Below are 917,233 nucleotides of genomic sequence, written 5' to 3'. Positions count from 1 at the left end.
GGCCGAACTGCTGGGTCTGCCACCCGGCGCGAAACCCCTGGCCGTACTGTGCCTGGGGCCGGTGGCTGAGTTCTACCCGGCACCGATGTTGCAGCTCGAAGGCTGGACCGAGCCGCGGCCGCTGAGTGACATGCTGTATGAAAACACGTGGGGAGTGAGTCAATGAGTGTGGCCTTGCTGTGTGTCGCTGCGGTGGCGCTGGATGCGCTGCTGGGTGAACCCAGGCGCTGGCATCCGCTGGTGGCGTTCGGCAACTTCGCCGGGCGCATCGAGCAGCGTTTCAATAGCGGTGGGCGTGGCTGGCGCAGCCATGGCGTGACCGCGTGGTTTATCGCAGTGGTGCCTCTGACCTTGCTGGCCACCGCGTTATCGTGGGCGCCTTATATCGGCTGGCTCCTGGAAATCCTGGCGTTGTACTGCGCCTTGGGCATGCGCAGCCTGGGCGAGCATGTGACGCCGGTGGCCCAGGCCCTGCGCAGCGATGATCTGGATGAGGCACGCAAACGCGTGAGTTACCTGGTCAGCCGCCAGACCAGCGAACTGGACCGCACCGAAGTTGCGCGCGCCGCAACCGAGTCGGTGCTGGAGAACGGCAGCGATGCGGTATTCGCCGCGTTGTTCTGGTTTGTGGTGGCAGGCGTGCCAGGCGTGGTGCTTTATCGCCTGAGCAACACCCTCGACGCCATGTGGGGCTATCGCAACGAGCGCTTTGAGCGTTTTGGCTGGGCGGCTGCAAAGATCGACGATGTGCTCAACTACATTCCTGCGCGACTGGTGGCCTTGACCTACGCGCTATTGGGCAAAACCCGTCTGGCCCTCAAATGCTGGCGCACCCAGGGCCCGACGTGGGACAGCCCTAACGCCGGTCCGGTGATGGCTGCCGGTGCCGGTGCGTTGGGCGTCGAACTCGGTGGCGCAGCGATTTATCACGGCGAGGTGCATCAGCGCCCGCAGTTGGGCGAAGGCCCGCCGGCCGATGCCGACTCCATTGATCGTGGCTGGCACCTGGTGCAGCGCGGCGTATGGTTGTGGCTGCTGGTCTTGTGTGTAGGGGCGCAAATCTATGCTTGAACACGGTGGTCGGCTGCGAAAGGCCGCGATTGAATACGGGATTGCCGAAGCGGATTGGCTTGATCTGTCCAGTGGCCTGGCGCCCTGGCCGTGGCCGATTCCCGAGATCCCGCTGCGTGCCTGGGCCCGCTTGCCGGAAACCGATGATGGCCTGGAGAGGGCCGCCTGCGAGTATTACGGCGCCGCCCAGTTGTTGCCGGTGCCGGGCTCCCAGGCCGCGATCCAGTTGCTGCCGCGCCTGCGCCGCTCCGGCAAGGTCGGCGTGCTTTCGCCTTGCTATGCCGAGCACGCCGAAGCCTGGCGCCGCGCCGGTTATGTGGTGCGTGAAGTGCAGGAGCAGGAGGTCGACTTTTTCCTCGACAGCCTCGACGTGCTGGTGGTGGTCAACCCCAACAACCCCACGGGCCTGAGCCTGTCCCCGCAACGTTTGCTGGACTGGCATGCACGGCTGGTCCAGCGCGGTGGCTGGCTGGTGGTGGACGAAGCGTTCATGGACGTGACCCCCGATTCAAGCCTGGCGAGCCATGCCGATCAGGTCGGTTTGATCGTACTGCGTTCGTTCGGCAAGTTTTTCGGCCTGGCCGGTGTACGCCTGGGCTTTGTGCTGGCCGAACGCAAGTTGCTCAAGTTGCTGGCCGAACAGGTCGGGCCCTGGGCAGTCAGCGGGCCGACGCGGGTATTGGGCCAAGCGTGCCTGCGCGATACGGATGGGCACACCCGCCAGCGCAATCGATGCATCGAAGCGGGCCAGCGCTTGTTCGAACTGCTTGAGCGCAGAGGCTTTCAACCCCACGGCGGCTGCGCATTGTTCCAGTGGCTGATCACGCCTCATGCCGAGCGCCTGCACGAATTCATGGCCCAGCGCGGCATCCTGCTGCGCCTGTTTGTGCACGACAGCAGCGTGCGTTTCGGTTTGCCCGACACCGAAGCCGACTGGTTGCGGTTGGACGAGGCTTTGGCCGCATACAAGGAGGCCACATGAGTACGCTGATGGTGCAGGGCACTACCTCCGACGCCGGCAAGAGTACCCTGGTGACCGCGCTGTGCCGTTGGCTGGTGCGTCAGGGTGTTGCGGTGGTGCCGTTCAAACCGCAGAACATGGCGCTCAACAGCGCGGTGACGGCCGAAGGCGGCGAGATCGGCCGCGCCCAGGCGGTGCAGGCCCAGGCCGCCAACCTGGCACCCCACACCGACATGAACCCGGTGCTGCTCAAGCCCAACAGCGACACCGGCTCGCAAGTGATCATCCACGGTCGCGCCGTGACCAGCATGAACGCCGTGGCCTATCACGACTACAAAGCCATTGCGATGCAGGCGGTGCTGGCTTCCCACGCACGGTTGAGCCAAGCCTACCCGGTGGTGATGGTCGAAGGCGCGGGCTCCCCGGCCGAGATCAACCTGCGCGCCAATGACATCGCCAACATGGGCTTCGCCGAAGCGGTGGATTGCCCGGTGCTGTTGATCGCCGATATCAATCGCGGCGGCGTGTTTGCCCATCTGGTCGGCACCCTGGAATTGCTGTCGCCCAGCGAGCAGGCACGGGTCAAGGGCTTCATCATCAACCGTTTTCGCGGTGATATCGCGCTGTTGCAGCCTGGCCTGGATTGGCTGGAGGCGCGCACCGGCAAGCCGGTCGTCGGCGTGTTGCCCTATGTGATGGACCTGCACCTGGAGGCGGAAGACGGCATCGACCAGCGCCAGATCGACAAGGCCGCCCACGTGCTCAAGGTGGTGGTGCCGGTGTTGCCGCGTATCAGCAATCACACTGACTTTGACCCGCTGCGCCTGCACCCGCAGGTGGATTTGCAGTTTGTCGGGCCGGGCCAGGCGATACCTGCGGCTGACCTGATCATCCTGCCTGGCTCCAAAAGCGTACGCAGCGATCTGGCCTTCTTGCGCGCCAATGGCTGGGATGCGGCCGTGGCGCGGCATCTGCGTTATGGCGGCAAGGTGCTGGGGATCTGCGGCGGGTTGCAGATGCTGGGTGAGCAGGTGCATGACCCGCTTGGGCTGGAGGGTGTGGCCGGGTCCAGTGCCGGCCTCGGGCTGCTGGCGTTTACTACAACGCTGGAGGAGCACAAGCAACTGCGCAATGTGCGCGGACGCTTGGTGCTCGAAGATGCTGAAGTGAGCGGATATGAGATTCACGCGGGTGTGACATCAGGCGATGCCCTGCTCAGCGCTGCGGTGCTGCTGGACGATGGTCGCAGCGATGGCGCGCTGAGTGCTGACGGGCAGATTCTCGGCACCTACCTGCACGGGCTGTTCGAAACACCGGCGGCGTGCAGTGCCTTGCTGCGGTGGGCCGGATTGCAGGAGGTGCAAGAGGTGGATTATCACGGGTTGCGCGAGCGTGATATCGAACGGTTGGCGGATCTGGTTGAACACCATTTGGACACCGATTTGTTGCGCAACCTATGTGGGATTTAACAGTGTGTACGCGATGCAAATGTGGGAGGGGGCTTGCTCCCGATGGCGGCCTGTCGGTGTACATATCCATTGCTGCGGTAACGGCCACTTATGGTTCCGCTCTTACAGCGGGTCACTTTTGAAAAGCGCAAAAGTAACCAAAACGCTCTTGCCCCACCACTCGGCACCTCGCCTAGGCTCGGTGTGCCCGAACGCAGGCTTGAATCCGTGGGCCGCCGTCATGGGCCATCCCTGGCCCAGGACGGCTAACCCGGCGTCCTGCCGGGTTACCCACGGATTCAAGCCTGCGTTCGGCCAGTGTGGTTTAACGGGGCGCCTAAGATCAAAAGCAAAATCAAGAGCGGCTCGCTGCGCATCGTGGTTACGTAAAGCGCCGCATTCATTCTGGTTTTGCGCTCCACCTTTGACTTTTACAGGGCTAATTCCATGCTCCAACTGATCTTGGGTGGTGCCCGCTCGGGCAAGAGTCGCCTGGCTGAAAAGCTCGCCTGCGACAGCGCTTTGCCGGTCACTTATATCGCCACCAGCCAGCCGCTGGATGGTGAAATGAATCAGCGGGTGGCGCTGCATCGCGAACGTCGCCCGGATCATTGGGGGCTGATTGAAGAACCCATCGAGCTGGCGCATGTGCTGCGTGAAAACGCCGCTACCGACCGCTGCCTGTTGGTGGATTGCCTGACGTTATGGCTGACCAATCTGCTGATGCTCGACGATAGCGATCGTCTGGTGTTCGAGCGCGATCAACTGCTGCAAACCCTGGCCTCGCTACCAGGTGAAATCATTTTTGTCAGCAACGAGACCGGTCTGGGTGTCGTGCCGCTGGGCGAATTGACTCGCCGCTATGTGGATGAAGCCGGTTGGCTGCATCAAGCCTTGGCCGAGCGGTGTCAGCGTGTGGTGTTGACGGTTGCCGGCCTGCCCCTGACTTTGAAAGGTACTGCGTTATGACGGACTCCTGGTGGCTCAACCCCTGCAAGGCCATTGATGCCGCTGCTCATGAGCAGGCGCTGGCGCGTCAGCAACAATTGACCAAGCCCGCCGGTTCCCTCGGCCAGCTGGAAGCGCTGGCGGTGCAACTGGCGGGTTTGCAGGGCCAGGTCAAGCCGTCGGTGGAGCAACTGTGGATCGCGATTTTTGCCGGTGATCACGGTGTGGTCGCCGAAGGCGTGTCGGCATTTCCCCAGGAAGTGACCGGGCAGATGCTGCAAAACTTCGTCAGTGGTGGTGCGGCGATCAGCGTGTTGGCGCGGCAACTGGATGCGCAACTGGAAGTGATTGATCTTGGCACAGTGACGCCCTCGCTGAACTTGCCCGGCGTGCGTCATGTGAATATCGGCGCGGGCACGGCCAACTTTGTTGATGGCCCGGCGATGACCCAGGCTCAGGGGCTGTTGGCATTGCAAGCCGGCCGAGACAGCGCGCACCGCGCTCTGGAACGCGGTACGCAGGTGTTTATCGGCGGCGAGATGGGTATCGGCAATACCACCGCGGCCAGCGCGTTGGCCTGTGCATTGCTGGATTGCCAGGTGAGCGACCTGACTGGCCCTGGCACAGGTTTGAATGCAGCGGGCGTCAGCCACAAGGTCGCGGTCATCGAGCGCGCTTTGGCGCTGCATGCCGGGCAACGGGGTGATGCGTTGCAAACGCTGTTCAATCTCGGCGGTTTTGAAATTGCCGCGTTGGTTGGCGCTTACCTGGCCTGTGCGCAGGCAGGTATCGTGGTGCTGGTGGATGGGTTTATCTGCAGCGTTGCGGCGCTGGTGGCGGTGCGCTTGAACCCGGCGTGCCGCGAATGGCTGGTGTTCGGGCATCGCGGTGCCGAGCCGGGCCATCGCCATGTGTTGCACAGCCTGGATGCCGAACCGCTACTGGAACTGGGCTTGCGCCTGGGCGAAGGCAGCGGCGCGGCGCTGGCGGTGCCGTTGTTGCGTTTGGCCTGTGCGTTGCACGGGCAGATGGCAACCTTCGCCGAAGCGGCCGTGGCAGATCGCCCCGCATGACCCTGCACCTGGACCTGCTGCGCCACGGCGAAACCGAGCTGGGCGGCGGCCTGCGCGGCAGCCTGGACGATGCCTTGACCGCCAGGGGCTGGGAGCAGATGCGAGCCGCGGTGGTGGGGCAGGGGCCATGGGATCGGTTGATCGGCTCACCGTTGCAACGCTGCGCCTTGTTTGCCCAGGAGCTGGGAGCACAGCTCGGCCTGCCGGTCAGCCTTGAGCCGGCTTTGCAAGAACTCCACTTCGGTGCCTGGGAAGGCCAGAGCGCCGCGGCGCTGATGGAGACCGATGCCGAAGGGCTGGGTTTGTTCTGGGCCGATCCCTATGCGTTCACGCCGCCCCAAGGCGAGCCTGTCAGTGCATTTTCCGAGCGGGTGCTCGGCGCGGTGTCACGCCTGCATCAGGCTTACGCCGGCCAGCGCGTGTTGTTGGTCAGCCATGGCGGCGTGATGCGCCTGCTGCTGGCCCGGGCGCGTGGGATGCCGCGCGAGCAACTGCTGAACGTCGAGGTCGGCCACGGCGCGCTTTTCAGCCTGCAGGTCGGTGCCGACGGCGTACTGAAAGAAGGATCGTGACGATGTTGCCGTTCTGGATTGCCCTGCAATTTCTCAGCTGCCTGCCGATCCGCTTGCCGGGTATGCCGCAGCCTCAGGAGCTAGGCCGTTCGTTACTGTTTTATCCGCTGGTGGGACTGCTGTTCGGTCTATTGCTGTGGGGGTTGAACCTGGTATTGATGGGCGCGCCCTTGCTGCTGCACGCCGCGCTGTTGCTGACGGCCTGGGTGCTGCTCAGCGGTGGCCTGCACCTGGATGGCCTGGCGGACAGCGCCGATGCCTGGTTGGGTGGCTTTGGTGATCGCGAACGCACGCTCAGTATCATGAAAGATCCGCGCAGCGGGCCGATTGCGGTGGTTACCCTGGGCTTGGTGCTATTGCTCAAGTTCAGCGCGTTGGTGGCCTTGATCGAGCAGCATAATGGCGCCGCCCTGATCCTGGCGCCGTTGATCGGACGGGCTTCGATGCTGGCGCTGTTTCTTACCACGCGCTATGTGCGGGCAGGAGGGTTGGGCCAGGCCTTGTCGGACTACTTACCGCGGATTGTCGGCCAGCAGGTGCTGATCCTCAGCGGATTGACCTGCATCCTGATCGGTGGTTTCAACGGTGGCATTGCGGTATTGCTGGCGGTGCTGTGCTTTGTGTGGCTGCGTTACTTGATGATCAGGCGCCTTGGCGGTACCACGGGCGACACGGCAGGCGCGCTGTTGGAGCTGCTGGAAGTCGCTGTCCTGGTCGGGTTGGCGCTGTAACGCTTTCTTGCAATTCCTTAACTCCGGGTATATACACGCTCTATGCTTGCTTCCCAATGTTTATGCACCAACCTGCGACGCGCCGCCCGTGGCGTCAGCAGGCATTACGACGGCGCTCTCGACGGCTTCGGGATCAACGTCGCCCAGTATTCTTTGCTGTGTAACCTGCAGCGCCTCGACCAACCGAGCATTTCCAGCCTGGCCGAAGCCATGGGCCTGGATCGCAGCACCCTGGGGCGCAACCTGCGTGTCCTGGAAGGCGAGGGGTTGGTGCAATTGGTCGAGGGCGATGACCTGCGAAACCGCCTTGTGCTGTTGACTGAAAGTGGCCAGCAGCGATTGGCCGCCGCGTTGCCGGCATGGGAAGCGGCGCAACAGAAGCTGATTGATAAGCTCGGCGCTGAAAAGCGCGAAACCTTGTTGGCCTTGCTGGATGAACTCGCCTGAACGGCGGTTTGTTCGACTACAAGCGGGTATATACCCGCGAGCGGAGAATAAAAAATGACCTCGATGTGGCGCACCAGCGGTTGGATCCTTGTGGGGAGTGCGCTGATCCTGGCGTTGTCCTTGGGCGTACGGCATGGCTTCGGCCTGTTTCTGGCGCCGATGAGCAGCGAATTCGGCTGGGGGCGTGAGACCTTCGCCTTCGCCATTGCCTTGCAGAACTTGATCTGGGGCCTGGCGCAGCCGTTTACCGGCGCCTTGGCCGACCGTTTCGGCGCAACCAGAGCGGTGTTTGTCGGCGGCGTGTTGTACGCCGTGGGCCTGGTGCTGATGGGGATGTCCGACTCCGCGTGGTCATTGTCCCTGAGTGCAGGCTTGCTGATTGGCATCGGCCTGTCCGGTACCTCGTTTTCAGTGATTCTCGGTGTGGTCGGCCGCGCCGTACCGCCGGAAAAACGCAGCATGGCCATGGGCATTGCCAGCGCGGCCGGGTCCTTCGGCCAGTTCGCCATGGTGCCCGGCACCCTCGGCTTGATCGGTTGGCTGGGCTGGTCCGCAGCGTTGCTGGCGTTGGGCTTGATGGTGGCGTTGATCCTGCCGCTGGTTGCCATGCTCAAGGACCGGCCGTTGCCGGTCACGGTCGGTCAGCAAACCCTGCGCGAAGCGTTGAAGGAAGCCTGCTCTCACTCCGGGTTCTGGCTGCTGTCTTTTGGTTTTTTTGTGTGCGGGTTCCAGGTTGTGTTTATCGGTGTGCACTTGCCAGCGTACCTGGTCGACCAACATCTGCCGGCCACGGTGGGCACCACGGTGCTGGCCTTGATCGGTCTGTTCAATGTATTTGGCACCTATACCGCTGGCTGGCTGGGCGGGCGCATGTCCAAGCCGCGCTTGCTGACTGGTCTGTACCTGCTGCGGGCGGTGGTGATTGTGTTGTTCCTGTGGGCGCCAGTCACTGAAGTGAAGGCCTATCTGTTTGGCATGGCGATGGGGTTTCTGTGGTTGTCCACCGTGCCGCTGACCAACGGCACCGTCGCGACGTTGTTTGGTGTACGCAACCTCTCGATGCTCGGTGGGATTGTGTTCCTGTTCCATCAACTCGGCTCGTTCCTAGGCGGCTGGCTGGGCGGGGTGGTCTATGATCGAACCGGCAACTACGATTTGATCTGGCAGGTGGCGATTCTGCTCAGCCTGCTCGCCGCGGCCTTGAACTGGCCGGTGCGTGAGCGGCCAGTGGCGCGTGTGCAGGCGCAGATGGAGGCGGCATGAGGGTAGCGGTGCGCTTGATGGTGATAGCGGCAGGGTTGCTTCTGTTGCTACTGGCCTGGTGGGGTTGGCAGCAAGGTGGCCTGGCGTTGATGCAACTGGGCATGGCGATCTGTTAAGTTCAATGCCTGAACTGACTCAAGGACTTTGATCATGTTGATGCGCTGGCTCGCTGTACCCGTCCTCATGGCTGTTGGCAGCGTGGCCATGGCCGCCAGCTGCCCGTCGCTGCTTACGGGCCAATTGCCCAAACTGCGGGCCAAGGAATCCATTGACCTGTGCCAGCAATTCGCTGGCAAACCCTTGGTGATCGTCAATACGGCGAGCTTCTGCGGCTTTGCCCCGCAGTTCAAGGGCCTGGAAGGCTTATATCAACGCTATAAGGGCGAAGGCCTGGAAGTGATTGGCGTGCCGTCCGATGACTTCAAGCAGGAAGCCAAGACCGGGGAGGAGACCGCCAAGGTCTGTTACGTGAATTATGGCGTGACCTTCACCATGACCGAGCCGCAGAAGGTCAAGGGGCCGGATGCGGTGCATCTGTTCAAGGTCCTTGCCGAGCAGGCCGACGCGGCGCCGAAGTGGAACTTCTACAAGTACGTGGTTGACCGCCAGGGCAATGTTGTCGCCAGCTTTTCCAGCCTGACCAAGCCGGACAGCCCGGAGTTGATCAAGGCGGTGGAGCAGGCGATAGCATCCAAACCCTGATTCGCGGGCATTGAAAAGCCCCGCCTCCTTCACAGGAGAGCGGGGCTTTTTTATACGGCCGCGGTTTAGAACTTGTAGGTCATGCCCAGGCCGAAACCGTTGGCACTGTTTTCATACTTGGCGTTGTAGCTGGCCAATTGGTTGGAGCGCGAAACCTTGACGTCTTCTTCCTTCAGGTAGGAGTAGGCCAGGTCGATGGTCATGTTCGGCATGACCTCGTAGCCCAGGCCCAGGCTGAAGATCGTGCGGTCGCCGGTCGGGATGCGTGGCGAACGATCCGTGTTGTTGGTAGGCGACTGGTCGAAAGTCAGGCCGGTACGCAACACCACTTGCTTGGTAAGCTGGTAAGAAGTACCCACGGCATAGGCCCAGGTATCGTGCCAGTTCTGGTCTTCCTTGATAGTGCCGACCAAGGCAGGGGCCAGCGCGCCGCCTGTTGCGCCGGACACGCCGTCGTTCTTGACGGTGATGTCTTTCAAGCGGCTCCAGCGTGTCCAGGTTGCACCTGCATAGAGCTTCCAGGCGTCGGTCAGGTCTTGGGTCACCGACAGGTCGTAGGACTCAGGCGTATCGATCTTCAGCGACGCATCGTAGCGATTGCTGCGCAGGGCGGCAGCGGTCGCGGCTGGTGCGGTGACTTCGGTGTGGCCGTCCAGCTTGTAGCTGACCTTGGAGTGATAGGTCAGGCCGACGCGGGTGGTATCGGTGGCTTGTACCAGCACGCCGATGTTAAAGCCCAGCGCGGTGTCGTCACCCTTGATCTTGATGTTGGTGTCTGGCGCGAGAGCGTTCAGCGTCAGGTCTGATTCCAGGGTGCCGGCGATGCGGTTGATGGTCGGGCCAAAACCAACGGAAACACGGTCGTTGAAGGCGTAGCTGACCGTTGGCTGGAAGGTGATGACTTTCACTTCACTCTTGCTGCCAAAGCCACGGCCCTGGAAGCCGCTTTCGTAGTCGGTTACCAGGCCGAACGGTGCATAGACACCGAAGCCGACAGCCCACTGATCGTTGAGTTTATTGGTGTAGAAACCGAAAGGGACGGCGGTGAATGGCACCATGTCACCTTTGTTGCTGCCGCGGGAGCGGCCGCTGACGTCGCTGATATCAGTAGAAGCATCAATGGCTGCAACGCCGCCGGTGATCTGTTGACCTTCCAGGCGTGCCATACCGGCAGGGTTACCGAACACAGTGCTTGCATCATCGGCAGAAGAAGATCGACCTGCAAAACCAGTACCCATCCCGCTGACGCTCTGTTCGTTCAGGGCAAAGCCGCTGGCGAATAGTTGGGAGGATGCCATGGCAACGGCGAGGCTAAGTGTGGTCTTGAGCATTACTTTTTTCATTATTAGAACTCCGAGGTGATCACCGCAGCGGAAAGTAACAATAAATTTGCGATCGCGCTATAGGGTGTAATGCAGGAGATAGAGCGGTTTTGTAGGACAATCCGACCAGATTCGCTGTTTTTTGCCGAATCTTGCAATTTGCCCGGTCAGCAGATCACCTGTTTTATGGATGGGACGCAGCTTTGCCAGGCTTGGGTAAAATCCCGCAGCCTCCCTTGAGGGTGGAATATTTCTTTCCAGATACGCGCCATGGCCAATACGTCGCCTGGGGCGGGCAGTGCCGGGCGGTGTTGTTCTACCAGCAACCAGGCGATTGCCGTGGCGTATCGCAGGTTTACCGTCAACTCCACCTGGGGCGCACTCAGAAACGCATGTTGGCTGGCCAGCCCGCGCACCAGGCTTGCGCGTTCCGGGTCCAGCGCCAGGTATTCGTCCCAGAGGGCACGGTGGCGGGGTTCAGTGATGCTATAGAGGCCATGGCCGCGCCGATCATGCAGGGCCGACCCCAGTTCCGACTGGCTGGCGGCGATGCCCAGTAACAAGGACTCGGCTGTTGGGTTATGGCAGCCGAGGTAGGTCAAGGTCGGCCTGATCACATAACGACACAATTCGCTGGCGGCAATACCCATACAAGCCTCAGTCCATAAATGGGGTGGACGAGCCTGAGAAGGAGGGCTTGGCAGCGGTGAATCGGATCTCAGGCCCGTCGCAAGCGGACGATGCCGCTTGAGTTGAAGTGTAGTGTCATATTCATGATGTAAAGGACTGTTTTTAAAACATCTTGTCTATTCAGTTATAACGTTTATATCTATCGGTGCTTAGTAAATACAGGCCCGCGCCAAATTTCAGGCAATAAAAAACCCTGTTTTTCAGACAGGGTTTTTGTTTTCAGCGACTCGGTCGATCAGGCAGTCAGTGCCTGACGGGTACGCTCGATCACGGCCTGCAGCGGTTCTGCGCTGGAGTATTGATCGGGGTACAGGCGTTCGCTGTGACGAGCGATACCGTGTTCATTGACCAGGGTGAAGCTGAAGCAGCCTTTGCGAGCGGCCATGATCAGGCAGTTCATTGGGGCAAAAGCGTTAGTGAGGGTGCGAATGGCATCCTGAGTGTGGATTTGAGCGTTCATATTATTGGTGTTCCTACAAATGACACGGATAAGAACCGTGCAACGTTAAAACGTTCCAGTAACGCTGATCACCATTGATCAAGCGAAGAACCTGACTGGAACAAAGCAGCCAGTTTGAAGCGCTAATAATTTAGGCGCGCTTGGGCTGGCAGGTAGGTACTTAGGAGGGCAGGCAACACAACAGGGGCAAAGGTTCTGGGCCCGGGGTGAAGATCCTGATCAATTTGCAGGTTGGTTCGGTCAGAGTATGTAAACTTCGCGACACCCTTTGCTTGTTCAAAGGCAGTGTCGTCGCAAGCGATACCTGGAAACCATCGAGGTGGTCGATCCCGTGTGGTTCAGGGGACTTGTTCGACCAGAATTGACTTTCAGCTTGGTACTAACGCCGCGGATAGTAACGGAATGAAACAGGAAAGGGAAGGGGGGTGGCAAAAAACTTTAATCAGCCGCCGAGCAATCCACGATAGACCAGTACGGTCACAGACGCAGCCAGGGCGCAGCCCAGTGCGTAGGCGGCGAGCGTCAGGCGCAAGGACTGGCCGGTCTCGATCAGTTGCATGACCTCGTGCAGATCATTGATCCGGCCGTCACTCAGTTCGATGCACAGGCTCGCGGCGGTAAAGGCGGCCGAGAGCAAAATCGCGATGGCAAACAACGCGCCGTCCGGAGAGGGTAGCGCGGCATTGATTCCCAACGATGTCGCGCAGATGGCCAACAGCAGCATGGCGAAAAGCAGAATTCCTTTCATCGGCCCTACAGAGTTGCGTTGACGGTGGCGCAGTGTGGCGAGCCGGGGCAGATTTGAAAAGCCCTCGGGTTTGTCCGCTCAGTAACATGTTTAACGCGTGTTGAATCAAAAAACGCCGGCGTTATAACCCGCGAATAGGTACTTGTGCACATTAGTTGCGGCGTGTGTAACCCTCCTTTTACTCACCGTGAAGCGCATCCGTTTGCCTGTAATCAAAATTTAAGTCAATGAAAAATCTGGCTTTTTTTATTGGTGAAAAAATCGTCAGTTTGACCGGGGGCCCCGTTCCATGGGCCTTTGCGCGAGTTCAAGGAGGGTTGTCCACTGAGTTATCCACAGCTTCTGTGGATTGTCCCAAGCGCTTGCTCTAGGACGGGCGTGCAGGTTTTTTTCAGCTTTACCTGTACGAAAAAAAGAGTAGAGTGGCGCGCCTTCCGTTCTGTCCCACAGTGCTTTATGAAGTTTCGCTCAGTATCACCTTCTGTTACCGACACTACTCAAACTGTTACCGCACCCAAGCGTTTTTCCTTGAAGGTCGCTCTGTGGCTGCTCGACAGCCCGCGTCTGGGCCAGAGCAGCAACGTCAAGCACTTCGCCGGGCGCTTGCTCAAGCAGCCTGCCCGGGAAGGCGTGGTGGCCGCACAGAGTCGTCTCGGCCAACTGATGTGCCGTGAGTGCGGAAACGCCCGTGATCGGCGCATTGGTCATGATCTATTACGCTCGGCCGCTCGCGCCGGTGATCGTCGCGCCCAGCGTGAACTGGGCCAGGTCGAAGACTGAGCTGTCTTCGCGCCCTGTGCTTGGTTACCCTTGATCTTTTTTGGTGATGGCAGAAATGGCTATGGTTTTTGACTGGACCAGTATTGCCTTGGGGCTCGTTGGCGCAGCCGTACCGTTACTGGCGCTGTGCTGGCAGATTCAGCGGCGCTTGAACGCGCGTAACACCGGCTGGGAACTGCTGGAAGAACGCCTGGCAAACGCGCAACTGGCCCAGGAAGGGCTCGCCGCCCAACTGGACGCCAGTCGCGATGAAATCAGCGACCTGAGCCAGGCCAACGCCGCCAAACAAGCCGACCTGGCGGCACTGGGCCGCGAAGTCGAACTGTTGCAGATCGACCGCGATAACGCCCGCGATGCCGCCCATGCCTGGAACCTCGATCGCAGCGCCAAGGAAACCGAACTGCGCCGTCTCGATGCCTTGGCCGCAGCCCTGAGCGCGGAATTGCGCGAGCAGCAGGAGAGCCATCAGCAGCGCCTCACTGACCTGCAAGGCTCACGGGACGAGCTGCGTGCTCAGTTCGCCGAGCTTGCCGGTAAAATCTTCGACGAGCGTGAACAGCGCTTCGCCGAAACCAGCCAGGAACGCCTGGGCCAGTTGCTCGACCCGCTCAAGGAGCGCATCCAGTCCTTCGAGAAACGCGTTGAAGAAAGCTATCAAAACGAAGCCCGTGAGCGGTTCTCCCTGGCCAAGGAGCTTGAGCGCCTGCAGCAACTGAACTTGCGCCTGTCGGACGAAGCCACCAACCTGACCCGCGCCCTCAAGGGGCAGAAAACCCAGGGCAACTGGGGGGAACTGATTCTTGAGCGGGTGCTGGAACACGCAGGCCTGGAAAAAGGCCGCGAATACCAGACCCAGGTCAGCCTCAAGGGCCCGGATGGCGAGCGCTTCCAGCCGGACGTGCTGATCATGTTGCCGGGCGACAAGCAGGTGGTGGTCGACTCCAAGGTCAGCTTGACCGCCTATCAACAGTACGTCGCGGCAGATGACGAAGTGATTGGCCAGGCGGCGTTGAAGCAGCATGTGCTGTCTTTGCGCAATCACGTCAAGGGCTTGGCCGGCAAGGACTACAAGCGCCTGGAAGGTTTGCACAGCCTGGATTTCGTTCTGCTGTTCGTACCGATCGAGGCGGCTTTTTCCGCGGCCTTGCAGGCTGAACCGAATTTGTTCCAGGAAGCCTTCGATCGCCATATCGTGATTGTCAGCCCCACCACCTTGCTCGCCACCCTGCGGGTGATCGACAGCCTGTGGAAGCAGGAGCGTCAGAGCCAGAACGCCCGGGAAATCGCCGAGCGTGCCGGTTGGCTGTACGACAAGTTCGTGTTGTTTATCCAGGACCTGGACGAAGTGGGCAACCGGCTGCAGCAGTTGGACAAGGCTTACAGCGCGGCGCGCAACAAATTGACGGACGGGCGTGGGAATCTGGTCAGCCGTACCGAGCAGTTAAGGTTGCTCGGCGCCCGAGCCAGCAAGAGCCTTCCGGCGGATTTACTGGAGCGAGCGATGACAGATTCGGATGGCGTGGCGCATCTCCCCGAATAGAGGTGGGGCCAAATGCGGGAGTGGGCAAGCCCCTCCCACATTTTGACCACGCACGACCCTTTTACAAGGGCAGGTGCCTGCTCAACAGTGCCCTCAACGCCGCCGGCTTCACCGGCTTGGCCAGGTAGTCCAGCCCCGCCCCATGCACCTGCGCCACCATCTCCGGGCGCCCGTCGGCACTGATCACCACGCCGGGAATAGGCTCGGCCAATTGCGCTCGCAGCCACCCCATCAGTTCGGTGCCGGTTTCGCCGTGGTCCAGGTGATAATCCACCAGCGCCAGTTGCGGTCGCATACCGTCGGCCAGCAGCGCTGCGCACTCGGCCTGGTCGGTGGCGGTCCAGACTTCGCAGCCCCAGCGTGTCAGCAGGCTGCGCATACCGATCAGGATGCTTTCCTCATTATCCACGCACAGCACCCGCGCACCGCTCAGGGGCAGGCCGTTCTCCACGGCGGCTTTTGGCTGCGGGCTGGTCTGGTTGCGCGCCAGCGGCACGCATACGCTAAACACGCTGCCCTTGCCCGGCCACGAGCGCACGCTCAGGCGATGGCCCAACACGCGGCACAGGCCGTCGGCAATCGCCAAGCCCAGGCCCAGGCCCTTCTCGGCGCGGGTCTGGTGGCTGTCCAGGCGCTTGAATTCTTCGAAGATCACTTTTTGCTTGTCCGGCGGAATGCCCGGGCCGCGGTCCCATACTTCCAGGCACAGTTCGCCCTGACGTCGACGTACGCCCAGCAGCACGGGCCCGTCGGCATAACGGAAGGCATTGGTCAGAAAGTTCTGCAACACCCGCCGCAGCAACTTGATGTCGCTGTCCACTCGCAGGCGGCTGCCGCGCCAACGGAAGCGCAAACCTTGCTCATGGGCCAGCGCCTTGAATTCTGCGCCCAGGGTGTCAAATAGCTCATTGAGTACAAAGGGCTGGCGTTGTGGGTTGATCTTGCCGTTTTCCAGGCGCGAGATATCCAGCAAGTCGCTGATCAGGTCTTCGGCTGAGCGCAACGAGCTATCCAGATGCTGCACCAGTTGCCGCGCCTCGTCGGACAGGCCGTCGTGCTGGTGGGAGAGGGCGGCGGAGAACAGCCGCGCCGCGTTCAAGGGTTGCATCAGGTCATGACTGACTGCCGCCAGGAAGCGGGTCTTCGACTGGCTGGCAGATTCGGCCACGCCTTTGGCGTCGGTCAGCGCCACGTTGAGCTGCGACAACTCATGGGTGCGCTCGGTCACTCGTTGTTCCAGGCCTTCGTTTGCCTCGGTCAGTGCCTGTTCGGCTTCGCGGAACGCGGTGATGTCGGTGAAACTCATGACAAAACCGCCACCGGGCATCGGGTTGCCGATCAACTCGATCACCCGGCCATTGGGGAACAGGCGCTCGGAGGTGTGCGCGCGGCCCTGGCGCATCCAGTGCAAGCGTCGCGCCACATGTACTTCGGCTTCACCCGGCCCGCACAGGCCGCGCTCGGCGTTGTAGCGAATAATGTCGGCAATCGGCCGGCCAACGCTGATCAAACCGTCCGGGTAGTTGAACAGCTCCAGGTAGCGTCGGTTCCAGGCCACCAGCTTGAGCGACTGGTCCACCACGCTGATGCCCTGGGTAATGTTCTCGATAGCGCCTTGCAGCAGGGCGCGGTTGAATTGCAGCACCTCGGAGGCTTCGTCGGCGATGCGTACTACGTCCTCCAGCTGCATTTCCCGCCCTTCGATCGCGGCTTTCACCACTGCCCGCGTCGAGGAGGCGCCGAGCACGCCGGCCAACAAACGCTCGGTATGGGCAATCCAATCGTTGTCGGCATTCTGGTTGGGGTTGAAGCCTTTACCCTGGCGATAGGCAAAGCGAATGAAGCTCTGCTGGGCACGTTCTTCGCCGACGAAACGTGCAGCCAGGCTGAGCAGGTCGCTGATCTGCACCGACAACATGGAACGAGCATTGGCGCGCTGGTTGATTTCCTGGCCGATAAACCGGCCGGCCTGCCAGTGCTCGGAAACCCGCGTGCGCGACAGCATCGATACCCAGACGAAGAGGGTGAAGTTACCCGCCAGGGAGAACACTGTACCCAAGGTCAGAGACGTCACCGACAGCCCGAATGGGTGGGAGTGCATCCAGGTCAGGCCGGGGAAAAGGCTGAGCGACCAGCCAAGGCTTTTCGCCGTCACCGGTAGGACCAAGGTGTAGAACCACAGGAATGTACCGGCAGCCAGGCCGGCAAATACACCGCGTCGGTTGGCCTGCTTCCAGTAGAGCGCACCGAGCATCGCCGGGGCCAGTTGGGTCACGGCGGCAAAAGCGATCTGGCCGATGGTGGCCAGGCTGGCAGTCGAGCCGAGCAGACGGTAGCTCACATACGCCAGCAGCAGAATGATCACAATGCTCACCCGGCGTACCGAGAGCATCCAGTGGCGGAATACTTCGAACGGCCGCTCGGCGCTGGAGCGGCGCAGCAACCAGGGCAACAGCATGTCGTTGGAGACCATGGTCGACAACGCGATGCTGGCCACGATGACCATGCCGGTGGCTGCCGAAGCCCCGCCGATGAACGCCAGCACGGCGAGGGCCGGGTGAGCCTGGGCCATCGGCAGGCTGATCACGTAGGAGTCGGGCAGCACCGAACCGGGCAACAGCATTTTGCCGCCCAGGGCGATCGGTACCACGAACAACGCGGCGAGGATCAAGTACGCCGGGAATACCCACTTGGCCAGGCGCAGGTCCTGCGGGTCAATGTTCTCAACGACGGTCACATGGAATTGCCGGGGCAGGCAGATGATCGCCATCATGGCGACGCCAGTCTGCACCACCATTGATGGCCAGTTGATCGTTTCTTTCCAGTATTCCTCCAGGCGCGGTGCGAGCATGGCCTGGCTGAACAGATCGCCGAAACCGTCGTACAAGCCGTAGGTCACAAACGCACCGACCGCGAGGAATGCGAACAGCTTGACCAAAGACTCAAAGGCAATCGCCAGCACCATGCCCCGGTGGTGTTCGGTGGCATCGAGGTTGCGCGTACCAAACACGATAGTGAACAGCGCCAGCACCAGCGATACGATCAAGGCCGTGTCCTGAGCCCGGGTACCGGTGGTGTCGGGGCCGGCGCCGATCAACAGGTTTACGCCCAGCACGATGCCTTTGAGTTGCAGCGCGATATAGGGCAGCACGCCGACCAGACAGATCAGCGCGACCACCACCGCCAGGGATTGGGATTTGCCATAGCGAGCGGCGATAAAGTCGGCGATGGAGGTGATGTTTTCCTGCTTGCTGATCAGGATCATCTTCTGCAGCACCCAAGGCGCCAACACCAGTAACAGCACCGGCCCCAGGTAGATCGGTAAAAATGCCCACAACTGCTCGGCGGCTTGGCCTACCGCTCCAAAGAACGTCCAACTGGTGCAGTACACCGCCAGCGACAAGCTATAGACCCACGCACGCACCCGGGGTGGCAGCGGCGCATGGCGGCGGTCACCGTAAAAGGCGATGGCAAACATAATGGCCATATAGGCCAGGGCAACGGCGGCGATCAGCCCGCTGGACAGCGTCATGGTAACTCCGAGCATAAGAACACCCGGGCATTCCGGGCCCGGTTGGACAGTCTCGCATGATGCCTGTTGTTAGTCAGTGTCGACCAAGGTCGCGTGGGATCTAATGTCGCAGGTGCATTCAGCGCGGGGGCAGGGTTTTCTGGCGCAGGATGTAGATCGTCACCAGCACGGCGCTGGTCAGCATGAAGCCGCGAGCCCACGGCAACGGCACCAGGTAACAGGACAGCGCGATGCTCAGCCACATCAGGCCGATGGCGTAGACCTTACCCTTGAGTGGAATGCCGTTGCCATCCAGGTAATCACGAATCCATGGGCCCAGCCGTGGGTGTTCCACCAGCCAGTGATAGAACCGCGGGGAGCTTCGAGCGAAGCAGGCGGCGGCCAGCAGTAGAAAGGGCGTGGTCGGCAATACCGGCAGGAAAATGCCAATCACTCCCAGCGCTACGCTCAGCCAGCCGATGGCCAGTAGTACGTAGCGCAGGAGCAGTGAGCGGTTGCCCATGGGTGCCACGGGCAAGCGACTCAGTGGTGACGTGGCTTGAGGATCGCCGGTTTTTCGTCAGGCGCGTTGCACAGCAGGTACAGCGCGGTCAGGGCTTCCGGGATCTGCACGATCATGTCGTCCATCAGGTTGGCATCGGCGGCGATGTCGGAGAACTCTGCTTCTTCTTCGAACAGGCCCGAACCGACCATGATCGGCAGGAGCATTTCGCTGACTTCTTCTTCGGCGGTTTCGAACCAGGCGGCTTCACGCAGGAACACGCCTTCCATGAAACCGATGCACCAGCCGCGCAGGTCGGAGTCATCCGGGTCGTCGCCCAGGTCGAGGTCGCATGGCAGCTCGAACTCTTCGTCGGAGGCCAGTTGGCGCGCAATGTGGGCCTTGAGGGCGATCAGGGTGGATTCGATTTCTTCGCGCTGGGCGGCGTCGCTGTAATGAGGCTCTTCAGCGAACAGCGCGTCGATCCATTCACGGTCCGGGACGGTTTCGGAGCAGATCGACAGGGCGGTCAGGTAGCCGTGGGCGGCCACGTAGTCCAGCGCCTCGTCATGCAGCTCATCGGCGTCGAGGAAGGCTTGCAGGCGGGTTAGTTGCTCAGCGAAGGACATTGAAGGGCTACCTTGGGAATAAACGATGCTGAATTCTAGGCTTTCTTGAGCGCCCAGGCCAGCCGCACGGCATATTTGCCCGGTTTTAGAGCGGGCGTCTATTCGTCAGTCGCGCCCTTTGGCCGATGACGGTCGGGTATACTGCCGCGTTTTGTGATGCCCCTGCAGGCTTAGCGCCAATCCGGGAAAACTTCGCTTACGGATTATTTTCCGTGAAAGCGTATTTTTTCGGCCAGCCTGTACAGAGGGATTTCGGCACCATTTTGGAGTTTTACATGCTCGAGCAGGCTCAACGCGTCCTCAAGGACATCTTCGGCTACGACAGTTTTCGTGGCCGCCAGGGTGCGATCATTGAGCGTGTGGCCAGCGGCGGCGATGCCCTGGTGCTGATGCCTACCGGTGGCGGCAAGTCGCTGTGCTTCCAGGTACCTGCGCTGTTGCGCAACGGCCTGGCGGTGGTGGTGTCGCCGCTGATCGCGTTGATGGACGATCAGGTTGCCACCCTCGAAGAGCTGGGCGTCGCCGCCGCTTCCCTGAACTCCACTCTCAGCGCCGAGCAGCAGCGCGACCTAGCCGCACGAATCAAGCGCGGTGAAGTGAAGATGTTGTACCTGGCGCCGGAGCGTCTGGTGCAGCCACGCATGTTGGCCTTTTTGCAGAGCCTGGAAATCGCCCTGTTCGCCATCGACGAAGCCCACTGTGTATCGCAGTGGGGCCACGATTTCCGCCGCGAATACCTGCAGCTTGGTCAATTGGCGGAGCTGTTCCCCGACGTGCCGCGCATCGCCCTGACCGCCACCGCCGACAAGCGCACCCGTGAAGAAATCGTCGAGCGCCTGCATTTGCAGAACGCCGAGCGCTTCCTGTCCAGCTTTGACCGGCCGAATATCTTCTATCGCATCGTACCCAAGGAGCAGCCACGCAAGCAGTTGCTCGCGTTCCTGTCCGAGCGGCGCAGCGATGCGGGTATTGTCTACTGCCTGTCACGCAAGAAGGTCGATGAAGTCGCTGCGTTCCTGTGCGAGCAAGGCTACCCGGCGCTGCCTTACCACGCCGGTCTGCCCAATGAAACGCGCTCTGCGCACCAGAAACGCTTCCTCAACGAGGAAGGCCTGATCATGGTGGCGACCATCGCCTTCGGCATGGGTATCGACAAATCCAACGTGCGTTTCGTGGCGCACATGGACCTGCCCAAGTCCCTTGAGGCCTATTACCAGGAAACCGGACGTGCTGGCCGTGATGGCCTGCCGGCGGATGCCTGGATGGTCTACGGCCTGCAGGACGTGGTGATGCTCAAGCAGATGCTGCAGAACTCCGAAGGTGACGAGCGTCACAAGCGTCTGGAGCAGCACAAGCTCGACGCCATGCTTTCGTTGTGCGAAGAAACCCGCTGCCGCCGTCAGACGCTGCTGGCGTATTTCGACGAAGACATGCCGCAACCCTGCGGCCACTGCGACAACTGCATCGACGGCGTGCAAACCTGGGACGCTACCGAGCCTGCGCGCCAGGCGTTGTCGACGATCTATCGCACTGGCCAGCGCTATGGCGTGGGCCATCTGGTGGATGTGTTGCTCGGCAAGGACAATGAAAAAGTGCGCAGCTTCGGCCACGAAAAACTGTCGGTCTATGGCGTCGGCAAGGCCCGTGCCGAGGGCGAATGGCGTTCGCTGTTTCGCCAGATGGTTGCCCGTGGCCTCGTCGACATTGATATCGAAGGCTATGGCGGGCTGCGCCTGAACGACAGTTGCCGGCCGTTGCTCAAGGGTGAAGTCAGCCTGGAACTGCGCCGCGACCTCAAGCCGCAGGCCAGCGCCAAAAGCAGCAGCACCAGCCAGGCCAGCCAGTTGGTGCGGGGCGAGGAGCGCGAGCAGTGGGAGGCGTTGCGCACCCTGCGGCGCAAACTGGCGCAGGAACACAGCGTGCCACCCTACGTTATCTTCCCCGACTCCACCTTGCTGGAAATGCTCCGCGAGCAACCGACCACCATGGCCGAGATGGCTCGGGTCAGTGGCGTGGGTGCGCGCAAGCTGGAGCGTTATGGCCAGGCCTTCCTCGAAGTGCTCGGCGGCCAGGCAGAAGCGCCGAAGGAAATCGCCGATATTCGCCACGAACTGATCAGCCTGGCCCGCGCTGGCATGACCCCGATCCAGATCGCCGGCCAACTGCAATGCTCGGAAAAAAACGTGTATACCCTGCTCGCCGAAGCCATTGGCAAGCAACAGTTGTCGCTGGAGCAGGCCCTTGATTTGCCTGAGGATTTACTTGGCGAAATCCAGGATGCCTTCCTCGACGGAGAAGGCGAATTGCCACCTGTGGTGGAGATCGCTCCGTTGTTCACCGGGCGTGTTCCCGAGGGCGTTTTGTACTGCGTGCGGGCCGCTTTGCAGTCGGAATTCGAAATTTAGTGTGGCAATTACGACAATGTAACGAATCAGTACATACCGGGCCTTGCCTACTGGCATGGCTCATGCTTAGCTGACTAATAATTAGCCACACTTTATTTTCAGTCTTAAACATGAGTTTTTTATGCCGTTAACCGATCAACACCGTTTTGGCATGCAGTTGGCGCAAATGTCCCGAGGTTGGCGCGCCGAGCTGGACCGTCGTTTGGCGGGGCTAGGGTTGTCCCAGGCGCGCTGGCTGGTGTTGCTGCATCTGGCCCGTTTTGTCGAAGCACCTACCCAACGTGAACTGGCACAAAGTGTCGGCGTCGAAGGGCCGACCCTGGCGCGCCTGCTCGACAGCCTGGAAGGCCAGGGCCTGGTGCAACGCCAAGCCGTGGTGGAAGACCGCCGTGCCAAACGCATTTTGTTGTGTGATACCGCTCAACCGCTGATCGACCAGATCGAGACCATCGCCACGGCCTTGCGCCATGAGCTGTTCGTTGGGGTGAATGAAGAGGATCTGCGCGTGTGCATGCGTGTGCATGAGCACATCCTGGCGAACCTGGAAAAGTCCTGATTCCTGATTTGCCGAGAACCAAATGTGGGAGGGGGCTTGCTCCCGATTGCGGTGGGCCAGCTACAGAGTTGTTGACTGACACCCCGCCATCGGGAGCAAGCCCCCTCCCACATTAGTTCTGTGTTGTGTCAGAAGGTCTGGCCGAGATTCAAGTACACAGCCTTCTGATTATCATCATTGAACCCATAGCTGAAATTCAGCGGCCCCAGTGGCGTATCAAATCCCAGGAAAATACTCGCGGCATTGATATACCCGCTGTCGAATTCGTTGTCGTTGTTCCACGCCCGGCCCCGTTCCAGTGAGGCACCCAGGTACAACGGGAAGTCCAGTGGCAGGTACGAGCGAGGGGTCAGCCGGCGGAAGTACACCGCGCGCATCAGGCTGACGTTCTGGCCCGAAATCGCATCCTGGCGAAAGCCCGACAATTGCCGCGCCCCACCCAGCAGGAAGCTGGAGATCACCACGTCGGAATTATCCAGCGTGCGTCCATAGCGACCGCCGAGTATCAAAGTGTCCGGGCCATGGCTCATGGCCTTGTCCAGTTTGAACTCCCACTGACGGTAGCGCTGGTCCGAACCCAGTCCGGGTTCGAATTCGCGAAAGGCCAGGCCTATGTCTTCGCCGCTGTGTGGGAAGTAGACGTTGTCGAGGGAGTCGAAGGAATATTTAAGCTCATAGAACCCTTCGCTGAAACTCACGCTCGGCAGGTCGCGCTCGCCGATACGCACATCCGCCTTGCCCCACGCCTCACCTACGCCGAAGCGGATTTCGCCGCTGTTGCCGATCTGGCGTCCTACGTTCAAGCCGAAGCCATAGCGTTCCAGGCGGTATTCGGAGATGGGGTCGTTGTCCAGGATCAGCTCAACGTTCTGCGCCTCGGCTCTGATATAAGGCGCGACGAAGTAGCGTGAGCCGGTGTCCATCGGTTGGTAGAACTCGCTGTACAGCTCCTGTCGATCACCGATCTGCACCCGCGTCAGCCACTCCGCGCCGAGGCGGTTGATGCCGTTCACTCGATAGCTGGCACCAAGGTTGAAAGCGCTGTCGCCGCGCATGTCATCCGACAGGTTCAAGCCCAGGCGCAGGTAGTCGGTGCCGCTGCGCTTGCCCCGCGCGCTGATCACCAGGGTGTTGTCCTGGCCCTTTTTGACCACGCGGTATTGCACCTGCTCGAAGTAATCCAGACCGTACAACGTGCCCATGTCCGACTGCAGGCGGCCCAGGTTCAACGGTTCTCCCAGCCCCTGGCGGATGTAATAGCGGATCACGTCGTCGCTGACTTTGGAGTCGTTCTCCACCTTGATAGCGGTGATCACCGGGGTGCGCTCGCCCGGCGTGCGTGCAGCCACCAGTTGCGCGTCGATGGGCTCGACCGGACGCAGGTTCGCCAGGCGCACATCCAGGGCGCGGGTGGCGCGGTAACCGGCGTCGATCATGTCTTTGGCGCGGCCGAAGTCGGTCACGCCATAGGCGGCCAGAGGCGGTTGGATCAGCACATCCTTGGGGTTCAGAGCCTTGAGTTGCTCCTCGGAATTGCGCCGGGTCATCAGGGTGATGGACTGGTTGAGCACGTCCACCACGGTCGCCAATTGCTTGCGCGAGCGCAGCGGGGTGCCGATGTCGACCACGATGGCAATATCGACGCCCATCTCCCGCGCCACATCCAGCGGGATGTTGTCGGTCATACCGCCGTCCACCAGCAGGCGGCCGTCCAGTTCCACCGGGGCGAACACGGCGGGGATCGACATGCTGGCGCGTATCACCTGGGGCAGGTGGCCCTTGCTGAACACGACTTTTTCGCCGGTGGTAATGTCGGTGGCCACTGCGCGGAACGGGATCGGCAGCTTGTCGAAGTTACGCGTGTTGCTGCTGTGGGCAAACATGCTTTCCAGCAGCAGCGCCAGGTTCTGGCCCTGGATCACACCCAGTGGCAGGCCCAGGCTGCCGTCGTCGCGGAAACTGAGTTTCTGCTTGACCAGGAAATCCCGGTCGTCCTGTTTGCGCCGAAACGGTACGTCTTCGCGTGGTGGGGCGTCCGACAGGGCCTGTTGCCAGTCGATGCCCAGCGCCAGCTTCTCCAGTTCGTCGATCTTGTAGCCCGATGCGTACAGCCCGCCAATTACCGCACCCATGCTGGTGCCGGCAATCGCATCAATATGGATGCCCTGTTCCTCAAGGGCTTTGAGCACACCGATATGCGCCAGGCCACGGGCGGCACCACCGGACAACACCAGGCCGATTTTAGGGCGGGGTGCTTCCAAGGCTTCGGCAAGCAGGGGGACCAGGCACAGGAACAGGCAAGACAGCAGGCGGCGCATCATCAATCTCGAGGCTGGGCGATAAAGGCCGCTATTATAGCCACTCGATTCGCTGGGCCCGTCATGTCAGGAGCCGCTTAAATTATGTCTGCAAGCAAACCCGAGATCGTTATCACTTATTGCACCCAGTGCCAGTGGTTGCTGCGCGCCGCGTGGCTGGCCCAGGAGTTGCTCAGTACATTTGCCGATGACCTGGGGCGCGTGGCGCTGGAGCCGGCCACCGGTGGCGTCTTTCGCATCACCTGTGATGGCGGGCAGATTTGGGAACGCAAAGCCGACGGCGGCTTTCCCGAGGCCAAGGTACTAAAACAGCGGGTACGCGATCAGATCGACCCGCAGCGCGATCTGGGCCATAACGATCGTACGCAATGAAAGTCACCGCCACAGAGGGGCGGTGACCCTACCGCTACTTGGCAGCGAGCTTTTGTTTGATAAAACCGACGGCCCACGTCAATACCAACCCACCGACGCCACCGCCGACAATATTGCTGCCGACCGCGGCAACATCCAGCGCTTCGCCGCTGGTGGTGCCCGTGAGTGCGGCGACAATCTGGCCCAGCACCAAGCCGCCGACTCCGCCGAGAAAGGTATTGAGCCCTGTCCCCAGGCTCTGTTTGGTCATGCCGGCGATGTTGCCACCGACGGCACCGCTGATGATCTGGACCAGCAAGCTGATGAGCATTTCCATGATGAAACTCCTGCATCGCATTGAGGGATGACCACTCGCTTGCAGCAACTTCAGAAAGCACCATGGCTGTCGTCGAGGAGTCTTTATCCGTTGAACGACTACAGACTGTTGCGGACGTTTAAAGTATAGATCAGGCTGTGGCTGCCGGTTGTTTGGCCTGGCCGGCGCTGCCCATCAGGCCGGAAAGCACGATGGCGAGGATGATCAAGGCGCCGCCCAGCAACATGCGCAAGGTCGGGGTTTCGGCAAACAACAGCCAGGCCACGGTGATGCCGTAGACAGGTTCCATGGCAAACACCACCGAGGCGGTGCGCGCCTTGATCACGGCAAGGCTGGCGACAAACAGGCTATGGGCAAGACCAGTACAAAACACTCCCAGCAACCCGATCCACAGCCAGTCAATCCCACGTACATCCGCCAGCCCTGGTGCGGCCACCGGCAGCAGGCAGGCCGCGACCACCACGTTCTGGCACAGCGCGGCCTGTACCGCAGGAATGCGCCCGGAGCTGGCGCGATTGTTCAGCGATAGCAACGAGAACAACAGCCCCGAGGCGATCCCCCACAGTAGGCCGCCCGTGGCCTCGCTGGCGAGGTTGAAATCCGGGGTCACCAGCACCAGGCCAACGGTGACCAGGGCCACTAGCAGCACTTCATTGGCGCGAATGCGCTCGCGGAAGATCAACCCTTCAAGGATCACGGTAAAGGCCGGAAAGGCGGTAAACCCCAGGGTCGCCACGGCCACGCCGGCGACTTTGACGGCAATAAAGAACGTCACCCAATGCGCGGCCAGCAACACACCGCTGACCAGCAGGCGGCGCCAGTCGCGCATCTCCAATGTCTTCCAGGGCGCGTTGCTGGCAAAGCGGGCAAATACCGCCAGGGCGAGCACAGCAAACGCGGCGCGACCAAACACGATGATGGCAGGGGAGGCCGCCGCCAGCTTGCCGAATACGCCGGTGAGGCCAAACATCAATGCGCCGATATGCAGGGCGCCAAGGGCTGAACGGGGAGTCATTGCGATCCTTGAAGCAACGGGGGTAACAGCCTCGCAGTCTAGAGACTTGGTTCGCGGGCGTCTGTCGCCGGCCTCGCGATTTTTAGCGTGGGGCTCTTGTCAGTCGGCCTGACGCAGGGCGCTGGGCGTGGCGCCAAACTCGCGCAACATGGCGGCACTGAATGCGCTTTGCGAGGCGTAGCCGACGCGCTCGGCAACCTCACCAATGGCAAGCGGTGTGCCGCGCAAAAGCCCCAGCGCCATGTGCAAGCGACGACTGCGAAGATAATCCATCGGCGTTTGCCCGCATTCGGCCATGAAGCGTGCATGCAGGCGCGCCACGGAAAGCCCGGCGATGCGCGCCAGGTCGGCCACCTGCAAAGGGCGCGCAGCATGGCGCTGGATATGGGCATTGAACGCTGCATAAGGCAGGCGCCGGCCTGGCTGCGGTTTAGCCTGGAGATGATTGAGGCTGGCCAGTAACAGCACCGCACCTTGCTGGACGATCAGCGGATCGTCCACCGGGCTGTGCGCCAGCCACTGCACCAGTTGGCTTTGCCGCGGATCCAGCGTCAGTCGCGCCGGTTGCCCCAGCAAGCGGCGACTGGCATCGGCATGCTCGCCCAAAGATTGCACCACCCAATGTTCGGTCGGCACATCCAGCACCAGGCAGCGGCTGCCATCGCGGCTGCCACAGGCATGGTGGGTGGAGAAGGGCAGCACCATCACACTGCTCTCGCGCACTTGGCTGCCACGGCCATCGACTTCCAGCTCCAGGTGCCCGGACAGGCCGAACACCAACTGCGCATGATCATGGCTGTGGGCGATGGGGGCTTCGAGGTAGTGGCGTAGCGTGAGGCTCGGGCTCATCGCGGTCTCCAGTGGCAGCAGGCCGCCAGTCTACAACGCTTCATACGCAATGAGCGCTGTCATCAGACTGACGCACAGCTGTCATGGGCTATTAATCGCCAAGGCGCAAGCTCGCGAAAACAGCGTCGAGGGATGCCCATGACCCATGCCGAGTTCACCAAGCCCAGCCGCAAGCAACGGGTGCGAACCCTGTGGATTTCCGACGTGCATCTAGGCACCCGGGATTGCCAGGCCGAGCATTTGTCGCAGTTTCTCAAGGGCTACCACGCCGACAAGGTCTACCTGGTGGGCGATATTATCGATGGTTGGAAAATGCGCGGCGGCATGTATTGGCCCCAGGCCCACACCAACGTGATCCGTCGCTTGCTGACTATGGCCAAGCGCGGTACCGAAGTGATCTACGTCACTGGCAACCATGATGAATTTTTACGACGCTATTCCAAGCTGATCCTGGGCAATATCCAGTTGGTCGATGAGGCGGTGCATGTGACTGCCGATGGTCGGCATCTATTGGTGATCCATGGCGACCAGTTCGATGTGATCACCCGCTATCACCGTTGGCTGGCGTTCCTCGGCGACTCGGCTTACGAATTCACCCTCACGCTTAACCGCTGGCTCAACCATTGGCGCGCGCGCTACGGTTATGGCTACTGGTCGCTGTCGGCGTACCTGAAGCACAAGGTGAAAACCGCCGTGAGCTTTATCAGCGATTTCGAAGAAGCGATTGCCCACGAAGTCACCAGGCGCGAACTGCATGGGGTGGTGTGCGGGCATATCCACCATGCCGAGATTCGCAAGGTGGGGGAGGTGGATTACCTCAATTGCGGAGATTGGGTGGAATCGTGCACCGCGCTGATCGAGCACTGGGATGGGCATATCGAGTTGTATCGGTTGGCGGATGTGCAGGCCAGGGAGGCGCAGCTCAAGGCTGAAATGGTCACTGGCTAAAAACCTTGCCTCGGTAAAAATGTGGGAGGGGGCATGCTCCCTCCCACATTTAGTCCCGGGGTTTTCAGTTGGAAACGTCGGCGATAGCTTCGGCCAGCAGCGTCAAACGTGTCGCATCCACCCCGGCCACGTTGGCCCGGCCTGAACTGACCATATACACGCTGTGCTTCTCGCGCAGTTGCTTGACCTGCTCGGCACTCAAACCGGTATAGGAAAACATCCCGCGCTGCGCGCCGATATGGGCAAACTTCTCGGCCAAGCCATGGGGCTTCAAGGCTTCCACCAACCCGGAACGCAAGTGCGCGATCCGCGAGCGCATGGCCTCGACTTCCTCGCTCCACAGTTTTTTCAGCTCGGTATCACCGAGGATGGTCGCCACCACGGCAGCGCCATGATCCGGCGGCGTCGACCACAGGTTGCGGGCGATGTTCGCCAGTTGGCTGCGCACATCGGTGAGCTTTTCGGCATCCGCAGCACACAGGATCAGTGCGCCGACCCGGTCGCGATACAGACCGAAGTTCTTCGAGCAGGAACTGGTGACCAGCACTTCCGGCAACTCGGCTGCAAACAGGCGCACCGCCCACGCGTCCTGCTCCAGGCCATCACCAAAGCCCTGGTAAGCAAAGTCGATCAGCGGCAGCAACTGGCGTTCCCGCACGATCTGCAACACCTGGCGCCAGTCATCCTGGGTCAGGTCGAAGCCGGTCGGGTTATGGCAGCAGGCATGCAGCAGCACCACGTCACCCTTGGGTATCGTGGACAGGGTCGCAAGCATCGCCGCCACATCCAGGCGATTGTCGCTGCCTACGTAAGGGTAGTGACTGACCTTAAGCCCGGCCTTGGCAAAAATGGTCTCGTGGATCGGCCAGGTCGGGTTGCTCAACCACACGCCACGGCCAGGCAGGCTCTGGGCGATAAAGTCAGCGCTCAGGCGCAGGGCGCCGGTACCGCCTGGGGTCTGGGTGGCGCCGGCGCGGCGTTCGCGCAACAAGGCCGAATCGGCACCGAGCACCAGCTCACTGATCAGGGTGCCGAAAGCCGCGTCACCATGACCACCGATGTAGGCCTTGGTCACCTGGGTATCAACCAGGCGCTGTTCCGCCAGCTTCACCGAGTGGGGAATCGGGGTCAGGCCCTGGTCGTCCTTATACACGCCCACGCCCAGGTCGAACTTGTTCGGGTTGGCATCCTGGGCATACAGGTCCATCAGCCCGAGGATCGGGTCACCGGGCACGCGGCCAATCGCATCGAAGTGCATTACTTGCGGCCCTCGGCAGTCTTGGCCACTTCGTCGGTGCGCGCAGCCATGATGAAGTCGTTGCGGTGCAGGCCCTTGATGGAGTGGCTCCACCAGGTCACGGTGACTTTGCCCCATTCAGTGAGCAGGCCAGGGTGATGGCCTTCGGCTTCGGAGATTTCACCCATGGCGTTGGTGAAGGCCAGGGCGAACTTGAAGTTCTTGAACAGGAAGACCTTTTCCAGCTGCATGACGCCGTCGCGCACTTCGATGTTCCAGTCAGGGATCTGCTTGAGCAGCACCGGCAGTTCTTCATCGCTGACTTGCGGGGCATCGGCGCGGCAGGCTTCGCAGTGGGCTTGGTTCAAGGTGGTCATGGGAGGTGTCCTGAATTCGAATGTTTGAAGGTCAGTGGCGTTACCCTAAAGCAACGCGCGGCCAGGGAACAGACTCACCTGGCCTAAAAAGGCACAGCTCAAGCAGCCTTGGGCTTTGGCGGGAATTTCGGTGCGTGCAAGCCCAATTCCATACCGCGCTCGACCATGCCCATGATGTCTTCCTGCGCCACGTCGAACAGGCGCTTGAGTTCGGGCAATACGAAGTACAGCGGTTGCAGGATGTCGATACGATAAGGGGTGCGCATCGCTTCCAGCGGATCGAAGGCTTGGTGCTCGGGCTCATCCGACAAGCAATACAAGCTTTCTTTAGGCGAAGACAGAATGCCGCCACCGTAGATGCGCCGCCCTTGGGGTGTGTCCACCAGGCCGAACTCGATGGTCATCCAGTACAGGCGCGCCAGGTACACCCGTTGCTCCTTGGTGGCCGCCAGGCCGAGCTTGCCGTAGGTGTGGGTGAATTCGGCGAACCAGGGGTTGGTCAGCAGCGGGCAGTGGCCAAAGATCTCGTGGAAAATATCCGGTTCTTGCAGGTAGTCCAGCTCTTCACGGGTACGAATAAAGGTCGCCACCGGAAATTGCTTGCTGGCGAGCAATTCAAAAAAGGTCTGGAAGGGAATCAGTGCGGGTACCCGCGCGACTTGCCAGCCGGTGGTTTCGGCCAGCACCTTGTTGATTTCGCCCAACTGGGGGATGCGGTCCAACGGCAGGCCGAGCTTGTCGATGCCGTCCAGGTATTCCTGGCAGGCACGGCCTTCGATCACTTTGAGTTGGCGAGTGATCAGCGTGTTCCATACCGCGTGTTCTTCTGGCGGGTAATGGATAAAACCTTGCGCATCGGGCTCGCGGGCCACGTAGTGCGTCTGCTTCATACGGCTCTCCTGCTAGGCATTCGTTCTTGTTATGTCCTGCGATGTACCTATTGATAACCCGAACAGGGCTGGATTCCGTCGCTGTCTCGCCTGGGTACGTAGGAAAAATTACTGGTTTTTGTAAAGTATTCGTTACGGGTGTAAGCCTTATCCGTGTCTTGGGCTGTGAAAAGGTGACGCGCTGTCACATAATCTTGACGACTATCTGCGCCCAGCGGCAAAAAGACGCGGCGCCTCTCTACTTTTCGAGCCTTTCCATGCGTATCAAAGTGCATTGCCAGAACCGCATCGGCATCCTGCGGGACATCCTCAACCTGTTGGTGGAGTACGGCGTCAACGTCGCCAAGGGTGAGGTCGGCGGTGAGCATGGCAATGCCATCTACCTGTTTTGCCCGAACCTGGTGAACATGCAATTCCAGGCATTGCGCCCGCAGTTCGAGGCGATTGCCGGCGTATTCGGCGTCAAAAGGGTAGGGCTGATGCCGAGCGAGCGGCGGCATATGGAACTCAATGCGCTGCTTGGCGCCCTGGAATTTCCGGTGCTGTCCATCGACATGGGCGGTTCCATCGTCGCTGCCAATCGCGCAGCGGCACAGTTACTCGGCGTGCGGGTGGATGAGGTGCCGGGTATTCCACTGTCGCGCTATGCCGAGGACTTCGATTTGCCGGAACTGGTGCGTGCCAGCAAATCGCGGATCAACGGCTTGCGGGTCAAGGTCAAAGGTGACGTGTTTTTGGCGGATATCGCCCCACTGCAATCCAGTGAGCATGACGACAGTGAGGCCATGGCCGGTGCCGTGCTGACCTTGCATCGCGCTGACCGTGTGGGTGAGCGCATCTACAACGTGCGCAAGCAAGAGCTGCGCGGCTTTGACAGCATCTTTCAAAGCTCCAAAGTGATGGCTGCGGTGGTCCGCGAAGCACGGCGCATGGCACCGCTGGATGCGCCGCTATTAATAGAAGGCGAAACCGGCACCGGTAAAGAACTGCTGGCCCGTGCGTGTCACCTGGCCAGCCCGCGAGGGCAGTCGCCTTTGATGGCCCTCAATTGTGCGGGCTTGCCCGAGTCGATGGCCGAAACTGAACTATTCGGCTACGGCCCCGGTGCCTTTGAAGGGGCGCGAGCGGAGGGCAAGCTCGGGCTGCTGGAGTTGACGGCGGGCGGTACCTTGTTTCTTGATGGCGTTGGCGAAATGAGCGCGAGATTGCAGGTGAAATTGCTGCGTTTCTTGCAGGATGGGTGTTTTCGTCGGGTCGGCAGTGATGAAGAGGTGTATCTGGATGTGCGGGTGATCTGTGCGACCCAGGTGGACTTGTCGGAACTCTGCGCCCGGGGTGAGTTTCGCCAGGATCTCTATCACCGACTGAACGTGCTGTCGCTACACATTCCACCCTTGCGCGAATGCCTGGACGGCCTGGCGCCCTTGGTCGAGCATTTTCTTGACCAAGCCAGTCGGCAGATCGGTTGCCCGCTGCCCAAGTTGGCGCCCGCTGCCATGGAGCGTCTTAGCCACTACCACTGGCCAGGCAATGTGCGGCAGTTGGAAAACGTGTTATTTCAGGCTGTATCCTTGTGTGAGGGCGGCACGGTCAAGGTCGAGCATATTCGTCTGCCGGATTACGGCGTGCGTCAACCGCTTGGGGATTTTTCGTTGGAAGGCGGTTTGGAGGATATCGTGGGGCGGTTCGAAAAGGCCGTGTTGGAAAGCCTGTACGCCGAGCACCCAAGCAGCCGGCAGCTGGGTAAGCGTTTGGGTGTATCGCACACCACCATTGCGAATAAGTTGCGCGACTATAAGGTGATCAAGTAAGGGTATCGCGATGCTGGACACTGCGTCTTGTGAACGCAGTGTCCGATCTGACAACGGTCCAGTGTGTCAGCCGTAGACACTGTTGTACTGGCCTATTTCTTCAATCTTGCCTGTACTTTTGTCCATCCAGGCCAGCGTTGTGTTTTCGTTGTCAATTTTAAAGAACTCAATCAGGCTGTAGTTCTTGTCATGTTCCAAGTTGCTCAAACTTTTTTGAATCTCGGGAGAGAGTTTTCCGTACTTGCCGTCTTTCAGGTCCTTGGCGGTTACGCCGTAATCCTTGAATTGTTGGGCTTCGGAATTCGAATTCAACAGCTTTAATAAATCCGTACAGCTCGTTGGCGTCATATAGCCGTTTTCTGGCTGTTCAATAAATACAGGCCTGCCACCGTCGACGGGTGCCCAGAGGTAGGTCAATGCGTGTCCGTTAAACTGAGACACCATACGGTAGTCCCTATGTTCATCCAGTTTCCCCAGTTCCTTGGTAATACTGGGGGAGAGTGGTCCATATTTGCCGCCAAGCAGATCCTTGGTGGTGATATCCATGTCCATACGGATCATGGCCTGTGGCAGTGTGTCGATAAGTTTATCCAGCGCCTTTACGGCCGGGTTCCAATGTTGATTTATTGGTGCGAACTCGTCTGCGAGCCTTGGAGAGACGAGATAAATTGGCCGCTGATCAACATACCTTTCAGTAGGGTAGTTCCAGTCACGGCGCATGTCTGGTACGCGCCGCTCGGGAAGGTAGTCCCAGTCGCGGCGCATTTGCGGAAAATCCCGGGCAGGGCGATAGTCCCAGTCTGGTTGCATGTCCGAGATGCGTCGGTCGGGGTAATAGTCCCTGGCACGGTGCACCTCTGGAAAGTATCGGTCAGGACGATAGTCTGAAACTTCGGCCCTGTGCTCGTGGGTGCACGCGTGATAATGGGGCGCGGCCGATGGGTAGTTAGGTCGATATATATCATGGTCCGGCCTGCCACCCGCTCTTGTAGGGAAGTAGGGAACACTGAAGGGCAGGGTGGGTACTTGTGGGGTAGTGAACATGATACTGGTCCTGTAGTTAGTGATAGGTGTGTCGCAAGAATGCAACTTTAAATACTCAGGGTGGTGATGTTGCGATGGACAGAATTTACGCAGGCAGTAGGGTGTGTTCAAGTTGTAGTTGTTTAGTAATTGTAAGCGTGTGTCGAGACGGTTTAATTTGGTGTAAGTGTCGTGAGATGTCCGAGAAAGCAAGCGTAAACACATGTATTAACTAAATGCTCAAGTACCTGATAACGATGGGTTTCACTCGCTGTACGTGAATTTGAAATGATAAGTCTGGTAGTCACCGCGTGTGTATTAATAACCCCTTGCAACATTTCCCTCGATAAGAGCGGCCCAGGAAGCTGAAATGGCGACGCACCGGCGTAATTCAGGCATGGGGAGGGCTTCGGGCGTCATGTCTTGCCGCAAGCGGCATAAGTCCGCCGTTTTTTCGACTCTTGGGCAGTGGGTCTGCCCGACGCTCCAGCGCTCAACCCCCGGATTCAGGGGGCTCCTTCGTTTTTTTTAAAGTTGGTTCGCAAATTGCTTAAGCCTCCTCAGTACAGCGGTGGGCGGCAAGCGTCCGTCAGAAAGAGGAAAGAGCGTGGACAAATACCTTTATGTGGCAATGACCGGCGCCAGCCAGAACGCACTGGCGCAGAAGGCCCATGCCAACAATCTGGCGAACATTTCCACCAATGGTTTCCAGCGCGACCTGGAGCAGGCGCGTTCGATGCCGGTGTTCGGCGACAGCTTTCCGGCGCGGGCATTTGCCATGACCGAGCGGCCGGCCACTGACTTCTCCCCGGGCGCGATGATCGAGACCGGTCGTGACCTGGATGTGGCCGTCAGCGGCGACGGCTGGATGGCCGTGCAAACCCCCGATGGCGGCGAAGCCTACGTGCGCAGCGCGAGCATGAACGTGGATGCGCTCGGTGTGCTGCGTGCCGGCAACGGGATGCCGATCATGGGTAACGGTGGCCCGATTGCCGTGCCGCCCCAGCAGAAAATCGAAGTCGGTGCCGACGGCACCATCAGCATCCGCGCCATGGGCGAAGGCCCGCGGGTGATGGTGGAAGTAGACCGGATCAAGATGGTCCAGCCCGATCTCAAGAACATGACCAAGGGCCTGGACGGCACCATCCACACCAAGGATGGCCAGCCAGCCCAGGCCGATGCGAACGTCAAGCTGACTTCGGGCTTCCTGCAGGCGAGCAACGTCAATGCCGTGGAAGAAATGACCGCGGTGCTGGCGCTTTCCAAGCAGTTCGAGCTGCACATCAAGATGATGAACAGCGCTAAAGAAGACGACCAGGCCATGACGCGCGTCATGCAGATGAGCTGATTCAAGCCCATTAACTAATTTGCAACGTAGCGCCCACCACCCGGCGCACGAAGGAGAACAGCATGCTTCCGGCTCTATGGGTTGCCAAGACAGGCCTGTCCGCCCAGGACACCAACCTGACGACCATTTCCAACAACCTGGCGAACGTGTCGACCACGGGCTTCAAACGTGATCGCGCCGAGTTCCAGGACCTGCTCTATCAGATCAAGAAGCAGCCAGGTGCCCAATCGACCCAGGACAGCGAATTGCCGTCGGGCCTGCAATTGGGTACCGGTGTGCAGATCGTCGGCACCCAGAAAAACTTCAGCGCCGGTAACCTGCAGCAAACCGGCCAGCCGCTGGACATGGCCATCAATGGCCGTGGCTTCTTCCAGATCCTGCAACCGGATGGGACTACCTCCTACACCCGCGACGGTACTTTCCACCTGGACTCCAACGGCCAGATCGTCACCGCCAACGGTTTCGCCCTGGAACCGGCCGTGGTGGTTCCGGCGGATGCCAAGACCTTTACCGTGGGCAACGACGGCACCGTGTCTATCACTGTGGCCGGCAACCCGGCGTCGCAAGTGATCGGCAACCTGCAAACCGCCGACTTCATCAACCCGGCCGGCTTGCAGGCGATGGGCAATAACCTGTTCCTGGAAACTGCCTCCAGCGGCGCGCCGCAAATCGGCACCCCGGGCCTGAACGGGTTTGGCACCACGCTGCAAAGCACCCTGGAAACCTCCAACGTCAGCACCGTTGAGGAGATGGTCAACATGATCACCACCCAGCGCGCCTACGAGATGAACTCCAAGGTGATTTCCACCGCCGACCAGATGCTCTCGTTCGTCACGCAGAATCTGTAATCACGTCTATGGGGCGCTCTTGACGGCGCCTGCAACACCATGAGGTAAGGGTCATGAATCGCTATGTTTCCGTTTTGGCATTGAGTGGGATCGCCGTGCTCGCGGGCTGTGTCGCCCCAACGCCAAAGCCCAATGACCCGTACTACGCGCCGGTGTTGCCACGCACGCCGCTGCCGGCGGCGGCCAATAACGGCTCGATCTACCAGGCTGGTTTCGAACAGAACCTTTACAGCGACCGCAAGGCCTTCCGGGTCGGTGACATCATCACCATCACCCTCAACGAGAAGACCCAGGCCAGCAAGAACGCCAACTCGCAGATCGGCAAGAACAGCAAGACCAGCATCGGCCTGACGTCGCTGTTCGGCGGTGGCCTGAACACCAACAACCCGCTGGGCGGTGGTGACCTGAGCCTGGACGCCGGCTACAGCGGCGACCGTGCCACCAACGGCAAGAGTGCGGCGGGGCAGGGCAACAGCCTGACCGGCTCGATCACCGTGACCGTGGCCGACGTATTGCCCAACGGCATCATCGCCATACGCGGTGAAAAGTGGATGACCCTCAACACCGGCGACGAGCTGGTGCGCATCGCCGGCATGGTCCGTGCCGATGATATTTCCACCGACAATACCGTGCCGTCGACGCGCATTGCCGATGCGCGCATCACCTACTCGGGGACGGGTTCGTTTGCTGATGCAAGCCAGCCGGGCTGGTTCGATCGTTTCTTCCTTAGCCCGCTGTTCCCTTTCTAGGTGGCCATTTTGAATTTCAAACAGCTGATGGCGACGGCGCTCTTGCTGGCCTTGAGTGCTGTGGCCCAGGCCGAGCGGCTCAAAGACATCGCCAGTATTTCCGGCGTGCGCTCCAACCAGTTGATCGGCTACGGCCTGGTGGTGGGGCTCAATGGCACGGGTGACCAGACCACCCAGACGCCGTTCACCCTGCAGACCTTCAACAACATGCTGTCCCAGTTCGGTATCAAGGTGCCGCCAGGCTCGGGCAACGTGCAATTGAAGAACGTTGCCGCGGTGTCGATCAGTGCCGATTTGCCGCCATTCGCCAAGCCGGGCCAGGTGGTGGACATCACCGTTTCGTCCATGGGCAACTCCAAAAGCCTGCGTGGCGGCACCTTGCTGATGACGCCGCTCAAAGGTATCGACGGCAACGTCTACGCCATTGCCCAGGGCAACCTGGTGGTCGGCGGGTTTGACGCTGAAGGCCGCGATGGTTCGAAGATCACTGTCAACGTACCGTCGGCCGGGCGCATTCCCGGTGGCGCGACGGTTGAACGCACCGTGCCGAGCGGTTTCAACCAGGGCAACAGCCTGACCCTGAACCTCAATCGCTCCGACTTCACCACTGCCAAGCGCGTGGTCGACAAGATCAACGACATGCTCGGCCCAGGTGTGGCCCAGGCCATCGACGGCGGTTCGATTCGCGTCACCGCACCACTGGACCCCAGCCAGCGTGTGGACTACCTGTCGATCCTGGAAAACCTGGAGGTCGACCCTGGCCAGGCGGTGGCAAAAGTCATCATCAACTCACGTACCGGCACTATCGTGATCGGCCAGAACGTCAAGGTCTCGCCGGCAGCGGTGACCCACGGCAGCTTGACGGTGACCATCACCGAAGACCCGATCGTCAGCCAGCCGGGCCCGCTGTCCAACGGCCAGACCGCCGTGGTCCCGCGCTCGCGGGTCAATGCCCAGCAAGAAGCCAAGCCGATGTTCAAGTTCGGCCCCGGCACCACCCTGGATGAGATTGTCCGTGCGGTGAACCAGGTGGGCGCAGCGCCCGGCGACTTGATGGCTATCCTCGAAGCTTTGAAACAGGCCGGCGCCTTGCAAGCCGACCTGATCGTGATCTGAGGCCATGGCCATGGATATGCGCAAGAGCGGCATCAGCAGCACGGCGGACTCGGGGTCTTACTCCGACCTGAATCGGCTTAACCAGCTGAAGGTCGGTGATGACAAGAACAGCGAAGGCAACATGCGCAAGGTGGCGCAGGAGTTCGAGTCGCTGTTTTTGAACGAGATGCTCAAGTCCATGCGCTCGGCTACCGACGCTCTGGGCAAGGACAATCCGCTGAATACCCCGGCGGCCAAGCAGTATCAGGAAATGTACGACCAGCAACTGGCGGTCTCGATGTCCCGCGAGGGCGGTGGTATCGGCCTGGCCGACGTGCTGATGCGCCAGATGCAAAAGAACAAACCGGTGGAGGCCCAGGCCGCCACCTTGCAAGGCCCGGCGGCGGATGGGCCGGTGAAGAAAGTTGATGTGCCGACTGAGATTGCTGCCGGTACCCAGGCTGAGGGCCCGTTGGGGCGCTCCAATGGGCAGCGTCCATTGTGGGCCTATCGCGTGGCTGAGCCGCAGGCTGGGGCCGTTGCGTCTCACAGCAACGACATGGAGCTGATGAACCAGCGCCGTATCGCCTTGCCCAGCAAGCTGACTGACCGTTTGCTTGCCGGCATCGTGCCCAGTACCCAGGTCGTGGCCAAGGCCGCGCCGCTGCGTAACAGTGCCGCCGATGACAACGTCATCAACAGCAGTGCGCGCACCTTTGCCGTACCGAGCGGGCGCATGCAGGTGTATGGCCGCGCCATTGCCCAGCCACCGCTGGCACCGGCGAAGAAAGCCTTCAGCTCCCAGGATGAATTCGTCGCCACCATGCTGCCGATGGCCAAGGCCGCCGCCGCACGGATTGGCATCGATCCCAAGTACCTGGTGGCCCAGGCGGCGCTGGAAACCGGTTGGGGCAAATCGGTCATGCGTGCCGAAGACGGCAGCAGCAGCCACAACCTGTTCGGCATCAAGGCCGGCCAGAGTTGGCAGGGCGGCCAGGCCCGTGCGATCACCAGCGAGTTTCGCGATGGTGCGATGGTCAAGGAAACGGCGCAGTTCCGTTCCTACAGCTCCTACCAGGACAGCTTCCACGACCTCGTGACCCTGCTGCAAAGCCATGATCGCTATAAAGAAGTTGTGAAATCAGCCGACAACCCGGAACAGTTTGTACGCGAGTTGCAAAAAGCCGGTTATGCAACCGACCCGGATTACGCCAGCAAGATTTCGCAGATCGCAAAAACCATGAACAGTTACCAGAACTACGCTGCCGCTGGCGCAACCACACATTTATAAGGTCTGAATCATGAGTTTGCTCAGTATCGGGATGTCAGGGCTCAACGCCGCTCAAGGATCGTTGTCGGTCTTGAGTAATAACATCGCCAACGTTAATACCCCAGGGTACTCGCGTCAGCAGACCACGCAGAATACTAACGCGTCGAACCCGTTCGGCGGTGTGTTCATCGGCACTGGTACCACCCTGGCCGACGTGCGCCGGGTGTACAACGAATACCTGGACACTGCCTACCAGAACAGCACGGCCCTGAACAACGATGCCAAGGCGTATCTGGATCAGGTCGGCGCCGTCGACAAAGTGCTGTCGGACAAGACCACCGGTCTGTCATCGGTGCTCAGCTCGTTCTTCGCTACCCTGCAAACCGCAGCGTCCAACCCCAGCGACCTGTCGGCCCGCCAACTGCTGGTGACCAACGCCCAGACCCTGAGCAGCCGTTTCAACGCGATCTCGACGCAATTGACCCAGCAGAAAGAGACTATCAACAACCAACTGAGCAGCATGAGTGAGCAGGTCAATCAATTGACCGCCTCCATTGCCTCGCTCAACAAGCAGATCTCCCAAGTGCAAGGCGCGTCGGGCAATGCGCCGGCCAACCTGCTGGACTCGCGTAACGAGGCGGTACGCTCGCTCAATGAGCTGATCGGCGTAACGGCCACCGAGAAGAACGGCCAGTTCAGCGTGACCACCGGCAGCGGCCAGTCCCTGGTGGAGGGCGGGATCTCCAATACGATTTCCGCAGTGCCGAGCAAAACCGATAACAGCCAGTACACCATTCAGCTGGACATGAACGGCACCACCATGGACCTGGGCGGCGTCATCAGTGGCGGCAGCATCGGTGGCCTGTTGCGTTATCGCAGTGATGCCTTGATGCCGGCTATCAACGACCTGGGCCGTATCGCCATCGCAACCGCAGACACCATCAATAACCAGCTGGGCCAAGGCCTGGACCTCAATGGTGACTTTGGCGTTTCGCTGTTCAAAGACATCAACAGTGCCGCCGCCATTGCGTCGCGCAGCCAGGGCGCCTCGGGCAACAGTGCCGGGGCCGGCAACCTGAACGTGACGATCAAGGACAGCAGTAAGTTGTCCACGTTTGACTACACCGTGACCTTCAGCGACAAGACCGACCCCAACAAGGTCACCGTGTTGCGCTCGGACGGCAAGGCCATGGGCACCTTTGACATGGGCTCCACACCGCCGCCGACCATGGATGGCTTTACCCTGGCGCTGGACGGCAAGGGCGCCATGGCGTTTGGCGACAGCTTCAAAGTCAGCCCGACCGCCACCGGCGCAAGCGGTATGGGTGTAGCACTCACCGATGCCAACAAGCTGGCGTTTGCCGGCCCGCTGGCGGGTACCAGCAGCAAGACCAACAGCGGCACAGGCACATTTACCCAGCCGTCGTTGACGGTGCCGCTGGACATCCATGGCGGCACCGACACCGCACAGTTGCGCGCCGGTATTGAAAACTCGATGCCGGTGAAGATGGTGTTCGGCAAACCCGCCGCCGACGGTACGCAGTCGTATACGATCAGCGACTCCAAGGGCAACCCGATTGGCACTGGCTCAATCATCCCGGGGCAGGGCAACAAGATCACCGTCGACGTACCGATGCGCGACGCCAGCGGTGCAGCCATCCCCGGCAAGAGCTTCAAGTTCGACACCACTGTCAATGGCTCCCCGGCAGACGGCGACAGCACCACCTTCGCCTTCAACAGCGGCGGCAAATCCGATGGCCGAAACGCCCAGGAACTGCTGAACCTGCAAACCAAGGCCACCGTTGGCATGGGCGAGGGCAACGGGGGCACCAGCCTGGTGGGGGCCAACAGCAAGCTGGTCTCCACTGTCGGCGCCAAGGCCAGCCAGGCCGGGGTCGACAGCGCCGCCACCGGTGCGTTGCTGAGCGCCAATAAAGATGCGCGCAACTCGGTGTCCGGGGTCAACCTGGATGACGAAGCCGGCGACATGATCAAGTTCCAGCAGTACTACACCGCGTCGTCGCAGATCATCAAGGCTGCGCAGGAAACCTTCACCACACTGATGAATGCTCTTTAAGGGAGGCTGGGACGATGCGTATTTCTACACAGCAGTATTTCGAGACCAGCTCTGCCAAGTACCAGAGCAACTATTCCAGCGTGGTCAAGGCCCAGGACCAGGCCAGCACCGGTGTCCGTGTGCAAACCGCCGCTGATGATCCGGTAGCGGCGGCGCGGTTGCTGATGCTGCAGCAGCAGAAAGACATGCTGGCGCAGTTCAACGGCAATATCGACACGTTGAAGAATTCGCTGACCACCCAGGACGGCGTGCTGGAAAACATCAATATCGCGATTCAACGCGCCAGTGAATTGGCGCTGAAGGCGGGTAACGTCGGCATCAGCGATGCTGACCGCAAGTCGACTGCCGCCGAGATCGGCGCCATTGAAGATCAGGTCCTGGGCCTGCTCAATACCAAGGACGCCAGCGGTAATTACCTGTTCTCCGGGAGCAAGACCGACACGCCTCCCTACACCCGCAACAATGACGGCACCTATAGCTACCAGGGCGATGACACGCCGCTGAGCCTGAAGGTGGCGGAGAACCTGTCGGTCGCCATGGGCAATACCGCCAAGAGCATGCTTGAAAGCTCGGCGAATACGGGCCGTACGCAAACAGCACCGATCCTCGTGCCGCCAGCGGTCGATGATGGCAAGGTCACCGTGTCTGCCGGGTTGATCGCGGCCAACACCAGCTATAACAGCAGTTTTTCCGACGGCCAGCCGTACAAGCTGACCTTCACCAGCAGCACCCAATATGTCGTAACGGACAATGCCGGCAAGGACATCACCTCGGAGATTCCGGGCAACGGCACTTTCGATGCCACCAAGGAAGGCGGTTCGAGTATCAATCTGCGCGGGGTCAAGTTCGACATCGGCTTGAACCTGGGCAAGGACGTACTGGGCAAAGACATACTGCCCGGCGCGCCATCGGACGCCATCGTCAAGGATCGCGAGTTCAGCTTGTCGGTCAAGCCGGACACCTTCAGTGTTTCGCGCACCCCGAGCAATCCGTCCACTGCGCAACTGAGCGGCGGCACGGTGAGCGATCCGGCGGCATACGCCAGCACCTTTCCCAACTCGGGTGTCGTCGTCAAGTTTGGCGCGGCCGGTGCCTATGATCTGTATGCGCAGCCGTATACCGCAGACAGTAAATCCATTGCCAGTGGCACCCTGGCAGCTGGTGCAACGTCAATCACGGCGGCGGGCGTGACCTTCGATGTCACCACCGCACCGGCGCCGGCAGCCGGCGACCAGTTTTCGATCAGTGCCACCAGCAACAAGAACGAGAATGTCCTCGACACCTTGAGCCATTTGCGCAAAATCCTGGAAACGCCGTCAGACGGCAACCCGGCGGCGCAGAAGGAGCTCAAGGATGTGGTGGCCAAGTCCATTGGCAACTTGACCAATGCCTACAGCCAGATCGACCAGGCGCGCGGCTCCCTGGGGGCGCGCCTCAATGGCCTGGATATTCAGTCCAAGGAAAACGTCAGCCTGGACCTGGCCAATACCACCACCATGAATGCCCTGGGCAATGTCGACTTCGCCGAAGCCGCCATCAACCTGAGCTTGCAGCAGACCATGTTGCAGGCTTCGCAGTTGGCCTTTGTGAAAATCTCGCAGTTGAGCCTGTTCAACAAGATGTGATCGGCGCTGTGCACGACGGCCCAGCCTGGAAACAGGCTGGGCCGTCGTCGTTTCCGTGGCGCAATTGTTGAAACGTTTTGCATAAACCACGCAAAATTGAGTGACCTGTGAGTCATAAAGCGCATCTTCACTGTATCGTGTGAAAAGGATAAGTCGTCACAGGGCCTTCATCGGGCGGCTTTCACCGGGATTTTTATGGGGTTATCCCCTTTATTGTCAGCACTTCCGGCATAGCCCGAGGGGTGTTCTCCAGCTATTTAGTATTGGGAAGCCACAATGATTGGCATAAAAAGCATCGCCAGTTACGTGCCGGCGGACGGGATCGATAACTACGCCCAGGGTGCCAAGTTCGCCAAGGATGAAGAATTCATCATTGGCAAGATCGGCTCGGCGTTCCTGCCGCGCAAGGAAGCTGCACAGGAGACTTCCGATCTGTGCGTCGAAGCAGTCAACGCCTTGTTTGCCAACAACCCCGAATTGAAGCGTGAGTCCATCGACGCGCTGATCGTCGTCACCCAGAACGGCGATGAAGAGGGCCTGCCTCATACCGCCGCCATCGTTCAGGACAAACTGGGCCTGCCTACCCACGTTGCCGCCTTCGATATTTCCCTGGGCTGCTCCGGCTACGTCTACGGCATCTACGCGATGAAGGGCTTCATGGAAGCCGCCGGCCTGAAAAACGGCCTGCTGATCACTGCAGACCCGTACTCGAAGATCGTCGACCCGGAAGATCGCAACACCACCATGCTGTTCGGCGATGCCGCCACCGCCACCTGGATGGGCGAAGATGCGCCGTGGTTGCTGGGCAAATCCAAGTTCGGCACCGACGGTTCCGGCGCGCCGCACCTCAAAGTCAGCGACGGCGTGTTCTTCATGAACGGCCGCCAGGTGTTCAACTTCGCGCTGCTGAAAGTGCCGGCGCACTTGCACGAGTTGCTCGCAGAGTCGGACCTCAAGGCCGATGACATCGATGCGTTCTGCATCCACCAGGGCAGTGCGGCCATCGTCGATGCCGTGGCGCGTCGCTTTGAAGAGGCGCCGGTGGACAAGTTCATCAAGGACATGGTCGAGACCGGCAACACTGTGTCGTCGAGCATCCCGTTGCTGCTGGAAAAGCACGTGATGGACGCTACCTGGAAGCGTGTGGCAATCAGCGGGTTTGGTGTGGGCCTGTCGTGGGGCTCGGCGATTCTCTATCGCCCGTGATGTTTTAGCCGCTGCATAAAAAACGCCGATGATCCTTCGATCATCGGCGTTTTTTTATTGGCGCCAGAAAAGCCAATGAAACCGGGCTTCTGTGCCTGCATAAGCCCTTGAAATACAAGGGCTGGCACAGGGCTACTAAAAAAAATCAAAAAAATCCTCAAGCAACCGGCTACCACGACGATAACTATTACGTAGGTTCTCTAGGCCACACCCGGCGGTCGCCAGGGCCGGAAGCCGCAGTATCCAAATCACGAGGATTTCGTCATGGCATTATCAGTAAACACCAACATCACCTCCCTGGGTGTCCAGAAGAACCTGAACAAAGCTTCCGACGCCCTGAGCCAGTCGATGAACCGTCTGTCCTCCGGCCTGAAAATCAACAGCGCCAAAGACGACGCTGCCGGCATGCAGATCGCCAACCGTCTGAACAACCAGGTCAAAGGCCTGAACGTTGCCATCGCCAACGCCAACAACGGCGTGTCGATTGCCCAGACCGCTGAAGGCGCGATGCAAGAATCCACCAACACCCTGCAGCGTCTGCGTGAACTCGCCCTGCAAGCGTCCAACGGTGACAAAAGCGACGCTGACCGTGTTTCCCTGCAGCAGGAATTCACCGCTAAAGTGGGCGAGCTGAACCGTATCGCCAGCACCACCACCTTCGGTGGTCGTAACCTGCTCGACGGCTCGTTCAGCAACGTAGCGTTCCAGATCGGCGCCAACGCCAACGAGACTATCTCGTTCGGTATGACCGACATCAGCTCGACTGCGCTGAAGGGTAACTACAAAGAAGCTGCTGTAAATGGCACCGCGATGACTGGTCTGGCTGCTACTTCGACCGGCTCCGTGTTGGGCGGTACTAAAGCCACCGTAACCGGTGGTGCCGCAGCACTGGCAACTGTTGCAACTGACGCGTTCACCATTAACGGTACTGAAATTACTCTGGGTGTTGCCGCTGCTGGTGCAGCAGCCGGTACTGCTGCCGTTACTGCTATCAACGCTCAAACAGCTACCACTGGTGTTACTGCTAGCGCTGATGCTGCTGGTGTCGTTACTCTGACCTCGAAAAGTGCTATTACCCTGGGCGCTTCCGCTACCGGCGGCGCAACAGCGGGCCTGGCCAAACTCGGTCTGACTGCAGGTGCTACTCCAGCTACCAACAGTACCCCTACCGGCACCACCGCAATGGGTTTGACTGGCGGTATCTCGGTTAACGGCACTGCTGTAGCCTGGACTGCCACTGATACAATGGCTGACGTGCTGACTGACATCGCTGCTGCTGCGGGTGCTGGTGCAACCGCTACATTGGTTGATGGTCGTGTCAAAGTGACCTCCGGTGGTGGCCAGGACATCAAGCTGTCCAACACCTCTGCGGGTTCGCTGTCGCAATTGGGTCTTTCCGCTGGTACTTCCCAAGCCAAACTGACCGCTGACACCTCCATCGATGTGAACGGCGTTGAAGTCAAGTTCAAGAAAGGTGACACCGCTGACGCGATCGTTTCTTCGATCAACAGCGCCAGCACCGGTGTTCAAGCCAGCAAAAACGCTGACGGCACCCTGAACCTGTTCGCTGACAAAGACATCACCATCAAGGATGGTAGCGCCGGTACTGGCCTGGCTGCACTGGGTCTGACCGCTGTTGCAGCGGCCGGCACCAAAACCGCCGTCACCATGGAAACCAGCGTTTCCGACCTGAACATCCTGACTGCCGCTGCTTCGCAGCAGGCTACCCAGGCTCTGGACGATGCCATGCAGCAGATCGACAGCCAGCGTTCGCAGCTGGGTGCCGTACAAAACCGCTTCACCAGCACCGTCGCCAACCTGCAGAGCATTTCGCAGAACTCCTCCGCTGCCAAAGGCCGCGTAGAAGACGCTGACTTCGCTTCTGAAGCGGCTGAGCTGACCAAGCAACAAACCCTGCAACAGGCTTCCACTGCGATCCTGTCCCAGGCCAACCAACTGCCATCCGCTGTACTGAAGCTGCTTCAGTAATAGCGCTAGCGGTTAAATAACGGGAGGGTGCGTTTAACGACGTGCCCTTCCGTTTTTTCAGTTTGGAGGTGGTGACATGGACATGAGCATCAAGCTGACCTCGTCTTACCCCGCAGCTTCGGCCCCGGCCAACCTTGGCGCAGTGGTAACCCAGGCCCAGCCTGTGGCCAGCAATGAGCCGATCAAGAGTGAAGAGCCTCAGCGCGTGGCGCTGGAGAAGGCTGTTACCGATATGCGTGAGTTTGTGCAGGCTTCACAGCGCAACCTGGATTTTTCCATCGATGACTCTACCGGCAAGGTAGTGGTCAAGGTGATCGCCACCGACAGTGGTGAAGTGATTCGACAGATTCCATCGGAGACCGCGCTGAAATTGGCGCAGAACCTGAGCGATGCCGGCAGCCTGTTGTTTGATAGCAAGGCTTGAGTTGGCACGAAACATGTTTCTGATTGCGGTCTAGGCGTTTAAGCGCCAAAAAAACGGCCGCCGCAGGACAAGGAGAATGAAAAATGGCTAGTTCAACGATTTCCGGCCCTGGTTCGGGCTACGACACGCAAGCTATCGTCAAGGCGTTGGTGGGGGCTGAACAAGCGCCTAAACAACAGCAGATCACCAACGAGCAGAAAACTGCCACCGTCCAGTTGTCGGCAGTTGGTTCGATCAAGACGGCGTTGGAGGCCTATCAGGCGGCGATCACCAAGTTGAATAACCCCTCCGCGTTCAATGGGCTGGCGGCAAGTTCTTCGGAAGAGAAAAACGCCAAGGTGACGTTGGGTGACGGAGCATCCAGTGGCAAGTACGTTTTGCAAGTCGATAACCTGGCAACCGCTTCAAAAGTTACCACTGCGGTGAATGCTGAGGGTGCCTCGGGCAAGGCCAACACTACAGACGAAGACCAGACGCTGACCATCAACCAGTCGGGTAAAAGCTTCGATGTGGTGATTCCAGGTGGCGCGACCCTGCAACAGGTGCGAGAGTCAATCAATACCCAGCTCTCGTCGCAGGGTATCAGTGCCAACGTATTGAGCGACTCCAATGGTGCGCGACTGGTACTGACCTCGACCAATATGGGCGAAGGCACCGACATCACCCTCAGCGGTGATTCGCAACTGGCCAGCGGGTATGACAAAGGCACGCCGCCGACCAACGCCAAGTACTCCATCGACGGCATTGCAATGTCATCCAGCAGCAACAAAATCACGTCGGCGATCAGTGGCGTCACGTTGGAGCTGTTGGACACCATTGATGTGAAAAAACCGACGACCATTACCGTGGCCAGTAACACTGACACGTTGAAAACCTCGGTACAGTCCTTCGTCAGTGCGTACAACACGCTGATGACCGCCATCAATACCCAGACCAAAGTTACTGCAACCGGTGACGCGTCGACTACCACTGCCGGTGCGTTGACCGGCGATGCATCAATGCGTCAATTGGTGAACAGCCTGCGCTCCGAACTGGTCAGCGGCTCCGGCGCGGGCACCATGACCAGCCTGGCCCAGATGGGTATCACCACCGATCAGAAAACCGGCCTGCTGAGCCTGGATGACAAGACGTGGGACAAGGCGGTAGTCAAAGGCGCTGGCGATATTGCCAAGCTGTTCACCGGCGACACTGGTTTGATCACGCGCATGAACAAGGCGACGAAGAGCTACGTGGGTACCACCGGCACCCTGGCAACCCGGGCGACGGATCTCAACAACAAGTTGACCGACTTGACCAAAGAGACGGCCGACCTGACACGACGTATGGACGCCTTGCAAAAATCCCTGACCGCCAAGTACACGGCCATGGACACCATGATCGCGCAGATCAACGCCAGCAGCTCCAGCATCCTGACCACCCTCAACTCGCTGAACAATCCGAAATCGAACTGATGGGCGGCGCGCTTTCAGGCCCTGATTCAGGGCCTTGGCGTATGGTTGGGAATTAAAGTTTTCGTCGCCACGGTCGAAAAACTGGTTAAGCAAACCTATTCGATTGTCGCCAGTAACGAGGTAGCAACATGAACCCGATGAGAGCCCTTCGCCAATACCAGAAGGTCAGTTCCCATGCCCAGGTCTCCGAAGCCAGCCCGCACCGCCTGGTGCAGATGCTGATGGAAGGAGGCCTTGATCGCATGGCGCAGGCCAAGGGCGCATTGAACCGTGGGGATATTGCCCAGAAAGGGCTGATGCTGGGCAAGGCGATTGAAATTATCTCTGGCCTGCGTGACGGCCTGGAGCCAGAAAAGGCCGAAGATCCGGCAGCAGTGCACCAGTTGGACGCCTTGTATGGCTATATGAGCAATCGTTTGGTCGAGGCCAACCAGGTGAATGACGCCGAGATAATCGACGAAGTCGCCCGCCTGCTGATCACCGTCAAGACCGGCTGGGATGCCATCGCTCCACAATAAGGCCGATCGCCTTGAGGGACACATCATGAGCCATGCACTGCAACGCATCGACGAAACCCGCGAAGCCCTTCTCGGCGCGCTGGCCGAGCGCAATTGGGAAGCCGTGGGCGAGTTGGACCTGGGTTGCCGCGCGGTGATTGATGAGGTGCTCAGCGAAGTGCCGGTGGACGAGGGCGCATTGCGCGAAAAACTGGAGAGCCTGCTGGTGGTGTACCAGCAGTTGCTGGAGGTGACGACCGGCGAGCGCCAGGCGATTTTCGAAGAGATGTCGCAGATCAACCAAGCGAAAAATGCGTCAAAGGTTTACCATCTCTTCGGTTGAATGGGCGCAGTTAATCCGCACGGCGCGTCATATATTTGACTGTGCCAGCATTTTTGACTTAACTAGTGCTGTTTTCAGATTTCAGACGTCTAGTAGGTAACAAATCTTACAGGCGTCTTGATTGCCCTCATTCCGGGGCAGGAAGTTTTACTAGGGAAGTTGCTATTGCATGTGGCGTGAAACCAAAATTCTGCTGATCGATGACGATAGCGTCCGCCGCCGCGATTTAGCGGTGATTTTAAATTTTCTTGGTGAAGAAAATTTACCCTGCGCCAGCCACGATTGGCAGCAGGCGGTCAGCTCGTTGGCGTCGAGCCGTGAAGTCATCTGTGTATTGATCGGGACGGTAAACGCTCCTGGCGCAGTTCTGGGCCTGTTAAAGACACTGTCAACCTGGGATGAGTTCCTTCCGGTGTTGCTGATGGGCGATATTTCTTCTGTGGACCTGCCGGAAGACCAGCGCCGCCGCGTGCTTTCCACCCTGGAAATGCCGCCCAGCTACAGCAAATTGCTCGATTCGCTGCACCGCGCCCAGGTCTATCGCGAGATGTACGACCAGGCCCGCGAGCGCGGCCGTCACCGTGAACCCAACCTGTTTCGCAGCCTCGTCGGCACCAGCCGTGCGATCCAGCACGTGCGCCAGATGATGCAGCAAGTGGCCGACACCGACGCCAGTGTGCTGATCCTCGGCGAGTCGGGCACCGGCAAGGAAGTGGTCGCACGCAACCTGCACTATCACTCCAAGCGCCGCGACGGGCCTTTTGTGCCGGTCAACTGCGGGGCGATCCCGGCAGAGCTGCTGGAAAGCGAACTGTTCGGCCACGAGAAGGGCGCCTTTACCGGGGCGATCACCAGTCGTGCCGGGCGTTTCGAGCTGGCCAATGGCGGCACGCTGTTCCTTGACGAAATCGGCGACATGCCGCTGCCGATGCAGGTCAAGTTGCTGCGTGTGTTGCAGGAGCGCACCTTCGAGCGCGTGGGCAGCAACAAGACCCAGAGCGTGGACGTGCGCATCATTGCCGCCACCCACAAGAACCTCGAAAGCATGATCGAGGTTGGCAGCTTCCGCGAAGACCTGTACTACCGCCTCAACGTATTCCCCATCGAGATGGCCCCGCTGCGCGAGCGCGTGGAAGACATTCCGTTGCTGATGAACGAGCTGATCTCGCGCATGGAGCACGAAAAGCGCGGCTCCATTCGTTTCAACTCTGCCGCGATCATGTCGCTGTGCCGTCACGGCTGGCCGGGCAACGTGCGCGAGCTGGCGAACCTGGTGGAACGCATGGCGATCATGCATCCGTACGGGGTGATCGGCGTGGTCGAGCTGCCGAAGAAATTTCGCTACGTCGACGATGAAGACGAGCAGATGGACAGCCTGCGCAGTGACATGGAAGAGCGCGTGGCCATTAACGGTCATGCCCCGGACTTCGGTGCCACCGCCATGCTGCCGCCCGAAGGTCTTGACCTCAAGGACTACCTCGGCAACCTGGAACAAGGGTTGATCCAGCAGGCTCTGGACGACGCGCATGGCATCGTTGCCCGCGCCGCCGAGCGTCTGCGCATCCGCCGTACCACCCTGGTGGAGAAGATGCGCAAGTACGGTATGAGCCGCAAAGAAGGTGATGAACAGGCGGATGATTGACGCCTGTTTTTCAACTAGCTGATTTATAGGTAGATTTTTTTCGGCACGGGTATTGCTACAGCCCTCGCAACGTTCCGTTTAACTGACGGTCAGCCAAGCGAGAGAGCATCATGCCCCACGCCGCCCAACTATCTTCGGCCCCTGCCATCCAGGGGCTGGTTTCGCCTGTAGAACCGCCGACCCGCCAGGGCCTGGAACAAGCGTTCTCGCAGTTCAACCAGATGTCGAGCCAACTGACTGACTCCTACAGTCTGCTTGAGGCGCGGGTGTCCGAGCTTAAAGGCGAGCTGGCGGTGGTCAGTGCCCAGCGCATGCAGGAGCTGGCGGAAAAAGAACGCCTGGCCAACCGTCTGCAAAATCTTCTGGACCTGTTGCCCGGTGGCGTGATCGTCATCGACGACCAGGGCCGTGTGCGCGAAGCCAACCCGGCGGCCTGCGACCTGCTGGGCCTGCCGCTGGAAGGCGAGCTGTGGCGCCATGTCATCACCCGCTGCTTTGCGCCGCGAGAAGACGACGGCCACGAAGTCTCCCTCAAGGACGGGCGTCGCCTGTCTATCGCCACTCGCTCCCTGGACGCCGAGCCGGGCCAATTGGTGCTGCTCAATGACCTGACGCAAACCCGTCACCTGCAAGACCAGTTGGCCCGTCATGAGCGGCTGTCGTCGTTGGGCAGGATGGTCGCCTCGTTGGCGCATCAGATCCGCACCCCCTTGTCGGCGGCGTTGATCTACGCCAGTCATTTGACTGATGAGCAATTGCCTGTAGCCACTCAGCAACGATTTGCCGGGCGCCTCAAGGAGCGCTTGCATGAATTGGAGCACCAGGTGCGCGACATGCTGGTGTTTGCCCGCGGCGAATTGCCGCTGACCGACCGCGTCACGCCTGCCGGGTTGATGCAGGCCTTGCAAGCAGCGGCGGCGACCCATGTACAGGGCGCCAACCTGCGTTGGCAATGTGACAGCCACCAGGGCGAGTTGCTGTGCAACCGCGACACCCTGGTCGGCGCCTTGCTCAACCTGATCGAAAACGCCACCCAGGCCAGCGGCCCGGATGCACGCCTCAAAGTGCACCTCTACGCCCGCGAACAAACCCTGCGCCTGTGTATCAGCGACAGCGGCAGCGGCATCGACCCCCAGGTGCTGCAACGCCTGGGCGAGCCGTTTTTTACCACCAAGACCAACGGCACTGGCCTGGGCCTGACCGTGGTCAAGGCAGTGGCACGCGCCCATCAGGGAGAATTGCAGTTGCGCTCCCGGTTGGGGCGCGGCACCTGTGCATTGATGACCTTGCCGCTGTTTTCCAGCGCGGCGAGCGCGGAGTAAAAGGATTATGGCTATCAAGGTTTTATTGGTGGAAGACGATCGCGCCCTGCGTGAAGCATTGGCTGACACGCTGCTGTTGGCGGGCCATGACTACCGGGCGGTCGGCTCTGCCGAGGAGGCCTTGGCGGCGGTCGAGCAGGAAGCCTTCAGCCTGGTGGTCAGCGATGTGAACATGCCCGGCATGGACGGCCACCAGTTGCTCGGCCTGCTGCGTGCGCGCCAGCCGCAGCTGCCGGTACTGCTGATGACTGCCCATGGCGCCGTGGAGCGGGCGGTGGACGCCATGCGCCAGGGCGCGGCGGATTACCTGGTCAAACCGTTCGAGCCCAAGGCGCTGATCGAGCTGGTCGCCCGACATGCCCTGGGCGTGATGTCGGCGGGCGAGGGTGACGGCCCGATAGCCTTTGAACCGGCCAGCGCGCAATTGCTGGAACTGGCAGCGCGGGTGGCGCGCAGTGATTCCACTGTGCTGATTTCCGGCGAATCCGGCACCGGTAAAGAAGTGTTGGCACGCTACATCCACCAGCAGTCCAGCCGTGCCCAGCAACCGTTCATTGCGATCAACTGTGCGGCGATCCCCGACAACATGCTCGAAGCCACGTTGTTCGGCCATGAAAAGGGCTCGTTCACCGGCGCCATCGCGGCCCAGGCCGGCAAGTTCGAACAGGCCGACGGCGGTACCATCCTGCTCGACGAAATCTCGGAAATGCCCCTGGGCCTGCAAGCCAAGTTGCTGCGTGTGTTGCAGGAGCGTGAAGTGGAGCGCGTGGGGGCACGCAAGCCGATCCAGCTGGATATCCGCGTGGTTGCCACCACCAACCGCGACCTGGCCGGCGAAGTGGCGGCGGGGCGCTTCCGGGAGGACCTGTTCTACCGGCTCTCGGTGTTCCCCCTGGCCTGGCGCCCGTTGCGCGAGCGCCCGGCGGATATCATTCCGTTGGCCGAGCGCCTGCTGAACAACCACGTCAAAAAAATGAAGCATGCCCAGGCGCGGTTATCGCCGCAGGCTCAGGCGTGCCTGGTCAGCTATCCGTGGCCGGGCAACGTGCGCGAGCTGGACAATGCCATCCAGCGTGCGCTGATTTTGCAGCAGGGCGGGTTGATCCAGCCGCAGGATTTCTGCCTGGCCATGGGCAATGGTGCTGCGCCGTTGCCGAGCCTGGCCCCGGCTCCAGTGGTCGCCGAGGTTGAATCAGCTGGCGCCCTGGGTGATGACCTGCGTCGTCGCGAATTCCAGATGATCATCGACACCCTGCGCGCTGAGCGTGGCCGCCGCAAAGAAGCGGCCGAGCGCCTGGGCATCAGCCCGCGCACCTTGCGCTACAAGCTGGCGCAGATGCGCGATGCTGGTATGGATGTGGAAGCTTATCTTTTCGCCACATGACCGGTAACAAGTTCTACAAGCTTTGTCGCCTTTTCTTACGAGTTGCTCCAGAGCTGGCACCCTTGTTGCTACCACCCCTAGTAACCGCTGCGTAGTGTCAAAAAATTGCGGGTCGTCGGAGAGAGAAGGTCATGAGCCAGGGTATTGAGTTCAATCGGTTGATGTTGGATATGCGCGCCATGCAAATGGATGCCATGGCTCAACCGAAATCCGTCGCGCCAGCGCCGGAATTGGGCCAAAGCAGTTTTGCCGACATGCTCGGTCAGGCAATCAATAAAGTCAGTGATACCCAGCAGGCGTCCAGCCAGTTGGCCACTGCGTTCGAGATCGGTAAAAGCGGCGTGGACCTCACCGATGTGATGGTCGCCTCGCAAAAGGCCAGTGTGTCTTTCCAGGCCTTGACTCAAGTGCGTAACAAGCTGGTTCAGGCTTATCAAGACATCATGCAGATGCCGGTTTAAGGACGAGATTTAAGTCATGGCAGAAGCACTCTCCGACAACCTCCCCGCCAAGGCAGACGGCAAGCCGCCGTTGTTTGGCCTGTCGTTCCTGGAAAACCTCTCGCAAATGACCATGCTGCGTCAGGTAGGCCTGATGGTTGGCCTGGCGGCCAGCGTGGCGATTGGTTTTGCCGTGGTGTTGTGGTCGCAACAACCCGATTACCGCCCACTGTACGGCAGCCTGTCGGGCATGGATTCCAAGCAGATCATGGAAACCCTCGCCGCTGCCGACATCGCTTACACCGTGGAGCCCAACTCCGGCGCCTTGCTGGTCAAGTCTGATGACGTGGCCCGCGCACGGATGAAACTGGCCGCCGCTGGCGTTGCGCCGTCCGACAGCAATATCGGTTTCGAGATTCTCGACAAGGACCAGGGCCTGGGCACCAGCCAGTTCATGGAAGCCACCCGTTATCGCCGTGGCCTGGAAGGCGAACTGGCGCGCACCATCTCCAGCCTGAATAACGTCAAGGCTGCCCGTGTGCACCTGGCGATTCCGAAAAGCTCGGTGTTCGTGCGTGACGAACGCAAGCCCAGCGCTTCGGTACTGGTCGAACTGTTTGCCGGCCGCTCCCTGGAGCCTGGCCAGGTGCTGGCGATCGTCAACCTGGTGGCCACCAGCGTTCCCGAATTGAGCAAGTCGCAAATCACGGTGGTTGACCAGAAGGGCAACCTGCTCTCCGACATGGCCGAAAACTCCGCGCTGACCCAGGCCGGCAAGCAATTTGACTACAGCCGCCGCATGGAAAGCATGCTCACCCAGCGCGTGCACAACATTCTGCAACCGGTGCTGGGTAACGACCGCTACAAGGCTGAAGTGTCCGCCGACGTGGACTTCAGCGCTGTCGAATCGACCTCGGAGCAGTTCAACCCCGACCAGCCGGCGCTGCGCAGCGAGCAGTCCACCAGCGAGCAGCGCACCGCCGCCAATGGCCCGCAAGGTGTGCCGGGGGCCTTGAGCAACCAACCACCGTCGGCCGCCTCGGCACCGCAGACCACCGGTGGCGCCGCCGCCACCGCTGGCGCGATCCAGCCTGGCCAGCCGCTGCTGGATGCCAACGGCCAGCAGATCATGGACCCGGCCACCGGCCAGCCGATGCTTGCGCCGTATCCTGCGGACAAGCGTAACCAGTCCACCAAGAACTTCGAACTCGATCGCTCTATCAGCCACACCAAGCAGCAACAGGGCAAGATCAATCGCCTGTCGGTGTCGGTGGTGGTCGATGACCAGGTCAAGGTCAACCCAGCCGATGGCGCCGTGACCCGCGCGCCCTGGACCGCCGACGAATTGGCGCGCTTCACCCGCCTGGTACAGGACGCTGTCGGCTTCGATGCCAGCCGTGGCGACAGCGTCAGTGTGATCAACATGCCGTTCTCCGCCGAGCGCGCTGAAGTGATCAGCGACCCTGCGTTCTACACCCAGCCGTGGTTCTGGGACATCGTCAAGCAAGTGCTGGGGGTGTTGTTCATCCTGGTGCTGGTGTTTGGTGTACTGCGCCCGGTGCTCAACAACATTACCGGTGGCGGCAAGAAGCAACTGGCGCTGGCCGGTGGCGACGTCGAGTTGGGTGGCATGGGCGGCCTGGATGGCGAACTGGCCAACGACCGCGTCAGCCTTGGCGGCCCGCAAAGCATCCTGTTGCCAAGCCCGAGCGAAGGCTATGACGCTCAGTTGAACGCAATCAAGAGTCTGGTGGCAGAAGACCCGGGCCGTGTGGCCCAGGTCGTGAAAGAGTGGATTAACGCTGATGAATGATCGAGCCGCTGTGGCCAAGCTCTCCCGGGTCGACAAAGCCGCCGTGTTGCTGCTGTCCCTGGGTGAAACCGACGCTGCCCAAGTGCTGCGCCACATGGGGCCCAAAGAGGTCCAGCGTGTCGGCGTGGCGATGGCGCAGATGCGCAATGTGCACCGCGAGCAAGTCGAGCAGGTGATGAGCGAGTTCGTCGAGATCGTCGGCGACCAGACCAGCCTGGGCGTCGGTTCCGACAGCTACATTCGCAAGATGCTCACCTCGGCGCTGGGCGAAGACAAGGCCAATGGCCTGATCGACCGCATCCTGCTGGGCGGCAACACCAGTGGCCTGGACAGCCTCAAGTGGATGGAACCCCGTGCGGTCGCCGACGTGATCCGCTACGAGCACCCGCAGATCCAGGCGATCGTTGTGGCTTACCTGGACCCGGACCAGGCCGGTGAAGTGCTTGGCCACTTCGACCACAAAGTGCGCCTGGACATCATCCTGCGCGTGTCATCGCTCAACACCGTACAACCGGCGGCCCTCAAGGAACTCAACACGATTCTGGAGAAGCAGTTCTCCGGCAACTCGAATGCCTCGCGCACCACCCTGGGTGGCATCAAGCGTGCGGCCGACATCATGAACTTCCTCGACAGCTCGGTCGAAGGCCAACTGATGGACTCGATCCGCGAGATCGACGACACCCTGTCCGGCCAGATCGAAGACCTGATGTTCGTCTTCAACAACCTTGCCGATGTCGACGACCGTGGCATCCAGGCGCTGTTGCGCGAAGTCTCCTCCGACGTGTTGGTGCTGGCCCTCAAGGGCTCGGACGAAAACGTCAAAGAGAAAATCTTCAAGAACATGTCCAAGCGTGCGTCCGAACTGTTGCGCGACGACCTGGAAGCCAAGGGCCCGGTGCGCGTCAGCGATGTAGAAACCGCGCAGAAGGAAATCCTCACCATTGCCCGCCGTATGGCCGAAGCCGGAGAAATCGTTCTCGGCGGGAAGGGCGGCGAAGAAATGATCTAAGGCGCCTTGCATGTCGAACAAAGATGAGACGCCCAGCGATCTGATTCGCGCGCGGGATGTCGGCGGGTTCGATATCTGGTCGTTGCCCAGCTTCGACCCCCATGTGCCGGAGCCCGAGCCTGAGCCGGTCGAAGAGCTTCCGGTGGAAATGGAAGAAGTGCCGCTGGATGAAGTCCAGCCACTGACCCTCGAAGAACTTGAAGCCATCCGCCAGGAAGCCTACAACGAAGGCTTTGCGGCGGGCGAGAAAGACGGTTTTCGCAGCACCACCCTCAAGGTCCGCCAGGAAGCCGAGGCAGCGCTGGGCACCCAGCTGGCCAGCCTGGAACGCCTGATGGGCAACCTGTTCGACCCGATTGCCGAGCAGGACACCCAACTGGAAAAATCCATGGTCGGCCTGGTGCAGCACATTGCCCGCCAGGTGATCCAGCGCGAGTTGGTGCTGGACTCCAGCCAGATCGAAAGCGTGATGCGTGAAGCCCTCAAGTTGCTGCCCCTGGGCGTCGGCAATGTGCGGCTGTACATCAACCCGCAGGATTTCGAGCAGGTCAAAGCCCTGCGCGAGCGCCATGAAGAAACCTGGCGCATCGTCGAGGACGCTTCGTTGCAACCCGGTGGGTGTCGTGTCGAAACCGAGCACAGCCGCATCGATGCCACGGTGGAAACCCGCATCAGCCAGATCATGGCCAAATTGTTGGATCAACTGCATGAGCAAGCCCTGCATCCGGCAGCGCCTGACGTGAGCGTTGACCTGGACGCTCCCGATGCGCCTTGATCGCACCAGCTTTGCCAAGCGCCTGAGCAGCTACGCCGAGGCAACCGAATTGCCCGGCCAGCCGATCCTTGAAGGGCGCTTGTTGCGCATGGTCGGCCTGACCCTTGAAGCCGAGGGCTTGCGCGCTGCCATGGGCAGCCGTTGCCTGGTGATCAATGACGACAGCTACCACCCGGTGCAGGTCGAAGCGGAAGTGATGGGCTTTTCCGGCAACAAGATTTTCCTGATGCCGGTGGGCAGCCTGGCCGGTATCGCCCCGGGTGCTCGCGTGGTACCGCTGGCCGACACTGGCCGCCTGCCCATGGGCATGAGTATGCTCGGCCGCGTACTCGACGGCGCCGGGCGTGCGCTGGATGGCAAGGGTGGCATGAAGGCCGAAGACTGGGTGCCGATGGACGGCCCCACCATCAATCCGCTCAACCGCAACCCCATCAGCGTGCCGCTGGACGTGGGCATTCGCAGCATCAACGGTTTATTGACGGTCGGCCGCGGCCAGCGCCTGGGCCTGTTCGCCGGTACCGGCGTGGGTAAGTCGGTGTTGCTGGGCATGATGACGCGCTTTACCGAGGCCGACATCATCGTGGTCGGGCTGATCGGTGAGCGGGGCCGTGAGGTCAAGGAGTTCATCGAGCACAGTCTCGGTGAAGAAGGGCTCAAGCGCTCGGTGGTGGTGGCGTCGCCTGCGGACGATGCGCCACTGATGCGCCTGCGCGCAGCCATGTACTGCACACGCATCGCCGAGTATTTCCGTGACAAGGGCAAGAATGTGCTGCTGCTGATGGATTCGCTCACGCGTTTCGCCCAGGCCCAGCGGGAAATCGCCTTGGCCATTGGTGAGCCACCGGCCACCAAAGGCTATCCGCCGTCGGTCTTCGCCAAACTGCCCAAGCTGGTGGAGCGCGCCGGTAATGCCGAGGCCGGCGGTGGCTCGATCACTGCGTTTTATACCGTGTTGTCCGAAGGCGACGACCAGCAAGATCCGATTGCCGACTCGGCGCGGGGCGTGCTCGACGGCCACATTGTGCTGTCGCGACGCCTGGCAGAAGAAGGGCACTACCCGGCCATCGACATCGAAGCGTCCATCAGCCGGGTGATGCCGGCGGTGGTCACCCCTGAGCATATGGCCCGTGCGCAGCAGTTCAAGCAACTGTGGTCGCGTTACCAGCAGAGCCGCGACCTGATCAGCGTCGGCGCCTATGTGGCCGGCGGCGATCGCGACACCGACCTGGCCATTGCCTTGCAACCACAGCTGGTGAACTACCTGCGCCAGGGCCTCAACGACAAGATCAGCATGGGCGAAAGCGAAGCGCATCTGCAGTCCATCTTCGCCCCCGCGCCAGGCGGTTAAGCCATGGCCAACAGCCGCGCCGCGCGCCTGGCCCCGGTGGTGGAAATGGCCGAAAAGGCCGAGAAAACCGCCGTGCAACGCCTGGGTTACTTTCAAGGCCAGGTGCGCCTGGCAGAGAGCAAGCTGGGCGACCTGGAGCGCTTTCGCCTGGAGTACCAACAACAGTGGATCGAGCGCGGCAGCAAGGGCGTGTCGGGCCAGTGGTTGATGGGGTATCAGGGCTTTCTCAATCAGCTTGAAACAGCCGTCGGCCAACAGCGCCAGAGCCTGGCCTGGCACCAGAACAACCTCGATAAAGCCCGGGAAAGCTGGCAGCAGGCGTTTGCCCGCGTGGAAGGTTTGCGCAAGCTGGTGCAGCGCTATATCGACGAAGCGCGGGCGATTGAAGATAAGCGCGAGCAAAAGCTGCTTGATGAATTGTCCCAACGCCTGCCCCGCCAGGAACAATTCTAACTAACGACGCAGGATAGATGTGTTGCTCAGATCCGGTTCGCCTGCTAAACCTTGTTGCACAGTGCCAATGACAAGGAAGCAGTCACATGTCAATCGAGTCCGATGTATCCCTGGATGGGAAGAAGTTGACGATCGCAATCAAGGGCCGGTTCGATTTCGGCAGCCACCAGGCGTTTCGGGACGCCTATGAGCGTTTCTACAAGGTGCCCGAGACCTATATTGTCGATCTCAAGGAGGCCACCTACATGGACAGTTCAGCCCTGGGTATGCTCCTGTTGCTACGTGATCATGCTGGCGGTGATGACGCCGAGGTCCGTGTGACGAACAGCAACCCCGACGTGCGCAAGATCCTCGCCATTTCCAACTTCGACAAACTGTTCGATATCAGTTGAGCGCCTTGGCCCCGGTCCTTGAGGCGCTGACTATCCTGATCGCCGAAGACAGCGCCGCCGATCGGCTGTTGCTGTCGACCATCATCCGTCGCCAGGGCCATCAGGTGCTGACTGCCAGCAACGGTGCCGAGGCGGTGGAGATCTTCCGTCATGAGCGCCCGCAACTGGTGCTGATGGATGCGCTGATGCCGGTGATGGACGGCTTTGAAGCCGCCCGGCAGATCAAGCAGTTGGCGGGGGAGGCGCTGGTGCCGATCATCTTCCTCACCTCCCTGCGCGAAAGCGAAGCGCTGGCCCAATGCCTGGACGCCGGCGGCGACGACTTCTTGCCCAAACCTTACAACCCCCTGATATTGGCAGCGAAGATCAACGCCATGGATCGCCTGCGCCGCCTGCAGGCCACGGTCTTGCAACAACGCGACCTGATCGCCAGGCACCACGAGCACCTGATGCATGAGCAGCGGGCAGCCAAGGCGGTGTTCGACAAGGTTGCCCACTCCGGCTGTATCAATGCCGCACCCAATATCCGCTACCTGCAATCGCCCTATGCCTTGTTCAACGGTGATTTGCTGCTGGCGGCCTACACGCCGTCCGGTGACATGCACGTGCTGCTCGGCGATTTCACCGGCCATGGCTTGCCGGCCGCCATTGGCGCCATGCCGTTGGCCGAAGTGTTCTACGGCATGACCGCCAAGGGCTACGGCCTTACGCAGACCTTGCGGGAGATGAACGCCAAGCTCAAGCGCATCCTGCCGGTGGACATGTTCTGTTGCGCCACCTTGTTGTGCCTGAGCGCCCAGCGGCGTGCGGTTGAGGTGTGGAACGGCGGTATGCCCGAAGGCTATGTGCATGAAGTCGCCACTGGCAAGCGCACGCCGCTGATGTCGCGGCATCTGCCCCTGGGCGTGCTATCGGCGGAAAGCTTCGATGACAGCACCGAGGTCTGGCCCATGGCCTTGGGCGATCGGGTGTTCCTGCTCTCCGATGGCGTGCTGGATACGGCTGACGCCAATGATCAACTGTTCGGCGCCGAGCGGTTGCAACAGGTGTTCGCTGCCAACCGCGAGCCTGACCGCCTGTTTGAGGATATCGAGCACGCCCTGGCTGCATTTCGGGGGCTGGCGCGCGATGACGTCAGCATGGTCGAGATCACCCTGCTGTCCGGCCAGGCGCTGCGAGTGGCCGAGCCGATGTATGCCGACAGCGGCCAGTCGTGCCCGCTGGATTGGTCGGTGGGTTTCGAGTTTCGCGCCCAGACGCTGCAGCGCTACAACCCGCTGCCGTACCTGCTGCAACTGCTGCTGGAGATCCATGGGTTGCGCGAGCAGAGCGGCGCGCTCTACAGCGTGATGGCGGAGTTGTATTCCAATGCCCTGGAACATGGTGTGCTGGGCCTGGACTCACGGCTCAAGCGCGATGCGCAAGGGTTTGCGCAGTATTATCATCAGCGCAATGAGCGTCTGGCGCAGCTGAGCAGTGGCTACGTGCGCGTGCATGTGCAGGTGGTACCGACCGACAAGGGCGGCAAGATGACCCTGTGCATTGAAGACAGCGGGCCGGGTTTTGATGTCGAACAGGAGCTGGCGCGGCCCCTGGAAGTTGACCGTCTGTCTGGCCGAGGGCTGAACCTGGTGCGTCAACTGAGCAGCGCTGTACGCTGGTCCGAGGGCGGGCGCCGTGTCTGCGTGGAGTTTTGCTGGGAAGCTCTGGCATAATCCGCTGATTCTTGATCAAGGAGCGAGCAAGTGGCTGAGATTCATCTGGACCCCGACGTGTTGTCGGGTTTGCAGGACGTCATGGAGGGTGAGTATCCCAAACTGCTCGACACCTTCCTCGATGACTCGCAAAAGCGCATCAAAGCGCTGCGCGACGCGCGCGACGATGCCAAGGCATTGGGACAGATTGCGCACAGTTTCAAAGGCAGCAGTGGCAACCTTGGGGCGGTGCGGCTGGCGCAGCTGTGTCAGCGCCTGGAGGCTGAGTCCGTCAAGCCATCATCGGATCTGGGCGAATTGGTTGACCAGATCGATCATGAGTTCGCGTTGGTCCGGCCGCTGTATGAGTCGGAGCGCCAACGTTCAGTTTCTGAATCATCGCGCTAAACCTGGCCCGACTCTTGCTCTATCTCCACAGACTGCATCCCCGACCCCATGCAGTGGAGAACCTTACCCATGCCAGTCGCCCCCAATTCGCTCCTTCAGGCTGCCCCTGCGGCCAAGCCGTCAGCGCCTGCCGCTAACCCGCCGGTAGTGGTTGCGGCCCCGCGAGACAAGGGCGCAGGCTTTGCTCAAGTGTTTGCCAAGCAGGGCTCCAAGCCGACGCTGAAGGGCGACGACACCGCCAGTAAAGTCACGCGTGACAAGCCTTCCGATACCGGCGCCAAACCGGCTGCCGGCAGCGACAAGCCTGCCGCCAGCAAGCCGGCGGTTGCCGATAGCGGCAATCCCTTGCCTGCCAAGCCGTCGGCCAAGGCCGATGACAGCACTGGCGCCGAGGGCGATAAACCCAGCGATTCAGCCCTGGCGCAACCACCTGCGGTAGACCCTGTTGTCGACCCCGCGGTAATCGCCGCCGCGATGCCGGTGGCGGTGCCCGTACAAGTGTCGGCGGTTGACGAGGACGCCAAGGCCCAACCGGTGGTCGCCGTGGTCGATGAGGCCCAGCAGCCGGCTTTCGACCCGCAGGCTGATCCCCTGGATGCGATGCCGGCTGTACGCCTGGCGATGGAGCAGGGTGGGCACGTGTCGGCCAGCAGCCAGACGCCGCAGAAAAGCGCAGCCGCCCCTACGGATCAACCGACCGCTGCGCAAAGCTTTGCCGCTGGCCTGGCCACGATGGTCGACCAGCAAACCACCAAGGACAGCACCGATCAGGGTGGCGACAAGGCGTTTGGCGCGTTGATCGATGACGGCCTCAAGGACCTCAAGAACGCCAGCAGCGACACCCGCGTGGACGATTTCGCCAACCGCCTCGCCGCGCTGACCCAGGCCGCCACGCCCAAAACCGCCAACGCCTTGCCGCCGGTTGCCAATGCACCGCTGGCCATGCACCAGAGCGGCTGGACCGAAGAGGTCGTCAACCGCGTGATGTACCTCTCCAGCGCCAACCTCAAGTCGGCCGAGATCCAGTTGCAGCCGGCCGAGCTTGGGCGTCTGGATATCAAGGTCAACATGACGGCGGACCAGCAGGCCCAGGTCAATTTCATGAGCGGCCATGCCGTGGTGCGTGAAGCGCTGGAAAGCCAGTCTGGCCGCTTGCGTGAGATGTTTGCCCAGCAGGGGATGGGGCAGGTGGATGTGAATGTGTCCGACCAGTCCCGTGGCCAGGAGCAGCAGCAACAGCAGGGCCAGGCGCGGGGCGTCAGCGGCAGCGGCAGGCGTGCTGACAGCGGCGACGCTGGTGGCCCTGTGGACGTGGCCGAAGTGGCGGGGCGCGTGAGCCAGAGCGTGATCGGCTCCAGCGCGGTCGACTACTACGCCTGACTTCCTGTCCAAACCCGGTCAGTGTGGGAGCTGGCTTGCCTGCGATGGCGGTGTATCAGTGACATATATGTGAACTGACCCACCGCCATCGCAGGCAAGCCAGCTCCCACATTTGATTTGGGTTGCCTTCGCGCCAGACAACTCTGGCATAACACTTGCTCTTGCCTTCCCGTAGATCTATGAATCCCCGAATAGTGACGGATTATTGGCATGGCGAAGAGCGACGACGCAGCAACTCCCCCCGCAGCAGGCAAAGGCAAGCTCAAGCTGATCCTGTTGATTGTGCTGGGCCTGCTTTTGGCTATCGGTGCCTCGATTGGCGGCACCTGGTACATCATGCACAGCAGTGCAAGCAAGCCGGCACCCGCCGCCGACGCCGCCACCAACGTCAAGCAACCGGCAATCTTCGAACAGATGCTTCCGGCGTTTGTTGCCAATTACAACGTCAACGGTCGTCAGCGCTACCTGCAAGTGAGCATTACCCTGCTGGCGCGCAACCAGGCGGATCTGGATGCCCTCAAGGTGCATATGCCGGTGATCCGCAACAACCTGGTGATGCTGTTTTCCGGGCAGGCCTTCGACAGCCTGGCCACCCCGGTCGGCCAGGAAATGCTACGCCAGAAGGTCACTGCCAGCGTGCAGGAAGTGGCCCAGAAAGAACTCGGCAAAGTCGTGGTCGAGCAGGCGCTCTTCACTAACTTCGTATTGCAGTAGGATCACGACATGGCCGTGCAAGACCTGCTGTCCCAGGATGAAATCGACGCGCTGTTGCACGGCGTGGACGATGGTCTGGTACAGACCGAAATGGCTGCCGAACCCGGCAGCGTCAAAAGTTATGACCTGACCAGCCAGGATCGCATCGTCCGTGGACGCATGCCGACCCTGGAAATGATCAACGAACGTTTCGCCCGCTACACCCGTATCAGCATGTTCAACATGCTGCGCCGCTCGGCGGACGTGGCGGTGGGCGGCGTGCAGGTGATGAAGTTCGGTGAATACGTGCACTCGCTGTACGTGCCCACCAGCCTCAACCTGGTCAAGATCAAGCCGCTGCGCGGCACTGCGCTGTTCATCCTCGACGCCAAACTGGTGTTCAAGCTAGTGGACAACTTCTTCGGTGGCGACGGCCGTCACGCCAAGATCGAAGGGCGTGAATTCACCCCCACCGAACTGCGTGTCGTGCGCATGGTGCTGGAGCAAGCCTTCATCGACTTGAAGGAAGCCTGGCAGGCGATCATGGAAGTCAATTTCGAGTACATCAATTCGGAAGTGAACCCGGCCATGGCCAACATCGTCGGCCCCAGCGAGGCGATTGTGGTGTCGACTTTCCACATCGAGCTCGATGGCGGTGGCGGTGACCTGCACGTGACTATGCCGTACTCGATGATCGAGCCGGTGCGCGAAATGCTCGACGCCGGTTTCCAGTCCGACCTCGACGATCAGGACGAGCGCTGGGTCAAGGCCCTGCGTGAAGACCTGCTGGACGTCGACGTGCCGCTGAGCGCCACCGTCGCCCGTCGGCAGTTGCGCCTGCGCGACATTTTGCACATGCAGCCCGGGGATGTGATCCCTGTCGACCTGCCGGAAGAACTGATCATGCGCGCCAATGGCGTGCCGTCGTTCAAGGTCAAGCTCGGTTCCCACAAAGGCAACCTGGCGTTGCAAGTGGTTGAGCCAATCAACCGACGCTGATTCAACCCTAATTCATGATTGTTTGCTGCGCCGAGGACATGTAATGGCTACCGAACACGAAAACACTTCCGCCGAAGACCAGGCCCTGGCTGACGAGTGGGCCGCGGCCCTGGAAGAAACCGGCGATGTCGGCCAGGACGACATCGACGCACTGCTGGCCGCCGACGCCGCCACTGCGCCTGCCGGCAAGCGCCTGCCGATGGAAGAATTTGGCAGCGTGCCGAAGAACAACGAGCCGGTGACCCTCGACGGTCCGAACCTGGATGTGATTCTTGACATCCCCGTGTCGATTTCCATGGAAGTGGGCAGCACCGAAATCAATATTCGCAACTTGCTGCAACTCAACCAGGGCTCGGTGATCGAGTTGGACCGCCTGGCCGGTGAGCCACTGGACGTGCTGGTCAACGGCACGCTGATCGCCCACGGCGAAGTGGTGGTGGTCAATGAGAAGTTCGGCATCCGCCTGACGGACGTGATCAGCCCGAGCGAACGCATCAAGAAGTTGCGCTGAGATGAAGTACTCGATGGCGGGACTGTTGCTGGCGCTGCCATTGAGCGCCTGGGCGGTGGAACCGGTCGCGCAAGCGGCTGCGGCACCGGTGGTCGGCAGCGTCGGCGGGCAATTGACGCAGCTGGTGCTGGGCCTGTTGCTGGTGATCGGCTTGATCTTTGTGCTGGCCTGGCTGATGCGCCGCGTACAGCGCATCGGCCCGGGCAATGGCCAGGTGATCGAACTGGTCGGTTCGCGCGCCCTCGGCCCGCGTGATCGGCTGGTGCTGGTGCAAGTCGGCGAGGAGCAGATCCTGCTTGGCATCACGCCCGGGCGCATCACCCCGCTGCATGTACTCAAGACCCCGGTGGACGCGGCCAAGACCGAGACCGCCACGCCAGAATTCGCCCAGCGCCTGATGGAGTTGCTGGGCAAGGATCAGAAGGATAAGAAGTAATGCGCGTTTTGCTGACGCTCATGCTGTTGCTGGCCGCGCCGCTGGCCCTGGGCGCCGACCCGTTGTCGATCCCGGCGATCACCCTGGGCACCAACGCGGCCGGCGCGCAGGAATATTCGGTCAGTTTGCAGATCCTGCTGATCATGACCGCGCTGAGTTTTATCCCGGCGTTCGTGATGTTGATGACCAGCTTTACGCGGATCATCATCGTGTTCTCGATCCTGCGCCAGGCCCTGGGCCTGCAACAGACGCCGTCGAACCAGATCCTCACCGGCATGGCCTTGTTCCTGACGCTGTTCATCATGGCGCCGGTGTTCGACAAGGTGAACCAGCAAGCCCTGCAACCCTACCTCGCGGAAAAACTCAACGCCCAGGACGCCATCGACAAAGCCCAGGGCCCGATCAAGGACTTCATGTTGTCGCAAACCCGCTCCAGCGACCTTGAGCTGTTCATGCGCCTGTCCAAGCGTACCGACATCGCCACCCCGGACCAGGCACCCTTGACCATTCTGGTGCCGGCGTTCGTCACCTCCGAATTGAAGACCGCGTTCCAGATCGGCTTCATGATCTTTATCCCGTTTTTGATCATCGACCTGGTGGTGGCGAGCGTGCTGATGGCCATGGGTATGATGATGCTGTCGCCGTTGATCATCTCGTTGCCGTTCAAGATCATGCTGTTTGTGCTGGTGGACGGCTGGGCGCTGATTATTGGCACCCTGGCCGGCAGTTTCGGAGGGGTATAGGGCCATGACCCCAGAAGTCGCCGTCGACCTGTTCCGCGAAGCACTGTGGCTGACCACCCTGATGGTCGCCGTGCTGGTGGTACCGAGCCTGTTGGTCGGCCTGCTGGTGGCGATGTTCCAGGCGGCCACCCAGATCAACGAACAAACCCTGAGCTTCCTGCCGCGCCTGCTGGTGATGCTGGTGACCCTGATCGTCGCCGGCCCTTGGCTGGTGCAAACCTTCATGGAATACATCCTGCAGTTGTACGGCAGTATTCCGCAGTTGATCGGCTGAGCCGATGCAGTCCTTGCTGGCGTTGACCGACACTCAGATCAGCACCTGGGTGGCCTCGTTCATCCTGCCGTTGTTTCGCGTCACGGCGATGTTGATGGCTATGCCGGTGTTCGGCACCACCCTGGTTCCGCGTCGCGTGCGTTTGTACTTTGCCGTGGCGATCACCGTGGTGATCGTGCCGGGCCTGCCACCGATGCCGCCGGTCAACGCGCTGGACCTCAGCGCCTTGCTACTGATCGCCGAACAGATCCTGATCGGCGCCATGTTGGGGTTTTCCCTGACCTTGTTCTTCCAAGCCTTCGTGGTGGCCGGGCAAATCATCTCGATCCAGATGGGCATGGGCTTCGCCTCCATGGTCGACCCCACCAACGGCGTGTCGGCGGCAGTGATCGGGCAGTTTTTGACCATGTTGGTAACCTTGCTGTTCCTGGCCATGAACGGTCACCTGGTGGCGTTCGAGGTGCTGACCGAGAGCTTCACCACCTTGCCGGTGGGCGCAGGCTTGGTGGTCAACCACTTCTGGGAACTGGTGGGGCGCCTCGGTTGGGTACTCGGCGCGGCGCTGTTGCTGGTGTTGCCGGCGATCACGGCGCTGCTGGTGGTCAATATCGCGTTTGGTGTGATGACCCGTGCGGCGCCGCAACTGAACATCTTCTCGATTGGTTTCCCGCTGACCCTGGTGTTGGGCATGGGGATTTTCTGGGTCGGCCTGGCCGACATTCTCAATCAGTATCAACCGCTGGCCACCGATGCCCTGCAGTTCTTACGTGATCTGGCACGGGCGCGCTGAGCCATGGCCGAAAGCGAGAGTGGTCAGGACAAAACAGAAGACCCCACGGAGAAACGTAAAAAGGACTCCAGGGAAAAGGGCGAGATTGCACGCTCCAAAGAGCTCAACACCTTTGCCACCATGATCGCCGGTGCCGGTGCCTTGCTGATCTACGGCGGGGGCCTGGCGCTGGACTTGCTGGAGATGATGAAACACAACTTCAGCTTGCCCCGCGAAGTGCTGCTCAACCCCGACGCCATGGGCCAGTACCTGCTGCACTCAGGCAAAATCGCCCTATTGGCGGTGCAACCGATCTTGATCACCTTGCTGCTCGCCGCGCTGATCGGCCCCGTTGCCCTCGGCGGCTGGTTGTTTGCCGCGGGCAGCATGGCGCCCAAGTTCAGCCGCATGAACCCGGGCGCGGGGCTCAAGCGCATGTTCTCCGCCAAGGCCCTGATTGAATTGCTCAAGGCCCTGGCCAAGTTTTTCCTGATTCTGTTCGTGGCGCTGGCGGTGTTGTCGTCCGACATCGACGACTTGCTGCGCATCGCCCATGAGCCGCTGGAGTCGGCGATCATCCACAGCGTGCAGGTGGTGGGCTGGAGCGCGCTGTGGATGGCCCTCGGGCTGATCCTGATCGCTGCTGTGGATGCGCCGATCCAGCTGTGGGAAAGCCACAAGAAACTGCTGATGACCAAGCAGGAAGTGCGTGACGAACACAAGGATCAGGAAGGCCGGCCCGAGGTCAAGCAACGCATTCGTCAACTGCAGCGCGAAATGTCCCAGCGCAAGATGATGGCTTCGGTACCCGACGCCGACGTGATCATCACCAACCCGACGCACTACGCCGTGGCCCTCAAGTACGACCCCGAGAAGGGTGGTGCGCCGATGTTGCTGGCCAAGGGCAGCGACTTCACCGCCCTGAAAATCCGCGAAATCGCCGTGGCCAACGACATTCTGCTGCTGGAATCGCCGGCGCTGGCGCGCTCGATTTTCTATTCCACCGACCTCGATCAGGAAATCCCCGCCGGGTTGTACCTGGCCGTGGCACAGGTACTGGCCTACGTTTACCAAATCCGCCAATACCGCGCCGGCAAGGGCAAGCGGCCTGATCCGCTCAAGGATTTGCCGATACCGCCGGATTTGCGCCGCGACACCTGATTCTTCTTTGACCTGTCAACTTTGACAGTAGCCGTTACGCCGCCTTCACTGTTTGATACAGCGATGAGCCGCGCAGCCATGCGCGGCTCGGGAGGCGGTGATGGATAGGGGCACGGTCAGGTGGTTCGATGCGGTCAAGGGCATTGGTTTTATTGCTCGGGATCGGGATGGCAATGCGGTTGCCGTCCAATCGACGAATGTCGAATGCGCTGAAGTCCAGCAAGCGCCTGCCAAGCAGCGCAAACCGCGCAAACGCAAAAGATCAACGGATGCATGATCTGCAACGTTGCCATGCCTATCACCCATTGAAAGCCTGCGTCTACCTGTCAACTCTGACAGTAGCCAAAGGGCGCTGCCCGCTGTTTTATTACCCACCATGCACTGCGCGTATGTAGTAACGAGATGCAGGGAGAGCGGTTGTGAAGATGGCTACGGGTACGGTCAGGTACTACGTCTGGCTCAGGGGCGATTGGGTGATCAAGCCCGATGGCGGGGGAGAGGATGTGTTTATCAATGGCAGAGACTGGCGTTGCACTGCGCTGTGGTTTGGCAAGCGCATGGAGTTCCAAATGGTCCATCGACCCGAGGGTATTTATGCCTTGCCCGTCAAACTGTGCAACCCAGGTGAACCGGGTCTCAAGTGAAGTGTAGGGAGAATGGCAATGACAACTGGCACGGTGAAGTGGTTTAACGCGGAGAAGGGGTTTGGTTTTATTACTCCGGATGATGGGACTCCCGATGTGTTTGCCCATTACTCGGCAATTGCGACGCAGGGGTACAAATCTTTGGATGAAAACCAAAAAGTAGAGTTTGACGTCACACAAGGTCCAAAAGGCCCACAGGCTGAGAATATACGGCCAGTTTAGAAACTGAATCACAGGTGGGAGCTGGCTTGCCTGCGATGGCTGACTCACAGCCAATATCCCAGTGGCTGACACACCGCAATCGCAGGCAAGCCAGCTCCCACCCTTGTCCGTATTATCCGCTGCTTGCTTTGCCCGCCATTGCGGCGCCAAGGTGCACACGATCAGCCAGTAACTGCGCCAGTTCGATCAACTGCGCAACACCGAGCAATTCCTCTCGTTTCGAACCTTCCAGGTCAAAGGCCAGGTCGCAGCTCAAGGCATTGGCCGAGGCGAGGGTTTCGCTGAGGTTGACCAGCTGGCCTTCGGTGCTGATGCCGTCGGCTACGGTAAACAGCCGGACGGGGGGATTTGGGGTGGGTTTGATCATTGTAAAGCTCCTTACGAAAGTGGAGCCGCCACTGATCGCCGCGACGCGATGGAGGGTGGCAGCTGTACGCAGGTTCGCGGACCGGTGAAGGAGCAACCCGGCATACCCGAAGGTATCCCGCGCACAGCCGCCATAGCGCCGCACAGTAGACGATAAAAAACCGCTTACTGAAAGGGAGATGGTGCTTTTGCTCCGTTGTGAACCGGGCCGCGACGCCCGTCCGCTGTGTTTGCAGCGGTGTACGGAGACTAGAGATCACATTTCCTAGGGGCAACCCCAAATCCTTGTCGGAAATTTCCCTGGCAGTACTGACGGCACACAGCCGCACAGATCCAAATGTGGGAGCTGGCTTGCCTGCGATAGCTGACTCACAGCCAATACCTCAGAGACTGACACACCGCCATCGCAGGCAAGCCAGCTCCCACACCTGGCCTGTTTTTTACTTCGACAAGCTCGGTCGGTTGTCTAGCCGTCACGGCTGTGCAAACCTCGGAATTCATTAATGACCTGTCAACTTTGACAGTAGGCACCGCCACGAAATCGCGATTTGATAGGGCTTAGAGGGTGACCTCGCGATCAATATTGTTGAGAGTGAAGGAGTTTCTAATGAGCATGACAACTTATTACGGCGATCTAGGGTGTGAGGATATAACGGTAGGTGATGGTCCCGAAGGAAAAGCGGGCCAAACGGTCGAGGTTCATTACACGGGTTGGCTTTGGGAAGATGGAAATAAGGGCGCTAAGTTTGACTCAAGCCGTGATAGGGGCGATCCATTCAGATTTGAAGTCGGTATGGGTCAGGTTATCAAGGGGTTGGATGAGGGAATTCAAGGAATGAGGGTCGGCGGGCAACGAACCTTGACCATCCCACCTGATCTTGCTTACGGGGTACGTGGCGGCGGAGGAGTAATTCCGCCAAATGCAACACTTATCTTTGATGTGGAACTGCTTGGCATTAATAACTAGTGCTCCGTCATCTTGGATCGTTCCCGCACCGCGGTCCGGGAACGATCTATTAGCTGACTTTTGATCGTTCCCACGTTCCCGCGTGAATTGCCGCCATTGATCGCCGCGACGCCCGACCGCTGCGTTTGCAGCGATATACGGTAACTTGAGATCACATTCCTAGGGGCTTGCCCAATGCAAGTCAGTTAAGGCTTTTTGTAGGAGCGAGCTTGCTCGCGAACAACTTGCAGGCGCCGCGTTTATTCAAGAAGCCCGCGTTATCGTCGACGTTTTTCGCGAGCAAGCTCGCTCCTACAGAGGGCAATGCCACATTTGAACCGTGTTATCCGCTGCTTGCGGCGCTCGTTATTCCGGCGCCAAGGTGCAGGCGATCAGCCAGTAATTGCGCCAGTTCGATCAACTGCGCAACGCCGAGCAATTCTTCTCGTTTCGAACCTTCCAGGTCAAAGGCCAGGTCGCAGCTCAGGGCATTGGCCGAGGCGAGGGTTTCGCTAAGGTTGACCAGCAGGTCTTCGGTGCTGATGCCGTCGGCTACGGTAAACAGCCGGATGGGGGGATTTGGGGTGGGTTTGATCATTGTGACGTTCCTAGAAAAGTGGAGCCGCCACTGATCGCCGCGACGCGATGGAGGGTGGCAGCTGTACGCAGGTTCGCGGACCGGTCTAGGAACAACCCGGCATACCCGAAGGTATCCCGCGCACAGCCGCCATAGCGCCGCACAGTAGACGATAAAAAACCGCTTACTGAAAGGGAGATGGTGCTTTTGTTCCGTAGTAAACCGGGCCGCGACGCCCGACCGCTGCGTTTACAGCGGTGTACGGAGACTAGAGATCACATTTCCTAGGGGCAACCCCAAATCCTTGTCGGAAATTTCCTCAGCAGTACCGGTTATACACAAATCCAACTGTGGGAGCGGGCTTGCTCGCGAATGCGCAGTGTCAGCGACACATAAGCTGACTGACCCACCGCTTTCGCGAGCAAGCCCGCTCCCACAGTTGAAGTGATTTACACCCTGTGGCATGAGTCGCTTGTGAGGTTCTCCGGGCACGAAACCAAAGTTGGAAGGCTTCTTGCAACCCCGCCTCCAAGTCGCCCTCCAGCGTCAAAACTTTGCTTCAAGGACCCGAGGAATACCGGTGGTAGATCGCTCTCAAATGCTCAACACGGCCCGTGGCACCCTGACTGACCTGTCGCGGGGCAATCTGGGTGTGCCGTTGTTGTTGCTGGTGATGCTGGCAATGATGATGTTGCCGATGCCGCCGTTCCTGCTCGATGTGTTCTTTACCTTCAACATTGCCCTGTCCGTCGTCGTGTTGCTGGTGTGCGTGTACGCCCTGCGGCCGCTGGATTTCGCGGTATTCCCGACGATTCTGCTGGTGGCGACCCTGCTGCGCCTGGCGCTGAACGTGGCGTCCACGCGGGTGGTGATGCTTCACGGCCAGGACGGCCACGCCGCTGCCGGTAAGGTGATCCAGGCCTTCGGTGAGGTGGTGATCGGCGGTAACTACGTGGTCGGTATCGTGGTGTTCGCGATCCTGATGATCATCAACTTCGTGGTGGTGACCAAGGGCGCCGGGCGGATTTCCGAGGTGAGTGCGCGGTTTACTCTCGACGCCATGCCCGGCAAGCAGATGGCCATCGACGCCGACCTCAATGCTGGCCTGATTGACCAGAACCAGGCCAAGTCGCGCCGTGCGGAAGTCGCCCAGGAAGCCGAGTTCTACGGCTCCATGGACGGCGCCAGTAAATTTGTGCGCGGCGACGCCATCGCCGGCCTGTTGATTCTGTTTATCAACCTGATTGGCGGCATGGCGGTCGGTATCTTCCAGCACGGCATGACCTTCGGCGATGCCGGCAAGGTGTACGCCTTGCTGACCATCGGTGACGGTTTAGTGGCGCAATTGCCATCACTGTTGTTATCCACAGCGGCGGCCATCATGGTCACCCGTGCTTCGGGCTCCGAAGACATGGGCAAGCAGATCAGCCGCCAGATGTTCGCCTCGCCCAAGGCCCTGGCCGTGGCGGCGGGCATCATGGCGATCATGGGTATCGTGCCGGGCATGCCGCACTTCTCGTTCCTGAGCATGGCGGCCCTGGCAGGTGGCGCGGCCTACCTGTTCTGGAAAAAGCAGAACGCGGTCAAGGTCCAGGCCGAGCAAGAGATTGCCCGCCAGCAGGATCTGCTGCCATCCCCGGCCCGCGCCCAAGAAACCAAGGAGCTGGGCTGGGACGATGTGACCCCGATCGACATGATCGGCCTGGAAGTCGGCTACCGCCTGATCCCGCTGGTGGACCGCAACCAGGGTGGGCAATTGCTGGCGCGGATCAAGGGCGTGCGCAAGAAGCTGTCCCAGGACCTGGGCTTTTTGATGCCCACCGTGCATATCCGCGACAACCTCGACCTGGCCCCCAGTGCCTACCGCCTGACCCTGATGGGCGTGATCCTGGCCGAAGCCGAGATCTACCCGGATCGCGAACTGGCGATCAACCCCGGGCAGGTGTTCGGCACGCTCAACGGCATTACCGCCAAAGATCCGGCTTTTGGCCTGGAAGCGGTGTGGATCGAAGTCAGCCAGCGCAGCCAGGCGCAATCGCTGGGTTACACCGTGGTGGATGCCAGCACTGTGGTTGCCACGCACCTCAACCAGATTCTCTACAAGCACTCCCACGAGCTGATCGGTCACGAGGAAGTCCAGCAATTGATGGGCTTGCTGGCCAAATCCTCACCGAAACTGGCCGAAGAGCTGGTGCCGGGTGTCCTGACACTGTCGCAGTTGCTCAAGGTGCTGCAAGCGCTGTTGGCCGAGCAGGTGCCGGTGCGTGACATTCGCAGCATTGCCGAAGCCATCGCCAACAATGCCGCCAAGAGTCAAGATACTGCCGCTCTGGTGGCGGCGGTGCGCGTCGGATTGTCCCGTGCAATCGTGCAAAGCATTGTAGGCATTGAGTCCGAGCTGCCTGTGATCACCCTGGAACCCAGGTTGGAACAAATATTGCTCAATAGTATTCAGAAGGCGGGGCAAGGCCAGGAAGAGGGCGTTTTGCTGGAGCCGAGCATGGCTGAAAAGCTGCAGCGTTCGTTGATCGACGCCGCACAGCGCCAGGAAATGCAAGGCAACCCGGTGATCCTGCTGGTGGCCGGCCCGGTTCGGGCGATGTTGTCGCGGTTTGGACGCCTGGCTGTACCGAATTTGCACGTGTTGGCTTACCAGGAAATTCCTGACAATAAGCAAGTGACTATCGTCGCGACAGTTGGGCCCAATGGCTGAGGTAGTGGGTTATGCAAGTTAAGCGTTTTTTCGCCGCCGATATGCGTCAGGCCATGAAACTGGTCCGTGATGAGCTGGGCGCCGATGCCGCGATTATCGGTAACCGTCGGATTGCCGGCGGTGTCGAGCTGACGGCTGCCCTGGATTACACCCCCCAGGCGCTGGCCCCGCGCGTGCCGAACATGGAACTCGAAGACGAGCTGCGCAAGACCGCCTCGCGCATTGTGTCGGCCCAGGCTGAACTGAGTATGCGTGGCGACAGCGATGCCAGCACCAATCGCCAATTGTTCGCCGGCCTGCCGTTGACCGCCGCCGAGCCGCTGGTAGAGCCGACATTTGTCGAACCGCCGCGTCCAGCCGCGCCCGCCCCGGCTGCTGCTGTCGACCAGCGTGTGTTCGATTCGATGCGCTTTGAACTCAATGGCCTGCGTGAACTGCTGGAAGTGCAGCTGGGCTCGTTGGCCTGGACGCAACTGCAAGGCAGCAAGCCCCAGCAAGCCAACCTGTGGCGCCGCCTGCAACGCATCGGCTTGTCCGGCCCTTTGTCCCGCGACCTGCTGGCCTTGACCGCCGAAGTCGAAGAGCCGCGTCAGGCCTGGCGCATGTTGCTGGCGCACTTGGCGCGCATGATCGCCACCCCGGAAATCGAACCCCTGGAAGAGGGCGGTGTGATTGCCATGGTCGGCCCCGCCGGCATGGGCAAGACCACCACCCTGGCGAAGCTGGCCGCGCGTTATGTACTTAAATACGGCGCACAGAATATCGCCCTGGTGAGCATGGACAGCTACCGCATCGGCGCCCAGGAGCAGCTCAAGACCCTGGGCCGCATCCTCAATGTGCCGGTGACGCACGTCGACCCGGGCCAGTCCCTGGCCAATGCCCTCGACCCGCTGCTGCGCAAGCGCGTGGTGCTGATCGATACCGCCGGCCTGCAAGCCAGCGACCCGGCCCTGCGTATGCAGCTCGAAAGCCTGGCCGGGCGTGGCATCAAGTCGAAAAATTACCTGGTGCTTGCAACCACCAGCCAGAAACAGGTTCTTACCGCCGCGTACCATAGTTACAAACGCTGCGGTCTGGCCGGCTGCATCCTCACCAAGCTCGACGAAACCGCGAGCCTGGGCGAAGTGTTGAGCCTGGCCATCAGTCATGAATTACCGGTCGCCTACCTGACCGACGGGCCGCGGATCCCGGATGATCTGCATCTGCCGCGCCGTCATCAGTTGGTCAGCCGTGCCGTCAGTGTGCAAATGCAAGAAGAGCCTAGCGAGGAAGCGATGGCCGATATGTTCGCCGACCTTTACCACCACCCGGCAAAACGGGTCGGTTGAGGCAGGATGAACACCGTGAAATGTACCTACATCGATGGTCTGCAAGCGTTTCAAGCGGCCAAGCCATGTAGCCTGCGTCTAAGCAAGACAAGGTAAAGAAATAAAATGGGCAGCATGCATCCCGTACAGGTGATCGCGGTGACCGGCGGCAAAGGTGGCGTCGGCAAAACTAACGTGTCAGTGAATTTGTCCCTGGCCCTGGCAGAGCTTGGCCGTCGCGTCATGCTGCTGGATGCTGATTTGGGCTTGGCGAACGTGGACGTTCTGCTGGGGCTGACACCCAAACATACCCTTGCCGATGTGATCGAGGGCCGCTGTGAGCTGCGCGATGTGCTGCTCCAGGGGCCCGGTGGCATTCGTATCGTGCCGGCTGCCTCGGGCACCCAGAGCATGGTGCACCTGAGCCCCGCGCAACATGCCGGGCTGATCCAGGCCTTCAGTGATATCGGCGACAACCTCGACGTGCTGGTGATCGACACCGCCGCCGGGATCGGCGAATCGGTGGTCAGCTTTGTGCGCGCCGCGCAGGAGGTGCTGCTGGTGGTGTGCGACGAACCTACTTCCATCACCGACGCCTACGCGCTGATCAAACTGCTTAACCGTGACTACGGCATGAACCGCTTTCGCGTGCTGGCCAACATGGCCCAGAGCCCGCAGGAAGGGCGCAACCTGTTCGCCAAGTTGACCAAGGTCACGGATCGCTTCCTCGATGTGGCTTTACAATACGTCGGCGCAGTTCCCTATGACGAGTGTGTGCGCAAGGCCGTGCAAAAGCAGCGTGCGGTCTACGAAGCGTTCCCTCGTTCGAAGTGCGCACTGGCGTTCAAGGCCATTGCCCAGAAGGTCGATACCTGGCCGTTGCCCGCCAATCCGCGGGGGCATCTGGAGTTTTTCGTCGAGCGTTTGGTGCATCAGACGAGTGCGGGACCGGTGCTATGACATCCAGCGGCTACAACCTTTACAAAAAGTCGGCACGTGACAGCCAGGGCGAATTGATCGAGCGCTATGCGCCTCTGGTCAAGCGCATTGCCTATCACCTGTTGGCGCGCCTGCCGGCGAGCGTGCAGGTCGAAGACTTGATCCAGGCCGGTATGATCGGCCTGCTTGAAGTGTCGACCAAATACGACGCGAGCAAGGGTGCCAGTTTCGAGACGTATGCGGGTATCCGTATCCGTGGCGCAATGCTCGACGAGGTGCGTAAAGGCGATTGGGCGCCGCGTTCGGTACACCGCAATACCCGCATGGTCAGTGATGCAATTCGTGCAATTGAAGCAAAAACCGGTCGTGACGCTAAAGATCATGAAGTTGCGGCCGAACTCCAATTGAGTCTCGACGATTACTACGGGATTTTGAACGATACCTTGGGCAGCCGCCTGTTCAGTTTCGACGACCTTTTACAGGACGGCGAACACGAAGGGCTGCACGAGGACGGCGCGAGTGCACATCTTGAACCGTCGCGCGATCTGGAGGACGAACGTTTCCAGAAAGCGTTGGCGGACGCGATTGCCAACTTGCCCGAGCGTGAGCGCCTGGTGCTGGCGCTGTACTACGACGAAGAGCTGAACCTCAAGGAAATCGGTGAGGTCCTGGGGGTCAGCGAGTCGCGTGTCAGCCAGTTGCATAGCCAGTGCGCCGCCCGCTTGCGGGGGCGATTGGGAGAGTGGCGCGCGCGCTGACAGGCAGTGTGGGGACACTGCAGACGCTACCGCGAAACCGCAGGGTTTTGCGGGTGAGTACCGTGGTGCCCTGGGCAGTCCTTTTTGTGTAACGCCTGTTGATTGAAATGGCGCGTCCAGGTGCTGGGCGCGTTTAAGACTGCTTGGAGGTCGAATTGGACAAGAACATGAAAATCCTCATCGTTGATGACTTCTCAACGATGCGGCGGATCATTAAAAACCTGTTGCGTGACCTTGGGTTCACCAACACGGTCGAGGCGGATGACGGCATTACGGCGATTCCGATCCTCAACAGCGGCAGCATCGACTTTCTGGTAACTGACTGGAACATGCCGGGCATGACCGGTATCGACCTGCTGCGCCACGTGCGCGCCGATGAAAAGCTGCGCAGCCTGCCTGTGCTGATGGTGACCGCCGAAGCCAAGCGTGAACAGATCATCGAAGCCGCCCAAGCCGGGGTCAACGGTTACGTGGTCAAGCCATTCACGGCGCTGGCCTTGAAAGAGAAGATTGAAAAAATCTTCGAACGCATCGGTCATTGATGTCGCCACGGGGGAGCTATGGAGCATAACGAAACGTCACAGGGCGACTTTGAGTCGACCCTGAAAAAACATGCTCACCAGTTGGTCGACAGCCTGGAAAAAGGCCAGTTCGCCGATGCGGTGCAGTTGATCCATGAGCTTAACCAGACCCGTGACCGCGGCCTGTACCAGGAAGTGGGCAAGCTCACACGCGAGCTGCACAGTGCGATCGTCAATTTCCAGATTGACCCGCGCATGCCCCAGGCCGAAGAAATTTCACAGATCACCGACGCCACTGAGCGCCTGTCGTATGTGGTCAGGCTGACCGAGGCCGCTGCCAACCGCACCATGGACCTGGTGGAAAACGCCACGCCTCTGGTCAACGGCATGGCCAGCGAAGCCCAGGCCCTGAGCGTTGACTGGGGCCGCTTCATGCGCCGTGAAGTGGGCGCTGAGGAATTTCGTGAGTTGGCGCGTCGGGTCGACGGTTTCCTGTCGCGCAGCGAGCAAGAGAACCGCACGGTGGCCAGCAATCTCAACGACATCCTGCTGGCCCAGGATTATCAGGACCTCACCGGCCAGGTGATCAAGCGCGTGACCCAATTGGTCACCGAAGTGGAAAGCAACTTGCTCAAATTGGTGCTGATGGCCGGCCAGGTCGACCGTTTTGCCGGCATCGAACACGACCGCGAAGCGATCCTCTCGGAAAAAGATCCACAAAAACATCTCGCCAAGGGTGAAGGTCCGCAGATTCATGCCGATAAACGTGAAGACGTTGTGTCAGGTCAGGATGACGTAGATGACCTGTTATCCAGTTTAGGCTTCTAAGGAGCACCCACATGAGCTTCGGCGCCGATGAAGAAATCCTTCAGGATTTCCTTGTAGAGGCCGGCGAAATTCTAGAGCAACTGTCCGAACAACTGGTCGAGCTGGAAAGCCGACCGGATGATGCGAACCTGCTCAATGCAATTTTTCGCGGTTTTCACACTGTAAAAGGGGGCGCCGGCTTCCTCCAGCTCCATGAGCTGGTGGAGTGCTGCCACATCGCCGAGAACGTGTTCGACATCCTTCGCAAGGGTGAGCGTCACGTTGATTCGGAATTGATGGACGTGATTCTCGAAGCACTGGATGCAGTCAACGGCATGTTCAGCCAGGTGCGTGAACGTGCGCCGATCACGGCGGCTACCCCGGAACTGCTGGCCGCCCTGGCGCGCCTGGCTGAACCGGCTGCCGCTGCGCCGGTTGTGCAAGCGGCGCCTGAGCCGGTGGTAGAAGCCGAACCGGACGTGACCGACAGCGAGTTCGAACAGCTGCTCGACTCGCTCAATGCGGTCAAGGCCGAGGCTGAAGCGCCGGCTGCACCTGTCGCCACGCCGACCAGCGAAGACATTACCGACGCAGAATTCGAATCCTTGCTCGACCAGTTGCATGGCAAGGGCCAGTTCGCGGCCGATGCCGTGGCCCCTGTGGCGCCGCCGCAAGTGCCGGATGCCAATGCCAGCACCGACATTACCGACGATGAGTTCGAAGCACTGCTCGACCAACTGCATGGCAAAGGCACCTTTGTGGCCGAAGCCCTGCCGGAAGTCGCGGCCACAGCTGCCGCCCCGGCCACCAAGGCTGTGCCTGCCGACGACGGGTTGATCTCCGATCACGAGTTCGAAGCGCTGCTGGACGAGCTGCACGGTAAAGGCAAGTTCACCGAAGTGGCGCCAGCTGCCGCCGCAGCGGTCGCCACTGCCGCACCGGCGGCCGCCAAAGCGTCGGCGCCGGTCGCCAAGCCGGCACCCGCGCCGGCACCTGCCCGTGCAGCGGCACCGGCCGCGGCGGAAAAGCCCGCCAGTGAAGCCGAAACCACCGTGCGCGTCGATACCGCACGCCTGGACGACATCATGAACATGGTCGGCGAACTGGTGCTGGTGCGTAACCGCCTGGTGCGCCTGGGCCTGAACAGCGGCGACGAAGCCATGCAAAAGGCCGTGTCGAACCTCGATGTGGTCACCGCCGACTTGCAAACTGCCGTGATGAAAACGCGGATGCAGCCGATCAAGAAAGTCTTTGGCCGCTTCCCGCGCCTGGTCCGCGATCTGGCGCGCCAGCTCAAGAAAGAAATCAACCTGGAACTGGTGGGTGAAGAAACCGACCTGGATAAAAACCTGGTCGAGGCCCTCGCCGACCCGCTGGTCCACTTGGTGCGCAACGCGGTCGACCACGGGGTAGAAACCCCGGAAGAACGCGAAGCCGCCGGCAAGTCGCGTAACGGCAAGGTGATCCTGGCCGCAGAGCAAGAGGGCGACCACATCCTGCTGTCGATCACCGATGACGGCAAAGGCATGGACCCGACCATCTTGCGCAATATCGCGGTCAAGCGCGGCGTGATGGACAAGGACGCCGCCGACCGTCTGACCGACACCGAGTGCTACAACCTGATCTTCGCCCCGGGCTTCTCGACCAAGACCGAGATTTCCGACGTATCCGGCCGTGGCGTCGGCATGGACGTGGTGAAAACCAAGATCAGCCAGCTCAACGGCTCGATCAACATCTACTCGACCAAGGGCCAGGGCTCCAAGATCGTCATCAAGGTGCCGTTGACCCTGGCGATCATGCCGACGCTGATGGTGATGCTGGGCAACCAGGCGTTCGCTTTCCCGCTGGTCAACGTCAACGAAATTTTCCACCTCGACCTGTCGCGCACCAACGTGGTGGACGGCCAGGAAGTGGTGATCGTGCGCGACAAGGCATTGCCATTGTTCTACCTCAAGCGTTGGCTGGTGGCGTCGGCCAAGCATGAAGAGCAGCGTGAAGGCCATGTGGTGATTCTGTCCGTGGGCACCCAGCGCATCGGCTTTGTGGTCGATCAACTGGTGGGCCAGGAAGAAGTGGTGATCAAGCCTTTGGGCAAGATGCTGCAGGGCACCCCGGGCATGTCGGGCGCGACTATTACCGGTGACGGTCGGATCGCGTTGATTCTCGATGTTCCAAGCATGCTCAAGCGTTACGCCGCACGGCGTATTTGATTCTGGTGGGGCAGGGCGGTCATGCCCGCCCCACCTAACGGAGTGTTTATGGCAGTCAAGGTCCTGGTGGTGGACGATTCGGGTTTCTTCCGCCGCCGCGTCTCGGAAATTCTTTCCGCCGATCCAACGATCCAGGTGGTCGGCACGGCCACCAACGGTAAAGAGGCGATCGATCAGGCCATCGCGTTGAAGCCGGACGTGATCACCATGGACTACGAGATGCCAATGATGGACGGCATTACCGCCGTGCGTCACATCATGCAGCGCTGCCCCACCCCGGTATTGATGTTCTCGTCGCTGACTCACGAAGGCGCACGGGTGACCCTCGACGCGCTGGATGCCGGCGCGGTGGATTTTCTGCCGAAGAATTTCGAAGACATCTCGCGCAACCCCGACAAGGTCAAGCAGATGCTGTGCGAGAAGGTGCACAGCATCTCACGCAGTAACCGTCGTAGCCTGTTCAGTGCACCTGCGCCGGCACCTACGCCTGCGCCCGTAGCGGCTGCACCAACCTCATCGTTTGCACGCCCGGCCCCTGCGCCGGTGGCTCGGCCTGCGGTGGCGCCGGTACGTGCCGCCGCTACACCGAGCACCCATTCGCCAGCGCCCAAGCGCAAGGCTTACAAGCTGGTTGCCATCGGTACCTCCACCGGCGGCCCGGTGGCCTTGCAGCGGGTGTTGACCCAGCTGCCGGCCAACTTCCCGGCGCCGATTGTGCTGGTGCAGCACATGCCCGCGGCGTTCACCAAGGCGTTCGCCGAGCGCCTGGACAAGCTGTGCCGGATCACCGTCAAGGAAGCCGAGGATGGCGACATCCTGCGTCCTGGCCTGGCGCTGCTGGCGCCGGGTGGCAAGCAGATGATGGTGGACGGCCGTGGTGCGATCAAAATCCTGCCGGGCGACGAGCGCTTGAACTACAAGCCGTGTGTGGATATCACCTTCGGTTCGGCGGCCAAGTCCTACGGTGACAAAGTTCTGGCGGTGGTGCTCACCGGCATGGGCGCCGATGGCCGTGAAGGCGCACGCCTGCTCAAGCAGGGCGGCAGCGCCATCTGGGCCCAGGACGAAGCCAGCTGTGTGATCTATGGCATGCCCATGGCCATCGTCAAGGCTGACCTGGCTGACGCGGTCTACAGCCTGGACGACATCGGCAAGCATCTGGTGGAGGCCTGCCTCTGATGGATGTCTTGAGCCTGATCGGGATCACCATGGCGTTTGTCGCCATCATCGGCGGCAACTACCTCGAAGGCGGCCACCTCGGCGCCCTGGCCAATGGCCCGGCGGCGCTGATCGTCATTGGTGGCACCGTGGGCGCGGCGCTGTTGCAGTCGCCGCTGAGCTCGTTCAAGCGGGCCATGCAGATCCTGGTGTGGATCATTTTCCCGCCACGGGTCGACCTGCCCGGCGGCATCGACCGCGTGGTCAACTGGAGCCTCACTGCCCGCAAGGAAGGTTTGCTGGGCCTGGAAGGCGTGGCCGATGCCGAGCCCGACAGCTACGCACGCAAGGGCCTGCAGTTGCTGGTGGACGGCGCTGAGCCGGAAGCGATCCGCAGCATCCTGGAGGTGGATTTCTACACCCAGGAAAGCCGTGACATCAATGCGGCCAAAGTCTTTGAAAGCATGGGCGGCTACGCGCCGACCATCGGCATCATCGGTGCGGTGATGGGCCTGATCCACGTGATGGGCAACCTGGCTGATCCTTCGCAACTGGGCAGCGGTATTGCCGTGGCGTTTGTGGCGACCATCTACGGCGTGGCCAGTGCCAACCTGGTGCTGCTGCCGGTGGCCAGCAAGCTCAAGTCAATTGCCATGCGCCAGTCACGTTATCGCGAAATGCTGCTTGAAGGCATCCTGTCGATTGCCGAAGGTGAGAACCCGCGCTCCATCGAATTGAAGCTCCAGGGCTTCATGGATTGATGGGGAGGAACCGCCTGTGAGCCGTCGCCGTCGCGAGCCTGAAGAACATGTCAACCACGAGCGCTGGCTGGTGTCCTACGCGGACTTCATCACCTTGTTGTTTGCGTTTTTCGTGGTGATGTATTCGATTTCGTCGGTCAACGAAGGCAAGTACAAGATCATTTCCCAGGCACTGGTGGGCGTGTTCAACGATACCGAGCGTGCGCTCAAGCCGATTCCCATCGGTGACGAGCGGCCCAAGACCGTCACCCCGGCCAAGCCGCTGGTTAACGACAGCGATGAGATCGCTGCCGGTGTCGGCGGCACCAGTGACCCGCTCAAAAGCATCGCCGATGACATCAGTGCCGCCTTTGGTGACCTGATCAGTTCCAATCAGATGACCGTACGCGGCAACGAGTTGTGGGTGGAGATCGAACTCAACTCCAGCCTGTTGTTTGCCAGTGCCGATGCGTTGCCCAGTGACCAGGCGTTCACCATCATCGACAAGGTGGCGGCGATCCTCAAACCGTTTGAAAACCCGATCCATGTGGAAGGCTTCACCGACAATTTTCCCATCAGCACCGCGCAGTACCCGACCAACTGGGAACTGTCATCTGCCCGTGCATCGAGCATCGTGCGCATGTTGGCCATGCAGGGTGTGAACCCTCAGCGACTGGCGTCGGTGGGCTATGGTGAATTCCAGCCCGTGGCCAATAACGCCACGGTGGAAGGGCGGGCACGCAACCGTCGGGTGGTGCTGGTGGTGTCGCGCAACCTGGATGTACGTCGCAGCCTGACCGGCACTGGCACGGCCAATGCAACACCGGATGCGGCGTTGAAGCGCGCTGGCACACAAACTGCACCGACCCCTGCAAAGTCGCCGGTTCGGGCAAGCGCCGTCAATTCTCCGTCACCGGCTCAATAACCTTATGCCATGTCTCGGTCGCGCCTGTGCCCGCCGGGAGGAACCAACCGAATGAGAGTCTGGGCAGTTGCCAATCAAAAGGGTGGAGTCGGCAAGACCACCACCTCCATCGCCTTAGCCGGCTTGCTGGCCGAAGCGGGCAAGCGTGTGGTCGTGGTCGACCTCGACCCCCACGGTTCCATGACCAGCTATTTCGGCTACGACCCGGATGCGCTGGAACACAGCTGCTATGACCTGTTCCTGCACAAGGGCAGCGTGCCGGCGGATTTGCCCGGGCAATTGCTGCTGCCCACCAGCAACGAGAGCATTTCGCTGTTGCCGTCGAGCACCGCGCTGGCCACCCTTGAGCGCCAGTCGCCGGGGCAGAGCGGCCTGGGCCTGGTGATCGCCAAGACCCTGGCGCAGTTGTGGCAGGATTTCGACTACGCGATCATCGACAGCCCGCCGTTGCTGGGCGTGCTGATGGTCAACGCCCTGGCGGCCAGCCAGCAATTGGTGATCCCGGTACAAACCGAGCACCTGGCGGTCAAGGGCCTGGAACGCATGGTCAGCACCCTGGCGATGATCAACCGTTCGCGCAAACAGGCGCTGCCGTTCAGCATCGTGCCGACCTTGTTCGACCGCCGTACCCAGGCATCCCTCAGCACTTTGCGCGTATTGCGCGATGCCTACCCGGACACCATCTGGAACGGCTACATCCCGGTGGATACGCGCCTGCGCGATGCCAGCCGTGCGGGGCTCACGCCGTCGCAGTTCGATGGCAAGAGCCGTGGCGTGCTGGCCTACCGTGCGTTGCTCAAGCATCTGCTGTCGCAGCAGCTTGTGGCGCAGGTGGCGTGATGAACCGTCCTGTCGAATTCAAGACCCGGCCGCAACTCGCGCTGGAATCCTACCTGGATGCCCTGCTGCAGGAGGCGACTGACGAAGAGCTGCCGGAACCGATTCTGGTACTTGAGCCTGCTGTCGAGCCTGACACTACGCTGGACGAGTTCCAGCAGGCCGTCATGGAAGAACAGGCGCGTGATGCGCAGGTGGTGGAGGCTCCAGTCGTGGTGCCGATCACCCCTGCGGTGTTGGCGCCGATGGTGGTCGAACCGGTGGTGGACGTGCACCTGCCGCCGAGTATCACGCCACCGCCGGTAACCGGTGACGGCCGCCCGGCGTGGGCGGCCGAGCCGTTCGAGTGCCTGCTATTCGACGTCGCCGGCTTGACCCTGGCAGTGCCGCTGGTGTGCCTGGGCTCGATCTATTCTTTGGAAGGCCAGGAGCTGACACCGTTGTTCGGCCAGCCGGAGTGGTTTCTCGGCATCTTGCCCAGCCAGGCCGGCAACCTCAAGGTGCTGGACACCGCGCGCTGGGTGATGCCCGACCGCTACCGCGACGATTTCCGCCAGGGCTTGCAATACGTGATTTCGGTGCAGGGCTACGAATGGGGGCTGGCGGTGCATCAAGTCAGCCGCTCGTTGCGCCTGGACCCCAATGAAATCAAATGGCGCAGCCACCGCGGCCAGCGCCCCTGGCTGGCGGGCACCGTGATTGAGCACATGTGCGCATTGCTGGATGTCGCTGAACTGGCCGAGTTGATTGCCAGCGGTGCGGTCAAGGCGATGCCACAGAACAAACGTAGTTGATTGAACAATAAGGGCCGTGCGGTTGCGCGGCGCAATAGCACACACGCCGTCGATAACGGCATTTGAAGGGGTTACACGAATGAACAAGTCAGCGTCCGCACAAGGTTTGGATGATCCGATCCTGCAATGGGTTACCTTCAAACTCGACAACGAGACCTACGGCATCAACGTGATGCGCGTGCAGGAAGTGCTGCGCTACACCGAGATCGCTCCGGTACCGGGTGCACCGAGCTATGTGCTGGGCATCATCAACCTGCGTGGCAATGTGGTGACAGTCATCGACACCCGCCAGCGTTTTGGCCTGGACACGGTTGAAGTCAGCGACAACACCCGTATCGTGATCATCGAAGCCGACAAGCAAGTGGTCGGGATCATGGTCGATAGCGTGGCCGAAGTGGTTTACCTGCGCCAATCGGAAGTGGAAACCGCACCGAACGTGGGTAACGAAGAATCGGCCAAGTTCATCCAGGGCGTGTGCAACAAGAACAACGAACTTCTGATCCTGGTTGAGCTGGACAAGATGATGAGCGAAGAAGAGTGGTCGGAACTGGAGAGCATCTGATTGTTCCTTGAGGCAGCGGTGATTGTCCTGGCCCTGTTGTGGGCCGGGACCTTGGCGTTTGTACTGCGCTATATGCGTCAGCAACGGGAGTTGGCCCTGCAACAGGCCGAACGCGATGCCGTGCGTGATCGGCGCATTCTGGAGCTGGTCAAGCGCGTGGATCATTACCAGCAGAGTGCGGTGCGGGTCGGCGATGAAGTGCATGAACTGCGCGCGATTCTCGGGCCTTTGCCGGATAAGCTGGTGCAATTGGAACAGCGCGACCCTTCGAACCTGTCCTTTGCCCAGGCGGCCAAGCTGGTGGGGATGGGGGCGACGGTGGACGAACTGACCCAGTCGTGCGGCTTGACCCAGGCCGAGGCGCAGTTGATGAGCAAGTTGCACAAGAGCTGATTCGGCTGCGCTTGCTGGGTTCATGTGGGAGGGGATTGCCCTCGATAGCGGCCTGGCAACCGACGCTTCTCTGCCTGACACCCTGCGACCAAACTGTGGGAGCTGGCTTGCCTGCGATGACGGCCTTACAGCTGACACAGTTATACCGAGTACATATCCATTCCTGCGGTAACGGCCACTTAGGGTTCCGCTTTTACAGCGGGTCACTTTTGGAAAAAAGCCCGGAATGCCGGCCCAGCCAAAAGTAACCAAAAAGGCTCTTGCCCCACCACTCGGCACCTCGCTTAGGCTCGGTGTGCCCGTAATCCGCCATGGATTTGGGGGGCCGCCGCCACGCGCCATCCATCGCGCGGGGCGGCTAAACCGGCATCCCTGCCGGTTTACCCCCCAAATCCCTGTCGAATTCCGGCCAGCGTGGTTTAACGGGGCGCCTAAGATCAAGAGCAAGAGCGGCTCGCTTCGCATCGTGGTTACCGTAGGGGGGCTGCGAACTGAAGTTGTGTAGATACCTATGGCCATCGCAGGCAAGCCAGCTCCCACAGTTTGATCTGCGTACATCAATCAATTTTCTCCAGCCACAGACTTTTCCTGTTCTCCAAGGGTCAACATCCTTCAAGCACCTTGACCCAGGAGATACCTTCAAATGACCACCCCCAAAGCCCTGTTGATCCTTCACGGCAAACAAGCCCTGAACGAGGACGTGCGTGCCGCCGTGCTGGCCCGGCGTGAGCAGGGTTGGGAGTTGGCGGTGCGGGTGACGTGGGAGGGTGGTGATGCCCAGCGGCTGGTCGATGAAGCCCTGGCTGACGGCTACACCCACATCATCGCCGGCGGCGGCGACGGTACGCTGCGCGATGTGGCCGAGGCCATGGCGCTGGCCAAGGCCGACGCCAGCCTGGTGCTGATGCCCCTGGGCACCGCCAATGACTTTGCCAAGGCCGCGGGCGTGCCGTTGGAACCGGCCGGCGCCCTGGCGTTGCTGGACGTCCAGCCCAGGGCCATCGACCTCGGCCAGGTGGGCGGGCAGATCTTCCTGAACATGGCCACCGGCGGTTTCGGTAGCCAGGTCACGGCCAACACCTCCGAAGACCTGAAGAAAGTCCTCGGCGGCGCCGCCTACCTGTTCACCGGTTTATCGCGCTTCAGCGAATTGAAGGCCGCCTACGGGGAGCTGGAAGGCCCGGATTTCCACTGGAAAGGCGAGCTGCTCGCGCTGGGTATCGGCAACGGTCGCCAGGCCGGTGGCGGGCATGTGCTGTGCCCCGGCGCATTGGCCGATGATGGATTGCTCGACGTCAGCATCCTGCCAGCCCCCCAGGAAGTGGTCGGCACCCTGCGTGAATTGATGAGCAATGGCTGGGGCCTGGACACCATGTTCGTTCGCGCACGCCTGCCATGGGTCAATATCAAGGTCGCCCAAGGCTTGTACATCAACCTCGATGGCGAGCCGCTGGAAGGCGACGACCTGCATTTCGAAGCGTTGCCCAAGGCGCTTCGCGTGCATCTGCCGCTGGGTTCGCCGTTAGTCGTCCAGGCTGATGATTTGCTCACGCACGGCAAATAACACCAGGCCCGCCACGTCGAAAATCTGCAAGCGCTTCATGATCTGCGAGCGATGGGCCTCCACAGTCTTGATGCTCAAGCCCAGGCCATGGGCGATCTCCCGGGTGGACTTGCCACGTACGATCAGACGCAAAATCTCCAGTTGCCGCGCCGTCAGGTTATGGCTGTGGGCAACGGGAGCGCTGGGGCTCTGGCTGCGGATCAGCGCCTGGTTGATCACCGTGTGGGCGATGGCGGGGCTCAGGTAGCGTTCGTTGTTACGCAGGGCCAGCAGGGCATGTTCCAGCTCGTTGGCGGTGGTGTCCTTGAGCAGGTAGCCGTGGGCTCCGGACTCCAGTGCGCGCATGATCAGGTCTGGTTCGGTGTGCATCGACAGAATCAGCACCTTGCAATTGGGGTAAAAGCGCTTGAGTTGCTGCAAGGCATCCAGCCCACCGGTGTGCCGCATCGACAGATCGAGCAGCACGATATCCGGCTGCAAGGCGCTGTATTGCGCCAGCAGTTGTGCGCCATCGCTGGCTTCGCCGATGACGCTGTAGCCGGGAATATCCAGAATCAGCGCACGCACACCGGCGCGAATCAGTGCGTGGTCATCCACCAGGAGTAAATTGCAGGTCACTCGAGAACCTTAGGGGCGCTGGCCCGTTCGAGAGCGCGGGGCGCCCAGGGGAAAAGTGCGTTGATACGGGTGCCGTTGCCAGGCTGGCTGCTGATGGAAAAGGTGCCCCCCAGCTGGTGGGTTCGTTCGCACATACCGGCCAAGCCCCGTTGGCCTTCCCGGCCCGGGTCGGGGGCAGGCGAGAACCCCTGGCCGTCATCGCAGATCATCAGCGACAGGCCTTCAGGCAGGCGTTGCAGGCGCACCAGCAGGTTGCGCGCCTTTGCATGGCGAAGCATGTTGGTCACCGCTTCCTGGGTGATGCGAAAGGCCGCCACGGCCATTTCTTCGGGGATGCCGGTGAGCCGTTGCTGGCACTCCAGGCTCCAGCACACCTGGGTGTTTTCCAGGGTCTTGAGCAGGTGTGCGCGCAGGCTGGCTTCCAGACCCAGGCTGGTCAGTTGGCGCGGGTTGAGGATGGCGCAGACGTCGCGCACCTTGGCCAGGGTTTCATTGAGCGTATTGCACAGCACCGTGCAATGGGTGTTCAGGTCCGGGGGCAGGCGGCGCTGCAACCATTCGCTTTGCAGTTTGGCGGCGGTCAGCAGTTGGCCGATATCGTCATGCAGTTCGCGGCTGAGCCGGTGGCGTTCGTTCTCCTGCACTTGCAGCAAGCGGTCGGCCAGTTCCTGGGGCTCGAACTTGATGGCTTTGCGCGAATTCCACTGTTGCAGCCCCACCACCACCAGCGTGGCGAAGTTGAGCAGCAGGATCAGCAACGGCAGCGGCGCGTCCTGCAGATAGGCCCACAGGCTGGCCAGCAATGAGCACAGGCACAGCGCAAGGGTGAGGCGGCGCACATGGCTGCGGGACACGGACCTGGCGATAAGTGACTTGAAACTGGCGTACATAGCGGATGGAGCCAATGAGGGTTCACTGCGGTGAGGCCGGTTGACCGGGCTCTGTTTGGAGTGCGCTGCCAAATCGTCTTTAAGCATGTTGAAGTTAAATCACTTCGAGCGGGGCATAGTACCACCCCGCTTACCGTTGGTCGCCTGATTGGTTTATGGCCCACACAAATACTCTGGGCGTTAATCCCAGAGTTGAAAGTGGAAAGTTGTATTAACGAAGTTGGTTTGTATAATTATTACATTGACGGCTAATTGATATTTTCCCATTGCGTCAAAGCCGGTCGTTTTTAGATAACTCGACAGTTAAATACGACCTGCACGACGCTACGACCCCTGATGCAGATGCTGCGGCGGTGTACGGCTCAAATTCTTTTGCGGGATCTGCAAGGCAACCGTTGCGATCAATGAAGTTTGCTCGCTTTCATCCAGGCTCAGTTCACCGGTGCGGATGTCGATCAGTTCCAGTTGCCAGGCCAGCAGGGTCAGGCAGTCATGCAGCGCGTCCAGCGCCTCGTCATGCAACTGCAGAGGGCTTTGGGCATTGGCGATCAGATTTTGCAGATGCCCCGAGAACTCGCTGATCGCCTGCAGCGCCAGGCCATCGGCTTTTTCAGCCAGTTTAGCCAGGCTGGCTTTCATGCAGTCGATGGCGTCGCTGTCGTTGCGGATCAAATGCAGATGGCTCAAACACTCTTCGGATTTGCCCAGAAGCAGTTGAGCCTCGCCCAGAAACGCGAGAAGTGCTGTTTGCCATTCGTTTGCGCTATTCATCATGCAAGTCTCCGCAACGTAAGGTCGGGTGATGAGATGTCGCACCGGGTGAATGGCTTAAAACTAGCGCTGAAATACGACTTGGACTTGTAGGTCGCTTCCGATGTTTCAGTAGGACGTTTATTGAAGTGCTCACGAAAGTCGTATGTAGCCCATGGTGTGCGGGATGACACGACTTCAGTTGCCGATACGTGAGTGCCTGAAAGGCCCGTGGGCCAAGGGCTGGGGATGGCAAACAAAAGCCTGACTCCATTCATGCAATGAGAATGGCGTCACATTAATGGCTATTAGATATCGCGAATATCAGGTTGGGCCTGATTGCGTATAGGGGAACCCCCTACATGGTGGAACTGCACGTCGGTTCGACTGTCGCGCACGGCGCATTGAAACAGTATCAAGGGCCGAAGCAGTAAAGCATGATGTCAGTGTGACATCAATGAATTTACATGGCATTTTATTGGGGTCAAGGTCCGGCGCTTGCCGCCGATAACGTGCCTATACGACTGCATACCCTCTCAACGCGCCTGCGGCGTGTACACCAGGAGCTTTTAATGGCCGGCATTCTCGACACGGTAGATCAACGCACGCAATTGGTGGGTGAGAATCGCCTGGAAATTCTCATGTTCCGCCTCTTCGGACGGCAGTTGTTCGCGATCAACGTGTTCAAAGTGCAGGAAGTGCTGCAGTTACCCAAGCTGACCCTGATGCCCCAGCGCCACCCATTCGTGTGCGGGGTGGTCAACCTGCGTGGCCAGACCTTGCCGGTGATCGACTTGTCCCAGGCCATCGGTATGCGCCCTTTGGTGCCGGGGCCCAACAGCACCATCATCGTCACCGAATACAACCGTTCGGTGCAGGCGTTTCTGGTGGGCGGCGTTGACCGCATCGTCAATATGAACTGGGAAGCCATCCTGCCGCCGCCGACCAGCGCCGGTCGCCAGCATTACCTCACGGCCATCAGCAAGGTCGACGACCAGTTGGTGGAGATCATCGACGTGGAAAAAGTCCTCGCCGAGATCGTGCCCTATAACGCCAAGGTCTCGCGGGAAAAACTCGAAGACCCGGTGCTCGAACGTGCCCGTGGTCGCGAAGTGCTGCTGGTGGACGACTCCAACGTGGCCCTGTCGCAGTTGCGCGATACCCTGGGACAGTTGGGGGTGAAGATGCACATCGCCAGCGACGGTCTCAAGGCGTTGAACATGCTCAAAGCCTGGGCCGACAGCGGCCAGGTGATGACCGACAAGCTGCTGATGATCTTCACCGACGCCGAAATGCCCGAGATGGACGGCTACCGCCTCACCACCGAAATCCGCAACGACCCGCGCCTGCGCGGCCTCTATGTGGTGCTGCACACTTCGCTGTCGGGCAGCTTCAATGAGTCAATGGTGAAGAAGGTCGGCTGCGACAATTTCCTCTCCAAATTCCAGCCGGACAAGCTGGTGGATGTGGTGCGCGAGCGACTGATGTTGGACGAAGTGCCCGCCTGACTTTAGGATGACACTTTGTTTCCCAGGAAGGCAGGCCCATGCTTCGTCTCAGCGCGTTGTACCGTTACCCCCTCAAATCCGGCAAGGCCGAAGCCTTGCAGCACATAGGCCTGGATAAACTCGGCCTGCAAGGGGATCGACGTTGGATGCTGGTGGACGAAGCCAGTGGGCGGTTCCTGACGCAGCGGGCGGTGGCGAAGATGAGCCAACTGTCGGCGCTGTGGAACGACGCGGGGGGCCTGACCTTGAGTTCGCCGGGCTACTCATCGTTGGAGGTGGCGTTGCCGGAGGGTGCCAGTGAACTGCGCGGCGTGACCATCTGGCGCGACACCCTGCGCGTACCCGATGCTGGCGATGAGGCGGCCGCCTGGGTCAGCGAGTTTATCGGCAAGCCTACGCGCCTGGTACAGCTTCCCCTGGAACGTGCGCGCACCACCGAAGCCGGCTACGGCAAGGATGACGACAAGGTCGGCTTTGCCGACGGCTACCCGCTGTTACTGATCGGCCAAGGCTCCCTGGATGACTTGTGTGAGAAGATCGGCCGCCCGATGGAGATGCTGCGTTTTCGTCCCAACCTGGTGATCGAAGGCGCCCAAGCCTTTGCCGAGGATGGCTGGAAGCGCTTGCGCATCGGCGATGTGGAGTTCCGGGTGGTCAAGCCGTGCTCGCGTTGCATCCTCACCACCATTGATCCCCGCACCGGCGAGCGCAGCCCCGACCGCGAACCCTTCGCGACGCTGGAGACCTATCGCAAGACCGAGAAGGGCGCGATGTTCGGCCAGAACCTGGTCAACGATGGCATCGGCCACTTGGAAGTCGGGATGCCGGTGACGGTCCTGGAATAAAAAATGCCCGTCTCGCTGGAGACGGGCATTTTTGTTTACCGGTGATACTTAGCCGCGGTATTCACACAGGTAAGCGGTGTCTACGGCGACCTTCAACTGGAACTTGCTGTTGGCCGGTACGTTGAACTGGCTGCCGGCGGCGAAGGTTTCCCACTCGGCGTTGGGCAGTTTGACGATCAGGGCGCCGCAGACCACATGCATGATTTCACGCTGGGCGGTACCGAATTCGTATTCACCCGGAGCCATCACGCCGATGGTCGCCGGACCTTCTGCAGTGCCGAAAGCGATCGACTTGACGGTGCCGTCGAAGTACTCGTTGACTTTGAACATGGGTGAATCCTCGGAAAAAGGGTCTGGAAAGGTCGGCCAGTATGCCCAAGCCCACGGGAGCTGCCTAGACCGGCAAAATCAACGGTAACAGGCGTGCGGTGTTACGCGCGTCTTCCAGGGCGCGATGCTGTTGGCCATTGAACTGCATCCCCGCCAATTGCAGCGCACCATTGAGCCCCAGTGGTTTGTCCAGGCGCCGGGCCTTGGCAAAGCGTTGCTTGAGGTTCACATGGGGCGTTTGCCCCAGGGCGCTGGACAGGCCATGGCGCTGCCATTCGAGTTCAAGTTGCACGCGATCGTAATCACCCCAGCTGGCCCAGCCTTCCAGGCGTGCCTGGTGCTGGCCCAGCCAGCGCTCGAACAGCGGCCACACTTCGGTGATCGGTGTGGCTGCGTCGATATTGGCTTGGGTGATATGGGTCAGCTTGCGGCAAAAGGGCGTCAGCAAAGGCCGTCGCAGTGGCCGCACAAAGCGCTGAAAGTGATCCAGTTCGCGGCCCTGGCGGTTGACCAGGCTGGCGCCGATCTCGATGACTTCCATCTCTGTCACGGGCCAACCGCCGTCATCCGTTGTGGCTTCAAGGTCAATAATCAGCCAATGAGGCATGGTGCAGGTTCCCGTACTCGTCCCTTTCTGATGGGGATAGAGCGTAGCCCGGCCCTGTAGTTCCGCCTAGGGGCGTTATTCGATCTGTAGCAAAACCTGACGATTGCGCACCTGATCGCCCGCCATGACCTGCACCGCCTTGACGATGCCGTCGATCCCGGCCTTCAACGGGTGCTCCATTTTCATCGCTTCGAGCACCAGCAACAGTTGGCCTTTGGTGACTGTGTCGCCGACGCTGACCTGGATATCGACAATGGCGCCATCCATCGGCGCCTTGACCGTGCCACTGCTGGCATCCACCTGGCGGCTGGCGACCTGCTGGGTGCGGTTGGTCACCTTCACGCCGGGTAGCCACAGTTGGTTATCGTCGATGTAGTAGGCGGTACGCCGGCGGATGCCATTGAGCACCCAGGTGGCCCAGCGACCGTCGGTGGTGAGTTGCAGGTCGTCGGCACTCACGGTGTGGGTTTGGCCATTGACCTCCAGGCGGTAGGTGCACGGCACATTGGCGGTGTTGCGCCATCCCGCCAGGCCTTGGGGATGCTGGCCGGCGCTGTGCCGGTAAAACAGCGCTGCGGCCAGGCTGAGCTGTTCAGTCGATGGCGCCTGGGGCGATAGCTGGCCGAAGTGTTCGGCGATAAAGGCGGTGCTAAAATCGCCGGCGATAAAATCCGGCTGCTTGAGCAAATCAACCAAAAACCGCTGATTGGTGGTGACACCCAGTAGCACGGTGTCTTCCACGGCCCGCAGCAACTTTCGGCGAGCTTCTTCGCGAGTGGCGCCGTGGGCGATGATCTTGCCCAGCATCGGGTCGTAGAACGGGCTGATGGTTTCGTCTTCGCGTAGGCCATGGTCGATGCGCATGCAGGCGGCAGGCTCCCAGCGCAGCACCTCACCGGTTTGCGGCAGGAAGCCCTGGGCCGGGTCTTCGGCGTACAGGCGTACTTCCATGGCGTGGCCGCTCAGCACCACATCGGCTTGTGCCAGCGGCAGCGGCTGGCCGGCGGCGATGTGCAGTTGCCAGGCCACCAGGTCAAGGCCGGTGATCAGCTCGGTCACCGGGTGTTCGACTTGCAGGCGCGTGTTCATTTCCAGGAAATAAAACCGGCCATTGCGGTCGAGCAGAAACTCCACGGTACCGGCGCCGACGTAGCTCACCGCCCGCCCGGCCTTGAGCGCCGCGTCGCCCATGGCCTGGCGCAGTTCGGGCGTCATCACGGGGCAGGGCGCTTCTTCGATGACTTTCTGATGGCGGCGCTGGATCGAGCAGTCGCGCTCGCCCAGGTAGATCAGGTTGCCATGGCGATCGCCGAACACTTGCACCTCAACGTGGCGCGGGTCGATCAGGGCCTGCTCAAGAATCAGTTCGTCGCTGCCAAAAGCGTTCATTGCCTCGGAGCGCGCAGTGCGCAGTTGCTCCAGCAGCTGTTCAGGTTGGTGTACCAGGCGCATGCCACGCCCGCCGCCACCGGCGCTGGCCTTGATCATCAGCGGGAAGCCGATGCGCTCGGCTTCCTGTTGCAGCGTGGCGTCGTCCTGGGCGCTGCCTTGGTAACCGGCGATACAGGGCACACCGGCGTCGAGCATGGCGATCTTCGACAGGCGCTTGCTGCCCATCAGCTCGATGGCTTCGCTGCTGGGGCCGATGAAAACGATATGGGCGTTCTGGCAGGCGCGGGCGAAGTCGGGGTTTTCCGAAAGGAAGCCGTAGCCTGGGTGGATGGCGTCGGCGCCGGTGCGTCGGGCGGCGTCGAGGATGGCGGTGATGTTCAGGTATGACTGTTGTACGGGAGCCGGGCCGATATTCACGGCTTCGTCGGCCATCTGCACGTGCAGGGCATGGGTGTCGGCGTCGCTGTACACGGCCACGGTGCGGTAGCCCAAGGCTTGGGCAGTGCGCTGGATACGGCAGGCGATTTCGCCGCGGTTGGCGATCAGGATTTTAGTGAAGGCGGGCATTGGGTTATCCCTTACTGGATGTGGCGTGTGTTGGGGCCTCTTCGCAGGCAAGCCAGCTCCCACATTTGAAATGTGTTCCCCTGTGGGAGCTGGCTTGCCTGCGATGGCGTCATCGAGACCAACCCGGCTTTCGCTTCTGCACAAACGCCTGCGTCCCCTCAATCCCTTCCTCGCTCGCCACCGCCTCGGCAAACCACTGCGCCCCGCGGTCCAGTACTGCATCAAGCGGCTCATCCACGCTTGCCAGCAACAGGGATTTGGTTCGCGCATTGGCCCCCGGCGCGCACTGCAATACCTGCCCCAGCACTTCATCCAGCCGCTGCGCCAGTGCCTGGGCATCGTGCTCGACAAAATGCACCACGCCCAAACGGCCAGCCTCGATCCCATCAAACCGCGCCGCCGTCAGCGCCAGCCGCCCTGCCTGGGTCAAGCCGATGCGCTTGACCACAAACGGCGCAATCTGCGCCGGCAACAACCCCAGGCTGGTCTCCGGCAAGCCGAACTGCGCCTTGTGTTCGGCGATCGCAACATCGCTCACACAGGCCAACCCAAACCCACCGCCCAGCACCGCGCCTTGCAGCACTGCGATCACCACCTGCGGCAGCGCTTGCACCTCTTGCAGCAAGGTGCCAAACGTGCGGTTCAACGTGTGTAACTGATCCCCCGCGCCGACCAGGTCCTTCACATCGGCACCGGCGCAGAAATGTCCGCCCGCACCGCTGATCACCACGGCGCGTACCTGGCTGTCCAATTGCGCCAGTACTGTACGCAGTTCCTTGACCATGGCCAGGCTCATTGCATTGCGGCATTCTGGCCGGTTGAGGGTGATATGCAGCACGCCGTTATGGGCTTCCAGCAGCAGGGTACTCATGGCTTTTTACCGGGCAGGGTGCCCATCAGTTTGCAGATGATGCCCAGCATGATTTCGTCGGCACCGCCGCCAATCGATACCAGGCGCACGTCGCGGTAGGCGCGGGCCACCGGGTTGTCCCACATGAAGCCCATGCCGCCCCAATATTGCAGGCAACTGTCGCTGACCTCACGGCCCAGGCGTCCGGCCTTCAGCTTGGCCATGGACGCCAGGCGAGTCACATCCTGGCCCTTGATGTACTGCTCGGTAGCCTGGTAGACCAACGCACGCAGACACTCGATTTCGGTGGCCAGTTCGGCCAGGCGGAAGTGGATCACCTGGTTGTCGATCAGCGCCTTGCCGAAGGTCTGGCGCTCTTTGCAGTATTCGATGGTGCTGTCGATGCAGTACTCCAGGCCCTTGATCATATTGGCCGCGCCAAACAGGCGTTCTTCCTGGAACTGCAGCATCTGCATCATGAAGCCTGCGCCTTCATGGCCGATGCGGTTGCGCTGCGGCACACGCACGCCGTCGAAGAACACCTGGGCGGTTTCGGAGCTGTGCATGCCGAGCTTTTCCAGGGGCGGGCTGACGCTGATGCCCGGCGTGTTCATCGGCACCATGATCAGCGACTTGTTGATATGCGGCTTGTCATCGGAGGTGTTGGCGAGCAGGCAGATAAAGTCGGCGCTGGGCGAGTTGGTGATCCACATCTTGCTGCCGTTGATCACATAGTCGTCGCCGTCTTTACGCGCATGGGTCTTGAGCCCGGCCACGTCGGAGCCGGCGCCGGTTTCCGACACGCCGATGCAGCCGACCTGTTCACCGCTGATGGCCGGGCGCAGGAACTCCTCGCGCAATTCATCGGAGCCGAAGCGGGCCAGGGCCGGGGTGCACATGTCGGTCTGCACGCCGATGGACATGGGGATGCCACCACAGCGGATGCTGCCGAATTCTTCGGCGGCGACGATGGAGTAGCTGTAATCCAGGCCCATGCCGCCGAACTGCTCCGGCTTGGAAATGCCCAGCAGGCCCAGCTCGCCGGCCTTGCGGAAGATTTCGTGGATGGGAAAGCGCCCGGCTTTTTCCCACTCGTCGACATGGGGGTTGATCTCGCGGTCGACGAAGGTGCGCACGGTGCGGCGCAGTTCCTGATGTTCCTGGGTGAAGATCATTTTTATTGTTCTCCTGATTAGAATCGCGCCACACCAAAGCTGTTCGGTTGCAGTTGCCTTAGTTCAGCCTCATGGCAAATATCCAGCAGGAACCCAAGCAAGGTGCGGGTATCCCGTGGATCGATCAACCCGTCATCCCACAGATTGGCGCTGCCGTAGAGCGCGGTGGACTGGCTGTCGAGCTTCTGCGCGGTGACCTGTTCGAGCATGTCCAGCACCTTTGGGTCGGGCACCAGGCCGTCCTTCAACTGCTTGGCCTCGGTGACGATGCGCAGCACCTTGCCGGCTTGCGCGCCGCCCATGACCGCTGTGCGGCTGTTGGGCCAGGCGAAGATAAAGCGGGGGTCAAGGCCGCGCCCGCACATCGCATAGTTACCGGCACCGTAGGAGCCACCGACCACCACCGTGAGTTTAGGCACGCGGGCGTTGGCCACCGCCTGAATCATCTTTGCACCGTGCTTGATCACCCCTTGCTGTTCGGACTCGGTGCCGACCATGAAACCGGTGGTGTTGTGCAGGAACAGCAGCGGCGTACGGCTCTGATCACACAGCTGGATAAACTGCGCGGCCTTGCTTGCGCCCTTCGGCGTGATGGGGCCGTTGTTGCCGATCACACCAACGGCGCGGCCCTGGATATGCAGATGGCCGCAGACGGTATGGGCGTCGAACTCGTTTTTGAACTCCAGGAAATGAGAGGCGTCGGCCAGGCGCGCGAGGATTTCGCGCACGTCGTAGGGCTTTTTCGGGTCGTCGGGGATCAGCCCCAGCAACTCGTCGATGGGGTACAGCGGCTCGGTATAGGCGTTTTTTACCGCTGGCGGCTGCCGGTCATTCCACGGCAGCAGGCCGGCAATTTCTCGCACGATACGCACGCCATCGGCATCATTTTCCGCCAGGTATTCAGCGGTGCCGGCGGTTTGCGCGTGCATCTGCGCACCGCCCAAATCTTCGTCGCTGGCGACTTCGCCGGTGGCGGCCTTGAGCAGCGGTGGCCCGGCAAGGAACAGCTTCGCCTTGCCGCGCACCACCACCACGTAATCCGACAAGCCCGGCTGATACGCACCGCCTGCCGTGGCCGAGCCATGCACCACGGTGATTTGCGGCAGGCCCATCGCCGACATGCGCGCCTGGTTGGCAAAGCTGCGTGCACCTTCGACGAAAATCTCGGCGGCATAATTGAGGTTGGCGCCGCCGCTTTCGGCGAGGGTCACCACCGGCAGTTTGTTTTCCATGGCGATCTGTTGCAGGCGCAGGGATTTCTTCAGGCCCGAGGGGGAAATGGTACCGCCCTTGATCGCGCTGTTGTTGGCCACCACCAACATACGCACGCCGCTGACATAGCCGATGCCGGCGATCAGCCCGCCACCGGCGGCGCTGCCGTCCTTGTCGTCGTGGAGTTTGTAGCCGGCCAGGCTGGCCAGTTCCAGAAACGGCGCGCCCGGGTCGAGCAGCAGGTTGAGGCGCTCGCGGGGCAGCAATTGGCCGCGCTTGTCGAACTTGGGCCTGGCCTCCTCAGCCTTGGCCAGCAGGTTGTGTTCCAGTTGATGCAACTGGGCAATGGCGGCCAGCATGGCGGCGCGATTCTGTGCGAACTGTGGGCTGTGGGGATCGACCAGGGTTTCAATCGTCGGCATCGTGTTATTGCTCCGTCTTGAGCACATCCGGCAGATAGGCGCGGTGGAACCCATTGAAGGGTTGGCTCGGCGCCTGCGCCTTGTGCAGCGGCCATGCCCGACTGCCCAGGCTGGCGGCACCGTCGATGCGCAGCGTGCTGCCGCTGACAAAGGCCGCGGCCGGGCTGAGTAGAAAAACGATGGCCGCGCTGACTTCCGACTCGGTGCCGATGCGTTTGAGCGGCACATGCTCGCGCAAGGTGGGGATCACGGCCTTGAACGCGCCTTCATAGGTGTCCATGCCGCTGGAGGCAATCCAGCCGGGCGCCACGGCGTTGACGCGCACCCCGGCATAGCCCCATTCAAACGCGGCGGTCTTGGTGAAATTATCCATGCCCGCCCGCGCTGCGCCGGAATGGCCCATGCCGGGCATACCGCCCCACATGTCGGCGAGCATGTTGACGATTGATCCACCGTGCTTGCTCATCGACTGGTTGAACACTTCCCGCGCCACCAGGAAACCACCCACCAGGTTGGTGCGCAGTACGGTTTCAAAGCCCTTTTGGTTGATGGCGGCCAGGGGCGAGGGGTATTGGCCGCCGGCGTTATTGACCAGGCCATGGATGGGGCCATGGTCGTGCAGGATCTGCGTGACCAGCGCTTTCACCGCTTCTTCATCACGAATATCACAGACATGCCAATGGGTGACGCCGCCATCTTCGGCAATTTCCGCTGCGACCTTCTGCAGCTTTTCCGCCTTGCGGCCCACCAGGATCACGCGAGCGCCCAGGGCCGCCAGCTCATGGGCGGTGCAGCGGCCAATGCCACTGCCGCCTCCGGTGACAATCACGGTTTGCCCCTGGAACAGGTCGGCTTTGAAGATCGAGTCGAAGGCCACGGCAACGGTCCTTTAGGTGAGTTGGTCGGCAATGTGTTGCGGCACGGCGATGGGGATTTCCAGCAGTTGCTGGGCAAAGGCTTTGCCTTGGGGGTCGATGCGCAGGCTGGCGATACCGCCGCCGCCCAGGGCATTTTCCAGCAGGAAATTCAGGCTGTGGCTGCCGGGCAGATACCAGCGCTCGACGCGGCCGTGAAGGGGGTCGAGCACGTGGCTCATCCAGTCGACGATCACCTCCCGGGTCAGCGTTTCGGCGATCCATGGCAGGTAGTCGGGGTGGCGGGCGATCACGCCGATATTGCTGTGGTTGCCCTTGTCACCGGAGCGCGCCACGGCGAGTTTTACCAGGGGCACGCTGGCGTCGGCGCGGCCTTGGGGTTTGGGCGGTTCGATGGGGGCAGCGGGCGTGCGTAGGGGGAGCGCGGCGGGCAGCTCGACGGCGTGGCGTTGGCCTTGATAATCGACGCTCACTGCACAGGCCGCCTTGTCGATCAGGAACGAAAACAGCCGAATCAACGGGTAGACCGTCGGCCGCCCGCCGACGATGCCGGTGAGCCCCGGTGCCATGCCCGTGGCCGCTTGCGCGATCTCGCGGGCGAACAGCACCAGGGCCTGTTTGCTCGGGTGCCTCACGGCCAGTTTCATCACCACTTCGCGGCAATCCTCACGCCGGGCATGGGCGCCGTAGGTGGCTTCGCTGCCCAGCAGCTCAATGTTCACGTCGGTGTAGGGCGCCCAACCGCGTTGGTTGAACAGTTGCTCGGTCTTGTTGATGATCGCCTGGCTGACCCGCTCGGCCTTGGCCACCGCGTCGATCCCGGCAAGCAGACAACTGGCGGTACAGCGGAAACCATCAGGATAGGTGGCGCTGACCTTGTACCGATCGGTGGGTGGTAGCCCCTTGGCGCCGTGCACACGCACTGAATGCTTGCCTTGCTGCTGCAACTTGACCTGGCTGAAATCGCAGATCACATCCGGCAGCAGATAGGCGCGCGGATCAGCGATTTCATACAGCAGCTGTTCGGCCACGCTGAGTTCACTGATCAGGCCGCCGCTGCCTTCGACTTTGTTGACGGTGAACTGGCCGTCGGCGCTGACTTCGACGATGGGGAAGCCGATGTGCTCGTAGTCCGGTACGTCGCGCCAATCGGTGAAGTTGCCGCCGGTGCACTGGGCACCGCATTCGATGATATGCCCAGCCAGGGCGGCCTGGGCCAGATGATCGTAGTCCTGCCATGACCAGTTGAACTCATGCACCAGGGCCGCGCTGACCACCGCGCTGTCGACTACCCGGCCGGTGATGACGATATCGGCGCCGAGCCCCAGGGCCTGGGCAATCCCCGGCGCGCCGAGGTAGGCATTGGCGGACACGCACAAAGGTGGCAGCGGGGCGCCATTGAACATGTCGGTGACGTTGGGCAGGTGTTTGAGTTGGGGGTGCAGGTCATCGCCGAGCAGCACCGCGATTTTCAGCGCAATGCCGGCTTGGTCGCAGGCCGCTTGCAGGGCGGCGGCGCAGGCCTGGGGGTTGATGCCGCCGGCATTGCTGATCACGCGGATGCCCTGGCGTTGGAGATCCGCCAGCAAGGGCGTGAGGACCTCGACAAAGTCCGTGGCGTAACCGGCTTTGGGGTCTTTCATGCGTGCTCCGGCGAGAATCGACATGGTGACTTCCGCCAGGTAGTCGAACACCAGGTAATCCAGGGCGCCGCCGTGCACTAATTGAGCGGCCGCCGTGCAGGTGTCGCCCCAGAAGGCGCTGGCGCAGCCGATACGAACCGTTTTGCTCATGAGAAATCCGTCCTCCAGGGGCTGGTGTCGAGACTACCAAGCAAGCGCTTGGTTTGTAAACTGTGCGCACAAGTTTTACCCAAGCGCTTGCTTGGGTGGCGGCCACGGCCTAAATTGCCGCCCAAGATGTCAGCACAAGTGAAGGAGAGCAGCATGGATGAGCACAAAGCCCTGGGGGTGATGCGCGCCATGGTCGCCGGTGGCCGATTGACCGACCCCGAGAGCGCCCGGGGCAAATTGCTGCAAACCGCGGCTCACCTGTTTCGCAACAAGGGTTTTGAGCGCACTACCGTGCGTGACCTTGCCAGCGCCGTGGGCATACAGTCGGGCAGCATCTTTCATCATTTCAAGAGCAAGGACGAGATTCTGCGGGCGGTGATGGAAGAAACCATCCACTACAACACCGCAATGATGCGCGCCGCGCTGGAAGAGGCGAGCACTGTACGCGAGCGTGTGCTGGCGCTGATTCGCTGCGAGTTGCAGTCGATCATGGGCGGCAGCGGCGAGGCCATGGCGGTGCTGGTCTACGAATGGCGTTCGCTGTCGGCCGAGGGCCAGGCCCAGGTGCTGGCCTTGCGCGACGTTTATGAAGATATCTGGTTGCAGGTATTGGGTGAGGCCAAGACCGCCGGGTATATCCGCGGTGACGTGTTTATTACTCGGCGTTTCCTGACGGGCGCGTTGTCCTGGACCACTACCTGGTTCCGTACCCAGGGCAGCCTGACCCTTGAAGAATTGGCCGAAGAGGCCCTGCTGATGGTGTTAAAGGCGGATTGAGGTGCACGCTATTAATTTGAGGGCGAACGTTGTCTCCCCCGATAAAAACGCCTAGCTTAGCGCCATCAGAATATTCAACGGTGTGTGCCTCGATGTTTTCGCCATGGCGGCTGGCTGCAGGACTTGCATTATGGGCACTGGGCAGCGCCGTGTGGACGCAGGCGGGCGCTGCGCAATTGGTGAGGATCGGCGCGGCGCACTTTCCGCCTTACACCGTACGTCCTGAACAAGGTGCCGACACCGGTTTGCTGCCGCAATTGATCGAGGCCCTGAACGCTGCGCAAACCGACTACCAGTTTGTCTTGGTACCCACATCTATTCCCCGGCGTTTCCGCGATTTCGAGCAAGGCCGGGTCGACATGGCGATTTTCGAGAATCCGTCCTGGGGCTGGCGGGATATTGCCCATACCAGCGTCGACATGGGCCTGGAAGACGCAGAAATCTTCGTCGCCCAACGTCAGCCAGGTCGCGACGAAAGCTATTTTGCCGACCTTGCCGGCAAGCGCCTGGCAGTCTTCAGCGGCTATCACTACGCCTTTGCGGGCTTCAACCCCGACCCCAGGAACATGGCCCAGCACTTCAACGCCACCTTGACCTATTCCCATGACAGCAACCTGCTGATGGTCGCGCGTGGGCGGGCCGATATTGCCTTGGTGACGCGTTCGTACCTGAGTGATTTTCTGGTGCGCAATGTGGACATGGCCAGGCAATTTCTGGTGTCCGAGCGCATTGACCAGGTGTATCACCATTACGCGTTGCTGCGGCCCAAGGCACCGATCACGGCAGAGGCGTTTTCCGCATTGCTCAAGGGCTTGCGGGACAATGGGCAGATGCTGAAGATTTTCGAGCCGTATCGTATTGATCTGACGCCAGTGCCTTGAGACCGAAGAGGCAAAATAAACTGCCTGTGTAGGAGCGAGCTTGCTCGCGAAAAATGTCAACGATAACGCAGGCTTCCTGAATGAACGCGGCGCCTGTGTGTTTTTCGCGAGCAAGCTCGCTCCTACAGTTTGTTTCTGCCGCGCTCAAACCCTGCGTGCAAACGTATCGCTGTGGCTTCCCGACACCTTGCGGCAATGCACCAGCGCATCGCGAATCATGAAGTTCACCAATGTCGGCGAAACCCCCAACTCCTTGGCGATATCCTTTTGCGGCACGCCATGCAGGCGGTACATCTCGAACGCATAGCGGGTGCGCTGGGGCAGTTCCGTCAGGGCGTCGGCGATGTTTTCCAGGGTGTTGAAATTGATATGGGAGGTTTCCGGTGAAGCGCCGTGAATGACCACATTCAAGCCTTCCTCTTCGGTCCCGGAGTATTTGAGCTCCAGGGCCTGCTTGCGGTAATGATCGATCGCCAGGTTACGCACGATCTGGAACAGGTAACTCAGTTGGGCCTTGAACGATGAAGTAATTGTCGGCGCCGACTGCAATCGGAAGTAGGCGTCCTGTACCACGTCTTCGGCACGGGAACGGCACCCGGTAATGCGAGCGGCGATCTTCACCAATATCAGTCGATTATCGACGAACGCCTGCAGAAGGGGTGAGTCGCACCTGCCTGTGGATACTTGTTCCGTCATGGAAATCACCTTGTCGCAAAAGAGGTTAGGGGAGGGCGTCCTTGCTGAGGCCTCCTACACATCGGGCAACAAATTATGCTGAATGATAATGATTGTCAAATGAGAAGGCGAACTAATCTTATGCCTTTGTGGAAGGTGTGAACCACGTCTCGCTCGCCCCCTGCGACTAATTATTTGCCGGGGCCGTCCGTTCTTCTGGGTGACAGGCCTGTTAACAAACGGCCAAGGATCAGCACCCGCAGGAGGAGCAGATGGGTTTTTATCGTGCATTGGGCATGTGTCGGTTTGGAGTGCTTGCGTGATGAATACGCCCACCCGGCTGCGTCTGTTTTGCCTGCCCCACTCAGGCGCCAGCGCCTCGGTCTATGCTCGCTGGCGCCGCGTCCTGCCGGATTGGTTGCAGGTATGCCCGCTGGAATTACCCGGGCGCGGCAGGCGCATGGACGAGCCGTTGCAGCGCGATATCAAGGCTCTGGCGGCGCAATTGGCTGAGGAAATCAGCCGTGATCTCGACGGCCCTTATGCCTTGTTCGGTCACAGCCTGGGTGGGCTGTTGGCGTTCGAGTTGGCCCATGCCTTGAGTGCGCGCAATGTGCCTGCGCCCCTGGCGTTATTTGCTTCAGGCACGGCTGGCCCGGCGCGGCGCGATGTCAGCGAATACGCGATCGAGAAGACCGATGCCCAACTGATCGCCCGCCTGCGCGAATTGCAGGGCACGGCCGAAGAAGCCCTGGCCAGCCCCGAGTTGATGCAGTTGATGTTGCCGATCCTGCGCGCCGACTTCCTGCTGTGCGGCAGCTTCATCTACGGCGAGCGCGAGCCGCTTGGCCTGCCGATTCATGTGTTTGGCGGCAAGCAGGACAGCGTGCGCGCCGACCAGTTGCTCGACTGGCAACTCGACGCCGCCAGCGGTTTTTCCCTGGATATGTTCGACGGCCATCACTTCTTTCTCGTACAGCACGAAAGCGCGGTATTGCGCTGCCTGCGGCGCTATGCCGACGAACACCTGGCGCGCTGGCGCATTGGCGCGGCACGGCAACTTGCCGCCGGCTGAACCTCACCGACTTCCCGAATTTCCCGTAAGCCGATTTCAGGCAGGAACCCCATGATGGACGCCTTCGAACTCCCCCGCACCCTGGTCCAGTCCCTTCAACGCCGCGCTGCACAGACACCGGATCAGGTCGCGTTGCGCTTCCTCGCCGACAGCGCCGAGCACAGTGTGGTACTCAGTTACCGCGACCTGGACCAACGCGCCCGCACCATCGCCGCCGCCTTGCAAGCCAATGCCGGCCTTGGCGAACGGGCGGTGCTGCTGTTCCCCAGCGGCCCGGACTACGTCGCAGCGTTCTTTGGGTGCCTGTACGCCGGGGTGATTGCGGTGCCGGCGTATCCGCCGGAGTCCACGCGCCGCCATCATCAGGAGCGCCTGCTGTCGATCATCAGCGATGCCGAGCCGCGCCTGTTGTTGACGATTGCCAGCCTCAGCGAGGACCTGGCGCAGATTGAAAATGCGCCGCCGGTACTGAGCGTGGATACTCTGGAGGCGCAGCTTGCCGAGCGCTGGGTCGAGCCCCGGTTGCAGGCCGACGACATCGCCTTCCTGCAATACACCTCGGGCTCCACCGCCTTGCCCAAGGGCGTCCAAGTCAGCCATGGCAACCTGGTGGCCAACGAAGTGCTGATCCGCCGTGGCTTCGGTATCGACCTCAACCCCGATGACGTGATCGTCAGCTGGTTGCCGCTGTATCACGACATGGGCCTGATCGGTGGCCTGCTGCAACCGATTTTCAGCGGCGTGCCCTGTGTGTTGATGTCGCCGGCCTATTTTCTCGGCCGACCGTTGCGTTGGCTGCAAGCGATCAGCGAATACGGCGGCACCATCAGTGGCGGCCCGGATTTCGCCTACCGCCTGTGCAGCGAGCGGGTCAGCGAGTCGGCCCTCGAACGCCTGGATTTGAGCCGCTGGCGCGTGGCCTATTCCGGTTCCGAGCCGATTCGCCTCGATACCCTGGAGCGCTTCGCGGAAAAATTCGCCGCCTGCGGTTTCACCCCGAACAACTTCTTCGCCTCCTACGGTTTGGCCGAAGCGACCCTGTTTGTAGCCGGCGGCACCCGTGGTTGCGGCATTCCCGCGATGCACATGGACGAGCAAGCGCTGGCCGCCAACCGTGCCGAACCGGGCCAGGGCAGTGCGATCATGAGTTGCGGCACCAGCCAGCCGGACCACGCTGTGCTGATCGCCGACCCGCATACCCTCACCGAGCTTGCCGACAACTGTGTCGGCGAACTCTGGGCCACGGGGCCGAGTATCGCCCACGGTTACTGGCGCAACCCCGAAGCCAGCGCCAAGACCTTCGTCCAGCACGCTGGCCGCACCTGGTTGCGCACCGGTGACCTGGGTTTCATCCGTGACGGCCAGGTGTATATCACCGGTCGCCTCAAAGACCTGCTGATCGTGCGCGGCCACAACCTCTACCCCCAGGACATTGAACAGACCATCGAGCGTGAAGTGGAGGTGGTGCGCAAAGGTCGCGTCGCCGCCTTTGCCGTGAATGACCAGGGCCTGGAGGGCATCGGCATTGCTGCGGAAATCAGCCGCAGCGTGCAGAAAATCCTGCCGCCAGAAGCACTGATCAAAGCGATCCGCCAAGCGGTGGCCGAGTCCTGCCAGCAAGCCCCGAGCGTGGTGGTGCTGCTTAACCCCGGTGCGCTGCCGAAGACGTCCAGCGGTAAGGTACAGCGCGCAGCCTGTGCGATTCGCCACGCCGATGGCAGCCTCGATAGCTATGCGCAATTCCCCGGAGTACAAGAGGCTGCGAGCGGCGCGGCGCTGGCGTCTGATCTGCAACAACGGATCGCGGCGATCTGGTGCGAGCAACTGCAACTGCCCGGCGTGGCCGCCGATGACCATTTCTTCCTGCTGGGTGGCAACTCCATCAGCGCCACTCAAGTGGTCGCCCGCCTGCGTGAAACCCTGGGCCTGGAACTGAACCTGCGCCTGCTGTTCGAAGCACCGACGCTGTCTGCCTTTGCGGCGGGCGTGGCGCAATTGCAACAGGACGGCGGCGTCGCCCAGGGCGTGATTCACGCGTTGCCGCGCCAGGAAGAGCTGCCCCAGTCGCTGGCACAGAACCGCCTGTGGATCACCTGGCAGTTGGACCCGCACAGCAGCGCCTACACCATTCCCGGCGCCTTGCACCTGCGTGGCGAGCTGGATGAAGAGGCGTTGCGCGCAAGCTTCCAGCAACTGATCCAACGCCACGAAGCCTTGCGTACGCGCTTTTACGAGCGCGAGGGTCAGGGCTTTCAGCGTGTCGAGGCCGCGACGGATTTTGCGCTGCAAGTCATCGACCTCAGTGACTTGCCCGCTGCCGAGCGCGAAGCGCATGCGCAGCAGATTCGCGAGGATGAAGCGCGTACCCAATTCGACCTGGAGAAAGGCCCGCTGCTGTGGGTCACCCTGGTGCGCCTGGACGATGAAGACCACCAACTGCTGGTGACGCTGCACCACATCATTGCCGACGGCTGGTCGCTGAATATCCTGATCGACGAGTTCTCGCGCCTGTACGCCGCTGCTGTCCAAGGGCAGCCCCTTGAGCTGCCACCGCTGGCCCTGCACTACGCCGACTACGGCAGCTGGCAGCGCCAATGGCTGGCCGAAGGCGAAGGCTCGCGCCAGTTGGCGTACTGGACGGCGCAGTTGGGTGACGAGCATCCGGCCTTGAACCTGGCCACCGATCATCCGCGTTCGGCCCAGCATCGGCACAGCGCCTCGCGGCATAGCCTGCGTCTGGATACACGCCTCAGCGCCGCGATTCGCCAAACCGCCCAGGCTCATGAGTCGACCCCGTTCATGCTGTTGCTGGCGGCGTTCCAGACCTTGCTTCATCGCTACAGCGGCCAGCGCGATATTCGCATCGGCGTGCCCAATGCCAACCGCCCGCGCCAAGAAACCCAGGGTCTGATCGGTTTCTTTATCAACACCCTGGTACTACGTGCCGAGCTGGACGGACGCCTGCCGTTCGACCAACTGTTGGCCGCCACCCGCCACAGTGCGTTGGGGGCCCAGGCCCATCAGGACTTGCCCTTCGAACAATTACTGGAAGCCTTCCCCCAGGCCCGTGAACAGGGCCTGTTCCAGGTGATGTTCAACCACCAGCAACGTGACCTGAGTGCCTTGCGCCGCTTGCCGGGCCTGTTGGCTGATGAACTGCCATGGCACAGCCGCGAAGCCAAGTTCGACCTGCAACTGCATAGCGAAGAAGACCGCAACGGGCGCTTCAGCCTGTCGTTCGACTACGCCGATGAGCTGTTCGAAAGCGCGACTATCCAGCGCCTGGCCGAGCACTACGTCAGCGTGTTGCAAGCGGTCTGCGAGCAACCGCAACAGGCCATCGGCGACCTGCCGTTGATGCCGCCCGGCCAGCAGCAACCCTGGGGCGAAGCGCCCTGCGAGCCGGCCCGGCAGTGGTTGCCTGAGTTGCTCAGCCAACAGACTTCGGACGCCACTGCGCTGGTCTGGCAGCACGGCAGCCTGACCTTCGCCCAACTGCATACCCAGGCCAACCGCCTGGCTCACTATCTGCGCGACAAAGGCGTCGGCCCGGACGTGTGTGTGGCCATCGCCGCCGAGCGTTCGCCGCAACTGCTGATCGGCCTGCTGGCCATCATCAAGGCCGGTGGCGCCTACGTGCCGCTCGATCCGGATTACCCTGCCGAGCGCCTGGCCTACATGCTCAAGGACAGTGGCGTACACCTGCTGCTGACCCAAACCACCTTGCTGGAGCAGTTTCCGACTGCCGAAGGCGTGTGCGTGATTGCCATGGACAGCCTGCACCTCGACAACTGGCCGACCCAAGCGCCAGGCCTGCACCTGCATGGCGACAACCTTGCCTACGTGATCTATACCTCCGGTTCCACCGGCCAGCCCAAAGGCGTGGGCAACACCCATGGCGCGCTGGCTGAGCGTTTGCAGTGGATGCAGGCCACCTATCAATTGAATGAAACCGATGTGCTGATGCAAAAGGCGCCGATCAGTTTCGACGTGTCGGTGTGGGAGTGTTTCTGGCCGCTGATCACCGGTTGCCGCCTGGTGCTCGCGGGGCCGGGTGAACACCGCGACCCGCACCGCATCGCGCAGTTGGTGCAGGAACATGGCGTGACCACGCTGCACTTCGTGCCACCGTTGTTACAGCTGTTTATCGATGAACCGCTGGCAGCTGAATGCACCAGCCTGCGCCGTATGTTCTCCGGCGGCGAAGCCTTGCCTGCCGAGTTGCGCAACCGCGTGTTGGCGCAGTTGCCGGCAGTGCAACTGCACAACCGTTATGGCCCGACCGAAACCGCAATCAACGTTACTCATTGGCATTGCTCCGCCACCGATGGTGAGCGCTCGCCGATTGGTCGGCCGTTGGGCAATGTGATCTGCCGCGTGCTCGACGAGCAGCTCAACCCGCTGCCGGCCGGGGTGCCGGGCGAGTTGTGCATCGGCGGCATCGGCTTGGCGCGTGGTTATCTTGGTCGTGCCGGGCTGACGGCCGAACGCTTTGTCGCCGACCCCTTGGGTGAGGCGGGCGCACGCCTGTATCGCACCGGTGACCGGGCGCGCTGGAGTGCCGATGGCGTGCTTGAATACCTCGGGCGCCTGGACCAGCAGGTCAAACTGCGTGGGTTCCGGGTGGAACCGGAAGAAATCGAAGCACGCCTGCTGGCCCAGGACGGTATCGTCCAAGCCGTGGTGCTGGTGCGCGACGCGCAGTTGATCGGCTATTACACCGCCCACACCGAACTGGATGAGCAACAGGTCAAAACCGCCCTGGCCGCCCAATTGCCGGAATACATGGTGCCCGCGCTGCTGATGCGCCTTGACGCCATGCCCCTGAGCCCCAGCGGCAAGCTCGACCGGCGCGCCTTGCCCGAGCCGGTCTGGCAAACCCGCGAACACGTCGAACCGCACACACCGTTGCAGCTGCAAATCGCCGCGATCTGGCGCGAGGTCTTGGGCCTGCCGCGCATTGGCCTGCGCGATGACTTCTTCGCCTTGGGCGGGCACTCGTTGCTGGCCACGCAAATCATCTCGCGCACCCGCCAGGCGTGTGACGTAGAGCTGCCGTTGCGCACCCTGTTCGAAGCCAGTGAGTTGGGCGCCTTTGTCGAGCAGGTCGGGCTGATCCAGGCGGCGGGGCAGCGCAATCAACAAAGCGCAATCGCCAAGGTCGACCGCAGCGCGCCGGTGCCGTTGTCCTATTCCCAGCAGCGCATGTGGTTCCTCTGGCAGATGGAACCGGACAGCCCGGCCTACAACGTCGGCGGCATGGCGCGCCTGCGCGGCGTGCTGGATGTGCAACGTTTCGAGGCGGCGTTGCAGGCATTGATCATGCGTCACGAAACCCTGCGTACCACCTTCCCGAGCGTTGACGGCGTGGCATACCAGAAGGTTTCGCCGCAGACCGCTGTACGCATGGACTGGCAGGACTTCTGCGCACTGAACGAAACCGAGCGCCAACAGCGCTTGCAGCAACTGGCTGATCAGGAAGCGCACACGCCATTCAACCTGGAAACCGGGCCGCTGTTGCGAGCCTGCCTGGTCAAGGCCGACGAGCAGGAACACTACCTGGTGCTGACCCTGCACCATATCGTCACCGAAGGCTGGGCCATGGACATCTTCGCCCGTGAACTCAGCGCCTTGTACGAAGCTTTTATCGACGAACGCGATTCGCCGCTGGCGCCGCTGCCGGTGCAGTACCTCGACTACAGCGTGTGGCAGCGCCAGTGGCTGGAGTCCGGTGAGCGCCAACGCCAGCTGGATTACTGGACCGCGCAACTGGGCACTGAACATCCTCTGCTGGAGCTGCCCGGCGACCGCCCACGGCCTACGGTACAAAGCCACCAGGGCGAGCTGTACCGCTTTGACCTGAGCGATGAGTTGGCGGCCCGCGTGCGCGCCTTCAATGCCGAGCGCGGCCTCACGCTGTTCATGACCATGACCGCCACCCTGGCCGTGTTGCTCTACCGCTACAGCGGCCAGACCGACCTGCGCATCGGCGCGCCGGTCGCCAACCGCATTCGTCCGGAAAGCGAAGGGCTGATCGGCGCGTTCCTCAACACCCAGGTGCTGCGTTGCCAGCTCGATGGGCAAATGAGTGTCGCCGCACTGTTCGAGCAGGTGCGCCACACTGTGATCGAGGGCCAGTCTCATCAGGACCTCCCGTTCGACCATCTGGTCGAAGCCCTGCAACCGCCGCGCAGCGCGGCGTACAACCCGCTGTTCCAGGTGATGTGCAACGTGCAGCGCTGGGAGTTCCAGCAGAGCCGCCAACTGGCGGGCATGACCGTCGAGTACCTGGCCAACGATGCGCGGGCGACCAAGTTCGACCTTAACCTGGAAGTCACCGACCTCGACCATCGCCTGGGTTGCTGCCTGACCTACAGCACCGACCTGTTCGATGAACCGCGCATTGCGCGCATGGCCGAACATTGGCGCAACCTGTTGCAAGCCTTGATTGCCAACCCGCAGCAGCGTCTCAGCGAATTGCCGTTGCTGAGCGCAGATGAACAGCGCGCATTGCAGGACAGTCTCGGGGTTGAGAAGGGCGAGCATCGCCTCGACCAATGCATCCATCAGCTGTTCAGCCATCAAGCCAGCCAGCGTGCCGATGCCCCAGCGCTGACCTTTGCCGGTGTGACGCTCACTTATGCTGAGCTGGACGCCCGCGCCAACCGCCTGGCCTGGATGCTGCGCGAGCGCGGGGTGGGCCCGCAGGTACGGGTCGGCCTGGCACTGCCGCGCTCGCTGGAAATGGTCGTCGGCCTGCTGGCGATCCTCAAGTCCGGTGGCGCCTACGTGCCGCTGGACCCGGAATACCCGCTGGACCGCCTGCATTACATGATCGAGGACAGCGACATCGGCTTGCTGCTCAGCGATGCGGCGATGTTCGAAGCACTCGGCGAATTACCGACGACCGTGGCGTGCTGGTGCCTGGAAGACGACCTGCCGGTGCTGGAGAATTACCCTGCCGATGCGCTGCCGTTTGTGAGCCTGGCGCAACACCAGGCGTACCTGATCTATACCTCCGGCTCCACCGGCAAGCCGAAAGGCGTGGTGGTGTCCCACGGTGAAATCGCCATGCATTGCCAGGCGGTGATCGAACGGTTCGGTATGCGCCCGGATGACTGCGAGCTGCACTTTTATTCGATCAACTTCGACGCCGCCACCGAGCGTTTGTTGGTGCCGCTGCTCAGCGGTGCCCAGGTGGTATTGCGCGCCCAGGGCCAGTGGGATGCCGAAGAAATCTGCGCGCTGATTCGTACCCATCGCATCAATATCCTTGGCTTTACCCCCAGCTATGGCAGCCAGTTGGCGCAGTGGCTGGCGACCCGGCAGCAGACCTTGCCGGTGCGCATGTGCATCACCGGTGGCGAAGCCTTGACCGGCGAGCACCTGCAACGTATTCGTGCGGCGTTCATGCCTGAGGTGTTCTTCAACGCCTATGGCCCCACCGAAACCGTGGTGATGCCGCTGGCCAGCCTGGCGCCGCAGCAGTTGGAAGAGGGCGCCGGCAGCGTGCCGATCGGCAGCATCATCGGTGCGCGCGTGGCCTACATTCTCGACGCCGACCTGGCGCTGGTGCCCCAAGGCGCCAGTGGTGAGTTGTATATCGGCGGTGCCGGCCTGGCCCAGGGTTACCACCGCCGGCCAGGGATGACGGCGGAGCGGTTTGTCGCCGATCCGTTTGCCGCCAAGGGCGGGCGCCTGTACCGCACCGGCGACCTGGTGCGCCAACGCGCCGATGGCCTGGTGGAATACCTGGGGCGTATCGACCACCAGGTGAAGATTCGTGGTTTCCGTATCGAGTTGGGCGAGATTGAAACGCGCTTGCTCGAACATGCCGCCGTGCGCGAGGCGGTGGTGCTGGCCCTGGATGCACCGAGCGGCAAGCAACTGGTGGCGTACCTGGTCAGCGATGCCGAGCCTGTCGCCTTGCGCGAGGCGCTGAAGGCGCACCTCAAGGCGCAACTGCCGGACTACATGGTGCCTGCGCATTTGATCGTGCTGGACAGTATGCCGCTGACCGCCAACGGCAAGCTCGACCGCCGCGCTTTGCCTGAGCCGGACCCTGAGGCCAATCGCCAAGCCTACGTAGCGCCCCGCAGTGAGCTGGAACACAGCCTGGCTGCCATCTGGTGCGCGGTGTTGAATGTGCAGCAAGTCGGCCTCGACGATAACTTCTTTGAGCTGGGCGGTGACTCGATCCTGTCGATCCAGGTGGTCAGCCGGGCGCGCCAGGCCGGGATCCATTTCAGCCCCCGTGACCTGTTCCAGCACCAGACCGTGCAAACCCTGGCCGCTGTCGCCACCCATTCGCAGCAGGTCACCGCCGAGCAAGGTGTATTGACCGGCAGCTCTGGGCTTACGCCGATCCAGCATTGGTTCTTCGACACCGATATTGCGGCACGCCAGCACTGGAACCAGGCGCTGGTGCTCAAGCCGTTGCAATTGCTCGACCCCCATCGCCTGGAGCAAGCGTTGCTGGCGGTGCTGGAACATCACGACGCGCTGCGCCTGAGCTTCACCCGGCGCGACGCGCAGTGGCATGCCGAACACCTGGCCGTGCCGGAAGGCGGCATGCTGATGCAGGCGCAGGTGCGCGACATGGAGCAATGCACCGCGCTGTTCACCGATACCCAGCGCAGCCTCGACCTTGAGCACGGGCCGCTGTTGCGTGCGTTGCTGGTGGACGGGCCGCAGGGCCAGCAGCGCTTGCTGATCGCGATCCATCACCTGGTGGTCGATGGCGTGTCGTGGCGTGTATTGCTGGAGGATCTGCAAAACGTTTATCGCCAACTCAGTGACGGCCAGTCTGTCAGCCTGCCGGCCAAGACCAGCGCGTTGCGCGACTGGGCCGCGCGTTTGCAGGCGTACGCCGGCAGCGAATCCCTGCGCGAAGAGTTAAGCCTGTGGCAGGACCAGTTGGCCGGCCCGGCGGTGACACTGCCGGTGGCACGTGCGCAAGGCAGCTTGCGCAATCGTGACGCCGAGACGATCAGCGTGCGCCTGGACGCAGAGACCACGCGCCAACTGTTGCAGCAAGCGCCGAGCGCCTACCGCACCCAGGTCAACGACTTGTTGTTGACGGCCCTGGCCCGTGTGCTGTGCCGCTGGAGCGGCCACGACTCGGCGTTGATTCAGCTGGAAGGCCACGGCCGCGAACCGTTGTTCGATGAGATCGACCTGACGCGCAGCGTCGGTTGGTTCACCAGCGCCTACCCGTTGCGTCTGACCCCGCTGGCCGAGCAGGGCGCCTCGATCAAGGCGATCAAGGAGCAACTGCGCGGCGTGCCGCACAAGGGCTTGGGTTACGGCGTGCTGCGCTACCTGGCGGACGATCTGTGCAAACGCAGCATGGCGGCATTGCCAGGCGCCGACATCACCTTCAACTACCTCGGGCAGTTCGACCAGAGCTTTGGCGCCGAGGCGCTGTTCCACCCGCTGGATGAGTCCGCCGGCCTGGCCCATGATCCGGACGCACCGCTGCCCAATGAGCTGAGTGTCGACAGCCAGGTCTACGGCGGTGAGCTGGTGCTGCGCTGGACCTTCAGCCGTGAGCGCCACGATGCGCACACCATCGGCAACCTGGCCGACGCCTACCTGGCCGAACTGCGCAGCCTGATCGCCCATTGCCTGCAGGACGACGCCGGTGGCCTCACGCCGTCCGATTTCCCCTTGGCGCACCTGACCCAGGCGCAACTGGATGCCTTGCCGGTTCCGGCCAGCGCCATCGAAGACGTCTACCCGCTGACCCCGATGCAAGAGGGCCTGTTGCTGCATACCTTGCTGGAACCGGGCACCGGCCTGTATTACATGCAGGACCGTTACCGCATCAACAGCGCCCTGGACCCCGAACGTTTCGCCCAGGCCTGGCAAGCGGTGATCGCCCGCCATGAAGCCTTGCGCGCTTCGTTCTGCTGGAACGTCGGCGAAGACATGCTGCAAGTGATCCACAAGCCCGGCAGTACGCCGATTGAATACCTGGACTGGAGCGCCGACCCGCAGGATGAGCAGGAACCGCGTCTGCAAGCGTTGCTCAAGGCCGAGCGTGAAGCCGGTTTCGATCTGCTCAACCAGGCTCCGTTCCACTTGCGCCTGATCCGCGTGGGGGAGGCACGTTACTGGTTCATGATGAGCAACCACCACATCCTCATCGATGCCTGGTGCCGTTCGCTGCTGATGAATGATTTCTTCGATATCTACATGGCCCTGGGCGAGGGACGCGATGCGCAACTGGCGACGCCGCCGCGCTACCGCGACTACATTGCCTGGCTGCAACGCCAGAACCTCAATGAAGCGCGCCAGTGGTGGCAACACAACCTGCAAGGCTTCGAACGCACCACGCCGATCCCGAGCGATCGCCCGTTCCTGCGCGAACATGCCGGCGGCAGCGGCGGCATGGTGGTGGGCGACTGCTACACCCGCCTCGATGCCCGCGACGGTGCGCAACTGCGCGAACTGGCGCAGGCGCACCAGCTCACCGTCAACACCTTTGCCCAGGCGGCATGGGCATTGGTGCTGCGTCGCTTGAGTGGCGATCGCGATGTGGTGTTCGGTGTCACCGTGGCCGGGCGCCCGGTAGAGATGCCCGAGATGCAACGTACCGTCGGCCTGTTTATCAACAGCATCGCACTGCGGGTGAAACTGCCCGAGGACGGCCAGCGCTGCAGCGTACGCCAGTGGTTGAGCGCCTTGCTCGACAGCAATATGCAGCTGCGCGAGTACGAATACCTGCCGCTGGTGACCATCCAGGAGCACAGCGAATTGCCCAAGGGCCAGCCGTTGTTCGACAGCCTGTTCGTGTTCGAAAACGCCCCGGTGGAAGTCTCGGTGCTGGACCGTGCGCAAAGCCTCAATGCCACGTCCGATTCCGGGCGTACCCACACCAACTTCCCGCTGACTGCCGTGTGCTATCCGGGGGATGACCTTGGTTTGCACCTGTCCTACGACCAGCGCTACTTCGACGAAAGCACCGTGCAAGGGATGCTCAGTGAGTTCAAGCGTCTACTGCTGGCGCTGATGCAAGGCTTGCATGGCGACATGGCTGATTTGCCGCTGATTGGCGAGCAGGAACGTGAATTCCTGGTGGAAGGCTGTAATCAGAGCGCACATGCCTATCCGCTGGAGCGCAGCTACATCGAGTTGTTCGAGCAACAGGTGGCGCAACATCCGCAGCGTATCGCCGCCAGTTGCCTCGACCAGCAATGGAGCTATGACGAGCTGAACCGCCGCAGCAATGGCCTGGGCCACGCGCTCATTGCGGCGGGTGTGGGCCTGGACCAACCGGTGGCGTTGCTGGCTGAACGTGGGTTGGACCTGCTGGGCATGATCATCGGCAGCTTCAAGGCCGGTGCCGGCTACCTGCCGCTGGATCCGGGCCTGCCGGGTCCGCGCCTGAGCCGCATCATTGACCTGAGCCGCACGCCCTTGCTGGTGTGCACCGAGGCGTGCCGGGACCAGGCCATCGAACTGCTCGAAGGGGTCGATTGCCAGTTGCTGGTGTGGGAGGAAATTCCCGCCCGTGGTGAAAACCCAGGTGTCTACAGTGGCCCGGACAACCTTGCCTATGTGATCTATACCTCGGGCTCCACCGGCTTGCCCAAGGGCGTGATGGTTGAACAGCGCGGGATGCTTAATAACCAGTTGAGCAAGGTGCCGTATCTGGGGCTGAGCGACGCGGATGTGATCGCCCAGACCGCTTCGCAAAGCTTTGATATTTCCGTCTGGCAGTTCCTCGCCGCGCCGCTGTTTGGTGCGCGGGTAGATATTGTGCCGAACACCATTGCCCATGATCCGCAGGGGTTGCTGGCGCACGTTCAAGCACAGGGCATCACTGTGCTGGAGAGTGTGCCGTCGCTGATCCAGGGCATGTTGGCCCAGGAGCGTATCGGCCTCGATGGCCTGCGCTGGATGCTGCCCACCGGTGAAGCCATGCCACCGGAACTGGCGCACCAGTGGTTACTGCGCTATCCGCAGATTGGTCTGGTTAACGCTTATGGCCCGGCGGAATGTTCGGATGATGTGGCGTTCTTCCGCGTCGACCTGGCCTCGACCCGTGGCACTTACCTGCCGATTGGTACGCCGACCGACAACAACCGTTTGTACCTGCTCGACGGTGCGCTCGACTTGGTGCCCCAGGGCGCAGTCGGTGAATTGTGTGTCGCCGGCACCGGGGTCGGCCGCGGTTATGTCAGCGATCCGCTACGCACCGCCCAAGTCTTTGTGCCCAACCCATTTGGCGCACCGGGCGAACGTCTCTACCGCACCGGCGACCTCGCTCGGCGCCGCAGCGATGGCGTGCTGGAGTACGTCGGGCGGATCGACCATCAGGTGAAGATTCGCGGCTACCGCATCGAACTGGGTGAAATCGAAGCGCGCCTGCATGAACAACCTGACGTCCGCGACGCGGCGGTCGGCGTTCAGGAGGGCGTTAACGGCAAGCATCTGGTTGGCTACCTGGTGGCCGCCGATGAGTCGTTGAACGCTGGCGAGCGCCTGGACCGCATAAAGCAGCGCCTGCGTGCCGAACTGCCCGAATATATGGTGCCGCTGCATTGGCTATGGCTTGAACGCCTGCCCCTGAATGCCAACGGCAAACTCGACCGCAAGGCCCTACCGGCCCTGGAGATCGGCCAACTGCACAGCCAGGACTACCTGGCGCCGCGTAATGAACTGGAAACCACCCTGGCCGGAATTTGGGCCGAGGTGTTGAAGGTTGAAAGGGTCGGGGTGCAGGACAACTTCTTCGAACTGGGCGGGCACTCCTTGCTGGCTACGCAGATCGCCTCGCGGGTGCAGAAAACGTTGCAGCGCGATGTGCCGCTGCGGGCGATGTTCGAGTGCAGCACGGTGGCGGAGTTGGCTGAGTATATCGACGGGTTGGCGGCCAATGAGATCAGTGCCGAGAAGGTGGATCGGTTGAGTGATTTGATGGCGGAGTTGGAGGGACTTTAATCGTCGTTGCCTGTCAGGGCCTCATCGCAGGCAAGCCAGCTCCCACATGTTGAGTTGTGAATACATTCAAATGTGGGAGCTGGCTTGCCTGCGATGGCACCTGCGAGGGCGGCGCTTATTTTGGCCCGAGAATCTTCACTAACTTCTCCGGCGAAGGCGCCCCCTGTTGTTGCTGCAACCCGCCTTTATCATCCAGATAGAAAATCGCCGGCGTCGCCGACAACTCCAGTTCATCCATCAACTTCATATTGGCATCGAGCTTGGCCTCGACCTCGGCCGGGATCTTTTCCAGCGCCTTGAGTTTGCTGCCCTTGCCGGCGGCTTCGTGTTCTTGCAGGGCTTTTTGCGGGTCTTTGGCGGCGAGCAGGGCGGCGGATTTGCCTGGGCTGTCTTCGCGGATGATGCCGACCATGATGTGGCGCAGCTGCACCTTGCCGGCCTTGACCCACGGGCGCGCCTGTTCCCAGAACATGTTGCAGTAGGGGCAGTTGGGGTCGCTGAACAGGTAGACGGTGCGCGGGGCGTTTTTGTCGCCGTCCTGGATCCAGCTGCTTTTTTCCATCTTGGCCCAGACTTCCTTGGCCATGGGTGCGTACACCAGTTTTTCCAGAGGCGCGGTGCTCAGGTCATTGCCCTGGGCGTCGTACAGGTTGCCGGCGATCACGTTTTTGCCGTCGGCGGTCAGGTACAGGGCCATGCCACGGTTCTGGTACTGGGTGGCGTAGCCGGTGAGGCCGCTGGGGGCATCGAATTTACCGATGATCCTGGCGCCCTTGGCTTCGATCTGTTTGATCGGCGCCGGCCAGTCTTCGGCCTGGGCCAGGGAGGCGGCGAGCGTCAAGGGCAGCAGGGTCAGCAGGTGGCGGAGGCGAGGCATGTCGGTTTCCTTGTCGTGGTGTCATCGAAGGGTTCCATGGCGCGGGCCAGGCTGGCTTCGGAGAGTTCGCCCAGGTGGCTGTTGATCAGGCGCCCATCGGCTTGGTAGAACAGCGTGGTCGGCAGGGCCATGGAGCCCACGGCTTGGCCGAGGCGGCCGCTGGCGTCGAACAGCATGTTGTCCAGGTTCAGGCCCTGGGTGGCCAGGTAGGTGCTGACGCTTTGCATGCTCTCGGCCTGGTTGACGAACAGAAAGGTCACGTCGGGGCGCATACGCTGGGCGTTTTCCAGCACGGGCATTTCGCGCCGGCACGGCGGGCACCAGGTGGCCCACAGGTTGATCACCAGCGGGCCACCCTGGTAATCCGCCAGTTGCACCACCTCGCCATTGGCGTTGCGCAGGGTGATGTCCGGCAGGCGCGTGCCTTTTTCATACAGGCTGAGGGAAAGGCTGGCCATGCCCCAGAACAACAGACCGGTGATCACCCCGGCGCTGAGCGGCTTGCGCAGGGCCGGGCGACGCCAGCCATACGCCAGCGCGCCGAGGATCAGCACAATAATCCCGGGCCAGGCGAGGAAACCACCGTCACGCAAGTCGACCATCTCCACCCAGTCGTTGCTGTAATAACTCCAGTACATCAGCACGAAGCTGACGCGGGCGGCCAACATGCCCAGCAGGAACAGGCTGAACAGCACCGATTCGGGGTTCTCACCGCCACGCTTGGCCACGCGCCAGCCCACCAGGGTGGCGAGAATCAGCGCGCTGATCAGCAGGATGTGATTCAGGGCGATGGCGAATGTGCCGATGGTCAGGGTCAACATCAGCGCGCGTCTCGGGTTTGCGTCCAGCGTTGCAGGAAGGCGGCGGCATCCACTTCGCCGGTGATGCGTTGGGCGCGACGTTCATCACCGTCCGGGCCGATCCACACGAAGCTCGGTGGCCCCGGCACCTTGTAGCGGCCCAGCAGTTCGCGGCTGGCAGCGTTGTCGGCGGTGACGTCCAGGCGTAGCAGGCGCACGTCTTTGAGCGCGTCCATCACCTCGGGTTTGCCGAACACCTGTTTTTCCATGATCTTGCACGACACGCACCAGTCAGCGTAATAGTCCAGCAGCACCCATTGGCCCTGGGCCTTGGCGCTGTCGAGCTGGCTTTGCAGCACGGCCGGGTCATTGATGGTGGTGAAGGCATCGTGAGCGCTCGGTGCACCGGCGACCTTTGAGCCGCTGTAAACCTTCAACGGTTGCCACAGCTCATCGCTGCCACCGGCTGCGCCCACCACCAGTATCGCGCCCCACAGGCCCAGCACCAGGGAACCTGCGCCGAACACCTTGGCGGCCAGGCCGAACTCACGGGCCAGTGTCCAGCCGCAGTACGCCATCACCAGCGCCAACGCACCCCACAGGCCGATCCACAGGCTGTCGCCGACCACTGGGCGAATCATCAGCACGGCGGTGCCCAGGAACAGGAAGCCGAAGATACCCTTGAGCACGTTCATCCAGGTGCCCGGCTTGGGCAGGAAGCGATTGCCCACGGTCACCAGCAGCAACAGCGGAATGCCGATACCGATGCCCATGGCGAACAGGATCAGGCCACCGTGCAGCGCATTGCCGCTCTGGGCGATATACAGCAGGGCGCCGGCCAGGGGCGCGGTCATGCACGGGCCCACCAGCAGGCCGGACAGCGCGCCGAGCACACCAGCACCCACCAGGCTGCCACCGCTTTGCTGGCGGCTGACGTTATCGAGACGGTCGCGCAGGAAGGCGGGCAACTGCAATTCAAAGAAGCCGAACATCGGCAGGGCCAGCAGCACGAACAGCGCGGCAAAACTGCCGAGGATCCACGGGGTTTGCAGCAGCGCGGCGAGGTTGGCGCCAAGCAGCGCGGCCATCACACCCAGGCCCGCATACACCAGTGCCATGCACACCACGTAGCTACCGGCCAGGGCAAAACCACGGCGCGGGCTGGCGCCACTGCCCACCACCAGGCCGGCGAGAATCGGCAGCATCGGCAGCGAGCAGGGCGCAAACGCCAACAACAGGCCCAGGCCAAAGAATATCAGCAGGCTCCAGCCCAGGCTGCGTTGTTGCAGGCCGCTGGCCAGGCTTTGGTCCTGGGCCTGCGCGGTAGCGGCTACGGCCGGGTTGCCGCCCAGGTCCACGGTGATCGACTGCGGTGGATAACACAGGCCTGCATCGGCACAGCCCTGCCAGCCCAGCTTGACCTTGCCGGTGGCGCCGGCCGGGATCTTCACTTCCAGGCCCTGGCGATACACTTGCTGTTCGCCGAAGAACTCATCGCTATGGGCTTCACCCTGGGGCAGCACGGGTTGTTCGGCCAAACCGTCGAACTTCATGCGTTGCTGGTACAGGTAGTAACCGTCGGCTATCTGCCAATACAGTTGGGTTTCGCCACTTTCAAGACGTTCGGAGGTAAAGGTGAAGGCTTTGCCCACCGGGAGAAAGTCGGGTTTGGTTTCGAAGGGGTTGCCCGGCGCTGCCTGGGCGAATCCCGCGAACAACACCAGCAGAAAGGTAAACAGATGCCGCATGGTCAAGCCTTAGTTCGATGCAAGTGAGGCACACAATGTGTGGCGCTGATTAACCGATGATTAACCGGCGCTATTCTAGAGTGTAGGGATAATCTGATGTTGTTAACTTTAGCGGCATAATGCGCGCTTAATCTGGCACTTTTCTAATCACCCCCATCTTTCATGAAGGGTTCAGCATGCACGTACTGGTCTGTGAAGACGACGAACTGATCGCCAGCGGTATCGTGGCCGGCCTCGGTGCCCAGGGCTTTACGGTCGAGCGCGTGGCCACGGCCGCAGCCGCCAGGGCGATGCTCAAGGCCGCAGCGTTCGACATCATGGTGCTCGACCTCGGCCTGCCTGACGAAGATGGCCTCAAGCTGCTGCAACAACAGCGCAGCCAGGGCCTGGAAATTCCCGTGCTGATCCTCACCGCGCGGGACTCGGTGACCAACCGCGTCGACGGCCTGCAAGCGGGCGCCGATGACTACCTGCTCAAGCCCTTCGACCTGCGCGAACTCGCCGCCCGCCTGCAAACCCTGTTGCGCCGGGTGGCGGGGCGCAGTGTCAATCTCATCGAGCACGGCCGCCTGGCCTACGACCCCAGCAGCCGCGAGACCTTCCTGGATGGCCAGCCGGTGGACCTGTCCCGTCGCGAACAGGCGCTGTTGCAGGCGCTGCTGCACAACAAGGGCCGTGTGTTGTCCAGCGAGCAGCTCAAGGACAGCATCTACGGATTCAGCGATGAGCTGGAAAGCAACGCGCTCAACGTGCATATCCATCACCTGCGGCGCAAGTTGGGCAATGGCATCGTCGAGACCGTCAGGGGCTTGGGCTATCGCCTGGGGCCGGCTGATGCAGGAGAGAACACTCAGTGATGAGCTTGCGCCTGCGCCTGACGTTCAAGCTGGGCGCCGCTTTTGTGCTGATCTGGGTGCTGGCGGCCGCCTGGATGCTCAATGACTTGCGCAACCAGATGATGTTTTCCCTCGACCAGCGCCTGGTGGCCTCGGCGCGCATGGTAGCCGGGCTTACCGAGCAGATGCCGGGTCTGGCCAGCGTCAGCGGTGGTGCACATTTGCGCACCGAGCAATTGAATGTGCCGGGGGGCATGGCCTGCCAGGTCAGTTCCTTGCGCGGCGAGATCCTGGCACGCAGCCACACGACCCCGGATGAAGGTCTGGAGTCGCGCAGGAGTGGCTTTCGTGACCAGATGATCGATGGTGTGGGTTGGCGCAGTTTCACCCTGTCCCGGGGTGACCTGCTGATCACCACCGCAGACCGCCAGGTGGAGCGTGAGGCACTCAACCTGTCGATCCTGCTGGCGGCATCGGTACCGGTCGGCGTGGCATTGCTCGGTTGCCTGTGCCTGTTGTGGCTGGGCATCGGCCAGAGCCTGGTGCCGCTCAATCGTATGCGCGACGCCTTGATGCGCCGCAGCGCCGACTCTCTCGAACCCTTGCAGATTCACCCGTTGCCCAGCGAGCTCAAGCCGTTGCTCGACACCCAGAACCAACTGTTGCAGCGCATCGCCAAGACCATTGAGCGCGAGCGCCGCCTGACCGGTGACGCGGCCCATGAACTGCGCAGCCCGTTGACGGCAATCAAGACCCACCTGCAAGTGGCGCGCATGACCGAAGGCGCGGCGCGCGACCAGTCGCTGGCGCACGCCGAGGAGGGCGCCGACCGCTTGCATCGCACGCTGGAGCAGTTGTTGCTGTTGGCGCGGGTGGAGGGCAGCTTGTCGTTTGACGATGGCTTGCAGTCCAGTGCCGAAGAAGTCGCCAGGTTGGCGATCCAGGACGCCAATGCCGGTGACAATTCCCGTATCGATCTTATTCTTGCGCCGGACCTCTCCCACGTTCCGGTAGAAATGCCCGTAGGCCTCGCCGTCGCGGCCTTGCGTAACCTGCTGGACAACGCCTTGCGCCATACCCCCGCCGATACCCGCGTGGAACTGCACGTGTTTTCTACCCCGGATAACGTGGTGTTCCGCGTGCGTGACCATGGCAAGCAGATCTCCAGCGAAGACCTGCAATACCTTACCCAGCGCTTCTGGCGTAATGGCAACAGCGAAGGCTGCGGCCTGGGCCTGGCGATCGTGCAGGCGATTGTGCAGCGCTGCGCCTGCTCGCTTGCGTTCGACAGCCAGCCGGACGGCTTGCGGGTTGAGCTGGGTATGCCGCTGCGCCGCTGAACCTTGCTTTTCATGTGTCAAGTAATTACCGCCCGCCTGACATTCAACCCTTCAGGATGGCGGTAATTTTTTTGCGCTTGAACGGGCCGAATGATTCGGCCTGAAATGAAAAGGATGGCTCTTATGTTGGTTATCGACACCAGTTTCCCTGCCAGGGATTTCAACGACCGCCAAGGCGAATCCGTGCAGCAGGTTATCCTGCACTACACCGCGGCGCCTTTTGCTTCGTCCCTGCGTACCCTTACGCAACATGGCGTCAGCGCCCACTATCTGCTGCCCGACCCCGATGAATCCAGCTACCGCGCTGCTGGTTATGAAGAGTTGCGCGTGTTTCGCCTGGTGGATGAGGACAAACGCGCCTGGCACGCAGGGGTGAGCCATTGGGCGGGGAGGGACGACCTCAATAGCCGCTCGATTGGCGTTGAAATCGTCAACCTGGCGCGGGATGACGCGGGGGTATTTACCTTTCCCGAATACCCCGAAGCACAGATCGATGTACTGATTGCATTGGTTCGCGACGTGCTTGCACGTTATCCGCAGGTCGGCCCGACTGACCTGCTCGGGCATTCGGATGTGGCCTATTGGCGCAAGAGTGATCCGGGGCCGCGGCTGCCCTGGCGTGTTCTGCATGAGGCCGGTATTGGGGCCTGGTTTGATGAGCCCACACGGGCGATGTACCAGCGCCGCTTTTGTGTCGGCTTGCCGCCAGAGGTTGAGGTGGAGCGGGCGTTTCAGCGTTTTGGCTACAAGCCCGCGCAGAATCGCCGAGCCTTTGAACAGCGCACCCGGGCGTTCCAGATGCACTTTCGGGCCAGGGATTATTGCGGGTTCCTGGATGCAGAGAGCTGCGCGATCTTGTATGCACTGAACGACAAATATCGCGGGCTATGAAGTGTGGGAGGGGGCTTGCTCCCACATTTGCATCTTCATTCATCAGTTATCGATCACCGCCCCCTAAATCCTGTTCTAGCTGATGCGTTTCCAGAACAGGAAATCCGTGCGCATGCCCTTGGGCCAGCCGCCAACGGATCGGCAGTTTGGTCATCATCAGCGTATTGAGGGATCGAGAGATGTCAGTCGCTACCAGCCGTATCGAAGACGCCCTGGCGCCTGCGGAAACGCTCTACCAGTTTGACGAAACCCCGCTGCTGGCCCGCCAGCGCCAGCAGGAGTCCAACGCCCGCAGCTACCCGCGGCGTATCCCCCTGGCGCTCAAACGCGCCAAGGGCCTGTATGTGGAAGACGTCGAGGGGCGGCGTTTCATCGACTGCCTGGCCGGTGCCGGCACCCTGGCGCTGGGGCATAACCACCCGGTGGTGATCCAGGCGATCCAGCAAGTCTTGAGCGACGAGCTGCCACTGCACACCCTGGACCTGACCACACCGGTCAAGGATCAGTTCGTGCAGGACCTGTTCGGCTTGCTGCCATCGGAACTGGCGCGGGAAGCGAAAATCCAGTTCTGCGGCCCCACCGGCACTGATGCGGTGGAAGCCGCGTTGAAGCTGGTGCGCACCGCCACCGGGCGCAGCACTGTGCTGTCGTTCCAGGGCGCTTATCACGGCATGAGCCAGGGGGCGTTGAGTTTGATGGGCAGCCTGGGGCCGAAGAGGCCGCTGGGGGCGTTGCTGGGCAATGGTGTGCAGTTCCTGCCATTCCCGTATGACTACCGCTGCCCGTTCGGGCTGGGCGGCGCCCAGGGTGTGCGGGCCAACCTGCACTACCTGGAAAACCTGCTCAACGATCCCGAAGCCGGGGTGGTGCTGCCGGCGGCGGTGATTGTCGAAGTGATTCAGGGTGAAGGCGGCGTGATCCCTGCCGATCTCGATTGGTTGCGTGGCTTAAGGCGTATCACCGCGCAAGCGGGGGTGGCGCTGATCGTCGATGAAATCCAGAGCGGCTTTGGGCGTACCGGCAAGATGTTTGCCTTCGAACACGCCGGCATCATTCCGGATGTGGTGGTGATGTCCAAGGCCATTGGCGGCAGCCTGCCGCTGGCGGTGGTGGTGTATCGCGACTGGCTCGACACCTGGCTGCCGGGTGCCCATGCCGGGACGTTCCGCGGCAACCAGATGGCGATGGCGGCGGGCTCGGCGGTGATGCGCTACCTCAAGGATCACGACTTGGCCAGTCATGCGGCGGCCATGGGCGAGCGTCTGTGCGAGCATCTGCGCATCCTGCAGCGCGACTTCCCGCAGCTGGGGGATATCCGTGGCCGTGGGCTGATGCTGGGGGTGGAGCTGGTGGATCCGACGGGCCCGCTTGATAGCCTGGGGCACCCGCCGGTGCATCGCCTGCTGGCACCGCTGGTGCAGCGTGAGTGCCTCAAGCGCGGGCTGATCCTGGAGATGGGCGGGCGCCATGGCGGCGTGGTGCGCTTTCTGCCACCGCTGGTGATCACCGCGGCCGAAGTCGACCAGGTGGCCGAGATCTTCGGGCGCGCCTTGGCGGCGGCGGTTGCCGGCGTTTAATTTTTGCGGTGCCTGGTACGTTTCTACAGATATCAGCGCTGCGCGTGGTGCGCAGCCAGCCGTTGAGCGATGGAGAACAGCAATGACCTCAGTATTTGACCGCGACGACATCCTGTTTCAGGTAGTGGTCAACCACGAAGAGCAGTATTCGATCTGGCCTGACTACAAGGCTGTGCCTGAAGGCTGGCGTACTGTGGGCAAGAGTGGCATGAAGAAGGAGTGCCTGGCGTATATCGAGGAAGTGTGGACGGACATGCGTCCGTTGAGCTTGCGCCAGAAGATGGACGCTGTTGCACTGACTAACTGATTCACCATTGATCCAATGTGGGAGGGGCGGTGCGACGATTCGATTTGCCCCCGATGGCGGCCTCAGGGCCGACCAGGATGTTGGATCATACCGAGTACATATCCGTTGTTTGGGTAACGGCCACTGTTGGTTCCGCTCTTACAGCGGCTCACTTTTGAAAAGAGCGCAAAAGTAAGCAAAACGCTCTTGCCCCACCACTCGGCACCTCGCTAATGCTCGGTGTGCCCTCACTCCGGCTTGAATCCGTGGGCCGCCGCCACGCGCCATCCATGGCGCGGGGCGGCTAACCCGGCGTCCTGCCGGGTTACCCACGGATTCAAGCCTGCGTTCGGCCAGCGTGGTTTAACGGGGCGCCTCAGATCAAAAGCAGATCAAGAGCGGCTCGCTTCGCATTGTGGTTACCTGTGGGGCTACAGCGTTGTGTTGGGTTGCGGGTCCTTTTCCTGCACGCTGCCTGCCGTCACTACCTGCACACTCAAGCGCGGCGTTGCCAGGTCGAGCCCGGCTTCATCCAGGTGCCGCTTGAGCGAGAGGTTGAACGCTCGCGAGACTTCCCACTGCTTGATCGGCGCGGTCTTGAAGCGTGCGCGCAGGATCGCGCTGCCGGACTCGAAACTCTCCACGCCCTGGATCTCCAGTGGCGACCAGATATTGCGGCGTTGCAGCGGGTCGTTGCGCATGGCGTGGCCGACATCGCGCATCAGCTTGATCGCGTCGTCGATTTCCATGTTGTAGGGGATTGCCACCCGGAAGATCGCGTAGCCGAACTCTCGGGAGTAGTTCTTGATGCTCTTGATCTCGCTGAACGGGATGGTGTGCACGATGCCGTCGATATCGCGCAGGCGCACGGTGCGGATGGTCAGGCCCTCCACCGTACCCAGGTGGCCGCCGACGTCCACGTAGTCGTCGATGGCCAGGGAGTCTTCGATGATGATGAACAAGCCGGTGATCAAGTCCGCTACCAGCGACTGCGCACCAAAGCCGATGGCGATACCGATCACACCCGCACCGGCCAGCAATGGGGTGACGTTCATGCCCATGTTCGCCAGGGCCACGATGGCGGCGATGATGAAGATGGTCACGAACAGCACGTTGCGGATCAGCGGCATCATGGTTTGCGCACGCGCGTTGGCCAGGCCTTTGCGTGAGCGGGTCAGGGCGTGGTGGATGGCGGTGTCGCTGAGGATCCAGATCAGCCAGGCGAACAGCAAGGTGCCACCGAGGCCGAACAGCTTCACGGCTATTTCATGGCCGTCACCCTCGGTAAAGCGAATCATCGACAGGCCCCACACCCGTAGCCCCAACTCGATGAACGCCAGCCACACCACCAGGTGCACCAGGGTGTAGACAAACCCTTTGAGGCGTTCGGAGTACAGCGCATGGCGTTTGTGCCCGCGCTGCGGCTTGAGGGCGTGGCGGCGCACCAGGCCGTTGATCACCATGCACAACACCAGCAGCACCGTGCACAGCAGCGACTGGCGCAGCGCAGTGCTGGTGTCGCCGGCCGACAGGAAGGTCGCGAACAGTGAAATACCTACCAGCAGCAAGGCCGGGATGTACCAGAAGGTACCGATGATCGACAGGGTGTCGGTGAGGGCGCGGCGGGTCAGGCGGCGCGACAGCGGCTGGTTGCGGATCAGGTGTGCAATCGGTCGGCGGAAACGCAGGATAAATACGCCGGTGGACAGCGCCGCCATTACATTGGCCACGGTTGCGGCGGTGTGGGCCAGGTGCTGGCCGAGCGCCTCGACCAGGCGCGGATCGCTCAAGGCTTCACCGAAGGCGGCGAAGCTGCCGATCCACCACAGCGGGCGGAACGCCTGATGACGCAGGATATACAGGGCGCGGTGGCGGTGCGGGCCGTCGAGTACGGAGAAGGCAATTACGCAGATTGCCGAAAAACAGGTGCCGACCACCAAGGCATAAGCCAGCACCATCGCCAGGGATTTGCCCAGGGAGGAAGGCAGGGCGTAGCTCAGGTAAACCGTGATCACCAGGGCGATCAACCAGGGGCCCAGCTTGCGCAGGGCAAAGCGCAGCATGTCCCAGGTGCGCGGGTGTTGCGGCAACTCTTCGGGCAGGCCGAAACGCTCGCGTACCCGGTGGCTGAGCCAGATCAGCGCGGCGGCCAGCAGGCTCCACACTGCCAGGATCACGGCAAAACCAAAGATGATCGGCAGCCATTCGTTGGCCGGCAGCATCAGCGCGCCCAGTTCATCCTTGGCCAGGTCGACTTCATTGGACCAGCGCCCCAATGGGCTGTCGGCGCCGGAAAACTGCTGTTCAAAGCCCGACAGCGTGCTGCCGATCAACCCGAGCACACCTTGCTCTGTCGCGGGTTGGGCCTTTTGCGTGGCGGCGCGCAGCTTTTTCAGGTCGCTCAGCAGCTGGGTGCGCTGTTGGTCGTTTTCGAGGGTCTTGATCACCTCGTCCAGCGACTGCCCCAGGGGCACTTCAGCCTGGGGTTGGGTCTTGCTGGAACCACCCAGCATTCCGGGCAAGCCTACGGCTTGGGCGGATGACAGCGGCAGCAGCGTGAGCAGGGCGATCAGCAGGTAGCAGGGCAGGGCAAACAGACGGGAAAGCACGAGGCGGTCAACCTTCAAAGCAACGAATTGACCGAGTGTACGAGGCCGCTATCCCCAATGCGAGCGCATTTGTCATTGCGCCAGTTTGGCGAGGATCTTGTAGACCACGGTGCCCAGGATCAGCAGCATACCAATCCACATGCCGAACACGCCGAGGGGCTTATCGCGAAAGTTGAAGCCGACCGCGAGCATGATCATGCCGATCACGATGGGGATAAGCATGGCGTGGAACGAGGACATTGAAATCATGGGAGCAATAGCCTTGTCGCAGTGGAAGTTTTGACAAGTCTAGGCGCGATTGCAGGAAGTGCAGGTGATACAAGTCAGTTTGGCAGTACATCTAACCAAATGTGGGAGGGAGCAAGCCCCCTCCCACATTTCGATCACATTTTGCCGGTCAAATCAGGGCAGGTCGCGGCTCGCATAAAACGCCCCCAGCACCTTCACCAGATGCGCCAGGTCATGGCTGCCGCACAGCTCTCGAATGGAGTGCATGGCAAACGTCGGCAAGCCGATATCCACGGTGCGTACACCCAGGTGGCTGGCGGTGATCGGGCCGATGGTCGAGCCGCAGCCCATGTCACTGCGCACCACAAAGCTTTGTACCGGCACTTCTTCGGCCATGCACAGGTGGCGGAAGAACCCGGCAGTTTCGCTGTTGGTGGCGTAGCGCTGGTTGCTGTTGACCTTGATCACCGGGCCGGCATTGAGTTTCGGGCCGTGGTTGGCGTCATGCTTCTCGGCGTAGTTGGGGTGCACGCCGTGGGCGTTGTCCGCCGATACCAGCAGTGATTTCTGAATGGTGCGTACGAACTCATCACCTTCAGGCAACAGGCGCCGCAAGGTCTGCTCCAGCATCGGGCCATCGGCGCCGCAGGCTGAGCAGGAGCCGACTTCTTCGTGATCGTTGCATACCAGCACGCAGGTTTCGTCGGTCTCGCTGGTCAGCAAGGCTTGCAGGCCGGCGTAGCACGACAGCAGGTTGTCCAGGCGCGCACCGGCGATGAAATCGCCATTGAGGCCGATGACCGCCGCGCTTTGGGTGTCGTAGAAGCTCAGCTCGTAGTCGAGCACCACGTCAGCGTTCAGCCCATGCTCGCGGGCCAACTGCTCGGTGAGCACGGCGCGAAAGTCCACGCGTTCGTCACCGGCAAATTGCGCAAGGATCGGCGGCAGCTCGGTCTGGGCATTGATCGCCCAACCCTGGTTGGCCTCACGGTTCAGGTGAATGGCCAGGTTGGGAATGATGGCGATCGGCAGCTTGAAGTCGATCAGTTGGCTTTCGACCTTGCCGTCGCGGCGGAAGGTGACGCGGCCAGCCAGGGACAGGTCGCGGTCGAACCACGGCGCCAGCAGCGCACCGCCGTAGACTTCCACGCCCAACTGCCAGAAGCCCTGGCGTTGCAGCTCAGGCTGGGGCTTGACCCGCAGGCACGGGCTGTCGGTGTGGGCGCCGACCAGGCGGATGCCGCCCTGCAACGGCGAGTGGCGACCGAGCTTGAAGGCGATGATCGAGGAGTCGTTGCGGGTCACGTAATAGCGACCATTGGCCTCGGTGGCCCAGGTGTCGCGCTCGTCGAGACGCTGGTAACCGGCCGCTTCCAGGCGCTGGGCGAGGGCCGCAGTGGCATGAAAAGGAGTAGGGGAGGCCTTGAGGAAGTCGATCAGGCCTTGATTCAACGCTTCGCGCATAAATAGCTCCAGACAGCAATGCGCGGAGTTTACCGTTCGATGGCCAGAAGTGCACAGAACAAATGTGGGAGGGGGCTTGCTCCCGATTGCGGTGTGTCAGTGAGCAAATACAGTGACTGACACTCCGCCATCGGGGGCAAGCCCCCTCCCACATTTACCCGTGTTCGCAGCTTAAAAGGGGGCAGGGCACTCGAAGCGCAAGCGCTCGCCGCTTTGTGGATGGGTGAAACTGAGCATGCTTGCGTGCAGGCACAGCCGCGGCCAGGCAGCCAACGCTTGTTCATGGGCATACAAGCCATCACCCAGTAACGGATGCCCGATGGACAGCATATGCACACGCAACTGATGCGAGCGCCCGGTGATCGGCGTCAGTTCCACGCGGCACCAGTCGCCACAACGCTCCAGCACTTTCCAGAAGGTCAGGGCGTGCTTGCCGAACTCGTGGTCGACCACATGGCGGGGCTTGGTCGGCGGGTCGTAGCGCAACGGCAGGTCGATGCTGCCGCTGTCCAGTTCCGGTTGGCCCCAGGCCAGGGCGGTGTAGGCTTTTTCGGTTTCACGGTCGTGAAACTGGCGGGACAGCTCGCGATGGGTGTCGGCGTCCCGGGCCAGCAGGATGATCCCCGAGGTTTCCCAGTCCAGGCGATGGACGATACGGGCTTCGGGGTAGCCGTTTTCCTGCAGGCGGGTGATCAGGCAGTCCTTGTTGTCGTCGGCGCGGCCAGGCACCGAGAGCAGCAGGGTTGGCTTGTTCACCACCAGGACAGCGTCGTCCTGATGCAGGATATGTATATTGGACAGCGGCATTAAACAGCCTCGTAACAAACGCCAACGGCGGCTCGCCCACCTGGTTCCCGAAGGATCAAGGTGATCGAGCCGCCGTGGCGACCGCCCTTTCGATCAACGATCGGGCAGGGTGATATTGAGTTCCAGAATCGAGCAGCTGCCGTCATTTTCCAGAGCGACATGCACGTCATCGTTGCCGATATTGACGTACTTGCGGATCACCTCGACCAGTTCCTTCTGCAAGGCTGGCAGATAATCCGGCGTGCTGCGTTGGCCGCGTTCGTGCGCCACGATGATCTGTAGACGCTCTTTCGCTACCGACGCGGTACTTGGCTTTTTGTTGGCGCGAAAGAAGTCGAGAAATTTCATTGTTTAGTTGCCTCCAAAGATACGCTCGAAGAATCCCTTCTTCTTGACATCGAGGAAGCGGTGTTCCACGGTCTTGCCCAGCAAGCGATCGACGGCATCGCTGTACGCCTGGCCGGCGTCGCTCTGGTCGTCAAGAATCACCGGCACGCCCTGGTTGGATGCCTTCAGCACGGCCTGGGATTCCGGAATCACGCCCAGCAGGGTCACGGCGAGGATTTCCTTCACGTCTTCAACGCCGAGCATCTCGCCATTGTTGACGCGTTCCGGGTTGTAGCGGGTGAGCAACAGGTGCTCCTTGATCGGGTCCTGGCCTTCTTCGGCGCGCTTGGACTTGCTGGCCAAGAGGCCCAGCATACGGTCCGAGTCACGTACCGAGGAAACTTCCGGGTTGGTCACCACGATGGCTTCATCGGCGAAGTACATCGCCAGGTGAGCACCGGTTTCGATACCGGCCGGGGAATCGCACACCACGTATTCGAAGGTTTCCTTGAGCTCGGCGAGAACCTTGCCCACGCCTTCCTTGGTCAGCGCGTCTTTGTCGCGGGTCTGGCTGGCGGCCAGTACATACAGGTTCTCAAGGCGCTTGTCCTTGATCAGGGCCTGTTGCAGGTTGGCTTCGCCGTTCACCACGTTGACGAAGTCGTACACCACGCGGCGTTCGCAGCCCATGATCAGGTCGAGGTTACGCAAACCGACGTCGAAGTCGACGATGACTGTCTTGTGGCCGCGCAGTGCGAGGCCGGTACCGATAGCGGCGCTGGTGGTGGTCTTACCCACACCACCCTTGCCGGATGTAACCACGAGAATCTTGGCCAAGGTGTTTCACCCCTAAGGAAAAAGGACTTTCGGTCCCTGAAAAACATCTCTTGAAACTCGCTGCAGGCGGACAGCCTTTGTAGGAAAAAGATGGTGTTTCCGTAGGGAGACACCAACTTCCAAATATTCCTACACAAGTCTTGCCGGTTTCGCTTTGCTATCAGAGTCTAGAGATGCTTGGAAAATGCGGCAGTATCCGTTAAAGCCGGATGATGTTCAACACATCGCCCGACAGGTTGACCTGTACCGAAGCCCCCCACAGTGGATCGCGGCGCAAATCTTCGGAAACCTTGTACTGACCCGCGATGGAAACCAGCTCAGCGGTCAACTGCTGGCAGAAAATCCGTGCTCTGGTATCACCCTTGATGCCGGCGAGGGCACGTCCGCGCATCGGGCCGTATACATGGATGTTGCCATCGGCGAGAAGTTCCGCCCCGGGGCTGACCGAGGAGATCACCACCAGGTCGCCGCCCTGGGCGTAAATCTGCTGCCCGCCGCGTACCGGCGAGGTGATGATCTTTGTCGGCTTGATCGCAGGCTCGGGTGGTTTTTCCGGTTTTTTCTTCTCTTCACCGACCAGCGGTTCCAAGGGACGCTCGCGGGCACCGGACGGAGGCAGTACTGGCAGTTCAATGGCGATGGCGGCGGCAATGTCTTCGATGCGGCTGGCACGAATCGCCAGGGTGCGCAGGCCATGGGAGCGGCACACGCGCATCAGCCCGGGCAAATCAATCACGCCCTGGCCGGCCGGCAGCTTGTCCAGCGCCAGCACCAGCGGGGCGTTGTTGAAAAAGTTCGGCGCCAGGGCAACCTTGGCGGCCAGTTGGCGGTCCAGGGCATCAAGGTCATTGCGCGCCAGTTCCAGCACGGTAATGGCGAGCATGCTGCCTTTTAGCTGGAACACGGGATCTTGGTCTAGCGGTTCGGTTTGGCTCATGGTCGGCGAAAGCGGCTTGTCACGAAAAGTGTCGAGACTTATAACGAGAACACTCACCCGCCGCAAGCCGAGTCGAACCGTTGTAGAATGCGCGGCCCTTGTCTTTACCGGAATCTGTAATGGATCGCCCGCGTTTTCGAGCTGTATTTCTTCACCCGCGTTTTTGGCTGCTATGGCTGGGGCTCGGCCTGCTGTGGCTGGTCACCCAGTTGCCGTACCGGGCGTTGTTGACCATTGGTCGCCTGCTGGGTGCGGGCATGTACCGCGTGGCTGGCGATCGCCGCCGTATCGCGGCGCGTAACCTTGAGCTGTGCTTCCCGGAAAAATCCGTGCAGGAGCGCAAACGCTTGCTCAAGGAAAACTTTGCCTCCACCGGTATCGCCTTTTTTGAAATGGCCATGAGTTGGTGGTGGCCCAAGCCGCGCCTGGCGCGACTGGCCCATGTCGAAGGGCTGGAGCACCTCAAGCAGGCACACTTGGAAGGCAAGGGCGTGATCCTGATGGCCCTGCACTTCACCACCCTGGAAATCGGCGCGGCGCTGCTGGGGCAGAAACACACCATCGATGGCATGTACCGCGAGCATGGCAACCCGCTGTTCGATTTTATCCAGCGCCGTGGTCGTGAGCGCCATAACCTCGATTCCCTGGCCGTGGAGCGCGACGACGTGCGCGGTATGCTCAAGCTGCTGCGTGCCGGGCGGGCCATCTGGTACGCACCGGACCAGGATTACGGCGCCAAGCAAAGCATCTTCGTGCCGCTGTTCGGTATCCAGGCAGCTACCGTCACCGCTACCAGCAAGTTCGCACGCCTGGGCAAGGCGTTGGTGGTGCCGTTCACCCAGGAGCGCCTGGCCGATGGCAGCGGTTACCGATTGGTGATCCATCCACCGTTGACCGATTTTCCGGGTGAAACCGACGAAATCGACTGCCTGCGCATCAACCAATGGGTCGAAGCCTCGGTACGCGATTGCCCCGAGCAATACCTGTGGACCCATCGCCGTTTCAAGAGCCGGCCGCCGGGTGAGCCCAAACTGTATGAAAAGCGCCGTCGATAACGCTGACTTTTCCCACACGGAGTGACGCAATGCGCTCAGTTGAACCGGTCACAGGCTTGATTCTTTCCGGCGGCGGGGCGCGAGCGGCGTATCAGGTGGGGGTATTGGCGGCGATTGCCGAGTTGCTGCCGCCGGGGGCGCCGAATCCATTTCCGGTGATTGTCGGCACCTCCGCCGGCGCGATCAATGCGGTGAGCCTGGCCAGTGGCGCTACCGATTTCTCGGCAGCGATCCAACGGCTGACGGCATTCTGGCAGGGCTTTCGCAGCCACCAGGTGCTGCGCAGCGACTGGCCTGGGGTAATGCGCCAGGCCAGCCGTTTCCTCATCCACAGCCTATTGGGCCTGGGCGCCCAGGTGCCCGTGGCGCTGCTCAACAGCTCGCCACTGCGCGACTTGCTGCAAGAACGCTTGAACCTGGACGGCATCGACGAGGCTATTCGCCGCAAGCACTTGCAGGCAGTGGCGGTGACGGCGTTTGGCTATGAGTCCGGGCAAGCGGTGACTTTCTACCAGGGCGGCGGCACCATCGATGCCTGGCTGCGCCATCGGCGTATCGGCGTGCCGACCCAACTGACGGTGGAGCACTTGCTGGCGAGTTCGGCGATTCCGCTGTTGTTTGCTCCGGTCAAACTCGACGAAGAGTACTTTGGCGATGGCGCGGTGCGGCAGTCAGCGCCCATCAGCCCGGCTTTGCACCTGGGAGCCAGCCGCGTGTTGGTCGTCGGCGTGAGCGGCAACCCCAGGGGCAATGAAGCGTCGACGCAACGTACCTACACCGGCCAGCAACCGACCCTGGCGCAAATCGGTGGGCATATGCTCAACAGCACCTTCATTGACAGCCTGGAAAGCGATATCGAACTGCTGGAGCGCTTGAACCAGTTTAGTCGGGTTGTCCCTGTCGACGCCGCGGTGCAGGGCCTGGCACCGGTGGACGTGCTGGTGATTGCGCCCAGCCAGCCTATCGATGAAATCGCGGCGCGACATCGCCAGGAATTACCGGCGGCGTTGCGCTTGTTCTTGCGCGGGCCGGGGGCGACCAAGACCAGTGGGGCGGGGGTGTTGAGTTATTTGCTGTTCGAGGCGGGGTATTGCAGCGAGTTGATCGAGTTGGGGCGCAAGGATGCGCTGGCCAAACGTGAGGAGTTGTCGCGATTCCTCGGCCTGACGCAGAGCTGAAAATGTGGGAGGGGGCTTGCTCCCGATGGCGGCGATTCAGTTACAGATACTTTGAATGACACACCGCTATCGGGAGCAAGCCCCCTCCCACATTTTGTCCAGCAGTGTTTATTAGAAGTGGTACTTGACCAGGAAGCTTGCGGTGTCCTGAGTTGTCTTGAACGCGCCGCTGTCTTCAATCCCGTACTTGTTCTTCCAGTAGTCGTATTCAAAACCCACATACAACTGCTTGTCGCCCCAATGCAGCGCCTTGCCCAAGTCATATTTGACCTGCGGGTTGAAGTGCAGGTTGGCGTGATAAGTGCCACGGGCGTTCTTGTCGTTATCCACCACCCAGTCCATGAAACCGTCGATCAGCACGTCGGAATTGCCCACGGGGATGGTGTACGACCACACCGGAGTGATCTGCCACACACCGTCACCCGGGCGATTGCCCTCGGTCTGGCGCTGGTAGAAATTCAACTGGAAGTAGTCAAAACCGGGGATGTTCAAGTCGAATGCCGGGCCCAGCAGGTAGGACTCGTTATCGCCCTCGCCGAACTCGTAGGTGAAGGCCAGCAGCACGTCCTTGATCGGGCCGAACGACAGGTCCTTGTCGAAAATCTTGCCGAACGACAAACGCGGGCTGAACTCGCCGTAGTAAGTGTTCGGGCCGACATTGCCGTCTTCCTTGCCGTTGTAAAAGATACGGTCGAGGAAGAAGAAGTTGTCGCCGTACTTCCATGCGTCGGCATGTTCGAAGGTGACGGTTTGCTGGATCTGCGGGTTGACGGTAAAGCTCTTGCCCCACAGGTAAGTCAGGCTGTTGTTCTGCCACTGCAACAAGTCACCGGCTACGGCCTGGCCACCAGCCAGCAGGGATCCCGCCAGCATCAGGCCTTTGAACATGGGTTTCATTCGGTTGCTCCCGAGTTAAAGTTTTATGGTTTTTTTTCTTCTACGCAGGCGCTCTGGTATGGCGCCTTTTGGTTCGCTGCAAAAATCGTCTGTTCGGTCAGCTTTAATGCTGTTAGCAAGAGCTGCGCCAAGGTGTTTGAAAAGCCAAAAAATCCCCGTCGGCTGCAGCGGATGCAGTCGAATTCAGAGGACTTTTGCGCACTTTGGCAGCCAACATCAGGCCGGGATAAGTTGGCCTTGAAGTCAGCTTTTACATTCGCTGTTTTTTTTTGAGTCGATTCGAGCGGGCGCGGAGAATACTGGCTCCCAGGCCTGGGCTCAAGTGCGCTGTAACAGAGCGCGAGGGGCGAGAATGGGGCGCGGCGTGTGGCCGGCCCCGGTTGAAGGCTGTGCATGTGGGTGTTCCCTGTTTGTTGTTATTTTTGTACTAACAAAGGAATCAATGCGTATGGGCGACTTCGGGGCGTTCAGCGCCGCCGAGGATGTTGAACAGGATGTTCAGCGACAACGCGCTGAGTGTGGCCATGGCGATCCCGCTGTGGGTAATCGGGCTCATCCACAGTGGCAGTTGCGCGAAGAACTCCGGCCGTACCACGGGGATCAGACCCATGCCGATGCTCACCGCTACCAATAGCTGGTTGCGACGGTCGGCTATGTCGGCTTCCTGCAGGATCTTGATCCCGGTCGCCGCCACCATGCCGAACATGGCTATCGCCGCGCCACCGAGTACTGCCGGCGGAATCGACGCCACCAGATAGGCGGCCTTGGGCAACAGGCTCAGCACAATCAGAAAGGCCCCGGCGATGATCGTGACCGAGCGGCAGCGCACGCCGGTCATTTGTACCAGGCCGATATTCTGCGCGAAGGAGGAGTGGGTAAAGGTGTTGAAGAAACCGGCAAAGAACGACGCGCCTGCGTCACACAACAGGCCGCGGCGCAGCATTTTCGGGGTGACCTCCTGGCCGGTGATCTTGCCCAGGGCGAGGAACATGCCGGTGGACTCGACAAAGATGATCACCACCACCAGGCACATCGACAGGATCGGCGCCAACTCGAACTTGGGCATACCGAAGTGCAACGGCGTGACCACCTGCACCCAGGGCGCCTGGGCCAGGCCACTGAGGTCGACCATGCCGATAACGCCGCACAACCCGTAACCCAGGCCCATGCCGATCAGCACCGAGATATTCACCCAGAAGCCGCGCATGAAGCGGTTGATCAGCAGGATGGTCGCCAGCACCAGGGCAGCAATCGCCAGATACACCGGCGAGCCGAACGTGGCGGCAGCGCTGCCGCCACCGGCCCAGTTCACGGCCACGGGAAACAGCGAGAGGCCGATGGCGGTAATGACGGTACCGGTTACCAGCGGCGGGAAAAAGCGCACAACCTTGGACATGAATGGCGCGATCAGCATGCCGAAGAACCCGGCGGCGATAGTCGCGCCGAAGATGCCTTGCAAACCGATACCGGGCATACCGGCCATGGCGACCATGCTGCCGACAGCGGCGAAGCTGGCACCCATCATCACCGGCATACGGATACCCACCGGGCCGATGCCGAACGACTGCACCATGGTGGCGATACCGGCCACCAGCAGGTCGGCGTTGATCAGGAAGGCGATTTCTTCACGGCTCAAGCCTGCGGCCTGGCCAATGATCAGGGGGACGGCGACGGCGCCGCCGTACATCAGCAAGACGTGTTGCAAGCCAACCAGAATCAGTTGCAAGAGGGGCAGCCGCACCATGGCGGGCGCGGCAGGAGTCTGCGTTTCTAACTGGGACATGCAACACCTCGAATCTTTTTATTTTTGTGTTGTTTGCAAAGCAATTTTCAAAACACGGCAGATCTCAATTGTGGGAGCTGGCAAGCCAGCTCCCACATTGGTCCTGTGTGAAACAGTCAGTTGGTGCGGGCCCCCTGATTGATCCAGGTGCCGATCAGGTCTCTTTCCTGCTGGGTCATCTGGGTAATATTGCCCAGCGGCATGATCTGGCTGGCCACGGCCTGCGCTTGAATACGCGCGGCCTGCTGCTGGATCTGTGCCGGTGTGTCGAACATCACCCCTGCCGGTGCGGTGCTGAACAACGGGCTGGTGGGCTTGGCCGAATGGCACACGGTGCAGCGTTGCTCGATCACATGGTGCACCTGGCCGAAGTCGGTCGTGGCCTGGGCTGGTGCCGGTTCAGCGGCGGGGGCGGCAGGCGCCGCGGGTTTCAAGCCACCGCCCAGGGCGGTTTCCGGCAGCGGCTGGTACTCGATCGCAGCAGGTGCCTTGGCAATCGGTTCTGCAGGCTTGGGCCCGGTTACATACGCCAGGCTGATCATCGCCAACGCGCCCACCGGCAAGGTCCACGCATACTTCTGGCTGTCATGCCGGGTGTTGAAGTAGTGCCTTACCAGCACCGCCGCCACTGCGATCCCGGCCAGGATCAGCCAGTTGTATTGGCTGCCGTAGGTACTCGGGAAGTGGTTGCTGATCATGATGAACAGCACCGGCAAGGTGAAGTAGTTGTTGTGGCGAGAACGCAGCAAGCCCTTGGCCGGCAGCGCCGGATCCGGTGTGCGGTTCTCGGCGATGGCTGCCACCAGTGCACGCTGGGCGGGCATGATGATGCGGAACACGTTACCGACCATGATCGTACCGATCACCGCACCCACGTGCAGGTAGGCGCCACGGCCGCTGAACACCTTGCTGAAGCCATAGGCCGCCGCAATCAGCAGCACGAACAGGATCAAGCCGAGCAGGGCAGGGCGCTTGCCCAGGGCCGAGTCGCAGAGGAAGGAGTAGATGAACCAGCCGGCGAACAGTGAGCCGATGCCCAGCAATACGCCTTCGGTGCCGCTGAGGCTGCTGCCGGGGGCGAGCAGGTACAGCGTCGGGTTGAGGTAGAACACTACGCAGAGCAGCGCGACGCCCGACATCCAGGTGAAGTAGGCTTCCCATTTGAACCAGTGCAGGTTGTCCGGCATGGTCGGCGGGGCCAGTTTGTATTTTTCCAGGTGGTAGATACCGCCACCGTGGATCGCCCACAAGTCACCGGCCAGGCCGTTCTTGGGGTTGACGCGATTGAGGTTGTTTTCCAGCCAGACAAAGTAGAACGAAGCGCCGATCCAGGCGACGCCAGTGATCATGTGAACCCAGCGCACGCTCAGGTTCAGCCATTCCAACAGATGTGCTTCCACAGTCTTTACCTCTCGCCTGTCACCCTTGTTGTCGGGTGATCCGGCCTTCTCTTATTGGTGGGGGGCGAGGATCAACCGCTCATCCTCTTTGAAAAAATGCTCATCGCAGTTATTGCCTGTGCCACTGCGATCAACCACCAGGAAGTCATCCCGCTTTTCGATCGTCAGCACCGGGTGGTGCCAGACGCCGCGATGGTAATTGATGCCCTGCCTGCCGTTGGTAACGAAGGCGCGGACCAAGCCTGATACAGGTGCATCGCCAAGTGGCGCGACCACGATCAGAAAGGGGTTGCCGAGCAGCGGTATGAACGCCTGGCTGCCCAGCGGGTGTCTCTCCAGCATGCACACGGTCAGCGGCATGTCCTGCGCGTCGGCGCGGAAGATGCTGATGATGGCGTGGTCTTCAGGCTGTGCTGTTTCGACCGTTGCCAGTTTGTGAAAGCGCATGGTCGACCCGTTGTTGATCATGAAGTGATCGCTGCCATCGGTTTCGATAACGTCTCCGAAAGGGGCGAAGGCTTCTTTGGTCAGGGGTTCGATCATCAGTGTGCGCATGGCTGTCTCTTATCCGAATACTGTGTTGTTTGGTCTATTGCTATCGCGGGCAAGCCCGCTCCCACATTTGGAATGCATTCCCCTGTGGGAGCTGGCTTGCCTGCGATGGCATCACCGCTTATTTCGACACTTTGCCCAAGACGCGCAGGCGACTCACACCACCATCCGGGAACACATTCAGGCGGATATGGGTAATCGGCCCCAGCGCCTTGATCTGCTCGGCGAAGGTGTGTTCAGCGTGCATTTCCAGTTTCTGCGCCGGCAACAGTTCACGCCAGAACAGCGATTGGGTTTCGATCTGGCTGTCGGTGCCGCCTTTGACGAAGGCGCCCTGGATCGAGCAGGTGTCCGGGTAGTTGCCCTTGAAGTGCAGGGTGTCGACGATGATCTTTTCGATCTCGCCCGGGTGGCCCAACGCGACGATCACCCAGTCATTGCCCGGTGTACGACGACGCGCGGTTTCCCAGCCATCACCCATGTTGATGCCACGGCCCGGGTTGAGGATGTTGCTCATGCGGCCAAAGTGTTCATCGGAGCAGGCCAGGGCACGACCGCCATTGAGCGCGGCAGCCAGGTCGACCTGTTCGTTGTCGCCCACCGAAGACCAATCGCGGAACGGCACGCCATACACACGCAGACGGGCGACGCCGCCATCCGGGTAGATGTTGAAGCGCAGGTGGCTGAACGCCTGGTCGTTGTTGATCTCGTGGTAGTGGTGGCTGTTGCCTTGCAACTCTACCGCCGACAGCACTTCAACCCATTGGGTGTTGGCGTCCGGCTCGCCCGAGGCCAGGAAGCAGGCTTCCAGGGAGGCCGACGGCGGGAAGTTGCCGGTAAAGAATGAAGTGTCGATGTCCACGCCTTTGATCGAACCGGGCACGCCCAGGCGGATCACCGCGCTGTCGTAGCCTTCGAAGCGCTTGCGGCGTGACTCCCAGCCGTCCATCCACTTGCCGTTGTCATCGAAAACGCCCTCCTTCCACACGGCCGGGGTCGGCTGGAACAGGCGGTTGGCGTCGGCGAACCAGTCATCGGTCACCGAGATGATCTTGGTGCCCAGGCGGGCGTCGGCCAGGTTGACGAACTTTTCGAAAGGTACGGCGTAAGCTTTCATTCTTCTTGTCTGCCTTGGATAGAGTGGCTGGGGATGGTCGTTTAGAGGGTCAATAAACGGAACAACGCGATCTTGTTGATCTCGTCCAGCGCGCACTTGAACTCGGTGTCTGTCGAGTTATGGATGCGCGTTTCGAACGCGGCGAGAATCTGGTGCCGGTTGCTGCCTTTTACCGCCATGATGAAGGGAAACTTGAACTTGGCCTTGTAGGCGTCATTCAGCTCGGTGAAGCGAGAAAACTCTTCGGCCGTGCATTGGTGAATCCCCGCGCCAGCTTGCTCATCGGTGCTGGCTTGGGTGAGTTGGCCCTGGACGGCGGCTTTACCGGCCAGGTCCGGGTGGGCGTTGATCAGGGCCAACTGGCTTTGATGATCAGCGCTCAACAGGATATCGCTCATGCGCTGGTGCAGGGTTTCGATCTGGTCGATCGACGCATCCTGGCCCAGCTCGAAGGCCTTTTCGGCTACCCATGGCGAATGTTCGTAGATGTCGGCGAAGGCAGCGACGAAGGCGTCGCGGCTCAGGGTCGACGGTTGCAAGGTCTGGAACGCAGTCATTTCGCCGCTCCCGTGCAGGGGTGGGTTTGGTGCCAGTGACGGGCGATGTCCACGCGGCGGGTGAACCACACCTGATCATGGCCTTTGACGTATTCAATGAAGCGCTTGAGCGAGGCCAGGCGTGCCGGGCGGCCGATCAGGCGGCAATGCAGGCCGATCGAAAGCATCTTCGGCGCTTCGGCGCCTTCGGCATACAGCACGTCGAAGGCATCCTTGAGGTACTCGAAAAAGTCGTCACCCTTGTTGAAACCCTGCACCTGGGTGAAGCGCATGTCGTTGGTGTCCAGGGTGTAGGGGATCACCAGGTGCGGCTTGCCGTTAGGGGTATTGGGTTCCCAGTAGGGCAGGTCGTCGTCGTAGGTGTCGCAGTCATACAGGAAACCGCCTTCCTCCATCACCAGGCGGCGGGTGTTGGGGCCGGTACGACCGGTGTACCAACCCAGCGGGCGTTCGCCGGTCAGCTCGGTGAGGATGCGGATGGCTTCGAGCATGTGCTCGCGCTCCTGGGCCTCGTCCATGTACTGGTAGTCGATCCAGCGGTAGCCGTGGCTGCAAATCTCGTGGCCGGCGGCGACCATGGCGCGGATTACATCCGGATGACGCTGGGCAGCCATGGCCACGGCGAAGATGGTCAGCGGTATGTCGAATTCTTTGAACAACTTGAGGATGCGCCACACCCCGGCACGGCTGCCGTATTCGTACAGCGACTCCATGCTCATGTTGCGCTCGCCTTGCAGCGGCTGGGCCGAGACCATTTCCGAAAGGAAGGCTTCGGACTCTTTGTCGCCATGCAGGATATTGCGCTCGCCGCCTTCTTCGTAGTTGAGTACGAACGACAGCGCAATGCGTGCGTTGCCCGGCCAGTGGGGGTGAGGAGGGTTACTGCCGTAACCGATCAGGTCGCGTGGGTAGTCAGCGCTCACTGCAGTCTTCCTTCTTGTTCGTGGTAGCTAGGTGTGTGGCGGCCGGGCAGTGGAAAGACTGGGTGGCGTCACAGCGATGAGTGATTGTATACAACTTATCGCAAACTTTGTAAGCCTGCATTTCTGCATTTTTTCTGAACGGTCTCTCTAAAGGTCTCTGCAAGAAACTTGCCTGAGTGGTCAGGTTAAAATGAAAAAGCCCACTGCAGGAGCGAGCTTGCTCGCGAAAAACCTGAGCGCGCCACTTTTCATTCTGAGAGCCCGCGTCATCGTTGGCGTTTTTCGCGAGCAAGCTCGCTCCTACAGGAGGGTGGAAGCGCTGTGAAATTTATTGTGTACAATTTTTTATAAAAGTGTCTTAATCGGCCATCGCCGGCTTTTTCACTGCCCTGAAAGAGTGCGGGTTTCTCTATGACTGACTTCGGGAGGCGCATAAAAGCCATGGGACGTTTGACCACACACGTTTTGGACGCCGCACACGGCTGCCCCGGCAGCGCGATCAAGGTCGAGTTGTATCGCGTCGAGGGCGCGCAGCTTGAACTGGTGGGTAGCGCCGTGACTAATAGCGACGGCCGTTGCGACGCGCCGTTGCTGCAAGGCGATGACTACCGCAGCGGTGTCTACCAATTGCAATTCAGTGCTGGCGACTACTACCGTGCCCGCGGTGTGCAACTGCCAGAGCAGGCTTTTCTCGACGTGGTGGTATTGCGTTTCGGCATCAGCGCCGAACAAGAGCATTACCATGTGCCGCTGCTGATTTCGCCTTACAGCTACTCCACCTATCGCGGTAGCTGAGTCGTCACCTCGCTTCACATCCCCAAATGCTCTTCGTTGGTTTCGCCCGCGCACACTGCGGGCTTTTTTTCGACCGTGCTGCGTTCAACTATCTAAAGCCTCAAGCGCCTGTGCGTTGCCTAGGCTCGGTGTTTTCCTCAATCAAGAAAACACCATGGCCTTACTCAACGACATACCCGACCCAGAAGATCCGGAGGTCGCTGCCCAAGCAACGCTTCAGGGTATACGCAGCCAGCTGACCCGGCGAATCAACGCTCACGCCCATCCAAGCCGTTTGATTAATCAGATTGCTTTTGCCGAACTGCGCTGCGCTGAGGTAATAAAGGTGCTTGCAAGGCTGATAGCGCGCGTGCCCAAAGTTTTGTGGGTGATCCGCAACGAGCTGCGCAAAGAGTTTGAAATAGACCCGGACAGCCTGCTGTTCACCGTGCCAAAACCACCTGCAGAGCCGCAGAAAGTCGACAGCCTGACTGATCGTGCGCTGCTGTCACTGGTCTTGCCCGCAGTGCCGATCAACCTGAATCAGTTCACTGCCCTGAGCGTCAAGGGTGACCCGACTCGGCAGTTGCCTTATACGCCGTTGCAAGTGCTGCAGCGAGTTATCGCCATGAAGCTGCAAGACAGAATTGCCTTGTCGGCCACACCTTATTGGGACGCCCTGCAGCCCGGTTCCGTGCAAACACGCAGGGGGCATTGGGCAGAGCTGCACGCCGAACTCTTCGCTGGCCGGGCTTTTATAGCGCGGCAATTGGACGAACTGTCGAGTGCCGGGATGGCACTGCTGCAGGCCCTGATCGACGCACCGAGTGCTGAGGCACGCCAGCGAGCAGGGGGCGATTGGGCCAATGTGCGAGCGAGTTCGCTGATGTGGCCGGGTACGCCTGCGGTTGCAATTCCCGGTGCCTTGCATATCTACCGTGAAGGCGATCCTGATGGTGCACCGCATGTGATTTACCTACCGGGTGTGGTGCGCAATTTCTACGAGTACTCGTCCTTCTTCGGCCTGCAATGTGGCCTTCTGAAGTTGGTCAGTGAGTCACTGTTCGACGAACTCTGGCAATGCCTGCCGTTAAAGCGCCGCCATGAGCTATGTCGGCCTACGGACCTGACCCCCCCGTCAAGCGTGAGTCGCGGCTCGACAATCTCCGGTGATGCGCTGGCGATGAGCGCGCAAGCGTTGCTGGAAGGTCAATGGGAAAACGAGCTGGCCTGTGCGCTGGCGATCAATCACGCACACGTGTTTTCTCCACAACAGCCGCCACCTCAACCGCTGACCGCTGTGCCATTTCTGCGTTTTATCGAGCGTGCAAGGAAGGCACTGGTCGGTAAAGTCCGACTTGGGGCTCTAGTCGATCAATTGCTCAAGTGGGACGAACAACGACGACGCGCAGAAATTATCTTTGCCAGCACGGCGCCCGGTCTGGCCCTGCTCACCGCGGAACAACAGGTCAAACGCTACGGAAAAGGTCTGCTCGCACTATTCAACGCCGATGATCTAAGCGTCGAGACTGCAGCGCTTGAGGAATTTGTGGTGCTTGAGAACCAACTCAAAGCACATAAAGACGCGTTGAATTCGCTGATTAAAGATGCGCAGCAGCGGCTCTACGATGTGCCTTTTTGGATTGAGCGCCCAACGGGTGCGCACAAACGCTATGCCTTGTTCCTGCGTGCCCATGTCGAGGCTCTGCGCTGTGAGGTTCAGTTGCAACACCGGCTCAAGCTGATACCCACTGCGCATCTGGATTTGGTGATGGAGGTGGTGGAGCGGCTGTCGGCATCCAAATACGTGGGCGGAAAAGCCCAGGTGTTTTCGGTCTCTGTGGGCAGCGCGCAGGCTGCCTTCTACCCGCTTCATAACGTTTGGGTGGTGGCTCGGGCGACGGCGATGAAGCACCCGTCCCGTGGGGTTCCGGTCGCGCTGTATGCATTCGGGCAATATGGCGGGCTGAAGGCTTTTTCCGGCCTGGATGCTTTAACCCGCGGTCTGAAAGCCAGCCTCGGGAGCTGTGATGATTCGGTCCTGTGGGGCTGTATAGAGCACGATAAGCGTCACGACTTACGTGACCATGCCCGGCGTGAAACCCTGACGGTGCGCTATGAACCCATTGAGGGGAACCCTGCGACGGTTTCTTTCAAACACTTGATGACCTACTACTTTGGCTTGAACAAGCGTATTGAGGGGACTGCCGGTCTGTTCAATGAGGTAAAAGATGCCGAGCTGAGCCGTGTGCTGCTATTGGCTGAGCTGGACGCTCACTTGAAGATTCCAGACAGTCCCGCCTTGGCCCAGGCTCAGGCCAACGTTGATCTTCTGCGCGAGGCTGCGCTTGAGGCAAAAAAACTGCCGCAGTGGTTAGCGGGCGCAACATCTGCCCAGCTTAAGCACTTCAAGCGCTTGCAGCGCCGGTACCTGAGCAGCGCCTTTGCCTCTGAAAACCTGCTTGAACGCTCTCTGACTGACTTGGAAACGTTCGCCCGCCGCAAGTTGATCGCCCGTTTAACCGAGGATGGTTTCTACCCGGAGCTGGACATCGACAAGCCCCTGATCACGATGCCGGATGATGTCAGAGGCAGCTTCTGCGGTAATCAAAGCCACTGCACGCCGGGTGATCGCGGGGAGGTCCTGACCCCAAGTACTCAAACCACAACTTTCAGCATGTTGCAGCTGGCGTTGCATAATCTTGATCCGAAAGCACCCTGGGTGTCTTGGCGATTGAATCGAGCACGCTATCTGCAGCCGCAGTGGAAACAACGGCTGAACAAGGACTATTTGATCAAGACAGTCTCCTCGCTGGATATCGGCGGAAACTACAACACGCAGATCAACCATACCTTCTACCCCACGGTTAAAGCCAACCCGAGTCTGGACGCAGGTCGCATTCCTGCGCTGATCAATCGCACGCTGGATGAATGCGCGCACATGCAGCTTTTTTCGGCGGTTCAACAAGGGCTAAGCACCTTTGCACAGAGCCTGTTCAGCACGGCGATGGCGGCGCGAACGCCTGAGGACCTGCTGAAAAATGGGTATGATTTGAAGTTGCACGTCGTTCATCTGGCGGCGCACACGATGCAGCATGATCGCTATATCTCAGGGATCGTGGTCATGCAGGATCAGGGCAGTGGGCGCTGCGTAGTTTACTGGCCTGCTGCGCCGCACGCCTTGATCATCACCGAGTACATCAGTGTGGCGATGGCGCGGGTAGAACTCAGTCGCATTGCCGCTTCGGTTGACCTTGTAAAGTTACTTGCGCGGCAGGTAGCGCCCGGTTGGGCATTTGACGCAATCATTCATGACCCCGATGAAGCAGGAGAGCCTGGATGGCTTTCTGTCATGCCGGATGCTTATTATTTCGAAGGTAAGTGGAGGCTTCCTGGCTTTGTTCGCTCCTTCAGCATTACACATCTGCAACCGACGCCAGTGCTCGATGAGATCGAAAAACTGATCCACGAGCAAATTGCCAGTAGCCCTTCAAGCTGGCTGGTGATCGTTCCTATGTCCCACAGCGAACCCAGGGCATTGCTGTATTACGCCAATGTGCTGGATTTGCAACGCCGCACTCAAGCGGCGAGTAATTCTGGCAGGAGCCTGGATGAGTATCGTGTCCGCCGCCTTGCGGAGCAGACTGATAGCAGCATGCGAGCGCTCATATCGTTTTTCTTTCCATTATTTGCGCTGGCTAACTCCTTTTATGAATTGCTGGTGGTGGCACGACGTTTTCACCGGTTCGCAGACCCCAATGATGTCGTGGATATTGTGTTTATGACCCTGTATCTGGCGTTCGATTTGTGGCAGACCTTTACCCCCGGCCCCAAGGTCAGAGGCGCAGTGGCGGGTATCGTGCGGCGCCCGCTGGGGGCTGTGTTGAATCGGATACATCGTTCGCATTTCAGTCATGGCCGGGTGCTGCGTCAGGCTGCGCCTTCTGCGGCCGCGTTAAAACCCTTGGAACGTTTCAAAGTCAAGGGCGTGCCGCCGGATGCTGTGGCGCTCAAAGGGCGTGGCAGGGAGGGCGTCTATGTGAAAGATGGTCAGCAATTTGTAACGGATGACACTCACCATTATCCCGTTTACCAACGTGATAGCGAGTCGGCGTTTCGGCTGAGAAACATGCTCAAAAGCGGTGAGGATGAGTTGGTCCTGAATATCCATCAGCCCAAGGAGTGGTTGCTGGAGACCAATAATCTTCAATCTGGGGGCAACTCCGCAGCGCATGACCCATGGCGCGCTCCCCGGCCGCCATTGTCGGATTGGCAACCCCCTCGTGAGCGCATGGCGACTGTGAACCGGATTCTTCAGTCACGTACAACGGACACCCAGTGGCTGAGTTGGCGTACTCAAGTTCACTCCAGTCAAGTTGTGGACTTCCCTGCGCCTCAAGTGTTTGAGGTTGGCACGGCTCCCAGAGGTTCTTCGCTCAATGCCAGGTTTTTGCGCGTGGCTCCTCCATATACCACCTTCGAGGATCCGAACAGCGGTTTTTACCGGATGCTCCCACAGGGCGATCATGCACCGTTGACCGACCTGGTGTTTATCACCCGAAATGAGCCACCGGGGCCATCCGCGCGAGCCGATATCATGCGCTGGACAAGCACTGATATTCGCGACCAACCCATTCCCGTATCACGCCTGCCTACAGGTGAATGGCAACATCATTCGGCACTGTTCGACAGTACGTTGGAGGACTCTGTGGGCAGGGCCTTTCCCTCCATGACGAGTGCAGCTCGAAAGTTTACCGTCAGACGGATGATTGAATTGTCAGATCCTTCCCCCTCTGCCACGGCAAGCCATTTGCTCGGCATCCGCGCGACGCTGGACGAATGGCTACCCCCGCTCCCTGCGAGCAGCGGCCAAACGGATGATTTACTACGGATGTTGCGGACTAATGAACGGCGCAACCAATACCTATACGTCGGTTTTGAAGGCAAGGCGCCCGGCTTCACGCGCGTTGATTTCACGCCGCCTCATACGTTAGACCCGAGCCTGCACTATGGTGTCAGACCGGTCAGGACGCAGAGGCTTGAAGCGGAGCGCGCCGCCGTCAGGACCGTGCTGGAGCGCCAGGGTTTCCGCGTCGATGACTTGTCTGTGCGGCGCCCAGGGATGCGTGGCGGAGAACCCAGTATTGAATCAGTCGTTACTCATCCCCGTTCGAGCACAATTTACTACGTGGCCTACCAATGGCTTGAACTGGGGCGAATGACCTTGAGAGGGAAGCTTTCCGATAAGTGGATTCGGATAGCCATCAACTCACACCCCGACTCTCTTTTATTAAGGGGGGTTGACAGCGCGATGCGAGAACAGCGCTTGGTGCGGATTGTCGCCGGCATCCAATGGCCCACAAAGGGGCGGCTCGATCCAACTGTTTATTTCGTCAAATTGAACCCTTAGCGTTGATGAGTGCCATCGCACCGGCGCCGCCGAACAGCGCGGCGCTGGTGCGGTTGAACCAGCTCTGGCCCGAACCGCTGCGCAAATACCGTGCAGCGCCATGGGCACCCAAGCCGTAAGCCAACTTGCACAGCAGGTCGAGCATCGTCCAGGTGGCAATCATGATCAGCAATTGCGGCAGGAACGGCTGTTGGCTGCTGAGAAATTGCGGCAGGAAGGCGGCGAAGAACAGGATGTCCTTGGGATTGCTGGCACCCAGCACGAATGCTCGCCCAAACAACGCACGAAAGCGCGGTACAGACGGCGTTTGTGGGACTTCGGCGCCTTCGCTCGGCAGACGCGATTGCTGCCAGCTCTGCCAGGCCAGGTAGAACAGGTACAGCGCACCGGCGATTTTCAAGGCGCTGAACAGCTGTTCCGAGGCCAGCAACAATGCCCCCAGACCCAAGGCCGAAGCGCTCAACAGGCAGATCGACGCAAACACTCCACCCAAAAACGCCGGGTACGAGCGGCGCAGGCCGTAGTTGAGACTGTTGCTGATCATCAGCAGCGACAGTGGCCCTGGAATCAGGATCACGATCAATGCAGCCCCACTGAACAGCAGCCAGGTATCCAGGTTCATCATTTGCTCCTTTTATAAAAATATGAATTTCGCAATGAAAATCGCGCACAACACCCACAGGCTGACAGAAATCTCGCGGTACTTGCCGGTGCCGGCCTTCAGCGCTACATAGGTGATAAAGCCCAGAGCGATCCCGTCGGCGACCGAGAACGTCAGCGGCATCATGATGGCAGTGACGATCGCCGGAATGCTGTCGGTAGCTTCATCCCAATTGATATGGGCCATGCTCGCCATCATCAGCATCGCTACGTAGATCAACGCGCCAGCGGTGGCATAGGCGGGAATCATGCCGGCCAGCGGTGCGAAGAACATCGCCGCCACGAACAGTACGCCCACCGTTACAGCGGTCAACCCGGTGCGGCCACCGGCTGCCACACCTGCGGCGCTTTCCACGTAGCTGGTCACTGGCGGCACGCCAACCATGGCGCCGAACACACTGGAAGCACTGTCGGCCTTCAATGCGCGGGACAGGTTGTCGATCTTGCCATCGGCCTTCACTAGCCCGGCCCGTTGGGCAACGCCCATCAGTGTACCGGCAGTGTCAAACATGTGTACAAAAAGAAAGGCAAATACCACGCTGATCATGCTCACATTGAACACACCCATCACGTCCATCGCCATCCAGGTCGGTGCCAGGCTCGGTGGGGTGGAGAGAATGCCGTTGTAATGCACCAGGCCCAGGCCCCAGCCGGCGAGGGTCACGGCGATGATGCTGATCAGAATTGCGCCGAATACACGGTGATAACTGAGGATGGCGATCAGCAGGAAGCACACCGCCGCCAGCAGTGGGGCGGGTTCATGCAGGGAGCCGAGCTTGATCAGGGTGGCTGGGCTGTCGACGATGATGCCGGCGGTCTTCAGGCCGATCACCCCGAGGAACAGACCCACACCCGCGCCCATGGCATGACGCAGGCTGACCGGAATACTGTTGAGCAGCCATTCTCGGATGCGTGACAGCGTCAGAATCATGAACAGCACGCCCGAGACAAATACCGCGCCGAGAGCTGTTTCCCAGTTGTAGCCCATGGTGCCGACCACGGTGTAGGTGAAAAACGCATTCAGCCCCATACCCGGTGCCAGGCCCACTGGCCAGTTGGCATACAAGCCCATCAACAGGCACCCCAGGGCTGCGGCGATGCAGGTGGCGACAAAGGCCGCACCGTGATCAATACCTGCGTCGGCCATGATGTTGGGATTGACGAAGATGATGTAGGCCATGGTGATGAAGGTGGTGAGGCCGGCGATCAGCTCGGTCTTCACTGTGGTGCCATGCAAGCGCAGTTTGAACAGGCGTTCCAGCCAACCGCCTTGCGGCGTGGCCAGGTCCAACGTAGGGGCTTCGGTTTTACGGCTATCCACAGCGAGTACTCCTCAATCGTTTTATTGTTATGTCCAGCGCCGGTCACATGAGTGGGCAACAGCGCTTTGAGGTACTGGCGGGTTTGTTGACCAAAAGGTCAGGAACTCGCACGAAGCGAATTATGCTTTTGTATACAAATAAAGCAAATAATGTTTTCGAATGTTTGGGCTAAAGTGGATGAAAGGCTGACTCCCAGGGGGACAGGCAGATTTATTCCGCCCGCCGCCTTGAAACATTGCTGCAATACCCGCACTTTGAGGGCGCAAGCATTCGCTCGGAATGCGCAAAGCGGCATAAGGGGAGCCCATGTACAAGGTTTATGGCGATTACAAGTCGGGCAACTGCTACAAGATCAAATTGATGCTTAGCTTGTTGGGGATCCCGTTTCAGTGGATCGATATCGACATCCTCAAGGGCGACACCCAGACCCCTGAGTTCCTGGCGAAGAACCCCAACGGCAAGATCCCGGTGCTGGAGCTGGAAGACGGCACCTGCCTATGGGAGTCCAATGCGATTCTCAATTTCCTCGCCGATGGCAGCGAGTTCCTGCCCACGGAACCGCGCCTGCGCACCCAGGTATTGCAGTGGCAGTTTTTCGAGCAGTACAGCCATGAGCCGTATATAGCGGTGGCGCGGTTTATCCAGTTCTATCTGGGGCTGCCGGAGGATCGCTTGGAGGAATACAAGAAATTGCACAAAGGCGGCTACAAGGCCCTTAAGGTCATGGATCGCCAACTGCAGTTGACCCCGTATCTGGTGGGCGACCAATTCTCCATCGCTGATGTGGCGTTATATGCCTACACCCATGTGGCCCAAGAGGGCGGGTTTGATTTGGACGCTTATCCGGCGGTACAAGCGTGGTTGCAGCGGGTGGCCAGCCATCCTCGGTATGTGCCGATGTTGGACTGATAATGCAATCAAAAGGTGGGAGGGGCACAGCCCCTCCCACATTTAGCTCAATAGTGAGTCAGATAATTCGTGATTTAGCAGTTCAAAGCAGCGCTGCGCCGCCGGGCTCAATGCCATCGCGCTGCGTGTGATCAAGCCGATCTCCCGGTTCACGCCGGGATGATCGATGTCGATTCGCTTCAACCCCTCCAGGCTGTCCGCCGCCGATTCCGGCAGCACGCTGATCCCCAACCCCTGGCGCACCAGCGCCAATACCGTCGACATGTAGTTGGCCTCCATGCCCGCATTCAGCGTCAGCCGTGTCTGGTCAAACAGTGCGTCGACCTGTTCGCGCACGCTGCTGTCACGTCCGGTAAGGATAATTGGCTGGTCGGCCAGTTGCGCCAGGGTCAGTGACCGATAGCGCGTCAGTGCATGATCCAGCGGCACAAACGCGCACAAGCGATCATTGAGCACCGGCTGAAATTGCAGGCCATGGCTCAGGCGCGCCCGTACGCCGATGCCGAAATCCACCTCGCCGTTGCGGACCTGGGCATGAATGCGATGGGCCACCAGGTCATGCAGGCGCACCTCGATCCCGGCAAAGCGCTGGCGAAACAGGCGCAAGGCCGGGGGCAGGGCGCCGGCGCAAACTGACGGCAGGGCGGCGATGGTCACCACGCCGCGACGCAAGGCTGCGAGGTCGCGTGAGCCGGTGACGATGTTGTCCAGGTCCAGCAGCAGTTTTTCCATGGGCCCGCGCGCATCCTGGCCGGCAGCGGTGATGCTCACATGGCGCGGGCTGCGGTCGAGCAGGGCGACGCCGAGCCAGTCTTCCAATTGCTGTACTTGCACGGTCAGGGCCGAAGGCGACAGGTGCAATTCGTTGGCCGCCTTGGTGAAACTGCCGGTGCGGGCCACCGCGAGGAAGGCCTGGATGTGCTGTATCGAGTTCTTCATTTTGTTTTTCCGAACATGCTAGGCCGAATATTCCAATTTACAAAGACTAACCCGCTTCCAATACTCCGGGAAAACAATAACCGGCCAAAAACGGCCACCCTGGAGTTATCCATGCTCGCAACCCTGGGCGTCATCACCATTCTCAGCCTGCTTGTCGCTGTCATGAGCAAGCGTCTCTCGCCACTGGTGGCCCTGATCGCCTTGCCGATCATCGCCGCTCTGGTCGGTGGGTTCGGCCTGCAAACCAGTGCCTTCATTATCACCGGAATCAAGAACGTCGCCCCCGTGGTCGGCATGTTTGTGTTCGCGATCCTGTTTTTCGGGATCATGACCGATGCCGGGATGCTCGACCCCATCATTGATCGCATCCTGCGCACGGTAGGGACGCGTCCTACACGAATTGTGGTTGGCACCGCGACGCTGGCGTTGCTGGTGCATCTGGACGGCTCCGGCGCGGTGACCTTTCTGGTGACGGTGCCGGCGATGCTGCCGTTGTATACGCGGCTGGGCATCGACAAGCGCATTCTCGCCTGCGTCTGCGCGATGGCGGCGGGGGTCAACTTTCTGCCCTGGACCGGCCCGGTGCTGCGCTCGTCGGCGGCGCTGCATGTGCCGGTGGCCGATCTGTTCCAGCCGCTGATCCCGGTGCAGATCGTCGGGCTGATCTTCGTCTTCGCGTGCGCCTGGTGGTTGGGCCATCGTGAAGAAAAGCGCCTCGGCCTGGGCGCCGGTTCCAGCGTGCAGGCGGTGCCGCAACGGGTGCTCAGCGACGACGACATCAAGCTGCGCCGCCCACGGTTGTTCTGGGTTAACCTGATCCTGACCGTGCTGGTGATGGTGGTGATGATTGCCGGTTGGGTCGACCCCGTGGTGATGTTCATGCTCGGCACCGTGGTTGCGCTGTGCATCAACTACCCCAACGTGGACGCCCAGCGTGCGCGCATCGACGCCCATGCGAAAACCGCCCTGACCATGGCCAGTATCCTGCTCGCCGCCGGGGTGTTCACCGGCATCATGCAAGGCTCCGGCATGCTCAAGGCCATCGCCGAAGTGGCGGTGGCGCAGATTCCGGCGGGCCACGGCAAGTTGATCCCGGCGGTCGTGGGGTTCCTGTCGATGCCCCTGAGCATGTTGTTTGACCCCGACTCCTACTACTTCGGCGTGATGCCGGTGATCGCCGAAGTCGGCAAGGCGCTGGGCGTCGACCCCCTGCAAGTGGCCCAAGCCTCGTTGCTGGGCGTGCACACCACCGGTTTTCCGGTCAGCCCGCTGACGCCCGCGACCTTCCTGTTGGTGGGCCTGTGCAAGATCGAGTTGGCCGATCACCAGCGATTCACGATTCCTTTTCTGTTTGCCGCCTCGGTGTTGATGACCCTGACGGCGTTGCTCCTGGGAGTGATTTGAGATGAACACCTTGCGCATTGGCTCCGGCGCCGGCTATTCCGGTGACCGTATCGAACCTGCCGTGGAACTGGCCGAACATGGCGACCTGGATTACCTGGTCTTCGAATGCCTGGCCGAACGCACCATTGCCCTGGCACAACAGGCGCGCATCGGCGACCCGCAGGGCGGTTATGACCCGTTGCTGAGTGAACGCATGCGCCGAGTATTGCCCTGCGTGGGCCAGCCCGGCGGTCGCCGTCGCTTACGGGTGATCACCAACATGGGCGCGGCCAACCCTGTGTCGGCGGCCATTGAAGTGCGGCGCATTGCTGCCGAGCTGGGCCTGGGTCTGAAGGTTGTGGCGGTGGTGGGGGATGATGTACTGCACGCTTTGCCTGCCGAGCAGTTGCTGGATAACGGCCAGACCGTTGGCTCCCTTGGTGAGCGGTTGATCTCCGCGAATGCCTACCTGGGTGTGGACGGCATTCTTGAGGCACTGCGCGCCGACGCCGATGTGGTCATCACCGGGCGGGTGGCCGACCCTTCGTTGTTCCTGGCGCCGCAGATGTTTGAGTTTGGCTGGGCCGCTGATGATTGGCAGCGCCTGGGGCGCGGCACTTTGGTTGGGCATTTGCTCGAATGTGCCGGGCAGGTCAGTGGCGGTTACTTCGCGGATCCTGGCTTCAAGAACGTCGATGACCTGGCGCGCCTGGGCTTTCCGCTGGCTGAAGTCGATGCGGATGGCCACGCCGTGATCACCAAGGTTGCAGGTTCTGGTGGCCGTGTAAGCCGTGCCACGTGCATCGAACAATTGATCTACGAAGTGCACGACCCAGCGGCGTACCTGACTCCGGATGTGACGGCCGATTTTTCCCAGGTGGGGTTTGTCGAGGAGGGCGTTGATCGGGTTCGCGCCCACGGTGCCGAAGGGCGTGCACGGCCCGAACAGCTGAAAGTCAGCGTCGGTTATCTGGACGGCTGGATCGGTGAGGGGCAGATGTCCTACGGTGGCCCGGGGGCTGTCGCACGCGCGCAGTTGGCGCGAGATGTAGTGCTCAAACGCCTGGAATTGATCGGCGTAAAGATGCAGGAGGTGCGCGCCGAATTGATCGGCATGGATTCATTACATGGTCCACGCAGTACTGTCGAGCCTTGGGAAGTGCGGCTGAGGGTTGCCGCCCGTTGTGACGAACGCAGCGACGCCGTGCGGGTCGGCAATGAAGTGGAGACCCTCTATACCAACGGCCCAGCCGGAGGCGGTGGGGCTAGCAAGAGTGTGCGCCAGGTCGTGGCGGTGGCATCGTTGTTGCTGCCCCGTGAAGCGGTCAAACCGAGGATTGAAGAATGAAACTGCATGCGCTGGCCCATTCCCGCACCGGGGATAAGGGCGACACGTCGAACATCTCGATCATTGCCTATCGCGCGCAAGACTACCCGTTGCTGTGCGAACAGCTTACGGCGGAGCGCGTCACAGAGTTTTTCAAGGATTTGCTGGACCCGTTAGCGGCCCCCGTTCGACGTTATGAATTGCCGAATGTGCAGGCGCTGAACTTCGTGTTGCCGGGTATCTTGCGTGGGGGCGTGACCCGCTCACTGGCGCTGGATGCCCACGGCAAGTGCCTGGGCTCGGCACTGCTGGATCTGGACCTGACAACACTGACTTAACAACACCGCACCGCAAATGTGGGAGCTGGCCAGCCAGCTCCCACATTGACCGCAGCGTGCTTCAGATCGCAGCGAAGCGCTTGTCCAGGTAGTCGATGATCACCTTGGAGTCGTACATCCAGGTGGTCTGGCCATTCTCTTCGATGCGCAGGCACGGCACCTTGATCTTGCCGCCTTGCTCCAGCAGGGTCTGGCGGTCCTGCTCGTTGTTCTTTGCGTCCTTCAGGGCTACCGGCACGTTCAGGCGATGCAGGGTGCGGCGGGTCTTCACACAAAACGGGCAGGCGTGGAACTGGTACAGCGTCAGCGCCTTGGCCGCGTCGTTCACCCGCGCCTGTTGTTCGGCGGGGCGCTGCTTTTTGCGTGGGCGGGTCAGAAAATCGCCCGCGATGATGATCTGGCCGAGGCCCACTCGAAGTGCTTTGACGAACATGGCTGTTACCTCTTGCCCATAACTGAGGGGGCGCAGCTTACCTGATTTCTGCAGGCGAAAAAAAACCGGCGATGAACGCCGGTTCTTTCCTACCCAGCCGGTTACTTGATCAGGCTGAGAAATTCGCTGCGAGTGGCCGCGTTATCGCGGAACTCACCGAGCATCACCGAGGTGATCATCGACGAATTCTGTTTTTCCACACCGCGCATCATCATGCACATGTGCTTGGCTTCGATTACCACGGCCACGCCCAGGGCGCCGGTCACTTGCAGCACCGCATCAGCGATCTGGCGGCTGAGGTTTTCCTGGATCTGCAGGCGGCGCGCATACATGTCGACGATTCGTGCAACCTTCGACAGGCCCAGCACTTTGCCGCTTGGAATGTAGGCCACATGGGCCTTGCCGATAAACGGCAGCAGATGGTGTTCGCACAACGAGTACAGCTCGATGTCCTTGACCAGCACCATTTCGCTGTTATCGGAGCTGAACAAGGCACCGTTGGTGACTTCTTCGAGCGTCTGTTCATAACCGCGGCAAAGGTACTGCATCGCCTTGGCGGCACGCTTTGGCGTGTCGAGCAGACCCTCGCGGGAGACGTCCTCGCCGAGTTGGCCGAGAATCTCTGTGTAATTCTGTTCCAGGGACATGAAACTACCTGTGGGATTTTCGCAAAGCGCAAGGTTACGGTGGCGGGCACATCGCTGCAAGCCTGACGATGGCACTTTACTCGTCGCGGCCTTCGAGCATGGTGCGCTTGAGCATCACATACACCGCACCGGCACCGCCGTGGCGGGCCTGGCAGGAAGTAAAGCCGAGCACCTGGGCATGTTGACGCAGCCAGGTGTTGACGTGGCTCTTGATCATTGGCCGCTTGCCGTCCAGCCGCACAGCCTTGCCGTGGGTGACGCGCACGCAGCGGATTTCGAATTTAGTCGCTTCGGCGAGGAAGGCCCACAGGGTTTCCCGGGCCTTTTCCACGTTCATGCCGTGCAGGTCGAGGCTGCCTTCGAACGGGACCTGGCCGGCCTTGAGCTTGCGCATCTGGCTTTCCTGCACACCGTCGCGAGCCCACATCAGCTCGTCTTCGGGGCCGACGTCAATCACGAACTGATCCGACAGGCCATCCACGGTAGTGGCATCGCTGCGCACGGTCGCGGCCTGGCGCAGCTTGGCGATCTGTGCCCGGTCGGTCTTGGGTTTGCCGGTGTCGGCGCGGTCGTGCTTGATCGGCTTGACGCCGCGCAGCTCGTTTTTGAACAGGGAAAAATCGTCGTCTTGCATGTCAGCCTCCGCGAAGGGCGGGCAGTTTACCTAAATCGCGGCGGCCAGGGCGCAGCAAACGCTATCCAAGCGCCATCAGTCGTGCTTTTTCATCAGGTGCGAGGCGATATTCAACGACAAAGGCTGACGCATCCGCCGACGGCTGCGGCGCCATAACCATACGCCTAACCACAGCACCAGCAGGCCGATCCCCAACAGGATCGCCGAGCCGCCCGGGCTGGCATTCAACTCGCCCAGTGCCGGCGAATGCCCAAACAAGCCGGCGCCACCAGCGCCGGCCAACAACAAGCCTATGATCGCCAGCAGCGCGGCAATGCCCGCCACCAGGCGCAGACGCCAGTTGCTCGGGCCCTTGGGGCGCAAGCGACGAGCATCAAAACCATCGGATATCTTCATTCCGACCTTTCCTCCAGGGTATCGGCCCTTCGACCGGACAATACACAGGTTGTTCCGGAGGGAGGGGTAAATGCGCCAAATGAAAGGGCTTTGCGGATGAGCGGAGCAATAAACACGCCGCTCAACGCCAGAATGATCAGATCAGATCTTTAGTCAGTGCGAGGGTGGCGAAGTTGTCGGCCATGATCGCCATTTCGGTGTGCTGCACATGTTCGGCGCTCAGGATGCCGCCCTTGTAGGGCAGGTCGCGAGTGGCGCAGGCGTCTTCCACCAGGGTGCAGCGAAAGCCCAGGTTCTTGGCCGCACGCACGGTGGTGCTGACGCTGGAGTGGCTCATGAAGCCGCAGACGATCAGGTCCAGGGAGCCAAGGTCTTGCAAGTGTTTTTCCAGGCCGGTGCCGTGGAAGGCGCTCGGCAGCAGCTTGCCGATGATGGTTTCGTCACCCTCTGGCTCAAGCCCCTGGATGAATTCGCCACGCTCGCCCTGTGGATCAAACAGACCGCCTACGGTGCCCAAGTGGCGCACATGCACAATCGGGCGTCCGGCATTACGCGCGGCGCTGACCAGTTGTTTGATATTAGCGACAGCTGCGTCCATGCCCGAGACGGCGAGCGGGCCGCTGAGGTATTCCTTCTGGGCGTCGATGATCACGAGGGTCGCATGACTGAGGTTGGCTGCTGCGTAACCGCGACCGCTGAGTTGAAACATCGTCTTTGGAACGGACATTCTGGGGCTCCTGTGAGTGGGGCTTTTGCGACATTGTCCACTGGCTGAGCGCTTCTGTGAATCGCTACTATCGTAAGGTACGCCGTTGCTGGCGTGCAGCGATGTCAAGAGGTGGGCTTGTTTAACACAATGCGGGTCAATTGGATGAAATCCGACGTACGGCGCCAGGGTTTTCGTACATCGTCGGTACAGGTGAAGGCTGTTAGAATTGCCAGTCGTTTTTTCCAGGAGCTTGCCCCGTGATCACTTCCCGCCTGCGCACTTTGCGCGACCATATCCGTTGGGCTGTCAGCCGTTTCCATGGGGAAGACCTGTTTTTTGGCCATGGCACCGACAATGCCTGGGACGAAGCCCGGCAATTGGTGCTCGGCGCCTTGCACCTGCCGTGGGAAATTGCCGACAGCTACCTGGATTGCAACCTCGAAGAAGAGGAAATCTCCCATGTGCAGCGTTTACTGCATCGCCGTATTCACGAGCGTGTGCCCACCGCCTACCTGTTGAAAGAGGCGTGGTTCTGCGGCATGTCGTTTATTGTCGATGAGCGCGTGTTGATCCCGCGCTCACCGATTGGCGAACTGATCGAAAACCGCTTCGAACCCTGGTTGGCGCAGCCGCCGGCGCGCATCCTCGACCTGTGCACCGGCTCCGGTTGCATCGGCATTGCCTGTGCGTACGAGTTCCAGGAGGCTGAAGTTGTACTGGGTGACCTGTCCTTCGAAGCCCTTGAAGTGGCAAACCAGAATATCGAGCGCCACGGCGTCGATGAGCGGGTCTATACCGTGCAGGGCGATGGTTTTGACGGCTTGCCCGGCCAGCGATTCGACCTGATCGTGTCAAACCCACCGTATGTGGATGCCGAAGATTTTGCCGACATGCCGGATGAATACCAGCACGAGCCGGAACTGGGCCTGGCCTGTGGTGACGACGGCCTGAACCTGGTACGCCGGATGCTGGCCGAAGCGGCGGACCATCTGACCGAGAAGGGTTTGCTGATTGTCGAAGTGGGCAACAGCCAGGTGCATGTTGACGCGCTGTATCCGGAAGTCGACTTTGCCTGGCTGGACTTCAAGCGGGGTGGGCATGGGGTGTTCATGCTGACGGCTGAGCAGTGTCGCCAACACCAGGCCGTTTTCGCTGCCCGGATATAACTGCAGAAACTCGGTCAATGTGGGAGCCAGCTCCCACATTTTGATTGCATTTCAATCTATCAGCGGTGCGTGGCAATCCAGATCAACAACCCTGCCTGAAACACCGTAAACGCCACCAGGCACGTGATGGTAAAGCGCAGCCCGCTGTCCTCGCGCTTGAACTTGATGACTTTTTCCTCTTCCTTGCGCAGCTTCACTTCCTGTTCCGCCAGGTTCTGATCGGCCTGTTGCAGCATCTGCGCGGCTTCGAGGATCTCCACGAACTGCACCTTCTCAGTGTTCCAACTGTCCAGCACGTCGCCGACCTTGCCCGGCTGCACATTGCCTTTGAGGTGCTGCACGTCGGCATAGGCCACATCAAATCCCTGGATACGCAGGAAGTGATCACGACGCAGGCGCGTGGCTTCGTTGAGGGCGTCCTTGTTGGCCAGGTCCACGCCGTCGACGCGGTAGTGGGACCACTTCTTCTTCGCCCAGGCGGCGGCCTGAGCGACCAGGAAACGGCCGATCCCCCGGTTGGCCGGTTCGATTTCCAGGCTGTTGCCTGGGCCGAAATGCACGCGATGTTTATCATGGTCCACCCAGATATCCAGGTGGTTCTGCTCGCGGCGTACCCGCTGGCCGGGCAGTTGGATAACCATGCGCAACAGGCTGTGGTGCTTGTCGTGGCGCTCGGCATAGCCGAACTGCACAAAGCGCAACGGCCGTGCGCCAGTGGCACGGTCGGTGGTCAGCGGAGCCAGGCGCAGCATCTTGAAGTGTTCGGCGTGGACGTCCGCCCACGGCAGGGCCGCCGCCTCGACGGCCGCGGTTGCAGTCGAGGTGTCGGCGGTAGATTCGGGTGTTGCTTCGGTGGTTGTCATGCGGCGCGATCCTGTCCAAGCCCAGCAAGCCGACAGTCTTTTTACTGTCGACTCTGGACTTATCGGCCGGTTTGCCCAGGACTGGAGGCAAATTGTCGCTTAACGGGGTTGAAGTCCGTCGATAAACGCGACGATACGCTGGCCCAGTTCCGCAGCCAGGGGCAGTTTCGGGTCATTGTAGGACGCCAGTTGCTGCTTCACGTTGTTGGGCACGATGCGCATCACGTGGTTCATGCCTTCTATGACCGTCAACTGCGCGTCGGGCTTGGCTTTTTTCAACTGCTGGGCATCCGCGATACCGACCTGGATATCGTTGGTGCCTTGGATGATCAACGCCGGCATGTTCAGCCTGGCGAAGGCGGCCGATGGGTCGGCGCGGAACAGGCTGATCAGATAAGGCTGCACGCTTGGTCGGAAGATGCCTTCGAGTGGGCGCGGCACGTCGGCATCCACTTGGCCGGCCTTGAGGTGGTCGAGGATTTCATTGCTGCGCAACAACAGGGCAGGGGGCAAGTGATCGGCCAGTTGCTGGCGAATCACCTGGTCTACCGGGCGCGCGCTGCCCGACAGGGAAATCACCCCGGCCGGCGCCAGTTGCGGCGCGGCGAGGGCGGCTACCAGCGCGCCTTCGCTATGGCCCAGCACAATCAACGGGCCCATGCGCTTGTCGGCCTTGAGCAGCTTGCCCCAGGCCACCGCATCGGACACATAGGCATCCAGGGTGAGGTTGCGCTCATCCGGCGTGGCGGCCAGGCTGGCGGCGACCCCGCGCTTGTCGTAGCGCACGCTGGCGATGTTATGCCGGGCGAGCACCCAGGCCAGGCGCTTGAGGCTGTCATTGCGGGCGCCGTCGGCGCTGTTGCCATTGCGGTCGGTAGGGCCGGAGCCGGCGATGATCAGCACCACCGGCACCGGTTGGTCGGACTGCGGCAACAATAATGAGCCAAACAGTTGGCCGCTGCCGGTGTCCAGGCTGATAGGGCGTTGCAGTACCACAGGGGAGGCGGCCTGGACCGCGGCGGTAAACAGGGTGAGGGTGAACAGCAGAACTCGCAGCATCATCGCGCCATCATCAGTGAGGTGCCGGTTGGACCAATGTCTACCGGTAAGGTTTCGAGGATGAACTAGTCGGTTAGCCTGCGTATACTGGCCGCCTTAAGTTATTACGGTTGACTTGATTCAACTGATTTCACGGAGCGCCCTGCATGTCCGGCAATACCTTCGGCAAGCTGTTCACTGTCACCACCGCGGGCGAAAGCCATGGCCCGGCGTTGGTCGCCATTGTCGACGGCTGCCCACCAGGCCTGGAGCTGTCCCTGGAAGACCTGCAGCGTGACCTCGACCGCCGCAAGCCCGGCACCAGCCGCCACACCACCCAGCGCCAGGAGCCGGACGAAGTCGAAATCCTCTCCGGGGTGTTCGAGGGCCGCACCACCGGCTGCGCCATTGGCTTGTTGATTCGCAACACCGACCAGAAGTCCAAGGACTACTCGGCAATCAAGGATGTGTTCCGCCCGTCCCATGCCGACTACACCTACCATCACAAATACGGCGAGCGCGACTACCGTGGCGGTGGCCGCAGCTCGGCGCGGGAAACTGCTATGCGCGTGGCCGCCGGTGCCATCGCCAAGAAATACCTGGCCACCCAGGGCATCGTCATCCGTGGCTACATGAGCCAGTTGGGCCCGATCGAGATCCCGTTCAAGAGCTGGGACAGCGTGCAAGACAACGCCTTCTTCTGTCCCGACCCGGACAAGGTGCCGGAGCTGGAGGCCTATATGGACCAGTTGCGCCGTGACCAGGACTCCGTCGGTGCCAAGATCACCGTGGTGGCCGAAGGCGTCAAGCCGGGCCTGGGCGAGCCGATCTTCGACCGCCTCGACGCCGAACTGGCCCACGCGCTGATGAGCATCAACGCGGTCAAAGGCGTGGAAATCGGTGCAGGTTTTGCCTGTGTTGCCCAGCGCGGCACCGAACATCGCGATGAGCTGACGCCTGAAGGTTTCCTCAGCAACAATGCGGGTGGCATCCTTGGCGGTATTTCCTCCGGCCAACCGATTGTTGCGCACCTGGCGCTCAAGGCGACCTCAAGCATTACCACGCCGGGCCGTTCGATCGATGTACACGGCAACCCGGTGGACGTGATCACCAAGGGCCGTCATGACCCGTGCGTCGGCATCCGCGCCACACCGATTGCCGAAGCCATGATGGCCATCGTGTTGATGGACCACCTGCTGCGCAACCGTGGGCAAAATGCCGATGTGCGCGTGACCACACCGGTACTGGGCCAACTGTGATCGCCGCCGGCAAGCGAGCTTGTTGTTGTGGCGAGCGAGCTTGCTCGCGCTGGGCTGCGAAGCAGCCCCAATAAAATGACCCCACCGCTCCCATACTGGCGCCTCTCCAGCTTCTACCTGTTCTACTTCGCCCTGCTCGGAGCGACCGCGCCGTTCCTGGCGCTGTACTTCGATCACCTGGGCTTTTCCAGCGCGCGTATCGGCGAACTGGTGGCCATCCCCATGCTGATGCGCTGCGTGGCGCCGAACCTGTGGGGCTGGATCGGCGACTTCACCGGCCGGCGCCTGGCCATCGTGCGATTTGGCGCGGTCTGTACCCTGGCCAGTTTCTGCCTGATCTTCGTCAGCAAGACCTACGCCTGGCTGGCGATGGTCATGGCCCTGCACGCATTCTTCTGGCACGCGGTGCTGCCGCAGTTCGAGGTCATCACCCTGGCCCATCTGCACAAGCAAACCTCGCGCTACAGCCAGATCCGTCTGTGGGGCTCCATCGGCTTTATCCTCACTGTAGTGATCATGGGGCGCCTGTTCGACTGGCTGAGCCTGGATATCTACCCGGTCGTGGTGGTAGTGATCATGGCCGGCATCATCGGCGCCAGCCTGTGGGTGCCCAATGCCCAGCCTGCCAACCACGGCAATCGCTTGGCCGGTGACGGTTTCCTCAAGCAATTGCGCAGTCCCGGGGTGCTGGCGTTCTATGCCTGCGTGGCATTGATGCAAATGAGCCATGGCCCGTATTACACCTTCCTCACCCTGCACCTGGAACACTTGGGCTACAGCCGTGGCGTGATCGGGATGTTGTGGGCCCTGGGGGTGGTGGCGGAGGTCCTGATGTTCCTGGCCATGAGCCGTATCCTGGCGCGTTTTTCGGTGCGCCGGGTGCTGCTGGCCAGCTTTGTGCTGGCGGCGCTGCGCTGGTTGCTGCTGGGCGCCTTTGCCGAATTTTTCTGGGTGTTGCTGTTTGCGCAGCTCATGCACGCAGCCACATTCGGCAGTTTTCACGCGGCGGCGATTGCCTTTGTGCAGCGCAGCTTCGGTGACCGTCAGCAAGGCCAGGGCCAAGCCCTGTACGCTGCCTTGGCCGGTACTGGCGGTGCCCTCGGCGCCCTGTATTCCGGTTATAGCTGGAACCTGCTGGGCCCGACCCTGACGTTCAGTATCGCCAGCGTCGCGGCGCTGGCCGCCGCCATTATCATTGGCCTTAGATTGCAAGAGCCGAACCAAGGAACCGTGCAATGAGTTACGTAGCCGTTTATCACATCGCCACCGCAGATACCCCCAACAAGGTGCTGACCCATTTCGACGACATCCAGTCGACCTTGGCCGAACACGGCATAGGCTTTGAACGCTGGCAGCCCGGCATTATCGAGAAAGGCGCCAGTGAGGCGCAAATGATCGCGGCGTACCGTCCGCAGATCGATGCGCTCGGCTATGCCACGGCGAAGGTGATCAGCGTGATGGGCGACCATCCCCAGAAGCATGAATTGCGTGACCCGTTCCTGGTAGAGCGCACCTGCCGTGAAAATAACGCGTATTTCTTTATCGCCGGCCAAGGCCTGTTCATGCTGCATGTGGGTGATTACGTGTACGGCGTGCGCGCCGAGAAAAATGACCTGTTGGTTATCCCGGCGGGAATGTCGCACTGGCTCGACATCGGCGAGAACCCGCACTTGGTGGCGCTGCGCTTGTTCAACACCGCCGAAGGCGAGGTGCCGACGTTCAGCGCAGATAACATTGCCGCGCGTTTTCCAGGGTTGGACGACTAAGCATAAATATCTAAATATTCAACTCGGGCAAGTTGGAACTTGTTGTGGGAAAACGCCTGAATATTCGTAGGGCGAAGCTGTTTGTTCTGTGTTGTACGCTTTCACTCCGCTGGTTATGTAACTCTCTGTGCGGCGCCAATGTTTATGTCATCTGTCAATAGGAGGAGTCCGAAAGGCGGTGCCGCATCAGCAGATATAAGGAGAGAGCGATGAGCAGCCCAGAGCAGACGTGTCCCCCGATCGATAGCGTGCCGACGGCTATCAGAAAACGCCTGAACTTGTCCGGCAAGCCCCTGACCCCGACGGAGCTGGAAATCCTGCGGTGGGCTTCCGAGGGCAAGACCATCTGGGAGATCAGCCAGATTCGCGGCACCTCCGAAGCGGCAGTGAAGTTTCATCTGCGCAATATCTACGGCAAGCTGGACGTGACCAACCGGGTACAGGCGAAAAACGAAGCCACTCGCCAAGGCTTATGCTGAAGGCACAAAAAAGGGCCGCGACGCTCAACGGCGTCGCGGCCCTTTTTATATCTGTTACTTATGCCGAATGGTAGGTCGGCAGCGCAAAGCGGTTCTGGCTTTGCAGCATGGAAATCTGCGGCAGCTCGCTGGCTTGTTCGGCCAGGTCACGGCGAATGGCACTGATCACCCAGGTCAACTGATCGGCGGTGTGCAATTGCTGGTACGAGATCGAGCGCTTGACCTGTTTGCCTTCGCTGTTGCGCAGGGTCAACAGGATGCCACCGTCAGGACGTGGCTGGGTGGTGACGTCGTAGTTGGAGAATACCGAAGCGAATTTATCTTGGATCAGGCTCATGTCTATCAGCTCCATTGGCTCAAGTTGGCAAGCATGGAGTGATAGGTGCAGTGATTGTGCCAGTATTGGTTAAATAAAAAATCCTTTAAAAATCAGCTGGTTGCAAAATTTTCTAATTTTCGTTTTCGTGCAATTTGCATGAAAGGCCATCGTGCATCCTGCATTTTGCGTTATTTACTCGGCGCCTTTGCGAAGGTGTCCGGCTTGCCTTACAGCTATTGACCACCTTTTTTGCCGGAAAATTCCGCTGCCCGCGGCGGCTGCCCTTTGGGATACAAAACTTTTCAAATCCCGCGTGTACAGCCAAAGAAGGGCTGACGTATTTTCCTGTAACGCATTGGCGAGTGCCTACTAGCTCGTCATGTCCCTGGACTCGACCAAAAATAAGAAAAAGGACGTCCCGCCATGAGCCATCGGCAAAACGACATGATTACCTGGGGCATGATGCTGCGAAAGGTGCCTGCCATCGTTCGGGCGCTCCCGCGTGTGGTTCGCGGTATGCGCGCGGCCAATGTCACCGACCCCAGCCAACCCTGCGGCCTGGGCTGGCATTTCGAGCAAGCGACCTTGCGTAATCCTGACGGTGCCGCGCTGCTTTACGCTGACCAGGTGATCAGCTACCGCGACGCCAATCAGCAGGCCAATCGCATCGCCCATCACCTGCATGACCAAGGCATTCGCAAAGGCGACGTGGTAGCGCTGTTAATTGAAAATCGCCCCGAGTTGCTGCTCAACGTGTTGGCCGTGGCCAAGCTGGGCGGCGTCTGCGCCATGCTCAATACATCGCAAACCCAAGGGACGCTGGTGCACAGCCTGACGCTGGTCGACCCGGTTGCCATTGTGGTGGGGGCGGAGTTGCTGAGCTCCTACGCAGCGGTGCGCGATCAGGTGCAGATTCCGGCCGAGCGCACCTGGTGTGTGGCGGATCAACCCGATGGCGCAGTTCCCGAGGGCTACATCGACCTGATGGCGGCCAGTGCCGGGCACACGGTGGACAACCTTGCGATCTGCGCGCAGATTTCCTACAACGATCCCTGCTTCTATATCTACACCTCCGGCACCACCGGCTTGCCCAAGGCCGGCATCATGAAGCATGGGCGTTGGACCAAAACCGCTGTGAGCTTCGGCAGGATTGCCCTGGACATGGCACCGCACGACGTTCTCTATTGCACCTTGCCGCTGTACCACGGCACCGGTTTGTGTGTGTGCTGGGGCTCGGCCATTATCGGCGCGTCCGGCTTCGCCATTCGGCGCAAGTTCAGCGCCAGCCAGTTCTGGGAGGATGCGCGCAAGTTCAACGCGACCACCCTCGGCTATGTCGGTGAGTTATGCCGCTATTTGCTCGACCAGCCCCCCAGCGAACAGGATCGCGATAACCGCGTGACCAAGATGGTCGGCAATGGCCTGCGCCCCGGTGTATGGGCGCAGTTCAAACAGCGCTATGAGGTGGAGCATATTTGCGAACTGTATGCGGCCAGTGACGGCAATATCGGTTTTACCAACGTGCTGAATTTTGACAACACCATCGGCTTTTGCCTGCAGCATTGGGCGTTGGTGGATTACGTCCCTGACACAGGTGAACCGTTGCGCGGCAGTGATGGGTTCATGCACAAGGTCTCAACGGGCGGGCAGGGCTTGTTGCTGGCGAAGATCGATGAAAAGTCACCGTTCGATGGCTACACCGACCCGCAAAAAAATCGCAAGGTGGTGATCAGCGACGTGTTCGAGAAGGGCGACCGGTATTTCAATACTGGTGACCTGGTGCGTAGCATCGGCTTTGGTCATGCGCAATTTGTCGATCGCCTGGGCGACACCTACCGGTGGAAGGGTGAAAACGTCTCGACCACTGAAGTGGAAAACGTGCTGCTGCAACACCCGCAAATCGCCGAAGTGGTGGCTTATGGCGTCGAGATCGCGAACACCAATGGCCGTGCTGGCATGGTCGCCATCACCCCGAGTGAGTCTCTGGCTGCCCTGGACATGCGCGAACTGCTGCAATTTGCCCACGGCCAGTTGCCGCACTATGCGGTGCCGCTGTTCCTGCGGATCAAGGTAAAAATGGAAACCACCGGCACCTTCAAGTACCAGAAAATGAAACTCAAAGAGGAAGCATTCGACCCCGCCAAGGCCGGCAATGACCCGGTGTACGCCTGGCTGCCAGGTTCGCAGAGCTACGTGCCGGTTACCGGGCAATTATTGGCGCAGATCCAGGGCGGGCACTTTCGTTATTGATTCTGGCTATGGCGGCTTTTGACAAAAAAGCCATGACAGGGGGGAACTCCATCGCGACACTGGGCGCCTTATTCAGTTACACAAGCCGCCTCAGCAAGGAGCCCCCATGTCAGACCAGCCTAAACAAATGACCGAAGACGAAGCCGCCGAATTTGCCGAGCAGGTCTTCGACGTGGCCCGCCGCGGCGATGCAGCCATGCTTGCTGCGTTATTGGCCAAGGGCTTGCCAGCCAACTTTCGTAATCACAATGGCGACACCTTATTGATGCTCGCGGCCTACCACGGCCACCCCGAGGCGGTAAAAGTACTGCTGGAATTCAAGGCCGACCCCTTGATCGCCAATGACAAGAACCAGTTGCCGATTGCTGGCGCGGCGTTCAAAGGCAACCTGCCTGTGGTTCAGGCCCTGATCGAAGGCGGCACGCCGGTTGAGGCGGCCTCATCGGATGGGCGTACGGCGTTGATGATGGCGGCGATGTTCAACCGCGTTGAAATGGTCGAATACCTGCTAGGTCAAGGCGCCAATCCCAAGGCTACCGACGCTCAAGGTGCCACGGCACTGGCTGCGGCACAGACCATGGGCGCGGTTGATACGGCGGCGCAGTTGCAGAAACTGGTGTAGGCTACGCGCCCTCGAAAACCCGCTCGCTACAGGATCGCCCATGAAAACCGCCCTCGTCGAACTCATCAGCAAAATCAGCGCCGGCGTCATGGCTGAGGACGAGGTGGCACGTATTGCCGACGAAGCGGCGCAAGCCTACGCAGACCCGGCCGCTTTCCTGGCGGCAAACCCGGATATCAACTACGACGACAGCTTCCCGATACCGCTGGGGGAGTGGGTGGTGGTCGGCAGCCTGCCCGACACGGTGTTGTTTCAGGCTGATACCTACGGCGACCTGTTCGCGCAGATCGTCGCCTCGTTTGGTCCGGGCGTGGCGTTCAATCTCAAGCCCAAGCAATTGACCAAGACTGAAGACCTGACCGCGTTGAACCGCATCCAGATTCAGATGAGCGCCCTGAGCCCGGAAGACGGCGGTTATGTGCTGATGAACTTCAGTCAGTTGCTCGATGATGAGATCCAGGCCGTATTGGTGTTCGGCAACGACCTGCCGCGCGTGCTGCAACTGTGCGCTGAAGTCGGCATCAAGGCTGAACCGTCGCTTGAGGCATTGAAGATCGCCGTGCACGTCTGAAATTAAAACGGAACCCCCGCCAAGGCTGACTATCCTACAAGTGCATGCCCTCACTTAGGAGCGACACCATGGGTTCCACTTTCAACGGCCTGATTGGCCTGATCATCCTCGCGCTGGATATCTGGGCGATCATCAACGTGTTCAAAAGCGGCGCAAGCACGGGCGCCAAAGTGCTGTGGATCCTGTTGATCCTGCTGTTGCCGGTACTGGGTCTGATTATCTGGGCTATCGCCGGGCCACGCGGTAACGTGCGGATCTAAGCGCCTCACTCCTCCTGGAGTCGGCGCAGTCAATGTGGGAGGGGCGGTGCGACGATTCGACTTGCTCCCGATAGCGGTGGATCAGTGACAAATAAGCTCACTGACACACCGCTATCGGGAGCAAGTCGAATCGTCGCACCGCCCCTCCCACATTTGTTCGAAAAATTTGTGTATCGAAATATTCGCTGTACAGAATTTTCACATTCCATCCAAGACAATTCGCCGGCTTTATTCGCCTGCCAGGGCTCTATCCCTGGGGCCTTTAAAGACACGGCAAGGTTGTACGTTCAGTAATTAATAGCCTTGCCGGCCTTGATCGGGCACCATTTGTGCCACCGCGTAAACCGCTTACCCCAGCCAGCCTGGGCGAGGGCGGACGCCACTGCATTATTTCGCCACTTAAACTTCCAATGGGTCCTAAAACGACATGGCAAACCCGGACGCCCTGAATCAGCAGCGAGCTTCAAATCGCCTGCTGCAACCGACCGTCAAATCCCATCTGGCGTACACGCTGCTCTGCGCACTGGTCATGATGGTGATGTTCTCCCTGCTGCGCCTGGCGTTGCTGGTCTACAACCGCGAGATGATCCTGGACACGCCGGCCTCGACGTTCCTGGAAGCGTTCGCCAATGGCCTGCGCCTGGATATCCGCCTGGTGATGTACCTGCTGATCCCGTTGCTGCTGGCGTTGTTCAGTGTACGGGCCATGGCGGCACGGGGTTTCTTCCGTTTGTGGCTGACCGTCGTGTCCAGCATCGCCTTGTTCCTGGGCCTGATGGAAATGGACTTCTACCGTGAATTCCACCAGCGCCTCAACGGCCTGGTCTTCCAGTATGTGAAGGAAGACCCGAAAACCGTGATGAGCATGCTCTGGTACGGTTTCCCGGTGGTGCGCTACCTGCTGGCCTGGGCCGTGGGCACGCTGATCCTGAGCATGGCCTTCAAGGGCGCCGACCGTGCAACGCGCCCGCGTGGCCCGTTCAGCGGCGGTACGATCAGCACGCGCCAGGTGGCTCCATGGTACAGCCGCATCGCTGTATTCGTGGTTTGCCTGCTGGTCGCCGTGGTCGCCATTCGCGGCACCCTGCGTCAGGGCCCGCCATTGCGTTGGGGGGATGTCTACACCACCGATTCGAACTTCGCCAACCAGTTGGGCCTCAATGGCACCCTGTCGCTGATCGCGGCGGCCAAGGCGCGGTTCGGTGAAGACCGTGCCAACATCTGGAAAGCCACCCTCGAACAACCGCTGGCCACCCAGACCGTGCGCGACATGCTGGTGTTGCCGAGCGAAAAACTGGTGGATACCGACACCGCTGCCGTGCGCCGTGATTTCACGCCGCCGGCCGAGAAGACCCTGCCGATCAAGAACGTCGTAGTGATCCTGATGGAAAGCTTTGCCGGTCACTCGGTGGGCGCATTGGGCCGTCCGGGCAATATCACGCCGTACTTCGACAAGCTGACCAAGGAAGGCTTGCTGTTCGACCGCTTCTTCTCCAACGGTACCCACACCCACCAGGGTATGTTCGCCACCATGGCCTGCTTCCCGAACCTGCCGGGCTTCGAGTACCTGATGCAGACCCCGGAAGGCAGCCACAAGTTGTCGGGCCTGCCGCAGTTGCTCAGTGCGCGTGATTTCGACGATGTGTATGTCTACAACGGCGATTTCGCCTGGGACAACCAGTCGGGCTTCTTCAGCAACCAGGGCATGACCAACTTCATCGGCCGCAATGACTTTGTCGACCCGGTGTTCTCCGACCCGACATGGGGCGTGTCCGACCAGGACATGTTCAACCGTGGCCTGGAGGAGCTCAAAGCCCGTGAAGGCGGCAAGCCGTTCTACGCATTGCTGCAAACCTTGTCCAACCACACCCCGTACGCGTTGCCGACGCCATTGCCGGTTGAAAAAGTCACCGACCGTGGCAGCCTCAACGAGCATTTGACGGCCATGCGCTACTCTGACTGGGCCCTGGGCCAGTTCTTTGAAAAGGCCCGCAAGGAGCCGTACTTCAAGGAAACGCTGTTCGTGATCGTGGGCGACCACGGTTTCGGCAACGAGCAACAGATCACCGAAATGGACCTGGGCCGCTTCAACGTGCCGATGCTGATGATCGCACCTGGCATGCAGGAAAAGTTCGGCGTACGTGACCACACCGTGGGCACCCAGATCGACATCGTGCCGACCATCATGGGCCGCCTGGGTGGCGACACGTTGCACCAGTGCTGGGGGCGTGACCTGTTGAACCTGCCGGAAGGCGACAAGGGCTTCGGCGTGATCAAGCCATCGGGCAGCGACCAGACCGTGGCCTTGCTTACCGCTGACCGCGTACTGGTATTGCCCAAGGAAATGCCACCCAAGTTGTGGGAATACACCCTTGGCGCCGAACCGACTGGCAAGGTGATCCCTGAGTCGCCGGACGAAGCTGCGCTCAAGCAGAAACTTGAGTCGTTCCTGCAGACCGCTACCAAGAGCCTGCTGGATAACACCGCAGGTGTTGTAGATGGTAAGCCGGACTAACTGACCGGCAATAAAAAAAGAGGCCTCGATCGAGGCCTCTTTTTTTGTCCCGGCTTTTATATCTTGCCGAGCAACAACAGCACCAGCAGGACGACCAGCACCACACCCAGGATACCCGACGGTCCATAACCCCAGTTACGCGAGTGCGGGAACACTGGCAGGCCGCCGACCAACAGAAGGATCAGGATAATGATTAGAATGAGGCTCATGGTTTTATTCCTTATAGGTTCTGTGCAAAAACCGGCTGTTTGACCGTTATCTCGTCCATGTGCATCGGGACGTCTTAACCATTGGGACTCATGTACTTCGCAGAAAATTCATTGTTTTTCTAAAACATTTTGATTAGTTGCTTATTTCTTTTAACGCGTGCGCAACTTGAACTAATCAGTTGAAAAAAATTGAACTTGGGCTATACGCACACCTGCAACCCAGCCCAGGGTTTGCCTAGGGGGCGTTCTCAATTAGTTTGCCCGTCGCGCCGGGTCTGCTGTTGTGCAGGGCAAGGCGCGAGAAGCGTGGTTTGGTCATTCCAAATAAGCTTCGAGCAACGCAGCCCTGCACAACAGCAGGCCCGGCCCTTCGGGTTGTGCCTTAAAGCGGGCCAGCCTGCGTTGCAGGCCTTGGAAAGGGAACAACCATTCCCTGCGGCCTGCGCCTTGCCTGGCCCGCTTTAAGGCGACAACGCGGCGGGGAAACTAATTGAGAGCGCCCCCTAGGCATTCATCAATCTGATGGTGCGTGGGTGCGGGAAAAACCTTCGCTACACTGCCGGTCACTTCTTCGGTAAACCACAAGGCTACTTCCTATGCAAAACCGCATGATGATCACTGGCGCCGGGTCCGGCCTGGGACGTGAAATCGCTCTGCGCTGGGCCCGTGAGGGCTGGCAGTTGGCGTTGTCGGATGTCAGTGAGCCCGGTTTGCAGGAGACCCTCAAACTTGTGCGCGAGGCGGGGGGGAAGGGTTTATCCAGCGCTGCGACGTGCGCGACTACAGCCAGCTCACCGCGTTTGCCCAGGCGTGCGAGGTCAAGCTGGGCGGCATTGATGTGATCGTCAACAACGCAGGCGTGGCCTCGGGTGGGTTCTTCGCCGAACTGTCCCTGGAGGACTGGGACTGGCAGATCGCAATTAACCTGATGGGCGTGGTCAAGGGCTGCAAGGCGTTCCTGCCGCTGTTGGAGAAGAGCAAGGGCCGGATCATCAACATCGCGTCGATGGCTGCATTGATGCAGGGGCCGGCCATGAGCAACTACAACGTGGCCAAGGCCGGCGTAGTGGCGTTGTCGGAAAGCCTGCTGGTCGAGCTCAAGCAGCAGGAAGTGGGCGTGCACGTGGTGTGCCCATCGTTTTTCCAGACCAACCTGCTCGACTCCTTCCGTGGGCCGACCCCGGCCATGAAGGCGCAGGTGGGCAAGTTGCTTGAAAGTTCACCTATTTCGGCGACCGATATCGCCGATTACATCTACCAGCGCGTGGCCGCGGGCGAGTTCATGATCCTGCCCCATGAGCAAGGGCGCATGGCCTGGGCACTGAAGCAGAAAAACCCGCAGTTGCTGTATGACGAGATGACGCTGATGGCCGACAAGATGCGCGCCAAGGCGCAGGCCGTTAAGGGCTGATTTGGATGGAGTCTGTCAGGCAAATTACCTACCTGTGTAGGTAATACCTGATTTTCCAGCAAGCCATTGCCGGTCCATTTCCAAGGGCGCATGGTCCAGGTCCTGCTATTTGAAAAGGACACACGCCATGCTGGTCTTAAGCCGCACCATAGGCGAAGCCATCGCTATTGGCGATGACATCACCGTCTATATTCTCGAAGTGAACGGCACCCACGTGAAATTCGGTATCGAAGCCCCCGTGGGTGTCAATGTGCACCGTGCCGAGGTTTATCAGAAGATCCGCGAACGCCAGGGGCCCGTCACGCACCCCGTGTCGGTACCCAATCCTTAGGCGGGGTTTTCAGTCGAACAGATGCTTGGGCACATCGTGCTTGAGCATCAGTTGGCATTGCTCGCTCTCGGGGTCGAAGACGATCAGCGCCTGGCCCTTGGTCAGTGCCTGGCGTACGCGCAGCACGCGGGTTTCCAGCGGCGTGTCGTCGCCATTGTCGGTGCCGTCGCGGGTGACGAAGTCTTCGATGAGGCGGGTCAGGGTGTCGACTTCAAGTGCATCGTAGGGAATCAGCATACAAGCCTCAGGTGTCAGGTCCCGGCGATGCTACTGCGCCGGGACCTATGTTGCCAGTAGCAGCTGTCGCCGGCGTCAGGACTTGTTTCCGACCAGGCTGTCCACCGACGGCACGCGGGTGTCGCTCTCCATTTGCGTTTCATGCTCGATCTGATGACTGAACCGATCCAGGGAACCCTGGGCCGGTTGCGCATCGCTGGCAAAGACCGGCGGGCTGAGGATATAGGCGCCCAGCAAGCGACTCAGGGCGGCCAGGCTGTCGATATGGGTACGCTCGTAGCCGTGGGTGGCATCGCAACCGAAGGCCAGCAGGGCGGTGCGAATGTCATGGCCGGCGGTAACCGCTGAGTGCGCATCGCTGAAGTAATAGCGGAACAGATCACGGCGCACCGGCAGGTCGTTATCGGCTGCCAGGCGCAGCAAGTGCCGCGACAGGTGATAGTCGTACGGCCCGCCGGAGTCCTGCATCGCCACGCTCACCGCGTGTTCGCTGGAGTGCTGGCCCGGGGCGACCGGGGCGATGTCGATGCCGACAAACTCGCTGACATCCCAGGGCAGGGCGGCCGCTGCGCCACTGCCGGTTTCCTCGGTGATGGTGAACAGCGGGTGGCAGTCGATCAGCAGCGGTTCGCCACTGTCGACGATTGCCTTGAGCGCGGCGAGCAGGGCGGCGACCCCAGCTTTGTCGTCCAGGTGGCGGGCGCTGATATGCCCGCTTTCGGTGAACTCCGGCAGTGGGTCGAACGCTACATAGTCACCGACGCTGATGCCCAGGGAGTCACAGTCGGCACGAGTGGCGCAGTAGGCGTCCAGGCGCAGTTCCACATGGTCCCAGCTCACCGGCATTTCATCCACGGCAGTGTTGAACGCGTGCCCGGACGCCATCAACGGCAATACGCTGCCGCGGATGACACCGTTATCGGTGAACAGGCTGACCCGGCTGCCTTCGGCAAAGCGGCTCGACCAGCAGCCCACCGGTGCCAGGGTCAGGCGGCCGTTGTCCTTGATCGCTCGCACGGCGGCGCCGATGGTGTCCAGGTGCGCAGAGACGGCACGGTCAGGGCTGTTTTTCTGGCCCTTGAGGGTGGCGCGAATAGTGCCGCGCCGGGTCATTTCAAACGGGATGCCAAGTTCTTCCAGGCGTTCGGCGACGTAGCGCACGATGGTGTCGGTAAATCCGGTGGGGCTGGGAATGGCGAGCATCTCCAGCAGCACTTTTTGCAGGTAGGCGAGATCGGGTTCTGGGATGGTTCTGGTCATGGAAACTCCTGATGAGTTGAGGGCATCGATGGTTTCGATGAAGGGGCTGGAGCGTCGTCGCCTGGGCCGGCCTCATCGCGGGCAAGCCCGGCTCCCACATTGGAATGCAGTCACTGTGGGAGCCGGGCTTGCCCGCGATAGCGCCGGAACAGGCGATACATCGTTCAAGCCGTCGGCTGACTGTGTGGGAACAACAAATCCACAAACTTCTCTGCAGTTGGTTGCGGTTCATGGTTGGCCAGCCCGGCTCGTTCATTGGCTTCGATAAATACGTACTCCGGCTGGTCGGCCGCCGGTACCATCAGGTCCAGGCCGACCATGGGAATATCCAGGGCGCGGGCGGCGCGCACGGCGGCGTCCACCAGCGTCGGGTGCAGGATGGCGGTGACGTCTTCCAGACAACCGCCGGTATGCAGGTTGGCGGTGCGCCGCACGGCCAGGGTCTGGCCCCGGGGCAGGATGCTGTCGTAGTCGTAGCCGGCGGCCTTCAGCGTGCGCTCGGTCTCGCCGTCCAGGGGGATCTTGCTTTCGCCATCGGTGGCGGCCTGACGACGTCGGCTTTGCGCTTGGATCAATGCACGAATCGAATGCTGACCGTCGCCGATCACTTCGGCGGGGCGGCGAATCGCGGCGGCGACGACGTCGAAACCGATCACCAGGATGCGCAGGTCCAGGCCCTCGTGAAAGCTTTCGAGCAGTACGCGGCTGTCGAACTGGCGTGCCGTTTCGATGGCTTGCTGCACCTCCTCGATCGTTCGCAGGTCCACCGCCACGCCCTGGCCTTGTTCGCCATCCAACGGCTTGACCACCACGCGCTGGTGCTCGTCCAGAAACTCGAGGTTGTCGTCGGCACTGCCTGCCAACTGTTGCGCAGGCAACTTCAGGCCAGCGGCCTTGAGCACCTTGTGGGTCAGGCTCTTGTCCTGGCACAGGGTCATGCTGATGGCGCTGGTCAAATCGCTCAGCGACTCGCGGCACCGCACACGGCGCCCGCCGTGGCTGAGGGTGAACAGCCCGGCATCGGCGTCATCCACCTGCACATCGATACCGCGCCGATGGGCTTCTTCGACAATGATTCGCGCATACGGATTGAACCCCGCCTGCGGCCCCGGACCGAGAAACAGCGGCTGGTTGATGCCGTTCTTGTGCTTGATCGCAAAGGTGGTCAGTGCGCGAAAACCCAGCTTGGCGTAAAGGCTCTTGGCCTGGCGGTTATCGTGCAGCACCGACAGGTCCAGGTAGCTCAAGCCACGGCTCATGAAGTGTTCCACCAGGTGGCGCACCAGCACTTCACCGACGCCTGGGCGGGTGCACTGTGGGTCTACCGCCAGGCACCACAGGCTGCAACCGTTTTCCGGGTCGTGAAAGGCTTTCTGATGGTTGAGGCCCATCACGCTGCCGATCACGGCGCCGCTGTCTTCGTCTTCCGCCAGCCAATACACTGGGCCGCCTTGATGGCGCGGTGTGAGGCGTTCGACGTCGACGGGCAACATGCCGCGGCCCTGATACAGCAAGTTGACGGCGTGCCAGTCGGCTTCGCTCTGTACCCGACGGATCCGAAAACCGCGAAACACTCGGGTGGCGGGGCGGTAGTCACTGAACCACAGGCGCAAGGTGTCTGACGGGTCGAGGAATAACTGCTGCGGGTCGATACCGAGGATTTGCTGGGGCGCGGCCACATACAGGGCGATATCGCGTTCGCCGGGCTGTTCGTTGAGCAGCTCCAGGGCGAGGCTGGCAGGGTCGGGAAACGTATGCCCGATCAACAAGCGCCCCCAACCGCAATGCACGGCAATCGGTTCGGGGCCTTGCGGGCTGCCGTCTTCGGCAAGACGGGCCTGCAGGCGCTCGTAGGTCGGCGCCTGGCCTTTGATCAAGCGTTGGCTATACGCCGCGGCGTTAGGTTTCATGGATCAGATTCCTTGTTCGCTGAGCCACAGGTTCAGCGCCGCCAGTTGCCACAGCTTGGAACCGCGCAATGGGGTCAGTTGACCCTGAGGGTCCGTCAGCAGGCGATCGAGCATGGCCGGGTTGAACAGGCCACGATCCTGGCTCGGGTCCAGCAGCAGCTCGCGTACCCAGTTCAGGGTGTCGCCTTGTAAATGCTTGAGGCCGGGGACCGGGAAGTAGCCTTTTTTACGGTCGATGACTTCGCTGGGGATCACCCGGCGCGCGGCCTCTTTGAGCACCTGTTTGCCGCCATCGGGCAGTTTGAACTTGCCCGGTACGCGGGCCGAGAGTTCTACCAGGCGGTAGTCGAGGAACGGTGTCCGGGCTTCCAGGCCCCAGGCCATGGTCATATTGTCGACGCGTTTGACCGGGTCGTCCACCAGCATCACCGTGCTGTCCAGGCGCAGGGCCTTGTCCACGGCGGCGTCCGCGCCCGGCATGGCAAAATGTTCGCGCACAAAGTCGCCGGCAGCGTCGTTGGCGGTCAACCATTTCGGTGCGACGGTGGCTGCGTAGTCGTCGTAGCTGCGGTCGAAGAAGGCATCGCGATAGGCCGCATAGGGATCGCTGGCGCCATCGACCTGCGGGTACCAGTGGTAGCCTGCGAACAATTCGTCAGCACCCTGGCCGCTCTGTACAACCTTGCAATGCTTGGCCACTTCACGCGATAGCAGGTAGAACGCGATGCAGTCATGGCTGACCATCGGCTCGCTCATGGCGCGGAACGCCGCCGGCAGTTGCTCGATGATCTCGCTTTCGGCGATGCGCAGTTGGTGGTGGCGAGTGCCGTAATGCTTGGCGATCAGGTCCGAGTACTGGAATTCGTCGCCGCGCTCGCCACCGGCGTCTTCAAAACCGATGGAGAACGTGGACAGGTCCTGCACACCGACTTCACGCAGCAGGCCGACGAGCATGCTCGAGTCGACGCCACCGGAGAGCAGCACGCCCACATCCACGGCGGCGCGTTGGCGGATGGCCACGGCTTCGCGGGTGCTGTCGAGCACGCGGTCGGTCCAGTCTTGCAGGGTCAGGTGTTTTTCATCCTCATGGGGCCCGTAGGGCAGGGTCCACCAGGTTTTCTGTTCGGTCTTGCCGCTTGCGTCGATGCGCATCCAGCTGGCGGGCGGCAGCTTTTCAATGCCCGCCAACAGCGTGCGCGGTGCGGGGACCACGGCGTGGAAATTGAGGTAGTGGTTCAACGCAACCGGATCGAGGATCGGGTTGATATCACCGCCCTTGAGTAGTGCCGGCAAGGCTGAAGCAAAGCGCAGGCGCTGGCCGGTGCGCGACAGGTACAAAGGTTTTACGCCCAAGCGGTCACGGGCGATGAACAGACGTTGGGCGTCACGTTCCCAGATGGCGAAGGCAAACATGCCGTTGAGCTTGGGCAGCAGTGCTTCGCCCCAGGCGTGGTAGCCCTTGAGCAGCACTTCGGTATCACCGCCGGAATAGAAGGCGTAGCCCAGGGCTTCCAGCTCTTCTCGTAGTTCCGGGAAGTTATAGATCGCGCCATTGAACGCCAGGGACAACCCCAGTTGGGCGTCAACCATCGGCTGCGCGGAGCCATCCGACAGGTCCATGATTTTCAGGCGGCGGTGGCCCAGGGCAATCTGCCCTTGAGCGTGGAAGCCCCATGCGTCGGGGCCACGGGGGGCGAGGTGATGGGTGATGCGTTCTACGGCTGCCAGGTCGGCAGGTTGATGATCAAAGCGTAACTCGCCAGCTAATCCACACATAAGTTCCTTACCGGTTTTTCCGTTGGGGAGGGGTCAATACTCAATACGCCAAACGGCGCGTACCCAGAAACTGACCCAGTGCTATGCGTGGAGTTTTAGACCGATAAGTTATAAGGCAGATGGCCGCCTAGCCATCAATCCCGCTCTTTACGGGCTGCGGCCTGGCCTCGAACCAGAGCGCGCAGGGTAAACCGGTTGGGGTGGCAGGCCGCGGCCACGCTGGCCGGTACCGGCAGCGGTTCGTCATTCAGCCAGGCGGCCAGGAGTTCGCCGCACAGTGGTGCAGTGATCAGGCCGCGGGAGCCATGGCCACTGTTAAGGTACAGTCCGGGCAGCCAGGGGCACGGCGTATCCGGTACTTGCCGGGCGTCTTTGCCTAGCACGGCATAAGCCTGCTGGAACGCTTCACGGTCGGCCAGCGGCCCGACGATCGGCAGGTAATCGGGGCTGGTGCACCGAAACGCGGCACGCCCTTCCAACTGTTCGGCCGCCAGGCGGTCGGCGCCCAAGCGCTGCAGCAGGTCTGTGGAGATCTCGCGCAGCATCTCCAGGTTGCCGCTGTGTTCAGCGAGCGTGGGTGTGAGGTCTTGGTTGTTGAAGTCAAAACTGGCGCCCAGGGTATGTTCACCAAGGCGGGCTGGTGCGACGTAACCCTCGGCACAGACCACAGTAGCAAGGGCCTCACTGGCCGGGGTTTGTGCGAGCCGGGTGATCTGCCCGCGAATGCGCTTGAGCGGCATGTCTGCGCTCAAGGGGAAACGCTTGATCTCGGCCGCCCCGGCGAGCACCACCACGCTGGCGCTGGCCAGCACGCGATCGCCTGCGCGGGCGTGCCACTGGTCGTCTCGCCGGTCCAGCTCAAGCGCCTCATGGTGGCTGAGCACCTCAATCAGCGGATGCGTCGCCTGCCACTGGCACAGTGCGGGTGGATGTACCCAGCCGCCCTCGGGGAAAAACAGGCCGCCGTGGGCCAGTTGGATTCCAGCCTGTTGTTGCGCCTGCTCGCGGTCGAGCAGGTGCAGCAGGCTCGGTGCGAAGGCGTCGGCGAGTTGGGCCTGGCGCTGGCCTTCCTTGGCGTCGAACGCCAGCTGCAACACACCACAGCCATCCCAATCCACGCCACGGTGCAAGTGCTCCAGCAGGCGGCGGGTGTGGCCGAAACCGCTGAGTATCAGTTGGGACAATGCGGTGCCATGGGCCGACAGCTTGAGGTACAGCACGCCCTGAGGGTTGCCCGAGGCTTCCTGCGCCAGGCCGGCGTGGCGTTCCAGCAAGCTGACGCGCCAACCGCGGGCGGCCAGGCTGGCAGCCGTTGCGCAACCGGCCAGGCCACCGCCAATAACCATGGCGTGGCGTTTACCGTCGATGGCTGGGGGGCGAGCGAACCACGGTTTGCTTTTGGCGGGCGGCGGCGTCTCGTCGGGCCAGCCGAGAAACTCGCCGCGCAGGATCTCCCACTTATGCCCGATGCCCGGCGTGCGCTTCATCTTGAAGCCCGCGGCGTTGATCAGGCGCCGTACCCAACCGGTGCTGGTGAAGGTGCTGATGGTCGAGCCCGGTGCCGCCAGGCGCGCCAGTTCGGCAAACAGTTCGGCGGTCCACATGTCCGGGTTTTTTGCCGGGGCAAAACCGTCGAGAAACCAGGCGTCGATCTGTGCATCCAGTTGCGGCAATTGCTCCAGGGCGTCGCCGATCAACAGGGTCAGGACCACGCGGCCGTTATCCAGCACCAGGCGTTGGAAGCCTTGGTGAATGGCGATGTATTGCGCCAAGAGTTGTTCGGCCAAAGGTTGCAGTTCAGGCCAGAGGGCGAGGGCGCGTTGCAGGTCGGCATGACTCAGCGGATATTTTTCTACGCTGACAAAATGCAGGCGCGCGCCGGCCGGTGCGTATTGCTCAAACAATTGCCAGGCGCAGAGAAAATTCAACCCCGTGCCGAAGCCGGTTTCGCCGATCACCAGTCGCCCGCCCGCTGGCAAGCCAGCAAAGCGCTCCTGCAAGCGGTTCTGCTCCAGGAACACATAGCGGGTTTCTTCAAGGCCCGACTGGTCGGAGAAGTACACGTCGTCGAACACCCGCGAATGCGGGCGACCTTGGTCATCCCAGTCGAGCTGGGCGTGGGTGATGGGGGTCATGGGCGGCTCATAGACATACAGCAGGCAAAGACAAGGCGGCCATTCTAGCCGATCGCGGCGCGCAGGGCCGATTCCAGGTGGTAGCCCCATAGGTTTTGCATGGAAATAGCTGCTGCGTCCGGCCTTCAATCCATCAACTATCAGCGTTAATTCTGTGCAAGTTGCTGCGGTATCGTAATGGCTTGATTTATAGGCAATAAAGGACATTGCTGATGCGCCCACAGGACGATTTGAACAGCAAACTGAACCAATTGACCCAGCGGCAACTGCAGTCCGCCTTACTGGAAATGACGGGTGATTTGGACAAGGCCCAGGTGTTGCAAAAGCAACTGCCGGGCTGGATGGTCAACGCACCGCCTGGCGTGTTGGACGCACTGACCAGGGATGCCGCACGGGTTGCAGATGCCCAGGCAGTTGTCGCCGAGCAATTGAAGCCTTTGCAAGCACTGGATGAATTTTGCAGTGAGCGGCTCAAGGCTTACTGTCAGACCCGATGGCAACTGACCGTGGAGCCGAAAAAAGATCTTTTGGTGCGTGCTGTAAACGAGTACGAGAAAGAAGTCTTGCCATTGAAATATGTGAAAACGGTGAGGCTGGTGCAGGACAGTTTGCTGCATGTGGCGATGCAGAATTTTTCCGAGGATGAAGTGCGAGCGCAGCACTTTCCGACGGGCTCGCTGCTGCGCTTGGGGGCTGCCGCTCGCGGGGCCATTGGCATAACCCCCCTGGAGTTTGCCCAGGGGTGCCGTGCCCTGGATCTGGGTGGCCTGTATCAGCAGCACATCAGCGAAGTATTCAAGCTGGGGAGTGATCAGCCCAACCTCAATAATGTCGCAACCGATATCGGCCAGATGAAAACCCTGGATATAAAAATCGACGCCCACATTGCCCTGATGCGCGCAGATATTTCCCAAGGTGTCTACGAGGTGTTGTGCAAATTGCTGGACCGCAAGCTGACAGCGTCTCAGGCTCAGGCGGCAGGGATTTTGTTTGAATGGCGCCCCGTCACATGGCAATGGCTGAATGTACAGGGCAGTTGCCTGTGGAGCATCCTGGTGTTCTCCGGCCGCTCGGTTGCGCAATACCCGCAAGAACCTTGTGTGGTGTACATGCCCAATGAGCCGGAGCGGCCATTGTTCGAGTATTCCTCGTTTGATGACTTTCAGGTCTACCTCAAGGGCAAGCTTGAAGTGCCGGCTTATCGTAGTTTCTTTACCCGGTACCTGAGCCAGGATGACCGGGTTGGCTTCTTCAGCCATTTCGCTCAATCCCGTACCTTGGGGGCGCTGGAGGCAAATCCCATTACGGTTAGCCTGGCGGGGCATTTTTTCGCAACTTACGCCGCCAAACTGCAAGCCGACGCGCGGACCCTGGCGGTACCGGTGGCCGACGTGGATGAGGTGGCCCGCGAGCAGCGCTTGCAAGCGTACCTGGATGCCGGTTTGACAGTGCTCAACCTCGCCGGGTTTGTTGTGCCGGAGTTGGGACTATTGATGACTGGCGTGGCGGTGGGCCAGATGCTCGGCGAGCTGTATGAGGGCATTGAGGACTGGCGCCGTGGCGATAAAGAAGAGGCGTTCAAGCAGTTGGCAGCGGTAGCGCAAAACATCACCTCGATGGTGCTGTTCGCGGCGGGGAGCAAGGTTGTCGGTTCTGCGATGAAACGCAGCGGTCTCAACCTGGATAACTTTTTTCGCCAGTTTGAAGTGGTACGCCCCACAGATGGCAATCTGCGGCTGTGGCGGGCAAATGTCACGCCGTACTTCCATGATCAGCGTCTTGTCGACGACGAGGTTGCGGACGCTACGGGAATTTACAAAGTCGGAGGGCATTCATACGTCAAGGTCAATGATTGCGTACATCGGGTTGCGTTTGACTCGAAACTGGATCGATGGCGGGCCAGTCACCCGCTGCGGCAGACGGCTTATCGCCCGCTGTTGCTGCACAACGGCGAAGGACGCTGGCGATTTGCGTTCGAAACGCCCGACGAATGGGAGGATCAGGAGTATCTCTTTTCACGCCTGAACCCGGCAGGCCCAGGTGCTTCGCTGCATCCCAGGAAACTTGTGCAGATCAAGGCCATTATGGATATGCCCCATGAATGGGGCGTCTATCAGGCCGAAGAGTGCCTGCCCCTTCCCGCACGTTTTCGTGATTTGTATGAGCGTTTCAAGCTGGACCAGTCCATTCGTGATCTGATCTGGCAGTTGGAAAGCGGTGCCTCCCCCAGTGCAGAAAACTTGACCTTGCAGATGCATGCCCTGCCCTTGTTGGACGGGTGGCCGGTGGGGCGCTATTTTGAGGTGCTGGATGCACAGGGCAGCGTCAAGGCGCGTTACCCCACCGGTGGGCCGTTTGACAATGTAGGCCTGCGTTTGACGCTCACTGAGCAGATGCTTCGTGAGGGCAAAGTGTTTGATGTGCTGTTGGCCGAGCTGGACGAGGCACAAAAAATCGGCCTGCTTGGAGAGGGGGTTGCTGCTGATCAGGAGCGCGGCGTATTGGAGCGTCAGTTGCTCGCACACCTCAAGGCTGACTGCAGGCCGTTGTTCGAGCAGTTGTATCAGGCCCATGACGGACCTGTACCGCCCGAATGGGCGTTGCTCAGGCGTACCTATCCGCAGCTGCCCTGTACGCTGATGCGCGAATTGATGGCCCAGACCTCAACGGTGCAGCGCGAGACCCTGCGCGATAATCAACGTATCCCCATGGCATTGGCCGAGTCAGTCCAGCGTGCCCTCGGGGAGCAACGCCTGGACCGCGCGCTGATGGGGTTTGAGCAGCCTGAGCTGGCCAGCCTTGATACGGCGTGTGTGGCGGTTCGGTCGATGCCGCATCTGGCAGGGTGGGGCAGGGAGGTGCGGCTTGAGTTGCGCCAGGGGTCGCCACAGGGCGACTTGTTGGCCCTGGGCGCGCGCAATGGCGCCGGTGTGCGACGAATCGTGGTCAGCTCGGACGCAGGGTTTGCAACGTTCGACGACAACGGCCTGAGTCTAGGTGGGCCTTACTCCGGACCTGACGGCTTGTTTCAGGCGATTGACTGCGCGCTGAACGACAGCCAGCGCGTAGCAATGGGGTTGCCGCTCAACGAGGCCAACAATCTCTGGCGCCTGCGCTACATGAGCGCTTCCCAGGCCAAGGGGGAACGGGAGCTGGCCGCTGAGGCTTTTTCCAGCAGGGGCAGCGAACCGGTGCTGGACGCGATGCCCTGTGAAATGGCTGATTCGCCGACGGGGCCATTGGCGCACCCTCCCGCGTTAGTGCGCAAGGTGAAGCGTCTGTACCCCATGTTCAGCGATGCACAAGTGTCTTCGCTGCTGATGGCCTTGGGTGCTGACCATCTTGCCCGAGCCAGGGCGGTAAAGCGCTTGAAGGCAGAGCTCACTCGTCTGCGAGCGCTGCTCAAACACTGGAAGACCGATATCCAGGGCATGGAAAAACAGCCGGGCCTGAGTGACATTCGTACCAGCCGCGAGCAGGTGGCTGAGCGCATTGAAGCCTGTTGGCGGCGTCAAAGCTCTGCTCTGGATGAACATCAGATGTCGGTTCCCAGTTTGAACCTGGACGGAATGCGCGTCGGATCGTTGCCGACGCTGCCTGCCGACATTCGTTTCGACCATGTCCGTCAGGTGTCACTCAAGAATATGCGATTGGGCGATGACGTCGCGTATTTCCTCAAGTGTTTCAAAGGCATTCGGCATCTGGCGCTGGGTCGTAACCGCCTGACCCGCTTGCCGGAAATATTCTCGCGGATGCTCGACCTCGAAAGCTTGTCGATGCCCCATAACCGTCTTGCACTGACCGAGTATACCCAGCTGAAACTGGCTGATCTGAATACGCTGCGCCTGCTGGACCTGAGCCATAACCCACTGGATAAGCTGGTGGATGTCAGCAGCATGCGTGACTTGCAGACCCTCTTGCTGCGCGACAGCAAAATCGTCGATCTGCCGCCAGGTCTCGCAGGGTTGGCCCACCTGGAGCAGGTGGATTTGCGCGATAACCTGATCACGGTATTGCCCGATTGGTTGTTCAGGGTGCCGCGTATTTTCAGCCAATCGATTGACGTGGGTGGCAATCCGTTATCCGAGACGACAGTAGAGGCACTCGAGCGTTACCGCGCCGAAGTCGGTATTGGCATGGGGTATGTAGGCGACGATCAGCCCCGTATGACCGAACTGAAGGCCAGGGCACGGTGGTTGCCGGACGAGGTGTCCGCCCGCGATGCCAACAAGCGTAACGTCTGGGCCAACCTGCGGGACGATCCGGAATCGACAGAGTTGTTCCTGTTGCTGGCTGAATTGACCAGTACTGCTGACAGTCGCCGTGTGCGCGAGGATATGACGCAACGTGTCTGGGACGTATTGCAGGCGACCCATGACAATGTCGGGCTGCGCGAGCAGGTCTTCCAACTGGCAGCCCATCCGACTGGTTGTGAGGATGGGGCGGCGCAGATGTTCAGCCAGATTGAGGTTCTCAAGGAAGTCGAGAAGGCAACGCTGCAGGCGGGTCGTGCACAGAGCAACTCCGGGGCGCTGTTGAACTTGAGTCGAGGTTTGTTTCGCCTCAGCGAGCTGGAGAAAATTGCGGCGACATATGCGGTTGAAAAAGCCTCCTCGGATCCGCTGGAAATCAACCTGGCATTTCGGGTCGGGTTGGCCAAGGACCTGCAACTGCCGGGGCAGCCCGAACATATGGTCTATGACTCGTTTTTCGAGGTGCCCAGCAGCGATTTGGCGATGGCGCAAGCCCAGGTGCGAACAGCTGAGCTGTCGCCCGCCTTCTTGCGTTTTATTACCCAGTTGACGTTCTGGAAAACCCATCTCAAACACCAGTTTCCTGCTGAGTTCCTATCGGTGACTGAGCCCTTCGATACGCAGCAGCAAACACTCTTTGAGAATCGCCAGGACCTTACCGACGGGGAGTATTTCAAACAAATGGAAGCCCTGCGCGCACCGCGACGGCAGGCAATAACCGCAGTGATGGAGCGCTTGACCCAGCAGATGTTGAAGCATCAGGACCTGGGCATTTGCCATGTGCCTGGGCATTAACCATCGGCGCGGTGATTGATCCACGGCAAGCCGAGTGAAATTCCTTGCCTGCCGTGGGGCCCAATCCGCTAGTCTTGAGCCATCTTGAAACGGAGCTGCCCATGTTCGAATCCGCCGAAATCGGTCACGCCATCGACAAAGACACCTATGACGCCGAAGTGCCGGCCCTGCGTGAAGCCTTGCTGGAGGTGCAGTACGAGCTGCAGCAGCAGAAGCGCTTCCCGGTGATCATCCTGATCAACGGCATCGAAGGCGCGGGCAAGGGCGAAACCGTCAAGCTGCTCAATGAATGGATGGACCCGCGCCTGATCGAAGTGCGCACCTTCGACCAGCAGACCGACGAAGAACTGGCGCGCCCGCCGGCCTGGCGCTACTGGCGGCAATTGCCGGCCAAGGGCCGCATGGGGATCTTTTTCGGCAATTGGTACAGCCAGATGCTGCAAGGCCGGGTGCATGGGCAGATCAAGGACGCGCGCCTGGACCAGGCTATCGCCGGTGCCGAGCGCCTGGAAAAGATGCTCTGCGATGAAGGCGCACTGATTTTCAAGTTCTGGTTCCACCTGTCCAAAAAACAGATGAAGGCGCGTCTCAAGGCCTTGGCCGATGACCCGTTGCACAGCTGGCGCATCAGCCCGCTGGATTGGCAGCAGTCCAAGACCTACGACAAGTTCGTGCATTTCGGTGAGCGCGTGCTGCGTCGCACCAGCCGCGACTATGCGCCCTGGCATGTAATCGAGGGTGTCGACCCGCATTACCGTGGGCTGACCGTGGGCAAGATCCTGCTGGATGGGCTGCAAAGTGCCTTGAAGCAGGCCAAGGTCAAGGCCAGCGGCATGAACCCGGCGCCGTTGCTTGCCTCGGTTGACCGCAAGAGCCTGCTCGACAGCCTCGACATGACCCTGCGCCTGGACAAGGACGATTACGAAGAACAGCTGATCACCGAGCAGGCGCGCTTCTCTGGCCTGATGCGCGACAAACGCATGCGCAAGCACGCGCTGGTGAGCGTATTCGAAGGCAACGACGCAGCCGGCAAGGGCGGGGCGATCCGTCGTGTGGCGGCAGCACTGGACCCGCGCCAGTACCACATCGTGCCGATTGCCGCGCCCAGTGAAGACGAGCGCGCCCAGCCTTATCTATGGCGGTTCTGGCAGAAGATCCCTGCGCGTGGCATGTTCACCGTGTTCGACCGCTCCTGGTACGGCCGCGTGCTGGTGGAACGCATCGAAGGCTTTTGCACCCCGGCGGACTGGATGCGCGCCTATGGCGAGATCAATGACTTTGAAGAGCAACTGCGCGATGCGGGGGTGATCGTGGTCAAGTTCTGGCTGGCCATCGACAAGGACACTCAGCTGGAGCGCTTCCAGGCCCGTGAAGAAATCCCTTTCAAACGCTTCAAGATCACCGAAGACGACTGGCGCAATCGCGACAAGTGGGACGACTACCGCGCGGCAGTGGGCGACATGGTTGATCGCACCAGCACCGAGGTGGCGCCCTGGACCCTGGTAGAAGCCAACGACAAACGCTGGGCGCGGGTCAAGGTGTTGCGCACCATCAACCGGGCGCTGGAGGATGCGTTCGCTAAAACCGACAAGCACGACAAGAAGAAAAAGAAATAGCCCGGTCTTCCCGACCTCCATGCTTTTGCATCCATGCAGTGAATGATCATCGCGGTCGGCCAGGCCTGGATCTATCCTCGATCTACAACCACAAGATCGAGGTGCCCCATGCGTGAAGTAGTGATCGTCGACAGCGTGCGAACCGGCCTGGCCAAGTCCTTTCGTGGCAAATTCAACCAGACCCGGCCCGATGACATGGCGGCTCATTGCGTCAATGCACTGTTGGCCCGTAACGGCATTGACCCGGCCACAGTGGAAGATTGCATCGTCGGTGCCGGGTCCAACGAGGGTGCCCAGGGCTACAACATCGGGCGCAATGTGGCGGTGCTGTCGCAACTGGGCACCGGTACGGCAGGCATGACCCTCAACCGTTTCTGTTCGTCAGGCTTGCAGGCCATTGCCATCGCCGCCAACCAGATCGCTTCGGGCTGCAGCGACATCATTGTCGCCGGCGGTGTCGAGTCCATCAGCCTGACCCTGAAAAGCGTCAACACCGATAACCTGATCAACCCGCTGCTTAAAGAGCAGGTGCCAGGCATTTACTTTCCCATGGGCCAGACCGCCGAAATCGTTGCCCGTCGCTATCACGTCAGCCGCCAGGAGCAGGATCTTTACGCCCTGCAAAGCCAGCAGCGCACGGCCCAGGCCCAGGCCGATGGCTTGTTCAATGACGAAATTGTGCCGATGGCGGTCCAGTACAAGGTCGAGGACAAGCATACCGGCGAGGTGCAGATCCTCGATGGCGTGGTAGATCGGGATGACTGCAATCGTGCGGACACCAGCCTGGACAGTCTTGCCGGGCTCAAGCCCGTGTTTGCCGAGGACGGCTCGGTGACTGCGGGTAATTCCTCGCAGCTCTCCGATGGTGCTTCGATGACGCTGGTGATGAGCCTGGAAAAAGCCCTCGCGTTGGGGCTCAAGCCCAAGGCGTTTTTCCGTGGTTTTACCGTGGCCGGTTGTGAGCCGGACGAGATGGGCATCGGCCCGGTGTTTTCGGTGCCCAAGTTGCTCAAGGCCAAAGGCTTGCAGGTGGCGGATATCGACCTGTGGGAACTCAATGAGGCCTTTGCTTCCCAGTGTCTTTACGCGCGCAATCGACTGGAGATTGATAACGCCAGGTACAACGTCAACGGCGGCTCGATCTCCATCGGTCACCCGTTCGGCATGACGGGCTCGCGACAGGTGGGGCACCTGGTGCGCGAACTGCAACGGCGCAATCTGCGTTATGGGATTGTCACCATGTGCGTGGGCGGCGGGATGGGCGCTACCGGACTTTTCGAAGCCGTACGCTGAGTCAGGTTGGAATACGGCCAATGTGGGAGCTGGCTTGCCTGCGATAGCCATGGGTATCTACACAACTTTGGTACGCTGCTGCTCCTTTGCAAGGGAGCTTGCTGCCTGTCAGCTTATAGCTATCTAGCTGATGCACCGCGATCCAAATGTGGGAGGGGGCTTGCTCCCGATGGCGGCCTCAGGGCCGACCAGGATGTTGGATTAGACCGAGTACATATCCATTGCTGCGGTAGCGGCTGCTATTGGTTCCGCTTTTACAGCGGGTCACTTTTGGAAAAGAGCCCCAAAAGTAACCAAAAGGGCTCTTGCCCCACCACTCGGCACCTCGCTCAGGCTCGGTGTGCCCGTAATCCTCCAGTGATTTGGGGGGCCGCCGCCACGCGCCATCCATGGCGCGGGGCGGCTAAACCGGCATCCCTGCCGGTTTACCCCCCAAATCCCTGTCGAATTCCGGCCAGCGTGGTTTAACGGGGCGCCTCAGATCAAAAGCAGATCAAGAGCAAGATCAAGAGCGGCTTGCTTCGCATCGTGGTTACTGATGGTTGCTACGTCAGAGTTGTGTAGATACCCATGCTGCGATAGCGGTGGGTCAGCGACAGATTGGGTACAGATAAACCGCCATCGCAGGCAAGCCAGCTCCCACATTCAAGACTGTGACGTATCCGAACTCAGTGACTTGCCCCTAGAATGCCTGCTCCACTTCCTCTGGCATCTGGGGCACTCATGCACATCTCCTCCGGCCGCTGGGTCTACGGCTTTTTCCTGACCCTGCTGACCGCGTTTCTGTGGGGCATCCTTCCGGTCAAGCTCAAGCAAGTGCTGCAAGTGATGGACCCGATCACCGTCACCTGGTTTCGCCTCACGGTGGCCGGCACTTGCCTGTTTGTCTATCTGGCTGCCACCAAGCGCTTGCCCAGCCGTAAAGTGCTCGGCCCCAGGGGCGGCTGGCTGGTGGGCATGGCGGTGTGCGGGCTGGTCGGCAACTACGTGCTGTATCTGGTTGGGCTGAGAATGCTCAGCCCGGGCACCGCGCAGTTGGTGGTGCAGATGGGCCCGATCTTTCTGATGGTAGCCAGTGTGTTTGTGTTCAAGGAGCGCTTCAGCCTGGGGCAGGGTGTGGGGCTGGTGGTGCTGATTATCGGCTTTGGTTTGTTCTTCAACCAACGCCTGGTGGAGTTGCTGACGTCCATGGGCACCTACACCGCCGGTGTGCTGACGATCCTGCTCGCCACCACCATCTGGGTGTTCTATGCATTGGGGCAGAAGCAGTTGCTGACAGTGTGGAATTCGTTGCAGGTGATGATGGTGATCTACCTGTCGTGCGCAGTGTTGCTCACGCCGTGGGCGCATCCGCTGGAGGCGTTGCAGTTGAGCCCGCTGCAAGGGTGGCTGCTGCTGGCGTGCTGCATGAATACGCTGGTGGCCTACGGCGCATTTGCCGAAGCCCTGGCGCATTGGGAAGCCTCGCGGGTCAGTGCGACCCTGGCGTTGACGCCGTTGGTGACCTTTGTGGCGGTGGCCTTGGCGGCCTGGCTGTGGCCTGACTATGTGCAGGCTGAGGAGATCAATGCCCTGGGGTATGTGGGGGCGCTGGTGGTGGTGACGGGGTCGGCGATGGTCGCGTTGGCGCCTTCGCTGCTCGCCGGGCTCAGGGCCCGGCGGCTGCGGATGTCGGTTTAAGCGCCGAGCATGTTTTCCGGGCGGACCCACTGGTCAAACTCGGCGTCGGTGAGGTAGCCGAGCTCCAGCGCGGCTTCGCGCAGTGTCAGCCCTTCGGCGTAAGCCTTCTTGGCGATCTCTGCCGACTTGTCGTAGCCGATATGCGGGTTGAGCGCGGTGACCAGCATCAGCCCGCGTTCCAGGTGTTCGGCCATTTGCGCGGCGTCGGGCTCAAGACCCGCGATGCAATGCTCCTGGAAGTTGTTGCAGCCATCGGCCAGCAGGCGGATCGACTCCAGCAGGTTGTGAATAATCACCGGTTTGTACACGTTCAACTGCAAGTGCCCTTGGCTGGCGGCCATGCCGATGGTCACGTCGTTGCCCAGTACCTGGCAGGCCAGCATCGACAGCGCTTCGCACTGGGTGGGGTTGACCTTGCCGGGCATGATCGAACTGCCCGGTTCGTTGGCCGGCAACTTCACTTCGGCCAGCCCTGTGCGTGGGCCGGAACCCAGCAGGCGCAGGTCGTTGGCGATTTTCATGAGGGCCACGGCCATGGTTTTCAGCGCGCCGTGCAAGGTGACCAGCGGCTCATGGCCGGAGAGGGCGGCGAATTTGTTCGGTGCGGTCACGAAGGGCAAGCCCGACAGCGCCGCCAGTTCCGAGGCAATCGCCTCGCCGAAGCCATGGGGTGCGTTGAGCCCGGTGCCGACGGCAGTGCCGCCCTGTGCCAGCTCGCACACGGCGGGCAGGGCGCTGCGGATCGCGCGCTCGGCGTAATCGAGCTGGGCGATAAACGCCGACAGCTCCTGGCCGAAGGTGATCGGCGTGGCGTCCATCATGTGGGTGCGCCCGGTCTTGACCAGCTTCATATGCCGCGCGGCCAATTCCGCCAGGCCACCGGACAGCGTCGCGATAGCAGGCAGCAGTTGCTGGTGCACTGCTTGCACCGCAGCAATGCTCATGGCGGTTGGGAAGCAGTCGTTGGAGCTTTGGGAGCGGTTCACATGGTCGTTGGGGTGTACCGGGCTTTTGCCGCCCCGGTTGTTGCCGGCCAGTTCGTTGGCGCGGCCGGCGATCACTTCGTTGGCGTTCATGTTGCTCTGGGTGCCACTGCCGGTCTGCCAGACCACCAGCGGGAACTGGTCGTCATGCTGGCCGTCGAGGATTTCGTCGGCAGCCTGTTCGATCAGCCGGGCGATATCGGCGGGCAGGTCGCCGTTGCGGTCATTGACCCGGGCGGCGGCCTTCTTGATCAGGGCCAGGGCATGCAATACCGCCAGCGGCATACGCTGCTCGCCAATCGCAAAATTGACCAGCGAGCGCTGGGTTTGCGCGCCCCAATAGGCATCATCAGGGACCTGTACTTCTCCCAGGCTGTCGGTTTCGATACGGCTCATCGGGCACCCTCCTTATCCAGTCGTGATTGGTCAGTTTAGGCCCTGGCGGCTGCCGTGGGTTCCCTAAATCCGCATTTGTGCCATTGCGCCCCGCAAAACCAGGGCCTGCGTGGGATGGGGTTGAGCCGCGAGGTTTTTTAGGCGCAGAATGGGCGCCCTTGGGGTCTTACCTCGCCTGCTAGAAAAGGAAACTCGATGACTCGTCTTCGTGCCATCTGTACCGCGGTTGCTCTGGTTTGCGCCAGCGGCCAGGTTTTTGCCGATACCGCCAGCCACAACGCCAGTGCCGAAGCCTTCCTTACCCTGGCCCACGCTGACAAGCTGGGGACCCCGGTGTACATGCAAGTGCAGCAAATGTTCGCCCAGCGTTTCGAACAGACCAAGGCGCCTGCCGCCAAGCAGTCCGTACTGGACAGCTACCAGGCCAAGGCCAACGCCGCCCTGGACCAGGCCATCGGCTGGCCGAAGCTCAAGCCTGATATGGTCAAGCTCTACACCACCAACTTCAGCGAATCCGAGCTCAAGGACCTGGTAGCGTTCTACCAGTCGCCACTTGGCAAGAAGGTCCTGGAAAAAATGCCGCAGCTGACCCAGCAATCGGCCCAGATGACCCAGGCCAAACTGGAAAGCGCCGTACCGGTGGTGAACAAGCTGTTGGAAGACATGACCAATGAGCTGGCGCCAAAAGCCGCCGCACCGGCCAAGAAGAAGTAAGCAGCAATGACCATGCAACAGCGTATCGAAACGGCGCTCGCCGCCCTGGGCCCGCAACACTTGAGTGTGCTGGATGAAAGCCACATGCACAGCCGTGGGTTGCAGACCCACTTCAAGGCCGTGCTGGTCAGCCCGCAGTTCGAAGGGCTCAACCGCGTCAAGCGCCACCAGAAGGTCTACGCCACCCTCGGTGACCTGATGAGCGAATTTCATGCGTTGGCGCTGCATACCTACACGCCTGAGGAATGGGCGAAAATCGACGCAGCCCCGGCCTCGCCGACCTGCGCCGGCGGGCACTGAAAACCTTTGAGGCCAGCAGGTGCCAAGCCTGCTGGCCTCGATAGGTGGTGTCAGGATCTGGTTACACACGGCTTCTTTTTATACCCCTTTATCGAGGCCGGTACCTCTAGGATTTGTTGACCTTAGTGCAAAACAGGTCATGAATTCATGTCTAACGCCCTTCATCGAAATACGCCTACCTTGACGGCCATTGACCCTCGCGGGTTAGCCGTGCGCACTGTGCAGTATCATCGTGCAACGCTCGCGGACTCCCCTCAGCCGCGGGTCAATCGCCAGGTGTTGAGTGCCAGTGGTTTTTTACTTGAACAGTGGGACCCACGTCAGTTCGCTCTTGGCTCGACCGGGGTGGCGGCGCAATCGAACCTTTACAGCCTGTCCGGTGAAACCGTGCGAACCCAGAGTATGGATGCCGGCTGGCGCTTGGTCTTGTACGGTACAGCTCGGCAGCGGTTGCACAGCTGGGACTCGCGCGGCGCCCTCCAGGCGTTTCACTATGACCGTTTGCTGCGCCCTGTGACGGTGTTCGAACAATCTGCAGAGGACCCGACACCCCGTTGTGTCGAGCGTATGACGTACGCGCCCGCCATCCCGGCCGAGGTCGTCGGCAATCGCTGTGGACGGCTGATTCGCCATGCGGACCCGGCGGGTGTGCTGCTGGCGGAGGCGTACGCGATCGATCAGCGCCTCATCAAGCAAACCAGACGGTTTCGCACCGATATCGCTCTGGTCGACTGGCCACACAGCGATGAGGCACAGGATCTGCTAACGGAACGCCAGGCCTATACCACCACCTGGCGATACTATGCGCTGGGTGCAATGCTGGAGCAGACCGATGCCAAGGACAACCGCCTACAGTGGCGCTATGGGCAACAGGGCTGGCTGCTGGAAATGCTGCTGATCTTCAAGACCGGCGAGCGCCAAGTGTTGATGAATCAGCGGGTGTACAACTCCAGTGGCCAAGCCGTGTCCGAGCGGGCGGGCAATAACGTTACCAAAGTCGCCCGTTACGCCGAGCACGACGGTCGTTTGCAGCAACTTGAGGTGTACCGCCAAGGGCAGGCCGGCACGCCGCTGCAGCAACTGGTATATGAGTACGACCCGGCCGGCAACATCCTCAGCCTCAGCGACCAGGCGCAACCGACTCAATGGCACAGCAACACCCGGATTGATGCGGTTAATCGATACCAGTACGACACGCTTTATCAGTTGATCCAGGCCAGCGGTCGGGAAAACAGCGCCAATGCCGGGGGCCGGGCTTTGCCGACGCAGGTGCAGTTCGGGGCGACGGATCAGGGGCTCTGGCGCAATTACACCCAGCATTATGTCTATGATGAGGCGGGCAATCTGACGCGCCTTCGACACGTGCCCTCCAGCGGCACAGGCTATACCCGCGAAATGCAAGTGGCGGCGCTCACGAACCGCGCTGTGCCCGTAGTGCAAGGGCGGCAGGTGCAATGGAATGGGGCGTTCGATGCCAATGGCAATCAGCTGTCGCTCGACGGCACGCAGCAGGCGGCCTGGAATGTGCGCAACCAATTGACCTACGCCACCCAGGTACAGCGTGAGAGCGGTGACCCTGATGTGGAAAGTTACCTGTATGACAGCCAGGGTCTGCGCGCACTCAAGGTTCGCAGCCGTGAAGCCAGTGCAAAACCTTACACCCAGGAAACCTATTACCTGCCAGGCCTGCAAGTACACAAGCAAACAGCGCAGCGCTTCAATGTGCTGGACATCGATACGGGCGGTGGGCGAGTCAGCGTGGTGCAATGGGAGTCGGGCAAGCCCAGCGAGATGAGTACCCACTCACTGCGATTCAGCATTTTGGATCACCTCAAGAGCTGTGCGCTGGAACTGGACGAGCAGGCTCGCTTGTTGAGCCAGGAGCATTACTTTCCTTATGGCGCAACGGCGTGGTGGGCAACCAGCAATATCGTTCGGGGGCACCCTAAGATTCGCCGTTACTCCGACAAGGAGCGCGACGCCACGGGCCTGTACTACTACGGTGCGCGTTATTACGCACCGTGGTTGCAGCGCTGGATAAGCCCGGACCCGATGGGCGATGTGGACGGCTTGAACCTGTATGCGATGGCCCGGGGCAATCCCGTAGGATTCAGGGATGCCGATGGCACGCAAACGACGTTTGGCGAGCAATTCCAACCCGGTCGAGGCGATATTCTCTTTGGCTTGGCCGCGACGGTTGCTGCCTACAGGAGTTTCTGGTCGAAGCTGAGTGCACGCGGGGATGCGATGGTGGCCTATTTCTCAGGCGCGGAACTGCAGCGCTGGACTGCCGGGCTGGCGCCTCCCGTTCGCGCCTTCTCTGCATTTCGTAACACGAATGCGGAGCTATTCAGCGACTTGACGCAAGATCCACATGATCCAGCGAAAGCTAACGAACTCAAGGCCGAGCTCATTGAGCAGCTTTCGGTCGGCGTCCGGCCGTTTTACGAGGGCATTGTTTCGAAGTATTCAGGTTGTACGTCAACTTCCTGCAACCAGCAATTCGCGAGGAGGTTTGTCAGTGATCTTGCCGCAGGCAGGTATTCACTCGAGGCCACGGCTCGCCAACACATTGGCACAGACCTATTGGCCATCCAGCAAAAAATCGTCACGCGAAGCAGCAAATCGGCTTTGGAAACCTTGACTAGCCCGCAAAGTGCGGCGATGGTCCATTTCGCTCTCGACAATTTGAATATAGAAGCCGTCGTCAGCAAGCAGCGGGTATCTGCCACGGCCTCCGAGCTGCGCTGGCTTTATCGGCATCGTCTGCAACTGGCAGGTCGCGTGACGTTCTATCAAAACCAACAGCGGGTCGACGCGCCTTGGGAGTCAAACGCGTCCGCTTGGCGTCGCTACAAACCCAGCCGTCCGAGGGTGTCAGGGCGGGCGGCACGCTGACACGTGAGCGGGTCGGGGCGATGCCAGTAACTGGATACACAAAAGCATCCTCCAGCACCACCTTTCTGATCCCCTCATCCCTAGGCTCTCAGGACTACTTGTTCAGCAATAAGGTCCTGAGGTCATGTCTGATTCCATCCATCGAAATACGCCGTCCCTGGCCGCAGTCGACCCGCGTGGGTTAATTGTTCGTAACATTGATTACTTCCGCTCAAGAGCGGAAGTTGAACCGCAAGTGCGCATTCATCGTCAGGTATTTGGCAGTACGGGCTTGATGATTGAACAGTGGGACCCACGTTTGTTGCAGTTGTCACGCTCACAGCCTGACACCGCGCCCAATCAACGCACGGTCTATAGCCTTGGCGGACAGGCGTTGCGCACCGACAGCGTGGATGCCGGCTGGCGACTGACACTGATGGGGCAAGCCGGGCAGTTACTGGAAGAGTGGGATGGACGGGGCGCTCACCAGGCTCATCACTACGATCAATATCTGCGGCCGGTCGCAGTCTTCGAACAGGCGGCCAGTGACGGGCAGGCGCTGTGCGTCGAGCGTCTTGCCTATGCTGCATCTTCGAATGAAGAGGCTGCGCGCAACCGCTGTGGCCGTGTGGTTCGCCACGATGACGGCGGCGGCTCGTTGTTCCACGAGCGGTATGGGGTGCACGCAGAAGTTGCTCAGCAGACCCGACGCTTCCGGAAGGCGGATGCCGCGCTGGATTGGCCGCAGCCCGATGCACAACGCGAGCTGCGCCTGGAGCCCGAGAGGTTCCAGACTTCCATTGGGTTCAACGCGCTGGGTGAGCGCCTGCATCACACGGACGCCAAGGGCAATCGTTTCGACTACGCCTACGGCATTGACGGCCAACCGGCGAGTATCTTTGTGACGCCCAAGGGCGGCGTGCGTACGCAGGTGTTGGGCCAGCGGCACTACAGCGCAGCGGGTCAAGTGCTCAGCGAACGCGCCGGCAATGGCGTTGTGCGTGCCATGCACTACCGTGAATTCGATGGTCGCTTGCGGCAAATGACTGCCCATCTGCCCGCGCAACCGGGCGCAGCGCTGCAAGACCTGCGCTACGAGTATGACGGCGTTGGCAACGTCGTGCGGATCGATGACCTTGCCCAGCCGACGCAATGGTCCAGCAACACCCGAATCAGTTCGGCCAGCCTTTATGAGTACGACACGTTATCGCAACTGACCAAGGCTTGCGGCCGCGAAACCGCCGGCAACCCTGGAGGCTCGGCGTTACCAGCGAGGGTGGCGTTTGGCTCGGCTGACGACAGCGTATGGCGTCGCTACACCCAGCAGTTCAGCTATGACGCCGCCGGAAATATGCTTGAGTTGCAACATGTGCCCAGCAGCGGCACGGGCTTCACGCGGCAGATGAGCGTGGCCGCGGGCAGCAATCATTTTCTGCCGCAGGCCGAGGGCAAGAGCGCGCCGGGGTTGGGCCAGGGCTTTGACCGCAACGGCAATCTGCAAGCATTGGCAGGCGATCACAAGATGGACTGGGATGTGCGCAACCAACTGGTGCGCCTCACGCAGGTGCGGCGCGAGGGCGGCAACGACGATGAAGAGCGCTACGCCTACGATGCCACGGGCCAGCGCATCTTCAAACGCAGGGTCTACCAGGCCAGGAGCGTGGTGCATACGGCCGAGGTACGCTACTTGCCGGGACTGGAAATTCGCCATGACAGCGCAACGGGTGAGCAACTGAATGTACTCAACCTTGATGCCGGTACGACCACGGTGCGCGTCCTGCTGTGGGATCGCCACCCTTCGGGAGGGCGTCAGCAGGCGCAGATCCGTTACGGCTTGTCGGACCACTTGGGTAGCAGCAGCCTGGAACTGGGCGAGCAGGCGCAACTGCTCAGCCAGGAAAGTTATTATCCCTACGGCGGGACTGCGTGGTGGGCGGCCAAGAATGCCAGCGAGGCGAGTTACAGGTTCATCCGTTACTCGGGCAAGGAGCGCGATGCCAGCGGGTTGTCTTACTACGGCTTCAGGTATTACGCGCCGTGGTTATGCCGATGGATCAGCCCGGACCCGATCGGCGATGCCGATGGCTTGAATCTGTACGCCATGGTTGGCGGTAATCCGGTTAGCAAGGTCGATGCGCAAGGGCTGGCTGCCACATCGGCTTTGGAGGAGTCGCAGGATAAACAAATACGCAGGCTCTCCATCAGCCGCAGGCTCGCGAATATAGGCAGGGTTATGCGCCCGAGGATACAACCGGCCTCGTCGGCAGCGATTCGCGATGGTTTATCCACCTATATCGCCAATGCAATCGCGACGGGCGTCGATCTGGCGGTCTTCAGTACCGTCCAGCCCACGGCACAACGCAACCAAATCTTGCGCCTTACCGTTGCGGTGCTGGATGCAGTGTCCACGGCACATATGAGCACCGGTATTGCCGGTAACTGGACGCGATATGCGCCACAGATCGGTGCTATTTTTGCAGGTGCCGCGGGTATGGGGTATGCCATGCATGGCGACTCGATAGGTGATCAAGCCGAGCACAGCTGGGACCCGGTGGCGGTCCAGCGGTTGGGCGGACATGTGCGCGCGCTCTCCAGAGAACTGGTGCAGCAGGTCCTTCGTGGGCACGGTACCGGCATCTCCTGGGGCAGCACGCCCCTGCGCGGCAGGGTCACGCGCACCGCCGGAGCGACGGCCGCCTATGCCCTTGCTACCGTGGCCAACGCTGTTTATGGCGGGGAAGTGCCTGCGCTGATGCAACCCAATGTCTCACCTGCAATAGAAGCCTACGATGGGGCGATGGGAACGATGATGCGTGGCGGTCACCGGACCGCCGTCCACGATCCCCATGGCCAAACCGTACAGCTGCCGGATCCTGTCGCGACGGCGCACGGTGGGCTGAGCAGAATGTTCAATCAGGTGTGGACGCACTGGGCCGCGTCCGGTGTCGAGGCATTGGCCGTTGCGCTGACGGGCCTGCCCCAGGCCGCTCAAGGCCGGACCACTCGAACAATTGTCATGGCGGCCCGCGGCGTGCTTGCATCATTGACCGAATGGCGCGGCTTTTTCGTAACGTTTGCCAGGCGCGGGTATACAACCTTGGCGTCGCGATGGGGCGCAGCCCGGCGATCCTGACAAGAACATGAATGGGTCGTCGCTGCGGCCCATTCAACATCCCAGTCGGCTTCAAGGCTGCCTTTGCAGGCAAGCCACACACATTTGAACGGCTCACGCTGGAGGGGCCAGACCGCTACAGGTCTGGCGCAGGAGCAAAAGTTCTGTAGATACCCAGGTCTTTAGGGGGTATCAGTCAGTATGTTGTCGGAGTTCAGCTCTGCATAAGTGTCGTTTTCGTCCTCATTGACGGTGTACCAGGCCCAATAGGTGTTACGCCGCATAAATCCTCCTGCGGTCAATGTCTTTGTCGGGCGCCCGAGGGGGTCGTAGAACTGTCGGTCGCTGTGGCCCAGCTCGCGCATGGATTGATCATTGACGTAGGTGTGCTTGTCGGCGAAGTAGGGGCGGTAGACGCGAATGACCAGGCCCTTGTTGTTGTATTCGACACGCTCGCTGACGCGCCAGCGGGGGTTGGCTTGCACTTGGCGTAGCTGCTTCTTCAAGGTGGCGTTTGCATCCGGTAGTTCGTCGACCAGCAGATTGCCCTTGTCGTCGACCGCATGGGCCGGGCCTGGTTCGGTCTTCTGCTTGGTCTGCAATGAGCGGCCGAAGCCATCCCAGCAGGTCAGGGTCATGCGAACCTGTTGTTCGGCATCGCCGGGGTAGCGGTCGGCTTGCAACATGAGCCCATGTACCGGCGTACGGCTGGCCTTGTCGATCAACGCCTTGAGCTGTTTTGCACTGTCACTGAGGGGCTGGCGACCACCACGCAGGAGCGATCGCGCGTTCATGCGGATATGCCCGCTGGGGAGCAGATAGCCCTTGGTGATCCACTCTGGCTTGACCAGGGCCAAGTCGATGCTACCCATCCAACTGAACGGGGCGTAGCAGTGCGCGCTGGCCATGTCTTGCAGCACGCTTTGCGCCTGTTCGATGGCCAATGCGGGCGTTATATTTTTGAGCGGGCGGTAGCTATCCAGGGCGGCGAAGCCCACTCTGAGGCTTTGTTCGTGGCCGTAAAAGGTGTTGGCGAGTAACTGCCCAAAACCGTCATAAAGCGCTTCTTGAACAGTGCCATTGGGGTCGACGATTTTTGTCGGCAGCAGCAATCGATAGTCGTATTCGGCCTTGGTCACACAACCGTCGGGCATTTTTACGCGCACGGTTTGCAACGTGTAGGGGTCATAGGTGAGCGTTGTTTCGCCATGGGCCTCCGTGGCCCGCAGCGCCCTTATCCGATAAAACTGGGTGGCCTTGCCATAGCGGGGAAAGTGCCGGCGAATCGACCACAGGCGGTTTTCCTTGGGCGGCACCTCGCCGTCAAATAGAAAAAACAGCTCCATGGCGTGATAGCCGCTGTCGGTGAGCTTTTGCACCAGGTCCACCTTGGGTTGGTTGAGCATGGCTGGAATGTCGTTGTAGGCACTCATGGCCTGGTCATCCAGCTCGGCGGTTTCCAGGTAGTCAGTCAATGCCTGGGCAGTGGCGACCCCAGGTTCCAGGGTTTTACCCAAAGCGCCGGCCTGCCGGTAGTACTGGCGCGACAAGCCGCTCAGTGCGCGGCTGGCCCCTGCGGCCAACGGCCCGACGCTGGTATCGATGAACACCTCATAGGCGATACGCGCAGTGTCCAGCCCGCCAGGCGCTGGCGTCTTGCCGAGCACCAGGGCGTTGTCTCGTTGACGGTAGGGCAAGGCCAGGCACCACTGCTGTGCGTCGTCCAGATGAATGGGCTGGGCCAGCGTTTCGCTCAGGTAATAGAATTGTTGCGCGTTGTCATGGGTATCGCGCCACCAGCGCTGCTGGTGCTCATCCACCAGCACGGCGGGTGGCGGGCTGTCGGTGGTGGTACGGCGGGCATAATGCAGGGTCACGCTATGCACCAAATAACCATAGGCATCCCAGCGCAGATTGATCTGGTGCTGGCAGACGGGATCGCTTTCCACGCCTTCATATTGATAGCTGATCGACTCCAGCGCTAATGGCAGCAACCGGGGGTAGAGCGTATGAGCACTGGCCGGTGCCAGTTCACGGACCAGATACCGCTGTTGCGTGACGGCATAGGGCACGGTGCCTTGCGCCGGGTCCGCTGCTGCCACTTCCACCCGTAGCACTCTGCCGCTGAGTGCGCGTGCCACTTCGCGTGCCAGCAGTGGTGCAGGATCGCTGATCAAGTCGTCGTGGTGATCCAGTGGCTGTGCCCCGGGCGTCGCCCTGTGTCGACTAACCAGTGTGCGGCCCATGGCTTTGGCCTGTGGGTCGTGACTGCTATGGCCGAGGGTGGGCATGTCGATGTATTGCCCGGTATGAAACCAGGTTTTGGTGCGCATGGGGGAGCTGAAACCCTGGCTGTGTTGCGTGTCTTTGCTGCTCTCGGTGTCGGTTTGCAGCAACAGCCCAAAGCCACGAAACTCACGGTCCACGCGGTCGTAATAAGCCTGACGATAGCTCACGCGCTGGGTCAGCTGGTTGCCGGTAATCTCGTCCCGTTGGGCCTGTTGGCTGACCAGCAGCAGCGCAAAGGGCAACTGGCTGATCGCAGACTGGCCCTTGGCAAGCAGCTCGCGTTTTTCGTCCAGCCACTCCTGGGTACTGCTGCGATATTTGATCGAAGCCTGGGCGCCCATGTTGTTGTCGGTGCGCATGAGCAGCCATGGCTTGTGAGTGAAAAAATCGTAGCGCCAGTGAATGGGGGTCTGATGGGCGGCGGTCAGGATCAGGCTGGGGCAGCCCCGGCCGCTCACGTCGACGATGTTGACCTGACAGTGGTCGTCATACCGCACGCCCTCTGGCCACGGGACTTTGATCGCATCCGCCTCGAAGCCGTTGCCGCCTTTATTGAGGAAAATACACAGGTGGGCGGCGCTCAAATACAGCAAGTCCGTAGCGCCACCTCCATTGAGGTCGACGAGCAGTACATTGGACGCTTTGAACACTTCATAACGGAACGGCAACGTGGCCAACACAAACCCTTGGCCAAAACGTCCTCGACCCAGGTTCGGCCAACATTTCACTTCGTTATGCCGGATACGCACCAGATGCTGCTGGCCCGTGGCAAGTACATCGCTGAACGCCACCAGCTCGTTGGACGAGGCGGAAACGATCGGCAAGACGTCATCGAGCTTATGAGGCACCTCAATGGCGGGTTCGAAGCCTTTTCGCCGGCGATTGGCATACAGGCGCACGCTACGGGGGCCGATCATGGCAACGTCAGGACGTCCCGTCCCCATCAAGTCGGCGAGTATTCCCGCGGGATGGAAAAATTCCGACGGGAACGCATCGAACGGCGTGAAGGTTGACCAGTTGCGCTGTTCGTCCAGGCTGAAAAAGCCGCTCATCCCCGGTTGGGCAACCAGCCAGTCCAGACGGCCATCGCCGTTCACATCGGCCAGCGCCTGGTGGATGGGCCGGGTACTGTCGGCGACCGGCACCCGCGCCAACTCCTGGGCCGCGCCGTAAATCACCTCGTCGCCGGTTTTCGTGTGCTGCGGCCTGAGCGGTTCACGGTAGTACCAACTCTTGTCAGCGCGATACAACACACCCGGTATGCCTTCGCCATACAGATCGACCAATTGATAGCGATCGCTGTCATGCAGCCCGGGCAGCGAACTGAAGGGCTTATAGCCGCTCTTGTCCACCTTGAGCTGGCTCGATTGGTAAAAACACTCCAGTGGCGGGCGGCTCACGCTATTGCCTGCGCTGTCGAAGGCCTGCTCATGGATCCCGCTCAACAGGCTGACATGGCTGGATGTGCGGTATTCCAGCAGCAGACGTTTGACCAGCACCGGGTCGGTGCCCATTTGCGCTTCTTTGGGGAAGTGGTGAAACATCAGAATCTGGTTGCAACAGCGCAGGGTGCGTAGCTCGAAGCCGAACGAAAAATCCGAGCAGGGATCGGGTCGTGTCGGCCACTCCCGGGTTTTCTGATACGTCGGCCGCTTATCCAGCTCAAGGTCACGTTCGCCATAGTCAAAGAGCAACTGAAAGTGCCAGCCCATGCCCGGCTCATCGTCGGTCTGCCAGAGGTAGAGCTGTTCCTGCTCCTTGGCGGTGAAGTTGCCGTAGCAGACGCGCTCCAGGTAACACTGGGCTCGACAGTCCCTCGGGTAGCGCGAGGGATCGGTTTCTTTGTTGTAGTGATAATAAATGTGTTCGCCGTGGGTATTCAGGCTTTCCTGCAACAACCATTGCGCCACATGGTGCGGGTGGTCCGGATCGGCAATTCGCGCCAATGGGGTCTTCCCGTAAAAGTGCTGACTGCCATCGGCACTTTGTATCAACCAGAAGCCTGCCGTATCGGTTGCCGAGTGCCAGTGCTCGATACGGTCGAACTGGCTCTCGATCCTGGGAAAGTACCGGGTGGCCGTGTAGGCGATGGTCAGTGGCAAACCATTGAAAGCGGTCGTGGAACGGCTGACGATCGCACCTTCGGCGTCGCGTTCGGGTAGCCATATTTGCGCGTCGGGGCCCACCAGTACGTCGTGCCCCGTGTAGGCCGGCACGCCGTGGGAGGTACGCCGGCTGACGGCCGGCAAGGGTACCCTCCAACCCAATCCGAAGGGGCCGTTACCGGCGCCGCTGTGGTAGGTCAGCGACATGGCCGGCGCGTAGCCGCGCGCCGGAGAGATCGGCAAGGGAATTTCAAAGCTTGCCGTACCACTGGAGCCGACATCGCCCCAGCCTTTGCCGGTGCCTTGAATGGCGCCGCCGCCTTTGGGCAGGGCGGGGGTATTGACCTGGAGGTTGAGCGTATCGTCGTTCATGCCTTGACCTCGCTGGCTGCTGGCACCCTGGCGGTGTAACGCAGGTGAATGACGATATCGTTGATCGATTTGAGTACGGCTTCTTGCTGGGCAGGGTTGGGGAATTCCAGGGTCCAGTTGGAGATGGCCCCGGTGTATTCGAAGGGCAAGTAGCGATCTTGGCTCTCGAAGTTGAGGGTGAACAGGCCGTTGTCATCCAGGCCGGTGGACAGTGCGACTTGCTGATGGGCGCGCATGTCGCGGCGCCGCTCGCCTGAGGGCAATACGATTTCGTTATGGGTCTGGGTCAGTATCGCCTTGATGTCCTCATAGGGGCCTAGCGTCGCGGGCAACGACACGCTGATACCTTTTATTCGCCGCAGGATGTGGTGGGGGTAATCCTCTTCAAACAGAGCCTCGGGCAACTTGAAGCACAGCGCGCCGTTATCGACCAGTTGTCGTTTATGCTCGGCCCATGTGTTTTGTGTACTCGATGATTGAGTGCCGGTTGTGTCTGTTGTGGGGGGGGTGACTTTGCAATCGATCATGCGATGACGCAGGGAGATGGTCTTGACGATTTCCAGGTCCCGAACGTTATGGTTCACATAGGCCGCATTCATCTTCAATAGCGGCAGCTTCAGGGCCTCACCCGCCAGGTAGCCGCGGTAGTTGTTGTTCCAGGCACCGGGCTGGATAAACGTGCTCGCATAGTCTGCGACTTCGTACTGCCAGCACGCTTGCGCGGTGCGGCACAGGGAAAGGCTCAGGTCATAGACTTGGTAATAGAACTTGCTCAGTTGTACATTGAGCCAGTCATACAGTTGTGCCCTGGTAAAGCGCTTGGCCAGCAATTGATAGTTCGACCAGGCCTGGGCCAGGGAGGTCTCGGCCAGGCGTAATTGCAGGCGCGTGGCTTTTTCCTGCTCGGCATAAGCTTGTAACTGGGCATCGACCTGGGCCAGTTCGAGTCGGGCCTGATCCTGGGCATGCGCCCATTCTTGCTCCCGACGGTTGAATTGCTCGGAACGGTCCAGGTCTGCGGCAGTGCCGCGCAACACCGTCGCGGTGCCTTGAGCCAAGGCTTGGGCTGCATAAAACGGGCCCTCCCAGCGTGCCCCGCCGGTACTCGTACCGAAGATGTTCGGCGCTATCATCGCGATGCCGGCCCCTGCGGCGGCGGTGGATCCTGCGGTCTCGAATCCGCTACTGAGCAGGTAGAGTTGGCCTGCGTGCGCTTCTGCGGGGCTGATGCCTTCGGTGAGCAGGCGTTCGTAGTGGCGCATCCGGGATTCGATCATGCTCCGACTGGCGCCGAGTGCCTGGCGGTTTTTCTCGTCGAGCAACAATGCCTGGTGTTGTTGGGTTACGACGATATTGGCCAAGTCCCAGGCTTGTTGTTGCTGCAACTCCAGGTATTCAGCCTGTTCCTTGCGCTCAATCAGGCTCAGCACCGTGTTGCCGAATTGAATCACCGCCTCGGTTGCCGTGAGCGCGTGGCCCAGCATGACCTGGAAGCGATAATGGCCGACTTGCGCGTCAATGAACGACGCTACGCCTCCTTCGCCGAAGGCACCGCTGCTGCGGCTGGCCAACAGTTTCAGAGGTGAGAGCGGGGTTGCGTACAGCGACAGGCGCAAGGGTTTGCCAGTGATGTCGAGATTGTACCGCAGGTTATGCAGGCGACTTTCGAGCTTGTCCCAGCGCGCTACCAGCTCGGTATTGAAGGGTAGGCACAGATTATCGGTGTCCGTGAGCGAAGCCAGTGCGATGCCTTCGGTCGCAGGGTTGATAGTGATTGGTGGGTTTGTTTGCTCCAGTTCTACCAGGGCTTTAGAGCGGTTCGTCGTCAAACTTTCGAGGGTGATTTTATCCCACGGTTCAGTGGTGATGACGCGGGGGCGTGGCCCGAGAAAGTGGTTGGCTCGCGTGTACCAGAGTTTGGCCTGGGTCAGGCTGTCGGGGGTAAGCTGCCGATAGGCTGCATCGCCACGATTGAGCAATATATCGAGATAAAGCAGATAGATTGCTTTGCGAAAATGCACCGGTGAGCGAATCGCCAGTTTGTGTGGGTCGTGAGTGACTGAACCGGGGAGCGGACCCGTACGAACGAGCTCGTTGAACCCCCAAAACTCAGGGCGTTCGCTGTCCGTATCGGCCAACCGCGCTGGGTCGAAGATGTGTTTGAGCCAGGCTTGGGCTTCGACATACTGCTGCTCCTGATTCAGGCGGTGGGCAACCAACCAGGGTACGTACAGGAACAGCTCCCAGAAGTACTTGCTGTGAGCCCCGTTAAAGTCGATGTCCTCTGCTGCTCCATCTGGTGTGAGTGGAGGTTCTTGCCACGTTTTCGGTGTTAACGAAAACAAATGCTCAAGGCTGACATTGGCCGCCTTGACCAGATTGCCGGCAAAACAGGTATTCATGCGAAGGCGGGGGGGCGTGTCGGCAGGCGGGGTTGAGGTGCTCGTTGGGAAATCAATAAATTCGGCGGTGCCGAGTTTTTCCGACGTCTGTCTTTTGATCATCGGCACCAGGTGTTGACTGAGCGATGTGTCAGAGGTGGAAGGGGCCAACTTCAAGGTAGTTGCTTTCAGGGTATAGCCGAGAATTGTCGAGTCGTCTTCTTTGGCAGGCTCAAGCGTCACCACCCCGTGTATCAGGGTGATGCCCGACGTTATTTCCTCCGTGGTCACTGGAATACGCGCCGTGACCCGATGCCCGCTGGGTAATTCGGGATTTGACCCGGTGAGGCTTTCGTGGGCAGTGTCCTGATAGTTGATGATTTGATGTGAGTTGGCATTGATTTTTTCGGTGAATGGATAGTCTTTAAAATTGGCTCTCATAATGATGTGCTTATAGGCACGTAACTTAGATGTGCTCACGGCGGGTTTTTTTATAATCAACGTATTTTGTGCGTGCAGCGACGTCTTTTTGTTCGCGTCTGGGTATTTGCTGTAGCGGTTAAGGGCGACCTGGATGGAGTTTTCTGTACTTGTGTATAAACTGATGAAAGCATTCTTGTCTATATAATGATTTTTCAGCGAGATGGTGTTCCCGTCTTTGGACTTGGGCTTGAGTTTAATGAGTAACCCGCTCTCGGTATGTACAGCATTGGGGAACTCGTCATGCGTGGCCGTGTTTTTAAAATAAAGAGCGTAAAAATCAGTCTGGAGCGCGTTGGTTGGATCGTCAATTTTAGAATCACTGGTCAGTTTAAGTTGAGTGGCTTTCGGATCATCCAGTGCGTCGTCTACTGTCAGTGTGATGTTAATATCCTCACCGCTTGTTTTTTTTATTAGTGTGACGCCGTACGTTTGCTGGAAACTGTCAGTGAGTGTGGAAGTAAATACGAGTTCATTGGTGTTTGAATCAACAGAGACGTCGCTTGCTGTTGGTGTTTTTATTTTTGTTCGATTGTTTTCGAAGTCCCAATGGTCGTTGTTTTCGGTAATCGTTTGCTCCGTGGGGGAAATCGAGTGCTTGTTTGGGGGTGTTACCTTGAACTGCAAGTTTCCTTGGTTTTTATGAGCAAAGAACGTTAGGTATTGCCGAGCGGTGTCAGGCAGCAATTCACTGTAGTACCCGCTCACGCTTTGATCTTTGCCCTGAACTACAGTTTGCACTTTTGTCTTCTGCGATGGATCGAAGTGTTCCAGGAGTCGGTTTATCTCTTCGTCCACCTGTGAGCCGGGCAGCACGCTATAGCGCTCGGGGCTGCCGCCATCGGCGATGGTGGTAATGTTGAAGGACTGGTCGACGTGGACAGCCTGGAAAAACTTTCCAATAAAGTTCTCCTGCTGTTTGGGGTCTTTACGGCTGGTGGCAAGCACACTTAAAAACAGTACCGGGGGGCCGTTACTGTCGACGATAGCCACCGTCTGCGTAATGGTTTTCAGAAAGGCAGGGGGCAATGCGTTGACGTCTTCAGTGGCACAGTACTCCTCAATGCAGGCTTTGGGTGCGCTCCAACTGCCATCGTGCTTTTTATAAGAAAAATTGAGGCGAAACTTGACGTAGCGGCTGTTGATCCATTCGGCCAGCTGTTTTTTTTTCTCTGAGTTTTTTTTCGTCGGTGGGACGGAACTGGTCGGGGAGGGGGGGATGCATTCGGCCCAGATGAAAAATAGCCGATTATTGAAATACACCGGCCGGATACTTTGCTCGGCGGTGGCGTCGGAGACCGACAAGTTGATTTTCTCCCAGCCTGACCAGGCATCCTGAAAAAGTACCGACCCTGCGCGCCTGGACAGGTCGAGGGAGCGCCAGTAATAGGTGTTTGCGGAGCTCGATTTCCCGACGAAGTAATAGGTGCCGCTATACAGGTTGCTCAAGTCGGCGTCGATATAACCGTTGATCGTGCGTATGTTGGCGGTTTCCTCGAATCTGGCCAGGTAATTGTGAACCGCCGTGGTAACGGTATCCGCTTGAATTCGATACTGGCTCAGGTCGTTTTCCAACTGCTCAAAGCTGTCGGTCTTGTCACGCCGTAATGTCGGGTCCAAATAGTTGGCGGGGTGATAGCGCAACTGCTGGTTGGCGTTCCAGAGTGCGTAGGTGTGCAACTGTTCACGCCATAACGTGTCCTGTTGCGTGGTCATGCCCTGCTTTTCATAGCCCGGTTCCAGGCCCAGCTGGATGCGTGTGATGTACTGCTGCAGGCTGGAGATGGCACAGGCTACCGGGCTGGTCGGTACTGCTTGGCTGACTTGTACGTCGAGCAGCCAGTATTCGTAAAGATCGTCGGCCTGGGTGATCTTTTCCTTTAGTTCGGGAGGTACTTTGTAGGTCAGGTAGTACGCGAGCATGGCGTCGCGCAGGCTTTCATTGAGCTGTTGATTAAGCGAGTGAGACATGATCAATCCTTGAGCGGGTCGAATGTGAGTAGGGTGTGAGTGGGTTATGGATACGCACTTGTGACCGCCTCACCGACGCTCTTCCAGTCAGCCAATGCAGAGTCGGCTTTCAGTTCGCTGGCTTTGATCAGCATGTTGGCAGGCAGGCCTGTGTCGATGCTGGCTTGGCGGCAGCGCAGCACCCAGTCCAGGCGGTTCATTGAGGTAATGCGTGGAGGTTTCAGTTGGCTGCTGAAGACATCGATTTCACTGGCACTCCAACCTAAAAGTTGAGCGAGACGCTCGTTCGTTTCTTCACTGGTGTTTTGCGTAGCGCCGTTGGGCAGGGTATTGGCGTGTTCGAAGTAGTTGAGCAGCTGCTCTTCCGTTAGGCCGCAGTGGTGTATGCAATGTTTGAACTGCTGCATGAGGTAGAGGTTGTACGGGGTCAGTTCGAGCAGCGAAGACGCCCTGTACTTACTCGCGAGCCAGTGCGGATTGACCAGAAACTGGTGAAGTGCTTGTGGGCTGAGGGGCAGTTGCAGAATATCGGCGGCGTGAGGTAACCGCAGTATCAGATAACTGAGCGTTTGCAGCGGCGTAGCAGCGGGGGCGTATAAACGCAGGAAATGGTAGTCATTGTCGTATTTTTGATAGCCGTTGGCATTGTTTGGCGCATGGAGGACGGCTTGGGTGATTTCTTTAAGGCGTAGATATAAAGTCCACAACTCATCCCGCGCATTGCTCAGCAGTGTGTTGAACTTAGGCTTCGCTCGGTCGATCAACGTTGTCGTACGTGCGGGCATCGTGCTGATTTGAACGGAAGAGAGCACTTGATCGAGCGCCATCTCGATGCTGTTATTGGGACGCATCCGTTGCAGCGCCGCATAGGCCAAGGACTCCCAGTCAACGGCGGGTAAACGATCTTTTTCGTCACCGGGTTGCTGAGGAAGATCAAGCAGTTGCAACGCTTTGGAAAGAGACGCTTGGTCATAGCTGGCGAACTCCTTCAATAGCTGATTGATGATCGGGTCCTGGACCTGGCTATCCAGCAATAGCTGGCGTCTGAGCAGCGTCAGGCTGCTGCCGTTTTCTTTAAACCAACGGCTCGCCCATTCCAGGTGCATGAGCATGTCGAGGAAGTCAGTCGTGCCCTTGGGTTTGTTGCGTAACGTTGGGTTGCGCAACTGCATGAGAAAGTTCGCATTCCCGAGCATTTGCACCAATTGTCGGCATTCCACGACCGATAGCCCGAACAGGCGAGCGATTCTCGCTTGCCGATAGATCTTGCTGATCGTCTCGATCGTACGGGTTGCAGGCTGGTCGGGAGGGATCAGTAGTTGAAGCGAATCCTGGGTGTCTTGCAGGCCCAACCCGGCGCAGAGTTGTTGCCGGGTGGTATCGTCGAACGTAGCGCTGTCCAGGTACAGGGGAGGCAGGGCGGAACCCGTGCGATTGAACACCTGGTCGAACAATGACATGCGGTCGCCTGAGGCATGGACGGGTAACTGATGAAGCAGGGCGGCAAATTCTTCGGCTTGCAACGTGTAGCGTTTGCTCAAATAGCAAAAGACCCCCAGCGCCCGGAGGGTGTTATGGGTGATCTGCAGCGTGCTGTTGCGATGGCCTTCGCAGCGCATGGCGCTGACTATCAGGGTGTCCAATTGCGCGAAAGGCAGGCCGAGCCAGCGCTGTAGACGAATCATGCGTTGCAGTCTGTCGAAGCGCTCAAGGCTAACGTGGGTCAGCTTGGCGTTGTCCAGGCTGATAGCGGGTGTGGTCGTGCCGTTGATATAGCACGCACCGTAGGCGAGGCCGGGGTTTTGCTTGCAGTTAGGTGATTGGCGTGGTGACTGAGTCTGTTGTGCAAGCAGCGCCTGAAGTTGGTCGGCATCCAGTTGTGTATGGTTCAGAAAGTCAGTGAGCTTCTCTGGTCCTGTTTGATCTATCGTCCAGTTGTAAAACTGGAGATGGAACTTTTTCACCTTTTCCTCTTTTTCCACCTCTGTTTCGGTGACCCATTTAGCTTTCAGCATTGTCTGTTGGTTAGGGCTCAACCCCGATAACTGACATTGGACTTCGTTGTTCTGTTCGCCGACCTGCCCGTAAGTGCTGGTTTCTCCTGCCAAAGGCAACTGGCGACTGATGCGATAGTTCAACTCACCCAACGCCGGCTTGTCGCCCGACAGGCCCTGTTGGCATTGCTGATGGTGCAAATGATAGGGCAGAGAAAACGGATACCAGGTTTCACTCAGCACCCTATAGGTATCTTCCTCTTTGGCCGGCGCGATATTTTTGAGCAAGATCTGGTTGACGATCGACAACATGGGAACCTGGCTCGAAACGCTATGTTGGTTGATCACCTGGTCTTTGAGTTCCGGGCGTCGCTGCGACAGCTTGAGCGCGTTTGTGTCCTTGGTATTTTCTTCCAGCTGCAGGGCGAACAAATAGAGCGCACGCAGGTAGGCAGTCGGTGAATCGAGCGCTGCGATAGACGAACTGGAGCAGAACTGGTCCCACTTTTCCTTGAACAAGGCCTGGTAGGTTGCGCTGGTCTCGGGGGGGAGACTGCGTTTATTGCGCGGTGAAGAAGGAGGGGACGAGACTTGCTGTTCGCGAAATAACGTTTCCAGTTGCGCGGCGGCGCTCTGGGCCTTGAGGTACACCGTGTGGGCATCGTCATCGTTGTACGTTGCCAGTTGCTCGGCAAAGGCTCTTTCGGACAATCGTACGATGTCCAATACCGAGTTGAGGTTGAGGCGCCGCAGGGCGGTCTTGAAATCGTCCCGACCTGGAGCGGGAGGCCGTGAGTGATCAATCAGCTTGGCGAGCAAGGGGCTGCTGTCGGTTTGCATATTCATACGTTCCTTCACGCCCGCCGGGGGGGCCGGCAGGCAATGAAAAACGCTATCACGCAGGTTAACGGGGCCAGGTATAGGTATTTACAGGCGTCGTCGGCGCACGCCGGTTGAGGTGCCCATACACCGATACCACCTCTGTGCAAGACATGAACCCTAGGCTTTTCTGACCATTGTGCAACTCAGGTCATGTGATCATGTCTGCTTCACTTCATCGAAATACGCCCTCGCTTGCGGCATTCGACCCCCGTGGGTTGACGGTCCGCAGTGTCGCTTATCTGCGCGCTACCCCCCAGGCTGAGCCGACGGCCCGTGTCAGGCGTCAAGTCTATGGGGCCAGCGGCCTGATGCTTGAGCAGTGGGACCCTCGTCTGCATACCCTTAAATCGCGTGAACCATTGATCGAGGCGAATCAGGTGTCGGTGTACAGCCTGTCCGGTACGCTGATCCGCAACCACGATGTGGACGCCGGCATGCGGCTGATGCTGGCGGCGCCATCCGGGCAACTGTTGCAGGCCTGGGACGGTAGGGGGGCCTATCAGCGCCACGACTACGATGACTTGCAGCGTCCGGTGGCGGTGTTCGAACAAGCGGCCGACGAAGAGCGACCCCGCTGTGTCGAACGCCTGGTATATGCCACCCCAACATCTGAGCACCGCGCCCTTAACCGCAGTGGCCGTCTGGTGTGCCATGCCGACCCGGCTGGCGCCCAGGTGTTCGAAGCCTATGGGATGACCGGGCGAGTGCTTCGGCAGACGCGGCGATTTCGCGAGGCGCCGGGCGATGTTGACTGGCCGCTTGCTCAGGCCGATCAGGACCAGCAGTTGGACGGCGAGCGTTACACCACACTTTGGACATTTGATGCACTCGGCGGCACGTTGGAACAGGTCGACGCCAAGGGTAATGGTCGGCACTTTGCCTATGGGTTGGACGGACAGACGAAACATATTCACCTCGCCTTGAAAAGTGGCGCGCGCAAGACCGTGATAGAGCGCTACGACTACAATGCTGCCGGTCAGGTGGAGGCGGCCCTGCTGGGCAATGGCGTGAGCAGCCTCGCCGCCTATCGGGCCGAGGATGGCCGTATGCACCGGCTGATGGCGTACCGCAAAAATGAGCGGGCGACGCCATTACAGGATTTGAATTACGGATATGACCCGGTGGGAAATATTTCAGCCCTGCAGGATCAGTCGCAACCGACGAAATGGAGCCACAACACGCAAGTGGAGGCTTCATGCCGCTATGAATACGACTCGCTGTACCAACTGACTCAGGCGACGGGCCGGGAAAGTGCCGCCGCCACCATCGGCCCGGCGCTGCCTGCACGTATTTTGTTCGGTTCCACCGATGCCGGTTTATGGCGCAACTACACCCAGCACTACGCCTATGACGAGGGGGGCAACCTGACCCGGTTGCGCCATGTGCCGTCCAGTGGCGTCGGTTACACGCGCGATATGCAGGTCGCCATTGGCAGTAACCGCGCGTTGTCTAGCGAGCATCTGGCTGGCGAGTTGGCGCAGGGTTTTGACGCCAACGGCAATCAGCAACGGCTGGGGCGTGGTGTACCGATGGTGTGGAACGTGCGTAATCAGTTGTCCAGGGTCACGTCAGTTGTGCGTGACGGCGCTGACTCGGATGAGGAAACTTATGTGTATGCAGGCGACGGCCAGCGTGCGCTCAAGCTCACGCACCAGCAGGTTGCCGGCAGTCGACAAACAGCGCGTGTCTATTACCTGCCAGGCCTGGAAATTCGCCAGCGGCCATTGCGTCGATTGAATGTATTGCGCCTTGACGTAGCGCGCTGCGCGGTGGAGATCTTGCAATGGGAGCTGGGACTTGATGAGGGGGCTGACGATGAAGCCCTGCGTTTTTGCCTGACCGATCAGCAGTCGAGCCATGGGTTGGAGTTGGGCGAACAGGCCGAGTTATTGAGTCAGGAGAGTTATTTCCCGTATGGGGGGACAGCGTGGTGGGCATCGCGCAACGCGGTGGAGGGCAGTTACAAAACCCGTCGATATTCAGGCAAGGAGCGTGACGGCAGCGGTTTGTATTACTACGGTTTCCGCTATTACGCCCCATGGTTGCAGCGCTGGATAAGCCCCGACCCTGTTGGGGGAGGGACGCAGCTGAATCCTTATCTCATGGCGTTCAACAACCCGGTCACGTTCGTTGATTCAATGGGGTTGCAGCCTACCGACATGGAAAACCCTCAGATACAGGACGAGATCATACTCATCCTGGTTCTGGCCTTGCTGGGCCTGGGGGCGGGAGCGTTGCTGGGCGATGCGAGGGTGGGGGCTGCCGTGGGGGCTCTGGTGGGAGGCCTGCTGGTTGGTACCGACCGCTTCATTACCTATCAAAGCATGCAGCCGCAGGCCCTGGCCAGCGCAGCGCAACAACTGGAAGAAAATTTCGCCAGGGCCGTTTCGGAGACGGCGATTGCTGCGGCGGAGGATGCGGGGCTGAGTCACGAAGAAACGGAGCGGCTGGTGAATTTTGCCTACGCGCGCCGTCATGGTGAAGAAGGCATTACCCTTATGGTCCATCGGCGTCAGGGGACCCTCCGTGGCTACGTGGGGCCTGTGGACGAGGCGGGAGACCTGGAACGCGCACTGGGGGGGAATCGTAACCCGATGCCGGAGTTGAAACGCATGGGCTATGGCGTGATAGTGCTGCGAAGTCCGGCACGTGAGCCCGCTGCCGCGAGCGGTCAGCAGGCGGGGCCGAGCGCGTTCGAGGTTGGGGTGACCACACAGGTGGCTGGCTCAAGTCGCGCACGCGGTGGTCGGCAAGCACAGGCGCAGGTGCCGTTGGTGGCGCCGGCGGCAGCGAGAGCCACTGCCCCGCAAATGGAGTTCGATACCGCGAGGCTTGTAGATACCCAACTATCGGGCCGCGAGCGCCGCAGTATTGCCCTTACCCTCAGCCACTTGCGTGAAGGGCGTTTTGGCGCGGTTCATTGGCATGCTCACAGAGACCAACTATGGTCCGCTGATTTGCACGGCTACGCCGCTGCTCGTGGACGCGGTGCCTATCGTTTGATGTTCAGCCATCTCGGCGGCCAGCGTTACCGAGTGGAAGGGGTACGTAACCCACATCGCTGAGGACTTATCAGCGGCTGCGTGCCGATGCGATGGCGCCGCACTTTTGTTAGAATGCGCGCCGCGCCGCCTGACCGACGCGTTTTTGAATCCGGTTCACCCCTTACGAGGGTAGCCACCTGGAGAGAACACCCATGACTCAACCGATTGTTGTGGCGGCACTGTATAAGTTCGTCACCCTCGAAGATTACGTCGCCCTGCGCGAGCCACTGCTGCAGGCGATGGTCGACAACGGCATCAAAGGCACCTTGCTGATCGCCGAAGAAGGCATCAACGGTACCGTTTCCGGCAGCCGCGAAGGTATCGATGGCCTGATGGCCTGGCTGAAAAAAGACCCGCGCATGGTCGACATCGACCACAAGGAATCCTACTGCGACGACCAGCCGTTCTACCGCACCAAGGTCAAACTCAAGAAAGAGATCGTGACCCTGGGCGTCGAAGGGGTTGATCCGAACAAAAAGGTCGGCACCTACGTCAACCCGCAAGACTGGAACGCATTGATCAGCGATCCTGAAGTGCTGTTGATCGACACCCGTAACGATTATGAGGTGTCAATCGGTACCTTTGAGGGCGCAATCGACCCAAAGACCACCAGTTTTCGCGAATTTCCCGACTATATCAAAGCCAACTTCGACCCGGCCAAGCACAAGAAAGTCGCCATGTTCTGCACCGGCGGCATTCGCTGCGAGAAGGCGTCGAGCTATATGCTCAGCGAAGGCTTTGATGAGGTTTATCACCTCAAGGGCGGGATCCTGAAGTACCTCGAAGAGGTGCCCCAGGAAGAAACCAAATGGCAGGGCGACTGCTTTGTGTTCGACAATCGCGTGACCGTGCGCCACGACTTGAGCGAAGGCGACTACGATCAATGTCATGCCTGCCGCACACCGGTCAGCGTAGAAGATCGCGCCTCTGAGCATTATGTGGCTGGCATCAGTTGCCCCCATTGCTGGGATAAGCTGCCGGAGAAGACCCGTCGCAGCGCGATCGACCGGCAGAAGCAGATCGAGCTGGCCAAGGCCCGCAATATGCCGCACCCGATTGGTTTCAACTACAAGCAAACTCCTTCCGAGGCCTGAGCCATGTCTGCGCGCCTGCTCTATGTAATGGACCCGATGTGTTCCTGGTGCTGGGGCTTCGCCCCGGTCGCGCAGGCGCTGGTTGAGCAGGCCCAGGCGGCCGGCGTAGACGTGCACCTGGTGGTGGGCGGCTTGCGTACCGGCAGCGGTGCAGCGCTGGAGCCGACCACCCGGCGCTACATCCTTGAACACTGGCAAGCGGTCACCGAGGCCACCGGCCAGCCATTCAAGCGTGAGGGCGCATTGCCTGAGGGGTTTGTCTACGACACCGAGCCTGCCTGCCGTGCCATCGTCACTGCGCGCAGCCTGGCGCCGGATTGCGCCTGGACGCTGCTGGGGCTGATCCAGCGCGCATTCTATGTCGAGGGACAGGACGTGACCCTCGCCCATGTGCTGGTGGAGCTGGCCGAGCAGGCCGGCATTCCGCGTATCGAGTTTGCAGGCGAGTTCGACCGCGCCGAGCAGCATGCTGCCACGGCCGCCGATTTCACCTGGGTGCAGGATCTGGGGATCGCCGGTTTCCCGACGTTGCTCGCAGAGCGCAATGGCCAGTTGGCCTTGCTGACCAATGGTTACCAGCCGCTGTCCGAGCTGTCGCCGTTATTGGGTCGATGGCTGGAGCGAGCTGCCTGTGTATGAGCAACCTCAACGCACTGACCGCCTGACCTGGGCAGAGATTCGCCGTCTGGCGCTGCGTCACAAGAAAGCCCTGTGGATCGCCAATGGCGTGGCCGTGCTGGCGACGCTGTGCAGTGTGCCGATCCCCCTGCTGTTGCCATTGCTGGTGGACGAAGTGCTGCTGGGCCACGGCGATGCCGCGCTCAAGGTGATGAACCACGCGTTGCCCCTGGGTTGGCAGAAAGCCGCCGGCTACATCGGCCTGATGCTATTGGTAACGCTGGCCCTGCGCTGTGGTGCGTTGGTGTTCAACGTGGTGCAGGCGCGGCTGTTTGCGCGTCTGGCCAAGGACATCGTCTATCGCATCCGCGTGCGCCTGATCGAACGCCTCAAGCGGATCTCCCTGGGTGAGTACGAAAGCCTGGGTAGCGGTACGGTCACTACCCACCTGGTCACCGACCTGGACACCCTGGACAAATTCGTCGGCGAAACCCTCAGCCGTTTCCTGGTGGCGATGCTCACCCTGGTCGGCACGTCGGCAATCCTGGTGTGGATGCATTGGCAGCTGGCGCTATTGATCCTGTTGTTCAACCCGTTGGTGATCTACGCCACCGTGCAATTGGGCAAGCGCGTCAAGCATCTGAAGAAGTTGGAGAACGACAGCACCTCGCGCTTTACCCAGGCATTGACCGAAACCCTCGATGCCATCCAGGAAGTGCGCGCCGGCAATCGCCAGGGCTTTTTCCTCGGGCGCCTGGGCCAGCGTGCCCAGGAAGTGCGCGACTATGCGATTCATTCCCAATGGAAAACCGATGCTTCCAGCCGCGCCAGTGGGTTGCTGTTCCAGTTCGGTATCGACATTTTCCGTGCGGCAGCCATGCTTACGGTGCTGTTCTCCGACCTGTCCATCGGCCAGATGCTTGCCGTGTTCAGCTACCTGTGGTTCATGATCGGCCCGGTGGAGCAACTGCTGAACCTGCAATACGCCTACTACGCAGCGGGCGGCGCGCTGACGCGGATCAACGAGCTGTTGGCACGTGCCGATGAGCCGCAGTACGCCGGTGGTGCAGACCCGTTTACCGGGCATGAGACTGTTGGTATCGAGGTGCGTGGCCTGGAGTTCGGCTACGGCGAGGACCTGGTGCTCGACCAATTGAACCTGGCGATCGCGCCGGGGGAGAAGGTGGCGATTGTCGGCGCCAGCGGCGGCGGCAAAAGTACCCTGGTGCAGTTGCTGCTGGGGCTCTACACACCACAGGCCGGCAGCATTCGTTTTGGGGGGGCCACCCAGCAGGAGATCGGCCTGGAAACCATTCGTGAAAACGTCGCCGTAGTCCTGCAACACCCGGCGCTGTTCAACGACACCGTGCGCGCCAATTTGACCATGGGCCGCACTCGCTCCGATCAAGCCTGCTGGCAGGCGCTGGAAATCGCCCAGCTGGATGCTACTGTCAGGGCGCTGCCCATGGGCCTGGACAGTGTGGTGGGGCGCTCGGGTGTGCGCTTCTCCGGTGGTCAACGGCAGCGCCTGGCCATCGCCCGCATGGTGCTCGCCGAGCCCAAAGTGGTGATTCTGGACGAAGCCACCTCGGCACTGGATGCGGCGACCGAGTACAACCTGCATCAGGCATTGGCGCGGTTTCTCAGCGGGCGTACTACACTGATCATCGCCCACCGGCTGTCCGCGGTGAAACAGGCTGACCGAGTACTGGTGTTCGATGGCGGGCACATCGCCGAGGATGGTGATCATCAGCAATTGATTGCCGACGGCGGGCTCTACGCCAAACTTTACGGACACCTGCAACAAGTGCGTTGATTTAGCTTAGGCTGTGCTATCGGAAGCGGATTTTCGCGTGCGTATCAAGCTGTGCATGTGTAAGGGACTTCATGAAGCAAAAGCGGACTCTCGGAACGCCACGGTTGTTGGGTATCGTCTGGCCCTTTATTGCCGTTGTCTTGTTCCAGGCATTGTTAGGCTGTGGCAGTCTCTACGTGCTTTCTGCGGTGCGTGGCTATGTGGCTGGCGAAAGCTTGTGGTCCAAGGGCCAGAAGGATGCCATCTATTACCTGACGCTGTATGCCGATAGTCGCGACGACGCCACCTATCTCAAATACCAGCATGCCATTGCCGTACCTCAAGGCGGGCATGAGCTGCGTGTGGCTCTGGATCGTGCCACGCCAAACCTGGCTGCCGCGCGCCTGGGCATCCTCAAGGGTGGCAATCACCCGGACGACGTCCCCAGCCTGATCTGGCTGTACCTCAACTTCCGCCATTTCAGCTACCTGGAAAAAGCCATTGAACTGTGGACGGTCGGCGATGACTACCTTGAGCAACTGGATGAACTGGCCCAACAGATGCACAGCGCCATCAGCACCGATCAGGTCACCGAGCAGGATGTGCGCGCCTGGAAAGCGCGCATCATTGCCATCAACGAGGGTGTAACGCCGGCCGCCAAGGCGTTCAGTGATGCGCTGGGCGAAGGTTCGCGAATGATCCTGCGCCTGTTGTTGATCACCAACCTGGCCACCGCCCTGGGGCTGATCGTCCTGGCGCTGTTGCGTACCCACAAGTTGCTGGCCCAGCGCCACGCCTTCGCTGACGCGCTGCAAGCGGAGAAGGAGCGGGCGCAGATCACGTTGGAGTCGATTGGTGACGGGGTGATCACCACCGACGTCGACGGCGCCATTGCCTATATGAACCCAGCGGCCGAAGCGCTGACCCACTGGAAGTCCGAACAGGCCCAGGGCTTGCCGTTGGCGGCGTTATTCAAGTTGCTGGATGAAAACGCCGAGCCCGACGGCTTCGCCTTGATTGAACACATCATCAAGGGCCAACTCAGTGGCGGCAGCGAGCATTCCAAGCTGATCCAGCGCCTGGACGGCAGCACCGTCTCGGTCACGCTGGTGGGCGCGCCGATCCGCAGTGCCGGCAAGGTCAGCGGTGCGGTGCTGGTGCTGCACGACATGACCCAGGAGCGCCAGTACATCGCCAACCTTTCGTGGCAGGCGACCCATGATGCCTTGACTGGCCTGGCCAACCGCCGCGAATTCGAGTTCCGTCTTGAGCAGGTACTGCAACAGGTGGCACGCCAGCAAAATGGGCGACATGCCTTGATGTTTCTCGATCTCGACCAGTTCAAGCTGGTCAACGACACCTGCGGCCATGCGGCAGGCGACGAACTCCTGCGCCACATCTGCGCGCTGTTGCAATCTGACTTGCGCGAGGGTGATACGTTGGCACGCCTGGGGGGCGACGAGTTCGGCATTCTGCTGGAGAACTGCCCGGCGCCGGTGGCGGAAAAGATCGCCGAGAGCTTGCGCCATACGGTGCAAAGTCTGCACTTTGTGTGGAAAGGCCGACCGTTCATGACCACCGTCAGCATCGGCCTGGTGCATATCTCGCAAACCCCAACCACCCTGGAAACCTCCCTGCGGGCGGCCGACATGGCCTGCTACATGGCTAAGGAAAAAGGGCGCAACCGCATACAGGTCTATCACGCCGATGATTCCGAGTTGTCGCTGCGCTTTGGCGAAATGGCCTGGGTGCAGCGCCTGCACATTGCCCTTGAGGAGGATCGGTTTTGCCTCTACGCGCAGGAAATCTCGCCGTTGGGCCACACCGAAGCCGGCAATGGGCACATCGAAATTCTTCTACGCCTGCATGACGAAGCCGGGCGCATCATTTTGCCCGACAGTTTTATTCCGGCAGCCGAACGATACGGTTTGATGACGTCGCTGGATCGTTGGGTGGTTGAGAACGTATTCAAGATCATTGCTCGATGCATGACTGAACGTCCGGGCCGTCCTATGGCTATGTGTGCGATTAATCTGTCAGGAATAACTATCGGTGATGACGATTTTCTAGGTTTTTTACGTGAGAAATTCGGCGCTTACAACATTCCACCGGAAATGATTTGTTTTGAAATAACTGAAACCAGCGCTATAGCCAATTTGGGTAGTGCCATTCGATTTATTAATGAACTCAAAGCGTTAGGTTGCCACTTCTCACTCGACGACTTTTGCGCCGGAATGTCCTCATTCGCATATTTGAAACATTTACCTGTAGACTTCCTGAAGATCGATGGAAGTTTCGTAAAGGATATGCTGGACGACCCGATTAACCGCGCCATGGTCGAAGTGATCAACCACATCGGCCACGTCATGGGTAAGCGCACAATTGCCGAATTTGTTGAAACACCCCAGATCGAACAAGCGTTGCTTGAGATCGGTGTGGATTACGCTCAGGGCTACCTGATTGAACGCCCGCAATTGTTTACCTTTGATAGCTTGCAGTGTCGACCCGTGCGGCCTCAGCCCCTGGTGTTCAAGGCGCCCGGCACATTCCGCTGAAACATTTGCTGGTCTGTAAAATCACACTTAAAAAGGAGCCCTACAGTGATCGACACATTCAACAGAACCGGGCCGCTTATGGAAGCCTCGAGTTACCCAGCCTGGGCGCAGCAATTGATCCAGGCCTGTAGCGAGAGCAAGCGTCGGGTTGTCGAGCACGAACTGTATCAGCGTATGCGCGACAACGCCCTCAGCGCCAGGACCATGCGCCACTACCTCATTGGTGGTTGGCCGGTGGTGGAACAGTTTGCCTTGTACATGGCGCAAAACCTGACCAAGACCAAGTTCGCCCGCCACCCGGGTGAGGATATGGCGCGACGTTGGCTGATGCGCAACATTCGCGTGGAACTCAACCATGCTGATTATTGGGTGAATTGGGCGCGTGCCCATGGTGTCAGCCTTGAAGAGCTGCAAGCCCAGGACGTGCCGCCGGAATTGCATGCACTGAGTCATTGGTGCTGGCACACCAGCTCGGCGGATTCGTTGATCGTCGCGATTGCCGCCACCAACTATGCGATCGAGGGTGCGACAGGGGAGTGGTCTGCCGTGGTCTGCTCTACCGGTGTGTATGCCGACGCCTTCCCCGAGGAAGATCGCAAGCGGGCGATGAAGTGGCTGAAGATGCACGCCCAGTACGACGACGCCCACCCGTGGGAAGCCCTGGAAATCATCTGCACCCTGGCCGGGAACAACCCTGGCAAGGCCCTGCAGGAAGAGTTGCGCCAGGCAGTATGCAAAAGCTACGACTACATGTACCTGTTCCTGGAAAGCTGCATGCGCCTGGAGAACGTAGAGAAAGACAAAGAGAAGGCGCCAGCCATTCGCGAGCGCCCGGTGCGCGTTGCCAGCGAGGCGTGATGTAAACGTGATGGCGGGGAATTACCCCGCCATCGCCAAGCGGTTGCGTCCTTCGCGCTTGGCCACGTACAGCGCGTTGTCTGCTCGGCGCAGCAGGCTTTCAGCCGATTCGGCCGCCAGCAGCGTCGAGCAACCCAGGCTCACCGTCAATTCGACCCGCGTGCCTTCCACCCAATAGTCCTGGGCTTGTGCCGCCTGACGCAAACGCTCACCGACCATCTTCGCTGCATCGCGTCCGGTGTTGGACAGCAGGATCAGAAACTCTTCCCCGCCAAACCGAAATACCATGTCGACGTTACGCAACTGGTGTTTGATCGCCCCCGCCACGGTGCGCAGCACGCTATCGCCGGCGGCGTGACCATGGGTGTCATTGATTCTCTTGAAGTGGTCGATGTCCAGCATCAGCACCGACAAGGGGTGCAGATGCCGCCTGGCCATGTCGATTTCCCGTTGTAGCGTCTGATCCATGGCCACGCGGTTACCGGTTTCGGTCAGCGAATCGCGCAGGGCGCTGCGGGTGGCTGCACGGTAGAGCAGGGCGTTACGCATTGGATACAGCAACGTCACCAGCAGGGATTCAAGCTGGCTCAATTCCTCGTCGATCAACCGTTGGTTGCGGCGAAACACCAGTTCCCCAAGGTGCTCGCCTTCGTGGCTCAAGGTGTAGCTCACCGAATGGTGGCCACGATGACCGAACTCGAGGCGCAGGTCGCTGGCGGCATGGCGATACTGCAACGCGTCCAGCGGCACCAGGCGTTGTATTTCGCGAAAGAACAGGCCGAGGATGCGCTCCGGCTCCAGGCTGGTTTGCAACTGTTGGCTCAGTTGCTGGCAAAGTTCGCTCAGGGTTGCGGGGCGGCGTGGACGCAGGGAAGGTTGACCAAATCCCAGGCGCTGCAATTTGGCAGTGTCGAAGTCAATCGCGTTGGTCTGGGTGGGTGTTTTCATAAGCGGATGGCCTCTAAGCACTTGGCTGTCTTACAGGCGGGATGAGGGCGGCAAGTGCCAGGCGTCTTACTGTTCCTTCAGTTCCGTAAAACATGGGGAGCAGTTTAAACCGCTTTGCATTGAGTTATAACCCCGAGGCACGTGCCGCACGTCTTGTCATCACTTAACCTGCGTGGGAAGTGTTACAGCGAGATTCGTGCCAAAGCCGTTTTGTTTTAAAAAGTTCTTATAAATCAAAAGACTGTAATTAAAATAAAAATTATCTTTTAATTAATGGCGCCAGTTATTTGGCTGGTAGGGGCCGGCGTTGCAGCCGACCCGTTCAACTTTAATGTCACGGTGGTTCGCGTTGTTTGTCGCGAACAAACAACGTCTCAAATAAACCTCACATAAATGACACCGCCTTCATCACGGCTGGACCAGCGTCGTGCGGTCGATTTGCGCGATGGAAGTGACGCCGGTCAGCGTCATGGCCACGCGCATTTCCTTGGCGAAGATATCCAGCACGTTCTCTACCCCACGTTGGCCTTCGGCGGCCAGTGCATAGGTGGTCGCGCGCCCCAGCAGGCACGCCTTCGCACCCAGGGCGAGCATACGCACCACGTCGAGCCCGGAACGAATGCCGGAGTCCACCAGCACGGTCAAGTCATCGCCCACCGCGTCGGCAATCGGCGGCAACGCCTTGGCGGTGGACAGCACGCCGTCGAGTTGGCGGCCGCCATGGTTGGACACCACGATACCGTCGGCACCGAAACTCACCGCATCCCTGGCATCCTGGGGGGCGAGAATGCCCTTGATGATCATCGGGCCTTTCCAGAATTCGCGGATCCACTCCAGGTCTTTCCAGCTGATCGACGGGTCGAAGTTGTTGGCAAGCCAGCCAATGTAGTCCTCCAGATGGGTGGGTTTGCCCAGGTACTTGGAGATATTGCCCAAGTCGTGGGGGCGGCCCATCAAGCCCACATCGAATGCCCATTGCGGCTTGGTGACCGCCTGCAACATGCGCCGTTGCGCCGCGTACGGCCCGGACATGCCCGAGTGCGCATCGCGGTAGCGTGCGCCGGGTGTGGGCATATCCACGGTGAACACCAGCGTGGTCACGCCGGCCGCCTGCGCTCGCTCCAGCGCATTGCGCATAAAGCCGCGATCCTTGAGCACATAGAGCTGAAACCAGATCGACTGCGGGCTCTGCGAGGCCACTTCCTCAATTGAACACACCGACACCGTCGACAGGCAGAAGGGGATGTTTTTGTTGGCAGCTGCCTTGGCCGCTTGCACTTCGCCGCGCCGCGCATACATGCCGGTCAGGCCGACCGGGCTAAGAACGACCGGCATCGCCAGTTCCGTGCCGAACAAGTGGGTGCTCAGGCTCAGGCTGTCGACATTGCGCAGGATGCGTTGGCGCAGGCTGATCTCGGCCAGGTCCGAACTGTTGGCGCGCAACGTGTGCTCGGCGTAGGCGCCACCGTCGATGTAGTCGAACAGAAAGCGCGGCAACTTGCGCTTGGCCGCAGCGCGGTAGTCGGAAGCGGACGAGATGATCATCGACGGTGTCTCCACAGGGCAAAGTGCTACACGATAAGCAAAGTTGTGACATGATAAAAACAACTTTTATCACTGCTATCCAGTCGCAAAAGGAATGCTGATGAACCTGCGAACATTGCGTGCGTTTGTCGAAGTGGTGCGCCAGGGCGGGTTCTCCCAGGCAGCCGAGGTGGTAGCGTTAACCCAGTCTACCGTCAGCAAGGCGGTCAAGACCCTGGAGGATGAGTTGGGCGCGCCGTTGCTCAACCGCCTCGGCCACAAGAACGAGCTGACCGCCGCCGGCGAAATCGCCTACCGCCGCGCCTTGGTGATACTCGCCGAACGCAACGACCTGATGGCTGAAATCAACGACCTGCGCGGTCTTACACGTGGCGTGCTACGCATCGGCTTGCCGCCGGTGGGGTGCGGCGTGTTGTTTGCCGCCATGTTCGCCACATACCGCAGCCGTTACCCGGACATCGACATTGAACTGACCGAGTACGGCAGTAAAAAACTGCGTGAATGCCTGGAGGCAGGGGAGGTCGATCTGGCCGCACTGTTGTTGCCGGTGGACGAAGGCTTTGACTACCAACCGGTACGCAACGAACCCCTGATCGCGGTACTGCCCATCAACCATCCACTGGCCCGACGCAAGCGCATCGACTTCACCGATCTCGCGGACTCGCCGTTCATCCTGTTCGAAGCCGGTTTCGCCCTCAACGCCAAGATTCTCAGCGCGTGTGAGCGCAAAGGCGTGACCCCGAAAGTCACCGCCCGTAGCGGGCAGATCGACTTTATCGTCGACCTGGTCACCGCCGGCCTGGGCGTCGCCTTCCTGCCGCGGATGCTGGCGCACAAACACCAACACACCGGCATCGCCCTGATCCCCCTAGACGAACCCCAGACTGACTGGCACATCGCCCTGGCCTGGCGCGCCAGCGCCCACCTGCCACCGGCGGCGCGGGCCTGGCTGGATCTGGCGGCGGAGCCGGCGTTTTCAACAGGTCATGGCGGTTAATTGAAACGAATGTAACGCAAAGCTTGACTTCTTCTTTTTAATCAGTAACATACGGCGCATTCCGCGATAGCTCAGTTGGTAGAGCAAATGACTGTTAATCATTGGGTCCCTGGTTCGAGTCCAGGTCGTGGAGCCAGATAGAGAAAAGCCTGTAGAAATACAGGCTTTTTTTTTGCTTGGGATTTGACCCAGCAAACCAAACGCTTAGCGCGCTTCCCATGACGCCATCTCTAATCCTTCGATTCAGAGGTAAGGCCAATGAAAGTCGCTGCAGTCGTTTCAATCAATGTCGGGCCGGAGAAACCCTGGTTGGCGCATAGCGTCTACAGCTTCTGTTTACCTATAGAGGAAAGAGGTTATCTACCATATAGTCGATGAACACTCTTGATTTAGGCGACAAGAGACGGCTCGAAGGCCATAAAACCCGAAAGGTAGTAACGTCCTCATTGAAGTCCTCCAATACCGATATCAACGTTCCCTCGGCCAACTGACGTTTGATCGCAATATCAGGCACGCACGCTATCCCGAGGCCATGTTCAACAAACGTGACCAGGGGCTCCAAGGTGTTGGTTATCATGCTGATGGGCAGCTCGAGGTTGCCCGGGAAGCTGGGACCTAGCGGCCAGGTGGCCAACTTCCCGGTACTGCGGTAGCGATACAACATGCACTTGTGCTGCCTCAGGTCTTCCGGCTTATGAGGCACGCCCGCGTGCTTGAAGTATGCGCTGGATCCGACAATGACACGTCGGTAGGTGCCGACTTCACGTGCCATCAACCGGCAATCTGTCGGATCGCCTGTGCGGATAACCGCATCGAAACCTTCCTCGATTACATCTACCAATCGATCCGTGCAGTCAATATCCAGTTCGATGTCTGGATAACGCTGTTTAAATTTTGCGAATGCCGGCATGAACAGCATGCCCACAGACGGCACACTGACTCTTAACTTTCCATAGGGGGTGGCTTGCGATTGAGATAATTCATTTTCTGCCGCTTCGACCTCGTGGAGGATTCGCCTGCAGCGCTCCAGGAACTGCGCCCCTTCAGGCGTCAGATTGACCGTACGGGTTGACCGATGAAATAGCCGTACACGCAGTCGTTCTTCCAGGCGGCCGATTGCCTTGCTCACTGCCGATGCCGATATGCCGAGCTGTTTCCCGGCAGCGGTAAAACTTCGCGTTTCACCGACCCGCACAAACACATCCAGAACACCCAAGCTTTCCATAAACCCTGCCTATTATTGACTTACCTGTCATAGATGTTCGGAACCTTACCCTGTTTTTCATTTCCGCGAGGTAGGCCACACTCATATTTGCCAAATAGGATGCAGGTGGCCGGCAAAAGGGGCCATCACGGAGTCTTCAACCGTTAGAAGGAAATCCCGATGGATTATGTACATTTAGACGGGGCGGCGGCGCAGGCTTGCGGCTGTACCCGCGTCACACAGCGACTGTCGGGAAATGGGTGTGGTTTGGGTGAATAAAGGAGTGATATCTGAATGACGTCTAACAATACGGCTGGTTTTTCCAGACCTGACACTCTGAGCCCAGGGCTACCCCTTGCCGGCCTTTTGGCGTTGGCGATGGCAGCCTTTATCACGCTTCTGACGGAGATCATGCCTGCCGGGTTGCTCTCCTCGATTTCGCAAGGGCTGAGCGTATCGGAAAGCCTGGCGGGGCAGTTCATCACCGTGTATGCGGTGGGCGCGTTGATCGCCGCTATTCCATTGACGCTTTTGACACAGGGCATGCGTCGTCGCCCGCTGCTGTTGACTGCAATCGCTGGCTTTGCCGTGGTGAATTTGGTCACTGCGCTGTCTGACGATTACATGGTTTCGCTGGTGGCGCGTTTCTTTGCGGGGGTATTTGGCGGCGTTGTATGGTCGCTGCTGGCAGGCTATGCGGTGCGCATGACGCCCAGTCACTTGAGTGGACGGGCAATCGCTATTTCCGGTGCTGGGGCTACGATCGCGCTCGTGTTGGGGGTTCCACTGGGAGCCCTGCTGGGGCGAGCAATTGGCTGGCAAGGCGCCTTTGGCCTGATGACCGTATTGGCGTTATCGCTCATCGTATGGGTGATGGCCACCGTGCCGGATTTTCCTGGGCAGACCAAGGAGCAACGGCAGTCCCTTGTTAATGTGTTCCTGAAGTCGGGTATTCGCTCAGTTCTCTTCGTGGTGTTCACTTTCGTTGTCGCTCACAACGTTCTCTATATCTACATTGAGCCATTCCTGGACGCTTCGGGCCTGGCTAGAGAGTTGGATGTTGTGCTGTTTGTCTTCGGGCTAGGTTCCATCGTTGGTCTATGGCTTGTAGGCGCGACAATTGATCGCCGGTTGCAATTTCTCATCATCGCCAGTGTTCTTGTCTTTGGGTTAGCGTCGCTGTCGCTAGGGCTTTGGGGCAGTATCCCGGCAATGATCTACCCTTCGGTTGCAGTGTGGGGGCTGGCTGTCGGAGGATTTGCAACGATTACCCAGACGGCATTGTCTCGCTTGGCTGGCGATTCTGTTGATGTCGCCCAGTCGATGTACACCACGGCCTGGAATACCGCGGTTGCCGGTGGTGGAGTAGTGGGGGGCGTTTTGCTGGCGCAGGCTGGATCGACGTCATTTCCATGGGTCATTATCGCTATTTTGGCGGTTTCGTTGGCAGGTGTGATCTTCTCGATGAACAAGGCGCTGCCCGCACCTCGTCGCGCTTGAGAGCCCCGTGCGAGCCTGTAGATTCTGCGCCTCGTCGATGCCTGTTGGTTCCCCTTCATCGGCTCTATAACAACTGTCACCGCTGCGCCTGCCATCCGGGTAGACAATAAAGCCCCCGCGACCTCCGGGGCAGGCGTGCAGATACACCGGTGACAGCTCTCGTTGCTTATCGACGTGTGCATTCAAGCGAGCAATGTAGATACCCACCGAAACCGACACGCCAACAATCAGCACCACGCACGCGACCAACTGGGCGGCATAACTGGCGCCGATGTCATCAGGACGCGCTGGCGACATAACCCGATCCTGTGCGCTCGGCATTCTGGCCAATCGGAAACCAGCCGCTGCCGCCCATGCGTCCCCGCTGAGCGTCCGGCGGCAGGAAACCCACCAGCAGGGCGAGGAAAATCAAGGCTAGCAGGGCACCTTTGATCATCGAAGACAGGTTCATGGCGAGGGCGAGCTCTGGATAAGAGAAGCCTTAGCTTAAGCAGCAGTGGGTTAACGTCAGGTAAACGTCAGCAGAAAGCAGCTCGAGTTCCGTTATCCTGCAAACCTCTGCGCACTCCCTGTTCGAGGTTTTCCCCGTGCATATCCACTTGCTGCTGGTCGAGGACAACCTTGATCTGGCCACCACCGTCATCGAGTATCTGGAGATCAGCGGCATTGTCTGCGACCACGTCAGTAATGGTCAGACCGGGCTTAACCTGGCGCTCAACCAGCATTACGACGTCATCCTCCTGGACATCATGCTGCCGCGACTGAACGGCCAGCAGGTATGTGATCGGTTGCGCCAGCAGGGCATCCAGACGCCCATCCTGATGTTGACCTCGCTGGACGCGCTGTCGGACAAGCTCGCCAGTTTCGCTGCCGGAGCCGACGACTACCTGGTCAAGCCGTTCGAGCTGGCCGAGCTGGTCGCCAGGATTCGCGCCCTGAGCCTGCGCCGCAGCGGCCAGACCAGTCGCCTGCAAGTGGATGACCTGGTAATGGAGCTGACCACCCGCAAAGTCAGCCGCGCAGGGCAGGAGCTGCATTTGTCGTCCATCTGCTGGACCTTGTTGGAAAACCTGATGCGCGCAAGCCCACAGCCGGTCTCTCGGGAGCGCCTGGAAGCGAAGATCTGGGGCGATGAGCCACCCGACACTGATACGCTCAAGGTGCATATGCATCGGTTGCGCAAGGCCGTGGACAAGCCTTTTGGCCGGCCGTTGATCCATACCCTGGCGGGTGTCGGCATTCAGGTAAAACCCCATGCGTAACGGCCTGAGTCTGAAGTGGGTAATCAGCGGCAGTTTCCTGTGTCTGATTGCGGTGGTGCTGGTGATCTACAGCAAGCTGCTGCCTGAATTTACCGTGCGCGGCCTGTTCTATACCGCCAGCGCGATGATGGAGGAGGAAGCCCAATATTTTCTCCGGCACTACAAACAGGACCCGACCACGCCGACGCCGCACAATTACTTCTATACCAGCGTCATCGGCAAGCAGGCATTGCCGCAGGACGTGCGTGAGTTGCTCGATACCCCACCGAGCCTGTCCTTCGGTGCGGTGAATATCTTCGGCGATCTCTATTCCGATGACGACGACGAGCCTTTCCAGATCATCCTCGAACAGCCCCTGGGTGACGGCAAAACCCTCTACATGTACGACATCGACCACGATAACGAAGCCGGGGGTGAGGTCGAGACGCCGTTGTCTGACGCCTATTTCGATCAGGTCATAGAGAGTGTCAAGTTCATCAGCCTGGCGGTATTCGTGCCGGCGCTGATCATCATTGCCTTGCTGGTCTGGTGGCTGGTTCGGCCGCTGGGGCGTCTGGTGCAATGGTCCGGCACACTCAAAGACCCTGATGCCCTGGCCAGCACACGGCCTGGTTTCAGCTTCAAGGAGTTCAATATGCTGGCCGATGCCCTGGCCAAAAGTGTTGAGCAGGTGCAGGCCGCCAGCCAGCGTGAAGGCCGCCTGTTGCGCTACACCAGCCATGAACTGCGCACGCCACTGGCGGTGCTCAAGGCCAATATCGAATTGTTGGCCCTGCAATCGGGCGGTGTGCTGCCGCCTTCCTTGCAACGCATAGAACGCTCTGTGATGAACATGCAACTGATCGCCGAGACATTGCTATGGATGAGCCGCGAGCGTTCCGAATCGCTGCCCGAGCAAGACGTTAATCTGAGCGAGGTAGTCGGCGAACTGATTGAGAAGCACCGCTACCTGATCGGTAATCGGGATATCAAGCTAAGCATCGACATCCACACCGAACCTTGCCGACTGCCCCCTACGGCGTGTCGTATCGTGATCGGCAACTTCTTGCGCAATGCGCTGCAATACGCAGAGGAGGGCACGGTAGACATCCGTTTCAAATACCCGCGGCTGATGATTGCCAATCACGTCCGCGAGGCCAAGCCGCGACAGGAGTCCGACGATTTTGGGTATGGGCTAGGGTTGCAGTTGATGCGGCAATTGTGCGCAAAGCTGGGCTGGCAGATTGAAGTGATCCGTGAGCAACAGAGGTTTACGGTCATTCTTGATTTTACGAGCGTGCGGGCTGTCGAGTCAGAACATTAAAGGCAGATAGCGCCTCACAATAGCGACGGCTGGGTGGGGAGCGGTTTTTATACCCGCGCCTCAGCATCACAGCCTACGATTCCCGCGCGCCAGTGCTTCAGCACTGCCACGCAAGAACCGCGAGGGCGTTACAACGTCTGCACAATGACCTGGCTTTTCAAGTCGTTGACCATACTTTCAACCGCCGGTTGCATGGCTGCAAAATCCTCTGGGGTGCAGAGAATCTCTGGCTTGCTAAACACATACTGACGGGTGATCAGCACCGTATTGGCCTTCTTCACATAGGTCGAGCGATAGTCGAAGCCTGCCTGTTTCACCGATACTGCCTTGGGCACCGCGAGGATCTTCACCTTGGCGGGGAACTCCAGGCGCGCAACTTCTGAGATCTCACTCGAAAGGCAGGTGAAGGCCTGGGTGCGTTCCTTTTCGACGATCAAGGAAAACACGCTCTGGCCAATACCGCCGGCCAGGCTGGAGAGGGTAGGCACCCCGGTCGGTCCAGGGAGGTTCACCAGGTTGCTGGTGTGGCCTTTAATCGCGAATTTGAAGGTATTGGCAGTGCCGTCCAAGGCGTCAGTTTCGATCAACCCGCTGCCGGATTGCCCATACATGCTCAGAATCTGCTGCACCAGCTGATTACGGTCGGCCGGCTGCATGGCCTTGAGCATGAAGCGGTTAAACTCCGCGCCCCAACCGTCGATGGTGGAGTCATTGGTAAAGTCTGCAGCGCCTTTGGCGTTGACCTTGAAGGCTATGGTTGTGTTCACTTTGCCAGGTTGGCCGGACGGCGTTTGTGTGCGTTCACCGGTCTGTGTCAGCAACACCGGTTTGCCGAGTTCGGGCAGAGGCAGGTAGCCAGCGGCGATGGGTGTCGCGGTGGAGTCCAGGTACAGATCGAGGCTGGGTACATAAGTGATCACATGGTTGAGCACCCCCAGGGTTGGCACCTTGGGCAGTACGTGGGCGTTGCCGGCGTTGATCAGGGCGGGCGCGCTTTCAATGGCGACGGCTTTGAGCAGCGCTTCAAGCAGGGCCACATGGTCCTTGCAGTCGCCATAGCGGTTATCCAGCACCGCTTGCGCTGAATGCGGCACTACGCCGCCGGCACCGACGTACACGGCCACATAGCGAATGTTCTTGCGTACCCAATCACTTAGCACAAGGGCCTTGCTGCGTGGGTTGTCGAGGTTGGCGGTGAGTTCCTTGGCCAGTTGGGTCATGGGCGGGGTCACTTCTACCTGCGCGCGCGCGGCGTAGGCTTGGGCAAACTGTTTGTAGTCGGTGAACGTCGATACGGCCAGCAGTTGCCCGTAGTCGGTGTAGGCAACGGAGCCTTCTTCCACGCGGTTTTTCTTGGTTTGTTCCAAGTCCCAGCGGTACACCGTTCGCCCGTTGGCGTTGGCTGGCGTAGACGCCTTGAAACCCCGTGAGTCGGCGTACAGCTTCATTTCGGCGGGCATGTCGTAGCTCAGGCGCACCTGTTCATTCTGGTAGAAATCCGGCGAGAAAAGGTCTTCGAACTGCCCTGGAAACAACGGCGTGTTGCGATGGCGCTGGTACCGCAGCACCATCCGATCGCCCACTTGCAGCTCCGGGAAGATCACCACCTTGACCCGCGAGTCCTGGAACATCGGCGCCTGGGCAGACTCAAGCTCCTGCTGCTCCTTGATCCGGTCGGGTGTTACCACGACTTTGCGGCCATCGGGTTTGAGGGTGTAGGCCTCGACGATATCGAGGGTTTCCAGGGTGCGATTGTAGGTGACCGAACGCTGGGCGTTGGAGGTGATCGCGCGCTCTTCATTGATCCGCATAACCCGTTCGACATCCAGTACAAAGCTGCCGTCGGCATTCACGACGTAGGACTGAATATTCTTTTCGTGGGTCAGGGAAAGGTCGGTGTAATCGGCACGGGCTTGCGTCGTCAACAGCGCGCAGACCATGACTGCCAGCACACCGAACAGACGTAACGCAGAGAACGGGAGGCTTTGCATAGAGATCCTTCTGAGCTAGGGGCGCGCCGTTTCACCGGGGCGTATGTTCCTGAATATGCCGATGGACAGGACTCGCAAGCGCTTCGCCTATTCATTTGGCTGACGTTCAAGGGTTATGAAGATTTTTTCAGGTTTCTCTCGCACGCAATGGGTGCCGAGATTTTCCTTTGAGTAAGACGTTTTCGAACGATTTTATTTAGCCCTGATTAATCAAAAAGTTAAGCGCCTCGATTATGGCCTTGGAGCACATGCGTGTTTTTTTTGACGGGCCGATGATTTTTTCCCGTTCGTTTTATTCCAAACAGGTCTTTTACCGAAAAATCCGGACCATGCTTTATTGGTCGAAGCGGGCGGCGACCTTGGGCAATGCGGTCTTCGAAGCGGCAATCAAGCAACCATTGTTTGAGTTAGCGGTGCCTTCAAAAGGATCAACCCATGGCATTCACCACTCTGATACTCGACGCGCCCGGTCCGCCGCTGCTCTATGAGGAAATCGATCGATTCCTTGAACTGGGCTTGGCGGTCGTCCTTAACCTCTATTATTTCACCGATAAACACAGCATCCAGCAGCGCTACGGCGCACGCATCGGGTATGCCGATATCAACGGCCATGATGAGCGGGGTTTTATCGCCGCGGTGGATCAGGCTGGGGGTTACAGCGTGTTCAAGACGCGCTTGAATATTCCGCTGGGCGGCGAACTGATTCGCGCCGCCAGCTCACCCGTGTTGCCCACACCGCTGCGCGCCATCGCTCAGGCCGGGACCGGCCTCAACCATATCGACCGACAGGCTTGCGAGCAGGCGGGAGTGACGGTTCTGCATACGCCGGGTTCCAACGCGACCGCTGTCGCTGAATACGTGTTGGCCCAGGCGTTGTTTCTGTCTCGGGATCTGGACCACTACAACGCGCAAACCCACCAAGGCCACTGGTCAAAAGGCACCTTGGCGCCTGCTGCTGAATACGCCGAACTCACCCTCGGGCTGGTGGGCACCGGCAGCATTGCCCAGCAGGTGGCGTGCAAAGCCAGCGCGTTGGGGATCAAGGTGATTGCCACCGGGTCCGAGCGCTTTACCGAGCAGGAGGCGCGCCGCCTCGGGCTGCAACGCAGGAAAACCCTGGAACAGTTGCTGGATGAGGCCAATATCGTTTCGATCCATGTGCCGCTCACCCCGCAGACTCGCGGCTTATTCGGCAGCGCCGAGTTCAAGCGGATGCGCCAGGGTTCGATACTGATCAATACCGCTCGCGGTGGCATCGTCGACGAGCAGCAACTGGCCGCCTTCATGATCCGGTTTCCCCGGCATATCAAGGCGGTCGCCATTGACACCTTCGCCCTGGAAAAAGACCGTTTCAGCTCGCCGTTGGCGGGCATTGCCGGTGCGCAATTGACGCCGCATATCGCCGGCAATACCACCACCGCAATCCGCACCGCTTCGCAGCGCATCGTCGACCACATCCACGCGTTCAGTCACGCCTTGCAGATGCCGTGTCGCTGATACCGCCTGTAACGGCTGAGGTTCTAAGCGAGCTTCACATTCATGGTGATGTGGGCAGTGAATACCTTGACGCCGCCTGCATCGAAGATCTCTACCGGCACGATCTTGTCGCCCGCGGTCTGCCAATCGATAGCGCTGCCATCGGCGACGGCGCGGATATCGGTTTTCGCCTTGGCCAGGTATTCCACGCTCATGCCCTTGGGAATCCAGCGTGCGCCAGCGGGGATCGATGCATCGGTCATCATGCCACCGGCCAGTTCGGCGGCGTTGCACAGCGCAATGGCATGCACCGAAGCCAGGTGGTTGGTGATTTCCTTGCGAAACGGCACGGTGACCACTGCATGGTTGGGCTTGAGTTCCGCGATCTCGGGAGTGATGGTGCTGAAGTAGGGTGCCATCTGGCACGCCAGGTTACTGAATGCGGCAGGGCCTACGCTATTGAACATGCTCAGTGCTTGGCTCATACGAATATCCTCAAGGTTTGATCACGGAATAATATTCCGTAACAGAACAATATTCTGTAGATTCCATGCCTGTCAACCCGAGCTTTCTCTGGCGGTCGCTCAGCCTATAAACTGTTTTGATTTGGCGTTCCCCCCATGCACTCCATCGATCTCATCGAGCGCACCTTCCCCGGCAGGCGCAGCGACCTCAAGCGCACCATCCTGCGTGAGGCGCTGGCCTGTTTTAACGAGGCAGGCATCGAGGCGACCAACATCGAGACCATCCGTGCGCGCTGCGACACCAGCGTGGGCGCTATCTATCACCACTTCGGCAACAAGGAAGGGCTGGTCGCCGCGCTGTTCTTTGCTGCGCTGGAAGACCAGGCCAGCCTGCGTGACCACTACCTGCAAGCGGCGGATACGGCCCACGCCGGTGTGGTTGGCCTGGTGTACAGCTACGTTGAGTGGGTCACCGCCCAGCCGGACTGGGCGCGGTTTGTTTTCCAAAGCCGTTTTGCCGTGTCCAACGGCCCGTTCAAGGACGAGTTGATTGCGCGCAACAAGCAGCGCAACCAGCAGTTGAAGGAGTGGATGGGCGGGGAAGGGCGCAAGGAACACTTCAGCCATTTGCCCGCAGAACTTATTCCTTCGTTGATCATTGGCGCGGCGGAAAGCTATTCGCGTGCGTGGCTGTCGGCGAAGGTCAAAAAGAGTCCCTTCGAGTACCGTGAGCTGCTGGCTGAAGCGGCGTGGAGCTCGATCAGCCAGCGTTAGTCATTCCTCCTCAGCTGTCGAGCTTTAGCGAGGCTGCGATAGCGGTGGTTCAGGCGATGAGCCTCTCGGCAATGCCTGCGCCTGATCAAATTCCGTCTGGGGCTATACTGGCCTCCTTCCAACCCATCGAGATCCCCATGAGCACCTCCCTTTCCCTGGCGCCTGCACGCAAGCCTGCCGCGCCACTGATAGCCTTTATCATCCTGGTGGCGGGCGCCCTGTTCCTGCAAAACACCGTTGGCGCACGCCAAGTGTTGTTGCTGGTGGTCGGCGCCGCGCTGGGCCTGACGCTCTACCACGCTGCCTTCGGTTTTACCTCGGCCTGGCGCGTGTTTATCAATGATCGGCGTGGCGCCGGCTTGCGTGCGCAGATGGTGATGCTGGCGGTGGCGGTGCTGCTGTTTTTCCCGGCACTGGGTGCGGGCACTTTGTTCGGCCAGCCGGTCGTGGGGCTGGTGGCGCCGGCCGGTGTGTCGGTGGTGTTCGGGGCGTTTATCTTCGGGATCGGCATGCAACTGGGTGGCGGCTGTGCATCGGGCACCTTGTTCACCGTGGGCGGCGGTAATGCGCGCATGTTGGTGACGCTGCTGTTCTTTATCTGTGGCTCGTTGATCGCCACCCACCACGTCGACTGGTGGTTTGCGTTGCCGTCGTTCCCGGCGGTTTCCATCGTCAACAGTTTCGGTGTGCTGCCGGCGCTGGTCCTGAGCCTGGCGGTGTTCGCGCTGATTGCGGTGGTGACCGTGCGCCTGGAAAAGCGCCGTCACGGCCAGCTTGAACAAGGCGTGCACAGCGAGCATCAAGGGCTGCGTCGTTTTCTGCGTGGGCCCTGGCCGCTGGTGTGGGGCGCGATTGGCCTGGCGCTGCTCAACTACGCCACCCTGGCTCTGGCTGGGCGGCCGTGGGGCATCACCTCGGCGTTCGCGCTGTGGGGCGCCAAAGTGGCGAGCGGGCTGGGTGTGGATGTGGCGAGTTGGGCGTTCTGGCAGATGCCGGGCAATGCCAAGGCCCTGGCCGCGCCGGTCTGGGAAGACATCACCAGCGTCATGGATATCGGCATTGTCCTTGGCGCGCTGCTGGCCGCTGGCTTGGCCGGGCGTTTCGCTCCCAGCCTGAATATTCCGGCACGCTCGTTGATCGCCGCCGTGATCGGCGGCCTGCTGCTCGGCTACGGTTCGCGCCTGGCCTATGGCTGTAATATCGGCGCCTATTTCAGTGGCATCGCCTCGGGCAGCCTGCATGGCTGGGTGTGGCTGGTGGCGGCCTTTATCGGCAACGGCGTGGGCGTGCGCCTGCGGCCCTTCTTCTTTACCGGCGAACGGCCCCAGGTGGCCTTGAGTGGTTGCTGAGCAGTCCGCCCACATTCGCCTGGCGCGCACGCAAGACGCCGGTTTGTTGCCCGCCATCGAGCAGTGCGCGGCCCAGGCGTTTCGCGCAATCGAAGGGCTGGCCTGGCTGGCGGATGCCGCGTCGATTGGCGTCGAGTGCCATCGGCAGTGGATCGCGCTATCGACCTGTTGGGTGGTGGTTGATCACCACGACCAACCCCAGGGTTTCCTCAGCGCAGAACGCTTTGGCGACGATCTGCATATCCATGAAGTGTCCGTGGCCCGGCCGCTGCAAGGCCAGGGCTGGGGGCGCAGGCTGGTGGAAACGGCGATGAACCACGCCCGCGCCCAGCAACTGCATGCAGTGACCCTGACCACCTTTGTGCATGTACCGTGGAATGCACCGTTCTACCGGCGCCTGGGCTTCGCTACTCACAGTGATCCGCGTCTGGAAACGATCCTGGCAGATGAATACGCCCATGGCTTCGAACCCGGCAGCCGTTGTGCCATGGTGTGTCCGATGACATGTCCGAATCCGTCCTGAAGTAGTCTGCCTTGCGCCTGTCGTGCGCTGTGGGTTGTCCTTACCATGGCTTGCATCGTTCACCCACTGATGCAAGCCAAAAGGACTGTCCATGAGCCGTAAAGCCCTGATCGTGATCGACGCCCAGCACTCGTTCCGTCATTCAACCTATTGGTCCGAAAATGACCTGCCCGACTATCTGGAAAAACAGCAGGCCCTCATCGATGGTTGTGTTCAGCGGGGCATCCCGGTGGTACAAGTCTTCCATGTTGAAGACCAGGGGCATTTCTCCATGCAATCGGGCAACGTCAGGGCACTGAGCGAGCTGTCGATCAATCCGCAGTTGGTCATCCACAAGCGCTACCACAGTGCCTTGGCCGGCACGCCACTGGCCGCTCGTCTGGTAGAGATGGGCGTTACCACGCTGATCATCAGCGGCATCCGCACCGAGCAATGCTGCGAGACCACCACGCGGCAGGCTTGCGACAGCGGCTTCACGGTGGATTTTGTCAGCGAGGCGACGCTGACCTTCCCGATGACCCACGCGCGTAGCGGCCGGGTCTATACGCCGGCCGAGATTCGCGAACGCACGGAGCTGGTCCTCGATGACCGCTTCGCCCGCATCGTGACGGTCGCCCAGGCCCTGGCGGAGTGAATCGATGAGTGTGCCGGTGCTGTTTGTGCTGTTGCCAAACGTACTGATGCTCGACCTGGCCGGGCCTGCCGAAGTGCTGCGCCTGGCCGCCCAGGTCGATGACCCGGCGGCGGTGGATTTCGACTTGCAGTACGTCAGCCCGGTGGCAACGCTGCACACCTCCATCGGGTTGCCGCTGACGGGGCTGGCGCCACTGCCACCGACCTTGGCCCCCGGCACCCTGGTGGTCTTGGTGGGCTCCACGATGAAGGTCAGCAAGACGCACCAGCAGGCGTTCGACTCGGCCAGCAAGCGGCTGACCCACTGGTTGCAAAACGTCTTCGCACCCTCGGCTGAACGCCTTATCTGCGTATGCGCCGGCGCGTTGAGTGCCGCCAGCGCCGGATTGCTGGATGGCCGCCAATGCACCACGCACCACTCGTTGTGCGCCACCTTGCAAGCCATGGCGCCCAAGGCTCGCGTCCTGGAAAACCGCTTGTACGTGACCGATGGCCCGGTCAGTTGCAGCGCCGGTGTCACGGCCGGTATCGACCTGATGCTGCACCTGGTCGCCGAGCTGGCCGGGCCACGGCTGGCGTGCGCGGTAGCGCGGGACATGGTGGTGTACCTGCGCCGCAGCGGCAGCGACCCGCAGTTGTCGCCGTGGATAACCGGGCGTAATCACCTGCACCCGGCGGTGCATCGGGTGCAGGACGCCATCGCCGCAGCCCCCTGTGAAGCCTGGACCGTGACCCGCATGGCGGCCCTGGCCTGTACCGGCAGCCGCCACCTGGGGCGCTTGTTCCAGGAGCATGTCGGTATCAGTCCGCTGGACTACCTGCACCGCCTGCGCCTGGCTGTGGCCCGTGAACTGCTGGCCGAGTCGGACCTGGGCATTGAAACCGTCGCCGAGCGCGCAGGCTTTGGTTCGGCGCGGCATCTGCGGCGCATCTGGGGCAAGTATGAAGCGGCCACCCCTTCAGCCATGCGTCTTACTCAGCAGGTGTCTCGGGGGACGTAACCGGGTCCTGGCCAGCTTCGGTTTCCAGCTTCAAACGGTCGGCCTTGCTGATGTATTTGTCTTTGCTTTTGGGCGCCAGTTTGGCGCTGGCCTTTTTGGCTTTGGCCTTGAAGAGCTGCTGGAGTTTTTTCTGGCGGTTCATGTCGCGGAGCCTGAGAGGGAAAGGCGCGGATGATACCAGTTTCAGCAAGTGTGACCGGGCGCTGGGTCGCTTTTTAGCGCTGATCTGTGCATTGAATCGTCCTTCGTTTCGCCAATAATCGGGCCGAGTATCCAGCGCAAACGGAAAAGCCCCGATGAGCATTCACACCCGTACCAAACGCATGACTGTCCCTCAATTGGTCGCCATGAAGGGGCAGCAGAAAATCGTCTCCCTGACCGCCTACTCCAGCGCTATCGCCAAGCTGATCGATCCGATCGTCGACTTCATCCTGGTCGGTGACTCCACCGCCATGGTCGGCTATGGCCGGGCGTCGACCCTGAGCATGCAACTGGAAGAAATCATCGGCCACACCCGTGCGGTGGTCGACAGTACGCGCTTGGCCTGTGTGATCGCCGACATGCCGTTTGGCAGTTACCAGGAGTCGTATGAGCAGGCTTTTCGCAACTGTGCCCAAGTATTGGCGCGTACCGGTTGCGATGCGGTCAAGCTGGAGGCCAATCAGGCCCTGGCCGGCACCGTGGAGTTCCTGGTTGCACGAGGTGTACCGGTGATGGCCCACGTGGGGCTGATGCCGCAATTCGTCAACGTCATGGGCGGGTTCAAGGCTCAGGGCCTGAGCGCTGAAACCGCTGCGGTGATTGTCGCCGATGCTCGCGCCAACCTGGAAGCGGGGGCCTTCAGTCTGCTGCTGGAAGGGGTGGCCGAAGGTGTGGCCCGGCAGATCACCCTGGACTCAAGCAAACCCACCATCGGCATCGGCGCATCGCCTGCGTGTGACGGCCAGGTGTTGGTCACCGAGGATGTGCTGGGCCTGGGCGGCGGCTCGATGCCGCGCTTCGTCAAGCAATACGCTGATGTGGGGGCGGTGATTCGCGATGCCTGCGAGCGTTTCGCCGACGATGTGCGCCAGGGTCGTTTTCCCGAAGACCGGCACTGCTACGGGCTTTGACGCAGCGCCTGGGCCAGTAGTTGGACGGCCTGGGCAATGTCCTTGCTCCAGTCGAGTGTGTAGCTCAGGCGCAGGTGATCTGGCCAAGCGCCTTGCTGGCTGAACAGTTCGCCGGGGGCGATGACGATGCGCTGGCTTAGCAAGTGCGCGAACACCTGGCGCATATCCACCGGGCGGCTGGCCCGGAGCCAGAAGCTTGCGCCGCCGTGGGGTTCGACCACCTGCCATTGGTCATTGCCGTGGGTTAACAGCAGGGCTTTGAGCTGCGTCATGCGCGCCAGCAACCGTGCGCGCAACGCCTTCAGGTGTGTGTCGATACGCTTGGACGCAAACAGCTTGGCGATGGCTTTCTGGCGGATCGGCGAGAGGCGAAAGCCGCGCTCCAGGAACAGCTGCTGCAACGGCGTCCCAGCACTGCGACACAGCACATAGCCGTAGGGTGCTTCCGAGCCGATGACTTTGTCGAAGGTCGAGAACACCAGTAGTTTGTGCGGGTCGGCGTAGTCGCGATAACGCGCCGGTTGGGGGCCGAAATACAGCTCGCCGTAGGTGTCGTTTTCGAACAACCAGATATTCCGCTCGGCCAACCATTCGCAGATCTGCTGTTTATCCTGCGCGGGCATCACACCGCCCTGGGGCATATTCACTGTCGATGACAGCACCGCCAGGCGAATCGGCTCACGCTTGAGCAACGCGTTCAGAGCGTCCAGGTCAAAACGTCCATCTGCGCCGAGGGGCATCTCGATCACACGGATTTTCGCCGCCTGCAATTGCCGCAGGATCGCCCACGAACATGGCGACTCCACCAGTGCGAGCGTGCCCGCCAGGTCCAGGGCATTGAGCGAGACCTCCAACACACTGTGCAGGTCCGAGCCGATATACACCTGGTCGGCTTGCCAGTAATGGTCAGTAGAGCGGCTATAGCGTTCGGCCAAGGCCGCGCGCAACTCGGGCTCGCCCATTGGCAGATACAGTGGTGCCAGCGAGCGCGGGTACTGCCGGGTCAGTTCACGCTCCACCATCAGCAAGGGCTGCTCCAGCGACAGCAGCATCGCCGGCGCGTCGCTGCTCAGGGCCAGCATGCCGGGTTGGCGTGCGTTGGCGAAGACCTGGTCGAGCAGGGGGGATGAGCTTGGGTTGATGGTGGCAGCCAAGCCTGGGACGATGAAAAAACCGAGCTTGGGCCTGGCCTGGATCCGCCCTTGTTCCTCAAGCAATGCATACGCGTACTTGGTGGTCGACACCGACACGCCCAGGCACAGGGCCAGTTGGCGCAGGGACGGCAATTTGCGTTCGCCGTCGGCAGGGCAGGCCTCGATCAGCTCGATGAGGTAGCGGTACACCGCTTGATAGGCGAAGGTGTCTTTTTTGCCGCTATTCATCGCCGTGGTCCTGGATTAATGGTTCAGCGTGCCAGGAACTCGCTGATCAACGTGATCACCTGCTGCTGGATCACCGGGCGTGGCCGCGCATCCTTGCCGTCCTGGCAAATAATGCCATCGCCGGGCACATCGGCGTCGAGTATCGCCGCCGCGCCCGGTTTGCATTGGGACATAAAACTAAAATGGCTGGCGTCGCGGATCTCCACGTACTGCGTCGAGGCTTTTGGCAACCGCTTGGCCATGTCGGCCGATTCCATTTGCGCCGGCAAATCCGCTGACGGCAGACCGGCGGCGATCACCAAGGCCCGCACTGGCAGCGCCGCCAGGCTTGCATCGGTAAACCCGCGCGACAGGCCCAGGTCCAAAGACACCACGGCGCTGACGCGTTTGTCGCTCAAGTCTTCGGCCAATTTTTCCTTCCCGGTCGCAGTGCCCTCAGGATTCATCTCGCGGTAGGCGGTACACGCGACCAGCGTCGGATGGGCGCTGCAGTCCCGGGCAAACAGCGCCGGGTCAAAACGCGCACCGGCCGTCTCCATCACCGTCCAGCCCCCCAGGGAATGCCCAACCACCGCGATCCGGTCGCTATCCACCGCACCGAATGGCTCGGGCTGGGCCAATAGCGCATCAATGGCCCGACTTAAATCCCTCGGCCGTTGCCATAACTCCGCAGCGGCCTGTGCGCTGCGATCCTGGCTGGTAGTGCCCGGGTGGTTGACCGCCGCCACGATATAACCCTGCTGCGCCAACGCACTGGCCAGCCACGCCTGTTTGCCCCAATTGCCCCCGTAGCCGTGGGAGAGCACCACCAAAGGATGCTTGCCGGGCGTCGGCGCCGCATCGGGAACGGCCAGCACGCCGATGAACACCACATTGTCGGCGATCAGCTTGGGTTTGGCAGTGGCGGCGGCGGGGTACCACACAGCCATTTCCAGCGGGCGGCTGTTAAGGGTGTCGGGCAGGGTGGTGGTTTGGAAACCGATGGGGTTGTCAGCGGCGAATGCGGGAGCGCTCAGGCACATCAGCAGCAGAGCGGCGAGGGGGGCTTTCATGCTTTTTTCGTCCTTGAAAGGGAGGGCGCAGCATGACCTGAAACGGTCGGTTCAGGTAGAGGGGAGGCGGGACTACGAAGTGGCTGACAGAGTCCTACTGCTTGGTATTACAGATGCGGACTTCACGTTTTTAGGAAGTAGCTGGCTTACTTGAAGCTGTAAATCATGCAGTGTTGGAGCGTGAATCCTACTGGATGTGTCGACACTGACCTTTAATTAAAGGGTGATGATTATGGAGCTTATAGGTGCATCATTTGGTCCTGTTGTCCGTGACTTGAGCCCAGCCTCGGTGTTGCCTCTTCGAGACCCTATCGGCGCGCCTGCCGTTGTTGAAGCCGATGCTGACAACACCTTATCGATCCTGGCGAGGCAACTAAGTGACGCTGCCAACCATGACGCCGGCATGCGTCAAGAAGACCCAGGCAACAACCTCTCCAACCCGCTCGATGCGATCAGCGACGAAAGATATTTCGCTGACAAAGCTCAGCATGATGCTGAGGTTCCCGATACTCACGTTCTGGAATTGCTTGAGCGCGCCAAGCAAGCCACCGCCTTTGCCAACGGTTTGGCCAGTAACCCTTTCAAAGGACTCGCGGTCGATCAATTGACGCTGATTGCTCGCGACGAAAGCGGTACGTTCACCGTCAACGAACGGCGCGCAGCCTGGCAGGAGGTTCGCCTGAATGAACAGCGGGTCAGCGCCTCTTCAGGTTCCGCCATTGGGCGTGAACTCATGATTTCTCGGCTCTTCCTGGGGTATGAACCTGCGGTGGCCGAAGGCACCCTGACCTCTAGCAATATGGCCCAAAGCAGTTACGACTTCCTGACTCGTGATGATCGCAGCCTGTTGTCGGACATGTACGCCTATGCGCAGGAGCAAGGAGCCGACTTGGCATATGTCGACATGCTGGCCTACGACCTCGGCAACTACCGCCATCACGACAATGGTCGCCAGCTCTTGAGCGGTAATAATGGCTACAACCAGGAGGGGCGCCGGGTGACGTTCAACTTCAAGGAGCATGATGTAGCTGCGGCATCACGCATTCTGTACGGCTCGGCCATTGACTCTACCCGCCTCGAACAGGGTTTTTTACGTCATGTCCTGAACCCGGACTTCGGCGCGCTGAGCAATATGGGCAGCATCGCTTTCCTTGAGCAGATGGTGCTGAAATTTTCCAGTGCAGGTGCCACGCAAGCTTTGCTGGGCAGGGAGTTCGCGACTTATACACCGATAAGTATCAACGACAATATGGTGGTCACAGTAGCCAAAGAGGTAACGCTCACATTTGATGAGCCCGTGCTTATCAACACCGATGGCATCTGGACCATCACCGAAAAAGGTAAGGCCGCGGGTTACACCATGGACCCGGCCACCGGAAAACCGCGTCGGGCGGCTGCGCCTTCAGTCGACGACAGGCAGCCGCACAGCGTCGTCGATGAGGCCGTAGCCGACCCTTTGAAGACGCGCTCTCTGGTAGACACCCTTGCAGGCACCCCCGATCAGTCCACCCCGCGATGGCGCTGGCCTGGGTATTTATTAAAATTGATGAAAAATCCAAAACCATGAGGAGGGGTGCAATCACACGCCTTGGCCACCCACTGACTTAGGTTTAAAGCCAACTTTAAGGTCAATGGTTTTCGACGGTAAACCCGAGGGTGTGGCATGTGCAGAATGCGCAGCTGCTGATTAATCGTCTGCGCGAGGAAGGGGTGGCTCCAGCGTCTTCCAAGAGAAAGAGCGCCCGCCAGGCCCCGAAGGCCTGACCGGCGCAAAGGTGCTGCCGAGTCGTCGTTAAGTCGATCATGACGACGCGGCGGTCTATCGGGTGGCTGCAAGACTAGCTAACCGTTGAAGCACTTTCCCTCGCCATCAATTTGTCCACCAACAAAACCCCCAATTCACTCAGCTGATGAATCGCCAGCGCGACATCGCGCTGTTTGCCTGACAGTTCATCCGACAGGTCAAGCAATAACGCTGTCACCGAGGAAAAGGTTTCGTAGCTGTTGGCGATGAGCATTTCGTTGCTGGCGTCGTCGGCAACGCTGAACAGCGGTGAGGGGGGTGGTTCGGCGTGGGGGTTAACGGCTGCCTGATCAAGCTTGAGGTTTGGATCGTTTGGAGGGTTGGGCTTGACTTTATACATGTGTGTTGTACCTGTTTTAGGGCCAACACCTCTTCGCTACTAAACGAAAGGGTGGCGGCTGTACGCAGGTTAGTAGACCGGGGAAACACACAAAGCCGGCGCGCCCGAGGGCGCCCTGCGCACAGCCACCATCAAGCACAGACAAGAACATCTGCTCGATGAGGCTCATGCACTTTATGTTGTCACTCGGGCTACTAAACCCGATCACTGAGTTGTCAGCGACCGAGCCACCTTAGAGACGCCCATCCAAGCGCACAAGCCGGCGGATTCTGACGCAACTGTAGGCAACGGAGCAAGGTGGTGCAGCGCGCTGTAGGACATGTCTACAGGCTATCGCTACTCGTAGGCGAACTGGTCAATCAACCCCAAACGCGGAACACGACTGTTTGGCTCTAATATTGCGCCTGGAGCAATGACGGCATTCGCGCCGATTTTGCAGCCGTCGCCTACCAGGGCACCAAATTTGTTCACCCCTGTGTCGATCACATTGTCTGCGTAGCGGATCTGGATATCCGCCCCATCCAACTCATTCCGGTAATTGGCGATGATTGCACCGGCTTCAATATTTACCCCTTCGCCAATCAATGAATCGCCGACAAAGTTGAAGTGTGCCAGCTTGCTTGCGGCCAGCATGAAGGTGCTTTTCAGTTCGCAGCTTGGGCCCACAATGCAATGGCTGCCCAGATAAACGCCGCCACGCAGGTAGGCTCCCGCTGCTACAAATGCTCCTTCGCCGATGATGATCGGACCTTTCAACACCGCACCTTCTTCGACAATGGCGCTTTCGTGGATGGCACAGTCTGCGTGGCGCCGGTAGCCCGTGCCGAGGCGTGACAGCAAGGCCAGAACCTGGTTTTCGCAGTCTTGAGACACCCGCCAAGCGGCAGGCTGCGTCACGCCAAGGGAGGGCCATTGAGCGATGAATGTACTGATCTCAGGTAGCTTCATGCAGAGCGCTTCCGATGTCGGGGTGGGAGGGTAGAGCCCGCTGTGACGATAGGGTGGTGGGCTCGGGCGACATCTTAATAGTGTCTGCCCCGGTTTACTTAATACCAAAGAAAGTCGCGGGTCGACGTTGTGCGCAAAAATGCTGCCTCAACAACAACGCAGTGCAAATGTGGGAGGGGGCTTGCTCCCGATTGCGGCAGGTCAGCCAACCTCTCAATGGCAAATACACCGCTATCGGGAGCAAGCCCCCTCCCACATTGATAGGCGTTGATTGGCCCTCCCTTTTCGGCTGGCGCTGCCCTCGGCTCAATGCCTGATCAGCTGCTCTGGATGCAAGGTACACAAGCGCTAATAGTATTGCTCGGCTGCCTGCGCGGCGGCTGGACTAGGATTTTTTCTTGCGGTGCTCACCGACATTAAAAATTCACTGGCATCTACAAGGAGTAGCCAGTAGGCTACAAGTGACTCTGTGATCAATACGATTGGCAGGACGCCCGAGTTCGATACATGGCTCGACGGAATGAGGGATGTGTGGGGAAAAACGGCTGTACTGATCCGCCTGGATCGAGCCGAAGAAAACAATTTTGGCGATTGCCAGCCTGTAGGCAATGGCATGAGTGAAATGCGTGTGTTTGTCGGGCCCGGATACAGGATTTACTTTGTGCGCACGGGCATCACCGCTTACCTGATGCTGTGGGGGAGCGATAAAACCGACCAGAAACGAGGAATCAAGCGGGCAAAAGAGATTCTCGATGCCCTGAGAGGTCAATGACATGAGTCAGTCAACATTCAAACCAGAGGACATGCCGATCCTCGAGCTGGATACATCCGGCACCAGCGCCTATGAGGCTTCTCGCTTTCTCGATAGCCCGCAAGCCATCAGCGCTTATCTTGCGCAAAGCATGGCGTGCCATGATCCGCAAGTCCTTATGAAAGCGCTGGCCGAGGTTGCCAAGGCCCAGGGTGTGAACAAGGTTGCCGAAGCGGCGGGGGTGAATCGGGAGAGCTTGTATAAAACCCTGAAAGGCGGCTCAAAGACGCGTTATGAGACGGTCCAGAAGCTGATGTTGGCATTGGGGGTGGAACTGACGGTGCAACCGATTGCCGCGACCACAATTAAAAAAACGGCCGTCACCGGCAAAACCTGATGGACCCAAAAGGGGGACGGTTTATTTGATTGAAAATAGAGACGTCCCTTTTTGTCCACAGAGGGCTATCTCTTACGAAGGGATGATGCGATTTACGAAAGAAGCTGAGTTGATGTGCGCCTGGTCTTGTAGGAAATCCACCTCTAGCAGCGTAAGGTTATTCCCATAACACTGGTTATATATCCAGTGTTTTCGAGTCGGCGCGCTCATGAAACGAAAATGAGTGAAAAATGGGCCAGTGGCAAAAAAAAGCGACTCCGTTAGGTTGAGGTCCTCTCCTTCAAGAAAGGAGAGTTCTTAATCAAATCAATGGAGTCACAAAATGAACAAACCACAAACCCAGACACCGCTTCGCCATGGTCGTGTCACATCCCCTTCCAGCCGTGGTGCAGTCGCCGTGGATCTGGGCCTGCTGGAGACCTGGCAGGTCAATGAAATGGAAGGCGGCAAAAACTTCCCGGCACTGATGGCCGGTCCGTTCCCGGCGCCTTATCAAACCGACAGTGACAGCGTCACTCCACCAGCCGACGGCTTCATCCTCAGCGGTGGCAAGACCGATGCGCGTGACTGCGTCAACTTCACCCACGAGGAAATGGCCAAGAAACTCGGCCGCGCCTTCACCTGGCCGTTGCTCAATGTCGAGCCGGGTCAGACCTTCAAGGTCACCTGGGCATACACCGCGCCGCACACCACCCGTGGCTATCGCTGGCTGATCACCAAGGATGGCTGGGATCCGAAACAACGCATCACCCGCGCACAACTGGAAACCCAGCCGTTCGCTGAAGACTTCTATACCCAGGTGCCGTACTACAGCCATGCAGGCGAACTGAAGGCCAAGGTCAATCATGAAGTGAAACTGCCGGCCAACAAAAAGGGCCAGCATGTGATCGTATTGATGTGGATCGTCGCCAACACCGGCAACGCCTTCTATCAAGCCTTCGACGTGGACTTCAAATAAGCCCGCGCCGTTAAACCCACACGTTCTGAAGGATTAGAACATGTCAAATATTGACTTTACCTCACTGCAATCGCCGCTCAACGACGCCGCTTCGCTGATGCCGAGCATTGCCGGCAAAAAGATCCTCATGGGCTTCTGGCACAACTGGCCTGCCGGCCCGAGCGATGGCTACCAGCGTGGCCAGTTCGCCAATATGAGCCTGGCGGACGTACCAAGGGATTACAACGTGGTGGCCGTGGCCTTCATGAAGGGCAACGGTATCCCGACCTTCAAACCGTACAACCTGTCCGACGCCGAGTTCCGTCGCCAGGTGGGCGTGCTGAACAGCCAGGGCAGGGCGGTGCTGATTTCCCTTGGCGGCGCCGATGCACACATCGAACTGCATAAAGGCAACGAACAGCCACTGGCCAACGAGATTATCCGCCTGGTGGAAACCTATGGCTTTGATGGCCTGGATATCGATCTTGAACAGAGCGCGATTGATTTCGCCGACAACAAGACTGTCCTGCCCGCCGCGTTGAAATTGGTCAAGGACCACTACGCCGGTCAAGGCAAACACTTCATTATCAGCATGGCGCCGGAGTTTCCCTACCTCACCACCGCCGGCAAATACGTCGGGTACATCCAGGCGCTGGAAGGCTATTACGACTTCATCGCCCCACAGTATTACAACCAGGGTGGCGACGGGATCTGGGTGCAGGAGGTCAACAACGGCAACGGTGCCTGGATTGCCCAGAACAACGACGCGATGAAGGAGGACTTCCTGTTTTACCTGACCGAAAGCCTGGTGAGCGGAACGCGCGGGTTTACCAAAATCCCGGCAGACAAGTTCGTGATTGGCCTGCCTGCGAACGTCGATGCGGCTGCCACCGGTTATGTGACCAACCCAGCAGCCGTGACCCATGCATTCAAGCGTTTGTACGACAAAGGATTGTCGATCAAGGGCCTGATGACCTGGTCGGTGAATTGGGACAACGGGATCAGCAAAGACCACGTGCCCTACAACTGGGAATTCAGCCGCCGTTATGGTCCGCTGATCAATGGCACTGCTCTTTCTGGCCTGGAGCAGGACGCAGCGGGTCTGGAGGTCGCCAGTCAGCAATAGCGCAAAGAGACCTCTGGCAGACGTGCCAGAGGTCAAACAGCTAAGCTTCTGATCTGACTAAAATCCGATGCCTGTTTGGGCATCGGATTTTTTGCGTCACGCTCAAATTGCGCTGAGCGCTCCTAAAGCCGATTCACCGCACCAAGCAAGGCCGCTTGTTATCAAAGCCCCAACCCGGAATCAAGAACTGCATCGCCACACTGTCATCTCGTGCCCCAAGGCCCATGCCTTTGTACAGTTCATGAGCCTTGGCCACCGCGTCCATATCGATATCCACACCCAGGCCCGGCTTGGCCGGCACCTTTACGTAACCCCCTTCAATCTTCAGCGGTTCGCGGGTCAGGCGCTGGCCGTCCTGCCAGATCCAGTGGGTGTCGATGGCGGTGATCTCACCCGGGGCGGCCGCAGCCACCTGGGTGAACATCGCCAGGGAAATATCGAAGTGGTTGTTGGAGTGCGAGCCCCAGGTCAGGCCCCACTCGTTGCACATTTGTGCGACGCGCACCGAGCCTTGCATTGTCCAGAAGTGCGGGTCGGCGAGGGGGATGTCCACTGATTGCAGCTGGATGGCGTGGCCCATTTCACGCCAGTCGGTGGCGATCATGTTGGTAGCGGTTTTAAGGCCCGTGGCGCGGCGGAATTCGGCCATGACTTCGCGGCCCGAGTAGCCGTTTTCTGCGCCGCAGGGGTCTTCGGCGTAGGCCAGCACATGATGCTGGTCGCGGCACAGGCGGATGGCTTCTTTCAACGACCAGGCACCGTTTGGGTCAAGGGTGATGCGCGCGTCGGGAAAGCGTTCGGCCAGCGCGGTGACGGCTTCTATTTCGGCGTCGCCACTCAATACGCCGCCCTTGAGCTTGAAATCGTTGAAACCATATTTGGCCTTGGCCGCTTCGGCCAGGCGCACCACCGCGTCGGCGGTCAGAGCTTTTTCATGACGCAGGCGGAACCACTCATCATCGGCGTCGGCCTCGTTGCGGTAAGCCAGGTCGGTGGCGTTGCGATCCCCCACATAGAACAGGTAGCCGAGCATCTTCACCGCGTCGCGTTGCTGGCCTTCGCCAAGCAAGGCGGCCACCGGCACTTCGAGGAACTGGCCCAGCAGGTCGAGCAGAGCGGCCTCCATAGCAGTGACGGCGTGAATGGTAATGCGCAGGTCGAAGGTTTGCAGGCCGCGCCCGGCGGCGTCCCGCGATGCGAAGGTGCTGCGCATCTGGTTAAGCACGCGCTGGTACTGGCCAATCGGCTGACCGATCACCAGGCTGCGTGCATCTTCAAGGGTTTCACGAATGCGCTCGCCGCCGGGCACTTCGCCCACGCCGGTGTTGCCGCTGCTGTCCTTGAGGATGACGATATTGCGCGTGAAGTAGGGGCCGTGGGCACCGCTGAGGTTCAGCAACATGCTGTCGTGGCCGGCGACCGGGATGACCTGGAAATGGGTGACTACAGGGGTATTCATGGCAAGGTCCTTATATACGCTCAAAGGGATTTGCTGATGGCGGCGCCTGAGGGGGCAGCGCTATGTGAGGTCTGCACGACAGAGGGCGACGTCTTGGCGAAAAACACCAGAATGGCCGCAAGCACCGAGGTGCCGGCCAGGCCATACAGCCCGCCCTGGATCGAGCCGGTGGTTTGTTCCAGAAAGCCGAAGGTGGTTGGCGCGACAAAGCCGCCCAGGTTGCCGATGGAGTTGATCAGTGCGATCACGGCGGCGGCGATGCGCACGTCGAGGTAGCCCTGGGGGATCGGCCAGAACAGCGACGACGCGGACTTGAACCCGATGGCCGCAAAGCAGATCGCGACGAAGGCGAATATCGGCCCGCCGGTGGTGGACATGAACATGCCGGCCGCCGCGATCAGCAGGGCCGCCGCGACCCAGGCTTGCTGGAACTTGAACTTGCCCGACAGCGACGCAAAGGCGTACATGGCAATGATGGAGATCAGCCAGGGGATCGAGTTGAAGAAACCCACCTGCACATCACTCAGGTCGCCCATTTTCTTGATGATGCTCGGCAGCCAGAAGGTGGCGGCATAGATCGTCAGTTGAATGCAGAAGTACAGAGCGCAGAACAGCAGGATCTGGCGGTCCTTGAGCAGCTTGCCGATGGTCGGTTTCACCGTGGTCAGGGCTTCACGTTCGCGCTGTTCCTGGTCGATGGCGTCAACCAGGGCGTCCTGTTCTTCGCGGGTCATCCACTTGGCATCATGGGGCTTGGAGTCCAGCCAGAACCACACAAAAAAGCCCAGTGCCACCGAAGCCAGGCCCTCGATACCGAACATCCATTGCCAGCCGTGCAAGCCAAAACCTTCGATCTGCAACAACGCGCCCGACAACGGCCCGGAGATCAACGACGCCACCGCCGAGCCACTGAGGAAAATAGCGATGGCCTTGCCGCGCTCCACGCCGGGCAACCAACGCGTGAAGTAATAGATCACGCCGGGGAAGAACCCGGCTTCCGCCACGCCCAGCAAGAAACGCAGGATGTAGAAGTGGGTTTCGTTCTGGATAAACGCCATCAGCGTGGCGACGATGCCCCAGGTGAACATGATGCGGGTCAGCCAGATACGGGCGCCGACCTTTTGCAGCAGCATGTTGGACGGCACTTCGAACAGCGCATAACCGATGAAGAACAGCCCGGCGCCGAAGCCGTAGGCCGCTGCGCCGATCCCCAGGTCATGCTCCATGTGCGTGCGCACAAAGCCGATATTGACCCGGTCGATGTAGTTGAGGATGAACATGACCACGAACAGTGGCAGCACATGGCGCTTCACTTTGCTCACGGCGCGGGCGAGCACTGAATCACTTTCGGGTACGGCCGATGCTGGGCTTGAATGGCTCACCATTTGAAACTTCCCCCTGATTGTTTTTATGCGGGTTTGGCTGTTTTGTTGACAGACATCATACAAGTGATTTTCCGTGAATCGCAATGCGCCGAGGAGTGAATTTGTTTTTATAAGTACTGTGACGGACCAGTTGGTTCGGTTATTTAACCGTTTTCATTGGTTGTCGTAGCGGGGCTTGTCTGGAGTGTTTTGAGCAGATCAGCAATGCAGTTGGTGAGCATTTGATGTGTTGTCATACAAGTTAAAGGTTTTTTGCAGCAAAAGGGCAGTGCTTCCGGGCAGGGTGATAAGCTTGCTCCTGCCCAACCCTGCGGACCTGTAGTCATGCCCATTGAAAGCCCAACGCCTGTGCGTAAACGCTCCACCAACCTGGCCCAGGGCGTGGTTGAGGCGCTGACCCAGCGCATCCTGCTCGGGCAACTCAAACCCGGTGAAAAACTGCCGTCTGAATCCACCATCGTGCTTGAGCACGGAGTGAGCCGCACCGTGGTGCGTGAAGCCTTGTCCAAGTTGCAGGCGTCGGGGCTGGTGGAGACGCGTCACGGCATCGGCACCTTTGTGCTGGAGCAACACACGCAGCCGGGCCTGCGCCTGCATGTGGACACGGTCGCCAGCGTGCGCAACATGCTCGAATTACGCCTGGGCCTTGAGGTGCAGGCCGTGGCGTTGGCCGCGCTGCGCAGGAGCGACGTGCAGCTGGCCCGTATGCGCCAGGCGCTGGACGACTACCAGGCCTCGCTGGCCAACAACGACAGTTGCGTGGAGGAAGACAAACGCTTTCATCAGCTGATCGCCGAGGCCACCGGCAATACCTTTTTTACCGACATCATGTTGCACCTGGGCAGTGCGATGATCCCGCGCACCCAGGTCAAGGACGCCGAACGCGGCGGCGCAGACTTTGCCCAGCTGGGGCAGTTGGCGAACCTGGAGCACGAGGCGATCTACAACGCCATCAAGCGCCAGGACCCGGATGCCGCGCGGGCGGCCATGGTGCTGCACTTGACCAACAGCCGGGATCGATTTTCCGGGCACTCATAAGGAACCACCGTTGAACCAACACACCTTGTCCATGCGCCTTGAGCGTGTGGCGGCGCACGTGCCAGCCGGCGCACGCCTGGCCGATATCGGCTCGGACCACGCCTACCTGCCGGTGGCCTTGATGCACCGAGGCGCTATTGCGGCGGCCGTGGCGGGGGAAGTGGCCGCTACACCGTTTCACGCAGCCAACCGTACCGTGAACGATAACGGCCTGGCGCAGCACATCACCGTGCGCCTGGCTGATGGCTTGGCAGCAATCGAAGCGGGCGATGATATTACTGTCGTCAGCCTGTGCGGCATGGGCGGCGAGACCATCCGCGACATTCTCGACAGCGGCAAGGCGCACCTCAATGGCCGCGAACGCCTGATCCTGCAACCCAACGGCGGCGAGCAACCCCTGCGCCAATGGCTGATGGAGAACGGCTACCAGATCCTGCATGAGGAGCTGCTGCGGGAAAACCGCTTCTACTATGAAATCATCGTCGCCGAACGCGCCGAGGCGGTCACCTATACCGCCGAGCAGCTGTACTTCGGCCCGTTGCAAATGCAGGCGCGTAGCGAGGAGTTCCTGGCGAAGTGGCAGCGTATAGTGCGCGAAAAACGCAAGACACTGGCCAGCCTCGAACAGGCGCGGCAGGCCGTGCCCGAGCAGAAAGTGCAGGAGATCGTGCAGCAGGTGAAGTGGATCGATCAGTTGCTCGCCTGAGCCACATTCACGGCACTTCACCGCTACCCTGTAGTCTTCTCCTAAATCCCCCAAGGTGTTGCCCGCTATGATCACTGTTCACCACCTCAACAATTCCCGCTCACAACGTATCCTGTGGGTGCTTGAAGAACTGGGCCTGCCCTACGACATCAAACGCTACCAGCGCGACGCCAAGACCAACCTGGCGCCACCTGAACTCAAGGCCATTCACCCCCTGGGCAAATCCCCGGTGATCGAAGACGGTTCCCGCGTGCTGATCGAATCTGCCGCAATCATCGACTACCTGATCCGCCGCCACGGCAACGGCCAACTGCAACCCGACCCGGCCACCGACGCCTACGACAGCTATGTGCAATGGCTGCATTTTGCCGAAGGCTCGGCCATGCTGCCGTTGATGCTCAACCTCTATGTGGGGCGGCTGGGTGAAGCGGGCGCACCGTTGCATCCACGGATTGAATCGGAACTGGTCAACTACCTCGGCTACCTGAATGACGTGCTGGGGCGCACGCCGTACCTGGTGGGCGACGAACTCAGTGGCGCAGATATCCAGATGAGCTTTATCGGTGAAGTGGCCCAGGCCCAGGGTAAATTGCAGGCTTACCCGAACCTGGCGGCGTGGGTCAAAAAGCTCCAGGCGCGCCCGGCTTACCGCAAGGCGGTGGAGCGGGGCGGGGAATATGCGTTCGCCAAATAGCCAGGCGTGAGGAGGACCAATGTGGGAGGGGGCTTGCTCCCGATAGCGGTGGGTCAGCAACAAAAATGCTGACTGACAGACTGCTATCGGGAGCAAGCCCCCTCCCACATTTGGAACCAGTCCCGTGTACGGTAGGTGAACCTTCGAGTTCTCCAGCGCTCACTTAAGAGGTGGCACTGGCTTTTCTCGAAAGGAATCTGCATGCACTCCACCTCGGCAACCGTCCCCGTAGAACGCGAATTGAGCCTGCGGGCAGTCATCACCGGGATCGTGCTGGGTATCCTGCTGACCCCTTCCAACGTGTACGCGGGCTTGAAGATCGGCTGGTCGTTCAACATGTCGATCATCGCCTTGCTGATCGGCTATGGCATCTGGCAGGGCCTGGCCCGGCGTGCCGGCGAGCACCTGCCGTGGACCCTGCACGAGAGCAATATCAACCAGACCGTGGCCTCTGCCGCGGCGTCGATCATTTCCGGCGGGCTGGTCGCGCCCATCCCGGCCTATACCCTGCTCACGGGCAACCAGCTGGCGGCGCTGCCGATGATCGCCTGGGTGTTTTCGGTGAGTTTCCTGGGGGTCTGGATCGCGTGGTACCTGCGGCCTTCATTGCTCAATGACAAGGCGCTGAAGTTTCCCGAAGGCATGGCCACCCTGGAAACCCTGCTGCACATCTACAACCATGGCCGCGAAGCCGCCACGCGCTTGAAAGTGCTGCTCGGCGCGGCGCTGTTGTCCGGATCGGTCAAGTGGGTAGATACCTTTATGTGGGCCTTCCCGCGCTGGTCGCCGAGCCCCGCGTTGGAGCGCCTGACCTTCACCGCCGACCCTTCGCTGCTGTTGCTGGGGTTCGGCGGCATTATCGGCATTCGCGTAGGCCTGACCCTGCTGCTCGGTGCCTTGCTGGCCTGGGGCGGGCTGGGGCCGTGGCTGTTGGCCAACGACCTGGTGAGCCTGCCCGCCGACAGCAACGGTCCGCAATTTGCCGCGCTGGTGGAATGGCTGCTGTGGCCCGGGGTGAGCCTGATGGTGTGTTCCACCTTGGCGTCCCTGGCGATTCGCCTGTGGGCATTGCATCGCTCGACCCGGGCGTCTGGCGGCACGCCGTGGGCGGTTCCCAAGCCCGGGCCTGCCGTGGGGTTTGCCTTGGCGATCGCGCTGGTGGTGAGCCTGCAAGCGCTGTTGTTCGGTATCAACCTTGGGATGGCGCTGCTGACCATTCCCTTGGCGATCTGCCTGGCTGCCGTGGCGGCGCGGGTGGTGGGGGCGACCGGTATTCCGCCGATTGGCGCCATCGGGCAACTGTCCCAGCTGAGCTTTGGCATCGTTGCGCCGGGCCAGGTGCCGATCAACCTGATGAGCGCCAACACCGCCGGCGGTTCGGCGGGGCAGTGCACGGACCTGATGAACGACTTCAAGGTGGGCAAAGCGATTGGCGCGACGCCGCACAAGCAAGTGATCGCCCAGATCCTCGGGATTTTTGTCGGCAGCATCGTCGGCGTATTCGCGTACCTGGCGTTGATCCCTGACCCTCAAACCATGCTGCTCACCGAACAATGGCCGGCCCCGGCCGTCGCCACCTGGAAAGCCGTGGCCCAAACCCTGACCCACGGTTTGGATTCACTGTCCCCCAGCATCCGCTGGGCCATCGGCATTGCAAGCTTGTTCGGTGTGCTGCTGGGCATACTCGACAGCACATTACCCACCCATCGCGCCCGCTATCTGCCCAGTGCGGCAGCCTTGGGACTGGCGTTTGTGTTGCCCGCGTCGGTGTCGCTGATGATGGCCCTGGGCGCGATCATGACCTGGGCGGTGAGCTGTCGCTGGCCGAGCGTGACGCAGCGCTTTGCGATCACGGCAGCGGCGGGGCTGATCGCCGGTGAGAGCATTACCGGCGTGGGCGCGTCGTTGTGGCAGATGCTGGGGAGTGGATGAATGGCCCACGTGGATTTACAACTCTTCACGAATTAAAAAGGCTCATCGTTATAGGCTTGGCGCTGCGATCACTGGATCAAACCCATTCAACTGCGCGTTGAGCCTGCCCCATGAAACTGCCTGCCCTCGCTGCCACGTTTCTCGCCGTTGCTACGCTGCACCCTTTACCCGTGCACGGCGCAGGCCCCATCACCCATGTCGCCATCTACCGTGGCCCGGCAGGTTGCCCGGACTGCTCGGAAAACGTGAAAACCGCCCTGCAGCGTCTCAACCCCAATTACCAGATTGACTTCGTCGGTGCCGACGAACCCATCGACATCACGCCAAAAAACCTGGCGCACTATGACCTCTACGTGCAACCCGGTGGCGGCCAGGACATCCCGGCCGCGCTCGACAGCCTGGGCGATGCACGCGCCGAAGCCATCCGTGGTTACGTCGCCAACGGCGGCCGCTACCTGGGCCTGTGCATGGGCGCCTACCTGGCCGACGACAACAACCTCGGCCTGATCCCCCAGGCGCTCGACACCGAAGCCGGCCGCCCCGGTTTTGAAGTGGCCGGTATCGATGACGCCGCCGTGCGGGTGACGTGGGACGGGCAGCCTGACCATGTGTTTTACCAGGACGGCCCTTACTTTCCCAAAGCCAGCGCCGCGGCGCCCTACAAGGTCATCGCGACCTACCACAATGGTGACGTGGCGGCGGCGCGGTATACCTATGAACGTGGGGTAGTGGTGTTAAGCGGGCCTCACCCGGAAGCCGGACGGGAATGGTTTGAAAATGCCGATATCGAGCTGAGCAAGATGCCGCGTGGAGAGCTGTTCGGGTCGTTGATACGCAGCGCGCAAGAGTAGGGCGCCACGCTCGTCACTTCAGGGGGCCACCCTCACAAATGTCGATATCAGACACGATGGTGGCGTAACCAGGCTACTTGCGCTTGGCCTCGGGCACTTAAGGTGAGGGTCATTGGCCGCCCGAGAACAACAAAAACAATGACTAGCCTCAACTGCAACGATTCCAACGGTCAGCTGGCGCAGGGCTTCAAGCCGCGTCACGTGACCATGTTGTCCATCGCCGGCATCATCGGTGCGGGGTTGTTTGTCGGCTCCGGACACGCCATCGCCGCCGCGGGACCTGCGGTTTTACTGGCTTATCTGTTTTCCGGCCTGCTGGTGGTGCTGGTCATGCGCATGCTGGGGGAGATGGCGGTGGCACGCCCCGACACCGGCTCGTTTTCCACCTACGCCGACCAGGCCATTGGGCCCTGGGCGGGGTTCACCATCGGCTGGTTGTACTGGTGGTTCTGGGTGCTGGTCATTCCCATCGAAGCCTTGGCCGCCGGGCACGTGCTCAACCAGTGGTTCCCTCAGGTCGATGCGTGGCTGTTCGCCTTGGTCTCAATCGTGTTGCTGGTGATCACCAATCTGTTCAGCGTGGCCAAATATGGCGAGTTCGAATTCTGGTTCGCCATGGCCAAGGTGATTGCCATCGTCGGCTTTATCGGCCTGGGTTTCAGCGTGCTCATGGGCTGGATCCCGGATCGTGAAGCCAGCGGCTTGAGCCGCTTGATGGAAGAACACGGCGGTTTTGCCCCCAACGGCCTTTCGGCGGTGGTGGGCGCGTTCATTACCATCATGTTCAGTTTCATTGGTACCGAAGCGGTGACCATCGCCGCAGCCGAATCGAGCAACCCGGCGCAGAACATCGCCAAGGCCACCCGCTCGGTGATCTGGCGCATCGGCGTGTTCTACCTGCTGTCGATCTCCATCGTGATTTCCGTGGTGCCCTGGAACGACCCGCTGCTGGCGTCCGTGGGCTCCTATCAGCGCGCACTGGAACTGATGAATATTCCCAATGCCAAGTTCATGGTCGATGTGGTGGTACTGATTGCGGTAGCCAGTTGCATGAACTCCTCGATCTACATTTCCTCGCGCATGTTGTTTTCCCTGGGCAAACGCGGCGATGCGCCATCGGCCGTTAAAATCACCTCGAAGGCGGGCGTGCCCCGGGCGGCGGTGATTGCCAGCACCATCATCGGTGCGGGCGTCACGTTGCTGAGCTACTTCATGCCAGCCGGTCTGTTCCAGTTCCTGCTCGCCAGCTCCGGCGCCATCGCATTGTTGGTGTACCTGGTGATCGCGATCTCGCAACTGCGTATGCGTCGCTTGCTGCTTCGGCAAAACGTCGAGTTGACCTTTCGCATGTGGCTGTTTCCGTGGCTGACTTACCTGGTGATCGTGTTCATCTGCCTGGCCCTGGGGGTGATGATGGTGACGCCCGAGCACCGCACCGAAGTGTCCTCGACCATTGGCCTGGCGCTGGTGATTTCCTTCATCGGCCTGGTCACGTCGCGCCAGCACAACCGGGCACCCAAGCCGGTGGCGCTGGAACATTCCTGATCACGCCTGCGGGGTAGCGGTGATGGAAACCGAGGCACCTGTTTGCCAGACCATCGGCTTTTTGCTGCTGGACCAATTCACCCTGATATCGCTGTCGTGTGCGGTCGAGCCGCTGCGCATGGCCAACCAATTGGCGGGCGAAGAACTCTACCGCTGGCAAACCCTGAGCCTGGACGGCCAGCCGGTGTGGGCCAGTGATGGCGTATCGGTGACCCCGGATGCGTGCGCGCAGGACCAGCGCGGCTTCGATGCAGTCATTGTGTGCGGCGGCGTCGGCATTCAACAGGCTATCAACCCTGCGCTCATCGCCTGGCTGCGCAGCCAGGCGCGCTTGTACTGCAAACGCCTCGGCGCGGTGTGCACCGGCAGTTGGGCACTGGCCCAGGCGGGGTTGCTCGATGGCTTCCAATGCAGCGTGCATTGGGAGCTGATGGCGTCTATGCAGGAGGCGTTTACCCGCGTCAAGGTCAGCTCCAGCGTGTTCACGCTCGATGGCAACCGCTTCACCAGCTCCGGCGGCACTGCGCCGCTGGACATGATGCTGCACCTGATCGGCGGCGATCACGGGCATACGCTGTCGGCGGCAATTTCCCAGATGTTCGTGTACGAGCGCATTCGCAATGAGCGCGACCACCAACGCGTGCCGCTCAAGCACCTGCTCGGCACGCAACAGCCCAAGCTGCAGGAAGTGGTCGCCCTGATGGAATCCAACCTGGAAGAACCCATCGACCTCGACCAACTGGCCGCCTATGTGCACGTGTCCCGCCGCCAGTTGGAGCGCATGTTTCAGAAGCACCTGTACTGCACGCCATCGCGCTATTACCTCAAACTGCGCCTGACCCGTGCGCGTCAGTTGTTGATGCAGACGCCGATTTCGATTGTCGAGCTGGCGGTGATTTGCGGCTTTGTGTCCACGCCGCATTTTTCCAAGTGCTACCGGGATTTCTTCGGCGTAGCGCCCAGCGATGAGCGCTCGGACATGCGCCTGCATCCGCCCGCCGCAGTGCGACCGGTGACGCCTGCCCCAGTATCGGAACGGCCCAAGAACACGTTGGAGCAGGCGCGTGACGAGCCGACATTTGCGAGTGTGCAGGTTCAAAGGAGATAAGGCCGCGGTGATAGGTATCGACACAACTTTGCGTACGCCCCCTCCCACACAGATCTATGCGCCTCAACGTTCAAATCCACTGGTCATTCAACGCCGTACGCTCACCACCTTCATGCCCGGTATTCAGGATACCCCGCGGCTCGATCATCATCAGCCTGGCTTCTCCCTCGGCCGCCGTCCTGTGCTCAATGCCACGCGGCACCACATACAACTCACCCGGCTTCACATACACCGGGCCGTCCGGCAGGTCGATACGCAGCGTGCCTTCGAGCACCAGGAACGCTTCATCGGTTTCCGGGTGTGAGTGCCAAATGAACTCGCCCTCGATGCGCACCACCTTGAACTGGTAGTCGTTCATTTCGGCCACCACCCTTGGGCTCCATTGCTGGTCGATGAGCGAGGCTTTTTGCGCAAGGTTTACGGGCTGTGCTTGAGTCATGCGGGATCTTCCTGTCGATGAGAAGGCCAGACTATCCGGGCGACAGGTCAGAGGCTTGTACGATCCTGCAACCCCTCCACTCGCACGCCCCCGCATTCCCCATGGGAATGCAGCACATAACATTAATGAATTTTTCTTGCTGCCACGGTTAACGTAATTTGCGTCAAGGCCACGGAGAACCGCCTTGAACTCATCCTCACCCAACCCTGCTGACAAATTCGATACCTCAAGAGCTAACGAGTATGCACGACAAAGCCGTATCGCGCTGGCGGGCTATGACGCGTGCCAGGATCTGGCAGCGTGCATGCTCGCGGCGAGCCTTGGCGATGCCCCTTCGGCCAAGGTACTTGTGGTCGGTGCCGGCGGTACGGCGCAGGAGATCATCGCCATGGCCAGCCTTGAACCGGAATGGCGCTTTATGGCGGTTGATCCCTCCCAGCCGATGCTCGACGCGGCAAGGCAGCAGCTGGAAGCCAACCACTTGCTTGATAGAACAACCCTGCATCTCGGGCCGCTTGAAGACCTGGCAGCAGACGCGTCATACGACGCCGCCACCTTGATCGGTGTGCTTCACCACCTGGAGGGTGATGACGCCAAGGGTCGGATGCTGCAATCGATTCGGGCGCACCTGAAACCGGGTGCACCGCTGATCGTCGCGGGCAATCACTATGCGTATGCCAGCCAGCCGTTGCTGCTGGCGGCGTGGGGCCAACGGTGGCGTCAGCATGGAGCCAGCCCGGACGAAGTGAAGGCCAAGCTCGGCAAAATCCTTCAAGGCGCTGACCCGCCCCATTCCGAAGCGGCGGTTCAGAAACTGTTGCACGACGCCGGGTTTGGCGACGCGACGCGTTTCTTCAGCAGCCTTTTCTGGGGGGCCTGGTTGACGTGTAAAGCGGGGGCGTGAAAGATCGACTTCAGATCGCCCGTAGATTGGCTAATCGTCGACGCCAATCGCCGCCATGCCGAAGGTGGCATTCCTCTTCGGAGTCGAAACTGACGCAGCGGGCGACATTCGGGACGTGCACGTCAGCGTCAACCAGCGCGGCGGTAGTCAGCTCGCGCATACGGGCGTCCGCGCCGGTCGCGAGGGCGTGAGCCTTGCTCGCGACACTGTCGAACACCCAGATCACCCGCAGGCTTTGGGGGAAGGCGCGGTAGTCGACGGTGTGGGTCAACCAGTCGAAGCCCGGGATTTCGACCTTTGCGATCTCGCAGGCGTCGGTCAGGGCTGCAATGAGACGGCGTTCGATACGGGCGTGGTCGCGTGTGGCAGGCGGCATAAAAAAGGAGGTCCGTGAATCCTGGGAGTGGGGTGGGGCGTCAGCCGATAGGCTGATCAGAGCATAGGTATCTACGCAACTTCGGCACGACGCTAAATCTGTGGCGAGGGAGCTTGCTCCCGTGACGGCCTGACAGCCGGCGCATATCCATCTGACGCTCCGAAATCCAAATGTGGGAGCTGGCTTGCCTGCGAAGACGGCCTGCCAGCCGACGCCAATCTACCTGACCCCCCACGATCAACTGTGGGAGCTGGCTTGCCTGCGATGGCGGCCTGCCAGCCGACGCCAATCTACCGGACACCCCGCAATCAAACTGTGGGAGCGGGCTTGCTCGCGAAGGCGGCCTTATAGGCGACACAGCTATACCGTGTACATATCCATTCCTGCGGTAACGGCCACCTAGGGTTCCGCCCTGACGGCGGCTCACTTTTGAAAAGCCGGAATGCCGGCCCAGGCAAAAGTAAGCAAAACGCTCTTGCCCCACCACTCGGCACCTCGCTTAGGCTCGGTGTGCCCGAACACAGTCTTGAATCCGTGGGCCGCCGCCACGCGCCATCCATGGCGCGGGGCGGCTAACCCGGCGTCCTGCCGGGTTACCCACGAATTCAAGCCTGCGTTCGGCCAGCGTGGTTTAACGGGGCGCCTGAGATCAAGATCAAAAGCAGATCAAGATCAAGAGCGGCTCGCTTCGCATCGTGGTTGCCGTTGAGCGCTACAGAGTTGTCTGGATACCTATGCTGATCAGAGCGGGCGCGATTGAAGCGCGGTACGCAAGCGTTGCCACTCATTCCAGCAGTCCTCGGCAACGATATCCGGGTAACCCCGTTCTTGTTCCATCGCCAACGCGGTGGAGAAGGTTACCGCAATGCAAGTGGCCTGGTCGCGGAGATCGCAGACTTCGACTTCGTTTAGGGGGGCGCCTTTTTTCGATTCGGCGGCCGTCAGCACGGCGGCAAGGGCGGGGACAAAAACCAGGCAGAGGGGCTCGGTAGACATCAGCTTTTTCCTGAGTAGGGTGGGTGGTGCGCTTATTCTTCAGAGTTGATCAACGACCTCAACGTATGGTCCTCCCAAACGCCAGCAATCTTCAGATAGGCTCGCGCATGTCCTTCCTTTTCAAACCCCAGCGACTCCAGAAGGCGCTCACTTCGCACATTGCGGGGTAAATGATTGGCCATGATCCGGTGAAGGCCCAGTTGCTCAAAACAGTGACGGTTGGTGACCTGAAGTGTTTTTTTCATCAAGCCGCGACCCTGGGCAGATTCCGCCAATGAGAAGCCGAGATGACAGGCCTGAAAAACGCCCCTCACAATGTTCGTGTAGTTACACCGCGCTAGAACCTCTCCGCTCTTGGGTTCAAGCAAGAGGAAACACAGAGCGTTGCCAGCGTGCATATTGTTTACCTGCTGCTCGACCCTGGCCCTGGCGTTGCCAGTGGTGAAGTATTCCTCGTCCCTGAGCGGCTCCCAGGGTTGCAGATGCCTGCGGTTGACGCGTTCGTAACGGCTGACCTTCTCGAAATCGTCACGTGACAAAGGCCGAAGGCAGTAGCCCTCAACGCAATACTCCATAAGCCCCTCCAGATTGATCAATGGCCCCACCTCACTGCGTAGCCGCAAAGAATAGCGCCGCTGCGCGTAAAGCGACCCCTTTCATGGCAAACAGGTCTACCATGCCAGCCCCGGCAGTGGTTCCACTCGCTCCCGAACTCCATTTTTCAAGGTAGCGATAATGTCCATCGACCAGATCTCCCTCCCCAAAGGCGTCGGCCCCCACGCCGCCAAGCTGCTTGACGCCATTACTGGCGCCTCCACCCATGAAGAACTTAACCGCGCTGGCGGTAAAGCCGAGGGTTTTGTGCTGGGGCTGGAGGCCACCAAGGCGATCAAAAGCCAAATTGCAGAGTCGCTGTACGTGGCGTATGACGACGCGGCGAGCAATCGGGCTGGTGAACTGAAGGGCTAGTGCACGTCAGCCCATGGTTCCGGAATGAGCGCCAATCGCCGGAATAGGCTGACGAACATAATAATTGTCGAATTCACTGCTTTCGATGAACTGGAAGCCATGGCGGGTATAAAAGCGATTCGAAGCGCTTTCCTTGAGAGCACCCACTTTTAAAGGAAGCGCCGCCGCATCCGCCTCTTTGAAAACCTGAGTGAGAACAGCAGACCCTACCCCTGACCCTTGCGCGCTCGGCCTTACATACAAGTGGTCGAGCAAGAGTTCATTGGGGTGATGTTTGACCACTACGAAACCCACCCGCTCTCCAGCTGCCTCGATGTAGCGTGTATTGCGAGCTTCAAAGCCGCCAAGAAACCGCTCCCGCGCACGGACCGGATCAAACCGCCCAACACGCTCCAGACTTTCGCGCATGGCCTCGATTCGAATGGCTACCAGATTATCCAAGTCGCTTTGTTGAACCGGGACCAAAATGATGGGGGAGTTTTGATTGGGTGCGACGGGCATATTGTGTGCTCCAACTACCATCCTGGGGGCCCAGTATAGGGAGCCGGATACTGATGAAGCGACCCGCATGGTATGTTCACGGCATAAATGGAGTAACGGCCCCCAGGAAGGAAATTGCAATGCCAGTGGACACCCACCCAATCCGCATTCTCTCGCAACGCCTGAGTATCGAGCCCTTCTGTGAGCAGGACGCTGTTGAGTCCTTCGCTTGTATCACCGCGTCTCTGACTCGCTACATGTCCTGGGAACCGCCTGCCTCACTGGAAGAGTACGCGCACGTCTGGGGGCAGTGGCTGCCTGCGATAGCGGATGGCAGCGACATCGTGTTCACGGTCAGGGAGCGGGGGAATGCTCGTTTTGCCGGCTTGGTTGGGTTGCACCATACCGGCAGTGAAATACCGGAGTTGGGTATCTGGATCCGTGAAGATAAACATGGGTTGGGGTTTGGTGGTGAAGCGGTGCGGGCGGTTGTTCAGTGGGCTAGCCAGTGGGTGGTGGCAAAGTACTTTATCTACCCTGTTGCGACGCAGAATCGTGCGAGTCGACGTATTGCCGAAGCTTTGGGGGGAGTGGTCATCGAGAGGCAGATGGCGGAGAAATATGATTCGGTTGTGTATCAGATACCGGGGGTTTAACCCTGGGAATCAGGCTGTCCGGATGCCTGCCTTTGGCCGAGGGCTGCCCCTCGTGACCGGCTGATATCGACCAGAAGCGGACGTCCGTGAGCACCGTTTACAAGCTGATCCGGTCTTTTGTTGCCTGAGCTTTTGACAAGCTCGATTATGCCGGGGCTGGCCGGGTCAGTCGGCCTGGTCTTCCTCAAGCCTATTGCGCAGGTGGTTTAGAACCTGATGGGTAGTCTGGATAGCATCGATGTCCAACCCCTCCGCCAGCTCATTAATCCAGGGCGTCTGAAGATTCATCGCCAGATCGAATGCTTCTCTTCCAGCGTCAGTCAGGACAACCAACTGCGCCCTGCGGTGGTGCGGGTTCGGCTGAAACTCCAGCAGTCCATCCTTCACCAGATCGTTAACGATCCGCTGAACGTTTTGCCGATTTGCCCCCATGTCGCGAGCAATCCATGAAACCGGTTGTGCTCGTTCGGCGTACACAATAGTACCCAGTAGTTGCCAGCGGGCGCTTGTCAGACCTAGCTCTGCGACGAGTCGATCGCCTGCAGTAAGCAGACGCGCACTTGCTCGAAAGATCTCAAGAACCAGATCGCTCATGGCGCGTCCTGGGGGGGTGTAGTTTGTCTTTTTCATGGCGCGAATCCTTCCACGTTGACACCATGATGTCAATCGCAGTAGGTTTGGAACTTGAAAACCAAATTGTCATCATGATTACAATATAGAGGTCGCCATGCTTTCTATTCGCCCCCTTGATCCGATCGTGCCCATCACTCAGCAGCTGCATTGCAGCGAAGCTCCAGTGGTATTGATCAACCTCTTCACTGTCGACGCAGACGATATACCTGACCTCCTTTGCGCATGGGAGCTGGATGCCAACTGGATGAAACAACGTGCCGGTTTCATCTCCACGCAGCTCCATCAGGCCATCGGTGGCAGCAACATGTTCTTGAATTACGCCGTATGGGAATCGGTAGAGCGGTTTCGCGATGCTTTCAATCATCCAGAATTCACCAATGCCTTGGCGCGGTATCCCTCAAGTGCCTTGGCCATGCCGCATCTGTTCACCAAGGTAGCGGTGTCGAACATCTGCACGGCCTGAGTATTAACTAACTGTCTGACGGTATTAGATAAATGCTTAGACGATTACATCTGATCTCCAGCACGCTTGCACTGATGTGCATCGCCACCTTTTTTCTGTCGACTATTTTTGTCGAGCTCATCGGATCCGGACATTCGATAGCCTCACTCAAGCACCTGATCGTGAGTCCCGGGCTTTGGATACTGGTACCGACAATGATTGCGACCGGTGCAAGTGGAGTGCTAATGAGTCGGAAACGACAAGGACGACTGGTCGCTTTGAAGAAGAAACGTATGCCATTCATTGCCGCCAATGGCCTGCTGGTTCTGATGCCGTGCGCCATTGTGCTTAACCAATGGGCGTCGGCGGGAAGCTTCGATACGCGTTTTTACCTCGTACAGGTAATCGAACTGATCGCAGGGGCCACCAATCTCGCATTAATGGGGTTGAATATGCGTGACGGCCTGCGCCTCAGCGGCCGACTGCTGCGGGTTGCACGTCACAGACAGTAAGCTGAATACTTGTTTCTGCTTGTCTAAAAGAGTGGAAAAGGGGACGGATTTATTTCTAGGAAAATAAATCCGTCCCCTTTTCGATTGGAATCAAACGCCCGGTCAGCCACATCAATTCAACGTTACGCTGGGCTTCTCGCTCCAAGCGCCGGCTCGACTGAATTCGGTTGAGATAGCCGTAGATGTAGATCTTCAGCAGGATCGCAGGGTGATAACCAGGTCGGCCTGTATCAGCAGGAATAGCGCTATCAAACCCCAAATTGACTAAGTCGAGTTCGTCGACAAAGACGTCGACTACGCGAACCGGATTGGTATCACTGACGTAGTCGTCAAGGCTTCGGGAAGCAGGGTGCTTTGTCCGCGATAGTCACCTTGGATGAAACGTTTCATAGGCAATCCTCCGTTATCACTTTGGGCAATCGTAGCAACGTTGGAAGACTCTTGATGTACTCTGATGCAAGAAAGTAATGCTAGTAAATTTGGAGCTTAAGGACCTGCCCATGGATGTGATTTCAGCGCACCTATTTTCTACAAATCACCGTACTCAAATTGAAGGAAGCGATCACTGTGGCTGTTTTTACTGCTTAGGTGTGTTTTCGCCCTCAGAAATCACTGAGTGGGTTGATCTAGATAGCACCGCTCTGTGTCCGAAGTGCGGGATCGACTCGGTCATCGGTTCAGCATCCAGTCTGCCGATTACCCCTGAATTTCTTTCGAAAATGCACGCACACTGGTTCTAGAATATCCCGTCATTCGACGGCATCCCTTCGGTTTGAGCCCTACAGACTAGCTTTACCTTAGTGCCGCACGTTTCTGCTAAGTATTTACACACTCTGGGCCGAAAGCAGTCGCCGCTCTCGTCATCGCAGAGGGTTTTGTGCCGAGGCTGAATCCACCAAAGTCATCAAGCGCCAAATCGCCGAGTCGTTGTATATGGCTTACAACGACGCGGCGAGTCATCGGCCTAATGAATTGAAGAACTGATCATCAGCCAGGGCACGGCACTTCGCGGTCGAGGAGTCTGGCGGTAAGCAGTACGCCCAGTTCGCTCAGTTGGTGGATGGCGAGGGCGATGTCGCGGTGTTTGCCGTTGAGGTCTTCGGACAGGTCGAGCAGCAGGGTGCTGACGCTGGTGAAGGTTTCATAGCTGTTGGTGATGAGGGTTTCGTTGCTGGCGTTGGGGGCAACGGCGAAAAGCGTTGTTGAATCTGCTTTTGACATGAGTAGACATCCAGAGTGAGGCCACCACCTTTCCGCTACTAAACAGTGGGTGGCAGCTGTACGCAGGTTAGTAGACCGGTGGATATCTAAAGCCGGCGCGCCCGAAGACGCCCTACGCACAGCCACCATCAAGCACAGACACCGTCTGATTGGTGAAACTCATGCACTTATCGATACCCAAGCTCAGGCTACTAAACCCGATCACTGAACAATTCAGCGACCGAGCCACCTTAGAGACGGCCACCTCAGCGCACAAGCCGGCGGATTCTGACGCACGCGTAGGCAATGGAGCAAGGTGCGGCAGGGGAATCGGATTTTGCCTTCAGGCGCTGCGTGATCGTTTGGGGTTTTCGCGAGCAAGCTCGCTCTTACAGGAGTGACCTTGCAGTGTTCATCACCTCAAACGAAATTGTTAGCATTGAACGAGGTTCATATTGGAGGCAGGGATGGATGAAACGATATGAGGTTCAACGGATCACACACCTTCCGCGCCAGATACAAGCGCTGGAAAAGGAAGCCGTTGGGGAGGGTTTCAGGTTCCTCACTCGTCTGATTAACGAATGGCACTCTGGAGCAAACCGCTTTGATGCACCAGGCGAGTGTCTGATGGCGGCCTATTTGAATCAGCAACTGATAGGCATCGGAGGTCTTTCAGTTGATCCCTATGCTGAAAATAATGTGGCCAGACTGCGACGGATGTACGTCGCCGCTTCGTCAAGGGGGCAACACGTCGGACAGACGCTGGTAAAGGCGCTTGTTGAACGTGCCGCTCTCAGGTTTCAGGTCGTGCGTCTTTTCACGGATACGGTTGAAGGAAGCGCCTTTTATGAGCGCTGTGGCTTCAAGCGAACAGATGATGCTCAGGCGACTCATATCATGCGGCTTGGCGGTTTCTGAGGCACTGGCTGCAATGGCAATGGCAATGGCTCACGGCGTTAGGCGTGGCCGATAGCTTGTAAGTGACGGGATTGAGAGAGCAACCGCACAACACTGCGGCCTCGCCGCAGCACTGCGGGGTTGCTACGCCAACGCCTACACCGTCCCGAAACGCACCTCCACCGACAGGCTGCCCCTGTTATCGCTCAGGCCAGCCCCGTAGCGCCCGGCCAGATCGTCGTTGATGCACAATTGCAGCTCTCCCTGCTGGCCACGCGGCAATTGCGCCTGGTTGCCCACCAGGAACGGCGCGCCGCTGGGGCCGATACGCCCGATCAACGCGCCTTCCGGTTGACCGGGCAAGGTATAGCCGGGTTTGGCGGTCAGGCCTGGGTGGCCCGCCGCGCCGACCATGCCGGTGCCCGGGTTGGCCGTCCACTGCCCACCGGTGCACACCGCCAGTTGCCAGCTATGCCCGTTGACCTGCACGCCGGTGCCTTGCCAGGCCTGGTTGGCCTGCACCTGCACGGTACGCTTGAGCAGATCGCTGGCGACCACGTCGGCGGCCTGGAAGGTCAGCGCAGTGATGGTCAGGGTCGGGTTGGCGGTGCCGGTGGAGGGGAACACGCCGTCGCCGACCAGGAACAGGTTGGGGTGGTCCCAACTGCGCTGGTCCTTGTCCACCACCGAATATCTGCGGTCCGAGCCCATGCGGTAGGTGCCCATCAGGTGGCCAGCACCGTAAAACGCGTAGTTCTGGTGGTCGTATTCGAACATCGTTTGCGCGCCGAGCTTTGGGTCGAGCTTGGGGTTCAGGTTGGTCAGTTCGGTGGCGCCCATCAGCTTGGTGATGATATGCGTGGCGGCCAGGCGCGCCTGCTTGAAGCCCTCCTTGGTGTAGTCGGACAGTTCGTAGGCGATCTGCGGCCTGGTCAGGCCCAAGCCGTCGGTGAACCCCTTGGCTCTCTCTACCCGGCACAGCGCTTTGTCGGGGTCTTTCTCGACCTGCTCGATCAAGAAGGCCAGACGGAACTGGCGGGTCAGCACGCTGTTGAGCTGGCGCACCAGCTCCACGCCGGACAACGTCTTTTTATCAGGGTTGGCGCCACCTTTGTTGGTGCCGTCGATGAAATCGCAGACCGTGGCGTACGGATCATTCGCCGACCAATTCCAGCCCTCGTTGCCGATCTCGATACGCCAGGCGGCACGCTGGCTGCGGAACGGGCCATCGCGCATGTCTTCGATCCCCGAGGTGGACAACGGCCCACGGAACGGGAACAGCGGCTTGCCTTCGGGCATCAGGCCCCAGGCCAGGTACACCGGGTGGTCGGCCAACGACTTGCCGACCTGGCCGCTGCTGTTGGCCACGCCGTTGGGTCTGTCCGGGCTGGTCGAGTTGAGCAGAAGCTTCGGCGTTTCGATCGCATGGGCGGCGATCACGTAGCGCTTGCCCTGAGCCGTGCCGTTCTGTTGCGTGCCGTTGTTCTGGTACTGGATGAAATCGATCCCCGTGACCCCATGGGCATCGACCTGCACCTTGCTCGCCACGCACTGGTAGAGGATCCGCACGTTGCCGGTATCCAGTGCCTTGGCCATGGTCACGGTGGCGTCGTACTTGGCCTGGATCGGGCAGATCGGCGTGCAGCTGGTGTTGCCGGCGCATACCCGGCGACCGTTGTCGTTCTGCGAGTTGCGCCCGGCTGGAGTTTGCCGCACTTTTAGGGTGATGCCCTGGTACTGCGTGCCATCGACGGCTTTGCCCACGCCCTGGTCGACCAACGACGGCGGGATGCCGTGCATGCTGTATTGATAGCCCTGCGGGAAGGTCACGCCCAGGTAGGTCTGCGACGCCACATCAGCGGACACGCCCATCTCTTCCTCGGCGCGGCAGTAGGCAGTCTGCAGGTCGTCGTAGCTGATCGGCCAGTCGACCCCGACCTTGTACTTGCTTTGCATACGAAAGTCGTTGGGCAACAGGCGCAGGGCCGTGCCCATCCAGTGCCACATGGTACCGCCGCCTACCCGCTCGTAGGTGCTGGCGAACAGTTGCTTGCCCGTTTGTACCAGGTAGCTCTTCTGCACCTTGTTCGGGTCGTCGCTGCCGGCGGTGATCAAGTCCTGGATAGTCGCTCGCGGGGCGAACTGTTTGGCTGGGGTCTGCTCGGACTGCTCCGGTGGGTAGGGCGACTCGGGCGCCTTGAGCACGGCCGTGTAGAAGCGCTCCAGGTACTCGCTGCGGTTGGGCGGTATCGCCGGGCCCGACTCGAGCACCAGCACTTTCAAGCCAGCCAGGCCCAACTGATAGGCCATGACGCTGCCGGCCATGCCGGCGCCCACGACGATTACATCGGCGGTTTCGATGTTCTGGGTGTTTAGAGTGCTCATGGCTGCTGCCCTGCCTTGGCGTCGACACCGGTGAATTGCTTGAGGGTCGGTGGCTGCTCGTTCCAGTAGCCGAAGTGGTACTGGCTGTAGCCCATAGGGTGAGATTGGGCGATCTTCCACGCCCAGCTTTCCTTGTAGGCCTGGTCAGAGACCACGCGAACGTCACCCTTGTGGGCGTTGCCCTGGTCATAAGGCTGGTACCAGCTGCCAAGCAGCCACAGCTTCATGATCGAGCGGGCACCCTGGGCGATCTGCGCGTCCGAACTGCCGAGTACGGCGCTGGCGATTTGCGCAGGCGTTTGGTCCTTGACGCTGGCGTACAGCGTCAGCAGGTTGCTGAACGCTGCGGTACCCATGCCTTGCTGGGCAGTGGCCAAGAACAGCGGCGGCAGGTTGATCGGGTCCACCGAAGGCGCCAGCAGTTTGGCTGACAGGCCAGTGAGCACAGCGGACAGGTCGATGAAGTTCTTCAGGTTCGGGTCGCTCATGGCATCACTCCTTGGCACCGGTGGATTGGGCACGTTCAAGCAGGAAGGTGAAATCGGCGAAACTGGTGCGCGGGGACTGGGTCACCCGGGTGGTCGCGTTGTTGTGGCACTCCATGCAACTGGATGAAGCTTGCGGCGTAGTGCCCTGGTTGTAGGTTTCCAGCGTGGCGTTGGCCAGGAAGTTCGGCGCAGGCGTGCCCAGCGGGTTGGTCGGCGACGGTACTTTGCAGTCATCGGCGGGGGCGGTTGGCCACTGGGTGCTGATCAACTGGTAGTTGGCCCAGACCGTGCCCTGGAGCGCGCCTTGCCACTGCGCGTTGAGCTGGTGGGTCGCGGCGGTGAGCGGGATTTCCCGTACGATCTGCGATGGTGCGGCCTTCTTCGACGGGTCCCACGGCCGCGCTGGCGGCTCATTCACCGGGCGGTTGCTGGCCTGGGCGTCGTAGAACAGGTAGGGGCCCTTGCGCTCGTTCATCGGTGTGGTCTCTTCCGGCACGTTGCGCACGTGCTCGAAGCTCGACCATACCCACTGCGGCGCTTCTTTGGTCTTGTGCACGATGTGCAGGCCGACCAGCCCGACCTTCTGCGCGCTGCACGACTCGGGGATCACCGCGCCTGTGTTCGGGTCGGTGTTGCCGGGGGTGTAGACCAGGGCGTCGACGGCGTGGAATTCCTGTGGATTGTCGTTGCCGCCAAGTACCTTCCAGGCCGACTTGACCATGATCGCGCCGACCTGCTTGTCATTTTGCGAGCCGCAGGAGAAGGCGATGCGGTTGTCGGCCTTGCTCAGGAACGCTTGCTGACCTTCCTTGCTGTAGAGACCCTTGCTGACGATGTCGTCGAACATCGGCTGGTTGACCATGATCGCGTTGCGCGTGTAGGTGCCGTTCTGGTCCACCAGCGGGCCGGTCTTGAACGGCTGGATGAATTCGTCGAGCACACCGGCGACCTTGCCCATCTGTTGCAGCACGGGCAGGTTCCCCTTGCCTTGGCAGGCGGCGGGTGGCGGCGTGTGCTGGTCCCAGGCGAGCGGCTTCTGGCCTTGGGGTAGGAAAATCGCGTAGCTCTCTTTCCACGACTCCCAAACCGTCTGCCCCGGCGCGCCGATTTTCGCCGAGGTGTTGGCGCTGCCGTCGGCGTTGGCGGGCCAGTTCAGGGCGACGAAAGTCTGCCACGACAGCACGTCGAAATCGTGTTGCAGGCTGTCCAGGGTGATGGGGGAGTTGGTCGTGACGTCGAAGGGAATCGCAGGTGACAGCACGGGTGGTGTGGCCGCATCGGCCATGGCGAGCGCGCTGGTGAAGCTTGCACCCAGGCACGCCAACCGTTTCAGGGTTATTTTCATTATCGTCTCCTCAGCAGGTAACGCGTCGGGACGATGAGGCGTACTGGCCCTTCATGGACCGAATATTCAGCGTTATTCCTGACGCTAGGCTGAAGGCTAGCCGTTGCGTCAGGCCCCTCAGGAATATCCGACTAAAGGTAGGGATAAGCAGGATCGTCGCACGGCGGCAGATGCACGCGCAGGCGATGGAGCAAGGTGCGGCAGGGGAATCGGATTTTGCCTTCAGGCGCTGCGTTATCGTTTGAGTTTTTCGCGAGCAAGCTCGCTCCTACAGAAGTGCCATATTCGGGTGTTATGGTTGGCGCTGACGATGGAGGACTGAACATGACATTGACTGTCGACACCTTGCTCGAATTGGCCATGGCTAACCCGATCAATGCGCAAATCACCGCGCGCCTGCCGGATCTGGGTGTGCAGCAGTGCATGCTCACGGCGGGCTGCCTGTTCCAGGCGGTGTGGAACCATCAGGCGAATCTGCCGGCTGCTCAGGGCGTGAAGGACTACGACGTTTTTTACTTTGATGAGGATGTGTCCTACGAGGCGGAGGACGCGGTGATTCGCCGAGCACAGGCGCTATTTGAGGACCTGGGCGTGAATGTAGAGGTCAAGAATCAGGCGCGGGTGCACCTTTGGTATGGGCAGCGGTTTGGCCGGCCTTATCCGCAGTTGTATTCGGCTCGGCAGGGGGTTGACCGTTACCTGGTGGCGGGTACGTGCATTGCGTTGGATATTGCCTCGGGCGAGGTGTATGCGCCTTATGGCTTGGAGGATGTGGAGCAGGGTGTCTTGCGCATCAACCCTTTGCATCCGGAGCCGGAGCTGTTTTTGCACAAGGCCAGGAGTTATCAGGCGCGTTGGCCGTGGCTCAAGATTGTCGAGCCTGGCTGAGCCCCAATGCCGGTCAGTTAAGACGCTGCGCTGTCCTGTGGCGAGGGAGCTGATTGTCTGCGCTATCTTAGGCCAGTAACCCGCCCAGTACACCGCAACCTATTACTACCAGCCATGGCGGCAGCTTCCACACCATCAACGCGACCAGTGCGAGTAGCGCCAACGCCACGTCATACACATTGAAAATCGCGCTGGTCCACACCGGCTGGTACAGCGCCGCCAACAACAGGCCAACCACCGCCGCGTTCACCCCGGCCAGCGCCGCCTGGGTGCGCGGGCTGCTGCGCAGGTTGGCCCAGAAGGGCAAGGCGCCGAAGATCAGCAGGAACGACGGTGCGAAGATCGCCAGCAGGGCGATCACGCCGCCAAGCCAGCCGCTCGGGGCATGGGTCATGGAGGCGCCGAGGAAGGCGGCGAAGGTGAACAGCGGGCCGGGCACGGCCTGGGTGGCGCCGTAGCCAGCGAGGAATACATCGTTGCTGACCCAGTCGCTGGGTACCACTTCGGCTTGCAGCAACGGCAACACCACGTGGCCGCCGCCGAATACCAGCGCGCCGCTGCGGTAGAAGGCGTCCACCAGCGCCAGCGTGGGGTTGAGCGCCCACGCGGCGAGGAGTGGCAAGGCCAGCAGCAACAACAAAAACAGCATCAACCACAGCGCTCCGGTGCGGCGGCTGATGGCGATGGGCAGCGCGTCGGGCTCGGCACTGCTCTCGGGTTTGAACAGCAACAGGCCGGCCACGCCTGCGACCACCATGACTCCGACTTGAGCCCAGGCGGAGGGTTGCAGCAGCACCACGCACGCGGCGCTCAACATCAACGCCCCCCGTAAAACGCCTCGGCACAGGTTGCGTGCCATGCCCCATACGGCCTGGGCCACCACCGCTACGGCGACGACCTTGAGGCCGTGCAGCGCGCCAGGGGGGAGGGCGCCGCCATAGTGGGCCAGCCCCAGGGCAAACAGGATCAGGGCGATGGCCGACGGCAAGGTGAACCCCGCCCAGGCTGCCGCCGCGCCCCGGTAACCCGCGCGGGACAGGCCCAACGCGATACCGACCTGGCTGCTGGCCGGGCCGGGCAGGAATTGGCACAGGGCGACCAGTTCGGCATAGCTGCGCTCGCTGAGCCAGCGGCGGCGGCTGACGAACTCTTGGCGAAAATAGCCCAGGTGCGCAATCGGCCCGCCGAAGGAGGTGAGGCCCAGGCGCAGGAAGATCAGGAACACTGACCAGGGGCTGCTGCGGTGATCGGCAAGCTTGGGCAAGGGGGCGTCTCGGGCAACGATGCTGGATGTTGGCGACCATAACCAATTTTCATGACGCGCAGAAGAGCGGGTATTTTGCTGCTCCCATTGAATTTATCCGCGGTTGCTTGAGTCACTCAAAGCAGTGCATTGTTTTTCCATCCACAGGACCTCAAGGACCGACCATGACCTTTTTCATCTTCCTGCTCGCCTGCGCCGCCGCCGCCAGTACCGGCGTGATCTTCAAACCCGGTGCCTGGTACGAATCCCTGGTCAAGCCCAGCTTTACCCCGCCCAATTGGCTGTTCCCGGTGGCATGGACGATCATCTACCTGCTGTTGGCCTGGGCCGGTTACCGCTTGACCCTGATCCCCGGCAGCGAAATGGTGTTGGCCTTGTGGGCGGCGCAGATTGCATTGAACACGCTGTGGACGCCGGTGTTCTTCGGTGCTCATCGGTTGTTCGCCGGGATGGTGATTATCGTGCTCTTGTGGCTCACCGTGGCAGCGATGGTGGTGCTGGCCGTGCGCCTGGATTTGATTACCGGGCTGATCCTGTTCCCGTATCTGGCGTGGCTATGCGTGGCTGCGGCGTTGAACTTCTCGATCCTGCGTAATAATCGCTGATGGCTTACCAGCATTGGCCCGCCAGCGAGCCCGAACTGGCCCAGATGCGCCGCTTCAATCAGAAACTGGCGTGGATGCCGCGCTTTAAAGTCCGCAACCGCGTGACGCCGCGCATGATCCAGGCACTGCTACGCGCCAGCCAGACGTTCAAGAAGGCGCCCGTGGTTGAGCTGAAAAGGCTGGGCACGGTGCCCGTGCGCATCTTGCGCCCCAGTGGCAAGCCCAAAGGCGTGGTGCTGGATATCCACGGCGGTGGCTGGGTGATCGGCAATGCGCAAATGGATGACGACCTTAACCTCGGCATGGTCAACGCGTGCGACGTGGCGGTGGTGTCGGTGGATTATCGGCTGGCGGTGGATACGCCGATCGAAGGGTTGCTGGACGACTGCCTGACGGCTGCGCGCTGGCTCCTGGCGGACTGCCCGGAGTTTGCCGGCCTGCCGGTGTTTTTCGTCGGTGAATCGGCCGGCGGGCACCTGGCGGCGGCCACCTTGTTGGCGCTCAAGCAATGGCCCGAGTTGCTCCAGCGGGTAAGCGGCGCGGTGTTGTATTACGGCGTCTACGATTTGACCGGCACGCCCAGTGTGCGCACGGCCGGGACGGGCACCTTGTTGCTGGACGGTCCGGGCATGGTCCAGGCGCTGCGCCTGCTGACGCCGGGGATCTGCGACGAGGCGCGCCGGCAGCCGCCGTTGTCCCCTTTGTATGGGGACTTTGAGGGGCTGCCGCCAGCGCTGATGTTCGTGGGCGAATTGGACCCGCTCAAGGATGACACCCTGCTTATCGCCGAGCGATGGGCAGCGGTTGAGGCCCATCTGTTGCCGGAAGCGGCCCATGGGTTTATTCATTTTCCGGTGGCGATGGCCGATCGCGTGTTGGCTTACGCTCGCCAGTGGATAACGGCTCGGATCCTTGGCGATGAGCGTTAGTATCGAGGCGGTGCAGGCCGCTGATATTCCCCAGGTGCTGAGCTTCGCTTTGCAGGCGCGTGATGAACTGTTTCCAACGCTCAGTGCCACCGGAGTACCCCAGGATCTGGCGCAGTTTGAAGCCATCTACCTTGAGGGCGGCGGGCGGTTTTTGATTGCCCGTGCCGAAGGTCGAATCGTTGCCGCAGTGGCTTATCGGCCCTACGACGGCCGCTTCCCGCAGTTGAACTACCAGGGGCGCAAGACGGTGGAAGTGGTGCGCCTGTATGTGCTCCCGGCAGTGCGCCGCCTGGGCCTGGCGGGCCGGTTGTACCGCTCGCTGGAGGCGCTGGCGCGGGCGGATGGCGTGGAGGTGATGTACTTGCACACCCATCCGTTTCTGCCCGGCGCGATTGATTTCTGGCGGCGGCAGGGGTTCGAAGTGGTGGATGTCGAGGCCGACCCGATATGGCAGACAACCCATATGCACCGACTTCTGTAGAACCAATGTGGGAGGGGGCTTGCCCCCGATGGCAGTGGGCCAGTCACCGATGTATTTGCTGACACTCCCTCATCGGGGCATAGGTATCTACACAACTTTGGTGCGACGCTGGACCTGTGGCGAGGGAGCTTGCTCCCGTGACGACCGGATAGCCGGCGCTGTTCTAACTGACGCAGCGCGATCCAAATGTGGGAGCTGGCTTGCCTGCGAAGACGGCCTGACAGCCGACCGGGATGTTGGATTTGACCGCGTACATATCCGTTATTTAGGTAACGGCCACTTAGGGTTCCGCCCTGACGGCGGCTCACTTTTGAAAAGCGCAAAAGTAAGCAAAACGCTCTTGCCCCACCACTCGGCACCTCGCTTAGGCTCGGTGTGCCCGTAATCCGACAGGGATTTGGGGGGCCGCCGCCACGCGCCATCCATGGCGCGGGGCGGCTAAACCGGCATCCCTGCCGGTTTACCCCCCAAATCCCTGTCGAATTCCGGCCAGCGTGGTTTAACGGGGCGCCTAAGATCAAAAGCAGATCAAGAGCGACTCGCTTCGCATCGTGGTTACCGTCCGCTGTTACAACCCACGGTTTCAGTTGGAGCGCAGGCGCAGGATCTGCGCACCGTCGAACGGGTCCGTCAGGTAATGCCCCTGCACCCCGAATGTCTCCTGCAAGCGCTGTGGCGTCAGCACCTCCAGCGGTGCGCCCAGCGCCACCAGTTCTCCGCGATCCAGTACGGCCAGGCGATCACAGGTCAACGCCTGATTCAGATCATGCAGCGCAATCAAGGTCGTCACCGGCAAGCCTTGCACGCCTTTGAGGATCGCCAGTTGATGCTGGATATCCAGGTGATTGGTCGGCTCGTCCAGCAACAAAATCTGCGGCCGTTGCGCCAGGGCGCGGGCGATGTGTACGCGCTGGCGTTCGCCGCCAGAGAGGCTGCGCCAGGCGCGTTGGCTCAGGTGGGTAGCATCTACGTCGTGCAGGGCCTGGTGCACGATGGCATCGTCTTCACGCGACCACGGGCTCAACGCAGACAGCCACGGCGTGCGGCCCAGGGCCACGGCGTCGAACACGCGGATGGCGTCGTCGGTGTCGGCCTGTTGCTCCACCACCGCCAGCTGTTGCGCGATGGTGCGGCGCGACAACTCACCGAGCGGCTTGCCACCCAGGCGAACATCGCCGCTGGCCGGCACACGTAATCCAGCCAGCAATTTGAGCAGGGTGGATTTGCCTGAACCATTGGGCCCGACGATCCCGAGGGTTTCACCCAACTGCACGTCCAGGTCAATGTCGCGCAGCAACTGCGCCTCACGCACTTTGAAGCCCAGGCCGCTGCAACTGAGCACGCTCATCGCGCATTCCTCCGGCCAATCAGGATCAGCGCAAACACCGGCGCGCCCACCAATGCGGTCACCACACCTACCGGAATCACCTGGCCCTTGATCAGGGTGCGCGACAGCACGTCCGCAGCGATCAAAAACAGCGCGCCACCCAAGGCGCTGGCCGGCAACAAGCGCGAATGCCCGGTGCCAAGCAACAGGCGCACCGCATGGGGAATCACCAAGCCGACAAACCCGATGGAGCCGACGATGGACACCATCACCGCCGTCACCAGCGCAGCGCAGGCCACCAGCACAAATTGCACGCGGCGCACCGGGATGCCGAGGGAGGCCGCCGAGTCGCTGCCGAAGGTAAACGCATCCAGTGCGCGACGGTGCCACAGGCACACCGCGAGCCCCACGACCGCCACCGGCACCGCCAACCACACCGACGGCCAGCGCACGCCGCTGAGGTTGCCCAGCAGCCAGAACATAATACCGCGGGCCTGTTCGGAGCTGGCCGACTTGGTGATCAGGAACGCGGTCAAGGCATTGAACAACTGCGAGCCGGCGATGCCCGCGAGGATGATCTGCCCGGTACCGCTGGACGAACCGCTGGCCCGCGCCAGCAGCGTCACCAGCGCAAACGCCGCCATCGCCCCCACAAACGCGCCTGCCGACAACGACACCAAACCACCGCCCACGCCAATCAAGGCAACGAGTACCGCGCCGGTTGACGCGCCGGCGCTGATGCCCAGCAGGTACGGATCGGCCAGCGGATTACGCAGCAGCGATTGCAGGATCACGCCGCACGTTGCCAACCCTGCGCCGCAGGCTGCGGCCACCAGGGCCCGGGTGAGCCGATAGTTCCACACCACGCCTTCGTCGATGGGGTCCAGCACGAAGCCCGCGCCCCAGAGTTTATTGGCGAGCACCTGCAGCACCACCTGCGGTTCGATGGCGGTTTCACCGATGGCGACGCCAGCAAGCAGGGCGAGCAACAGCAGCGCCAGGGCGAGTAGGCTGCGCATCATTGGCCCAGGTCGTAGCCGTCGATGGCGGCGGCCAGTTGTTCAAGGCCTTCGAAGGTGCGCAGGCTCGCCTGCAACGCCAGGGCGTCGAGGATGATGATGCGGTTGTTCTTGACCGCGTCCATGTTGCGGGTCACCGGGTCGCTGCGCAGGAAGGCGAGTTTCTTTTCATGGTCGTCGGCCGGGTAGCGGCGGCGGTCCATGCGAGCGATCACCAGGAAGGTGGGGTTGGCCTTGGCGATGGTTTCCCAGCCCACGGCGGGCCACTCTTCATCGGACTGCACGACGTTACGCAGGCCTAGGGTTTGCAGCATGAATTGCGGCACGCCCTTATGGCCGGCTACGTAAGGGTCGCTGGCCATTTCGGCGCTGGAGAACCACACCAGTGCGCTGGCCTGCTTCAAGCCTTTGCCCTGCGCCGTAGCGACGGATTTGGCCAGGCGCGCCTTGAGTTCGTCGGCCAGTTGTTGGCCGCGATCCTGTACGTCGAAAATCTGCGCCAGTTGCTGGAGGCTCTGGTAGATCGTCTCGATGCGAAAGGGCTCCAACCGGGTGCCATCGGCGCCCACCAGGTTGTCCTTGCCTTCGCAGTCGGACGGCAACAGGTAGGTGGGGATCTTCAGTTCATGAAACTGCTCACGGGTGCCGACCACGCCTTGGGGGCCCACCACCCATTCCAGCTCGGCGGCCACCAGTTGCGGGCGCTTGGCGAGTACGGCTTCGAAGCTTGGCTCGTTGTTGGCCAGGCGCTCGATGCGGTCGTCCTGGGCCTTGTACTGCGCCGCCACGTTGTTGAACCACAGCGAAGTGCCGACCACCTTGTCGCCCACGCCCAGGGCGTAGAGCATCTCGGTGGCAGCCTGGCCGATGGTCACGCTGCGGGCGGGGGCGTGCTGGAAGGTCAGGGTGCTGCCGCAGTTTTGCACGGTCAACGGGTACTGAGTGGGCGCGGCTTGCGCCAGGGCACACATACCCAAGCCTGCGATCAGGGCGGTAACGCGTGGCAGCATGAGGCGATCTCCTTGTGAACCGTAGGTGCAGCAGGGGAGGTACGGCTCGGAAATACGCCCATGGACGCTGCTGATGGGCAGGGCCAGGATGTCCTTCCCGGACACCCCGCCGGTTAGTGAATTAGCTGGGCCGGCAGGTCTCCTGACTGATGCGTCGTCGCCTTGCTCCCGCCTTCCCGGACGCGGTCCAGTGGCAGTGGGGAGCAGGCTCGGCATCTACAGTTGCGGGGGCAGTTTCGGTTCACGTCGCGTGCGGCGTTTCGAATTCCCTGTTAGTCCCATACGGGAACCGGCGGCGATATGGTAAGCGATCACACCCTGTAGGCGCGAATCAGAGTCGAATATCTTGCGGCCCGCGGATCAGCGCTTCGATCCGGGTGCCTGTGGCGCGCTCTTCGTTGCTGAACCCGTCGTAGTCGGCCAGGTTGGCGAAGCGGATGCCGGTCAGTTGTTCGATCGCAATCACACTGCGCTGGTAGGTGCGAAGCGGGCCGAATACCAGGTCGAGTTGGCCCAGCTCGCGGCTTTGGTCAATCATGTAGGCGCTGGCGGACGGTTTGCCATCGTCGCTGAGGTAGGCCACTACTTTCCAGAACGCCCTGGGGATTTTTACGCCACGGTAAAGTCGGTCGTCATCGGCGAACACTGGCCCGGTAAATACCGTGGCGCGGGCTTTCCAGCGCTGGGTGTTGTCGAGAATGTAGTCTTCGAGTTCCAGCCAGGTCTTCTGGTTGAAGCCGCTCATCTGGGGCGAGCAGTTGGTGAAGTGAAAGGTGTCGAAGTTGGCGGTGTTCGCCTCGTCGCCCCAGTTGGGGTCCTGGCGCCGTACCAGGTGGCCGCGGTCCAGGCCATTGCCGGCATAGAGGTCTTCACCTGCTTGGGCGTCCAGAGGCAGGCGGCCATCGTAGGCCCAGGCGTCGTTGCTGCGCGTGATGTCCACATGCTTGGCGCCGTCGATATTGACCCCCACGTAGAGCGCCAATCGCCGGGAGCGCGACATGGTGATGGAGAAATGCGTGTAGTCCAGACGCTTGGGTTGCACGTCGCTTGCCAGCGGCTCGCCAACCGTGGGCCATGGCACCACGAAGTCGCTGAGGAAATCGTCGGCATAGCCCGCGCGGTTTTTGAAGTCCTTGGCCGCTGTGACACGCGGCGTCGCGGTTCTGGCTTCCAGCAGGCTGGGGCTGGCTGCGACCAATGGGCGCAGGTCGGCGAGCCTTGGGCGGTGGGAAAGGTCGATTTTGGCTGTGCGGGCGGGCATGGGCATGTTCCTTATGGGCCTCGGATAAACACCACTGAAACACAAACTCATGACAATTTGGCCCAGGTGGCGAACACAGGGCTATCCTGAAAACCGTTACCCGGACGTTCATCACACGCCAAAAAGGAGCCAGCTCATGTGTGTTCGCCAACCGCGCAACCCGATTTTCTGCCTGATCCCACCGTACATGCTCGACCAGATCGCCCGCCACGGGGATAAAGCCCAGCGGGAGGTCGCATTACGCACGCGCGCCAAGGACAGCACGTTCCGCTCGTTGCGTATGGTCGCGGTACCCGCCAAGGGCCCGGCCCGCATGGCGCTGGCCGTGGGCGCCGAGAAACAGCGCTCGATCTACAGCGCCGAAAACACCGACAGCCTGCCTGGCAAGCTGATTCGCGGCGAAGGGCAGCCCGCCAGTGGCGATGCCGCAGTAGACGAAGCCTATGACGGCCTGGGCGCCACCTTCGATTTTTTTGACCAGGTATTCGACCGCAACTCCATCGACGATGCGGGCATGGCGCTGGACGCTACGGTGCACTTCGGCCAGGACTACAACAACGCGTTCTGGAATTCGACCCAGATGGTGTTCGGCGATGGCGACCAGCAGTTGTTCAACCGCTTCACCGTGGCGCTCGACGTCATTGGCCATGAGTTGGCCCATGGCGTGACCGAGGATGAGGCCAAGCTGATGTACTTCAACCAGTCCGGCGCGCTGAACGAGTCGCTGTCGGATGTATTCGGTTCGTTGATCAAGCAGTACGCGCTGAAGCAAACGGCCGAGGACGCCGACTGGTTGATCGGCAAGGGGCTGTTTACCAAAAAGATCAAAGGCACCGCTCTGCGTTCGATGAAAGCCCCGGGCACCGCCTTTGATGACAAGCTGCTGGGCAAAGACCCGCAGCCGGGGCATATGGATGATTTTGTGCAAACCTACGAGGACAATGGTGGCGTGCATATCAATTCCGGCATTCCCAACCACGCGTTCTATCAGGTGGCCACCAAGATTGGCGGGTTCGCCTGGGAGCGTGCAGGGCGGATCTGGTATGACGCACTGCGCGATTCGCGGCTGCGGCCCAATTCCGGCTTTTTGCGTTTTGCGCGTATCACCCATGATATTGCCGGTCAGCTTTATGGCGTAAACAAGGATGAGCAGAAGGCGGTCAAGGCAGGCTGGAAAGCGGTGGGCATTAACGTTTGACGAAGCCGCCTGTGCGGCGAGGAACAGCCATGCGAATTTCAATCAAGGAAAGCGGCGGGGCGGCGTTTTTTCCAGGGTTGGCCAAACCGCGCAGCGTCGAACTGGACGCGTTGCCCGAGCAGGACCAGCAGGAGCTGCGGCAACTGATCGAAGACTCGGGTTTCTTTCGGTTGCCGCAAAGCACTCGCCCTGAACCAGGCAACCCCGGCCAGGTGCATTACACCCTGACAGTGACGGAGGGAGCGCGCGAGCACACGGTCTGTGTGCTCGCGCCGGTAAAACCCCAGGCCCTGGATGGTTTGGTGCAGTGCGTGCGACGACATATTAATTGTTGAGCGCCAAGGCTGGCAGGCTACTTACGATCCAGCCACACCGTCTGGGCATTGCAGAACTCGCGTACACCGAAGTGCGACAGCTCGCGGCCGAACCCGCTTTTCTTCACGCCGCCAAACGCCACCCGAGGGTCCGACACGCTGAACGCGTTGACGAAGACCCCGCCGGTTTCCAGCTGGTCGGCAATCGCTCGCGCCTTTGCCGCGTCGGCCGTGAAGATGCTGGCCGTCAGGCCGAACTCGCTGTCGTTGGCCAGGGCCACGGCGTGCTCGGCGTCGCGGGCGGTGATGATCGACGCCACGGGGCCGAACAGTTCCTGTTTGAACGACGTCATTTGGTCGGTGACGTCGGCCAGGACGGTCGGTTCGTAGTAATTGCCCGCGCCCGCGACTTTATGGCCACCCAACAGCAGCGTGGCGCCTTCTTCCAGGGTCGCCTGGACCTGGCCGTGCAGTTCGTCACGCAGATCAAAACGCGCCATGGGGCCGATATAGGTGGCGGTCGAGGTGGGTTCGCCCATCACCAGGGCGCGGCTGGCTTCCAGGAATTTGGCAGTGAAGGCTTCAACCACGCCCGCTTCGATGATCAAGCGCTTGGCGGCGGCGCAGACCTGGCCGCTGTTCTGGAAGCGGCCGATGACGGCAGCTTGTACGGCGGCGTCGAGGTCGGCGTCGTTGAGCACGATAAACGGGTCGGAGCCGCCCAGTTCCAGCACGCATTTTTTCAACGCGGCCCCGGCCTGTGAGCCGATGGCGATACCGGCGCGCACGCTGCCGGTGAGCGTCACGGCGGCGATGCGCGGGTCGGCGATGGCGGTGGACACGCCGTCCTGGGTCACGTTGATCACTTCAAACACGCCTTCGGCAAAACCGGCTTTGCGCAGCGCTTGCTGGATCAGGTAGGCGCTGCCCATTACGTTGGGCGCATGTTTGAGTACATAGGTGTTGCCGGCGAGCAGGGTCGGCACGGCGCCGCGCAGCACTTGCCACACCGGGAAGTTCCACGGCATCACCGCGAGAATCGGGCCCAGTGGGCGGTATTCGATCCGGGCGCTGCCGTTGTCCACCAGGGTGGGCTCCGGGGCGAGCATGGCCGGGCCGTGGGCGGCGTACCATTCGCTCAGTTGCGCGCACTTTTCGATTTCGGCGCGGGCCTGGGCGATGGGTTTGCCCATTTCCAGGGTGATCATCTGCGCCATGTCTTCAGCTTGCTCACGCAGGGCGGCAGCCAGGGCCAGCAGATAGTCGGCACGCTGGTTCACCGGGGTGTGGCGCCAGGTACGGAAGGCTTCGGTCGCGCGAGTGAGGGCGGCATCCAGTTGTGCTGCGCTTTCATAGGGGTAGCTGGCAACGGTTTCACCGTTGGCGGGGTTGATCGACAAGGCGTGGGTCTGGTGGGAAATAGCGTTGTTCATGGCACCGTCCGGCTGAAAGAGTGAATGATGGCCAGCGTACGGGGCTGTATATTTTCTGGAAACTGAATAATATTAAGCGATACGTTCATGAATGGAGAATGACTTGGATCTGGTGCAGCTGGAAATCTTCAAGGCCGTTGCCGAACAAGGCAGCATCAGCGCCGCCGCGCAGTTGATTCATCGGGTGCCGTCGAACCTCACCACGCGCATCAAGCAACTGGAGCAGGATTTGGGCGTGGAGTTATTCATCCGTGAGAAGAGTCGCTTGCGTTTGTCCCCGGCGGGGTGGAATTTCCTTGGCTACACGCGGCGTATTCTCGATCTGGTACAGGAAGCCCGCGCCACGGTGGCGGGGGAGGAGCCCCAGGGCGCCTTTGCCTTGGGCTCGCTGGAGAGCACGGCGGCCGTGCGTATCCCGGCGTTACTAGCGGCGTATAACCAGCAATACACCAAGGTGGAGTTGGACCTGAGTACGGGCCCCTCGGGCACCATGATCGAAGGCGTACTGTCGGGCCGGCTGACGGCGGCCTTTGTTGATGGCCAGGTGCTGCATTCCACGCTGGAGGGTGTGGCGGTGTTTGAGGAGGAGATGGTGGTGATTGCGCCACTGCATCACGCGCCGATCACCCGCGGCCAGGATGTGAATGGCGAGAACATCTATACGTTTCGCTCCAACTGCTCGTACCGGCATCACTTCGAACGCTGGTTCTCACAGGATGGCGCGGTGCCGGGCAGGATCTTCGAGATCGAGTCGTACCATGGCATGTTGGCCTGTGTCAGCGCCGGGGCCGGGCTGGCGCTGATGCCGCGCAGTATGCTGGAGAGTATGCCGGGGTGTGCGGCGGTGAGCGTGTGGCCGCTGCCCGACACATTCCGTATCTTGAATACCTGGCTGATCTGGCGGCGGGGCACGGTATCGCAGAGTTTGAACAGCTTTGTAAAACTGCTGGAAGAACGCAATCTACCAGCACCGTAGATCAAATGTGGGAGCTGGCTTGCCTGCGATAGCGGCGGTTCAGTTAAAGATTCATTGAATGACACACCGCTATCGCAGGCAAGCCAGCTCCCACAGGTGTCTTACATCAGCCGCCAAATTGCAGGGTGCCCATCGCCAGTTTGGCCATGATCGCCGTTGCACCCAGTTGCACCAGCCATAAAGCCAACCCTCCAAGAAATACACCTAACGCCACTTGCAGCACCAAACTTTTCTGGCGCTTGGCTTGCGGTGCGCGTGGGGCGTAGTCGTGCAATTCGTCGCGGTCGGCGCGCAGATCCAGGTCATCGTTTCTCATAGGGTTCTCGCAGCAAGGAGGCAGTCGGCGTTCAGTCTAGTGTGTTCGCCAATAAAAAGGGGGAAGCCATTGGCTTCCCCCTTCGTCTAACGCTTGCCGGCTTACAGCACCTCGACAATCGCCTTGGTTACCGCGCCAATGTTCGACTGGTTCAGCGCCGCTACACAGATACGCCCGGTATCCAGTGCATAGATGCCAAACTCGGTACGCAGGCGGGTGACTTGCTCAACGGTCAGGCCGGAGTAGGAGAACATCCCGCGCTGGCGACCGACGAAGCTGAAGTCATGACCTGGCGCAGCCTTGGCCAGCTCGGCCACCATCTGCTCGCGCATACCGCGGATGCGCAGGCGCATTTCGGCCAGTTCGGCTTCCCATTGGGCGCGCAGCTCAGGGTTGTTCAACACTGCGGCAACGATGGCTGCGCCGTGGGTTGGCGGGTTGGAGTAGTTGGTGCGGATCACGCGCTTGACCTGGGACAGGATGCGCGCGCTTTCTTCCCTGGACTCGCTGACGATCGACAGCGCGCCTACGCGTTCGCCATACAGCGAGAACGACTTGGAGAACGAGCTGGACACAAAGAAGGTCAGGCCCGACTCAGCGAACAGGCGCACTGCGGCGGCGTCTTCGTCGATGCCGTCGCCAAAGCCCTGATAGGCCATGTCGAGGAACGGCACCAGGTTCTTGGCCTTGACCACGTCCAGCACGTCTTGCCAGTCGGCCGGGCTCAGGTCGACGCCGGTCGGGTTGTGGCAGCAGGCGTGCAGCACCACGATGGACTGTGGTGGCAGGGCGTTGAGGTCTTCGAGCAGACCGGCGCGGTTCACGTCATGGGTGGCCGCGTCGTAGTAACGGTAGGTCTGCACCGGGAAACCGGCTTTTTCGAACAGCGCCTGGTGGTTTTCCCAGCTTGGGTCGCTGATGGCAACAACGGCGTCGGGCAGCAGTTGCTTGAGGAAGTCGGCGCCGATTTTCAGCGCGCCAGTGCCGCCGACGGCCTGGGCGGTAATCACACGGCCGGCACTCAGCAGGGGCGACTGCGCACCAAACAGCAGCTTCTGCACGGCCTGGTCGTAGGCCACGATACCGTCGATCGGCAAGTAGCCACGGGCGGCGTGTTGCGCCACGCGAATGGCTTCCGCATCGGCAACGGCACGCAAGAGTGGAATTTTCCCCTCCTCGTTGCAGTAAACGCCCACGCCAAGGTTGACCTTGGTGGTTCGTGTATCGGCGTTGAATGCTTCGTTGAGGCCCAGGATAGGATCGCGTGGTGCCATTTCGACAGCGGAGAACAGGCTCATTTTTGCGGCAGCTCTATGGGGGAAGGGAGGGACGTGTCGCGCTCCAGCCGAATGCACTAGAGCGGTGCACAAACGGGGAGCTAGTATAGAGGCCATCACCGCGCAGGGCGACAGCCGAAATGGCTTTTCGGCCAAGTTTTTCGGTTTATTTGCTGACCGTTAGTCTTATTGCAACCTTGAAGGGAAAGGACATGTAGGACGTCAGCCTTGAAACCCGTCACATTCGCCACCACTTCTACAGCTATCATGGTTTTTTCCTGCAACCTGCGATGATTATTCGCGGGTTGCTGAGCTATTTCGTCCCTGGCGGTGTCGAGTCTGGGGTGACTTCACGAGGTACGTTATGTCGGATTTCCAGCTCGTTACCCGTTTTGAACCCGCCGGCGATCAACCGGAAGCCATTCGCCAGATGGTCGAAGGCATCGAAGCCGGCCTGGCGCACCAGACGCTGCTTGGGGTGACCGGTTCCGGCAAGACCTTCAGCATCGCCAACGTGATCGCCCAGACCAACCGCCCGACCCTGGTGCTGGCGCCGAACAAAACCCTGGCCGCGCAGCTTTACGGCGAGTTCAAGGCGTTCTTCCCCAACAACGCGGTTGAGTACTTCGTTTCCTACTACGACTACTACCAGCCCGAAGCCTACGTGCCGTCCTCCGATACCTTTATCGAGAAGGATGCATCGATCAACGACCATATCGAACAGATGCGCCTGTCGGCGACCAAGGCGTTGCTGGAGCGCAAGGACGCGATCATCGTCACCACGGTGTCGTGCATCTACGGTCTGGGCAGCCCCGAAACCTACCTGAAGATGGTGCTGCACGTTGACCGTGGCGACAAACTCGACCAGCGCGAACTGCTGCGCCGCCTGGCGAGCCTGCAGTACACCCGTAACGACATGGACTTCGCCCGCGCCACCTTCCGGGTGCGCGGCGATGTGATCGACATCTACCCGGCCGAATCCGACCTGGAAGCGATCCGCATCGAGCTGTTCGATGACGAAGTCGAAAGCCTGTCGGCCTTCGACCCGTTGACCGGCGAGGTGATCCGCAAGCTGCCACGCTTTACCTTCTACCCGAAAAGCCACTACGTGACCCCGCGTGAAACCCTGATGGGCGCCATCGAGGGTATCAAGGTCGAGTTGGCCGAGCGTCTGGAGTACCTGCGTTCCAACAACAAGCTGGTGGAAGCCCAGCGCCTTGAGCAGCGCACCCGTTTTGACCTGGAAATGATCCTGGAGCTGGGCTACTGCAACGGCATCGAAAACTACTCGCGCTACCTGTCGGGTCGCGAATCCGGTGCGCCGCCACCGACCCTCTATGATTACCTGCCGCCGGACGCCTTGCTGGTGATCGACGAATCCCACGTCAGCGTGCCGCAGGTGGGGGCCATGTATAAGGGCGACCGCTCGCGTAAGGAAACCCTGGTGGAGTACGGCTTCCGCCTGCCGTCGGCGCTGGACAACCGGCCAATGCGCTTTGACGAGTGGGAGGCCATCAGCCCTCAGACCATCTTCGTATCGGCGACGCCCGGCAACTATGAAGCCGAGCACGCTGGTCGCGTGATCGAGCAGTTGGTGCGACCTACTGGCCTGGTGGACCCGGAGATTGAAATCCGCCCGGCGCTGACCCAGGTTGACGATCTGCTGTCGGAGATCAACAAGCGTGTGGCCCTGGAAGAGCGGGTGCTGGTTACCACATTGACCAAGCGCATGTCCGAAGACTTGACCGACTACCTGGCCGACCACGGCGTGCGCGTACGCTACCTGCACTCGGACATCGACACTGTGGAGCGGGTAGAGATCATCCGCGACCTGCGCCTGGGGACCTTCGATGTGCTGGTGGGGATCAACCTGCTGCGTGAGGGCCTGGACATGCCCGAAGTGTCGCTGGTGGCTATCCTGGATGCGGACAAGGAGGGCTTCCTGCGCTCCGAGCGCTCGTTGATCCAGACCATCGGCCGGGCGGCGCGTAACCTCAATGGCCGGGCGATCCTGTATGCGGACCGCATCACCGGTTCCATGGAGCGGGCGATTGGCGAGACCCAGCGGCGTCGCGACAAACAGATTGCGTTCAACCTGGAACACGGCATCACCCCCAAGGGCGTGTTCAAGGATGTTGCCGACATCATGGAAGGCGCCACCGTGCCAGGCTCGCGCAGCAAGAAGCGCAAGGGCATGGCCAAGGCTGCCGAGGAAAGTGCCAAGTACGAGAACGAACTGCGCTCGCCGAGTGAGATCACCAAGCGGATTCGGCAGTTGGAAGAGAAGATGTACCAACTGGCGCGGGACCTGGAGTTCGAGGCGGCGGCGCAGACGCGGGATGAGATTGGCAAGTTGCGCGAGCGCCTGTTGGCTGTTTGATTTGCGTTGATTGGGCTGGCCTCATCGCGGGCAAGCCTGGCTCCCACATTGATCTGTGAACGCGGTCAAAATGTGGGAGCTGGCTTGCCTGCGATGGCCGCGCCTCGGTTTTCCAGAAATCACCCAGGCTGTTACCATTCGCCCCTTGTTTCAATTTTCAGTTTTATCGCCCATTCGAGACCTGCCATGACCACCGTCCGCACGCGCATTGCGCCATCGCCTACTGGGGATCCCCACGTCGGTACTGCTTACATCGCCTTGTTCAACTACTGCTTTGCCAAGCAGCATGGTGGCGAATTCATCCTGCGGATCGAAGATACCGATCAACTGCGCTCCACCCGTGAGTCGGAACAGCAGATTTTCGATGCCTTGCGCTGGCTGGGCATTACCTGGGCTGAAGGTCCGGACGTCGGCGGCCCGCATGGCCCGTATCGCCAGAGCGAGCGCAGCGACATCTACAAGCAATACACCCAGCAACTGGTCGACATGGGCCACGCCTTCCCGTGCTTCTGCACCGCCGAAGAGCTGGACCAGATGCGCGCCGAGCAACAGGCCCGTGGCGAGACCCCGCGCTACGATGGCCGGGCGCTGCTGCTGTCCAAGGAAGAAGTGGCCGCACGCCTGGCGGCTGGCGAACCCCACGTTATCCGCATGAAAGTGCCGAGCGAAGGCGTGTGCGTGGTGCCGGACATGCTGCGCGGTGACGTCGAAATCCCGTGGGACCGCATGGACATGCAAGTGTTGATGAAGACCGACGGCTTGCCGACGTACTTCCTGGCCAACGTGGTCGACGACCATCTGATGGGCATCACCCATGTGCTGCGCGGTGAAGAGTGGCTGCCATCGGCGCCGAAACTGATCCTGCTGTACGAATACTTCGGCTGGGAGCAACCGCAGCTGTGCTACATGCCGCTGCTGCGTAACCCGGACAAGAGCAAGCTGTCCAAGCGCAAGAACCCAACGTCGGTAACGTTCTACGAGCGCATGGGCTTTATGCCTGAGGCGATGCTCAACTACCTGGGCCGCATGGGCTGGTCGATGCCGGACGAGCGGGAGAAATTCTCGTTGCAGGAAATGGTCGACAACTTCGACCTGTCCCGTGTCTCCCTCGGCGGGCCGATCTTCGATATCGAGAAGCTGTCGTGGCTCAACGGCCAGTGGCTGCGTGACTTGCCCGTGGAAGAGTTTGCCAGCCGCGTGCAGCAATGGGCGTTGAACCCCGAGTACATGATGAAGATTGCGCCGTTGGTGCAGGGCAGGGTAGAGACATTCAGCCAGGTCGCACCCTTGGCCAGTTTCTTCTTTGCCGGCGGCGTGAATCCGGATGCCAAGCTGTTTGAATCCAAAAAGCTCTCCGGCGACCAGGTTCGCCAACTGATGCAGTTGATCCTGTGGAAGCTCGAAAGCCTGCGCCAGTGGGAAAAAGATGCGATCACGGCCACGATCCAGGCGGTAGTGGAATCCCTTGAGCTGAAACTGCGCGATGCCATGCCGCTGATGTTTGCCGCGATCACCGGGCAAGCGAGTTCGGTGTCGGTGCTCGATGCGATGGAAATCCTCGGCCCGGACCTGACCCGTTTCCGCCTGCGCCAAGCCCTTGATTTGCTTGGTGGTGTGTCGAAGAAAGAAAACAAGGAATGGGAAAAGCTGCTGGGCGCCATCGCTTAAGCAGGCCGTTGCAGTGACGAAACCCCGGTTTTCCGGGGTTTCGTCGGTAAGTGATTGTTATCCCGGCAAAAAATTTTGAAAATTGTTGAAAATAAATTTGACACGTTTCCAAACCGCCATTAAGATTCGCCCCGTCCTCACCGATGAGGGGCTATAGCTCAGCTGGGAGAGCGCTTGCATGGCATGCAAGAGGTCAACGGTTCGATCCCGTTTAGCTCCACCAATTTACAGGTTCAAGGTTCCGGCCACACCGTCCTTGAATTGATCAGGTCTCAGCTCTGATCAGATGTACAGAAGGTTTTGTCCCCTTCGTCTAGTGGCCTAGGACACCGCCCTTTCACGGCGGTAACAGGGGTTCGAGTCCCCTAGGGGACGCCAGTTTCAACAAGCAGCTCGAAAGGTCTGCTGCGTCGCGAGACGAAAAATCCGGGGCTATAGCTCAGCTGGGAGAGCGCTTGCATGGCATGCAAGAGGTCAACGGTTCGATCCCGTTTAGCTCCACCAATTTTACAGGTTCAAGGTTCCGGCCACACCGTCCTTGAATCGATCAGTTCTCAGCGCTGATCAGTGTATAGAAGGTTTGTGTCCCCTTCGTCTAGTGGCCTAGGACACCGCCCTTTCACGGCGGTAACAGGGGTTCGAGTCCCCTAGGGGACGCCACGATTACCCGCTTTGCGGGATTTTTAAGGGTCATTCAATTATTGAATGGCCCTTTTGTTTGTCTGGCGTTTGGCCATTTTCTCGATTGATTCCATTTTTTTGTTCTGACCGGCGGTCGTACCTTTCGCTTGCGCAATATTATTATGGTAATAATATCCAACCCATGACAGACGGAGGCCTTGATGAGCGATAAAAAAGCGCAAACCCGCGAACGTATTTTGCAGGCTGCCAGCGCGGCATTGATCCAGCGCGGCCCGGCTGAGCCGAGTGTGGGGGAGGTCATGGGGGCGGCAGGGCTGACCGTCGGTGGTTTCTACGCGCACTTTGAAAGCAAGGACGCGTTGATGCTGGAGGCGTTCAGCCAGTTGCTGGCGCAGCGCCGGGCCTCTATCGACGATCTGGACACGCAACTCACCGGCGAAGAGCGTCGTGCGCTGGTGGCGGCCTTCTATCTGTCACGCAAGCATCGTGATTCAACCTCCCAGGCCTGCCCCTTGCCGGCCACAGTTGGCGAGATGGGTCGCTTGCCCGACGCATTTCGCGAGGTCTTGAGCGAGCACGTGGAACTGATGACTGCGCAGCTGGCCGACAGCCCTGAAGACATCGACAAGGCACTGGCGGACATGGCCTTGATGGTGGGTGGCCTGACGCTGGCTCGCGCACTGGGGCCGGGTGAGTTGTCGGACCGTGTAATCCGTGCGGCCAAGTCGGCGGTGCGCTGAAGAGGCGCGCCTCGACTGCCGCCGTCTACAGCAGCGGCAAACCGCCTGATACACTGCCCCGCCGACATCAATCGACTGGAGCAAGGCATGGGCTGGGATTTGGCAACGCCGTTTATCATCGATCTGCAGGTTGCGCCTGAAGACATCGACGGCCTGGGGCACGCCAACAACGCGGTGTACGTGTCCTGGCTGGAGCGTTGCGCCTGGCGCCATTCCCAGCGCCTGGGGCTGGACCTCACGGAATACCGTCGCCTGGATCGCGCCATGGCGGTGGTACGCCATGAGATCGATTACCTGGCGGCAGGCTATGAGGGCGATGAGTTGCAACTGGCCACCTGGATCGTCGACTGGGATCAGCGCCTGAAGATGACCCGTCGTTTCCAACTGGTACGCCCCCGCGACGGCGCGACGCTGCTGCGCGCACAAACCACCTTTGTGTGCATCGAGTTGTCCAGCGGCAAACCCAAGCGCATGCCTGCCGAGTTTATTGAAGGTTACGGTCCCGCCCTGACAGGGGGTTAACGGTCGCCGCCGGAAACCCAGTAAACTGCGCCACGATTTTTGTTGAGTGTTTTCCATGCAAATTGCTTTGGCGCCCATGGAGGGGTTGGTCGACAACATCCTGCGGGACGTGTTGACCCACGTGGGCGGTATCGATTGGTGCGTGACCGAGTTCATCCGTGTCAACGACCGCCTGCTCACCCCGGCCTATTTCCACAAGCTCGCTCCGGAACTGCTGCACGGTGCCCATACCGCAGCGGGTGTGCCGCTGCGTGTGCAACTGCTCGGCTCCGACCCGGTGTGCCTGGCCGAAAACGCTGCCCTGGCCTGCGAGCTGGGGTCTGAGGTGATCGACCTGAACTTTGGTTGCCCGGCCAAGACCGTCAACAAGTCCCGGGGTGGCGCGGTGCTGCTCAAGGAGCCGGAGCTGCTCAACCAGATCGTCGAGCACGTGCGCCGTGCCGTGCCCGCCCACATTCCCGTGACCGCCAAGATGCGCCTGGGCTTCGATAGCCCGGATGGCGCGCTGGTATGCGCCACCGCGTTGGCCGAGGGCGGTGCTGCACATATCGTCGTCCACGCGCGCACCAAAGCCGATGGCTACAAGCCGCCGGCCCACTGGGAGTGGATCCCGCGGGTGCAGGACGTGGTCAAGGTGCCAGTATTTGCCAATGGTGATATCTGGAGCGTCGAAGATTGGAAGCGTTGCCGTGAAATCAGTGGCGCCGAAGACATCATGCTCGGCCGTGGCCTGGTGGCGCGTCCTGACCTGGCAAGGCAGATTGTGGCGGCCAAGGCCGGTGAGGAAGTGGTCGAGATGACCTGGGCGCAGATGCAGCCGATGCTTCAGGAGTTCTGGCGCCAGTCGGTGGCGCAACTGACTGAAAAACAGGCACCCGGCCGCTTGAAGCAATGGCTGGCGATGCTGACGCGCAACTACCCGCAGGCAGTGGAGCTGTTCACCGCGCTGCGCCGCGAGACCGACCTGCAATGCGTCAGCCGTCTGCTGGGCATGCAGCATCCGGTCCCGCTCGACCCTGTTCCAGCAACCGCCTGAAGCCTTCTATCGGCAACGGACGGCTGTGCAGATAACCCTGGAATAAATGGCAGCCCAGCTTTTGCAGGAACGCCAGTTGCTCCGGGGTTTCCACGCCCTCGGCGATCACGTCCAGGTTCAAGCTGCGCGCCATGGCTACGATGGCGCGGATGATCTCCGCGTCATTAGGGTCGTGGGTGGCATCGCGTACGAATGACTGATCGATTTTCAATGCATCCACCGGCAGGCGCTTGAGGTAGGTCAGGGATGAGTAGCCGGTGCCGAAGTCATCCATTGCGAAGCTCACGCCGAGCTTTTTCAGGCGACGCATCTTCGCCACGGTATCGTCCAGGTTCTGGATCACGATGCCTTCGGTGATCTCCAGTTTCAGCAGGCTGGAGGGCAGTTGATGCTGCTTGAGGCTGTGTTCTACCCGTTCCACAAAGTCGTTTTGGCGAAACTGCCGCGGGCTGATATTCACGCACAGGCTGAAATTGAGCGGGTCTACCAGGCCGTCGGCAATCAACTGGGCAAAGGCGCCGCAGGCTTCATCGAGAATCCAGGTACCGACTTCCAGGATCAGGCCGCTGTCTTCCAATACCTTGATAAATTCCGTCGGCGACTGCGCGCCCAGTTGCGGATGTTGCCAGCGCACCAGGGCCTCGGCCCCCACAATCCGGTTGCCACGCGCATCCACCTGGGGCTGGTAATGCACGCTGAACTCGCCGCGTGACAAGGCCAGGCGCAGATCGGTCTCCATGCGCAGTCGCTCGCTGGCGGTTTTTTGCATGCTGTTGTGGAACATTTGTGTGGTATTACGCCCTGAATCCTTGGCGCGATACAGGGCGATGTCGGCACGCTTGAGCAAATCGGCTGGCGTGGTGCCGTGGTCGGGAATCAGCGCTACGCCGATGCTGGGCGTGACCTGCAAACGATGGCCGTCAAGGAACATCGGCTCCGACAGCAACTCGCGCAATGTATCGGCCAGGCTTTGCACCTGGTCGCTGACCTCCTGGCGCTTGCCCTCAAGACCGCTGAGCAGCACCACAAACTCATCGCCGCCCAGGCGTGCCACGGTGTCCTCCATGCGCACGCTGGCTTCCAGGCGTGCGGTGACGATTTTCAACACGGTATCGCCCACCGGGTGGCCGAGGGAATCGTTGATGTGCTTGAAGTGGTCGAGGTCGAGGAACAGCAGGGCGCCGCGCAGGTTGTGGCGCTTGAGCAGGGCGATCTGCTGGCTCAGGCGGTCCATCAGCAGTGCGCGATTGGGCAGGTTGGTGAGCGGGTCGTGATAGGCCAGGTGGCGGATCTGCGCCTGGGCGTTTTTCAGCAGGCTGACGTCTCGTGCGGTCAGCAGCAGGCAGGGGGTTTCATTCAGGGTGATCGGCTCGACCGAGACCTCCACCGCCAGCACCTCGCCTCGTTTGTTGTGCCAGAGCATTTCCAGATGATGGATGCGGCCCTTGATCTGCAACTCGGCCAATAATGCCGCGCGCTGGTTTTCATCGGCCCAGATGCCGATCTGGTACAGGGTCAGGCCGATGGCTTCTTCGGTGCGGTAGCCGGTCAGGCGGCAAAAACCGTCATTGACCTCCACATAACGGCCGGTGTCGCGTTCGGTGATGGAAATCGCGTCAGGGCTGGAGTGAAACGCCTTGGCGAACTTCTCTTCACTGGCCTTGAGGGCGGCTTCCGAGCGTTGCTGCTGGGTGATATCCCGAAGGGTGGTGACGATGCAGGGTTGGTCGCTGACCTTGATCAAGCGGCTGGAGATGACGCAGGTCAGGCTTTGGCCGTCCTTGTGATGCACCACGATGGCCACATTACTCAGGGCCTGTTCGCGAATCACCTGCTCGATGCGTTGCAGGCGCTTGCTGGAGTCGTCCCACAGGCCGATTTGTTCGGCGCTTTTGTCCAGTACTTCGGCGGCTGTCCAGCCAAAGGTCTGGGTAAACGCCGGGTTGATCTCGATAAAGGCGCCGCTCTCCAGGCAGGTCACGCAGATCGGGTCGGGGCTGGCCTGGAACAAGCTGGCAAATTTTTCCTCGGAGGCGGTGAGGCGTTGTTCGCGTTCGACCTGGTCGGTGATATCCAGCAAGGTGCCCGCCATGCGCAGGGGTTTGCCTGCTTCGTCGCGGTACAGGCGCGCACGGCTTTCCAGATAGCGTGGGCTGCCGTCCTCCAACTGCACGCGGTAGGTCAATTGGTAGTTGCCGTCCGGGCCTTCACGCAAGCTGCGGTAGGCATTGCGCATGCCCTCGCGATCCTGGTCGGACATCCCTTCGAAAAACGCATCGAAGGATTCATGAAAGGGCGCCGGTTCGAGCCCGTGCAGTTGGGCGGCGCGGGCCGAGCCGTAGAGCATGCCGCTGGGGATGTGCCAATCCCAGGTGCCCAGTTGCGCGGAATCCAGGGCCAGGTCGAGGCGCTCCTGGCTGTCCTTGAGCGCTTGCTCGGCATTTTTGCGCTCGGTGGTGTCCAGGAACGTGCTGATCAGGTAAGCCTCACCGTCCAGTTCCACCTTCTGGGCGCTGAGGGTGCCGTCGTGGATCTGGCCGTTGCTGGCGCAGAACTGCACCTCCATGGTGATGGGCTCGCCTTTGCGCTGAGTGGCCTTGACCAGCAGTGCACGCTGCTCCGGATGGCGCCACAGGCCCAGTTCCAGGGTAGTACGGCCGATGGCATCGGCCACCGGCCAGCCGAACAGCATTTCGAAATACTGGTTGGCTTCGCTGATCAAGCCATCGGCCTGGCGGGTCAGTAGCACCATGTTCGGGCATAAATGGAACAATGTGGCGAAGCGCTTTTCGGAGTGGCTGAGGGCGTGTTCGCGGTCGCGCTGATGGGTGATCTCGCGGATCACTCCGATCATGCGGCGCCGTCCGGCTTTTTCCGGCGCGAGGCTGCCGCTGATTTCCAGCCAGTGCAGGCTGCCATCGGGCCACTGGATGCGATGGTGCATGGCACGTTCGAACGGCTCTCCTGCCAGGACCGCGTGAAAACCACGCACCACCCGTGCGCTGTCTTGCGGGGCCAGCAAGTCAAGGTAGTCGAGGTCCTTGGGCAAGGGTTGATGCGGGTCAAAGCCGAATAACGCTTGAGTACCCCGTGACCAACTGATTCTTCCCGTGTCGATTTCCCAGCACCAGGCGCCCAGCCGGGCGGCATTCAGGGCTGCCAGCAATTGCGGGGCACTGTCCCAGCTTTGCTCCGCCGCTTGGGGGTCCAGGGCGTAGATGCGGGGCAGGGGAGGTACGGGGTCGCCGGGGTTGCGCATTGTCAATGGGCCTTGGCTCGGTGAGAAGACAGCGCGGTTTTCCGTGAAACCCGAGGCCGCACAGTGTCATGCCGGTAACCCTGGCAGATCGACCTGTGCATCCAGCAGGCTCATGAAAGCCCGCGCAGCGTTCGATAGCGTCCTTTCTGTATGCACGATATAGCCTAGCTGGCGACTGAGTTGTATGCCCGGCAAAGCGATACTTGCCACTTGATCATCGAGCATGGTGCGCGGCAACACGCTCCAGGCCAGGCCGATGGACACCATCATCTTGATGGTTTCCAGGTAGTTGGTGCTCATCGCAATATTTGGCGCAAGCCCCTGGGCTTCGAACAGGCGGCTGACAATATGGTGCGTAAAGGTGTTGCCGCCGGGAAACACCGCCGGGTGCCTGGCGATATCGGCCAGGCTGATGGAACCGTTGCTGATCAGGCTGTGTTCCGGCGCTACCACAAAGTCCAGCGGGTCATCCCATACCGGCGAGGCGCGCACCAGATGGTGGGGCTCGGGCGCCAGGGTGATTACCGCCACTTCGGCGCGACCATGGAGTATTTCTTCGTAGGCCACTTCTGAATCCAAAAACTGAATATCCAGTGCCACGTTTGGGTATTGCCGTGTGAAGGTGCGCAGGATCGGTGGCAGGCGGTGCAGGCCTATATGGTGGCTGGTGGCCAGAGTGAGGCGCCCGCTGACTTCCCCTGTAAGGTTGGTCAGGGCGCGGCGGGTGTCGTCCAGCACGTTGAGGATTTGATAAGCGCGCGGCAGCAAGGCCCGGCCGGCTTCGGTCAAGCCGACTTCACGGCCCAAGCGATCAAACAAACGCACTTTCAATTGCTGCTCCAGGCCCGCGATGCGTTTGCTGATGGCGGGCTGCGTCAGGTGCAGGCGTTCGCCGGCCCCGGAGAAGCTGCCGGTCTCGGCGATGGCGATAAAGGCGTTGAGGTTGGCCAGATCCATGGTGCTATTCCAGTTGGTAATCCAAAGCATAAAAAATATGAATTTGAGTTATTTAATGTAGCGCCATACCATCAGCCTCACAAGCCAAAGGGTTATTGAAAAGCCCGGCGTATAGAAACACCGCTGATGAGGACCGACTGATGGCCGGCAAAACGCTTTACGACAAGCTTTGGGATTCCCATGAAGTGAAACGTCGCGATGATGGATCGTCGCTGATCTATATCGACCGTCACATCATCCATGAAGTGACCTCGCCCCAAGCGTTCGAAGGCCTGCGACTGGCCGGGCGCAAGCCATGGCGCGTCGACTCCATCATCGCCACGCCGGACCACAACGTGCCGACCACTCCTGAGCGCAAGGGCGGTATCGAAGCCATTGCCGATCAGGTTTCGCGTTTGCAGGTGCAAACCCTCGACGACTATTGCGACGAATACGGCATCACCGAATTCAAGATGAATGACGTGCGTCAGGGCATCGTCCATGTGATCGGTCCGGAGCAGGGGGCGACCTTGCCGGGCATGACCGTGGTCTGCGGCGACTCCCACACCTCCACCCACGGTGCGTTCGGCGCCCTGGCCCATGGCATCGGCACCTCCGAGGTGGAGCATGTGTTCGCCACCCAGTGCCTGGTCGCCAAGAAAATGAAGAACATGCTGGTACGCGTCGAAGGCCAATTGCCGTTTGGCGTGACCGCCAAAGACATCGTGCTCGCCGTGATCGGCAAGATCGGCACCGCCGGCGGTAACGGCCATGCCATCGAATTCGCCGGCAGCGCCATTCGTGACTTGTCCATCGAAGGCCGCATGACCATCTGCAACATGTCCATCGAAGCCGGTGCCCGTGTGGGCATGGTGGCGGCGGATGAGAAAACCGTGGAGTACGTCAAAGGACGCCCGTTTGCCCCGCAAGGCGCCGATTGGGATGCCGCCGTCGAAGCCTGGAAAGACCTGGTGTCTGACGCCGATGCGGTGTTTGACACCGTGGTCGAACTCGACGCTGCGCAGATCAAGCCGCAAGTCAGCTGGGGCACTTCGCCGGAAATGGTCCTGGCCGTTGACCAGAACGTACCGGACCCGGCCAAAGAGGCCGACCTGGTCAAGCGCGGCTCCATCGAGCGCGCCCTGAAGTACATGGGCTTGAAAGCCAACCAGGCGATCACCGACATCCAGTTGGATCGCGTGTTCATCGGCTCCTGCACCAACTCGCGGATCGAAGACCTGCGCGCCGCGGCGGTGATCGCCAAGGGCCGCAAGGTTGCCTCGACCATCAAGCAAGCCATTGTGGTACCAGGTTCGGGCCTGGTGAAGGCGCAAGCCGAAGCTGAAGGCCTGGACAAGATCTTCCTCGAAGCCGGTTTTGAATGGCGTGAACCAGGCTGTTCGATGTGCCTTGCGATGAACCCGGACCGTTTGGAGTCGGGCGAGCATTGCGCGTCCACCTCCAACCGTAACTTCGAAGGGCGTCAGGGCGCCGGTGGCCGCACCCACCTGGTCAGCCCGGCCATGGCCGCCGCCGCTGCCGTCAACGGTCGTTTCATCGACGTTCGCGAATTGATCTGAGGAATACCCGATGAGAGCTTTTACCCAGCACACAGGTCTTGTAGCGCCGTTGGACCGTGCCAACGTGGACACTGACCAGATCATCCCCAAGCAGTTCTTGAAGTCGATCAAGCGCACCGGTTTTGGCCCCAACCTGTTCGATGAGTGGCGCTATCTGGACGTGGGCTACGCCTACCAGGACAACTCCAAGCGCCCGCTGAACAAAGACTTTGTGCTCAATGCCGAGCGCTACCAGGGCGCCAGTGTGTTGCTGGCCCGGGAAAACTTCGGTTGCGGCTCCAGCCGTGAACACGCGCCGTGGGCCCTGGAAGAGTACGGCTTTCGCAGCATCATCGCGCCCAGCTATGCCGACATCTTCTTCAACAACAGCTTCAAGAACGGCCTGTTGCCGATCATCTTGAGCGATGCCGAAGTGGATGAGCTGTTCCAGCAAGTGGAAGCGAATGTGGGCTATCAGCTGACCGTGGACCTGGCCGCGCAGACCGTCACCCGTCCGGACGGCAAGGTGTATCACTTTGAAGTGGATGCGTTTCGCAAGCACTGCCTGATCAACGGCCTGGACGATATCGGCCTGACCTTGCAGGACGGCGATGCGATTGCCGCGTTTGAAGCCAGGCACCGGGCGAGCCAGCCTTGGTTGTTTCGCGATGCCTGATTTGCGGTAACCGTGCGGGCCCCATCGCGGGCAAGCCCGCTCCCACATGGATCGATGTTCGCCTGAACACCTCGGTCAACTGTGGGAGCTGGCTTGCCTGCGATAGCGCCAGTGCAACCACCACAAACCCCAAGGAAAGCCACCATGACCACCACTGCCCATACCCAAGTCGTGCAAAAGCAATTCGGCGAGCAAGCCTCGGCCTACCTGAGCAGTGCCGTGCACGCCCAGGGCAGCGAATTCGCACTGCTGCAGGCCGAGCTGGCCGGGCAGGGCGCTGCACGGCTGCTGGACCTGGGCTGTGGGGCGGGTCATGTGAGTTTCCAGGTGGCGCCTCTGGTTAACGAAGTGGTGGCCTACGACCTGTCTCGGCAGATGCTCGACGTGGTCACCGCCGCCGCGAAAGATCGCGGCCTGGACAATATCCGCACCGTCCACGGCGCCGCCGAGCGTCTGCCGTTCGCCGATGGCGAGTTCGACTTCGTGTTCAGCCGTTATTCGGCCCACCACTGGAGTGACCTGGGCCTGGCCCTGCGGGAAGTGCGCCGCGTGCTCAAGCCAGGCGGGGTGGCGGCGTTTGTGGATGTCTTGTCACCGGGTAGCCCATTGCTGGACACTTACCTGCAAACCGTCGAAGTGCTGCGCGACACCAGCCACGTGCGAGATTACGCCGCCGCCGAGTGGATGCAGCAACTCAGCGAGTCTGGCCTGCATGTGCGTAACAGCCTGCGTCAGCGCCTGCGCCTGGAATACACCTCGTGGGTCGAGCGCATGCGCACGCCAGAGGTGCTGCGTGCGGCAATCCTTGAGCTGCAAAAGGCGATGGGCCAGGAAGTGCGCGATTATTACGAAATTCAGGCCGACGGCACCTTCAGCACCGACGTGCTGGTGGTCTTTGCCCAACGCTGATTGATTTTTCCCGACCTGCCCACGGGCGGGTCGCCTGATGAAATGAGGAACCCATGAGCAAGCAGATTCTGATTCTCCCTGGCGACGGTATTGGTCCGGAAATCATGGCCGAAGCGGTCAAGGTGCTGGAGCTTGCCAACGCCAAGTACAGTCTGGGCTTCGAGCTGAGCCACGACGTGATCGGCGGCGCGGCCATCGACAAGCACGGCGTGCCCCTGGCCGACGAAACCCTGGACCGCGCCCGTGCGGCCGACGCCGTGTTGCTCGGCGCGGTGGGTGGCCCGAAGTGGGACAAGATCGAGCGTGACATCCGCCCGGAGCGCGGCCTGTTGAAAATCCGCGCGCAACTGGGCCTGTTCGGCAACCTGCGCCCGGCAATCCTCTACCCGCAACTCGCCGATGCCTCAAGCCTCAAGCCGGAAGTGGTGGCGGGCCTGGATATCCTGATCGTGCGTGAGCTGACCGGCGGTATCTATTTCGGTTCGCCACGGGGCGTGCGCGAGTTGGAAAATGGCGAGCGCCAAGCCTACGACACGCTGCCGTACAGCGAGAGCGAAATCCGCCGTATCGCCCGGGTCGGTTTCGATATGGCCCGTGTGCGTGGCAAAAAGGTGTGCTCGGTGGATAAAGCCAACGTGCTGGCCTCCAGCCAACTGTGGCGCGAAATCGTTGAGGAAGTGGCCAAGGACTACCCGGACGTCGAACTGAGCCACATGTACGTCGACAACGCCGCGATGCAGCTGGTGCGTGCGCCCAAGCAGTTCGACGTGATCGTCACCGACAACCTGTTCGGCGACATCCTGTCCGACCAGGCGTCGATGCTCACAGGTTCGATCGGCATGTTGCCGTCGGCGTCCCTGGACACCCACAACAAGGGCATGTACGAGCCGTGTCACGGTTCGGCGCCGGACATCGCAGGCCAGGGCATTGCCAACCCGCTGGCGACCATTTTGTCGGTGTCGATGATGCTGCGTTACACCTTCAACCTGAGTGAAGCGGCCGACGCGATCGAGAAAGCCGTCAGCCTGGTACTGGACCAGGGCTTGCGCACCGGGGACATCTGGTCCCAGGGCTGCACCAAGGTCGGAACGCAAGAAATGGGCGACGCAGTAGTCGCCGCGCTGCGGAATCTGTAATCTCTCGGGCCCGCTTGCAGTTGTTGCTGCAAGGCGGCCCACTTTTTAACAAGGTGTAGTTGCGATGAAACGTGTAGGTCTGATCGGTTGGCGCGGTATGGTCGGTTCCGTGCTCATGCAGCGGATGCTGGAAGAGCAGGATTTCGATCTTATTGAGCCGGTGTTTTTCACCACTTCGAACGTAGGTGGCCAAGGGCCGTCCGTGGGCAAGGATATTGCCCCGCTCAAGGACGCCTACAGCATTGAAGAGTTGAAGACCCTCGACGTGATCCTGACGTGCCAGGGTGGCGACTACACCAGCGAAGTCTTCCCCAAGCTGCGCGAAGCCGGCTGGCAGGGTTACTGGATCGACGCCGCTTCCAGCCTGCGTATGCAGGATGACGCGGTGATCATCCTTGATCCGGTCAACCGTAAGGTCATCGACCAGCAACTGGATGCCGGCACCAAGAACTACGTGGGCGGCAACTGCACCGTCAGCCTGATGCTGATGGGGCTGGGTGGCCTGTTCGAAGCCGGCCTGGTCGAGTGGATGAGTGCCATGACCTATCAGGCTGCCTCTGGTGCCGGTGCGCAGAACATGCGCGAGCTGATCAAGCAGATGGGCGCGACCCATGCCGCTGTCGCCGATCAACTGGCAGACCCGGCCAGCGCGATTCTCGACATCGACCGTCGTGTAGCCGAAGCCATGCGCAGCGACGCTTACCCGACCGAGAACTTCGGCGTGCCATTGGCTGGTAGCTTGATCCCGTGGATCGACAAGGAACTGCCCAACGGTCAGAGCCGCGAGGAGTGGAAGGCCCAGGCCGAGACCAACAAGATCCTCGGTCGCTTCAAGAACCCGATTCCGGTGGACGGCATCTGCGTGCGCATTGGCGCCATGCGTTGCCACAGCCAGGCGTTGACCATCAAGCTGAACAAAGACGTGCCGATCGCTGATATCGAAGGCTTGATCAGCCAGCACAACCCTTGGGTCAAGCTGGTGCCGAACAACCGCGATATCAGCATGCAGGAGCTGAGCCCGACCAAGGTCACCGGCACCCTGAATGTACCGGTGGGCCGTTTGCGCAAGCTGAACATGGGGAGCCAGTTCCTCGGTGCGTTCACCGTCGGCGACCAGCTGCTGTGGGGCGCGGCTGAACCGCTGCGTCGCATGTTGCGGATTTTGCTGGAGCGTTGATCGCTTTCTTGCATTGAAGAACCCCGCGCTCTGGTGACAGGCGCGGGGTTTTTTATTGTTCTGTCGGGCACTATCGGGAGCAAGCTCCCTCCCACACTTGCCCTCCATTTCAAGGTTGGAGCTGGGTCGAATGTGGGAGGGGCTTGCTCTCAATAGCGCCATCAGCCACACCACAAGGCCCAGGCTAATTGCCTCACCCCCAGCCACCCGGTAAAGTGCCGCTCCCCCCTGCAATGCCCGAGGCAGCCCCCATGACCCAGACCTTCGAAATCGCCGTGATCGGTGCCACCGGCACTGTGGGTGAAACACTGGTGCAGATCCTCGAAGAGCTGGATTTCCCGGTAGGCACCCTGTATTTGCTGGCGGGCAGCAACTCGGCGGGGGCCTCGGTGCCGTTTCGTGGCAAGAACGTGCGGGTCAAAGAGGTCGACGAGTTCGATTTCAGCAAGGCGCAGTTGGCGTTCTTCGCAGCAGGCCCGGCGGTGACTCTGAGTTTCGCCTCGCGCGCCACGGCCGCTGGCTGTTCGGTAATCGACTTGTCCGGCGCATTGCCTGCCGAACAGGCGCCGCCAGTGGTGCCGCAGGCCAACGCCCAGGTGTTGAACGGTTTGAAAAAACCATTCCAGCTCGGCAGCCCAAGCCCGTCTGCCACCTACCTGGCGGTAGTGCTCGCGCCGTTGCGGGGTTTGGTGGATATCCAGCGCGTGAATGTCACCGCCAACCTGGCGGTCTCTGCCCAGGGCCGGGAGGCCGTCAGCGAGTTGGCGCGGCAGACCGCTGAGTTATTGAACGTGCGTCCACTGGAACCGAAGTTCTTCGACCGGCAAATGGCGTTCAACCTGCTGGCTCAAGTCGGTACGCCAGACGCCCAAGGTCATACAGCCCTGGAGAAACGCCTCGTACACGAGCTGCGTGCCGTGCTGGAAACACCTTTGCTAAAGATTTCCGCAACCTGCGTTCAAGCCCCGGTATTTTTCGGCGATAGCCTGACAGTGTCGTTGCAATTGGCTGCGCCGGTCGATCTGGCCGCGGTCAACCGTGCACTCGATGCTGCGCCGGGTATCGAGCTGGTTGAGGAGGGCGATTACCCAACGGCTGTAGGCGATGCGGTCGGCCAGGATGTGGTTTACGTAGGACGCGTACGTGCAGGTGTTGACGACCCCGCGGAACTAAATCTGTGGTTGACGTCAGATAACGTACGCAAGGGCTCGGCCCTGAACGCTGTGGAACTGGCGCAGTTGTTGATAAAAGGCCTTGTGTAAAAGATACTTGGCGGCAATTTGTAGATTGATTCTAGCCAGGCGCTATGCTTGGTCCCAAGTGAAACACAAGCGCGTCGGTGACCTATCGGCTCGCCATGCCTTATGGCAGCGGTTACCAACCTTCTCGCAGGGCGGGGAGCGTTCAGACAAAGGATGAGGCTATGGTTCAAGTTCGCAAACTGGTGTTAGCAATAGCGGCCGCCTCGGCGCTGTCCTCCGGTATGGCGCAGGCGCTGCAACTTGGGGAGATGACCCTCAACTCGAAGTTGAACCAGCCGCTGTCGGTGGAAATCGAATTGCGTGATGTGGGTGGCCTCACGGCGGCCGAGATCACTCCGAGCCTGGCTTCTGCCCAGGCCTTTGTGGATGCGGGCGTTGACCGCCAGGCGTTTCTCGATGACCTGACGTTCACCCCGGTGATCAACCCCGAAGGTCGCAGCGTGGTGCGCGTGACCTCCAGCAAGCCGCTGCCCGATTCCTATGTGCGCTTCCTGCTGCAGGTGCAATGGCCCAATGGCCGTTTGATGCGTGACTACAGCGTGCTGCTCGACCCGGCCAAGTTCGACCAGCCGGCACCGACTGCCGGCGCGCCGGCCAGTGCCGCACCTGCCGCCGGCACGCCCGCCCAGCACACCACCACGTCCCGCGACACCTTGTGGGAAATCGCCGCGAAGAATCGTAACGGCGCCTCGGTCCAGCAGACGATGCTGGCGATCCAGGCGCTCAACCCTGACGCTTTTATCGATGGCAATATCAATCGCCTGAAAACCGGCCAGGTCCTGCGCCTGCCGGATGCCACGCAAAGTACGGCGCTGGCGCAGCCTCAAGCGATCGCCGAAGTCAGCGCGCAGAACGCCGCCTGGCGTCAGGGCCGTCGTACCCCCAAGGGGCAAGTGGCCGGCAAGGCGCAGTTGGATGCGACCAAGCGTACCCAGGCCGGCAATGCGCCGACGAGCACCCAGGCCAAGGACAACTTGAGCCTGGTCTCGGCCGAAGCCGCCAAGCAAGGTACGAAGGGCAAGGCCGGTGATAACCGCGCGTTGAGCGACAAGCTGGCGATGACCCAGGAAGAGCTGGACACCACCCGCCGCGATAACGAAGAACTGAAGAGCCGCGCCGCCGACTTGCAAAGCCAGTTGGACAAGTTGCAAAAGCTGATTCAGTTGAAGAATGACCAGTTGGCTCGCTTGCAGGCGCAAAACGGTGAGCCGGCTACGGCTGCAATCCCTGCGCAGCTGGCAGGTGAGCCCGCAGCAGAGCCTGCGGCGCCCGTTGCAACCCCTGCACCCGCCGCTGAACCGCCCAAGCCGGTCGCGGCACCTGCTACCACCGAAGGCAAGTTCAATGACTTGCTGACCAACCCTATTATCCTCGGCATCATTGGCGGGGCAGGCATCCTGGTGGTGCTGCTGCTTCTGTTGCTGTGGGCGCGCCATCGCAATGCCCGCCGCGAAGAGGAAAAGCATCTGCGCATGGCGCGGGCGCTGGCCGAAGAGCCTGAGTTCACGCCCAATATTGACCAGGACCTGCCGCCTGACAGTTTTGAAGGCCTTGAAGTGCCGCCGCCGAGCGTCAAGCTGGGCGCCGCGCCAGCGCCTGCCCCGGTGGCTGAGCCGGTTGTCGTGCCGACTGTCGCTTCCGTGCTCGCACCCCTGGCCGTCGCTGTTGCCCAGGAGAACTCCAGCGATGCATTGGCTCAGGCCCAGTCCCATATCGACCGCGGCCACCTGAACCAGGCGGCTGATGTGCTTGAACAAGCCATCAAACATGAGCCCAAGCGCAGCGACCTGCGTTTGAAGCTGATGGAAGTCTACGGCCTGCAGAACGACAAGGACGGTTTCGTCACCCAGGAGCGCCAATTGGTCGCCAACGGTGAGAACCACGCCCAGGTCGAGCAGCTCAAGAGCCGCTTCCCGGCCATGGCCGTGCTGGCAGCGGGCGTCAGCGCCGCCGTGGCTGCTGCGGCTCTCGATGCGCAGTACGTCAAGGATTTGCTCGATGACAAGCCGGCGGCGGCTGAGCCGGCGGACACCTTCGACAACGATTTTGACCTTAGCCTGGATGAGCTGGAAGCTGCCTCGCCGGCCGAGATCGCCCGGGACCAGCAAACCTTTGAAGCGCTGCTGCAACAACAGACTGAGGCCAAGGCCGATGCGCAGGATCTCTCGGACTTTGACCTGGACCTGCAACTGGATCCGCCAGCGTCGAAATCCGATGACGACTTTCTCTCGGGACTTGAGGAGCAGATGAAGGACGTGCCGCCTGTCGAGCCGCCCACCCTGACACCTGCCGCGCTGGACGAATTCGAGTTGCCGGAAGACTTTGACCTGTCCCTGGCTGATGAGCCGACGGCCCCGGCAGCCAAGCCCGATGCGTTTGCCTCGGAACTGGACGACGTCAATGCCGAGTTGGACCGATTGTCCCAGAGCCTGGAGCACCCGCCGATCGAGCCGACTTTCACGGCCGAGGATGCCGCGCTGGGCGGTGATGATGAACCGGATTTCGATTTCCTCTCAGGCACGGATGAAGTCGCTACCAAGCTCGACCTGGCCCAGGCTTACATCGACATGGGTGATGCCGATGGCGCTAAAGACATCCTTGATGAAGTCTTGGTCGAAGGCAACGAAGACCAGCGTGGCGAAGCCAAGGAAATGCTCGGCCGAATCTAAAGCCAGGCGCTATAACAGTGCGGGAGGGGCGGTGCGACGATTCGACTTGCTCCCTCCCACATTTGTTTGGCATCGATCCATAACAAAACGCCCGTCAGGCATCCGACGCCTTTATAATGCCCGCCTTTGCGCAACTCATCAGGCTCTCAGTTCTTGGCAAATATAGATAACGCGGCCGCCGAAATGGCGGCCGCCGGCTTTTACCGCATCGCCCTGGGCGTGGAATACAAAGGCTCGCGCTATCGTGGCTGGCAGCGTCAGGCCTCCGGCGTGCTGACGGTGCAGGAAACCCTCGAAAACGCCCTGTCCAAAGTGGCGGACTCGCCGGTGTCGCTGATGTGTGCCGGGCGTACCGACGCTGGCGTACACGCGTGTGGCCAGGTGGTGCACTTCGACACCCAGGCCGAGCGGTCGATGAAGGCGTGGGTGATGGGGGCGAATATCAATTTGCCCCACGACGTGAGTGTGAGCTGGGCCAAGGTCATGCCGGCGCATTTTCATGCACGCTTCAAGGCCATCGCCCGGCGTTACCGTTACGTGATCTACAACGATCAGATCCGCCCCGCGCATCTCAATGAAGAAATTACCTGGAACCACCGCCCGCTGGACGCCGAGCGTATGGCCGAGGCCGCGCAGCACCTGGTGGGCGTGCATGACTTCAGCGCCTTCCGCGCCGGCCAGTGCCAGGCCAAGTCGCCGATCAAGGAAGTTCATCACCTGCGAGTCACCCGTCACGGCAAGATGATCGTGCTGGATATTCGCGCCGGGGCGTTCCTGCATCACATGGTGCGCAACATTGCCGGCGTGCTGATGACCATCGGCACGGGCGAGCGCCCGGTTGAGTGGGCCAGGGAAGTGCTGGAAAGCCGCATCCGTCGCACGGGCGGCGTCACGGCGCACCCGTTTGGCCTGTATTTGGTGGATGTGGAGTACCGCGACGAGTTCCAGTTGCCGGAACGCTTTATCGGGCCGCACTTCCTCACAGGTTTCAGTGAACTTGGCGGCTGACGCCCGGAAAAGCTTTTGTTAACATCCGGGACTTTCTCGGTCCAACCCTGAGGTTCCTACGACATGTCAGCCGTTCGCAGCAAGATTTGCGGGATTACCCGCATAGAAGATGCGCTGGCGGCAGTCGAGGCAGGGGCCGATGCCATCGGTCTGGTGTTTTATGCCAAAAGCCCGCGCGCGGTGAATGTGCTGCAGGCGCGGGCCATCATTGCGGCGCTGCCGCCTTTCGTGACCACCGTGGGCTTGTTCGTCAACGCCAGTCGCTGCGAACTCAATGAAACCCTGGATGCGGTGCCGCTGGACATGCTGCAGTTCCATGGCGATGAAACGCCTGATGAGTGTGAAAGTTATCAGCGCCCGTACATCAAGGCGTTGCGGGTCAAGACGGGCGACGATATCGCCGCGGCGTGTGCCGCGTATATCGGCGCTCGCGGGATCCTGCTCGACACCTACGTCGAAGGCGTACCGGGTGGTACGGGTGAGGCGTTCGATTGGTCGCTGATTCCCGAGGGGTTGAGCAAGCCGATCATCCTGGCCGGTGGGCTCAACCCTGCGAACGTCGGGGCTGCCATCGAGCAGGTGCGGCCGTATGCCGTGGACGTCAGCGGTGGGGTGGAGCAGGGCAAGGGCATCAAGGATCACAACAGGATTCGCGCATTCATGCAGGCCGTGCGCAACAGCAGTGGCGGGATGTGACGGCTGGCAGTCTGCCGCCGTCCATAACTACCACTGTGTAAAACAGCCCGGCGCCGCCTGTGGGTGGCCCGGAAATGAAGTGGCAACCCTGCGCTGGCAGGTTGTCTGGAAGGCTGAGGATGCAGGCGGGAAATGGCAGGTCCAACGTCTGACCCCGTCCCGCAGGCATCATCGCCACATATGAATTTAGCTCAAGGGCATACGCGGGGCTGTGTTCAAGCCACCGGTACTGGAGAAAGAAAGCATGAGCAACTGGTTAGTAGACAAACTGATCCCTTCGATCATGCGTTCCGAGGTGAAGAAAAGCTCGGTTCCTGAAGGTCTGTGGCACAAGTGCCCGTCCTGCGACGCGGTGCTGTACCGCCCGGAGCTGGAAAAGACCCTGGATGTTTGCCCCAAGTGCAATCACCACATGCGTATCGGCGCGCGCGCGCGCATCGACATCTTCCTGGATGCCGATGGCCGCAACGAACTGGGCGCTGACCTGGAGCCGGTCGACCGTCTCAAGTTCCGCGACAGCAAGAAGTACAAGGACCGTCTGGTCGGTGCGCAGAAGCAGACCGGCGAGAAGGACGCGCTGATCTCGGTCAGCGGCAAGCTGCTGGGCATGCCGGTGGTGGTCTCGGCCTTCGAGTTTTCCTTCATGGGCGGTTCCATGGGCGCCATCGTCGGTGAGCGCTTTGTGCGTGCAGCCAATTACGCCCTGGAAAACCGTTGCCCGATGATCTGCTTCGCCGCCTCCGGTGGTGCGCGTATGCAGGAAGCGCTGATCTCCCTGATGCAAATGGCCAAGACCTCGGCGGTACTGGCGCGTCTGCGCGAAGAAGGCATTCCGTTCATCTCGGTACTGACCGACCCGGTCTACGGCGGCGTTTCCGCCAGCCTGGCGATGCTCGGCGATGTGATCGTCGGCGAGCCCAAGGCGCTGATCGGTTTTGCCGGCCCGCGTGTGATCGAGCAAACCGTGCGCGAGAAGCTGCCGGAAGGCTTCCAGCGCAGCGAGTTCCTGCTGGAGCACGGCGCTATTGACCTGATCATCCCGCGTGGCGAGCTGCGTCCACGTCTGGGTAACTTGCTGGCGCAAATGATGGGCCTGCCGACGCCTGTGTACGTCGCGCCTAAAGTCGAGCCAATCGTCGTGCCGCCGGTGCCTGCAAACCTATGACCCAACGTACCCTGGGCGAATGGCTCGCCTACCTTGAGCAGTTGCATCCGTCCGCCATCGACATGGGCCTGGAGCGCTCGCAACAGGTAGCGGCCCGCCTCGGGTTGGGCCAGCCGGCACCGCGTGTGATCACGGTGACCGGCACCAATGGCAAGGGCTCCACCTGTGCCTTTGTCGCGGCGCTGTTGCAGGCCCAGGGCCTGAAGGTCGGCGTGTACAGCTCGCCGCACCTGCTGCGCTACAACGAGCGGGTACAGCTCAATGGCGTCGAAGCCACGGACGAGCAGTTGTGCGCAGCCTTCGCTGCCCTGGATGCCGGGCGTGGCGATATTTCCCTGACCTATTTCGAGATGGGCACCCTGGCGGCGTTCTGGCTGTTCGAGCGTGCGCAACTGGATGTGGTCGTACTGGAAGTCGGCCTCGGCGGGCGCCTGGATACGGTCAATGTGGTGGATGCCGACCTGGCGCTGGTCACCAGCATCGGGGTTGATCATGCCGACTACCTGGGCAATACCCGCGAGTCAGTGTCCTATGAAAAGGCCGGGATTTTCCGCCAGGGCAGGCCGGCGCTGTGTGGCGACCTGGATCCGCCGCAACCTTTGCTGGACAAGGTGCGCGAGCTGGATTGCCCGTTCTACCTGCGCGGTCGTGAATTCAATCTCGACATCGGTGCGACCCATTGGCAATGGCGCGGGCGTGATGCCCGTGGCAAGGTGGTCGAGCTGCTTGATTTGCCGCTGCTGAACCTGCCGATGGAAAACGCTGCACTCGCGCTGCAAGCCTATTTGCTGCTGGATCTGCCGTGGGATGCCGAGCAGATCGGCGCAACCCTGCGGGCGACGAAAGTGGTGGGGCGCCTGGATCGTCGGGTGCTCGACTGGCAAGGCAAGCGCCTGAACCTGTTGTTGGATGTGGGTCACAATCCCCATGCGGCTCACTATTTGGCGCAGCGCCTGGCGCGCACGCCACCGGCCGGCCGTCGCCTGGCGGTGTTCGGGCTGTTGGCCGACAAGGATCTGGAAGGCGTGGTTGCGCCGTTGCTTGGCAGTGTTCAGTCTTGGGCTGTTGCGCCGCTGGATACACCGCGTAGCCGGCCGGCGGCTGAGCTGCAAACCGCCTTGCAGAACCTTGGCGCGCCCGTGACGTCGTATGCAAGCATCATTGCCGCCCTGGAGGCGCAGTGTGCGGTGGCTACGGCCGAGGACGAGATCCTGTTGTTCGGATCATTTTATTGTGTTGCCGAGGCGCTCGAATGGCTGGCCCGGCGCTCCACGGAGGAAGCTGCACATGGCATTACTGGATAGCGCATACAAGCAGCGAATGGTTGGAGCCCTGGTGTTGGTGGCGTTGGCAGTCATCTTCCTGCCGATGCTGTTTTCCCGTCAGGACGAGCAGCGCCAGGTGGTGGTTGAAGCACCCGCTGCGCCCCAGGCGCCGGTGGTGCCCCAGGTTCAGGTCGAGCCGGTGGTGGTGCCCGAGCCTCAGGCGTTGCCGGAAGAACCTGTACCTGTCGAGGAGGAGGTCGCTACGCAACAGGCTCCTTCGATGCCGGTGCAGCCAAGTGTGCCGGTGGTCAAGCCAGCGCCGGCACCCGCTGTCGCTGCCAAACCGCCGGCACCGGCGCCAACGCCCAAGCCTGTGGCGCCGCAGCCTGCTGCGCCGGGTAAACCGGATGTGGGCCAGAGCCGCATTGATCCCAATGGCCTGCCGATCAGTTGGTCGATCCAGCTCGCCAGCCTGGCCAATCGCGAAAGTGCCGACGCCTTGCAGAAAAAGCTGCGTGCCCAGGGTTATAACGCCTATATCCGCAGTGCCGATGGCAAGAATCGGGTGTTTGTCGGGCCGCTGATCGAGCGCGCCGAGGCGGATCGCCTGCGCGATTTGCTGGGCCGCCAGCAGAACCTCAATGGGTTTGTGGTGCGTTTCCAGCCCGAGCGCGGCTGATTCAAGCAGGCATTAACGCAATCTAAGTGTGGGAGGGGGCTTGCTCCCGATAGCGGTGGGTCAGTCAGTACATCTGATACTGACACACTTCAATCGGGAGCAAGCCCCCTCCCACATTGGTTTAGGGTGGGCTTGAAATGGCGTTCACACTGCCCAATCTATTGATTTGCAAAGCAGCCGCAATCACCGCTTACCGATAGCCCGGCGCTCTGCTAAAATGCGCCGCCTTATCCGTACGTAGGCTGCACTGTGCCATTTACCTGGGTTGATTGGGCGATCGTTGCAATCGTCGCCATCTCCGCTTTGATCAGTCTGAGCCGCGGCTTTGTAAAAGAAGCACTGTCGTTGCTGACCTGGATCATCGCAGGAGTCGTAGCCTGGATGTTCGGTGGTTCACTGTCGGTCTACCTGGCCGGGTACATAGAGACACCTTCGGCTCGCGTCATCGCGGGCTGCGCCATCATGTTCATCGCCACGCTGCTGGTGGGGGCAATGGTCAATTATCTTATTGGCGAGTTGATACGTGTCACCGGCCTCTCCGGGACCGATCGATTTCTCGGCATGGCCTTCGGTGCCGCGCGTGGCGCGTTGCTGGTGGTTGTGGCGGTCGGGCTGTTGAGCCTGGGGCCGGTACAGCAGGATTCGTGGTGGCAGGAGTCGGTACTCGTGCCAAAATTTCTATTGGTTGCAGATTGGTCCAAGAACCTCATATTGGGGTGGAGCAGTCAGTGGCTGGCCAGCGGAATCAGCGTACCCGCTGATCTTCCGTTCAAGGAACACCTCTTGCCGGCGCAAACGCCTCAGTAAGCTGTGTTCAGTCAAGATTCATTAAGTAGGGGTTGCGTCGCATGTGTGGCATCGTCGGTATCGTCGGTAAGTCGAACGTCAATCAGGCGCTGTATGACGCGCTAACCGTCCTCCAGCACCGCGGCCAGGACGCTGCCGGTATTGTGACCAGCCACGACGGCCGGTTATTCCTGCGCAAGGACAATGGCCTGGTGCGTGACGTGTTCCATCAGCGTCACATGCAGCGCCTCGTCGGGCACATGGGTATTGGCCATGTGCGTTACCCGACTGCCGGTAGCTCGACTTCGGCCGAAGCTCAACCGTTCTACGTCAACTCGCCTTACGGCATCACCCTGGCGCACAACGGTAACCTGACCAACGTTGAACAGCTGGCCAAGGAGATCTACGAATCTGACCTGCGCCACGTCAACACCAGTTCCGACTCGGAAGTGCTGCTCAACGTGTTCGCCCACGAACTGGCCCAGCGCGGCAAGCTGCAGCCGACCGAAGAAGACGTGTTTGCTGCCGTGATCGACGTGCACAACCGTTGCGTCGGTGGTTATGCCGTGGTGGCGATGATCACCGGGTACGGCATCGTCGGTTTCCGCGACCCCCACGGCATCCGCCCGATCGTGTTCGGCCAGCGTCACACCGACGAAGGCGTCGAGTACATGATCGCGTCCGAAAGCGTGTCCCTGGATGTACTGGGCTTTACCCTGATCCGCGACCTGGCGCCGGGCGAGGCTGTCTACATCACCGAAGACGGCAAGCTGCATACCCGCCAGTGCGCCGTTGCGCCGACGCTGACCCCGTGCATCTTCGAACACGTCTACCTGGCGCGTCCGGACTCGATCATCGACGGTGTGTCGGTCTACAAGGCGCGTCTGCGCATGGGCGAGAAGCTGGCCGAGAAGATCCTGCGCGAGCGTCCTGAGCACGACATCGATGTGGTTATCCCGATTCCGGACACCAGCCGTACCGCTGCGCTGGAGCTGGCCAACCACCTGGGCGTCAAGTTCCGCGAAGGCTTCGTCAAGAACCGCTACATCGGCCGTACGTTCATCATGCCCGGCCAGGCTGCGCGCAAGAAATCGGTGCGTCAGAAGCTCAACGCCATCGAGCTTGAGTTCCGCGGCAAGAACGTGATGCTGGTGGACGACTCCATCGTACGCGGCACCACCTGCAAGCAGATCATCCAGATGGCCCGCGAAGCCGGTGCGAAGAACGTGTACTTCTGCTCTGCTGCGCCTGCGGTGCGTTACCCGAACGTGTACGGTATCGACATGCCGAGCGCCCACGAGCTGATTGCACATAATCGTTCGACCCAGGACGTGGCCGACCTGATCGGCGCCGACTGGCTGATCTACCAGGACCTGCCGGACCTGATCGAAGCGGTTGGCGGGGGCAAGATCAAGATCGAGCAGTTCGACTGTGCCGTGTTCGACGGCAAGTACGTGACCGGAGATGTCGACGAGGCTTACCTGAACAAGATCGAGCAGGCGCGTAACGACTCGTCCAAGATCAAGACCCAGGCGGTCAGCGCGATCATCGACCTGTACAACAACTGAGTAGACACCGGCCCTGAGGGGCCGGTTTTGTATCTTAAATAACGTATTGAGTAAGGAGTCGCAGCATGAGTCAGGAATGGGATGCCGGTCGGTTGGACAGCGACCTCGATGGCGTAGCTTTCGATACCCTGGCTGTGCGCGCCGGCCAGCACCGCACCCCGGAAGGGGAGCACGGTGACCCGATGTTCTTCACCTCAAGCTACGTGTTCCGCACGGCGGCCGACGCTGCGGCGCGTTTTTCCGGTGAGGTGCCGGGCAACGTGTACTCGCGTTACACCAACCCGACCGTGCGCGCGTTCGAAGAGCGTATCGCGGCCCTGGAGGGCGCTGAGCAGGCTGTGGCGACCGCGACCGGCATGGCGGCCATCCTGGCGGTGGTGATGAGCCTGTGCAGCGCTGGCGACCATGTGCTGGTGTCGCGCAGCGTGTTCGGCTCGACCATCAGCCTGTTCGAGAAGTACTTCAAGCGCTTCGGTATCGAAGTGGATTACGTGCCCCTGGCGGATTTGTCCGGCTGGGATGCGGCGATCAAGGCCAATACCAAGCTGCTGTTCGTCGAATCGCCGTCGAACCCGCTGGCCGAGTTGGTCGACATTGCTGCGCTGTCCGAAGTCGCCCACGCCAAGGGTGCGATGCTGGTGGTGGATAACTGCTTCTGCACCCCGGCCTTGCAGCAACCGCTGAAGCTGGGTGCGGACATCGTGGTGCATTCGGCAACCAAGTTCATCGACGGCCAGGGCCGTTGCATGGGCGGCGTGGTGGCTGGACGCAGCGAGCAGATGAAGGAAGTGGTGGGCTTCCTGCGTACCGCCGGCCCGACCCTGAGCCCGTTCAATGCCTGGATCTTCCTCAAGGGGCTGGAAACCCTCAGCCTGCGCATGAAAGCCCATTGCGCCAACGCCCAGGCCCTGGCCGAGTGGCTGGAGCAGCAGGACGGTATCGAGAAAGTGCACTACGCTGGCCTCAAGAGCCACCCGCAACACGCCTTGGCCCAGCGCCAGCAGCGTGGTTTTGGTGCGGTGGTGAGTTTCGAAGTGAAGGGCGGCAAAGACGGCGCCTGGCGCTTTATCGATGCGACGCGCCTGATTTCCATCACTGCCAACCTGGGCGACAGCAAGACCACCATCACTCACCCGAGCACCACCTCCCACGGGCGCCTGGCGCCGCAGGAGCGTGAAGCCGCCGGTATCCGTGACAGCCTGATCCGCATCGCGGTGGGCCTGGAAGATGTCGCTGACTTGCAGGCAGACCTGGCCCGCGGGTTGGCGGCCTTGTGATCGAGTGGTCTATGGAGGCTACAGCGGCCACTAACGGGCGCGTTGCGCTGGTAACGGGGGCGGCGCGGGGCATTGGCCTCGGTATTGCCGCGTGGCTGATCAGCGAAGGCTGGCAGGTGGTATTGACTGACCTGGACCGCGAGCGCGGTTCCAAGGTGTCCAAGGTGCTGGGCGAGAATGCCTGGTTCATCACCATGGATGTGGCCGACGAGAAGCAAGTCGCCCAGGGTGTCGCCGAGGTGCTGGGGCAGTTCGGGCGACTCGACGCGCTGGTCTGCAATGCCGCCGTGGCTGACCCGCGCAATATCACCCTGGAAAGCCTCGATCTGGCGTACTGGAATCGCGTGCTGGCGGTGAACCTCGGCGGGCCGATGCTGTTGGCCAAGCATTGCGCGCCGTACCTGCGCGCCCACGGCGGTGCGATCGTCAACCTGGCCTCGACCCGGGCCCGTCAATCGGAGCCGGACACCGAAGCCTATGCGGCGAGCAAGGGTGGCCTGCTGGCCCTGACCCACGCCTTGGCCATGAGCCTGGGCCCGGAAGTGCGGGTCAATGCGGTCAGCCCCGGCTGGATCGATGCGCGTGATCCTGCTGCGCGCCGTGCCGAGCCGCTCACAGACGCCGATCATGCCCAGCACCCTGCGGGCAGGGTGGGCACGGTAGAGGACGTGGCGGCGATGGTAGCCTGGTTGCTGTCGCGTCAGGCCGGGTTTGTCACCGGGCAAGAGTTTGTGGTGGACGGTGGCATGAGCAAGAAGATGATTTACAGCGAGTAGGGCGGTTAGCCGTCTTGAAGTGATTTTGTCTTTTTCAGAAAAACTTCAAGCAGGCTATTGACTTAGGTCCGCTACCTGCGTAAATTTCGCGGCCTCAACGAAGCAAAGGGTGATTAGCTCAGCTGGGAGAGCATCTGCCTTACAAGCAGAGGGTCGGCGGTTCGATCCCGTCATCACCCACCACTTCTTGAGAGTCTTGCCCCAGGGCAAGACGCAACGTTAAAGGTTGCACCGACGCGCAGCGGTAGTTCAGTCGGTTAGAATACCGGCCTGTCACGCCGGGGGTCGCGGGTTCGAGTCCCGTCCGCTGCGCCATATTTTCCAGGTTCGATGTATCGGGCTTGAGATTGAACAACCCAGGTTGATCGATCAGATGTTTAAAGGTGGTTGAGGCTTTACGCTCAATCAGCCAAGCGATACGCAGCGGTAGTTCAGTCGGTTAGAATACCGGCCTGTCACGCCGGGGGTCGCGGGTTCGAGTCCCGTCCGCTGCGCCATATCTGCCTCAAGGTCCACTGAACGCCTTGAAGCACAAGAAAGCCACCGGCTGACTTGATCCGATAGCAAAGACCCTGGTCGAAAGACCGGGGTTTTTTGTGTCTGGCGTTTGAAAAAACGTCATGGTGTTTGTGACATCGTCCTCATTCATAGGCAAGCGGCTGACAGATCGTCTCGATCTTGTCGGCCGTTTTGCGTTGTTGTGTCAAAAAATTTCAATGTGGTTATTTGCCGCAGGCGCAGAAACCTTTAAAGTTAACCCTTCGGTCAACTTTGCACTGTCATCATGGCCTTTTGATTCGTCGCAAAAAGGCTTCTGCAAGTCTCGATATTCGGTGTACTTAACCATAAGGGCGGATTTATAACCGCTCAGAGGATGATCCATGTCCAACCGTGAAATAACCCGGCGCTCGTTCCTCCAGGGCGGCCTGGTGGCGGGTGTGAGCGTCACGCTGACACCGCTGAGCACCCAGGCGCTGGCTGCCCTGATGGAAAACAGCGTTACCGTGCCGTCCGAAAAATGGCTGGGCAATAACGGCAAGGCGCGCCAGCGTAACGATGCGTTGTCCAAAGTGTGCGGCAGCAAAGTCTTCGCCCGCGACATCCGCTCCAAGGACATGCCCGGCTGGCCCGTGCAGCAAGGTCACGCCATGCTGCTGAAAACCATCAAGGCCGACCATATTTATGCGGGCTACGACCTGGCGTGGCTCGGCGCCGATCTGCAGCCGGATCGTATCGTCACCGCTGCCGATCTGGACAAGGACGGTATCGTTTTCCCCGAGGAACATGCTCCGGATCCGCTGCTGCCTGAAGGCAAGGTGCCGATGTTTATCGGTCACCCGGTGGCGATCCTGATCTGGAACGATTTCGAGCGTTTCCGCCAGGCCAAGAACAAACTCAAATTCAACGACAAGGCGATTCGTTACGGCGCCAAAGTGCCGTACTACGAAGGCGACCCTTACGGTAGCTTCCGCTATGTGCGCGTTGGCGGCCCCACCTCGGCCGATGAAGACGAATTTGCCAGCCTCAAGGATTCGATTCTGTTTCCGATGCTGAAAAACCGTCGCCCGGTATGGAATTCACAACCGAATCTGCACGGCAACCTGACCGAGCGCGGTCTGTTCTACGCCGACCGCATGAAGAGCCAGATCAACACGCCGCCGGACAACTGGCTGGTGTTCGACGAGCGCTACAAGACTCCGTCAATCGAGCCGGCCGCCATGGAGCCGGACAACGGCAACGGTTGGTACGATCCGGCAACCAAGACCCTGCACTTCGTGGTGGCCACCCAGTGCCCATTGGAGGTTGCCACCGAGACGGCGAAAATGATCTCGCCGTCGCGCTTCGGCCTGGCCAACCTGAACATGCACCCCGGTTACACCGTGGGGTACGGCTCCAAAGACCACAACATCTTTGTCTACTACGCCGCCCTCGCGGCGTTGTACGGTGCCGGCGTGCCGGTGCGTCTGGCCAATGACCGTTACGAGCAGTTCCAGAGCGGCATCAAGCGTCATCCGTTCGACATTCGTTATCAATTGGCTGTCGACAAGAACGATCACAGCTTCAAGATCTTCCTCGCCGACATGAGCGTCGACGGCGGTGGCCGGATCAACTACAGCCCCTCGGTAGCCGCAGTAGGCGCCACGGCCGCACAGTCGATCTACTACATGCCGCAGAACGACCTGCAAGTCACCGCGTATCACTCGCGGGGCGTTGAAGCCGGTTCGATGCGTGGGTACGGCACCCTGCAGAGCATGGCCGCGACGGAAATGATGGTCGACGAAATCGCCGGTCGTCTCGGTGTGGATGCTATCGAGTTGCGCCGCAAGAACGCACTGCGTTCGGGCATGAAAAACACCCAGGGCGCTATTCCTGCCGGTGCGTTGCGCCTGCACGAAATTCTCGACAAAGCCTCTGTTCACGAGGTCTGGAAAAACCGCGACGCGATCAAGCAACAACGCGAAGCCGCAGACCCGGATAACTGGTACGGCGTGGGTTTCGCTATCTGCCAGAAAGACTTTGGCACTGGTTCCGAAGCACCGATGGCCAGTATCGAATTCAGCGCTGACGGTCGCATCAGTCTGCGTCATATCGGTATCGAAATCGGCACCGGTATGTCTACCTCGCAATCGCTGGTCGTTGCCGATTTCCTTGGCAGCCCGGCCCACGAAGTGAAGACTGGCGAAACAGAGTGGAAGGAAATGCAGCTGATCACCAGCGGCAACCCTTACATCATGAGCCAGGCCGAGCAGGACAACCTGCTGCGCAACCCGCGCTGGGTGGGCAAGCTCGCTTCGGCATCTTCGGCCACCAACTCGGCGTACTACTTCAGCCACGCCACCCGTGAAGCGGCGCGCGTGCTGTTCAACCATGGTTTGTGGCCAGCGGCGCTGGAGATCTGGCGTCAGGGCCCGTTCGGCGGTCAGGCCAACCCCTATGTGGTGCGCCGCGAAGATGCGCATTGGGTCGACGGCAAGCTCACCGCCAACGGCATGCAGCCGCTCAGTTTTGAAGAATTGGCCAAGCGTGCCCACGAGCGCGGCCTGGTCACGGCGGCCACTGTGCACGGTTTCAACCGCTGGAGTTGGGCCGAGGCTGAATACAGCATCGACGGCGTGCGCGAGCGCCTGCCGCTCGACGGCCTGGCCGTGAAGTACGGCGACGGCGCGCCAAAAGCCAAGCAGGCGCTGATGAGCACTGCCGGCTTCCATCTGCTGGATCGCCAGAACATCAGCTACCCCGCGACGCAGTTGAACAACGCTGCCGTGACTTACTACAGCCCGGTGGCCACATTGGTCGAGTTGAAGGTCAACAAGGGCTCGGCGCAGGTCGAAGTGCTCAATCACCATTCGTGGATCGAGTGCGGCCGCGTGTTGGTTGAGGAGTTGGTCAAAGGTCAGCTTGAGGGCGGTGTCGCCATGGGCATCGGCCACGCATTGATGGAGGAAATGCCGCTGTATGAGGGCGGGCCGGGGGAGGGTGACTGGAACTTCAACCGTTACCGTCTGCCGATGGCGCGTCACGTTGCCGTGTGGAAGCAGACCTCGGAGATTTTGCCGGCGCTGTCGCCGAGCGATCCATCCAAGGGTATCGCTGAAGTGGTGATGATCCCGATTGTCGGGGCCATCGGTAATGCCGTGGCGCACGCCATCGGTAAACGTGTTCGCGACCTGCCAATCACTGCTGCGCGCATCAAGGAAGCCCTCAATGCCTAATCGTCCGCTTCAACTGACCCTCAATGGTCAATCCGTCGGCCCAGTGGACATCCCTGATGACCTGCCGATGATCGATTACCTGCACGAATACAAAAACCTCACCGGTTCGCGTCTTGGCTGCGGCCAGGGTATTTGCCACGCTTGCGTGGTCATCGTCGACAACCCGGACGGCACCAGCGAAGAAGTGCGCACGTGCATCACCGGCGCGCATTACTTTGAAGGCAAGCGAGTGCGCACCATTGAATCCCACGCCAAGCGCGATGAGTCGGGGCAGGTCATCGAACTGAACCCGATCCAGCAGCGCTTCGTGGATGAGTTTGCGTTCCAGTGCAGCTACTGCGCGCCGGGCTTCGTCAACGCGGCGACCGTGCTGGTGGAAAAGCTGCAACGTCAGCCGACCGTGCACAGCAAACTGGAACAAGTCATCGAGGACAGCCTTGGGCATCACGTCTGCCGTTGCACTGGGTACGTGCGTTATTACAACGCTACCCGCAACGTGCTGACCGATCTCGGCCTGGTCAAGGAGGGTTGAGCATGAAGCTTTTTCTGACCCGAATGACCCTGGCGGTCGGCCTGGCTGCGCCGATGCTGTTTGCCCATGCCGATGATCAGGTCAAGCGCGGCGAATACCTAGCCCGCGCCGCCGACTGCATGGCGTGCCACACTGCAGCGGGCGGCGCGCCGTTTGCGGGCGGGCTGCCGATTGTCTCGCCGTTCGGCACGATCTACGGCACCAACATCACGCCGAGCAAAGAGCACGGCATCGGCTTGTACAACGATGACGAGTTCTTCGCTGCGCTGACGCAAGGCAAGCGTCGCGACGGGGCGAATCTGTACCCGGCGATGCCGTATACCTCCTACCACCTGATGCCGCGCGAAGATTCGGATGCGATTCATGCGTACCTCAAAACCATCGAGCCGATCGAACGTGCAGCGCCGGTGACGAGCCTGAGTTTTCCGTTCAACGTGCGCCTGGGCCTGATGGGCTGGAATGCGTTGTACGGCAAAGCGCTGAAACTGGAGCCGGCCGAAGGTAAAAGCGAAGCCTGGAAACGCGGCCAGTACATGGTCGAAGTGCTTGGTCACTGCGGTGAGTGCCACACGCCACGCGGCCTGCCGGGCGCGATGGAGCTGGACAAGCGCCTGACCGGCGGCATCCTCAATGGTTACCTGGCGCCTAGCCTGCTCGCCACGGACCTGGCTGCCCGCGGCTGGAATGAACAGGACTTGGCCACATTCCTCAAGCACGGCATGAGCGCCCAAGGCACGATGTTCAACGAGATGTTCCCGGTGTTCCACAACAGCACCCAGGGCCTGAGCGATCAGGATCTGGCCGCGATGGCCACGTTCCTGCTGGGCGATAACCCGCCGGCCGCCAAAGCGCTGGTCGACGTGCCGGTGGATAAACTCAGCCAGAGCGCTCAGCGCGGCCGCCAGGAATACCTGAACGTCTGCGCCGGTTGCCACGCCGCGGGTGGCGAAGGCAAGCCGCACATCGCGGTGGCCATGCGCGGCAACACCACGCTGCGCCTGGAAGACCCGCGCAACCTGCTGCGCGTGATCGAGGACGGTATTGGCGAGCAGAAATTTTCCGGGTTCGAGCACATGCAACCGATGCCGGGGTTTTCCGAGAAGCTCAGTGCGCAACAGCTGACTGATCTGCTCAATTACCTGCGTCAAGGTTGGGGCGGCCAATCGGCTGAGCTGGCCGTAGGCGATGTGCAGAAGCTGCAAGCCGAGGCGCCTTCCGTCGAACACAAGGCGCATTGACGGCAGCGTGTGAAGCGCATAACTGGTGTGGGAGCGAGCAAGTCGCCCCCACACGGGTTGTGTTTACATTCCGAATTTATCGCGCAGCCCGTAGTACCAAGCCCCCAGCGCCGCAAACGGCGTACGCAACATCTGCCCGCCCGGGAACGGGTAGTGCGGCAAATCCGCAAACGCATCAAAACGCTCAGCCTGCCCGCGCAATGCCTCAGCCAGTACTTTGCCTGCCAGGTGCGTGTACGTCACGCCATGGCCGCTACAGCCTTGTGAGTAATAGATGTTGTCGCCAAGACGGCCGACCTGGGGCAGGCGCGACAGGGTCAGCAGGAAATTGCCGGTCCAGGCGTAGTCGATCTTCACGTCTTTGAGTTGCGGGAATGCCTTGAGCATTTTCGGCCGGATGATTGCCTCGATATTCGCCGGATCCCGCGCGCCATACACCACGCCGCCGCCGAAGATCAGGCGCTTGTCACTGGTGAGGCGGTAGTAGTCGAGCAGGTAGTTGCAGTCTTCGACACAGTAATCCTGCGGCAACAGCGTCTTGGCCAATTCATCGCCAAGGGGGGCGGAGGTGATCACTTGGGTACCGCATGGCATCGACTTGGCCGCCAGCTCCGGCACCAGGTTGCCCAGGTAAGCGTTACCGGCAACGATAATGAATTTGGCCCGGACCCTGCCTTCGGCGGTGTGTACCACAGGGTTGGCGCCGCGCTCGATGCGTACCGCTGCCGATTGCTCATAAATCGTACCGCCCAGGGATTCCACGGCCGCCGCTTCGCCCAGTGCCAGGTTGAGCGGGTGGATATGCCCGCCGCTCATGTCCAGCAAACCGCCCACATAGTTGTCACAGGCCACCACTTCGCGGATGCGGCGCTCGTCGAGCAACTCAAGCTGCGTATGGCCGTAGCGCTCCCACAGGCGCTTCTGCGATTCCAGATGACCCATGTGCTTGCTGTTGAGTGCGGCAAATACACCGCCGTCCTTCAAGTCGCACTGGATCTGGTATTTAGCCACGCGCTCACGAATGATCTTGCCGCCTTCAAAGGCCATCTGCCCCAGCAACTGAGCCTGTTTGGGCCCGACACTGCGCTCGATCACATCGATATCACGGCTGTAGCTGTTGACGATCTGCCCGCCATTACGACCCGAGGCACCAAAACCCACCTTGGCGGCTTCCAGTACCGTGACGCGAAAGCCGTTCTCCAGCAAAAACAGCGCGCTGGAAAGCCCGGTATAGCCGGCACCAATCACACAGACATCGGTTTCGACCTCACCTTGCAGGGTTGGACGGGGTGGGGCTGCATTCGCGGAAGCGGCGTAATAGGACTGGGGGTAGGGGGTGTTCGCCATCCTGGAACCTCTGTTTTATATTTTTTACGAGTGCGGCGATCCTACCTGAGTTGAAAATTGCCTGCCAGCCACCCGGAAATCCCAGGTGTACCCGGCATAAATAAAAAATTCGCATATTCATAGGCTTAGCTGCAAAAAAGATGTTGACACCCCTCCGGAATTCCGTAGAATGCCGCCTCACAGCAGGCACGTAGCTCAGTTGGTTAGAGCACCACCTTGACATGGTGGGGGTCGTTGGTTCGAGTCCAATCGCGCCTACCAAACAAAATCCGCTCTGCTGGGCGGTGTGAGGGGGAATCCGAAAGGGTTCCCCTTTTTCTTTGCCTAAGAAAACGTTCACAAATTATAGGCTTCGTTCACACAAGGCAATGTGAACGTAGATCTTTACTTCCCCTGTTCACACTCATATTTGTGAACGACTCTACCTAACCCATTGATATACATGGCTCGTTCACTATCTTGTCTAGGTGGTGGTACGTTCGCAGGCTCACTCCCTTGCCCGTTGTTCGTACCTCACAAGGGCAGGCTGTCTAACCAACTGAGCTACGTGCCTGCTGTGAGGCGGGTACGCCTGTCGGTCACGCTCAACACACTACACTCTGTGGTGAATCCTGAACGCTCTATGTGCTGCTGTAGGGCTGGCGGGGGCGTCTCTCTAGGGGTGGGCAGGGGGTGTGGGGTGGGGTGCTTATGTATGCAATGGTGCTAGTTAATTTCTAATCAAAACTCCAGGGCTGGCATCTGCTAAAGGGCGCAGTGAGAGCAGAGTTGCCTCTGCTCTCGATCAGTCTTTAAGCGTATTGCGTCAGCTTCCAGGTCACCGATTTGCCGTCATAAGGTGGGAACCGGTTACCTTTGGCAATTGGCGCTGTCGTGCTTGGAGTGCCAACCACTGTCCAAATACCGCTTTCTGGGCAGCTCTGCCCTGTTGTCCCCGTAGTGCCAATTGGTGCCTTTGTCATCTTCGTCTCGCTCCTGTAGGTCAGTCGCAACTTCAAGGTTGCTCACGAAGCGTAGGCTATGATTTCAGTTTGGCATCACCCCGGTGGTATAATTTCCATTATGTTTGTAAGGGAATAATTCAGATGAAGTGGTTAGCTGCGTCAATTGTGTTTGCTGCGCTGGCCCTCTCGTACGCTATCAGTATGCCGTTTCGTGACTGCGTGGCTGGCTATGTGGCCCAAGCAAAATCCGATGATGCTTCTACGCGTGCATTGGCTGCTATGACCTGCCAAATTCGGCGGGGCTAGAGCTTGACGCTACTTACTGCACGGCGTATATCAGTAGCTGTGCAAACGGGCCTTGCGTAAGCTGAACTGTATGTCTCAGAAAGTGAGGCGCGTTGAAGTTAGTAACATCATAGCGAACCTTCAATGGTGTAGTGGTGGCGTGAACGCTGAGAGGACCGAGCCGGTGGTTTGTAAACAGGCCGAGGTGCCACCCTCAGAGGTGGATCGCTTAACCCTTCAGGCGTGGTTAGGGGGGCAGGTGACTGGTAGCTGAACTATCAGGCACAGAGGGCCTAGCCCCTGTGAAGAACGGCCAGTGTGGTAACGCATTGAGCACCCCTGAGGGGCATCTAGGTAAGCCTAGAATCTGAGCATCACGCTCTATCTGTCCTTGCTATGTTCAATGCTTACTGCTTTAAATTGAACGCTAGCCTCTAGTGTCAATACACCCCTCCTGTCTTAATAAATAATTATCTTGTTTTGGTGTCTACAAGCTTCATTCGTCGAATGTCTGCTGCATATTCTTCTTCGATGCGTTTGCTAATGGCAACTTCACGCTCCACTTCTAATTTACGTGGTCGTCCTACTGGTCTTACGCTACCTGTAATCTTGAGCATTTCCTTTACAGCACTGATATTTCCGTTGACTAGCTCTTGTTTCAATATCTCAATTGATTTGTCATGCCAGTAGATGCGGTGTTCCTCTTTCCAGCCCTGATCATCCGCATATGTATCCAGGGTGAGCATACTAATCCCCAAGCGCTTAGCTAATACGCAGTGGGAATTTGTCTCAATGTATTCTGTCTTGTCTTCTTGTGTGAATTTCATAGTCTGGCTCTGTGCTGCATCATTATAAATAGGGAGAGTGAATAGCTTATGGTGTTAAGCGCTATAGCGGTCATGCTGTAATCTTGCTTGATCTGAAGGATTACTAGTTGGGTGTACTGTAGGCAAAGTAGTATGGTTAAGATAAGTGTCGCGCTTTAGTTTGCTCTTGCAATCTCAATCTCTCGGAGGTCTAGCCTAGAGATGTATCCTACTGCCTGTAGGTTGAGACGTTCCTTAACCGCAATATCATAAAGGGCCTTGGGATTACCATGCTTGGAGATTATCTTTCTGGCTAGCCCCCTCTGAATAACGATGCTACGTATAACTGTGGATCTTAGATCTGGAATTCTGATGATGTCATTGTCTGACATTCTACGGTCCTTGATTGGTTGTTGTCTTAACGTCAGTGCGTGACAGAAGCAAAAGCAAGAGCACGCCACGGAGTGGCATACGCACAAAGAAAAGATCAAGAGCGATACACTGGTAGGTGGTCTGCTTTTGACTCTCTCTTTAATGCGTGCTCTTTGTCAGCTTGCTGACGTTGCTCTTGATCTTAAGCATAAGATTAGTGGTCTTGTATGCTATCAAAGATCAAAAACCCTTAAAGGTCTTTAAGAGAAAATGATCTGAGTATTGACGCCGTTGATCTTTATTAGGCTGCTTGCTCTAGGCCTTTGGTCCAGCGTTTAACAGTTGGGTAGGGGATGCCAAGTTCTTTAGCAATGTGTTGGCGACTCATGCCAGTTTCAATCAGGAGAGAGATTACCTCTGCGTGTTGCTGAGCTTTGGCTTTCTTCTTTTCAGATTCTTGCTTCTCCCAAGGACTCATGGCAAGTTCTGTATTTATAGAAGCAAGGCGACCAAGTTTTTCTTTTAGATACTCTGCCATTTCCATGCTTTGGACAAAGAGAGTGACAGGTTCAGTGCTGCTCCTATCTCTAAGTGATGTTCTGGCTACAGCTTGTAAGGTGCTCTCATAGAAGCGCTCGAACTCAATAGCCTTTCGTACCTCAGTAACAGGAACCCCCAGCATGTCGCCTAGAGTGTGAAAGCTTAGAGCGTCATCAGGGCTAACATTCCCATGCTGTAGGCATATAGCAATGTGTCTGTCTTGATAGCCGTTAATGCCTCTGCTATCAATTGGTAGCTTGGTTATGCTTTCACTGAAGTTATACTGCATCCATTGATGCGCAAAGGCTAACCCCTTCTCGTCTCCTACCATCGCAGTGATGCAGCGTAGCCAGTCGGCCAGCTGTACTCCCTCGTCCCACGTATCAGCAGGCTTACCATTGCGCTGCATCATGCTCTGAGTCTTTGAGTATTTTGTTGTCAGGAATGGGTGAAGCTCAACACGCTTTCCGTAGCCATCGAATTCTGGTGTGAATATTGATGGCTCAAACTGCCAGCCTTGGTAGGTGGCATGAATACCTAGAAGCGTATCCTTCACATTGTTAGCCAGGATATGAACGCTATTCGCATTTGAGAAGGCTGGTAGGAAATCTCTATACTTCACAATGCGTACAAGCCGCTTGCCCTTGGGCGTCTGCGCCTCTACTTCAACTCTGCACTTGGGAGTAAGCATTGCTTTGAGTACGTCTAGTGCCGAGTCACTGAGGGCGCTGCTGTCTTTTGCCTTAATCATATTCTCAACGAGAGCTATGTTTTCAAGCTTCAGAGTTGCTTTCTTTTCGGCGTTTATCGTTAGGTAATTACCTAGGCTTCCAAGGTAGCTAATGCTATCGAACTGATAGCCCTTACAGTCTGATACGCTGGGAACCTCATCCACCACCAGTTCCCACCCTTCAAGCAATCGCGAGTCTACGCGTCTCAAGGCTTCATGTGTGACCATAACCAAAGGTTGTGTGCTTGCGGCTAGTACCTTTTCCAAGTGCGCAATAACGTGCTCCACTGTGTCGGACGTTATAACCAAAGGAGATATTCCCGCTTTTAGATTGATAGTAAGGGCAAGCTCTTTGATGAGAACGTTGGTAGGCATTGCATAGACTATCTTGTTGGTGTGGATGAGTGAGGGTAGCGCTTCGATAAACTTGGTGGATTTTCCGCTTCCTGGTAGGGCTTCTGCTACGTGTATAACCTGGGACTCACTTAGGCTCAATCAGTTTTCCTTCTTTGATTAGGTCGTTTACCAGTTTCATAATGTAGCTTGGGTGTGTGAAGCTGCCTGTAAGCTCATCGGGTATAGACTTGCTCCCTTTGATTGTCAGCACCTGATAGTAGCCATATTGGGTCATCCCATACTCAACAAACTTGTAGTCGCGAATGCCAGTGATGAGTTTATTCTTTTGCTCAATGCTGCAATCAATTGCCCCTAGCTCAGAGCGACGCTCTTGCAAGCCCTTTAGGTCAGAGTCACTCATGTAAGTGTTTCCCATTAGTTACCTCCTTGTTTATAGGTGGCACGGATAGCAGCCATAAGTTCAGCTTGTTCCCTCTGCGTGGCTCCAGTGAGAATGCTTTTAGAGGTGCCTGTTACATTGCCATGTTCATCACGCTGTAGAATGCTCTTCTTGGCTTGAGGGGCGAAGGCTTGGTAAGCATTGTCAGCATCCATTAGCTGTCTGACGAGCGGGTCAGATTTATACATATCGTCCGTCACTTGTTGTTTAGACGCTTTCCATTGGGCTAGGGCATCCTTGGAAGAGGATAGTGCGTTTCCTTTAGGTTGAATCACTTCCTCAATAAGCTGGTAGCCGTTCTCAATCAGTTCTGTTAGCACTCCCATAGGAGAGTTACCTGTACGGCGTGCCAGTTCGTTAACGTCGGTCATGGTGATTGTTCTCATTGGTCTTGCTCCAGGGGAATTGTTTTATATTGATTGTAAGTTGTGGGCCCAAGACGCTTCTTTCGAAGCGCAATGAGTTCATGCTCTACAAAGTATTGGATGGTCTTGCTACATGAGCTAGAAGTTTTACCTGTTGCTGAAGAAAACTCTTCAAGCGAGATTTCACACCACCGTAACCCATCGTCACTCTTGTTTCTGATCATTACCCACACCAACTTACGGTCTGCTGTATTTAGGCGCATGATCTTACTTTCTATGATTTCCTCTATGCCCATCGCGCTCTCTCTTTCTTCCTCTCTGATTTCTTGTTGTGGAAAGTCCACCATTTAGGCAATAAAAAAGACCGCAACCTAATGACTCTGTGTAAGCAGTTCTAGGAAGCATCTTTAATCTATATATGCTATTACTCCTTTTTTGGGGTAAAGGTCTACAAGCACCCTGCAAATTAGTTTCTATCCGTAACTCTGAGTCATGCCCATCCCATTACTCCTCCAATAACTTAATGCCACTGTAAGCTCCTGTGAGCGCCTACAGCAGCAGCTGGCTATACTGGTGGCGCTGCGTCTTCCATCGTCGTTCCTGCCGCCCTATAGGGCGTTTAATCAATCAGATGAAGTACATCCTTGGCGTTCAAGTGGGAGTATCTAGCTACAGACCTAGTATCCCTGTGCCCTGACACAATCATTATCTGAGCGTTGTTGAATCCCTTCTTGGCTACGTTGGTGATGCGTGTGTGCCTCAATTGGTGGAGCCTGACGCTATCATCCAAGCCCGCCTTGTTCCTTGCCAACCTAACCGCCTGCGACACTGCATGAGGCGTGACGATAAATAGTCGTCCTTTGTGTGCCTTGTTCGTTACAGCGAGCCGCTGTGCCTCTTTCAGTAGCTCTATGGCTCGCATTGTCAGAGGCACAGACCTAGTGCCGTTCTTACCATCTACTACATCCGCAATACGCTCATCTAAGTGCAGGCATTGAGTTGTGAGCTTGAGTATTTCTGAGCGTCTCATGGCTGTCTCGTAAGCTACCTCCACGATGAGGGCCATGGTTGGGGATAGCTTGTTGAGCAACTGTCGAAGCTCGCCAGCACTGATTACCTTGTCGCTCGACTTGTCCGGCTTGGGTAGCGCTATGTCACTTACGGGGTTATGAATATCAATGAGCAGGCCACGCTTAGCGAACCTGAAGAAACGGGACATGAACGCTAGCTGTATGCGACAGGTAGCAGGCTTGACCGTCTGTAGACGCTTCAGCTTGAAGTCATTGACTAGCTGAGGGGTGATGTCATGGATTGACTGAGGGAAGGCAGCAAAGAGCTGATCAACAATCTTAATTGCATGGTCATAGCTACCCTTGCCCTTGAGCATGGTTTCGCAATAGGTCATGCCAAGGGTGTACAGGGTGTGCGTCTGATGAGTCTTGGTGACAGCCTCTAACTGGTCAGCCCATGCCTGGGCCAACGCTTGAGTGGGGAATGTTTTGGATTGCGGGGGGCTTCCTCTCAATCGAACCTGAGCGTTCCAGTTACCAGAGGGAAGGGAGCGAATGTTAGCCATGGTTGACGCCTCATAATGTGAATGGGCGTTTCCTTAGGGCTATTGGCTGCGGGGCCTAGCGCCTAGCATGGTGGCTCTTGACATGGTGGGGGTCGTTGGTTCGAGTCCAATCGCGCCTACCAAACAAAATCCGCTCTGCTGGGCGGTCTGGAAGGGCTCACCGAAAGGTGGGCCCTTTTTTGTTGTCTGGAATTTGGGCAATAGCCACCCCTACACGGCTCAAGGCGTGTATTCAGGTTTGAACGCTCGATCAGCAGAACAGCGTAGCCACCGACAGCAGGCAAATTATCTGGACGAACACCTGGCAGCGTATTTCGCCAAACGTGGTCGCCATATCACTCATTTGTCCGGCATACATAGCGCGAGCCCTCATTGTCGGTATAACACCGTGAACGAACTGCAGGTACACACAGCTGCATGATGGAGTATAGGTTCTGATTGAGAATCTACACGGTTGAACGATTTTGAGCTCCTCATCAGGTTGGCTGCGCGACGTTCCCCCCCTGAGGCCTGGACTCTTTCTCCTGACAGCGGCCGACCGTCGGCGCCATCCCCCCACAAAATTTATTGGTGTGCAGCAACAATTTTTCTTGTTGGACACCCCCGGTCTCCAGACAGCAAAGTTGCCGCCACTGACGCTCGACCTTCCGGGTCAACAATAAAAAAACCGAGCCGACTGCACGCCACTTCCAAGCTGTGAGCCCTTTGCCCACATCCTGCTGTTATGGCGCCGCAGCGCGCACTAAAGGACCTCTGTGCCATGCAAACAGTTGTGAACCTATGGCCGCTGATCGGCGTGCTTGTCATCGTGGTCGGCTTTGTATTGCGCTTCAATCCGCTGTTGGTGGTCACCGCTGCCGCCATCGCCACCGGGCTTGCCGCCCAGTTCCCGCTGGAAAAAATTCTCGCCACCATGGGCGATGGTTTCCTTCAGACTCGTGCCCTGCAATTGATTCTTTTACTGCCGCTGGCGGTAATTGGCCTGTTGGAGCGCCATGGCCTGCGCCTGCACGCGCAGAACTGGATCGCCCGCTTCGAGCGCGCCACGGTTGGGCGCTTGTTGATCATTTATCTGTTTGTACGTGAGTCTACGGCGGCCATGGGGCTGACCAGCCTGGGTGGGCATCCGCAAATGGTGCGCCCACTGTTGGCGCCGATGGCCGAAGGTGCTGCGGAAAAACGCTACGGCAAGCTGCCAGACAAGCTGCGCCACAAGGTCTTGGCCATGTGTGCGGCCACCGATAACGTCGGGCTGTTTTTTGGTGAGGATATTTTTGTCGCCTTCGGTGCGATTGCGTTGATGCACACCTTCCTGTTGGGCTCGGGGATTGACGTGGAGCCGCTGCACATCGCGGTGTGGGGCATTCCGACGGCGATTTGTGCGTTCATCATTCATGCGATCCGCCTGCATCGTTTTGATCGACGATTAACCCGCGAAATGAGCCCGGCCACCACGTCCGTGGAGGCTGCTCAATGATCATTTCCATTCAATACCTTTATTGGCTCGCCGGTGTTCTGTTGCTGATCACTGCGGGCATGATCCTGCTCGATCGCACCCATCCCAAACGCTGGTCCAGCGCGCTGTTCTGGTTGTTGTTCGCCATTCCGTTCCTGGTGGGGGAGCGTCTGCCCTCGGTGGCCATCGGCATCGGTGTGGTGGTGATGGCGTTGATCGCCGGCTTGGGGGGCGTTGGTCGCGGCCAGCACGCCGAATTGCACGACAAGGCGTCCCGCGCCAGCGCCGGGCGTCTGGGACACAAGTTGTTTATCCCGGCCTTGGCGATTCCGTTGACCACGGTAATTGGCTCGGTATTGCTCAAGCACACCGAAATCGGCGGTGTACCGTTGCTGGACCCGAAGAACACCACCTTCGTCTCCCTCGGCATCGGCTGCCTGATTGCCCTGGGCCTGGCCTGCTGGCTGACCCGCGATACACCGGTACAAGCCCTGCGTGAATCCCGTCGCCTGACTGAAGCCCTGGGCTGGGCCATGGTGCTGCCGCAGATGCTGGCGATGCTTGGATTATTGTTCAACGAGGCCGGGGTGGGCACGGCAGTCGCCCACGTCACCACCACCTACATCAACCTGGACTACAAGCTGGTGGCGGTGATGGTCTATGTACTGGGCATGGCCCTGTTTACGGTGATCATGGGCAATGGTTTTGCGGCTTTCCCTGTGATGACTGGCGGCGTCGGCGTGCCGGTGCTGGTAGGGATTTATGGCGGCAACCCTGCGGTAATGGCGGCGATCGGTATGTTTTCCGGTTACTGCGGCACGTTGATGACGCCGATGGCGGCCAACTTCAATATCGTGCCGGCGGCGTTGCTGGAGTTGCCCGACAAGAACGCGGTGATCAAGGCGCAGATCCCCACCGCGCTGATGATGCTGGTGGTCAATATCGTGCTGCTTTACCTGTTGATGTGAGGTCACTATGCAAACTGTACTGCTGACGGGTTTCGAGCCCTTTGATAACGACCTGGTGAACCCGTCATGGGAGGCTGCACGCCAGTTGGATGGCGTGCAACTGGGCGAGGGTGCACGCATTGTCGCGCATTGCCTGCCCTGTGCATTTGCCACGGCGGGTGAACACCTGAGCCGATTGATCAGCGAGTTGAACCCGGCAATGGTGATTGCCACCGGCCTGGCGCCCGGGCGCAGCGAGATGTCTATCGAACGGGTAGCGATCAATATCAATGACGCACGCATCCCCGACAACCTCGGGCATCAGCCGATTGATACGCCAGTGGTAGCCGATGGCCCGGCCGCATACTTTTCGACATTGCCGATCAAGGCCATGGTCAAGGCGCTGCGTGACGCGGGGGTGGCGGCTGCCGTTTCGCAAACGGCGGGCACGTTCGTCTGCAACCAGGTGTTCTACCTTTTGCAGCACCGGCTGGTCGAGGCCGGGGTGCGCAGTGGGTTTATCCATGTGCCGAGCTCGCCGCCGGCCGATCAGCCGCCTTTGGTTGAGGCCTTGCGACTGGCGGTCTCGACGGCCTGGCTCACCCAAGCGGATGTGCGGGAAACAGGCGGGCAGGTGAGCTGACGGTCGGGCTGTGAATGGAGTTATTCGCGGGGCAACTTCGACTATAGTTCACGGGTGTATCCACCTTGGAAAACCATCATGATCAAGTACCCGAAGTTCGTGTCTGTCGCGTTGTCCCTCGCGCTGTTTGCGGGTAGCGGTCTTGCCCTGGCCGATCCCGGTAATGGCAAGGGGCAGGGTAATAACCAAGGGGGGCAGGGCCAGAGTAACAAGGGCGGTCAGGGGCAGGGCAATAACAAAGGCAATAACCCCGCAGGGCAGGCCTACGACAAGCCCAAGGGCAAGGGCGGCTCAGGTGGTCACGGCCCCAGCGTTGACCGAGGGAGCGTATTGAATGTGCTCGGCGGTTATCGCGATTACTGGAGCCCAGGGCCTGCATTGCCGCCGGGCATCCAGAAGAACCTGGCGCGTGGCAAGCCGCTGCCACCCGGTATCGCCAAGAAACTCGATGGTCGCCTGCTGGGGCGGCTGCCTCACTACGACGGTTATGAATGGCAGCAAGCGGGAACCGATTTGATTCTGGTCGCCATCGCCAGCGGCATCATCTACGAAGTACTCAATGGCGCCTTTGATTGAGCGGGATAACCCTCACGCCTCCTGTGCGGGGAAAAACAATTCAAAGCAGGTCACGCCGTCTTCACTGCTGACGCCATACCGACCGTTATGCAGCTGCATGATGGTCGCCACAATCGACAATCCCAGTCCATTGGACTGGGATGAGCATTCACGGGATTCATCCACCCGGTAAAAACGTTCGAACAGCCTGGGCAAATGCTCCGCGGCAATGGTTGCACCCTGGTTGCTGACCTTGATGCAAGTGCCCTCGACTGTCGGGATGGCCTGGATGCTCAGCTCGGTGTTCGGCGCGCCATACTTGATGGCATTGGCACACAGGTTCGCCAGGGCACGGCGCAGCAGCATCGGTTCCGCCCAGATCACACCTTCGCCCACGCCAACGATGTGCATACCCACATCACCGGCCAAGCCCTCGAAATAATCGGCGATGCGCTCCACTTCATCGGCTGCGTCCAGCGCCTGGCGCTGACGCAGGGCGCTGGCCGGGTCGGTGCGGGCCAGGAACAGCATGTTGTCGAGCATCCGTGCCAGGCGTTCAAGCTCTTCAACGTTTGAGGCCAGCAGTTGCTGATAGTCTTCAATAGCGCGGCTCTGTTGCAGCGCGACCTGGGTTTCACCGAGCAAGTTATTGATGGGGGTGCGCAGTTCATGGGCCATATCGGTGGACACCTGGCCCAGTTGAATAAAACCTTTGGCCAGCCGTTCAAGCATGGTGTTGAAGGCGTCAATCATCGGCAGCAGCTCCTTGGGCGCGCCTTGGCTGCCCAGGCGCTCGGCCAGGTTGTTCACGCCGATGCCCTGTGCATGTCCGGCCAGGCGCCGCAAGGGCACCAGCCCACGGTGTACCAGCACATAACCAACCAAGGCGAGAATGACCGCCGCGATGCTGGCCAGGATAAAAACACTCAAGCGATAACTGGCAAGCATGGCTGTGCGTTCAGCCATCAGGCGCCCGACGGTGACTTGCAGGCTCCCCAGGTCACCGGTGTCGATGAAAGCCGCCACGGTGGCGAAGGGCACGCCATCTACGCCGGGCAAATGGTGTACGTCGGCGAGTCCAAGGGCGTGGTCTTTTGCCACGGCCGGCACGGCCGGTATTTGAATGTTGCCCGGGTTGACGAGCAATAACGGAGTCTGCCCAGGTGCAGCGATGCTCAGTACCGACTCACTGTTGCCCAGCATGTTCTGGAACAGCTGGGGCTTGGTCTTGATCAGTTCGCGGGTATTGCCGTCATTGAGCACGTTGCGCAGTTGGTTGGCGCGCGAGATCAGCGCGGCGTCGTCACGCTTGATCAGCTCACGCTCCAGCTCGTGGTAGAGCGTCACGCCCAGGGTGGCCAGCAGGGCGAAGGCGAGCAGGGCAAAGATCAATGCCAGGCGCAGGGTCAGGGAATAATGGCGATCGCGCTTCATGGTTGGGTATCGAAGCGGTAGCCAATGCCGCGCACGCTGTGGATCAGCTTGAGCTGGAACGGGTCGTCGATTTTCAGGCGCAGGCGGCGTACGGCAACATCGACCACATTGGTGTCGCTGTCGAAGTTCATGTCCCACACCCGTGATGCGATCAGCGAGCGGGACAGCACCTGGTCCTGGTGGGTGGCGAACAGGTGCAGCAACGCGAATTCCTTGTTGGTCAGGGTAATGCGCGTACCGGCGCGGGTCACGCGGCGCTTGAGTACATCAATGTGCAGGTCGGCGATGTGCAGCTGTTCTTCTTCGCGGCTCGGGCCACGGCGGTTGAGGGTGCGCAGGCGTGCGACCAGTTCGGCGAAGGAGAAGGGTTTGATCAGGTAGTCGTCGGCACCCAGTTCAAGGCCCTTGATGCGGTCGGCGATGTCATCGCGAGCGGTGAGGAACAGCACCGGTGTATCGGACTCTTTGCGCAGGCGACGCAGCACTTCCCAACCATCCATTTTCGGCATCATCACGTCCAGCACGATCACGTCGTATGGTGTTTCCAGGGCCAGGTGCAAACCCTCTACGCCGTCGCGCGCCAGGCTCACCGAGTGGCCAAGCTCCTGCAAGCCATTGAGCAGGTAATTGCCGGCCTTGGGTTCGTCTTCGACTACGAGGATGTTCATGGAAAGTGTCCTGCTTCAATAAGTGGCGCAAGTGTAGCCCGATCAATTGTCACTGGCGCAACCGACGCCCTGGACCTGGTAATCGAGTAGGTGTTCGCGGCCCTGATGGTCCAGGTAGCGCAAGTGCGCCGGGACAATCCCGCATTGGCCAGAGATGTCGGTGCTCGAAAGCACCTTGGCGACATCCAGGTGTAGGAAGAAGCCGGTTTTGTCGTGGATGACATCGCTGGCAGACGTTGCGTCGGCAGCGAAGGCAGAACCGGTGGCGAGCAAGGCGGCAAAGCTCAGGGCGAACAGTTTCATGGCGGTCTCTCTCGTGGCTGGGGGCTGCCGGGTTGGCAGTGAGTTCACAGTAACCAGGCGACCCCAACAGCCAACCAACAGGATCATGACAAGTTCGTCATTCTTGGTTCGAGCCTGGCGCGTGGGCAATGACTGTCCGGTCGAGGAGACTCTACGTTTACAAGCGCCGAGGTGATCCGTAGATTGCAGGGGTCCAGCTCATGAGGAAGCCGCGCAGTGTCCATCCCAACTTCATCCGTGTTCAACCGGCGTTACCGCGCTTTCCTGTTCGATATGGATGGGACCCTGCTCAACTCCATCGCTGCGGCCGAACGTGTATGGAGCATCTGGGCCGAGCGCCATGGTCTGGATGTGGAAGCGTTTCTGCCTACCATTCATGGCGCGCGTGCGATTGATACGATCACCCGCCAGGCGTTGCCGGGTGTCGATCCAGAAGTTGAAGCCCAGTGGATTACCGACGCGGAGCTCAACGATGTCGACGGCGTTGTAGCGATTCCCGGCGCAGTGGAGTTTTTGAAAGGCTTGCCTGCGGCTCAATGGGCGCTGGTCACGTCTGCTCCCAAGGCGCTGGCATTACGTCGACTGCAAGCGGCAGGCATTCCCTTGCCGACCGTGTGGGTGACGGCCGAAGACGTGGCCAACGGTAAGCCCGACCCTGCGTGCTATTTATTGGGCGCCAAACGCCTGGGGGTGTCGGTTGAGGACAGCCTGGTGTTCGAAGACGCCACGGTTGGCATTCGAGCAGGTGAAGCAGCGGGGGCGGATGTTGTGGTTGTCACCTCGGCACACTTGGAGCCCATGGTGACTGCACACGCTTGCATCAACGACTACGGCGATTTATGCACTGAGCATGGCGCTGATGGCTTGTTGTCTTTGCTCAAGCTGGCGCCGTGATACGCAGCAGGTCCTCAGCGTGTGGTTTTCTGATGGGCACGATGCGCTGCGCGCTGGCATAGCTTGCGCAAGATAACTTTTTGGATGGGTTTGAGGCAGAACACCAGCAGGTAGCCGCAGAGAAGAAGCGCCAGGTCCAGCCAGGAATGGGCGTCGGGATCGGCGCCCTCGACTTCGACTCTCAGCCCATACCCAAGCGCCAGGAAGGCCACCCCGATCAGCAGGGCGATCATCCAGGATCTGGAAACAAGAGGTGGCGTCGCGGCTGGCCTCATCGACGTATTCCTGAATGCATTCGGATGGCAGGATAAAATGTCAGAAATTGGGCTGCGAATATTTCAACAAGTTCCAGATGCCCAGACAGTTTCATCTTGCAGCGAAGGGGCATGCTCAAAGCGCACTGGTCAGTCTGGAAGACGCGAGCAGGCCGATTGGGTTTTCGCCAGCCATTACAGTGAACGAAAGGGCTGGCTACTGGAGGCGTTTCAAGGCGTCTGGTTTTTGTCGGGTGCAGTCAGGCCGGCCTGGATGCGCTGGTAAATCTCCTCGCGATGCACGGCAACGTCCTTGGGTGCGTTGATGCCGATTCGTACTTGCTGGCCGCTAACGCCCAGAATGGTGATCGTAATGTCATCACCGATGTTTATGCTTTCACCAACTTTGCGGGTGAGTATAAGCATGGACTTCTCCTTGATTACTTTTAAGGACACATGTGTCAGACAGGGCAGGTGTCGGATGTGTGTAGCTTACTGCGAAGCGCTTCCCTGTGGCTGCCTCTTTTAGGACGCATAGAGGCGACATTAATTCCCATGGCGGCATCATACAGGTCGCGATACATCATTCGCATTGTTTAAGCCAACGTTTATGACGGCCAGAATAGACAGTGAATGGTAAAGTCGCCTCTTTATCCTCAAAGGAGCAGGGCAGTGCGTAAAGTAGCGATGGCAATTGTGGTGTTGGCGTTGGCCGGATGCGGTGAAGGTAAATCGGTCGATGCGCCCAAGGCCAAGCCTGCCGTGACCGAAAGCCTGCCACAAATCGGCGCGATTGCCGCTCAGGAATGGGATGTGCGCGTCGGCCCGCCAGACCACAAGCTGCAGGCGATCACCGACCTGACCGCCTGGTTGCTGGAGCATGGTTTCAATTTTTATATCGTGAAGGCCGACGGCAAGGATGAGGTGCTGTTGGGTCCGTTCGCAACCAGGGCCGAGGCCGAGGCCAAACAAGCCTTGCTCAACGAAAAGATGGCCCGCGCGAAGAAAACCGACACTGTGTCTGAAATTATCGAACACAACCCCGCGCAGTGACGTGCCAAGTGGGCGGCAACCCCGCCCACGTTCAACCGCAGGCTTTGAGATTCACCGGGCCGACAAACTCGTTGCCCCGCCCCATCACGCAGGCCACGGTCTGGTTGCGCTGGCGCTCCCAGGTTTGCACCGGGTAAGTCTTGTTCCAGGCTTCATACAGCTGTCGATCCTGCTTCGACAGGCGCAGCCCGTATTGCTTGCTCATATAAAAATACGTGCGTGCGATCATGCCGCGAATGGACGGGCGTGGCATGACCTTCTTGGCCTTGAAATCCACTTGGGTCAGGCAAGAGCCGTACTGCCCACTTTGCACGGGCAGCCAGCCAAAGCTGAAGTTGTTACGGTCGCCATTCACTTCGCCGATGCTCGGCACCAGATTGTGCAGGTCCGCCTCGGCGCGCTTGAACACATCGTCGTGGCGCGTGCAGTTCTTTCGCCCGCCGTTTTGCCAGCATTGGCGCTGATGCCCGATTTGCCAGGCCGGCACGATGTGTTCCCACTCGATGCGCGCGGCGCGATTGGCGTTTTTGCGCGGGATGTAACCGCAGGCTTTCAAATTCACGCGGTTACCGGTGTATTTGCAGCCGCAATAGAATTCGGTCGATTGGGGTGCGTAAAGCTTCCAGGCGATTTTCTTGGCTTCGCTGAAGGTGCGAGGGGCTTGGGCGTTGGCGGTTACGCTTAAAAACAGACAGCACACAGCAATAAAACGGGCACTCACAATCAATCTTCCTTCGGCACAACCCAAAAAATCTGCACGCCACCGTCATCCCGATAGGCGAGGGTGACGTTGTCGTTTTCTGCAATTTCTTCCAGTAGACGTTGCCACACGTCTTCCGGCTCATCGGGTAAACGGAAGAGCAAGGCTGCCTTGGCTTTCTGTGCGTTGGTCGAATTGATGATCTTTTGCACGCGAATAGCCAGGCGCTGATAGGCGTCAGGCGCCGCAGGTGCTGCGGAAGAGGGCTTTGCCACGGAGCATTCCTTAATTTGCTGTACGCACATACAGTATTTAACTGTAGGCGATTTCGCAACTGCTTAAATTTCAAGAAGTTCGTCTGACAGCTATTCGGGAAGTTTGTTGAGAAGGGGGAGCAATTGTGGGAGCGAGCAAGCTCGCTCCCACAGGTCGATCAGCAGTAATCAGTATTCCCAGAACATGCGTTGCAGCTCTTTGCTGTCCTGGGTCTTGGTCAGGGCTACCATGGCCAGGATGCGAGCTTTCTGCGGGTTCAGGTCCAGAGCCGCAACCCAGTCGTATTTGTCGTCTGGTTGTTCAGCGTTACGCAGAACCATACCGCCGGCGTTGACGTGGGAGGAGCGAATGATCTGTACGCCTTGCTTGCGCAATTCGACCAGCGCGGGAACGACTTTCGAGGATACCGAACCGTTACCGGTACCGGCGTGGATGATGGCCTTGGCGCCAGCTTGGGCCAGTGCTTTGTAGGCAGTGTCGCTCACGTTGCCATAGCCGTAGGCAATTTCAACGTCAGGCAGGCTCTTGATGGTCTTGATGTCGAATTCCGAATCCATGGTGTGACGCTTGGCCGGCAGGCGGAACCAGTAGGATTTGCCTTCAACGACCATGCCCAGCGGGCCCCACGGGCTCTTGAATGCCTCGGTCTTGATGTTGATCATCTTGCTGACGTCACGACCCGATTGGATTTCGTCGTTCATGGTCACCAGCACGCCTTTGCCCCGTGCATCCTTGCTACCTGCAACAGCGACTGCGTTATACAGGTTGAGCATACCGTCAGCCGACATGGCCGTACCCGGACGCATGGAGCCGACCACGACGATAGGCTTGTCGGTTTTTTCTACCAGGTTCAGGAAGTAGGCAGTTTCTTCAAGGGTGTCGGTGCCGTGAGTGATCACGATGCCATCCACGTCCTTGCTGTCAGCCAGTTCGGCGACGCGGCGACCCAGTTGCAGCAGGTTTTCGTTGTTGATGCTTTCAGAAGCAATTTGCATCACTTGTTCGCCGCGTACGTTGGCGATCTGGCTAAGCTCAGGAACGCCGGCGATCAGTTGTTCGATGCCGACTTTGGCTGCCTGGTACGTAGCACTGTTGGCCGCACTGGCACCGGCGCCAGCAATGGTGCCGCCTGTGGCAAGGATCACTACGTTGGACAGTTTGGTTTTGTTTTCGACTTCTTTTGCCTGTGCGGCAAGGGGGAACAGCAGCAGCAGGGCCATGGCGCCCGGGACAAAGTTCTTCAATGCAGATTTCATTATTTTTCTCTCTGGTTTTTGATGAGTGCTGTAGCCGGTTCATCTAGAACACCCGGGCGGTTCTGAACGCCGCGAGGTGCAGGGGAAAAGCAGGATTTGTACCAGGCCGAGTGTGTGGTTCTTCTTAAATTAACGTATTGATTTAAAACAACTTATGAGAATTTTCAAGCTTGTTTTGAGTGAGTGGCGTCCGGCTTTCCGAACGGTGGAGGGGTAGTGTGTTCGGTAGTCCGACAGTCCTGTCATAAGATTCGAGTGCGATTAGCGTCAACACCTGTCGTTTTAGAGAGTGCGAGAAAGAGGTTGCCTTAAACGTTTCAGTCCCCAAGGCAGGTTGAACCAGGCCGCGGGCATGGGATTGAAAGGCCAGTTTCTACCGTTGACAAATCCCGACAAGGTTCTCATAGTTTGCTCAACGCAAACGTTTGCGAGATGTTTCACGAGCACTCCAGGAGTTTCGTGACAGCTCGTATCAGCCGCCCGGGTGGGAGGGCCGCCGAAGAGGTCTTCGGTGCAAGCGTTGCTCACAATAATCATAAGATCGGAGTGAACCCATGAAGCTGCCATTCGCTGGACGTCTTCTTGCTGTCGCTGTGCTTGCCGCATCCGCTGCTTTGCCTCTCTCTTCTGCACTTGCTGATGACGCTGCCAAAACACCTACTGTTGGTTTGGTCATGAAGTCCCTGGCCAATGAGTTCTTCGTCACCATGACCGACGGTGCCAAGGACTACCAGAAAGCGCACCCAGCAGAGTTCAAGCTGATCTCCAACGGGATCAAGAACGAAACAGACACCAGTGCGCAGATCGCCATCGTCAACGAGATGATCAACTCCAAGGTAGACGCGCTTGTCATTGCTCCCGCCGACTCCAAGGCACTCGCCAGTGTGCTGAAGAAGGCTTCTGATGCCGGTATCAAGGTCGTCAACATCGACAATCGCCTGGATCCGGAGGTACTCAAAAGCAAAAACCTCGATATCCCGTTCGTAGGTCCGGACAACCGCAAAGGCTCCAAGCTGGTGGGCGACTACCTGGCCAAGCAACTGGCCGCGGGTGACAAGGTTGGCATCATCGAAGGTGTACCTACTACGACTAACGCCCAGCAGCGCACCGCAGGCTTCAAGGATGCGATGGACGCTGCAGGCATGAAGATTGTTTCCACCCAATCCGGCAACTGGGAAATCGACCAGGGCAACAAGATTGCTGCAGCGATGCTGAGCGAAACGCCGGATATCAAGGCGCTGCTGGCCGGTAACGACAACATGGCCCTGGGCGCTGTCTCCGCCGTGCGTGCGGCAGGCAAGGCCGGCAAGGTATTGGTGGTGGGCTACGACAACATTGATGCGATCAAGCCAATGCTCAAGGATGGTCGTGTGTTGGCCACCGCTGACCAGGCTGCCGCGCAACAAGCAGTATTCGGTATCCAGAACGCATTGAAGCTGGTCAAGGGTGAGAAGGTCGATGCCAAAGATGGCGTGATCGAAACCCCGGTCGAACTCGTCATCAAGCAGTAATCCCGGCAGTACCCAACAGCGCTCGCTCGTCCTGAGCGGGCGCCTGGAGATTTTCCTATGTCATCTTCCGCCCCGAACGCTGTCCTCTCGGTCAGCGGTATCGGCAAGACCTATGCCCAGCCGGTTCTGTCCGACATCACCCTGACGCTCAATCGCGGGGAAGTGCTCGCGCTGACCGGTGAGAACGGCGCAGGCAAAAGTACCTTGTCGAAGATCATCGGCGGCCTGGTCACACCGACTACCGGGCACATGCAGTTCAACGGTCAGGAATACTGCCCCGCCAGCCGCACCCAGGCCGAAGCCTTGGGCGTGCGCATGGTCATGCAGGAACTCAACCTGCTGCCGACCCTGACGGTGGCTGAAAACCTGTTTCTGGATAACCTGCCGAGCAACTGTGGCTGGATCAGCCGCAAGCAACTGCGCAAAGCCGCGATCGAGGCCATGGCTCAAGTTGGCCTGGATGCGATCGACCCCGACACCTTGGTTGGCAGCCTGGGCATTGGCCACCAGCAAATGGTCGAGATTGCGCGCAACCTGATCGGCGACTGCCACGTCCTGATTCTCGACGAACCCACGGCCATGCTCACCGCCCGTGAAGTCGAGATGCTGTTTGAGCAAATCACCCGTCTGCAGGCCCGGGGCGTGGCGATCATTTATATTTCACACCGGCTGGAAGAGCTGGCCCGTGTCGCCCAGCGCATTGCGGTACTGCGCGACGGCAAGCTGGTCTGCGTCGAGCCGATGGCCAATTACAACAGTGAGCAACTGGTGACCTTGATGGTCGGTCGCGAGCTGGGCGAACACATTGACCTGGGCCCGCGCACCATCGGCGAACCGGCCTTGACGGTGAAGGGCCTGAGCCGTTCGGACAAGGTTCGCGACGTGTCCTTCGAAGTGCGCGCCGGTGAGATCTACGGTATTTCCGGACTGATCGGCGCCGGCCGCACTGAGTTGCTGCGCCTGATCTTCGGTGCCGACCAGGCCGACAGCGGCACCGTGGCCCTGGGGTCGCCGGCCAGGGTGGTCAGTATTCGCTCGCCAGTGGATGCGGTTGGTCATGGTATCGCCCTGATCACCGAAGACCGCAAGGGCGAGGGCCTGCTGCTGACCCAATCGATCAGCGCCAATATCGCCTTGGGCAACATGCCGGAAATTTCCGGTGGTGGCGTCGTCAATAGCCGCAACGAAACCGCCCTGGCCAAACGCCAGATCGACGCCATGCGTATCCGCAGTTCCAGCCCGGGGCAATTGGTGTCCGAGCTGTCGGGCGGCAACCAGCAAAAAGTAGTGATTGGCCGCTGGCTGGAGCGCGATTGTGCGGTGATGCTGTTCGATGAGCCCACACGAGGCATCGATGTCGGCGCCAAGTTCGACATCTATGCGTTGCTTGGCGAACTGACTCGCCAGGGCAAGGCCTTGGTGGTGGTGTCCAGCGACCTGCGTGAACTGATGCTGATCTGTGATCGCATCGGGGTGTTGTCCGCGGGGCGCCTGATCGAGACCTTCGAGCGTGACAGCTGGACCCAGGACGAATTGCTCGCCGCCGCCTTTGCCGGCTATCAGAAACGTGATGCGCTGCTCAATGAGGCAGCGCCTAGGAATACCCCATGAAAACAAGCATTTCCCCCGGTAAAACTGGCGGCAACTTCTATGGCCTGGGTACTTACCTGGGGCTGGCGGGTGCCTTGCTGGCGATGATTGCGCTGTTCTCGGTACTCAGCGACCACTTCCTGTCCTACGACACCTTCAGCACCCTGGCCAACCAGATTCCGGACCTGATGGTGCTGGCGGTGGGCATGACCTTCATCCTGATCATCGGCGGCATCGACCTGTCGGTAGGTTCGGTGCTGGCATTGGCGGCATCGGCGGTCAGCGTGGCAATCCTGGGCTGGGGCTGGAGCGTGTTGCCGGCTGCGCTACTGGGCATGGGCTGCGCTGCATTGGCCGGGACCATCACCGGCTCCATCACCGTGGCCTGGCGTATCCCGTCATTTATCGTGTCTTTGGGTGTGCTGGAGATGGCCCGGGGCGTGGCCTATCAAATGACGGGCTCGCGCACCGCTTATATCGGTGACTCGTTTGCCTGGCTGTCCAACCCGATTGCTTTCGGTATTTCCCCGTCGTTCATCATTGCGCTGCTGGTGATCATTGCGGCTCAGTTGGTGCTGACCCGCACTGTCTTCGGGCGTTACCTGATCGGCATCGGCACTAACGAAGAAGCAGTGCGCCTGGCTGGCATTAATCCCAAGCCATACAAGATTCTGGTGTTCAGCCTGATGGGCCTGTTGGCCGGTGTAGCTGCGCTGTTCCAGATCTCGCGCCTGGAGGCGGCAGACCCGAATGCTGGTTCAGGCCTGGAGCTGCAGGTAATCGCCGCGGTGGTAATCGGCGGCACCAGCCTGATGGGCGGGCGCGGTTCGGTCATCAGTACGTTCTTCGGTGTATTGATCATTTCGGTATTGGCGGCAGGGCTTGCGCAGATCGGCGCTACGGAACCCACCAAACGCATCATTACCGGTGCTGTGATCGTGATCGCCGTGGTCCTCGATACTTACCGCAGCCAGCGCGCCAGTCGGCGGGGCTGAGTCATGGCAACGATCAAGGATGTGGCAGCGCTTGCAGGTATTTCCTACACCACCGTGTCCCATGTGGTGAACAAGACGCGCCCGGTCAGCGAGCCGGTCCGCATCAAGGTCGAGGCGGCGATCAAACAGCTGGACTACGTACCCAGCGCCGTGGCGCGTTCGCTCAAGGCCAAGACCACGGCCACCATTGGCCTGTTGGTGCCCAATAGCCTCAACCCGTATTTTGCCGAGCTTGCGCGGGGCATCGAGGATTACTGCGAGCGTAATGGCTACTGCGTGATCCTCTGCAACTCCGACGACGACGCGGAAAAACAGCGCAGTTATTTGCGCGTGTTGCTCGAAAAACGCGTCGACGGCTTGATCGTGACGTCGGTGGGCGGCGATGACAGCGGCCTGGCGGCGGGCTTGAGTGCAGTGCGCACGCCCATGGTGATTGTCGACAGGGCCCTGGATGGCATCGATGTCGACCTGGTGCGCATCGACCACGAACAGGGCGCCTACCTCGCGACCCGGCACTTGCTGGAGTTGGGCCATCGGGATATTGCCTGTATCGGCGGCCCGGGGCATACCCGCGTGGCACAAATGCGCCTGGCGGGTTACCAGCGTGCATTGCGCGAAGCGGGTGTCGAGGTGTTGGCTAGCCGGATCCTGGAAAGCGATTTCACCAGCACGGGGGGGTATGCCGCAGCCGTGCAATTGTTAGCGCAAAACCCGCCCAGCGCGATTTTCGCCAGCAACGATATGATTGGTTTCGGCGTGCTGCGCGCAGCCGCAGAACGCAGCATCCGCGTGCCGGCCGAGTTGTCGGTGATCGGTTTCGATGACATTCAGATGGGACGCTACGTCTATCCTGCGCTGACCACGGTCGGGCAGTCGATCCTGCAATTGGGCGAGACGGCGGCCGAATTATTATTGCAACGAATAGCAACACCCCAACGGTCGATCGATCAACGCATCGTGACGCCAAGTATCGTTTTGCGTGAGTCGACGGCGCCATTGGCCGGTGTGTTCGCCCAATACCGCTGAACCGAATTGATGAGTACTGATGTATGCCAGCAAAAGTAGTGGTAGTAGGCAGCTTGAACATGGATCTGGTCACCCGGGCCAGTCGCTTGCCGCGTGCCGGTGAAACCCTGATCGGCCAGAGCTTTTCCACCGTTGCGGGTGGCAAGGGCGCCAACCAGGCGGTGGCATCGGCGCGGCTGGGGGCCAGTGTTGCGATGATCGGATGCGTGGGCACCGATGCCTATGGCAGTCAGTTGCGTGATGCACTGCTGGTGGAAGGGATCGATTGCCAGGCGGTCAGCACCGTAGAGGGCTCCAGTGGTGTGGCATTGATCGTGGTGGATGACAGCAGCCAGAATGCGATTGTCATTGTGGCCGGCAGCAACGGTGAGTTGACGCCCGCGTCTCTGCAAGCCTGCGACGCTGTGCTGCAGGCGGCAGACGTGATCATCTGCCAGCTTGAAGTGCCGATGGACACTGTTGGTCATGCGCTCAAGCGCGGCCGCGAACTGGGCAAGACAGTCATCCTCAATCCGGCTCCCGCGAGTGGGCCTTTGCCCGCTCAGTGGTATGCCTCGATCGATTACCTGATCCCCAATGAAAGTGAAGCCACCGCCCTGAGCGGCGTCACCGTCGACTCGCTCGACAGCGCCAAGGTCGCCGCGACAGCGCTGATCAAGGCGGGGGCGGGTAAAGTCATCATTACGCTTGGCGCCCAGGGGGCACTGTTTGCCGACGGTAGCAGCTTCGAGCATCTGTTGGCGCCGAAGGTCAAGGCGGTGGACACCACAGCCGCAGGCGATACTTTCGTCGGTGGCTTTGCCGCTGCACTGGCCGCGGGCAAGAGCGAAGCCGAGGCGATCCGTTTTGGCCAGGTAGCGGCGGCGTTGTCTGTGACCCGCGCCGGCGCTCAGCCTTCCATTCCTACGCTGCACGACGTACAAGGTTTTGTGCCCTCATGAAAAAGACACCTTTGCTCAATATCGCCCTGTCACGCGTGATCGCATCCCTGGGCCATGGTGACGTGCTGGTCATCGGCGATGCCGGCCTGCCGGTACCGCCCGGCGTGGAGTTGATCGACCTGGCACTGACCCAGGGCATTCCGGATTTCATCAGCACGTTGCGCATTGTGCTCAGTGAGATGCAGGTTGAAAGCCACGTGCTCGCGGAGGAAATCCTGCTCAAGCAACCGCCGGCGCTGAGCGCGCTCAATGCGCTGACAGAGCAGGCAGCGCTGGGTGAGAGGCGGCTGCTCAGCCATGAAGAATTCAAGCAACTGAGCCGCACAGCACGCGCGGTTGTGCGTACCGGCGAGTGCCAGCCTTACTGCAATATCGCGCTGGTATCCGGCGTAACGTTTTAGCGTCCCCCCAATGACAAGGAGTGCTTTATGCAACGTGGTCTACCCATCCTGAAAAACCTGTTCCGGAGTGTTCTGCTTTTGTCCGCACTCACAGCTGCAAGCGCCCAGGCGGCGGAAAAAATCGACCTGATCATCGATACCGACCCTGGGGCCGATGACGTGGTGGCGCTGCTGTTCGCCATGGCCTCGCCGGAGGAGCTGAGCATTCGTGCGCTGACCACCGTCGCCGGTAATGTGCGCCTGGACAAGACCTCCCGCAATGCGCGTCTGGCGCGCGAGTGGGCAGGGCGTGAGGACATTCCGGTGTACGCCGGTGCGCCGGCGCCTATGCTGCGCAAGCCGATCTACGCCGAGAATATCCATGGCAAAGAGGGTATCTCCGGCGTCACCGTGCACGAGCCGAAAAAAGGCCTGGCCGAAGGTAATGCCGTTGACTACCTGATCAAGACGCTGAGCACCGCCAAACCGCACAGCATCACCATCGCCATGCTCGGTCCACAGACCAACCTGGCGCTGGCACTGACCCAGGCGCCCGAAATCACCCAGGGCATCAAGGAAGTGGTGGTGATGGGTGGTGCGCACTTCAATGGCGGCAATATCACGCCCGTGGCCGAGTTCAACCTGTTCGCCGATCCGGTGGCGGCTGAGATCGTGCTCAAAAGTGGAGTGAAGTTGACCTACCTGCCGTTGGACGTGACCCATAAAGTCCTCACCAGCGACGCCCGCCTGAAGAAGATTGCGGACCTGAACAACAACGCGAGCAAGGTCGTCAGCAGTATTCTGAATGAGTACGTCAAAGGCGACATGGAGCATTACGGCATTCCGGGTGGCCCGGTCCACGACGCTACCGTGGTTGCCTACCTGCTCAAACCATCGCTGTTCAGCGGTCGTCAGGCCAATATGGTCGTCGACAGCCGCGAAGGCCCAACCTTTGGCCAGACCATCGTCGATTGGTACGACGGCCTCAAGCAAGAGAAGAATGTGTTCTGGGTCGAGAACGGCGACGCCCAGGGCTTCTTCGATCTGCTGACCGAGCGTCTGGCGCGTTTGAAGTAATACGTTTTACCGGTCGGCGTTCGTCGACCGGTTCTTATTCTTGTGCGCCCATGTGGTCGGCCGGGTATTTCTCGAATACCTGGCCGATGAACGCTTGTGCCGCCTGGGTTCCCAGTTCCTTGACCAACAGATCGATACCAATGATCGCCAGTTCTTCGGTGCTGCCGGGGCTATAGGAGCTTTGCCCCTGGGGCCACTTGGCTTTGATATCGGCTTGGAGCGTTACGGTGGTCATGGAAATCTCACGGCTGAAGTACTGGGCAATGCGCTGGAACGCGGTTCCAGCGGCGCAGTTAACCATTTTGCGCGGCTTTTGGCACTGCTACTTAGGCATGAAGGAGGGGGTATGCGACACTGTCAGCTTGTTTAACAGCCGGGAAACACCGCGTGCAGATCGATCTGAACAAGCCTGAGAACCTGACGCTGGATGCCGTGCGCCAACTGCTTGCCCACGCCAGTGACGACGAACATACCCAGCTTCGGGTAACCAGGGCTGGTATTGCCTATATTTCTTCCGGCGTAGTCGGTGGGGCGCAGATTGATGGCCTGCTGTTTCGTCTGGAGACCTGGGCCAAGGGTTCTGGTTATGTCGGCATTGTGGCGGCCAGCGATGAGGTCTGGGTCATGCAGATTTTCAATGCGCTGAAACAGAACTGGCCACACCCACAATCTGACTACATTGACATCTACTGAGTGCGTTCATATCTAGTCACGATTGACTGGGCGATTGCCCCGCGCGAGTCAGGCAGACTTGCGCGCAGGCGATTAACGTCTTGAAACCAATCGTTCATATCGCTGTCGCACGATCTCTGTCCATTTTTAATCATAGGAGGCTTCATGCCTTGGAAGCTCGCTTCATTCGGTACTTTGTTGGCAGCACTCGCATTGGCGGGTTGCAGCACCCCGGGTGCCTCTGAGCCAGGCAAAGACGCCACCGTGACCGATGCTGGTCATAGCCGCTGTGAGTCGAAGGCCGCCGAGTTCGCAATCGGCCAGAAAGCCTCGCCACAGTTGCTGGAGCAGGCTCGTAGCCGTGCTGGCGCGCAGAATGCACGCATCCTCAAGCCCAACGATATGATTACCCTGGAATATCGTTCTGACCGCCTGAACCTCAACACTGACAACAACCTGGTGATCACGCGGGTCAATTGCGGCTGATAGCTTCGGCTTTTGCATCGCCCATAAAAAACCCCGTCACATGGACGGGGTTTTTTTTAGCTCAGCGGAGAATTACTCGCCGCGAACCTGTGCAGCTTGCATACCCTTTTGGCCTTTCTCAGCCACGAAGGAAACGGTTTGGCCTTCTTTCAGGCTTTTGAAACCGTCGCTTTCGATAGCTTTGAAGTGTACGAACAGGTCGTCACCGCCACCTTGAGGAGTGATGAAGCCGAAGCCTTTTTCATCGTTGAACCATTTAACGGTGCCGGTTTGGCGATTAGACATGGTGTATCTCCAAGAAACATATATTTTCAGTAGTGCTGTGCTGCTCAGGCCAACTGGGCACACTGGGCTATCATAGTCGAAATGTTCGACTTGGGAGCCCCCCCAAGGCATTGTTTGCTAATCAATCGCGTTGCATCTGATCCCTGGCTCGGCGCAAAGCCCCGATCTACGGGGCTTTGCGCTGAAATATCAACTGTTAAAAAAAGCCGTAAAACCTGCGTAATTTGTGTGAAATGGCAGTTTTCAGGGCGTTTTTTCAGCGATATGGCCGTCAGATCAGTGGTCAATCTTACTTTTTCTTCACGACTCTGCAGGAATCAATAGCTGCGACGGCTTTGGTTTCGAGCGCCGAGCGAGCGGCGATTGCTTTATCGCCCACTGGTGGCTTGCCTGCCATGAGTTCTGTGATTTCCGCGCTAGTCAATTCGGCATTGATCTTGTCAGCACCACATTCGCAGTGAGCTTTGGCAGTTTTGGCGTCTACGTTCTGACTCGCGGCGGCACTGCAGTCGCTCACAAAGCTGTCACGGGCGCCGGCTGGCCAGTTGGAAGGGGCTGCAGCCTGCGCGCCGAGGGAAAGGAGGCTCAGGGTAGCGGCGACAGCGAGGGTAGAGGTGAAACGCATCATGGGATGCTCCTTTGGGTCGAGGACGAACGGCGATTCTCAGTGGGTTGGAGGCCCGACGTACAGCTCAAGTTCACTTTGCAGCTATAAAGCCTTGAATTGCGCTATCCACAAAGCTTCGTCGGCGCGATGACCGTTCATCTGTGCTAGGATCGTGGGCTTGGCTAGTTTCAGGCGCGTCAATTACCGCCTTGCCATGTTTCTTTTTAGCTCAATCCAGTCACTCTGGTTCGATTATCGGTTGGCCGAAAGGCTCCTGCCGCTGTAAGGCAGGCGTTCATCACTGAACGGCCTGGTGTTGGATCTTGTACTGGCTCATCCCAACCCACGTGACCTTTGGTAGGGGTCACCACTAGGAGAGGAGGCGCCATGCCAACTATTACTCTACCCGACGGCAGTCAACGTTCATTCGATCATTCGGTTTCCGTAGCCGAAGTCGCCGCATCCATTGGTGCAGGCTTGGCCAAGGCGACCGTGGCCGGCAAGGTCGACGGCAAACTGGTCGACGCCAGTGACCTGATCACTTGCGATGCCAGCCTGCAAATCATCACGCCCAAGGATCAAGAGGGGCTGGAGATCATTCGCCACTCTTGCGCGCACCTGATTGGCCATGCGGTCAAGCAGCTGTACCCAACCGCCAAGATGGTGATCGGCCCGGTAATCGAAGAAGGCTTCTATTACGACATCGCCTATGAGCGTCCTTTTACACCGGACGACCTGGCGGCCATCGAGCAGCGAATGCACGCGCTGATTGAAAAAGATTACGACGTCATCAAGAAAGTCACCCCGCGTGCCGAAGTGATCGACGTGTTTACCGCGCGCGGTGAAGATTACAAGCTGCGTCTGGTGGAAGACATGCCGGACGAGCAGGCCATGGGTCTGTACTACCACGAAGAATACGTCGACATGTGCCGTGGCCCACACGTGCCGAACACGCGTTTCCTCAAGTCGTTCAAGCTGACCAAGCTGTCCGGTGCCTACTGGCGCGGTGATGCCAAGAACGAACAGCTGCAACGGATCTACGGCACGGCCTGGGCTGACAAGAAACAGCTGGCCGCCTACATCCAGCGCATTGAAGAAGCTGAAAAGCGCGACCACCGCAAGATCGGCAAGCGCCTGAACCTGTTCCACCTTCAGGAAGAAGCGCCGGGCATGGTGTTCTGGCACCCGAATGGCTGGACCCTGTACCAGGTGCTTGAGCAGTACATGCGCAAGGTTCAGCGCGACAACGGTTACCTGGAGATCAAGACCCCGCAGGTCGTTGATCGCAGCCTGTGGGAGAAATCCGGGCACTGGGCCAACTACGCCGACAACATGTTCACCACCCAGTCGGAAAACCGCGACTACGCCATCAAGCCGATGAACTGCCCATGCCACGTGCAGGTGTTCAACCAAGGCCTGAAGAGCTACCGCGAGTTGCCGATGCGCCTGGCCGAGTTCGGTGCCTGCCACCGCAACGAGCCATCCGGTGCACTGCACGGCATCATGCGTGTGCGCGGTTTCACCCAGGACGACGCCCACATCTTCTGCACCGAAGAGCAGATGCAGGCTGAATCCGCCGCGTTCATCAAGCTGACCATGGACGTTTATCGCGATTTCGGGTTCACCGAAGTTGAAATGAAGCTGTCCACTCGTCCGGAAAAGCGCGTTGGTTCCGACGAGCTGTGGGATCGCGCCGAAGCTGCACTGGCCGCAGCACTCGACAGTGCGGGCCTTGCGTACGACCTGCAGCCGGGGGAGGGCGCGTTCTACGGTCCGAAGATCGAGTTCTCGCTCAAAGATTGCCTTGGCCGTGTCTGGCAGTGTGGTACCCTGCAGCTCGATTTTAACCTGCCAATCCGTCTGGGAGCCGAATACGTCTCCGAAGACAACAGCCGTAAACACCCGGTTATGCTGCACCGGGCGATCCTCGGTTCGTTCGAGCGGTTCGTCGGTATCCTGATCGAGCACTACGAGGGCGCGTTCCCTGCGTGGCTGGCTCCGACCCAGGCAGTGATCATGAATATCACTGATAAACAGGCAGATTTTGCCGCCGAAGTTGAAAAAACTCTCAACGAAAGCGGATTTCGTGCCAAGTCCGACTTGAGAAATGAAAAGATCGGCTTTAAAATCCGCGAGCATACTTTGCTCAAGGTTCCCTATCTTTTGGTTATCGGAGATCGGGAAGTCGAGATGCAGACTGTCGCTGTGCGTACTCGTGAAGGTGCTGACCTGGGCTCGATGCCCGTCGCCCAGTTCGCTGAGTTCCTCGCGCAAGCGGTTTCCCGGCGTGGTCGCCCAGATTCGGAGTAATTATTATTAAGCGTGAAATGAGACAAGATAAACGAGCTGCACCGAAAGCCCCGATCAACGAGAATATCTCGGCACGCGAGGTTCGGTTAATTGGGGCTGAGGGTGAGCAGCTTGGGATTGTGTCAATTGAAGACGCGCTTCTTAAGGCTGAAGAAGCCAAGCTCGATTTGGTGGAAATTTCCGCCGATGCTGTACCACCTGTCTGCAAGCTGATGGACTACGGCAAATCGATCTTCGAGAAGAAGAAGCAGATTGCCGCAGCCAAGAAAAACCAGAAGCAGATTCAGGTTAAAGAAATCAAGTTTCGTCCAGGGACGGAGGAAGGGGATTACCAGGTAAAACTGCGCAACCTGGTACGTTTCCTGAGTGATGGGGACAGGGCCAAGGTATCCTTGCGATTCCGCGGCCGTGAGATGGCCCACCAGGAGCTGGGGATGGAACTCCTCAAGCGGGTTGAAGCTGACCTGCTCGAGTACGGTTCGGTCGAACAGCATCCTAAGATGGAAGGACGCCAACTGATCATGGTCATCGCCCCGAAAAAGAAGAAGTAATCAACAGGGCACGGCAGGCCTTCTGATTATGTTTATCAACTGAATGCGGAGTATCCGAACATGCCAAAGATGAAGACTAAAAGTGGTGCTGCTAAGCGGTTTCTGAAAACTGCTAACGGTATCAAGCACAAGCACGCTTTCAAGAGCCACATCCTGACCAAAATGTCGACCAAGCGTAAGCGTCAACTGCGCGGTAGCAGCTTGCTGCATCCGTCTGACGTGGCAAAAGTCGAGCGCATGCTGCGCCTTCGTTAATTTTTGGATCAAGACTAGAGGAAGTAACTCATGGCTCGTGTAAAGCGTGGCGTCATTGCCCGTAAACGTCACAAAAAAATTCTGAAACTTGCTAAAGGCTACTACGGCGCGCGTTCACGCGTATTCCGTGTTGCCAAGCAAGCGGTAATCAAGGCAGGCCAGTACGCCTACCGTGACCGTCGTCAGAAAAAACGTCAGTTCCGCGCTCTGTGGATCGCTCGTATCAACGCTGGTGCACGTGTTAACGGTCTGTCCTACAGCCGTTTCATCGCTGGCCTGAAGAAAGCGTCCATCGAAATCGACCGTAAGGTTCTGGCTGAACTGGCCGTGAACGAAAAAGCGGTGTTTGCTGCGATTGTCGAGAAAGCTAAAGCCTCCTTGGCTTAAGTACCCCCGACAGTCATCCTGGGTTACTCCTGTAGCCCAAGGTGGTAAACGTCATAAATAGGGGAAGAGCCTTCAAGCTCTTCCCCTATTTTGTATCTGGAGTCTGTACATGGAAAACCTGGACGCGCTCGTTGCCCAAGCCCTTGAGGCCGTGCAAAGCGCTGAAGATGTAAATGCCCTGGAGCAAATCCGGGTTCACTACCTTGGCAAGAAAGGTGAATTGACTCAGGTGATGAAGACCCTGGGAAATTTGCCGGCTGAAGAACGTCCGCAAGTCGGTGCGTTGATCAACGTTGCCAAGGAACGTGTCACAGAGGTGCTCAATGCGCGCAAGGCGTCGCTCGAGGAGGCCGATCTAGCGGCCAAGCTCGCCGCCGAGTCCATTGACGTGACCTTGCCTGGCCGTGGTCAGGCCTCGGGCGGCTTGCATCCGATTACCCGGACTCTGGAACGTATCGAGCAGTTCTTCACCCACATCGGCTACGGCATTGCCGAAGGCCCTGAGGTCGAAGACGACTATCACAACTTCGAGGCGCTCAACATCCCAGGCCATCACCCGGCCCGGTCGATGCACGACACCTTCTATTTCAATGCGAACATGCTGTTGCGCACCCATACCTCGCCGGTACAGGTCCGCACCATGGAAGCGAACAAGCCGCCGATCCGCATTGTCTGCCCAGGCCGTGTATACCGTAGCGACTCGGATATCACCCACTCGCCGATGTTCCACCAGGTCGAAGGCCTGCTGGTGGATCGCGATATCAATTTCGCCGATCTCAAGGGCACCATCGAAGAGTTCCTGCGGGTGTTCTTCGAGAAAGAGTTGGCCGTGCGTTTCCGTCCATCGTTCTTCCCGTTCACCGAGCCGTCCGCTGAAGTCGACATGGAATGCGTGATGTGTAGCGGTAAAGGTTGCCGAGTCTGCAAGCAGACCGGTTGGCTGGAAGTCATGGGCTGCGGCATGGTCCACCCTAACGTGCTGCGCATGTCCGGGATCGATCCGGAAGAGTTCTCGGGCTTTGCCTTCGGCATGGGCGTTGAGCGTCTGGCCATGCTGCGTTACGGCGTGAACGACTTGCGTCTGTTCTTCGACAACGACTTGCGGTTCCTCGCGCAATTTCGCTAGTCGTAACGAATCTTTAGGAGAGCAGGATGAAATTCAGTGAACAATGGCTGCGTGGCTGGGTAAGCCCGCAGGTAGATCGCGACGCGCTGGTTGCGCGTCTGTCGATGGCCGGTCTTGAGGTCGATAGCGTTACCCCGGCCGCCGGTGTTTTCAGCGGCGTGGTAGTGGGCGAAGTGCTGAGCACCGAGCAACACCCTGATGCCGATAAATTGCGTGTGTGCCAGGTCAGCAACGGTTCGGAAACCTTTCAGGTCGTGTGCGGAGCGCCTAATGTGCGCCCGGGCCTGAAGATCCCGTTTGCCATGATCGGTGCCCAACTGCCTGGCGACTTCAAGATCAAGAAGGCCAAGCTGCGTGGTGTTGAGTCCAACGGCATGTTGTGCTCTCAGGCTGAGTTGCAGGTAGGCGAGGGCAATGATGGCCTGATGGAGCTGCCGGCCGACGCGCCTGTGGGTCAGGACATCCGGGTTTACCTGGAACTGGAAGACGCCAGCATCGAGGTCGACCTGACCCCGAACCGCGGCGACTGCCTGTCCCTGGCCGGTCTGGCCCGTGAAGTGGGCGCGCTGTACAACGCTCCCGTCACCCGTCCTGCGGTTGCTGTTGTGCCGCCGGTGCATGACGAAGTTCGCTCCATCGAAGTGCTCGCGCCGAACGCCTGCCCACGTTACCTGGGGCGTGTGGTCCGTAACGTCGACCTGTCCAAGCCGACCCCGCTGTGGATGGTCGAGCGCCTGCGTCGCGCCGACGTGCGCAGCATCGACGCCGCGGTCGACATCACCAACTATGTGATGTTGGAGCTGGGTCAGCCGCTGCACGCCTTCGATCTCGCCGAAATCAACGGTGGCATCCGCGTGCGCATGGCCGAGGAAGGCGAAAAGCTGGTGCTGCTCGACGGTCAGGAAGTCAGCCTGCGTGCCGACACCCTGGTTATCGCCGACCACTCTCGCGCCCTGGCAATTGCCGGCGTGATGGGGGGCGAGCACAGCGGTGTTTCCGCGACCACTCGTGACGTATTCCTTGAAAGCGCGTTCTTCGACCAGATCGCCATCGCAGGCAAGGCCCGTTCCTATGGCCTGCACACCGATGCTTCGCACCGCTATGAGCGTGGCGTGGACTGGAATCTCGCCCGTGAAGCCATGGAGCGCGCCACCGGCCTGCTGCTGGAAATCACCGGTGGCGAAGCGGGTCCGATCACCGAAACCGTCAGTGAGCAGCACCTGCCGTCGATTGCGCCGATCACCCTGCGTGCCAAAAGCGTTGAGCAAATGCTCGGGCTGGTCATTGAGCCGGCTGAAATCGAGCAACTGCTGTCCGCCCTCGGCTTGGGTATTTCCTCGAATGGGGAAGGGCAGTGGCAGGTTGCAGTACCTAGCCATCGCTTCGACATCAGCCTGGAAGTTGACCTGATCGAAGAGCTGGCACGTCTGTATGGCTACAACCGCCTGCCGGTTCGCTACCCGCAAGCGCGCCTCGCGCCGCAACCCAAGGCCGAAGCGCGTGCGCACCTGCCTGAGCTGCGCCGCCTGCTGGTTGCTCGTGGTTACCAGGAAGCCGTGACGTATAGCTTCATCGATCCAAAACAATTTGAGCTGTTCAACCCGGGTGTTGAGCCGCTGTTGTTGGCCAACCCGATCTCCAACGACATGGCCGCCATGCGTTCGTCGCTGTGGCCGGGTCTGGTGAAAGCGCTTTCCCACAACTTGAACCGCCAGCAAGACCGCGTGCGCCTGTTCGAAAGCGGCCTGCGTTTCGTTGGTCAGCTCGATGGCCTCAAGCAAGAGCCGATGCTGGCTGGCGTGGTATGCGGTAGCCGCCTGCCGGAAGGCTGGGCGCAAGGTCGCGAGGTGGTGGACTTCTTCGACGTCAAGGCTGACGTGGAAGCGGTACTGGGCTTTGCCGGTGCGCTGGATGCCTTCACCTTTGTGCCAGGCAGCCACCCAGCCTTGCATCCGGGCCAGACTGCGCGTATCGAGCGCGAAGGTCGCCTGGTAGGTTTTGTGGGCGCCATTCACCCGGAACTGTCGAAAACGTTGGGGCTGGACCGTCCAGTCTTCGTGTTTGAGCTAGTCTTGGCTGAAGTGGCGTCGGGCAAGATGCCTAAATTCAGCGAGTTGTCGCGCTTTCCTGAAGTGCGTCGCGACCTGGCGCTGATCGCCGACCGTGACGTCGCCGCCACTGCCGTTCTGGATGTAATCCGTGAAAATGCAGGGGAATGGCTGACAGACCTCAGGCTATTTGACGTCTATCAGGGTAAAGGCATTGATCCGCATAGAAAAAGCCTCGCAGTCGGCTTGACCTGGCAGCATCCATCGCGCACTCTTAATGACGATGAGGTGAATACCACGACACAAAATATCCTCACCTCGCTCGAACAAAGGTTGAACGCCACGTTAAGGAAGTGACGTATGGGGGCTTTGACGAAAGCTGAGATGGCGGAACGTCTGTACGAAGAGTTGGGTCTGAATAAGCGCGAGGCCAAGGAATTGGTCGAGCTGTTTTTTGAAGAGATCCGCCACGCTCTGGAAGACAACGAACAGGTCAAATTGTCCGGTTTCGGCAATTTTGACCTGCGGGACAAACGCCAGCGGCCTGGCCGCAATCCAAAAACGGGAGAAGAAATCCCGATCACGGCTCGCCGTGTGGTCACCTTTCGTCCAGGGCAGAAGTTGAAGGCCCGAGTTGAGGCTTATGCTGGAACCAAGTCATAACGACGAACTACCCGTCATCCCAGGCAAACGCTACTTCACCATTGGTGAAGTCAGCGAGCTGTGTGCCGTAAAACCGCACGTGCTGCGCTATTGGGAGCAGGAGTTTCCTCAACTCAACCCCGTCAAACGCACCGGGAACCGTCGGTATTATCAGCGCCAGGACGTGCTGATGATCCGACAGATCCGTGCATTGCTGTACGACCAGGGGTTCACCATCAGCGGCGCACGCCAGCGTATGTCCGGTGATGAAGCCAAAGACGACACCACCCAATACAAGCAACTGATCCGCCAGATGATCTCCGAACTGGAAGATGTGCTGGTGGTGCTGAAGAAATGATTCAAGCTTTAAAAATACTTCCACATTTCAAAAGCTTGCGGTATATTCCGGTTCGCTTCGTTGAGAAGCGAACCCAGTAACACGCCTAGTCGGGGCGTAGCGCAGTCCGGTAGCGCACTAGCATGGGGTGCTAGGGGTCGAGTGTTCGAATCACTCCGTCCCGACCATATTATTCAATGACTTAGGCCAATGTTCACAGCATTGGCCTTTTTCATGTGCGTGACATTTGCGTGACTTCTCGTTTTTTCACGCCTGCTTCCTCTTCAAGATTGTCAGTATCGGTCCGCGAGAATCGGTTGCTGATACCATATTCGCAGCTTCAATCAGATGACCGAGCTCAGCGCCCGAGTAGTGACTGGTGATGCTGCCGTTCTTATGCCCCAAAAGGGCCTTGCGGTCTTCCTCAGTTACGCCTGCTGCGCGTAGCCGACGGCCAAACGTGTGTTTAAGGTCATGGATCCTGATGGATGCATACCCAGGGTGAGCGGGGCGAAGGTTTTCCTCCTGCCAGAGTTTCGCCGCTCTCACCCGAGCCTTCTTCCAGGCCGAGTCGTTCATGCGGTGCATCGCGGTGCCGTTGTATGGGAAAACCCATTCCTTGCTGATGCCGCGCTGCTTCTCGATGATCGACCTGGCCACGCTGTTAAGCACCACCAGCCTCTCGTCACCGTTCTTCACGCCAGAGCGCTCATGCCTGCCACCAAAGTCGGCCGGTATCAGAAAAACGCTGGTGCCCAGTTCCGGTACCGCAATCTCCCAATCCCATCTCAGCTTGCAGACCTCCTGCTCCCGCGTGCCGGTGTTCACTTTGAACAGCGCCATGGTTTGCAGGTGGGCCGGCAACTCGCCAAAAAGAATCGACTGCTCCGGCCATGACATTGGGTACGGCTTGCGGCTCGATTTCTTCTCTTCCAGCTTCGTGAGCATCGGCACGCTATCCAGCCATGGCCTGCGCTCATCGTCTCTGCTCCAACCTGAAGATCAGGTAGCGCTCCGCTTCTTCCCGGTCACCAGTTCCAGTGCTTTCGTAAAGTCGTTCTCCGTTGATTTTCTTGTCGATATGCCAGATGCCTTTCCTTTGCGAGAGGCCTGTGATCGATTTTCGCGCCATGATTTATCTCCTTTCTGGCGCTCGCTGCGGGGCGATTGTTGCTCCGTTGCGCCTTTTTTATCAATCGCCTTTGCCTCGACGTATGCCGTGGCCCAGTCGTCCAGCTCCTGCCGGTCAAACCCAACGCCGCGCCCTCCTATGGGGAACTCACTGACAAATGGTCTGACGGTCTCGTCGAAAATTGCCCGGCACATGCCAAGGTATCCAGGCGCTTCCTTTGCCCGGATGAATCGTGGTATCAGTTGTTGCGCGCCCATTCCTACCTCCCGCCCACCGTGGGCCGCGCTGTCTTGATGATATGGATGACCAGGCCGAAGCTGATCAGTAGCCAGGCGCAGGTGCCGGCGAAGGCGTAGAGCAGTGCCTCGGTGGTGCCCGTGCCGAAAAGGTCAGGCCCGAGCCAGCCGAACCAGCCGAGTGTTCCTACCAGGTACAGCAAAGCGCCCAGCAGTATCAGGGTGAGTTTCATAGCGAACATGGGGTGTCCTTGCCGCGCTGGGCGGCATTAGGTGGGTTAGGTGTTTTGCTTGGCGAGCAGCTCAGCAGCGGTGACCAATGCGCTGCCAGCCTTTTTGGCCGATACCTCTCCACCGGTAAGAGCCTTGCTCAGGCAGTCGGTAACCAGCTCCAGCGCCGATATCAGCTCTTGGGTATTGGCTGACGACTCACGGCCCATATCCCAGAACGTCTGCGCCCAGTGGCCGGCTGGAGGCGGGCACCGGTCTTGGGCACCAAAGGCCAGGGTCCCGACAATCGCATCGCAGAGGTCGCGCTTGTAGGCGTTGTCGCCGTCGATGCTCAGGCGGTTTCGGCGCAGCACGTCCAGGGCGTTGTTCAAGTTCGACTCGGGCGAAGGCAGCACCAGGTCAAAGTCTTTCTTGCCTGGCCGGCAGGCCACCACCAGCAGTTCGCAATCGAGCGGCAGGTGCTGCGCCATATCCGAGATCGCTTCGATAGCGGCTTCGCGGAATGCATTCTTTTCTTCGGACATAGGAATACCTCGCCCGCCGCTCGACATCCTGGCTGAAGACGCTGCGAAAGACCCCGTTCGTCAGCAGCTGATCAAGCAGGACGGCAAGCTGAACACCCACGACAACGGCCAGACTGCTTATGAGCAGCGCCAGACAGACGCCTGGAAGAATCCAGCACAAAAGGGGGCTTAAGCCATGCCAGCTATTCAAACCACCTACTCGGCAACCATCTCGCCGCGTCGCCTGGGCCACATCCCTGACATGACTCAGGCCGATCTGATCTCGCGCAACGTGGAAACGGTTGCCGGCATCGGCTTCGGCCTGCCTGTTGCTCAGGGCGTCGATGACAGGCCACCTACGAGGCTGCGCTGCGTGAAATCGTAGAGCCTGGCAGCCTCAGCCCTGACTTCGTGTCCGCCTCACTGGTCAAGCGCGAGAAGGTCGGCCCGCTGGAAACTGAATTCGCTGTATCGGTGGGTGCAGACGCTGCTGGATCGGTTCGCCCGGTGATCAGCATCATCGACGAGATGATTGCCCCGGTGCTGGTGGCTCGCTACACGCTGCCTGCGGTGTTTACGGTATGACCCCGGCGCAGATCATCCAGGCCATCGAAGGAATGGAGCCTGCGATGCAGCAGGCCTATCTGGACCAGGTCAAGACGGTGGTCGGCGCGGCAACGGTTGCAGAAGTCGAGCGCCTGATCGCTGAAGATGATGAGGATGGCCTGGTCGCACTGCTAAGCCTAGGCGCACTTTCCGTATTCCTTGAGTTGGCCAGGTCTGTATTCATCGCCGGTGCCAAGTTCGAGATAAAGGCGATCAGCATTCCACGCGACCTTGGCCGGTTCGAGTTCGATGCTCGTAAGCCTGCCGCAGAGCAGTGGGTGTCGGCCAAGGCACAAGAGATCAGGGCAAACGCCACTATCGACGTGCGAGCAGCAATTCGCGAGGTCATGGGCAGTCGCAGCCGCGTCGTAGGCCGGCCCAGTACGCAGCCTGTTGCGGCGCAGGTCGAAGTCAGCGCTACGCCGATGGTTCGCACGCCTCGGCAAGCAGCACTCGATCTGCTGGGGCGAGTGAGCGCGCAGACAGGTTCTCGGTCCGGTGGCGTCATCGGCCTGCCTGGCAACTATGCGCAGTACGTGCTGAATGCCCGTGCTCAGCTGTTGGGCGGTAATCCCGACGAGATGCGCAAGTACTTGCAGCGCAAACGCCGGGACCGCCGCTTCGACGGGATCGTGAACAGAGCAATCAAAGCTGGCGCGCCTGTCGCCCAGGCTGACGTGGACAAGATCGCCGGACGCTACGCCGATCGCCTGATGAAGACGCACGCCGAGATGTTGGCCAAGGCCGAGGCGCTCGAGTCGTTCGGCGCCGGCCGTGATCAGGTCTACGAGCAACTGATTGCGCAGGGCCTGGACCGTGATTCGGTTGAAAAGGAATGGCGCGACAGACGCGACAACAAGGTACGTCACGCGCACATGGTGCTCGGCGGCCAGGTTGTGCAAAAGGATCAGCCATTCCAGAGCCCTACTGGTGCGCTTCTCCGCTACCCCGGCGATTCCTCTCTGGGGGCAGGTTGGGAAGACCGGGCAGGGTGCCGGTGCACTGCCATTTACAGAATAAGGCGCAAGTGATGCCAGATATCTATGACCGTGCAAAGGCCATGGCCACGCGTATGCTTGCGCCGCGCAGCAAGGGCGGGAAGGGACTGGAACTGGTCCTCCGCCGAGAGATAATCGGCGAATACGACCCGGATGCGCCGCCGGCACCCAGCGAACTGGTCGTGAACGGCTCCGGCTTCCGTGAGGAATACGACAACAAGTACATCGACGGCACGCTGATCGTTCGCGGCGACGTCAAGTTGCTGGTGTCTCCGGTGCAGCTCACTGGGGCGGATATGCCGATCCCATTGAGCAACGACCGTATCCAATTCGACGGCACCACCTACACTGTGATCGCCGTCGGCCCATGGAACTACGCCGGCCTGGCGGTTGGCTTCGAACTGCAGGTGCGCAAGTAATGGCCAAACCTCACCACATGACAAGCCGCTACGGCGGGCTGAAGGGTGGCTTTGCCGAAAGCCTGGCGGCATTTGCTGATCAGGCGAAGGAGGCCATCGACGATGTTTTCCGCGAGGTGGTAATCGAGATTGGCACTTCCGTGATCCAGTTATCACCGGTGGACACCGGGCGCTTCAAAGGCAACTGGCAGTTCACCGTGGGTGCCCCTTCAAGTCAAAGCCTGGACACTTTCGACAAGTCCGGGCACGAGACTATTGCCGCACTGGTGGCTGAAGTCAGCAGGCTTGAGGCTGGTCAGGTCGCCTACATCGTCAACAACCTGGTGTACGCGATTCCACTGGAATATGGACACTCCCAGAAAAAGGCGCCCGCAGGCATGGTGCAAATCACGCTCGCTCGCTTCCAACAGATCGTTGAGGAAGCCATCAGGAATAACCAGGTATGAGTCACAACATCATCGCAGCGGCTTTTGACGCAGGAAGAACAAGCCGTTTCTGAACGCGCTGTGGTATTTGCAAAGCAAAACCGAACCCGCATCGCCCGGGAGTTGGCTTGTTTGGAGGCTTATCCGAGCGATGAGTACCCCGTCTCTGTATTCATGGCAGGGTCGCCGGGCGCAGGAAAAACTGAAGTGTCCAGGGCATTTATCGGGATGATGCAGGCCGGCGGGTCTAACGCGTTACGAATTGATCCTGACGATTTCAGAGACTATTTCCCAGAATATACGGGCCGAAACTCCAGCCTTTTCCAGCGTGGCGTGACAACATTTGTTGAGCGAACCCTGGATCTGGTCTACCAGCAACGTCAATCGTTTCTGCTGGATGGGACTCTTGCGAATCTTGAAGTGGCGCGACGAAACATCTCGCGGGCCCTTGATAAGCAGAACAGGTCTGCCCAAGTAATTTACGTGTATCAGCGTCCTGAGCTTGCGTGGGAGTTTGTTCTCGCGAGAGAGAAAAAAGACGGAAGGAATATTCCTTGCCCTGAGTTTGTCAGACAGTTTTATGCTGCAAAAATGTCTGTGTGTGCGCTGAAACGTGAATTCCAGGATGCATTGCAGGTGGATGTGATCATCAAAGACAACGATGGAGGAAACGAGGATATCGGCATTGACCTTTCGGCTGACGAAATTGACGTGTTTGTCAGCCAGCCCTATGATCAAAACGAGCTTGAACGTATTTTGAACGGAGAATCCCAATGAAAGGCGAAAAGGCAGCAGACGCTTCGACAAAGATTCATGGTTCGTCGAAAATGTCTGATTTTTTCCGCCACGGGTCCTTGGAGGAAAGGCGAGCCGTTTATCACATGGCAGCTAGTGCAGCCATTGAGGAGCAGAGGGAAGTGATCCGCTCGGCGAAGCCCGGCGAAATCCTTACTGTAAAACCTCGGTAATTCCATATCCGTGTCCTTAAGCCCAGCCTTGCGCTGGGCTTTTCGCATCTGGCTCAAGGCTTTTCAGCGTTGGCCTTCTCAAGCAGGGCAGCTATGCCCTCAAGCAGAACCAAGTCCGACTCCTTGAGTCTTCCCTTCGCCGCGGCCCTGGCAAGTTTCTCGATAACCGCAACTGCTCGCGGCGTGGCCTTGTCCTGAAGGGCCTGGTAGGCAGACGCCGCCTCTCTCACCACATCCTGGCGAGTGTACTCACCCTCGATCAATGCCGGCCCGTGTCCATTCGGATTGACCAGCACACCAGGCGTGAGCCCGATTTTCTTCTCGAGGTTGAGCGCCGCCTTCTCACCCAATGAGCGATGCCCATTGAGGATCTGTGACAAATACGAAGCGTCCAGATCGTGCTGGTCGGCGAAGTCTTTCTGGCTGAGTGGGCCGATGACGCGCCGCAGCGCGTCGACCCGAAGAGTTTTGATATCCATAGGCGAATAGTGTCCCTGCGTTAGCAAACAGTAAATTATAAAGTGCTATTGCTAATTAGTTTAGCAAACTATAATCTTTGCTTCTTTCGGAGACAAACATGACGCTACTCGAACTCATCCGGTCCCTCGACACACCTTAGGTGGAGTCGTTGGCCAAGCGCAGCGGCACCGGTGCCTGCAACCTTAAACAGATCGCCTATGGCTTTAGCCGGGCAGGTCCAGGCCTCGCATCAATATTGAGCGGGAGTCGAGCAGCGCGGTTACCTGTGAAGAGCTCCGGCCCGATGTCGACTGGGCCTATCTGCGCAATTCAGGCCAAGACGTTCCTTGGATAGGAGGCGTATGGTCCCGTCTCCCGGCGGAGAAAAAACAAGTCGATACTGGTTAGACCGTTTATTTCTTTCAGTTATGTAAAAAGATTTGAGTTGCATATCCAAAGCCGATTAATCAGCGCGATGATTTTAAATAAATCTGCAATGGCAATTAAACGGCTGCAATAACAGTAGAAACTCCCCCTGGTACTTCATTAATCTGGCTCTGACGTCCATTTTTGTTGCTGGATTACCCTCTTGCCGGCCATCCGCCAATGCTTAGAATCCACGCCATCAGCTTCGTCCAACTCTCAAATCCTCTGGGGAGCAACACCATGATGAACGCCATGCAGATGCAAATGCCAATGAACACCAACATGCCGATGATGGGCATGCCGATGATGATGGCGACCATGACCTGCGACATGATGGACGATGGCATGATGTGCAAGATGATGCCGGCCGCTGGCATGGACATGGCGATGTTCAAGAACAGCGCGGAAATGATGCAGATGATGATGATGAACTGCGGCATGCCGATGATGATGCATTGCGGCAACATGACCATGATGTGCATGTCCACGGCGAGCATGGCTATGCCGATGATGAACATGATGATGCCAATGCCGATGATGGGCATGCCGATGCCATTGATGAAGTGCGTAATGGAATGCACCATGATGGATGACTGCATGATGTGCAAAATCATGCCGATGGCAGGCATGAACATGGACATGATGAAAAGCTGCTGCGCCCTGATGATGAAAATGATGAACGACTGCAGTATGCCGATGATGATGAGCTGCAATGGCATGCCGCTGATGTGCTGCACCTGCTGATCCTTGGCATCAGGTATTAAAAAGCCCGGCAGGGTTAACCCTGCCGGGCTTTTTAATGTCTGTTTTTCAGTCCAGGCGTTCCGGGTAAGTCACCACAAGATACGCCACCGCCTCACTGTCGGCCGGGTTGCGGTAGCGGTGGGGCTGGTCCGCATAGAACAGGATTGAATCGCCGGTGGAGAGCAGGTAGCGCTCGTCGTTGACGCTGATCTCCAGTACACCCTGAGCCACCACTAGGTTTTCCTGCACGCCCGGGCCATGCCCTTCGGACTGATCCTCTCCCAGCGGGCTCAGGCGCAGTTCGTAAAACTCCGATTGGCGCGCCACGTCGAACGGAAACAGCGCGCGGCTGACAAAGGCGCCGCTGGCACTGACCAGGCGTTTGCTCTGGCTGACCGACAGCACCGCCACCCCTTCGAAGGCCCGATGTTCCAGAAAGGCGGCCACCGACACCTTCAAACCCTTGGCGATTTTGCACAGCACCTTGATGGACGGCACGCTGCGCCCGGACTCGATCTGCGCCAGCATTGCCCGGCTCACACCACACTGCCTGGCCAGGGCGTCAAGGGAAAGATGACGCTTGCCCCGCAGGCGTTGCAGGTTCTGTGCGACGCGTTCGCAGATAGGGTCTTCTTCCAGCGGTTCCAGGTTGTTCAAATTCAGCACGGGTTCGTCGGCGCTTGCCAGAAAACGCGAGGGTTCTTGCGCATTCACGCGTGACGCGTCTCGCTGGTCGTAGCAGCTTGCACCCACTGAGCGGCCTGCAAACCTGCACTGCGTGCGTACATTTCCCACATGGCCCGCGCCCGTTGCTGAGCCTGTTTGCGTTTGCGGTAGGGGGCGAAGTCGATGACGGTGGCTGTCGGATTCATGGGGCACTTCACTGTGGTGATGAATGACGGGATGAACTGAGAGTACTCGGATATTTTTATAACTATAAATACTGTTTTTGTATTTATTAATTCTTTTTGGTTATTTTTAAAATTAGGCAATTGAACCGAAGGCTTGGCGCACACGCCTCGTTAGAGCAGCTCAACCGAATTGACTTGCCGATTCCACCGCGGTTTTTGGCTTCCTGCTGTGCGTTAGCTGATAAGCAACAGCCAGCCATATGAACCATCCCGGCATGACCATCAAGGCAACGCGGGTATCAGGTCTCAATGCCAGCAGGCACAGAACGAAGCCCATAAAAGCCAGTGAAAGCCATGCCATTGGCACGCCGCCTGGCATCTTGTAAGCAGATTTTGCGTGAAGCTCAGGACGCTTTTTGCGATAGGCAATGTAGGACGCGAGGATGGTCGACCACGTGAAGATCACCAGAATCGCGGACACAGTGGAAACGATGGTGAAGGCCGTCATGACTTCCGGAACGATGAACAGCACGAGTACACCCACCAGCATCAACAGCGTGGTGAAGGCCAGGCTCAGCAGAGGCACGCTGTTACTCGATAGTCGCCGAAAAATACCCGGAGCGTTGTCCTGATTCGCCAGCCCGAACAGCATACGGCTGGAGGAGAAGACGCCACTGTTGGCCGATGAAGCGGCGGATGTAAGGACCACGAAGTTAACGATGCCGGCAGCTGCGGGAAAGCCAGCGACGAGGAAAAGTTCGACAAAAGGACTTTTTACAGGTGACACCTGTTGCCAGGACGTCACGGCAATAATACAGCCCAATGCTAGTACGTAGAACAGGATGATTCGCACCGGAATCGAGTTGATTGCCTTGGGTAAGGTCCTCTCCGGAGCCCGGGTTTCTGCCGCAGCGGTGCCGATCAGCTCGGTGCCGGCAAATGAGAATATCGCCATCTGAAAACCGGCAAAAAAACCAAGTAAACCGTTAGGGAATGCAGCCTGCTTATCCACTAGATGGCTCAGGGACGCGGTAACGCCATTGGGGGATACGAACGAGCTGGTAATCAGCACGATGCTGACCCCAATAAGCGTCACGACGGCGATGATCTTGATGATCGCGAACCAGAATTCGACTTCACCGAAAAGCCTGACCGTCAGCACGTTCAAGGCAAACAGTGTCGCCAGCATCCCGATAGCGGGTATCCAGGCAGGCAGATTGGGAAACCAGTATTGGAAAAAACCTCCGACGACAACGGCATCGCCGATCACTGCGACGCTCCAGCTCAGCCAATACGACCAGCCGAGAAAAAATGCGGCGCGAGGGCCCAGGTAGGCACCGGCAAAATCCGCAAAGGTCTTGAAGTTCAAGTTGGAAAGCAGCATTTCGCCCATGGCACGCATGACGAAGTATACGAACAGGCCAATGATCATGTAGATGAGGATGATCGAGGTGCCCGACAGGGCGATGATCTTTCCTGAGCCCATGAACAAACCTGTACCAATAGCGCCGCCCATGGCCATTAACTGGATGTGGCGATTGCTGAGCGTGCGCTGCAGTGCAGGTTGTTCAACCCGCTCTGATGAATTCGATTTCATTTCAAAACCTCTTGATCTTATGTTTTTGAGTTTTGGCAGAAAAGTGGGTATCCAGCGCCACTGTCAGGATGCAATGGCGGGTGACGGTATTGGTTTATCTGGGCAGTGACGGCCCCATGCACGTGCCTGTGGCGTCACTTACAGGTGAACTGGCCGTGCGCATATGGGCGGCTTTGGTCGGTTGCTGATCAAGCATCTGGAACAGGTTTTTTATATTTTCAGGTGTTGACTCCAAGTGGATGTGTCGGCCGACTTGATGTTTGTGCGCCATCGCATGCAGGTAGCGAAGCGACGAGAAATCCTCCAGGGCAAAGCCCACGGAATCGAGCGTCATTTTCTTATTCTCCAATCCGTCCGATAAACGTTGTAGAGCAGGGGGTCAGGCGCGTTTGCTCTCAAAGCCATGCAGTACGTTCACCGCATTGATTCCGATTTCATCGACCATATAGCCGCCTTCCATCACGAAGAGGGTGGGGCAACTAACGCTTGCTATCAGCTCGCCAATCCCGATGAAATCCTCGCTTTCCAACAGGAAATGACTGATGGGGTCGTCCTTGAAGGTGTCGACGCCCAATGAGATCACCAATACTTCTGGCGCGAATTGCTGAAGTTTCTTGCAGGCGTGAAGCAGGGCGTCGCGGTAGCTTTCCCAGGCGGTGTTTTTCGGCAGCGGGTAATTGAGGTTGAACCCTTCGCCAGGGCCGGCGCCGACCTCACCGCTGAACCCTGAGTAGTACGGATAGGACACGCTTGGCTCGCCGTGCAGCGAGACGAACATGACGTCATTGCGCTGGAAAAAAATGTTCTGGGTGCCGTTGCCGTGATGAAAGTCGACATCGAGTACCGCGGCACGTTTGGCGCCCTGGGTGATCGCCTGCTGTGCGGCAATGGCCGCATTGTTGAGATAGCAGTAACCCCCCATGTATTCACGCGCCGCGTGATGGCCCGGCGGACGGCAAAGGGCAAAGGCACTGCCGTGGCCTTCATCGATAAGTGCCAGACCTGTCAGTGCGATATCGGCACTGGTCTTGACCGCCTGCCAGGTGGTGGCGGTGATGGGTGAGCCGGCATCCATTGCATAAAAGCCGAGTTTGCCGTCAATAAACGTTGGCACCTGGTCGTTGGCCAAATCGCGTACAGGCCATACCAGTGGCAAGGCATCATGAGTGCGTCCTGTCGCGCACCATTCTGACCAGGCGCTTTCCAGGAAGCTCACGTAGCGCTCGCTGTGCGCGTTGACGTAGCAGGACCGGTCAAACACGCGTGGTTCGACTATCTGGCCAAGGCCTACTTGCTTGACACGGTTGTGAACGGTGTCCGCCCGACTGGGCTGCTCGAATGACGGCTTGAGCACGCCATCCTTTAATTCTGTGCCATGGTGCAGACGGTGGGAATCACTGAAAACTGTAAACATTCTGCGCATCCGTTAATGTGAGCTGGTGAAAGTATTTTGTTCTGGTCATGGCGCGAGTTCTTTGCTTTGTTTTTGTGATTTTTAATATTTATCGGGCGATTTAACTCGGAAACGGCGTAATGAAGAAAAATATATCCAGGCGCATTAGCCTCGATGAGACCGATCTGGCAATTCTTGAGTTATTGCAGGAGGACGCGAGCATTTCCAACGCCGAGCTCAGTGAGCGGCTTTCGTTGAGCCTCACGCCTTGCTGGCGACGGCGCAAGAGAATGGAGGAGGCGGGGGTGATAAAGGGTTATCAGGCAACCCTTGATCGAAGAATGTTGGGGCTGGATATCATGGCATTCGTGCACATCCGCTTTTCTACCCACGCCGATCACGCTCCGGACGTCTTCGAGGCAGTGATTGCGCAATTGCCAGAGGTATTGGCCTGCCACAAGATCACCGGCGACGCCGACTACGTGCTCCAGGTGTTGGCAGAAGATCTTGATAGCTATAGCGACTTTATCGAGCAAGTGCTGAGGCAGCAGGTGGGTATCGCGTCTATTCAGTCGAGCCTGGCTTTGCGCGAAATCAAAGCCGGTAGTCGCATCGCCATACCTAAATTGAGCAAGGGGTAATGGCGGGGGCGCCGCGAAACGATCGGTGTCCGAGAGCAAAGCCTCGAAGAGATTGAAGACCAAGAGCAGCGTTCGTGTCGGGTCACATTGCAACTAAGGGGGGCGTTATGCAGCACTCGGATCATTTGTCCTTGCACCTGTTCATTCTGGTCTGTGAAGAGGGCACGAGCGGCACTGGAAACCGCATGAGCAAGTGCCTGGGAGAGGGCGTTGTTGCCGTGTGTTCATAGGTGACATGCGCTAAGGAAATTTCCCACATCCAATGCCCGTACCCTGTTGTTAGGCTCCAACTTTTTGACCTGACTTCAAGGAGTTTCCTGATGACAAAACGTCTCGCCGCCGAGTTCTTCGGCACGTTCTGGCTGGTACTGGGCGGTTGCGGCAGTGCCGTGTTGGCGGCCGCATTCCCTGAGTTGGGCATTGGTTTTGCCGGTGTGGCATTGGCATTTGGCTTGACGGTATTAACCATGGCCTACGCGGCCGGGCATATTTCGGGTGGGCATTTCAATCCGGCGGTCACCTTGGGTTTGCTCGCCGCTGGGCGTATTGACGGCAAGGATGTGGTGCCCTACATCCTCACTCAGGTTCTGGGCGCGATTGCGGCGGCTGGCGTGCTGTACCTGATCGCCAGCGGCAAGGCCGGGTTCGATGTGACTGCGGGGTTTGCCACCAATGGTTATGGCGAGCATTCGCCCGGGGGCTTCTCGCTGCTTTCGGTAGTGGTCACCGAGTTTGTACTCACGGCGTTTTTCCTGTTGATCATCCTGGGCGTCACCGACAAAAAGGCGTCGGCCGGTTTTGCGCCGCTGGCCATCGGTTTTGCCCTGGTCTTGATTCACCTGATCAGTATTCCCGTGAGCAATACATCGGTTAACCCGGCGCGCAGTACTGGTGTGGCGTTGTTCCAGGGCGATTGGGCGATGGCTCAGTTGTGGGTGTTCTGGGTGGTGCCTTTGCTGGGTGGGCTGTTTGGCGGCCTCGTGCACCGTTTGGTGTTGGCGACGAAACCGTAGACAGTTTCACACTTCAGATCTCAACGGGCTTCGGGTCGCCATATCACCTTGCGCACCTCAATGGTCTTGGGCAGCAAGCGGTTCTGATAAAACAGATCCGCCGTGGCCTGTTGTGCGCCAATGATGCTGTCGTCAATCGGCAGCACTGGTGACGGCGGGCGGTTGTCCATGTAGCGGGCAATCACCGTGCTTGGCAGGCCCATAAACGCGGTGAGCACCTTCAGGCTGTCTTCGCGCTGGCTGCGGGTCAGCGCTTCAGCCTGGGTGAGCTCCCCCAGCAGGTCCTGGATAAACCCACCATTGGCCCGGGCGTATTCACGCCGTGCGGTGTAGACCGGCCCCGACAACCCCAGGCCCTCGCCATCGACCAGCACATGGCTGGGGCTCTGGCTCAGGGCCAGGGAGGAGTAAGGTTCCCAGATCGCCCAGGCGTCGACGCTGCCTTGCTCGAATGCCGCACGTGCATCGGCCGGTGGCAGGTACACCGGTTGGATGTCCGTGTAGCTCAGGCCGGCTTTGTTCAGCGCGCGCAGGATCAGGTTGTGGGAGCTGGAGCCTTTCTGGAAGGCGACCTTTTTGCCCTTCAGGTCCGCCACCGAATGCACTGGGCTGTCGTTGCGTACCAGCAACGTTTCGGCGCTGGGCTTGGGCGGTTCGGCGCCGATGTAGACCAGGTCGGCACCTGCAGCCTGGGCGAAAAGAGGCGGAATGTCGCCGGTAGCGCCAACGTCCAGTGCGCCGACGTTCAGCGCCTCAAGCATCTGCGGGCCGGCGGGGAATTCAATCCATTTCACCTCGGTTTGTGGGAAGCGTTTTTCCAGCAGGCCATGCTCCTTGGCGAGCACCAGGGCGATGGAGCCTTTCTGGTAGCCGATGCGCAAGGTTGATGGATCGGCCGCCCAGGCGGTCTGGGTCAGCAGCAGGGCCAGCAGCAGGGTGGGGAATTTCATGCACGGGTCTCCTTGAAGCGGTTGGCCGGGCGCGCCAGGCCGAGGTTTTCTCGCAGTGTGGTGCCGCTGTATTCGCGCCGAAACAGGCCACGCCGCTGTAACTCGGGAACGACCAGGCGGGCGAAATCCTCCAGCCCGCCCGGCAGGTGCGGCACCAGAATATTGAAGCCATCCGCCGCGCCTTCTTCGAACCAGCGCTGCAGCTCATCGGCGATCTGCACAGGCGTGCCGATCAGGCTGTAATGACCGCGTCCGCCGGCAATGCGTTGGCCCAGTTGCGCCAGTGTCAGCTGTTCGCGCTGGGCCAGTTCGCTCAGCAGTTGCTGGCGGCTGCGTTGACCGCTGTCGGTCAAGGGTAGCTCGGGCAGCGGCCCGTCCAGCGGGTAGCCGGACAGGTCGAAATTACCCAACATGCGCCCCAGCAACGCCACGCCTACCTCGGGTTCGACCAATGCTTGGAATCTTTCAAATTTCGCCTGGGCGCAGGCTTCGGTTTCCCCGACCACCACGAACACGCCCGGCATGATTTTCAGCGAATCGGCCTCGCGCCCGTATTGGCCCAGGCGCCCCTTGAGGTCACGGTAAAACGCTTGGGCGTCGGCCAGCGAAGTCTGCGCGGTAAACACCACCTCGGCAGTCTGTGCCGCCAGTTCCCGGCCGGTGTGCGAAGAGCCGGCCTGCACGATCACCGGCTGGCCCTGGGGCGAGCGCGCCACGTTCAGGGGGCCTTTGACCTGGAAGTGTTCGCCCACATGGTTCAGCACATGGCGTTTACTTGGCTCGTAATAGCGGCCGCTGGCCTTGTCGCGCACGAAAGCATCGTCGTCCCAGCTGTCCCATAACCCCGTCACCACCTGGTGAAACTCCCGCGCGCGGCTGTAGCGTTCGGCATGACCCAGGTGTGCGTCGCGGCCGAAATTCAGTGCCTCGGCGGCGTTGTCCGAGGTCACCAGGTTCCAGCCTGCACGGCCACCGGAAAGGTGATCCAGCGAAGCAAATTTGCGCGCCACATGGTAGGGCTCGTTGTAGCTGGTGGTGGCGGTCGCGATCAGGCCGATATGCTCGGTCACCGCACTGAGCGCCGAGAGCAGGGTGAGCGGCTCGAAATGATCCGAGCGCGCCATCTGGCTGGCGACCTCACCGGTGGCCGCGGCAATGCTGTCGGCCACGAACAGCGCGTCGAACCTGGCCACTTCTGCTACCTGCGCCAAGTGCTTGTAGTGGGCGAAATCCAGCCCGGCATTCGCCGGTACATCGGGGTGGCGCCAGGCGGCCACATGGTGCCCGGTGGCCATCAGGAACGCGCCGAGTTTGAGTTGACGGCTCATGCTAGAAGTCCTTGCGCAGTTGCACGCCGAAGTAACGCTCATCGTCACGGGGTACGGCGCGGTAGATGTAGTTGCCGCCACTGGCCAGCAGCGGTGAATAGGACTTGTCGGCAAGGTTCTTCGCCAGCAGCGCCACGCGCCAGCCATTGGTGTAGTCGGCCACCGCCACGCTGGCGTTCCAGATGCCGTACGCGCCTTGCTTGGTGTCCAGGTTCTGGCTGATGTCGTACTGCACTTCGCTCTGCCAGCTGTAGTCGGTGCCCAGCTCGACATCCAGGCCGTTGTCCAGGGGGATGCTGTAGTCGGCGCGCACGTAGCTTTTCCAGTCCGGGCTGAACGGCAGTGGCTTGCCATTCACATTGCAGGTCGCCGCTGCGCCTGCCGGGCACGCGAACTGATCGATGCGTGCTCGGGTATAGGCCAGGGCGCCGGAGAGCTTGAGCTGCTGGGTGGCTTGCAGCGCGTAATCGAGCTCGACGCCTTCGGTGCTGACGCTGCCGGCATTGATCAGGCGCGTCACTACCTGGCCGGCGACGGTGTCGAAAAAGTTGGCCTGGTAGTTGTCGTAGTCACTGTGGAACACCGCAAGGTTGGTGGTCAGGCGATTGTGCCAGGCGGTGGCCTTGATCCCGGCTTCCCAGGTGTTGGAAGTCTCCGGCTTGAGCGCCTCGGTGTCGCGCGGCTGCATGTTGAAGAACACGTTATAGGCCGGGCCTTTGTAGCCACGCGAGTAGGTGAGGTAGCTGGTGATGTTGTCGCTGATGTCGTACTGCACGCCCAGTCGGCCGGACCAACCGTCCTCGTCTACCGAGCCGGAACTCGCCGTCGCCGGTTGAATGCCGCTGACCGTGGTGGCAGAGGTGGACACGCGGCGATGGTCGTACTTCAAGTCGTCATGGGTATAGCGCAAGCCGGCGATGCCACGAAAGCGCGAGGTGAAGTTGAGCGTGGTCTCGCCGAATGCCGCGTAGCTGTCGCTGGTGGTGCTGTAGTCGGCGATGCCACGGTCGACACGCGCAGTCGTCGTGAGGGTGCGTTGATAGGTTTCCTCATCCTTGCCATGCATGTAGAACAGGCCGCCGACATACTCCAGGAACTCACCTTTGGGCGAGGCCAGACGCAGCTCCTGGGAGTACTGGTCGAACGCCAGGTCGCCTTTGTCGGCGGTGCCGGGGAAGGCGGCGGTGACGGTGCCGAGACGGTCGCCGTCCTGGTATTGGGTGTTGTCCCAGCCGCGCCAGGCGGTGATCGAGGTCAGGGTGTAGTCGCCCAGGTTCCAGTCCAACTGCGCCGACAGGCCCTTGTTGATGTCTTGCACACGGCTGCGGGTATCGGTGTTGATATCGCGGTTGTCACTTGAGGCGCGCACTGGCCTCAAGGCATTGCTGAACGCCGGGCTCAGGGACTTGCTGACCACACCATTGGGCGCGTCATCGTGGGACTGCATGTAGTCGGCGATCAGGGTCAGCTTCACGTCGTCGTTGGGCGTGAACTCCAGCTTGCCGCGAATGCCCTTGTGGTTGTAACCGTTGACCTCCTGACCATTGTGGTGGTTGTCGACGTTGCCGTCGTAGCTGCCGAACAAGGTGCTGATCGAGCCCTTGAGCACCTCCGGCACCAGGCTGCCACCGATGCCGAACCGCGTGCGGCTTTCATTGCCGCTGTAGAACGACTGATCGATAAACCCGTGTGTCTGGGCAGTCGGCGCCTTGCTGGTGATATTCAGCACGCCGGCGGACGCGTTCTTGCCGAACAGCGTGCCTTGCGGGCCGCGCAGTACCTCGATGCGCTCCAGGTCGAGCAGGTCGAGAGTGGCCTGGCCGGGGCGCGCATAAACCACGCCGTCGATCACCGTCGCCACGGTGGGCTCCACCCCCGGCGAGGTGGAAATGGTGCCCACGCCGCGTACGAACAGGGAGGTGTCCTTGTTCGACGCGCCGGTACGAAAGTTCAGTGACGGTACCTGCTGGGCGATGCTCGCCACACCGTTGCGGTTGTCGCGCTCCAGTTGTTCGCCATCGAGCACCGAGACGGCCACCGGGACTTTTTGCAGCGACTCTTCCCGCCGGGTAGCGGTGACCGTCACGGATTGAAGCGTGGGCTCTTGCTCGTCAGCTGCAACAGCGCCGCAGACGGGCAGGGCGCTGAGGCCGGCCAGGAGCAATAAATGGGTGTGCCGTGGAAAGTTATGCATGCTGTGCCCGCTCGAAAAAATACCCTGGTCCGCTGCGGTTCTGCGACCGCCAGCGCCTGTGAAAATGTCCTGGGCATTCGCTCGAGCGAGTAGCAGACACCGCGCTTTGTTAGCGCTAACATCGGCATTATTGAAGGCGCAGCTTAGAGCGTCAAATACTAATAAATTAGTTTTATATTCTTTTTTTACAGGGTCATTCCGTGGACGAACACACACCGCGCAAACGCCGGGGCGCCGGACGCGTCACACTGAGCACCGTGGCACGCCAGGCTGGGGTCTCGGCGATTACCGTGTCGCGTTACTTCAACCAACCGGAGCAGGTCTCGCCCGAACGCCGTGAGCGTATCGCCGAGGTGGTGGCGCAATTGGGTTATGTGCCCAATCTGGTGGCCGGTGGCTTGGCCTCTGCGCGAGGCAAAATCGTCGCGATGGTGATTCCGAATATCTCGGGGCCGATCTTTGCCAATACCTTGCAGGGCTTCAGCGATACCCTCAGTCGCCACGGCTACCAGCTGTTGCTGGCGTCCAGCTATTTCAGCATCGAGCAAGAGGAAAGCGCGGTGCGCGCCTTTCTTGGTTGGTCGCCGGCCGCGCTGGTGCTGACCAGCCGCTTCCATAGCCCAGGCACCGAAAAGATGATCGCCGAGGTGGACATCCCGGTGGTGGAAACCTGGGACTACGTGCCGGAGCGCGAGCCGTTGCAAGTGGGATTTTCCCATTATCAAGTCGGCGTCACTGCCGCGCGCTATCTGCATGGCAAGGGCTATCGGCGTATCGCCTTCGTGCAGAACAGCGCGGCGGGCGACTTCAGCGCGCTGGAGCGCCGTGATGGTTTTACTGCGACCCTCAGCGAGCTGGGTGTGCAGCCGTGGGGCTTCGTTCCCGACGCCGACCGTGCGCCTTTCGAGGCGGGCAAGCAGGCCATGGAGGCGCTGATGGGGGAGGTGACCAGGCCCGACGCGATTTTCTTTGCCAACGACAACCTGGCTGCCGGCGGTTTGTTGGCCGGTCAGCGTGCGGGGCTGAACATCCCGCAGGACTGCGCCGTCTTGGGCTTTGGCGACTACCCCTTCGCACAGATGTTGCTGCCCAGCCTCAGCACGATCCAGCCACCGGCCCTTGAGATTGGTGTATTAGCCGCCACCCGCGTTCTACAAAGTCTGGGTGTATTACCGATCGAGGGTGAAGTTGCACGCTTGAATCTTTTGCACTGTCAGTTAATTGAAAGGGAAAGTACCTAGTCATTACGGGGCATGGCTAAGTGCAACTAGTGGCTATTGGCTGCTAACGCTCTAAATCAGTGCATTTGGCAATGTTTTGTATTTAATTTCCCGCCAGCCGGAACTAGAGCTATAACTTCCAGTCGATACCCCCGGCTAACTCCTGCATGGGCTGTGGCGAACTAATGGCACTGTTCGGTAGTTCCAAATAGCCATACTTTTCGCAACGTTAGATATTCCTCAATGATGTCTTCAGCCCCCATCGATGCTTGCAAGATGCACATCCCGCACACCGACCAGGTGTGCGCGTGGCTGATGCAGCACGCCGGGCTTAAAACGCTGGATCTGGAACGCGCCCGGCGCTTATCCGATGACCCTCGCGACCTGCTGGGTTTACTCACGCGCCTGGGCCTGGTGTCCGAAATCGAACTGGCCCGCGCCTGGGCCGATCTGCTGGCTGCGCCATTGCTGGCGACCGACGCTGCGCCGCCGTTGCTTGACCCATTACCCGCCGTGACCGAGCGCTTCCTGCGTCATTACCACCTGGTGCCCATGGGCTGGGACGAGGGCGGCCTGCGCGTGCTGGCCGCCAACCCGACGCAGCGGTACCCGTTCCAGGCCCTGGCGTATGCCTGCCAAGTTCCTGTCTGGCTGGCCATCGGCGCGCATACCGACGTAGAGGGCCTGATCGAGCGGTACTACGGCCAGGGCCGTTCGGCCATGGGCACGCTGATCGAAAACCTCGATGAGCAGGGTGGTGCCCTCGAAGATATCGAGCATCTCAAGGACATGGCTTCCGAAGCGCCGGTGATTCGCCTGGTCAACCTGATCCTGCAACGCGCCGTGGAACAACGGGCGTCGGATATCCATATCGAACCCTTCGAAAACCAGCTCAAGGTGCGCTACCGCATCGATGGCGTGCTGCACGACGCCGAAGCGCCGCCCGCCAGTTCGTCGGCGGCGGTGATCTCGCGGGTCAAGATCATGGCGCGCCTGGACATCGCCGAGCGGCGCCTGCCCCAGGATGGGCGCATCATGCTGCGCATCCAGGGCAAGGCGTTGGATTTGCGCGTGTCCACGGTGCCCACCAGCTTCGGCGAGTCGGTGGTGATGCGCCTGTTGGACCGGCAAACCGTGCAGTTCGACTTTCCAAGCCTGGGTTTTAATGGCCAGCGCCTGGCAGTCTTCCTTGATTTGCTCGAGCGGCCCCACGGCATCCTGCTGGTCACCGGGCCCACGGGCTCGGGTAAAACCACCACGCTGTACACCGCCTTGGCGCGGCTCAACACCGCCGAACGCAAGATCATCACCGTGGAAGACCCGGTGGAGTACCAGCTTGAAGGTATCAACCAGATCCAGGTCAAGCCCGCCATCGGCCTGGACTTTGCCGGAGCGCTGCGCGCCATCGTGCGCCAGGACCCGGACGTGATCATGATCGGTGAAATCCGCGACCTGGAAACCTGCCGCATCGCCGTCCAATCTTCACTCACCGGCCATCTGGTGCTCTCAACCCTGCACACCAACAGCGCCGCCGCCAGCATCACACGCTTGCTGGACATGGGCGTGGAAAGCTACCTGATCGCCTCCACCGTCAGCGGCATTCTCGCCCAGCGCCTGGTGCGGCGCCTGAACCCGGCCACACGGGTCGCGTTCCAGGCACCGCCGGCGTTGATCAAGGAACACGGCCTGGATCGCCTCACCGAGCAGCGCCCGATCCTGCTGTATCACGGCGACTACCACGGCCGCAGCGCCCTCACCGAATTGCTGGTGATGAATGACGAGTTGCGCAGCCTGCTGATGGCCCACGCCGACGCCGCCACCCTTGAGCAAGCCGCCCGCCGCGGCGGTTTGCGCACCTTGTATGAAGACGGCCTGCGTCAGGCACTGGCGGGCGTCACGTCCCTGGAAGAAGTGTTGCGCGTCACCCGTGGAGAGGATGCGTGAGCCTGTTCAAGTTCCGTGCCCTGGACAGCCAGGGCGCCGCCCAGAGCGGCACGCTGCAAGCTGCTGACCAGGCCACCGCCGTCGCCATCTTGCACAAGCGTGGCTGGTTGCTGCTGCATATCGAAACGACGGGCAGTGCCTCGTTACGTCGTGTACGCGGGCCGTTGAAGGGTGCAGCGCTGGTGAGTTTCACCCAGCAACTGGCGACGCTGCTCGGCGCCGGTCAGCCCCTTGAACGCTCGTTGAACCTGCTGCTCAAACAACCCGGCCAACCCCAGGTGCGGGCCTTGATCGAGCGCATCCGTGACCAGGTCAAGGCCGGCAAACCGCTGTCGGCTGCGCTTGAGGAAGAGGGCGATACGTTTTCTGCGCTGTACCTGAGCATGGTGCGCGCGGGCGAAGCCGGTGGTGCGCTGGAAGACACCCTGCGCCAGCTCAGCGACTACCTGGAGCGCAGCCAGCGACTGCGTGGCGAGGTGATCAACGCGCTGATCTACCCGGCGTTCCTGGTGGTGGGCGTACTGGGTTCCCTGGCGCTGTTGCTGGCCTATGTGGTGCCGCAATTCGTGCCGATTTTTCAGGATCTGGGCGTGCCGATCCCGTTGATCACCCAAGTGATCCTGGGGCTTGGCGAGTTTTTGTCGGCCTATGGCCTGGTGCTGTTGGCCGGGGTGGCGATCAGTGCCGGGCTCCTGGTGACGCGCCTGCGCGACCCCAGCCGCCGCGAACGCTACGACCGTCACCTGCTGGGCATCCGTGTGGTCGGCCCGCTGCTGCAGCGGGTGCAAGCCGCACGCCTGACCCGCACCCTCGGCACCTTGCTCAGCAATGGCGTGGCGTTGCTGCCCGCGCTGGTGATCGCCCGGCAGGTCTGCAGCAACCGTGCATTGCAGGTGCAAGTGGCGCGGGCGGCGCAACAGGTCAAAGGCGGCGGCACCCTGGCCGAGGCGTTTGGCAGTCAACCGCTGTTGCCGCAGTTGGCCCTGCAAATGATCGAGGTCGGCGAACACGCCGGTGAACTGCCCGGCATGTTGCTCAAGGTCGCCGACATCTTCGACGTCGAGGCCAAGCGTGCGATCGACCGTCTGCTCGCTGCGCTGGTGCCCTCGCTGACCGTGATCATGGCGGTGCTGGTGGCGGTAATCATGCTCGCAATCATGCTGCCGCTGATGAGCCTCACCAGCCATATATGAACCTTCATGGAGTGGAATCAATGAGAACCCGGCACCGCCAAAACGGCTTCACCCTGCTGGAAATGCTCGCGGTAATCGTGCTGCTGGGCATCGTCGCAACCATTGTCGTGCGCCAGGTCGGCGGCAATGTGGACAAGGGCAAATACGGTGCAGGCAAGGCGCAGTTGGCGAGCTTGAGCATGAAGATCGACAGCTACGCCCTGGATGTGGGCGCGCCGCCCAACACCCTGCAACAGCTGCTCGACAAGCCCGCCAATGCCTCCAGCTGGGCGGGTCCCTATGCGAAGCCTTCGGAGTTGAAGGACCCGTTCGGCCACGGGTTCGGTTATCGCTTCCCCGGGCAGCATGGCGCCTTCGACCTGATCTTCTACGGCCAGGACGGTCAACCGGGCGGCGAGGGCTACAGTGCCGATTTGGGTAACTGGGAGTAACCCGGCCATGGCCCAGCGCGGCTTTACCTTGCTGGAGATGCTGGTGGTCATTGTATTGATCGGCGTCGCGGCCGGGTTGCTGGGGCTGGGTGTGCGCCAGGGGCTGCAAGTGGCTCAGGAGCGGCGGGTGGTGGGGCAGATGGTCGAGGCACTGCGCGCCACGCGGGCGGGGGCGATCGTCAGCGGCCAGGCGGCGCGCACCGAATTCGACCTGCAACGTCTGACGTTCCGGGCTCCAGGGCGTGCCCCGCAACAGTGGCAGGCACCGTTGCAGGTGACGCTGCACAGTGCCGAGCAGGCGGGCGCCGCCGTGGTGTTCTACCCCGATGGCAGTTCCACCGGCGGCAACCTGCTGCTGGCCAGCGGCGCCCGGCGTTGGCGTATCGACATTGGTTGGCTCACCGGCAGCGTGCAGTCCAGGGCGCTGCCATGAAGCATCAGGCCGGTTTTACCCTGCTGGAAATGCTCGCGGCCCTGACGTTGATGGCGGTGTGCAGCAGCGTGTTGCTGGTTGCCTTCGGCCAGAGTGCGCGCTCGTTGGCCCAGGTTGCCCACAGCGACCGGCTAACCCAGGCCGCGCTCACGCTGCTGGACCTGGAAGCGGCCGGCCCGCTGAGCGAAGGCACCTTGCAAGGCGAACTTGATGGCATTCATTGGCAATTGACCAGTACCCGGCAGCAGCCCCATCTGTTTCGTCTCGACCTGAACCTGCGCGAAGGCGCGCATCAGGCCCGCTTCAGCACCTTGAAGGCCCGCCTGTGAAGCGCCGCGAGCAGGGCTTCACCTTGCTGGAGATCCTCGTGGTGCTCAGCCTGCTTTCGATATTGTTATTGCTGGTGGGCGCTGCGTTGCTGGGCGCCAATCGGGCGGTGGCCAAGGCCCAAAGTTACACCGTGAGCCTGGATGAAATGCGCACCGCCCAACAGTTTCTACGCACCGCGATCAGCGAGGCGTTGCCTTTGAATATCATTGAAGACGACAGCCAGGCCGACGGTTTTTTTATCGGCACGGCAGAGCGCTTGCAGTTTGTGGCGACCTTGCCCGGCGTGCTCGGCGGGGGCATCCAGCGCTTTACCCTGCAACGGGTAGAGCAGGATTTTCAGGTGGCGTTTTCGCAGTTGCAATCCGCTGCCAACACCCAGCGTGCTGAACCGCAGGTGCTGCTGCATAACGTCGAGGCGCTGCAATTGAGTTATCGCGGCGTATCGCCCTTGGGCCAGCCCACCGGCTGGTTGAACGCGTGGCCCTGGCCCAGGCGCTTGCCCTTCGCAGTACGCATCGACGCCAGCGTCAACGGGCCGGTGCCGTGGCTGACGCAAGTGATTGCCCTGCGCCTGAACCTCGGCAGCGCGAGCAGTGAACAATGAAGCGCCAGCGCGGAGCGGCGTTGCTGCTGGTGCTGTGGGTGCTGGCTTTACTCAGCCTGTTGCTCGGCGGTTTGGCTGCCTGGGTGCAACTGCAAAGTCGCCAGGCGCTGTGGTACCGCCAGCACACCCAGACGCTGTTGGCCGCCGAAGCCGGTATTGCCCAGGTCATGGCTGATCGGCACTGGGTGGCGGACGGGCGTGCCATCGCGCTGACCTTCGACGACGCCCGCCTACAGGTCCGCCTGCGCAGTGAGCGCGGCAAGCTGTACCTGGTCAACGCCGACCCCGGTGACTTGCTACACCTGGCCCTGGCTTGCGGCGCTACCCCGGCCCAGGCCCATCAGTTGGTCCAGGCGCTTGAGGCTCGGCGCCATCAGGGCCTGGCGCCGTTTCGGGTGCTGGAAGAAGTGCGGCAACTGCCCGGTATGACCCAGGCGCTGTACAGCCAATTGCTGCCGGAAATGACCTTGTGGAGCGACCTGGATCGACCCGATCCGGCATTTGCCAGCCCCTTGATGCGCAAGGCATTGAACCTGCCACGCCAAAACGCCGAGGGCGCCGACCCCGGCCAGGTGCTGGAAATCGACAGCCGTGCCGAGCGCCCCGGCGGCTATCAGGCACGCCTGCAACTCACCGTCTTATTGAGCCCCGCGGAGGACCGTGCACAACCCTATCGGGTGGTGCGGTGGCAAGAATGAATCGACTTGAACCTATCGCCCGCCAGTGGCGCGGCAGCCTGTTGCAACAAGGCTGGCGCCTGTGGCTCACCGAACTGCGCGGCTGTGTGCCGAGCTGGCTGGCCCCACAAGAGCCGCCTGAGCAGGTCCATCACTGGCCGCTGACGGCGCCGGTTATCCCCGGCAGCGCCTGCCAGGTGCTGATGCTCGACCCTGACGTGGTGCTGCAGCAACGCCTGCAATTGCCCCTGGCGGCCGCGCGCAACCTCACGGCGGTGGTCGGCTATGAACTGGACCGCTACACCCCGTTCGACGCCGAGCAGTTGTACTTCGTGGCGCGTCAGGAGCAGCGCACACCTACCCACCTTGAGGTCACGCTGGTGGCGATCCTGCGCGAGCGTCTGGACCGGATTCTCAGCGACTGCGCTGCCCTCGGTCTGCATCCCCATCGCGTCGATGTGGCGGGCCTGGGCATTGACCTGCTGCCGGCACCGTTACGCTCGCGCCAACGCCGAAGGGGCAAGGATTTGCAGCGCAGCCTGCCATGGCTGTGTGGTGCCTTGCTGATCGCCGCCATGTTGCTGTGGCTCAACGACCGCCAGCGTGTACTCGACGCCATGCACGCCACCGTGCAGCAGCAAAAGGCCCAGGTCGCCCAGGTGCACGCCCTGCGCCAGCAACTGCTCAATACCCGCGGCGCAGCGCAGTACCTCACCCAGCGCAAACTGGCGCAACCGCCGCTGGCTGCGCTGCTCAATGACTTGACCACTTGCCTGCCCGCCGACACTTGGCTTGACCAATTGGACGTCAAGGACGCTGAGGTGACCTTCTCCGGGCAAAGTGCCAAGGCCAGTGGCCTGATCACCCGCATCAAAGGCTGCCGGCGGTTGGACAACGCCCAGTTCGAAGGGGTGATTCAACCCGATGCGCGCACCGGCAAGGACCAGTTTGCCTTGCGCGCCCACTTACGCCAGGAGGCCGCCGATGCGCCGACCCCTCACACCCCGTGAACGTCGTGGCGGTGCCTTGTTGCTCCTGGCCGTGGTACTCGGTGCGGCCTATTGGTTGCTGATCGACAGCTGGTTCGCCGGCCCGCTGCGTACCATGGGCGAGCAAGCCCAGCAGTTGCGTGAGCAGCAGCAACGCTACGCCGCCGTGTTGCGCCAGGGCGATGCATTGCGCGAGCAGCTTGAGCTGGCGCGGCAAGACCCGGCCAGCAGCGCCAGCCTGTTGCCAGGCGATGACCCCGATGTGGTCGCCGCCGATCTGATGCAGCGTCTGGCCGACCTGATCAACAGCCACGCCAACCTGGGCGGCGGCTGCAACCTCACCCAGCGCAAACCCATCACCACCGAACAGGACAGCAGCGAGCCCTATCGGCAGGTCAAGGTCAGCCTCACGCTCAACTGCGCCATCGAACCGCTGACCGCGATCCTGCACGCGCTGGAATACCAGCCGCCGTTTCTGTTTGTCGATGAGTTGCGCATTCGCCGCAGCAAACAGGCACCGGCCACTGGCGGGGCGGGCAAGCTGGCGGTGCAACTGCTGGTGCGTGGCTACCTGCAACCGGCGCAGGTGGCGCCATGAACGGTGCACTGCGCCCCCTGGAGTGGGGCTTGCTCGGCTTGGCCGGGCTATTGGGCGTACTGATGGCGGTGATCCTCAGCAGCATCGGTGATCAACCGCGATGGTTGCCGCAGGCGCCTGCACCTGCTCAGCCCTCCGTCACTGTGCAGGCCGCACCGGCGCCGGCGTTGCAAGAACTCGCGAGCACCTGGCAGACGCCGCTGTTCAGCCCCGATCGACGCCCGGACAGCGTGGTCGGCAAGACCCAGGTGGCGAGCCTGGCCAACCTGACCCTCAGCGGCATCATGATCACCGGCAACCTGCAAATGGCCATGCTCAAGCAAGCCGGCGGCCCACCCCTGACGGTGCGCCTGGGCCAGACGCTGCCCAACGGCTGGCGCCTGGAGCACCTGACCCCGCAATACGCCCGTTTCGCCCTCAACGGGCGCACCCAGACCCTGAGCCTCTACGGCAAGCGGTTACCCCTGATTTCCCATCCCCGCGAGCCCCTCCCTTGATCGATATGCGCACTTCGCTGTTTTGCCTGGCCACTGCCGTCTCCCTGGGCGGTTGTGGATCCTTATCCGACCGCCTTGATCCGGACGACCAGCTGCTGAACGAGGCGCTGCAAGGCACCGGTTCGCAACGCCCGCCGAATGCGGCGCCTGCGATGCAAAGCGCTCTGCCCGAGGCGAAGTCGCCGCCGCAGCGCCAGCTGATTCGTGGCAATCAGACGTTCGTGCGTAAACCCACTGCGCCGGTAAAAGCCCAGGAGGAGGGCGGCGACATCGTCTTCAACTTTCAGGGCCAGCCCATCGAAGCGGTGATCAACAGCGTAATGGGCGACTTGCTGCACGAGAACTACAGCATCACCGAGGGCGTGAAGGGCAATGTCAGCTTCTCCACGTCAAAACCGGTGGACAAGCAGCAGGCGCTGTCGATCCTCGAAACCCTGCTGTCCTGGACCGACAACGCCATGATCAAACAGGGCAACCGCTACGTGATTCTGCCGGCCAGCCAGGCGGTGGCGGGCAAGCTGGTGCCGCAGATGCGCGTGACGCAGCCCTCCAGCGGGCTCTCGGCGCGACTCTTCCCGCTGCGCTACATCTCCGCCACCGAGATGCAGAAACTGCTCAAGCCCTTCGCCCGAGAGAATGCGTTTCTGCTGGTCGACCCGGCGCGCAACGTACTGAGCCTGGCCGGCACCCCGGAAGAGCTGGCCAACTACCAGGACACCATCGACACTTTCGATGTGGACTGGCTCAAGGGCATGTCCGTGGCGGTCTTCGGCCTGCAACGTGCCTCGGTGGCCGAACTGATGCCTGAGCTGCAAGCCATGTTCGGCGCCGACAGCGGCACGCCCCTGGCGGGCATGTTGCGATTTCTGCCGGTCGAGCGCACCAACTCGGTGGTGGCGATTTCGTCTCAGCCCGAGTACCTCAGCGATGTGGGTGACTGGATTCGTACCATCGACGAGGGCGGCGGCAACGAGCCGCAGATGTATGTGTACGACGTACGCAATATGAAGGCCGCCGACCTGGCCAAATACTTGCGGCAGATCTACGGCAATGGTGCGATCAAGGACGATGCACCGGCCAAGGTCGCGCCGGGGTTGCGGACCACCACGTTATCCTCGTCCACCAGCGCTGGGCTGCAGGCCAATGTCCCAGCGCCTGCACCCGACGAACCCGAATCCGAACCTGCCGAAAATACCCAGGCGCCCCCCACCAGCGACCTCGAAGCCGGCACCCGCATCACCGCGCAAAAGAGCAGCAACCAGCTGCTGGTGCGCACCCGTCCGGCGCAATGGAAAGAGATCGAAGCGGCGATCAAACGCCTGGACAACCCGCCGCTGCAAGTGCAGATCGAGACCCGCATCCTGGAGGTCAAACTCACCGGTGAACTGGACCTGGGTGTGCAGTGGTATCTCGGCCGCCTGGCGGGCAATTCCACCAGCACCACGGTGGCCAACGCCTCCGGCAGCCAAGGCGCCCTGGGCGGTGGCGGGGCGGGGCTGGGGGCGGCGGATTCGTTGTTCTACTCCTTTGTCAGCTCCAACCTGCAAGTGGCCTTGCACGCCCTGGAAACCAACGGCCGCACCCAAGTGCTGTCGGCGCCGTCGCTGGTGGTGATGAACAATCAGCCGGCACAGATTCAGGTGGGCGATAACATTCCCATCAGCCAGACCACCGTCAACACCGGTGACGCCGACACCACCTTGAGCAGTGTCGAATACGTGCAGACCGGGGTGATCCTGGATGTGGTGCCGCGCATCAATCCGGGCGGGCTGGTGTACATGGATATCCAGCAGCAGGTCAGTGATGCCCAGAACCCGGCGGGCAGCAGTGAGACGCCGGTGAACCCGCGCATTTCCACACGCTCGGTGTCGACTCAGGTGGCGGTGCAGAGTGGGCAGACGGTATTGCTTGGTGGGTTGATCAAACAGGACAACGCCGAGAGTGTCAGTGCCGTGCCTTATCTGGGCAAGATACCGGGGTTGCGGTGGTTGTTTGGCAATACTGGCAAGTCCAAGGACCGTACAGAGTTGATAGTGCTCATTACGCCAAGAGTCATTACCAGCAGCAGCCAGGCACGGCAGGTGACTGATGATTATCGCCAGCAGATGCAACTGTTGCGGCCGGCTCAATAATCCTGGCTGCACCGAGTACCAATGTGGGAGGGGGCTTGCTCCCGATGGCGTTTTGACTGCCAGCGACTACCTAAATGATGCGACGCGATCCAAATGTGGGAGCTGGCTTGCCTGCGATGACGGCCTGACAGCCAACACAGTTATACCGAGTACATATCCATTCCTGTGGTAACGGCTAATATTGGTTCCGCTTTTACAGCGGGTCACTTTTGAAAAGCGCAAAAGTAACCAAAACGCTCTTGCCCCACCACTCGGCACCTCGCCTAGGCTCGGTGTGCCCGTAATCCGACAGGGATTTGGGGGGCCGCCGCCACGCGCCATCCATGGCGCGGGGCGGCTAAACCGGCATCCCTGCCGGTTTACCCCCCAAATCCCTGTCGAATTCCGGCCAGCGTGGTTTAACGGGGCGCCTAAGATCAAAAGCAGATCAAAAGCGGCTCGCTTCGCATCGTAGTTACCGTCGGCTGCGACCACCTACAAAGTTGTGTAGGTACCCATGCTCATCGAGGGCAAGCCCTAATGCCAGTCAGTTAAGACTCTGTAGGAGCGAGCTTGCTCGCGAAAAACTCACAGGCGCCGCGTTCATTCAGGAATCACGCTTTATCGTTGAGGTTTACAGAGTGCAATGTACGCTTAACTGACTGGCATTAAGGCAAGCCCCTCCCTAGCCCAGAATCTCTCTGCTATTGATGGGGTAAACATTACCGTTATGAATAAAAATATTAAAAAATAATGAAAGTAGAGAATATTAGCTTATGCCAAAACAGCATTATATTTTTGAAATTCATTCCGTTATGTTTGATCTCAACAGCCTACCCCTGACCTCGGATGGTACCCAGCGTGATTCAGATTCTGCGCGCCTGACCGGGTAACTATCCCCCGCAGCAGAATCGTTGGACGGGAGCTCAACGTATGTTGCCACTTCAAACCCCTCGCTTGCCCCACACCTAGCCCAAGCCGAAACGCCTTTTGAACACCGGTCACGCCGCGCCAGGCGCGTGCCTGCTCGATTTCGCGATTTGGAAAAAGCCGGGAATGGATATGAAGCACGTTCTACAACCCACCGCCGCCCTGACGTTGTCCTTGCTGGCTGCAGCGACGCACGCCCAGGACGACAGCACCTTGTCTACCGTCGTGGTCACCGGCAACCGTGGCGCCGAGCAGCGCACGGTCACCAGCAGCCCGGTGCCGATTGATGTGGTCAGCGCCAAGCAACTGCAAAGCACCGGCAAGCCCGGGTTGATGGAGGCGTTGAGCGCGGTGATCCCGTCGCTGACTTTGCCGGAAAAAACCGGCTGGGACGCCAGCGGCATTGCCCGCGCGCCAAACCTGCGGGGCTTGAGCGCCGCCGAAGTACTGGTGCTGGTCAACGGCAAGCGTCGCCACACCAGCGCCACCTTGAATATCAACGGCATCAACACTGGCGCGGCGCCGGCCGATCTGGACCTGATCCCTATCAGCGCCATCGACCACGTAGAAGTGCTGCGCGATGGCGCCGCGGCCCAATACGGTTCCGACGCCATCGCCGGTGTGGTCAACGTGATCCTCAAGGCCGATACCAGCGGCACTTCGGTGACTAACGCGGGCCTGGGTTATGACGGCAAGAAACAAACCGTGCAGCAAAGCCTCAACAAGGGCTTCGAAATCGGTAACGGCGGCATCGTGCAGTTGGCTCTGGATGCGCGCAGCCAGAACGATGACAACAAGGCCAGCGCCAACGGCTACACCTACGAGCAGGCGTATGGCCTGGCAGGCAAGTCCACCTATGGCGGCTACGGCATGCCCAAGACCAACCTGCTGACCCTGGGCTACAACGCCGAGCTGCCGATCGATGACAGCCTCAGCCTGTACTCTTTCACCACCTACTCGCGACGCAAGGCCGAGCAGGGGCAGAACTTCCGGCTGCCGACCATCACCAACACCATCACCACGGGGCCCAATGGCTATCCGGCCGGGTACACCCCCACCTGGTACATCGACGAAGACGATTTCCAGGCGGCCTTCGGTGGCAAGGGCACCCTGGGTGAGTGGGACTGGGACCTGTCCACCACTTACGGGCGCAATGAAGCGGAGCAGGGCACCACCCACAACCAGAACCCGTCCCTGGGCGAAGCCACGCCGAACAGCTTTACCTCCGGCACGTGGATTTCTACCGAGTTGACCACCAACCTGGATTTCAAGCGCGGCTTTGATATCGGCCTGCAAAAACCCTTGGACCTGTCCTATGGCTTCGAGCATCGGCGCGATACCTACGAGGTACAGGCCGGTGACTACGGGTCTTATGCCAACGGCGGCTACTGCGTGGCGCCGGGTAACTGCGCGTCGTCAGGGGCCCAGGTCACCAACGGCATTTCCCCGCAGGAAGAAAGCAGCGCTTCTCGCAACAGCCTGGCCAGTTATGTGGACGTGAGCTTCAACCCCTTGCCGGATTGGTATGTCGGCACCGCTTTGCGCTATGAGCATTACAACGAAGGCGTGGGTGCCACCCGCAGCGGCAAGCTGACCACCCGCTATGACTTCACGCCGCAGTTCGCCGTGCGTGCCACTGTGAGCAATGGCTTTCGTGCGCCGTCCCTGGCCAACAGTTTGTTCAGTGCGCGCTCCACCACCTATGGCGTGGTGGACGGCGTGTACCAGTCGATCAATTACGGCGTGCTGCCGGTGGGGTCGGCGGCGGCCAAGGCGCTGGGCGCCGAAGAGTTGAAGCCCGAACGCTCCACCAATTTCAGCCTCGGTTTCACCCTTACACCCACCGACCGCCTGAGTTTCACCGCCGATGCCTACGTGATCAATCTACGTGACCGCATCACCCTGACCGGCACCTTGCTGGGTCCTGAAGTCACCCAGGTACTGCAGAACAACGGCATCAACTCCACCTCCGGCGGCCAGTACTTTATCAACGGCGCCGACACTCGCACCAAGGGCCTGGACCTGGTCAGCAGCTATAACCAGGACCTGGGCGCGTTCGGCGCGCTGAAGTGGACCGCTGCGTTCAACTGGAACCAGACCAGAATCCAGAACTACAAGGCGTCCACCAGCATCCTTGGCCGACCTTATGACCTGATGGACCGCGAGGCCCGCAACCTGATCACCGGCGTGCAGCCCAATACCAAGCTGATCCTTGGTGGCGACTGGAGCATCGAACGCTTCAATCTCAGCCTGGCCCTGACTCGCTACGGTTCCTACAAGGAAGTCAACTCATCGGCCAACCGCGACCTGGACCGGGTCTACAGCGCCAAATGGATCACCGACCTCGACCTTGGCTACAACCTCACCAAAGACCTGAACATCGCCATCGGCGCCAAGAACCTGTTCGACCAATACCCCAAGAAACAAGGGGTGCCGAGCAGCACCATGGTTGCCAGCTACGGCACTTATTCGCCCTACGGTTTTACCGGCGGGTACTACTACACCCGGCTGACTTACGCCTTCTAAGGCCTGCGAGGAATAGCACATGCCCATTGTCGCCAAACCCTACGACCTGCTTGATGAGGTCAGCGTACAACCGCTGCGTCAGCACCGCGTCTCCACGCCGATCAAGGCGCTGCAAGTGGTGCCCGCCCGGCATCCCTGGCGCTGGGCCGGGTCGATCTTCGCCGCGCTGGTGCTGCTGGCCATCGTGCATTCCCTGGCCACCAACCCGCGGTGGGAGTGGGGCGTATTCAGCCAGTGGTTCTTCTCGCCGTCAGTGCTGCGCGGGCTGGGGCAGACGCTGTTGCTGACCCTGCTGAGCACTGTGTTCAGCGTCATTCTTGGCACGGCGCTGGCCCTGGCGCGGCTGTCGGGTTCGCCGTTGCTGGCCGCATTGGCCTGGGGCTATATCTGGTTTTTCCGCTCGATGCCGGCGCTGCTGGTGCTGATCATTCTCTACAACTTTGCCTACCTGTATGACCACATCGTGCTCGGGGTGCCGTTCACCGACCTGGTGTTCGCCGAATGGTCGACGGTGGATGTGCTCAGCCAATTCACCGTAGCGGTGCTGGGCTTGAGCCTGATGCAGGCGGCCTATGCGGCGGAGATCATTCGCGGTGGCCTGATCGGCGTGGAGGCCGGCCAGCATGAAGCAGCCGCGGCCCTGGGGTTGCCGGCGTCGCGGCGTATCTTTCGCATTATCCTGCCCCAGGCATTGCGCTCGATTTTACCGTCGGGGTTCAACGAAATCATCGGCCTGGTCAAGGGCACCTCCATTGTCTACGTACTGGCCCTGCCCGAGCTGTTCTACACCGTGCAGGTCATCTACAACCGCACCCAGGCGGTGATCCCGCTGCTGATCGTGGCCACGGTGTGGTACCTGATCATCACCACCGTGCTCACCAGCGCCCAGTACTACGTCGAACGTCATTTCGCCCGTGGCACCGCCCGGGTGCTGCCGCCGACGCCGTTGCAGCGCCTGCGCCTGTGGCTCAAGGAGAAGTCCCATGGCTGAAGCACGCGCCGGGCGCATCCAGATCCAGGGCGTGGGCAAGCGCTTTGGCAACCAGCAGGTGCTCGATAACATCGACCTGACCATCGACCCCGGCAAGGTCACGGTGATCCTCGGCCCGTCCGGCTCGGGCAAGTCCACCTTGCTGCGCACCATCAACCACCTGGAGAAGATCGACAGCGGGCATATCACCATCGACGGTGAATACGTCGGCTATCGGCGCAAGGGTGACCTGCTGTTCGAACTCAAGGAGCGCGAAATCCTCAAGCGTCGCATCGACGTGGGTTTTGTGTTCCAGAACTTCAACCTGTTTCCGCACCTGACCGCTTGGGAAAACATCGCCGAAGCGCCGTTGGCCCACAAGCGCTGGAGCAAGGCCCAAGCCCACTTCAAGGCCGCCGAGTTGCTGGCCAAGGTCGGCCTGGCGGACAAGGCCGACGCCTATCCGCGCCAGCTCTCCGGTGGTCAGCAGCAACGCGTCGCCATCGCCCGGGCTCTGGCGCTGGACCCCAAGGTTCTGCTGTTCGACGAGCCCACCTCGGCCCTCGACCCTGAGCTGGTGGGCGAGGTGCTGGACGTGATCAAGGGCCTCACCCAACTGGGCGTGACCCTGGTGATCGTCACCCACGAGATCGGCTTTGCCCGCGAAGTTGCCGACCACGTGGTGTTTCTCTGCGACGGCCAGTTGATCGAAGAAGGCCCGCCCGAACAGATCTTCCGCCAACCCCGCCATCCCCGTACCCAGGCCTTTCTCGGCAAGGTGCTTTAGTTCAAGGAGTGACTGTCATGTTCATCCATACCACCCGCGTGGCCTTGCTGGCGCTTGCCGTCAGCACCGCGCAATACGCCTTCGCTGTGCAACAGGTCGATCTGAGCCCCGACCGCCCGCGCATCCATGTGCCGCGCAATGAAGCGGCCATCGCGCAGATCCCGCCGGGCTTCAAGTTCGCCCAGCCGGGCAAGTTCACCGTGGCCGTGTCCGGCGTGGCCGGGCCGCCCCTGGCACTGCTCGCCAGTGACGACAAGACCACCATCGGCAGCGAAGCCGATACCGCACAACTGATCGCCGATAGCCTCGGCCTGCAACTCAATGTGGTACAGACCAGTTGGGAGGATTGGCCCCTGGGCGTCAGCTCGGGCAAATACGACGTGGTGATCAGCAACGTCACCGTCACCGAGGCACGCAAAAAGCGTTTTGACTTCGCCACCTACCGCCAGGATGTGCTCGGCTTTTACGTCAAGAGCACCAGCAAGATCACTGAGATCAAGCAGGCGGCGGACATTGCCGGGCTGAAGATCATCGTCGGCTCCGGCACCAACCAGGAAAAGGTCCTGCTGGCCTGGAACGAGGCCAATGAAAAAACCGGCCTCAAGCCTGCGCTGTTGCAATACTTCGACGATCAGGCCGCCGCGCAACTGGCGGTGCAGTCAGGGCGCAGCGATGCGCTGTTCGGGCCTAACTCGGTGTACGCCTATTCGGCGGCGATCACCGGCGGCATCAAGCGCGTCGGCACCGTCAACGGTGGCTGGCCGTTGCAGGCCGATATCGCCGTGACCACGCGCAAGGACAACGGCCTGGTCCAGCCGATCCACACCGCCCTGGAAGGCGCGATTGCCGGCGGGCAATACGAGCAGGTGCTGCAACGTTGGGGCCTGGATGTCGAACGCGTCGACAAGTCGCTGATCAATCCACCGGGCTTGCCGGACTAGGAGCATCGACATGGGACTGACACGACGTGAAGCGCTGTCGAGCATTGCCGCAGTGGGCGGTGAGAAGGCGGTCAAGGATGCACTGGCGGTGTTGGGTCTGGGCCCATCGTCACACCGCCGACCGCAACCGCTGAAACTCAAGGATGGCCTGGGACAGGGCACCCGCGTGCTGGTGCTGGGCGCCGGGATTGCAGGATTGGTCACGGCCCTGGAACTGAGTCGCGCCGGCTTCAGCGTGCAGGTGCTGGAAGCCCGTGAGCGCGTGGGTGGCCGCACCTGGACCCTGCGCAACGGCGACCGCGTGGACTACAAGGATGGCCGCTCGCAAACCGTGGGGTTTGATCCGGGCCAGTATTTCAACGCCGGCCCGGCGCGCATTCCCAGCCAGCACCGCACGATCCTCGACTATTGCAGCGAGCTGGGCGTGCCGTTGGAAGTGCTGGTCAACAGCAGCCATGGCGCCCAGGTGCGGCCGGACCTGAGCCAGCCGGCGTTCAGCGTCGGCCAGGCGCTCAACGACACCCGTGGGCACCTGTCCGGGCTGTTGGCCAAGGCGGTGCAGCGTGATGCTCTCGACGATGTACTGAGTGGCGAAGAGCGCACACGCTTGCTGGGCTTCTTGCAGGTGTATGGCGACCTGTCCCAGGAGCTGGCCTTCGAGGGCACCCTGCGTTCCGGGCACCTTGAATCCGCCGCCCACCCTGGCGCCTTGCCCGCCCGCCACAAGCCGCTGGGGTTGGAGCGCTTGCTGCACCCGGAACTCTGGGGCGCTTTGTTGCACACCGAATTCCCGGAATTTTCAGCCACCATGTTCCAGCCGGTGGGCGGCATGGACCGGATCACCGACGCCCTCTACCGACGCGTGCATGAGCAGGTGCAGCTGGGCGCCCAAGTGCGGCAGATCCGCCAGCTGGAGGACGGCGTGGCGGTGACCTATCACGACCAGCACAGCGGCCGCGAGCAGGTGGTGCGCGCCGATTACCTGGTCTCGACCTTGCCGCTGCCCCTTTTGGCCAGGCTCGACAGCGACTTCAGCGACCCGGTCAAGGCCGCCTTGCTCAGCACGCGCAGCGACCAGGCGACCAAGGTGGCGTGGCAATCCCCGCGTTTCTGGGAAACCGATTACCGCACCTATGGCGGCCTGTCATGGGTCGAGCACCCGGCGCGCTTGCTGTGGTACCCCAGCAACGACCTCAACACCCGCGAGGGCGTGCTGGTGGCCGGTTACGTGACCGGGGAGGGCGCCGACGTGTTCGGCGCACAGCCACTCGAACAGCAGCACGCCGCCTCCCGACAAGCCGTAGAGCTGTTGCATCCAGGTTATTCCAAACATTTGCGTCATCCACTGGCGGTGTCCTGGGAACAGATCCCCTACAGCGAAGGCCCGTGGCTGCAACGCGAACACTTTCCCGCCCAGGCCCACGCATTGCTGGAACGGCCCCATGGCCGGGTGTACTTCGCCGGCGACGGCCTGGTGCAAAGTGGCGTGGGCATCTGGCAGGAGTCGGCGGCCAACTCCGCGCGCCATGTGGTGGCGCAACTGGCCGAGCGCATCACTCAACAACGACAGATTGCGGCTGTGGCCGCCTCTTGAGGAGCAACACCATGAGCGACAGCATTCAACGCACCAGCGTGGGCGATTTTCCCATCTCGCAAACCGTCACCGTGCCGGCCTCGGCCAGCCTGATATTCGTCAGCGGCACGCTGCCCGACCTCGCCGACCCGAATGTGCCTGGGGTTTACGGCGACACCGAAGTACAGACTGTTTCAGTGTTTAACAAGCTGCGCAAAATCCTCCAGCAGCAGGATCTGGACCTGGGCGATATCGTGCAGTTGCGGGTATTTCTGGTCGGCGCGGAAGAAACCGACGGCAAGCTGGATTTTGCCGGGTTACAGCGGGGGTATACGCAGTTCTTCGGCACGCCCGAGCAGCCGAACAAACCGGCGCGGACCGCGTTGCAAGTGGTGGCGTTGCCGCTGCCGGGGGCGTTGGTGGAGGTGGAGGCGATTGCTGCTCGGGCGGTGTGATGACGCCCGTCACTCTGCGGCGTGGAGCCTTTGCTCTGTCGCCCGATCGATCAACGCCCGCAGCGCTTCGAACAAAGGGTCGGCATCTGTGTGTTTTTTGCCGTAGGCCAGGTTGAAGGCGTAATCGAAATCGGGCGGGTTCAGTCCTTGGGTGTGCTGCAGCAGGGTCTCCAGCTTGTCCATGGCCTTGACGGCTTTTGCTTCCGGCGAGCGCGCGTTCTCGTAGTCATCCCATAACGTCAGGATCTCGGCTTTCAGGGGGCTGTCCAGGGACTGCGCCAACAGCAGCAGGTCGAGTCGCTCCTGTTCGCCCTTGTTGGGAAAGGCCGCCTGGCTGACCGCCGGGATATCGCCGTGGATGGCTTCGCCCAAATCATGGATAACGCACATCTTGAGGATTTTCAGCAGGTCCAGGCCGGGCAATTGATCGGCGAACACCATCGCCATCAGACACAGGCGCCAACTGTGTTCGGCCGTGCTTTCAGTGCGGCCCGAAGCCGTGTGGGCACTTCTGAGCACATCCTTGAGTTTTTCTGCTTCGCGCAGAAAATCGAGACGGCCTTTGATTTTTTCCATGTCCATGATGCTGCCCCGCAAGGTCGGTTGTGCAGGTAAGCCTAGGTGCGCGAGCGCAGATCGTCCACGCATAAAATATGCGCGGTGGGCTTTCAGAGTGTCTCGACCAGGCGTGCTGCGCTGCCATCGCTCAGGGTCATGCGTGTCCAGCGACACAGGCTTGGGCGTATGGGCACGAGATTGGAGTCGTTGCTTCCAGTGGTGAATTCAAGGGCCGGTGGTGCCTGGGTTTCACGCCAGCCGGTATGCTCCAGGCTGGCTTCGATCAGCTGGATTTGCGGCGTTGCGAAGCGCCACAACGACTGGCCCATAAGCTCGGCGAGCGGGCTGCTGAACTGGCGTGCGCGGGAGGGTGAGCACGCGAGCAGGCGGTGCGTCAGGTCGCACACCAAGTGCATCGCTTGCGAACTCTCGCTGACCAGCCGGGCCAATGCCTGATCGGCGGCTGCATCAAGTCGGGCTGCCAACAACTGCTCAAGCTGTTGGTGCGCAGCCGGATCCATCGCTTGTACGCCACTTTCCCAGCGCGAAATAGTCGATTGTGTGACGTTGAACAACTGCGCTGCATGACTTTGCTTGATGCGGTGCAGCAAACGCCATCGCCGCAGCGCAACGCCGGGCAAGGCAGGCTTGAGCAACGAGTGAGGCATCTGCGATTCCTGAGTCGACGGGTGGATGACGAGTGTGATGACAAGAGGGCAGCGGTGCAAATGAGTGGGATGAACGGCCCTCGGGTTGGCACACCAAGCCTCAGGGCTAAAGTGTTGATCGCTCCTGATACGCAGATCCAATGTGGGAGGGGGCTACTCTTTATTGCTGCAACAACAATGCCCGCTGCTTGAGCTTGCGTTTCTGCGCAAACGGCAAGGTTTCATCATCCCCGTACGGCGCGCTGTACCAGTTGCCGTAGCTCGGATTTGGCAGCAGGAACCAGCGCTGCCCCAGCCAGTTCACATAGGGTTCGACGGCCTTGCGCTGCGCAGCCAGGGTGTTGTGTTCGGCCTGCACGAAATCTCCCAGCGAGTCACCGGCCATCAATAACACGCGGGCTTGGCTGGCGACCCACTGGCGACGGCAGTTCTTGCCATAGCCAGCGCTTTCGCAATGGCCGATGGGGGTGCTGGCCGCCAGGATCTGTGCGTCGCTCTCTATCGGAAAGCCGCGCAAACGCAGGTTTTTGGCGGTGGCCGCGACCTGGCTGTGCTCGCGGTTGGTGAGGTAATACACCTTGATGCCTTTTTGCCTGGCCGCTTGCAGGAACGCCACGGAACCCGGCAGTGCCTCGGCCTTGGCCTGCTCGACCCAGGTATTCCAGCGATCGTAGGAATAGACCTGATTGTTGATGATGTCGCGAGCGTTGAGCGGCACGTTGTCCAACAGCGTCTCGTCGATATCCACAATCACCGCCGGCGGCAAACCGGTCAGCTTGCGCGCAGGTAAAGGCAGTGCGTCCCAGTTGGGGTCGGCCAGCGCTACATCGAGTTGGCGGGTGGCGTTGGCGAAGAGCTGGCGGTAGATCATCTCGTGCTCGATGGACGTCTGGGTCCAGAGCACGGCGTCGAGTTGGTCGTTGGCCGGGGGTGTTTGCTGGCAGCCTGCCAGGGCGGTGGTCAGCAGGCAGGCACTGGCAAGGAACAGGTTACGCATGGGCAAATCTCGCAGAGGATGGGTGCGTGGTCGGCACAGTAGCGCATTCCCCCGCACAATCAAGGCGTACACACCAGTGCCTGGCGCTCGTAGTTCAACGCCTTGTTCTGTGGTGCCAGCGCATAGCTCGCGCTACAACGCTGTTCCCCCCACTTGATGATCAGCGTGCCCTGATCCTCTTCCACCAGTGCCAGGGCATTACCATTGGGATCGGCAATCGCCAACTGCTTGCCATTGGCGTCTTCCAGTGAGGCACCAAACGACAGCGGTTGATGCAGTGCATCAAACAACTCAAACAACACCCGCCGCCCGGTGGTGCCGCTGTAATGCGCCACCACGATGGCGCCACGGCGCGGCACCAGTTGCTGGGTAGCGTTGGTGATTTCCACGTCGCCACCCAGATCGCGAGTGTCCAGGCTGATCCAGTTGACCCGGTAAGGTTGCGCAGTGGGCACCACCGCATAGCCGTTGTAGCCGGTTTCCACCCCGCTGTAGCTGCTGATCTTGGCTCCAGCGACGCCTGGTACTTCGGCCAGAGCGAAGGTCTCGCTGACCGTCTGCCCCAGGTTGACGCCACCCGCATGAGCCACCACGGAGCCTGCGAGGTTGAAGTTCTGTGAGTTGTAGCCCTGGCCCTGGCTGTAACCGAGGCTGACGTCTGCCACGGCGGTACGACTGTTGATGTTCACCGAGCCTGAGTCGCCGCTGGTGTCACTGTGGCCGGCCTGCACCGAATAGAAAGTGTCGCTGGTATCGGCCACGTAGCCATTGATGCCCGCTTGGGTGGTGGTATCGCCACGTTGGTGGCTGGTGGTGACAAACGCCCGTGGCGCGCGGGCCTGGCTGCCCAGCGGGAAAGACACCGACAGGTTCACCTGCGTGTCGCTGCTCGGCTCGCCCCAGGTGACGATCTGCTTGGTGCGCGTCACGCCAAGGTTGTAGCTCAGGTCGCCCCAGTTGCCGGTGTAGCCCGCGGAAAAGCTCTGGGAGCCGCCGCGATTCCAGTAGCGTTGGTCGCTGGCATTCACATAAAGGCTGCCGAATTCGCTGTTGCGTCCGATGCTCTGGTTGATGGTCAGGTCGGTGCGGGTTTTCGAGTGGCCGGTGCGTACGCGCAGGTCTTCGCTGCTGTCTTCCACATGGTCGGTGAGGGTGCGATAGCCCTCGGTGGAGTAGCGATAGGCGGCCAGGGTGAAGTTGGTATCGGTGCCGGCAAAGGTCTTGGCGTACAAGGCGCGTACGCTGCTGCCCTGGGAGGTTCGCCCCTGGGCCTTGCTGGACGAATGGGTGGTATCCAGCGAGAACGCACCGAACGAGGTGTTCCGGCCGGCGCCGATCGACAGCGCGCTGTAGTCCTCACTGGCTTGCACACCGACAATCCCGCTGAGGTTGCTGGTCAAGCCGTAAGCCAGCGTACCGCTAAAAAAACGCGGGGTTGCCAGGCCATCGGCATTGCTTTTGAACGTGCCCGCCGAGACGCTGTATTTCACCTGGCCTTCGCGCACCATGATCGGCAGGCTGGAGAACGCCTGCATCGTCACCCGCCGCGTACCGTCGGCTTCGATCACGGTAATTTGCAGGTCACCGTTGGAGCCGCTGGGGTAGATATCGTTGATCTCGAACGGGCCTGGCGCGACGTTGGCGGTGTAGAGGATGTAGTCATTCTGGCGGATTTCCACCGTCGCGTTGGTCTGCGCCACCCCACGGATTACGGGGGCATAGCCGCGTTCGCTGTCGGCGCGCATGCCATCATCCGAGGCGAGCTTGACCCCGCGGTAGCGCACGCTGTCGAACAGGTCAGTGTCGGAGAAAATCTCACCGGCGCTGAACTGGCCCTTGATCGCGGTGACGTCGTGCTGCAGGTAAGTACGGTTGCTGGTGAAGGTGTTCGAGCGATCGGTGCCGCCGCTCAGGTTCGACTCGTTGCGCAGGCGCCAGGCCCCCAGGTTGATGCCGTTGCGCAGGCCCAGGTTATTGGCAATGCGGGTTTTATAGTCGCCGGCGGTGCGGCTGCTGTTGAGCTGGTAGTTGATGAAGGCGGCGGGCACACCGTCGTCCCACAACTGTGGGTCGACATACCCGCGCAAGCCACGCTGCATCGCCACCTGCGGGATACTTGCGAGCAGGCGCAGACGGCTGCTGTCGTAGCGCACGCTGGCGTCTTCGATCATGTCGGCAAGGGCGTAGCATTCCTGCGGCTGCTGCGGGTCGAGTTTGCCCTCGGCCTGCAAACGGTGCAGGTCGATACCCAGTTGCTTGAGTAGGTCGAGGGTCAGGCAGGCTTCGACGCGGCCGTTTTTCGGGTTGCGCTTGAAGTCGATATCGCGCCGGCCCACCAGCACTTCGTTGCTGTACAAATCGACGCGGTAATTGCCCGGCAGCACGCTGTTGGCCGAGAGCAATTGCTGCAAGTCCACCGGCGACTGCGAGCCTTGCAGGAAGGTGGTGTTGAAGGTTTGCGCAGCGTCATCGGCCATGGCCAGGCTGGGCAAGCTGGCAGCGATCGCCAGCGACAGCGTCTTCAACTTCAGTACGCCACGTGCGGGCCTGTTGCTGGAAAGAAAAGACATGCGAAGACCTATGACATCCCTGATTGACGGACAGCCGGGCACGCAAACACGCACGCGAAGTGAGCCTGTGGGTTAACGAAAGTGCTTAGGGGTTGAGGCGCGATTCAGTCGCATGCGCCGGTAGCGCAGTGCCGCTGGACAGCGGCGCGCTGTAGTGATTCTGCGCGCCGTAGTCATTGATGCTGGAAAACGACAACTGCACCGGCCCGCTGGTAACTGGAGCACTGAGCGCAAACTGTTTTTGCTCGCCTGGCGCAATCATGGTGGAGTCGCTGGCCAATACCGCCTGCACTTTGATGTCGGCCATGGACACGTGGTACAGCGTTGGGTTTTTCACCTGCAACAGGGTTTGGCTGCCGTGTTTGGCCAGCGTCCATTCAAGCTGCGCAGGGGCTTGCAGCGCGCTGCCGGTAAGGCCGGCAGGGCGGTAAAAAATCTTGATGCGTTGGCGGATGGCCAACTGCAAGGTGTTCTCGGCTTCGCTGGCCTTGGGGATTTCCTGCACATTGAGCCACACCACCGACTCGCGGTCCGTGGGCATGCCGGTGCCTTCATACAGAATGCGCAGCAGTTGTTGTTCCTTGGCAAATACCCGTGCCAGTGGCGGGGTGACGGCAAACGGCGCGCGGCTGGCGCTGGCGTCGTTCATGTCGACCCAGGATTGAATCAATACATCCTGGTTACCGTTACGCACGGTAATGTTGGCTTCCTTGTGGTCACCGTCAAACACGATACGGGTGGCATTCAATGAAATGCTGGCGGCGGCCTGGGTAGCCATGAGCAAGCCCAGCAGCCCCAGACATGCGGCAATAGAACGAGGCGGCATGAGGGTTATCCGGTGTAATCAGAAGACAATGGCGAGGCCGCAAGGCCTCGCGCGTTTGGTGCCCGGGGCGCCGAATTATTCGTATTGCAGGATGAACGGCAGGGTGGCGTCACCGCGACCGGCGGTCGACGAACCAGCCGCTGCGGTAGTGACGTAGGCGGCCGCGAAGCTCAGGGTGGCGTCGCCGCCTTCAGTACCGGCACCGTGCATGGTGCTTTCAATGCGTGCGGTGCTTGGCGAGCTGAGGTCAATCAGACCGCCCTTGCTGTCGAGCAGGGCAATACCGACGTTTTGTGCAGTGGCCGAACCCGGGTTCAGGGCCAGTACTTTTTTGCCGGTGACCAGGCCCGAACCGCCGTTGTTGGCGTCAAAGATCATGGCGACCTTGGTACCCTGGTTGCAGTTGACGTTCAGGTTGAAGTCTTTGGCGGTCACACGACCTGCGGTTGGGTTTTCCGCGGTGCCCATGTCCTTGATCGAAACGTTGCCCATGTCCACCGAAATGGTGCGGTCGGAGTTGGCGCCGTCCACCGAGCATGCGTCGTTGTTGATCACGCCGGTGAAGGTGATTTTACCGCTGCCGCCCAGGGTTGGCGTAGGAGCAGGATCCACGGCAAATGCACTGCCGGAAGCGGCGATAATGGCCGAGGCGATCACAGCCAGGGAAAACTTCTTCATGATGATGTCCGTAAGTGTTAGTTGAAAAGTTTGCTGTTGTTGAACTGCGAGCAAAGAGTAGGCGACGAGGCGGCGGGAGCGAATAAGACGATTCTTATAAGCGCTGGCGTGGGCAGGTTATTTGTGCTGTTGCAGCGGTGAAAGGCTTGAAAATAAAGGGCAAAGCCATTGTCCAGGAATGGCTTGCAAGTTATGCGTTAGTTGAAGATGTTACGTTCCAGGCAATAAGCAAGTAGATCCTGGTCGCTGCTGACTTCAAGTTTGCGCATGGCCGATATCTTTTGTGCGCTGATGGTCTTTGAACTTCGGTTCTGGCGGCGCGCAATATCACTCACGCTCATGCCGGAAATAAACAGGCGCAGGATCTCGAACTCTTTGGGCGACAAACTGGTAAAGCGCTCGTCAATTGCCGTGAGGGTCTCTATCACCGAGGTCTTTGGCGGCTCCAGGCTGCGATAGTCGCTGTCCTGGGCGATCGCCTTGAGTGCCAGTTGAATCTCGGTATGCAACTGGCTTTTCTGGATGATGCCGACCACGCCCAGCTCTTGCAGACGGGTGAGGATCAGGTGGTTGGAGATCATGGTCAGGATCAGGATCTGTACCTGCGGGAAATGCCTTTTCAGGTACTCCACCAGCTTCAGGCCGTCGCCATAGGGCGAGTCGCCCGGCATGTTGTAGTCGGTGATCACGATGTCAGCGCCTTGGTGTTGCAACAGCTTGATCAGGCCGGCCGAGCACACGGCCTCGCCGACGACTTGAAAGCGCATATCACGCTCTACCAGTTCGCGAACGCCGAGCAACACGATCGGGTGATCGTCCGCGATTACCACGTTGAATTTTTTCATAAAGGGCCGTCCGTAGTGCCAGTTCAAGTGAGTGAAGAGTGCCCGGGCTGGAGAGTCTCCAGAACGGCCGACAGACGCTGCATCACAGTCTTCACCTTGAGCTCAAGCGTTGTGTCGAGGCTGCCGCGGTCAAGTGCGCTTTCCAGTTCGATGCAGGCCTGGGCCAGGCTGAGTGCCTGCACTGCGCCCAGGGCGCCAGCGATCGAGTGCAGCAATTGGCCGAGGCCGCGGGCATCACGCTGGACCAGGGCCACGCCGATGCGCTGCACATCCTGCTGCACGCTGCTGATGAACAGCGGGCGCATCTTGTCCGACAGTTGCACGCGGTCGTCGAATACCTGGGCGTCAGGCTCAACCGGCGACTTGATCTTGCACAGTTTGATCAACTGGTCGCGCAGGGTCTGCAGGCTCAAGGGCTTGACGATCCAGGCGTTCATGCCCACTGCCAGGCAACGTACGCCTTCCTCGCGCATTGCATTGGCGGTCACGCCGACAATCGGCAACAGGGGGTCATGCTCACGCAAGGTTCTGGCCAGTTCATAGCCATTCATCAACGGCATATTCACGTCGGTCAGCACCAGGTCGAAGGCCTCCGGTTGCCATAACTGCAACGCCTGTTCACCGTTGGCGGCCAGGCTCACCGAGCAACCGAGCGCCTCCAGTTGCTCCTTGATGATCGCCTGGTTGACCGGGTTGTCCTCGGCTACCAGGATGCGCAGCTCCAGGCGCCCGGCGCTTTGTGGCAGGGTCGCCGCGGGTTGCTCGTGCCTGCCGTGCTGCGCCAGTGATACGGTGGCGGCGATGGTGCGTATGTCGTGCATATCCACCACCCAGCCTTGCGCCGTGTGCAGCGGCGGGCTGTGCGCACCGGGCAGGCAGAGCACACGTTGGCCGGCCCATGGCTTGGGGGGCTCGCCGGGTAACAGATCTACCAGTACCGCGTGGTGACTGTCTTTGTCCTGGGTGGTCGCGGCCAGGGCGGCGGTGATGCCCAGGCGGTTGAGCCAGTCACTCATTGCCTGCGCCAGTTCGCGTACCGGTGCCTGCACGTACACCGGCGTCGGGCTGGGTTCGATCAGCGGCAGGTTGGTCAGTGCGCCACAACACAGTGGCAAGCGCATTTTCAGGGTAAAGCTGCTGCCCAGCCCGGGCTCGCTGACCACGCGGATTTCGCCGTCCATCATCTGCGCCAGCCACCGGCAGATCGGCAGGCCCAGCCCGGTGCCGCCTGCGCTGGCGGTGTCCGGTGCCTGGTAGAACAGATCGAAGAGCTTGGCCTGCTGCGCCTCGGCAATGCCCACGCCGGAATCGGTGACTTGCCATTCCAGGTCGACATTATTGGCGTCGCTGCCCACCACCCTGGCACGAATCACCACGCACCCAAAGTCGGTGAACTTGATGGCGTTGCTCACCAGGTTATTGAGGACCTGGCGGATGCGCATCGGGTCGCCCATCAGGCAGCTCGGCAACTGCGGGTCGATGCAACTGTAAAGCTGCAACCCTTTGCGCCGGGCGAAGGCGGCGTAGGTGTGCAAGGTGTCTTCGAGCATGTCCAACGGGCAGAAATCCACGGCTTCTATCGCCATTTGCCCGGACTCGATCTTCGAGACATCCAGCACATCGCTGATCAGTTGGAACAGCGTGGCGGACGAGCGCTGGATGGTGTGCAGGTAGGTTTTCTGGTGCGGGTCGAGGTCGGTCAGGCCGAGCAATTCGAGGGTGCCGAGCACACCATACAGCGGCGTGCGGATCTCATGGCTCATGGTTGCCAGGAACAGCGTCTTGGCCTCGCTGGCCGAATCGGCGGCATGACGTGCCTCTTCCAGGGCCTGGGCGTCTTCGATGTGTCGGGTGATATCGTTGAATGCATACAGGCGTACGTCCTGAGCCTGATAACGGGTCGACACAAAGCCGATCTGCAGGTGCCGGCCTTCGATCTCCAAGTGCGTCTCACCGCTCTCGGCGCCATCGTGCTTACCGTCCATTGCCTCCACCAGGCGTGAGGTGCCCGGCCATTGCTGGGCGCGCTGGTTTTCGATCAATACCTTGCCATCGCTGCGTCGCACCACGCATAACCCAGTGGGGGCGGTGTCGATGATCACGCGGCTGAACGCCACGCTTTCGGCGATGCGTTCGTGGGCCAGTTGTGCCGGGGTGATCACTTGGCGTCGATACCATCGGCTGCCGGCCCAACCCAGTGTAATCAGGCTGAACAGCAGCAACGCCATGGTGCTCAACGGCCACAATGCGGAGTGAAAGAAGTGCGAATAGTTCAGGCCATAGACCGCGCTCCAGGGCTGATCGCCTGCCTCGGTGACCTTGAATTCAAAGCCGTCGGCCGTGAAATGCACACCATCGCTGAGCTGCGCCTGGGTGGTTGGCCCAATCAACCGGTTGCCGTCAGGGCCAATCAGGGTAAAGCGGTCAAACGCCGAGTGATTCAGCGCGCGCTGTACATCGTCGACCTGCGACACGTCGAGCAGGGTGCCGATCACGGCCTGGCCCTGGGCGTCGAGTGGCAGGCCGATGTAGGCCAGCAAATGCTCGGGTTCGGGGCCGGCCTGCCAATACACCCGATTCTGCTCCAGCGGCTGCGGCGTCTGTGCAAGGATTTGCTGCACGGCGTTGACCCGCGCCACCGGGTTGTCGGTATCCTCGGGGCTTTCCCGGTGCCGGTAGCCCACGGACGGAATGGTGATGGTGTAGTTGGTCTGGCGATTGAGCACAAAGGTTTGCGGTGCCTCGTACGGCGACGAGGACCAGAAGGCGCTGTAGTAGCTGGTCAAGTGCGCACCCAGGGCAAAAATCGGCGGCCTGGCGGCGGTGCTGATCTGCTGTTCATCGAACTTGACGCTGAATGGCACCGAAAACGAATACTTCTGGCCTTCGTACAGTGTGCGGCGGTTGTCGACCATGCGGCTTTTAAGGCTGACCTGCACGTGGGTGGCGCGCAGCAGTTCGGCCTGGATGCCGGGGTGTGTCAGGCTCTTGAGGTAGGTTTGCTGTTCTGCGAGGTTTTCCATCAGTCGCGCAAAGTGAAAGCGCATCGCGCTGTAGCGAACTTCGACGCCTCGGTGCAGCGACCAGTAATTGGTCAGCATCAGCAGCAACGCGACTCCCATCAACACCATCAAGCCTTTGTTCAGGCGCAATGAGCTGCGGGTAAAGGCTTCGAGAATCGCGTTATTGTGCTTCATCAAGGTTTTCCGCAGGCGCAGGATAAATCGGCACTGGATGGAGCTTACTCCTTATGATCGCGGCCGCCAGCTAGTGAGATGTCGCGGGGCCATCATTGTTCAGTAGTTGCTGAAATTGGTCCGAAGACACGGCGTGAGAGATCAGGAAACCCTGCACCTGATTGCAGTCGATTTTGCGCAGCAGCGCCAATTGCTGCGGGGTTTCCACGCCCTCGGCGACCACCGTCAGACCTAACTTGCGGCCCAGCGCGATAATGCTCGCCAATGCCTGGGCGATGCCTTCGTTGTCGTGACTGCCCTGCACCAGTGCCTGGTCGATCTTCAGTTCGGTAAAGGGCGTGGACACCAGATTGAGGTAGGAGCTGTAGCCCTTGCCGAAATCATCCTGGGACAAACCGAACCCCTTGATCCGCAATCGGCAGGCGCCGGCGTAGAAGTTGCTGATGTCCTGCGGCACCGAACATTCCATCAACTCGAAGCAGATCATTCCCGGGATACCATTGTGGTGCAGCACGAACTCCAGCAAACGGTCTGCCAGGTCATGGCTGTTGAGCAAGTGGGTCGGCAGGTTGATCGACACTGGAATTTCATAGCCGCGCTGGCGCCAGTGTTCCTGGGCGTGGATCGCTTGCTTGAGCACCAGCCACAACAGCCGCTCCTCCAGTTCGAACGCCTTGATCGCCGGCAGGAACGCGGCAGGCAGCATCACGCCTTGCTCGGGGTGCATCCAGCGCACCAGGGCTTCGGCGGCGACGATACGGCCGTTGGCCAGGGATTTTTTCGGCTGGAACCAGGCCTGGAACTGGCCGCTGCTCATGGCCTGCACCAGCGTGTGACGGTCGATGTCCATGTGCTCGGGAAGTTCGGGGGCGGGCTTGCGCACCTTGTTTCTGAGCTGGTCGATCAGAGTGCGCAAGGCCTCGGCGTTCACGGGTTTGGAGATCAACCCGATCACTTCCACATCGAGGTTTTTCGCCACCAGGCTGGCTCCCATCAACATGCGCCGTGACGCCGCACTCATGATCGCCAGCGCCGGCTTGCAGCGCAGGCTGGCCAGGCACTGGATAAACTGCACGCCGTCCATGCCGGGCATCAGCAGGTCGGTCAGTACCAGGTCGAAGTCCCGCTGGCGCAGGCGCTCCAGCGCTTCTTTGCCATCCTCGGCGGTTTCGAGCAGGAAATCTCCCAACTCGCTGAGCAGGTTCTGCAGGTAGATATGCTGCAGGGGATGGTCCTCGACAATCAGAATACTAAGGGGCTTCATGGGGGATCCGTGCATAAGGCGCCAGGGAGTTGAATAGAGCCCGCAACGCAAAGGGTTTGACCAGGCAATGGTTCATGCCGGCGGCCAGGCACAGGTCGGCCTCGCCGCGCATGGCGTTGGCGGTGGCCCCGATAATCGGCAACGTGCAGCCCTGTCGACGCAGTTCACGCGCCAGTTCATAGCCGTTGATATGGGGCATGTTCACATCCGTCAACACCACGTCGAAATTGCCGGCGGTGTAGAGCTGCAGCGCTTGCTGACCGTCGGCCGCCAGCTCCACGGTGCAGCCGAGTTCTTCGAGTTGATCACGCAAAATCAGCTGGTTGATGATGTTGTCCTCGGCCACCAGCAGGTGCAGGTTGAGTTTGTTCAGGTCCCGCCGGTGCGTTTGCTCATCGGCGCGGGCCACCCATAGCCCTTGCGCCTGGCTCACGGCCTGATGAATAGCCCCCAGGTGGTTGAGGTTGACGTGCCAGGCGCCGGCGTCGGCTTCTACGCCGGGGCAGGCGTTGCTGCTCACGTGAATCACCGGCCCTGGCCACTCGGGTACCAGTAACGGATCAACGCTGCCGGGGTGCACTTGCAACAGCAGATGCGTGTCCGCCAGCGTCGGCAAGCCGGCCTGGGCCCTGGCGCCCCAACGGCGCAACCAGCCGGCGATCGCGTTTGCCAGTTCCGGGATCGGCGAGGCCACGTAAATGGTCTCGGCCAGCAACGGTGTCATCGGTGCAACAGGTGCTTCTTCCAACGGCAGGATCAGGCTGAAACTGCTGCCCAGGCCGAGTTCGCTGACCATGCGGATATTGCCGTTCATCAACTCCGTCAGGCGCTGGCAGATAGGCAGGCCCAGGCCGGTGCCGGCGACCACATTGGTATTGCCCTCACTCTGGTAAAACGGCTCGAAGATCATCGCCTGATCTTCCTGGGCGATACCTTTGCCGGTGTCCGAGACTTGCCACAACAGACTGGAGCGTTCCCCGTCGCGGCCCAACACTTTGACCCGCAGCACCACGCGCCCATAGTCGGTGAATTTCACCGCGTTATTGAGCAGGTTATTGAGAATCTGGCGGATGCGCGTTACGTCGCCGATCAGGCGTTCCGGCAGCTTGGGATCGAAGCAGGCATACAGCTGCAGGCCCTTGGCGTGGGCCGCTGCGGCGTAGCCCTGGATGATTTCATGCACAAGGTCCAGCGGTGAGAACTCGCCCATCTCCAGTGCCAGCTGCCCGGCCTCGATCTTCGATACGTCCAGCACATCGCAGATCAGTTGCAGCAAGGTCGACGATGAGCCTTCGATCGCCTGTAGGTAGTCCTTTTGTTGTGCATCCAGTTGCGTGCGCGCCAGCAGTTCCAGGGTGCCGAGCACGCCATACAGCGGTGTACGGATTTCATGGCTCATGGTCGCCAGGAACAGGGTTTTTGCCGCGTTGGCCGCGTCTGCCGATTGCCGCGCCTCTTCCAGCGCTGCCTCGACCTGCTTGCGCGCACTGATGTCACTGAAGGCGCAAAACAGCACGTCTTCGCCTTTGTAGCGGGTCGGGGCACTGCTCAGGTACAGGTGACGGCCGTCGATGGTTTCAAAGTAGTCACTGCGCTCGGAAGGGCCGTTGGCAAAGGCTTGCTCGATCCAGCCGGCGCGCAGCGCCTCGCGCTCCGGCCCGTTACCCAGCCATTGCTGGGCCAGGGTGTTTTCCAGTACCACCTGGCCGTCGGTGCGGCGCAGCACGCAGAGGGCCACGGGAGCGGTCTGGATCACATCGCGGCCGAAGGCTTCGCTTTCGATCAACGCCTGGATGCGATGGATCGACGGAATGATGAAACGCTGGTCGACGCGGCGCATCACCAGCCAGATCAGTGTCAGGCTGAACAGGCAGAACAGCAGCGAACCGAGCAGCTGTTTCCACACGCCGGTGACCACCGCACGCAGGTCGATGGAGTACATCAACTGCCACTCGGAGGACTTTAGGTGTTTGCGAATCACCAGGTGGTCGGGTAGCCAGCCGTTGCCGACAAAACCGAAAAAACTGTCTTCGCCGGGCCTCAGGTGTTGCTGGCTCAACTGTGTATCGGTGCTGTTGGTGAACACCAGCATGCCCTGGGAATTGAGCATCATGAACTCGCCGGCGCTCTGGTCGCTGAGTGTCGAGGAGACTTCACGGCTATCCATCTCCAGGCCGAGCCAGCCGGAGTCGCGATCACGCTCGTCCAAGCGGATGAAGATATACAGGTGCGAGTGCTGTTCAGTCCTGTCGCTCAGCCAAAGTTCGTTAAGCGTGGCCGGGTCGGTGTGCTGCAGGGCCTTGAGGCGGTTGAGCATGCATTTGGAAATCGGCAATACCTGCGGGGTGGCGTCGTAAAGGCGCATCACTTGCGGGGTGGGGCCGGCGTTGACATAGAGCAGGTTAAGCTGTTTGGCCTTGAGGTAGTCGCGCATGCGTGCGGTCAGCCAGATGCTCCACTGGTTGCCCGATGTGTCGCCCAATTCCAGGTGTTGTTCTTCGGCCGAGGACGGATAGACCCTGGACTGCTTGCGCACTGCCGACAGGCTCAGGCTTTCGAGCAGGGCTTGGCGGTTGGTGAAAAAGGTATGGGCTTCGGCAATGGCGCTGCTCATGTAGCCGCGGCGCTGGGAGATGTCGTTGTTGAAGGTCGACAGCAAAAAGGTATAGACCCCGCTGAGGATGCCTACCAGCAGCACAGTCGCAAAAATACGAAGCAGCCTTCTGGCTGCTTCGGGTCGGGAGAGGACGGGGTTGATCTGGAGCAGATAACTTTTCAATCGCATCGGCAGACTTTACGTCTCGGCCTTTGCCGGTGGCATAAGACGATCCTTAAAAATCACCTACTTGTAGTACATATCCACCACTACGGCAGCGTCGAACGCTCCGGGAATCGGTAGGGTGCGCCACTTGAGGTCGGCGCGGAATTCATCATGGCTCTGGCCCAGGCCCATCAGTTCCTGCAGCGTGAACCAATTATTGAAGGGCAGTTGCTGCTGGCTCTCGGCGCGAGACAGCGAGATGCCGACTGAGCTGTTGTTGTCCGGCACCAGCAGGCCATTGTTCACACTGCCGCCGCCCGGCGTGGTGGCGAAGCGTGCGCTGACGGTATAGGGCGTGTCGCAGCCCTTGCGCAGGTTCAGGCTGAAGTTCGCGCTGCTGGCGACTTCACCGATCGCGGCCTTGCGCGAAGGTGTGGGGAAGTTGACCACGCTGGGGCTGATGGTCAGTTCGGGAGTGCAAGGCACGAAGCGGATATCGTTCATGCCGGTGACCACATAATTGAAGTTGCTGTTGGGTCGTGAGTTGAGCCCGCGCACGCCGTCCAGTTGGAACACGCGGTAAGAGGTCAGCGTGCTGGCCTGGCCGCTCGGTGGCGTGGGGTCGTACTTCTCGATGAACACGCTGAAATTGAGGGTGAAGCGCGCCTTGTCCCAGCCCACGCAGTTGGACAAATTGCAGCCTCGGTCGGAGAAGAAACCGGTACCGACCTTACCGGTGCTTTGGGTAATCGGTTGGTTGTTATAGCGAATGCCCACGCGAATCCCGGTGCCGATACTCACGCTGGCCGGGTTGACGTAGAAATACACTTCCTCACGGCCGTGGAGGTAGTCGTCCTTGCAGATGACATTGGTCGAGCGCGGGCCGGATTCCCAAATGATGGTGCCGTTGGGTGCGTCGGCGGCGACGGCCAGCGCCGTGCCCAGCGCTTCCTGGGTGATGATCGAGTTGGTGCCGTCCTCGCGGCAGGCCAGTGCGTAGCTGGTGGCGGGCAAGACCGCGCAGGTCAACACCAGAAGCGGTAAACAGCGTTTGGTCAGTGACATCGGTTCAAATACCCCGTGATTTATCAGTTGAGCGCCGTGCTATGACGGGCTTGCAAACCGATATCGGTGATTTCGGTGAAGTGGAGGGTGGCGCCCTTGGGCACAGCGTCGAGCGCGGTCAGGGTTTTGCGTTCATGGGGCTTGAGCAGCAGGTAATCGCTGAGCGTCTGGCTGTCGGTTCGCAGGTTGACCAGTGACAAGTGAAAGGCGCTGGGGTTGTTGACGGTTACCGTGCGCCCGTCGCTGCTCCATACCAATTGCTGCACCGCCTCGGCCGAGCCGCCTTGGAGTGCGGGGGGCCGATAGAACAGCTTGAGCCGCTGGCGGATCGCGAATTGCACGCTGTTGGGGTCTTCGGGCTTGAGCGGGATCTCCATGATATTGAGCCAGAACAGCGATTCGCGATCGCTGGGCAAGCCTTCACCGGCATACAGGATGCGCAGCTTGTGATGTTCCCCGGCGCCCAGTTGTACCAATGGCTCGGTGGCGGCAAAGGGCACGGTGCGGTCGGCTGATTCGTCCTCGCCGGTGATCCAGGTTTGCACCACCACTTCCCGCGAGGCCTGGTTGACCACGCTGATACCGGCGGCCTTGTCCTGGCCGAAATAGATCAGGCGGGTGCCTTCAATCTTCAGCGCCGCATCGGCAGGCGGGGGCGCAAGCACCAGCAGGCCGCAGGCGAGCAGCACCATTCTGAGTAGAAACATGAACACGGCAATTCCATGGTCGGGTAAGGGAACGCAGCCCATGGTAGATAGCGAGTGGCGCGAAGGCTTTGAGGCGATTCTTAAAAGTACGGTGTGCCCCGGATTGCCGTTTCAGAATCGCCTTAAAGTCAGGGTTCACCCCTGACGGTTACTTTGCTCAGCGTTGAATGATCGACGCGGATGCCCAACTGTCAGGTTTACCCTATGTCCAATAAAGCGTTACGCCTTCTGATTGCCGATGCAGAGCTTTTGCAACGGATCAAGATCGAGAAAATGCTCAACCAGCTGGGCTATCACCGCATTGCGCCGTTGAGTTCGTTCGACGAGTTGCAGGCACTGACACGCTCGGGCGTTGTGGCGTTTGACCTGCTGATCATCAACACTGCGCTAGTGCACTCGCGGCAGGTCAACCTGCTCAAGTACTGCCATGACAACCCGTTGATCCGCCACACGCTGATCTATGACGGGCAATGTGCGCAGCGCTCTGTGGTGTCGGTCTCGGTCAGCCAGACCCTGCACCTGTCGTTGTCACAGTCACCAGACTTCACCTCCCTGCGTCGCTGCATGGAAATCGTCGATCCGGCACACAGTTCTCCGACCGCTGAGTGGCCCATGCTGCGCGCCGTGGACGGCCGGTCGCCCCAGCCTTCGATGAGCCCGCGGGCGGTCTACCAGGGCGACCCGACTGTGGTGGCATGTGCCGTGGGGTTGTTTCCCAAGCGCTGATCGTATCGCGTAGCATCAGTCACGCCAGACGGGCAGATCATCAAGGCCCAGTGCCCAATGAGCTTGCCGTGGCCGCAGGCACACGCCACCGACCCAGCGCTCATGGCTGGCGTGGTCCAGCCAGCAGGCGTCGCCGTCCAGCACCTGCTGCGCCAGTGGCGTCAACGCCAATACGCGGCGCGGCCACTCCACGCCCGTTTCGGACTCGATCAGCAGCGGCGCCGCCCCATCAATCAATGGGCGCAGCAGCGCATGGAACATCATGTCGCCCAGGAAAGGCAGCGGCTCGCGCTTGGCCATCAACTCGGCAAACACCCGGCCGAAAGGCACAGGCCCGGCCTCGGCGATATACCTCAGGGACAAACGTTCAGTCAGCGACAAACCGTCCTCGATACCCGGCAACTCCTGTAGCTGGCGCTGTAACGCCGGCGCCAGAAAAGGCAGGGCAGGGTGATTGCCACGGGCCAGTTCCGCGAGCTTGAGCGGTGAGCTGTCGCAGTAAGCCGACCAGGCCCGTTTGGCCAATTGCACTGCGTCGTCGTCGATCAAGCGCCGCTGCGGCCAGAGCCAGGCCAGCACATCGGGGGCCAATTGGCCTATGCCGATAAATCGCTCGACTCCGGGAATGCGGCCGGCCTCAATCAGCTCCAGCTTGCGCGGCGCCTGTTCAAGGCCGGCCAGGGCGCGCACCAGAAACAATTGATCGTAGGCGTCCGCCTCGCACCACAGCACACTGTGATCGGCGTTGGTCAAGGCTTGTAGTTGGTTGTATTCATCGTTGACGCGATGCGCGACTTCAGTGGGGTCAAGGGCAAAGGCCTGACTGATAAAGGTACTGCGCATCGCGCGGAACGCTTCGCTGGGCAGTTCACGCACTGGCCCCATGCACAACGGGTCGGTGAGCATCCGGAACTGGCCCTTGAACCCGGCCAGTTGCAGGCTGTGGGCAATATCGTTGCCACACCGCCAATGGGTGGTACGGGATTCATCGCTGGCCTCGAAACCAGGGTGGCGGGCGGCAAAGTCGATGGCGTCGACGTGGGCCTTGAGCTTGGGCCAACTGGCGAAGCCCAGCTGTTTGGCGACCTGCCATTGCGCCTGGGACAAGGTTGCGCTGGGGTCTTGGCTTTTCAGGCGCGACAACAGTTCCTTGGCGCGCTTGCGCTGCTGCTCAAGGTTGAGGCGGCCGTCGGTGTTTGAGGCTAAAGGGCGTTGCGACATACGATCTCCTTGCACAAACCTTTTCCGCTTCAAGGTTGGGAGTCGTAGAAATGAGGTAGAGCTGGGATGTCCTGGGCGCAGCCCTTTCCGCGGAAGGTGGCGTAGAGAGCGCCAGGCGGCAAATATAGGCAGCATTGCTATTCGGTGCAACCCGAAAATGTGGGCGCGGGCTTAAGGTTCTTTGTAGGCGCGAGCTTGCTTGCGAAAAACGCACAGGCGCCACGTTTAATCAGGAACCACGCGTTATCGATGACGTCTTTCGCGAGCAAGCTCGCTCCCACATTCAGGGCTGTGTTTACTTGTTCTTGCGCGCATCCATGGTCTTCTGGTGCTCGGCCAGGAACGGCTGTTCCGCAGGATCAAAACGATCAATCCCGGCCGTAAAGCGATGCCAATAGGGATACAACGGCTGACGCCGGGTGACCGCCTCGATGCGTGACGATTGTTCCTCGGTCAGCTTCAGTTCAGTCGCGGCAAGGTTATCGCGCAGGTGCTCTTCGGTACGCGCTCCGACGATCAGCGAGGTGATCCCCGGCCGATCCTTGAGCCAGGCCAGGCAGGTACGGGCGACCGAGACGCCATGCTCATCACCGACGGCGGCAAGGGTTTCGATAATGTCCAGGGCACGCTCCTGGTCATGCACATAGGGTTCCGGCCAGCCGCTGCCCTGGCGGGTATTGGCCGGCGGCTTGTGCCCGCGTCGGGTCGAGCCGGTCAGCAAGCCTTCGCCCATCGGGCCCCATACCAAAGTACCGACGTGCTGGTCCAAGGCCAACGGCAGCAATTCGTACTCGGCTTCACGGGATTCCGGGGTGTAGTAGATCTGCTGGGTGATGGGCTTGAGCATGCCGTGCAGTTCAGCCTTGCCCAGGGTTTTCATCATCTGCCAGGCGGTGAAGTTACTGGTGCCGAAGTAGCGGATCTTGCCCGAGCCGACTAACAGACGCAGGGCTTCGAGGGTCTCTTCGATGGGCGTCATGCCGTCCCAGTTATGCAGTTGGTACAGGTCGATATGGTCGGTGCCCAAACGCTTCAAACTGGCTTCACAGGCGCGAATCAAGTGATAGCGCGATGAGCCGGAATTGTTCGGGTTCTGGTCCACCGGGCTGCGGCCCTTGGTCGCCAGCAGAATATCGTTGCGCTTGTCGCCCAAGGCTTTGCCGACGACCTCTTCGGCCAAGCCGTGGGAGTAAAGATCGGCGGTGTCGACCATATTCACCCCGGCATCGAACGCGATATCGAACATACGCTTGGCCAAGGGCACGTCCACTGCGCCGCATTTTTCGAACTCCGCACGACCGCCAAAGGGCACGGTGCCCAGGATGATTTCCGATACCAGCAGGCCGGAATGACCCAGTTGTCGGTATTGCATGTCGCCTCCTACTTAACGTTGCACGTGAAGGTGTGAACGATGGGGAGGGCGATAGTTTGAATTTTTTAATGAAAACTCGTCTGAGGGGGGCGCCGCACCATTGCGGCCACGGGATTTGGCAGGGCGCACTGCTATTGAAGGTGGCGAGTCTCGTACGAAAAGTCTTTTTTGTACGTAATAAATTGTTAGTTATTACGTGGTTTACCTGCTGTTGTCGGGGCGTTCCTACATACATTTCCCTTAATGGATAGGTGGCCAAATGTTTTCTATTACCTATCCGTTCGGCTAGCTATTATTTATCGAAATGATTTGCTAGCGTCTGAATTCATTGACGAGTCGCTGAGGCATGGAAATGGAGCTGAAAGATATTGGTAATACGCCGCTACTCGAATTGGCAACACTTTCTGTGAATGGAAATAGGGTTTTCTCTAAGTGTGAGTACTTGAATCCATCGGGAAGTCATAAGGATCGTACCTATTTAAATATTATCAATAAATTGGAGAAGGCAGGCGTCCTTAAACCTGGTATGACGCTAATTGACTGTTCTACTGGGAACGGAGGGGCTGCACTCGCTTGGATCGGCAGGTTGAAGGGATACGGCGTAAAGATATTCATGCCTGAAGGTATGACCGAGGAGCGGAAAACACAAATACGTACCTATGGGGCGGATATAGTAGAGACTCCAAAAGAGTCTTTTTTGACGGGAGCAGTTCTCCAAGCAAAAGCGTATCTATCCGAGAACTCATCGGAAGAGTTTTATTATCTGGATCAGTCTAATAGCCTGTTGAATAAAGACAGTTGGCGGTGCTGTGGGAAAGAAATCGTGAAACAGTTGAGTGCACAAAATATCGTGCCGGATTTCTTCGTGTGCTCAATCGGTACGGGCGGCACTTTTTCTGGAATCGCTGAGGTATTGAAGCAAACGTACAGTGGGATTAAAACAATAGCGCTGGAGGTTAGCAACTCTGCGCCTCTGTTTGCGCAAAGAAATAATTTGGCGTTCAATCATCGCTCGCACAATTTGATGGGTTTGGGCGCAGGAGTTTTATCAGCGAATACAGACTTCGGTCTAGTTGATGAAATACGAGTGATTGATGATGTCGACGCTTGGGCTCGGATGAAGCACTTCATCGCGTCAGAAAAAATACCCATTGGACCAACCTGCGGAGCCAATCTACTGATGTGTGACGAGATCGTTCAAGCGCATAAATGCAAGAACATAGTCACGTTATTTTTTGATAGCTCTTGGAAGTATGCGAGTCGCTGGGATGGGTTTTATCCTGAGTACAGTGAGGTGCGCCATGTTGCTGGAAGAAATTTATAAAAAAGCTAAAGTTGTGAGATCTGGAAAATCTCTGACTACGGTCAATGAGTTTACGGATCAGATACCTGCTTTGCGGCCGGAAGTTTTAATTGAGGTCGCGCATAAAATCATCAAAGTCATGGAACGTGACGTTTCGAAAATTGTCACCGAGGAAGATAAGGGGGCCGCGTTGGCAACCACGGTCTCATTGTTGACGGGTATACCTTTAGCCATGGCCAGGTGGTATTCCTACAGTCTTGGTGGTTTCAATGAGCAAGTGGTCGATATTGACTCCGAATACTACAAGGGACAGTTGTATCTCAACGGCGTCGAAGTTGGCGATCGAGTCATCATCATTGACGATACGCTAAGTTCCGGCGGTGCGGTAATTGCGCTGGTAGACGCTGTGAAAGGGGCGGGTGGTGAAGTGGCAGATGTTGTCTGCGCTGTAGAGAAGGTTGGGAATTTTGGGGTTGAGAATGTAGTAGGTGCGACTGGGATTACCGTTAAAACTATTTTGAAAGTGTTGGTGAGCGAAGATCGAGTAACGGTTGAATGAAAATGCGCGCGCGGGTGGCTAAATGTTGATGCAACGAACCGGGTTAATTATCGGCTTGGTGTTTTGCTTGATCAGTGCGGCATTCGATGTTTATGTTGCGTTGGTCACGCAGTCGATCAGCACGTTGAACGTTATTTTTTATTGTTTTACAACGTCAGCCTGTGTCTTTGGTGTTTGGGCGGTTTATCGAAATCCCAATTCATTGTGGTCAAAGCTCAGAACCCAATGGCGATTGATCGTTATCATCAATCTTGCGGTTCTGTGCAATTGGGGCGGGTTGTTTTACGCACTCCGGTATCTGGAGCCAGCAGTAGTGGGAGTCGCCTCCGTAGCCTGCGGCCCTGCACTCACGTTGATTGTCTCCCTGCTGACCAATCGTAGCGTGAAGGTGGCCGTAGTCGATGCGGTGGTTTCATGGCTGGTGCTCATCTCGGTAGCGATGATGTTGTTCAATTCCCTTGCGGGGGACAGCGGTGTAGTCACCACCACCGCTGTGCAGCGGGTGCTCGGTATCGTTAGCGTATTGACGTGCGCGTTGGGCACGGTCATGTACACGGTTTTTTCTAAAGAGATGTTCGCTCGTCAATGGTCGGTCTACGAGATTTTGGGTGTCAGAAACATCGCGATGGTGGGTGTCTGTGCCGTTGCGATTCCTGCTACAGGAGGCAGCTTTTTACTCGATAGTGGATGGGTTCTGCCTATGGCTATCTTGGTGATAGCCGGACATTTGCTGCCGATTTACCTGATTCAGAAAACCATCTATTACCTCACGCCTATTCACGTTTCCCTGGTATTGCTGACGCTTCCTGTGTTCGTTTTTTTGTTCCAGTACCTGGATTCGAGAGTTGGGTTTTCTGTAGCCAGCCTCTCAGCCGTAACAGTCATCATCTTTTTGCTGTCGTTCAGGTCGTTGCATGCGCTGAAACGGGAGATCGTATGAAAATTGTGATAGTCGATGGGTTCTCATCGGGTAAATTTTTAGCGAAGCAATTGAACGACGATGGCTGCGTGCTGGTGCATGTGGCTTCATCAGCAACACTGGACGGCTATTATTATCAAGGTTTTGATTGCACGCTTTATGAGCAGATGATCGTCAATAGCGATTTTGGAATGACCTTGGCTGAAGTCCAACGCTTCATGCCACAGTTCATCCTCGCGGGTGCAGAAACGGGTGTGCTTCTGGCTGACGAGCTGAATGAGCAACTGCAGCTGCCTTATCGCAATGATTTCGACAAAACTAACGCACGTCGAAACAAGTACGAAATGATCCATTGCATTACCCAGGCGCAGTTGCCGGCCGCAAGGCAGTTCATTACTGATAGTTGGCGTCCTGCACAAGAGTGGATCGATGAACACGGACGTTTTCCTGTGGTCATCAAACCCCTCGAGAGCGCAGGCGCCGATGGGGTGTCTATTTGCGAGGATATGTGCGCGTGCAAAGCTGCTATGGAGCGCCTGTTAGGAACGACCAACAAGCTAAATATACCTAACACGCGGGTCCTGATTCAGGAATACCTGGCGGGACTGGAGTATGTGGTGAACATGGTATCGCTCGACGGGCAACAACTCGTCACTGAAGTCGTCCGTTATCGAAAGCAGCGAACGCCGACCGGCGGCGTACTCTATGACATTGACGAACTGATTGGGCCCGATTCGATGGTTTATCCGATTCTGGTCCAATACACACGAGCAGTGGTGCAGTGCCTGGGGATCCGAAATGGGCCTAGCCATGCGGAGATTATGTTTACTGAAGACGGTCCGAAACTGGTGGAAATTGCTGCCCGCACTGACGGCATTCTTCGGCCTGGGGTTTCAAAGGTAACTACTGGCCTTGGTCAGATCGATGCTGTGGTTTTATCCCTCATGCAGCCTGAGTTATTTGAACAACAACTGGCGAGGAAGATCAATTATCAGCGTCTGCAACATACCTACAATGTTTGCTTGATAAACCGCTCAGAGGGGCGTTTTGAAAAAGATGGGTTCTTGAGGGAGTTACTCAAGCTTGAGTCGTTTTTCGAAGCAGTGTTTTACGTTGAGGACGGCCAGCAGATCGGCGTGACGCAGGATGTTTTCAGTCAGCCGGGCACGGTGTATCTGGTACATGAAGACCCCGCCGTGCTCGAGGCAGATTACCACCAGATTCGCATACTTGAATGGCAGGGGGCTTATCTGGCGGAGAGGTAGCCGTTCGCCAGGGATCACCTCATTGTTTCATTCTGTGAAATGCTGGATTGCACAATCTGGTGATTCCATCGCAGGGTTGCCCATAAGAAGATCGCTTCCCTCGACGCGAATACTCGGTCGACAACGATCTGGAGTCTTTCATGCCTGCTATCAAACTGTATGGTTTTCCCTTGTCTGGCCACTCCCACAGAGTCGAGCTGATGTTGTCCCTGTTGGATCTGCCGACTGAATTCATCCTCGTGGACCTCAAACAAGGCGCTCACAAAGCACCTGCGTTCATCGCCAACTTCAACAGCTTCGGACAGGTGCCGGTGATCGACGACGCCGGCACTGTGCTGGCCGACTCCAATGCGATTCTGGTCTACCTTGCCAGTACCTATGGCAAAGGGCAGTGGTTGCCAAGCGACCCCATCGGGCAAGCGCGGGTCCAACGCTGGCTCTCAGCCGCCGCTGGTCAACTCCATGCTGGGCCCGCCACGGCGCGCTTGGCCACGGTGTTTGGCGCCGAGGTGGACACTGTCAGCGCGATCAACCGAGCCTATGCCCTGCTGAACGTGATGGAGCAGCAGCTGGGCGAGAGCCGCTTTCTGGCCAGCGATCAGCCAAGCATTGCCGATATCGCGTTCTACACCTACGTGGCCCATGCGCCGGAAGGCAACGTGTCGCTGGCCGACTACCCTGAGGTGCGTGCCTGGCTTGCCAGTATCGAAGCCTTGCCGGGGTTTATCGCTATGCCGCGCACGGCGGTGGGGCTGCAATCACAGTAACGATCAAGGGATGCCGATGGACCGATTTCATGAAATGCAGGTGTTCCTGGCGGTGGCCGAGGAGGAGGGGTTTGCCGCTGCTGCGCGCCGCCTGAAGACCTCGCCACCCAGCGTGACCCGCGCCATTGCCGCTATGGAGCAGCGCATCGGTACGCAACTGCTGGCGCGCACCACGCGCAGCCTGCACCTGACCGAAGCCGGCCAGCGTTACCTGGAAGATTGCCGGCGCATCCTCGCCGAATTGGAAGAGGCCGAGGAAGCGGCAGCGGGCAGTTACTCCATCCCCGGCGGTCACCTGACAGTGACCGCACCGGTGCTGTTTGGCGAGCTGTATGTGGCGCCTGTGCTGGGGGAGTACCTGGACCAGTTCCCCCTGGTGAACATCAGTGCCTTGCTGGTCGACCGTGTGGTCAATATGGCCGATGAAGGCGTCGATGTAGCGGTGCGTATCGGCCATCTGCACGAACCCGGGCAGCAGGCGATCAAGGTCGGCGAAGTGCGCCGGGTGGTGTGCGCATCGCCGGCTTATCTGGACCAACATGGGCGCCCGCAGCGGCCTGAGCAATTGCGGGAAGCCAGGATCGTCTCCTCATCGTCCAGCCAACTGGTCAGTGAATGGACGTTCGTCGACGCCGGGCGGCCACTCAAGGTACCCATTGAGCCACGCCTGATCGTCACGGCCAATAATGCCGCGATCAACCTGGCGCGGCTGGGCTGGGGCATGACGCGGGTGCTGTCCTATCAGGTGGCGGCAGCGGTGGCGGCGGGTGAGCTGGAGCTGGTGCTGGAGGCTTTCGAACCGGCGCCGCTGCCGATCCACGTGGTGTTCCAGCAAAACGGTCGCATACCGGCCAAGGTCAATACCTTTGTGGATTTCTTAAGCCATCGCCTCGGGCAGGACCCGGCCCTGAACCCGGCGACGAAGCGGCGCACCTGATGGAGCGCTTTCGCGATATGCAGCTGTTTGTCGCGCTGGCCGGGCAACCCAGCCTGGCGTCGGCGGCACGCCGTGCCCAGGTCTCCGGCCCGACCCTGGTACGTGCGGTTGCGCGCCTGGAGGCACGCCTGCGGGTGGTGTTGCTGCAGCGCAGCACACGCGGGGTCAACCTCACCGATGCAGGCCAGGCTTATCTTGCCGACTGTGTACGCCTGCTGGCAGCGGTGGATGCGGCCGAAGCCTCGGCCAACGGCGCCCATGTGCACGCCCAGGGCAACCTGCGGATATGCCTGCCGTTGTTGTTCAGTCGCTATGTCATGGCGCCATTGCTGGCCGGCTACATGGATCGCTATCCGGCGGTGCGTGTCACTGCTAACTACCACGACTATTACCCCAACCTGCACGAAGAGGGGTTTGACGTGGCGGTGTGGGTGGGTGAGCTGCCCAACTCGTCGCTGATTGCACGGCAGGTCGGCCAGGTGCGCACCCTGCTGTGCGCCAGCCCCACGTATTTGGCGGCCAAAGGCGAGCCCCGGCATCCGGCCGACCTCAAGCAACATCATCTGATTGCCAGCGCCGAAGCGCTGCGATGGGATTTCCTGCATTACACCCTCAACGCCCGCGCCCGCCTCAGTTGCGCCACGGTCCAAGGCGCGATCAATGCGGCGGTGCAGGGCGCGGGGGTGATTCGTTGCCTCAGTTATCCGGTTCATGATCACCTCATAAATGGCCAACTGCGTCGTGTCTTGCCGGCCTTTGAAATGCCGCCGCTGCCGGTGCATGTGATCTACCGCGAAGGCCGCCATGCGCCGATGCGCGTGCGCAGTTTTGTCGACTACTGCGTCACCGCGTTGCGCGAACATCCGGCATTTCAGTTGGCGTAATAGTGGATTGCCCAGGGTGGGCATTCTCTGCAGGGTTGGGTAGGCGCAGCATTCGGTTATCCAACCAGAGGTGATCGCCATGAACTCGATCGAACAATCCCCTTGGCATGTCGGCGAACGGCAATTGCAGGAAAGTGCAGGCGTCGCCGAACGCATGGCCATGATTGGGCCGAAGGTCATTCGTGATTATTTGCCCGAGCAGCATCGTGATTTTTATCCGTTGTTGCCTTACCTCATTCTGGGTGTGGTGGACGAACAGGGTATCCCCTGGGCGACCATGCTGGAGGGCGCGCCAGGGTTTGCCCATTCACCGGATCCACAGGCGCTGCAAATCGACAGCCTGCCCGCCAGAAGCGACCCGGCCTGGGCTGGCATCACTCGTGGCGCGTCCGTTGGCCTGCTGGGCATCGACCTCGGCACCCGGCGTCGCAACCGCATGAACGGTCGGATCGGAGCGCTGGATCATGACGGCTTTGCGGTGAACGTGGTGCACACCTTCGGCAACTGCCCCAAGTACATCCAACTGCGGCCTGTCGCTGGGATTGCGCGCAAACCTGGCGATACAGCGGAGCGCAGCACCAGCCTGGACGCCGCCGCCCAAACGCTGATCCGCAACGCTGACACCTTCTTCGTCGCCAGCTACGTGGACCAGCACGGCGAACGCTCGGTGGACGTTTCCCATCGCGGCGGCAACACGGGGTTTGTGCGGGTAGAAGGCAACGTGCTGACCATTCCCGATTTTGCCGGCAACCTGTTCTTCAACACCCTCGGTAACCTGCACGCCAACCCGGTAGCGGGGTTGCTGTTTGTGGATTTTGAGACGGGCGACGTGCTGCAAGTGGCGGGGCGTACATCGTTGATTCTCAGCGGGCCGCCAGTGGCCGAGTTTGAGGGCGCGCAGCGCTTGTGGACGGTGACGGTGGAGCACGTGGTCCGCCGTCCGGCAGCCTTGGCACTGCGCTGGCAGTTCGCAGAGTTTTCACCGCACAGCCTGACGATGGGCACCTGGTAGCCTGGCCCGCGCTCCCAGGCACAGCTACCTCACTGATGCAGTGAGATCAAAATGTGGGAGGGGCGGTGCGACGATTCGACTTGCCCCCGATGGCGGTGGGTCAGTCACAGATGTATTGATTGACACTACCTCATCGGGAGCAAGCCCCCTCCCACATAGGAACGTCATTGCTTGTTGAATTTGCGTTTATTCATCAGGCCAGCGCTTCATCCATGAACATGTTGCTGGATGTTGAACCGTCAGTGTGGGCAGTTTCTCTGGGTTAGCCTTGTCTTCCTACTGACAAACAAGGATTGGTCATGCAACGAAAGGTTATTAATCCCACGACGGTATTCAACTCCCTGCAATACGGTTTCAGCCAGGCCATGGAAGTGCCGGATGGTCGGCGGATCATGCTTTCCGGGCAGGTGGGCGTGGATGCTCAAGAGCGCACGGTGGGCCCAGGCATTGCCGAGCAGACGGCCACGGCATTGGACAATGTCGAAAAAGTGCTGGCCGAGGTGGGGGGCGATCTGTCCCATGTGATCATGCTGCGGTTGTATATCGTCGAAACTGCACGAGATCAGCAGGAGCCGATTGCTGAGGCTCTGCGTCAGCGCTTCGCACACAACCCGCCGCCGTCTTCGTGGATTATGGTCAGTGGGTTGTCGTTGCCGGAATGGTTGATCGAGGTGGAGGCAGAGGCGGTGGTTCCGTTCAGTTAGGCGAGTGCTTTTTTGAAAGCAGCAAGTAGTGGCTGACAAAGACAGCTATCTCACTGATGCAATGCGATCCAAATGTGGGAGGGGGCGGTGTACACCAAACCAGATGTGCACTACCCCCCCAATCAATACCGAATCATCACCGACTTGAGCTCGGTGTAATCCTCAATAAACGCACTGCCAAACTCCCGCCCAACCCCCGAAGACCGGCACCCACCAAACGGCACTGCCGGGTCGAGCAAGGTGTGCATGTTCACCCACAAGGTGCCTGCCTTGATCGCCGGGATCATGCGCAGGGCCTTGCCCAGGTCGTTGGTCCACAGGCTGGCGCTCAACCCGTAGGGCCCGTGGTTCATCAGCGCCAGCAGTTCTTCTTCGTCATCGTAGGGCAGGAAGGTGGCGATAGGGCCGAAGGTTTCCTCATTGAGCAGGGTGTCGTGCAGGTGGTTGGCGAGGATCACCGTGGGTTCGACGTAGCAACCAGGCCGGTCGATAAGGTGGCCGCCGTGGATGATCGTGTTGTTTTCGGCGCGAGCCTGGTTGAAGTAGCCGAGCAGTTTGTGCTGGTGCTGCTGGTGTGTGACCGGGCCGAATTCGGTGTGTTCGTCCAGCGGTGAGCCGATATTCAGGCGGCCGAGGCGCGTCTTGAGTTTTTCCAGCACGGCGTCGATTTGCGAGCGGTGCACGAAAAAGCGTTCGGCCGCCGCGCAGATTTGCCCCGAATGCAAGAAGCCCGCTTCGATGATGCCGTCCACTGCCTTGTCCACGTCCATATCGGGCAGGAAGCCGGCGGCATTCTTGCCACCCAGTTCCAGGGTTGCACGGGTGAGGCCGGCGCCCATGGCGCTGCGGCCGACGGCGATGCCGGTGGGCACTGAGCCGGTGAAGGACACTTTATGGGTGCCGGGGTGTTCCACCAGCCCCTTGCCGACATGTCCGCCGCCGGTCAGCACATTCAGCACACCCGCCGGTAGCCCGGCGTCGATGGCCAGTTCAGCGATGCGCAGCAGGGTCAGCGGCGTGAATTCGCTGGGCTTGATGATGATGCTGCAGCCGGTCACCAGCGCCGAGGCGAGTTTCCAGATGGCGATCATGGTCGAGAAATTCCACGGCACGATGCCAACCACCACGCCCACCGGCTCGCGCAGGGTAAAGGCGGTGTAGCGCTCGCCATTGAACGACGGCAGTGATGGGGTCAGCGTTTGGCCGCTGAGCTTGGTGGCCCAGCCGGCGTAGTAACGCAGGAAATGCGCGGCCTGATCGACCTCGAAGGCGCGGGAGATCTGGATGATCTTGCCCGACTGGCAGGTTTCGATCTGCGCCAGTTCTTCACGGTGCTGTTCCAGCAGATCGGCCAGTTTGAGTAGCACGTTGCCGCGGATCGCGGGCGCGGCCTGGGACCATTGCTGGAAACCACGGTTGGCGCAAGCGACCGCGGCGTCGATATCCGCCAGGTCAGCGTCGGCCACTTCGGCGATTACCTGCCCGGTGGCAGGGTTGATGACGTTCAGGGTTTGATCGGCGTGGCTGCGCACGCTGACACCGTCGATAAACAGCCCATGGCGGCGACGCAAAAAGGCTTCGACTTGAGGCAGCAACGGGATATCGCTCATGGCAGGTTCCTGGCAGTTCACAAAAGAAAACCCGAGGGTAACCAACGCACCGATAAGCGGCTTGACTGTGCCTGCCAGGTTTTATGCCTGTGCCTGCCGCGCCTGTGAAAAGTACAAGCTTGCCTGCCGAACGTGCATTTCCCGCCTGCACGGCCCGTTCGATACTGGCCCTGCATCCAGCGCCGTTCCGCAATCCTGAACGCCTGTCGGACTTCCAATAATAAGCAGGGCCGTCCATGAAAAAGCCAAACCCGCTCCTTGAAGACCTCAAACCCCTTTTGCCGGCCATTGCCGCGAATGCCAGCCGTGCCGAGCAACTGCGCCAGGTACCGGATGAAAATATCGCCCTGCTCAAAAGCATCGGTCTGCACCGTGCCTTTCAGCCCAAGGCCTTCGGCGGCCTGGAACTGACGCTGCCCGAATTCGCCGACTGCATCGCCTTGCTCGCCGGCAGTTGCGCCAGTACCGCCTGGGCCATGAGCTTGTTGTGTACTCACAGCCACCAACTGGCGCTGTTCTCGGCCCAGTTGCAGCAGGAAATCTGGGGTGCCAACCCGGATGCCACGGCCAGCAGCAGTATTGCACCGTTCGGTCGGGTGACCGAGGGCGAGGGCGGGGTGTACTTCAGCGGTGAGATGGGCTGGAGCAGCGGCTGTGACCATGGCGAGTGGGCGATTGTCGGCTGCCGTCGCCAGAACGCCGAAGGCACCCAGGATTACTGCTTTGCTGTGTTGCCGCGCAGTGACTATCAGATTCGTGACGACTGGTTTGCGGCCGGCATGAAGGGCAGCGGCACCAAGACCCTGATCATCGACGACGCCTGGGTGCCCGAACACCGTATCCAGAAGGCCAAGGATATGATGGAAGGCAAGTCCGCAGGCTTTGGCCTCTACCCCGACAGCCAGATTTTCTATGCGCCGTATCGGCCCTATTTCGCCAGTGGCTTCTCCACCGTCAGCCTCGGTGTGGCCGAGCGTATGCTTGAGGTGTTTCGCGAAAAAACCAGGACGCGGGTGCGCGCCTACACCGGCGCCGCCGTCGGCGCAGCCACCCCGGCGTTGATGCGCCTGGCCGAGTCCACCCACCAGGTGGCCGCCGCCCGGGCGTTCCTGGAAAAAACCTGGCAGGAACACGCCGAACACAGCGCCGCCCACCGTTACCCCACGCGGGAAACCCTGGCGTTCTGGCGCACCAATCAGGGTTACGCCACCAAGATGTGCATCGACGCGGTAGACCGCCTGTTCGCCGCTGCGGGCGGGAATGCCTGGTTCGAGCACAACGAGATGCAGCGCCTGTTCCGCGATTCCCATATGACAGGCGCCCATGCCTATACCGACTACGACGTGTGCGCGCAGATCCTCGGCCGTGAGCTGATGGGGCTGGAGCCCGACCCGAGCATGGTGTAGCCGCGTCTATCACCCATAACAATAAGGGCGGCCACGAGCGGCCACCCGGGAGTCTTGCATGTCTGACGTTTTCGACCCACGGGCCTTTCGCCGCGCCCTCGGCAACTTCGCCACCGGTGTGACGGTGGTCACTGCCGCCACCGCTTCCGGGCGCAAGGTCGGCGTGACCGCCAACAGTTTCAACTCGGTGTCCCTCGACCCGCCGCTGGTGCTGTGGAGCATCGACAAGCGCTCCAACAGCCATGCAGTGTTCGAGGAGGCCAGTCATTTTGCGGTGAATGTGCTGGCGGCGGACCAGGTGCACCTGTCCAACAACTTTGCGCGCCCCCGTGAAGACCGCTTCGCCCTGATCGAATACGAGCCGGGTGAGGGCGGCTCGCCAGTGTTCGCCGATTGCTCGGCGCGCTTTCACTGCGAGAAATACCAGCAGATCGATGGCGGCGACCACTGGATCATGATCGGCAAGGTGGTGGCCTTCGACGACTTTGGCCGTGCGCCGCTGCTCTATCATCAAGGCGCCTATGCCGAGGTGCGGGCGCTGCCTCCGTGCGCGCCCGAGACGGTTCAGAACGGTACGGCCACCACCAGCTGACTGTAGACATTGGTACCGCTGCCGCCGACCTGGTTACCGCCGGTGTCGGCATCTTTGTCGGGTTTGTACAGGCCCAGCAACGGCGTGATGATCAGGTGCTCGTTCACCGCCCATTCGGCGTACAGGTCCAGTTCGCGGCCATCGAGGTTCAACTGGCCGCGAGTGCTGACGGTGTTGTAGTCGAAGAACAATGCGCCGAGGGTGAGGTTCTCCAGCGGCTTGACCTTGAGCGCCACGTGTTGCACCGCTGTGTTGCTGTTGTAGGGGCCGGAATAGTTGCCCGCCACTTCGCCCTGTACCCAGGTGCCATAGCCGCGGTTGAAGCCTGCGAACATGCCGTCCCAGTTTTTTGAATAACGGGCGTAGCGGTAGGTCAGGTCCGGCGACCAGGGCAGGTCGGCGAAGGTGTAGCCGGCTTCGGCGTACCCAGCGTTCTGCTGGCTGTCGCGGCGGTCCTGGCGGGCCAGTTCGAAGGCGAAGTGGGCGTTGTTGATGCCGGCACTGCCGGCACCGCGCAGGCTGTAGAGGTTCATGCCTTTGCGCTGGCGTTGCAGGTCGGTAGCGAAACGCTCATCCACGTCGATCCCGTGTATATAGGTGAGCCCCAGGGTGCCCGGGGCGGCGCTGTATTCCAGGGTGCCCGCAGCCATTTCGGTTCTGGCTTGGGCGCGGTTGTCGGACTTGATCCACATCAGGCTGCCATGCACGCCGTCCTTGCCACCCAGGCGAATCACCGCAGTCTTGTCGAAGGCATGGCGCGCGGCAATGTAGTAGGCGCCGCCGCGATTGAACTCGCCGTCGCCTACGCCATTGCCGAGGTTGGGGCCGTCGTCGTTGATGATAAAACCGTCGCCCAGCATGATGACCTGGCGGCCGAACGACAGGTCTACACCGTCTGTGCCCAGTGCCGGGAACAGCTCGCCGGAGCGCCAGCCCGCGAAGGCTTCGTCAAACTTGGTGGTGCGCTCCGTGCCGTTGGTCAACCCCGACGCATCGCCGTCGCCCCAGGTGCCGGAACTCACCAGGTTCGCCGTGCCGTATACGCCGCCCAGTTTGCCCAGGCTCTGCTCGACGCTCAGGCCGTACTTGATGAACCCCTCGCGCCAGGTGGAGCCGCCGCTGCGGCCATCGTAGTTCTTCGGGCTGTTGAACAGGCCGTAGACGGCGAGGAAGTTGCCGGTGACCTGGGTGTCGGTATCGGCATACAACTCGATGGCCTGGGCGCGGCCGACCAGCAGTGCAATGCCCAGGCCGACCGCCTGGCGCAGGCGGCGGTTTTTCAGTGTGTGCTCCATTGTTATTGTCCCCATCTTGGTTAAGAGTGAGGGCGCATTAGGGCGAGCGGTCGCAGGTCAAGTCTTTCATATGCGTGCCAGACAGTTGACCCTGGCCGCCAGGCGATACGCCGTGGCAGGCAGCAACAAAACCTTCGGCAGACAGGGGCAAGACGATCGAGCCAGGTGGGGCGCAGAGTGCCGACACACTAAAAAAACCGCTTTCGAGGACCCCACCATGTCGATCAACGACCGACTCACCGCGCACCTCAACCGAGGCACGGTAGGTTTCCCCACCGCGTTGGCCAGCACCATCGGGCTGATCATGGCAAGCCCGGTGATCCTCACCGCCACCATGGGTTTTGGCATTGGCGGCAGCGCCTTTGCCCTGGCGATGCTGATCGCCGTGGTGATGATGCTGGCCCAGGCGACCACCTTCGCCGAGGCCGCGTCGATGCTGCCCACCACCGGTTCGGTGTACGACTACATCAATTGCGGCATGGGCCGGTTCTTCGCGATCACCGGCACCCTGTCGGCGTATCTGATCGTGCATGTGTTCGCCGGCACTGCCGAAACCATCCTCGCCGGGGTGATGGCGCTGGTGAACTTCGAACACCTCAATACCCTGGCAGAATCGGCCGGCGGCTCGTGGTTGCTGGGCGTGGGGTTCGTGCTGGTGTTCGGGGTGCTGAATGCTTTCGGGGTCAGCGCCTTTGGCCGCGCAGAGATTATCCTCACGTTCGGCATGTGGACCACCCTGATGGTGTTCGGTGTGCTGGGCCTGATCGCCGCGCCAGCGGTGCAGTTGGATGGCTGGTTCGGGGAATCACTGGTGGGCACCGACCTGGTCACCGTGCTGTCGCTGGTGGGCATGGCGATGTTCATGTTCGTCGGTTGCGAGTTCGTTACCCCGCTGGCCCCGGACCTGCGCCAATCGGCCAAGATCATGCCACGGGCGATGATGCTCGGGCTGATGGGCGTGGCGACGTGCATGTTTATCTATGGCGCTGCGATGAAACGCCAGGTAGAAAACGTGGTGCTCGACGCCGCCTCCGGCGTGCACCTGTTGGACACACCCATGGCCATCCCCCGGTTCGCCGAGCAGGTGATGGGGCAGATCGGGCCGCTGTGGCTGGGTATCGGTTTTCTCTTCGCCGGTGCTGCGACCATCAATACCTTGATGGCCGGTGTGCCGCGTATCCTCTACGGCATGGCGGTGGATGGCGCGTTGCCGAAGGTGTTCACCTATCTGCACCCGCGCTTCAAGACGCCGTTGCTGTGCATTCTGGTGGCGATGCTGATCCCGTGCCTGCACGCGCTGTACCTGGGCGGCAATACCGACAACATCATGCACCTGGTGCTGGCGGCGGTGTGCGCGTGGAGTTTTGCTTACCTATTGGTGACGCTGTCGGTGGTGATCCTGCGCATTCGCCGTCCGGACCTGCCCAGGGCCTATCGCTCGCCGTGGTTCCCGCTGCCGCAGATCGTCTCCAGCATCGGCATCCTGCTGGGCATGTGGTTTATCACCCCGCCCGGCATGAACCCGGCCGACATTTATGTGCCGTTTGGGGTGATGCTCGGCGTGACCGCCACCTATGCGTTGTTCTGGACCCTGGTGGTGCAGAAGGTCAACCCCTTCAAGCCAGCCTGCGTCGAGGAGGTGTTGGCCAAGGAATTCAGTCATGAACCGGGGCCTGCCCATGATGGTTATAACGACTTTGCGGCAAAAACTGTGTGAGCTGTTCAGCGCAGACCGTGCACCGAGCGGTTATCGACCTGGGGTGACCCTGGCGCGCTTGCGGCGTGATCTGGGCCTGGCGACGCTTGAAGTGGACGGTGTGAACTTCGAGATTGTCGAGCGCACCGAGTCGCAGTTGTTGATGCACCTGGTGCTGACCGAGTGCGTCCTGCGCGTACCGGCTTCAGCGAGTGGCGCTGGCAGCTTCGAGGTGCACCATGGCGGCGCTATTCGGCGCAACGGTATCCGCGTGCGCCGGCGCTCCGGCAGCCAGGCTCTGGCGTGTGAGCTACAGGCGCGTTTGCTGGCCGACAGCGGGTTGTTCCAGGCGCTGATGCCGCTGGATTTCAAGCGCCTGCGCATTGATCTCAAGGACCGGCAATGGTGTGTGCGCCTGGAACATATGGGCGGGAGTGAGGTGGTCAACCGGATGCCTGCGTTTCGGCGTTACATTGCTGTAAGCCCTGAGCAACGCAACCATTTACTGGCGGCGTTGGCGGGTATCAAGCGGGCGCTGTCGACGCTGTGATTGGCATCATTAGTGCTTCTGCAAAGGGCAAACAGGTTGTTGTTGCGTGCATATAGATAACATGTTAACTATTGCATCAGAACAACAAAAAGAACGCCACTGCGGAGACACCCCCATGAGCATCCCACAGCATGCACCCGACGGGCTCGACAGCTGGAACCGCGAACTGCGCGCCGCGTGTGGCCACTTCGATACCGAACTGGCCTTCAACCGTTCGCTGTTTATTGGCGAGATCCACAATTTGCCCCGTGGCCTGGCCATCCTGCGCACCAATGCCGGGCTGATCAAACGCCCGACGCACCACGCCGATCACGACAATGACCAGGAGTGCTTCCTGGTCAGCCAGCGCAGCGGCTATTCGCAGATCACCCAGAACGAGCAGACCGTGCAACTGGCGCCCGGCGAGATGCTGTTGATGGACTCGGTGGGCTCCATCGAAATCACCCCCTTTGGTTTGATCGAACATGCCTCGCTGTCGTTGCCGCGCACCGAGGTGTGCAAGCACCTGGGCGGCCAGGCGCTGGCGTTCGGCAAGATCTCCTCGACCAAAGCCTGTGGGCGTATGTTGCATGTGTTGATGGATCAGCTGTGCAAGGACGACACTGATGACGACGCCACGCAAGTGGACGCGCTGCAGGCGGCCTTTGTGTCGCTGCTGGGCTCGGCGCTGGAGCAGGGCGATGAGTGCCGCGAGGGCGTTGCTGCGTTGCAGGGCAATAATCTGCGCAGCTATGTGCAAAAGGTCATTGATGAGTCGTTGGGCCAGCCTGGCCTGAGCCCGATTGGCCTGGCCAACCGCCTGAATATCTCGGTGCGGCACCTGTACCGTTTGTTCGAGGAGCAGGACGACAGCGTCTGCCGCTACATCCAGCGCGCACGGCTCAAGCGCAGTGCGGACGACTTGACCAACCCCTTCCTGCGTAGCGAGTCGATCACCTCGATTGCCTACAAGTGGGGCTTTACCGACTCGGCGCACTTCAGCCGTTCGTTCAAGAAGCAGTTCGAGGTGTCGCCCAAGGATTTTCGCTCCAGCCGGTTGCAGGCGGTGGGGGCATAAACAGATCCTTCAGGCTGCAGGAAATCCAATGTGGGAGGGGCGGTGCGACGATTCGACTTGCTCCCGATAGCAGTGTGTCAGCCATTGGATATTTGACTGAACCATCGCTATCGGGAGCAAGCCCCCTCCCACATGGGTCCCCGTTATTCGGGCAGGGTGGAGCCACCATCGACCACCAAGGTCTGCCCGGTGATATAGCCAGCCAGGTCAGAAGCCAGAAACAGCATCGCGCCGGCAATATCCGCAGCCGCGCCCAAACGCCCCAGTGGCACACGGCTGGCGATGCTCTCATTCAGCGCGGCATCGCCCAGGTTGCTCATCGCCGGCGTGGCGATCATGCCCGGTTCCACGCCATTGACCCGCACATTCAACGGCGCCAGTTCCAACGCCGCGTTGCGGATAAACCCATTCACCCCAGCCTTTGACGCCGCATAGTGGCTCAGCCCCGGATAACCCACCCGGTTGCCGGTGACCGAAGACGTCACCAGCACGCAACCCCGGCCTTGCTCACGAAACATCGGTAACGCCGCCTGGGTCAGCCAGAACAGCGCCGAGAGGTTCACCGCCAAGGTGCGTTGCAAGATCGCCGGGGTGATGTCGGCAAAGGCTGTCAGCGGAAAATACCCGGCGTTGTGCACCACAATATCCAGTTGCGCCAACCCTTGAACGCAGGCGAATACCGCCTCGGCTTGCGCCAGGTCAACGCCCACGGCCTCGACCTGGTAGCCCTGCGCGCACAACCCAGCGGCCACCCTTTCAGCTTGTTCCAGCAGGCGATCAGCAATCACCACCCGCGCACCGCGTTGGGCAAAGGCCTGGACGATGCCCAGGCCAATCCCTTGGGCGCCGCCGGTGACCAGCACGACTTGGCCGCTGAAATCCAGGTCATTGGGCATGGGCAGGCTCCAGGCGCGTAAACGCCAGAGTCGGCACGTCGACGATGCTGGACCCGCCGTCCGCCAACAAGGTCGCCCCGGTAATGATCGATGCGTCGTCGCTGGCCAGGAAGCGGCATACCTTGGCGATCTCTTCGGCCCGGGCGGCGCGGCGCAGCGGCACATCGGCACACACGCGCTCGTACGCCTGCTGCAAGGTGTCGCCGTACGCTTCCATCAACGGCTGCATCTCGGCATCGGCCATCGGCGTGTGCACCCAGCCCGGGCACACCGCGTTCACGCGCACGCCGTGGGGGCCGTAGTCCCGTGCCAGCGAGCGATTGAGCCCGAGCAACGCATGTTTGGCCGTGGTGTAGCCGCACACCTCGGGCCCCGCCGCGAGCGAGGCGATGGAGCCGATCAGCACGACACTGCCGGCGCTTGCCTGCAACAGCGGCAGGCAGGCGCGGGCACTGTAGAACGCGCTGTCCAGATTACTGCGCAGCGCCGCTTCCCACGTAGACGGGCTGGTCTGGGTCGCGCTGCCCAGGCCATGACCGCCGGCACACGCCAGCAGCACATCGATACGCCCGTAGTGGGCGTGAATCTCGCGGATAAAGCCCTCCCAGGTGTCGGGGCAGGCGGCATCGCCCACCAGGATCAGGCCGCCGCTGGCCTGCGCTACCTGTTCCAATGGCTCGCGGCGCCGGCCGATCAGTACCAGCCGTGCGCCTTCCTGCGCGTACAGCCGGGCACAGGCGGCGCCGATGCCGGTACCGGCCCCGGTGATCACCACCGTGCGCGGCTCAGTCACGGGGGTACTCCGTGCGGTTGAGCACCTGGCAATAGGAACTGATCGGGAAGTTCGACAGCGCGTCGAAGGATGCCCCGGCGTAGCCGAAGATCTTGCCGTCGCTGCGGTGTTGTTGCAGGTCGATCAGCACCAGGCCGAGGGTGGGCACGATCTTCTCCTGCCAGACGAACAGGTACAGCTGCTCGGCGATCTTGTAGTAATGGCAGCGGTCGGTGTCGCACAAGCCTTTCTCCACACCCTCAAGGCATTGCCAGGCGTAGAACTGCGGGTTGAGGTAGATGTGCTCGTAGACCTCGCTGGGGCTGTAGCGGTAGTGGTTGCGCAGGCCCACCAGTTCGTCGGTGGGAGCGTGCAGGCAATGGCCCTCCTGCCAGGGCCGGTCGAGGCTGCCGTGGAGGAAGTCGGCGTGCACCGAGGTCAGCGGCTTGCCGGCCAGGGCGCGGTGATAGAGCCCTTCATGGGTCTCTGCCTGATCCGGCAGACGGCCAATCACGGCGGTAAACGACGCATTCGGCGTGTCCAGCACCAGGCTGATCGACCAGCTTTGCCCGGCCTCGTGCTTGATGAAATCCACCAGGTACAGACCCGGGCGAATCGAACTGGCGCGGTAGGCTGCGCTGCCGCTGGAGTGACCATCGGCAGCGTGCCAGGCCAGGCGCTCCTGCTCGAAACGGTGTTCGATCTGCCAGCCATTGGCGAAGTGCAAGGTGAAGGTCTGGCCGGCCAGGTCGGCAAGGTTTGGCAGAATGAACGCCTCGGGTGCAAAACCGTCGGCCAGGGCGCCCACGGTGATCCAGTCAGAAGAAGTGCTCATGGCAAGGCTCCTTAAACGACGGCGAAGTAGTGTTTGACGAAACTCTCGCTGACCACTTCCCACAGCACCGGCGTGCCCTTGGTCACAAACCAGCTGTCACCGGCCTTGTAGCGGTTGGACTGGCCGGTGGACTCATCGGTGAGTATCACCTCGCCGGTGACCACGGTAGCTTGTTCGGCGAAGGGGTAGACCATGCGGAACTTGCCCCGGGTGGTGCCGAAATAGGCGCTGCTGACCGCATCGGTGGGGGCGCCGAAGGTCATCTTGCCGAAGGCGCGCACCTCGCCTTCAAGGATCTGCGAGCCGAGGTCGGCCACGGTGCCCCAGGCATCGAGTTCCGACAGCTGGACGTTATGTTTGATAGCAGTAAGGGTCATGGCAATTGCTCCTGATAAATACAACATTATTTTTTGTAGGGGTTAGCGACGCCCGTTCCAGTAGCCGGACAATTGGTGCCAGGATTTGCCCGCCGTCAGCAGCAGAGGGCGAATTGCGTCCTTGCCGATGATGGTCGGGCGGCGGATCGAGCTGACCAGGTCATAGCGCGCCGAGCCTTCGCTCATGCCTTCGGCCAGGACCTTGCAGATGATGTGGCTGGGCGTGACGCCAAAGCCTGAATAGCCCTGCACGAAAAACGCGTTGCTGCGCCCCGGCAAGGTGCCGATCTGCGGGAACAGATTCGGGCTGCACGCCATCGGGCCGCCCCAGGCCAGGTCGATTTTCACGTCCTTGAGGTAGGGGAAAATCTTCAGCATCAGGTGGCGGTTCCAGGCTTTCAGGTCGCCGGGAATATGCTCCACCAAAGGCGTCGCGGCGCCGAACAGCAGGCGGTTTTCATTGGTTACGCGGTAGTAGTCGATCACCGGGCGGATATCGCTGTAGGCGCCACGGATCGGGCTGATGCGCTGGATCAATTCTTCGGACAACGGCTCGGTCATCATCTGGAAAGCGTAGGTGTTGATGGTCGAGCGGTGCAGTTCCGGTTCGAGTTTGTTGAGAAAGCTGTCACAGGCCCACAGCAACTTGCCGGCGCGTACCGAACCGCGCCCGGTGCGCACGGTGATGCGTTCGCCGTAGCTGACCTCCAGGGCCGGGCTGTTCTCAAAGATCTTTACCCCATGGCCGGCCAGCGCGGTGGCCTCGCCCAACAGCAGGTTCAGCGAATGCACATGCCCGCCGCCCATGTGCAGCAGCGCACTGGTGTAGGCGTTGGAACCGATGATCTGCTGCACATCCGAGCCGCCGAGAAAGCGGATTTCATGCTGACTGTTGACCGACTTGAAGTCCTTCTCCCAGGCGCGCAGAGTTTTTTCCTGGCGGGCGTTGAAGCCCATATAGCCGTAGCCGTGGCAGAAATCGGCATCGATGTTGTACTTGGCGATGCGGTTCTTGATGATATCGGCGCCCAGGTCGCTGATCTCGAACACCTGGCGCAGCCCGTCTTCGCCCACGTCCTTCTTGATCTTCTCCAGGTCATGGCCGATGCCCGCCATGATCTGCCCGCCGTTGCGGCCGGTGCCACCAAAGCCCAGGTAGCGCGCTTCAAGCACCACGATATTGGTGATGCCTTTTTCCGCCAGTTCCAGCGCGGTGTTGATCCCTGAAAAGCCGCCACCGATCACCATGACATCCGCGTCGATGTCTTGCTCCAGGGTGGGGAAACTGAGGTTGTATTTCTTGGTGGCGGTGTAATAGGTGGGGGTTTCGATATTGATCATGGCGCAGCCTGAAAAAGTGAAGGAAGGCGCTAAAGCGGATGCCTCCATTAGGGCCCCTGACGGGCTGGAAGTCTTGATCCTGCGTGCCCGGGTTTTTGATTCAGCGCGCCACGGGCGAGGGCACACACAAGTTATAGCGCGCTCGCTGGCGGGGAATGTTAGAGTTTCGTTAAATTATTAACTAAATACTTCGTGACCCTGATCCTATGTCCAAACCTCGACAATCCCTGACCCTGGCCTTGCTGCAAGCGCGTGAGGCCGCGATGAGTTTTTTCCGCCCGTCCCTGAATGAACACGGCCTGACCGAACAGCAATGGCGCATCATCCGCATCCTCGAACAGCACGGTGAGCTGGAGATTTACCAACTGGCGGAACTGGCGTGCATCCTAAAGCCGAGCATGACCGGCGTGCTGGTGCGCATGGAAGCCGCCGGCATGGTGCACCGACGCAAGGCCGAACAGGACCAGCGCCGGGTGCTCATTACTTTGGCGGACAAGGGCAAGGCGAGTTTCGAGTCCATGAGCCAGTGCATGGAGGCCAATTACCAGCGTTTGCAGGATCAGCTTGGCGAAGAGAAATTCCAGACCTTGCTGGGGTTGCTGGATGACTTGAAGAACATCAAGCGCTGAACTAATGACTGAACCACCGCCGGTCAACTGTGGGAGCTGGCTTGCCTGCGATAGCGTCGGGTCAGCTGGCTTATTTGTCGCTGATACACCGCTATCGCAGGCAAGCCAGCTCCCACATTGGATCTCAGTAGACACCACCGGTATTGGCAGCCACCGGTACGTCTTTGAACTTCCCGGCCAGGCTTTGCAACCCGCGCATCAACACCGTGGTATCCACCCCCACCGCCACGAACGTTGCGCCCAGTTCGATATAGCGCCGCGCCAGGCGTTCATCCGCACTGAGAATCCCCGCCGCCTTGCCCGCTTGAACGATGCGCACAATGGCGTCTTCAATCGCCGCCTGCACTTCAGGATGCCCGGGGTTACCGCGATGCCCCATGGCCGCACTCAAGTCCGCCGGGCCGATGAACACACCGTCCACCCCTTCGACGGCGGTGATAGCGTCCAGATTGGCCAGGCCCTCGCGGTTTTCAATCTGCACCAGCAGGCACATCTGCGCATCGGCCTGGTCGAGGTAGTCGGTGATGCTGTTCCAGCGCGAAGCACGGGCCAGGGCACTGCCGACGCCGCGAATACCCTGGGGTGGGTAGCGCAGGGCGCGCACCAGTTCTTGGGCCTGGGCAGCGCTTTCGACCATGGGCACCAGCAGCGTCTGCGCGCCGATATCCAGCAGTTGCTTGATCAATGCCGTGTCGCCGACCACGGGGCGAATCAGCGCCTGGCTGGGGTAGGGCGCGATGGCCTGCAATTGCGCAAGCATCCCCTGCAGGTGGTTGGGCGCATGTTCGCCGTCGATCAACAGCCAGTCGAAACCGGCATTGGCGGCCAACTCGGCGCTATAGGCATTGGCGAGGCCAAGCCACAGGCCGATCTGCACCCCGCCGTTGTGCAGGCGTTGTTTGAAGCGGTTGACAGGCATGTCCATGACAATCCTCCAGTGTTCAGACGAAGCGACAGGCGATCGAACCGAGCAGGTCGTAGTCGACGTGGAAGGTATCCCCGGGGCGGGCCGCCACCGGGCGGGTAAACGAGCCGCCGAGAATCACCTGGCCAGGCAGTAAGGTGACGTCATGCGCCGCCAGCTTGTTGGCCAACCACGCCACGCCCTTGGCCGGGTGGTTGAGCACTGCCGCCGAGACGCCGGACTCTTCGATCACGCCATTGCGATACAGCACCGCCGGCACTTTGCGCAGGTCGATCTCGGTGGGGCGCACAGCCCGGCCACCGAGTACCACGCCGGCATTGGCGGCGTTGTCGGAGATGGTGTCGAACACCTTGCGGGTGGCGTTGGTCTGTGGGTCGACCTGCTGGATGCGTGCGTCGATGATTTCCAGCGCCGGGATCACCCATTCGGTCGCGTCGAGCACGTCGAACACCGTGCAGTTCGGGCCCTTGAGCGGCTTGCCGAGGATGAACGCCAGTTCCACTTCCACACGCGGCACGATGAAGCGTTCGAAGGGAATATCACTGCCTTCGTCGAAAAACATGTCATCGAGCAGGGCGCCGTAATCGGGCTCGGTGATATTCGACGACACCTGCATGGCTCGTGAAGTGAGGCCGATCTTGTGGCCCTTGAGCGTGCGCCCACCCTTGATCTTTTGCGCGACCCATTCGCGCTGGATGGCGTACGCATCCTCGAGGGTGATGGCGGGATAGTCGAGGGAAAACTGACGTACCTGTTCGCGGCTGCGTTCGGCGCGGTCCAGGTGGGCGGCGGCCGCGAGGATTTGCTGGGAGTCGAGCATGGCAACGGTCTCTAGTGTGGGTTGACGATGGCGGCCTGAGTGCGCAGCACCAGCAGGCCACCGAGGGCGATAAACAGGGCGAGTACGTACAGGGCCAGGCTGGCGCTCTGGGTGGCGTCGCGCATCCAGCCGATCAGGTAGGGGGCGAGGAACGCGGCGATGCTGCCGAACGAGCTGATCATGGCGATGCCTGCGGCTTGAGTGGTGTTGGAAAGAAACGCCGGCGGCAGTTGCCAGAACATCGGCAGCGCCGCGCTGGCGCCCATGCCGGCGACCACCAACCCGCTCATCACCAGCAGCGCATTGCCGGGCGCCAGGCCCGCGACGGCAATGCCGACAGCGGCCATCAGCAGGGGCACGCATAAATGCCAGCGACGCTCGCGGTGGCGATCGGACGAGCGCCCACAGCCGAGCATGAAGAAGCAACCGGCCAGGTACGGCACGGCGCTGAGCAAGCCGACCTGGCTGTCGCGGCCGATACCGGCGCCGTGGATCAGGCTTGGCATCCAGAAGGCCAGGGTGTTGACCGCCAGCATCACCGCAAAGTACACGGCCACCAGCAGCCACACTTGCGGATCTCGCAGGATGCCGCTGAACGAGGTGATGGTCTTGCGCTGTTCTTCGTTGCTCAACTGGGTGCGCAGTTGCTGTTTTTGTTCGCTGCTCAACCAGTGCACCACTTCGAAACTGTCCGGCAAGCACTTGAGCACCACCAGCCCCAGCAGCACCACGGGCGCACCTTCGATCAGGAACATCCATTGCCAGCCGCGCAGGCTGCCCACGTCGTGGAAGTTCTCCAGGATCGCCCCGGAAATCGGCCCGCCCAACACCCCGGCCATGGGCACTGCGATGGCAAACAAGGCGGTGACCTGGGCGCGTCGCCGCGCCGGGTACCAGCGATTCAGAAACACCAGAATCCCCGGGAAAAACCCGGCCTCGGCCACCCCCAGCAAAAAGCGCAGCACGTAGAAGCCCCTAGCACTTTCCACCCACAACATGCCGGTGGAGAGCAGGCCCCACACCACCATCAGGCAGGCGATCCAGCGCCGTGGCCCGACCCGGTCCAGGGCCATGTTGCTGGGCACGCCAAACAGCGCGTAGGCAATGAAAAACAGCCCGGCGCCAAAGCCGTACACCGTGTCGCTGAACTGCAGGTCGTGGCTCATCTGCATCTTGGCGAAGCCGATGTTGATACGGTCCAGGTGGGCGAACAGGTAACACACCAGCAACAAGGGCATCAGGCGCCAGGTCACCAAACGATGGGTGCGGTCGTGCTCGGCAAGCCGCAGGCTTGCAGTGGAGTGGGCTGTGCTCATGATGTTGTACTTTTTGTCTGAGTGGCCGTGAGGGGAGGGCAGGTTTTTATCCCGCCGCGTTATTCAGGAACGCATGCACATTGTTCTGCTTGAAGTTGAGCTGTGGGTGCAACTCGACCATCTCGAACGACAGCGCCAACAACCGCTGCGCCTGCAATTGGGCGAAGTGCGCGGTGATTACCGCGAACACCGCTTCGGCCACTGCCTGGCGCGTGGCCAGGTCGCGGCCGTGGCCGACCTTGAGGGTCATGTGCACGAAGGCGTAGTCATGCTTGCCGTCGGCCATGCGCCAGGTGTCCAGGCGCACACCACGGCTACGGATGCCGCCCAACGGAAACACGCCACTGTCGCCCAGCACGCGGTGGATTTTTTCAAACAGGCCAGGCAAATCGGCCTGAGGTTCAAGGTTGTCGGTGTACTCAGCGATAAAGTGCGGCATAGGTTTCTCCCAAAGCTACAGCGGGAAAATCGCGTTGATCTGGCCGGTGCCCGAACTGCCGAACGGCGGCGTGATGATCTCGGCCGGCTTGGCGTAGTCCGGCCCACCCAGCAGGCCCAGAAGCATGGCGGTGTCGTGCATCTTGCCTTCGCCAAAGCAGTGTTCGGCGTAGTCCGGCAGCATTGCGCAGAACTCTTTGAAGCGGCCTTGTTTCCACATGTCCACCACATGCAGGTCCATCTGCTTGTCGAATTCGCGGGTCCAGTTGTGGATATTCGCTTCAGCCTGGCGGTCGTCGGAAAAGCGGTGGGATAACGAGCCGGACGCCAGCACCAGCACCTTGCGGTCACTCTTTTCGATGGCCCGGCGCACGGCGGCGCCAAAGGCGAAGCTGTCTTCCAGGCGATGCCAGGCACACCAGGCGGCGATGGAAATGACCTTGAATTTTTCATCCTCGGGCACGCCCATGTGCATGTAACGCATGGGCACCAGCGTGCCGTATTCCAGCTCCAGGCTCGGGATGTTATGGGCCATGCTGCGCACGCCGGCCAGGTTGGCTTCGGCGGCGATCAGCTCACCCAACTCGGGGCAGCCGGGGTAGGCGTAATCCATGTTCTTGATGAAGTGCGGCAGCTCGTTGCTGGTGTAGGTGCCCTGGAACTGTTCGCCGCAGTTGACGTGGTAACCGCTGTTGACCAGCCAGTGCACGTCGAACACCACGGCGGTATCGGCCCCCAGTTCGCGGGCGCGCCGGCCGATTTCCTTGTGCCCGGCAATCGCCGCTTCGCGACAGCCGTGATGCTTGCCGGGCAGTTCCGACAGGTACATCGACGGTACGTGGCAGATCTTCGCTGCCAGAACCACTTCGCCCATGATGATTCTCCTGAATATTTATTCTTGTAGGAGCGAGCTTGCTCGCGAAAAAGGTCAACGATAACGCAGTGCTTCAGGTAGCCAGCGGTGCCTGTGGGTGCTTCGCGAGCAAGCTCGCTCCTACAGGTAATGCGTGCTTCAGATGCCCCAGCGCGGAATGTGATGACTGCCCATGGAAATGCACACGTTCTTGATCTCGGCAAACACTTCAAAGCTGTACTGGCCACCCTCGCGCCCGGTGCCCGAGCCTTTCACCCCGCCAAAGGGCTGACGCAAATCACGCACGTTCTGGCTGTTGATAAATACCATGCCCGCCTCAATACCGCGCGCCAGGCGGTGAGCCTTGCCGATGTCCTGGGTCCAGATATAGGACGCCAGCCCGTATTCGGTGTCGTTGGCCAGTTGCAGCGCTTCGGCTTCGTCCTTGAACGGGATCAGGCACACCACCGGACCAAAGATTTCTTCCTGGGCGATGCGCATCCGGTTGTTCACGTCGGCAAACACCGTCGGCTGGATAAACTGGCCGCGGCTCAGGTGCGCCGGCAAGTTGGCCGGGCGCTCCAGGCCGCCGGCCAGCAGTGTGGCACCTTCCTCCAGGCCGATCCTGATGTAGCCGGTGACCTTGTCGTAATGGGCCTGGGTGATCATCGAACCGACCTGGGTCTTGGGGGCCTGCGGGTCGCCCACGATCAGGCGCTTGGCCCGCGCCGCGAACTCGGCGACAAATTGCGGGTAGACGCTCTCCTGAATAAAGATCCGGCTGCCGGCGGTGCAACGCTCGCCGTTCAGGGAGAAGATTGTGAACAGTGCGGCGTCGAGGGCGCGTTCCAGGTCGGCGTCTTCAAAAATCAGCACCGGCGACTTGCCGCCCAGCTCCATGGAGTACTTTTTAAGGCCGGCGGTCTGCATGATTTTCTTGCCGGTGGCGGTGCCGCCGGTAAAGGAAATCGCCCGCACATCCGGGTGGCGTACCAGTGCATCACCAGCGGTGGCGCCGTAGCCCTGGATCACATTGAGCACGCCGTTGGGGATCCCTGCTTCCACCGCCAGGCGTCCCAGTTCATTGGCGGTCAGTGGCGACAGCTCCGACATTTTCAATACGGCGGTATTGCCCAGCGCCAGGCACGGCGCGGTCTTCCAGGTGGCGGTCATGAACGGCACGTTCCATGGCGACACCAACCCGCACACGCCTACCGGCTGGTACAGGGTGTAGTTGAGCATCTGGTCGTCCACCGGATAACTGTGGCCGTCCATGCGGGTGCAGACTTCGGCGAAAAAGTCGAAGTTGTGCGAAGCCCGTGGGATCAACACGTTTTTGGTCTGGTGGATCGGCAGGCCGGTGTCGAGGGTCTCCAGCTCGGCCAGGCGTGGCACGTTCTGTTCGATCAGTTCACCCAGCTTGCGCATCAGGCGTGCGCGCTCCCTGGCCGGGGTGTTGGCCCACTTGGGGAACGCCGCCTTGGCCGCCGCCACGGCTTGTGCGACTTCATCGGCACCACCGCTGGCGACCTCGCCGATGGCCTCGCCGGTGGCGGGGTTGTAGTTGATGAATACGTCTTTGCTCTCGACCTCACGGCCGTTGATCCAGTGTTTGATCATGGTGTTCAAGCCTCTTTGCGCACGGAGAAAAACTCCGTCTCACTGACAATACGGTTGACCAGGCGGCCTACACCTTCGACTTCCACCACCACTTCATCGCCCGGCACCACATCGGCCAGGCCCTCGGGCGTGCCGGTGGCGATCATGTCGCCGGGTTGCAGGGTCATGAAGCTGGACAGGTATTCGATGAGGTAGGGGATATCGAAAATCATGTCTTGGGTGCTGCCTTCCTGGCGCAACTCGCCGTTGATCCAGGTGCGCAACTTCAGGTTGCCTGGGTCGGGCACATCGGCCACGTCGACGATCCAGGGGCCCACCGGGGTGGTGGCGTCGCGGTTTTTAACCCGCAGGTTGGGGCGGTAGTAGTTTTCCAGGTAGTCGCGGATCGCGTAGTCGTTGCACACCGTGTAACCGGCCAGGTAGTCCAGGGCGTCGGCGCGCTTGACGTTGCGCGCGGTCTTGCCGATCACCGCCACCAGTTCGCACTCGTAGTGCATATAGGCGACGTTGTCCGGGCGCCAGGTGACCTGGCGGTGGCCGGTGTAGGTGCCGACCGACTTGATAAAGGCCAGCGGTTCGGTTGGCGGTGTGAAGGCCAGTTCGGCGGCGTGATCGGCGTAGTTCAAGCCCAGGGCGAACATGTTGCCGGTGGCGGGCGGCAGCCATTGCACCTGATCTTCGGCAAGCCGCCGGCCATCGCTGAGGCGCACGCTGTAATCGTTGTCTACCTGCACGGCATGGACCTGACCTTCAAAACGGATACGTGCGCGCTTCATGCCAGTGCCTCCGCCTGAACGATATTGAGCAGGCGGCCGACGCCAGTGATTTCAACTTCAACGCGATCACCCGGCTGCACATCCACGCGGCCCTCCGGAGTACCGGTGATCAGCACATCACCGGGGTGCAGGGTCATGAACTCGCTGATCTCGGCGATCAATTGCGGGATATCGCGCACCCAACGGGCGGTGGAGTTTTGCTGGCGCAGCTCGCCATTGACGAAGAGCTTGAGGGCCAGCTCGTTGGGGTTGGCCACTTGATCCCGGGCAATCACTTGCGGGCCCAAGGCGCAAAACCCATCGCGGCATTTGGCTTTGACGGCAGGGCGGTAGTAGCTGTCTTCCGGCAGGCTGAATTCGTTGACCACCACATACCCGGCCACATGGGCCATGGCATTGTCCAGGCTGACGCGGCTGGCGCGTTGGCCGATCACCACGCCCAGCGCCGGGCCCGGTTGCAGGCGCTCGCCCGCAGGCTGCAGCACCGTGCCGCCATGGGCATTGCGGGTGTTGGGCGTCTTGATGAACAACACCGGTTTGGTTGGCGGCTTCCGGTAGGGCGCCTGCTCGAAGGCGGCGAGATGTTGGTCCAGCAGGCCCTGGTAGTTCAGCGCAACGCCGAACAGGGTGCCGCTGGCAACATCATGCAGGGTACGGCTCATGCGTTTCTCCTGGCGGTGACGACGGCTGCATAGGCAGTTCGTTAAGTTGTTAACGTTATAATTAATATGTTAACTACCGTCAAGCGTGGCACACTCCGATGGCATCACAACAACAAGAGGAGGGCGACGTGCAGCCGATTCCCAACATCAACCTCGGGCAGGTCTACGACCAGCGTTACAGCGACGCCGAGGTGCATTACGACAAGCTGGGCAACCTGGCAGGTTTTTTCGGGCGCAACATGGCTGTGCATCGCCATGACCGGTTTTTCCAGGTGCATTACGTCAAGAGTGGCGCGGTGCGGGTGTATCTGGACGACCGTCAGTACGTCGAAGCAGGGCCGATGTTTTTCCTCACGCCGCCCACGGTGGCCCACGCCTTCGTCACCGAAGCCGATGCCGACGGGCATGTGCTGACGGTGCGCCAGCAACTGGTGTGGGGCTTGATCGACGCCGACCCCAGCCTTGCCTCCGGGGCTGCGTGTGTCGCGCTGGGCGCCGACGCCGAAGGGCTGGACCAGCTTTTCGAAGAACTGTGCAACGAGATCAACGCCGAACGGGCAGGGCGCGCGGCCGCCCTCGACAGCCTGACGCGGCTGATCATGATCCGCCTGCTGCGCCTGTGCGCCCACGCCCTGCCGGCACGCCCGACGGCCCATGAAGACCTGCGCATTTTTCACCGCTTTAACGAACTGATCGAAGCCCATTACCTGGAGCATTGGCCGCTGGCGCGTTATGCCCAGGCCATCGGCGTGACCCAGGCGCGCCTCAATGAGGTGTGCCGACGCATCGCCGACCTGCCCTCCAAGCGCCTGATCCTTGAGCGCCTGATGCAAGAGGCCAAACGCCTGCTGTTGTTTACCGGCAACTCCGCAAATGAAATCTGCTACCAGCTGGGGTTCAAGGACCCGGCGTATTTCAGCCGGTTTTTCCTGCGGTATGCGCAGATGACGCCGGGGGAGTATCGGTTGCGGCAGTCGGCGTTGCGTTGACGCGCCACGCCCCACCCAACGCCGTATACAGGTTCACCTCCGCCACCAGCTGCGCCAGCCTGTCCACGATCAACGCCTGTTGCGAGCTGAACAACGCACGCTGCGCATCGAGGAATGTCAGGTTGCTGTCCACGCCGCTGCGGTAGCGGTGCTGGGCCAGGTCGTAATAGTTCTGGTTGGCGGCGACGAAATCCCGTTGCGCATCCAGTTGGTCGTTGAAGGTCTGGCGAGCGGCAAGGCCGTCGGCCACTTCCTGGAAGGCGCTCTGGATGGACTTTTCGTACTGGGCCACCGTGATGTCCTTCTGCAACCTGGCGTAATCGAGGCTGGCACGCAGGCTGCCGGCGTTGAAGATCGGCAGGTTGATTTGCGGCTGGAAGGTCCAGGTGCCCGAGCCGCCCTTGAACAGCCCCGACAGCTCCTTGCTGGTGCTGCCGGCATTGGCCGTGAGGGTCACGGACGGAAAAAACGCAGCACGGGCGGCACCGATATTGGCGTTGGCCGCCTGCAACTGGTATTCGGCCTGGAGGATATCCGGGCGGCGTTGCAGCAGGTCGGAGGGCAACCCGGCGGGGACGCGGGCGACCAGATCATCGGCCAGCGGGCGTGCAGGCAGATGCTCATCCACCGGGCCGCCCACCAGCAGCACGAGGTTGTTAAGGTCCTGGGCAACCTGGCGTTCATAGCGAGCGACGCTGGCGCGGGTGCTTTCCACGGCGGTACGGGCTTGCACCACCTCCAGCGCCGAAGCTTTGCCGGCGTTTTTGCTGCGGCTGGTCAGTTGCCAGCTGTGGTCGTTGGCCACCAGGGTTTGCTCGGCCAGGGCCAGTAGCTCCTGATCGGCGCGCCAGGTCAGGTAGGCGTTGGCCACGTTCGCCACCAGGCTCAATTGCGCACTGCGCCGGGCTTCTTCGGTGCCCAGGTAAGTCAGCAGCGCCTGTTCGCTGAGGCTGCGCACGCGGCCGAACAGGTCCAGCTCATAAGCGCTCAGGCCCAAGGTGGCGGAATAGTTGGAGGTGATCGCCGATTTGCCGGTGCCTGTCACGTTCCCTGGCAATTTCTGACGCTTGCCGGCACCGCTGGCGGAGATCGCCGGGAACAGATCAGCGCGCTGTATACGATACTGCGCCTGGAACGCCTCTACATTCAGGGCGGCCACCCGCAGGTCGCGGTTGTTGAGCAGGGCATCGGCAATCAATCGTTGCAGCGCCGGGTCGTGGAACAGCTGCTGCCAATCCGGATTCTGCGTCAGGTCGCCGGCCTGCGCCAGGCTGTACACGCCGCCTTGAGGATACTGCGCAGGCGTCGGCGCCGCTGGCCGCTGATACTCGGGGATCAGCGAACAGCCACTGAGCGTCCACACCACACCGACGCAGCAAAGCATCCGTTTGTTCATCAGGCGCCCACCATCCATTTGGCCAGGCCATGCCGGCCGCTCACGCCCAGCTTGGCGGCGGCGCGCTTGAGGTAGGTTTCGATCGAGCTGTTTTTTACACTGAGTTTTTCCGCGATCTGCGGCACGGTGCCGCCGGTCAACAGGCCGAGGCACACTTCCTGCTCACGCGCCGAAAGGGTGATATCGCTCAGAGCCAGGCGCTTGTAGAACTCGCGCTGCAATTGCGATTGTTCCAGCAGGGTGTGGCCCGGCTCAATCTCGGCGTGCGGCACCTGGCGCAGCAGTTGCGCGTGCCGCTCCATCAACGGCAACAGGGTGTCCGACAAGCACTTGAGAAAGGACAACTCAGCCAGGGAAAACCCACGCTGGGTTGGCGGCCGGTAGAACGAAATCACACAGCGTCGGTTCCCTTGGCGCGATACCAGATTGCACTGGTGCGAACTGCCTAACGGGTGCGCGCTGTTGGCCTTGGCTTTCATCTGGATCAACAGCGGGTCTTGCATGCGCAGCATTTCGCGCATCAGCGGGTGGTCGTTCAATGGGTGCAGGGTCTGGGGTACAGACAACTCCTTTTTCAACCCGGCGCTGCCCAGCAGCTTGATGTCCAGCACGCGGTCGCGCAGCTCATCGAGCGTCCATTCGCTGAGGTCCACCAGGTGAATCGGCACCCATTTGTCCACTAGATGCAACATGTCTGCGGCGAAGCGTTCATGGCCGCTGTTTGAAATCAACTCGCCCATTTCGGCATAAAAATGCGGGCCCTGTGTGTCGCCAATACTGTGGGTCAGATTCATAGCCATCTCATCCTTGATGTCGAAAACCGTCTGCGGAGGCTCCGGGCTGCGGCGGGGCGATCCGTACTGCTTGAACGTGACTCGGCGTTCGAGATTTTATTTAGCCATATGGATTTGTCCTACGTATGTAGCGGAAACGCGGGACACAAGCTGCCATAAAATCTGCGTCATTATTCCGACGTTTCTGGTCAATAAAACCGGCAACGAACGCTCGCATGGTATTTTTAGGTTTAATTAACTGGTTGATATTTAAGGTAAAAGTTTAAATTCTTGCAGAGTTTCAAAGTGCCAGCATCGGCCATGTATAGCCAATTTCCTACAGCGCTTTAATCGTTTCAGCAGTGAACGGCCCGCCAAGCCCGTTCCATCCATTTGAATGTCCGGGTTTCGGGTGACAGACGCCTGCGGCCCCCCATGCTCAAATCCGGCAAATTCGGCGTAATGGGCCACCCTGCGCGGCCAGTGCCTGACCCCCATGAGAAGGATCTTATGCAGTATTCCTCCCGCCAGCCGGCCAGCTTCCCCCTCACTGCCGCCCAACAGGACATTTGGCTCGATCAGATGCGCGTGGGCGATTCGCCGTTGTACAACATTGGCGGCTATCTGGATTTTGCAGGCCCGGTCGTGCCCGAACGCATGCAGCGTGCTGTCGCCCTGCTGGTGGCTCGGCATGATGCGTTGCGCACCCAACTGCATACCGACGCCAACGGCATGCCTGGGCAAACATTCGCCCCCGAACTGAGTGTGGAGGTGGCGGTTCATGATTTTTCCGTGCTACCCGATCCACCCGCGGCGACGCAAGCCTTGATGCAGGCGCAAATGGCCCGGCCCTATGCCATGCACGGCGAACCGTTGTGGCGGTTTTTTCTGGTCAAACTTGATGATGACCACTACCGCCTCGGTACCCAGGCCCACCACCTGATTCTCGACGGTTGGGGCTTCGGCCAGTTGCTGCAATCCCTCGCGCAGTTGTACACCGCCCTGGAGCAGGGCCGGCACGTGGAGCCGTTCGCACCGTCCTATATCGACTTTATCGACACCGACCAGCACTACCTGCACTCGGCCCGTTACGCCCGTGACCGCGACTATTGGCTGGACAAGTTCCAGGTACTGCCCGAGCCGCTGCTGACGCCCAAGCAAACCACCAAGGCGTCGAGCAACACCTTCCTGGAAGGGTTTGCGGTGGCGCTGCTCAACCGTATGGAGCAGGTCGCCAACCGCTGCCAGGCGTCGGCTTTTCATGTGTTGCTGGCGGCGATGTATGTGTATTTCACCCGCACCAGTCAACGCCGGGAATGGGTGGTGGGGCTGCCGATTCTCAACCGCTCCAACGCGCGTTTTCGCGCCACCGTCGGCATGTTTGCCCAGGTCAGTGCGGTGCGTTTTCAGTTCAGCGAAGGGTTGCCTTTTGGTGAGCTGGTGCGCGGCATACGCGATCAGCTCAAGCAGGATTTCCGCCATCAGCGCTTCCCGTTAAGCGAGATGAACCGTGAGCTGGGCCTGCGACGAACCGATCGCGGGCAGTTGTTCGACCTGTCGGTGTCGTTCGAGCAGGACGACCATGACCTGCGTTTTGGTCAGGTGCAGGCGCGTGCCATCAAGGTGTCCAACCACCATGAGGCATTGCCGATCGCCATTCACCTGCGCAGCAACCGCTACCAGGACAGCGCGTGGCTGCATTGCGTCTACAACGAGGCGTACTTCCAGCACGACGAAGTCCAGGCGATGGCGCGCGGCTTCACCTGGCTATTGGAGCAAGGGCTGGAAGACCCCTCGTTGCCGGTCGGTGAGTTTTCCATGCTGGCGCCTGAAGCTCAGGCTCGGCTGCTGCACTGGAACGCCACCGTGCAGCCCAACGCACTGCCGCAAACCTTGCACCGGCGGATTGAAGCGCAAGCCGCACACACGCCCGACGCCATAGCCGCGGTGTATCAGGGCCATCAGCTGACCTACGCCCACCTCAACCGTCAGGCCAATGCCCTGGCGCATCAACTATTGGCACACGGCGTACAGCCGGATGATCGCGTGGCCGTGCTGGCCCGACGCGGGCTGGACACATTGGCGGGGTTGTTGGCAGTGCTCAAATCCGGCGCCTGCTACGTGCCGCTGGATCCGGCCCATCCGGCTGAACGCCTCGACTACCTGCTGCAAGACAGTGCGCCTATGGCAATCCTGACCCAACAGGATTTGCGCCAGCGCTTGCCTGTCTCCACGGTGCCAGTGGTCGTGCTGGAGCAGGTCACCTCGCACATCGACAGTAACCCCGAGGTTGCGGTCTCGCCGTCGAACCTGGCCTATGTGATTTACACCTCCGGCTCCACCGGCTTGCCCAAGGGCGTGATGGTGGAGCACCACAGCGTATCGAACCTGGTGGACTGGCACTGCCGGGCGTTCGACCTGCACGCGGGCAGCCATACCGCCAGCGTCGCCGGCTTTGGTTTTGATGCCATGGCCTGGGAAGTCTGGCCGGCGTTATGCGTGGGTGCAACGCTGCACCTGCCACCGGCGCACGACGGCGCGGAAAATATCGATGCGTTGCTCGACTGGTGGCGCGCGCAGCCACTGGACGTGTGTTTCCTGCCCACGCCTGTGGCCGAATACGCCTTCAGCCAGCAGCGTGGGCATCCCACCTTGCGCACCTTGCTGATTGGCGGCGATCGCCTGCGCACGTTCACCCAGGCGCAGACATTTGAACTGATCAACAACTACGGCCCTACCGAAGCCACCGTGGTTGCCACCTCTGGAGCCGTTGAGGTGGGCCAGCCGCTGCATATCGGCGCGCCGGTCGCCAACGCCCAGGTTTATCTGCTGGATGCGCAACAACGCCCGGTGCCGATTGGCGCAGTGGGGGAGTTGTATGTGGGCGGCAAGGGCGTGGCGCGGGGTTATCTTAACCGTCCTGAACTGAATGCCGAACGCTTCCTGGACGATCCTTTCAACGGCGCGCGTATGTACCGCACCGGCGATCTGGCGCGCTGGCTGTCGGACGGCAATCTTGAGTACCTGGGGCGCAACGACGACCAGGTAAAAATCCGCGGTGTACGCATCGAGCTGGGGGAAATCGAATCGGCCCTGGCCGCCCACCCGGCGATCAAGGACGCGGTAGTGCAGTTTCGCCAAGGGCAATTGCTGGCCTGGTTTATCCCGCGTGAGCCAGTCGAGATTCAAACCCTGCGCGCCCATCTGCAGGCCTCGTTACCTGACTATATGGTGCCGGCGGCCTATGTCCGCCTTGAGGCGTTGCCCCTGACCGCCAATGGCAAGCTCGACCGCAAAGCCTTGCCCGCACCCAGCCAGGAAGCCTTTGTCACTCGCCGCTTCGAAGCAGCGCAGGCCGGTGTGGAAGCTACCCTTGCGCAGATCTGGGCCGAGTTGCTGCACGTGCAGCAAGTAGGGCGCCACGACCATTTCTTCGAGTTGGGCGGGCATTCGCTGTTGGCGGTGCAACTGGTGCAGCGCATGCGCCAGGCCGGCCTGCGTGCCGATGTGCAGGTGCTGTTCGGCCAGCCAACGTTGGCGGCGCTGGCAGCGGCGTGTGGCGGTACTGAAATGGCGGTGCCAGGCAATCGAATTCCGCCGGGCTGTACGCATATCACCCCTGATCTGCTCGCCCTGGCCGAGCTGGATCAAGCCAGCCTCGACCGCATTGTCGCAAGCATCCCTGGTGGGGCAGCGAATGTGCAGGAAATCTACCCGCTGGCGCCGTTGCAGGAAGGCTTGCTTTACCACCACATCACCGATGCGCACGACCCGTATCAGCAACAGGCTTTGTTCAGCTTTGCGCGCCGCGAGCAACTGGATGCCTTCGCCCACGCCCTGCAACAAGTGATCGACCGCCATGACATCCTGCGCACCAGCCTGGTGTGGGATGCCCTTGAACAACCGATGCAGGTGGTGTGGCGAAAAGCGCGGTTGCGGGTCCAACCGCTGCGCGAGCCGGCTCAACCGCTGGACTTGCGCCAGGCGCCGCTGATGGCCCTGGACTACGCCGAAGAACCTCACCATCAGCGCTGGATCGCCAGGCTGCGCTTTCATCACTTGGTCAACGATGCCACTTCGACCACCCTGTTGGTGGACGAGATCCGCGCCCATCTGCTCGGCCAACAGGCGCAATTGCCCGTGCCGGTGCCGTACCGCAATGTGGTGGCGCAAGCCCGATCAGCCGTGCGCCAGGCTGCGCACGAGGCGTTCTTTCGCCAGCAGTTGGCAGAGGTGGACGAGCCGACCCTGGCGTTTGGCGTGCAGGAGCGCCAGGCCAAGCGTGCCGAGACCGAAGAAGCCGAACGCCTGCTCAGTGACGCGCTCAACCTGCGCCTGCGCAGCCAGGCCCGCGCTCTTGGCGTGAGCGCCGCGAGCCTGTTCCACCTGGCCTGGGCCCAGGTGCTCAGCCGGGTGGCGAGCCGCGACGATGTGGTGTTCGGCACCGTACTGCTTGGCCGCTTGCAAGCCGGCGAGGGTGCCGAGCGGGCGTTGGGCATGTTCATCAACACCTTGCCGCTGCGCCTGCGCCTGGTCGGGCAAAACGTGGTGGATGCACTGCACGACACCCACACACAACTGAGCGCCTTGCTCGCACATGAACAAGCCTCCCTGGCGTTGGCCCAGCGTTGCAGCGGCGTGTCACCGTTGTTCAACAGTCTGCTCAATTACCGCCACACCTCGGCCGATCTTGAACTGAAACTGGTACCGGGCATGGCCTTGCTCAACAGTGAAGACATCCTCAGTTACCCGCTGATGTTGACGGTGGATGACGTGGCCAGCGGTTTCCGGCTCAAGGCCAAGGCGCCGCGCACCGTGGGTGCCGAGCGGGTGCTGAGCTACCTCGACACGGTGCTCAATGGCCTGGTGGATGCGCTTGAGCAGGCGCCGAAAATGCCGCTTCGCGACATACAGGTGTTGCCCGCCAGCGAGTTGCACACCCAGTTGTCAGGCTTCAACGCCACCGCCACGGACTACCCGCAAACCCTCACTGTCCAGGCGCTGTTCGAAGCCCATGCGCGGGACATTCCAGATGCCATCGCGGTGCAGGCCGGCGAGCAGCAATTGACCTATCGCGAACTCAACGAACGCGCCAACCAACTGGCCTTTCATCTGCGCGAGCATGGCGTAGAGCCCGACTCGCGGGTGGCACTGTGTGTGGAGCGCGGGTTGGAGCTGGTGGTGGGGTTATTGGCCATTCTCAAGGCGGGCGGTGCCTATGTGCCCCTCGACCCGAGCTACCCACGCGAACGCCTGGCCTACATGCTCGCCGACAGCCAGCCGGTGGCGCTGCTGGTACACGGCGCTACCCGCGAAGTGCCGGGCGAGGTTGCAATCCCCGTGATCGACTTCGACCACTGCACCTGGAGCCAGGCGCCGGCCGACAATCCGTCGGTACCGGGTTTGAGCATCGCCAACCTGGCTTACGTGATGTACACCTCGGGCTCCACCGGCATCCCCAAGGGCGTGATGATCGAACATCGCGGCCTGGGTAACCTGCTGCACTGGGGCTCGCAATTGTGCCCCGACGCCGCAGGCGGCGCCTTGTTGCAGCGCGCGCCATTCAGCTTTGACGGTTCGGTGTGGGAACTGTTCTGGCCATTGAGCAACGGTATGCGCCTGGTGCTGGCGCGGCCCGATGGTCATCGTGAACCTGCGTACCTGGCCCAGTTGATTCGCGAGCAGCACATCAGCGTGATCAAGTTTGTGCCGGCGATGTTGCAGCAGTTTCTTGAGCTGGACGAGTCGGCGCTGTGCACCAGCCTCACCGATGTGTTGTGCGGCGGCGGCGAACTGACCGAAGCCCTGGCCCGTGGCGTGCAGGCGCGCTTGCCCAAGGTGCGCTTGCACAACGTCTACGGCCCTACCGAGGCTACGGTCGACAGCAGCGCCTGGACCCTCGAGCCCGGCGCGCCGGTACCCGCGGTGCAACTGCCGATTGGCCGGCCGATCAACAATACCCGCCTGTACGTATTGGACGCCCATGACGCACCGGTCCCCATAGGCATCAGCGGTCAACTGCATATCGGTGGTGTGGGAGTAGCCCGCGGCTACCTGGGGTTGGAGCAGATGACTGCCGAGCGGTTTATCGACAGCCCCTTCGTCGCCGGTGACCGCCTGTATCGCACGGGCGACCTGGTGCGCTACCTGCCGGACGGCAATCTGGAATTCCTCGGGCGCAATGACTTCCAGGTCAAACTGCGCGGCGTGCGCCTGGAGTTGGGCGAAATCGAAGCGCGCCTGAGTGCACACCCGGCGCTGCGTGAAGTGGCGGTACTGATTCGCGATGAGCGCCTGGTCGCCTACTTCACCCTGCGCGGCCAGGCGCCGAGCCTGGAAGACTTGCGCGCCCATGTGCTGGAGCAACTGCCGGAAGTCATGGTGCCGGCCGCCTTTGTACAACTCGACGCACTGCCCCTGAACCCTGCCGGCAAACTCGACCGCAAGGCCCTGCCGGAGCCGGGCCTGGACGCGGTGCTCAGCCGTGCCTACGAAGCGCCCCAGGGCGAAGTGGAAACCTTGATGTCCGGCATCTGGGCCGACGTGCTGAAACTGGAGCGGGTAGGGCGCCACGACCACTTCTTCGAACTGGGCGGGCACTCGCTGCTGGCAGTCAACCTGGTGGCCCGCCTGCGCAAGGCCGGGCTGGAAGTGGACGCACGCACCTTGTTCAGCCAGCCAACCCTGGCGCAACTCGCCGCCAGAACCGTGGCGCAGGTCCAGCGCGTTGAAGTGCCGCAAACCGCCATTCCCGCCCTCAACCGCCGCCGCAGGATCTGAGGATTGGAATGCATTCAATCTGGGAGGGGGCTTGCCCCCTCCCACATTCTACGGTGCTGCCTTCAAGGGCTTCATGCACTCGATAGAGCGATCCACTGTGGTTCTGGCAATCTCCAGCAAATGCCACACCGCCAGAATCTTCGCCCGCACGGGGCTGTCCAGCAGCTCGCTACAATCGAGCGCTGTCGCTGAGGCACTGTCGAGCAGGCTGGCGGTGTACAGCAACGCATCTTCAAAACTCAGATCGTCGTTGACGCTGTGAAAACCCTGCCTGGGCAGGTAATGGTCAATGGCGCGGTTGAACGCGGCACGGGTTTTTGCGGGGTCGAAGGGTGGGTCGGGTAAGACTTTATTCATGGTGTAGCTCCAACTGGTAGATAAGGAGCCGACCCCTTCGCGACTAAACGGAGGGTGGCGGCTGTACGCAGGTTAGTCGACCGGCCAGTTGGATCCGGCGCACCCGAAGGTGCCCTGCGCACAGCCACCATGAACAGGGTGACAGCTTGCGCACAACTGGAATCCGGGCGACTAAACCCGATCACTGATGAGCAGTGACGGATCGCAGACTAGCCACCGATTCCAACCGGCACAAGGCGGCGGGGATTGTCTCGGAAATGTCCTGCAATTTAAAGAGAGACGGCTTGCTGGCCTTTTAAAATTGTTTCGAGAATAAGAGTGGGCCGGACCGTTTGTCGGATTGGTTACCTCATTTCTGAGATTTCACGTTGTTTCCTACGCAGAGTCCGTTCGCAGTTAATTTTCATATCAGAAAAATGATGATTTATAAGGCGTTAATTTCGCTAGGGATTATCACGGTGTGAAAGTTTGAATCATTCTTTTCTTCTTTGAAGAACTATTGGTGGTCCGATTTTAATGAGTGAAATTTCCTAGTTGGGAGTAATGCTTTTCCTAAGGGTAGAGTTTGCTTTTCTTGCGTGATTTTCTACTTCTACTAAATTGTGGGAGTTGCTTCAATTAAGTGGTGCACCATTAATTCTGAGGGGTTTGAAAGTGAAAGAATCAGAGGAGGATGGTGCCATTTCCATGAGGTGAGCCATGTATATCTATCCCTTATCTAAACCGATTTTACTATCGATGCTTTTTGTTAAGGAACAGTTAAAGGAACCTGTTGCAGTGCTCTGGATTGTGATATCCCCCGCAGTCACCTTCTACTTGATAACTTACGCCAGAATCTCTGGTGAGGAAGCAACCCGTGACTACGCGTCTGCCACTTCATGGTTCTACGCTTTCATTTCTTCAAGCGTCGCGTTGTTTGGATTGGCTTTTTATATAGTGGGGCGCAGGGAAAGTGGTTTTTTACGTTCCTTTGTTTATACAAGACGTACCAAGCTAATTTTTCTCGTTGGGCAGTTTTTGGCGTACTCCTTCATGTCTGTTATCTATTGCTCCGTTTTTTATGTACTGACGCGAGGTTATTTTGGTTCGATGGCGATGGAAGAATGGATTGTCATAGTTGGGCGTTTTTATATGTGCTTCTTGTTGTTTTCCACGCCCTCGCTTTTGCTGACGCTACTGCCTATCGGCTTTCAAAATACCAACACCCTTTTCTCCATGATTTCAGTCGGGATGTTGGCATTAGGTATCGGTAGCCTGAACACTTCACATCCAGTGCTTAACGTGATCGGCATCTTTAATCCGATGGAATGGGCCAATCGCATCATGACGATGGGAGTATCTGAATCCGCACCTGTGGTGGCGGGGGTTGTAGGGTTGATCAGCGTCACAGGGTGGTTGGTGTTCCGATTTTTACTCATCAATCCTGTTTGGAGTCGGTACTAATGAAAAGGCTGCTCGTGGATGAACTGAATTTAAGGTATGCCCAGCATGTTTTATTCAATAGCGCTTCATTGGCGGTCGAGGCGGGGGCGATCACAGGTTTGTTGGGGCCTAATGGATCCGGAAAAACCAGCTTTTTTGACGTGGTCTGTGGTCTGAAAAAAATGAATGGCGGGAAAGTGCATCATTCATTTTCCAAGCTGCTTTACCTATCGCAAATCATCGCAACGCCGCCTGTCTTTCGCATGTTTGATGTTTTCAAGATGATGATGCTTTTTTGTTCCGACACGCCGATTACGCAACGGCACGCCTTGGACAAAATTGAAAAGTGGAGCCCCGGCATTGCTGAGCGTTACCGCGAAATCTGGGCGAAAAAATCATCCCTTTGCAGCTATGGTGAAAAGCGCTGGTTTTTTACGCTGTCCTTGCTGTCCGTCAACGCAGACCTGGTGATTCTGGATGAGCCGACTGCGGGTGTTGACCCCGAATTTCGTTATCACATCTGGAGGTGTCTGGAGGGAGCGGCCGCAGAGGGAGTCGCGGTACTTGTTTCATCACATAACGTCGATGAGATCATCACTCACTGCGATGATTTCTACATGCTGAGCCAACAGCGTTTCAATCGTTTCACCGATGCCGAGGGCTTCATGAGCAGTTACGGTGGCAGTACCTTGGATGAGGCATTTATTCACGCAGCGAGCCTGCCCAAAATCTGAGAGCTGACAATGTGCTCGACTCCACTATCGCTGCCGAACTCTGATGTGTAAGGCATTCAATGTGGGAGGGGCCCCCGATAGCGAAGTGTCAGCAGCAGATATCTCCACTGACCCGGCGCCATCGGGAGCAAGCCCCCTCCCACATTTTTAGGTGCTGCATTCAAGGCCTTCATGCCCTCAATGGAGCGATCCACTGTGGTTCTGGCTATCTCCAGCAAATGCTACATGGCCAGAATCATCTTCCTGCAATTTAAGAGAGATGGCTTGCTGGCCCTTTACAAACCATGACAAAACGCCAGCAGTGACAGCTCATATTTTGGCGTAGGAAAAATCTGTCATGACGAGCGTTGATGGCTACCCTGATGAGGTTTCGCTTTTTCGGACAAGGTTGAGCTTAGTTAAATGAAGGCTCTACTCACCACCGTAAAGGATTGCGATGAACATGGATGTCAGTCATTTTCGTCAAGAGGCAGCCAAAGTCAGGCTTTCAAAAGCCGCACCTGTCTTCAGTCCAACATCGCATACTGCTTGAACCAGGGCAGGTATTGATTTCTGCCGACAACAAGTTCCTGCATACCCGCACGCATTTCATAGACAGGAATGTTCCCTGTGCGCAGATCAATGATGGTGAGCGGCTGAGCGATCTCAATCGCTACATGCTACGGATGTGGTTACGCAAGCCATGATGTCTGGCTTTGCCCTGCATAACTGATTCCTCCCTGTTTTCAGCAAAAGCCGAGCCCCATGGACAACTCCGATATCGCGATCACCCTGGTCTTGATCTCCGCCTTCATGCACGCCACTTGGAATGCCGTAGTACGCGCCGGAAGCAGTCGCTTCATGACTTTGGCAATGGTCGATGGCACCGCATTGCTGATCTGTCTGGCAGCGCTGCCGTTGGTTCATGTGCCAAGCCTTGAGGTGTGGGGCTATGTGCTGGTTTCCGTAGTGCTCAATACGATCTATCGATTGTTTCTGATCAAGGCTTACGAGACCGGCGATTTCGGTCAGGTTTACCCGGTCATGCGTGGTGTGCCGCCGGTACTGGTTGCGCTTTTTTCCTACTTCTTACTGCATGAGCAGCTGTCGTTTCAGGCGATGGCAGGTGTGCTGATGATTTGCGTGGGGATCATCAGCCTGACATTTGTGCGCAGGATGACGGCGCACATGCTCAAGCCGATCCTGATGGCGGTGTGCGCTGGAGCGTTCATTGCGTCCTATACGGTGGTGGACGCCAAAGGCGTGCGAGCCAGTGAGACGGTGCTGCAATACATCATTTATCTGACGGTATTCCAGAGCATCCCGATCCCGTTATTGGCGTTGATCAAGGCGCGTCCGGCATTCACCCAGACCATCCGCTGCCACTGGCGGGTAGGAATGTTGGGAGGGGTGTTTTACCTGGCGTCCTACGGCCTGGTGTTGTTTGCGTTGTCCCTGGATGCGGTAGCCAAGGTGTCCGCGTTGCGGGAAACCAGTGTTATTATCGGCACCATTATTGCCGCACTGTTTTTTCATGAACGGTTTGGCTGGCGGCGAATGCTGTCGGCATTCGTCATTGTTGGCGGGATCATCCTGATCAAAGTGAGCAACTGATGGCCCAACGTCCGCCCCCGACCCCTATGCTTCAAGCCTTCGTGAGTGCCGCGCAGACCGGCAGTTTTGCGCGTGCCGCATCCGAGTTGAACCTCACCGCCAGCGCTATCAGTCATCAAATCGCAGGTCTGGAAGAGTGGTGGGGGGTGCAGTTGTTCGAGCGCCACTCACGGGGCGTCAAACTCACGGCGGCGGCGCAGGCACTGTTGCCGGTGGCCGAAGGTTTTTTCAAAGACCTGGATGCTGTGCTGCATTCGCTCAGTCCCGGTAAACCTCAACCGCTTTACCTCGCCTGTACGTCCTCTCTGTGCTCAACCTGGCTGATTCCCAGGATGCATGGCTCTCATGCTCACGCGTCGTTCAATCTGGATTTGGTGTTGACCAGCGTGGACATGAGCAGCAGCAGCTTGAGTGCGCATCAGTATGACGTCGCCGTGGTGATGGGGTACGGCGACTATCCGGACCACCATGTCGAGCTTTTGATGCGCGATGCGGTATTTCCTGTATGTTCGCCAGCGTTTGCGCGTATACACGGCGATATTGCCCTGACGGATATCGCCCAGTACCCATTGATTCATCGGGTGGATGATCAAGTGTGTCCAGGGTGGGAGAGCTGGTTTGCCTTCCAGGGGCTGCAAGCACCGCCCTATCACCATGGCCCACGCTTTCCTGATTCCAGTTTGGCTATCAGCCTGGCGGTAAAAGGCGGGGGAATTGCGTTGGGCAGAACTGCACTGGTACATGACGCGTTGAAGGAGGGAGCCTTGGTTGCGCTGGAAGCTCCTGTGATGATGTCGCCGGCTGCCTATTACATCATTTGCCGAGAGGGTCGTCAGTCGGAGCCGGATATCGCTCGGTTGTTTGATTGGCTCAAGGCGCAGGCTGACGAGTTTGTGTGCGAAGTTTAAATGCACCCCGTAGGGGGCTCACGCCAAGCCTTTGCAAACAGCGCCTCTTCGATTCTCAGCGTGGCATCGGAACAAACGCCACGCTCCCTCCCTCACGCTTCTGAAACAAGCGCTCGCCATTATCCGATTGCGTAGTGACCACTCGATGATCCACGCCCAGAAACGCCAGCGGCATCGGGTCTTCCCTGGAATACTGCGCGATGATAATCGTGTGTTGCGGATCGAACCTTTGGCCGCTGGTCTTTTCCAGCCAGGCCATGAACGCGGCGCTGTCGCCCTGGCGGGGGTAGTCCTGGGTTTCGCTGACGTAGTAGAAGGGCTTGCCGTGGTTTTGCAGGTACATGGGCAGCTTGTTGTCGACCTCCACCAGCACCATTTGCCATTGGTCCCATGGTGCGTTTTTCACGGCTTGGGCTTGCACATCCTCGGCGAAGCGGGTCACGCCGCCGTTGCCGGTAGTCCAGGGGTAGATCACCCCCAGCACCAGCAAGAGCAGGCCTGCGCTGATGCCGAAGCCTTTTTGCCAGCGCGGCCAGCTCGCCGGTTTTTTCTTTAGGCGTTCGCTCAGCCACCAGGCGGCGAGCAGTTGGGCAAAGGGCACCAGCGGCAGTACGTAGTAGCTGCGGCGGCTGCCGCTGGCGGTGAAGAATGCAAACAACAGGCCCAGGCCCCACACCAGCCAGCGCACGTTGGGTGGGGTGTGGCGCCAGTGCCGCACCGCCAGCCACAGGCCCAGTAGCCAGCAGGGGGCCCAGGGCAGGGTGTAGACCGGCAGGTAGATCAGGTAGGTGTAGATCGGCCCCATGTGATCGAAGGGGTCGAAGAAACGCACCACGTTTTCCCTGAACACCAACGCCAGACCGCTCTCGCCATAAGAGGGCGCGCCGTAGCGCTGGGACAGTACGAAAGGAATCGCGTAAAACGCCGCGGCGATCAGCATGGCCAACAGCAGACGCAGATTGAGGTGGCGTTTGTAGCGCTGCTGGCTGAGCAGGTGCGGCAGCAGCACCAGCCCAGGCAGCACAAAACCGATCAAGCCCTTGAACAGTGACGTCGCTGCCAGCAACAGGAAAAACATCGTGTAGCGCCCAAGCCTGGTGTCTTCCGGCCCGCGCCAATACCACCACACGGCTGCCAGCACGCCGCACACGGTCAGCACGTCGGCGGTGGCGACCCTGGCCCAGAACAGGAAGTAGAAGGTGGTGGCGAGCATCCAGCCGGCGATCAAGCCTGTGCCTTTGCGAAACAGCCGTTCGCCGATCAGGTACACCAGCCAGATACTCAGCCACGCCGCAATCACCGATGACAGGCGCAACGACCACGGGCCAAGGCCGCCCATCAAGCTGGCGAAGCCGCTGATCAGCCAGTAGGAGGGCAGGGGTTTGTCGTAATACGGCGTGCCTTTGAGATACGGGTCGAAGTAATCACCGCTTTGCAGCATCTGCAGGGCGATGTTGGCCCAGCGCGTTTCCGGCCCCCACAGGTCGCGGCTGCCCAGGCCCAGCAGTAAAAGCAAGGCCGAAACGCCCAGCAGTAAAACCAGGGCGCCGCGTTCGGTTTTCCATAGGCTCATGGGCTGTTCCTGCAAAGGCGATCAAGGTTGTTGGGGGTAAATCGTCAGTACCAGGTTGCCCTTGCGATAGCGCTTGCCGCCGGGCGGCAATTGCCCTTCTTCGCGGTGTTCGCTGGTGCTGCGGACCCGCATCAGCACGCCCACCGAACCTCGCTCGCGGGCTTGGGCCAACCAGGCTTGCACGTTGTCGAGCGTGACCTTGCGGTGCGCCGCTTCTTCGTAATGCAAGCCGTAGCGCAGCTCGCCCTCGGTGCCGTAAAACGCCACCTCTGGCTCACGCAGGCGCCATGACAAGGCCGATGCCAGGCCCAGTTCGTTGCTCAGCAAAGCACGGGTGTGTTGCAGTTCGTCCAGGTGCTCAAGCACGAACTGGTCGGGCATTTCGTTATCCGCTATCAACTGCGGCATTCCCGCCGGCAACAGGGCTACCAGCAAGCCAATGCCCAGCGCCGGCATCGCCCACAACGTCAGCGGGCGCACCGCTTGCAACAGGTTGGCGAGGATCCAGCCCAGCAGCACGATAAAAGCCAGGGACAGGCTGAACATCTCGGCGTGGCTGTTGCCGTACAGCGGGTCGGTGATTTGCAGGTAAATCAGCCCGACCATGGCCGCCATGCCGAGAACGAAATTGACCGCGCCGTTGATCACAATCGTACGTGCCTTGCCTTGCTTGATCAGGTCGATCAAGCCGTGGCCCATCAGCAGCGCCAGGGGCAGCAGGCAGGGCATGATGTAGGTCGGCAACTTGCCTTTGCTCAGGCTGAAAAAGCCCAGGGGCAGCAGCCACCACAGGGCGAGAAAGGCAATCGCCGGCTGGCGTTTTTCGTTCCAGGCCTTGCACAGTGTTGTCGGCAGCAATGCGGCCCACGGCAGACACGCCACGACCATGATCGGCAGGAAGAACCAGAACGGCCGCGCATGTTGCGCATTGTCGGAGGCGAAGCGGCGAATGTGTTCGTGCCAGAAGAAAAAGCGCCAGTAATCCGGTTCCCGCACATGGATCGCCAATGCCCACGGCAGGCAAACCAGTACCGCGACCATAATCGCCACCGGCCCGTAGCGCAGCAACTCACCGACGCGGCGCTGCCAGATCAGGTAAGGCACCGCGACCAATACCGGCAGCAGCCATGCCAGAAACCCCTTGGTCATGAACCCCATGCCGCACGCCAGCCCCAACAAGGCCCAGCAACCCAGACGCCCACGTAAGGTGGGGCTGTCGAGAGCAAACCACAGGGCGACCAGGCTCAGGTTGACCCACAAGGTAAATTGCGGATCAAGGTTGGAATACCCGGCTTGCCCGGCCACCAGGCCAAAGCTCATATAGAGCAGGGCGCAGGCGAAGCTTTTACGTGGGTCGTTCCACAGGCGCCGCGCGATCAGGTAGGCCAGCAGCACACTCAACGCCGTGGCCAGGACCGAGGCGATGCGCACGCCGAACAGGTTTTCGCCAAACACCGCCTGGCCCAGGGCAATCAGCCAATAGCCCGCGGCGGGTTTTTCGAAATAACGCACGCCCATAAAGTGCGGCGCTACCCAGTTGCCGCTCATCAGCATTTCCTGGCTGACCTGGGCATAACGGGTTTCATCCGGAATCCACAGGCCGTGAAAGCCCAGGGGCAGCAAGAAAAAAACGGCAAAGCCCAGGATTAACCAGGGCAGAGGGTTCAAGCGGGTCATGAGCACGTTGCTCCATGACGTTCAAACAGGTGCAGGAAGAGTATTGAATTAATCGGGCCGAGCATCGTGATGTTCACTGAATCAATGAGGGGGGGAACCTAACTAAGAGGCGCAACTGAACATGCCAGAACAGGGCTGTCGTTTTGCTGAACGTAATAGCTGCTGGGTATGTAAATAAGTGTAATTAAAGTTGTTTAAGTACTGCGGCCCATTGCTGGATTTTCAGAGTGCCCATTGCCTCAAGTTTGCCGTTGGGCAATACCTTGACGAACAGTGCACTGCCATATTCGGCCGCTGCGGCATGGGGAAAGCCCAGGCTCGTCTGGAAGTCGCTCATGCAGGCGCTGTGGGTGATCAACATGAGGTTGCGACTCGGCTGTTTATGGCTGAGGATTTCCTCCGCCATGGCATCCCCGCAAATGGCGAGCGGGCCCGGGGACAGCTCGGTCTTGCCGAACATGAACAGCGAGGTTTGGGCAGTGCGCGTGGTCGGGCTGCTCAGCACGTCGGTGGCCTCCATGCCCAATGAGTCAAAGGCTTTGCCCAGTGCGGTCGCGCGTTGCGTGCCCTGGATCGTGAGGCCGCTGGCAGGGCCGAAACAAGGATTTGTCGAGCGGTCGCAGCGTTCTTCATGACGCACCAGTACCACCAGGTCGCCCTGGCGCCAACTGGCGAGCACCCCGGAGGTGACCAGGCGATTGCCGACCCCCAGGTCAAGCGGGGAAGAGGGCCACAACAGAAAACCTGTGAGCAGCAGGCCGACTAAGCTGATGCCCAGCACAGGCAGGCGGTATTTTTTCAGGCGCTTCAACCTTGCCCATTTGGGTTCTGGATTGGCCAGGATCATGTCTGCCACGCTATTCACCCTCGGCCCTTTAGTTGTGCTTATAACAAGTGAAGTTAATGGGCGATCGCCCGTTGTGGAGCAGCAGCCTGTCACAGTGCTGCTGTCTTTTTGCTGAACATCCGCGTCGTAAAAAGTGTGAATATTAGTAACTAACAAGTTGCGAGTTATCACCGCTGGGAGTGCACTCTAAAGTGCCGAGGATGGGCAGGCGGTGAAATCCATGTGAAAAAATTGCGTGGGCATCACCCTCAGCCGTTATTCTCGTTGGCAGTCCTTCAAGTGAGCGTTCCTATGTTGCAGGTACAAGGGGTTATCAAACACTACGCCACTCCCCAAGGTCCGCTGGCCGTGCTGGCCGGTGTCGACCTGTATCTGGGGCCGCGCAGCAGTCTGGCGCTGATGGGCGAGTCGGGCAGTGGCAAAAGCACCTTGCTGCACCTGGTGGCCGGCCTGGATCGGGTCGACGGCGGCAGCATCCGCATTGGCGAGCAGCGCTTGGACCAGCTCAACGAAGGGCAACTGGCCCATTGGCGCCGTACCGAAATCGGCCTGGTGTTCCAGCAGTTCAACCTGATCGGCAGCTTGCGTGTGGAGGACAACCTGGCATTCCAGGCGCGCCTGGCGGGGCGCTTCGATCCGCATTGGCAGGCGCAGTTGGTGGAACGTCTGGGGCTGGGCGATTTGCTCAAGCGTTATCCGGAGCAACTGTCTGGCGGTCAGCAGCAGCGGGTGGCGGTAGGGCGGGCGCTGGCCTCGCGTCCGGGTTTGCTGTTGGCCGATGAGCCCACCGGCAACCTCGACGAAACCACCAGCGATGAGGTGCTGCAGTTGCTGTTGGATCTGCTGCAGGACAGCCCTACCAGCCTGTTGATGGTCACCCACAGCCCACGGCTGGCGGCACGCCTGGACCAGCAGGTGCTGCTGCACCATGGCCGTGTCGTACCGATGGACGCGCGCTGAGATGGCGGTGTTCTGCTGGGCGTTGCGTGCGTTGTTGAGCCACTGGCGCCGTCACCCGGTGCAGTTTTTCAGCGTGCTGACCGGCCTGTGGCTGGCTACGGCATTATTGACGGGCGTGCAGGCGCTCAACAGCCAGGCACGGGACGGCTATGCGCGCGCCAGCCAATTGATCGGCGGCGAACCGCAGGCCAGCTTGAGCGCACCGGACGGCGCCGCCTTCCCCCAAGCGCTGTTTGCGCAGTTGCGCCGCGCGGGGTGGCCGGTGTCACCGGTGGTGCAGGGGCGGGTGGTACTCAAGGGGCATGAGGAGCAGCGGCTGCAATTGATGGGCATTGAGCCGGTATCGTTACCTGGCAGCGGCAGCGTGGCCGGGCAGCGCTTGAGCCAGGCACAGATGCTGGCGTTTTTCCAGGCGCCGGGGCGTACCTGGGTTGCCGCGCAAACCTTGGAGGCGCTCGGTTTGCACGCGGGCGAACAACCGCTGACGGCCAGCGGGCAGCGCTTGCCGCCGTTGCAGGTTCAACCGGACATGGCCCCCGGTATGCTGCTTACCGATATCGGTTTTGCCCAACCCTTGCTGAACATGCAGGGGCGGTTGTCGCGCTTGCTGCTGGACAACGCCTTCGCCGCGCGCCATCCCCAAGCGCCCGTCGGGTTGCAACTCAAGCAGGGCGAGGACAACAACCTCTCACGTCTCACCGATAGCTTTCATCTGAACCTCGACGCCTTGGGCTTTTTGTCCTTCGTGGTCGGGTTGTTTATCGTGCACGCAGCCATCGGCCTGGCCCTGGAACAACGGCGGGGTTTGTTGCGCACTTTGCGTGCCTGCGGGGTCAGTGCGCGAATGCTGATCCTGAGCCTGGGGGTCGAACTGGGCGTTCTGGCATTGCTGGGCGGTGTACTCGGGGTCGCCAGTGGTTACCTGCTGGCCAGCCTGTTGCTGCCGGACGTCGCCGCCAGCTTGCGCGGCCTGTACGGGGCCGAAGTGGCAGGTCAACTGAGCTTGAGCCCGGGGTGGTGGCTTGCAGGGCTGGGCTTGAGCCTGCTCGGCGCCTTGCTCGCAGGGGCCAGCAGCCTGTGGCGTGCGGCGCGTTTGCCGTTGCTGGCGCTGGCCAATGCACAGGCCTGGCATGAGGCCCACGGGCGCTGGTTGCGGCGCCAGGGTTGGGTGGCGGTTGCGGCGCTGCTCATTGCACTGCTGGCCCTGGAATTGGGCAACAGCCTGGCCGCCGGATTCGTGCTGATGGCGGCGTTGCTGCTGGGCGCTGCACTGGGTTTGCCGGTGTTGCTCAATGCGCTGTTGAACGGCGTGCTGGGGCGCAGTCGTTCGGTACTGGGCCAGTGGTTCCTCGCCGACTGTCGCCAGCAACTGCCAGCCTTGAGCCTGGCACTCATGGCGCTGTTGCTGGCCCTGGCGGCCAATATTGGCGCAGGCTCCATGACCTCGGGTTTTCGCCAGACCTTCAACCACTGGCTGGAACAACGTCTGACCGCCGAGCTTTACCTCAACCCGCAAAATCCGGCTCAGGCGCAGCAACTGCACACATGGTTGGCACAGCAGCCGCTGGTGCAGGCGGTGCTGCCCAGCTGGCAGGTCGCGGTGCAGTTGCAAGGCTGGCCGGCGGAGCTGTTTGGTGTGGTCGACAACCCCACCTATCGTCAGCACTGGCCGTTGCTGGAGGCGACGAGCACACCCTGGGACCGCTTGCTGCAAGACGATAGCGTGATGCTCAGCGAGCAGTTGGCGCGGCGCTTGAACGTGCGCCTGGGCGACAGGGTTCAAGTCCCCACCCCTCAGGGCACATGGGCACCGGAAATCGTCGGAATCTACGCCGACTATGGCAACCCCAAGGGCCATCTGCTGGTCAACGCCAAGCACCTGTTGGCTCATTGGCCGACGCTGTCACCGGTGCGTTTCAACCTGCGCGTGGCGCCCCAGGATGTGCAGCCGCTGGTGGGTGAAGTGCAGCGTGAGTTCGCCCTGGAAGACAGCCGTATCGTCGATCAACAACAACTCAAGGGATGGTCCAGTCAGGTCTTCGAACGCACCTTCGCCGCCACTGCTGCGTTGAATAGCCTGACCCTGGGCGTGGCGGGCGTGGCATTGTTCATCAGCCTGCTGACCCAGAGCCAGAGTCGCCTCGGGCACCTTGCGCCGTTGTGGGCGCTGGGGGTGACGCGCCGCCAACTGATGCTGCTCAACCTTGGCCAGACCTGGCTGCTGGCGGTACTGACGCTGGTCCTTGCGTTGCCGTTGGGGCTGTTGCTGGCGTGGTGCCTGGATGCGGTGATCAACGTCCAGGCGTTCGGCTGGCGCCTGCCGTTGCAGGTATTCCCCGGGCAGCTTGCGCAGTTGATGGGGCTGGCGTTGCTTGCGACATTGCTGGCCTCGGCCTGGCCGCTATGGCAGCTCTACCGCAGCCGCCCGGCGGATTTGTTGAGGACCTTTGCAAATGAAGATTAAAGCGTTGGGGTGGGGGGTGTTGCTGCTGCTGTTGAGTGCCTGTGACAAGCCGCCTGCACCCGAGGAAAGCTTCGCCGGGCTGGGCAGCGATGCGGCGGAATTTGCCCAAGTGGTCCCCGGCAAAGTCTTCAGCTTCCCCGAAGATCACGGCCCGCACCCAGGCTTTCGCATCGAATGGTGGTACGTCACCGCCAACCTCAAGGATGCCCAGGGCAATGTGTTCGGCGTGCAATGGACCTTGTTTCGCAACGCCGTGAATGCCGGGCCGATGCAGCAAGGCTGGTGCGACTCCACCATCTGGCTCGGCCACGCCGCCGTCACCAGCGCTACCCACCACTACGCCGCCGAACGCTTCGCCCGTGGTGGCGTCGGCCAGGCCGGAGCGCAAGCGTTGCCGTTCAACGCCTGGATCGACGACTGGAACTTCGCCAGCCGCCCAGGCGCCACTAGCGCTCTGGCCGATATGCAACTCAAGGCCAGTGGCGCGCAATTCGCCTACGACCTGCAACTGACCTCCAGCCGCCCGTTGGTGCTGCAAGGTGACAACGGCTACAGCCGCAAATCCGACCAGGGCCAGGCGTCGTACTACTACAGCCAGCCGTTTTTCACCGCCACCGGCAGCATCAGTATCGACGGCCAGACGTACGAAGTCAGCGGCCCGGCCTGGCTCGACCGCGAATGGAGCAGCCAACCCCTGGCCGCCAGCCAGACCGGCTGGGACTGGTTCTCCCTGCACCTGGATCGGGGCGCGCAACTGATGCTCTTTCGCGTGCGAGACAAAGACGGCGGCGGGTACCTCACCGGAACCTGGATCGACGCCCAGGGCCGCACCGAGACCCTGCACAACGCAGATATTCAACTGGCGCCGCTGACCAGAACCGAGATTGACGGGCGCAGCATTCCTACGCGCTGGTCGCTGAAGATCCCCGGCAAACACCTGGACATCACCACCGAGGCGGTCAATCCGAAAGCGTGGATGAACCTGGGGATTCCCTACTGGGAAGGGCCGGTGAAGTTCGAGGGTGGGGTGGGGTATTTGGAGATGACGGGGTATTAGGGCGTCTTCCGTAGGCGCTTATCTTTTGCTGTGTAGGCAACTTCCCAAACGTATTGTTTGACCCCCGCCTGCTTGTGTCCGGGCTGTAGGCGCTTGCTTATATTTCGATGCCATCTTCATGGCATTCGAGATGTAAGGCATGGCGCAGGCATACCTCAACGACCGCACCACGGACTACCTCAGTTTGAAGTCCCGGCTAATGGGTAGGGCGTTGAATCAGCAGCGCTCTGATCATTTCGATGTGTTGAATCGGCACCTGCTCCATAAGCTGGTGACGCCAGGACAGTTGGTGATTATTCCTGACAATTACAGCGTCACTTGCAGTGCCGAAGAAGCCTGGTTGATGCGCTATGCCGAGGAAATTCACCGAGGACTGGCACTGGATGCGTCGGCTGGGCCAGCAGTGATCAATGACTATGGCCTGCTGCAGAGCCTGTTGGAGTATGGCTCGATAGGCGTAGGGAGTGCGACATCTGCGTGGGGGCGACATCTGGATGAGGTGGTGCTTACGCTCGAGTCGATTGAACAGTTACATCAGCGGTTGAAAGGGGGTGGCTTGGACCGGGTTGAGTTTGTTCGACAACGGCAGATTCTGTTCGGGAACCTGGATAGGCAACTGCAAGGTGCAGCGCGGTTTGGGACAGGGCTGAGGGGGAATCAGTCATTGAAAAAGGTGCTTGGCGTTTCAACCAAGAGCTACCTGCATAAAGGCGAAATAGCAGGGTATGCACAGCGGATCGGGGCAGTTGCGCAGGCTTCGAAATGGCTGGGGAATGGGACTTATGTGGGGCTGGCGATGGATGTAGGCGTGGCGGGTTTGGAAATCAGGGAGGCGTGTGTGGTGGGAAGGGAGGCGCAATGCAAAAGAGCGAAATATGTGGAGACGGGGAGGTTGATGGCTGGAGTATTAGGCGCTGCTCTTGTGGGCAAGCCTGCTGCAAATATTGCTCGCAGTGCATGCCGGATTGCATTAGGTATTTCACTGAAAGGCAACGGTGAACTGGCGTGTGGAATTATCGGAGGGGCTGTTGGCGGGTCTGCGGGAGGCTCTTTTTTTGGTGAGGGTGGTGCGTTTGTAGGCGGAAGAGTCATGGAAATCGACGGCGATCTGATATTCCAACCCGAGGGGACATAACGATGTCCCCTTTTCTTGTATATACCATTGTGTGGCTCGCTGGGTCGGGTGTCGTCTTGGGACTGATAGTATTTGCTGAATACGCAAAGCTGGATGAGCTGGAAAGTTACTTCAGTGAGAACGAGAAGGTTCGTCTACATAAGCGTTTCTGGAAAAGAAATCGGATGATCGACAGGTATCATCGCATGAGCCTGATGGTCGATATCCTGTCAGGGCCTAAGGCTTATCTCAAAGCCGGCCTTGTGACCGAAGCTGAGCTGGCATCTGTTCCCTTGACGCTGAGGCGCTGGGCTTTGTGGCCGTATCGCCTCGCGAGTATTTGTATCATCCAAATGGTTGTATGGGAGGTTTGGCGCAGGTGGTGCGATATCCCAATTCCATAGAAGGAGGGCTCACTCGCGTAACAAGCCAGGAGCACATATTTTGTTAAAATACTGTACATAAATACAGTATTGTCCTACAGTCCATCCCAGGTGACCGGATGTCACCGGTCACCTGAGCTTCAATTTTTTAACTATGGATGGATAAAAAATGAAATCGAAAAAAGCCCTTATGCTAGGCGCGGCCATGATGGCCTCCTGCTTTGTTTCGGCCTTTGCCCTGGCCGAGCAAACCCCTCCCAAGCTCAGTGCGCAGACGGTCAGGCAGGCCGTGGACAAAGCGTTGAAACAAGGTGGCACAGTGGAGAAGGCCATTGTCTCGGACGCACTCAAGCAAAAGCTCGATGCAGCCAAGGCCGGCAAGCCCAAGGTGTCAGCCGGCAAGGCAATTGCCAGTAATGCGGTGGTTGATGCCAAGGTAGGCGAGTTGGTAAAGCCCGATCAGGCGAAACTCAAGGAAGCGGCGGTTGCTGCCTTCACTCCGCTGTTTCCAACTCTGGATATCAACACCCTTTACACGCTGACCGGGGTGGAGACCGGCGCGCAGATCGCCTACCACTTCAACCTGCCGAAGAATGCGCGAATTCAGGTGCAGTTGTTGAACCAGAGTGTCGGCACCGACATGTCGCTGACCCTGTTCCACGATGACGGGCAGGGTAATCTGACCCCGTTGGGCACATCTGATAACGCCGGCAATGCCGATGAGTACCTCAACGGTGTATTGCCGGCCGGTGACTACTACTGGTTCATGGTGGCCAATGCCGCGAGCAACTCGCAGTTCAGCTTCGGCGTGGCGGTAGACAGCAACATTGATGCCTACGAGCCCAACGATACCGAGCAAACCGCGTTTGCCCTGCCGGATGCGCTGAATCAGGTGACCGGTAACCTCGACAGCGTCAATGATGTGGATTACTTCTCCTTCACGTCGCTGCGCGGCCAGGGTGTCGGCATGTTTCTGGGTGATGATGGTGCGGGTACGCGCAACCAGTGGATCTTCGAGCGTTTCGACGGTAATAACTGGGTAGTGATTCAGCCGGATTCCACCTCCACCTATCCGAACCTGACGCCGGGCTACACGGTCAAGGTACGTGTGCGGGCGAACCCGGCGGTGGCGTTGAACCCTCAGGCGCAGTACAAGTTGACCCTGGGTTCGGCGCCTCGCTTGAACCAGCACAACGTGAACGGCGATAACGTAGTGCGCATTCCCAGCTCGATCTTCCAGCTGGCCACCCAGGCAGCCCGCAATCTGAGCTGGAGCACCCAATGGTCGGACAGCACCGGTGAGCCACTGCGCGGGGTCACCCCAGTGCTGCGGGTCGACAAGCACTTTGGTGCAACTTACAACTGGGTCAACTATGAGGCCAAGACCGGCATCACGGGTGCAGCTTCGGGCAATGTCGCCTTGGGCACTTGCTCCGGCGACTATAAAGTGCGGTACCCGGACAGCGCGTCGGGCCAGACCTACAACTGGGAAACCTGGTTCAACGAAGGTGGCTGGCGCATCGAGCTCAAGGAGTTCCCGGGGGTGGGCGTAGGCGGCAATATCACCCAATACGTCAGCCTGGGCCACATTTGCAGCCAGACCATCGTGCGCTGATTGATCTAGGAATGTGAAGCAGGGGGCAGTCCATTTGGGCTGCTCCCTTTTTTTGTGGCCGGCTCCCAATGCAGCGTGCCAAACAGGTAATCCATCAACGGCAACACGATATTGAAATTGCGCCCCTGCATCAGCTCGCGACGGTGATGCAGGGCGTGCAGGCGATGCATTTGGCGAATCCACGGCAGGCGCGCCACCGGGTGTTCAGCGGGCAAGTGTTCGCAGGCGTGGAACAGCTCGTAGAGCAGGTAGCCGAGGATCATGCACCCGGCAAACAACCCCGCCACGTTGGGGTTCAGTTGCTTGAGCAGCCACCAGCCGGGAAGGGTGATGGCCAGGCTGTGCAGTACGATCAGCCAGGCGGGGAACAGGATGACGCGCCAGTCACGCGGGCTGTCGTAGGTCATGTGGCCGGGCGTGAAGAAACTGTGGTGATCGCCGGTGTGGCGCGCGTAGAACAGCCGGGCGAATGGGTGCTTGTGATGGCCGAGGTGACGGTGCACGAGGTAGATGCACAGGTTGAAGAACACCAGCGTCAAGGGCACCGTCAGCCACTGCAGCGCAGTGATCTGTGCGGTGGAGGACCAGGCCAGGGTGATACAGATGATGCCGTAGCCGAGGACGAACGTGGCGTGTAGCCAGGGGTTGTAATGGCGACTCACGTTGGCGCGGTAGCGGCTGCGGAACGTTTCGGTGAGATGGGGCATGGCGGGCTGCTCGCTGTTTTTGTGCGAGATTGAGCTTAGTGGGTGGGCAGGAATGTGCGAGCTTTTACTGGGGGCATGGGTATTTACACAACTTTGGCGTTACGCCGGACCTGTGGGAGGGGGCTTGCTCCCGATGGCGGCCTCGGGGCCGACCAGGATGCTGGATCAGACCGAGTACATATCCGTTATTTGGGTAACGGCTGATATTGGTTCCGCTTTTACAGCGGGTCACTTTGGAAAAGAGCCGGAATGCCGGCCCAGCCAAAAGTAACCAAAAGGCTCTTGCCCCACCACTCGGCACCTCGCCCAGGCTCGGTGTGCCCGTAATCCGCCATGGATTTGGGGGGGCGCCGCCACGCGCCATCCATGGCGCGGGGCGGCTAAACCGGCATCCCTGCCGGTTTACCCCCCAAATCCCTGTCGAATTCCGGCCAGCGTGGTTTGACGGGGCGCTTAAGATCAAGATCAAAAGCAGATCAAGATCAAGAGCGGCTCGCTTCGCATCGTGGTTACTGTTGGCGACTGCAAAGTTGTGTAGATACCCATGCTCATCGGGGTATAGCCCTCCCATCATTTTAATCGGCGGTGAACTTGAAGATGGTGTTCTGGATATAGGTTTGCCCTGGGTTCAGGCGAGTTGAGGCAAAGCCGGGTTGGTTAGGCGCATCCGGAAAATGCTGGGTCTCCAGGGTAAACCCGCTCCAGTGCTGGTACGTCTTGCCACCTTTGCCCTTCACCGAACCATCCAGGAAGTTGCTGGTGTAGAACTGCACCCCAGGCTCACTGGTGTAAAGCTGCAAGCGCCGCCCCGACTCGGGGTCATGCACCTGGGCAGCCAGCTGCTTCACATCACCTTTGGTATCCAGGGCCCAGTTGAAGTCGAATCCGCCTTGTTTCGGCTCGGCAAATTTGAGCTGCGGATGGTCCGCCTTGATGTGCTGGCCAATAGGCGTGGGCTTGAGGAAGTCCATCGGTGTGCCCTTGACCGGAGCCAGCTCACCGGTGGGGATCAAGGTGGCATTCACCGGTGTGTAGTGGCTGGCGTGCAAGGTGGCGACCTGCTTGAGAATGTCGCCGTTACCCGCGCCGGCGAGGTTGAAGTAGCTGTGATTGGTGAGGTTGAGTACCGTCGGTTTGTCGGTGGTGGCCTTGTAGTCGATGTGCAGTTCGTTCTTGTCGTTGAGGCGGTAAGTGACTTCGGTCTTCAGGTTGCCGGGGAAACCCATTTCACCGTCCTTGGACAGGTAGGTGAGGGTGACGCCCACCGAATCCTTGTCCTTGACGGGCTCGGCGTGCCACACCTGTTTGTCGAAGCCCTGGGCGCCGCCATGCAGCGAGTTGGGGCCGTCGTTGAGCGGCACCTGGTAGCGTTTGCCGTCGAGTTCGAAGGCACCGCCGGCCAGGCGGTTGCCGAAGCGGCCGATGGTTGCGCCGAAAAATGCAGTACCGCCTTGATAGCCTTGCACATCATCGAAACCCAGCACTACGTCGTCGAGCTTGCCGTTTTTGTCAGGCACCTTCAGCGACTGCAATACACCGCCGTAGGTAATTACCGTGGCTTGCATGCCATGGCTGTTGCGCAACACGTACTGTTCGACGGCGGTGCCGTCATTGGTATTACCGAAAGGCTTCTGCTCGCTGGTAAGGCCGGCGGCGTGAGCGCCGCCGCTGGCGATCAGCATGGACAGCGCCAGACCGGACAACAGGTATCGAGGGTGCTTCATGTCGAACTTCCTTTTGTTGTTTTTGGGTTGAATAGTTCTACTAATGTGAGATATTTCACCGGTTATCCAGCAGATTTATAGCCTTTAACGCCGATTTCGTAAAATAAAATACGACTAATTGATCGAGGCACTACGTTATGAGTACTGAACACGCCATTTATCCCGACCTCAAGGGCAAGAGCGTATTGATCTCCGGCGGGGCGTCAGGGATTGGCGAATTCATGGTGCGGGCCTTTGCCGCCCAGGGTGCCAAAGTGGCGTTTGTGGATCGCGCGCAAAGCCAGGGTGAACGCTTGGCGGCGCTGCTGAGTTCCAAGGGCCACACGGTCGAGTTCGAGTGCTGCGATATTACCGATGAGATTGGCTACGGCGCGGCAATCCGGCGCTTCGAGCATTCCCTCGGGCCGATCACGGTGCTGGTCAACAACGCGGCAAATGACGTGCGCCACAGTCTGGAAGAAATCGACTCGCAAATGTTCGACCGGTTGATCGCTGTCAACCTCAAGCACGCCTTCTTTGCCGCAAAGGCGGTGGTGCCAATGATGAAAGAGGCGGGTGGCGGCTCGATCATCAACCTGGGCTCGGTCGGCTGGATGATGGCGTCTGCCGGCTACCCGGTGTACGCCGCCAGCAAGGCCGCTGCCCACGGCATGACCCGAGGCCTGGCGCGGGAGCTGGGGCCGAGCCATATCCGCGTCAACACACTGGTGCCGGGCTGGGTGATGACGGAAAAACAATTGGCCATGTGGGTGGATGACGCGGCTCGGGAGTTGATCGCCCGTAGCCAGTGCCTGCCTGGCAGTGTGATGCCGGAACACATCGCCAATATGGCCCTGTTTCTGGCCTCGAATGCCTCGGCGATGTGTTCGGCGCAAAACTTTATCGTTGACGGCGGCTGGGTGTAGAAACGCGATTCCAAAAAATTGTGAAGATCGCGAGTGGGAGGGGGCTTGCCCCCGATAGCGGTGGGTCAACCCACATCAATGTTCGCTGGGCCGACGTCATCGCAGGCAAACCAGCTCCCACATTTAGATCCTGGGGTGTCAGGTAGAGATGCGCCGGCTGTCAGGCCGTCACGGGGGCAAGCCCCCTCCCACATATGAACTGCGATGCTTAGGCGATTGGGTAGCGTTTGAACGCTGGGTGCTGTTCCAGGCGTTCAGCATGGCGCTTCAGGTTGGGGAACGCATCCGACTTCACCACCGACGCCACGGTGAACTGGCTGAACGACCAGGCGACCGCTGCTGTAACGGATGCCTGGGTCAGCGCTTCACTGTCTGCCAGTTGCTTGTCCAGCAGGGTATAGGCCGCCAGCAATTGCCCACTGACGCGTTCGATCCACGGTGCATGTAACTTTTCGGCTGGGCGCAGGTTGTGTTCATAGACGATCTGCACACTCTTTTCACAGGCTGCAAGGGCCAGTCCGAGCAGTTGCAGGTCGTGGGCGCGTGCTGCCGGTTGTTGGGGCAGTAGCTTCTTGTCAGCCGGCGCCAGTGCTTCCAGGTAATCGAGGATCAGGCTCGAATCCATCAGCACCGTCCCGTCGTCCAACACCAGGGAGGGGGCTTTGACCACGGGGTTGATCTGGGCAAATTGCGCGTAGGTGCTGAACACCGACAGCGGTTCATGCACAAACTCCACCCCATACAAGTCCAGGGAAATCGCCACGCGGCGTACGTAGGGCGAGTCCAGCATTCCGACCAGTTTCATGCAGCCTCCATTGCTTTCGCGGTGTGATTGGCTGACGAGATTAAGGCTTCATGATCAGGGTGCGCAATGCTTGAAGGGGCGGTCGCTACATTGAACTGCGGGCCGCCCCGGGCGGTTGCCCGGTGATGCGCTTGAAGGCACGGCTGAACGCCGCCTGGGAGGTGTAGCCGAGGCGTTGCGCGACGGTTTCGATGGGCATGCGCTCCAGGCTCAGCCACTGCGTGGCCAGGCGCATGCGCAGTTCCGTAGCGTAGCGCAACGGCGGTATGCCGAGGATGGCCTGGAAGCGATCGGCAAATACCGAGCGCGAGGTATGGCATTGCGCGGCCAGTTCCGCCACGCTCCAGTCGCGGCCCGGCTGCTGGTGCAGGGCGAGGAGGGCGCGGGCCAGGCGTGGATCGCGTAGCGCCGCCACCAGGCCCGAGGCGTTGCCACAGGCGCATTCGACCCAGCCGCGTACGATCATCGCCGCCACCACATCGGCCAGGCGCGCCAGGATGCCGGCATAGCCGATGCGGGCCGTGGAGACTTCCCGTTCCATCACCGCCAGGATCGGCATCAGACCGGGGTAACGCTGGCCCCCCGCATCGATCAGCATCAGCGCCGGCATCAGGTTGCCGAGCCCCTGGATGCTGCCGAGTTCGAACTCCATGCAGGCACTGAACAGCAAGGTGCTGGGCGTCGCGTTAGGGGAAGCATCCACGGCGCAGACCGCATCCCCCAACGGGGCACTGTCGAAATCGCCTATATCGTGCACACCGGCGCTCGCATCGGATAACAGTGCATGCGCGCCACCATGGGCGATGAACACCGCATTGCCCGCCGACAGTTCGAAAAGGTCGCCATCCTCGCCGCGCAAGGTCACGTGGCCGGCCGCGAGAAAGTGGAAATAGGCATGGCCGGGCTTGGCGTCAAAGCCCATGCCGAAGCTCGGCCCGGCCTGGATGCGGCGGTACTTCACACCGCGCAGGCGCATGCCGCGCAGCAGCTCATTGATCAGGTCGGAAGACAGGGTAAAAGTATGCGCGGCAGTCATGTTCGGGGTTTCGATCAAGAACTCAAGGGTTTGCATCATAGATCATCCGGGCGGGCAAACCTAGACTGGCCGCCTTGCCAATGATCCGAGGATGACCTGTGATGAGTGAGTATGCAGCTCAAACCCCTGCCGGGGTGGTGACGGAGCCGGCCTGGCTGGCGGTATTTTCTTTGGCGATGGGGGTGTTCGGCTTGCTGACGGCGGAGTACCTGCCGGCCAGTTTGTTGACCCCCATGGCCTTGGACCTGGGGGTCTCGGAGGCGCTGGCCGGCCAGGCCGTGACGGTGACGGCAGTGGTGGCGTTGTTTGCCGGTTTGCTGGTGCCCGGCCTGACCCGAAGCATCGATCGGCGCGTGGTGCTGCTGGGGTTCTCCACGCTGATGATCGCCTCCAACCTGCTGGTGGCGTTGTCTTCCAGCCTGACCGTACTGCTGTTGATGCGCATCCTGCTGGGCATCGCCCTGGGTGGTTTCTGGAGCATGGCGGCGGCGGTGGCCATGCGCCTGGTGCCGGCGGCTTCCCTGCCACGGGCGCTGTCGATCATCTTCAGCGGGATTGCGGCGGGCACCGTGGTCGCCGTGCCGCTGGGCAGCTATTTGGGTGGCCTGTACGGCTGGCGCAGTGCGTTTATCGCGGCGGCTGCCGTGGGTGCGGTGACCCTGGCGTTCCAGGCGTTCACCCTGCCGCGCCTGGTGCCCAATGGCACCGCGCGCCTGCGTACCGTGCTGCAAGTGCTGCTGCGCCCGGGTATCGCCATGGGCATGTTCGGTTGCGTGCTGGTACATACCGCGCATTTCGCATTGTTCACCTATATTCGCCCGTTCCTGGAAAGCACCACCGGTGTCGATACCCAAGGGCTGGCCCTGATGCTGCTGGGCTTCGGCGTGGCGAATTTCGTCGGCACCTTGCTCGCCGGTTGGCTGCTGGTGCGCCATCCGCGTGGGACGTTGGTGTTGATGCCGGTGCTGGTGGGCATTGCGGCACTGGCCCTGGTCTGGCTGCCGGTGTCACTGCCGGGCCAGGCATTGCTCCTGGCGCTGTGGGGCATGGCGTTCGGCGGCGTACCGGTGGCATGGTCCAATTGGGTTGCCCGTGCCGTGCCGGACCGGGCCGAAAGTGCCGGCGGCATGGTGGTCGCTTCGGTGCAGTCGGCGATTGCCGCAGGGGCTGCCGGTGGCGGGTTGATGTTCAGCGTCAGCGGCATCGGCGGGGTATTTGTGGGTGCGGGCGTATTGATGCTGTTCGCAGCCTTGCTTATCGCCCTGCGCGTACAGGTGCCTCGACAAGACGGGGATGCCGGTGTGACGCACCACCCGTCTTTGGTTTAGTCTGGAACGCTTCGTTTATCGCAATCCCTGAGGAGCAGTGGCATGGCTGACTATGTACCCCCAAAGGTCTGGACCTGGGACACCGAAAGCGGCGGCACCTTCGCCAGTATCAACCGGCCCATCGCCGGTGCCACCCACGAAAAGGCGCTGCCAGTGGGCAAGCACCCATTGCAGCTGTACTCCCTGGCTACGCCCAATGGCCAAAAGGTCACGATTCTGCTTGAAGAGTTGCTGGCGCTGGGGCACATCAGTGCCGAATACGACGCCTGGCTGATCAAGATCGGTGACGGCGACCAGTTCGGCAGTGGCTTTGTGGGGGTAAACCCCAACTCGAAGATTCCGGCGCTGATGGACCACAGTGGGGCCACGCCGATTCGGGTGTTCGAGTCGGGCGCGATCCTGCAGTACCTGGCCGAGAAGTTCGGCGCGTTTTTGCCCACCGAACCTGCGGCCCGGGCTGAGTGCCTGTCGTGGCTGTTCTGGCAGATGGGCAGCGCGCCCTACCTGGGCGGAGGTTTCGGACATTTCTATGCCTATGCGCCGAGCAAGATGGAGTACCCGATCAACCGTTTTGCCATGGAAGCCAAGCGCCAACTGGATGTGCTGGACAAGCGCCTGGCGGTGAGCGAGTACATCGCCGGCGATGAGTACACCATTGCCGATATCGCGATCTGGCCCTGGTACGGCGGGCTGGTCAAGGGCCGCTTGTATGGCGACTCGGCGGAGTTTCTCTCGGTGCATGAATACAAACACGTGCTGCGCTGGGCCGACGCAATCGACGCCCGGCCGGCGGTACAGCGCGGGCGGCGGGTGAATCGGGTGTCGGGTGAGGAGCAGTTGCCCGAACGGCATGACGCGAGTGACCTGGACTGATTCAGAGCCCGTGTGGGAGGGGGCTTGCTCCCTCCCACACGGGATCTCCTTGTCTTCGGTTTATTTGTAGCGCTGTTCGAACACTGCCACCTGCTCAGGCGTGATCAGTTCAAACGGCACCCACACTTCGGCTTCAATCGGTTCGCCCTTGATCATCTTGATCGCCGCTCGAACCGCCTGGGTCGCCTGGGCCTTGGGGTCCTGGAACACTGACGCAGCAAGCAGCCCACGCTTGATCGCGGCCAGGCCGTCGGGCAAGCCGTCGATGCCGACGATCGCAATCTCGCCCTTGGCCTTGCCCGCTTGCTGCAATGCCATGGCTGCGCCAATCGCCATTTCATCGTTGTTGGCCACGATCGCATCGAACTGCGTACCTGCCAGCAGCCAGTTGCTGGTCAGGTCCATGCCTTTGTTGCGTTGCCATTCGGCGCTTTGCTGTTCAACGATCTTGATACCGGGAAAGTCCTTGAGCACCTGCCTGGCGCCTTCGGTGCGGTCATGGGTGGCATTTTGCGCGAGGTCGCCCATGATGATCGCCACATTGCCTTGGCCACCGAGTTTTTCTGCGAGGTAGCGCATCTGCAGTTGTCCGGCCTCGATGTCGTTGGAGGCCACCGTGACTACGCCCTTGGGCAGTGTGCGTTCATCCGGGTGACGGTTGACGTACACCAGTGGCGTCTTGGCCGCCACGGCGGCTCGGGTGATATTGGCAGTGGCGGCGGTGTCGACCGGCAGCACGATCACCGCGTCGACTTTCTGGTTGAGAAACCCCTCGACTTGATTGAGCTGGCGCACCACATCGCCCTGGGCGTCTTCGAACTGGATCTGCACGTCCTGCTGTTTCGCCGCAGCCTCCAGGCCGCTACGCACATAGGTCATGAAGTTATCGTCAACCCGGGCAATGCTTACGCCGATGCGATAGGCGGCGAAGGTCCATTGGCTGAACAGCAACAGCAGCGCGGCCACTAGCAATGAATAACGATGCATAAGTGTGTTCCTTTTATTGTTATAGGGTGAATGCCTGGCGGAAGCGCTCCAGGGCCACTTCGCTGGTGCCGCTGGCCCAGCCCTCCAGGCCGACCACGCCGGTGTAGCCCATGGCGTGCAGCGCACGGGCAATGGCCGGGTAGTGGATTTCGCCGGTGCCGGGTTCCTTGCGCCCGGGCACGTCGGCCACCTGGATTTCACCGATGGCGCCGCCGGCGCGCTGGATCAATTCGATCAGGTTTCCTTCGCCTATCTGCGCGTGGTACAGGTCCAGGTTCATCTTCAGATGCGGGCTGCCCACGGCTTCGATCAGGGCCAGAGTGTCGTTGGCGCGGGCGAAGGGCGTACCGGGGTGATCGACGGCGGTGTTGAGGTTTTCCAGCAGGAACACGCGGCCGGCGTCTTCCCCCAGGCGCGCGATTCTTTCCAGGGTCTTGCAGGCGCTCAGCCACATGCGTCCGGTGGTCTGGCTGACCGGCTGCACCGGCAAGCCGCCGTCACCCAGGCCGGTGCCGTGCAGGTTGAGGCTGGGGCAATTGAGGCGCTCGGCGATGCCCAGGGATTCGCGGGCGCTGTCGAGCAGTTGGCGGGTGCCTTCGGGGTCGGTGAGGGTGCCGCTGATGTAGCCGGTCATCGAGGTGAAGTTCGCGCCGGTCGCGGCCAGGGCGTCGATGTCCTTGTCGGTCCAGCTCCAGATTTCGGCGCTGAACCCCAGGGCGTGGATACGTTTGACCCGTTCGATGAAGGGCAGGTCGAGAAACACCATCTCGGCGCTGACGGCCAATGTGAACGGCATCATGGGCGTGCCCCTTGCACGGCCACGGCCTTGCCGGTCTCGTACGACTCAATGCAGGCGCGGGCAATTGCCAGGGCTGCGCGCGCATCCTCACCGCTGGCCAAGGGCTTGGCGCCGCTGCGCAGGCAGTCGACGAAGTGGTTGAGTTCGGCAATGTAGGCGTCGCGCAGCAGGTCAGTGTCCATCCGCTGGGTGTCGGCCTGGATGCCCTGGGCCAGGTAGCGCACCAGGTCGCAGTCATTGAGGCTGCCCATGCTCAGCATGCCTTGGCTGCCGAACACTTCACCGCGTACATCATAGCCATACACCGCCTGGAAGTTGGCCTCGGCGGTGGCAATGGCGCCGTTGTCGAAGCGGATCGTGACCACTGCAGTGTCGAGTAAACCTTGGCTTTTGTACGCCGGTGCGATCAGCGCGTCGGCCATCACATAGACCTGCACCGCTTCGGCGCCGGGATTGAGGTAGCGCAGGGTGTCGAAGTCGTGGATCAGGGTTTCCAGGAAGATCACCCATTGTGGTGAAGCGGCTGGGTTGTTCAGCGCCGGGTCGCGGGTCAGCGAGCGCAGTAACTGCGGCGTGCCGATGCGGCCGGCGGTGACATCGAGGTGGGCGGCACGGAAGCTCTTGGCGAAACGCCGATTGAAACCGACCTGCAACGGCACGCGGCCGTCGGCGGCAGCGGCGATGGCGCGATCGGCTTCATCCAGGGTGATCGCCATGGGTTTTTCGCAGAAGATGCCCTTGCCGGCACGGGCGGCGCAGATCACCAGGTCGGCGTGGCTACGGGCGGGGGAAGCGATAAGCACTGCGTCGATATCGGGGTCGTCCAACAGCTGTTGTGGGTCGGTGTAGACCTTGTCCACCCCCAGCTCTGCTGCCAGGCGTGCGGCCTGGCCTGGAGTTGGGTCGGCGATGGCGGCAAGGCAGGCGCCGGGGATGTGGCGGGCCGCCGTAAGGCCGTGGAAGCTGCCCATGCGACCGGCACCGATCAATCCGAGGCGGATGTTTTGTGTACTCATGAAGTGACCCCTTTTTATTGTTGGCCGCAGGACGGTCCTGGCTGGCATAGAGGCAGGAGCAAGGGTTGTGCCAAGTCATAACGCACTGATTTTTAAGAGTTTATAAAATAGACTAAACAAAATGTGTTCATTCAAATGACATGCCTATACTGACATGTCAAAAACATGAACATGGATACCTCGATGACCCTGACGTTTAGCGGGCAAGACCTCGATTACCTCACGGCCCTGGGGCCTGCTGCGCTGAATGACGGCCCCGTCGCTGCATTGGAGCAGGGCTGGCGAGCGTGTCTGTCTGGCCAGGTCGAGCGCCCGGCCGGGGTGCGCCAGGTCATCTGGGATTCCTGGCGGCGCAGTATCGAGGCGGGTATCGATCCCGATGACAGCCACTACCGTTTCGTTGCCGCCCAAACGCTGGCGGCTACCCTGGCCAATCACCGCGCACTGATCGCCGCTGCCGCGCAGGTCATGCACGGCCTGCTGGCCTATAACCCACGCGGCCATATCAACCTTACCGATGCCGAGGGCACCACCCTGTATTTCTGCGGGCTGGACATCACCCCCGTGGGGAGTCGCCTGCTGGAATCGGTACAGGGCACCAACTGCACCGGCCTGGCCCTGGCCGAAGATCGCCTGGTGTACGTATTGGCCGAGGAGAATTTCGCCGGCGCCCTGCGCCAGCGCCGCATGCACTGCGCCGCTGCGCCGATCAAGGATGCTCAGGGCCAGACACTGGCGATGCTCACGCTGACCGCCGAGCCCGGCTGGTTTCATTTCCATACTCTGGGTACCGTCCAGGCGGCAGCCGAAGCGGTGTCGCGGCAGATGGCGCTGCAGGTGTTGCTGGAAGAACAACAAGCGGTGCTCGAAGTGCTGAACGAAGGCTTGGTGGTGCTGGATGAGCATGGCTGCATCAAGGCGCTCAACCGCTATGCGCGGCAGTTGTTCGGGGTGGGGCTGGAACTGCTCGGCAGTCCGTTCCAGCGCCTGGGGTGCAATGAGTTGAGCGACGCGCTGGGTGAGCCGGTGCGCGACCTTGACTGCACCTTTGAGCTGCGCGACCGCAGCCCGCTTGCGTGCCTGGTTTCGGTATGCCCGCTGGAGCAGGGTGGGGTGATTGTGTCAGTGCGCGAAAACCGCCGCATCCGCGAAATCACCCGACGCATTGTCGGCACCCAGGCCTGCTATACCTTCGACACCATCCAGGGCTCCTCGCGGGCGATCCAGGACGCGCTGCACCTGGGGCGCATTGCCAGTCGCGGTGACGCCACCACCTTGATCCTCGGCGAAAGCGGCACTGGCAAGGAGCTGTTCGCCCAGGCCATTCATAATGCCAGCGAGCGTTGCAACGGCCCGTTCGTGGCGGTCAACTGCGGCGCCATCCCCCGGGACTTGGTGCAGAGCGAACTGTTTGGCCATGTCGAAGGCGCGTTCACCGGCTCGGCGCGAGGTGGGTCGGCGGGCAAGTTTGAATTGGCCGATGGCGGCACCATCTTCCTGGATGAAATTGGCGACATGTCCTTCGATGCCCAGGTCAGCCTGTTGCGGGTCTTGCAGGAAGGCGAAATCACCCGCGTAGGTGCGAAAAATTCGCGGCCCGTGGACGTGCGCATCATCACCGCTACCCATCGCAACTTGAGCCAGGCAGTGGCCGAAGGCGCGTTTCGTGAGGATCTTTACTACCGCCTCAATGTGTTGAACCTCACGGTGCCACCCTTGCGTATGCGCCGCGAGGATATCCCGCTGTTGGCACGGCATTTCCTGCAGCGCTGTGCGCGTTCGTTGCGTAAACCGGTGCAGGGTTTCTCGCCGGATGCATTGGCCCTGCTGTCAGCCCATGGTTGGCCGGGCAATGTGCGTGAATTGGAAAACGCCATTGAACGGGCGACCAACCTGGCGATGGGCGAGTTGATCCAGCCGGCTGACTTGCCGCTGGAAACTCAGCAAAGGGCAGCGCTGCGCTTTTACCAGCCCCAGCCCGCGCAGGATCTGAGCAGCCATGAACTGCACGCCATCGTCGCTGCGCTGAAAAACACGGGCGGCAATATCCGCCTGGCGGCTCGGCAACTCAACGTGTCGCGGGGTGGGCTGTACAACAAGATGGGGCGGTTTGGTTTGAGTGCAGGGGATTTTCGCGGGCGGTGAATGATTGTCCGTGTGCAGATTAAAGGTGGGGGCTTCGATGGCGGTCTGACAGCCGACCGCTAACCAACGGATGCCCCGCGATCCAAATGTGGGAGGGGCGGTGCGACGATTCGACTTGCCCCCGATGGCGGCCTCAGGGCCGACCAGGGTGCTGGATTAGACCGAGTACATATCCGTTATCTGGGTAACGGCTGCTATTGGTTCCGCTCTTACAGCGGCTCACTTTTGAAAAGCGCAAAAGTAAGCAAAACGCTCTTGCCCCACCACTCGGCACCTCGCTTAGGCTCGGTGTGCCCGTAATCCGACCTGGATTTGGGGGGCCGCCGCCACGCGCCATCCATGGCGCGGGGCGGCTAAACCGGCATCCCTGCCGGTTTACCCCCCAAATCCAGGTCGGATTACGGCCAGCGTGGTTTGACGGGGCGCCTAAGATCAAAAGCAGATCAAGATCAAGATCAAGAGCGGCTCGCTTCGCATCGTGGTTACGGTCGGCAGCTACAAAGTTGCGTAGATCCCATGCCGCGATAGCGGTGTGTCAGCCTCTGAATTTTTGACGGGTTCATCACCGTCGGGGCAAATCGAATCGTCGCACCGCCCCTCCCACATTGTGTTCTTTGTGTATCAGGTGCCCATGTTTTCCGGGGTCACTATCTGCGGTGGTATATGCACCCGATGCCGCACCGGATCGAAGCCTTCGTCATTCAGCAACTGCACCAGCAGTTGCACCAGCGCCGCCGCCGTCTGCCGCGGCTGCGAGTCCATCACTACATCGATCAAGCCGCGGCTCAACGCCTGGCGCGACAGCTCGGTCGACTCCTGCAGAATGCAACACAGCGCCGGGCGCTTGGGCAGTTGCGCCAGGGCGTTGATCACGCCGTCACCGCCGCCGCCCACCACGCACAGGCCGCGCAGGTCGGTGTGGCGGGCGAGCAGGTCCAGGGTGGCTTCCTCGGTGATGTCGCAGTTATCCAGGTTGATCAGCGGTTCCAACGGCTTGAGCCCTGGCGCGTGTTCGGCCAGGTAGCTGTGCAAGCCTTTGACCCGTGCCTGGTGCCCGAGAAAACGATGGCCGCCAAGTAAAATGCCAACGCTGCCTTTGCGTGCGCCGCAGGTGTGTGCCAGCAGCCAGCCCATGGTGCGCCCGACCACGTGGTTGTCCTGGCCCACATAGGGTTCGAGGGCCTGTTCATGGATATCCGACAGCAGCGCAACCACTGGTACGCCAGCTTCACGGATCTGCGCCAGGCAGGCGTTGATCAGCGGATGGGCGAAGCTGACCACCGCCAGGGCGTCGCACTGCACCGCCAGTTGCTCGATCTGCGCGACGATGGCATTCGGTGAACGGTCGTTGATGTAGTCGAACTGGCAGCTCAGGTTGGCGGTGGCGTGATGCTGCGCGGCATCGCTGATGGACTGGGCGAGGTTGGCATAGAAGGCCTGGGCGGTGCCCAGCAACAGCACGCCGAAACGGTAGGTGGGGCGCCGTTCGCGGATGCGCTGGCCGATCAGTCGTGCAGCGAAATAACCCACGGCTTCGGCGGCCTGGAACACCTGTTCGGCCGTGCCCGGGTTGACCGGGGCGCGGGCGTTCAATACCCGGTCGACGGTGGCCACGCTAAGCCCCGCGTGGGCGGCGACGGTGGCGATGGTTGGGCGTTTATGGTTGTGCATTGGCAGGCCCCTTGAGCGTCTTGATAGAAAACTATCAAGCTCCGCTGGGCCTGGATGATAGCTTGATAGGGAATGGATTCAAGGCCTTGAGGGTGATTTGGCTGCGCTCTATGGTTGGTTCCGCAAAGCACCTGAAACCCTACGCTTGCGGAGAACAATAACAATGCCTGAACACACCGCTTACCGCGCTCGGCGCGACTACAGCCTCACTGGCCCTGAAGCGGCCCGCGCCGCCGAAAAAGGCCTGGTTTCGGCCAACTGGTACCAGTCGCCCATCTCGCGCAAACGCATGAAAGAACTGATGCAGCGCCGCGACGCTCCGGCCTTGCTCGACACCGCTATCTGGGTCTCGACGCTGTTGGTCACAGGCTTTGGTGGCTATTGGTTCTGGGGCTCCTGGGCCTGCGTACCGTTTTTTCTCGTCTATGGCGTGCTCTACGGCACGGCGTCCAACCCGCGCTGGCACGAAACCGGGCACGGCACTGCGTTCAAGACCCGCTGGATGAACGACGGGCTGTACCAGGTGGCGAGCTTCATGTGCCTGTTCGAACCTCACGTGTGGCGCTGGAGCCATGCCCGTCATCACACCGACACCATCGTCGTCGGCCGCGACCCGGAGATCGTCGAGCCGCGCCCGCCGAGCCTGTGGATGATGGCCCTCAGCCTGTTCAACCTGCCCCTGGCCTGGAAGACCTTCAGCGGCGTGGCCCGCCATGCGCTCGGGCGCATGAGTGCCCAAGAGCAAGACTTCATCCCTGAATCCGAATGGCCCAAGGTATTGCGTGCCGCACGTATATGGATTGGGATTTATGCGCTGATCATCGGCGCCGCGTTGTACCTGCACAGCTGGCTGCCGCTGATGCTGGTGGGGCTGCCCAGTCTCTATGGTGCCTGGCTCGGCTACCTGTTCGGCCTCAGCCAGCATGTGGGCCTGGCTGAAGATGTGCTCGACCATCGCAGTAACTGCCGCACCATCTACATGAACCGGGTGCTGCGCTTTATCTACATGAACATGAACTACCACCTCGAACACCACATGTACCCGATGGTGCCTTACCACGCGCTCAGTCAACTGCACGAAGAGATCCGCAGCGACTGCCCAGCGCCGTATGCCAATCTGTGGGAGGCCTACCAGGAAATCATTCCGACTATTTGGCGCCAGCGCAGCGACCCCAGCTATTTCGTCCAACGCCCGACCCGTGGCGAGGGAGCTTGCTCGCCACACAGTAAAAGCCAGTCATTGGAGATAAATGCATGAACGATCAATGGATCGACGTCTGCGCCGTGGGCGAAATAGAAGCAGAAGACGTGCTGCGCTTCGACCACGGTATTCACACCTACGCGGTGTTCCGCTCTGCCGAGGATGAATTCTTCGCCACCGCCGGCCTGTGCACCCACGAGAAAATCCACCTGGCGGACGGCCTGGTGATGGACCACGTGATTGAATGCCCAAAGCACAACGGGCGCTTCGATTACCGTTCCGGCCAAGCCCTGGGCGCGCCGGTGTGCGTCAACCTCAAGACCTACCCGGTGCGGGTCGAAGCGGGGCGGGTACTGCTCGCTGTCACGGCCGGATGATGAACCAGGCCCTGATCATCGTCGGCGCTGGTCATGCCGGTGGACGTGCGGCACTGACCTTGCGTGAAGAAGGTTACAGCGGGCGCCTGATCCTGATCGGCGATGAAGCGCACTTGCCCTACGAACGCCCACCGTTGTCCAAAGGCGTGCTGCAAGGCTCGACGGACCTGGCGGAATGCAGCCTGTGCGACAGTGCACGGTTGGCGGCATTGGGCATCGAGCATATCGCCGGTAACCCGGTGAGCCGCCTGGACCCGCAGCAACACCGGCTGCAACTGGCCGACGGCCAATGGTTGACCTATACCGGCTTGTTGCTGGCTACCGGTGGCCGGGCGCGACGCTTGCCCGAGGCGCAGGCCCCTGTGCTTTACCTGCGTACCCACGATGAAGCCTTGGCTCTGCGTGATAAGTTGCGTCCCGGCACCCGCCTGGTCGTGGTCGGTGGTGGCTTTATTGGCCTGGAGGTGGCGGCCACCGCACGAGGGCTGGGGTGTGAGGTCACGCTGCTTGAAGCCGGGCCACGCTTGGCGAGCCGGGTGTTGCCGGCGCCGATTAGTGCCTCGCTGCTGGCGTTGCATCGTGATCAAGGTGTGGACGTGCGCTTGAACGTCGGCGTGGAATGCATCCACGCCGACGCCGTGCAACTGGTCGATGGGCAACGGCTGCCCTGTGACCTGGTGGTGGTCGGCATCGGCATGCAACCCAATATCGAGCTGGCGGCGGCGGCAGGGCTGGAAGTCGGTCAGGGCATTCGTGTCGACGCGCAATTGCGCACCAGCGCGGCGGATATCTACGCGGCGGGGGATGTCTGCGAGTTTCGCCTCGCTGGCGTCTTTCAGCGCCAGGAAACCTGGCGCAACGCCGAGGCCCAGGGGCGGCACGCCGCGTTGAACCTGCTGGGGCGAGCGCTGCCATTCGAGACGCTCCCCGGTTTCTGGTCCGACCAATACCACTGGGGTTTGCAGACTGTCGGGATGATGACTGCACGCACGGTCAGCCGTGCGTTGCCTGGGGGTGGCCTGTTGCTGTTTTACCTCGACGACGATGCCCGGTTGCAAGGCGCGTGCGGCTGGGCGCCGGGCAACGGTGCGGCCAGGGACATCAAGCTGTGCGAGCGCCTGATTGCCGCGGGCACTGTGCTCGACCCGGGCAGCCTGGCAGATGCCGATGTGTCCCTCAAACCACTGTTGCGAGGCTGATATGCGCCAACTTCTGGTATTCCAATCGATGTGGGCCATGCAAACCGAGCCCGGCAGCCTCGAAGCGCAACTGGACCGCATCGCCGCCGCTGGTTTCGACGGCATCACCGATCATTACTGGACGCTGGCCGCAGTCTCGCGCTTGCATGCTGCCGCCACGGCCAGGGGCTTGCAGATCGAAGGTCAGCTGTTCCCGCAATCGGTGGACGATCTGGCCAGGGCATTGGAAGTGACCGGCCGCTACGGTTGTCACCACCTGACCCTGCAAGCCGATGTGCGCCCGCGTACCCAGGTTGAGGCGGCCAGGCTGATCGAAGGCTGGCAGCGCCTGGCCGAACAGGTGGACTTCCCGATCCTGCTGGAAACCCACCGTTATCGACTGACCAACGACCTGCTGTTCACCCTCGACCTGCTGGCGCAAATGCCCGACCTGAAACTGCTCGCGGACCTGTCCCACTACGTTGTCGGCCGCGAGTTGCCCGAGCCCGGTGCCTTGGAAGACGACGAGCAGATACGCACGATCCTGCGCCATAGTTGGGGCTTTCATGGCCGCATCGCCAGCAGTGAGCAGGTGCAGGTTGGCCTGGATTTTCCTCAGCACCAGCCTTGGGTCGAGCGCTTTACTGGCTGGTGGCGCTATGGGATCGACGACTGGCTGACCCGTGCCGACGCGCCCCAGAGCCTGCCCTTCACCTGCGAACTGGGCCCGCCACCCTATGCGATCACCGATGCAATGGGGCGAGAACTCACTGATCGCTGGGCCGAGGCGCTCAAGATGAAAGCGCTGATTCGCCAGGTGTGGGCCAGTTGTCACGGCTGATCTGCTAACCTGCGTCGGTTCAAACCGACCTTAGCCTATGGATCTGCCTGATGAAAACCTGCCCTGTCCAGCCACCTCTCGAACCGCAGTCCGTGTGCCACCCGATCACCAGCAGCGCGATTTTCATGGTCGCCACCCTGGCCCCCGACGCGGCTGAAAACGTGCGTGGCTGGTGTGCCGACATCGCCGGCCTTGTGCGTTCGGTGGGCAAGCGCGTGCCGTCGGGCAACCTGACCTGCGTCTGCGGCTTTGGCTCGGATGCGTGGGACCGGCTGTTCGGCGCCCCACGCCCTGCGTCGCTGCATCCGTTCCGCGAATTCGGTGTAGAAGGGCGCAAGGCGGTGTCGACCCCGGGCGATATCCTCCTGCATATCCGCGCCGAGCAGATGGACCTGTGTTTCGAGCTGGCGACCCAATTGATGGCCGCCTTGGGCGATAGCGTCAAGGTGGTGGATGAGGTCCAGGGTTTCCGCTATTTCGATATGCGCAGCATCATCGGTTTTGTCGACGGCACCGAAAACCCGGTAGGGCGCAAGGCCGAAAGATTCACCCTGGTCGGTGACGAAGACCCTCAGTTCGAGGGCGGCAGCTACGTAGTGGTGCAGAAATACCTGCACAACATGAGCGCCTGGAACGGCTTGACGGTAGAAGCCCAGGAGAAGGTAATCGGGCGAACCAAACTGGCAGATATCGAACTGGACGAAGAAACCAAGCCGAGCAACTCTCACAGTGCCTTGACCGTCATCACTGACGAGAACGGCGAGGAAGTGAAGATCCTGCGCGACAATATGCCCTTCGGCCGCCCCGGCGCCGGCGAGTTCGGCACCTACTTCATCGGCTACGCACGCTCGCCGCAACCGCTGGAGCAGATGCTGGAAAACATGTTCGTTGGCCGCCCGGTTGGCAACTATGACCGCTTGCTCGACTTCAGTACGGCAGTGACCGGTGGTTTGTTCTTCGTGCCCTCGGCCGATCTGCTTGAAGCGCTGGCCGACCGCGAACCGACGGCTTAACTCAACAACCCGCTGCTGACCGCCACAATCAGGAAGATCCCCAGCAGCGCACGGTAGATGACGAACGGCCAGGTGGAGAAGCGCTCCAGGAACTTCATCAGGCCCCAGATCGCAAAGAACGCCGAGATGCTCGCCACCACCAGGCCGAAGATCAAATGCGGCCAGGCGTGGGCAGGCATGTCGGCGCGCAGCAGCACCCACAGTTCTTTCAAACCCGCCAGGGCAATGGCCGGCAGGCCCAACAGGAAAGAAAACCGCGCCGCTTCTTCGCGTTTGAAATTCAGGAACAGCGCTGCGGTCAGCGTGGAGCCCGAACGCGACACCCCAGGAATCAACGCGCCGATCTGCGCCACCCCCACGATCAGCGCATCGCGCAAGCGCATTTGGCTTACGTCGCGGGTATGGCGGGCACGCACTTCGGCCAGTGCCAGCAACACCGCCATCACCACGCAGGAAATGCCGATCACCATCAGCCCGCGCAATGGCGAGTTGCATGCATTCAGGGTCGAAGACAGCGCCAACCCGGCAATGCCAATCGGGATAGTCGCCAGCACGATCGCCACCGCCAGTTTGAACCACCGATCGTTATAGTCGCCCCGGCGTACCGCACTGATACTGCCGGTGGTGACCTGGCGCACATCCCGCCAGAAGTAACTGACCACTGCCGCCAGCGCGGCCAATTGCATGGCCGCCGAAAACGCCGAGCCCGGGTCTTGCCAGCCGAGCAGGGCGGGCACCACGCGCATATGGGCGGTGGACGACACCGGCAGCAATTCGGTGATGCCCTGGATTACCCCCAGGATGAAAATTTGCAGGTAATCCAGGGAGGCAAAGCCCACATCCAGGCCGGCGGTACAGACATTGGTCACAATACGTGTCCTTGAGCGAAAGGTGGAAACCGGCGAAGTTTATTCTAAATGTTTCAGGAATTTGGCCAGGGCAACCGCTATTTGCATTCGGTTCAGCCAATAGAAAGGATTCGACAAGCCATTGGCGTGGCAGGCACTTTTGTGAACAATGGCGCCCTGCGTTTTTCCACCGAGAGCCCCATGCCTGAAACCACCGTTGAATTGATCCAGACCGGCCCTGAAGACGCCGAGCTGATTCGCAATCTGTACCAGTACTACGCCTACGAGTCTTCGGATTGGGAACAGGAAGATGTCGAAGCCGATGGCCGTTTCTATATCCATGACGAACACTTGGCCCGCTATTGGCAAGACCCGCAGTGGAGCGCCAACCTGTTGCTGGTCGATGGCTATATCGCTGGTTTCCTGTTGATTGAAGGCAGCGAACTGCCGGGTATCGACGCGTTGGAGCTGGCCGACCTGTTCATTCTCAAGCGCTATCGCCGCAAGGGTATCGGCCGTGCCATCGCCAGCCAGGTGCTGTGCAGCGGCGCGGCCAATTGGCTGGTGCGTTTCTATGATCAGGACGAGGTATCCCAGGCATTCTGGCGCACCGTGCTGGATAACCTGCCGCGTCCGGTGCAGATGATGGAACTGGAGGATGATCCGCAGTTGGTGAGCTACCTGATTACCCGGGCGTCATTGCACTGATGCCCCGTGATTCGAATGGGGGTGCGGTAAATGTGGGAGGGGGCTTGCTCCCGATGGCGGCCTGACAGCCGACCAGGATGTTGGATCAGACCGAGTACATATCCGTTGTTTGGGTAACGGCTGCTATTGGTTCCGCTTTTACAGCGGCTCACTTTTGAAAAGCGCAAAAGTAAGCAAAACGCTCTTGCCCCACCACTCGGCACCTCGCCTGGGCTCGGTGTGCCCGTAATCCGCCATGGATTTGTGGGGCCGCCGCCACGCGCCATCCATGGCGCGGGGCGGCTAAACCGGCATCCCTGCCGGTTTACCCCCCCAAATCCCTGTCGAATTCCGGCCAGCGTGGTTTGACGGGGCGCCTCAGATCAAAAGCAGATCAAGATCAAGATCAAGATCAAGATCAAGAGCGGCTCGCTTCGCATCGTGGTTACTGTTGGCGAATGCAAAGTTGTGTAGATACCTCTGGTAATCGGGGGCAAGCCCCTCCCACACGGGCCTAGCCTGGATTGAACAGCACCTGCTGCATCGCCTGGGGCGGCTGCCCGAATGCCCTGAGGAACGCCTGGCGCATGCGCTCGCGATCACCAAACCCGGTTTCGCGGGCCACTACTTCCACCGGGTGGCGGCTGGTTTCCATCATGGCCCGGGCCGCTTCCACCCGCAGGGCTTCGATGGCCTTGGCCGGGGTTTGCCCGGTTTCTTCGCGAAACACTCGGCTGAACTGGCGCGGGCTGAGCCGGGCGACGTCGGCCAGGGCTTCTACCGACAAATCATGGGTGAGGTTTTCACGCGCATAGGCCAGGGCCAGTTGCACGCGGTCGGACTTGGGGTCCAGTTCCAGCAAGGCCGATAACTGCGACTGCTCACTGCCGCGGCGCTGGGCGATCACCAGCTTGCGTGCGATGCGCCGGGCGAGGTCGCTGCCCAGGTCGTTCTCCACCATCGCCAGTGCCAGGTCGACCCCGGCGCTCATGCCGGCGCCGGTCCACACCTGGCCGTCCACCACGAACAGCTTGTCGTCTTCCAGGCGGATATCCGGGTAGCGTTTGCGGAACGCCGGCGCGTGGATCCAGTGGGTGGTGGTGCGCTTGCCTGCCAGCAACCCTGCCTCGGCCAGCACGAAAATGCCCATGCACAACGAGGCCACGCGTCGCGATTGTGCCGACGCTGCCTTGACCAGTTCCAGCAGGTTGGCCTCCGGCAGGCGAAACTCCAGATAGCCGCTGACGATCAGAGTGTCATAACCCTCGGGGCGGATGGCGCTGGTATTGACTGAAAAGCCCTGGGAGGTCATCACCGCGCCGCCGCTTTCCGATATCAGGTGAAACTCATAGGCCGGCTCACCGCGCAGCAGGTTGGCGCACTCGAACACCGAGCCCAGGCTAAGGCTCAACGACTGGAAATTCGGGTAAACCATCAGCGCAACGCTGTGCATTGCATCTCTCCAAGGGGCAGGGGAGAGGGGATTGTCGGCGTGTACCAGGCAAACGGCAACCGACTTTGGCGCATGTCCGGAATCCTTGCGGATATGACATTGTGAGTGGTTGCCTCGCTGCCTAACATGGCCCCAACGAACTAGACGACTGGTCTAATCGCACGGAGGCAAGCATGAGCAACGCAAGCAGCAGTGCACGGCAAGCGATTCTTGAACGTGCGCAATCCATCGTCGGTGCCAAGGGATTTTCCGCGGTGGGCTTGAACGAAATCCTGCACGCCGCACAAGTGCCCAAGGGCTCGTTCTATCACTACTTCAACTCCAAGGATGCGTTTGGCGTGGTGTTGCTCGATACCTATTTCGACCAGTACGTCGAAGGCATGCAGCAGCTGTTGGATCAGCCGGGTTTAACCCATCACGCCAAGTTGATGCGCTATTGGCAAGGCTGGATCGACAACCACACTGGCTGCACCGATACCGGCAAGTGCCTGGCCGTCAAGTTGGGGGCTGAAGTCTCCGACCTGTCAGAACCCATGCGATTGGCGTTGCAGCGCGGTACTTGGCGCACCATCGAGTTACTCGCGCTGGCCCTGGAGCGCGGGGTCGAAGACGGCTCGCTCAGGTTCGAGCACGCCCCGCACAGCCTTGCCAAGCGCTTGTATGCGCTGTGGCTGGGAACCAGCGTCATGGGCAAGATCACCCGTACCACTGCGCCGTTCTGCGAGGCGCTGCTGCTGACCCAACAGTTGTTGGGCGGCCCTGAAAACCCTGCTACTCACATCGATCGAGGCACTGGAAAATGAAAGTATTAATGGTACTGACCTCTCACGACCAGCTTGGCGATACCGGGCGCAAGACCGGCTTCTGGCTCGAAGAGTTTGCCGCCCCTTATTACGTGTTCAAGGACGCTGGCGCCGTTGTGGTGCTGGCTTCCCCAGCTGGCGGCCAGCCGCCGTTGGACCCGAAGAGCGATGAGCCGGATGCGCAAACCGAGCAGACAGCGCGCTTCGCCGCAGACCCGGCTGCGCAGCAGGCCCTGGCTACCACGGTGAAGCTGGAAACGGTCAACGCCGCCGACTTCGACACCCTGTTCTACCCTGGCGGCCACGGCCCGCTGTGGGACCTGGCGGAGTCGCCGGTGTCCATCGCGCTGATCGAGGCGTTCGAACGGGCCGGCAAACCCATCGGATTTGTCTGCCATGCACCGGGTGCCTTGCGCCACGTCAAGGCAGTCAACGGTGAGCCGTTGATCAAGGGCCGCCGTGTGACCGGGTTCTCCAACTCGGAGGAAGCCGCGGTGCAATTGACCGATGTTGTGCCGTTCCTGATTGAAGATGAATTCAAAAAACTGGGCGGCAAGTATGAGAAGGGTGCCGATTGGCAATCCTTTGTGATTGTCGATGGCTTGCTGGTCACTGGGCAGAACCCGGGCAGCTCCAGTGAAGTGGCCGTGGAACTGCTGGCACTCAGCGCTTAAGTTAATAAACCGAGGTACGCACTGGCGACTCCCAGGAGTCGCCAGGGTTTTCGTTCGTCCTGAATCTGGAATATCCCCATGCCTGACTGCATTTTGAACACCCCGATAAAGCTGGGGCATCATCGCTTGAACAATCGCGTTGTGCTGCCGCCGCTGACACGCCAGCGCAGCGCCCAGCCGGGCAATATCGCCACCGACCTGATGGCCGAATATTACCGCCAGCGTGCCAGTGCCGGCTTCATGGTCAGCGAGGGTACGCAGATCGAGCCGCGCGGCCAGGGCTACGCATGGACGCCGGGCATCCATACACCGGCGCAGATCGAGGGTTGGCGCAAGGTGACCGCAGCGGTACATGCCGAGGGTGGGGTGATCTTTGCCCAGCTATGGCACGTGGGGCGGGTGTCCCATAACGCCTTGCAACCTGGCGGCGCTGCACCGGTGGGGCCGTCTGCACTGCCGGCGCTGCAAGCCAAAGCCTTTATTGAAACCGGTCCGGGTGTGGGTGAGCTGGTGCAGCCACCCGTGCCTCGTGCGTTGAGCCCGCTGGAAATCGACGAGTTGGTCGGACACTACGCCCAGGCTGCTCGCAATGCCCTGGACGCCGGGTTCGATGGTGTGGAAATCCATGCGGCCAACGGCTATTTGGTCAACCAGTTCATCTCGGCCCACTCCAACATCCGTGAGGATGAGTACGGCGGTTCGCTGGACAATCGCCTGCGCTTGCTGCGCGAGATTGTCGAGGCGGTGTGCAAGGTGGTGGGGCCGCAGCGCCTGGGCGTGCGCTTTTCGCCGCTGTTCAGTGGCACCGATCAGGATCGGGTCTACATTGGCCTGGTGGAAGAAGACCCGCACCGTACCTATATCGAAGCGATCAAAGTGCTGGAAGCGTCGGGCATCGCCTATGTTTCCATCGCCGAAGCCGACTGGGATAACGCGCCGGACCTGCCTGAAACATTCCGCCAGGCCGTGCGCCGCACCTTCAGCGGCAGGATCATCTACGCCGGCCGCTACACCGCCGAGCGCGGTGCACGGTTGGTCGAGGCTGGGCTGGCGGACCTGATCGCCTTCGGACGGCCGTTCATTGCCAACCCAGACCTGCCCCAGCGGATTTTCAATGGCTGGCCATTGAATGCGTTGAAGGCAGAGGGCTTGTATGGGGGGACTCAGGCGGGGTATGTGGATTATCCGGTGTATGCCGAACCGGAGTGACACACGCCCCTCCCACATTTGTGCCGAGTACCGTCAAACTTGGCCGGTCGCCAAGGATTGAGGAAAGCGCCTCACTCCACCCGCAACACAATCTTGCCAATGTGATCCCCACCTTCCATGCGCGCATGGGCCTGGGCGGCGTCGGTGTATGCGTAGACCTTGTCGATGATCGGCAGGCAGCGCCCGGCGCTGAGCACCGGCCACACGTAGTCGCGTAGCTGTTCGGCAATCGCGGCCTTTTCTTCGCGGGTGCGGGCGCGCAGCAGGGAGCCGGTGATCACCGCGCGTTTGGCGAGGATGGTCAGCAGGTCGACGTCATGAGCCTTGCCGCCACCGAGGAAGCCGAGCATCACCAGGTGACCGTCCATGCCCAGGGCCTTGAGGTTGTTGTTCAGGTACGAGGCACCCATGATGTCGAGAATCACATCGACGCCTTTGCCATCGGTCTGTTGGGCAATGACTTCGGCAAACTCCTGTTCGCGGTAGTTGATCGGTTCGGCGCCCAGCTTGGCAATCGCGGCACATTTGTCTGCGCTGCCGGCGGTGGCGAATGCCTGGATACCGAACTCCTGGCAGAGCATCAATGCGGTGGTGCCGATGCCGCTGGTGCCGCCGTGGATCAAGGCGCGCTGGCCTTTATGGGCACCGCCGAGGCCGAACAGGTTGGCCCAGACCGTGAAGAAGGTTTCCGGCACGGCGGCGGCCTGAATCCAGTCCATGCCCGCCGGGACCGGCAGCGCCTGGCTGGCCGGCACCGCACAAAACTGCGCATAGCCACCGCCATTGGTCAGGGCACACACCTTGTCGCCCAGGCTGTATTCAGTCACGCCAGTGCCCAGCGCCACCACTTCACCGGCCACTTCCAGCCCGGGAATCGGGCTCATGCCGGGTTTCATCGGGTATTTGCCGGCGCGTTGCAGCGCGTCTGGGCGGTTGACCCCGGCGGCGTGCACGCGAATCAGAATTTCACCTGGCCCGGCCACTGGCACGTCGGCGCGACGCGGCTGCAAGACCTCGGGGCCGCCAGGCGTGGTGATTTCGATCAGGGTCATTTCTTGGGGGAGCGTCATGGAAAAGTTCCTGTAGCGATGAGCGTATGGGTTGGGACCGTAGCGCGGGGTCGGCAGTTCAGCAAGATCATGCCGGGTTCTTTCGGCAATGCAACCGCTGGCGACAACCGCGGGATTTCAGCACAAGCCTGCAAGTACGTTGGCGCGGTTTCGGACGCGTTTCGCCTGAGCAAAAAAAAGCCGGGCGAACCCGGCCAAACAAGGAGAGGAGGTTGCAAGCGGTTCAGCGGCTGAGGAACGCCAACAGGTCTTCATTGAGCTGCTGGGTGTGGGTCGCGGCAAACCCGTGGGGTGCATCCTTGTAGACCTTCAGTTGCGCGCCGTTGATCATTTCGGCAGCCACCTTGCCGGTGGTTTCGAACGGCACGATCTGGTCGCCGTCGCCATGGATCACCAGGGTCGGCACGTCGATTTTGGCCATGTCCGGGCGGAAGTCGGTTTCGGAGAAGGCGCTGACGCAATCCACAGTCGACTTGAGCGAGGCAAGCATGGCGATCTGCAGGGTCTGGCTGAGCACACCCTCCGAGACTTGCTGGCCCTTGTTGATACCGAAGAACGGCGTATTGAAATCGCTGATGAATTGGGCGCGATCCTTCAACAGGCCGGCCTTGATGCCATCGAACACCTCGGTGGGGACGCCTTGGGGATAGTCCGGTTGCTGGCCGAAGATCGGCGTCACGGCACCCAGCAACACCAGGCCGGCGACACGAGCGCTGCCATGGCGGGCGATGTAGCGCGCCACATCACCGCCACCCATGGAAAAGCCCACCAGGGTCACGTCCTTCAGGTCCAGGTGTTCGATCAACTGTGCGATATCGTCAGCGAAGGTGTCGTAGTCGTTACCGGTCCAGGGTTGGTCCGAGCGGCCAAAGCCACGGCGGTCGAACGCGATAGTGCGAAAGCCGCGGCTGCTCAGGTACTCCATCTGGTATTCCCACATGTCGGCATCCAGCGGCCAGCCGTGGCTGAACAGCACGGGCTTGCCGCTGCCCCAGTCCTTGAAGTAGATCTGGGTACCGTCTTTGGCAACGAAGGTGCTCATCTGAATCTCCTTGCTTGAGTTAAAAAAGCGCTGAAAAAACCGTATCACTATTGCCGTTAACCTGAGCCCAGGCTTGTATGGGTGTGCTCGCCTGAGGTTACCAACTGAACTTGAGTTCCATGCCCAGGTAGTTGCTGTCGTGCCCACCGGCATCACGCAGGGTCTGGCCAGCCGCGTAGTGCACGGCCTCGATTGCACCGCTGAGGTTGGAGGTAAACGCGTAGTCGGTGCGCACTTGGCCATAGGCGCCGGTCCAGCGTTGACCCTGGCCAGCCGTTCCGGCGACGGCGAGGTTGGGTTGGGTATAAACCGCGTCCGCGGTGGTCTGCCGCCACAACAGGCCGACAGCGGTTTGCACGCTCAGCTTGGCGATGGGTTTGACGGTGATTGATGGCTTGACGTGGATCAGATTGCTGTAGCCCGTATAACCGGCCAGGGAAAAGTAGTAGCCGTTGGGGAACAGTGGGTTGAAGGTGCCGACGCGGCCATCACCGCGCTTGCGGTCACCGGAGGCGACATCCACTTGCAGGCCGAGGCGCGGTGTCCAGGCCAGCGTGTCGAAGGTGTAGCCGGTACGGCTGCCGCCGGCCCAGGCGCGGATCGCCTGGCTGCCCACCGACCCCTTTTGCAGCATGGCTTCGATATCCCAGTCGAAGCCCCGGGCCGCGCCGCCCAGGCGTACGTCGAGCAACTGGCGGGTCTCGTTGCCGTCGGCATCCAGGTAATGGGCGGCACGGCGCTCGTAGACGCCGTAATAGGCCGACAACTCATTGCTGCCGCCCACCAGCCGCTCGACCCGCAGCATGTGGAAGCGCGCGTCACGATTGGATTTGTCGTCAAAGTGCCGGCCATCCTGGTATTGCACCGGTTGGCTGGCGATCCCGATAACACGCCACTGGGGCGTTTCCCAGTCGGCCCACAGCGCGTCGAAGGACTGGCGCACATTCGGGCCATCGCGCGACGAAATAAAGCGCTGCAAATCGAAGGCAAAGTCCTGGCGACCCGCCCGAGCCTTAAAGGTGCCGGCGCTAAAGGTCTTCACGTATTCGGCAAAGGCCAGGCGCAGGTCGACGCGGTTCTGGTCGGCGCCGCCGATGGTGGTTTTGTCATAGGCCCGTACATCTTCCAACTGGGTGAACAGCCGCCAGTGTTCGTTGAGGTGCAAGTCGGCGTGCACCTGAAAACGCTGGATCAGGTAGCGATCACGCGCTACATCGCGCACGCCGAAGCCGCTGGCGTCGTTCATCTCGAAGCGTTCGCGCAACGTCGCACCCAGGGACAGGTAGGTGAACGGGTTGGCGGCGGACAGCGGGATGTACTTGAGGTTGTCCAACGGTTGCGTGCGCAGTGCCGGATCCTTGAACACAGACCAGTCTTCCTGCCAGCGATTGGCCTTGATGGCCGGGCGGGTCGGTTGATTGTCGGCATGTACGCTGCCCACCACCAGCGGCCACAGCACGGCCAGGCCCCAGCCTGTACGACGGATCATTTTGCCGCGATGAGTTGGTGAATTTCCGCGACGTAACCGCCCGGGAATTGCACCAATGCGCTGCGACGGCCTTTGCTGGCGAAGCTCGGCACCAGTACGGTAGCGCCCGAGCCCGTGGCTTTGGCCAGGGTGGCCGTCAGGTCGGCTACCTCATAGCCGGTGGTTTCATGGCCAAAGGGGTAGGGCAGTTGGCCGTTGGTCACCAGTACCGCCATACGCCCAAAGGGCGACGTGATTTCGACGCGTCGGTAAGTGCCGCCAGCCTGGCCCACCTCCACAGCAGGTGCGTGCTTGTCATCGGCGACCACTTTGCCGTGGGAGAAGCCAAGGAACGCCTTGATAAAGCGATCGGCGCGATCGGCGCTGAGGTACACGCGGTTTTCCGGCACCGTCTGGAAGGCGGCGTAATCGGGGGTCTTGGTATGCCAATACAGCTGCATGTTCACGCCGCCCGGCCACTGCACCACCGCATCGCGGCCGATGGGATCGGGAAAATCGCTGACGATGACCGCAGCGCCGTTGTCCCGAGCTGCCTTCAGGGCCACGTCCATGTCCTTGACCAGATAACCATTGCGCTCCTGGCCGAAAGGATGGGGGATGGGCGTGGTGAAGCCGAACAGTGACACCGTGCCGGCCGGGGTCTGCAACAGTTGCGAAGTGGTGCTGCTCGGCACCGGCAGCACATTGACCACCACCTGGGGCGTGCTCTTGCCCCCGAACGTGGCCAGGAAACTCTGGGCAAAACCCTCTACATCAGCGGGTGCTACATACACATGGCTGGTGTCGTATTGCGGCGCCACAGCCACTACCGGCGTGGCCGCCCATGCGCTGCCCGCCATGGCCCCGGCCAGCAATGTCACGGCCAGGGTTACCGCCCTCACTTTTCTGTACATGCCTACTCTCCAGCGCTTTCAAGAAAGTCAAAAGCTTAGGGGGCGGGCGGTGACGCCGATTGTATGGGCGTGCTTGGTTGAACGGTTCAGCGTCAATGGCATTGCCCGCACCTGTTGCGGTTCGCTGATCGGCCGTATCCAGAAAGCCCGGGAGATGCTGGGTTCTGCGCCGAACAGGGGGTTGTCCGGGATGTGGAAATGATCGATATGCAGGGCATCAACGAGGCGTATAGCTTATCTTTAGCTGACCCACCGCTATCGGGATCAAGCTCCCTTCCACATGCACAGTGGGGTGTTCATTACAGTCGCGCCAGCCAGGAGGAGTCATGTCGACCGTTGTTCGTCTCGCCCAAGCAGCCGATGCCCAGGGCATCAGCCAGGTCATTCTGGCGGCCTTGCACAGCAGCAATGCACGGGATTATCCAGCAGATGTGATTGCTCGCGTCGCCACTCACTTCACGCCCGATGCGGTTCTGGAACTGCTCAACCGCCGTATTGTGCTGGTGGCTACCCAGGACCATTCAATCGTCGCCACCGCTGCCCTTGATGCCAACGTGGTGCGTTCGGTCTTCGTCAATCCCGAGCTGCAAGGGCAGGGTATCGGCCGTTTGTTGATGATCGAGATCGAACTGCGTGCCCGCGAAGCCGGGGTGACAGTGTTGAGTGTACCGTCCTCACTGACCGCCGAGCCGTTCTACAGCAAGCTGGGTTTTCACACCGTGCGCGATGTCTACCATGGCAACGAGCGCACGCTGGTCATGGAAAAGACCTTGCTGTCACGGCATCCCATCGGCCCCTACCGCGACCGGCAGCATCGCGCCCAAGTGATTGAGTTATGGCAGCAAGCGTTTGGCTATGACACCGCGCATAACCTGCCGAGCCTGGCGATTGACAAGAAGCTGGCGGTCAACGATGGGTTGTTCTTCGTGGCCACCGACAAGAAAGCCGTGATTGGTACGATTCTCGCGGGCTATGACGGCCATCGTGGCTGGTTGTACTCGGTGGCGGTGCATGAAGACTATCGTCGCCATGGTTTGGGATCGTCACTGGTGCGCCATGCCGAGCAGGCGTTGACGGCCTTGGGCTGCATGAAGATCAACCTGCAGATCACCGGCGGCAATGACGTCGTGGTGGGGTTTTATGAGGCGTTGGGGTATGGGGTGGAGCCGAGGATCAGTATGGGCAAGAAGATTGCCGGGAATATTCCTCAGTCCTGAAAATACTGGAGATCAAATGTGGGAGGGGCGGTGCGACGATTCGACTTGCCCCTCCCACAGTGTATTGCGGTGTCGCTGGCTTAGACCTTGACGATCCAACCCGCTGGCGCTTCAACGTCACCGGTCTGCACACCGGTCAGCTCTTTGTAGAGCTTCTGGGTAACCGGGCCGACTTCGGTTTCGCTGTGGAACACGTGCATCTTGCCGTTGTGCTGGATGCCGCCGATCGGCGAAATCACCGCAGCAGTACCGCAGGCGCCGGCTTCCTTGAACTGGTCCAGTTTGTCGATGAACACTTCGCCCTCGACCACGTCCAGGCCCAGGCGGGTCTGGGCCAGTTCCATCAGCGACAGGCGGGTGATGCCTGGCAGCACCGAAGGCGACTTCGGCGTGATGAACTGGTTGTCGTGGGTGATCCCGAAGAAGTTGGCCGAGCCGACTTCTTCGATTTTCGAGTGAGTCATCGGGTCCAGGTAGATCGCGTCGGCGAAGCCGGATTTCTTTGCTTCAGAGCCCGGCATCAGGCTGGCGGCGTAGTTGCCACCGACCTTGGCGGCACCGGTGCCTTGCGGCGCAGCGCGGTCGAAGGTGGAGATCTGGAAGTTATGTGGCACCAGGCCGCCTTTGAAGTAGGCCCCGACCGGGATGGCGAACACCGAGAAGATGAACTCCGGCGCAGAGCGTACGCCGATATTGTCACCGGTGCCGATCACGAACGGGCGCAGGTACAGCGCGCCGCCACTGCCATACGGCGGGATGAAACGCTCGTTGGCCTTGACCACTTGTTTGCAGGCGTCGATGAAGTCTTCGGTCGACACATGCGGCATCAACAGGCGGGCACAGCTGCGTTGCATACGTGCAGCGTTCTGGTCCGGGCGGAACAGGTTGATCGAACCGTCCTTGCAGCGATAGGCCTTCAGCCCCTCGAAGCATTGCTGGCCATAGTGCAGGGCGGTGGAGCCCTCGCTGATGTGCAGCACGTTGTCGTCGGTCAGGGTGCCTTCCTGCCATTCGCCGTTTTTCCAGACCTGGAGAAACCGCTTGTCGGTCTTGATGTAGTCAAAACCCAGCTTGTCCCAATTGATGCTTTCGTTACCCATGACACCCTCTATCTCTGGTCAAGTCGGATTTTTTACTGGATGGGAGCAACAATACTGCATTCTTGGCTTGTGTGGGAGCGGGTGGGTGGACCATTGAGCCTTTGTATTGGCTGGTCCACCGTCATCGCGGGCAAGCCCGGCTCCCACATTTGACTGCATTCCAAATGTGGGAGCTGGCTTGCCTGCGATAGCGTCACCGCGGTTTCACAGATGCAAGGCGTGGCCCAGTGCCCGCAATGCCGCTTCCTGCACCGCCTCGCCAAGGGTCGGATGGGCGTGAATAGTGCCGGCCACATCCTCAAGGCGCGAGCCCATTTCCAGGCTCAGGCCGAACGCGGTAGACAGCTCGGACACCCCAGCCCCCACGGCTTGCCAACCGACAATCAGATGATTGTCACGCCGCGCCACCACCCGCACGAAGCCAGCCTTGGACTCAAGCGTCATGGCCCGGCCATTGGCGGCGAACGGGAAGCTCGACACGATGCAGTCCAGCCCGGCAGCCTTGGCCTCGTCCGGGGTCTTGCCGACCACCACCAGTTCCGGGTCGGTAAAGCACACCGCTGGAATCGCGGCCGGGTTGAATTCGCGGGTCTTGCCGCTGATCAGTTCGGCCACCATCTCGCCCTGGGCCATGGCCCGGTGCGCCAGCATCGGTTCGCCGCTGAGGTCGCCGATGGCATACACATTGCGCATGCTGGTCTGGCAACGGCTGTCGATCTTGATCGCCGCGCCGTTCATGTCCAGGTTCAGCGCTTCGAGGTTCCAGCCTTGGGTGTTGGGTTTGCGCCCAACGGCTACCAGTACCTGGTCGGTGTCCAGCGCCAAGGTGTCGCCATTGGGCGCACGCACTTGCAGCTTGTTGTCGGCAAAGCCAGTGACGCTGTGTTCCAGGTACAGCTTCACCCCGAGTTTCTTCAGGGACTCGGCCACCGGCAAGGTCAGCTCGGCATCGTAGGCGGGCAGGATATGTTCCTGGGCCTCGACCACACTGACCTCGGCACCGAGCTTGCGATAGGCGATACCCAGTTCCAGGCCGATATAACCGCCGCCCACCACAATCAGGCGCTTGGGCACGCGGGTCGGTGCCAAGGCTTCGGTGGACGAGATGATCGGCCCGCCAATCGGCAGCATCGGCAGGTTGACACTTTTCGAGCCGGTGGCCAGCAGCAGGTGTTCGCACTGGATGCGCTGGTCGCCCACCTCGACAGTCTTGCCGTCGATAACCTTGGCCCAACCGTGAACGACCTGCACCTTGTGTTTTTTCAGCAGCGCGGCGACACCCGTGGTCAGGCGATCGACGATGCCGTCTTTCCATTCCACGCTTTTGCGGATGTCCAGGGTCGGCACATCCACTTCAATGCCCAGTTGTGAGCCCTGGCTGTGATGCACGGTCTGCTGGAACTGCTCGGCTACATGGATCAGCGCCTTGGAGGGAATGCAGCCGATGTTCAGGCAGGTGCCGCCCAGTGCCTGGCCTTCCACCAGTATGGTGGGGATGCCCAGCTGGCCGGCGCGAATCGCCGCCACATAGCCGCCAGGGCCGCCGCCGATAATCAGCAGCGTGGTGTGCAATGTCTGAGTCATGCCCTTACTCCAGGAACAGGCTGGCGGGTTGTTCGAGCAGGCCGCGAATGGCCTGGATGAATTGCGCCGCGTCCATGCCGTCGACCACGCGGTGATCGAAGGAGCTGGAGAGGTTCATCATCTTGCGCACCACGATCTGGCCCTTGATCACCATGGGCCGTTCGACGATGCGGTTGACGCCGACGATGGCCACTTCCGGCAGGTTCAGCACCGGCGTGCTGACGATGCCGCCCAGGGCGCCCAGGCTGGTCAGGGTGATGGTCGAGCCGGACAGCTCTTCACGGCTGGCCTTGCCTGTGCGTGCGGCGTTGGCCAGGCGCACGATTTCTTCGGCAGTGCCCCACAGGCTGCGGGCTTCGGCGTGACGCACCACCGGCACCATCAGGCCCACGTCGCTTTGCGTGGCGACGCCCACATGTACCGCGCCGAGGCGGGTAATGACCTGGGCTTCGTCGTCGTAGCGAGCGTTGATCTGCGGGAAGTCGCGCAGCGCCACCACCATGGCCCGTACGATAAACGGCAGCAGGGTCAGCTTGCCGCGTGTCGCACCGTGCTTTTCGTTGAGATGCACGCGCAACTCGTCGAGGGCGGTGACGTCGATTTCTTCCACGTAGCTGAAATGCGCGGCGCGCCGGGTGGCGTCCTGCATACGCTGGGCGATCTTGCGGCGCATACCGATCACCGGGATCTGGTGTTCATCATTGCGCTCGGCGTAAGGGTTGGCGGCGCTGGCGCTGGTGGCCGGCCCCTGGTGCAGGTACGCCTCCAGGTCTTCGTGCAGAATCCGGCCCGCAGGCCCTGTGCCATGGACCAGACGCAGTTGAATCCCGGCATCCAGCGCATGTTTGCGCACGGCCGGGGAGGCCAACGGGCGCTCGCTGGCTTCGCGGGCCACGGGTGCTTGCGGCGCCTTCACGGTAGGCGCGGGTTTGCTTTCTACCGGTGCGGGTGCCGGTTTGGCTTCGGCCACGGGCGCCGCCTTCACCGGTTCGGCAGCCACCGGCACCTCCTTGGTGTTGCCTGCGCCTTCGACTTCAATGCTGATCAAAATACTTCCCACCGCCATGACTTCACCCGGCTCGCCGCCCAGGGAAATCACCTTGCCGTGGACCGGCGAGGGAATATCCACCATCGCCTTGTCGGTCATCACATCCGCCAGCACCTGGTCTTCAACCACCAGGTCGCCGACCTTCACATGCCACACCGACAACTCAACTTCCGCGATGCCTTCGCCAATGTCCGGCATCTTGATAACGTGCGTGCCCATTCAGACCTCCATGACCCGTTTCAACGCCGCGCCCACTCGGGACGGCCCTGGGAAATACGCCCACTCCTGCGCGTGCGGGTAGGGCGTGTCCCAACCGGTGACACGCTCGATCGGCGCTTCCAGGTGGTGGAAGCAGTGCTCTTGCACCAGCGATACCAGTTCGGCGCCAAAGCCGCAGGTGCGCGTGGCTTCATGCACCACCACGCAACGGCCGGTCTTTTTCACCGACTTGACGATGGTTTCCAAATCCAGCGGCCACAGGCTGCGCAGATCGATGACTTCGGCGTCGATGCCGGTTTCTTCGGCGGCAACTTGCGACACATACACGGTGGTGCCATAGGTCAGCACCGTCACAGCCGAACCTGGGCGCACGATGGCGGCCACGTCCAGGGGCACGGTGTAGTAACCGTCCGGTACCTGCGCTTGCGGGTGTTTTGACCACGGCGTTACCGGGCGATCGTGGTGGCCGTCGAACGGGCCGTTATACAGGCGCTTGGGTTCCAGGAAGATCACCGGGTCATCGTTCTCGATGGAGGCGATCAGCAGGCCCTTGGCGTCGTAGGGGTTGGATGGCATCACCGTGCGCAGGCCGCAGACCTGGGTGAACACCGCTTCGATACTCTGGCTGTGGGTCTGGCCACCATAGATGCCGCCACCGCAGGGCATACGCATGGTCAAGGGCGCGGTGAACTGGCCGGCCGAGCGATAGCGCAGGCGCGCCGCTTCGGAAATGATCTGGTCGGTGGCGGGGTAGACATAGTCGGCGAACTGGATTTCCGCCACCGGACGCAGGCCATACGCACCCATGCCCACGGCTACGCCGACGATGCCGCTTTCCGAGATCGGTGCGTCAAACACCCGCGAGCTGCCGTATTTGGTCTGCAAACCTTCGGTGCAACGGAATACGCCGCCGAAGTAGCCGACGTCCTGGCCGAACACCACCACGTTGTCGTCACGTTCGAGCATCACATCCATGGCCGAGCGCAGCGCCTGGATCATGGTCATGGTGGTGGTGGTCATGGCGGTTTCCAGTTCGATGCTGTTGTTGTGGTCGTTCATGTCACACCCCCAACTCTTGACGCTGGCGCTTCAAGTGCTCCGGCATCTCTTTATAGACGTCCTCGAACATGGTCGCGGCGCTTGGAATCTGCCCGCCGGCGAGGGTGCCGTACTGTTCGGCTTCCTTCTGCGCCTTGACCACTTCGGCTTCAAGTTCGGCACTGACCGCCGCATGTTCCTCTTCGGACCACTGGCCAATCTTGATCAGGTGCTGCTTGAGACGGGCAATCGGGTCGCCCAATGGGAAGTGGCTCCAGTCGTCGGCTGGACGGTATTTGGACGGATCATCGGAGGTGGAGTGCGGGCCGGCTCGGTAGGTGACCCACTCGATCAACGTTGGCCCCAGGTTGCGCCGTGCGCGTTCGGCAGCCCAGGCCGAGGCGGCATACACCGCGATAAAGTCATTGCCGTCCACGCGCAGTGAGGCGATGCCGCAGCCCACGCCGCGTCCGGCGAAAGTGGTGGCTTCACCGCCGGCGATGGCCTGGAAGGTGGAGATGGCCCATTGATTATTGACCACGTTGAGAATTACCGGCGCGCGGTAGACGTGGGCGAAGGTGAGGGCGGTGTGGAAGTCTGATTCAGCGGTGGCGCCGTCGCCGATCCAGGCCGAGGCGATCTTGGTATCGCCCTTGATCGCCGAAGCCATGCCCCAACCCACGCCCTGCACGAATTGGGTGGCGAGGTTGCCGGAAATGGTGAAGAAACCCGCCTCTTTGACCGAGTACATGATCGGCAACTGGCGACCCTTGAGCGGGTCGCGCTCGTTGGACAGCAGTTGGCAGATCAGGTCTACCAGCGGCACGTCGCGGGCCATCAGAATGCTTTGCTGGCGATAGGTGGGGAAGCACATGTCGTCGATGTTCAAGGCCAGGGCCTGGGCGCTGCCGATGGCTTCTTCGCCAAGGCTTTGCATGTAGAACGACATTTTTTTCTGGCGCTGGGCAACCACCATGCGGTTGTCGAAGATGCGCGTCTTGAGCATGGCGCGCATGCCTTTGCGCATGATCTCGGTCGAAACACCCTCGGCCCACGGCCCAAGTGCCTGGCCCTGGTCGTCGAGCACGCGGATCAGGCCCTTGGCCAGGTCGGCGGTGTCGGCGGGTTCTACGTCGATGGCGGGTTTGCGTACCAGGCCGGCGTCGGTCAGACGCAGGTAGGTGAAGTCGGTCTTGCAGCCTGGACGGCCCGAAGGTTCGGGAACGTGCAGGCGCAGCGGTGCATACGGCTGGGTCATGGCTTTCTACGCTCTATCTTGTGAATTTCTTGTAGTGGGCGCGCTAGCTGACAGTCAGTCTTCGGGTAGAAGAAATCTTGTCCTACAACAATCATAGGCGTGGCGTAGAAGAATATTTATCTGTGTTTCATTGCGCTCACCGTCATTTGCGGATAAAAAAACTGCATAAACATAATAAACAGGTGATTTTGTCTCATGCGCAAACTGGACCGTACCGATATTGGCATTCTCAACGCCCTGCAGGAGAACGCCCGCATCACCAACGCCGACCTGGCCCGCTCGGTCAACCTGTCGCCCACGCCGTGTTTCAACCGGGTCAAGGCGATGGAAGAACTGGGCCTGATTCGTGAGCAGGTCACGCTGCTGGATGCCGACCTGTTGGGGCTGCACGTCAACGTGTTCATCCATGTAAGCCTGGAAAAGCAGAATGAGTTGGCGTTGCAGCAGTTCGAAGGGGCGATCTCGGACCGGCCCGAGGTGATGGAGTGCTACCTGATGGCGGGTGATCCGGATTATTTGATCCGGGTGCTGGTGCCGACGATCCAGTCGCTGGAGCGTTTCATGATGGACTTTTTGACCAAGGTGCCGGGGGTGGCCAACATTCGCTCCAGCTTTGCCTTGAAGCAAGTGCGCTACAAGACGGCGTTGCCGTTGCCAGCCAATGGCATCAGCCTGGGCAACTGACTCAACGCGGTAAAAATGTGGAAGGGGGCTTGCCCCCGATGGCGGTGTGTGTATAGGAGTGAGATAAGTACAGGGGGGTGTGCGAGGTAATCCTGGGATACTCCGGGAGAAACCGGTCTACTCTGAACGAACTATGAAATAACCTTGCACACGCTGCAAATGAAATCAGCCACTGTTTAGCCATCGGGTGGCGAGGTACGGCCCTCCATATCATCAGCGAACAGATCCTTCTGTCGGCGGGCCAGCTCTTCCTTGCGCACCGCCTTCACGATCTTGTAAATCCACTGTAACGAAGCGCCGTATTTGGCTACCAGCTCCCGGTGATTCGAGCCGTTGAAGTCATCGTAGATCTGACGATCTCGGCGACTCAGCTTGATTGACTGGCCGATGGGAAAGTAGATGTTCTGCCCGCCCCAGTGCGCGGACATACGATCAGTAATTTCCCCGGCGACCTGCTGAGCGGTTCCGCTCTCCATCGAGGCCAGCTCTACGAGAGCTATTGCAATGTGGTCTGTAAGGTCAACCAGCAGCTCGGGGCCCTTGCTTCGGAAGTCGGTCATACGTCACTCCTGCCGCTATCCGCGCTTTCAACGCGCAGTAGCCACTGTTTCAGATTTTCAATTACCCGGCTGGCCTGAGCAGTGGTGAGCCACTGCAACGCAGCGACGCGGGTCATGCCCAGCACAAACTTGGCCAATGCAGCCTCAGAAGGATCACGGACGGCGCCCAGTTCATGCAGCGTCAGCCACAGAGAGCGGATCTTCTTCGACTGGACGTCGTCGGCTAAAGGCCGCTTAGGTTGATTGCTTGGACGAACCTTAAAGCCCCGCAGCTTGAGCTGTTCCAAAACCCTTAGCAGGTTTGGAACGCTCAAATCAGCGGTGGACGTAGCGCCATCCAATCCCGTCATGCCAGCCAACAGGAGGCGATAGGTATCGTCATCCATGCGCAACTCGCGTCGAGCAACGTGGATCAGCTTGATCAGACGCAGGCGGTTCGGGTTGGACGGCGCGGTTTTCACTGGTCACCTCCTTTCATCGAGCGTGTGTTGCCGTTCTGCTGGTTACGAGCGGCATGAATCCGTTGCCGGATCTTGCTGCATTTGGCGTGATTACCAGTGTTACGGGGGCGCTGGCATTGATCGCAGATCGCCAGGAACTCCAGTACACCGGCTGAGAGTTTCCCCGTGCTGTTCATGCCCATTTTTGTCGCCCCATCAGCTCAATAGCGGCCTGCTGCGGATCTTCAATGTCGCCATAAGACAATTCGCGGATGAAGTCCTCCATTTCGAGTTTGTCGTCCAGTGCATGACCCGAAGACCACGCGGCCACTCGCCCTTCGCCGATTGCCCGAGGCACTTCATTACCCAAGCCTTCAACTACTAGGGTGTCGTACTTCTTTTCTGCAGCGCTCATGTCAAACCCCCATGGTCAAGCGTGCGCGAGGCTGATGGTTCACCGCCTGGTGCAGTTGGGCGGACTTGCCCGCTTCATAGCCCGCGTCACCGGCGCCCTCATTGCGCGCTTTGACCTTGCGCCGCTTGAGTTCAACGCTTTTTACGTCTGGATGATGTTTTTTCATGAAGGCGTCAATCGCTTCGGCGATGTTGTCTTCTACGCCCGCAAACGCTTGGATTTTGCTGTGAACTGCATCCAGCCAGCCATTGGCGAAGGCATCCCCTCGGGCGGCCTTCGTAGAGCGCTTGCAACGCTTCTGTGTGTCCAAAAAGTCACGACGGGCCTTTTGTAGCTGACGAGCCAGCACTTGGTATGCGTAGCCGGACAGTTCCGGTGCGGCTGAGCAGCCAATAAAGATGAAGCGAGCAGCACTCCACTGAGGGTTGGAAATAAGGATCATGGTGCCGAACGCATCTGCACAGACTTGCGCAAGACGCACACGCCAGACAGGAGGCGAACCCTCCGAGCCCGCAAGGATCGTGTGTTCGCTCGCCATGCTGGCAAGCACGTCACCCACCTCCAGGTTGTACATCTCCATCAGTTTGTGCGCTTGGCGTAGCGCGGTTTCAGCTTCGTGCGGATTGCTGGTTTTGGACTTGGCCATCTCCAGGCACTTCTTGATTTTTTCCAGAGTGCGGTTGTTGTCCATGTCACTTTTCCTCCGAATCTGTGTCGCGGCTGACGTTCTTCGTCACCGTCAGTGGGAACTTGCCAAACAGATCAAGGGCTGTGGCGCAACCCGCCTTGAAGCCTTTGCGTTCGTCGCCCACAAGCAGGACTTGCTGTCCATTTGCGCCGCGTAATACCAACTCGGTATCGGCTGGCGCCTGCACAATCATCTGCAGTTTCTGGACATGATTGGAATGCCACTGCTGAAGCCATTTGAGGATCTCTACGACCTCTGGGTCGCGGGTGGTTACAGTCACTTGATCGGCCATGTCACATACCCTCCAGAGGGGTGATACGCCACTTGCTATGCAGGCGCCCAACAGGTGTGCATGGCAGGCGTTCAACGCCAGCGGACACGCCTGGAAAGAGCTTTTCAGCCAGGCGCTTCACTGGGTATTCATAGTCATGGGTGCAAGACACACGCTTGCCCCGCACAGTGCCGGTAACGTAACCATCACCGTCCTGTCGTACCGAAACCTCCACCGGTACCAGCGGTTGTATCGAGCGCACCGGGTATTTAATGCATTGGTCACGAGTATCCCCAGCGCGGAGAAACTCCACCAAACTGCCCACCTTAAGGCTTGCCAGGTTTACGACTCTTACTCCAGTCCATAGGCTGGAGTGGTAAGGCCAGCTTCCGGTGACGATGCCAGCCTCATCGACGGTCCACACCAGGAAGTCCTGGTGGTGGTCCTGAAATTCAATCAGTGTCTTGGTCATGTCACACCACCGCCAGGTCTAGAGGGATTGCCTTATAGTTGTCGGAGTCGCCGATCCGCTCATACACGCGGATGTAAACGGCACTGCCCGAGACCATGATGGAGTCCTTCACGGCCTTCATAGCGGCCTTCCAGTTATCGTCATCAATCTCTAGCCGCAACAAATCCAACACATCGGAGGTTTTGATCTGCCCATTACGGTTGGGGCTGAACACCCGGTCGACGATAGCCATCAAATGAGTGTCTGCCCCCTTGCTCCAAGCACGGATGCAGTCGTAGACCAGTACCTTTGCCACTTCCATTTCCTCGGTGAACGTCAGCCGGTCGGCATATGAACGCTGCACCTTGTACTGGCCGTCATACGTGGCGATGGTCACGTTGCCCTTCTTGCCACCCATCTGAACGCCGTAACGCTCACCGGCAATGCTGATCAAGTCGGCCACATCGCCGAGGGATTTTTTCTTGAAGTTTTTCAGCGCAAGGCTCAGAGCCTTGGCAGCATCTGCTAATTCGCGGGTCACCTGATCGCGCAGCTTGTCTTGGTCTCGCACCTGATCTTCAGGGACCAGGTGGCCCATGGCGTTACGCATATAGCCCTGAGGAATATTGCTATCAGACATGGTCGCTCTCCTTTGTGAGGGCCTGCAGATGCAAGGTGGCCCATTGGCAAGTTTCATCGGCGTTCACGCCTTGGGCCTGGACAACAACCCGCTCAATCCCGCCAGTTTTGTCGTAAACGGTGACCATCCAACCAACGACTCGGTTGAAGCCGATCTCCAGCCATAGGTGAGGCCGCAGGCTCAGCGCGGCGTCAAAGGCTGTTACCAAACCGGCCAATTGGGTGACGTGTTCGCTGCACTCGGCGTGCAGGTGGCTGATGACCTGGTATAGATGTTGGATAGCGTCCGAGAAGCGATCTTCAGCAATGGCCGCATGAGCCGCCTCTAACGCCCGAGATGGATCGGGCACCCGCTCGGCATGATCCAGGAGCACCGCCACATGCTTCATGGTGTCCTGCCAAAACAACGTAGGGGTTTCGGAGGCAACAGCTGCTCTCAAGGTTTTAATCGAAACATTGAGGGCCTGGTTCATTGGTCCTGCTCCTTCACCAAGCTGTACCAAGCCACATCAACACCCCGTACCGTCACGGTGTTGCGCGTAAACCGACCTGCAGGCGAGTGACGCATCCCGCGCAATTCATGCCCGAACCGCCGTAGGAACAGCTCAATATCGCTGTGGTCGATAAAGATCTTGTTGTCCAGCAGCACCAGGTGCTTGATCCCAATACCGGCGTCTCGGATATCACGGGTCAGTTCGTTGTAAGCCGAGAGCTTCACAGTGAAGTCTTCAGCCAAAACGCTGGTCCGCTCCTCCACTTGCACACCTACGAGGTATAAAGCGGCCATCTCACACCCCCTTCACAATGTCGGCGGTTACAAGGGGCGCGCCCAAATTCGCGGCCAGGTTCATCGCGGCGATCAGCAGGTTGCCGATTGCCAGCGGGTACAACAGCGAGACCGCCGTATCTCGACTCCCATTACGACCAGGTAGCGAAAGGCGGGCTGCAATGGCCTGGATGCCCCCAGCGTCGATCACCTCGGCCAGCGCCTTGCCTGCGCGTTCAAAGCGGAATTTCAGAAACTCCTCCAGCAGTGCGCCTTCGATTGGCGGCAGCATGATCCGCTCGCACCGCTGCACCACTTCACGTACATCCGCGTTGCGCTCGCTCAGTTTCACGCTCAGCTCCGGCTGGCCGATCATGATGATGCTGACCAGCTTGGTGAAACCGGACTCCAGCTCCAGGATGCGCTTGAGGTGTTTGAGCGTTGGAATCGGCAGGCTATGGGCCTCCTCGATTACCAGGCAGTGGCGATAGCCTGCGGCGTGGGAGTCTTTCAACACTTTGTGCAGCTGGGCAAAGCGTGCCTCGGGGCTGTTCTTGGGTTTGGTCAGGGGCGAGACCCTCGCCATCATTGCCTCGGCAATGTGAGTGCTTTTCAGCGATTTGCCTTTGGTGTCGTTATCTTCGGAAGCCAGTACATAGGGCTCAATGATCAACACCGGGTCATTGTTCTCAACGACTCGGTTCACCAGGTCGCGGCGCAAAGTGCTTTTGCCCGCACCTGATTCCCCCTGAACTGCCAGGAAGCCACCGTGCTTTGCGGTCTGGTACATAACCTCGCGAACGTAGCGGATATCCGGGCTGATCCACATGTCCTTGGCGCAGGAAAGTTCATCAAAGGGGTCGCGGAACAGACTGAATGCCTTACGAGTAGTTGGCAGCAGGGTTTGTTTTGGCAGTAACATAGGTTCGTCCTCCCCGGACGGCTCTTCTTTAAGGGCCGGATCTGTCGTGTTGGCGCACGGCAGGTCCACTTCTTCAAAGGCGTTAGCGATATCGGCATCGTTGGCGCCGGACTCGGTCAAGAACACACGAATGCGCCCCTGCAGGTCGGCGCTGTCCAGGCTGCGCGGCCATTGGCCGTGGTTCAGCAACTGAGCAATAGAGGCCTCGCTGAGCTTCAGCGATTCGGCCAAGGCCGATTGAGATCGGCCCACCCCCTGTAAAACGTGTTTAAGTTTCAACATCACTCACCTCCAACCGCCGCCCGAACCAGGCTGAGCGGGTTGCGCATGACCTCTACAGGCCGTTTCAGCTCAGCCTCAATGGCATCAAGCTGGTCTTGGGCAATGCCCTCCGGGTAGTGCTGCTGCAGCCAGCTGAAGCATTCGGCTGACCAAAGGTTTGCCATTCGTGGGCGCAGCAATTTCGCGGCCTCGACGTGCGACAGCAGCGCATGCTCGACAATCGGGGCGTTGACGTTCAGGGATGTACCACGGCGTGGCAGGTACGCCGGTAGCACGGTGTCGGTGACATGTTTGTGCGGGTCGATCAGCCCACCGAACGGCAGCGTTTTCGCCTTGCGGGCGGCTTCGGCATCGGCTTTGTTGGTGGTGCCGGTGGCGATCTGTTCCAGCAGATTGCGCGAGACTTGCGCCGGGGTTTCTGCGTGGCGCTTGTACTGCTCGCCGATGGTGGCCGAGGTCTGCGCGAAGCCGAACTGGTCCATGCCGATCCGCTCGACTACGTGGTAATGCTCGCGGCCATCGGCACCGGTCATAACGACAACCGCAGAATCTTTGTCGCGCCAGCAATTGCGGGTGATCAGCAGCTTTTCGCCAACCATAACTTCCGGTACCGAGCTGACGTCGAACTGGTCCCCGCGAAACGAAACGCGTAGCAGGTTGCTGACCTTGCGTTCCTCTGGCGTGCTGACCGCCAGTTCGCGGCAAACCTCAATGCCTGGCGCCAGGCGCAACTCGTCCTGCTTGATCAGTTGCCACACGCCGTAGCGGCTGCGGCGTGTCCTGGTATGAATGGAGGTTGCGTTGAAATAGCGCATCCACTCACCGGCCCAGCTATTGATCTGCTCAAGGCTGGTTGCTGCCTGGAACTTCAAGGCGCTTTCAAATTCGCGCTCAACGATGTTGTGGGCCTGCTCCACCTGCCCCTTGGCCCGTGCGTTGCCGACCTGGTTAATGATCAGTTCGATGGACATGGCGCGGCACAGGTTGCGGAAGATACCGCTGGTCATGGCCGCGCCAGGGTCGGTCATCAGCATCCAGGGCACGCCGTGGAATGGGTCAGATTCGTGGCGCTTCTGCATGGCGTTGATCAATACGGTGCAGAGGTTCTCAGCCGACTCCGCGCCCAGTACATACTCGACATACAGCGTGCCGCTGGTGTGGTCGGTGATCACGTAACGCCATAGGCGCTGGCGCTCAATTTTCTTGAGGTTGCCCGGCTTGCCATCGTAGAACTCGGCCTGCCTCATCACCCGAGCGCCATCGTCTGCCAAATAGAACTGTGTCGAGATAGAGGCGTCGACCTGCCAAACGTGGTTGGGGTGCTTGCTGGCAAGCGATACGGCGGGTGCGTCGTGCAGCAGCTGCTCAGGGTGTAGTTTGTAGGCACGCAGAGCGCGGCTGATGGCGCTGTTAGTCAGTGGACGAAACTCACCTGAGGCTTCATCTATGCGGCCAGCCAGAATCAGGTTGTTGCTTCGCAGGCGCTCAACAGCGCGCTCAATGGTAGACAGCTGCTTGTTGTTGGCCCGGATGGACTCCAGCAATACCGCCGAGATCATCCGCGCTTCATCCAAAGGTAAGGTGCTGTTACCGGCATCGCTGCGACGTTTACGAGGTTTGCTCACCGCTACCTCCTTCAGCTTACGCTGCAGGGTTTGAAGGGAAACACCCAGCTCGGCTGCACCGGCCTTGTAAATGGCGGTGCGTTGACCGTGCGGGGCATTGGCTGCCCGTTGGGCGATTTGCGCCAGTTGCTGGGTCTGTACGGGGTTCATCGGTTACGCCTCGGCCTGGGTCTGCCATACCGGCGTGTCGTCCTGGTGTTCGGGCAAGTGAAATTCGCTGCGAACAGTTGCCAGGGTGATTTCAAGCTGCTTGATCAAATCGGCCTGGTAGGCACGGTGGTCCTGGCCGTGTTCGGCAGCGTGTTCAGCCATCTTGGCAAAGCCTTCGCGAAGCTCGCCCAGGATCTTGGCTTCCACTTCAAAATGAAGAGCGACCACCTCGGTGCGCAGCTCTTTGATGACATCGTCTGGCGTTGCCGTCTGGATGCGCTTCTGAAGTTTTTTCAGCTCTTGCTTGGTGCTATCAAGCTCTTTGGCTTTGTTCGCCATGACTTCGCCTTGGGCTTCATAGTCGGCGTTGACTTCGTCCAAACGCTGGGTCAGTTCGGTTTTTTCTTTCGAGTGTTTGGCGATGATCTCTTCGGCGAGGTCGACAAAAGCCTCTTTGTCACCGGCCTTGGCGACTTCGATTAGGGCGGCTTGTGCATCTTCAGGCAGGCGGCGGTATTGGCGCATTTCGCGGTAGCCGATGCCCATGCGCGACATGGAGTCCAGCGCATTCTCACCAAATTGGCGAAGGTTACGGATATCCTCATCCACTTGGTCAACAGACCTTCCAAGCACCTGGCAAAACTCCTCCCAAGTGCCACTCAGAATTTCCGGACCGGTCCGGAGTTTCATGCCTTTAATAGCCCTGTAGAGCTTGTTTTCTTTGACGAAGGCCAATTTCGAAATCCGGACCGTCCGGGAAAAATCTTCGAAAGCGCCAGCCGCTTGTGCCTGCCCAAGCAGTTGATTTACCAGGTCACGCTCTTCGCTGTGGGCGGCGAGCATTGTCGCGACCGCATTCTGATTAGCCGTCAGCATTTCGCCGTCCAGGACAGGCAATTCAATTGGGGCAGTAGGTTGGGCTTTAGTACGTGCCATGGTTTTCTCCTTAGTTGAGCGAGCCAGCGGCAATCCGCTGATTGATTTCTTGCATCCGCTGGGTCAGCCTTGCCATGTGTTCGGCATGGGCCTGGGCGATTTGCAACATCGCCACCGAGTGGGCAAACCGACCGTTGTCCAGCTTTACTGCCAGCCCCTCTTCAATCAGGGTTTGCATAGCGCGGGTGATGTTGCTCGGGCTGTCCTTGGTTAGTTGGGCCAGCTCGGTGTTACTGAGGCCGGTGACGGTGTGCCCCTTCAAGGCTTTCAGCACGCCCAGCACGCGAGCGGCTCCTGAGGCGGTGCGGCTCATGGCTGCCCCTCCAGTTCCAGTTGTGGGTGTTGGGTCTGGCTGACGTTGCCTCGGTGCCAAGCAAGCCCTTCCATCGCGGCCTGAATTGCAGTCAGGGTCTCTTCGGCTTCACTGTTCTTGGCGTAGAACGCGAGCAGCTTCCCGGCGGCGGTTGTCAGCAGCTCCTGCAGGGCCTGTGTATCCTGGGCAGTGCAATTGCGCCCGGTGGGCATTTCTATAGTCAGGCGGCCTGCACTAGCAGCTATCCAGCGCGTGACGTAATCGCAGTTGCATACCCGCTCGTAAGGGCGGATCAAGTTGGCGGGCATGCGACCAGTTTGTAACCATTTATAAAGCGCCCAGTGATCGGGCAGCCCCATCTCGTCCGCGATGCGCTGCACACTTTTATTGTGAGCATCGATTGCAAAGTCCTTGCACAGCTCTAAAGCGTGGCGCAGCGACGTAGGACGGACGTTCTTCCAGCGGCGGCGATTCATTGGAAACCCTCCTGCAGACGGTCTTCCAAACAAATGGATTTTTTGCAGCTAGCCAAACGGGTTGCGCCAGCTGCAAAGTTTTGCGGTACATTCGCAAACTGAGACATGGCTATGACCGACCGTATTGAGGCGCTTGAAGCGCAAGTGAATGCTTTGGCGCAGGGCTGGTTACGCCTTGCGGCAGTTCTTGAAGTTGAAGGTCTTGTAACGGCTGAATGCCTTGAACAGGCCCTGAGGCCAATTCGTTGGCCGGGCCAATCAATCGAGGCTGAAGCCACGAAAACGCTGGGCTGGCTGTGCGATCAATTGGCTGAAGCCCGCGTGGCCCGCCAGTCGACAACGCGACAAACAGAAAGCCGAAGCGGTCGACGCTCATCTGCACGGCAGCCATTACGCTGCCAACGCCGATGAAGGTTTAAGTCCAAGCTTCACCGCAATATCGTGAGCCTTGCCGTAATGGGCTTTGGCTTGGCCATTGAGTACGCGATACACCTCGTTACGGGTGTAGCCGTTCTCGGTAGCCCATTCAGTGATGGTTTTGCCAACCCGACGGAAGTTTTCTTTCACCTGGTCGGCGGATAGGGCTTTGGCATGGGTGGCCATGGTGGTGGCTCCTGTGATGCAAAGATGATTAGTGTTTGTGTGGATGATTTTGTGATCTATAGATCACATAGTCAAGGAATATTTGTGACGGATAGATCACCTTTTCTGCGGCTCAAAGAAGAGCGCAAGCGCCTGAAGCTGACTCAAGCTGCTGCTGGAGCAGTTGCGGGCGTGACAAGAGAGACTTGGAGTCGATACGAGGCTGGTGCGGTTGCACCCGGCATGGAGGCGCTTGAGGCTTTTGCTCTCGCGGGTGCAGACGTTCAGTACGTACTGACAGGGCTGCGCGGATCGCTTCCGCCGTCAACCAGGGAGCGGCTGTTTCTAGATCAATTTCGCCGCAGCCCTGAAGAGCGACAAGATGAGGCGCTGCGCGTTCTTCTGGGGGCGCAAGCTCCTACCAGCGCACAACATACATTTCAAAGTGTTGGCCAATACATTCATGGATCGGTAAACCAGTCGGGTCTGACCCTCAACGTTGGTGGCAAAGGGAAGAAGTGACATGGTGCAAAACTTCCAAGGAGGAGTCGGTCAAGCAGCCGAAGGGGATATTAATAATTACGGAATCAATATCAGCCTCGCGGATGCCGACAAAGCTGAAACCCGTGGGTTGGTCACGGCTCAACGTAAAGAGCTGCATGAACTGCGCGCTAAATGCGAAGAGCTTGGTGATGACCCTAGGGATGTATGGCGTACGGTGCACGCCCATTTAGGTGTCACGTCGATCAATGAGATTACAGCCGATCAATTCTCGGAAGCGCGAGAGGTCATGCGACAAAGGCTTGAGTATCTTAGAGAAGGTGCAGACAAGCGCAGGCTTGTTGGAAAGGTACTTAGGGCCGTCGCCGAAAAGGACGCAAAAGCAGAAATGAATACGTTCTGCGATCTCTCATTTGGCCGGACCCAACTTAAAGATCTTGAGAAGGCTCAGCTTCAAAAAACACTTGAGTATGTGCTTGAGTTCAAGGCGGTTGTTGCTTCGGCAAGTGAGCCCGCCGAGCTGACATTTCAGAGTTTTGTTTTATTGTATAAGAAGAATGCTGCCGGGATTTTTGCTCTCGGAATCTTGATTGGTGCGGTGCTTTTTTAGGTGGGTGGAGTAATGAAAACAAAGGTTTCAGGTTTCCTGGTTGTCGTGCTTCTGGCTCTTTCAGGTTGTGGTGCTGAGTCAGGCCCTCCTGAGTTTAAGGTCCTTACCAGCGACGCGGTCGTGACGAATGCTCTGCCGGCCATTCGAAAAGTTTGTCCAGGTTTGGATAAGTACTCAGCGCAATTCAGCAACGTACGAGTTGAGCAGCAATTTCGTACTGCCATCCTTTTCGAAGTTTCTAACTCAAGCAAAATCCCAGATGCTTATAAAGCCGGTGGACATACATGCTTTGTAGAGATTGATGATGAGGGCAAAAATATTTTTATCGAAAAAATGGCATGCAAGTCGATTTGCCAAGATCAAACAACGACTGCTGACGGGCAATTGAAACTCTCACTGGCGGAGTGACTGCGAGCAGCATGCGGTATTCACGCTGACATCAAATCTCTTTAAACCCGATTAAAAGCCTTCCTGACACACGCCGCCCATCATGGCGGCGTGTGTATTTCTGGCGCCTGAAACCTGTGGCGCCATTACAGGAGGCGTCCCGTGCGACCCGAATTCCCTCGCGGCATCCGCAATTTCAACCCCGGCAATATCCGCCACACCAAAGGTGTGCGCTGGCAAGGCATGGCCGACGCTCAAGGCGATAGTGAGTTCGTCCAATTCACGGCTCCACGTTGGGGCATCCGAGCCATTGCTCGAATCCTAATCACCTATCAAGACAAGCGCCTGGCCCCTGATGGCAGCCGCATCGACACCGTGCGCGAGATCATCGAACGCTGGGCGCCGCCGTCCGAAAACAATACCAACGCCTACACCGCCAGCGTGGCCCGCGCCTTGGGGATCGGCCCGGATGTAGGCTTGGATGTCTACGACTTCGATGTCATGCGCACGCTGGTGTTGGCGATCATTCGCCACGAAAACGGCCCAGGCCCGCTGCCAGGTGGTCAATGGTACGGCGAGTCGATCATTGCCGAGGGGTTGACGCTTGCAGGCATCGAGCGCGGGGCCAAACACGGCGCCAAGCAGGCCGATACCGACTGGAGGCCAGCATGAAGGGAGTCAAGCCCATCTGCGACTGGCGCTGCTGCTACCGGCTCTACAGCGTGCAGATCACCGTCTTCATCGCGTTCCTTGGCCTCGCTCAGTTGGAGTTGCTGCCGATGTGGCAGGGCCAGCTCTCGCCCCGCGCTTACGCGGCGCTGAACAGTGGTCTTGCAGTGGTTCTATTTTTTGCCCGCTTGATCAAACAACCGCCTGACCAGGGGAAGCCGCTATGAGGCTCAACGTCTTCGGTCGGTTGTTTTCCGCGCTGCTGGCCGGGTTTACCTGGGGGAATCGTTGGGCATCTCCTTGTTCCGCTGCCGGTACTTGGATCGGAGCGGCAGTGGTGCCTCCCTATCGACATGGCAAAACAGGTATCGCCGCAGCGAAGCGTCGTTCACGTAAATCACGTAACCGCCAGAGGCATTCCCGTGGGCGCGCTTGAGCAAATGGTCTGGCCGTTGACTGCACGCCTGGCAGCGGTCGGGTTCGCCTGCGCGCTCAGCGCTGCAGCAGCCGGTTCAATCGCTTACGGCTTCGGCTTTCGGTATGCCGAGTCGGTGGGCGCAGCTGCTCTGGCAGATCTCAAGTCACAGCACTCCGAACAAGCTCGGATCGCTGAAAGCGCTAACCGCCTACAACTGCTCCAACAGGTCGCTAGGGCCAGCGAAAGCGAGTCTCTGCTGTTCAACCTGATGGACCAGTACGCCAAACAAAAACAGCTGCTCCAGGAGCGCATCCCTAATGTCACGACCCAATACCGGCCTGCGCCTGGCGCAGTTGCTCAGCCTATCCCTCGTTGCGTGTTCACTGCTGGCTGGCTGCGCGACTTCAACACCGCCCTCGGTGTGCCCGCCCCAGGATCAAGCACCACTGCCACCCAACTTGCGCAAGCGCCCTGGGCCACCCCCGGCACTGACGCCGAACTATTGGAAAGCGGCGTCACTCCCGCAGACATTCTCGCCTACGCCCAGGACTACGGCCTGTGGGTTCGTAACAACCTCGCCCAACTCAACGGTTTGCTGGATCTACAGGAAAAGGACTGATGCCCTATGGATGTAGCCGAACACGCTACAGAGCAAGACGACGATGAGTCGGCAGCACGTATCTACAGCCACGGCCTGCAGCGGCGATCTGGTATTTCAGCCTACCGCTGCGAGGCTTGCGGCGATGCGATCCCCGAGGACCGCCGCCAAAACGAACCGGGTACCGAACACTGCAGCGACTGTGAAGGCGCTTTACAACACATGAACAGACGGGGTTTTCGATGAACCTGAACGAACTCAACTTTGGCTTCCAGACCGTGCAGTGGCTGATTTTGACGGTACTTGGCATCTACACCTGGATGACCAAGCGCCAGGCGGCAAGCGGTCAGGAACTTTTGGATTTGCGAGTCCGTATTGTTGCCCTGGAGGAGCAAATTCGACACCTGCCTGACCAAGCAGCGTTCACCAATTTACTGGGTGATATGAAAGCCATGCGGGCCGAAGTGTCAGGGGTCAAGGATGCACTTGCCCCTTTAGCCCGCTCGCTAGACCGGATCAATGATTACTTGTTGCGAGAAAAAACATGACTCAATTCGCCGCCTTTCTACGAGAAGACTATCGTCTGGTCATCCTGCGCTTGCTGGCCGAGACCACCGGCTACCGTGCCAATAGCTCTGTGCTGACCATGGCCCTGGACAGCTTCGGCCACACGCTAAGCCGTGACCAGGTCAAAACCGAAATGCAATGGCTGGCCGAGCAAGGCGCCCTGTCGCTTGCCGATGTTGGCCCGGTGCTAGTGGCGACTCTCACCGAGCGCGGGCAGGACATCGCTGCAGGCCGTGCCCGCGTCCCAGGTATTAAAAGGCCGGGGGCGTAACCATGGCGGGCAAATCATCCGTCAGCCGCCTGCCGCCAGTGGTCAAGGCTTACCTCCAGAAGCTTCTGCGTGAAGACCGCATGACCCTGGATGAGATGATCGCCGATATCCAAGCGCGGTTTCCCAATGAGAAGGTGCCCAGCCGAAGCGCGCTGGGCCGTTTCAAGGTGGGCTTTGAGCAACTGACTGAAAAAACCCGACAACACCGGGAGCAAGCTGAAGCTTTCGTCGGCGCGTTTGGCGAAGACTCTAGCGATAAAACTGGGGCATTGCTGGTTGAGGCCATTTCTACCTTGGCCTATCAGGCCGCCATGGGCGCGCATGAAAAGGATGAGGTCACCACCAAAGAGGTGGCTGATCTGGCGCGTGCAGCGAAAAACACCATGCAGGCCCGCACCTTGAGCATGAAAGAACGCCAAGCCGCTGAACAGGCGGGGCGTGACCGTTTGATTCGCGAGCAGTCCGCTGAATTGGATAAGGCCGTCAAGGCCAAGGGGTTGTCCGAAGAACAAGCTCTGTACTGGCGCCAGAACTTCTTGGGCGTGAAGCAATGAAACCATCGTCCAGCACCGTCCGTGTCATCGAGTGGGACGAGCTACCGCCCAGCGTTCGCCAGATTCCCGAGGGATACAACCCGATTGCCGAAGGCATCCTGATGGCTCACCAGGTGGACTGGTTGAAGATTCAGGCGCAAATAAAACTTTGCGAAAAGGGCCGCCGCACGGGCATCACATTTGCTGAAGCACTGGACTCGGTCATCACCGCCGCTTCTCAGAAATCCGCAGGCGGCATGGATTGCTTTTACATTGGCGATACCAAGGAAAAGGGTCTGGAGTTCATTGGCTACTGTGCCAAATTCAGCCGGGTGATGGCCGAGGCTCAAGCCTCGGGCGTCAGCGAGATTGAAGAGTTCCTGTTTCAAGATCAGGACGAATCGGGCAATACACGTCAGATCAATGCTTACCGAATACGTTACGCCTCGGGCTTTAAAATCGTTGCACTGTCGAGCAACCCGGCCAGCGTTCGTGGCCTGCAGGGCAAGGTCATCATCGACGAAGCCGCGTTCCACCGTAACGTATCCGCCGTGCTCGATGCCGCTATAGCCTTGCTGATTTGGGGCGGTCGCATCGTGATCATCAGTACTCACAACGGCAAATCCAACCCCTTTAACCAGATGGTCAATGACATCCGGGATGAGCGTTATGGCGACAGCGCCGAGGTGTACACGGCAACGTTTGACGATGCCGTCGCCAATGGGTTGTATGAGCGTGTTTGCTTCATGGCGGGCGAGCCTCCGACCGCTGAAGGTAAGGAAACTTGGTACAAGAAAATCCGCAATGCCTATGGTCCGCGTAAGGCGCAGATGCGCGAGGAGTTGGATGCAATCCCCCGCGATGGCAATGGCGTGTCCATTCCTGGCGTGTGGGTTGACGAGGCCATGCGTCCTGGCCGCGAAGTACTCCGACTGGCTCTGGATGCAGACTTTGTCCACCAGGCGCTGTATCGCCGCGAAGCTTATGTAAACGACTGGATTGACCGCGAACTGGCGCCAGTAATGTCAGAGCTTGATCCTGAACTTCGCCACTTCCTAGGTATGGACTACGCGCGGCACCGCGACTTTTCCATCATCTGCCCGATGTCGGTTGACATGTCTCGGCACCGTGATGTGCCGTTCGTGATGGAGATGCACAAGGTTCCGACCCGCCAGCAACAGCAAATTCTGTTTTACATCCTGCGTGGCCTGCCGCGCTTTGTCGGCGCCGCACTGGACGCCACCGGCAGCGGCGAAACCCTCGCCGAGGACACTGCCGACGAGTTCGGCCACAACCGTATTCACCAGGTGAAGATCACCCGCGCCTGGTACGGCGCCTGGATGCCCAAGTTCGTGCAGTTGTATGAAGACGGCGCCATCACCATGCCGAAGGACGACAACCTGCACCAGGACGTGCGCGCCATCGAAACCGTGGAGGGCATTCCGATGATCGTCAAAGCCCGTTCACAAGACCTTAAAGACCCGGACCTGTACCGCCACGGTGACTTCGCTGGGGCCGGTGCGCTGGCTAACTTCGCCACGTTGGAAGTCGCATCAGGGCCGGTCGCTGCCAAATCACGCCGCCCTCGCCAGGGCCGACGAATTACCCAGGGGTACGCATGAACAACACAGGCCTGTGGGTCAGCCCCACCGAGTTCGTCAATTTCGCCGATGCCAAGCGCGACAAGCTGCTCGGTCGGCACATCGCTACCCGCGACCGCTCCAGTGGCGGCGCCTTTGGTAGCGCCAATCTGCCCAACCCTGACCCGATCCTCAAGGCCCAGGGTAAGGACATCACGGTCTACCGCGACCTGCGCAGCTCCGCACTGGTCGGCGGGAACATCCGTCGCCGCAAGGCGTCGGTGCTAGCCCTGGAACGCGGTATCAAGCGTGGTAACGCGCCTGTCAAGGTTGAGCGCTTTGTCCGCGACTGGATGCTCGATCTGGACCTTGACCGCATCATTCGCGAGCTGCTCGATGCGCCGCTGTTTGGGTACCAGCCTGTCGAGTTGATGTGGCAACCCGTTGGCGGCTACCTGATGCCCTCTGATCTACTCGGCAAGCCCGCCGAGTGGTTCTTCTATGACAAAGAAAACCAGCTGCGCTTTCGCTCTCAGGACGGTGGCCAGGAAGGCGAACTGTGCGACCCGCAGCGCTTCATCGTGGCGCGCCAGGATGCAACCTACGCCAACCCCTACGGCTTTCCCGATCTCAGTATGTGCTTCTGGCCCGCCATGTTCATGAAGGGCGGCTTGAAGTTTTGGGTGCAGTTCACCGAGAAATACGGCAGTCCTTGGGTTATAGGTAAACACCCTCGTGGCGCCACTGATGCCGAGACCGACTTGCTGCTCGATAGCCTGGAGGCCATGGTCCAGGACGCCGTAGCTGCGATCCCTGACGACTCCAGCATCGAAATCAAGGAAGCGTCCGGCAAAGCGGGCAGCGCCACGGTTTATCGTGAACTGCTGGAGTACTGCCGCAGCGAAATCAACGTAGCCATGCTCGGGCAAAACCAGACCACTGAAAAGGAAAGCAACCGCGCAAGTGCAGAAGCCGGTGCCGAGGTCACCAAAGACATTCGTGATGGTGACGCCGGGATCGTGGCCACAGCCATCAACGCAGTGATCCGCCGCATCGTCGATATCAACTTTGGCGAACATGTTGTGGCCCCCGTGTACGAGCTGTGGGAACAGGAGGAGATTGATAAGGTCCTGGCCGAGCGGGACAAAAGCCTCAGTGAATCGGGAGTCAAGTTCACGCCGCAATACTTCAAGCGCACCTATAACCTGCAGGACGGGGACATTGTCGAAACCGCACCGGCTGATACCGGCCCTGCTTTTTCGGAGCCGACCTTCAAGCCAATCCTCGACCAGCTGGCGCTCGACCAGGCTATTAATCGCCTGCCCGCCGAGCTGCTCCAGGAACAGGGTGAAAAGCTCGTAGCGCCAGTATTGGAAGCCCTGCAACGCGGTCGCTCTGATAGTGAAGCGCTCGGCCTCCTGGCTGAAATTTACCCTCACATGGATGACCAGTCGCTGCAGCAGAACCTTGCCCGCTTGTTGTTCATCGCCGACACCTGGGGCCGCCTGAGCGTCAACGCGGATCGGGAGGACTGACGTGTCCAACGCAAAAGCACCTAACCCTGTCGACCTCAAGGGTATTTTTGGACTGGAGCCCGAGCAGGCCGTCGCTTACCTAAAATCCAAGGGCTACGCAATCACCTGGAACTGGCAGGACATGCTTGACCAGGCGCACGACCAGGCGTTTACCGTGGCTAAGGCCATGCGCCTCGATCTGCTGTCTGACATTCGCGGTGCCCTGGAGACGGCGTTGCAGGATGGACAAACCCTCAAGCAGTTCATCACGGCGCTGCAGCCGACCTTGGAGTCTCAAGGCTGGTGGGGCAAGCAGGTCATCGTTGACAGCCAGGGCGAGGGTGAACTGGTCCAGTTGGGCAGCCCGCGTCGGCTGAAGACCATCTACCAGACCAACCTGCAGAGCGCTTACATGGCCGGTCGCAAGGCCACTATGGAAGAAACCACTGATACCCATCCGTACTGGATGTACGTGGCTATCCTGGACGGCAAAACACGGCCCAGCCATCGCGCCTTACATGGTCAGGTCTTTCGTCACGATGACCCGATCTGGTCGGCGATCTTTCCACCTAACGGTTTCAACTGCCGTTGCCGCGTTGTTGCGCTGACCGAGGCAGCAGTCAAACGCCGGGGGCTTAAGATCGTTTCAAGCGAAGGCCGCATGTTCACCGAAACGGTCGAAACAGGCGTGGATAAGCGTACGGGCGAGATTCGTACTGCAGAGGTCACCGGCTTGCGTACCACGGATAAGGTGGGCAAGCCCGTAACGTTCCGAACAGATCCGGGGTTCAACCACGCACCAGGTACTGGCCTGGCCGACATGTTGAAGCGTAAACAAACAGCGGCATAAGGGGTTTGACATGATCACAGTAGAGCTGGATCACCAGCGCCTGCAGGACGTTTTGCGCCGGGTGGAGTGGGCGGTGGGTGATGTTGCGCCACTGATGCGTAGTATCGCCGCCGAGATGCTCAGCCAGACTGAGGAGAACTTTGCCGAGGAGGGTCGGCCCGATTGGGCGGATCTTTCAGACACAACCACAGAGCGCCGGGCGAAGAAAGGTAACTGGCCTGGCCAGATATTGCAGGTCAGCGCCGCAGGGCTGGCAGCATCCATCAGCAGCCGTGCCGATGACAGCAGCGCACTGGTCGGCAGTAACAAGCCATATGCCGCAATGATGCACTTCGGCGGTGACAAGTCGGAATTTCCACATCTATGGGGCGACATTCCAGGCCGTCCGTTCCTTCCTATGGACACCGAGGGCCAGCTGCAGCCCGAAGCGGAAGAGTCGATCCTGGAATTGGCGATGCATCACATCGAAAAGGCAGCTCGCCTGTAACGCCCTCAGAGGCGCCTGGGCAGCAATGCGGCTGCGGTTCATCGCACTATAGGGTTGAACAACGTTGTAAACGCTTTATAAAGCCGATCTGCCTTACTCTTTACCAGCGGCGCGAGTGCTGAATGCACCACCGCCGTTCTGGCACTCATCTGAAACTCTTTAAACTCGATTAAAAGCCTTGGGCCGATCACAAGCCCAATCTGTGCGCATCACCTTCAACGGCAGCGTACAGCCCCATGAAACCCATTCACATCTTCAAGTCAGGTCAGCACACCGCAATGGGCGGCGGAAGTTTCGACTTCAGCGAGTCAGACCTCGCCGCCACGGTGAAAGCATACGACCCGACACTGCATGAAGCCCCACTGGTTATCGGCCATCCAAAACATGACGCCCCGGCTGGCGGTTGGGTCAAGTCCTTGTCTCTCGCAGATCACGGCCTAGTCGCCGAGCCTCAGCAAGTGGACGCCGATTTTGCCGAGCTGGTTGCCAAGGGCAAATTCAAGAAAATCTCCGCGTCCTTCTACCAGCCTGATGCCGCCAACAATCCAGTCCCTGGCGTGTACTACCTACGACATGTCGGCTTTCTTGGCGCCCAGCCGCCAGCCGTCAAAGGTCTGCGCCCCGTCGACCTGGCAGAAGGCGAAGAAGGCGTCCTTGAATTTGGCGATTTGGGCGACAGCGTCTCCGCAGGCATTTTTCGCAAATTGCGCGAGTGGCTGATCAGCCAGTTTGGGCAAGCCGTGGCCGACCAGGTCGTGCCCAACTGGGAAGTCGAAACCCTCCTGGCTGATTCGCTCCGCGATGACGGGCCAGCCGCATTCAGCGATCCCGCGCCCAAACCAACCATCGAGGCAACCCTTGTGACTGAAGACGAAAAAAACGCCATTACCACTGAAAACGCTCAGCTCAAAGCCAGGCTCGCCAAGCGTGAAAAGGCAGATATCGAAGCGGCACAAACCGCCTTGCATGCAAAAAACGTCGAGTACGCCGAGCAGCTAGTCGCTGCGGGCATGAAGCCCGTTCATGTACCCGCCATCGTCGCCGTACTGGATTACGCCGAGGGCGGCGTAAAACCACTGGAGTTCGGTGAAGACGACGAGCGCGAGCCTTTGGCCGATGGCTTGAAGAAGGTGTTCAACACCTTGACTGGCTCGGTCAGTTTCAGCGAACAGGCGTCCAAGGAACGGGCTGGCAAGACAACCAAACAATCTCAAAACCCGTTGCTGGCTGATGCCGAAGCCCGCACTCAGAAATAGGAGGTTCCATGGCTAATTTTTCACAACCTAAAAATTTGGGTGACGTGCTGCTGGTTGAGGTCAGCGAGGGCTGGACCAAGCAGAAAGGCACCTTGCTTGCTGGCTCCAAATATTTGCTGGGCCAGGTGCTGGCTAAGGTGGCGGGCAAGTACCAGGTACTCGATCCAGCCGGAGCGGCGGCTGCCAAAAAAGCGGTCGCTGTGCTGGCTGAAGACGTGGATGCCACCGACGGCGACCGCCCTGGCTTGGTGATCGCTCGCGGCGCCGTTGTTGATCCAAATGAATTGGTGTGGCCTGCCGGTTTCACCGATGCCCCCAAAGCAACCGCCCTGGACGAACTCGATGCCCTTGGCATTGTTGCCCGTGCGGCCCTCTGACTAGGAGTACTCCATGAATTTGCAAGACATGTTCAGCATTGCCAACCTGACGGCAGCCGTAAACAAGCTACCCGCTATTCCTGGCAAGGTCGGCGCGATGGGGCTGTTTGACGAAAAAGGTGTCACCAGCACCAGCGTGGTTATTGACGAGCGCGAGGGTCGCCTGGTTTTGGTACCCAACACTTCGCGTAACGATGATCCAGCGCCGGTCAAAGGCAGTAAGCGTTCGCGTAAAACCTTTGAAACCTTGCACTTGCCCGTCAGCCGATCTCTTCTACCAAACCAGCTCCAGGGCATTGCGGCCTTTGGACAGGAAAACTCAGCGGCACCGGTAGCCACCATCATCAACGACAACCTGCAGGAGTTGAAAAACAGCATCGAAGCCACCCGCGAATTCCAGCGCGTTGGTGCCTTGCGCGGCAAATTGCTGGACTCTGACGGTGCTGTTATCACCGACCTCTATAACGAGTTCGGGGTGGAGCAAAAGAAAATCAACGTCAACCTCGGCAGTGCTACCACCAACGTTCGCAAGGCGTGCCTGGACGCCAAACGCCATTCCGAATCCAAGCTCGGCGGTGTAATGGTCACAGGGTTTCGCAGCCTCTGCGGGCCGGGTTGGCTGGACGCTTTCGTCGAGCACGAAAAAGTTAAGGCGGCATTTGCCAACTATCAAGAGGCGCAGGACCGTCTGGGTGGCGACGTGCGTTCGGGCTTCACCTTCGGGGGCATCGAGTTTATCGAGTACGACGTGACTGTCAGTGCTCAGCGCTTTATCCCCCTGGATGTGGCCCAGGTGTTCCCTGTCGCCAAGGGCGTGTTCCGCATGTTCAACGCCCCGGCCAACTACAACGAAACGGTCAACACCCTGGGCCTGCCGTTTTACAGCAAGGCTGAGGCACGTAGCTTGGGTAAAGGCTGGAAGTTGGAGGCTCAGAGCAACCCATTGGCCTTGTGCTTGCTCCCTGAAGCCCTGGTCGAATTGAAGATAGGTTGACCCATGCGCTACTGCACCCGCGCCGATATCGGCAACGCCATCCCCGAAATAACGTTGATCCAGCTTTCCAATGATGACCCGGCTGCAGAGCAGCCGAACGAAAACGTCATTGGTGACGGCGTGCGCCAGGCTGAAGAGTTGGTGGATGGTTATCTGCGCGGGCGTTACAACCTGCCGCTGGACCCGGTGCCCACCGTTTTGCGCGATGCGGTGGTGTATTTGGCGCGGCACTGGCTCTATCAGCGCCGTCCGGAAGGGGCGATGCCGGACCCGGTCAAGGACAGCCGCAAGGACACCATCAAGCTGCTGGAAAGCATCCGCGATGGTGTGGTCACCCTGGGCATGCCAACCGGCCAGGCGGCACCAGAGCCTGGTGAAATCAAAGTCCGTGCCCGCCGCTCGCAGTTCACGGCTGATCAATGGGAGCGCTACTGATGAGCCAGCCCAAGGCAAAGACCCAAACCGAGCAGTTGCTGGATGCCTTTATCGCTCGGTTAAAAAAGGACTTTGGCCGGGAGCTGTCCGTTGAGCTGTTTCCTGAAAACCCCGCGCTATACCGACTCAACCATACGGTGGGCGCCATTCTGGTGGCTTACGGCAAGTCGACGTTTGGTGCATCAGAAGCCACTGACGCGGTATTCCAAGCCCGCAGCATGAGCTTTCAACTGACCCTGGTGTTTCGCCAGCTTCACGGTTCCGGCGGTGCGATCAGTTTTCTGGATCGGATTCGTGAATGCTTGACCGGCTGGAAACCACCGCATTGCGATATGGCATGCAGGCCATCCGCCGAACATTACATCGGCCAGGTGCAGGGGCTTTGGCAGTACGGGGTGACCATCGCTACTCGCGCCACACAGCTACAAACCATGGGTCCCGAAGACGGCCCGCTATTGAAAGACACCCGCTTTGAGGAACACCCATGAAACTGACCCGATACCTCTACACCGGCCCGCAGAGTTGCGCCTCGCTACGTGTGGGTGAAGAGCGCGAGCTGCTCGATGTGCAACTTCTGCCTGGAGGTGACGTCGAGCTTCCGGCTGATCACGAATACACCGTGGTGCTGCTGGCATTGAAGCACCTGGTGCTTTTGCCCGAGACGTCCGTAGTTCCCACTCCACCGGCTGAGCCTGTAGCCGTCGTCGAGAAGAAAGGAGCCAAACAAAATGGCAGCTAACTATTTGCATGGCATCGAGACCATCGAAGTCGAACGCGGCCCTCGGGCTATCCGTGTGGTCAAGTCAGCGGTCATTGCGTTGGTCGGCACCGCGCCTATTGGACCGGTCAACGAGCTGACACTGTCGCAAACCGAAGTGGACGACGCCAAGTTCGGCCCAGATCTGGAAGGTTTCAGCATCGCTGAGGCACTGGCGGGCATTCATGCCTTCGGCGCCGGGACCGTGTTGGTGGTCAATGTGCTGGACCCGGCAGTCCACCGCAGTAATATCGTCGGGCAGGCTCGCCAGTTCGGTGACAACGACCTGCTGCAACTGCAGCACGGTGCCTTGCAAGTCCTTGCGTTGAAGTCTGAGGACGGTACCAACACTTATGTAGCGGACACCGACTATTCAGTGAACCTGCTGACCGGTCGTGTCACGCGTAAACCTTCGGGCGGTATTCCTGCCGCTGCCAAGGTGAAGGCGGACTACACCCACACAGATCCGAGTAAAGTCACCCCAGCCGATATTATCGGCGCCGTCACCGTGGCCGGTCGCCGTACAGGCTTGAAGGCGTTTCCAGACAGCTACAACCTGTTCGGGTTCTTCCCCAAGGTTTTCATTGCGCCAGGCTTTAGCACCTTGAACAGCGTGAGTGTCGAACTGATTGCGTCGGCGACCCAGTTGAGCGGCGTTGCTTACATCGACGCCCCCATCGGCGCCACAGTGCAACAGGTAATTGCTGGCCGGGGCCCACTCGGCACCATCAACTTCAACACCAGCAGTGACCGGGTACGTCTGTGCTACCCACATGTGAAGATCTACGACGCACGCACCAACGGCGAGCGCCTGCAGCCGCTGTCGGTCCGCGCGGCGGGCCTGCGGGCCAAGGTCGATAACGACAGTGGCTACTGGTGGTCCAGCTCCAACCAGGAACTAGTGGGCGTCATCGGCCTGGAGCGGCCATTGACGGCGCGGGTCGATGATCCCAACAGCGAGGTCAATCTGCTCAACGAAAACGGTATCACCACCGTGTTCAATTCGTTCGGCACGGGCTTGCGTCTGTGGGGCAACCGCACCGCCGCCTGGCCGACCGTGACCCACATGCGCAACTTCGAGAACGTGCGCCGGACCAAAGACGTGGTCGACGAATCGATTCGTTACAGCTCGCTGCAATTCGTTGACATGCCAATCACCAACTCGCTGATCGACAGCATCACGGAAAGCGTGAACCAATTCATGCGTAAGCTGATTGGCGACGAGGCGCTGCTCGGTGGTGAGTGCTGGTATGACCCTGCACGCAACCCGCAGACCGAGATCGAGGCCGGACATTTGCTGTTCAGCTACAAACTGACGGTGCCTCTTCCATTTGAACGCGGCACCTTTGAAACCGAAATCACCGGGGAATACCTGGTCAACCTGGGAGCCGCATAAATGGCCGGTTTTAGCGCACATCGGATCGCCAACGCGTCGGTCTACCTGGATGGAAATAGTTTCTTTGGTCGCTGCGAGGAGATTGATCTTGGCTCTGTGAAAACAGTGATGTCGGATTTCCAAGGGCTGGGCTTGGTAGGTCTTATCGAACTGCCAGATGGCATCGACAAGCTGGAAGGCAAGATCGTTTGGAACAGCCTCTATTATGACGCAGCTAAGAAGCTAGCTACTCCGATGAAGAGCGTGCAGTTGCAATGCCGTTCAAGCGTTCAGGTGGTCAACAGCTCGGGCCTGGTCGACGAGATCCCGCTGGTCACCATGATGACGGTGACCTTCAAGGAATACGCCCTGGGCAACTACAAACCGCGTGATCCAAGCAAGTTCGAATCGCCATTTTCGGCCACGTACGTACGGCAGATACTTGATGGCGAAGAGATCATGCTGCTCGACTATCTGTCCAATATCTTCAAGGTTGGCGGTGTAGATCAGTTGTCCAAATACCGTAAAAATATAGGACAAGCTTGAGTTAACTTCCCGCTAGCTCACTTGCCGTTGTGACAGCCAGCGCGACACCTCGTTTCAGTACACTGGTTGTTAGGTCTCTGATCTGATCAGCAAAGCCGCCTTTAGTCGCTGCAATGAGCTGCTGTCCTAGCGTTTCGGAGTTCTCAAGGCTTTTAGGCGTAGCCTTGAGAACCTCCAGACCTTTTGCGGTGAGGGTCACGTCGATGAACCCAGTTGAGCTCGATATGAGTATGTCTATATAGCCAGCCTTGGCTAACCACTTTGCTGAGTGGACGAAGAAATCCACGGTTTCACGTTCAATCTCAGTCAAGTCTTGGGCACCACCGTACCCTTCCTCAGTTACCGGATCGAATACCCTTTTCTGCATCGTGACGCCTGCAATCTCAGGTTCAAGGCGGGTTGGAACTGGAAAGTGCTGATAAAGATGAGCAAAAATCTTCCCGGTTATTTCGTCAAACCGCTCTATATTCGACTCTGACATATTCGGCCTCGGCTACTTCTTTTTAGAAAGACTATTGATGTAAGACCGTATATGCGGCCGCGCTGCCGCTATCGGGTCCAGCCCTCGTAGCTCTGTGGTTCGTTGATCCCCATTGGGGAGAAAAACGGTCAACGTGTCTCCCTCCACTATGAAGGTTGCCGTGCATTCAATGCCGTTATGCTCAAGCGTGATTTCTTCTTCCATTTTGACCTCCCAGTCTGCTCATCAAAAATTTTCTCTTTAAACTCGATTAAAAGCCAGCGCTCCGACCAGACGCGATACTCAAGGCTCTCATAGAGCAACCGATCACTCGATCAACCTGGAGTATCAAACGTGGCCGACCAAGTCAGTCTCACCCTCAAGTTCCCCTTCAAATCAGGCACAGGTGACCAGCTCAAATCCCTGCCTATCAAACGTCTCAAGCGCAAAGACATCAGCGCAGCCCAGGCAGTAGCCAAGGACGAAGGCGCCATGGAAGACATGCTATGCGCCAAGATGCTCGGCATCACCCTGGAAGATCTGCTGGAATTCGATATTGCTGACTCTAAGTCAGCCACTGAGGTGTTGCGGGAAATGTCCCACGGACGAGACCTTGCTGCATTCCTGGGACGAAGCGCTGCTACTGGTACTGAGGATGCAGCCGTCTGAAATCGACGAGCTGGAGATGGAGCGGTACTGGTTTTGGGTCGATGTATGTCAGCGAGAGATTAACCGCCGGATCGAATTTTCCGAGCAGATGAACCGCTGATCAAAGTCACCAAGCCAACTACCACTCCCGCTAGCAATGCGCCGCCCGCTGCGATAGGGGCGGCTACCAGCGCCAGCAACGGCAGGCCCAGGCAGAACATCAGCACCGCAGCCCACAATGGCAGGTTTGCCAGGCAAAGCCAGGCAAGCCAGATCACACCGACGCCGATGGCCAGTGCATATAGGGTTTTGGCGGTGAGCAGAGCGGCTTTTTCAAACATGCTTGCAGCGTAGCAAATTATGGCTAATGAAGTCCTGGTCGGATTAAAGATCGGTGCCGTGGTATCCGGTAGCCTGCATGCCGCGTTTGGCTCGGCGAAGTCGACCGTGCAGCAGTTGGGCCGCGCTACCGATGGCTTGACTACCAAGCAGAAGCTGATGGGGGCGGAGCTGGCGGCTTCTATTGCCCGAGGCGGTACCGGCGTTGAACGCCTGCGCCGTCAGTACGACCAGGTCGGTCGTACCATTGAACAGCTCAAGACCAAGCAAGAACGCCTCAATACCAGCATTGCCCGTGGTGAAACGCTGAAAAACAAGCGTGGTGATCTGCGTGGGCAAGCGGTGGAAACTATCGGTACTGGCGTGGCCCTGGGCGCGCCAGTGGTGCAGTCGGTGCGCACGGCCATCGAATTCCAGGACCAAACCCGCGACATATCTATTACCGGTGGCTTTGACGAGGCTGAGGAACAACGCCTAAGTAATGTGATGCGCGGCGCCGCTCTGAGGTGGAACCAAACTCAAACCGAAGTTGCCAAGGGTACGGGCGTCCTGATTGCAGGAGGTATCTCAAGCGCAAAAGAGCTTGCTGCGTACGCGCCAGTAATGGCCAAAACCGCTACCGCAACCCGAGCCAGCATGGACGATCTTGGGGCTGTCGCTATCGCACTGAACGATAACCTGGGTATCGGCGCCGCTGGGTTAGAGCGTGCAATGAATATCCTTGCCTATGCAGGCAAGCGAGGCCAATTCGAACTGGCAGACATGGCTAAATGGCTGCCGCAGCTCACGCCGCAATTTGCTGCGCTGGGTGTTACAGGCGAGCGTGCGGTCGCAGAAATTGGCGCATCGTTGCAAATCGCACGTAAAGGCGCCGGAAGTAACGATGAGGCTGCCAACAACTACAAGAACTTCCTTTCTAAATTGACCGCTCCTGACACTTTGAAGTCATTCAGCGACGCGGGCATTGATCTTAAAACATCAATGACTAACTTGATCAGCTCAGGGCTTACTCCCACGCAAGCCATGCTGGACATCATCACAAAATACATGGGCACTAAAAGCCCAAAAGCAGCATCCGAATTTCAAAAGGCGATGTCGCTCAAAGATCAATCAGAGCGAGAGACAGCACTAAATCGCATCAACGAAGCTTATAAGCTCGGAGAACTGTTCCGGGATATGCAGGTATTGTCATATCTCCGACCAGCGCTCGCGAACCGGTCGGAACAAGCAGACATCCAAAAAGGAGGAATGGGGTCTGCTGACCAGGGCGTGCTTGAACAGGACTGGAAAAAGCGTATGGGTAGCCCCAAAGAGGAGCTGAAGCGCCTGGGAGTGAACCTATCAGACATTGGCATCTCGCTGGGAAGCGCCCTTATACCTGCACTGGTGGACGTGACCCAGGCACTTGTACCTGTGATGGCTTCGTTCTCAACATGGGCCAGTGAAAACCCCACCATCATCAAAGGCGTTGTCGGTCTCGTCGGCGGCCTGCTCGCGGGCAAGCTTGCCTTCATCGGCCTGGCCTACGGCGCTAATCTGGTTATGTCGCCGTTCGTGGCAATGTCCACCACCATCACTACCGTATCGGCCAAATGGACGTTGTTGCGTGGTATGTGGCAGGTGGGCAAGTTTGCCCCTCTGGTCAGCGGCCTGTCCCGTGTTGGCGCGGGTTTGCTCACTGTGGCCAAGTACAGCGGGTTGTTCTTGCGCGGGGTCACTATGGCATTGGGCGCGCCGTTGCTGATGGCGGCCCGAGGTGGGTTGTTCCTGGGCAAAATCCTCGGCGGCACTTTGCTGTTCGGGCTCAAGCTTGCCGGACAGGCAGTCCTCTGGCTGGGCAGAGCCTTACTGATGAACCCCATCGGTTTGTTGATCACAGGTATTGCCTTGGGCGCGTATCTGATCTACCGCTACTGGGAACCCATCAAGGGCTTCTTCAGCGGCTTATGGACAGAGGTCAAGGCGGGCTTCAATGGCGGGCTGTCTGGTATCACCGGATTGATTCTTAACTTTTCACCGCTAGGGCTGTTCTACCGCGCCTTCGCTGGAGTAATGAGCTATTTCGGAGTGGAGCTGCCCGGTAAATTCAGTGAGTTCGGCGGGATGCTGGTGACGGGGCTGATTAGCGGCATCAGCAACATGGCCAGCTCGCTGAAAGACAGCGTGGTGGGCATTGGCTCCTCTGTTAAGGGCTGGTTTACGGAGACCTTGGGCATCCAGTCACCGAGCCGGGTTTTCATGGGGTACGGCGCAAACATCAGCGAAGGCGCGGCAATTGGCATCACGGCGCAATCCGACCTGGTGCGCCGAGCAGCCCTGGGAATGGCGGGTCAGTCGAAGGTCGACATGCTGCCGCCCAACCCGGCTGAAGTATCCAGAGCGAGCATGATGGGCGGCTTTTCAAGCCCAGGCCAAGGCGGCGCACCTGGTGCAACAGGGCAGCCCACTTACCATTACTCGCCACAGATCACGGTATCCGGTGGCGCGAACATCCGTGACCAGGTGGTGCAAGGATCGCAGGCCGGTTACGCGGACTTTGTGAAGTTCATGGAGCGCTACAGCCACGACAGGCGCCGCCGCAGTTATGACTCATCTGATGAAGGATTTGCCTGATGTTTGCGATTCTTGGCGATATCGAGTTCACCGTTGCAGGTGGTATCAGTGGGCTGGAGCAAAGTGGCTCTGCCGACTGGGCTGAGCATTCTCGTATCCAGGGTAAGCCACTGCTGGAGTGGATTGGCGAAGGCTTGGACACCTGCAACCTGACGGTAGAACTTCACCCGGTGCTGGGTGATCCCGATGAGCGCTTGCGGGCTCTTCGCCAGGCCAAGAGCAAGCACGAGCCGCTGGCATTCGTCATGGGCAGTGGCGAATACCTGGGTGCCTATGTCATTACCGATATCGGCAACACGATCCGTCGAGCCACCGCTGTCGGTCAGATTACGGCGGCCACAGTGCAGGTGAGCCTGAAGGAATACACCGGGTCGTTTAATCGTAAGGTTCTGCGGCCAGGGCTGCTCGATCCCGCCTTGAGCGGAACAGCTGCAGCGGGCATGGGGTCACCTGGGCTGATATCAAAACTCACGCCACCCGCCAGCCCGACCCAGTTGGCTATTGGTCACGCTAAAACCGTTGGCAATGTATTGCGGGCGGGGAAAAACCTCTATGACTCCGTCAAGAGCGGCAGTCCGTCGATGATTCTGGGCCAGGTACCGCAGTTGCTGAATATCACTGCGCGGGCTATCGAGCCGCTCCAAGGTTTTAAGCTGGCAGCTGAGCTGCTCGATGACGGCTCCGATCTGTCGCGCCTGAGTGACAACGTGCTGGGCAACGTAATGGGGTCTCGGTCGAGCCTTGATCCGGTTGACCTTGGCAACATCGTCGACCGGTTCAACAGCTCACACGAATCCCTCAACCAGGCGGCGTCCACCTTGAACGGTGCGGGCACTCGCCTGGCGGGCCTGGCGGCACAAGTCCTGACCCGGAGAGCCTGATGTTTATCACCCACATAACAACTGAGGGAGAGCGCTGGGATCAGCTTGCCTGGCGTTACTACGGTGACGCTCACCACTATTGGCCTATCGTGGAAGCCAACGCCCACGTGCCCATCACTGCGGCTCTCCCGGCTGGTCTGATGCTCGCTATTCCAATGTTAGAGCCAGTGGCGTCAACCGAGGATCTCCCCCCATGGATGCGCTGATTCCCGAACAGGTACCCGAGGCGCGCTTTGTGCTGACCTACCAGCAGCGCAACATCACCCGCGATATCAGCAAGCACTTGCTGTCGTTGAGTTACACCGACTTTTTGACCGGGCAGGCAGACAGCCTGGACATTGAACTGGAGGACATGGAGGGCAAGTGGCGGGACGCTTGGTACCCAGGGCATGGCGACACCTTGCAGCTGTCTATCGGCTGGGAAGGCAAGCCTCTACGGTCCGTGGGCAGCTTTGAAATTGATGAGGTGGAGCTGAACTGCCCGCCCTCGACCATCAACATTCGGGCGCTTGGTGCCGGCATTCAAACGGCGTTGCGGACCACCGAGCATAAAGCCTACGAGAACACGACCCTGGATGCGGTAGCGAAACAGATTGCAACGCGCCAGGGGTTGGAGCTGATTGGGCGCATTGAGCCGATCACACTCGACCGGCTGACCCAGCAAGAGTCGGATCTGACGTTTCTGCGCAACCTGGCGGGTGAGTACGACTACGCCTTCAAAGTGACCGGCAAGCGCATGGTGTTTCATGCGATCAGCGAGTTGTGCAAGGGCGTGCCCGTGGGCAGCCTGGTCCTGCAGGATCTCGCCAGCGTCCGGTTGCGCGACCAGATAACCGTAGTGCCGAAGGCTATCGAGGTGAAACACAAAGACCCTGTCCAAAAGAAACTGATCTCTTACACCATCGTTAATGGCGAAACAGTTGCTGTGCCCAGCAGCTCCAGCAAGACCACCACCAGTGCCGATACCAAGAAACAGCGAGGCCGTAGCAGCTCGACAGAGGTGGCAAAAGCCAAAGCCAAGGGCGACCTCGGCAAGGCTAACCGAGAGCGCACCACGGGCAGTTGGACCAGTATGGGGCGCCCTGATCTGGTGAGCGGTAACGTGGTCACCCTGGTCGCAGCGGGCAAACTTGGCGGCAACTACCTGATCACCGCCTCAAACCACCGCGTGAGCCGTTCCGGCTACACCGTGGATCAAGAGGTCTGCCGCGTCTCGGCGCCCACGATCAGCTTGACGGCGGCCAATACCAAGCCTGACCTGGCGCTGTCGACCCATGGCATGCCGCATGAAGTGGTGGCGTAATGGGCGTTGAACTGGAATACGGTGAGGTCAGCGCTGTGGATTACCCTGGTTGTCGCATCCGCGTGCGACTGGATGACCGTGACGGCGTAGAAAGTTACTGGCTCAACGTGCCTCAGCGTAATACGCAGGGCACAAAGCGCCGTCCGCTCATGCCCGAACTGGGCGAACAAGTGGCGGTTCTGCTCGATGCCGATGGCGTGGGCGGCGTGTACCTGGGCGGGATTTACTCGACTGCCGAACCACCGCCTGTCATAGACGAGGATACTGACTATGTGCGCTTTAGCGATGGAACGGTCTCGACTTACAACCGCGTGTCCGGGGTCATGACGCTGGACTGTGTTGGAGCATTGCTTGTGAAGTGCGGCAGAAACATCATGGTTGAGGCCAATGAGCCAGTAACAGTTAAGGCTCCCTCTGCAGTATTGGACGTCCCGCAGGTGACCCTCAATGGAAACCTGCAGGTGAATGGAAATATCAATGCGACGGGAAAAATCATCGATGCTGCCGGAAACTCAAGTAACCATAGTCATTGATCTAAAGTAGGACAGCGATTTTTGCACCTTTAATAAACTCACCACGGATTGTGTTCCCGTATACCGTCAACTCCTTTGGTCCAATATCGACCCCAGTGCTCTTCAGTCGATAGGTCACCTCCACAGCTGTGATAGGGGTCGAGATCTCAAACAAAGCATCAGGCGCCTCTGGATATTGTTTACGTAGTGCCTCCTCGCTCTTAAGCTCCAAGAATTTCACGGAGACCGCGTCGCCATTGGGATACTTAACTGAGACAGCTTTACCGGATGGTGGGCATTCAACATCCTCTTGGTTGCCATGAACGGTCCAAAAGTTTTCTTCCATCGAGAACCTTGGTTCACCGTTAATGGTCGCCTCTGCGACATTTAGAAGAAGATATCCATCATCATCACGACTAAGCCAAATTACGGGACCATGCTTATGGCTTACAGCCACGTAGGTTTCCAGGAGGAAGCTTCCACCTATGACCATTAACAACTCATTTCTCATCCAGTTAAAACGTCCTTTGACTTGTTCAGCTTCATCCTTCGCTTGCTTCATTTGCCTAAGCTGCTCAATGGTAAAAGCACCTGCGTCTGCTTGTGCGTGGTGCTGAACACACAGAGCTATCATTCCCTCCGGGTTGTGGTGATTCTCTACGTGCCAAGGCGGGTCAAAATGATGCCACTCAAGGTAAGGGCTACCGCAGCCCTTTACAGGGCAGCCGAAACCAACCTCCTTTCTTAACTGCCTGAGTACCGCTACTTTTGGTTTTCTATTCATTTCAGCTCCTAATTGCCTAAGCACGGTCTTCTTTAAACTAGGTTAAAAGCCAAGCGTAGATGGTTTCTCCATCATTGGCACATGACGACTCCCCTTGCTTATACCAGCATCACCGCCGCCCACTGGCAGCCCGCCCTCGGTACACCCGGAGGGGTGGTTGAGGGCCTACGGGACATTGACCAGGCTATTCGAATTATCCTGACCACGCCCAAGGGCAGCGATGCCCACAGGCCCGACTTCGGCAGCGACCTACATCTGTATATCGACTGGCCCACCAACCGGGTCACCCCGCACCTGGTGCGCGAATCGGTTGACGCCATTCGTCGCTGGGAAACCCGCGTTTCCATTGTCCAGGTGCAAGTCAGTATCGACGACGAACACGTCACGGTGCGCGTGCAATGGCGTGTTGCCGATGGCGTTCCTCAACTGACCGAGGTGCCGTATGCGCGAGCTACCTAAGCCCGAGTTCGTCAAGATCGATCCTGCGGCCACAGAGGCTGAGATTATTGCCAGCTACGAGAAAGAGTCCGGCAAGTCGTTGTACCCCGCGCAGATCGAGCGTTTATTCCTCAACCAGGTAGCTTATTCAGAAACACGAATCAAGGCTGCGATCCAGAACGCTGGTGAGAAGCTCCTGGTGCGATACAGCAGCGGGCCGATCCTTGACTACCTGGGCGACCTAGTTGGTACGCCACGCTTGTTATCCGTTGGTGCGGTTTGCACCGTCCAGTTCGATATCGTCGGTGGGCAACCGCAGGATCGTTTGATTCCCGCCAATACACGCCTAACCACTCAAAATGGCGCCGTGGCGTTTCTTACCCGTCAGGAGGCGGTCTTGAAGGCGGGAGCGCTTACTGTGCAGGTGCGGGCTGTCTGCGAGACCCCCGGTGTTATCGGCAACGGTTGGGCTATCGGTCAAATCAATACATTGGTCGGTGAGGGGTTTGCTGGGTTGTCGGCCAGTAATATCACCGTACCTGTCGACGGCGCAGAAGACGAGGTCGATCCTCATTATATAGAACGGATCATTCTTGCCCCCGAGGCTTACACCACAGCAGGCAGTGAGGGCGCCTACCGGTATCACGCGCTATCGGTCCACCAGTCCATCATTGACGTGGCCGTGCGCGGTCCCGAGGACGGATTGCCAGATGGCGAGGTGGCTATTCATCCGCTCACTGAAACAGGTATGCCTACGGCGAACCTCCTGGAGCAGATCGAGCGTTACCTGACCGGCCAGAAACTACGCCCTCTGTGTGACACAGTGCGAGCGCAGATGCCGGAACATATCGACTGGCGTATCAAGGCGCACATCACCCTGTACGCCTGGGCCGAAAGAGAGCCCACTCTGGCTGCAGTACGCAAGGCCGCCGAGAACTATGCCCAGGAACTGCGCGCCAAGCTCGGCCTCGATATCGTGCCCGAGCAGCTCAACGCCCGACTGCAGGTCTCGGGCGTGTACCGCTCAGTCCTGGAGCTACCGGCTGTACCGCTGGCACTAGGTCGACACGGCTGGGCTGACTGCTCCGATATCGAGATCCTCTACGCGGGGGTCGCTGATGGCTGACTTAACCCTACCGCCCGCGCTGGCGGGTGACGAACGCTTTGCACTGCTGTGTAAGCTGCTGGAAGAGCGACACGCGGACATTGATCTGACGCCGATGCTGGTCTATCTCCTCGACTTGGTGAAAACGCCTTTGCTGCCCGTCCTGGCCGACCAGTTCAGCCTGCTAGATGAGGCCGCCTGGTTGTTGGCCGAGTCCGAAGATGCCCGCAGGAATCTTCTCAAAAACGCAGTAGAACTGCACAGGTACAAGGGCACGCCCTGGGCGATCCGGGAAATTATTCGTCTGTTGGGCTTCGGCGAAGTCCAACTGCAGGAGGGCCTCGGCGGTCGCACCTATGACGGCAGCATCAACTTCAACGGGCTTTACGTATACGGCGCTCCCCGCGCCTGGGCGGCGTATCGCGTGACCTTCGCCGAGCCCCTTACCAACGATCAGGCGGCGCTGATCCGCCGCATGTTGTCCACCATCGCGCCTAAGCGGTGCCGCCTTGCCTCACTTGAGTATCAAGCCGTGGCAATCCGATACAACGGCACCGCTCGCTATGACGGGCTGTATAACCATGGGAGCAGTATTTGATGGCCACCTTGCCTGAAACAGAAGATTACGCAGCCGGAACCTACCAAATTGAAACGTCGGATAGGGTGCTAGGTGGCCCTGGTGGCATTGCTAACAAACAAGCTGAGCAGCTAGGTAATCGAACTGCGTGGCTGAAAGCAGCTATCGCAAAAATTGTCAGCGGGAAAACTGCCGTCGGTATGGCTACCCAGCTAGTGACAGCTCGCGTGTTGAGGTTTAAGGGAGCGGCCAGTGGCAGCGGTAACTTCGATGGGAGCGCGGATACGGAAATAGCGTTAACCCTGGCTGACTCAGGCGTCTCGGCGGGTAGCTACACAAAAGTCACATTGAACGCGAAAGGTGTGGCTACCGCAGGTGAAAACCCTCGAACCTTAGAAGGCTACGGAATCACCAACGCTATCGCGGTAGGCCAGCATGGATTAGGCGCATACACCGTTCCTCAATCAGCCATAGATCGTAAGGATCTCCCCGGTGGTTTTTACGCAACACAATCGCAATGGTCATCATTGGGACAGTATTTAAGCGTGCTAAACCTGCCATCGTGGGCGGAGGGCTATCAGGCGCAGCTGGGAATCCAACAGGGAGGGGCAAATGTACGTGCCTTTTTGAGGTCGGTCACAAATGATGGTCAATGGACACCCTCGGCAGAACTGTGGACCAGTGCAAACTTTGATCCTGCGCTCAAAGCCAACAAGTCTGACACCATCGCTGGGTACGGAATCAAAGACGCATACACTATTGCTCAGGTCAATGCATCACTGGCGCAACGAGCGCCTCTGAATAGCCCCACGTTTACTGGACAAGTGAAAGTACCAACTCCAGCCATTGAAGACAGATCTGCGTTGGCTGCGAACACAGAATTCGTTGTCGCTTCAATTTCAAAAGCGATCGCTGGCTTGCTCGACTCTGCACCAGGTGCGCTCGATACTCTCAAAGAGTTGGCCACTGCTCTGGGTAACGACCCGAACTTTGCGGCAACTGTCACCAATGAGTTAGCAAAAAAAGCTCCTAAAGCGACGTCGCTGGACGGGTACGGCATTACCGACGCTATTGCGAAAGGTCAATACGGATTGGGCGCTACGCTGATCCCGGCAGGCGCTATTGACTATAAAGATCTGCCGGGGGGGTTCTACTCGATTGAGAATCAGTGGTCATCGTTCGGTAGCTTCCTGAGTGTTCTGAATCTTCCTTCATGGGCTAAAGGCTTTCCAGCACAGTTGGGCATCCAAGTTGGGGGAGCCCAGGCTAAAGCGTTTGTCAGAGCTGCCGGAAATGATGGTCAATGGACGCAACCCTCTGAGCTATGGACCAGTGCTAATTTCAACCCAGGAACGAAGCTAGATAACGCAGGGATCGTTATGAGCTTGGGTACGAATGGCTTCCTTGCTTTTCCATTCTCACTTGGACGGTTGATCATTCAATGGGGGACCGTGGCTGCGCAGTCGCAAACAGCGCATTCAGTCACCTTTCCTCAAGCATATAACAGTGCCTGCTTTGGTGTGATTACCTCCGTGAACAACAGCGCAGGCTCCAACAATGGAGATTCGGGCTATCAGGTCATATCCAAAACTAATCAGAACTTTACTGCGTTCAGGCAGGACTACAACACCATAAGTCCAGGTGGTGATAGCGGCTATACATGGTTTTCATTCGGCGTATAGAAGGGGCAGGCAATGAGCAAACTATTCAGCAAGTCAACCATGGGTCTCTACGATTCAGAGCTTACAACTTCGCTACCGAATGATGCCGTTGAGATATCCAGCGAGCTATTTCTTCGTCTCATTGAAGGGCCGAGTCAAGGGCTACAGCTTTCCGTCGACACCGATGGACTGCCCTGCCTGGTAGAGGTCAAGCCCAGTCATGAGGAAGCATCGGTTCTTGAACGTAAGTGGCGTGACGCGGCAATGGATCAGACTGATTGGTTAGTCGCACGTCACCGTGATGAGCGGGATATCGGCGGCAAGACAACTTTGGAAGACCAACAGTTTTCGCAACTGCTCGCATATCGACAGGAGTTGAGGCTGTGGCCTGATGCGGCTGATTTCCCAGACATACAAAAAAGGCCGAGAAGCCCTTTATGGCTCACCGACCTGAATTCTAGTCAGTGAAGGGGTACCCATGCGCTTCCAGGAGGGGGGGGGGCAAACACCCCAAGCCATTTAGCCTTAGCTGAACGCGACCGACTGATAGGGACTGCCACGACGTGTATGGCGCCGTTGCGAGACGCAGTGGACCGAGGCGACGCGTCACCCGATAAATGGAGGCATGGAAGCGCTACTGCATAGCCATGAACAGGATTCAGCGTCAGCCTGATTTTCAGAAATTTGTTGATTGGCGTATTTCGCCCATCAATCGCAATCAGCAGTAAAAGAGGGCTGTCAGCTCAGATGTAAGCGCATCCAAGCTGACCGCCAACCAGCAGACCTAGCCTGCAAGCCAGCCAAGGCCCTCCCGCTCACGTGAGCGGGTGGAAGCCTACCAGAAGCGCAAAAGGTTTGCAGATGATGCAAGAAATACGTTGCGGCCACTGTGGCCGAAAGCTAGCCGCTGTATGTGGTTTCACTGAATTACAGATCAAGTGCCCGCGCTGCCGGACGCTTAACCATTTGAAGGCCGAGAGCCTCCTGACATCGCCAACGAGCGCCCCAAGCCTTCAGGAGGCAATATGTCCGCGCAACCGATCATCCCCTGGATAGGTGGCAAACGCCGTCTCGCCGACCGTATCTTCGCGCTGTTCCCGGCTCACAGCTGTTACGTGGAGCCTTTTGCCGGAGGCGCCGCCCTGTTCTTTTTAAGACCGGTACCGGCAGAGGTGGAGGTATTGAATGACGTCAATGGCGATTTGATCAACTTGTATCGGGTGGTACAGAATCATTTGGAAGAGTTCGTCAGGCAGTTCAAATGGGCTTTGTCGAGTCGCCAAGTGTTCAAATGGTTGCAGATGACAAGGCCAGAGACGCTCACCGACATCCAGCGGGCCGCCAGGTTTTACTACCTGCAGCAATCCGCCTTCGGCGGACGCGTTGATGGGCAAACGTATGGAACCGCTACCACCACCCCCCCAGGACTAAACCTACTGCGCTTGGAAGAGACGCTATCAGCAGCGCACCTCCGGCTGAGCAGCACCTATATAGAGCACTTAGGGTGGCAAGAGGTAATGACGAAGTACGACCGTGAACACACACTTTTTTACTGTGACCCGCCGTACTGGCAGACCGAAGGCTACGGAGTTCCGTTTGGGCTAGAGCAGTACGAAGCGATGGCCACACTCTTAAGCAAAATTAAGGGCAAGGCTATCGTTAGCCTGAATGACCACCCGGACATCCGTAGGATATTCGCTGGATTTCACATAGAAACCACTGACATCAAATACACCGTCGGCGGTGGTAAAGGGAGTGATGCAAAGGAGGTGTTGATCTTCAGTTGGGACATTCAGGCCGAACCTGCCGGTCTGTTTTGATATTCTGTTGCAACAGCTGCAAAAGAATCTGAAGCCATTTATCTCAGATTAGAGCGCGAGTTTTTCGCGCTCGGCATCAGGTGTGACAGTCAACTTATGTGTAGCTGATCCACTGCTATCGGGAGCAAGCCCCCTCCCACATTTTTTTACTGTATTTCAAAGTTGGTTGAGGGGGATCTTCAGGTAGGTCACGCCGTTTTCTTCCGCCGGCGGCATATGCCCCGCCCGCACATTCACCTGGATCGCCGGCAGCAACAAGGTCGGCATTCCCAACCCGGCATCACGCTGGGTGCGCATCTCTACAAACGCCGCTTCATCCACCCCATCATGCACATGGATATTCCCCGCCCTTTGTTCCGCCACAGTGGTCTGGCACTTGGCCTCACGGCCCTCGGGCGGGTAGTCATGGCACACATACAGCTTGGTATCCGAGGGGAACGCCAACAGCTTGCGCATCGATGCGTACAACTGCCGCGCATCGCCGCCGGGGAAATCGCAGCGGGCGGTGCCGACGTCGGGCATGAACAGCGTGTCGCCCACCAGGATCAAGCGGCCGTCGATCAAGTAGGCCATGTCGGCAGGGGTGTGTCCCGGCACATGCAGGGCTTGGGCTTTCAAACCGCCGATATGAAAAATTTCATCCGGCGCAAACAGGTGATCGAACTGCGAACCGTCGACGCGAAATTCCGGCTCCAGGTTGAACAGGTTTTTGAACACGCCCTGCACCTTGCTGATCGATTCGCCTATCGCGATCTTGCCGCCCAAGGTGCGACGCAGGTAGGGCGCGGCGGAAAGATGATCAGCATGAGCGTGGGTTTCCAGCAACCACTGCACCTGCAAGCCATGCTCGCGCACGAACGCAATCACCTTGTCAGCCTGGGCGGTATCGGTACGCCCCGACGCCGGGTCGTAGTTGAGTACCGAGTCGACAATGGCGCAGGGGCCGCCATCCGCTTCATAGACGATGTAGGTATAGGTCGACGATGCGTCATCCAGAAAGGCTTGAATCAACGCTGGCATGGCGGCTGTCCCCAATGAAGAAAAAAGTGGTTACAATCAGTTTACGTTTACACATAATGTTTTGAGCTTAAGTGACATAAAGGACCCGAAGCAAATGGAATCTACCTTGAGTGAGGGCGAAGTCGCCCAGTTGCGTGCGTCGGCGTCCAAGGCTTGTTCCTTGCTCAAGGCCCTGGCTAATGAAGACCGACTGTTGATCCTGTGCCAGTTGACCCAGGGCGAGCGCAACGTCGGCGAGCTGGAAGCCCTGACTGGCGTGCGCCAGCCCACGCTGTCACAACAGTTGGGCATCCTGCGCGATGAAGGGCTGGTCGCCACCCGGCGAGAAGGCAAATACATTTTCTACGGCCTGGCCAGCCATGAAGTGATTCAAGTGATGAAGACCCTGTCCGGGCTGTATTGCGGCGCGGTCATAAAAAGCTGGGCGTGACGCCATCCGGCAGCGACCCTTGTGTGCATTGACTCAAAAAGGCAGTAGACAATGACCGAACAACACTGGGGACCGACCATCAGTGGCGATATCGTAGTCATCGGCGGCGGCTCGGCAGGCATCGGCCTGCTGGCCAGCCTGCTCAAGCGCGAGCCGCACCTGAACATCACCCTGATCGAACCTAACGACTACCACTGCTACCAGCCGGCCTGGACCCTGGTCGGCGGTGGTGCCTACGACCTGCAAAAGACCCGCCGCCCCCTGGCCGATGTGCTGCCCAATGGCGTCAGTTGGGTACAGGCCGCCGTCAGCGAAGTGCTGCCCGACGAGCAAACCCTGGTGCTCGACAGCGGTCAGCGCGTCACCTGGCAAAACCTCATCGTCTGCCCCGGCCTGCGTCTGGCCTGGGAGAAAATCGAGGGCTTGCCAGACACCCTCGGCCAGCACGGCGTCACCTCCAACTACAGCTACGAGCACGCCGCGTACACCTGGCAACTGGTGCAGCAGCTCAAGGGCGGCAAGGCGCTGTTCACCCAGCCGGCCATGCCGATCAAATGCGCCGGAGCGCCGCAAAAAGCCATGTACCTGTCCTGTGATCACTGGCTCAAGCAGGGCGCCCTGAAAAACATCGAGGTGGAGTTCAACCTGGCCGGCGCTGCGCTGTTCGGCGTGGCGACCTTTGTGCCGCCGTTGATGAAATACGTCGAAAAATACAACGCGCGCCTGGCGTTCAATTCCAACCTGGTAAAAGTCGACGGCCCGGCGCGTAAAGCCTGGTTCGAAGTCAAGGACGCCGAAGGCAACGTGAGCGTCGAAGAGAAAACCTTCGATATGTTGCACGTCGTGCCGCCGCAGCTGGCCCCGGACTTTATCCGCGAAAGCGAGCTTGCCGACGCCGCCGGCTGGTGCGAAGTGAACCCCCACAGCCTGCAACACCTGCGCTACCCGCACGTCTTCGGCCTGGGTGATGTGTGCGGCACCACCAACGCCAAGACGGCGGCGGCGGTGCGCAAGCAAATCGTGGTGGTGGCCGAAAACCTGCTGGCCCTGCGCAAACAGGCGCCGCTGCCGCTCAAGTACGACGGCTATGGCTCCTGCCCGCTGACGGTGGAGAAGGGCAAGGTGGTACTGGCCGAGTTCGGCTACGGCGGCAAGCTGCTGCCGACCTTTCCCCTGGATCCGACTCGGGCGCGCCGTTCGATGTGGTTCCTCAAGGCCACGCTGCTGCCGTGGTTCTACTGGAACGGCATGCTCAAGGGCCGCGAGTGGCTGACCCGTCTGAGCAAGGTGGACTGAATGCTGCTGGCCAGTCTGTTGGGTGTATTGATGGGCCTGGTCATGGGCCTGACCGGCGCGGGCGGCGGCATCCTTGGGGTGCCGGCGTTGGTGCTGGGGCTGGGGTTGACGATGACCCAGGCCGCGCCGGTGTCGTTGCTCGCAGTGGGCGCGGCAGCGGCGGTGGGGGCCATCGATGGCTTGCGCCATGGCCTGGTGCGTTACCGCGCGGCGTTGTTGATCGCCTTGCTCGGCGCGCTGTTTTCGCCGTTGGGCGTGTTCGTCGCCCACCAACTGTCGGAGCCGGTGCTGATGGGGTTGTTCAGCGCCCTGATGGTGCTGGTGGCCTGGCGCATGCTGCAACGGGAAAAACGCGAGGCGGGGCCGAGTGACCATGGCGCCGCCTCATGGGGCCAGAAGAACTGCATGCTGGATCAACAAACCGGGCGCTTCTCCTGGACCGCCAAGTGCAGCGCCACCCTGGCTGCGCTGGGAGCTGTGACGGGTGCGGTATCGGGCTTGCTGGGCGTGGGCGGCGGCTTCCTGATAGTGCCGGCGTTCAAGCAACTGACCGACGTGCAGATGCGCGGGATCGTCGCCACATCGTTGATGGTGGTCAGCCTGCTATCGCTGATCGGCGTGGCCGGTGCGTTTCATGCGGGCGTGAGCATCGAGCCGGTGGGCTGGGTGTTTATCGGCGCGAGTGTCGTCGGCATGTTGGCGGGAAGGCGGTTGTGTTCGGTCATCCCCGCGCGGGTGTTGCAAGTGGGGTTCGCCAGCCTGTGTGGGGTGGTGGCGATTGGCATGTTTGTCAGCGCGTTGCTCTGACGCGGTAGCGGTGCACGGTCACGAAGTCTTGCAGTTGGTCGGGAACCTCCTCATTGGGTGCTGACACTCAGTGAACGGCCGCAAGCGCCGGACTCCTCGACTACGCATAGGCGTTTTATGACAAGCATTACCGCTGCAAGTACGCATTTTTCGCTTCCCCTGCCGACAGATGAACATCCGTCATCACCTGTGACCGACGGCGTCGACACCTCAATGACGCCCCCTCGTCTCAGCCAGGATAGGCCGTTACCCAGCAGCCCATCTCCCTTGCTGGGTAATCTGGGAGGCGCATTGTCCTGGCCGGTTCCCTTGAGCGCAGACGAACAGCGGCGCTTGCGTCTTGTCACGATGAATCACCAACACGCCCTTGGCGACCAACCGCTGGTGATGCAAACCCAGGGCGGGGTGCTGGAGTTTCTGCGGTATCGGCAGCCGCTGCCGGCAGAGGCGGGCGACGACCCGGCTAAAATACTCCAGGCACTGGTCAACTCCCCGCAAGGGCAGCGGATGGGCAAAGCGCTACAGCAAACCATGCAAGGCGTTGACAGCGAAAGCAGCGCAAGCGATTACCTGCTGGCCGCTATCGCCCTGCAGATGGACCCTGAGTCGATCACTGCGCCCGATCGCAACAGCGTTGCCGGTTTCGACCTGGGCAGTGACACACGTGGGGGGCACCACGCCTCCAAGGTCGTGGCCGGCTTGGCCGAACATTTGAGCAGTACTGGCACAACCAGCGCTGCACTGGCGAGTGTTGGTGCGTACCTGTTGCTGGCCAAGGCGGTACCGCAGTTTCTGATCAAAGACATTCCCCCGACGGTAAAGGTCGGCAGTCAGGCGTGGGCCAGCCTGACGATGGCTGCGATGACGATTGAGGCGCACACCCCGGGCAAAGTCCCCGGCATGACGTTTGCGCAGGTCATGAGCGAGGCTGAAAACGCCCGACGGGTTGACCCTGTGGCCACTCAGCATGCCCAGACTGCCGCGTTATTCGATTGGGGCGTTGCGAATGAAATCATCCCCAAAAGAAACGCTGACACCTACACCGCTGCACAACTTGAAACCGTCAGGACCGAGTTCAACCAACAGCTTGATGAGCGGATGTCTGCTTCAAAAATACTGGACAAGGCAATATCGACGCGAACAGAAATCGCACAGATCAAGTTGCAGGAGCGGTTTGGAGACTTGGGCGCGCTGTTTGAAGTCAAAGCACTCAGCACTGATGCGTCTGGCGTGAAGCACGGGCAAAACGGGATAAGCGGCACTCATTCACTCTTGGACTACGCCAAGATGGACTTGCCGAATCCGAGACCACTTAAATCGAGTGACCCCCGCATTCCCATAGAGGCGGTGAACAGTAACCTCACGTTCGGTGTCAGGGAGGCTTTCGAACAGCAGTTCACACGCGCCATCCAGGAAAAAAAGGCTGCCGTCAATACAACCGTCAGGCACATGATCTCGCAGCTCCCATCTGCGGATAGGAAGAACTTCGAGTTTGGAAAAATCAGCTTTTTCCAAGAAGGCTCATACGTCATGGATGGTCATTTCAATAATACGCAGGGTCAAAATAAACCTGGACTGTTGGTCAAAACTGAACTGCATGGCACGACAAAAGCCTACGTCATCGACTTCAATAAAGGTTCGATTGAAAGGGCGAGCGTGTACGCAGCGCAGGTTCAGGAGTCCAAGGCAGGCAAAAATGTTTCTACGACCAAAGCGTTCACGCCCCGTCATAACGCAGATGGTCTGGGTCGTGAACGCCCATTGAGTGACTCACTTGTGAATAGTTTCACCAGCGCTCGATCCCGTTCGATTGCCGACGCCTTTGTCCAACACCTTGATCTCGATAACCCTGCAATAAAAGAACAGGCACGCGGGCAGACTCCCATAGACGAGTATTACAGCCCCAAACCGTTGAACGATTTTTTGTTGAACCTGATCCCCTTCAGATCGGCCATCGTCAATATTCAGAATGGCAAATATGGCGAGGCGGCATTTGATCTCATGCTGGACATCTTCGGCTTTGTTACTGCAGGGGCCACCACGGCTGGAAAACTGCTCAAGATCGGCAGCGCTGTTCTCTCCAGCGGTGCCAAGGCGCTAAAGGCTGCCAAAGTCATCGGCGTCGCCACGATTGACCTGCTCAATCCGGTGGGTGGTTTGGGTGATTTGGCCAGGTTGGTGGGCAGCGGTGGCTTGTATGTACTGTCCAAAACCGTCAATAAACTCAGAGGTGCCACCGGCAGTTACGACGTATTGAAGGCGATCAGCAAGCAGTATGACGCAGCGGCGACAGGCGTGGTGAAGGTGGCCGAACAGATGGTGGAGGGCGCCGCCGTGCTCAAGAACGGCCATTGGTATGCTTTTGATGCCGACGCGATGCGACCTTATGGCAGCCCGCTCGAGGAGTTCGCGGTCGCAACCCAGGCTGTCGCCGGTAAGGTGGGCGCGCCGCACCTCGAAGAAGTGAGCGAACTGAGCCATGAATGGTTTGGTCACTTCAACGTGCCTGAGTCGCGTATTGCTGGCCTTTTACGTAATGGCCAGGGCGTGTATGTGGCCGCCGATGGGCACATGTCTCATATACGTCATATCGACAGCCACGGTAAGGCGGCGGTGTACGAAGTCCGCCAGGTGTCGCGCACGGAGGACGGCGTTGTGCAGGCCCGGGTTTATCACAACAACCGGCAGACCGAGTTGTTGGTCCAGCATATACAGGGTGACCAATGGCACCGCCTGGGGGCAACCGGTGGTGCAAAGCAGATCACCGCTGAACATTTGCAGGCGTGGGAAGCATTGCCGCGCCAGGAGCAAATAAGGCTTACCCCCAAGGGCTTTGCCCGCCAGCACCAACTGCCCTGGAAAACGTTTGAGTACTGTGTGAAAGCTGACGGTCGACTGAGCGAGACCGGCTTGATCGTGCGCAACCGCCCCGCCAACACGCCGTTCAACAAGGTGACCGAAGCGCATATCCAGAGTTGGCGAAGCTTGACTCGGCAGGAGCGTGGCGCCATGACCCTAGACGGGTTTGCCGTTCATCATCACCTGAATTCGCATACGCTCAAAAATTATGTGCGGGTCGATGGCAGCCTGGGGCCAGAGGGTGAAGAGCTATTGGGCAGGGCTGCCGGTACTGCCTATGAGGTGATTACCGATGAGCATCTACACCAGTGGCGCACGCTCTTGGCACAACCGAACAACGTAGTGACGTCAGCGCAGTTCATGAGCCAACACAGGCTCAGCCCAGGCAGTTGGAGTCGTTTCGTTAAAAAGGATGGTTCCTTGAAAGAGGCGGCCTTGCGACGTCTCAATCAGGCAGAGCAAAACACCGCGCTTGCCCCCACCTTCCAGACTTCGGCACGCAAACAGATCATCACGGGTGAACATCTACACGAGTGGGAGGCGTTGTCGTCCGCGCAACCGCGAAGCATTACCCGTGAGGACTTTGCCCAGCAGAGGAACCTCTCGCCGAAAACCTTTGCCTACTATGTGCAGCCTGACGGCCAGTTGAGCGATACCGGCAAGATTGTGCGCGACCGTGCGGCCAATACACCCTTCAATATGCTGACCGAAACGCATATCCGCGATTGGCAAAGCAAGACACAGCAGGCGCGTGACGCAATGACCATGAACGGGTTTGCCGGCCATCATCACCTTAATACGAGTACGTTCAAAAATTGTGTGCGGCAAGATGGTGGCCTGGGGCCGGCCGGTGAAGCGTTGCTGAACAGGGCGGCCGGTCGCACCTATACCGCGCTTACTGATGACCATCTACGCCAGTGGCGGGCGCTCTTCGCTCAATCGAACACGTCAGTCACGCCGTCGCAGTTCTTGAGCCAACATGGGCTCAACCCAAACACTTGGCATCAGTACGTTAACGCCGATGGCTCTTTGAAAGCGGCGACCGTGCAACGCCTCAATCGGGCAGAGCAAGATATCCCGCAGCTTCCCGTGCCCGAGCAACCTGATGCGAGTGCAACACGAAAACGGCCTGCGCAAGACCCTCTGGATCCGCCGCCGTCGAAGTCTTCAGACCTGAACAATCCCACCAACACGCCACAGGGGGAACAGATCCCTGGATCATCTGCGGACGTCGTCGTTGTCAAGGTTGAGACCGACGCTTCTTCTCTATTGCCGCCTCATCAGTTCGACAATACCTTGCCGATTTTGCAGGACCCGACGAACCCCAGGCTCAGCTTGACCCAATCACTTGAAGGTCCTATCGATAACATCCGTATCGCCCATTGGAATGGTGTTCTGGATGGGCTTGATAGCGTAACGAAGACGCGTGTTTCAGCCCAGATCAAGGCGTCGATCAAAGACTGGCTGCGGACCGAATGCGAGCATCAGTCCCGGTTTGATGAAGTGCTGGAAGTGGTCACGCCGCTGGACGATGGTGGGCCGGCTCGCGGCGCTTCGGTGTGGGCGCGGCGCGGCATTCCCCAGTTTGAAGTGCTTGGCCCGTATGCCGGCAAATACCATGCAGACGAGGCGTCGCTGTTCCAGGAGCAACGTAAGCAAGGTTCACGGGCTGTGCTGACTTACCTGTTCGGTACACGTTCGGGCGTACGCACGGTGAGTGGGCTGCACACGGGTAACACCCTGAGCCTGATCAATACCTCGCAACTGCGCAATGGGCCGGTGTGGAAGTCGAACAATGTCGTTTCCGTAGCTGTCGGGAAAAACCTGACGTTCTATGTGGCACTCAAAGACATCAAGAAAGGTGATGAATTGCTGCTCGACTATGGGCCGTTCTATAACCCTGTGCCTGAGATAGCGATCAAGCCGGACCCCGATCGTTGAGGTGAGCCGCTCGGCGCAGGCAGTGGGCCAGCCGATGCCGCCTTTCGGCCGTTTGAAGATCAATTGTGCGTTCGCCATGGAAAGATGAGCGCTGCTCAGGTTTACTACTACCTGAGTAAGCGCTTCACCGACCTTGCACGTCGGCTCACCAAGGTCACCGAATGGATAAATACACCCCCCACACCTGGCAGCCCCACGAGCGGCCGAGCCTGCCCGGCTCGCCGTCGACGCCGCTGCACCCCACCCACAAGCGCTGGCTGTTTGCGCTGGTAGGCGTGCTGGTAGCTATCACCGGTGGCCTGGGCAATGCCCTGGTTATCGCCAACCTGCAATACCTGCAAGGCGCATTGGGTGCGACCACCGCGGAAATGGCCTGGCTGCCCGCCGCGTATGTCATGACCAACGTGTGCATGAACCTGCTGCTGGTGAAGTTTCGTCAGCAGTTCGGCCTGCGTGCGTTTACCGAAGTGTTCCTGGTGTTGTATGCGCTGGTGACTTTCGGCCACTTGTTTGTCAACGACCTCAACTCGGCCATTGCGGTGAGGGCGGCTCACGGCATGGTCGGCGCGGCGCTGAGCTCGTTGGGTTTGTACTACATGATCCAGGCGTTCCCGGCCAAGTGGCGCTTGAAAGCCTTGGTGCTGGGGCTGGGCACCGCGCAATTGGCGCTGCCCCTGGCGCGGCTGTTTTCCGAAGACTTGCTGCAGATCGCCGAATGGCGCGGGTTGTACCTGTTTGAACTGGGCCTGGCGCTGATCTGCCTGGGCTGCGTGTTCCTGCTCAAGCTGCCGCCCGGTGACCGCTTCAAGACCTTTGAAAAACTCGACTTCCTCACCTTCGCCATCCTTGCCACTGGCGTTGCTTTACTGTGCGCGGTGCTGTCCCTGGGGCGTATTGACTGGTGGCTGGAAGCGCCGTGGATCGGTGTGGCCTCGGCCTGCTCGCTGGTACTGATCATGGCGGGGCTGGCCATCGAGCATAACCGCAGCAACCCGATGCTGATGACGCGCTGGCTGGGCAGCGGCGTGATGATTCGCCTGGCCTTGGCGGTAGTGCTGATTCGTATGGTGCTGTCCGAGCAATCCACCGGTGCGGTGGGGTTCATGCAAATGCTGAACATGAGCTACCAGCAAATGCATACCTTATATGTGGTGATGCTGGCCGGGGCGATTGCCGGGCTGGTAGTCAGCGCGTTGACGATCAACCCGGCGCACCTGTTGATGCCATTGGTGATTTCCCTGGCACTGATGGCGACAGGTTCGGTGATGGACAGTTTTTCCAGCAACCTGACGCGCCCGCAAAACCTCTATATCAGCCAGTTCCTGCTAGGCTTTGGCGGCACGTTCTTCCTCGGGCCGACCATGGTGCTGGGCACGAAAAACGTGCTGACCAACCCGCGCAACCTGGTGAGCTTCTCGGTGATGTTCGGGATTTGCCAGAACCTCGGCGGCCTGATCGGCGCGGCGTTGCTGGGCACCTTCCAGACCGTGCGCGAGAAGTATCACTCAAGCATGATCGTTGAGCACCTGACCTTGATCGACCCCCGTGTGGCGGCGCGAGTGCAGAGCGGCGGGTCGGCCTACGGTGGCATCGTCGCCGACCCGGAACTGCGCAACCTGATGGGCATCCGCAGCCTGGCCACGGCGGCCACCCGTGAAGCGAATGTAATGGCTTACAACGATGTGTTCATGCTGATCGCGATTATCGCGATCCTGACCATGCTGTGGATCTTCACCCGCAGCCTATGGTTGATGAGCACCACCAAGGCAATCCCTCCTGTTCAACCCAGCGGCGCGACTTCATGACCGAACCTTCAACCACCACCACAACCGCCATCGCTGCCACACCTGAAGGCAGCACGCCACCGGGCGCCGTGCCCACGCAATTGCGGCCTTTGCGCGTGCGCATCATCTCGTCCCTGGGTTTTGCCGCCATCGCCATCATCGGTGTGCTGATCGTGCTGTACGCCTGGCAATTGCCGCCGTTCAGCAGTGCGGTGGAAACCACCGAAAACGCTCTGGTGCGCGGGCAGGTGACGATTATCGGCCCGCAACTTGGCGGCTATGTGTTCGAAGTACCGGTGCAGGATTTCCAGTATGTAAAAGCGGGGGACCTGCTGGTACGCCTGGATGACCGCATCTACAAACAGCGCCTGGACCAGGCCCTGGCGCAACTGGCCGTGCAGAAAGCGTCGCTGGCCAATGTGGTGCAACAACGCAACAGCGCCGAAGCGACCATCAAGCTGCGCCAGGCCGCGTTGGTCGACAGCCAGGCCCAGGCGCGCAAAAGTACCGCCGACTTGCGTCGCAACGAAGAATTGATCAGCGATGGCTCGGTGTCCAAGCGCGAGCTGGACGTGACCCGCGCCGCCAATGCCCAGACCATTGCTGCCGTAGCCCAGGCCCAGGCCAGCCTGGAAATTGCCCGGCAAGACCTGCAAACAGTGATCGTCAATCGCGGCTCTCTGGAAGCGGCAGTCGCGAGTGCCGAGGCGGCGGTGGAACTGGCGCGGATCGATTTGTCCAACACCCGCATCACCGCGCCGCGCGATGGTCAGTTGGGGCAGATCGGCGTGCGCCTGGGGGCGTACGTCAACTCCGGCGCGCAATTAATGGCCCTGGTGCCCAAGCAGTTGTGGGTGATCGCCAATATGAAAGAAACCCAGATGGACAATGTGCAGGTGGGCCAGCCGGTGACCTTCACTGTGGACGCGCTGAACCACCGCAAATTCCATGGCACGGTGCAGCACATCTCGCCGGCAACCGGGTCCGAGTTCAGCCTGTTGCAGGCGGACAACGCCACCGGCAACTTCGTCAAGATTGCCCAGCGCGTGCCGGTGAGGATTACCGTGGACCCGGATCAAGCCGAGAGCGAGCGGTTGCGACCTGGGTTGTCGGTGGTGGTGAGTATCGATACTGCCGGGCGCCTGAAAAACAGCCCACCCTGACCCTGACACAGTGCAGAGCAAAATGTGGGAGGGGGCATGCTCCCGATTAGCACAGGTATCTACACAACTTTGCATTCGCCAACAGTAACCACGATGCGCAGCGAGCCGCTCTTGATCTTGATCTGCTTTTGATCTTGATCTTAGGCGCCCCGTTAAACCACGCTGGCCGGAATTCGACAGGGATTTGGGGGGTAAACCGGCAGGGATGCCGGTTTAGCCGCCCCGCGCCATGGATGGCGCGTGGCGGCGGCCCCCCAAATCCCTGGCGGATTACGGGCACACCGAGCCTAGGCGAGGTGCCGAGTGGTGGGGCAAGAGCGTTTTCCTTACTTTTGCCTGGGCCGGCATTCCGGCTTTTCAAAAGTGAGCCGCTGTAAGAGCGGAACCAATAGCAGCCGTTACCCAAATAACGGATATGTACTCGGTCTAATCCAGCACCCTGGTCGGCCCTGAGGCCGCCATCGGGAGCAAACCCCTCCCACATTTATTCACCTGTGTTCTGACGATTGGGTTTACAGCACCACGCTCGGCAACCACAACGACAGTGCCGGAATGTAGGTCACGGCCATCAGCACCAGAAACAGCACCGCATAAAACGGCAGCAGCGCCTTAACGGTTTTCTCGATGCTTACCTTGCCCACCGCCGCGCCGACGAACAACACCGCGCCCACCGGAGGCGTGATCAAGCCGATGCCGAGGTTGACCAGCATGATCATGCCAAAGTGCACCGGGTCGACGCCGATACCGAGGATCACCGGCAACAGGATCGGCGTAAGGATCAGGATCAGCGGTGCCATGTCCATCACCGTGCCGAGCAACAGCAGCATGACGTTGATGCACATCAGGATCACGTAGCGGTTGTCCGACAGGGTCAGGAACAGCGTGGTGATCTTCGCCGGGATCTGCATCAGGGTCATGATGTAGCCGAAGCTGGCGGCGAAGGCGATGAGGATCATCACGATGGAAATAGTGCGTACCGTGCGATGCATCAGCTTGGGCAGCTCGCGCCATTTGTAGTCACGGTAGATGAACATGGTCACGAAAAACGCCCACAGCACCGCGATGGCCGCCGACTCGGTGGCGGTGAAGATGCCCGACAAGATGCCGCCGAGGATGATCACCATGGCCATCAGGCCCCAGAGTGCATCAGCACAGATTTTCAGCGCCTGCTTGAGCGGGATGACTTCGCCCTTGGGGTAGTTGCGCTTTTTCGCGAATATCAGGCACAGCACCATCAAACATGCGCTCATCAGCAGGCCCGGCACCACGCCGGCCATGAACAGCGAGGCGATGGAGACGGTGCCGCCAGCCGCCAGGGAGTAGAGCACCGAGTTGTGACTCGGGGGCGTCAGCAATGCCTGCACCGAGCCGCTGACGGTGACCGCGGTGGCGAACTCGCGGGGATAACCGCGGCGTTCCATCTCCGGGATCAGCACCGAACCGACCGACGCGGTATCGGCCACCGACGAGCCTGAGATCGCACCGAAAAACGTCGACGCCATGATGTTGACCAGCGACAGCCCGCCGCGCACAAAGCCCACCAGCACCCCGGCAAACGCCACCAACCGCCGCGACATGCCGCCCTCGGCCATGATCGCTCCGGCCAATACGAAGAATGGAATCGCCATCAGTGAAAACTTGTTCACCCCGCCCGCTACCTGGATCATCAGGGCCTGGAACGGAATGTCGATCCACCACGCGCCGATCAGCGCCGACAAGCCCAGGGCGTAGGCCACCGGCATACCGATCAGGATCAAGGCGATAAAGCTGCCCAGCAGAATCAATGCGTCCATATCAGGCAGCCCCTTCGCTTTCTTCAACCAGGTCAAAACGCACTACGCGCCGGTGGCTCTGGTCGCCCAGCAGAAGTTTTTCCAGCACGAATATCAGGGTCAGCAAGCCGCCAATCGGGATCGGCATATAGGTGATGCCCACGCGCAGGGTAGGGATGGCGCTCATGAACTGGTTCCAGGTGGACAGGCACAGCTTGGCGCCCCAAATGGTCATGAACAGGCAGATGGTCGCCATCAACAGTTGCGAGACGATGCCGACAACGCGGCGCTGAGCATCAGGCAGGCGATCAGTGATCATCGCCACCGACATATGCGCCCCGGCGCGGTAGCTGGCAGCCGCGCCGATAAAGGTGAACACCAGCATCAGCAGGATCGCAGAGGGTTCCGGCCAACTGGAGCCGGTGCCGAGAATATAGCGGGCGAAGATGCCCCAGGGAATGATCAGCGCGACCCCCAGGACCGAGAGGCCGGCGACCCAGATGCAGGTCATGTAGATACGGTCGTTGATGCGCAGCAGTAGATTCTTCATGGCGTTCACCGTGACCGGGCGCGTGGATACCGACCGCGCCGGGCCTTGTCAGGGAGGAGGGCGTTACTGAACGGCGTCGATACGCTTGATGATGTCGGCGTAAGGCGCACCGTACTTCGCGCGAACCTGCGCGGTGGCGTCATAGAAGGGCTTTTTATCGACGCTGATGAACTCGACCCCGGCCTTTTTGAGTTTTTCTTCACTGCTGGCCGACTTGGCATCCCACAACAAACGCTCGTCAGCCTGGGCGGCCTTGGCGGCTTCCTTGACCATGTCCTGCTGTGCGGCGCTGAGCTTGTTCCAGGTGATTTTCGACATCACGATGGGCTCGGGCAGGATCAGGTGTTCGGTGAGGGTGTAGTACTTGGCGTTCTGGAAGTGGTTGTGTTCCAGAAGCGTCGGGGGGTTGTTTTCTGCGCCGTCGATCACCCCGGTCTGCAAGGCGCTGAAGATCTCGCCGGTGTCCATGGCGATGCCGTTGGCGCCCATTGCATTGAAGGCTTCGATGAAGATCGGGTTGCCTTGCACGCGAATCTTCATGCCCTTGAGGTCTTCGATCTTGCGCACTGGTTTCTTGGTGTAGAGGTTGCGCGTGCCGCCGTCCATCCAGGCGAGGGCGACCAGGCCGAACTCGGAATCGGTGATCTTGGCGAGGATCTCATCGCCGATTTCGCCGTCAATCACTTTGCGCATATGCGCCTGGTCGCGGAACACGAACGGCAGGTTGAACACATTCACGTCCGGCACCACCGGGCCGACGATGCCAAGGCTGACGCGGGTCATTTGCACGGCGCCGACCTGGGCCTGTTCGACGACTTCCTTCTCGGAGCCGAGCACACCGCCCGGGAAGTACTTGAAGGTCAATTCGCCTTTGCTTTGCTGGGTCAGGGCCTTGCCCATGTTTTCTTCGGCGACCACGGTGGGGTAGCCAGCGGGGTGGATATCGGCAAACTTGATTTCCAGCGCGTGGGCGGCGCTGCTGAGGGCCACGAGTGTGGCAGCGAGCAAGGTGCGTTTGAAGTCCATGGGCGGTGATTCCTGTCTTGTTATTGTTGTATTCAAGGCACAGCGATGCAGCTAGAGGATGAACTGGGGTTCGGGCAATCCCTTGACGCCGGGGTTGAGGGCAAACACGCCGCCGGACAGCGAACTGTCACGCTGATCGTCACGAATGGAGGTGACGTACAGGGTGTCCAGGCGACTGCCGCCGAAGGCGCACATAGTGGGTTTTTTTACCGGTACGGTGAGGGACTGGTCGAGGCGACCGTCGGGGGTGAAACGGTGGACCAGGCCGGCATCGTTGGCGCAGATCCAGTAGCAGCCATCCGCGTCGACAGCTGCACCATCGGGCCTGCCGAGAAAGTCATGCATGTCCACAAACACCCGGCGGTTGGACGGCGTGCCGGTGTCGATGTCGTAGTCGAATGCCCAGATCTGCTGCACTAGCGGGTGTGAATCAGAGGCATACATTGTGCGGCCATTGGGGCTGAAGGCCAGCCCGTTGAGGGTGATGAAACCATCGAGCTGCGCATGGGGCGCCGTGCCAGACGTATAGCGATAAAGGGTGCCCTCAGCGGCGTTCAACCCCATGTTCAGCACCATGCTGCCGGCCCAGAAACGGCCTTGGCGATCACAGCGGCCGTCGTTCAAGCGCATGTCCGGCCGCGGGTGTTCGACACCGGCCAAGAGCGTAGTGTCGAGGCTGCCGTCGTTTTGCGGGGTCAGTTCAAAGAAGCCGGTTTCCATGCCTGCCACCCAGTTGCCCGCTTGGGTAGGTGCGATGCAGGCGAGCATCTGCGGGGCTTGCCAGGCACGCAGGTGCCCGGTAGAGGCGTTCCAACGGTGCAAGCCACCGTTGGGGATGTCCACCCAATAGAGGGCGTTTTCTTCAGGCACCCATATCGGGCATTCCCCCACGGCGTTGCGGGCATCGACAATCAATTCTGCAGTCATGGCCACTCATTCCTTTGGGTTGCTGTGTACTCAGTCACCGAATGGGCCTGCCGCGCAGAACGCGCCGCCCTGATAAATCCTTGCCGGGTCATCATCTGCGACCGGCGGCTGGGCCTCGACCTGGGCGCGGAACACTTCGGAGCTGTCCTTGGGCGCAAAGCCCAGGTGCGCGGCGTAGCGGTTGTCCCACCAGGTGTCGAGGTTGGCCGACATGCCGTAGACCACGGTATGGCCGACATCGGGCGTGTACAGCGCGCGTTCGAGCAGTTGGGTCAGGTCGTCGAAGCTCAGCCACGTGTGCATCATCCGGCGGTTCTGCGGCTGCGGGAACGAGGAGCCGATGCGGATGCTCACCGTCTGGATGCCATAACGATCAAAGTAGAAACTGGCCATGTCTTCGCCGTAGGACTTGGACAGGCCGTAGTAGCTGTCTGGGCGGCGTGGGGAGTGGGCGTCGAGTTGTTCACCCTGTTTATAGAAACCGATCACATGGTTGGAGCTGGCGAAGATCACACGCTTTACGCCATGGCGACGTGCGGCTTCATAGATATGGAAGATGCCGCTGATATTGGCGCCGAGCACTTCTTCGAACGAGCGCTCTACCGATACGCCACCAAAATGCAGGATGGCGTCGACGCCTTCTACCAATTGGTGCACCGCTTGCTTGTCGGACAGGTCGCAGGTTTGCACTTCTTCGCGGGCATCGATGGCGGGGGCCATGTCGGCGATATCCGACAGGCGCAGGACCTTGGCGTAAGGGCGCATACGTTCGCGCAAAACTTTACCGAGGCCACCGGCGGCGCCGGTGAGCAACAGACGGTTGAAGGGAGCGGGCGTCGTGATGGTCATGAGCATTCCAATTTTTGTTGTAGGTTGTCGTATGACTATATGGAAATAGTGTTAGGGATTCTTGGTGTTGTCAACGTCCTTCCAGGCGCATGAGATCAAAGGTGGGAGCTGGCACCTTTGAGATCGAGTTCGACCCTGGAACTTACAACAACGAAATCGGATAGCTGATAAAAATCCGGTTTTCATCAAACTCGTTATTGCTGAAGTCGCGCCGCATTGTCGAATTGCGCCACTTCACATTGAGGTTTTTCAGTGCACCACTTTGCACCGTATACGCCAGTTCCGACTCACGCCCCCATTCCTTGCCATCGGTGATCGCTGCGGTGTGCACGTTACTGCCGCTGATATAGCGGTTCATCAGGGTCAGCCCTGGCACGCCGAGTACGACAAAGTTGAAGTCATGGCGTACCTGCCAGGATTTTTCCCTGGCGTTGTCGTAGCTGGCGTTATAGCTGTCGTTGGCCAGCGTGCCGCCGCTGGTGCCGTTGATGCGCATCCATACACTGTCGCCGGTGAGTTTTTGCAGGCCGACGTAGAAGGTGTGGCCGTTGTATTTGGCCGAGAGCAGGGCGAACACGGTCTTGTTGTCGAGGTCGCCGGCCAAGGCGCTGCCGTCTTCCTTGCCGTTGAAGAAGCCAAGGTTGGCGCCCAGGGTCCAGTCACCCACCGGCTGGCTGTGGGTGAGGTTCAGATACTGTTGCTGGTAGATATCAGTGAGTTCGGCGTACCACAGGCCGACTTGGGTGCGCTTGTCGTTGAAGGTATATTCGCCCCCGCCGAAGTTGAAGCGGTCCGAGGTGAACGCAGCTTTGCCGTTCATGAACATGTTTTCCATGCTCGCGTCGTTGCGTGGGCTGTTGCCGCGAAACTGGCCGCCGTAGAGGGTCAGACCGGCGATCTCATTGGAGGTGACCTGGCCGCCGCGAAAGGTCTGGGGCAGAGAGCGGCCATCATCAGAACGCAGGATCGGCAGCACCGGCATCCACTCGCCAACTTTGAGCTCGGTCTTGGACAGCCTGGTTTTCAGCGCGACCCCAAGACGTCCGAAATTGTCGGCAGGGCGGCCATCGTCATGCACCGGCAGCAGTTGAGTGCCGGCAGTGCCTTTGCCGCCATCGAGCTTTTGCGAATACAGGCCCAATACATCAATCCCGAACCCGACAGTGCCTTGGGTAAAGCCGGATTTGGCGTCGAGAATGAAGTTCTGCGTCCACTCTTCGGCCTTCCCCTGAGGGTTGCCGGGGTTGGTGAAGTTGCGGTTGAAGTAGGCGTTGCGCAGGTTGAGCGTGGCCTTGGCGTCGTCGATAAAACCTTCGGCTTGAACGCACAGGGGCAGGGTGACGGCCAGGCTGGCGAGGCTGATAAGGCCCAGGGGTGCAGAGCAATTGCGGACGAATTGACTCACAGTGAGGCTCCCTTTCTTTTGTTGTTTTTATTATTTGTTATACGTCGTCGTACAACATTGAGCGGGATATTTGCGGGGTTTTCGGGGTGTGTCAAGCAGAAGTTATACGATGACTAGGTGTGCGTTGATCTAAAGCGGGCACGGGGCAATGTGGGAGGGGGCTTGCTCCCGATAGCAGTGTGTCAGTCACAGATGATCTGACAGATACACCGCTATCGGGAGCAAGCCCCCTCCCACATTTGACTGAGTTAAACCTGGTTTTTTATCCTGCCAAGACCATCGGAGGCAGGGTGCCAAGCAGTGAAACGGCGGCTACTGCGCAGACCCCCAGCAGCCATTCCATCATCACACTGGCTTTCAAACTGCCCAAGCGCTGTTCGCAGCGTTCGATACGCAACCGGTTCAACAACGCCAAGCCCAGCATCCCCACCACCAACCCCACCTTGATCAGCAGGATCAAGGCAAACCCATTGAACAGTGGCGTGGGCCAGAGTTGCCCGGTGAGCACGCGCACATTGATCAAACCGGTTACCAGCAAGCCGGCGACGAGGCCGTAACCCACGCCGCTGAAGCGCCGCAAAATCGGCTCCAGCCGGTGCTCTTGCGCGTGCCTGAGGATCAGCACCAGCACCAGCAACCCACCCAGCCAGGTCCCCACGCACAGCAGATGCACCACTTGGTTGAGGATCAGCAATTGCCCACTCAGCCCGTCGAGCATGGCGCCATGGCCCACCGGCGCCAGGGTCGCCAGCAGCAGGGTGATCAATGGCAAACGCAAGGCTGGCCAGGGTTTGATCAGCACGATCACCAGCAGAACATTCAGCAGCAGATGCCAGGACCATACCTGGCCGAAAAAGGTCTTGCCCAGCACCAATTGCACGGTGGCCGGTTGCAGCGCCGCGTCCCAACTGCCGGCCATGCTGGCGGTGATCAGCAGTAACCACGCCACGCCGGAGCCAAGCCCCAGCCAGGCCAGGCCACGGGTGATGCATAGCAGTTGCCGGTCCAGAGCCGGTTGTACCTGGGCGCCGAGCAGCCAGGGCCGGAGCACGCAAGCCCCGAACATCAGCAGCACAACGATAAAATGCAGGAAACGGCACAGCACCAGCAGGGTTGCCATGGGTTACTGGCCGACCTTGAAGCTGTATTCACCGCTGCTCTTATGGGTGTCGACCGACACCGCATTCCACACCACTTTGTAATTGCCGCTCGCGAGCGGGGCGGCAGGGGTCACGACCAGGACTTTCTTGTCCGCGTCCGGGGTTTCCAGGCCCTTGATGGCGATTTCAGTGCCGTCCTTGCTCAGGGACACCTTGGTGAAGGTGGCTTCGACGCCTTCGGTGAAGGTCAGGCGCAGGTCTTTCGGTGCGGCGACGTTGCTGTTGGCCGCAGGTTCTGCGCTCTTGAGGTGGGCATGGGCAAATGCCGCCGAGGCGCCCAGCAGGGAGGTGAGCAGGGCGAGGGTGGTCAGGGCTTTCTTGATCAACATTGTTCAATACCAATCAATGGGTAGGAGCGGGTAGTGTACGAAGTTTCGGCTTGGCCTGTCGCCCCGATCTAGAGCTGGTGGTAGTCTTTAACCCGTGTTGTTGTCAGGGAGCCCTTATGGGCAATCACAAGATCGGAATCCGTCGGGTCAACGTCGAGAAAATCCTGCTGGCGGCGGAAAAAGTCTTCGCTGAAAAAGGCTACGGCAGCACCGCCATGGCCGACATCGCCGAAGAGGTGCAACTGCCGCGTTCCAACCTGCATTATTACTTCACCACCAAGAGCGAGCTGTACAGCGCGGTGCTGTTCGACCTGCTGGAGCTGTGGAAGCAGGATGCCCTGAGCTTCGAAACCTTCGATGATCCGCGGGTGGTGCTCAGCAGCTACATCCGCGCCAAGATGCAGCGCTCGCGTACGCGGCCGTATGGCTCAAAGGTCTGGGCCAATGAAATCATCCACGGCGCGCCCACGCTCGGTGAGGCCCTGGATGAAAGCCTGTACGACTGGGCCAAGATGAAGGAAGCGAAGATTCGCCAGTGGGTGCAAGACAAACGTATCCTGCCGGTGGAACCGTCGAGCCTGCTCTACATGATCTGGGCCTCGACCCAGCACTATGCCGACTTTGATCACCAGGTGAAGATTTTGAATGATCACCAGCCGTTGTCGGATATGCAGTTCGAAAAGGCGATTCAGACGGTGACCAGTGTGATCTTGCGGGGGATCGGGTTGGAGCCTTGAGCCCTGTGGTGAGGCTGAGGGGCCCATCGCAGCATGGGGATCTACACAACTTCGTAGCAGTCACCAGTAACCACGATGCGAAGCGAGCCGCTCTTGATCTGCTCTTGATCTGCTTTTGATCTTAGGCGCCCCGTTAAACCACGCTGGCCGGAATTCGACAGGGATTTGGGGGGTAAACCGGCAGGGATGCCGGTTTAGCCGCCCCGCGCCATGGATGGCGCGTGGCGGCGGCCCCCCAAATCCCTGTCGGATTACGGGCACACCGAGCCTGGGCGAGGTGCCGGGTGGTGGGGCAAGAGCGTTTTGCTTACTTTTGCGCTTTTCAAAAGTGAGCCGCTGTAAGAGCGGAACCAATAGTGGCCGTTACCTAAATAACGGATATGTACTCGATCTGATCCAACATCCTGGTCGGTCCTAAGGCCGCCATTGGGAGCAAGTCGAATCGTCGCACCGCCCCTCCCACAGGGACAGCGCCATACCAGAAGTTGTGTAGATACCCATGCCCATCGCAGGCAAGCCAGCTCCCACATTCGACTGCATTCCTTCAGACAAAATGCGGTCAACTGTGGGAGCTGGCTTGCCTGCGATAGCGGTCTAAAGGCTACACAGCTTCCCGATACGGATTACGCGGATCCTGCGTCCAATTCAAAAATGGCTTGCCGGTGTCCATCGGCACCATCTCGATGCAGTCCGCCACCGGGCAGGTGATCTGGCACAAGTTGCAGCCCACGCACTCATCATCAATCACTTCATACTTATGCGTGCCGTCCGCCTGTTTCAAACTGGCGATCGCCTGGTGTGAAGTGTCCTCACAGGCAATGTGACAACGCCCACAACCGATACACGCCGCCTGATCGATCTTGGCGATCACCTGGTAGTTGATATCCAGGTACTTCCAATCCGTGGTGTTACCCACGGCCCGCCCGGAAAAGTCCTGCAGGCTGGTGTAACCCTGGCTGTCCATCCACCGCGACAGCCCGTCCTTCATCTCGTCCACAATCCTGAAGCCATGCAGCATCGCCGCCGTGCACACCTGCACTGCGCCGCAGCCCAGGGCGACGAATTCCGCTGCATCGCGCCAGTTGCCGATACCGCCGATGCCGCAGATCGGCAGGCCCTGGGTCTGCGGGTCACGGGCGATTTCGGCGACCATGTTCAGGGCAATCGGCTTGACCGCCGAACCGCAGTAACCGCCGTGGGTACTCTGGGTGCCGACCACCGGCAGGGCGACCATGCGCTCCAGATCCACGCTGGTGATGGAATTGATGGTGTTGATCAACGACACCGCGTCCGCGCCGCCGCGAGACGCTGCCCGCGCCGCCACGCGTATGTCGGTGATGTTGGGCGTGAGCTTGACGATCACCGGCAGCGAGCAATACGTCTTGCACCAGCGCGTCACCTGTTCCACATACTCCGGCACCTGGCCGACCGCTGCGCCCATGCCGCGCTCGGGCATCCCGTGGGGGCAGCCGAAATTCAACTCGATGCCGTCGCAGCCGGTCGCCTCCACCAGGGGCAGGATGTTTTTCCAGGACTCCTCAACACATGGCACCATCAGCGATACGATCAGTGCACGGTCAGGCCAGTCCTTTTTCACCTGGGTGATTTCCCGCAGGTTGATCTCCAGGGAGCGGTCGGTGATCAGTTCGATATTGTTGATGCCCAGCACTTCACGGTTCGCCCCGAAATGCGCCGAGTAGCGTGACGACACGTTCACCGCCGCCGGGTCTTCGCCCAGGGTTTTCCACACCACGCCACCCCAGCCGGCTTCGAACGCACGGACGACGTTGTAGGCTTTGTCGGTGGGCGGCGCGGAGGCCAGCCAGAACGGATTGGGGGCTTTGATACCGGCGAATACAATCGAGAGATCGGCCATTACGCAGCCTCCACATTCAGCATGAGTTGGGCGTGCATGGCCTCGGCGGCCAGTTTGCCGTGTTGCACGGCCTGCACGGTGAGGTCCTGGCCAAGGCTGACGCAATCGCCGCCGGCATACACGCCGGGGATACTGGTACGCAGCTGTTCATCGACAAAGATGCGCTCGCCCACGCGGTGCAGTTGCTGGGCCAGCGGGTCGTGCAGTGCGTCGTTGTCAAAGCCTTGGCCGATGGCCTTGAAGATCGCATCGGCGGCCAGTTCGAAGGTTTCCCCCGTCGCTAGCAAGCGACCATTTTCCAGGTGGGTGCGGGCCAGGCGCATACCGCGTACGCGGCCCTGGTCGTCGAGCAACACTTCGTCGGGTTGGGCCCAGGTCAGCAGCCGCACTTGATTGGCCTTGGCAATGTCTTGTTCGTGTTGGGTCGCGCCCATGTCCGCCAGGCCACGGCGGTACACAAGGTTTACCTCGCGGGCACCGAGGCGGGCCATTTGCACGGCCATGTCGATGGCGGTATTGCCTGCGCCGAGCACGATGCAGCGGTCGGCCAGGGGCAGTTGGGTGAGGTCATCGGCCTGGCGCAGCTCGCGGATGTACTCGGTGGCGGCGAGCAGGCCGGGGGCGTCTTCGTGGGCCAGGCCGAGCTGTTTGCTGGCCGCCAGGCCGAGGCCGAGGAACACCGAATCGAATTGCTGGTGCAGTTCGCTCAAGGTCAGGTTTTCGCCCAGGCGCTGGCCGTGGCGGATTTCAATGCCGCCGATTTGCAGAAGGAAATCCAGTTCTTTCTGAGCAAAATCATCCACCAGCTTGTACTTGGCGATCCCATATTCATTCAGGCCGCCGGCTTTTTCCCGCGCCTCGAATATCACCACGTCATGGCCGTGCAACGCGGCGCGGTGGGCGCAGGCCAGCCCCGCCGGCCCGGCGCCGACCACGGCGATGCGTTTACCTGTGGGCGCGGCGCGCTGGAACGGGTGTTCGCTGAAGTGCGCGTTGTCGATGGCGTAGCGTTGTAACAAACCGATCAGCACCGGCGCGCATTCTTCGGCGTTGTTACGCACGCAGGCTTGCTGGCACAGGATCTCCGTGGGGCAAACCCGAGCGCAACTGCCGCCGAGGATGTTGGCCGAGAGGATTTTCTGCGCAGCGCCTTGCACGTTCTCGGTGTGGATATTGCGGATGAACGACGGGATGTCGATCTCGCTGGGGCATGCGTTCACGCACGGTGCGTCGTAACAGTACAGGCAGCGCGAGGCTTCCAGATGCGCTTGCCGGGCGTTGAGCGGCGGTGCCAGGTCGCTGAACTGGCTGGCGAGGGTGGCCGCGTCGTCGCGGGGATGGGGAAGGTGGGTCAGGGTCTGGATCACGGTATTGGCCTCACGGTTATTGAGGTGCTGCCTCTGATGGGCATTGGTTTTTTTGTTGCCTGTGCTGCCCCCGATCGCGGGTTCAGCGGTTCACAGCCACTGGTTTGGAAAGCGCTGCCCGCTTGCTCAGCTGCTCGAACACCGACGGATACGCCGGCCGCTCCACATACCGTCCGGCCCCTCGCTCGGCGCGCAGGTCGCCATCGGCCCAGACCAGCTTGCCCTGGCTGATGGTGTGGCTCGGCACGCCGCGCACGGTCTTGCCTTCGAAGATGTTGAAGTCGACCTGCTGGTGGTGAGTCTTGGCCGAAATGGTTCGTGTGCCTTCAGGGTCCCAGAGCACCAGGTCGGCATCCGCACCGACGCGAATCGCGCCTTTACGGGGGTAGAGGTTGAAGATTTTCGCCGTGTTGGTGGAGGTCAGCGCAACGAACGCCTGCATCGACAGGCGCCCCGTGTTGACGCCTTCGTGCCACAGCAGCGCCATGCGGTCTTCGATACCGGCGGTGCCGTTGGGGATCTTGCTGAAGTCGTCACGCCCGGCGGCTTTTTGCTCGGCGCAGAAGCAGCAGTGGTCAGTCGCGGTGGTGTGCAGGTTGCCCGATTGCAGGCCGTGCCACAGGGCCTCCTGATGCCCGCGCGGACGGAACGGCGGGCTCATGACATAGCCGGCGGCGGTCTGCCAATCCGGGTGCTGGTAGACGCTGTCGTCCAGCAGCAAGTGGCCGGCGAGTACTTCACCGTACACCGCCTGGCCCTTGCCCCGAGCGTAGGTGATTTCATCCAGCGCCTCTTTGGTCGACACATGCACCAGGTACAGCGGCGTGCCGATGGTCTCGGCAATTCGTATTGCGCGGCTGGCCGCTTCGCCTTCCACCTGGGACGGGCGCGACAGCGGATGGGCTTCCGGTCCGGTGATGCCCTGGGCCATCAGCTTGCGTTGCAGGTGATACACCAGCTCGCCGTTTTCCGCATGAACGGTAGGCACCGCGCCCAGCTCCAGGCAGCGTTCGAAGCTGGCTACCAAGGTATCGTCGGCAGCCATGATTGCGTTCTTGTAAGCCATGAAATGCTTGAAGCTGTTGATGCCGTGATGGCTGACCAGTTCGGCCATTTCCTCGCGTACCTGCTCGCTCCACCAGGTGATCGCTACATGGAAGCCATAGTCGGATGCGGACTTTTCTGCCCAGCCGCGCCACTGGTGGAAGGCTTCCATCAAGGATTGCTGCGGGTTGGGAATCACAAAGTCGATGATCGACGTGGTACCACCGGCCAGGCCCGCGGCCGTACCACTGAAAAAGTCTTCGCTGGCCACGGTGCCCATGAAGGGCAGTTGCATATGGGTGTGGGGATCGATGCCGCCCGGCATCAAGTATTGGCCGCTGCCATCGAGTATTTCAGTGCCGGCGGGAATATCCAGATCGGTGCCAATGGCCCGAATTAGACCGCCTGCGCATAACACATCGGCGCGGTAACTTTCATCATGGGTAATAACGGTTGCGCCACGGATCAACAGCGACATGTCGAGTTCCTCACAGGCTTGACCGGCTTATGCCAGTTCTAAGTGTTGTAATACTGCCGGTCGATGGAGGGTTAATTCCTGTCATCGGTGACAGGAATAGAAACTAGCCCGAGTTTTTCGATTGGGCAAGAAGATTTTTCTTAAGCTTATAATTAAATTAAGTTACTGAATTAAAAGATAAAAATAACAAAATCACCAAAATGTAGCGATCGCTCACCATTTTGACGCACTTGACAGCTTCTGTTTTTGAGCAACATTTCTTATTGCAAATCAGACGCTTGAGATATGCCTCTTGACGGCACTGAAAAATAAAAATAATTGTGTTGCACCAGATTGAGACCTGACGGTTCTGGCAACTTGCGCAATGGCTGGCCCCAATAGCGCGGCAAGTAACCCAGGCTCACTCGGAAAGCTGATAAACATCAGTACGTTATATAAGTGGTGCGGGTTCAGCAGCCGTTGTCGGCACGGTAATTGAGTGCAAAGGCAATTGGTCGGGGCCCGAGATGTCATGTTGTTTATGCGGTACTCCGGCCTCCTGTACACAGCGTGCAGGTGAGCAAAAATAATTTAAAAAAAACCGTGGAGCGGCCATGCAACAGAACAGATCGCAAGTCATCGAGCGCAACGGCCTGTACGAACTCGACGCCGGCCCCGACGTCCTCGACAGCCCTCGCTACAACCATGACATGGCACCCACCAAGGTGCATGAGCGCACCTGGAACAAATGGCACATCACCGCATTGTGGGTCGGCATGTCGATTTGCGTGCCGACCTACACCCTGGGCGGGGTACTCACCGCGTATTTCGGCTTGTCGGTGGGCGAGGCGCTGATAGCGATCCTGCTGGCCAATATCGTGGTGTTGATCCCGCTGACGCTCAACGCGTTTCCCGGCACCAAGTACGGCATCCCGTTTCCGGTGCTGTTGCGCTCGTCATTCGGCATTCTCGGTTCCAACGTGCCGTGCCTGATTCGCGCGTTGGTGGCCTGCGGCTGGTTTGGTATCCAGACGATGTTTGGCGGGTTGGCGATTCACCTGTTTCTCGGTTCGATTTTCGAGGGTTGGAAGTCGCTGGGTGGTACTGGTGAAGTGATTGGCTTCATGATTTTCTGGTGCCTGAACCTGTGGGTGGTGTTGCGCGGTGCCGAGTCGATCAAGCGCCTGGAAACCCTGTCGGCGCCGTTGTTGGTGGCGGTAGGTATCGGCCTGCTGGTGTGGGCGATGCCGAATGTGTCCCTCAGCGAGCTGATGGCGATCCCACCCAAACGCCCTGAAGGCGCAAGCCTCACCGGCTATTTCATGGCGGGTCTGACCGCGATGGTAGGCTTCTGGGCCACCTTGTCGCTGAACATTCCCGACTTCAGCCGCTACGCCAAGAGCCAGAAAGACCAGATTCTCGGGCAGATCTTCGGCCTGCCGCTGACCATGTTCCTGTTCGCCGCCCTCGGCGTGATCATGACCGCCGCCTCGGTCAAACTGGTGGGCGTCAGCGTCTCCGACCCAGTGACCCTGATCGGCCATATCCAGAGCCCGGTGTGGGTGGCAGTGGCGATGGCGCTGATCATCGTCGCCACCTTGTCCACCAACACCGCGGCGAACATCGTTTCGCCCACCAACGACTTCCAGAACATCGCGCCCAAGCTGATCAACCGTACCACCGCGGTGATCCTGACCGGGCTGGTAGGGCTGGCGCTGATGGCCCATGAGCTGCTGAAAAAGCTTGGGTTGATCGTTTCCGATGTCAGCCTGGAGACCGTCTACTCCAATTGGTTGCTCGGCTATTCGAGCCTGCTGGGCCCGATTGCCGGGATCATGGTGGTGGACTACTTCATCACCCGCAAACAGCAACTGGACCTGGCAGGACTTTACCGTGATGACGTGTACCCGGCGTGGAACTGGAGTGGTTTCATCGCCTTTGGCGTGCCGGTGGTGCTGACCCTGTTGTCGCTGGGCAGCGATGCGTTCAGTTGGTTTTACAGCTATGGCTGGTTTACCGGTTCGGCGTTGGGCGGGGTGTTGTATTACGGGCTCAATGCCAAGCGCGGTATCAACCCGGCCGTAGCCAAATCATCCTTGTGAACGCGGTCAATGTGGGAGGGGCTTGCCCCCGATGGCGGTGTATCAGTCATGCATATATCGACTCGGCCACTGCTGTCGGGAGCAAGTCCCCTCTCACATTGGATCGCGTGCCACCTGTTCCAATCATAAGAAATACAGCCTGAGGAGATCCCCATGAACGCTGCCCTCGACGTTCTGCAATCGACCCATCAGCACATCAACCGCGACCGCCTGTGGCAGTCGCTGATGGACCTGGCCAGGCTCGGCGCCACCCCCAAGGGCGGGGTGTGTCGCCTGGCCCTTACCGACCTTGACCGCAAGGCCCGCGATCTCTTCGTGCAGTGGTGCGAAGAGGCCGGCTGTACCGTGAGCATCGACGGTATCGGCAATATCTTCGCCCGCCGTCCAGGGCGCAACGCGGACCTGCCGCCGGTGATGACCGGCAGCCATATCGATACCCAGCCTACCGGCGGCAAGTTCGACGGTTGCTTCGGTGTACTGGCGGGGGTGGAAGTGTTGCGCACCCTTAACGATCTCAAGATTGAAACCGAGGCGCCGTTGGAAGTGGTGGTGTGGACCAACGAGGAAGGTTCGCGGTTTCCACCCTGCATGATGGGCTCCGGCGTGTTCGCCGAAAAATTCAGCCTGGCCGATACCCTGGCCAAGGTCGATGCGGACGGCGTCAGCGTCGGCGATGCGTTGAATGCCATCGGCTATGCCGGGACGCGCCCCGAGAGCGGGCATAAGGTTGGCGCCTATTTCGAGGCGCACATCGAGCAAGGGCCGATTCTTGAGGATGAAAAGAAAATCATCGGCGTGGTACTCGGCGCCCTCGGGCAAAAGTGGTTCGACCTCAAACTGCGCGGTGTCGAAGCCCACGCCGGCCCGACGCCGATGCACCTGCGCAAGGATGCCCTGGTGGGCGCGGCGGTGGTGGTGGCGGCGGTGAATGCGGCGGCGCTGGAGCATCAGCCGCACGCCTGTGGCACGGTGGGTTGCCTGCAAGCGTATCCAGGGTCGCGCAACGTGATTCCGGGGGAGGTACGCATGACCCTGGATTTCCGTCATTTAGAGCCAGCACGACTGGACTCGATGATTGCCCAGGTGCGCCAGGTGATTGAAGACACCTGTGCCAAACACGGGCTGAGTTACGAGATGGAACCCACCGCCGACTTCCCGCCGCTGTACTTCGACAAAGGTTGCGTCGATGCCGTGCGCGATGCGGCCAATGGCTTGGGGCTGTCGAATATGGACATTGTCAGCGGGGCAGGGCACGACGCAATCTTCGTCGCCGAGCTTGGCCCGGCGGGGATGATCTTCGTGCCGTGTGAAGGTGGCATCAGCCATAACGAAATCGAAAATGCCGCGCCGGATGATCTGGCGGCGGGGTGTGCGGTGTTGTTGCGCGCCATGGTGGCAGCCTCGGCCGCCATCGCCAGCGGTTGAAAATGTGGGAGGGGGCTTGCTCCCGATTGCGGTATTGACGTCAGGCGCCAGGTTGCCAGCCACCGCCGAGGGCGGTCAAAAGCCCCACACTTGCCACCAGCTGCCGCGTCTGTACGGCCTGCAATGTGCGCTGCGCCTGTAGCGCCGCCGTTTGTGCGGTGACCACATCCAGATAACTCACCGCCCCCGCCTGATAGCTGTTCATCGCCAACGCCTGGGTATGTTGCGCCGCCTGCGCCGCCGCCTGTTCATCCTGGGCTTGCTGCTGCAAGTCCCTCAGTTGCCCCAGGTTGTCCTCTACCTCTCGTACGGCTTGCAACACATGGCTACGGTATTGCGCCGACGCCTCTTCAAACTCGGCCTTGGCCTGGCGTTCATTGGCACTCAACCGCCCGCCATCAAAGATCGGCAGGTTCACCAGCGGCCCCAACGCCCAATAGCGATTGCCAGCTGACAGCAGATTACCGACGCCTTGCGTCTGCCCGCCTATCAACCCGGTCAGGCTGAAATCCGGATACCACGCCGCCTTGGCTACGCCGATATTTGCGTTGGCCGCAAACACCCGGCGTTCAGCCGCGGCGATGTCCGGGCGACGTTGCAGCAAGTGGCTTGGCAACTGCGATGGAATCCTTGGCAAGGCCATCAACTGCGGGCTGGGCGGCAATGAAAAGTCACTGGCCGCCACGCCCACCAACTCGCCGATTGCATGCTCGGTCAGGTTGCGTTGCCCACGCACCTCATCCCGCTGCGCCTTGGCCTCGGCCAGTTGATTTTGCGCGCGGGTCAGGTCCAGTTCCGAGGCAATCTGGCCTTCGTAGCGACTGCGCGTCAGTTGCAGCGCCTGGCTGAAATCCTCCAGCGAGCTGTCGAGTATTCGGCTCTGTGCATCCAGGCCATTGAGTTGCACATATAACGTCGTCAACTGCCGTTGCAGGCTCAGGCGCGCCACCGCCAAGTCATCGCCTGACGCTTGCGCCTGAGCGTCACCGGCCGCGACCTGATTGCGGATCTTGCCCCACAGGTCCAGGTCGTAGCTCAACGAAAACCCGGCAATGTTGCTGTTGTACACCGACGGCTGCGTTGTGCCGCGCAACGGTCTCGCGTCCGATTGCCGTTGGCGCTGCGGCTGTGCGCTGGCGCTGATTTGCGGGAACAGCCCGGCGTGCAACTGGCTGGCATACGCCTGGGAGGCATCGAAGTGCGCCAGTGCCGCAGCCAGGTCCGGGTTGCTGTTGAGCAATTGCTGCTGCAGCTTGTTCAACGTTGGATCGTTATAGAGTTGCCACCACTGGGTCACCAACTGATCGGACGGTTGCGCGCTGTGCCATGGGCCGTCGCTGGTCTGTTCGCGGTAGTGGGCGGGCAGGTCAATCGACGGCGCGGTATAGGTCGGTGCCATTGAGCAACCCTGCAACGCCAGCAGTATCAACGCCGCGAGCGGTTTAAGCCTTGGGCGCATGGGCACCTCCGGCGGCGTCGGCCAGTTGCACCGGGTCGCCTTCGCGCAAGGCATCGGGCGGGTTGTCGATGATGTGGTCGGTGGCTTTCAAACCCTGGTCGATCACCAGGCGCTCGCCCAGGTCCAGACCGATGTGGATGTCTTGCAGGTGCACATGATTCTGCCCATCCAACACCGCCACTTGCGTACCCTGGGCGCGGAAGATCAAGGCGCTGGCCGGGATGCTCACGCCGTGAGTATCGGCCGGAATCGGCAGGCTGGCTTCGGCGTAGTCGCCCGGTAGCAATTCACCGCTGGGGTTGTCGACGACGAACTGGGCGAGCAGGGTGCCGGAGCGGCGGTCGATGGCGGTGGAGTCACCGATCAGGCGCGCCTTGAAGTGTTCGCCTGGGTGCTCAGGCACCGTCAACTCGGCTTCCAGGCCCGGATGGATCACTGCCGCGTAGTTCTGCGGCACCGGCACATACAGGCGCAGTTGGTGAGTGTCGGCCAGGGTGAACAGCGCTAGATCGCTGTCGGTATCGGCTTTGATCAACTGACCGATATCGGTATGCCGCGCAGTGATGGTGCCAGCGAATGGCGCACGCAGGGTTTTGTAGCCCTCCAATGCTGACAAGCGAGCGTAGTCCGCTGCGGCAGCCTCGGCATTGGCTGTGGTCGCGGCGGCGTTCGAGGTTTTTTCATCGGCTTCCTGACGCGACACTGAATGGCTCGCCAACAGGTGTTGCCAGCGCGTGGCAGTGGTGGCTGCCAGACGTGCATTGGCCTGTTCCTGAATCAGCCGTGCGTGAGTCTGCGCCAGTTGCTGGTCGAGGTCAGGGCTGTCGATTTCGGCGAGGATTTGCCCGGCCTTGACCTGCGTGCCCATATCCACTTTCCAGTCTTTCAGATAGCCGCTGACCCGCGCATGGATCGGCGCTGTGCTCCAGGCTTCCAGGTGCGCCGGCAAGCGCAGCGTATCGCCGGCAGTGTTCTGTTGGGGTTGCAACACCATCACTTGGGGAATGGCCGCCGTTTCGGTCCAGGCAGCGACAGATCGCTCGTGCAGCGTGCGGGCGTGCAAGCCGCTGGCGACCAGCAGGGCAGCGAGGGTCAGGCCGCCGACACCCATCAGCATCAGACGCTTGCGCGAGGGTTTGTGATCAGACGACATGGGGCGTTTCTCCAGCAATTGCGCGAGTAGGGTGACGGCCGTGGACCAGGCTGAAGACCACGGGTACAAACAACAGAGTGGCGATGGTGGCGAAGATCAAACCGCCGATAACGGCGCGACCCAGCGGCGCGTTTTGCTCCTCGGACAGCGCCAGGGGCAACATGCCGATGATCATTGCCAGGGCGGTCATGCACACTGGGCGAAAGCGCGTGTAACCGGCTTCCATGGCGGCTTTCAACGCGTCGCCATGTTCGGCCAGGCGTTCACGGCAGAAGCTCACCACCAGGATCGAGTTGGCGGTGGCCACGCCCATGCACAGGATGGCGCCGGTGAGCGCCGGGACCGATAACGAGGTGCCGCTGAGGAACAGCATCCACACGATCCCCGCCAGTGCGGCCGGTAACGCCGTGATGATCACAAAGGGGTCGGCCCAGGACTGGAAGTTGACCACGATCAGCAAGTAGATCAGCACCACTGCGCCGAGCAGTCCGAAGCTCAAACCACTGAACGCCTCATGCAGCGCATCGATTTGCCCGTGCAGGCTGATGGTCGCGCCTTTGGGACGCATGGATGCAGTGTCGTCCAGCACTTTTTGCACATCACGGGCCACGCCGCCCAGGTCGCGACCTTGTACGTTGGCATACAGGTCCAGGGTCGGTTCGATGTTGTAGTGGGTGACCACCGCCGGGCTTTGTACGCGGGAGATGGTCGCCACGCCCCCGAGGATTTGCGATTGGCCATCGGCACCGGTCACCGGTAGGGCCTCCAGTGATGGCAGGCTGTCGAGACGGTACTGCGGGGTGGCGGCGACGATGGAATAGGACACGCCATTGGCCGGGTTGAGCCAGAAGGTCGGTGCCACCTGGGAGCTGCCGGCCAGGGAGGCGACCATGCTGTTGGTGACGTCTTTTTCGGTAATGCCCAAACCGTTGGCGCGCAGGCGGTCGACATCGACCTGCAAGGAGGGGTAACCGGTGGACTGCTGGATACGCAGGTCGGCAATGCCTGGTACGTGTTGCAAGCGACGTTCGAGTTCTACGGCGTAAGCGCGGTTTTCTGCATCGCTGCGCCCGGAGATTTTCACATCCAGAGGGGCCGGCGCGCCGAAGTTGAGAATCTGGCTGCTGATGTCTGCCGGCAGGAACGCAAAGTGGCTGCCGGGGAAACTTTGCGGCAAGGCTTCACGCAGTTTTTTCACGTAGTCGGCGGTGGGTGCGTGGTGCTTATTCAGGGTGACCTGGATATCGCCATCCTGAGGGCCGATGGTGCCGCTGCTGCTGTAGGCCATGTCGATACCGCTGAGCGGGATGCCGATATTGTCGACGATAGTGTCGAGTTCGTCGGCGGGGATGACCTCGCGAATGCGTGCTTCGATGCGATCGAACGCAGCGGCGCTTTCCTCGATTCGCGTGCCCAGCGGCAAGCGCACATGCAGCGCGAGGGCACCGGCATCGGTGGCCGGGAAAAAGTCCTGGCCCAGGCTTGGCAGCAACGCGAATGAGGCGATTACGCAGGCCAGGAAGCCGACAATGAAGCGCTTGCGCGCCCCCAGCGCCAACGTCAGCAAGCCATGGTAAGTGTCTCGGATATTGGAGAAGTGACGCTCAAAGCCCTGTTGGAAATTCAGCACCGATTGCAGCAGCGCATTGCGCGGTTTCGCGTGTTGCTCACCCTCATGATGGTTGATGAATTGATCTTCGGGATGATGCCCCACGCCTTGCTCCGGCGTATGCGGCTTGAGCAGGAACATCGCCAGCGTCGGCACCAGGGTGCGCGAGAGAATGAACGAACTGGCCATGGCAAAGATCACCGCCAGCGCCATTGGCCGGAACAGATAACCGGCGATGCCTTGCAGCAAAAACATCGGCACAAACACGATGCAGATGCACAGCAGCGAGACAAACGCCGGGCCGACGATTTGCGCGGCACCGTCGAGGATCGCAGTGTTCACCGCCTTGCCTTGTTCCAGGTGCCAGTTGATGTTTTCGATGGTCACTGTGGCGTCGTCCACCAGAATCCCCACCGCCAACGCCAGCCCGCCGAGAGTCATCACGTTGAGGGTTTGCCCGCTGACCGCCAGCAGCGCGATGGCCGAGAGCACTGCCAGCGGAATCGATGCGGCGATGATCAAGGTCGAGCGCCAACTGCCGAGAAACAACAGGATCATCGCACTGGTGAGCAGCGCGGCGATGATGCCTTCCTGGGCTACGCTGCCCACCGATTGCTTGACGAACACCGAGGCATCACCCAGCAGCGAGGTTTTCAGTGAAGGCGGCAGGGTTTCGTTGATGCGTGGCAGCATCTGGCGGATGCCATCGATGATCGACAGGGTAGAGATGCTGCCGTTCTTCAACGCCGGCATCAGCACCGCGCGATGGCCGTCAACGCGCACGATGTTGGTTTGCGGCGGCGAACCGTCGCGCACATGGGCGACTTGGCCGATGGTGATGATTGCGCCGTCGACTGTCTTGATCGGCAGGTCATTGAGTTCATCGATGGCCTTGGGGCTGTTGTTGAGCAGGATCGTGTATTCGTTGGAACCCAGCTTGGCGGTGCCCACCGGGATGATCTGGTTCTGCAAGGCCAGGGCATTGCCGACGTCCTGGGCCGACAAGCCCTTGGCAGCCAGGGCCTGGGGGTCGAGGTCGAGGGTGATCTGACGCTGCTTGCCGCCCATCGGCGTGGGCATGGCCAGGCCGGGCAGGGCGCTCAGGGGCAGACGGATATTGTTCTGCACCAGGTCGCGGATCCTGGCTTCCGAAAGGCTCGGGCTGGAGAAGGCCATCTGCAGGATCGGCACCGTGGAGGCGCTGTAGTTGAGGATCAGCGGCGGTGTGATGCCAGGTGGCATCTGCTTGAGCACGGTTTGCGACACCGCCGTGACCTGGGCGTTGGCGGTGCGGATATCGACGCCGGGCTGGAAGAAGATCTTGACGATGCCCATGCCGGGCAATGATTGCGATTCGATATGTTCGATATCGTTGACGGTGGTGCTCAAGGAGCGTTCATAGGTGTATATCACCCGGCCGGCCATGGCGTCCGGGGACAGGCCGTTGTACTGCCAGACCACCGCGACCACGGGTATGCCGATATCGGGAAACACATCGGTGGGCGTACGCAGGGCCGCCATGGGCCCGATGATGCAGATGAATATAGCCAACACGATAAACGTGTACGGCTTTTGCAGTGCGGTCTTTACCAGCCCGAGCATGCGTGAGTCTCCGAGAAGAGCAGGATTGCAAACCCCGGCAGTCTTGCCCGACCCACCTAACACGCACCTTTCAGCCAGGTGAAGGAAGATTTAGGTAATGGCTGAAGATCGTTTCATTTGTATTCATTTGTTCCGCAAACGCGGGCTCTTCAAGCTTGGCATCCATCGGATACGTCTTTTTTTGATGTTCTTTGGAGCCCTGCCATGTCACTGAAAACCCTGTTGTTGATACCTATGCTGAGCGTTGTTGTGTTGCTCTCGGCCTGCGCCGGCCCGCTGCCCAAGGCTGACCCGAGCCAAGCCTGGATCGGCCTGAAAGAGGAAGCGCCAAATGACCTGATGGCCGAGCGGGTTGACGGTAAACGCGTCGATGACGGGCGCTACTTTGAAGTCAGCCCCGGTGACCATCGGCTGGACGTGACCTTGTTTGAAGACGAACCCGGCGACGACAACCAGCAAGACTGCCAGGGCCGGGTGGAATACAAACACTTCAAGGCGGGTGAGCATTACACACTGGAAGAGTCGAGCCTGGGCACCACCGTGCGCGCATCCCTCAAGGACGGTCACGGCAAGGAAATCGCCGCCACCCAAGACTTCAATTGCATGCCTGGCTAGGCGTGATGGGCCGTCGCCTTGGGAGGCTTGGCGGGCGCGGCAGGTTTGACGTGGGGGTGATGATGCCGGCGAGTCACGCGCATGACCCCCCACAACATGGCCGCGGCCACTGCCAACCAGCCACAGATCAACAGAAAAATTGTCGTTGCAAGGCTCATTCGGGCCTCCTTTCGCCCACTGGGGGCACACACAGTCTTCTCAATGGACAGTCTAGCTACCTGGCGGTTGCCTGCTATTGACCAATGGTCGTGTCTGTCCAACTTGTTTGCTCTATCGCGGGTGCTTTACTGATGTGCCAGGCTATACCCGCGCTCAAGAGCATCCTATGATCAGGGCCCTCACCGCCCGTTGATCAAGAGAGTAAAACATTGCGCTTACGCTCGAACCTTAAAACATCCATCTTGCTGGCTTGTGCCCTGGGGTTAACGGCTTGTTCCAGCCAACCGTCGAAGCTGTCCGGCCTGCCGGAGCGCGTTGAACTCAACGGCGTGCCGACCTTTCGCAGCGAGGCTTATCAGAGCGGTCCTACGGCACTTGCCAGTATGCTGTCGCAACAAGGCATTGTCATGACACCGGGGTTGCTGGACAAGCCGCTGCGCCTGCCGGGTGCTGAGGCGAACCTCGAACGCAACATGCAGGTGCTGGCGCGCGAATACGGGCTGATGGTGTACCCACTGGACGCCAAGCTGACCGCGGTGCTGGCGCAGGTGGCGGCGGGTTACCCGGTGATGGCGCGAATCAATTCCAGCTTCTGGTCCGGAGCGCGCTATGTAGTCGTCGTGGGCTTTAACCAGCAGGAAAGCACGGTATTGTTGCGCTCAGGCAAGGAGCGCCGATTGATCATGAGCTTCAGTGACTTTGAGTCGGCATGGAAGAGCGCGGGCCACTGGGCCATCCTGACTCAACGCCCGAGCCAATTGCCGGCTAATGTGGATGCGCAGCGCTGGCACGATTCGGCGAACTCAACGGCCCAGGCCGGGCAAGAAGGGGCGGCGGCCCAAGCGCTAAAGGTCCTTGGGGAACGCAAGTAACAAATATGGGAGGGGGGCCTCCCACATCGGATTTCTGGTGGGAGTGAGTTAGCGGCGCACTTCTACCGCATTCCCCCGATTCTTCAGATTCTTGTCAGCCTTGTAGCGCAACGCCACATCCGGCACCGGGCCGCCCTTGCCGGTCTCGACCCAGCTGCGAATACGGCTGGCATCGGCAAAATGGGTGAACTTGCCAAAGGCATCCAGGATCACCAGCGAAACCGGGCGGTTGCCCATGCTTGTGACCAGCACCAGGCAATGCCCCGCCTGGTTGGTGAAGCCGGTCTTGGTCAACTTGATATCCCAGTTGGCGCGGTTGATCAGGTGGTCGGTGTTGGAGAAACCCAGGGTGTAGTTGGGCTTGCGAAACGCCACGGTCTTTTCCTTGGTGGTGCTCAACTGGCTCAACATCGGGAATTTACGCGCGTACGCCAGCAGCTTGCTCAGGTCGCGAGCGGTCGAGACGTTATGGATCGACAGGCCGGTAGGCTCCACATAGTGGGTGCTGGTCATCCCCAGGGACTTGGCCTTGGCGTTCATCGCCGCAATGAATGCCGCGTAGCCACCCGGATAGTGGTGGGCCAGGCTCGCCGCGGCGCGGTTTTCCGAGGACATCAGCGCAATCAGCAGCATTTCCTTGCGCGGCATCTGGCTGCCGATTTTTACCCGGGAGAACACGCCTTTCATCTCTGGCGTGTCGGTGATGTTGATGTCGATGTACTCATCCATGTTCTGCTTGGCTTCCAGCACGATCAGGCCGGTCATCAGCTTGCTCACTGACGCGATGGGGACTACTACGTCGGGATTGCTGGAATAAATGACTTTGTTGGTTTGCAAGTCCACCAGCATGGCGCTGCCGGAGGCGATTTGCAGTTTGGAGGCGTCACGCGGGGCCAGGGTGGATTCGGCGGCGTGGGCGAAGGTGCCTGTCAAAGCGAAAAACAGGCCGACAATAGAGAGACGAATTTTCACGCGGATGAACTCGCTAAAAAGTAAGGAAATACCGTTCGGGAACGGGCTTTATGAAAAATGACGTTACATTCTAGGAGTATGGATCAGAAACTGTCGAATGTTCTTCCAGAACCGAATGAAAGTGCTTAAAAACTAAGAAAAAACAGTTTTTTCTCAGGCAATAAAAAGCCCCGCGCTAAGGCAGGGCTTTTTCATTACGCCTGGTTATTAACCGTGCAGGGTTTCTGCAGCGTAAAGGGTATTTTCCAACAGGCAGGCGCGGGTCATCGGGCCGACACCACCTGGCACTGGCGTGATCCAGCCGGCGCGGGGCAGGGCAGTGTCGTAGACGACGTCGCCGACCAGCTTGCCGTCATCCTGGCGGTTGATGCCCACGTCAATGACGATGGCGCCTTCCTTGATCCATTCACCTTTGACCAAACCGGGCTTGCCAGCAGCGACCACCACCAGGTCGGCGCGGCCAACGTGGCCGGCCAGGTCCTTGGTGAAGCGGTGGGTGACGGTCACGGTGCAGCCGGCCAGCAGCAGTTCCATGGCCATCGGGCGACCGACGATATTGGAGGCGCCTACCACGACTGCGTCGAGGCCATAAAGATCGACCCCGGTGCTTTCCAGCAAGGTCATGATGCCTTTGGGTGTGCATGGACGCAGCAGCGGGATACGTTGCGCCAGGCGGCCGACGTTATAAGGGTGGAACCCGTCGACGTCTTTGTCCGGGCGGATGCGTTCCAGCAGCTTGGAGGCGTCCAGGTGCTCGGGCAGTGGCAACTGCAGCAGGATGCCGTCCATCTCCGGATCATCGTTGAGGCGGTCAATCAGGTCGGTCAGGGCCTGTTGAGTGGTGTCCGAAGGCAAGTCGTAGGCTTTGGAAATAAAGCCGACCTCTTCACAGTCTTTACGCTTGTGCGAGACATAAACCTGAGAGGCAGGATCGCTGCCGACCAGGATCACCGCGAGGCCAGGCGTGCGCAGGCCTTGCTGGCGACGCTCGGTGACGCGTTTGGCGATCTGCTGGCGCAGGCTGGCGGCGATTGATTTGCCGTCGATAAGTTGTGCAGTCATTACGCGTGATTAACCATCGAGAGGGGGAAGAAAAGTGCGCGCATTCTCGCACGCCAGGGCGCGAGGGCAAAGGCGCTTGGTCTGCAAATTGCCCTAAGCCCTTAAATAAAATCAGTTTTTTTTAAAAAAGATTTGACGGGTATCAGGACGCTCTATACTATTCGTCGCACTTGTCGGGCACAGCCTAGCACTGGTTAGAAGGTCGAGCAGAATTGTTGTCCTGCAAGGCTGGAAACACTTAGTTTGTAATCCTCCAAGAGTACAGATTAATCAGGCGCCCGTAGCTCAGCTGGATAGAGCATCCGCCTTCTAAGCGGATGGTCGCAGGTTCGAGTCCTGCCGGGTGCGCCATTAGGCAGCTTTGGCACAAGTAGCGCTATATGGTGGGCGTAGCTCAGTTGGTAGAGCACGGGATTGTGACTCCCGTTGTCGAGGGTTCGATCCCCTTCGTCCACCCCATATTTTGAAAGGCGCCAGATTAATCGTCTGGCGCCTTTGCTTTAAGAGCTTCAAGCGCGGATGTGGTGGAATTGGTAGACACACTGGATTTAGGTTCCAGCGCCGCGAGGCGTAAGAGTTCGAGTCTCTTCATCCGCACCAATTAAAGCTTTGCTGTGCCGTCAGGCGGGGTAAAGCTCAACAAAGAAGTAGTTTGGTTTCTTTGTTAACGCAATATGGTGGGCGTAGCTCAGTTGGTAGAGCACGGGATTGTGACTCCCGTTGTCGAGGGTTCGATCCCCTTCGTCCACCCCATATTCGAAAGGCGCCAGATTTAACAGTCTGGCGCCTTTTTTGGTTTTAGCGGTTCGTATATCCGGCAGCTGCAGGTGCAAGGTCGAAAGGGTGGGGTGTTTCATCGTATTTGTGTGTCTCGATGATGCCGCGCTGCCCGCAGGCCCTGTGCGCGGGGTCGGGCGTCAGGGAAATGACTGGTTTCTTCTATATAGAAGAGGCGGCGCAGAGCCCTGGCGCAGTTGGCTGTATTTGTCACCGGGGCGAGGTGCATCCGTGCCTTCGTACCGATAAATTGCCGGCTGTTTTCCGCTGTATTTTCAGTAGGGTGACTTCTTGAGTTTGACCCACTAGAATGCATGCCCTTGATTGGGGTCGGAAATGGCCGGCTAACGTCTGTGCAACGAGGAATATCCATGCAAGTTTCTGTTGAAAATACTACTGCTCTCGAGCGCCGCCTGAGCATCACCGTGCCGGCAGAGCGTATCGAGACTGCGGTCAACAAGCGTCTGCAGCAGACTGCCCAGAAGGCCAAGATCGCTGGTTTCCGTCCAGGCAAAGTGCCGATGAGCGAAATCAAGCGTCGTTTTGGTGCCGATGCGCGCCAGGAAGCTGTAGGTGACGTGATCCAGGCTTCCTTCTACGAAGCCGTTGTCGAGCAAAAGCTGAACCCGGCTGGCTCGCCTTCGATCGAGCCCAAGTCCCTGGAAGCTGGCAAGGACCTGGAATACGTTGCCGTATTCGAAGTGTTCCCGGAATTCGAAGTGGCTGGTTTCGACGGTATCGAAATCGAGCGTCTGAGCGCCGAAGTGGCTGATTCGGACCTGGACAACATGCTGGAAATCCTGCGCAAGCAGAACACCCGTTTTGAAGTGGCCGAGCGTGCTGCCCAGAACGAAGACCAGTTGAACATCGATTTCGTTGGCAAGGTTGACGGCGAAGTGTTCGCTGGCGGCTCCGCCAAGGGCACTCAGCTGGTGCTGGGTTCCAACCGCATGATCCCTGGCTTCGAAGACGGTCTGGTTGGCGCCAAAGCCGGCGAAGAGCGCGTTCTGAACCTGGAATTTCCAGCGGACTACCAGAACCTGGACCTGGCCGGCAAGGCCGCCGAGTTCACCGTTACCGTCAACAGCGTTTCCGAGCCTAAGCTGCCAGAGCTGAACGAAGAGTTCTTCGCTCAATTCGGTATCAAGGAAACCGGCATCGAAGGTTTCCGCACCGAAGTTCGCAAGAACATGGAGCGTGAGCTGCGCCAGGCCATCAAGTCCAAGGTCAAGAACCAGGTCATGGACGGTCTGCTGGCCGCCAACCCGATCGAAGTGCCAAAGGCCCTGCTGTCCAACGAAGTGGATCGCCTGCGCGTACAAGCTGTTCAGCAGTTTGGTGGCAACATCAAGCCTGACCAGCTGCCAGCCGAGCTGTTCGAAGAGCAAGCCAAGCGCCGCGTTGTGCTGGGCCTGATCGTGGCTGAAGTGGTCAAGCAGTTCGACCTCAAGCCTGACGAAGACCGCGTTCGCGAAATGATCCAGGAAATGGCTTCGGCCTACCAGGAGCCTGAGCAGGTCGTGGCTTGGTACTACAAGAATGACCAGCAGCTGAACGAAGTACGTTCGGTTGTGCTTGAAGAACAAGTTGTGGATACTGTTCTGCAGAAGGCTAAGGTGACCGATAAAGCGGTCTCTTACGAAGAAGCAGTCAAACCGGCGGAAGCAGCACAAGCCGACTGATTGTCCAACTCGTTGGAAATTCAACCATAAGCCAGCCTCGCGCTGGCTTATGCGTTTTCAAGACATGACTATTTGGGAGTAACTGCAGAGCATGTTCCGTAATTCCTATATTCAGCAGAACTCTGATATCCAGGCCGCAGGCGGCCTGGTCCCGATGGTTGTCGAGCAGTCCGCTCGTGGCGAACGCGCCTACGACATCTACTCGCGCCTGCTCAAGGAGCGAGTGATCTTTCTGGTTGGCCCGGTAGAGGACTACATGGCTAACCTGATCTGTGCGCAATTGCTGTTCCTTGAAGCGGAAAACCCGGACAAGGACATCCATCTCTACATCAACTCGCCAGGTGGTTCGGTGACCGCAGGGATGTCGATCTACGACACCATGCAATTCATCAAGCCAAACGTGTCGACTACCTGCATCGGCCAGGCTTGCAGCATGGGCGCGTTCCTGCTGACAGCAGGTGCCGAAGGCAAGCGTTTCTGCCTGCCGAACTCACGCGTGATGATTCACCAGCCACTGGGCGGTTTCCAGGGCCAGGCATCGGACATTGAAATCCATGCCAAGGAAATCCTCTTCATTCGTGAGCGTCTGAACACGCTGATGGCCAAGCACAGCGGGCACACACTGGAAGAAATCGAGCGCGACACCAACCGGGACAATTTCATGAGCGCAGAAGCCGCCCGTGAATACGGGTTGATCGACGCAGTGATCGAAAAGCGCCCCGCTTAATATAAGCCGCTCAAAATAGGGCTGGTCGGCATGTCCGACCACTGGCGGGCTTGAAAAAGCCCGCATAAGCCTTCATCTTGTGTTGCAAGCCTATCGGATTTGGATCGAACGAATGACTGACACCCGCAACGGCGAGGACAACGGCAAGCTGCTCTATTGCTCCTTCTGTGGCAAAAGCCAGCATGAAGTACGCAAATTGATTGCCGGCCCCTCGGTGTTTATCTGCGACGAATGCGTCGACCTGTGCAATGACATCATCCGCGAGGAGGTGCAGGAAGCCCAGGCCGAGAGCAGTGCGCACAAACTCCCATCGCCTAAAGAAATCAGCGGCATCCTGGACCAATACGTCATTGGCCAGGAGCGTGCAAAGAAGGTTCTGGCCGTAGCGGTGTACAACCACTACAAGCGCCTGAACCAGCGTGACAAGAAAGGCGACGAGGTCGAACTCGGCAAGAGCAACATCCTGCTGATCGGTCCTACAGGCTCGGGTAAAACCTTGCTTGCGGAAACCCTCGCTCGCCTGCTGAACGTTCCGTTCACCATCGCCGACGCCACCACTCTCACCGAGGCTGGCTATGTGGGCGAAGATGTCGAGAACATCATTCAGAAACTGCTGCAGAAGTGCGACTACGACGTAGAGAAGGCCCAGATGGGTATTGTTTACATCGACGAAATCGACAAGATTTCGCGCAAGTCTGACAACCCGTCGATCACTCGGGATGTTTCCGGTGAAGGCGTGCAGCAGGCACTGTTGAAACTGATCGAAGGCACGGTTGCTTCCGTACCGCCACAGGGCGGCCGCAAGCACCCGCAGCAGGAATTCCTTCAGGTTGATACGCGCAACATCCTGTTCATTTGTGGTGGCGCATTCTCCGGCCTGGAGAAGGTTATCCAGCAGCGCTCCACCCGTGGCGGCATTGGTTTCAGTGCGGAAGTGCGCAGTAAGGAAGAAGGCAAGAAGGTGGGCGAGTCCCTGCGTGAAGTCGAGCCTGACGATCTGGTCAAGTTTGGTCTGATCCCGGAATTCGTTGGCCGCTTGCCGGTCCTGGCGACATTGGACGAATTGGATGAGGCGGCTTTGATTCAGATCCTCACCGAGCCCAAGAACGCCCTGACCAAGCAATACGCCAAGTTGTTCGAGATGGAAGGCGTGGACCTCGAGTTCCGTACCGACGCGCTCAAATCGGTGGCCAAGCGGGCACTGGAGCGCAAGACCGGTGCACGTGGCCTGCGTTCGATCCTCGAAGGCGTGTTGCTCGACACCATGTACGAAATCCCCTCGCAGTCTGAGGTGAGCAAAGTGGTGATCGACGAAAGCGTTATCGAAGGCAAGTCCAAGCCACTGTATATCTACGAAAACAGTGAGCCGACGGCCAAGGCTGCGCCAGACGCGTAAGCGTTCAGCAGTTGCGGTACAAGCAAGGGGCCTTTAGGGGCCCCTTGTTTTTTGGGGCGTTTTCTTGGTGCGGTGGTTAAATTCGCGTGTATTCATGCGTTTAACTACTGGCATTGAGCTTGTTTTTTTTGCATGTAACCCCCATCTTGGTTTCATGCTTACTTATCAACTGTCATAGAGGCGAAATCATGAAGACAACCATCGAATTGCCTCTCCTGCCGTTGCGTGATGTCGTCGTCTATCCGCACATGGTTATCCCGCTGTTCGTGGGGCGCGAGAAGTCTATCGAAGCCCTCGAGGCTGCGATGACGGGCGACAAGCAGATCCTGCTGTTGGCCCAGAAGAATCCTGCTGATGATGATCCGGGTGAAGATGCCCTGTATCGCGTCGGCACCATTGCCACTGTGCTGCAATTGCTCAAGCTGCCTGATGGCACCGTCAAGGTGCTGGTGGAAGGCGAGCAGCGCGGTGCCGTAGAGCGTTTCATGGAGGTGGACGGGCACCTGCGCGCCGAAGTGGCACTGATCGAAGAAGTCGAAGCTGCAGAGCGCGAATCCGAAGTGTTTGTGCGCAGCCTGCTCTCGCAGTTCGAGCAGTATGTGCAGTTGGGCAAGAAAGTCCCGGCTGAAGTGCTGTCTTCCCTCAGCAGCATTGATGAACCAAGCCGCCTGGTTGATACCATGGCCGCGCACATGGCGCTGAAAATCGAGCAGAAGCAGGACATCCTCGAAATCATCGACCTGTCGGCCCGTGTCGAGCACGTGTTGGCGCTGCTGGACGGCGAAATCGACCTGTTGCAGGTAGAAAAACGCATCCGCGGTCGGGTGAAGAAGCAAATGGAGCGCAGCCAGCGCGAGTACTACCTGAATGAGCAGATGAAGGCCATTCAGAAGGAGCTCGGCGACGGCGAGGAAGGCCACAACGAAATCGAAGAGCTGAAAAAGCGCATTGATGCCGCTGGCCTGCCCAAAGATGCCTTGACCAAGGCCACCGCCGAGCTGAACAAGCTCAAGCAGATGTCGCCAATGTCGGCCGAAGCCACCGTGGTGCGTTCCTACATCGATTGGCTGGTGCAGGTGCCGTGGAAGGCCCAGACCAAGGTACGCCTGGATCTGGCTCGCGCCGAAGAAGTCCTCGATGCCGACCACTATGGTCTTGAGGAAGTCAAAGAGCGCATCCTCGAATACCTTGCCGTGCAAAAGCGCGTGAAAAAGATTCGTGGTCCGGTGTTGTGCCTGGTCGGCCCTCCGGGTGTGGGTAAAACCTCCCTGGCCGAGTCGATTGCCAGTGCCACCAACCGCAAGTTTGTGCGCATGGCCTTGGGTGGTGTGCGTGACGAGGCGGAAATCCGTGGTCATCGCCGTACCTACATCGGTTCGATGCCAGGAAGATTGATTCAAAAGATGACAAAAGTGGGCGTGCGCAACCCACTGTTCCTGCTCGATGAAATCGACAAAATGGGCAGCGATATGCGTGGCGATCCTGCCTCGGCGCTGCTTGAGGTGCTCGATCCGGAGCAGAATCACAACTTCAACGACCATTACCTGGAAGTCGACTACGACTTGTCTGATGTAATGTTCCTGTGCACCTCCAATTCCATGAACATTCCGCCAGCCTTGCTGGACCGGATGGAGGTGATTCGTCTGCCGGGTTACACCGAAGACGAGAAGATCAATATCGCCGTCAAATACCTCGCGCCCAAGCAGATTTCGGCCAACGGCCTGAAGAAGGGCGAGATCGAGTTTGAGGTCGAGGCGATCCGCGACATCGTGCGTTACTACACCCGCGAGGCCGGTGTACGGGGCCTTGAGCGCCAGATCGCGAAGATCTGCCGCAAGGCGGTAAAAGAACACGCACTGGAAAAACGTTTCTCTGTGAAGGTAGTTGCCGACTCCCTGGAACACTTCCTGGGTGTGAAGAAATTCCGCTACGGCCTGGCCGAGCAGCAGGATCAGGTCGGGCAGGTGACTGGCCTGGCGTGGACTCAGGTGGGTGGCGAATTGCTCACCATTGAAGCTGCGGTGATTCCCGGCAAAGGCCAGTTGATCAAGACCGGCTCTCTGGGTGACGTGATGGTCGAATCCATCACGGCCGCGCAGACCGTGGTGCGCAGTCGTGCCCGCAGCCTGGGCATCCCGCTGGACTTCCATGAGAAGCACGACACCCATATCCATATGCCGGAAGGGGCGACCCCGAAAGACGGCCCTAGCGCGGGCGTAGGCATGTGCACGGCCCTGGTGTCGGCATTGACTGGCATCCCTGTGCGCGCTGACGTCGCAATGACCGGGGAAATTACCCTGCGTGGTCAGGTATTGGCCATCGGTGGTCTGAAAGAGAAATTGCTGGCGGCTCACCGGGGCGGAATCAAGACGGTGATCATTCCGGAAGAGAATGTTCGCGACTTGAAGGAAATTCCTGACAACATCAAGCAGGATCTTCAGATTAAACCGGTTAAATGGATTGACGAGGTCCTGCAAATTGCGCTGCAATACGCGCCGGAACCCTTGCCGGATGTAGCTCCGGAGATAGTCGCGAAGGACGAAAAACGCGAGTCAGATTCCAAGGAAAGAATTAGCACGCATTAATGTGTTAAAGCCTGGGGGCTTCCTTGACAGCTTTTTAGAGCCCTTGTTATAAAGCGGCTCTTAAGTGTCTGTAGGCCACCCAGCACTGGTTTTTGCTTTTACCAAAAAACTTAGAATCATACTCAATAGATATATAAGGGGACTTAGAGTGAACAAGTCGGAACTGATTGATGCTATCGCCGCATCCGCTGATATCCCGAAAGCTGCTGCTGGCCGTGCGCTGGACGCAGTAATCGAATCCGTCACTGGCGCTCTGAAGGCCGGCGACTCCGTGGTACTGGTAGGCTTCGGTACTTTCTCTGTGACTGACCGCCCAGCTCGCACTGGCCGTAACCCACAGACTGGCAAAGCACTGCAAATCGCTGCTGCCAAGAAACCAGGTTTCAAAGCCGGTAAAGCCCTGAAAGAAGCCGTTAACTAAGCTTCGATCTAGCCTTTGCTTACCCGGGTCGGACACACGTCCGACCTGGCAGCGGAGCGGTAGCGGCCCAGGTATCCATCGGGTCGCCACGCCGGGGGTGAGAGTTCAAACCCCCGTCCGCTCCGCCAGTTACGAGAAGGCGCATCCTCGGATGCGCCTTTCTTCTATCCGGACTCTACCCACGCTCCACGGTTGCCTATTTTTGAAGTTCAACCGTTTCTGGGGGACGCATGCTGCAAAATATCAGGGACAATTCACAAGGCTGGATTGCCAAGACCATTATCGGGATCATCGTCGCATTGATGGCGTTCACCGGTATCGAAGCCATTTTCCAGGCTTCGGGTAATAACGCGCAGGACGTGGCCAAGGTCAACGGTGAACAGATCACCCAGACTGAACTGAGCCAGGCCGTCGACATGCAACGTCGCCAGCTGATGCAACAGTTGGGCAAGGATTTCGACGCTTCGCTGCTGGACGAAAAACTGCTGCGCGACGCGGCCCTCAAGGGCCTGATCGACCGCAAGCTGCTGCTGCAAGGCGCTGCTGATGCCAAGTTCGGTTTCTCGGAAGCCGCTTTGGACCAGGTGATCCTGCAGACGCCGGAATTCCAGGTGGATGGCAAGTTCAATGCCGAACGTTTTGACCAGGTGATCCGTCAACTGGGCTATAGCCGTATGCAATTTCGTCAGATGCTGACCCAGGAAATGCTGATCGGCCAGGTTCGCGCAGGTATCGCCGGCAGCGGTTTCGTCACCGATGCCGAGGTGCTGGCGTTCGCCCGTCTGGAAAAACAGACCCGCGATTTCGCCACCGTCAACATCAAGGCAGACCCGGCAGCGGTGAAGCTCACCGATGATGAGGTCAAGGCTTACTACGATCAGCACGCCAAAGAGTTCATGACCCCGGACCAGGTGGTCATCGACTATCTGGAATTGAAGAAGTCCTCCTTCTTCGACCAGGTCACCGTCAAGGACGATGAACTGCAGGCTGCCTACGAGAAGGAAACTGCCAACCTCGCTGAACAGCGTCGTGCCGCGCACATCCTGATCGAAGTCAACGATAAGGTCACCGAGGCGCAAGCCAAGGCCAAGATCGAAGAAGTCCAGGCACGCCTGGCCAAAGGCGAGAAGTTCGAAGCCCTGGCCAAGGAGTTCTCCCAGGATCCAGGTTCGGCCAACAATGGCGGTGACCTGGGCTTTGCCGGCCCTGGCGTCTACGATCCGGACTTCGAAACGGCCCTGTACGGCTTGAAGCAAGACCAGGTATCGGCGCCGGTGCGCAGTGCCTTCGGTTGGCACTTGATCAAGTTGCTGGGCGTTGAAGCACCTGAGGTGCCATCGTTTGCCAGCCTGAAAGACAAGCTGACCCGCGAGCTCAAGACCCAACAGGTTGAACAGCGGTTTGTCGAAGCGACCAAGCAATTGGAAGATGCGGCATTCGAAGCGTCCGACCTGGCTCAGCCGGCATCTGACCTGAAGCTGACCGTCCACACCTCGGCGCCGTTTGGCCGTGAAGGTGGCGAAGGCGTTGCAGCCAACCGTGCCGTGGTGACTGCGGCATTCAGCCCGGAAGTGCTGGATGAAGGTGCCAACAGCAGCGCCATCGAGCTGGACCCGGAAACCATCATCGTGTTGCGTGCCAAAGAGCATCTCAAGCCGGCTCAACTGCCGCTTGAGAGCGTCGCTGCAGCGATTCGCACCCAGATGACCAAGGAGCGTGCGAGCGCTGCCGCCAAAGCCCATGCCGACGAGTTGATCGCCAGCCTGCGTGACGGCAAAACCGCGCTGGACCAGCCGATTGACGGTCAGGCCTGGAAGGTGACTGAAGCGGCGACCCGCGCTCAGGAGTCCATCGACCCAGCCGTGCTGCAAGCCCTGTTCCGCATGCCCAAGCCTGCGGCCAAGGACAAGCCGACCTTCACCACCGTGACGCTGCGCGATGGCAGCCTGGTGATTGTGCGCTTGAACGGCGTCAACGAAGCGGCAGCCCCTACGGACGAAGAAAAGGCGCAATACCGCCGCTTCCTCGCTTCCCGTATCGGTCAGCAGGACTTCGCGGCGTTCCGCAAGCAGCTGGAAACCCAGGCAGACATCAAGAAGTACTGATGCCGGCTTGAATAAAAAAGACCCCGTCCTGAAAAGGCCGGGGTCTTTTTTTGCCCTTGATAAAGTGGGTGCTTAACTCGCCTTATGGGTGCTTGCCTGAAAATTTGAGCTTGCCCCAGGTCAGGCCGATCACCGCTGCCAGGGTCGAAGCGGCCAATACACTGAGCTTGGCGGCCGAGAGCAAGGCCGGGTCCGAGAAGGCCAGGGAGGAGATAAAGATCGACATGGTGAACCCGATCCCGGCCAGCAGGCCAACCAGGCCGACTCCTGTCCAGGTCACACCGTCCGGCAGCTTGCAGATATTGAGCTTGACCAGCATCAGGCTCGCCAGCATCACGCCCAGGGGTTTGCCGAGTACCAGCGCGAAGATGACCCCCATGAACACCCCGTGAGCCATCGGATCATCGAGGTTGAAGCCGTCCAGGCTCACGCCGGCATTGGCCAGGGCGAAAAGCGGCATCACGCCGAATGCCACCCACGGATGCAGTGCCGATTGCACCCGTTGCACCGGCGGCAACATCTCCCGTTGGGCTTGGCGCAGTTGCTTGAGGGGCTGGGCGACCTGTTGGGGGCCTTCTGCCGAATGCGAGAAGCGCTCCATCAGCTCGTTGAACGTGCGTTCAATGGTCTCCAGCGGGCGTTCTGTGGTGGGCTTGGAGTTGACCGGCGTCATCAAGCCCAGGATCACCCCGGCGAGGGTCGGGTGCACGCCGGTCTTGAGCAGCCCGAACCATACAATCGCCCCCGGTAACAGATAGATCGCAGCCTTGCCGATGCCCATGCGCTGGAACACCAGCACCAGCGCCAGCCCGCCTGCGGCAATCACCAAGCCCATGTAATCGAGGCTGGCAGTGAAGAAGATCGCGATGATCAGAATCGCCACGATGTCATCGATGATCGCCAGGGCCAGCAACAGGATACGCACGCCACTGGGAATCGACTTGCCCAGCAGCGCCAGCACGCCCACGGCAAAGGCGATGTCGGTCGCGGTGGGTACCGCCCAGCCACTGGCGGCGACGGTGCCGTGGTTGAGCAGGGTGTAGATGAGTGCAGGCATCAGCACACCGCCCAGCGCAGCGCCCAAGGGCAGCGTGGCCAGTTTCAGATTGGCCAGGGCGCCATCTTTGATTTCCTGACGGATCTCGGCGCCGACTACCAGAAAGAAGATGGTCATCAGCCCGTCATTGACCAGAAAGTGCAGGGAACGCGACACGCTGTAATCGCCAAGTCCCAGGGTAACAGGCGTGTTCCAGAAGTGCTCGTAGGTCGCTGCGGCGGGGCTGTTGGCCCAGATCAGCGCCACGATCGCTGCCAACAGCAGGACGATACCGCTCACGGCTTCGATATGGGAAAAACGCTCAAGGGCAGACAGCGCGCCCTCAGTCAGGCGCTGAGGGCGGGGGATGGCAGGGTGTTTATCAGGCACGACAAATCTCCATTGGCGGCCCGACCAATGCTTGGCTTTTAACCTGCGCCGCGCCTTATGCAGCAACGCACCCAGAGGCGATGATAGGAAGTAGAGGAATAAGTTGTAAACAAACTTGTCATCGGCCGTGCCAGGCCTTGCCCGTCATTGCACCCAGCGCCAGCGCTATCAACCCCAGCACTGCCCATGGAAATGCGATGACGCCCCAGTGTTGGAGCATCAAGCCGCCAGCCAGCCCACCCCCGGCAATGCCAAGGTTCCACGCGGTGACCAGCATGGATTGCGCGGCATCGGCCGAGTTGCCGGCCGACTTCGCGAGTGCGGTTTGCAGCAGGGCCGGCAGGCCTCCGAAAGCCAGGCCCCAGGCCGCCACGCTGATGTAGATGCAGATCGCAGAGCTGGTCCAGAAACCCAGGAGCAGGGCAGCTGCGGCGAACATCGCGCAACTGATGAGGGTCAGCAACCGCAGGTGTTGATCAATCCATATCCCCACCAACCAGATGCTTGCCAACGCCATCAAGCCGAACACCAGTAACACCTGGTCGATCTTGCTGCCGATGCCGGCGGGCACCAGCAAGGGAGCGATGTAGGTGTAGAGGATGTTATGAGCCAACACATAGGTGAAGGTCACCCACAGCACGGGGCGGATTCCCGGCAGGGCCAGCACGCGATTCAAGCTCAGACGTTTGCTGGCTGCTTCACCGGCAAAATCCGGCAATTGCCAGCGCGCCCACACCAGCAGTAACAGGGTCAGGCCGGTCATGATGGCAAAGCTGCTGCGCCAACCGACCAGCGTGCCAAGCAGGGTGCCAGCAGGTACGCCGAGGGACAAGGCCAGCGGCGCACCGAGCATGGCCACGGCGATCGCCCGACCCTGCAGATGAGGGGCAACCATGCGGCTGGCGTAGCCTGCCAACAGCGCCCACAGCAGCCCGGCGAATACACCCGCAAAGAAGCGAGCGATCAAGGTCACGCCGTAGTGGCTGGAAAACGCGGTGACACTGTTGACCAAGGCAAAGCCGCCTATGGCGATCAACAGCAGAGGCCTGCGACGCCAGCCACGGGTCAGCAAGGTCAGCGGGATGGCCGCGAGCAATGAGCCCAGGGCGTAGAGCGTCACCAACTGCCCGACCAGCGCCTGTGACACTTCCAGCCCTTCGCTCATTTGCGGCAGCAGCCCGGCGGGCATGGCCTCGGTGAGGATGGTGATAAAGCCGGCCGAGGCCAGGGCCAGCAACCCTGCCAATGGCAAGGGTTCATGCACGGGCGCCGTAGCGGCCAATGAAGCGTTGTTGTTCATGGGAGTCTCCTTGAAGGGGCAAGGAAACAGGGTAGGGGGCTGCGATGCGCGGAAAAACAGGCTAAGGTGCCGAACTTATCGGACATTTTTGTCCGCAATTGACCAAGGCATCAGCATGGACAGTCTGAGCGGGCTCTCGGTATTCGTACAGGTTGCGCAAACGCGTAGCTTCACCACCGCAGGGCGGGTATTGGGCGTGTCATCCTCTGCGGTAGGCAAAAGCATCGCACGCATGGAGGAGCGCCTGGGTGTCAGGCTGTTTCATCGAAGCACCCGCAGTATCACCCTGACCAGTGAGGGCGCGCTGTTGCTGGAACGCTCGCGGCGTATCCTGGCGGAAGTGGAAGCGGCTGAGCTGGAGTTGAGCGAGGCCAGTGCTACCCCGCAAGGCAAACTGCGTATCAGCGTGCCCCAAGTGCGGGGGTTGTTGATGCCGGTGATCAGTGGCTTTATGCGCGCCTATCCGGATATCGAGTTGGACGTGGATTTTTCCGACCGTATGGTGGATGTCATCGATGAAGGCTTCGACGCGGTGATCCGCACCGGCAAGCCGCAAGACTCGCGCTTGATGGCGCGCCATCTGGGGCATTACCAACTGGTACTTGTCGGTACGCCCGGCTATTTCGACCAATACGGCACGCCACTCCTGCCCCAGGACTTGAGTCATCACGCCTGCCTTCGGCATAAATTCTGCGCCTCCGGCAAACTCGAGCCCTGGCCGCTGCGACTGGTGCCGGGCGCGGCGGAGCCGAGCTTGCGTGCGCCGCTGGTCAGCAGCACCATTGAGTCTCTCAAGCATGTGGCCCAGGAAGGTCTCGGTATTGCGTGTCTGCCGGACTACATGGTCAACGAGGCGGTTGCGCAAGGGGCCTTGCAGCGCGTGCTGGATGAGCACCTCGAACACCGCGGCAGTTTCTGGTTGCTGTGGCCGGCCAGTCGCCATGCCTCGGCCAAATTGCGCGTGTTTATCGACCATATGTGTGCCGGGCTTTTTCCTACTGACGCCGCTTCACAAGGCTGAGATGTTTAACCGACAGGAATGCGCGCTTCAAGGCCGCGTTCTGTTGCACAATACCGTCCGGACCGTTTTCCACAGGATTTTCAATGTCGACATCATTTCACTTGCGTAGCCTCGGGTTGGCGCTGGTGCTGGCGGGCGCCGCGGGCTGCTCCTCACCCAAGACCGCTATCTATGAACATGAGAATTTCGACGATTCCGGTACGTTTTCCCGCGATTACCCGGTCAGCGATGTAGCGGCGTGTGAAGCGGCGCGCCGCGCTCTGCTGAGCCAGGGTTACATCATTACCAGCAGCGATCCTAAGCTGGTGGCGGGCAACAAGAGTTTCCAGCAGACCGGCGAGACCCATCTGCAGATCAGCTTCAACGTGGTGTGCGCTGCTGATGGCAAAGGCAGCAATCACTCGACGATGTTTGCCAACGCCTTGCAGGATCGCTATGCGCTCAAGAAGGTCAACAACTCCGCCAGCCTCGGCGTGGGTGTGTTGGGTTCGGTGTCGATGCCGATCGGCTCCACTGACGACTCGATGGTGAAAGTCGCGAGCGAGACCGTCTCGGCACCGAAGTTCTACGAGCGTTACTTTGCGCTGGTGGATGTGTTCCTGCCGCAAGAGGTCAAGCAGGCCGAGCATATACCCGAGCAGCCCAAGGCTGACCTGGGTATGCCTGAACCCAAGGTCGCTCCGGTAGCCGCTCCAGTAGCCGAGAAGGTCGAGGCGCCGAAGGAGGCACCTGTCGCGCCTGCCGCTTCACAACCCCTGGCACCGCCACCTGAGGCTGCGCCGATCGCACCGACCCCGGAACCTGCGCCTGCCTCGACGCCAGCAACCGAACCTGCGCCGGCGCCGACCAATCCCAACCTGCCTGCGCCGACAGAGGCAATACCGCCCCTGCCAGCGCCTGCGCAGTAACTCAGATGGCTACGGGATCGGCCTTGTCGACGTTGATCCCGTAGCGGCTGATGGCCAGGGCGACGTTGTCACGACCAATCACACCGTCATCAGCCAACGCCTTCAACGCTGCTAAAGCGATAAAGTGCCGGTCTACCTCGAAGAACTCGCGCAATGCCTCGCGGGTGTCCGATTGCCCGAAACCGTCGGTACCCAGTGCGACAAAACGGCGGTTATGCACGAAGGGGCGAATCTGGTCGGCGAACAACTTCATGTAGTCCGTGGCCACCACCACAGCGCCGGTTCTCCCGGCAAGGCAGGTTTCGACGTAGCTTTGGCGCGGCTCGCTTTGCGGGTGCAGGAGGTTCCAGCGCTCGGCGGCGTGCCCATCACGGCGCAATTCGGTCAGGCTGGTGACGCTCCAGACATCGCTGTGCACGGCGAAATCCTTGGCGAGCAACTCGGCTGCGGCGATCACTTCGCGCAAGATTGAACCGCTGCCCATGAGCTGTACCTTTGCCTGCGGGTGGCTGCTCAGCGGATACATGCCCTTGAGAATGCCTTCTTCAACGCCTTCCGGCATCGCCGGGTGCGGATAGTTTTCGTTGAGCAGGGTGATGTAGTAATAGATGTCCTCCTGTTCGACATACATGCGCCGCATACCCTCGCGAATAATCACCGCCAGTTCGTAGGCAAAAGTCGGGTCATAGGCCACGCAGCAGGGAATCACCGACGCCAGGATATGGCTGTGCCCGTCGTCGTGTTGCAAGCCTTCCCCCATCAGCGTGGTGCGCCCGGCCGTGGCGCCCAGCAGGAAGCCCCGCGCTCGCGCATCGCCCGCCGCCCAGGCCAGGTCGCCGACACGCTGGAAGCCGAACATCGAGTAGAAAATATAGAACGGCACGGTCATCAGGCCATGGTTGCTATAGGAGGTACTTGCCGCGATCCAGGAAGAAATAGCGCCGGATTCATTCAGCCCTTCCTGCATGATCTGTCCGTCTTTGCTTTCTTTGTAGTAGCTCAATTGCCCGGCGTCCTGTGGGGTATAGAGCTGGCCGACGGCTGAATGGATACCGATCTGGCGGAACAGGCTTTCCATGCCAAAGGTGCGCGACTCATCCGGCACGATAGGCACGATCAGCTTGCCCAAATGCGGGTCCTTGAGCAGCGTGCCGAGGATGCGCACAAAGGCCATGGTGGTGGAGATGGCGCGCTCACCGGTGTCTTTGAGTTGGGTGGCGAAGGCGCTCAGCTCGGGGATTTGCAGCGGCGCAACGCTCGTGTGGCGCGCTGGCACATAGCCTCCCAGTGCCTGCCGTCGTGCGGCAAAGTAGTGGGCCTCTTCGCTGTCGACGGCGGGTTTGAGGTAGGGGATTTCTTCGAGCCGGTCATCGTCGACCTCCAGGCCGAAGCGGTCGCGGAAAGCTTTTACCGCTTCGGCCCCCATCTTCTTCAGCTGATGGTTGATGTTTTGGCCTTCGCCAGCTTCACCCATGCCGAAGCCCTTGACCGTCTTGGCCAGTATCACCGTGGGCTGGCCCTTGTGGCGCACGGCGGCGGCGTAGGCGTTGTAGACCTTGTCCGGGTCATGCCCGCCCCGTGAGAGTTTCCAGATGTCGTCGTCGGACATGTCCGCAACCAGTGCGAGCAACTGCGGGTATTTGCCAAAGAAGTGTTCACGCACATAAGCGCCATTCTGGGATTTGTAATTCTGGTAGTCGCCATCCACGCATTCCATCATGCGTTGGCGCAGCAGGCCGCTCTGGTCCTTTTCCAGCAGTGCGTCCCAGCCGCTGCCCCAGATCACCTTGATCACATTCCAGCCGGCGGCGCGGTACAGGCTCTCGAATTCCTGGATCACCTTGGCATTGCCGCGCACCGGACCATCCAGGCGTTGCAGGTTGCAGTTGACCACGAAGATCAGGTTGTCGAGTTTTTCGCGGCCCGCCAGGGAGATGGCCGCCAGGGATTCGGGCTGGTCCATTTCGCCATCGCCGAGGAATGCCCAAACCTTGCGGCCCTGATGCTGCTTGAGGTCTCGGAACTCCAGGTACCGCATAAAACGCGCCTGGTACGCGGCAGTGATCGGTCCCAGGCCCATGGAGACCGTAGGGAATTGCCAGAAGTCCGGCATCAACCGTGGGTGAGGGTAGGAAGACAAACCCTCGCCACCGGCCTCGCGACGAAAGTTATCCAGCTGCGCTTCGCTGATACGGCCCTCCAGGTAGGCACGGCCATAAATGCCTGGTGAGGAATGGCCCTGGATATACACCAGGTCGCCGTCGAATGCGTCGGTTCGGCCACGGAAAAAATGATCGAAGCCTACGTCATACAGCACGGCGGCTGACGCATAGGTGGCGATATGCCCACCTACGCCTGAGTGTTTGCCCGCGCGCAATACCATCGCCATGGCATTCCAGCGGATGAACGCATTGGTGCGCCGCTCGATGGCCTGGTTACCGGGGTAGGGCAACTGGCGCTCAACCGGGATGGTATTGACGTAGGGGGTGGTCACCCGCCCGTAGAAGTCGCCATGCCGTGCAACGTCGAAATCCAGCAACTGATCGATCAGGTAATGAGCGCGTGGACGGCCCTCGGTGGACAGCACCGATTCGATGGAGTCCAGCCATTCGCGGGTTTCCTGCGGATCATCGTCGAGTCTTACTGGGTCATTCGGGGTCATGTGAGGCTCCAGGGTAGGCGGATTCAAGCAGCAAGCTCCTCGTGGGAGTGATGCAAATGTAGTTGCAATTGCAACGACATGCCAGAATCTAGCGCGGGATGAGCTACTATTGCAACCTTCTTGAAATTCCCCGGATGGTGTTGCATGTCGTCGAAAGAGCCGGATGTATGGTTCCGTTTTGTCAGGGCTCACAGGACGGTCATCCGTGAAATCGAGCGGCGCCTGGCTGCGGCGGGCCTGCCGCCGTACGCCTGGTACGATGCGTTGTGGGGCCTGGAAAGCGGGCCCGGCGGCACCCGGCGTATGCACGAACTGGCCGATGTGCTGGCCATTGAGCGCTATAACCTCACGCGCCTGGTGGACCGCCTGGAAAAGGACGGCCTGGTAGTGCGTTCCCGCTCCGATGGCGACGGTCGTGCGGCGTTTGCCTCGATCACGGACACGGGTCGAGCGCTGCGCAAGAGCATGTGGAAAATCTACGAAAGCACTGTGGACGAGCTGTTCCTTTCACAAATCGAACCCGAGCAGCGCCAGGCATTTGCCGATGCCCTGGAGCGCACGGCGGGCTTGGCGATGGATGCGGGTGTGCAAGTGCGCAGCCGACGTAAATCGTAGGTTCGAAAACAGCCTCAGTGCGGGGGGATCGTGCTTGCGCAATTGCATTCCCCCTCACTTCAGGTGATAGCGCTGCAGTGCGTTTTCCACCTGCTGCATGTCGGTACGCCCTTCATCGGCCAGCGCTCTTAACGCTGACGCCACAATCCAATAGCGGCTCGGCGCATGGGCCTGCACCGAGCCTGCGCCCAAGGCGATAAATCGTGCATCTACATGCGCGGCTAATTGATCGACAATCACCTGCGGATAACCGGTGACGGCAATGACGGGTGCGCTACTGCCTGCCAGGCAATCACGTAAATGGCAGCTGCGCGTGGGGGCCAAGGGGTGCAAGCGGTTCCAGCGCTCCGCGGTCGCCGCCTCACGGGCCAACCGTGTGTAGCTGGGGCTGCTCCACACCTGCGCCGTAATATTCCAGTCCTGTTCCAGCAACTCTGCGGCGAACATCACCTCTTCCAGCGCCCGGCCAGCACCGAGCAGGCGCACATCTGCTGCTTGGCCACGCTGGATCGGATACATGCCTTTGTGGGCATCCTCTCGGTCTTGGGCAGTCAGTGTCGTGGGGGCATCCTGGTCATGCAGCGCCAAATAATAAAAACCTGGCTGGCCGTCGACGTACAGCGTGCGTAGTCCTGCCAGCACAATCGCTCGAGCTTCGTCTCCCGAGGCGGGATCGTAGGGTGTGCAGCGTGGATGGGTCGCCAGCCATACTGGCAATGACGGGTGCGTGCCCTTGGGCCACGGGGAAGGCTGGTTCTCGATGTCATTGCAAAAGATGCCACGTTGGGCGGTCTGCTCCGACAGTGCGCACAACTGTGCAGACGACACTGCGCTGTGCAGATAGAGCAGGGGTTTTTCGCCGCGATTGCGCGCAAACTAGATAGGCCAGTTGCCCACGCGGCGGCTGCATGACTGGCCACGGATCACCCAGGCGTGCCGGCTGGATTCCAGGGTATTGGCCATGCTCATCACCGTATACAGCGGCGAGTTGCCCGGGCAGGCGGCGGTGCTGAGTGCGTCGATGCAGCTCTGCGCAGAATGCGCGATAGAGGCAGGCATGGGTCCAGGCTCCTTTCAACGGATATTTGTACCCTACTGGAAATGTGATTGCAGTTGCAATGATTGCAATCGCACCTCAAGTCATGGGATTAAATTATCCGGCGCCTGTCGCGTTTAACTTTTCAAGCGCAGGAATGTCACAACGTCGACATTTTTTCGTCATGACGGCACTTTAGGCTGGGTTCGCAGGTCATTTACCTGCCACCGCTTTCATTTGAAGAAGGAGTCCACCATGGACGATTACCAGGAAGAACTGCTGGAGTACCAGGCATTCGAGTTGGACCCGCTGGATCCGGCCGACGATGCCACCGAGCTGTAACCCGACTTCAGGCGGAATGCCGCTGACTGCGGCGAAATTCCCCTGGGGTCTGGTTATTCCAGCGCCTGAAGGCCCTCTGGAAGGCTTGGGCTGAAGCAAAACCAAGCAAGTAGGCGATCTCGCCAAATGCCAGCTCGGTATCGCGAATATAGGTCATGGCCAGGTCGCGGCGGGTGTCGTTGAGAATTGCGCGAAACTGTGTGCCTTCCTCGGCCAGTTTGCGCCGTAATGTCCAGGTCGGCAGTTTCAAGCGTGCCGCCACCTCTTCCAGGTCGGGTTCCCGGCCGCCATTGAGCATCGGCCCGAGCAACCGCGTGATGCGTTCACGCAGGCTGCGGGTGCGAGTCAGCTGCTCCAACTCCCTTTCACACAGCTGCAGCAACAGGTGCCAGGTACTTGGGCAGTGCTGTGGGTTGCGCAGCGCCAAGGTGGGTTGGCTCAGACGCAGTTGATTGGCATCGGCGCCGAAGTGCATCACGCCGCTTCCCAGCACGTTGTAGTGTTCGTGATAGTCCGGCGCGTCGAATTCGATTTCTATCCGTTGTGCCTGCACCGGCTGTTGCGCCAGGCTGGATAATTGTTGCAGCCAACCGGCGATGATCGAGTCCACCACAAAGCGGTTATAGGCGTTGTAGGGGCTGATGGAGTAGAACCGCAGCCAGGCGCCTTCGGCATCTTCATGAAAGCTCGATTGCCCGCGATAGTTGGAGCCGTACAGCGCTTCAAAGCGTGTGAGCGTGCGCGCCGCTTCGCGCACATTGGGGGCCTGGGCGGCGGTGACACCGGCCAGGCCGGCCTGGCTCAAGCGGCTGAGTTGGCCCATGCGCAGGCCCAGGCCCGGGTCGCCGGTCAGTTGGATGGCCGCGTGGCCCAGGCGCATATAGCGCGGGATCGACAGGCGTGCACCGGCTTCAGCCAGGCGTGCAGGGTCCAGGCCGTATTGCAGCAACAGCGGTTGCGGGTCCAGGCCGTGGCTCTGGATGGCATCGGCCAGGGTGTGCACGAAGCCCACCGACAGATCCCCCAGGCGCACCGGCTTCAAGGGCTACAGCCAGATATTCAGCAGGCGCGCGCCACGGGCATCGCCGTCGGCGAACACTTGCCCGTTGCTGCTCAGAAAACTCTGGCCGGCGCTGCCCAGGTCCCAGAACTGCCCACGTAAAAATACGCTCATGCCCGCCATCGCCTGGCTGACGGGCTGCTGGCTGATCAGGGTGAGGCGGCGCCAGGCGGCGCCTTCGCTGGTTTCTTCGGGTTTGAGGCTGACTTCGGAAGGCGTCGACACGCTCTTGAACCCGCGCCATGGACGGTCCCAGGTGTCGCGGCCAGTGACGAAGGCCGGTACTGCGATCAGTTGCGCACCTTGCTCGTTAAGCTTGCGATAGTTGTCCGGGTACCAGCTGTCGCTGCCGACCAGGGTGCCCAGGCGCCCGGCAGGCGTATCCACCACGCTGACGACATTCTCATCGCCTGGCTCGATAAAGCCACGCTCATCGTAGATCGGGTAGAGCTGGCGCTGCGGTTGGCCCAGTGGCAAACCGTCGGCGGCAAACACCACGCTGGCGTTGTACAGCGCGCCATGGCCGACTTCCAACTGGCCCTGAATCACGCTCGGGTTGGGCAGGGCGATGGAGCCTGCCACCAGGGTTACGCCAAATTCTTTTGCCAGCCCGCCGAACACCACTTGATAGTCGCGCGCCATGGCAGGGGCCTTCATGCGCAGGTAGGCGTCATCCATGCGGTTGTCGCCGGTGGCGCTGATCCAGGCTTTCGCAAACTGCAGTGGGTTGCTGATCGACAGCCAGTTCATCGCATCCTTCAAATGCGCGGCCTGGTACAGCTCGTTTTTTTCGCCCTTGAGCATCAGCCAGGTGCCGATATGTTCGGGCAGCACCACGATGGTCTTGGCGTTGATCAGGCCTTGGTCGCGCGCTTTTTGCAGGTAGCTCGACAGCTTCAGATGCAGGCGTTCCAGGCTTTGATAGTCGGCAGGGAACAGCTCTGGCTGAATGCCGAGCAGGTTGCCACGGTCGGCTGGTTCGCCCTCATTGACGGCGAGGGTGATACGCAGGTCTGACAGGTAATGCGCCACGGGGCGCTCCTGGGTCCAGACCAGATACGCGGCGAGGGCGGCAACCAGGGCCATGGTGACGGTGAACGCTAGAAGTTTACGCATGGGGCAACAGACAACAGACCAGGTGCAGGGTTCGCGACTAGGGTAGGGCCCATGGCGCGGCTTGCCAAGGGGCGCTGTGCATTTGGATCAATAACTTGTCAGTTTCAGTCATTGAGCCGTGGTCCACCGCCTCTTAGTCTGTGGGACATAAACCGATGGCACACCGTTCGAGTGCGCCACGTCCCGTGATGATCCGTTGTGGAGCTGTACCATGACCGCTGCTGCCTACCCGCACCTGCTGGCCCCGTTGGACCTGGGTTTTACCACCTTGCGCAACCGTACCCTGATGGGCTCGATGCACACCGGCCTGGAAGAAAAGCCCGGCGGTTTCGAGCGCATGGCGGCCTACTTTGCCGAGCGCGCCCGTGGCGGCGTAGGCCTGATGGTCACCGGCGGCATTGGCCCGAATGATGAAGGCGGGGTATACGCCGGGGCAGCCAAGCTGACCACTGAAGAAGAGGCGCTCAAGCACAAGATCGTCACCCAGGCGGTGCACGAGGCGGGCGGCAAGATCTGCATGCAGATCCTTCACGCCGGGCGTTATGCCTACAGCCCCAAGCAGGTGGCGCCGAGTGCGATCCAGGCGCCGATCAACCCGTTCAAGCCCAAGGAATTGGATGAAGAGGGCATCGAGAAGCAGATTCAGGATTTCGTCACCTGCTCATTGCTGGCCCAGGCCGCCGAATACGACGGTGTGGAAATCATGGGTTCGGAGGGCTACTTCATTAACCAGTTCCTCGCCGCCCAGACCAACCATCGCACCGACCGTTGGGGCGGCAGCTTTGAAAACCGTATGCGCCTGGCGGTGGAGATCGTGCGTCGCGTGCGCGAGGCCGTCGGCCCGAACTTCATCATTATCTTCCGCCTGTCGATGCTTGACCTAGTGGAAGGCGGCAGCGTGTGGAAGGAAATCGTGCAGTTGGCCAAGGCTATCGAGCAGGCTGGCGCGACGATCATCAATACCGGTATCGGCTGGCACGAAGCGCGTATCCCGACCATCGCCACCAAGGTCCCGCGGGGCGCCTTCAGCAAAGTCACCGCCAAATTGCGCGGTGTGGTGCAGATTCCGCTGATCACCACCAACCGCATCAACACCCCGGAAATCGCCGAGCAGATCCTGGCCGAAGGCGATGCCGACATGGTCTCGATGGCGCGCCCGTTTCTGGCCGACCCGGAGTTCGTCAACAAGGCCGCCGCTGGGCGCGCCGATGAGATCAACACCTGCATCGGCTGCAACCAGGCGTGCCTGGACCACACCTTCGGCGGCAAGCTGACCACCTGTTTGGTCAACCCGCGCGCCTGCTATGAAACCGAACTCAATTACCTGCCCGTCAAGCAGATCAAGAAAATCGCGGTGGTCGGCGCCGGCCCTGCCGGTCTGGCCGCTGCCACTGTTGCCGCTGAGCGTGGGCATCAGGTGACCTTGTTCGATTCCGCCAGCGAGATTGGCGGCCAGTTCAATATCGCCAAGCGCGTGCCGGGCAAGGAAGAGTTTTTCGAAACCCTGCGTTACTTCAAACGCAAATTGCAGACCACTCACGTAGAGCTGTGCCTGAACACCCGTGTGGGCGTCGAGCAGCTGGTGGCAGGTGATTATGACGAGGTGATCCTGGCCACCGGTATCGCGCCGCGCACCCCGGCGATCCCGGGCGTCGAGAACGCCAAGGTGTTGAGTTACCTGGATGTGATCCTGGAGCGCAAGCCGGTGGGCAAGCGTGTGGCGGTGATCGGCGCCGGCGGCATCGGTTTCGATGTATCGGAATTCCTCGTACACCAAGGCGTGTCTACCAGCCTGGATCGAGAGGCGTTCTGGAAAGAGTGGGGCATCGATACCCAACTGGAAGCACGTGGCGGGGTGGCCGGGATCAAGCCCGAGCGCCATGCGCCGGCCCGCGAGGTGTTCCTGCTGCAACGCAAGGCTTCCAAGGTTGGCGACGGCCTGGGCAAGACCACCGGCTGGATTCACCGTACCGGCTTGAAGAACAAACAGGTGCAGATGCTCAACAGCGTCGAGTACTTGAAGATCGATGACGCAGGCTTGCATATCCGCATCGGCGCCGAGGGTGAACCGCAGGTGCTGGCGGTGGACAACATTGTCATCTGCGCCGGCCAGGACCCACTGCGCGAACTGCATGACGGCCTGGTTGCTGCCGGCCAGAACGTGCACCTGATCGGCGGCGCCGATGTGGCGGCCGAGCTGGATGCCAAGCGCGCCATCAACCAGGGCTCGCGCCTGGCTGCCGAGTTGTAAGGCGACAACAGGGGCGGTGTTAGACTTGCCGCCCCTTTCTCATTCAGATACCTGCCGATGGGCCCTTTCGATTGGCTGCCTTATGCGCCCCTTGAACCTGTGCAGCTTGATTGGCTGAACGGCATCGAGCTGGCCGTGCTGCGCCTGGACCGCATCGACCCGCTGATCAGCGGCAACAAGTGGTTCAAACTTACCGAACACTTGGCTCAGGCCCGCTCTACCGGCGCCAAAGGGGTTATCAGCCTTGGCGGGGCTCACTCCAACCATCTGCACGCACTGGCAGCGGCGGGCAAGCGCTTTGATTTTCCCACGGTTGGCCTGTTGCGCGGCCATCCCCAAGACACTCCCACGGTGCTCGACCTCAAGACCTTCGGCATGCAATTGCATTGGTTGGGCTACGGCGGTTATCGGGCGCGGCATGAGCCGGGTTTCTGGCTGCCCTGGCGCGAGCAGTATCCCGACCTTTATCCGATACCCGAAGGCGGTGGTGGTCTGGACGGTGCGCTGGGCTGTGGGGTGTTGGTGGAGCAGGCGCGGGTGCAGTTGAGCCACCTCGGGTGGACGGATTACGACGCATGGTGGCTGGCGGCGGGCACCGGTACTACCCTGGCCGGGCTGGTGCTGGCGGAGGCCGGCGCGCATCCGGTGTACGGCGCAATGGCTGTGCCGGGTGATCATGGCGTGGCGCAGAATGTGAGTGCGATTGTGCAGACCGGTTATGAGTTGCTGGACGCCTGCCGTGGCGGCTTTGCCAAGGTCGATCCGCTGCTGCTCGAGTTTATCCAGCGCACCGAACGGGACTGCGGTGTGCCACTGGAGCCGCTCTACACCGGCAAGGCGCTGCTGGCATTGAAGCAACAGATCGAGGCCGGCCGCTTTGCCCCCGGCACGCGCTTGATCTTCATCCACACTGGCGGCCTGCAAGGCCGCCGAGGTTTCCTGTAGGTGTCAACGGGTGGGATTGTGCCTGCCCGGCATCATTCGCAAGGCAGTGTTATCGCGCATCACATAATGGTGAAAGATCCCCGCCAGCGCATGCAGCCCGATCAGCCAGTAACCGATCTGGGCGAACAGCACGTGCCAGCCTTCAATCTCCTCGGCCAATGCCTTGTTTTCTGCAATCAGCGGCGGTAACTCCATCCCATAGAACATCACCGAATGCCCCTTGGCACTGACGATCAACCAACCGGCAATCGGCAACCCGATCATCAACGCATACAGCGCCCAATGCATCAGCTTCGCCAGCAGGTTCTGCCATTGCGGCGGTGCTGGCACGATCTTCGGCGCCACCCCCAGGCTGCGTGCGAACAGGCGCAGCCACACCAGCACAAACACGGTGAGTCCGAACATAAAGTGCATTTCCACAATCAGCGTGCGCGCACCGCTGCCTTTGGGGAATTGCCCGCGTAATTCAATGCAGGCGTAGACCACCGCCAGCAGCACTACCATCAACCAGTGCAGCGCAATCGACATGGTGCTGTAGCGCGTATCGGAATTTTTCCACGGCATTGCTGTGTTCCTCACTCATCAGGGCATACCTCCGCTCTTTAGCGACGGAGTACGTTAACTGTATGCCCGTTTTGAGCGCTTCGCTCGTTGCCAATGCCGTTGCCTTGATCCTGGTCAGTAACTTTGCGGCATTTCCCCGCGTGCCAGGCGTGCGTTGATGTCGACGATGACATTCGGCAGGTCGTTGATGGTGTCGATCAGGTAGTGCGGGCGCGAGCCTTCGAACATTGTTTCGATGCGCTGACGCTCGCTGGCCAGTGTGGCGCTGCCCAGGGCGCGAAATTGCTCGTAGGTCAGGCCCAGGGCATTGCCCGAACAGGTCAGCGCTACGGTCCACATCCCGGCACGACGGCCTTCGAGAATACCCGGCACGGTGTCGTCGACCTTCACGCACGCGGCCACATCATCGATGCCCAGGGCGATCACGTTGGCCAGGGCCTGGGCCGGCCAAGGGCGGCCGTTGGGAACTTCGTCGGTCGCGACCACATGGTCGGCGACATAACCGTTGGTGGCGGCCAGGGCGACGACCTTGTCCATCACTTGCTTGGGGTAGCCGGAGCAGGAGCCGATCTTGATCCCTTGCGCCCGGAGCGCTGCGATGGTGTCGAGGGCGCCGGGGATCAGCGCCGAGTGTTCGGCGATCTTCTCGATTTGCAGCGGCATGAAACGCTGGTAGATGGCGGTCACGTCGTCATCGGTCGGCGTGCGGCCGAACGCCTTGCGATAGCGCTCGGCAACCTGCGGCTGATCGCAAAGGGTGCGGATATGGTCCCACTTGCCCATGCCCATGGGCCCACGGGCTTCCTCAATAGAAACTTGCACGTCGAACTCGGCAAACGCCTCGACAAAAATCTGCGTGGGGGCGAAGGAGCCGAAGTCGACCACGGTGCCGGCCCAGTCGAGGATAACGGCCTGGAGGGTGTTGGGGTTTTGATAGTTCATGGTTCAGGTCCTGTGGGTAATGGGGGCAGTCAAATGTCCAGCACTTCCATTTCTTGCAGCACGTCGGCGATAGCCTTGACCGCCGCCTGCATACCGGCCGCATCGACATGGCCGATGCAGCCCACGCGAAAGGTTTCCACCTGGGTCAGCTTGCCGGGGTAAAGGATGAAACCCTTGGCCTTGACCCGTTCGTAGAAGTCCTTGAACTGGTAGCGTGGGTCTTTTGGTGCGTGGAAGGTGACGATGATCGGCGCCTGGATCGCCGCCGGCAGGAAACTGCGCAGGCCCAGCGCAGCCATGCCGTCCAGCAGTGCCTGACAGTTGTCGGCGTAGCGTTGATGACGGGCGGGCAGGCCGCCTTCTTCGGCGTATTGCAGCAACGCTTCATGCAGGGCCGCGACGACGTGGGTCGGTGGGGTGAAACGCCATTGGCCGGTCTTGGCCATATAGGTGTGCTGGTCGAACAGGTCCATTGCCAGGGAATGGCAGTTGCCCTGGGAGGCGGCCAGCGCAGCTTTTTCGGCAAAGACAAAGCCCATGCCCGGTACGCCTTCCAGGCATTTGCCCGAGGCGGCGATCAGCGCTTCGAACGGCACTTCGCGAGCATCGATCGGCAGCGCGCCGAAAGAACTCATGGCATCGATGATCAGGCGCTTGTCGTGGCGTTTGACGACTTGGGCGATCTCCGCCAGCGGGTTGAGAATGCCGGTACTGGTTTCGCAATGGATCAACGCGACGTGGGTGATGGCCGCGTCAGCCAGCAGTAGGCGATCTACATCGGCAGCGGTGGTGGGCTCGTCCTCATCGGTTTCAAAGGTGCTGAACGAGCGACCGAGCACTTCGCAAATCTTCGCCAGGCGCTTGCCGTAGGCGCCGTTGATCAGCACCAACACCTTGCCATTGCGCGGGACCAGCGTGCCGATGGCGGCTTCGACGGCGAAGGTGCCGCTGCCCTGCAACGGCACGCAATGGTGGCTGTCGGCAGCATTGAGGATCGCCAGCAGCTGCGTGCAGACGCTGGCGGTGAGCTGGTTGAAGCGATCGTCCCATGAACCCCAATCCACCATCATCGCCTGACGGGTGCGGGTCGAAGTGGTCAGGGGGCCAGGGGTCAACAGGATCGGCGCGGCAGTGGTCATCTCAAATCCTCGCAAGGGTCGGGGTTGAAGCTACGGCGCCTAAATTGCAGTTTGGCTTGTTATCAATCAAATTGTTTGTTGTTATGCGAGCTATCAGTGAGGCCGATAGCTATGAACCTGTTTCAACTGCGTGCATTCGATGCCGTGGCCCGCGAGGGCAGTTTTACCCGTGCTGCGGCGCGGCTGTTCATCAGCCAGCCGGCGGTTACCGGGCATATCAAGGCGCTTGAAGAGCATTACCAGATTGCGCTGTTGCGCCGTACCGCCCGGCGGGTGGAGTTGACCGAAGAGGGCGCACGCCTGGCGGCCATCACCCGGGCGATCTTCGGTTTGGTGGATGAGGCGCAGACCATGCTGGAGGCCAACCGGCAGTTGCTCACTGGGCGTCTGGAGGTGGCGGCGGATGGTCCGCACCTGGTGATGCCGATGATCGCCAGCCTGCGCTCGCGCTACCCGGGCATTACCGTGAACCTGCGCCTGGGCAACGCCCAGGAAACCCTGGCGGCGCTGCTGTCCGAACATGCCGATGTGGCAGTGCTCACCGAGGTGGAGCCGCGCAATGGCTTGCACCTGCAACCTCTGGACGAGTCACGGATTTGCGCCCTGGTGCCGGCAGCGCATCCGTGGGCAAAGCAGCCCGACGGGATTGAACTGGCGCAGTTGCATGAGGTGATCATGGTGCTGCGTGAACCCAGTTCCATTACCCGGCGCACGTTCGACGACGCGTGCATGGCGGCGAATGTGCAGCCCAAGGTGCTGCTGGAACTGGATAGCCGTGAAGCCGTGACCGAAGCCGTCGCGGCCGAACTGGGGGTAGGGGTGGTGTCGTCGATGGAGGTCAGCCCGGACCCGCGGGTACACGCTGTGCCGATCCTGGGCGATGGCCTGCTCAACCGGCATACGCTCGGCTGCATGGAGCGGCGCCGTTCGCTGCGCTTGATTCAGGCTTTTTTCGAGTTGGCGTGAAGGCTGTCACGCACGATCTCCAAAAAGCTCGCCACCACGCGACGTGAGCTCTGTTCTTTCAGGCAGACGAGGGTTTCCTTCATGCGCTGAGTGCAGTCGCGGATCGGCATGGCGTACACCCGAGCGTCGGCGCCGAACTCTGCCGCCGACACCACGCCCACGCCAATGCCCACCACCACTGCTTCACGCGCGGCTTCGCGGCCTTCAACCTGAATCGCCGGGCGAATGCGCAGGCCGGCCTGGCGCATTTCCTGCTCCAGGGTCTGACGGGTCACTGAGCCGATTTCCCGCAGCACCAAGGGCGTGTCATCCAGGTCGGCCAGGCAGATGGACTCGCGCCCGGCCCAGGGATGGTTGCGGGCGACAAACGCCAGGAGCTGGTCGTCGGGCAATGGCAGCGACAGCAGGCGCGCATCGTCGACATCGCGACCCAACAGCGCCAGGTCGGCCTGGTAGTTGTACAGGCGCAACAACGACTCATCGGTATTGCCGGTTTCGATCTTCACGCTGATTCCCGGGTACAGCCGGCAGAAGTGCGCAATCTGTGGCAGTACATGTACGGGTGCATCCACCGCCAGGGTGAGGGTGCCAGTGAGCAGGGCGCGGGAGTCCTGCAGCAATTCTTCGGCTTGCGCCTCGATCACAAACAGGCGTTGAGTAATGCCCAGCAGGCGTTCGCCCAGGTCGGTCAGGCGTACCGAACGTTTGTTGCGGTGAAACAGCAACACGCCGAAGCGCTCTTCGAGTTTGCGCACCTGGTCGGAAATCGCGGGCTGGGTCAGGAACAGGCGCTCGGCGGCGCCGGTAAAACTGCCGTGCACGGCCACCGCATGGAAGGCTTTGAGTTGGGCATGGGAAACCGACATGGCACGTCCTCTTACAAGCTGAGCTTATATTTGAAATACGATAAATCGATTTTACCTATTAGTCAGCCATTGCTTTGATGCACCTCAGCCGCCGTAGGTTGAGTCCTACAACCTCGACGGCCATGGGCGCAGGCACACCGCGTTCATCTGACCAATACCGCGCCCTCCAAGGCCCGGCATTGCAGTGCTCAACCATAAAAAAAACAGGCGTTTTCTTTCGATTCTGCCGGCACACTCACACCTGAGGTCAGAACCACCATGAATATCCCTATGGGTAGCATCAAGCGTTGGCGCGTGCAGATTTTCGCCATCACCTGGCTGGCGTACGCCGCGTTCTATTTCACCCGCAAAGCCTTCTCGGTGGCAAAACTGGGGATCGGCGACGACCCAAGCTTCCCCCTCGATAAAATGATGATGGCCAACCTCGATGGCTTGTATCTCGCCGCGTACGCCGTGGGCCAGTTCACCTGGGGCATGCTCGCCGACCGCTTCGGGCCACGGGTGGTGGTGCTTGGCGGCTTGCTGGTTTCCGCCGCCGCCGCGCTGGTGATGGGCACGTTTGCGACCTTGCCGATCTTTGTCACCTGCATGTTGATCCAGGGGTTGGCGCAGTCCACCGGCTGGTCGGGGTTGTGCAAGAACCTCGGTAGTTTCTTCCCGGCCCGGCAGCGTGGGCGGGTGTTGGGGCTGTGGAGTTCGTGCTATGCCTTTGGCGGCTTGGTCGCTTCACCGTTCGCCGGCTGGTGGGCCTACACCCTGATCGGTAGTTGGCACGCGGCGTTTATCTCCAGCGCTGCGGTGGTGGCGGTGGTGGCCGTGCTGTTCTTTATGTTCCAGCGCAATACCCCCCAGGATGTGGGTTTGCCAGCGGTGGAGCCCGAGCCGCTCATGAGTGCCGAGGACAGGGCCGCCGAACAGCGCATCAGTGTGCTTGAACCGTTGCGCGCTATCTTGCGCAACCGCACGGTGTTGACGCTGGGGCTGGCGTATTTCCTGCTCAAGCCGGCGCGTTACGCGATTTTGCTGTGGGGCCCGGTGATCGTCTACGAACAGATGCCGTCGGTGGGCAAGGTCGGCGCGGCCATCGTGCCCACCGCGTTCGAGCTGGCCGGTTTGCTCGGGCCGGTACTGATCGGCCTGGCTTCCGACAAACTGTTCGGCGCCCGGCGTATGCCGGCCTGTGTGCTGAGCCTGCTGGCGTTGACCGTGGCCCTGGCGTTGTTCATGGGTGCGCTGCACACCGGCAGTGTGGTGCTGGTGATGGCCTTGCTGTTTGTCATGGGCCTGACCCTGTACGGCCCCGACTCGATGATCAGCAGCACCGCTGCCATTGACTTCGGCACTGCCAAAGCCGGCGCCACGGCGGCAGGGTTTGTGAATGGTTGCGGTTCGGTGGGCGCGATCCTGGGCGGCTTGCTGCCGGGCTACTTCGATACCGTCACGGTGTTTATCGTGTTTGCCGGCGCGGCGCTGTTTTCTTCACTGGTATTGATGCCCTACTGGAACGCCAGGCCCGCTGTTCTGGCGCAGGTGGGGGACTTCATCCCGGATCGCAGTGCCACCATCAAACCCCTGCGCACCTGAGGCACCTGGCCGGTTTTTTGGTGGATTAGCGTGTTCTTGCGCTATAAACTCTGCCCCCAAAGCGCCGGCCAGTAGACGTTTCGGCGCCATGGAAAGTAGAGAGTGAGTCATGGGCGCACAGTGGAAAGTCAAACATAAAGAAGCGGCAGCCAATGCCAAGGGCAAGATTTTCGGCAAGCTGGTGAAAGAGATCACCATCGCCGCCCGCAACGGCGCCGATACCGCGACCAACGCGCACCTGCGCCTGGTGGTCGAGCAGGCCAAGAAAGCCTCGATGCCCAAGGAAACCCTGGATCGTGCGATCAAGAAGGGCGCCGGTCTGCTCGGTGAAACCGTGCAATACCACCGCGTGACCTACGAAGGGTTTGCCCCGCACCAGGTGCCCCTGATCGTTGAGTGCGTAACCGACAACATCAACCGCACCGTGGCGGAAATCCGCGTGGCGTTCCGCAAGGGACAGCTGGGCGCTTCCGGCTCGGTGGCCTGGGATTTCAACCACGTCGGCCTGATCGAAGCATCGCCGGACACCCCGGATGCTGATCCGGAAATGGCCGCCATCGAAGCCGGCGCCCAGGATTTTGAAGACGGTGAAGAAGAGGGCACCACCCTGTTCATCACCGAAACCACCGACCTGGATGCCGTGCAGAAAGCTTTGCCGGAGCAGGGTTTTACCGTGCTGTCGGCCAAGCTGGGTTACCTGTCGAAGAACCCGGTCAGTGGTTTGACCGATGAGCAGATGGCTGAAGTCGAGGCGTTCCTGGAAGGCCTGGATAACCATGATGATGTGCAGGATATGTTTGTCGGCCTGGCTGGCTAGCCATCACTGCATAGCGGGTGGGGGCTTGCCCCCTCCCACATTGTTCCAGCGGCGTTAGATAGCGCTCAGTACGCCGTCAATTTCTTCAAAGCTTGGCCGCGCCAGCACATCGGGCTGGCAGCAGCTTTTTTGCAGTTCAACCAGATCCTCACTTGCTGCCCCTTCACCCCGATCCAACAATTCCCCCAGCAACACCCCGAATGCGCGCACTTCAATACGCTGCAACGCCCTGGTTTCCAAGGTGTCGGCCGTGGCATGGAATGACGCCGCGCCGAAGTCTCCGAGCAAACAATCACCCGGCGCATTCCACAGGATGTTGTGGCCATACAGGTCACCGTGGGTAATCCCCTGACGGTGCAAGTGCGCCGCCACCGAAGCGATGCCTCGTGCCATGCGCAGCGCCACGTCGAGGCTGAAACGGGTATCGGCTTCGTAGATGTCCCGGGTGCAGGACGCCAGGCTAGGCAGCGCCGCGAGGTTGCGGTAGCTCGGGTCGATCAGGCTCATGACCAATGCTGCCTGATCTTGCGGGTGCCCGATGACACGGCCTTGCACCTTGATCAGGTTGGGATGCAGCCCGGCGGCAATGCAGGCTTGCATTTCATGCAGCGGTGACCCGTCGCTGGTGATGGTGCCTTTGTACAGCTTGACCGCGACCGGCAGCGCCTGGGGTTTCCAGATTGCTTTGTGAATGATCCCGGAGGCGCCTTCGCCCAATACTTCTCCCAGTTCCAGTTCAGACCAGGGAATGTTCGGCGTCCCATCTTCGCCCGTCACTGTCACGGCCATTTCCACCGGGTTGCCGGCATAGGCCAGCCAGGTCAGGCTTGGCAAGGTCAGCAGCCACTGCGGCAGGTGGGTCAAGCGGTTGGAGGCGATGCGGATCAACTCCAGGTTTTGACAGTGGGCCAGGCTTTGCGGCAATTGCGTCAGTTGGTTACCGGCCAGCATCAACTTTTGCAGCAGCGGGCGCTGACCCAGTTCATCCGGCAATTGGCTGATGCAGTTGTCGGTGAGGATCAGCCAGCGCAACTGCGGCGGCAGGGCGGCGGCGGGCACATGGCCGATCTGGTTGGCCTTGAAGCCGATCATGCTCAAGTTCGCGCACTGGCCCAGGCACGCCGGCAGCTCGGTAAACGCGTTGTCCGAACAAAACAGCACACGCAGGTGCGTCAGGCGGTGCAGGTCCTCGGGCAGGCTATTCAAGGCATTGCCGGTGAGATTGAGGATTTCCAGGGAGTCGGCCAGGTCGAAGATTTCCCGGGGGAACTCGGTCAGCCCGCAGGCCAGGTCCAGGCGCTTGGCGCCGGCTAATTGGCCGGCCTTGAGTTGGGCGAGGGTATTCATGAGCAGCGCGGCACTCGGAAGGGGGCGTAAAAGGCGCTCATGATAGCGGCTCGGGCGCGGTTTGCGGGCAGAGCATGTGCAATTGGCGCAGGCGACTGGCGGTGCGGGCGAGGTCGATGGCCTGGCCTTCCAGGGCTTTATCCAGCGGCTGGTGACCCATGAGGGTCAGGTGTTTGTCCTGATCGTAGAGCACGTCCACCAGGTTGATAAAACGCTGTTGCACGGCGATAGGGCATTCGGCCAACTGCGGCAGACCGTCGATGATCCAGTGGTCGAAGTCCTGGCACAGCAGCAGGTAATCCATCACGGCGGTGAGCTGTTCACACAGGTCGTTGAAGGTGAACAGGATGGTCCGCGCCTGATGGTCTCGGCACAGCAACTGCCGATTGCCAACCGTCAGGGTTTGCGCCGGGCCATTGGTGGCAGGCACACCCAGGCTTTCCCGCTGCGCCGGTGTACCCGGCCACACATAGTGGCCGCGGGTGAAACGTTGTTGGGCGTGGGCCTGGGGCAGGCTGCGAAAGTCCTGGGGCGCGCTGACTTGCAGCACGTCCATGCGTGCGGCGATCAGGTCGATCACCGGTTTGAATCGTTCGTGGTACAGCGGGTTGGGCAGCAACCCTTCGGGCGGGTAGTTGGACGTTACCAATACCAGCACGCCGCGTTGGAACAGGGCCTTGAACAAGCGGCTGATGAGCATTGCATCGCCGATATCGTGCACATGGAACTCGTCAAAACACAGCACACGGCAATCAGCGAGCAACTGATCCAGAGTGACGCCCAAGGCATCCTCATGCTCGCGGTGCACAAACATGCCCTGGTGCAGCCGGGCAAAGAAGTCGTGGAAATGCACGCGTTGCTTCTCGGCGATGGGCAGCGCCTGGAAAAACCCTTCCAGCAGCCAGCTCTTGCCGCGACCTACCGGGCCGTGCAGGTACAGGCTGCGCGTGGCCTGGCCATTAAGCAGGTGCTGGGCCTGCCGATTCAGGGCGGTAATCGCCCGGATTTGGCCGTCACTGAGGGTGTAGCCCTGTTGTTCGGCCTTTTTCTGAAAATAGGCAGGAATGGGCGAGGCACACCAGGCGTCGGTTTTTTTACCCAGCAGGCGCTGGAACAGGGCAAGCACGGCCAAGAATAATCACTCTGTATTGCGGTGGTCGCTTACTGTAGGACGCTTGATGCCATTTGACCAACAGTGAAGGGCGCCGAGCCTTGCAAACTGGCACTTTCGCGTTAACTGGCTAACCTCATACAAGGTTGTTACCCCTGTATAAGGAATTGGGGCAGTGAAGGGACCGGCGGTATTGGCTGTCATGGGCGCGATGCTCTGCAACACGGCTTCTGCTGCGCAACTCCAGGTGGAGGTGCGTATCGACGTGCAGCGGGGTTGCCAGTTGGTGGGCACCACTCGCACTGCGGGCATCGAGCAACTTGGCGTATTGGATTTCGGCAGCGGCCCGCGTCTGGATGACCCGGCCGGCCCCCTGAGTGCGGCCCTGATCAGCCAGCGCCAGCCGCGCCTGGAGTGCAACCCCGACACGCCTTACCAAATGCGCGTTGACGGCGGCCTGCACGGTGGCGTGGGCGAAGTGCGTTACCTCAGTAATGCGATGCCCTTAAGCAAGCCCATTCCTTATCGCATTTATGCCGACGCAGCCCGGTTGATCCCCTTGCCGGTGGACGTGCCGGTCAGCGGCCGCGTACCGGACACCGGCTCGGTTGATTTGCCGTTGTATGGCCGCATTGAACCGCTCAAAGACATCCCTGCGGTGGGGCGTTATTCCGACCTGCTCAAGGTCACGGTCACATGGTAAGCCGCTATCTGGCCATCGCGGCCTTGGGCGGCCTGCTGTTGCTGGCCGAGGACGCGCAGGCGGCTGTGGCCAACGGGCAGATTCACGCACGGTTGGTGATTACCGCCAGTTGCGAAGTCAGCAAAGGCGTGGAACGTGCGCCGGTGACTCCGGACGGTGGCACTGCGCTGTTGGATTTCGGCAGCCAGGGGCCGACCTGGAACGACACCTTGGGCGCGACCATTTCCGATGGCGATAAAGCGCCGCTGTCGGTGTCCTGCAACCCGTCGTTGGTCAGCAGTTTTACCGTGACCATCGACGGTGGCGCCCATGGCGACGGTACCACGCGCCGCTTGAGCAACGGGCGCCAGACCATTCCCTATCGGCTATCGGCCGATGCGTTGGGCCAGAGTGCCTACCGCATCGGCCAGCAACGCAATTTCGTCGTGACCCAGGGCGCACAGGTACCCATCCCGGTATTCGGCTCCGTGGTGGCGAATACCAGGGCCCTACCGGCCGGCATCTACACAGACACCCTGACGGTGACTCTGGATTGGTAAACCATGAGGATGGATATCATGCATGTACTCGTATCGCGAATGGGCGTGTGTGCCCTGGGCCTGGTGCTGGCCTCCAGCCTGAATGCGGCGACCACGGTCACCGGGCAGATCAGTTCGAGCCTGACCTTGATCGCCAGTTGCCAGGTCAACGGCTCCGGGGCGGCTACCGGGCTGAATTTCGGTAGCTTGAACTTCGGCACCACCAACAGCCTGTTTACCAATGCCGACGCCCAACTGCTGGGCGGCACCGGCACCGGCGGGGCGCTGTCGATTCTGTGTTCAGCCGGCGCCACGCCTGCGGTGAAGGTGCGTGCCGGCGCCCATGATGGTGCCTCGCCGGGTGGCACCCGTGCGCTGGCCGATGGGGCGGGTAACTTCGTGCCCTACGATTTCTACACCGACAGCGGGCATTCAGCGCTGTTGGCGATCGATGGCGTGGTGACGCTCGCCACCAGTACCGGTGTGGCGCAGACCGTCAACCTCTACGGTCGCGCGGTGGGCAAGGCGGGCCTGCCGGCAGGTACTTACACCGATACCGTGGCCGTGGAGCTGACGTTCTGACCCTGTGGCTCAGGCTGGGGTTGGCTTGTGGATTGGCGCTGCCGTTGCCGTTGTCGGCAGTGACCAGCCAGAGCTTCCAGGTCAGCGCGACCATTACTCCCGGTTGCCTGATCGTGGGCGGTGGTTCCAACTACGGCGCGTTGGCCTATGGCAGCTACTCGGCACTGGCCACCGGTACGGTCACGGCAGCCCTTACCGGCGGTGTGACCTTGCAATGCACACCGGGGGTGGCGCTGAGCATGAGTGTGGATGGCGGCCTTCACAACAGCGCCGGGCGTAACTTGCAGCTCAACAGCGGCAGCGCGCGGGTGGCCTATCAACTGTTTCGCGACGCGGCGTTCAGCCAGAGCCTGGGCGTCAGCCAGAGCGTCAGCGTGACTTACAGCGATGCCAACAACATCAGCCTGCCGATTTACGGGCGGGTGGTATTACCGGGCAATCAGCCTGGGGGGACGTACAGCGACACGCTGCAGGTGCAGCTGTCGTGGTAGGGCTAACGGTATTGAGGAGTGGATTTATGCATTCAACTTCCCGGCGGTGGTGGGCCGCGGGTATTGCCTTGGGGCTTTTGTGTGGCGCAGGGCTGGTGCAGGCGGCCAGTTCGGTGCTGATCTGGCCCATCGACCCGGTGCTGGAGGCCGACCAACAGGCCAGCGCGCTGTGGTTGGAGAACCGTGGCACGGAGACGGCCAACCTGCAGATCCGCGTATTTGCCTGGAGCCAGAATGGCTTCGACGAGCAGTACCAGAACCAGCGCGACGTGATCGGCAGCCCGCCGGTGGCCAAAATCGAGCCCGGCCAGAAGCAACTGGTGCGCCTGACCAGAACCCGCGAAGTACCGCCGGGGCAGGAGCTGGCCTATCGCATCATCATCGATGAAATTCCCTCGGCGCTGCAGGTGCCGGCGCCGCCGGAAGGCAAGAACACGGCGGCGGCGATTCGCTTCCAGATGCGCTATTCGGTGCCCTTGTTTGCCTACGGCGCCGGGTTGTGGAGCAAGGACGACGCCACGCGTCAACGCGACCCCAAGGGCGCCGGCAAGCCGGACTTGAGCTGGCAAAAGGTCAATGTGGGCGGGCGCAATTACATCGAGGTGCGCAACCAGGGCGCTGTGCATGCGCGGCTCACCGATGCGTCGTTCAAACAAGGCGGGCAGACCCGGCCGCTGGTAGAAGGTTTGCTCGGCTATGTGCTGCCGGGCGCGAGTATGCGCTGGCCGGTGCCGGATGCCGTATCAGCCGACCAGCCGTTGCAGGTCAGGGTCAACGGCGCGCCGCAAGTGGAAAGCCTGGCGCCCAAGCGATAACCGTCAGGTAGCGCTACGGGCATACGCCCGGGTTTTAACAGGATGGAGATGTCCATTGAAGGACACAACGCCATGGTGAGTCGTGGTTGGGCTCGGGGTTTATGGTCGTCGGTGGCAGTGGCAAGCGGGCTGTGGGGCGCTGCGATGGCAGGCGACTTGCCGCCGCCGCCGGGCAGCATGGAGGCAGTTGCCGATGCACAGCTGTTTCTGGAACTGGTGGTCAACCAGATGGACACCGGCCGCATCATTGCGGTCGACCAGCGCGCCGGCCAGCTGTTTGTGCCCGCCAGCGCGCTGCAGGACGTGGGCATGAAACTGCCCGGCGAGCCTGTCGGCAGCGTGGCCCTGGACCAGGTGCCTGGGCTGCACAGCGACTACGACAGCAACGGCCAGCGCCTGTTGCTGGATGTACCGCCATCCTGGTTGCAGGCGCAGTTTATCGGCAATCGCAATACCTATCCGCGCACCCAGGCCATGAGCAGCTTCGGCGCCTTGCTCAACTATGACGTGTATTTCAACGACACCGATGACGGCGGCAGCTACCTCGCCGCCTGGAACGAAGTGCGGCTGTTCGACACCTGGGGCACCTTGTCCAACACCGGGCAGGTGCGCCAGACCCTGGCTGATGGCATCACCGACAGTACCCTCGGCAACGGTTACCGGCGCTACGACACCACCTGGCGATTTTCCGATGATGAGCGCCTGCTCACCTACGAGGCGGGCGACGTGATCAGCGGCTCGCTGCCCTGGAGCAGCTCGGTGCGTCTGGGCGGGGTGCAAGTGTCCCGGGACTTTGCCGTGCGCCCGGACCTGGTCACTTACCCTTTGCCGCAGTTCGCCGGTGAGGCGGCGGTGCCCTCGTCGGTGGACCTGTTTATCAACGGCTATAAATCCGACACCGCGCAGCTGCAACCCGGGCCTTATACCCTGACCAACGTGCCATTTATCAACGGCGCCGGGGAGGCTGTCGTGGTGACCACCGACGCCCTCGGGCGCCAGGTGTCGACCACGGTGCCGTTCTACGTCACCAGCACCTTGCTGCAACAAGGCCTGACGGATTTTTCCGTGGCTGCCGGTACCTTGCGCCGTGACTACACCCTGCGCGATTTCGGTTACGGGCCGGGCGTAACCAGTGGCACCTTTCGCTATGGCTATTCCGACAGCCTCACCCTGGAAAGCCATGCCGAAGCATCCAGCGACCTGACCCTTGGCGGGCTTGGCGCCAACCTGCGCCTGGGCAACTTCGGCGTGCTCAATACCGCCCTCAGCCAGAGCCAGTTTGACAGCCGCAGCGGCCAGCAACTCAGCCTTGGCTACCAGTACAACAGCACGCGCTACAGCCTGATGTACCAACGCGTTGAACGGCGTGATGACTACGCTGACCTGACCCTGGTCGACACCCCTTATGCCAGCCTCAGCAAGCGTAGCGAGCAGGTGACGCTGAGCCTCAACCTTCAACGTTTCGGCAGCCTGGGCCTGGGGTATTTCGACGTGCAGGCGGCAGACGATTCGCGCACGCGCCTGCTCAACCTCAGCTGGAGCAAACCGCTGTGGCGCAACACCAGCTTCTACCTGTCGGCCAACCGCGAAATCGGCGACAGCAACTGGGCCATGCAGGCGCAACTGGTGATCCCGTTCGACCTCAACGGCAGTCTGGCCTTGAGCACCGAGCGCAGCAAGGACGGCGCCAGTCGCCAGCGCATCAACTACAGCCGCGCGGTGCCCAGCGAAGGCGGCGTGGGCTACAACCTCGGCTATGCCCAGGGCGATGCGCCAAGCTATCGGCAGGCCGACCTGACCTGGCGCTTGCAGTCAGTGCAGTTGCAGGCCGGCGTGTACGGCAGCAGCGACGCCCAAACGCGCTGGGCGGATGCCAGCGGCTCGCTGGTGTGGATGGGCGGCGAAACCTTTGCTGCCAACCGTATCAATGACGCGTTTGTGGTGGTGAGTACCCAGGGGTTTGCCGGGATTCCAGTGCGCTACGAAAACCAGCTGGTGGGCCAGACCGACCGCAACGGTCATTTGCTGGTGCCATGGAGCAGCGCGTATTACCGCGGCAAATATGAAATTGACCCGTTGAACCTGCCGGCGAACGTGCAGAGCCCCAATGTGGAGCAGCGCGTGTCGGTACGCCGGGGCAGCGGCTATCTGTTGGAGTTCCCGCTGCGCCGGGTGCTCGCCGCCAGTATCACCCTGGTGGATCGCCAGCATCAGGAGCTACCGCTGGGCAGCCTGGTGGTGCACGAGCAAAGCAACACCCAGGCGGTGGTGGGGTGGGATGGGCTGGTCTATCTGGAAAACCTCAGCGCCCACAATACCTTGCAGGTCACCCTCAGTGAGGGGCGCACCTGCCAGGCGACATTCGACATCGATGAGCAACAACAGGACGTGCCCCTGATCGGGCCGTTGGTGTGCCAGTGAGTGGTTGAGCAAGGAGACTGCGGGTGAGGGGCAAGGCATGGATGTATGCGGCAGGGCTGTTGTTTTCCGGGCAGGTTATGGCGGTGTGTTCGGTGGTTTCCACGGTGCCGGCCAGTTTCGGTTCGATCAGCTCGATGACGGTCCGCACTGCCGCGCAAACCAGCTCTACCACCAACTCCGGATTGAGTTGCACCCAGGCGTTGATTTCGCTGCTGGTGTCCACCGACCACTTCTACGCTACGATCACCTCGTCCACCGCTGGCATGGTCGGGCCGACCGGTGATGTGATTGGCTACACGATTTATGGCAACAACAGCACCAGTTATCCCATCACCCGCGGCACCCAATTCGATTTTGGGGGCGCGGGCGGCATTGCCCAGAGCATTGGCCTGATCGCCGGGCCCGGGGCGAAAACCGTGCCGTTGTACCTGAGCAGCATTACCGGCAGCAATATCGCAGCGGGGCTGTACACCGAGACATTGAACATCGCCTGGGTGTGGAATTATTGCTCGGGGATCGGCATTGGCGGCATTTGCCTGGGGCGTGACACGGGCAGCGGCACGGCAAGCCTGACCGTCAGCATGACCGTGACCAATGACTGCCAGATCACCGCGCCGAATATCAGCTTTGGCAGCGCGCCGGTGGTCAGTGGGTTTACCGCAGTGACCGGCCAGACCATCAATATCGCCTGCACCAAGGGCAGTGCCTACACCGTGGGCTTGAGCGATGGCCAGAACCCGATCAGTGTCGGCGGGCGCCGACGCATGGTTTCCGGCAGCAACTACCTGGCCTATGACCTCTTCAAAAGCGCCGGCACCACGCGCTGGGGCAGCGTCGGCGCGGCGCGGCGGGCCAGTTCCACAGCAGAGGTCAACCCTGGCAATGGGTTGGGCATCGGCAGCCAGGTATTTAACTACAACGCACGCATCTACACCGACCAGCCCACACCCCCCGGCGGCACCTACCTGGACAACGTGGTGCTGGACGTGGGTTTCTAGAACTTCATCAGCGCCGGGGCGGGCTGGTCTGCCGGGCTGACCATTGCGTAGTTGTAGCCGCCGCCCGACCAGTACTCGGCCTGCAAACCGTCGGCGCTGCGGCTGCCACGGGGCAGGAAGCCGTTGTTCGGTCCCGGCGGGCGGATATAAAAGCTGATGCGTCGGCCTTGGGGGTCTTGGTACAGCACCATGGCGGCTGCCCCCTGATCGGTAGTGAGCAGGCGCCCGCTGACCGGCTTGAAGCCTGCCTGGCTCAGGTCGGGCAGGCGATGGGCTTGATTGAAAAAGCGGTCGAGCCAGGCTTGCATAGTGCCGCTGCCGTCGTCGTTGTAGTCGGCGGGCATGACGCCGTCCTGGGCAAACAGACGGTAAGCCTGCATGGCATCGGTCATCGGCAGCGGCTGTGGTTGGGTGGCTTCGCGGGCGTGCCAGCCGCCAAGCCCGCCAAGGCTCACGGCAATCAGCAACACCGCCGCGCTGGCGAGGTGGCGGCGGGACTGACGCTTGATACGCTGACGGATCAACGCCGGGTCCAGTGCCGGATTACTCGGCTGCTGCAGGGTGCCGCTCAAGGATGCCCGCAATAATTGCGCGTCCTGTTGCCAGGCGTGTACCTGGGCGGCCGCTTCGGGGTGGTTGGCCAGCCAGGTTTCAAGCACGCGGCGGTCACTGTCCGGCAGTTGGTGATCGATGTAGGCATGCAAATCGCGTTCGCTGGGGGGCAGGTTGATCATTTGAGTCTCCGCAGGGCAGGGCCGGCAATTTCGCCATCGCTGAGCTGACGCAACGCTTGGCGCGCACGGGACAGGCGCGACATCACGGTGCCGATGGGTACCTGAAGGATCTCGGCGACTTCCTTGTAGCTCAAACCCTCCACGGACACCCACAGCAAAAGGGCGCGTTGTTCGGTGCTGAGTTGGTCGAAGGCTTGCAGGGTGGATTGGGCCATCACTGTGCGCTCCACCGAAGGTTGCGCATCATCGCGCCCGGTGAAGAATTCGAGCATACGTGCATAGCGTCGGCTGCGGCGGTGGGCGTCGAGGAACTGTCGATAAAGGATCGCGAACAGCCAGGCGCGCAGGTCGCCTTCGATACGCTTATCGGCCCAGGCGATGATCGCCCGCTCCAGGGTCGCCTGCACCAGGTCATCGGCGCTGCTGCTGTTGCGCGTCAGCGACACAGCAAAACGCCGCAACCTGGGGATGAGTTCGCGTAACTGTTCGTCGAGTTCATGCATGGGGATGAGTCTACTCACTTGTGTTGAAGTAGACGTTGGTCCCTGTAGGTTATTCCACGCTTTGCGCAAAGAAACTTCCCGGCTAATACGTGGGAAGCGTCTGTATACCTTGAGAGTCTGTAATCTCGTGCGCAGCCCTCTATCCACCCTTGTATCTGTCGGCATTCAGCCGGCAGTTGAATAGTGAGAGGGTGCTTATGACGTGTTTGCCGAGTGATAAACAGTTTTTTTCCTGCATCTCGCTGGCTCATTTGCCTGCCGCGCAGCGGGTTTTATTTGAGCAATGGGGTTGTGGCCTCTCAACCCGAGCCACCTACGCCAACGTGCACCACGCCTTCGAAGCGCAAGCGAGGCTGGCACCCCAAGCGACCGCTGCGGTATGCGCGGGCCAACGTATCAGCTATGAACAACTCAACCGACAAGCCAATCGATTGGCTGAGCATCTGCTTGGGCTGGGTGTTAAGCGTGGGGACACGGTGGGATTGTTCGTCGAGCGCTCGATTCCCATGCTGGTCGGGCTCCTGGCGGTGTTGAAGATTGGCGCCGCGTATGTCCCTCAGGACGCCAGAATCGTACCCACCCTGCAATTGGGCATGGTCCTCGAATCATTGACCAGCCCGGTGATTCTGACCTTATCGAGCCTGGTGGAGCGCATTCCGGCAGACGCGTCCCATCGCTGCCTCAATTTGGATACGTTCATTGCTCAAACGCCATGGCTGGCTGAAGACAATGATTGCGTACGTGTCGGTGCTGGCCCGGATGATCTGTGCTTTGTACTGTTTACGTCTGGAACCACAGGGCGCCCTAACGGCGTGTGTGTCAGCCACCGTAACGTATGCAACATTCTGCTCACTGAACCTGGGCGGATGGGTATGGCACCGGGTCGTACCGTAGGGCAGATTCTCAATATCGGCTTTGACATGGCGGCTTGGGAAATACTCGGTTGCCTGGCTCATGGTGCGACCTTGCTGATTCGCGGCAAAGACATCGCGCAGACGGCCGCCCAGTGCAATGTGTTGATCGCAACGCCTTCGATACTGGCCACCCTTGAGCCTCGACAGTGTCCCCACCTCAACGTCGTTGCAGTGGCTGGAGAAGCCTGCTCCCAGGCCCTGGCGGATCGGTGGGCCGAGCACTGTACGTTCTACAACGGCTGCGGTCCTACCGAGACGACCATCGTCAACACGCTGCATCGGCATGTACCAGGCACGCTACTGACTATTGGCCGGCCAACCCCCAATAACACTGTCTATGTGCTCGATGAGCAGGGGCGTGCCTGTGCCTTGGGTGAAACGGGAGAGATGTGGGCCGGTGGTGCGGGTGTGACAGCAGGCTATCTGAACAATACGGCATTGACCCAGCAGCGATACCGTCCGGATCCCTTTCTCGGTGGCGACGCCATGATGTTCCGCACACGAGATTTGGGGCGCTGGGTGGGAGACGGCCAGCTCGAACACTTAGGGCGCGTGGATGACCAAGTGAAAGTCCGTGGCTTTCGCGTGGAACTGGATGCGGTGTCGGCGGCTCTGGAGGCCGGCGCTGGATGCATGCGCGCCGTCACTTTGAAGCTGGACAGCCGCACGTTGGTGGCCTTTGTTTCGCCTGCCAGCACTGACATCGAAGCTTGCCAAACCGCGTGCCAACAGCGTTTGGCCTATTACTGCGTGCCTCAGTCCATCTACGCAGTGGAGCATTTTCCACTGACCGCGAGGGGCAAGATCGATAAGGCATTGTTACTGCAAACGGCCCGGGAGAACCAGTTGGCGGTGCAGGCGCTCGCGACCGGGGAGCCCGGCCATGATTGATACGCTGATCCGTACCGTTGTACCGCCCAAGCCTGCGCTTTGGCGTCGCTGGACGTCACTGCCGATGTTTTCCTGTTACAACCGCCTGGCAGCCACCGCGCTGATGGGCAACCTGGTGTTTTTGCTTTTGGCTGTGGACCTGCACGCCATCACGGTTCAGACGCTGTCGGACATGGTACTGATCAACCTGTCGGTTGCCATTCTCGTTCGCCAGCAATACGTGATCAATGGGCTGTTCTGGCTGGCAACGCGAGTACCACCTACATGGCCCTTACAGGTGCGGCGTAGCGCGGCCAAGGTGTACCACTTCGGTGGGCTGCACAGTGGCGCAGCCTTTGCGGCCACTGGGTGGTTTGCCGCCCTGGTTGGCGTGCAGGTTACGCGTTACCTGCAACAACCTGACAGTGTTTCGGTGGCCGAGTTAGGGGTCAGCGTTATGCTGCTCAGCTTATTGCTGCTCATGGTGGTCATGGCTCAACCACGTATTCGAGGCCGGTTCCACAATGGGTTTGAACGCGTTCATCGGTTTGGCGGTTGGAGTGCGTTGCTGTTGTTCTGGTGGCAAACGTTACTGACCACGTCGAGCCTGCTGCACAGCGTTACGTTTTGGATGCTGGCAGTGCTGACCCTGAGCGTCCTGCTGCCCTGGCTGCGGCTGCGCAAGGTGGCTGTTGTACACGCACGGCCTTCCGGGCATGCGGTGATTACGCGTTTGAGCCACACCACACCGTTCGCCGGTTCATCCACCGCGATCAGCCGCAACCCACTGCTGGAGTGGCATTCCTTTGCCAATATTCCCACGCCACACGAGGCGGGTTTCCGCCTGATAATTTCCCGCGCAGGGGATTGGACCGGGCGATTTATCGAGGACTTGCCGCGCTATGTGTGGGTTAAGGGCATCACCACAGCGGGTGTTGCCAATGTAGAAACCCTGTTCAAGTCGGTGGTGTACATCGCCACTGGCAGCGGCATCGGGCCTGTCATGCCGCATCTGCTGGCGGCTCAGGTACCGATTCAGTTGATCTGGTGTGCCCGTAGCCCGAGGAAGACCTATGGCGATGAACTGGTGGAGGAAATTCTGCGCGCCCAGCCTTGCGCATTGATCTGGGACACCGATGAGCGCGGCAAGCCAGATCTGGTTCAGTTGGCTTATGGCGCAGTGCAAGCCTTTGGTGCAGAAGCCGTGATCTGTATTGCCAACCAAACGGTGACCCAGCGTCTGGTGCAAGAGTTGGAAGCTCGGGGAATACCCGCCCATGGCGCGATCTGGGATTCCTGAGACAGACCCAAGTGTGAACGACATCAATCAGTGGAGATGCCTATGAACGTGTTTGTGGAACGTCATGATCGAGTGGTCCTGGTCAAGCTCAACCGTCCTGAAGTCAAGAATGCGCTGAGTTCGGCGCTGATGACTGAGTTGATCAGTCATCTGGAAGCAATGGATCGAGACCCTCGGATTGGGTGTTTTGTCATTACCGGCACCGCAGAGTTCTTCGCGGCAGGGGCCGATATCAAAGAGATGAGCGGCAAGTCCTATCTGGACGTACTCAACGAAGACTACTTCGTCGGTTGGGAGGGCTTCACCCGTTTGCGCACCCCGACGATTGCCGCAGTGGCGGGCTATGCGTATGGCGGAGGCTGTGAGCTGGCGATGATGTGCGACATGATTTTCGCTGCTGACACCGCCACCTTTGCACAGCCGGAAATTAAGCTAGGCGTCATCCCGGGCATGGGCGCGACCCAGCGGTTGACCGGGCTGATCGGCAAGGCCAAGACCATGGACCTGGTGTTGACTGGCCGGTCAATGACCGCCACGGAAGCAGAGCAGGCGGGGTTGGTGTCGCGGGTTTACCCGGCTGCGAACTTGCTGGACGAGGTGATGGCGGTGGCTGCACAAATTGCCTCCTTCTCGCGAACGGCCACCCGTGCAGCGCGGCAGGCGGTGGAGCATTCTCTGGAGCTCGGCTTGCACGAAGGTGTGCGTCAGGAGCGTAGGTTGTTTCATGGCCTGTTCGCCACGCCTGATCAGCAAGAAGGAATGCAGGCATTTCTTCACAAGCGGCAGGCCTTGTTTAATCAGCCCTAGCCGGCACTCGATCTGGCCGCGCGTTGACTACAAAGAAACTACAGTGAAGGGGGAATAAGCCTACGTGGGATTCGTCTCATAACACTTTCCCCCCTGCGGCCTCGGGCCCTGGAGCTTCTATGGTTGATCACTCTTTACCGCCGCGTCCGCCTCTTGGTACTACAAGTCTGCTCGTCAGGCTGGCGTGTATAGGGGGCGTGGTGGCAGTGTTGGTGGTTGCATTTGCCTACGTCAACGGCACCCTCGACCCACAACGTCTGCGGCCAAAGACCTTGGTCAATGCCTTGGAAACCAATAACGGCGTACACCCGGGCTTTCGCCGCAATCATGCCAAAGGTGTGTGTGTGGCGGGTTACTTCGAGGCGAGCACAGAGGCGCGTGCCTACTCCAGCGCCCAGGTGTTCAGCGCGGCCAAGACCCCGGTGATTGGCCGGTTTGCCTTGCCCAGCGGCAATCCCTATGCACCGGACAGCAGTGTGCCGATTCGCAGTTTTGCCGTGCAATTCAGCCAGGCAAACGGCCAGCAGTGGCGAACGGGAATGAACAGTATGCCGGTGTTTCCGGTGGGCACGCCCGAGGCGTTCTACCAGCTGCTCAAGGCGGGTGCGCCAGACCCGGCCACTGGCAAGCCGAACCCTGCGAACATGCCGGCGTTTTTTGCCACACACCCGGAGACGGCGCCGTTCCTGGCCTGGGTCAAGACTGCCAAGCCATCGGCCAGTTATGCGACGCAAACCTACAACGGCATCAATGCGTTTTACCTGGTGGGCGAAGGTGGCAAGCGTCAGGCCGTGCGGTGGAGCGTGGTGCCGCAAAGCCAGGACGCGGCGGGTGATGCTGCGCCGTCGGGCAGTGACTTCCTGGAACAGGATTTGGTGCAGCGCCTGGCCGCCGGGCCTTTGCGTTGGCAGTTGAACATGACCCTGGCCAACCCCGGCGACCCCTTGGATGACGCGAGCAAGACCTGGACCGGCCCGCATACGCAGCTCAACGCCGGCACTCTGGTACTGCAAAGCAGCCAGCCGCAGGCAGACGGTGATTGCCGTGATATCAACTTTGACCCGCTGATTTTGCCCAGCGGTATCGAGGCCTCCAACGACCCGCTGCTGGCCGCACGCTCCGCCGCGTATGCCAGTTCGTATCTGCGCCGTGCGGGTGAAGTCAGCCCGTTGCACAGCACCCCTCAGGAGTCGAAGCCATGAATGCTCAACCGCGTTTTTTTGCACCGCTGGCGCGTCTGTTGCACTGGCTGATGGCGCTGATGATCATTGCCATGCTGTTTATTGGTGCGGGATTGGCGGCGTCGGTGTCGGAACGCCATGAATGGCTGATCCACCTGCACAAACCGCTGGGTATTGCGATCCTGGCCCTGGTGCTCGTGCGTTTGGTCGTGCGCTTTACCACCCGGCAACCGCCGTTGCCAGCCGATTTGCCGATGTGGCAAGTGCTGGCGGCCAAGGCTTCCCATGTGCTGCTGTATGCGTTGATGCTGGTGTTGCCGCTGCTGGGCTGGGCGATGATTTCGGCCGCCGGTGACCCGGTGATGCTCAGCAGTTCTGTGCAACTGCCAGCGCTGGTAGGGGCGAATGCGCCGTTGTTTGCGCTGTTGCGCAAGGCTCACGGCTACCTTGCCTACCTGTTGTTCCTGACAGTGCTGGTGCACTTGGCGGCGGCGCTGTTCCACGGGTTGATCCGCCGCGATGGGGTATTGCAGAGCATGACCGGCACCCGGGATTGATCGCTTCTGTGGCGAGCAAGCTCGCTCGCCACAAAAAGCTTGCCACAAGGGTTAACGCAAAAGCCCGACGATATCGGCGACGCTGCTCAATACGTCCTTGCCCAGCTGTTTCGATCGATCGCCCGACCAGCCGGTACGCGGGTTGGGCGCATCGTCGTTGTCCTTGAAGGGCATCTCCAGGGTCAGGGACAGGCAGTCGTACTTCTCACCAACTGCGTTGCAGGCCAGGGTCATGTTGGCTTCGCCCGGCAGGTCGCGGGTGTAGCCGTAGGTGGTTTGGAAGTCCCGGGTCAGATGGCTCAGGTGGTTGCGAAAGTGTTTTTCCAGGGCTTCGATGCGTGGGGTGTAGCCTGGATTGCCTTCGCAGCCGGCGGTGAATATGTAGGGGATTTCTTCGTCGCCATGGATATCGAGGAACAGGTCCACGCCGTACTTTTCCATTTGCTGCTGCACAAATAGTACTTCCGGGCTGGTTTCCTGATTGGCGCTCTGCCAGGCGCGGTTGAGATCCTGGCCCATGGCGTTGGTACGCAGGTGACCGTGAAAAGCGCCGTCGGGGTTCATGTTGGGCACCAAGTACAGGTCGGCCACTTTCAAGAGTTTTTTCAACTCCGCGTCACCGTCCTTTTGCAGGCGTTCAATCACGCCCTCCATAAACCATTCGGCCATGTGTTCGCCGGGGTGCTGTTGGGCAATGATCCACACCTTACGGCGACCTTCAGCCCCTTTGCCACGGCGCAACAGTTGTATATCGCGGCCTTCGACGCTCTTGCCGGTGGCCAGCAGCTTGACGCCGGCGTACTTCAGGGCTTGTTCGATCAGCCAGTCGTGACGTTCACGGCTGTAGGGTTCGAAGTAGGCGAACCATACGTGCTTTTCGCGGGTCTGGAGCGTGATATGCAGGATCTCGCCATCAAAGCGCGTTGGCACCCGGAACCAGTTGATATGGTCATAGGATGCCACGGCATTGTAGCCGCTCCAGGCGTGTTTATAGGATGAGCCACCGGCGTTGCTCAATCGAAAAGTGTGGGTGTGCCCCACATGCATGCCTTCGGCCTTGAAGTGGAACCATTGAAAATGTTTGCTGCGGGTGTCGGGTTTGATTGCCAGTAACAACTGATAGGCATCGCTGGCATCCAGGACCTGGATATTGCCGCTGTCGAAGTCGGTGCTGATCTTGATGGAGGTCAAGGCCACGGTCATAGTCTGGTTGCCTGAATATGAGTGATGTGGCGGCTATATTACACAGAGGTCAAGTAAAACCTGGATGCAAAATTGTTGCACGGGGAGGGGGCGTCATCCCTGACGCTGCGGCAGCTTAGGGGCTATGAGATTGATTCTCAAGCGCTATTTCGCAAAGATCCGTACTAGAGCTGTCGTGTGGCTTTCTTTCGGCGATGGTCTTTTGCTACCATGCGCGCCATCGAGCAACACACAGTCTTCATTAGCCTGAAGCCATGCCAGGGAAACTGGCAAAAAAAAGACCCGGCCAAAGAGCCGGGTCAAAAACCGTGATTAGCCTGATGAGGAGATATTCCAAGAGTCCGACCTAAGGTCCCTTGGTCTATCGACTGATCTCGCGATCAGCTGGGTCCAATAATAATCATTATCATTTGCAAGTCAAATGTTTTTATCCCTTGGATAGAAATATTTTTCTTTCGAGTCTGTTACGCATTTGCCTGGGCCCCCGGCGCTTGCAACGAGCGCTCTACCATCGCCTTCGCCATATCGATCAAATACACCACGGAAAACGCCAGGTCGCGCTGATTGCCTTGATGGCTGCACGCTGATTCGTAGGCGGTTGCCGCAGCACTGCGCAGCAGGTCAGACGCGTGAACCAGGGCCTCCTCCTGGCTGACACCCGGCTTGATCGCGAACAGGGCGCCTTCCACGGCTGGTGCCGACATATCTTCTTTCAAGTAATAGTCCAGCGCGCGCTGGGCCGCGCCGCTGTGGCACATGTTCTGTAATTCAACCTGTTCCGGTATTTCGGGCAGTGAAAGCGGGCTATTCGTCATAAGCGGCAGTACTCCGGTGGGTGTTGAAATCCTTAGGCTTGATGATAGTACGTATCGTATTTATGTCGTTTTATGGATTACTACAAACTGTTTATTGCCCCGAAAAATACGCACCGTATTGTCAGGCGCCATGGATAACTGGATAGCGTTGGTCAAAGCCAACATGAAAGACCGCAAGGTCACGCAGGAGCAACTGGCAGAGCGCCTGGGCATGTCCCAGGGCGGCGTCGGCCATTGGCTCAACAAGCGCCGGGTGCCGAGCCTTGCGGACATGAACCGGGTGCTGGCCGAGCTCGGGCTGGGCTACCTGGAGGTGGCGCTGGAGATTCGCGAACGGGCCGCGCAAGAGCGTGCGTTGCAACAGCACTACAACCCGTATTTTCGCTATCCGGTCAGCGACTGGCAGCAGGCGTGCGAGCTGCGCGAAGAGCGTGCACCCTATGGGCCTGGCCGCTACGAATTGACCGATTACCACGCGCGTGGCGAGGCGTTCTGGCTGCCTGTAACGGGCGACGCCATGACCGCGCCCACGGGCATGAGCATCGGTGCCGGGGCGATGATCCTGGTGGATCCGGCCATCGATCCTGTACCCGGCAAACTGGTGGTCGCCCAATGGTCTGGCAGTTCCCAGGCCACTTTTCGCCAACTGCAGGAAGAGAGCGGCCAGCGCTATCTGGTGCCGCTCAATCCGACGTACCCCAAGGCGCTGCTCACCGACGACTGCCGCATCCTTGGCGTCGTGGTGCAAGCCACCGCGAAGTTCTAGGCGGTGGTTTCAAGCTCCACCAGCGCGCTGCCTTCGGCAACCATTTCACCTTCCTGGCAGAACAGCGCCTTGACCACCCCGGCATGGGGCGCACGGATGCTGTGTTCCATCTTCATGGCTTCGAGTACCACCAGCTGTGTGCCAGCCTCAACGGTTTGGCCTACCTCTACCAGCACACGAACGATGCTGCCGTTCATCGGTGCGCTGAGACCGCCCTGATGAGATTGGCCGGCCTCGACCGCCGCAATCGGGTCGAACAGCGTGACAGCATGCATCTCACCATTCCAGCGCAGGTACAGGCTGCCTTCGTTGCGGACCGCCAGATGGGCATGGCGTACACCCTGGTGTTCGATCAGCAGTTGCTCGCCGCACAACTGCGACGTGTGCCCGGCCAATGTCACCAGCCTATCCTGCCCGTTGCAGGTCAGATGCAGCGACACTTCGGCGGGCAGGCCCGCACGAAAGCCCTGGTTATTGGCCCAAGGCCCATCACCTACCGGCAGGCTCTGCATAAATGCCGAACCTGCTGCCTGCCAGAATGCATCGCTCAACGCACCGGGCGCCGGTAACAGTTCATCCTGATAACGCGGGATAAACCCGGTGTCCAATTCGGCCGCCGCGAACGCGGGATGGCCGATGATGCGCCGCAGAAAACCCAGGTTGGTCTTGAGCCCACCCACCGCGAACTCATCGAGCATACTTAAAAGTCGCAGGCGTGCCTGTTCGCGGTCTTCGCCCCAGGCAATCAGTTTGCCGAGCATCGGGTCGTAGAAGGGCGACACGCTGTCCCCTTGCTCGACACCACTGTCTACCCGACGGCCCGGGCCTGGGCTGGACTCGCGGTACAGCGTCAGGTGCCCGGTGGCCGGCAGGAAATCATTGGCCGGATCTTCGGCATACAGCCGCACTTCAATTGCATGACCGATCAAGGGTACCTGCTCCTGTGTGATCGGCAGCGCCTCGCCCTGGGCGACCCGAATCTGCCACGCCACCAGGTCCAGACCGGTAATCGCCTCGGTGACCGGATGCTCCACCTGCAGTCGCGTGTTCATCTCCATAAAGAAAAACTCGCCACGGGAATCCAGCAGAAACTCCACCGTACCGGCACCGACATAGCCGATGGCCTGGGCCGCACGCACGGCCGCTTCGCCCATGGCCTTGCGTTGCTCAACACTGAGCCCCGGCGCCGGCGCTTCCTCGACCACCTTTTGATGGCGCCGCTGGATCGAGCAGTCGCGCTCATTGAGGTACAGGCAATGGCCATGCTGGTCGGCAAACACCTGAATCTCGACATGGCGCGGCTTGAGCAGGTACTTCTCCACCAGCATCTGCCCATTGCCGAAGGACGACAGCGCCTCGCGCTGGGCGGAGGCCAGGGCATCGGCCAATTGGCTGACATCCTCGACCACCTTCATGCCCTTGCCGCCGCCACCGGCCGTAGCCTTGAGCAATACCGGGTAGCCAATACGCTCACAGGCGGCGCGGAAGGTCTCCAGGTCCTGGGCCTCGCCGTGATAGCCCGGCACCAGGGGCACACCGGCGGTTTCCATCAATGCCTTGGCCGCCGATTTGCTGCCCATGGCGTCGATGGCGGCAGCGGGCGGGCCGAGGAAGATCAAGCCTGCCGCCTCGATGGCCCGGGCAAAGCCAGCGTTTTCCGAGAGGAAGCCGTAGCCGGGGTGAATCGCCTGGGCGCCACTGGCGTGGGCGGCGGCAATCAGTTTGTCGATTTGCAGGTAACTGTCGGTGGCTTTGCTGCCTCCCAGGTCGACACGAATATCCGCCTCGCGGCTATGGCGCGCATCACGGTCGATGGTGCTGTGCACGGCCACGGTCGTCAGCCCCATGGCCTTGGCAGTGCGCATGACACGGCAGGCAATCTCGCCACGGTTGGCTACCAGTACGGTGGTCAGTGTGCTCATGAGCGCGGCTCCTGGGCTTGCCAGCTCGGCGCACGTTTTTGCAGGAAGGCCCGCAACCCTTCCTGGCCCTCGGCGCTTACGCGAATGCGCGCAATGGCGTTTTCGCAATAACGTCGCAGCGCCGGGGTGAGGGCACCGTTGCCCACTTCACGCAGTAAATCCTTACTGGCGCGCATCGCCGCCGGACTGTTTTGCAGCAGGTTGGCCACCCACTGGTCCACCTGGTGATCCAGGCTCTCGGCCGGATAACTCTCTGCCAGCAAGCCGATCTCCTGCGCACGCTGGCCGCCAAATCGCTCAGCCGTCAGAGCATAGCGGCGGGCCGTGCGTTGGCCGATGGCCTGCACCACAAATGGGCTGATCACTGCGGGCGCCAGGCCGATGCGCACTTCCGACAGGCAGAATTGCGCGTCATCGGCGCCGATGGCCATGTCGCAGCAACTGATCAACCCCAGCGCGCCACCATAGGCCGCACCTTGCACAACGGCCAGCGTGGGGATTTTCAGCTTGGACAGGTTGTACATCAGCTCCGCCAGTTCGCGGGCGTCGTCCAGGTTGGTGTGGTAGTCCAGCTCGGCCGACTGCTGCATCCAGGCCAGGTCGGCGCCGGCACTGAAATGCTTGCCGCGCCCGCGCAGTATCAGAAATCGCAGGGACGGGTCGGCTTGCACCCGGTCCAGGGCGATGATCAGTTCGCGGATCATTTCGGCATTGAACGCGTTGTTCTTGGCTTCACGACTGAGCCACAGCGTGGCAAAGCCACGGCTGTCGGTGATCAGTTCGAGGGTGTTGAAATCGTTCATGGGGTGCAGCTCCATTTACATGCGGAACACGCCGAAGCGGCTCGGCTCGATGCGGGCGTTCAGTGCGGCGGACAAGGCCAGGGCCAGTACGTCGCGGGTCTGCAGCGGGTCGATGACACCGTCATCCCACAAGCGCGCGCTGGAGTAATAGGGGTGGCCCTGGGTTTCATACTGGTCGAGGATCGGCTGCTTGATGGCGGCTTCCTCCTGCGCACTGAAACCGTTGCCTGCGCGCTCAGCCTGCTCACGCTTGACTTGCACCAGCACCCCGGCGGCCTGTTCGGCGCCCATCACGCCAATGCGTGCGTTGGGCCACATCCACAAGAAGCGCGGGTCATAGGCGCGGCCGCACATCCCATAGTTACCGGCGCCAAAACTGCCACCGATGATCACGGTGAACTTCGGCACTCTGGCGCACGCCACCGCCGTGACCAGCTTGGCACCATGCTTGGCGATGCCGCCGGCTTCGTATTTCTGGCCGACCATAAAGCCGGTGATGTTTTGCAGGAACAGCAGGGGGATCCCACGCTGGCAAGCCAGTTCGATAAAGTGCGCACCTTTCTGCGCGGCCTCGGCGAACAGGATGCCGTTGTTGGCCAGGATCGCAATCGGGTAGCCATGCAAGTGCGCAAAGCCGCAGACCAACGTTGTTCCGAACAACGCCTTGAACTCGTCGAACACCGAAGCGTCCACCAACCGCGCGATGACTTCGCGCACATCGAACGGCTGCTTGGCATCCGCCGGAATCACGCCGTACAGCTCTTCGCTGCTGTACAGCGGTGCCACGGGCGGGCGCTGCAGCAACTCACCTTGTTTGCGCCAATTAAGGTTGGCCACGCTGCGCCGGGCCAGCGCCAGGGCGTGTTCATCGCTGTCGGCGTAGTGGTCGGCCACGCCGGAGATCTTGCAGTGCACATCGGCGCCGCCGAGGTCTTCGGCGCTGACCACCTCACCGGTGGCCGCCTTCACCAGCGGCGGGCCCGCAAGGAAAATGGTGGCTTGCTGGCGCACCATGATTGCTTCATCGGCCATCGCCGGCACATAGGCGCCACCGGCGGTACATGAGCCCATCACCACGGCGATCTGCGGGATGCCCTGGGCGCTCATGTTGGCCTGGTTGAAGAAAATCCGCCCGAAGTGTTCGCGGTCGGGGAATACTTCGTCCTGGCGCGGCAGGTTGGCGCCGCCGGAATCCACCAGGTAGATGCACGGCAGACGATTCTGCTCGGCGATGGTTTGGGCGCGCAGGTGCTTTTTCACTGTCAGTGGGTAGTAGGAACCGCCTTTGACCGTGGCATCGTTGGCGACGATCATGCACTCCACGCCTTCCACGCGGCCGATTCCGGCAATCACGCCAGCCGCCGGTACGTCTTCGCCATACACCTGATGAGCCGCCAGTTGGCTGAGTTCAAGAAACGGCGAACCCGGGTCGAGCAAGCGATTGATGCGCTCCCGGGGCAGCAGCTTGCCGCGCGAGGTGTGGCGTTCCTGGGCCTTGGCACCGCCACCCTGTTGCACGTGGGCAAGCAGGGTATGCAGGGCGTCGACCTGTGCAAGCATCGCCGCACTATTGGCGGCAAATTCCGCCGAGCGCGGGTTGAGTTGGGTATGCAGGGTGGCCATGACGCGCTCCTTCAGCGGGTTTCGTTGAACAGTTCGCGACCGATCAACATCCGCCGAATCTCACTGGTGCCGGCGCCGATTTCATACAGCTTGGCGTCACGCAACAGGCGCCCGGCAGGGAATTCGTTGATATAGCCGTTGCCACCCAGGATCTGGATCGCATCCAGCGCCATCTGCGTGGCGCGCTCGGCGCTGTACAGGATCACACCGGCGGCGTCCTTGCGCGTAGTCTCGCCGCGCTCGCAGGCTTGGGCCACGGCGTAGAGGTAGGCGCGGCTGGCGTTGAGCTGGGTGTACATGTCGGCAACCTTGCCCTGGATCAGCTGGAATTCGCCGATGCTCTGGCCGAACTGCTTGCGGTCGTGGATGTAGGGCACGATCAAATCCATGCACGCCTGCATGATCCCGGTAGGGCCGCCGGAGAGCACCACGCGCTCGTAATCCAGGCCGCTCATCAGTACTTTCACGCCGCCATTGAGCACGCCGAGGATGTTTTCTTCCGGTACCTGCACGTCATCAAAAAACAGCTCGCAGGTATTGGAGCCGCGCATGCCCAGCTTGTCGAACTTGTTGCTGCGACTGAAGCCTTTCCAGTCGCGCTCGACGATGAAGGCCGTGATGCCGTGGGGGCCTTTTTCCAGGTCGGTCTTGGCGTAGATCACATAGGTATTGGCGTCGGGGCCGTTGGTGATCCAGGTCTTGCTGCCGTTGAGTACGTAGTGGTCGCCGCGTTTGTCGGCGCGCAGTTTCATCGAGACCACATCGGAGCCGGCATTCGGCTCGCTCATGGCCAGGGCGCCGATGTGCTCGCCGCTGATCAGCTTGGGCAGGTACTTGAGTTTCTGTTCGTGGTTGCCGTTGCGATTGATCTGGTTGACGCACAGGTTGGAGTGCGCACCGTACGACAGCGCCACCGAGGCCGAGCCGCGGCTGATTTCTTCCATGCTCACTACATGGGCCAGGTAACCCAGGCCGGCACCGCCATATTCTTCCGGCACGGTGATGCCCAGCAGGCCCATGTCGCCGAACTTGCGCCACAGGTCGGCGGGGAACAGGTTGTCGATGTCGATCTGCGCCGCACGCGGTGCGACTTCCTTGGCCACAAAGGACTGCACCTGGTCGCGCAGCATGTCGATGGTTTCGCCGAGGGCGAAGTTCAGGGACGGGTAACTCATGGACAGGCACCTTAATGTGAGCTTTGTTGTTGTGTGGGTCGGGCGCAGGAGGAGGGCGCTCACCTTTACGTTAACGTAAGCTTGCGTTGCGGCGCTGTCAATCGTAGTTTACGTTTACGTCAACCTACAAAAAAGACAACAAGGGGTCGTTATGGATCAACCGAATCAGAGCTACAGCCGTGGCTCTCAGGACAAGTGCTTGCTGGCCATGACCATTGGCCAGGCATTCGATCAAACCGTCGCGCAGTATCCCGATGGCGAAGCCTTGGTGGTTCGCCATCAGCAGCGGCGCTACACCTGGCGGCAACTGGCCGAGGCGGTTGATCTGCATGCACGGGCGTTCCTCGCCTTGGGTATGCAAATCGGTGACCGCCTGGGTATCTGGGCACCCAATTGCGCCGAATGGCTGATCTGCCAAGTGGCAAGCGCTAAGCTCGGGGTGATCCTCGTCAATATCAACCCGGCTTATCGCAGCAGTGAGCTGGATTACGTGCTCAAGCAATCCGGCTGCCAATGGCTGGTGTGCGCCGGTTCGTTCAAGAGCTCCGATTACCACGCCATGCTTCAGGCATTGAAGCCTGAGCTGCGCGGCCTCATCAGTCTCGATCCCAGCCCGCCGCCTGAATTCATGTCTTGGTCGCAACTGTCGGCCCTGGGCGCCGGAGTTAGCCCCGAGCAACTGCAAAGCCGGCAGACCAGCCTGCACTTCGACCAACCCGTGAATATCCAATACACCTCAGGCACCACCGGTTTCCCCAAGGGCGCTACCCTCAGTCACCACAATATCCTCAATAACGGTTACATGGTCGGCGAAAGCCTGGGCTTGACCGCGCAGGACCGCCTGGTCATCCCGGTGCCGCTGTATCACTGCTTCGGCATGGTGATGGGCAACCTCGGTTGCATCACCCACGGCACCACCATGATCTATCCCAATGACGGTTTCGACCCGCTGCTGACACTGACTGCCGTCGCCGAAGAACGAGCCACCGGCCTGTACGGCGTGCCGACCATGTTTATCGCCATGCTTGATCACCCAGGCCGGGCCGGGTTCGACTTGGCCAGCCTGCGCACCGGCATCATGGCCGGAGCGACATGCCCGATCGAAGTCATGCGCCGGGTCATCAACGAACTGCACATGCGCGAAGTGCAAATTGCCTACGGCATGACCGAAACCAGCCCCGTGTCGCTGCAAACCGGGGCGGATGACGATATAGAACGACGCGTCACCACGGTGGGCCGCACCCAACCGCAACTGGAGACCAGGATTGTCGATGACGCCGGCAACACCGTGGCTCGCGGCGTGATCGGTGAACTGTGTACGCGGGGCTACAGCGTGATGCTCGGTTACTGGAACAACCCCGACGGCACCCGGGAGGCAATCGATGAGGCTGGCTGGATGCACACCGGCGACCTGGCAACCATGGACGAGCACGGCTACGTCTGCATTGCCGGGCGTAACAAAGACATGATTATTCGCGGGGGCGAGAACGTGTACCCGCGTGAGCTGGAAGAGTTTTTCTTCACCCACCCGGCAGTGGCCGATGTGCAGATCATCGGTATTCCGGATGAGCGTTACGGGGAAGAAATCGTCGCCTGGATCAAATTCCATCCGGGGCAGGTCGCCAACGCACTGGAGCTGCAAACCTGGTGCAAGGACCGTATCGCATATTTCAAGACACCCAGGCACTTCAAGTTCGTGGACGAATTTCCGATGACGGTGACGGGAAAGATCCAGAAGTTTCGGATGCGTGAGATCAGTATCGAGGAGTTGGCGTCTACTCGCGACTGAGGGCGGGTGGAATCGCAGCGTGGGGTATGTGGATACCACTGTTTGATGGAGAAACGATCGGATATTGATTGTTTGTTCTATCAAATGGAATTCGGTAAATGAGTAATCTCGATCAACGTGACAGCAGTCAATCAGTTGTGGTGCAGAGTGTACATGCGGGTGTCATACAGGATCGGTTGCCGCCTTGGTATGGCGGCGCTGCTCTGAAGCACAAAAAGAAGTTTTCTGAAACACAATTAGTAGTACCGCAGTGGTACAAAAACGTATCGCCGGAAAGAAAACTGGTCGTGAGCACGGCGTACGAACGCTGCTTTAGAGCATTGAACAAGCTGGATGCAAGGTTTAATGAAATGCAAGGCGCTGTGGCGTTTTCCGAGCCGCTTCTAGTGGCTGCAATGAAAGAGGAGTTTGGTGGGGATTACGATGTAAGACGGCTGTTTTTCGCACGTGAAGTACTGGTGCCCGCGGATCGCTCAAAAGTCTTTGGCCCGGAGGCCAGCTGTTACTACCGTTATGAAGGTGTCAGCTTGATCGAGGCCGCGTTAAATAATTTTGCAGTAGAAGATACGCTTGAAGTGGCCGACGAGGACGCCCGTCTCATCACCCGGTATGATTTTCACGAGCGGTCTCACACATTTAATCAGGCCGATGTCCTCACTCGAAAAGTTTCGATAAAACCCCACGTGTTTGCAAGTCTGTGCAGAACGTTGGATTTAGGTTCGCAGTACTTGAGGCATGTCGAGTCATTCGTCAGTCCCGCCGATACACCCAACTTGGCTATGGGCAATCCGGCAAGAGCCGTTCGTCACCTAATGATTGGTGCGGCCATGCAGCAGTTGGCGTTCGCCGCCGAGATGGCGGTTGAGTGCGGGGATATCGAGCAAGACGCCTACCAGTTGGTACGACAGTTGATGTGGCATCAGAAGGAACTGAAGTGGCGGGGTAAGCCCGTAAGTTTTTCGTGTTTGAAAGTGCTGGGTCAGCCGCTGGCGAAAATTATTGTTATCGGAAATTTGAACACTTATCCAGTGCGCGGTGTGTTTGTGCACAAGCCTGAGCCCTGTTTAGTATTCATTCCGGGAGATCCTGTTTGTATGCTGAAGGAGTATCCCGACTTAAGTACCTTTGGAGTCGATTTGGTGGGGCGATTATGCGTGGCGGATTACCGAGTCTTTTTCAGTCAGTTCATCCCTCACGAGCGGCAATCGCAATTTTATACAAAGCTCAAGCGAAGCTTGGATCCTACTGACCAATTTGCTGAACTTGAGGATTTTGATGCCGACAAGAACGACATAAGAACATTCACCACTGGCTATGGACTTCGCCTTTCGTTGTTGTGGCAAGACTATGCTCGGCAGAACGTCGATCTCATGCTGGATAACACCCGGGCGATAGCCGTTTCCACCGACGCGGCAGACACACGTGCGCGTAACGCCTGGCTGGTTAAGTTAGGCAGCACGGCTTTGAATGTCTTGAACGTAGCTGTCCTTGTCTTTCCAGAGCTGGCGCCCGTCATGTTGTTAGTTGGCGCGGTGCAAATGTTGCAAGAGATCGGCTCGGGTATGGAGGCGTGGGAAGAGGGAGATAAGAAAGCCGCATGGGCCCACGTTTCAAACATCGCCTTTAATGCGGCGACGACGGTCGTGGGTGCCAAGTTGTTACCGCTTGTCAATACAGCATTTGTCGAGAGCCTGGCCCACGTGCGTTGCCCTGACGGCAATATCCGTCTGTATTCTCCTGCGCTGAAACCCTACCAGCGACAGGTCACACTGCCCGATGGGCTTTCGGTCAATGAGCATGGATTATATGAATTTGAAGGGGGGTTATACCTGAGGGAAAACAACACGTATTACCTGGTGGAGCGGGTGGGGACCAGCAATCACTATAAAATCCTGCACCCGGACAACGCGGCAGCTTACACACCGAAGGTAAGCCGTACGCGCGCAGGGGCTTGGGCTCACGAGCATGAAAACCCACTGACATTGACCGATTCGCAGTTGATGCAGCGGCTTGGCCCGACGGCAGAGCGTTTTGCTAATGAACCACTCAAGCTTGAACGCATTGTGCAAATGTCTGAAACCAATATGGACACTCTGCGCAAAATACATGCAGATCAATCACCACTGCCTGCCCTCCTGGCCGATACCTTGAAGCGATTGGAAATGGATAGTGCAGTGGCGCAGGAGCCCAACACTGTCAGCACCTCACAGAGGGCGGCGTATCAGTCTGAGCTTTTCGCTCAGCGCTATGCCGCTGCTGAGAACGCAGGCAGCGAGGCCGCAAGGTTGATCAAGCGTGTGTTTCCTTCGCTTCCCCAGGCCGTTATTGAAGAACTGTTGAACGGTGCCAACTCCGTAGAAATGAAAAGTCTCATCGAACACAATCGCGTGCCGTTGCGACTGGCGGAAGAGGCTCGCCATTATCAACGGCAAGTGCGATTGGCGCGGGCTTACGAAGGGCTGTACCGCAAGACCCTGGGCAATGACGACACACAACGCATGGTGCTGCACAGCCTGAGTAAGCTGCCTGGTTGGCCCGCCGACCTGCGCATCAATATCGTCGAGCGGCTGCCTGTCGGGGAGCGTCTGTTGGATTCAGTGGGACCGGAGAATGCGGTCGTCAAGCGTCGTTTTATCAAGTTTGGCTCCAAGAACCTTTATGAAGTCCAAGACGACAAGTTTGCAATATTGAATTCTCAGGCGGACATCTATGGGGCTGTCCTGTCAGCGCTTTCTCCCGAGGAGTGGGCGGCGATGAAACTGACTGCCCATGACCGTGGCGCGAGCTTGAAGCAGGTGCTGGAACAAATGCCGCTGATGCCTCGCGATGAACTGTGCGGGTTGCTGCAGATGCAGCCTGTCAAGCCCCGCTATAGACCGCCAATGCGCCTTGCCGGTGGGCGCGTGGGTTACCCGTTGAGTCCGGTAGGCGCAGCGAGTCGTCGGCCTTATGCATGTGAAAGGGCTGCATTAGAGCTCTATCCCTCAAAGTCCATCGCGCAGGTGGAGCAGATGTTGGATCTAAAGGACGTCGGCGATATTGAGTTCTTGGCAAAAATGAAAGTGCTCAATGAGGAGTTCGAGCAACTCAAGACAGACTTGAACGCTTGGCGCGACAGCGGTGAGTGGCACCAACGCAGGTCCCGGGGCCGAGTGGTTGAAGCCATCAAAGACGCTTGGCAGCGCAGATCGACGCAACCCGCCATGGGCCCCGAGCAAGAAGGTATGAAGTACATCTTGCGCTTGGCCGATGAGCAAATCGGCGAGTTACCGCCGATTACGGCGAACATGGACCATGTGGACTGTCTGGATCTATCGAGAATGTATCTTTCGGATGCGTCGTTGCCTTTCTTGAACGCATTTGGCGGTTTACGTTGGTTGGATATCAGCTACAGCAACTTCACACGACTGCCGGAGTTTGCAAATGGTGGCGCGGGTTTGACCACGCTCAACTTGAGCGGCAATGACATACGGCTGACGGGGCAAAGCCAGGCACGTCTCGAAGGTATGCAACGTTTGACCAGACTGAACCTCTCCCATAACCATCAGTTGGGATGGGTCGCCGATCTGAGCAACATGCATGATTTGAACCGGCTGGATCTGGCGAATACCGGGACGACAACGTTCCCCAGAGGCGCCGAACATCTGAATAACTTGGCCTGGATCGATCTGCATACAAACGCGATGACTGAATTGCCTCAGTACGCCGTCGATCATCCAGATCGAATCAGTGTGCATGATAATCCTGTATCGGAAGAACGCTTTACCGATGATCACGTCACACTCGCCGATGGGCGCAGGTTGTGGCTGCACGATTCCCCCGTAGAAATGCTAACCAGTCGCGGCGATATGTGGGACCAGCTCAGCTCCAGTCCACAGGCTGCGGCATTTTTCGCCGTGCTGGCGGACACGACACGTTGCGCAGAGTACACCTCCGGGGTTACTCGGCCGCAGTTGGCGGAGCGCGTCTGGGACATGATTAAAGCGGTCTATGAGAATCAAACGACTCGTGAAGTATTGTTTAAGTCAGCCGATGGTCGCGCTACTTGTGGTGACGGCAGCGTACTTGAGTTTATGAACCTGGAAATTGACCTGTTAGTGGAACAATCGCTTGAGCAGGTTGGGGAGCATGAGGTGGAAGCGACCTTTATTAACACGGCTGGGCGGCTTTTTCGCCTGAAGCTGGTGGATATCATCGCTGAGCGTGATGTCGAGGCGCGAGGGGCAGCTTTCGCGGAAGAGACCGAAGTCGTTCTTGCGTATCGGACCGGCTTGGCACAGCGGCTGAATTTGCCGATCAAAACCTTTGAAATGCTCTATCGCCAAACTGCTGGTGTGGGCTCGGAAACGCTTGATGCTGCTTATTTACAAGTGCTTGAGGATGAAAAAAATATCAGCGAAAAGAGTCGTTTTTTTGTAGATATGGAATTTTGGAGGAACCAGCTTCGTACCCAATACTCACAGGAGTTCAACGTCCTGACGGGCACCGATTTTGAGTTGATAGCTGAAACGCAAGAGGCGTTGGAAGAGGTGGCTGACCTGCAAAAAACACAGGGTGACCCTGTAGAGCAAGATGCAAAACAGGCGTGGCAGCAGGCGTACGACGAAGCGGTTAACAGAGTTGCTCGCCTGCTGGGTAAGACCCGGGATCAAATTCTGACCGACGGTTCCATGACCGATGCTTTTTATCATCAGCAAATGAAACAACTGGGTGCGCTGCGACAATCCAAAGAGACAACGGCGATGCAGACCCTGACGGTCACTGTGCTTAACAATTTCTCAGCGAAGAAGGTGGCATCCGTTTAAGTCAAAAAAGTGCGAACAGCACAAAGGGGACCCGAAGGTCCCCTTTAATTTGTCGTTGCGTGCTCTTTTCTTATTATTGAGGGGCGGCCTGTTGTTGTTTTTGGTAGCCGTGACCCGTACTGCTGTTTTTGGCGACCCCCATCCGGGGTCAAGAGCAAACGTATTTTTTTGAGCGCTGACCTGCTTCTTCGTAAACGATCCAACCAGTGGTAGCTACCTGGAGGTAGTTTTATTTTTCTCTATCCGGTTGCGGGTTGCGGCATGCCGTACCCTGCGAAGCACATCTTCTCCAAAAAAATCTGTTAGCTGCGTCTCTGCCGTGTTGTTTTTGTTATGTCAGAGTCGTTTCGTCTTGTTTTTATTAGGTTTGGCGCTTTTTATTCTTGTTATGCCATAGAGATAGCAGGAGCCGTGCCAACTTTTTAAATTCTTTTAAAATCATGTAGTTAGTTTTTATCGGGCAAATAGTTTTGCCCAGCCATGACGAATTCTGTTCCCGCGTTACCCGTTATGCCTGTGTGCGGTAACACATTGTCACAGCTGTGCTACTCAACTGGCGTTACGCACCTTCGCAACCCGCGACCCGCTAGGTCGACCAAGGACGTGGCTGATCTGCCGGCCTGCGCCAATCAAGCGTTCCAGGTCGATCCCCGTTTCGATCCCCAAACCGTTGAGCAGGTACAACACGTCTTCGGTGGCCACGTTACCGCTGGCGCCCTTGGCGTAAGGGCAGCCGCCGAGGCCCGCGATAGAGCTGTCGAATACATTTATACCTTCCAGCAGGCTGGCATAGATATTGGCGATGGCCTGGCCGTAGGTGTCATGGAAATGCCCGGCCAGCTTGTCCCTTGGCACTTGCGCCCCGACCACCTCGAACAGGCGCCGGGTAGCGCCCGCCGTGCCTGTGCCGATGGTGTCACCCAGGGACACTTCATAGCAGCCCATGGCGTACAGCTCACGGGCGACCGCGGCCACTTGCTCCGGGGCGATATCGCCTTCGTAAGGGCAGCCCAACACGCACGACACATACCCGCGCACGCTGATGCCGTGCTGTTTGGCCGCAGCCATGATCGGCGCGAATCGCTCCAGGCTTTCGCTGATGGAGCAGTTGATATTGCGCTGGGAAAAAGCTTCGGACGCCGCGGCAAACACCGCAACTTCCTTGACCCCGGCCGCCAGCGCATCCTCAAACCCGCGCAGGTTCGGCGCCAGTGCACCGTAGGTCACGCCGGGCTTGCGCTGGATCTGCGCGAATACCTCAGCCGAACCGGCCATCTGCGGCACCCATTTGGGCGAGACAAAACTGCCGACTTCGATATAGCTCAAGCCAGCTTCGCTCAACGCGTCTACCAGCTGGACTTTGTCCGCCACGCTGATGGGCTGGGCTTCGTTCTGCAAACCGTCGCGTGGGCCGACTTCCACCAGGCGCACGTAAGAGGGGAGGGACATGGCAGTTACCTTCTGGTTAATGGCCGGCCTGGCTCATGGTGTGCGCAAGGGCCTGGGTGCAGCGCTCTTCAGCGGTGTCCAGTTCCAGCTTCATTTGTTCGATATCCAGCAGTTGCTGTTCCAACTGTTCGCGGCGTTCGGCGATCTTCGCCAACATGCTGTTGAGCTGGATCTGGTTACCGCCGCTGGGGTCGTAGAGTTCGATCAGTTCGCGGCATTCGGCCAGGGAAAAGCCGATGCGCTTGCCCCGGAGGATCAGCTTGAGGCTGACTTTGTCCCGCGCCGAGTAGATACGCTCCTGGCCCCGGCGTTCCGGGGCCAGCAGGCCTTGTTCTTCATAGAAGCGAATGGCGCGGGTGGTGATGTCGAGCTCGCGGGCGAGGTCGGAGATGCTGTAGGTGGTGCTCATGGCGGTGCTCAAGAAAGGCTTGGCGCTAAGCTAATTGCAGGTTGACGTGAACGTCAAGGGGCTCTGCGCGTGCCATCGGGGGCAAGCCCCCTCGCACAATGGGTATTCTTGAACCTTAGGATTGCTGTTTGTCGAGCTTCTTTTCGTGGGCGGTGACTTGCTGGCACAACTCGATCATCTGCTCACGCATCCAGCGGTTTGCCGGGTCCTGGTCGGTGCTTTCATGCCAGTACAGGTGGGTTTCCACCGGGGGTACGTCGTTGACCGGCAGGTTGAACCAGTGCAGTTCATGGCGACGAGCGAAGCGTTCGGGCACGGTCATGACCATGTCGGTCTGCTGCAACACTTGCGAAGCCATCAGGTAGTGCTGCGAGCGCAGGGCGATCTTGCGTTGGATGCCCATTTTGCCCAGCGCCAGGTCCACATGGCCCAAGCCATTGCGACGGCTGGAGATATGGATGTGGGTCAATGACAGGTAGTCATCCAGGCTGAATTTGTCCTTGCCTGCCATGGGGTGACCCTTGCGCATGGCGCACACGTAGCGGTCTTCCATCAATTTGACATGGCGCACCTGCGGGTCGGTGTTGAGCGGCGCATCCACGGCAAAATCCAGGCGCCCGGCGGCCAGTTCCTTGGTGGTCTCACGGCGCTTGGACAGGAAACTCTCGATCACCACGGTCGGCGCCAGGCGGCGCAGGCGCTGGAACAATAGCGGCAGAATCACCGCTTCAGTGAGGTCGGTCATGCTGATGCGGTACGTCTTGGCGGCCTGCTGGGGATTGAAAATCCGGCTTTCCTGCACCGACACCCGCAGCAACGACAGCGCATTGCGCACCGGGCCGATGATGTTCTGCGCCATCGGTGTGGGCACCATGCCTTGGGCGGTGCGTACAAACAGCGGGTCGTTGAAGGTTTCGCGCAGACGTGCCAGGGCGTTGGACACCGCCGGCTGGGTTATGCCGACGATCTGCCCGGCGCGGGTCAGGTTGGCTTCGGTATAGATCGCATCAAAGACGATGAAGAGGTTGAGGTCGACCTTGTTCAAATTCATTTCGTTGCGCTCTTATTGTGAGTGTCCATGCGCCGATCATATATCGGTGATGAATGTTAATACACGCCGAGAATAGGCTAGGTAAATTATCAGCGCTGTTCTAGCATCGAATACATGACCTAAACAACCTCTCAAAGAAGGGAGCTGCTCATGGATTTCGCCTATTCGCCCAAGGTTCAGGAACTGCGTGAGCGCGTCACTGCGTTCATGGACGCATACGTCTATCCGGCCGAGCCGGTGTTCGAACGCCAGGTCAGCGAAGGTGATCGCTGGCAGCCCACGGCCATCATGGAAGAACTCAAGGCCAAGGCTAAAGCCGAGGGTTTGTGGAACCTGTTCCTGCCGGAATCCGAGCTGGGCGCTGGGTTGACCAACCTTGAATACGCGCCGCTCGCTGAAATCATGGGGCGTTCGTTATTGGGCCCGGAGCCGTTCAACTGCTCCGCTCCCGACACCGGCAATATGGAAGTGCTGGTGCGCTACGCCAACGAAGAGCAGAAACAACGCTGGCTCGAACCGCTGTTGCGTGGCGAAATCCGCTCGGCCTTCGCCATGACCGAGCCCGATGTTGCCTCCTCGGATGCCACCAACATGGCCGCCCGCGCCGAACGCCAGGGCGATGAGTGGGTGATCAACGGCAAGAAATGGTGGACCTCCGGCGCCTGTGATCCGCGTTGCAAAATCCTGATCTTCATGGGCTTGAGCAACCCGGATGCGCCGCGCCATCAGCAGCACTCGATGATTCTGGTGCCGGTAGACACCCCCGGCGTGAAAATCGTGCGCCCGTTGCCGGTGTTCGGCTACGACGATGCCCCCCATGGCCACGCCGAGGTGCTGTTCGACAACGTGCGCGTGCCGTATGAGAACGTCTTGCTGGGGGAAGGTCGTGGCTTCGAAATCGCCCAGGGGCGCCTTGGCCCGGGCCGTATCCACCACTGCATGCGCTCCATCGGCATGGCTGAGCGTGCCCTGGAATTGATGTGCAAACGCTCGGTCAGCCGCACCGCGTTCGGCAAGCCGCTGGCCCGTTTGGGCGGCAATATCGACAAGATTGCCGACTCACGCATGGAAATCGACATGGCGCGCCTGCTGACCCTGAAAGCGGCGTATATGATGGACACCGTGGGCAATAAAGTGGCGAAAAGCGAAATCGCCCAGATCAAGGTGGTGGCGCCGAATGTGGCCTTGAAGGTGATCGACCGTGCGATCCAGATCCATGGCGGCGCCGGGGTTTCCAATGATTTTCCGCTGGCTTATATGTACGCCATGCAACGTACCCTGCGCCTGGCGGATGGCCCGGACGAAGTGCACCGCGCGGCGATCGGCAAGTTCGAGATTGGCAAGTATGTGCCGCGGGAGATGATGCGCGGCGGGCAGTAGCACCGCGTCGCCTCTATCGGGAGCAAGCCCCCTCCCACATTTGACTGTATTCACAAATCCAAATGTGGGAGGGGGCTTGCTCCCGATAGAGGCCAGATTGAACAACACCAACTCAAGCTTCAGTACACCCAAACCTCCACCCGCCGATTCTTGATCCTACCTTCGTCTGCGGTATTCGCCGCCACCGGCATCTGCGCGCCAAACCCGCGAATATCCTTGAGCACCACGCCGCTCTTGGCCAGCTCGCGGCGCACCGCCATCGCCCGTAACTTCGACAGCAACGCCGCACGTTGCGGATCGTTCTTGGTATCGCCAAAGCCCACCAGCGTGACCTGCTTGTTCAGCTTGCCGTGGCTTTTGATATAAGCCACCACCCGCTGCAAATCCTGGCGTGCCTTGTTGTCGAGGCTGGCGCTACCCTCTTCGAAGCGAAAATTCACCGTCAGGCGCTGAGCGTCGCGGGCGATGGCCTGGTAGTCGTCAGGCATTGACGGGCGAGGTGTCACGCCGATCGCCTGCACCTGCTGGGCGATAAAACCATTGGCCGCCACAATCGCCTGGCCTTTACTGGATTGGGTAAAGTCCACCAACGCCTTGGCCCACGGATTGCGGGAGGAGGGCGGCAGATAAAAGAACAGCCGTCGCGACAGCGGGTAATCTTCGGTGGCGATGAGGCTGGTCAGCGGCAACATCGGTTGCGAGTCACCATCGGCAATCGCCACTGCTTTGGCCTGACGCACATAGGGCAGGCCGATAAAGCCGATACCCTGGGGATCCTGGCTGACGGCATCGGACAGCTGTTCGCTGGATTCGAAACGTTTGGCTGACGGCGCGAGCGGCTGCTGACGTCGGCTCAACACCAGTTCCCTGAAGGTGTCGTAGGTGCCGGACTGATCATCACGGGCATATAAATGAATGGCACCGCCACTCCCGCCCAATGCCTCCCAGGTGCTGACTTCGCCGTTGAAGATCTGGGCCAACTGCTCGGTGTCAAGAGTATTGAGTGGGTTGCGTGGGTTAACAATGATCGCCAGGCCATCAATGGCGATGACCTGTTCGGCATCGGGGCTTTTCAGGTCACCCAGAGGTTCAAGGTCCACCAGTTCGCCGTCCTTGATCGGGCGGGACGCGGCGGCGAGGTCAGCGCGGGTATTTTTCAGCGCGGCAAAGCCGGTGCTGGAACCGTGGGCCGCGACTTCGATGGTCACCGTCTTGCCTTGGCGCGTCGTGCCGACCACGCTCTGTTCGTTTGCCCCGGCGCCCGGTTCGCTGCGTACATCCCGTAAGCCTTGATGCTCCATCAAACCCATGACCAACGCCGGGCCGAGTGCCGCGCCGATGGTGTTGGAGCCCTGGATGCGCAGGGCAGGACCTTGGCCGGGAATGGGAAGAGGGGCTGCCACGGCAGGGAGGGTGATCGCAATACACAGGAACAGAACGCGCAGCATCATGCCGGCACCTTCTCAAGCCAAAGGAAGTGCCGCGAGATTAAGTCAGTTGGGTTGCAGCAATGTGACTGATGCGTCGCACCGCCCCTCCCACATTTAGATCTTCACCAGGCTTGCTATCAGCTCAGTTCCAACCAGATCGGTGCATGGTCCGACGGCTTCTCCAAGCCACGCAAATCGTAATCCACCCCGGCATCCTTGACCCGTGGCACCAGCCCGGTGGACGCCATGATCACGTCAATGCGCAGCCCGCGCTTGGGCTCATCCTCAAACCCACGGCTGCGATAGTCGAACCAGCTGAAACGGTCGTTCACGTCCGGGTTGAGGTGGCGGAAGCTGTCCACCAGGCCCCAGTTCTTCAGGCGCTCCATCCACTCGCGCTCTTCCGGCAGGAAGCTGCACTTGCCGGTTTTCAACCAGCGCTTGGCGTTATCGGCGCCGATACCGATGTCGCAGTCTTGCGGGGAAATGTTCACGTCGCCCATCACCACCAGCGCCTGGTCATTGCTGAACTGGCTTTCCAGCAGGTGCTGCAAGTCTTCATAGAAGCGCTGCTTGGCCGGGAACTTGGTGGGGTGGTCGCGGCTTTCGCCCTGGGGGAAGTAGCCGTTCATGATGGTCACCGGGTGACCGTTTTCATCGGCGAAGGTGCCCCAGATAAAACGACGCTGGGCGTCTTCTTCATCGCTGGCAAAACCTTTGTGCAGGCTCAAGGCCGGCTGGCGCGAGAGCAGGGCCACGCCGTAATGGCCTTTCTGCCCGTGGTAGTACACGTGATAACCCAAAGCCTGCACTTCGGCCAGCGGGAACTGATCATCGTGAACCTTGGTTTCCTGCAGGCCGATCACGTCAGGTTGATGCTTTTCAATCAGCGCCGCCAGCTGATGAGGGCGAGCACGCAGCCCGTTGATATTGAAGGAGACGATTTTCATGGTCGGCAGTCCAGTCTGGCAAAAGGGCGATGCTAGCCGACAAGTCGGACGGGGGCCAGCGTGGCGGTAGGGTGAATGCGCTGCTAATGTCTGGGAACGACTGGAGCTGCACAGGTTCGTACCCATAAGAACGCCATGTTTGAGTGGCGCCCAGGGAGATTGACTGTTATGCCAGACACTTCGACGGCCACTGCCGAAATCCGCCTGCTCAATAGCGGTTATTCCCGTGAAGCGCGATCCCTGCTTTACCAGGCGTATCGCCATGAACCGACCTTCGCCTATATCTTCGAAGCCGAACGGCCGGGTTACGAGCAGCGGGTGCGCGCCACCGTGCGCGAATTGGTCAAGCAGCACTTTTTTCAGAAACTTCCCGCCATCGGCCTGTTCGTCAATGACCGGCTGATCGGTATCGCCCTGATCGCGCCGCCGCAACGACGCCTGGGCATCACCGAGAGCTGGGCCTGGCAGATCCGCATGTGGCTGAGCACCGGCGTGCGCGGTACGCGACGCTACCTGGAATATCATCAGGCCGTACTGGCGTGCCTGCCCAGCGAGGCCGTGCATGTGCTGCCGCTGCTGGGCATTCACCCGCAGTTCCAGGGCCAGCATCATGGTGAGCAACTGCTTGAAGCAGTACACAATTGGTGCGCCGACGATCCGCATTCCTCAGGCGTGGTGCTCGACACCGGCAACTCCCGTTACCTGGATTTCTACAAGCGCCAAGGCTATGAGGAGATCGGTGAAGTCGCCGTAGGGCCGGTGCTGGAGCATGTGTTTTTCCATCCCAATCCCCAGGCGTTACATCCTGCAACGTCTTAGGACAGAATTATTCAGACAAATCCGAGTTCAAAGTCCCTCCCTAGCTCGTGTAGCATCCGCGCCTATGAAGTATCCAGGAAGATTTACCAGCGGCTTGATTCTGCTGTTCACAAGCTGCGGCGCATTGGCGCAAAGTGAACTGGACGTGCGGATCAAACCCTCAAACGACGCGCTGAAAGCCAACATCGAAGGCTATATCGGCGGGGTCGGCGATCGTGACGAAGAAGCCTTGCTGCGTTTCAGCCGTGGCGCCGAGGAGCAGGCGCGCAAAGCCGCGCAGGCACTGGGCTTCTATCAGCCACAAATCGCCAGCGAGGTGAAGGGCGGCAAGAACCCGCGCCTGACCCTCACCATCGACCCCGGCGAACCGGTGCATTTGCGCGACGTGACTATTCGGGTCGATGGCCAGGCCGCGAGCCTCAAGGCCTTTCGCGTACCCGCCAGCGACGACCTCAAGCCCGGTGCCGTGCTCAATCACGGTCATTACGAAGACGCCAAGCGCCTGATCCAGAACCAGGCGTCACGCTACGGCTTTTTCAGCGGGCGCTTCACTAGCCAGAAGCTCGCGGTTGACCCTCAAGCGGGTGTGGCCGACATCGAACTCATTTACGACAGCGGCCCGCGCTACAGCATGGGCAAGGTCAGCTTCAGCGGCGACACGCCGTTTGATGAAGAACTGTTGCAACGCATGGTGCCCTTTGACAGTGGCACGCCGTACGACTCCGAGCTGGTCGCCGAACTCAACCAGAACCTGCAAGCTAGCGGCTTCTTCGAAGGCGTGCGCGTAGACGCCAGCCCCACCGCCGCGACCAACGACGTAATCCCCGTCGCCGTGCAATTGGAAACCCGCAAGCCCCGCACCATGGGCCTCGGCCTGGGTTACTCCACCGACGTCGGCCCACGGGGCAAAGCCAACTGGACGCGGCATTGGGTCAACCCCCAGGGCCACAGTTACGGTTGGGAAGCCGAATTGTCGGCGCCGCGGCAGAACGTCGGCCTGTGGTATGACATACCGCTGGACCCGCCGCTTACCGACAAATTGCGCTTTGCCGGTGGCTATCAGAATGAAGAGATCGCCAACACCGACACCTTGAGCAAGCTGCTTACCGTCGGTCCTGAATGGCACAGCAAGTTGCCCAGCGGCTGGACGCGGGTGATTTCCCTCAAGTACCAGCGTGAGGAATACCGCCTGGGCAATGACTCGGGGCTGAGTAACCTGTTGATGCCGGGGGTCAGTTATTCCTACCTGCGCAGCGACAACCGTATCGACCCGCACCATGGCTATCGCCTGATGTTCGACACCAAGGTCGCCAAAGAGGGCCTGGGGTCTGACACCAACCTGCTTTACGGCACGGCCACGATCAAGGGCCTGACCACCTTGTGGGACAACCACCGTTTTCTGGGGCGCGCACAATTTGGCGGCAGTGCCACCAACGGCTACAAATCCGTGCCGCCGTCGTTGCGCTTCTTTGCTGGTGGCGACCAGAGCGTGCGCGGCTACGAGTACCAGACCCTGTCGCCCGAGAACGATCGTGGCGACCGTATCGGTGGTCGCTACATGGTGGCCTTGAGTGCCGAGTATCAATACTCCATCACCGATAAATGGCGGATCGCGACCTTCATCGACCAGGGTAACTCGTTCAACAACCTGGACCTGCCGAGCCTGAAAACCGGCGTCGGCGTCGGCGTGCGCTGGGTTTCGCCGGTGGGGCCGATCCGCCTCGACCTGGCCCATGCCCTCGAAGATCCGGGCGGCGTTCGCTTGCACTTTTCCATGGGGCCTGAGCTGTGATGCGTGGTTTTAAGATAGCGGGGCTGGTGCTGGTCGCCATCCTCGTGTTGCTGTTGTTGGCGCTGTGGTCAGTGCTTGGCACCCAGGCGGGCAGTCGCTGGGCCTTGGGCCAGGTGCCAGGTTTGAGCGTGGAGAATTTCCAGGGCCGCCTGGGCGGGCAGTGGAGTGCCGATCATCTGCTGTGGCGGCAGGACGGCAGCCGCGTCGAGCTGAATGCGCCGACGTTTGACTGGTCGCCCGGCTGTCTGTTGCGCATGACCCTGTGTATCAACCGACTGGACGTGGAACAGGTCAGCCTGGAATTTGCCCCCAGTGCCGAAGAGAGCAGCAGCGGGCCGATTCAACTCCCCGACCTGAAACTGCCGGTTGCCATCCAACTGGGCGACGTTCGCATCGGTAGCCTGCTGTTCAACGGCAGCGAAGAACTCAAGGGCCTGCAACTGGCGGCGCACTGGACCACCGCTGGCATGCAGATTGACTCGGTACATTTGCAGCGCGATGACCTGGTGCTCGACCTTGCCGGCCTGCTGCAACCTACCGGCGATTGGCCGCTGAATGCCACCGGCAACCTGAGCCTGCCCTACGCCCCAGGCGGTGCACCCTGGAGCGTCGCGCTCAAGCTCGACGGCGACCTGCTCAAGACCCTCAATCTCGACGCCGACAGCAGCGGCTACCTGCCGGCCAAGCTCAAAGGCGAGCTGCAACCCCTGGCCGAAAATCTGCCGGCGCAGTTGCACATCACCTCCGAGGCGTTCAAGCCCAGCGCCGACCTGCCTGACACCTTGCAACTCAACCAGTTGGACTTGAGCGCCAAGGGCAACCTGAAAGATGGCTACCAGTTGCTAGGCAAGGCCGTGCTGCCAGCGGAAAAAGGCCCGGTGGATTTACTCCTGCAAGGCAAGGTCGATGCCAAGGGCGCGCAGATTGCCGGCCTGGACCTGAATGCCGGTGACCAGCAAAGCCTCAAGCTCAGTGCCAACCTGGATTGGCAACAAGGCTTCAGTGCTGACGCCAAAATCGACTGGCTGGACTTCCCCTGGCATCGCCTCTATCCCGTGATCGACGAGCCACAAGTGGCATTGCGTACCTTCAATGGTGAAATCTCCTATAAGGACGGCAATTACCTGGGCAACCTCAAGGCCGACCTCGACGGCCCGGCGGGTAAGTTCAATGTGGTCACCCCCTTCAGTGGCGACCTCAAGCAAGTCTTCCTGCCCGAGTTGAAACTGACGGCTGGTCAGGGCAAGGCCGAAGGCCACCTGAACCTGCAATTTGCCGACGGTATTGCCTGGGACACCGCGCTGGACCTGTCGGCGTTGAACCCGGCGTACTGGGTGGCCGAGTTACCCGGCACCCTGGCCGGACCGCTGCGCAGCAAAGGCGAGTTCAAAAATGAACAACTCAAGCTCAACGCCGACCTTGACCTCAAGGGCCGCCTGCGCGGGCAAACCGCTGTGCTGGCGGCCAAGGCCGAAGGTGCAGGCGAACAATGGACCCTCGCCAACCTGGACATCCGCCTGGGTGACAACCGCATCAACGGCAGTGGCAGCCTGCAACAACGCCTGGCCGGGCAGATCGACATCAAGCTGACGCGCCTGGCCCAGCTCTGGCCGCAACTGCGCGGGCAAATCAATGGGCGTGTCGATGTGGCCGGCACCTTGAAGGCGCCGCAAGGCAAACTCGACCTCAAGGGCCAGCAACTCGCATTTGCTGACAATCGCCTGCAAGCCCTCAACCTCGACGCCAGCCTCGATAGCGCCCAACGCGCCAAGCTCGACCTCAAGGCCAGCGGCATCTACGCCGGCGAAACCCAGGTCGGCAACCTGACCGCCAGCGCCCAGGGCGATATCAAGAACCAAAAGGTCCAACTGGACCTGGCCGGCCCCCTGGTCAAACTGGCCCTGGCATTGGATGGCAACCTCGATAAAAACAACTGGCGCGGGCGCCTGGCCAGCGGTGATGTACAAGCCGGCGGCCAGGACTGGCGGCTGCAAGCCCCGGCGAAAATCGAGCGCCTGGCCGATGGCAAGCTGACCTTCGGTGCGCACTGCTGGGTTTCCGGGCCCGCCAGCCTGTGCGGCGAAGACCAGCGCCTGATGCCCGAACCGAAGCTGCGTTACCACCTCAAGCAATTCCCCATCGACAGCCTTGCGGCCTTTTTGCCCAAAGACTTCGCCTGGCAGGGCAAGCTCAATGCTGACGTACAGCTCGATTTGCCGGAAAGCGGGCCCAAGGGCGTAGTGGCGGTAGATGCCAGCGGCGGCACCTTGCGCGTGCGCGACAAGGGCCAGTGGCTGGATTTCCCCTACGACACCCTGAAGCTGGAAACCACCCTCAACCCCAAGCGTATCGACACCCAGCTGAATTTCCGTGGCGGCAAGCTTGGCGAGTTGTTGTTGCAGGCGCAGATAAATCCGCTGCCGAACAACAAGCCGATCACCGGCAATTTCAGCCTCACGGGCCTGGACCTCGCCGTGGCGCGGCCCTTTGTGCCGATGGTGGAAAAGCTCACCGGCAAGCTCAACGGCAGCGGGCGTATCTCCGGCGGTTTGCTGGCGCCGCTGGTCAACGGCAACCTGAACCTGGTGGACGGTGAAGTCTCCGGGCCCGAGTTGCCCATCAGCCTTGAGGGCTTGAACCTGCAGGCGCAGATCGCCGGCGAAAGCGTGCAGCTCAACGGTGGTTGGCGCAGCGGCAAGGCCGGGCAGGGGAGCCTCACGGGCCAGATCGACTGGGGCCGCGCCCTGGTGGTCGACCTCAGCCTCAAGGGCTCGCAACTGCCGGTCACCGTAGAACCCTACGCCAAGCTGGAAGTGGCGCCCGACCTGAAGATCAGCCTCAAGGACGACAAACTGGCGATTGCCGGCAAGGTTCACATTCCCCGTGGTGATATCACCGTGCGCGAGCTGCCGCCTTCGACGGTCAAGGTCTCTGACGACACGGTGATCATCGGCAGCCAGACCGAAGAGGGCAAAGCGCCGATGGCGATGGCCATGGATATCGACGTGGAGGTGGGTGAAGAGCAGCTCAACTTCGCCGGCTTCGGTCTCACCGCCAAGGTCCAGGGCCATGTGCATATTGGCGACAACATGGACACCCGTGGCGAGCTGTGGCTCAACGACGGCCGTTACCGTGCCTACGGCCAGCGCCTCAACGTGCGCCGCGCACGGCTGTTGTTTGCCGGGCCGCTGGATCAACCGTTTCTGGATATCGAAGCCGTGCGCGTAGTGGTCGAATCGTCCCGCACCGTGACTGCCGGTATTCGCCTGAGCGGCAGCGCCGAGCAGCCGGCCACGCAGATTTTCTCCGAGCCGGCCATGGCTCAAGAGGATGCGCTGTCGTATCTGGTGTTGGGCCGTTCGCGCACCAACACCGGCGAAGACAACAACATGCTCGCCGAAGCCGCTCTCGGCCTGGGCTTGATGGGCAGTGCCGGCGTGACCTCGGATATCGCCAACAAGCTGGGTATCCAGGACTTCGACCTCGACACCCAGGGCACCGGTAACAGCACCGCCGTGGTAGCCAGCGGCAAGATCAACGAGAAACTCAGCCTGCGTTATGGGGTCGGGGTGTTTGAACCGGCCAACACCATTGCCTTGCGCTACTTGTTGAGCAAGAAGGTGTACCTGGAAGTCGCTACGGGCGTAGCCAGTTCTCTGGATATCTTCTACAAGCGCGATTTCTGATCGGTACGCGGTAAAAAATGTGGGAGGGGGCTTGCTCCCACATTGGTTTTCATTTCACTCCAGCCTTCGGTCAACTACCAAGCAACCTAATTATTCCATTTGACATTCGCTGCCTAAGCAGTAATATCTCGTCACACATTCACTGCCTAGGCAGTAATAAGGTGACTTTCGATGCCTCACTTCACCCCTGACAACTTCCACAACTGCCATCTCGGCCTGTTGCTGGGCCGCGCCGCGATCCTCAAGGACCGCATCATCGACACCCATATGGAACCCCACGGCATCACCGCCGCGCAGTTCAAGGTGTTGATCATCATGGCCCAGTTCGGTGTAGACACCCCGGCCGAGCTGTGCCGCAACCTGTCACTCGATAGCGGTTCGATGACGCGGATGCTCGACCGGCTGGAGCAAAAAGACCTGCTCAGCCGCAAGCGCTCCGAGCTGGACCGACGCCAGGTGCAGCTGGTGCTGACTGCCGAGGGCCAGCGCCTGGCGGACATGCTCCCGCACATCGGCGCCCAGGCCCTCAACCAACTGGCCGGCGCGCTTGAACCGGGCGAGTTGGAAACCCTGGAGCGGATCCTGAAGAAGATACTGATCGCTGCGGGTGACCCCATCACGATCCAGCGGGTAGGTAGATCATGAACACACGCGCATTCAGCCTGGTGCTGGCGGCGATGACGTTGGCCGGTTGCGCCAACTACAGCGGCCTCGACACCCAGGGTCAGCGACTGGACGCCAACACCCTGCAAACCGGCAAATCCCTCAGCGGCGTGACGCTGTCGAGCGCCGCCTGGCCGGCCGCCGACTGGTGGAAAAGCCTGGGCGACCCACAGCTTGACGGCCTGATCCAGGAAGCCCTGCAAAACAGCCCCGACATGCAAGTCGCCGACGCCCGTGCCCACCAGGCCGAAGCCGCCGCCTATGCCGCCAACGCCGCGCGTATGCCGACCGTGGATGCCAGCGCCGGTGTAAGCCGCTCGCGCTTGGCCAAGGACCAGGACCCACGTGGCCAGGGCGATGCCTATTCGACGGTGCGCAACATCGGCGCCAGCTTCAACTACAACTTTGACTTGTGGGGCGGCCAGCGCGCCGCCTGGGAAGCCGCGTTGGGCCAGGCCCGCGCCGCCGAAGTCGACCAGCAGGCCGCGCGCCTGACCCTGGCGGCCAACGTGGCCAAAGCCTACAGCGACCTGGGCCAGGCGCATATCGTGCGTGACCTGGCCGTCGATGACCTCAAGCGCACCCGCCAGATGCTCGACCTGAGCAAGCGCCGCCTGAGTTCCGGCATCGACAGCGAATACCAGTACCAGCAGACCGAGAGCCTGGAAGCCAGCTCCCAGTCGCAACTGATCGACGCGGAAAAACAACTGCAAAGCGCCAAGATCGCCCTCGCCGTATTGCTCGGCAAAGGCCCGGACCGTGGCGACGAGTTGGCGCGCCCGACGGTGCTCAAACCCAGCGCTATCGCCGTGCCTTCGGTATTGCCCGCCGAGCTGCTCGGCCGTCGTCCCGACCTGGTGGCCGCACGCTGGCGAGTGGAGGCGGCGAGCAAGAACATCGACGCGAGCAAAACCCGCTTCTACCCCAACCTCAACCTGAGCGCGAGCGCAGGCGCCGAGTCGTTGCTGGGCGATGCGATGTTCGGTTCGGCCAGCCGCTTCTTCAATATTGCGCCGACGATTTCGCTGCCGATTTTTGATGGTGGCCGCCTGCGCGCCGACCTTGACGCCCGCGACGCCGACTACGACCTGGCCGTGGCCCAGTACAACAAAACCCTGGTGCAAGCCCTGGGTGATATCGGCAACAGCCTTTCGCAGCTGCGCGACACCGGCCGCCAGATCCAGGCCCAGCAACATGCCGCCGACATTGCCCAGCAGTCCTACGACACCGGGGTGCAACGCTACAGCTCAGGCATCGGAAACTACCTGGATGTGCTCAGTATCGAGCAGCAACTGCTGCAGGCCCAGCGTCAGCTGGCGACCCTGAAGGCGGCGCAGATCGATCTGTCGATTCAACTGATGCAGGCCCTGGGTGGCGGATACAACGCCAGCAACGTGGCCGCGACCACCCCCGCCACACGCACGGAATAATTTGAGGTATTTGTCATGGCCACTGCCGACAGCAACAACGCAACTGAACAACCTAAAGACAACAACCCACGCAAACGCAAAGTCATGCTCATCGGCCTGGCGCTGATCGTCATCCTCGGTGTGGTCGGCGTGTGGGCCTGGTATGAGTTCTACGGGCGCTTCAATGAGAGCACCGACGATGCCTACGTGAACGGCAACGTGGTGGAAATCACCCCACTGGTCACCGGCACCGTGGTCAGCATCGGCGCCGACGATGGCGACCTGGTGCATGAAGGCCAGGTGCTGATCAATTTCGACCCCAACGATGCTGCCGTCGGCCTGCAAAGTGCCCAGGCCAACCTGGCTCGCACTGTGCGCCAGGTGCGCGGGTTGTACAGCAATGTCGACGGCATGAAAGCCCAGGTCAATGCGCAGAAGGCCGATGTGCAAACGGCTCAGGACAACTACAACCGGCGTAAGACCCTGGCCCAGGGCGGCGCGATCTCCCAGGAAGAACTGTCCCACGCTCGCGACAGCCTGACCGCCGCCAGGAACGCCTTGACCAACCTTGAGCAACAACTCAAAACCACCAATGCCCTGGTGGATGACACGGTGATTTCGTCCCACCCCGACGTGCAAGCCGCCGCTGCACAACTGCGTCAGGCCTACCTGACCAATGCGCGCAGCACCCTGATTGCGCCGGTCACCGGCTATGTAGCCAAGCGCACCGTACAACTGGGCCAGCGTGTTCAACCGGGCACCGCGCTGATGGCGGTGATCCCGCTGGACCAGCTGTGGATCGACGCCAACTTCAAGGAAACCCAACTGCGGGATATGCGCATCGGCCAGCCGGTGGATATCGAGTCGGACATCTACGGCAGCGACGTGAAGTACAGCGGCACCGTCGACAGCCTCGGCGCCGGCACCGGCAGCGCGTTCGCTTTGCTACCGGCACAGAACGCCACCGGCAACTGGATCAAGATCGTGCAGCGGGTACCGGTGCGCATCCATATCAACGCCGAAGAGCTGGCCAAGCACCCGCTGCGGGTGGGGTTGAGTACCGTGGTCAACGTAGACCTGCACGACCAGAGCGGCCCGGTGCTGGCGCAACAGGCGCCGCAAAAAGCCTCGTTCACCACCAACGTGTATGACCGTCAATTGGCCGAAGCGGATGCCATGATCAATCAGTTGATTCATGACAACAGCGTCGCCGCTCCCAAGGCTGCGCAACGCTGATGAGCAATAACGCCTCGTTCACGCCACCCAGCCTGTTGATGGCCACTATTGGCCTGTCGCTGGCGACCTTTATGCAGGTGCTCGACACCACCATCGCCAACGTGGCCTTGCCGACCATTTCCGGCAACCTGGGCGTGAGTTCGGAGCAGGGCACCTGGGTGATCACTTCGTTTGCCGTAAGCAACGCCATCGCGTTGCCGCTCACCGGCTGGTTGAGCCGGCGCTTTGGCGAGGTGAAGCTGTTTCTGTGGGCGACCATCCTGTTTGTGCTGGCCTCGTTCCTGTGCGGGATTTCCACCTCGATGCCCGAGTTGATCGGCTTTCGCGTGCTGCAAGGTTTGGTCGCCGGGCCGTTGTACCCAATGACCCAGACGCTGTTGATCGCGGTCTACCCACCGGCCAGGCGCGGCATGGCCCTGGCGTTATTGGCGATGGTCACGGTGGTGGCACCGATTGCAGGCCCTATCCTCGGCGGCTGGATTACTGACAGCTACAGCTGGCCGTGGATCTTCTTCATCAACGTGCCCATTGGTATCTTCGCGGTGATGGTGGTGCGCTCGCAGTTGAAGAAACGCCCGGTGGTCACCAGCTACCAGCCGATGGATTACGTCGGGTTGTTGAGCCTGGTCGTCGGGGTCGGTGCCTTGCAGATCATCCTCGACAAGGGCAATGACCTGGACTGGTTCGAATCCAACTTCATCATCATCGGTGCGGCCATTTCGGTGATCGCCCTGGCGGTGTTTATCATCTGGGAGATGACCGACAAGCACCCGGTGGTCAACCTGCGGCTGTTCGCATACCGTAATTTCCGTATCGGCACCATCGTGTTGATCCTGGGGTATGCGGGCTTTTTCGGCATCAACCTGATCCTGCCGCAGTGGCTGCAAACCCAGATGGGCTATACCGCCACCTGGGCCGGGCTGGCGGTGGCGCCCATCGGCATTTTGCCGGTGCTGATGTCGCCATTCGTGGGCAAGTACGCGCACAAGTTCGACCTGCGCTTGCTGGCAGGCCTGGCGTTCCTGGCGATTGGCTTGAGCTGCTTTATGCGCGCCGGTTTCACCAACGAAGTGGACTTCACCCACATCGCCATGGTGCAGTTGTTCATGGGCATCGGCGTGGCGCTGTTCTTCATGCCGACCTTGAGCATCCTGATGTCCGACCTGCCGCCGCACCAGATTGCCGACGGCGCGGGGCTGGCGACCTTTCTACGTACCCTGGGCGGCAGCTTCGCGGCCTCGCTGACCACCTGGATCTGGATTCGCCGGGCGGATCAGCACCATGCCTACATGAGCGAGAACATGACCACCTACGACTCGGCCACCCGGGATGCGTTGCAGGCGCTGGGCGGGGCAGGGCAGAAGGCGTACACGCAGCTGGACCAGATTCTCACCAGCCAGGCGTACATGATGTCCACCGTGGATTACTTCACGTTGCTGGGGTGGATGTTCATGGGCTTGATGTTGCTGGTGTGGCTGGCCAAGCCACCGTTCACGGCAAAGGCAGGGCCGGCGGCTGCGGGGCACTGATCATAAGGTCAGCGCGGTCCCTGTGGGAGCTGGCTTGCCTGCGATGCCGACACCTCGGTGTATCAGATGCACCGAGGTGATGCTATCGCAGGCAAGCCAGCTCCCACAGGTTGATCGGTGTTGTGTCAGAGGTTTAGGCGCCAGGCAACGCCAACTGCGGGTTGACGAAATCAAACGCCGCCAGTTGAAAGCCTTGCTCATCCACCTGCAGCGCCCACCCTTGCTTGTCCCAGTCCCCCAGCACAATGCGCTTGGCCGCCTGGTCGCCGATCTGCAACTTATGGATCGCAGGGCGGTGCGTATGGCCGTGGACCAGGGTGCGCACGCCGAACTGCTGCATTACTCGCGGCACTTCTTCAGGCGTGACATCGACAATGTCGTTGGCCTTCATGCGCACTTGAGCAGAGCTTTCGTTGCGTAGTTTGCGCGCCAGTTTGTGGCGCGTGCCCAGGGGCAGGTGGCGCAGGATAAACAACACAATCGGGTTACGCAGGATGCGCCGCAGCTTCATATAGCCAAGGTCGCGGGTGCAGAGGCTGTCGCCGTGCATCAGCAGCACAGGCTCGCCATACAATTGCACGACACTCGGGTCCTTGAGCAAGGTAGCGCCTGCCGCTTTGCAGAACGCCTTGCCGATCAGGAAATCGCGGTTGCCATGCATGATGAAAATCGGGGTGCCGCTGTCGCTCAGTTCACGCAACGCCGCACAGATGGAACGCTGGAAGGCAGTCATGCCATCGTCGCCAATCCAGGCTTCGAAGAAGTCCCCCAGAATGTACAACGCCTGGGCGCCACGGGCGCGGCCGTGGAGCAGATCCAGAAACGCCCGGGTAATGTCCGGGCGCTCCTCTTCCAGATGCAAATCTGAAATCAGTAATATCACCCAACGATCTCGGCTTTCTCGACGATCACGTCTTCGGCTGGAACGTCCTGGTGACCGGCCTTGGAGGTGGTGGACACGCCTTTGATCTTGTCGACAACGTCCTGGCCTTCGGTGACTTTACCGAACACCGCGTAGCCCCAACCCTGCACGTTCTTGCCGCTGTGGTTGAGGAAGGCGTTGTCGGCGACGTTGATGAAGAACTGCGCGGAGGCCGAATGCGGCTCCATGGTACGGGCCATGGCGACGGTGTACTTGTCGTTGGAAAGGCCGTTGTCCGCTTCGTTCTGGATGCTTGGACGCTTGTCTTTCTTTTCTTTCATGCCAGGCTCGAAACCGCCGCCCTGGATCATGAAGTTGCCGATGACACGGTGGAAAACGGTGTTTTCGTAGTGGCCGGCTTTCACGTATTCGATGAAGTTGGCGACGGTGATCGGCGCCTTGTCGGCGTTCAGCTCGATGACGATGTCACCGTGGTTGGTGGTCAGTTTGACTTGAGTCATGTTCACTACTCTTTTCAGGGAATTCGTGGGTTTGGGCGCCTGGGCGCCACGACCGGTTTGGCGAAGCTTGGGCCAAGACGCGCAGTTTAGCGTGCCTTGCAGGAATTTCGAGGTGGTTTTTTACCGCGCCTGTCATTAAAGCAGCAATTAAAGCAGCAGTTTTCGACCGCGCTCTGTCAGGTGGTTGACAGCTTCGGCTATGATAAGCCCTTTGTTTTATCTGGCCTGACCCGGCCACGAACCTGTCTGTTCAAGGATCCTATGAGCAAGCCCACTGTCGACCCTACCTCGAATGCCAAGGCCGGACCTGCCGTCCCGGTCAATTTCCTGCGCCCGATCATCCAGGCGGACCTGGATTCGGGCAAGCATACGCAGATCGTCACCCGCTTCCCGCCAGAGCCCAACGGCTACCTGCACATCGGTCACGCCAAGTCGATCTGTGTGAACTTCGGCCTGGCCCAGGAGTTCGGTGGCGTCACGCACCTGCGTTTCGACGACACCAACCCGGCCAAGGAAGACCAGGAATACATCGACGCCATTGAAAGCGACATCAAGTGGCTGGGCTTCGAATGGTCCGGTGAAGTGCGCTATGCCTCCAAGTATTTCGACCAGTTGTTCGACTGGGCTGTCGAGCTGATCAAGGCCGGCAAGGCCTATGTGGACGACCTGACCCCGGAGCAGGCCAAGGAGTACCGTGGCACGCTGACCGAGCCGGGCAAGAACAGCCCGTTCCGCGACCGTTCGGTGGAAGAGAACCTGGACTGGTTCAACCGTATGCGCGCCGGTGAGTTCCCGGACGGCGCCCGCGTGCTGCGTGCCAAGATCGACATGGCCTCGCCAAACATGAACCTGCGCGACCCGATCATGTACCGCATCCGCCATGCCCACCACCACCAGACCGGTGACAAGTGGTGCATCTACCCCAACTACGACTTCACCCACGGTCAGTCGGACGCCATCGAAGGCATCACCCACTCCATCTGCACCCTGGAGTTCGAAAGCCATCGCCCGCTGTACGAGTGGTTCCTGGACAGCCTGCCGGTGCCGGCGCACCCGCGTCAGTACGAGTTCAGCCGCCTGAACCTGAACTACACCATCACCAGCAAGCGCAAGCTCAAGCAACTGGTGGATGAAAAGCACGTGCATGGCTGGGATGACCCGCGTATGTCCACGCTGTCGGGCTTCCGTCGCCGTGGCTACACCCCGGCGTCGATCCGCAACTTCTGCGACATGGTCGGCACCAACCGTTCCGACGGTGTGGTCGACTTCGGGATGCTGGAATTCAGCATCCGCCAGGACCTCGACGCCAACGCCCCGCGCGCCATGTGCGTGCTGCGGCCGTTGAAGGTGGTGATCACCAACTACCCTGAAGGCCAGGTCGAGAACCTCGAGCTGCCGCGTCATCCGCAGAAAGAAGAGCTGGGCGTGCGCAAATTGCCGTTCGCCCGCGAAATCTACATCGACCGCGATGACTTCATGGAAGAGCCGCCCAAGGGCTACAAGCGCCTGGAGCCGAACGGCGAAGTGCGCCTGCGCGGCAGCTACGTGATCCGTGCGGACGAAGCGATCAAGGACGCCGATGGCAACATCGTCGAACTGCGCTGCTCGTACGATCCGGACACCCTGGGCAAGAACCCTGAAGGCCGCAAGGTCAAGGGCGTGGTCCACTGGGTGCCGGCAGCCGCCAGCATCGAGTGCGAAGTGCGTTTGTATGATCGTCTGTTCCGCTCGCCGAACCCTGAGAAGGCCGAAGACAGCGCGAGTTTCCTCGACAACATCAACCCTGACTCACTGCAAGTGCTCACAGGTTGTCGTGCCGAGCCATCGCTTGGCGACGCACAGCCGGAAGACCGTTTCCAGTTCGAGCGCGAAGGTTACTTCTGCGCAGATATCAAGGACTCCAAACCTGGTGCTCCGGTATTCAACCGTACCGTGACCTTGCGAGATTCGTGGGGCCAGTGATTCTGTTTAAGGAACTGTCGTGCTAACGATCTACAACACACTCAGCAAGACCAAAGAAGTCTTCAAGCCGCTGGATGGCAACAAGGTGCGCATGTACGTGTGCGGCATGACCGTGTACGACTACTGCCACATCGGCCACGGCCGCAGCATGGTTGCCTTCGACCTGGTGACCCGCTGGTTGCGTTTCAGCGGCTATGACCTGACCTATGTGCGCAACATCACCGACATCGACGACAAGATCATCAACCGCGCCAACGAAAACGGCGAGTCGTTCGACGCGCTGACCGAGCGCATGATCGCTGCCATGCACGAGGACGAGGCGCGCCTCAACATCCTCAAGCCGGACATGGAACCGCGTGCCACGGATCACATACCTGGCATGCACGCGATGATCCAGACCCTGATCGACAAGGGCTACGCCTACGCCCCGGGCAATGGCGACGTGTACTACCGCGTCGCCAAGTTCATGGGCTACGGCAAGCTGTCGCGCAAGAAGATCGAAGACCTGCGCATCGGCGCGCGCATCGAAGTCGACGAAGCCAAGCAGGACCCGCTCGACTTCGTCCTGTGGAAAGGTACCAAGCCCGGCGAGCCAAGCTGGGAATCGCCGTGGGGCCCTGGGCGTCCGGGCTGGCACATCGAATGCTCGGTGATGTCCACCTGCTGCCTGGGCGAGACCTTCGACATTCATGGCGGCGGCAGCGACCTGGAGTTTCCGCACCACGAAAACGAAATCGCCCAGAGCGAAGCTGCCACCGGCAAGACCTACGCCAATGCCTGGATGCACTGCGGCATGATCCGCATCAATGGCGAGAAGATGTCCAAGTCCTTGAACAACTTCTTCACCATCCGCGACGTGCTGGAAAAGTACCACCCGGAAGTGGTGCGCTACCTGCTGGTGTCCAGCCACTACCGCAGCGCCATCAACTACTCGGAAGACAACCTCAAGGACGCCAAGGGCGCCCTGGAGCGTTTCTACCACGCGTTGAAAGGCTTGCCTTGCGTGGCTCCGGCCGGCGGCGAAGCCTTCGTGGCACGCTTTACTGAAGTCATGAACGACGACTTCGGCACCCCCGAAGCCTGCGCCGTGCTGTTCGAGATGGTGCGTGAGATCAACCGCTTGCGTGAGAGCGACCTCGACGCAGCGGCCGGTCTGGCGGCGCGCCTGAAAGAACTGGCGAGCGTGCTGGGTGTGTTGCAGATGGAAGCCGATGACTTCCTGCAAGCCGGCGCTGAAGGGCGTGTGGATGCCGCAGAAGTAGATGCACTGATCCAGGCGCGTCTGGCTGCTCGGGCTAACAAGGACTGGGCGGAATCCGACCGTATCCGTGACCAACTGACCGCGATGGGTGTGGTGTTGGAAGACGGGAAGGGCGGGACGACGTGGCGGTTGGCTGACTAACCGTTGGTAGCAACACGCAGAATGAAAAACGCCCCGACTGGTTTGGGGCGTTTTTGAATATGAATATTGGAGACTTGGCTTGTTGTAGGCGTGATGCATGCGGTCAATAGTGAGAGAATAATTCTGTCTTCTTCTCTGCGAGCATTACTAGGGTTTCGTATAGTACTATTAATTGTCCGAATGTTTTGTTTGGGTAATTTTTATAGTTCTCGCGCGTTATATAAAGAGATTCTAAGTGGCGGCTTAGCTGATGCTGTGCCATGCTTAACTCGTTTTGGGCGATCTCTGCTCTCTTCTGTTTATCGGTCGCCCACTTTTCAAATTCAACTTGGCTGTACCGCCAGGGACTTTCTTCGATATCAATTTTCCATAGTTCCAAGTAACCAGATTTGATTGTTAAATTGGCAATGATATCGTCCGCACCCTCAGTGGTAATGGCTAAGGCTTCGAGGTCGTGCAAAGTCTGGATGGAGTCTCCGTATAGTTTTCTAACGCTTTCGAGTAGCTTTTTGATTGTGTCAGTATGTATTTTAATTTTGTTCTTTGAATCGTCGTTTATAAGCGCTACCAGCTCTTCAGGGACGCGGATAACTGCCTTTTCAACCAGTTCGAGCGTTGGAGAGTTGAAAATTTCGACTGGAGTGCAGCTGAATGGAGTGGCCGATAACTTCAGGCCCGCATGGCTGTAGGCTTGCGCTACCAGCCTTGAGCAAAATTGAAGGCTTGAAGGCTTTTCAAGGTCGACTTTTAAATGCCCAAACCATTCTTTCTTGAAAAGGGGCGCCGCCTTCATGGCCTCCCATATAGAATATACAGTGCCAATTTTTAATCGAGCATATTGATCAATGATTTTCAACGTCTCAGGTGAAAGAGACGGGTTATATCGCTTTAGGGCGATTTGATTCGGGTGTTCAACAAGTAATCTCTGTGCATTAAAAGAATGAACACCTCCTTTTTTATCCGCATGTATGCAGCTGCCATAACCTACGCAAAGCATGACGTGCGAATAGTTGCCGCCGGTAAAGTTTCTTATAGTCTTGCTTGTGAGACTTGTTTCGGTGGTGAAAACGATATCTCCGGGCTTCATCAGTGCCAAGTCGATCGAGTACATTTATTGTTCTCTCATGTTGTATGGGGAAAGGTTTAGTGCTGGATCGACCGGGCGCTTCCCGATGTGGTGCGTATCGGGATGATGTTGAGTTGGCGCTATTGGCGGCGCGTATCCGATCATTTGCCTGGCGCCAAACCCAATGTGGGAGCTGGCTTGCCTGCGATATCGGTTTATCAGTCACAGCATCATTGACTGAAACTCCGCTATCGCAGGCAAGCCAGCTCCCACATTTTTACTGTGTCCGCTTGATTAATCAGCGACGGCTGCTGACTTCAGCCGGCACATCGTCACCGGCCATGCGCTTGCGGAACAACGCGGTACGCGCCAGCAGCAGGGTAGTCACCGGCACGGTGATCGACAGCAGAATCGGGATCAGCCACCCGTGCAACACCGGCCCGGACTTGAGCACCGAAAAATAGATAATCGACGCCAGTGCCACGCACCATGCGCCCAATGTCGAGGCGAGTGCCGGCGGGTGCATGCGTTGGAAAAACTCCTTCATCCGCAGCAAGCCTATCGCGCCAATCAAGGCAAACACGCTGCTGAGCACCAGCAGCACCCCCACTATCACTTCAACCCATAACGGCATCATTCAATCACCTCCCCACGCAGCAGGAATTTGGCCAGGGCAAACGAGCCGACGAAGCCGAACAGCGCAATCAATAGCGCCGCTTCAAAGTAAGTGTCACTGGCGTAGCGAATACCCAGTACCAGCATCATCAGCATCGCCAGGATGTACAGGTAGTCCAGCGCCAGGACTCGGTCCTGGGCGGAGGGGCCTTTGAACAGGCGGATCAGTGTCAGCACCATCGCCAGCGAGAACAGGAACAGGCTGAACAGGATCGCATTGGAGAGCAGGGCGCTCATTCGAAGATCTCCATCAGGGGCCGCTCGTAGGTGGCTTTGAAGTGCTGGATAAACAGGGCTTCATCGTCAAGGTCGAATACGTGCAGCAGCAAGATGCTACGGTCCAGCGCCAGTTCTGACCAAATGGTGCCGGGGATCACCGTGGTAATCATCGACAGCGCGGCAAGGCCGTTGGGGCTGTGCAGGTCCAGGGGGATCTTGATGAAGCGCGAGCGCGGCGGGCGTGTGCCGCAGGTCAGTACACCCCATGCTACTTGCAGGTTGGAGACGATCACGTCGCGGCCCACCAACAGGAACAGGCGCAGGATCACGCCAGGGCGACGCAGGCTGATCGGCTGCGGGCGTAGCGGCGCCATCAGCAAAGGCGCGAGAAAGCCCAGCAGCGCGCCCAGCAGCAGGTTGCCGGGGCCGATCGACAGGTTCAGCAGCAGCCACAACACCCACAGGGCCAGCGACAACCAGGGTGCAGGAAACAGGCGCTTCATGGTTGCACCTCCAGCGCGGCGGCCTTGGCTTCAGGGCTCGGTACGGGCCGCGTGGCCATCACCGCCATCACATAGCTTTCCGGGTTGTTCAGGCTCTTGGCGGTGGCCAGGGTGTAGCGCATCAAGGGTTCGGCCTTGAACGTCAAGGCGATGCTCAAACCCAGTAGCACGAAGATCGGCACGCATTCGTAGCGTCGCAGCAGCGGGGAGGGGCGCTCTTCCGGGGTCCAGAAGCGCTGGATACCAAGGCGGGCGAAGGCGATCAGCGACGCCAGGCCAGACAAAATCAGTAACGCCACCAGGCCCCAGGCTGCAGGACGGATCGATTCGTCCACGGCGTTGCCCAGGCCCAGTGGGTTGATCAGCGCACTCAACAGGCTGAGTTTGCCGATGAACCCCGACAATGGCGGCATGCCGATAATCAGCAGCGCGCAGGCGATAAAGCTCAAGCCGAGGAAGGCCATGGTCCAAGGGATGACCTGTCCGACCACGGCTTTCTGCTCATCGTCCAGGTTCACACCCGGACGCGGATGCAGCGATTCCATGGCCTTGGGCAGCGCATCAATCTCTTCATCAAGCGGCAGGTCGTTGGCCGAGCGCGAACGCTCGATCAATTCCGCCAGCAAAAACAGCGCACTCAGTGCCAGGGTGGAGCTGACCAGATAGAACAATGCCCCAGCGGTCAGGCTTGGCTGGGCAAACCCTACCGCCGACAGCAGGATCCCGGCCGACACCAGGATGCTCAGGCTGGCCATGCGCTCCAGGCGCTGCGCCGCCACCATCGCCAGTGCCGCGCAAATGATGGTCGCCATGCCGCCGTACACCAGCCAGTCGCCGCCAAACAGCGCCGAGGCGCCGGCCTGGCCGGAGAACAGCAGGGTCCACAGGCGCAGCACGGTGTACACGCCAACCTTGGTCATGATCGCGAACATCGCCGCCACCGGCGCACTGGCCGAGGAGTAGGCGGGCGCCAGCCAGAAGTTCAGCGGCCACATGCCGGCCTTGGCCAGAAACGCGGTCGCCAGGATCGCTGCGCCAGCGTGCAGCAGGCCGCGATCAGCCTCCGGCACCAGCGGGATTTTCAGCGCCAGGTCAGCGAAATTCAGCGTGCCGGTGACGCCGTAGATCATCGCCGCGCCAATCAGGAACAGCGACGACGCCAGCAGGTTGATCGCAATGTAATGCAGGCCGGACGACACCCGAGCACGACCCGAACCATGCAGCATCAGGCCGTAGGACGCCGCCAGCAGCACCTCGAAGAACACGAACAGGTTGAACAAATCCGCGGTGAGGAATGCGCCGTACAGACCCATCAGCTGGATCTGGAACAGCGCATGGAAGCTAGTGCCTGCACGGTCCCAGCGGGCCATGGCGAACAGCAATGCGCTTACGCCGATAACCCCGGTGAGCACCAGCATCAGCGCCGAGAGCTGGTCCACCACCAACACGATGCCGAACGGTACTTGCCAGTTACCCGGCAGGTACACGCCGATCGAGCCGGGCCCGCCTTTTTGTGTCCAGTACAGCAACAGGACGGCCACGCCCAGGCCGATCAAGCTGGAGACCAGGTTGATTTTGGCCTTCAGCGGCCGGCGTTTCTCGCCGAGCATCAGCATCAGTGCCGCCGTGAACAACGGCAGCAGAATCGGCGCAACGATCAGTTGATTAACCCAATTCATTCCTTCGGCTCCCGGCCATCCACATGGTCGGTGCCGGTCAGGCCCCGGGATGCCAGCAGCACCACCAGGAACAACGCGGTCATGGCGAAGCTGATCACGATGGCTGTAAGTACCAGGGCCTGGGGCAGGGGGTCGGTGTAGTTGAGCAGGTCTTGCGGCACGCCGTCCTTGATGATCGGCTCCTTGCCGATAAACAGGCTGCCCATACTGAAAATGAACAGATTGACCCCGTACGACAACAGGCACAGGCCCATCACCACCTGGAATGTCCGTGGCCGCAGCACCAGCCAGACGCCGGAGGCCGCCAGGACCCCAATGGCAATTGCGATGACTTCTTCCATCAGGCGGCTCCTTCGGTTGCAGCAACGACTTTGGGCTGGTTGCTCGGTTTATGTGCTCGCACAGATTGGTGGCCGAGGGCGGTCAGCATCAGCAGCGTCGAGCCCACGACCATGGCGTACACGCCAATGTCGAAGAACAACGCACTGGCGATATGGATATCGCCGAGCAGTGGCACGTGGAAATGCCAGGTATGGGTGGTCAGGAACGGGTACCCGGCGAACAGCGCGCCAAGGCCGGTCAAGGTCGCCGACAGCAGGCCGAAGCCCATCCAGCGCATGGGCCTCAGGCTCATCTGCGCTTCGACCCATTGGGTGCCCGCCACCATGTATTGCAGGATAAACGCTACCGACATCACCAGCCCGGCGACAAACCCGCCGCCTGGTTGGTTGTGACCGCGCAGGAACAGGTAGAACGACACCACCAGCGCAATCGGCAACAGCAGGCGCACCAGCACCGCCGGCACCATCATAAAGCCCAGGGCGGTGTCACTGGCCTGGCGCGGGTTGACCAGGTCTGTGGCCACGTCCGGTGCCAATTGGCGCTGTTGCGCCGGCAACTGCATGCTTTCCTTGGACGGACGGAAGCGGCGCAGCAGGGCGTAAACAGTCAACGCCACGGCGCCGAGTACGGTGATTTCGCCCAAGGTGTCGAAGCCACGGAAGTCCACCAGCATCACATTCACCACATTGCTGCCGCCGCCTTCGGGCAGGGCTCGGCTCAAGTAGAACGAGGAGATATCGTTGGGTGTCTGGCGGGTCAGCATCGCGTAGGACAACAGCGCCATACCGCCGCCCACCACGGTGGACAGCAACAAGTCGCGCACCCGGCGAATGCGCGCCTTGCGCAAGGTGTTGGGCAATGGCCACACCTCTTCGATACGCCGTGGCAGCCAGCGCAGGCCGAGCAGGATCAGCACGGTGGTCACCACTTCCACCACCAATTGGGTCAGGGCCAGGTCCGGTGCCGAGAACCACACAAAGGTCACGCACGTCATCAGGCCGCACACGCTGACCATGGTCAGGGCCGCCAGCCGGTGGTACTTGGCTTGCCAGGCTGCGCCCAGGGCGCAGGCGATCGCCAGCAGCCACAGGGTGACGAACACAATGGAGCCCGGGATCTTCGGCCGGTCGCCCCAGGTGAGGCCACTGTTGATCATGGGGATCATGGCCCCGATCACCGCGACGATCACCAGCAGGAACAATTGGGTTTGCAGGCGCTTGGTGCTGATGCGTTTTTCGATCCTGCGCACACCGCGCATCATCACCACCAGGCAGCGCTCGAAGCCACGCTTGCCGTTGAAATAGCCGATCAGCGGCGGGTATTCGAAGCGGCCACGCTTGAGTTGCTTGCGCAGCATCAGGTACAGCACCACGCCGCCGGTCATTGCCACCAGGCTCATGATCATCGGCGCGTTCCAGCCGTGCCAGATCGCCAGGCTGTATTCGGGCAGCACACCACCGACCACGGGCAACGCCGCAGCGGCAAGGATCGAGCCGACCACCTGGGCCGGGAAAATCCCCACCAGCAGGCAGGTGAACACCAGCAATTCCACCGGCGCACGCATCCAGCGCGGTGGCTCGTGAGGCGTGTGCGGCAAGTCCGTAGCCGGTGGGCCGAAGAACACATCCACGGTAAAGCGCAGGGCGTAGGCCACGCTGAAGGTGCCGGCGATGGTCGCAATCACCGGCAGGGCGATTTCCACCCATTGGGTCGACGAGATAAACACGGTTTCGGCAAAGAACATCTCTTTGGACAGGAAGCCGTTGAGCAACGGCACCCCGGCCATCGACGCACTGGCCACCATCGCCAGGGTCGCGGTAAACGGGATCAACCGCACCAGCCCACTGAGCTTGCGGATATCCCGCGTGCCGCTTTCGTGGTCGATGATGCCCGCCGCCATGAACAGCGAAGCCTTGAAGGTGGCGTGGTTGAGAATGTGAAATACAGCGGCAACTGCAGCCAGTGGGCTGTTGAGGCCCAGCAGCAGGGTGATCAGCCCGAGGTGGCTGATGGTGGAATAGGCCAGCAGGCCCTTGAGATCGTTTTGGAACATGGCGCAGTAAGCGCCGAGGAGGAGAGTGAGGGCGCCGGCACCGCCGACGATCCAGAACCATTCTTCGCTGCCGGACAGCGACGGCCACAGGCGGGCCAGCAGGAACACGCCGGCCTTCACCATCGTCGCCGAGTGCAGGTAGGCCGAAACCGGCGTCGGCGCCGCCATGGCGTGGGGCAGCCAGAAATGGAAGGGGAACTGCGCACTTTTGCTCAAGGCGCCGATCAGCACCAGGGCGAGCATGACCGGGTACAGCGAATGCGCGCGAATCTGGTCGCCCGCCGCCAGCACCTGGTCCAGGTCATAGCTGCCGACGATATGCCCCAGCAACATCACGCCCGCCAGCAGGCACAACCCGCCAGCGCCGGTGACCATCAGCGCCATATACGCGCCACGTCGCGCATCGGCACGGTGGTGCCAATAGCCGATCAGCAGGAACGAGAGCAGGCTGGTCAGTTCCCAGAAGAATACGATCTGGATCAGGTTGCCGGAGATCACCAGGCCAAGCATGGCGCCCATGAAGGCCAGGAAAAACGCAAAGAAACGCGGCACCGGGTCGTCCGGCGACATGTAGTAGCGCGCATACAGCGACACCAGCGTGCCGATACCCAGCACCAGCATCGAGAACAGCCAGGCAAACCCGTCCATGCGCAACACGAAGTTCAGCCCAAGACTGGGCAACCACATGAATTCTTCACGTATCACGCCACCATGGGCGATCTGGGGGTAGAGCAGGGCGACTTGAATAGTACCGACCAATGCCACCAGGCCGGCCAACAGGGATTCGGTGTTACGTGCGTTATGCGGCAGCAAGGCCGCCAGACAGCTGCCGATAAAAGGCAGAAGCAGTAGAACTATCAGGGACATAGGCTTCTAATCTGCGGGAGTTTGGGATGCATCATACGTGCCGCTTTCACGATCACCAAACGGCAAGATGTGGCAGGATCCTACAAGGTAGGCCGAAACCTCTCATTTGGCACTGGTTCAAAACCCTTGAATTGAAACGCCGCCCCCTGTGGGAGCCGGGCTTGCCCGCGATGACGATAGAGCAGGCGCCACAGCATTTGCAGATTATCCCTGACGCTCCTGTTCCAGGGCATCGGCGAGTTCAACTGCCTTCTGCCCCTTCGTCTTCATCTCACTCACAATCACCGCCACCACAATCAACACCGCCCCGACCATTGCAATCGGCGGGAAGCGCTCCCCGGCAATCCGCCCGACCACGCCTGCCCACACCGGCTCGCCGGCATAGATCAGGGTAGCCCGGGTTGGCGAAACACTTTGCTGTGCCCAGTTCATCGCCACCTGGATCACCGCACTGGTCAAGCCCAGACCCACGGCACTGAACAGCAGCAACCACGAAAAGCCCGGCAACGCCTCGCCCATCGGCACCACCATCATGAACGACAGCACCGAAGCGGTGGCCAATTGCACAATGGTCACCCGGCGAATATCCACTTGGCCGGCAAATGCGCTGATCAAAATGATCTCGGCCGCTATTGCCACGGCACCGATCAGCGTGGCGATTTCACCCGGGCTGAAATTCAGCGAGGCCCCCGCCGGTCCGGTCAACAGCATCAACCCGGCAAATGCCAGCATGATGCCGATGCTGGGCATCAAGCCGGGGCGACGGCCCAGCACCAGCCACTGCAACAGCGGTACAAACGGTACATACAAGGCGGTGATAAACGCCGATTGGCTGCTCAAGATGCTTTGCAGGCCGATGGTCTGCAAACCGTAGCCGAACATGATCGCCACCCCGATAAACACCCCGGCCTTCAATTCGAACAGGGTCAGGTCGCGCAGGGTGCGCAAGGAAAAGAACCCCACCACAAGCGTCGCCGCCGCGAAGCGCAGCCCCACAAAAAACATCGGCCCGCTGACGGTCATGGCGTGCTGCACCAGCAAAAAGGTGCCGCCCCAGATCATGGTGATCACCACCAGGATGCATTCGGCTTTACTGAAACGGTTGAAACGCGAAGGGGAGTTCGGGGCGGTCATGGCGGCTCGGTCTTGCAAGGGGAAGGCACGGACCGCACAATGCGCCGCACGCTGGGCAGTATACTGCGCACACCCACCTATTGAGCAATATAGTGCACAAAGAAAATCCACAACGGGCTTCGGTCCTGCAGCATGTCAGCCAGAACGTTCGTCGCCTGCGCCATGCAGCGGACCTGAGCCAGACCGCGCTCTCGGAAAAATCCGGTGTCAGCCGGCGCATGCTGGTGGCGATTGAAGCGGGGGAGAAGAACGTCAGCTTGTCCACCCTCGACCGCGTGGCCGAAGCGCTGGAGGTGGCGTTCAGCGACTTGATCCAGGCACCGGATGCGCCTGACCATAGTCGTATCAATGAGCTGGCTTGGGCCGGCGATATACCCGGCAGCAAAGCCGTACTGCTCGCCAAAGCCAACGCCCGGCGCGAAGTGGAATTGTGGGAGATGCGCCTGGAGCCGGGGGATCGCTACAGCCCCGAGCCGGACCCGGAAGGTTGGAGTGTGCAGTTGTTCGTGTATGAAGGTGCATTGACCCTGATTCTCGACGACAAAGAACACACCGTCGCGGCCGGTGAGTTCTACATGTTCGCCAGCCGCCAATCCCACGGCTATCGCAATGAGGGTGATGTGGCGGTGCGATTTGTTCGTAATGTGGTGATCTGACCGGGCCGTCAACTGGTTTATACCTGTTAGTTTTCACAGTAGAGCAAACCTGAAAATACATGTTTACTCCATTCGCCCGCCAGTGAGTCTTGAGTTGCTTCGGCAATTTGGGCGACGCCAGCGTTATCAGAAAATGGAGATTTCAAGATGATCACGAAACTGCACAAAGTTGTTACGGTCACCAGCGCCTCGATCAATCCACCCTACATTCAGGAAGCCGTCGGCACGGTTATTCATCTTACTGCTGTAGTAAACGGCGGCACTTATGTAGTCGACGCTTACGAAGGGATGGAAGAGGGTGATCTGTTGACGGTGTTCTACAAGAGCAGCATTGACGAGTGGAAGGCATTTTATGTGGTGAGCGCCAGCGACGTTGGTCGGCCAATTATTTTCATGCTGCCGGCGGAGGCGTTCGTTCTAGGGGCGGCGTCAGCCCGTTACATGATCACTTCCCCCTCGGGTAATGTGGTGCAATCCCCTGTCGCAGAGTATGAGGTCATACGCTGAACCGCTTTCTTAGCAGTTAAAACCGTAGGCGCTTACCAGCGCCTTCGGTTTGTGCGTCACGAGTCTAATTGCTTAAACTTGCGGAGCTGGAAACAACAGTGGGTCTCCATCGACCGATAGGTCCGGTTGACGGCATCGCTGATATTGCAGGTCACTGAACCTGTTGCGTTGGCCTTGCGCCGTTTCGTCGTGCCTTTGACTTTCATATCGCCATTTGTAAGGGTGACGATTCGTGTACCACTTTGCGCTTTATTGAGGTGTACTGTCTCCTCGGCGGGGTCCAAAGTAACCGGCACACTTGCGCTGGAGGCAGTATAGGGACGGAATGTGAGGCGAACCTGCATGAGTGAATCCTCCCACAACGCTGATGTACTGATTATCGGCGGTGGCCTGAGCGGCACGATGCTCGCCGTGCAGCTGCTGCGCCTGCCGGGCACGCGGCGCATCCTGGTGATCGAGCCGCGTGCTGAGCTGGGGCGCGGCGAGGCCTACAGCGCAGTCGAGCTGGGCCACACCTTGAACGGCAATGCGGCGCGCATGAGTGTAGACCCGGACAATGCCGACGACCTGACCCAATGGCTCACCGACTACATCGCCGGCGGTGAGTGGCCGGAGTCGGACCAGCAGCACGTGCCGGTCAGCGAACTGTTCCCGCCGCGGGGGATTTTCGGGCTGTATGCGCAACAGCGCCTGGCCGAGGCCAAGGCGCTATCCACTTCGATCGTCGAGCATATCCGTGCTGAAGGGGTCGACCTGCAAGTCGATGCAACGTCGACGCGGGTCACCCTCGATAATGGCGAGCAACTGCGTGGCTCCTTCGCGGTCTTGGCCACCGGCATGTTTCCGGCAGCGCGCACGCCACAGACCGAGTCCACTGGGCTGAACGCCGCCGCGCTGGATCCCTGGGACGTGCAGTCCATGACTCAGCTCGACCCGCAATCAACGGTGCTGATCATCGGCTCCGGGTTGACCATGGTCGATGCCGTGGTCTCACTGGAACAGGCTGGGCATCGCGGCCCTGTCGAGATTTTTTCACGCCACGGCCTGTTGCCCCATGTGCGGCGGCAACCACCGGGTTGGGACGACTTCCTGGCCGCGGACCACCGCCTGCGTAGCCCGCGGCAATTGCTGCGCGAGGTGCGACGCCAATGTCGGTTCGCGCTGGCGCAAGGCATCGACTGGCAGGCGCCGCTGGACACTGTGCGCGGGCACATCGCACGCTTGTGGAGCCAGGCCAGTGAAATTCAGAAGCGCCAGTTCGTGCGACATGTGCGGCCATGGTGGGAAAGCCATCACCACCGCTCGCCACCGTTGAGTGCGCAGTTGGTGGCGCGCTTGCAGGAAGAAGGGCGGTTGCGGATACGTGCGGCGTCGTTCAAGGGGCTGGTGCCTGCGGATGAGGGGGTTGCCATTGCGGTGCGCTATCGTGGCGAGCAGGGGATCACACAGGTTTCGGGAGCGGCGCTGATCAACTCCAGCGGCATCGAGTACGACTGGCGCCGCGTGGCCCGGCCGTTGCCGCAGCAATTGCTCAAGCGCGGGTTGATCCAGCCCGGGCCGTTGGCGTTGGGGATTGCGGCGCATGCGCACGGTGCAGTGTTGGATGCCCAAGGCCAGGTCAGCCAGCGACTATTTGCCATGGGGCCGCCGTTGCGGGGCATGTGGTGGGAGAGCACGGCGGTGACGGATGTGGCGCTTCAGGCCAAGGCACTGGCAACCAAGCTCACACAGATCTAAGTGGGGGAGGTGAGCAAGCCCTGATCCGCGAAGTGAACGTCAATGCTTAAAGCAACGAAAATCAAATGTGGGAGGGGGCTTGCTCCCGATGAGGGCGTGTCAGTAAATACATTTGTGGCTGATGCACCGCTATCGGGAGCAAGCCCCCTCCCACAGGTTGATATGCGCTTATCTTGAGGTTTTCACAAAGCCTGGCTTGAGTCCAAATACCTCAACGCCCTGGGGCGTCGATTGCCCGGTGGTGACCTTCACCCGCTCTACCGGTTTATCCATCGCTGGTCGGTACTCCACCGTCATATCTGCCTGGATCGCCTGACTGGGAATCACGAGCGCCTGGTCATTGTTGTAGGTGACGATGGTCAGCCGCGCACTCATGCCCAGACGCACCCGTTGCAGCTGTTGCGGTGTCAGCTTGGGGATCGACAGGGTCACCGGAAACTGCGCGCTGCCCTGGTTGTCGCTGGCGATGGCCAAGCCACTGACCACGCTGACTGAGCCGGTCAGCCGTTCGCCGTCAAATCCATCGCCCATTACTTCCACCGCCTGGCCCTGGTGCAATTGGTTGATGTCCAGTTCGGAGACCTTGGCGACGATTTTCAGCCGCTCGATATTGGCCAGGCCAAACAGCACCTGACCCTGGCTGACCTTGCTGCCGGCCTGTACCGGCGCGTTGTTGTTGCCACCCCCTTGGGCGGTGTTGCTGCTGCCGGGCGCGGGCACCACGATACCGGAGAACGGTGCCTTGACCTCCTTGCCTTCAAGGAGTTTTTGCAAGGCTTGGTATTTTACCGTGGCATTGGTCAGCTCCATTTCGGCAATCTGTCGGTATTCGCCTCTGCCTTGGTCCTGGGCCTGTTGCAGTTCGCTGCGCGCCGCTGCCAGGTCGAGTTGCTGCTGTTGGGTTTGCTGCTTGAGATCGTCCAGCTCGTTGCGCGGAATGATGCCGCGCTTGAACAGGTTTTCGCTTTCGGTGAGCTTGCGTTGGGTGTTGCCAGCGGTCATTTCAGCGGTGCGCAAGCTGCGGCGGGCACGGCTGACGGCGGGGCTGCTGTCCCAGTCCTGCATTTCCTGTACGGCACGCCGGGCCTTGAGCTGGGCGGAGAGGGCGTCGCGCAACTGCACTTCCAGAGTCGCCGGGTCCATGCGCAACAGCACCTGGCCGGCCTCGACGCGCTGGCCTTGTTCGACCAGGTTGGCCAACACGTTGCCGTCGAACGGCGCCGTGAGGGTGACGGTAGTGTCGGGCTCGATCTTGCCCACCAGGCCGATCTGGTGCACCAGCGGGTCGGGTTTTACCTCCAGCCATTGCTCGGCGGTGCTGGCCTGTTCGACGCTGCTGCGTTGGTTGAGCAGGCTGACTGCCGCGCCTGCCAGCAGCACGATCAAGGCGACGGCCAGCAAGCGTTTTTGATTAGTAGTCATTGAGTGCGATTTCCCAACTTTCCAGCGTCATGCCCAGGGTCAGATCGAGCTGGGTCTGGGCGTTCAAATAAGCGATCAGCGCGTTGAGCTGGGCGTTTTCGGCGTTGCGCAGGTCGGTTTCGAAGCTCAACACCTGGAAGTTAGTGGAGCGCCCGGCACTGAGTTTTTCCCGTTCGATTTCGATCTTGCGCCGTGACAACTCCACGGCACGCTTGGAAATTTCATATTGGCGCCAGCGGGTGCCGAGGTCACGCACCACGTTGTTGACGTTGCGCTCCAGCTCCTGGCGCGCATCGGTAATGCGGATTTCCTGGTCCTCGACGTTCACTCGTGCACGTACCTCGGCCTGGCGCGTGCTGATGTCGCCAATGGGGATCTGCACCTGCACCCCGGCGTAGCTGTCCCAGGTACGGTTATTGTCATGGCCGTTGTTGTTGTCGGTGGCGGCGCGTACCTGGTTGGCGCCGGCCACCAGGTCCACTTGCCAGCGCCCGGAGTCCTTGGCGATCACCAGGTTGAGGTCGGCCTGTTGGCTGCCGAGCAGGGCGGCGAGGTATTCCGGTTGCTGGTTTTGCGCCAGGTTGAAGGCTTGGCGTTGGTCGATTTCCATGAGGTTGGCCTCCAGGGCTTCGGTGGCGCGCACCGGTGTCGACAGGTCCAGCGCCAGCAGGCGCAGCAAGGCCAGGCGGCTGTTGTCCAGTTGATTGCGAGCTTCTTCCACGCCCAACTGCTGGGTGGCGATGTCGGCTTCGGTTTGGACGATCTCGAACTCGGCCATGCGCCCGGCGCTGATCAGTGCCTTGTTCACGTCCAGCAAGGTGTTGGAGCGCTTGAGCGCGTCCTGCACGATCACCAGTTGTTCCTGGGCACGCAGCAGTTCGCGGTAGGTGGCGATGATCTGGCTGATGGTTTGCGCCACGGTGGCCTTGAGGTTCAGGCGGTTGGCCTGCTCGGCCAGGCGCGACAGGCGCAGCGGCGCGGTGGTGGCGTCCCAGCCGGCGCCGCGCATCAGCGGTTGGATGATCGCCAGGTCGAGCCCGTCGCTGCGGTAACGGCCGGCGCGGTTGGCGTTGTTCAACTGCTGGGTCCAGGCCATGCTCAAGCGCGTGCCGTATTCGCCGAGCAGGCTGCTGGTCGGCGCCAGATTGGCGTTGCGCACGTTGTCCTGGGAGCCACGGGAGGTACGGTAGTTACTGTTGAGGGTCAGCTTGGGGTTGAACACGTCCTCGGCGACACGCAGGTCAAACTTCTGCGCCACCCGTTGCAGGTAGGCGCTACGTATCGCCGGGTTGTTGCGCAGGCCCAGGTACACCGCGTCACCCAGGGTCATGCTGGTGGCCTGGGCATTCAGCGACACGCCGCGCTCGTAGCCGCTGCGGGTGCTGCTGGGCGCCGAAGGGTTGATAACCATCTCGGCAGTCATGCCCGGCAGGCTGATCAGCAGAAGGAGCAGCCCGCACTTATTCATCGCGCAGGGCCTCCACCGGCTGTAACCGCGAGGCCGAGACCGCCGGGTAGATGCCAAAGAACAAACCTACCAGTAACGTACTGCCCACCCCCAGGGGCAGGGCGGCCACCGCCAGGGCAAATGCCCAGCCCGACAGCCACGCATACAGCCAGGCGGCGGTCATGCCCAGCACCGCACCGCACAGCGCACCCACGGCGGTGAGCGTGACGGCTTCGAGCAGGAACAGGTTACGGATATCGCGCTGACGTGCGCCCAGGGCCATGCGGATGCCGATCTCGCGACGGCGCTCGGACACATTCATCAGCATCACGTTCATCACCCCGACACCGCCGCCCACCAGGGAAATCGCGCCAAGGGCCAGCAGCAGGTAGGCGAAGGTGCGACTTTGGCGCGTCATGCCGTCGATCATCTGCTGGGGCACCGTGATATTGACGTCGTGGTCGCTGAGTTGGGGTTGCAGCGCAGCGGCGGCGTCCCTCGCGATACGCTCTATGTCCTGCCCTGGCGCTGCACGGATGATCACATTGCTGATCTGCGGGCTGGCATAGATGCGACGCATACCTTCGGCCGGAATAAACAACGACTCGTTGGCCTGCACTGGCATCAGCATGGCCCGGGGTTGGTCGTGCAGGATGCCCACGATCAGAAACAGGTAGTCGTTGATGCGCACGCGGTCGCCCAGTTGCAGTGGGTCGCCCGGCGCACTGAGGGCCTGGGCAAGTGGGTCACCAATCACAGCGAAAGTTTCGCTGGCGTCGAAGGCCGACAGGAAGCGCCCCTCGCGCACGGCCAGGCGCATGGCGGCCTGTATACCCGGCGTGCTGCCGACCAGGTTGGCATTAGTGGTGCGTCCATGAAACACAATGGGCCCGCTGAACAGGCTGAGCGCGCCGATATGGGCAATGCCCGGTACGGCCAGGCGTACGGCGTCGAGGTCGAGTTGGGTACGCATCGGCACATTGCTGCTGCCCTTGGGCGGGAACTGCGCGATGAGGGTATCGGTGCCCATGTCCTTGAAGATCATCGCGGCATCCACCGCCGCGTTGTGGCCGATATTGATCAGCGCCACTACCGAGGAACTGCCGATCACAATGCCCAGCAGCGCCAGGATCGAACGTTTGCCCAGGGTCCGCAGGCTGATCAAGGCTTCATGCAGCAGTTGGCTGAGGCTCTGCTCGACCCGCAGGCTCATAGGCGCCCGGCCTCGTGCACCACACCGTTGCGCACCAGGATCTTGCGCTCCAGGCGCTCGGCAATGTGGGCGTCGTGGGTGACGATGATCAGCGTCACCTGCTGCTCACGGTTGAGGCTCAGCAGCAGGTCCATGATTTCCTGTGCGGTGGCGCTGTCGAGGTTGCCGGTGGGTTCGTCGGCGAGGATCACCGAGGGTTTGCCGACCAGTGCGCGGGCAATGGCGACGCGCTGACGCTGGCCGCCGGAGAGGTCGGCCGGGCGATGGTGGGCGCGCTCGGCCAGGCCGACTTGATCGAGCATACGCTGGGCCTGTTCCACCGATTCATGCCGCGATACGCCGCGATAACTCAAGGGCAGCGCGACGTTGTCCAGGGCGCTCAGGCGTGGCAGCAGGTTGAAGCTCTGGAACACAAAACCGATCTGCTGGTTGCGGATCGCGGCCAGTTCGTCGGGCGTGGCGTTGAAAATATCGTGACCGGCAAAGTGGTATTGGCCGCAGTTGGGCAGGTCCAGCAGGCCGAGGATATTGAGCAGGGTGCTCTTGCCGGAACCGGAGGCACCGAGGATGCCGCAGCTGTCACCGCGAGCGATGGACAGGCACACGTCATTGAGAATGCTCAGTTCCTGCCCGGCGAGCTGATAGCGCTTGCCGATGCCTTGCAGGGAGATCAAGCCGGGTTGCGTGGGGGTGTCTGTCATCATGACTACGCCTGCAGTCACGACGGTACTGCCATGCCCCCGGAAAATCCTTGTAACAAGTTCGGGAGCTGCCTGTACGCGTCACGGACTGGTTTTATTTCTTGTTTTTAAAATATTGTTTGAATAGTACCTGCGTTCAATCTGCTTCGCCAGCCATGGATGTAGAGCGGTTTTACCCTTTGAAACGTTTTGCCGAATGCAGGTTTCGGACCGGTAGAAATGCTTTCAATCGGTCTCGATAGCCCGGTTATACAGGCTTTTAGTGATATGGCGGAGTGTCACTACTTGCTTTCGCCGGGCCGCCCCGGTATAAAAAATCAAATTATTTTTTAAAACAATATTTCCGCCGTGGAACCCTTATGGTCGCGAAGAAACTCAGCGCTCCAAACGTTACCAAGACTCGATTGCTGGATGCGACAGAGGCCCTCTTCATCAAGTACGGCTACGACGCCGTGTTGCTACGCCAGATAACCGAACGCGCCCAGGTCAACCTGGCGGCGGTGAACTACCACTTCGGGGACAAGGACTCCCTGATGAAAACCCTGCTGATGCAACGTCTGGAGCCGCTCAACGAGCAGCGCCTGGAACTGCTGGCGCGCTGCGAAGCCGAGTCCGATGGCCCGCTGGATTGCGACACGCTGCTCGGCGTGCTGTTTGCCCCGGCCATGGGCCTGGAGCGCAGCGATCCGGCCAGCGGGGAAGGGCGTTCGTTCATTCGCTTCCTTGGCCGGGTCTACAGCGACACCTCGCCGTTCATTCAGGAATACCTCAAGGTGCATTACCAGCCGGTTTTCCAGCGGTTCTTCGAAGCCTTCGCCCTGGCCTTGCCGGATTTGCCGCGTAATGAGCTGGGCGTGCGCCTGCAATTTGCCCTCAAGGCCATTTCCGGGGTCATGGCCGGCACCGAACTGCGCCTGCTGATGAACTCCATGAGCCTGGGCCGCCCGGCGACGGATGCGGAGGTGATGGCGAAGTTGATTACCTTGGTGTCGGCGGCGATTCGAGTGCCGCAGCAAAGCCCGGAAGCTGAAACCGCGTTGGCCAAGGTGCTGGATACTCAACGGGCGATTCGTGAACAAGCGGTACGCTGACCCGGTGTGAGCTAACTCTTGCCTATCAGGTGTAGCAGACATGAAAAAAGCCCTGAACCAATCAGGGCTTTTTCATTGGTGATGCTTGCGTTGTTAAAGATCCACAATGGTGACGGTATTGCTTCCGGAGTTAGCGACAAACATCCTCGTTCCCTCTGAGTTGACCACAATAGCTCTGGGTTGGTCGAAGCCTTCGAGGGTGTTGATGAGTTCGAATGTTTCGCTGTCGTACAACTTTACCGTATTGCCAGATCTTTCGGTCACATAGATAACGCCAGTGCGGGGGTTGGCCGCTACACCCCATGGAGTTTTGAGGCCGTCAATGCTTCTAATAGTTGTCGGGACATTAGTGCTGTTATCGAGAACCAGTAGTTTATTGGCATCGGCTACCGTAGCGTAAAGCCTTGAGTTGACTGGGCTGTGAGCAAAGGCGGTGAGTACCCCTCCTGGAGACGGCCCAGAACCGAAGTCCGCATACGTAATTGCATTGTGAACTCTCATACTCGTGGATCCCCACGTTCCATAAGTAATGGTTGACTGTCTATTGAGCCCTAGTGCCGGGGCATGGATAGTGCTACCGCTCGATTCGTATGCATTGAAGTGAGCCGTGACCGTGTTAGAGGCAGTACTTATTACTGAAGAGGTATGATTGTACCAAGGAGTGCCTGCGGTTCTAATGAAGTAGTAGGCGCTGCTTCCGGCATATATTTTCGTTCCGTCGTTATTGATGCATAGCTCACCAGTTTGGTAAGTGGCTATCGCTTTTATTGTTGCCCAAGAACTGGTATTCAATACCAGTACGTCGTTCAAAAAATTGGGCGCTTGGTATCTGGCATTGGAAATACTTACATAAAGCACGTTGCCGTCAGGTTTTAGCGCCACTCCGCGCGGTTGATATGAGAGCGGATGGGTACTGATAACTTCACCCCCATCTGCATCGAATACGGTAATGCCATAGCCGCCAGTTCCCGTGCTGGCAACGTACACCCGTTTATCATCCGAGCTAATGGCAAGGTATGTCGGCCCATTCCTGACCGTTACGTTGCCCACGATTTCCCCTGATAATTTTTTTATTGTATAGCTCACAGGCTTCAACGGTTGTGCTGAGGCCTTGTCGTCATGTTCTTCCAAGTTTACAAATACATGCACGTCCAGTGGGTCACCCTCTTTCAATGAGCGCAGATAACTCGATGGTATTTCTGCGCTGATCAGTTTGGCGTTGGCCTCACCAGGGCTCACCACTGCGCCGGTTCGTAGTTCATGGTATTGGCTACTGCACAAGTCAATATAAACGGGCTGTCCAGCTTTCATGAACCGCCATCCCCGCACTTCTATGCGATGGGATTTACTGGTATCGATCACACCGGAGGGCGCACTGGGCACACTCACCAAATTCCACTCTTGCGCTGACAGTGCCTGGATCATCAATGTCAACTCATCGGACTTGGTGGTCTTGCTGGTCTCGATAAGGTTGTAATAAATCGTGCATTTATCGGCCAGATACGCTGCCACAAAAGCATGTGGCACGGTGAAGCTGACGTAGTTTTCTCCAGGTTCGGGCGTGGCGGGTTTGGCCGGAATATTCGGCATGCCGACACCCGGCTTGCCGACGATGAACACTTTGATATCCGACCCAGGAGGGAACTTGTCCGATACCACGCGAATAGTCACCACCGGTCGATTAGGCGGCAGCACGTGCAATGGGTCCAGGCTGGCCTGGTCCGGGCCTGTCGGCGTCGCCTCGAGCACGGTGGGGGCTTTCAGTTCGAGCTTGGAGCCCACCTTTATGTTCACCGCGTGAGAAAACCGCGTCAGTACGTTTTCGCGCCAGCGCGTGTAGTAGATGCGCATGGTCTTGTCGATATTGGCAAGGATGTAGCTACGCTCCAGTTTGAAGCGCAGATCTCGCCCGACCCATTGACGCCGTATCGGAAACGCCTGCGCAGGTGCTGTTCCGCCAGGCGCGCTGCCCTCACAGTAAAGCGTCACGATATCGTTGAGCAGAAAGTCAGGGTTACTCTTGACCACGATATTGGCGTGCTCGGTGGATTGTTCGGGGTCGAATTGATACAGCGGCGCCGGCGCTTCCATGACCTCAGGCTCCGGCAATGAGGCCACTGCGTTGCCGACGTTGACTGTCACGTCCATTGAAGTGCGCACGTCATCCCCATTGTCCACCTGATAAAGAAGCCTGAGTGTGCCGCCTTCAAGACCGGCAATCACGCCGTTCGGGCCGTTGGCAATGGGAAATAACACATCGCCCCCTCCCGCAGATTCGTAGATTTCGTCGTAGTAGCGAGTGCCGTTGGCTTTCGTGCCCTCGAGGATCAGAATCACCAGATCAAAGGGGTCCTGGCCCAGTTCGGGGTACGCCCTGACAACAATGTTAACAAGCGGTGATTGTGGGTCGAGGACGCCGCCGGGCGCTTCCAGCACTACGGGTGGCGGCAGGCGCATATCGATGGGCGTACCGATGACATTAAAGATGTTGCCGTCGGAGTAACGGTTGGGCACGTCGCTGCGAATGCGCTCATAGGACAGCTGGAACTGCCCGCTGATAAGGGGGCGCAGGTCGGCATTCGGGAAGGGCAGGGTGATAAAGCTCAGTGAGGTAAGCGGTGGAGAGTTGTAGGTGGTGGTGATAACGCCACCGCTCGAACGGCCCTTGACGGTTACACGCACAACATCCTCAAGGGCAAAGTCCGGGCCTGGGGTGTTAATAAAGATGGTTGCATCGCGCCCATTGAGTTGATCGTGGTCAAGGGTATTGTTCGGGGCTTCGAGCACAAGCGCTTTGGGTAAGAGCGGCTCAGCCCCGTCGTCAAGCCTGACATTCAACAGCAGCGCCGGTGACCAGCCGAGGGACGCGTTGCCGACCTCGTCGATGATTTCATATTCACACACATGGGAACCACTGCGTACCTGCTTCCAGAAGCCATCATAAAGCGTGAAGGTGATGTCTTCACGTCCGGAGGCTTGGCTTTCGGTGAGCGGAAGGATGGGCGCCGCGATCCCATTAATGCGCAAGCGAATACGGTCACGTGTGGCCCGGTAGGTGCTGGGTTCCTGGGTCGCATCGACCGGGTAGAACTTGAAGGTAACCGGTACCCCCTTGTGTGCGTCGGCCTGCGTCACTCCAAAAATGATGATGTGCTCAGGGAACACCGGAATCGGCAGGTTTTCGTTTTGCAGCGTACTGCCGATCGGGTTGCGACCAGCGGGGGCCACGGTATCGACCTTCAGATTGAAGTGTTTGGTTTCTTTGGGCGTGCCACCGAGGCGAGTCACTCTCATGAACACCGGGTTGACCGGACCATCAGGAAGACGGGTTCGAGGGATGTACAACGGAATCATACGACTCTTGTCGACGTCATCCTGGGTGACGTTATAGGTCGCGACAGGGATTAGCAGGTCTTCGCTGAACAGCTCTACGAAGTCGTCCTTAGCCATATTCAGGTAGGCCAACAGGTTGCACAACAGCCCCAGGTCCCGATGAACCTCCAGAGCCGCTTTGTTTATGCCACCATCGAAGCCGACGACTGTTTGCGTCAAGCCCGGAATATAGAGGGGCAACACCTCGAACGGCACGTTTTTAAAGCTATCGGAGGTGATGGTGCCCTGGATTGACTGTGGCGGTAGGAAGTAGCTGCGGTTAAGGGGCCGGGGGCCGGACAGGTCAATGGCCTCTTCTGCCGACTCTGACAATTGCCCTGAGTCGATCACGGGCAATGGCGCGGCGTTTGTGACGACTGAAAGGTCAGTGTTTTGGCTCATGGAAAAATCCCTCCGCAAATTAATTAGCTCACTGGAGGAATTAAGCGTCTCGGAAGACGAATGGGATAGCTGTGAGAAATGACAGTGGCGACGAATGGTCTGGATAAAGAAACACTGATTGCCATAGTGCAGGCAAAAAAAAGCCCGCTGGGGCGGCGGGCTTGATATGCAACGTTTGTAACGGATGAGGCTTTACCCTACGTTCTGGGATGTGAACAAATCGTGAAAAATATGTAAGAGAAAGTGTGAATGTGTGACGGCCATAAAATAGTCGAGGCGTTCACCTATTCAGATCTTCCAGCGGCCAGCGCTTTTGGCCAAGCGTTGACGCATCGCATCGACATTCGCTGCCAATTGCACCGTCAATAATCGATACCCATCCAGCGCACTGTAAACCGGCGCATCCAATGCAGACTCACTGCCAGCTCTGGGGCCTGTGCGCTCCAAGCGCTCGGTGACCCCCGATTTCAACGCCCGCGCCATCCCCACCAACTGCACTCGAATCTGCCGGTGCTCGGCCTTGAGCATCACCTGCATCCGCGCCGTGGCCTGCTTGTCGCGCGGATCTGGCCGGGTATTGCCGAGAATCTCCAGGGTACTGATGCACATGCGCAGGTGACGCTGGATCGCGTCCAGTTCGGTCATGGAGATCCGCACTTCCTTGGACACCGACGGCATCAACGAGCGCAGTTGCAACATTGCTGCATTCAGGCGGTTGAGCAGCTTGAGGTGTTCATCATCGGTCACCGATTGGCCACCGATGATGCGGCTGTAGATCTGCGCGCAATCACGCAATGCACTGGCCAGGTTGTAGCGCCATGAGTACACCGCATACAGTGGCAGGGCGAAGGAGAAGGCCAGGGCCAGTACGATGCCGATCAGGATATCGACGGTACGCCACAAGCCATCAGAGATCGGATTGTCCCCGTGGCCGGCGACGATAAACACCGTGATCGCCGACAGCAGCGCGATGTAACCGCCCTTGCCGATGGCATGGTAGGAAAAGAACCCGCACACCACCGACATCAACAGATAGGTCAACAGTGGCAGGCCGAAGTAAGCCTGTTGCACCACCAGCAGTAAACCGACGCTGGCGCCGATCAAGGTGCCGTAAGCGCGCTCCACGGCTTTCTTGCCGATATTGCCATGGTGCTGCAAGCCGCCGATCACGATCAGCATGGTCACCGATGCCCATTCGCCGTGGGGCAGGCTCAGGCCGCTGGTGAGCAGGATGGTCGCCAGCAAACCGACGGATACGCGTGCAGCGTGGATCAGCTTGGCGTGGCGAAAACGCCGGTACGGGTCGAGCAGGGGGCGCAGTAGGCGCCGGGCAAAAATGGGCAGGTTCATCGGTATTGAAGTGGCCTCAAATGTATGAATGTGCTCGACTCAATGTGGGAGCTGGCTTGCCTGCGATAGCATCACCGCGACCTGACTGAAAGACCGAGGCGCCGGCATCGCAGGCAAGCCAGCTCCCACACTGACCTGTCTGCACATTGGAACGGGGTTGGCTTCAGAAAATGTAATCGGTCGTCAGGAAGCTCGAGTCACGGTTGCGCAGGATATCGCTGACCAACGCCTTGTTACTCTCCTGGAACTTGGTCGCCACCAGGGTGCGGATCGAAAACACGCGCAAGGCGTCATGCACCGACAGCGTTCCCTCGGCCGAGTTCTTGCGGCCGTTGAACGGAAAGGTGTCCGGCCCGCGCTGGCACTGGGCGTTGATATTGATGCGGCCGACCTGGTTGGCAAAGGTGTCCACCAGGCGCCCGACGGCGACGGGGTCGGTGCCGAAGATACTCAACTGCTGGCCAAAATCCGAGTCCAGCACGTAGTCGATCACGGTCTCCAGGTCACGGTAGGGCACGATCGGCACCACCGGGCCGAATTGCTCCTCATGGTAGACGCGCATCTGTGGGTTCACCGGGTACAGCACCGCCGGGTAGAAGAACGAACCACGGCTGCTGCCGCCCTCGCTATTGACCACCTGGGCGCCGTGTCGGGCGGCATCCGCCACCAGTTCGTTGAGGTAATCCACCTTGCCCACTTCCGGCAGTGGCGTCAGCGCCACGCCGTCTTCCCAGGGCATACCGGGCTTGAGCGTCGCGAGTTTGGCGTTGAATTTTTTGATAAAGCTATCGACGACATCTTCATGCACGAACAGGATCTTCAATGCAGTGCAACGCTGGCCGTTAAATGACAGCGAACCGGTGACCGCTTCACTCACCGCGTTATCCAGGTCCACCTCGGGCAGCACGATGCCGGGATTTTTCGCGTCCAGGCCCAGGGCGGCTCGCAAGCGGTGCGGCTTGGGGTGCAGCTTTTTCAGGTCGCTGGCGGCCTTGTTGGTGCCGATAAAGGCAAAGATGTCGATCTTGCCGCTGGCCATCAGCGCGCTCACGGTTTCGCGGCCGCTGCCGTAGATCACGTTGATCACCCCGGCCGGGAAGCTGTCGCGGAACGCCTCCAGCAAGGGGCGGATCAACAGCACACCGAGCTTGGCCGGTTTGAACACCACGGTATTGCCCATGATCAACGCCGGGATCAGTGTGGTGAAGGTCTCGTTCAACGGGTAGTTGTAAGGCCCCATGCACAGCGCCACGCCCAGCGGTACGCGGCGGATTTGCCCGAGTGTGTCCTGTTCCAGCTCGAAGCGGCTGCTACGGCGGTCGAGTTCCTTGAGGGCGTTGATGGTGTCGGTGATGTAGTCGCAGGTACGGTCGAATTCTTTCTGCGAGTCCTTGAGGTTCTTGCCGATTTCCCACATCAGCAGCTTCACCACCGCATCGCGCTGTTCGCGCATACGCCGCAAAAATGCCTCGACGTGCTGGATACGTTCGACAACGCGCATCGTCGGCCACTCACCCTGGCCGCGGTCATAGGCACGCACGGCGGCATCCAGGGCGGTGAGGGCGGTGTCGGCGTCCAGCAATGGCGTGCTGCCGATATGCACGCGTTCGTCGCCCAGTTGCACCGGGCTTTGCACGCGAGCGAGCGGGCCATTCCACACCCGCAGCTGGCCATCAACCAGATAGTCACGCTGCTCAATGGGCGCCGTCAGGCGAAATTGCTCGGGAATCTGGGCGACGGAAGTGGGAAACAGCTGGGCGAGCAGGTTGCTGGTGGTCATGTCGCTACCCCTGGAATAGTTGCAAAACATGACTAGAGAGTCACCCAACTAGCGGCTCTAAGGCAAGGCTTACGCGCATTGTTGTTCGCAGCGCGGTGCGCGCCGGGTAAACTGCGCGGCTTTTCAGAAGGAGTTCACATGAGTCAGTACCAGCCGGGCATTCTTGCCGCACCGGTGCCTTTGCAGGCCCGCCATCTGTTTTTCGCCCTCGATTCCCTGCAAGCCGTGCCCGCGGCGCTGGACGCGCTGGTGCAGTTGACGGATGCGGCGGCCGTGGTCGGTTTCGGTGATTCGCTGGTAAAGGCGCTGGGCGCCGAAATTGAAGGGCTGCGTGCATTCCCCGCCGTCAGCGGCCCTGGCGCTGACAACCCTTCGACTCAACAGGCGCTGTGGGTATGGCTGCATGGGGCGGATCGTGGCGAGTTGCTGCTGCGTAGTCGTGCCATCGAGAAAGCCCTGGCCCCGGCGTTTCGCCTGGTGCAATCGACTGAAGGCTTCCGCTACAAGACCGGTTTTGACCTGACCGACTACGAAGACGGCACCGAAAACCCTCACGACGATGCCGCCGTGGAGGCCGCCTTGACCGACAGCGGTGCCAGCTTTGCCGCCATCCAGCAATGGCAGCACGACCTCGACGGGTTCGCCGCGTTGCCTGCCCAGGAGCGTGATCACATCATCGGCCGCCGCCATGGCGACAACGAAGAACTCGACGACGCTCCGGAATCGGCCCACACCAAGCGCACAGCCCAGGAAAGCTTTACCCCGGAAGCCTTCGTGGTGCGCCGCTCGATGCCTTGGGCCGAGAATGGCCAGGCAGGATTGATGTTCCTCGCGTTTGGTCATTCCTTCGATGCATTTGAAGCGCAGTTGCGGCGTATGAGCGGGTTGGAGGATGGGATTGTCGATGGTTTGTACCGCATCAGTAAGCCATTGACCGGTGGCTATTACTGGTGTCCCCCGGTCAGGGAAGGGCGTCTGGACCTGAGTTTGGTTTGTTAACAGCCTTTTTGCTTGCTGCCTGAGGCACGTTTCAAGTGCTTTTGAGGGTTTCCAGCCACGCGGGGTCAAACCGTGTTTGCTCGGTATCGATCCCCAGGGCGTGCATCTTGGCCTTGTGTGCGTCAATCTCGCCGACCAGTTGCGCCTGGGCGCTGGAGTTGGCATCCAGCTCATGCATTTGCGTCAGCCCCAGGTGATAGAAACGCAACAGTTTGATGGCGGCCGGGTCGTTGGCTTGTACCCGCTCGGTGACCTTGTGCATTACGTTGGTCACGCTCATCAGGCTGCGCTTGAGCCGCCAGCCGTACACCGCCGGCGCGAGCCAGGGCTGGGACCAGAACGGGCCACGCACCAGTGCGACGGTGATCAACACCCCGGCAAATACACCGCCGACATTGAAGCGAAAGTTGTCCCCCCCAGGCTCACCAAACAGCATCACCGCCAGGCTCGACAGCAGCATGGCCAGGGCCAGGAACAGCACGGCCACGATCAGCGTGCTGCGGCGGGTCTGTTGACGGTAGGTGACAGGGTCGCAGGGTTTGAGCTCGAACATCCGGGTCAGGTCTCCAGAAAGGGCGGTCATCTTCTCATGCTTGCAGCAATGAAGTTGAACGATGACTGCGCACGGTTTCTCTAAACCTGTGAAGCCCCTCATGAGGTAAGCCATCATGTCTGAACACAAGCAGCCACCGCCAGGTACACCGGATCCGAACCGCACGCCGGGTGAGGAGGAGCGCGACAACGATGCTTTGCGCCCCAACGATCCCAAAGAGCGTGGCCCCGACAACGATGTCGAGCACGTCGAACAAGACCTGGAAAACCTCCACGACAAAGCGCGGCCGCTTTAGCAGGAGCATGTGATGAACAAACGTACCGATGGTCCCCACTCCAACGAGCACGCCAGTGGCAAGGATGAGCTGGGTTTCGACCCGGACTCGCCAGATGTGGCCGACCCTCAGGTCGACCCGGTAGGTCCGGCTATTGCGCCGCTGGATGAGAAAAAGTCATCTGAGAAAAAGCCGCCCTACGATCCGTTGGGCGACTTGAAGAAGTGAACCGAGCCCCGCCGTCGTGCGGGGCTTTGTTTATTTGGGTGGGGTCCAACTGACGTCGGTGATGCCGTATTTTTCCGCCCAGGGCCGGGTGGTTTTTTTCACTTGCTCGTGACCGACGCGGCCGATGCGGCTGACATGGGCAATGTCGGCATCAACGGCCGCCCAGTGCCAGGCTTCGGCGTTATTCATCACCTCGGCGCGCACCACGAAAGACTTGGGTTTACCGTGTAGCTGATAGTGGATGGTGTAGATTTTTGCGGTACTCATGTTGCCTCCCTGTCTTGTTATAGATGGATAGGCCAGCGTTCTAAAAGGTTCATTCAAAATGACAACGTACGCAGTGGCGCGGCATAGTGACGCTCTTGCCCTGCGCCCGAGGATCGCGCCATGCTCACACCCACGGATAGCCGCCTGTACCTGCAACGCCTGGGCTATGCCTCGCCACCGGCACCCACCTTGCAGACCCTGCGGGACTTGCAGCTACGCCATGTCTGCACCTTTGCCTTTGAAAGCCTGTCGACCCTGATGCACGCGTCGGTGCTGATTGACCTGCAAAGCGTCACACAGAAGGTGTTGCACCAAGGACGCGGCGGCTATTGCTATGAGTTGAACCAGCTGTTCCTGGCCTTGTTGCAGGAACTGGGCTATGAGGCTCGCGGCATCACCGGTCGTGTGGTGATTGGCGGGCCACCGGACGCCCACACCGGCCGTACTCACCGTCTAAGCCTGGTGACCCTCGACAGCGTGCGCTATATCACCGATGTCGGCTTCGGTGGCATGGTCCCCAGCAGCCCGTTGCAGCTGGACAACGAAGCGCCCCAGGCCACTGCCCATGAGCCTTTTCGCCTGACATGCAATCAGGGCAGCTACACATTGTGGGCCCAGGTCGGTGAAGAGTGGCGCGGCTTGTACGTGTTCGATCTGCAAGTGCAGGCAGATATCGACTACGAAATCGGCAACTGGTACGTCTCCACGCACCCGGGGTCGCCGTTCGTTGGGCAGTTGAAGGCCGCGCTGCTTGCCCCCGGTAAACGTCATACCTTGGCCAACGCCCACTATGCGCTTCATTACCTGGATCGGCCCAGTGAAAAGCGCACGCTTCAGAGTGCCGACGAGTTGCTGGCGCTATTGCACGACACGTTCGGGATTCAGCTGCCGGATCAGCCTCAACTTCGCGAAGCCGTTGAAAGCCTTATCCGCACGAATCCTGAAGAATATTGAGATAGAGCCTTCGCTGAACCGTTTTTTCTCCATTTTGGTGCAAATCCGTTCGAACTTTTTGCAAACGCCAAGGTTCGAACCGATTCCTGAATACTTTGCCCACCTTAAAATGGAGATGTAAAACGATGTCCAAACTATTCGGAAAATTTCTCAAGAACACCTCGTTGCTGGCCCTGGCAGCTGCGCCTGGCGTGGTGTTCGCTGCACCTTCCACCGACCCGATCTCCACGTTCGGGATCCTGGGCAGCTACAACGACTTCAAACTGGAAGGCGGTAGCGAAAGCGACAAGGACCACATGCCTGAAGCGGGCCTGTTCTATAACTTCGGCAACAAGCTCACCGCCGAATCCGGCTTCATCTACCAGGCCGGTATCGAAGCCAAGTACGGCGAAAAGAGCGATAACAAACTCAAGGAAGGCCAGGCTAACCTCGACCTCGGCTGGCGTGCCGCGCTGGATGCGCGCAACTTCGTCGACGTGATCGTAGGTGGTGGCTACACCTGGACCCGCTATGAGCCGGACACCAATGGCTACGATATGAAGCTGACCAACAAGTCGCCGTTTGCCAAGGCAGCCCTGGGCTACAACCACCAGTTCGATGACATGACCCTGCGCGTTGAAGCCGGCGCCCGTCACACCATCGACGGCCGTGCCAAACTCAAGGTAGACGGCGTTGGCAGCGACAGCGTGGACCTCAAGGACCGCACCAACCCTTATGCCGAAGTCAGCCTGCTGATGAACCAGAAGGGTGACCTGCCAGTGATGGCGGGCCTGTACTACACCCGCACCGAGTACAAGCTCGACGGCGATTCCTATGTGGCCGATAACACCAAGCTCAAGCGTGATGAGTATGGCTTCAAGGTCGGTATCGCATTCTGACGCTGTTTACGCTGTAAAAACGCCCCGAATGCTCGGGGCGTTTTTTGGGTGGGCCAGGCATGGCGCGTTGCGCGCAAGCCTACTCGATCTTGCACTTGATTAGATAACTTAAAGTAATAGGAGATTCACCGGATGATCGTTTGATGTGGCACTAACTAACAGGTGTGCGCGCTTGCTTTTTGTACAAATATAGATAGACCGCAATTGATACTGATGCAGTTAAAAAAGCCATGCATGCAGCCACAACAAAAGGTGCTGGGCGACCGCCTGCGATTATTAGCACTGTCCCTAAAGAAGGTCCGATTATAACGCATAGCATTTGGATGCTTCTGAAAGACATGGATACTCTTCCGATATTATTAGAAGGGCATAATTGTTGAAGAATTATATTTGACGATATGATTAGTATCTCATAACTAAAACCATTTACAAACCAAGCCAGCGGATAGAGATAGGCTCTTCCAGGTACTTGGAAAAATACTAAAATTGCGGTCAGGATTAATGCTGCAGAAAAAATAAATAATGCATGTGATCGAAGTAGAATCTCATCTATATTGCTCAATTTGAACTTCATCAACAATGCGGCACATATCGCGCCTCCGGCGGTTGCGGAAACGATCACTGAAAAATTAACTGGAGGTAAGCCTTCGTAGGCTAGAAAGGACGCCAGATGCGGGTCGTAAATTCCTAAAGCCAGCGATGTCAGTAGGGAGTATAAAAAGCCTATGCGTAGTTGAAAGGGCAAGGCTTTGAAAATAGAAAGTCCTCTTGTTATGTCGCGATAGAGTGGAAGGGTTTTCGTAGAAGAGTCATTAATTTGCGTTCGGAATGCCAGGCAAATAGACCTTAAGAGTGGAAGGGTTAATGAAATGGCGACAGCCGACAAAAAGAATAGATCCTTAGGTGATAATGCTGCCGTTAACACGCCTGCAAGTAATGGTGCAAGAATTTTGGAGGATTGATCAAATACACTGACGTGACTGAAAAATGATTTGCGCTCTTCGGCAAGTATCAGCTGCCGAACCATGATGGTTATCGAAGGGAAGTAAAATAGGTTTGACACGCCTTTGAATAAAACCAAAAACAAAAAACTCTGAAGGTCTGGAGACACTGCGAGTGCTACAGTAGATAGTGTGCGCAGTAAGGCACCAAATAATAGTGTTTTCCTTACGTCATGTCGATCTATCAGCGTTCCAACGATAGGGCCAAGAAACAACATTGGGGCACCCAGGCAAAAAGCCAGGAACGCTATCGATGAAGGAGAGGCATGCCATAGATAAACGGGAACCGTGAAGATCAAAAAAATATCAAGCCATAGTGATAGGCTGGATAGCGCTTGCACGTAAATAAGCTTACTTGACGTTTTCATCATGCCGATCTGAATTGAGAAAAAGTTTGTCTTCAAACACGAAGCCGTCGAGTCCATGTTCACTGGCGAATCGATACAGGTCGCTCAACCTATTTATAAAACCGCGGCCGTTAAAGTTCAGGGAAGTGTTACAAAGTACGCCGACTCCTGATATATCACGATAGGCGCTCAGTAACTGATGCATACGAAGATTCTGCGATTTATTGACTGATTGAGGGCGCGCTGAGTTATCAACGTGCGTCACGGCTGGAATTTTAGATGAAATAACTTTTCGAAATTCCAGCATGAAAGGGGAGGGGTTGGACGGGCGAAAGTATTCAGCCATACATTCTTCTAAGCATATAGGCGCAATGGGTCGAAACCCCTCGCGCTTCTTGATTTTATTCAATCTAATGAGGTTTTCTCTAGGGTAGGGCGCCGCAAAATTACTCGTCTCATATATAGTTCCTCAGGATTATTGCCTTCGCAGATTTGCGATGCACTTAAACCGTATGAGCGTCTATTGTGATTGTCAATATTATTTCTTGAGCTGTATTATTTTTCAGTTGAGTCTTCCTGTGTTTTTCCAGGTATTTATCGGATCGGTCTGATTGGCATTTCCTACATTTCGCTCCATCGTTGATTTCTAAAAGTATTGGTTCATATACAAGACTGTAATATCCAGTTGCATATAAGCCGACGTTCCGTTGTCGTTGTGGTTCACATATTTTTCTTCGCGGGTGCTCAACGCTAGAAGCGTTTAGTCGAGGACACCAACTGCGGCGTATGGAATGCCTATGTTGATATTGATCTGCATCTGGCGTTTACGCTTGCGGCCGAAACCGCCATGCCTGGTGCTGTTCGACTCACTATGGTGGTGAGTCGAATGACTTGGAGGTGAAAGTCCTCTACACACCCGGCAAGGGTACGACACAAACTCCGCTGTGTGCTGTGGCGTCAATGGAAGCAGCCTACTACTCGATGCTTTTGCAGGTCAGCCCAGTGCAGCAAGTTGTGCCACGGTTTTCGGAAAGCGCGCCACCAGGCGGATCAGGGTGACGGCCTGGGCGTTGGGTTTGGCCCGGCCTTGTTCCCAGTTTTCCAGGGTCCGGATGTTCGTACGCAAGTACATGGCGAATACCGACCTGGAGAGGTTGAGTTGCTGTCGCACGGCGATCACCTCGTCTGCGGTGAGCGGTGCCAGTTTGTTGAGGTGCACTTGGTGAGTGCGCAGGGTGATTTTGCCCTGGCGTTCGTCGGCCAGGGCGTCGAAGCCTTCGATCAACTCTGAAGCAATAGTGCGTTTTGTGCTGATCACTACGTAGGTTGCGTATGAATTGATCACTTTTCGAAGGCAGGACGGAGCACAGATGTCAGCTGTCGCTGTGTATCGGGTCAGACCATTCGCGATGCTAGCGTGGCATGGGACCGCGGTGAGCCCATGAGTATCCAACTGACGCTCCTCGATCCAAATGTGTGTGGGCTTGCTCGCGAAGGCGGCGGGGCAGTCAATACATTTGGTGACCAGAGCACCTACTCTTGCCCTGAAAACGCAAAACGGCGCCCAAAGGCGCCGTTCTGCTTACTGCATCAATCTAAGCGATCAAACCCCCAACACCGCGTGCTGCACCAGGGTGAGCAACGGTTGCGGGTACACGCCCAGGAAGAACGCGAGCACGGCGATGGCCAGCAGCATCACGCCACCGGCTTTCTGTTCCCAATGCAGCTCGGCATCCACACGGCGCAGGTTTGGCTCGATCAGGTACAGGGTGACCATCACGCGCAGGTAGTAGAACACGCCGATGGCGCTGCCCAGTACCAACGACGCTACCAACCACCACTCGTGGGCTTCAACACCGGTCGCGACAATGTAGAACTTGCCGATAAAGCCCGCGGTCAGCGGGATACCGGCCAGCGACAGCATCATTACGGTGAGTACGGCGGTCAGGTACGGACGGCGCCAGAACAGGCCGCGGTATTCGTACAGGGCATCAGCATCACGGCCTTTGTAGGGCGAGGACATCAGCGTGATCACGCCGAATGCGCCAAGGCTGGTGATCACGTAGGTGACCAGGTACACGCCGATGGCTTCCACGGCCAGGCCTTTGCTCGCCACCAGGGCGATCAGCAGGTAGCCGAAGTGGGCGATGGACGAGTAACCCAGCAGACGCTTGAGGTTGTTCTGAGTCAGGGCCAGCAGGTTACCGAACAGGATCGACGCAATGGCGATCACGGTCAGCACGTTGCTCAGCACGCCGGTGTTGGCGGCAGGGGAGATCTGGAACAGACGCACCATCACCGCAAATACCGCGACCTTCGACGCAGTCGCCAGGAACGCAGCCACTGGCGCCGGGGCGCCTTCGTACACGTCCGGGGTCCACAGGTGGAAGGGTACCAGCGACAGCTTGAACGCCAGGCCGATCAGCATCATCGCCAGGCCAAGCTGGGCGATTGGCGCCGGGCTGTTGGTGGCGGCCAGGGCGTGGCCGATACCGGTGAAGCTCAGGCTGCCAGCTTCTGCGTAGAGCAGGGCCATACCGAACAACAGGAACGCGGAACCGGCGGCCGACAGCACCATGTACTTGATACCGGCTTCCAGGGAGCGCTTGTTGAAGAAGGCGTAGGCCACCAGGCCGTAGGTCGGGATCGACAGCAGTTCCAGGCCGATGAACAAGCCGGCCAGGTGCTGCGCGCTGACCAGCACGATACCGCCGGCCGCAGCCAGCAGGATCAGCAGGTACAGCTCTTCGCGGTTGCCCGGGTAGCCGGTGCCGCCTTCGCCGAGGTAAGCGTGGGCGAGGGTGACGCACGCCAGGGTCGCCACCAGGATCAGGGCGATGTACAGCAACGCGAAGTCATCGACCATCATCAATGGCGTGACCGCCAGTGGCGCGACCTTGAGGGCCGGGATGATCGACAGCAGGGCCAGGTTCAACCCGGCGCAGGACAGCAGGAACGTTTGCGAGTGATTGCGGCGCCAGGCGATTGCCAGCATCACCACCACGATGGTGAGGCTGGTAATCAGCAGCGGCGCAAGCGCGATAAAGTGTTGGATCGTGAATTCCATAGCGCTCTTACCGGGCCGAAGCGAGTTGAGAGAAGGCGGTGCCGAACCACTGCTGCACGCCATGCATCGTTGCGGCAGAAGTGTCCAGGAACGGTTGCGGGTACACGCCGATGAAGATCAGCAACACCGCAAGGCCGAGCACCATGATCAGTTCGCGCGCATCCATCCCTTGCAGGACGGTGTCGGACTTGGCCGGGCCGAAGTAGGCGCGGTGGATCATGATCAGCGAGTACACCGAACCGAACACCAGGCCGGAGGTAGCAATGGCGCTGATCCACGGCGTCTGCACAAAGGCACCCATCAGGATCAGGAACTCGCCGATGAAGTTACCGGTACCCGGCAAGCCCAGGGATGCAGCGGCGAAGAACAGGCTGATCGCCGGCAGGTAAGCAATGCGCGACCACACACCACCCATTTCACGCATGTCACGGGTATGCAGGCGCTCGTACAACTGACCACTGAGGATAAACAGGGCAGCGGCCGAAACACCGTGGGCCAGCATCTGGATCACTGCGCCTTGCAGCGCCAGTTGGCTGCCGGAGTAGATGCCGATCAGTACGAAACCCATGTGGGAAACGGACGAGAAGGCAATCAGACGCTTGATGTCGGTTTGCGCGAAGGCCAGGAACGCGCCGTAGAAGATCCCGATCAGACCCAGGGTCATGGCGATCGGCGCGAACTCGGCCGAGGCATTCGGGAACAGCGGCAGGGCGAAACGCAGCAGGCCGTAGGCCGCCGTCTTCAACAGGATACCGGCCAGGTCCACGGAACCGGCAGTCGGCGCCTGGGCGTGAGCGTCAGGCAACCAGGAGTGGAACGGCACCACTGGCAGCTTCACCGCGAAGGCGATGAAGAAGCCCAGCATCAGCACGTACTCGGTGGTCAGCGACATCTTGGTTTTCAACAGGTCGGCGTAGTTGAAGGTAATCACGCCGGTGCTGTTGAAGTTGACCAGGACCAGGCCCAGGATCGCCACCAACATGATCAGGCCGGAAGCCTGGGTGAAGATGAAGAACTTGGTCGCCGCGTAGATCCGGGTTTTCTTGCCGTCCGAAGAACTGTGACCCCAGAGCGCGATGAGGAAGTACATCGGCACCAGCATCATTTCCCAGAAGAAGAAGAACATGAACAGGTCCAGCGCCAGGAACACGCCGACAACGCCGCCCAGGATCCACATCAGGTTCAGGTGGAAGAAGCCCACGTGACGCTGGATCTCTTTCCAGGAGCAGAGTACCGAGAGGATACCCAGCAGGCCGGTCAGCAGGATCATCAACAGAGACAGGCCGTCGAGGGCCAGGTGCACGTTGATGCCGAAGCGCTGGATCCACACGTGCTTGAATTCAAGCGCGAAGGTGGGATCGACACCCGGTGCCGGAGCAAATGAATAGTCGCCATGGGCCCACAGCCAGAGGCCGAGTGCGAGTTCCAGGGACATGGTCAGCAACGCAATCCAGCGGGGGAGGGTGGCGCCGAAGCGTTCACCCATCCAGCAGAGCAGGCCGCCGATAAAGGGGATCAGGATTAGCCAGGGCAGAATCATGACGGGCTCGTTTCCTTTCGCAAGTTTGCAAAGTACGCAGTGCACTTAAACATAGTCAGACCGCTACCACGACGATGGCGCCGATCACCAGCACGGCACCGGCCGCCATGGACGCTGCATACCAACGCAATTGGCCGGTCTCGCTGCGGCTCAGGGCTGTGTGACCAGCCTTGGCGGCGCGCGGGATCAAACCGATGGTCTGGTCGAGCGGGTCTTTGCGCAGTACATGGCTGATGGCGAGGTATGGCTTGACGAACAGTTTGTCGTAGAGCCAATCGAAGCCCCAGGCAGCGAACCACCAGGCCGACAGGAAGCGCCCGATGCCACTGTTGGCCACGGCGGTCACGAAGCGACGCTTGCCGAGGAACAGCAGGGCGGCCAGCAGGATACCGGCGATGGCAATGGCGCCCGAGGCGATTTCCAGGCTGTGCTTGTCTGCGCCGCCGGCATGGCCGACGCTTTCTGGCAATACGCCGGCCAGTGGTGGAGTGATCATGGCGCCGACGAAGGTCGACAGGATGATCAGCACCGACAGTGGCAGCCAGTGGGAGATGCCGTGGCCTGCGTGCGCTTCGGTCTTGGCTTCACCGTGGAAGGTGATGAAGATCAGGCGGAAGGTGTACAGCGAGGTCATGAACGCACCCACCAGGCCTGCGTAGAGCAGGTTCTGGTTACCGCTGGCAAACGCTTCCCAGAGGATTTCGTCCTTGGAGTAGAAACCGGCGGTCACCAGCGGCAGGGCGGCCAGGGCGGCACCACCGACGATGAAGCTGGCGTAGGCCAGTGGCAGTTTCTTCCACAGGCCGCCCATCTTGAAGATGTTCTGCTCGTGGTGGCAGGCGACGATCACCGCACCGGAGGCGAGGAACAGCAGGGCCTTGAAGAACGCGTGGGTCATCAGGTGGAAGATCGCCGCGTCCCAGGCGCCAACGCCCAGGGCCAGGAACATGTAGCCGATCTGGCTCATGGTCGAGTAGGCGAGGATACGCTTGATGTCGGTCTGCACCAGCGCGGCGAAGCCGGCCAGTACCAGGGTCACGCCACCGACGATGCCTACCAGGTGCAGGATGTCCGGTGCCAGGGTGAACAGGCCGTGGGTACGGGCGATCAGGTAGACACCGGCGGTCACCATGGTCGCGGCGTGGATCAGTGCCGAAACCGGTGTAGGGCCGGCCATCGCATCCGCCAGCCAGGTTTGCAGCGGCAGTTGCGCGGATTTACCCACGGCGCCGCCCAGCAGCATCAGGGTCGCCAAGGTGATCCAGAAGTCGCCGACCTGGAATTTCTGCGGTGCCAGCACCAGCAGTTCCTGAATGTTCAGCGTGCCCACCTGTTGGAACAGGATGAACAAGCCAATGGCCATGAACACGTCGCCGATACGGGTGACGATAAACGCCTTGAGTGCTGCGTTACCGTTGTTGCGGTTGCTGTAGTAGAAACCGATCAACAGGTACGAGCACAGGCCCACGCCTTCCCAGCCGAAGTACAGGAACAACAGGTTATCGCCGAGTACCAGGAACAGCATGCTGGCGATAAACAGGTTGGTGTACGAGAAGAAACGCGAGTAGCCCGCTTCGCCGCGCATGTACCAGGACGCGAACAGGTGGATCAGGAAGCCCACACCCACCACCACGCCGAGCATGGTGATCGACAGGCCGTCGACGTAGAGGGCGAAGTTGGGCTTGAAGCCCTCCACCGACATCCACTGCCACAGCACCAGGGTGTAGTGACCGCCTTCTGGCGGCGCCACGTTGAATTGCCAGATGACGTAGGCGGCCACGATGGCCGACAGGCCGATGGAGCCCACGCCGATCAAGGCCGAGAGGTTTTCCGACCAGCGCCCGCGAGAGAACGACAGCAGCAGGAAACCGATCAGGGGGAATACGAAAGTCAGAAAGATCATGTTCATCCGCGCATCTCACTGGCAGCGTCGATATCAAGCGTGTGGAAGCGACGATACAGCTGCAGCAGGATCGCCAGGCCAATACTGGCTTCGGCGGCTGCCAGGCTGATCACCAGGATGAACATGACTTGTCCATCCGGCTGGCCCCAACGTGCGCCCGCCACGATGAACGCCAGTGCCGCGGCGTTCATCATGATTTCCAGGCTCATCAACACGAACAGAATGTTACGGCGCACCATCAGGCCAACCAGGCCAAGGCAGAACAGGATGCCGGCGACCGCCAGACCATGCTCCAAAGGGATAGCAGGCATCGTCATTGCTCCTTGGCTTCGTTGCGGCCCAAGTGGAAGGCGGTGATGGCTGCGGCGAGCAGCAGCATCGAAGCCAGTTCGACCACCAGCAGGTACGGGCCGAACAGGCTGATGCCCACGGCTTTGGCGTCTACGGTGGTGTGGCCGATGGCCTGGCCGCTCTGGTGAGCGAACAGTACATACAGCAGTTCACCCAGCAGCAACGCTGCGAGGACAACCGGGCCGAGCCAGATGCCGGGCTTGAGCCAGACGCGCTCCTGGGCGACCGAAGCCGGACCCAGGTTGAGCATCATCACCACAAACACGAACAGCACCATGATGGCGCCGGCGTAGGCGATCACTTCCAGTACACCGGCGAACGGTGCGCCGAGACTGAAGAAGGTCATGGCCACGGCGATCAGCGAAATGATCAGGTAGAGCAGGGCGTGCACGGGGTTGGTGTTGGTGATCACGCGAAGCGTGGACACCACTGCAATACCCGATGCGAAATAGAAAGCGAATTCCATCTTTCTTCCTTAAGGCAGCAAGCTCTTCACGTTGATCGGCTCGGCTTCGTTTTGTGCGGCGCCCTTCGGCTTACCGGCAACGGCCATACCTGCAACACGATAGAAGTTGTAATCAGGGTTTTTACCGGGACCAGAGATCAGCAGATCTTCTTTCTCGTACACCAGGTCCTGACGTTTGAACTCGGCCATCTCGAAATCCGGTGTGAGCTGGATCGCGGTGGTCGGGCAAGCTTCCTCGCAGAGGCCGCAGAAAATGCAGCGCGAGAAGTTGATACGGAAGAAGTCCGGGTACCAGCGACCGTCTTCGGTTTCAGCTTTCTGCAGGGAGATGCAACCCACCGGGCACGCCACGGCGCACAGGTTGCAGGCTACGCAACGCTCTTCGCCATCGGGGTCGCGGGTCAGTACGATGCGGCCGCGATAGCGCGGCGGCAGGTACACCGCTTCTTCGGGGTATTGCAGGGTGTCGCGTTTGCGAAAGCCGTGACCGAACACCATCACCAGGCTTCGCAACTGGGTACCGGTACCCTTAACGATGTCGCCAATATATTTGAACATGGGTCAAATCCTCACTGAACCGCGGCAGCTGGCGTGTTCAACAACACGACGGCAGCCGTCACCAGCAAATTGATCAGGGTCAGCGGCAGGCAGAATCTCCAGCTGAAATCCATCACCTGGTCATAGCGCGGGCGCGGAATCGAGGCGCGCAGCAGGATGAACAGCATGATGAAGAACGCGGTCTTCAAGAAGAACCAGAAGAAGGCCAACTGCGGCAGGATGCCGAACGGACCGTGCCAGCCGCCGAAGAACAGCGTGACCAGCAGGGCCGAGATCAAGATGATGCCGATGTACTCACCGACGAAGAACATGCCCCACTTCATGCCGGCATATTCAATGTGGTAACCGTCGGCCAGTTCCTGCTCCGCTTCCGGCTGGTCGAACGGGTGACGGTGAGTCACGGCCACGCCAGCGATGAAGAAGGTACAGAAGCCAAAGAACTGCGGAATGATGAACCACAGGTTCTGTGCCTGGTACTCGACGATATCGCGCATGTTGAACGAGCCGACCTGCACCACGATGCCCATCAGGGCCAGGCCCATGAACACTTCGTAGGACACGGTCTGGGCCGAGGCCCGCAAGCTGCCCAGCAGGGCGAACTTGTTGTTACTGGCCCAACCGGCGAACAGCACCGCATACACCGACAGACCGGCCATGGCGAAGAAGAACAGCAAGCCGATGTTCAGATCCGCCACGCCCCAGGTCGGGGTGATCGGGATGATCGCGAAGGCGATCAGCAAGGCGCTCATGGCCACCACCGGTGCCAGGGTGAAGATCACCTTGTCGGCGAACGGCGGGGTCCAATCTTCCTTGAAGAACATTTTCAGCATGTCGGCCGCGATCTGGAACATGCCGAATGGGCCAACGCGGTTCGGACCGTAACGGTCCTGCCACCAGCCCAGCAGGCGACGTTCGACGAAGCTGAGCAGCGCGCCCGCGACGACCACGGCCAACAGGATCACGATGGCCTTGACCACCGAGATGATCACGTCAATTACTTCCGGCGTGAACCAGGTCATTGCGCTGCCTCCTGCAGACCGTCAACGGTTTGGCCAAAGATAGCGGGCGGAATGCCGGCAAGGCCTTTAGGCAGTGCAACCAGGCCAGCGCCCAACTCCTCGTTGATACGCAGCGGCAGGCGCAGGGTCTGGCCGGCCACGTTAAGGCTGAGCAGGGCACCGTCGTTGACGCCCAGGCGGTCGGCTTCGGACTTGGCCAGCGATACGTAGGCCGCAGGGATGCGTTCCTGCACCGGCGCGGCCTTGGAAGAGGTCTCTTCGCTGCCGAACAGGTGGAAGAACGGCACGACCTGCCAGGTGCCCGGCGCCGGGTTGAACGGACGCGGTACCGCAGTGAACCAGTTCAGCGAGTCACCGGTGCTTTCGATCAGGCGGGTGCCCGGGTCGCCAGCACGGATATGACCACCGACTTCGTCCTGGAACTTGTTCCAGGCCTGCGGCGAGTTCCAGCCCGGCGACCAGGCAAACGGCACCTGCTGACGCGGCTCGGCCGAGCCCGAGTAACCTTCCATGGAGAAGGCGAACGCAGTGTCGATGTCTTGCGGGGTACGCGGTTCGTGCACGCTGATGTCGGCGCGCATGGCGGTACGACCGGAGTAGCGCAGCGGTTCACGGGCCAGTTTCAGGCCCTTGATACGGAACGCGGCGGACGGTGCAGCGTCGACGATGCGGGCCAACTGCGGCGCGCTCGCAGCGGTGGCTGCGGTGACGTGGTCGAGCTGGGTCCAGTCAATCGGCTGGTTCAGCAGGGTGGCGCGCAGGGCATGCAGCCAGCGCCAGCCTTCGTGCACCAGGATGCTGGCATCCATGTACTTCGGATCGAACACCTGGAAGAAGCGCTGGGCGCGGCCTTCCTGGCTGACCAGGGTACCGTCGCCTTCGGCGAAGGTGGCGGCTGGCAGCACCAGGTCGGCGCGCTCGCTGGTGGCGGTCTTCTGGTGGTCGGCCACGATCAGGACTTTGGCAGCGTCCAGTGCAGCGTCAACCTTGGCGGCAGCGGTGCGGGTGTACAGGTCGTTTTCCAATACCACAATGGCGTCGGCGTTTCCGTCGGTCACTGCTTGCAGGGCGGCGTCCAGGGACTCGCCACCGAGCATGGCCAGGCCCAGGCTGTTGGCTTCCGGCACCACCAGGCTGATGGAGCCGTTCTTGTCGCGCAGCTTCAGGGCCTTGGCGATGTTGGCGGCGGCTTCGATCAGCGCCTTGGAACCCAGCGAGGTACCGGCAATGATCAACGGGCGCTTGGCGGCCAGCAGGGCGTCGGCGATGCGCTGGGCCAGTTCGACGGCTTCGGTGTCCAGGCCGTCGACGGCAGGCGCGCTGGCGTCGAGGGCGTGGGCCACTGCGAAACCGAGGCGTGCCAGGTCGTCCGGTGCGGCGTGCACGCATTCTTCGGCGATGTCGTCGAGCTTGGTTTCAGCCAGCGAGGCGATAAACAGCGGGTTCAGCGCGTGCTGACCGATGTTTTTCACCGCCGCGTCAAGCCACGGCTGTACGCGCATGGCGTCGGCCATTTCTTCGGCCTTGCCTTTGACCGACTGGCGCAGCGACAGGGCAATGCGCGCAGCGGTCTGGGTCAGGTCTTCACCGAGCACGAAGATGGCATCGTGGTCTTCGATGTCGCGCATGTTCGGAACCGGCAGCGGGCTGTCGTTCAGCACTTGCAAGACCAGGCGGATGCGCTCCAGCTCGCCGGCTTCGATACCGCAGTAGAAGTGCTCGGCACCGACCAGCTCGCGCAACGCGAAGTTGCTTTCGAGGCTGGCACGCGGCGAACCGATACCGACGATATTGCGCCCGCGCAGCAGGTCGGCGGCTTTATCCAGCGCGGCGTCCAGGCTCAGCTTGGCGCCATCGGCCAGCAGCGGCTGGCGTGGGCGGTCTTCGCGGTTGACGTAGCCATAGCCGAAACGGCCACGGTCGCACAGGAAGTACTGGTTGACCGAACCGTTGAAGCGGTTTTCGATACGACGCAGTTCGCCGTAGCGCTCGCCCGGGGAGATGTTGCAACCGCTGGAGCAGCCATGGCAGATGCTCGGCGCAAATTGCATGTCCCACTTACGGTTGTAGCGCTCGGAGTGAGTCTTGTCGGTAAACACACCGGTCGGGCAGACCTCGGTGAGGTTGCCGGAAAACTCGCTCTCAAGCACGCCGTCTTCAACGCGACCGAAGTACACGTTGTCGTGGGCGCCGAAGACGCCCAGGTCGGTGCCGCCGGCGTAGTCTTTATAGAAGCGCACGCAGCGGTAGCAGGCGATGCAGCGGTTCATTTCGTGGGAAATGAACGGGCCGAGGTCCTGGTTCTGGTGGGTACGCTTGGTGAAGCGATAACGGCGCTCGTTGTGGCCGGTCATCACCGTCATGTCTTGCAGGTGGCAGTGACCGCCTTCCTCACAGACCGGGCAGTCGTGGGGGTGGTTGGTCATCAGCCATTCGACAACGCTGGCGCGGAACGCCTTGGATTCTTCATCGTCGATGGAGATCCAGGTGTTGTCGGTGGCTGGGGTCATGCAGGACATGACGATACGACCACGGGTGTCGTTCTCGTCGGTGTATTGCTTGACCGCACACTGGCGACAGGCACCGACGCTACCGAGCGCGGGGTGCCAGCAGAAATACGGGATATCGAGGCCGAGTGACAGACACGCCTGTAACAGGTTGTCCGCCCCATCGACTTCGAGCGCTTTGCCGTCTACGTGGATAGTGGCCATGGTTCAAAGTTCTTCGTTGGCCCGTTGTCAGCGGGCGTGGCTAATGGAATCTTGTTATTCATGTGCATCTACACAGCCTTTACGGCGTCAGCACATGAGCAGGCGAAGGGCACGGACCCTTCGCCTGTTTAAGCGTTACGCGCCGACTACGATCGGCTTCGCCAGAGGCGGGACGGCGGCGCTGGTGGGCGCGATGCCGGCTTCGAACTCCGAGCGGAAGTATTTGATTGCGCTGCCCAATGGCTCTACGGCGCCCGGTGCGTGAGCACAGAAGGTCTTGCCTGGGCCGAGGAAGCCGACCAGGCCCAGCAGGGTTTCGATGTCACCCTCGCGGCCTTCGCCATTTTCCAGGGCCATCAGCAGCTTGACGCTCCACGGCAAACCGTCGCGGCATGGGGTGCAGAAACCGCAGGACTCACGAGCAAAAAACTGCTCCATGTTGCGCAGCAGCGAGACCATGTTCACGGTGTTGTCGACCGCCATTGCCAGGCCGGTACCCATCCGGGTGCCCACCTTGCCGATGCCGCCGGCATACATTTGTGCGTCCAGGTGCTCAGGAAGCAGGAAGCCGGTGCCGGCGCCGCCTGGCTGCCAGGCTTTCAAGGTGTAGCCGTCGCGCATACCGCCGGCGTAGTCCTCGAACAGCTCGCGTGCGGTCACGCCGAACGGCAGCTCCCACAGGCCAGGGTTCTTGACCTTGCCGGAGAAGCCCATGAGCTTGGTGCCCATGTCTTCGCTGCCCTCGCGAGCCAACGATTTGTACCAGTCCACGCCGTCGGCGATGATCGCCGGCACGTTGCACAGGGTCTCGACGTTGTTCACGCAGGTCGGCTTGCCCCACACGCCTACGGCGGCGGGGAAGGGCGGCTTGGAGCGCGGGTTGGCGCGGCGACCTTCGAGGGAGTTGATCAGTGCGGTTTCTTCACCACAGATATAACGCCCGGCGCCGGTGTGCACGAACAGTTCGAAGTCGAAGCCGGACCCGAGGATGTTCTTGCCCAGCAGGCCCGCAGCCTTGGCTTCTGCCACTGCACGGTTGAGGTGCTTGGCGGCGGTGGTGTACTCGCCACGCAGGAAGATGTAGCCACGGTAGGTCTTGAGCGCACGGGCGCTGATCAACATGCCTTCGATCAGCAGATGGGGCAGTTGCTCCATCAACATGCGGTCTTTCCAGGTGTTGGGCTCCATCTCATCCGCGTTGCACAGCAGGTAGCGGATGTTGATGGATTCGTCCTTGGGCATCAGGCCCCACTTCACACCCGTGGGGAAGCCTGCGCCGCCGCGGCCCTTGAGGCCGGCGTCTTTGACGGTCTGGACGATATCGTCCTGGGCCATGTCGGCGAAGGCTTTGCGCGCAGCGGCGTAACCGTTCTTGGCCTGGTATTCGTCGAGCCATACCGGCTCGCCGTCGTCTCGCAGGCGCCAGGTCAGCGGGTGGGTCTCGGCCGAACGCTTGATCAGGTTGGCCGGGCCGAAAGAGGTCAGGGTCATGGGTAGCCCTCGAGCAATTGGGTCACGCCAGCAGGCTGTACGTCACCGAATGTGTCGTCGTCGATCATCAACGCCGGCGCCTTGTCGCAGTTGCCCAGGCAGCACACCGGCAGCAGCGTGAAGCGGCCGTCGGCGGTGGTCTGGCCGAGGCCGATACCCAGCTTGGCCTGGATTTCGCTGACCACGGACTCATGGCCGCCGATGTAGCAGACCATGCTGTCGCACACGCGAATGATGTGACGGCCGACCGGCTGACGGAAAATCTGGCTGTAGAACGTCGCCACGCCTTCAACGTCGCTGGCGGGGATGCCGAGGATCTCGCCGATGGCGTAAAGGGCGCCGTCGGGCACCCAGCCACGTTCCTTCTGGACGATCTTCAAGGCTTCGATCGACGCCGCGCGCGGGTCTTCGTAGTGATGCAGCTCGTGCTCGATGGCCGAGCGCTCGGTTTCACTGAGGGTGAAACGGTCTGTCTGGATAAGCGTGCTGTTCATGCTTAGCGGTCCACGTCGGCCATAACGAAATCGATACTACCCAGGTACGCAATCAAGTCCGCGACCATCTCGCCTTTGATCACCGAAGGGATCTGCTGCAAGTGGGCGAAGCTTGGGGTACGAATCCGGGTGCGGTAGCTCATGGTGCCGCCATCGCTCGTCAGGTAATAACTGTTGATACCCTTGGTCGCTTCGATCATCTGGAAGGATTCGTTGGCCGGCATGACCGGGCCCCACGAAACCTGCAGGAAGTGCGTGATCAGGGTTTCGATGTGTTGCAGCGTGCGCTCTTTGGGCGGCGGCGTGGTCAGCGGGTGATCCGCCTTGTACGGGCCTGCCGGCATGTTGCGCATGCACTGCTCGATGATCTTCAGGCTCTGGCGCATTTCTTCGACGCGCACGATGCAACGGTCGTAGGCATCGCCATTGGCCGCCAGCGGTACTTCGAACTCGAAGTTCTCGTAGCCGGAGTACGGGCGGGCTTTACGCAGGTCGAAGTCGCAACCGGTGGAACGCAGGCCGGCACCAGTGACGCCCCATTCCAGGGCTTCCTTGGTGTTGTACTGCGCAACGCCGATGGTGCGGCCCTTGAGGATGCTGTTGTCCAGCGCGGCTTTCTGGTACTCGTCCAGACGCTTGGGCATCCAGTCGATGAACTCCTTGACCAGGCGCTCCCAGCCGTTCGGCAGGTCGTGGGCCACGCCGCCGATGCGGTACCAGGCCGGGTGCAGGCGGAAACCGGTGATGGCTTCGATGACCTTGTAGGCGCGCTGACGGTCGGTGAAAGTGAAGAACACCGGGGTCATGGCGCCGACGTCCTGGATATAGGTACCCAGGAACAGCAGGTGGCTGGTGATGCGGAAGAACTCGGCCATCATGATGCGGATGGTGTCGACGCGGTCCGGCACTTTAATGCCGGCCAGCTTCTCGACCGAGAGCACGTACGGCAGGTTGTTCATCACGCCGCCGAGGTAGTCGATACGGTCGGTGTACGGGATGAAGCTGTGCCAGGACTGACGCTCGGCCATCTTCTCGGCGCCACGGTGGTGGTAGCCGATGTCCGGGACACAGTCGACGATTTCTTCGCCGTCCAGTTGCAGGATGATACGGAAGGCACCGTGAGCCGAAGGGTGGTTCGGGCCCAGGTTGAGGAACATGTAATCCTCGTTGGTGCCGGAGCGTTTCATGCCCCAGTCTTCCGGACGGAAGCGCGCCGCTTCTTCTTCAAGCTGCTGCTTGGCGAGGTTGAGGCTGTACGGGTCGAATTCGGTGGCGCGGGCAGGGAAGTCCTTGCGCAGCGGGTGACCTTCCCAGGTCGGCGGCATCATGATGCGCGTCAGGTGTGGGTGGCCAGGGAAGTCGATGCCGAACATGTCCCAGACTTCACGCTCGTACCAGCTGGCATTCGGCCAGATACCGGTGACGGTCGGGATGCTCAGGTCACTCTCGCTCAGGGCAACCTTGATCATCACGTCGCTGTTACGTTCCAGCGACATCAGGTGGTAGAACACGGTGAAATCGGCGCCGCTCGGCAGCCCCTGGCGCTTGGTGCGCAGACGCTCGTCCACGCCATGCAGGTCATAGAGCATGACGTACGGCTTGGGCAGGTTGCGCAGGAAGGTCAGGACTTCGACGAGCCTGGCACGCGCCACCCACAGCACTGGCATACCGGTGCGTGTGGCCTGGGCGGTGAAGGCGTCAGGGCCAAAACGGTTATTGAGTTCGACAACCACATCCTGGTCGTCTGCCTTATAAGGCGGGATGTACAGAGCACTGCCTGTAGTCATGGTTTTTTATCGCTTTCGGTCAACGTAAAGAATGAAGCCAGGTTTTCGTTCTATAAAAAGAAGCGGTGCTGGATCAGACTTCGTCGGGGCTGCGCAGGTTGGTGACTGCGATTCGCTGTTCGCGGCGCTGTTCCTTTTGGGACGGCATCTCGGCGCGGTACACGCCTTGATCACCGACGACCCAGGACAGTGGGCGACGCTCCTTGCCAATCGATTCCTGCAACAGCATCAAGCCTTGCAGGAATGCTTCGGGGCGGGGCGGGCAGCCAGGCACGTAGACGTCCACGGGCAGGAACTTGTCCACCCCTTGAACGACCGAGTAGATGTCGTACATGCCACCGGAGTTGGCGCACGAACCCATGGAGATGACCCACTTCGGTTCGAGCATTTGCTCATAGAGACGCTGGATGATCGGCGCCATCTTGATGAAGCAGGTACCGGCGATAACCATGAAATCCGCCTGGCGCGGTGATGCCCGGATAACTTCGGCGCCAAAGCGGGCGATGTCATGGGGCGCCGTGAAGGCGGTGGTCATTTCCACGTAGCAGCACGAAAGGCCGAAGTTGTACGGCCACAGGGAGTTTTTACGCCCCCAGTTGACCGCGCCACTCAGCACGTCTTCCAGCTTGCCCATGTAGATGTTTTTGTGGACTTGGTCTTCTAACGGGTCGGAAACGGTTTCCCGTTCGCCGATGGGGTACTGCTCGTTAGGAGCATCCGGGTCGATCCTGGTGAGATTGTATTGCATTGCCAAAGCCTCATTGTTTCAGCTTCGCCTGCCGCTTGCGACGAGCTTCCGGAGCCCAGTCAAGGGCGCCCACTCGGAACAGGTAGACAAGACCTGCCAACAGAATTGCTATGAAAACGAGAGCTTCGACGAATCCGGTCCAGCCGCTTTCGCGGACGGACACAGACCATGCAAAGAGAAAGAGGGCTTCGATATCGAAGATCACGAAGAGCATCGCGACCAGATAGAATTTGGCTGAGAGCCGCAAGCGGGCGCCACCTGTAGGCAGCATGCCGGATTCGAACGGTTCGTTTTTGCTGCGGCCCCAGGCTTTTGACCCGAGGAGGCTGGAGACGCCAAGCATGAAGGCGCAAAGGCCCACTACACCGAGGAGGAAAATGGCAAAGCCCCAGTTGTGGGCCATGAGTCCTGTCGCGTCGGTCATGCTGGAAATCCTTAACAGAGAGCAAAGGTCTCTGAGCTCGAAAAAGTAACGATGCAGTGACGATATGTCGCACTGCAATCAATCGCGGTGATTTTATGGCTAAACACCGGGCAAGTAAAATTCCCAGGGCGAAATTATTCGGTGGAATAAGCACATAGTGCACCTTCTTGAGGCTGTAGCCCTTATGCCGTGGGCATTAGCGGGCTTTTCATCAATTATGTTTTGTTTAAGCTGTAACGAAGTTTTCAGGCGCCAAATGATAATGAATATTGTTTGCGTGGGGTTTAAGCGATTGTTTCTCATGTGGCGGGGGAAGTTGCCGTTACTTGCTTGAGTGTCGCTTAGTTGTCGCAACGGTTCTTTTAACCGATTGGATGTGTGCGAATACCGCTCTGGATCAATGTTTTGCGTAAAAAGCACCCGACTCGGTCTCTGTGGGAGCCGGGCTTGCCCGCGATGGCGGTGTGTCAGCAAAAGAATGTGGTGACTGGCACGCCGCCATCGCAGCGATGCGGCGACCCGACAAGCCAGCTCCCACATCTGCTCTGCATTATGTCAGTCAGATTTTTTCAGGCAAAAAAACGCCCCGAACCAGTCGGGGCGTGATTGTTGTGCGGCACTGCGGTTAGGTCTTCCCTGGGGCCGCAGTGGCCGTGTACGCGTTACTTAGTGGAACTGCTCTTCTTCGGTCGAACCGGTCAGCGCGGTCACGGACGAGGTGCCGCCCTGGATCACGGTGGTCATGTCGTCGAAGTAGCCGGTACCCACTTCCTGCTGGTGCGCCACGAAGGTGTAGCCTTTGGCGGCGTCAGCGAATTCCTGCTCCTGCAGCTTCACGTAGGCAGTCATGTCGTTGCGGGCGTAGTCATGCGCCAGGTTGAACATGCTGTGCCACATGTTGTGAATGCCGGCCAGGGTGATGAACTGGTGCTTGTAGCCCATGGCCGACAGCTCGCGCTGGAACTTGGCGATAGTCGCGTCGTCCAGGTTCTTCTTCCAGTTGAAGGAAGGCGAGCAGTTGTAGGACAGCAGTTGGTCTGGGTATTCCTTCTTGATCGCTTCGGCGAAACGACGGGCTTCGTCCAGGTCCGGCTTGGCGGTTTCGCACCAGATCAGGTCGGCGTAGGGGGCATAGGCCAGGCCGCGGGCAATCGCCTGGTCGAGACCGGCGCGTACTTTATAGAAGCCTTCCTGAGTACGTTCGCCGGTGACGAACGGCTGGTCGTACGGGTCGCAGTCCGAGGTCAGCAAGTCTGCCGCGTTGGCGTCGGTACGGGCCAGGATGATGGTCGGAGTACCGGCAACGTCAGCGGCCAGGCGGGCGGCGGTCAGCTTCTGCACAGCTTCCTGGGTCGGCACCAATACCTTGCCACCCATGTGGCCGCATTTCTTCACCGAAGCCAGCTGGTCTTCGAAGTGCACGCCGGCAGCGCCTGCCTCGATCATGCTCTTCATCAACTCGTAGGCGTTGAGTACGCCACCGAAACCGGCTTCGGCGTCAGCCACGATTGGCGCGAAGTAGTCGATGTAGCCTTCGTCACCCGGGTTCTTGCCGGCTTTCCACTGGATCTGGTCGGCACGACGGAACGAGTTGTTGATGCGCTTGACCACGGTTGGAACCGAGTCCACCGGGTACAGCGACTGGTCGGGGTACATGGATTCAGCGGAGTTGTTGTCCGCTGCCACTTGCCAGCCGGACAGGTAGATCGCCTGGATGCCGGCTTTTACCTGTTGGACTGCCTGGCCGCCAGTGAGGGCACCCATGCAGTTGACGAAATCTTTGTCGGGACGGAAGGACGGCTTGGCACCTTGGGTGACCAGCTTCCACAGCTTCTCGGCGCCGAGTTTTGCAAAGGTGTGCTCAGGTTGGACCGAGCCACGCAGGCGGACGACGTCAGCAGCGGAATAAGCGCGGGTCACGCCTTTCCAGCGTGGGTTTTCAGCCCAATCTTTTTCAAGGGCTGCAATTTGCTGTTCGCGTGTCAGTGCCATGGGGAAAAACCTCGTCGCATAGGTCTAGGTGGAAAATTCCATTTGCCAGCCACGTAGAAAGTGCGTGGTGATGGCTGCTCGCTGACCAGAAGCTTGGGTGTTCAAGTCAAGTTCGGCGGGGTAGGCGACGGGATGAACGATTGCCTCAAGGCGGAGTTGAGCAGGTAAGGGCAAACTGCAAACGGTCTTCGGGCGTCGTGGGCCTTTGTACGATTCATCAGTGCGTAGCCGGGTTACCTGGTTAGCTTCCGTCCCTCGGGACAACTTCGTTCCAGTCGCAACCTCGTCCAACGTGCCTTGTGGGCGGTACAGACACGAATCGGCTCAGGTGGGCAACTTGGAGCGGCGATCCGAAGGCCCTTGCCAGGGCCCCTGATTAGCGGGAGCGAGGCCATCATGCCCATGCTTTTTTGGATCGTCAAATGTTTTGTAGTGCTTTTTTCAAGGCACTACATCTTTGGTCTAATACGACTCGCCAGTCAGTTTTTGGTGCTTCAGTTCAGGGTGTCGACCTTGACCCGCACCGTCAGGTCATCGCGGCCCTGAGTAGAGTAGTTGCGGGTTGTAGAAGATTTGTCGGCCTGGGTTTCGCCATTGATGCCAGCCAGGGTAATCCATTCGCCCAAGCGCCCGCTGACGGTTGTGTCGGTGCTTTGCACGTTCACTACATCAGGACGTTCCTGGCTCATACGGTCACGGTTGGTACTGATAGCCAGGTGTACGGTCTCGCCGGTGACGCTGGCGGTGACGTAAAAGCCCTGGGTGACGTTGCGATACTGGGTCTGGTTCTGCAGGCGGCCATAACCATCCTGGTGTGTGGTGGTCAGCGGAACGCTCTGGCCGATCTGAATAAGCGCCGGCACGCCTTCGCTGGCCTGGATCTGCTGGATGCCGCCATCGCGGCTGACGGTGCCATAGCTGATGATGCGGGTCTGGCTGTCGCCGCTGTTCTGCTGGTTGGTTTCGTTGGTGTCGACGGTGATCAGCAGGCGCTTGGCCGGCGTGTCCAGTTGGGAGAGCAGGGTACGCAAGCCCTCGATCTTCGCAGGGTCGGCGTTAACGATAAGCTGGTTGCCGTAGGCGCTGACGGTGCCGTCCTTGCCGATGAAGTTCTGCGCCACGGGCAGCAGGTCGGCGCTGGTGCGGTTGCTCAGGTTGACGACCTCGGTGGCAGCCATGGCCGAAACACTGGCGGTCAGGAGCAGGGCGGTGAGCAAGGTGCGTAGGGACATGTCCGTTATCTCTGCGAGTCATTTGGCTTGATAGTGCCAGTTTGTCGGCCTGAAGGGTCGCAAGTTGAATCGTAGACGGCAAAATGCCCTGGCATGGCAGGGCATTTGCGGTGTTGCTGAAATCGCTATCGCAGGCGACGCGGACTCGGGTCAGCCCTCGCGCTCCATGTCCACATGCGGAATCCCGACTTCAAGAAACTCATCACTGACGATCTTGAAACCCAACCGCTCATAAAACGCCGCCGCATACACCTGCGCACTGAGAAACTGCCGGGTCTGGCCGCGCTTTTCAGCCACCCCAATCACCGCTTCCATCAGCTTGTCGCCCACCTTCAGCCCGCGCCAGTCCTTGAGCACCGACACGCGACCAATCTCGCCGCTGGGCAGCAGGCGTGCGGTACCAATCGGAAAGTCGCCTTCGAATGCGAGGAAATGCATGGCGCCAGCGTCGTCCGCATCCCACTCGAGCTCGGCTGGAACCGATTGCTCGGCGATAAATACCGCTTCACGAATGCGCCGAATCTCGTCGATATCCTTTCGCCAGTCCGCGACACTTACGTGAATCTTATTCATCCGCGAACCCCAGGCTGCCTTGCTTGACCAGTTCGCACAGCAGGTCGCGGCCGTCTTCGTCGGCCAGCCATACGCTGAGGTTTTCGCTGTGCAGTGCGTCGGCCGAGCACACCAGCTTCAGCAGTTCACGCAGCTTGCCGGGCAGGTAACGGCTCTGGCCACTGGCAAACAGCAATACATCGTCGTCGACTTCAGACCAGGCCAGGCGCGCGCTTGGGTTGCGTACCAGAATCGCGCCATCTTGCAGGCTGTTGATGAAGTCTTCTTCGCCCAGTTCTTCACCAGCGACCAGTTCCGGGTAGCGCGGCTCGGTCATGAACTGGCCGAACCAGGTCAGCAACATGCGCTCGTCGCTCATGTGCTCAGCCAGCAGACCCTTGAGGCGGTCCAGAGCGTCGACCTGAATCTGGTGTGGGTCGCTGACCGGCTGGGCGTCGGCGTCGGTGTAGCGCTCTTCGTCAGTCAGGTACTGGCTGAGGAAGTCGGTGAAGTGGGTCAGCACTTCGGCGGCGCTCGGGGCGCGGAAACCCACCGAGTAGGTCATGCAATCGTCTTCGGCAATGCCGAAGTGCGCCAGGCGCGGTGGCAGGTAGAGCATGTCGCCTGGCTCCAGCACCCATTCGGCGCTTTCTTCGAATTCGGCGAGGATGCGCAGGTCAGCGTGTTGCAGCAGCGGGCTTTCGGAGCTGCACATCTGGCCGATCTTCCAGTTGCGCTTGCCCTGGGCTTGCAGCAGGAACACATCGTAGTTATCGAAGTGCGGACCGACGCTGCCGCCGGGCGCGGCGAAGCTGATCATCACATCGTCGATACGCCAGCTTGGCAGGAAACGGAAGTGCTCCAGCAGTTCGGCGACTTCCGGCACGAACTGGTCGACCGCTTGCACCAGCAGGGTCCACTCACGCTCTGGCAGGGCGCTGAAGGCATCTTCGGCGAATGGGCCGCGACGCAGTTCCCACGGGCGCTCGCCGTGTTCGATCACCAGGCGCGATTCGACTTCTTCTTCCAGGGCCAGGCCTGCCAGTTCGTCGGCGTCGATCGGGCTTTCGAAGTCAGGGATGGCCTGACGGATCAGCAGGGGTTTCTTCTGCCAGTAGTCGCGCAGGAATTCCCGTGCCGTGATGCCGCCCAGAAGTTGAAGAGGGATATCAGGATTCATGTGTAACCTATTGAAAAAAAGCACTTTTAAGACTGGAATAAAAACGCCCGGCGCGGCCGGGCGTCTCAAGGGTCTTGCGGTAATCAGATGCGCTTGGCTTGCTCTACAGCGTTGCCGATGTAGTTGGCCGGGGTGAGCAGTTTCAGCTCGGCCTTGGCGGCAGCTGGCATGTCCAGGCCGTCGATGAAAGTCTGCAGCGCTTCAGAGGTGATCCCCTTGCCGCGTGTCAGTTCTTTGAGTTTTTCGTACGGGTTTTCGATGTTGTAGCGACGCATCACGGTCTGGATCGGCTCGGCCAGGACTTCCCAGCAGGCATCCAGGTCAGCGGCGATTTTCTGCTCGTTGAGCTCAAGCTTGCTGATACCTTTGAGGCTGGCTTCGTACGCGATCACGCTGTGGGCAAAGCCGACACCGAGGTTGCGCAGTACGGTGGAGTCGGTCAGGTCGCGCTGCCAGCGAGAGATCGGCAACTTGCTGGCCAGGTGCTGGAACAGCGCGTTGGCGATGCCGAGGTTGCCTTCGGAGTTCTCGAAGTCGATCGGGTTGACCTTGTGCGGCATGGTCGACGAGCCGATTTCACCGGCAATGGTGCGCTGCTTGAAGTAGCCCAGGGAGATGTAGCCCCAGATATCGCGATCGAAGTCGATCAGGATGGTGTTGAAGCGCGCAATCGCGTCGAACAGCTCGGCAATGTAGTCGTGGGGTTCGATCTGCGTGGTGTAAGGGTTGAAGCCCAGACCCAGCTCGTCTTCGATGAAGGCGCGGGCGTTGGCTTCCCAGTCGATCTCGGGGTAGGCCGACAGGTGGGCGTTGTAGTTGCCCACGGCGCCGTTGATCTTGCCCAGCAATGGCACGGCGGCCACTTGAGCGATCTGGCGCTCCAGGCGGTACACCACGTTGGCCAGTTCTTTGCCCAGGGTGGTCGGCGAAGCCGGCTGGCCGTGGGTGCGCGAGAGCATCGGCACATCAGCGAAACGGATCGCCAGTTCACGGATCGCGTTGGCGGTCTGGCGCATCAGCGGCAGCATCACGTCATCACGGCCTTCACGCAGCATCAGGGCGTGGGACAGGTTGTTGATGTCCTCGCTGGTGCAGGCAAAGTGGATGAATTCGCTGACCTGGGCCAGTTCCGGCAGCTTGGCCGCTTGCTCTTTGAGCAGGTACTCGATGGCTTTGACGTCGTGGTTGGTGGTGCGCTCGATCTCTTTCACACGCTCGGCGTGCTCCAGGGAGAAGTTTTCCGCCAGGGTGTTCAATACAGCGTTGGCCTCGGCGGAAAACGCCGGCACTTCGCCGATGGCAGGGTGAGCGGCCAGGCGCTGGAGCCAGCGCACTTCAACCAGTACACGCGCACGGATCAAACCGTATTCGCTGAAAATAGGGCGCAGGGCCTGGGTTTTGCCGGCGTAGCGGCCGTCAACAGGGGAAACCGCAGTGAGCGAAGAGAGCTGCATGGGGTGTTCTCGGACAGTCGGGCAACGAAATGGGGCGCGTATCATACATGAAAAAATCCGCCGGTCCGTTGCCAACTGACCGGCGTATTACGCGTAACGGCTTGAAAATGGCCTGCTGATGCGACTTATTCGTTGCGCATCAACGGGTAAAGCTCTTTGAGCAATTTGCGTCGGCTGATCACCAGTTGCCAGCGATGTCCGCCCAACTGCCGCCACAACCGCGCCGAACGAATGCCGGCCAGGAGCAGCGCGCGGATCTTCGAGGCGTTATTGGGTTGCTGCAGGTTGCGCATGTCGCCGTGGACCTGGATCCGTTGGCGCAAGGTGCTCAAGGTGTCCTGGTAAAGCGCCCCACAGGCCGCGATTACGTTTTCGTGGGCCGGGCCGAAGTGCTCAACCTGAGACTGGATTTGCGGCAGGCGCTTGCCGATGGTTTCCAGCAGGTCGTCGCGCTTGGCTAGCTGCCGTTCCAGGCCGAGCATCGACAGGGCGTAGCGCAACGGCTCGCGCTGCAGGGTGCTTGGGTCGCGTTCGAGGGCGCCGATCAGGGCGCGATAACCTTCGCGCAGGCTCAGGTCGTCGCCGCCGTACACGTCCAGGGTATCCTTCGGATCAACCACTAGCAGGCTGCCGAGCATGCACGTCAGGCCGGCCTCGGTGACCTGGCCGGTCTTGGCGATCTTGTCCACCAGTACGGCGGCCAGGAATACCCCGCCAAGCGCCGTCAATTGCTCCTGGGTCGGGCTCATGCCGGATGGCTCCAGGCTTGCGCAACTTCAATCACGCCGCCGCCCAGGCAGATTTCGCCGTCGTAGAACACCACGGATTGGCCTGGGGTGACCGCGCGTTGCGGGTCATCGAAGGTCGCGCGGTAACCTGTGGCGGTTTTTTCCAGGGTGCACGGCTGGTCGCTCTGGCGATAGCGCACCTTGGCGGTCAGGCGGCGTGGCGTGCTCAGGTCGATCGGGTTGACCCAGTAGATCTCGGAAGCGAGCAGGGCGCCGGAGAACAGCAATGGATGTTCGTTGCCCTGGCCGACCACCAGCACGTTGTTTTCCAGATCCTTGACCAGCACGTACCAAGGCTCTTCACCGGCGTCTTTCAGGCCGCCGATGCCCAGGCCCTGGCGCTGGCCAATGGTGTGGTACATCAGGCCATGGTGACGGCCGATCACTTCGCCGTCAGTGGTCTTGATCTCGCCCGGCTGTGCCGGCAGGTACTGCTTGAGGAAATCGCTGAAGCGGCGCTCGCCGATAAAGCAGATCCCGGTGGAGTCTTTCTTCTTGGCGGTGGCCAGGCCGTGTTGCTCGGCGATCCTGCGCACTTCGGGCTTTTCCAGCTCGCCGACCGGGAACAGGGTCTTGGCGATCTGTTCGCCGCCGACGGCGTGCAGGAAGTAGCTCTGGTCCTTGTTCGGGTCCAGGCCCTTGAGCAATTCGGTGCGGCCATCGATATCGCGACGGCGCACGTAGTGGCCCGTGGCAATCAGGTCGGCGCCAAGCATCATGGCGTAGTCGAGGAACGCCTTGAACTTGATCTCGCGGTTGCACAGGATATCCGGGTTCGGCGTGCGGCCGGCCTTGTATTCGGCCAGGAAGTGCTCGAACACGTTGTCCCAGTACTCGGCGGCGAAGTTGGCGGTGTGCAGCTTGATGCCGATCTTGTCGCACACGGCCTGGGCGTCCGCCAGGTCGTCCATGGCGGTGCAGTATTCGGTTCCATCGTCTTCTTCCCAGTTCTTCATGAACAGGCCTTCCACCTCATAACCCTGCTCCATGAGCAGAACGGCGGAAACGGAAGAATCCACGCCGCCGGACATGCCGACGATGACGCGCTTCTTTTGTGTGTCAGAAGGGGCTGGATCACGCATAGGGTTTCAACGGGTGTCTTGAAAAAGGACGCGATTCTATCAGGCCCGAGCCGCTAAGGCTAAAGAGAAGGGCGGATCAATTCGAGACTGTGCCGGTGGCCGGCCAGATAATCATCGATACAGCGAATGATCAGCTCGCTGCGCCAGTCGTCGCGCACGGTCATCAGCTCGTCACGGGTCAGCCAGCGGGCGCGCAGGATGCCTTCGTCGAGTTGATAGTCCGGGTGATGTTTCAGCGCCTTGGCGATAAAGCATACGCGCTGATAGGTCACGCCATTGCTCGGCGCGGTGTACAGGTAAATGCCGACGATGCCGGTGGCTTCGACATCCCAGCCGGTTTCTTCGAGGGTTTCGCGCACGGCCGCTTCGGTCAGGGTTTCGTTCGGGTCCAGATGGCCGGCGGGCTGGTTGAGCACGGCGCGGCCGCCCTTGAGTTCTTCAACCATCAGGAAGCGGCCGTTGTCTTCGACGATGGTGGCGACGGTGATATGGGGAAGCCAGGTCATTGCAAGCCTCGGTATCGGGAAGGTGACTCGGTCAATGTGGGAGCTGGCTTGCCTGCGATGGCGGTGGGTAAGCTGCACCTGTATGAACTGACAGGCTGTAATCGCAGGCAAGCCAGCTCCCACACTTGATTGGGTTTCTTCAATGAAGTCCCTGCAAACAGAAACCCCGGCACTGGGCCGGGGCTTCTTTGCATCCTTACAACCTTACTTCAACTTGGCAATCGCCGCATTGAGGGTGTTGCTTGGGCGCATGGCCTTGCTGGTCAACTCGGGGTTCGGTGCGTAGTAGCCGCCGATGTCCACGGGCTTGCCCTGTACCGCGTTGAGCTCGGCAACGATGGTTGCTTCGTTCTCGGCCAGGGTTTTTGCCAGTTCGCCGAACTGCGCTTGCAGTGCAGCGTCTTCGGTTTGGGCGGCCAGGGCCTGGGCCCAGTACAGCGCCAGGTAGAAGTGGCTGCCGCGGTTGTCGATGTTGCCGACTTTACGCGATGGCGACTTGTTGTTGTCCAGGAACTGGCCGGTAGCCTGGTCCAGGGTCTTGGACAGTACCAAGGCTTTGGGGTTGTTGTAGGTCACACCCAGGTGCTCAAGGGAAGCGGCCAGGGCCAGGAACTCGCCCAGGGAGTCCCAACGCAGGAAGTTTTCTTCCAGCAGCTGCTGAACGTGCTTGGGCGCCGAACCGCCAGCGCCGGTTTCGAACAGGCCGCCGCCGTTCATCAGCGGCACGATCGACAGCATCTTGGCGCTGGTGCCCAGTTCCATGATCGGGAACAGGTCGGTCAGGTAGTCGCGCAGCACGTTACCGGTCACCGAAATGGTGTCCAGGCCTTTGCGGGTGCGCTCCAGGGTGAACTTCATCGCATCGACCGGGGCCATGATGCGGATGTCCAGGCCTTCGGTGTTGTGGTCTTTCAGGTACGCCTGAACTTTCTCGACCACTACGCCATCGTGAGCGCGCTTGGGGTCCAGCCAGAAAATGGCCGGGGTGTTGCTGGCGCGGGCACGGTTGACGGCGAGCTTGACCCAGTCCTGGATCGGCGCGTCTTTGGTCTGGCACATGCGGAAGATATCGCCGGCCTCGACTTTCTGTTCCATCAGCAGGTTGCCCTGGCTGTCGGTGACGCGAACAACGCCGTCAGCCTTGATCTGGAAGGTCTTGTCGTGGGAACCGTACTCTTCGGCTTTCTTGGCCATCAGGCCAACGTTTGGCACGCTGCCCATGGTGGTCGGGTCGAAGGCGCCATTGGCCTTGCAGTCTTCGATGACTGCCTGGTAAATAGTGGCGTAGCAGCGATCCGGGATCACAGCCTTGGTGTCGTGCAGCTGGCCGTCGGTGCCCCACATCTTGCCGGAGTCACGGATCATGGCTGGCATCGAGGCGTCGACGATCACGTCGCTCGGCACGTGCAGGTTGGTGATGCCTTTGTCGGAGTTGACCATCGCCAGGGCAGGACGAGCGGCGTAGACGGCCTGGATGTCGGCTTCGATCTGCGCTTGCTGGTCGGCCGGCAGGGCCTTGATGCGGGCATACAGGTCGCCGATGCCGTTGTTCAGGTTGAAGCCGATCTGCTCAAGCACGGTAGCGTGCTTGGCCAGGGCATCTTTATAGAACTCGGCAACGATCTGGCCGAACATGATCGGGTCGGAGACCTTCATCATGGTGGCTTTAAGGTGGACCGACAGCAGCACGCCTTGCTTCTTGGCGTCTTCGATTTCAGCGGCGATGAAGCTGCGCAGCGCTTTCTTGCTCAACACGGCGGTGTCGATGATCTCGCCGGCCTGGACGCTGGTCTTTTCTTTCAGGACGGTGGTGGTGCCGTCCTGAGCAACCAGCGCAATTTTGACAGCATCGGCGGCTTCGATCTGTACGGCTTTTTCGCTGCCGTAGAAGTCACCATTGCTCATGTGGGCAATGTGCGACTTGGAGTCGGCAGCCCAGGCGCCCATCTTGTGCGGGTGCTTGCGTGCGTAGTTCTTGACCGACAGCGGCGCGCGGCGGTCGGAGTTGCCTTCGCGCAGTACCGGGTTCACGGCGCTGCCCTTGACCTTGTCGTAACGTGCACGGGTTTCTTTTTCCGCGTCGGTGGTTACGGTTTCCGGGTAGTCCGGCAGGGCGTAGCCCTGGGCCTGCAGTTCCTTGATCGCGGCTTGCAGCTGCGGGGTCGAGGCACTGATGTTAGGCAGCTTGATGATGTTGGCTTCAGGGGTTACGGCCAGGTCGCCCAGTTCGGCGAGGTGGTCCGGGATAGCCTTGGTGCCCAGTTGCTCGGGGAAGCTTGCGAGGATGCGCCCTGCGAGGGAGATGTCGCGGGTTTCAACGGCAATATCAGCGGAAGCGGTGAAGGCCTCTACGATAGGCAACAGTGAATAGGTGGCGAGGGCTGGAGCTTCGTCGGTGAAGGTGTAGATGATCTTCGAGCGGGTGGGCATATTCGGATTAACTCTCTTCTTTGCTGAAAGCGTGCGCAGAAACTCGAGATGCGCCGGGTGGAGCGCGTTCGTTCAAAGTCATCCATGAGCGAAATGTCGAGGTTTCTTCGCGGTGATGTTGGGTTGCATCAGTCGAGCGTCAAGCGTTTGGACTATTGTAATAGTCCTGCTTTCTGGCTGAAGGCTACTGTCTAGAGCGGTCAACCGTCGTGACTCTTTGGTCAGCGGCGGCATTATACATAGGTCGCTATGCTTACGCAGAGCCTTCATACAAAAGGTGTGTCGTCCATTGGTCTAAAGGTCGCAGGTGCTGCGTTACGCCTAAAGTCGCACGTTGTGCTCAAGATTGGCACTTTTCCCTTTGCTTTCAGGCTTGTAGGCGACAATTTATGCTGTTTTCGATGCAAATGAGCATGGCGCGAGGTTTCGGTCGCCATTTATCTGGAGTAGGCTCGAATGCAGCCAGATGTTCAATCCATAGATGGAGTTCAGCATGGGATACAAGAAGATTCAGGTTCCGGCAGTCGGCGACAAAATCACCGTCAATGCAGACCATTCTCTCAATGTTCCTGACCAACCGATCATCCCCTATATCGAAGGTGACGGTATTGGCGTCGACATCAGCCCGGTGATGATCAAGGTAGTCGACGCAGCTGTTGAAAAGGCTTACGGCGGCAAGCGCAAAATCTCGTGGATGGAGGTGTATGCCGGCGAAAAGGCGACCCAGGTCTACGACCAGGACACCTGGTTGCCCCAGGAAACCCTGGACGCGGTCAAGGATTACGTGGTGTCCATCAAGGGCCCGCTGACCACGCCGGTCGGCGGTGGTATTCGCTCGCTGAACGTGGCCCTGCGTCAGCAACTCGACCTGTATGTGTGCCTGCGCCCGGTGCGCTGGTTTGAAGGCGTGCCCAGCCCGGTCAAGAAGCCAGGCGATGTGGACATGACCATCTTCCGTGAGAACTCCGAGGATATTTACGCGGGTATCGAGTGGAAAGCCGGTTCGCCTGAGGCGATCAAGGTGATCAAGTTCCTCAAGGAGGAAATGGGCGTTACCAAGATCCGTTTCGACCAGGATTGCGGGATTGGCGTCAAGCCGGTGTCGAAAGAGGGTACCAAGCGCCTGGCGCGCAAGGCCCTGCAGTATGTAGTCGATAACGACCGCGACTCGCTGACCATTGTGCACAAAGGCAACATCATGAAGTTCACCGAAGGTGCCTTCAAGGAATGGGCCTACGAAGTGGCGGCTGAAGAATTCGGCGCGACGCTGCTCGACGGCGGCCCGTGGATGCAGTTCAAGAACCCCAAGACCGGCAAGAATGTAGTGGTCAAGGATGCGATTGCCGATGCCATGCTCCAGCAGATCCTGCTGCGTCCGGCTGAATATGACGTGATCGCCACGCTCAACCTCAATGGCGACTACTTGTCCGATGCCTTGGCGGCGGAGGTTGGTGGTATTGGTATCGCGCCGGGAGCCAACCTGTCGGACACCGTGGCGATGTTCGAAGCCACTCACGGTACTGCGCCCAAGTATGCGGGCAAGGACCAGGTCAACCCGGGCTCATTGATTCTGTCGGCGGAAATGATGCTGCGTCATATGGGCTGGGTCGAGGCGGCTGACTTGATCATCAAGGGCACCAACGGTGCGATTTCGGCCAAGACCGTGACCTATGACTTTGAGCGCCTGATGGATGGCGCTACGTTGGTGTCGTCGTCGGGCTTTGGTGATGCGCTGATCAAACATATGTAAACAGGCAGAAAAAAACCGGCCATTCTGATGGCTCAGAATGGCCGGTTTGGCTTTCAAGACCTTGCTCAGTGGCTGATCAGGCCAGTTGCTTTTTTGGTTTTCGGGCAGGCGCTTCCGTTTTTGCGGGGGGTGTAGGGGTGACGTGCGAATGGATATTCACGGCATGCATGCCCTTGGGGCCCTGAATTAACTCGAAACAGACAGGCTGACCCGCTTTCAGTGTCTTGTAGCCTTCCATCATTATTGCTGAATAATGCGCAAAAAGGTCTTCAGTCTTGCCGTCTTCATTAATGAAGCCGTACCCCTTGGCATTGTTGAACCACTTGACCTTACCACTAGCCATTCCCATATCCCTCTGCACCAGACTCCATCACTGGAGTATCATCCAGTTTATCCGTCCTAACCCGAATAAATAAGGTTGACTGCGCGGACCTTTTTTACCCACTGTGGGCTCTATTGGTTGTAACACCGATTTGCCGATAGTCAAGGCGACCAGTCGGTCAGAGTTGAAATTCTGACAGCTCGCCCCCACCACTGTAATTGAACCACTGACGAACCTTTCTTTCCATGCATGCAAATAGCCAGATTCGACTAACATTCAATCAGGATCGCCCGGATCAGGAACATGACGACGACGGTTCTGCAGGCATTGCTGTTCAGGAGGCCAAGCCTGCTTTACAGGCACCGCCGATGTACAAGGTGGTTTTGTTCAATGATGACTACACACCGATGGATTTCGTCGTCGAAGTGCTCGAGGTGTTTTTTAACCTGAACCGCGAGTTGGCGACCAAGGTAATGCTGGCCGTTCACACAGAAGGACGGGCAGTATGTGGAGTGTTTACCCGCGACATCGCCGAGACAAAGGCCATGCAGGTCAACCAGTACGCCAGGGAAAGCCAGCATCCGCTACTCTGTGAAATCGAGAAGGACGGTTAACGCCGACCACTTGGGTATGAGGTGAAGCTATGTTAAACCGCGAGCTCGAAGTCACCCTCAATCTTGCCTTCAAGGAGGCTCGTTCGAAGCGTCATGAGTTCATGACCGTCGAGCACCTTTTGCTGGCACTTTTGGATAATGAAGCTGCCGCCACCGTTCTGCGTGCGTGCGGCGCCAACCTCGACAAACTCAAGCATGATCTGCAGGAGTTTATCGACTCCACCACGCCACTGATCCCCGTGCATGACGAGGACCGCGAGACCCAGCCAACCCTGGGCTTCCAGCGGGTATTGCAGCGTGCTGTCTTCCACGTACAGAGCTCCGGTAAGCGTGAGGTCACAGGCGCAAACGTGCTGGTGGCAATTTTCAGCGAACAGGAAAGCCAGGCCGTGTTTCTGCTCAAGCAGCAGAGCGTTGCCCGTATTGATGTCGTCAATTACATCGCCCATGGTATCTCCAAGGTGCCTGGGCACGGCGATCATTCCGAGGGTGAGCAGGATATGCAGGACGACGAGGGCGGTGAGTCTTCTTCTTCAAGCAACCCGCTGGATGCCTATGCCAGCAATCTCAATGAGATGGCGCGACAGGGGCGGATCGATCCGCTGGTCGGGCGTGAAAGCGAGGTCGAGCGTGTAGCGCAGATCCTCGCGCGGCGTCGCAAGAACAACCCGTTGCTGGTGGGTGAGGCGGGCGTGGGTAAAACCGCGATTGCCGAAGGCCTGGCCAAGCGCATTGTCGACAACCAGGTGCCGGACCTGCTGGCCAACAGCGTCGTCTACTCCCTTGACCTGGGCGCATTGCTCGCCGGGACCAAGTACCGTGGCGATTTCGAGAAGCGCTTCAAGGCGCTGCTCGGCGAGCTGAAAAAACGCCCGCAGGCGATCCTGTTCATCGACGAGATCCACACCATCATTGGTGCCGGTGCGGCCTCCGGTGGGGTGATGGACGCCTCCAACCTGCTCAAGCCATTGCTGTCTTCGGGTGATATCCGCTGCATCGGCTCCACCACCTTCCAGGAGTTTCGCGGCATTTTCGAAAAAGACCGTGCCCTGGCGCGTCGCTTCCAGAAAGTCGACGTGTCCGAGCCTTCGGTTGAAGACACCATTGGCATCCTGCGTGGGCTCAAGGGGCGTTTTGAAGCGCACCACGGCATCGAGTACACCGATGAGGCCCTGCGTGCGGCGGCCGAGCTGGCGTCGCGCTACATCAATGACCGGCACATGCCGGACAAGGCCATCGACGTGATCGACGAGGCGGGCGCTTACCAGCGGCTACAGCCGGTCGAGAAGCGTGTGAAACGTATCGATGTGCCTCAGGTCGAGGACATCGTGGCGAAAATCGCGCGGATTCCGCCAAAACACGTCACCAGTTCCGACAAGGAGCTGCTGCGTAACCTGGAGCGCGACCTCAAGCTCACTGTGTTCGGTCAGGATGCGGCGATCGACTCGCTGTCCACTGCGATCAAGTTGTCCCGTGCGGGCCTCAAGTCGCCGGACAAGCCGGTCGGTTCGTTCCTGTTCGCAGGGCCTACCGGTGTCGGCAAGACCGAGGCGGCGCGGCAGTTGGCCAAGGCCATGGGTATCGAGCTGGTCCGTTTCGACATGTCCGAGTACATGGAGCGTCACACCGTGTCGCGCCTGATCGGTGCGCCGCCCGGCTATGTCGGTTTCGACCAGGGCGGCTTGTTGACCGAGGCGATCACCAAGCAGCCGCATTGCGTACTGCTGCTCGATGAGATCGAGAAGGCTCACCCGGAAGTCTTCAACCTGCTGTTGCAGGTCATGGACCACGGGACGCTGACCGATAACAACGGGCGCAAGGCGGACTTCCGTAATGTGATCGTGATCATGACCACCAACGCCGGTGCTGAAACTGCTGCGCGAGCGTCTATCGGCTTCACGCATCAGGATCACTCTTCCGATGCAATGGAAGTGATCAAGAAGAGCTTCACGCCGGAGTTCCGCAACCGTCTGGACACCATTATCCAATTTGGTCGCCTCAGCCATGAGGTTATCAAGAGCGTGGTGGACAAGTTCCTCACCGAGCTTCAGGCGCAGTTGGAAGACAAGCGCGTGCAGCTGGATGTGACGGAAGCGGCTCGCAGTTGGATCGCAGAGGGCGGCTACGATGCGGCAATGGGCGCACGCCCAATGGCGCGTCTGATCCAGGACAAGATCAAGCGGCCGCTGGCCGAAGAGATCCTGTTCGGCGAACTCTCCGATCATGGTGGCGTGGTGCATATCGACCTGAAGGACGGCGAGCTGACCTTCGATTTCGAGACCACGGCAGAAATGGCCTGATCGTTCTGCAACAACACAAAAGGCGCCGAAAGGCGCCTTTTTGCTGACTTGAAATGCAATTCTCAGAACAATGGAGATCCAATGTGGGAGGGGGCTTGCCCCCGATAGCGGTGGTTCAGCAACAAATTAGTTGCCTGACACACTGCTATCGGGGGCAAGCCCCCTCCCACAATTTATGTGTATGCCACCCACACAAAAACGCCCGGCATAACCGGGCGTTTTGTATTGACTTGCTTAGCGAGCGCGGTAAGTGATGCGCCCTTTGCTCAAGTCATAGGGCGTCAGCTCGACGCGCACTTTGTCACCGGTAAGAATACGAATGTAGTTCTTGCGCATCTTGCCGGAGATATGCGCGGTTACGACGTGCCCATTTTCCAACTCCACACGAAACATGGTGTTGGGCAGGGTGTCGACGACAGTGCCTTCCATTTCGAAGCTGTCTTCTTTCGACATGCAGTAAAGCCCTCGGTATCCAGTGAATGGCCCGGTGCAACTGCGCCAGGCAAAAGCGGCGTGCATTGTGCCCGAAAAAGAGGGTTCAAGCCAAGGGGTTCTAGTTAAGTGTGACCCATCTTTGATTAATCAGCAGCTCAATGGGCCGATATTGGGTCTTGTAGTTCATCTTTTTGCAGTTCTTGATCCAGTATCCGAGGTACACCGCTTCCAGTTCCAGGCGCAGTGCTTCACCTATTTGCCAGAGGATCGCAAAGCGCCCGAGGCTGCGGCGTTCCTCTTCGGGTTCATAGAAGGTGTACACCGCCGACAGGCCGTTGGGCAGCAGGTCGGTCACCGCCACGGCCAGCAGCCGTCCATCGAGGCGGAACTCGTAGAAACGCGAGAACGGCAGGTCACGTACCAGGAAGGTGGAAAACTGATCACGGCTGGGCGGGAACATGTCGCCATCGGCATGGCGTTGCTCGATGTAGCGCTGGTAAAGATCGAAATACTCTTCGCTGTACTGCGGCTTGACCGCGTTTACCGTCAGGTCGGCATTGCGTTTAAGGATGCGTTTCTGATTGCGATCGGGCAAAAATTGCGCGGCAGGGATGCGCGCCGGCACACACGCGTTGCAATTCTGGCAGTGAGGTCGATACAGATGATCGCCGCTGCGCCGAAACCCCATCTCCGAGAGGTCGGCGTACACGTGCACGTCCATCGGCTGGCTGGGATCGAGGAACAGCGTGGTGGCCTGCTCGTCGGGCAGATAGCTGCAAGAGTGGGCTTGAGTGGCATAGAACTTCAAGCGCGCCAGCTCGGTCATGATCAACCCTCGGGATAAGCTTTGGAATAAGTGTAAGCCAGGTAGGCGAAAGTCGCCTACGAAACCCACGGTCCAGAGCTGGGTTGGTCCAAATGCTTGCGCAGCAAGTCAGCGAAGTCGCTGCGCGGTATGGCGCGGGCGCCCAGGCTGTGCAGGTGGTCATTGGGCATCTGGCAGTCGATCAGCACGAAGCCCCACGCCTGCAATTGACGGGTCAATGTGGCGAAACCGAATTTCGAGGCGTTGTCGGCGCGGCTGAACATGGATTCGCCAAAAAACAGCTGGCCCATCGCCAGGCCATACAGGCCACCTACCAGTTCGCCCTGGTCCCACACTTCCACGGAGTGGGCGTAGCCGCGCTTGTGCAGCGCCAGGTAGGCGTTCTGGATGCCCTCGGTGATCCAGGTGCCGTCCGCGTAGGCGCGCGGTGCAGCGCAGGCCTGGATGACGGCGGCGAAATCCTGGTCGAACGTCACGGTATAACGCTGTTGGCGCAGCAGTTTGCCGAGGCTGCGGGACACATGCAGTTCGTCGGGGAAGATCACCGTGCGTGGGTCGGGTGACCACCAGAGGATGGGTTGGCCTTCTGAAAACCACGGAAAGCAGCCATGGCGATAGGCCTGGATCAGGCGTTCGGCCGACAGGTCGCCACCAGCGGCGAGCAGGCCATTGGGTTCGCGCATGGCCTTGGCCAGGGGCGGGAAAGTCAGGTTGTCGCGTTGTAACCAGGTCAGCATGGCATCCAGGCTTACGGAAGGGGAGGGGAGTGGCAGACAAGGCATCTGCCGCATAAGCGTTGATTATTGTCGACCCGGCGCCAAGGGGCCAGCCCGATTAAGCCGTGAGGCCGGATTAGCATGAGCGGGTGTTTCTGCAACTCTGCGCATAAGGCGCGGTCGTAATCGGGGCTGGCACATGCCAGCCATTTGCCAAGTTTGCCTGGATTGCCAGATACAGCTCATAAGCCTTTGTCAGCAAAGGCAATGCATGCTCAAATTGAACAGGCTTTGACACTTCGATTGCCAAGGCTGCCAGGTGGAGGGCAAGTGTGTGGCATCGCGCACGCAAACCCGTACAATGCGCCCATTGTGGCGTTATCGCCATTTCACCTATCCGTGACCTGGTGTTAAAAGTAGATTCAGCAACATACGTTCATTTTTCAGCTGCTCGGGATAGGGCAGTCATGTGTAGTCATTCAACAGATGGACGCGCTAAAGGCGCAGGAAAAGACCCGTTTTGAAGAAATCCGCCGCAGCACCTAAAGCAGCAGTCGTACCGGCCTGGCGCCAGCACCTGCATTACCGACTCAAGGAAGGCGCACTGATTGCCATCGGTGCGCTGTGCCTGTTCCTGATGATGGCCTTGCTCACCTATGGCAAGGACGATCCGGGCTGGAGCCATAACAGCAAGATCGACGATGTGCAGAATTTCGGTGGGCCGGTCGGGTCCTACAGCGCCGATATCCTGTTCATGATCCTGGGTTATTTCGCGTACATTTTCCCGCTGCTGCTGGCGATCAAGACCTGGCAGATCTTCCGCCAGCGTCACGAGCCGTGGCAGTGGAGCGGCTGGCTGTTCTCCTGGCGCCTGATCGGCCTGGTGTTCCTGGTGCTGTCCGGCGCGGCGCTGGCGCATATTCACTTCCATGCACCCACCGGTCTGCCGGCGGGTGCGGGCGGGGCGCTGGGCGAAAGCCTCGGTGACCTGGCGCGCCGCACGCTGAATATCCAGGGCAGCACCTTGATGTTCATCGCGCTGTTCCTGTTCGGCCTCACGGTGTTCACCGACCTGTCATGGTTCAAGGTGATGGACGTGACCGGCAAGATCACCCTCGACCTGTTCGAATTGTTCCAGGGCGCTGCCAACCGCTGGTGGGCCGCCCGTGTCGAGCGCAAGCAAATGGTTGCCCAACTGCGTGAGGTGGACACCCGCGTCAATGAGGTGGTGGCCCCGAGCACGCCGGATCGGCGCGAGCAGGCCAAGGTCAAGGAACGCTTGATCGAGCGCGAGCAGGCCCTGAGCAAGCACATGTCGGATCGCGAGAAGCAGGTACCGCCAGTGATCGCTCCGGCACCGCCCAAGGCGCCAGAACCCAGCCATCGCGTACAGAAAGAGAAACAGGCCCCGCTGTTTATCGACAGCGCCGTCGAAGGCACCTTGCCGCCGATCTCGATTCTTGACCCGGCAGAAAAGAAACAGCTCAATTATTCCCCCGAATCCCTGGCGGCCGTCGGCCATCTGCTGGAAATCAAGCTCAAGGAGTTCGGCGTCGAAGTGTCGGTGGATTCGATCCATCCCGGCCCTGTGATTACCCGTTACGAAATCCAGCCGGCCGCCGGTGTAAAAGTCAGCCGCATTTCCAACCTGGCCAAAGACTTGGCCCGTTCCCTGGCCGTGACCAGCGTGCGCGTGGTGGAAGTGATCCCGGGCAAGACCACCGTGGGTATCGAGATTCCCAACGAAGACCGCCAGATCGTGCGTTTCTCCGAAGTGCTGTCGACCCCCGAATACGACAATTTCAAATCGCCGGTCACCCTGGCCCTCGGCCATGACATTGGCGGCAAGCCGGTGATCACCGACCTGGCGAAAATGCCTCACCTGCTGGTAGCCGGTACCACCGGTTCCGGTAAGTCGGTGGGTGTGAACGCAATGATCCTGTCGATCCTGTTCAAGTCCGGGCCGGATGACGCCAAGCTGATCATGATCGACCCGAAGATGTTGGAGCTGTCGATCTACGAGGGCATTCCGCACCTGCTCTGCCCGGTGGTTACCGACATGAAGGACGCCGCCAACGCCCTGCGTTGGAGCGTTGCCGAGATGGAGCGCCGCTACAAGCTGATGGCCAAGATGGGCGTACGTAACCTGTCGGGCTTCAACGCCAAGGTCAAGGAAGCCCAGGACGCCGGCGAACCGCTGACCGACCCGCTGTACAAGCGCGAAAACATTCACGATGAGGCACCGCTGCTGACCAAGCTGCCGACCATCGTGGTGGTGGTCGACGAATTCGCTGACATGATGATGATCGTCGGCAAGAAGGTCGAAGAACTGATCGCGCGTATTGCCCAGAAGGCACGTGCCGCCGGGATTCACTTGATCCTCGCGACTCAGCGCCCGTCGGTGGATGTGATCACCGGCCTGATCAAGGCCAACATCCCCACACGCATGGCGTTCCAGGTATCGAGCAAGATCGACTCACGGACCATCATCGACCAGGGTGGCGCCGAGCAACTGCTGGGCCACGGTGACATGCTCTACATGCCGCCGGGCACCAGCCTGCCGATTCGCGTTCACGGTGCCTTTGTGTCCGATGACGAAGTACACCGCGTGGTCGAAGCCTGGAAACTGCGCGGCGCCCCGGAATACAACGACGACATCCTCGCAGGCGTCGAAGAGGCCGGCAGCGGTTTTGACGGTGGCAGCGGCGGTGGCGACGATGATGCCGAAACCGACGCGCTTTACGATGAGGCCGTGGCCTTCGTGCTGGAAAGCCGTCGCGCCTCTATCTCCGCAGTGCAACGCAAATTGAAAATCGGCTACAACCGCGCTGCCCGCATGATCGAAGCCATGGAACACGCCGGCGTCGTCACTGCAATGAACACCAACGGCTCGCGTGAAATCATCGCCCCCGGGCAGATGCGCGACTGACCCCGGCGCCGCGTGGTAACACGCGGCACCGCCCTGACTACTCAATGAGGACTCCCATGCGCTTTATCCGCATGCTGTTGTTGCCGGCACTGGCCCTGACCGCTGTTTCGGCTCACGCTGATGAACAGGCCGTAAAGCGCCTGACCGGACTGTTGAATGACTCCAAAACCCTGACCTCGCGCTTCTCCCAGTTGACCCTGGATGCCGGTGGTACTCAATTACAGGAAACTGCCGGTGAAATGGCCGTGCAGCGTCCAGGGCTTTTTTACTGGCATACCGAGGGTAACGCTGAGCAGACCATCGTTTCTGATGGCCAGAAGGTCACCTTATGGGACCCGGATCTGGAGCAGGCCACGATCAAGAAGCTCGACCCGCGCTTGAATCAGACGCCGGCGTTGCTGTTGTCGGGCGATGTGTCGAAAATCAGCGATAGCTTTGACATCACTTCCAAGCAAACCGGTGACGTAATGGATTTCACCCTCAAGCCGAAAGCCAAAGACACCCTTTTCGATAGTCTTCGCCTTTCGTTCCGTGGCGGTTTGATCAATGACATGCAACTGGTCGACAGCGTGGGTCAGCGCACCAATATTCTGTTCACCGGCGTCAAGGCCAACGGCGTTGTGGATGCATCCAAGTTCAAGTTCGACATCCCCAAGGGTGCCGACGTGATCCAGGAATAACCTGCCGAGAGGTTTCAAGCGCTGCCCATGGATCTGTTTCGAAGTGACCCGATTGCCCAGCCCCTGGCCGCACGCTTGCGTTCGACCAACCTGGATGAGTACGTCGGTCAGGAACACCTGCTCGCTCGCGGCAAGCCCTTGCGCGAAGCCCTGGAGCAGGGTGCGTTGCATTCGATGATTTTCTGGGGGCCGCCGGGCGTGGGCAAGACCACCCTGGCGCGGCTGCTGGCGAAAGTCTCGGATGCGCACTTTGAAACGGTCTCGGCGGTACTCGCCGGGGTCAAGGAAATCCGCCAGGCGGTGGAAGTCGCCAAGCAGCAGGCCGGGCAGTACGGCAAGCGCACCATCCTGTTTGTCGACGAAGTGCATCGCTTCAACAAGTCGCAGCAGGATGCGTTCCTGCCGTATGTTGAAGACGGCACCTTGATCTTCATCGGCGCCACCACTGAAAACCCTTCGTTTGAACTCAACAACGCTTTGTTGTCGCGAGCGCGTGTCTACGTGCTTAAAAGCCTGGACGAGGCGGCGATGCAAAAGCTGCTGCAGCGGGCCTTGAATGAAGACAAGGGCCTGGGCAAGCGCCATCTGAGCGTCAGTGAAGAAGGCTTCAGGATCCTGCTCACCGCCGCAGATGGCGATGGCAGGCGTTTTCTCAACCTGCTGGAAAACGCCTCGGACCTGGCTGAAGACGGCGGCGAAATTGGCGTCGACCTGCTGCAAAGCCTGCTGGGTGATACGCGCCGGCGCTTCGACAAGGGCGGTGAAGCTTTCTACGACCAGATTTCCGCGCTGCACAAGTCAGTGCGCGGCTCCAACCCTGACGGTGCGCTGTACTGGTTCGCACGCATGATCGACGGCGGTTGCGATCCGTTGTACCTGGCCCGTCGCGTGGTGCGCATGGCCAGCGAAGACATCGGCAATGCCGACCCGCGCGCCCTGAGCCTGTGCCTGGCGGCCTGGGAGGTGCAGGAGCGCCTCGGCAGCCCGGAAGGCGAGTTGGCGGTGGCCCAGGCCATCACCTATCTGGCCTGCGCACCGAAAAGCAACGCAGTGTACATGGGCTTCAAGTCGGCGCTGCGAGCGGCGGCTGAACATGGATCGCTGGAAGTGCCGATGCACTTGCGCAACGCGCCGACCAAACTGATGAAGCAGCTGGGTTACGGTGACGAATATCGCTACGCTCATGACGAACCGGATGCCTATGCAGCCGGCGAAGACTACTTCCCCGATGCGCTGGAACCGTTGCCGCTCTACCAGCCAGTGCCCCGTGGGCTGGAGCTGAAGATCGGCGAAAAGCTCAACCATCTGGCCCAACTCGACCGTCTCAGCCCCCGTCAGCGGAGAAAGTAGTGCTCAAGACGATTCTTGCCGTGTCCGCAGCTGGCATCGCTGGTACATTATTGCGTTTCGCCACCAGCACCTGGGTCAGCGCCCAGTGGCCGAAGCATTTTTATGCGGCGACCCTGGCAGTCAACCTGGTGGGCTGTTTGATTATCGGGCTGTTGTACGGCTGGTTCCTGTTGCGCCCGGAAGTGCCGATTGAAATTCGCGCCGGCTTGATTGTCGGTTTTGTAGGCGGTCTGACGACCTTTTCATCCTTTTCACTGGATACGCTGCGCCTGCTGGAAAGCGGGCAGGCCCTGGTCGCCTTCGGGTACCTGGGCATCAGCGTGTTCGGCGGGCTGCTCGCCACCTGGGCCGGCCTGTCCTTGACCAAACTTTGATAACGAGAGACCGACATGCTCGATTCCAAACTGTTACGTAGCAACCTTCAGGACGTAGCGGACCGCCTGGCATCCCGTGGCTTTGCCTTGGATGTTGCGCGCATCGAAGCGCTGGAAGAACAGCGCAAGACCGTCCAGACCCGCACCGAAGCACTGCAGGCTGAGCGTAATGCGCGTTCCAAATCCATTGGCCAGGCCAAACAGCGCGGCGAAGACATCGCACCGTTGATGGCGGATGTCGAGCGTATGGGCACTGAGCTGTCCAACGGCAAAACCGAGCTGGAAGGCATCCAGACCGAGCTGGACTCGATCCTGCTGGGCATTCCGAACCTGCCCCACGAATCCGTGCCGGTAGGCGAAGACGAAGACGGCAACGTTGAAGTACGCCGCTGGGGTACGCCCAAAGCCTTCGATTTCGAGATCAAGGACCATGTGGCCCTGGGCGAATTGACCGGTGGCCTGGATTTCGAGACCGCGGCAAAAATGTCCGGTGCCCGTTTCGCTTTGCTGCGCGGCCCGATCGCCCGTATGCACCGTGCGCTGGCGCAGTTCATGATCAACCTGCACACCGGTGAGCATGGCTACGAAGAAGCCTACACCCCGTACCTGGTCCAGGCGCCGGCGCTGATGGGTACCAGCCAGTTGCCGAAATTCGAGGAAGACCTGTTCAAGATCACTCGCGACGGCGAAGCCGATCTGTACCTGATCCCGACCGCCGAGGTGTCGCTGACCAATATCGTCGCCGGCGAAATCCTCGATGCCAAGCAACTGCCGTTGAAGCTGGTTGCCCACAGCCCGTGCTTTCGCAGTGAAGCCGGCGCATCGGGTCGCGATACGCGCGGCATGATCCGCCAACACCAGTTCGACAAGGTCGAGATGGTGCAGGTGGTCGAGCCGTCGACCTCCATGGAAGCCCTGGAAGGCCTGACCGCCAACGCCGAACGCGTGCTGCAACTGCTGGAGCTGCCGTACCGCGTACTGGCGCTGTGCACTGGCGACATGGGCTTCAGCGCCGTGAAGACCTACGATTTGGAAGTGTGGGTACCGAGCCAGGACAAATACCGCGAAATATCGTCGTGCTCCAACTGCGGTGATTTCCAGGCCCGTCGTATGCAGGCGCGTTTCCGTAACCCGGAAACCGGCAAGCCGGAGTTGGTGCACACCCTTAACGGCTCGGGCCTGGCCGTAGGCCGTACCCTGGTGGCCGTGCTGGAAAACTACCAGCAGGCTGACGGTTCGATCCGTGTACCTGAGGTGCTCAAGCCGTACATGGGCGGCGTTGAGGTCATCGCCTAAATGGAATTTCTGCCGCTGTTTCATAACCTGCGCGGCAGTCGAGTGTTGGTCGTCGGTGGCGGGGAGATTGCCTTGCGCAAATCCCGGCTGCTGGCCGACGCCGGTGCGTTGCTGCGGGTGGTTGCTCCCCAGATCGAAGACCAGTTGCGTGAACTGGTACTGGGCAGTGGCGGGGAACTGATTTTGCGCGGTTATCAGGAGGCTGACCTGGAGGGTTGCACCCTGATCATCGCGGCAACGGACGACGAGCCGCTGAACGCGCAAGTGTCCAGTGAGGCCAAGCGCCGTTGCGTGCCGGTCAATGTTGTGGATGCGCCGGCCTTGTGCAGCGTGATCTTCCCGGCGATTGTCGACCGTTCGCCGTTGGTGATTGCGGTGTCCAGCGGCGGCGACGCGCCAGTGCTGGCGCGCTTGATCCGCGCCAAGCTGGAAACCTGGATTCCGTCCACCTACGGCCAATTAGCCGGTTTGGCCGCGCGTTTTCGCGCCCAGGTCAAAGGTTTGTACCCGGATGTGCAGCAGCGCCGGGCGTTCTGGGAAGAGGTGTTCCAGGGGCCGATTGCCGACCGTCAACTGGCCGGGCAGGGCGATGAAGCTGAGCGCCTGTTGATCGAAAAGGTCAATGGCGCGCCACCTTATGCACCCGGCGAGGTGTACCTGGTGGGTGCAGGCCCGGGTGACCCGGACTTGCTCACCTTTCGTGCCTTGCGCCTGATGCAGCAGGCCGACGTGGTGCTGTACGACCGTCTGGTTGCGCCGGCGATCCTGGAACTGTGCCGTCGTGATGCCGAGCGGGTTTACGTCGGCAAGCGGCGTGCCGACCACGCTGTGCCCCAGGATCAGATCAACCAGCAACTGGTCGACCTGGCCAAGCAAGGCAAGCGCGTGCTGCGCCTCAAGGGCGGCGATCCGTTCATTTTTGGGCGCGGTGGCGAAGAAATCGAGGAATTGGCGGCCCATGGCATCCCGTTCCAGGTGGTGCCAGGGATCACGGCGGCCAGTGGTTGTGCCGCGTATGCCGGGATTCCGCTGACGCACCGTGACTATGCGCAATCGGTGCGCTTCATCACCGGGCACCTGAAGAACAATACGTCGGATCTGCCCTGGCAGGACCTGGTCGGGCCGTCGCAGACCCTGGTGTTCTACATGGGCCTGATTGGCTTGCCGATCATTTGTGAGCAGTTGATCAAGCACGGGCGCTCGGCGGACACACCGGCGGCTTTGATCCAGCAGGGCACCACTTCCAACCAGCGCGTGTTTACCGGCACCCTGGCGGACTTGCCGCGCATGGTGGCGGAGCATGAAGTACATGCACCGACGCTGGTGATCGTGGGTGAGGTGGTGGTGTTGCGCGAGAAGCTCAAATGGTTTGAAGGGGCTCAGTCTCAGGTCTGAGCCTTAAAAGCATCGGGAGCAAGCCCCCTCCCACATTTTGGTTTGTGAACACAGTCAAAATGTGGGAGGGGGCTTGCTCCCGATGAGGCCATCAAATACAACCGATAATCCAGATCAGCTAAAGACACCTTTACCTGAAAGTCGCGCCTGATCATGGCTGTTGTCAAACTCTTGCAACGGCCCCTTCGGCACAATACCGGTCGGGTTGATCGTGCGATGGCTGGCATAGTAATGCCCCTTGATATGGGCAAAGTCCACCGTCTCGGCCACGCCCGGCCACTGATACATCTCCCTTAGCCAATTCGACAAATTCGCATAATCGGCAATCCGCCGCAGGTTGCACTTGAAGTGGCTGTAATACACCGCGTCAAAGCGAATCAACGTGGTGAACAGCCGCACATCCGCCTCGGTCAGGTACTCTCCGGCCAGATAACGATGCTGGCCCAGGTGTTGTTCCAAATGATCCAGCTCGGCAAACACATCATCAAACGCACGTTCATACGCCTGTTGTGACGTGGCAAAACCTGCGCGGTATACGCCGTTGTTCACGGCCGGGTAGATACGTTCGTTCAGGGCGTCGATGGTCGGCCGCAGCGTGTCGGGATAAAAATCCAGGGTATTGCCGGTCAGCCCGTTGAACGCGCTGTTGAACATGCGGATGATTTCCGCCGATTCATTGCTGACGATGCGCTTGAGTTTTTTGTCCCACAGCACCGGCACGGTGACGCGCCCGGTGTAGTCGGCCGTATCGGCGGTGTAGCGCTGGTGCATGAAGGCCAGATCGTCCAGTTTGTCACCGCTGGAGCCGTGGGCCTTGTCGAAGGTCCAGCCGTTTTCCAGCATCAACCAGCTGACCACTGACACGTCGATCAGGCTTTCCAGACCTTTGAGCTTGCGCAGGATCAGGGTGCGGTGCGCCCAGGGGCAGGCCAGGGACACGTAGAGGTGATAGCGGCCGGCCTCAGCCTTGAAGCCACCTTCGCCACTCGGGCCGGGCGCGCCATCGGCGGTCACCCAGTTGCGACGTTGTGCCTGTTCCCGTTGGAAAGCGCCATCTGCGCTGCTTTCATACCACTGGTCTTTCCACTGTCCTTCAATCAGCAAACCCATGACTGGCTCCTTGGCTGTTAAACGTTGGAGTCCAGTCTAAAGGGATGAGTTCGAACTAAAAGCGCAAAGACCGGGGGTGAATGATCGACTAAATCGATTTATCCCGTGCATCCCAGTATTGCTGGGCCAATTCGAAGGCCTGTTGCCGCGGGTGGCCGAGACCGCGCAACGCCAGGGCCATGGTGGCGATCAGCGCCAGTTGCGGGTAGCTGTCCTCGACTTCGCCGCGCCACAACGCGTTCAACTGTTCAGGCTCAAGCGTCGCCGGTTTGACGTGACGCTGGGCGGAGAGGGCGGGCCACTCTTCGTCCCAACTCTGGCCGCCGGTGGTGCCATACAGGTGACTGAGGGTGTCGGGGTTGATTTCGATCTCGCCGCCGTCGCCCTTGACCACGATCACATTGTCCCCGAGCAGGCCGCTGGCATCGCGGTGCACGCCCTGGTAGCCCGGGTGGAAAATGCTTTGCAGGCCGCAGCGCGCATTCAGCGGGTTAAGCAGCCGCGCCAGGGAATGAATGGGCGAGCGCAGGCCGAGGGTGTTGCGCAGGTCGATCATGCGTTGCAATTGCGGCGCCCAGTCGCCCAGCGGGATAAAGGCCAGGTTGCCCTGCTCGAAGGCGCTTCCCACCTGCTGCCAATTGCGGCACAGCGGGATCCGCAACGTCTCCAGCAGTTGCTCGGTGTACAGGCGGCCCGCCGTGTGGGCACCGCCGCCGTGCATCAGAATGCGCACACCGTTTTGCGCCAGGCATTTGGCCGCCAGCAGAAACCACGGCAGATGGCGCTTTTTGCCGGCGTAGGTCGGCCAGTCGATATCCACGTTCAACGCCGGTGCATCCAGGCGTTCACGTACCGCTTCGGTGAAACCGGCCAGTTCTTCCGGGCTCTCTTCCTTGTGACGCAGCAGCATCAAAAAGGCGCCGAGCTGGGTGTCCTCGACCTTTTCGTCGAGCAACATGCCCATGGCTTGCCGCGCTTCTTCGCGGGTGAGGTTGCGCGCGCCGCGCTTGCCTTTGCCGAGGATGCGCACGAACTGGGCAAAAGGGTGCTCTTCGGGCGTGTTGAGGGTCAATGGGGTGAAGTCGGTCATAAGCAATTCGTCGGCCTGGGCAGGCCCGCCAGCTTGGCGGCGAGTTTGGCGGGAGTGCCGTTGAACAGTTTGTTTAGACGCAGGCTGTTGCCCTTTTCCGGACCCAGTTTCAAGGCGGTGTACTTGATCAGCGGGCGTGTGGCGGGGGACAGCTGGAATTCGGTATAGAACTGGCGCAGCAGCTTGAGGATTTCCCAGTGATCCGCGGTCAGCTCCAGGGCTTCGGCAGCGGCCAGGGCGTGCGCCACCTCATCGGACCAGTCATTGAGGTCGACGAGGTAACCGTCCTTGTCCAGTTCGAGGCTGCGTGTGCCGACGGTCAGGGTGTTCATAGCCAGGTGTTGACCTTGTCGTAGTCGATCGACAGTTGCACGAAACCTGGATAATCCACGCTGTCAGCCCAGTCGGGAAGCGGCAGGTTGCGCGCCTGCATGTCTTCGGCCAGTACAAAGACCTTCACGCCTTTGCTTTGCAGGGCGGGTGTGTGCAGCGCGTAGGCACCGTCGCCACACAGCAGGATTGCGTCCTGAGCGCCGCAGATGCGCAGGCAGCTGTCGAGGCGGCTATCGGTAAAGGGAGAGTGAGACACCACATGTAGAGTCGACATCAGAGGGTAATCACCTGGTCGTAACGATCAATCAGCTCGCAAATGGCTTGGCTGTGCAGCGTCTGCGCATTGGCGGGCGGCAGCAACCCGCGTGCGGACAGGCTGTGGCCGCAGGCGAACACGTCATCAATGCCGAACAGGCCCAATGCCTGCAAGTTGGCGCTCAGGTCTTTTTGTTGCACGGCCTTGGCGGCCTGATGCGGCGCCAGCTGGAACACACCGTCATCCAGAAACAGCAGACCAATGGGCAGATCAAACGCGCCACCCGCCAGCACGATATCCAGTGCTTCCCGCGCACTTGGCCCGGACCACGGCGGCTGTCGGCTGATCACCAATAAGGATTTGGACATCTCACGGCCCTCCAAAACAGATCAGGCGGTCGGCATCCTGGATTGCGTCATGCAACTGCCCAAGGCCCGATAACGCCCATGGCGCCTGCAGATTGACCGCGCTGCGTTGATAGCGTGCGGCCTCCTCGGCGTTCAGTACACCACGGCGCAAGGCGGCGGCGATGCACACCACGCCGTCGAGCTGGTGCTGGCTGACAAACTCGCGCCATTGGCGCGCAATGTCTGGCTCGTCCTGGGGCGCTACGATGTTATTGGACGCGCTGTACACGCCATCCTGATAAAAAAACAGCCGCACAATCTCATGCCCGCCCGCCAGCGCTGCCTGTGCGAACAGCAGGGCGCGGCGCGAGGAGGGCGCGTGGGCGGCGCTATACAGTGCAATCGCGAACTTCATGGGAGACTCTGCCAACAAACGTCGGCCAATGATAAAGCCGCCGCCGCGAAAAAGCCCGCCGTGATCAAAACGGTCACTGTCACTGATCGTTCTGACGATTGCCGGTAGCCGTCAGGCTGCCTAGTCTGTGGGTGATCGCAACCCGAATGGAGTCTCTATGTCTGGTCCCTTGGCGTCCCTTAAAGTGCTGGATTTTTCCACCTTGCTGCCCGGCCCGTTTGCCTCGTTGATGCTGGCGGATATGGGCGCCGAGGTGCTGCGTATCGAATCGCCCACGCGCATGGACTTGTTGCGGGTGCTGCCGCCCCATGATCAGGGTACGTCGGCCAGTCACGCGTATCTGAACCGCAACAAGCGCAGCCTGGCCCTGGATCTCAAGCAGGCCGAGGCGGTGGAGATCGTGCGTGAGCTGGTCAAGGGCCATGACATCCTGCTCGAACAGTTTCGCCCTGGGGTCATGGAGCGCCTGGGGCTGGGTTATGAGGCGCTGAAGGCGATCAATCCCGGGTTGATTTATGTGTCGATTACCGGCTACGGCCAGACCGGCCCTTACAAGGACCGCGCCGGGCACGATATCAATTACCTGGCGTTGGCCGGTGTGGCCAGTCACACCGGGCGGCGGGACAGCGGGCCGTTGCCGCTGGGCGTGCAACTGGCGGACGTGGCAGGTGGTTCGCTGCATGCGGTGGTGGGCTTGCTGGCGGCGGTGATTGCCAGGCAGCAGAGCGGAGTGGGGCAATACCTGGATGTGAGCATGACCGATTGTTCGTTCAGCCTGAACGCCATGGCCGGGGCTGGCTATCTGGCCTGCGGGCTGGAGCCGGAGTGGGAGAATCATGTACTCAATGGTGGCAGTTTTTACGATTACTATCGCACTCGCGATGGGCGCTGGATGTCGGTGGGGAGTTTGGAGCCGGCCTTTATGCAGCAATTGTGTGAGGCGCTCGGAAGGCCGGAGCTGGCGGCCCACAGCGTGAAGCCTGAACAGCAGGGGGCCTTGAAGCAGGCATTGCAGGTGGAATTCGAGAAGCGCAGTTTTGAGGAACTGTGCGAGTTGTTCGCCGGGGTGGATGCGTGTGTTGAGCCGGTGTTGAGCTTGGCGGAGGCTGTTGAGCATCCGCAGTTGAAGGCTCGGGCATTGGTCAGCCATGTGCCCCGGGGGGATGGCTCGACACAAGCGCAATTGGCCTGCCCGCTGAAGTTCTCAGAAGGGTTGCCGGCGCCCAGGCATATTGGGGTGGCAGTGGGGGCGCATAGTGACGAGGTGTTGGTGGAGCTGGGGTTCGGTGCTCAGCGGATAGATGAATTGCGTCAGGCCAAGGTTGTAGGTTGACTGAGCGGACGCTTTCGCAGGCAAGCCAGCTCCCACATTTTGATTGCGTTCACAGATCCTGATGTGGGAGCTGGCTTGCCTGCGAAGAGGCCCTCATTCCACTCGAGTTTCCCCAGTGAACACCAGAGTCTGCCGACACCGCCGACACAAATACCGCCGCCCCTGGTTCACCAGGCCATGGCGCTGCGGCGAGAACGGGAAGTCACTGTCCGCGCACGGGCAGCGGTAGATATAACGGGTCACCTGGCGGCGCTTGACCTCATAGGTATGGCAGCGGTCCGGCGGCAGTTCGTAGACCCCGCGCATGATCAACTGCCATTCCTCGCCGTGGGGCTGGATACGCTCGCCAAACAACTGGTGGGCAATCAGGTGCGCCACTTCGTGGGCCACGGTTTGCTTGAGAAAATGCTGGCTGTTTTCACGGTACAACTGCGGGTTGAAGCGCAGCAGGTTCTCGTGCAAATGCGCGACACCGGCTTTCTGGCCCCGCAGCTTGAGGCTGACCTGGGGGCGTTTGAAGCTTCGTTTGAAAAAGGATTCGGCTTGCAGGAAACAATCTTCGACGCGGGTATTGAGTTGCTCGGGCATGCTGTACAAATCTCCAGAGACGCCCAGTATGCCGCAAAGCAGGGTGTTTCCGAATCTGTCAGGCGCCGAATGGTCATGCATAACGCACAAAGCCACCTTGCGGTGGCCTTGCCTGCGGGTTGAGTTGCCTAGTTGGTGTAGATGGGCCCTACGCCCAGGCCCCAGACGATCACGGTAAACGCCATGATCGCCACCAGTACCACCAGGCCCACGGCCAACACCGAACTGGAAAACAGGAAGCCTTCGTCCGGGTCGATACTCATGAAGGTCGGCAGCCCCACGTAGAGCAGGTACACCGTGTAGCAAATGGCCGCCGTGCCGACCACCATGCCCAGCCACATATGCGGGTAGAGTGCCGCCAGCCCGCCGACAAACAGTGGCGTTGCGGTATAGGTGGCGAAGGCCACGCAGCGTGCCATGCTGGGGCTGGCGTCGTAGGTGCGGGCCATCCAGTGAATGAACGCGCCCATCACCGCAACGCCGCCAAGCATGGCCGCGTAAGACATGAGCGTCATCCACAGCGCGCTTTCCTGGGTCAACATCACCGGCGCCCGGTTGCCGATGACCCAGCCGACCTGGGTGGTGCCGATAAAGGCGGACACGGCGGGGATCGCCGCGAGAATCAGGGTGTGAGTGAGGTACATGTGGCCGATGCTTTCTTCTTTATCGCCACGGATTTCTCGCCATTCCTGGTCGGGATGGGTAAAAAGCCCCACGACGTGATGGATCATGCCAGTCACTCCTGTCGTTATTACCATCGCCCCCCATCGGAGCGCCCAGCGGCCAGATGGCCTGAAAGGTCTGGATATGTGTGCGACCTCAAGTCGCAGTATAGGAAGTGATGACCGGAATAACTGTAGGGCCTTTAGAGCAAATTGCGCTGTAAACAGGGCGCTTAATCGCGGTGGGGTCTGTCAAATGTGGGAGCAAGCCCCTTCCCACATTGGAACTCGGCCGCTCATATCGGTAAAATGCTGCGCTTTTCGTCACACACCTTCAGCGGATCCAAGCGCCATGGGCACTCTTACGGTCAACCAGAACAAACTGCAAAAACGCCTGCGTCGCCTGGCCGGTGAAGCGGTCGCCGATTTCAACATGATCGAGGACGGTGACAAGGTCATGGTCTGCCTCTCTGGTGGCAAAGACAGCTACACCATGCTCGACGTACTGCTGCACCTGCAAAAGGTCGCGCCGATCCAGTTCGAGATCGTCGCCGTCAACATGGACCAGAAACAGCCAGGCTTTCCCGAGCACGTGCTGCCGGCCTACCTGAAAGAACTGGGCATCGAGTACCACATCGTCGAGAAAGACACCTACTCGGTGGTCAAGGAGCTGATCCCGGAAGGCAAGACCACCTGCTCGCTGTGCTCGCGCCTGCGCCGTGGCACGCTCTACACCTTTGCCGACGAGATCGGCGCGACCAAGATGGCCCTGGGGCATCACCGCGATGACATCGTCGAGACCTTCTTCCTGAATATGTTCTTCAATGGCTCGCTCAAGGCCATGCCGCCCAAGCTGCGCGCCGATGACGGGCGCAATGTGGTAATCCGCCCGCTGGCGTATTGCAACGAGAAGGACATCCAAGCGTACTCCGACTTCAAGCAATTCCCGATCATCCCCTGCAACCTGTGCGGCTCCCAGGAAAACCTGCAGCGCCAGGTGGTCAAGGACATGCTGCTGGACTGGGAGCGCAAGACCCCCGGGCGTACCGAGAGCATCTTCCGCAGCCTGCAAAATGTGATCCCGTCTCAACTAGCTGATCGCAACCTGTTCGATTTCACCAGCTTGAAAATCGATGAGACGGCTGCTTCGCGTTTCGTCAATGTAGTGAACCTCTAAGCCTCGTCGAGGCTCTAGTAAACGGCGCTTGCGGGCGCCGTTTTCAATTCAACTGCCAGGAGAGGGCATGCGCGATTACAAGTGGCTGCACGAATATTGTCTGAACCGCTTCGGTTCGGCGGCCGAGCTGGAAGCCCATCTGCCTGTGCCCAAGACCCCGGCGCAATTGCGCAAGATCACCGATGACCGTTACCTGTCGACCCTGGCGCTGCGGGTCTTCCGTGCGGGCTTGAAGCACAGTGTGGTCGACGCGAAATGGCCGGCGTTTGAACAGGTGTTTTTCGGCTTCTATCCGGAAAAAGTCGTGCTGATGGGCGCCGAGCACTTGGAACGCCTGATGCAGGACACCCGCATCATCCGCCACCTGGGCAAGCTCAAGAGTGTGCCGCGCAATGCGCAGATGATCCTGGACATCGAGCAGGAAAAGGGCAGCTTCGGTGCGTTTGTCGCCGATTGGCCGGTAACCGATATCGTCGGGCTATGGAAATACCTGAGCAAGCATGGCCACCAACTGGGCGGGCTGTCGGCACCGCGTTTCCTGCGCATGGTGGGCAAGGATACGTTTGTGCCGAGCTATGACGTGGTGGCGGCGTTGAATGCGCAGAAGATCGTCGACAAGGCGCCGACCAGCCTGCGGGATTTGGCCACAGTACAGGGCGCCTTCAACCAGTGGCATGCCGAGAGTGGGCGGCCGATGTGCCAGTTGTCGATGATGTTGGCGTACACCGTCAACCATTGAGACCCAGGTGATGCCTTCGCGAGCAAGCCCACATTTTGACCGCGCCGCCTATCAAAATGTGGGAGCTGGCTTGCCTGCGATAGCGGACTTCAGGCCGATACAGGTTCTGCAGCCAACTGCCGATTCAACTGATGCCGCCAACGCACATACAACAGCGCCGTGCAAAACACCGCCAGGCTCGCCAGCATCTCCAACACCCCGAACCACTGGCGGTTCGGGTCGTACGCCGCCAGCGCGCCCTTGATGAAATACAGATTCACCACAAAGCACATCCACGAATGCCCGCGCGCACTGCCGATCATCATCCCTGGCGCCAGTACCAGCAGCGGCACCAGTTCGATCAGCAGGATCACCCATGGGCGCGCCCCGTGAAGGTCGGCAATCAACAGGTAATACACGCACAACAGGCCCACCAGGGCAAAAAACGCCAGCAGGCTCAGTGCGCGTGCAATGTTTACCCGCGGTTCCAGCCACGCCTGGGGCGGCAGGACTTTAGGCTTCCTGGCCACGGCCGTGCTCCAGCAGCGTGGCGGTCTTGGCCAGGCGCAGGCCCAGGGCCCGGCACAGGGTGATTTCATGTTGATCGAGCAGCCGCTTGCCGTCAGGCCCGGAATGGTGGCTGGCGCCGTATGGCGTGCCGCCGCCCTGGGTATCAAGCAGTGCCTGTTCGCTGTAAGGCAGACCGGTGATCAACATGCCGTGGTGCAGCAGCGGCAGTAACATCGACATCAGCGTGGTTTCCTGGCCGCCATGCAGGCTGGCGGTAGAGGTGAACACGCCGGCGGGCTTGCCGACCAGGGCACCGGTGAGCCACAGGTTGCTGGTGCCGTCGAGGAAGTACTTGAGCGGTGCAGCCATGTTGCCAAAGCGTGTCGGGCTGCCCAGGGCCAGGCCTGAACAGTGCTTCAGATCATCCAGGCTGGCATACAGCGCGCCTTCCTCGGGAATGCTCGGCGCAACCGCTTCGCACTCGGTGGAAATCGCCGGCACCGTGCGCAGACGTGCTTCCATGCCGCCTTGTTCGATCCCCCGGGCAATCTGCCGGGCCATTTCGCTTACCGAGCCGTTGCGGCTGTAATACAGCACCAGCACATAGGGCGTGGTCACGGCAGAATCTCCAATACGTTCTCGGGCGGGCGGCCAATGATGGCTTTGTCGGCAGTTGCCAGGATCGGGCGTTCCATCAGCTTGGGGTGCCCGGCGATAGCGGCGATCAATTGCGCTTCGCTCAAGTTGGCATCGGCCAGGTTGAGGGTTTTGTATTCCTCTTCGCCGGTGCGCAGCAGTTGGCGCGCGCTGATCCCGAGTTTTTTGAGCAGGGCCTGGATTTGCGCGGCGTCCAGCGGGGTTTCCAGGTAGCGCACCACGGTCGGGTTGAGGCCGCGAACTTCAAGCAGTTCGAGCGCACCGCGGGATTTCGAGCAGCGCGGGTTGTGATAAAGCGTCAGATCGGTCATGTGCGGGTCGCATCTTGCGTAAGGTGGCGGGTATTCTACCTGCGCTGGCGCCTGTCCTTAAACCGTAAGAGGCGATAGGTCGCAGCCAACGTTCATTTTTGCGAAGGAATACCCCATGACAAGGCGACTGATCGGTGCATTGGCGATCATCACAACCCTGCTGCTCAGCGGCTGCGGTAACGATTACGGCGTTGACCAATATGGCCAGAAAGTGGCGGCCGAACGCCTGGACAAACAGTGGCTGGTGGTTAACTACTGGGCCGAATGGTGTGGCCCGTGCCGCACGGAAATCCCCGAGCTCAATGCCTTGGCCGAGCAACTGAAAGGGCAAGGTGTGGAGGTATTCGGGGTTAACTTCGACAACGTGCAGGGTGAGGAACTGAAGGCCGCCAGCGACAAGCTGGGGATCAAGTTCACGGTCCTGGCCCAGAACCCGGACGGGATCTTCGAGATTCCACGCAGTGAGGCATTGCCGGTGACCTACATCATCGACGACAAGGGCAAGGTGCGTGAGCAGTTGATGGGTGAGCAGACCGCAGAAGGGGTGCTGGCCAAGCTCAAGGCCCTGCGCGGTTAAAGCAACACCTCAGAGAAAGTGTGGGAGGGAGCAAGCCCCCTCCCACATTGAGATCCCATCAATCCAAAGATTGGGGATATCAGCCCTCTTCAAGCCATAAACGAATCGGCTTGCCCTCGGCTGGCCAGAACCGCGTCTGTTCGATCGGCGAGATGTCCCAGCGCTGCACGCCTTGCAGGGCCTGGAAGAAGCGGTGCTCCTGCTCCATCAACGCCTCGGCGCACATTTTGCGGGTGCTGCCGATAGGTCCGAAGCTGAGCTTGTCACCCTCGACGGTATACGGTGCAAACCAGTGATTGCAGCCGCCGTTGCCGTAGGCGCGGCCATCAGCGCCAAGGGTGACGGTCAGGTGCGCGTAGTCCATCAGCGGGCGCTCACCGATCCACTCCACCACGTAGCTGTGGTCGCGTTCGAGCTTCGGGCCGTCGGTAGCACAACCCGTCAGAGCCGCGCCGATTGCGGCGAGCAGCAGCGGGCCCTTCATTGTGCGGCCTGCTGGCATTTCGGGCAGCGGTGCTTGTCGCCTTCACTGGCCCAGCCGAGTTCTTTGATGCGCGCATTGGCGGCCGGTTGCAGCGGCTCTTTGGTCAGCTTGGTTTCCACCGAAAATTCAAACTCCAGCACGGCGTCGCAGCTGTCGCAGTTGACCTTCCAGGTGTGAATTTCCAGTTCGCCGAACTTCGGCCCCTGGGCCATGGCGACCCATTGGCCCGCCGGGCGTATGGAGTAGCGCGCGTCACCTTCGACGGTCAGGCGCATCGACAGGGTTTTACTGCCGCGCAGGGTGACGATCAGCACGTCACCGTGCTTGATCGAACCACCGTTGCCGGTGACCTGGTAACGGCCCGGCACAAGGGCGCGGCATTCGATCAGGGTGTGTTGCGGGCTCAGCAAGCTGAAGCGGAAATCGTGTTCGGCCATGGATCCTCCAAATAGGCGCGGCATCCTATCACGGGTGCCGGCCCATCATGAGCCTGGTATGTGACCGCTGATCAACCCTCGACCAGGTTCTGTGGCCGACCATCGACCCACGCCACAATGTTGGCCAGCGTCGTACCGGCGATCGCCGCCAGCGCCTCGCGGGTGAGAAATGCCTGGTGCGCAGTGATGATCACATTGGGGAAGGTCAGCAGACGCGCGAGTACGTCGTCTTGCAGGGGCAGGTCCGAGCGGTCCTCGAAAAACAGCTGGGCTTCTTCTTCATAAACGTCCAGCCCCAGGTAGCCCAATTGGCCCTCCTTGAGGGCTTCGATCAGCGCGGGCGTATCGACCAAGCCACCGCGGCCGGTGTTGATCAGCATTGCACCGGGCTGCATGTGCGCCAGGGAACGGGCGTTGATCAGGTGTTTGCTGTCGGCAGTCAACGGGCAGTGCAGGCTGATGATCTGCGCCTCGGCCAGCAAGTCGGGCAGGCTGACGTAGCGAGCGCCCAGGGCCTGGACGTGTGGGTTGGGGAAGGGGTCATAGGCCAGTAATTGGCAGCCGAAGCCGGCCATGATCTTGGCGAAGGTCGCGCCGATCTGCCCGGTGCCGACCACGCCGACGGTTTTGCCGACCAGATCGAAACCGGTGAGCCCATGCAGGCTGAAGTCGCCATCACGGGTGCGGTTGTAGGCGCGGTGCAGGCGGCGGTTGAGAGCCAGGATCAGCGCCACGGCGTGTTCGGCCACGGCGTGGGGCGAATAGGCGGGCACGCGCACGATGCTCAGGCCCAGGCGTTTGGCGGCGACCAAGTCCACATGGTTGTAGCCGGCCGAACGCAGGGCAATCAGGCGTGTACCGCCCTTGGCCAGTTGCTCCAGCACCGGGGCGCTGAGGTCGTCGTTGATAAAGGCGCAGACCACCTCATGGTGTTCGGCCAGGGCTACGGTGTCGAGGTTGAGGCGGGCGGGTTGGAATTGCAGCTCCAGGGCCGAGGGGAGCGGTTCACCGAGAAAACTGTCACGGTCGTAGGTCTGGCTGCTGAACAAAATGACGCGCATCAAGAAGGCTCCCTGCAATTTACACGATGGAAATGCTGACTAAATGTGGGAGGGGGCTTGCCCCCACATTTTGATTGGTGTTGTCCATAAAATTGCGTCAGGCGCTGACTCTGGCTTCACTGGCCAGCCGCGCAATCGCCATGTCCAGTTCATCCAGCGCGGCCATGGCCTTGGCATCGTCCTGCTTGAGCAGGGTTTCCGCGCGTTGGCACGCCGCGCGCAATTGCGGCACGCCACAGTAGCGCGTGGCGCCGTGCAAGCGGTGCACGCGTTCGATCAGGGCGTGATTGTCATTGGCTTCGCGGGCGACGGTAATCGCCAGGCGGTCGGCTTCCAGGGAGGCCAGCAGCATGGCGAGCATGTCGGCGGCAAGGTCGGCTTTATTGGCGGCCAGACGCAAGCCTTCCTCATGGTCGAGCACCAGCAGTTGCACACCTTGAGCCAGGCCGTCGTTGACGCGTTCCGGGCCCTGGTTACGCAGGGCCAGGCCGGTCCACTTCAACACCACCTGGGCCAGTTGCCGCTCGCTGATGGGCTTGGTCAGGTAGTCGTCCATGCCGCTCTGCAACAGGGCGCGTTTTTCATTGGCCATGGCGTGAGCCGTGAGGGCCACCACCGGCAGCGGCGTGCCGTGGCGCTCGCTTTCCCACTGGCGGATCGCCTCGGTGCTTTGGCGGCCGTCCATGCCGGGCATTTGTACATCCATCAATACCAGATCGAAGGTTTCCTGCTTCACCGCATCAATGGCCGCGTAACCGCTCTCGACCGCCTGCACCTTGGCGCCCATGTCTTCCAGCAGGGTTTGTACCAGCAACAGGTTCGCCGGGTTGTCGTCCACGCACAGCACACGCGGCGCACGGCTGGACAGCGGCTCACCCGGCTCGCTGCGTGAAGGGCGGGGGCTGATCAGGTCGGCCAGGGAGCGGCGCAGCTTGCGTGTGCAGGCTGGCTTGGCCTGCAATTGGCTGTTGGGGTTGGGTACCGATTGGTTGAACAGCATCTGCTCGGTGGTCGGGCACAGCACCAGCACCTTGCAACCCAGGTGTTCAAGGTCCCACAAGTGCTGGTTGAGACGCTCGGGCGGAATGTCATTGGCCGTCACGCCGAGCACCGCCAGGCTGATGGCCTGTTCGGTCTGGTGCGCACTGGTGATGCCGTTGGTCAGGCTTTCCAAGGTATTGAAGGGTGTGACTTCCAGGCCGCAGTCTTCCAGTTGGTGTTGCAGGGCCTGGCGCGCCAGCTCGTGGTTTTCCAGTACGGCCACGCGGCGACCCAGCAGCGGCGGGGCGGGCAGGTCTTCGACGTCGTCGCGGGTCTTGGGCAGGTTCAGGCTGATCCAGAATTCCGAGCCTTCACCCGGCGTGCTGTCGACGCCGATTTCACCGCCCATCTGCTCGATCAAACGCTTGGAAATCACCAGGCCCAGACCGGTGCCGCCAGGCTGGCGCGACAGCGAGTTGTCGGCCTGGCTGAACGCCTGGAACAGCGCGCGCACATCCTGGTTGGACAGGCCTATGCCGGTGTCTTGCACGCTGATGCGCAATTGCACGCTGTCCTCCTGTTCGTCCTCGACCATCGCCCGGGCGACGATGGTGCCTTCGCGGGTGAACTTGATCGCGTTGCTGATCAGGTTGGTCAGGATCTGCTTGAGGCGCAGCGGGTCGCCCACCAACGCCAGCGGCGTATCGCGGTACACCAGGCTCACCAATTCAAGCTGCTTGGCATGGGCGGCGGGGGCGAGGATGGTCAGGGTGTCTTGCAGCAAGTCCCGCAGGTTGAACGGCACGCTGTCGAGCACCAGCTTGCCGGCCTCGATCTTCGAGAAATCGAGGATTTCGTTGATGATGCCCAGCAGGTTATCGGCGGATTTTTCAATAGTGCCCAGGTAATCCAGCTGGCGCGGCGACAGCTCGCTTTTTTGCAGCAGATGAGTAAAACCGAGGATGCCGTTGAGCGGCGTGCGGATCTCATGGCTCATATTGGCCAGGAACTCGGACTTGATACGGCTGGCCTCCAGGGCCTCCTTGCGCGCCAGGTCCAGCTCGATGTTCTGGATCTCGATGGTCTCCAGGTTCTGGCGTACGTCCTCGGTGGCTTGGTCGATGCTGTGTTGCAGTTCTTCCTGGGCGTTCTGCAGGGTTTCGGCCATGCGGTTGATACCCGATGCGAGCTGGTCCAGTTCCTGGCTGCCCAGGGGCGGCAGGCGTGTTTCCAGGTTGCCGTCTTTGAGCTGGGCCACGGCTTGCTTGATCTGGCCAATCGGCGAATTGATGGTACGGCTGATCCGCAGGGCGAGCGCTGCGGTGAACATCAGGCCGATGGCGATCAACAACAGGCTGGCGAACAGGCTGCGGTAGCCGCGCAGCAACATGCCATTGTGGGACAGCTCCACTTCGACCCAGCCCAGCAGGCGGTCTGCCTCATCCGGGATCACGTCGCCGGCGAGGTTGCGATGGCGGCCGAATACCGGCAGCAGATAGCGGGTGGCATCGTTGCCGGTGCGCTGCAACAGGCGCGAACTGTTGCCGGTGGGTGGTGGGTTGAGCATGGTCGGGCCGGCGTGGGCCAGGGACGAACGGTCTGGCGCCAGGAACGACACGGCGCGCACGTCCGGTTGCTCCAGGGACTGGGTGGCGATGCGCTCCAGCAGCTCGGCGTTCTTGTGGCCCAGGGCCGGCGCTACCAATGGCGCCAATTGCTCGGCAATCATTTCGCCGCGCTGCAACAACTGGCTCTGCAACTCCGAGAGTTGCATCCAGGTGAAATAGCCTCCCAACAACAGAGCCATCAGGCTGGTCGGTAATAAGGTCAGCAACAGTACGCGGCCTTTTATACCCATTCTTCTAAGCACGCCACTCTCCTGCTACCACGTTGTTATCCATTATCCACACAGGCATCCGGCCCGCACCACCTGCGCAGTGTAGCCATTTGCACGACCTGGAATCTTGCAAATTAATGACAGGCGGCAATCTTCGGGCCATTCGGCGCCGGGTGGCGATTGCCTGTGAACGTTTAATCTTGAATAATCAGTGATTGAGAATGACTTGCAGACGCTAATGACTCCCGCAGCAGTTGGCCTACCCACAATCCTGACCATCGAAGATGACCCCGTGCTGGGTGCCTACGTGCATGAGCAACTTGGCCGCAGTGGTTTTCAGGTGACGTGGTGCCGCAACGGCCAGCAGGGCCTGCAAATGGCTTGCGAGCAGGCGTTCGACCTGGTGTTGATGGACATCCTGCTGCCGGGGCTCGACGGCTTGTCGATCCTCACCCATTTGCGCAAGAGCCATGCCATGCCGGTGATCCTGATGTCGGCCCTGGGCGCTGAAGCCGATCGCATCAGCGGTTTTCGCCTGGGGGCGGACGACTACCTGCCCAAACCGTTCAGCATGGTAGAGCTGCGTGTGCGCATTGAAGCCATCCTGCGCCGCGTGGCCCTGGATCGCCGCCCCGAGCCGCCGCGCCCGGTGATGCGTGAGGATGCCCGGGTGTTGCAGTTTGACGATGAGCGCTGTGATGTGGCCTGCCAGCAACACTGGGCCGGGTTGACGCGCAGCGAATACCGGCTGCTGGAAACCCTGCAGCGCAATGTTGAAGAAGTGCTCAGCAAAGCCTTCCTGTATCAACACGTGCTGCAGCGCGGTTATGCACCCCATGACCGCAGCCTCGACATGCACGTCAGTCAGATTCGCCGCAAACTCAAGGCCATCGGCTACGCCGAGCGTGAAGTGCGTACAGTGTGGGGCAAGGGCTATGTGCTGAGCGGTCATGATGAAGGGCTTTGAGCGGCTGCCTGGCAAACACTCATTGTTCTGGAAGCTGGCCTGCCTGTTGATCGCCTTCTGTTTGCTGATGATTTGGCTCAGTTGGTCGTGGGGCCGCTACATGGAGCAGCAGAGTGCTTACCTGTCCGACAAGTCGCGGGAGATCCTCAGCGGTTACGCCGCAGGTGCCGAACTGGCGTGGAGTACACAAGGCCGCGCCGGCGTGGATGCCTGGTTGCAATTGATGGCCAAGCGTGAAACCACCTGGGTGGGTGTGATCGGCAACGATTTGCAATCCCTGGGCAGCACGCCGCTCAGCGACAAGGAAAGCCAGCGCCTGACCTTTTTACGCGGGCTGGATTGGCCGGTCAGCCGGCATGTCATCGGTTTGCCGTGGATGAAGGTACCGTTTCCGGTTGATCCGGGGATGGGGTCGCTGGTGATCGAGTTGCCGCAGCGCTTTATGCCGGGGCGTTATCAACTGTTCTGGCGGGTGGTGACCAATGGCGTCATCCCGGGCCTGTTTACCTTGTTGCTGTGCATCGGCCTTTATCGGCTGCTGATCATGCCGCTCAATCAATTGCGCGAGCAGGCCAATGCCTGGCGTGCAGATCAGTTGAATACGCGTATGTCCCGGGATGCGACCAGTCGCCAGGATGAGCTCGGGGAGCTGGGGCGCGCCTTTGACCATATGTCTGAACGCTTGCAGGGCACGGTGCGCTTGCAACAGCAGTTGCTGCGCGACATGTCCCATGAATTGCGCACGCCTTTGAGCCGCCTGCGGGTGGCCTGCGACAGCGAGCAAGACCCGGCCAGGCTGCGTGAGCGCCTGGGTCGGGAAATCGACGCCATGCAGCGCCTGGTGGAAGACAGTCTGCAACTGGCCTGGCTCGACAGCGAAACAGCGCCGCTGCCCCAGGAAGACATTCAGCTCCAGGCGTTGTGGGACATGTTGCGCGAAAATGCCTGTTTCGAAAGCCACTGGCCGGCGTCGCGCTTGCCGTGCTTATTACCGCCGGACAGTTGGGTGCGCGGCAACCTGAATGCACTGGCCCAGGCCCTGGAAAATATCCTGCGCAACGCCATACGCCACTCGCCAGCCGAGGGCACCGTGCTACTCGATGGCTGCCGCGAAGGGGACTATTGGCATATCTGGCTACAGGACCAGGGCGGCGGTATTGATGAGCAGGATTTGGAAACTATCTTCGCGCCCTTTACCCGGTTGGACGGCTCGCGGCCCGGCGACGGCGGGTTCGGCCTGGGCTTGAGCATTGCCCGCAACGCCGTGCAGCGTCAGGGCGGGCGCTTATGGGCGCAGAACAGCGGGCCGGGTTTGCGCGTACATATACGCTTGCCGGCCCGTTAACCGTCAACGGCGACGCAGCTTGCGTTTCTTCCACTGGTGCGCGACCCACCAGCGCCAGTAGGCCATGGTCAAGCAATAAGCCAGCGCCCCCAGCACCAGCCCCAGTACCACTGAACCCAGCAGAAACGGTTGCCAGAGCGTGCTCAACTGGCCGCTGATCCATTCCCAGGTCAGGTCGTCGGGCAGGCTGCGTGGCGGCACATTCATCAGCCAGGCGCCGGTCAGGTAGGTACAGACGAATACCACCGGCATGGTGACCGGATTGGTCAGCCACACCAGGCTGACTGCTATCGGCATATTGCCGCGCACAGTGATCGCAAGGATCGCCGCAAGCAGCATCTGCAAAGGAATCGGTATAAACGCCGCGAATAAACCCACCGCCATGGCGCGAGCCACCGAATGCCGGTTCAGGTGCCAGAGGTTCGGATCATGCAGCAGGGTGCCAAGAAACTGTAATGACTTGTGTTCCCTGATGCTGCTGGGATCGGGCATGTACCGTTTGAATAAGCGCCGGGGCATAAGGGGTCCAGGTCAATTTGAAGGGCAAGTATGCCCGGATTCTATAAACAGAAAATTCAGACTTTGTGACAAAACATCATAGGCGCTCTTGGTTAGCCGGCTAAGACTGAATGGATCACTGGAAAAGGATGATCCATGAAAACAGGGATGTTCGCGCTGGCGCTGGGGTTGCTGGTGTTGCGCTGGTTGCCCGCATTGCCGTCTGGCGCCGGGTTGCTGGCCATGCTGATACTGGCCTTGATGCTGCTGCCTTTTCGCACCTATCCCGTGGCGTTCTTTCTGGTCGGCCTCAGTTGGGCCTGCATCAGCGCGCAGGGGGCGCTGGATGATCGATTGCAACCGGCGCTGGACGGGCAGACGCGCTGGGTGCAAGGGCGTGTCATCGGCTTGCCGCAGCAGACCGGCACGGGCGCGCGTTTCGAGTTGGCCGACAGTCGGTCGCGCAATGCACGGCTGCCCAAACGTATCCGGGTGTCCTGGCACGGCGGGCCGACCGTAAACAGCGGCGAGTATTGGCGTCTGGCACTGACGCTCAAACGGCCCGCCGGCCTGCTCAATTTTCATGGCTTTGACCACGAAGCCTGGCTGCTGGCCCAGCGTATCGGCGCCAGCGCGACGGTGAAGGACGGTGAGCGCCTGGCGCCGGCGCGCAATGCCTGGCGCGATGCGGTTCGCCAGCGCCTGATGGCCGTGGAAGCGCACGGCCGCGAGGCGGGCCTGGCGGCGTTGGTGCTGGGCGACGGCTCCGGGCTTGCACCTGAGGATTGGCAGGTGTTGCAGAACACCGGCACGGTGCATCTGCTGGTGATTTCCGGACAGCACATTGGCTTGTTGGCGGGGTTGATCTACGGCTTGATCGCGATGTTGGCGCGCTATGGTTGCTGGCCGCGAGGCTGGCCGTGGCTGCCATGGGCGTGCGGCTTGGCGTTTGCCGGGGCGTTGGGCTATGGCCTGCTGGCAGGGTTTGGCGTGCCGGTGCAGCGGGCTTGTGTGATGGTGGGCCTGGTGCTGCTGTGGCGTTTGCGTTTTCGCCATTTGGGGGTGTGGTGGCCGTTGTTGCTGGCGTTGAATGGCGTGTTGCTCATTGAGCCCCTGGCCAGTCTACAGCCGGGGTTCTGGTTGTCGTTTGCGGCGGTCGCGGTGTTGGTGCTGGCATTCAGCGGGCGCCTGGGGCCGTGGAGCGTCTGGCAAATCTGGACCCGTCCCCAGTGGTTGATCGCAATTGGCTTGTTTCCGGTTCTGCTGGTGTTGGGGTTGCCCATCAGCCTCAGTGCCCCAGTGGCCAATCTGTTCGCCGTGCCCTGGATCAGCCTGGTAGTACTGCCATTGGCGCTGCTGGGCACGGCGCTGCTATGGGTGCCGTTGGTCGGCGAGGGCGTGTTGTGGCTGGCCGGTGGTGCACTGGATGTTTTGTTCAAGGGCCTGGCGCTGCTGGCTGCACAACTGCCGGCCTGGGTACCGGCTGAGGTGCCTTTGAGGTATTGGCTGGTGAGCCTGGCGGGCGCCGTGATTGTGTTGTTGCCCAAGGGTCTGCCGTTTCGAGTATTGGGTTGGCCCATGCTGTTGGTGGCAGTGTTTCCACCCAGGGATGGGGTGCCCCATGGCCAGGTGGAAGTGTTGCAACTGGATGTCGGCCAGGGCCAGGCACTGATCCTGCGTACCCGCCATCACACCTTGCTCTACGATGCCGGCCCGCGCTCGGGGCCTGTCGATCTGGGCGCGCGCGTGGTCTTGCCGTCGTTGCAGAAGCTCGGGGTAGGGCAGTTGGACATGATGCTGCTCAGTCATGCCGATGCCGATCATGCCGGCGGTGCCGCGGCGGTGGCTCGTGGCCTGCCCATCAAGCGTGTGGTAGGCGGTGAAACCGAAGGGCTGCCAGCGTTTCTCGCTACGCAACCCTGCAGGAGCGGTGAACATTGGAAGTGGGACGGCGTGGCATTCGAACTGTGGCAATGGCCTGGTGCTATCGAGGGCAATCCGAAATCCTGTGTATTGCAGGTCCAGGCCAACGGCGAACGCCTGCTGCTCACCGGTGATATCGATCGCGCCGCCGAGCAAGCATTTCTGGCCTCGCCGCTGGCGGTTCCGACCGACTGGCTGCAAGTCCCGCACCATGGCAGCCGCAGTTCTTCGTCCTGGGCTTTCCTGCAGCGGCTGGCGCCAACCGCGGTGCTGATTTCCCGGGGGCGCGGCAACGCGTTCGGCCATCCGCATCCGCAGGTGCTGGAGCGCTATCAGGCGCTGGGTAGCCGGGTATATGACAGTGCCGAGCAAGGCGCTGTACGGCTGCGCCTGGGGGCATTCACGCCACCAACGGTTGCGCGCAGTCAACGTCGTTTCTGGCGCGAACCGTTACCGTAACCCAGCGTTACCAAAGACTCAGGGTCGCGACAGGAGGGCCTGTTGCCGACGAACCCCGCTGCCGAACCTATATGGTAAAGTGGCGCACTTTTTCGAGGGGACATTCACTGTGTGGGAATTGGTCAAATCCGGCGGCTGGATGATGTTGCCGATCATTCTGAGCTCCATCGCCGCACTCGGCATCGTCGCCGAACGCCTGTGGACCCTGCGCGCCAGTCGCGTGACCCCTGAACACCTGCTGGGGCAGGTCTGGGGCTGGATCAAGAACAAACAGCTCGACAAGCAAAAACTCAAGGAGCTGCGCGCCAATTCGCCGCTGGGTGAAATCCTCGCCGCCGGCCTGGCCAACTCCAAGCATGGTCGCGAGATCATGAAAGAGTGCATCGAAGAAGCGGCTGCCCGGGTTATCCATGAACTGGAGCGCTACATCAATGCCCTCGGCACCATTGCCGCCATGGCGCCGCTGCTCGGTTTGCTCGGCACGGTGCTGGGCATGATCGATATCTTCAGCTCGTTCATGGGCTCGGGCATGACCACCAACGCGGCAGTATTGGCCGGGGGGATTTCCAAGGCATTGATCACCACCGCCGCCGGCCTGATGGTGGGGATTCCTTCGGTGTTCTTCCACCGCTTCCTGCAGCGTCGCATCGACGAACTGGTGGTTGGCATGGAACAGGAGGCCATCAAGCTGGTGGAAGTGGTGCAGGGCGATCGTGACGTAGACCTGGTCGAGGGCAAAGCGTGAAATTTCGCCGCAAGCAACGGGAAAATGTCGATATCAACCTCGCGTCATTGATCGACGTGGTGTTCATCCTGCTGCTGTTCTTTGTCGTGACCACCACCTTCACCCGGGAAACCCAGCTGCGTGTCGACTTGCCGGAGGCGGTGAGCGGTTCACCTGCCGAAGACCAGCAGGTCAAGCAACTGGATATCGCCATCAGCGCAGAAGGCGTATTTTCAGTGAATAACCAATTGCTGCAGAAAAACGACCTCGCCGGCCTGATGGAGGCCTTGCAGAAGGAGTCCGGTGGCGACACCCAGCTACCGCTGTCGATCAGTGCTGATGGCAAGACCCAGCACCAAGCGGTGATCACCGCCATGGACGCGGCCGGCAAGCTCGGCTTCAGCCATTTGCGCATGACCACCGTCGAGGCGGCGAGCCCGCCCTGATGGCCATGTCCGATCGTTTGCTCAAGGCCTGGTACGAGGGCCATCCGGCATTGGTGCTGTTGCGGCCGCTGGAGTCACTGTATCGCCGCGTGGTGCAACGCAAGCGTGCGCGCTTCGTGGCAGGCGAGGGCGAGATTTATCAATCGCCGGTGCCGGTGGTGGTGGTCGGCAATATCACCGTGGGAGGCACCGGCAAGACGCCGCTGATCCTGTGGTTGATCGAGCATTGCCGTCGTAGCGGTTTGCGCGTGGGCGTGGTCAGCCGTGGCTACGGTGCCAAGCCGCCGCAGTTGCCGTGGCGGGTCGAGGCCAGCCACAGTGCCGAGGTGGCCGGCGACGAGCCCTTGCTGATCGTGCAGCGCAGCGGCGTAGCGCTGATGATCGACCCCGACCGCAGCCGCGCGGTAAAGGCCCTCTTGGCCAGTGAACCGCTGGACCTGATCCTCTCCGACGACGGCCTGCAGCATTACCGCCTGGCCCGCGATCTCGAACTGGTGCTGATCGACGCTGCCCGTGGCCTCGGCAATCGTCGCTGCCTGCCGGCCGGGCCGTTGCGCGAGCCGGTGGAGCGCCTGCAAAGTGTAGATGCGTTGCTCTATAACGGTGCCGGTTCGGACCGTGAGGATGGTTTTGCGTTCCGACTGCAGCCCACCGCGCTGGTCAACCTGCGCAGCGGCGAGCGCCAGCCCGTCACGCACTTTGCGCCGGGCCAACAGGTGCATGCGGTCGCCGGTATCGGCAATCCGCAACGTTTCTTCAATACCCTTGAAACGCTACACTGGCAGCCGCTGCCCCATGCTTTTGCCGACCATGCGCCCTACAGCGCCGAGGTCTTGAATTTTACCCCGTCATTGCCGCTGGTCATGACCGAAAAGGACGCGGTGAAGTGCCGCGCCTTTGCCCAGCCCGACTGGTGGTACCTTGCGGTGGATGCGGTGCCGTCGCCAGCGTTCGTCGCCTGGTTCGACACGCAGTTGATGCGTCTGCTGCCCAACCGTCTATTGCCTTAACGCTTCTTTCCAGGAATCACTCATGGACACCAAACTGCTCGACATCCTCGCTTGCCCGATCTGCAAAGGCCCGCTCAAGCTCAGCGCCGACAAAACCGAGCTGATCAGCAAAGGTGCCGGCCTGGCTTACCCGATCCGTGACGGCATCCCGGTGATGCTTGAAAGCGAAGCCCGTACCCTGACCACCGATGAGCGCCTGGATAAATGACCACCGCCTTTACCGTCGTCATCCCCTCGCGCTATGCCTCGACGCGCCTGCCGGGCAAACCGCTGCAACTGATCGGCGCCAAGCCGATGATCCAGCTGGTGTGGGAACAAGCGTGCAAGAGCAGCGCCGAGCGGGTAGTGGTGGCCACCGATGACCCGCGTATCATCGAGGCGTGCAAAGGGTTCGGTGCCGAAGCGGTCCTGACCCGCGAAGACCATAACTCCGGCACTGATCGTCTGGCCGAGGTGGCGACCAAGCTTGGCCTGGCGCCCGACGCCATCGTGGTCAACGTGCAAGGTGACGAGCCATTGATACCGCCGGGTGTCATCGACCAGGTCGCCGCCAACCTCGCGGCCCATGGCGAGGCGCGTATGGCGACCTTGGCCGAACCGATCGAAGATATCGAGACGCTGTTCAACCCGAACGTGGTGAAAGTGGTCAGCGACATCAACGGCCTGGCACTGACCTTCAGTCGCTCTACCTTGCCGTGGGCGCGGGATGCCTTTGCCAGGAGTCGCGACGTGTTGCCGGAAGGCGTGCCGTATCGCCGCCATATCGGCATCTACGCCTACCGCGCCGGTTTCCTGCATGATTTTGTCAGCTGGGGCCCGTGCTGGCTGGAAAACACCGAATCCCTGGAGCAACTGCGCGCCCTGTGGCACGGCGTGCGCATCCATGTGGGCGATGCGTTGGAAGCGCCGCCGGCGGGCGTCGACACTCAGGAAGATCTCGAACGCGTCCGTCGCCTGCTGGGCGCCTGATGGAAGTTCTGTTTGTATGCCTGGGCAATATCTGCCGCTCGCCAACCGCTGAAGGCGTCCTGCGCCATAAATTGCGCGAGGCGGGCTTGGCCGGCCAGATCGAGGTGGCGTCTGCCGGCACCGGTGAATGGCATATCGGCAACCCGCCGGACCAGCGCAGCCAGCGTGCGGCACTGGGGCGTGGTTACGACCTGTCATTCCAGCGTGCCCAGCAGGTTTCCCGCGCCGACTTTGCGCGCTATGACCTGATCCTGGCCATGGACCACAGCAACCTGCGCAACCTCAAGGCCATGCAGCCGGGGCAGGGCAAGGCGGAACTGGACTTGTTCCTGCGCCGCTTTGACGGCGAAGTGGACGAAGTGCCAGACCCTTACTACGAAGGTGAACAAGGTTTCGAGCGGGTCCTGGACCTGATCGAGCGCGCCTGTGATTTATTGGTGATCGAATTGAAGGGGCGGTTATGACCTTGCAAGTGCTTGCGCAGGTATCGCTCAAGCCATTCAACAGCTTTGGCATTGATGTGCGCGCTCAATTATTTGCCGAGGCCCACAGCGATGCCGAGGTTCGCGAGGCCATCGCCTATGCCGCTGCACACGCGGTACCGTTGCTGGTGATCGGTGGCGGCAGCAATTTGCTGTTGACCCAGGATGTCCCGGCGCTGGTGTTGCGCATGGCAACAGAAGGCATTCGCGTGCTGCACGACGATGGCGTGCACGTGGTGGTCGAAGCCGAAGCGGGCGAAGCCTGGCACCCGTTCGTCCTGTGGACCCTTGAGCACGGCTTCTGCGGCCTGGAAAACCTCAGCCTGATCCCCGGCACCGTCGGCGCCGCACCCATGCAGAACATCGGGGCCTATGGCGTGGAGATCAAGGATGTCTTCGCCGGCCTCACCGCCCTGGATCGCCAGACAGGCGAACTGCGGGATTTCAGCCTGGACGAGTGCAACTTTGCTTACCGTGACAGCCTGTTCAAGCATGAAGTCGGGCGGTGGTTGATCCTGCGGGTACGCTTTGCCCTCAGCCGCACCACTCACCTGAAACTCGACTACGGCCCGGTGCAACAGCGCCTGACCGCGCAGGGCATCACCCACGCTACACCAAGCGATGTGAGCCGGGCGATTTGCAGCATTCGCCGCGAGAAACTGCCGGACCCGGCAGAGTTGGGCAATGCCGGCAGCTTCTTCAAGAACCCACTGGTGTCCCAGGCCCTCGCTGCCGAACTGCAAAGCCAATACCCGGACTTGGTCGCATACCCTCAGGCCGACGGGCAAATGAAACTCGCCGCCGGCTGGCTGATCGACAAGGCAGGCTGGAAGGGCTTTCGTGACGGCGATGCGGGCGTGCATAAGCTGCAGGCCCTGGTGCTGGTCAACTACGGCGCAGCCACAGGGCGCGAGATTGCCAACCTGGCGCTACGTATCCAGCAGGATATCTTCAAGCGTTTCAAGGTCGAGCTGGAGATGGAACCCAACCAGTACTGATCTTTCAGGCCTGGAAATGAAAATGCCCCGTATCTTGCGATACGGGGCATTTTTTATTGCGCTGGCTGATCAGTCGTCGCGGCTCATGATGCCGAAGATCTGCAACAGGCTGATGAACAGGTTGTAGATCGATACATACAGGCTGATGGTGGCCATGATGTAGTTACGCTCACCACCGTGGATGATGGCGCTGGTCTGGAACAGGATGCACACCGAGGAAAACAGCACAAAACCTGCGCTGATCGCCAGTTGCAGACCGCTGATCTGGAAGAACATGCTGGCCACCACCGCCGCCAGCAACACGAAGAAGCCTGCGGTGATGAAACCACCCAGGAAGCTCATGTCCTTACGGCTGATCAGCACGTAGGCCGACAGGCCACCAAATACCAGCGCCGTCATGGCAAACGCCGAACTGACCACTTCCGCACCGCCGGCCATGCCGAGGTAACGGTTGAGGATCGGGCCGAGGATAAAGCCCATGAAACCGGTCAAGGCAAACGCCGACACCAGGCCCCAGGCCGAATCGCGCAGCTTGTTGGTCAGGAAGAACAGACCATAGAAGCCGATCAGCACGACAAAGATATTCGGATAACCAACGCGCATCTGTTGGGCCACATACGCCATCACGCCGCTGAATGCGAGCGTCAAGGCGAGCAAGCCGTACGTATTGCGCAACACGCGGCTGACTTCAAGCTGCTCAGCCTGCGCGTTGCCATTCACTGCGTAATTCTGTTCGCGCATGGCGACACTCCTTCAGTTTTGAAACGTTCAGTCGCAAAGATCATAACAGACGCTCTGTAACAAGCGATGCAGAGAGTTTGACAGTGTGTTTCATTCGGGTATTATGGCGCCCGCTGACACGGGATGAGCTACTATAATCCTGTGATGCACAAGGGAAATTGGCAGAGTGGTTGAATGCACCGGTCTTGAAAACCGGCGAACGTTAATAGCGTTCCCAGGGTTCGAATCCCTGGTTTCCCGCCAAACACGAGAAAAATCCCGCGAGTTAACGCCCGCGGGATTTTTTTGTCTGCGTTTTTTGCATTGATTTTTTGGGGCTTTCAGGGGGGTAAACGGCCAGCATCACCTCGTTGGCGAGCAAGGCCAAAACGCTGAGGCGGGGTATGAAGGATCGGTTTTAGATCGATGTTGACTTCGAAGTATCAGGGGTAGACTCTGAGCCTTGCAGGGCTTCGCAGCTTAAAATCTGCCTCAATCATCTTGCTGAAGGATTGCTTTTTATCTCTAACGCAGACACATGAATGTCCAGATTTATCAGTCCATGGACCTTTTTGTCATGGTGGTAAAATAATCTGATTTTCACCTGCGGTCTGCATGAGAAGCCTGCAAATCTTGGGCTGCTGCCGAGCCTGACTTATACGAAAGACCCTGGTTAGTTCAAATGATCAGTACGTTGCCTTGAATGGATTGAGGCAATTGGCCGCTAGGGGCGCGCGAAGATTTTTCATGGACTTGCACTTACCTGATGGAGGTGCAATCAATCGTTAGAAGTGAGTTAGTTCACTTCTGGAGGCAAGGATGCACGACCTGGTTACGTCTGAAGATTCTGTTCATGTATGTATTCACACGCTATTTGAGGCAAACGTTGCGCGCTGTCCCGAGGCAAGGGCGCTGGTCTTTGAGGGCGAAGTGCTTAGCTATGACGAACTTAACGTCAGGGCTAATCGGTTGGCGCATCGACTGATCGGATCGGGCGTCGGGCCTGACCAGCGTGTGGCGATCTGTGTTGAGCGTTCCCCGGCGATGGTTGTAGGCCTGATGGCGATCCTGAAGGCGGGCGGCGCCTATGTGCCTCTTGATCCCGAAAGTTCGGGGGAGCGGCTAGCGTTCATTCTGGGTGATACGGCGCCGGTTCTGGTGCTCGCTGACGCGGCCGGTTGCCATGCGCTCGGGGACGCTTTACAGGCGTATACCGTCCTCGATCCTGGCGATAGCTTTGTTGAAGCGCACGCCAACCCTCAAGTGGTCGGCCTCACCCCCCACAACCTTGCCTATATCATCTACACCTCTGGCTCAACCGGACAGCCCAAGGGCGTCATGGTCGAACATGCTCAGGTGGTGCGTCTGTTCGACACCACACATCGATCCTTCGGTTTTGACGACCGTGATATCTGGTGCCTTTTCCACTCATTCGCTTTTGACTTCTCGGTCTGGGAACTGTGGGGCGCCCTTCGTTATGGTGGCACGTTGGTGCTGGTTTCGCATGCTGTCACTCGTACACCGAAAGCGTTTTACCAGCTTATTTGTGAGCAGGGTGTCACCGTCCTGAATCAGACCCCGAGCGCCTTCAGCGCCTTGATGGAATACACGCAACCGTCATCGGACCGATTGCGTTATGTCATTTTCGGCGGCGAAGCTTTGCAGCCGGGGATCTTGCGCGACTGGTACGGCGCGCGGGGAGCGTCTGGCCCGCAACTGATAAACATGTATGGAATCACTGAAACCACGGTTCACGTCACTTTTTATCCGCTGACACCTTTGGATGCGCAACAAGCCCACAGCGTGATCGGTCAATGTCTGCCGGATCTGAGCCTCTACCTTCTGGATGCGCACGGCCAGCCCGTACCCGCAGGGGAAGTGGGAGAAATCTATGTCGCTGGCGCTGGTGTGGCACGCGGCTATCTGAACCGGCCAGAGCTGACGGCAGAACGCTTCCTGCATGATCGCTTCTCGGGCGAACCCAAGGCGCGGATGTACCGGTCGGGGGATCTGGCGCGTTATCTGCCAGACGGCAATCTGGCGTTCCTGGGACGTAACGACGATCAGGTGAAGATCCGCGGCTTTCGCATCGAACTGGGTGAAATTGCAGCTAAGTTGGCCGAGCACCCTGGCGTCCGTGAGGCGGTGGTGGTGGCGCGAGGCGAGGAGGTCGACAAGCGCCTGGTCGCTTATGTGTTGACGCAGTCCGAGGTTTCGGACTCCGGCCTGGCGTTGGCGGGCGTGCTACGTGAATACCTGAACAACCGTTTACCCGAGTATATGGTGCCGTCTGCCTTTGTGCGGATGGACAGCTTCCCGTTGACGGCCAATGGCAAGCTTGATCGTAAGGCCTTGCCTGCCCCGCAGGAGAGCGCTTATGCGCGTGAAACCTACGAGGCGCCACTTGGCGCGACAGAGATCCTCCTTGCCGGAATCTGGTCGCAGCTGCTGGGCGTTGAACAAGTCGGTCGTCAGGACAACTTTTTTGCCCTCGGAGGCCATTCGCTCATGGCCGTGCGGCTGGTCAATCGTATTGCCGCCGCCGGGGCGGAACTGCCCCTTGCATCCTTGTTTACCTCGCCAACGCTCCAGGCTGTGGCATCGGCTGTCGACGCCCGACGAGACGCAGGTGCCGGGGCGTGCGCAGCGATTCAGCCCCTGCATCGTACGCAGCCCCTGCCGTTGTCTTTCGCGCAGCAGCGGTTGTGGTTTCTGGCGCAACTGGACAGTAACATCAGCGACGCCTATCACATCCCCCTGGCGCTGAGATTGCGCGGCCAGTTGGATGTGAAGGTTCTGCAGCAAGCCCTTAATACACTGTGGTCGCGTCATGATGCATTGCGGTCGGTCTTCGTCACCCAAGCGGGCGAGGTCGAGGTGCGCCTGCTGGGCAGCGGCGACGGTCTGCCATTACGCACGATTGAACTGGTCGGCCCCGACCAGGAAGCAAAGCTTGCAGAGCTTTGTACCCAAGAGGCTTGTGAACCCTTTGATCTCGCTGCAGGCCCTTTGATCAGGGCTTGCCTGATCCATGTGCCTGGCACCGCCTGCGGTGAAGAGCACGTATTGCTGCTTACGCAACATCACATCGTTTCGGATGGCTGGTCGCTCGGTATCCTGTTGCCTGAACTGAGCGCACTCTACACGGCCTTCAGCAAACATCAGACCAATCCGTTGCTGGCGCTGCCTATCCAGTATCCGGACTATGCCGCCTGGCAGCGGCAATGGCTGACCGGTGAGCGCTTGAACCAACAGGCCACGTACTGGAAAAAGACGCTGGCCGATGCGCCAACCCTACTCGACCTGCCAACGGACCGGGGTCGGCCCGAGCAACAATCCCTTGTCGGCGCCTCGGTGCCGATCGAGTTCAGCGCAGAGCTCACAATTGCCCTTAAGCATTTCTGCCAGGAGCAAGGCGTAACGCTATTTATGGCAGTGCTGGTGGCTTGGTCGGCCGTGCTGTCACGTCTGTCAGGGCAGGAAGATATTGTGATTGGTGTGCCAAGTGCCAACCGGGGCCATAGTGACATCGAGTCGCTGATCGGTCTCTTTGTCAACACATTGGCGCTGCGGGTTGATCTTGGCGGCGCCCCGAGCGTTGCCGAGTTGACTGCGCGAGTGCGCGAGCGAGCACACCAGGCCCAGGACCATCAGGACCTGCCGTTCGAACAAGTGGTGGAGATAATCCAGCCGCCTAGACGATTGAGTCATACGCCATTGTTTCAAGTGGTGTTCGCCTGGCAGAACTACGATGCAGGCCAATGGGCTTTGCCCGGCCTGGAAGCCAGCCCGGTGGGTTCTTCCTACGCAGTAGCCCGGTTCGATCTGGAGTTGAACCTTGCCGAGATCGGCGACCAAATCGTGGGTGCTCTTGGCTATGCGACGGCATTGTTCGACGCGGCCACAATTGAACGTCACGTTGGATATCTGAAGAATGTCCTTGGGGCGATGACACAGGATGCGAGCCAGACCGTCGCAAAAATAGACCTGCTTGACCCATCTGAGCGCACCTTGTTGCTCAAGACATGGAATTCGATGGATGAAGTCCACCCTGCGCATCAGTGTATTCACCAGCTGTTCGAGGAGCAGGCTGCGCTCAATTTTGAAGCTACGGCGCTGGTCTTTGAGGGCAAGTCGGTCAGCTACGGTGACCTCAATGTCAGGGCCAATCGGTTGGCGCACCGGCTGATTGCCTTGGGCGTAGGGCCTGACCAGCGTGTGGCGATCTGTGTCGAGCGCTCTGTGGCAATGGTTGTCGGCCTGCTGGCGATTCTGAAGGCCGGGGGCGCCTACGTGCCGCTCGACCCGGAATATTCGGGCGAGAGACTGTCGTTCATTCTAGGTGATACCGCTCCGGTGCTGGTGCTGGCCGATGCGGCCGGGTGCCAGGCACTCGGTGACGCGTTGCAGGGCCGAACCGTACTCGATCCCAACGAGGTTCATGCACAAGGGGCAGTCGAAGCGGATGCTGACCCAAGGGTTGCTGGCCTTACCCCCGAGAACCTCGCCTACATCATCTACACGTCGGGTTCAACCGGGCAACCCAAAGGGGTGATGATCGAACATGCTCAGGTGGTACGCCTGTTTGACACGACACGCGCCGATTTTGCTTTCGAGGCCAGTGATGTCTGGTGCCTCTTCCACTCTTTTGCTTTCGACTTCTCGGTGTGGGAACTGTGGGGCGCCCTCCGTCATGGAGGCACACTGGTGTTGGTGCCACATGCGACAACCCGCTCCGCGCAAGCGTTCTACCAGTTGATTTGCGAGCAGGGCATCACCGTTCTTAACCAGACCCCGAGCGCATTTACTGCTTTGATGAAGTATGCACAGCCATCGTCGGACCGGCTGCGCTATGTCATATTTGGCGGCGAAGCGCTGCAGCCCTCGACTCTGCGCGAATGGTATGGCCAACGTGGCGACTCTGGCCCGCAACTGGTGAACATGTATGGGATTACGGAAACCACGGTCCATGTCTCTTACTACCCTCTGACCTCAGCCGATGCGCGACAAGACGAAAGCGTGATCGGCCAGCGTCTTCCGGACTTGAAACTCTATCTTCTCGACGCCTTTGGCCAGCCTGTTCCGATGGGCGCTACGGGTGAAATGTACATCGGCGGTGCCGGCGTCGCGCGTGGTTATCTAAACCGCCCCGAACTGACGGCTGAACGCTTCCTGCGCGACCCTTTTACGGAGGAGTCCGCTGCGAGGATGTACAGGTCGGGGGATTTGGCTCGTTATCTTGCGAACGGGAACCTGGTGTTCCTGGGGCGCAATGATGATCAGGTCAAGATTCGCGGTTTCCGGATTGAATTGGGTGAAATTGCCGCCCGATTGGCTGAGCATCCGGCCCTTCGCGAAGCGGCGGTGGTCGCGCAAGGTGAGGCTGCCGACAAGAGGTTGGTCGCCTACGTCGTCGCGAATTCAGACATCCAGCCTCTGCAAGTTACCGGCGAGGCCGGCTTGGCTTTGGCGGGCACGCTGCGTGATTACCTGAGCGACCGTTTGCCCGATTACATGGTGCCGTCCGCCTTCGTGCGAATGGACAGTTTGCCGCTGACGGGCAACGGCAAGCTGGACCGGCGAGCGTTGCCGGCTCCAGAGGACGACGCCTTTGCGCATGCACGCTACGAGGCGCCGTTGGGTGCGATTGAGGTCACACTTGCCTGGATTTGGTCAGAGTTGCTTGGGGTCGAAAAAGTCGGTCGTCATGACAATTTCTTTGCCCTTGGCGGGCATTCACTCTTGGCGGTGCGATTGATCGAGCGGTTACGCCGTGAGAACTTGAGCCTGGCTGTGCGGGATTTGTTTCAGACGCCGGTATTGTCAGTACTGGCTGGAAAGCTTGGTCAACACTGCGAGGAGGTGGTGCCACCCAATCTAATCAGGCCTGAAACACGTATTATCACGCCCGACCTGTTGCCGCTGATAGATCTCAGCCAAGTGGACATCGACCTGATCGTTTCACAGGTTCCTGGGGGTGTGGCCAATATCCAGGATATCTATGCGCTCTCACCCATGCAGGATGGCATCCTCTTTCATCACCTGTTGGCGAAGGAGGGTGACCCCTACTTGCTGGTTGCCCAGATGGCCTTTGCTGATCGTGAAACACTGGAGTGGTATCTGTGCGCGGTTCAGCAGGTTGTAGACCGTCACGACATTCTGCGCACAGCCTTTGTTTGGGACGGGTTGTCCCGTGCAGCGCAAGTTGTATGGCGCCAGGCTCCTCTCTCGGTCGTCGATGTGGTGCTCGATCCGGCAAATGGTTCTGTTACCGATCAGCTTTCGCAACGTTTTGATTCCTGCCGGCATCGGATCAACCTGACGCAGGCGCCCGTACTGCGCTTTATAGTTGCGCATGACCCTGGCGCAGACCGGTTCATCCTGGTGCAACTGCAGCATCACTTAATCGACGACGCTTCGTCATTGCAGTTTTTTTATCACGAGGTACAGGCTTTCCTCGCTGAACGTAGTGAGCAATTACCTTCGCCTCAACCGTTCCGCAACCTGATAGGTCAGGTACGGTCAGGTAAAAGCGTGGCCGAGCATGAAGCTTTCTTCAGGTCCATGCTGACTGACATAGAGGCGCCGACGCTGCCCTTTGGGCTGGCACAGGTGCATCTGGACGGCGCACAGGTGAGCCAGACCTATCGCAGGGTGTCTGCCGATCTCAATGAACGGTTGCGGGCTCAGGCGAAGCGGTTGAACGTGAGTCTGGCCAGCCTGTGTCACGTGGCCTTTGCCCAAGTACTGGCGCGCACCAGCGGCCAGGAAAAGGTTGTGTTTGGTACGGTGCTGTTTGGGCGCATGCAAGCCGGTCATGGCTCAGATCGAGCTATGGGCATGTTCATCAACACGCTGCCGATCCGATTTGACTCAGGTGGCATGGGTACCGCCCAAAGCGTCCAGCAGGCACATGCCCGCCTGGCAGCTTTGCTCGCCCACGAACATGCCTCGCTGGCGCTGGCGCAACGGTGCAGTGGGGTCGCCACGGGCACGCCGTTGTTCAGCGCCTTGCTCAATTACCGGCACAATGACCTGGCGGGCTCGGACAACATTGTTCAGACCATGGGGCAAATCAAGGGCGCTGAGTTCTTGAGTGAGCAGGAGCGGACCAATTACCCGTTTACGTTGTCTGTCGAAGATTTCGGTCACTCGTTGGGGTTGACGACGCAAGTGGTGGCGCCATTCGATTCCGTTCGTGTATGTGCCTATATGGAGCAGGCATTGGACAGCTTGGCTCAGAGCCTGGAGCACTCGCCGCAGCGCCCGGTTCGACAGCTGAATATTCTGCCAGCGGCTGAACAGACATTGCTGCTCCAGACGTGGAACCCGACGCCCGCATCTTCCCTGCAAAAGCTGTGTATTCATCATGTGTTCGAGGCGCAGGTTGCCCGCACCCCGCAGGCGACAGCGCTGATCTGTGAAGGCAAGACGCTCAGTTACGCGCAACTCAATACCAGAGCTAATCAGCTTGCACTGCGGCTGGTTGAACTGGGTGTGGGGCCAGACCAGCGAGTGGCTATTTGTGTCGAGCGTTCCATGGCCATGATTGTGGGGCTCATGGCGATCCTGAAGTCGGGCGGCGCCTATGTGCCGCTTGATCCGGCTTATCCGGCAGATCGTCTGGCATACATTCTTGACGACACGGCACCTCTATTGGTGCTGGCCGATACGGCCGGGCGGCAAGCGCTAGGTGAGGCTTTAATGTCTTACACCGTGCTTGATCCCAATGAAATACCGGCACGAGCGGATGCCAATCTGCAGATCCGCGGCCTCACATCCCGCCATCTGGCGTATCTGATTTATACCTCGGGTTCGACCGGTAACCCCAAGGGCGTCATGATCGAGCATCGTGGGTTGGTCTCATCCACACTGGCAAGGACTACGTTCTATAAGTCAGGCATTGGCGATGTGTTCTTACTGCTGTCATCCATGGCGTTCGACAGTTCGGTAGCAGGCATTTTCGGAACGTTAACAACCGGAGGTGCCTTGTGTGTGCCCGGTAGCGATGCGGTCGTAGATCCCCGCATCATCAGCCGCGTTTTGATTGAAAATGAAGTCACGTCCTTGCTGCTGGTGCCGTCACTGGCAAGACTGGTCCTTGCACAAGTCGCCCAAAGTGGATATGCACAATTGCGTCAGGTGAAAGTGGCGGGTGAAGCCTGTCCTGGGCAGTTGGTCCAGGAGGTGGCTTCAGCCTTTCCGGCGGTTGAGTTATTCAATGAATATGGCCCGACTGAGGCGACGGTCTGGGCGGCGGTCCATCATTGTTCCTTGGATGACGTTGATCCGGTTCCTATAGGCCGCTCGATTTCTAACGCCTGCATTTACCTTCTGGATGGCGACGGCACGCCTGTTCCACTGGGAGCGGTCGGTGAGATTTACATCGGAGGTAGGGGAGTTGCGCGTGGGTATCTGAACCTGGTCGAACTGACGAATGAGCGTTTCTTGCCTGATCCTTTTTCCGCTACTCCCGACGCGCGTATGTATAGGACAGGTGACTTGGCTCGTTACCAGGCCAATGGAAATCTGGTGTTTTTGGGACGTAATGACGACCAGGTCAAGATTCGCGGCTTGCGGATCGAGCCGGGTGAAATCGCTGCCAGGCTGGCCACGCACCCTTCCATCCGCGAGGCGGTGGTGGACGTGCAAGGTGTGGACCTGGACAAACGCCTGATCGCATATGTAGTGACGCAGCCGGCGGTCTCCAAAGATGATATCTGCATCCCTGATGCCGCCACGGACGCGAATCTGCCGATAGCAGGACGACTGAGAGATTATTTAAGTGAGCGCCTACCCGACTACATGGTGCCGTCAGCCTTTGTGTTGATTGAATGTTTGCCGCTGACCCCCAATGGCAAGCTTGACCGGCGGGCCTTGCCTGCTCCTGGAGATGAGGCCTTTGCCCACGCGGCGTATGAGTCGCCGCGAGGTGAGACGGAGACTATCCTGGCAGCACTTTGGTCAGGCTTGCTTGGACTTGAGCGCATCGGTCGACAGGACAACTTCTTCGCACTCGGCGGTCATTCGCTCATGGCTGTTCAGATGATGCAGAAGATCAGAAATTATGGTTTGGAATGCTCGCTTGGCGATATTTTTCAACACCCTCGATTGGCCAACCTTGCCGTTCAGATCGCACAGTCTCCTGTGCCCGTTCCGCAGGTCGGGGTAATTACCGTGCGCGCGGGCGGGGCTGAGTGCCCGGTGTTTTTCGTGCCCTCGGGGTTAGCCGATTATTCGTATGCTGTTTCGCTTGCCCAGCAAATCCGCTCCAGCTGTCCGGTCTACGCATTGCCGTGGGCTGCTATCGGTGATCCTTTGCCGCACTCATTGGAAAATATGGCCGAAAGGATGATTCCGCTTATGCAGGCGATACAGCCTGAAGGGCCGTATCGCATTGCCGGGTATTCTTCTGGTGGGATTCTCGCCTATGCCATCGCCCAAGCGCTGACAGCAAAGGGGGCCAGCATTGAGTTTCTAGGTTTCATCGATGTTCCTGCTCCGCATAAGTTGCCCTATAAAAACCATGGCATCAGACGCTACTTTATTGAGCATGTGAAAGCGGTTGCCTCGGAATCGGAGCGATACAAGTTCGATGTGCTGGATGAAGGGCAGGAGATATCCGAGCTGATCACAAAGGCCCAGGATTTGGGTGGCTATGATGTCAATGCAGACGTTGCGCTGGAAACAGCCAAATGGCACGGCATTTATCATTTTTCGCAGATTGCCCGTGCCTACAAACCCGCGCCGTTACCGGTCAATCTCCATCATTTTTTCGCGACTGAACCAGAGGCCGGTGCTTTATCGCAGGTTGGCAGGGTGGGCGGGTGGCGCGAGCTGTTGCCTGACTGGGCGATCAGTTCGGTTGCGATTCCAGGCGGGCACGTCTCGATGATGGAGGACTTCAATAATCGCACGCATTTGGCCGCCGCCTTGAATCGAGCGCTGTTGTAGCGCTTTTCGCCCCTCTACACGCTAGTGGGCGCGCCGCTGCCCACTTGCATGCACGAGCAAATAACCCATCAGTGTTGATGAAGGCCGAATCCGCATGTGTCACATGCGGCGGGGCGTTCATCAGCATTACCTTATGAAAAGGAGCAATCATGGCGAATCCCTATCGCGAACTTTTGACTACCCCGGGCGTCATGGGATTAGTCGTAGCGAGCTCCATTGCCCGCCTGCCGCAGGCAATGATCGGCATCGGCATCATTACCATGCTGGTGCAGCAGACAGGGCTTTACTGGCTGGCGGGTTCGGTGGCCGGTACGTTCACTCTGGCGAATGCCCTGATTGGTCCGCAAATCTCGAAACTTGTGGATCAGCGCGGCCAACGTCGGGTTCTACCCTACGTGACGGCTTTCAGTATTGGTATGTTATTGGCGTTGATACTCGCCGTCTACATGAGTGCCCCAGCCTCACTGCTATTCGTTCTGGCAGCGTTGGCAGGCACGATGCCGAGCATGCCTGCGATGATCAGAGCCCGCTGGACACAGCTTTTCCGTGGCAAGCCGCAGTTACATACGGCCTTCTCTCTAGACACGGTTCTGACCGAACTTGCCTTTATCGTCGGCCCGCCCCTTGCCATTGGTTTGAGCGTGAGTTTTTTTGCCGAAGCCGGACCGCTTGTCGCGGTGCTGTTGCTGATCGTCGGCGTTACCGCTTTTCTCATGCAGCGCCAGACTGAACCGAAAGTAGTCGTGGGCATCAGGCGTAACGCAAGCTCGACTCTGCTTATCCCCGGCGTCCGCACCATTGTGCTGGCACTTTTGGCAATGGGTGTAATCGGCGGATCGGTCGACGTGGCGGTTGTTGCCTTCGCCAACGCGCAGGGCTGGCCTGCCTCCGCCAGCTTCATCCTGGCGGCCTATGCGCTTGGTTCAATGATCGCGGGCCTCACATTCGGTGCACTGAGAATCTCTTTGCCGATTGAAAAGCAATTTTTCATCGGAGTGTTGATAACGGCGGTCACTTCCGTGTTGCCTATTCTTTCACCGAACGTCTACATCCTTAGTGCAATGCTGTTTGTGGCCGGAATGTCCTTCGCGCCAACAATGGTAGTTGTCATGAATCTTGGTACGATCATTGTTCCACCATCCCGGATCACTGAGGGGCTTACATGGATGACTACAGGCATCAGTATCGGTGTCGCGCTCGGTGGCGTGTTGGCGGGGTTGGTAATTGACATCTATGGCGCACAGGCAGGATTTGGTGTGGCGATTGTCGCGGGCTTGCTCATGGTTGTGGTTGTGCTTTTGGGGCTGCGTACACTTCGCACTACGCCTGTGGTTTGCACAGAGTTGAACTTCCAGTGATGATATGAATGCCGCTCGTACGCTGGTTGATATTGGGCCTTGCGGTGATGATATTTCTGGACACGGCGCTTAGTTAGCATGGGCCGTGTGCGTGCGGCAGACCTTTGCAGCAAGGCGCCAAAAGCCCCGTAAATCCGGGGCTTTGTCTCGGGTTATTTGAACAGGCCGCCAATCGCATTGATCGCATCCGCAGCCTTGTTCACGTTCTGTTGGTGCTGGTTGTTGGTATCCACCTGCGCCTGGGGGATTGTAGTTGCCGCTGACGCAACTTTTGTTTGCCAGCGTCACAGGGCGGTGGGTGATATCTGGATTGTCACCGTGGTTTCGGTCACGTCCTTGTTGCTGCTTGAGCCTATGGTGGTTTGGTCGCTGTTTCATGAAGCGCCTGGGCGCGGCGCGTTGGTCGGGTTTTGCCTGGGCGCCTTGGGGATGCTTGCCACGATAGTGCTTTAGCGCATCCGGCCATCAAGTGCCGGGTCAGATCAGCGCCTGTAGTCCTATGCTTATCTGACCCGCACCGCTGCACTTTTTTCCATTTTGCTGATCTACCCCTGTCCCGGCCACTCGACTCCCGCACGTGGCCCACAGAATCAGACCCGGTGCCGATGGATCGAACGTCAACTGTTTTTACCTCTCTATGGCCGCTGTTGCTGGCTGCGCTGCTCGCGCTCTGCGCAGTGGGTTGTAGTCAGCAGCAGGGCCGCGATATCGCCAGGCAATTCAGCGATGGCAAGCCCGATGAGTTCTTCCAGACCAGTGTCGATCGCATGGCCACCCTGGGGATGCGCGACAACCTGCAAAGCCTCTACCTGTTGATGAGCAAGCTTTACCTGCGCAACCCCAGCCAGTGGCGTCAGTCGGGCTATCCGGATGCGGTGAGCGCCGCTCGGGTCATTCGCCAGGCCATCGAAAACCGTCAACCCTTGCCCGCACTGGGAGACCGGCGTGATCTGGCCGCCCTGAGCTACTCCCTGAGCCCCGACTTTCGCGGCGACCGCGTCGGCGCGTTCATCTATGCGATTGGCAGCATGCTCGTGACCGCCCACGGCGGGCGTACGCAGTTTTATGTGACCGACTCGATTAACCCCCAGTTTGTCAGCAATGCGGCGCGCAATATCGAAAAGGCCACCTGGCTTCTCAGCCAGCGCCAGGATGCCAACGGTGTATTGCTGTTGTTCTCCAATGAAATATCGGAGGAGGGCAGTAACCTCAGTTTTGCCGTTGAGTTTGGCAAGATCGTTGCGCGCCTGGACTTGCTTACCCAAATCCTTGATGAGCGTTACCGACGCATTGGCCTCAATTACGCGCAAAGTTTATTGCTGATGAACTTCCTGCCGGTGCAGTGAGACGCATCCATCGAACAATCAGTGGGGTGTTTCCCTTTCTGCTGTAGGAAGGTGCCTATCTTGCCTCTCGCTGCTTGAAACCCTTGCCTGCGAGCAATAGCCTCGGATTTTTCTTAAACACGAGGCCCTCCCTTGGGTAAACGAAAAACGGTTTGGCCCACGGATCGCGAAATACGTTTGCGGTTTATCCTGTTCGCGGTGATCGACGCCGCGACTGCTCAAGGCGTCTCTGCCGAGTTGCTGTTGCCGGCGCACACGCTGCTGCGCAACTCACCCTCGCAAGCCCAGTTACTGGATGCCCTGGGCGAGATTCTGGCTACCGATGAAATGTACGGTTTCCGCTTTGCGCCGGGTTCCGATGCGGATGATCTGATGCGGGAATTGGCGGAGCCGGACGGCTGAAACCTGCCCGGTACTGTTTTGCCGGTGCCATGGTTCGTCAATAAGGCGTGACCTGACGGGCGTGCCTGCCTTCCCATCACTGTTCGCGTGGTGGGCCTGGCCTGCCACGTTCCGTAATTCCAAGGACCCGCCCCAATGCTGCTGCGCCACCCGCCCTTTCTTTTTGCCGCCCTGACTCTCAGCTCGCTGGTACAGGCCGAAGGCCTGCAACTGGCGCCAGTCGAAGTCACCACCACTGAAGCCAGTGCCGGCGAAATCGCCCAGGCACAGCTACAACGCGTGCCCGGCGGCAGCAATTACATCGATATGAGCAGCGTGCAACAGGGGCGGGTGAGCAGTAACGAAGATGTGTTCAAGTACCAGGCCGGGGTGTACGCCAAGGCGGCGAATAACGAAGGCGTGAAGCTGTCCATTCGCGGTTCTGGCCTGAATCGCAGCCCGGGTGCCCACGCGTCCGGCCTGTATGAAATGTTCGACGGTCTGCCGCTCACGGGCCCGGGCGGTACACCTTATGAGCTCAAGGACCCGTTGTGGCAAAGCCGCGTGGAAGTGCTGCGGGGCGCCAATGGCTTCGATCAGGGCGCGTTGGCCCTGGGTGGTTCGGTCAATTACGTGACCCACACCGGCTACGACGCGCCCAAGCTGCAAGTGCGCTATGAGGTCGGTAGCCGCGGCTATGCTCAGCGTGAGATCAGTTCCGGCCAGGTGCTGGGGGATGCCGATTACTACATCAGCCTCACCGATTCCGAGTCCGACGGCTACCAGCACCAGAGCGCCGGAACCGGCAAGGGCATCGCCGCCAACTTTGGCTACCGCTTCAACCCGGATCTGGAAACGCGCTTCTACCTGCGCTACCGCGAAACCACCAACGATTCCCCCGGCAAGCTCACGCGCTACCAGATCAGCCATGACCCGCGTGCCGCCAACAGCCTCAACGCCGCCCGCGATTCAAAACGCCTGCAACCGGGCTCTACCTGGATCGCCAACAAGACCACCTTGCAACTGGACGACAACGCCCGAGTGGAAGTCGGGCTGGCCTATCACGACTACCCGATGGATCTGCGCGAGGGCACCAACCGCCTCAAGGTCGCCTACACCGATATCAGCGGCACCCTGAACTACATCCGTCAGGACAGCCTGTTCGGCCATGCCAGCAAAACCACCGTCGGCCTGCGTACCACCCAGGCGATGCCCAATAATGGCGCGTCGGAATATGTACGCATCCCCGCAGGCAACACCGCAATCTACGCGCCCGGGACCAAAACCCGCGACTACAGCTACCTGGGCTCCGACACCGTGCTGCATGTAGGCAATGAGCTGGAACTGCTGGAGGATCTGTGGCTCACCACCGGCCTTGCCGCGATCTACACCCGCCGCGAAACCCAGGTGACTTACCCCGATGGCCAGGCGCCGCTCAGTCAACATGACTGGGACTACGCACCGCGCATCGGCCTGCGTTACGACTTCACCCCGCAATTGCAGGTATACGCCAACCTGAGCCGCTCGGTAGAGCCGCCGCACGCCTGGTCGATGATCTGGGGTTCCAACAAATACTTCGGTCCGGGCAACGGCGCGGCCACGGGGCTACAGCGCGAAGGTGTGAAGTTACGCAATCAGACCGCCACCACCCTGGAAATCGGCGGGCGCGGCGAAGCGTGGCTCGGCCAGTGGGACCTGGCCCTCTACCGCTCTGAAGTACGCCACGAACTGCTTTCCGTGGAAACCCAGGCCCAGACTGCCAACAGCAGCGCGATCATCGCCGAATCCAACGCCAGCCCCACCGTGCACCAGGGCGTGGAACTGAGCCTGCTCAGCCCGCTATGGGACGGCGGCCGCAACGGCAAGCTCGACCTGCGCCAGGCCTATATCTTCAGCGATTTCCACTACCGTGACGATGACCGTTTCGGCGACAACACTTTGCCCGGCATCCCCAAGCATTACTATCAGGCGCAGGTGCGCTACAGCCACCCGACGGGTTTCTACACCAGCCTCAACACCGAACATGCCTCGCGGGTAGCGGTGGACTACGCCAATTCCTACTACGCCGCGGCCTACACCACCCTCGGCGCCACGTTCGGCTATGACGCGCCCAAGCAAGACTGGCAAGCCTGGGTCGATCTGCGCAACCTGACCAACCGTCGCTATGCCAATACCGTTACGCCGGGGTACGACGACAAAGGCGTGGACGCAGCACGTTCTACCCCTGCCGATGGGCGTGGTATCTACACCGGCGTGTCGTGGAGCTGGCGTTAAATCAACCTTCGTGTTGGCGCAGGCGCTTGTACAGGGTGTTGCGGCTCACTCCCAACTCCCGCGCAAGGTGGGAAATATTGCCGCCCACGGCTTGCAGGCGTTGGTTGAGGTCAAGGTTTTCATCCAGGCGCTCGCAGGTGGGCAGCGGCGCCGTTTGCTTCAAATCGGTAAAAAAATCATCGGGCAGATGTTCTGCGCGGATCGGCTGCTCCTCGGCCATCGCCAGCGCCACCTGCAACACGCTGCTCACCTGACGCAAGTTGCCCGGCCACGGATGTTGCTCGAATAACCCCAGCACCTCGGCACTCAGCCCGGCCCACTGGTTCGGCTCGCGATGTTGCTGCCACAGTTGCTGGAACAACGCTTGCTTGTCGGTGCGCTCGCGCAATGGCGGCAACTCCAGCGTCAGGCCGCCGATGCGGTAGTACAAATCCTCGCGAAAGCGCCCGGCCTGCACCAACTCGCGCAGTGCGCGGTTGGTCGCCGAGATGATGCGCAAATCCACCGGGAACACCTCACTGCTGCCCACCGGTTGCACACAGCGCTCCTGCAACACCCGCAACAGGCGGGCCTGGGTCGGCAACGGCATATCACCGATCTCGTCGAGAAACAGCGTGCCCTTGTCCGCCTTGCGAATCAGGCCAATGCTGCCTTTCTGATTGGCGCCGGTGAAGGCGCCTTTTTCGTAGCCGAACAGTTCCGATTCCACCAGCTCAGCCGGAATCGCCGCACAGTTCACAGCGATCAATGCCTGTCGGCTGCGCGAGCTGGCCTGATGCAGGGCTTTGACGAACACCTCTTTGCCCACCCCGGTCTCGCCGTGAATCAGCAATGGAATGTCCTTTTCCAGCAGACGTTCGGCCTGGCGCACCGCTTTCTCCATGCGCACATCGCCAAAATGCAGGGTCTTGAGGTTGATCGAGGTCGGCGCTGGCGGCGGTTGGCTGAACACCCGGGCCTGCACCGGCATTTGCCTGGGGCGCTTCAACAGGCACTGGAAGCGGTTGCGCCCAGCCGCCTGCAACGCAAAGGGCAACCCTTCGGGCTGGTTGAGCAACTCCAGTAAAGACACCTTGAACAGACTGTCGATCATCACCCGCGACAGGCTGATGCCCAGCAGGTTATCCGCACGCCGATTGGCTGATAGTACCTGGCCGCTTTCATCAAAGATCAGCAGGCCGGCCCACTGGCTGTCGAGGTTGCTCAAGCCGGTGTTGAAGGTCAGTTGGAAATGTTCGCCACGGAACAGGTTGAGGATCAGCCGGTTTTCCACGGTCTGACTCATCATTTTGACCATGCCCAGGGTATGGGAGGGCGGCAGGTAGCTGTCGCTGGATACATCCAGCACCGCGATGATTTCGCGCTGGGCGTCGAAGATAGGCGCCGCCGAACCGGTCATGAAACGGTTGGCCTTGAGGAAGTGCTCATCGTGCTCGATATGCACGGCCTGGGCGCAGGCCAGCGCGGTGCCGATGGCATTGGTGCCGCTGGCACGTTCCATCCAGCTGGCGCCGGGGCTGAAGCCACGGGCCAGCTTGGGTTCGATAAACCGCTGGGTGCCCCACGACGTCAGCACCTGGCCCTGATTGTCAGCCAGCATGATCAGGCAGTTGGAGTTGCTGAGGATGTTTTCATAGTAGGGCAGTACTTCCTGGTGCGTGGTCTGCACCAGTGAATGCTGGCTTTCCAGGAGTTGACTGATGCCTTCGGCGGGCAGTTGGTCAAAGCTTGGCGTGCTCTGGTGGTCCAGGCCGAAGGCGCGGCAACGTCGCCAGGATTCCTGGATAAGGGTGTCGTGTGCCAGTGGTTCGGCCATGGTGCGACCTTCATTTTTATTGTTATTGGATGTGCACATTCAACCATTGAAATGGGTTCAAGTGTGGGAGGGGCGGTGCGACGATTCGACTTGCTCCCGATAGCGGTATATCAGTGACAGAAATGCTGGCTGACACTTCGCCATCGGGGGCAAGCCCCCTCCCACATTTGTCCTATGTGAGGCTTGAACCGGGTTCGAACAGTGTTGTTCAGAACTATTCATTGTCAACCCCGAAAGTGTTCAGTTGTTCAGCCACTTTGTTCACTCCTGAACATCCCGATTAACCCATTTCCTTATGCATCAAGCGCTTGCAGTTTTGGCACGAAACTCGCTCTGACACCTGGCCAGATTCATTCCAATAATAAAAAGGTCGTGTCATGTCATTGACCCTGGAACATGTCTCCCGCGTTGTCGACGGCCAAACCTGGATCGACGACGCCAACCTGCGTTTTGAAGCCGGCTCTTTCAACGTCTTGCTCGGTCGCACCCTGTCCGGCAAAACCAGTCTGATGCGCCTGATGGCCGGTCTGGACAAGCCCGGCAGCGGGCGCATCCTGATGAACGGCGTAGACGTTACGCAAAAGCCGGTACGCCTGCGCAATGTGTCGATGGTCTACCAGCAGTTCATCAACTATCCCACCATGACCGTATTCGAGAACATCGCCTCGCCGTTGCGCCAGGCCGGTGTGTCCAACGAGCTGATCCAGAGCAAGGTGCTGGAAACCGCCAGGATGCTGCGCATCGAGAAGTTCCTGCAACGCCACCCGCTGGAACTGTCCGGTGGCCAGCAGCAGCGCACCGCCATGGCCCGCGCCCTGGTCAAAGACGCCGAACTGATTCTGTTCGATGAGCCCCTGGTCAACCTGGACTACAAACTGCGCGAAGAGCTGCGTCAGGAAATGCGCGAACTGTTCAAGGCGCGCCACACCATCGCCATTTACGCCACCACCGAACCCAACGAGGCCCTGGCCCTGGGTGGCACCACCACCATTCTTCACGAAGGCCGGGTGATCCAGAGCGGCAAGGCCGCCGAGGTCTATCACCAGCCGCAAACCGTGCTGGCCGCCGAGCTGTTCTCCGAACCGCCGATCAACCTGATGCCAGGGCGCATCAGCGGCAACGAAGTGAGCTTCGCCAATTTCGTGCATTTCCCGCTCAACGTCGACCTGCGCCCCATCGGCGAGGGCGAGTTCCGTTTCGGCGTGCGTCCCAGCCATATCAGCCTGGTACCGAGCAATGACGATGACCTGGAGCTGGCGGTGACCGTGGAAGTCGCCGAGATCAGCGGCTCGGAAACCTTCCTGCATGTGCGCAGCGAGCACTTCCTGCTGGTGCTGCACCTGCCGGGGGTGCATGAGTACGATGTGGACGCGCCGATCCGCGTGTATATCCCCACCCATAAACTGTTTGTGTTCGATGGCCAGGGCCGTTTGGTCCAGGCCCCCGGGCGCCGTGTCGCGAGGGTTGCCTGATGGCCGAGATCCATTTGCGTAACCTTGCCCATAGCTATAGCCCCACGCCAAAAGGGCCTGAGGACTACGCCATTCGGGAAATGAACCATGTGTGGGAGCAGGGCGGTGCGTACGCGTTGCTCGGGCCGTCGGGCTGCGGCAAATCCACGCTGCTCAATATCATCTCCGGCCTGCTCAGCCCCTCTGAGGGCCAGGTGCTGTTCGATACCCAGGTGGTCAACGACCTCACGCCGGAGAAACGCAACATTGCCCAGGTGTTCCAATTCCCGGTGGTGTACGACACCATGACAGTGTTCGATAACCTGGCCTTCCCGCTGCGAAACCAGGGCATGGCCGAGGCGAAAATTCACAGCAAGGTGCAGGAAATTGCCGAAGTGCTGGACCTGCAAACCCTGCTGAGCAAAAAGGCCCGCAACCTCACCGCCGACGAAAAACAGAAAGTCTCCATGGGCCGTGGTCTGGTGCGTGATGACGTGTCGGCGATCCTGTTCGACGAGCCGCTGACGGTGATCGACCCGCATCTGAAATGGAAACTGCGGCGCAAGCTCAAGCAGATCCATGAGCAGTTCAATATCACCATGGTCTACGTCACCCATGACCAACTGGAAGCCTCCACTTTCGCCGACAAGATCGCGGTGATGCACGGCGGGCAGATTGTGCAGTTCGGCACCCCGCGTGAATTGTTCGAGCGGCCGAGTCATACCTTTGTCGGCTATTTCATCGGCAGCCCAGGGATGAATCTGATCGAGGTGCAGGCCAGGGCGGGTGGTGTGGGGTTTGCCAATACCTTTCTGCCGCTGTCGCAGGCGTTGCAGCAACGCATCAATGCTACCGACTACAAAAAGCTCCAGGTCGGCATCCGCCCGGAATTTATCCATGTATGGGACGACCACAACCCTGACGCCCTGCAAGCCGACGTCACGCATGTGGAGGACTTGGGCACCTACAAGATCATGACCCTCAACCTCGACGGCGCCACGCTCAAAGTGCGCCTGGCCGAAGACAAACCGGTGCCGGAGGGCAGGGCGTCCATCAGCTTCCCCGCGCAATGGCTGATGCTTTACGCCGACGATTACCTGCTGGAGGTGGCGCCATGAACAAGGTGCAGAACAACAAGGCCTGGTGGCTGGTGTTGCCGGTGTTCCTGCTGGTGGCGTTCAGTGCGGTGATCCCGATGATGACCGTGGTCAATTACTCGGTGCAGGATATTTTCGACCAGTCCAGCCGCTACTTCGTCGGGGCCGACTGGTACAAGCAGGTGCTGCTCGATCCGCGCCTGCACGACTCGTTGCTGCGCCAGTTCATCTACTCGGCCTGTGTGCTGCTGATTGAAATCCCGCTGGGCATCGCCATCGCCTTGACCATGCCGACCAAAGGACGCTGGTCATCACTGGTGCTGATTATCCTCGCCATTCCGCTGCTGATTCCATGGAACGTGGTCGGCACCATCTGGCAGATCTTTGGCCGTGCCGACATCGGCCTGCTGGGTTCGACCCTCAACGCCATGGGCATCAGCTACAACTATGCGGCTAACACCATGGACGCCTGGGTCACCGTGCTGGTGATGGACGTATGGCACTGGACCTCATTGGTGGCGCTGCTGTGCTACTCCGGCTTGCGCGCAATTCCCGATGTGTACTACCAGGCCGCACGGATTGATCGGGCCTCGGCCTGGGCGGTGTTCCGGCATATTCAATTGCCGAAGATGAAAAGCGTGTTGCTGATCGCGGTGATGCTGCGGTTCATGGACAGTTTCATGATCTACACCGAGCCCTTCGTCCTCACTGGCGGCGGGCCGGGGAACGCCACCACCTTCTTGAGTCAGACGCTCACCCAGATGGCCGTAGGCCAATTCGACCTGGGCCCGGCGGCGGCGTTTTCCCTGGTGTACTTCCTGATCATCCTGTTGGTGTCCTGGCTGTTCTACACCGCCATGACCCATTCCGACGCCAACCGCTGAGGCCGCCAACATGAGCAAGCGCAAGCTTATTCCGTTACTGATTTATATCCTGTTCCTGCTGGTGCCGATCTACTGGCTGTTGAACATGTCGTTCAAGAGCAACACCGAAATCCTCGGCGGCCTGACCCTGTTTCCCCAGGAGTTCACCCTGGCCAACTACAAGGTGATCTTCACCGACCCAAGCTGGTACACCGGCTACCTCAACTCGCTGTACTACGTGAGCCTGAACACGGTGATCTCTCTGAGCGTGGCGCTGCCGGCAGCCTATGCGTTCTCGCGCTACCGCTTCCTGGGTGACAAGCACCTGTTCTTCTGGCTGCTGACCAACCGCATGGCGCCGCCGGCGGTGTTTCTGCTGCCGTTTTTCCAGCTGTATTCCTCCATCGGCCTGTTCGATACGCACATCGCCGTGGCCCTGGCTCACTGCCTGTTCAACGTGCCGTTGGCGGTGTGGATCCTTGAAGGCTTCATGTCCGGCGTACCCAAGGAAATCGACGAAACCGCCTACATCGATGGCTATAGTTTTCCCAAGTTCTTTGTGAAGATTTTTATCCCGCTGATTGGCTCCGGCATCGGCGTCACGGCGTTTTTCTGCTTTATGTTTTCCTGGGTCGAGCTGCTGTTGGCGCGCACCTTGACCTCAGTCAACGCCAAGCCCATCGCGGCGGTGATGACCCGTACGGTCTCGGCCTCGGGCATTGACTGGGGCGTGCTGGCAGCGGCGGGGGTGTTGACGATCCTGCCGGGCATGCTGGTGATCTGGTTTGTTCGCAACCACGTGGCCAAGGGCTTCGCCCTGGGCCGGGTCTAGAGGAATCGATGATGGAATGGATGGCCTGGACCACCCCCACTGCGCTGTTCTTTGGCGGCATCGCGCTGATCCTGGCGGGCATGACCACCTGGGAACTGCGCTCGCCGAGCATCGCCCGGCGCGGTTTTCTACCGATCAGTACCACTCGTGGTGATCGCTTGTTTATCGGACTTCTCGGCAGCGCCTACCTGCATTTGCTGGTGATCGGCGTTACCGACTGGAGCATCTGGGTGGCGTCCGCGCTCTCCCTGGTATGGCTGTTGAGTGTGATGCGTTGGGGCTAGTGCCCTTATGAATAAACAACCAGGAGGTCTCTATGTTGAATAAAAACAATAAGCTGCGACATAGCATTTCATTGGCCGCCGTACTGGCCCTCAGCGGTTTGAGCGCTTCGGCCTGGGCCGATGCGTATGAAGATGCCGCGAAAAAATGGATCGGCAGCGAGTTCAAACCCTCGACCCTCACCGAAGCCCAACAGCTTGAGGAGTTGAAGTGGTTTATCAAGGCGTCGGAGCCCTTCCGTGGGATGAAGATCAACGTGGTGTCGGAAACCCTCACCACCCACGAGTACGAATCCAAGGTACTGGCCAAGGCGTTCAGTGAAATCACCGGCATCAAGCTGACCCACGACCTGCTGCAGGAAGGCGACGTGGTGGAGAAGCTGCAAACCCAGATGCAGTCCGACAAGAATATCTATGATGGCTGGGTCAACGATTCCGACTTGATCGGTACGCACTTTCGCTATGGCAAGACTGAATCCATCACCGACCTGATGGCCAACGAAGGCAAGGACTTCACCTCGCCAACCCTGGACCTCAAGGACTTTATCGGCCTGTCCTTCACCACCGCACCGGACGGCAAGATCTACCAATTGCCCGACCAGCAGTTCGCCAACCTCTACTGGTTCCGCGCCGACTGGTTCGAACGCCCGGAGCTGAAAGCCAAGTTCAAGGAAAAATACGGCTACGACCTCGGCGTACCGGTGAACTGGTCGGCCTATGAAGACATCGCCAAATTCTTCAGCGAAGACGTCAAGGAAATCGACGGCAAGCGCATCTACGGGCACATGGACTACGGCAAGAAAGACCCGTCCCTGGGCTGGCGCTTTACCGATGCGTGGTTCTCCATGGCCGGCGGCGGTGACAAGGGCTTGCCCAACGGCTTGCCGGTGGACGAGTGGGGCATTCGTGTGGAGGACTGCCACCCGGTGGGTTCCAGCGTGACCCGCGGCGGCGACACCAACGGCCCGGCGGCGGTGTTCGCCACACAAAAATATGTGGATTGGATGAAAGCCTACGCGCCGCCGGAAGCGGCGGGCATGACCTTCTCCGAATCCGGCCCGGTGCCGTCCCAGGGCAACATTGCCCAGCAGATCTTCTGGTACACCGCGTTTACCGCCGACATGGTCAAGCCGGGCTTGCCGGTGGTGAATGCCGACGGTACGCCGAAATGGCGCATGGCGCCGTCGCCGGTCGGGCCGTACTGGGAAAAAGGCATGAAGAAGGGCTATCAGGACGTAGGCTCCTGGACCTTCCTCAAGTCCACGCCTGAGAAGCAGAAACTCGCGGCCTGGCTGTACGCGCAGTTCGTGACCTCGAAAACCGTGTCGCTGAAGAAAACCATCGTCGGTCTGACGCCGATTCGTGAGTCGGATATCAACTCCCAGGCCATGACCGACATGGCGCCCAAACTCGGCGGCCTGGTGGAGTTCTACCGCAGCCCGGCGCGCACCGAGTGGTCGCCAACCGGCACCAACGTGCCGGACTACCCACGCCTGGCGCAATTGTGGTGGAGCAACATCGCCGCCGCCGCCAGCGGCGAGAAAACCCCGCAACAGGCGCTGGACAATCTGGCCAAGGAGCAGGACGCGATCATGACGCGCCTGGAACGCTCCAAGGTGCAACCGGTGTGCGGCCCGAAAATGAACCCCGAGCGTGACGCGCAATACTGGTTCGACCAGCCGGGCGCGCCGAAGCCGAAACTGGCAAACGAGAAGCCCAAGGGCGAAACCGTGAACTACAACGATCTGCTCAAGCAGTGGGAGGCGGCGCGCAAGTAACAGCGCTGAGTGAGTACGACGCAACGGCACGTTTACGTGCCGTTTTGTTTGAAGCTTGAAGTGCGACGCCCTGCATTTCATCCGGTGGTTCGAGACAGCCCGCCAGGTTGCGACTAAACTGCTGAACATTCATACAGGAGGTTATCTGATGGATGTTCAACTTTCCCCAATTGTTTCCGAGTTTGAAACCGAAGAGCAGGCGAGTAGTCATGATCTCTGGTTTCGTAAAAAAGTCGAAAAAAGCTTGGCCAACCCCGGCCCCGGTGTACCTCATGACGAGGTCATGGCACGAGTTGAGGCGATTATTCTGCAAGCAGAGCTTGAGCAGCGGGCCAAGGCTTGATGTTGGCCGTTTGTTTGGCTTGACGAAGCCATCGGCGACCTGATTGATATCGTGACTTTTATCGCAGCAGAAAGCCCCGGCGCTGCACGACGCATCAAGACCCGCCTGGAAGGCGCGCCTCTACCACTGGCTGAGCACCCCTATCTGTATCCGTGCGGCCGGGTGCCAGGTACTCGTGAGGTGGTTGTACATCCCAATTATGTGCTGGTGTATAGAGTGACTGCCGAGCGGATCGAAATAGTCAACGTATTGCACGCCAGGCAAGAATATCCCTGAGCCTCCCGCCTTCGTATTTCATCAGCGAGCGCCTTTACTGCGACCGCTTATCCCCCCCTTCATAACCTCATTTGAATTTTCCGCACGCCCCGACGCTCTGCATTCTAGAAGCGCGTGAAGTTGAGCGCTCTTGCGGGGCCACCTTGTGGGAGGCCCGTTGTAACGGACTTTGCGGAAACTGCCATCATGACACTCCTTACAGCGCTGTCGGGCCAGCCGGCCTCTCTCACCGACTCGGTCCAGGGCCATCATCAACGGGTGTATCGACAGCTGTACGGCGAAACGCCAGACGCCGCCGAACTGGCGCATGACTACCTGCAAGATCAATTGGCCCAGGTAGAGGAAACCGACTGCGACTTGCCTGAGTCGCCCGAACACCTGACGGCCTGGGTCGAACAGCGCTGCGCCGTTGTGGCCCAGGCCTATGCCGACTACCTTGAGCAGCGCCAGCAAGGCCGGCCACGGCGCTATTTTCACAACAAAGCCCACGCGTTGTATGTCCTGCAGCGAGTGGCGCCGACCAAACAGGTGGATGGCGCCTGGCTCTATGGCCTGCTGCGCTATTGGCAAGACCAGCGCTTCGACGGCTTGCTCACTACCTATCTGGAAGAATTGGGCGACGGTGAAGCCGCGCAGAACCACGTGGTGATCTATCGCAAGTTGCTCAGCGACCACGATGCCGACAGCGACGCCGGCCTTGAGGATGAGCACTACCTGCAAGGTGCGCTGCAACTGGCCCTGGGCCTGTGCGCCGACCAATTCCTGCCGGAAGTCATCGGCTACAACCTGGGCTACGAACAGTTGCCGCTGCACCTGCTGATCACCGCTTACGAACTCAGCGAACTGGGCATCGACCCCTATTACTTCACCCTCCACGTGACCATCGATAACGCCAGCAGCGGCCACGCCAGCAAGGCCGCGCAATCGGTGTTGGGGTTGCTGCCGCTGGGCGAGGGCAGGGCAGCGTTCTACCGCCGCGTCGCCGCTGGGTATCGCCTCAACGATCTTGGCCCGGGTACCACGGCTGTCATCCAGCAGTTCAACCTGCACGACGAAGTGATTGCGATGCTTGAGCGCAAACGCACCTTCGGCCAGCACATGCACTCGGACTACTGCCGCTTCGAAGGCCAGACCGTCAACCAATGGCTGGCCAAGCCGGGGCAGATCGGCGATTTCCTCACCGCCTTGCAGGACAAGGGCTGGATCAAGCGCAACCAGGACCCCGCCGACAGCCGTTTCTGGCAGTTGATCGAGGGGGCCGGCGCGGCGATGTTCGGGGTATTCAGCGCGGCGGAAAAACAGCTGCTGCATGACTGGATCGCCGGTGACTGGGCCAGCGGCCAGCGCGTTCCGCCGGTTCGACCGGGGCGCGGCAGTCGACTTGCCCGCGAGCAGCAATGCCCGGCGGACCCTGACACCCAGGCCCTGGCCGATTCACTGTGGAATCTGCCCGACGAGCAACAGCTCAATGCGCTGATCCCATGGATGTCGGCGCGGCGCCACAGCAGCCCCGCAGGCTTGTACGCCACCCGCCGCTTTATCCAACTGCGTGCGCGTTTGCGCTAAGGAATGTGCCTATGTCTGCCCAACAACTCGCTGATCGCGCCTTGCTGAACCTGGGCCGGGGGTTGAAGGAAAGCGGTTACCGCTTCATTACGCCGACGCCCTTGACCCATGAGCGCGTCTACCGGCGTTTGGCGACGCCGCTGGCGATGACGCTGCGCGACGTATTCGGCTGGTCGATGCCGTTCGACCACGACCTGTTGCCCGAGGCGTTTCGCGAAGAGTTGCAGCAAGCCGATGTGATCGAAAAGCACGATGCCTTATGGCGCAGCACGGTGCGTTGGTCGAGCCTCGACGATCTGCTGTTCGCCCATTCGCCGTATCCCACGGTGCAAGCGGACGCGGTGTTCTTCGGCCCCGACAGCTACCGTTTTGCCCAGGTCATCGAAGCCCATTTGCAGCAGCGTTTCGAACCGCTCAAGCGTGCGGTGGACATCGGCTGTGGCGCCGGTGTCGGTGCCTTGGTGGTTGCCCGGGCCTGGCATGACACCCAGGTGCTGGCGGTGGACATCAACCCGCGTGCCCTGCGCCTGACCGCCGTGAACGCCGAGCTGGCCGGGTTGAATAATGTCAGCGTGTACCACAGTGACGTGCTGGCCAGCGTCGAAGGGCAATTCGACCTGATCGTCGCCAACCCGCCGTACATGAACGATGACCGCCAGCGTGCCTATCGCCATGGTGGCGGGGCGTTGGGGGAGCAGTTGTCGGTGCGCATCGTCAGCGAGTCCCTCGCACGCCTGGCCCTGGGCGGCAGCCTGTTGCTGTATACCGGAGTGGCGATGGTGGCCGGTGGCGATCCTTTCCTTGACGCGGTCAAGCCGTTGCTGGGCAGTGATGTCTACGGCTGGACCTACCGCGAACTGGATCCTGATGTCTTCGGCGAGGAGCTGGAAAAACCTGGCTATGAACGTGTGGAGCGCATCGCGGTGGTTGCGCTCACCGTTACCCGACTGCGTTGACCCTCGATGCTCACTTTCGGCATCGAAGAGGAATACTTCATCACTGATCTGCACACCCGCCGGATGCTCGGCGAGCCTTCGGCGGCGGTGCTGGCGGCCTGTCGCGAGGCGATCGGCGCGGGCTTTGCGTATGAAATGTTCCAGGGCCAGATCGAGGTCGCGTCACCGGTATTCAGTGCCAGCGCTGAAGCCGCGGATTACCTGGCGACAGTGCGCCGCAATCTGGCGCAGCGCCTGGGTGAATTTGGCCTCGGCGTGGTGTGTGCGGGGAGCCATCCATTGGCCGACTGGCGCGAACAGCGACCTACTGACCAAGCCCATTTCCAGCAGTTGTTCGACGATATTCAGTATGTAGCACGGCGCAGCGTGTTGTGCGGGCTGCATGTGCACGTGCAGGTGCCGCACACCCATGACCGCATCGCCGTGATGAACCAGGTTTCACCGTGGCTGCCGCTGCTGTTGCTGCTCAGTTGCTCCTCGCCATTGTGGGATGGCGCGCCCAGCGGCTTTATGAGCTACCGCCAGGCCGCTTGTGATGAATGGCCGCGCATGGGCGTGCCGGAACATTTCGCCGATTGGAACGAATACCTGCGCTACCTCGCGTTGCTGAATCGCATGGGTGCAATCAAGGCCGATGGCAACGGCTGGTGGGGTATCCGCCCGGCGGCGCGTTACCCAACCCTCGAACTGCGCATGACCGACGCCTGCCCGCGGTTGGCGGATGCCCTGGCCCTTGCCACGCTGTTTCGCGTCATGGTCACCCATGCCTGCGGCCTGGAGCGACCCGGCGCCGGGTTCAATGCGCAAACGCGCTGGCTGCTCAAGGAAAATCGCTGGCAGGCCAAACGCTACGGCGCGGGCGGCCACTTTGCGTTGAACGACACCGGCGCCATGGGCAGCGCCGAACAATGGTTGCAATGCGCGCGCCAGACGTTCGGTGTCACCGCAGAGGCCATGGGCGAGCCGCGGCTGTTCGATACGCTGCAAGCGCTGCTGCGGCGCGGTAACAGTGCCACCGAACAGTTGCGTTGGTACGCCCAGGCCCGCGCCGACGGTGCCGATGAGGTGGGCAGCCTGGGCAGTGTGGTCGACCATCTGCTCGCTCAGAGTCGAGGCGACCATTGATGGGCTGCGCACAGGCGCATTTTGATATGTCAGGCCATGGCTTGCGGCTGAATACGCAACTCGCCGTCCACATCCTTGACCAAGCCACTGGCCATGAACAACGGCGCCAGGCGCTTGTGCAACTGCGGCTCGACAAACTCCTTGACCGTGTCCAGCACCAGCACGCCACTGAGCGCCAACTCGGCCTTGGTGTACGACAGCCATGCCTTTTTCAACGCCATCAACACATCGCTGCCCGCCGTCGAAGCGAAACGGCGATGCACTGGCTTGGCGTCGAAAGTGAAGGCGTGCTGGAACTCATAGCCGCTTTCGTCACAGCCACTGGCAGCGCAACGCACGCACGTGCAAGGGCCATCGCCGAAGGCGATGCGCAGGTAGGCGTTGAAGTCCACCACGGGCTTGAGTGACAGGCGCTTATCGACCTCGAACAGGTCCCCGGTCATTTTTTCGTCAGTGTTCAACGTCCATTTCCTCGCAGTCGGTTGCTGTGTTTCAAAGCGCGGCACAATACCAGCCGAGCGTGGGTTTGGGGATTATTTGCGTCGTGGGAGGGTTAGCGGAAGAACTCACCGGGGGTGGAATCGAACTGCTGACGAAATGCATTGATAAACGCTGAGGTCGATTCATAGCCACACCCCAATGCCACATCCGTCACCCGCTCGCCTTGTTCCAGGGCGGGCAGGGCGCTTAGCAGTCGCAGGCGCTGGCGCCATGCGCGAAACGTCAGCCCGGTGTCACTCAGGAACACCCGACTCAGGGTCTTTTCGCTGACCCCCAGTTTGCGGCTCCACTCGCCCAAGGTGGTCTGCTGCTCGGGGTGCAGGTTCAAGCTGCGGTAAATCTGCCGCAGCCGTGGGTCGTGAGGCAGCGGCAGCATCAAATCCACCTGGGGCGCGGCGGCGAGTTGGTCGAGCAGCACCTGGGCCAGGCGCCCATCCGGCCCATCTTCGGCATATTCCACCGGCACCTGGCTGAAATTACGGATCAACTCGCGCAACAAACTGCTCACCTCCAGCACCTGACACCGTTCGGCCGCCCAGGCAGTGACGCTGCAATCGAGGTACAAGCTGCGCATTTCGGTATGGGGCGAACTGAACACCCGATGGGGCATGCCTGCCGGAATCCAGACGGCGCGCTGCGGGGGCGCGACGAAACGGCCGACGCTGGTGTGGATCTCCAGCACCCCGGAAATCGCGTAGGACAACTGCACCCACGGGTGGCTGTGCCGTCTTGTCAGCGCCCGGTTGGGCAAGGACTCGGTACGCCCATAAACCGGCCGTGGCAGGCTGGAAAGCCCGGGCACACTGCGGCGCACGGTTTTTTCATGTCCTTTTGGCGGCATTTACTGGCTCATTGGCGTTAGTCGGTAAAGGATCGTTACGTTAGAGTCGCCGGGACGCTCTTGGCAACCCCTGGAAGATCTGCTTATGACCCGCCCGCGCTTTCTGCCCGACAACTTCACCCTGACCCTGATCGCCACGGTGATCCTTGCCTCCCTGCTACCGGCCAGCGGCCAGACCGCCGTGGCGTTCGGCTGGGTGACCAACCTGGCCATCGCGTTGCTGTTTTTCCTGCACGGCGCCAAGCTGTCGCGCCAGGCCATCGTTGCCGGTGCAGGTCACTGGCGCCTGCACCTGCTGGTGTTCAGCCTGACCTTTGTGCTGTTTCCGCTGCTGGGCCTGGCGCTCAAGCCGGTGCTGTCGCCGCTGATCGGCACCGAGCTGTACATGGGCATGCTCTATCTGTGCGCGTTGCCGGCCACTGTGCAATCGGCGATTGCCTTCACGTCCCTGGCCCGCGGCAATATCCCGGCGGCGATTTGCAGTGCGGCGGCTTCCAGCCTGTTCGGTATCTTCCTGACCCCGCTGCTGGTGGCGCTGCTGCTGAACGTACACGGCGATGGCGGCTCCACCGTCGACGCGATCCTGAAGATCAGCGTGCAGTTGCTGCTGCCATTCATTGCCGGGCAAATCGCCCGCCGCTGGATCGGCGACTGGGTCGGGCGCAACAAAGCCTGGCTGAAATTTGTCGACCAGGGCTCGATCCTGCTGGTGGTCTACGGCGCATTCAGCGAAGCGGTCAATGAGGGCATCTGGCATCAGATCCCGCTGTGGCAACTGGGCGGTCTGGTAGTTGCCTGCTGCGTATTGCTCGCGTTGGTGCTGGTAGCGTCCGCGTTGTTGGGTAAGGCATTCGGTTTCAGCCAGGAAGACCGCATCACCATCCTGTTCTGCGGCTCCAAGAAAAGCCTGGCGACCGGCGTGCCGATGGCGCAGGTGCTGTTCGCCGGGGCGAGCATGGGCGTGCTGATTTTACCGTTGATGCTGTTTCACCAGATCCAACTGATGGTGTGCGCGGCGCTGGCTCAGCGATATGCCCAGCGCCCGGAAAGCATCCCCGAGTTGATGGGGCAGGTGGATCCGTGATGCACCTCTCATTCCCAGACAAATAAGCTCAAGTTAACCGCTGCGCCGACGACTAACTTCTTACTAACCCAAGAAGGAGTCTCGGCATGAACGTTCGTCGATTTGCGGTAGTGACAGGCCTTCTTTGCCTGTGGGCAAGCACCTGCGGCGCGGCGCAGACAGTCGGGCAGGGCACCATCAGGTTCACTGGCGCCATCGTCGAGCCGGGGTGTGCGACAAATGCGCGCAGCGGGTCGGTGATGGAACTGCGCGGCTGTGCCAGAGTGAGTCGCGGCAGCCGCTTCGAGGTGCGCCATGTGGCGCCGGTGGCCAGCGTCAACGCGGCCCATGTGCAGCTGGTGGCAGACAGCGGCGAGGGGCGCTATTACGACCAGCGCTATCTGCTGGTAGACACCGCCGGCAAGCCCATTGAGTCCGGCAACTACATCATTACCATGACGTCGCCATAAGCCATCGGGCGACGATCCGCATCAACAGCCGCGCGAGAAACCTATAGAATGCTCGGCGGCGGCGCTTGTCCTGGGTGGCCGCTTGATCATCGCCAGAGTACCCCGCCCGTCAATGAGCCTTTCAGCCGCAACCCCCCAAGCCAATTGGCAACCGGTCATCGCCCTGGCGCTGGCCGCGTTTGTGTTCAATACCACCGAATTCGTCCCTGTGGGGCTGCTCAGCGCCATTGGCGCCAGCTTCGACATGCCCGTGGCCAGCGTCGGTCTGATGCTCACCATCTATGCGTGGATCGTGTCCCTGACCTCGCTGCCGGTGATGCTGCTGACCCGCAACGTCGAACGGCGCAAGCTGCTGATCGTACTGTTCGGCCTGTTTATCGCCAGCCATATTCTCTCTAGCGTCGCCACCAGCTTCGGCCTGCTGATGGTCAGTCGTGTCGGCATTGCCTTGGCCCACGCGCTGTTCTGGTCGATCACCGCCTCGCTGGCCGTAAGATTGGCGCCCGAAGGCAAGCAGGTGCAGGCCCTTGGCCTGTTGGCCACGGGCACGTCCCTGGCGATGGTGCTCGGCATTCCCTTGGGGCGCCTGCTCGGCGAGGCCATGGGCTGGCGCACTACCTTCCTGGTGATCGCCGCGTTCGCCGCGGCCCTGGTGTTCTGGCTGGCGCGCACCTTGCCGCTGTTGCCGAGCCAGAACTCCGGCTCCCTGCGTAGCCTGCCGCTGCTGTTCAAGCGCCCGGCACTGGTGGCGCTCTACGTGCTGACCGCGATGACCGTCACCGCGCAATTTACCGCCTACAGCTATATCGAGCCCTTCGTCGAAGGCGTCGCCGGGCTGGGGGGCAGTGCGGTGACGTTAATCCTCTTGGTGTTCGGGGGGGCCGGCATTATCGGCTCGTTGTTGTTCAGCCTGGTGCACCGCTTCAACCCGCACCTGTTCGTGATCGGCGCAGTGTTTATCCTCGCCGCGTGCCTGGCGCTGATGCTGCCGTTGAGCGGCGCTGAATCCTACCTGGTGGTGTTGAGCATTTTCTGGGGCATGGCGATCATGGGCTTTGGCCTGGCCATGCAGTCCAAAGTGCTGGTGCTTGCACCGGACGCCACCGACGTGGCCATGGCGATGTTCTCCGGTATCTACAACATCGGCATCGGCGGTGGCGCGTTGATGGGCAGTTGGGTCGGCAGCCACTTGGGCTTCGCCTGGATCGGCGCGGCGGGTGGGCTGCTGGCGGCATTGGCGTTGGTGGGGTATTGCCTGGCGATTCGGCGGTTTGGGACGGGTGTGCCGAGCTGATCGACCAGTATCCAGCGGGTAACCACAGACTAAATATGGGAGGGGGCTTGCTCCCGATGAGGGAGTGTCAGTCAACACATCAGTGACTGACTCACCGCCATCGGGAGCAAGCCCCCTCCCACACTTACGCCACCGGAATCAATGGATCCGCCGCCGCCAGCGCCACCGCTCGATCCGCCGCGGGTGGGTAGATCCACACGCTGTTGATCTGTTGCTTGAGCGCCTTGGCTTCCTGGCCCACCAGCTTAAGCTGGCGGTCCCAGCCTTCGGTGTACACCGCGCCCCAGGCGCCGAGATCGAGACAGGTCACGTATTTGGGTTGGCTGTAGGCCATTGGTGCCACACCGATCAAGTCGGCGGCGACGTTGTTACCGGCGTAGCGGCCCAGCGCGATGGCGTGCTGGCAGGACATGGCGGCGAAGTTGCCCTGGTCGTCGGTGGCGGCGTAGGCCACGTCCCCGGCGGCGTAGACGGCAGGCTGGCCCTTGACCCTGAGAGTGGCGTCCACGTGCAGGCGACCCTGAGGATCGCAGATGCCATCGATCTGCTCGGTCAACGGGTTGGCGCGAAAACCAATGGTCCAGATCACGGTGCTGGACGCAATCCGCTGCCCATCTGCCAGAATCACGCCGTCGGCGTCCACCGAGGCGACCGAGGTGTTCAGTACCCATTCAAGCCCAAGCGCCTGGCTGGCCTCGATGATCGCCGGGCGAATGCCATCCCCCATGGACGCCGCTATCTGCGGGCCCCGGTCCACCACCACCACGCGAATATCGGCAGCATCCCCCAGCGCCGTGCGCAGTCGAGCAGGCATTTCGGTGGCGGTCTCGATTCCGGTAAAACCACCGCCGGCGATGACCACGGTGTTGCGGGCCGGGCTGTCGGGCAGGTTTTTCAGGGCCTTGATATGCGCTTCAAGTCGCGTGGCGTCTTCGATCTGGTCCACGTCGAATACGTGCTGGATGCCGTCCATGCCCGGGCGATTCAAGCGGCTGCCGGCAGCAAGCACCAAGCGGTCGTAGCTGAGGGTGGCCGGGCTGCCCGCTGCGTTACGGTAAGTCACTTGCCTGGTGTTGGCGTCGATGCTGTCGGCAGCGCCTTGTACAAAGGTCACGCCCACTGCGCTCAACAGCGGGCCGAGCGGCGCCTGCATGGCGTGCACGTCGGGCTCATAAAAACGTGGGCGAATACGCAGTTGCGCCTGCGGGGCGAGCAAGCTGATGTGCACATCGTTGCGGTCGTGTTTGTCCAGCAGGCGGGCCGCGCTCAGGGCGCTCCACACGCCGCCGAAGCCGGCGCCAATGATGAGAATGTGTTGTTTCATGAGGTTGCTCCAGAGACCAGGTAAGCCGCAAGGCATTGCCGGATCACTGTAAAAGCCGTACTGCTTGTCAGAAAGGACAGATAACCCTGAATCACTGCCACTTTTAACCGGCCTAGCGAGAAAAGCGCTCGCGGTAGTCGCGAGGCGCGATAGCCAGATGCCGATGGAAGGTGCAGCGCATACGCTCTTCGTCGCCAAACCCGCACAGCCGGGCGATCTGGTCGATGCTGCGTTGGGAATCTTCGAGCATCCGCCGCGCCGCTTCGATGCGAAACAATTCAATGGCCTTGGCCGGGGTGCGACCGGTTTTCCGTTTATAGACCCGGGCAAAGTTACGCGGGCTCATATGGCTTTGCGCAGCCAGGCGTTCCACGCTGAGGTCGCTGTCGCGCAGGTTGTCGCTGATCCACACGTGCAGGGCATCGAAGCCGGCGCTGTCGGCGGTTTGCGCTTGCAGCACCTGGCTGAACTGCGCCTGGCCGCCGGGGCGCTTGAGGAACACCACCAATTCGCGCGCCACTTGCAGCGCTACCTCGCGCCCGCAATCGGCTTCCACCAGTGCAAGGGCCAGGTCGATCCCGGCACTCACACCGGCGGAGGTCCATACCGTGCCTTGCTGCACGAATATCGCATCCACATCCACTTCGATGCTCGGGAAGCGTTGTCTGAGCAGCTCGCACATGGCCCAATGCGTCGCCGCGCGGCGCCCCTCAAGCAAGCCGGCCTGGGCCAGCAAAAAGGTGCCGCTGCATACCGAGGCGGTACGCCGAGCCTGGCCGGAGGCATTGCGCAGCCAGTCCACCAGCGCAGTGTTATCCGCCATGGCTTGCTCAATGGCGGGCGCACCGGGCACCACCAGCGTATCGATTGCGCCAGGGGCCAGTTGTGCCAGCGCCACGGTGTCGACGCTCAAGCCTTCGGCGGTCGGCATCAGGCCACCGGTCAGGCTGGCGTTGTGTACCACGTAGCCGTGCAAACCGCGTTCGGCCATGGCCTTGGTCGCGGCCCAGAACACCGTTTGCGCGCCGGTCAGGTCGAGCAAGCCCATCTGTGGGTAAGCCAGGAACACCAGCGTGCGGGGTTGACCCAGCGGGTTGATAGTGGTCATGCGTCGGCCAGCAGCGTTTCCAGTTTTTCCTGAACCCGCGCAAACTGCAGACGGCTGATGGCTTCCAGGTCGCCGGTGTCGCAGACCACGGTGGTGAATTGCTTGAGTTGTTCGAGCTTGGACGTCATGGCCGCGGCCTCCAGGAAAGTGGCAAGGACTGCTTTTGTACCACTTCCGGCACGCCTTGTTTACCTAGGGTTGCCAGGTCTGCACCGCCCTGGCATCCACCGCCTTGGGCAGCAGGCCAGCCTTGAAGAACGCATCGGCAATTTGCTGCTGCTCACCCAACTGTTCCAGCGTCACCGGCTGCACCTGATAGCTGCGGTGCGCGTTAGCGGCTTCCACCGTCGCAGCGTCCAGGTTACCCCATAACGGCCCGAGCACTGTTGCCGCCTCCTGCGGATGCGCTTTCACCCATTGGCCGGTTTTTTCCAGCTCTGCAAACACCACCCTCAGCACTTCAGGATGGGCCTTGGCGTAAGGCGTGCCGGTCAGGTAATAACGCTTGTAGCTGGCAAGCCCGGCACCGTCCGCCAGGGTGCGGGTCGGCAGTTGCCGCTGCACGCTGGTGAGGAAGGGCTCCCAGGTGACCCAGGCATCCACCTTGTTGTTTTCGAAGGCGGCGCGACCGTCAGCTGGCGAGAGGTACGCCGGCTGGATATCGGTGAACGCCAGGCCGGCCTTGTTCAGCGCGGCGATGAGTAAATAGTGGGCGCCGGCGGCCTTGGTCACCGCGATTTTCTTGCCTTTGAGGTCCGCCAATTGCTGGATCGGCGAGTCCTTGCGCACCACGATGGCCTGGGCCGCAGGTGAGGGCGCTTCCTGGGCAAAGTAGGTGAGCTGGGCCTCGGCTGCCTGGGCGAAGATCGGCACCGTGTCGGCGACGTCGGCGCTGATATCCACGTTGCCAACGTTCAATGCTTCGAGCAATGGCAGGCCGCTGGGAAACTCATGCCAGCTGACGTCGATGTGGTTGGCGTTGAGGGCTTTTTCCAGGGTGCCCCGGGTTTTCAGCAGGGTGATCAGGGTTGAGGATTTCTGATAGCCGATACGCAGGGTCTCCTGGGCGTCGGCACTCACGGCGATGGAGAAAACCAGCAATCCTAATACAGCGGCAAGCGGGTGGCGGAGGGTCATGAGCGGCTCGATATTCAACGAAATGAGCCGAAGCATAAGGTTCTGAAAACCGCTTGATAAATACTCTTTCGATCTGAGCTTAAGGACACTTGAGGCAGTGTCCGTTGACTGAATGTGCATCTGCCAGATCGGGCCATGAGTAATCATTCGTTGAGGCGACACAGGCCAATGTGGGAGGGGGCAAGCCCCCTCCCACAAAAGTTATGGGGTGTTGGGGGGTGTGGGTTGCAGGCAATCCAGTGCGCGGTCGGCGAGAGTGCGGGCCATGTCGATCAAGTGGGCGGTGGAGCAGGCCATGTCGCGTTGGGTGCCTTTGAGGCCCTCGGCGGTTTCGGTTGCTGTGGTGGTGGCGCAGCGTAGCAGCGAGGAAATGCTGGCGATTGCGTCTTCGAAGCTCAGGTCTTCGTGGACGACAAAAACGGGGTAGGGTGGGTCGGGGACGATTTTGCTCATGGATATAGCTCCTACTCAGTTGGGGCGCCATCCGGTGCCGTTTCCACACGGCAGATTGGGTGGCAGCCATACGCGGGGTGGAAACCGGGGAGTAGGACCCAGTCAGACCGAAGTCTGCCCGCGCACAGCCGCCATTGAGCGTTTGCATACGATCATGACGCCTACTCATTCCCGGGTTTCCACACCCGATCGCTGATATGCAGCGACGAAGCGAAGGCTAGCCAGTGGATTGAGCAGGCGCAAGGCCGAAGGATTGTCTAGGAAACGTCCTGCAAATTAAAGGGATATGGATTGCTGGCCTTTAACAATGCATGTCGAACAGGCGACACAGGCCAAAATGTGGGAGGGAGCAAGCCCCCTCCCACAGATGTGACTTGGGCGATCATCACCGCAGTACTGGCAAAACTCAGCAAAGTTGAAGACCCGCGAGCAAACACGGGAACCCTCCCACCCGACACGTGTCCCCGCTTCCCATGTCACCTCCCACTGTGCAAATCCCTTAATTTTCCAAGCCTGCCGGAAGCCTCTCCAGGCCCCCGGCTGCGCCCGTTGTTTTTCAAGGGCGCCGCGCCTAGCGGCAAAACTGAATACGGACATTCTCTTAAACCGTGACTTATCAGGCAGGTTACCCCATGCAGTTCAGCGACTTACTGGCAGCGATCTCCACCCATGCGATCCGTCTGCAAACTGAAGAAGGCGACCTGATCGTCCTGGGCGATGACGAGGCGTTGGATGACGCGCTCTGGGATCAATTGATCGCGCATAAACCCCAGTTGCTGGCCCTGGTCGCCGAGCATGGCGGTGACTGGCTGAGCCCGGCTTATCGCATCACCCCGGACATGCTGGCGCTGGTCAACCTCGACCAGCCGGCCATCGACCGTATCGTCGCGTCCATCCCCGGCGGCGCGGCGAATGTGCAAGATATCTACCCCCTAGCGCCGCTCCAGGAAGGCATGCTTTACCACCATCTTTCTGCCGCGCAGGGCGACCCCTACGTGCTGCACGCGCAGTTTGTGTTCGACAGCCGCGCACGCCTGCAAACCTTTGCTGAGGCGCTGCAATGGGTGATTGACCGCCACGATATCCTGCGCACCTCCATGGTGTGGGAGCGCCTCGACGAGCCGCTGCAAGTGGTGTGGCGCAAGGCGCAGCTGGCGTGTGAAGAAGCGCATTTTGATGGCGGCGACCGTCTCGCTCAATTGCTCGCGCGCTATGACGCCCGTGCCTATCGCATGGACCTTGGCCAGGCGCCGCTGCTGCGTCTGGTGTTCGCCGAGGACCCGGCCAACCAGCGCGTGGTGGCGATGCTGTTGTTCCATCACACCATTCTCGATCACACCGCCCTGGATGTGGTGCGCCATGAAATCCAGCTGTACCTGGCCGGTGAGCACGCGCAAGCGGGCCCGCCGGTGGCGTTTCGCAGCTACATCGCCCAAGTGCGCCAGGGTGTCAGCGAACAGGCCCATGAGGCGTTCTTTCGCGACATGCTCGCCGATATCGATGAACCGACGCTGCCGTTCGGCCTGCAAGATGTGCAGGGCGATGGTCAGGGCATTGATGAAGCGCGCATTCCCGTCGATAGCGCCCTTGGTCGTCGCCTGCGCAGTGTGGCGCGGCCGTTGGGGGTGAGCGTGGCGAGCCTGATGCACCTGGCGTTGGCGCGGGTGTTGGGCGTGGTTTCCGGTCGCGAGGCGGTGGTGTTCGGCACCGTGATGCTCGGGCGCATGGGCGCAGGCGAGGGCGGTGAGCGGGCCTTGGGCATGTTCATCAACACCTTGCCGTTGCGGGTTGATGTTGGCGCGCAAAGCGTGCGCGCTGCGGTGCAAGTCACCCACGAGCGTCTTACGCGCCTGCTCGATCACGAACATGCGTCCCTGGCACTGGCCCAGCGCTGCAGCGGGGTGGCAGCACCCACACCGTTGTTCAGCGCGATCCTCAACTATCGCCATAGTGCGGCCACCGACATGGCCGCCGTGATCGAGGTTGCCGACGGCATCCAGGTTCTGGGCGCCGAAGAGCGCACCAACTACCCGCTGACGGTCAACGTTGACGACCTGGGGCAAGACTTCGCGCTGACGGTGATGGTGGATGCGACCATCGGTGCACTGCGGGTTGCCGGCTATCTGCACACCGCGCTGCAAAGCCTGGCCGACGCCCTTGAGCAGCGACCGGACAGGCCGCTCTGCGGCCTGAACATCCTGCCCGACGCTGAACGCCACGCCCTGCTGCATACCTTGAACCACAGCCCCACGCACTACGCCGATACCGCGTTGATCCACCAGCAAGTCGAAACCCACGCCGCCGCCCAGCCTGAAGCCATTGCCGTGCGCTTTGAGCAGCAGCGCCTCACCTATCGTCGACTCAACGAACGCGCCAACCAGGTCGCCCATGCACTGCTGGCCCAGGGCGTGGAGCCCGACAGCCGCGTGGCGATCTGCGTGGAGCGCGGCCCGCAGATGATCATCGGCCTGCTCGGTATCCTCAAGGCCGGTGCCGGCTACGTGCCGATAGACCCGGCATACCCGCAGGAACGCATTGCCTACACCCTCGCCGACAGCCAACCGGTGGTTGTGCTGGTGCAGGCCGGCACTCGTCACCGGGTAGGCGAACTGGCGCAGCTTGACCTCGACAGCCTGGGCCAGTTGCCCATCACCGATCCACGGCTGCACCTGAGCCCGGCCAATCTGGCCTATGTGATTTACACCTCCGGTTCCACCGGCCAACCCAAGGGGGTAATGATCGAGCACCGCCAGGTGGCGCGCCTGTTCAGTGCCACCCAACACTGGTTCGGGTTCAACCCGCACGATGTGTGGGCACTGTTCCACTCCTTCGCATTCGATTTTTCTGTGTGGGAAATCTGGGGCGCGCTGATGCACGGCGGTCAGTTGCTGATCGTGCCGCAACTGGTCAGCCGCTCGCCGGATGAGTGCTACACGCTGCTCTGCGAAGCCGAAGTGAGCATCCTCAACCAGACGCCGAGCGCGTTCCGCCAGTTGATCGCGGCCCAGGGCCACAGCACCCAGGCGCATTCGTTGCGACAGGTGATCTTTGGCGGTGAGGCCCTTGAACCGGCCATGCTCAAGCCATGGTATGCGCGGGCGGTGAATGCCGGTACGCAGCTGGTAAACATGTACGGTATTACCGAAACCACCGTGCACGTGACCTATCGTGCGCTGGAGGCGGCGGATGCCCAACTGGTGGGCGTCAGCCCGATTGGCGTACGCATCCCCGACTTGCAGCTGTATGTGCTGGATGAACAACACGAGCCGTTGCCATACGGTGTGGTGGGCGAGCTGTACGTGGGCGGCGCCGGGGTGGCGCGCGGTTACCTGAACCGCGAGGCACTCAACGCCGAACGCTTCCTCGCGGACCCGGCCACCGGCCTGCGCATGTACAAGACCGGTGACCTCGGCCGCCTGCTGGCCGACGGTAGTGTCGAGTACCTGGGGCGTAACGATGACCAGGTCAAGATCCGCGGTTTCCGTATCGAGCTGGGCGAAATCCAGGCGCACCTGGCCACCGCCCACGGCGTGCGCGATGCGGTGGTGATCGCCCGTGAGGATGAGCCGGGTGACAAGCGTCTGGTGGCCTACGTGATCACCGAGGGTGAGCCCAGCGTCGCCGCCTTGCGCGATCACTTGCTGCAGAGCCTGGCCGAACACATGGTGCCCAGCGCCTTCGTGCGCCTGGAGGCGTTCCCCCTGACCACCAACGGCAAGCTCGATCGCAAAGCCCTGCCCGCACCCGATGCCGACGCTTTGGCCCGGCGCAGTTATGCCGCGCCCCAAGGGGTGGTGGAAAACACCATTGCGATGATCTGGCAGGACCTGCTCAAGCTCGACCAGGTGGGGCGTGACGACAACTTCTTCGAGTTGGGCGGGCATTCGCTGCTGGCGGTCAAGCTGATCGAACGCATGCGCCAGGTAGAGCTGAGCGCCGATGTACGCGTGCTGTTCGGCCAGCCGACCCTGGCGGCCCTTGCGGCAGCGGTGGGCGGGCACCATGAGGTGCAGGTCCCGGCCAATCTGATCCAGGAACACAGTGAGCACATCACGCCGGACATGCTGTCCTTGGTCAACCTGGACCAGGCCGCCATCGATCACATCCTTCAGGCCGTGCCCGGTGGCGTGGCCAACGTGCAGGATATCTACGCTCTCGCGCCGTTGCAGGCCGGTATTCTCTACCACCACCTGGCAACCAGCGAGGGCGACCCCTACGTGTTGCAGGTGCAGTTGCGCTTTAACGACCAGGGCGCGGTGGATGGCTTTATTCAGGCGCTGCATAGTGTCATCGAACGCAACGATATCCTGCGCACTGCGATTCTCTGGGAGGGCCTGGAGGAACCGGTGCAAGTGGTGTTGCGCCAGGCGCCGCTGGCCGTTGAGCGCTTGGACACCCAGGGCGCCCATGCCCTGGCGCAGTTGCAACAGCGTTTCGACCCTCGCCACTATCGCCTGGATCTGTCTCGCGCTTCGCTGATGCGCCTGGCCTGCGCTGAAGAGGCGGACGGCTTGGTCGGCATCCTGCTGCTGCACCATATCCTGCTCGATCACACGGCGCTGCAAGTGCTGGTCGAAGAAATGAGCGCCAGCCTGCACGGCAACCGCGCGCAACTGCCTGACGCGGTGCAGTACCGCAACTACGTGGCCCAGGCGCGGCTGGGCCTGAGCCAGGCGCAGCACGAAGCCTTCTTCAGCCAGATGCTCGGCGATATCGACGAGCCCACCCTGGCCTTCGGCTTGCAGGATGTGAACGGCGACGGCAGCGGCATCCATGAGGCCCATCTGCCGTTGGAACCGGCCCTCAGCCTGGCCCTGCGCGAACAGGCGCGGCAACTGGGCGTCAGCACGGCGAGCCTGGTGCATCTGGCCTGGGCCCAGGTGCTGGGCCAGGTGTCGGGCCAGCAGGACGTGGTGTTCGGGACGGTCTTGCTGGGGCGTATGCAGGGCGGCGAGGGCGCTGACCGCGCGCTGGGGATGTTCATCAATACCTTGCCGCTGCGGGTCAGCCTCGGCAGCGTCGGCGTGCAAGCCGGCGTGCGCGCCACCCATGCGCGCCTGGCGCAGTTGCTCGCGCATGAACACGCCGCGCTGTCCCTGGCCCAGCGCTGCAGCGGCGTGCCGGGTTCGTTGCCGTTGTTCAGCACCTTGCTCAACTACCGGCACAGCGCACCCGATGAAGCGCCGGGGGACAACCCCTTTGCCGCGTTCGGTATCCAGATCCTCAGCTCCGAAGAGCGCAGCAACTACCCGCTGGTACTCAACGTCGATGACCTGGGCACGGGGTTTGCCCTGACGGTGCAAGGTGTCGCCCATCTGGATGTGCAACGCGTGGGTGAGTACATGCTCACCGCGTTGCGCCATGTGGTGAGCGCGCTGCAACACGCGCCCACCACCGCCATGCACAAGGTGTCGATTGTGCCGCCCGCCGAGCGGCGCTTATTGCTTGAAGACTTCAATGCCAGCGCCCGGGAATACCCGTCGCAGCTCACCGTTGCGCAACTGTTCGAAGCCCAGGCACTGGCCCGGCCTGAAGCGGTCGCGGTGGTGCATGGCCTGCTGTCGCTGAGCTACCGTGACCTCAATCGCCGCGCCAATCGCCTGGCCCATCATTTGATTGGCCGTGGCGTGCGGCCAGGTGAGGCGGTGGCCCTGGCGCTGCCGCGCTCCATCGACCTGGTCGTCAGCCAGTTGGCGGTGCTCAAGTGTGCGGCGGTGTACGTACCGCTGGACGTCAACGCGCCGCTCGAACGTCGAACCTTCATGGTGCAGGACAGCGGCGCCCGTCAGGTGCTGGACAATCTTGCCGAACTGGACCTGGCCGACCTGCCGGCGGACAACCCGGGGCTGGCTCGGTCTGCGCAAGACGTGGCGTACATCATGTACACCTCCGGCTCCACCGGCCAGCCCAAGGGCGTGCTGGTGCCCCATCGCGGCATCACGCGCCTGGTCATCAATAATGGCTATGCCGACTTCAATGCCAGCGACCGCGTGGCCTTCGCCTCCAACCCGGCGTTCGATGCGAGCACCATGGATGTGTGGGGCGCATTGCTCAACGGCGGGCAAGTGCAGGTGATCGACCATGCCACCTTGCTCGACCCGTTGGCGTTCGGCGCCGAGCTTAAGGGCGCGACGGTGTTGTTCGTGACCACCGCACTGTTCAACCAGTACGTGCAATTGATCCCCGAGGCGTTGGCCGGTTTGCGCATCCTGCTGTGCGGCGGTGAGCGTGCTGATCCGGCGGCATTTCGCAGCCTGTTGGCGCGTGCGCCGGCGCTGCGCCTGGTGCATTGCTACGGGCCGACCGAAACCACCACCTACGCCACCACCCATGAAGTGCGCGAGGTCGGTACGGATACCGACAGCGTGCCGGTGGGGCGGCCCATTTCCAATACACAGATCTATGTGCTCGATGCACAGTTGCAACCAGTGCCGCTGGGCATCACCGGTGAAATCTGCATCGGCGGCGATGGCGTCGCCCTGGGCTATTTGAACCGCCCCGAGCTGACGGCTGAAAAGTTTGTGCAGGACCCCTTCAACCCGGGCGCCTTGCTGTACCGCACCGGCGACCTCGGGCGCTGGACGCAAGACGGCTTGCTCGAATGCCTGGGTCGCAACGACGACCAGGTGAAAATCCGTGGCTTTCGTATCGAGCTGGGTGAGATCGAGGCACGCCTGGCCAGTTGCCCGGGCATCCAGGATGTCGCCGTGCTGGCTAGGGAAGATATGCCGGGTGAAAAACGCCTGGTCGCCTACTTCACCTGGGCCGCGGCAGACCTGGGCATTGAGCTGGTCCACGCCCACCTGCAAGGGCAGTTGCCGGACTATATGCTGCCGTCGGCCTATATGCCGCTGGCCAGTCTGCCCCTGACCAACAATGGCAAGCTCGACCGCAAAGCCTTGCCGGCACCGGACCCGTCGGCCTTGCTCAGTCGTGGCTACGAAGCCCCGCAAGGCGAGGTGGAAACCTTGCTGGCGCAGATCTGGCAGGACGTGCTCAAGCTCGAACGCGTCGGGCGTCACGATCATTTCTTCGAGTTGGGCGGGCATTCGCTGCTGGCGGTGAGCCTGATCGAACGTATGCGCCAAGTGGGCCTGAGCGCCGATGTGCGGGTGCTGTTCAACCAGCCGAGCCTGGCAGCGTTGGCGGCGGCGGTGGGCAGTGGTCGCGAAATCGTGGTGCCGGCCAATGGCATCCCGGCCGGTTGCACACAGATCACACCGTCCATGCTGAGCCTGGTGCAGCTTACTCCGGATGCCATCGAGCGTATCGTCGCCAGCGTGCCGGGTGGCGCGGCGAATGTGCAGGACATCTACCCGCTGGCGCCGTTGCAGGAAGGCATTCTCTACCACCACCTCTGCGCCGAACAGGGCGACCCGTACCTGCTGCAATCGCGCATGGCGTTCGACAATCTCGACCGCTTGCACGGGTTCATGGCGGCGCTGCAACAGGTGGTTGCCCGCCACGATATCCTGCGCACGGGCGTGGTCTGGGAGGGCCTGGACAGCCCGCTGCAAGTGGTGTGGCGCCAGGCGCAACTGGGGGTGCAGGAGGTTCATCTGGACCCGGCCGACGGCGGCATCATCGAGCAACTGCACGCCCGCTTCGATGCCCGGCACTACCGGCTGGACATCACCCAGGCGCCGCTGCTGCGCATGGTCTATGCCCAGGACCCGGCGCACAACCGCGTTGCGGCGATCCTGTTGTTTCACCACCTGGCGCTGGATCACACAGCCATGGAGGTGGTCGGCCAGGAAATGCGCGCCTTCATGTTCAACCAGGCCCAGGACTTGCCCGCCGCCGCGCCATTTCGCAACTATGTGGCCCAGGCGCGCCTGGGTGTCAGTGTGGCCGAGCATGAGCAGTTCTTTCGCGACATGCTCGCCGATGTGGATGAACCAACCTTGCCGTTTGGTTTGCAGGATGTGCAGGGCGATGGCCGCGCCATCGAGGAGGCCGGGCTGCCATTGGACGCCGCGCTGGCGCAGCGGGTCCGCCAGCAGGCGCGACAGCTGGGTGTGAGCGCCGCGAGCCTGATGCACCTGGCCTGGGCCCAGGTCGTGGGGCTGGTGTCGGGCCGCGATGACGTGGTGTTCGGCACGGTGCTGATGGGCCGTATGCAAGCCGGTGAAGGTGCAGACCGCGCGCTGGGGATGTTTATCAACACCCTGCCGCTGCGGGTCGATGTTGCCGCCGGGGCGTCAGCGGCGGTCAAGGCCACCCATGCACGCCTGAGCGCCTTGCTCGGGCATGAACATGCCTCGCTGGCCCTGGCTCAGCGTTGCAGCGGTGTGCCGACCAGCACGCCATTGTTCAGTGCCTTGCTCAATTACCGTCACAGCAACCCCGCCGAGATGGCCCGCGACGGCCACGGCATCTGGGAGGGCGTGCAGCTGCTGGGCGGTGAGGAACGCAGTAATTACCCGTTGACCCTGAGCGTGGATGACCTGGGTGACGGCTTCGGGCTGAGTGTGCTGGCGGTGCCGCAGATCGGCGCGCAACGCCTGTGCGACTACATGCACAACGCTGTGGCGCAGTTGCTCACAGCCTTGGAGTGCACGCCGGACACTGCACTCAATCGCCTGCCGATCCTGCCCGCGGCGGAGTGTGAAACCCTGCTGCGCGAATTCAATGCCACGGCCCAGGATTTCCCCCGTGGCCACACCGTGCACGGCGCATTTGAGGTACAGGCTGAGCGCCAACCCCACGCTATTGCCGTGCAGCAGGGCGGCGAGGCGCTGACCTATCAGCAGCTCAATCAGCGTGCCAACCAACTGGCCCATCACCTGTTGGCACTCGGCGTGCGACCGGATGACCGCGTGGCGCTGTGCTGCCGTCGTGGCCCGCAGATGCTGGTGGGGCTATTGGGCATTCTCAAGGCCGGCGCCGGCTATGTGCCGATTGACCCGGCGTATCCCGCCGAACGCATCGCTTATTTGTTGCGCGACAGCGCCCCGGTGGCAGTACTCGCTGAGGCCAGTACCCGTGACCTGCTGGGCACGGTCACGCTGCTCGACTTGCATGACCCCGTCTGGCAGCACCTGCCCGTCAACAATCCACAGTTGCCCGCACTGACGCCCGCGCACCTGGCCTACGTCATTTACACCTCAGGCTCTACCGGCCAGCCCAAAGGCGTGATGGTGGAACACCACAACGTGGAAAACCTCGTGCATTGGCACTCTGAAGCCTTTGGCCTGGCCGCTGCGAGTCACACCAGCAGTGTGGCCGGGTTTGGTTTTGACGCGATGGCCTGGGAAGTCTGGCCGGCCTTGTGCGTCGGTGCGACCCTGCACCTGCCGCCCGCCGAACTGGGCAATGAAAACATCGATGAATTGCTGGCCTGGTGGCGGGCGCAGCCGCTGGACGTGAGCTTTTTGCCCACGCCGGTAGCCGAGTACGCGTTCAGCCAACACCTGCAACACCCCACCTTGCGCATCCTGCTGATTGGCGGCGATCGCCTGCGCCAGTTCACCCAGGAACGGCGCTTTGCCGTGATCAACAACTATGGCCCCACCGAGGCCACGGTGGTTGCCACCTCCGGTCGCGTGCGGGCCGGGCAGGCGTTGCATATTGGTCGACCCATCGCCAATGCCGGCAGCTATGTGCTGGATGCGCAGTTGCGCCCGGTGCCGGTCGGTGTGGCCGGTGAGCTGTATGTAGGCGGCAGCGGTGTGGCACGGGGTTACTTGAATCGCCCGGACTTGACTGCCGAACGCTTCCTGCAAAACCCGTTCAGCCCGGGGCGCATGTACCGCACCGGCGACCTGGTGCGCTGGTTGCCCGACGGCAATCTGGAGTACCTGGGCCGCAATGATGACCAGGTCAAACTGCGTGGCGTGCGGGTTGAGCTGGGCGAAATCGAAAGCCGCCTGGCCGCCCTGGACGGCATTCGCGAAGCGGTGGTGCTGGTGCGCGAAGGCCGGCTGCTGGCCTGGTTCACCGAGCAACGCGCACTCCCCATCGAGACCTTGCGCGCGCAATTGCAGGCCCAGCTTCCCGATGCGCTGGTGCCGGTCGCCTACATGCGCCTCGATGTGTTGCCCCTGACCGCCAACGGCAAGCTGGACCGCAAGGCACTGCCCGATCCCGATCAGGCCGCCGTGCTCAGCCGCGAGTACCAGGCCCCCCAGGGCGAGGTCGAAACCACCCTGGCGCGTATCTGGGCCGAGGTGCTGCAAGTGGAGCAGGTGGGCCGCCATGACCACTTCTTCGAACTGGGCGGCCATTCATTGCTGGCCGTCAGCCTGATCGAGCGTATGCGCCAGGTTGGCCTCAGCGCCGACGTGCGCGTGCTGTTCAGCCAGCCCACCCTGGCCGCGCTGGCCGCTGCTGTTGGCAGTGGTCGCGAGGTGCAAGTGCCGGCCAACCGGATCAGTGCCGAGTGCCAACGTATCACCCCCGACATGCTGGCGCTGGTGACCCTCGACCAGTGCGCGATTGATCAGGTAGTCGCCCAGGTGCCAGGCGGCGCTGCCAACGTGCAGGACATCTACCCGCTGGCGCCGCTGCAGGAAGGCATTTTCTACCACTACCTCACGGCCGCGCAGGGCGACCCGTACCTGCTGCAATCGCACCTGGCGTTTGACAGTGTCGAGCGTCTGCAAGCCTTCGCGCAGGCGCTGCAACAGGTGATCGACCGCCATGACATTCTGCGCACCGGGGTGGTGTGGGAGGGGCTGGCGCAACCGTTGCAAGTGGTGTGGCGCAAGGCGGCGTTGAGCGTTCAGGAGCTGCATTTGCACGGCGACGTGCTTGCCGGCCTGCATGAGCGTTTCGATGCGCGGCATCATCGCCTGGATATCAGCCAGGCGCCGTTGATCCGCCTGATGTATGCCCAGGACCCGGCCAACCAACGCGTGGTGGCGGTGTTGCTCTACCACCATATCGCCCTGGACCATACCGCGTTCGACGTGGTGCTGCGGGAAATGCAGGGTTACCTGCTCGGCCACGCCGCGCCAACCACCGCGCCGATGCCGTATCGCAACTATGTGGCCCAGGCGCGCCTGGGTGTCAGCGAGCAGGAGCACGAAGCCTTTTTCCGCCAAATGCTCGGCGATGTGGATGAACCGACGCTGCCATTCGGTTGGCAGGATGTACGTGGCGACGGCAGTGCGATTGAAGAACATACCCTGCAACTGGACAACCACCTGAACCGGCGCCTGCGCAGCCAGGCGCGGTTGTTGGGCGTCAGCGGCGCCAGCCTGTTTCATCTGGCCTGGGCACAGGTGCTGGCCGCGGTATCGACGCGCCACACGGTGGTATTCGGTACCGTGCTGGTGGGCCGCCTGCAAGGTGGCGAGGGTGCTGACCGGGCCCTGGGCGTGTTTATCAATACCTTGCCGCTGCGCCTGGACATCAATGACCAGGGCGCCCGCGCCGCCGTGCGGGCTACCCATGCGCGACTCACGCAATTGCTTGGCCATGAACACGCCTCGCTGGCCCTGGCTCAACGTTGCAGCGGCGTGGCGGCACCGGCGCCGTTGTTCAGTTCGATGCTCAACTATCGCCATCGCGGCGCCGCCACCCGTTCGGCGGATGCGCACTTGGCGTGGGAGGGTATGCAGACCCTGGTCAATGACGGGCGCACCAATTACCCGTTGACCCTGAACGTGGATGACCTGGGTGATGGTTACGCGTTCACGGCCTTGGCCCAGGTGGATGCGCAACGGCTCTGCGGTTATATGCACAACGCCTTGTCCGCGCTGGTCGAGGTCCTTGAGCAGGCACCCCGGCAGGCGATCAATCGCCTGTCGATCCTGGGACCAGAAGAGCGGCAACAGCTGCTGGTGCGGTTCAACGCCACCGAGGTCAACTACAACCTCGACCAGACCCTGCACGGGATGTTCGAGGCCCAGGTTCTGCGCACGCCGCACGCCGTGGCGGTAAAGGCGGGCGAACAGCAACTGAGTTACCAACAGCTCAATGAGCACGCCAACCGCCTGGCCCATCACCTGCGTGAACGGGGCGTGCAGCCGGACTCACGGGTAGGCATTTGCCTGGAGCGTGGCCTGGACATGGTGATCGGCCTGTTCGCCATCCTCAAGGCCGGTGGCGGTTATGTGCCGCTGGACCCGGCCTACCCGCAGGAGCGTATCGCCTACATGCTGCAAGACAGCGCGCCGGTGGTGGTGCTGGCCCAATCCGCCACTCGTGCCTTGCTGGGCGATGTGACCGTGATCGACCTCGACCAGAGCACCTGGCACCAGCAGCCTTGCGTCAACCCGCAGGTCGCGGGCCTCACTGCCCGGCACACGGCCTACGTGATCTACACCTCCGGTTCCACCGGCCAGCCCAAGGGCGTGATCAATGAACACGCCGGGGTGGTCAACCGTCTGTTGTGGATGCAGGACGCCTATGGCCTCAAGGCCCATGACGCGGTCTTGCAGAAAACCCCGTTCAGCTTCGACGTGTCGGTGTGGGAGTTCTTCTGGCCGCTGTTTACCGGCGCACGCCTGGTGATGGCGCGCCCGGGTGGGCACAAAGACCCTGCGTACCTGTGCCAAGTAATCGAGGCAGAAAATATCACCACCCTGCACTTTGTGCCGTCGATGCTTGACGTGTTCCTGGCCCATGGCGATGTGAGCCAGGCGGCCGGGTTGGTGCGAGTGATGTGCAGCGGCGAGGCGCTGCCGGGCAGCCTGGTGCGTCGGTTCAAGCAGCAGTTGCCGGGCATTGGTTTGTACAACCTGTATGGCCCCACGGAAGCGGCGGTGGACGTGACGGCCTGGAACTGCGCCCGCCCGGACGTCCCGGACAACACCCCCATCGGCAAGCCGATTGCCAACACGCGCATGTACGTGCTGGACGGGCAGTTGCAGCCGGTGCCCCTGGGCGTGGTCGGTGAGCTGTTCATCGCTGGCGTGCAAGTGGCGCGGGGTTATCTGAACCGTGCGCAGCTGAACGCCGAGCGCTTCCTCGATGACCCTTTTGCGCCTGGCCGGATGTACCGCACCGGTGACGTGGGCCGCTACTTGCCGGACGGCAATATCGAATACCTGGGGCGCAACGATGACCAGGTGAAAATCCGTGGCCTGCGCATCGAGCTGGGGGAAATCCAGGCGCGGCTGATCGAGCATCCGGCGGTCAACGACGCGGTGGTGGTGGTTCGTGATGAGCGCCTGGTCGCCTATTACACTGGCCTGCCAAGTGACATCGACGGCCTGCGCGCCCAGTTGTTGCAGCACCTGCCGGACTTTATGGTGCCCGCGCTGTTCGTGCACCTGCCCGTCATGCCCCTGAGCCCCAACGGCAAGCTCGACCGCAAAGCGTTACCCGCACCGGGTATGGACGCACTGACGGTGCGTGAGTACGAAGCACCCCAAGGCGATACCGAAATCCTGCTGGCCCGGTTGTGGTCCGAGCTGCTCAAGGTGGAGCGGGTAGGCCGGCATGACAATTTCTTTGAACTGGGCGGGCACTCGCTGCTCGCTGTGAGCTTGATCGGGCGCCTGCGCCAGGAAGGCATGGAAGCCGATGTGCGAGCGTTGTTCGAACAACCGACCCTGGCCGGCTACGCCGCAATGACCGAACGAATGGAGATCGTCCTGTGAACATCCTCGAGCTGCTGGCAACCCTGAAAACCAAGGACGTGCAACTGGCGCTCAAGGGCGAACAGTTGTCGGTGAACGGCAACCGGCAAGCCTTGAGCGACCCGGCAATATTGGCCGCCTTGCGCGAGCACAAACCGGCGCTGATCGAGCTGATCAAGGCCGGTGAGTACTCGGCTGCCAAGGTTGGCGAAGTGGTCGTACCGGCCAATGGCATTCCCGCCAATGCCGAGCGCATCACCCCCGACATGCTGACCCTCTCGACCCTGAGCCAGGACGAGATCGAGCGCATTATCGCTACCGTTCAGGGCGGTGTGGCGAATATCCAGGACATCTATCCGTTGGCGCCATTGCAGGAAGGCATTCTGTTTCACCATGCCAGCGCCGAGCAGGGCGACCCCTACGTGATGCAGTCGCAGTTCGCGTTTGACAGCCTGGAGCGCTTCGAGGCGTTTGCCCAGGCGCTGCAAAGCGTGATGGACCGCCACGACATTTTACGCACCGGGGTGGTCTGGGATGGCCTGGCGCAACCTTCGCAAGTGGTGTGGCGCCAGGCGCGCCTGCCGGTGCAAGCCTTGATGCTCGACCCGGCCGACGGCGATATCGCCGCACAACTGCATGACTTGTTCGATGCCCGTCATTATCGCCTCGACGTGACCCAGGCACCGTTGTTGCGCCTGGTACATGCTGAAGACCCGACCCACCAGCGCATCGTCGCTACCTTGCTGTTCCACCATATGGCGATGGATCACAGCGCCCTGGAAGTGGTATGCCATGAAATGCAGGCGTGTCTGTTGGGGCAGGGCGCGGCCCTCGGCCAGGCCGTACCGTTTCGCAACTACGTGGCACAGGCGCGGCTGGGCATCAGCGAGCAGGAGCATGAAAGTTTCTTCCGGCAGATGCTCGGCGATATCGTCGAGCCGACCTTGCCGTTCGGGCTGCAGGATGTGCAGGGCGATGCTCGCGCCATTGCCGAGGTCAGCCTGCCATTGGCGCCGCAGCTGGCGCAGCGTATACGCGTGCAGGCCCGGCAACTGGGGGTGAGCGCCGCCAGCCTGTTCCATCTGGGCTGGGCCCAGGTACTGGCGGTGTTGGCCGGCAAGGCGCAGGTGGTGTTCGGCACCGTGTTGATGGGGCGTATGCAAGGCAGCCATGCGACTGACCGCGCCTTGGGGATCTTCATCAACACCTTGCCGTTTCGTGTGGATATCGACGCCCAGGATGTACGCAGCGGGGTCAAGGCCACCCACGCACGTTTGACCACGCTGCTGCGCCATGAGCACGCGGCCCTGGCATTGGCCCAGCGTTGCAGCGGCGTGATCGCCCCGACGCCGCTGTTCAGTGCGCTGCTCAATTACCGTCACAGCGCTCCCGCCGCCAGTGCCGAGGCAGTGTCGGCCTGGCACGGCATTACCGCACTGCGCGCCGAGGAACGCACCAACTACCCGTTGACCCTGAGTGTGGACGACCTGGGCGAAGGCTTCGGCCTGAGTTTGCTGGCCAGCACCCAGGTCGACCCCCACCGCGTCTGCGCCTACCTGCACACCGCGCTGGAAAACCTGGTCACCGCGCTGGAGCAGGCGCCGCACACTGCGCTTGACCAACTTTCGGTAGTGCCCGCCGCCGAACAGCGCCTGCTGTTGCAACAGTTCAACGCCACCCAGGCAGTGTTCCCGCAAGGCACCACTTTGCACGGGCGTATCGAAGCCCAGGCTGCGCTCACGCCGGACGCCATCGCCGCCGTGCACGAAGGGCGGCAACTGACCTACGCCGAACTCAACCAGCAAGCCAACCTGCTGGCCCATCATCTGCTGGCGCTGGGGGTTCGGCCCGATGATCGCGTGGCCATTGTGGCGCGGCGTGGGCTCGACACCTTGGCCGGGCTGCTGGCGATCCTCAAGGCGGGGGCCGGTTATGTGCCGGTAGACCCGTCCCACCCGGCCGAGCGTTTGAGCTACTTGCTCAGCGACAGCGCCCCGGTGGCGGTGCTCACCCAACACGCGTTGCTGGCTCGTTTGCCCGAGATCGAGGTGCCGGTGATCAACCTCGATCGCTTCACCTGGCAGCATCACTCGGCGAGCAACCCCAAGGTCGCTGTCGGCCCGACGAACCTCGCGTATGTGATCTACACCTCGGGTTCTACCGGCTTGCCCAAAGGTGTGATGGTCGAGCACCACACCGTCGCCAACCTGGTGGACTGGCATTGCAGCGCTTTTGACCTGCGCGCCGGGCGGCATACCGCCAGTGTTGCCGGTTTCGGCTTTGATGCGATGGCCTGGGAAGTCTGGCCGGCGCTGTGTGTGGGTGCCACCCTGCACCTGCCGCCGGCCCATGACGGTGCTGAAGATATCGACGCGCTGCTGGCCTGGTGGTGCGCACAGCCTTTGGACGTAAGCTTCCTGCCCACGCCGGTGGCCGAGTACGCGTTCAGCCAGACTATCGAGCACCCGACATTGCGCACCCTGCTGGTCGGCGGCGATCGCCTGCGCCAGTTCGGCCGGGCGCAGCGCTTTGAATTGATCAACAACTATGGCCCCACCGAAGCCACGGTGGTCGCCACGTCGGGCAAGGTCGAGGCGGGCCAGCCGTTGCATATCGGCAAGCCCATCGCCAATGCCACCGTCTACGTGCTCGACGAACACCAGCGCCCGGTGCCGCTAGGGGTGGCGGGGGAGTTGTACGTGGGCGGCAAGGGCGTGGCGCGAGGTTACCTGAACCGCCCGGAACTGACCGCCGAGCGCTTCCTGCGCGACCCATTCAACCCCGGGCGCATGTACCGCACCGGCGACCTGGTGCGCTGGTTGCCCGATGGCACGCTCGACTACCTGGGGCGCAACGATGACCAGGTCAAAATCCGTGGCGTGCGCATTGAGCTGGGAGAAATCGAAACCCGGCTCAACCAATTGCCTGGCATCCTGGAAGCGGTGGTGCTGGTGCGTGAAGAGCGGCTGGTGGCCTACTTCACCGAAAACCCGCAACTTGACGCGCTGACGGTAGGCGAAATCCGCGCTCACCTGGTGGCGCAGTTGCCGGACTACATGGTCCCGGTCGCCTTCATGAAGCTCGACGCGCTGCCGCTGACCACCAATGGCAAGCTCGACCGCAAGGCGCTACCGGCACCGGACATGGCCGCAGTGTTTACCCGCGAATACGCAGCGCCCCAGGGCGAGATCGAAACCGTGCTGGCGCAGATCTGGGCCGAGGTGTTGCAAGTGGAACGGGTCGGGCGGCGTGACCATTTCTTTGAGTTGGGCGGGCACTCGCTGCTGGCGATGCGCATGGTCTCCCAGGTCCGCCAGCGGCTGGGGGTCGAGTTGGCGTTGGGCGACCTGTTCGCCAACGCCGAACTGGCAGCGGTCGCCGAACTGCTGGCCCAGGCCGGGCGCAGCACCTTGCCGGATATCCTGCCGGCCAATCGTGATGAAGAGATGCCGCTGTCGTTTGCCCAGCAGCGCCTGTGGTTCCTGGCGCTGATGGAGGGCGCCAACACCGCCTACAACATTCCTATCGGCCTGCGTTTGCGCGGGCAGTTGCATGTGCAGGCACTGCAACGGGCGCTGGCGCGGATCGTGGCGCGGCATGAAACCCTGCGCAGCCGCTTTGCCCAACACGGCGACCAGGCCCAGGTGCTGATCGTGCCGGCCGAGGAGGTGTTACCGCTGCAGGTGCAAGACTTGCGTTGCCACGCGCAACCGCAACAGGCGCTGGACGCGCTGATCCACGGCGAAGCCTCGGCGCCCTTCGACCTGGAGCGTGGCCCGTTGCTGCGCGGCCGCCTGGTGGTGATGGCCGACGATCACCATGTGCTGCTGCTGACCCTGCACCACATCGTCTCCGATGGCTGGTCCATGGGCGTGCTGACCCGTGAACTGATGGCGCTGTACCAAGCCTTCAGCCACGGCCAATCCGACCCGTTGCCGCCCTTGCCGATCCAGTACGCCGACTTTGCCGTGTGGCAACGCCTGTGGCTGAGCGGTGAAGTGTTGCACCGCCAAAGCACCTATTGGCAGCAGACCCTGGCCGGCGCGCCGGCGTTGCTGACCCTGCCCACCGACCGCCCGCGCCCGACGCAGCAGGACTACGCCGGCAGCAGCGTCGAAGTGCGCCTGGACGAACGCCTTACTGCCGGGCTCAAGGCCTTGAGCCAGCGCCATGGCACCACCCTGTACATGACCTTGATGAGCGCCTGGGCTTCGTTGCTGGCGCGCTTGTCCGGGCAGCCTGAGCTGGTGATCGGCACGCCGGTGGCCAACCGCACGCGCACCGAGGTGGAAGGGCTGATCGGTTTGTTCGTCAACACCCTGGCGCTGCGCATCGACACCTCAGGCGAGTTGAGCACCGAGGCCCTGCTGGCTCGGGTCAAGGCGCTGACATTGGCGGCCCAGGCCCATCAGGATTTGCCGTTCGAACAGGTGGTGGAAATCACCCGGCCGCCGCGCAGCCTGGCCCATAGCCCGCTGTTCCAGACCCTGCTGAGCTGGCAGGACAGCAGCGCGCCGACCCTGGCGTTGGGCGACCTGGCCCTGGAAGGCATTGTCGAAAACAGTCACTTCGCCAAGTTCGACCTGTCGCTGAACCTGGGGGAAGTGCAGGGCAGTATTCTCGGCGCGCTGGAATATGCCGTGGCGCTGTTCGATGAATCGACGATACGGCGTTACCTCGGCTACTTCACCCGCGTGTTGCAGGCCATGGTCGCTAACGACCAGGCGGTGCTTGCGCATGTGCCGCTGGTGGATGAGCGTGAGCGCAAGCAGTTGCTGGTGGATTTCAACGCTACCACTGTGGACTACCCGCTCGACCAGACCCTGCACGGTATGTTCGAAGCGCAGGTACTGCGCACGCCGCAGGCCGTGGCGGTAAAGGCCGGCGAGCAGCAACTGACCTACGCCGAACTGAACGCTCGCGCCAACCAACTGGCCCACCACCTGCAAGCCCTCGGCGTGCAGCCGCAGGCGCGGGTGGCGATCTGCGTGGAGCGTGGCCTGGACATGGTCATTGGCCTGTACGCGATCCTCAAGGCCGGCGCCGCCTATGTGCCGCTGGACCCGGCGTACCCGCTGGAGCGTATCGCCTACATGCTGCACGACAGCGCGCCAGCGGTGGTGCTGGCCCAGGGCAGCACCCTCGGGCTGCTGGGCGAGGTGCCGGTGCTCGATCTGGACCAGCCCACCTGGCAGCACCAGCCCATCACCAACCCAGCGGTGGCCGGGGTGGCCGCCTATGTGATCTACACCTCCGGCTCCACCGGCCAGCCCAAAGGCGTGATCAACGAACACCCCGGGGTGGTGAACCGCCTGCTGTGGATGCAGGACGAATACCGGCTCACGGGAGGCGATACGGTGTTGCAGAAAACCCCGTTCAGTTTCGATGTGTCGGTGTGGGAATTCTTCTGGCCGCTGTCCACCGGCGCACGCCTGGTGATGGCGCGCCCGGATGGGCATAAAGACCCTGAGTACCTGTGCCAGGTGATCGCAGCCGAAGGGGTCACGACCTTGCACTTCGTGCCGTCGATGCTCGATGTCTTCCTCGCCCACGGTGACGTCAGCCAAGCGGGCGGGCTGGTGCGGGTGATGTGCAGCGGCGAAGCCTTGCCGGGCAGCCTGGTACGCCGCTTCAAGCAACAGTTGCCGGGCAGCCAGTTGCATAATCTCTATGGGCCCACCGAAGCGGCGGTGGATGTCACTGCCTGGCACTGCGCAGACTTTGACGTGCCCGACAACACCCCCATCGGCAAGCCGATCGCCAACACGCGCATGTACGTGCTGGACCGGCAGTTGCAGCCTGTGCCGTTGGGCGTGGTGGGCGAATTGTTTATCGCTGGGGTGCAAGTCGCACGGGGTTACCTCAACCGTGCCGAACTGACCGCCGAGCGTTTCCTCGATGACCCGTTTGCCCCTGGGCGCATGTACCGCACCGGTGACGTCGGGCGCTACTTGCCGGATGGCAACATCGAGTACCTGGGGCGCAATGATGACCAGGTCAAGATCCGTGGCCTGCGCATCGAGCTGGGCGAAATCCAGGCACGCCTGACCGAGCATCCGGCGGTGCAGGAAGCCGCCGTGATTGCCCGCGAGCAGCGCCTGATCGCTTACTACACCGGCGTGCCGAGCGAAACTGAAAGCCTGCGCGCCCATTTGCTCCTGCACCTGCCGGAGTTCATGGTGCCGGCCAGCTTCGTGCACCTGGATGCGCTGCCGCTGAGCCCCAATGGCAAACTCGACCGCAAGGCATTGCCGGCACCGGGCCTGGAGGCGTTGGTGGTGCGCGAGTACGAGGCGCCGCTGGGCGACACGGAAATCACCTTGGCCGCGCTGTGGGCCGAGTTGCTCAACGTGGAACGCGTGGGCCGGCACGACAACTTCTTCGAACTGGGCGGCCACTCGTTGCTGGCGGTCAGCCTGATCGGGCGTATGCGCGGCCTGGGCTTGTCGGCGGACGTGAAAGTGCTGTTTGGTCAACCGACCTTGGCTGCCCTGGCGGCAGCTTTGGGCGGCGGGCGTGAAGTGGCGGTACCGGCCAATGGCATTGCGGCCGATTGTGTGCGCATCACGCCAGACATGCTGGCGCTGGTCAGCCTGGATCAAGCGGCCATCGAGCGCATCGTCGCCAGCATCCCCGGCGGTGCGGTGAATGTGCAGGATATCTACCCGCTGGCGCCGTTGCAGGCCGGCATCCTGTATCAGCATCGCGCTGTGCAAGGTGATGACGCCTATGTGTTACAGGCGCAGTTTGCCTTTGACAGTCGCGCACGCCTGGAGGCCTTCGCCAGCGCATTGCAGGCGGTGATCCAGCGTCATGACATCCTGCGTTCATCCTTGCATTGGGATGGCCTGGAAGAACCGGTGCAGGTGGTGTGGCGCCACGCCCGGCTAAGCGTTGAGAGCGGGCCGCTGCCGCCACGCCTGGACCTTGGCCAGGCGCCGCTGATGCGGCTGGTGTACGCCGAGCAATCGCAACGGGTGGTCGCGACGTTGCTGTTTCATCACCTGGTGATGGACCACGTTGCCCTGGATATCCTGCAGCACGAGATGCAGGCGTTTCTGCTGGGCACTCAGGACACGCTGGCCGCGCCCGTGCCGTATCGCAACTACGTGGCCCAGACCCGTTTGGGCGCTGAGGATCACGAGATGTTTTTCCGCGAGATGCTCGGTGAGGTCGACGAACCCACCGAGGTGCCCAATCTGGGGGCCGTGGAAAACGTACGCGTGGGTCTCGACCTGTCGTTGAGCCGACGCCTGCGCAGCCAGGCCCGCCAGGCGGGGGTCAGTGCGGCCAGCGTGATGCATTTGGCCTGGGCCCACGTCCTGGGCAAGGTGTGCGCCCGCGAGCAGGTGGTGTTCGGTACGGTGATGCTCGGCCGCCTGCAAGGCGGCGAAGGCGCCGAGCGGGCCATGGGCGTATTTATCAATACCTTGCCGCTGCGGGTCGACCTGGGGGAGCACTCAGTGCTGACGGCACTGCGTACCACCCATGGGCGCCTGACTCAGTTGCTCAGTCATGAACATGCGCCCCTGGCGTTGGCCCAGCGTTGCAGTGGTGTGCCGGTGGCGACGCCGTTGTTCAGCGTATTGTTCAACTATCGTCACAGCGCACCCCAGGCCGGTGGCGTGGCCGAGGCGTGGCAGGGCATTGAGTTGTTCAAGGCCGAGGAGCACACGCACTACGGCGTGGCGGTCAGTGTGGATGACCTCGGTGAAGGGTTCAGCCTGACCGTCATGGGGCAGGGCGCCCGGCGCTTGTGCGACTACCTGGAAATCGCGCTGGCGCAGGTGGTGCAGGCTCTGGAAGGTCATCGCGATATCGCCATCAACCGCTTGCCGATCCTGCCTCAAAGCGAACGCCAACAGGTGCTTGAGCACTTCAACGCCACCGCCCGTACATTCGCGCGTGAGCACACGGTGCAGCGCCTGTTCGAAGCCCAGGCCATGGCGCGTCCCGACGCGGTGGCGCTGGTGCACAACGAGCGGCGGGTGAGCTACGGCGAACTCAATACCCGCGCCAACCGCTTGGCCCATCACCTGCTCGGCCTGGGTGTGCGCCCTGGGGATCACCTGGCGATCCTGCTGCCGCGTTCGCTGGAGTTGCTGGTCAGCCAATTGGCCATCCTCAAATGCGCCGCCGCTTATGTGCCGTTGGACGTGAATGCACCGGCTGAACGCCAGGGGTTCATGCTGCAAGACTGTGGCGCGGCCTGGTTGCTGACCCGCAGCGATTGCGTCATAGAGAGCGGGGTGCGTCGCCTGGACCTGGACACGCTTGGTCTCGCCCCGCAACCGAGCCACAACCCGGACCTGTCGCAACCCTCGGACAGCGTGGCGTACATCATGTACACCTCCGGCTCCACCGGCCAGCCCAAGGGCGTGCTGGTGCCCCATCGCGGCATTACGCGCCTGGTGCTCAACAACGGCTATGCCGATTTCAATGCCGCCGACCGCGTGGCCTTTGCGTCGAACCCAGCGTTCGATGCAAGCACCATGGACGTGTGGGGGCCACTGCTCAATGGCGGCCAGGTGCAGGTGATTGACCACGCCACCTTGCTCGATCCGAGCGCTTTCGCCCAGGCGTTGCAGGGCGTGACGGTGCTGTTTGTCACCACCGCGCTGTTCAACCAATACGTGCAGTTGATTCCCCAGGCACTGGCTGGCTTGCGCATCCTTTTGTGCGGCGGGGAGCGGGCCGATCCGGCGGCGTTCCGCACGCTGTTGGCGCAGGCACCCGCGTTGCGCCTGGTGCATTGCTATGGGCCGACCGAAACCACCACTTACGCCACCACCTGCGAAGTGCACACGATTGCCGATGATGCCGACAGCGTGCCGGTGGGGCGGCCGATCTCCAACACCCAAGTGTATGTGCTCGATGCGCAGCAGCAGCCGGTACCGCTGGGTATCGTCGGTGAAATCTGCATTGGCGGCGATGGCGTCGCCTTGGGCTATTTGAATCGCCCCGAGCTGACGGCTGAAAAGTTTGTGCAGGACCCGTTCAACCCAGGCGCCTTGCTTTACCGTACGGGCGATCTCGGGCGCTGGACGGCCGACGGTCTGCTGGAGTGCATCGGGCGTAATGACGACCAGGTGAAGATTCGAGGTTTTCGTGTTGAGCTGGGTGAAATCCAGGCGCGACTGGCGACGTTCGCAGGCATCCAGGATGCCGTGGTGCTGGCCCGTGAAGAGGTTCCGGGGCACAAGCGCCTGGTGGCCTATTTCACCTGGGCGGGCGAACCCGTTGCTGTCGAGTCGGTGCGGGCTTACCTGCACGCGCACTTGCCCGAGTACATGGTGCCGTCTGCCTACGTCGCGCTGGAGCAATTGCCGTTGACCGCCAACGGCAAGATCGACCGTAACGCCTTGCCGGTGCCTGCCTGGGACGCCTCGACCAGCCGCACGTTCGAAACGCCGGCCGACGCCCTGGAGCAGACGTTGGCGCAACGCTGGGCCGAGGTGTTGAAACTCGAACAAGTGGGGCGGCATGACAGCTTCTTTGAACTGGGCGGGCATTCGTTGTTGGCGATTCGCCTGGTCAACCTGCTGGACGAGGCCGGTTTGCCGGTGTCGTTGGCCGAGCTGTTCCAACATGCCAGCGTGGCCGGCGTCGCGGCGATGCTGCGTCAGCGCGGGGATGATGTACTGCCCGACACCCGCGTGATTACCGTGCGCAGCAGCGGGGCGCAGGCACCGCTGTTTCTGGTGCATGAGTTCAGCGGCATGGACGTGTATTTCCCGGCGCTGGGCCAGCATCTGCCGGGTGATTATCCGATCTACGGCCTGCCGGGGCTGGCGCTGGGCGAGGCCCACCTGAACAGCATGGAAGGCCTGGCGGCGCGCATGGTCGGGCTGATCCGCGAGATTCAGCCCCACGGTCCCTATCGGGTAGCGGGCTGGTCTTTTGGTGGGGTGCTGGCCTATGAAATCGCCATGCAACTGCTGGGGCTGGATGAAAGCGTGGCCTTCCTCGGTTTGATCGACAGCTATGTGCCGCGCCTGACTGACCAGGGCAAAGCGCGCTGGAGCGGGCCGGATGCATTCAAGCGGCATTTGTTGCTGCAATGCACGGCTTATTGGAAAGCACAGGGAGGTGTAAATGAGCTGGCAAGCCTTGAACAACTGGAGGCGCGGATTGGACAGCTGGACTTTGCGGATCTGCTGCAACGCTGTCGCGATCAAGGTTTGCTATACGCGCAAATGGCGGAGGCGTCGGACGCGGACCTGTTGAGTTTTCTTCAGCGCGAAGTCGGGCACGGGCACGCCCTGGCCCACTACAGCCTGTTCCCGCTGCCGATTCCGGTGCACTTGTTCAGCGCCGAGCAGCGCCCCACCGAACTGTCGCAACGCAGTATGGCGTTGGGCTGGGACACGGCTTTGGCGCCCGGGCAACTGCGCCAGGTGCACGTGCCTGGGGATCACCAGAGCATGATGCAGGCGCCGCATATCCAGGGCCTGGGCCGGGCGATGACCGAGGCGCTGGCGACGAGTACGCCGGTGAGTTGCGCGGCCCATCAGCCGTTGTTGCGCATCCAGACTGGGCGCGCCGGCTATGCCCCGGTGTTCTGCGTGCCGGGAGCAGGTGACAGCGTGACCGGTTTCGTGGGCTTGAGCGACGCGCTGGGACGTGATTGGCCGCTGTATGGCCTGCAGCCCCGTGGGTTGGATGGCGAGGCGGTGCCTCATAGCCAGGTGGAAGCGGCGGCGCGGTGTTATCTCACGGCGTTGGAGCAGGAGTGCCCGGACGGGCCGGTGCATCTGGTCGGGCATTCGTTTGGCGGCTGGGTCGCGCTGGAAATGGCCCTGCGCTTGCAGGCGATGGGGCGCGAGGTGGGCTCTTTGACAGTGATCGACAGTGAGGCGCCGGGGCGTGATGGCAAGCCCTATACCTCGACGGCGGCGCTGTTGCGATTGATCGAGGCGATGCAGTTGGCGGCTGGGAAGTCGCTGGGGATTGATCCGGTGGACTTCGCCGGGCGCGATGAGGTGGCGCAGCGACAGTGGTTGCATATGGGGATGATCGGCGTTGGCTTACTGCCGGCGCGTGCTGCCGTGGATGCAATGGATGGGCCTGCGCGTACTTATGCGGCGGCGTTGCGCACGGTTTATCGGCCGCAGGCGCGGTATGACGGGGTGGTGCGCCTGGTGCTGGCGCAGGATCCGGCCTTGGATGCGGCGGGGAACCAGCGTGAGCAGGGGTTGATGGTTGAGGGGTGGCGGGGGCAGGGGAGTGGGTTGGAGGTTTGGTATGGCGGGGGTAATCACTTCACCTTGCTCAAGGTGCCGAATGTTTCGGGTTTGGCCAAGTGGTGGTTGGAAGGGGTTGGGGTTGGGGAGGTGGTGTCTTGATGCTTGTACACCGATCCAAATGGGGGCTTGCTTCCGATTGCGGTCTGTCGGAGTACATATCCGTTCCTTTGGTAACGGCCACTTATGGTTCCGCTCTTACAGCGGGTCACTTTTGGAAAGGCCCAAAAGTAACCAAAAGGCCTTCGCCCCACCACTCGGCACCTCGCCTAGGCTCGGTGTGCCCGAACGCGAACTTTGGAGCGTGGGCCGCCGCGATGGGCCATCCATGGCCCAGCGCGGCTAACCCGGCGTCCTGCCGGGTTACCCACGCTCCAAAGTCCGCGTTCGGCCAGCGTGGTTTAACGGGGCGATCCCAGATCAAAAGCACAGCGCGGCGGCCTTATAGCCGACCGGTTTTGGCTGTCGAGGTGGGTCAGAAATGGCAGGAGTATGGGAGGGGGCTTGCCCCCGGTAACCACGATGCGAAGCGAGCCGCCCTTGATCTTGATCTTGATCTGCTTTTGATCTTAGGCGCCCCGTTAAACCACGCTGGCCGGAATTCGACAGGGATTTGGGGGGGAAACCGGCAGGGATGCCGGTTTAGCCGCCCCGCGCCATGGATGGCGCGTGGCGGCGGCCCCCCAAATCCCTGTCGGATTACGGGCACACCGAGCCTAGGCGAGGTGCCGAGTGGTGGGGCAAGAGCGTTTTGCTTACTTTTGCGCTTTTCAAAAGTGAGCCGCTGTAAGAGCGGAACCAATAGTGGCCGTTACCTAAATAACGGATATGTACTCGTTTTGATCCAACATCCTGGTCGGCTGTCAGGCCGCCATCGGGAGCAAGCCCCCTCCCACATTTTTAAGCAGTGCAAGTCAATGAAACCTCACTCTGCTTTTGCAACCCGATGCCGCCTCTACCCGAATAACGGATCTGTACTCAATCAAGAAGCCAACCATGCAAACGTCTAAATTCCGCAAAATCGGCCTCCTGGCAGCATTGGCCGTCGCCATCGGCCTGATCATCTACACCGTAAAGGCCCCCGCCGACGCCCCCCAATACCTCACCGCCACCACCGAACGCGGCGATATCGAAAACGCGGTATTGGCCACCGGCCTGCTCGAAGGCATCAAGCAGGTCGACGTCGGCGCCCAAGTCTCCGGCCAGCTCAAATCGCTGAAAGTCAAAGTCGGCGACAAGGTAAAAAAGGGTCAGTGGCTAGCCGAAATCGACCCGCTGATCCTGCAGAACACCCTGCGCAAAGCCCAGGTCGACGAAGAAAACCTCCAGGCCCAACGCCGCGCCACCGCCGCGCAGCTCAAGCAGGCCAAGTCTGTCTATGAACGCTACAAGGGCCTGCAGGCCGACGAGTCGGTGTCACGCCAGGATTTCGAAGACGCCGAATCAAGCTTCCAGGTGCAGCAGGCCAACCTGCTGTCCCTGGACGCACAGATCAAAAGCGCACACATCCAGATCGACACCGCCAAGGTCAACCTGGCCTACACCCGCATCAACGCGCCCATCGACGGCGACGTAGTGGGCATCGTCACCCAGGAAGGCCAGACCGTGATCGCCAGCCAGCTCGCACCGGTACTGCTCAAGCTGGCGGACCTGGACACCATGACCGTCAAGGCCCAGGTCTCGGAAGCGGATGTGATTCATATCAGCCCCGGCCAGCAGGTGTACTTCACCATCCTCGGCGAGGCGGACAAACGCTATTACGCCAAACTGCGCGGCACTGAACCAGCCCCGCAGAACTTCCTCGAAACCCAGACCGCCGGCACCCCCAAGCAGAACACCGCGGTGTTTTATAACGCGCTGTTCGACGTGCCCAACCCTGACCATCGCCTGCGCATCGCCATGACCGCACAGGTGCGCATTGTGCTCGACACCGCAGAGGCCGCATTGATGGTGCCGGTGGCGGCGCTGGGAGCGCGCAATGCCGACGGCAGTTACCCGGTGCGGGTGCTGGATGCCAAGGGCAAAGCGGTAGAGCGCAACGTCAGAACCGGCATCAATAACAACGTCAAGGTGCAGATTCTGGATGGACTGGCCGAGGGCGACAAGGTGGTGATCGGCGACGCCACACCCGCCGTGGCAGGGAGCTGAGCCATGACCCAGCCTCTGTTGGAACTCAAGGGCATCACCCGCAGCTTCATGGCCGGCGAGCGTGAATTCATCGCGCTCAAAGGCATCGACCTGACGATTCATGCCGGGGAAATGCTGGCGATCATCGGCGCCTCGGGCTCGGGCAAATCGACCCTGATGAATATCCTTGGCGGCCTGGATTACGCCACTGCCGGCAGCTACAAGATCAATGGCATCGAAACCCGCTCCCTGGGCGATGAGCAACTGGCTGAACTGCGCCGTGATTACTTCGGCTTTATCTTCCAGCGCTACCATTTGCTTGCTCACCTGAGCGCCTTGCACAACGTGGAAATGCCAGCGATTTATGCTGGCACTCCTGAAAGCCAGCGTCACAGCCGCGCGCGGGAGTTGCTCCAGCGGTTGGGCCTGGCGAGTCATATCACCCACCGACCCAGCCAGCTGTCCGGCGGGCAACAACAGCGCGTGAGTATCGCGCGGGCCCTGATGAACGGCGGCGAAGTGATCCTCGCCGACGAACCCACCGGTGCCCTCGACACCCACAGCGGCAAGGAAGTGATGCGTATCCTCGCAGAGCTGCACGCGGCCGGGCACACGGTGATCATCGTCACCCACGACCCCAAGGTCGCCGCGAATGCCCAGCGCATTGTCGAGGTGTGTGACGGTGAGATTGTCAGTGACAAGGTCAATGACAGCGTTGGCCTGGAGCTGCCCAGCGAAGCGCCGATCGAGCCCAGGCGCAGTGGTGCGCGGCGCCTGGTGGCGAGCCTGGGGCTATTCAAGGAAGCCTTCAACATGGCCTGGGTGGCGCTGATTTCGCACCGCATGCGCACCTTGCTGACCATGCTCGGCATTGTGATCGGGATCACCTCGGTGGTGTCGATCTCGGCCATCGGCGAAGGCGCCAAGCGCTATGTGCTCAAGGACATCCAGGCGATCGGCAGCAACACCATCGATATCTTTTCCGGCACCAGCTTTGGTGACAGTCGCGCCTCGGCGATCCAGACGCTGATGCCCTCGGATGTGGACGCGCTGAACCAGCTGTATTACGTCGACAGCGCCACGCCGGTGGTGGGCCGCAACCTGTTGCTGCGCTTTGGCAACATCGATGTGGATGCCCAGGTCAACGGCGTCAGTGACCGCTACTTCAAGGTCAAGGGCCTCAAGCTGGAAGCCGGCATTGCCTTCAGTGAAAGCGATGCGCGGCGCCAGGCGCAGGTGGTGGTGATCGACCACAACACTCGCCAACGCCTGTTCGGGCCGAACATCGACCCGCTGGGCCAGGTGATCCTGGTCGGCAACCTGCCGTGTACGGTGATCGGCGTGACGGCGGACAACAAGAATATGTTCGCCGCCAGCAAGGCGCTGAACGTGTGGGTGCCGTATGAGACGGCGGCGGGGCGCCTGTTGGGCCAGCGTCATCTGGACAGCATCACCGTGCGCATCAAAGACGGCCAGCCGAGCAAGGTGGTGGAGGACAACGTCAACAAGCTGATGCTGCAACGTCACGGCACCAAGGACTTCTTCACCAACAACCTCGACAGCATCATGCAGACGGTGCAAAAAACCAGCCGTTCCCTGGCGCTGCTGTTGTCGTTGATTGCGGTGATTTCATTGCTGGTGGGAGGCATTGGCGTGATGAATATCATGCTGGTGTCGGTCACCGAGCGCACCCGCGAGATTGGTATCCGCATGGCGGTGGGGGCGCGCCAGTCGGATATTCGCCAGCAGTTTCTGGTGGAGGCGGTGATGGTGTGTTTGATCGGCGGGATCATCGGGATCTCGTTGTCCTACGCCATCGGCTACCTGTTTTCGCTGTTTGTGAAGGAGTGGGAAATGGTGTTTTCGGTGGGTTCGATCATTACCGCGTTTGCCTGCTCGACGCTGATCGGCATTGTGTTCGGGTTTGTACCAGCGAGGAACGCGGCGCGCCTGGACCCGATCGAGGCGCTGGCCCGGGACTGATGTCTACTGCCAATTGAGAACCAATGTGGGAGGGAGCAAGCCGCCTCCCACATTTTTGCCGCTGTCAGCTTAGAAGCTGGTGCTGCCTTCGGTGGCGTACATCCACCGCAACAAGGAATGCCGCCCACTGATCCCCAGCTTGATCGCCGCGCGCTTGAGGTAGCTTTCGATGGTGTTGACCTTCAATGCCAGTTGTTCGGCCAACTCCGGTGCGGTGCGCCCGGCCAGCAGGCCCACGCACACTTGCAGTTCACGGTTGGACAGGGTCAGCCCCGATTGCACCAGGCGCTCCTGGATGCGTCGGCGCAGGGTTTCGATGCCCTGGTGCTGTGGCACTGCCGGCGGGCTGTCCTGACGGCCAGGCTGGATCGCGGTGATGTGTTTTTCCACCATGGGCAGCAACAGCGTGGAGAAGTCCTGCAACATGCTGCGCTCTTGGGCGGAAAAACTCTGCGAGGGGTGCGAGCGGTACACCGACAGCACGTAGCGCACATCGTCCTTGCGTCGGCTGAGGTGCAATTGTGCGGCGGGCTGCTCGGCCCCCAGGGTTGCCACCGAGTCGGTGTAGACCGGGCTGATCTTGCGGCGGCTGTGGCCTTCGCTGTTGACCTGCAGCTGGGTGATATGGGTGGCGTCCACAGCCAGTTGGGTGAGGATGAGGTCATGCAGCATACGTGGGAAATGGCGGCTGCCGGTGCTGGCGATGACCTTGCCTATATGTGGGAACAGGTGTGAGTTCATCAATTCGTCCATGAGTTTCGGGTACAGGTATTGGGCGTTATAGCGGCGGGAGTCAACAAGGTAACCGCTATGAATAACCTGCACAGATAATCCTTCCCGCCGCCACCATGCTAGTACAGGCTGGCGAAGGCAGGGGGATCCAATCGATAAAATTCAGATTAAAAACGCATAACGGTAGTCGGATCCGTCCGACCACCGCCAGGATAAAAATCACTTTACGTGTAGGCGCTATCTCACTGCAGAGGGCGCTGTCGCGGCCTGACGCACCGTGTTGCGGCCGCACTTGGCCAGGGCCTGATGCACATCCGCCAACAGGTCGGCGACGTCTTCAAGCCCCACCGACAAACGCACCAGGCCCTCGCTGATACCGTGCTGCGCACGTTGCTCGGGGGTGTAGGTGGAGTGGGTCATGCTCGCCGGATGTTGCGCCAGCGATTCGGCATCCCCCAGGCTGACCGCACGGGTGAATAGTTGCAGTGCGTTCATAAAGCGCCGCCCCGTCTCGATCCCGCCCTTGAGTTCAAAGGCAATCATGCCGCCGGGCAGTTTCATTTGCCGGGTCGCCAGTTCGTACTGTGGGAAGGACCGCAGCCCGGGGTAGATCACACTCTCCACGGCCGGGTGCGCCTGTAAGGCTTCGGCTAGCGCCTGGGCATTGCTGCAATGGCGGTCCATGCGCAGGGCCAGGGTTTTGAGGCCGCGCATCAGCAACGATGCGTCCTGGGGCGACATCACCGCGCCGGTCAGGTCCTTGAGGCCTTGCAGGCGAATGCGCTGTGCCAGCGCCTGGTTGCTCACCGCAATGCCTGCGGTGATGTCGCCATGGCCGCTGAGGTATTTGGTGGCCGAGTGCACCACCACATCGGCGCCCAGTTCCAGGGGCCGTTGCAGGTAGGGCGTGCAGTAGGTGTTGTCGACCACCAGGGTGACATTCGGCTGTTGATGGGCAAGCCTGGCCACGGCGGCGATGTCGATCAGGCGCAGGTTGGGGTTGGCCGGGGTTTCGCAGTAGATCATGCGGGTTGCCGGGGACAAGGCCGCTTGCAGGGCGGCCAGGTCGGTCAGGTCAACATGCCGCACCTTGATGCCGAATTCGCCGATGCCGTGGTGCAACAGGGCGAAGGTGCAGCCATACAGGGTCTGGCTGACGATCACCTCGTCGCCCGGGCGTAGCAGGGTCCAGAACGTCGCGGCAATCGCGCCAATGCCGGAGCTGAAGGCCACCGCCGCTTCACCGTTTTCCAGGGTAGCCATGCGTGATTCCAGCAGCGCCAGGGTCGGGTTGGAAATGCGCGTGTAGAAGTGGCCGCTGGCTTCGCCGGCAAAGCACGCGGCGCCGTATTCAACCGTGGGAAAGGCGAAGGTGGCCGACAGGTAAATCGGCGGTACGAGCGCGCCGTGGTGGTCCTTGGGGTCATAGCCGTGGTGAATGGCACGGGTGGAAAAACCGCAGGTCTTGTGTTTATTGGTCATGTCGGGCGCTCCTTATTTCCTACAATGCTATGCTCATAACCACGGACGAACCTTGCAAAAACTGCTGGAAAAACCCGCGTTTGTGAATCAAACACCGATAAAAATAATGATTAGAGGCACGTTATGCCCATCAAGCTGGACCGCACCGACAAAGCCCTTTTAAACGCATTGCAGGGCAACGCCCGCCTGACCGTGGCCGAACTGGCCGAGCGGGTCGCCTTGACGACCTCACCCTGCTGGCGCCGGGTGCGCACCTTGGAGGAAAGCGGGGTGATCAGCGGCTACCAGGCGATCCTCTCGCCCAAGGCGCTTGGCTATGGGGTGACCGCGTTTGTCAGCATCATGATGGACAGCCACACCCAGGAAATCGCCCGCGCGTTCGAGCAGCGCCTGTTGGAGATTCCGGAAATCGTGGCGTGCCATAACGTGTCGGGCCGCTATGATTTTTTGCTGGAGGTGGTGGCCAAGGACCTGGAATCGTTCGGCGAGTTTGCCCGCGAAGTCTTGCAGACCTTGCCCTGCGTCAAGGAAATCTATTCGAGCTTTTCGTACAAGTCGGTGCGGCCGTTGCGGGTAATTCCGTTGCCGGGGTGAGGGGCGTCCTACAGCGGTCCCTGAATCGGCACGCACAGCCACAGGTAAAAACTGCGCCACGTTTCGTCACACTCCTACAGTTCACTCGCTTCAGAGATCTGAAGATAGCGTTTTTCAACTGTACGAGCGTGAAAGTATGGCGACCGTTCCTTCTGGCCCGAGTAATACATTCCGAGCTATCCAGACTTTTCAGTCTCGAGATGAGCGAGGGGGTGACATAAAGCATAACGGACTACCGTCCAAGTCACCTGAAGACGCGACCAAGCAACTCTGGCGCCAGAGTCCTGGTTGGTCGGATAAGAATGGGGATGGTCTTTATGACGTCACCTATGAATTCCGGACGCCCCCAAAGAGCGAGCATAAACAGCAGTTCAATAAGACCGGGTTCACCGATGTGCTGGAAAACCAACGGCATCAGACGCGGCTGGGGTTGCAATCCATTGAAGACGTAGCGAACGTCAAGTTTACCGAGAGCGCGAAAACGGCGAATAGCGAAGGTCATATAACGATCGGGAATTACGCTCAGAAGATCGATACCAAGGGGCACCCCTATAACGGCAATCCCCATGCGGTATTGCCAAAACCCAACGATGCCCGCAGCGGCGATGTGTGGTTCGTGAATAAAGACGGCGATAAGTCCGTTGCCAATGCCGCCCTGGGCAATGCGGGGCGCTATACCATTGTCCACGAACTGGGGCATGCCATGGGGTTGGCCCACCCTGGTGATTACAATGGCAGCATGAAGAAAACTCAAGTGAGTCATCACGAAGACTCTCAAAGCCACTCCATCATGAGCTACAGGGGCGAACGCACCAGCTACATGAACCACGGTGGCTGGCGTGCTTCAGCGCCGATGCTGGACGATATCAGTGCCTACCAGGATAAATACGGCGCCAACCATGCGACTCGCAAAGATGACACCACCTACGGTTTCAACTCCAACACGGACCGCGACTTCCTTAGCGTCAAATCGGGCCGCGATAAAATGGTGGCGGCTATCTGGGACGGCGGTGGCAATGACACGCTGGATTTTTCTGGTTATACGCAGGACCAGAAAATCAGCTTGAAGGACGGTTCATTTTCAGATGTCGGTGGCCTGAAGGGCAACGTCGGTATTGCTTATAACGCAATTATCGAAAACGCCATCGGCGGTGCCGGCAACGATTTGCTGGTGGGCAACGAAGTGGCCAACCAACTCAAGGGCGGCGATGGCAATGATCGGCTGTACGGCGCAGGCGGTGCAGATATGTTATGGGGAGGCAAAGGCAAGGACGAGTTCGTCTACGGGAAGCTCAGTGAGTCGACTCAGGCCGAACCCGACCGGATCATGGATTTTGTCAGTGGCGAGGACAAGGTCGATGTGTCAGGTATCCGGGTATCCTTGGGCAAAGGGCGGTTGACCTTTGTTGACGCATTTTCAGGCATCAGCGGGGAAGTCGTGTTGGCATACAACCCTGTGTTGAAAATAAGTACCCTGGAGATATCCGGCGCACCGGGCGAGCCAAATTTCGTACTCCATGTGGAGGGGCAAATGCAACGCAGCGATATCGTCAGTTGAAGGTCGTACCGCGGCTCCGGCAAACAGACCTTCACCCCCCCCCAGGGCATCCTGACGGCTACACGCGGGAATTGCTCTGGGCGACCCCATGCAACAACAACGCCTCAAACACCCGCTGCACCCGTGGCTCATCACTGTGGGCCACATTGAAGCGCATCGAGTCGCGATGGGCCGGGTCGTAGCCAAACAGCGCACCGGGCGCCAGCACCATGCTGCGTTTCAACGCCTCCTGGGCCAGCAGTTCGCCGTTTACCCCCTTCGGCAGGCGCGCCCAGATAAACATTCCGCCTTCATAGGCCATCGGCAGTTCGCAGCCGCAGTGCTTGAGCCATTGTTCGACGCGTCCACCGGCCTCCATCAGGCGTTGCACCATACGCTTGCGATGCTTGGCATAGCTGCCTTCAGTGAGCATGCGGTAGACGATCTGTTCGAACAGTTCGGAGGTTACGCCGCCGCTCATCAACTTCATATGGGTGAGGTTGGCGGCCAGTTGCGGCGCCGCCACGACGTAGCTGACCCGGGTGTTGGCGCTGAGGATCTTGGAGAACCCTGACAAGTAGGTGACCTGGTCGAGCCCGGCGACGGCAGCCAGGCGCGGGGGAGGGTTGGGGTGCAGGTCGCCATACAGATCATCCTCGACGATATGGCAGTGGTATTGCTGGGTCAGTTGCAGCAGGCGAAACGCTTGGCTGGGGCTGAAGGTATGCCCGGTGGGGTTATGCAAAACGCTGGTGGTCAGGTAAAGGCTGGGGCGGTGTTCGGCCAGCAACTGTTCGAGGGCCGCGAAATCGAAACCGTCGGGGCGGCGCTCAATGGTAACGACCTTGACCCCATGCAGCGCCAGGTTGGCGCGGAAGTTGAAGTAGCACGGCGCGTCGAGCAACACCGTGTCGCCAGGTCGGGCCAGAAGGCGCATAAGCATGTCCAGGCCCTGCACAGTGTTGGGCGTGGTGATGATCTGTTCCACGGGCACCGACAAACCTTCACCGTGCAGTTTCTGTTGCAGCGCCTGGCGCAACGGCAGCAGCCCGGCTGGCGTGCCCAAGCCTGCGATGCGCAGCGTTGGCGCACGCACCACGCTGCGCATGGCCTGGCGGATCGCGTCGCCATTGAGCCATTCCTCCGGCAAGTGCCCGCCGCCGGGACGCAGTTCGCCACTGGCGGTGACCAGCGGACGACGCAATATGCTGAGCAGGTCCTGGGGCAACAAGTCGACCCAGGTCGCCGTTGCCGGCCGGGCGCTGTCCATCGCCACGAAGTAGCCACGGCCCTGGCTGGAGGTGAGCAAATGGCGCCCGCGCAGGCGGTCCAGCGCTTCATTGAGGGTGAACTTGCTCACGCCCAGGGTCTGGGTCAATTCCCGTACCGACGGCAACTTGCTGCCCGGCGCCCATTCGCCGTTCTCGATGGCCTGGCTGAATGCCTCGACGATCTGCTGGACCTTGGGGGTGCCTTTCACAAAAGCGATGGCGGATACAAACATGACGCGTCCTTGTGTTTGCCGGTGCTTTTACCGGTGAAGTCAGGCCGAATTAGGCATCACTTTACCTGCCTTGTGCAATGCCGCTGCCCTAGACTGCGCCGTAACCAGACCGCCAAGACCGCCCTGGGGCGGGCGCTTGAGGCGCGTTTCTTTCCATTCAAGGTCCGCGGCCATGACAAGTGCATTAACCCTGTCTTCGTTTCTCTACTTCCTGCTGTTTTGCGCCACCATGACCTTCAGTCCCGGCCCCATGACCCTGTTGTTGCTGAGCCTGGGCTTGAAGGACGGCCTGCGCAGTTCGATCCCGGCGCAGCTCGGCGCCAGTGTGTCGTACCTGATTTCCATGCTGATTTTTGCCGTCGGTTTCTCGGAGCTGATCAAGGGCAACCTTGCCATTACCCAGACCATCCAGTTTGTCGGGGTGGCCTATATTCTCTACCTGGCCGACAAGCAGTGGACCAGCAGCGGTGTGTCGATCAACAACGCGGGCGCCGTGGAGGGCTCGCGCAGCCTGTTTGGCAAAGGGCTGTTGACCGGCTTTTCCAACCCCAAGACCATCATCATGTTCAGCGCGGTTTTCCCGCAGTTTGCAGGCGCGGGGGAGCACAGTTCGGCGGCGGACATCGCCATCCTCGGGGCAACCTTCCTGTTGCTGCAATTTGCCAGCGGGTGCCTGTATTGCTATTTCGGCCAGCGCATCAAGCATGTGCTGGAAAACCCCAAGCGGCGGGTGTTGTTGCAGCGGGGCACCGCAGTGCTGCTGTTGGGCGTTGCATGGATGCTGGCGCGTGGCTTTTCACACTGAAGGATTAGCGTGTAAGCAGTAGTGGCGATTTGACGTTGCCCTGTTAGACTCCAGGCACTCACTCAGGATCGCACCCCACCATGCCAGCCGTAGGAGGAAAGGGACTTCCGCTCGCTTCGCGCTTGTACAAATCTCGTCTTCTGGGGCTGAGCCTCGGCTTCGTCTGCGTGGTGTTTGCCATGTATCCGCTGAGTCCTTCCGTTTGGGTGTGGGCCTGGATGCTGATCAACGCTTTTGTGTGGCCGCATGTGGCGTTTCAATTGTCTTTGCATGCAGCCCATACCCTGCGCAGTGAGCGCCGTAGCCTGTTGTTCGATTCTTTTTGCGGCGGGTTTTGGGTCGGCGCGATGCACTTCAACCCACTGCCCAGCGTCACCACCCTGTCGATGATGACCATGAACAACGTGGCCATCGGTGGCACGCGCTTTATGCTGGCGGGGTGGGCGGCGCAGGCGCTGGGGCTGGGGGCGGCGCTGCTGATTTTTGCGCCTGCTTTTATCGCCGTGACCACCCAGGCCCAGTTGTATGCCTGCCTGCCGATCCTGATGCTGTATCCCCTGGTGCTGGGCTGGATCTGCTACCGCCAGGCCGTGACCCTGGCCCGGCACAAGCGTGAGCTGTTGGCCTTGAGCCGCACCGACAGCTTGTCCGGCCTGCTCAACCACGGCGCCTGGAAAGACCACCTGGACATCGAGTTCCAACGCTGCCGCCGAAACCAGGCGGGCGCCGCCATCGCGCTGATCGATATCGACCACTTCAAGACCATCAACGACACCTACGGCCATGTGACCGGCGATATCGTCCTGCGCCAATTGAGCAAAGTGCTGCGTCAGAACCTGCGCGCCACCGATCTGGCCGGGCGTTATGGCGGCGATGAGTTCTGCGTGATCCTGCCGGACATGCCCCTCAATCGCGCCACCGAAGTGATGGAGGCCTTGCGCGATCGCTTCAACGCCTTGGCCTATGCCCAGGACCCGGCATTGCGCGTCAGCTTGAGTATCGGCCTTGCGCCGTACCAGCCGACCCACGCCGACTCCATCGGTTGGCTCAACGATGCCGACCAGGCGTTGTACGAAGCCAAGAGCAGCGGGCGCAACCGGGTGAACGCCGTGCAGGAGGGTTGGTTGCGGTCGGTCTAGTGAGATAGGGTGTGGGGAGCCCATTCCAACAAAAAAGGATCGCTCCATGCTCTTCACTTTCCCGCGTACCCTGCTGGCCGCCACCCTGGCGTTGTCCTTCGTCATGCCGGCCTACAGCGCCGAACCTCACAAGCAGATCCAGGCGGATGCCGAGCAGTACAAGGCCCAGGCCCTGAAGCTGTTGGAGCGCCTGGTAAATATCGACTCGGGGTCAGGTTACGAGCCGGGCCTGACCCAAGTGCGTGACATCGCCGTGGATGAGTTGAAGCAATTGGGGTTCAGCATTGAATTGGTACCGGACAAGGCGGCCAATAACAGCCACGTGGTTGCCACCCTCAAAGGCACCGGCAAGGCCCGGATCCTGCTGATGGCGCACATGGACACTGTCTTCAAGGAAGGCTCCGCCGCCGAGCGCCCGTTTCACATCAAGGATGGCCGTGCCTATGGCCCCGGCGTGATGGATGACAAGGGCGGTATCGTCGCCGGCATCTACGCGCTGAAAGTCCTGAAAAACCAGGGCTTCAAGGACTACGCACAGATCACCTTCCTGCTCGACGCCAGCGAAGAAACCGGCTCTGAGGCTGCCTCGGAACTGATCCGTAAAACCGCCAAGGTCCATGACGTGACCCTCAACCTGGAACCCGGCCGCCCAGCGGACGGCCTGGTGGTATGGCGCAAAGGCAGCGCGACCGCGGTGGTCGAAGTCAAAGGCAAGTCCGCCCACGCCGGCGTCGCCCCGGAACTGGGACGCAACGCCGCCATGGAGGCCGCGCACCAGATCCTGCAACTGGGCAAGCTCGGTGATGAAGAGAAGAAGACCACCATCAACTTCACCGTGCTCAAATCCGGTGACCGCACTAACGTTATCCCCGACCAGGCCACTGCCAAGGCCGACGTACGTGCGGCGGTGCCCGAAGAGTTCGATCGAATCGAGAAGGATCTGGCGCGGGTATCAGCCAACAAGTTGATCCCCGACACTGAAGTGAAAACCAGCCTGCAACGCGGCCTGCCACCGATGCCGCAGACGGCCGAATCGGATAAGTTGGTGGCGATAGCCCAAGGTATTTATGGCGAACTGGGGCGCAAATTGACCATCGAAGGCAGCGGCGGCGCCGCAGATGCCAGCTTGTCGGCCGGGGTAGGGACGCCGACGTTGGATGGGTTTGGGATTGTGGGGGGCAATATCCACACGGCGGAGGAATATGCCGAGGTGGAGAGCGTGGTGCCGCGGGTTTATCTGTTGAGCCGGATGATTATGGAGCTGGCCAAGCGCTGATCGGAGCGTTGGATTGCAGAGCGAAGCAGATTCAAATGTGGGAGGGGGCTTGCTCCCGATGGCGGTGGATCAGCTCGCATATGCATTGACTGAATCACTGCTATCGGGAGCAAGCCCCCTCCCACATTGGATATTCAGTGTATCCAAGACTCGGGTCACCATGTGGCAGGGTCTTCGAGGCTGGCTTTTTGGAGGTCTTCTTTCCACCACTCATTAGCTAATCTATAAATTTCTTCGAAAAAACCTTTTGGATTGTCCATGTCACTCCATCCTCAAGGCAGGGTGCAGTAATAGCCTGGAGCCTGTCTCAATAAGTGCGAAAAGTTATAGGTTTCGTCGCTAAGTGCGGCCCCCAATTTGTCGCATAAGACCTTGCGATGTCGATAGCTTAGATCTGAAGATTTCTCAATTATGTATTTTTTGATCAGCCGCTCTCTGTCTGTGTCAAGGTTGATGTCGTAACATGCAAGCTCTTCACCTACAGTCTCTTCGCGATCATAAATATCGAACGGGCTGAGTAAATGGCGAAGTTTTGGTGCGTAAGGGATATCTAGAAAAGGGTGTTTCAGCATTGGTCATTGCTCACAGGGAATACGGTATAAAGTTCTTTGGTTTCGCGATCGAATTTCGCGATCGCTGCATCCATGTTTTCATCAAGTATTGGATTGTTCCGATCAGTAGGGTTTGGTATATATCCTCTTCCGCAACCCTGCATTTCGATTCGGACAATTGGGTTGCCGTAGTAATCTTCCCCGGTAAAAGGCGGTAGATTGCGTTCTGCTCTTGTGGTCGCCTCATTTAATACAGCGAATTGCGCTCGATGACTTTTAAACTGTGTGCTTAACTGCATAGGGTTTTTCCTTTTGTTGGAGGTGTTTATTTGTTTAGGGACATTAGCTCGCATCGGACTCTATCTTGTAGTGCTGTAAGCAGCGTAACAGCACAGCCATGAATTGCCGGTGATCAATTATTTCGTCATCAAAATAGGTGTCGAAAAGATAAAAAACAGAATCAAAGTTTTCATCTGTATTTAAATAGTAGTGAAGTGTGTCGATATGCCACTGTTGGATTTCAGGCTTATATGATAGAAATTCTGGTTTAGTCAATCTTTCAAAAAGCTCGGCGAGTTCTGTTTCGTTGTTAACGTTTTTTGAAGCGATGAAGCGCTCTCTTTCAGGGTCGTCGTAGTTTTCAATGCTGTAGGTGAATAGTAGGCTTCTGAGTGTTGATAGTTCTGGGCTGAGCTTCATGTTTAGAATTCCGTGTACGCAGTAATCGGATTGCCATCATTGTCAAGTATTACAATGGCTTTGCTTTGTCTTCCGTATTCAAAATTATTTTTTTTGTATCCTTCTCCAATTATTTTTCCCATATGCATTGGTCTGCGAGATGTTTGTAGATTTGTATATTTAAATATAAGTTGTGCGCGATAAATGGCGTTGAGTTGGTCCCGGTGGCTGAAATATCTAGTGGCTGCAGTAGGTATTTTGGGTTCACCATCTTTTCTTCCACCAATGTATCTTTCGATTTCTTCTGTTGTTGGGTTTTTACCCGATCTTACTCTTTCGAGTTGGGAGTCGGGGGTTGTCTGCGCGCCGTGCTTCTCCAAAAAATGTGCTCTTGGGAATGCTTGTTCGATCTCTTTCAAACGTCTGTAGGCGTTTGCCTCTGCTAGCTCATCAATTCTCGCCTGCCGCTGCGCGCGGGTCAGTTGCGGTAAGGCAGGCTCTCCGTGGTTAACACTCTCCGCAGGGTTTGGAGCACTGGTGCTGGGTTTACACCCGTCAGCACCTGGGCATGTATTCAAGCCTAGCGGGTCGACCCATCCCGTCGGATTGGGCACATAACGGTACCCGTTGATCCCACCCGCCAGCTTCACCGGATCCGGCGTCAGGTAGCGGCCAATATCCGGATTGTAGTAGCGATGGCGGTTGTAGTGCAGCCCGCTTTCTTGGTCGAAATACTGTCCTTGGAAACGCAGCGGATTGTCGATTTTGCCCACGTCGAGGCGGGCGATCTGGCCGTAGGCGCGGTAATGGGCGGACCAGACGATTTCGCCCTCGGGGCTGGTCAGTTCCTGCGGTGTGCCGAGGTGGTCGAGTTGGTAGTGGTAGGGCTTGGTGTCCTTTGGACCATAGCCTTCCAGCAGCGCCAATGGGCGGAAGCTGTCCGGTTCGTAGATGTAGCTGCGATGACAGTCCGCATGGTGTTCGGCAATCAGCTTGTCGCCTTGCCAGAAAAACTCCGTGGTTTTGTCATCTACGGTTTTGCTGATGCGCCGCCCAAACGGGTCATAGCGATAACTGGAGGTTTCGCCGTTCGGTTTTGTGACGCCGATCAGTCGATGCAGGCAGTCGTAGCGGTATTCGGTGACGAGTTGATGACCCTTGCCGCGCCGTTCGCGGATCAGGTTGCCGAAGGCGTCGTAGTCATAGTGGCGGTCGCCCTGGATCACCAGGCGGTTGGCCGCGACAATGTCTGGGCCAGGGCGGTCTTGCATCAGCAAGTTTCCCGCCGGGTTATGGCCGAAGCGTTCCTGCACGTCCTGCGAGTAATCGGCGCGGGTCAGGCGGGCAAGGGGGTCGTAGTGATAGCGGTGTTCGCCTTTGCGGGTGTCGAGCAGGCGGGTGAGGTTGCCGGATTTGTCGTAGTCGTACTGGCGCTGGTAAAGGTAATTTTCCTGCTGTGTGACTGCATGGGCGTGCAGTCGGCTCTGGTCGTCGTAGTGGTAATGGCTGAGCAACTGACCTTGTTGGCGTTGGTTTTCGCGGCCGCTCTTGAAGAGATGCGAGGTGAGCACTTCACCATTGAGCTCGACGGTAGCGAGGTGGCCGCCTTTGTCGTGGTTGAAGGTGAGGCGGTTGTTGTCGGGCAGGCGCAGTTTTTTTAATTGGCCGCAGGCGTCGTAGCCATAGCGTAAGGTGCCCCAGCCTTGGTGTTCAGCGGTCAGGCGGTTTTGGCGGTCGTACTCGTAGGCCAACGCCCAGTGGCCGTCTTCGACGCTGAGGAGATTGCCTTGACGGTCGTAGCCATAGTCGACAACGCTGGCATCGGGCAGGGTTTTTCGTACGAGGCGACCGGCGTGGTCGCGCTCGTAGCGAGTAACCAACGTAGAGTCATCGTCACCGTATTCCGTCTTCTCCAGCAGATTGCCGTTAAGGTCGTAGGCATAGGCGGTGCGTTGGCCGTCAAAGCCGGTTTCCTGCTGGATCAGCCCGTTGGGGTGGTAGTCGAGTTGGTAGGTTTCGCCGACTTCGTTTTCGATTTCGGTGAGCAGCAGCCGGGTGTTTTTGTAGCGGTACTTGACCTGGGTGCCGTCGGCGTTGATACGGCGGCTAATCAGGTGCAGGCCATCGGCGTATTCGTAGCGGGTGACGTGGCCGAGTTCATCGCGCTCGGCGATGATTTTGCCGTAGGGGTTGTAGCTGAATTCTCGTGTGGCGCCGCCTGGCAGGACGAGGCGAATCAACCTACCGACGCTGTCCCATTCATAAACGGTCTGGGCGCCGTGTTCATCCTCACGGGCAATCTGTCGCCCTAAATCGTCATAGCGATAACGCTTGATTCCGCCATTGGGCAATTGCTCCTCCAGCAACTGCCCACGCTCATTCCACACCAGCCGATGGCAACTGTGATCCGGGTACCAAACCCCGGTCAGTTGCCCGTGTTTGTTGTAGCTGTAATCGGTAACCTCGCCGTCAGGATCGGTCCTATGCGTAACATCGCCTTGCTCATTACGCTCGTATTTCCAGACTGCCTCCCCACGCCTCACAACCCGAACAAAACCGTTGTCATGCTCGTAGGACGTCGGCTCGTCATCTCCCGGAAACAACGCCACCAAGCGTCCGGCTTCGTCGTACTGATACGCCGTCACCGCGCCCAGCGGGTCTTGCTCGACGGTCAGCCGGCCCTTTTTATCGTAGGATTTGAAATGCTGCGCGCCGTCCGGATCGATGCGCTGCACCAACCGCGCCCGGTCGTCGTGGACATACACCTCCTGACTACCATCGACGTTATGCACGGTGACACGGCCGTCATCCCCCCAGGCATAGCGCGTGTCCATCTGCGAAAAGCTCGCCCAGTGCCGGACGCAACGCGCCGCCTTGCCGGAGCCTTCCCACTCCCAAAAGAAACTCGCCCCACCGGCCAGCTGCCGCTCAAGAATGACGTGCTGATCGTCGTACCGATAACGCTCGCTTTCACCGACGGCATTGGTCGCGCAAACCAGTCGTCCCGCTTCGTCATAGGCGTAGGAAACAACGTTCTGCTCGGTTTCCCAGACGTAGGGCTCGCGCCCTGTGGCGCGATGAACCTGGTAGTCCACCGCGACGATTCGATCCAGCTCATAACGCAGCAGCAGCGAGCGGCCAGCACCGTTATCCAGCCGCTCAATCCGCCCGGAACGATCACGGCAAATGCGTAGACGGTTGTCATACGCATCGCTGATCGAAACCAGTGCACCGTCGCGAAAGTGATAGAACCGCGACGCCTGGGCCAGTACCAGCTCATCAGGCGTCGAGCCCAAGTAGATCGCCGCTTCCGCCAGGCTGTTGGTAATCGCGGGTCGAGCAGAAGTCGGCAAGGGCAGGGTGGTCGAGCGGTTCTCATGGTCGATCCACACCACCGAATCGCCCGACACACAAAGCCTGTGCGCCAGCGCATGGCTCCAGCCAAACCCCAACCCACAATCGACTTCCACCGCACTGGTGCGATACAGCCGGGTCCACTCAAACGGCAAAACCCCATCCAGCGCGCCGTCGGTGAGGGTAAGCAATTCTTCCCCGGTGACCATCGACACCGGGCAGCCGTTAGTAACCGTCTTGTCCGCAGGTGCCGCCGCATCCCCCTTCGGATTCGAAGCCACAGCCGGCGCATCATCGACGTGCTCCTGCCGGACCAATACGGTCTGCCGGGCCTTGCTTCGCACTGCGGGCACCGGGTTCGAAACCAGTTGATTCCCAGCCTTCAACGGTACAGCCGGCACCACCCTGATCGGCGTCGCCGCACTGCTCAGCAACACAGGCTTGGCGGCCTCAACATGCGTGTCCAACCGCGGCCCCGCCACCTGCCTGGCCAGCAACTCCAACAACGCCCGCGCTTGCTCGGACTTGACGCGACTGAGCATCTGCGCACCCAGCCGCAGCTGTACGCCAATACCCCGCGTGGCCCAGATCAGCAGCAGGTTGATCAAGACTTCGCCGGTGATTTCACCCAGCAACTCATACATCTGCGGCGGCGGCAGCATCCGTATCCAGGCCACCACCGCTGCCACGTAGATAAACAGCAGCGGCTCATCACTGAGCACCAGCAATCCCTTGGCCAGCGTGTCTTTGCCCAGCGCGAGCAGCGCATCCAGCTCGGCCTGGGAGAGGTACTTCAGCAACTTTTCGCTGTTGGATTTGAAGTTCGCGAGCAGGTCATACAGCTCGGTGATGTTGTCCCACAGGTTGTAGAGCGCCTTGCCGAGCCCGGTAGCAAAGGCCATGCCCTGCATTCCACTGCGTTGATAGGCTGGCGCTTTGACAAAGTCGGCCCATTGAAGCTGGAAATGCTCGTCCCACTGCTTGCGCAGATCAGCTTCCAACCCGGCAATCACTGACGTGTAGGAGGCATACAGCGCCTTGACGTGATCCTTGGAGACATTGGGGTAAAAGGTGATTTGGTATTGCTGGTCGCGGGTACAGTCGTTGACTTCGAGGATGCCGCTGGGGCCGATGGTCCGATGAAGCGGCGCGCCGACCGGGCTGCCATCTCGAGCCAGGGCTTGCAGTTCCACCTGGGTGTTGCCGATGGGTACAAACCGGGTACTTTCAAACAGATGCACCAGGGTCAACCCACCCTGGGCTTTGCATTGAGCGACGGTGCGGCTGGGTTTGTCGGAAGAGGCCGGCGCGACCAGTGCGACGTCTTCCCCAACCTTGAACACCTGCTCCATGGCAAGTGCCGAACCACTCAACAGGCTGTCGGCCCACGCGTCGAACGTGTTCAGGCAGGTACGAAAATCCGCTAAAACGCGAGTGACATCCGGCGCCTTGGGATCCATGGGGGCCAGCACAAAGCCAGCGATCACCGGAATCAAGAGCCAGCCCTGTCAACCAGGGCTCTAACGAAAACAACCATCTGCAATCCCTCGCACTGTTTGATCAGGCGAGGGACTTTGCAGAGGTTTTCAGGGCGGGGGAGTAGAGCTTATCCGGCGCTTGCGTGGGAAGTTTCAGCAACCTTGTCGCGCAGCACCAGGCTGCACAGCGCCGGCAGGAACAACAGCGTCAACACCGTGCCCACCAACACGCCGCCAATCAGCACATAGGCCAGCGACGACCAGAACACTGACAGCGTCAGCGGAATAAACGCCAGCGCCGCTGCCAGTGCGGTGAGGATTACCGGGCGCGCACGGCGCACTGTGGCTTCGATGATGGCCTCGCGAATCGCCATGCCGTGATCCTGGTTCTGGCGGATCTGGTCGGTAAAGATCAGTGTGTTGCGCATCAGGATGCCGCCGATGCCGATCAGCCCGAGAATCGCGTTGAAACCGAATGGCTGGTTGAACAGCAACAAGGTCGGCACTGCACCGATCAGGCCCAGAGGCGCGGTAGCGAACACCATGAACATCACGCCGAACGAGCGCACCTGGAACATGATCACCGTGAGGGTCAGCAGGATCATGATCGGGAACAGCGCCGCCAGGGCCACGTTGGCCTTGGCGCTTTCCTCTACCGGGCCGCCGATGTCGATTTTGTAACCACTGGGCAGCTTGGCGATCAGCGGTTGCAGGTCTTTGTACACGGCCATTTCCACATCGGGCGGTTGCACGCCGTCGATGATGTCGGCGCGCACTTCCACGGTGGTGGCGCGGTCACGGCGCTTGAGGATAGGTTCTTCCATCACCGCCTTGAAATGCCCGACCTGGCCCAGCGGCACCGACGTACCGGCGCTGTTGGTCAGCGTCATGTTATTGAGGTTGGCAAGGTCTTCGCGTTGGCTGCCCTGGGCGCGGGCCACCACTGAGACGGTGCGGTTGCCTTCGCGGACTTCGGTGATCGGGTTGCCGCTGAGCAGGGCGTTCAGCTGGGACTTGACCTCGTCGGGGGTAAAACCCAGCAAGCGCAGGCGATCCTGGTCCAGCACCAGGCGATAAGCGCTGGCACGCTCGCCCCATTCGAGGAAGGTGTCTCTGGTCAGCTTGTTGCCGGCCACGACCTGGCGCACGTCTTCAGACAGCCCGCGCAGCACATTCAGGTCTGGCCCGGAGACGCGAAACACCACCGGGAACGGCACCGGCGGGCCGAAGACGAGCTGTGTGACCCGAACCCGCGCCGATGGAAATTCGCCTGCCGCAATGCGCTCGCGCATACGCAGTTTCAGCGCGTCACGGGCGTGGGAGTCGGGGGTTTGCACGATCAGCTTGGCGAACGCCGGGTCGGGCATTTCAGGGTTCAACGACAGGAAAAACCGTGGTGCACCGCCGCCCACATAGGTGTCCACCATGCTGGTCTGCGGCTCTTGCAACAGGGCTTTCTCCACCTGCGCTGCCACCGCTTCGGTGCTTTTAAATGCGCTGCCGGGTGGCATATACACTTCAAGAATCAGCTCCGAGCGGTCGGAGTCGGGGAAGAACTGTTTCTTCACCACCGCCATACCCAGGCCGCACAGCACGAACGCGGCCACCACCAGCCCGGTTACCAGCCAGCGCCGGCGCACGCAGGCCTCCACCAGGCTGCGCAGTTTCTGGTAGTAGCGCCCGGCATAAATCGCATCATGCCCGCCGGGGACTGGCTTGATGTGCGGCAACAACTTCACGCCCAGATAAGGCGTAAACACCACGGCCACCAGCCAGGATGAAATCAGCGCGAAACCTACGATCCAGAAAATATTCCCGGCGTATTCGCCCGCCCCGGAGCGCGCAAACCCTACCGGGAGAAAACCGATGATGGTGACCAGGGTCCCGGTCAGCATTGGCGCCGCCGTGGAACTCCAGGCGTAGGTGGCCGCGTGGATCCGATCAAAGCCTTCTTCGAGTTTGACCACCATCATCTCGATGGCAATGATCGCGTCGTCCACCAACAGGCCCAGGGAGATGATCAGTGCGCCGAGGGTCACGCGGTCGAATTCACGGCCGGTGACCAGCATGATCACGAACACGATCGAGAGCGTCAGCGGCACGGCTGCCGCCACCACCAGCCCCACGCGAAAGCCCAGGGCCAGCAGGCTGATCAGCATCACCACGGCCAGGGCGACGAAGAACTTGAGCATGAACTCGTTGACCGCCAGGCTGATGTTTTTCGCCTGGTCGGAGACTTTGGCGAAGTTCACGCCCAAGGGCAGGTCGGCCTGGATCCTGGCTTCCTGGGCCAGCAGGCTCTTGTCCAGTTCCAGGCCGTTCCAGTGTTTTTCCATGATCACGCCCAGCATCAGCGCGGGGTCGCCCTGGTGACGGATGCGGTAGCTGGGCGGGTCTTCATATCCACGGCTCACGGTGGCGACATCGGCGATGCGCAGCACGCGGCCATTGACTTGCAGCGGTACGTTTTCGATCAGCGCGAGGCTGTCGAAGGCGCCGTCGATGCGGATGTAGGCACGGGCGCCGGCGGTTTCGACGAAGCCTGCGGGCGCCACGGCGTTTTGCGCGGCGAGGGCGGCGAAGATTTGTTCGGGCTTGATGCCCAGAGTTGCCAGGCGCTCATAGGAAAACTCCACAAACACGCGCTGGGCCTGCTCGCCAAGGATATTGACCTTCTTTACCCCCGGCAGGTTGAGCAAGCCCTGGCGCAGTTCCTCGGCCATTTGTACTTGTTGGCGGTGGGGCAGGTGGTCTGCCTCCAGGGCATACAAGGCGAAATACACATCGGAATATTCATCGTTGAAAAACGGCCCGATCACGCCTTTGGGCAGTTGCGCGGCTTCGTCGCTGAGCTTTTTGCGTGTCTGGTAGAACAGCGCCTGGATCTCGCTCGGGCGTGTGGATTCGAGGAAGGTCATGCGCATCGACACGAAACCCGGCTGGGCGATGGTCTCGACGCGGTCGTAGTAGTCCAGTTCCTGCAGGCGTTTTTCCAGGCGGTCGGCCACTTGCTCCTGCATCTCCTGGGCGGTGGCGCCGGGCCAGGCGGCGGTGACGGTCATGACCTTGACGGTGAACGAGGGGTCTTCGGCGCGGCCCAGCTTGCCGAACGCGAAGACCCCGGCGACGAGGATCGCAATCAGCAAAAACAGGGTGACTGCGCGGTGTTTGACGGCCAGTTCGGAGAGGTTGATCCCGCGCATACTTATTGATCCTGCTTACGGTTGAGGGCCAGCGCCTGGGCGGGCAGCAAGCGCACCGTATCGCCGCTGTGCAACAGGTGAGCGCCGAGGGCGACGATGGTTTGGCCGGGTGTTACGCCGCTGTCGAGCAAGGCGTCCTCCTGGCCGAGGCTGGCGACCTTCACCGGGGCGAAGCTGAGCTTGAAATCGTCGCCAATCACCCATACGCCCGTGCCTTGCCCCGCATCCTGCAAGGCGCCAATGGGCACGCGGGTTTGCAGGGGCTGGCCGTTGCCTTGCAGGCGCACGGTGATGGTGGAACCGAGGGCGAAACGTTCGACCGGGCCATGCAGCACATAACGTGCGCGATAGGTGCGGGTGACGGGGTCGGCGCTGGCGGACAGTTCGCGCAGGGTGGCGGTCACCGCCTGGTCCGCTGCGCCAAAGGGAAACGCCAGGGCTTTTTGCGCAGCCAGGTCACGCTGGTTCTCCGGCAGGTTGACGATGGCTTCGCGGGCGCCGTCATGGGCCAGGCGCGCCACGATTTGCCCTTCGGCTACCACCTGGCCGCGATCGGCCAGCACGTCGGTGATGATGCCGTCGCCATCGGCCTTGAGTACTGAATAAGTGCGGCGGTTTTCGATCTGGCTGGCATCCGATTGCGCCGCGGCCAGTTCGGCCTGGGCGACGCGCAGGTTAGTGGCCGACTGATCGAAGATCTGCCGCGACACCGCGCCGGTACTGGCCAGGCGCTGGTAACGGTTTTCGTCATCACGGCGCTGGCGCAGTTGGGCCTGGGCGGCGTTGACGCGGTTTTTTGCCGAGCGCAGCGCCAGTTCGAAGTCGCCGATGTCCAGCACCAACAGGGTGTCGCCACGGGAGACGTGCTGGCCGGGGTCGACTTTGCGCTCGATCACCTTGCCGCTGACCCGAAAGCCCAGGTCGCTTTCCGTGCGCGCGGCCACTACACCGGTATAGGCGCTTTGCTGGGTGCCGGCTGCTTCGACTTTGGCGGCGAGTACCGGGCGCGGCACTGGCACCTGGGCGGTATCGGCCTTGCTGTTGCAGCCATTGAGGAACATCAACAGGACCAGGGGCGTGAGAAGACGCAGGGGGAGAGGGGGCATGGCGAACTCCAGGGTGACCATAGGGCAAAAAATTATGGACATAATTTTTCACTCATATTATGGTCGAAATATAAATTAATCCAGCCCCCGGATATTCCCCATGACAAACGCCCCGGCACCGTCACGCAGCCTGTTGTTCTTGCTGGTTGCCCTCACTGCATTGGGGGAAGTCTCGACACAACTGATCATCCCGGGTCTGGGTGCCATCGAGCGGGCGCTGCTGGCGCCGCAAGGCTCGGCACTGATGGCGCTGTCGGCGTTCGTTGCTGCGTTTGGCCTGGGGCAGCTGCTGTTCGGGCCGCTGTCGGACCGCATCGGCCGGCGGCCGGTCTTGATCGCAGGCCTGGCACTGTACGTTGTGGCGACGCTGTCGATGCTGCTGGTCACCGACATCCAGCAATTTATCGCCGCCCGCGTGCTGCAAGGCCTTGGCGCGTGCGCCGCGTTGGTACTGGCGCGCACCGCCGTGCGCGATGTGTGGAAAGCCGAGGCGGGCCCGGCGCTGGCACTGACCATGATCGGCATGTTGTATGCCATCGTCGTTGCGCCCATAGCCGGGGGCTTGCTGATCAAAATGCTCGGCTGGCAGGCACCCATCGCCCTCGCGCTGGTGATCGGCAGCCTGGTGTTACTGCTGGCGCTGCTGTTCTTTCGCGAGAGCAACCATCACCTCGACCCTGGGGCCGCCCACTGGCGCACCCTCGGCGGGCAGTATCTGGATTTGCTCAAGGGTCGCCAGTATCGTGCTTACGCGGTGGCTCTGGCGTGTACCTACGGCGCGATGTTTGCGGTGATCGCCGGTTCATCGGCGGTGTTTATGAATCTGCTGGGTTTCAGCAGCCTGGAGTACGGTCTCAACTTCGGGCTGATCGTGTCGATGCTGATCGTCGGCTCCACCTATACCCGCCGTAACATTCAACGCCTGGGGCCGCAGCGCATTGTGGCGATGGGTGTGACGATGGTGGCGGTTGGCGGGGTTGCAGCCCTGGCGATCTACGGGTTGTTCGGGCTCTCGGTAGTGGGACTGGATATTCCCATCGCCCTGGTTACGCTTGGCGGCGGCCTGGTGCTGCCCGGTTCCGTTACCGGGGCTGTGATGCCCAATGCGCACCGTGCGGGTTTGGCCGCCGGGTTGATGGGTTTTGCGCAGATGTTCGGCGCCACATGCAGCGGGTTGCTGCTGAGCCAGTTGCGCGATGGTAGTGCCACGCCGATGATCATTATCCAGGCCGGGTTTGCATTGTCGGCGCTGGTTGCCTTTCAGCTGCTGCGCCAACGTCAGATTAAAACACTGTCCTATATATAGAACGATCAGGGCCAGTTTTGCCGGCTAGTGCTCAAGGGTGAGGCGATTTATGGTGTACTCACTTTGGAGGTACATCATGAAAAAGCTAATTGGTATCTACACCAGCCCCCGCGCCCACTGGGTCGGCGATGGTTTCCCGGTACGCACGCTGTTTTCCTACGACACCATGGGCAAGCACATCAGCCCATTCCTGTTGCTGGATCACGCAGGCCCGGCTGAATTCACCCCGACTGAACAGCGTCGCGGCGTCGGCCAACACCCGCATCGCGGTTTTGAAACCGTGACCATCGTCTACGACGGCGAAGTCGAGCACCGCGATTCCACCGGTGCCGGCGGCAAAATCGGCCCGGGCGATGTGCAATGGATGACTGCAGCCAAGGGCATTCTCCACGAGGAATTTCACTCCCAGGCTTTCGCCCGTAGGGGCGGGGCGCTGGAAATGGTGCAACTGTGGGTCAACCTGCCGGCCAAGGACAAAATGGCGGATGCCGGTTACCAGACCATCGTGGATGGCGATATCCCGGTGCTGCCATTGGCTGACGACGCGGGGCAATTGCGCCTGATCGCCGGTGAATTCGCCGGTACTCAGGGCCCGGCCCGCACCTTTACGCCGATTGACGTGTGGGACTTGCGCCTCAACGCCGGTAAAGCGGTCACGCTGGACCTGCACGCCGGGCGCAACACGGCCTTGGTGATCCTCAGCGGCACTGTGCTGGTCAACGGCAAAGAAGTCGCGCGCCAAGGGCAACTGGCGTTGTTCGAGCGTGACGGTGATCAGATCACCCTGGAGTCCAATGACGACGCCAAGGTGCTGCTGCTCAGCGGCGAACCCATCGACGAGCCCATCGTCGGCCACGGTCCGTTCGTGATGAACACCGAGCAGGAGATTCACCAGGCGTTCGCCGACTTCCAGTCGGGCAAGTTCGGGCAGATGCACGCCTGAATCCTGGGTAGGTTTAAATAACCCTGTGGGAGGGGGCTTGCTCCCGATAGCGGTCTGTCAGTTTGATTTTTTTGACTGACCCACCGCTATCGGGAGCAAGTCGAATCGTCGCACCGCCCCTCCCACATTTTGCTTCGTGCTATACCCGTCTTCTTCATTTCATGCGATCTTCTCGGCATTCGCCCTGGAGTCGCCTGGATGCCCTCATTTATCGCTGATCACCCGATGTTGTGCGCCCTGGCGTTGATCCTTATCGACATTGCCGTGTGGCGCCTTATTTCCCCCAGCCTGGCCAATTGGAAACTGGCGGCGCGGCTGGTGATCTTTGCGGTATTCAGTGCCGTGTTGTTCAACGACGGCATGAACCCCATGCAAGCGGCGCCCTATGCCGACGACACTACCTTGCACCTCGCCGCCACGGCGTTGCAGATCGGTTGGTGGCTGTTCGCGGCGCGCACCCTTACGGTGTTGCTCGGCGCAGTGATGATGCAGCGGGTCGGCCATACCGGACGTTTATTGCAGGACCTGCTGGGCGCGGTGATTTTCCTGATCGCGATCATCGCCGCCATGGCCTATGTGCTCGACCTGCCGGTCAAGGGCGTGCTGGCCACCTCCGGCGCCGTGGCGATCATCGTCGGCCTGGCGCTGCAAAGCACCTTGAGCGATGTGTTTTCCGGGATCGTCCTCAATACCACCAAGCCTTACCAGATCGATGACTGGATCTCCATCGACGGTACTGAAGGCCGCGTCACCGACATCGACTGGCGCGCCACGCGCCTGCAAACGTCCCAGGGCAGCCTGGCGGTGATCCCCAATTCCCTGGCGGCCAAAGCCAAGATCATCAACTTTTCGCGCCCGGCAGACATGTTCGGCCTGGCGGTCAGCCTGCAAGTCAGCCCCCATGCGCGCCCGCAAACCGTGATCGAGGCCCTGGAGCGTGCGATGCAGGGTTGCCGGCCACTGCTGGCCAAGCCCGCCCCAAGCGTGGCGTTCAAGGCCTCCACCAGCGGCGGCGTGGAATATGAAATCAGTGGGTTTGTGCCGGCCATGGGCCTCAAGCGTGAAACACGCAACCAGCTTTACGACCTAGCCTATCGGCATTTGCAGGCGGCAGGTGTGGGGCTGTTGTCCTCCACCGAAGGCAGCACCCCGCCATCCGTGTCCGGCGCCCGCGCTCTGCTTGAGCGCTCGTCGATCTTCTCCACCTTGCGTCAGGAAGAAAAAGACACCTTCAGCCAGAACATGACCCTGCACACCTACCGCGCTGGTGAGATGATCCTGGCGGCAGGGGAGGTCAGCGATCACCTGTTCATCATCGAGTCTGGCGTGGTTTCGGTGCTGTTGATCAAGGACGGGCACAAGTTCGAGGCCGGGCGCATGGGGCCGGGGGAGGTGATCGGTGAGTCCGGCATCCTTTCCGACCAGGCGGCACTGGCGGATTTTTCGGCCAAGACCTACTGCACGCTGTACCGCATCGAAAATGAATACCTCAAGCCGTGCCTGGACGCCCGGCATGATATCGGCGAAGCCATGAAAGCGCTGCTGGATTTCCGTCGCCATGCCGCCCAGGCCCTGACCGAAGACGTACCCGTGGTGCCGGTCAAGAAGGGCTTCATCCAGTGGTTGAGGAGCCGTGGCCTGTAGATTGGTCACCTGTTCTTCGCCCGGATTGGCTATTTCTCCAGAACGCTGCGCTGATTACTCTGCGCACCTGTCCCAACGTTCTGGAGTCTCATCATGCAAACCCGTACCGATTTCTACACCGCCTCCCCCGACGCGATGAAAGCCATGCTCGCCCTGGAAGCGGCGGTGGGCAAACTCTCCATCGAATTGCCACTGCTGGAACTGGTGCGCCTGCGCGTCTCGCAAATCAACGGCTGCGCGTTCTGCCTCGACATGCACACCGCCGATGCGCGCAAAGGCGGCGAGACCGAGCGGCGCCTGTACACCCTGTCGGCCTGGCGCGAAACGCCATTTTTCACCCCACGTGAACGCGCCGCCCTGGCCTGGGCCGAAAGCCTGACCCTGCTCAGCCACACCCACGCCCCGGATGAAGACTTCAACGCCCTGGCCGCCGAATTCAGCCCACAGGAACAAGTCGACCTGAGCGTGGCCATCGCCACCATCAACAGCTGGAATCGCCTGGCGGTGGGGTTTCGCAAGATGCCCAAGTAAGGCATCAGTTGGCTTTGAAATAACCACGCGGGGTGCTGCCGGTCATGCCTTTGAAAAAGGCGATCAACGCACTGTCGCTGGCAAAGCCCAGTTCAAAGGCGCAGTAGCCCAGGCTGCGCCCGGTGGCGAGCAGTTCGATCACCCGCATCAGTCGCCACTGTTGGCGCCACTTCTGATACCCCAGGCCGGTTTCCTTGAGGAAAATCCGGCCAATGGTCTTGGTGCTGGCGCCAATGTGCTGCTCCAGTTCCTGCAATGTCGGTGGCAAGCGGTCGAGTTGGGCCAGCAAGGGTGCCAGGCGCTTGTCTTGCGGCAACGGCAGGAGCAGGGGCTGCTCGACCGCATGGCGGATTTCGTCCAGGCACAGGCCAAGCAAGTGGGCATAGCGGCCGGTGTGCCAATCGGTCTCGAAGGGTGCCATAGCCATCGGTTCCAGTACGGCCCGCAGCAAGGTACTCACTTGGATCACGCGCACCTGCGCGGGTAACTGCCCGGCCAGGGCCGCGCTCACGTATACAGACCGGTAATCGACTGCGTGCTGCATCACCGCGCGATGAGGCAGGCCGCAAGGTATCCAGGCAGCGCGGGTGGGCGGCAGCAGACACAGCTGGGTGTCCAGCGTGATGCGCGTGCAACCTTGCTGGGTGAACAGCAACTGCCCGCGCTGGTGGCGATGCATGCCGGAGTCGTGATTGCCCAGCACCGCAGCGATGCCGATCACGGGAGCGGCAAACGCGTCGGGATTGAAAGACGCAGTCGCTTCGAGCCAAGCCATGGGTTGTCCGATTTCATGGATAAAATGTCGAAGTCTGGATAATACCCCAGTTGGCGCGCCCTAGAATTCGTCCATTGTTTTTATGGATGGACCTGGTGATGAAGTCTGGAAATTTGCTGATGCTGACGATGGCCTTGCTGATGTTCCCGCAATTGGCCCAGACCCTGTACAGCCCGGCCCTGGGCGATATCGGCCGGGTGTTCGCGGTCGAGCCTGAGCGGGCGGGGCAGACACTGTCGGTGTACTTCCTGGCCTTCGCTTTTGGTGTAGTGGTATGGGGGCGCTTGAGCGATCGTTGGGGGCGACGGCCCGTGATGCTGATCGGGCTTGGGGTTTATGCAGGCGCCTCGGCGCTGGCCTTGAATGTGACCACATTCAGCGGTTTGTTGCTGGCCCAGGCGTGTGCTGCTTTCGGTGCGGCGGTGGGGTCGGTGGTCACCCAGACTGTGTTGCGTGACCGGTTCCACGGTGCTGGACTGGCCCAGGTGTTTTCGCTGATGGGCATTGCGCTGGCGGCCAGCCCCGCCATCGGGTTATTCAGCGGTGCAAGCCTGGTGGAGTGCTTTGGCTATCGCGGCGTGCTTGGCACGTTGCTGCTGCTCGCGCTGGGGTTGTGGGCCTGGTGCCTGTGGGCCCTGCCGGAAACACGCCCGGCATCGTTGCCCACGGCCGCCCTTGGCCAGACACTCGGATTGATGCTCAAGGATGCCGGAATCTGGCGCTCGGTCGGATTGGTGGCAGCCTTCAATATTGCGCTGTTCAGCTATTACAGCGTGGGCCCGTTTATCTTCGCGCAACTGGGGCGCTCCACTGCCGAGTTCGGCTACAGCGGCGTGTTGCTGGCGTTGGGGTCCGGCCTGGGAGCGTGGTTGAACAAAGCCTTGCTCAAGCGTGGTATGGACAGCGATCAGTTGGTGTTTGTCGCTGCTGCAGTGGCGGTGGTGGGGAGCCTGCTGGTACTGGCCCTGCAACACAGCTGGTTATTGGTATGGCCGATGTTGCTGGTGGTGCTGGCATTCGGCATGGCGATACCCAACGTGCTCGGCGGCGCGTTAGTCGACTACCGCGATCGCCTCGGCACTGCCGCCGCCTTGTTTGGCTTGCTGTATTACCTGGTGATTGGTGGCGGGCTGACCCTGGTGGCATGGACCCAGGACCTTGGCTGGAGCCTGTTGGTATGCAGTTTGGCGGCGTTGTGGCTGGCAACGCCGCGGGTCTTCAGAAGTTGACCGATGCACTCAAGCGCGCCGTCAGCGGTGCGCCCTGGAACAGGTAGTCATCGCCCATGTACTCGCCTGCGTCGCGCCAGTAGCGCTTGTCGAACAGGTTGTCGACGCTCAGGCGAAACACCGTCTCGTACCCATCGACCTTGGTGGTGTAACGGCTGCCGACATTGACCACCGCGTAATCGCCTACCTGTACATTACCGGTGCGATTGGCGTATTTCTTGGCGCTGTATTGCACGCCGCCCAGTACCGCCAGGCCATTGACCCACGGCAAGGCATAGTCGGCGTACAGGCTGGCGCGCAGCTTGGGTACGTTGATCGCCTGGTGGCCTTCATAGTCCGGCGTGCCGCTGCCGCTGACCCGCGCTCGAATCGCTGCCACGCTGGTTGCGATTTGCAGGCGGTCGGTGGCCCAGCCGTTGGCGGACAGTTCCAGGCCGGTGTTCTTCTGCTCGCCTTGCTGCAGGTAGGTGAAACCGTCACCTTCGGGCTTGGCGTATTGGTAAGCCTGGCGCGTCTGGAACACGGCGGCGGCAAAACTGATGCGGCGCCAGTCGTATTTAACCCCGGCTTCGATCTGGCGCGAGACGGTGGGGGCGAGTGTTTCATCCTGGTTTTTTGCGAACCACGGCGCCGTGCCGCCCAGTGACAGGCCCTTGCTGTAGCTGGTGTACAGCGAAACGTTGTCCACTGGTTTGTAGATCAGCGAGGCCTGGGGCAGGAACACGTATTGTTGGGTGTGGCGTGTCTGGTTGCCGGTGACGCCGTCAAAGGCTTTTTCATCCAGGCGTACTTCACGGCCACCGAGGATGGTTTGCCATTGCTCGTTGAATCGAATGCGGTCAGTGACGAACAGGCCGTATTGGCGGCTGTCGAGGTTGCGGTGGCTGTCGTTCAGCGGTTTGTCGGTAGGGGGAAAACTCGGAACTCGTTCGTCGATATTGGCGGTGCCGATAAATTCGTTGACCGACTTGCGTTTGTCGATCACCCGGCGAAAGGCGCTGGTGCCAAACGTCAGTTCGTGGCCTATGCTGCCGGTGTCGAACAGGCCGGTCATGGCCGCCTGGATTTCATCGTCGCGGCGAGTGTCGTCAGGGCTGCGGTAATCGTAGACGTCGTAATTGCCTTCGGGGCTGAAGTAGTTCGGTACGCTTGTTGAACTGCAACTGGCCGACCCGTAGCAGCCCCACGCAAACGAGCTGTAATCGTCAATCACCACCTTGCTGTGCGCCGCACTGATATTACCTTTCCACTGGTCGCTGAAACGGTACTCGAACTTGCCGTTGAGGTTCAGCGAATCAATCCCCACCTGCTTGCCGCCGGTCTGGTGCCCCAGCAGCTTTTTCGGCGAGGCGTCATGGGGCACCTGCGTACCGCCCAACAGTTGATACCCCGGTACCGAACGTTGTTGCTTGTTCTGGTACTCGGCATCCAGTTGCAGCACGGCGTCGGGGCTGATGTTCCAGTCAAAGGCCAGGGATACGAAATCACGCTGGCCATTGGCGTGTTCCACATAGGAATTGAGGTCTTCATGGGCGACGTTGGCACGCAGGCCGAACTGCTGCTCGCTGCCAAACCAGCCGCCGACATCGGTGGCGATATAACCGCTGCCGCGATCATCGGTAGACACTGTTACCGAACGCACATCTTCCGGCCGCTTGGTCACGTAGTTGATCACGCCACTGGGCTCGGAAATGCCGCTCTGCAAACCGGCCAGGCCCTTGAGCACTTCCACCTGCTGCTTGTTTTCCAGAGCGACGTTCTGCTCGCCGGTGATGGTGCGCCCATTGATCTTGTAGCTGCTGGCCGCATTCAGCGAGAAGCCGCGCACCACGAAGTTTTCGTAATAGCCGATGGGCGCGTAACTGTCGCCCACCGAGGCATCGTTGCGCAGTACTTCACTGAGCAAGCGTGCCTGCTGGTCCTTGATCAAGGCTGCGTTGATCACCGTGATCGAGGCCGGAGTGTCGAGCAATGGTGCTTCGTCAAAACCGCCCACCGAAGCGGTTTCATTGCGGTAACCGGACTCATCCAGGCCCTGGACCTTCACCGCCGGCAATTGGATCTCGGCGGCCAGGCTGCTGCCGATGCCGCCACTGAGCAGCAGGCCAAGGGCAAAACGTGAAGTGACGACGGGTCGAAAACGCAGAACCATGGGCAGGGCCTTAAACGCAGGGCGGGGGGGCGCATAAGCTAGGCATAACGGCGGGATTTTACAAGTTATGCAGCAGGGGCTCTGCCACACCACGTATCAAATGTGAGAGCTGGCTTGCCTGCGATAGCCATAGGTATCTACACCACTTTGTAGCTGCCGATCGAAACCACGATGCGAAGCGAGCCGCTCTTGATCTTGATCTGCTTTTGATCTCAGGCGCCCCCCAAATCCCTGTCGGATTACGGGCACACCGAGCCTAGGCGAGGTGCCGAGTGGTGGGGCAAGAGCGTTTTGCTTACTTTGCCGCTTTTGCAAAGTGAGCCGCCGTCAGGGCGGAACCCTAAGTGGCCGTTACCGCAGGAATGGATATGTACTCGGTATAACTGTGTCGGCTGGCAGGCCGTCACGGGAGCAAGCTCCCTCGCCAAAGGTCCAGCGTCGCCCCAAAGTTGTGTAGATACCTAAGCTGCAATAGCGGGGGTTCAGGCAGTCAATCAGCGACTGACAGGTTGCTATCGCAGGCAAGCCAGCTCCCACAGGGGATAGCGTTTCAACCAAAGCGCCTCAGAGTTTCGCTGGGAAGCTCTTTGAACAGCTGTCGATAGCTATTGGAAAACCGCCCCAGATGCCAGAACGACCAATTCATCGCCACCTCGGCCACGGTGGTATCCGCGCCACTCAATAGCTCCCGCCGCGCCCCGTTCAACCGACGCAACCGCAACCACTGCGCCGGGCTCATCCCGGTGTAAGTCTTGAACCCTTGCTGCAATTGGCGCAACGGCACACCCGCAATCTGCGCCAGTTCCAACAGGTTGGCAGTTTCATCCGGTGCATCCGCCGCCCATTCACCGATACGTGCCATCAACCGGCGTTCTTCATTGCGTTTTTGCAAGGAGCTGCCGTCCAGGCACACGCAGGCGTTGTCGAGGATAAACAGGCAATCGTCGAGCAACTGCTGGGTCAGGGCATCACGGCTGATGGGGTCGGTCAGTGCCGACAGGCGCGTAAGGGTTCCGCTGAGCCAGCGAGTGAACAGCGCGTTTTGCTGACAGGCCAGTGGCGCCATGAACAACCCTTCCAGTCTGGCCATGTCCAGCCCATGGCGCTGCACGAACTGCGGGCCGAACACCACCGCTACTTCGCGGTAGTTCTGCGGGGTGATCCAGGTATTGCGGCTTTCGCCGTTAAGCAGGTACAGCGCGTTGTCGCTGCCATCGAAGCAGAACGCCAGGGCACCTGGCGGCGCGTTGAAGTGCTGTTCCACGCGGGTGTTCATACATTCTTCGTACACCTGCACGCCTTGCAGGTCGAGGTAGCGCACGCGCCCGGCAAAGTGCCCGGGGGACATTTGCTGGTAATGCTGCACCCAACCGGGTGTCGCACTGCATTGGGCGGTCACATCGCCGGTAGCGAAGGCCTGTACGCGCAAAGCGGTTGCCTGTGTCATGGGGGATCCGTGCGCACTCTATTGGTGCGTTGTACTGCGTGCAAAGTGGATAGATGCCGTTTCAAGGCCGGCCCAAGATAGACCTCAATGTGTCGACTGTACAAGCCGGCGCCGCATCCCACCCAAGACGAGGTCCTTATGAACGCCCCCTTCGATCAGCTCTCCACCTGGCTGAAAGAACACAAGATTACCGAAGTCGAATGCGTGATCAGTGACTTGACTGGCATCGCACGCGGCAAGATTGCACCCACCAACAAGTTCCTGCATGAGCGAGGCATGCGCCTGCCGGAAAGTGTGCTGCTGCAAACGGTAACCGGGGACTTTGTCGACGACGACATCTACTACGACCTGCTGGACCCGGCCGATATCGACATGATCTGCCGCCCGGTGGCCAACGCCACCTACGTGGTGCCCTGGGCCATCGAGCCCACCGCCATCGTGATCCACGACACCTTCGACAAACAGGGCAACCCGATTGAACTGTCGCCGCGCAATGTGCTGAAAAAAGTCCTGCAGCTGTACACCGACCAGGGCTGGCAGCCGATTGTCGCGCCGGAAATGGAGTTCTACCTGACCCAGCGCTGCGAAGACCCGGACCTGCCGTTGAAAACCCCCATCGGTCGTTCGGGGCGTGCCGAAACCGGGCGCCAGTCGTTTTCCATCGATGCCGCCAACGAATTCGACCCGCTGTTCGAAGACGTCTACGACTGGTGCGAAGCCCAGGGCCTGGACCTCGACACACTGATCCACGAAGACGGCCCGGCGCAGATGGAGATCAACTTCCGTCACGGCGACGCCCTGGACCTGGCCGATCAGATCACTGTGTTCAAGCGCACCCTGCGCGAGGCCGCGCTCAAGCACAACGTGGCCGCCACGTTCATGGCCAAGCCGGTGGCCGACGAACCCGGCAGCGCCATGCACCTGCACCAGAGCGTGGTGGAGATTGCCACCGGCAAACCGGTGTTCGTCGATGCCGACGGCAACATGAGCCCGTTATTCCTGCATCACATCGGCGGCCTGCAGAAGTACATCCCCAAGCTGTTGCCGATGTTTGCACCCAACGTGAACTCGTTCAGGCGCTTTTTGCCGGACACCTCGGCGCCGGTCAACGTCGAATGGGGTGAAGAAAACCGCACCGTCGGCCTGCGCGTGCCGACTTCCAGCCCCGAGGCGATGCGCGTGGAAAACCGCTTGCCGGGTGCCGATGCCAATCCCTACCTGGCGATCGCCGCCAGCTTGTTGTGTGGCTACCTGGGCATGATCGAGCAGATCGAGCCCAGTGCGCCGGTCGAAGGCCGTGCCTATGAGCGCCGCAACCTGCGCCTGCCGTTCACCCTCGAGGATGCCCTGGCACGCATGGAAGACTGCGACACGGTCAAGCAGTACCTGGGCGAAAAATTCGTGCGCGGCTACGTCGCGGTCAAGCGCGCCGAGCATGAGAATTTCAAGCGGGTGATCAGTTCCTGGGAACGTGAATTCCTGCTGTTGAGCGTCTAAAACAACGATAAAAAGGGTGACGATATGCGTCTTGTGAACAAGTTTCTGCCGTTGGCACTTGCACTTGTACTGCCGGCGGCAATCAGCGCTAGCGCCCAGGCAGCGTCGACGGTGAGCGTCTACAACTGGACCGACTACATCGGTGAAACCACCTTGGCGGATTTCCAGGCCAAGACCGGGATCAAGGTGGTCTATGACGTGTTCGACTCCAACGAAACCCTGGAGGGCAAGTTGCTCGCCGGGCGCACCGGCTATGACGTGGTGGTGCCGTCCAACCACTTCCTGGCGCGGCAAGTGAAGGCCGGCGCGTTCCTCACGCTGGACCGTGCGCAACTGCCCAACTTCAAGAACCTCGATCCCCGGTTGCTCAAGCTGCTGGAGCAGAACGACCCGGGTAACGCGCACTCGGTGCCGTACCTGTGGGGCACCAATGGCATCGGTTACAACGTCGACAAGGTCAAGCAGGTGCTGGGTATCGAGCGCATTGATTCATGGGCGGTGCTGTTCGAGCCGGACAACCTCAAGAAGCTTCACGAATGCGGTGTGGCCTTCCTTGATTCGCCGGATGAGCTGTTCCCGGCGATCCTCAACTACATGGGCAAGGACCCTCGCAGTGAGAACGCCGAGGACTACAAGCAGGCCGAAGCCAAGCTGCTGACGCTGCGGCCGTACATCACTTATTTCCATTCCTCCAAGTACATCTCGGACCTGGCAAACGGCAATATCTGCGTGGCCTTCGGTTATTCCGGCGATGTGTTCCAGGCCGCCAACCGCGCCAAGGAAGCCAAAAACGGGGTGAACATTGCGTACTCGATTCCCAGGGAAGGCTCCAACCTGTGGTTCGACCTGCTGGCCATTCCTGCCGACGCCACCAACCCCAAAGAGGCCCACGCGTTCATCAACTACCTGCTCGAACCCGAAGTGATCGCCAAGGTCAGCGCCTCGGTGGGCTACGCCAACGCCAACCCGGCGGCCAAGCCGTTCATGGCCCCGGAACTGGTCAACAACCCTGAGGTTTACCCGCCCCAGGACGTCCTCGACAAACTCTACATTTCCACCACGCCTACGCCGGCGACCATGCGCGTGATGACCCGCGCCTGGAGCAAAGTGAAGTCCAACCGATGATTCAGTCCAGCGAACATGCGCAGTCCTATTACCGCGCGACAGCCAACACCATGGCGCAGCGGCCTGCACTCGACGCTGATCTGAGCGTTGATGTGTGTGTGATCGGCGGCGGGTTCACCGGGGTCAACACGGCCATCGAACTGGCCCAGCGCGGGCTCACGGTGATTGTGCTGGAGGCCCGCCGCATTGGCTGGGGTGCCAGCGGGCGCAACGGTGGGCAGTTGATTCGGGGTATCGGTCATGATGTCTCGGGGTTTGCCAAATACGTGGGCGAGGAGGGCGTGCGCTATCTGGCGCGAGCCGGTATCGACTCGGTGGCGTTGGTGGGCGAGCGCATCGGCGAGCATGGTATCGATTGCGACTTGCGCTGGGGTTTTTGTGAACTGGCCAATACCCCGGCGCAATTCGCCGCGTTCAAGAATGAACAGGCGCAGTTGGCGGCCATGGGCTATGCCCCTGAAACCCGGTTGGTGGGCGCGCAGGACATGGCCCAGGTGGTGGGCTCGACGGTGTACGCCGGTGGCCTGGTCGACATGGGCTCGGGGCATCTGCACCCGCTCAACCTGGTGCTCGGCGAGGCGCAGGTGGCCGAGGCCCTCGGGGTGCGGATCTTTGAACAGACCCAGGTGCTGGAACTGATCCATGGCCACACTGTGCAGGTGCGTTGCGCCGGCGGCAGTGTGCGTGCCGCCCATCTGGTGCTGGCGTGCAATGCGCACCTTGAAGACCTGGAGCCTCGCCTGGGCGGCAAGGTGCTGCCGGCGGGCAGCTACATCATCGCCACCGAGCCGTTGCCGAAAACGGTGGCCGAGCAATTGATTCCGCAGAATCTGGCGCTGTGCGACCAGAAAGTCGGGCTGGATTACTACCGGCTGTCCGCCGACCGGCGCCTGCTGTTTGGCGGTGCCTGCCATTACTCGGGGCGCGATCCCCAGGACATCGCCGCCTACATGCGCCCGAAAATGCTCAAGGTGTTCCCGCAACTGGCCGACACCGCCATCGAGTTCCAGTGGGGCGGCAAGATTGGCATCACCGCCAACCGCTTTCCCCAGGTCGGACGGCTCAAGCAATACCCCAATGTGTTCTATGCCCAGGGCTATTCTGGCCATGGCCTCAACGTGACCCACTGGTGCGCACGGCTGTTGGCCGAAGCGATTCACGCGGGTGCAAGTCGCGGCCTGGATATTTTCAGCCAGGTGCCGCACATGACCTTCCTGGGCGGCAAGGCGCTACGCTCGCCGCTGCTGGCGTTGGGGATGTTGTGGTATCGGTTGCGCGAGGTGCTTTGATCACACAAAGGGCGCAGGCAATCGCTGTACTGTGGCGCCTTGTTAACTGGCCTCAGGTTCAGTCAGCACCTTGCGAAACGTCTCCACCAGCGGGCGCAAATTGACGCGGTGCCAGGCCGCCCACAGCGGTGTGGTGTAGGTCAGCCACGGCAACTCGCGCAACACCACGCCGGGCGGGGCGTTGCGGTTCAGGCCCTTCTGCACCATCGCTACCCCGAGCCCTGACGCCACCAGGCCCAGTGCGGTAAAGGGTTCGCCGGCTTCCATGGGAATCTGTGGGGTGAAACCGGCACGAATGCAGGCGGCGACGAAATCATCGGCGGGGTTGGCGCCGGCTTTGCGCTGCACGCCGATCCATTGTTGGTCGGCCAGGTGTTCGGGCAGCAGTTCGCGTTGCCGGGCCAGCGGATGTTGTTCGGGCAGGGCCAGCAGCATCGGGTCGTCGAGCACCTGCAAGGCGCTCAGATCTGGATCGTCGTCGGCGGGGGGCTCGCTTACCAGGGCGATGTCCAGACTGCGTTGGCGCAGGCCCTCCAACTGTTCGAGGGAGGGCAGGTTATACAGCTTGATGTGCACGGTGGGCCGATCGTCGCGCAGTATGCGCAGGGCGTTGGGTAGAAGGCCTGCGTGCATGGCATTTTCGATATAGCCGATGCACAGGCCGCCTTCTTCCCCACGGCCCAGGCGCTTGCCCAGCGATTCCAGACGGTTGGCATGGGTCAGCAGCGCCTTGGTTTCAGCCAGGAAGGTCTGGCCGTCGCGGGTCAGGCGGATGCGCTGCTGGCTGCGTTCGAACAGGGTCAGGCCCAGGCGTTCCTCCAGCTGGGCGATCTGCCGGCTCAGGGGCGATTGGGAGATGTGCAAGCGCTCGGCGGCGCGGCCGACGTGTTCCTCTTCGGCGACCACTTCGAAGTAGCGCAGTTGGCGTAGATCGATCATGTAAGACCTGCAAGGACTCAAGTTGGTCGCAGTATGTCTTGGACGGTCTGACTAACGCAATCTAGCATCTGCTCAACGGTCACAACCAACCGATTGAGGATCTCACCATGAGCTTGAAAGACAAACTCCCCGGCGTACTGGGCTTTGGCACCGCACCCTTGGGGAATATGTTCCGCGCCATCCCTGAAGACGAAGCCCAGGCCACCGTCGAAGCCGCCTGGAACCACGGCGTCCGTTACTTCGACACCGCGCCGTTCTACGGCTCGGGCCTGTCGGAAATCCGCTTGGGCCAGGCCCTGTCCAACTACAACCGTGATGACTACGTGCTCAGCACCAAGGTCGGCCGGGTGATTCTGGATGAAGTCGAAACCGGCGCCCGCGACCTTGGCGAAAAAAGCGGTGTGTTCGAACACGGCCGCCCGAATAAAATCCTCAATGACTACAGCGCCGATGCCACCCTGCGCTCCATTGACGACAGCCTCAAGCGCCTGCAAACCGATCGCCTCGACATCGTGTGGATTCACGATATCGCCCAGGATTTTTACGGCGACCAGTGGCTGGACTACTTCAACCAGGCCCGCACCGGCGCCTTCAAAGTGCTGACCCGCTTGCGCGAGGAGGGTGTGATAAAGGCCTGGGGCCTGGGCGTCAATCGCGTCGAGCCGTGTGAACTGACCTTGGACCTGACTGAGGCGCAGCCCGACGGGTTCCTCCTCGCCGGCCGCTATACGCTGCTGGACCACGAGCGCGCACTGCAACGCCTGATGGACGCCGCCCTGGCCCAGCAGGTTGAAATTGTGGTCGGCGGCCCGTACAGCTCTGGCATCCTCGCCGGCGGCGCACACTTTGAATACCAGCCCGCCAAGCCTGCGATCATCAGCAAGGTCGAGCAGATCAAGGCGATTGCCCAGGCATTTGGCGTGAGTGTGAAAGCCGCGGCGCTGCAGTTTTCCCTGGCACACCCGGCCGTGGCGGCGGTGATTCCCGGTGCCAGTCGTCCGGGTCGCATTGCTGAAGACGTTGCGGCGTTGTCAGAACAGATTCCAGCAGCCTTCTGGCAAGCGCTACGCGAGGCCCGATTGATATCGGACCGCGCGCCTCTGCCTCTCTAATCTTAAGGAAGCTAACCATGAAAATTGATGTGAGCGGCAAAGTGGCCATCGTCAGCGGCAGCACCGCCGGTATCGGCCTGGGCATCAGCCAGGCCCTGGCGCAATCCGGCGCAACGGTGGTAGTGATCGGGCGGGACGCGGGCAAGGTCGACGACGCTTTGGCCAGCATTCGCCAAGGGGTGCCCGGCGCTGACCTGCGTGGGCTGGTGGCCGACCTTGGCACCCTGGAGGGCGCCGAGATACTGTTCGCCGCCGAACCTCGCGCCGATATCCTGGTCAACAACCTCGGCATCTTCAACGATGTGGATTTCTTCGACGCGCCGGACAGTGAATGGACGCGCTTCTATGAGGTCAATGTGATTAGCGGCGTGCGCCTGGCACGGCACTATGTGCCGGGCATGGTCGAGCAGGGCTGGGGGCGGGTGATCTTTGTGTCGTCGGAATCCGGGGTGGCGACGCCGGCCGACATGATCAACTACGGCGTGACCAAAAGCGCCAACCTGGCGGTCTCCCACGGCCTGGCCAAGCGCCTGGCAGGCACCGGGGTGACGGTGAATGCGATTTTGCCGGGGCCGACCTTTACCGACGGCCTGGAACAGATGCTCAAGGACGCCACGGCCCAGTCCGGGCGTAGTGCGCGGGAAGAAGCCGATGTGTTTGTGCGTAATGCGCGGCCCACCTCGATCATCCAGCGTGCAGCCAATGTGGATGAAGTGGCGAACCTGGTGGCGTACATTGCTTCACCGCTGTCGTCTGCCACTACCGGTGCCGCTTTGCGCGTAGACGGTGGCGTTGTCGACAGCATGGCGATCTGATTTTTCCCCTGATTGGAGTATTTATTGTGGCAACAGCGTCTTCAGTAATTGAAATCCCGGCATCCGCCGACCAGGTCTGGCAACTGATTGGCGGCTTCAACAGCCTGCCCGACTGGCTGCCCTTTATCGCCAAGAGCGAGCCGAGCGAAGGTGGCCGTGTGCGTCACCTGACCACCGCTGACGGCGGCCAGATCGTCGAGCGTTTGCAGACCTTTGACAACGTGGCGCGCATTTATAGCTACACGATTGAAGAATCGCCGTTTCCGGTGAGTGCGTATCTGGCGACCGTGCAGGTTGAAGCGCTGACCGAGTCGTCGGCCAAAGTCACCTGGTCCGGGGTGTTCACTCCGGCAACGGGTACCTCGGATGCGGCGGTGGAGGAGTTATTTGCCGGCGTCTACAGCGGTGGCTTGGAGGCGTTGCGCGGCAACTTCCCCAACTGAAAATCCCTGCTTTACCTGTGACGAGGGAGCAAGCTCCCTCGCCACGGATCAGGCGTTGTGGGGAAAATGGGCGAGGATCGCTGCAACTGACTCAGCGGGCGTCCTCTGCGCCGTATCGAGCCTGAACGGCGGCTCATCCCAGCATTCATACTCATGCACCAGCACCGACTGCCAGGTCGGCGGCGCCAGCCCGGGAACATCGCCCACGCGGCTTTCCACACGGCGCCGATGCTCGTGCTGATCAGCACACACCACCTGGATATTGATCAGTTCAACCTGCGCTGCCGTCGCCACGGCTTGCCAGGCTTGGCGGCTGTCCCTGACCGGGTTCACGCAGTCGGCGATGACCCGATGCCCCAAGCGCAAATTGCTCAGCGCCAATGCATTGGCCACGCTGTAGCCGCTGGCGCCCACATCCCCCGCCAATACGGCGGCATCGCGCAGCGCCTGTTCGATCACATCAATACGCAGGTAAACCGCGCCGGTCTGTCGCGCCAGTTCCCTGGCAACGGTGGTCTTGCCGCTGCCGGGCAGACCGCTGAATACAAAAAGCATGGTCATCAACCCTTGGTAGGAGCGAGCTTGCTCGCGAAAAACGTCAACGATAACGCGTACTTCCAGGTAAAACGTGTGGTCTTCACTATTTTCGCGAGCAAGCTCGCTCCTACAGTGTTATTAGAACTGCTTCACTTCGACAACAGGACCTGCGCCCCATGACCCTGCCATTCGTGAAGATGCACGCCCATGGCGACGACTTCATCATCATCGACCGCCGTGGCCAGGACAACCCCATCACTGCACAGGTCGCCGCCCGCCTGGGCAACCGCCGCTCGGGTATCGGTTTCAATCAGTTGGCGGTGATGCTCGACTGTGGAGACGCCGCCGCACATGTCCAGTTCTGGAACCCCGACGGCACGCGCCTGCCAACCTGCGGCAGCGCGACTCGCGGGGTGGCCGACCGCCTGATGCACGAGACCGGCATCGACACCGTCGTATTACGCACCGACCGCGGTTTGCTGACGTGCACACGCGTCGACGGGCAGCGGGTGTCGGTGGACATGGGCGCGCCGTCGCTGGACTGGGCGGCGGTGCCGCTGGCCGAGGCGATGGACACCCGCGTGCTGCCGATGGACGGTAACCCGGCGGCCTGCAGCATGGGCAATCCGCATTGCACGTTTTTTGTGCAAGACATCGCTGCCATCGATGTCGCGGCGGTGGGCCCGGCGCTTGAAGCCCACCCGCTGTTCCCGGCCAAGACCAATGTGCATTTTGTGCAGGTGTTGAGCCGTGGCCGTATCCGCCTGCGCATCTGGGAGCGGGGCGGCGCGGTGCCGTTGGGCTCCGGTTCGTGCTGCTGCGGCGCGGTGGTCAATGGAATTCGGCGCGGGCTGCTCGATGACAGCGTGGAGGTCGAATGCGACGGCGGCACGGTCACGGTGCAGTGGGACGGGCAGGGCGGAGTCATCTTGACCGGCCGTGTCGAGCCGATCATGCAGGGCGCCGCATACCTGGCCTAGAACGTCACGGTAAACGTAGTACCGGCCGTGGCGCAGGACGTCACCGCCACATCGCCACCATGCACCTTGGCCAGTTCGCGCACGATATACAGGCCCAGGCCGACGCTGCGCACATCGCTGCCCTGGTCGGTGCCACGCGTCATGGGCTCGAACAACCCGGCCAGCAGAGTTTCGGGAATCGCCAGGCCATGGTTGTGCACTGCGACCGCACAGGCGTTGTCGCCCAGGCGCGAGGTGATGGTGATCGGTTGCAGCAGGTCGCCATAGGCCACGCTGTTGGCAACCAGGTTGCCGATCATCTGCTGCACTCGGTCGGCATCCAGGCACGCCTGGCCGTTGCCTTCGGCCTGATGCACCAGCGTGGCTCTGGGAAAGGCCACCCGCAATTCATCCACCGCCTGTTGAATAACGCCGTGCAGATCCAGCGGCACCGCCTTGATGGTGATGCCTTGGCCGACCCGCGCCTGGGTGAAGTCCAGCAGGTCGGCGATCATGCGATGGGCGCGTTCGGCCGACTGGCCGATATGCCCCAGCAGTTGGCGCTCCTTGGCCGTGCGCTCGCCGCGCTGCAGAAAGTCCGAAGCCATGCGGATGGCGGTAAGGGGGTTTTTCAAGTCATGACTGACAATCGCCACCATCTGTTCGGCAAACAACGCCCGGCGATGGGCAACCGCATAGGCCGCGCTGAGTTCGGCCTGGGCCTGTTGCAGGGCGACCTCGGTGGCGGTTTTTTCCTGGAGCAGCGCTTCGGCCAACTTGCGTGCATTGAGCAGCTCGCGCTCGTACTTGTCGCGGTCGGTGGTGCCGAACAGCGCCAAGTCATGCACCACGCCGTCGGCCTGCCGGCGCTGGTTGGCGTTGAGCAATACGGTCACTTTGTGCCCGGCGCTGTGGCGAATGTCGAGCTTCACTTCGGTGACGCTGCCGTGCATGCGCAGCATTGGTGCCAGGTGGGTCTGGTAGAAAATCCGCCCGCCCATGGTCAACAGGTCCTGGAAGCGGCGCCCCTGCAGTTCGGCCGCGCTGAACCCGAGCCAGTCACTCAGGCGCGGGTTGACGTGCAGGATCGTGCCGTCCTCCTGGGTCACGGCCAGGGCGCAGGCGGCGCTGTCGAATAGCGACTCAGCAGGCATCGGCAGGCGCCCAGGGGGCCAGGAACCGGTCCATTGCCGCTGCGCACGCCTGGGGTGCACTCATATGCGGGCAATGGCCGACATTGTCCACCAGGCAATAAGTGCTGTTGGGCAGCACGCGGTGCAGGTATTCACCCACGGCTACGGGGGCGATCAGGTCGTCAGTCGATTGCAGGATCAACACCGCAGTGGGCAGGCCCTCTACATCCTGGCGGTTATCCGAAAGGAAGGTCACCCGGGCAAATTGCTTGGCAATGTCCGGCTCGGTGCGGCAAAAGCTCTCGGTCAACGCCTCACCCAGTGCCGGTTGGTCCGGCGCGCCCATGATCACCGGGGCCATCGCGCTCGACCAGCCCAGGTAGTTGCTGTCGAGGGTGTCGAGCAGGTCGTCGATATCCTCGCGCTTGAAGCCGCCAACATAATCGTCAGTGTCGATATAGCGCGGCGATGGGCCGATCATCACGTGCGCCGCAATACGCCCGGGGACAAAACGGTCGGCGAGGGTGCCGATCATCGCGCTGACGGAGTGGCCCACCAAGATCACCGGGCCTTGGGCGTAGGCGTCGATAATCTCGTTGAGGTCGCGGGCATAGCCGTCCAGGGCCTGGTATTTGGCTTTGTCGAACGCGCTGAGGTCCGACCGGCCCGCACCGACCAGGTCGTAGAGAACCACGCGAAAGCGCTGGCTAAAGTGCGGCGCCAACTGGTTCCACATCGCTTGATTGCAGCCAAAGCCGTGGGAAAATACCAGCGTCGAAGGACCGTCGCCCATCACATTCACATTGTTGCGGTAGCGCAGGTCCATGGCGTTCTCGTAGCTGGCAATTTGCTATGCGGGGTAAGGCCGCAGTTTAGATAGTCGCGCACCTGGGGTCACGCGTTATACGTCGATAAGGTAAAGTCGGCAGCTTAAGGAAGAAACCTCAGGTAACAAAACATGATAGGGAATTGGTGTAAAAAGGTCTCGGGTTTGCTGGCCCTGGTGCTCCTCGGCGTGCTGAGCATAGCCCAGGCGGACACTTCACCGATCGGGGTCGCCCTCGACCAGCGGGTGATTGACCTCACCAACACCCTCGACGCAACCACCACCCAGCGCCTTAGAAGCCAGCTTGGCGACCTTGAAGCGCGCAAAGGCGCGCAAGTCGCGGTGTTGCTGGTGCCGACCACGGGCGGCGCCGCTATCGAAGACTATGCCAACCAACTGTTTCGCGCCTGGCAGCTGGGGCGCAAGGACGTCAACGATGGCATCCTGCTGGTAGTGGCCAAGGCTGACCGCGCAGTGCGCATTGAAGTGGGCTACGGCCTGGAAGGCATCGTCACCGACCTGCTGGCTCATCGCATTATTGAAGAACAGATCACCCCGGCGTTTCGTCAGGGTGATTTTGCCGGCGGTGTGCAACAGGGCGTGGACGCCCTGACCGTACTGGTGGACGGCGGTGACTTGCCGCCATTGGCGGGCGCCGGGATCAATCCTCAATTTATCGCGTTGCTGGTGGCGTTTATCCTGGGCGGCTTGGGCGGCATGGCGATCGCTGCCGGCAAGCTGCATTGGCGCCGGGCGTTGATCGTCACCGTGGCGGCCACGCTGTTGCTGACGCTGCTGGCGGGCGGTCGGGAGTGGCCGATGTTCCTGTTTGTCATGCCGCTGACGCTGTTGATAGGCGGCGCGATATTCGGCGCGCTGTGGCAGGTGCGTACGCTGTTTTACTGCGTAATCGGGCTGCTGGCTTATATCCTCGGGTTGGTGGTGGCAAACCAGTATGTGGACGTCAGTTTCATCCATTGGCTGCTGTGGCCACTGGGCGTTTTGGTGGTGCTGGGGTTGTACCTGGTGCTACTGCTGATCATGAGGCAGACCTGGCGCACCAGCCGTGCAGGTTTTAGTGTGCGACTGCTGGCGGCGGTAGTCGTGTACGTGGTGGCAGGGTGGGTAATTGACGGCGGCCGCGACGGCTGGCTGTTGGCGTTTCCCATCGCATCGTTTGTCGCGCTGATCATCTTCGGCAAGGTCGGCGAGGGGACGGGATCGGGTAGCGGCTCCAGTTCGAGTTCCAGCAGTTCCAGCTCCAGTGGCAGTTCCTCCGGTGGCGGTGGTTCCAGTGGTGGCGGTGGGGCTTCCGGCAGTTGGTGACGCGTTAGCCGATACCTACACTTTCGACCCCCCCCATGGCAAGCGGGTGTTTGGCAATGCCATGGGGGGCACAACGGTTTGGACAGCAAACAGCCGATTGCAGTGTTACGCCTTGACCCAACTGCCCTTGCCATCGGATTTGATTTCGAAATCAATGGGGTCACGGTTGGCGTTGCCTTTAGCGTTCTCAACGGTTTTTTCGTCCGACGGCAGGAAGTTGCGATCTAACCGGCTGCGGGCAGTGTTGACCTGAGAATTGTCGACGGCCTTTTCGTCCGAAGGCAGGAAGTTTTGATCCAGCCGACTACGGTTGGCGTGGGCCCTGTATTCATCGCCGATGTTCTTCCAGCCGCCCTTGCCATCGGACACTTCTGCATCGTCCCCAATCTGGTTTTCTTCCTTGGGGTTGTATCTGGCTTTGTCGTTGTCGATCCTGCTGTTGTCAACGGGTTGGTATGCAGGGATAGATGGGCTGTAACCATTGATTGAAGACACGATTGCACCTCTCTGATAGCTGGGATATTGACCCGCCAGGACGGCGTCCCGGCTCGGCGTTTCGCAGGCTACAGCGCCGTGAGCAGTCGCTCAATGCGGCCCATTTCGGGTGAATGTAACCGAGTGAAACCGCTGTGGTCGCGGGTTTCCAAATAGTGAGAGTGGCGATAGGCGCAATCCGGCAAAGGGGCAGCAGAGTCAGGCTGGATGTAAGAAAGCGTCGTTGGTACTCAGGTTTTCATTTGTAGAAATACATTTGACGGCTCAGTGGTGTGCGCTTGTTTCACGATTGGAAACAGTTATGTAATGACCTTTCTTAGACAGTTCTCACCATTTCATGCCACGCCATCCCACCGTGATCCGACGGCGAAGGACGCACATAGGTGTAGCCCATGCGGGTGTACAACGGCACGTGCTGGTGCTTGCACATCAGGTGAATCGTCTGCTTGCCCATTGCTGTCATGCGCTGCACGAACACGGTCATCAGTTTTTTTGCATAGCCTTTGCCTTGATGTGCCGGGTCGACCACCACCGACATGATCACCACATTCGGCGCCTCGGCCACATGGCCGACCAATTCCTTGAATGCCTCATCCGACATCACCACATTGTGGGCACAGCCGGAATTGATGAAACCTACGACTTCGCCATCCTCCTCCAGGATCAAAAAGCCCTGGGGATACTGGGCGATGCGCGTGGTGATTTTTTCCAGAGTGGCGGCTTCGTCGCCTTCGTATGCGCTGGTTTCGATTTCAAAGCAGCGGCGGGCGTCGGTGGGCAGAGCATTGCGCAGGGTGAGGGTGGGCATGGGTGGTTCCAGGGCGTTGAGCGAAAGGCAACATCATAAAGAAACGTCGAGCTTATGGCACAGCAAGGCCATTTGCTTGGAGGGGAAGGTGTGAGGTTCGACTGAAATATCGGATGCAGAGCGCAGGCCTGACTGATGCGACTCAGTCCAATGTGGGAGGGGGCTTGCTCCCGATGAGGGAGTGTCAGTAAACGCATCTTGGACTGACCCACTGCCATCGGGAGCAAGCCCCCTCCCACATTCGGACGACCTAGAATTCCCCGGAATACTTTACTGCCGCCGCCGCCCGCGACGGCACATTCAAACTGCGCAATAATGACGACACATGAATGCGCACGGTAAACGGCGAAATATCCAGGGCTTTGGCGATTTCCTTGTTGGTCTTGCCCTGGGCTATCAGGCGCAGCACTTCCTGCTGGCGGGTGGTGAGGGTGTGGGTGTCCAGCGGCAGCAGGCCCGAAGGCGCGAACTTGACCAGCACTTCGCCGTTGCGGATCGCCAGCAACGCCTGGCCAATGTCGTCGGGGGCGATGTTCTTGCCGATAAAACCGTCGGCACCCAGGGCCATCACCTGTTCGATCAGCGCCGGGTCGTCGACCATCGACACCACGATCAACGTTGTGCGCCGCAGTTGCTGGCGCAGTTCGGCCAGTTGGCTGATGCAAGTCAGGCCGGGGAAGCGCAGATCGAGGATCAGGGTGTCGACTTCGCTCGCCTCGCACAGCAGCGCATTCACTGTGGCCAGGTCGCCGGCCTCTTGCACCTGGGCGTCTGGCAGCAGGCGCCGCACGGTGCGTGCCATGCCTTCGCGAAACATCGGGTGGTCGTCGGCGATGATGATCCGGCCGGTCATGGCGAGCTCCTTCCTGGGGCAAGGTGGTGTCGAGGCATGCTACTTTACCAGCGGGCCAAGGGCCCTTTTCCAAAGATGATATGTCAAGGATATGACTATGAGTCCCGAGACCAACTCCGAACTCGATCAGGCTAACCTGCGCATCGTGGTGGCCACCATCGCCATTGTGTATATCAGCGTACTGGGTTTTTTGCCCGGGCAGTCGCTGGACACCTACCTGCCGGTGATCCTGTATATCTTCGGGTTCCTGCTGGCGTCCATCGTGTTGCGCCAGGTGATCGCACGCTGGCCCGGGCATTACCCGGCGCGGCGCATCTTCGGCATGATCCACGACTACACCGGCACGTCGTTCGGCCTGGTGGTCGGCGGTGAAGCAGCGTTGCCGCTGTACGCGGTGATGGTCTGGGTGAACCTGGGCAACGGGATGCGCTACGGGTCGCGCTACCTGGCGATTGCCACGGGGCTGGCGTTGCTGGCGCTGCTGATCGTGTACCAGCTTACGCCGCTGTGGCAGGCGCAACCGTTCATGGTGTTGATGCTGATGATCACCAGCACGGTGATCCCGGTGTACGCCCATATCCTTCTGGAGCGCACACGCAAGGCTTCGGAACAAGCCATTGCCGCCAACCTGGAAAAATCCCGCTTTCTCGCCCAAGCCAGCCATGACCTGCGCCAGCCGATCCACTCCATTGGCCTGTTCACCGCCTGCCTGCGCGAAGCACGGTTGGGGGATGACGAGCGGCGGCTGGTGGACAATATCGATCGCTCGCTGCTCAACGTGTCGCAACTGTTCCGTTCGATCCTCGACCTCTACACCCTCGACAATGGTCGCCTGCTGCCCAAATACCAGGTGATCCACCTGGGCGACTTTCTTGCCGACCTGGTGCGCCAGAACGCCGAGGCCGCACGCTGGGCCGGCGTGGAGTTGCGCTTGCGCCCCTGCGCTCATTGGGCGCTGGTGGATCCGGGCATGTTGGCAACCATGGTGCAAAACCTGCTCTCCAATTGCTTCAAATACGGCGCGCAGCGGCCAGTGCTGATCGGCGTGCGTAGTCGCGAAAACGGCTTGGTCATAGAGGTGCATGATCAGGGGCGAGGGATTGCACGGGAGCATCTGTCAAAGGTCTTCGAAGAGTTCTATCGCGTGCGCCAACTGCGTGACAAGGATGTCGAAGGCGTGGGCCTCGGGCTGTCCATCGTCAAGCGCCTGGGGCAATTGATGGGGATGCAGGTGAGCCTGCGTTCGCGGTTGGGCCAGGGCACCTCGGTGAGCCTGCACGGCCTGGCCCTGGCCAACGCGCCGCGTCAACCGGCGCTGCGCGACGATGTGCGCCAGGCCGGCTTGCTCACCGGTCTGAAAGTGTGCCTGGTGGAGGATGATCACAACGTGCTGCTTGCCACCCAGGCGCTGCTGGAGCGATGGGGGTGCCAGGTGCAGGCTGAGTCGAGTGGGAAGGGGCTGGTCAGCGACTGCGATATCATCGTCGCCGACTACGACCTGGGTAATCACGCCACTGGCATCGAATGCATCGACCAGCTACGCCAGCAACGCGGTTGGGCGGTGCCGGCGTTGATCCTCACGGGTCACGACGTGGAGAGAATCCAGGCCGCGTTGCACGACCGTCAGATCGCCATCTTGTCCAAACCGGTGCGCCCTGCGGAACTGCGCGGCAGGTTGCGTGACCTCAGCCAGGAAAAAGTTACTGCATGAACGGTGTCAGCCCGTTGCCACGCGCGCCTTTTGGCTGGCAGTAGGCGGCAGGTTTCATCAGGCCAAAACTGGCGATCGCAAATGCACCGCCGCTGGCCCCGCTTGGTACGGAACAGTTGTATTCGCCGGACGCAGTGCTGGCGACATAGTAAGTGGTCATGGAATCGCTGCGCACATTGGAGATACGTTTTACCGGCTCGCCCAGGTTGGTTTCCGACAGCTTCTTGAGGTGATCTTCAGTGGGCTTGATATTGCTGCAACCGGCGACGCCGATGATCAAGGCGCCCAGCAGGGCAAGGCGAGTAACAGGGGAGTGGAGTTTCATGGTGCGTCTTCCTTGGGATTGTTTTGGTTTTTCCAGCGCGCAACAAACCCGCACGCAATGAATGCGCGGTGTTGAGGAAGCGTTGGAAGTGCCGAGGAATATAGCGTCGCAGGCGGGCAGGGTCGATTAGCACAAATGGGCTAATGGCAATTTGAAGTCATGGAAGGAACAGGCAGTGTTGGAGATAAAACGAGCTACGCCAGACGACTCCGACAGAGCGTTCGAGATTCGCCGTGACGCCATTCGCGGTCAGTGCATTGGCGCCTACAGCGCGGAGCAAATGGCGCTCTGGACCCGAGGTTGCGCAAGTGATGGCTACAGCGTGCTGATGGAAAAGCCGTTCTACCTGGGCTGGGTGGACGGTGAAGTTGTGGCTACCGGTATGCTCGATCCTGATCACCATGAAGTAGGTGCATTGTTCGTACGATCTGCGTTCACTGGGCGCGGCTATGGCAAGGCGATGCTTGCCCATGTGGAGGGTATTGCACGGCAGATGGAGATTGAACAGGTAGTGCTGGACGCCACCTTGAATGCGGTGAGTTTCTACCGCTCATGTGGTTATGTGGGGGATGAGCAGGCGGTGTATCGCTCACCCTCGGGGTTGGTGCTGGCGTGTGTGCCGATGGTGAAGCGGCTGCGGGTCATGCCGGCGTTTTGAATGCTGCGCGCAATCGCTCAATGACCTGAGCAACGCCGGGGCCCCGAATCGGTGGTGGGGTGAGGCTTTCGCCGAATTCGCGCCATACAAACAGGGTTAGCTCGGCCCCATCGGTCAGGCTTTTGGTGAGAGCTTGTGAGCCGAACCCCTGCAGGCTGCGATAACGTTCGTCGTGCCAGAACGCTTGTTCAACCCAGTCGTATACCGGGATAAAGTGAAAGTGCAGGGGAAACCCCGGCATATGGCCGTAGCGGCTGATGTACAACCATTTGGGTTGCAGTTTCGCTTGCATGACGCGTTGGACTTTTGCGAGCAAGCCCCCCAGTTCGGCCAGTGCGTCGTCGGGCATGTCGGCCAACGAGTCAACCGATGTCTTGGCGCCGAGCATCAGATATCCCGGTAGTTTTGACGCCTGGTGGTGGTTGAGCAGCCAATGCTCGGTCTGATGCAGGATGAAAGCGGGGGCGATCTGCATACGCACGCGTCCGTATGGGTTGGGGCGGCAGGATACCAAGTATTGCTCGGATAGGGTGTGGCCCCAAATCCATGGCGAGGGAGCTTGCTCCGATAAGTATCGATATCTACACAACTTCGTCGCAGCCGACCGTAACCACGATGCGAAGCGAGCCGCTCTTGATCTTGCTCTGCTTTTGATCTTAGGCGCCCCGTTAAACCACGCTGGCCGGAATTCGACAGGGATTTGGGGGGTAAACCGGCAGGGATGCCGGTTTAGCCGCCCCGCGCCATGGATGGCGCGTGGCGGCGGCCCCCCAAATCCCTGTCGGATTACGGGCACACCGAGCCTGAGCGAGGTGCCGAGTGGTGGGGCAAGAGCGTTTTGGTTACTTTTGCGCTTTTCAAAAGTGACCCGCTGTAAGAGCGGAACCATAAGTGGCCGTTACCGCAGCAATGGATATGTACTCGGTCTGATCCAGCATCCTGGTCGGCCCGGAGGCCGCCATCGGGAGCAAGCCCCCTCCCACAGGGCAATCAATGCATCTTGCTATGGTCCATCTGGCTGTGATCCATGCCGTCCAGGCCCCGGGCATTGGCCGTCACCTCAACGGCCTGCTTTTCACCCTTGGCATTCTGCACCACAAGGGTCAGCGGCACCTGGTCGCCTTCCTTGATCTGGCCGGTCAGGCCCATCAGCATGACGTGATAGCCGTTGGGGTCGAGCTTGACGGATTTACCCGCCGGCAGGGCCACCGAGTCCACCGGGCCCATGCGCATCACGTCGTCCTTCATGCTCATCTCATGGATCTGCACGTCCTTGGCTATCGGCGAGGCCACGCTGAGCAATTGGCTGTCGCTGTCGGCGGTGAGGGTCATGAAGGCACCGCTGGACGGCTGGCCCGGTACGGAGGCGCGCACCCAGGCGTCGGTCACTTGCACCTGGGCGCTGGCGTGGGCGGCGAGGCCGAGCAGGGTAAGGCCGAAGGCAAAGCGTTTCAGGTATTGAGCGGTAGTCATTAGCAGACCTCCATGACGGTGAGCAGGTCTTCTGCGCACTCTTGAGCGGTGAGGGATGCCTGCAAGCCAAGGCGCAGGTTGCCACGGGTGTCGAACACGAAGCTGGTGGCGGTGTGGGACAGGGTGTAGGTGTCGCCGGCGGGGATCTTTTCATAAAAGATCCCGAACTCCTTGGCGGCCACAGCGATTTCTTCCGGGGTGCCGTAGAGGGCTTCGAAGCTGGGGTCGAAGGCCTTGACGTACTTGTCGAGAATCTCGGGGGTGTCGCGTTCCGGGTCCAGGGTGATGAACACCACCTGCATGATCTTGCCGTCGCGGCCCATCAGCTTCTTGGCCTGGGCGGCGCGTGCCAGGGCGGTCGGGCAGACCGCTGGGCACTGGGTGAAGCCGAAGAACACCACCGGCATCAGGCCACGGTACGAGCTCAGGGTGACGGTTTCGCCGTCGGTGTTCTTGAGCTTGAAGGTGCGGCCCATGATCTTGTCACTGAGGTCCTTGCCGTACTTGAAGTTCAGCTTGGGGGTGTAGTCACAGCCGCCCAGCAGGCTGCCCAGGCCCAACAGGCCCATGCCGGTCAGCACTTTGCGGCGGGTGAATAACGTACTCATCAACTATGCATCCTGTGAAACGCCTGCGAAGCAATGGAGCTGCCTCACCAGGCTTGGAAAAGGAGTAACGAGAAGGGTGCAGAGTCTATCAACCCTGGCCACTGCGCGTAATCTGCGACGTTCTGCCACAGGGGCGCACCGCACTTCATCCTTTTGCGGCTTCGGTGGTAGAGTCGCCGCCATGAAATTGCGCCACTCTGACCGTTCGCTGATCGCCTGGGCCCTGTACTTCTGCGTGCTGATGAACCTGTTCGCCTGCGGTTTGGGGCACGGTCAGATGATGGGCCAGCAGCTCAACGGCATCGGTGGGCTGTTCTGTTCAGTGGAAGGTGGCCAGTTGCCAATTTCCGATAAAGGGTTGGCTGACCCGAGTTCCAGCAACATCTCGAACTACTTTGCCTGCCCGGTCTGCAACGCCATTACCGTCGCTATCGTATTCCTGATCGGCCTGGCCTGGCTGCTTGGCCTCGGGCAAACCCCGCGCCCGGGCCATGAGCGTCGCAACAAGGCGCCGCCGCGTTATTCCTGGCCCTCGGCCAACCCCCGCGCTTCCCCCGCATTCTGACGTATGCCTTGGGCCTCCTGAGACCAGGGGGCATTCTGTCGTCACGATTATGGGTGCGATCCATGAATCAACTATTGCCTGCAGGCGCCAGCCGCCTGGTCAGCAAGGCGTCCCGTCGCCTGTGCGCGGAGCCCGCGCTGCCCGACTACCCGAGTAATGCCCGTTGCTTTGTGCACCTGGATGCACGCCTGTTGCCCCATTGGCACACCTTGTTCGATATCTGCCCGGCATTGCTCAAGCTTGACCCGCCGGAGGGGCTGAACCTGTTTCGCAGCTTTATGACCTGGGCCTATCGCCATCGGCCGCCGTTGGATTGGACCTACCATCTGAACGTCTGCCGCTGGCTGCTGGGCTCGATGTACCGTGCGCAAATAGATAACGAGCCGATAGAAACCTTCATGGCTGCCGCGGCGGCGTGCTGGGTGACGACCGATCAAAGCCAGGCCCAGGGCGTGGTTCTGGCCTGGCAAGACGCACGGATTGTTGATTGGAAGGGCAGGCCGCTGGCTGATATCGAACGCCAGGTGTTGCCTGCCCCGGCAGGGGATTTTGCCTGGTGCCCGTTGACCCGCCAGGCTGGCTTCAGCGGTTGGCAACCGGTGCCTTGAAGTGCTGGTCGAACTATGACGGGAGGCGACCTAAGAAACGCGAACTTTTTGTAGGATGAAACTGTTTTTTCATACTGCTGATGGGAGCGGTATTTTTTTACCCGCAAGAGTGCGATGTTCACGTTCGACGCCAAAAACACAAGAGGCTGCGATGAAGAAGATGTTCGAGACAACCCCTTTGCCCAGTGATCACTACGATGTTGTCAGTCGGGCACTGCACGGGTTGATGGCCCTGGTTTTCACCTGGATCTATTGCACGGCGGTGGCCCACTACCTGGCTTCCGACTCTACGGTGGACAAACTGCTGTGGCCCTATCACAAGCCCACAGGGTTGTTATTGCTGGTGCTGCTGATACTGCGGGCCAGCTGGAACCTGTTGCACCGGCACCATCGCCCCCCAAGCGTGAACCGCTGGTCATCGATCGGGCATGGCGCGCTCTATGCGCTGATGTTGCTGATCCCCGTGATCGGGCTGCTGCGCCAGTACGGCTCCGGTCGCGAATTTTCGGCGTTTGGCCTGACGATCATGGAGGGCCTGGAAGGCGAAAAGGTGCAGTGGATGATTGATCTGGGCCGCGACTTCCACAGCGAACTGGGGTGGACGATGCTGGTATTGATTGTCGGGCATATCGGCGCGGTGCTTGTGCATTCGCTGCGAGGCGAGCCTCAGGTATTGCGACGCATGTTTGGTCGTAGGGCTTGAAGCGCTGACGAGAGATTCGGAAGACCCGCACGCGTCACAGCGTGGTGCGCTGCCATGCGACCCTGGAGCGGATGACTAGGCTTTGTGAACCATTGGTTTTCAGGTTTATCCGCTTATGTCTTCCTTGCACCAAAACACCCCGTCACTGACGGTTTTCGACCCGCGAGGGTTGACCGTGCGTAGCGTGGCTTACCACCGCAACACGCTACAACAGCAACCTCTGGAGTATGTCACGCGCCAGGTATTCGGCGCCCGGGGCTTCCTGCAGCAACAATGGGACCCCAGGCTGTCTGACCTGCACGGCCTTGACGACGCTGTGCCGCCCAATCTGTCCAATCGCCATAGCCTCACCGGGCTAGCCCTGAGTACCGATAGCGTGGATGCCGGTAGCCAGGTCATGCTGCCTGGCAGCGCTGGTCAGGTCGTGCAGCAATGGGACAGCCGTGGCGCCCGGCAGCGGTTTGAATACGATCAGTTGCTACGCCCCGTGGCGGTGTTTGAGCGTGCTGCAGACGAAGCGGCAGAGCGCTGCGTGGAGCGCATGACCTACGCCGGCATGACGTCTCGGGAGGCGGCACGTAATCGCTGTGGCCGCTTGATCCGCCACGATGATCCAGCCGGTACGCTGTTCTTCGATCATTACAACGTACAGGGCAGCGTCACGGTGCAAACCCGGCGTTTGCGCGCACAATACACTGCGTCCGACTGGCCGCTGGCGGAGAGTGAACGCGACGCACACTTGCAGGCTGAGGCATTCACGACCACCTGGCGGTACGGCGCGCTGGGCCAGGTGCTGGAACAGGTCGATGCCCTCGGCAATCGTCAGCAATCGCGTTACGGCGTAGACGGCTTGTTGACCCACAGCGAAATAGTCTTCAAGAGCGGAGCGCGCAAGACCTTGGTGGATCAGCGCACCTTCAACGCCTCGGCGCAGGTGTTGGTCGAACGCACGGGCAATGGTGTCGTCAGCGTGGCCGAGTACGCCGATACCGATGGCCGTTTGATGCGCTTGAGCGCCCACCTCAAAAACACGCCGGGCAGGCTCCTGCAAGACCTTTCATACCGCTACGACCGGGTCGGCAACGTGCTGCGCATCCACGACGCGACGCAGCCGACGCGGTGGGCGACTAACGTTCAGGTGGCGGCGGTCAGTACGTTCGAGTACGACAGCCTGTCACGATTGATCAAGGCCACTGGCCGGGAAAACTCCCGTAGCGCCGGCACATCCGCGCTGCCGGGCAGGGTCGTGTTCGGGGCCACGGACGACAATCTCTGGCGCAACTACACCCGACACTACGCCTACGACCCGGCCGGCAACCTGACGCAGATGCGCCATGTTCCTTCCTCCGGCAGCGGCTTTACCCAGCACATGCACGCAGGTGAACACAGTAACCACAGCGTGATCGAGCGGGAGGGGGCGACGGCGCCCGGCCTGGGCAATCGCTTTGATCAGGCCGGCAATCTCAAGGAACTGGCGCGTGGGCAGGCGCTGACCTGGAATGTGCGCAACCAATTGGTTCGTGTTGCGCAAGTGCTGCGTGACAGCGGCGAACATGACGATGAGGTCTATGTGTACGACGGCGCCGGCCAGCGGGTCAGCAAACGCCGAGTGGCACACACCGGCTCACAGACCCATACCCATGAAGTGCTGTATCTACCGGGCCTGGAGCTGCATCGCCAGGGCACCTCGGGTGAATGGCGCAATGTGCTGCTTGCTCAGGCCGGGCGCACTGCGGTCAGAGGGTTGCAATGGCAACAGGGGCGCCCCGAGGGCATGGTGGACGAGCAACTGCGCTTCAGCCTCTGCGATCACCTGGGCAGCAGTACTCTGGAGCTTGACGAAAAAGCGGCCTTGCTCATCCAGGAAAGTTATTACCCGTTCGGCGCGACCGCCTGGTGGGCCGCGAAGAATGCGCTTGAAGCAAGCTATAAAACCCGGCGTTACTCGGGCAAGGAGCGCGACGCCAGCGGCTTGTATTACTACGGGTTCAGGTATTACGCACCCTGGTTGATGCGGTGGATAAGTGCAGACCCGGCGGGGGATGTGGATGGGTTGAACCTGTACGCCATGGTAGGGAACAACCCTGTCGGCTATGTGGATGACAATGGCTTGCAGCGCAATCCCCTGGTTGAAGTGGTCATCATCATTATCATGGCGGTGTTGGCTGGGTCATCCATGAGCTTGGACGCAAGCCAAGCCGCGCAGATAGCTGTCGCGGGATTCATGATGGCAGTTGTGGGCGCAACGTTGTGGGCTCGCCAGCAGGCAAGAGTTGACAGGAGCTGGGAAAACGAGCGCAGTGCAGTTTATCGAGAAATGGCCATGGAAAATGCCCGGGATATATTGCAAGGGGCCAACCCCACCGAGGAGGAGATCACTGCGTTTGCGGATTTTCTTCATCAGTTCCGAGTGAACAAATCCGACAGTGGGAGCTACGCCTACGGATTGATACCTGACGATTACGGTGGCATTTACGCCTACACCGGACCCGGTCATCGCAAGCACGCGGCTTTGAAAGCTGCCAAATCACACAAAAACCCGGATCGGGAGTTAAAAAGACTGGGATTTGAAGCGATGACGGTGCGCCCTCCGCAACATGAAAGGGTTGGCCCATTGCCGGCAGCCGGGCTGACAGCTACCGAAGTCCACCCGCTGACAAAGGCTGCAAGTGCGGGGCGACGAGGTTATGGCGAAGCGGGCGCCGTTTCAGCGCCCGAACCTGCGGCAGTTGCTCCTGCGCCGGGTCCACAGAACCCGGTCATCGATGTCGAAGACATCATGAATGAGTTGCGAGGAGCGCAAGGTGACATCGTCAGGGGCGTCCTGAACGATCTTATCGAGGGGCGAGTGGCCTTTTCTTCAGGGCACTCCGTTCGTGGAGTGCGTAACACCCGCAGTTTCGATTTGCCGTTGTATCGCGGGCATCGGGGTCGCGGCGCCTACCGGTTATTGATTGCGCATGTGAGCGGGCCTAACTATCGGGCAGTCGGTGTGAGAGATATTCATCGTCGCTGAGGCAAGCAGTACATCAGGCCCTGGAGCGCGGGCCCTTGAAGGCCCGGCTCTTTGGGTGGCAATCGTCAGTCAGGGGCGTGAGTGTCGTTTTCGTCTTCGCTGATGCTGTACCAGACACAATACGTTTGGCGACGCGTGTCGCCATTGGCGTTGAGGGTAAGTACCGGGCGTCCAAGTGCGTCGTGAACGTGTCGTTCGCTGGGGCGCGAGGCATTGAACGCCTTATCGTCGATGTACCCGGAACGGTCGGCGAAGTAAGGCCGCCAGGTCCGCGCCACGCCCCCCCGGTTGTCGTATTCGACGCGCCCACTGATGCGCCAGCGGCGAGTGGCTTCGACTTGATCGGCACCCTCGCTTAACGTTCCGGCGGGGTCGACCGCAAACGCGGGGCCTGATTGTGCTTGCTCCTGGGTTTGCCGCACGCGACCAAAACCATCACTGAAGGCGAGGGCGACGTGGATCTGCCGATCGGCCTCACCTGGCGTTCCCTGCCAGTGGTCGTCATGCAGCACCACGGCGTGCACCGGCACTCGACGGGCAGTCTTGATCAGGCTTAAAAGCGTTTGATGATGGGGCTGCCGGCTGGGCAGGTGGTTGATGCGCGCCAGCGCTGAGGCTCGAATGTGCCCGCTGGGTAGCAGGTAACCGCTGCTCACCCAGTGCGCCTGCACACTGGCAGCCGGGATGCGGCCCATCCAACTGAACACGTCATAAAAGCAGGCGCTCTGGGCATTGTGAAGGGCCGTGGCAGGATCGGCCAGCGCCTGCGTCGGGCCGCTGTCGAGGGCGCGGGTGACGGATTGCCAGTTGTCATAGCCGACAGGCTTGCCCTGTTCCTCACCCGCAAGGCCAGTGGCAATCAGATGTCCGCGGGCATCGTATTGCGCGTACTGCCGGGTGCGCTGTGCGTCGGTGACTGTCACCGGCAGGCCGATCCGGTAGTCGTAGTCGGCCTGGGTCGAGCAGCCGTCCGCTGACTGAACTTTGATCACGTGTAGCCAGTAGGCGTCGTATTCGGTCTGCGTCGCGGCGTGGCTCATGCTGGCCTGGTGGCGACGAGGCCGATAGAACCCATCAGGTTGCGCGTAACGAGTGTAGCCGCGGCCGACCGACCAAAGTGTCATTGCATCGTCCTGCCCTGCAATCGCCGAGAGAAACGCGGACATCGGGCGATAATGCTGTTCGGTCAAGGTGGCGGTGATCTGTGGGTCTTGATAGACGCTCAATGCCGGCGCATCGAGTTCGGCGACTTCGACGTAAGCGGGCAAAGCCTGGAAACTCGCGGTTCCGGGCGGTAACGGCGTGGTGTGCTCCGCCAGGCAATAGTGCTGCACCGACAGCCCGCCGAGTTGGCGCTGGTCACCCGGCCTCAAGGGGTTGGACGCGTCCTCGGCGACGAATTGTTCATAGCCGATCTGCCCGTGCGGCCATGCTTGCCTGGGTAGCGTCAGTACGTTGCTGCGCTGCTGGTAAGGCAGTTGCAGGCGCCAGCGTTGCGGTGCGTCCAGGTGAATGAAGCGGGCGAGGGTTTCGTTGAGGTAGTAAGCCTGTTGTGCCGGGTCGTGCGCTGCGCGCCACCACTGCTGCTCATGGGGTTGGCCGGACGGCGCGGCGTCAGTGGCGCTCTTGCGGCGGGCATAATCGACCACCACGCTGTGCACAAGGCTGGCGTAGGTGTCCCAGCGCAGATTCAACAGGTGCCGACAGCGCGGATCATCCTGCTGGCGCTCGTAGTGACAGGTGATCGACTCCAGCAGCAAAGGCAGCAGTGTCGCCGGTTCGCCAGCCTTTCGCGACGGGCTTATAAGGCGTACCAGATAACGTTGTTGCTGCACCGAGTAGGGCACGCCGTTCGGCGGTTTATCGGCGGCGGCGTAGACCTCCTCGCGCAACAGGCTACCGGCCAGCGCACGCCGCACTTGATGCCAGGTCGATGCCTGCGGGTTGGCAATCAGGGTGTCCAGAGTGCGCCCGGTCTCCAACTGGCCCAGCAGGGTCGGCCCCACCACAGGCGCATGTCGATCCCCTGCATAAAACCCCTCTCGCGAAAGCTCAAGTGTATTGAACCAGCGTTTGGTCAGTACTCCCGATGCGGTATTGGCGGACGGCGGCATATCGGTTTCCAGCACCAGGCCGAAGCCGATGAACCGGCGCTCAACGCTGTCGTGACAGGCTTCACGGTAGCGAAAATACTGGGTCAGCCGATTGCCGCTGACCTGGTCTGTTTGCCGCTGAAGCCGAACCACCGGCACGGGGAAGGGCAGGCTGCTGACTGAGGCTTTCCCCGAGGACGGCCGCTGGTGTTTTTCGTCGAGCCATTCCTGGGCACTGCTGCGATAACTCAGTAGGGTGGCCGCTCCCATGTTGTTGAGGGTGGCCGTCAACAAATAAGGTTTTCGACGGACAAAGTCGAAGCGCCAATGCCGGGGTTTGATGTGCGGTACGCTCAGGATCAGGCTGGAACAGCCCAGGCCTTGAAGGTCGGCGAAACTGACCTGACACGTCGCGTCGTGGAGCACGCCGTCTGGCCAGGGCAACGTCACAGGCGGCATCAGCCCGCTGCCGGCGCGGTTCATGAGAATCAGCAGTTGTTCAGGCTGCAGGTAAATCAGGTCCACCGCGCCTGAACCGTCGAGGTCAGCCAGGCGGATATTGGCGGCGTCGAAGCTGGCGTAGTCGAACGGCAATGCCGCAAACACGAATCCCTTGCCGAAGCGTCCGCGGCCCAGGTTTGGCCAGCATCTGATTTCATTATGGCGAATACGCACCAAGTGCTGTTGACCGCTGCCTAACGGGTCGCAGAAGGCGACCAGCTCGGTCGATGTATGGCTGAGCGTGGGCAGACCCTCGTCGGCGTGCTCGTAGGGCACTTGGAGGCCGGCGCCATACCCCTCGCTCTGGTGATGGGCATACAAACGCACGCTGTGATTGCCGATCAACGCAAGGTCCAGGCGGCCGCTGCCCATCAGGTCAGCGAATTGCCCGTGGGGATGGAAAAACTCCTGGGGTATCGCCGCGAATGGCGTAAAACTTGACCATTGTCGCTGCGTATCGAGGGTGAAAAAACCGCTCATGCCCGGTTGGGCCACCACCCATTCGAGGTGTCCGTCGCCATTGAGGTCTGCCAGGGCCTGACGAGTGGCCTGGGCAGTGTCTGCGACGGGAATGCGTGGCAGTGCCTGCCATGGCCCATAGGTCACCGCATCGAGGCCGGACACACGCGCAGCCCTGAGCGGTTCGCGGTAATACCAACTTTTGTCGGTACGGTGCAGGATGCCCGGCAGACCGTCGTTGCACAGGTCCACCAGTTGATAGTGTTGCCCATCGTTGACACCCGCCATGCCGTCGAACGGCTGGTAGCGGGCGGGTTCCAGTGCCGGCTTGAAGGCGCTGTAGGCCAGCTCCAGGGGCGGCCAGGCGCTGGCCGTTCCCTGAGCGTCATAAGCCTGGTTGTGCAAGGCATTCAGGCAACTGCCTGCGGCGTGACGGTCGGTGTGTTCCAGCAGCAGTCGCCGGGTCAGCACCGGGTTGGCGCCCATGCTCGGCTCATCCGGAAAGTAATGAAACATCAGGACTTGCCGGCAAAGCCGCTGGGTGCCGAGTTCAAAACCGTAGGCGTAATTGCAGAACGGGTCGCTGCGCGAGAGCCACGGCTGTTGCTCGGCGTAGGTCGGCACCTGGCTCAGCTCGGTGTGGCGTTCGCCATAGTCGAGCAGCAGCTCGAAGTGCCATTGTTTCTCGGCGAGCACATCGGTATTCCAAAGCGTCAAGTGTTCGCGGTGTCGCAGGTTGCCGTAGCACACCCTGGCCAGGTAACGCTGCGCACGGTAATCCCTGGTGGTTGGAGCGCGCTGGTCTTCTGGCTTGTAGTGGTAATAAATCTGCTCTCCCAGGGGATTGAGGCTTTCCTGCAACAGCCATTGGGCCACATGGCGGCTGTCCTCCGGGTCTGCGCAGCGAGCGATCAGGGTTTTGCCGAACAGATGTACGCAGCCATCCGCACCCTGCACCAGCCAGAACCCGGCAGTATCACTTGAGGATGACCAATGTTCGATCCGATCGAACCTGCCCTCGACGATTGGCATATAGCGCACTACCCGATGCGCTTCACCCAGGGGCAGGCCGTTGTACTGGTCGCAAGCGGTGGCGTGAATCTCGCCATGGGCGTCACGCTCCGGGATCAGCTCGACACCTTGGGGGCTGACGAAACTGTCATCTTCGCCGTAGGCCGGGATACCCTTGCGTGTATCACGGCTGATCGCGCCCGCCGACAGTGTCCAGCCGAGTCCGAACGGGCCATTGCCTTGCGAGCTGCGATACCCGAGGCTCAACGCAGGGGCGAAACCGCGTCCGGGCGAAATCGGCAAAGGCACGTCCAGGCACGCCTCGCCCCGTGAGCCGACAGGCCCCCAACTGACGCCAGGGCCCTGGATGGCACCGCCGCCCTTGGGCAGGGCAGGGATTGCCGGCTGCAAAAAATCGGATGACTGCATGCTCATCGCAGGCCTCCGCTGTTCCTGGCGGTGTAACGCAGGTGCACGATGATATCGGTCAAGGATTTGAGCAGGGCCTCTTGCCGCTTATGATTGGGGAAGCTCAGTTGCCAGGTGGAAATGGCGCCGGTGTATTCGAACGGCAGATAACGTTCGTCACCGTCGAAGTTCAAGGTGAACAGGCCGCTGTCGTTGAGCCCGTTGGACAGGGCGATTTCCTGCCTGGCGCGCCAGTCTTTCTTTGCTGCAACCTCGGGTTTATCAGACGTGGGCGCAAGATGCGTGGTATTGCCGGTTTGGGTCAGGATGGCCTTGATGTCTTCGTAGGGCCCCAGGGTGGCAGGCAGGGAGACACTGACGCTTTTGATCCGCCGCAGGTAGTGGCCAGGGTAATCGTCGTCGAACAGCTTGCGGGTCAGTTCAAAGCTCAGCGTACCGTTAGTCAGGAGTTCGGCTTTAAGCGTTGCCCAGGGTTTATCGCCTGTGGCCGAAGCGTCTTGGTCGTGAAGCAGACCCAACGACACGGTTTTGGTGATCTCCAGCAAGCGTTCGTTCTGGGTGGTGTAGGCACTGCTCATGCTCAGCAAATTCTGTTTAAGGGCTTCGCCGGCGCTGAGGCCACGGTATTGGCGAACCCAGAGCCCGGTTTGAATGAAGTGTTTGTTCCACTCCGCGCGTTCCTCTTGCCAGCACGCCTCGGCGGCCAGGCACAGGGACAGGGTGGCGTCATACGCCTGGTAGTAGAACGTCGCAAGCTGGCCGTTGAGCCATTGATAGAGCTGGGCGTTGGTAAAGCGTTTACCCAGTAGGTCATACAAGGTTCGCGCCTGGGTGAACGCGGTTTGGGCCAGGCGCAATTGCAGGCGGGTATGTTGCTCTTGTTCGGTGTAAGCCAGCAGTTGTGCATCGACCTGGGCCAGTTCCAGGCGCGCCTGCTCCAGGGCATTACCCCATTCGGCGGCGCGGCGGGCGAACAGGTCGGAGCGGTCGAGGTGGGCGGCGTTGGCGCGCTGTTCGTTGGCCATGCCTTGGGACATGGCTTGCAGCGCGTGAAAGGCACCTTCGTAACGCACGCCGCCATTGGAGGTGCCGAAAATATTCGGTATCAGCATCGCCAGGCCCGCGCCGGCTTGAGCAACCGCGGCTGCCGTTTCCCAGTGTGCGCTGTCCTGATACGCTTGGGTGGCCTGGGCTTCTGCCGGGCTGATGCCGACCTTGAGTTGCTGCTCTATGAAGGCCACCCGGGCCTCGACGATGCGACGCCCGGCCAGCAGGGCATGCCTGTTTATGGTGTCGACCTGCACGGCCTGGGCTTGTTGCTCGACGGCTAACCTGGCCAGTTCCCAGGCCTGTTGTTGCTGGGATTCTACAAAGTGGGCCTGCTCCTTGCGCTCCCACAGTGACAGCAAGGTCGCTCCCAACTGGATCAGGTTATCCACGGCCTGCAAAGCGTGCCCCAGCACCACCTGGAAGCGATAGTGCCCGGCGTGCGCAGTGCGCAGGGTTGTCTGCACGCTGGCGCCGTCGGTGCCTTGTTGGTAGGCGGCCAGCAACGCCTGGGGTGTCAGCGTGGCGGCGTAGAGCGGCAGGCTCATGGGCTTGCCGGTCAGGTCAAGGTGATGGCGAAGGTTGTACAGGCGCGCCTCGACCTTGTCCCAGCGCATCAGCAGGTCCGGGCTCAGGGATCGGCACAACCGTGCTGTGCCGGCAGGCACCGGCGTCCTGCCAAGTGCCGAGGGACTTTGCAGTTTGTCCAGGGTCGTGGTCACCCAGGGATCAACAGCGTTGAGCGGTGGGCGCGGCCCCAGCAATCCTTTGGTGCGGATGTACCACAGCTTGGCCTCGGCCAGGCTGTCGCGGCTCATTTGCCGGTAGGCCGCGTCACCGCGATTAAGCAGAATATCGACATACAACAGGTACAGCGCCTGGCGAAAATGCACGGGGCTGCTTTTGGCCAGTCGATGAGCACAGAGCAAGGTCTGGCTGGGTGGTGGCGCAGTGTCGGCCAACAGCATCGGCTGACGCCAATGGGCAGACTGATGAGCAGGATCGAAAAGAAACCGTATCCAGACTTCGGCGTCGGCATATTGCTGTTCCAGGTTCAAACGGTGCGCCAACAACCAGGGCAGGTAAAGAAACAGCTCCCAGTAATACGCACCATGGGCACCCTGGAAGTCCAGCAGGCTGTAATTCTTTTCGCCCGCCAGCGGTGGCTCACGCCAGGCGTCCGTTGGCAAGGAGAACAGGTGATGTACGTCGGCTCCTGCAGTTTTTGTCAGCAGGCTCGCAACGCAGGTGTTGGTACGAATGGGCGCGCGTTTGTGCTTAGGCGTAACGCCGTACTCGATGGCGCTGCCGTCGAAATCGATGGCGCTGCTGTCGAAATCGATGGCGCTGCTGTCGAAATCGATGGCGCTGCTGTCGAAATCGATGGCGCTGCCGTCGAAATCGATGAACTCCGCCGTGCCATAAGGCGCCGATGTTAGACGACGAATGCGCGGGGCCAGCGGGATGACAGGAGGATTGCTATGGGTGCCGAGCCTGAATGTGGCAGTTTTCAGCGCATAGCCCAGAATGGTGGGCGAGGGATAGCGCACATCGCTTTCCAGTATCAACACGCCGTGGATAAGGGTCAATGAGGCCGGGGGAGGATTGCCGGTTTCCTCGCCATAAGGCCTCATCGTCTGCGGCGCGAACTCGATCGGCACGTCAAAAAAATGCTTTATGGACAGTTCCGTGAAGGCATCGCGCAGGTTGCGGCGCGAGTGTTCGGCCTGCCCGACCAGCACGGTATTGTTCCTGTTCAGGGTTTCCGGCAAAGCAGCATTGGCTTGTTTCATATACATCAGTACAGGTCTGTACAGACGTTGTTTTTGGTTGAGCGTGACAGTGCCGTGGAATAAGTCGTGCTTATGGTCCGGTGGCGAGCCGTGATCTTCATGGAATGTCAGCGAAACCAGGTAAGCAGAATCCGGTGCGTCGGAAAAATACTCGAAGGCTTCGCGTGAAATGTATGTTCCGTCCAGGTCCAGGGTGACGGAATCTGTGGGGGGGCTGGCATTTTCTTTCGGGGGCAGGGCAAGACTGAACGGTTGATTACTTTCATTGCGAATAAAGTCAGCCTGCTCGACTCCGGTTTTCTGGCATTTGAGGCTCAGCCCTATTTGCACGGAGGACAGTTCAATGAGCACGGCGCTCTTGAGATGGATCTGTGAGGTGGCGCTCAACTTCAGCGTTTCATTTGCCTGGGGCACGCCGTTTGTACTCAAGGTCAGGGTAAACGTGACCAGGTCGTTGTCGTAGTTGAAGATCAGGGTGTGATGCGGCTCGAAACCTTCTGCGAGCCTGGTCGTCACCTCCAGTATCGAGGTCGTGGTATTGAACTTGATATCGGCGCTCGTCAGCGCACGGATCTTGTTCTGATGGCCTTCATAATTCCAGCCGTTGACAGCGCCATGAGGCGCGTCAAGGGTTAAAGCTTCCACGTTTACCTGCGCGGTTTTCGTGGCCCTGAATTGAAACCTGGCATGGTTGTGGTGTGTAAACATGGCCAGGTAGCGCCCCGCCAGTTCCAGATGAGATTCATCGAGCCAAAGGCGCGTCTTGCGGGTGCTGCCGATGCTCTCAAGCCAATGGGTGTTGAAGTGTTCGTCCACACGAATGGCTTGGTAAAAATTTCGATGGGTTGCGTTGTTCTGCGCGGGTGCTGGAGTGTTCGGCTGGGCGAGGAGGCCCAGAAACAGCGACGGTGTGAGGGGGTTCGCGTCGACAACGGCAATCGTATGGGTGGCACTCATCAAGTCCTCTGAACTCAACTCGTCGAGCTCTTTGGCGATGTTGTATTCCTGGATGCACAATTGCGGCGTGCTCCAGCTGTCATCGAGCTTTTTGAACGAGAAGTACAGCCGGAACTGCAGGTAGGTACTCTGTATCCGGGTATCCAGGCGTTGCTGGTATTCCTTGTCGGATTCAACGTCGCCGCGTCCAAACGGGGTGATGTCTTTGGTGGAGGACATCGGATTGATACATTGGGCCCACACCAGGAAAAGACGGCCATTGAAGACCACTGGGCGGATCGTCTGTTCGGGAACATTGTCGTCGATGGACAGATGGATTTTTTTCCATCCCGACCAGACCGCTGGCTTGGGAGCGGTGCCCTCGGCTGGGCGCTCAGGCATAGCCAGCGTGCGCCAGTAATAGGTGTTTTCAGAGCTGGATTTGCCAATGAAGTAATAGGCGCTGCTGGCGAAGCTGTCCCTGTCGCCATCGATATAGCCATTGAGGGTTCTGATATTGGCGAGTTCTTCGAAGCGATTGAGGTAACCGTGAACAGCCTTCAAGAGCGATGCCGGCTCGGTACGGAACTGGTTCAACTCGTCTTCCAGTTGCCTGAAACTGTCGCTCTTGTCGTGGCGCAGGGTGGGGCTCAGGTAACTGGCCGGGTAGTGGCAAAGTTGCTGGTTGGCGCGCCACAGCGAGTAGGTCAGCAAGGTGTCTCGCCATTCGGTCTGCTGGGCATGGCTCATGCCTGTTTCTTCGTAGCCGCGTTCCAGGCCCAGGTAGATGGCGTTGATGTACTGCTGAAGGCTGGCAATCGCACTGGCGATGCGGGTGGTGGGCACCGCGTGGCTGACCTGGGGGTCGAGCAACCAATAGGCGTAGATATCGTCGACGTGCTTGAAGGTGTCGGCCAGTTGCAGTGTCTGCACGGTGGGATCTTCGGGCAGTACGGTGTTCATGTAGAACGCCAGCATCGCGTCGCGCAGCTGTTCGTTGAGGTGTTGGGTGATGGGGGCAGACATGGTCGTTCCTTGATCCGGTCGCAACAAAGCGGTGTTATGGGGCGGTAGTGATCAATGCCGAACCGACGTGTTTCCAGTCCTCATTCATCAATGTGGCGTGCAGATCGGTCGCCTTGAGCAGGGTTTTGGCACAGAGCCCGGTGAGTCTGACGGTTTGGTGGCAACGCAGGATCCAGTCCAGGTCGGCCAGGGTCTTTACCTGTTTGTTCGGGAGATGGTCGACCAGATGCTCGATCTCGCCGGCGTCCCACTTGAGCAGGGCGGCCAGTCGTGGGCTGGCCGAGGTGTCGACGTCTGCCGCAGAGGGTGTATTGGCGCGTTGCAGGTAATCGAGCACGCTGTGTTGGGCAAGCCCATAGGTGTCGAGGCAGTGGGCAAAGCGCTGCAGCAGGTACAGCGTGTTCAGTGTCAGCTTGAGCAGCGAGCCTTGCGTCTGCTCCTGGCTCAACCAGTGCGGGTGGAGCAAAAAGGTGTGCAGGGTCTGGCGGCTCACCCCCAGCTCCAATAACACTTCTGCGTCCGGCAACAACAGCAGCAGATGTTTGACCAGGTCAAGGGGCGATTGGGCGGTGGCCGCACGGGCAATCTGTCGGGCGGTGAGCTTGCGCGATTGCAGGTACAGTGCCGGATCGCCAGGCAAATGCGATGGGGCGCTGAACAGCGCATCGATTTTTTCCTTCAAGGGCTGCAGCTGCCGATAGAACTCGCCCAGCTTCTTGGTCACTGCGTGTTTGGCATCGGCGTGCAGGGTAGCGTTGCGGGTCGGGTCCAGGCTCAGGGTTCGAGCTTCAATGAGTTGCACAAGTGCCTTGGGCAGTTCGCTGGGGGCTGGCGGCTTGAGCTGGGGGTAGCTGTACAGCAGGCCCTGGACGATGAGGGCATGCCAGGGAATGGGCGCGGCGCTGGTGTCTGGTTCGGGCTGGGGCAGCGTAAGGTCAGCGATGTCTTCTTGCACCAGCAGTCCCTGTCGGGTCAATTGCACCAGGTCATCAAGCTGGGTGAGATACGCCTGGATCTGGGCCGGCTGTGCGCCCGCCTCCAGGACTAAACGGCGGCGAAGCTGATCAACCGATTGGCGCGTGTCCTTGAGCCAACCGACCAGCCAATCCATTTGCATCAGCACATCGAGCATGTCTGGCGGTGCGTTGACGCCGGAACTGCGTAGTGAGGGGTTGACCAGTTGGGCTGTGTAATCCGTACCGCCGAGCAGTGCCGCCACGTGATGACTGTCAAGCACCGACAGCCCGAACAACCGTGCGATCCGAGCCTGGCGGTACAGGGCGCTATAGAACGTCAGCGTCGGGCAAGGCGAAGGTAGGTATTGACGCGCCTGTCCGATCAGCCAATGCAAGGCGTCGGGGGTGTCCCCAAGGTTCAGACCGGCACACAGCCGATGTCGCAGGTTGTCCGGCAACGCTTCATGCAGCGCCAGATTTGGCACATCCACCCGCAGTGTCTCGCCGGGCATTGAAGCGTGGTTGAACACCTGGTCATACAGCGACAGGCGATTGCCTGACGCCCGCACAGGAAGCGCATCCAGCATCGCCGCAAACTCTTCAAGTGGCAGGCCATGACGCCGCTCCAGGTAGCGGTAGACACCCAGCGCCCGCAAGGTATTGTCGTTGCAGGGCTGATGCGGATCAGCATTCTGCTCACGTCGCACAACGCTGATCAACAGCGCGTCCAGATCCTCAAACGGCAGTTGCGTCCAGCGTTGCAGGCGAATCATTCGGTGCAGGCGCTGGTAGCGGTTCCATGAGGTGTTTTGCAGTTTTTCGGGCTCTATCGACAGCGGTTGCTGCGTCTCGGCATTCCTGGTTATTGGGCCGTTCACGTAGGCTGCCCGTTCATGTATCTGCAGCTCGGCAGTCGGCCTTGGCAGTGCGGCGGCAGATACATTGCCCGAGAGCACCGGCAGGTACCTGCCACATGCCAGTAATGCCTGGGTCTGGTCGTGAGTCAGAGCGGTTTGGTGCAGCCAATGGGGCGTTTTCTTGAGCGACTCCTCCTGGAGGCCATAGTGCTGCGCGAAAAATTCAGTGGCGTGCACATTCTCCGAGTTTTCCAGAAACGGTTCCGTCAACAAGTTTTGCTGTGCAGGGCTCAAGCCGCACAGCAATCGCTGTGCTTCATAGGCCGCGTGCCTGACGACGCCGTAGGCGTTCTGAGCGCGTTGGGTAATGGGCAGCTTCAGACTGATGCGATAGCTGAGTTCACCCAGTTGCGGCTTGCCTGCGGACAAGCTGAGCCAGCATTGCCGATGGGCTCGTTCAAACGGCAGTGCGAACGGAAAGCGTTGAAGACCAAGTACCGTATCCAGCGAGCGTCCACGGTTTTCACCGGTGGTCTTTCTAAGGTATGTGTCGATCTGATGAGTGAGGGTTTCATTAATGATCGACAATTGGGGGATCACAGCCGTCAGGCTGTGTTCGTTGATGGGCAATGCCTTGAGCTCAGGTCGCCGCTGGTCCAGGGTGACTTTGCCGGCTTGGCCTTTTCCGCTTTCCTCAAGCGCCTGGGCAAATAAATACAGCGCCTTTAGATAGGCTGCCGGTGAATCGACGGCAGCCATGGAGGAAGCCGAGCAAAGCAGCTCCCAGTCTTCCTTGAAGAGCCTGGTGTAGGTGGGTGAATGCGTGTCCATTTTGGTGAATCTCCTGAAAGCCCAGTGCCAATGCCATGGGCAATGGCACGCTAGCATGGGCGTCCAGGCCGGCTCGGTCGGCCGGGTCGCCGAGTAGGCGAGGAGAAATCACCGGTGAAGCTCGATAGCGCGACAGACCCCGTGGGGCCGTCGCTTGAGCTTTCATTGCGGGTCTATCAGGCCGCGAGGGGTTTGTTGGTCGAGGCCTTTTTGCAGGCCGCTTTCATCGCCTCCATTTCGGCCCCCAGCTCTTCAAGTATTGCCTTGCCCAGCAGTTTTTTCGCCTGGGGAAACATCTCCGATTCTTCCTCTTCGATGTGGTGCTCAAGCAGTTCCTTGACCACTTTCACACGGCCTGAAAATTCGGTGGAGGAGGGCTCGGTCTGCTTCAGGTCGGGCAGCACCAGCGAGTCGACAGTGCGGTGCTCTTCCTTGGCCTCGTGGTACATGATGTCTTGTTCCTTGCCACCGGCTTTCCTAAAAGCGGGATAAAGGATTTCTTCTTCGAGCTTGGTGTGCAGGGTGATTTCCATCTCGAGCTTGGCTAGCAACTCGGTGCGCTTTTTAACCCCGCGCTCGGTGGACTCGCTTAGTTGGGTGAGCAGGGTCTTGACGCGTTCATGGTCGGCTTTGAGCAGGTCGATGGCATTCATGTGCAACCTCACGGGTAGTTGTCGGGCATGTCGAAACGCACGCCTCGTAGTGAGGGAATTGCATCAGCCGTACCAACTTTCATCGGGGCTAAATAACTATTTAAATCAAATGGATAGATATTTATAGGGGCGGGTTCGTCGTGCAGCTTGCATGGTCTGGCCCTTTCGAGATTGCACAACGCAGTTCTGCCGGTCACGTGCCGGGCTCGCGTGAGCGTTCCTGAAAATTCTAATGGAACCCTTGAGCGATCTGCTTGACCTAACCTTTAGACTTCAGGAGGTGAATCATGCAAATAGAATATATCTGGATCATATTGGCAGTGATTCTGCTGCTCTTGGAACTGTGGGCGATCAATATCGTCTTGCGCAGTACCGGTGGCTGGGAGACCAAGGGACTGTGGGTGGTGGTACTGGTTTTCGTGCCGCTGTTGGGGTTGATCGCATGGGCGATGTTCGGCCCCAAGCGCGAGATGGCCGAGCATCGCAAGAGCTGAGTCGGTGAGCCATATAAAAACAGGCGCCCCATGGGCGCCTGTTGTCATTCGTTAGCCATGATCAGCCGGCCACAGCTCTGGCAATCGCTTCATTGAACGCCGGCAAGTCGTCCGGCGTGCGCGAGGTGATCAAGGTCCAGCCATTGGCTTTGCATTCCTTGACCTCGGCATCCACCACGCCCGCAGCGCCAGCGTTTTCCAGGTCGATGCGCACGCTTTTATACGAGGTCAGGGTTTTGCCCTTGACCACGCCGGCGTCGATCAGCGCCCACGGGCCGTGGCAGATCGCTGCGATGGTCTTGCCGGCCTGAGCGAACTCGTTGATCAAGCGCAGCGCCGCAGCATCCTGACGCAAAATGTCGGCATTCACCGTCCCGCCCGGGATGACCAATGCATCGAAGTTGCTGCCGACCACATCAGACAATTGCACATCGGACTCAACTGTCCCGTCCTTTTCGGTATCGCCGACAAAGGTCTGGGTGGCGCCGCCCTTGCTGGAGGCGTGCGTCACCGTCGCGCCATAGCCACGCAGGGTTTCCAGGGGTTTGAGCAGCTCGTCGCGCTCGATCCCGGTGTTGGACGTGATGACGAGGATTTTCTTACCCGTGAGTTGCGAACTCATACTCAGATGCCTCCGGTGTCAGGTTGATTATTTGGCGTATTTGCTTTGCAGTTCCTTGGCCATTTTCAAGTGAGCTTCAAGGGTAGGCAGCGTCTTGGTGGCGAACGCCTTCAGCTCGGCATTGTCCGAAGAGGCCGCTTCTTTCTTGAACAGTTCGACGGTTTTTTCATGGGCGGCCACCTGGTTGTTGGCATAGGCCTTGTCGAACGATTCGTCGCGCATTTCCAGAATCGCTTTCTTCGCCTTGTCGGTCAGGGCGGCGTCATCCGGAACCTCGATATCGAGTTTTTTTGCCAATGCAATCAGCTCGTCATTGGCTTTGGTATGGTCGGTCACCATATGTTGCGCAAAGGTTTTTACGTCTGCCGAACTGCTTTTTTCCAGCGCCAGCTTGCCGGCTTCCACCTCGGTAATACCGCCCTCGGCGGCGTTGTCGACAAAGTCGTTGGACGTGGCCGCCATAGCGGTAGAAATCGAGCCGGCAACCAGTGCGAACGTCAGGCCCATTTGTTTCATCAGTCGAGTTGTCATGGTGTCTCTCCTCAGAAATGGCGTGATGCCGTACCCAAGTGTTGAGCGGGGAGGCGAGCAAAAGGTTTAATTTTTTTTGCGCGTGTTTGCCCAACGGTCAGGCGTGGAAATTTCCTTGAACCAATTCAAATTCAGCGTGTTCTGCTGCACAAGGCCGCCACTGTTTGGACGGCCGTTATTGCCAGGAGATTGCACTGTGAACGAACACAAGAACGCCGATAAAACCCCCGACCCCGTCAGCTCTGAAGACGCGCAGAAGGGTAAGGCTGAAGGTATGAAAGGGCAGACGTTGGAGCGTGCGAACCCGAAGACCGAAACCATCGACAAAGTGCTGACACCCACCTCGATCAAGGACATTCAACGCCAGACGGATGCGATCAACGAGAAGCTCGACAAGGGACATTGAGCATGGCTCGCTCCATCAGCGCGCAGAGCGCCGCATTCATCAGTCGTTGCGGCGTCACTGAACCATCACCCGCTGCACCTCCAACCCCAATTGCTCATACACCTCGACCCCCGGCGCATCCCATTCGGTAATCAGCGTATGAATACGGCTGCACGGTGCCACCACAAACGGTTCCACTGCACCGAGTTTGTCTGAGGTTGTCACTGCAACCACTTGGGACGCGCTGTCGATCAAGGCTTGCTTGATCGCCACTTCGGCAAAATGCAGCGAGGTAATGCCCACCTGCGGGTGCAGCGCGCAGACGCCGGTAAACAGCAGGTCGGCCTTGATGCTCTGGATCAGGCGCAGCGCTTCATGGCCGCCGGTCGAGAGGGTGGCGGGATTGAGTTGGCCACCGGCCAGGATCACCGTTACATGCCGATGGTCTGCCAGGGCGATGGCGATCATCGGTGATGGGGTGACCACCGTCAGGTGAATTTCGTGCGGCAGTGACTGAGCGATCTGCAGGGTAGTGGAGCCGGAGTCGAACAGTACGATCTGGCCGTCTTCAACTCGCTCGGCCGCCAGGCGCGCGAGGTGGCGTTTGGCTTCGGTGGTTTCGCCGACACGAGTGAAAAAATCCTTGCCGGTGTCCTTGGGCCGAGGCAGGGCGCCGCCGTGTACGCGCTGCAATAAACCGGCGGCGGCGAGTTCGCCGAGGTCGCGGCGGATGGTGTCCTGGGACACGGCGAAATGCTCGACCAGCTCGGAAGCCGTGACCTTGCCGTCGCGTTCGAGCAACAACAGGATCTTTTGTTTACGCAGGGAAGGCAGATCAATAGCTTGATGGGCGTCGTGCATGTTTATGCGCTTTATTGCGGGTTTATGCGAGATTACTCATCAGCTTCGAGAAACGCAACGGCTGGTTGCGTGGGCGATGGCCGGTTACTCTCTGTGTTCAGTTCAGGGAGAGGTGACCCGATGTCGTTGATCACAACTATCGAAGACTTACGCAAGCTGGCGCAAAAACGTGTGCCCCGGATGTTCTACGACTACGCCGATTCCGGCTCCTGGACTGAGAGCACCTACCGCGCCAATGAAAGCGATTTTGCGCGCATCAAGTTCCGCCAGCGTGTGGCGCGCAATATCGATGAGCGTTCGATCCGCGCCAGCATGATTGGCCAGAACATGGCCATGCCCGTGGCCCTGGCACCTACCGGCCTGGCAGGTATGCAACATGCCGATGGCGAGATCCTGACCGCCCGAGCCGCTGCGGCGTTCGGCCTGCGCTACACCTTGTCGACCATGAGTATTTGCTCGCTGGAAGACATTGCCGAGCATGTCGGCCAGCCATTCTGGTTCCAGCTTTATGTGATGCGCGACCGTGGGTTTATCGAGCAACTGATCGAGCGCGCCAAGGCTGCCGGGGTGGATGCGCTGGTGCTGACGCTGGACTTGCAGATCCTGGGGCAACGCCACAAGGACTTGATCAACGGCTTGTCGGCGCCGCCCAAACTGACCCTGCCCAATATCCTCAACATGATGACCAAACCGCGCTGGGTCATGGGTATGCTCGGCACCCAGCGGCGTGGCTTCGGCAATATCGTCGGGCATGTGAAGGGCGTGGCCGACATGAGTTCGCTGTCGTCCTGGACTGCCCAGCAATTTGACCCGCGCCTGAGCTGGGACGATGTGGAGTGGATCAAGCGGTGCTGGGGCGGCAAGTTGATCATCAAGGGCATCCTTGATGTGGAGGACGCGCGGCTGGCGGCCGACTCCGGCGCGGATGCGTTGGTGGTGAGCAACCACGGTGGTCGGCAACTCGATGGCGCGCCGTCGAGTATCAGCCAGTTGCCGGCCATTGTTGAGGCCGTAGGCAACCGTATTGAAGTGTGGCTCGACGGCGGTATTCGTTCCGGCCAGGACGTGCTCAAGGCCATGGCGCTGGGCGCCAGGGGCACCATGATCGGTCGCCCGCACTTGTATGGCCTGGGGGCGATGGGTGAGGCGGGCGTGACCAAGGCGCTCGATATCATCGCCCGTGAGTTGGACGTGTCGATGGCGCTGTGTGGCTATAACGATATACGCGATGTGAACCGCGAAATTTTGCTGCCTGGCACCTTTCCTGAAAGTGCTGCCTGAGCAAAAAAACGTAAAAATATAAAAAGAGTTGTCCACGAAAACCGTGGGTATCTCTGTGGATAACTTTGCGAACGCCCGGCTGCGTTGGCGATTTGCGTGAAGATCATTATTTGATCAACTTGTGTTTCGGGCCAGTATGGGCAGGGTTTGCGCTTGACAGCCAAGCGCGAACCCAGTGTCGAAAAGTGTGTTTATGACGCGTTGTCGCGACCTGTGGAGTGTGTCACTACCCGGGCGGGCATCTGCGTGCGCATCAGGTTTTCCAGCGCCTTGCCATAGTTGCGACCGGCCAGGCTCATGCTGTTGTTATGGCTGGCACCGGGCACCAATAACAATTGCTTGGGTTGCTGGGCGGCTTCAAATAATTGCTGGCTGAAGCGCGGTGGAACGTAGCGGTCATCGAGGCCGTGCACCACCAGCAAGGGCATGTGGATGTCGGCAATCTTGTCGATGGAATCGAACTTCTGCGACAGCAGCCAACGTACCGGCAACGAGGTATTGGCAACGGCCGTGGCCACATCCGCCAGGGAGGTGAACGTGGACTCGATCACCAGCCCGCGTACTGGCAGTGGCACCTGCTTGCCCAGCTCGGCGGCGAGATCGACGGCGACCGCACCTCCCAGTGAATGCCCGTAGATCAGACGCTTGCCCGGGTCCGGCTGCAGGGTCTGGAAGCGTTCCCAGGCGATGCGTGCGTCTTCGTTTACCGAGGTCTCCGATGGCAGGTCGCCCTGGCTCTGGCCAAAGCCGCGATAGTCGATGGCCAGCACCGAGAAGCCCAGGGCGTGCAATTGCTCGATGCGAAACAGCTGGCCCGTCAGATTCCAGCGCACCCCGTGCAGGTAAAGGATGGCCGGTGCGTCTTTGTTCGCGGCCGGGTACCACCAGCCATGAATGTTCTGCCCCGACTTGAAACTGGCGGGCTTGAGTTCGAACTCCTGCACGGCCTTGGGCAGGCCGGTGTACCAGCCGGCGGTCCCCGGTTCGATGCGAAACACCAGTTCGCGTTCCTTGTGTTGCAGCACGGCGCAGCCGACTGGAAGGCCTATGATCAACACGGCCATGCACAGCAGGGGCAGCCAGCGCAGGCCCAGGCGGGCGATAAAACGGGATGGCATGAAGGCTCCAGGACAAAGGCGAAGCACGGGTTTTACCAGAAGCTCCGCGAGCGCAGGTATTAATACGACGGTCGTGACAGATGAAAGTGTTACAGCATTGAACAACACGGGTGCCGATTGTTAGGGTAGACGGCCAACAGGAGGGTCAGTACATGGATTTCATCGGCAAAACCGCAATCGTCACCGGCGGCGCACGCGGCTTGGGGCTCAGTTATGCACGAGGGTTGGCCCTGGCCGGCGCCCGTGTGGTCATCAGCGATATTGGCGCCGACAAGATGGGTGCAGGCACCGATGCGTCGGTGGTGCAACAGGCCGCCGACACCCTGCGTGACGAAGGGCTGACGGTGGTGGGCCATGGCGGTGACTTGTCCACGGACGAGGGGTGCCGGCAACTGATCGCGTTTGCCCTCGAAACGTTTGGCCGACTCGACATCCTGATTCACAACGCCGGTTGGGTGGGTTACCAGCCCATCGCAGAACTGGACGCCAGCTTCCTTCAGCGCGCCATGGACATCAACCTCTACGCGCCGCTGTGGCTGTGCAAGCACGCCTGGCCGTACCTGCTGCGCTCCAGCGCGCCGCGCATCATCCTCACCACTTCCGACCGCGCCATGTATGCGCAATACGAGCAAACCGGGCTAGTGGCTTACAGCGCCGGCAAGATGGCACAGTTGGGCATCATGAACGCGCTGAGTCATGAAGGCGCCGAGGCCGGAATCCGCGTCAACGCGATCTCGCCGGTGGCCAAGACACGCATGTGGGGCGTGACCGACGAGCCGGACGAACTCAAGCCGGAGTGGGTGACGCCGGGGGTCTTGTTCCTTGCTTCGACGCAGTGCACGGACACCGGCTACATATTGCGCGCCAGCAACGGCCAATTCACCGCGACGCGTTTCAGCGAAAATCCCGGCGTGGATTACCCGCGCAATCTCGCCCGCATAAAAGCGGGCAGTGCTGAAGAAGTCGCTGCCGCATGGTCGCGCATCAAACAGCCGCCTACCCAGGCCGTCACCTGAATCTGTCTCCCTCTACCAAGGCTTGACCATGAACAATAGCCCCGTGCGCATCACTGGCGAAGAAACCCTTTCGGACAACTGGTACCTGTTGAAGAAATACAGCTTCGACCTGCGCCGTCGCGACGGTAGCTGGCAAGCCCAGACGCGTGAGGTCTACGACCGGGGCAACGGCGCAACGATCCTTTTATACAACCGCGAGCGCCGCACGGTGCTGCTGATTCGCCAGTTCCGTATGCCGACGTTCGTCAACGATTACTCCGGCTACCTGATTGAAGCAGCGGCCGGCTTGCTCGACAACGCCAGCCCCGAAGAGCGTATACGCCTGGAAGCCGAAGAAGAGACCGGCTACCGCGTGGGGCATGTGGAGAAAATCTATGCAGCGTTTATGAGCCCGGGATCGGTGACTGAACGGATTCATTTTTTTATCGGCGAGTATCAGCCAGGTGATCGAGTGGGGGCGGGCGGTGGCCTGGAAGAAGAGGGCGAGGATATCGAGGTGTTGGAGCTGGGCTTCGAGCAGGCGCTGGCGATGGTGCAGAGTGGGGATATTGTGGATGGAAAAACGATTATGTTATTGCAGCATTTGGAGTTGCGGATACTGAGAGACGGCTGGTGATGGGACCAGGCGTGCAGGCAAAAAAATCCCGCCTGTAAAGACGGGATTGTTTGACCCGGGTTACCGAATCAGGAAGGGAACAGCTCGCTCAACTTCATCGCCAGCATCATGTCGCCTTCGGTGCGCAGCTTGCCGCCCATGAACGCCTGCATGCCGTCGGTGGAGCCGTCGACGATGCCTTCCAGGGTCTCGCTGTCCATCACCAGGGTGACCTGGGCGTCAGGGTTTTCACCTTCCTGGAGTTCGCAGGTCTTGTCCTTGACCACCAGCGAAAAGTTCTTGGTGTCGTCGATACGGAAACCGAACACCAGGTCCAAGCCTTCGGCAGCGCTTGGGTTGAATTTGGCTTTCATTGCTTCTACAGCTTTGGCTACGTCAGTCATGGTTTCGATCCTTTTATGGTGAGTCCAGTGACCTTGGGGTCACGGTTGGCCGCAGTTCATCGGAAAGTGATGAGCTGCGGCGCCTTCAACAGTTGCAAGTGGGTATGACTGTTGAAGGAAGCCAGTGCCACCTCGCGACCGCGGAATTTCAGCTGGTTGAGCGAGGTGTTAACAATTTGCCAGTTCAGTTCGAACGCCTGGGCGGCAGGCATTCGGGTAATCAGGTGGAGCAGGGCGGTGATGGTGCCGCCGGAGGTAAACACGGCGATTTTGTCGGCGTTGTCGGCGGCCTCAAGGATGCGCTGCAAGCCACCCTGGACCCGCTCGACAAACCCCAGCCAGCTTTCCAGCCCCGGTGGGTCATAGGTGCCGGCCAGCCAGCGCTCGATGAGCAGGGCGAAGATGCGCTGGAATTCACTGCGGTTCTGCGCGCCATTGCGCAGGACGTGCACGGCGTTGGGTTCGCTGCTGAGCAAGTCGGGCAACAGACCACGGATAATCGCTTCGCCGTCGAACTCGTTGAAGGCGCTGTCGGTTTCCAGTGCCGGAACCAGCAGGCCAAGGGCTTTGTATTGATCGAATGTGGCGGTGGCGGTGTGCTGCTGGCGACGCAGGTCGCCGGCGATACAGCGGTCGAACACCAGGCCCAAGTCTGCCAGATGGCGACCGAGCACTTGCGCCTGTTCCACGCCGACGGGCGACAGGACGTCATAGTCGTCTGCACCGAAGGAGGCCTGGCCATGTCGAATCAGATAGATGCTGCCCACGTCCGTTTCCCGGTACGTTGAAAGTCTGGCGAGGTTATGAGGATGCCTGCGAGCTGTCAATGAAAAAACATACGCTTGTTTTAAAAGCCCGTTGGAGCCCGCCTGCTGGCGGTTTGAGCACTGGCTCCAACGCGGTGGCGTCGGTATGCTGGGGCCATCCGCGCCTGGCGCAGTGCATTTTTTAAGGAGACATATGGATTTTCTGGCCGAATACGCGAGCTTTCTGGCGAAGACCGTCACCCTGGTGGTCGCTATTCTGGTGGTATTGATCAGCTTCGCAGCGCTGCGCAGCAAGGGTCGTCGCAAGTCCGCCGGCCAACTGCAGGTCAGCAAGCTGAATGATTTCTACAAGGGCCTGCGCGAGCGCCTGGAGTCGAGCCTGCTCGACAAAGACCAGCTCAAGGCGCTGCGCAAGTCCGAGAGCAAAGCCGAAAAGAAGAAAGACAAGAAGAAGCCCCAGGCCAAGGCACGGGTGTTCGTGCTGGATTTCAATGGCGACATCAAGGCGTCGGCCACCGAAAGCCTGCGCCATGAAATCACCGCGCTGCTGAGCCTGGCTACCCCCAAGGATGAAGTGGTGCTGCGCCTGGAAAGCGGCGGCGGCATGGTGCACAGCTATGGCCTGGCGTCGTCGCAACTGGCGCGTATTCGCCAGGCCGGCGTGCCGTTGACTGTGTGCATCGACAAAGTGGCGGCCAGCGGCGGCTACATGATGGCGTGCATCGGTGAGAAGATTATCAGCGCGCCCTTCGCCATCCTCGGCTCCATCGGCGTGGTCGCGCAGTTGCCCAACGTCAATCGCCTGCTGAAAAAGCACGATATCGACTTCGAAGTGCTGACTGCCGGCGAATACAAACGCACCCTCACGGTGTTTGGCGAAAATACCGAGAAGGGCCGGGAGAAGTTCCAGGAAGACCTGGACATCACCCACCAGTTGTTCAAGAACTTTGTCTCGCGGTACCGCCCGCAATTGGCGATTGATGATGTAGCGACCGGTGAAGTGTGGTTGGGTGTGGCCGCCCTCGACAAACAGTTGGTCGACGAGCTGCAAACCAGCGATGAATACCTGGCCACCAAGGCCAAGACCGCCGAAGTGTTCCACCTGCACTATGCCGAGCGTAAAAGCCTGCAGGAGCGCGTGGGCCTGGCGGCCAGCGGTTCGGTAGACCGGGTATTGCTGACCTGGTGGAGCCGGCTGACCCAGCAGCGGTTCTGGTAACCATCCTCAGGTTGTAGGCGGTCTCCTGTGGGAGGGGGCTTGCCCCCGATGGCGGCCTGACAGCCGACCAGGATGTTGGATCAGACCGGGTACATATCCGTTATTTGGGCAACGGCCACTATTGGTTCCGCTTTTACAGCGGGCCACTTTGAAAAGCGCAAAGTAACCAAACGCTCTTGCCCCACCACTCGGCACCTCGCTTAGGCTCGGTGTGCCCGTAATCCGCCATGGATTTGGGGGGCCGCCGCCACGCGCCATCCATGGCGCGGGGCGGCTAAACCGGCATCCCTGCCGGTTTACCCCCCCAAATCCCTGTCGAATTCCGGCCAGCGTGGTTTAACGGGGCGCCTAAGATCAAGATCAAAAGCAGATCAAGATCAAGGGCGGCTCGCTGCGCATCGTGGTTACATTTAGCTGCTACAAAGTTGTGTAGATACCGATGCTCATCGGGGGCAAGCCTTTCCAACATTCAGCTGTGTGTGGGTATCGGCTTGCGCATCAGGCTCCCCACCACCAGCGCGCCCAGCAGCCCCAATAAACCCGCCACCCACAACACTTCGCTGAACCCACCCACGAACGCCTGCCGCGCCAGCGGTTGCACCGTCACCCGCGCTGCTTCGGGCACCAGATCCAGCGCCGCGGGCATATCACCGGCTACCACCCGCGAAGCAATACCCGCCACCTGCGCCTGCCACTGCGGGTCGATACTCGCGCTCAGCAACTGTTCGCTGTGGCTGCTCAGCAATGCGCCATACACGCCGATGGCCAACATGATTGCGCTGAAGCGCATGGTGGTGCTCATGCCCGAGGCCATGCCTGCGCGATCTCGTGGCACGCAGGCCATGATGTTTTTCTGCGTGTCGCCATTGAGTAACCCCGCGCCTGCACCGGTGACGGCGATCGCCAGGGCAAAGGGCAGATAGCCGCCGGCCTGCACGGCCCACGCGCTCAACAGATTGCCGCAGCCCACCAGGGTCAAGCCACTCGCCATCATGGTCGCCGGTGTGAAGCGTGCCGCCAGGCGTACACCGACGCGCGGGCAGATCAGCATGGTCAAGGCAAACGGCAACATGCCCAGGCCCGAGGCAATCGCGGAGAAACCCAGGCCGTTCTGCAGGTAGAACGGCAGCAACGTCATCATCACCTGGGCGCAACCGGCGTAGGCAAACATGCCGAGCAAGGCGCCGATAAAGCGCGGGTGCCGAAACCGCTGCAAGTCTACCATCGGTCGCTGCTGCAGGTGCTCGACCAGCACAAATACGCCCATCAACAGCCCGCCACCGATGAGGCGGGCGTAGGTCAGCGGGCTATCCCAACCGATGCGATTGGCCTCGATCAGCCCCCAGATCAGGCACAGCAAGCTGCCACTGAACGCCAGGCTGCCCCAGGGATCCAGGCGCGCCGATCGGGTGTCGCGGGACTCGGGAATCGCCCGCAGCACCAAGGCCATCAGTACCAGCCCCACCGGCAGGTTGAGATAGAAAATCCAGCGCCAGCCCAGGTACTCGGTAATCAAGCCGCCCAGGGTCGGTGCGGCGGTCATCGCCACGCCCATGCACGCGCCCCAGAACGCCCAGGCCTTGGCGCGTTCTATTTCATCGTGGAAGGTATGCCCGATAGACGCCAGTGCCGAGGTCAGCAGCAGCGCCGCACCCACCCCCTTCACGGCCCGGGCGATGTCCAGCCACAGCGCAGTGGGTGCTGCACCGCAGCCTAGGGAGGCGAAGATGAAAATACCCAGGCCCCAGACCAGGGTTTTCTTGCGGCCAAAGCGGTCGGCGATACTCCCGGCCGGCAACAACAAGGCGGCGAACGCCAGCATATAAGCGCTGACGACCCACTCGATATCGGCAAAGTTGGCGCCCAGGTCACGGGCGATGCTCGGCAGCGTGACGGCAACGATGTTGGTATCCAGCACGATCAACGCGCAGACAGCGGAGGCGGTCACCAGCGTCAGGCGTGGACTGACCTGGCTCACAAGCAAATTACCTGATAGGCAATACGGAAATCTCGGTTGACTTGCATCGCAAGGGCTCTCTAGGGTTCAGGTACTGCGAGCTTATCCCTGGCTAATCACATTTTTGTTAGGCGCCAGGAAGTACTTCATTACCTTTGAGCTAATACTGCCATGGAAATCCGCCATTTTCGTTACTTTCTGGCCGTGGCCCGGCAGCGCAATTTCACCCGCGCCGCCGAGCAATTGGGTATTGCGCCGCCGACCCTGAGCCGGCAAATCCAGGACATGGAAACCAGCCTGGGCACGCGCTTGTTTATCCGCCGGCAGCGCGAAGTCAGCCTCACCGAAGCGGGTGCCGCGCTGCTGAGCGAGGCCGAAGCCGCCGTGCGCCAATTCGAGTTCGCCCAGCGCAATGCCCAGCGCGCCGGGCGTGGCGAGATCGGGCATATTGAGTTGGGTTACGTGGCCTCGGCGCTGTACTGCGGGCTGTTGCAGCGTCAGGTACGGGGGTTCAGCCAGGCGTTTGCCGATGTGAACGTGAACCTGCGCGAATGGGCTATGGCTGCGCTACCGGGCGCGGTGGCAGATGGGCGCTGCGATATCGGTTATATCCGTTCGCCGATGACTCTGCCGGACGGCGTGGAGGCGGTGCGCCTGGACAGCGAAGGCTTTGTGCTGGCGCTGGCCCATGATTCCTGGCTGCTGGGGCTTAAGGCAATCACCTGCGAGCACCTGGAAAACGAGACGTTTATCCTGCCGGAACAAATCAGCGGCACCTTGCATGTCGCCGCCCAGGGCGGCTACGCACCGCGCCTCGGCGCGCAGCCGGGCGGGTTGGTGGCGGTGGTGGCCCTGGTGTCGTTGGGGCAGGGGGTTGCGGTAGTGCCAGCATCGATGGTCGGGCATGTGAGCCTGCCGGGCGTGGTGTATCGCAGTATCCAGGGCAATGAGGCGTCGTCGTGGTTGTCGTTGATTTACCGGCGTTTTGAAAAAGCGCCGGCGGTGGCGCGGTATATCCAGCAGGTCAAGCAGTCAGTCGCGGCTGCACCGAGTCGGCCAGGCGCGTAAGAATCAGGCAGCACGACACCGCCCCGGCGTCCAGCACCCCGAGAGAGCGCTCGCCCAGGCGACTGGCGCGGCCGATCTTGGCCACCAGGTCCTTGGTCGAATCGCGCCCCTGGGAGGCGGCGGTTTTCATCGCCTCCAGCGCATCGTTGAAAGACGCCCCGGATGCATGTGCCTGTTCAAACGCCTCTACTGCAGGAATAAGGGTATCCATCAGGCACTTGTCCCCCACGCCCGCCTCGGTGATGTCCTGCAGTGAAGTCAAGCCGCCGCGCAACAGATGGGCGAAGGTCGCGGCGTCGATGTCTTCACAATTGCGCACTTCGTCGGCCATGCCAATAAACAGGCTGCCATACAGCGGGCCCATGGAGCCGCCGATGCCTTCCATCAGGCTCAGGGTCAGTTCATCCAGGGCTTGGGCCAGGCTCAGTTGGCGGCCTTCGATAGTGCGACCGCAGTGGGCGAAGCCCTTGGCCATGTTGATGCCGTGGTCGCCGTCGCCAATGGCGCCGTCGACTTCGCTGAGGTATTCGCGATTGGCCACGATGACGCTGACCAGATCGGCGACGATGGCGCTGCCGTCACGGGTGGAAAAGTGCTGGCTCATGTTTACTCCGCCTGGGTCATGCCGATGGAACGGCAGGGTTGGTCGATCAGGGTTTTCAGCTCGGCGTCGAGGCCGAGCAGGGTCACGCCCATCATTTCCAGGGAGGTGAAGTAGTTGCCGACGTAGCAACGGTGGATCTTCAAGCCCTTGGCCTTGAGTTGTTTTTCCACCTCGGCGTAGAAAATGTACAGCTCCATCACTGGCGTGGCGCCAAGGCCCGAGACCAGCACCACCACACTGTCGTCCTGGCTGAAATCGCGGTCGGCCAGGATCGGCGCAAGCATCCGCTCGGCCATGGCGGCGGCCGGTTCAATCGGGATGACTTCGATGCCCGGCTCGCCATGATGACCGATGCCCAGTTCCATCTGGCCGTCAGGGATCTGGAAGTTCGGCTTGCCCACGGCGGCGATGGTGCAGGGCGTGAGGCCGATACCGATCGAGCGGCACTGGTCGACGGTCTTCTGCGCGACGCGAATCACCCCGTCGAGGTCGTAATGCTGGGCGGCGGCGGCACCGCCGATCTTCCACATGAAGATTTCCCCGGCCACTCCGCGACGCTTGGCGATATCGGCCTTGGGCGCCGAAGCCACGTCGTCGTTGGCCACCACGGTGCGGATGCGCATGTCTTTGCTGGCGGCCATCTTCATCGCCAGCTTGACGTTCATATTGTCGCCTGCGTAGTTGCCATACAGGCACGCCACGCCCGCGCCATGGTCGGCGGCACGGAAGGCGTCGAAAAAGCTCTTGGCGGTGGGCGAGGAAAAAATCTCACCGACGGCTACGGCATCCACCAGGCCCGGCCCGACATAGCCTAGGAACGCCGGTTCATGCCCCGAGCCGCCGCCGGTGACGATGCCGACCCGGCCCTGACCGGAGGGCTGGGCCTTGACGATGACCCGCGGGTTGGTTTCGTACTGGCGCAGTTCGGGGTGCGCGACCAGGATGCCGCGCAGCATGTCTTCGACCACTTGGTCGGGATCGTTGATGACTCGATTCATAACGCGGGTTCCTGTGTTCTTGTTCTAAGGGGTGACACCCCTCCATTGTGGGAGCAGGCAAGCCAGCTCCCACAGTTTGTGTGTTGCTGCTGGAATCAGGGTTCGAGCACCACCTTGAGCGATTTATCGCCGCGCTCCATCACCGCAAACGCCTCCTTGAAATCCGCCAGGGCAAACTTGTGGGTCACCACATCGCGCATGTCGATTTTGCGGTTACCGATAAAGTCGATGGCTCTCGGGTACATATAGGGCCCCAGGTGCGAGCCGAGGATGTCCAGCTCCTTGCGATCGCCAATGATCGACCAATCGACCGTGGCCTCGTCATTGAACACGCTGAACTCGACGAAGCGCCCCAACTTGCGCAGCATCGCCAGCCCCTGGTTGACGGCCTTGTGGTGCCCGGTGGCTTCGATGTAGATGTCGCAGCCGTAGCCGTCGGTGATCTCGCGGATTTTGGCCAGCACATCGACCTCGGCCGGGTTCCAGACTTCGTCGGCGCCCATGCGCAGGGCGAGGGCGGCGCGCTCGGGTTTCATGTCCAGTACGATAAGCTTTTTCGGGTTGCGCAACCGCACCGCGCCGATGATGCCCAGGCCCAAAGTGCCGGCGCCTGCGACCACCACAATGTCGTCATGGTCGACGTCGGCGCGCTCTGCGGCGTGCAGCGAGCAGGCCAATGGCTCGATCAGGATCGCTTCATCGGGGGCGATGGATTCCGGCACTTTGTGGATGATGCCTTCCTTGGTGAAAATCATGTACTGGGCCATGGCGCCCTGCACATTGTTCTGGAAGCCATACAGGTCATGCTTCTGGCACATCCAGTACTGGCCGTGGTTGCAGAAGCGGCAACCCCAGCACGGCACGATCTGTTCGGAAATCACCCGGTCGCCGACCGCCACGCCGCGCTTTTCGGCGCCTGGGCCAAGGGCGACCACACGGCACACGAACTCATGCCCGGGAATCATCGGCGGCTTCACGTAGCGCGGTTGCTCGGCGTCGCCCCAGAACGACGGCGCGCCGCGATAGGTCTTGATATCGCCCATGCAAATGCCGCACAGCTCGACCTTGGTCAGGATCTCGTCGGGGCCGGGGGTGGGCACGTCGACGGTTTCCAGGCGGTAGTCTTCCGGCCCATGGCAGACCACGGCCTGCATGGTTTTGGGGATGCTCGGGGCAAGTTGTTCGGGTGTGCGTTCGGTGACGGTGGACATGACAAGACCTCACGACATAAAGATGAATTACTGAATGCTGTAGCCGCCGTCGATCACCATGTTGGCGCCGGTGATCATCTGCGCGGCATCGCTGAGCAGGTATAGCGCCAGACCGGCGATTTCTTCCGGCTGGGCAAAACGCCCCGCCGGGATCTGCAATTTGGCCCGCTCACCCACGTCGCCGGCCCAGGCTTTCTTGCCCAGGGCGGTTTCGACGATGGTGGGGGAGATGGCGTTGACGTTGATCTGCGGCGCCCATTCCATGGCCAATACCTTGGTCATGCCGACAATCGCCGCCTTGCTGGCGCAGTAGGCGACGTGGCGGTCCAGGCCAATCACGGCGGCCTGGGAGGCGAGGTTGACGATGCGCCCACTGCCCTGGGCGAGCATGTGTTTGGCGCAAGCCTGGGCCATGAAAAAACTGGCCTTGAGGTTGATGTCCAGGGTGGTGTCCCAGGCGCTTTCGCTGACGTCGATAGCCTTGTCCAGCAGTACCACGCCTGCGCTGTTGATCAGGTAATCCAGGCGTTGGAAGTGAGCGAAGACGTTGTCGACAGTCGGTTGGATCTGGTCGATCTTCCCGAGGTCGACGGCAATGCCCAGGTGCCCGGTACCCAGGCGGGCGGCCACTTCGACCACCGCCGGGTCGCGGTCGAGCAGCGCCACCCGCGCACCACGTTCCACCATCAGAGTGGCACAGGCCAGGCCGATCCCGGCGGCACCGCCGGTGATCACCGCACAACGGCCATTGAGGTCGAAGGCTTGGTTCCAGAAACCAGACATGAATAACTCCTGTTACAGATCAAAAGGTAGAACGCGGTCCAATGTGGGAGCTGGCTTGCCTGCGATTGCATCGACCCGGTCTACCTGATGCACCCAGGCGCCTGCATCGCAGGCAAGCCAGCTCCCACAGTTGACTGTGTTTCAAGCCACTGACTACTTGCCGCCGCTGACTTGCTGGTACAGCGCATCCGCATTGGCATTGGTCACTGGCACCCACGGCAGGATGTAGTTCCTGGCCGTGCCGTCACCCCATTTCACGTCCTTGGCGTAGCGCTCCCAGATCACCGATTGCGGCTTGTAGTCCTCACCGGCCAGGGCGCGCAGGGCCACGTCCAGTGCGCCTTGGGATTGGGCCTGGGCGTCCTGGAGGAATGTGGTGACTTCGTCTTTTTTTGCCGCCTGGATCGCATCCGGCATACCGTCGATGGAGGTCACGGGTACCTCTTTGGAGGTCAGTCCGTGGGACTTCAGGGCCTGCACGGCGCCGAGGGCCATGTCGTCGTTCTGGGCGATCACGCCGTTGATGCCCTTGGGGTGGGCGTTGAGCCAGTCTTCGGTGAGGGTCATGGCCTGGGCGCGGTCCCAGTTGGCGGTTTTCTTCTCGATGATCTTGATGTCAGGGTGTTTGCCCAACACCTCCAGCTCGCCTTTTTCCCGGTCGATCTGCGCCGACTGGCCAATCGGGCCCTGGATGATCACCACGTTGCCCTTGCCGTTGAGCTTGTCGACCATGGCCTGGGCCTGCAGGCGGCCGCCTTCGACGTCGTCGTTCCCCACATACGGCACGCTGGCATCGGCTACTTTCGTATTGGAGGCGATGACCACCACGTCGTTGCTCATGGCCGCCTTGACCGTGCCGACACCGGCCTTGGTATCAATGGGCACGAACAGAATCGCGTCGTAGCGTTGGGTCACCATATTTTCGATCTGGTTGTTCTGGGTCAGGGCGTCGTAGTTGCCGTCGAATACGGTCAGCTGCACGGTGCCATCCTTGACGGCCGGATGTTCCTTGAGCTCACGCACCCAGTTCTGCATGAACTGGCCCTTGAGGCCGTAGACGGCTGCGCCGATCTTGTAGGTCTTGCCATCGGCCGCCAGGGCGATGCTGCTGGCAAGCAGGGTGAGGGTCGCCGCAGCGGCCAAAGTGGTACCAAGTTTCATGAGTAGAACTCCGGTTATTGTTGTGGGTCGTTCTCTAGCGTTTTTTCTTGCGCCACACGTCGATCAGTACTGCGAACACGATGATCAGGCCCTTGGCGACCTGCTGGTAATAGGAGGACACGCCGAGCAGGTTCAGGCCGTTGTTGATCACGCCGATCAGCAGCGCCCCGAACAAGGTGCCGACAATGCTGCCGGTACCGCCCGACAGGCTGGTGCCGCCGATTACCACCGCGGCAATCGCATCCAGTTCATAGGAAACCCCGGCCTGGGGCAGGGCAGAGGTGGTACGTGCCGACAACACCACGCCGGCCAATCCGGCGAGCAGGCCCGAAACCACGTACACCGAGAACATCACCTTGCGCACGCCGATGCCGGAGGTGCGCGCGCTTTTTTCATTGCCGCCCACCGCGTATACATAGCGGCCGTAGGTGGTGTAGCGCAGCACCATCCAGAAGATCAGCGCGACCACGGCAAAGATAATGATCGGCACGCCCACCGGGCCGATCTTGCCGATACCCAGCGCCAGGTAGGCGTCGGGCAGGTCGGTGATCGGGCTGCCGTCGTTGAGGATAAAGGTCATGCCGCGGGCGATGCTGAGCATACCCAGGGTGGCCACGAACGGAGGGATCGACAGGTTGGCGACCATGAAACCGTTGACCACGCCAAGCATCGCCCCGGCAAACATCCCGGCGCTGACCGCCGCCAACAGGCCATAGCCCTGGGTGGCGACCATCGCGCTGCACAATCCGGCAAAGGCCAGGATCGAACCTACCGACAAGTCGATGCCCTTGGTCAGGATCACGTAAGTCATGCCCACGGCGAGGATGCCGTTGATGGAGGTCTGGCGCAGGATGTCCATCCAGTTGCGCCAGGTCATGAAGTATTCGCTGGAGAACGCCATCACCACGCACAGCAGGATAAACACCAGCGGCAGGCCGAAGCGGTCCAGAGACAGGCGCAAGCGGTTGCGTGGCGCGGTGGTGACAGGGGCGGCAAGGGTTTTGGCATTCATGAGGCAAGACTCAACAAGGCTTCCTGGGAAAGGGCGGTGTCGGTGCTGATGGTCACCAGCCGGCCGCCCTTGAATACGGCAATGCGATCACTCAAGTGCAGCAGTTCCGGAGCTTCGGACGACACCACGATGGCGGCGCCGCCGGCCCGTACGAACTGGTCGAGCAGGTGGTAGATCTCCTGCTTGGCGCCTTCATCGATGCCGCGGGTGGGTTCGTCGCAAAGCAGGCACACCGGCTCGGTGGACAGGCATTTGGCGAGCACGACTTTTTGTTGGTTGCCGCCGCTCATGGACGCCACCGGTAGGTCCAGAGAGCTGGTCTTGATCTGCAGGCGCTTGACCATGTCTTCGGCCAGTTGGGCTTCCTTGCGCGCATTGATCAGCGACCAACTCGACAAGCGCTTGTAGGCCGACAGCGCGATGTTGGAGAGGATGCTGCCGGTCAGCACCAGGCCACTGTCCTTGCGGTCTTCGGTGACCAGCGACATACCGGCGTTGATGGTGGCCTTGGGCAGCCCGATGGGCATGGGCTTGCCTTGCAGGGTGACACTGCCGGAATCGGCTACGGTCAGGCCGTAGATGCAGTTGAGAAACTCACTGCGCCCGGAGCCCATCAGCCCGTAGATGCCAAGAATTTCGCCACGGCGCAATTGCAGGCTGATGTCGTGGAACTCGCCGTTGCGGCTCAGGTTGTCGACTTGCAGGCAGGTGTCGGTGGCGCATTCACGGCCGACTTTGTGGTCGATGCGCGTCAGTTCCTGGCCAACAATGCCGCGTACCAGGTGGTCGCGGTCGATATCGGCCATGCGCCCGCTTTCCACGAATGCGCCATCGCGGAAGATGCTGTAGTCGTCGGCGATTTGCGCCAGTTCGCTCAAGCGATGGGACACATACACGATACCGGCACCCCGTGCAGTGAGGCGGCGAATGGCCTTGAACAGGGTTTCTGCCTCGCGCTCGCCGATGGCCGAGGTGGGCTCGTCCATGATCATCACCTGGCAGTCATGGCTGAACGCCTTGGCGATTTCCACCAGTTGAATCTGCGCCACGCTCAAGCGATGCATGGGGCTGGTGGCGTCGACGTCGAACTCCAGGCTTTCCAGCAGCTCGCGGGTGCGGCGGTTCAGGGCCTTGCTGTCGACAATGCAACCGGCGCGGCGCGGCTCGCGGCCCAGCCAGATGTTTTCGGCGACGGTCATGTAGGGGATGGGTTCCAGCTCTTGGGTGATCATCGCGATCCCGGCCGCCAAGGCTTCACTGGGGCGGTTGAACTGCGCCGGTGCACCGTTGAGCACAATGGTGCCGGCGTCACGCTGGGTGATGCCCATCAGGATGCTCAGGAAGGTCGACTTGCCGGCGCCATTGCCACCGCACAGGGCGTGGACGCTGCCGGCGCGCAGAGAGAGGCGCCCGTCACGCAGGGCAGGTACCCCGGCGTAAGCCTTGGCGACGTGTTCAGCCTGGAGCAGTAATGGCTTGGCCATCGGCGTGTCCTCGTGCTGTGAATTCTTATTAGGTCGCACAGTCATGTTTCGCTGTGATCATATGTGTATCAAATGAAATTCTGATCAGTCAATCTCTTTCATTAAAAAGCGTTGATTCTCATCTGTAGAGACTATATCGGCTGTTTATCCCGCTTTGACTGCAAGGTCAGTTAAATCTCGCTTGACATGAAGGGCATAATGATCGCGAAATGACTGAGCAAAATTTCACTGAGTGATCATCTGATCAGTCTTAATCTAGGTCAGGGCAGCGGAGCCAGACGCCATGAACACACCTTTTCCGGTGGCTATCGGATGCGATGAAGCGGGTTTTGAGCTTAAAGAGCTGTTGAAGCGCCATATCGAGGCGCTGGGTTACCCGGTCACTGACTTCGGCACCCATTCCACTGCGCCGGTGCTCTACCCGGACATCGCGCTGGCCGTGGCCAACGCCATCAGCGCCGGGCAGCAGCGCCTCGGCGTGCTGGTGTGCGGCACCGGCATCGGCATGGCCATCTCGGCCAACAAGGTGTTGGGTATCCGTGCGGCTCAGGCCCATGACACCTATTCGGCGGAGCGGGCGCGCAAGAGCAACGATGCGCAGATTCTGTCCATCGGTGCGCGGGTGATCGGCGCCGAACTGGCCAAGAGCATTGTCACGGCGTTCCTGGCCTCGGAGTTCGAGGCGGCGCGTTCCGGGGCCAAGGTCGAGCGCATCAACGCAATCGAGCGCGATGGGCATCAGTAGTGGACGGCACGGGGCAAGAGTCGGGAGAATGCGCCTTTGACGCCGAAACGGAAGCCCGTCCCCATGAGTGACAGTACCCAGCGCATGGCCAGCGATATCGATCAAATGACCGAAGTGGCGATGCTCTATTACCTTGAGAACGTCACTCAGGAAGCCATTGCCAAGCGCTTTGACCTGTCGCGGGCCAAAGTCAGCCGCCTGCTCAAGCGTGCGCGAGATGAAGGCATTGTCGAGGTGCGCGTGTTGCAGCACCCGGCGATGAACAACGAACTGGAGCGCGCGTTGGTGGAGCGCTTCAAGCTCGACCGCGCCTTGATCGCCGTTGACCACAGCGACCCCGACACCCAGCGCTCGGCAGTCGCCAGCCTGGTCGCCAACTACCTGAACAAAACCTTGGGCGATGGCATGATCGTCGCCGTGGGCATGGGCCGTAACGTCGGCGCGGTGGCCGATAACGTGTTCCTGCCGGTGACGCGCAACTGCACGTTCGTATGTGCTATCGGTGGTTCGCTCAAGGCCGGCGAGTACATGAACCCCGACCATATCTGCCGGCGCCTGGCCCTGCGCTTTGGCGGCGAGAGCGAAAGCCTGTACGCCCCGGCCCTGGTGGCCAACCCGGAACTGCGTGGTGTGTTGATCAATAACGACACGGTACGCTCCACCCTCGACCGCGCCCGGCGTGCCGACATTGCCCTGATCGGCATTGGTGATATGAGCGAAAACAGCAACATGGTGCGCATGGGCTGGTTCTCGCCCCAGGAAATCGCCCAGGCGCGGTTGTCCGGCACGGTGGGCGACATGATGGGCTATGACTTTATCGATATTCACGGCCAGCCGGCGGTCAACGCCATTCAAGGCCGAGTGATCGGGTTGACGGTGCAGGAGCTGTTCCGCATCCCGGATGTGGTGGCGATTGCCAGTGAAAATACCAAGGCCGCGGCGACGCTGGGGGCGTTGCGGTCGGGGGTGATCAATACGCTGGCGACGACGGTCACCAATGCTCACACCATTCTGGCGCTGGATGATGCCACCCGAAAGTCTTGATTTATCGCCCACCTGACTTGTGGGCAGGCTTTCTGTGGGAGCTGGCTTGCCTGCGATGCAATCACCTCGGTATGCCTGAAACACCAAGGTGTCTGCATCGCAGGCAAGCCAGCTCCCACAAGAGTTGCTGTGCTTCTGATAGGGGTTTACAGGTTTTGTAATAGTTTTGCGCTGTGGGAATTTTGTATTTCAAATGTAGGATTCAAGTCCTTTTGTCATTTCAGGACTTGCATGAACACCCTCTCGGAGCCTCCCAGTCGTCTTTCCCCAAGACAACCACTGTCGCTGTTCCCGCTGAAGCACCCCGTATTCCGTCAACTAACCTTGTCCCGGTCGTATGACCGCACGTTGCCGTGCCCGGCGTTCTAAAAATTTAAAAGACAGAGACTCTATAAATGGAATGGTTAGCAGATCCCACGGCCTGGCTCGGCCTGGCGACCTTGATTGTGCTGGAACTGGTGCTGGGTATCGACAACCTGGTGTTTATCGCGATCCTGGCAGACAAGTTGCCGCCGGAGCAGCGCGACCGTGCGCGCTTGATCGGTTTGTCCTTGGCGTTGCTGATGCGTCTGGGCCTGTTGGCGAGTATTTCCTGGTTGGTGACCCTCACCCAGCCGCTGTTCGAGGTGTTCGACAAGAGCTTTTCCGGCCGTGACCTGATCATGCTGTTCGGTGGTGTGTTCCTGTTGTTCAAGGCCACCATGGAGCTGCACGAACGCCTGGAAGGCCACGTGGCCCAGCACAAGGGCAATGTGGCTTATGCGATGTTCTGGCCGATCGTGGCGCAGATCGTGGTGCTCGACGCAGTGTTCTCCCTCGACGCGGTGATTACCGCAGTGGGCATGGTCGATGAGCTGGCGGTGATGATGATCGCGGTGATCGTGTCCATCGGTTTGATGATCGTGGCAAGCAAGCCGCTGACCCGTTTCGTCAACGCCCACCCTACGGTCATCATGCTGTGCCTGGGCTTTTTGATGATGATCGGTTTCGCCCTGACCGCCGAAGGCTTGGGCTTCCATATTCCCAAGGGCTACCTGTACGCGGCCATTGGTTTCTCGATTCTGATCGAGGTGTTCAACCAGATCGCCCGCTCGCGTCGCAAGAAATCGGCACAAGGTGTGCTGCCGGTGCGTGAGCGTACCGCCCATGCGGTGATGCGTCTGCTGGGTGGTCGTAGCCTGGCGGTGGAAGAGGTGGGTGAAGAGGTCGCTGACTTGCTGGGCGAGCCGGATACTGCGCAGGGCCCGCTGTTTGATCGACGTGAGCGGGTGATGATCAGCGGGGTGCTGCAACTGGCCGAACGGCCGATTCGTACCCTGATGACACCACGGGCCAAGGTTGACTGCATCGACCTGGCGGACGATCCCGACACGATCCGCCTGAAGCTGATGCATTCGTCCTACTCGCGTTTGCCGCTGATCCGCAACGGTGCGGTGGATGAACCCTTGGGCTTTGTGCACAAGAAGGAACTGCTCAAGGAGTACCTGGCCGGTAACGAGCCGAACCTGGAGCACCTGGCGCGCCGGGCGATCAACCTGCTGGAGAGCTTTTCGATCCTCAATGCCCTGGAGCAGATGCGCCAGGAGTCCACCCACATCGCCTTTGTGATCAACGAATTCGGGGACTTCATGGGCGTGTTGAGCATGACCGATATTCTGGAATCCATCGCCGGTGAATTGCCCGATGCCAGTGAAATCGAAGGCCCGGACATTGTCGAGGAGGGCGCGGGCTTTCGTGCCAATGGTGCCTTGAATCTTAATCAGGTGAGCCGACGCACCGGCTTCAAGGCCGTGGCGACGGAGGATTACCAGACCCTGGCCGGTCTGGTGATGAGTCTGTTGGATCGCTTGCCGGTTGTGGGCGATAGTCTTGAATACGAGGGGTGGCGCCTGACTGTGGCCGCGGTGGAAGAGCGGAGGGTGACGCAGGTTTGTTTGTCGCCGCTTACGGCTCCTTGATCTGGAGGCGAGCGAATCGCTTGAACGCGTGTTCAATCGCTTGCTCGCCGAGTCCGGGAACGGTTTCCTGAAGCTGTTGGTCCTGGTAGATCAGCAGCATTGGAATTCGGTCCACGCTTGGATGGCTTGGTGTTTCGGTGCAATCGAGGATCATGATCTTGATCTGGTGCTTGTACCGCTGGCTTATCCGCATGAAGCGTGGCATTGCGTCAGTGCATGCCGCGCAATCATGGGAGATGAATACAACGAATACGGGTTGCCTCGTATTGAGTTCGCGGTCAAATTCCGCCTTATTTGCGATCACTGCATTGACGTAGCTCATCGGGCGTCTCCTTGTCACTCCTTGGCCTAAGCTAAGTTGGAAAATCGTTCCGGTCTACTGTCAACCTTCACAGGTCCCTCTTCGCGCGCTTGGTACCTGCTTGATTCAAGTGTTCAGATCGGTGCGCAGTAACACCGTCGTGGGGCGTTGCGTAGCACAGCCATACGGTGACGGCGCAATGCTGTATGCCGCTTCAATCACTATCACGCTGATCCATAAAGCATTTCTTGCCGCCATAGGTTTCCTCTGGCGTCTGTGGCACACTTTCTGCTGTCTATTCCGTTGTTACATACCAAGTTCCGGTATAGCGGAATACACAATCCCTGGAGTGCTTGTCATGCATCACCGACCATCCGTATTCAAAGCGTGTGTTTTTCTTGTTGCCGCATCGGCTTCCTTCACAAGCATGGTGCAGGCGGCAGACAGCAAGCTGGATGATGTGCTCAAGCGCGGGCATCTGATCGTGGGTACAGGCAGTACCAATGCGCCGTGGCACTTCCAGGGAGCGGATGGCAAATTGCAGGGGTTTGATATCGACATCGGCCGCATGGTGGCCAAGGGTTTGTTCAATGACCCGAGCAAGGTCGAGTTTGTGGTGCAGTCATCCGATGCGCGCATTCCCAACCTGCTGACGGACAAGGTCGACATGAGCTGCCAGTTCATCACCGTCACCGCCAGCCGTGCGCAGCAGGTGGCTTTTACTTTGCCGTACTACCGCGAAGGCGTCGGCCTGCTGTTGCCCAACAACAGCAAGTACAAGGAAATCGAAGACCTTCAAGCCGCAGGCGATGACGTGACCGTGGCCGTGCTGCAAAACGTGTACGCCGAAGAACTGGTGCACCAGGCACTGCCCAAAGC

Annotated in this window: 800 protein-coding genes, 15 tRNA genes, 11 pseudogenes and 1 riboswitch (2 of these 827 cut by a window edge); of the genes and pseudogenes, 462 read left to right on the top strand and 364 right to left on the bottom strand. The window is 60.2% G+C overall.

Features of this window, described 5'->3' with window-relative positions; all coding sequences use genetic code 11:
• From bluB to PSEBG33_RS07990, 11 genes are all read left to right on the top strand, one after another.
• On the top strand, positions 1-166 hold the 3' end of the coding sequence (gene bluB, locus PSEBG33_RS07940; protein WP_005790165.1) for a 5,6-dimethylbenzimidazole synthase. It extends 485 nt beyond the left edge of the window; 166 of the gene's 651 nt are visible here — the last part of the coding sequence; its start codon lies off the left edge, out of view; its stop codon occupies positions 164-166.
• Positions 163-1,071, top strand: coding sequence for an adenosylcobinamide-phosphate synthase CbiB (gene cbiB, locus PSEBG33_RS07945; protein ID WP_005790163.1), 909 nt, complete (start codon positions 163-165; stop codon positions 1,069-1,071). Before bluB ends, cbiB begins: the two co-directional genes overlap by 4 nt.
• Positions 1,064-2,053 carry a threonine-phosphate decarboxylase CobD gene (gene cobD / locus PSEBG33_RS07950; RefSeq protein WP_005790161.1) on the top strand — a complete coding sequence of 330 codons (990 nt, stop codon included), beginning with the start codon at positions 1,064-1,066 and terminating at the stop codon, positions 2,051-2,053. The genes cbiB and cobD overlap by 8 nt, the downstream gene beginning before the upstream one ends.
• Complete coding sequence (locus PSEBG33_RS07955) at positions 2,050-3,501, top strand: cobyric acid synthase (RefSeq protein WP_005790159.1); 1,452 nt, start codon at positions 2,050-2,052, stop codon at positions 3,499-3,501. The genes cobD and PSEBG33_RS07955 overlap by 4 nt, the downstream gene beginning before the upstream one ends.
• A 426-nt stretch (positions 3,502-3,927) precedes the next feature.
• Complete coding sequence (gene cobU / locus PSEBG33_RS07960) at positions 3,928-4,449, top strand: bifunctional adenosylcobinamide kinase/adenosylcobinamide-phosphate guanylyltransferase (RefSeq protein WP_005790157.1); 522 nt, start codon at positions 3,928-3,930, stop codon at positions 4,447-4,449.
• Positions 4,446-5,501 carry a nicotinate-nucleotide--dimethylbenzimidazole phosphoribosyltransferase gene (cobT, locus tag PSEBG33_RS07965; protein WP_005790155.1) on the top strand — a complete coding sequence of 352 codons (1,056 nt, stop codon included), beginning with the start codon at positions 4,446-4,448 and terminating at the stop codon, positions 5,499-5,501. Before cobU ends, cobT begins: the two co-directional genes overlap by 4 nt.
• The gene (cobC, locus tag PSEBG33_RS07970; RefSeq protein ID WP_005790153.1) at positions 5,498-6,073 is read left to right on the top strand and encodes an alpha-ribazole phosphatase family protein; all 576 of its coding nucleotides are present in this window, start codon (positions 5,498-5,500) and stop codon (positions 6,071-6,073) included. Before cobT ends, cobC begins: the two co-directional genes overlap by 4 nt.
• A gap of 2 nt (positions 6,074-6,075) precedes the next feature.
• Entirely contained in the window at positions 6,076-6,804 is a 729-nt protein-coding gene (locus PSEBG33_RS07975; RefSeq protein ID WP_005790151.1) for an adenosylcobinamide-GDP ribazoletransferase, read from the top strand.
• A gap of 42 nt (positions 6,805-6,846) precedes the next feature.
• Positions 6,847-7,251 carry a MarR family winged helix-turn-helix transcriptional regulator gene (locus tag PSEBG33_RS07980; protein WP_005790150.1) on the top strand — a complete coding sequence of 135 codons (405 nt, stop codon included), beginning with the start codon at positions 6,847-6,849 and terminating at the stop codon, positions 7,249-7,251.
• A 63-nt stretch (positions 7,252-7,314) separates the two neighbouring features.
• Positions 7,315-8,514 (top strand): MFS transporter, encoded by a 1,200-nt coding sequence (locus PSEBG33_RS07985; RefSeq protein ID WP_198287291.1) that lies wholly within the window; start codon positions 7,315-7,317, stop codon positions 8,512-8,514.
• A 150-nt stretch (positions 8,515-8,664) separates the two neighbouring features.
• The gene (locus tag PSEBG33_RS07990; RefSeq protein ID WP_005790144.1) at positions 8,665-9,216 is read left to right on the top strand and encodes a glutathione peroxidase; all 552 of its coding nucleotides are present in this window, start codon (positions 8,665-8,667) and stop codon (positions 9,214-9,216) included.
• A gap of 65 nt (positions 9,217-9,281) precedes the next feature.
• Here PSEBG33_RS07990 and PSEBG33_RS07995 read toward each other — a convergent pair whose 3' ends face one another.
• The 4 genes from PSEBG33_RS07995 to PSEBG33_RS08010 form a co-directional block, all read right to left on the bottom strand.
• The gene (locus PSEBG33_RS07995) at positions 9,282-10,559 is read right to left on the bottom strand and encodes an OmpP1/FadL family transporter (protein WP_005790143.1); all 1,278 of its coding nucleotides are present in this window, start codon (positions 10,557-10,559) and stop codon (positions 9,282-9,284) included.
• A 146-nt stretch (positions 10,560-10,705) separates the two neighbouring features.
• Positions 10,706-11,188, bottom strand: coding sequence for a hypothetical protein (locus PSEBG33_RS08000; protein ID WP_005790141.1), 483 nt, complete (start codon positions 11,186-11,188; stop codon positions 10,706-10,708).
• Positions 11,189-11,463: 275 nt separating this feature from the next.
• Complete coding sequence (locus PSEBG33_RS08005) at positions 11,464-11,688, bottom strand: hypothetical protein (RefSeq protein WP_005790139.1); 225 nt, start codon at positions 11,686-11,688, stop codon at positions 11,464-11,466.
• 442 nt (positions 11,689-12,130) lie between these two features.
• A complete protein-coding gene (locus PSEBG33_RS08010; protein ID WP_032803664.1) occupies positions 12,131-12,436 on the bottom strand; it encodes a hypothetical protein in 306 nt (101 codons plus the stop codon).
• Between the two features lie 456 nt (positions 12,437-12,892).
• Between PSEBG33_RS08010 and PSEBG33_RS08015 the strand changes: the two genes are divergently transcribed.
• Both PSEBG33_RS08015 and rmuC read left to right on the top strand, forming a co-directional pair.
• The gene (locus tag PSEBG33_RS08015) at positions 12,893-13,216 is read left to right on the top strand and encodes a hypothetical protein (RefSeq protein ID WP_005790136.1); all 324 of its coding nucleotides are present in this window, start codon (positions 12,893-12,895) and stop codon (positions 13,214-13,216) included.
• Positions 13,217-13,391: 175 nt separating this feature from the next.
• Positions 13,392-14,756 carry a DNA recombination protein RmuC gene (gene rmuC, locus PSEBG33_RS08020; RefSeq protein ID WP_177464428.1) on the top strand — a complete coding sequence of 455 codons (1,365 nt, stop codon included), beginning with the start codon at positions 13,392-13,394 and terminating at the stop codon, positions 14,754-14,756.
• 61 nt (positions 14,757-14,817) lie between these two features.
• Here rmuC and PSEBG33_RS08025 read toward each other — a convergent pair whose 3' ends face one another.
• From PSEBG33_RS08025 to PSEBG33_RS08035, 3 genes are all read right to left on the bottom strand, one after another.
• The gene (locus PSEBG33_RS08025; RefSeq protein ID WP_005790132.1) at positions 14,818-18,288 is read right to left on the bottom strand and encodes a PAS domain-containing hybrid sensor histidine kinase/response regulator; all 3,471 of its coding nucleotides are present in this window, start codon (positions 18,286-18,288) and stop codon (positions 14,818-14,820) included.
• A 118-nt stretch (positions 18,289-18,406) separates the two neighbouring features.
• Entirely contained in the window at positions 18,407-18,790 is a 384-nt protein-coding gene (locus tag PSEBG33_RS08030) for a YbaN family protein (RefSeq protein WP_032803663.1), read from the bottom strand.
• 20 nt (positions 18,791-18,810) lie between these two features.
• Positions 18,811-19,398: a YecA family protein gene (locus tag PSEBG33_RS08035; protein WP_005790129.1), complete on the bottom strand. Its 588-nt coding sequence runs from the start codon at positions 19,396-19,398 to the stop codon at positions 18,811-18,813.
• Positions 19,399-19,673: 275 nt separating this feature from the next.
• Here PSEBG33_RS08035 and recQ point away from each other — a divergent pair, with 275 nt between their 5' ends.
• Together recQ and PSEBG33_RS08045 are read left to right on the top strand one after the other, a co-directional pair.
• Positions 19,674-21,803: a DNA helicase RecQ gene (gene recQ, locus PSEBG33_RS08040; RefSeq protein ID WP_005790127.1), complete on the top strand. Its 2,130-nt coding sequence runs from the start codon at positions 19,674-19,676 to the stop codon at positions 21,801-21,803.
• A gap of 121 nt (positions 21,804-21,924) precedes the next feature.
• Positions 21,925-22,359, top strand: a complete 435-nt coding sequence (locus tag PSEBG33_RS08045) for a MarR family transcriptional regulator (protein WP_003193007.1) — start codon at positions 21,925-21,927, stop codon at positions 22,357-22,359.
• Positions 22,360-22,487: 128 nt separating this feature from the next.
• On the opposite strand, the gene PSEBG33_RS08050 is transcribed toward PSEBG33_RS08045, so the two are convergent.
• Positions 22,488-24,677, bottom strand: a complete 2,190-nt coding sequence (locus tag PSEBG33_RS08050) for a patatin-like phospholipase family protein (RefSeq protein ID WP_005790125.1) — start codon at positions 24,675-24,677, stop codon at positions 22,488-22,490.
• 84 nt (positions 24,678-24,761) lie between these two features.
• Here PSEBG33_RS08050 and PSEBG33_RS08055 point away from each other — a divergent pair, with 84 nt between their 5' ends.
• Positions 24,762-25,049, top strand: coding sequence for a SelT/SelW/SelH family protein (locus tag PSEBG33_RS08055; RefSeq protein WP_005790123.1), 288 nt, complete (start codon positions 24,762-24,764; stop codon positions 25,047-25,049).
• A 34-nt stretch (positions 25,050-25,083) separates the two neighbouring features.
• Here the strand turns inward: PSEBG33_RS08055 and PSEBG33_RS08060 are convergent, their stop codons facing one another.
• From PSEBG33_RS08060 to PSEBG33_RS08070, 3 genes are all read right to left on the bottom strand, one after another.
• Complete coding sequence (locus tag PSEBG33_RS08060; RefSeq protein WP_005790122.1) at positions 25,084-25,365, bottom strand: hypothetical protein; 282 nt, start codon at positions 25,363-25,365, stop codon at positions 25,084-25,086.
• A gap of 130 nt (positions 25,366-25,495) precedes the next feature.
• Complete coding sequence (locus tag PSEBG33_RS08065; RefSeq protein WP_005790120.1) at positions 25,496-26,380, bottom strand: DMT family transporter; 885 nt, start codon at positions 26,378-26,380, stop codon at positions 25,496-25,498.
• A 99-nt stretch (positions 26,381-26,479) separates the two neighbouring features.
• Positions 26,480-27,229, bottom strand: coding sequence for an AraC family transcriptional regulator (locus tag PSEBG33_RS08070; protein WP_005790118.1), 750 nt, complete (start codon positions 27,227-27,229; stop codon positions 26,480-26,482).
• A gap of 138 nt (positions 27,230-27,367) precedes the next feature.
• Here PSEBG33_RS08070 and PSEBG33_RS08075 point away from each other — a divergent pair, with 138 nt between their 5' ends.
• The gene (locus PSEBG33_RS08075) at positions 27,368-28,177 is read left to right on the top strand and encodes a UDP-2,3-diacylglucosamine diphosphatase (protein ID WP_005790116.1); all 810 of its coding nucleotides are present in this window, start codon (positions 27,368-27,370) and stop codon (positions 28,175-28,177) included.
• 64 nt (positions 28,178-28,241) lie between these two features.
• Here PSEBG33_RS08075 and PSEBG33_RS08080 read toward each other — a convergent pair whose 3' ends face one another.
• The 3 genes from PSEBG33_RS08080 to phhA form a co-directional block, all read right to left on the bottom strand.
• Positions 28,242-29,435 carry an amino acid aminotransferase gene (locus PSEBG33_RS08080; protein ID WP_005790115.1) on the bottom strand — a complete coding sequence of 398 codons (1,194 nt, stop codon included), beginning with the start codon at positions 29,433-29,435 and terminating at the stop codon, positions 28,242-28,244.
• A complete protein-coding gene (locus PSEBG33_RS08085; RefSeq protein ID WP_005790113.1) occupies positions 29,435-29,791 on the bottom strand; it encodes a 4a-hydroxytetrahydrobiopterin dehydratase in 357 nt (118 codons plus the stop codon). Before PSEBG33_RS08085 ends, PSEBG33_RS08080 begins: the two co-directional genes overlap by 1 nt.
• 98 nt (positions 29,792-29,889) lie before the next feature.
• Entirely contained in the window at positions 29,890-30,681 is a 792-nt protein-coding gene (gene phhA, locus PSEBG33_RS08090; RefSeq protein WP_005790111.1) for a phenylalanine 4-monooxygenase, read from the bottom strand.
• A 257-nt stretch (positions 30,682-30,938) separates the two neighbouring features.
• Here phhA and PSEBG33_RS08095 point away from each other — a divergent pair, with 257 nt between their 5' ends.
• Positions 30,939-32,492 (top strand): sigma-54-dependent phenylalanine hydroxylase transcriptional regulator PhhR, encoded by a 1,554-nt coding sequence (locus tag PSEBG33_RS08095; RefSeq protein WP_005790109.1) that lies wholly within the window; start codon positions 30,939-30,941, stop codon positions 32,490-32,492.
• A gap of 66 nt (positions 32,493-32,558) precedes the next feature.
• Here the strand turns inward: PSEBG33_RS08095 and PSEBG33_RS27630 are convergent, their stop codons facing one another.
• Positions 32,559-33,536, bottom strand: coding sequence for a hypothetical protein (locus PSEBG33_RS27630; RefSeq protein ID WP_157264173.1), 978 nt, complete (start codon positions 33,534-33,536; stop codon positions 32,559-32,561).
• A gap of 586 nt (positions 33,537-34,122) precedes the next feature.
• Between PSEBG33_RS27630 and PSEBG33_RS08100 the strand changes: the two genes are divergently transcribed.
• The 34 genes from PSEBG33_RS08100 (at position 34,123) to flhB (ending at position 68,083) form a co-directional block, all read left to right on the top strand.
• On the top strand, positions 34,123-34,863 hold the full coding sequence (locus PSEBG33_RS08100) for a flagellar basal body rod protein FlgF (RefSeq protein WP_005790106.1): 741 nt from the start codon (positions 34,123-34,125) through the stop codon (positions 34,861-34,863).
• Between the two features lie 62 nt (positions 34,864-34,925).
• Positions 34,926-35,711: a flagellar basal-body rod protein FlgG gene (gene flgG / locus PSEBG33_RS08105; RefSeq protein ID WP_005790105.1), complete on the top strand. Its 786-nt coding sequence runs from the start codon at positions 34,926-34,928 to the stop codon at positions 35,709-35,711.
• Between the two features lie 53 nt (positions 35,712-35,764).
• Positions 35,765-36,460, top strand: coding sequence for a flagellar basal body L-ring protein FlgH (gene flgH / locus PSEBG33_RS08110; protein ID WP_005790104.1), 696 nt, complete (start codon positions 35,765-35,767; stop codon positions 36,458-36,460).
• Between the two features lie 6 nt (positions 36,461-36,466).
• A complete protein-coding gene (locus PSEBG33_RS08115; protein ID WP_413817847.1) occupies positions 36,467-37,576 on the top strand; it encodes a flagellar basal body P-ring protein FlgI in 1,110 nt (369 codons plus the stop codon).
• Between the two features lie 4 nt (positions 37,577-37,580).
• Positions 37,581-38,846: a flagellar assembly peptidoglycan hydrolase FlgJ gene (gene flgJ / locus PSEBG33_RS08120; RefSeq protein ID WP_032803660.1), complete on the top strand. Its 1,266-nt coding sequence runs from the start codon at positions 37,581-37,583 to the stop codon at positions 38,844-38,846.
• 10 nt (positions 38,847-38,856) lie between these two features.
• Positions 38,857-40,902 carry a flagellar hook-associated protein FlgK gene (gene flgK / locus PSEBG33_RS08125; protein ID WP_005790099.1) on the top strand — a complete coding sequence of 682 codons (2,046 nt, stop codon included), beginning with the start codon at positions 38,857-38,859 and terminating at the stop codon, positions 40,900-40,902.
• Between the two features lie 14 nt (positions 40,903-40,916).
• Complete coding sequence (locus PSEBG33_RS08130; RefSeq protein ID WP_005790097.1) at positions 40,917-42,527, top strand: flagellar hook-associated protein 3; 1,611 nt, start codon at positions 40,917-40,919, stop codon at positions 42,525-42,527.
• 276 nt (positions 42,528-42,803) lie between these two features.
• Positions 42,804-43,733: a ketoacyl-ACP synthase III gene (locus PSEBG33_RS08135; protein WP_005790096.1), complete on the top strand. Its 930-nt coding sequence runs from the start codon at positions 42,804-42,806 to the stop codon at positions 43,731-43,733.
• 264 nt (positions 43,734-43,997) lie between these two features.
• Positions 43,998-45,722: a flagellin gene (locus PSEBG33_RS08140; RefSeq protein ID WP_005790094.1), complete on the top strand. Its 1,725-nt coding sequence runs from the start codon at positions 43,998-44,000 to the stop codon at positions 45,720-45,722.
• A 76-nt stretch (positions 45,723-45,798) separates the two neighbouring features.
• Complete coding sequence (locus PSEBG33_RS08145) at positions 45,799-46,146, top strand: flagellar protein FlaG (RefSeq protein ID WP_005790093.1); 348 nt, start codon at positions 45,799-45,801, stop codon at positions 46,144-46,146.
• Positions 46,147-46,229: 83 nt separating this feature from the next.
• Complete coding sequence (gene fliD / locus PSEBG33_RS08150; RefSeq protein WP_005790092.1) at positions 46,230-47,597, top strand: flagellar filament capping protein FliD; 1,368 nt, start codon at positions 46,230-46,232, stop codon at positions 47,595-47,597.
• A gap of 128 nt (positions 47,598-47,725) precedes the next feature.
• The gene (gene fliS, locus PSEBG33_RS08155; protein ID WP_005790090.1) at positions 47,726-48,115 is read left to right on the top strand and encodes a flagellar export chaperone FliS; all 390 of its coding nucleotides are present in this window, start codon (positions 47,726-47,728) and stop codon (positions 48,113-48,115) included.
• Positions 48,116-48,140: 25 nt separating this feature from the next.
• Entirely contained in the window at positions 48,141-48,437 is a 297-nt protein-coding gene (locus PSEBG33_RS08160; protein ID WP_005790088.1) for a hypothetical protein, read from the top strand.
• A gap of 169 nt (positions 48,438-48,606) precedes the next feature.
• Positions 48,607-50,079, top strand: a complete 1,473-nt coding sequence (locus PSEBG33_RS08165) for a sigma-54 dependent transcriptional regulator (protein ID WP_005790087.1) — start codon at positions 48,607-48,609, stop codon at positions 50,077-50,079.
• Positions 50,080-50,189: 110 nt separating this feature from the next.
• A complete protein-coding gene (locus PSEBG33_RS08170) occupies positions 50,190-51,401 on the top strand; it encodes a sensor histidine kinase (protein WP_005790086.1) in 1,212 nt (403 codons plus the stop codon).
• Between the two features lie 7 nt (positions 51,402-51,408).
• On the top strand, positions 51,409-52,785 hold the full coding sequence (locus PSEBG33_RS08175; protein ID WP_005790084.1) for a sigma-54-dependent transcriptional regulator: 1,377 nt from the start codon (positions 51,409-51,411) through the stop codon (positions 52,783-52,785).
• Between the two features lie 131 nt (positions 52,786-52,916).
• Positions 52,917-53,246: a flagellar hook-basal body complex protein FliE gene (gene fliE / locus PSEBG33_RS08180; protein WP_005790083.1), complete on the top strand. Its 330-nt coding sequence runs from the start codon at positions 52,917-52,919 to the stop codon at positions 53,244-53,246.
• 16 nt (positions 53,247-53,262) lie between these two features.
• Positions 53,263-55,038, top strand: a complete 1,776-nt coding sequence (fliF, locus tag PSEBG33_RS08185) for a flagellar basal-body MS-ring/collar protein FliF (RefSeq protein WP_005790081.1) — start codon at positions 53,263-53,265, stop codon at positions 55,036-55,038.
• Positions 55,031-56,047 (top strand): flagellar motor switch protein FliG, encoded by a 1,017-nt coding sequence (fliG, locus tag PSEBG33_RS08190; protein WP_003192957.1) that lies wholly within the window; start codon positions 55,031-55,033, stop codon positions 56,045-56,047. Before fliF ends, fliG begins: the two co-directional genes overlap by 8 nt.
• Positions 56,048-56,057: 10 nt before the next feature.
• The gene (gene fliH / locus PSEBG33_RS08195) at positions 56,058-56,822 is read left to right on the top strand and encodes a flagellar assembly protein FliH (RefSeq protein ID WP_005790080.1); all 765 of its coding nucleotides are present in this window, start codon (positions 56,058-56,060) and stop codon (positions 56,820-56,822) included.
• Positions 56,812-58,170 carry a flagellar protein export ATPase FliI gene (gene fliI, locus PSEBG33_RS08200; protein WP_005790078.1) on the top strand — a complete coding sequence of 453 codons (1,359 nt, stop codon included), beginning with the start codon at positions 56,812-56,814 and terminating at the stop codon, positions 58,168-58,170. The genes fliH and fliI overlap by 11 nt, the downstream gene beginning before the upstream one ends.
• A gap of 3 nt (positions 58,171-58,173) precedes the next feature.
• Positions 58,174-58,623: a flagellar export protein FliJ gene (gene fliJ, locus PSEBG33_RS08205; protein WP_005790077.1), complete on the top strand. Its 450-nt coding sequence runs from the start codon at positions 58,174-58,176 to the stop codon at positions 58,621-58,623.
• A gap of 86 nt (positions 58,624-58,709) precedes the next feature.
• Positions 58,710-59,015, top strand: coding sequence for an STAS domain-containing protein (locus tag PSEBG33_RS08210; protein WP_005790075.1), 306 nt, complete (start codon positions 58,710-58,712; stop codon positions 59,013-59,015).
• The gene (locus PSEBG33_RS08215) at positions 59,012-60,730 is read left to right on the top strand and encodes a fused response regulator/phosphatase (protein ID WP_032803658.1); all 1,719 of its coding nucleotides are present in this window, start codon (positions 59,012-59,014) and stop codon (positions 60,728-60,730) included. Before PSEBG33_RS08210 ends, PSEBG33_RS08215 begins: the two co-directional genes overlap by 4 nt.
• A gap of 30 nt (positions 60,731-60,760) precedes the next feature.
• Positions 60,761-61,117 (top strand): Hpt domain-containing protein, encoded by a 357-nt coding sequence (locus PSEBG33_RS08220; RefSeq protein ID WP_005790072.1) that lies wholly within the window; start codon positions 60,761-60,763, stop codon positions 61,115-61,117.
• 69 nt (positions 61,118-61,186) lie between these two features.
• A complete protein-coding gene (locus tag PSEBG33_RS08225) occupies positions 61,187-62,497 on the top strand; it encodes a flagellar hook-length control protein FliK (protein ID WP_005790071.1) in 1,311 nt (436 codons plus the stop codon).
• Between the two features lie 210 nt (positions 62,498-62,707).
• Positions 62,708-63,211 carry a flagellar basal body-associated protein FliL gene (fliL, locus tag PSEBG33_RS08230; protein ID WP_005790069.1) on the top strand — a complete coding sequence of 168 codons (504 nt, stop codon included), beginning with the start codon at positions 62,708-62,710 and terminating at the stop codon, positions 63,209-63,211.
• Positions 63,212-63,220: 9 nt separating this feature from the next.
• Positions 63,221-64,189, top strand: a complete 969-nt coding sequence (gene fliM / locus PSEBG33_RS08235; RefSeq protein ID WP_005790068.1) for a flagellar motor switch protein FliM — start codon at positions 63,221-63,223, stop codon at positions 64,187-64,189.
• A gap of 43 nt (positions 64,190-64,232) precedes the next feature.
• Entirely contained in the window at positions 64,233-64,700 is a 468-nt protein-coding gene (gene fliN, locus PSEBG33_RS08240; protein WP_005790067.1) for a flagellar motor switch protein FliN, read from the top strand.
• A gap of 1 nt (position 64,701) precedes the next feature.
• Entirely contained in the window at positions 64,702-65,136 is a 435-nt protein-coding gene (gene fliO, locus PSEBG33_RS08245; RefSeq protein WP_005790065.1) for a flagellar biosynthetic protein FliO, read from the top strand.
• A complete protein-coding gene (gene fliP / locus PSEBG33_RS08250; RefSeq protein ID WP_005790064.1) occupies positions 65,136-65,879 on the top strand; it encodes a flagellar type III secretion system pore protein FliP in 744 nt (247 codons plus the stop codon). The genes fliO and fliP overlap by 1 nt, the downstream gene beginning before the upstream one ends.
• 4 nt (positions 65,880-65,883) lie before the next feature.
• Positions 65,884-66,153, top strand: a complete 270-nt coding sequence (fliQ, locus tag PSEBG33_RS08255) for a flagellar biosynthesis protein FliQ (protein ID WP_003192936.1) — start codon at positions 65,884-65,886, stop codon at positions 66,151-66,153.
• A gap of 4 nt (positions 66,154-66,157) precedes the next feature.
• Positions 66,158-66,943, top strand: coding sequence for a flagellar biosynthetic protein FliR (gene fliR, locus PSEBG33_RS08260; protein WP_005790062.1), 786 nt, complete (start codon positions 66,158-66,160; stop codon positions 66,941-66,943).
• 3 nt (positions 66,944-66,946) lie between these two features.
• The gene (flhB, locus tag PSEBG33_RS08265; RefSeq protein ID WP_005790061.1) at positions 66,947-68,083 is read left to right on the top strand and encodes a flagellar biosynthesis protein FlhB; all 1,137 of its coding nucleotides are present in this window, start codon (positions 66,947-66,949) and stop codon (positions 68,081-68,083) included.
• Between the two features lie 34 nt (positions 68,084-68,117).
• On the opposite strand, the gene PSEBG33_RS30000 is transcribed toward flhB, so the two are convergent.
• On the bottom strand, positions 68,118-68,306 hold the full coding sequence (locus PSEBG33_RS30000) for a hypothetical protein (RefSeq protein ID WP_032803657.1): 189 nt from the start codon (positions 68,304-68,306) through the stop codon (positions 68,118-68,120).
• Positions 68,307-68,508: 202 nt separating this feature from the next.
• Here PSEBG33_RS30000 and PSEBG33_RS08270 point away from each other — a divergent pair, with 202 nt between their 5' ends.
• Both PSEBG33_RS08270 and PSEBG33_RS08275 read left to right on the top strand, forming a co-directional pair.
• Entirely contained in the window at positions 68,509-68,727 is a 219-nt protein-coding gene (locus PSEBG33_RS08270; protein ID WP_232289436.1) for a hypothetical protein, read from the top strand.
• Positions 68,728-68,745: 18 nt separating this feature from the next.
• On the top strand, positions 68,746-68,949 hold the full coding sequence (locus PSEBG33_RS08275) for a cold-shock protein (RefSeq protein ID WP_005790055.1): 204 nt from the start codon (positions 68,746-68,748) through the stop codon (positions 68,947-68,949).
• 112 nt (positions 68,950-69,061) lie between these two features.
• Here PSEBG33_RS08275 and PSEBG33_RS08280 read toward each other — a convergent pair whose 3' ends face one another.
• A complete protein-coding gene (locus PSEBG33_RS08280; RefSeq protein ID WP_005790053.1) occupies positions 69,062-69,316 on the bottom strand; it encodes a DUF6124 family protein in 255 nt (84 codons plus the stop codon).
• Positions 69,317-69,922: 606 nt separating this feature from the next.
• On the opposite strand from PSEBG33_RS08280, the gene PSEBG33_RS08285 reads away from it, so the two are divergent.
• On the top strand, positions 69,923-70,282 hold the full coding sequence (locus PSEBG33_RS08285; protein ID WP_005790051.1) for an FKBP-type peptidyl-prolyl cis-trans isomerase: 360 nt from the start codon (positions 69,923-69,925) through the stop codon (positions 70,280-70,282).
• 322 nt (positions 70,283-70,604) lie between these two features.
• Here PSEBG33_RS08285 and PSEBG33_RS08290 read toward each other — a convergent pair whose 3' ends face one another.
• The gene (locus PSEBG33_RS08290) at positions 70,605-70,859 is read right to left on the bottom strand and encodes a DUF6124 family protein (RefSeq protein ID WP_005790050.1); all 255 of its coding nucleotides are present in this window, start codon (positions 70,857-70,859) and stop codon (positions 70,605-70,607) included.
• Positions 70,860-71,436: 577 nt separating this feature from the next.
• Between PSEBG33_RS08290 and flhA the strand changes: the two genes are divergently transcribed.
• From flhA to yegS, 15 genes are all read left to right on the top strand, one after another.
• Positions 71,437-73,551, top strand: coding sequence for a flagellar biosynthesis protein FlhA (gene flhA / locus PSEBG33_RS08295; RefSeq protein ID WP_032803656.1), 2,115 nt, complete (start codon positions 71,437-71,439; stop codon positions 73,549-73,551).
• Positions 73,552-73,562: 11 nt separating this feature from the next.
• Positions 73,563-74,879 (top strand): flagellar biosynthesis protein FlhF, encoded by a 1,317-nt coding sequence (gene flhF, locus PSEBG33_RS08300; RefSeq protein ID WP_005790047.1) that lies wholly within the window; start codon positions 73,563-73,565, stop codon positions 74,877-74,879.
• A gap of 105 nt (positions 74,880-74,984) precedes the next feature.
• A complete protein-coding gene (fleN, locus tag PSEBG33_RS08305) occupies positions 74,985-75,818 on the top strand; it encodes a flagellar synthesis regulator FleN (RefSeq protein ID WP_003192912.1) in 834 nt (277 codons plus the stop codon).
• A complete protein-coding gene (gene fliA, locus PSEBG33_RS08310) occupies positions 75,815-76,555 on the top strand; it encodes an RNA polymerase sigma factor FliA (protein WP_005790042.1) in 741 nt (246 codons plus the stop codon). The genes fleN and fliA overlap by 4 nt, the downstream gene beginning before the upstream one ends.
• Positions 76,556-76,722: 167 nt before the next feature.
• On the top strand, positions 76,723-77,097 hold the full coding sequence (locus PSEBG33_RS08315) for a chemotaxis response regulator CheY (RefSeq protein ID WP_005790040.1): 375 nt from the start codon (positions 76,723-76,725) through the stop codon (positions 77,095-77,097).
• Positions 77,098-77,115: 18 nt separating this feature from the next.
• Positions 77,116-77,904 carry a protein phosphatase CheZ gene (locus PSEBG33_RS08320; protein ID WP_005790038.1) on the top strand — a complete coding sequence of 263 codons (789 nt, stop codon included), beginning with the start codon at positions 77,116-77,118 and terminating at the stop codon, positions 77,902-77,904.
• Between the two features lie 11 nt (positions 77,905-77,915).
• A complete protein-coding gene (locus PSEBG33_RS08325) occupies positions 77,916-80,093 on the top strand; it encodes a chemotaxis protein CheA (protein WP_005790037.1) in 2,178 nt (725 codons plus the stop codon).
• 48 nt (positions 80,094-80,141) lie between these two features.
• The gene (locus tag PSEBG33_RS08330) at positions 80,142-81,272 is read left to right on the top strand and encodes a protein-glutamate methylesterase/protein-glutamine glutaminase (RefSeq protein ID WP_005790035.1); all 1,131 of its coding nucleotides are present in this window, start codon (positions 80,142-80,144) and stop codon (positions 81,270-81,272) included.
• Positions 81,272-82,012: a flagellar motor protein gene (locus PSEBG33_RS08335; RefSeq protein WP_005790033.1), complete on the top strand. Its 741-nt coding sequence runs from the start codon at positions 81,272-81,274 to the stop codon at positions 82,010-82,012. Before PSEBG33_RS08330 ends, PSEBG33_RS08335 begins: the two co-directional genes overlap by 1 nt.
• Before the next feature lie 16 nt (positions 82,013-82,028).
• Positions 82,029-82,916: a flagellar motor protein MotD gene (motD, locus tag PSEBG33_RS08340; protein WP_005790031.1), complete on the top strand. Its 888-nt coding sequence runs from the start codon at positions 82,029-82,031 to the stop codon at positions 82,914-82,916.
• A gap of 51 nt (positions 82,917-82,967) precedes the next feature.
• Positions 82,968-83,756, top strand: coding sequence for a ParA family protein (locus PSEBG33_RS08345; protein WP_005790028.1), 789 nt, complete (start codon positions 82,968-82,970; stop codon positions 83,754-83,756).
• Positions 83,756-84,547, top strand: a complete 792-nt coding sequence (locus PSEBG33_RS08350; protein ID WP_005790027.1) for a CheW domain-containing protein — start codon at positions 83,756-83,758, stop codon at positions 84,545-84,547. Before PSEBG33_RS08345 ends, PSEBG33_RS08350 begins: the two co-directional genes overlap by 1 nt.
• Positions 84,548-84,626: 79 nt before the next feature.
• Positions 84,627-85,109 carry a chemotaxis protein CheW gene (locus PSEBG33_RS08355; protein WP_005790025.1) on the top strand — a complete coding sequence of 161 codons (483 nt, stop codon included), beginning with the start codon at positions 84,627-84,629 and terminating at the stop codon, positions 85,107-85,109.
• Positions 85,110-85,502, top strand: coding sequence for a DUF2802 domain-containing protein (locus tag PSEBG33_RS08360; protein WP_005790023.1), 393 nt, complete (start codon positions 85,110-85,112; stop codon positions 85,500-85,502).
• Positions 85,503-86,145: 643 nt separating this feature from the next.
• Positions 86,146-87,066: a lipid kinase YegS gene (gene yegS, locus PSEBG33_RS08365; RefSeq protein ID WP_005790021.1), complete on the top strand. Its 921-nt coding sequence runs from the start codon at positions 86,146-86,148 to the stop codon at positions 87,064-87,066.
• On the opposite strand, the gene PSEBG33_RS08370 is transcribed toward yegS, so the two are convergent.
• The 3 genes from PSEBG33_RS08370 to PSEBG33_RS08380 form a co-directional block, all read right to left on the bottom strand.
• The gene (locus PSEBG33_RS08370; protein WP_005790019.1) at positions 87,025-87,684 is read right to left on the bottom strand and encodes a response regulator transcription factor; all 660 of its coding nucleotides are present in this window, start codon (positions 87,682-87,684) and stop codon (positions 87,025-87,027) included. The genes yegS and PSEBG33_RS08370 overlap by 42 nt on opposite strands.
• Complete coding sequence (locus PSEBG33_RS08375; RefSeq protein WP_005790017.1) at positions 87,681-88,574, bottom strand: sensor histidine kinase; 894 nt, start codon at positions 88,572-88,574, stop codon at positions 87,681-87,683. The genes PSEBG33_RS08370 and PSEBG33_RS08375 overlap by 4 nt, the downstream gene beginning before the upstream one ends.
• Before the next feature lie 324 nt (positions 88,575-88,898).
• Positions 88,899-89,348, bottom strand: coding sequence for a hypothetical protein (locus PSEBG33_RS08380; protein ID WP_005790015.1), 450 nt, complete (start codon positions 89,346-89,348; stop codon positions 88,899-88,901).
• 548 nt (positions 89,349-89,896) lie between these two features.
• Here PSEBG33_RS08380 and PSEBG33_RS08385 point away from each other — a divergent pair.
• Positions 89,897-90,832 carry a chemotaxis protein CheV gene (locus PSEBG33_RS08385; RefSeq protein WP_005790014.1) on the top strand — a complete coding sequence of 312 codons (936 nt, stop codon included), beginning with the start codon at positions 89,897-89,899 and terminating at the stop codon, positions 90,830-90,832.
• A gap of 38 nt (positions 90,833-90,870) precedes the next feature.
• A complete protein-coding gene (locus tag PSEBG33_RS08390) occupies positions 90,871-91,677 on the top strand; it encodes an MOSC domain-containing protein (RefSeq protein WP_005790011.1) in 807 nt (268 codons plus the stop codon).
• A gap of 48 nt (positions 91,678-91,725) precedes the next feature.
• Here PSEBG33_RS08390 and PSEBG33_RS08395 read toward each other — a convergent pair whose 3' ends face one another.
• The 8 genes from PSEBG33_RS08395 to PSEBG33_RS08430 form a co-directional block, all read right to left on the bottom strand.
• Complete coding sequence (locus PSEBG33_RS08395; RefSeq protein WP_005790009.1) at positions 91,726-92,007, bottom strand: pyrimidine/purine nucleoside phosphorylase; 282 nt, start codon at positions 92,005-92,007, stop codon at positions 91,726-91,728.
• Positions 92,008-92,071: 64 nt separating this feature from the next.
• Entirely contained in the window at positions 92,072-92,614 is a 543-nt protein-coding gene (locus PSEBG33_RS08400; RefSeq protein WP_005790007.1) for an exonuclease domain-containing protein, read from the bottom strand.
• A 75-nt stretch (positions 92,615-92,689) separates the two neighbouring features.
• The gene (locus tag PSEBG33_RS08405; RefSeq protein WP_005790005.1) at positions 92,690-94,573 is read right to left on the bottom strand and encodes an acetyl/propionyl/methylcrotonyl-CoA carboxylase subunit alpha; all 1,884 of its coding nucleotides are present in this window, start codon (positions 94,571-94,573) and stop codon (positions 92,690-92,692) included.
• A 109-nt stretch (positions 94,574-94,682) separates the two neighbouring features.
• Positions 94,683-95,444 carry an enoyl-CoA hydratase/isomerase family protein gene (locus tag PSEBG33_RS08410; RefSeq protein WP_005790002.1) on the bottom strand — a complete coding sequence of 254 codons (762 nt, stop codon included), beginning with the start codon at positions 95,442-95,444 and terminating at the stop codon, positions 94,683-94,685.
• Positions 95,441-96,598, bottom strand: coding sequence for a citronellyl-CoA dehydrogenase (gene atuD / locus PSEBG33_RS08415; RefSeq protein WP_005790001.1), 1,158 nt, complete (start codon positions 96,596-96,598; stop codon positions 95,441-95,443). Before atuD ends, PSEBG33_RS08410 begins: the two co-directional genes overlap by 4 nt.
• Positions 96,599-96,615: 17 nt before the next feature.
• A complete protein-coding gene (gene atuC / locus PSEBG33_RS08420) occupies positions 96,616-98,232 on the bottom strand; it encodes a geranyl-CoA carboxylase subunit beta (protein WP_005789999.1) in 1,617 nt (538 codons plus the stop codon).
• Between the two features lie 4 nt (positions 98,233-98,236).
• Positions 98,237-99,109: an SDR family oxidoreductase gene (locus PSEBG33_RS08425; RefSeq protein WP_005789998.1), complete on the bottom strand. Its 873-nt coding sequence runs from the start codon at positions 99,107-99,109 to the stop codon at positions 98,237-98,239.
• A 12-nt stretch (positions 99,110-99,121) separates the two neighbouring features.
• Positions 99,122-100,900 (bottom strand): acyclic terpene utilization AtuA family protein, encoded by a 1,779-nt coding sequence (locus PSEBG33_RS08430; RefSeq protein WP_005789996.1) that lies wholly within the window; start codon positions 100,898-100,900, stop codon positions 99,122-99,124.
• 153 nt (positions 100,901-101,053) lie between these two features.
• On the opposite strand from PSEBG33_RS08430, the gene PSEBG33_RS08435 reads away from it, so the two are divergent.
• The 3 genes and pseudogenes from PSEBG33_RS08435 to PSEBG33_RS30155 all read left to right on the top strand — a co-directional run.
• Positions 101,054-101,677 carry a TetR/AcrR family transcriptional regulator gene (locus tag PSEBG33_RS08435; protein ID WP_005789994.1) on the top strand — a complete coding sequence of 208 codons (624 nt, stop codon included), beginning with the start codon at positions 101,054-101,056 and terminating at the stop codon, positions 101,675-101,677.
• Positions 101,678-101,769: 92 nt separating this feature from the next.
• Positions 101,770-102,558 (top strand): substrate-binding periplasmic protein, encoded by a 789-nt coding sequence (locus tag PSEBG33_RS08440; protein ID WP_005789993.1) that lies wholly within the window; start codon positions 101,770-101,772, stop codon positions 102,556-102,558.
• A gap of 40 nt (positions 102,559-102,598) precedes the next feature.
• A pseudogene (locus PSEBG33_RS30155) lies at positions 102,599-102,688 on the top strand (outer membrane lipoprotein carrier protein LolA); the annotation flags it as partial.
• Between the two features lie 14 nt (positions 102,689-102,702).
• Here PSEBG33_RS30155 and PSEBG33_RS08445 read toward each other — a convergent pair.
• Positions 102,703-103,254 (bottom strand): RNA polymerase factor sigma-70, encoded by a 552-nt coding sequence (locus PSEBG33_RS08445; protein WP_005789991.1) that lies wholly within the window; start codon positions 103,252-103,254, stop codon positions 102,703-102,705.
• Positions 103,255-103,555: 301 nt separating this feature from the next.
• Between PSEBG33_RS08445 and PSEBG33_RS08450 the strand changes: the two genes are divergently transcribed.
• Together PSEBG33_RS08450 and PSEBG33_RS08455 are read left to right on the top strand one after the other, a co-directional pair.
• On the top strand, positions 103,556-104,308 hold the full coding sequence (locus tag PSEBG33_RS08450; RefSeq protein WP_005789988.1) for a thioesterase II family protein: 753 nt from the start codon (positions 103,556-103,558) through the stop codon (positions 104,306-104,308).
• A 51-nt stretch (positions 104,309-104,359) separates the two neighbouring features.
• On the top strand, positions 104,360-117,256 hold the full coding sequence (locus tag PSEBG33_RS08455; protein ID WP_005789986.1) for a non-ribosomal peptide synthetase: 12,897 nt from the start codon (positions 104,360-104,362) through the stop codon (positions 117,254-117,256).
• 115 nt (positions 117,257-117,371) lie between these two features.
• Here the strand turns inward: PSEBG33_RS08455 and dsbG are convergent, their stop codons facing one another.
• Genes dsbG through dsbD form a run of 3 tightly spaced genes read right to left on the bottom strand, consistent with a single transcriptional unit; the run spans position 117,372 to position 120,681 of the window.
• Positions 117,372-118,133 (bottom strand): thiol:disulfide interchange protein DsbG, encoded by a 762-nt coding sequence (dsbG, locus tag PSEBG33_RS08460; protein ID WP_005789984.1) that lies wholly within the window; start codon positions 118,131-118,133, stop codon positions 117,372-117,374.
• Positions 118,109-118,954 (bottom strand): TlpA disulfide reductase family protein, encoded by an 846-nt coding sequence (locus PSEBG33_RS08465; protein ID WP_005789983.1) that lies wholly within the window; start codon positions 118,952-118,954, stop codon positions 118,109-118,111. The genes dsbG and PSEBG33_RS08465 overlap by 25 nt, the downstream gene beginning before the upstream one ends.
• Positions 118,954-120,681 (bottom strand): protein-disulfide reductase DsbD, encoded by a 1,728-nt coding sequence (gene dsbD / locus PSEBG33_RS08470; RefSeq protein WP_005789981.1) that lies wholly within the window; start codon positions 120,679-120,681, stop codon positions 118,954-118,956. The genes PSEBG33_RS08465 and dsbD overlap by 1 nt, the downstream gene beginning before the upstream one ends.
• Positions 120,682-120,857: 176 nt before the next feature.
• Between dsbD and PSEBG33_RS08475 the strand changes: the two genes are divergently transcribed.
• From PSEBG33_RS08475 to PSEBG33_RS08495, 5 genes are all read left to right on the top strand, one after another.
• Positions 120,858-121,538: a response regulator gene (locus PSEBG33_RS08475; RefSeq protein WP_005789979.1), complete on the top strand. Its 681-nt coding sequence runs from the start codon at positions 120,858-120,860 to the stop codon at positions 121,536-121,538.
• Complete coding sequence (locus PSEBG33_RS08480) at positions 121,538-122,857, top strand: ATP-binding protein (protein ID WP_005789977.1); 1,320 nt, start codon at positions 121,538-121,540, stop codon at positions 122,855-122,857. The genes PSEBG33_RS08475 and PSEBG33_RS08480 overlap by 1 nt, the downstream gene beginning before the upstream one ends.
• Positions 122,858-122,980: 123 nt before the next feature.
• Positions 122,981-123,748: an N-acetylmuramoyl-L-alanine amidase gene (locus PSEBG33_RS08485; RefSeq protein ID WP_005789975.1), complete on the top strand. Its 768-nt coding sequence runs from the start codon at positions 122,981-122,983 to the stop codon at positions 123,746-123,748.
• 179 nt (positions 123,749-123,927) lie between these two features.
• On the top strand, positions 123,928-125,325 hold the full coding sequence (locus PSEBG33_RS08490; protein ID WP_005789974.1) for an aspartate aminotransferase family protein: 1,398 nt from the start codon (positions 123,928-123,930) through the stop codon (positions 125,323-125,325).
• Between the two features lie 82 nt (positions 125,326-125,407).
• Entirely contained in the window at positions 125,408-125,632 is a 225-nt protein-coding gene (locus PSEBG33_RS08495) for an MbtH family protein (RefSeq protein ID WP_005789972.1), read from the top strand.
• 410 nt (positions 125,633-126,042) lie between these two features.
• Here the strand turns inward: PSEBG33_RS08495 and PSEBG33_RS08500 are convergent, their stop codons facing one another.
• From PSEBG33_RS08500 to minC, 7 genes are all read right to left on the bottom strand, one after another.
• Entirely contained in the window at positions 126,043-128,220 is a 2,178-nt protein-coding gene (locus tag PSEBG33_RS08500) for a mechanosensitive ion channel family protein (RefSeq protein WP_005789970.1), read from the bottom strand.
• A 72-nt stretch (positions 128,221-128,292) separates the two neighbouring features.
• The gene (locus PSEBG33_RS29610) at positions 128,293-128,469 is read right to left on the bottom strand and encodes a hypothetical protein (protein ID WP_005789968.1); all 177 of its coding nucleotides are present in this window, start codon (positions 128,467-128,469) and stop codon (positions 128,293-128,295) included.
• A gap of 153 nt (positions 128,470-128,622) precedes the next feature.
• The gene (locus PSEBG33_RS08505) at positions 128,623-129,912 is read right to left on the bottom strand and encodes a M18 family aminopeptidase (protein ID WP_005789967.1); all 1,290 of its coding nucleotides are present in this window, start codon (positions 129,910-129,912) and stop codon (positions 128,623-128,625) included.
• Positions 129,913-130,083: 171 nt separating this feature from the next.
• On the bottom strand, positions 130,084-130,719 hold the full coding sequence (locus PSEBG33_RS08510) for an RluA family pseudouridine synthase (RefSeq protein WP_005789965.1): 636 nt from the start codon (positions 130,717-130,719) through the stop codon (positions 130,084-130,086).
• A 93-nt stretch (positions 130,720-130,812) separates the two neighbouring features.
• Complete coding sequence (gene minE / locus PSEBG33_RS08515) at positions 130,813-131,067, bottom strand: cell division topological specificity factor MinE (protein ID WP_003175252.1); 255 nt, start codon at positions 131,065-131,067, stop codon at positions 130,813-130,815.
• A gap of 3 nt (positions 131,068-131,070) precedes the next feature.
• Positions 131,071-131,883: a septum site-determining protein MinD gene (minD, locus tag PSEBG33_RS08520; protein WP_003192835.1), complete on the bottom strand. Its 813-nt coding sequence runs from the start codon at positions 131,881-131,883 to the stop codon at positions 131,071-131,073.
• A 199-nt stretch (positions 131,884-132,082) separates the two neighbouring features.
• Positions 132,083-132,820: a septum site-determining protein MinC gene (gene minC, locus PSEBG33_RS08525; RefSeq protein WP_005789962.1), complete on the bottom strand. Its 738-nt coding sequence runs from the start codon at positions 132,818-132,820 to the stop codon at positions 132,083-132,085.
• Positions 132,821-132,939: 119 nt separating this feature from the next.
• Here minC and PSEBG33_RS08530 point away from each other — a divergent pair, with 119 nt between their 5' ends.
• Together PSEBG33_RS08530 and PSEBG33_RS08535 are read left to right on the top strand one after the other, a co-directional pair.
• Entirely contained in the window at positions 132,940-133,875 is a 936-nt protein-coding gene (locus PSEBG33_RS08530) for a lipid A biosynthesis lauroyl acyltransferase (protein WP_005789961.1), read from the top strand.
• Positions 133,876-133,904: 29 nt separating this feature from the next.
• Entirely contained in the window at positions 133,905-135,053 is a 1,149-nt protein-coding gene (locus tag PSEBG33_RS08535; RefSeq protein ID WP_005789959.1) for a patatin-like phospholipase family protein, read from the top strand.
• A 111-nt stretch (positions 135,054-135,164) separates the two neighbouring features.
• Here PSEBG33_RS08535 and PSEBG33_RS08540 read toward each other — a convergent pair whose 3' ends face one another.
• The 8 genes from PSEBG33_RS08540 to puuE all read right to left on the bottom strand — a co-directional run bounded on the left by PSEBG33_RS08540 (position 135,165) and on the right by puuE (position 142,282).
• Positions 135,165-135,950, bottom strand: coding sequence for an outer membrane protein OmpK (locus PSEBG33_RS08540; RefSeq protein ID WP_005789957.1), 786 nt, complete (start codon positions 135,948-135,950; stop codon positions 135,165-135,167).
• 23 nt (positions 135,951-135,973) lie between these two features.
• The gene (locus PSEBG33_RS29390; RefSeq protein WP_143508472.1) at positions 135,974-136,345 is read right to left on the bottom strand and encodes a hypothetical protein; all 372 of its coding nucleotides are present in this window, start codon (positions 136,343-136,345) and stop codon (positions 135,974-135,976) included.
• A 44-nt stretch (positions 136,346-136,389) separates the two neighbouring features.
• Positions 136,390-137,733 (bottom strand): nucleobase:cation symporter-2 family protein, encoded by a 1,344-nt coding sequence (locus PSEBG33_RS08545; protein WP_005789955.1) that lies wholly within the window; start codon positions 137,731-137,733, stop codon positions 136,390-136,392.
• A gap of 116 nt (positions 137,734-137,849) precedes the next feature.
• On the bottom strand, positions 137,850-139,133 hold the full coding sequence (locus PSEBG33_RS08550) for a urate hydroxylase PuuD (RefSeq protein WP_003192825.1): 1,284 nt from the start codon (positions 139,131-139,133) through the stop codon (positions 137,850-137,852).
• A 51-nt stretch (positions 139,134-139,184) separates the two neighbouring features.
• Positions 139,185-139,688 carry an ureidoglycolate lyase gene (locus PSEBG33_RS08555; protein WP_005789953.1) on the bottom strand — a complete coding sequence of 168 codons (504 nt, stop codon included), beginning with the start codon at positions 139,686-139,688 and terminating at the stop codon, positions 139,185-139,187.
• A 118-nt stretch (positions 139,689-139,806) separates the two neighbouring features.
• The gene (gene alc, locus PSEBG33_RS08560) at positions 139,807-140,802 is read right to left on the bottom strand and encodes an allantoicase (protein WP_005789952.1); all 996 of its coding nucleotides are present in this window, start codon (positions 140,800-140,802) and stop codon (positions 139,807-139,809) included.
• A gap of 41 nt (positions 140,803-140,843) precedes the next feature.
• Complete coding sequence (gene uraD, locus PSEBG33_RS08565) at positions 140,844-141,359, bottom strand: 2-oxo-4-hydroxy-4-carboxy-5-ureidoimidazoline decarboxylase (RefSeq protein ID WP_005789950.1); 516 nt, start codon at positions 141,357-141,359, stop codon at positions 140,844-140,846.
• Positions 141,356-142,282 (bottom strand): allantoinase PuuE, encoded by a 927-nt coding sequence (gene puuE / locus PSEBG33_RS08570; RefSeq protein WP_005789948.1) that lies wholly within the window; start codon positions 142,280-142,282, stop codon positions 141,356-141,358. Before puuE ends, uraD begins: the two co-directional genes overlap by 4 nt.
• Positions 142,283-142,723: 441 nt before the next feature.
• Between puuE and uraH the strand changes: the two genes are divergently transcribed.
• Together uraH and PSEBG33_RS08580 are read left to right on the top strand one after the other, a co-directional pair.
• Entirely contained in the window at positions 142,724-143,077 is a 354-nt protein-coding gene (gene uraH / locus PSEBG33_RS08575; protein WP_005789947.1) for a hydroxyisourate hydrolase, read from the top strand.
• 154 nt (positions 143,078-143,231) lie between these two features.
• On the top strand, positions 143,232-148,466 hold the full coding sequence (locus PSEBG33_RS08580) for a dermonecrotic toxin domain-containing protein (protein ID WP_005789945.1): 5,235 nt from the start codon (positions 143,232-143,234) through the stop codon (positions 148,464-148,466).
• On the opposite strand, the gene PSEBG33_RS08585 is transcribed toward PSEBG33_RS08580, so the two are convergent.
• Together PSEBG33_RS08585 and PSEBG33_RS08590 are read right to left on the bottom strand one after the other, a co-directional pair.
• Positions 148,450-149,088, bottom strand: coding sequence for a LysE family translocator (locus PSEBG33_RS08585; protein ID WP_005789943.1), 639 nt, complete (start codon positions 149,086-149,088; stop codon positions 148,450-148,452). The two genes, PSEBG33_RS08580 and PSEBG33_RS08585, sit on opposite strands and share 17 nt — an antisense overlap.
• Before the next feature lie 12 nt (positions 149,089-149,100).
• Complete coding sequence (locus PSEBG33_RS08590; RefSeq protein ID WP_005789942.1) at positions 149,101-150,447, bottom strand: NCS2 family permease; 1,347 nt, start codon at positions 150,445-150,447, stop codon at positions 149,101-149,103.
• Positions 150,448-150,754: 307 nt separating this feature from the next.
• Between PSEBG33_RS08590 and PSEBG33_RS08595 the strand changes: the two genes are divergently transcribed.
• Positions 150,755-151,357: a glutathione S-transferase family protein gene (locus tag PSEBG33_RS08595; RefSeq protein WP_005789940.1), complete on the top strand. Its 603-nt coding sequence runs from the start codon at positions 150,755-150,757 to the stop codon at positions 151,355-151,357.
• A 42-nt stretch (positions 151,358-151,399) separates the two neighbouring features.
• On the opposite strand, the gene PSEBG33_RS08600 is transcribed toward PSEBG33_RS08595, so the two are convergent.
• The gene (locus tag PSEBG33_RS08600) at positions 151,400-152,296 is read right to left on the bottom strand and encodes a LysR family transcriptional regulator (RefSeq protein ID WP_005789938.1); all 897 of its coding nucleotides are present in this window, start codon (positions 152,294-152,296) and stop codon (positions 151,400-151,402) included.
• Positions 152,297-152,407: 111 nt separating this feature from the next.
• Here PSEBG33_RS08600 and PSEBG33_RS08605 point away from each other — a divergent pair, with 111 nt between their 5' ends.
• From PSEBG33_RS08605 to PSEBG33_RS08615, 3 genes are read left to right on the top strand one after another with little or no spacing between them, the layout of a single operon-like run.
• The gene (locus PSEBG33_RS08605) at positions 152,408-153,700 is read left to right on the top strand and encodes a CitMHS family transporter (RefSeq protein WP_005789936.1); all 1,293 of its coding nucleotides are present in this window, start codon (positions 152,408-152,410) and stop codon (positions 153,698-153,700) included.
• Position 153,701: 1 nt separating this feature from the next.
• Entirely contained in the window at positions 153,702-155,027 is a 1,326-nt protein-coding gene (locus PSEBG33_RS08610; protein ID WP_005789934.1) for an acyclic terpene utilization AtuA family protein, read from the top strand.
• Positions 155,024-155,344 carry a hypothetical protein gene (locus PSEBG33_RS08615; protein WP_005789932.1) on the top strand — a complete coding sequence of 107 codons (321 nt, stop codon included), beginning with the start codon at positions 155,024-155,026 and terminating at the stop codon, positions 155,342-155,344. Before PSEBG33_RS08610 ends, PSEBG33_RS08615 begins: the two co-directional genes overlap by 4 nt.
• Before the next feature lie 61 nt (positions 155,345-155,405).
• Here the strand turns inward: PSEBG33_RS08615 and PSEBG33_RS08620 are convergent, their stop codons facing one another.
• The 5 genes from PSEBG33_RS08620 to PSEBG33_RS08640 form a co-directional block, all read right to left on the bottom strand.
• The gene (locus tag PSEBG33_RS08620; RefSeq protein ID WP_005789930.1) at positions 155,406-155,777 is read right to left on the bottom strand and encodes a glutathione S-transferase N-terminal domain-containing protein; all 372 of its coding nucleotides are present in this window, start codon (positions 155,775-155,777) and stop codon (positions 155,406-155,408) included.
• Between the two features lie 101 nt (positions 155,778-155,878).
• Positions 155,879-156,424 (bottom strand): GTP cyclohydrolase I FolE, encoded by a 546-nt coding sequence (gene folE / locus PSEBG33_RS08625; protein ID WP_005789928.1) that lies wholly within the window; start codon positions 156,422-156,424, stop codon positions 155,879-155,881.
• A 76-nt stretch (positions 156,425-156,500) separates the two neighbouring features.
• On the bottom strand, positions 156,501-157,058 hold the full coding sequence (locus PSEBG33_RS08630; RefSeq protein WP_005789925.1) for a Smr/MutS family protein: 558 nt from the start codon (positions 157,056-157,058) through the stop codon (positions 156,501-156,503).
• 75 nt (positions 157,059-157,133) lie between these two features.
• On the bottom strand, positions 157,134-157,454 hold the full coding sequence (locus tag PSEBG33_RS08635; protein WP_005789923.1) for a hypothetical protein: 321 nt from the start codon (positions 157,452-157,454) through the stop codon (positions 157,134-157,136).
• Between the two features lie 136 nt (positions 157,455-157,590).
• On the bottom strand, positions 157,591-158,181 hold the full coding sequence (locus tag PSEBG33_RS08640) for a cysteine hydrolase family protein (RefSeq protein WP_005789921.1): 591 nt from the start codon (positions 158,179-158,181) through the stop codon (positions 157,591-157,593).
• A gap of 239 nt (positions 158,182-158,420) precedes the next feature.
• Between PSEBG33_RS08640 and prmB the strand changes: the two genes are divergently transcribed.
• Entirely contained in the window at positions 158,421-159,329 is a 909-nt protein-coding gene (gene prmB / locus PSEBG33_RS08645) for a 50S ribosomal protein L3 N(5)-glutamine methyltransferase (protein WP_005789919.1), read from the top strand.
• Between the two features lie 59 nt (positions 159,330-159,388).
• Here the strand turns inward: prmB and PSEBG33_RS08650 are convergent, their stop codons facing one another.
• A complete protein-coding gene (locus tag PSEBG33_RS08650) occupies positions 159,389-160,192 on the bottom strand; it encodes a hypothetical protein (RefSeq protein WP_005789918.1) in 804 nt (267 codons plus the stop codon).
• Positions 160,193-160,291: 99 nt separating this feature from the next.
• Complete coding sequence (locus tag PSEBG33_RS08655; protein ID WP_005789916.1) at positions 160,292-161,254, bottom strand: alpha/beta hydrolase; 963 nt, start codon at positions 161,252-161,254, stop codon at positions 160,292-160,294.
• A 143-nt stretch (positions 161,255-161,397) separates the two neighbouring features.
• Here PSEBG33_RS08655 and aroC point away from each other — a divergent pair, with 143 nt between their 5' ends.
• From aroC to PSEBG33_RS08675, 4 genes are all read left to right on the top strand, one after another.
• Positions 161,398-162,489: a chorismate synthase gene (gene aroC / locus PSEBG33_RS08660; RefSeq protein WP_005789914.1), complete on the top strand. Its 1,092-nt coding sequence runs from the start codon at positions 161,398-161,400 to the stop codon at positions 162,487-162,489.
• Between the two features lie 75 nt (positions 162,490-162,564).
• The gene (locus PSEBG33_RS08665; protein WP_005789912.1) at positions 162,565-163,728 is read left to right on the top strand and encodes an MFS transporter; all 1,164 of its coding nucleotides are present in this window, start codon (positions 162,565-162,567) and stop codon (positions 163,726-163,728) included.
• Positions 163,725-164,255 (top strand): 1,2-dihydroxy-3-keto-5-methylthiopentene dioxygenase, encoded by a 531-nt coding sequence (locus PSEBG33_RS08670; protein WP_005789910.1) that lies wholly within the window; start codon positions 163,725-163,727, stop codon positions 164,253-164,255. The genes PSEBG33_RS08665 and PSEBG33_RS08670 overlap by 4 nt, the downstream gene beginning before the upstream one ends.
• Positions 164,256-164,464: 209 nt before the next feature.
• Positions 164,465-164,734: a response regulator transcription factor gene (locus PSEBG33_RS08675; RefSeq protein WP_005789909.1), complete on the top strand. Its 270-nt coding sequence runs from the start codon at positions 164,465-164,467 to the stop codon at positions 164,732-164,734.
• A 58-nt stretch (positions 164,735-164,792) separates the two neighbouring features.
• Here the strand turns inward: PSEBG33_RS08675 and PSEBG33_RS08680 are convergent, their stop codons facing one another.
• Positions 164,793-165,071 (bottom strand): DUF3509 domain-containing protein, encoded by a 279-nt coding sequence (locus tag PSEBG33_RS08680; RefSeq protein ID WP_003172952.1) that lies wholly within the window; start codon positions 165,069-165,071, stop codon positions 164,793-164,795.
• Between the two features lie 405 nt (positions 165,072-165,476).
• Between PSEBG33_RS08680 and PSEBG33_RS08685 the strand changes: the two genes are divergently transcribed.
• From PSEBG33_RS08685 to PSEBG33_RS08705, 5 genes are all read left to right on the top strand, one after another.
• Positions 165,477-167,303 carry a long-chain-acyl-CoA synthetase gene (locus PSEBG33_RS08685; protein WP_005789907.1) on the top strand — a complete coding sequence of 609 codons (1,827 nt, stop codon included), beginning with the start codon at positions 165,477-165,479 and terminating at the stop codon, positions 167,301-167,303.
• 106 nt (positions 167,304-167,409) lie between these two features.
• Positions 167,410-167,925: an ankyrin repeat domain-containing protein gene (locus PSEBG33_RS08690; RefSeq protein WP_005789906.1), complete on the top strand. Its 516-nt coding sequence runs from the start codon at positions 167,410-167,412 to the stop codon at positions 167,923-167,925.
• Between the two features lie 40 nt (positions 167,926-167,965).
• A complete protein-coding gene (locus tag PSEBG33_RS08695) occupies positions 167,966-168,496 on the top strand; it encodes a hypothetical protein (RefSeq protein ID WP_005789905.1) in 531 nt (176 codons plus the stop codon).
• Positions 168,497-168,564: 68 nt separating this feature from the next.
• Positions 168,565-168,756, top strand: coding sequence for a PLDc N-terminal domain-containing protein (locus PSEBG33_RS08700; protein WP_003172956.1), 192 nt, complete (start codon positions 168,565-168,567; stop codon positions 168,754-168,756).
• 427 nt (positions 168,757-169,183) lie between these two features.
• Positions 169,184-171,271, top strand: a complete 2,088-nt coding sequence (locus tag PSEBG33_RS08705; protein ID WP_005789904.1) for an LTA synthase family protein — start codon at positions 169,184-169,186, stop codon at positions 171,269-171,271.
• Between the two features lie 56 nt (positions 171,272-171,327).
• On the opposite strand, the gene PSEBG33_RS28925 is transcribed toward PSEBG33_RS08705, so the two are convergent.
• A complete protein-coding gene (locus PSEBG33_RS28925; protein ID WP_003192767.1) occupies positions 171,328-171,480 on the bottom strand; it encodes a DUF3309 family protein in 153 nt (50 codons plus the stop codon).
• Between the two features lie 596 nt (positions 171,481-172,076).
• Here PSEBG33_RS28925 and PSEBG33_RS28040 point away from each other — a divergent pair.
• A pseudogene (locus tag PSEBG33_RS28040) lies at positions 172,077-172,891 on the top strand (SDR family oxidoreductase).
• 127 nt (positions 172,892-173,018) lie between these two features.
• Complete coding sequence (csrA, locus tag PSEBG33_RS08715; protein ID WP_005789902.1) at positions 173,019-173,222, top strand: carbon storage regulator CsrA; 204 nt, start codon at positions 173,019-173,021, stop codon at positions 173,220-173,222.
• A 9-nt stretch (positions 173,223-173,231) separates the two neighbouring features.
• Here csrA (PSEBG33_RS08715) and PSEBG33_RS08720 read toward each other — a convergent pair whose 3' ends face one another.
• The 5 genes from PSEBG33_RS08720 to mnmC all read right to left on the bottom strand — a co-directional run bounded on the left by PSEBG33_RS08720 (position 173,232) and on the right by mnmC (position 180,540).
• Positions 173,232-173,459, bottom strand: a complete 228-nt coding sequence (locus PSEBG33_RS08720; RefSeq protein WP_003192759.1) for a YheU family protein — start codon at positions 173,457-173,459, stop codon at positions 173,232-173,234.
• Positions 173,460-173,534: 75 nt separating this feature from the next.
• Positions 173,535-174,719, bottom strand: coding sequence for an osmoprotectant NAGGN system M42 family peptidase (locus PSEBG33_RS08725; RefSeq protein ID WP_005789901.1), 1,185 nt, complete (start codon positions 174,717-174,719; stop codon positions 173,535-173,537).
• 164 nt (positions 174,720-174,883) lie between these two features.
• On the bottom strand, positions 174,884-176,629 hold the full coding sequence (gene ngg, locus PSEBG33_RS08730) for an N-acetylglutaminylglutamine synthetase (RefSeq protein ID WP_005789900.1): 1,746 nt from the start codon (positions 176,627-176,629) through the stop codon (positions 174,884-174,886).
• Positions 176,630-176,632: 3 nt separating this feature from the next.
• Positions 176,633-178,405, bottom strand: coding sequence for an N-acetylglutaminylglutamine amidotransferase (locus tag PSEBG33_RS08735; RefSeq protein ID WP_005789899.1), 1,773 nt, complete (start codon positions 178,403-178,405; stop codon positions 176,633-176,635).
• Between the two features lie 134 nt (positions 178,406-178,539).
• Positions 178,540-180,540 (bottom strand): bifunctional tRNA (5-methylaminomethyl-2-thiouridine)(34)-methyltransferase MnmD/FAD-dependent 5-carboxymethylaminomethyl-2-thiouridine(34) oxidoreductase MnmC, encoded by a 2,001-nt coding sequence (gene mnmC, locus PSEBG33_RS08740; RefSeq protein ID WP_005789898.1) that lies wholly within the window; start codon positions 180,538-180,540, stop codon positions 178,540-178,542.
• 212 nt (positions 180,541-180,752) lie between these two features.
• Here mnmC and PSEBG33_RS08745 point away from each other — a divergent pair, with 212 nt between their 5' ends.
• From PSEBG33_RS08745 to PSEBG33_RS08760, 4 genes are all read left to right on the top strand, one after another.
• Positions 180,753-185,588 carry an NEL-type E3 ubiquitin ligase domain-containing protein gene (locus PSEBG33_RS08745; protein ID WP_005789897.1) on the top strand — a complete coding sequence of 1,612 codons (4,836 nt, stop codon included), beginning with the start codon at positions 180,753-180,755 and terminating at the stop codon, positions 185,586-185,588.
• A 101-nt stretch (positions 185,589-185,689) separates the two neighbouring features.
• Positions 185,690-187,204: a polyphosphate:AMP phosphotransferase gene (pap, locus tag PSEBG33_RS08750; protein WP_005789896.1), complete on the top strand. Its 1,515-nt coding sequence runs from the start codon at positions 185,690-185,692 to the stop codon at positions 187,202-187,204.
• Between the two features lie 108 nt (positions 187,205-187,312).
• Complete coding sequence (locus PSEBG33_RS08755) at positions 187,313-188,497, top strand: thiolase family protein (protein WP_005789895.1); 1,185 nt, start codon at positions 187,313-187,315, stop codon at positions 188,495-188,497.
• Positions 188,498-189,220: 723 nt separating this feature from the next.
• Entirely contained in the window at positions 189,221-190,177 is a 957-nt protein-coding gene (locus PSEBG33_RS08760) for a DMT family transporter (RefSeq protein WP_005789894.1), read from the top strand.
• Here PSEBG33_RS08760 and PSEBG33_RS08765 read toward each other — a convergent pair.
• Positions 190,174-191,556, bottom strand: a complete 1,383-nt coding sequence (locus PSEBG33_RS08765) for a class II fumarate hydratase (protein ID WP_005789893.1) — start codon at positions 191,554-191,556, stop codon at positions 190,174-190,176. The genes PSEBG33_RS08760 and PSEBG33_RS08765 overlap by 4 nt on opposite strands.
• Positions 191,557-191,751: 195 nt before the next feature.
• Here PSEBG33_RS08765 and PSEBG33_RS08770 point away from each other — a divergent pair, with 195 nt between their 5' ends.
• The 4 genes from PSEBG33_RS08770 to PSEBG33_RS08785 all read left to right on the top strand — a co-directional run bounded on the left by PSEBG33_RS08770 (position 191,752) and on the right by PSEBG33_RS08785 (position 198,580).
• Positions 191,752-192,270, top strand: coding sequence for a DUF2059 domain-containing protein (locus tag PSEBG33_RS08770; protein WP_003175221.1), 519 nt, complete (start codon positions 191,752-191,754; stop codon positions 192,268-192,270).
• Between the two features lie 6 nt (positions 192,271-192,276).
• Positions 192,277-192,570 carry a BolA family protein gene (locus tag PSEBG33_RS08775; RefSeq protein ID WP_005789892.1) on the top strand — a complete coding sequence of 98 codons (294 nt, stop codon included), beginning with the start codon at positions 192,277-192,279 and terminating at the stop codon, positions 192,568-192,570.
• Between the two features lie 147 nt (positions 192,571-192,717).
• On the top strand, positions 192,718-195,468 hold the full coding sequence (locus tag PSEBG33_RS08780) for an RHS repeat-associated core domain-containing protein (protein WP_005789891.1): 2,751 nt from the start codon (positions 192,718-192,720) through the stop codon (positions 195,466-195,468).
• Between the two features lie 124 nt (positions 195,469-195,592).
• Complete coding sequence (locus tag PSEBG33_RS08785; RefSeq protein ID WP_005789890.1) at positions 195,593-198,580, top strand: RHS repeat-associated core domain-containing protein; 2,988 nt, start codon at positions 195,593-195,595, stop codon at positions 198,578-198,580.
• 161 nt (positions 198,581-198,741) lie between these two features.
• Here the strand turns inward: PSEBG33_RS08785 and PSEBG33_RS08790 are convergent, their stop codons facing one another.
• From PSEBG33_RS08790 to PSEBG33_RS08800, 3 genes are read right to left on the bottom strand one after another with little or no spacing between them, the layout of a single operon-like run.
• Positions 198,742-203,325: a SpvB/TcaC N-terminal domain-containing protein gene (locus PSEBG33_RS08790; protein ID WP_005789889.1), complete on the bottom strand. Its 4,584-nt coding sequence runs from the start codon at positions 203,323-203,325 to the stop codon at positions 198,742-198,744.
• Positions 203,322-208,157, bottom strand: coding sequence for a neuraminidase-like domain-containing protein (locus PSEBG33_RS08795; RefSeq protein WP_005789888.1), 4,836 nt, complete (start codon positions 208,155-208,157; stop codon positions 203,322-203,324). Before PSEBG33_RS08795 ends, PSEBG33_RS08790 begins: the two co-directional genes overlap by 4 nt.
• Before the next feature lie 44 nt (positions 208,158-208,201).
• A complete protein-coding gene (locus PSEBG33_RS08800; protein ID WP_005789887.1) occupies positions 208,202-210,997 on the bottom strand; it encodes a Tc toxin subunit A in 2,796 nt (931 codons plus the stop codon).
• 194 nt (positions 210,998-211,191) lie between these two features.
• Here PSEBG33_RS08800 and PSEBG33_RS08805 point away from each other — a divergent pair, with 194 nt between their 5' ends.
• The 6 genes from PSEBG33_RS08805 to PSEBG33_RS08830 all read left to right on the top strand — a co-directional run bounded on the left by PSEBG33_RS08805 (position 211,192) and on the right by PSEBG33_RS08830 (position 220,997).
• The gene (locus tag PSEBG33_RS08805; protein ID WP_005789886.1) at positions 211,192-214,098 is read left to right on the top strand and encodes an RHS repeat-associated core domain-containing protein; all 2,907 of its coding nucleotides are present in this window, start codon (positions 211,192-211,194) and stop codon (positions 214,096-214,098) included.
• A gap of 131 nt (positions 214,099-214,229) precedes the next feature.
• Positions 214,230-215,171 (top strand): rhodanese-related sulfurtransferase, encoded by a 942-nt coding sequence (locus PSEBG33_RS08810; protein WP_005789885.1) that lies wholly within the window; start codon positions 214,230-214,232, stop codon positions 215,169-215,171.
• A gap of 3 nt (positions 215,172-215,174) precedes the next feature.
• Positions 215,175-215,810 (top strand): DsbA family protein, encoded by a 636-nt coding sequence (locus PSEBG33_RS08815; RefSeq protein WP_005789884.1) that lies wholly within the window; start codon positions 215,175-215,177, stop codon positions 215,808-215,810.
• Positions 215,803-217,605: an ABC transporter ATP-binding protein gene (locus PSEBG33_RS08820; protein WP_005789883.1), complete on the top strand. Its 1,803-nt coding sequence runs from the start codon at positions 215,803-215,805 to the stop codon at positions 217,603-217,605. The genes PSEBG33_RS08815 and PSEBG33_RS08820 overlap by 8 nt, the downstream gene beginning before the upstream one ends.
• Positions 217,606-217,676: 71 nt before the next feature.
• Positions 217,677-220,139: an EAL domain-containing protein gene (locus PSEBG33_RS08825; protein ID WP_005789882.1), complete on the top strand. Its 2,463-nt coding sequence runs from the start codon at positions 217,677-217,679 to the stop codon at positions 220,137-220,139.
• Positions 220,140-220,217: 78 nt separating this feature from the next.
• Positions 220,218-220,997, top strand: coding sequence for a TenA family transcriptional regulator (locus PSEBG33_RS08830; protein ID WP_413817848.1), 780 nt, complete (start codon positions 220,218-220,220; stop codon positions 220,995-220,997).
• Positions 220,998-221,018: 21 nt separating this feature from the next.
• On the opposite strand, the gene PSEBG33_RS08835 is transcribed toward PSEBG33_RS08830, so the two are convergent.
• Both PSEBG33_RS08835 and lldD read right to left on the bottom strand, forming a co-directional pair.
• Positions 221,019-221,945 (bottom strand): GGDEF domain-containing protein, encoded by a 927-nt coding sequence (locus PSEBG33_RS08835; RefSeq protein WP_005789880.1) that lies wholly within the window; start codon positions 221,943-221,945, stop codon positions 221,019-221,021.
• A gap of 408 nt (positions 221,946-222,353) precedes the next feature.
• Entirely contained in the window at positions 222,354-223,490 is a 1,137-nt protein-coding gene (gene lldD, locus PSEBG33_RS08840; protein ID WP_005789879.1) for an FMN-dependent L-lactate dehydrogenase LldD, read from the bottom strand.
• Between the two features lie 100 nt (positions 223,491-223,590).
• Between lldD and PSEBG33_RS08845 the strand changes: the two genes are divergently transcribed.
• Both PSEBG33_RS08845 and PSEBG33_RS08850 read left to right on the top strand, forming a co-directional pair.
• Positions 223,591-224,487 (top strand): LysR family transcriptional regulator, encoded by an 897-nt coding sequence (locus PSEBG33_RS08845; protein ID WP_005789878.1) that lies wholly within the window; start codon positions 223,591-223,593, stop codon positions 224,485-224,487.
• Between the two features lie 60 nt (positions 224,488-224,547).
• Positions 224,548-224,623 (top strand) — tRNA-Asn (locus PSEBG33_RS08850).
• Between the two features lie 204 nt (positions 224,624-224,827).
• Here the strand turns inward: PSEBG33_RS08850 and PSEBG33_RS08855 are convergent.
• The gene (locus PSEBG33_RS08855; protein ID WP_005789877.1) at positions 224,828-225,712 is read right to left on the bottom strand and encodes a LysR family transcriptional regulator; all 885 of its coding nucleotides are present in this window, start codon (positions 225,710-225,712) and stop codon (positions 224,828-224,830) included.
• A 273-nt stretch (positions 225,713-225,985) separates the two neighbouring features.
• Here PSEBG33_RS08855 and PSEBG33_RS08860 point away from each other — a divergent pair, with 273 nt between their 5' ends.
• Positions 225,986-227,191, top strand: a complete 1,206-nt coding sequence (locus PSEBG33_RS08860) for an MFS transporter (protein WP_005789876.1) — start codon at positions 225,986-225,988, stop codon at positions 227,189-227,191.
• 277 nt (positions 227,192-227,468) lie between these two features.
• Here the strand turns inward: PSEBG33_RS08860 and PSEBG33_RS29605 are convergent, their stop codons facing one another.
• Positions 227,469-227,642, bottom strand: a complete 174-nt coding sequence (locus PSEBG33_RS29605; protein WP_005789875.1) for a hypothetical protein — start codon at positions 227,640-227,642, stop codon at positions 227,469-227,471.
• A 136-nt stretch (positions 227,643-227,778) separates the two neighbouring features.
• Between PSEBG33_RS29605 and PSEBG33_RS08865 the strand changes: the two genes are divergently transcribed.
• Positions 227,779-228,453 (top strand): response regulator transcription factor, encoded by a 675-nt coding sequence (locus tag PSEBG33_RS08865; RefSeq protein ID WP_005789874.1) that lies wholly within the window; start codon positions 227,779-227,781, stop codon positions 228,451-228,453.
• Positions 228,446-229,756 carry a sensor histidine kinase gene (locus tag PSEBG33_RS08870; RefSeq protein ID WP_005789873.1) on the top strand — a complete coding sequence of 437 codons (1,311 nt, stop codon included), beginning with the start codon at positions 228,446-228,448 and terminating at the stop codon, positions 229,754-229,756. Before PSEBG33_RS08865 ends, PSEBG33_RS08870 begins: the two co-directional genes overlap by 8 nt.
• A gap of 128 nt (positions 229,757-229,884) precedes the next feature.
• On the opposite strand, the gene PSEBG33_RS08875 is transcribed toward PSEBG33_RS08870, so the two are convergent.
• Positions 229,885-231,747, bottom strand: a complete 1,863-nt coding sequence (locus tag PSEBG33_RS08875) for a DUF3857 domain-containing transglutaminase family protein (protein ID WP_005789872.1) — start codon at positions 231,745-231,747, stop codon at positions 229,885-229,887.
• Positions 231,748-232,182: 435 nt separating this feature from the next.
• Between PSEBG33_RS08875 and PSEBG33_RS08880 the strand changes: the two genes are divergently transcribed.
• Positions 232,183-233,244, top strand: coding sequence for an NAD(P)-dependent oxidoreductase (locus tag PSEBG33_RS08880; protein ID WP_005789871.1), 1,062 nt, complete (start codon positions 232,183-232,185; stop codon positions 233,242-233,244).
• Positions 233,245-233,267: 23 nt separating this feature from the next.
• On the opposite strand, the gene PSEBG33_RS08885 is transcribed toward PSEBG33_RS08880, so the two are convergent.
• The gene (locus tag PSEBG33_RS08885) at positions 233,268-233,708 is read right to left on the bottom strand and encodes a hotdog fold domain-containing protein (protein ID WP_005789870.1); all 441 of its coding nucleotides are present in this window, start codon (positions 233,706-233,708) and stop codon (positions 233,268-233,270) included.
• A gap of 135 nt (positions 233,709-233,843) precedes the next feature.
• Between PSEBG33_RS08885 and PSEBG33_RS08890 the strand changes: the two genes are divergently transcribed.
• The 5 genes from PSEBG33_RS08890 (at position 233,844) to PSEBG33_RS08910 (ending at position 237,967) form a co-directional block, all read left to right on the top strand.
• Positions 233,844-234,461: a TetR/AcrR family transcriptional regulator gene (locus PSEBG33_RS08890; protein WP_005789869.1), complete on the top strand. Its 618-nt coding sequence runs from the start codon at positions 233,844-233,846 to the stop codon at positions 234,459-234,461.
• Between the two features lie 137 nt (positions 234,462-234,598).
• Positions 234,599-235,810 (top strand): YeeE/YedE family protein, encoded by a 1,212-nt coding sequence (locus PSEBG33_RS08895; protein WP_005789868.1) that lies wholly within the window; start codon positions 234,599-234,601, stop codon positions 235,808-235,810.
• Positions 235,800-236,333, top strand: coding sequence for a GNAT family N-acetyltransferase (locus tag PSEBG33_RS08900; RefSeq protein ID WP_005789867.1), 534 nt, complete (start codon positions 235,800-235,802; stop codon positions 236,331-236,333). The genes PSEBG33_RS08895 and PSEBG33_RS08900 overlap by 11 nt, the downstream gene beginning before the upstream one ends.
• A gap of 91 nt (positions 236,334-236,424) precedes the next feature.
• Positions 236,425-236,967, top strand: a complete 543-nt coding sequence (locus PSEBG33_RS08905) for a cysteine hydrolase family protein (RefSeq protein WP_005789866.1) — start codon at positions 236,425-236,427, stop codon at positions 236,965-236,967.
• 4 nt (positions 236,968-236,971) lie between these two features.
• Entirely contained in the window at positions 236,972-237,967 is a 996-nt protein-coding gene (locus PSEBG33_RS08910; protein WP_005789865.1) for a GlxA family transcriptional regulator, read from the top strand.
• Here PSEBG33_RS08910 and PSEBG33_RS28915 read toward each other — a convergent pair.
• Positions 237,939-238,109, bottom strand: a complete 171-nt coding sequence (locus PSEBG33_RS28915; RefSeq protein WP_005789864.1) for a DUF2986 domain-containing protein — start codon at positions 238,107-238,109, stop codon at positions 237,939-237,941. The two genes, PSEBG33_RS08910 and PSEBG33_RS28915, sit on opposite strands and share 29 nt — an antisense overlap.
• 154 nt (positions 238,110-238,263) lie before the next feature.
• On the opposite strand from PSEBG33_RS28915, the gene panB reads away from it, so the two are divergent.
• On the top strand, positions 238,264-239,079 hold the full coding sequence (gene panB, locus PSEBG33_RS08915; RefSeq protein ID WP_005789863.1) for a 3-methyl-2-oxobutanoate hydroxymethyltransferase: 816 nt from the start codon (positions 238,264-238,266) through the stop codon (positions 239,077-239,079).
• Here panB and PSEBG33_RS08920 read toward each other — a convergent pair.
• Positions 239,067-240,461 (bottom strand): PLP-dependent aminotransferase family protein, encoded by a 1,395-nt coding sequence (locus PSEBG33_RS08920; protein WP_005789862.1) that lies wholly within the window; start codon positions 240,459-240,461, stop codon positions 239,067-239,069. The genes panB and PSEBG33_RS08920 overlap by 13 nt on opposite strands.
• 23 nt (positions 240,462-240,484) lie before the next feature.
• Positions 240,485-241,513 (bottom strand): alpha/beta hydrolase family protein, encoded by a 1,029-nt coding sequence (locus tag PSEBG33_RS08925; RefSeq protein ID WP_005789861.1) that lies wholly within the window; start codon positions 241,511-241,513, stop codon positions 240,485-240,487.
• 232 nt (positions 241,514-241,745) lie between these two features.
• On the opposite strand from PSEBG33_RS08925, the gene PSEBG33_RS28245 reads away from it, so the two are divergent.
• Together PSEBG33_RS28245 and PSEBG33_RS29775 are read left to right on the top strand one after the other, a co-directional pair.
• Positions 241,746-243,080 carry a hypothetical protein gene (locus PSEBG33_RS28245; RefSeq protein ID WP_157264171.1) on the top strand — a complete coding sequence of 445 codons (1,335 nt, stop codon included), beginning with the start codon at positions 241,746-241,748 and terminating at the stop codon, positions 243,078-243,080.
• A 73-nt stretch (positions 243,081-243,153) separates the two neighbouring features.
• Positions 243,154-243,277 (top strand): annotated as a pseudogene (locus PSEBG33_RS29775) (MerR family transcriptional regulator); the annotation flags it as partial.
• Between the two features lie 74 nt (positions 243,278-243,351).
• Here the strand turns inward: PSEBG33_RS29775 and PSEBG33_RS08930 are convergent.
• Together PSEBG33_RS08930 and PSEBG33_RS08935 are read right to left on the bottom strand one after the other, a co-directional pair.
• Positions 243,352-243,657 carry a DUF6124 family protein gene (locus PSEBG33_RS08930; RefSeq protein ID WP_005789859.1) on the bottom strand — a complete coding sequence of 102 codons (306 nt, stop codon included), beginning with the start codon at positions 243,655-243,657 and terminating at the stop codon, positions 243,352-243,354.
• A gap of 336 nt (positions 243,658-243,993) precedes the next feature.
• On the bottom strand, positions 243,994-244,605 hold the full coding sequence (locus PSEBG33_RS08935) for a DapH/DapD/GlmU-related protein (protein ID WP_005789858.1): 612 nt from the start codon (positions 244,603-244,605) through the stop codon (positions 243,994-243,996).
• Positions 244,606-245,074: 469 nt separating this feature from the next.
• On the opposite strand from PSEBG33_RS08935, the gene PSEBG33_RS08940 reads away from it, so the two are divergent.
• From PSEBG33_RS08940 to PSEBG33_RS08955, 4 genes and pseudogenes are all read left to right on the top strand, one after another.
• Entirely contained in the window at positions 245,075-245,377 is a 303-nt protein-coding gene (locus PSEBG33_RS08940; protein ID WP_005789857.1) for a type II toxin-antitoxin system RelE/ParE family toxin, read from the top strand.
• Position 245,378: 1 nt separating this feature from the next.
• Complete coding sequence (locus PSEBG33_RS08945) at positions 245,379-245,753, top strand: addiction module antidote protein (protein ID WP_032803654.1); 375 nt, start codon at positions 245,379-245,381, stop codon at positions 245,751-245,753.
• Positions 245,754-246,075: 322 nt separating this feature from the next.
• Entirely contained in the window at positions 246,076-246,711 is a 636-nt protein-coding gene (locus tag PSEBG33_RS08950) for a lytic polysaccharide monooxygenase auxiliary activity family 9 protein (protein ID WP_005789853.1), read from the top strand.
• Positions 246,712-246,751: 40 nt separating this feature from the next.
• Positions 246,752-247,753: pseudogene (locus tag PSEBG33_RS08955) on the top strand (chitinase); the annotation flags it as partial.
• A 196-nt stretch (positions 247,754-247,949) separates the two neighbouring features.
• Here the strand turns inward: PSEBG33_RS08955 and gudD are convergent.
• A complete protein-coding gene (gene gudD, locus PSEBG33_RS08960) occupies positions 247,950-249,275 on the bottom strand; it encodes a glucarate dehydratase (RefSeq protein WP_005789850.1) in 1,326 nt (441 codons plus the stop codon).
• 20 nt (positions 249,276-249,295) lie between these two features.
• On the bottom strand, positions 249,296-250,657 hold the full coding sequence (locus PSEBG33_RS08965; RefSeq protein ID WP_005789849.1) for an MFS transporter: 1,362 nt from the start codon (positions 250,655-250,657) through the stop codon (positions 249,296-249,298).
• 327 nt (positions 250,658-250,984) lie between these two features.
• Between PSEBG33_RS08965 and PSEBG33_RS08970 the strand changes: the two genes are divergently transcribed.
• The 7 genes from PSEBG33_RS08970 to PSEBG33_RS09000 all read left to right on the top strand — a co-directional run bounded on the left by PSEBG33_RS08970 (position 250,985) and on the right by PSEBG33_RS09000 (position 258,534).
• Positions 250,985-251,698 (top strand): FadR/GntR family transcriptional regulator, encoded by a 714-nt coding sequence (locus tag PSEBG33_RS08970; RefSeq protein ID WP_005789846.1) that lies wholly within the window; start codon positions 250,985-250,987, stop codon positions 251,696-251,698.
• A 10-nt stretch (positions 251,699-251,708) separates the two neighbouring features.
• The gene (locus tag PSEBG33_RS08975) at positions 251,709-252,404 is read left to right on the top strand and encodes a tRNA (adenine(22)-N(1))-methyltransferase (RefSeq protein WP_005789844.1); all 696 of its coding nucleotides are present in this window, start codon (positions 251,709-251,711) and stop codon (positions 252,402-252,404) included.
• A 67-nt stretch (positions 252,405-252,471) separates the two neighbouring features.
• On the top strand, positions 252,472-253,098 hold the full coding sequence (locus PSEBG33_RS08980) for a glutathione S-transferase family protein (RefSeq protein WP_005789842.1): 627 nt from the start codon (positions 252,472-252,474) through the stop codon (positions 253,096-253,098).
• A gap of 201 nt (positions 253,099-253,299) precedes the next feature.
• Positions 253,300-255,030 carry an OPT family oligopeptide transporter gene (locus tag PSEBG33_RS08985; protein WP_005789840.1) on the top strand — a complete coding sequence of 577 codons (1,731 nt, stop codon included), beginning with the start codon at positions 253,300-253,302 and terminating at the stop codon, positions 255,028-255,030.
• A 110-nt stretch (positions 255,031-255,140) separates the two neighbouring features.
• Entirely contained in the window at positions 255,141-255,881 is a 741-nt protein-coding gene (locus PSEBG33_RS08990; RefSeq protein ID WP_005789839.1) for a BPL-N domain-containing protein, read from the top strand.
• Positions 255,882-256,019: 138 nt separating this feature from the next.
• The gene (locus PSEBG33_RS08995; RefSeq protein WP_005789837.1) at positions 256,020-257,426 is read left to right on the top strand and encodes an amino acid permease; all 1,407 of its coding nucleotides are present in this window, start codon (positions 256,020-256,022) and stop codon (positions 257,424-257,426) included.
• 22 nt (positions 257,427-257,448) lie between these two features.
• Entirely contained in the window at positions 257,449-258,534 is a 1,086-nt protein-coding gene (locus PSEBG33_RS09000; RefSeq protein ID WP_005789835.1) for a GlxA family transcriptional regulator, read from the top strand.
• Between the two features lie 70 nt (positions 258,535-258,604).
• Here PSEBG33_RS09000 and PSEBG33_RS09005 read toward each other — a convergent pair whose 3' ends face one another.
• Positions 258,605-258,973 (bottom strand): cupin domain-containing protein, encoded by a 369-nt coding sequence (locus tag PSEBG33_RS09005; RefSeq protein WP_005789834.1) that lies wholly within the window; start codon positions 258,971-258,973, stop codon positions 258,605-258,607.
• Positions 258,974-259,157: 184 nt separating this feature from the next.
• Between PSEBG33_RS09005 and PSEBG33_RS09010 the strand changes: the two genes are divergently transcribed.
• Complete coding sequence (locus tag PSEBG33_RS09010; protein WP_005789832.1) at positions 259,158-259,877, top strand: class I SAM-dependent methyltransferase; 720 nt, start codon at positions 259,158-259,160, stop codon at positions 259,875-259,877.
• Positions 259,878-259,887: 10 nt separating this feature from the next.
• On the opposite strand, the gene PSEBG33_RS09015 is transcribed toward PSEBG33_RS09010, so the two are convergent.
• From PSEBG33_RS09015 to PSEBG33_RS09025, 3 genes are all read right to left on the bottom strand, one after another.
• Complete coding sequence (locus PSEBG33_RS09015; RefSeq protein ID WP_005789830.1) at positions 259,888-260,253, bottom strand: hypothetical protein; 366 nt, start codon at positions 260,251-260,253, stop codon at positions 259,888-259,890.
• Positions 260,254-260,994: 741 nt separating this feature from the next.
• Positions 260,995-261,249, bottom strand: coding sequence for a hypothetical protein (locus tag PSEBG33_RS09020; RefSeq protein WP_005789826.1), 255 nt, complete (start codon positions 261,247-261,249; stop codon positions 260,995-260,997).
• Between the two features lie 32 nt (positions 261,250-261,281).
• Complete coding sequence (locus tag PSEBG33_RS09025) at positions 261,282-261,824, bottom strand: GNAT family N-acetyltransferase (RefSeq protein WP_005789824.1); 543 nt, start codon at positions 261,822-261,824, stop codon at positions 261,282-261,284.
• A gap of 160 nt (positions 261,825-261,984) precedes the next feature.
• Between PSEBG33_RS09025 and PSEBG33_RS09030 the strand changes: the two genes are divergently transcribed.
• On the top strand, positions 261,985-262,218 hold the full coding sequence (locus PSEBG33_RS09030; RefSeq protein ID WP_003192651.1) for a hypothetical protein: 234 nt from the start codon (positions 261,985-261,987) through the stop codon (positions 262,216-262,218).
• A 6-nt stretch (positions 262,219-262,224) separates the two neighbouring features.
• Here the strand turns inward: PSEBG33_RS09030 and PSEBG33_RS09035 are convergent, their stop codons facing one another.
• Positions 262,225-262,719 carry a GNAT family N-acetyltransferase gene (locus PSEBG33_RS09035; RefSeq protein ID WP_005789822.1) on the bottom strand — a complete coding sequence of 165 codons (495 nt, stop codon included), beginning with the start codon at positions 262,717-262,719 and terminating at the stop codon, positions 262,225-262,227.
• Between the two features lie 119 nt (positions 262,720-262,838).
• Between PSEBG33_RS09035 and PSEBG33_RS09040 the strand changes: the two genes are divergently transcribed.
• Positions 262,839-263,354, top strand: coding sequence for a GNAT family N-acetyltransferase (locus tag PSEBG33_RS09040; protein ID WP_005789820.1), 516 nt, complete (start codon positions 262,839-262,841; stop codon positions 263,352-263,354).
• 165 nt (positions 263,355-263,519) lie between these two features.
• On the opposite strand, the gene PSEBG33_RS09045 is transcribed toward PSEBG33_RS09040, so the two are convergent.
• On the bottom strand, positions 263,520-263,984 hold the full coding sequence (locus PSEBG33_RS09045; protein WP_005789819.1) for a MarR family winged helix-turn-helix transcriptional regulator: 465 nt from the start codon (positions 263,982-263,984) through the stop codon (positions 263,520-263,522).
• Positions 263,985-264,081: 97 nt separating this feature from the next.
• Between PSEBG33_RS09045 and PSEBG33_RS09050 the strand changes: the two genes are divergently transcribed.
• Together PSEBG33_RS09050 and PSEBG33_RS09055 are read left to right on the top strand one after the other, a co-directional pair.
• Entirely contained in the window at positions 264,082-264,450 is a 369-nt protein-coding gene (locus PSEBG33_RS09050; RefSeq protein ID WP_005789817.1) for an antibiotic biosynthesis monooxygenase family protein, read from the top strand.
• 32 nt (positions 264,451-264,482) lie between these two features.
• On the top strand, positions 264,483-264,941 hold the full coding sequence (locus PSEBG33_RS09055; RefSeq protein WP_005789815.1) for a hypothetical protein: 459 nt from the start codon (positions 264,483-264,485) through the stop codon (positions 264,939-264,941).
• Between the two features lie 85 nt (positions 264,942-265,026).
• Here PSEBG33_RS09055 and PSEBG33_RS28900 read toward each other — a convergent pair.
• Both PSEBG33_RS28900 and PSEBG33_RS27605 read right to left on the bottom strand, forming a co-directional pair.
• Positions 265,027-265,331, bottom strand: a pseudogene (locus PSEBG33_RS28900) (transposase); the annotation flags it as partial.
• A gap of 597 nt (positions 265,332-265,928) precedes the next feature.
• On the bottom strand, positions 265,929-266,162 hold the full coding sequence (locus tag PSEBG33_RS27605) for a DUF6124 family protein (RefSeq protein WP_032803652.1): 234 nt from the start codon (positions 266,160-266,162) through the stop codon (positions 265,929-265,931).
• A 450-nt stretch (positions 266,163-266,612) separates the two neighbouring features.
• Here PSEBG33_RS27605 and PSEBG33_RS09060 point away from each other — a divergent pair, with 450 nt between their 5' ends.
• Complete coding sequence (locus PSEBG33_RS09060; RefSeq protein ID WP_005789810.1) at positions 266,613-267,059, top strand: GNAT family N-acetyltransferase; 447 nt, start codon at positions 266,613-266,615, stop codon at positions 267,057-267,059.
• Between the two features lie 135 nt (positions 267,060-267,194).
• Here the strand turns inward: PSEBG33_RS09060 and PSEBG33_RS09065 are convergent, their stop codons facing one another.
• Genes PSEBG33_RS09065 through PSEBG33_RS09075 form a run of 3 tightly spaced genes read right to left on the bottom strand, consistent with a single transcriptional unit; the run spans position 267,195 to position 271,256 of the window.
• Positions 267,195-269,423, bottom strand: coding sequence for a GMC oxidoreductase (locus PSEBG33_RS09065; RefSeq protein WP_005789807.1), 2,229 nt, complete (start codon positions 269,421-269,423; stop codon positions 267,195-267,197).
• A complete protein-coding gene (locus PSEBG33_RS09070; RefSeq protein ID WP_005789806.1) occupies positions 269,420-269,911 on the bottom strand; it encodes a hypothetical protein in 492 nt (163 codons plus the stop codon). The genes PSEBG33_RS09065 and PSEBG33_RS09070 overlap by 4 nt, the downstream gene beginning before the upstream one ends.
• A 4-nt stretch (positions 269,912-269,915) precedes the next feature.
• On the bottom strand, positions 269,916-271,256 hold the full coding sequence (locus tag PSEBG33_RS09075; RefSeq protein ID WP_005789805.1) for a hypothetical protein: 1,341 nt from the start codon (positions 271,254-271,256) through the stop codon (positions 269,916-269,918).
• A 324-nt stretch (positions 271,257-271,580) separates the two neighbouring features.
• On the opposite strand from PSEBG33_RS09075, the gene PSEBG33_RS09080 reads away from it, so the two are divergent.
• Positions 271,581-272,144: a nucleotidyltransferase family protein gene (locus PSEBG33_RS09080; protein WP_005789804.1), complete on the top strand. Its 564-nt coding sequence runs from the start codon at positions 271,581-271,583 to the stop codon at positions 272,142-272,144.
• A gap of 67 nt (positions 272,145-272,211) precedes the next feature.
• On the opposite strand, the gene chrA is transcribed toward PSEBG33_RS09080, so the two are convergent.
• Positions 272,212-273,408: a chromate efflux transporter gene (gene chrA / locus PSEBG33_RS09085; protein ID WP_005789803.1), complete on the bottom strand. Its 1,197-nt coding sequence runs from the start codon at positions 273,406-273,408 to the stop codon at positions 272,212-272,214.
• Positions 273,409-273,572: 164 nt separating this feature from the next.
• On the opposite strand from chrA, the gene tspO reads away from it, so the two are divergent.
• From tspO to PSEBG33_RS09100, 3 genes are read left to right on the top strand one after another with little or no spacing between them, the layout of a single operon-like run.
• Positions 273,573-274,013 carry a tryptophan-rich sensory protein TspO gene (tspO, locus tag PSEBG33_RS09090; RefSeq protein ID WP_003192600.1) on the top strand — a complete coding sequence of 147 codons (441 nt, stop codon included), beginning with the start codon at positions 273,573-273,575 and terminating at the stop codon, positions 274,011-274,013.
• A complete protein-coding gene (locus PSEBG33_RS09095) occupies positions 274,013-274,942 on the top strand; it encodes an alpha/beta hydrolase (RefSeq protein ID WP_005789802.1) in 930 nt (309 codons plus the stop codon). The genes tspO and PSEBG33_RS09095 overlap by 1 nt, the downstream gene beginning before the upstream one ends.
• Positions 274,932-275,423, top strand: a complete 492-nt coding sequence (locus PSEBG33_RS09100; RefSeq protein WP_005789801.1) for a GNAT family N-acetyltransferase — start codon at positions 274,932-274,934, stop codon at positions 275,421-275,423. The genes PSEBG33_RS09095 and PSEBG33_RS09100 overlap by 11 nt, the downstream gene beginning before the upstream one ends.
• 583 nt (positions 275,424-276,006) lie before the next feature.
• Here PSEBG33_RS09100 and PSEBG33_RS09105 read toward each other — a convergent pair.
• The 4 genes from PSEBG33_RS09105 to PSEBG33_RS09120 form a co-directional block, all read right to left on the bottom strand.
• Positions 276,007-276,771: an ABC transporter ATP-binding protein gene (locus PSEBG33_RS09105; protein WP_005789799.1), complete on the bottom strand. Its 765-nt coding sequence runs from the start codon at positions 276,769-276,771 to the stop codon at positions 276,007-276,009.
• The gene (locus tag PSEBG33_RS09110; RefSeq protein ID WP_005789798.1) at positions 276,768-277,772 is read right to left on the bottom strand and encodes a FecCD family ABC transporter permease; all 1,005 of its coding nucleotides are present in this window, start codon (positions 277,770-277,772) and stop codon (positions 276,768-276,770) included. Before PSEBG33_RS09110 ends, PSEBG33_RS09105 begins: the two co-directional genes overlap by 4 nt.
• Positions 277,769-278,779, bottom strand: a complete 1,011-nt coding sequence (locus PSEBG33_RS09115; protein WP_005789796.1) for an ABC transporter substrate-binding protein — start codon at positions 278,777-278,779, stop codon at positions 277,769-277,771. The genes PSEBG33_RS09110 and PSEBG33_RS09115 overlap by 4 nt, the downstream gene beginning before the upstream one ends.
• A 114-nt stretch (positions 278,780-278,893) precedes the next feature.
• Positions 278,894-279,088, bottom strand: a riboswitch (cobalamin riboswitch).
• 22 nt (positions 279,089-279,110) lie between these two features.
• The gene (locus PSEBG33_RS09120; protein WP_032803649.1) at positions 279,111-280,040 is read right to left on the bottom strand and encodes a DNA/RNA non-specific endonuclease; all 930 of its coding nucleotides are present in this window, start codon (positions 280,038-280,040) and stop codon (positions 279,111-279,113) included.
• A gap of 136 nt (positions 280,041-280,176) precedes the next feature.
• On the opposite strand from PSEBG33_RS09120, the gene PSEBG33_RS09125 reads away from it, so the two are divergent.
• Complete coding sequence (locus PSEBG33_RS09125; RefSeq protein WP_005789792.1) at positions 280,177-281,238, top strand: M4 family metallopeptidase; 1,062 nt, start codon at positions 280,177-280,179, stop codon at positions 281,236-281,238.
• Positions 281,239-281,267: 29 nt separating this feature from the next.
• The gene (locus tag PSEBG33_RS09130; protein WP_005789790.1) at positions 281,268-281,573 is read left to right on the top strand and encodes a protealysin inhibitor emfourin; all 306 of its coding nucleotides are present in this window, start codon (positions 281,268-281,270) and stop codon (positions 281,571-281,573) included.
• A 17-nt stretch (positions 281,574-281,590) separates the two neighbouring features.
• Here PSEBG33_RS09130 and PSEBG33_RS09135 read toward each other — a convergent pair whose 3' ends face one another.
• The gene (locus PSEBG33_RS09135; protein WP_005789788.1) at positions 281,591-282,985 is read right to left on the bottom strand and encodes an aldehyde dehydrogenase family protein; all 1,395 of its coding nucleotides are present in this window, start codon (positions 282,983-282,985) and stop codon (positions 281,591-281,593) included.
• A 103-nt stretch (positions 282,986-283,088) separates the two neighbouring features.
• Between PSEBG33_RS09135 and ptrR the strand changes: the two genes are divergently transcribed.
• Positions 283,089-283,961 carry a putrescine utilization regulator PtrR gene (ptrR, locus tag PSEBG33_RS09140; protein WP_005789786.1) on the top strand — a complete coding sequence of 291 codons (873 nt, stop codon included), beginning with the start codon at positions 283,089-283,091 and terminating at the stop codon, positions 283,959-283,961.
• 106 nt (positions 283,962-284,067) lie between these two features.
• Here ptrR and PSEBG33_RS09145 read toward each other — a convergent pair whose 3' ends face one another.
• Together PSEBG33_RS09145 and PSEBG33_RS09150 are read right to left on the bottom strand one after the other, a co-directional pair.
• Positions 284,068-284,277 (bottom strand): hypothetical protein, encoded by a 210-nt coding sequence (locus tag PSEBG33_RS09145; protein WP_005789784.1) that lies wholly within the window; start codon positions 284,275-284,277, stop codon positions 284,068-284,070.
• A 101-nt stretch (positions 284,278-284,378) separates the two neighbouring features.
• Complete coding sequence (locus PSEBG33_RS09150) at positions 284,379-285,575, bottom strand: amino acid aminotransferase (RefSeq protein ID WP_005789782.1); 1,197 nt, start codon at positions 285,573-285,575, stop codon at positions 284,379-284,381.
• Between the two features lie 343 nt (positions 285,576-285,918).
• Here PSEBG33_RS09150 and uvrB point away from each other — a divergent pair, with 343 nt between their 5' ends.
• The 9 genes from uvrB to PSEBG33_RS09195 all read left to right on the top strand — a co-directional run bounded on the left by uvrB (position 285,919) and on the right by PSEBG33_RS09195 (position 292,542).
• Positions 285,919-287,934 (top strand): excinuclease ABC subunit UvrB, encoded by a 2,016-nt coding sequence (uvrB, locus tag PSEBG33_RS09155; RefSeq protein ID WP_005789781.1) that lies wholly within the window; start codon positions 285,919-285,921, stop codon positions 287,932-287,934.
• A 186-nt stretch (positions 287,935-288,120) separates the two neighbouring features.
• The gene (gene gltX / locus PSEBG33_RS09160) at positions 288,121-289,602 is read left to right on the top strand and encodes a glutamate--tRNA ligase (protein ID WP_005789780.1); all 1,482 of its coding nucleotides are present in this window, start codon (positions 288,121-288,123) and stop codon (positions 289,600-289,602) included.
• Between the two features lie 147 nt (positions 289,603-289,749).
• Positions 289,750-289,825: transfer RNA gene (locus tag PSEBG33_RS09165), tRNA-Ala, on the top strand.
• A 79-nt stretch (positions 289,826-289,904) separates the two neighbouring features.
• Positions 289,905-289,980: transfer RNA gene (locus tag PSEBG33_RS09170), tRNA-Glu, on the top strand.
• A gap of 50 nt (positions 289,981-290,030) precedes the next feature.
• Positions 290,031-290,106 (top strand) — tRNA-Ala (locus PSEBG33_RS09175).
• An 80-nt stretch (positions 290,107-290,186) separates the two neighbouring features.
• Positions 290,187-290,262 (top strand) — tRNA-Glu (locus tag PSEBG33_RS09180).
• Between the two features lie 182 nt (positions 290,263-290,444).
• Complete coding sequence (locus PSEBG33_RS09185) at positions 290,445-290,984, top strand: TetR/AcrR family transcriptional regulator (RefSeq protein ID WP_005789779.1); 540 nt, start codon at positions 290,445-290,447, stop codon at positions 290,982-290,984.
• An 87-nt stretch (positions 290,985-291,071) separates the two neighbouring features.
• On the top strand, positions 291,072-291,506 hold the full coding sequence (locus PSEBG33_RS09190) for an acyl-CoA thioesterase (RefSeq protein WP_005789778.1): 435 nt from the start codon (positions 291,072-291,074) through the stop codon (positions 291,504-291,506).
• Positions 291,507-291,561: 55 nt separating this feature from the next.
• A complete protein-coding gene (locus PSEBG33_RS09195) occupies positions 291,562-292,542 on the top strand; it encodes a tRNA dihydrouridine synthase (protein WP_005789777.1) in 981 nt (326 codons plus the stop codon).
• Here the strand turns inward: PSEBG33_RS09195 and PSEBG33_RS09200 are convergent.
• Together PSEBG33_RS09200 and PSEBG33_RS09205 are read right to left on the bottom strand one after the other, a co-directional pair.
• Positions 292,481-295,801: an EAL domain-containing protein gene (locus tag PSEBG33_RS09200; RefSeq protein ID WP_005789776.1), complete on the bottom strand. Its 3,321-nt coding sequence runs from the start codon at positions 295,799-295,801 to the stop codon at positions 292,481-292,483. The genes PSEBG33_RS09195 and PSEBG33_RS09200 overlap by 62 nt on opposite strands.
• Before the next feature lie 66 nt (positions 295,802-295,867).
• Positions 295,868-296,758 carry a LysR family transcriptional regulator gene (locus PSEBG33_RS09205; protein WP_005789775.1) on the bottom strand — a complete coding sequence of 297 codons (891 nt, stop codon included), beginning with the start codon at positions 296,756-296,758 and terminating at the stop codon, positions 295,868-295,870.
• 140 nt (positions 296,759-296,898) lie between these two features.
• Between PSEBG33_RS09205 and leuC the strand changes: the two genes are divergently transcribed.
• From leuC to PSEBG33_RS09300, 19 genes are all read left to right on the top strand, one after another.
• Entirely contained in the window at positions 296,899-298,317 is a 1,419-nt protein-coding gene (gene leuC, locus PSEBG33_RS09210) for a 3-isopropylmalate dehydratase large subunit (protein ID WP_005789773.1), read from the top strand.
• 10 nt (positions 298,318-298,327) lie between these two features.
• Positions 298,328-298,972, top strand: a complete 645-nt coding sequence (gene leuD / locus PSEBG33_RS09215) for a 3-isopropylmalate dehydratase small subunit (RefSeq protein ID WP_005789771.1) — start codon at positions 298,328-298,330, stop codon at positions 298,970-298,972.
• A 144-nt stretch (positions 298,973-299,116) separates the two neighbouring features.
• Positions 299,117-299,881, top strand: coding sequence for a class I SAM-dependent methyltransferase (locus tag PSEBG33_RS09220; RefSeq protein WP_005789770.1), 765 nt, complete (start codon positions 299,117-299,119; stop codon positions 299,879-299,881).
• 53 nt (positions 299,882-299,934) lie between these two features.
• Positions 299,935-301,017: a 3-isopropylmalate dehydrogenase gene (leuB, locus tag PSEBG33_RS09225; RefSeq protein WP_005789768.1), complete on the top strand. Its 1,083-nt coding sequence runs from the start codon at positions 299,935-299,937 to the stop codon at positions 301,015-301,017.
• A 64-nt stretch (positions 301,018-301,081) separates the two neighbouring features.
• On the top strand, positions 301,082-302,194 hold the full coding sequence (gene asd / locus PSEBG33_RS09230) for an aspartate-semialdehyde dehydrogenase (protein WP_005789767.1): 1,113 nt from the start codon (positions 301,082-301,084) through the stop codon (positions 302,192-302,194).
• A gap of 251 nt (positions 302,195-302,445) precedes the next feature.
• Positions 302,446-303,456: an aspartate-semialdehyde dehydrogenase gene (locus PSEBG33_RS09235; RefSeq protein ID WP_005789764.1), complete on the top strand. Its 1,011-nt coding sequence runs from the start codon at positions 302,446-302,448 to the stop codon at positions 303,454-303,456.
• A gap of 161 nt (positions 303,457-303,617) precedes the next feature.
• Positions 303,618-306,125: a FimV/HubP family polar landmark protein gene (locus PSEBG33_RS09240; protein ID WP_005789762.1), complete on the top strand. Its 2,508-nt coding sequence runs from the start codon at positions 303,618-303,620 to the stop codon at positions 306,123-306,125.
• 183 nt (positions 306,126-306,308) lie between these two features.
• Complete coding sequence (gene truA / locus PSEBG33_RS09245; RefSeq protein WP_005789756.1) at positions 306,309-307,133, top strand: tRNA pseudouridine(38-40) synthase TruA; 825 nt, start codon at positions 306,309-306,311, stop codon at positions 307,131-307,133.
• Positions 307,134-307,196: 63 nt separating this feature from the next.
• Positions 307,197-307,829: a phosphoribosylanthranilate isomerase gene (locus PSEBG33_RS09250; RefSeq protein ID WP_005789755.1), complete on the top strand. Its 633-nt coding sequence runs from the start codon at positions 307,197-307,199 to the stop codon at positions 307,827-307,829.
• A gap of 244 nt (positions 307,830-308,073) precedes the next feature.
• Entirely contained in the window at positions 308,074-308,994 is a 921-nt protein-coding gene (gene accD, locus PSEBG33_RS09255; protein WP_005789754.1) for an acetyl-CoA carboxylase, carboxyltransferase subunit beta, read from the top strand.
• On the top strand, positions 308,991-310,298 hold the full coding sequence (gene folC, locus PSEBG33_RS09260) for a bifunctional tetrahydrofolate synthase/dihydrofolate synthase (protein WP_005789753.1): 1,308 nt from the start codon (positions 308,991-308,993) through the stop codon (positions 310,296-310,298). The genes accD and folC overlap by 4 nt, the downstream gene beginning before the upstream one ends.
• Positions 310,282-310,938 carry an SPOR domain-containing protein gene (locus PSEBG33_RS09265; RefSeq protein WP_005789752.1) on the top strand — a complete coding sequence of 219 codons (657 nt, stop codon included), beginning with the start codon at positions 310,282-310,284 and terminating at the stop codon, positions 310,936-310,938. The genes folC and PSEBG33_RS09265 overlap by 17 nt, the downstream gene beginning before the upstream one ends.
• Positions 310,939-311,187: 249 nt before the next feature.
• Positions 311,188-311,745, top strand: a complete 558-nt coding sequence (locus PSEBG33_RS09270; protein ID WP_005789751.1) for a CvpA family protein — start codon at positions 311,188-311,190, stop codon at positions 311,743-311,745.
• A gap of 41 nt (positions 311,746-311,786) precedes the next feature.
• Positions 311,787-313,292 carry an amidophosphoribosyltransferase gene (gene purF / locus PSEBG33_RS09275; RefSeq protein ID WP_005789750.1) on the top strand — a complete coding sequence of 502 codons (1,506 nt, stop codon included), beginning with the start codon at positions 311,787-311,789 and terminating at the stop codon, positions 313,290-313,292.
• A 65-nt stretch (positions 313,293-313,357) separates the two neighbouring features.
• Positions 313,358-314,569, top strand: a complete 1,212-nt coding sequence (locus PSEBG33_RS09280) for an O-succinylhomoserine sulfhydrylase (RefSeq protein WP_005789748.1) — start codon at positions 313,358-313,360, stop codon at positions 314,567-314,569.
• An 11-nt stretch (positions 314,570-314,580) separates the two neighbouring features.
• Positions 314,581-315,345, top strand: coding sequence for an SDR family oxidoreductase (locus tag PSEBG33_RS09285; RefSeq protein ID WP_005789747.1), 765 nt, complete (start codon positions 314,581-314,583; stop codon positions 315,343-315,345).
• Between the two features lie 107 nt (positions 315,346-315,452).
• Positions 315,453-315,528, top strand: a tRNA-Val gene (locus PSEBG33_RS09290).
• 55 nt (positions 315,529-315,583) lie between these two features.
• Positions 315,584-315,660 (top strand) — tRNA-Asp (locus PSEBG33_RS09295).
• A gap of 105 nt (positions 315,661-315,765) precedes the next feature.
• Positions 315,766-315,842: transfer RNA gene (locus PSEBG33_RS09300), tRNA-Asp, on the top strand.
• Between the two features lie 206 nt (positions 315,843-316,048).
• Here the strand turns inward: PSEBG33_RS09300 and PSEBG33_RS29385 are convergent.
• Positions 316,049-316,228, bottom strand: a complete 180-nt coding sequence (locus PSEBG33_RS29385) for a hypothetical protein (RefSeq protein WP_157264169.1) — start codon at positions 316,226-316,228, stop codon at positions 316,049-316,051.
• On the opposite strand from PSEBG33_RS29385, the gene PSEBG33_RS09305 reads away from it, so the two are divergent.
• The 3 genes from PSEBG33_RS09305 to PSEBG33_RS09315 are packed head-to-tail and all read left to right on the top strand — an operon-like array spanning position 316,227 to position 320,828.
• Positions 316,227-319,058: a xanthine dehydrogenase family protein molybdopterin-binding subunit gene (locus PSEBG33_RS09305; protein ID WP_005789746.1), complete on the top strand. Its 2,832-nt coding sequence runs from the start codon at positions 316,227-316,229 to the stop codon at positions 319,056-319,058. The genes PSEBG33_RS29385 and PSEBG33_RS09305 overlap by 2 nt on opposite strands.
• Positions 319,051-319,590, top strand: coding sequence for a (2Fe-2S)-binding protein (locus tag PSEBG33_RS09310; protein WP_005789732.1), 540 nt, complete (start codon positions 319,051-319,053; stop codon positions 319,588-319,590). Before PSEBG33_RS09305 ends, PSEBG33_RS09310 begins: the two co-directional genes overlap by 8 nt.
• Positions 319,591-319,592: 2 nt before the next feature.
• On the top strand, positions 319,593-320,828 hold the full coding sequence (locus tag PSEBG33_RS09315; protein WP_005789730.1) for a c-type cytochrome: 1,236 nt from the start codon (positions 319,593-319,595) through the stop codon (positions 320,826-320,828).
• Between the two features lie 63 nt (positions 320,829-320,891).
• On the opposite strand, the gene PSEBG33_RS09320 is transcribed toward PSEBG33_RS09315, so the two are convergent.
• Positions 320,892-322,175, bottom strand: coding sequence for an NAD(P)/FAD-dependent oxidoreductase (locus PSEBG33_RS09320; protein ID WP_005789728.1), 1,284 nt, complete (start codon positions 322,173-322,175; stop codon positions 320,892-320,894).
• A gap of 184 nt (positions 322,176-322,359) precedes the next feature.
• On the opposite strand from PSEBG33_RS09320, the gene PSEBG33_RS09325 reads away from it, so the two are divergent.
• Positions 322,360-322,436, top strand: a tRNA-Val gene (locus PSEBG33_RS09325).
• Positions 322,437-323,874: 1,438 nt separating this feature from the next.
• On the opposite strand, the gene PSEBG33_RS27595 is transcribed toward PSEBG33_RS09325, so the two are convergent.
• The 5 genes from PSEBG33_RS27595 to PSEBG33_RS27570 all read right to left on the bottom strand — a co-directional run bounded on the left by PSEBG33_RS27595 (position 323,875) and on the right by PSEBG33_RS27570 (position 328,589).
• Positions 323,875-324,231: a hypothetical protein gene (locus PSEBG33_RS27595; RefSeq protein WP_032803646.1), complete on the bottom strand. Its 357-nt coding sequence runs from the start codon at positions 324,229-324,231 to the stop codon at positions 323,875-323,877.
• Positions 324,232-324,883: 652 nt separating this feature from the next.
• Positions 324,884-326,347 (bottom strand): helix-turn-helix domain-containing protein, encoded by a 1,464-nt coding sequence (locus PSEBG33_RS09330; RefSeq protein WP_005789726.1) that lies wholly within the window; start codon positions 326,345-326,347, stop codon positions 324,884-324,886.
• Positions 326,334-326,609 (bottom strand): hypothetical protein, encoded by a 276-nt coding sequence (locus PSEBG33_RS27585; RefSeq protein ID WP_157264167.1) that lies wholly within the window; start codon positions 326,607-326,609, stop codon positions 326,334-326,336. The genes PSEBG33_RS09330 and PSEBG33_RS27585 overlap by 14 nt, the downstream gene beginning before the upstream one ends.
• 14 nt (positions 326,610-326,623) lie before the next feature.
• Entirely contained in the window at positions 326,624-327,019 is a 396-nt protein-coding gene (locus PSEBG33_RS27580) for a hypothetical protein (RefSeq protein ID WP_157264165.1), read from the bottom strand.
• A gap of 613 nt (positions 327,020-327,632) precedes the next feature.
• Positions 327,633-328,589 (bottom strand): tyrosine-type recombinase/integrase, encoded by a 957-nt coding sequence (locus PSEBG33_RS27570; protein ID WP_032803638.1) that lies wholly within the window; start codon positions 328,587-328,589, stop codon positions 327,633-327,635.
• A 760-nt stretch (positions 328,590-329,349) separates the two neighbouring features.
• On the opposite strand from PSEBG33_RS27570, the gene PSEBG33_RS09335 reads away from it, so the two are divergent.
• The 4 genes from PSEBG33_RS09335 (at position 329,350) to PSEBG33_RS09350 (ending at position 332,211) form a co-directional block, all read left to right on the top strand.
• Positions 329,350-330,066: a DUF969 domain-containing protein gene (locus tag PSEBG33_RS09335; protein ID WP_005789724.1), complete on the top strand. Its 717-nt coding sequence runs from the start codon at positions 329,350-329,352 to the stop codon at positions 330,064-330,066.
• Positions 330,063-331,013 carry a DUF979 domain-containing protein gene (locus PSEBG33_RS09340; RefSeq protein WP_005789722.1) on the top strand — a complete coding sequence of 317 codons (951 nt, stop codon included), beginning with the start codon at positions 330,063-330,065 and terminating at the stop codon, positions 331,011-331,013. The genes PSEBG33_RS09335 and PSEBG33_RS09340 overlap by 4 nt, the downstream gene beginning before the upstream one ends.
• A gap of 7 nt (positions 331,014-331,020) precedes the next feature.
• Complete coding sequence (pcp, locus tag PSEBG33_RS09345) at positions 331,021-331,635, top strand: pyroglutamyl-peptidase I (protein ID WP_005789720.1); 615 nt, start codon at positions 331,021-331,023, stop codon at positions 331,633-331,635.
• A gap of 78 nt (positions 331,636-331,713) precedes the next feature.
• On the top strand, positions 331,714-332,211 hold the full coding sequence (locus PSEBG33_RS09350; RefSeq protein WP_005789718.1) for an anti-virulence regulator CigR family protein: 498 nt from the start codon (positions 331,714-331,716) through the stop codon (positions 332,209-332,211).
• 12 nt (positions 332,212-332,223) lie between these two features.
• Here PSEBG33_RS09350 and PSEBG33_RS09355 read toward each other — a convergent pair whose 3' ends face one another.
• The 3 genes from PSEBG33_RS09355 to PSEBG33_RS09365 are packed head-to-tail and all read right to left on the bottom strand — an operon-like array spanning position 332,224 to position 334,595.
• A complete protein-coding gene (locus tag PSEBG33_RS09355; RefSeq protein ID WP_005789716.1) occupies positions 332,224-333,624 on the bottom strand; it encodes a heavy metal sensor histidine kinase in 1,401 nt (466 codons plus the stop codon).
• On the bottom strand, positions 333,621-334,292 hold the full coding sequence (locus PSEBG33_RS09360; RefSeq protein ID WP_005789715.1) for a heavy metal response regulator transcription factor: 672 nt from the start codon (positions 334,290-334,292) through the stop codon (positions 333,621-333,623). Before PSEBG33_RS09360 ends, PSEBG33_RS09355 begins: the two co-directional genes overlap by 4 nt.
• Positions 334,293-334,334: 42 nt before the next feature.
• Positions 334,335-334,595, bottom strand: a complete 261-nt coding sequence (locus PSEBG33_RS09365; RefSeq protein WP_005789713.1) for a DUF2790 domain-containing protein — start codon at positions 334,593-334,595, stop codon at positions 334,335-334,337.
• Positions 334,596-334,811: 216 nt separating this feature from the next.
• Between PSEBG33_RS09365 and PSEBG33_RS09370 the strand changes: the two genes are divergently transcribed.
• Positions 334,812-335,489: an HAD-IA family hydrolase gene (locus PSEBG33_RS09370; RefSeq protein WP_005789712.1), complete on the top strand. Its 678-nt coding sequence runs from the start codon at positions 334,812-334,814 to the stop codon at positions 335,487-335,489.
• A gap of 14 nt (positions 335,490-335,503) precedes the next feature.
• On the opposite strand, the gene PSEBG33_RS09375 is transcribed toward PSEBG33_RS09370, so the two are convergent.
• On the bottom strand, positions 335,504-335,764 hold the full coding sequence (locus PSEBG33_RS09375) for a hypothetical protein (protein ID WP_005789710.1): 261 nt from the start codon (positions 335,762-335,764) through the stop codon (positions 335,504-335,506).
• A gap of 210 nt (positions 335,765-335,974) precedes the next feature.
• Complete coding sequence (gene csrA / locus PSEBG33_RS09380) at positions 335,975-336,169, bottom strand: carbon storage regulator CsrA (RefSeq protein ID WP_003192511.1); 195 nt, start codon at positions 336,167-336,169, stop codon at positions 335,975-335,977.
• Positions 336,170-336,430: 261 nt separating this feature from the next.
• On the opposite strand from csrA (PSEBG33_RS09380), the gene PSEBG33_RS09385 reads away from it, so the two are divergent.
• The gene (locus PSEBG33_RS09385; protein WP_157264225.1) at positions 336,431-336,796 is read left to right on the top strand and encodes an SPOR domain-containing protein; all 366 of its coding nucleotides are present in this window, start codon (positions 336,431-336,433) and stop codon (positions 336,794-336,796) included.
• Between the two features lie 31 nt (positions 336,797-336,827).
• On the opposite strand, the gene PSEBG33_RS09390 is transcribed toward PSEBG33_RS09385, so the two are convergent.
• The 3 genes from PSEBG33_RS09390 to PSEBG33_RS09400 all read right to left on the bottom strand — a co-directional run bounded on the left by PSEBG33_RS09390 (position 336,828) and on the right by PSEBG33_RS09400 (position 339,028).
• Positions 336,828-337,517, bottom strand: a complete 690-nt coding sequence (locus PSEBG33_RS09390; RefSeq protein WP_005789706.1) for an endonuclease — start codon at positions 337,515-337,517, stop codon at positions 336,828-336,830.
• Positions 337,518-337,519: 2 nt separating this feature from the next.
• Positions 337,520-337,771: a DUF1654 domain-containing protein gene (locus PSEBG33_RS09395; protein ID WP_005789704.1), complete on the bottom strand. Its 252-nt coding sequence runs from the start codon at positions 337,769-337,771 to the stop codon at positions 337,520-337,522.
• A 168-nt stretch (positions 337,772-337,939) separates the two neighbouring features.
• Positions 337,940-339,028 carry an asparaginase gene (locus PSEBG33_RS09400; RefSeq protein ID WP_005789702.1) on the bottom strand — a complete coding sequence of 363 codons (1,089 nt, stop codon included), beginning with the start codon at positions 339,026-339,028 and terminating at the stop codon, positions 337,940-337,942.
• Between the two features lie 554 nt (positions 339,029-339,582).
• On the opposite strand from PSEBG33_RS09400, the gene PSEBG33_RS09405 reads away from it, so the two are divergent.
• Genes PSEBG33_RS09405 through PSEBG33_RS09435 form a run of 7 tightly spaced genes read left to right on the top strand, consistent with a single transcriptional unit; the run spans position 339,583 to position 346,548 of the window.
• A complete protein-coding gene (locus PSEBG33_RS09405; RefSeq protein ID WP_005789700.1) occupies positions 339,583-340,539 on the top strand; it encodes a sugar ABC transporter substrate-binding protein in 957 nt (318 codons plus the stop codon).
• A gap of 57 nt (positions 340,540-340,596) precedes the next feature.
• Positions 340,597-342,150, top strand: a complete 1,554-nt coding sequence (locus tag PSEBG33_RS09410; RefSeq protein ID WP_005789698.1) for a sugar ABC transporter ATP-binding protein — start codon at positions 340,597-340,599, stop codon at positions 342,148-342,150.
• The gene (locus tag PSEBG33_RS09415; protein ID WP_003192502.1) at positions 342,147-343,124 is read left to right on the top strand and encodes an ABC transporter permease; all 978 of its coding nucleotides are present in this window, start codon (positions 342,147-342,149) and stop codon (positions 343,122-343,124) included. Before PSEBG33_RS09410 ends, PSEBG33_RS09415 begins: the two co-directional genes overlap by 4 nt.
• 3 nt (positions 343,125-343,127) lie before the next feature.
• Complete coding sequence (locus PSEBG33_RS09420; protein ID WP_005789696.1) at positions 343,128-344,150, top strand: LacI family DNA-binding transcriptional regulator; 1,023 nt, start codon at positions 343,128-343,130, stop codon at positions 344,148-344,150.
• Positions 344,151-344,173: 23 nt separating this feature from the next.
• On the top strand, positions 344,174-345,091 hold the full coding sequence (gene rbsK, locus PSEBG33_RS09425) for a ribokinase (protein ID WP_005789694.1): 918 nt from the start codon (positions 344,174-344,176) through the stop codon (positions 345,089-345,091).
• Positions 345,088-345,492 (top strand): D-ribose pyranase, encoded by a 405-nt coding sequence (rbsD, locus tag PSEBG33_RS09430; RefSeq protein WP_005789692.1) that lies wholly within the window; start codon positions 345,088-345,090, stop codon positions 345,490-345,492. The genes rbsK and rbsD overlap by 4 nt, the downstream gene beginning before the upstream one ends.
• Before the next feature lie 27 nt (positions 345,493-345,519).
• Positions 345,520-346,548, top strand: coding sequence for a nucleoside hydrolase (locus PSEBG33_RS09435; RefSeq protein ID WP_005789691.1), 1,029 nt, complete (start codon positions 345,520-345,522; stop codon positions 346,546-346,548).
• A 34-nt stretch (positions 346,549-346,582) separates the two neighbouring features.
• Here PSEBG33_RS09435 and PSEBG33_RS09440 read toward each other — a convergent pair whose 3' ends face one another.
• A complete protein-coding gene (locus PSEBG33_RS09440) occupies positions 346,583-346,783 on the bottom strand; it encodes a hypothetical protein (RefSeq protein ID WP_005789689.1) in 201 nt (66 codons plus the stop codon).
• A gap of 152 nt (positions 346,784-346,935) precedes the next feature.
• On the opposite strand from PSEBG33_RS09440, the gene PSEBG33_RS09445 reads away from it, so the two are divergent.
• On the top strand, positions 346,936-347,241 hold the full coding sequence (locus PSEBG33_RS09445; protein ID WP_005789687.1) for a hypothetical protein: 306 nt from the start codon (positions 346,936-346,938) through the stop codon (positions 347,239-347,241).
• A 144-nt stretch (positions 347,242-347,385) separates the two neighbouring features.
• Positions 347,386-347,706, top strand: a complete 321-nt coding sequence (locus PSEBG33_RS09450) for an I78 family peptidase inhibitor (RefSeq protein WP_005789685.1) — start codon at positions 347,386-347,388, stop codon at positions 347,704-347,706.
• 72 nt (positions 347,707-347,778) lie between these two features.
• Here PSEBG33_RS09450 and PSEBG33_RS09455 read toward each other — a convergent pair whose 3' ends face one another.
• Positions 347,779-347,991: a cold-shock protein gene (locus PSEBG33_RS09455; protein ID WP_003234260.1), complete on the bottom strand. Its 213-nt coding sequence runs from the start codon at positions 347,989-347,991 to the stop codon at positions 347,779-347,781.
• A gap of 289 nt (positions 347,992-348,280) precedes the next feature.
• Entirely contained in the window at positions 348,281-348,619 is a 339-nt protein-coding gene (locus PSEBG33_RS09460) for a hypothetical protein (RefSeq protein ID WP_087945258.1), read from the bottom strand.
• 366 nt (positions 348,620-348,985) lie between these two features.
• On the opposite strand from PSEBG33_RS09460, the gene thrS reads away from it, so the two are divergent.
• From thrS to PSEBG33_RS09505, 9 genes are all read left to right on the top strand, one after another.
• Entirely contained in the window at positions 348,986-350,908 is a 1,923-nt protein-coding gene (thrS, locus tag PSEBG33_RS09465; RefSeq protein ID WP_005789682.1) for a threonine--tRNA ligase, read from the top strand.
• A complete protein-coding gene (gene infC, locus PSEBG33_RS09470; RefSeq protein WP_169851780.1) occupies positions 350,908-351,459 on the top strand; it encodes a translation initiation factor IF-3 in 552 nt (183 codons plus the stop codon). Before thrS ends, infC begins: the two co-directional genes overlap by 1 nt.
• Positions 351,460-351,519: 60 nt before the next feature.
• Entirely contained in the window at positions 351,520-351,714 is a 195-nt protein-coding gene (rpmI, locus tag PSEBG33_RS09475) for a 50S ribosomal protein L35 (RefSeq protein ID WP_002553160.1), read from the top strand.
• A 30-nt stretch (positions 351,715-351,744) separates the two neighbouring features.
• Positions 351,745-352,101: a 50S ribosomal protein L20 gene (gene rplT / locus PSEBG33_RS09480; protein WP_005789679.1), complete on the top strand. Its 357-nt coding sequence runs from the start codon at positions 351,745-351,747 to the stop codon at positions 352,099-352,101.
• Positions 352,102-352,210: 109 nt separating this feature from the next.
• Complete coding sequence (gene pheS / locus PSEBG33_RS09485) at positions 352,211-353,227, top strand: phenylalanine--tRNA ligase subunit alpha (RefSeq protein ID WP_003192486.1); 1,017 nt, start codon at positions 352,211-352,213, stop codon at positions 353,225-353,227.
• A 26-nt stretch (positions 353,228-353,253) separates the two neighbouring features.
• Positions 353,254-355,632, top strand: coding sequence for a phenylalanine--tRNA ligase subunit beta (pheT, locus tag PSEBG33_RS09490; protein WP_005789677.1), 2,379 nt, complete (start codon positions 353,254-353,256; stop codon positions 355,630-355,632).
• A 3-nt stretch (positions 355,633-355,635) separates the two neighbouring features.
• Positions 355,636-355,938 (top strand): integration host factor subunit alpha, encoded by a 303-nt coding sequence (ihfA, locus tag PSEBG33_RS09495; protein ID WP_002553164.1) that lies wholly within the window; start codon positions 355,636-355,638, stop codon positions 355,936-355,938.
• Positions 355,919-356,275: a MerR family transcriptional regulator gene (locus tag PSEBG33_RS09500; protein ID WP_003174972.1), complete on the top strand. Its 357-nt coding sequence runs from the start codon at positions 355,919-355,921 to the stop codon at positions 356,273-356,275. Before ihfA ends, PSEBG33_RS09500 begins: the two co-directional genes overlap by 20 nt.
• A gap of 90 nt (positions 356,276-356,365) precedes the next feature.
• Positions 356,366-356,442, top strand: a tRNA-Pro gene (locus PSEBG33_RS09505).
• 79 nt (positions 356,443-356,521) lie between these two features.
• On the opposite strand, the pseudogene PSEBG33_RS28035 reads toward PSEBG33_RS09505, so the two are convergent.
• The 4 genes and pseudogenes from PSEBG33_RS28035 to PSEBG33_RS09515 all read right to left on the bottom strand — a co-directional run bounded on the left by PSEBG33_RS28035 (position 356,522) and on the right by PSEBG33_RS09515 (position 358,377).
• Positions 356,522-357,335 (bottom strand): annotated as a pseudogene (locus PSEBG33_RS28035) (tyrosine-type recombinase/integrase).
• Complete coding sequence (locus PSEBG33_RS29770; RefSeq protein WP_005789675.1) at positions 357,257-357,643, bottom strand: hypothetical protein; 387 nt, start codon at positions 357,641-357,643, stop codon at positions 357,257-357,259. The pseudogene PSEBG33_RS28035 and the gene PSEBG33_RS29770 overlap by 79 nt, the downstream one beginning before the upstream one ends.
• Positions 357,644-357,645: 2 nt before the next feature.
• Positions 357,646-357,864, bottom strand: a complete 219-nt coding sequence (locus PSEBG33_RS09510) for a hypothetical protein (RefSeq protein ID WP_005789674.1) — start codon at positions 357,862-357,864, stop codon at positions 357,646-357,648.
• A 36-nt stretch (positions 357,865-357,900) separates the two neighbouring features.
• Positions 357,901-358,377: a hypothetical protein gene (locus tag PSEBG33_RS09515; RefSeq protein ID WP_005789672.1), complete on the bottom strand. Its 477-nt coding sequence runs from the start codon at positions 358,375-358,377 to the stop codon at positions 357,901-357,903.
• 175 nt (positions 358,378-358,552) lie between these two features.
• Between PSEBG33_RS09515 and PSEBG33_RS09520 the strand changes: the two genes are divergently transcribed.
• The 7 genes from PSEBG33_RS09520 to PSEBG33_RS27550 are packed head-to-tail and all read left to right on the top strand — an operon-like array spanning position 358,553 to position 361,772.
• Positions 358,553-358,741, top strand: coding sequence for a hypothetical protein (locus PSEBG33_RS09520; RefSeq protein WP_005789671.1), 189 nt, complete (start codon positions 358,553-358,555; stop codon positions 358,739-358,741).
• Positions 358,726-358,941 (top strand): hypothetical protein, encoded by a 216-nt coding sequence (locus tag PSEBG33_RS27555; protein WP_332306864.1) that lies wholly within the window; start codon positions 358,726-358,728, stop codon positions 358,939-358,941. The genes PSEBG33_RS09520 and PSEBG33_RS27555 overlap by 16 nt, the downstream gene beginning before the upstream one ends.
• Positions 358,938-359,993, top strand: coding sequence for a hypothetical protein (locus PSEBG33_RS09525; protein WP_005789668.1), 1,056 nt, complete (start codon positions 358,938-358,940; stop codon positions 359,991-359,993). The genes PSEBG33_RS27555 and PSEBG33_RS09525 overlap by 4 nt, the downstream gene beginning before the upstream one ends.
• Entirely contained in the window at positions 359,993-360,379 is a 387-nt protein-coding gene (locus tag PSEBG33_RS09530) for a hypothetical protein (RefSeq protein WP_005789667.1), read from the top strand. Before PSEBG33_RS09525 ends, PSEBG33_RS09530 begins: the two co-directional genes overlap by 1 nt.
• Positions 360,379-360,825: an HK97 gp10 family phage protein gene (locus tag PSEBG33_RS09535; protein WP_005789665.1), complete on the top strand. Its 447-nt coding sequence runs from the start codon at positions 360,379-360,381 to the stop codon at positions 360,823-360,825. Before PSEBG33_RS09530 ends, PSEBG33_RS09535 begins: the two co-directional genes overlap by 1 nt.
• Before the next feature lie 24 nt (positions 360,826-360,849).
• A complete protein-coding gene (locus PSEBG33_RS09540; protein WP_005789664.1) occupies positions 360,850-361,581 on the top strand; it encodes a zeta toxin family protein in 732 nt (243 codons plus the stop codon).
• Positions 361,578-361,772 (top strand): hypothetical protein, encoded by a 195-nt coding sequence (locus PSEBG33_RS27550; RefSeq protein ID WP_032803637.1) that lies wholly within the window; start codon positions 361,578-361,580, stop codon positions 361,770-361,772. The genes PSEBG33_RS09540 and PSEBG33_RS27550 overlap by 4 nt, the downstream gene beginning before the upstream one ends.
• A 53-nt stretch (positions 361,773-361,825) precedes the next feature.
• Here PSEBG33_RS27550 and PSEBG33_RS09545 read toward each other — a convergent pair whose 3' ends face one another.
• Entirely contained in the window at positions 361,826-362,251 is a 426-nt protein-coding gene (locus PSEBG33_RS09545; RefSeq protein ID WP_005789662.1) for a helix-turn-helix domain-containing protein, read from the bottom strand.
• A 646-nt stretch (positions 362,252-362,897) separates the two neighbouring features.
• Here PSEBG33_RS09545 and PSEBG33_RS29765 point away from each other — a divergent pair.
• The gene (locus PSEBG33_RS29765; protein ID WP_232289390.1) at positions 362,898-363,401 is read left to right on the top strand and encodes a hypothetical protein; all 504 of its coding nucleotides are present in this window, start codon (positions 362,898-362,900) and stop codon (positions 363,399-363,401) included.
• A 66-nt stretch (positions 363,402-363,467) separates the two neighbouring features.
• Here PSEBG33_RS29765 and PSEBG33_RS09555 read toward each other — a convergent pair whose 3' ends face one another.
• The 5 genes and pseudogenes from PSEBG33_RS09555 to PSEBG33_RS09565 form a co-directional block, all read right to left on the bottom strand.
• Positions 363,468-364,058, bottom strand: coding sequence for a helix-turn-helix domain-containing protein (locus PSEBG33_RS09555; protein WP_198287289.1), 591 nt, complete (start codon positions 364,056-364,058; stop codon positions 363,468-363,470).
• A gap of 53 nt (positions 364,059-364,111) precedes the next feature.
• Positions 364,112-364,273, bottom strand: coding sequence for a hypothetical protein (locus tag PSEBG33_RS29590; RefSeq protein ID WP_005789655.1), 162 nt, complete (start codon positions 364,271-364,273; stop codon positions 364,112-364,114).
• Between the two features lie 160 nt (positions 364,274-364,433).
• The gene (locus tag PSEBG33_RS09560) at positions 364,434-365,849 is read right to left on the bottom strand and encodes an amino acid permease (protein ID WP_005789652.1); all 1,416 of its coding nucleotides are present in this window, start codon (positions 365,847-365,849) and stop codon (positions 364,434-364,436) included.
• 94 nt (positions 365,850-365,943) lie between these two features.
• A pseudogene (locus PSEBG33_RS27545) lies at positions 365,944-366,174 on the bottom strand (hypothetical protein); the annotation flags it as partial.
• 54 nt (positions 366,175-366,228) lie between these two features.
• On the bottom strand, positions 366,229-367,263 hold the full coding sequence (locus PSEBG33_RS09565) for a histone deacetylase family protein (RefSeq protein WP_005789650.1): 1,035 nt from the start codon (positions 367,261-367,263) through the stop codon (positions 366,229-366,231).
• Between the two features lie 119 nt (positions 367,264-367,382).
• Between PSEBG33_RS09565 and PSEBG33_RS09570 the strand changes: the two genes are divergently transcribed.
• A complete protein-coding gene (locus PSEBG33_RS09570; RefSeq protein ID WP_005789649.1) occupies positions 367,383-367,883 on the top strand; it encodes an Lrp/AsnC family transcriptional regulator in 501 nt (166 codons plus the stop codon).
• Between the two features lie 320 nt (positions 367,884-368,203).
• Positions 368,204-368,896: an aquaporin Z gene (aqpZ, locus tag PSEBG33_RS09575; protein ID WP_005789647.1), complete on the top strand. Its 693-nt coding sequence runs from the start codon at positions 368,204-368,206 to the stop codon at positions 368,894-368,896.
• Positions 368,897-368,916: 20 nt separating this feature from the next.
• Here aqpZ and PSEBG33_RS09580 read toward each other — a convergent pair whose 3' ends face one another.
• The 3 genes from PSEBG33_RS09580 to PSEBG33_RS09590 are packed head-to-tail and all read right to left on the bottom strand — an operon-like array spanning position 368,917 to position 373,368.
• Entirely contained in the window at positions 368,917-369,846 is a 930-nt protein-coding gene (locus PSEBG33_RS09580; RefSeq protein WP_005789645.1) for a sulfonate ABC transporter substrate-binding protein, read from the bottom strand.
• The gene (locus PSEBG33_RS09585) at positions 369,843-371,174 is read right to left on the bottom strand and encodes an LLM class flavin-dependent oxidoreductase (RefSeq protein WP_005789643.1); all 1,332 of its coding nucleotides are present in this window, start codon (positions 371,172-371,174) and stop codon (positions 369,843-369,845) included. Before PSEBG33_RS09585 ends, PSEBG33_RS09580 begins: the two co-directional genes overlap by 4 nt.
• 1 nt (position 371,175) lies before the next feature.
• Positions 371,176-373,368, bottom strand: coding sequence for a TonB-dependent receptor (locus PSEBG33_RS09590; RefSeq protein WP_005789641.1), 2,193 nt, complete (start codon positions 373,366-373,368; stop codon positions 371,176-371,178).
• Between the two features lie 200 nt (positions 373,369-373,568).
• Here PSEBG33_RS09590 and PSEBG33_RS09595 point away from each other — a divergent pair, with 200 nt between their 5' ends.
• From PSEBG33_RS09595 to PSEBG33_RS09680, 18 genes are all read left to right on the top strand, one after another.
• Positions 373,569-374,609 (top strand): LacI family DNA-binding transcriptional regulator, encoded by a 1,041-nt coding sequence (locus tag PSEBG33_RS09595; protein WP_005789639.1) that lies wholly within the window; start codon positions 373,569-373,571, stop codon positions 374,607-374,609.
• A gap of 255 nt (positions 374,610-374,864) precedes the next feature.
• On the top strand, positions 374,865-376,532 hold the full coding sequence (locus tag PSEBG33_RS09600) for a GspE/PulE family protein (RefSeq protein ID WP_005789637.1): 1,668 nt from the start codon (positions 374,865-374,867) through the stop codon (positions 376,530-376,532).
• Positions 376,529-377,725 carry a type II secretion system inner membrane protein GspF gene (gene gspF, locus PSEBG33_RS09605; RefSeq protein ID WP_005789636.1) on the top strand — a complete coding sequence of 399 codons (1,197 nt, stop codon included), beginning with the start codon at positions 376,529-376,531 and terminating at the stop codon, positions 377,723-377,725. Before PSEBG33_RS09600 ends, gspF begins: the two co-directional genes overlap by 4 nt.
• Before the next feature lie 20 nt (positions 377,726-377,745).
• Positions 377,746-378,156, top strand: a complete 411-nt coding sequence (gene gspG, locus PSEBG33_RS09610; protein WP_087945255.1) for a type II secretion system major pseudopilin GspG — start codon at positions 377,746-377,748, stop codon at positions 378,154-378,156.
• Between the two features lie 7 nt (positions 378,157-378,163).
• Positions 378,164-378,589 (top strand): type II secretion system protein, encoded by a 426-nt coding sequence (locus PSEBG33_RS09615; RefSeq protein WP_005789632.1) that lies wholly within the window; start codon positions 378,164-378,166, stop codon positions 378,587-378,589.
• Positions 378,586-378,918, top strand: coding sequence for a type II secretion system protein (locus tag PSEBG33_RS09620; RefSeq protein ID WP_005789630.1), 333 nt, complete (start codon positions 378,586-378,588; stop codon positions 378,916-378,918). The genes PSEBG33_RS09615 and PSEBG33_RS09620 overlap by 4 nt, the downstream gene beginning before the upstream one ends.
• Entirely contained in the window at positions 378,915-379,523 is a 609-nt protein-coding gene (locus tag PSEBG33_RS09625; RefSeq protein WP_005789628.1) for a prepilin-type N-terminal cleavage/methylation domain-containing protein, read from the top strand. Before PSEBG33_RS09620 ends, PSEBG33_RS09625 begins: the two co-directional genes overlap by 4 nt.
• A complete protein-coding gene (locus PSEBG33_RS09630) occupies positions 379,520-380,221 on the top strand; it encodes a hypothetical protein (protein WP_005789626.1) in 702 nt (233 codons plus the stop codon). The genes PSEBG33_RS09625 and PSEBG33_RS09630 overlap by 4 nt, the downstream gene beginning before the upstream one ends.
• On the top strand, positions 380,218-381,210 hold the full coding sequence (locus PSEBG33_RS09635; protein WP_005789624.1) for a PilN domain-containing protein: 993 nt from the start codon (positions 380,218-380,220) through the stop codon (positions 381,208-381,210). The genes PSEBG33_RS09630 and PSEBG33_RS09635 overlap by 4 nt, the downstream gene beginning before the upstream one ends.
• Positions 381,185-381,787, top strand: coding sequence for a type II secretion system protein GspM (gene gspM / locus PSEBG33_RS09640; RefSeq protein ID WP_005789622.1), 603 nt, complete (start codon positions 381,185-381,187; stop codon positions 381,785-381,787). The genes PSEBG33_RS09635 and gspM overlap by 26 nt, the downstream gene beginning before the upstream one ends.
• The gene (locus PSEBG33_RS09645) at positions 381,784-382,284 is read left to right on the top strand and encodes a hypothetical protein (RefSeq protein WP_005789620.1); all 501 of its coding nucleotides are present in this window, start codon (positions 381,784-381,786) and stop codon (positions 382,282-382,284) included. The genes gspM and PSEBG33_RS09645 overlap by 4 nt, the downstream gene beginning before the upstream one ends.
• A gap of 5 nt (positions 382,285-382,289) precedes the next feature.
• Positions 382,290-384,416, top strand: a complete 2,127-nt coding sequence (gene gspD / locus PSEBG33_RS09650; protein WP_005789618.1) for a type II secretion system secretin GspD — start codon at positions 382,290-382,292, stop codon at positions 384,414-384,416.
• A 1,041-nt stretch (positions 384,417-385,457) separates the two neighbouring features.
• Complete coding sequence (locus PSEBG33_RS09655) at positions 385,458-387,851, top strand: TonB-dependent receptor plug domain-containing protein (protein ID WP_032803941.1); 2,394 nt, start codon at positions 385,458-385,460, stop codon at positions 387,849-387,851.
• 19 nt (positions 387,852-387,870) lie between these two features.
• Positions 387,871-388,842, top strand: coding sequence for an amino acid ABC transporter permease (locus PSEBG33_RS09660; protein WP_005789615.1), 972 nt, complete (start codon positions 387,871-387,873; stop codon positions 388,840-388,842).
• On the top strand, positions 388,835-389,608 hold the full coding sequence (locus tag PSEBG33_RS09665; RefSeq protein WP_005789613.1) for an amino acid ABC transporter ATP-binding protein: 774 nt from the start codon (positions 388,835-388,837) through the stop codon (positions 389,606-389,608). The genes PSEBG33_RS09660 and PSEBG33_RS09665 overlap by 8 nt, the downstream gene beginning before the upstream one ends.
• Before the next feature lie 17 nt (positions 389,609-389,625).
• A complete protein-coding gene (locus tag PSEBG33_RS09670; RefSeq protein WP_005789611.1) occupies positions 389,626-390,549 on the top strand; it encodes an ABC transporter substrate-binding protein in 924 nt (307 codons plus the stop codon).
• 10 nt (positions 390,550-390,559) lie between these two features.
• Positions 390,560-392,143 carry a flavin monoamine oxidase family protein gene (locus PSEBG33_RS09675; protein WP_005789609.1) on the top strand — a complete coding sequence of 528 codons (1,584 nt, stop codon included), beginning with the start codon at positions 390,560-390,562 and terminating at the stop codon, positions 392,141-392,143.
• An 11-nt stretch (positions 392,144-392,154) separates the two neighbouring features.
• Positions 392,155-392,577, top strand: a complete 423-nt coding sequence (locus tag PSEBG33_RS09680) for a RidA family protein (RefSeq protein ID WP_005789607.1) — start codon at positions 392,155-392,157, stop codon at positions 392,575-392,577.
• A 9-nt stretch (positions 392,578-392,586) separates the two neighbouring features.
• Here PSEBG33_RS09680 and PSEBG33_RS09685 read toward each other — a convergent pair whose 3' ends face one another.
• The 12 genes from PSEBG33_RS09685 to PSEBG33_RS09740 form a co-directional block, all read right to left on the bottom strand.
• Positions 392,587-393,159: an HD domain-containing protein gene (locus tag PSEBG33_RS09685; RefSeq protein ID WP_005789605.1), complete on the bottom strand. Its 573-nt coding sequence runs from the start codon at positions 393,157-393,159 to the stop codon at positions 392,587-392,589.
• Positions 393,160-393,245: 86 nt separating this feature from the next.
• Positions 393,246-393,803 carry a helix-turn-helix domain-containing protein gene (locus PSEBG33_RS09690; RefSeq protein WP_005789603.1) on the bottom strand — a complete coding sequence of 186 codons (558 nt, stop codon included), beginning with the start codon at positions 393,801-393,803 and terminating at the stop codon, positions 393,246-393,248.
• 160 nt (positions 393,804-393,963) lie between these two features.
• On the bottom strand, positions 393,964-394,800 hold the full coding sequence (locus PSEBG33_RS09695) for a 5'-nucleotidase, lipoprotein e(P4) family (protein WP_005789601.1): 837 nt from the start codon (positions 394,798-394,800) through the stop codon (positions 393,964-393,966).
• A 59-nt stretch (positions 394,801-394,859) separates the two neighbouring features.
• On the bottom strand, positions 394,860-397,370 hold the full coding sequence (locus PSEBG33_RS09700; protein ID WP_005789599.1) for a fimbria/pilus outer membrane usher protein: 2,511 nt from the start codon (positions 397,368-397,370) through the stop codon (positions 394,860-394,862).
• A gap of 85 nt (positions 397,371-397,455) precedes the next feature.
• Positions 397,456-398,196, bottom strand: a complete 741-nt coding sequence (locus PSEBG33_RS09705; RefSeq protein ID WP_005789597.1) for a molecular chaperone — start codon at positions 398,194-398,196, stop codon at positions 397,456-397,458.
• A gap of 75 nt (positions 398,197-398,271) precedes the next feature.
• Positions 398,272-398,874, bottom strand: coding sequence for a fimbrial protein (locus tag PSEBG33_RS09710; protein ID WP_003192447.1), 603 nt, complete (start codon positions 398,872-398,874; stop codon positions 398,272-398,274).
• A gap of 197 nt (positions 398,875-399,071) precedes the next feature.
• Entirely contained in the window at positions 399,072-399,719 is a 648-nt protein-coding gene (locus tag PSEBG33_RS09715) for a response regulator (RefSeq protein ID WP_005789595.1), read from the bottom strand.
• Positions 399,720-399,742: 23 nt separating this feature from the next.
• Positions 399,743-402,916 (bottom strand): hybrid sensor histidine kinase/response regulator, encoded by a 3,174-nt coding sequence (locus tag PSEBG33_RS09720; protein ID WP_005789593.1) that lies wholly within the window; start codon positions 402,914-402,916, stop codon positions 399,743-399,745.
• A 70-nt stretch (positions 402,917-402,986) separates the two neighbouring features.
• Complete coding sequence (locus PSEBG33_RS09725) at positions 402,987-404,180, bottom strand: EAL domain-containing protein (protein ID WP_005789591.1); 1,194 nt, start codon at positions 404,178-404,180, stop codon at positions 402,987-402,989.
• Positions 404,167-406,965, bottom strand: coding sequence for an ATP-binding protein (locus tag PSEBG33_RS09730; protein ID WP_005789590.1), 2,799 nt, complete (start codon positions 406,963-406,965; stop codon positions 404,167-404,169). Before PSEBG33_RS09730 ends, PSEBG33_RS09725 begins: the two co-directional genes overlap by 14 nt.
• A 57-nt stretch (positions 406,966-407,022) precedes the next feature.
• Entirely contained in the window at positions 407,023-408,006 is a 984-nt protein-coding gene (locus tag PSEBG33_RS09735; protein WP_005789588.1) for a fimbrial protein, read from the bottom strand.
• Positions 408,007-408,029: 23 nt separating this feature from the next.
• Positions 408,030-408,719 (bottom strand): molecular chaperone, encoded by a 690-nt coding sequence (locus PSEBG33_RS09740; protein ID WP_005789586.1) that lies wholly within the window; start codon positions 408,717-408,719, stop codon positions 408,030-408,032.
• 198 nt (positions 408,720-408,917) lie between these two features.
• Here PSEBG33_RS09740 and PSEBG33_RS09745 point away from each other — a divergent pair, with 198 nt between their 5' ends.
• Positions 408,918-409,439, top strand: coding sequence for a hypothetical protein (locus tag PSEBG33_RS09745; protein ID WP_005789584.1), 522 nt, complete (start codon positions 408,918-408,920; stop codon positions 409,437-409,439).
• Positions 409,440-409,454: 15 nt separating this feature from the next.
• Here PSEBG33_RS09745 and PSEBG33_RS09750 read toward each other — a convergent pair whose 3' ends face one another.
• Entirely contained in the window at positions 409,455-410,660 is a 1,206-nt protein-coding gene (locus tag PSEBG33_RS09750; protein WP_005789582.1) for a DUF1835 domain-containing protein, read from the bottom strand.
• A gap of 295 nt (positions 410,661-410,955) precedes the next feature.
• On the bottom strand, positions 410,956-412,032 hold the full coding sequence (locus PSEBG33_RS09755) for an aldo/keto reductase (protein WP_005789580.1): 1,077 nt from the start codon (positions 412,030-412,032) through the stop codon (positions 410,956-410,958).
• A 346-nt stretch (positions 412,033-412,378) separates the two neighbouring features.
• Here PSEBG33_RS09755 and PSEBG33_RS27540 point away from each other — a divergent pair, with 346 nt between their 5' ends.
• The 9 genes from PSEBG33_RS27540 (at position 412,379) to PSEBG33_RS09790 (ending at position 420,382) form a co-directional block, all read left to right on the top strand.
• On the top strand, positions 412,379-413,356 hold the full coding sequence (locus tag PSEBG33_RS27540) for a cysteine synthase family protein (RefSeq protein WP_232289388.1): 978 nt from the start codon (positions 412,379-412,381) through the stop codon (positions 413,354-413,356).
• Positions 413,334-413,894, top strand: a complete 561-nt coding sequence (locus PSEBG33_RS09760; RefSeq protein ID WP_005789578.1) for a phosphoribosyltransferase family protein — start codon at positions 413,334-413,336, stop codon at positions 413,892-413,894. The genes PSEBG33_RS27540 and PSEBG33_RS09760 overlap by 23 nt, the downstream gene beginning before the upstream one ends.
• 22 nt (positions 413,895-413,916) lie before the next feature.
• A complete protein-coding gene (locus tag PSEBG33_RS27535) occupies positions 413,917-414,834 on the top strand; it encodes a DMT family transporter (RefSeq protein ID WP_050989046.1) in 918 nt (305 codons plus the stop codon).
• On the top strand, positions 414,831-416,078 hold the full coding sequence (locus PSEBG33_RS09765) for an ATP-grasp domain-containing protein (RefSeq protein WP_005789576.1): 1,248 nt from the start codon (positions 414,831-414,833) through the stop codon (positions 416,076-416,078). The genes PSEBG33_RS27535 and PSEBG33_RS09765 overlap by 4 nt, the downstream gene beginning before the upstream one ends.
• A 140-nt stretch (positions 416,079-416,218) precedes the next feature.
• Positions 416,219-416,845 carry a glutathione S-transferase family protein gene (locus PSEBG33_RS09770; RefSeq protein WP_005789574.1) on the top strand — a complete coding sequence of 209 codons (627 nt, stop codon included), beginning with the start codon at positions 416,219-416,221 and terminating at the stop codon, positions 416,843-416,845.
• A gap of 16 nt (positions 416,846-416,861) precedes the next feature.
• Complete coding sequence (locus PSEBG33_RS09775; RefSeq protein ID WP_005789573.1) at positions 416,862-417,782, top strand: LysR family transcriptional regulator; 921 nt, start codon at positions 416,862-416,864, stop codon at positions 417,780-417,782.
• Positions 417,782-418,666: a LysR family transcriptional regulator gene (locus tag PSEBG33_RS09780; protein ID WP_005789571.1), complete on the top strand. Its 885-nt coding sequence runs from the start codon at positions 417,782-417,784 to the stop codon at positions 418,664-418,666. The genes PSEBG33_RS09775 and PSEBG33_RS09780 overlap by 1 nt, the downstream gene beginning before the upstream one ends.
• A 79-nt stretch (positions 418,667-418,745) precedes the next feature.
• Positions 418,746-419,678, top strand: coding sequence for a pyridoxamine 5'-phosphate oxidase family protein (locus PSEBG33_RS09785; RefSeq protein ID WP_005789569.1), 933 nt, complete (start codon positions 418,746-418,748; stop codon positions 419,676-419,678).
• Between the two features lie 299 nt (positions 419,679-419,977).
• The gene (locus tag PSEBG33_RS09790; protein ID WP_005789567.1) at positions 419,978-420,382 is read left to right on the top strand and encodes a RidA family protein; all 405 of its coding nucleotides are present in this window, start codon (positions 419,978-419,980) and stop codon (positions 420,380-420,382) included.
• A 122-nt stretch (positions 420,383-420,504) separates the two neighbouring features.
• Here the strand turns inward: PSEBG33_RS09790 and PSEBG33_RS09795 are convergent, their stop codons facing one another.
• Positions 420,505-421,992: an aldehyde dehydrogenase family protein gene (locus PSEBG33_RS09795; protein WP_005789564.1), complete on the bottom strand. Its 1,488-nt coding sequence runs from the start codon at positions 421,990-421,992 to the stop codon at positions 420,505-420,507.
• A 236-nt stretch (positions 421,993-422,228) separates the two neighbouring features.
• On the opposite strand from PSEBG33_RS09795, the gene PSEBG33_RS09800 reads away from it, so the two are divergent.
• Together PSEBG33_RS09800 and PSEBG33_RS27530 are read left to right on the top strand one after the other, a co-directional pair.
• Positions 422,229-423,398: a p-hydroxyphenylacetate 3-hydroxylase oxygenase component gene (locus PSEBG33_RS09800; RefSeq protein ID WP_005789562.1), complete on the top strand. Its 1,170-nt coding sequence runs from the start codon at positions 422,229-422,231 to the stop codon at positions 423,396-423,398.
• Positions 423,399-423,456: 58 nt separating this feature from the next.
• Positions 423,457-423,930: pseudogene (locus tag PSEBG33_RS27530) on the top strand (flavin reductase family protein); the annotation flags it as partial.
• 32 nt (positions 423,931-423,962) lie between these two features.
• Here the strand turns inward: PSEBG33_RS27530 and PSEBG33_RS09805 are convergent.
• The gene (locus PSEBG33_RS09805; protein WP_005789561.1) at positions 423,963-425,285 is read right to left on the bottom strand and encodes a hypothetical protein; all 1,323 of its coding nucleotides are present in this window, start codon (positions 425,283-425,285) and stop codon (positions 423,963-423,965) included.
• Positions 425,286-425,502: 217 nt separating this feature from the next.
• Here PSEBG33_RS09805 and PSEBG33_RS09810 point away from each other — a divergent pair, with 217 nt between their 5' ends.
• The 3 genes from PSEBG33_RS09810 to feaR all read left to right on the top strand — a co-directional run bounded on the left by PSEBG33_RS09810 (position 425,503) and on the right by feaR (position 428,588).
• Positions 425,503-427,002 (top strand): APC family permease, encoded by a 1,500-nt coding sequence (locus PSEBG33_RS09810; RefSeq protein ID WP_005789559.1) that lies wholly within the window; start codon positions 425,503-425,505, stop codon positions 427,000-427,002.
• The gene (locus PSEBG33_RS09815; protein WP_005789557.1) at positions 426,965-427,531 is read left to right on the top strand and encodes a DUF3156 family protein; all 567 of its coding nucleotides are present in this window, start codon (positions 426,965-426,967) and stop codon (positions 427,529-427,531) included. Before PSEBG33_RS09810 ends, PSEBG33_RS09815 begins: the two co-directional genes overlap by 38 nt.
• Positions 427,532-427,646: 115 nt before the next feature.
• Positions 427,647-428,588, top strand: a complete 942-nt coding sequence (gene feaR / locus PSEBG33_RS09820) for a transcriptional regulator FeaR (protein WP_005789555.1) — start codon at positions 427,647-427,649, stop codon at positions 428,586-428,588.
• 143 nt (positions 428,589-428,731) lie between these two features.
• Here the strand turns inward: feaR and PSEBG33_RS09825 are convergent, their stop codons facing one another.
• The 5 genes from PSEBG33_RS09825 to PSEBG33_RS09845 are packed head-to-tail and all read right to left on the bottom strand — an operon-like array spanning position 428,732 to position 432,809.
• Complete coding sequence (locus PSEBG33_RS09825; protein WP_005789553.1) at positions 428,732-429,484, bottom strand: SDR family oxidoreductase; 753 nt, start codon at positions 429,482-429,484, stop codon at positions 428,732-428,734.
• Positions 429,474-430,277, bottom strand: coding sequence for an SDR family NAD(P)-dependent oxidoreductase (locus tag PSEBG33_RS09830; protein WP_005789551.1), 804 nt, complete (start codon positions 430,275-430,277; stop codon positions 429,474-429,476). Before PSEBG33_RS09830 ends, PSEBG33_RS09825 begins: the two co-directional genes overlap by 11 nt.
• Positions 430,270-431,091, bottom strand: a complete 822-nt coding sequence (locus PSEBG33_RS09835; RefSeq protein ID WP_005789550.1) for a molybdenum cofactor biosynthesis F family protein — start codon at positions 431,089-431,091, stop codon at positions 430,270-430,272. Before PSEBG33_RS09835 ends, PSEBG33_RS09830 begins: the two co-directional genes overlap by 8 nt.
• An 11-nt stretch (positions 431,092-431,102) precedes the next feature.
• Positions 431,103-431,468, bottom strand: coding sequence for a cupin domain-containing protein (locus PSEBG33_RS09840; protein WP_005789548.1), 366 nt, complete (start codon positions 431,466-431,468; stop codon positions 431,103-431,105).
• A 42-nt stretch (positions 431,469-431,510) separates the two neighbouring features.
• Positions 431,511-432,809 (bottom strand): NAD(P)/FAD-dependent oxidoreductase, encoded by a 1,299-nt coding sequence (locus tag PSEBG33_RS09845; RefSeq protein ID WP_005789547.1) that lies wholly within the window; start codon positions 432,807-432,809, stop codon positions 431,511-431,513.
• 206 nt (positions 432,810-433,015) lie between these two features.
• Here PSEBG33_RS09845 and hpaR point away from each other — a divergent pair, with 206 nt between their 5' ends.
• On the top strand, positions 433,016-433,438 hold the full coding sequence (hpaR, locus tag PSEBG33_RS09850) for a homoprotocatechuate degradation operon regulator HpaR (RefSeq protein ID WP_005789546.1): 423 nt from the start codon (positions 433,016-433,018) through the stop codon (positions 433,436-433,438).
• Positions 433,439-433,562: 124 nt separating this feature from the next.
• Here the strand turns inward: hpaR and hpaI are convergent, their stop codons facing one another.
• The 8 genes from hpaI to PSEBG33_RS09890 all read right to left on the bottom strand — a co-directional run bounded on the left by hpaI (position 433,563) and on the right by PSEBG33_RS09890 (position 440,848).
• A complete protein-coding gene (hpaI, locus tag PSEBG33_RS09855) occupies positions 433,563-434,363 on the bottom strand; it encodes a 4-hydroxy-2-oxoheptanedioate aldolase (protein WP_005789544.1) in 801 nt (266 codons plus the stop codon).
• Between the two features lie 16 nt (positions 434,364-434,379).
• Complete coding sequence (gene hpaH, locus PSEBG33_RS09860; RefSeq protein WP_005789542.1) at positions 434,380-435,183, bottom strand: 2-oxo-hept-4-ene-1,7-dioate hydratase; 804 nt, start codon at positions 435,181-435,183, stop codon at positions 434,380-434,382.
• A gap of 11 nt (positions 435,184-435,194) precedes the next feature.
• Positions 435,195-436,499: an MFS transporter gene (locus tag PSEBG33_RS09865; protein ID WP_005789541.1), complete on the bottom strand. Its 1,305-nt coding sequence runs from the start codon at positions 436,497-436,499 to the stop codon at positions 435,195-435,197.
• A gap of 46 nt (positions 436,500-436,545) precedes the next feature.
• Entirely contained in the window at positions 436,546-436,938 is a 393-nt protein-coding gene (locus PSEBG33_RS09870; RefSeq protein WP_005789539.1) for a 5-carboxymethyl-2-hydroxymuconate Delta-isomerase, read from the bottom strand.
• A 15-nt stretch (positions 436,939-436,953) separates the two neighbouring features.
• Positions 436,954-437,811, bottom strand: a complete 858-nt coding sequence (gene hpaD / locus PSEBG33_RS09875) for a 3,4-dihydroxyphenylacetate 2,3-dioxygenase (RefSeq protein WP_005789538.1) — start codon at positions 437,809-437,811, stop codon at positions 436,954-436,956.
• A 138-nt stretch (positions 437,812-437,949) separates the two neighbouring features.
• A complete protein-coding gene (gene hpaE, locus PSEBG33_RS09880) occupies positions 437,950-439,410 on the bottom strand; it encodes a 5-carboxymethyl-2-hydroxymuconate semialdehyde dehydrogenase (RefSeq protein ID WP_005789536.1) in 1,461 nt (486 codons plus the stop codon).
• 5 nt (positions 439,411-439,415) lie between these two features.
• A complete protein-coding gene (locus tag PSEBG33_RS09885; protein ID WP_005789535.1) occupies positions 439,416-440,186 on the bottom strand; it encodes a fumarylacetoacetate hydrolase family protein in 771 nt (256 codons plus the stop codon).
• A complete protein-coding gene (locus PSEBG33_RS09890; protein ID WP_005789534.1) occupies positions 440,183-440,848 on the bottom strand; it encodes a fumarylacetoacetate hydrolase family protein in 666 nt (221 codons plus the stop codon). The genes PSEBG33_RS09885 and PSEBG33_RS09890 overlap by 4 nt, the downstream gene beginning before the upstream one ends.
• Positions 440,849-440,946: 98 nt before the next feature.
• Between PSEBG33_RS09890 and hpaA the strand changes: the two genes are divergently transcribed.
• Positions 440,947-441,837 carry a 4-hydroxyphenylacetate catabolism regulatory protein HpaA gene (hpaA, locus tag PSEBG33_RS27525; RefSeq protein WP_194438689.1) on the top strand — a complete coding sequence of 297 codons (891 nt, stop codon included), beginning with the start codon at positions 440,947-440,949 and terminating at the stop codon, positions 441,835-441,837.
• On the opposite strand, the gene PSEBG33_RS09895 is transcribed toward hpaA, so the two are convergent.
• Positions 441,764-443,233, bottom strand: coding sequence for an efflux transporter outer membrane subunit (locus PSEBG33_RS09895; protein WP_005789533.1), 1,470 nt, complete (start codon positions 443,231-443,233; stop codon positions 441,764-441,766). The two genes, hpaA and PSEBG33_RS09895, sit on opposite strands and share 74 nt — an antisense overlap.
• A complete protein-coding gene (locus tag PSEBG33_RS09900) occupies positions 443,233-444,027 on the bottom strand; it encodes a helix-turn-helix transcriptional regulator (RefSeq protein ID WP_005789531.1) in 795 nt (264 codons plus the stop codon). The genes PSEBG33_RS09895 and PSEBG33_RS09900 overlap by 1 nt, the downstream gene beginning before the upstream one ends.
• 489 nt (positions 444,028-444,516) lie before the next feature.
• On the opposite strand from PSEBG33_RS09900, the gene PSEBG33_RS09905 reads away from it, so the two are divergent.
• Complete coding sequence (locus PSEBG33_RS09905) at positions 444,517-450,786, top strand: non-ribosomal peptide synthetase (protein WP_005789529.1); 6,270 nt, start codon at positions 444,517-444,519, stop codon at positions 450,784-450,786.
• A 48-nt stretch (positions 450,787-450,834) separates the two neighbouring features.
• Here PSEBG33_RS09905 and PSEBG33_RS09910 read toward each other — a convergent pair whose 3' ends face one another.
• Entirely contained in the window at positions 450,835-451,143 is a 309-nt protein-coding gene (locus PSEBG33_RS09910) for a DUF6124 family protein (RefSeq protein ID WP_005789528.1), read from the bottom strand.
• Positions 451,144-451,842: 699 nt separating this feature from the next.
• On the opposite strand from PSEBG33_RS09910, the gene PSEBG33_RS09915 reads away from it, so the two are divergent.
• From PSEBG33_RS09915 to PSEBG33_RS09935, 4 genes are all read left to right on the top strand, one after another.
• Positions 451,843-452,586: a hypothetical protein gene (locus PSEBG33_RS09915; RefSeq protein WP_005789527.1), complete on the top strand. Its 744-nt coding sequence runs from the start codon at positions 451,843-451,845 to the stop codon at positions 452,584-452,586.
• Positions 452,586-453,299 carry an AAA family ATPase gene (locus tag PSEBG33_RS09920; RefSeq protein ID WP_005789525.1) on the top strand — a complete coding sequence of 238 codons (714 nt, stop codon included), beginning with the start codon at positions 452,586-452,588 and terminating at the stop codon, positions 453,297-453,299. Before PSEBG33_RS09915 ends, PSEBG33_RS09920 begins: the two co-directional genes overlap by 1 nt.
• Positions 453,300-454,043: 744 nt before the next feature.
• Entirely contained in the window at positions 454,044-454,892 is an 849-nt protein-coding gene (locus tag PSEBG33_RS09930; protein ID WP_005789522.1) for an EamA family transporter, read from the top strand.
• Entirely contained in the window at positions 454,892-455,800 is a 909-nt protein-coding gene (locus PSEBG33_RS09935) for a LysR substrate-binding domain-containing protein (protein ID WP_005789520.1), read from the top strand. The genes PSEBG33_RS09930 and PSEBG33_RS09935 overlap by 1 nt, the downstream gene beginning before the upstream one ends.
• 55 nt (positions 455,801-455,855) lie before the next feature.
• On the opposite strand, the gene PSEBG33_RS09940 is transcribed toward PSEBG33_RS09935, so the two are convergent.
• The 3 genes from PSEBG33_RS09940 to PSEBG33_RS09950 all read right to left on the bottom strand — a co-directional run bounded on the left by PSEBG33_RS09940 (position 455,856) and on the right by PSEBG33_RS09950 (position 459,915).
• Positions 455,856-457,373, bottom strand: coding sequence for an ArnT family glycosyltransferase (locus tag PSEBG33_RS09940; RefSeq protein ID WP_005789519.1), 1,518 nt, complete (start codon positions 457,371-457,373; stop codon positions 455,856-455,858).
• A gap of 21 nt (positions 457,374-457,394) precedes the next feature.
• Positions 457,395-459,050 (bottom strand): lipid IV(A) 4-amino-4-deoxy-L-arabinosyltransferase, encoded by a 1,656-nt coding sequence (gene arnT, locus PSEBG33_RS09945; protein WP_005789517.1) that lies wholly within the window; start codon positions 459,048-459,050, stop codon positions 457,395-457,397.
• Positions 459,051-459,234: 184 nt separating this feature from the next.
• A complete protein-coding gene (locus PSEBG33_RS09950) occupies positions 459,235-459,915 on the bottom strand; it encodes a histidine phosphatase family protein (protein ID WP_005789516.1) in 681 nt (226 codons plus the stop codon).
• Positions 459,916-460,188: 273 nt separating this feature from the next.
• Between PSEBG33_RS09950 and PSEBG33_RS09955 the strand changes: the two genes are divergently transcribed.
• From PSEBG33_RS09955 to PSEBG33_RS09975, 6 genes are all read left to right on the top strand, one after another.
• Positions 460,189-460,857, top strand: coding sequence for an ABC transporter ATP-binding protein (locus PSEBG33_RS09955; protein ID WP_005789514.1), 669 nt, complete (start codon positions 460,189-460,191; stop codon positions 460,855-460,857).
• A 1-nt stretch (position 460,858) separates the two neighbouring features.
• Positions 460,859-463,321: an ABC transporter permease gene (locus tag PSEBG33_RS09960; RefSeq protein ID WP_005789512.1), complete on the top strand. Its 2,463-nt coding sequence runs from the start codon at positions 460,859-460,861 to the stop codon at positions 463,319-463,321.
• Entirely contained in the window at positions 463,311-464,378 is a 1,068-nt protein-coding gene (locus tag PSEBG33_RS09965) for a lipocalin-like domain-containing protein (RefSeq protein WP_005789511.1), read from the top strand. The genes PSEBG33_RS09960 and PSEBG33_RS09965 overlap by 11 nt, the downstream gene beginning before the upstream one ends.
• 139 nt (positions 464,379-464,517) lie before the next feature.
• Positions 464,518-465,513, top strand: coding sequence for a hypothetical protein (locus tag PSEBG33_RS09970; protein WP_005789509.1), 996 nt, complete (start codon positions 464,518-464,520; stop codon positions 465,511-465,513).
• A 2-nt stretch (positions 465,514-465,515) separates the two neighbouring features.
• Positions 465,516-465,896, top strand: a complete 381-nt coding sequence (locus PSEBG33_RS29760; RefSeq protein WP_032803630.1) for a hypothetical protein — start codon at positions 465,516-465,518, stop codon at positions 465,894-465,896.
• Positions 465,897-466,044: 148 nt separating this feature from the next.
• On the top strand, positions 466,045-467,490 hold the full coding sequence (locus PSEBG33_RS09975; protein WP_005789506.1) for a hypothetical protein: 1,446 nt from the start codon (positions 466,045-466,047) through the stop codon (positions 467,488-467,490).
• Positions 467,491-467,495: 5 nt separating this feature from the next.
• Here PSEBG33_RS09975 and PSEBG33_RS09980 read toward each other — a convergent pair whose 3' ends face one another.
• The gene (locus PSEBG33_RS09980; RefSeq protein WP_005789504.1) at positions 467,496-468,197 is read right to left on the bottom strand and encodes a sterol desaturase family protein; all 702 of its coding nucleotides are present in this window, start codon (positions 468,195-468,197) and stop codon (positions 467,496-467,498) included.
• 575 nt (positions 468,198-468,772) lie between these two features.
• Positions 468,773-469,921 (bottom strand): aldose epimerase family protein, encoded by a 1,149-nt coding sequence (locus tag PSEBG33_RS09985; protein ID WP_005789502.1) that lies wholly within the window; start codon positions 469,919-469,921, stop codon positions 468,773-468,775.
• Between the two features lie 137 nt (positions 469,922-470,058).
• Between PSEBG33_RS09985 and PSEBG33_RS09990 the strand changes: the two genes are divergently transcribed.
• Positions 470,059-470,826: an SDR family NAD(P)-dependent oxidoreductase gene (locus PSEBG33_RS09990; RefSeq protein WP_005789500.1), complete on the top strand. Its 768-nt coding sequence runs from the start codon at positions 470,059-470,061 to the stop codon at positions 470,824-470,826.
• Positions 470,827-471,034: 208 nt separating this feature from the next.
• On the opposite strand, the gene PSEBG33_RS09995 is transcribed toward PSEBG33_RS09990, so the two are convergent.
• Positions 471,035-471,631: a glutathione S-transferase family protein gene (locus PSEBG33_RS09995; RefSeq protein ID WP_005789498.1), complete on the bottom strand. Its 597-nt coding sequence runs from the start codon at positions 471,629-471,631 to the stop codon at positions 471,035-471,037.
• An 85-nt stretch (positions 471,632-471,716) separates the two neighbouring features.
• On the bottom strand, positions 471,717-472,703 hold the full coding sequence (locus PSEBG33_RS10000) for an AraC family transcriptional regulator (RefSeq protein WP_050989073.1): 987 nt from the start codon (positions 472,701-472,703) through the stop codon (positions 471,717-471,719).
• A 65-nt stretch (positions 472,704-472,768) separates the two neighbouring features.
• Between PSEBG33_RS10000 and PSEBG33_RS10005 the strand changes: the two genes are divergently transcribed.
• A complete protein-coding gene (locus tag PSEBG33_RS10005) occupies positions 472,769-473,995 on the top strand; it encodes an MFS transporter (protein ID WP_005789495.1) in 1,227 nt (408 codons plus the stop codon).
• A gap of 42 nt (positions 473,996-474,037) precedes the next feature.
• Positions 474,038-474,868: a glutathione-dependent disulfide-bond oxidoreductase gene (gene yghU / locus PSEBG33_RS10010; protein ID WP_005789493.1), complete on the top strand. Its 831-nt coding sequence runs from the start codon at positions 474,038-474,040 to the stop codon at positions 474,866-474,868.
• A gap of 60 nt (positions 474,869-474,928) precedes the next feature.
• On the opposite strand, the gene PSEBG33_RS10015 is transcribed toward yghU, so the two are convergent.
• The 3 genes from PSEBG33_RS10015 to PSEBG33_RS10025 are packed head-to-tail and all read right to left on the bottom strand — an operon-like array spanning position 474,929 to position 477,670.
• Positions 474,929-475,855 carry a sugar ABC transporter substrate-binding protein gene (locus tag PSEBG33_RS10015; protein ID WP_005789491.1) on the bottom strand — a complete coding sequence of 309 codons (927 nt, stop codon included), beginning with the start codon at positions 475,853-475,855 and terminating at the stop codon, positions 474,929-474,931.
• 19 nt (positions 475,856-475,874) lie between these two features.
• Positions 475,875-476,654 carry a TIM barrel protein gene (locus PSEBG33_RS10020; protein ID WP_005789489.1) on the bottom strand — a complete coding sequence of 260 codons (780 nt, stop codon included), beginning with the start codon at positions 476,652-476,654 and terminating at the stop codon, positions 475,875-475,877.
• The gene (locus PSEBG33_RS10025; RefSeq protein ID WP_005789487.1) at positions 476,651-477,670 is read right to left on the bottom strand and encodes a Gfo/Idh/MocA family oxidoreductase; all 1,020 of its coding nucleotides are present in this window, start codon (positions 477,668-477,670) and stop codon (positions 476,651-476,653) included. Before PSEBG33_RS10025 ends, PSEBG33_RS10020 begins: the two co-directional genes overlap by 4 nt.
• Before the next feature lie 183 nt (positions 477,671-477,853).
• Between PSEBG33_RS10025 and PSEBG33_RS10030 the strand changes: the two genes are divergently transcribed.
• Positions 477,854-479,815, top strand: coding sequence for a sigma-54 interaction domain-containing protein (locus tag PSEBG33_RS10030; RefSeq protein ID WP_005789485.1), 1,962 nt, complete (start codon positions 477,854-477,856; stop codon positions 479,813-479,815).
• Positions 479,816-480,436: 621 nt separating this feature from the next.
• Here the strand turns inward: PSEBG33_RS10030 and PSEBG33_RS10035 are convergent.
• Complete coding sequence (locus PSEBG33_RS10035) at positions 480,437-481,486, bottom strand: LacI family DNA-binding transcriptional regulator (RefSeq protein WP_005789483.1); 1,050 nt, start codon at positions 481,484-481,486, stop codon at positions 480,437-480,439.
• A gap of 163 nt (positions 481,487-481,649) precedes the next feature.
• On the opposite strand from PSEBG33_RS10035, the gene PSEBG33_RS10040 reads away from it, so the two are divergent.
• Genes PSEBG33_RS10040 through PSEBG33_RS10060 form a run of 5 tightly spaced genes read left to right on the top strand, consistent with a single transcriptional unit; the run spans position 481,650 to position 486,096 of the window.
• Positions 481,650-482,744 carry a fatty acid desaturase family protein gene (locus PSEBG33_RS10040; RefSeq protein WP_005789481.1) on the top strand — a complete coding sequence of 365 codons (1,095 nt, stop codon included), beginning with the start codon at positions 481,650-481,652 and terminating at the stop codon, positions 482,742-482,744.
• Positions 482,741-483,064, top strand: a complete 324-nt coding sequence (locus PSEBG33_RS10045; RefSeq protein ID WP_005789479.1) for a MocE family 2Fe-2S type ferredoxin — start codon at positions 482,741-482,743, stop codon at positions 483,062-483,064. Before PSEBG33_RS10040 ends, PSEBG33_RS10045 begins: the two co-directional genes overlap by 4 nt.
• Positions 483,064-484,263: an NAD(P)/FAD-dependent oxidoreductase gene (locus tag PSEBG33_RS10050; protein ID WP_032803626.1), complete on the top strand. Its 1,200-nt coding sequence runs from the start codon at positions 483,064-483,066 to the stop codon at positions 484,261-484,263. The genes PSEBG33_RS10045 and PSEBG33_RS10050 overlap by 1 nt, the downstream gene beginning before the upstream one ends.
• 1 nt (position 484,264) lies before the next feature.
• Positions 484,265-485,083: a sugar phosphate isomerase/epimerase family protein gene (locus tag PSEBG33_RS10055; protein ID WP_032803625.1), complete on the top strand. Its 819-nt coding sequence runs from the start codon at positions 484,265-484,267 to the stop codon at positions 485,081-485,083.
• A 50-nt stretch (positions 485,084-485,133) separates the two neighbouring features.
• Positions 485,134-486,096 carry a Dyp-type peroxidase gene (locus PSEBG33_RS10060; protein WP_005789473.1) on the top strand — a complete coding sequence of 321 codons (963 nt, stop codon included), beginning with the start codon at positions 485,134-485,136 and terminating at the stop codon, positions 486,094-486,096.
• Here PSEBG33_RS10060 and PSEBG33_RS10065 read toward each other — a convergent pair.
• Complete coding sequence (locus tag PSEBG33_RS10065; protein ID WP_005789472.1) at positions 486,093-486,965, bottom strand: undecaprenyl-diphosphate phosphatase; 873 nt, start codon at positions 486,963-486,965, stop codon at positions 486,093-486,095. The genes PSEBG33_RS10060 and PSEBG33_RS10065 overlap by 4 nt on opposite strands.
• Positions 486,966-487,013: 48 nt before the next feature.
• Between PSEBG33_RS10065 and PSEBG33_RS10070 the strand changes: the two genes are divergently transcribed.
• Positions 487,014-487,652 (top strand): GNAT family N-acetyltransferase, encoded by a 639-nt coding sequence (locus tag PSEBG33_RS10070; RefSeq protein ID WP_005789470.1) that lies wholly within the window; start codon positions 487,014-487,016, stop codon positions 487,650-487,652.
• A 493-nt stretch (positions 487,653-488,145) separates the two neighbouring features.
• Here the strand turns inward: PSEBG33_RS10070 and PSEBG33_RS10075 are convergent, their stop codons facing one another.
• Positions 488,146-489,084 carry a GlxA family transcriptional regulator gene (locus PSEBG33_RS10075; RefSeq protein ID WP_005789468.1) on the bottom strand — a complete coding sequence of 313 codons (939 nt, stop codon included), beginning with the start codon at positions 489,082-489,084 and terminating at the stop codon, positions 488,146-488,148.
• A gap of 173 nt (positions 489,085-489,257) precedes the next feature.
• On the opposite strand from PSEBG33_RS10075, the gene PSEBG33_RS10080 reads away from it, so the two are divergent.
• From PSEBG33_RS10080 to PSEBG33_RS10090, 3 genes are all read left to right on the top strand, one after another.
• Positions 489,258-489,887, top strand: a complete 630-nt coding sequence (locus PSEBG33_RS10080) for a TetR/AcrR family transcriptional regulator (RefSeq protein WP_005789466.1) — start codon at positions 489,258-489,260, stop codon at positions 489,885-489,887.
• The gene (locus tag PSEBG33_RS10085) at positions 489,884-490,561 is read left to right on the top strand and encodes a type 1 glutamine amidotransferase domain-containing protein (RefSeq protein ID WP_005789464.1); all 678 of its coding nucleotides are present in this window, start codon (positions 489,884-489,886) and stop codon (positions 490,559-490,561) included. Before PSEBG33_RS10080 ends, PSEBG33_RS10085 begins: the two co-directional genes overlap by 4 nt.
• 78 nt (positions 490,562-490,639) lie before the next feature.
• Entirely contained in the window at positions 490,640-491,770 is a 1,131-nt protein-coding gene (locus PSEBG33_RS10090) for an alkene reductase (protein WP_005789462.1), read from the top strand.
• A gap of 71 nt (positions 491,771-491,841) precedes the next feature.
• Here PSEBG33_RS10090 and PSEBG33_RS10095 read toward each other — a convergent pair whose 3' ends face one another.
• From PSEBG33_RS10095 to PSEBG33_RS10110, 4 genes are all read right to left on the bottom strand, one after another.
• On the bottom strand, positions 491,842-492,840 hold the full coding sequence (locus PSEBG33_RS10095) for an NAD(P)H-quinone oxidoreductase (RefSeq protein ID WP_005789460.1): 999 nt from the start codon (positions 492,838-492,840) through the stop codon (positions 491,842-491,844).
• Positions 492,841-493,063: 223 nt separating this feature from the next.
• Positions 493,064-493,882 carry an alpha/beta fold hydrolase gene (locus PSEBG33_RS10100; RefSeq protein ID WP_005789458.1) on the bottom strand — a complete coding sequence of 273 codons (819 nt, stop codon included), beginning with the start codon at positions 493,880-493,882 and terminating at the stop codon, positions 493,064-493,066.
• A gap of 97 nt (positions 493,883-493,979) precedes the next feature.
• Positions 493,980-495,371 (bottom strand): alginate export family protein, encoded by a 1,392-nt coding sequence (locus PSEBG33_RS10105; RefSeq protein WP_005789456.1) that lies wholly within the window; start codon positions 495,369-495,371, stop codon positions 493,980-493,982.
• Positions 495,368-496,264 carry a VOC family protein gene (locus PSEBG33_RS10110; protein WP_005789454.1) on the bottom strand — a complete coding sequence of 299 codons (897 nt, stop codon included), beginning with the start codon at positions 496,262-496,264 and terminating at the stop codon, positions 495,368-495,370. The genes PSEBG33_RS10105 and PSEBG33_RS10110 overlap by 4 nt, the downstream gene beginning before the upstream one ends.
• A 326-nt stretch (positions 496,265-496,590) precedes the next feature.
• Here PSEBG33_RS10110 and PSEBG33_RS28865 point away from each other — a divergent pair, with 326 nt between their 5' ends.
• On the top strand, positions 496,591-497,481 hold the full coding sequence (locus PSEBG33_RS28865) for a GNAT family acetyltransferase (RefSeq protein ID WP_005789452.1): 891 nt from the start codon (positions 496,591-496,593) through the stop codon (positions 497,479-497,481).
• Positions 497,482-497,561: 80 nt separating this feature from the next.
• Here PSEBG33_RS28865 and PSEBG33_RS10115 read toward each other — a convergent pair whose 3' ends face one another.
• The 5 genes from PSEBG33_RS10115 to PSEBG33_RS10135 form a co-directional block, all read right to left on the bottom strand.
• Positions 497,562-498,581, bottom strand: coding sequence for a branched-chain amino acid aminotransferase (locus tag PSEBG33_RS10115; protein WP_005789450.1), 1,020 nt, complete (start codon positions 498,579-498,581; stop codon positions 497,562-497,564).
• A 204-nt stretch (positions 498,582-498,785) separates the two neighbouring features.
• A complete protein-coding gene (lpdA, locus tag PSEBG33_RS10120) occupies positions 498,786-500,165 on the bottom strand; it encodes a dihydrolipoyl dehydrogenase (protein WP_005789448.1) in 1,380 nt (459 codons plus the stop codon).
• Between the two features lie 4 nt (positions 500,166-500,169).
• Positions 500,170-501,432 (bottom strand): dihydrolipoamide acetyltransferase family protein, encoded by a 1,263-nt coding sequence (locus PSEBG33_RS10125; RefSeq protein ID WP_005789446.1) that lies wholly within the window; start codon positions 501,430-501,432, stop codon positions 500,170-500,172.
• Complete coding sequence (locus PSEBG33_RS10130; RefSeq protein WP_005789444.1) at positions 501,433-502,491, bottom strand: alpha-ketoacid dehydrogenase subunit beta; 1,059 nt, start codon at positions 502,489-502,491, stop codon at positions 501,433-501,435. It abuts the gene before it with no gap.
• 1 nt (position 502,492) lies between these two features.
• Entirely contained in the window at positions 502,493-503,728 is a 1,236-nt protein-coding gene (locus PSEBG33_RS10135) for a 3-methyl-2-oxobutanoate dehydrogenase (2-methylpropanoyl-transferring) subunit alpha (RefSeq protein WP_005789442.1), read from the bottom strand.
• 195 nt (positions 503,729-503,923) lie between these two features.
• Between PSEBG33_RS10135 and bkdR the strand changes: the two genes are divergently transcribed.
• The gene (gene bkdR, locus PSEBG33_RS10140; protein WP_005789440.1) at positions 503,924-504,412 is read left to right on the top strand and encodes a Bkd operon transcriptional regulator BkdR; all 489 of its coding nucleotides are present in this window, start codon (positions 503,924-503,926) and stop codon (positions 504,410-504,412) included.
• 176 nt (positions 504,413-504,588) lie between these two features.
• Here bkdR and PSEBG33_RS10145 read toward each other — a convergent pair whose 3' ends face one another.
• From PSEBG33_RS10145 to PSEBG33_RS10215, 14 genes are all read right to left on the bottom strand, one after another.
• A complete protein-coding gene (locus PSEBG33_RS10145; RefSeq protein ID WP_005789438.1) occupies positions 504,589-504,972 on the bottom strand; it encodes a Mor transcription activator family protein in 384 nt (127 codons plus the stop codon).
• Entirely contained in the window at positions 504,969-505,433 is a 465-nt protein-coding gene (locus PSEBG33_RS10150; RefSeq protein WP_005789436.1) for a gp16 family protein, read from the bottom strand. The genes PSEBG33_RS10145 and PSEBG33_RS10150 overlap by 4 nt, the downstream gene beginning before the upstream one ends.
• Before the next feature lie 172 nt (positions 505,434-505,605).
• The gene (locus PSEBG33_RS10160) at positions 505,606-505,827 is read right to left on the bottom strand and encodes a hypothetical protein (protein WP_005789433.1); all 222 of its coding nucleotides are present in this window, start codon (positions 505,825-505,827) and stop codon (positions 505,606-505,608) included.
• Between the two features lies 1 nt (position 505,828).
• On the bottom strand, positions 505,829-506,518 hold the full coding sequence (locus PSEBG33_RS10165) for a DUF2786 domain-containing protein (protein WP_005789431.1): 690 nt from the start codon (positions 506,516-506,518) through the stop codon (positions 505,829-505,831).
• Between the two features lies 1 nt (position 506,519).
• A complete protein-coding gene (locus PSEBG33_RS10170; RefSeq protein ID WP_005789429.1) occupies positions 506,520-506,807 on the bottom strand; it encodes a hypothetical protein in 288 nt (95 codons plus the stop codon).
• Position 506,808: 1 nt separating this feature from the next.
• Positions 506,809-507,258, bottom strand: a complete 450-nt coding sequence (locus tag PSEBG33_RS10175) for a hypothetical protein (protein ID WP_005789428.1) — start codon at positions 507,256-507,258, stop codon at positions 506,809-506,811.
• 1 nt (position 507,259) lies between these two features.
• A complete protein-coding gene (locus PSEBG33_RS10180; protein WP_005789425.1) occupies positions 507,260-507,877 on the bottom strand; it encodes a DUF3164 family protein in 618 nt (205 codons plus the stop codon).
• Positions 507,870-508,349 (bottom strand): hypothetical protein, encoded by a 480-nt coding sequence (locus tag PSEBG33_RS10185; RefSeq protein WP_005789423.1) that lies wholly within the window; start codon positions 508,347-508,349, stop codon positions 507,870-507,872. Before PSEBG33_RS10185 ends, PSEBG33_RS10180 begins: the two co-directional genes overlap by 8 nt.
• Positions 508,346-508,663 carry a hypothetical protein gene (locus PSEBG33_RS10190; protein WP_032803621.1) on the bottom strand — a complete coding sequence of 106 codons (318 nt, stop codon included), beginning with the start codon at positions 508,661-508,663 and terminating at the stop codon, positions 508,346-508,348. Before PSEBG33_RS10190 ends, PSEBG33_RS10185 begins: the two co-directional genes overlap by 4 nt.
• A 1-nt stretch (position 508,664) precedes the next feature.
• On the bottom strand, positions 508,665-509,846 hold the full coding sequence (locus PSEBG33_RS10195) for an ExeA family protein (protein ID WP_005789420.1): 1,182 nt from the start codon (positions 509,844-509,846) through the stop codon (positions 508,665-508,667).
• A complete protein-coding gene (locus PSEBG33_RS10200) occupies positions 509,846-511,621 on the bottom strand; it encodes a DDE-type integrase/transposase/recombinase (RefSeq protein ID WP_005789418.1) in 1,776 nt (591 codons plus the stop codon). The genes PSEBG33_RS10195 and PSEBG33_RS10200 overlap by 1 nt, the downstream gene beginning before the upstream one ends.
• A gap of 3 nt (positions 511,622-511,624) precedes the next feature.
• The gene (locus PSEBG33_RS10205; protein WP_005789416.1) at positions 511,625-512,557 is read right to left on the bottom strand and encodes a hypothetical protein; all 933 of its coding nucleotides are present in this window, start codon (positions 512,555-512,557) and stop codon (positions 511,625-511,627) included.
• Positions 512,558-512,567: 10 nt separating this feature from the next.
• The gene (locus tag PSEBG33_RS10210) at positions 512,568-512,870 is read right to left on the bottom strand and encodes a helix-turn-helix domain-containing protein (protein WP_005789414.1); all 303 of its coding nucleotides are present in this window, start codon (positions 512,868-512,870) and stop codon (positions 512,568-512,570) included.
• A complete protein-coding gene (locus PSEBG33_RS10215) occupies positions 512,867-513,346 on the bottom strand; it encodes a hypothetical protein (RefSeq protein WP_005789412.1) in 480 nt (159 codons plus the stop codon). The genes PSEBG33_RS10210 and PSEBG33_RS10215 overlap by 4 nt, the downstream gene beginning before the upstream one ends.
• Before the next feature lie 111 nt (positions 513,347-513,457).
• Here PSEBG33_RS10215 and PSEBG33_RS28860 point away from each other — a divergent pair, with 111 nt between their 5' ends.
• Positions 513,458-513,757 (top strand): hypothetical protein, encoded by a 300-nt coding sequence (locus tag PSEBG33_RS28860; RefSeq protein ID WP_190311650.1) that lies wholly within the window; start codon positions 513,458-513,460, stop codon positions 513,755-513,757.
• Here the strand turns inward: PSEBG33_RS28860 and PSEBG33_RS10220 are convergent.
• Positions 513,737-513,949 carry a DNA-binding protein gene (locus PSEBG33_RS10220; protein WP_005789410.1) on the bottom strand — a complete coding sequence of 71 codons (213 nt, stop codon included), beginning with the start codon at positions 513,947-513,949 and terminating at the stop codon, positions 513,737-513,739. The genes PSEBG33_RS28860 and PSEBG33_RS10220 overlap by 21 nt on opposite strands.
• Between PSEBG33_RS10220 and PSEBG33_RS28240 the strand changes: the two genes are divergently transcribed.
• The 22 genes from PSEBG33_RS28240 (at position 513,938) to PSEBG33_RS10320 (ending at position 528,653) form a co-directional block, all read left to right on the top strand.
• Positions 513,938-514,450, top strand: a complete 513-nt coding sequence (locus PSEBG33_RS28240; protein ID WP_087945253.1) for a helix-turn-helix domain-containing protein — start codon at positions 513,938-513,940, stop codon at positions 514,448-514,450. The two genes, PSEBG33_RS10220 and PSEBG33_RS28240, sit on opposite strands and share 12 nt — an antisense overlap.
• 1 nt (position 514,451) lies before the next feature.
• A complete protein-coding gene (locus tag PSEBG33_RS10225) occupies positions 514,452-515,039 on the top strand; it encodes a hypothetical protein (RefSeq protein WP_005789407.1) in 588 nt (195 codons plus the stop codon).
• 12 nt (positions 515,040-515,051) lie between these two features.
• Positions 515,052-515,447 (top strand): hypothetical protein, encoded by a 396-nt coding sequence (locus PSEBG33_RS10230; protein ID WP_050989044.1) that lies wholly within the window; start codon positions 515,052-515,054, stop codon positions 515,445-515,447.
• Positions 515,448-515,588: 141 nt separating this feature from the next.
• On the top strand, positions 515,589-516,098 hold the full coding sequence (locus tag PSEBG33_RS10235) for a hypothetical protein (protein WP_005789403.1): 510 nt from the start codon (positions 515,589-515,591) through the stop codon (positions 516,096-516,098).
• Complete coding sequence (locus tag PSEBG33_RS10240; RefSeq protein WP_005789401.1) at positions 516,095-516,322, top strand: hypothetical protein; 228 nt, start codon at positions 516,095-516,097, stop codon at positions 516,320-516,322. Before PSEBG33_RS10235 ends, PSEBG33_RS10240 begins: the two co-directional genes overlap by 4 nt.
• Before the next feature lie 195 nt (positions 516,323-516,517).
• The gene (locus PSEBG33_RS10245; RefSeq protein WP_005789399.1) at positions 516,518-517,132 is read left to right on the top strand and encodes a hypothetical protein; all 615 of its coding nucleotides are present in this window, start codon (positions 516,518-516,520) and stop codon (positions 517,130-517,132) included.
• 6 nt (positions 517,133-517,138) lie between these two features.
• The gene (locus PSEBG33_RS28855) at positions 517,139-517,357 is read left to right on the top strand and encodes a TraR/DksA C4-type zinc finger protein (RefSeq protein WP_032803620.1); all 219 of its coding nucleotides are present in this window, start codon (positions 517,139-517,141) and stop codon (positions 517,355-517,357) included.
• Positions 517,354-517,659 (top strand): hypothetical protein, encoded by a 306-nt coding sequence (locus PSEBG33_RS10250; protein WP_005789397.1) that lies wholly within the window; start codon positions 517,354-517,356, stop codon positions 517,657-517,659. Before PSEBG33_RS28855 ends, PSEBG33_RS10250 begins: the two co-directional genes overlap by 4 nt.
• A complete protein-coding gene (locus tag PSEBG33_RS10255; protein ID WP_005789394.1) occupies positions 517,656-517,949 on the top strand; it encodes a hypothetical protein in 294 nt (97 codons plus the stop codon). The genes PSEBG33_RS10250 and PSEBG33_RS10255 overlap by 4 nt, the downstream gene beginning before the upstream one ends.
• A 2-nt stretch (positions 517,950-517,951) precedes the next feature.
• Entirely contained in the window at positions 517,952-518,503 is a 552-nt protein-coding gene (locus tag PSEBG33_RS10260; RefSeq protein ID WP_005789392.1) for a phage protein Gp27 family protein, read from the top strand.
• Entirely contained in the window at positions 518,500-520,104 is a 1,605-nt protein-coding gene (locus tag PSEBG33_RS10265) for a hypothetical protein (protein WP_005789390.1), read from the top strand. The genes PSEBG33_RS10260 and PSEBG33_RS10265 overlap by 4 nt, the downstream gene beginning before the upstream one ends.
• The gene (locus tag PSEBG33_RS10270; RefSeq protein ID WP_005789388.1) at positions 520,101-521,597 is read left to right on the top strand and encodes a DUF935 domain-containing protein; all 1,497 of its coding nucleotides are present in this window, start codon (positions 520,101-520,103) and stop codon (positions 521,595-521,597) included. Before PSEBG33_RS10265 ends, PSEBG33_RS10270 begins: the two co-directional genes overlap by 4 nt.
• Position 521,598: 1 nt before the next feature.
• Positions 521,599-522,426 (top strand): phage minor head protein, encoded by an 828-nt coding sequence (locus tag PSEBG33_RS10275; protein ID WP_005789387.1) that lies wholly within the window; start codon positions 521,599-521,601, stop codon positions 522,424-522,426.
• Positions 522,427-522,436: 10 nt separating this feature from the next.
• Positions 522,437-522,913, top strand: a complete 477-nt coding sequence (locus PSEBG33_RS10280) for a phage virion morphogenesis protein (protein WP_005789385.1) — start codon at positions 522,437-522,439, stop codon at positions 522,911-522,913.
• A gap of 236 nt (positions 522,914-523,149) precedes the next feature.
• A complete protein-coding gene (locus tag PSEBG33_RS10285) occupies positions 523,150-524,169 on the top strand; it encodes a hypothetical protein (RefSeq protein ID WP_005789383.1) in 1,020 nt (339 codons plus the stop codon).
• Positions 524,170-524,177: 8 nt separating this feature from the next.
• Positions 524,178-524,546 carry a head decoration protein gene (locus PSEBG33_RS10290; protein ID WP_005789381.1) on the top strand — a complete coding sequence of 123 codons (369 nt, stop codon included), beginning with the start codon at positions 524,178-524,180 and terminating at the stop codon, positions 524,544-524,546.
• Between the two features lie 13 nt (positions 524,547-524,559).
• Positions 524,560-525,540 (top strand): major capsid protein, encoded by a 981-nt coding sequence (locus PSEBG33_RS10295; RefSeq protein ID WP_005789379.1) that lies wholly within the window; start codon positions 524,560-524,562, stop codon positions 525,538-525,540.
• 3 nt (positions 525,541-525,543) lie between these two features.
• Complete coding sequence (locus PSEBG33_RS10300; protein WP_005789377.1) at positions 525,544-525,975, top strand: gp436 family protein; 432 nt, start codon at positions 525,544-525,546, stop codon at positions 525,973-525,975.
• Entirely contained in the window at positions 525,975-526,463 is a 489-nt protein-coding gene (locus PSEBG33_RS10305; protein WP_005789375.1) for a Gp37 family protein, read from the top strand. Before PSEBG33_RS10300 ends, PSEBG33_RS10305 begins: the two co-directional genes overlap by 1 nt.
• Positions 526,460-526,714 carry a hypothetical protein gene (locus PSEBG33_RS10310; RefSeq protein WP_005789373.1) on the top strand — a complete coding sequence of 85 codons (255 nt, stop codon included), beginning with the start codon at positions 526,460-526,462 and terminating at the stop codon, positions 526,712-526,714. The genes PSEBG33_RS10305 and PSEBG33_RS10310 overlap by 4 nt, the downstream gene beginning before the upstream one ends.
• Positions 526,704-528,128, top strand: a complete 1,425-nt coding sequence (locus tag PSEBG33_RS10315) for a phage tail sheath subtilisin-like domain-containing protein (protein ID WP_005789372.1) — start codon at positions 526,704-526,706, stop codon at positions 528,126-528,128. The genes PSEBG33_RS10310 and PSEBG33_RS10315 overlap by 11 nt, the downstream gene beginning before the upstream one ends.
• Positions 528,129-528,653 (top strand): phage major tail tube protein, encoded by a 525-nt coding sequence (locus PSEBG33_RS10320; protein ID WP_005789370.1) that lies wholly within the window; start codon positions 528,129-528,131, stop codon positions 528,651-528,653. It abuts the gene before it with no gap.
• Position 528,654: 1 nt separating this feature from the next.
• Here the strand turns inward: PSEBG33_RS10320 and PSEBG33_RS28235 are convergent, their stop codons facing one another.
• Positions 528,655-529,134 (bottom strand): hypothetical protein, encoded by a 480-nt coding sequence (locus tag PSEBG33_RS28235; RefSeq protein ID WP_005789368.1) that lies wholly within the window; start codon positions 529,132-529,134, stop codon positions 528,655-528,657.
• A gap of 333 nt (positions 529,135-529,467) precedes the next feature.
• On the opposite strand from PSEBG33_RS28235, the gene PSEBG33_RS10325 reads away from it, so the two are divergent.
• On the top strand, positions 529,468-529,782 hold the full coding sequence (locus PSEBG33_RS10325) for a phage tail assembly protein (RefSeq protein WP_005789366.1): 315 nt from the start codon (positions 529,468-529,470) through the stop codon (positions 529,780-529,782).
• 59 nt (positions 529,783-529,841) lie between these two features.
• Here PSEBG33_RS10325 and PSEBG33_RS10330 read toward each other — a convergent pair whose 3' ends face one another.
• Complete coding sequence (locus PSEBG33_RS10330) at positions 529,842-530,102, bottom strand: hypothetical protein (RefSeq protein WP_005789363.1); 261 nt, start codon at positions 530,100-530,102, stop codon at positions 529,842-529,844.
• A 19-nt stretch (positions 530,103-530,121) separates the two neighbouring features.
• Here PSEBG33_RS10330 and PSEBG33_RS10335 point away from each other — a divergent pair, with 19 nt between their 5' ends.
• From PSEBG33_RS10335 to PSEBG33_RS10350, 5 genes are read left to right on the top strand one after another with little or no spacing between them, the layout of a single operon-like run.
• Positions 530,122-532,713 (top strand): phage tail tape measure protein, encoded by a 2,592-nt coding sequence (locus PSEBG33_RS10335; protein ID WP_005789361.1) that lies wholly within the window; start codon positions 530,122-530,124, stop codon positions 532,711-532,713.
• The gene (locus PSEBG33_RS10340; protein ID WP_005789359.1) at positions 532,713-533,594 is read left to right on the top strand and encodes a phage tail protein; all 882 of its coding nucleotides are present in this window, start codon (positions 532,713-532,715) and stop codon (positions 533,592-533,594) included. The genes PSEBG33_RS10335 and PSEBG33_RS10340 overlap by 1 nt, the downstream gene beginning before the upstream one ends.
• Positions 533,594-533,800, top strand: coding sequence for a tail protein X (locus PSEBG33_RS27480; RefSeq protein WP_032803617.1), 207 nt, complete (start codon positions 533,594-533,596; stop codon positions 533,798-533,800). Before PSEBG33_RS10340 ends, PSEBG33_RS27480 begins: the two co-directional genes overlap by 1 nt.
• Complete coding sequence (locus PSEBG33_RS10345) at positions 533,788-534,897, top strand: phage late control D family protein (protein WP_005789357.1); 1,110 nt, start codon at positions 533,788-533,790, stop codon at positions 534,895-534,897. The genes PSEBG33_RS27480 and PSEBG33_RS10345 overlap by 13 nt, the downstream gene beginning before the upstream one ends.
• Complete coding sequence (locus PSEBG33_RS10350; protein WP_005789355.1) at positions 534,897-535,430, top strand: phage baseplate assembly protein V; 534 nt, start codon at positions 534,897-534,899, stop codon at positions 535,428-535,430. Before PSEBG33_RS10345 ends, PSEBG33_RS10350 begins: the two co-directional genes overlap by 1 nt.
• 1 nt (position 535,431) lies before the next feature.
• On the opposite strand, the gene PSEBG33_RS10355 is transcribed toward PSEBG33_RS10350, so the two are convergent.
• The gene (locus PSEBG33_RS10355; RefSeq protein ID WP_005789353.1) at positions 535,432-536,193 is read right to left on the bottom strand and encodes a hypothetical protein; all 762 of its coding nucleotides are present in this window, start codon (positions 536,191-536,193) and stop codon (positions 535,432-535,434) included.
• Positions 536,194-536,274: 81 nt separating this feature from the next.
• Between PSEBG33_RS10355 and PSEBG33_RS10360 the strand changes: the two genes are divergently transcribed.
• The 7 genes from PSEBG33_RS10360 to PSEBG33_RS10375 all read left to right on the top strand — a co-directional run bounded on the left by PSEBG33_RS10360 (position 536,275) and on the right by PSEBG33_RS10375 (position 541,794).
• The gene (locus tag PSEBG33_RS10360) at positions 536,275-536,652 is read left to right on the top strand and encodes a GPW/gp25 family protein (RefSeq protein ID WP_032803616.1); all 378 of its coding nucleotides are present in this window, start codon (positions 536,275-536,277) and stop codon (positions 536,650-536,652) included.
• Positions 536,636-537,757 (top strand): baseplate assembly protein, encoded by a 1,122-nt coding sequence (locus PSEBG33_RS10365; RefSeq protein WP_005789349.1) that lies wholly within the window; start codon positions 536,636-536,638, stop codon positions 537,755-537,757. The genes PSEBG33_RS10360 and PSEBG33_RS10365 overlap by 17 nt, the downstream gene beginning before the upstream one ends.
• Positions 537,750-538,334: a phage tail protein gene (locus PSEBG33_RS10370; protein WP_005789347.1), complete on the top strand. Its 585-nt coding sequence runs from the start codon at positions 537,750-537,752 to the stop codon at positions 538,332-538,334. Before PSEBG33_RS10365 ends, PSEBG33_RS10370 begins: the two co-directional genes overlap by 8 nt.
• Positions 538,334-539,995 carry a gp53-like domain-containing protein gene (locus PSEBG33_RS29585; RefSeq protein ID WP_005789346.1) on the top strand — a complete coding sequence of 554 codons (1,662 nt, stop codon included), beginning with the start codon at positions 538,334-538,336 and terminating at the stop codon, positions 539,993-539,995. The genes PSEBG33_RS10370 and PSEBG33_RS29585 overlap by 1 nt, the downstream gene beginning before the upstream one ends.
• Before the next feature lie 12 nt (positions 539,996-540,007).
• Positions 540,008-540,442, top strand: a complete 435-nt coding sequence (locus tag PSEBG33_RS27470) for a phage tail assembly chaperone (protein WP_032803615.1) — start codon at positions 540,008-540,010, stop codon at positions 540,440-540,442.
• A gap of 393 nt (positions 540,443-540,835) precedes the next feature.
• Positions 540,836-541,030 carry a Com family DNA-binding transcriptional regulator gene (locus PSEBG33_RS28840; RefSeq protein ID WP_420066304.1) on the top strand — a complete coding sequence of 65 codons (195 nt, stop codon included), beginning with the start codon at positions 540,836-540,838 and terminating at the stop codon, positions 541,028-541,030.
• Positions 541,000-541,794 (top strand): DNA adenine methylase, encoded by a 795-nt coding sequence (locus PSEBG33_RS10375; protein WP_005789344.1) that lies wholly within the window; start codon positions 541,000-541,002, stop codon positions 541,792-541,794. Before PSEBG33_RS28840 ends, PSEBG33_RS10375 begins: the two co-directional genes overlap by 31 nt.
• A 156-nt stretch (positions 541,795-541,950) precedes the next feature.
• Here PSEBG33_RS10375 and PSEBG33_RS10380 read toward each other — a convergent pair whose 3' ends face one another.
• Positions 541,951-542,814 carry an MBL fold metallo-hydrolase gene (locus PSEBG33_RS10380; protein WP_005789343.1) on the bottom strand — a complete coding sequence of 288 codons (864 nt, stop codon included), beginning with the start codon at positions 542,812-542,814 and terminating at the stop codon, positions 541,951-541,953.
• 94 nt (positions 542,815-542,908) lie between these two features.
• Here PSEBG33_RS10380 and PSEBG33_RS10385 point away from each other — a divergent pair, with 94 nt between their 5' ends.
• The 6 genes from PSEBG33_RS10385 (at position 542,909) to PSEBG33_RS10410 (ending at position 553,094) form a co-directional block, all read left to right on the top strand.
• Positions 542,909-543,244 (top strand): ArsR/SmtB family transcription factor, encoded by a 336-nt coding sequence (locus PSEBG33_RS10385; protein WP_005789341.1) that lies wholly within the window; start codon positions 542,909-542,911, stop codon positions 543,242-543,244.
• 51 nt (positions 543,245-543,295) lie between these two features.
• The gene (locus PSEBG33_RS10390) at positions 543,296-544,540 is read left to right on the top strand and encodes an NAD(P)/FAD-dependent oxidoreductase (RefSeq protein ID WP_005789340.1); all 1,245 of its coding nucleotides are present in this window, start codon (positions 543,296-543,298) and stop codon (positions 544,538-544,540) included.
• Positions 544,541-545,347, top strand: a complete 807-nt coding sequence (locus PSEBG33_RS10395) for a sulfite exporter TauE/SafE family protein (protein WP_005789338.1) — start codon at positions 544,541-544,543, stop codon at positions 545,345-545,347. It begins immediately after the preceding gene.
• 309 nt (positions 545,348-545,656) lie between these two features.
• Positions 545,657-550,147 (top strand): SET domain-containing protein-lysine N-methyltransferase, encoded by a 4,491-nt coding sequence (locus tag PSEBG33_RS10400; RefSeq protein ID WP_232289386.1) that lies wholly within the window; start codon positions 545,657-545,659, stop codon positions 550,145-550,147.
• A 161-nt stretch (positions 550,148-550,308) separates the two neighbouring features.
• Positions 550,309-551,952 carry an MFS transporter gene (locus tag PSEBG33_RS10405; protein WP_005789335.1) on the top strand — a complete coding sequence of 548 codons (1,644 nt, stop codon included), beginning with the start codon at positions 550,309-550,311 and terminating at the stop codon, positions 551,950-551,952.
• The gene (locus tag PSEBG33_RS10410; protein WP_005789334.1) at positions 551,949-553,094 is read left to right on the top strand and encodes an HlyD family secretion protein; all 1,146 of its coding nucleotides are present in this window, start codon (positions 551,949-551,951) and stop codon (positions 553,092-553,094) included. The genes PSEBG33_RS10405 and PSEBG33_RS10410 overlap by 4 nt, the downstream gene beginning before the upstream one ends.
• 512 nt (positions 553,095-553,606) lie before the next feature.
• Here the strand turns inward: PSEBG33_RS10410 and PSEBG33_RS10415 are convergent.
• From PSEBG33_RS10415 to copC, 8 genes are all read right to left on the bottom strand, one after another.
• Complete coding sequence (locus tag PSEBG33_RS10415; RefSeq protein WP_005789331.1) at positions 553,607-554,887, bottom strand: TRAP transporter large permease; 1,281 nt, start codon at positions 554,885-554,887, stop codon at positions 553,607-553,609.
• A 1-nt stretch (position 554,888) separates the two neighbouring features.
• Positions 554,889-555,416, bottom strand: a complete 528-nt coding sequence (locus tag PSEBG33_RS10420) for a TRAP transporter small permease (protein WP_005789330.1) — start codon at positions 555,414-555,416, stop codon at positions 554,889-554,891.
• Positions 555,417-555,479: 63 nt separating this feature from the next.
• Complete coding sequence (locus PSEBG33_RS10425) at positions 555,480-556,442, bottom strand: TRAP transporter substrate-binding protein (RefSeq protein WP_005789328.1); 963 nt, start codon at positions 556,440-556,442, stop codon at positions 555,480-555,482.
• Positions 556,443-556,493: 51 nt separating this feature from the next.
• Positions 556,494-557,369, bottom strand: a complete 876-nt coding sequence (locus tag PSEBG33_RS10430; RefSeq protein ID WP_005789327.1) for an SMP-30/gluconolactonase/LRE family protein — start codon at positions 557,367-557,369, stop codon at positions 556,494-556,496.
• 30 nt (positions 557,370-557,399) lie between these two features.
• Complete coding sequence (locus PSEBG33_RS10435) at positions 557,400-558,218, bottom strand: NAD-dependent epimerase/dehydratase family protein (RefSeq protein ID WP_005789325.1); 819 nt, start codon at positions 558,216-558,218, stop codon at positions 557,400-557,402.
• A 142-nt stretch (positions 558,219-558,360) separates the two neighbouring features.
• Positions 558,361-559,623 (bottom strand): OprD family porin, encoded by a 1,263-nt coding sequence (locus PSEBG33_RS10440; RefSeq protein ID WP_005789324.1) that lies wholly within the window; start codon positions 559,621-559,623, stop codon positions 558,361-558,363.
• Positions 559,624-559,885: 262 nt separating this feature from the next.
• On the bottom strand, positions 559,886-560,743 hold the full coding sequence (gene copD, locus PSEBG33_RS10445) for a copper homeostasis membrane protein CopD (RefSeq protein WP_005789323.1): 858 nt from the start codon (positions 560,741-560,743) through the stop codon (positions 559,886-559,888).
• A 3-nt stretch (positions 560,744-560,746) separates the two neighbouring features.
• Complete coding sequence (gene copC, locus PSEBG33_RS10450) at positions 560,747-561,112, bottom strand: copper homeostasis periplasmic binding protein CopC (RefSeq protein WP_005789321.1); 366 nt, start codon at positions 561,110-561,112, stop codon at positions 560,747-560,749.
• A gap of 116 nt (positions 561,113-561,228) precedes the next feature.
• On the opposite strand from copC, the gene PSEBG33_RS10455 reads away from it, so the two are divergent.
• Positions 561,229-561,849: a TetR/AcrR family transcriptional regulator gene (locus PSEBG33_RS10455; protein ID WP_005789320.1), complete on the top strand. Its 621-nt coding sequence runs from the start codon at positions 561,229-561,231 to the stop codon at positions 561,847-561,849.
• A 601-nt stretch (positions 561,850-562,450) separates the two neighbouring features.
• Here PSEBG33_RS10455 and preA read toward each other — a convergent pair.
• The 3 genes from preA to hydA all read right to left on the bottom strand — a co-directional run bounded on the left by preA (position 562,451) and on the right by hydA (position 566,614).
• Positions 562,451-563,725 (bottom strand): NAD-dependent dihydropyrimidine dehydrogenase subunit PreA, encoded by a 1,275-nt coding sequence (preA, locus tag PSEBG33_RS10460; RefSeq protein ID WP_005789319.1) that lies wholly within the window; start codon positions 563,723-563,725, stop codon positions 562,451-562,453.
• Positions 563,725-565,092, bottom strand: a complete 1,368-nt coding sequence (locus PSEBG33_RS10465; RefSeq protein WP_005789317.1) for an NAD(P)-dependent oxidoreductase — start codon at positions 565,090-565,092, stop codon at positions 563,725-563,727. The genes preA and PSEBG33_RS10465 overlap by 1 nt, the downstream gene beginning before the upstream one ends.
• A gap of 82 nt (positions 565,093-565,174) precedes the next feature.
• Positions 565,175-566,614 (bottom strand): dihydropyrimidinase, encoded by a 1,440-nt coding sequence (hydA, locus tag PSEBG33_RS10470; protein WP_005789316.1) that lies wholly within the window; start codon positions 566,612-566,614, stop codon positions 565,175-565,177.
• A gap of 593 nt (positions 566,615-567,207) precedes the next feature.
• Here hydA and PSEBG33_RS10475 point away from each other — a divergent pair.
• A complete protein-coding gene (locus PSEBG33_RS10475; protein ID WP_005789314.1) occupies positions 567,208-568,695 on the top strand; it encodes an NCS1 family nucleobase:cation symporter-1 in 1,488 nt (495 codons plus the stop codon).
• A gap of 153 nt (positions 568,696-568,848) precedes the next feature.
• Positions 568,849-570,120: a Zn-dependent hydrolase gene (locus PSEBG33_RS10480; RefSeq protein WP_005789312.1), complete on the top strand. Its 1,272-nt coding sequence runs from the start codon at positions 568,849-568,851 to the stop codon at positions 570,118-570,120.
• Between the two features lie 40 nt (positions 570,121-570,160).
• On the opposite strand, the gene PSEBG33_RS10485 is transcribed toward PSEBG33_RS10480, so the two are convergent.
• The 3 genes from PSEBG33_RS10485 to PSEBG33_RS10495 are packed head-to-tail and all read right to left on the bottom strand — an operon-like array spanning position 570,161 to position 575,943.
• Positions 570,161-571,579, bottom strand: coding sequence for an efflux transporter outer membrane subunit (locus tag PSEBG33_RS10485; protein ID WP_005789310.1), 1,419 nt, complete (start codon positions 571,577-571,579; stop codon positions 570,161-570,163).
• Positions 571,563-572,732 (bottom strand): efflux RND transporter periplasmic adaptor subunit, encoded by a 1,170-nt coding sequence (locus PSEBG33_RS10490; protein ID WP_005789309.1) that lies wholly within the window; start codon positions 572,730-572,732, stop codon positions 571,563-571,565. The genes PSEBG33_RS10485 and PSEBG33_RS10490 overlap by 17 nt, the downstream gene beginning before the upstream one ends.
• Positions 572,722-575,943, bottom strand: a complete 3,222-nt coding sequence (locus PSEBG33_RS10495; protein WP_005789308.1) for an efflux RND transporter permease subunit — start codon at positions 575,941-575,943, stop codon at positions 572,722-572,724. The genes PSEBG33_RS10490 and PSEBG33_RS10495 overlap by 11 nt, the downstream gene beginning before the upstream one ends.
• 204 nt (positions 575,944-576,147) lie before the next feature.
• Between PSEBG33_RS10495 and PSEBG33_RS10500 the strand changes: the two genes are divergently transcribed.
• A complete protein-coding gene (locus PSEBG33_RS10500; protein ID WP_005789306.1) occupies positions 576,148-576,558 on the top strand; it encodes a hypothetical protein in 411 nt (136 codons plus the stop codon).
• Here PSEBG33_RS10500 and PSEBG33_RS29580 read toward each other — a convergent pair.
• Complete coding sequence (locus tag PSEBG33_RS29580; protein ID WP_005789305.1) at positions 576,555-576,716, bottom strand: hypothetical protein; 162 nt, start codon at positions 576,714-576,716, stop codon at positions 576,555-576,557. The two genes, PSEBG33_RS10500 and PSEBG33_RS29580, sit on opposite strands and share 4 nt — an antisense overlap.
• Before the next feature lie 210 nt (positions 576,717-576,926).
• On the opposite strand from PSEBG33_RS29580, the gene PSEBG33_RS10505 reads away from it, so the two are divergent.
• Entirely contained in the window at positions 576,927-577,589 is a 663-nt protein-coding gene (locus tag PSEBG33_RS10505) for a peptidase C39 family protein (RefSeq protein WP_005789303.1), read from the top strand.
• A gap of 48 nt (positions 577,590-577,637) precedes the next feature.
• On the opposite strand, the gene pbpG is transcribed toward PSEBG33_RS10505, so the two are convergent.
• Together pbpG and folD are read right to left on the bottom strand one after the other, a co-directional pair.
• The gene (gene pbpG, locus PSEBG33_RS10510; RefSeq protein WP_005789301.1) at positions 577,638-578,561 is read right to left on the bottom strand and encodes a D-alanyl-D-alanine endopeptidase; all 924 of its coding nucleotides are present in this window, start codon (positions 578,559-578,561) and stop codon (positions 577,638-577,640) included.
• Positions 578,562-578,768: 207 nt separating this feature from the next.
• Complete coding sequence (gene folD, locus PSEBG33_RS10515; protein WP_005789300.1) at positions 578,769-579,623, bottom strand: bifunctional methylenetetrahydrofolate dehydrogenase/methenyltetrahydrofolate cyclohydrolase FolD; 855 nt, start codon at positions 579,621-579,623, stop codon at positions 578,769-578,771.
• Positions 579,624-579,897: 274 nt separating this feature from the next.
• Here folD and PSEBG33_RS10520 point away from each other — a divergent pair.
• The 10 genes from PSEBG33_RS10520 (at position 579,898) to PSEBG33_RS10565 (ending at position 589,316) form a co-directional block, all read left to right on the top strand.
• Positions 579,898-579,974, top strand: a tRNA-Arg gene (locus PSEBG33_RS10520).
• Positions 579,975-580,006: 32 nt separating this feature from the next.
• Positions 580,007-580,082: transfer RNA gene (locus PSEBG33_RS10525), tRNA-His, on the top strand.
• A gap of 56 nt (positions 580,083-580,138) precedes the next feature.
• Positions 580,139-580,223 (top strand) — tRNA-Leu (locus tag PSEBG33_RS10530).
• Positions 580,224-580,300: 77 nt separating this feature from the next.
• Positions 580,301-580,376 (top strand) — tRNA-His (locus PSEBG33_RS10535).
• Positions 580,377-580,771: 395 nt separating this feature from the next.
• On the top strand, positions 580,772-582,082 hold the full coding sequence (gene tig, locus PSEBG33_RS10540) for a trigger factor (protein ID WP_005789298.1): 1,311 nt from the start codon (positions 580,772-580,774) through the stop codon (positions 582,080-582,082).
• A gap of 91 nt (positions 582,083-582,173) precedes the next feature.
• Positions 582,174-582,809 (top strand): ATP-dependent Clp endopeptidase proteolytic subunit ClpP, encoded by a 636-nt coding sequence (clpP, locus tag PSEBG33_RS10545; protein WP_005789297.1) that lies wholly within the window; start codon positions 582,174-582,176, stop codon positions 582,807-582,809.
• 112 nt (positions 582,810-582,921) lie between these two features.
• On the top strand, positions 582,922-584,205 hold the full coding sequence (gene clpX / locus PSEBG33_RS10550; protein ID WP_003238279.1) for an ATP-dependent Clp protease ATP-binding subunit ClpX: 1,284 nt from the start codon (positions 582,922-582,924) through the stop codon (positions 584,203-584,205).
• Between the two features lie 188 nt (positions 584,206-584,393).
• The gene (gene lon, locus PSEBG33_RS10555) at positions 584,394-586,790 is read left to right on the top strand and encodes an endopeptidase La (RefSeq protein WP_005789294.1); all 2,397 of its coding nucleotides are present in this window, start codon (positions 584,394-584,396) and stop codon (positions 586,788-586,790) included.
• Positions 586,791-586,938: 148 nt separating this feature from the next.
• Complete coding sequence (locus PSEBG33_RS10560) at positions 586,939-587,211, top strand: HU family DNA-binding protein (protein WP_003174819.1); 273 nt, start codon at positions 586,939-586,941, stop codon at positions 587,209-587,211.
• Between the two features lie 230 nt (positions 587,212-587,441).
• Positions 587,442-589,316, top strand: coding sequence for a SurA N-terminal domain-containing protein (locus tag PSEBG33_RS10565; protein ID WP_005789288.1), 1,875 nt, complete (start codon positions 587,442-587,444; stop codon positions 589,314-589,316).
• A gap of 82 nt (positions 589,317-589,398) precedes the next feature.
• Here the strand turns inward: PSEBG33_RS10565 and nhaA are convergent, their stop codons facing one another.
• Together nhaA and PSEBG33_RS10575 are read right to left on the bottom strand one after the other, a co-directional pair.
• Complete coding sequence (gene nhaA, locus PSEBG33_RS10570; protein ID WP_005789286.1) at positions 589,399-590,742, bottom strand: Na+/H+ antiporter NhaA; 1,344 nt, start codon at positions 590,740-590,742, stop codon at positions 589,399-589,401.
• A gap of 118 nt (positions 590,743-590,860) precedes the next feature.
• On the bottom strand, positions 590,861-592,042 hold the full coding sequence (locus PSEBG33_RS10575; protein WP_005789285.1) for an MFS transporter: 1,182 nt from the start codon (positions 592,040-592,042) through the stop codon (positions 590,861-590,863).
• Between the two features lie 115 nt (positions 592,043-592,157).
• Between PSEBG33_RS10575 and PSEBG33_RS10580 the strand changes: the two genes are divergently transcribed.
• Both PSEBG33_RS10580 and PSEBG33_RS10585 read left to right on the top strand, forming a co-directional pair.
• Positions 592,158-593,063: a LysR family transcriptional regulator gene (locus PSEBG33_RS10580; RefSeq protein ID WP_005789283.1), complete on the top strand. Its 906-nt coding sequence runs from the start codon at positions 592,158-592,160 to the stop codon at positions 593,061-593,063.
• Positions 593,064-593,146: 83 nt separating this feature from the next.
• On the top strand, positions 593,147-593,971 hold the full coding sequence (locus PSEBG33_RS10585; RefSeq protein WP_005789281.1) for a DUF2242 domain-containing protein: 825 nt from the start codon (positions 593,147-593,149) through the stop codon (positions 593,969-593,971).
• 1 nt (position 593,972) lies between these two features.
• On the opposite strand, the gene aceE is transcribed toward PSEBG33_RS10585, so the two are convergent.
• Positions 593,973-596,633: a pyruvate dehydrogenase (acetyl-transferring), homodimeric type gene (aceE, locus tag PSEBG33_RS10590; RefSeq protein WP_005789280.1), complete on the bottom strand. Its 2,661-nt coding sequence runs from the start codon at positions 596,631-596,633 to the stop codon at positions 593,973-593,975.
• 144 nt (positions 596,634-596,777) lie between these two features.
• On the opposite strand from aceE, the gene PSEBG33_RS10595 reads away from it, so the two are divergent.
• The gene (locus PSEBG33_RS10595) at positions 596,778-597,248 is read left to right on the top strand and encodes a MarR family winged helix-turn-helix transcriptional regulator (protein WP_005789278.1); all 471 of its coding nucleotides are present in this window, start codon (positions 596,778-596,780) and stop codon (positions 597,246-597,248) included.
• A gap of 54 nt (positions 597,249-597,302) precedes the next feature.
• Here PSEBG33_RS10595 and PSEBG33_RS28030 read toward each other — a convergent pair.
• The 3 genes and pseudogenes from PSEBG33_RS28030 to PSEBG33_RS10605 all read right to left on the bottom strand — a co-directional run bounded on the left by PSEBG33_RS28030 (position 597,303) and on the right by PSEBG33_RS10605 (position 600,802).
• Positions 597,303-598,307 (bottom strand): annotated as a pseudogene (locus PSEBG33_RS28030) (transketolase-like TK C-terminal-containing protein).
• A 326-nt stretch (positions 598,308-598,633) separates the two neighbouring features.
• Positions 598,634-599,668, bottom strand: coding sequence for an AraC family transcriptional regulator (locus PSEBG33_RS10600; protein WP_005789272.1), 1,035 nt, complete (start codon positions 599,666-599,668; stop codon positions 598,634-598,636).
• Between the two features lie 3 nt (positions 599,669-599,671).
• The gene (locus tag PSEBG33_RS10605) at positions 599,672-600,802 is read right to left on the bottom strand and encodes a carbon-nitrogen hydrolase family protein (protein ID WP_005789270.1); all 1,131 of its coding nucleotides are present in this window, start codon (positions 600,800-600,802) and stop codon (positions 599,672-599,674) included.
• Between the two features lie 211 nt (positions 600,803-601,013).
• Between PSEBG33_RS10605 and PSEBG33_RS10610 the strand changes: the two genes are divergently transcribed.
• Together PSEBG33_RS10610 and PSEBG33_RS10615 are read left to right on the top strand one after the other, a co-directional pair.
• Complete coding sequence (locus PSEBG33_RS10610; RefSeq protein ID WP_005789268.1) at positions 601,014-603,053, top strand: NADPH-dependent 2,4-dienoyl-CoA reductase; 2,040 nt, start codon at positions 601,014-601,016, stop codon at positions 603,051-603,053.
• A 57-nt stretch (positions 603,054-603,110) separates the two neighbouring features.
• Complete coding sequence (locus PSEBG33_RS10615) at positions 603,111-603,998, top strand: 1-aminocyclopropane-1-carboxylate deaminase/D-cysteine desulfhydrase (protein ID WP_005789266.1); 888 nt, start codon at positions 603,111-603,113, stop codon at positions 603,996-603,998.
• A gap of 3 nt (positions 603,999-604,001) precedes the next feature.
• Here PSEBG33_RS10615 and PSEBG33_RS10620 read toward each other — a convergent pair whose 3' ends face one another.
• The 3 genes from PSEBG33_RS10620 to PSEBG33_RS10630 form a co-directional block, all read right to left on the bottom strand.
• Positions 604,002-604,562, bottom strand: coding sequence for a cytochrome b (locus PSEBG33_RS10620; RefSeq protein ID WP_005789264.1), 561 nt, complete (start codon positions 604,560-604,562; stop codon positions 604,002-604,004).
• 114 nt (positions 604,563-604,676) lie between these two features.
• Positions 604,677-605,504 (bottom strand): phosphonoacetaldehyde hydrolase, encoded by an 828-nt coding sequence (phnX, locus tag PSEBG33_RS10625; protein ID WP_005789262.1) that lies wholly within the window; start codon positions 605,502-605,504, stop codon positions 604,677-604,679.
• 29 nt (positions 605,505-605,533) lie between these two features.
• A complete protein-coding gene (locus tag PSEBG33_RS10630) occupies positions 605,534-606,643 on the bottom strand; it encodes a 2-aminoethylphosphonate--pyruvate transaminase (RefSeq protein WP_005789260.1) in 1,110 nt (369 codons plus the stop codon).
• Between the two features lie 111 nt (positions 606,644-606,754).
• On the opposite strand from PSEBG33_RS10630, the gene PSEBG33_RS10635 reads away from it, so the two are divergent.
• Positions 606,755-607,609: a LysR substrate-binding domain-containing protein gene (locus PSEBG33_RS10635; RefSeq protein WP_005789259.1), complete on the top strand. Its 855-nt coding sequence runs from the start codon at positions 606,755-606,757 to the stop codon at positions 607,607-607,609.
• Here the strand turns inward: PSEBG33_RS10635 and PSEBG33_RS10640 are convergent.
• Entirely contained in the window at positions 607,585-608,475 is an 891-nt protein-coding gene (locus PSEBG33_RS10640) for a LysR substrate-binding domain-containing protein (protein ID WP_005789257.1), read from the bottom strand. The genes PSEBG33_RS10635 and PSEBG33_RS10640 overlap by 25 nt on opposite strands.
• 258 nt (positions 608,476-608,733) lie before the next feature.
• Here PSEBG33_RS10640 and PSEBG33_RS10645 point away from each other — a divergent pair, with 258 nt between their 5' ends.
• The gene (locus PSEBG33_RS10645) at positions 608,734-610,059 is read left to right on the top strand and encodes an MFS transporter (RefSeq protein ID WP_005789256.1); all 1,326 of its coding nucleotides are present in this window, start codon (positions 608,734-608,736) and stop codon (positions 610,057-610,059) included.
• A gap of 109 nt (positions 610,060-610,168) precedes the next feature.
• Positions 610,169-610,876 carry a YebC/PmpR family DNA-binding transcriptional regulator gene (locus PSEBG33_RS10650; RefSeq protein WP_005789254.1) on the top strand — a complete coding sequence of 236 codons (708 nt, stop codon included), beginning with the start codon at positions 610,169-610,171 and terminating at the stop codon, positions 610,874-610,876.
• Positions 610,877-610,930: 54 nt separating this feature from the next.
• Here PSEBG33_RS10650 and PSEBG33_RS10655 read toward each other — a convergent pair whose 3' ends face one another.
• A complete protein-coding gene (locus PSEBG33_RS10655) occupies positions 610,931-612,223 on the bottom strand; it encodes a protein kinase (protein WP_005789253.1) in 1,293 nt (430 codons plus the stop codon).
• Between the two features lie 37 nt (positions 612,224-612,260).
• The gene (zapE, locus tag PSEBG33_RS10660) at positions 612,261-613,355 is read right to left on the bottom strand and encodes a cell division protein ZapE (protein ID WP_005789251.1); all 1,095 of its coding nucleotides are present in this window, start codon (positions 613,353-613,355) and stop codon (positions 612,261-612,263) included.
• 190 nt (positions 613,356-613,545) lie between these two features.
• On the opposite strand from zapE, the gene PSEBG33_RS10665 reads away from it, so the two are divergent.
• The 7 genes from PSEBG33_RS10665 (at position 613,546) to PSEBG33_RS10695 (ending at position 619,862) form a co-directional block, all read left to right on the top strand.
• Positions 613,546-614,037 carry a spore coat U domain-containing protein gene (locus tag PSEBG33_RS10665; protein ID WP_194440693.1) on the top strand — a complete coding sequence of 164 codons (492 nt, stop codon included), beginning with the start codon at positions 613,546-613,548 and terminating at the stop codon, positions 614,035-614,037.
• Positions 614,031-614,576, top strand: coding sequence for a spore coat U domain-containing protein (locus PSEBG33_RS10670; RefSeq protein ID WP_005789247.1), 546 nt, complete (start codon positions 614,031-614,033; stop codon positions 614,574-614,576). The genes PSEBG33_RS10665 and PSEBG33_RS10670 overlap by 7 nt, the downstream gene beginning before the upstream one ends.
• A gap of 18 nt (positions 614,577-614,594) precedes the next feature.
• Positions 614,595-615,137, top strand: a complete 543-nt coding sequence (locus PSEBG33_RS10675; protein ID WP_032803922.1) for a spore coat U domain-containing protein — start codon at positions 614,595-614,597, stop codon at positions 615,135-615,137.
• Positions 615,138-615,139: 2 nt separating this feature from the next.
• On the top strand, positions 615,140-615,628 hold the full coding sequence (locus PSEBG33_RS10680) for a spore coat U domain-containing protein (RefSeq protein ID WP_032803612.1): 489 nt from the start codon (positions 615,140-615,142) through the stop codon (positions 615,626-615,628).
• A gap of 26 nt (positions 615,629-615,654) precedes the next feature.
• Complete coding sequence (locus PSEBG33_RS10685; protein ID WP_005789238.1) at positions 615,655-616,443, top strand: molecular chaperone; 789 nt, start codon at positions 615,655-615,657, stop codon at positions 616,441-616,443.
• A gap of 72 nt (positions 616,444-616,515) precedes the next feature.
• The gene (locus tag PSEBG33_RS10690; protein WP_005789236.1) at positions 616,516-618,864 is read left to right on the top strand and encodes a fimbria/pilus outer membrane usher protein; all 2,349 of its coding nucleotides are present in this window, start codon (positions 616,516-616,518) and stop codon (positions 618,862-618,864) included.
• Between the two features lie 41 nt (positions 618,865-618,905).
• Positions 618,906-619,862, top strand: a complete 957-nt coding sequence (locus PSEBG33_RS10695; RefSeq protein ID WP_194440690.1) for a spore coat U domain-containing protein — start codon at positions 618,906-618,908, stop codon at positions 619,860-619,862.
• Here the strand turns inward: PSEBG33_RS10695 and PSEBG33_RS10700 are convergent.
• Entirely contained in the window at positions 619,859-620,596 is a 738-nt protein-coding gene (locus PSEBG33_RS10700; RefSeq protein ID WP_005789233.1) for an anti-sigma factor family protein, read from the bottom strand. The genes PSEBG33_RS10695 and PSEBG33_RS10700 overlap by 4 nt on opposite strands.
• Positions 620,593-621,099: a sigma-70 family RNA polymerase sigma factor gene (locus tag PSEBG33_RS10705; RefSeq protein WP_005789231.1), complete on the bottom strand. Its 507-nt coding sequence runs from the start codon at positions 621,097-621,099 to the stop codon at positions 620,593-620,595. Before PSEBG33_RS10705 ends, PSEBG33_RS10700 begins: the two co-directional genes overlap by 4 nt.
• A gap of 197 nt (positions 621,100-621,296) precedes the next feature.
• Between PSEBG33_RS10705 and PSEBG33_RS10710 the strand changes: the two genes are divergently transcribed.
• The 5 genes from PSEBG33_RS10710 to PSEBG33_RS10730 all read left to right on the top strand — a co-directional run bounded on the left by PSEBG33_RS10710 (position 621,297) and on the right by PSEBG33_RS10730 (position 626,728).
• A complete protein-coding gene (locus PSEBG33_RS10710; protein ID WP_005789230.1) occupies positions 621,297-622,904 on the top strand; it encodes an amino acid adenylation domain-containing protein in 1,608 nt (535 codons plus the stop codon).
• Positions 622,897-624,183 (top strand): hypothetical protein, encoded by a 1,287-nt coding sequence (locus tag PSEBG33_RS10715; RefSeq protein WP_005789229.1) that lies wholly within the window; start codon positions 622,897-622,899, stop codon positions 624,181-624,183. The genes PSEBG33_RS10710 and PSEBG33_RS10715 overlap by 8 nt, the downstream gene beginning before the upstream one ends.
• A 42-nt stretch (positions 624,184-624,225) precedes the next feature.
• Positions 624,226-624,990 (top strand): enoyl-CoA hydratase-related protein, encoded by a 765-nt coding sequence (locus PSEBG33_RS10720; RefSeq protein WP_005789228.1) that lies wholly within the window; start codon positions 624,226-624,228, stop codon positions 624,988-624,990.
• A 119-nt stretch (positions 624,991-625,109) separates the two neighbouring features.
• A complete protein-coding gene (locus PSEBG33_RS10725) occupies positions 625,110-626,192 on the top strand; it encodes a catalase family peroxidase (protein ID WP_005789227.1) in 1,083 nt (360 codons plus the stop codon).
• Positions 626,189-626,728 (top strand): cytochrome b, encoded by a 540-nt coding sequence (locus PSEBG33_RS10730; RefSeq protein ID WP_005789225.1) that lies wholly within the window; start codon positions 626,189-626,191, stop codon positions 626,726-626,728. The genes PSEBG33_RS10725 and PSEBG33_RS10730 overlap by 4 nt, the downstream gene beginning before the upstream one ends.
• Positions 626,729-626,779: 51 nt before the next feature.
• On the opposite strand, the gene PSEBG33_RS10735 is transcribed toward PSEBG33_RS10730, so the two are convergent.
• Entirely contained in the window at positions 626,780-627,931 is a 1,152-nt protein-coding gene (locus tag PSEBG33_RS10735) for a M14 family metallopeptidase (RefSeq protein ID WP_005789223.1), read from the bottom strand.
• 464 nt (positions 627,932-628,395) lie between these two features.
• The gene (locus PSEBG33_RS10740; RefSeq protein WP_177464476.1) at positions 628,396-628,746 is read right to left on the bottom strand and encodes a DUF6124 family protein; all 351 of its coding nucleotides are present in this window, start codon (positions 628,744-628,746) and stop codon (positions 628,396-628,398) included.
• 130 nt (positions 628,747-628,876) lie between these two features.
• Here PSEBG33_RS10740 and PSEBG33_RS10745 point away from each other — a divergent pair, with 130 nt between their 5' ends.
• The gene (locus PSEBG33_RS10745) at positions 628,877-629,512 is read left to right on the top strand and encodes a LexA family protein (protein WP_005789220.1); all 636 of its coding nucleotides are present in this window, start codon (positions 628,877-628,879) and stop codon (positions 629,510-629,512) included.
• On the opposite strand, the gene PSEBG33_RS10750 is transcribed toward PSEBG33_RS10745, so the two are convergent.
• The 4 genes from PSEBG33_RS10750 to PSEBG33_RS10765 are packed head-to-tail and all read right to left on the bottom strand — an operon-like array spanning position 629,509 to position 635,035.
• Entirely contained in the window at positions 629,509-631,434 is a 1,926-nt protein-coding gene (locus PSEBG33_RS10750; RefSeq protein ID WP_005789218.1) for an acetyl/propionyl/methylcrotonyl-CoA carboxylase subunit alpha, read from the bottom strand. The genes PSEBG33_RS10745 and PSEBG33_RS10750 overlap by 4 nt on opposite strands.
• Positions 631,431-632,237, bottom strand: coding sequence for a gamma-carboxygeranoyl-CoA hydratase (locus PSEBG33_RS10755; protein WP_005789216.1), 807 nt, complete (start codon positions 632,235-632,237; stop codon positions 631,431-631,433). Before PSEBG33_RS10755 ends, PSEBG33_RS10750 begins: the two co-directional genes overlap by 4 nt.
• A 15-nt stretch (positions 632,238-632,252) precedes the next feature.
• On the bottom strand, positions 632,253-633,860 hold the full coding sequence (locus PSEBG33_RS10760) for a carboxyl transferase domain-containing protein (RefSeq protein ID WP_005789214.1): 1,608 nt from the start codon (positions 633,858-633,860) through the stop codon (positions 632,253-632,255).
• Between the two features lie 11 nt (positions 633,861-633,871).
• On the bottom strand, positions 633,872-635,035 hold the full coding sequence (locus PSEBG33_RS10765; RefSeq protein WP_005789212.1) for an isovaleryl-CoA dehydrogenase: 1,164 nt from the start codon (positions 635,033-635,035) through the stop codon (positions 633,872-633,874).
• Between the two features lie 151 nt (positions 635,036-635,186).
• Between PSEBG33_RS10765 and PSEBG33_RS10770 the strand changes: the two genes are divergently transcribed.
• Entirely contained in the window at positions 635,187-636,824 is a 1,638-nt protein-coding gene (locus tag PSEBG33_RS10770; protein WP_005789210.1) for an AMP-binding protein, read from the top strand.
• A gap of 98 nt (positions 636,825-636,922) precedes the next feature.
• Positions 636,923-641,629, top strand: coding sequence for an NEL-type E3 ubiquitin ligase domain-containing protein (locus PSEBG33_RS10775; protein ID WP_050989043.1), 4,707 nt, complete (start codon positions 636,923-636,925; stop codon positions 641,627-641,629).
• A gap of 549 nt (positions 641,630-642,178) precedes the next feature.
• On the opposite strand, the gene PSEBG33_RS10780 is transcribed toward PSEBG33_RS10775, so the two are convergent.
• From PSEBG33_RS10780 to PSEBG33_RS10790, 3 genes are all read right to left on the bottom strand, one after another.
• Entirely contained in the window at positions 642,179-643,078 is a 900-nt protein-coding gene (locus PSEBG33_RS10780; RefSeq protein WP_005789205.1) for a hydroxymethylglutaryl-CoA lyase, read from the bottom strand.
• A 16-nt stretch (positions 643,079-643,094) separates the two neighbouring features.
• Positions 643,095-643,487, bottom strand: a complete 393-nt coding sequence (locus tag PSEBG33_RS10785; RefSeq protein ID WP_005789203.1) for a MerR family transcriptional regulator — start codon at positions 643,485-643,487, stop codon at positions 643,095-643,097.
• 115 nt (positions 643,488-643,602) lie between these two features.
• Positions 643,603-644,538: a LysR family transcriptional regulator gene (locus PSEBG33_RS10790; RefSeq protein WP_005789201.1), complete on the bottom strand. Its 936-nt coding sequence runs from the start codon at positions 644,536-644,538 to the stop codon at positions 643,603-643,605.
• A 150-nt stretch (positions 644,539-644,688) separates the two neighbouring features.
• On the opposite strand from PSEBG33_RS10790, the gene PSEBG33_RS10795 reads away from it, so the two are divergent.
• Positions 644,689-645,918 carry an acyl-CoA dehydrogenase gene (locus tag PSEBG33_RS10795; RefSeq protein WP_005789200.1) on the top strand — a complete coding sequence of 410 codons (1,230 nt, stop codon included), beginning with the start codon at positions 644,689-644,691 and terminating at the stop codon, positions 645,916-645,918.
• 119 nt (positions 645,919-646,037) lie between these two features.
• Here PSEBG33_RS10795 and PSEBG33_RS10800 read toward each other — a convergent pair whose 3' ends face one another.
• The gene (locus PSEBG33_RS10800) at positions 646,038-647,369 is read right to left on the bottom strand and encodes a substrate-binding domain-containing protein (protein ID WP_005789198.1); all 1,332 of its coding nucleotides are present in this window, start codon (positions 647,367-647,369) and stop codon (positions 646,038-646,040) included.
• Between the two features lie 116 nt (positions 647,370-647,485).
• Complete coding sequence (gene xthA, locus PSEBG33_RS10805; protein WP_005789196.1) at positions 647,486-648,298, bottom strand: exodeoxyribonuclease III; 813 nt, start codon at positions 648,296-648,298, stop codon at positions 647,486-647,488.
• Positions 648,299-648,466: 168 nt separating this feature from the next.
• On the opposite strand from xthA, the gene PSEBG33_RS10810 reads away from it, so the two are divergent.
• The 7 genes from PSEBG33_RS10810 (at position 648,467) to PSEBG33_RS10840 (ending at position 659,432) form a co-directional block, all read left to right on the top strand.
• Positions 648,467-649,117, top strand: a complete 651-nt coding sequence (locus tag PSEBG33_RS10810; protein WP_005789194.1) for a GNAT family N-acetyltransferase — start codon at positions 648,467-648,469, stop codon at positions 649,115-649,117.
• Positions 649,118-649,181: 64 nt separating this feature from the next.
• The gene (locus PSEBG33_RS10815) at positions 649,182-650,909 is read left to right on the top strand and encodes an autotransporter assembly complex protein TamA (protein WP_005789193.1); all 1,728 of its coding nucleotides are present in this window, start codon (positions 649,182-649,184) and stop codon (positions 650,907-650,909) included.
• Positions 650,909-654,595: a translocation/assembly module TamB domain-containing protein gene (locus PSEBG33_RS10820; protein WP_032803608.1), complete on the top strand. Its 3,687-nt coding sequence runs from the start codon at positions 650,909-650,911 to the stop codon at positions 654,593-654,595. Before PSEBG33_RS10815 ends, PSEBG33_RS10820 begins: the two co-directional genes overlap by 1 nt.
• 171 nt (positions 654,596-654,766) lie before the next feature.
• On the top strand, positions 654,767-655,240 hold the full coding sequence (locus PSEBG33_RS10825) for a MarR family winged helix-turn-helix transcriptional regulator (RefSeq protein WP_005789189.1): 474 nt from the start codon (positions 654,767-654,769) through the stop codon (positions 655,238-655,240).
• A complete protein-coding gene (locus PSEBG33_RS10830) occupies positions 655,237-656,688 on the top strand; it encodes an efflux transporter outer membrane subunit (RefSeq protein WP_005789187.1) in 1,452 nt (483 codons plus the stop codon). The genes PSEBG33_RS10825 and PSEBG33_RS10830 overlap by 4 nt, the downstream gene beginning before the upstream one ends.
• Before the next feature lie 15 nt (positions 656,689-656,703).
• Entirely contained in the window at positions 656,704-657,903 is a 1,200-nt protein-coding gene (locus tag PSEBG33_RS10835) for an efflux RND transporter periplasmic adaptor subunit (RefSeq protein WP_005789185.1), read from the top strand.
• A complete protein-coding gene (locus PSEBG33_RS10840; protein WP_005789183.1) occupies positions 657,903-659,432 on the top strand; it encodes a DHA2 family efflux MFS transporter permease subunit in 1,530 nt (509 codons plus the stop codon). Before PSEBG33_RS10835 ends, PSEBG33_RS10840 begins: the two co-directional genes overlap by 1 nt.
• Positions 659,433-659,565: 133 nt before the next feature.
• Here PSEBG33_RS10840 and lpxH read toward each other — a convergent pair whose 3' ends face one another.
• On the bottom strand, positions 659,566-660,315 hold the full coding sequence (gene lpxH / locus PSEBG33_RS10845; RefSeq protein WP_005789181.1) for a UDP-2,3-diacylglucosamine diphosphatase: 750 nt from the start codon (positions 660,313-660,315) through the stop codon (positions 659,566-659,568).
• Positions 660,312-660,815 (bottom strand): peptidylprolyl isomerase, encoded by a 504-nt coding sequence (locus PSEBG33_RS10850; RefSeq protein WP_005789179.1) that lies wholly within the window; start codon positions 660,813-660,815, stop codon positions 660,312-660,314. Before PSEBG33_RS10850 ends, lpxH begins: the two co-directional genes overlap by 4 nt.
• A gap of 261 nt (positions 660,816-661,076) precedes the next feature.
• Between PSEBG33_RS10850 and PSEBG33_RS10855 the strand changes: the two genes are divergently transcribed.
• Positions 661,077-662,777: a glutamine--tRNA ligase/YqeY domain fusion protein gene (locus PSEBG33_RS10855; RefSeq protein ID WP_005789177.1), complete on the top strand. Its 1,701-nt coding sequence runs from the start codon at positions 661,077-661,079 to the stop codon at positions 662,775-662,777.
• Between the two features lie 19 nt (positions 662,778-662,796).
• Positions 662,797-664,179: a cysteine--tRNA ligase gene (gene cysS / locus PSEBG33_RS10860; protein WP_005789176.1), complete on the top strand. Its 1,383-nt coding sequence runs from the start codon at positions 662,797-662,799 to the stop codon at positions 664,177-664,179.
• Between the two features lie 103 nt (positions 664,180-664,282).
• Here cysS and PSEBG33_RS10865 read toward each other — a convergent pair whose 3' ends face one another.
• From PSEBG33_RS10865 to PSEBG33_RS10900, 8 genes are all read right to left on the bottom strand, one after another.
• On the bottom strand, positions 664,283-665,290 hold the full coding sequence (locus PSEBG33_RS10865) for a YiiX/YebB-like N1pC/P60 family cysteine hydrolase (RefSeq protein WP_005789174.1): 1,008 nt from the start codon (positions 665,288-665,290) through the stop codon (positions 664,283-664,285).
• A gap of 253 nt (positions 665,291-665,543) precedes the next feature.
• Positions 665,544-665,882, bottom strand: coding sequence for a Na+/H+ antiporter subunit G (locus PSEBG33_RS10870; RefSeq protein ID WP_005789173.1), 339 nt, complete (start codon positions 665,880-665,882; stop codon positions 665,544-665,546).
• Positions 665,879-666,157 (bottom strand): K+/H+ antiporter subunit F, encoded by a 279-nt coding sequence (locus PSEBG33_RS10875; protein ID WP_005789171.1) that lies wholly within the window; start codon positions 666,155-666,157, stop codon positions 665,879-665,881. Before PSEBG33_RS10875 ends, PSEBG33_RS10870 begins: the two co-directional genes overlap by 4 nt.
• On the bottom strand, positions 666,154-666,642 hold the full coding sequence (locus PSEBG33_RS10880) for a Na+/H+ antiporter subunit E (protein WP_005789169.1): 489 nt from the start codon (positions 666,640-666,642) through the stop codon (positions 666,154-666,156). The genes PSEBG33_RS10875 and PSEBG33_RS10880 overlap by 4 nt, the downstream gene beginning before the upstream one ends.
• A complete protein-coding gene (locus PSEBG33_RS10885) occupies positions 666,639-668,321 on the bottom strand; it encodes a monovalent cation/H+ antiporter subunit D (RefSeq protein ID WP_005789166.1) in 1,683 nt (560 codons plus the stop codon). The genes PSEBG33_RS10880 and PSEBG33_RS10885 overlap by 4 nt, the downstream gene beginning before the upstream one ends.
• The gene (locus PSEBG33_RS10890; protein WP_005789164.1) at positions 668,318-668,662 is read right to left on the bottom strand and encodes a Na+/H+ antiporter subunit C; all 345 of its coding nucleotides are present in this window, start codon (positions 668,660-668,662) and stop codon (positions 668,318-668,320) included. Before PSEBG33_RS10890 ends, PSEBG33_RS10885 begins: the two co-directional genes overlap by 4 nt.
• Positions 668,662-671,583 (bottom strand): monovalent cation/H+ antiporter subunit A, encoded by a 2,922-nt coding sequence (locus PSEBG33_RS10895; protein ID WP_005789162.1) that lies wholly within the window; start codon positions 671,581-671,583, stop codon positions 668,662-668,664. Before PSEBG33_RS10895 ends, PSEBG33_RS10890 begins: the two co-directional genes overlap by 1 nt.
• Before the next feature lie 204 nt (positions 671,584-671,787).
• Positions 671,788-672,717 (bottom strand): DMT family transporter, encoded by a 930-nt coding sequence (locus tag PSEBG33_RS10900; protein ID WP_005789161.1) that lies wholly within the window; start codon positions 672,715-672,717, stop codon positions 671,788-671,790.
• Between the two features lie 92 nt (positions 672,718-672,809).
• Between PSEBG33_RS10900 and PSEBG33_RS10905 the strand changes: the two genes are divergently transcribed.
• Positions 672,810-673,373 carry a helix-turn-helix domain-containing protein gene (locus PSEBG33_RS10905; protein ID WP_005789160.1) on the top strand — a complete coding sequence of 188 codons (564 nt, stop codon included), beginning with the start codon at positions 672,810-672,812 and terminating at the stop codon, positions 673,371-673,373.
• A gap of 147 nt (positions 673,374-673,520) precedes the next feature.
• Positions 673,521-673,880 (top strand): hypothetical protein, encoded by a 360-nt coding sequence (locus tag PSEBG33_RS10910; protein WP_005789158.1) that lies wholly within the window; start codon positions 673,521-673,523, stop codon positions 673,878-673,880.
• A 56-nt stretch (positions 673,881-673,936) separates the two neighbouring features.
• Here the strand turns inward: PSEBG33_RS10910 and PSEBG33_RS27460 are convergent, their stop codons facing one another.
• A complete protein-coding gene (locus tag PSEBG33_RS27460; RefSeq protein WP_032803606.1) occupies positions 673,937-674,224 on the bottom strand; it encodes a hypothetical protein in 288 nt (95 codons plus the stop codon).
• Between PSEBG33_RS27460 and PSEBG33_RS10915 the strand changes: the two genes are divergently transcribed.
• Positions 674,223-675,617 (top strand): FAD/NAD(P)-binding protein, encoded by a 1,395-nt coding sequence (locus PSEBG33_RS10915; protein ID WP_005789157.1) that lies wholly within the window; start codon positions 674,223-674,225, stop codon positions 675,615-675,617. The two genes, PSEBG33_RS27460 and PSEBG33_RS10915, sit on opposite strands and share 2 nt — an antisense overlap.
• A gap of 168 nt (positions 675,618-675,785) precedes the next feature.
• Here PSEBG33_RS10915 and PSEBG33_RS10920 read toward each other — a convergent pair whose 3' ends face one another.
• The 4 genes from PSEBG33_RS10920 to PSEBG33_RS10935 are packed head-to-tail and all read right to left on the bottom strand — an operon-like array spanning position 675,786 to position 680,403.
• Positions 675,786-677,039 (bottom strand): efflux RND transporter periplasmic adaptor subunit, encoded by a 1,254-nt coding sequence (locus PSEBG33_RS10920; RefSeq protein ID WP_005789155.1) that lies wholly within the window; start codon positions 677,037-677,039, stop codon positions 675,786-675,788.
• Positions 677,029-678,507 carry a TolC family protein gene (locus PSEBG33_RS10925; protein ID WP_005789153.1) on the bottom strand — a complete coding sequence of 493 codons (1,479 nt, stop codon included), beginning with the start codon at positions 678,505-678,507 and terminating at the stop codon, positions 677,029-677,031. The genes PSEBG33_RS10920 and PSEBG33_RS10925 overlap by 11 nt, the downstream gene beginning before the upstream one ends.
• Complete coding sequence (locus tag PSEBG33_RS10930) at positions 678,500-679,699, bottom strand: ABC transporter permease (protein ID WP_005789152.1); 1,200 nt, start codon at positions 679,697-679,699, stop codon at positions 678,500-678,502. Before PSEBG33_RS10930 ends, PSEBG33_RS10925 begins: the two co-directional genes overlap by 8 nt.
• The gene (locus PSEBG33_RS10935; protein WP_032803604.1) at positions 679,696-680,403 is read right to left on the bottom strand and encodes an ABC transporter ATP-binding protein; all 708 of its coding nucleotides are present in this window, start codon (positions 680,401-680,403) and stop codon (positions 679,696-679,698) included. Before PSEBG33_RS10935 ends, PSEBG33_RS10930 begins: the two co-directional genes overlap by 4 nt.
• Before the next feature lie 356 nt (positions 680,404-680,759).
• On the opposite strand from PSEBG33_RS10935, the gene PSEBG33_RS10940 reads away from it, so the two are divergent.
• Complete coding sequence (locus tag PSEBG33_RS10940; RefSeq protein WP_005789149.1) at positions 680,760-681,491, top strand: TetR/AcrR family transcriptional regulator; 732 nt, start codon at positions 680,760-680,762, stop codon at positions 681,489-681,491.
• Positions 681,492-681,584: 93 nt separating this feature from the next.
• Here PSEBG33_RS10940 and PSEBG33_RS28225 read toward each other — a convergent pair whose 3' ends face one another.
• The 3 genes from PSEBG33_RS28225 to PSEBG33_RS10950 form a co-directional block, all read right to left on the bottom strand.
• Entirely contained in the window at positions 681,585-685,265 is a 3,681-nt protein-coding gene (locus PSEBG33_RS28225; RefSeq protein ID WP_005789147.1) for a YncE family protein, read from the bottom strand.
• 288 nt (positions 685,266-685,553) lie between these two features.
• Positions 685,554-686,615 carry an FUSC family protein gene (locus PSEBG33_RS10945; protein ID WP_005789146.1) on the bottom strand — a complete coding sequence of 354 codons (1,062 nt, stop codon included), beginning with the start codon at positions 686,613-686,615 and terminating at the stop codon, positions 685,554-685,556.
• A gap of 163 nt (positions 686,616-686,778) precedes the next feature.
• Positions 686,779-688,395 (bottom strand): NADP-dependent glyceraldehyde-3-phosphate dehydrogenase, encoded by a 1,617-nt coding sequence (locus tag PSEBG33_RS10950; RefSeq protein WP_005789144.1) that lies wholly within the window; start codon positions 688,393-688,395, stop codon positions 686,779-686,781.
• 138 nt (positions 688,396-688,533) lie between these two features.
• On the opposite strand from PSEBG33_RS10950, the gene PSEBG33_RS10955 reads away from it, so the two are divergent.
• Entirely contained in the window at positions 688,534-689,394 is an 861-nt protein-coding gene (locus PSEBG33_RS10955; RefSeq protein ID WP_005789143.1) for a Dyp-type peroxidase, read from the top strand.
• Between the two features lie 31 nt (positions 689,395-689,425).
• Here the strand turns inward: PSEBG33_RS10955 and PSEBG33_RS10960 are convergent, their stop codons facing one another.
• A complete protein-coding gene (locus PSEBG33_RS10960; RefSeq protein WP_005789141.1) occupies positions 689,426-689,947 on the bottom strand; it encodes a DUF3087 family protein in 522 nt (173 codons plus the stop codon).
• Between the two features lie 115 nt (positions 689,948-690,062).
• Between PSEBG33_RS10960 and PSEBG33_RS10965 the strand changes: the two genes are divergently transcribed.
• Positions 690,063-690,242, top strand: a complete 180-nt coding sequence (locus PSEBG33_RS10965) for a hypothetical protein (protein WP_005789140.1) — start codon at positions 690,063-690,065, stop codon at positions 690,240-690,242.
• Between the two features lie 12 nt (positions 690,243-690,254).
• A complete protein-coding gene (locus PSEBG33_RS10970; protein ID WP_005789138.1) occupies positions 690,255-690,449 on the top strand; it encodes a DUF6021 family protein in 195 nt (64 codons plus the stop codon).
• A gap of 30 nt (positions 690,450-690,479) precedes the next feature.
• On the opposite strand, the gene PSEBG33_RS10975 is transcribed toward PSEBG33_RS10970, so the two are convergent.
• Positions 690,480-690,716 (bottom strand): DUF6555 family protein, encoded by a 237-nt coding sequence (locus PSEBG33_RS10975; RefSeq protein WP_005789137.1) that lies wholly within the window; start codon positions 690,714-690,716, stop codon positions 690,480-690,482.
• A 120-nt stretch (positions 690,717-690,836) separates the two neighbouring features.
• Here PSEBG33_RS10975 and PSEBG33_RS10980 point away from each other — a divergent pair, with 120 nt between their 5' ends.
• Positions 690,837-691,670, top strand: coding sequence for an arylamine N-acetyltransferase family protein (locus tag PSEBG33_RS10980; protein WP_005789135.1), 834 nt, complete (start codon positions 690,837-690,839; stop codon positions 691,668-691,670).
• A gap of 125 nt (positions 691,671-691,795) precedes the next feature.
• A complete protein-coding gene (locus PSEBG33_RS10985) occupies positions 691,796-692,548 on the top strand; it encodes an outer membrane beta-barrel protein (RefSeq protein ID WP_005789133.1) in 753 nt (250 codons plus the stop codon).
• A 151-nt stretch (positions 692,549-692,699) separates the two neighbouring features.
• On the opposite strand, the gene PSEBG33_RS28835 is transcribed toward PSEBG33_RS10985, so the two are convergent.
• The 25 genes from PSEBG33_RS28835 to PSEBG33_RS11100 all read right to left on the bottom strand — a co-directional run bounded on the left by PSEBG33_RS28835 (position 692,700) and on the right by PSEBG33_RS11100 (position 721,671).
• A complete protein-coding gene (locus PSEBG33_RS28835; RefSeq protein WP_232289385.1) occupies positions 692,700-693,917 on the bottom strand; it encodes an MFS transporter in 1,218 nt (405 codons plus the stop codon).
• Positions 693,901-694,359, bottom strand: coding sequence for a carbamoyltransferase C-terminal domain-containing protein (locus tag PSEBG33_RS28830; protein ID WP_081883337.1), 459 nt, complete (start codon positions 694,357-694,359; stop codon positions 693,901-693,903). The genes PSEBG33_RS28835 and PSEBG33_RS28830 overlap by 17 nt, the downstream gene beginning before the upstream one ends.
• 531 nt (positions 694,360-694,890) lie before the next feature.
• Entirely contained in the window at positions 694,891-695,214 is a 324-nt protein-coding gene (locus tag PSEBG33_RS10990) for a helix-turn-helix domain-containing protein (protein WP_005789130.1), read from the bottom strand.
• 285 nt (positions 695,215-695,499) lie between these two features.
• Entirely contained in the window at positions 695,500-696,963 is a 1,464-nt protein-coding gene (gene nuoN, locus PSEBG33_RS10995) for an NADH-quinone oxidoreductase subunit NuoN (RefSeq protein ID WP_005789129.1), read from the bottom strand.
• Positions 696,964-696,970: 7 nt separating this feature from the next.
• A complete protein-coding gene (gene nuoM / locus PSEBG33_RS11000; RefSeq protein WP_005789127.1) occupies positions 696,971-698,503 on the bottom strand; it encodes an NADH-quinone oxidoreductase subunit M in 1,533 nt (510 codons plus the stop codon).
• 55 nt (positions 698,504-698,558) lie between these two features.
• Positions 698,559-700,412, bottom strand: coding sequence for an NADH-quinone oxidoreductase subunit L (gene nuoL / locus PSEBG33_RS11005; RefSeq protein WP_005789126.1), 1,854 nt, complete (start codon positions 700,410-700,412; stop codon positions 698,559-698,561).
• Complete coding sequence (gene nuoK / locus PSEBG33_RS11010) at positions 700,409-700,717, bottom strand: NADH-quinone oxidoreductase subunit NuoK (RefSeq protein WP_003174727.1); 309 nt, start codon at positions 700,715-700,717, stop codon at positions 700,409-700,411. Before nuoK ends, nuoL begins: the two co-directional genes overlap by 4 nt.
• A 2-nt stretch (positions 700,718-700,719) precedes the next feature.
• On the bottom strand, positions 700,720-701,223 hold the full coding sequence (nuoJ, locus tag PSEBG33_RS11015; RefSeq protein ID WP_003174726.1) for an NADH-quinone oxidoreductase subunit J: 504 nt from the start codon (positions 701,221-701,223) through the stop codon (positions 700,720-700,722).
• A 9-nt stretch (positions 701,224-701,232) separates the two neighbouring features.
• The gene (gene nuoI / locus PSEBG33_RS11020) at positions 701,233-701,781 is read right to left on the bottom strand and encodes an NADH-quinone oxidoreductase subunit NuoI (RefSeq protein WP_003174725.1); all 549 of its coding nucleotides are present in this window, start codon (positions 701,779-701,781) and stop codon (positions 701,233-701,235) included.
• 11 nt (positions 701,782-701,792) lie between these two features.
• Positions 701,793-702,800, bottom strand: coding sequence for an NADH-quinone oxidoreductase subunit NuoH (nuoH, locus tag PSEBG33_RS11025; RefSeq protein ID WP_003192116.1), 1,008 nt, complete (start codon positions 702,798-702,800; stop codon positions 701,793-701,795).
• On the bottom strand, positions 702,797-705,511 hold the full coding sequence (nuoG, locus tag PSEBG33_RS11030; protein WP_005789121.1) for an NADH-quinone oxidoreductase subunit NuoG: 2,715 nt from the start codon (positions 705,509-705,511) through the stop codon (positions 702,797-702,799). Before nuoG ends, nuoH begins: the two co-directional genes overlap by 4 nt.
• A gap of 135 nt (positions 705,512-705,646) precedes the next feature.
• Entirely contained in the window at positions 705,647-707,002 is a 1,356-nt protein-coding gene (gene nuoF / locus PSEBG33_RS11035; RefSeq protein WP_005789119.1) for an NADH-quinone oxidoreductase subunit NuoF, read from the bottom strand.
• The gene (nuoE, locus tag PSEBG33_RS11040) at positions 706,999-707,496 is read right to left on the bottom strand and encodes an NADH-quinone oxidoreductase subunit NuoE (protein ID WP_003232080.1); all 498 of its coding nucleotides are present in this window, start codon (positions 707,494-707,496) and stop codon (positions 706,999-707,001) included. The genes nuoF and nuoE overlap by 4 nt, the downstream gene beginning before the upstream one ends.
• A gap of 2 nt (positions 707,497-707,498) precedes the next feature.
• The gene (gene nuoC, locus PSEBG33_RS11045; protein WP_005789116.1) at positions 707,499-709,283 is read right to left on the bottom strand and encodes an NADH-quinone oxidoreductase subunit C/D; all 1,785 of its coding nucleotides are present in this window, start codon (positions 709,281-709,283) and stop codon (positions 707,499-707,501) included.
• 73 nt (positions 709,284-709,356) lie between these two features.
• Positions 709,357-710,031, bottom strand: coding sequence for a NuoB/complex I 20 kDa subunit family protein (locus PSEBG33_RS11050; protein ID WP_003174719.1), 675 nt, complete (start codon positions 710,029-710,031; stop codon positions 709,357-709,359).
• A gap of 10 nt (positions 710,032-710,041) precedes the next feature.
• Positions 710,042-710,455: an NADH-quinone oxidoreductase subunit A gene (locus PSEBG33_RS11055; RefSeq protein WP_003192109.1), complete on the bottom strand. Its 414-nt coding sequence runs from the start codon at positions 710,453-710,455 to the stop codon at positions 710,042-710,044.
• A 666-nt stretch (positions 710,456-711,121) separates the two neighbouring features.
• Complete coding sequence (aceA, locus tag PSEBG33_RS11060; protein WP_005789113.1) at positions 711,122-712,447, bottom strand: isocitrate lyase; 1,326 nt, start codon at positions 712,445-712,447, stop codon at positions 711,122-711,124.
• A 494-nt stretch (positions 712,448-712,941) separates the two neighbouring features.
• Positions 712,942-713,679, bottom strand: a complete 738-nt coding sequence (locus tag PSEBG33_RS11065) for a secretin N-terminal domain-containing protein (RefSeq protein ID WP_005789111.1) — start codon at positions 713,677-713,679, stop codon at positions 712,942-712,944.
• 150 nt (positions 713,680-713,829) lie between these two features.
• A complete protein-coding gene (locus PSEBG33_RS11070; RefSeq protein ID WP_005789110.1) occupies positions 713,830-714,252 on the bottom strand; it encodes a GNAT family N-acetyltransferase in 423 nt (140 codons plus the stop codon).
• Complete coding sequence (locus tag PSEBG33_RS11075) at positions 714,245-715,411, bottom strand: cupin domain-containing protein (protein WP_005789108.1); 1,167 nt, start codon at positions 715,409-715,411, stop codon at positions 714,245-714,247. Before PSEBG33_RS11075 ends, PSEBG33_RS11070 begins: the two co-directional genes overlap by 8 nt.
• A gap of 83 nt (positions 715,412-715,494) precedes the next feature.
• Entirely contained in the window at positions 715,495-716,865 is a 1,371-nt protein-coding gene (purB, locus tag PSEBG33_RS11080; protein WP_005789106.1) for an adenylosuccinate lyase, read from the bottom strand.
• A gap of 125 nt (positions 716,866-716,990) precedes the next feature.
• Complete coding sequence (gene hflD / locus PSEBG33_RS11085) at positions 716,991-717,614, bottom strand: high frequency lysogenization protein HflD (RefSeq protein ID WP_005789104.1); 624 nt, start codon at positions 717,612-717,614, stop codon at positions 716,991-716,993.
• Complete coding sequence (gene mnmA / locus PSEBG33_RS11090) at positions 717,611-718,735, bottom strand: tRNA 2-thiouridine(34) synthase MnmA (protein WP_005789102.1); 1,125 nt, start codon at positions 718,733-718,735, stop codon at positions 717,611-717,613. Before mnmA ends, hflD begins: the two co-directional genes overlap by 4 nt.
• A gap of 59 nt (positions 718,736-718,794) precedes the next feature.
• A complete protein-coding gene (locus tag PSEBG33_RS11095) occupies positions 718,795-719,241 on the bottom strand; it encodes an NUDIX hydrolase (RefSeq protein WP_005789099.1) in 447 nt (148 codons plus the stop codon).
• A 204-nt stretch (positions 719,242-719,445) separates the two neighbouring features.
• Complete coding sequence (locus PSEBG33_RS11100; protein WP_005789097.1) at positions 719,446-721,671, bottom strand: NADP-dependent isocitrate dehydrogenase; 2,226 nt, start codon at positions 721,669-721,671, stop codon at positions 719,446-719,448.
• A gap of 493 nt (positions 721,672-722,164) precedes the next feature.
• Between PSEBG33_RS11100 and icd the strand changes: the two genes are divergently transcribed.
• Positions 722,165-723,421 carry an NADP-dependent isocitrate dehydrogenase gene (gene icd / locus PSEBG33_RS11105; RefSeq protein WP_005789095.1) on the top strand — a complete coding sequence of 419 codons (1,257 nt, stop codon included), beginning with the start codon at positions 722,165-722,167 and terminating at the stop codon, positions 723,419-723,421.
• 76 nt (positions 723,422-723,497) lie between these two features.
• Here the strand turns inward: icd and cspD are convergent, their stop codons facing one another.
• Positions 723,498-723,770, bottom strand: coding sequence for a cold shock domain-containing protein CspD (cspD, locus tag PSEBG33_RS11110; protein WP_032803599.1), 273 nt, complete (start codon positions 723,768-723,770; stop codon positions 723,498-723,500).
• 218 nt (positions 723,771-723,988) lie between these two features.
• Between cspD and clpS the strand changes: the two genes are divergently transcribed.
• Positions 723,989-724,357 (top strand): ATP-dependent Clp protease adapter ClpS, encoded by a 369-nt coding sequence (gene clpS, locus PSEBG33_RS11115; protein ID WP_005789091.1) that lies wholly within the window; start codon positions 723,989-723,991, stop codon positions 724,355-724,357.
• 29 nt (positions 724,358-724,386) lie between these two features.
• On the top strand, positions 724,387-726,657 hold the full coding sequence (clpA, locus tag PSEBG33_RS11120) for an ATP-dependent Clp protease ATP-binding subunit ClpA (RefSeq protein ID WP_005789088.1): 2,271 nt from the start codon (positions 724,387-724,389) through the stop codon (positions 726,655-726,657).
• Positions 726,658-726,891: 234 nt separating this feature from the next.
• Here the strand turns inward: clpA and infA are convergent, their stop codons facing one another.
• The 3 genes from infA to aat form a co-directional block, all read right to left on the bottom strand.
• The gene (infA, locus tag PSEBG33_RS11125) at positions 726,892-727,110 is read right to left on the bottom strand and encodes a translation initiation factor IF-1 (RefSeq protein WP_002553999.1); all 219 of its coding nucleotides are present in this window, start codon (positions 727,108-727,110) and stop codon (positions 726,892-726,894) included.
• A 100-nt stretch (positions 727,111-727,210) separates the two neighbouring features.
• Positions 727,211-727,918 carry an arginyltransferase gene (locus tag PSEBG33_RS11130; protein ID WP_005789087.1) on the bottom strand — a complete coding sequence of 236 codons (708 nt, stop codon included), beginning with the start codon at positions 727,916-727,918 and terminating at the stop codon, positions 727,211-727,213.
• 56 nt (positions 727,919-727,974) lie between these two features.
• Positions 727,975-728,655: a leucyl/phenylalanyl-tRNA--protein transferase gene (gene aat, locus PSEBG33_RS11135; protein WP_005789086.1), complete on the bottom strand. Its 681-nt coding sequence runs from the start codon at positions 728,653-728,655 to the stop codon at positions 727,975-727,977.
• A 499-nt stretch (positions 728,656-729,154) separates the two neighbouring features.
• On the opposite strand from aat, the gene PSEBG33_RS11140 reads away from it, so the two are divergent.
• Genes PSEBG33_RS11140 through cysG form a run of 6 tightly spaced genes read left to right on the top strand, consistent with a single transcriptional unit; the run spans position 729,155 to position 736,658 of the window.
• Positions 729,155-731,563, top strand: a complete 2,409-nt coding sequence (locus tag PSEBG33_RS11140) for a DNA translocase FtsK (RefSeq protein ID WP_005789085.1) — start codon at positions 729,155-729,157, stop codon at positions 731,561-731,563.
• Between the two features lie 56 nt (positions 731,564-731,619).
• Positions 731,620-732,243: an outer membrane lipoprotein chaperone LolA gene (gene lolA / locus PSEBG33_RS11145; RefSeq protein ID WP_005789084.1), complete on the top strand. Its 624-nt coding sequence runs from the start codon at positions 731,620-731,622 to the stop codon at positions 732,241-732,243.
• Between the two features lie 27 nt (positions 732,244-732,270).
• Complete coding sequence (locus PSEBG33_RS11150; protein WP_005789083.1) at positions 732,271-733,593, top strand: replication-associated recombination protein A; 1,323 nt, start codon at positions 732,271-732,273, stop codon at positions 733,591-733,593.
• Positions 733,593-733,967 carry a fluoride efflux transporter CrcB gene (gene crcB / locus PSEBG33_RS11155; RefSeq protein WP_005789082.1) on the top strand — a complete coding sequence of 125 codons (375 nt, stop codon included), beginning with the start codon at positions 733,593-733,595 and terminating at the stop codon, positions 733,965-733,967. The genes PSEBG33_RS11150 and crcB overlap by 1 nt, the downstream gene beginning before the upstream one ends.
• A 15-nt stretch (positions 733,968-733,982) precedes the next feature.
• On the top strand, positions 733,983-735,263 hold the full coding sequence (gene serS, locus PSEBG33_RS11160) for a serine--tRNA ligase (RefSeq protein ID WP_005789081.1): 1,281 nt from the start codon (positions 733,983-733,985) through the stop codon (positions 735,261-735,263).
• Positions 735,264-736,658: a siroheme synthase CysG gene (gene cysG / locus PSEBG33_RS11165; protein ID WP_005789079.1), complete on the top strand. Its 1,395-nt coding sequence runs from the start codon at positions 735,264-735,266 to the stop codon at positions 736,656-736,658.
• A gap of 114 nt (positions 736,659-736,772) precedes the next feature.
• Here the strand turns inward: cysG and PSEBG33_RS11170 are convergent, their stop codons facing one another.
• The 6 genes from PSEBG33_RS11170 to tusD all read right to left on the bottom strand — a co-directional run bounded on the left by PSEBG33_RS11170 (position 736,773) and on the right by tusD (position 740,209).
• Complete coding sequence (locus PSEBG33_RS11170) at positions 736,773-737,768, bottom strand: glutathione S-transferase family protein (RefSeq protein ID WP_005789078.1); 996 nt, start codon at positions 737,766-737,768, stop codon at positions 736,773-736,775.
• A gap of 88 nt (positions 737,769-737,856) precedes the next feature.
• Positions 737,857-738,858 (bottom strand): glycosyl transferase family protein, encoded by a 1,002-nt coding sequence (locus PSEBG33_RS11175; protein WP_005789077.1) that lies wholly within the window; start codon positions 738,856-738,858, stop codon positions 737,857-737,859.
• The gene (locus tag PSEBG33_RS11180; RefSeq protein ID WP_005789076.1) at positions 738,855-739,190 is read right to left on the bottom strand and encodes a TusE/DsrC/DsvC family sulfur relay protein; all 336 of its coding nucleotides are present in this window, start codon (positions 739,188-739,190) and stop codon (positions 738,855-738,857) included. The genes PSEBG33_RS11175 and PSEBG33_RS11180 overlap by 4 nt, the downstream gene beginning before the upstream one ends.
• Positions 739,187-739,465, bottom strand: a complete 279-nt coding sequence (gene tusB, locus PSEBG33_RS11185; RefSeq protein ID WP_005789074.1) for a sulfurtransferase complex subunit TusB — start codon at positions 739,463-739,465, stop codon at positions 739,187-739,189. Before tusB ends, PSEBG33_RS11180 begins: the two co-directional genes overlap by 4 nt.
• On the bottom strand, positions 739,465-739,815 hold the full coding sequence (gene tusC / locus PSEBG33_RS11190; protein WP_005789073.1) for a sulfurtransferase complex subunit TusC: 351 nt from the start codon (positions 739,813-739,815) through the stop codon (positions 739,465-739,467). Before tusC ends, tusB begins: the two co-directional genes overlap by 1 nt.
• 1 nt (position 739,816) lies before the next feature.
• Positions 739,817-740,209 carry a sulfurtransferase complex subunit TusD gene (tusD, locus tag PSEBG33_RS11195; RefSeq protein ID WP_005789072.1) on the bottom strand — a complete coding sequence of 131 codons (393 nt, stop codon included), beginning with the start codon at positions 740,207-740,209 and terminating at the stop codon, positions 739,817-739,819.
• A 157-nt stretch (positions 740,210-740,366) separates the two neighbouring features.
• On the opposite strand from tusD, the gene PSEBG33_RS11200 reads away from it, so the two are divergent.
• Positions 740,367-741,542, top strand: a complete 1,176-nt coding sequence (locus PSEBG33_RS11200; RefSeq protein ID WP_005789071.1) for a CaiB/BaiF CoA transferase family protein — start codon at positions 740,367-740,369, stop codon at positions 741,540-741,542.
• A 93-nt stretch (positions 741,543-741,635) separates the two neighbouring features.
• Here PSEBG33_RS11200 and PSEBG33_RS11205 read toward each other — a convergent pair whose 3' ends face one another.
• Together PSEBG33_RS11205 and PSEBG33_RS11210 are read right to left on the bottom strand one after the other, a co-directional pair.
• A complete protein-coding gene (locus tag PSEBG33_RS11205) occupies positions 741,636-742,130 on the bottom strand; it encodes a SprT family zinc-dependent metalloprotease (protein WP_003192067.1) in 495 nt (164 codons plus the stop codon).
• Positions 742,131-742,258: 128 nt separating this feature from the next.
• Positions 742,259-742,861 carry a Yip1 family protein gene (locus PSEBG33_RS11210; protein ID WP_005789070.1) on the bottom strand — a complete coding sequence of 201 codons (603 nt, stop codon included), beginning with the start codon at positions 742,859-742,861 and terminating at the stop codon, positions 742,259-742,261.
• 283 nt (positions 742,862-743,144) lie between these two features.
• Between PSEBG33_RS11210 and ttcA the strand changes: the two genes are divergently transcribed.
• Together ttcA and PSEBG33_RS11220 are read left to right on the top strand one after the other, a co-directional pair.
• On the top strand, positions 743,145-743,969 hold the full coding sequence (gene ttcA / locus PSEBG33_RS11215; protein WP_005789069.1) for a tRNA 2-thiocytidine(32) synthetase TtcA: 825 nt from the start codon (positions 743,145-743,147) through the stop codon (positions 743,967-743,969).
• A gap of 67 nt (positions 743,970-744,036) precedes the next feature.
• The gene (locus PSEBG33_RS11220) at positions 744,037-744,708 is read left to right on the top strand and encodes a DNA-3-methyladenine glycosylase I (protein WP_005789068.1); all 672 of its coding nucleotides are present in this window, start codon (positions 744,037-744,039) and stop codon (positions 744,706-744,708) included.
• A gap of 89 nt (positions 744,709-744,797) precedes the next feature.
• Here PSEBG33_RS11220 and PSEBG33_RS11225 read toward each other — a convergent pair whose 3' ends face one another.
• Genes PSEBG33_RS11225 through arsC form a run of 3 tightly spaced genes read right to left on the bottom strand, consistent with a single transcriptional unit; the run spans position 744,798 to position 746,165 of the window.
• Positions 744,798-745,217, bottom strand: a complete 420-nt coding sequence (locus PSEBG33_RS11225; RefSeq protein WP_005789067.1) for a DUF2069 domain-containing protein — start codon at positions 745,215-745,217, stop codon at positions 744,798-744,800.
• The gene (gene wrbA / locus PSEBG33_RS11230) at positions 745,201-745,815 is read right to left on the bottom strand and encodes an NAD(P)H:quinone oxidoreductase (RefSeq protein ID WP_005789066.1); all 615 of its coding nucleotides are present in this window, start codon (positions 745,813-745,815) and stop codon (positions 745,201-745,203) included. Before wrbA ends, PSEBG33_RS11225 begins: the two co-directional genes overlap by 17 nt.
• Positions 745,812-746,165, bottom strand: a complete 354-nt coding sequence (gene arsC / locus PSEBG33_RS11235) for an arsenate reductase (glutaredoxin) (protein ID WP_005789065.1) — start codon at positions 746,163-746,165, stop codon at positions 745,812-745,814. Before arsC ends, wrbA begins: the two co-directional genes overlap by 4 nt.
• 115 nt (positions 746,166-746,280) lie before the next feature.
• Here arsC and PSEBG33_RS11240 point away from each other — a divergent pair, with 115 nt between their 5' ends.
• Entirely contained in the window at positions 746,281-746,742 is a 462-nt protein-coding gene (locus PSEBG33_RS11240) for a TlpA disulfide reductase family protein (protein ID WP_005789064.1), read from the top strand.
• 79 nt (positions 746,743-746,821) lie between these two features.
• On the opposite strand, the gene PSEBG33_RS11245 is transcribed toward PSEBG33_RS11240, so the two are convergent.
• The 4 genes from PSEBG33_RS11245 to PSEBG33_RS11260 all read right to left on the bottom strand — a co-directional run bounded on the left by PSEBG33_RS11245 (position 746,822) and on the right by PSEBG33_RS11260 (position 751,575).
• Positions 746,822-747,226, bottom strand: a complete 405-nt coding sequence (locus PSEBG33_RS11245) for an META domain-containing protein (protein ID WP_005789063.1) — start codon at positions 747,224-747,226, stop codon at positions 746,822-746,824.
• Positions 747,223-747,663, bottom strand: a complete 441-nt coding sequence (locus PSEBG33_RS11250) for a hypothetical protein (protein ID WP_005789062.1) — start codon at positions 747,661-747,663, stop codon at positions 747,223-747,225. The genes PSEBG33_RS11245 and PSEBG33_RS11250 overlap by 4 nt, the downstream gene beginning before the upstream one ends.
• Before the next feature lie 71 nt (positions 747,664-747,734).
• Positions 747,735-748,724 (bottom strand): 2-hydroxyacid dehydrogenase, encoded by a 990-nt coding sequence (locus tag PSEBG33_RS11255; protein ID WP_005789061.1) that lies wholly within the window; start codon positions 748,722-748,724, stop codon positions 747,735-747,737.
• Between the two features lie 97 nt (positions 748,725-748,821).
• Positions 748,822-751,575: a response regulator gene (locus tag PSEBG33_RS11260; RefSeq protein WP_005789060.1), complete on the bottom strand. Its 2,754-nt coding sequence runs from the start codon at positions 751,573-751,575 to the stop codon at positions 748,822-748,824.
• 205 nt (positions 751,576-751,780) lie between these two features.
• On the opposite strand from PSEBG33_RS11260, the gene PSEBG33_RS11265 reads away from it, so the two are divergent.
• Entirely contained in the window at positions 751,781-752,509 is a 729-nt protein-coding gene (locus tag PSEBG33_RS11265; RefSeq protein WP_005789059.1) for a response regulator transcription factor, read from the top strand.
• Positions 752,496-753,854: a sensor histidine kinase gene (locus PSEBG33_RS11270; protein WP_005789058.1), complete on the top strand. Its 1,359-nt coding sequence runs from the start codon at positions 752,496-752,498 to the stop codon at positions 753,852-753,854. Before PSEBG33_RS11265 ends, PSEBG33_RS11270 begins: the two co-directional genes overlap by 14 nt.
• Before the next feature lie 3 nt (positions 753,855-753,857).
• Here the strand turns inward: PSEBG33_RS11270 and PSEBG33_RS11275 are convergent, their stop codons facing one another.
• Entirely contained in the window at positions 753,858-754,373 is a 516-nt protein-coding gene (locus PSEBG33_RS11275) for a DUF2062 domain-containing protein (protein WP_005789057.1), read from the bottom strand.
• Between the two features lie 135 nt (positions 754,374-754,508).
• Between PSEBG33_RS11275 and PSEBG33_RS11280 the strand changes: the two genes are divergently transcribed.
• The 8 genes from PSEBG33_RS11280 (at position 754,509) to murB (ending at position 761,363) form a co-directional block, all read left to right on the top strand.
• Complete coding sequence (locus tag PSEBG33_RS11280) at positions 754,509-756,734, top strand: DNA internalization-related competence protein ComEC/Rec2 (protein WP_005789056.1); 2,226 nt, start codon at positions 754,509-754,511, stop codon at positions 756,732-756,734.
• A 109-nt stretch (positions 756,735-756,843) separates the two neighbouring features.
• Positions 756,844-757,479 carry a MotA/TolQ/ExbB proton channel family protein gene (locus PSEBG33_RS11285; RefSeq protein WP_005789055.1) on the top strand — a complete coding sequence of 212 codons (636 nt, stop codon included), beginning with the start codon at positions 756,844-756,846 and terminating at the stop codon, positions 757,477-757,479.
• Complete coding sequence (locus tag PSEBG33_RS11290) at positions 757,476-757,904, top strand: ExbD/TolR family protein (RefSeq protein WP_005789054.1); 429 nt, start codon at positions 757,476-757,478, stop codon at positions 757,902-757,904. Before PSEBG33_RS11285 ends, PSEBG33_RS11290 begins: the two co-directional genes overlap by 4 nt.
• Positions 757,904-758,914 (top strand): tetraacyldisaccharide 4'-kinase, encoded by a 1,011-nt coding sequence (gene lpxK, locus PSEBG33_RS11295; RefSeq protein ID WP_005789052.1) that lies wholly within the window; start codon positions 757,904-757,906, stop codon positions 758,912-758,914. The genes PSEBG33_RS11290 and lpxK overlap by 1 nt, the downstream gene beginning before the upstream one ends.
• A gap of 22 nt (positions 758,915-758,936) precedes the next feature.
• A complete protein-coding gene (locus tag PSEBG33_RS11300; RefSeq protein ID WP_003174668.1) occupies positions 758,937-759,122 on the top strand; it encodes a Trm112 family protein in 186 nt (61 codons plus the stop codon).
• On the top strand, positions 759,119-759,883 hold the full coding sequence (kdsB, locus tag PSEBG33_RS11305) for a 3-deoxy-manno-octulosonate cytidylyltransferase (RefSeq protein ID WP_005789046.1): 765 nt from the start codon (positions 759,119-759,121) through the stop codon (positions 759,881-759,883). The genes PSEBG33_RS11300 and kdsB overlap by 4 nt, the downstream gene beginning before the upstream one ends.
• The gene (locus PSEBG33_RS11310) at positions 759,883-760,347 is read left to right on the top strand and encodes a low molecular weight protein-tyrosine-phosphatase (RefSeq protein ID WP_005789044.1); all 465 of its coding nucleotides are present in this window, start codon (positions 759,883-759,885) and stop codon (positions 760,345-760,347) included. The genes kdsB and PSEBG33_RS11310 overlap by 1 nt, the downstream gene beginning before the upstream one ends.
• Positions 760,344-761,363 carry a UDP-N-acetylmuramate dehydrogenase gene (gene murB / locus PSEBG33_RS11315; protein WP_005789043.1) on the top strand — a complete coding sequence of 340 codons (1,020 nt, stop codon included), beginning with the start codon at positions 760,344-760,346 and terminating at the stop codon, positions 761,361-761,363. Before PSEBG33_RS11310 ends, murB begins: the two co-directional genes overlap by 4 nt.
• Positions 761,364-761,432: 69 nt before the next feature.
• Here murB and PSEBG33_RS11320 read toward each other — a convergent pair whose 3' ends face one another.
• Entirely contained in the window at positions 761,433-762,104 is a 672-nt protein-coding gene (locus PSEBG33_RS11320) for a Bax inhibitor-1/YccA family protein (protein ID WP_003192030.1), read from the bottom strand.
• Positions 762,105-762,256: 152 nt separating this feature from the next.
• Between PSEBG33_RS11320 and PSEBG33_RS11325 the strand changes: the two genes are divergently transcribed.
• From PSEBG33_RS11325 to PSEBG33_RS11350, 6 genes are all read left to right on the top strand, one after another.
• Positions 762,257-762,347: transfer RNA gene (locus PSEBG33_RS11325), tRNA-Ser, on the top strand.
• Between the two features lie 555 nt (positions 762,348-762,902).
• Positions 762,903-772,037: a non-ribosomal peptide synthetase gene (locus tag PSEBG33_RS11330; RefSeq protein ID WP_005789039.1), complete on the top strand. Its 9,135-nt coding sequence runs from the start codon at positions 762,903-762,905 to the stop codon at positions 772,035-772,037.
• Positions 772,038-772,186: 149 nt separating this feature from the next.
• The gene (locus PSEBG33_RS11335) at positions 772,187-773,395 is read left to right on the top strand and encodes an MFS transporter (RefSeq protein ID WP_005789037.1); all 1,209 of its coding nucleotides are present in this window, start codon (positions 772,187-772,189) and stop codon (positions 773,393-773,395) included.
• Between the two features lie 605 nt (positions 773,396-774,000).
• A complete protein-coding gene (locus PSEBG33_RS11340) occupies positions 774,001-774,741 on the top strand; it encodes a hypothetical protein (RefSeq protein WP_005789034.1) in 741 nt (246 codons plus the stop codon).
• A gap of 132 nt (positions 774,742-774,873) precedes the next feature.
• Entirely contained in the window at positions 774,874-775,143 is a 270-nt protein-coding gene (locus PSEBG33_RS11345) for a hypothetical protein (RefSeq protein ID WP_050989042.1), read from the top strand.
• Between the two features lie 135 nt (positions 775,144-775,278).
• Positions 775,279-777,396, top strand: a complete 2,118-nt coding sequence (locus tag PSEBG33_RS11350) for a TonB-dependent receptor family protein (RefSeq protein ID WP_005789031.1) — start codon at positions 775,279-775,281, stop codon at positions 777,394-777,396.
• 1 nt (position 777,397) lies between these two features.
• Here PSEBG33_RS11350 and PSEBG33_RS11355 read toward each other — a convergent pair whose 3' ends face one another.
• Positions 777,398-779,212 carry a sigma-54-dependent Fis family transcriptional regulator gene (locus PSEBG33_RS11355; protein ID WP_005789029.1) on the bottom strand — a complete coding sequence of 605 codons (1,815 nt, stop codon included), beginning with the start codon at positions 779,210-779,212 and terminating at the stop codon, positions 777,398-777,400.
• Positions 779,213-779,589: 377 nt separating this feature from the next.
• Here PSEBG33_RS11355 and PSEBG33_RS11360 point away from each other — a divergent pair, with 377 nt between their 5' ends.
• The 11 genes and pseudogenes from PSEBG33_RS11360 (at position 779,590) to PSEBG33_RS11405 (ending at position 789,780) form a co-directional block, all read left to right on the top strand.
• The gene (locus PSEBG33_RS11360) at positions 779,590-780,684 is read left to right on the top strand and encodes an ABC transporter ATP-binding protein (protein WP_005789027.1); all 1,095 of its coding nucleotides are present in this window, start codon (positions 779,590-779,592) and stop codon (positions 780,682-780,684) included.
• The gene (locus tag PSEBG33_RS11365) at positions 780,684-781,781 is read left to right on the top strand and encodes an ABC transporter ATP-binding protein (protein ID WP_005789026.1); all 1,098 of its coding nucleotides are present in this window, start codon (positions 780,684-780,686) and stop codon (positions 781,779-781,781) included. The genes PSEBG33_RS11360 and PSEBG33_RS11365 overlap by 1 nt, the downstream gene beginning before the upstream one ends.
• On the top strand, positions 781,778-782,644 hold the full coding sequence (locus tag PSEBG33_RS11370; RefSeq protein ID WP_005789024.1) for a carbohydrate ABC transporter permease: 867 nt from the start codon (positions 781,778-781,780) through the stop codon (positions 782,642-782,644). Before PSEBG33_RS11365 ends, PSEBG33_RS11370 begins: the two co-directional genes overlap by 4 nt.
• A 10-nt stretch (positions 782,645-782,654) precedes the next feature.
• Entirely contained in the window at positions 782,655-783,455 is an 801-nt protein-coding gene (locus tag PSEBG33_RS11375; protein ID WP_005789022.1) for a carbohydrate ABC transporter permease, read from the top strand.
• 11 nt (positions 783,456-783,466) lie between these two features.
• Positions 783,467-783,739 (top strand): DUF2160 domain-containing protein, encoded by a 273-nt coding sequence (locus tag PSEBG33_RS11380; protein ID WP_005789020.1) that lies wholly within the window; start codon positions 783,467-783,469, stop codon positions 783,737-783,739.
• 32 nt (positions 783,740-783,771) lie between these two features.
• Positions 783,772-785,514: an ABC transporter substrate-binding protein gene (locus tag PSEBG33_RS11385; RefSeq protein ID WP_003192009.1), complete on the top strand. Its 1,743-nt coding sequence runs from the start codon at positions 783,772-783,774 to the stop codon at positions 785,512-785,514.
• A gap of 148 nt (positions 785,515-785,662) precedes the next feature.
• Positions 785,663-785,857, top strand: coding sequence for a hypothetical protein (locus PSEBG33_RS11390; RefSeq protein WP_005789017.1), 195 nt, complete (start codon positions 785,663-785,665; stop codon positions 785,855-785,857).
• A 15-nt stretch (positions 785,858-785,872) separates the two neighbouring features.
• Positions 785,873-786,133: pseudogene (locus tag PSEBG33_RS28825) on the top strand (type II toxin-antitoxin system RelE/ParE family toxin); the annotation flags it as partial.
• A gap of 186 nt (positions 786,134-786,319) precedes the next feature.
• On the top strand, positions 786,320-787,699 hold the full coding sequence (locus PSEBG33_RS11395) for an iron-containing redox enzyme family protein (RefSeq protein WP_032803593.1): 1,380 nt from the start codon (positions 786,320-786,322) through the stop codon (positions 787,697-787,699).
• Between the two features lie 11 nt (positions 787,700-787,710).
• A complete protein-coding gene (locus PSEBG33_RS11400) occupies positions 787,711-788,655 on the top strand; it encodes a methyltransferase (protein ID WP_005789011.1) in 945 nt (314 codons plus the stop codon).
• A gap of 6 nt (positions 788,656-788,661) precedes the next feature.
• On the top strand, positions 788,662-789,780 hold the full coding sequence (locus tag PSEBG33_RS11405) for a carboxylate-amine ligase (protein WP_005789009.1): 1,119 nt from the start codon (positions 788,662-788,664) through the stop codon (positions 789,778-789,780).
• A 29-nt stretch (positions 789,781-789,809) separates the two neighbouring features.
• On the opposite strand, the gene PSEBG33_RS11410 is transcribed toward PSEBG33_RS11405, so the two are convergent.
• Together PSEBG33_RS11410 and PSEBG33_RS11415 are read right to left on the bottom strand one after the other, a co-directional pair.
• Positions 789,810-790,241, bottom strand: coding sequence for a hypothetical protein (locus PSEBG33_RS11410; protein WP_005789006.1), 432 nt, complete (start codon positions 790,239-790,241; stop codon positions 789,810-789,812).
• Positions 790,242-790,333: 92 nt separating this feature from the next.
• Positions 790,334-791,122 (bottom strand): AraC family transcriptional regulator, encoded by a 789-nt coding sequence (locus tag PSEBG33_RS11415; protein ID WP_005789004.1) that lies wholly within the window; start codon positions 791,120-791,122, stop codon positions 790,334-790,336.
• A gap of 85 nt (positions 791,123-791,207) precedes the next feature.
• Between PSEBG33_RS11415 and PSEBG33_RS11420 the strand changes: the two genes are divergently transcribed.
• The 3 genes from PSEBG33_RS11420 to PSEBG33_RS11430 all read left to right on the top strand — a co-directional run bounded on the left by PSEBG33_RS11420 (position 791,208) and on the right by PSEBG33_RS11430 (position 793,949).
• Positions 791,208-792,206, top strand: a complete 999-nt coding sequence (locus tag PSEBG33_RS11420; RefSeq protein WP_005789002.1) for a bile acid:sodium symporter family protein — start codon at positions 791,208-791,210, stop codon at positions 792,204-792,206.
• Positions 792,207-792,292: 86 nt separating this feature from the next.
• On the top strand, positions 792,293-792,655 hold the full coding sequence (locus PSEBG33_RS11425) for a type 1 fimbrial protein (RefSeq protein ID WP_005789000.1): 363 nt from the start codon (positions 792,293-792,295) through the stop codon (positions 792,653-792,655).
• Positions 792,656-792,767: 112 nt separating this feature from the next.
• The gene (locus PSEBG33_RS11430) at positions 792,768-793,949 is read left to right on the top strand and encodes a sugar transporter (RefSeq protein ID WP_005788998.1); all 1,182 of its coding nucleotides are present in this window, start codon (positions 792,768-792,770) and stop codon (positions 793,947-793,949) included.
• A gap of 124 nt (positions 793,950-794,073) precedes the next feature.
• Here the strand turns inward: PSEBG33_RS11430 and PSEBG33_RS11435 are convergent, their stop codons facing one another.
• From PSEBG33_RS11435 to PSEBG33_RS11450, 5 genes and pseudogenes are all read right to left on the bottom strand, one after another.
• Positions 794,074-795,273 carry an NAD(P)/FAD-dependent oxidoreductase gene (locus PSEBG33_RS11435; RefSeq protein ID WP_005788997.1) on the bottom strand — a complete coding sequence of 400 codons (1,200 nt, stop codon included), beginning with the start codon at positions 795,271-795,273 and terminating at the stop codon, positions 794,074-794,076.
• Between the two features lie 112 nt (positions 795,274-795,385).
• Positions 795,386-796,381 carry a GlxA family transcriptional regulator gene (locus tag PSEBG33_RS11440; protein ID WP_005788995.1) on the bottom strand — a complete coding sequence of 332 codons (996 nt, stop codon included), beginning with the start codon at positions 796,379-796,381 and terminating at the stop codon, positions 795,386-795,388.
• A gap of 44 nt (positions 796,382-796,425) precedes the next feature.
• Positions 796,426-796,509, bottom strand: a pseudogene (locus PSEBG33_RS29750) (hypothetical protein); the annotation flags it as partial.
• A gap of 64 nt (positions 796,510-796,573) precedes the next feature.
• Positions 796,574-797,518 (bottom strand): aliphatic sulfonate ABC transporter substrate-binding protein, encoded by a 945-nt coding sequence (locus PSEBG33_RS11445; protein WP_005788994.1) that lies wholly within the window; start codon positions 797,516-797,518, stop codon positions 796,574-796,576.
• Positions 797,519-797,719: 201 nt separating this feature from the next.
• The gene (locus PSEBG33_RS11450; RefSeq protein ID WP_005788992.1) at positions 797,720-797,971 is read right to left on the bottom strand and encodes a DUF6124 family protein; all 252 of its coding nucleotides are present in this window, start codon (positions 797,969-797,971) and stop codon (positions 797,720-797,722) included.
• A 632-nt stretch (positions 797,972-798,603) separates the two neighbouring features.
• Here PSEBG33_RS11450 and PSEBG33_RS11455 point away from each other — a divergent pair.
• The 4 genes from PSEBG33_RS11455 to PSEBG33_RS11470 all read left to right on the top strand — a co-directional run bounded on the left by PSEBG33_RS11455 (position 798,604) and on the right by PSEBG33_RS11470 (position 826,853).
• Positions 798,604-811,521 (top strand): non-ribosomal peptide synthetase, encoded by a 12,918-nt coding sequence (locus PSEBG33_RS11455; protein ID WP_005788991.1) that lies wholly within the window; start codon positions 798,604-798,606, stop codon positions 811,519-811,521.
• On the top strand, positions 811,518-822,845 hold the full coding sequence (locus PSEBG33_RS11460) for a non-ribosomal peptide synthetase (RefSeq protein ID WP_005788989.1): 11,328 nt from the start codon (positions 811,518-811,520) through the stop codon (positions 822,843-822,845). Before PSEBG33_RS11455 ends, PSEBG33_RS11460 begins: the two co-directional genes overlap by 4 nt.
• A gap of 894 nt (positions 822,846-823,739) precedes the next feature.
• Positions 823,740-824,891 (top strand): macrolide transporter subunit MacA, encoded by a 1,152-nt coding sequence (gene macA, locus PSEBG33_RS11465; RefSeq protein WP_005788987.1) that lies wholly within the window; start codon positions 823,740-823,742, stop codon positions 824,889-824,891.
• Positions 824,892-824,894: 3 nt separating this feature from the next.
• The gene (locus PSEBG33_RS11470; RefSeq protein WP_005788986.1) at positions 824,895-826,853 is read left to right on the top strand and encodes a MacB family efflux pump subunit; all 1,959 of its coding nucleotides are present in this window, start codon (positions 824,895-824,897) and stop codon (positions 826,851-826,853) included.
• 69 nt (positions 826,854-826,922) lie between these two features.
• Here PSEBG33_RS11470 and PSEBG33_RS11475 read toward each other — a convergent pair whose 3' ends face one another.
• Positions 826,923-827,594: a helix-turn-helix transcriptional regulator gene (locus PSEBG33_RS11475; RefSeq protein ID WP_005788984.1), complete on the bottom strand. Its 672-nt coding sequence runs from the start codon at positions 827,592-827,594 to the stop codon at positions 826,923-826,925.
• A 228-nt stretch (positions 827,595-827,822) separates the two neighbouring features.
• Complete coding sequence (locus tag PSEBG33_RS11480; protein WP_005788983.1) at positions 827,823-829,067, bottom strand: methionine gamma-lyase; 1,245 nt, start codon at positions 829,065-829,067, stop codon at positions 827,823-827,825.
• Between the two features lie 123 nt (positions 829,068-829,190).
• Between PSEBG33_RS11480 and PSEBG33_RS11485 the strand changes: the two genes are divergently transcribed.
• Both PSEBG33_RS11485 and PSEBG33_RS11490 read left to right on the top strand, forming a co-directional pair.
• Positions 829,191-829,661: an Lrp/AsnC family transcriptional regulator gene (locus PSEBG33_RS11485; RefSeq protein WP_005788981.1), complete on the top strand. Its 471-nt coding sequence runs from the start codon at positions 829,191-829,193 to the stop codon at positions 829,659-829,661.
• A 136-nt stretch (positions 829,662-829,797) separates the two neighbouring features.
• Positions 829,798-831,219: a serralysin family metalloprotease gene (locus PSEBG33_RS11490; RefSeq protein ID WP_005788980.1), complete on the top strand. Its 1,422-nt coding sequence runs from the start codon at positions 829,798-829,800 to the stop codon at positions 831,217-831,219.
• Positions 831,220-831,277: 58 nt separating this feature from the next.
• Here PSEBG33_RS11490 and PSEBG33_RS11495 read toward each other — a convergent pair whose 3' ends face one another.
• A complete protein-coding gene (locus PSEBG33_RS11495) occupies positions 831,278-832,702 on the bottom strand; it encodes a PLP-dependent aminotransferase family protein (protein WP_005788979.1) in 1,425 nt (474 codons plus the stop codon).
• 172 nt (positions 832,703-832,874) lie between these two features.
• Between PSEBG33_RS11495 and PSEBG33_RS11500 the strand changes: the two genes are divergently transcribed.
• From PSEBG33_RS11500 to PSEBG33_RS11510, 3 genes are all read left to right on the top strand, one after another.
• Positions 832,875-833,507, top strand: coding sequence for a LysE family translocator (locus tag PSEBG33_RS11500; RefSeq protein WP_005788977.1), 633 nt, complete (start codon positions 832,875-832,877; stop codon positions 833,505-833,507).
• An 80-nt stretch (positions 833,508-833,587) separates the two neighbouring features.
• Positions 833,588-834,646, top strand: a complete 1,059-nt coding sequence (locus tag PSEBG33_RS11505; RefSeq protein WP_005788976.1) for a diguanylate cyclase — start codon at positions 833,588-833,590, stop codon at positions 834,644-834,646.
• A 46-nt stretch (positions 834,647-834,692) separates the two neighbouring features.
• Positions 834,693-835,922 (top strand): M20/M25/M40 family metallo-hydrolase, encoded by a 1,230-nt coding sequence (locus PSEBG33_RS11510; RefSeq protein ID WP_005788974.1) that lies wholly within the window; start codon positions 834,693-834,695, stop codon positions 835,920-835,922.
• Between the two features lie 565 nt (positions 835,923-836,487).
• Here the strand turns inward: PSEBG33_RS11510 and PSEBG33_RS11515 are convergent.
• The 5 genes from PSEBG33_RS11515 to PSEBG33_RS11535 form a co-directional block, all read right to left on the bottom strand.
• On the bottom strand, positions 836,488-836,772 hold the full coding sequence (locus PSEBG33_RS11515; protein ID WP_032803591.1) for a hypothetical protein: 285 nt from the start codon (positions 836,770-836,772) through the stop codon (positions 836,488-836,490).
• Positions 836,773-836,815: 43 nt separating this feature from the next.
• A complete protein-coding gene (locus tag PSEBG33_RS11520; protein WP_005788970.1) occupies positions 836,816-837,172 on the bottom strand; it encodes a hypothetical protein in 357 nt (118 codons plus the stop codon).
• Positions 837,173-837,174: 2 nt separating this feature from the next.
• Complete coding sequence (locus PSEBG33_RS11525; protein ID WP_005788968.1) at positions 837,175-842,001, bottom strand: RHS repeat-associated core domain-containing protein; 4,827 nt, start codon at positions 841,999-842,001, stop codon at positions 837,175-837,177.
• A gap of 110 nt (positions 842,002-842,111) precedes the next feature.
• Positions 842,112-845,186, bottom strand: a complete 3,075-nt coding sequence (locus PSEBG33_RS11530; protein ID WP_005788966.1) for an efflux RND transporter permease subunit — start codon at positions 845,184-845,186, stop codon at positions 842,112-842,114.
• A 2-nt stretch (positions 845,187-845,188) separates the two neighbouring features.
• Positions 845,189-846,292, bottom strand: a complete 1,104-nt coding sequence (locus PSEBG33_RS11535; RefSeq protein WP_005788963.1) for an efflux RND transporter periplasmic adaptor subunit — start codon at positions 846,290-846,292, stop codon at positions 845,189-845,191.
• Positions 846,293-846,392: 100 nt separating this feature from the next.
• Between PSEBG33_RS11535 and PSEBG33_RS11540 the strand changes: the two genes are divergently transcribed.
• The 4 genes from PSEBG33_RS11540 (at position 846,393) to PSEBG33_RS11555 (ending at position 850,716) form a co-directional block, all read left to right on the top strand.
• Positions 846,393-847,598 (top strand): multidrug effflux MFS transporter, encoded by a 1,206-nt coding sequence (locus tag PSEBG33_RS11540; protein ID WP_005788961.1) that lies wholly within the window; start codon positions 846,393-846,395, stop codon positions 847,596-847,598.
• 76 nt (positions 847,599-847,674) lie between these two features.
• Positions 847,675-848,541 carry a pirin family protein gene (locus PSEBG33_RS11545; protein ID WP_005788958.1) on the top strand — a complete coding sequence of 289 codons (867 nt, stop codon included), beginning with the start codon at positions 847,675-847,677 and terminating at the stop codon, positions 848,539-848,541.
• A 198-nt stretch (positions 848,542-848,739) separates the two neighbouring features.
• A complete protein-coding gene (locus tag PSEBG33_RS11550; protein ID WP_005788956.1) occupies positions 848,740-850,185 on the top strand; it encodes a mechanosensitive ion channel family protein in 1,446 nt (481 codons plus the stop codon).
• 93 nt (positions 850,186-850,278) lie between these two features.
• The gene (locus PSEBG33_RS11555; RefSeq protein ID WP_005788953.1) at positions 850,279-850,716 is read left to right on the top strand and encodes a carboxymuconolactone decarboxylase family protein; all 438 of its coding nucleotides are present in this window, start codon (positions 850,279-850,281) and stop codon (positions 850,714-850,716) included.
• 4 nt (positions 850,717-850,720) lie between these two features.
• On the opposite strand, the gene PSEBG33_RS11560 is transcribed toward PSEBG33_RS11555, so the two are convergent.
• Positions 850,721-851,491: an AraC family transcriptional regulator gene (locus PSEBG33_RS11560; protein ID WP_005788951.1), complete on the bottom strand. Its 771-nt coding sequence runs from the start codon at positions 851,489-851,491 to the stop codon at positions 850,721-850,723.
• Between the two features lie 98 nt (positions 851,492-851,589).
• Here PSEBG33_RS11560 and PSEBG33_RS11565 point away from each other — a divergent pair, with 98 nt between their 5' ends.
• The gene (locus PSEBG33_RS11565) at positions 851,590-852,720 is read left to right on the top strand and encodes an MFS transporter (RefSeq protein ID WP_005788949.1); all 1,131 of its coding nucleotides are present in this window, start codon (positions 851,590-851,592) and stop codon (positions 852,718-852,720) included.
• Here PSEBG33_RS11565 and PSEBG33_RS11570 read toward each other — a convergent pair.
• Both PSEBG33_RS11570 and PSEBG33_RS11575 read right to left on the bottom strand, forming a co-directional pair.
• Complete coding sequence (locus PSEBG33_RS11570; RefSeq protein WP_005788947.1) at positions 852,710-854,872, bottom strand: TonB-dependent siderophore receptor; 2,163 nt, start codon at positions 854,870-854,872, stop codon at positions 852,710-852,712. The genes PSEBG33_RS11565 and PSEBG33_RS11570 overlap by 11 nt on opposite strands.
• 550 nt (positions 854,873-855,422) lie before the next feature.
• Positions 855,423-856,319, bottom strand: a complete 897-nt coding sequence (locus PSEBG33_RS11575) for a helix-turn-helix domain-containing protein (RefSeq protein WP_005788945.1) — start codon at positions 856,317-856,319, stop codon at positions 855,423-855,425.
• A gap of 138 nt (positions 856,320-856,457) precedes the next feature.
• Between PSEBG33_RS11575 and PSEBG33_RS11580 the strand changes: the two genes are divergently transcribed.
• Genes PSEBG33_RS11580 through PSEBG33_RS11590 form a run of 3 tightly spaced genes read left to right on the top strand, consistent with a single transcriptional unit; the run spans position 856,458 to position 860,230 of the window.
• Positions 856,458-857,816: a glutamine synthetase family protein gene (locus PSEBG33_RS11580; RefSeq protein WP_005788943.1), complete on the top strand. Its 1,359-nt coding sequence runs from the start codon at positions 856,458-856,460 to the stop codon at positions 857,814-857,816.
• Positions 857,817-857,840: 24 nt separating this feature from the next.
• Positions 857,841-858,941: a polyamine ABC transporter substrate-binding protein gene (locus tag PSEBG33_RS11585; protein WP_005788941.1), complete on the top strand. Its 1,101-nt coding sequence runs from the start codon at positions 857,841-857,843 to the stop codon at positions 858,939-858,941.
• The gene (locus PSEBG33_RS11590; RefSeq protein WP_005788939.1) at positions 858,938-860,230 is read left to right on the top strand and encodes an NAD(P)/FAD-dependent oxidoreductase; all 1,293 of its coding nucleotides are present in this window, start codon (positions 858,938-858,940) and stop codon (positions 860,228-860,230) included. The genes PSEBG33_RS11585 and PSEBG33_RS11590 overlap by 4 nt, the downstream gene beginning before the upstream one ends.
• A gap of 42 nt (positions 860,231-860,272) precedes the next feature.
• Here PSEBG33_RS11590 and PSEBG33_RS11595 read toward each other — a convergent pair whose 3' ends face one another.
• Positions 860,273-861,169: a LysR substrate-binding domain-containing protein gene (locus PSEBG33_RS11595; protein WP_005788938.1), complete on the bottom strand. Its 897-nt coding sequence runs from the start codon at positions 861,167-861,169 to the stop codon at positions 860,273-860,275.
• Positions 861,170-861,276: 107 nt separating this feature from the next.
• Between PSEBG33_RS11595 and PSEBG33_RS11600 the strand changes: the two genes are divergently transcribed.
• The 3 genes from PSEBG33_RS11600 to PSEBG33_RS11610 are packed head-to-tail and all read left to right on the top strand — an operon-like array spanning position 861,277 to position 863,539.
• The gene (locus tag PSEBG33_RS11600; protein WP_005788936.1) at positions 861,277-862,281 is read left to right on the top strand and encodes an aldo/keto reductase; all 1,005 of its coding nucleotides are present in this window, start codon (positions 861,277-861,279) and stop codon (positions 862,279-862,281) included.
• A 17-nt stretch (positions 862,282-862,298) separates the two neighbouring features.
• Positions 862,299-863,096, top strand: coding sequence for an SDR family NAD(P)-dependent oxidoreductase (locus tag PSEBG33_RS11605; protein WP_005788934.1), 798 nt, complete (start codon positions 862,299-862,301; stop codon positions 863,094-863,096).
• A gap of 26 nt (positions 863,097-863,122) precedes the next feature.
• The gene (locus PSEBG33_RS11610; protein WP_005788932.1) at positions 863,123-863,539 is read left to right on the top strand and encodes an SRPBCC family protein; all 417 of its coding nucleotides are present in this window, start codon (positions 863,123-863,125) and stop codon (positions 863,537-863,539) included.
• 48 nt (positions 863,540-863,587) lie between these two features.
• Here the strand turns inward: PSEBG33_RS11610 and PSEBG33_RS11615 are convergent, their stop codons facing one another.
• Complete coding sequence (locus PSEBG33_RS11615) at positions 863,588-864,094, bottom strand: AAA family ATPase (protein WP_005788930.1); 507 nt, start codon at positions 864,092-864,094, stop codon at positions 863,588-863,590.
• A 158-nt stretch (positions 864,095-864,252) separates the two neighbouring features.
• On the opposite strand from PSEBG33_RS11615, the gene dapF reads away from it, so the two are divergent.
• The gene (gene dapF, locus PSEBG33_RS11620) at positions 864,253-865,056 is read left to right on the top strand and encodes a diaminopimelate epimerase (RefSeq protein ID WP_005788928.1); all 804 of its coding nucleotides are present in this window, start codon (positions 864,253-864,255) and stop codon (positions 865,054-865,056) included.
• Here dapF and PSEBG33_RS11625 read toward each other — a convergent pair.
• Complete coding sequence (locus tag PSEBG33_RS11625) at positions 865,053-866,189, bottom strand: PAS domain-containing sensor histidine kinase (protein WP_005788926.1); 1,137 nt, start codon at positions 866,187-866,189, stop codon at positions 865,053-865,055. The two genes, dapF and PSEBG33_RS11625, sit on opposite strands and share 4 nt — an antisense overlap.
• Entirely contained in the window at positions 866,179-866,994 is an 816-nt protein-coding gene (locus PSEBG33_RS11630; protein ID WP_005788924.1) for an alpha/beta fold hydrolase, read from the bottom strand. The genes PSEBG33_RS11625 and PSEBG33_RS11630 overlap by 11 nt, the downstream gene beginning before the upstream one ends.
• A gap of 132 nt (positions 866,995-867,126) precedes the next feature.
• Between PSEBG33_RS11630 and PSEBG33_RS11635 the strand changes: the two genes are divergently transcribed.
• Positions 867,127-868,320, top strand: a complete 1,194-nt coding sequence (locus tag PSEBG33_RS11635) for a TPM domain-containing protein (protein WP_005788922.1) — start codon at positions 867,127-867,129, stop codon at positions 868,318-868,320.
• Positions 868,321-868,425: 105 nt separating this feature from the next.
• Here PSEBG33_RS11635 and PSEBG33_RS11640 read toward each other — a convergent pair whose 3' ends face one another.
• The 3 genes from PSEBG33_RS11640 to PSEBG33_RS11650 form a co-directional block, all read right to left on the bottom strand.
• On the bottom strand, positions 868,426-868,815 hold the full coding sequence (locus tag PSEBG33_RS11640) for a hypothetical protein (RefSeq protein ID WP_005788920.1): 390 nt from the start codon (positions 868,813-868,815) through the stop codon (positions 868,426-868,428).
• A 316-nt stretch (positions 868,816-869,131) separates the two neighbouring features.
• Entirely contained in the window at positions 869,132-869,623 is a 492-nt protein-coding gene (locus PSEBG33_RS11645) for a GNAT family N-acetyltransferase (RefSeq protein WP_005788918.1), read from the bottom strand.
• Between the two features lie 250 nt (positions 869,624-869,873).
• Positions 869,874-870,476 (bottom strand): LuxR C-terminal-related transcriptional regulator, encoded by a 603-nt coding sequence (locus tag PSEBG33_RS11650; protein ID WP_005788917.1) that lies wholly within the window; start codon positions 870,474-870,476, stop codon positions 869,874-869,876.
• 97 nt (positions 870,477-870,573) lie between these two features.
• Here PSEBG33_RS11650 and PSEBG33_RS11655 point away from each other — a divergent pair, with 97 nt between their 5' ends.
• Positions 870,574-872,187, top strand: coding sequence for a hybrid sensor histidine kinase/response regulator (locus tag PSEBG33_RS11655; RefSeq protein WP_005788915.1), 1,614 nt, complete (start codon positions 870,574-870,576; stop codon positions 872,185-872,187).
• On the opposite strand, the gene PSEBG33_RS11660 is transcribed toward PSEBG33_RS11655, so the two are convergent.
• Complete coding sequence (locus tag PSEBG33_RS11660) at positions 872,177-872,512, bottom strand: hypothetical protein (protein WP_005788913.1); 336 nt, start codon at positions 872,510-872,512, stop codon at positions 872,177-872,179. The genes PSEBG33_RS11655 and PSEBG33_RS11660 overlap by 11 nt on opposite strands.
• Before the next feature lie 175 nt (positions 872,513-872,687).
• On the opposite strand from PSEBG33_RS11660, the gene PSEBG33_RS11665 reads away from it, so the two are divergent.
• The gene (locus tag PSEBG33_RS11665; RefSeq protein WP_005788912.1) at positions 872,688-873,170 is read left to right on the top strand and encodes a GNAT family N-acetyltransferase; all 483 of its coding nucleotides are present in this window, start codon (positions 872,688-872,690) and stop codon (positions 873,168-873,170) included.
• Here PSEBG33_RS11665 and PSEBG33_RS11670 read toward each other — a convergent pair.
• The 3 genes from PSEBG33_RS11670 to PSEBG33_RS11680 all read right to left on the bottom strand — a co-directional run bounded on the left by PSEBG33_RS11670 (position 873,154) and on the right by PSEBG33_RS11680 (position 875,251).
• Positions 873,154-873,645 carry an HIT family protein gene (locus PSEBG33_RS11670; protein WP_005788910.1) on the bottom strand — a complete coding sequence of 164 codons (492 nt, stop codon included), beginning with the start codon at positions 873,643-873,645 and terminating at the stop codon, positions 873,154-873,156. The two genes, PSEBG33_RS11665 and PSEBG33_RS11670, sit on opposite strands and share 17 nt — an antisense overlap.
• Positions 873,646-874,160: 515 nt before the next feature.
• A complete protein-coding gene (locus tag PSEBG33_RS11675) occupies positions 874,161-874,643 on the bottom strand; it encodes a copper chaperone PCu(A)C (RefSeq protein ID WP_005788908.1) in 483 nt (160 codons plus the stop codon).
• The gene (locus PSEBG33_RS11680; protein WP_005788906.1) at positions 874,643-875,251 is read right to left on the bottom strand and encodes an SCO family protein; all 609 of its coding nucleotides are present in this window, start codon (positions 875,249-875,251) and stop codon (positions 874,643-874,645) included. The genes PSEBG33_RS11675 and PSEBG33_RS11680 overlap by 1 nt, the downstream gene beginning before the upstream one ends.
• A 181-nt stretch (positions 875,252-875,432) precedes the next feature.
• Between PSEBG33_RS11680 and PSEBG33_RS11685 the strand changes: the two genes are divergently transcribed.
• The 4 genes from PSEBG33_RS11685 (at position 875,433) to PSEBG33_RS11700 (ending at position 880,143) form a co-directional block, all read left to right on the top strand.
• A complete protein-coding gene (locus tag PSEBG33_RS11685; protein ID WP_005788904.1) occupies positions 875,433-875,816 on the top strand; it encodes a DUF2946 domain-containing protein in 384 nt (127 codons plus the stop codon).
• Positions 875,817-875,878: 62 nt separating this feature from the next.
• Positions 875,879-876,424 (top strand): putative natural product biosynthesis protein, encoded by a 546-nt coding sequence (locus PSEBG33_RS11690; protein WP_005788901.1) that lies wholly within the window; start codon positions 875,879-875,881, stop codon positions 876,422-876,424.
• A gap of 151 nt (positions 876,425-876,575) precedes the next feature.
• Entirely contained in the window at positions 876,576-877,127 is a 552-nt protein-coding gene (locus PSEBG33_RS11695; RefSeq protein WP_005788899.1) for a cytochrome b, read from the top strand.
• A gap of 115 nt (positions 877,128-877,242) precedes the next feature.
• Positions 877,243-880,143 carry an RHS repeat-associated core domain-containing protein gene (locus tag PSEBG33_RS11700; RefSeq protein WP_005788896.1) on the top strand — a complete coding sequence of 967 codons (2,901 nt, stop codon included), beginning with the start codon at positions 877,243-877,245 and terminating at the stop codon, positions 880,141-880,143.
• 65 nt (positions 880,144-880,208) lie between these two features.
• Here PSEBG33_RS11700 and PSEBG33_RS11705 read toward each other — a convergent pair whose 3' ends face one another.
• The 4 genes from PSEBG33_RS11705 to PSEBG33_RS11720 all read right to left on the bottom strand — a co-directional run bounded on the left by PSEBG33_RS11705 (position 880,209) and on the right by PSEBG33_RS11720 (position 892,735).
• The gene (locus tag PSEBG33_RS11705) at positions 880,209-884,642 is read right to left on the bottom strand and encodes a SpvB/TcaC N-terminal domain-containing protein (protein WP_005788895.1); all 4,434 of its coding nucleotides are present in this window, start codon (positions 884,640-884,642) and stop codon (positions 880,209-880,211) included.
• A complete protein-coding gene (locus PSEBG33_RS11710) occupies positions 884,639-889,438 on the bottom strand; it encodes a neuraminidase-like domain-containing protein (protein WP_005788893.1) in 4,800 nt (1,599 codons plus the stop codon). Before PSEBG33_RS11710 ends, PSEBG33_RS11705 begins: the two co-directional genes overlap by 4 nt.
• Before the next feature lie 34 nt (positions 889,439-889,472).
• Positions 889,473-892,082, bottom strand: a complete 2,610-nt coding sequence (locus PSEBG33_RS11715; RefSeq protein ID WP_005788891.1) for a Tc toxin subunit A — start codon at positions 892,080-892,082, stop codon at positions 889,473-889,475.
• Between the two features lie 176 nt (positions 892,083-892,258).
• A complete protein-coding gene (locus PSEBG33_RS11720; RefSeq protein WP_005788890.1) occupies positions 892,259-892,735 on the bottom strand; it encodes a hemerythrin domain-containing protein in 477 nt (158 codons plus the stop codon).
• A gap of 287 nt (positions 892,736-893,022) precedes the next feature.
• Between PSEBG33_RS11720 and PSEBG33_RS11725 the strand changes: the two genes are divergently transcribed.
• Complete coding sequence (locus PSEBG33_RS11725) at positions 893,023-893,229, top strand: hypothetical protein (protein ID WP_005788888.1); 207 nt, start codon at positions 893,023-893,025, stop codon at positions 893,227-893,229.
• Between the two features lie 61 nt (positions 893,230-893,290).
• Here the strand turns inward: PSEBG33_RS11725 and PSEBG33_RS11730 are convergent, their stop codons facing one another.
• Together PSEBG33_RS11730 and PSEBG33_RS11735 are read right to left on the bottom strand one after the other, a co-directional pair.
• Positions 893,291-893,851 (bottom strand): type 1 glutamine amidotransferase domain-containing protein, encoded by a 561-nt coding sequence (locus PSEBG33_RS11730; protein WP_005788885.1) that lies wholly within the window; start codon positions 893,849-893,851, stop codon positions 893,291-893,293.
• 27 nt (positions 893,852-893,878) lie between these two features.
• Positions 893,879-894,382: a DUF4142 domain-containing protein gene (locus tag PSEBG33_RS11735; RefSeq protein WP_005788883.1), complete on the bottom strand. Its 504-nt coding sequence runs from the start codon at positions 894,380-894,382 to the stop codon at positions 893,879-893,881.
• A 196-nt stretch (positions 894,383-894,578) separates the two neighbouring features.
• On the opposite strand from PSEBG33_RS11735, the gene PSEBG33_RS11740 reads away from it, so the two are divergent.
• Positions 894,579-894,788: a hypothetical protein gene (locus PSEBG33_RS11740; RefSeq protein ID WP_005788881.1), complete on the top strand. Its 210-nt coding sequence runs from the start codon at positions 894,579-894,581 to the stop codon at positions 894,786-894,788.
• A gap of 54 nt (positions 894,789-894,842) precedes the next feature.
• On the opposite strand, the gene PSEBG33_RS11745 is transcribed toward PSEBG33_RS11740, so the two are convergent.
• Positions 894,843-895,628, bottom strand: coding sequence for a DeoR/GlpR family DNA-binding transcription regulator (locus PSEBG33_RS11745; RefSeq protein WP_005788878.1), 786 nt, complete (start codon positions 895,626-895,628; stop codon positions 894,843-894,845).
• A gap of 120 nt (positions 895,629-895,748) precedes the next feature.
• On the opposite strand from PSEBG33_RS11745, the gene PSEBG33_RS11750 reads away from it, so the two are divergent.
• Complete coding sequence (locus PSEBG33_RS11750) at positions 895,749-896,909, top strand: alpha-hydroxy acid oxidase (RefSeq protein WP_005788875.1); 1,161 nt, start codon at positions 895,749-895,751, stop codon at positions 896,907-896,909.
• Between the two features lie 191 nt (positions 896,910-897,100).
• Here the strand turns inward: PSEBG33_RS11750 and PSEBG33_RS11755 are convergent, their stop codons facing one another.
• Positions 897,101-898,027, bottom strand: coding sequence for an alpha/beta hydrolase (locus tag PSEBG33_RS11755; protein WP_005788874.1), 927 nt, complete (start codon positions 898,025-898,027; stop codon positions 897,101-897,103).
• Between the two features lie 152 nt (positions 898,028-898,179).
• On the opposite strand from PSEBG33_RS11755, the gene PSEBG33_RS11760 reads away from it, so the two are divergent.
• Together PSEBG33_RS11760 and PSEBG33_RS11765 are read left to right on the top strand one after the other, a co-directional pair.
• Positions 898,180-899,043 carry an SDR family NAD(P)-dependent oxidoreductase gene (locus PSEBG33_RS11760; RefSeq protein WP_005788872.1) on the top strand — a complete coding sequence of 288 codons (864 nt, stop codon included), beginning with the start codon at positions 898,180-898,182 and terminating at the stop codon, positions 899,041-899,043.
• 28 nt (positions 899,044-899,071) lie between these two features.
• Positions 899,072-899,659: an NUDIX domain-containing protein gene (locus PSEBG33_RS11765; protein WP_005788870.1), complete on the top strand. Its 588-nt coding sequence runs from the start codon at positions 899,072-899,074 to the stop codon at positions 899,657-899,659.
• A 68-nt stretch (positions 899,660-899,727) separates the two neighbouring features.
• Here the strand turns inward: PSEBG33_RS11765 and PSEBG33_RS11770 are convergent, their stop codons facing one another.
• On the bottom strand, positions 899,728-900,042 hold the full coding sequence (locus tag PSEBG33_RS11770; protein WP_005788868.1) for an SCP2 sterol-binding domain-containing protein: 315 nt from the start codon (positions 900,040-900,042) through the stop codon (positions 899,728-899,730).
• A 56-nt stretch (positions 900,043-900,098) separates the two neighbouring features.
• On the bottom strand, positions 900,099-900,809 hold the full coding sequence (locus PSEBG33_RS11775; RefSeq protein ID WP_005788866.1) for a histidine phosphatase family protein: 711 nt from the start codon (positions 900,807-900,809) through the stop codon (positions 900,099-900,101).
• Positions 900,810-901,002: 193 nt separating this feature from the next.
• Between PSEBG33_RS11775 and sohB the strand changes: the two genes are divergently transcribed.
• Complete coding sequence (gene sohB, locus PSEBG33_RS11780; protein WP_005788864.1) at positions 901,003-902,028, top strand: protease SohB; 1,026 nt, start codon at positions 901,003-901,005, stop codon at positions 902,026-902,028.
• Between the two features lie 469 nt (positions 902,029-902,497).
• Here sohB and PSEBG33_RS11785 read toward each other — a convergent pair whose 3' ends face one another.
• Positions 902,498-904,006 (bottom strand): MFS transporter, encoded by a 1,509-nt coding sequence (locus PSEBG33_RS11785; RefSeq protein ID WP_005788862.1) that lies wholly within the window; start codon positions 904,004-904,006, stop codon positions 902,498-902,500.
• 150 nt (positions 904,007-904,156) lie between these two features.
• On the opposite strand from PSEBG33_RS11785, the gene PSEBG33_RS11790 reads away from it, so the two are divergent.
• On the top strand, positions 904,157-905,053 hold the full coding sequence (locus PSEBG33_RS11790) for a LysR family transcriptional regulator (protein WP_005788860.1): 897 nt from the start codon (positions 904,157-904,159) through the stop codon (positions 905,051-905,053).
• On the opposite strand, the gene dhaL is transcribed toward PSEBG33_RS11790, so the two are convergent.
• The 7 genes from dhaL to PSEBG33_RS11825 all read right to left on the bottom strand — a co-directional run bounded on the left by dhaL (position 905,010) and on the right by PSEBG33_RS11825 (position 912,306).
• Positions 905,010-905,657, bottom strand: coding sequence for a dihydroxyacetone kinase subunit DhaL (gene dhaL / locus PSEBG33_RS11795; RefSeq protein ID WP_005788858.1), 648 nt, complete (start codon positions 905,655-905,657; stop codon positions 905,010-905,012). The genes PSEBG33_RS11790 and dhaL overlap by 44 nt on opposite strands.
• A 2-nt stretch (positions 905,658-905,659) precedes the next feature.
• Positions 905,660-906,655: a dihydroxyacetone kinase subunit DhaK gene (locus tag PSEBG33_RS11800; RefSeq protein WP_005788856.1), complete on the bottom strand. Its 996-nt coding sequence runs from the start codon at positions 906,653-906,655 to the stop codon at positions 905,660-905,662.
• A gap of 95 nt (positions 906,656-906,750) precedes the next feature.
• Entirely contained in the window at positions 906,751-907,866 is a 1,116-nt protein-coding gene (locus PSEBG33_RS11805) for an MDR/zinc-dependent alcohol dehydrogenase-like family protein (protein ID WP_032803582.1), read from the bottom strand.
• A 27-nt stretch (positions 907,867-907,893) separates the two neighbouring features.
• A complete protein-coding gene (locus PSEBG33_RS11810; protein ID WP_005788853.1) occupies positions 907,894-908,649 on the bottom strand; it encodes an SDR family oxidoreductase in 756 nt (251 codons plus the stop codon).
• A gap of 153 nt (positions 908,650-908,802) precedes the next feature.
• Positions 908,803-909,810, bottom strand: a complete 1,008-nt coding sequence (locus PSEBG33_RS11815) for a substrate-binding domain-containing protein (RefSeq protein WP_005788851.1) — start codon at positions 909,808-909,810, stop codon at positions 908,803-908,805.
• A 34-nt stretch (positions 909,811-909,844) separates the two neighbouring features.
• Entirely contained in the window at positions 909,845-910,822 is a 978-nt protein-coding gene (locus tag PSEBG33_RS11820) for an ABC transporter permease (protein WP_005788849.1), read from the bottom strand.
• On the bottom strand, positions 910,819-912,306 hold the full coding sequence (locus PSEBG33_RS11825) for a sugar ABC transporter ATP-binding protein (RefSeq protein ID WP_005788847.1): 1,488 nt from the start codon (positions 912,304-912,306) through the stop codon (positions 910,819-910,821). The genes PSEBG33_RS11820 and PSEBG33_RS11825 overlap by 4 nt, the downstream gene beginning before the upstream one ends.
• A 283-nt stretch (positions 912,307-912,589) precedes the next feature.
• On the opposite strand from PSEBG33_RS11825, the gene rpiB reads away from it, so the two are divergent.
• From rpiB to PSEBG33_RS11840, 3 genes are all read left to right on the top strand, one after another.
• Positions 912,590-913,051, top strand: coding sequence for a ribose 5-phosphate isomerase B (gene rpiB, locus PSEBG33_RS11830; RefSeq protein WP_005788845.1), 462 nt, complete (start codon positions 912,590-912,592; stop codon positions 913,049-913,051).
• A gap of 63 nt (positions 913,052-913,114) precedes the next feature.
• On the top strand, positions 913,115-914,095 hold the full coding sequence (locus tag PSEBG33_RS11835; RefSeq protein WP_005788844.1) for a sugar-binding transcriptional regulator: 981 nt from the start codon (positions 913,115-913,117) through the stop codon (positions 914,093-914,095).
• Between the two features lie 395 nt (positions 914,096-914,490).
• Positions 914,491-916,053, top strand: a complete 1,563-nt coding sequence (locus tag PSEBG33_RS11840; protein WP_005788842.1) for a TerC family protein — start codon at positions 914,491-914,493, stop codon at positions 916,051-916,053.
• Here PSEBG33_RS11840 and PSEBG33_RS11845 read toward each other — a convergent pair.
• Positions 916,040-916,375 (bottom strand): protein disulfide isomerase family protein, encoded by a 336-nt coding sequence (locus PSEBG33_RS11845; RefSeq protein ID WP_005788840.1) that lies wholly within the window; start codon positions 916,373-916,375, stop codon positions 916,040-916,042. The genes PSEBG33_RS11840 and PSEBG33_RS11845 overlap by 14 nt on opposite strands.
• A 337-nt stretch (positions 916,376-916,712) precedes the next feature.
• Between PSEBG33_RS11845 and PSEBG33_RS11850 the strand changes: the two genes are divergently transcribed.
• Positions 916,713-917,233 carry the 5' portion of a transporter substrate-binding domain-containing protein gene (locus PSEBG33_RS11850; protein WP_005788838.1) on the top strand. 328 nt of this gene lie beyond the right edge of the window, so only the first 521 of its 849 coding nucleotides appear in the window; it begins with the start codon at positions 916,713-916,715; its stop codon lies beyond the right edge, outside the window.

This window comes from Pseudomonas synxantha BG33R, from assembly GCF_000263715.2.
In the GTDB taxonomy this organism is placed as follows: domain Bacteria; phylum Pseudomonadota; class Gammaproteobacteria; order Pseudomonadales; family Pseudomonadaceae; genus Aquipseudomonas; species Aquipseudomonas synxantha_A.
The sequence above is the reverse complement of the archived record's forward strand: the minus strand, read 5'-3'. Positions and strand labels throughout refer to the sequence as shown.

Excerpts from the sequence above, each read along its gene's own strand:
- cbiB (WP_005790163.1), top strand. The coding sequence starts at position 163 with ATGAGTGTGGCCTTGCTGTGTGTCGCTGCGGTGGCGCTGGATGCGCTG.
- cobD (WP_005790161.1), top strand. The coding sequence starts at position 1,064 with ATGCTTGAACACGGTGGTCGGCTGCGAAAGGCCGCGATTGAATACGGG.
- PSEBG33_RS07955 (WP_005790159.1), top strand. The coding sequence starts at position 2,050 with ATGAGTACGCTGATGGTGCAGGGCACTACCTCCGACGCCGGCAAGAGT.
- cobU (WP_005790157.1), top strand. The coding sequence starts at position 3,928 with ATGCTCCAACTGATCTTGGGTGGTGCCCGCTCGGGCAAGAGTCGCCTG.
- cobT (WP_005790155.1), top strand. The coding sequence starts at position 4,446 with ATGACGGACTCCTGGTGGCTCAACCCCTGCAAGGCCATTGATGCCGCT.
- cobC (WP_005790153.1), top strand. The coding sequence starts at position 5,498 with ATGACCCTGCACCTGGACCTGCTGCGCCACGGCGAAACCGAGCTGGGC.
- PSEBG33_RS07975 (WP_005790151.1), top strand. The coding sequence starts at position 6,076 with ATGTTGCCGTTCTGGATTGCCCTGCAATTTCTCAGCTGCCTGCCGATC.
- PSEBG33_RS07980 (WP_005790150.1), top strand. The coding sequence starts at position 6,847 with ATGCTTGCTTCCCAATGTTTATGCACCAACCTGCGACGCGCCGCCCGT.
- PSEBG33_RS07985 (WP_198287291.1), top strand. The coding sequence starts at position 7,315 with ATGTGGCGCACCAGCGGTTGGATCCTTGTGGGGAGTGCGCTGATCCTG.
- PSEBG33_RS07990 (WP_005790144.1), top strand. The coding sequence starts at position 8,665 with ATGTTGATGCGCTGGCTCGCTGTACCCGTCCTCATGGCTGTTGGCAGC.
- PSEBG33_RS07995 (WP_005790143.1), bottom strand. The coding sequence starts at position 10,559 with ATGAAAAAAGTAATGCTCAAGACCACACTTAGCCTCGCCGTTGCCATG.
- PSEBG33_RS08000 (WP_005790141.1), bottom strand. The coding sequence starts at position 11,188 with ATGGGTATTGCCGCCAGCGAATTGTGTCGTTATGTGATCAGGCCGACC.
- PSEBG33_RS08005 (WP_005790139.1), bottom strand. The coding sequence starts at position 11,688 with ATGAACGCTCAAATCCACACTCAGGATGCCATTCGCACCCTCACTAAC.
- PSEBG33_RS08010 (WP_032803664.1), bottom strand. The coding sequence starts at position 12,436 with ATGAAAGGAATTCTGCTTTTCGCCATGCTGCTGTTGGCCATCTGCGCG.
- PSEBG33_RS08015 (WP_005790136.1), top strand. The coding sequence starts at position 12,893 with ATGAAGTTTCGCTCAGTATCACCTTCTGTTACCGACACTACTCAAACT.
- PSEBG33_RS08025 (WP_005790132.1), bottom strand. The coding sequence starts at position 18,288 with ATGACGCTGTCCAGCGGGCTGATCGCCGCCGTTGCCCTGGCCTATATG.
- PSEBG33_RS08030 (WP_032803663.1), bottom strand. The coding sequence starts at position 18,790 with ATGGGCAACCGCTCACTGCTCCTGCGCTACGTACTACTGGCCATCGGC.
- PSEBG33_RS08035 (WP_005790129.1), bottom strand. The coding sequence starts at position 19,398 with ATGTCCTTCGCTGAGCAACTAACCCGCCTGCAAGCCTTCCTCGACGCC.
- recQ (WP_005790127.1), top strand. The coding sequence starts at position 19,674 with ATGCTCGAGCAGGCTCAACGCGTCCTCAAGGACATCTTCGGCTACGAC.
- PSEBG33_RS08045 (WP_003193007.1), top strand. The coding sequence starts at position 21,925 with ATGCCGTTAACCGATCAACACCGTTTTGGCATGCAGTTGGCGCAAATG.
- PSEBG33_RS08050 (WP_005790125.1), bottom strand. The coding sequence starts at position 24,677 with ATGCGCCGCCTGCTGTCTTGCCTGTTCCTGTGCCTGGTCCCCCTGCTT.
- PSEBG33_RS08055 (WP_005790123.1), top strand. The coding sequence starts at position 24,762 with ATGTCTGCAAGCAAACCCGAGATCGTTATCACTTATTGCACCCAGTGC.
- PSEBG33_RS08060 (WP_005790122.1), bottom strand. The coding sequence starts at position 25,365 with ATGGAAATGCTCATCAGCTTGCTGGTCCAGATCATCAGCGGTGCCGTC.
- PSEBG33_RS08065 (WP_005790120.1), bottom strand. The coding sequence starts at position 26,380 with ATGACTCCCCGTTCAGCCCTTGGCGCCCTGCATATCGGCGCATTGATG.
- PSEBG33_RS08070 (WP_005790118.1), bottom strand. The coding sequence starts at position 27,229 with ATGAGCCCGAGCCTCACGCTACGCCACTACCTCGAAGCCCCCATCGCC.
- PSEBG33_RS08075 (WP_005790116.1), top strand. The coding sequence starts at position 27,368 with ATGACCCATGCCGAGTTCACCAAGCCCAGCCGCAAGCAACGGGTGCGA.
- PSEBG33_RS08080 (WP_005790115.1), bottom strand. The coding sequence starts at position 29,435 with ATGCACTTCGATGCGATTGGCCGCGTGCCCGGTGACCCGATCCTCGGG.
- PSEBG33_RS08085 (WP_005790113.1), bottom strand. The coding sequence starts at position 29,791 with ATGACCACCTTGAACCAAGCCCACTGCGAAGCCTGCCGCGCCGATGCC.
- phhA (WP_005790111.1), bottom strand. The coding sequence starts at position 30,681 with ATGAAGCAGACGCACTACGTGGCCCGCGAGCCCGATGCGCAAGGTTTT.
- PSEBG33_RS08095 (WP_005790109.1), top strand. The coding sequence starts at position 30,939 with ATGCGTATCAAAGTGCATTGCCAGAACCGCATCGGCATCCTGCGGGAC.
- PSEBG33_RS27630 (WP_157264173.1), bottom strand. The coding sequence starts at position 33,536 with ATGTTCACTACCCCACAAGTACCCACCCTGCCCTTCAGTGTTCCCTAC.
- flgG (WP_005790105.1), top strand. The coding sequence starts at position 34,926 with ATGCTTCCGGCTCTATGGGTTGCCAAGACAGGCCTGTCCGCCCAGGAC.
- flgH (WP_005790104.1), top strand. The coding sequence starts at position 35,765 with ATGAATCGCTATGTTTCCGTTTTGGCATTGAGTGGGATCGCCGTGCTC.
- flgJ (WP_032803660.1), top strand. The coding sequence starts at position 37,581 with ATGGCCATGGATATGCGCAAGAGCGGCATCAGCAGCACGGCGGACTCG.
- flgK (WP_005790099.1), top strand. The coding sequence starts at position 38,857 with ATGAGTTTGCTCAGTATCGGGATGTCAGGGCTCAACGCCGCTCAAGGA.
- PSEBG33_RS08130 (WP_005790097.1), top strand. The coding sequence starts at position 40,917 with ATGCGTATTTCTACACAGCAGTATTTCGAGACCAGCTCTGCCAAGTAC.
- PSEBG33_RS08135 (WP_005790096.1), top strand. The coding sequence starts at position 42,804 with ATGATTGGCATAAAAAGCATCGCCAGTTACGTGCCGGCGGACGGGATC.
- PSEBG33_RS08140 (WP_005790094.1), top strand. The coding sequence starts at position 43,998 with ATGGCATTATCAGTAAACACCAACATCACCTCCCTGGGTGTCCAGAAG.
- PSEBG33_RS08145 (WP_005790093.1), top strand. The coding sequence starts at position 45,799 with ATGGACATGAGCATCAAGCTGACCTCGTCTTACCCCGCAGCTTCGGCC.
- fliD (WP_005790092.1), top strand. The coding sequence starts at position 46,230 with ATGGCTAGTTCAACGATTTCCGGCCCTGGTTCGGGCTACGACACGCAA.
- fliS (WP_005790090.1), top strand. The coding sequence starts at position 47,726 with ATGAACCCGATGAGAGCCCTTCGCCAATACCAGAAGGTCAGTTCCCAT.
- PSEBG33_RS08160 (WP_005790088.1), top strand. The coding sequence starts at position 48,141 with ATGAGCCATGCACTGCAACGCATCGACGAAACCCGCGAAGCCCTTCTC.
- PSEBG33_RS08165 (WP_005790087.1), top strand. The coding sequence starts at position 48,607 with ATGTGGCGTGAAACCAAAATTCTGCTGATCGATGACGATAGCGTCCGC.
- PSEBG33_RS08170 (WP_005790086.1), top strand. The coding sequence starts at position 50,190 with ATGCCCCACGCCGCCCAACTATCTTCGGCCCCTGCCATCCAGGGGCTG.
- PSEBG33_RS08175 (WP_005790084.1), top strand. The coding sequence starts at position 51,409 with ATGGCTATCAAGGTTTTATTGGTGGAAGACGATCGCGCCCTGCGTGAA.
- fliE (WP_005790083.1), top strand. The coding sequence starts at position 52,917 with ATGAGCCAGGGTATTGAGTTCAATCGGTTGATGTTGGATATGCGCGCC.
- fliF (WP_005790081.1), top strand. The coding sequence starts at position 53,263 with ATGGCAGAAGCACTCTCCGACAACCTCCCCGCCAAGGCAGACGGCAAG.
- fliG (WP_003192957.1), top strand. The coding sequence starts at position 55,031 with ATGAATGATCGAGCCGCTGTGGCCAAGCTCTCCCGGGTCGACAAAGCC.
- fliH (WP_005790080.1), top strand. The coding sequence starts at position 56,058 with ATGTCGAACAAAGATGAGACGCCCAGCGATCTGATTCGCGCGCGGGAT.
- fliI (WP_005790078.1), top strand. The coding sequence starts at position 56,812 with ATGCGCCTTGATCGCACCAGCTTTGCCAAGCGCCTGAGCAGCTACGCC.
- fliJ (WP_005790077.1), top strand. The coding sequence starts at position 58,174 with ATGGCCAACAGCCGCGCCGCGCGCCTGGCCCCGGTGGTGGAAATGGCC.
- PSEBG33_RS08210 (WP_005790075.1), top strand. The coding sequence starts at position 58,710 with ATGTCAATCGAGTCCGATGTATCCCTGGATGGGAAGAAGTTGACGATC.
- PSEBG33_RS08225 (WP_005790071.1), top strand. The coding sequence starts at position 61,187 with ATGCCAGTCGCCCCCAATTCGCTCCTTCAGGCTGCCCCTGCGGCCAAG.
- fliL (WP_005790069.1), top strand. The coding sequence starts at position 62,708 with ATGGCGAAGAGCGACGACGCAGCAACTCCCCCCGCAGCAGGCAAAGGC.
- fliM (WP_005790068.1), top strand. The coding sequence starts at position 63,221 with ATGGCCGTGCAAGACCTGCTGTCCCAGGATGAAATCGACGCGCTGTTG.
- fliN (WP_005790067.1), top strand. The coding sequence starts at position 64,233 with ATGGCTACCGAACACGAAAACACTTCCGCCGAAGACCAGGCCCTGGCT.
- fliO (WP_005790065.1), top strand. The coding sequence starts at position 64,702 with ATGAAGTACTCGATGGCGGGACTGTTGCTGGCGCTGCCATTGAGCGCC.
- fliP (WP_005790064.1), top strand. The coding sequence starts at position 65,136 with ATGCGCGTTTTGCTGACGCTCATGCTGTTGCTGGCCGCGCCGCTGGCC.
- fliQ (WP_003192936.1), top strand. The coding sequence starts at position 65,884 with ATGACCCCAGAAGTCGCCGTCGACCTGTTCCGCGAAGCACTGTGGCTG.
- fliR (WP_005790062.1), top strand. The coding sequence starts at position 66,158 with ATGCAGTCCTTGCTGGCGTTGACCGACACTCAGATCAGCACCTGGGTG.
- flhB (WP_005790061.1), top strand. The coding sequence starts at position 66,947 with ATGGCCGAAAGCGAGAGTGGTCAGGACAAAACAGAAGACCCCACGGAG.
- PSEBG33_RS08270 (WP_232289436.1), top strand. The coding sequence starts at position 68,509 with ATGGCTACGGGTACGGTCAGGTACTACGTCTGGCTCAGGGGCGATTGG.
- PSEBG33_RS08275 (WP_005790055.1), top strand. The coding sequence starts at position 68,746 with ATGACAACTGGCACGGTGAAGTGGTTTAACGCGGAGAAGGGGTTTGGT.
- PSEBG33_RS08280 (WP_005790053.1), bottom strand. The coding sequence starts at position 69,316 with ATGATCAAACCCACCCCAAATCCCCCCGTCCGGCTGTTTACCGTAGCC.
- PSEBG33_RS08285 (WP_005790051.1), top strand. The coding sequence starts at position 69,923 with ATGAGCATGACAACTTATTACGGCGATCTAGGGTGTGAGGATATAACG.
- PSEBG33_RS08290 (WP_005790050.1), bottom strand. The coding sequence starts at position 70,859 with ATGATCAAACCCACCCCAAATCCCCCCATCCGGCTGTTTACCGTAGCC.
- flhA (WP_032803656.1), top strand. The coding sequence starts at position 71,437 with ATGCTCAACACGGCCCGTGGCACCCTGACTGACCTGTCGCGGGGCAAT.
- flhF (WP_005790047.1), top strand. The coding sequence starts at position 73,563 with ATGCAAGTTAAGCGTTTTTTCGCCGCCGATATGCGTCAGGCCATGAAA.
- fleN (WP_003192912.1), top strand. The coding sequence starts at position 74,985 with ATGGGCAGCATGCATCCCGTACAGGTGATCGCGGTGACCGGCGGCAAA.
- fliA (WP_005790042.1), top strand. The coding sequence starts at position 75,815 with ATGACATCCAGCGGCTACAACCTTTACAAAAAGTCGGCACGTGACAGC.
- PSEBG33_RS08315 (WP_005790040.1), top strand. The coding sequence starts at position 76,723 with ATGAAAATCCTCATCGTTGATGACTTCTCAACGATGCGGCGGATCATT.
- PSEBG33_RS08320 (WP_005790038.1), top strand. The coding sequence starts at position 77,116 with ATGGAGCATAACGAAACGTCACAGGGCGACTTTGAGTCGACCCTGAAA.
- PSEBG33_RS08325 (WP_005790037.1), top strand. The coding sequence starts at position 77,916 with ATGAGCTTCGGCGCCGATGAAGAAATCCTTCAGGATTTCCTTGTAGAG.
- PSEBG33_RS08330 (WP_005790035.1), top strand. The coding sequence starts at position 80,142 with ATGGCAGTCAAGGTCCTGGTGGTGGACGATTCGGGTTTCTTCCGCCGC.
- PSEBG33_RS08335 (WP_005790033.1), top strand. The coding sequence starts at position 81,272 with ATGGATGTCTTGAGCCTGATCGGGATCACCATGGCGTTTGTCGCCATC.
- PSEBG33_RS08345 (WP_005790028.1), top strand. The coding sequence starts at position 82,968 with ATGAGAGTCTGGGCAGTTGCCAATCAAAAGGGTGGAGTCGGCAAGACC.
- PSEBG33_RS08350 (WP_005790027.1), top strand. The coding sequence starts at position 83,756 with ATGAACCGTCCTGTCGAATTCAAGACCCGGCCGCAACTCGCGCTGGAA.
- PSEBG33_RS08355 (WP_005790025.1), top strand. The coding sequence starts at position 84,627 with ATGAACAAGTCAGCGTCCGCACAAGGTTTGGATGATCCGATCCTGCAA.
- yegS (WP_005790021.1), top strand. The coding sequence starts at position 86,146 with ATGACCACCCCCAAAGCCCTGTTGATCCTTCACGGCAAACAAGCCCTG.
- PSEBG33_RS08375 (WP_005790017.1), bottom strand. The coding sequence starts at position 88,574 with ATGTACGCCAGTTTCAAGTCACTTATCGCCAGGTCCGTGTCCCGCAGC.
- PSEBG33_RS08380 (WP_005790015.1), bottom strand. The coding sequence starts at position 89,348 with ATGATGAATAGCGCAAACGAATGGCAAACAGCACTTCTCGCGTTTCTG.
- PSEBG33_RS08385 (WP_005790014.1), top strand. The coding sequence starts at position 89,897 with ATGGCCGGCATTCTCGACACGGTAGATCAACGCACGCAATTGGTGGGT.
- PSEBG33_RS08390 (WP_005790011.1), top strand. The coding sequence starts at position 90,871 with ATGCTTCGTCTCAGCGCGTTGTACCGTTACCCCCTCAAATCCGGCAAG.
- PSEBG33_RS08395 (WP_005790009.1), bottom strand. The coding sequence starts at position 92,007 with ATGTTCAAAGTCAACGAGTACTTCGACGGCACCGTCAAGTCGATCGCT.
- PSEBG33_RS08400 (WP_005790007.1), bottom strand. The coding sequence starts at position 92,614 with ATGCCTCATTGGCTGATTATTGACCTTGAAGCCACAACGGATGACGGC.
- PSEBG33_RS08405 (WP_005790005.1), bottom strand. The coding sequence starts at position 94,573 with ATGCCCGCCTTCACTAAAATCCTGATCGCCAACCGCGGCGAAATCGCC.
- PSEBG33_RS08410 (WP_005790002.1), bottom strand. The coding sequence starts at position 95,444 with ATGAGTACCCTGCTGCTGGAAGCCCATAACGGCGTGCTGCATATCACC.
- atuD (WP_005790001.1), bottom strand. The coding sequence starts at position 96,598 with ATGATCTTCACCCAGGAACATCAGGAACTGCGCCGCACCGTGCGCACC.
- atuC (WP_005789999.1), bottom strand. The coding sequence starts at position 98,232 with ATGCCGACGATTGAAACCCTGGTCGATCCCCACAGCCCACAGTTCGCA.
- PSEBG33_RS08430 (WP_005789996.1), bottom strand. The coding sequence starts at position 100,900 with ATGAGCAAAACGGTTCGTATCGGCTGCGCCAGCGCCTTCTGGGGCGAC.
- PSEBG33_RS08435 (WP_005789994.1), top strand. The coding sequence starts at position 101,054 with ATGGATGAGCACAAAGCCCTGGGGGTGATGCGCGCCATGGTCGCCGGT.
- PSEBG33_RS08440 (WP_005789993.1), top strand. The coding sequence starts at position 101,770 with ATGTTTTCGCCATGGCGGCTGGCTGCAGGACTTGCATTATGGGCACTG.
- PSEBG33_RS08445 (WP_005789991.1), bottom strand. The coding sequence starts at position 103,254 with ATGACGGAACAAGTATCCACAGGCAGGTGCGACTCACCCCTTCTGCAG.
- PSEBG33_RS08450 (WP_005789988.1), top strand. The coding sequence starts at position 103,556 with ATGAATACGCCCACCCGGCTGCGTCTGTTTTGCCTGCCCCACTCAGGC.
- PSEBG33_RS08455 (WP_005789986.1), top strand. The coding sequence starts at position 104,360 with ATGATGGACGCCTTCGAACTCCCCCGCACCCTGGTCCAGTCCCTTCAA.
- dsbG (WP_005789984.1), bottom strand. The coding sequence starts at position 118,133 with ATGCCTCGCCTCCGCCACCTGCTGACCCTGCTGCCCTTGACGCTCGCC.
- PSEBG33_RS08465 (WP_005789983.1), bottom strand. The coding sequence starts at position 118,954 with ATGTTGACCCTGACCATCGGCACATTCGCCATCGCCCTGAATCACATC.
- dsbD (WP_005789981.1), bottom strand. The coding sequence starts at position 120,681 with ATGCGGCATCTGTTTACCTTTCTGCTGGTGTTGTTCGCGGGATTCGCC.
- PSEBG33_RS08475 (WP_005789979.1), top strand. The coding sequence starts at position 120,858 with ATGCACGTACTGGTCTGTGAAGACGACGAACTGATCGCCAGCGGTATC.
- PSEBG33_RS08480 (WP_005789977.1), top strand. The coding sequence starts at position 121,538 with ATGAGCTTGCGCCTGCGCCTGACGTTCAAGCTGGGCGCCGCTTTTGTG.
- PSEBG33_RS08485 (WP_005789975.1), top strand. The coding sequence starts at position 122,981 with ATGTTGGTTATCGACACCAGTTTCCCTGCCAGGGATTTCAACGACCGC.
- PSEBG33_RS08490 (WP_005789974.1), top strand. The coding sequence starts at position 123,928 with ATGTCAGTCGCTACCAGCCGTATCGAAGACGCCCTGGCGCCTGCGGAA.
- PSEBG33_RS08495 (WP_005789972.1), top strand. The coding sequence starts at position 125,408 with ATGACCTCAGTATTTGACCGCGACGACATCCTGTTTCAGGTAGTGGTC.
- PSEBG33_RS29610 (WP_005789968.1), bottom strand. The coding sequence starts at position 128,469 with ATGATTTCAATGTCCTCGTTCCACGCCATGCTTATCCCCATCGTGATC.
- PSEBG33_RS08505 (WP_005789967.1), bottom strand. The coding sequence starts at position 129,912 with ATGCGCGAAGCGTTGAATCAAGGCCTGATCGACTTCCTCAAGGCCTCC.
- PSEBG33_RS08510 (WP_005789965.1), bottom strand. The coding sequence starts at position 130,719 with ATGCCGCTGTCCAATATACATATCCTGCATCAGGACGACGCTGTCCTG.
- minE (WP_003175252.1), bottom strand. The coding sequence starts at position 131,067 with ATGAAATTTCTCGACTTCTTTCGCGCCAACAAAAAGCCAAGTACCGCG.
- minC (WP_005789962.1), bottom strand. The coding sequence starts at position 132,820 with ATGAGCCAAACCGAACCGCTAGACCAAGATCCCGTGTTCCAGCTAAAA.
- PSEBG33_RS08530 (WP_005789961.1), top strand. The coding sequence starts at position 132,940 with ATGGATCGCCCGCGTTTTCGAGCTGTATTTCTTCACCCGCGTTTTTGG.
- PSEBG33_RS08535 (WP_005789959.1), top strand. The coding sequence starts at position 133,905 with ATGCGCTCAGTTGAACCGGTCACAGGCTTGATTCTTTCCGGCGGCGGG.
- PSEBG33_RS08540 (WP_005789957.1), bottom strand. The coding sequence starts at position 135,950 with ATGAAACCCATGTTCAAAGGCCTGATGCTGGCGGGATCCCTGCTGGCT.
- PSEBG33_RS29390 (WP_143508472.1), bottom strand. The coding sequence starts at position 136,345 with ATGCACAGCCTTCAACCGGGGCCGGCCACACGCCGCGCCCCATTCTCG.
- PSEBG33_RS08545 (WP_005789955.1), bottom strand. The coding sequence starts at position 137,733 with ATGTCCCAGTTAGAAACGCAGACTCCTGCCGCGCCCGCCATGGTGCGG.
- PSEBG33_RS08555 (WP_005789953.1), bottom strand. The coding sequence starts at position 139,688 with ATGCGCACACTGATGATCGAACCCCTGACCAAAGAAGCCTTCGCCCCT.
- alc (WP_005789952.1), bottom strand. The coding sequence starts at position 140,802 with ATGAAAGCTTACGCCGTACCTTTCGAAAAGTTCGTCAACCTGGCCGAC.
- uraD (WP_005789950.1), bottom strand. The coding sequence starts at position 141,359 with ATGACTGCGTTCCAGACCTTGCAACCGTCGACCCTGAGCCGCGACGCC.
- uraH (WP_005789947.1), top strand. The coding sequence starts at position 142,724 with ATGGGACGTTTGACCACACACGTTTTGGACGCCGCACACGGCTGCCCC.
- PSEBG33_RS08580 (WP_005789945.1), top strand. The coding sequence starts at position 143,232 with ATGGCCTTACTCAACGACATACCCGACCCAGAAGATCCGGAGGTCGCT.
- PSEBG33_RS08585 (WP_005789943.1), bottom strand. The coding sequence starts at position 149,088 with ATGAACCTGGATACCTGGCTGCTGTTCAGTGGGGCTGCATTGATCGTG.
- PSEBG33_RS08595 (WP_005789940.1), top strand. The coding sequence starts at position 150,755 with ATGTACAAGGTTTATGGCGATTACAAGTCGGGCAACTGCTACAAGATC.
- PSEBG33_RS08600 (WP_005789938.1), bottom strand. The coding sequence starts at position 152,296 with ATGAAGAACTCGATACAGCACATCCAGGCCTTCCTCGCGGTGGCCCGC.
- PSEBG33_RS08605 (WP_005789936.1), top strand. The coding sequence starts at position 152,408 with ATGCTCGCAACCCTGGGCGTCATCACCATTCTCAGCCTGCTTGTCGCT.
- PSEBG33_RS08610 (WP_005789934.1), top strand. The coding sequence starts at position 153,702 with ATGAACACCTTGCGCATTGGCTCCGGCGCCGGCTATTCCGGTGACCGT.
- PSEBG33_RS08615 (WP_005789932.1), top strand. The coding sequence starts at position 155,024 with ATGAAACTGCATGCGCTGGCCCATTCCCGCACCGGGGATAAGGGCGAC.
- PSEBG33_RS08620 (WP_005789930.1), bottom strand. The coding sequence starts at position 155,777 with ATGTTCGTCAAAGCACTTCGAGTGGGCCTCGGCCAGATCATCATCGCG.
- folE (WP_005789928.1), bottom strand. The coding sequence starts at position 156,424 with ATGTCCCTGGAACAGAATTACACAGAGATTCTCGGCCAACTCGGCGAG.
- PSEBG33_RS08630 (WP_005789925.1), bottom strand. The coding sequence starts at position 157,058 with ATGCAAGACGACGATTTTTCCCTGTTCAAAAACGAGCTGCGCGGCGTC.
- PSEBG33_RS08635 (WP_005789923.1), bottom strand. The coding sequence starts at position 157,454 with ATGAAGATATCCGATGGTTTTGATGCTCGTCGCTTGCGCCCCAAGGGC.
- PSEBG33_RS08640 (WP_005789921.1), bottom strand. The coding sequence starts at position 158,181 with ATGTCCGTTCCAAAGACGATGTTTCAACTCAGCGGTCGCGGTTACGCA.
- PSEBG33_RS08650 (WP_005789918.1), bottom strand. The coding sequence starts at position 160,192 with ATGACAACCACCGAAGCAACACCCGAATCTACCGCCGACACCTCGACT.
- PSEBG33_RS08655 (WP_005789916.1), bottom strand. The coding sequence starts at position 161,254 with ATGATGCTGCGAGTTCTGCTGTTCACCCTCACCCTGTTTACCGCCGCG.
- aroC (WP_005789914.1), top strand. The coding sequence starts at position 161,398 with ATGTCCGGCAATACCTTCGGCAAGCTGTTCACTGTCACCACCGCGGGC.
- PSEBG33_RS08665 (WP_005789912.1), top strand. The coding sequence starts at position 162,565 with ATGACCCCACCGCTCCCATACTGGCGCCTCTCCAGCTTCTACCTGTTC.
- PSEBG33_RS08670 (WP_005789910.1), top strand. The coding sequence starts at position 163,725 with ATGAGTTACGTAGCCGTTTATCACATCGCCACCGCAGATACCCCCAAC.
- PSEBG33_RS08675 (WP_005789909.1), top strand. The coding sequence starts at position 164,465 with ATGAGCAGCCCAGAGCAGACGTGTCCCCCGATCGATAGCGTGCCGACG.
- PSEBG33_RS08680 (WP_003172952.1), bottom strand. The coding sequence starts at position 165,071 with ATGAGCCTGATCCAAGATAAATTCGCTTCGGTATTCTCCAACTACGAC.
- PSEBG33_RS08685 (WP_005789907.1), top strand. The coding sequence starts at position 165,477 with ATGAGCCATCGGCAAAACGACATGATTACCTGGGGCATGATGCTGCGA.
- PSEBG33_RS08690 (WP_005789906.1), top strand. The coding sequence starts at position 167,410 with ATGTCAGACCAGCCTAAACAAATGACCGAAGACGAAGCCGCCGAATTT.
- PSEBG33_RS08695 (WP_005789905.1), top strand. The coding sequence starts at position 167,966 with ATGAAAACCGCCCTCGTCGAACTCATCAGCAAAATCAGCGCCGGCGTC.
- PSEBG33_RS08700 (WP_003172956.1), top strand. The coding sequence starts at position 168,565 with ATGGGTTCCACTTTCAACGGCCTGATTGGCCTGATCATCCTCGCGCTG.
- PSEBG33_RS08705 (WP_005789904.1), top strand. The coding sequence starts at position 169,184 with ATGGCAAACCCGGACGCCCTGAATCAGCAGCGAGCTTCAAATCGCCTG.
- PSEBG33_RS28925 (WP_003192767.1), bottom strand. The coding sequence starts at position 171,480 with ATGAGCCTCATTCTAATCATTATCCTGATCCTTCTGTTGGTCGGCGGC.
- csrA (WP_005789902.1), top strand. The coding sequence starts at position 173,019 with ATGCTGGTCTTAAGCCGCACCATAGGCGAAGCCATCGCTATTGGCGAT.
- PSEBG33_RS08720 (WP_003192759.1), bottom strand. The coding sequence starts at position 173,459 with ATGCTGATTCCCTACGATGCACTTGAAGTCGACACCCTGACCCGCCTC.
- PSEBG33_RS08725 (WP_005789901.1), bottom strand. The coding sequence starts at position 174,719 with ATGACCAGAACCATCCCAGAACCCGATCTCGCCTACCTGCAAAAAGTG.
- ngg (WP_005789900.1), bottom strand. The coding sequence starts at position 176,629 with ATGAAACCTAACGCCGCGGCGTATAGCCAACGCTTGATCAAAGGCCAG.
- PSEBG33_RS08735 (WP_005789899.1), bottom strand. The coding sequence starts at position 178,405 with ATGTGTGGATTAGCTGGCGAGTTACGCTTTGATCATCAACCTGCCGAC.
- mnmC (WP_005789898.1), bottom strand. The coding sequence starts at position 180,540 with ATGACCCCCATCACCCACGCCCAGCTCGACTGGGATGACCAAGGTCGC.
- PSEBG33_RS08745 (WP_005789897.1), top strand. The coding sequence starts at position 180,753 with ATGCGCCCACAGGACGATTTGAACAGCAAACTGAACCAATTGACCCAG.
- pap (WP_005789896.1), top strand. The coding sequence starts at position 185,690 with ATGTTCGAATCCGCCGAAATCGGTCACGCCATCGACAAAGACACCTAT.
- PSEBG33_RS08755 (WP_005789895.1), top strand. The coding sequence starts at position 187,313 with ATGCGTGAAGTAGTGATCGTCGACAGCGTGCGAACCGGCCTGGCCAAG.
- PSEBG33_RS08760 (WP_005789894.1), top strand. The coding sequence starts at position 189,221 with ATGCACATCTCCTCCGGCCGCTGGGTCTACGGCTTTTTCCTGACCCTG.
- PSEBG33_RS08765 (WP_005789893.1), bottom strand. The coding sequence starts at position 191,556 with ATGAGCCGTATCGAAACCGACAGCCTGGGAGAAGTACAGGTCCCTGAT.
- PSEBG33_RS08770 (WP_003175221.1), top strand. The coding sequence starts at position 191,752 with ATGACTCGTCTTCGTGCCATCTGTACCGCGGTTGCTCTGGTTTGCGCC.
- PSEBG33_RS08775 (WP_005789892.1), top strand. The coding sequence starts at position 192,277 with ATGACCATGCAACAGCGTATCGAAACGGCGCTCGCCGCCCTGGGCCCG.
- PSEBG33_RS08780 (WP_005789891.1), top strand. The coding sequence starts at position 192,718 with ATGTCTAACGCCCTTCATCGAAATACGCCTACCTTGACGGCCATTGAC.
- PSEBG33_RS08785 (WP_005789890.1), top strand. The coding sequence starts at position 195,593 with ATGTCTGATTCCATCCATCGAAATACGCCGTCCCTGGCCGCAGTCGAC.
- PSEBG33_RS08790 (WP_005789889.1), bottom strand. The coding sequence starts at position 203,325 with ATGAACGACGATACGCTCAACCTCCAGGTCAATACCCCCGCCCTGCCC.
- PSEBG33_RS08795 (WP_005789888.1), bottom strand. The coding sequence starts at position 208,157 with ATGTCTCACTCGCTTAATCAACAGCTCAATGAAAGCCTGCGCGACGCC.
- PSEBG33_RS08800 (WP_005789887.1), bottom strand. The coding sequence starts at position 210,997 with ATGAATATGCAAACCGACAGCAGCCCCTTGCTCGCCAAGCTGATTGAT.
- PSEBG33_RS08805 (WP_005789886.1), top strand. The coding sequence starts at position 211,192 with ATGTCTGCTTCACTTCATCGAAATACGCCCTCGCTTGCGGCATTCGAC.
- PSEBG33_RS08810 (WP_005789885.1), top strand. The coding sequence starts at position 214,230 with ATGACTCAACCGATTGTTGTGGCGGCACTGTATAAGTTCGTCACCCTC.
- PSEBG33_RS08815 (WP_005789884.1), top strand. The coding sequence starts at position 215,175 with ATGTCTGCGCGCCTGCTCTATGTAATGGACCCGATGTGTTCCTGGTGC.
- PSEBG33_RS08825 (WP_005789882.1), top strand. The coding sequence starts at position 217,677 with ATGAAGCAAAAGCGGACTCTCGGAACGCCACGGTTGTTGGGTATCGTC.
- PSEBG33_RS08830 (WP_413817848.1), top strand. The coding sequence starts at position 220,218 with ATGGAAGCCTCGAGTTACCCAGCCTGGGCGCAGCAATTGATCCAGGCC.
- PSEBG33_RS08835 (WP_005789880.1), bottom strand. The coding sequence starts at position 221,945 with ATGAAAACACCCACCCAGACCAACGCGATTGACTTCGACACTGCCAAA.
- lldD (WP_005789879.1), bottom strand. The coding sequence starts at position 223,490 with ATGATCATCTCGTCCGCTTCCGACTACCGCGCTGCGGCCAAGCGCAAG.
- PSEBG33_RS08845 (WP_005789878.1), top strand. The coding sequence starts at position 223,591 with ATGAACCTGCGAACATTGCGTGCGTTTGTCGAAGTGGTGCGCCAGGGC.
- PSEBG33_RS08855 (WP_005789877.1), bottom strand. The coding sequence starts at position 225,712 with ATGGAAAGCTTGGGTGTTCTGGATGTGTTTGTGCGGGTCGGTGAAACG.
- PSEBG33_RS08860 (WP_005789876.1), top strand. The coding sequence starts at position 225,986 with ATGACGTCTAACAATACGGCTGGTTTTTCCAGACCTGACACTCTGAGC.
- PSEBG33_RS29605 (WP_005789875.1), bottom strand. The coding sequence starts at position 227,642 with ATGAACCTGTCTTCGATGATCAAAGGTGCCCTGCTAGCCTTGATTTTC.
- PSEBG33_RS08870 (WP_005789873.1), top strand. The coding sequence starts at position 228,446 with ATGCGTAACGGCCTGAGTCTGAAGTGGGTAATCAGCGGCAGTTTCCTG.
- PSEBG33_RS08875 (WP_005789872.1), bottom strand. The coding sequence starts at position 231,747 with ATGCAAAGCCTCCCGTTCTCTGCGTTACGTCTGTTCGGTGTGCTGGCA.
- PSEBG33_RS08880 (WP_005789871.1), top strand. The coding sequence starts at position 232,183 with ATGGCATTCACCACTCTGATACTCGACGCGCCCGGTCCGCCGCTGCTC.
- PSEBG33_RS08885 (WP_005789870.1), bottom strand. The coding sequence starts at position 233,708 with ATGAGCCAAGCACTGAGCATGTTCAATAGCGTAGGCCCTGCCGCATTC.
- PSEBG33_RS08890 (WP_005789869.1), top strand. The coding sequence starts at position 233,844 with ATGCACTCCATCGATCTCATCGAGCGCACCTTCCCCGGCAGGCGCAGC.
- PSEBG33_RS08895 (WP_005789868.1), top strand. The coding sequence starts at position 234,599 with ATGAGCACCTCCCTTTCCCTGGCGCCTGCACGCAAGCCTGCCGCGCCA.
- PSEBG33_RS08905 (WP_005789866.1), top strand. The coding sequence starts at position 236,425 with ATGAGCCGTAAAGCCCTGATCGTGATCGACGCCCAGCACTCGTTCCGT.
- PSEBG33_RS08910 (WP_005789865.1), top strand. The coding sequence starts at position 236,972 with ATGAGTGTGCCGGTGCTGTTTGTGCTGTTGCCAAACGTACTGATGCTC.
- PSEBG33_RS28915 (WP_005789864.1), bottom strand. The coding sequence starts at position 238,109 with ATGAACCGCCAGAAAAAACTCCAGCAGCTCTTCAAGGCCAAAGCCAAA.
- panB (WP_005789863.1), top strand. The coding sequence starts at position 238,264 with ATGAGCATTCACACCCGTACCAAACGCATGACTGTCCCTCAATTGGTC.
- PSEBG33_RS08920 (WP_005789862.1), bottom strand. The coding sequence starts at position 240,461 with ATGAATAGCGGCAAAAAAGACACCTTCGCCTATCAAGCGGTGTACCGC.
- PSEBG33_RS08925 (WP_005789861.1), bottom strand. The coding sequence starts at position 241,513 with ATGAAAGCCCCCCTCGCCGCTCTGCTGCTGATGTGCCTGAGCGCTCCC.
- PSEBG33_RS28245 (WP_157264171.1), top strand. The coding sequence starts at position 241,746 with ATGGAGCTTATAGGTGCATCATTTGGTCCTGTTGTCCGTGACTTGAGC.
- PSEBG33_RS08930 (WP_005789859.1), bottom strand. The coding sequence starts at position 243,657 with ATGTATAAAGTCAAGCCCAACCCTCCAAACGATCCAAACCTCAAGCTT.
- PSEBG33_RS08935 (WP_005789858.1), bottom strand. The coding sequence starts at position 244,605 with ATGAAGCTACCTGAGATCAGTACATTCATCGCTCAATGGCCCTCCCTT.
- PSEBG33_RS08945 (WP_032803654.1), top strand. The coding sequence starts at position 245,379 with ATGAGTCAGTCAACATTCAAACCAGAGGACATGCCGATCCTCGAGCTG.
- PSEBG33_RS08950 (WP_005789853.1), top strand. The coding sequence starts at position 246,076 with ATGAACAAACCACAAACCCAGACACCGCTTCGCCATGGTCGTGTCACA.
- gudD (WP_005789850.1), bottom strand. The coding sequence starts at position 249,275 with ATGAATACCCCTGTAGTCACCCATTTCCAGGTCATCCCGGTCGCCGGC.
- PSEBG33_RS08970 (WP_005789846.1), top strand. The coding sequence starts at position 250,985 with ATGCCCATTGAAAGCCCAACGCCTGTGCGTAAACGCTCCACCAACCTG.
- PSEBG33_RS08980 (WP_005789842.1), top strand. The coding sequence starts at position 252,472 with ATGATCACTGTTCACCACCTCAACAATTCCCGCTCACAACGTATCCTG.
- PSEBG33_RS08985 (WP_005789840.1), top strand. The coding sequence starts at position 253,300 with ATGCACTCCACCTCGGCAACCGTCCCCGTAGAACGCGAATTGAGCCTG.
- PSEBG33_RS08990 (WP_005789839.1), top strand. The coding sequence starts at position 255,141 with ATGAAACTGCCTGCCCTCGCTGCCACGTTTCTCGCCGTTGCTACGCTG.
- PSEBG33_RS08995 (WP_005789837.1), top strand. The coding sequence starts at position 256,020 with ATGACTAGCCTCAACTGCAACGATTCCAACGGTCAGCTGGCGCAGGGC.
- PSEBG33_RS09000 (WP_005789835.1), top strand. The coding sequence starts at position 257,449 with ATGGAAACCGAGGCACCTGTTTGCCAGACCATCGGCTTTTTGCTGCTG.
- PSEBG33_RS09005 (WP_005789834.1), bottom strand. The coding sequence starts at position 258,973 with ATGACTCAAGCACAGCCCGTAAACCTTGCGCAAAAAGCCTCGCTCATC.
- PSEBG33_RS09015 (WP_005789830.1), bottom strand. The coding sequence starts at position 260,253 with ATGCCGCCTGCCACACGCGACCACGCCCGTATCGAACGCCGTCTCATT.
- PSEBG33_RS09020 (WP_005789826.1), bottom strand. The coding sequence starts at position 261,249 with ATGTCTACCGAGCCCCTCTGCCTGGTTTTTGTCCCCGCCCTTGCCGCC.
- PSEBG33_RS09025 (WP_005789824.1), bottom strand. The coding sequence starts at position 261,824 with ATGGAGTATTGCGTTGAGGGCTACTGCCTTCGGCCTTTGTCACGTGAC.
- PSEBG33_RS09030 (WP_003192651.1), top strand. The coding sequence starts at position 261,985 with ATGTCCATCGACCAGATCTCCCTCCCCAAAGGCGTCGGCCCCCACGCC.
- PSEBG33_RS09035 (WP_005789822.1), bottom strand. The coding sequence starts at position 262,719 with ATGCCCGTCGCACCCAATCAAAACTCCCCCATCATTTTGGTCCCGGTT.
- PSEBG33_RS09040 (WP_005789820.1), top strand. The coding sequence starts at position 262,839 with ATGCCAGTGGACACCCACCCAATCCGCATTCTCTCGCAACGCCTGAGT.
- PSEBG33_RS09045 (WP_005789819.1), bottom strand. The coding sequence starts at position 263,984 with ATGAAAAAGACAAACTACACCCCCCCAGGACGCGCCATGAGCGATCTG.
- PSEBG33_RS09050 (WP_005789817.1), top strand. The coding sequence starts at position 264,082 with ATGCTTTCTATTCGCCCCCTTGATCCGATCGTGCCCATCACTCAGCAG.
- PSEBG33_RS09055 (WP_005789815.1), top strand. The coding sequence starts at position 264,483 with ATGCTTAGACGATTACATCTGATCTCCAGCACGCTTGCACTGATGTGC.
- PSEBG33_RS27605 (WP_032803652.1), bottom strand. The coding sequence starts at position 266,162 with ATGTCAAAAGCAGATTCAACAACGCTTTTCGCCGTTGCCCCCAACGCC.
- PSEBG33_RS09060 (WP_005789810.1), top strand. The coding sequence starts at position 266,613 with ATGAAACGATATGAGGTTCAACGGATCACACACCTTCCGCGCCAGATA.
- PSEBG33_RS09065 (WP_005789807.1), bottom strand. The coding sequence starts at position 269,423 with ATGAGCACTCTAAACACCCAGAACATCGAAACCGCCGATGTAATCGTC.
- PSEBG33_RS09070 (WP_005789806.1), bottom strand. The coding sequence starts at position 269,911 with ATGAGCGACCCGAACCTGAAGAACTTCATCGACCTGTCCGCTGTGCTC.
- PSEBG33_RS09075 (WP_005789805.1), bottom strand. The coding sequence starts at position 271,256 with ATGAAAATAACCCTGAAACGGTTGGCGTGCCTGGGTGCAAGCTTCACC.
- PSEBG33_RS09080 (WP_005789804.1), top strand. The coding sequence starts at position 271,581 with ATGACATTGACTGTCGACACCTTGCTCGAATTGGCCATGGCTAACCCG.
- tspO (WP_003192600.1), top strand. The coding sequence starts at position 273,573 with ATGACCTTTTTCATCTTCCTGCTCGCCTGCGCCGCCGCCGCCAGTACC.
- PSEBG33_RS09095 (WP_005789802.1), top strand. The coding sequence starts at position 274,013 with ATGGCTTACCAGCATTGGCCCGCCAGCGAGCCCGAACTGGCCCAGATG.
- PSEBG33_RS09100 (WP_005789801.1), top strand. The coding sequence starts at position 274,932 with ATGAGCGTTAGTATCGAGGCGGTGCAGGCCGCTGATATTCCCCAGGTG.
- PSEBG33_RS09105 (WP_005789799.1), bottom strand. The coding sequence starts at position 276,771 with ATGAGCGTGCTCAGTTGCAGCGGCCTGGGCTTCAAAGTGCGTGAGGCG.
- PSEBG33_RS09110 (WP_005789798.1), bottom strand. The coding sequence starts at position 277,772 with ATGATGCGCAGCCTACTCGCCCTGGCGCTGCTGTTGCTCGCCCTGCTT.
- PSEBG33_RS09115 (WP_005789796.1), bottom strand. The coding sequence starts at position 278,779 with ATGCTGCCACGCGTTACCGCCCTGATCGCAGGCTTGGGTATGTGTGCC.
- PSEBG33_RS09120 (WP_032803649.1), bottom strand. The coding sequence starts at position 280,040 with ATGCCCGCCCGCACAGCCAAAATCGACCTTTCCCACCGCCCAAGGCTC.
- PSEBG33_RS09125 (WP_005789792.1), top strand. The coding sequence starts at position 280,177 with ATGTGTGTTCGCCAACCGCGCAACCCGATTTTCTGCCTGATCCCACCG.
- PSEBG33_RS09130 (WP_005789790.1), top strand. The coding sequence starts at position 281,268 with ATGCGAATTTCAATCAAGGAAAGCGGCGGGGCGGCGTTTTTTCCAGGG.
- PSEBG33_RS09135 (WP_005789788.1), bottom strand. The coding sequence starts at position 282,985 with ATGAACAACGCTATTTCCCACCAGACCCACGCCTTGTCGATCAACCCC.
- PSEBG33_RS09145 (WP_005789784.1), bottom strand. The coding sequence starts at position 284,277 with ATGAGAAACGATGACCTGGATCTGCGCGCCGACCGCGACGAATTGCAC.
- PSEBG33_RS09150 (WP_005789782.1), bottom strand. The coding sequence starts at position 285,575 with ATGAGCCTGTTCTCCGCTGTCGAAATGGCACCACGCGATCCTATCCTG.
- uvrB (WP_005789781.1), top strand. The coding sequence starts at position 285,919 with ATGTCGGATTTCCAGCTCGTTACCCGTTTTGAACCCGCCGGCGATCAA.
- gltX (WP_005789780.1), top strand. The coding sequence starts at position 288,121 with ATGACCACCGTCCGCACGCGCATTGCGCCATCGCCTACTGGGGATCCC.
- PSEBG33_RS09185 (WP_005789779.1), top strand. The coding sequence starts at position 290,445 with ATGAGCGATAAAAAAGCGCAAACCCGCGAACGTATTTTGCAGGCTGCC.
- PSEBG33_RS09190 (WP_005789778.1), top strand. The coding sequence starts at position 291,072 with ATGGGCTGGGATTTGGCAACGCCGTTTATCATCGATCTGCAGGTTGCG.
- PSEBG33_RS09195 (WP_005789777.1), top strand. The coding sequence starts at position 291,562 with ATGCAAATTGCTTTGGCGCCCATGGAGGGGTTGGTCGACAACATCCTG.
- PSEBG33_RS09200 (WP_005789776.1), bottom strand. The coding sequence starts at position 295,801 with ATGCGCAACCCCGGCGACCCCGTACCTCCCCTGCCCCGCATCTACGCC.
- PSEBG33_RS09205 (WP_005789775.1), bottom strand. The coding sequence starts at position 296,758 with ATGGATCTGGCCAACCTCAACGCCTTTATCGCCATCGCCGAGACCGGC.
- leuC (WP_005789773.1), top strand. The coding sequence starts at position 296,899 with ATGGCCGGCAAAACGCTTTACGACAAGCTTTGGGATTCCCATGAAGTG.
- leuD (WP_005789771.1), top strand. The coding sequence starts at position 298,328 with ATGAGAGCTTTTACCCAGCACACAGGTCTTGTAGCGCCGTTGGACCGT.
- PSEBG33_RS09220 (WP_005789770.1), top strand. The coding sequence starts at position 299,117 with ATGACCACCACTGCCCATACCCAAGTCGTGCAAAAGCAATTCGGCGAG.
- leuB (WP_005789768.1), top strand. The coding sequence starts at position 299,935 with ATGAGCAAGCAGATTCTGATTCTCCCTGGCGACGGTATTGGTCCGGAA.
- asd (WP_005789767.1), top strand. The coding sequence starts at position 301,082 with ATGAAACGTGTAGGTCTGATCGGTTGGCGCGGTATGGTCGGTTCCGTG.
- PSEBG33_RS09235 (WP_005789764.1), top strand. The coding sequence starts at position 302,446 with ATGACCCAGACCTTCGAAATCGCCGTGATCGGTGCCACCGGCACTGTG.
- PSEBG33_RS09240 (WP_005789762.1), top strand. The coding sequence starts at position 303,618 with ATGGTTCAAGTTCGCAAACTGGTGTTAGCAATAGCGGCCGCCTCGGCG.
- truA (WP_005789756.1), top strand. The coding sequence starts at position 306,309 with ATGGCGGCCGCCGGCTTTTACCGCATCGCCCTGGGCGTGGAATACAAA.
- PSEBG33_RS09250 (WP_005789755.1), top strand. The coding sequence starts at position 307,197 with ATGTCAGCCGTTCGCAGCAAGATTTGCGGGATTACCCGCATAGAAGAT.
- accD (WP_005789754.1), top strand. The coding sequence starts at position 308,074 with ATGAGCAACTGGTTAGTAGACAAACTGATCCCTTCGATCATGCGTTCC.
- folC (WP_005789753.1), top strand. The coding sequence starts at position 308,991 with ATGACCCAACGTACCCTGGGCGAATGGCTCGCCTACCTTGAGCAGTTG.
- PSEBG33_RS09265 (WP_005789752.1), top strand. The coding sequence starts at position 310,282 with ATGGCATTACTGGATAGCGCATACAAGCAGCGAATGGTTGGAGCCCTG.
- purF (WP_005789750.1), top strand. The coding sequence starts at position 311,787 with ATGTGTGGCATCGTCGGTATCGTCGGTAAGTCGAACGTCAATCAGGCG.
- PSEBG33_RS09280 (WP_005789748.1), top strand. The coding sequence starts at position 313,358 with ATGAGTCAGGAATGGGATGCCGGTCGGTTGGACAGCGACCTCGATGGC.
- PSEBG33_RS09285 (WP_005789747.1), top strand. The coding sequence starts at position 314,581 with ATGGAGGCTACAGCGGCCACTAACGGGCGCGTTGCGCTGGTAACGGGG.
- PSEBG33_RS09305 (WP_005789746.1), top strand. The coding sequence starts at position 316,227 with ATGTCCAACCGTGAAATAACCCGGCGCTCGTTCCTCCAGGGCGGCCTG.
- PSEBG33_RS29385 (WP_157264169.1), bottom strand. The coding sequence starts at position 316,228 with ATGGATCATCCTCTGAGCGGTTATAAATCCGCCCTTATGGTTAAGTAC.
- PSEBG33_RS09310 (WP_005789732.1), top strand. The coding sequence starts at position 319,051 with ATGCCTAATCGTCCGCTTCAACTGACCCTCAATGGTCAATCCGTCGGC.
- PSEBG33_RS09315 (WP_005789730.1), top strand. The coding sequence starts at position 319,593 with ATGAAGCTTTTTCTGACCCGAATGACCCTGGCGGTCGGCCTGGCTGCG.
- PSEBG33_RS09320 (WP_005789728.1), bottom strand. The coding sequence starts at position 322,175 with ATGGCGAACACCCCCTACCCCCAGTCCTATTACGCCGCTTCCGCGAAT.
- PSEBG33_RS27595 (WP_032803646.1), bottom strand. The coding sequence starts at position 324,231 with ATGAAATTCACACAAGAAGACAAGACAGAATACATTGAGACAAATTCC.
- PSEBG33_RS27585 (WP_157264167.1), bottom strand. The coding sequence starts at position 326,609 with ATGAGTGACTCTGACCTAAAGGGCTTGCAAGAGCGTCGCTCTGAGCTA.
- PSEBG33_RS27580 (WP_157264165.1), bottom strand. The coding sequence starts at position 327,019 with ATGACCGACGTTAACGAACTGGCACGCCGTACAGGTAACTCTCCTATG.
- PSEBG33_RS27570 (WP_032803638.1), bottom strand. The coding sequence starts at position 328,589 with ATGGCTAACATTCGCTCCCTTCCCTCTGGTAACTGGAACGCTCAGGTT.
- PSEBG33_RS09335 (WP_005789724.1), top strand. The coding sequence starts at position 329,350 with ATGCAAACAGTTGTGAACCTATGGCCGCTGATCGGCGTGCTTGTCATC.
- PSEBG33_RS09340 (WP_005789722.1), top strand. The coding sequence starts at position 330,063 with ATGATCATTTCCATTCAATACCTTTATTGGCTCGCCGGTGTTCTGTTG.
- pcp (WP_005789720.1), top strand. The coding sequence starts at position 331,021 with ATGCAAACTGTACTGCTGACGGGTTTCGAGCCCTTTGATAACGACCTG.
- PSEBG33_RS09350 (WP_005789718.1), top strand. The coding sequence starts at position 331,714 with ATGATCAAGTACCCGAAGTTCGTGTCTGTCGCGTTGTCCCTCGCGCTG.
- PSEBG33_RS09355 (WP_005789716.1), bottom strand. The coding sequence starts at position 333,624 with ATGAAGCGCGATCGCCATTATTCCCTGACCCTGCGCCTGGCATTGATC.
- PSEBG33_RS09360 (WP_005789715.1), bottom strand. The coding sequence starts at position 334,292 with ATGAACATCCTCGTAGTCGAAGACGAACCCAAGGCCGGCAATTACCTG.
- PSEBG33_RS09365 (WP_005789713.1), bottom strand. The coding sequence starts at position 334,595 with ATGAAACTGTTCGCCCTGAGCTTTGCCGCCTTGCTCGCCACCGGTTCT.
- PSEBG33_RS09375 (WP_005789710.1), bottom strand. The coding sequence starts at position 335,764 with ATGAGGCCAGCCGCGACGCCACCTCTTGTTTCCAGATCCTGGATGATC.
- csrA (WP_003192511.1), bottom strand. The coding sequence starts at position 336,169 with ATGCTTATACTCACCCGCAAAGTTGGTGAAAGCATAAACATCGGTGAT.
- PSEBG33_RS09385 (WP_157264225.1), top strand. The coding sequence starts at position 336,431 with ATGGCAATTGTGGTGTTGGCGTTGGCCGGATGCGGTGAAGGTAAATCG.
- PSEBG33_RS09400 (WP_005789702.1), bottom strand. The coding sequence starts at position 339,028 with ATGAAATCTGCATTGAAGAACTTTGTCCCGGGCGCCATGGCCCTGCTG.
- PSEBG33_RS09405 (WP_005789700.1), top strand. The coding sequence starts at position 339,583 with ATGAAGCTGCCATTCGCTGGACGTCTTCTTGCTGTCGCTGTGCTTGCC.
- PSEBG33_RS09410 (WP_005789698.1), top strand. The coding sequence starts at position 340,597 with ATGTCATCTTCCGCCCCGAACGCTGTCCTCTCGGTCAGCGGTATCGGC.
- PSEBG33_RS09415 (WP_003192502.1), top strand. The coding sequence starts at position 342,147 with ATGAAAACAAGCATTTCCCCCGGTAAAACTGGCGGCAACTTCTATGGC.
- PSEBG33_RS09420 (WP_005789696.1), top strand. The coding sequence starts at position 343,128 with ATGGCAACGATCAAGGATGTGGCAGCGCTTGCAGGTATTTCCTACACC.
- rbsK (WP_005789694.1), top strand. The coding sequence starts at position 344,174 with ATGCCAGCAAAAGTAGTGGTAGTAGGCAGCTTGAACATGGATCTGGTC.
- rbsD (WP_005789692.1), top strand. The coding sequence starts at position 345,088 with ATGAAAAAGACACCTTTGCTCAATATCGCCCTGTCACGCGTGATCGCA.
- PSEBG33_RS09435 (WP_005789691.1), top strand. The coding sequence starts at position 345,520 with ATGCAACGTGGTCTACCCATCCTGAAAAACCTGTTCCGGAGTGTTCTG.
- PSEBG33_RS09440 (WP_005789689.1), bottom strand. The coding sequence starts at position 346,783 with ATGACCACCGTAACGCTCCAAGCCGATATCAAAGCCAAGTGGCCCCAG.
- PSEBG33_RS09450 (WP_005789685.1), top strand. The coding sequence starts at position 347,386 with ATGCCTTGGAAGCTCGCTTCATTCGGTACTTTGTTGGCAGCACTCGCA.
- PSEBG33_RS09455 (WP_003234260.1), bottom strand. The coding sequence starts at position 347,991 with ATGTCTAATCGCCAAACCGGCACCGTTAAATGGTTCAACGATGAAAAA.
- PSEBG33_RS09460 (WP_087945258.1), bottom strand. The coding sequence starts at position 348,619 with ATGATGCGTTTCACCTCTACCCTCGCTGTCGCCGCTACCCTGAGCCTC.
- thrS (WP_005789682.1), top strand. The coding sequence starts at position 348,986 with ATGCCAACTATTACTCTACCCGACGGCAGTCAACGTTCATTCGATCAT.
- rpmI (WP_002553160.1), top strand. The coding sequence starts at position 351,520 with ATGCCAAAGATGAAGACTAAAAGTGGTGCTGCTAAGCGGTTTCTGAAA.
- rplT (WP_005789679.1), top strand. The coding sequence starts at position 351,745 with ATGGCTCGTGTAAAGCGTGGCGTCATTGCCCGTAAACGTCACAAAAAA.
- pheS (WP_003192486.1), top strand. The coding sequence starts at position 352,211 with ATGGAAAACCTGGACGCGCTCGTTGCCCAAGCCCTTGAGGCCGTGCAA.
- pheT (WP_005789677.1), top strand. The coding sequence starts at position 353,254 with ATGAAATTCAGTGAACAATGGCTGCGTGGCTGGGTAAGCCCGCAGGTA.
- ihfA (WP_002553164.1), top strand. The coding sequence starts at position 355,636 with ATGGGGGCTTTGACGAAAGCTGAGATGGCGGAACGTCTGTACGAAGAG.
- PSEBG33_RS09500 (WP_003174972.1), top strand. The coding sequence starts at position 355,919 with ATGCTGGAACCAAGTCATAACGACGAACTACCCGTCATCCCAGGCAAA.
- PSEBG33_RS29770 (WP_005789675.1), bottom strand. The coding sequence starts at position 357,643 with ATGGGCGCGCAACAACTGATACCACGATTCATCCGGGCAAAGGAAGCG.
- PSEBG33_RS09510 (WP_005789674.1), bottom strand. The coding sequence starts at position 357,864 with ATGTTCGCTATGAAACTCACCCTGATACTGCTGGGCGCTTTGCTGTAC.
- PSEBG33_RS09515 (WP_005789672.1), bottom strand. The coding sequence starts at position 358,377 with ATGTCCGAAGAAAAGAATGCATTCCGCGAAGCCGCTATCGAAGCGATC.
- PSEBG33_RS09520 (WP_005789671.1), top strand. The coding sequence starts at position 358,553 with ATGCCAGCTATTCAAACCACCTACTCGGCAACCATCTCGCCGCGTCGC.
- PSEBG33_RS09525 (WP_005789668.1), top strand. The coding sequence starts at position 358,938 with ATGACCCCGGCGCAGATCATCCAGGCCATCGAAGGAATGGAGCCTGCG.
- PSEBG33_RS09530 (WP_005789667.1), top strand. The coding sequence starts at position 359,993 with ATGCCAGATATCTATGACCGTGCAAAGGCCATGGCCACGCGTATGCTT.
- PSEBG33_RS09535 (WP_005789665.1), top strand. The coding sequence starts at position 360,379 with ATGGCCAAACCTCACCACATGACAAGCCGCTACGGCGGGCTGAAGGGT.
- PSEBG33_RS27550 (WP_032803637.1), top strand. The coding sequence starts at position 361,578 with ATGAAAGGCGAAAAGGCAGCAGACGCTTCGACAAAGATTCATGGTTCG.
- PSEBG33_RS09545 (WP_005789662.1), bottom strand. The coding sequence starts at position 362,251 with ATGGATATCAAAACTCTTCGGGTCGACGCGCTGCGGCGCGTCATCGGC.
- PSEBG33_RS29765 (WP_232289390.1), top strand. The coding sequence starts at position 362,898 with ATGATGAACGCCATGCAGATGCAAATGCCAATGAACACCAACATGCCG.
- PSEBG33_RS29590 (WP_005789655.1), bottom strand. The coding sequence starts at position 364,273 with ATGAATCCGACAGCCACCGTCATCGACTTCGCCCCCTACCGCAAACGC.
- PSEBG33_RS09560 (WP_005789652.1), bottom strand. The coding sequence starts at position 365,849 with ATGAAATCGAATTCATCAGAGCGGGTTGAACAACCTGCACTGCAGCGC.
- PSEBG33_RS09565 (WP_005789650.1), bottom strand. The coding sequence starts at position 367,263 with ATGTTTACAGTTTTCAGTGATTCCCACCGTCTGCACCATGGCACAGAA.
- PSEBG33_RS09570 (WP_005789649.1), top strand. The coding sequence starts at position 367,383 with ATGAAGAAAAATATATCCAGGCGCATTAGCCTCGATGAGACCGATCTG.
- aqpZ (WP_005789647.1), top strand. The coding sequence starts at position 368,204 with ATGACAAAACGTCTCGCCGCCGAGTTCTTCGGCACGTTCTGGCTGGTA.
- PSEBG33_RS09580 (WP_005789645.1), bottom strand. The coding sequence starts at position 369,846 with ATGAAATTCCCCACCCTGCTGCTGGCCCTGCTGCTGACCCAGACCGCC.
- PSEBG33_RS09585 (WP_005789643.1), bottom strand. The coding sequence starts at position 371,174 with ATGAGCCGTCAACTCAAACTCGGCGCGTTCCTGATGGCCACCGGGCAC.
- PSEBG33_RS09590 (WP_005789641.1), bottom strand. The coding sequence starts at position 373,368 with ATGCATAACTTTCCACGGCACACCCATTTATTGCTCCTGGCCGGCCTC.
- PSEBG33_RS09600 (WP_005789637.1), top strand. The coding sequence starts at position 374,865 with ATGCACATCCCGCACACCGACCAGGTGTGCGCGTGGCTGATGCAGCAC.
- gspG (WP_087945255.1), top strand. The coding sequence starts at position 377,746 with ATGAGAACCCGGCACCGCCAAAACGGCTTCACCCTGCTGGAAATGCTC.
- PSEBG33_RS09615 (WP_005789632.1), top strand. The coding sequence starts at position 378,164 with ATGGCCCAGCGCGGCTTTACCTTGCTGGAGATGCTGGTGGTCATTGTA.
- PSEBG33_RS09620 (WP_005789630.1), top strand. The coding sequence starts at position 378,586 with ATGAAGCATCAGGCCGGTTTTACCCTGCTGGAAATGCTCGCGGCCCTG.
- PSEBG33_RS09630 (WP_005789626.1), top strand. The coding sequence starts at position 379,520 with ATGAAGCGCCAGCGCGGAGCGGCGTTGCTGCTGGTGCTGTGGGTGCTG.
- PSEBG33_RS09635 (WP_005789624.1), top strand. The coding sequence starts at position 380,218 with ATGAATCGACTTGAACCTATCGCCCGCCAGTGGCGCGGCAGCCTGTTG.
- gspM (WP_005789622.1), top strand. The coding sequence starts at position 381,185 with ATGCGCCGACCCCTCACACCCCGTGAACGTCGTGGCGGTGCCTTGTTG.
- PSEBG33_RS09645 (WP_005789620.1), top strand. The coding sequence starts at position 381,784 with ATGAACGGTGCACTGCGCCCCCTGGAGTGGGGCTTGCTCGGCTTGGCC.
- gspD (WP_005789618.1), top strand. The coding sequence starts at position 382,290 with ATGCGCACTTCGCTGTTTTGCCTGGCCACTGCCGTCTCCCTGGGCGGT.
- PSEBG33_RS09655 (WP_032803941.1), top strand. The coding sequence starts at position 385,458 with ATGAAGCACGTTCTACAACCCACCGCCGCCCTGACGTTGTCCTTGCTG.
- PSEBG33_RS09660 (WP_005789615.1), top strand. The coding sequence starts at position 387,871 with ATGCCCATTGTCGCCAAACCCTACGACCTGCTTGATGAGGTCAGCGTA.
- PSEBG33_RS09665 (WP_005789613.1), top strand. The coding sequence starts at position 388,835 with ATGGCTGAAGCACGCGCCGGGCGCATCCAGATCCAGGGCGTGGGCAAG.
- PSEBG33_RS09670 (WP_005789611.1), top strand. The coding sequence starts at position 389,626 with ATGTTCATCCATACCACCCGCGTGGCCTTGCTGGCGCTTGCCGTCAGC.
- PSEBG33_RS09675 (WP_005789609.1), top strand. The coding sequence starts at position 390,560 with ATGGGACTGACACGACGTGAAGCGCTGTCGAGCATTGCCGCAGTGGGC.
- PSEBG33_RS09680 (WP_005789607.1), top strand. The coding sequence starts at position 392,155 with ATGAGCGACAGCATTCAACGCACCAGCGTGGGCGATTTTCCCATCTCG.
- PSEBG33_RS09685 (WP_005789605.1), bottom strand. The coding sequence starts at position 393,159 with ATGGACATGGAAAAAATCAAAGGCCGTCTCGATTTTCTGCGCGAAGCA.
- PSEBG33_RS09690 (WP_005789603.1), bottom strand. The coding sequence starts at position 393,803 with ATGCCTCACTCGTTGCTCAAGCCTGCCTTGCCCGGCGTTGCGCTGCGG.
- PSEBG33_RS09695 (WP_005789601.1), bottom strand. The coding sequence starts at position 394,800 with ATGCGTAACCTGTTCCTTGCCAGTGCCTGCCTGCTGACCACCGCCCTG.
- PSEBG33_RS09700 (WP_005789599.1), bottom strand. The coding sequence starts at position 397,370 with ATGTCTTTTCTTTCCAGCAACAGGCCCGCACGTGGCGTACTGAAGTTG.
- PSEBG33_RS09705 (WP_005789597.1), bottom strand. The coding sequence starts at position 398,196 with ATGCCGCCTCGTTCTATTGCCGCATGTCTGGGGCTGCTGGGCTTGCTC.
- PSEBG33_RS09710 (WP_003192447.1), bottom strand. The coding sequence starts at position 398,874 with ATGAAGAAGTTTTCCCTGGCTGTGATCGCCTCGGCCATTATCGCCGCT.
- PSEBG33_RS09715 (WP_005789595.1), bottom strand. The coding sequence starts at position 399,719 with ATGAAAAAATTCAACGTGGTAATCGCGGACGATCACCCGATCGTGTTG.
- PSEBG33_RS09720 (WP_005789593.1), bottom strand. The coding sequence starts at position 402,916 with ATGAAGCACAATAACGCGATTCTCGAAGCCTTTACCCGCAGCTCATTG.
- PSEBG33_RS09725 (WP_005789591.1), bottom strand. The coding sequence starts at position 404,180 with ATGAAGCCCCTTAGTATTCTGATTGTCGAGGACCATCCCCTGCAGCAT.
- PSEBG33_RS09730 (WP_005789590.1), bottom strand. The coding sequence starts at position 406,965 with ATGCGATTGAAAAGTTATCTGCTCCAGATCAACCCCGTCCTCTCCCGA.
- PSEBG33_RS09735 (WP_005789588.1), bottom strand. The coding sequence starts at position 408,006 with ATGTCACTGACCAAACGCTGTTTACCGCTTCTGGTGTTGACCTGCGCG.
- PSEBG33_RS09745 (WP_005789584.1), top strand. The coding sequence starts at position 408,918 with ATGTCCAATAAAGCGTTACGCCTTCTGATTGCCGATGCAGAGCTTTTG.
- PSEBG33_RS09750 (WP_005789582.1), bottom strand. The coding sequence starts at position 410,660 with ATGTCGCAACGCCCTTTAGCCTCAAACACCGACGGCCGCCTCAACCTT.
- PSEBG33_RS09755 (WP_005789580.1), bottom strand. The coding sequence starts at position 412,032 with ATGCAATACCGACAACTGGGTCATTCCGGCCTGCTGGTATCGGAAATC.
- PSEBG33_RS27540 (WP_232289388.1), top strand. The coding sequence starts at position 412,379 with ATGGAAATGGAGCTGAAAGATATTGGTAATACGCCGCTACTCGAATTG.
- PSEBG33_RS09760 (WP_005789578.1), top strand. The coding sequence starts at position 413,334 with ATGTTGCTGGAAGAAATTTATAAAAAAGCTAAAGTTGTGAGATCTGGA.
- PSEBG33_RS27535 (WP_050989046.1), top strand. The coding sequence starts at position 413,917 with ATGTTGATGCAACGAACCGGGTTAATTATCGGCTTGGTGTTTTGCTTG.
- PSEBG33_RS09765 (WP_005789576.1), top strand. The coding sequence starts at position 414,831 with ATGAAAATTGTGATAGTCGATGGGTTCTCATCGGGTAAATTTTTAGCG.
- PSEBG33_RS09770 (WP_005789574.1), top strand. The coding sequence starts at position 416,219 with ATGCCTGCTATCAAACTGTATGGTTTTCCCTTGTCTGGCCACTCCCAC.
- PSEBG33_RS09775 (WP_005789573.1), top strand. The coding sequence starts at position 416,862 with ATGGACCGATTTCATGAAATGCAGGTGTTCCTGGCGGTGGCCGAGGAG.
- PSEBG33_RS09780 (WP_005789571.1), top strand. The coding sequence starts at position 417,782 with ATGGAGCGCTTTCGCGATATGCAGCTGTTTGTCGCGCTGGCCGGGCAA.
- PSEBG33_RS09785 (WP_005789569.1), top strand. The coding sequence starts at position 418,746 with ATGAACTCGATCGAACAATCCCCTTGGCATGTCGGCGAACGGCAATTG.
- PSEBG33_RS09790 (WP_005789567.1), top strand. The coding sequence starts at position 419,978 with ATGCAACGAAAGGTTATTAATCCCACGACGGTATTCAACTCCCTGCAA.
- PSEBG33_RS09795 (WP_005789564.1), bottom strand. The coding sequence starts at position 421,992 with ATGAGCGATATCCCGTTGCTGCCTCAAGTCGAAGCCTTTTTGCGTCGC.
- PSEBG33_RS09800 (WP_005789562.1), top strand. The coding sequence starts at position 422,229 with ATGAAAAAGCCAAACCCGCTCCTTGAAGACCTCAAACCCCTTTTGCCG.
- PSEBG33_RS09805 (WP_005789561.1), bottom strand. The coding sequence starts at position 425,285 with ATGGAGCACACACTGAAAAACCGCCGCCTGCGCCAGGCGGTCGGCCTG.
- PSEBG33_RS09810 (WP_005789559.1), top strand. The coding sequence starts at position 425,503 with ATGTCGATCAACGACCGACTCACCGCGCACCTCAACCGAGGCACGGTA.
- PSEBG33_RS09815 (WP_005789557.1), top strand. The coding sequence starts at position 426,965 with ATGATGGTTATAACGACTTTGCGGCAAAAACTGTGTGAGCTGTTCAGC.
- feaR (WP_005789555.1), top strand. The coding sequence starts at position 427,647 with ATGAGCATCCCACAGCATGCACCCGACGGGCTCGACAGCTGGAACCGC.
- PSEBG33_RS09825 (WP_005789553.1), bottom strand. The coding sequence starts at position 429,484 with ATGCCCAATGACCTGGATTTCAGCGGCCAAGTCGTGCTGGTCACCGGC.
- PSEBG33_RS09835 (WP_005789550.1), bottom strand. The coding sequence starts at position 431,091 with ATGAGCACTTCTTCTGACTGGATCACCGTGGGCGCCCTGGCCGACGGT.
- PSEBG33_RS09840 (WP_005789548.1), bottom strand. The coding sequence starts at position 431,468 with ATGACCCTTACTGCTATCAAACATAACGTCCAGCTGTCGGAACTCGAT.
- PSEBG33_RS09845 (WP_005789547.1), bottom strand. The coding sequence starts at position 432,809 with ATGATCAATATCGAAACCCCCACCTATTACACCGCCACCAAGAAATAC.
- hpaR (WP_005789546.1), top strand. The coding sequence starts at position 433,016 with ATGTCCAAACCTCGACAATCCCTGACCCTGGCCTTGCTGCAAGCGCGT.
- hpaI (WP_005789544.1), bottom strand. The coding sequence starts at position 434,363 with ATGGACATGCCTGTCAACCGCTTCAAACAACGCCTGCACAACGGCGGG.
- hpaH (WP_005789542.1), bottom strand. The coding sequence starts at position 435,183 with ATGCTCGACTCCCAGCAAATCCTCGCGGCCGCCGCCCACCTGGACCGC.
- PSEBG33_RS09865 (WP_005789541.1), bottom strand. The coding sequence starts at position 436,499 with ATGAGCACAGCCCACTCCACTGCAAGCCTGCGGCTTGCCGAGCACGAC.
- PSEBG33_RS09870 (WP_005789539.1), bottom strand. The coding sequence starts at position 436,938 with ATGCCGCACTTTATCGCTGAGTACACCGACAACCTTGAACCTCAGGCC.
- hpaD (WP_005789538.1), bottom strand. The coding sequence starts at position 437,811 with ATGGGCGAAGTGGTTCTGGCAGCGAAGATCTGCCACGTACCGTCGATG.
- hpaE (WP_005789536.1), bottom strand. The coding sequence starts at position 439,410 with ATGATCAAACACTGGATCAACGGCCGTGAGGTCGAGAGCAAAGACGTA.
- PSEBG33_RS09885 (WP_005789535.1), bottom strand. The coding sequence starts at position 440,186 with ATGAAGCGCGCACGTATCCGTTTTGAAGGTCAGGTCCATGCCGTGCAG.
- PSEBG33_RS09890 (WP_005789534.1), bottom strand. The coding sequence starts at position 440,848 with ATGAGCCGTACCCTGCATGATGTTGCCAGCGGCACCCTGTTCGGCGTT.
- hpaA (WP_194438689.1), top strand. The coding sequence starts at position 440,947 with ATGGCATCACAACAACAAGAGGAGGGCGACGTGCAGCCGATTCCCAAC.
- PSEBG33_RS09895 (WP_005789533.1), bottom strand. The coding sequence starts at position 443,233 with ATGAACAAACGGATGCTTTGCTGCGTCGGTGTGGTGTGGACGCTCAGT.
- PSEBG33_RS09900 (WP_005789531.1), bottom strand. The coding sequence starts at position 444,027 with ATGAATCTGACCCACAGTATTGGCGACACACAGGGCCCGCATTTTTAT.
- PSEBG33_RS09905 (WP_005789529.1), top strand. The coding sequence starts at position 444,517 with ATGCAGTATTCCTCCCGCCAGCCGGCCAGCTTCCCCCTCACTGCCGCC.
- PSEBG33_RS09910 (WP_005789528.1), bottom strand. The coding sequence starts at position 451,143 with ATGAATAAAGTCTTACCCGACCCACCCTTCGACCCCGCAAAAACCCGT.
- PSEBG33_RS09915 (WP_005789527.1), top strand. The coding sequence starts at position 451,843 with ATGTATATCTATCCCTTATCTAAACCGATTTTACTATCGATGCTTTTT.
- PSEBG33_RS09920 (WP_005789525.1), top strand. The coding sequence starts at position 452,586 with ATGAAAAGGCTGCTCGTGGATGAACTGAATTTAAGGTATGCCCAGCAT.
- PSEBG33_RS09930 (WP_005789522.1), top strand. The coding sequence starts at position 454,044 with ATGGACAACTCCGATATCGCGATCACCCTGGTCTTGATCTCCGCCTTC.
- PSEBG33_RS09935 (WP_005789520.1), top strand. The coding sequence starts at position 454,892 with ATGGCCCAACGTCCGCCCCCGACCCCTATGCTTCAAGCCTTCGTGAGT.
- PSEBG33_RS09940 (WP_005789519.1), bottom strand. The coding sequence starts at position 457,373 with ATGAGCCTATGGAAAACCGAACGCGGCGCCCTGGTTTTACTGCTGGGC.
- arnT (WP_005789517.1), bottom strand. The coding sequence starts at position 459,050 with ATGACCCGCTTGAACCCTCTGCCCTGGTTAATCCTGGGCTTTGCCGTT.
- PSEBG33_RS09955 (WP_005789514.1), top strand. The coding sequence starts at position 460,189 with ATGTTGCAGGTACAAGGGGTTATCAAACACTACGCCACTCCCCAAGGT.
- PSEBG33_RS09960 (WP_005789512.1), top strand. The coding sequence starts at position 460,859 with ATGGCGGTGTTCTGCTGGGCGTTGCGTGCGTTGTTGAGCCACTGGCGC.
- PSEBG33_RS09965 (WP_005789511.1), top strand. The coding sequence starts at position 463,311 with ATGAAGATTAAAGCGTTGGGGTGGGGGGTGTTGCTGCTGCTGTTGAGT.
- PSEBG33_RS09970 (WP_005789509.1), top strand. The coding sequence starts at position 464,518 with ATGGCGCAGGCATACCTCAACGACCGCACCACGGACTACCTCAGTTTG.
- PSEBG33_RS29760 (WP_032803630.1), top strand. The coding sequence starts at position 465,516 with ATGTCCCCTTTTCTTGTATATACCATTGTGTGGCTCGCTGGGTCGGGT.
- PSEBG33_RS09975 (WP_005789506.1), top strand. The coding sequence starts at position 466,045 with ATGAAATCGAAAAAAGCCCTTATGCTAGGCGCGGCCATGATGGCCTCC.
- PSEBG33_RS09980 (WP_005789504.1), bottom strand. The coding sequence starts at position 468,197 with ATGCCCCATCTCACCGAAACGTTCCGCAGCCGCTACCGCGCCAACGTG.
- PSEBG33_RS09985 (WP_005789502.1), bottom strand. The coding sequence starts at position 469,921 with ATGAAGCACCCTCGATACCTGTTGTCCGGTCTGGCGCTGTCCATGCTG.
- PSEBG33_RS09990 (WP_005789500.1), top strand. The coding sequence starts at position 470,059 with ATGAGTACTGAACACGCCATTTATCCCGACCTCAAGGGCAAGAGCGTA.
- PSEBG33_RS09995 (WP_005789498.1), bottom strand. The coding sequence starts at position 471,631 with ATGAAACTGGTCGGAATGCTGGACTCGCCCTACGTACGCCGCGTGGCG.
- PSEBG33_RS10000 (WP_050989073.1), bottom strand. The coding sequence starts at position 472,703 with ATGCAAACCCTTGAGTTCTTGATCGAAACCCCGAACATGACTGCCGCG.
- PSEBG33_RS10005 (WP_005789495.1), top strand. The coding sequence starts at position 472,769 with ATGAGTGAGTATGCAGCTCAAACCCCTGCCGGGGTGGTGACGGAGCCG.
- yghU (WP_005789493.1), top strand. The coding sequence starts at position 474,038 with ATGGCTGACTATGTACCCCCAAAGGTCTGGACCTGGGACACCGAAAGC.
- PSEBG33_RS10015 (WP_005789491.1), bottom strand. The coding sequence starts at position 475,855 with ATGCATCGTTATTCATTGCTAGTGGCCGCGCTGCTGTTGCTGTTCAGC.
- PSEBG33_RS10020 (WP_005789489.1), bottom strand. The coding sequence starts at position 476,654 with ATGATGCCGTTCACATTGGCCGTCAGCGCCGAGATGGTGTTTCTCGAC.
- PSEBG33_RS10025 (WP_005789487.1), bottom strand. The coding sequence starts at position 477,670 with ATGAGTACACAAAACATCCGCCTCGGATTGATCGGTGCCGGTCGCATG.
- PSEBG33_RS10030 (WP_005789485.1), top strand. The coding sequence starts at position 477,854 with ATGACCCTGACGTTTAGCGGGCAAGACCTCGATTACCTCACGGCCCTG.
- PSEBG33_RS10035 (WP_005789483.1), bottom strand. The coding sequence starts at position 481,486 with ATGCACAACCATAAACGCCCAACCATCGCCACCGTCGCCGCCCACGCG.
- PSEBG33_RS10040 (WP_005789481.1), top strand. The coding sequence starts at position 481,650 with ATGCCTGAACACACCGCTTACCGCGCTCGGCGCGACTACAGCCTCACT.
- PSEBG33_RS10045 (WP_005789479.1), top strand. The coding sequence starts at position 482,741 with ATGAACGATCAATGGATCGACGTCTGCGCCGTGGGCGAAATAGAAGCA.
- PSEBG33_RS10050 (WP_032803626.1), top strand. The coding sequence starts at position 483,064 with ATGAACCAGGCCCTGATCATCGTCGGCGCTGGTCATGCCGGTGGACGT.
- PSEBG33_RS10055 (WP_032803625.1), top strand. The coding sequence starts at position 484,265 with ATGCGCCAACTTCTGGTATTCCAATCGATGTGGGCCATGCAAACCGAG.
- PSEBG33_RS10060 (WP_005789473.1), top strand. The coding sequence starts at position 485,134 with ATGAAAACCTGCCCTGTCCAGCCACCTCTCGAACCGCAGTCCGTGTGC.
- PSEBG33_RS10070 (WP_005789470.1), top strand. The coding sequence starts at position 487,014 with ATGTTTCAGGAATTTGGCCAGGGCAACCGCTATTTGCATTCGGTTCAG.
- PSEBG33_RS10075 (WP_005789468.1), bottom strand. The coding sequence starts at position 489,084 with ATGCACAGCGTTGCGCTGATGGTTTACCCGAATTTCCAGTCGTTGAGC.
- PSEBG33_RS10080 (WP_005789466.1), top strand. The coding sequence starts at position 489,258 with ATGAGCAACGCAAGCAGCAGTGCACGGCAAGCGATTCTTGAACGTGCG.
- PSEBG33_RS10085 (WP_005789464.1), top strand. The coding sequence starts at position 489,884 with ATGAAAGTATTAATGGTACTGACCTCTCACGACCAGCTTGGCGATACC.
- PSEBG33_RS10090 (WP_005789462.1), top strand. The coding sequence starts at position 490,640 with ATGCCTGACTGCATTTTGAACACCCCGATAAAGCTGGGGCATCATCGC.
- PSEBG33_RS10095 (WP_005789460.1), bottom strand. The coding sequence starts at position 492,840 with ATGACGCTCCCCCAAGAAATGACCCTGATCGAAATCACCACGCCTGGC.
- PSEBG33_RS10100 (WP_005789458.1), bottom strand. The coding sequence starts at position 493,882 with ATGAGCACCTTCGTTGCCAAAGACGGTACCCAGATCTACTTCAAGGAC.
- PSEBG33_RS10105 (WP_005789456.1), bottom strand. The coding sequence starts at position 495,371 with ATGATCCGTCGTACAGGCTGGGGCCTGGCCGTGCTGTGGCCGCTGGTG.
- PSEBG33_RS10110 (WP_005789454.1), bottom strand. The coding sequence starts at position 496,264 with ATGTACAGAAAAGTGAGGGCGGTAACCCTGGCCGTGACATTGCTGGCC.
- PSEBG33_RS28865 (WP_005789452.1), top strand. The coding sequence starts at position 496,591 with ATGTCGACCGTTGTTCGTCTCGCCCAAGCAGCCGATGCCCAGGGCATC.
- PSEBG33_RS10115 (WP_005789450.1), bottom strand. The coding sequence starts at position 498,581 with ATGGGTAACGAAAGCATCAATTGGGACAAGCTGGGTTTTGACTACATC.
- lpdA (WP_005789448.1), bottom strand. The coding sequence starts at position 500,165 with ATGACTCAGACATTGCACACCACGCTGCTGATTATCGGCGGCGGCCCT.
- PSEBG33_RS10125 (WP_005789446.1), bottom strand. The coding sequence starts at position 501,432 with ATGGGCACGCACGTTATCAAGATGCCGGACATTGGCGAAGGCATCGCG.
- PSEBG33_RS10130 (WP_005789444.1), bottom strand. The coding sequence starts at position 502,491 with ATGAACGACCACAACAACAGCATCGAACTGGAAACCGCCATGACCACC.
- PSEBG33_RS10135 (WP_005789442.1), bottom strand. The coding sequence starts at position 503,728 with ATGACCCAGCCGTATGCACCGCTGCGCCTGCACGTTCCCGAACCTTCG.
- bkdR (WP_005789440.1), top strand. The coding sequence starts at position 503,924 with ATGCGCAAACTGGACCGTACCGATATTGGCATTCTCAACGCCCTGCAG.
- PSEBG33_RS10145 (WP_005789438.1), bottom strand. The coding sequence starts at position 504,972 with ATGACCGACTTCCGAAGCAAGGGCCCCGAGCTGCTGGTTGACCTTACA.
- PSEBG33_RS10160 (WP_005789433.1), bottom strand. The coding sequence starts at position 505,827 with ATGAGCGCTGCAGAAAAGAAGTACGACACCCTAGTAGTTGAAGGCTTG.
- PSEBG33_RS10165 (WP_005789431.1), bottom strand. The coding sequence starts at position 506,518 with ATGGACAACAACCGCACTCTGGAAAAAATCAAGAAGTGCCTGGAGATG.
- PSEBG33_RS10170 (WP_005789429.1), bottom strand. The coding sequence starts at position 506,807 with ATGGCCGATCAAGTGACTGTAACCACCCGCGACCCAGAGGTCGTAGAG.
- PSEBG33_RS10175 (WP_005789428.1), bottom strand. The coding sequence starts at position 507,258 with ATGACCAAGACACTGATTGAATTTCAGGACCACCACCAGGACTTCCTG.
- PSEBG33_RS10180 (WP_005789425.1), bottom strand. The coding sequence starts at position 507,877 with ATGTCTGATAGCAATATTCCTCAGGGCTATATGCGTAACGCCATGGGC.
- PSEBG33_RS10185 (WP_005789423.1), bottom strand. The coding sequence starts at position 508,349 with ATGAACCAGGCCCTCAATGTTTCGATTAAAACCTTGAGAGCAGCTGTT.
- PSEBG33_RS10190 (WP_032803621.1), bottom strand. The coding sequence starts at position 508,663 with ATGGCCGCTTTATACCTCGTAGGTGTGCAAGTGGAGGAGCGGACCAGC.
- PSEBG33_RS10195 (WP_005789420.1), bottom strand. The coding sequence starts at position 509,846 with ATGTTGAAACTTAAACACGTTTTACAGGGGGTGGGCCGATCTCAATCG.
- PSEBG33_RS10200 (WP_005789418.1), bottom strand. The coding sequence starts at position 511,621 with ATGAACCCCGTACAGACCCAGCAACTGGCGCAAATCGCCCAACGGGCA.
- PSEBG33_RS10205 (WP_005789416.1), bottom strand. The coding sequence starts at position 512,557 with ATGGCACGTACTAAAGCCCAACCTACTGCCCCAATTGAATTGCCTGTC.
- PSEBG33_RS10210 (WP_005789414.1), bottom strand. The coding sequence starts at position 512,870 with ATGAGCCGCACCGCCTCAGGAGCCGCTCGCGTGCTGGGCGTGCTGAAA.
- PSEBG33_RS10215 (WP_005789412.1), bottom strand. The coding sequence starts at position 513,346 with ATGAATCGCCGCCGCTGGAAGAACGTCCGTCCTACGTCGCTGCGCCAC.
- PSEBG33_RS28860 (WP_190311650.1), top strand. The coding sequence starts at position 513,458 with ATGACCGACCGTATTGAGGCGCTTGAAGCGCAAGTGAATGCTTTGGCG.
- PSEBG33_RS28240 (WP_087945253.1), top strand. The coding sequence starts at position 513,938 with ATGGGTGGCCATGGTGGTGGCTCCTGTGATGCAAAGATGATTAGTGTT.
- PSEBG33_RS10220 (WP_005789410.1), bottom strand. The coding sequence starts at position 513,949 with ATGGCCACCCATGCCAAAGCCCTATCCGCCGACCAGGTGAAAGAAAAC.
- PSEBG33_RS10225 (WP_005789407.1), top strand. The coding sequence starts at position 514,452 with ATGGTGCAAAACTTCCAAGGAGGAGTCGGTCAAGCAGCCGAAGGGGAT.
- PSEBG33_RS10230 (WP_050989044.1), top strand. The coding sequence starts at position 515,052 with ATGAAAACAAAGGTTTCAGGTTTCCTGGTTGTCGTGCTTCTGGCTCTT.
- PSEBG33_RS10240 (WP_005789401.1), top strand. The coding sequence starts at position 516,095 with ATGAAGGGAGTCAAGCCCATCTGCGACTGGCGCTGCTGCTACCGGCTC.
- PSEBG33_RS28855 (WP_032803620.1), top strand. The coding sequence starts at position 517,139 with ATGGATGTAGCCGAACACGCTACAGAGCAAGACGACGATGAGTCGGCA.
- PSEBG33_RS10250 (WP_005789397.1), top strand. The coding sequence starts at position 517,354 with ATGAACCTGAACGAACTCAACTTTGGCTTCCAGACCGTGCAGTGGCTG.
- PSEBG33_RS10255 (WP_005789394.1), top strand. The coding sequence starts at position 517,656 with ATGACTCAATTCGCCGCCTTTCTACGAGAAGACTATCGTCTGGTCATC.
- PSEBG33_RS10260 (WP_005789392.1), top strand. The coding sequence starts at position 517,952 with ATGGCGGGCAAATCATCCGTCAGCCGCCTGCCGCCAGTGGTCAAGGCT.
- PSEBG33_RS10265 (WP_005789390.1), top strand. The coding sequence starts at position 518,500 with ATGAAACCATCGTCCAGCACCGTCCGTGTCATCGAGTGGGACGAGCTA.
- PSEBG33_RS10270 (WP_005789388.1), top strand. The coding sequence starts at position 520,101 with ATGAACAACACAGGCCTGTGGGTCAGCCCCACCGAGTTCGTCAATTTC.
- PSEBG33_RS10280 (WP_005789385.1), top strand. The coding sequence starts at position 522,437 with ATGATCACAGTAGAGCTGGATCACCAGCGCCTGCAGGACGTTTTGCGC.
- PSEBG33_RS10285 (WP_005789383.1), top strand. The coding sequence starts at position 523,150 with ATGAAACCCATTCACATCTTCAAGTCAGGTCAGCACACCGCAATGGGC.
- PSEBG33_RS10290 (WP_005789381.1), top strand. The coding sequence starts at position 524,178 with ATGGCTAATTTTTCACAACCTAAAAATTTGGGTGACGTGCTGCTGGTT.
- PSEBG33_RS10295 (WP_005789379.1), top strand. The coding sequence starts at position 524,560 with ATGAATTTGCAAGACATGTTCAGCATTGCCAACCTGACGGCAGCCGTA.
- PSEBG33_RS10300 (WP_005789377.1), top strand. The coding sequence starts at position 525,544 with ATGCGCTACTGCACCCGCGCCGATATCGGCAACGCCATCCCCGAAATA.
- PSEBG33_RS10305 (WP_005789375.1), top strand. The coding sequence starts at position 525,975 with ATGAGCCAGCCCAAGGCAAAGACCCAAACCGAGCAGTTGCTGGATGCC.
- PSEBG33_RS10310 (WP_005789373.1), top strand. The coding sequence starts at position 526,460 with ATGAAACTGACCCGATACCTCTACACCGGCCCGCAGAGTTGCGCCTCG.
- PSEBG33_RS10315 (WP_005789372.1), top strand. The coding sequence starts at position 526,704 with ATGGCAGCTAACTATTTGCATGGCATCGAGACCATCGAAGTCGAACGC.
- PSEBG33_RS10320 (WP_005789370.1), top strand. The coding sequence starts at position 528,129 with ATGGCCGGTTTTAGCGCACATCGGATCGCCAACGCGTCGGTCTACCTG.
- PSEBG33_RS28235 (WP_005789368.1), bottom strand. The coding sequence starts at position 529,134 with ATGTCAGAGTCGAATATAGAGCGGTTTGACGAAATAACCGGGAAGATT.
- PSEBG33_RS10330 (WP_005789363.1), bottom strand. The coding sequence starts at position 530,102 with ATGTTTGAAAAAGCCGCTCTGCTCACCGCCAAAACCCTATATGCACTG.
- PSEBG33_RS10335 (WP_005789361.1), top strand. The coding sequence starts at position 530,122 with ATGGCTAATGAAGTCCTGGTCGGATTAAAGATCGGTGCCGTGGTATCC.
- PSEBG33_RS10340 (WP_005789359.1), top strand. The coding sequence starts at position 532,713 with ATGTTTGCGATTCTTGGCGATATCGAGTTCACCGTTGCAGGTGGTATC.
- PSEBG33_RS27480 (WP_032803617.1), top strand. The coding sequence starts at position 533,594 with ATGTTTATCACCCACATAACAACTGAGGGAGAGCGCTGGGATCAGCTT.
- PSEBG33_RS10345 (WP_005789357.1), top strand. The coding sequence starts at position 533,788 with ATGGATGCGCTGATTCCCGAACAGGTACCCGAGGCGCGCTTTGTGCTG.
- PSEBG33_RS10350 (WP_005789355.1), top strand. The coding sequence starts at position 534,897 with ATGGGCGTTGAACTGGAATACGGTGAGGTCAGCGCTGTGGATTACCCT.
- PSEBG33_RS10355 (WP_005789353.1), bottom strand. The coding sequence starts at position 536,193 with ATGAATAGAAAACCAAAAGTAGCGGTACTCAGGCAGTTAAGAAAGGAG.
- PSEBG33_RS10360 (WP_032803616.1), top strand. The coding sequence starts at position 536,275 with ATGACGACTCCCCTTGCTTATACCAGCATCACCGCCGCCCACTGGCAG.
- PSEBG33_RS10365 (WP_005789349.1), top strand. The coding sequence starts at position 536,636 with ATGCGCGAGCTACCTAAGCCCGAGTTCGTCAAGATCGATCCTGCGGCC.
- PSEBG33_RS10370 (WP_005789347.1), top strand. The coding sequence starts at position 537,750 with ATGGCTGACTTAACCCTACCGCCCGCGCTGGCGGGTGACGAACGCTTT.
- PSEBG33_RS29585 (WP_005789346.1), top strand. The coding sequence starts at position 538,334 with ATGGCCACCTTGCCTGAAACAGAAGATTACGCAGCCGGAACCTACCAA.
- PSEBG33_RS27470 (WP_032803615.1), top strand. The coding sequence starts at position 540,008 with ATGAGCAAACTATTCAGCAAGTCAACCATGGGTCTCTACGATTCAGAG.
- PSEBG33_RS28840 (WP_420066304.1), top strand. The coding sequence starts at position 540,836 with ATGATGCAAGAAATACGTTGCGGCCACTGTGGCCGAAAGCTAGCCGCT.
- PSEBG33_RS10375 (WP_005789344.1), top strand. The coding sequence starts at position 541,000 with ATGTCCGCGCAACCGATCATCCCCTGGATAGGTGGCAAACGCCGTCTC.
- PSEBG33_RS10380 (WP_005789343.1), bottom strand. The coding sequence starts at position 542,814 with ATGCCAGCGTTGATTCAAGCCTTTCTGGATGACGCATCGTCGACCTAT.
- PSEBG33_RS10385 (WP_005789341.1), top strand. The coding sequence starts at position 542,909 with ATGGAATCTACCTTGAGTGAGGGCGAAGTCGCCCAGTTGCGTGCGTCG.
- PSEBG33_RS10390 (WP_005789340.1), top strand. The coding sequence starts at position 543,296 with ATGACCGAACAACACTGGGGACCGACCATCAGTGGCGATATCGTAGTC.
- PSEBG33_RS10395 (WP_005789338.1), top strand. The coding sequence starts at position 544,541 with ATGCTGCTGGCCAGTCTGTTGGGTGTATTGATGGGCCTGGTCATGGGC.
- PSEBG33_RS10405 (WP_005789335.1), top strand. The coding sequence starts at position 550,309 with ATGGATAAATACACCCCCCACACCTGGCAGCCCCACGAGCGGCCGAGC.
- PSEBG33_RS10410 (WP_005789334.1), top strand. The coding sequence starts at position 551,949 with ATGACCGAACCTTCAACCACCACCACAACCGCCATCGCTGCCACACCT.
- PSEBG33_RS10415 (WP_005789331.1), bottom strand. The coding sequence starts at position 554,887 with ATGGACGCATTGATTCTGCTGGGCAGCTTTATCGCCTTGATCCTGATC.
- PSEBG33_RS10420 (WP_005789330.1), bottom strand. The coding sequence starts at position 555,416 with ATGAAGAATCTACTGCTGCGCATCAACGACCGTATCTACATGACCTGC.
- PSEBG33_RS10425 (WP_005789328.1), bottom strand. The coding sequence starts at position 556,442 with ATGGACTTCAAACGCACCTTGCTCGCTGCCACACTCGTGGCCCTCAGC.
- PSEBG33_RS10430 (WP_005789327.1), bottom strand. The coding sequence starts at position 557,369 with ATGACTGCAGAATTGATTGTCGATGCCCGCAACGCCGTGGGGGAATGC.
- PSEBG33_RS10435 (WP_005789325.1), bottom strand. The coding sequence starts at position 558,218 with ATGACCATCACGACGCCCGCTCCCTTCAACCGTCTGTTGCTCACCGGC.
- copD (WP_005789323.1), bottom strand. The coding sequence starts at position 560,743 with ATGGCAACCCTGCTGGTGCTGTGCCGTTTCCTGCATTTTATCGTTGTG.
- copC (WP_005789321.1), bottom strand. The coding sequence starts at position 561,112 with ATGTTGATCAAGAAAGCCCTGACCACCCTCGCCCTGCTCACCTCCCTG.
- PSEBG33_RS10455 (WP_005789320.1), top strand. The coding sequence starts at position 561,229 with ATGGGCAATCACAAGATCGGAATCCGTCGGGTCAACGTCGAGAAAATC.
- preA (WP_005789319.1), bottom strand. The coding sequence starts at position 563,725 with ATGGCCGATCTCTCGATTGTATTCGCCGGTATCAAAGCCCCCAATCCG.
- hydA (WP_005789316.1), bottom strand. The coding sequence starts at position 566,614 with ATGTCGCTGTTGATCCGTGGCGCAACCGTTATTACCCATGATGAAAGT.
- PSEBG33_RS10475 (WP_005789314.1), top strand. The coding sequence starts at position 567,208 with ATGCAACAGAACAGATCGCAAGTCATCGAGCGCAACGGCCTGTACGAA.
- PSEBG33_RS10480 (WP_005789312.1), top strand. The coding sequence starts at position 568,849 with ATGAACGCTGCCCTCGACGTTCTGCAATCGACCCATCAGCACATCAAC.
- PSEBG33_RS10485 (WP_005789310.1), bottom strand. The coding sequence starts at position 571,579 with ATGCGCCCAAGGCTTAAACCGCTCGCGGCGTTGATACTGCTGGCGTTG.
- PSEBG33_RS10490 (WP_005789309.1), bottom strand. The coding sequence starts at position 572,732 with ATGTCGTCTGATCACAAACCCTCGCGCAAGCGTCTGATGCTGATGGGT.
- PSEBG33_RS10495 (WP_005789308.1), bottom strand. The coding sequence starts at position 575,943 with ATGCTCGGGCTGGTAAAGACCGCACTGCAAAAGCCGTACACGTTTATC.
- PSEBG33_RS10500 (WP_005789306.1), top strand. The coding sequence starts at position 576,148 with ATGTCACTGAAAACCCTGTTGTTGATACCTATGCTGAGCGTTGTTGTG.
- PSEBG33_RS29580 (WP_005789305.1), bottom strand. The coding sequence starts at position 576,716 with ATGAGCCTTGCAACGACAATTTTTCTGTTGATCTGTGGCTGGTTGGCA.
- folD (WP_005789300.1), bottom strand. The coding sequence starts at position 579,623 with ATGACTGCACAACTTATCGACGGCAAATCAATCGCCGCCAGCCTGCGC.
- tig (WP_005789298.1), top strand. The coding sequence starts at position 580,772 with ATGCAAGTTTCTGTTGAAAATACTACTGCTCTCGAGCGCCGCCTGAGC.
- clpP (WP_005789297.1), top strand. The coding sequence starts at position 582,174 with ATGTTCCGTAATTCCTATATTCAGCAGAACTCTGATATCCAGGCCGCA.
- clpX (WP_003238279.1), top strand. The coding sequence starts at position 582,922 with ATGACTGACACCCGCAACGGCGAGGACAACGGCAAGCTGCTCTATTGC.
- lon (WP_005789294.1), top strand. The coding sequence starts at position 584,394 with ATGAAGACAACCATCGAATTGCCTCTCCTGCCGTTGCGTGATGTCGTC.
- PSEBG33_RS10565 (WP_005789288.1), top strand. The coding sequence starts at position 587,442 with ATGCTGCAAAATATCAGGGACAATTCACAAGGCTGGATTGCCAAGACC.
- PSEBG33_RS10575 (WP_005789285.1), bottom strand. The coding sequence starts at position 592,042 with ATGAACAACAACGCTTCATTGGCCGCTACGGCGCCCGTGCATGAACCC.
- PSEBG33_RS10580 (WP_005789283.1), top strand. The coding sequence starts at position 592,158 with ATGGACAGTCTGAGCGGGCTCTCGGTATTCGTACAGGTTGCGCAAACG.
- PSEBG33_RS10585 (WP_005789281.1), top strand. The coding sequence starts at position 593,147 with ATGTCGACATCATTTCACTTGCGTAGCCTCGGGTTGGCGCTGGTGCTG.
- aceE (WP_005789280.1), bottom strand. The coding sequence starts at position 596,633 with ATGACCCCGAATGACCCAGTAAGACTCGACGATGATCCGCAGGAAACC.
- PSEBG33_RS10595 (WP_005789278.1), top strand. The coding sequence starts at position 596,778 with ATGTCGTCGAAAGAGCCGGATGTATGGTTCCGTTTTGTCAGGGCTCAC.
- PSEBG33_RS10605 (WP_005789270.1), bottom strand. The coding sequence starts at position 600,802 with ATGCGTAAACTTCTAGCGTTCACCGTCACCATGGCCCTGGTTGCCGCC.
- PSEBG33_RS10610 (WP_005789268.1), top strand. The coding sequence starts at position 601,014 with ATGACCGCTGCTGCCTACCCGCACCTGCTGGCCCCGTTGGACCTGGGT.
- PSEBG33_RS10615 (WP_005789266.1), top strand. The coding sequence starts at position 603,111 with ATGGGCCCTTTCGATTGGCTGCCTTATGCGCCCCTTGAACCTGTGCAG.
- PSEBG33_RS10620 (WP_005789264.1), bottom strand. The coding sequence starts at position 604,562 with ATGCCGTGGAAAAATTCCGATACGCGCTACAGCACCATGTCGATTGCG.
- phnX (WP_005789262.1), bottom strand. The coding sequence starts at position 605,504 with ATGAACTATCAAAACCCCAACACCCTCCAGGCCGTTATCCTCGACTGG.
- PSEBG33_RS10630 (WP_005789260.1), bottom strand. The coding sequence starts at position 606,643 with ATGACCACTGCCGCGCCGATCCTGTTGACCCCTGGCCCCCTGACCACT.
- PSEBG33_RS10635 (WP_005789259.1), top strand. The coding sequence starts at position 606,755 with ATGAACCTGTTTCAACTGCGTGCATTCGATGCCGTGGCCCGCGAGGGC.
- PSEBG33_RS10640 (WP_005789257.1), bottom strand. The coding sequence starts at position 608,475 with ATGTCGGTTTCCCATGCCCAACTCAAAGCCTTCCATGCGGTGGCCGTG.
- PSEBG33_RS10645 (WP_005789256.1), top strand. The coding sequence starts at position 608,734 with ATGAATATCCCTATGGGTAGCATCAAGCGTTGGCGCGTGCAGATTTTC.
- PSEBG33_RS10650 (WP_005789254.1), top strand. The coding sequence starts at position 610,169 with ATGGGCGCACAGTGGAAAGTCAAACATAAAGAAGCGGCAGCCAATGCC.
- PSEBG33_RS10655 (WP_005789253.1), bottom strand. The coding sequence starts at position 612,223 with ATGAATACCCTCGCCCAACTCAAGGCCGGCCAATTAGCCGGCGCCAAG.
- PSEBG33_RS10665 (WP_194440693.1), top strand. The coding sequence starts at position 613,546 with ATGCTCTGCAACACGGCTTCTGCTGCGCAACTCCAGGTGGAGGTGCGT.
- PSEBG33_RS10670 (WP_005789247.1), top strand. The coding sequence starts at position 614,031 with ATGGTAAGCCGCTATCTGGCCATCGCGGCCTTGGGCGGCCTGCTGTTG.
- PSEBG33_RS10675 (WP_032803922.1), top strand. The coding sequence starts at position 614,595 with ATGCATGTACTCGTATCGCGAATGGGCGTGTGTGCCCTGGGCCTGGTG.
- PSEBG33_RS10685 (WP_005789238.1), top strand. The coding sequence starts at position 615,655 with ATGCATTCAACTTCCCGGCGGTGGTGGGCCGCGGGTATTGCCTTGGGG.
- PSEBG33_RS10690 (WP_005789236.1), top strand. The coding sequence starts at position 616,516 with ATGGTGAGTCGTGGTTGGGCTCGGGGTTTATGGTCGTCGGTGGCAGTG.
- PSEBG33_RS10695 (WP_194440690.1), top strand. The coding sequence starts at position 618,906 with ATGTATGCGGCAGGGCTGTTGTTTTCCGGGCAGGTTATGGCGGTGTGT.
- PSEBG33_RS10700 (WP_005789233.1), bottom strand. The coding sequence starts at position 620,596 with ATGATCAACCTGCCCCCCAGCGAACGCGATTTGCATGCCTACATCGAT.
- PSEBG33_RS10705 (WP_005789231.1), bottom strand. The coding sequence starts at position 621,099 with ATGCATGAACTCGACGAACAGTTACGCGAACTCATCCCCAGGTTGCGG.
- PSEBG33_RS10710 (WP_005789230.1), top strand. The coding sequence starts at position 621,297 with ATGACGTGTTTGCCGAGTGATAAACAGTTTTTTTCCTGCATCTCGCTG.
- PSEBG33_RS10715 (WP_005789229.1), top strand. The coding sequence starts at position 622,897 with ATGATTGATACGCTGATCCGTACCGTTGTACCGCCCAAGCCTGCGCTT.
- PSEBG33_RS10720 (WP_005789228.1), top strand. The coding sequence starts at position 624,226 with ATGAACGTGTTTGTGGAACGTCATGATCGAGTGGTCCTGGTCAAGCTC.
- PSEBG33_RS10725 (WP_005789227.1), top strand. The coding sequence starts at position 625,110 with ATGGTTGATCACTCTTTACCGCCGCGTCCGCCTCTTGGTACTACAAGT.
- PSEBG33_RS10730 (WP_005789225.1), top strand. The coding sequence starts at position 626,189 with ATGAATGCTCAACCGCGTTTTTTTGCACCGCTGGCGCGTCTGTTGCAC.
- PSEBG33_RS10735 (WP_005789223.1), bottom strand. The coding sequence starts at position 627,931 with ATGACCGTGGCCTTGACCTCCATCAAGATCAGCACCGACTTCGACAGC.
- PSEBG33_RS10740 (WP_177464476.1), bottom strand. The coding sequence starts at position 628,746 with ATGACGAATAGCCCGCTTTCACTGCCCGAAATACCGGAACAGGTTGAA.
- PSEBG33_RS10745 (WP_005789220.1), top strand. The coding sequence starts at position 628,877 with ATGGATAACTGGATAGCGTTGGTCAAAGCCAACATGAAAGACCGCAAG.
- PSEBG33_RS10750 (WP_005789218.1), bottom strand. The coding sequence starts at position 631,434 with ATGAGCACACTGACCACCGTACTGGTAGCCAACCGTGGCGAGATTGCC.
- PSEBG33_RS10755 (WP_005789216.1), bottom strand. The coding sequence starts at position 632,237 with ATGAACGATTTCAACACCCTCGAACTGATCACCGACAGCCGTGGCTTT.
- PSEBG33_RS10760 (WP_005789214.1), bottom strand. The coding sequence starts at position 633,860 with ATGGCCACCCTGCATACCCAACTCAACCCGCGCTCGGCGGAATTTGCC.
- PSEBG33_RS10765 (WP_005789212.1), bottom strand. The coding sequence starts at position 635,035 with ATGAGTTACCCGTCCCTGAACTTCGCCCTCGGCGAAACCATCGACATG.
- PSEBG33_RS10770 (WP_005789210.1), top strand. The coding sequence starts at position 635,187 with ATGGATCAACCGAATCAGAGCTACAGCCGTGGCTCTCAGGACAAGTGC.
- PSEBG33_RS10775 (WP_050989043.1), top strand. The coding sequence starts at position 636,923 with ATGAGTAATCTCGATCAACGTGACAGCAGTCAATCAGTTGTGGTGCAG.
- PSEBG33_RS10780 (WP_005789205.1), bottom strand. The coding sequence starts at position 643,078 with ATGTCCCTCCCCTCTTACGTGCGCCTGGTGGAAGTCGGCCCACGCGAC.
- PSEBG33_RS10785 (WP_005789203.1), bottom strand. The coding sequence starts at position 643,487 with ATGAGCACCACCTACAGCATCTCCGACCTCGCCCGCGAGCTCGACATC.
- PSEBG33_RS10790 (WP_005789201.1), bottom strand. The coding sequence starts at position 644,538 with ATGAATTTGAACAAGGTCGACCTCAACCTCTTCATCGTCTTTGATGCG.
- PSEBG33_RS10795 (WP_005789200.1), top strand. The coding sequence starts at position 644,689 with ATGGATTTCGCCTATTCGCCCAAGGTTCAGGAACTGCGTGAGCGCGTC.
- PSEBG33_RS10800 (WP_005789198.1), bottom strand. The coding sequence starts at position 647,369 with ATGATGCTGCGCGTTCTGTTCCTGTGTATTGCGATCACCCTCCCTGCC.
- xthA (WP_005789196.1), bottom strand. The coding sequence starts at position 648,298 with ATGAAAATCGTCTCCTTCAATATCAACGGGCTGCGTGCTCGCCCTCAT.
- PSEBG33_RS10810 (WP_005789194.1), top strand. The coding sequence starts at position 648,467 with ATGCCAGACACTTCGACGGCCACTGCCGAAATCCGCCTGCTCAATAGC.
- PSEBG33_RS10815 (WP_005789193.1), top strand. The coding sequence starts at position 649,182 with ATGAAGTATCCAGGAAGATTTACCAGCGGCTTGATTCTGCTGTTCACA.
- PSEBG33_RS10820 (WP_032803608.1), top strand. The coding sequence starts at position 650,909 with ATGCGTGGTTTTAAGATAGCGGGGCTGGTGCTGGTCGCCATCCTCGTG.
- PSEBG33_RS10825 (WP_005789189.1), top strand. The coding sequence starts at position 654,767 with ATGCCTCACTTCACCCCTGACAACTTCCACAACTGCCATCTCGGCCTG.
- PSEBG33_RS10830 (WP_005789187.1), top strand. The coding sequence starts at position 655,237 with ATGAACACACGCGCATTCAGCCTGGTGCTGGCGGCGATGACGTTGGCC.
- PSEBG33_RS10835 (WP_005789185.1), top strand. The coding sequence starts at position 656,704 with ATGGCCACTGCCGACAGCAACAACGCAACTGAACAACCTAAAGACAAC.
- PSEBG33_RS10840 (WP_005789183.1), top strand. The coding sequence starts at position 657,903 with ATGAGCAATAACGCCTCGTTCACGCCACCCAGCCTGTTGATGGCCACT.
- PSEBG33_RS10850 (WP_005789179.1), bottom strand. The coding sequence starts at position 660,815 with ATGACTCAAGTCAAACTGACCACCAACCACGGTGACATCGTCATCGAG.
- PSEBG33_RS10855 (WP_005789177.1), top strand. The coding sequence starts at position 661,077 with ATGAGCAAGCCCACTGTCGACCCTACCTCGAATGCCAAGGCCGGACCT.
- PSEBG33_RS10865 (WP_005789174.1), bottom strand. The coding sequence starts at position 665,290 with ATGTACTCGATCGACTTGGCACTGATGAAGCCCGGAGATATCGTTTTC.
- PSEBG33_RS10870 (WP_005789173.1), bottom strand. The coding sequence starts at position 665,882 with ATGATGCCGTTATGGGTTGAAGTGATAGTGGGGGTGCTGCTGGTGCTC.
- PSEBG33_RS10875 (WP_005789171.1), bottom strand. The coding sequence starts at position 666,157 with ATGAGCGCCCTGCTCTCCAATGCGATCCTGTTCAGCCTGTTCCTGTTC.
- PSEBG33_RS10880 (WP_005789169.1), bottom strand. The coding sequence starts at position 666,642 with ATGAAGCGCCTGTTTCCTGCACCCTGGTTGTCGCTGGCCCTGTGGGTG.
- PSEBG33_RS10885 (WP_005789166.1), bottom strand. The coding sequence starts at position 668,321 with ATGAATTGGGTTAATCAACTGATCGTTGCGCCGATTCTGCTGCCGTTG.
- PSEBG33_RS10890 (WP_005789164.1), bottom strand. The coding sequence starts at position 668,662 with ATGGAAGAAGTCATCGCAATTGCCATTGGGGTCCTGGCGGCCTCCGGC.
- PSEBG33_RS10895 (WP_005789162.1), bottom strand. The coding sequence starts at position 671,583 with ATGTCCCTGATAGTTCTACTGCTTCTGCCTTTTATCGGCAGCTGTCTG.
- PSEBG33_RS10900 (WP_005789161.1), bottom strand. The coding sequence starts at position 672,717 with ATGACCGCCCCGAACTCCCCTTCGCGTTTCAACCGTTTCAGTAAAGCC.
- PSEBG33_RS10910 (WP_005789158.1), top strand. The coding sequence starts at position 673,521 with ATGATCACGAAACTGCACAAAGTTGTTACGGTCACCAGCGCCTCGATC.
- PSEBG33_RS10915 (WP_005789157.1), top strand. The coding sequence starts at position 674,223 with ATGAGTGAATCCTCCCACAACGCTGATGTACTGATTATCGGCGGTGGC.
- PSEBG33_RS27460 (WP_032803606.1), bottom strand. The coding sequence starts at position 674,224 with ATGCAGGTTCGCCTCACATTCCGTCCCTATACTGCCTCCAGCGCAAGT.
- PSEBG33_RS10920 (WP_005789155.1), bottom strand. The coding sequence starts at position 677,039 with ATGACTACTAATCAAAAACGCTTGCTGGCCGTCGCCTTGATCGTGCTG.
- PSEBG33_RS10925 (WP_005789153.1), bottom strand. The coding sequence starts at position 678,507 with ATGAATAAGTGCGGGCTGCTCCTTCTGCTGATCAGCCTGCCGGGCATG.
- PSEBG33_RS10930 (WP_005789152.1), bottom strand. The coding sequence starts at position 679,699 with ATGAGCCTGCGGGTCGAGCAGAGCCTCAGCCAACTGCTGCATGAAGCC.
- PSEBG33_RS10935 (WP_032803604.1), bottom strand. The coding sequence starts at position 680,403 with ATGATGACAGACACCCCCACGCAACCCGGCTTGATCTCCCTGCAAGGC.
- PSEBG33_RS10940 (WP_005789149.1), top strand. The coding sequence starts at position 680,760 with ATGGTCGCGAAGAAACTCAGCGCTCCAAACGTTACCAAGACTCGATTG.
- PSEBG33_RS28225 (WP_005789147.1), bottom strand. The coding sequence starts at position 685,265 with ATGAGCCAAAACACTGACCTTTCAGTCGTCACAAACGCCGCGCCATTG.
- PSEBG33_RS10945 (WP_005789146.1), bottom strand. The coding sequence starts at position 686,615 with ATGAACCTGCCCATTTTTGCCCGGCGCCTACTGCGCCCCCTGCTCGAC.
- PSEBG33_RS10950 (WP_005789144.1), bottom strand. The coding sequence starts at position 688,395 with ATGACCACCAGCAACCTGCTCGCCCAGCTGTTTCCCACTTCCGTCGCC.
- PSEBG33_RS10955 (WP_005789143.1), top strand. The coding sequence starts at position 688,534 with ATGAGTCAGTACCAGCCGGGCATTCTTGCCGCACCGGTGCCTTTGCAG.
- PSEBG33_RS10960 (WP_005789141.1), bottom strand. The coding sequence starts at position 689,947 with ATGTTCGAGCTCAAACCCTGCGACCCTGTCACCTACCGTCAACAGACC.
- PSEBG33_RS10965 (WP_005789140.1), top strand. The coding sequence starts at position 690,063 with ATGTCTGAACACAAGCAGCCACCGCCAGGTACACCGGATCCGAACCGC.
- PSEBG33_RS10970 (WP_005789138.1), top strand. The coding sequence starts at position 690,255 with ATGAACAAACGTACCGATGGTCCCCACTCCAACGAGCACGCCAGTGGC.
- PSEBG33_RS10975 (WP_005789137.1), bottom strand. The coding sequence starts at position 690,716 with ATGAGTACCGCAAAAATCTACACCATCCACTATCAGCTACACGGTAAA.
- PSEBG33_RS10980 (WP_005789135.1), top strand. The coding sequence starts at position 690,837 with ATGCTCACACCCACGGATAGCCGCCTGTACCTGCAACGCCTGGGCTAT.
- PSEBG33_RS10985 (WP_005789133.1), top strand. The coding sequence starts at position 691,796 with ATGTCCAAACTATTCGGAAAATTTCTCAAGAACACCTCGTTGCTGGCC.
- PSEBG33_RS28835 (WP_232289385.1), bottom strand. The coding sequence starts at position 693,917 with ATGAAAACGTCAAGTAAGCTTATTTACGTGCAAGCGCTATCCAGCCTA.
- nuoN (WP_005789129.1), bottom strand. The coding sequence starts at position 696,963 with ATGGAATTCACGATCCAACACTTTATCGCGCTTGCGCCGCTGCTGATT.
- nuoM (WP_005789127.1), bottom strand. The coding sequence starts at position 698,503 with ATGATTCTGCCCTGGCTAATCCTGATCCCCTTTATCGGCGGCCTGCTC.
- nuoL (WP_005789126.1), bottom strand. The coding sequence starts at position 700,412 with ATGAACATGATCTTTCTGACTTTCGTATTCCCCCTGATCGGTTTCCTG.
- nuoK (WP_003174727.1), bottom strand. The coding sequence starts at position 700,717 with ATGCCTGCTATCCCTTTGGAGCATGGTCTGGCGGTCGCCGGCATCCTG.
- nuoJ (WP_003174726.1), bottom strand. The coding sequence starts at position 701,223 with ATGGAATTCGCTTTCTATTTCGCATCGGGTATTGCAGTGGTGTCCACG.
- nuoI (WP_003174725.1), bottom strand. The coding sequence starts at position 701,781 with ATGTTCAAATATATTGGCGACATCGTTAAGGGTACCGGTACCCAGTTG.
- nuoH (WP_003192116.1), bottom strand. The coding sequence starts at position 702,800 with ATGACCTGGTTCACGCCGGAAGTAATTGACGTGATCATCTCGGTGGTC.
- nuoG (WP_005789121.1), bottom strand. The coding sequence starts at position 705,511 with ATGGCCACTATCCACGTAGACGGCAAAGCGCTCGAAGTCGATGGGGCG.
- nuoF (WP_005789119.1), bottom strand. The coding sequence starts at position 707,002 with ATGACCCTGACCTCTTTCGGCCCGGCCAACCTGATCAAGCGTTCGGCC.
- nuoE (WP_003232080.1), bottom strand. The coding sequence starts at position 707,496 with ATGAACAGCACGCTTATCCAGACAGACCGTTTCACCCTCAGTGAAACC.
- nuoC (WP_005789116.1), bottom strand. The coding sequence starts at position 709,283 with ATGACTACAGGCAGTGCTCTGTACATCCCGCCTTATAAGGCAGACGAC.
- PSEBG33_RS11050 (WP_003174719.1), bottom strand. The coding sequence starts at position 710,031 with ATGCAATACAATCTCACCAGGATCGACCCGGATGCTCCTAACGAGCAG.
- PSEBG33_RS11055 (WP_003192109.1), bottom strand. The coding sequence starts at position 710,455 with ATGACCGACGCGACAGGACTCATGGCCCACAACTGGGGCTTTGCCATT.
- aceA (WP_005789113.1), bottom strand. The coding sequence starts at position 712,447 with ATGGCACTGACACGCGAACAGCAAATTGCAGCCCTTGAAAAAGATTGG.
- PSEBG33_RS11065 (WP_005789111.1), bottom strand. The coding sequence starts at position 713,679 with ATGTCCCTACGCACCTTGCTCACCGCCCTGCTCCTGACCGCCAGTGTT.
- PSEBG33_RS11070 (WP_005789110.1), bottom strand. The coding sequence starts at position 714,252 with ATGAATAAGATTCACGTAAGTGTCGCGGACTGGCGAAAGGATATCGAC.
- PSEBG33_RS11075 (WP_005789108.1), bottom strand. The coding sequence starts at position 715,411 with ATGAATCCTGATATCCCTCTTCAACTTCTGGGCGGCATCACGGCACGG.
- purB (WP_005789106.1), bottom strand. The coding sequence starts at position 716,865 with ATGCAGCTCTCTTCGCTCACTGCGGTTTCCCCTGTTGACGGCCGCTAC.
- hflD (WP_005789104.1), bottom strand. The coding sequence starts at position 717,614 with ATGAGCCCGACCCAGGAGCAATTGACGGCGCTTGGCGGGGTATTCCTG.
- mnmA (WP_005789102.1), bottom strand. The coding sequence starts at position 718,735 with ATGCGTGATCCAGCCCCTTCTGACACACAAAAGAAGCGCGTCATCGTC.
- PSEBG33_RS11095 (WP_005789099.1), bottom strand. The coding sequence starts at position 719,241 with ATGACCTGGCTTCCCCATATCACCGTCGCCACCATCGTCGAAGACAAC.
- PSEBG33_RS11100 (WP_005789097.1), bottom strand. The coding sequence starts at position 721,671 with ATGCCCACCCGCTCGAAGATCATCTACACCTTCACCGACGAAGCTCCA.
- icd (WP_005789095.1), top strand. The coding sequence starts at position 722,165 with ATGGGATACAAGAAGATTCAGGTTCCGGCAGTCGGCGACAAAATCACC.
- cspD (WP_032803599.1), bottom strand. The coding sequence starts at position 723,770 with ATGGGAATGGCTAGTGGTAAGGTCAAGTGGTTCAACAATGCCAAGGGG.
- clpS (WP_005789091.1), top strand. The coding sequence starts at position 723,989 with ATGCATGCAAATAGCCAGATTCGACTAACATTCAATCAGGATCGCCCG.
- clpA (WP_005789088.1), top strand. The coding sequence starts at position 724,387 with ATGTTAAACCGCGAGCTCGAAGTCACCCTCAATCTTGCCTTCAAGGAG.
- infA (WP_002553999.1), bottom strand. The coding sequence starts at position 727,110 with ATGTCGAAAGAAGACAGCTTCGAAATGGAAGGCACTGTCGTCGACACC.
- PSEBG33_RS11130 (WP_005789087.1), bottom strand. The coding sequence starts at position 727,918 with ATGACCGAGCTGGCGCGCTTGAAGTTCTATGCCACTCAAGCCCACTCT.
- aat (WP_005789086.1), bottom strand. The coding sequence starts at position 728,655 with ATGCTGACCTGGTTACAACGCGACAACCTGACTTTCCCGCCCCTGGCC.
- lolA (WP_005789084.1), top strand. The coding sequence starts at position 731,620 with ATGCGCTTTATCCGCATGCTGTTGTTGCCGGCACTGGCCCTGACCGCT.
- PSEBG33_RS11150 (WP_005789083.1), top strand. The coding sequence starts at position 732,271 with ATGGATCTGTTTCGAAGTGACCCGATTGCCCAGCCCCTGGCCGCACGC.
- serS (WP_005789081.1), top strand. The coding sequence starts at position 733,983 with ATGCTCGATTCCAAACTGTTACGTAGCAACCTTCAGGACGTAGCGGAC.
- cysG (WP_005789079.1), top strand. The coding sequence starts at position 735,264 with ATGGAATTTCTGCCGCTGTTTCATAACCTGCGCGGCAGTCGAGTGTTG.
- PSEBG33_RS11170 (WP_005789078.1), bottom strand. The coding sequence starts at position 737,768 with ATGGGTTTGCTGATTGAAGGACAGTGGAAAGACCAGTGGTATGAAAGC.
- PSEBG33_RS11175 (WP_005789077.1), bottom strand. The coding sequence starts at position 738,858 with ATGACCGACTTCACCCCATTGACCCTCAACACGCCCGAAGAGCACCCT.
- PSEBG33_RS11180 (WP_005789076.1), bottom strand. The coding sequence starts at position 739,190 with ATGAACACCCTGACCGTCGGCACACGCAGCCTCGAACTGGACAAGGAC.
- tusB (WP_005789074.1), bottom strand. The coding sequence starts at position 739,465 with ATGTCGACTCTACATGTGGTGTCTCACTCTCCCTTTACCGATAGCCGC.
- tusC (WP_005789073.1), bottom strand. The coding sequence starts at position 739,815 with ATGTCCAAATCCTTATTGGTGATCAGCCGACAGCCGCCGTGGTCCGGG.
- tusD (WP_005789072.1), bottom strand. The coding sequence starts at position 740,209 with ATGAAGTTCGCGATTGCACTGTATAGCGCCGCCCACGCGCCCTCCTCG.
- PSEBG33_RS11200 (WP_005789071.1), top strand. The coding sequence starts at position 740,367 with ATGTCTGGTCCCTTGGCGTCCCTTAAAGTGCTGGATTTTTCCACCTTG.
- PSEBG33_RS11205 (WP_003192067.1), bottom strand. The coding sequence starts at position 742,130 with ATGCCCGAGCAACTCAATACCCGCGTCGAAGATTGTTTCCTGCAAGCC.
- PSEBG33_RS11210 (WP_005789070.1), bottom strand. The coding sequence starts at position 742,861 with ATGATCCATCACGTCGTGGGGCTTTTTACCCATCCCGACCAGGAATGG.
- ttcA (WP_005789069.1), top strand. The coding sequence starts at position 743,145 with ATGGGCACTCTTACGGTCAACCAGAACAAACTGCAAAAACGCCTGCGT.
- PSEBG33_RS11220 (WP_005789068.1), top strand. The coding sequence starts at position 744,037 with ATGCGCGATTACAAGTGGCTGCACGAATATTGTCTGAACCGCTTCGGT.
- arsC (WP_005789065.1), bottom strand. The coding sequence starts at position 746,165 with ATGACCGATCTGACGCTTTATCACAACCCGCGCTGCTCGAAATCCCGC.
- PSEBG33_RS11240 (WP_005789064.1), top strand. The coding sequence starts at position 746,281 with ATGACAAGGCGACTGATCGGTGCATTGGCGATCATCACAACCCTGCTG.
- PSEBG33_RS11245 (WP_005789063.1), bottom strand. The coding sequence starts at position 747,226 with ATGAAGGGCCCGCTGCTGCTCGCCGCAATCGGCGCGGCTCTGACGGGT.
- PSEBG33_RS11250 (WP_005789062.1), bottom strand. The coding sequence starts at position 747,663 with ATGGCCGAACACGATTTCCGCTTCAGCTTGCTGAGCCCGCAACACACC.
- PSEBG33_RS11255 (WP_005789061.1), bottom strand. The coding sequence starts at position 748,724 with ATGCGCGTCATTTTGTTCAGCAGCCAGACCTACGACCGTGACAGTTTT.
- PSEBG33_RS11265 (WP_005789059.1), top strand. The coding sequence starts at position 751,781 with ATGACTCCCGCAGCAGTTGGCCTACCCACAATCCTGACCATCGAAGAT.
- PSEBG33_RS11270 (WP_005789058.1), top strand. The coding sequence starts at position 752,496 with ATGAAGGGCTTTGAGCGGCTGCCTGGCAAACACTCATTGTTCTGGAAG.
- PSEBG33_RS11275 (WP_005789057.1), bottom strand. The coding sequence starts at position 754,373 with ATGCCCCGGCGCTTATTCAAACGGTACATGCCCGATCCCAGCAGCATC.
- PSEBG33_RS11280 (WP_005789056.1), top strand. The coding sequence starts at position 754,509 with ATGAAAACAGGGATGTTCGCGCTGGCGCTGGGGTTGCTGGTGTTGCGC.
- lpxK (WP_005789052.1), top strand. The coding sequence starts at position 757,904 with ATGGCCATGTCCGATCGTTTGCTCAAGGCCTGGTACGAGGGCCATCCG.
- PSEBG33_RS11300 (WP_003174668.1), top strand. The coding sequence starts at position 758,937 with ATGGACACCAAACTGCTCGACATCCTCGCTTGCCCGATCTGCAAAGGC.
- kdsB (WP_005789046.1), top strand. The coding sequence starts at position 759,119 with ATGACCACCGCCTTTACCGTCGTCATCCCCTCGCGCTATGCCTCGACG.
- PSEBG33_RS11310 (WP_005789044.1), top strand. The coding sequence starts at position 759,883 with ATGGAAGTTCTGTTTGTATGCCTGGGCAATATCTGCCGCTCGCCAACC.
- murB (WP_005789043.1), top strand. The coding sequence starts at position 760,344 with ATGACCTTGCAAGTGCTTGCGCAGGTATCGCTCAAGCCATTCAACAGC.
- PSEBG33_RS11320 (WP_003192030.1), bottom strand. The coding sequence starts at position 762,104 with ATGCGCGAACAGAATTACGCAGTGAATGGCAACGCGCAGGCTGAGCAG.
- PSEBG33_RS11330 (WP_005789039.1), top strand. The coding sequence starts at position 762,903 with ATGCACGACCTGGTTACGTCTGAAGATTCTGTTCATGTATGTATTCAC.
- PSEBG33_RS11335 (WP_005789037.1), top strand. The coding sequence starts at position 772,187 with ATGGCGAATCCCTATCGCGAACTTTTGACTACCCCGGGCGTCATGGGA.
- PSEBG33_RS11340 (WP_005789034.1), top strand. The coding sequence starts at position 774,001 with ATGGATCGAACGTCAACTGTTTTTACCTCTCTATGGCCGCTGTTGCTG.
- PSEBG33_RS11350 (WP_005789031.1), top strand. The coding sequence starts at position 775,279 with ATGCTGCTGCGCCACCCGCCCTTTCTTTTTGCCGCCCTGACTCTCAGC.
- PSEBG33_RS11355 (WP_005789029.1), bottom strand. The coding sequence starts at position 779,212 with ATGGCCGAACCACTGGCACACGACACCCTTATCCAGGAATCCTGGCGA.
- PSEBG33_RS11360 (WP_005789027.1), top strand. The coding sequence starts at position 779,590 with ATGTCATTGACCCTGGAACATGTCTCCCGCGTTGTCGACGGCCAAACC.
- PSEBG33_RS11365 (WP_005789026.1), top strand. The coding sequence starts at position 780,684 with ATGGCCGAGATCCATTTGCGTAACCTTGCCCATAGCTATAGCCCCACG.
- PSEBG33_RS11370 (WP_005789024.1), top strand. The coding sequence starts at position 781,778 with ATGAACAAGGTGCAGAACAACAAGGCCTGGTGGCTGGTGTTGCCGGTG.
- PSEBG33_RS11375 (WP_005789022.1), top strand. The coding sequence starts at position 782,655 with ATGAGCAAGCGCAAGCTTATTCCGTTACTGATTTATATCCTGTTCCTG.
- PSEBG33_RS11380 (WP_005789020.1), top strand. The coding sequence starts at position 783,467 with ATGGAATGGATGGCCTGGACCACCCCCACTGCGCTGTTCTTTGGCGGC.
- PSEBG33_RS11385 (WP_003192009.1), top strand. The coding sequence starts at position 783,772 with ATGTTGAATAAAAACAATAAGCTGCGACATAGCATTTCATTGGCCGCC.
- PSEBG33_RS11390 (WP_005789017.1), top strand. The coding sequence starts at position 785,663 with ATGGATGTTCAACTTTCCCCAATTGTTTCCGAGTTTGAAACCGAAGAG.
- PSEBG33_RS11395 (WP_032803593.1), top strand. The coding sequence starts at position 786,320 with ATGACACTCCTTACAGCGCTGTCGGGCCAGCCGGCCTCTCTCACCGAC.
- PSEBG33_RS11400 (WP_005789011.1), top strand. The coding sequence starts at position 787,711 with ATGTCTGCCCAACAACTCGCTGATCGCGCCTTGCTGAACCTGGGCCGG.
- PSEBG33_RS11405 (WP_005789009.1), top strand. The coding sequence starts at position 788,662 with ATGCTCACTTTCGGCATCGAAGAGGAATACTTCATCACTGATCTGCAC.
- PSEBG33_RS11415 (WP_005789004.1), bottom strand. The coding sequence starts at position 791,122 with ATGCCGCCAAAAGGACATGAAAAAACCGTGCGCCGCAGTGTGCCCGGG.
- PSEBG33_RS11420 (WP_005789002.1), top strand. The coding sequence starts at position 791,208 with ATGACCCGCCCGCGCTTTCTGCCCGACAACTTCACCCTGACCCTGATC.
- PSEBG33_RS11425 (WP_005789000.1), top strand. The coding sequence starts at position 792,293 with ATGAACGTTCGTCGATTTGCGGTAGTGACAGGCCTTCTTTGCCTGTGG.
- PSEBG33_RS11430 (WP_005788998.1), top strand. The coding sequence starts at position 792,768 with ATGAGCCTTTCAGCCGCAACCCCCCAAGCCAATTGGCAACCGGTCATC.
- PSEBG33_RS11435 (WP_005788997.1), bottom strand. The coding sequence starts at position 795,273 with ATGAAACAACACATTCTCATCATTGGCGCCGGCTTCGGCGGCGTGTGG.
- PSEBG33_RS11440 (WP_005788995.1), bottom strand. The coding sequence starts at position 796,381 with ATGACCACTATCAACCCGCTGGGTCAACCCCGCACGCTGGTGTTCCTG.
- PSEBG33_RS11445 (WP_005788994.1), bottom strand. The coding sequence starts at position 797,518 with ATGACCCTCCGCCACCCGCTTGCCGCTGTATTAGGATTGCTGGTTTTC.
- PSEBG33_RS11450 (WP_005788992.1), bottom strand. The coding sequence starts at position 797,971 with ATGAGCAAAATCGTCCCCGACCCACCCTACCCCGTTTTTGTCGTCCAC.
- PSEBG33_RS11455 (WP_005788991.1), top strand. The coding sequence starts at position 798,604 with ATGCAGTTCAGCGACTTACTGGCAGCGATCTCCACCCATGCGATCCGT.
- macA (WP_005788987.1), top strand. The coding sequence starts at position 823,740 with ATGCAAACGTCTAAATTCCGCAAAATCGGCCTCCTGGCAGCATTGGCC.
- PSEBG33_RS11470 (WP_005788986.1), top strand. The coding sequence starts at position 824,895 with ATGACCCAGCCTCTGTTGGAACTCAAGGGCATCACCCGCAGCTTCATG.
- PSEBG33_RS11475 (WP_005788984.1), bottom strand. The coding sequence starts at position 827,594 with ATGAACTCACACCTGTTCCCACATATAGGCAAGGTCATCGCCAGCACC.
- PSEBG33_RS11480 (WP_005788983.1), bottom strand. The coding sequence starts at position 829,067 with ATGACCAATAAACACAAGACCTGCGGTTTTTCCACCCGTGCCATTCAC.
- PSEBG33_RS11485 (WP_005788981.1), top strand. The coding sequence starts at position 829,191 with ATGCCCATCAAGCTGGACCGCACCGACAAAGCCCTTTTAAACGCATTG.
- PSEBG33_RS11490 (WP_005788980.1), top strand. The coding sequence starts at position 829,798 with ATGGCGACCGTTCCTTCTGGCCCGAGTAATACATTCCGAGCTATCCAG.
- PSEBG33_RS11495 (WP_005788979.1), bottom strand. The coding sequence starts at position 832,702 with ATGTTTGTATCCGCCATCGCTTTTGTGAAAGGCACCCCCAAGGTCCAG.
- PSEBG33_RS11500 (WP_005788977.1), top strand. The coding sequence starts at position 832,875 with ATGACAAGTGCATTAACCCTGTCTTCGTTTCTCTACTTCCTGCTGTTT.
- PSEBG33_RS11505 (WP_005788976.1), top strand. The coding sequence starts at position 833,588 with ATGCCAGCCGTAGGAGGAAAGGGACTTCCGCTCGCTTCGCGCTTGTAC.
- PSEBG33_RS11510 (WP_005788974.1), top strand. The coding sequence starts at position 834,693 with ATGCTCTTCACTTTCCCGCGTACCCTGCTGGCCGCCACCCTGGCGTTG.
- PSEBG33_RS11515 (WP_032803591.1), bottom strand. The coding sequence starts at position 836,772 with ATGCAGTTAAGCACACAGTTTAAAAGTCATCGAGCGCAATTCGCTGTA.
- PSEBG33_RS11520 (WP_005788970.1), bottom strand. The coding sequence starts at position 837,172 with ATGAAGCTCAGCCCAGAACTATCAACACTCAGAAGCCTACTATTCACC.
- PSEBG33_RS11530 (WP_005788966.1), bottom strand. The coding sequence starts at position 845,186 with ATGCGCGGGATCAACCTCTCCGAACTGGCCGTCAAACACCGCGCAGTC.
- PSEBG33_RS11535 (WP_005788963.1), bottom strand. The coding sequence starts at position 846,292 with ATGCCCCCTCTCCCCCTGCGTCTTCTCACGCCCCTGGTCCTGTTGATG.
- PSEBG33_RS11540 (WP_005788961.1), top strand. The coding sequence starts at position 846,393 with ATGACAAACGCCCCGGCACCGTCACGCAGCCTGTTGTTCTTGCTGGTT.
- PSEBG33_RS11545 (WP_005788958.1), top strand. The coding sequence starts at position 847,675 with ATGAAAAAGCTAATTGGTATCTACACCAGCCCCCGCGCCCACTGGGTC.
- PSEBG33_RS11550 (WP_005788956.1), top strand. The coding sequence starts at position 848,740 with ATGCCCTCATTTATCGCTGATCACCCGATGTTGTGCGCCCTGGCGTTG.
- PSEBG33_RS11555 (WP_005788953.1), top strand. The coding sequence starts at position 850,279 with ATGCAAACCCGTACCGATTTCTACACCGCCTCCCCCGACGCGATGAAA.
- PSEBG33_RS11560 (WP_005788951.1), bottom strand. The coding sequence starts at position 851,491 with ATGGCTTGGCTCGAAGCGACTGCGTCTTTCAATCCCGACGCGTTTGCC.
- PSEBG33_RS11565 (WP_005788949.1), top strand. The coding sequence starts at position 851,590 with ATGAAGTCTGGAAATTTGCTGATGCTGACGATGGCCTTGCTGATGTTC.
- PSEBG33_RS11570 (WP_005788947.1), bottom strand. The coding sequence starts at position 854,872 with ATGGTTCTGCGTTTTCGACCCGTCGTCACTTCACGTTTTGCCCTTGGC.
- PSEBG33_RS11575 (WP_005788945.1), bottom strand. The coding sequence starts at position 856,319 with ATGACACAGGCAACCGCTTTGCGCGTACAGGCCTTCGCTACCGGCGAT.
- PSEBG33_RS11580 (WP_005788943.1), top strand. The coding sequence starts at position 856,458 with ATGAACGCCCCCTTCGATCAGCTCTCCACCTGGCTGAAAGAACACAAG.
- PSEBG33_RS11585 (WP_005788941.1), top strand. The coding sequence starts at position 857,841 with ATGCGTCTTGTGAACAAGTTTCTGCCGTTGGCACTTGCACTTGTACTG.
- PSEBG33_RS11590 (WP_005788939.1), top strand. The coding sequence starts at position 858,938 with ATGATTCAGTCCAGCGAACATGCGCAGTCCTATTACCGCGCGACAGCC.
- PSEBG33_RS11595 (WP_005788938.1), bottom strand. The coding sequence starts at position 861,169 with ATGATCGATCTACGCCAACTGCGCTACTTCGAAGTGGTCGCCGAAGAG.
- PSEBG33_RS11600 (WP_005788936.1), top strand. The coding sequence starts at position 861,277 with ATGAGCTTGAAAGACAAACTCCCCGGCGTACTGGGCTTTGGCACCGCA.
- PSEBG33_RS11605 (WP_005788934.1), top strand. The coding sequence starts at position 862,299 with ATGAAAATTGATGTGAGCGGCAAAGTGGCCATCGTCAGCGGCAGCACC.
- PSEBG33_RS11615 (WP_005788930.1), bottom strand. The coding sequence starts at position 864,094 with ATGCTTTTTGTATTCAGCGGTCTGCCCGGCAGCGGCAAGACCACCGTT.
- dapF (WP_005788928.1), top strand. The coding sequence starts at position 864,253 with ATGACCCTGCCATTCGTGAAGATGCACGCCCATGGCGACGACTTCATC.
- PSEBG33_RS11625 (WP_005788926.1), bottom strand. The coding sequence starts at position 866,189 with ATGCCTGCTGAGTCGCTATTCGACAGCGCCGCCTGCGCCCTGGCCGTG.
- PSEBG33_RS11630 (WP_005788924.1), bottom strand. The coding sequence starts at position 866,994 with ATGGACCTGCGCTACCGCAACAATGTGAATGTGATGGGCGACGGTCCT.
- PSEBG33_RS11635 (WP_005788922.1), top strand. The coding sequence starts at position 867,127 with ATGATAGGGAATTGGTGTAAAAAGGTCTCGGGTTTGCTGGCCCTGGTG.
- PSEBG33_RS11645 (WP_005788918.1), bottom strand. The coding sequence starts at position 869,623 with ATGCCCACCCTCACCCTGCGCAATGCTCTGCCCACCGACGCCCGCCGC.
- PSEBG33_RS11650 (WP_005788917.1), bottom strand. The coding sequence starts at position 870,476 with ATGACCGGCCGGATCATCATCGCCGACGACCACCCGATGTTTCGCGAA.
- PSEBG33_RS11655 (WP_005788915.1), top strand. The coding sequence starts at position 870,574 with ATGAGTCCCGAGACCAACTCCGAACTCGATCAGGCTAACCTGCGCATC.
- PSEBG33_RS11660 (WP_005788913.1), bottom strand. The coding sequence starts at position 872,512 with ATGAAACTCCACTCCCCTGTTACTCGCCTTGCCCTGCTGGGCGCCTTG.
- PSEBG33_RS11670 (WP_005788910.1), bottom strand. The coding sequence starts at position 873,645 with ATGCAGATCGCCCCCGCTTTCATCCTGCATCAGACCGAGCATTGGCTG.
- PSEBG33_RS11675 (WP_005788908.1), bottom strand. The coding sequence starts at position 874,643 with ATGACTACCGCTCAATACCTGAAACGCTTTGCCTTCGGCCTTACCCTG.
- PSEBG33_RS11680 (WP_005788906.1), bottom strand. The coding sequence starts at position 875,251 with ATGAGTACGTTATTCACCCGCCGCAAAGTGCTGACCGGCATGGGCCTG.
- PSEBG33_RS11685 (WP_005788904.1), top strand. The coding sequence starts at position 875,433 with ATGAAATTGCGCCACTCTGACCGTTCGCTGATCGCCTGGGCCCTGTAC.
- PSEBG33_RS11690 (WP_005788901.1), top strand. The coding sequence starts at position 875,879 with ATGAATCAACTATTGCCTGCAGGCGCCAGCCGCCTGGTCAGCAAGGCG.
- PSEBG33_RS11695 (WP_005788899.1), top strand. The coding sequence starts at position 876,576 with ATGAAGAAGATGTTCGAGACAACCCCTTTGCCCAGTGATCACTACGAT.
- PSEBG33_RS11700 (WP_005788896.1), top strand. The coding sequence starts at position 877,243 with ATGTCTTCCTTGCACCAAAACACCCCGTCACTGACGGTTTTCGACCCG.
- PSEBG33_RS11705 (WP_005788895.1), bottom strand. The coding sequence starts at position 884,642 with ATGAGCATGCAGTCATCCGATTTTTTGCAGCCGGCAATCCCTGCCCTG.
- PSEBG33_RS11710 (WP_005788893.1), bottom strand. The coding sequence starts at position 889,438 with ATGTCTGCCCCCATCACCCAACACCTCAACGAACAGCTGCGCGACGCG.
- PSEBG33_RS11715 (WP_005788891.1), bottom strand. The coding sequence starts at position 892,082 with ATGGACACGCATTCACCCACCTACACCAGGCTCTTCAAGGAAGACTGG.
- PSEBG33_RS11720 (WP_005788890.1), bottom strand. The coding sequence starts at position 892,735 with ATGAATGCCATCGACCTGCTCAAAGCCGACCATGAACGCGTCAAGACC.
- PSEBG33_RS11725 (WP_005788888.1), top strand. The coding sequence starts at position 893,023 with ATGCAAATAGAATATATCTGGATCATATTGGCAGTGATTCTGCTGCTC.
- PSEBG33_RS11730 (WP_005788885.1), bottom strand. The coding sequence starts at position 893,851 with ATGAGTTCGCAACTCACGGGTAAGAAAATCCTCGTCATCACGTCCAAC.
- PSEBG33_RS11735 (WP_005788883.1), bottom strand. The coding sequence starts at position 894,382 with ATGACAACTCGACTGATGAAACAAATGGGCCTGACGTTCGCACTGGTT.
- PSEBG33_RS11745 (WP_005788878.1), bottom strand. The coding sequence starts at position 895,628 with ATGCACGACGCCCATCAAGCTATTGATCTGCCTTCCCTGCGTAAACAA.
- PSEBG33_RS11750 (WP_005788875.1), top strand. The coding sequence starts at position 895,749 with ATGTCGTTGATCACAACTATCGAAGACTTACGCAAGCTGGCGCAAAAA.
- PSEBG33_RS11755 (WP_005788874.1), bottom strand. The coding sequence starts at position 898,027 with ATGCCATCCCGTTTTATCGCCCGCCTGGGCCTGCGCTGGCTGCCCCTG.
- PSEBG33_RS11760 (WP_005788872.1), top strand. The coding sequence starts at position 898,180 with ATGGATTTCATCGGCAAAACCGCAATCGTCACCGGCGGCGCACGCGGC.
- PSEBG33_RS11765 (WP_005788870.1), top strand. The coding sequence starts at position 899,072 with ATGAACAATAGCCCCGTGCGCATCACTGGCGAAGAAACCCTTTCGGAC.
- PSEBG33_RS11770 (WP_005788868.1), bottom strand. The coding sequence starts at position 900,042 with ATGACTGACGTAGCCAAAGCTGTAGAAGCAATGAAAGCCAAATTCAAC.
- sohB (WP_005788864.1), top strand. The coding sequence starts at position 901,003 with ATGGATTTTCTGGCCGAATACGCGAGCTTTCTGGCGAAGACCGTCACC.
- PSEBG33_RS11790 (WP_005788860.1), top strand. The coding sequence starts at position 904,157 with ATGGAAATCCGCCATTTTCGTTACTTTCTGGCCGTGGCCCGGCAGCGC.
- dhaL (WP_005788858.1), bottom strand. The coding sequence starts at position 905,657 with ATGAGCCAGCACTTTTCCACCCGTGACGGCAGCGCCATCGTCGCCGAT.
- PSEBG33_RS11800 (WP_005788856.1), bottom strand. The coding sequence starts at position 906,655 with ATGAATCGAGTCATCAACGATCCCGACCAAGTGGTCGAAGACATGCTG.
- PSEBG33_RS11805 (WP_032803582.1), bottom strand. The coding sequence starts at position 907,866 with ATGTCCACCGTCACCGAACGCACACCCGAACAACTTGCCCCGAGCATC.
- PSEBG33_RS11810 (WP_005788853.1), bottom strand. The coding sequence starts at position 908,649 with ATGTCTGGTTTCTGGAACCAAGCCTTCGACCTCAATGGCCGTTGTGCG.
- PSEBG33_RS11815 (WP_005788851.1), bottom strand. The coding sequence starts at position 909,810 with ATGAAACTTGGTACCACTTTGGCCGCTGCGGCGACCCTCACCCTGCTT.
- PSEBG33_RS11820 (WP_005788849.1), bottom strand. The coding sequence starts at position 910,822 with ATGAATGCCAAAACCCTTGCCGCCCCTGTCACCACCGCGCCACGCAAC.
- PSEBG33_RS11825 (WP_005788847.1), bottom strand. The coding sequence starts at position 912,306 with ATGGCCAAGCCATTACTGCTCCAGGCTGAACACGTCGCCAAGGCTTAC.
- rpiB (WP_005788845.1), top strand. The coding sequence starts at position 912,590 with ATGAACACACCTTTTCCGGTGGCTATCGGATGCGATGAAGCGGGTTTT.
- PSEBG33_RS11835 (WP_005788844.1), top strand. The coding sequence starts at position 913,115 with ATGAGTGACAGTACCCAGCGCATGGCCAGCGATATCGATCAAATGACC.
- PSEBG33_RS11840 (WP_005788842.1), top strand. The coding sequence starts at position 914,491 with ATGGAATGGTTAGCAGATCCCACGGCCTGGCTCGGCCTGGCGACCTTG.
- PSEBG33_RS11845 (WP_005788840.1), bottom strand. The coding sequence starts at position 916,375 with ATGAGCTACGTCAATGCAGTGATCGCAAATAAGGCGGAATTTGACCGC.